The organism is Paenibacillus hebaui, assembly GCF_051934385.1.
In the GTDB taxonomy this organism is placed as follows: domain Bacteria; phylum Bacillota; class Bacilli; order Paenibacillales; family Paenibacillaceae; genus Paenibacillus.
This window is the reverse complement of record NZ_CP196836.1, coordinates 4,324,098-5,246,843: the sequence shown is the minus strand read 5'-3', so window position 1 is coordinate 5,246,843 and position 922,746 is coordinate 4,324,098. Positions and strand designations below refer to the sequence as shown.

General features: G+C 44.5%; 937 protein-coding genes, 4 tRNA genes, 1 rRNA gene, 1 other RNA gene, 8 pseudogenes, 1 riboswitch and 4 other annotated features (1 of these 956 cut by a window edge). Of the genes and pseudogenes, 777 read left to right on the top strand and 174 right to left on the bottom strand.

All coding sequences use genetic code 11. The features are described from left to right. Positions 1 to 596 precede the first annotated feature (596 nt). Positions 597 to 1,478 (bottom strand): dimethylsulfonioproprionate lyase family protein, encoded by an 882-nt coding sequence (locus ACR32F_RS23810; RefSeq protein WP_440111396.1) that lies wholly within the window; start codon positions 1,476 to 1,478, stop codon positions 597 to 599. A 998-nt stretch (positions 1,479 to 2,476) separates the two neighbouring features. Between ACR32F_RS23810 and ACR32F_RS23805 the strand changes: the two genes are divergently transcribed. The 5 genes from ACR32F_RS23805 to ACR32F_RS23785 all read left to right on the top strand — a co-directional run bounded on the left by ACR32F_RS23805 (position 2,477) and on the right by ACR32F_RS23785 (position 9,210). After that, the gene (locus ACR32F_RS23805) at positions 2,477 to 2,932 is read left to right on the top strand and encodes a DinB family protein (RefSeq protein ID WP_440111394.1); all 456 of its coding nucleotides are present in this window, start codon (positions 2,477 to 2,479) and stop codon (positions 2,930 to 2,932) included. Between the two features lie 547 nt (positions 2,933 to 3,479). Further along, positions 3,480 to 5,027 (top strand): PTS transporter subunit EIIC, encoded by a 1,548-nt coding sequence (locus tag ACR32F_RS23800; RefSeq protein WP_440111392.1) that lies wholly within the window; start codon positions 3,480 to 3,482, stop codon positions 5,025 to 5,027. Between the two features lie 9 nt (positions 5,028 to 5,036). Continuing rightward, positions 5,037 to 5,882, top strand: a complete 846-nt coding sequence (locus ACR32F_RS23795) for a PRD domain-containing protein (protein WP_440111390.1) — start codon at positions 5,037 to 5,039, stop codon at positions 5,880 to 5,882. A 239-nt stretch (positions 5,883 to 6,121) separates the two neighbouring features. Then, entirely contained in the window at positions 6,122 to 7,573 is a 1,452-nt protein-coding gene (locus ACR32F_RS23790) for a glycoside hydrolase family 68 protein (RefSeq protein WP_440111388.1), read from the top strand. An 80-nt stretch (positions 7,574 to 7,653) separates the two neighbouring features. Then, positions 7,654 to 9,210 (top strand): glycoside hydrolase family 32 protein, encoded by a 1,557-nt coding sequence (locus tag ACR32F_RS23785; RefSeq protein ID WP_440111386.1) that lies wholly within the window; start codon positions 7,654 to 7,656, stop codon positions 9,208 to 9,210. Between the two features lie 50 nt (positions 9,211 to 9,260). On the opposite strand, the gene ACR32F_RS23780 is transcribed toward ACR32F_RS23785, so the two are convergent. Together ACR32F_RS23780 and ACR32F_RS23775 are read right to left on the bottom strand one after the other, a co-directional pair. Further along, entirely contained in the window at positions 9,261 to 10,097 is an 837-nt protein-coding gene (locus ACR32F_RS23780; RefSeq protein ID WP_440111384.1) for a sulfurtransferase, read from the bottom strand. A 100-nt stretch (positions 10,098 to 10,197) separates the two neighbouring features. Next, on the bottom strand, positions 10,198 to 11,142 hold the full coding sequence (locus ACR32F_RS23775; RefSeq protein ID WP_440111382.1) for a DMT family transporter: 945 nt from the start codon (positions 11,140 to 11,142) through the stop codon (positions 10,198 to 10,200). A 229-nt stretch (positions 11,143 to 11,371) separates the two neighbouring features. Here ACR32F_RS23775 and ACR32F_RS23770 point away from each other — a divergent pair, with 229 nt between their 5' ends. The 5 genes from ACR32F_RS23770 to ACR32F_RS23750 all read left to right on the top strand — a co-directional run bounded on the left by ACR32F_RS23770 (position 11,372) and on the right by ACR32F_RS23750 (position 16,529). Continuing rightward, the gene (locus ACR32F_RS23770; RefSeq protein ID WP_440111380.1) at positions 11,372 to 12,274 is read left to right on the top strand and encodes a polysaccharide deacetylase family protein; all 903 of its coding nucleotides are present in this window, start codon (positions 11,372 to 11,374) and stop codon (positions 12,272 to 12,274) included. Between the two features lie 40 nt (positions 12,275 to 12,314). Next, entirely contained in the window at positions 12,315 to 12,968 is a 654-nt protein-coding gene (locus ACR32F_RS23765; protein WP_440111378.1) for a YkyA family protein, read from the top strand. Between the two features lie 138 nt (positions 12,969 to 13,106). After that, positions 13,107 to 13,997, top strand: coding sequence for a hypothetical protein (locus ACR32F_RS23760; RefSeq protein WP_440111376.1), 891 nt, complete (start codon positions 13,107 to 13,109; stop codon positions 13,995 to 13,997). A 243-nt stretch (positions 13,998 to 14,240) separates the two neighbouring features. After that, the gene (locus ACR32F_RS23755) at positions 14,241 to 15,206 is read left to right on the top strand and encodes an ADP-ribosylglycohydrolase family protein (RefSeq protein ID WP_440111374.1); all 966 of its coding nucleotides are present in this window, start codon (positions 14,241 to 14,243) and stop codon (positions 15,204 to 15,206) included. Between the two features lie 75 nt (positions 15,207 to 15,281). Then, entirely contained in the window at positions 15,282 to 16,529 is a 1,248-nt protein-coding gene (locus ACR32F_RS23750; RefSeq protein WP_440111372.1) for an MFS transporter, read from the top strand. Positions 16,530 to 16,600: 71 nt separating this feature from the next. Here ACR32F_RS23750 and ACR32F_RS23745 read toward each other — a convergent pair whose 3' ends face one another. After that, the gene (locus ACR32F_RS23745; protein WP_440111370.1) at positions 16,601 to 18,862 is read right to left on the bottom strand and encodes a galactose-binding domain-containing protein; all 2,262 of its coding nucleotides are present in this window, start codon (positions 18,860 to 18,862) and stop codon (positions 16,601 to 16,603) included. A gap of 756 nt (positions 18,863 to 19,618) precedes the next feature. On the opposite strand from ACR32F_RS23745, the gene ACR32F_RS23740 reads away from it, so the two are divergent. The 5 genes from ACR32F_RS23740 to ACR32F_RS23720 all read left to right on the top strand — a co-directional run bounded on the left by ACR32F_RS23740 (position 19,619) and on the right by ACR32F_RS23720 (position 29,637). Continuing rightward, positions 19,619 to 20,326 carry an alpha/beta hydrolase gene (locus ACR32F_RS23740; protein WP_440119996.1) on the top strand — a complete coding sequence of 236 codons (708 nt, stop codon included), beginning with the start codon at positions 19,619 to 19,621 and terminating at the stop codon, positions 20,324 to 20,326. Positions 20,327 to 21,170: 844 nt separating this feature from the next. Beyond that, on the top strand, positions 21,171 to 21,350 hold the full coding sequence (locus tag ACR32F_RS23735; protein ID WP_440111368.1) for a hypothetical protein: 180 nt from the start codon (positions 21,171 to 21,173) through the stop codon (positions 21,348 to 21,350). 128 nt (positions 21,351 to 21,478) lie between these two features. Then, positions 21,479 to 22,177, top strand: coding sequence for an RNA polymerase sporulation sigma factor SigK (sigK, locus tag ACR32F_RS23730; protein ID WP_062329827.1), 699 nt, complete (start codon positions 21,479 to 21,481; stop codon positions 22,175 to 22,177). Between the two features lie 825 nt (positions 22,178 to 23,002). Then, positions 23,003 to 27,934 (top strand): hypothetical protein, encoded by a 4,932-nt coding sequence (locus ACR32F_RS23725; protein WP_440111366.1) that lies wholly within the window; start codon positions 23,003 to 23,005, stop codon positions 27,932 to 27,934. A gap of 341 nt (positions 27,935 to 28,275) precedes the next feature. Then, positions 28,276 to 29,637 (top strand): amino acid permease, encoded by a 1,362-nt coding sequence (locus tag ACR32F_RS23720; RefSeq protein WP_440119995.1) that lies wholly within the window; start codon positions 28,276 to 28,278, stop codon positions 29,635 to 29,637. A 56-nt stretch (positions 29,638 to 29,693) separates the two neighbouring features. Here the strand turns inward: ACR32F_RS23720 and ACR32F_RS23715 are convergent, their stop codons facing one another. Next, positions 29,694 to 30,878: a serine hydrolase domain-containing protein gene (locus tag ACR32F_RS23715; protein ID WP_440111364.1), complete on the bottom strand. Its 1,185-nt coding sequence runs from the start codon at positions 30,876 to 30,878 to the stop codon at positions 29,694 to 29,696. A gap of 169 nt (positions 30,879 to 31,047) precedes the next feature. Between ACR32F_RS23715 and ACR32F_RS23710 the strand changes: the two genes are divergently transcribed. Continuing rightward, a complete protein-coding gene (locus ACR32F_RS23710; protein ID WP_440111362.1) occupies positions 31,048 to 31,500 on the top strand; it encodes an Lrp/AsnC family transcriptional regulator in 453 nt (150 codons plus the stop codon). 84 nt (positions 31,501 to 31,584) lie between these two features. On the opposite strand, the gene ACR32F_RS23705 is transcribed toward ACR32F_RS23710, so the two are convergent. From ACR32F_RS23705 to ACR32F_RS23690, 4 genes are all read right to left on the bottom strand, one after another. Further along, positions 31,585 to 32,790: an MFS transporter gene (locus ACR32F_RS23705; RefSeq protein WP_440111360.1), complete on the bottom strand. Its 1,206-nt coding sequence runs from the start codon at positions 32,788 to 32,790 to the stop codon at positions 31,585 to 31,587. 125 nt (positions 32,791 to 32,915) lie between these two features. Beyond that, entirely contained in the window at positions 32,916 to 33,779 is an 864-nt protein-coding gene (locus tag ACR32F_RS23700; RefSeq protein WP_440111358.1) for an alpha/beta hydrolase, read from the bottom strand. 57 nt (positions 33,780 to 33,836) lie between these two features. After that, positions 33,837 to 34,259, bottom strand: coding sequence for a MarR family winged helix-turn-helix transcriptional regulator (locus ACR32F_RS23695; protein WP_440111356.1), 423 nt, complete (start codon positions 34,257 to 34,259; stop codon positions 33,837 to 33,839). Between the two features lie 150 nt (positions 34,260 to 34,409). Next, positions 34,410 to 35,474 carry an ABC transporter substrate-binding protein gene (locus ACR32F_RS23690; RefSeq protein WP_440111354.1) on the bottom strand — a complete coding sequence of 355 codons (1,065 nt, stop codon included), beginning with the start codon at positions 35,472 to 35,474 and terminating at the stop codon, positions 34,410 to 34,412. 166 nt (positions 35,475 to 35,640) lie between these two features. Here ACR32F_RS23690 and ACR32F_RS23685 point away from each other — a divergent pair, with 166 nt between their 5' ends. Beyond that, on the top strand, positions 35,641 to 36,717 hold the full coding sequence (locus tag ACR32F_RS23685; RefSeq protein WP_440119994.1) for a FecCD family ABC transporter permease: 1,077 nt from the start codon (positions 35,641 to 35,643) through the stop codon (positions 36,715 to 36,717). Between the two features lies 1 nt (position 36,718). Then, the gene (locus ACR32F_RS23680; protein ID WP_440111352.1) at positions 36,719 to 37,486 is read left to right on the top strand and encodes an ABC transporter ATP-binding protein; all 768 of its coding nucleotides are present in this window, start codon (positions 36,719 to 36,721) and stop codon (positions 37,484 to 37,486) included. 123 nt (positions 37,487 to 37,609) lie between these two features. Here the strand turns inward: ACR32F_RS23680 and ACR32F_RS23675 are convergent, their stop codons facing one another. Both ACR32F_RS23675 and ACR32F_RS23670 read right to left on the bottom strand, forming a co-directional pair. Then, complete coding sequence (locus ACR32F_RS23675; protein ID WP_440111350.1) at positions 37,610 to 38,059, bottom strand: DUF421 domain-containing protein; 450 nt, start codon at positions 38,057 to 38,059, stop codon at positions 37,610 to 37,612. Positions 38,060 to 38,066: 7 nt separating this feature from the next. Then, complete coding sequence (locus ACR32F_RS23670; protein ID WP_440111348.1) at positions 38,067 to 38,309, bottom strand: hypothetical protein; 243 nt, start codon at positions 38,307 to 38,309, stop codon at positions 38,067 to 38,069. Positions 38,310 to 38,467: 158 nt separating this feature from the next. On the opposite strand from ACR32F_RS23670, the gene rnhA reads away from it, so the two are divergent. The 13 genes from rnhA (at position 38,468) to ACR32F_RS23605 (ending at position 51,842) form a co-directional block, all read left to right on the top strand. After that, positions 38,468 to 39,130, top strand: a complete 663-nt coding sequence (gene rnhA, locus ACR32F_RS23665) for a ribonuclease H (RefSeq protein WP_440111346.1) — start codon at positions 38,468 to 38,470, stop codon at positions 39,128 to 39,130. Between the two features lie 209 nt (positions 39,131 to 39,339). Then, positions 39,340 to 40,209, top strand: coding sequence for an alpha/beta fold hydrolase (locus ACR32F_RS23660; RefSeq protein WP_440111344.1), 870 nt, complete (start codon positions 39,340 to 39,342; stop codon positions 40,207 to 40,209). Positions 40,210 to 40,507: 298 nt separating this feature from the next. Beyond that, positions 40,508 to 41,497 carry a serine/threonine protein kinase gene (locus tag ACR32F_RS23655; RefSeq protein ID WP_440111342.1) on the top strand — a complete coding sequence of 330 codons (990 nt, stop codon included), beginning with the start codon at positions 40,508 to 40,510 and terminating at the stop codon, positions 41,495 to 41,497. 374 nt (positions 41,498 to 41,871) lie between these two features. Then, complete coding sequence (locus ACR32F_RS23650) at positions 41,872 to 43,203, top strand: ABC transporter substrate-binding protein (RefSeq protein WP_440111340.1); 1,332 nt, start codon at positions 41,872 to 41,874, stop codon at positions 43,201 to 43,203. A 74-nt stretch (positions 43,204 to 43,277) separates the two neighbouring features. Then, positions 43,278 to 44,159, top strand: a complete 882-nt coding sequence (locus tag ACR32F_RS23645; RefSeq protein ID WP_440111338.1) for a carbohydrate ABC transporter permease — start codon at positions 43,278 to 43,280, stop codon at positions 44,157 to 44,159. Next, positions 44,156 to 45,016 carry a carbohydrate ABC transporter permease gene (locus ACR32F_RS23640; protein WP_440111336.1) on the top strand — a complete coding sequence of 287 codons (861 nt, stop codon included), beginning with the start codon at positions 44,156 to 44,158 and terminating at the stop codon, positions 45,014 to 45,016. The genes ACR32F_RS23645 and ACR32F_RS23640 overlap by 4 nt, the downstream gene beginning before the upstream one ends. Positions 45,017 to 45,071: 55 nt before the next feature. Beyond that, on the top strand, positions 45,072 to 46,619 hold the full coding sequence (locus tag ACR32F_RS23635) for a DUF4127 family protein (protein WP_440111334.1): 1,548 nt from the start codon (positions 45,072 to 45,074) through the stop codon (positions 46,617 to 46,619). Between the two features lie 33 nt (positions 46,620 to 46,652). Continuing rightward, positions 46,653 to 47,360 carry an N-acetylmannosamine-6-phosphate 2-epimerase gene (locus ACR32F_RS23630; protein ID WP_440111332.1) on the top strand — a complete coding sequence of 236 codons (708 nt, stop codon included), beginning with the start codon at positions 46,653 to 46,655 and terminating at the stop codon, positions 47,358 to 47,360. Further along, positions 47,338 to 48,165 (top strand): MurR/RpiR family transcriptional regulator, encoded by an 828-nt coding sequence (locus ACR32F_RS23625; protein WP_440111330.1) that lies wholly within the window; start codon positions 47,338 to 47,340, stop codon positions 48,163 to 48,165. The genes ACR32F_RS23630 and ACR32F_RS23625 overlap by 23 nt, the downstream gene beginning before the upstream one ends. A 28-nt stretch (positions 48,166 to 48,193) precedes the next feature. Next, positions 48,194 to 49,099, top strand: coding sequence for an ROK family protein (locus tag ACR32F_RS23620; protein ID WP_440111328.1), 906 nt, complete (start codon positions 48,194 to 48,196; stop codon positions 49,097 to 49,099). Between the two features lie 39 nt (positions 49,100 to 49,138). Then, a complete protein-coding gene (locus tag ACR32F_RS23615; RefSeq protein ID WP_440111326.1) occupies positions 49,139 to 50,731 on the top strand; it encodes an FAD-dependent oxidoreductase in 1,593 nt (530 codons plus the stop codon). A gap of 101 nt (positions 50,732 to 50,832) precedes the next feature. Continuing rightward, on the top strand, positions 50,833 to 51,273 hold the full coding sequence (imm48, locus tag ACR32F_RS23610) for an Imm48 family immunity protein (RefSeq protein WP_440111324.1): 441 nt from the start codon (positions 50,833 to 50,835) through the stop codon (positions 51,271 to 51,273). A 23-nt stretch (positions 51,274 to 51,296) separates the two neighbouring features. Continuing rightward, a complete protein-coding gene (locus ACR32F_RS23605) occupies positions 51,297 to 51,842 on the top strand; it encodes an RNA 2'-phosphotransferase (protein ID WP_440111322.1) in 546 nt (181 codons plus the stop codon). A gap of 160 nt (positions 51,843 to 52,002) precedes the next feature. Here ACR32F_RS23605 and ACR32F_RS23600 read toward each other — a convergent pair whose 3' ends face one another. From ACR32F_RS23600 to ACR32F_RS23580, 5 genes are all read right to left on the bottom strand, one after another. Beyond that, positions 52,003 to 52,860 carry an SDR family oxidoreductase gene (locus tag ACR32F_RS23600; protein ID WP_440111320.1) on the bottom strand — a complete coding sequence of 286 codons (858 nt, stop codon included), beginning with the start codon at positions 52,858 to 52,860 and terminating at the stop codon, positions 52,003 to 52,005. Positions 52,861 to 53,015: 155 nt separating this feature from the next. Then, complete coding sequence (locus ACR32F_RS23595; protein WP_440111318.1) at positions 53,016 to 53,441, bottom strand: Rrf2 family transcriptional regulator; 426 nt, start codon at positions 53,439 to 53,441, stop codon at positions 53,016 to 53,018. Between the two features lie 113 nt (positions 53,442 to 53,554). After that, positions 53,555 to 54,379, bottom strand: a complete 825-nt coding sequence (locus ACR32F_RS23590; RefSeq protein ID WP_440111316.1) for a carbohydrate ABC transporter permease — start codon at positions 54,377 to 54,379, stop codon at positions 53,555 to 53,557. Beyond that, entirely contained in the window at positions 54,380 to 55,252 is an 873-nt protein-coding gene (locus ACR32F_RS23585) for a carbohydrate ABC transporter permease (protein ID WP_017687164.1), read from the bottom strand. Positions 55,253 to 55,352: 100 nt separating this feature from the next. Further along, on the bottom strand, positions 55,353 to 56,657 hold the full coding sequence (locus tag ACR32F_RS23580; protein WP_440111315.1) for an ABC transporter substrate-binding protein: 1,305 nt from the start codon (positions 56,655 to 56,657) through the stop codon (positions 55,353 to 55,355). Positions 56,658 to 56,834: 177 nt separating this feature from the next. Here ACR32F_RS23580 and ACR32F_RS23575 point away from each other — a divergent pair, with 177 nt between their 5' ends. Beyond that, positions 56,835 to 58,712, top strand: a complete 1,878-nt coding sequence (locus tag ACR32F_RS23575; protein ID WP_440111313.1) for a cache domain-containing sensor histidine kinase — start codon at positions 56,835 to 56,837, stop codon at positions 58,710 to 58,712. Further along, complete coding sequence (locus tag ACR32F_RS23570) at positions 58,705 to 59,526, top strand: response regulator transcription factor (RefSeq protein WP_440111311.1); 822 nt, start codon at positions 58,705 to 58,707, stop codon at positions 59,524 to 59,526. The genes ACR32F_RS23575 and ACR32F_RS23570 overlap by 8 nt, the downstream gene beginning before the upstream one ends. Here the strand turns inward: ACR32F_RS23570 and ACR32F_RS23565 are convergent, their stop codons facing one another. From ACR32F_RS23565 to nirB, 4 genes are all read right to left on the bottom strand, one after another. Then, a complete protein-coding gene (locus tag ACR32F_RS23565; protein WP_440111309.1) occupies positions 59,527 to 60,156 on the bottom strand; it encodes a YfbR-like 5'-deoxynucleotidase in 630 nt (209 codons plus the stop codon). Between the two features lie 285 nt (positions 60,157 to 60,441). Then, on the bottom strand, positions 60,442 to 61,224 hold the full coding sequence (locus ACR32F_RS23560) for a formate/nitrite transporter family protein (protein WP_440111307.1): 783 nt from the start codon (positions 61,222 to 61,224) through the stop codon (positions 60,442 to 60,444). A 49-nt stretch (positions 61,225 to 61,273) separates the two neighbouring features. Next, positions 61,274 to 61,600: a nitrite reductase small subunit NirD gene (nirD, locus tag ACR32F_RS23555; protein WP_440111305.1), complete on the bottom strand. Its 327-nt coding sequence runs from the start codon at positions 61,598 to 61,600 to the stop codon at positions 61,274 to 61,276. Positions 61,601 to 61,659: 59 nt separating this feature from the next. Continuing rightward, positions 61,660 to 64,089 (bottom strand): nitrite reductase large subunit NirB, encoded by a 2,430-nt coding sequence (gene nirB, locus ACR32F_RS23550; RefSeq protein WP_440111303.1) that lies wholly within the window; start codon positions 64,087 to 64,089, stop codon positions 61,660 to 61,662. 317 nt (positions 64,090 to 64,406) lie between these two features. Between nirB and ACR32F_RS23545 the strand changes: the two genes are divergently transcribed. Then, complete coding sequence (locus tag ACR32F_RS23545) at positions 64,407 to 65,114, top strand: metal-dependent hydrolase (RefSeq protein ID WP_440111301.1); 708 nt, start codon at positions 64,407 to 64,409, stop codon at positions 65,112 to 65,114. 234 nt (positions 65,115 to 65,348) lie between these two features. Here the strand turns inward: ACR32F_RS23545 and ACR32F_RS23540 are convergent, their stop codons facing one another. Next, entirely contained in the window at positions 65,349 to 65,669 is a 321-nt protein-coding gene (locus ACR32F_RS23540) for a hypothetical protein (RefSeq protein ID WP_440111300.1), read from the bottom strand. Between the two features lie 201 nt (positions 65,670 to 65,870). Then, entirely contained in the window at positions 65,871 to 66,944 is a 1,074-nt protein-coding gene (locus tag ACR32F_RS23535; RefSeq protein ID WP_440111298.1) for a M42 family metallopeptidase, read from the bottom strand. 595 nt (positions 66,945 to 67,539) lie between these two features. Here ACR32F_RS23535 and spoVAC point away from each other — a divergent pair. The 17 genes from spoVAC (at position 67,540) to leuS (ending at position 84,892) form a co-directional block, all read left to right on the top strand. Next, positions 67,540 to 68,043, top strand: coding sequence for a stage V sporulation protein AC (gene spoVAC / locus ACR32F_RS23530; protein ID WP_440111296.1), 504 nt, complete (start codon positions 67,540 to 67,542; stop codon positions 68,041 to 68,043). Continuing rightward, the gene (spoVAD, locus tag ACR32F_RS23525; protein WP_440111294.1) at positions 68,040 to 69,056 is read left to right on the top strand and encodes a stage V sporulation protein AD; all 1,017 of its coding nucleotides are present in this window, start codon (positions 68,040 to 68,042) and stop codon (positions 69,054 to 69,056) included. The genes spoVAC and spoVAD overlap by 4 nt, the downstream gene beginning before the upstream one ends. Positions 69,057 to 69,059: 3 nt before the next feature. After that, positions 69,060 to 69,410, top strand: a complete 351-nt coding sequence (spoVAE, locus tag ACR32F_RS23520) for a stage V sporulation protein AE (RefSeq protein WP_440111292.1) — start codon at positions 69,060 to 69,062, stop codon at positions 69,408 to 69,410. 211 nt (positions 69,411 to 69,621) lie between these two features. Further along, entirely contained in the window at positions 69,622 to 70,578 is a 957-nt protein-coding gene (locus ACR32F_RS23515; protein ID WP_440111290.1) for an AAA family ATPase, read from the top strand. 3 nt (positions 70,579 to 70,581) lie between these two features. Beyond that, positions 70,582 to 71,829, top strand: coding sequence for a DUF58 domain-containing protein (locus ACR32F_RS23510; protein WP_440111288.1), 1,248 nt, complete (start codon positions 70,582 to 70,584; stop codon positions 71,827 to 71,829). After that, a complete protein-coding gene (locus tag ACR32F_RS23505) occupies positions 71,826 to 74,039 on the top strand; it encodes a DUF4129 domain-containing transglutaminase family protein (protein ID WP_440111286.1) in 2,214 nt (737 codons plus the stop codon). Before ACR32F_RS23510 ends, ACR32F_RS23505 begins: the two co-directional genes overlap by 4 nt. 111 nt (positions 74,040 to 74,150) lie before the next feature. Further along, a complete protein-coding gene (locus ACR32F_RS23500) occupies positions 74,151 to 74,678 on the top strand; it encodes a YqeG family HAD IIIA-type phosphatase (RefSeq protein ID WP_440111284.1) in 528 nt (175 codons plus the stop codon). Then, on the top strand, positions 74,675 to 75,802 hold the full coding sequence (gene yqeH / locus ACR32F_RS23495) for a ribosome biogenesis GTPase YqeH (protein WP_440111282.1): 1,128 nt from the start codon (positions 74,675 to 74,677) through the stop codon (positions 75,800 to 75,802). The genes ACR32F_RS23500 and yqeH overlap by 4 nt, the downstream gene beginning before the upstream one ends. Positions 75,803 to 76,011: 209 nt before the next feature. After that, on the top strand, positions 76,012 to 76,878 hold the full coding sequence (gene aroE / locus ACR32F_RS23490; RefSeq protein WP_440111280.1) for a shikimate dehydrogenase: 867 nt from the start codon (positions 76,012 to 76,014) through the stop codon (positions 76,876 to 76,878). Positions 76,879 to 76,959: 81 nt separating this feature from the next. After that, entirely contained in the window at positions 76,960 to 77,253 is a 294-nt protein-coding gene (gene yhbY, locus ACR32F_RS23485) for a ribosome assembly RNA-binding protein YhbY (RefSeq protein WP_024628520.1), read from the top strand. A gap of 15 nt (positions 77,254 to 77,268) precedes the next feature. Next, positions 77,269 to 77,859, top strand: coding sequence for a nicotinate-nucleotide adenylyltransferase (locus ACR32F_RS23480; protein ID WP_440111278.1), 591 nt, complete (start codon positions 77,269 to 77,271; stop codon positions 77,857 to 77,859). Then, entirely contained in the window at positions 77,843 to 78,409 is a 567-nt protein-coding gene (gene yqeK / locus ACR32F_RS23475) for a bis(5'-nucleosyl)-tetraphosphatase (symmetrical) YqeK (RefSeq protein WP_440111276.1), read from the top strand. The genes ACR32F_RS23480 and yqeK overlap by 17 nt, the downstream gene beginning before the upstream one ends. 22 nt (positions 78,410 to 78,431) lie before the next feature. Next, complete coding sequence (gene rsfS / locus ACR32F_RS23470) at positions 78,432 to 78,779, top strand: ribosome silencing factor (protein WP_440111274.1); 348 nt, start codon at positions 78,432 to 78,434, stop codon at positions 78,777 to 78,779. Further along, positions 78,776 to 79,681, top strand: a complete 906-nt coding sequence (locus tag ACR32F_RS23465) for a CvfB family protein (protein WP_440111272.1) — start codon at positions 78,776 to 78,778, stop codon at positions 79,679 to 79,681. Before rsfS ends, ACR32F_RS23465 begins: the two co-directional genes overlap by 4 nt. A 369-nt stretch (positions 79,682 to 80,050) precedes the next feature. Then, a complete protein-coding gene (locus ACR32F_RS23460) occupies positions 80,051 to 80,821 on the top strand; it encodes a class I SAM-dependent DNA methyltransferase (protein WP_440111270.1) in 771 nt (256 codons plus the stop codon). Positions 80,822 to 81,049: 228 nt separating this feature from the next. Continuing rightward, positions 81,050 to 82,006, top strand: coding sequence for a phosphotransferase family protein (locus tag ACR32F_RS23455; protein ID WP_440111268.1), 957 nt, complete (start codon positions 81,050 to 81,052; stop codon positions 82,004 to 82,006). A gap of 97 nt (positions 82,007 to 82,103) precedes the next feature. Beyond that, positions 82,104 to 82,375: a binding site (T-box leader), on the top strand. Positions 82,376 to 82,447: 72 nt separating this feature from the next. Next, the gene (gene leuS / locus ACR32F_RS23450; RefSeq protein WP_440111266.1) at positions 82,448 to 84,892 is read left to right on the top strand and encodes a leucine--tRNA ligase; all 2,445 of its coding nucleotides are present in this window, start codon (positions 82,448 to 82,450) and stop codon (positions 84,890 to 84,892) included. Here the strand turns inward: leuS and comER are convergent. Next, positions 84,873 to 85,718 carry a late competence protein ComER gene (gene comER / locus ACR32F_RS23445; protein WP_440111264.1) on the bottom strand — a complete coding sequence of 282 codons (846 nt, stop codon included), beginning with the start codon at positions 85,716 to 85,718 and terminating at the stop codon, positions 84,873 to 84,875. The genes leuS and comER overlap by 20 nt on opposite strands. A gap of 184 nt (positions 85,719 to 85,902) precedes the next feature. Here comER and ACR32F_RS23440 point away from each other — a divergent pair, with 184 nt between their 5' ends. The 12 genes from ACR32F_RS23440 to ACR32F_RS23385 all read left to right on the top strand — a co-directional run bounded on the left by ACR32F_RS23440 (position 85,903) and on the right by ACR32F_RS23385 (position 99,546). Continuing rightward, positions 85,903 to 86,508: a ComEA family DNA-binding protein gene (locus tag ACR32F_RS23440; RefSeq protein WP_440111262.1), complete on the top strand. Its 606-nt coding sequence runs from the start codon at positions 85,903 to 85,905 to the stop codon at positions 86,506 to 86,508. A 77-nt stretch (positions 86,509 to 86,585) separates the two neighbouring features. Further along, positions 86,586 to 87,110: a deoxycytidylate deaminase gene (locus ACR32F_RS23435; protein ID WP_440111260.1), complete on the top strand. Its 525-nt coding sequence runs from the start codon at positions 86,586 to 86,588 to the stop codon at positions 87,108 to 87,110. A gap of 127 nt (positions 87,111 to 87,237) precedes the next feature. Beyond that, on the top strand, positions 87,238 to 90,102 hold the full coding sequence (locus tag ACR32F_RS23430; protein ID WP_440111258.1) for a ComEC/Rec2 family competence protein: 2,865 nt from the start codon (positions 87,238 to 87,240) through the stop codon (positions 90,100 to 90,102). Positions 90,103 to 90,306: 204 nt separating this feature from the next. Next, on the top strand, positions 90,307 to 91,128 hold the full coding sequence (locus tag ACR32F_RS23425) for a hypothetical protein (RefSeq protein WP_440111256.1): 822 nt from the start codon (positions 90,307 to 90,309) through the stop codon (positions 91,126 to 91,128). Between the two features lie 276 nt (positions 91,129 to 91,404). Beyond that, the gene (locus ACR32F_RS23420) at positions 91,405 to 91,563 is read left to right on the top strand and encodes a hypothetical protein (RefSeq protein ID WP_440111254.1); all 159 of its coding nucleotides are present in this window, start codon (positions 91,405 to 91,407) and stop codon (positions 91,561 to 91,563) included. Between the two features lie 233 nt (positions 91,564 to 91,796). Continuing rightward, positions 91,797 to 92,056, top strand: a binding site (T-box leader). A 114-nt stretch (positions 92,057 to 92,170) separates the two neighbouring features. Further along, complete coding sequence (locus tag ACR32F_RS23415; RefSeq protein WP_440111252.1) at positions 92,171 to 92,620, top strand: DUF5662 family protein; 450 nt, start codon at positions 92,171 to 92,173, stop codon at positions 92,618 to 92,620. A gap of 70 nt (positions 92,621 to 92,690) precedes the next feature. Then, the gene (locus ACR32F_RS23410) at positions 92,691 to 93,314 is read left to right on the top strand and encodes a hypothetical protein (protein WP_440111250.1); all 624 of its coding nucleotides are present in this window, start codon (positions 92,691 to 92,693) and stop codon (positions 93,312 to 93,314) included. A gap of 165 nt (positions 93,315 to 93,479) precedes the next feature. Then, complete coding sequence (locus ACR32F_RS23405; RefSeq protein ID WP_440111248.1) at positions 93,480 to 94,064, top strand: TetR/AcrR family transcriptional regulator; 585 nt, start codon at positions 93,480 to 93,482, stop codon at positions 94,062 to 94,064. A gap of 161 nt (positions 94,065 to 94,225) precedes the next feature. Beyond that, the gene (locus ACR32F_RS23400) at positions 94,226 to 95,095 is read left to right on the top strand and encodes an NAD(P)-dependent oxidoreductase (RefSeq protein ID WP_440111246.1); all 870 of its coding nucleotides are present in this window, start codon (positions 94,226 to 94,228) and stop codon (positions 95,093 to 95,095) included. Between the two features lie 68 nt (positions 95,096 to 95,163). Further along, a complete protein-coding gene (locus ACR32F_RS23395) occupies positions 95,164 to 96,216 on the top strand; it encodes an LLM class flavin-dependent oxidoreductase (RefSeq protein ID WP_440111244.1) in 1,053 nt (350 codons plus the stop codon). A gap of 53 nt (positions 96,217 to 96,269) precedes the next feature. Next, on the top strand, positions 96,270 to 97,223 hold the full coding sequence (locus ACR32F_RS23390; protein ID WP_440111242.1) for an alpha/beta hydrolase: 954 nt from the start codon (positions 96,270 to 96,272) through the stop codon (positions 97,221 to 97,223). A gap of 313 nt (positions 97,224 to 97,536) precedes the next feature. Beyond that, positions 97,537 to 99,546: a stalk domain-containing protein gene (locus ACR32F_RS23385; RefSeq protein WP_440111240.1), complete on the top strand. Its 2,010-nt coding sequence runs from the start codon at positions 97,537 to 97,539 to the stop codon at positions 99,544 to 99,546. 130 nt (positions 99,547 to 99,676) lie between these two features. On the opposite strand, the gene ACR32F_RS23380 is transcribed toward ACR32F_RS23385, so the two are convergent. After that, positions 99,677 to 99,979, bottom strand: coding sequence for a hypothetical protein (locus ACR32F_RS23380; RefSeq protein ID WP_440111238.1), 303 nt, complete (start codon positions 99,977 to 99,979; stop codon positions 99,677 to 99,679). A 352-nt stretch (positions 99,980 to 100,331) separates the two neighbouring features. Between ACR32F_RS23380 and ACR32F_RS23375 the strand changes: the two genes are divergently transcribed. From ACR32F_RS23375 to holA, 3 genes are all read left to right on the top strand, one after another. Beyond that, a complete protein-coding gene (locus ACR32F_RS23375; protein ID WP_440111236.1) occupies positions 100,332 to 100,880 on the top strand; it encodes an RNA polymerase sigma factor in 549 nt (182 codons plus the stop codon). Continuing rightward, entirely contained in the window at positions 100,877 to 102,163 is a 1,287-nt protein-coding gene (locus ACR32F_RS23370; RefSeq protein WP_440111234.1) for an anti-sigma factor family protein, read from the top strand. Before ACR32F_RS23375 ends, ACR32F_RS23370 begins: the two co-directional genes overlap by 4 nt. A 205-nt stretch (positions 102,164 to 102,368) precedes the next feature. Then, complete coding sequence (holA, locus tag ACR32F_RS23365) at positions 102,369 to 103,385, top strand: DNA polymerase III subunit delta (protein ID WP_440111232.1); 1,017 nt, start codon at positions 102,369 to 102,371, stop codon at positions 103,383 to 103,385. Positions 103,386 to 103,544: 159 nt separating this feature from the next. On the opposite strand, the gene rpsT is transcribed toward holA, so the two are convergent. After that, positions 103,545 to 103,817, bottom strand: coding sequence for a 30S ribosomal protein S20 (rpsT, locus tag ACR32F_RS23360; protein ID WP_440111230.1), 273 nt, complete (start codon positions 103,815 to 103,817; stop codon positions 103,545 to 103,547). Between the two features lie 175 nt (positions 103,818 to 103,992). On the opposite strand from rpsT, the gene gpr reads away from it, so the two are divergent. The 18 genes from gpr (at position 103,993) to ACR32F_RS23270 (ending at position 122,016) form a co-directional block, all read left to right on the top strand. Then, a complete protein-coding gene (gpr, locus tag ACR32F_RS23355) occupies positions 103,993 to 104,994 on the top strand; it encodes a GPR endopeptidase (protein ID WP_440111228.1) in 1,002 nt (333 codons plus the stop codon). A 141-nt stretch (positions 104,995 to 105,135) separates the two neighbouring features. Beyond that, on the top strand, positions 105,136 to 106,431 hold the full coding sequence (locus ACR32F_RS23350) for a stage II sporulation protein P (protein WP_440111226.1): 1,296 nt from the start codon (positions 105,136 to 105,138) through the stop codon (positions 106,429 to 106,431). 45 nt (positions 106,432 to 106,476) lie between these two features. After that, positions 106,477 to 106,836, top strand: coding sequence for a hypothetical protein (locus tag ACR32F_RS23345; RefSeq protein ID WP_440111224.1), 360 nt, complete (start codon positions 106,477 to 106,479; stop codon positions 106,834 to 106,836). A gap of 145 nt (positions 106,837 to 106,981) precedes the next feature. Next, the gene (lepA, locus tag ACR32F_RS23340) at positions 106,982 to 108,796 is read left to right on the top strand and encodes a translation elongation factor 4 (protein WP_440111222.1); all 1,815 of its coding nucleotides are present in this window, start codon (positions 106,982 to 106,984) and stop codon (positions 108,794 to 108,796) included. A gap of 160 nt (positions 108,797 to 108,956) precedes the next feature. Continuing rightward, positions 108,957 to 110,141 (top strand): radical SAM family heme chaperone HemW, encoded by a 1,185-nt coding sequence (gene hemW / locus ACR32F_RS23335; RefSeq protein WP_440111220.1) that lies wholly within the window; start codon positions 108,957 to 108,959, stop codon positions 110,139 to 110,141. Between the two features lie 118 nt (positions 110,142 to 110,259). After that, positions 110,260 to 110,730, top strand: coding sequence for an N-acetyltransferase (locus tag ACR32F_RS23330; protein WP_440111218.1), 471 nt, complete (start codon positions 110,260 to 110,262; stop codon positions 110,728 to 110,730). A 256-nt stretch (positions 110,731 to 110,986) separates the two neighbouring features. Beyond that, a complete protein-coding gene (gene hrcA, locus ACR32F_RS23325; protein ID WP_440111216.1) occupies positions 110,987 to 112,018 on the top strand; it encodes a heat-inducible transcriptional repressor HrcA in 1,032 nt (343 codons plus the stop codon). A gap of 40 nt (positions 112,019 to 112,058) precedes the next feature. Further along, a complete protein-coding gene (grpE, locus tag ACR32F_RS23320) occupies positions 112,059 to 112,634 on the top strand; it encodes a nucleotide exchange factor GrpE (protein WP_440111214.1) in 576 nt (191 codons plus the stop codon). A gap of 334 nt (positions 112,635 to 112,968) precedes the next feature. Then, positions 112,969 to 114,813, top strand: coding sequence for a molecular chaperone DnaK (gene dnaK, locus ACR32F_RS23315; RefSeq protein WP_440111212.1), 1,845 nt, complete (start codon positions 112,969 to 112,971; stop codon positions 114,811 to 114,813). Between the two features lie 130 nt (positions 114,814 to 114,943). Then, on the top strand, positions 114,944 to 116,065 hold the full coding sequence (dnaJ, locus tag ACR32F_RS23310) for a molecular chaperone DnaJ (RefSeq protein ID WP_440111210.1): 1,122 nt from the start codon (positions 114,944 to 114,946) through the stop codon (positions 116,063 to 116,065). Between the two features lie 183 nt (positions 116,066 to 116,248). Further along, positions 116,249 to 116,617 (top strand): hypothetical protein, encoded by a 369-nt coding sequence (locus tag ACR32F_RS23305; RefSeq protein ID WP_440111208.1) that lies wholly within the window; start codon positions 116,249 to 116,251, stop codon positions 116,615 to 116,617. Positions 116,618 to 116,837: 220 nt separating this feature from the next. After that, complete coding sequence (locus tag ACR32F_RS23300; protein ID WP_079349667.1) at positions 116,838 to 117,017, top strand: YfhD family protein; 180 nt, start codon at positions 116,838 to 116,840, stop codon at positions 117,015 to 117,017. Continuing rightward, complete coding sequence (locus ACR32F_RS23295; protein ID WP_440111205.1) at positions 117,010 to 117,402, top strand: hypothetical protein; 393 nt, start codon at positions 117,010 to 117,012, stop codon at positions 117,400 to 117,402. Before ACR32F_RS23300 ends, ACR32F_RS23295 begins: the two co-directional genes overlap by 8 nt. 164 nt (positions 117,403 to 117,566) lie before the next feature. Next, on the top strand, positions 117,567 to 118,532 hold the full coding sequence (gene prmA, locus ACR32F_RS23290) for a 50S ribosomal protein L11 methyltransferase (RefSeq protein WP_440111203.1): 966 nt from the start codon (positions 117,567 to 117,569) through the stop codon (positions 118,530 to 118,532). Between the two features lie 3 nt (positions 118,533 to 118,535). After that, positions 118,536 to 119,216 (top strand): site-2 protease family protein, encoded by a 681-nt coding sequence (locus ACR32F_RS23285; RefSeq protein WP_440111201.1) that lies wholly within the window; start codon positions 118,536 to 118,538, stop codon positions 119,214 to 119,216. Positions 119,217 to 119,359: 143 nt separating this feature from the next. After that, positions 119,360 to 120,124, top strand: coding sequence for an RsmE family RNA methyltransferase (locus ACR32F_RS23280; protein WP_440111199.1), 765 nt, complete (start codon positions 119,360 to 119,362; stop codon positions 120,122 to 120,124). Positions 120,125 to 120,126: 2 nt separating this feature from the next. Next, positions 120,127 to 121,473, top strand: coding sequence for a tRNA (N(6)-L-threonylcarbamoyladenosine(37)-C(2))-methylthiotransferase MtaB (gene mtaB, locus ACR32F_RS23275; protein WP_440111197.1), 1,347 nt, complete (start codon positions 120,127 to 120,129; stop codon positions 121,471 to 121,473). Between the two features lie 105 nt (positions 121,474 to 121,578). Further along, positions 121,579 to 122,016: an NUDIX hydrolase gene (locus tag ACR32F_RS23270; RefSeq protein ID WP_440111195.1), complete on the top strand. Its 438-nt coding sequence runs from the start codon at positions 121,579 to 121,581 to the stop codon at positions 122,014 to 122,016. A 48-nt stretch (positions 122,017 to 122,064) separates the two neighbouring features. Here the strand turns inward: ACR32F_RS23270 and ACR32F_RS23265 are convergent, their stop codons facing one another. Beyond that, the gene (locus ACR32F_RS23265) at positions 122,065 to 123,066 is read right to left on the bottom strand and encodes a Na/Pi cotransporter family protein (RefSeq protein ID WP_440111193.1); all 1,002 of its coding nucleotides are present in this window, start codon (positions 123,064 to 123,066) and stop codon (positions 122,065 to 122,067) included. Positions 123,067 to 123,559: 493 nt separating this feature from the next. Between ACR32F_RS23265 and ACR32F_RS23260 the strand changes: the two genes are divergently transcribed. The 30 genes from ACR32F_RS23260 to rnpB all read left to right on the top strand — a co-directional run bounded on the left by ACR32F_RS23260 (position 123,560) and on the right by rnpB (position 161,638). Beyond that, entirely contained in the window at positions 123,560 to 124,960 is a 1,401-nt protein-coding gene (locus ACR32F_RS23260; RefSeq protein WP_440111191.1) for a class I SAM-dependent rRNA methyltransferase, read from the top strand. A gap of 196 nt (positions 124,961 to 125,156) precedes the next feature. Further along, the gene (addB, locus tag ACR32F_RS23255) at positions 125,157 to 128,663 is read left to right on the top strand and encodes a helicase-exonuclease AddAB subunit AddB (RefSeq protein WP_440111189.1); all 3,507 of its coding nucleotides are present in this window, start codon (positions 125,157 to 125,159) and stop codon (positions 128,661 to 128,663) included. Beyond that, positions 128,660 to 133,141, top strand: coding sequence for a helicase-exonuclease AddAB subunit AddA (gene addA, locus ACR32F_RS23250; RefSeq protein ID WP_440111187.1), 4,482 nt, complete (start codon positions 128,660 to 128,662; stop codon positions 133,139 to 133,141). Before addB ends, addA begins: the two co-directional genes overlap by 4 nt. A gap of 59 nt (positions 133,142 to 133,200) precedes the next feature. Then, entirely contained in the window at positions 133,201 to 134,385 is a 1,185-nt protein-coding gene (locus ACR32F_RS23245) for an exonuclease SbcCD subunit D (RefSeq protein WP_440111185.1), read from the top strand. Continuing rightward, positions 134,382 to 137,801, top strand: coding sequence for an SbcC/MukB-like Walker B domain-containing protein (locus tag ACR32F_RS23240; RefSeq protein WP_440111183.1), 3,420 nt, complete (start codon positions 134,382 to 134,384; stop codon positions 137,799 to 137,801). Before ACR32F_RS23245 ends, ACR32F_RS23240 begins: the two co-directional genes overlap by 4 nt. A 432-nt stretch (positions 137,802 to 138,233) precedes the next feature. Further along, complete coding sequence (locus tag ACR32F_RS23235) at positions 138,234 to 138,578, top strand: hypothetical protein (RefSeq protein WP_440111181.1); 345 nt, start codon at positions 138,234 to 138,236, stop codon at positions 138,576 to 138,578. A gap of 317 nt (positions 138,579 to 138,895) precedes the next feature. Next, a complete protein-coding gene (locus ACR32F_RS23230) occupies positions 138,896 to 139,255 on the top strand; it encodes a histidine triad nucleotide-binding protein (RefSeq protein WP_090998086.1) in 360 nt (119 codons plus the stop codon). 186 nt (positions 139,256 to 139,441) lie between these two features. Further along, positions 139,442 to 139,615, top strand: coding sequence for a 30S ribosomal protein S21 (gene rpsU, locus ACR32F_RS23225; protein WP_028597065.1), 174 nt, complete (start codon positions 139,442 to 139,444; stop codon positions 139,613 to 139,615). A gap of 15 nt (positions 139,616 to 139,630) precedes the next feature. Further along, the gene (locus tag ACR32F_RS23220) at positions 139,631 to 140,074 is read left to right on the top strand and encodes a GatB/YqeY domain-containing protein (RefSeq protein ID WP_440111178.1); all 444 of its coding nucleotides are present in this window, start codon (positions 139,631 to 139,633) and stop codon (positions 140,072 to 140,074) included. A gap of 357 nt (positions 140,075 to 140,431) precedes the next feature. After that, positions 140,432 to 141,757 carry an NfeD family protein gene (locus ACR32F_RS23215; RefSeq protein WP_440119993.1) on the top strand — a complete coding sequence of 442 codons (1,326 nt, stop codon included), beginning with the start codon at positions 140,432 to 140,434 and terminating at the stop codon, positions 141,755 to 141,757. A gap of 170 nt (positions 141,758 to 141,927) precedes the next feature. Then, positions 141,928 to 142,935, top strand: coding sequence for a flotillin-like protein FloA (gene floA / locus ACR32F_RS23210; protein WP_440111176.1), 1,008 nt, complete (start codon positions 141,928 to 141,930; stop codon positions 142,933 to 142,935). A gap of 13 nt (positions 142,936 to 142,948) precedes the next feature. Further along, on the top strand, positions 142,949 to 143,557 hold the full coding sequence (locus tag ACR32F_RS23205) for a hypothetical protein (protein WP_440111175.1): 609 nt from the start codon (positions 142,949 to 142,951) through the stop codon (positions 143,555 to 143,557). Positions 143,558 to 143,734: 177 nt separating this feature from the next. Further along, positions 143,735 to 144,028 (top strand): sporulation protein YqfC, encoded by a 294-nt coding sequence (gene yqfC / locus ACR32F_RS23200; protein ID WP_440111173.1) that lies wholly within the window; start codon positions 143,735 to 143,737, stop codon positions 144,026 to 144,028. Next, complete coding sequence (gene yqfD, locus ACR32F_RS23195) at positions 144,025 to 145,218, top strand: sporulation protein YqfD (RefSeq protein WP_440111171.1); 1,194 nt, start codon at positions 144,025 to 144,027, stop codon at positions 145,216 to 145,218. The genes yqfC and yqfD overlap by 4 nt, the downstream gene beginning before the upstream one ends. 6 nt (positions 145,219 to 145,224) lie before the next feature. Further along, a complete protein-coding gene (locus ACR32F_RS23190; protein ID WP_440111169.1) occupies positions 145,225 to 146,196 on the top strand; it encodes a PhoH family protein in 972 nt (323 codons plus the stop codon). A 15-nt stretch (positions 146,197 to 146,211) separates the two neighbouring features. Next, positions 146,212 to 148,461, top strand: coding sequence for an HD family phosphohydrolase (locus tag ACR32F_RS23185; RefSeq protein ID WP_440111167.1), 2,250 nt, complete (start codon positions 146,212 to 146,214; stop codon positions 148,459 to 148,461). Positions 148,462 to 148,495: 34 nt separating this feature from the next. Next, a complete protein-coding gene (ybeY, locus tag ACR32F_RS23180) occupies positions 148,496 to 148,993 on the top strand; it encodes an rRNA maturation RNase YbeY (RefSeq protein ID WP_440111165.1) in 498 nt (165 codons plus the stop codon). Further along, positions 148,993 to 149,376 carry a diacylglycerol kinase family protein gene (locus tag ACR32F_RS23175; RefSeq protein ID WP_440111163.1) on the top strand — a complete coding sequence of 128 codons (384 nt, stop codon included), beginning with the start codon at positions 148,993 to 148,995 and terminating at the stop codon, positions 149,374 to 149,376. Before ybeY ends, ACR32F_RS23175 begins: the two co-directional genes overlap by 1 nt. A 229-nt stretch (positions 149,377 to 149,605) precedes the next feature. After that, positions 149,606 to 150,016, top strand: a complete 411-nt coding sequence (locus ACR32F_RS23170) for a cytidine deaminase (protein WP_440111161.1) — start codon at positions 149,606 to 149,608, stop codon at positions 150,014 to 150,016. Between the two features lie 42 nt (positions 150,017 to 150,058). Beyond that, positions 150,059 to 150,961 (top strand): GTPase Era, encoded by a 903-nt coding sequence (gene era / locus ACR32F_RS23165; protein WP_440111159.1) that lies wholly within the window; start codon positions 150,059 to 150,061, stop codon positions 150,959 to 150,961. 100 nt (positions 150,962 to 151,061) lie between these two features. Next, the gene (locus tag ACR32F_RS23160; RefSeq protein ID WP_440111157.1) at positions 151,062 to 151,202 is read left to right on the top strand and encodes a YqzL family protein; all 141 of its coding nucleotides are present in this window, start codon (positions 151,062 to 151,064) and stop codon (positions 151,200 to 151,202) included. Between the two features lie 33 nt (positions 151,203 to 151,235). Further along, a complete protein-coding gene (gene recO / locus ACR32F_RS23155) occupies positions 151,236 to 151,988 on the top strand; it encodes a DNA repair protein RecO (RefSeq protein ID WP_440111155.1) in 753 nt (250 codons plus the stop codon). 414 nt (positions 151,989 to 152,402) lie between these two features. Further along, a complete protein-coding gene (gene glyQ / locus ACR32F_RS23150; RefSeq protein WP_145323243.1) occupies positions 152,403 to 153,290 on the top strand; it encodes a glycine--tRNA ligase subunit alpha in 888 nt (295 codons plus the stop codon). Then, positions 153,283 to 155,358 carry a glycine--tRNA ligase subunit beta gene (glyS, locus tag ACR32F_RS23145; protein WP_440111153.1) on the top strand — a complete coding sequence of 692 codons (2,076 nt, stop codon included), beginning with the start codon at positions 153,283 to 153,285 and terminating at the stop codon, positions 155,356 to 155,358. The genes glyQ and glyS overlap by 8 nt, the downstream gene beginning before the upstream one ends. A 229-nt stretch (positions 155,359 to 155,587) precedes the next feature. Next, positions 155,588 to 156,055, top strand: a complete 468-nt coding sequence (locus ACR32F_RS23140) for a YaiI/YqxD family protein (RefSeq protein WP_440111151.1) — start codon at positions 155,588 to 155,590, stop codon at positions 156,053 to 156,055. A 47-nt stretch (positions 156,056 to 156,102) separates the two neighbouring features. After that, the gene (gene dnaG, locus ACR32F_RS23135; protein WP_440111149.1) at positions 156,103 to 157,923 is read left to right on the top strand and encodes a DNA primase; all 1,821 of its coding nucleotides are present in this window, start codon (positions 156,103 to 156,105) and stop codon (positions 157,921 to 157,923) included. Positions 157,924 to 157,966: 43 nt separating this feature from the next. Continuing rightward, positions 157,967 to 159,112 carry an RNA polymerase sigma factor RpoD gene (gene rpoD, locus ACR32F_RS23130; protein ID WP_440111147.1) on the top strand — a complete coding sequence of 382 codons (1,146 nt, stop codon included), beginning with the start codon at positions 157,967 to 157,969 and terminating at the stop codon, positions 159,110 to 159,112. Between the two features lie 184 nt (positions 159,113 to 159,296). Then, positions 159,297 to 160,055 (top strand): tRNA (adenine(22)-N(1))-methyltransferase, encoded by a 759-nt coding sequence (locus ACR32F_RS23125; RefSeq protein ID WP_440111145.1) that lies wholly within the window; start codon positions 159,297 to 159,299, stop codon positions 160,053 to 160,055. Continuing rightward, positions 160,031 to 161,146 carry a Nif3-like dinuclear metal center hexameric protein gene (locus ACR32F_RS23120; protein ID WP_440111143.1) on the top strand — a complete coding sequence of 372 codons (1,116 nt, stop codon included), beginning with the start codon at positions 160,031 to 160,033 and terminating at the stop codon, positions 161,144 to 161,146. Before ACR32F_RS23125 ends, ACR32F_RS23120 begins: the two co-directional genes overlap by 25 nt. An 82-nt stretch (positions 161,147 to 161,228) precedes the next feature. Then, positions 161,229 to 161,638: RNase P RNA component class A (gene rnpB / locus ACR32F_RS23115), an RNA gene on the top strand. A 239-nt stretch (positions 161,639 to 161,877) separates the two neighbouring features. On the opposite strand, the gene ACR32F_RS23110 is transcribed toward rnpB, so the two are convergent. Continuing rightward, positions 161,878 to 163,107, bottom strand: coding sequence for a PLP-dependent aminotransferase family protein (locus ACR32F_RS23110; RefSeq protein WP_440111141.1), 1,230 nt, complete (start codon positions 163,105 to 163,107; stop codon positions 161,878 to 161,880). 108 nt (positions 163,108 to 163,215) lie between these two features. Between ACR32F_RS23110 and pdxR the strand changes: the two genes are divergently transcribed. After that, on the top strand, positions 163,216 to 164,736 hold the full coding sequence (gene pdxR / locus ACR32F_RS23105; protein ID WP_440111139.1) for a MocR-like pyridoxine biosynthesis transcription factor PdxR: 1,521 nt from the start codon (positions 163,216 to 163,218) through the stop codon (positions 164,734 to 164,736). Between the two features lie 85 nt (positions 164,737 to 164,821). Continuing rightward, complete coding sequence (locus tag ACR32F_RS23100; RefSeq protein WP_440111137.1) at positions 164,822 to 165,079, top strand: hypothetical protein; 258 nt, start codon at positions 164,822 to 164,824, stop codon at positions 165,077 to 165,079. 318 nt (positions 165,080 to 165,397) lie between these two features. On the opposite strand, the gene ACR32F_RS23095 is transcribed toward ACR32F_RS23100, so the two are convergent. Beyond that, on the bottom strand, positions 165,398 to 167,278 hold the full coding sequence (locus ACR32F_RS23095; RefSeq protein WP_440111135.1) for a S8 family peptidase: 1,881 nt from the start codon (positions 167,276 to 167,278) through the stop codon (positions 165,398 to 165,400). A gap of 289 nt (positions 167,279 to 167,567) precedes the next feature. Here ACR32F_RS23095 and ACR32F_RS23090 point away from each other — a divergent pair, with 289 nt between their 5' ends. The 6 genes from ACR32F_RS23090 to thiI all read left to right on the top strand — a co-directional run bounded on the left by ACR32F_RS23090 (position 167,568) and on the right by thiI (position 172,482). Beyond that, the gene (locus ACR32F_RS23090; protein ID WP_440111133.1) at positions 167,568 to 168,074 is read left to right on the top strand and encodes a YpuI family protein; all 507 of its coding nucleotides are present in this window, start codon (positions 167,568 to 167,570) and stop codon (positions 168,072 to 168,074) included. A gap of 172 nt (positions 168,075 to 168,246) precedes the next feature. Next, entirely contained in the window at positions 168,247 to 168,465 is a 219-nt protein-coding gene (locus ACR32F_RS23085) for a DUF1540 domain-containing protein (RefSeq protein WP_440111131.1), read from the top strand. A 33-nt stretch (positions 168,466 to 168,498) separates the two neighbouring features. Further along, positions 168,499 to 168,915 carry a hypothetical protein gene (locus ACR32F_RS23080; RefSeq protein ID WP_440111129.1) on the top strand — a complete coding sequence of 139 codons (417 nt, stop codon included), beginning with the start codon at positions 168,499 to 168,501 and terminating at the stop codon, positions 168,913 to 168,915. A 242-nt stretch (positions 168,916 to 169,157) separates the two neighbouring features. Beyond that, positions 169,158 to 169,910 carry a lytic transglycosylase domain-containing protein gene (locus ACR32F_RS23075; RefSeq protein WP_440111127.1) on the top strand — a complete coding sequence of 251 codons (753 nt, stop codon included), beginning with the start codon at positions 169,158 to 169,160 and terminating at the stop codon, positions 169,908 to 169,910. Between the two features lie 172 nt (positions 169,911 to 170,082). Next, the gene (locus ACR32F_RS23070) at positions 170,083 to 171,231 is read left to right on the top strand and encodes a cysteine desulfurase family protein (RefSeq protein ID WP_440111126.1); all 1,149 of its coding nucleotides are present in this window, start codon (positions 170,083 to 170,085) and stop codon (positions 171,229 to 171,231) included. A 6-nt stretch (positions 171,232 to 171,237) separates the two neighbouring features. After that, positions 171,238 to 172,482, top strand: a complete 1,245-nt coding sequence (gene thiI, locus ACR32F_RS23065; RefSeq protein WP_440111124.1) for a tRNA uracil 4-sulfurtransferase ThiI — start codon at positions 171,238 to 171,240, stop codon at positions 172,480 to 172,482. 265 nt (positions 172,483 to 172,747) lie between these two features. Here thiI and ACR32F_RS23060 read toward each other — a convergent pair. After that, positions 172,748 to 173,451 (bottom strand): annotated as a pseudogene (locus ACR32F_RS23060) (TerC family protein). A gap of 105 nt (positions 173,452 to 173,556) precedes the next feature. Here ACR32F_RS23060 and ACR32F_RS23055 point away from each other — a divergent pair. The 6 genes from ACR32F_RS23055 (at position 173,557) to ACR32F_RS23030 (ending at position 179,570) form a co-directional block, all read left to right on the top strand. After that, positions 173,557 to 174,216, top strand: a complete 660-nt coding sequence (locus ACR32F_RS23055) for a TerC family protein (RefSeq protein WP_440111122.1) — start codon at positions 173,557 to 173,559, stop codon at positions 174,214 to 174,216. Between the two features lie 505 nt (positions 174,217 to 174,721). After that, on the top strand, positions 174,722 to 175,216 hold the full coding sequence (locus ACR32F_RS23050) for a hypothetical protein (RefSeq protein WP_440111120.1): 495 nt from the start codon (positions 174,722 to 174,724) through the stop codon (positions 175,214 to 175,216). Positions 175,217 to 175,393: 177 nt separating this feature from the next. Beyond that, positions 175,394 to 177,238, top strand: coding sequence for a translational GTPase TypA (gene typA, locus ACR32F_RS23045; RefSeq protein ID WP_440111119.1), 1,845 nt, complete (start codon positions 175,394 to 175,396; stop codon positions 177,236 to 177,238). Positions 177,239 to 177,567: 329 nt separating this feature from the next. Beyond that, positions 177,568 to 177,864: a YlaH-like family protein gene (locus ACR32F_RS23040; protein ID WP_440111118.1), complete on the top strand. Its 297-nt coding sequence runs from the start codon at positions 177,568 to 177,570 to the stop codon at positions 177,862 to 177,864. Between the two features lie 92 nt (positions 177,865 to 177,956). Beyond that, on the top strand, positions 177,957 to 179,018 hold the full coding sequence (locus ACR32F_RS23035) for an LCP family protein (protein ID WP_440111116.1): 1,062 nt from the start codon (positions 177,957 to 177,959) through the stop codon (positions 179,016 to 179,018). Between the two features lie 99 nt (positions 179,019 to 179,117). Continuing rightward, a complete protein-coding gene (locus ACR32F_RS23030) occupies positions 179,118 to 179,570 on the top strand; it encodes a pyridoxamine 5'-phosphate oxidase family protein (RefSeq protein WP_440111114.1) in 453 nt (150 codons plus the stop codon). A 7-nt stretch (positions 179,571 to 179,577) separates the two neighbouring features. Here ACR32F_RS23030 and ACR32F_RS23025 read toward each other — a convergent pair whose 3' ends face one another. Next, on the bottom strand, positions 179,578 to 180,276 hold the full coding sequence (locus tag ACR32F_RS23025; RefSeq protein ID WP_440111112.1) for a YhcN/YlaJ family sporulation lipoprotein: 699 nt from the start codon (positions 180,274 to 180,276) through the stop codon (positions 179,578 to 179,580). A gap of 240 nt (positions 180,277 to 180,516) precedes the next feature. Between ACR32F_RS23025 and ACR32F_RS23020 the strand changes: the two genes are divergently transcribed. Together ACR32F_RS23020 and ACR32F_RS23015 are read left to right on the top strand one after the other, a co-directional pair. After that, complete coding sequence (locus ACR32F_RS23020; protein ID WP_440111110.1) at positions 180,517 to 181,851, top strand: PhoH family protein; 1,335 nt, start codon at positions 180,517 to 180,519, stop codon at positions 181,849 to 181,851. A 225-nt stretch (positions 181,852 to 182,076) separates the two neighbouring features. Next, positions 182,077 to 183,357: an extracellular solute-binding protein gene (locus tag ACR32F_RS23015; protein ID WP_440111108.1), complete on the top strand. Its 1,281-nt coding sequence runs from the start codon at positions 182,077 to 182,079 to the stop codon at positions 183,355 to 183,357. Here ACR32F_RS23015 and ACR32F_RS23010 read toward each other — a convergent pair. After that, positions 183,349 to 184,428 (bottom strand): coiled-coil domain-containing protein, encoded by a 1,080-nt coding sequence (locus tag ACR32F_RS23010; RefSeq protein ID WP_440111106.1) that lies wholly within the window; start codon positions 184,426 to 184,428, stop codon positions 183,349 to 183,351. The genes ACR32F_RS23015 and ACR32F_RS23010 overlap by 9 nt on opposite strands. Before the next feature lie 184 nt (positions 184,429 to 184,612). Beyond that, positions 184,613 to 184,849: a DUF2626 domain-containing protein gene (locus tag ACR32F_RS23005; RefSeq protein WP_053781237.1), complete on the bottom strand. Its 237-nt coding sequence runs from the start codon at positions 184,847 to 184,849 to the stop codon at positions 184,613 to 184,615. 316 nt (positions 184,850 to 185,165) lie between these two features. Here ACR32F_RS23005 and ACR32F_RS23000 point away from each other — a divergent pair, with 316 nt between their 5' ends. From ACR32F_RS23000 to ACR32F_RS22820, 37 genes are all read left to right on the top strand, one after another. After that, positions 185,166 to 185,816, top strand: coding sequence for an RsfA family transcriptional regulator (locus ACR32F_RS23000; protein ID WP_440111104.1), 651 nt, complete (start codon positions 185,166 to 185,168; stop codon positions 185,814 to 185,816). 147 nt (positions 185,817 to 185,963) lie between these two features. Further along, positions 185,964 to 186,926, top strand: a complete 963-nt coding sequence (locus ACR32F_RS22995; RefSeq protein WP_440111102.1) for a ketopantoate reductase family protein — start codon at positions 185,964 to 185,966, stop codon at positions 186,924 to 186,926. Beyond that, on the top strand, positions 186,926 to 187,300 hold the full coding sequence (locus ACR32F_RS22990; RefSeq protein ID WP_440111100.1) for a DUF3397 domain-containing protein: 375 nt from the start codon (positions 186,926 to 186,928) through the stop codon (positions 187,298 to 187,300). Before ACR32F_RS22995 ends, ACR32F_RS22990 begins: the two co-directional genes overlap by 1 nt. 151 nt (positions 187,301 to 187,451) lie before the next feature. After that, the gene (locus ACR32F_RS22985) at positions 187,452 to 189,149 is read left to right on the top strand and encodes a peptide ABC transporter substrate-binding protein (RefSeq protein WP_440111098.1); all 1,698 of its coding nucleotides are present in this window, start codon (positions 187,452 to 187,454) and stop codon (positions 189,147 to 189,149) included. A gap of 189 nt (positions 189,150 to 189,338) precedes the next feature. Continuing rightward, positions 189,339 to 190,271, top strand: a complete 933-nt coding sequence (locus ACR32F_RS22980; protein ID WP_440111096.1) for an ABC transporter permease — start codon at positions 189,339 to 189,341, stop codon at positions 190,269 to 190,271. A gap of 47 nt (positions 190,272 to 190,318) precedes the next feature. After that, on the top strand, positions 190,319 to 191,200 hold the full coding sequence (locus ACR32F_RS22975; RefSeq protein ID WP_440119992.1) for an ABC transporter permease: 882 nt from the start codon (positions 190,319 to 190,321) through the stop codon (positions 191,198 to 191,200). 17 nt (positions 191,201 to 191,217) lie between these two features. Continuing rightward, complete coding sequence (locus ACR32F_RS22970; RefSeq protein ID WP_440111094.1) at positions 191,218 to 192,987, top strand: ABC transporter ATP-binding protein; 1,770 nt, start codon at positions 191,218 to 191,220, stop codon at positions 192,985 to 192,987. A 153-nt stretch (positions 192,988 to 193,140) separates the two neighbouring features. Beyond that, the gene (gene bshC, locus ACR32F_RS22965) at positions 193,141 to 194,772 is read left to right on the top strand and encodes a bacillithiol biosynthesis cysteine-adding enzyme BshC (RefSeq protein ID WP_440111092.1); all 1,632 of its coding nucleotides are present in this window, start codon (positions 193,141 to 193,143) and stop codon (positions 194,770 to 194,772) included. Between the two features lie 45 nt (positions 194,773 to 194,817). Next, positions 194,818 to 196,083 carry an adenosylhomocysteinase gene (locus ACR32F_RS22960; RefSeq protein WP_440111090.1) on the top strand — a complete coding sequence of 422 codons (1,266 nt, stop codon included), beginning with the start codon at positions 194,818 to 194,820 and terminating at the stop codon, positions 196,081 to 196,083. A gap of 277 nt (positions 196,084 to 196,360) precedes the next feature. Further along, on the top strand, positions 196,361 to 196,798 hold the full coding sequence (gene mraZ, locus ACR32F_RS22955) for a division/cell wall cluster transcriptional repressor MraZ (RefSeq protein ID WP_440111088.1): 438 nt from the start codon (positions 196,361 to 196,363) through the stop codon (positions 196,796 to 196,798). An 18-nt stretch (positions 196,799 to 196,816) separates the two neighbouring features. Continuing rightward, positions 196,817 to 197,767 carry a 16S rRNA (cytosine(1402)-N(4))-methyltransferase RsmH gene (rsmH, locus tag ACR32F_RS22950; RefSeq protein ID WP_440111086.1) on the top strand — a complete coding sequence of 317 codons (951 nt, stop codon included), beginning with the start codon at positions 196,817 to 196,819 and terminating at the stop codon, positions 197,765 to 197,767. A 27-nt stretch (positions 197,768 to 197,794) separates the two neighbouring features. Next, positions 197,795 to 198,205 carry a hypothetical protein gene (locus tag ACR32F_RS22945; RefSeq protein ID WP_440111084.1) on the top strand — a complete coding sequence of 137 codons (411 nt, stop codon included), beginning with the start codon at positions 197,795 to 197,797 and terminating at the stop codon, positions 198,203 to 198,205. Positions 198,206 to 198,308: 103 nt separating this feature from the next. Then, the gene (locus tag ACR32F_RS22940; RefSeq protein WP_440111082.1) at positions 198,309 to 200,642 is read left to right on the top strand and encodes a penicillin-binding transpeptidase domain-containing protein; all 2,334 of its coding nucleotides are present in this window, start codon (positions 198,309 to 198,311) and stop codon (positions 200,640 to 200,642) included. Positions 200,643 to 200,735: 93 nt separating this feature from the next. Further along, entirely contained in the window at positions 200,736 to 202,700 is a 1,965-nt protein-coding gene (locus tag ACR32F_RS22935) for a stage V sporulation protein D (protein WP_440111080.1), read from the top strand. A 128-nt stretch (positions 202,701 to 202,828) separates the two neighbouring features. Beyond that, entirely contained in the window at positions 202,829 to 204,316 is a 1,488-nt protein-coding gene (locus ACR32F_RS22930; protein ID WP_440111078.1) for a UDP-N-acetylmuramoyl-L-alanyl-D-glutamate--2,6-diaminopimelate ligase, read from the top strand. Continuing rightward, entirely contained in the window at positions 204,316 to 205,719 is a 1,404-nt protein-coding gene (locus tag ACR32F_RS22925; RefSeq protein ID WP_440119991.1) for a UDP-N-acetylmuramoyl-tripeptide--D-alanyl-D-alanine ligase, read from the top strand. The genes ACR32F_RS22930 and ACR32F_RS22925 overlap by 1 nt, the downstream gene beginning before the upstream one ends. A gap of 21 nt (positions 205,720 to 205,740) precedes the next feature. Then, complete coding sequence (gene mraY, locus ACR32F_RS22920; RefSeq protein ID WP_440111076.1) at positions 205,741 to 206,709, top strand: phospho-N-acetylmuramoyl-pentapeptide-transferase; 969 nt, start codon at positions 205,741 to 205,743, stop codon at positions 206,707 to 206,709. A gap of 3 nt (positions 206,710 to 206,712) precedes the next feature. After that, complete coding sequence (murD, locus tag ACR32F_RS22915) at positions 206,713 to 208,134, top strand: UDP-N-acetylmuramoyl-L-alanine--D-glutamate ligase (RefSeq protein ID WP_440111074.1); 1,422 nt, start codon at positions 206,713 to 206,715, stop codon at positions 208,132 to 208,134. A 48-nt stretch (positions 208,135 to 208,182) separates the two neighbouring features. After that, positions 208,183 to 209,280 (top strand): stage V sporulation protein E, encoded by a 1,098-nt coding sequence (gene spoVE / locus ACR32F_RS22910; RefSeq protein WP_440111072.1) that lies wholly within the window; start codon positions 208,183 to 208,185, stop codon positions 209,278 to 209,280. A gap of 7 nt (positions 209,281 to 209,287) precedes the next feature. Then, entirely contained in the window at positions 209,288 to 210,397 is a 1,110-nt protein-coding gene (gene murG, locus ACR32F_RS22905) for an undecaprenyldiphospho-muramoylpentapeptide beta-N-acetylglucosaminyltransferase (protein ID WP_440111070.1), read from the top strand. Positions 210,398 to 210,544: 147 nt separating this feature from the next. Further along, entirely contained in the window at positions 210,545 to 211,450 is a 906-nt protein-coding gene (murB, locus tag ACR32F_RS22900) for a UDP-N-acetylmuramate dehydrogenase (RefSeq protein ID WP_440111068.1), read from the top strand. A 17-nt stretch (positions 211,451 to 211,467) separates the two neighbouring features. Next, on the top strand, positions 211,468 to 212,751 hold the full coding sequence (murA, locus tag ACR32F_RS22895; protein ID WP_440111066.1) for a UDP-N-acetylglucosamine 1-carboxyvinyltransferase: 1,284 nt from the start codon (positions 211,468 to 211,470) through the stop codon (positions 212,749 to 212,751). 60 nt (positions 212,752 to 212,811) lie between these two features. Beyond that, complete coding sequence (locus tag ACR32F_RS22890; protein ID WP_440111064.1) at positions 212,812 to 213,579, top strand: cell division protein FtsQ/DivIB; 768 nt, start codon at positions 212,812 to 212,814, stop codon at positions 213,577 to 213,579. 293 nt (positions 213,580 to 213,872) lie between these two features. Continuing rightward, positions 213,873 to 215,153, top strand: a complete 1,281-nt coding sequence (gene ftsA / locus ACR32F_RS22885) for a cell division protein FtsA (RefSeq protein ID WP_440111062.1) — start codon at positions 213,873 to 213,875, stop codon at positions 215,151 to 215,153. A gap of 150 nt (positions 215,154 to 215,303) precedes the next feature. Beyond that, a complete protein-coding gene (gene ftsZ / locus ACR32F_RS22880; protein ID WP_440111060.1) occupies positions 215,304 to 216,419 on the top strand; it encodes a cell division protein FtsZ in 1,116 nt (371 codons plus the stop codon). Positions 216,420 to 216,688: 269 nt separating this feature from the next. After that, positions 216,689 to 217,669: a sigma-E processing peptidase SpoIIGA gene (gene spoIIGA, locus ACR32F_RS22875; protein ID WP_440119990.1), complete on the top strand. Its 981-nt coding sequence runs from the start codon at positions 216,689 to 216,691 to the stop codon at positions 217,667 to 217,669. A gap of 11 nt (positions 217,670 to 217,680) precedes the next feature. After that, positions 217,681 to 218,403 carry an RNA polymerase sporulation sigma factor SigE gene (gene sigE, locus ACR32F_RS22870; RefSeq protein WP_094937303.1) on the top strand — a complete coding sequence of 241 codons (723 nt, stop codon included), beginning with the start codon at positions 217,681 to 217,683 and terminating at the stop codon, positions 218,401 to 218,403. 111 nt (positions 218,404 to 218,514) lie between these two features. Next, positions 218,515 to 219,297 (top strand): RNA polymerase sporulation sigma factor SigG, encoded by a 783-nt coding sequence (gene sigG / locus ACR32F_RS22865; protein WP_440111057.1) that lies wholly within the window; start codon positions 218,515 to 218,517, stop codon positions 219,295 to 219,297. 197 nt (positions 219,298 to 219,494) lie between these two features. Continuing rightward, positions 219,495 to 219,887 carry a YlmC/YmxH family sporulation protein gene (locus ACR32F_RS22860; RefSeq protein ID WP_440111055.1) on the top strand — a complete coding sequence of 131 codons (393 nt, stop codon included), beginning with the start codon at positions 219,495 to 219,497 and terminating at the stop codon, positions 219,885 to 219,887. Positions 219,888 to 219,938: 51 nt separating this feature from the next. After that, positions 219,939 to 220,838 (top strand): peptidoglycan editing factor PgeF, encoded by a 900-nt coding sequence (gene pgeF / locus ACR32F_RS22855; protein ID WP_440119989.1) that lies wholly within the window; start codon positions 219,939 to 219,941, stop codon positions 220,836 to 220,838. A 6-nt stretch (positions 220,839 to 220,844) separates the two neighbouring features. Continuing rightward, entirely contained in the window at positions 220,845 to 221,546 is a 702-nt protein-coding gene (locus ACR32F_RS22850; RefSeq protein WP_440111053.1) for a YggS family pyridoxal phosphate-dependent enzyme, read from the top strand. After that, positions 221,537 to 222,004, top strand: coding sequence for a cell division protein SepF (locus tag ACR32F_RS22845; RefSeq protein WP_440111051.1), 468 nt, complete (start codon positions 221,537 to 221,539; stop codon positions 222,002 to 222,004). The genes ACR32F_RS22850 and ACR32F_RS22845 overlap by 10 nt, the downstream gene beginning before the upstream one ends. Before the next feature lie 7 nt (positions 222,005 to 222,011). Next, positions 222,012 to 222,278, top strand: coding sequence for a YggT family protein (locus tag ACR32F_RS22840; protein WP_440111049.1), 267 nt, complete (start codon positions 222,012 to 222,014; stop codon positions 222,276 to 222,278). A gap of 19 nt (positions 222,279 to 222,297) precedes the next feature. Beyond that, positions 222,298 to 223,080 carry an RNA-binding protein gene (locus tag ACR32F_RS22835; RefSeq protein WP_440111047.1) on the top strand — a complete coding sequence of 261 codons (783 nt, stop codon included), beginning with the start codon at positions 222,298 to 222,300 and terminating at the stop codon, positions 223,078 to 223,080. A 245-nt stretch (positions 223,081 to 223,325) separates the two neighbouring features. Next, positions 223,326 to 223,835 (top strand): DivIVA domain-containing protein, encoded by a 510-nt coding sequence (locus tag ACR32F_RS22830; RefSeq protein WP_440111045.1) that lies wholly within the window; start codon positions 223,326 to 223,328, stop codon positions 223,833 to 223,835. A gap of 57 nt (positions 223,836 to 223,892) precedes the next feature. Further along, positions 223,893 to 224,189 (top strand) — a binding site (T-box leader). A gap of 768 nt (positions 224,190 to 224,957) precedes the next feature. Then, the gene (gene ileS / locus ACR32F_RS22825; RefSeq protein WP_440111043.1) at positions 224,958 to 228,056 is read left to right on the top strand and encodes an isoleucine--tRNA ligase; all 3,099 of its coding nucleotides are present in this window, start codon (positions 224,958 to 224,960) and stop codon (positions 228,054 to 228,056) included. 286 nt (positions 228,057 to 228,342) lie between these two features. Continuing rightward, positions 228,343 to 228,645: a DUF5665 domain-containing protein gene (locus ACR32F_RS22820; RefSeq protein WP_440119988.1), complete on the top strand. Its 303-nt coding sequence runs from the start codon at positions 228,343 to 228,345 to the stop codon at positions 228,643 to 228,645. Between the two features lie 17 nt (positions 228,646 to 228,662). Here the strand turns inward: ACR32F_RS22820 and ACR32F_RS22815 are convergent, their stop codons facing one another. Continuing rightward, positions 228,663 to 229,406, bottom strand: coding sequence for a TraR/DksA C4-type zinc finger protein (locus ACR32F_RS22815; protein WP_440111041.1), 744 nt, complete (start codon positions 229,404 to 229,406; stop codon positions 228,663 to 228,665). Positions 229,407 to 229,625: 219 nt separating this feature from the next. Here ACR32F_RS22815 and lspA point away from each other — a divergent pair, with 219 nt between their 5' ends. The 29 genes from lspA to ACR32F_RS22670 all read left to right on the top strand — a co-directional run bounded on the left by lspA (position 229,626) and on the right by ACR32F_RS22670 (position 258,460). Continuing rightward, the gene (gene lspA / locus ACR32F_RS22810; protein ID WP_440111039.1) at positions 229,626 to 230,120 is read left to right on the top strand and encodes a signal peptidase II; all 495 of its coding nucleotides are present in this window, start codon (positions 229,626 to 229,628) and stop codon (positions 230,118 to 230,120) included. Then, a complete protein-coding gene (locus tag ACR32F_RS22805) occupies positions 230,113 to 231,078 on the top strand; it encodes an RluA family pseudouridine synthase (protein WP_440111037.1) in 966 nt (321 codons plus the stop codon). The genes lspA and ACR32F_RS22805 overlap by 8 nt, the downstream gene beginning before the upstream one ends. A 111-nt stretch (positions 231,079 to 231,189) precedes the next feature. Beyond that, the gene (locus ACR32F_RS22800; protein WP_440111035.1) at positions 231,190 to 232,443 is read left to right on the top strand and encodes an LL-diaminopimelate aminotransferase; all 1,254 of its coding nucleotides are present in this window, start codon (positions 231,190 to 231,192) and stop codon (positions 232,441 to 232,443) included. A 180-nt stretch (positions 232,444 to 232,623) separates the two neighbouring features. Further along, a complete protein-coding gene (locus ACR32F_RS22795) occupies positions 232,624 to 233,538 on the top strand; it encodes a decaprenyl-phosphate phosphoribosyltransferase (protein ID WP_440111033.1) in 915 nt (304 codons plus the stop codon). A 58-nt stretch (positions 233,539 to 233,596) separates the two neighbouring features. After that, entirely contained in the window at positions 233,597 to 234,229 is a 633-nt protein-coding gene (locus ACR32F_RS22790) for an HAD family hydrolase (RefSeq protein ID WP_440111031.1), read from the top strand. Positions 234,230 to 234,255: 26 nt separating this feature from the next. Then, positions 234,256 to 234,546, top strand: coding sequence for an EamA family transporter (locus tag ACR32F_RS22785; protein WP_440119987.1), 291 nt, complete (start codon positions 234,256 to 234,258; stop codon positions 234,544 to 234,546). After that, on the top strand, positions 234,533 to 234,853 hold the full coding sequence (locus ACR32F_RS22780) for an EamA family transporter (protein ID WP_440111029.1): 321 nt from the start codon (positions 234,533 to 234,535) through the stop codon (positions 234,851 to 234,853). Before ACR32F_RS22785 ends, ACR32F_RS22780 begins: the two co-directional genes overlap by 14 nt. 59 nt (positions 234,854 to 234,912) lie before the next feature. Then, positions 234,913 to 236,232, top strand: a complete 1,320-nt coding sequence (locus ACR32F_RS22775; protein WP_440111027.1) for a DUF6080 domain-containing protein — start codon at positions 234,913 to 234,915, stop codon at positions 236,230 to 236,232. Positions 236,233 to 236,762: 530 nt separating this feature from the next. Continuing rightward, positions 236,763 to 237,326, top strand: a complete 564-nt coding sequence (gene pyrR / locus ACR32F_RS22770) for a bifunctional pyr operon transcriptional regulator/uracil phosphoribosyltransferase PyrR (protein WP_440111025.1) — start codon at positions 236,763 to 236,765, stop codon at positions 237,324 to 237,326. After that, complete coding sequence (locus ACR32F_RS22765; protein WP_440119986.1) at positions 237,326 to 238,237, top strand: aspartate carbamoyltransferase catalytic subunit; 912 nt, start codon at positions 237,326 to 237,328, stop codon at positions 238,235 to 238,237. The genes pyrR and ACR32F_RS22765 overlap by 1 nt, the downstream gene beginning before the upstream one ends. 127 nt (positions 238,238 to 238,364) lie before the next feature. Then, complete coding sequence (locus ACR32F_RS22760) at positions 238,365 to 239,669, top strand: dihydroorotase (protein WP_440111023.1); 1,305 nt, start codon at positions 238,365 to 238,367, stop codon at positions 239,667 to 239,669. Positions 239,670 to 240,095: 426 nt separating this feature from the next. Beyond that, positions 240,096 to 241,238 carry a glutamine-hydrolyzing carbamoyl-phosphate synthase small subunit gene (gene carA, locus ACR32F_RS22755; protein ID WP_440111021.1) on the top strand — a complete coding sequence of 381 codons (1,143 nt, stop codon included), beginning with the start codon at positions 240,096 to 240,098 and terminating at the stop codon, positions 241,236 to 241,238. A gap of 1 nt (position 241,239) precedes the next feature. Beyond that, positions 241,240 to 244,458: a carbamoyl-phosphate synthase large subunit gene (carB, locus tag ACR32F_RS22750; protein ID WP_440111019.1), complete on the top strand. Its 3,219-nt coding sequence runs from the start codon at positions 241,240 to 241,242 to the stop codon at positions 244,456 to 244,458. Between the two features lie 110 nt (positions 244,459 to 244,568). Then, on the top strand, positions 244,569 to 245,309 hold the full coding sequence (pyrF, locus tag ACR32F_RS22745) for an orotidine-5'-phosphate decarboxylase (protein WP_440111017.1): 741 nt from the start codon (positions 244,569 to 244,571) through the stop codon (positions 245,307 to 245,309). Further along, positions 245,306 to 245,947: an orotate phosphoribosyltransferase gene (gene pyrE, locus ACR32F_RS22740; protein ID WP_440111015.1), complete on the top strand. Its 642-nt coding sequence runs from the start codon at positions 245,306 to 245,308 to the stop codon at positions 245,945 to 245,947. The genes pyrF and pyrE overlap by 4 nt, the downstream gene beginning before the upstream one ends. 273 nt (positions 245,948 to 246,220) lie before the next feature. Continuing rightward, a complete protein-coding gene (locus ACR32F_RS22735; protein ID WP_440111013.1) occupies positions 246,221 to 247,162 on the top strand; it encodes an ABC transporter ATP-binding protein in 942 nt (313 codons plus the stop codon). Beyond that, positions 247,125 to 248,246: an efflux RND transporter periplasmic adaptor subunit gene (locus ACR32F_RS22730; RefSeq protein WP_440111011.1), complete on the top strand. Its 1,122-nt coding sequence runs from the start codon at positions 247,125 to 247,127 to the stop codon at positions 248,244 to 248,246. Before ACR32F_RS22735 ends, ACR32F_RS22730 begins: the two co-directional genes overlap by 38 nt. Next, a complete protein-coding gene (locus ACR32F_RS22725) occupies positions 248,246 to 251,167 on the top strand; it encodes an ABC transporter permease (RefSeq protein WP_440111009.1) in 2,922 nt (973 codons plus the stop codon). The genes ACR32F_RS22730 and ACR32F_RS22725 overlap by 1 nt, the downstream gene beginning before the upstream one ends. Before the next feature lie 2 nt (positions 251,168 to 251,169). After that, on the top strand, positions 251,170 to 252,033 hold the full coding sequence (locus ACR32F_RS22720; protein WP_063567873.1) for an ABC transporter ATP-binding protein: 864 nt from the start codon (positions 251,170 to 251,172) through the stop codon (positions 252,031 to 252,033). 21 nt (positions 252,034 to 252,054) lie between these two features. After that, entirely contained in the window at positions 252,055 to 253,503 is a 1,449-nt protein-coding gene (locus ACR32F_RS22715; RefSeq protein ID WP_440111006.1) for an ABC transporter substrate-binding protein, read from the top strand. Between the two features lie 145 nt (positions 253,504 to 253,648). Then, complete coding sequence (locus tag ACR32F_RS22710; RefSeq protein ID WP_440111004.1) at positions 253,649 to 253,813, top strand: hypothetical protein; 165 nt, start codon at positions 253,649 to 253,651, stop codon at positions 253,811 to 253,813. Between the two features lie 71 nt (positions 253,814 to 253,884). Beyond that, positions 253,885 to 253,958 (top strand) — tRNA-Met (locus tag ACR32F_RS22705). Positions 253,959 to 254,014: 56 nt separating this feature from the next. Next, positions 254,015 to 254,088: transfer RNA gene (locus ACR32F_RS22700), tRNA-Ile, on the top strand. A 259-nt stretch (positions 254,089 to 254,347) separates the two neighbouring features. Beyond that, positions 254,348 to 254,770, top strand: coding sequence for a hypothetical protein (locus ACR32F_RS22695; RefSeq protein WP_440111002.1), 423 nt, complete (start codon positions 254,348 to 254,350; stop codon positions 254,768 to 254,770). A gap of 237 nt (positions 254,771 to 255,007) precedes the next feature. After that, positions 255,008 to 256,564 (top strand): tetratricopeptide repeat protein, encoded by a 1,557-nt coding sequence (locus ACR32F_RS22690; RefSeq protein WP_440111000.1) that lies wholly within the window; start codon positions 255,008 to 255,010, stop codon positions 256,562 to 256,564. Positions 256,565 to 256,699: 135 nt separating this feature from the next. Further along, a complete protein-coding gene (locus tag ACR32F_RS22685) occupies positions 256,700 to 256,867 on the top strand; it encodes a hypothetical protein (RefSeq protein ID WP_440110998.1) in 168 nt (55 codons plus the stop codon). A 243-nt stretch (positions 256,868 to 257,110) separates the two neighbouring features. Beyond that, positions 257,111 to 257,722 carry a hypothetical protein gene (locus tag ACR32F_RS22680; RefSeq protein WP_440110996.1) on the top strand — a complete coding sequence of 204 codons (612 nt, stop codon included), beginning with the start codon at positions 257,111 to 257,113 and terminating at the stop codon, positions 257,720 to 257,722. Between the two features lie 116 nt (positions 257,723 to 257,838). After that, positions 257,839 to 257,961, top strand: coding sequence for a YjcZ family sporulation protein (locus ACR32F_RS22675; protein WP_440110994.1), 123 nt, complete (start codon positions 257,839 to 257,841; stop codon positions 257,959 to 257,961). Between the two features lie 169 nt (positions 257,962 to 258,130). Continuing rightward, entirely contained in the window at positions 258,131 to 258,460 is a 330-nt protein-coding gene (locus ACR32F_RS22670) for a DUF1904 family protein (RefSeq protein WP_440110992.1), read from the top strand. Between the two features lie 64 nt (positions 258,461 to 258,524). Here ACR32F_RS22670 and ACR32F_RS22665 read toward each other — a convergent pair whose 3' ends face one another. Both ACR32F_RS22665 and ACR32F_RS22660 read right to left on the bottom strand, forming a co-directional pair. Continuing rightward, positions 258,525 to 259,139 (bottom strand): hypothetical protein, encoded by a 615-nt coding sequence (locus ACR32F_RS22665; protein ID WP_440110990.1) that lies wholly within the window; start codon positions 259,137 to 259,139, stop codon positions 258,525 to 258,527. A 268-nt stretch (positions 259,140 to 259,407) separates the two neighbouring features. Continuing rightward, complete coding sequence (locus tag ACR32F_RS22660; protein ID WP_440110988.1) at positions 259,408 to 259,596, bottom strand: DUF6199 family natural product biosynthesis protein; 189 nt, start codon at positions 259,594 to 259,596, stop codon at positions 259,408 to 259,410. 295 nt (positions 259,597 to 259,891) lie between these two features. On the opposite strand from ACR32F_RS22660, the gene ACR32F_RS22655 reads away from it, so the two are divergent. Both ACR32F_RS22655 and ACR32F_RS22650 read left to right on the top strand, forming a co-directional pair. Next, positions 259,892 to 261,040 (top strand): ATP-binding protein, encoded by a 1,149-nt coding sequence (locus tag ACR32F_RS22655; protein ID WP_440110986.1) that lies wholly within the window; start codon positions 259,892 to 259,894, stop codon positions 261,038 to 261,040. 107 nt (positions 261,041 to 261,147) lie between these two features. Beyond that, positions 261,148 to 261,630 (top strand): NucA/NucB deoxyribonuclease domain-containing protein, encoded by a 483-nt coding sequence (locus ACR32F_RS22650; RefSeq protein WP_440110984.1) that lies wholly within the window; start codon positions 261,148 to 261,150, stop codon positions 261,628 to 261,630. Positions 261,631 to 261,815: 185 nt separating this feature from the next. Here the strand turns inward: ACR32F_RS22650 and ACR32F_RS22645 are convergent, their stop codons facing one another. Continuing rightward, entirely contained in the window at positions 261,816 to 262,040 is a 225-nt protein-coding gene (locus ACR32F_RS22645) for a hypothetical protein (protein WP_036614778.1), read from the bottom strand. A gap of 205 nt (positions 262,041 to 262,245) precedes the next feature. On the opposite strand from ACR32F_RS22645, the gene ACR32F_RS22640 reads away from it, so the two are divergent. Beyond that, positions 262,246 to 262,695, top strand: coding sequence for a hypothetical protein (locus ACR32F_RS22640; RefSeq protein WP_440110982.1), 450 nt, complete (start codon positions 262,246 to 262,248; stop codon positions 262,693 to 262,695). Between the two features lie 238 nt (positions 262,696 to 262,933). Beyond that, positions 262,934 to 263,019, top strand: a tRNA-Leu gene (locus ACR32F_RS22635). Between the two features lie 266 nt (positions 263,020 to 263,285). Here ACR32F_RS22635 and ACR32F_RS22630 read toward each other — a convergent pair. The 6 genes from ACR32F_RS22630 to ACR32F_RS22605 form a co-directional block, all read right to left on the bottom strand. Then, the gene (locus tag ACR32F_RS22630; RefSeq protein ID WP_440110980.1) at positions 263,286 to 263,738 is read right to left on the bottom strand and encodes a hypothetical protein; all 453 of its coding nucleotides are present in this window, start codon (positions 263,736 to 263,738) and stop codon (positions 263,286 to 263,288) included. Positions 263,739 to 263,779: 41 nt separating this feature from the next. Continuing rightward, positions 263,780 to 264,226, bottom strand: coding sequence for a hypothetical protein (locus tag ACR32F_RS22625; protein WP_440110978.1), 447 nt, complete (start codon positions 264,224 to 264,226; stop codon positions 263,780 to 263,782). 944 nt (positions 264,227 to 265,170) lie between these two features. Next, positions 265,171 to 266,670, bottom strand: a complete 1,500-nt coding sequence (gene glpK, locus ACR32F_RS22620; RefSeq protein WP_440110976.1) for a glycerol kinase GlpK — start codon at positions 266,668 to 266,670, stop codon at positions 265,171 to 265,173. Positions 266,671 to 266,682: 12 nt separating this feature from the next. Beyond that, positions 266,683 to 267,618: a transketolase family protein gene (locus ACR32F_RS22615; RefSeq protein ID WP_440110974.1), complete on the bottom strand. Its 936-nt coding sequence runs from the start codon at positions 267,616 to 267,618 to the stop codon at positions 266,683 to 266,685. A gap of 5 nt (positions 267,619 to 267,623) precedes the next feature. Continuing rightward, positions 267,624 to 268,466: a transketolase gene (locus ACR32F_RS22610; RefSeq protein ID WP_440110972.1), complete on the bottom strand. Its 843-nt coding sequence runs from the start codon at positions 268,464 to 268,466 to the stop codon at positions 267,624 to 267,626. Positions 268,467 to 268,523: 57 nt separating this feature from the next. Continuing rightward, a complete protein-coding gene (locus ACR32F_RS22605) occupies positions 268,524 to 269,987 on the bottom strand; it encodes an L-fucose/L-arabinose isomerase family protein (RefSeq protein ID WP_440119985.1) in 1,464 nt (487 codons plus the stop codon). Between the two features lie 304 nt (positions 269,988 to 270,291). Between ACR32F_RS22605 and ACR32F_RS22600 the strand changes: the two genes are divergently transcribed. From ACR32F_RS22600 to ACR32F_RS22565, 8 genes are all read left to right on the top strand, one after another. After that, positions 270,292 to 271,332: a LacI family DNA-binding transcriptional regulator gene (locus tag ACR32F_RS22600; protein ID WP_440110970.1), complete on the top strand. Its 1,041-nt coding sequence runs from the start codon at positions 270,292 to 270,294 to the stop codon at positions 271,330 to 271,332. A gap of 37 nt (positions 271,333 to 271,369) precedes the next feature. After that, complete coding sequence (locus ACR32F_RS22595) at positions 271,370 to 273,316, top strand: BglG family transcription antiterminator (RefSeq protein WP_440110968.1); 1,947 nt, start codon at positions 271,370 to 271,372, stop codon at positions 273,314 to 273,316. Between the two features lie 229 nt (positions 273,317 to 273,545). After that, on the top strand, positions 273,546 to 273,899 hold the full coding sequence (locus tag ACR32F_RS22590; protein WP_440110966.1) for a PTS lactose/cellobiose transporter subunit IIA: 354 nt from the start codon (positions 273,546 to 273,548) through the stop codon (positions 273,897 to 273,899). 2 nt (positions 273,900 to 273,901) lie between these two features. Further along, on the top strand, positions 273,902 to 274,201 hold the full coding sequence (locus ACR32F_RS22585; RefSeq protein ID WP_017687361.1) for a PTS sugar transporter subunit IIB: 300 nt from the start codon (positions 273,902 to 273,904) through the stop codon (positions 274,199 to 274,201). Positions 274,202 to 274,424: 223 nt separating this feature from the next. After that, the gene (locus tag ACR32F_RS22580; protein ID WP_440110963.1) at positions 274,425 to 275,729 is read left to right on the top strand and encodes a PTS sugar transporter subunit IIC; all 1,305 of its coding nucleotides are present in this window, start codon (positions 274,425 to 274,427) and stop codon (positions 275,727 to 275,729) included. Between the two features lie 74 nt (positions 275,730 to 275,803). Continuing rightward, positions 275,804 to 277,084 (top strand): apiosidase-like domain-containing protein, encoded by a 1,281-nt coding sequence (locus tag ACR32F_RS22575; protein WP_440110961.1) that lies wholly within the window; start codon positions 275,804 to 275,806, stop codon positions 277,082 to 277,084. A gap of 16 nt (positions 277,085 to 277,100) precedes the next feature. After that, entirely contained in the window at positions 277,101 to 278,528 is a 1,428-nt protein-coding gene (locus tag ACR32F_RS22570) for a 6-phospho-beta-glucosidase (RefSeq protein ID WP_440110959.1), read from the top strand. 403 nt (positions 278,529 to 278,931) lie between these two features. Continuing rightward, positions 278,932 to 281,853, top strand: coding sequence for an insulinase family protein (locus ACR32F_RS22565; protein ID WP_440110957.1), 2,922 nt, complete (start codon positions 278,932 to 278,934; stop codon positions 281,851 to 281,853). A gap of 169 nt (positions 281,854 to 282,022) precedes the next feature. On the opposite strand, the gene ACR32F_RS22560 is transcribed toward ACR32F_RS22565, so the two are convergent. Further along, on the bottom strand, positions 282,023 to 282,730 hold the full coding sequence (locus ACR32F_RS22560; RefSeq protein ID WP_440110955.1) for a helix-turn-helix domain-containing protein: 708 nt from the start codon (positions 282,728 to 282,730) through the stop codon (positions 282,023 to 282,025). A gap of 249 nt (positions 282,731 to 282,979) precedes the next feature. Between ACR32F_RS22560 and ACR32F_RS22555 the strand changes: the two genes are divergently transcribed. The 5 genes from ACR32F_RS22555 to ACR32F_RS22535 all read left to right on the top strand — a co-directional run bounded on the left by ACR32F_RS22555 (position 282,980) and on the right by ACR32F_RS22535 (position 286,618). Next, positions 282,980 to 284,200, top strand: coding sequence for a MalY/PatB family protein (locus ACR32F_RS22555; RefSeq protein ID WP_440110953.1), 1,221 nt, complete (start codon positions 282,980 to 282,982; stop codon positions 284,198 to 284,200). A 242-nt stretch (positions 284,201 to 284,442) separates the two neighbouring features. Beyond that, entirely contained in the window at positions 284,443 to 285,111 is a 669-nt protein-coding gene (gene ung / locus ACR32F_RS22550; protein WP_440110951.1) for a uracil-DNA glycosylase, read from the top strand. Positions 285,112 to 285,130: 19 nt separating this feature from the next. Continuing rightward, positions 285,131 to 285,550 (top strand): hypothetical protein, encoded by a 420-nt coding sequence (locus ACR32F_RS22545; RefSeq protein WP_440110949.1) that lies wholly within the window; start codon positions 285,131 to 285,133, stop codon positions 285,548 to 285,550. A 232-nt stretch (positions 285,551 to 285,782) separates the two neighbouring features. Continuing rightward, positions 285,783 to 286,367: a TIGR00730 family Rossman fold protein gene (locus tag ACR32F_RS22540; protein ID WP_440110947.1), complete on the top strand. Its 585-nt coding sequence runs from the start codon at positions 285,783 to 285,785 to the stop codon at positions 286,365 to 286,367. Between the two features lie 122 nt (positions 286,368 to 286,489). Next, positions 286,490 to 286,618, top strand: coding sequence for a sporulation protein YjcZ (locus tag ACR32F_RS22535; protein WP_440110945.1), 129 nt, complete (start codon positions 286,490 to 286,492; stop codon positions 286,616 to 286,618). A gap of 220 nt (positions 286,619 to 286,838) precedes the next feature. On the opposite strand, the gene ACR32F_RS22530 is transcribed toward ACR32F_RS22535, so the two are convergent. Then, the gene (locus ACR32F_RS22530) at positions 286,839 to 287,105 is read right to left on the bottom strand and encodes a hypothetical protein (protein ID WP_440110943.1); all 267 of its coding nucleotides are present in this window, start codon (positions 287,103 to 287,105) and stop codon (positions 286,839 to 286,841) included. Positions 287,106 to 287,330: 225 nt separating this feature from the next. Here ACR32F_RS22530 and ACR32F_RS22525 point away from each other — a divergent pair, with 225 nt between their 5' ends. The 9 genes from ACR32F_RS22525 to ACR32F_RS22485 all read left to right on the top strand — a co-directional run bounded on the left by ACR32F_RS22525 (position 287,331) and on the right by ACR32F_RS22485 (position 294,891). Beyond that, positions 287,331 to 288,068: a glycerophosphodiester phosphodiesterase gene (locus ACR32F_RS22525; protein ID WP_440110941.1), complete on the top strand. Its 738-nt coding sequence runs from the start codon at positions 287,331 to 287,333 to the stop codon at positions 288,066 to 288,068. A 278-nt stretch (positions 288,069 to 288,346) separates the two neighbouring features. Then, a complete protein-coding gene (locus ACR32F_RS22520; protein ID WP_440110939.1) occupies positions 288,347 to 289,402 on the top strand; it encodes a FecCD family ABC transporter permease in 1,056 nt (351 codons plus the stop codon). Positions 289,403 to 289,404: 2 nt separating this feature from the next. Continuing rightward, the gene (locus ACR32F_RS22515) at positions 289,405 to 290,436 is read left to right on the top strand and encodes a FecCD family ABC transporter permease (RefSeq protein WP_440110937.1); all 1,032 of its coding nucleotides are present in this window, start codon (positions 289,405 to 289,407) and stop codon (positions 290,434 to 290,436) included. 44 nt (positions 290,437 to 290,480) lie between these two features. After that, positions 290,481 to 292,196 carry an ABC transporter ATP-binding protein gene (locus ACR32F_RS22510; protein ID WP_440110935.1) on the top strand — a complete coding sequence of 572 codons (1,716 nt, stop codon included), beginning with the start codon at positions 290,481 to 290,483 and terminating at the stop codon, positions 292,194 to 292,196. Positions 292,197 to 292,506: 310 nt separating this feature from the next. Continuing rightward, positions 292,507 to 292,821 carry a hypothetical protein gene (locus tag ACR32F_RS22505; protein WP_440110933.1) on the top strand — a complete coding sequence of 105 codons (315 nt, stop codon included), beginning with the start codon at positions 292,507 to 292,509 and terminating at the stop codon, positions 292,819 to 292,821. 129 nt (positions 292,822 to 292,950) lie between these two features. Next, complete coding sequence (locus ACR32F_RS22500) at positions 292,951 to 293,532, top strand: DUF3221 domain-containing protein (protein ID WP_440110932.1); 582 nt, start codon at positions 292,951 to 292,953, stop codon at positions 293,530 to 293,532. 40 nt (positions 293,533 to 293,572) lie between these two features. After that, positions 293,573 to 293,959, top strand: a complete 387-nt coding sequence (locus ACR32F_RS22495; protein ID WP_440110930.1) for a DUF5071 domain-containing protein — start codon at positions 293,573 to 293,575, stop codon at positions 293,957 to 293,959. Positions 293,960 to 294,275: 316 nt separating this feature from the next. After that, entirely contained in the window at positions 294,276 to 294,455 is a 180-nt protein-coding gene (locus ACR32F_RS22490) for a ribbon-helix-helix domain-containing protein (protein WP_440110928.1), read from the top strand. Positions 294,456 to 294,597: 142 nt separating this feature from the next. Then, positions 294,598 to 294,891, top strand: a complete 294-nt coding sequence (locus ACR32F_RS22485) for a DUF6809 family protein (RefSeq protein WP_440110926.1) — start codon at positions 294,598 to 294,600, stop codon at positions 294,889 to 294,891. A 180-nt stretch (positions 294,892 to 295,071) separates the two neighbouring features. On the opposite strand, the gene ACR32F_RS22480 is transcribed toward ACR32F_RS22485, so the two are convergent. Further along, positions 295,072 to 295,974, bottom strand: coding sequence for a manganese catalase family protein (locus ACR32F_RS22480; protein WP_440110924.1), 903 nt, complete (start codon positions 295,972 to 295,974; stop codon positions 295,072 to 295,074). Positions 295,975 to 296,240: 266 nt separating this feature from the next. Here ACR32F_RS22480 and ACR32F_RS22475 point away from each other — a divergent pair, with 266 nt between their 5' ends. The 4 genes from ACR32F_RS22475 to ACR32F_RS22460 all read left to right on the top strand — a co-directional run bounded on the left by ACR32F_RS22475 (position 296,241) and on the right by ACR32F_RS22460 (position 297,622). Beyond that, entirely contained in the window at positions 296,241 to 296,540 is a 300-nt protein-coding gene (locus ACR32F_RS22475; protein ID WP_440110922.1) for a hypothetical protein, read from the top strand. 58 nt (positions 296,541 to 296,598) lie between these two features. Further along, on the top strand, positions 296,599 to 296,925 hold the full coding sequence (locus ACR32F_RS22470; RefSeq protein ID WP_440110920.1) for a DUF3889 domain-containing protein: 327 nt from the start codon (positions 296,599 to 296,601) through the stop codon (positions 296,923 to 296,925). Between the two features lie 209 nt (positions 296,926 to 297,134). Beyond that, on the top strand, positions 297,135 to 297,347 hold the full coding sequence (locus ACR32F_RS22465) for a hypothetical protein (protein ID WP_440110918.1): 213 nt from the start codon (positions 297,135 to 297,137) through the stop codon (positions 297,345 to 297,347). After that, positions 297,341 to 297,622: a hypothetical protein gene (locus ACR32F_RS22460; protein WP_440110916.1), complete on the top strand. Its 282-nt coding sequence runs from the start codon at positions 297,341 to 297,343 to the stop codon at positions 297,620 to 297,622. Before ACR32F_RS22465 ends, ACR32F_RS22460 begins: the two co-directional genes overlap by 7 nt. Before the next feature lie 79 nt (positions 297,623 to 297,701). Here the strand turns inward: ACR32F_RS22460 and ACR32F_RS22455 are convergent, their stop codons facing one another. The 3 genes from ACR32F_RS22455 to ACR32F_RS22445 form a co-directional block, all read right to left on the bottom strand. Next, positions 297,702 to 297,938, bottom strand: coding sequence for a DUF3892 domain-containing protein (locus ACR32F_RS22455; protein WP_440110914.1), 237 nt, complete (start codon positions 297,936 to 297,938; stop codon positions 297,702 to 297,704). 112 nt (positions 297,939 to 298,050) lie between these two features. Continuing rightward, positions 298,051 to 298,494 (bottom strand): GNAT family N-acetyltransferase, encoded by a 444-nt coding sequence (locus tag ACR32F_RS22450; protein WP_440119984.1) that lies wholly within the window; start codon positions 298,492 to 298,494, stop codon positions 298,051 to 298,053. Between the two features lie 240 nt (positions 298,495 to 298,734). Next, positions 298,735 to 298,989, bottom strand: a complete 255-nt coding sequence (locus ACR32F_RS22445; RefSeq protein ID WP_440110912.1) for a hypothetical protein — start codon at positions 298,987 to 298,989, stop codon at positions 298,735 to 298,737. A 205-nt stretch (positions 298,990 to 299,194) separates the two neighbouring features. Between ACR32F_RS22445 and ACR32F_RS22440 the strand changes: the two genes are divergently transcribed. From ACR32F_RS22440 to ACR32F_RS22390, 11 genes are all read left to right on the top strand, one after another. Next, positions 299,195 to 299,266, top strand: a tRNA-Val gene (locus ACR32F_RS22440). A 263-nt stretch (positions 299,267 to 299,529) separates the two neighbouring features. Then, a complete protein-coding gene (locus ACR32F_RS22435; protein ID WP_440110910.1) occupies positions 299,530 to 300,408 on the top strand; it encodes an aminoglycoside phosphotransferase family protein in 879 nt (292 codons plus the stop codon). A 580-nt stretch (positions 300,409 to 300,988) separates the two neighbouring features. Beyond that, entirely contained in the window at positions 300,989 to 303,199 is a 2,211-nt protein-coding gene (locus ACR32F_RS22430; RefSeq protein WP_440110908.1) for a M1 family metallopeptidase, read from the top strand. A 303-nt stretch (positions 303,200 to 303,502) separates the two neighbouring features. Then, positions 303,503 to 303,760 carry a hypothetical protein gene (locus tag ACR32F_RS22425; protein ID WP_440110906.1) on the top strand — a complete coding sequence of 86 codons (258 nt, stop codon included), beginning with the start codon at positions 303,503 to 303,505 and terminating at the stop codon, positions 303,758 to 303,760. A gap of 2 nt (positions 303,761 to 303,762) precedes the next feature. Then, a complete protein-coding gene (locus tag ACR32F_RS22420) occupies positions 303,763 to 304,761 on the top strand; it encodes a hypothetical protein (RefSeq protein WP_440110904.1) in 999 nt (332 codons plus the stop codon). A 2-nt stretch (positions 304,762 to 304,763) separates the two neighbouring features. After that, on the top strand, positions 304,764 to 305,450 hold the full coding sequence (locus ACR32F_RS22415) for a hypothetical protein (protein WP_440110902.1): 687 nt from the start codon (positions 304,764 to 304,766) through the stop codon (positions 305,448 to 305,450). Continuing rightward, complete coding sequence (locus ACR32F_RS22410) at positions 305,451 to 305,882, top strand: GNAT family N-acetyltransferase (protein WP_440110900.1); 432 nt, start codon at positions 305,451 to 305,453, stop codon at positions 305,880 to 305,882. It abuts the gene before it with no gap. Between the two features lie 187 nt (positions 305,883 to 306,069). After that, on the top strand, positions 306,070 to 306,489 hold the full coding sequence (locus ACR32F_RS22405; RefSeq protein ID WP_440110898.1) for an organic hydroperoxide resistance protein: 420 nt from the start codon (positions 306,070 to 306,072) through the stop codon (positions 306,487 to 306,489). A gap of 161 nt (positions 306,490 to 306,650) precedes the next feature. Next, positions 306,651 to 306,830, top strand: a complete 180-nt coding sequence (locus tag ACR32F_RS22400; RefSeq protein ID WP_440110896.1) for a hypothetical protein — start codon at positions 306,651 to 306,653, stop codon at positions 306,828 to 306,830. An 834-nt stretch (positions 306,831 to 307,664) separates the two neighbouring features. Continuing rightward, entirely contained in the window at positions 307,665 to 308,219 is a 555-nt protein-coding gene (locus ACR32F_RS22395; RefSeq protein WP_440110894.1) for a copper amine oxidase, read from the top strand. A 97-nt stretch (positions 308,220 to 308,316) separates the two neighbouring features. Continuing rightward, a complete protein-coding gene (locus tag ACR32F_RS22390; RefSeq protein WP_063565566.1) occupies positions 308,317 to 308,634 on the top strand; it encodes a DUF1292 domain-containing protein in 318 nt (105 codons plus the stop codon). A gap of 244 nt (positions 308,635 to 308,878) precedes the next feature. Here the strand turns inward: ACR32F_RS22390 and ACR32F_RS22385 are convergent, their stop codons facing one another. Further along, positions 308,879 to 310,354: an aminotransferase class I/II-fold pyridoxal phosphate-dependent enzyme gene (locus ACR32F_RS22385; RefSeq protein ID WP_440119983.1), complete on the bottom strand. Its 1,476-nt coding sequence runs from the start codon at positions 310,352 to 310,354 to the stop codon at positions 308,879 to 308,881. A gap of 177 nt (positions 310,355 to 310,531) precedes the next feature. On the opposite strand from ACR32F_RS22385, the gene ACR32F_RS22380 reads away from it, so the two are divergent. Then, positions 310,532 to 311,824 (top strand): MFS transporter, encoded by a 1,293-nt coding sequence (locus ACR32F_RS22380; RefSeq protein WP_440110891.1) that lies wholly within the window; start codon positions 310,532 to 310,534, stop codon positions 311,822 to 311,824. A gap of 105 nt (positions 311,825 to 311,929) precedes the next feature. On the opposite strand, the gene ACR32F_RS22375 is transcribed toward ACR32F_RS22380, so the two are convergent. Beyond that, positions 311,930 to 312,556 carry a YktB family protein gene (locus ACR32F_RS22375; protein ID WP_440110889.1) on the bottom strand — a complete coding sequence of 209 codons (627 nt, stop codon included), beginning with the start codon at positions 312,554 to 312,556 and terminating at the stop codon, positions 311,930 to 311,932. Between the two features lie 217 nt (positions 312,557 to 312,773). Here ACR32F_RS22375 and ACR32F_RS22370 point away from each other — a divergent pair, with 217 nt between their 5' ends. The 3 genes from ACR32F_RS22370 to ACR32F_RS22360 all read left to right on the top strand — a co-directional run bounded on the left by ACR32F_RS22370 (position 312,774) and on the right by ACR32F_RS22360 (position 315,709). Further along, positions 312,774 to 313,373, top strand: a complete 600-nt coding sequence (locus ACR32F_RS22370; protein WP_440110887.1) for a hypothetical protein — start codon at positions 312,774 to 312,776, stop codon at positions 313,371 to 313,373. A 171-nt stretch (positions 313,374 to 313,544) separates the two neighbouring features. Continuing rightward, positions 313,545 to 314,954, top strand: a complete 1,410-nt coding sequence (gndA, locus tag ACR32F_RS22365) for an NADP-dependent phosphogluconate dehydrogenase (protein WP_440110885.1) — start codon at positions 313,545 to 313,547, stop codon at positions 314,952 to 314,954. Between the two features lie 245 nt (positions 314,955 to 315,199). Continuing rightward, positions 315,200 to 315,709 carry a shikimate kinase gene (locus tag ACR32F_RS22360; protein WP_440110883.1) on the top strand — a complete coding sequence of 170 codons (510 nt, stop codon included), beginning with the start codon at positions 315,200 to 315,202 and terminating at the stop codon, positions 315,707 to 315,709. 166 nt (positions 315,710 to 315,875) lie between these two features. Here the strand turns inward: ACR32F_RS22360 and ACR32F_RS22355 are convergent, their stop codons facing one another. Continuing rightward, positions 315,876 to 316,181 (bottom strand): rhodanese-like domain-containing protein, encoded by a 306-nt coding sequence (locus tag ACR32F_RS22355; protein ID WP_440110881.1) that lies wholly within the window; start codon positions 316,179 to 316,181, stop codon positions 315,876 to 315,878. Between the two features lie 106 nt (positions 316,182 to 316,287). On the opposite strand from ACR32F_RS22355, the gene aroA reads away from it, so the two are divergent. From aroA to ptsP, 4 genes are all read left to right on the top strand, one after another. Then, the gene (aroA, locus tag ACR32F_RS22350) at positions 316,288 to 317,583 is read left to right on the top strand and encodes a 3-phosphoshikimate 1-carboxyvinyltransferase (RefSeq protein WP_440110879.1); all 1,296 of its coding nucleotides are present in this window, start codon (positions 316,288 to 316,290) and stop codon (positions 317,581 to 317,583) included. A gap of 220 nt (positions 317,584 to 317,803) precedes the next feature. Next, positions 317,804 to 318,238, top strand: a complete 435-nt coding sequence (locus ACR32F_RS22345; protein ID WP_440110877.1) for a CoA-binding protein — start codon at positions 317,804 to 317,806, stop codon at positions 318,236 to 318,238. A 244-nt stretch (positions 318,239 to 318,482) separates the two neighbouring features. Beyond that, a complete protein-coding gene (locus tag ACR32F_RS22340) occupies positions 318,483 to 320,363 on the top strand; it encodes a glucose PTS transporter subunit IIA (protein ID WP_440110875.1) in 1,881 nt (626 codons plus the stop codon). Further along, positions 320,360 to 322,123 carry a phosphoenolpyruvate--protein phosphotransferase gene (gene ptsP / locus ACR32F_RS22335; protein ID WP_440110873.1) on the top strand — a complete coding sequence of 588 codons (1,764 nt, stop codon included), beginning with the start codon at positions 320,360 to 320,362 and terminating at the stop codon, positions 322,121 to 322,123. The genes ACR32F_RS22340 and ptsP overlap by 4 nt, the downstream gene beginning before the upstream one ends. A gap of 393 nt (positions 322,124 to 322,516) precedes the next feature. Here ptsP and ACR32F_RS22330 read toward each other — a convergent pair whose 3' ends face one another. Beyond that, on the bottom strand, positions 322,517 to 323,041 hold the full coding sequence (locus tag ACR32F_RS22330) for a type 1 glutamine amidotransferase domain-containing protein (protein WP_440110871.1): 525 nt from the start codon (positions 323,039 to 323,041) through the stop codon (positions 322,517 to 322,519). Between the two features lie 204 nt (positions 323,042 to 323,245). Between ACR32F_RS22330 and ACR32F_RS22325 the strand changes: the two genes are divergently transcribed. The 4 genes from ACR32F_RS22325 to ACR32F_RS22310 all read left to right on the top strand — a co-directional run bounded on the left by ACR32F_RS22325 (position 323,246) and on the right by ACR32F_RS22310 (position 326,180). Further along, the gene (locus ACR32F_RS22325; protein WP_440110869.1) at positions 323,246 to 323,731 is read left to right on the top strand and encodes a hypothetical protein; all 486 of its coding nucleotides are present in this window, start codon (positions 323,246 to 323,248) and stop codon (positions 323,729 to 323,731) included. 122 nt (positions 323,732 to 323,853) lie between these two features. Next, complete coding sequence (ytxJ, locus tag ACR32F_RS22320; protein WP_440110867.1) at positions 323,854 to 324,201, top strand: bacillithiol system redox-active protein YtxJ; 348 nt, start codon at positions 323,854 to 323,856, stop codon at positions 324,199 to 324,201. Between the two features lie 92 nt (positions 324,202 to 324,293). Then, positions 324,294 to 325,307: a catabolite control protein A gene (gene ccpA, locus ACR32F_RS22315; protein ID WP_440110865.1), complete on the top strand. Its 1,014-nt coding sequence runs from the start codon at positions 324,294 to 324,296 to the stop codon at positions 325,305 to 325,307. Between the two features lie 177 nt (positions 325,308 to 325,484). Next, positions 325,485 to 326,180, top strand: a complete 696-nt coding sequence (locus tag ACR32F_RS22310) for a 5'-methylthioadenosine/adenosylhomocysteine nucleosidase (protein WP_440110863.1) — start codon at positions 325,485 to 325,487, stop codon at positions 326,178 to 326,180. Positions 326,181 to 326,325: 145 nt separating this feature from the next. Here the strand turns inward: ACR32F_RS22310 and ACR32F_RS22305 are convergent, their stop codons facing one another. Further along, on the bottom strand, positions 326,326 to 326,958 hold the full coding sequence (locus tag ACR32F_RS22305; RefSeq protein ID WP_440110861.1) for a GNAT family N-acetyltransferase: 633 nt from the start codon (positions 326,956 to 326,958) through the stop codon (positions 326,326 to 326,328). Between the two features lie 270 nt (positions 326,959 to 327,228). Between ACR32F_RS22305 and acsA the strand changes: the two genes are divergently transcribed. After that, positions 327,229 to 328,953 carry an acetate--CoA ligase gene (gene acsA / locus ACR32F_RS22300; RefSeq protein WP_440110859.1) on the top strand — a complete coding sequence of 575 codons (1,725 nt, stop codon included), beginning with the start codon at positions 327,229 to 327,231 and terminating at the stop codon, positions 328,951 to 328,953. A gap of 166 nt (positions 328,954 to 329,119) precedes the next feature. Here acsA and ACR32F_RS22295 read toward each other — a convergent pair whose 3' ends face one another. The 3 genes from ACR32F_RS22295 to rpsD form a co-directional block, all read right to left on the bottom strand. Next, the gene (locus tag ACR32F_RS22295) at positions 329,120 to 332,227 is read right to left on the bottom strand and encodes a transglycosylase domain-containing protein (RefSeq protein ID WP_440110857.1); all 3,108 of its coding nucleotides are present in this window, start codon (positions 332,225 to 332,227) and stop codon (positions 329,120 to 329,122) included. Between the two features lie 326 nt (positions 332,228 to 332,553). Next, positions 332,554 to 334,656 (bottom strand): methyl-accepting chemotaxis protein, encoded by a 2,103-nt coding sequence (locus ACR32F_RS22290; RefSeq protein ID WP_440110855.1) that lies wholly within the window; start codon positions 334,654 to 334,656, stop codon positions 332,554 to 332,556. Positions 334,657 to 334,840: 184 nt separating this feature from the next. Next, positions 334,841 to 335,440, bottom strand: coding sequence for a 30S ribosomal protein S4 (rpsD, locus tag ACR32F_RS22285; RefSeq protein WP_440110853.1), 600 nt, complete (start codon positions 335,438 to 335,440; stop codon positions 334,841 to 334,843). Between the two features lie 464 nt (positions 335,441 to 335,904). On the opposite strand from rpsD, the gene ACR32F_RS22280 reads away from it, so the two are divergent. The 5 genes from ACR32F_RS22280 (at position 335,905) to ACR32F_RS22260 (ending at position 340,966) form a co-directional block, all read left to right on the top strand. Next, entirely contained in the window at positions 335,905 to 337,884 is a 1,980-nt protein-coding gene (locus ACR32F_RS22280; RefSeq protein ID WP_440110851.1) for a diguanylate cyclase, read from the top strand. Positions 337,885 to 338,012: 128 nt separating this feature from the next. Beyond that, positions 338,013 to 338,879 carry a hypothetical protein gene (locus ACR32F_RS22275; RefSeq protein ID WP_440110849.1) on the top strand — a complete coding sequence of 289 codons (867 nt, stop codon included), beginning with the start codon at positions 338,013 to 338,015 and terminating at the stop codon, positions 338,877 to 338,879. Positions 338,880 to 338,989: 110 nt separating this feature from the next. Further along, positions 338,990 to 340,105, top strand: a complete 1,116-nt coding sequence (locus ACR32F_RS22270) for an aminopeptidase (protein WP_440110847.1) — start codon at positions 338,990 to 338,992, stop codon at positions 340,103 to 340,105. Between the two features lie 96 nt (positions 340,106 to 340,201). Continuing rightward, positions 340,202 to 340,447, top strand: a complete 246-nt coding sequence (locus tag ACR32F_RS22265) for an HPr family phosphocarrier protein (protein WP_440110845.1) — start codon at positions 340,202 to 340,204, stop codon at positions 340,445 to 340,447. A 225-nt stretch (positions 340,448 to 340,672) separates the two neighbouring features. Further along, a complete protein-coding gene (locus ACR32F_RS22260) occupies positions 340,673 to 340,966 on the top strand; it encodes a YlaN family protein (RefSeq protein ID WP_017687426.1) in 294 nt (97 codons plus the stop codon). 184 nt (positions 340,967 to 341,150) lie between these two features. On the opposite strand, the gene cax is transcribed toward ACR32F_RS22260, so the two are convergent. Then, entirely contained in the window at positions 341,151 to 342,221 is a 1,071-nt protein-coding gene (cax, locus tag ACR32F_RS22255) for a calcium/proton exchanger (protein ID WP_440110843.1), read from the bottom strand. Positions 342,222 to 342,399: 178 nt separating this feature from the next. On the opposite strand from cax, the gene ACR32F_RS22250 reads away from it, so the two are divergent. Beyond that, positions 342,400 to 342,762 (top strand): Asp23/Gls24 family envelope stress response protein, encoded by a 363-nt coding sequence (locus ACR32F_RS22250; RefSeq protein WP_440110841.1) that lies wholly within the window; start codon positions 342,400 to 342,402, stop codon positions 342,760 to 342,762. A gap of 169 nt (positions 342,763 to 342,931) precedes the next feature. On the opposite strand, the gene ftsW is transcribed toward ACR32F_RS22250, so the two are convergent. Then, positions 342,932 to 344,215, bottom strand: coding sequence for a putative lipid II flippase FtsW (gene ftsW / locus ACR32F_RS22245; protein ID WP_440110839.1), 1,284 nt, complete (start codon positions 344,213 to 344,215; stop codon positions 342,932 to 342,934). 13 nt (positions 344,216 to 344,228) lie between these two features. After that, positions 344,229 to 344,576 (bottom strand): YugN family protein, encoded by a 348-nt coding sequence (locus tag ACR32F_RS22240; RefSeq protein WP_440110837.1) that lies wholly within the window; start codon positions 344,574 to 344,576, stop codon positions 344,229 to 344,231. A gap of 209 nt (positions 344,577 to 344,785) precedes the next feature. Here ACR32F_RS22240 and ACR32F_RS22235 point away from each other — a divergent pair, with 209 nt between their 5' ends. The 10 genes from ACR32F_RS22235 to ACR32F_RS22190 all read left to right on the top strand — a co-directional run bounded on the left by ACR32F_RS22235 (position 344,786) and on the right by ACR32F_RS22190 (position 355,127). Next, positions 344,786 to 345,955 carry a M20 family metallopeptidase gene (locus ACR32F_RS22235; protein ID WP_440110835.1) on the top strand — a complete coding sequence of 390 codons (1,170 nt, stop codon included), beginning with the start codon at positions 344,786 to 344,788 and terminating at the stop codon, positions 345,953 to 345,955. 216 nt (positions 345,956 to 346,171) lie between these two features. Continuing rightward, complete coding sequence (locus ACR32F_RS22230) at positions 346,172 to 347,860, top strand: DNA repair helicase XPB (protein WP_440110833.1); 1,689 nt, start codon at positions 346,172 to 346,174, stop codon at positions 347,858 to 347,860. A gap of 134 nt (positions 347,861 to 347,994) precedes the next feature. Then, positions 347,995 to 349,899 carry a helicase-associated domain-containing protein gene (locus ACR32F_RS22225; protein ID WP_440110831.1) on the top strand — a complete coding sequence of 635 codons (1,905 nt, stop codon included), beginning with the start codon at positions 347,995 to 347,997 and terminating at the stop codon, positions 349,897 to 349,899. 135 nt (positions 349,900 to 350,034) lie between these two features. Beyond that, entirely contained in the window at positions 350,035 to 350,472 is a 438-nt protein-coding gene (locus ACR32F_RS22220; RefSeq protein ID WP_440110829.1) for a YlbF family regulator, read from the top strand. Between the two features lie 84 nt (positions 350,473 to 350,556). Then, positions 350,557 to 350,820 carry a YlbG family protein gene (locus ACR32F_RS22215; RefSeq protein ID WP_440119982.1) on the top strand — a complete coding sequence of 88 codons (264 nt, stop codon included), beginning with the start codon at positions 350,557 to 350,559 and terminating at the stop codon, positions 350,818 to 350,820. Between the two features lie 290 nt (positions 350,821 to 351,110). After that, the gene (locus tag ACR32F_RS22210; RefSeq protein WP_440110827.1) at positions 351,111 to 351,755 is read left to right on the top strand and encodes a hypothetical protein; all 645 of its coding nucleotides are present in this window, start codon (positions 351,111 to 351,113) and stop codon (positions 351,753 to 351,755) included. A gap of 119 nt (positions 351,756 to 351,874) precedes the next feature. Then, on the top strand, positions 351,875 to 352,474 hold the full coding sequence (locus tag ACR32F_RS22205) for a TetR/AcrR family transcriptional regulator (RefSeq protein ID WP_440110825.1): 600 nt from the start codon (positions 351,875 to 351,877) through the stop codon (positions 352,472 to 352,474). Between the two features lie 227 nt (positions 352,475 to 352,701). Beyond that, complete coding sequence (locus ACR32F_RS22200) at positions 352,702 to 353,139, top strand: hypothetical protein (RefSeq protein ID WP_053784297.1); 438 nt, start codon at positions 352,702 to 352,704, stop codon at positions 353,137 to 353,139. A gap of 132 nt (positions 353,140 to 353,271) precedes the next feature. After that, positions 353,272 to 354,189, top strand: coding sequence for a selenium metabolism-associated LysR family transcriptional regulator (locus ACR32F_RS22195; RefSeq protein ID WP_440110823.1), 918 nt, complete (start codon positions 353,272 to 353,274; stop codon positions 354,187 to 354,189). Between the two features lie 68 nt (positions 354,190 to 354,257). Further along, a complete protein-coding gene (locus ACR32F_RS22190; RefSeq protein ID WP_440110821.1) occupies positions 354,258 to 355,127 on the top strand; it encodes a PHP domain-containing protein in 870 nt (289 codons plus the stop codon). Between the two features lie 134 nt (positions 355,128 to 355,261). On the opposite strand, the gene ACR32F_RS22185 is transcribed toward ACR32F_RS22190, so the two are convergent. After that, positions 355,262 to 355,708, bottom strand: a complete 447-nt coding sequence (locus tag ACR32F_RS22185) for an N-acetyltransferase family protein (protein ID WP_440110819.1) — start codon at positions 355,706 to 355,708, stop codon at positions 355,262 to 355,264. 186 nt (positions 355,709 to 355,894) lie between these two features. Further along, positions 355,895 to 357,661, bottom strand: a complete 1,767-nt coding sequence (locus ACR32F_RS22180; RefSeq protein ID WP_440110817.1) for an Rqc2 family fibronectin-binding protein — start codon at positions 357,659 to 357,661, stop codon at positions 355,895 to 355,897. A gap of 321 nt (positions 357,662 to 357,982) precedes the next feature. Between ACR32F_RS22180 and ACR32F_RS22175 the strand changes: the two genes are divergently transcribed. From ACR32F_RS22175 to spoVM, 19 genes are all read left to right on the top strand, one after another. Beyond that, on the top strand, positions 357,983 to 360,835 hold the full coding sequence (locus ACR32F_RS22175) for a calcium-translocating P-type ATPase, SERCA-type (protein ID WP_440110815.1): 2,853 nt from the start codon (positions 357,983 to 357,985) through the stop codon (positions 360,833 to 360,835). Positions 360,836 to 361,021: 186 nt separating this feature from the next. After that, a complete protein-coding gene (dapF, locus tag ACR32F_RS22170) occupies positions 361,022 to 361,855 on the top strand; it encodes a diaminopimelate epimerase (protein ID WP_440110813.1) in 834 nt (277 codons plus the stop codon). 176 nt (positions 361,856 to 362,031) lie between these two features. Further along, the gene (locus tag ACR32F_RS22165; RefSeq protein WP_440110811.1) at positions 362,032 to 363,921 is read left to right on the top strand and encodes a bifunctional homocysteine S-methyltransferase/methylenetetrahydrofolate reductase; all 1,890 of its coding nucleotides are present in this window, start codon (positions 362,032 to 362,034) and stop codon (positions 363,919 to 363,921) included. Between the two features lie 19 nt (positions 363,922 to 363,940). Then, positions 363,941 to 364,840: a YicC/YloC family endoribonuclease gene (locus ACR32F_RS22160; protein ID WP_440110809.1), complete on the top strand. Its 900-nt coding sequence runs from the start codon at positions 363,941 to 363,943 to the stop codon at positions 364,838 to 364,840. A gap of 51 nt (positions 364,841 to 364,891) precedes the next feature. Next, a complete protein-coding gene (gene remA / locus ACR32F_RS22155; RefSeq protein ID WP_006209218.1) occupies positions 364,892 to 365,152 on the top strand; it encodes an extracellular matrix/biofilm regulator RemA in 261 nt (86 codons plus the stop codon). Between the two features lie 13 nt (positions 365,153 to 365,165). Next, positions 365,166 to 365,738, top strand: coding sequence for a guanylate kinase (gene gmk, locus ACR32F_RS22150; protein WP_440110807.1), 573 nt, complete (start codon positions 365,166 to 365,168; stop codon positions 365,736 to 365,738). A gap of 157 nt (positions 365,739 to 365,895) precedes the next feature. After that, complete coding sequence (gene rpoZ, locus ACR32F_RS22145; RefSeq protein ID WP_440110805.1) at positions 365,896 to 366,111, top strand: DNA-directed RNA polymerase subunit omega; 216 nt, start codon at positions 365,896 to 365,898, stop codon at positions 366,109 to 366,111. A gap of 160 nt (positions 366,112 to 366,271) precedes the next feature. Continuing rightward, complete coding sequence (coaBC, locus tag ACR32F_RS22140) at positions 366,272 to 367,507, top strand: bifunctional phosphopantothenoylcysteine decarboxylase/phosphopantothenate--cysteine ligase CoaBC (protein ID WP_440110803.1); 1,236 nt, start codon at positions 366,272 to 366,274, stop codon at positions 367,505 to 367,507. A 1-nt stretch (position 367,508) separates the two neighbouring features. Continuing rightward, the gene (gene priA, locus ACR32F_RS22135) at positions 367,509 to 370,058 is read left to right on the top strand and encodes a primosomal protein N' (RefSeq protein WP_440110801.1); all 2,550 of its coding nucleotides are present in this window, start codon (positions 367,509 to 367,511) and stop codon (positions 370,056 to 370,058) included. Between the two features lie 113 nt (positions 370,059 to 370,171). Next, on the top strand, positions 370,172 to 370,660 hold the full coding sequence (gene def, locus ACR32F_RS22130; protein WP_440110799.1) for a peptide deformylase: 489 nt from the start codon (positions 370,172 to 370,174) through the stop codon (positions 370,658 to 370,660). Positions 370,661 to 370,672: 12 nt separating this feature from the next. Beyond that, positions 370,673 to 371,626, top strand: a complete 954-nt coding sequence (fmt, locus tag ACR32F_RS22125) for a methionyl-tRNA formyltransferase (protein ID WP_440110797.1) — start codon at positions 370,673 to 370,675, stop codon at positions 371,624 to 371,626. After that, the gene (gene rsmB / locus ACR32F_RS22120; protein ID WP_440110795.1) at positions 371,623 to 373,140 is read left to right on the top strand and encodes a 16S rRNA (cytosine(967)-C(5))-methyltransferase RsmB; all 1,518 of its coding nucleotides are present in this window, start codon (positions 371,623 to 371,625) and stop codon (positions 373,138 to 373,140) included. Before fmt ends, rsmB begins: the two co-directional genes overlap by 4 nt. A gap of 253 nt (positions 373,141 to 373,393) precedes the next feature. Continuing rightward, positions 373,394 to 374,434 carry a 23S rRNA (adenine(2503)-C(2))-methyltransferase RlmN gene (gene rlmN, locus ACR32F_RS22115; RefSeq protein ID WP_440110793.1) on the top strand — a complete coding sequence of 347 codons (1,041 nt, stop codon included), beginning with the start codon at positions 373,394 to 373,396 and terminating at the stop codon, positions 374,432 to 374,434. A gap of 7 nt (positions 374,435 to 374,441) precedes the next feature. Beyond that, positions 374,442 to 375,218, top strand: coding sequence for a Stp1/IreP family PP2C-type Ser/Thr phosphatase (locus ACR32F_RS22110; protein ID WP_440110791.1), 777 nt, complete (start codon positions 374,442 to 374,444; stop codon positions 375,216 to 375,218). Then, positions 375,215 to 377,440 carry a Stk1 family PASTA domain-containing Ser/Thr kinase gene (gene pknB, locus ACR32F_RS22105; protein ID WP_440110789.1) on the top strand — a complete coding sequence of 742 codons (2,226 nt, stop codon included), beginning with the start codon at positions 375,215 to 375,217 and terminating at the stop codon, positions 377,438 to 377,440. The genes ACR32F_RS22110 and pknB overlap by 4 nt, the downstream gene beginning before the upstream one ends. Before the next feature lie 62 nt (positions 377,441 to 377,502). Next, complete coding sequence (gene rsgA / locus ACR32F_RS22100; RefSeq protein ID WP_440110787.1) at positions 377,503 to 378,420, top strand: ribosome small subunit-dependent GTPase A; 918 nt, start codon at positions 377,503 to 377,505, stop codon at positions 378,418 to 378,420. 1 nt (position 378,421) lies between these two features. Further along, complete coding sequence (gene rpe / locus ACR32F_RS22095) at positions 378,422 to 379,081, top strand: ribulose-phosphate 3-epimerase (RefSeq protein ID WP_440110785.1); 660 nt, start codon at positions 378,422 to 378,424, stop codon at positions 379,079 to 379,081. 3 nt (positions 379,082 to 379,084) lie between these two features. Further along, positions 379,085 to 379,336: a hypothetical protein gene (locus ACR32F_RS22090; protein ID WP_440110783.1), complete on the top strand. Its 252-nt coding sequence runs from the start codon at positions 379,085 to 379,087 to the stop codon at positions 379,334 to 379,336. 167 nt (positions 379,337 to 379,503) lie between these two features. Further along, positions 379,504 to 379,584 (top strand): stage V sporulation protein SpoVM, encoded by an 81-nt coding sequence (gene spoVM, locus ACR32F_RS22085; protein WP_017687458.1) that lies wholly within the window; start codon positions 379,504 to 379,506, stop codon positions 379,582 to 379,584. Between the two features lie 199 nt (positions 379,585 to 379,783). On the opposite strand, the gene rpmB is transcribed toward spoVM, so the two are convergent. Next, positions 379,784 to 379,972 carry a 50S ribosomal protein L28 gene (rpmB, locus tag ACR32F_RS22080; RefSeq protein WP_017687459.1) on the bottom strand — a complete coding sequence of 63 codons (189 nt, stop codon included), beginning with the start codon at positions 379,970 to 379,972 and terminating at the stop codon, positions 379,784 to 379,786. A gap of 641 nt (positions 379,973 to 380,613) precedes the next feature. Here rpmB and ACR32F_RS22075 point away from each other — a divergent pair. From ACR32F_RS22075 to glsA, 9 genes are all read left to right on the top strand, one after another. Continuing rightward, entirely contained in the window at positions 380,614 to 382,422 is a 1,809-nt protein-coding gene (locus ACR32F_RS22075) for a DAK2 domain-containing protein (protein ID WP_440110781.1), read from the top strand. A 77-nt stretch (positions 382,423 to 382,499) separates the two neighbouring features. Further along, the gene (locus ACR32F_RS22070; RefSeq protein ID WP_440110779.1) at positions 382,500 to 383,363 is read left to right on the top strand and encodes a DegV family protein; all 864 of its coding nucleotides are present in this window, start codon (positions 382,500 to 382,502) and stop codon (positions 383,361 to 383,363) included. Positions 383,364 to 383,373: 10 nt separating this feature from the next. Then, positions 383,374 to 385,419 (top strand): ATP-dependent DNA helicase RecG, encoded by a 2,046-nt coding sequence (recG, locus tag ACR32F_RS22065; RefSeq protein WP_440110777.1) that lies wholly within the window; start codon positions 383,374 to 383,376, stop codon positions 385,417 to 385,419. A gap of 114 nt (positions 385,420 to 385,533) precedes the next feature. Next, positions 385,534 to 385,821, top strand: coding sequence for a stage VI sporulation protein F (locus ACR32F_RS22060; RefSeq protein ID WP_440110775.1), 288 nt, complete (start codon positions 385,534 to 385,536; stop codon positions 385,819 to 385,821). A 946-nt stretch (positions 385,822 to 386,767) separates the two neighbouring features. Then, a complete protein-coding gene (locus ACR32F_RS22055) occupies positions 386,768 to 388,420 on the top strand; it encodes a LytS/YhcK type 5TM receptor domain-containing protein (RefSeq protein ID WP_440119981.1) in 1,653 nt (550 codons plus the stop codon). Positions 388,421 to 388,430: 10 nt separating this feature from the next. Beyond that, positions 388,431 to 389,228: a LytR/AlgR family response regulator transcription factor gene (locus ACR32F_RS22050; protein ID WP_440110773.1), complete on the top strand. Its 798-nt coding sequence runs from the start codon at positions 388,431 to 388,433 to the stop codon at positions 389,226 to 389,228. Positions 389,229 to 389,408: 180 nt separating this feature from the next. Next, complete coding sequence (locus ACR32F_RS22045) at positions 389,409 to 390,647, top strand: L-lactate MFS transporter (RefSeq protein WP_440119980.1); 1,239 nt, start codon at positions 389,409 to 389,411, stop codon at positions 390,645 to 390,647. Between the two features lie 196 nt (positions 390,648 to 390,843). After that, entirely contained in the window at positions 390,844 to 391,326 is a 483-nt protein-coding gene (locus ACR32F_RS22040; RefSeq protein ID WP_440110771.1) for a GNAT family N-acetyltransferase, read from the top strand. A 115-nt stretch (positions 391,327 to 391,441) separates the two neighbouring features. Then, positions 391,442 to 392,383 carry a glutaminase A gene (glsA, locus tag ACR32F_RS22035; RefSeq protein ID WP_440110769.1) on the top strand — a complete coding sequence of 314 codons (942 nt, stop codon included), beginning with the start codon at positions 391,442 to 391,444 and terminating at the stop codon, positions 392,381 to 392,383. Between the two features lie 386 nt (positions 392,384 to 392,769). Here glsA and ACR32F_RS22030 read toward each other — a convergent pair whose 3' ends face one another. Then, entirely contained in the window at positions 392,770 to 393,111 is a 342-nt protein-coding gene (locus ACR32F_RS22030; RefSeq protein ID WP_440110767.1) for a YolD-like family protein, read from the bottom strand. Continuing rightward, entirely contained in the window at positions 393,108 to 394,352 is a 1,245-nt protein-coding gene (locus ACR32F_RS22025; protein ID WP_440110765.1) for a DNA polymerase IV, read from the bottom strand. Before ACR32F_RS22025 ends, ACR32F_RS22030 begins: the two co-directional genes overlap by 4 nt. A gap of 1,078 nt (positions 394,353 to 395,430) precedes the next feature. Between ACR32F_RS22025 and ACR32F_RS22020 the strand changes: the two genes are divergently transcribed. The 6 genes from ACR32F_RS22020 (at position 395,431) to ACR32F_RS21995 (ending at position 403,819) form a co-directional block, all read left to right on the top strand. Then, positions 395,431 to 397,656 carry a hypothetical protein gene (locus ACR32F_RS22020; protein ID WP_440110763.1) on the top strand — a complete coding sequence of 742 codons (2,226 nt, stop codon included), beginning with the start codon at positions 395,431 to 395,433 and terminating at the stop codon, positions 397,654 to 397,656. A gap of 26 nt (positions 397,657 to 397,682) precedes the next feature. Further along, positions 397,683 to 398,891 (top strand): HEAT repeat domain-containing protein, encoded by a 1,209-nt coding sequence (locus ACR32F_RS22015; protein ID WP_440110761.1) that lies wholly within the window; start codon positions 397,683 to 397,685, stop codon positions 398,889 to 398,891. A gap of 22 nt (positions 398,892 to 398,913) precedes the next feature. Continuing rightward, positions 398,914 to 400,314 carry a glycosyltransferase family 2 protein gene (locus tag ACR32F_RS22010; RefSeq protein WP_440110759.1) on the top strand — a complete coding sequence of 467 codons (1,401 nt, stop codon included), beginning with the start codon at positions 398,914 to 398,916 and terminating at the stop codon, positions 400,312 to 400,314. Positions 400,315 to 400,566: 252 nt separating this feature from the next. Next, entirely contained in the window at positions 400,567 to 401,370 is an 804-nt protein-coding gene (locus ACR32F_RS22005) for a response regulator transcription factor (protein ID WP_440110757.1), read from the top strand. Positions 401,371 to 401,519: 149 nt separating this feature from the next. Continuing rightward, entirely contained in the window at positions 401,520 to 402,887 is a 1,368-nt protein-coding gene (locus tag ACR32F_RS22000; protein ID WP_440110755.1) for a nucleotide sugar dehydrogenase, read from the top strand. A gap of 35 nt (positions 402,888 to 402,922) precedes the next feature. Continuing rightward, a complete protein-coding gene (locus ACR32F_RS21995) occupies positions 402,923 to 403,819 on the top strand; it encodes a hypothetical protein (RefSeq protein WP_440110753.1) in 897 nt (298 codons plus the stop codon). 271 nt (positions 403,820 to 404,090) lie between these two features. Here the strand turns inward: ACR32F_RS21995 and ACR32F_RS21990 are convergent, their stop codons facing one another. Then, positions 404,091 to 404,963 (bottom strand): AraC family transcriptional regulator, encoded by an 873-nt coding sequence (locus tag ACR32F_RS21990; protein WP_440110751.1) that lies wholly within the window; start codon positions 404,961 to 404,963, stop codon positions 404,091 to 404,093. Positions 404,964 to 405,367: 404 nt separating this feature from the next. Continuing rightward, positions 405,368 to 406,701, bottom strand: a protein-coding gene (locus tag ACR32F_RS21985) for an IS3 family transposase (RefSeq protein WP_440108848.1) whose coding sequence is annotated in 2 segments (ribosomal slippage) — positions 405,368 to 406,297 and positions 406,300 to 406,701 — 1,332 coding nt in all. Because the reading frame shifts where the segments join, the coding sequence is not laid out codon by codon here. A gap of 197 nt (positions 406,702 to 406,898) precedes the next feature. On the opposite strand from ACR32F_RS21985, the gene ACR32F_RS21980 reads away from it, so the two are divergent. The 13 genes from ACR32F_RS21980 to ACR32F_RS21920 all read left to right on the top strand — a co-directional run bounded on the left by ACR32F_RS21980 (position 406,899) and on the right by ACR32F_RS21920 (position 427,891). Beyond that, complete coding sequence (locus ACR32F_RS21980; protein ID WP_440119979.1) at positions 406,899 to 408,095, top strand: LLM class flavin-dependent oxidoreductase; 1,197 nt, start codon at positions 406,899 to 406,901, stop codon at positions 408,093 to 408,095. Between the two features lie 261 nt (positions 408,096 to 408,356). Then, complete coding sequence (locus tag ACR32F_RS21975) at positions 408,357 to 409,631, top strand: ABC transporter substrate-binding protein (protein ID WP_440110749.1); 1,275 nt, start codon at positions 408,357 to 408,359, stop codon at positions 409,629 to 409,631. A gap of 3 nt (positions 409,632 to 409,634) precedes the next feature. Further along, a complete protein-coding gene (locus tag ACR32F_RS21970; protein WP_440110747.1) occupies positions 409,635 to 410,507 on the top strand; it encodes a carbohydrate ABC transporter permease in 873 nt (290 codons plus the stop codon). 69 nt (positions 410,508 to 410,576) lie between these two features. Continuing rightward, positions 410,577 to 411,392 carry a carbohydrate ABC transporter permease gene (locus ACR32F_RS21965; protein ID WP_440110745.1) on the top strand — a complete coding sequence of 272 codons (816 nt, stop codon included), beginning with the start codon at positions 410,577 to 410,579 and terminating at the stop codon, positions 411,390 to 411,392. A 114-nt stretch (positions 411,393 to 411,506) separates the two neighbouring features. Further along, a complete protein-coding gene (locus ACR32F_RS21960; protein WP_440110743.1) occupies positions 411,507 to 412,724 on the top strand; it encodes an MFS transporter in 1,218 nt (405 codons plus the stop codon). A gap of 806 nt (positions 412,725 to 413,530) precedes the next feature. Beyond that, positions 413,531 to 414,118: a cell wall hydrolase gene (locus tag ACR32F_RS21955; RefSeq protein WP_440119978.1), complete on the top strand. Its 588-nt coding sequence runs from the start codon at positions 413,531 to 413,533 to the stop codon at positions 414,116 to 414,118. A 584-nt stretch (positions 414,119 to 414,702) separates the two neighbouring features. Then, complete coding sequence (locus ACR32F_RS21950; RefSeq protein ID WP_440110741.1) at positions 414,703 to 418,002, top strand: hypothetical protein; 3,300 nt, start codon at positions 414,703 to 414,705, stop codon at positions 418,000 to 418,002. 31 nt (positions 418,003 to 418,033) lie between these two features. Beyond that, on the top strand, positions 418,034 to 422,797 hold the full coding sequence (locus ACR32F_RS21945) for an RHS repeat-associated core domain-containing protein (protein WP_440110739.1): 4,764 nt from the start codon (positions 418,034 to 418,036) through the stop codon (positions 422,795 to 422,797). A 97-nt stretch (positions 422,798 to 422,894) separates the two neighbouring features. Next, complete coding sequence (locus ACR32F_RS21940; RefSeq protein WP_440110737.1) at positions 422,895 to 423,545, top strand: hypothetical protein; 651 nt, start codon at positions 422,895 to 422,897, stop codon at positions 423,543 to 423,545. Positions 423,546 to 423,852: 307 nt separating this feature from the next. Next, positions 423,853 to 424,332 carry a HEAT repeat domain-containing protein gene (locus ACR32F_RS21935; protein WP_440110735.1) on the top strand — a complete coding sequence of 160 codons (480 nt, stop codon included), beginning with the start codon at positions 423,853 to 423,855 and terminating at the stop codon, positions 424,330 to 424,332. Positions 424,333 to 424,881: 549 nt separating this feature from the next. Then, a complete protein-coding gene (locus tag ACR32F_RS21930) occupies positions 424,882 to 425,220 on the top strand; it encodes a hypothetical protein (RefSeq protein WP_440110733.1) in 339 nt (112 codons plus the stop codon). Between the two features lie 10 nt (positions 425,221 to 425,230). Next, entirely contained in the window at positions 425,231 to 427,081 is a 1,851-nt protein-coding gene (locus ACR32F_RS21925) for an RHS repeat-associated core domain-containing protein (RefSeq protein ID WP_440110731.1), read from the top strand. Between the two features lie 36 nt (positions 427,082 to 427,117). Continuing rightward, positions 427,118 to 427,891, top strand: coding sequence for a hypothetical protein (locus ACR32F_RS21920; protein ID WP_440110729.1), 774 nt, complete (start codon positions 427,118 to 427,120; stop codon positions 427,889 to 427,891). A gap of 111 nt (positions 427,892 to 428,002) precedes the next feature. On the opposite strand, the pseudogene ACR32F_RS21915 reads toward ACR32F_RS21920, so the two are convergent. After that, positions 428,003 to 428,124, bottom strand: a pseudogene (locus ACR32F_RS21915) (IS3 family transposase); the annotation flags it as partial. A gap of 531 nt (positions 428,125 to 428,655) precedes the next feature. Between ACR32F_RS21915 and ACR32F_RS21910 the strand changes: the two are divergent. From ACR32F_RS21910 to ACR32F_RS21870, 9 genes are all read left to right on the top strand, one after another. Then, positions 428,656 to 428,991, top strand: a complete 336-nt coding sequence (locus tag ACR32F_RS21910) for a hypothetical protein (protein WP_440110727.1) — start codon at positions 428,656 to 428,658, stop codon at positions 428,989 to 428,991. 346 nt (positions 428,992 to 429,337) lie between these two features. Beyond that, positions 429,338 to 429,826, top strand: coding sequence for a HEAT repeat domain-containing protein (locus tag ACR32F_RS21905; protein ID WP_440110725.1), 489 nt, complete (start codon positions 429,338 to 429,340; stop codon positions 429,824 to 429,826). A 797-nt stretch (positions 429,827 to 430,623) separates the two neighbouring features. Then, entirely contained in the window at positions 430,624 to 430,998 is a 375-nt protein-coding gene (locus ACR32F_RS21900; RefSeq protein ID WP_440110723.1) for a DUF7674 family protein, read from the top strand. Between the two features lie 183 nt (positions 430,999 to 431,181). Beyond that, positions 431,182 to 431,409 (top strand): DUF4279 domain-containing protein, encoded by a 228-nt coding sequence (locus ACR32F_RS21895; RefSeq protein ID WP_440110721.1) that lies wholly within the window; start codon positions 431,182 to 431,184, stop codon positions 431,407 to 431,409. A gap of 128 nt (positions 431,410 to 431,537) precedes the next feature. Beyond that, a complete protein-coding gene (locus ACR32F_RS21890; RefSeq protein WP_440110719.1) occupies positions 431,538 to 432,170 on the top strand; it encodes a hypothetical protein in 633 nt (210 codons plus the stop codon). Between the two features lie 67 nt (positions 432,171 to 432,237). Continuing rightward, positions 432,238 to 432,741, top strand: a complete 504-nt coding sequence (locus tag ACR32F_RS21885; RefSeq protein ID WP_440110717.1) for a hypothetical protein — start codon at positions 432,238 to 432,240, stop codon at positions 432,739 to 432,741. 103 nt (positions 432,742 to 432,844) lie between these two features. Further along, the gene (locus ACR32F_RS21880; RefSeq protein WP_440110715.1) at positions 432,845 to 433,216 is read left to right on the top strand and encodes a DUF7674 family protein; all 372 of its coding nucleotides are present in this window, start codon (positions 432,845 to 432,847) and stop codon (positions 433,214 to 433,216) included. A gap of 99 nt (positions 433,217 to 433,315) precedes the next feature. Beyond that, positions 433,316 to 433,459, top strand: coding sequence for a hypothetical protein (locus tag ACR32F_RS21875; protein WP_440110713.1), 144 nt, complete (start codon positions 433,316 to 433,318; stop codon positions 433,457 to 433,459). Positions 433,460 to 433,647: 188 nt separating this feature from the next. Beyond that, positions 433,648 to 433,839: a hypothetical protein gene (locus tag ACR32F_RS21870; protein WP_440110711.1), complete on the top strand. Its 192-nt coding sequence runs from the start codon at positions 433,648 to 433,650 to the stop codon at positions 433,837 to 433,839. Between the two features lie 81 nt (positions 433,840 to 433,920). On the opposite strand, the gene ACR32F_RS21865 is transcribed toward ACR32F_RS21870, so the two are convergent. The 5 genes and pseudogenes from ACR32F_RS21865 to ACR32F_RS21845 all read right to left on the bottom strand — a co-directional run bounded on the left by ACR32F_RS21865 (position 433,921) and on the right by ACR32F_RS21845 (position 439,901). Beyond that, positions 433,921 to 436,197: a preprotein translocase subunit SecA gene (locus tag ACR32F_RS21865; protein WP_440110709.1), complete on the bottom strand. Its 2,277-nt coding sequence runs from the start codon at positions 436,195 to 436,197 to the stop codon at positions 433,921 to 433,923. A 45-nt stretch (positions 436,198 to 436,242) separates the two neighbouring features. Continuing rightward, positions 436,243 to 436,953, bottom strand: coding sequence for an ABC transporter permease (locus ACR32F_RS21860; RefSeq protein ID WP_440110707.1), 711 nt, complete (start codon positions 436,951 to 436,953; stop codon positions 436,243 to 436,245). Beyond that, positions 436,950 to 437,794 (bottom strand): annotated as a pseudogene (locus tag ACR32F_RS21855) (ATP-binding cassette domain-containing protein). Before ACR32F_RS21855 ends, ACR32F_RS21860 begins: the two are co-directional and overlap by 4 nt. Positions 437,795 to 437,932: 138 nt before the next feature. Then, positions 437,933 to 438,868: a LytTR family transcriptional regulator DNA-binding domain-containing protein gene (locus tag ACR32F_RS21850; RefSeq protein WP_440110705.1), complete on the bottom strand. Its 936-nt coding sequence runs from the start codon at positions 438,866 to 438,868 to the stop codon at positions 437,933 to 437,935. 262 nt (positions 438,869 to 439,130) lie between these two features. Then, on the bottom strand, positions 439,131 to 439,901 hold the full coding sequence (locus ACR32F_RS21845; protein ID WP_440110703.1) for a hypothetical protein: 771 nt from the start codon (positions 439,899 to 439,901) through the stop codon (positions 439,131 to 439,133). A 340-nt stretch (positions 439,902 to 440,241) separates the two neighbouring features. Here ACR32F_RS21845 and ACR32F_RS21840 point away from each other — a divergent pair, with 340 nt between their 5' ends. The 4 genes and pseudogenes from ACR32F_RS21840 (at position 440,242) to ACR32F_RS21825 (ending at position 443,675) form a co-directional block, all read left to right on the top strand. Beyond that, entirely contained in the window at positions 440,242 to 440,949 is a 708-nt protein-coding gene (locus ACR32F_RS21840) for a hypothetical protein (RefSeq protein ID WP_440110701.1), read from the top strand. A gap of 44 nt (positions 440,950 to 440,993) precedes the next feature. Then, a pseudogene (locus ACR32F_RS21835) lies at positions 440,994 to 442,177 on the top strand (IS256 family transposase). A gap of 504 nt (positions 442,178 to 442,681) precedes the next feature. Continuing rightward, a complete protein-coding gene (locus ACR32F_RS21830; RefSeq protein ID WP_440110699.1) occupies positions 442,682 to 442,840 on the top strand; it encodes a hypothetical protein in 159 nt (52 codons plus the stop codon). Further along, positions 442,818 to 443,675, top strand: coding sequence for an SPFH domain-containing protein (locus ACR32F_RS21825; protein ID WP_440110697.1), 858 nt, complete (start codon positions 442,818 to 442,820; stop codon positions 443,673 to 443,675). Before ACR32F_RS21830 ends, ACR32F_RS21825 begins: the two co-directional genes overlap by 23 nt. A gap of 66 nt (positions 443,676 to 443,741) precedes the next feature. Here ACR32F_RS21825 and ACR32F_RS21820 read toward each other — a convergent pair. Beyond that, positions 443,742 to 444,186, bottom strand: a pseudogene (locus tag ACR32F_RS21820) (IS30 family transposase); the annotation flags it as partial. Positions 444,187 to 444,491: 305 nt separating this feature from the next. Here ACR32F_RS21820 and yaaA point away from each other — a divergent pair. The 4 genes from yaaA to ACR32F_RS21800 all read left to right on the top strand — a co-directional run bounded on the left by yaaA (position 444,492) and on the right by ACR32F_RS21800 (position 447,425). Then, the gene (gene yaaA, locus ACR32F_RS21815; RefSeq protein WP_440110695.1) at positions 444,492 to 445,247 is read left to right on the top strand and encodes a peroxide stress protein YaaA; all 756 of its coding nucleotides are present in this window, start codon (positions 444,492 to 444,494) and stop codon (positions 445,245 to 445,247) included. Between the two features lie 847 nt (positions 445,248 to 446,094). Then, positions 446,095 to 446,469: a DUF7674 family protein gene (locus ACR32F_RS21810; protein ID WP_440110693.1), complete on the top strand. Its 375-nt coding sequence runs from the start codon at positions 446,095 to 446,097 to the stop codon at positions 446,467 to 446,469. 108 nt (positions 446,470 to 446,577) lie between these two features. Then, a complete protein-coding gene (locus ACR32F_RS21805; protein WP_440110691.1) occupies positions 446,578 to 446,979 on the top strand; it encodes a DUF4279 domain-containing protein in 402 nt (133 codons plus the stop codon). A 215-nt stretch (positions 446,980 to 447,194) separates the two neighbouring features. Continuing rightward, complete coding sequence (locus ACR32F_RS21800; protein WP_440110689.1) at positions 447,195 to 447,425, top strand: hypothetical protein; 231 nt, start codon at positions 447,195 to 447,197, stop codon at positions 447,423 to 447,425. A gap of 88 nt (positions 447,426 to 447,513) precedes the next feature. Here the strand turns inward: ACR32F_RS21800 and ACR32F_RS21795 are convergent, their stop codons facing one another. The 3 genes from ACR32F_RS21795 to ACR32F_RS21785 all read right to left on the bottom strand — a co-directional run bounded on the left by ACR32F_RS21795 (position 447,514) and on the right by ACR32F_RS21785 (position 448,128). Next, the gene (locus ACR32F_RS21795) at positions 447,514 to 447,594 is read right to left on the bottom strand and encodes an IS3 family transposase (RefSeq protein WP_440119977.1); all 81 of its coding nucleotides are present in this window, start codon (positions 447,592 to 447,594) and stop codon (positions 447,514 to 447,516) included. Further along, the gene (locus ACR32F_RS21790; protein WP_440119976.1) at positions 447,558 to 447,899 is read right to left on the bottom strand and encodes a transposase; all 342 of its coding nucleotides are present in this window, start codon (positions 447,897 to 447,899) and stop codon (positions 447,558 to 447,560) included. The genes ACR32F_RS21795 and ACR32F_RS21790 overlap by 37 nt, the downstream gene beginning before the upstream one ends. Positions 447,900 to 447,984: 85 nt before the next feature. Then, positions 447,985 to 448,128, bottom strand: a complete 144-nt coding sequence (locus ACR32F_RS21785; RefSeq protein WP_440119975.1) for a hypothetical protein — start codon at positions 448,126 to 448,128, stop codon at positions 447,985 to 447,987. Positions 448,129 to 448,132: 4 nt separating this feature from the next. On the opposite strand from ACR32F_RS21785, the gene ACR32F_RS21780 reads away from it, so the two are divergent. Next, positions 448,133 to 448,912 (top strand): hypothetical protein, encoded by a 780-nt coding sequence (locus ACR32F_RS21780; protein WP_440110687.1) that lies wholly within the window; start codon positions 448,133 to 448,135, stop codon positions 448,910 to 448,912. Between the two features lie 376 nt (positions 448,913 to 449,288). On the opposite strand, the gene ACR32F_RS21775 is transcribed toward ACR32F_RS21780, so the two are convergent. From ACR32F_RS21775 to ACR32F_RS21755, 5 genes are all read right to left on the bottom strand, one after another. Continuing rightward, complete coding sequence (locus ACR32F_RS21775; RefSeq protein ID WP_440110685.1) at positions 449,289 to 449,741, bottom strand: hypothetical protein; 453 nt, start codon at positions 449,739 to 449,741, stop codon at positions 449,289 to 449,291. 41 nt (positions 449,742 to 449,782) lie between these two features. Continuing rightward, entirely contained in the window at positions 449,783 to 450,229 is a 447-nt protein-coding gene (locus ACR32F_RS21770; RefSeq protein ID WP_440110683.1) for a hypothetical protein, read from the bottom strand. A 573-nt stretch (positions 450,230 to 450,802) separates the two neighbouring features. Continuing rightward, a complete protein-coding gene (locus ACR32F_RS21765; RefSeq protein WP_440110681.1) occupies positions 450,803 to 451,255 on the bottom strand; it encodes a hypothetical protein in 453 nt (150 codons plus the stop codon). Between the two features lie 680 nt (positions 451,256 to 451,935). Further along, positions 451,936 to 452,430, bottom strand: a complete 495-nt coding sequence (locus tag ACR32F_RS21760; protein WP_440110679.1) for a hypothetical protein — start codon at positions 452,428 to 452,430, stop codon at positions 451,936 to 451,938. Positions 452,431 to 452,445: 15 nt separating this feature from the next. Next, positions 452,446 to 453,009, bottom strand: a complete 564-nt coding sequence (locus ACR32F_RS21755; RefSeq protein ID WP_440110677.1) for a DUF4879 domain-containing protein — start codon at positions 453,007 to 453,009, stop codon at positions 452,446 to 452,448. Positions 453,010 to 453,664: 655 nt separating this feature from the next. Between ACR32F_RS21755 and ACR32F_RS21750 the strand changes: the two genes are divergently transcribed. From ACR32F_RS21750 to cdiI, 5 genes are read left to right on the top strand one after another with little or no spacing between them, the layout of a single operon-like run. Beyond that, on the top strand, positions 453,665 to 453,874 hold the full coding sequence (locus tag ACR32F_RS21750; protein WP_440110675.1) for a WXG100 family type VII secretion target: 210 nt from the start codon (positions 453,665 to 453,667) through the stop codon (positions 453,872 to 453,874). Then, the gene (locus ACR32F_RS21745; RefSeq protein WP_440110673.1) at positions 453,868 to 453,999 is read left to right on the top strand and encodes a hypothetical protein; all 132 of its coding nucleotides are present in this window, start codon (positions 453,868 to 453,870) and stop codon (positions 453,997 to 453,999) included. The genes ACR32F_RS21750 and ACR32F_RS21745 overlap by 7 nt, the downstream gene beginning before the upstream one ends. A 27-nt stretch (positions 454,000 to 454,026) precedes the next feature. After that, a complete protein-coding gene (locus tag ACR32F_RS21740; RefSeq protein WP_440110671.1) occupies positions 454,027 to 454,467 on the top strand; it encodes a hypothetical protein in 441 nt (146 codons plus the stop codon). Continuing rightward, positions 454,424 to 454,996, top strand: coding sequence for a CdiA family toxin C-terminal domain-containing protein (locus ACR32F_RS21735; protein WP_440110669.1), 573 nt, complete (start codon positions 454,424 to 454,426; stop codon positions 454,994 to 454,996). The genes ACR32F_RS21740 and ACR32F_RS21735 overlap by 44 nt, the downstream gene beginning before the upstream one ends. A gap of 19 nt (positions 454,997 to 455,015) precedes the next feature. Continuing rightward, entirely contained in the window at positions 455,016 to 455,393 is a 378-nt protein-coding gene (gene cdiI / locus ACR32F_RS21730) for a ribonuclease toxin immunity protein CdiI (RefSeq protein WP_440110667.1), read from the top strand. Positions 455,394 to 456,627: 1,234 nt separating this feature from the next. Here the strand turns inward: cdiI and ACR32F_RS21725 are convergent. Both ACR32F_RS21725 and ACR32F_RS21720 read right to left on the bottom strand, forming a co-directional pair. After that, positions 456,628 to 456,987: a DUF3221 domain-containing protein gene (locus tag ACR32F_RS21725; RefSeq protein ID WP_440110665.1), complete on the bottom strand. Its 360-nt coding sequence runs from the start codon at positions 456,985 to 456,987 to the stop codon at positions 456,628 to 456,630. A 120-nt stretch (positions 456,988 to 457,107) separates the two neighbouring features. Beyond that, positions 457,108 to 457,206, bottom strand: a pseudogene (locus ACR32F_RS21720) (helix-turn-helix domain-containing protein); the annotation flags it as partial. Between the two features lie 124 nt (positions 457,207 to 457,330). Between ACR32F_RS21720 and ACR32F_RS21715 the strand changes: the two are divergent. Both ACR32F_RS21715 and ACR32F_RS21710 read left to right on the top strand, forming a co-directional pair. Next, a complete protein-coding gene (locus tag ACR32F_RS21715; RefSeq protein ID WP_440110663.1) occupies positions 457,331 to 457,990 on the top strand; it encodes a TetR/AcrR family transcriptional regulator in 660 nt (219 codons plus the stop codon). A gap of 111 nt (positions 457,991 to 458,101) precedes the next feature. Next, a complete protein-coding gene (locus tag ACR32F_RS21710; RefSeq protein ID WP_440110661.1) occupies positions 458,102 to 459,247 on the top strand; it encodes an alpha/beta hydrolase in 1,146 nt (381 codons plus the stop codon). A gap of 413 nt (positions 459,248 to 459,660) precedes the next feature. Here the strand turns inward: ACR32F_RS21710 and ACR32F_RS21705 are convergent, their stop codons facing one another. Further along, the gene (locus ACR32F_RS21705; RefSeq protein ID WP_440110659.1) at positions 459,661 to 460,182 is read right to left on the bottom strand and encodes a GNAT family N-acetyltransferase; all 522 of its coding nucleotides are present in this window, start codon (positions 460,180 to 460,182) and stop codon (positions 459,661 to 459,663) included. 292 nt (positions 460,183 to 460,474) lie between these two features. Here ACR32F_RS21705 and ACR32F_RS21700 point away from each other — a divergent pair, with 292 nt between their 5' ends. Then, positions 460,475 to 460,885 (top strand): pentapeptide repeat-containing protein, encoded by a 411-nt coding sequence (locus tag ACR32F_RS21700; protein ID WP_440119974.1) that lies wholly within the window; start codon positions 460,475 to 460,477, stop codon positions 460,883 to 460,885. Between the two features lie 199 nt (positions 460,886 to 461,084). After that, positions 461,085 to 463,118 carry a serine/threonine-protein kinase gene (locus ACR32F_RS21695; protein WP_440110657.1) on the top strand — a complete coding sequence of 678 codons (2,034 nt, stop codon included), beginning with the start codon at positions 461,085 to 461,087 and terminating at the stop codon, positions 463,116 to 463,118. On the opposite strand, the gene ACR32F_RS21690 is transcribed toward ACR32F_RS21695, so the two are convergent. Then, positions 463,096 to 463,752 (bottom strand): hypothetical protein, encoded by a 657-nt coding sequence (locus ACR32F_RS21690; protein WP_440110655.1) that lies wholly within the window; start codon positions 463,750 to 463,752, stop codon positions 463,096 to 463,098. The two genes, ACR32F_RS21695 and ACR32F_RS21690, sit on opposite strands and share 23 nt — an antisense overlap. 680 nt (positions 463,753 to 464,432) lie before the next feature. Here ACR32F_RS21690 and ACR32F_RS21685 point away from each other — a divergent pair. The 3 genes from ACR32F_RS21685 (at position 464,433) to ACR32F_RS21675 (ending at position 467,091) form a co-directional block, all read left to right on the top strand. Continuing rightward, positions 464,433 to 465,728, top strand: a complete 1,296-nt coding sequence (locus tag ACR32F_RS21685; RefSeq protein WP_440110653.1) for a hypothetical protein — start codon at positions 464,433 to 464,435, stop codon at positions 465,726 to 465,728. 437 nt (positions 465,729 to 466,165) lie between these two features. After that, positions 466,166 to 466,585, top strand: a complete 420-nt coding sequence (locus ACR32F_RS21680; protein ID WP_440110651.1) for a hypothetical protein — start codon at positions 466,166 to 466,168, stop codon at positions 466,583 to 466,585. A gap of 224 nt (positions 466,586 to 466,809) precedes the next feature. After that, positions 466,810 to 467,091 carry a DUF6809 family protein gene (locus tag ACR32F_RS21675; RefSeq protein ID WP_440110649.1) on the top strand — a complete coding sequence of 94 codons (282 nt, stop codon included), beginning with the start codon at positions 466,810 to 466,812 and terminating at the stop codon, positions 467,089 to 467,091. 133 nt (positions 467,092 to 467,224) lie between these two features. Here ACR32F_RS21675 and ACR32F_RS21670 read toward each other — a convergent pair whose 3' ends face one another. Both ACR32F_RS21670 and ACR32F_RS21665 read right to left on the bottom strand, forming a co-directional pair. Beyond that, positions 467,225 to 468,436, bottom strand: coding sequence for a right-handed parallel beta-helix repeat-containing protein (locus ACR32F_RS21670; protein WP_440119973.1), 1,212 nt, complete (start codon positions 468,434 to 468,436; stop codon positions 467,225 to 467,227). 823 nt (positions 468,437 to 469,259) lie between these two features. Further along, entirely contained in the window at positions 469,260 to 470,852 is a 1,593-nt protein-coding gene (locus ACR32F_RS21665; RefSeq protein ID WP_440110647.1) for a catalase, read from the bottom strand. Between the two features lie 204 nt (positions 470,853 to 471,056). Between ACR32F_RS21665 and ACR32F_RS21660 the strand changes: the two genes are divergently transcribed. Beyond that, on the top strand, positions 471,057 to 473,021 hold the full coding sequence (locus ACR32F_RS21660) for an ATP-dependent DNA helicase (protein WP_440110645.1): 1,965 nt from the start codon (positions 471,057 to 471,059) through the stop codon (positions 473,019 to 473,021). 197 nt (positions 473,022 to 473,218) lie between these two features. On the opposite strand, the gene cysK is transcribed toward ACR32F_RS21660, so the two are convergent. Beyond that, complete coding sequence (cysK, locus tag ACR32F_RS21655; RefSeq protein WP_440110643.1) at positions 473,219 to 474,181, bottom strand: cysteine synthase A; 963 nt, start codon at positions 474,179 to 474,181, stop codon at positions 473,219 to 473,221. A gap of 13 nt (positions 474,182 to 474,194) precedes the next feature. Here cysK and ACR32F_RS21650 point away from each other — a divergent pair, with 13 nt between their 5' ends. After that, the gene (locus tag ACR32F_RS21650; RefSeq protein ID WP_440110641.1) at positions 474,195 to 474,530 is read left to right on the top strand and encodes a hypothetical protein; all 336 of its coding nucleotides are present in this window, start codon (positions 474,195 to 474,197) and stop codon (positions 474,528 to 474,530) included. Between the two features lie 29 nt (positions 474,531 to 474,559). On the opposite strand, the gene ACR32F_RS21645 is transcribed toward ACR32F_RS21650, so the two are convergent. The 3 genes from ACR32F_RS21645 to ACR32F_RS21635 form a co-directional block, all read right to left on the bottom strand. Further along, positions 474,560 to 474,943 carry a hypothetical protein gene (locus ACR32F_RS21645; RefSeq protein WP_440110639.1) on the bottom strand — a complete coding sequence of 128 codons (384 nt, stop codon included), beginning with the start codon at positions 474,941 to 474,943 and terminating at the stop codon, positions 474,560 to 474,562. A gap of 466 nt (positions 474,944 to 475,409) precedes the next feature. Further along, a complete protein-coding gene (locus ACR32F_RS21640; protein WP_091018200.1) occupies positions 475,410 to 475,643 on the bottom strand; it encodes a hypothetical protein in 234 nt (77 codons plus the stop codon). After that, positions 475,640 to 476,677 carry a nucleotide-binding protein gene (locus tag ACR32F_RS21635; RefSeq protein WP_440110637.1) on the bottom strand — a complete coding sequence of 346 codons (1,038 nt, stop codon included), beginning with the start codon at positions 476,675 to 476,677 and terminating at the stop codon, positions 475,640 to 475,642. Before ACR32F_RS21635 ends, ACR32F_RS21640 begins: the two co-directional genes overlap by 4 nt. Before the next feature lie 964 nt (positions 476,678 to 477,641). Between ACR32F_RS21635 and ACR32F_RS21630 the strand changes: the two genes are divergently transcribed. After that, the gene (locus tag ACR32F_RS21630) at positions 477,642 to 478,370 is read left to right on the top strand and encodes a YitT family protein (RefSeq protein ID WP_440110635.1); all 729 of its coding nucleotides are present in this window, start codon (positions 477,642 to 477,644) and stop codon (positions 478,368 to 478,370) included. 248 nt (positions 478,371 to 478,618) lie between these two features. Here ACR32F_RS21630 and ACR32F_RS21625 read toward each other — a convergent pair whose 3' ends face one another. Beyond that, on the bottom strand, positions 478,619 to 479,092 hold the full coding sequence (locus ACR32F_RS21625; RefSeq protein ID WP_440110633.1) for a DUF2188 domain-containing protein: 474 nt from the start codon (positions 479,090 to 479,092) through the stop codon (positions 478,619 to 478,621). A gap of 237 nt (positions 479,093 to 479,329) precedes the next feature. Here ACR32F_RS21625 and ACR32F_RS21620 point away from each other — a divergent pair, with 237 nt between their 5' ends. From ACR32F_RS21620 to ACR32F_RS21610, 3 genes are all read left to right on the top strand, one after another. Continuing rightward, positions 479,330 to 480,130 carry a lipid II flippase Amj family protein gene (locus ACR32F_RS21620; RefSeq protein WP_440110631.1) on the top strand — a complete coding sequence of 267 codons (801 nt, stop codon included), beginning with the start codon at positions 479,330 to 479,332 and terminating at the stop codon, positions 480,128 to 480,130. 134 nt (positions 480,131 to 480,264) lie between these two features. Continuing rightward, entirely contained in the window at positions 480,265 to 480,879 is a 615-nt protein-coding gene (locus tag ACR32F_RS21615) for a TetR family transcriptional regulator C-terminal domain-containing protein (RefSeq protein WP_440110629.1), read from the top strand. A gap of 74 nt (positions 480,880 to 480,953) precedes the next feature. Beyond that, the gene (locus ACR32F_RS21610; protein ID WP_440110627.1) at positions 480,954 to 482,153 is read left to right on the top strand and encodes an MFS transporter; all 1,200 of its coding nucleotides are present in this window, start codon (positions 480,954 to 480,956) and stop codon (positions 482,151 to 482,153) included. 290 nt (positions 482,154 to 482,443) lie between these two features. Here the strand turns inward: ACR32F_RS21610 and msrA are convergent, their stop codons facing one another. Together msrA and ACR32F_RS21600 are read right to left on the bottom strand one after the other, a co-directional pair. Beyond that, positions 482,444 to 483,406 carry a peptide-methionine (S)-S-oxide reductase MsrA gene (gene msrA / locus ACR32F_RS21605; RefSeq protein WP_440110625.1) on the bottom strand — a complete coding sequence of 321 codons (963 nt, stop codon included), beginning with the start codon at positions 483,404 to 483,406 and terminating at the stop codon, positions 482,444 to 482,446. Positions 483,407 to 483,675: 269 nt separating this feature from the next. Continuing rightward, positions 483,676 to 484,287: a TVP38/TMEM64 family protein gene (locus ACR32F_RS21600; protein WP_440110623.1), complete on the bottom strand. Its 612-nt coding sequence runs from the start codon at positions 484,285 to 484,287 to the stop codon at positions 483,676 to 483,678. Between the two features lie 199 nt (positions 484,288 to 484,486). Between ACR32F_RS21600 and ACR32F_RS21595 the strand changes: the two genes are divergently transcribed. After that, complete coding sequence (locus ACR32F_RS21595) at positions 484,487 to 485,425, top strand: Gfo/Idh/MocA family protein (protein WP_440110621.1); 939 nt, start codon at positions 484,487 to 484,489, stop codon at positions 485,423 to 485,425. An 81-nt stretch (positions 485,426 to 485,506) separates the two neighbouring features. Next, a complete protein-coding gene (locus ACR32F_RS21590; protein WP_440110619.1) occupies positions 485,507 to 485,821 on the top strand; it encodes a hypothetical protein in 315 nt (104 codons plus the stop codon). Positions 485,822 to 485,980: 159 nt separating this feature from the next. Here ACR32F_RS21590 and ACR32F_RS21585 read toward each other — a convergent pair whose 3' ends face one another. Further along, a complete protein-coding gene (locus tag ACR32F_RS21585; RefSeq protein ID WP_440110617.1) occupies positions 485,981 to 486,799 on the bottom strand; it encodes an AraC family transcriptional regulator in 819 nt (272 codons plus the stop codon). 189 nt (positions 486,800 to 486,988) lie between these two features. On the opposite strand from ACR32F_RS21585, the gene ACR32F_RS21580 reads away from it, so the two are divergent. From ACR32F_RS21580 to ACR32F_RS21555, 6 genes are all read left to right on the top strand, one after another. Next, a complete protein-coding gene (locus tag ACR32F_RS21580) occupies positions 486,989 to 488,101 on the top strand; it encodes a Gfo/Idh/MocA family protein (protein ID WP_440110615.1) in 1,113 nt (370 codons plus the stop codon). Between the two features lie 381 nt (positions 488,102 to 488,482). Further along, on the top strand, positions 488,483 to 489,451 hold the full coding sequence (locus tag ACR32F_RS21575; protein WP_440110613.1) for a sugar phosphate isomerase/epimerase family protein: 969 nt from the start codon (positions 488,483 to 488,485) through the stop codon (positions 489,449 to 489,451). 24 nt (positions 489,452 to 489,475) lie between these two features. Then, complete coding sequence (locus ACR32F_RS21570) at positions 489,476 to 490,204, top strand: ThuA domain-containing protein (protein ID WP_440110611.1); 729 nt, start codon at positions 489,476 to 489,478, stop codon at positions 490,202 to 490,204. Positions 490,205 to 490,538: 334 nt separating this feature from the next. Continuing rightward, positions 490,539 to 490,835: a winged helix-turn-helix transcriptional regulator gene (locus tag ACR32F_RS21565; protein ID WP_440119972.1), complete on the top strand. Its 297-nt coding sequence runs from the start codon at positions 490,539 to 490,541 to the stop codon at positions 490,833 to 490,835. 176 nt (positions 490,836 to 491,011) lie between these two features. Then, positions 491,012 to 491,743, top strand: a complete 732-nt coding sequence (locus ACR32F_RS21560; RefSeq protein ID WP_440110610.1) for a hypothetical protein — start codon at positions 491,012 to 491,014, stop codon at positions 491,741 to 491,743. A gap of 199 nt (positions 491,744 to 491,942) precedes the next feature. Beyond that, entirely contained in the window at positions 491,943 to 492,656 is a 714-nt protein-coding gene (locus tag ACR32F_RS21555) for a hypothetical protein (RefSeq protein ID WP_440110608.1), read from the top strand. An 83-nt stretch (positions 492,657 to 492,739) separates the two neighbouring features. On the opposite strand, the gene ACR32F_RS21550 is transcribed toward ACR32F_RS21555, so the two are convergent. Then, positions 492,740 to 493,456, bottom strand: coding sequence for a Crp/Fnr family transcriptional regulator (locus tag ACR32F_RS21550; protein ID WP_440110606.1), 717 nt, complete (start codon positions 493,454 to 493,456; stop codon positions 492,740 to 492,742). A 431-nt stretch (positions 493,457 to 493,887) separates the two neighbouring features. Here ACR32F_RS21550 and adhE point away from each other — a divergent pair, with 431 nt between their 5' ends. The 18 genes from adhE (at position 493,888) to ACR32F_RS21460 (ending at position 521,780) form a co-directional block, all read left to right on the top strand. Then, positions 493,888 to 496,500 (top strand): bifunctional acetaldehyde-CoA/alcohol dehydrogenase, encoded by a 2,613-nt coding sequence (gene adhE / locus ACR32F_RS21545; RefSeq protein WP_440110604.1) that lies wholly within the window; start codon positions 493,888 to 493,890, stop codon positions 496,498 to 496,500. An 856-nt stretch (positions 496,501 to 497,356) separates the two neighbouring features. Next, complete coding sequence (gene pflB, locus ACR32F_RS21540) at positions 497,357 to 499,615, top strand: formate C-acetyltransferase (protein ID WP_440110602.1); 2,259 nt, start codon at positions 497,357 to 497,359, stop codon at positions 499,613 to 499,615. A gap of 101 nt (positions 499,616 to 499,716) precedes the next feature. Beyond that, on the top strand, positions 499,717 to 500,469 hold the full coding sequence (gene pflA / locus ACR32F_RS21535; RefSeq protein WP_440110600.1) for a pyruvate formate-lyase-activating protein: 753 nt from the start codon (positions 499,717 to 499,719) through the stop codon (positions 500,467 to 500,469). Positions 500,470 to 500,690: 221 nt separating this feature from the next. Beyond that, positions 500,691 to 502,055 (top strand): extracellular solute-binding protein, encoded by a 1,365-nt coding sequence (locus ACR32F_RS21530; protein ID WP_440110598.1) that lies wholly within the window; start codon positions 500,691 to 500,693, stop codon positions 502,053 to 502,055. A gap of 173 nt (positions 502,056 to 502,228) precedes the next feature. Further along, a complete protein-coding gene (locus tag ACR32F_RS21525) occupies positions 502,229 to 503,113 on the top strand; it encodes a carbohydrate ABC transporter permease (RefSeq protein ID WP_440110596.1) in 885 nt (294 codons plus the stop codon). Next, positions 503,113 to 503,943 (top strand): carbohydrate ABC transporter permease, encoded by an 831-nt coding sequence (locus tag ACR32F_RS21520; RefSeq protein WP_440110594.1) that lies wholly within the window; start codon positions 503,113 to 503,115, stop codon positions 503,941 to 503,943. The genes ACR32F_RS21525 and ACR32F_RS21520 overlap by 1 nt, the downstream gene beginning before the upstream one ends. 31 nt (positions 503,944 to 503,974) lie before the next feature. After that, positions 503,975 to 505,816 carry a cache domain-containing sensor histidine kinase gene (locus ACR32F_RS21515; RefSeq protein ID WP_440110592.1) on the top strand — a complete coding sequence of 614 codons (1,842 nt, stop codon included), beginning with the start codon at positions 503,975 to 503,977 and terminating at the stop codon, positions 505,814 to 505,816. Then, complete coding sequence (locus ACR32F_RS21510) at positions 505,813 to 507,450, top strand: response regulator transcription factor (protein ID WP_440110590.1); 1,638 nt, start codon at positions 505,813 to 505,815, stop codon at positions 507,448 to 507,450. The genes ACR32F_RS21515 and ACR32F_RS21510 overlap by 4 nt, the downstream gene beginning before the upstream one ends. A gap of 12 nt (positions 507,451 to 507,462) precedes the next feature. After that, positions 507,463 to 509,136: a beta-N-acetylhexosaminidase gene (gene nagZ, locus ACR32F_RS21505; protein WP_440110588.1), complete on the top strand. Its 1,674-nt coding sequence runs from the start codon at positions 507,463 to 507,465 to the stop codon at positions 509,134 to 509,136. A gap of 268 nt (positions 509,137 to 509,404) precedes the next feature. Next, positions 509,405 to 511,672 carry a stalk domain-containing protein gene (locus ACR32F_RS21500; RefSeq protein WP_440110586.1) on the top strand — a complete coding sequence of 756 codons (2,268 nt, stop codon included), beginning with the start codon at positions 509,405 to 509,407 and terminating at the stop codon, positions 511,670 to 511,672. Between the two features lie 389 nt (positions 511,673 to 512,061). Next, a complete protein-coding gene (locus tag ACR32F_RS21495; protein ID WP_440110584.1) occupies positions 512,062 to 514,368 on the top strand; it encodes a stalk domain-containing protein in 2,307 nt (768 codons plus the stop codon). A 304-nt stretch (positions 514,369 to 514,672) separates the two neighbouring features. After that, on the top strand, positions 514,673 to 515,137 hold the full coding sequence (locus ACR32F_RS21490) for a Fur family transcriptional regulator (protein ID WP_440110582.1): 465 nt from the start codon (positions 514,673 to 514,675) through the stop codon (positions 515,135 to 515,137). 2 nt (positions 515,138 to 515,139) lie between these two features. After that, the gene (gene yidD / locus ACR32F_RS21485; RefSeq protein WP_440110580.1) at positions 515,140 to 515,391 is read left to right on the top strand and encodes a membrane protein insertion efficiency factor YidD; all 252 of its coding nucleotides are present in this window, start codon (positions 515,140 to 515,142) and stop codon (positions 515,389 to 515,391) included. 630 nt (positions 515,392 to 516,021) lie between these two features. Further along, the gene (metG, locus tag ACR32F_RS21480) at positions 516,022 to 518,049 is read left to right on the top strand and encodes a methionine--tRNA ligase (protein ID WP_440110578.1); all 2,028 of its coding nucleotides are present in this window, start codon (positions 516,022 to 516,024) and stop codon (positions 518,047 to 518,049) included. A gap of 296 nt (positions 518,050 to 518,345) precedes the next feature. Then, the gene (locus ACR32F_RS21475) at positions 518,346 to 519,338 is read left to right on the top strand and encodes a metal ABC transporter solute-binding protein, Zn/Mn family (RefSeq protein WP_440119971.1); all 993 of its coding nucleotides are present in this window, start codon (positions 518,346 to 518,348) and stop codon (positions 519,336 to 519,338) included. 67 nt (positions 519,339 to 519,405) lie between these two features. Then, positions 519,406 to 520,164: a metal ABC transporter ATP-binding protein gene (locus ACR32F_RS21470; RefSeq protein WP_440110577.1), complete on the top strand. Its 759-nt coding sequence runs from the start codon at positions 519,406 to 519,408 to the stop codon at positions 520,162 to 520,164. A gap of 51 nt (positions 520,165 to 520,215) precedes the next feature. Next, entirely contained in the window at positions 520,216 to 521,019 is an 804-nt protein-coding gene (locus ACR32F_RS21465) for a metal ABC transporter permease (protein ID WP_405153176.1), read from the top strand. A gap of 47 nt (positions 521,020 to 521,066) precedes the next feature. Next, on the top strand, positions 521,067 to 521,780 hold the full coding sequence (locus ACR32F_RS21460; protein ID WP_440110574.1) for a cytochrome c biogenesis CcdA family protein: 714 nt from the start codon (positions 521,067 to 521,069) through the stop codon (positions 521,778 to 521,780). A 128-nt stretch (positions 521,781 to 521,908) separates the two neighbouring features. Here the strand turns inward: ACR32F_RS21460 and splB are convergent, their stop codons facing one another. Next, complete coding sequence (gene splB, locus ACR32F_RS21455; RefSeq protein ID WP_440110572.1) at positions 521,909 to 522,979, bottom strand: spore photoproduct lyase; 1,071 nt, start codon at positions 522,977 to 522,979, stop codon at positions 521,909 to 521,911. A 236-nt stretch (positions 522,980 to 523,215) separates the two neighbouring features. Between splB and mntR the strand changes: the two genes are divergently transcribed. From mntR to ACR32F_RS21440, 3 genes are all read left to right on the top strand, one after another. Beyond that, positions 523,216 to 523,644: a transcriptional regulator MntR gene (gene mntR, locus ACR32F_RS21450; protein ID WP_440110570.1), complete on the top strand. Its 429-nt coding sequence runs from the start codon at positions 523,216 to 523,218 to the stop codon at positions 523,642 to 523,644. Between the two features lie 209 nt (positions 523,645 to 523,853). Further along, entirely contained in the window at positions 523,854 to 525,452 is a 1,599-nt protein-coding gene (locus tag ACR32F_RS21445) for a family 10 glycosylhydrolase (protein ID WP_440110568.1), read from the top strand. A gap of 84 nt (positions 525,453 to 525,536) precedes the next feature. Then, positions 525,537 to 526,538, top strand: coding sequence for a patatin-like phospholipase family protein (locus ACR32F_RS21440; protein ID WP_440110566.1), 1,002 nt, complete (start codon positions 525,537 to 525,539; stop codon positions 526,536 to 526,538). A 62-nt stretch (positions 526,539 to 526,600) separates the two neighbouring features. Here the strand turns inward: ACR32F_RS21440 and ACR32F_RS21435 are convergent, their stop codons facing one another. Further along, positions 526,601 to 526,933, bottom strand: coding sequence for a hypothetical protein (locus ACR32F_RS21435; protein ID WP_440110564.1), 333 nt, complete (start codon positions 526,931 to 526,933; stop codon positions 526,601 to 526,603). 5 nt (positions 526,934 to 526,938) lie between these two features. Further along, entirely contained in the window at positions 526,939 to 527,931 is a 993-nt protein-coding gene (locus ACR32F_RS21430; RefSeq protein WP_440119970.1) for a DUF1385 domain-containing protein, read from the bottom strand. Between the two features lie 215 nt (positions 527,932 to 528,146). Here ACR32F_RS21430 and ACR32F_RS21425 point away from each other — a divergent pair, with 215 nt between their 5' ends. From ACR32F_RS21425 to ACR32F_RS21405, 5 genes are all read left to right on the top strand, one after another. Then, positions 528,147 to 528,725 carry a YqhR family membrane protein gene (locus tag ACR32F_RS21425; protein ID WP_440110562.1) on the top strand — a complete coding sequence of 193 codons (579 nt, stop codon included), beginning with the start codon at positions 528,147 to 528,149 and terminating at the stop codon, positions 528,723 to 528,725. Positions 528,726 to 528,802: 77 nt separating this feature from the next. Continuing rightward, positions 528,803 to 529,246, top strand: coding sequence for a type II 3-dehydroquinate dehydratase (gene aroQ / locus ACR32F_RS21420; RefSeq protein ID WP_440110560.1), 444 nt, complete (start codon positions 528,803 to 528,805; stop codon positions 529,244 to 529,246). A 39-nt stretch (positions 529,247 to 529,285) separates the two neighbouring features. Next, complete coding sequence (locus ACR32F_RS21415; protein ID WP_440110558.1) at positions 529,286 to 530,359, top strand: M24 family metallopeptidase; 1,074 nt, start codon at positions 529,286 to 529,288, stop codon at positions 530,357 to 530,359. Between the two features lie 291 nt (positions 530,360 to 530,650). Further along, entirely contained in the window at positions 530,651 to 531,208 is a 558-nt protein-coding gene (gene efp, locus ACR32F_RS21410; protein ID WP_215075897.1) for an elongation factor P, read from the top strand. Positions 531,209 to 531,399: 191 nt separating this feature from the next. Next, positions 531,400 to 532,653 (top strand): aspartate kinase, encoded by a 1,254-nt coding sequence (locus ACR32F_RS21405; protein WP_440110556.1) that lies wholly within the window; start codon positions 531,400 to 531,402, stop codon positions 532,651 to 532,653. Between the two features lie 88 nt (positions 532,654 to 532,741). Here the strand turns inward: ACR32F_RS21405 and ACR32F_RS21400 are convergent, their stop codons facing one another. After that, positions 532,742 to 533,491, bottom strand: a complete 750-nt coding sequence (locus ACR32F_RS21400) for a 2-phosphosulfolactate phosphatase (RefSeq protein WP_440110554.1) — start codon at positions 533,489 to 533,491, stop codon at positions 532,742 to 532,744. A gap of 275 nt (positions 533,492 to 533,766) precedes the next feature. Here ACR32F_RS21400 and spoIIIAA point away from each other — a divergent pair, with 275 nt between their 5' ends. The 29 genes from spoIIIAA to ACR32F_RS21255 all read left to right on the top strand — a co-directional run bounded on the left by spoIIIAA (position 533,767) and on the right by ACR32F_RS21255 (position 558,906). Beyond that, on the top strand, positions 533,767 to 534,771 hold the full coding sequence (spoIIIAA, locus tag ACR32F_RS21395; RefSeq protein ID WP_440110552.1) for a stage III sporulation protein AA: 1,005 nt from the start codon (positions 533,767 to 533,769) through the stop codon (positions 534,769 to 534,771). Continuing rightward, positions 534,764 to 535,282: a stage III sporulation protein SpoIIIAB gene (gene spoIIIAB / locus ACR32F_RS21390; protein WP_440110550.1), complete on the top strand. Its 519-nt coding sequence runs from the start codon at positions 534,764 to 534,766 to the stop codon at positions 535,280 to 535,282. The genes spoIIIAA and spoIIIAB overlap by 8 nt, the downstream gene beginning before the upstream one ends. Before the next feature lie 29 nt (positions 535,283 to 535,311). Further along, positions 535,312 to 535,515 (top strand): stage III sporulation protein AC, encoded by a 204-nt coding sequence (spoIIIAC, locus tag ACR32F_RS21385; protein ID WP_017687585.1) that lies wholly within the window; start codon positions 535,312 to 535,314, stop codon positions 535,513 to 535,515. A 32-nt stretch (positions 535,516 to 535,547) separates the two neighbouring features. Continuing rightward, on the top strand, positions 535,548 to 535,937 hold the full coding sequence (gene spoIIIAD / locus ACR32F_RS21380) for a stage III sporulation protein AD (protein WP_017687586.1): 390 nt from the start codon (positions 535,548 to 535,550) through the stop codon (positions 535,935 to 535,937). Positions 535,938 to 535,958: 21 nt separating this feature from the next. Next, positions 535,959 to 537,149, top strand: coding sequence for a stage III sporulation protein AE (gene spoIIIAE / locus ACR32F_RS21375; RefSeq protein WP_440110547.1), 1,191 nt, complete (start codon positions 535,959 to 535,961; stop codon positions 537,147 to 537,149). Positions 537,150 to 537,179: 30 nt separating this feature from the next. After that, positions 537,180 to 538,064, top strand: coding sequence for a stage III sporulation protein AF (gene spoIIIAF / locus ACR32F_RS21370; RefSeq protein ID WP_440110545.1), 885 nt, complete (start codon positions 537,180 to 537,182; stop codon positions 538,062 to 538,064). 15 nt (positions 538,065 to 538,079) lie between these two features. Continuing rightward, a complete protein-coding gene (gene spoIIIAG, locus ACR32F_RS21365; protein ID WP_440110543.1) occupies positions 538,080 to 538,718 on the top strand; it encodes a stage III sporulation protein AG in 639 nt (212 codons plus the stop codon). 84 nt (positions 538,719 to 538,802) lie between these two features. Further along, positions 538,803 to 539,657: a SpoIIIAH-like family protein gene (locus ACR32F_RS21360; protein ID WP_440110541.1), complete on the top strand. Its 855-nt coding sequence runs from the start codon at positions 538,803 to 538,805 to the stop codon at positions 539,655 to 539,657. Between the two features lie 139 nt (positions 539,658 to 539,796). After that, positions 539,797 to 540,261 (top strand): acetyl-CoA carboxylase biotin carboxyl carrier protein, encoded by a 465-nt coding sequence (gene accB, locus ACR32F_RS21355; RefSeq protein WP_440119969.1) that lies wholly within the window; start codon positions 539,797 to 539,799, stop codon positions 540,259 to 540,261. A 55-nt stretch (positions 540,262 to 540,316) separates the two neighbouring features. Next, positions 540,317 to 541,660, top strand: coding sequence for an acetyl-CoA carboxylase biotin carboxylase subunit (gene accC, locus ACR32F_RS21350; protein WP_440110539.1), 1,344 nt, complete (start codon positions 540,317 to 540,319; stop codon positions 541,658 to 541,660). 228 nt (positions 541,661 to 541,888) lie between these two features. After that, positions 541,889 to 542,299 (top strand): Asp23/Gls24 family envelope stress response protein, encoded by a 411-nt coding sequence (locus ACR32F_RS21345; protein WP_440110537.1) that lies wholly within the window; start codon positions 541,889 to 541,891, stop codon positions 542,297 to 542,299. Between the two features lie 149 nt (positions 542,300 to 542,448). After that, positions 542,449 to 542,988: an alkaline shock response membrane anchor protein AmaP gene (gene amaP / locus ACR32F_RS21340; RefSeq protein WP_440110535.1), complete on the top strand. Its 540-nt coding sequence runs from the start codon at positions 542,449 to 542,451 to the stop codon at positions 542,986 to 542,988. Between the two features lie 14 nt (positions 542,989 to 543,002). After that, the gene (locus ACR32F_RS21335) at positions 543,003 to 543,236 is read left to right on the top strand and encodes a DUF2273 domain-containing protein (RefSeq protein ID WP_440110533.1); all 234 of its coding nucleotides are present in this window, start codon (positions 543,003 to 543,005) and stop codon (positions 543,234 to 543,236) included. A gap of 198 nt (positions 543,237 to 543,434) precedes the next feature. After that, on the top strand, positions 543,435 to 543,887 hold the full coding sequence (gene nusB, locus ACR32F_RS21330; protein WP_440110531.1) for a transcription antitermination factor NusB: 453 nt from the start codon (positions 543,435 to 543,437) through the stop codon (positions 543,885 to 543,887). Between the two features lie 47 nt (positions 543,888 to 543,934). Then, positions 543,935 to 544,792 carry a bifunctional methylenetetrahydrofolate dehydrogenase/methenyltetrahydrofolate cyclohydrolase FolD gene (gene folD, locus ACR32F_RS21325; protein ID WP_440110529.1) on the top strand — a complete coding sequence of 286 codons (858 nt, stop codon included), beginning with the start codon at positions 543,935 to 543,937 and terminating at the stop codon, positions 544,790 to 544,792. Positions 544,793 to 544,853: 61 nt separating this feature from the next. Then, a complete protein-coding gene (gene xseA, locus ACR32F_RS21320; protein ID WP_440119968.1) occupies positions 544,854 to 546,167 on the top strand; it encodes an exodeoxyribonuclease VII large subunit in 1,314 nt (437 codons plus the stop codon). After that, a complete protein-coding gene (xseB, locus tag ACR32F_RS21315; RefSeq protein ID WP_301246402.1) occupies positions 546,157 to 546,414 on the top strand; it encodes an exodeoxyribonuclease VII small subunit in 258 nt (85 codons plus the stop codon). Before xseA ends, xseB begins: the two co-directional genes overlap by 11 nt. After that, entirely contained in the window at positions 546,407 to 547,312 is a 906-nt protein-coding gene (locus tag ACR32F_RS21310) for a polyprenyl synthetase family protein (protein WP_440110527.1), read from the top strand. Before xseB ends, ACR32F_RS21310 begins: the two co-directional genes overlap by 8 nt. 286 nt (positions 547,313 to 547,598) lie before the next feature. Beyond that, a complete protein-coding gene (gene dxs / locus ACR32F_RS21305) occupies positions 547,599 to 549,506 on the top strand; it encodes a 1-deoxy-D-xylulose-5-phosphate synthase (RefSeq protein WP_440110525.1) in 1,908 nt (635 codons plus the stop codon). A gap of 72 nt (positions 549,507 to 549,578) precedes the next feature. Further along, complete coding sequence (locus ACR32F_RS21300) at positions 549,579 to 550,424, top strand: TlyA family RNA methyltransferase (RefSeq protein WP_440110523.1); 846 nt, start codon at positions 549,579 to 549,581, stop codon at positions 550,422 to 550,424. Between the two features lie 82 nt (positions 550,425 to 550,506). Continuing rightward, on the top strand, positions 550,507 to 550,995 hold the full coding sequence (locus tag ACR32F_RS21295; RefSeq protein WP_440110521.1) for a hypothetical protein: 489 nt from the start codon (positions 550,507 to 550,509) through the stop codon (positions 550,993 to 550,995). A 114-nt stretch (positions 550,996 to 551,109) separates the two neighbouring features. After that, positions 551,110 to 551,559, top strand: a complete 450-nt coding sequence (ahrC, locus tag ACR32F_RS21290) for a transcriptional regulator AhrC/ArgR (protein WP_440110519.1) — start codon at positions 551,110 to 551,112, stop codon at positions 551,557 to 551,559. A gap of 57 nt (positions 551,560 to 551,616) precedes the next feature. Continuing rightward, entirely contained in the window at positions 551,617 to 553,353 is a 1,737-nt protein-coding gene (gene recN / locus ACR32F_RS21285; protein ID WP_440110517.1) for a DNA repair protein RecN, read from the top strand. Positions 553,354 to 553,455: 102 nt separating this feature from the next. Continuing rightward, a complete protein-coding gene (gene spoIVB, locus ACR32F_RS21280; protein ID WP_440110515.1) occupies positions 553,456 to 554,787 on the top strand; it encodes a SpoIVB peptidase in 1,332 nt (443 codons plus the stop codon). A 193-nt stretch (positions 554,788 to 554,980) separates the two neighbouring features. Beyond that, the gene (spo0A, locus tag ACR32F_RS21275) at positions 554,981 to 555,793 is read left to right on the top strand and encodes a sporulation transcription factor Spo0A (protein ID WP_440110513.1); all 813 of its coding nucleotides are present in this window, start codon (positions 554,981 to 554,983) and stop codon (positions 555,791 to 555,793) included. A gap of 495 nt (positions 555,794 to 556,288) precedes the next feature. Further along, positions 556,289 to 556,408 (top strand): 5S ribosomal RNA (gene rrf, locus ACR32F_RS21270). A gap of 520 nt (positions 556,409 to 556,928) precedes the next feature. Beyond that, positions 556,929 to 558,029, top strand: coding sequence for a hypothetical protein (locus ACR32F_RS21265; protein WP_440110511.1), 1,101 nt, complete (start codon positions 556,929 to 556,931; stop codon positions 558,027 to 558,029). Positions 558,030 to 558,118: 89 nt separating this feature from the next. Next, positions 558,119 to 558,547, top strand: a complete 429-nt coding sequence (locus tag ACR32F_RS21260; protein WP_440110509.1) for a hypothetical protein — start codon at positions 558,119 to 558,121, stop codon at positions 558,545 to 558,547. Positions 558,548 to 558,723: 176 nt separating this feature from the next. Further along, complete coding sequence (locus ACR32F_RS21255) at positions 558,724 to 558,906, top strand: BRCT domain-containing protein (protein ID WP_440119967.1); 183 nt, start codon at positions 558,724 to 558,726, stop codon at positions 558,904 to 558,906. Between the two features lie 42 nt (positions 558,907 to 558,948). On the opposite strand, the gene ACR32F_RS21250 is transcribed toward ACR32F_RS21255, so the two are convergent. Together ACR32F_RS21250 and ACR32F_RS21245 are read right to left on the bottom strand one after the other, a co-directional pair. Then, positions 558,949 to 559,383 carry a hypothetical protein gene (locus tag ACR32F_RS21250; RefSeq protein WP_440110507.1) on the bottom strand — a complete coding sequence of 145 codons (435 nt, stop codon included), beginning with the start codon at positions 559,381 to 559,383 and terminating at the stop codon, positions 558,949 to 558,951. A gap of 53 nt (positions 559,384 to 559,436) precedes the next feature. Continuing rightward, positions 559,437 to 559,607: a hypothetical protein gene (locus ACR32F_RS21245; RefSeq protein ID WP_440110505.1), complete on the bottom strand. Its 171-nt coding sequence runs from the start codon at positions 559,605 to 559,607 to the stop codon at positions 559,437 to 559,439. Between the two features lie 554 nt (positions 559,608 to 560,161). Between ACR32F_RS21245 and ACR32F_RS21240 the strand changes: the two genes are divergently transcribed. From ACR32F_RS21240 to ACR32F_RS21225, 4 genes are all read left to right on the top strand, one after another. Then, on the top strand, positions 560,162 to 562,135 hold the full coding sequence (locus ACR32F_RS21240) for an AraC family transcriptional regulator (RefSeq protein WP_440110503.1): 1,974 nt from the start codon (positions 560,162 to 560,164) through the stop codon (positions 562,133 to 562,135). Between the two features lie 154 nt (positions 562,136 to 562,289). Then, on the top strand, positions 562,290 to 563,327 hold the full coding sequence (locus tag ACR32F_RS21235) for an NAD(P)/FAD-dependent oxidoreductase (RefSeq protein WP_440110501.1): 1,038 nt from the start codon (positions 562,290 to 562,292) through the stop codon (positions 563,325 to 563,327). 211 nt (positions 563,328 to 563,538) lie between these two features. After that, entirely contained in the window at positions 563,539 to 564,186 is a 648-nt protein-coding gene (locus ACR32F_RS21230; protein ID WP_440110499.1) for a hypothetical protein, read from the top strand. A gap of 542 nt (positions 564,187 to 564,728) precedes the next feature. Further along, positions 564,729 to 565,205 (top strand): hypothetical protein, encoded by a 477-nt coding sequence (locus ACR32F_RS21225; protein WP_440110497.1) that lies wholly within the window; start codon positions 564,729 to 564,731, stop codon positions 565,203 to 565,205. Positions 565,206 to 565,416: 211 nt separating this feature from the next. Here the strand turns inward: ACR32F_RS21225 and ACR32F_RS21220 are convergent, their stop codons facing one another. Further along, positions 565,417 to 566,010, bottom strand: coding sequence for a thymidine kinase (locus tag ACR32F_RS21220; RefSeq protein WP_440110495.1), 594 nt, complete (start codon positions 566,008 to 566,010; stop codon positions 565,417 to 565,419). A 179-nt stretch (positions 566,011 to 566,189) separates the two neighbouring features. Between ACR32F_RS21220 and ACR32F_RS21215 the strand changes: the two genes are divergently transcribed. Next, the gene (locus ACR32F_RS21215) at positions 566,190 to 566,402 is read left to right on the top strand and encodes a hypothetical protein (protein ID WP_440110493.1); all 213 of its coding nucleotides are present in this window, start codon (positions 566,190 to 566,192) and stop codon (positions 566,400 to 566,402) included. A gap of 8 nt (positions 566,403 to 566,410) precedes the next feature. Here ACR32F_RS21215 and ACR32F_RS21210 read toward each other — a convergent pair whose 3' ends face one another. Both ACR32F_RS21210 and ACR32F_RS21205 read right to left on the bottom strand, forming a co-directional pair. Further along, complete coding sequence (locus tag ACR32F_RS21210) at positions 566,411 to 566,758, bottom strand: potassium channel family protein (RefSeq protein ID WP_440110491.1); 348 nt, start codon at positions 566,756 to 566,758, stop codon at positions 566,411 to 566,413. Positions 566,759 to 566,950: 192 nt separating this feature from the next. After that, complete coding sequence (locus ACR32F_RS21205; RefSeq protein WP_440110489.1) at positions 566,951 to 567,268, bottom strand: DUF2627 domain-containing protein; 318 nt, start codon at positions 567,266 to 567,268, stop codon at positions 566,951 to 566,953. Positions 567,269 to 567,499: 231 nt separating this feature from the next. On the opposite strand from ACR32F_RS21205, the gene lpdA reads away from it, so the two are divergent. The 5 genes from lpdA (at position 567,500) to lipB (ending at position 573,477) form a co-directional block, all read left to right on the top strand. Continuing rightward, positions 567,500 to 568,924 carry a dihydrolipoyl dehydrogenase gene (lpdA, locus tag ACR32F_RS21200; RefSeq protein WP_440110487.1) on the top strand — a complete coding sequence of 475 codons (1,425 nt, stop codon included), beginning with the start codon at positions 567,500 to 567,502 and terminating at the stop codon, positions 568,922 to 568,924. A 139-nt stretch (positions 568,925 to 569,063) separates the two neighbouring features. Next, complete coding sequence (locus ACR32F_RS21195; RefSeq protein ID WP_440110485.1) at positions 569,064 to 570,092, top strand: thiamine pyrophosphate-dependent dehydrogenase E1 component subunit alpha; 1,029 nt, start codon at positions 569,064 to 569,066, stop codon at positions 570,090 to 570,092. A gap of 2 nt (positions 570,093 to 570,094) precedes the next feature. Further along, positions 570,095 to 571,081, top strand: a complete 987-nt coding sequence (locus ACR32F_RS21190; protein WP_440110483.1) for an alpha-ketoacid dehydrogenase subunit beta — start codon at positions 570,095 to 570,097, stop codon at positions 571,079 to 571,081. 48 nt (positions 571,082 to 571,129) lie between these two features. Beyond that, positions 571,130 to 572,596, top strand: a complete 1,467-nt coding sequence (locus ACR32F_RS21185) for a dihydrolipoamide acetyltransferase family protein (RefSeq protein ID WP_440110481.1) — start codon at positions 571,130 to 571,132, stop codon at positions 572,594 to 572,596. Positions 572,597 to 572,769: 173 nt separating this feature from the next. Further along, positions 572,770 to 573,477, top strand: a complete 708-nt coding sequence (lipB, locus tag ACR32F_RS21180; RefSeq protein ID WP_440110479.1) for a lipoyl(octanoyl) transferase LipB — start codon at positions 572,770 to 572,772, stop codon at positions 573,475 to 573,477. Positions 573,478 to 573,503: 26 nt separating this feature from the next. Here lipB and prli42 read toward each other — a convergent pair whose 3' ends face one another. Then, positions 573,504 to 573,605, bottom strand: coding sequence for a stressosome-associated protein Prli42 (gene prli42, locus ACR32F_RS21175; RefSeq protein ID WP_017687624.1), 102 nt, complete (start codon positions 573,603 to 573,605; stop codon positions 573,504 to 573,506). An 82-nt stretch (positions 573,606 to 573,687) separates the two neighbouring features. Between prli42 and ACR32F_RS21170 the strand changes: the two genes are divergently transcribed. Beyond that, the gene (locus tag ACR32F_RS21170; RefSeq protein WP_440110476.1) at positions 573,688 to 574,821 is read left to right on the top strand and encodes a M20/M25/M40 family metallo-hydrolase; all 1,134 of its coding nucleotides are present in this window, start codon (positions 573,688 to 573,690) and stop codon (positions 574,819 to 574,821) included. Positions 574,822 to 574,959: 138 nt separating this feature from the next. Here the strand turns inward: ACR32F_RS21170 and ACR32F_RS21165 are convergent, their stop codons facing one another. Next, positions 574,960 to 575,094, bottom strand: coding sequence for a Z-ring formation inhibitor MciZ (locus tag ACR32F_RS21165; protein ID WP_440110474.1), 135 nt, complete (start codon positions 575,092 to 575,094; stop codon positions 574,960 to 574,962). A 351-nt stretch (positions 575,095 to 575,445) separates the two neighbouring features. Between ACR32F_RS21165 and ACR32F_RS21160 the strand changes: the two genes are divergently transcribed. The 39 genes and pseudogenes from ACR32F_RS21160 (at position 575,446) to ACR32F_RS20970 (ending at position 630,011) form a co-directional block, all read left to right on the top strand. After that, positions 575,446 to 576,021 (top strand): NUDIX domain-containing protein, encoded by a 576-nt coding sequence (locus ACR32F_RS21160; protein ID WP_440110472.1) that lies wholly within the window; start codon positions 575,446 to 575,448, stop codon positions 576,019 to 576,021. A gap of 2 nt (positions 576,022 to 576,023) precedes the next feature. Continuing rightward, positions 576,024 to 577,241, top strand: a complete 1,218-nt coding sequence (locus tag ACR32F_RS21155; protein ID WP_440110470.1) for an endonuclease Q family protein — start codon at positions 576,024 to 576,026, stop codon at positions 577,239 to 577,241. A gap of 178 nt (positions 577,242 to 577,419) precedes the next feature. Further along, on the top strand, positions 577,420 to 578,049 hold the full coding sequence (spoIIM, locus tag ACR32F_RS21150; RefSeq protein ID WP_440110468.1) for a stage II sporulation protein M: 630 nt from the start codon (positions 577,420 to 577,422) through the stop codon (positions 578,047 to 578,049). Between the two features lie 107 nt (positions 578,050 to 578,156). Continuing rightward, entirely contained in the window at positions 578,157 to 578,624 is a 468-nt protein-coding gene (gene fur / locus ACR32F_RS21145) for a ferric iron uptake transcriptional regulator (protein ID WP_440110466.1), read from the top strand. Positions 578,625 to 578,781: 157 nt separating this feature from the next. Continuing rightward, the gene (locus tag ACR32F_RS21140; protein WP_440110464.1) at positions 578,782 to 579,024 is read left to right on the top strand and encodes a DUF4227 family protein; all 243 of its coding nucleotides are present in this window, start codon (positions 578,782 to 578,784) and stop codon (positions 579,022 to 579,024) included. A gap of 74 nt (positions 579,025 to 579,098) precedes the next feature. Next, positions 579,099 to 579,989: a tyrosine recombinase gene (locus ACR32F_RS21135; protein ID WP_440110462.1), complete on the top strand. Its 891-nt coding sequence runs from the start codon at positions 579,099 to 579,101 to the stop codon at positions 579,987 to 579,989. Positions 579,990 to 580,180: 191 nt separating this feature from the next. Continuing rightward, positions 580,181 to 581,005, top strand: a complete 825-nt coding sequence (locus tag ACR32F_RS21130; RefSeq protein ID WP_440110460.1) for a purine-nucleoside phosphorylase — start codon at positions 580,181 to 580,183, stop codon at positions 581,003 to 581,005. Positions 581,006 to 581,276: 271 nt separating this feature from the next. Beyond that, a complete protein-coding gene (locus tag ACR32F_RS21125; RefSeq protein ID WP_440119966.1) occupies positions 581,277 to 582,398 on the top strand; it encodes a D-alanyl-D-alanine carboxypeptidase family protein in 1,122 nt (373 codons plus the stop codon). Positions 582,399 to 582,539: 141 nt separating this feature from the next. Then, positions 582,540 to 582,893 carry an anti-sigma F factor antagonist gene (gene spoIIAA / locus ACR32F_RS21120; protein WP_036663380.1) on the top strand — a complete coding sequence of 118 codons (354 nt, stop codon included), beginning with the start codon at positions 582,540 to 582,542 and terminating at the stop codon, positions 582,891 to 582,893. After that, a complete protein-coding gene (gene spoIIAB / locus ACR32F_RS21115; RefSeq protein ID WP_036672324.1) occupies positions 582,890 to 583,345 on the top strand; it encodes an anti-sigma F factor in 456 nt (151 codons plus the stop codon). Before spoIIAA ends, spoIIAB begins: the two co-directional genes overlap by 4 nt. A 14-nt stretch (positions 583,346 to 583,359) precedes the next feature. Further along, positions 583,360 to 584,115, top strand: coding sequence for an RNA polymerase sporulation sigma factor SigF (gene sigF, locus ACR32F_RS21110; protein ID WP_405170074.1), 756 nt, complete (start codon positions 583,360 to 583,362; stop codon positions 584,113 to 584,115). Positions 584,116 to 584,595: 480 nt separating this feature from the next. Then, a complete protein-coding gene (locus ACR32F_RS21105) occupies positions 584,596 to 585,072 on the top strand; it encodes a DUF6790 family protein (RefSeq protein ID WP_440110457.1) in 477 nt (158 codons plus the stop codon). Positions 585,073 to 585,124: 52 nt separating this feature from the next. Continuing rightward, the gene (locus ACR32F_RS21100; RefSeq protein WP_440110455.1) at positions 585,125 to 601,888 is read left to right on the top strand and encodes an amino acid adenylation domain-containing protein; all 16,764 of its coding nucleotides are present in this window, start codon (positions 585,125 to 585,127) and stop codon (positions 601,886 to 601,888) included. Next, positions 601,878 to 605,975 carry a beta-ketoacyl synthase N-terminal-like domain-containing protein gene (locus tag ACR32F_RS21095; protein ID WP_440110453.1) on the top strand — a complete coding sequence of 1,366 codons (4,098 nt, stop codon included), beginning with the start codon at positions 601,878 to 601,880 and terminating at the stop codon, positions 605,973 to 605,975. The genes ACR32F_RS21100 and ACR32F_RS21095 overlap by 11 nt, the downstream gene beginning before the upstream one ends. Continuing rightward, complete coding sequence (locus tag ACR32F_RS21090; protein ID WP_440110451.1) at positions 605,972 to 606,229, top strand: phosphopantetheine-binding protein; 258 nt, start codon at positions 605,972 to 605,974, stop codon at positions 606,227 to 606,229. Before ACR32F_RS21095 ends, ACR32F_RS21090 begins: the two co-directional genes overlap by 4 nt. Further along, the gene (locus ACR32F_RS21085; RefSeq protein WP_440110449.1) at positions 606,226 to 607,377 is read left to right on the top strand and encodes an acyl-CoA dehydrogenase family protein; all 1,152 of its coding nucleotides are present in this window, start codon (positions 606,226 to 606,228) and stop codon (positions 607,375 to 607,377) included. Before ACR32F_RS21090 ends, ACR32F_RS21085 begins: the two co-directional genes overlap by 4 nt. Continuing rightward, positions 607,374 to 608,351, top strand: coding sequence for an ACP S-malonyltransferase (locus ACR32F_RS21080; protein ID WP_440110447.1), 978 nt, complete (start codon positions 607,374 to 607,376; stop codon positions 608,349 to 608,351). The genes ACR32F_RS21085 and ACR32F_RS21080 overlap by 4 nt, the downstream gene beginning before the upstream one ends. Next, positions 608,348 to 609,667, top strand: a complete 1,320-nt coding sequence (locus ACR32F_RS21075; RefSeq protein WP_440110445.1) for an aspartate aminotransferase family protein — start codon at positions 608,348 to 608,350, stop codon at positions 609,665 to 609,667. The genes ACR32F_RS21080 and ACR32F_RS21075 overlap by 4 nt, the downstream gene beginning before the upstream one ends. A 127-nt stretch (positions 609,668 to 609,794) precedes the next feature. Further along, complete coding sequence (locus tag ACR32F_RS21070; RefSeq protein WP_440110443.1) at positions 609,795 to 610,058, top strand: acyl carrier protein; 264 nt, start codon at positions 609,795 to 609,797, stop codon at positions 610,056 to 610,058. After that, the gene (locus ACR32F_RS21065) at positions 610,055 to 610,918 is read left to right on the top strand and encodes a hypothetical protein (RefSeq protein WP_440110441.1); all 864 of its coding nucleotides are present in this window, start codon (positions 610,055 to 610,057) and stop codon (positions 610,916 to 610,918) included. Before ACR32F_RS21070 ends, ACR32F_RS21065 begins: the two co-directional genes overlap by 4 nt. 18 nt (positions 610,919 to 610,936) lie before the next feature. Beyond that, complete coding sequence (locus tag ACR32F_RS21060) at positions 610,937 to 611,689, top strand: thioesterase II family protein (protein ID WP_440110439.1); 753 nt, start codon at positions 610,937 to 610,939, stop codon at positions 611,687 to 611,689. Between the two features lie 28 nt (positions 611,690 to 611,717). Continuing rightward, positions 611,718 to 614,051 carry an FtsX-like permease family protein gene (locus ACR32F_RS21055; RefSeq protein WP_440110437.1) on the top strand — a complete coding sequence of 778 codons (2,334 nt, stop codon included), beginning with the start codon at positions 611,718 to 611,720 and terminating at the stop codon, positions 614,049 to 614,051. A 12-nt stretch (positions 614,052 to 614,063) separates the two neighbouring features. Next, entirely contained in the window at positions 614,064 to 614,831 is a 768-nt protein-coding gene (locus ACR32F_RS21050) for an ABC transporter ATP-binding protein (protein WP_440110435.1), read from the top strand. Between the two features lie 60 nt (positions 614,832 to 614,891). After that, positions 614,892 to 615,518 (top strand): TetR/AcrR family transcriptional regulator, encoded by a 627-nt coding sequence (locus ACR32F_RS21045; protein ID WP_440110433.1) that lies wholly within the window; start codon positions 614,892 to 614,894, stop codon positions 615,516 to 615,518. A 32-nt stretch (positions 615,519 to 615,550) separates the two neighbouring features. Next, positions 615,551 to 616,876 carry an MFS transporter gene (locus ACR32F_RS21040; protein ID WP_440110431.1) on the top strand — a complete coding sequence of 442 codons (1,326 nt, stop codon included), beginning with the start codon at positions 615,551 to 615,553 and terminating at the stop codon, positions 616,874 to 616,876. A gap of 225 nt (positions 616,877 to 617,101) precedes the next feature. After that, entirely contained in the window at positions 617,102 to 617,758 is a 657-nt protein-coding gene (locus ACR32F_RS21035; RefSeq protein WP_440110429.1) for a stage V sporulation protein AA, read from the top strand. After that, entirely contained in the window at positions 617,745 to 618,167 is a 423-nt protein-coding gene (locus ACR32F_RS21030) for a stage V sporulation protein AB (RefSeq protein WP_440110428.1), read from the top strand. Before ACR32F_RS21035 ends, ACR32F_RS21030 begins: the two co-directional genes overlap by 14 nt. Before the next feature lie 81 nt (positions 618,168 to 618,248). Then, complete coding sequence (locus ACR32F_RS21025; RefSeq protein ID WP_440119965.1) at positions 618,249 to 619,859, top strand: spore germination protein; 1,611 nt, start codon at positions 618,249 to 618,251, stop codon at positions 619,857 to 619,859. A gap of 103 nt (positions 619,860 to 619,962) precedes the next feature. Further along, the gene (gene lysA / locus ACR32F_RS21020) at positions 619,963 to 621,294 is read left to right on the top strand and encodes a diaminopimelate decarboxylase (RefSeq protein ID WP_440110425.1); all 1,332 of its coding nucleotides are present in this window, start codon (positions 619,963 to 619,965) and stop codon (positions 621,292 to 621,294) included. A 381-nt stretch (positions 621,295 to 621,675) separates the two neighbouring features. Further along, positions 621,676 to 622,107: a peptidylprolyl isomerase gene (locus ACR32F_RS21015; protein WP_017687646.1), complete on the top strand. Its 432-nt coding sequence runs from the start codon at positions 621,676 to 621,678 to the stop codon at positions 622,105 to 622,107. A gap of 147 nt (positions 622,108 to 622,254) precedes the next feature. Then, positions 622,255 to 622,419: riboswitch (FMN riboswitch) on the top strand. Between the two features lie 356 nt (positions 622,420 to 622,775). Continuing rightward, complete coding sequence (ribD, locus tag ACR32F_RS21010) at positions 622,776 to 623,879, top strand: bifunctional diaminohydroxyphosphoribosylaminopyrimidine deaminase/5-amino-6-(5-phosphoribosylamino)uracil reductase RibD (protein WP_440110423.1); 1,104 nt, start codon at positions 622,776 to 622,778, stop codon at positions 623,877 to 623,879. Positions 623,880 to 623,921: 42 nt separating this feature from the next. Beyond that, positions 623,922 to 624,590, top strand: a complete 669-nt coding sequence (ribE, locus tag ACR32F_RS21005) for a riboflavin synthase (RefSeq protein WP_440110421.1) — start codon at positions 623,922 to 623,924, stop codon at positions 624,588 to 624,590. Between the two features lie 51 nt (positions 624,591 to 624,641). After that, positions 624,642 to 625,880 (top strand): bifunctional 3,4-dihydroxy-2-butanone-4-phosphate synthase/GTP cyclohydrolase II, encoded by a 1,239-nt coding sequence (locus tag ACR32F_RS21000; RefSeq protein ID WP_440110419.1) that lies wholly within the window; start codon positions 624,642 to 624,644, stop codon positions 625,878 to 625,880. Between the two features lie 86 nt (positions 625,881 to 625,966). Further along, positions 625,967 to 626,434 (top strand): 6,7-dimethyl-8-ribityllumazine synthase, encoded by a 468-nt coding sequence (gene ribH / locus ACR32F_RS20995; protein ID WP_440110417.1) that lies wholly within the window; start codon positions 625,967 to 625,969, stop codon positions 626,432 to 626,434. Between the two features lie 102 nt (positions 626,435 to 626,536). Beyond that, positions 626,537 to 627,337, top strand: coding sequence for a segregation and condensation protein A (locus tag ACR32F_RS20990; RefSeq protein ID WP_440110415.1), 801 nt, complete (start codon positions 626,537 to 626,539; stop codon positions 627,335 to 627,337). Beyond that, complete coding sequence (scpB, locus tag ACR32F_RS20985) at positions 627,306 to 627,971, top strand: SMC-Scp complex subunit ScpB (protein ID WP_440110413.1); 666 nt, start codon at positions 627,306 to 627,308, stop codon at positions 627,969 to 627,971. The genes ACR32F_RS20990 and scpB overlap by 32 nt, the downstream gene beginning before the upstream one ends. A 197-nt stretch (positions 627,972 to 628,168) precedes the next feature. Next, positions 628,169 to 628,894, top strand: coding sequence for a DUF2953 domain-containing protein (locus tag ACR32F_RS20980; RefSeq protein WP_440119964.1), 726 nt, complete (start codon positions 628,169 to 628,171; stop codon positions 628,892 to 628,894). 195 nt (positions 628,895 to 629,089) lie between these two features. Next, positions 629,090 to 629,221: pseudogene (locus ACR32F_RS20975) on the top strand (GerW family sporulation protein); the annotation flags it as partial. Positions 629,222 to 629,282: 61 nt separating this feature from the next. Continuing rightward, positions 629,283 to 630,011, top strand: coding sequence for a hypothetical protein (locus ACR32F_RS20970; protein WP_440110411.1), 729 nt, complete (start codon positions 629,283 to 629,285; stop codon positions 630,009 to 630,011). 43 nt (positions 630,012 to 630,054) lie between these two features. On the opposite strand, the gene ACR32F_RS20965 is transcribed toward ACR32F_RS20970, so the two are convergent. From ACR32F_RS20965 to ACR32F_RS20940, 6 genes are all read right to left on the bottom strand, one after another. Beyond that, the gene (locus ACR32F_RS20965) at positions 630,055 to 630,432 is read right to left on the bottom strand and encodes a hypothetical protein (protein ID WP_440110409.1); all 378 of its coding nucleotides are present in this window, start codon (positions 630,430 to 630,432) and stop codon (positions 630,055 to 630,057) included. Positions 630,433 to 630,456: 24 nt separating this feature from the next. Beyond that, complete coding sequence (locus tag ACR32F_RS20960; RefSeq protein WP_440110407.1) at positions 630,457 to 631,365, bottom strand: peptidoglycan recognition protein family protein; 909 nt, start codon at positions 631,363 to 631,365, stop codon at positions 630,457 to 630,459. Next, positions 631,362 to 631,835: a phage holin family protein gene (locus ACR32F_RS20955; protein ID WP_440110405.1), complete on the bottom strand. Its 474-nt coding sequence runs from the start codon at positions 631,833 to 631,835 to the stop codon at positions 631,362 to 631,364. Before ACR32F_RS20955 ends, ACR32F_RS20960 begins: the two co-directional genes overlap by 4 nt. A 122-nt stretch (positions 631,836 to 631,957) precedes the next feature. Then, positions 631,958 to 632,116 carry an XkdX family protein gene (locus ACR32F_RS20950; RefSeq protein WP_440110403.1) on the bottom strand — a complete coding sequence of 53 codons (159 nt, stop codon included), beginning with the start codon at positions 632,114 to 632,116 and terminating at the stop codon, positions 631,958 to 631,960. Next, on the bottom strand, positions 632,109 to 632,597 hold the full coding sequence (locus ACR32F_RS20945; RefSeq protein WP_440110401.1) for a hypothetical protein: 489 nt from the start codon (positions 632,595 to 632,597) through the stop codon (positions 632,109 to 632,111). Before ACR32F_RS20945 ends, ACR32F_RS20950 begins: the two co-directional genes overlap by 8 nt. 12 nt (positions 632,598 to 632,609) lie before the next feature. After that, positions 632,610 to 636,176, bottom strand: a complete 3,567-nt coding sequence (locus ACR32F_RS20940; RefSeq protein WP_440110399.1) for a hypothetical protein — start codon at positions 636,174 to 636,176, stop codon at positions 632,610 to 632,612. Positions 636,177 to 636,286: 110 nt separating this feature from the next. Between ACR32F_RS20940 and ACR32F_RS20935 the strand changes: the two genes are divergently transcribed. Next, the gene (locus ACR32F_RS20935) at positions 636,287 to 636,817 is read left to right on the top strand and encodes a DUF2441 domain-containing protein (RefSeq protein WP_440110397.1); all 531 of its coding nucleotides are present in this window, start codon (positions 636,287 to 636,289) and stop codon (positions 636,815 to 636,817) included. Here the strand turns inward: ACR32F_RS20935 and ACR32F_RS20930 are convergent. Next, the gene (locus tag ACR32F_RS20930) at positions 636,814 to 637,092 is read right to left on the bottom strand and encodes a hypothetical protein (RefSeq protein ID WP_440110395.1); all 279 of its coding nucleotides are present in this window, start codon (positions 637,090 to 637,092) and stop codon (positions 636,814 to 636,816) included. The genes ACR32F_RS20935 and ACR32F_RS20930 overlap by 4 nt on opposite strands. Before the next feature lie 112 nt (positions 637,093 to 637,204). On the opposite strand from ACR32F_RS20930, the gene ACR32F_RS20925 reads away from it, so the two are divergent. Further along, complete coding sequence (locus ACR32F_RS20925) at positions 637,205 to 637,969, top strand: hypothetical protein (RefSeq protein ID WP_440110393.1); 765 nt, start codon at positions 637,205 to 637,207, stop codon at positions 637,967 to 637,969. A 46-nt stretch (positions 637,970 to 638,015) separates the two neighbouring features. Here the strand turns inward: ACR32F_RS20925 and ACR32F_RS20920 are convergent, their stop codons facing one another. The 36 genes from ACR32F_RS20920 to ACR32F_RS20745 all read right to left on the bottom strand — a co-directional run bounded on the left by ACR32F_RS20920 (position 638,016) and on the right by ACR32F_RS20745 (position 677,334). Next, a complete protein-coding gene (locus ACR32F_RS20920; protein WP_440110391.1) occupies positions 638,016 to 639,560 on the bottom strand; it encodes a hypothetical protein in 1,545 nt (514 codons plus the stop codon). Continuing rightward, positions 639,557 to 640,672, bottom strand: a complete 1,116-nt coding sequence (locus ACR32F_RS20915) for a DUF7487 domain-containing protein (RefSeq protein WP_440110389.1) — start codon at positions 640,670 to 640,672, stop codon at positions 639,557 to 639,559. Before ACR32F_RS20915 ends, ACR32F_RS20920 begins: the two co-directional genes overlap by 4 nt. Next, positions 640,665 to 642,536, bottom strand: a complete 1,872-nt coding sequence (locus ACR32F_RS20910) for a phage tail protein (protein ID WP_440110387.1) — start codon at positions 642,534 to 642,536, stop codon at positions 640,665 to 640,667. Before ACR32F_RS20910 ends, ACR32F_RS20915 begins: the two co-directional genes overlap by 8 nt. Before the next feature lie 10 nt (positions 642,537 to 642,546). Next, complete coding sequence (locus ACR32F_RS20905; protein ID WP_440110385.1) at positions 642,547 to 643,341, bottom strand: phage tail domain-containing protein; 795 nt, start codon at positions 643,339 to 643,341, stop codon at positions 642,547 to 642,549. Positions 643,342 to 643,379: 38 nt separating this feature from the next. Next, a complete protein-coding gene (locus tag ACR32F_RS20900) occupies positions 643,380 to 643,667 on the bottom strand; it encodes a hypothetical protein (protein ID WP_440110383.1) in 288 nt (95 codons plus the stop codon). Between the two features lie 23 nt (positions 643,668 to 643,690). Further along, a complete protein-coding gene (locus ACR32F_RS20895) occupies positions 643,691 to 643,999 on the bottom strand; it encodes a hypothetical protein (protein WP_440110381.1) in 309 nt (102 codons plus the stop codon). Beyond that, positions 643,989 to 644,174, bottom strand: a complete 186-nt coding sequence (locus tag ACR32F_RS20890; RefSeq protein WP_440110379.1) for a hypothetical protein — start codon at positions 644,172 to 644,174, stop codon at positions 643,989 to 643,991. The genes ACR32F_RS20895 and ACR32F_RS20890 overlap by 11 nt, the downstream gene beginning before the upstream one ends. Before the next feature lie 351 nt (positions 644,175 to 644,525). After that, entirely contained in the window at positions 644,526 to 644,615 is a 90-nt protein-coding gene (locus ACR32F_RS20885; protein WP_367988533.1) for a putative holin-like toxin, read from the bottom strand. Between the two features lie 469 nt (positions 644,616 to 645,084). Beyond that, entirely contained in the window at positions 645,085 to 652,227 is a 7,143-nt protein-coding gene (locus ACR32F_RS20880) for a phage tail tape measure protein (protein WP_440110376.1), read from the bottom strand. Between the two features lie 131 nt (positions 652,228 to 652,358). After that, positions 652,359 to 652,850, bottom strand: coding sequence for a hypothetical protein (locus ACR32F_RS20875; RefSeq protein WP_440110374.1), 492 nt, complete (start codon positions 652,848 to 652,850; stop codon positions 652,359 to 652,361). Beyond that, positions 652,840 to 653,874 carry a tyrosine-type recombinase/integrase gene (locus ACR32F_RS20870; protein WP_440110372.1) on the bottom strand — a complete coding sequence of 345 codons (1,035 nt, stop codon included), beginning with the start codon at positions 653,872 to 653,874 and terminating at the stop codon, positions 652,840 to 652,842. The genes ACR32F_RS20875 and ACR32F_RS20870 overlap by 11 nt, the downstream gene beginning before the upstream one ends. Before the next feature lie 69 nt (positions 653,875 to 653,943). After that, positions 653,944 to 654,369 carry a hypothetical protein gene (locus ACR32F_RS20865; protein ID WP_440110370.1) on the bottom strand — a complete coding sequence of 142 codons (426 nt, stop codon included), beginning with the start codon at positions 654,367 to 654,369 and terminating at the stop codon, positions 653,944 to 653,946. Beyond that, positions 654,359 to 654,841 carry a hypothetical protein gene (locus ACR32F_RS20860; protein ID WP_440110368.1) on the bottom strand — a complete coding sequence of 161 codons (483 nt, stop codon included), beginning with the start codon at positions 654,839 to 654,841 and terminating at the stop codon, positions 654,359 to 654,361. Before ACR32F_RS20860 ends, ACR32F_RS20865 begins: the two co-directional genes overlap by 11 nt. Before the next feature lie 13 nt (positions 654,842 to 654,854). Then, positions 654,855 to 655,826, bottom strand: coding sequence for a glycosyltransferase family protein (locus ACR32F_RS20855; RefSeq protein WP_440110366.1), 972 nt, complete (start codon positions 655,824 to 655,826; stop codon positions 654,855 to 654,857). Further along, complete coding sequence (locus ACR32F_RS20850; protein ID WP_440110364.1) at positions 655,816 to 656,823, bottom strand: glycosyltransferase family protein; 1,008 nt, start codon at positions 656,821 to 656,823, stop codon at positions 655,816 to 655,818. Before ACR32F_RS20850 ends, ACR32F_RS20855 begins: the two co-directional genes overlap by 11 nt. Continuing rightward, entirely contained in the window at positions 656,786 to 657,565 is a 780-nt protein-coding gene (locus ACR32F_RS20845) for a glycosyltransferase (RefSeq protein ID WP_440110362.1), read from the bottom strand. The genes ACR32F_RS20850 and ACR32F_RS20845 overlap by 38 nt, the downstream gene beginning before the upstream one ends. 56 nt (positions 657,566 to 657,621) lie before the next feature. Then, complete coding sequence (locus ACR32F_RS20840; RefSeq protein ID WP_440110360.1) at positions 657,622 to 658,374, bottom strand: hypothetical protein; 753 nt, start codon at positions 658,372 to 658,374, stop codon at positions 657,622 to 657,624. 52 nt (positions 658,375 to 658,426) lie between these two features. Beyond that, positions 658,427 to 659,137 carry a hypothetical protein gene (locus ACR32F_RS20835; protein WP_440110358.1) on the bottom strand — a complete coding sequence of 237 codons (711 nt, stop codon included), beginning with the start codon at positions 659,135 to 659,137 and terminating at the stop codon, positions 658,427 to 658,429. A gap of 15 nt (positions 659,138 to 659,152) precedes the next feature. Then, positions 659,153 to 659,623 carry a hypothetical protein gene (locus ACR32F_RS20830; protein ID WP_440110356.1) on the bottom strand — a complete coding sequence of 157 codons (471 nt, stop codon included), beginning with the start codon at positions 659,621 to 659,623 and terminating at the stop codon, positions 659,153 to 659,155. Positions 659,624 to 659,638: 15 nt separating this feature from the next. Then, entirely contained in the window at positions 659,639 to 660,148 is a 510-nt protein-coding gene (locus tag ACR32F_RS20825; protein ID WP_440110354.1) for a hypothetical protein, read from the bottom strand. Between the two features lie 12 nt (positions 660,149 to 660,160). Beyond that, complete coding sequence (locus tag ACR32F_RS20820) at positions 660,161 to 661,372, bottom strand: hypothetical protein (RefSeq protein WP_440110352.1); 1,212 nt, start codon at positions 661,370 to 661,372, stop codon at positions 660,161 to 660,163. Between the two features lie 4 nt (positions 661,373 to 661,376). Next, positions 661,377 to 661,805: a hypothetical protein gene (locus ACR32F_RS20815; protein WP_440110350.1), complete on the bottom strand. Its 429-nt coding sequence runs from the start codon at positions 661,803 to 661,805 to the stop codon at positions 661,377 to 661,379. Positions 661,806 to 661,820: 15 nt separating this feature from the next. Beyond that, positions 661,821 to 662,489: a hypothetical protein gene (locus ACR32F_RS20810; RefSeq protein ID WP_440110348.1), complete on the bottom strand. Its 669-nt coding sequence runs from the start codon at positions 662,487 to 662,489 to the stop codon at positions 661,821 to 661,823. Positions 662,490 to 662,555: 66 nt separating this feature from the next. Further along, positions 662,556 to 663,665, bottom strand: coding sequence for a hypothetical protein (locus ACR32F_RS20805; RefSeq protein WP_440110346.1), 1,110 nt, complete (start codon positions 663,663 to 663,665; stop codon positions 662,556 to 662,558). Between the two features lie 36 nt (positions 663,666 to 663,701). Next, positions 663,702 to 664,208: a hypothetical protein gene (locus ACR32F_RS20800; RefSeq protein WP_440110344.1), complete on the bottom strand. Its 507-nt coding sequence runs from the start codon at positions 664,206 to 664,208 to the stop codon at positions 663,702 to 663,704. 27 nt (positions 664,209 to 664,235) lie between these two features. Beyond that, complete coding sequence (locus ACR32F_RS20795; RefSeq protein ID WP_440110342.1) at positions 664,236 to 665,756, bottom strand: hypothetical protein; 1,521 nt, start codon at positions 665,754 to 665,756, stop codon at positions 664,236 to 664,238. A 23-nt stretch (positions 665,757 to 665,779) separates the two neighbouring features. Further along, positions 665,780 to 667,345 carry a hypothetical protein gene (locus ACR32F_RS20790; protein ID WP_440110340.1) on the bottom strand — a complete coding sequence of 522 codons (1,566 nt, stop codon included), beginning with the start codon at positions 667,343 to 667,345 and terminating at the stop codon, positions 665,780 to 665,782. A gap of 33 nt (positions 667,346 to 667,378) precedes the next feature. After that, positions 667,379 to 670,456, bottom strand: coding sequence for an LAGLIDADG family homing endonuclease (locus tag ACR32F_RS20785; RefSeq protein WP_440110338.1), 3,078 nt, complete (start codon positions 670,454 to 670,456; stop codon positions 667,379 to 667,381). After that, positions 670,449 to 671,366 carry a hypothetical protein gene (locus tag ACR32F_RS20780; RefSeq protein ID WP_440110336.1) on the bottom strand — a complete coding sequence of 306 codons (918 nt, stop codon included), beginning with the start codon at positions 671,364 to 671,366 and terminating at the stop codon, positions 670,449 to 670,451. The genes ACR32F_RS20785 and ACR32F_RS20780 overlap by 8 nt, the downstream gene beginning before the upstream one ends. Positions 671,367 to 671,529: 163 nt before the next feature. After that, entirely contained in the window at positions 671,530 to 671,871 is a 342-nt protein-coding gene (locus ACR32F_RS20775) for a hypothetical protein (protein ID WP_440110334.1), read from the bottom strand. 64 nt (positions 671,872 to 671,935) lie between these two features. Then, on the bottom strand, positions 671,936 to 673,126 hold the full coding sequence (locus ACR32F_RS20770) for a hypothetical protein (protein WP_440110332.1): 1,191 nt from the start codon (positions 673,124 to 673,126) through the stop codon (positions 671,936 to 671,938). A gap of 4 nt (positions 673,127 to 673,130) precedes the next feature. Next, the gene (locus ACR32F_RS20765; RefSeq protein ID WP_440110330.1) at positions 673,131 to 673,313 is read right to left on the bottom strand and encodes a YonK family protein; all 183 of its coding nucleotides are present in this window, start codon (positions 673,311 to 673,313) and stop codon (positions 673,131 to 673,133) included. Positions 673,314 to 673,344: 31 nt separating this feature from the next. Further along, complete coding sequence (locus ACR32F_RS20760) at positions 673,345 to 673,998, bottom strand: PhoH family protein (RefSeq protein WP_440110328.1); 654 nt, start codon at positions 673,996 to 673,998, stop codon at positions 673,345 to 673,347. 121 nt (positions 673,999 to 674,119) lie between these two features. After that, positions 674,120 to 674,395: an HU family DNA-binding protein gene (locus tag ACR32F_RS20755; RefSeq protein WP_440110326.1), complete on the bottom strand. Its 276-nt coding sequence runs from the start codon at positions 674,393 to 674,395 to the stop codon at positions 674,120 to 674,122. Positions 674,396 to 674,522: 127 nt separating this feature from the next. Further along, positions 674,523 to 676,994 carry a hypothetical protein gene (locus tag ACR32F_RS20750; RefSeq protein ID WP_440110324.1) on the bottom strand — a complete coding sequence of 824 codons (2,472 nt, stop codon included), beginning with the start codon at positions 676,992 to 676,994 and terminating at the stop codon, positions 674,523 to 674,525. Positions 676,995 to 677,142: 148 nt separating this feature from the next. Continuing rightward, a complete protein-coding gene (locus ACR32F_RS20745) occupies positions 677,143 to 677,334 on the bottom strand; it encodes a hypothetical protein (protein ID WP_440110322.1) in 192 nt (63 codons plus the stop codon). A 157-nt stretch (positions 677,335 to 677,491) separates the two neighbouring features. Here ACR32F_RS20745 and ACR32F_RS20740 point away from each other — a divergent pair, with 157 nt between their 5' ends. From ACR32F_RS20740 to ACR32F_RS20645, 20 genes are all read left to right on the top strand, one after another. After that, the gene (locus tag ACR32F_RS20740; RefSeq protein WP_440110320.1) at positions 677,492 to 678,535 is read left to right on the top strand and encodes a tyrosine-type recombinase/integrase; all 1,044 of its coding nucleotides are present in this window, start codon (positions 677,492 to 677,494) and stop codon (positions 678,533 to 678,535) included. Positions 678,536 to 679,758: 1,223 nt separating this feature from the next. Continuing rightward, the gene (locus ACR32F_RS20735; RefSeq protein WP_440110318.1) at positions 679,759 to 679,899 is read left to right on the top strand and encodes a hypothetical protein; all 141 of its coding nucleotides are present in this window, start codon (positions 679,759 to 679,761) and stop codon (positions 679,897 to 679,899) included. Positions 679,900 to 680,011: 112 nt separating this feature from the next. Beyond that, positions 680,012 to 680,173, top strand: coding sequence for a hypothetical protein (locus ACR32F_RS20730; RefSeq protein WP_440110316.1), 162 nt, complete (start codon positions 680,012 to 680,014; stop codon positions 680,171 to 680,173). 14 nt (positions 680,174 to 680,187) lie between these two features. Continuing rightward, positions 680,188 to 680,394 carry a helix-turn-helix domain-containing protein gene (locus tag ACR32F_RS20725; RefSeq protein ID WP_440110314.1) on the top strand — a complete coding sequence of 69 codons (207 nt, stop codon included), beginning with the start codon at positions 680,188 to 680,190 and terminating at the stop codon, positions 680,392 to 680,394. A gap of 107 nt (positions 680,395 to 680,501) precedes the next feature. Continuing rightward, positions 680,502 to 680,705, top strand: coding sequence for a YgiT-type zinc finger protein (locus tag ACR32F_RS20720; protein WP_440110312.1), 204 nt, complete (start codon positions 680,502 to 680,504; stop codon positions 680,703 to 680,705). 513 nt (positions 680,706 to 681,218) lie between these two features. Then, positions 681,219 to 681,467, top strand: coding sequence for a hypothetical protein (locus ACR32F_RS20715; RefSeq protein WP_440110310.1), 249 nt, complete (start codon positions 681,219 to 681,221; stop codon positions 681,465 to 681,467). A 102-nt stretch (positions 681,468 to 681,569) separates the two neighbouring features. After that, positions 681,570 to 682,823: a hypothetical protein gene (locus ACR32F_RS20710; RefSeq protein WP_440110308.1), complete on the top strand. Its 1,254-nt coding sequence runs from the start codon at positions 681,570 to 681,572 to the stop codon at positions 682,821 to 682,823. A gap of 603 nt (positions 682,824 to 683,426) precedes the next feature. Then, complete coding sequence (locus tag ACR32F_RS20705) at positions 683,427 to 683,885, top strand: hypothetical protein (protein WP_440110306.1); 459 nt, start codon at positions 683,427 to 683,429, stop codon at positions 683,883 to 683,885. Between the two features lie 360 nt (positions 683,886 to 684,245). Beyond that, positions 684,246 to 684,584 (top strand): hypothetical protein, encoded by a 339-nt coding sequence (locus ACR32F_RS20700; protein WP_440110304.1) that lies wholly within the window; start codon positions 684,246 to 684,248, stop codon positions 684,582 to 684,584. A gap of 201 nt (positions 684,585 to 684,785) precedes the next feature. Continuing rightward, positions 684,786 to 685,730 (top strand): ParB N-terminal domain-containing protein, encoded by a 945-nt coding sequence (locus ACR32F_RS20695; protein WP_440110302.1) that lies wholly within the window; start codon positions 684,786 to 684,788, stop codon positions 685,728 to 685,730. 53 nt (positions 685,731 to 685,783) lie between these two features. Then, on the top strand, positions 685,784 to 685,960 hold the full coding sequence (locus ACR32F_RS20690; RefSeq protein ID WP_440110300.1) for a hypothetical protein: 177 nt from the start codon (positions 685,784 to 685,786) through the stop codon (positions 685,958 to 685,960). Positions 685,961 to 685,993: 33 nt separating this feature from the next. Then, the gene (locus ACR32F_RS20685; RefSeq protein ID WP_440110298.1) at positions 685,994 to 686,221 is read left to right on the top strand and encodes a hypothetical protein; all 228 of its coding nucleotides are present in this window, start codon (positions 685,994 to 685,996) and stop codon (positions 686,219 to 686,221) included. Between the two features lie 127 nt (positions 686,222 to 686,348). Beyond that, entirely contained in the window at positions 686,349 to 686,597 is a 249-nt protein-coding gene (locus tag ACR32F_RS20680) for a hypothetical protein (RefSeq protein ID WP_440110296.1), read from the top strand. Further along, a complete protein-coding gene (locus ACR32F_RS20675) occupies positions 686,590 to 686,754 on the top strand; it encodes a hypothetical protein (RefSeq protein WP_440110294.1) in 165 nt (54 codons plus the stop codon). The genes ACR32F_RS20680 and ACR32F_RS20675 overlap by 8 nt, the downstream gene beginning before the upstream one ends. Before the next feature lie 71 nt (positions 686,755 to 686,825). Then, positions 686,826 to 687,137 (top strand): hypothetical protein, encoded by a 312-nt coding sequence (locus ACR32F_RS20670; protein ID WP_440110292.1) that lies wholly within the window; start codon positions 686,826 to 686,828, stop codon positions 687,135 to 687,137. A 48-nt stretch (positions 687,138 to 687,185) separates the two neighbouring features. After that, the gene (locus ACR32F_RS20665; RefSeq protein WP_440110290.1) at positions 687,186 to 687,362 is read left to right on the top strand and encodes a hypothetical protein; all 177 of its coding nucleotides are present in this window, start codon (positions 687,186 to 687,188) and stop codon (positions 687,360 to 687,362) included. 18 nt (positions 687,363 to 687,380) lie between these two features. Next, positions 687,381 to 688,424 carry a hypothetical protein gene (locus ACR32F_RS20660; protein WP_440110288.1) on the top strand — a complete coding sequence of 348 codons (1,044 nt, stop codon included), beginning with the start codon at positions 687,381 to 687,383 and terminating at the stop codon, positions 688,422 to 688,424. A 184-nt stretch (positions 688,425 to 688,608) separates the two neighbouring features. Continuing rightward, a complete protein-coding gene (locus ACR32F_RS20655; RefSeq protein WP_440110286.1) occupies positions 688,609 to 689,262 on the top strand; it encodes an HNH endonuclease in 654 nt (217 codons plus the stop codon). Between the two features lie 461 nt (positions 689,263 to 689,723). Beyond that, positions 689,724 to 690,374: a hypothetical protein gene (locus ACR32F_RS20650; protein ID WP_440110284.1), complete on the top strand. Its 651-nt coding sequence runs from the start codon at positions 689,724 to 689,726 to the stop codon at positions 690,372 to 690,374. A 147-nt stretch (positions 690,375 to 690,521) separates the two neighbouring features. After that, on the top strand, positions 690,522 to 690,833 hold the full coding sequence (locus ACR32F_RS20645) for a hypothetical protein (protein WP_440110282.1): 312 nt from the start codon (positions 690,522 to 690,524) through the stop codon (positions 690,831 to 690,833). A gap of 438 nt (positions 690,834 to 691,271) precedes the next feature. Here ACR32F_RS20645 and ACR32F_RS20640 read toward each other — a convergent pair whose 3' ends face one another. Continuing rightward, the gene (locus tag ACR32F_RS20640; protein ID WP_440110280.1) at positions 691,272 to 691,493 is read right to left on the bottom strand and encodes a helix-turn-helix domain-containing protein; all 222 of its coding nucleotides are present in this window, start codon (positions 691,491 to 691,493) and stop codon (positions 691,272 to 691,274) included. A gap of 225 nt (positions 691,494 to 691,718) precedes the next feature. Between ACR32F_RS20640 and ACR32F_RS20635 the strand changes: the two genes are divergently transcribed. The 10 genes from ACR32F_RS20635 to ACR32F_RS20590 all read left to right on the top strand — a co-directional run bounded on the left by ACR32F_RS20635 (position 691,719) and on the right by ACR32F_RS20590 (position 695,792). Continuing rightward, the gene (locus ACR32F_RS20635; RefSeq protein ID WP_440110278.1) at positions 691,719 to 692,114 is read left to right on the top strand and encodes a hypothetical protein; all 396 of its coding nucleotides are present in this window, start codon (positions 691,719 to 691,721) and stop codon (positions 692,112 to 692,114) included. A gap of 373 nt (positions 692,115 to 692,487) precedes the next feature. Beyond that, positions 692,488 to 692,751 carry a hypothetical protein gene (locus tag ACR32F_RS20630; RefSeq protein WP_440110276.1) on the top strand — a complete coding sequence of 88 codons (264 nt, stop codon included), beginning with the start codon at positions 692,488 to 692,490 and terminating at the stop codon, positions 692,749 to 692,751. A 29-nt stretch (positions 692,752 to 692,780) separates the two neighbouring features. After that, on the top strand, positions 692,781 to 692,945 hold the full coding sequence (locus tag ACR32F_RS20625; protein ID WP_440110274.1) for a hypothetical protein: 165 nt from the start codon (positions 692,781 to 692,783) through the stop codon (positions 692,943 to 692,945). A 279-nt stretch (positions 692,946 to 693,224) separates the two neighbouring features. Further along, positions 693,225 to 693,473: a hypothetical protein gene (locus tag ACR32F_RS20620; protein ID WP_440110272.1), complete on the top strand. Its 249-nt coding sequence runs from the start codon at positions 693,225 to 693,227 to the stop codon at positions 693,471 to 693,473. Between the two features lie 84 nt (positions 693,474 to 693,557). Next, positions 693,558 to 693,815, top strand: a complete 258-nt coding sequence (locus tag ACR32F_RS20615; protein ID WP_440110270.1) for a hypothetical protein — start codon at positions 693,558 to 693,560, stop codon at positions 693,813 to 693,815. Between the two features lie 52 nt (positions 693,816 to 693,867). Then, positions 693,868 to 694,593 carry a tRNA(His) guanylyltransferase Thg1 family protein gene (locus ACR32F_RS20610; protein WP_440110268.1) on the top strand — a complete coding sequence of 242 codons (726 nt, stop codon included), beginning with the start codon at positions 693,868 to 693,870 and terminating at the stop codon, positions 694,591 to 694,593. Positions 694,594 to 694,643: 50 nt separating this feature from the next. Beyond that, on the top strand, positions 694,644 to 694,877 hold the full coding sequence (locus ACR32F_RS20605; RefSeq protein WP_440110266.1) for a hypothetical protein: 234 nt from the start codon (positions 694,644 to 694,646) through the stop codon (positions 694,875 to 694,877). A gap of 23 nt (positions 694,878 to 694,900) precedes the next feature. Then, a complete protein-coding gene (locus ACR32F_RS20600; protein ID WP_440110264.1) occupies positions 694,901 to 695,104 on the top strand; it encodes a hypothetical protein in 204 nt (67 codons plus the stop codon). A gap of 16 nt (positions 695,105 to 695,120) precedes the next feature. Next, positions 695,121 to 695,453 (top strand): hypothetical protein, encoded by a 333-nt coding sequence (locus ACR32F_RS20595; RefSeq protein ID WP_440110262.1) that lies wholly within the window; start codon positions 695,121 to 695,123, stop codon positions 695,451 to 695,453. A 123-nt stretch (positions 695,454 to 695,576) separates the two neighbouring features. Further along, on the top strand, positions 695,577 to 695,792 hold the full coding sequence (locus ACR32F_RS20590; RefSeq protein ID WP_440110260.1) for a hypothetical protein: 216 nt from the start codon (positions 695,577 to 695,579) through the stop codon (positions 695,790 to 695,792). 86 nt (positions 695,793 to 695,878) lie between these two features. Here the strand turns inward: ACR32F_RS20590 and ACR32F_RS20585 are convergent, their stop codons facing one another. Both ACR32F_RS20585 and ACR32F_RS20580 read right to left on the bottom strand, forming a co-directional pair. Then, the gene (locus tag ACR32F_RS20585) at positions 695,879 to 696,409 is read right to left on the bottom strand and encodes a helix-turn-helix domain-containing protein (RefSeq protein WP_440110258.1); all 531 of its coding nucleotides are present in this window, start codon (positions 696,407 to 696,409) and stop codon (positions 695,879 to 695,881) included. 13 nt (positions 696,410 to 696,422) lie between these two features. Continuing rightward, complete coding sequence (locus ACR32F_RS20580; protein WP_440119963.1) at positions 696,423 to 696,503, bottom strand: hypothetical protein; 81 nt, start codon at positions 696,501 to 696,503, stop codon at positions 696,423 to 696,425. 411 nt (positions 696,504 to 696,914) lie between these two features. On the opposite strand from ACR32F_RS20580, the gene ACR32F_RS20575 reads away from it, so the two are divergent. The 10 genes from ACR32F_RS20575 (at position 696,915) to ACR32F_RS20530 (ending at position 702,258) form a co-directional block, all read left to right on the top strand. Beyond that, positions 696,915 to 697,256 carry a hypothetical protein gene (locus ACR32F_RS20575; RefSeq protein WP_440110256.1) on the top strand — a complete coding sequence of 114 codons (342 nt, stop codon included), beginning with the start codon at positions 696,915 to 696,917 and terminating at the stop codon, positions 697,254 to 697,256. Positions 697,257 to 697,289: 33 nt separating this feature from the next. After that, entirely contained in the window at positions 697,290 to 699,092 is a 1,803-nt protein-coding gene (locus tag ACR32F_RS20570; RefSeq protein ID WP_440110254.1) for a Helicase associated domain protein, read from the top strand. An 18-nt stretch (positions 699,093 to 699,110) separates the two neighbouring features. Beyond that, positions 699,111 to 699,266 carry a hypothetical protein gene (locus tag ACR32F_RS20565; protein ID WP_440110252.1) on the top strand — a complete coding sequence of 52 codons (156 nt, stop codon included), beginning with the start codon at positions 699,111 to 699,113 and terminating at the stop codon, positions 699,264 to 699,266. 84 nt (positions 699,267 to 699,350) lie between these two features. Then, positions 699,351 to 699,527, top strand: a complete 177-nt coding sequence (locus ACR32F_RS20560) for a hypothetical protein (RefSeq protein ID WP_440110250.1) — start codon at positions 699,351 to 699,353, stop codon at positions 699,525 to 699,527. A gap of 162 nt (positions 699,528 to 699,689) precedes the next feature. Beyond that, complete coding sequence (locus tag ACR32F_RS20555; RefSeq protein WP_440110248.1) at positions 699,690 to 699,881, top strand: hypothetical protein; 192 nt, start codon at positions 699,690 to 699,692, stop codon at positions 699,879 to 699,881. 776 nt (positions 699,882 to 700,657) lie between these two features. Further along, complete coding sequence (locus ACR32F_RS20550; RefSeq protein WP_440110246.1) at positions 700,658 to 700,807, top strand: hypothetical protein; 150 nt, start codon at positions 700,658 to 700,660, stop codon at positions 700,805 to 700,807. An 80-nt stretch (positions 700,808 to 700,887) separates the two neighbouring features. Continuing rightward, positions 700,888 to 701,073 (top strand): hypothetical protein, encoded by a 186-nt coding sequence (locus ACR32F_RS20545; RefSeq protein ID WP_440110244.1) that lies wholly within the window; start codon positions 700,888 to 700,890, stop codon positions 701,071 to 701,073. A gap of 1 nt (position 701,074) precedes the next feature. After that, positions 701,075 to 701,503, top strand: coding sequence for an HD domain-containing protein (locus ACR32F_RS20540; protein ID WP_440110242.1), 429 nt, complete (start codon positions 701,075 to 701,077; stop codon positions 701,501 to 701,503). A gap of 19 nt (positions 701,504 to 701,522) precedes the next feature. Further along, entirely contained in the window at positions 701,523 to 701,729 is a 207-nt protein-coding gene (locus ACR32F_RS20535) for a hypothetical protein (protein ID WP_440110240.1), read from the top strand. A 67-nt stretch (positions 701,730 to 701,796) separates the two neighbouring features. Further along, positions 701,797 to 702,258 carry a hypothetical protein gene (locus ACR32F_RS20530; protein ID WP_440110238.1) on the top strand — a complete coding sequence of 154 codons (462 nt, stop codon included), beginning with the start codon at positions 701,797 to 701,799 and terminating at the stop codon, positions 702,256 to 702,258. 73 nt (positions 702,259 to 702,331) lie between these two features. Here ACR32F_RS20530 and ACR32F_RS20525 read toward each other — a convergent pair whose 3' ends face one another. Continuing rightward, the gene (locus ACR32F_RS20525; RefSeq protein ID WP_440110236.1) at positions 702,332 to 702,529 is read right to left on the bottom strand and encodes a hypothetical protein; all 198 of its coding nucleotides are present in this window, start codon (positions 702,527 to 702,529) and stop codon (positions 702,332 to 702,334) included. 169 nt (positions 702,530 to 702,698) lie between these two features. Between ACR32F_RS20525 and ACR32F_RS20520 the strand changes: the two genes are divergently transcribed. The 14 genes from ACR32F_RS20520 (at position 702,699) to ACR32F_RS20455 (ending at position 708,586) form a co-directional block, all read left to right on the top strand. Beyond that, positions 702,699 to 702,902, top strand: coding sequence for a hypothetical protein (locus ACR32F_RS20520; protein ID WP_440110234.1), 204 nt, complete (start codon positions 702,699 to 702,701; stop codon positions 702,900 to 702,902). Positions 702,903 to 702,947: 45 nt separating this feature from the next. Further along, positions 702,948 to 703,328, top strand: coding sequence for a hypothetical protein (locus ACR32F_RS20515; RefSeq protein WP_440110232.1), 381 nt, complete (start codon positions 702,948 to 702,950; stop codon positions 703,326 to 703,328). Positions 703,329 to 703,338: 10 nt separating this feature from the next. Next, positions 703,339 to 703,647 (top strand): hypothetical protein, encoded by a 309-nt coding sequence (locus tag ACR32F_RS20510; RefSeq protein ID WP_440110230.1) that lies wholly within the window; start codon positions 703,339 to 703,341, stop codon positions 703,645 to 703,647. 33 nt (positions 703,648 to 703,680) lie between these two features. Beyond that, positions 703,681 to 703,887 carry a hypothetical protein gene (locus tag ACR32F_RS20505; RefSeq protein ID WP_440110228.1) on the top strand — a complete coding sequence of 69 codons (207 nt, stop codon included), beginning with the start codon at positions 703,681 to 703,683 and terminating at the stop codon, positions 703,885 to 703,887. A gap of 32 nt (positions 703,888 to 703,919) precedes the next feature. Beyond that, the gene (locus ACR32F_RS20500; RefSeq protein WP_440110226.1) at positions 703,920 to 704,105 is read left to right on the top strand and encodes a hypothetical protein; all 186 of its coding nucleotides are present in this window, start codon (positions 703,920 to 703,922) and stop codon (positions 704,103 to 704,105) included. A 33-nt stretch (positions 704,106 to 704,138) separates the two neighbouring features. Further along, positions 704,139 to 704,321 carry a hypothetical protein gene (locus tag ACR32F_RS20495; RefSeq protein WP_440110223.1) on the top strand — a complete coding sequence of 61 codons (183 nt, stop codon included), beginning with the start codon at positions 704,139 to 704,141 and terminating at the stop codon, positions 704,319 to 704,321. Positions 704,322 to 704,596: 275 nt separating this feature from the next. Further along, on the top strand, positions 704,597 to 704,932 hold the full coding sequence (locus ACR32F_RS20490; RefSeq protein WP_440110221.1) for a LytTR family transcriptional regulator DNA-binding domain-containing protein: 336 nt from the start codon (positions 704,597 to 704,599) through the stop codon (positions 704,930 to 704,932). Positions 704,933 to 705,031: 99 nt separating this feature from the next. Then, the gene (locus ACR32F_RS20485) at positions 705,032 to 705,415 is read left to right on the top strand and encodes a hypothetical protein (RefSeq protein ID WP_440110219.1); all 384 of its coding nucleotides are present in this window, start codon (positions 705,032 to 705,034) and stop codon (positions 705,413 to 705,415) included. Positions 705,416 to 705,714: 299 nt separating this feature from the next. Beyond that, on the top strand, positions 705,715 to 705,873 hold the full coding sequence (locus tag ACR32F_RS20480; protein ID WP_440110217.1) for a hypothetical protein: 159 nt from the start codon (positions 705,715 to 705,717) through the stop codon (positions 705,871 to 705,873). A gap of 82 nt (positions 705,874 to 705,955) precedes the next feature. Beyond that, positions 705,956 to 706,777 (top strand): zinc-ribbon domain-containing protein, encoded by an 822-nt coding sequence (locus ACR32F_RS20475; RefSeq protein WP_440110216.1) that lies wholly within the window; start codon positions 705,956 to 705,958, stop codon positions 706,775 to 706,777. 13 nt (positions 706,778 to 706,790) lie between these two features. Continuing rightward, complete coding sequence (locus ACR32F_RS20470; RefSeq protein ID WP_440110214.1) at positions 706,791 to 707,153, top strand: cyclic-phosphate processing receiver domain-containing protein; 363 nt, start codon at positions 706,791 to 706,793, stop codon at positions 707,151 to 707,153. A gap of 24 nt (positions 707,154 to 707,177) precedes the next feature. After that, positions 707,178 to 707,354, top strand: coding sequence for a hypothetical protein (locus ACR32F_RS20465; protein ID WP_440110212.1), 177 nt, complete (start codon positions 707,178 to 707,180; stop codon positions 707,352 to 707,354). Positions 707,355 to 707,418: 64 nt separating this feature from the next. After that, positions 707,419 to 708,018, top strand: coding sequence for a hypothetical protein (locus tag ACR32F_RS20460; protein WP_440110210.1), 600 nt, complete (start codon positions 707,419 to 707,421; stop codon positions 708,016 to 708,018). Between the two features lie 289 nt (positions 708,019 to 708,307). Continuing rightward, complete coding sequence (locus ACR32F_RS20455) at positions 708,308 to 708,586, top strand: recombinase family protein (RefSeq protein ID WP_440110208.1); 279 nt, start codon at positions 708,308 to 708,310, stop codon at positions 708,584 to 708,586. Between the two features lie 39 nt (positions 708,587 to 708,625). Here the strand turns inward: ACR32F_RS20455 and ACR32F_RS20450 are convergent, their stop codons facing one another. Then, on the bottom strand, positions 708,626 to 709,108 hold the full coding sequence (locus ACR32F_RS20450; RefSeq protein WP_440110206.1) for an RsfA family transcriptional regulator: 483 nt from the start codon (positions 709,106 to 709,108) through the stop codon (positions 708,626 to 708,628). Between the two features lie 240 nt (positions 709,109 to 709,348). Here ACR32F_RS20450 and ACR32F_RS20445 point away from each other — a divergent pair, with 240 nt between their 5' ends. The 44 genes from ACR32F_RS20445 to ACR32F_RS20230 all read left to right on the top strand — a co-directional run bounded on the left by ACR32F_RS20445 (position 709,349) and on the right by ACR32F_RS20230 (position 732,507). After that, the gene (locus tag ACR32F_RS20445) at positions 709,349 to 709,717 is read left to right on the top strand and encodes a type II toxin-antitoxin system PemK/MazF family toxin (protein WP_440110204.1); all 369 of its coding nucleotides are present in this window, start codon (positions 709,349 to 709,351) and stop codon (positions 709,715 to 709,717) included. A 484-nt stretch (positions 709,718 to 710,201) separates the two neighbouring features. After that, a complete protein-coding gene (locus tag ACR32F_RS20440; protein WP_440110202.1) occupies positions 710,202 to 711,518 on the top strand; it encodes a DNA sulfur modification protein DndB in 1,317 nt (438 codons plus the stop codon). Then, a complete protein-coding gene (locus tag ACR32F_RS20435; protein WP_440110200.1) occupies positions 711,515 to 712,534 on the top strand; it encodes a phage lytic cycle repressor MrpR family protein in 1,020 nt (339 codons plus the stop codon). The genes ACR32F_RS20440 and ACR32F_RS20435 overlap by 4 nt, the downstream gene beginning before the upstream one ends. Positions 712,535 to 712,662: 128 nt before the next feature. After that, positions 712,663 to 713,310, top strand: a complete 648-nt coding sequence (locus ACR32F_RS20430) for a hypothetical protein (protein WP_440110198.1) — start codon at positions 712,663 to 712,665, stop codon at positions 713,308 to 713,310. Further along, entirely contained in the window at positions 713,303 to 713,833 is a 531-nt protein-coding gene (locus tag ACR32F_RS20425; protein ID WP_440110196.1) for an accessory gene regulator B family protein, read from the top strand. The genes ACR32F_RS20430 and ACR32F_RS20425 overlap by 8 nt, the downstream gene beginning before the upstream one ends. Continuing rightward, positions 713,830 to 713,964 (top strand): cyclic lactone autoinducer peptide, encoded by a 135-nt coding sequence (locus tag ACR32F_RS20420; RefSeq protein WP_440110194.1) that lies wholly within the window; start codon positions 713,830 to 713,832, stop codon positions 713,962 to 713,964. Before ACR32F_RS20425 ends, ACR32F_RS20420 begins: the two co-directional genes overlap by 4 nt. Positions 713,965 to 714,031: 67 nt before the next feature. Continuing rightward, positions 714,032 to 714,403 (top strand): hypothetical protein, encoded by a 372-nt coding sequence (locus ACR32F_RS20415; protein ID WP_440110192.1) that lies wholly within the window; start codon positions 714,032 to 714,034, stop codon positions 714,401 to 714,403. Between the two features lie 291 nt (positions 714,404 to 714,694). Beyond that, the gene (locus ACR32F_RS20410) at positions 714,695 to 715,066 is read left to right on the top strand and encodes a hypothetical protein (protein ID WP_440110190.1); all 372 of its coding nucleotides are present in this window, start codon (positions 714,695 to 714,697) and stop codon (positions 715,064 to 715,066) included. 271 nt (positions 715,067 to 715,337) lie between these two features. Then, entirely contained in the window at positions 715,338 to 716,228 is an 891-nt protein-coding gene (locus ACR32F_RS20405; RefSeq protein WP_440110188.1) for a hypothetical protein, read from the top strand. A 115-nt stretch (positions 716,229 to 716,343) separates the two neighbouring features. Continuing rightward, a complete protein-coding gene (locus ACR32F_RS20400; RefSeq protein WP_440110186.1) occupies positions 716,344 to 717,324 on the top strand; it encodes a hypothetical protein in 981 nt (326 codons plus the stop codon). 94 nt (positions 717,325 to 717,418) lie between these two features. Then, complete coding sequence (locus ACR32F_RS20395; protein ID WP_440110184.1) at positions 717,419 to 718,417, top strand: ATP-binding protein; 999 nt, start codon at positions 717,419 to 717,421, stop codon at positions 718,415 to 718,417. A gap of 103 nt (positions 718,418 to 718,520) precedes the next feature. After that, a complete protein-coding gene (locus ACR32F_RS20390; RefSeq protein WP_440110182.1) occupies positions 718,521 to 719,042 on the top strand; it encodes a hypothetical protein in 522 nt (173 codons plus the stop codon). A gap of 80 nt (positions 719,043 to 719,122) precedes the next feature. After that, positions 719,123 to 719,626, top strand: coding sequence for a 3D domain-containing protein (locus ACR32F_RS20385; RefSeq protein ID WP_440110180.1), 504 nt, complete (start codon positions 719,123 to 719,125; stop codon positions 719,624 to 719,626). A 19-nt stretch (positions 719,627 to 719,645) separates the two neighbouring features. After that, positions 719,646 to 720,185 (top strand): AAA family ATPase, encoded by a 540-nt coding sequence (locus ACR32F_RS20380; protein WP_440110178.1) that lies wholly within the window; start codon positions 719,646 to 719,648, stop codon positions 720,183 to 720,185. Between the two features lie 216 nt (positions 720,186 to 720,401). Continuing rightward, positions 720,402 to 720,749: a hypothetical protein gene (locus tag ACR32F_RS20375; RefSeq protein ID WP_440110176.1), complete on the top strand. Its 348-nt coding sequence runs from the start codon at positions 720,402 to 720,404 to the stop codon at positions 720,747 to 720,749. A 12-nt stretch (positions 720,750 to 720,761) separates the two neighbouring features. Beyond that, positions 720,762 to 721,037 (top strand): hypothetical protein, encoded by a 276-nt coding sequence (locus ACR32F_RS20370; protein ID WP_440110174.1) that lies wholly within the window; start codon positions 720,762 to 720,764, stop codon positions 721,035 to 721,037. Continuing rightward, a complete protein-coding gene (locus tag ACR32F_RS20365; protein ID WP_440110172.1) occupies positions 721,030 to 721,395 on the top strand; it encodes a hypothetical protein in 366 nt (121 codons plus the stop codon). Before ACR32F_RS20370 ends, ACR32F_RS20365 begins: the two co-directional genes overlap by 8 nt. After that, a complete protein-coding gene (locus ACR32F_RS20360) occupies positions 721,367 to 721,729 on the top strand; it encodes a hypothetical protein (RefSeq protein ID WP_440110170.1) in 363 nt (120 codons plus the stop codon). The genes ACR32F_RS20365 and ACR32F_RS20360 overlap by 29 nt, the downstream gene beginning before the upstream one ends. Before the next feature lie 93 nt (positions 721,730 to 721,822). Next, positions 721,823 to 722,350, top strand: a complete 528-nt coding sequence (locus ACR32F_RS20355) for a hypothetical protein (RefSeq protein ID WP_440110168.1) — start codon at positions 721,823 to 721,825, stop codon at positions 722,348 to 722,350. A 236-nt stretch (positions 722,351 to 722,586) separates the two neighbouring features. Further along, the gene (locus ACR32F_RS20350; protein WP_440110166.1) at positions 722,587 to 722,997 is read left to right on the top strand and encodes a hypothetical protein; all 411 of its coding nucleotides are present in this window, start codon (positions 722,587 to 722,589) and stop codon (positions 722,995 to 722,997) included. 24 nt (positions 722,998 to 723,021) lie between these two features. Further along, a complete protein-coding gene (locus tag ACR32F_RS20345) occupies positions 723,022 to 723,198 on the top strand; it encodes a hypothetical protein (protein ID WP_440110164.1) in 177 nt (58 codons plus the stop codon). A 25-nt stretch (positions 723,199 to 723,223) separates the two neighbouring features. Next, positions 723,224 to 723,418, top strand: a complete 195-nt coding sequence (locus ACR32F_RS20340) for a hypothetical protein (protein WP_440110162.1) — start codon at positions 723,224 to 723,226, stop codon at positions 723,416 to 723,418. Between the two features lie 30 nt (positions 723,419 to 723,448). Beyond that, positions 723,449 to 723,655, top strand: coding sequence for a hypothetical protein (locus ACR32F_RS20335; RefSeq protein WP_440110160.1), 207 nt, complete (start codon positions 723,449 to 723,451; stop codon positions 723,653 to 723,655). Positions 723,656 to 723,693: 38 nt separating this feature from the next. Continuing rightward, positions 723,694 to 724,230, top strand: a complete 537-nt coding sequence (locus ACR32F_RS20330; protein WP_440110159.1) for a hypothetical protein — start codon at positions 723,694 to 723,696, stop codon at positions 724,228 to 724,230. Between the two features lie 19 nt (positions 724,231 to 724,249). Next, the gene (locus tag ACR32F_RS20325) at positions 724,250 to 724,528 is read left to right on the top strand and encodes a hypothetical protein (RefSeq protein WP_440110157.1); all 279 of its coding nucleotides are present in this window, start codon (positions 724,250 to 724,252) and stop codon (positions 724,526 to 724,528) included. A 31-nt stretch (positions 724,529 to 724,559) separates the two neighbouring features. Further along, positions 724,560 to 724,823 carry a hypothetical protein gene (locus tag ACR32F_RS20320; RefSeq protein ID WP_440110155.1) on the top strand — a complete coding sequence of 88 codons (264 nt, stop codon included), beginning with the start codon at positions 724,560 to 724,562 and terminating at the stop codon, positions 724,821 to 724,823. Further along, positions 724,816 to 725,064 carry a hypothetical protein gene (locus tag ACR32F_RS20315; protein WP_440110153.1) on the top strand — a complete coding sequence of 83 codons (249 nt, stop codon included), beginning with the start codon at positions 724,816 to 724,818 and terminating at the stop codon, positions 725,062 to 725,064. The genes ACR32F_RS20320 and ACR32F_RS20315 overlap by 8 nt, the downstream gene beginning before the upstream one ends. After that, on the top strand, positions 725,054 to 725,287 hold the full coding sequence (locus ACR32F_RS20310) for a hypothetical protein (RefSeq protein WP_440110151.1): 234 nt from the start codon (positions 725,054 to 725,056) through the stop codon (positions 725,285 to 725,287). The genes ACR32F_RS20315 and ACR32F_RS20310 overlap by 11 nt, the downstream gene beginning before the upstream one ends. Before the next feature lie 181 nt (positions 725,288 to 725,468). Further along, the gene (locus tag ACR32F_RS20305; protein WP_440110149.1) at positions 725,469 to 725,645 is read left to right on the top strand and encodes a hypothetical protein; all 177 of its coding nucleotides are present in this window, start codon (positions 725,469 to 725,471) and stop codon (positions 725,643 to 725,645) included. Positions 725,646 to 725,934: 289 nt separating this feature from the next. Continuing rightward, entirely contained in the window at positions 725,935 to 726,210 is a 276-nt protein-coding gene (locus tag ACR32F_RS20300; protein WP_440110147.1) for a hypothetical protein, read from the top strand. After that, positions 726,211 to 726,579 carry a hypothetical protein gene (locus ACR32F_RS20295; protein ID WP_440110145.1) on the top strand — a complete coding sequence of 123 codons (369 nt, stop codon included), beginning with the start codon at positions 726,211 to 726,213 and terminating at the stop codon, positions 726,577 to 726,579. A gap of 33 nt (positions 726,580 to 726,612) precedes the next feature. Further along, the gene (locus ACR32F_RS20290) at positions 726,613 to 727,224 is read left to right on the top strand and encodes a hypothetical protein (RefSeq protein ID WP_440110144.1); all 612 of its coding nucleotides are present in this window, start codon (positions 726,613 to 726,615) and stop codon (positions 727,222 to 727,224) included. Positions 727,225 to 727,270: 46 nt separating this feature from the next. Further along, positions 727,271 to 727,531, top strand: coding sequence for a hypothetical protein (locus ACR32F_RS20285; protein ID WP_440110142.1), 261 nt, complete (start codon positions 727,271 to 727,273; stop codon positions 727,529 to 727,531). Positions 727,532 to 727,567: 36 nt separating this feature from the next. Then, on the top strand, positions 727,568 to 728,050 hold the full coding sequence (locus ACR32F_RS20280) for a hypothetical protein (protein ID WP_440110140.1): 483 nt from the start codon (positions 727,568 to 727,570) through the stop codon (positions 728,048 to 728,050). Beyond that, on the top strand, positions 728,050 to 728,295 hold the full coding sequence (locus tag ACR32F_RS20275) for a hypothetical protein (protein ID WP_440110138.1): 246 nt from the start codon (positions 728,050 to 728,052) through the stop codon (positions 728,293 to 728,295). Before ACR32F_RS20280 ends, ACR32F_RS20275 begins: the two co-directional genes overlap by 1 nt. Before the next feature lie 507 nt (positions 728,296 to 728,802). Beyond that, entirely contained in the window at positions 728,803 to 729,078 is a 276-nt protein-coding gene (locus ACR32F_RS20270) for a hypothetical protein (RefSeq protein WP_440110136.1), read from the top strand. A 26-nt stretch (positions 729,079 to 729,104) separates the two neighbouring features. Beyond that, positions 729,105 to 729,788, top strand: coding sequence for a DUF5662 family protein (locus tag ACR32F_RS20265; RefSeq protein WP_440110134.1), 684 nt, complete (start codon positions 729,105 to 729,107; stop codon positions 729,786 to 729,788). A gap of 31 nt (positions 729,789 to 729,819) precedes the next feature. Further along, positions 729,820 to 729,987 carry a hypothetical protein gene (locus ACR32F_RS20260; RefSeq protein WP_440110132.1) on the top strand — a complete coding sequence of 56 codons (168 nt, stop codon included), beginning with the start codon at positions 729,820 to 729,822 and terminating at the stop codon, positions 729,985 to 729,987. Positions 729,988 to 730,022: 35 nt separating this feature from the next. Beyond that, positions 730,023 to 730,307 carry a hypothetical protein gene (locus ACR32F_RS20255; RefSeq protein WP_440110130.1) on the top strand — a complete coding sequence of 95 codons (285 nt, stop codon included), beginning with the start codon at positions 730,023 to 730,025 and terminating at the stop codon, positions 730,305 to 730,307. A gap of 27 nt (positions 730,308 to 730,334) precedes the next feature. After that, entirely contained in the window at positions 730,335 to 730,715 is a 381-nt protein-coding gene (locus ACR32F_RS20250; protein WP_440110128.1) for a hypothetical protein, read from the top strand. Positions 730,716 to 730,766: 51 nt separating this feature from the next. Then, on the top strand, positions 730,767 to 731,027 hold the full coding sequence (locus tag ACR32F_RS20245) for a hypothetical protein (RefSeq protein ID WP_440110126.1): 261 nt from the start codon (positions 730,767 to 730,769) through the stop codon (positions 731,025 to 731,027). Between the two features lie 4 nt (positions 731,028 to 731,031). Beyond that, positions 731,032 to 731,265 carry a hypothetical protein gene (locus tag ACR32F_RS20240; protein WP_440110124.1) on the top strand — a complete coding sequence of 78 codons (234 nt, stop codon included), beginning with the start codon at positions 731,032 to 731,034 and terminating at the stop codon, positions 731,263 to 731,265. A gap of 209 nt (positions 731,266 to 731,474) precedes the next feature. Then, positions 731,475 to 731,885, top strand: coding sequence for a hypothetical protein (locus tag ACR32F_RS20235; protein ID WP_440110122.1), 411 nt, complete (start codon positions 731,475 to 731,477; stop codon positions 731,883 to 731,885). 28 nt (positions 731,886 to 731,913) lie between these two features. Then, positions 731,914 to 732,507, top strand: a complete 594-nt coding sequence (locus ACR32F_RS20230) for a hypothetical protein (protein ID WP_440110120.1) — start codon at positions 731,914 to 731,916, stop codon at positions 732,505 to 732,507. Between the two features lie 10 nt (positions 732,508 to 732,517). On the opposite strand, the gene ACR32F_RS20225 is transcribed toward ACR32F_RS20230, so the two are convergent. Beyond that, a complete protein-coding gene (locus ACR32F_RS20225) occupies positions 732,518 to 732,811 on the bottom strand; it encodes a hypothetical protein (protein WP_440110118.1) in 294 nt (97 codons plus the stop codon). Positions 732,812 to 732,861: 50 nt separating this feature from the next. Here ACR32F_RS20225 and ACR32F_RS20220 point away from each other — a divergent pair, with 50 nt between their 5' ends. From ACR32F_RS20220 to ACR32F_RS20140, 17 genes are all read left to right on the top strand, one after another. After that, entirely contained in the window at positions 732,862 to 733,374 is a 513-nt protein-coding gene (locus ACR32F_RS20220) for a siphovirus Gp157 family protein (RefSeq protein WP_440110117.1), read from the top strand. A gap of 139 nt (positions 733,375 to 733,513) precedes the next feature. Further along, a complete protein-coding gene (locus ACR32F_RS20215) occupies positions 733,514 to 733,675 on the top strand; it encodes a hypothetical protein (RefSeq protein ID WP_440110115.1) in 162 nt (53 codons plus the stop codon). Then, on the top strand, positions 733,676 to 733,912 hold the full coding sequence (locus ACR32F_RS20210; RefSeq protein ID WP_440110113.1) for a hypothetical protein: 237 nt from the start codon (positions 733,676 to 733,678) through the stop codon (positions 733,910 to 733,912). It begins immediately after the preceding gene. Between the two features lie 52 nt (positions 733,913 to 733,964). Next, positions 733,965 to 734,123, top strand: coding sequence for a hypothetical protein (locus ACR32F_RS20205; protein ID WP_440110111.1), 159 nt, complete (start codon positions 733,965 to 733,967; stop codon positions 734,121 to 734,123). Positions 734,124 to 734,181: 58 nt separating this feature from the next. After that, positions 734,182 to 734,352: a hypothetical protein gene (locus ACR32F_RS20200; protein WP_440110110.1), complete on the top strand. Its 171-nt coding sequence runs from the start codon at positions 734,182 to 734,184 to the stop codon at positions 734,350 to 734,352. Positions 734,353 to 734,383: 31 nt separating this feature from the next. Continuing rightward, complete coding sequence (locus ACR32F_RS20195) at positions 734,384 to 734,608, top strand: hypothetical protein (RefSeq protein ID WP_440110108.1); 225 nt, start codon at positions 734,384 to 734,386, stop codon at positions 734,606 to 734,608. Further along, the gene (locus ACR32F_RS20190) at positions 734,605 to 734,883 is read left to right on the top strand and encodes a hypothetical protein (protein ID WP_440110106.1); all 279 of its coding nucleotides are present in this window, start codon (positions 734,605 to 734,607) and stop codon (positions 734,881 to 734,883) included. The genes ACR32F_RS20195 and ACR32F_RS20190 overlap by 4 nt, the downstream gene beginning before the upstream one ends. A gap of 392 nt (positions 734,884 to 735,275) precedes the next feature. Further along, positions 735,276 to 735,500, top strand: coding sequence for a hypothetical protein (locus ACR32F_RS20185; RefSeq protein ID WP_440110104.1), 225 nt, complete (start codon positions 735,276 to 735,278; stop codon positions 735,498 to 735,500). 879 nt (positions 735,501 to 736,379) lie between these two features. Then, positions 736,380 to 736,658 (top strand): hypothetical protein, encoded by a 279-nt coding sequence (locus ACR32F_RS20180; protein WP_440110102.1) that lies wholly within the window; start codon positions 736,380 to 736,382, stop codon positions 736,656 to 736,658. Further along, positions 736,655 to 736,888, top strand: a complete 234-nt coding sequence (locus ACR32F_RS20175; protein WP_440110100.1) for a hypothetical protein — start codon at positions 736,655 to 736,657, stop codon at positions 736,886 to 736,888. Before ACR32F_RS20180 ends, ACR32F_RS20175 begins: the two co-directional genes overlap by 4 nt. A gap of 54 nt (positions 736,889 to 736,942) precedes the next feature. Then, positions 736,943 to 737,182 carry a hypothetical protein gene (locus ACR32F_RS20170; RefSeq protein WP_440110099.1) on the top strand — a complete coding sequence of 80 codons (240 nt, stop codon included), beginning with the start codon at positions 736,943 to 736,945 and terminating at the stop codon, positions 737,180 to 737,182. A 33-nt stretch (positions 737,183 to 737,215) separates the two neighbouring features. Beyond that, positions 737,216 to 737,803: a hypothetical protein gene (locus ACR32F_RS20165; RefSeq protein WP_440110097.1), complete on the top strand. Its 588-nt coding sequence runs from the start codon at positions 737,216 to 737,218 to the stop codon at positions 737,801 to 737,803. After that, positions 737,796 to 738,176: a hypothetical protein gene (locus tag ACR32F_RS20160; RefSeq protein ID WP_440110095.1), complete on the top strand. Its 381-nt coding sequence runs from the start codon at positions 737,796 to 737,798 to the stop codon at positions 738,174 to 738,176. Before ACR32F_RS20165 ends, ACR32F_RS20160 begins: the two co-directional genes overlap by 8 nt. Before the next feature lie 32 nt (positions 738,177 to 738,208). Then, positions 738,209 to 738,409: a hypothetical protein gene (locus ACR32F_RS20155; RefSeq protein ID WP_440110093.1), complete on the top strand. Its 201-nt coding sequence runs from the start codon at positions 738,209 to 738,211 to the stop codon at positions 738,407 to 738,409. A gap of 21 nt (positions 738,410 to 738,430) precedes the next feature. Beyond that, positions 738,431 to 738,667: a hypothetical protein gene (locus ACR32F_RS20150; protein ID WP_440110091.1), complete on the top strand. Its 237-nt coding sequence runs from the start codon at positions 738,431 to 738,433 to the stop codon at positions 738,665 to 738,667. Positions 738,668 to 738,884: 217 nt separating this feature from the next. Then, positions 738,885 to 739,346: a GTP pyrophosphokinase gene (locus ACR32F_RS20145; RefSeq protein ID WP_440110089.1), complete on the top strand. Its 462-nt coding sequence runs from the start codon at positions 738,885 to 738,887 to the stop codon at positions 739,344 to 739,346. Then, a complete protein-coding gene (locus ACR32F_RS20140; protein ID WP_440110087.1) occupies positions 739,336 to 739,620 on the top strand; it encodes a hypothetical protein in 285 nt (94 codons plus the stop codon). Before ACR32F_RS20145 ends, ACR32F_RS20140 begins: the two co-directional genes overlap by 11 nt. 55 nt (positions 739,621 to 739,675) lie before the next feature. On the opposite strand, the gene ACR32F_RS20135 is transcribed toward ACR32F_RS20140, so the two are convergent. Further along, entirely contained in the window at positions 739,676 to 739,897 is a 222-nt protein-coding gene (locus ACR32F_RS20135; protein ID WP_440110085.1) for a hypothetical protein, read from the bottom strand. Between the two features lie 99 nt (positions 739,898 to 739,996). On the opposite strand from ACR32F_RS20135, the gene ACR32F_RS20130 reads away from it, so the two are divergent. From ACR32F_RS20130 to ACR32F_RS19975, 32 genes are all read left to right on the top strand, one after another. Further along, entirely contained in the window at positions 739,997 to 740,371 is a 375-nt protein-coding gene (locus tag ACR32F_RS20130; RefSeq protein ID WP_440110083.1) for a hypothetical protein, read from the top strand. 131 nt (positions 740,372 to 740,502) lie between these two features. Beyond that, on the top strand, positions 740,503 to 740,703 hold the full coding sequence (locus ACR32F_RS20125; RefSeq protein WP_440110081.1) for a hypothetical protein: 201 nt from the start codon (positions 740,503 to 740,505) through the stop codon (positions 740,701 to 740,703). 68 nt (positions 740,704 to 740,771) lie between these two features. Then, positions 740,772 to 741,320: a hypothetical protein gene (locus ACR32F_RS20120; RefSeq protein ID WP_440110079.1), complete on the top strand. Its 549-nt coding sequence runs from the start codon at positions 740,772 to 740,774 to the stop codon at positions 741,318 to 741,320. 74 nt (positions 741,321 to 741,394) lie between these two features. Further along, a complete protein-coding gene (locus ACR32F_RS20115) occupies positions 741,395 to 741,580 on the top strand; it encodes a hypothetical protein (RefSeq protein WP_440110077.1) in 186 nt (61 codons plus the stop codon). Positions 741,581 to 741,611: 31 nt separating this feature from the next. Continuing rightward, the gene (locus tag ACR32F_RS20110) at positions 741,612 to 741,770 is read left to right on the top strand and encodes a hypothetical protein (protein ID WP_440110075.1); all 159 of its coding nucleotides are present in this window, start codon (positions 741,612 to 741,614) and stop codon (positions 741,768 to 741,770) included. A 29-nt stretch (positions 741,771 to 741,799) separates the two neighbouring features. Next, a complete protein-coding gene (locus ACR32F_RS20105; protein ID WP_440110073.1) occupies positions 741,800 to 741,982 on the top strand; it encodes a hypothetical protein in 183 nt (60 codons plus the stop codon). Positions 741,983 to 742,048: 66 nt separating this feature from the next. Then, positions 742,049 to 742,957 carry a hypothetical protein gene (locus tag ACR32F_RS20100; RefSeq protein ID WP_440110071.1) on the top strand — a complete coding sequence of 303 codons (909 nt, stop codon included), beginning with the start codon at positions 742,049 to 742,051 and terminating at the stop codon, positions 742,955 to 742,957. A 336-nt stretch (positions 742,958 to 743,293) separates the two neighbouring features. Continuing rightward, positions 743,294 to 743,503: a hypothetical protein gene (locus ACR32F_RS20095; protein ID WP_440110069.1), complete on the top strand. Its 210-nt coding sequence runs from the start codon at positions 743,294 to 743,296 to the stop codon at positions 743,501 to 743,503. Positions 743,504 to 743,751: 248 nt separating this feature from the next. Further along, positions 743,752 to 744,033, top strand: a complete 282-nt coding sequence (locus tag ACR32F_RS20090; protein ID WP_339193849.1) for a hypothetical protein — start codon at positions 743,752 to 743,754, stop codon at positions 744,031 to 744,033. A 26-nt stretch (positions 744,034 to 744,059) separates the two neighbouring features. Further along, positions 744,060 to 744,260 (top strand): hypothetical protein, encoded by a 201-nt coding sequence (locus tag ACR32F_RS20085; RefSeq protein ID WP_440110067.1) that lies wholly within the window; start codon positions 744,060 to 744,062, stop codon positions 744,258 to 744,260. Positions 744,261 to 744,301: 41 nt separating this feature from the next. Further along, entirely contained in the window at positions 744,302 to 744,577 is a 276-nt protein-coding gene (locus ACR32F_RS20080) for a helix-turn-helix domain-containing protein (protein ID WP_440110065.1), read from the top strand. Between the two features lie 74 nt (positions 744,578 to 744,651). Continuing rightward, complete coding sequence (locus tag ACR32F_RS20075; RefSeq protein ID WP_440110063.1) at positions 744,652 to 745,488, top strand: hypothetical protein; 837 nt, start codon at positions 744,652 to 744,654, stop codon at positions 745,486 to 745,488. Between the two features lie 59 nt (positions 745,489 to 745,547). Next, the gene (locus tag ACR32F_RS20070) at positions 745,548 to 745,793 is read left to right on the top strand and encodes a DUF1653 domain-containing protein (protein ID WP_440110061.1); all 246 of its coding nucleotides are present in this window, start codon (positions 745,548 to 745,550) and stop codon (positions 745,791 to 745,793) included. Positions 745,794 to 745,992: 199 nt separating this feature from the next. Beyond that, positions 745,993 to 746,820, top strand: coding sequence for an ATP-dependent DNA ligase (locus tag ACR32F_RS20065; RefSeq protein ID WP_440110059.1), 828 nt, complete (start codon positions 745,993 to 745,995; stop codon positions 746,818 to 746,820). A 67-nt stretch (positions 746,821 to 746,887) separates the two neighbouring features. After that, positions 746,888 to 747,430, top strand: coding sequence for a hypothetical protein (locus ACR32F_RS20060; RefSeq protein ID WP_440110057.1), 543 nt, complete (start codon positions 746,888 to 746,890; stop codon positions 747,428 to 747,430). A 47-nt stretch (positions 747,431 to 747,477) separates the two neighbouring features. Next, the gene (locus ACR32F_RS20055; RefSeq protein WP_440110056.1) at positions 747,478 to 748,977 is read left to right on the top strand and encodes a hypothetical protein; all 1,500 of its coding nucleotides are present in this window, start codon (positions 747,478 to 747,480) and stop codon (positions 748,975 to 748,977) included. 165 nt (positions 748,978 to 749,142) lie between these two features. Continuing rightward, a complete protein-coding gene (locus ACR32F_RS20050) occupies positions 749,143 to 750,021 on the top strand; it encodes a hypothetical protein (protein WP_440110054.1) in 879 nt (292 codons plus the stop codon). A gap of 14 nt (positions 750,022 to 750,035) precedes the next feature. Continuing rightward, the gene (locus tag ACR32F_RS20045) at positions 750,036 to 750,191 is read left to right on the top strand and encodes a hypothetical protein (protein WP_440110053.1); all 156 of its coding nucleotides are present in this window, start codon (positions 750,036 to 750,038) and stop codon (positions 750,189 to 750,191) included. Between the two features lie 107 nt (positions 750,192 to 750,298). Continuing rightward, complete coding sequence (locus ACR32F_RS20040; RefSeq protein ID WP_440110051.1) at positions 750,299 to 750,544, top strand: hypothetical protein; 246 nt, start codon at positions 750,299 to 750,301, stop codon at positions 750,542 to 750,544. Between the two features lie 48 nt (positions 750,545 to 750,592). After that, positions 750,593 to 750,814 (top strand): hypothetical protein, encoded by a 222-nt coding sequence (locus tag ACR32F_RS20035; protein ID WP_440110049.1) that lies wholly within the window; start codon positions 750,593 to 750,595, stop codon positions 750,812 to 750,814. A gap of 512 nt (positions 750,815 to 751,326) precedes the next feature. Next, positions 751,327 to 751,536, top strand: coding sequence for a hypothetical protein (locus tag ACR32F_RS20030; RefSeq protein WP_440110047.1), 210 nt, complete (start codon positions 751,327 to 751,329; stop codon positions 751,534 to 751,536). Between the two features lies 1 nt (position 751,537). Continuing rightward, complete coding sequence (locus ACR32F_RS20025) at positions 751,538 to 751,678, top strand: hypothetical protein (protein ID WP_440110045.1); 141 nt, start codon at positions 751,538 to 751,540, stop codon at positions 751,676 to 751,678. A gap of 4 nt (positions 751,679 to 751,682) precedes the next feature. Then, positions 751,683 to 751,964 (top strand): hypothetical protein, encoded by a 282-nt coding sequence (locus tag ACR32F_RS20020; RefSeq protein WP_440110043.1) that lies wholly within the window; start codon positions 751,683 to 751,685, stop codon positions 751,962 to 751,964. A 21-nt stretch (positions 751,965 to 751,985) separates the two neighbouring features. Continuing rightward, the gene (locus tag ACR32F_RS20015) at positions 751,986 to 752,171 is read left to right on the top strand and encodes a hypothetical protein (RefSeq protein ID WP_440110041.1); all 186 of its coding nucleotides are present in this window, start codon (positions 751,986 to 751,988) and stop codon (positions 752,169 to 752,171) included. 32 nt (positions 752,172 to 752,203) lie between these two features. Next, the gene (locus ACR32F_RS20010; RefSeq protein ID WP_440110039.1) at positions 752,204 to 752,917 is read left to right on the top strand and encodes an HNH endonuclease; all 714 of its coding nucleotides are present in this window, start codon (positions 752,204 to 752,206) and stop codon (positions 752,915 to 752,917) included. A 13-nt stretch (positions 752,918 to 752,930) separates the two neighbouring features. Next, the gene (locus ACR32F_RS20005; protein WP_440110037.1) at positions 752,931 to 753,461 is read left to right on the top strand and encodes a hypothetical protein; all 531 of its coding nucleotides are present in this window, start codon (positions 752,931 to 752,933) and stop codon (positions 753,459 to 753,461) included. Positions 753,462 to 753,484: 23 nt separating this feature from the next. Then, complete coding sequence (locus ACR32F_RS20000; protein WP_440110035.1) at positions 753,485 to 753,718, top strand: hypothetical protein; 234 nt, start codon at positions 753,485 to 753,487, stop codon at positions 753,716 to 753,718. 35 nt (positions 753,719 to 753,753) lie between these two features. Next, positions 753,754 to 754,167 (top strand): hypothetical protein, encoded by a 414-nt coding sequence (locus ACR32F_RS19995; RefSeq protein WP_440110033.1) that lies wholly within the window; start codon positions 753,754 to 753,756, stop codon positions 754,165 to 754,167. Positions 754,168 to 754,193: 26 nt separating this feature from the next. Next, on the top strand, positions 754,194 to 754,316 hold the full coding sequence (locus ACR32F_RS19990) for a hypothetical protein (RefSeq protein WP_440110031.1): 123 nt from the start codon (positions 754,194 to 754,196) through the stop codon (positions 754,314 to 754,316). A 198-nt stretch (positions 754,317 to 754,514) separates the two neighbouring features. Next, complete coding sequence (locus ACR32F_RS19985; protein ID WP_440110029.1) at positions 754,515 to 755,984, top strand: DHH family phosphoesterase; 1,470 nt, start codon at positions 754,515 to 754,517, stop codon at positions 755,982 to 755,984. A 32-nt stretch (positions 755,985 to 756,016) separates the two neighbouring features. Then, positions 756,017 to 756,235 (top strand): hypothetical protein, encoded by a 219-nt coding sequence (locus ACR32F_RS19980; protein WP_440110027.1) that lies wholly within the window; start codon positions 756,017 to 756,019, stop codon positions 756,233 to 756,235. Positions 756,236 to 756,514: 279 nt separating this feature from the next. Beyond that, positions 756,515 to 756,727 (top strand): hypothetical protein, encoded by a 213-nt coding sequence (locus ACR32F_RS19975; RefSeq protein WP_440110025.1) that lies wholly within the window; start codon positions 756,515 to 756,517, stop codon positions 756,725 to 756,727. A 20-nt stretch (positions 756,728 to 756,747) separates the two neighbouring features. Here ACR32F_RS19975 and ACR32F_RS19970 read toward each other — a convergent pair whose 3' ends face one another. Continuing rightward, positions 756,748 to 756,921 carry a hypothetical protein gene (locus tag ACR32F_RS19970; RefSeq protein WP_440110023.1) on the bottom strand — a complete coding sequence of 58 codons (174 nt, stop codon included), beginning with the start codon at positions 756,919 to 756,921 and terminating at the stop codon, positions 756,748 to 756,750. 127 nt (positions 756,922 to 757,048) lie between these two features. Between ACR32F_RS19970 and ACR32F_RS19965 the strand changes: the two genes are divergently transcribed. The 35 genes from ACR32F_RS19965 (at position 757,049) to ACR32F_RS19795 (ending at position 774,167) form a co-directional block, all read left to right on the top strand. After that, a complete protein-coding gene (locus ACR32F_RS19965; RefSeq protein ID WP_440110021.1) occupies positions 757,049 to 757,747 on the top strand; it encodes an HNH endonuclease in 699 nt (232 codons plus the stop codon). A 145-nt stretch (positions 757,748 to 757,892) separates the two neighbouring features. After that, entirely contained in the window at positions 757,893 to 758,090 is a 198-nt protein-coding gene (locus ACR32F_RS19960) for a hypothetical protein (RefSeq protein ID WP_440110019.1), read from the top strand. Between the two features lie 15 nt (positions 758,091 to 758,105). Further along, positions 758,106 to 758,261, top strand: a complete 156-nt coding sequence (locus tag ACR32F_RS19955) for a hypothetical protein (protein ID WP_440110017.1) — start codon at positions 758,106 to 758,108, stop codon at positions 758,259 to 758,261. 15 nt (positions 758,262 to 758,276) lie between these two features. Further along, positions 758,277 to 758,462: a hypothetical protein gene (locus ACR32F_RS19950; RefSeq protein WP_440110015.1), complete on the top strand. Its 186-nt coding sequence runs from the start codon at positions 758,277 to 758,279 to the stop codon at positions 758,460 to 758,462. 23 nt (positions 758,463 to 758,485) lie between these two features. Then, complete coding sequence (locus ACR32F_RS19945; RefSeq protein ID WP_440110013.1) at positions 758,486 to 758,941, top strand: hypothetical protein; 456 nt, start codon at positions 758,486 to 758,488, stop codon at positions 758,939 to 758,941. A gap of 34 nt (positions 758,942 to 758,975) precedes the next feature. Continuing rightward, positions 758,976 to 759,176 carry a hypothetical protein gene (locus tag ACR32F_RS19940; RefSeq protein ID WP_440110011.1) on the top strand — a complete coding sequence of 67 codons (201 nt, stop codon included), beginning with the start codon at positions 758,976 to 758,978 and terminating at the stop codon, positions 759,174 to 759,176. A 203-nt stretch (positions 759,177 to 759,379) separates the two neighbouring features. Continuing rightward, a complete protein-coding gene (locus tag ACR32F_RS19935) occupies positions 759,380 to 759,739 on the top strand; it encodes a hypothetical protein (protein WP_440110009.1) in 360 nt (119 codons plus the stop codon). Positions 759,740 to 759,983: 244 nt separating this feature from the next. Continuing rightward, positions 759,984 to 760,406 carry a hypothetical protein gene (locus ACR32F_RS19930; RefSeq protein ID WP_440110007.1) on the top strand — a complete coding sequence of 141 codons (423 nt, stop codon included), beginning with the start codon at positions 759,984 to 759,986 and terminating at the stop codon, positions 760,404 to 760,406. Between the two features lie 12 nt (positions 760,407 to 760,418). Continuing rightward, the gene (locus ACR32F_RS19925; protein WP_440110005.1) at positions 760,419 to 760,748 is read left to right on the top strand and encodes a hypothetical protein; all 330 of its coding nucleotides are present in this window, start codon (positions 760,419 to 760,421) and stop codon (positions 760,746 to 760,748) included. Further along, a complete protein-coding gene (locus tag ACR32F_RS19920) occupies positions 760,749 to 760,964 on the top strand; it encodes a hypothetical protein (protein ID WP_440110003.1) in 216 nt (71 codons plus the stop codon). A 75-nt stretch (positions 760,965 to 761,039) separates the two neighbouring features. After that, complete coding sequence (locus tag ACR32F_RS19915; protein WP_440110001.1) at positions 761,040 to 761,192, top strand: hypothetical protein; 153 nt, start codon at positions 761,040 to 761,042, stop codon at positions 761,190 to 761,192. A gap of 28 nt (positions 761,193 to 761,220) precedes the next feature. Continuing rightward, entirely contained in the window at positions 761,221 to 761,427 is a 207-nt protein-coding gene (locus ACR32F_RS19910) for a hypothetical protein (RefSeq protein ID WP_440109999.1), read from the top strand. Between the two features lie 14 nt (positions 761,428 to 761,441). After that, positions 761,442 to 761,657, top strand: a complete 216-nt coding sequence (locus ACR32F_RS19905) for a hypothetical protein (protein ID WP_440109997.1) — start codon at positions 761,442 to 761,444, stop codon at positions 761,655 to 761,657. A 9-nt stretch (positions 761,658 to 761,666) separates the two neighbouring features. Next, on the top strand, positions 761,667 to 761,831 hold the full coding sequence (locus ACR32F_RS19900; protein ID WP_440109995.1) for a DUF3797 domain-containing protein: 165 nt from the start codon (positions 761,667 to 761,669) through the stop codon (positions 761,829 to 761,831). Between the two features lie 14 nt (positions 761,832 to 761,845). Beyond that, the gene (locus tag ACR32F_RS19895; RefSeq protein ID WP_440109993.1) at positions 761,846 to 762,232 is read left to right on the top strand and encodes a hypothetical protein; all 387 of its coding nucleotides are present in this window, start codon (positions 761,846 to 761,848) and stop codon (positions 762,230 to 762,232) included. A 36-nt stretch (positions 762,233 to 762,268) separates the two neighbouring features. Further along, positions 762,269 to 762,442, top strand: a complete 174-nt coding sequence (locus tag ACR32F_RS19890) for a hypothetical protein (protein ID WP_440109991.1) — start codon at positions 762,269 to 762,271, stop codon at positions 762,440 to 762,442. Between the two features lie 634 nt (positions 762,443 to 763,076). Beyond that, on the top strand, positions 763,077 to 763,643 hold the full coding sequence (locus tag ACR32F_RS19885; protein WP_440109989.1) for a hypothetical protein: 567 nt from the start codon (positions 763,077 to 763,079) through the stop codon (positions 763,641 to 763,643). Positions 763,644 to 763,867: 224 nt separating this feature from the next. Beyond that, positions 763,868 to 764,104 carry a hypothetical protein gene (locus ACR32F_RS19880; protein WP_440109987.1) on the top strand — a complete coding sequence of 79 codons (237 nt, stop codon included), beginning with the start codon at positions 763,868 to 763,870 and terminating at the stop codon, positions 764,102 to 764,104. 67 nt (positions 764,105 to 764,171) lie between these two features. Then, complete coding sequence (locus tag ACR32F_RS19875; RefSeq protein WP_440109985.1) at positions 764,172 to 766,502, top strand: ribonucleoside-diphosphate reductase subunit alpha; 2,331 nt, start codon at positions 764,172 to 764,174, stop codon at positions 766,500 to 766,502. Positions 766,503 to 766,519: 17 nt separating this feature from the next. After that, positions 766,520 to 767,152: an HNH endonuclease gene (locus tag ACR32F_RS19870; protein WP_440109983.1), complete on the top strand. Its 633-nt coding sequence runs from the start codon at positions 766,520 to 766,522 to the stop codon at positions 767,150 to 767,152. Further along, complete coding sequence (locus ACR32F_RS19865) at positions 767,153 to 768,184, top strand: ribonucleotide-diphosphate reductase subunit beta (protein WP_440109981.1); 1,032 nt, start codon at positions 767,153 to 767,155, stop codon at positions 768,182 to 768,184. A gap of 30 nt (positions 768,185 to 768,214) precedes the next feature. Further along, entirely contained in the window at positions 768,215 to 768,742 is a 528-nt protein-coding gene (locus tag ACR32F_RS19860) for an HAD family hydrolase (RefSeq protein ID WP_440109979.1), read from the top strand. 56 nt (positions 768,743 to 768,798) lie between these two features. Continuing rightward, positions 768,799 to 769,584: a thymidylate synthase gene (gene thyA / locus ACR32F_RS19855; protein WP_440109977.1), complete on the top strand. Its 786-nt coding sequence runs from the start codon at positions 768,799 to 768,801 to the stop codon at positions 769,582 to 769,584. A gap of 12 nt (positions 769,585 to 769,596) precedes the next feature. Further along, positions 769,597 to 769,812, top strand: coding sequence for a dihydrofolate reductase (locus ACR32F_RS19850; protein ID WP_440119962.1), 216 nt, complete (start codon positions 769,597 to 769,599; stop codon positions 769,810 to 769,812). A gap of 142 nt (positions 769,813 to 769,954) precedes the next feature. Then, complete coding sequence (locus ACR32F_RS19845) at positions 769,955 to 770,446, top strand: lysostaphin resistance A-like protein (RefSeq protein ID WP_440119961.1); 492 nt, start codon at positions 769,955 to 769,957, stop codon at positions 770,444 to 770,446. A 176-nt stretch (positions 770,447 to 770,622) separates the two neighbouring features. Then, positions 770,623 to 770,910 carry a hypothetical protein gene (locus ACR32F_RS19840; protein WP_440109975.1) on the top strand — a complete coding sequence of 96 codons (288 nt, stop codon included), beginning with the start codon at positions 770,623 to 770,625 and terminating at the stop codon, positions 770,908 to 770,910. 79 nt (positions 770,911 to 770,989) lie between these two features. Then, complete coding sequence (locus ACR32F_RS19835; RefSeq protein WP_440109973.1) at positions 770,990 to 771,556, top strand: hypothetical protein; 567 nt, start codon at positions 770,990 to 770,992, stop codon at positions 771,554 to 771,556. 10 nt (positions 771,557 to 771,566) lie between these two features. Continuing rightward, a complete protein-coding gene (locus ACR32F_RS19830) occupies positions 771,567 to 771,773 on the top strand; it encodes a hypothetical protein (RefSeq protein ID WP_440109970.1) in 207 nt (68 codons plus the stop codon). Beyond that, the gene (locus tag ACR32F_RS19825; RefSeq protein ID WP_440109968.1) at positions 771,770 to 772,078 is read left to right on the top strand and encodes a hypothetical protein; all 309 of its coding nucleotides are present in this window, start codon (positions 771,770 to 771,772) and stop codon (positions 772,076 to 772,078) included. Before ACR32F_RS19830 ends, ACR32F_RS19825 begins: the two co-directional genes overlap by 4 nt. Positions 772,079 to 772,115: 37 nt before the next feature. After that, positions 772,116 to 772,418: a hypothetical protein gene (locus ACR32F_RS19820; protein ID WP_440109966.1), complete on the top strand. Its 303-nt coding sequence runs from the start codon at positions 772,116 to 772,118 to the stop codon at positions 772,416 to 772,418. A 1-nt stretch (position 772,419) separates the two neighbouring features. Continuing rightward, positions 772,420 to 772,743, top strand: a complete 324-nt coding sequence (locus ACR32F_RS19815; protein ID WP_440109964.1) for a hypothetical protein — start codon at positions 772,420 to 772,422, stop codon at positions 772,741 to 772,743. Beyond that, on the top strand, positions 772,733 to 773,149 hold the full coding sequence (locus ACR32F_RS19810) for a YopX family protein (protein ID WP_440109962.1): 417 nt from the start codon (positions 772,733 to 772,735) through the stop codon (positions 773,147 to 773,149). Before ACR32F_RS19815 ends, ACR32F_RS19810 begins: the two co-directional genes overlap by 11 nt. Continuing rightward, positions 773,146 to 773,370, top strand: coding sequence for a hypothetical protein (locus tag ACR32F_RS19805; RefSeq protein WP_440109960.1), 225 nt, complete (start codon positions 773,146 to 773,148; stop codon positions 773,368 to 773,370). Before ACR32F_RS19810 ends, ACR32F_RS19805 begins: the two co-directional genes overlap by 4 nt. A gap of 33 nt (positions 773,371 to 773,403) precedes the next feature. After that, entirely contained in the window at positions 773,404 to 773,808 is a 405-nt protein-coding gene (locus ACR32F_RS19800; protein WP_440109958.1) for a YopX family protein, read from the top strand. A 2-nt stretch (positions 773,809 to 773,810) separates the two neighbouring features. Further along, positions 773,811 to 774,167, top strand: coding sequence for a beta barrel domain-containing protein (locus ACR32F_RS19795; protein ID WP_440109956.1), 357 nt, complete (start codon positions 773,811 to 773,813; stop codon positions 774,165 to 774,167). Between the two features lie 125 nt (positions 774,168 to 774,292). Here ACR32F_RS19795 and ACR32F_RS19790 read toward each other — a convergent pair whose 3' ends face one another. Next, positions 774,293 to 774,571, bottom strand: a complete 279-nt coding sequence (locus tag ACR32F_RS19790; protein WP_440109954.1) for a hypothetical protein — start codon at positions 774,569 to 774,571, stop codon at positions 774,293 to 774,295. A 195-nt stretch (positions 774,572 to 774,766) separates the two neighbouring features. Here ACR32F_RS19790 and ACR32F_RS19785 point away from each other — a divergent pair, with 195 nt between their 5' ends. The 31 genes and pseudogenes from ACR32F_RS19785 (at position 774,767) to ACR32F_RS19635 (ending at position 802,978) form a co-directional block, all read left to right on the top strand. Further along, positions 774,767 to 775,111, top strand: coding sequence for a hypothetical protein (locus ACR32F_RS19785; RefSeq protein WP_440109952.1), 345 nt, complete (start codon positions 774,767 to 774,769; stop codon positions 775,109 to 775,111). Continuing rightward, positions 775,108 to 775,347 carry a hypothetical protein gene (locus ACR32F_RS19780; RefSeq protein ID WP_440109950.1) on the top strand — a complete coding sequence of 80 codons (240 nt, stop codon included), beginning with the start codon at positions 775,108 to 775,110 and terminating at the stop codon, positions 775,345 to 775,347. Before ACR32F_RS19785 ends, ACR32F_RS19780 begins: the two co-directional genes overlap by 4 nt. A gap of 37 nt (positions 775,348 to 775,384) precedes the next feature. Then, positions 775,385 to 775,621 (top strand): hypothetical protein, encoded by a 237-nt coding sequence (locus ACR32F_RS19775; protein WP_440109948.1) that lies wholly within the window; start codon positions 775,385 to 775,387, stop codon positions 775,619 to 775,621. Positions 775,622 to 775,673: 52 nt separating this feature from the next. Continuing rightward, positions 775,674 to 775,847 carry a hypothetical protein gene (locus ACR32F_RS19770; protein ID WP_440109946.1) on the top strand — a complete coding sequence of 58 codons (174 nt, stop codon included), beginning with the start codon at positions 775,674 to 775,676 and terminating at the stop codon, positions 775,845 to 775,847. A gap of 400 nt (positions 775,848 to 776,247) precedes the next feature. Beyond that, positions 776,248 to 777,375: a hypothetical protein gene (locus ACR32F_RS19765; RefSeq protein ID WP_440109945.1), complete on the top strand. Its 1,128-nt coding sequence runs from the start codon at positions 776,248 to 776,250 to the stop codon at positions 777,373 to 777,375. 29 nt (positions 777,376 to 777,404) lie between these two features. Continuing rightward, positions 777,405 to 778,151: a hypothetical protein gene (locus tag ACR32F_RS19760; protein ID WP_440109943.1), complete on the top strand. Its 747-nt coding sequence runs from the start codon at positions 777,405 to 777,407 to the stop codon at positions 778,149 to 778,151. 137 nt (positions 778,152 to 778,288) lie between these two features. Beyond that, complete coding sequence (locus ACR32F_RS19755; RefSeq protein ID WP_440119960.1) at positions 778,289 to 779,050, top strand: metallophosphoesterase family protein; 762 nt, start codon at positions 778,289 to 778,291, stop codon at positions 779,048 to 779,050. Continuing rightward, complete coding sequence (locus ACR32F_RS19750) at positions 779,040 to 779,678, top strand: sigma-70 family RNA polymerase sigma factor (RefSeq protein WP_440109941.1); 639 nt, start codon at positions 779,040 to 779,042, stop codon at positions 779,676 to 779,678. The genes ACR32F_RS19755 and ACR32F_RS19750 overlap by 11 nt, the downstream gene beginning before the upstream one ends. 91 nt (positions 779,679 to 779,769) lie before the next feature. Beyond that, positions 779,770 to 780,105, top strand: a complete 336-nt coding sequence (locus ACR32F_RS19745; protein WP_440109939.1) for a helix-turn-helix domain-containing protein — start codon at positions 779,770 to 779,772, stop codon at positions 780,103 to 780,105. Between the two features lie 450 nt (positions 780,106 to 780,555). After that, positions 780,556 to 781,113, top strand: a complete 558-nt coding sequence (locus ACR32F_RS19740; protein ID WP_440109937.1) for a metallophosphoesterase — start codon at positions 780,556 to 780,558, stop codon at positions 781,111 to 781,113. A 445-nt stretch (positions 781,114 to 781,558) separates the two neighbouring features. Continuing rightward, entirely contained in the window at positions 781,559 to 782,539 is a 981-nt protein-coding gene (locus tag ACR32F_RS19735; protein ID WP_440109935.1) for a hypothetical protein, read from the top strand. Further along, positions 782,509 to 782,808 (top strand): hypothetical protein, encoded by a 300-nt coding sequence (locus tag ACR32F_RS19730; RefSeq protein WP_440109932.1) that lies wholly within the window; start codon positions 782,509 to 782,511, stop codon positions 782,806 to 782,808. The genes ACR32F_RS19735 and ACR32F_RS19730 overlap by 31 nt, the downstream gene beginning before the upstream one ends. Positions 782,809 to 782,900: 92 nt before the next feature. Further along, entirely contained in the window at positions 782,901 to 783,881 is a 981-nt protein-coding gene (locus ACR32F_RS19725) for an AAA family ATPase (RefSeq protein ID WP_440109931.1), read from the top strand. A 146-nt stretch (positions 783,882 to 784,027) separates the two neighbouring features. Further along, entirely contained in the window at positions 784,028 to 787,213 is a 3,186-nt protein-coding gene (locus ACR32F_RS19720) for a PHP domain-containing protein (RefSeq protein WP_440109929.1), read from the top strand. Beyond that, positions 787,214 to 787,348 carry a hypothetical protein gene (locus tag ACR32F_RS19715; RefSeq protein ID WP_440109927.1) on the top strand — a complete coding sequence of 45 codons (135 nt, stop codon included), beginning with the start codon at positions 787,214 to 787,216 and terminating at the stop codon, positions 787,346 to 787,348. It begins immediately after the preceding gene. 203 nt (positions 787,349 to 787,551) lie between these two features. Continuing rightward, positions 787,552 to 788,109: a Holliday junction resolvase RecU gene (locus tag ACR32F_RS19710; RefSeq protein WP_440109924.1), complete on the top strand. Its 558-nt coding sequence runs from the start codon at positions 787,552 to 787,554 to the stop codon at positions 788,107 to 788,109. Positions 788,110 to 788,422: 313 nt separating this feature from the next. Beyond that, positions 788,423 to 789,910 carry a recombinase family protein gene (locus tag ACR32F_RS19705; protein ID WP_440109922.1) on the top strand — a complete coding sequence of 496 codons (1,488 nt, stop codon included), beginning with the start codon at positions 788,423 to 788,425 and terminating at the stop codon, positions 789,908 to 789,910. Positions 789,911 to 789,966: 56 nt separating this feature from the next. Next, a pseudogene (locus ACR32F_RS19700) lies at positions 789,967 to 790,353 on the top strand (spore germination protein GerW family protein); the annotation flags it as partial. A gap of 133 nt (positions 790,354 to 790,486) precedes the next feature. Further along, positions 790,487 to 791,674: a D-alanyl-D-alanine carboxypeptidase family protein gene (locus ACR32F_RS19695; protein ID WP_440109920.1), complete on the top strand. Its 1,188-nt coding sequence runs from the start codon at positions 790,487 to 790,489 to the stop codon at positions 791,672 to 791,674. Positions 791,675 to 791,802: 128 nt separating this feature from the next. Further along, entirely contained in the window at positions 791,803 to 792,405 is a 603-nt protein-coding gene (locus ACR32F_RS19690; RefSeq protein WP_440119959.1) for a nucleoside recognition domain-containing protein, read from the top strand. Between the two features lie 6 nt (positions 792,406 to 792,411). Beyond that, positions 792,412 to 792,945: a spore maturation protein gene (locus tag ACR32F_RS19685; RefSeq protein ID WP_440109917.1), complete on the top strand. Its 534-nt coding sequence runs from the start codon at positions 792,412 to 792,414 to the stop codon at positions 792,943 to 792,945. Between the two features lie 63 nt (positions 792,946 to 793,008). Beyond that, on the top strand, positions 793,009 to 793,827 hold the full coding sequence (locus tag ACR32F_RS19680; protein ID WP_440109914.1) for a S1 family peptidase: 819 nt from the start codon (positions 793,009 to 793,011) through the stop codon (positions 793,825 to 793,827). Between the two features lie 228 nt (positions 793,828 to 794,055). Further along, the gene (locus tag ACR32F_RS19675; RefSeq protein WP_440109911.1) at positions 794,056 to 794,805 is read left to right on the top strand and encodes a pseudouridine synthase; all 750 of its coding nucleotides are present in this window, start codon (positions 794,056 to 794,058) and stop codon (positions 794,803 to 794,805) included. Positions 794,806 to 794,941: 136 nt separating this feature from the next. Further along, the gene (locus ACR32F_RS19670) at positions 794,942 to 795,469 is read left to right on the top strand and encodes a redoxin domain-containing protein (RefSeq protein WP_440109909.1); all 528 of its coding nucleotides are present in this window, start codon (positions 794,942 to 794,944) and stop codon (positions 795,467 to 795,469) included. Between the two features lie 14 nt (positions 795,470 to 795,483). Beyond that, the gene (gene resB / locus ACR32F_RS19665; RefSeq protein WP_440109907.1) at positions 795,484 to 797,157 is read left to right on the top strand and encodes a cytochrome c biogenesis protein ResB; all 1,674 of its coding nucleotides are present in this window, start codon (positions 795,484 to 795,486) and stop codon (positions 797,155 to 797,157) included. Continuing rightward, positions 797,154 to 798,416 (top strand): cytochrome c biogenesis protein CcsA, encoded by a 1,263-nt coding sequence (gene ccsA, locus ACR32F_RS19660; protein ID WP_440109904.1) that lies wholly within the window; start codon positions 797,154 to 797,156, stop codon positions 798,414 to 798,416. Before resB ends, ccsA begins: the two co-directional genes overlap by 4 nt. Before the next feature lie 144 nt (positions 798,417 to 798,560). After that, complete coding sequence (locus ACR32F_RS19655; protein ID WP_017687664.1) at positions 798,561 to 799,277, top strand: response regulator transcription factor; 717 nt, start codon at positions 798,561 to 798,563, stop codon at positions 799,275 to 799,277. 55 nt (positions 799,278 to 799,332) lie between these two features. Continuing rightward, the gene (locus ACR32F_RS19650) at positions 799,333 to 800,730 is read left to right on the top strand and encodes an ATP-binding protein (RefSeq protein WP_440119958.1); all 1,398 of its coding nucleotides are present in this window, start codon (positions 799,333 to 799,335) and stop codon (positions 800,728 to 800,730) included. Positions 800,731 to 800,928: 198 nt separating this feature from the next. Further along, on the top strand, positions 800,929 to 801,486 hold the full coding sequence (locus ACR32F_RS19645; RefSeq protein WP_440109902.1) for a collagen-like repeat preface domain-containing protein: 558 nt from the start codon (positions 800,929 to 800,931) through the stop codon (positions 801,484 to 801,486). 218 nt (positions 801,487 to 801,704) lie between these two features. Further along, positions 801,705 to 802,088: a hypothetical protein gene (locus tag ACR32F_RS19640; protein WP_440109900.1), complete on the top strand. Its 384-nt coding sequence runs from the start codon at positions 801,705 to 801,707 to the stop codon at positions 802,086 to 802,088. Continuing rightward, positions 802,067 to 802,978 carry a BclA C-terminal domain-containing protein gene (locus tag ACR32F_RS19635; RefSeq protein ID WP_440109898.1) on the top strand — a complete coding sequence of 304 codons (912 nt, stop codon included), beginning with the start codon at positions 802,067 to 802,069 and terminating at the stop codon, positions 802,976 to 802,978. The genes ACR32F_RS19640 and ACR32F_RS19635 overlap by 22 nt, the downstream gene beginning before the upstream one ends. Positions 802,979 to 803,085: 107 nt before the next feature. On the opposite strand, the gene serA is transcribed toward ACR32F_RS19635, so the two are convergent. Continuing rightward, complete coding sequence (serA, locus tag ACR32F_RS19630) at positions 803,086 to 804,681, bottom strand: phosphoglycerate dehydrogenase (RefSeq protein ID WP_440109896.1); 1,596 nt, start codon at positions 804,679 to 804,681, stop codon at positions 803,086 to 803,088. A gap of 199 nt (positions 804,682 to 804,880) precedes the next feature. Next, positions 804,881 to 805,111: a binding site (T-box leader), on the bottom strand. 346 nt (positions 805,112 to 805,457) lie between these two features. Between serA and ACR32F_RS19625 the strand changes: the two genes are divergently transcribed. The 3 genes from ACR32F_RS19625 to ACR32F_RS19615 are packed head-to-tail and all read left to right on the top strand — an operon-like array spanning position 805,458 to position 807,309. Further along, entirely contained in the window at positions 805,458 to 806,051 is a 594-nt protein-coding gene (locus ACR32F_RS19625) for a lysostaphin resistance A-like protein (RefSeq protein ID WP_440109894.1), read from the top strand. Beyond that, positions 806,048 to 806,500, top strand: coding sequence for a hypothetical protein (locus ACR32F_RS19620; protein ID WP_440109892.1), 453 nt, complete (start codon positions 806,048 to 806,050; stop codon positions 806,498 to 806,500). Before ACR32F_RS19625 ends, ACR32F_RS19620 begins: the two co-directional genes overlap by 4 nt. A gap of 26 nt (positions 806,501 to 806,526) precedes the next feature. Beyond that, complete coding sequence (locus tag ACR32F_RS19615; RefSeq protein ID WP_440109890.1) at positions 806,527 to 807,309, top strand: metallophosphoesterase; 783 nt, start codon at positions 806,527 to 806,529, stop codon at positions 807,307 to 807,309. 57 nt (positions 807,310 to 807,366) lie between these two features. Here ACR32F_RS19615 and ACR32F_RS19610 read toward each other — a convergent pair whose 3' ends face one another. Continuing rightward, the gene (locus ACR32F_RS19610) at positions 807,367 to 808,296 is read right to left on the bottom strand and encodes a polysaccharide deacetylase family protein (protein WP_440109888.1); all 930 of its coding nucleotides are present in this window, start codon (positions 808,294 to 808,296) and stop codon (positions 807,367 to 807,369) included. A gap of 95 nt (positions 808,297 to 808,391) precedes the next feature. Here ACR32F_RS19610 and ACR32F_RS19605 point away from each other — a divergent pair, with 95 nt between their 5' ends. The 17 genes from ACR32F_RS19605 (at position 808,392) to ACR32F_RS19525 (ending at position 821,865) form a co-directional block, all read left to right on the top strand. Beyond that, positions 808,392 to 808,745 (top strand): hypothetical protein, encoded by a 354-nt coding sequence (locus tag ACR32F_RS19605; protein ID WP_440109886.1) that lies wholly within the window; start codon positions 808,392 to 808,394, stop codon positions 808,743 to 808,745. Positions 808,746 to 808,931: 186 nt separating this feature from the next. Then, complete coding sequence (locus ACR32F_RS19600; protein WP_440109884.1) at positions 808,932 to 809,546, top strand: genetic competence negative regulator; 615 nt, start codon at positions 808,932 to 808,934, stop codon at positions 809,544 to 809,546. Positions 809,547 to 809,588: 42 nt separating this feature from the next. Next, positions 809,589 to 810,284 carry a glutamic-type intramembrane protease PrsW gene (gene prsW, locus ACR32F_RS19595; protein ID WP_440109882.1) on the top strand — a complete coding sequence of 232 codons (696 nt, stop codon included), beginning with the start codon at positions 809,589 to 809,591 and terminating at the stop codon, positions 810,282 to 810,284. A gap of 595 nt (positions 810,285 to 810,879) precedes the next feature. Continuing rightward, complete coding sequence (ypeB, locus tag ACR32F_RS19590; RefSeq protein ID WP_440109880.1) at positions 810,880 to 812,226, top strand: germination protein YpeB; 1,347 nt, start codon at positions 810,880 to 810,882, stop codon at positions 812,224 to 812,226. Between the two features lie 148 nt (positions 812,227 to 812,374). Continuing rightward, the gene (locus ACR32F_RS19585) at positions 812,375 to 813,028 is read left to right on the top strand and encodes a flagellar brake protein (RefSeq protein WP_440109878.1); all 654 of its coding nucleotides are present in this window, start codon (positions 812,375 to 812,377) and stop codon (positions 813,026 to 813,028) included. 70 nt (positions 813,029 to 813,098) lie between these two features. Continuing rightward, the gene (locus ACR32F_RS19580) at positions 813,099 to 813,323 is read left to right on the top strand and encodes a hypothetical protein (protein WP_440109876.1); all 225 of its coding nucleotides are present in this window, start codon (positions 813,099 to 813,101) and stop codon (positions 813,321 to 813,323) included. A 103-nt stretch (positions 813,324 to 813,426) separates the two neighbouring features. Next, positions 813,427 to 814,131 carry a (d)CMP kinase gene (cmk, locus tag ACR32F_RS19575; RefSeq protein WP_440109874.1) on the top strand — a complete coding sequence of 235 codons (705 nt, stop codon included), beginning with the start codon at positions 813,427 to 813,429 and terminating at the stop codon, positions 814,129 to 814,131. Continuing rightward, on the top strand, positions 814,128 to 814,715 hold the full coding sequence (locus ACR32F_RS19570; protein WP_440109872.1) for a lysophospholipid acyltransferase family protein: 588 nt from the start codon (positions 814,128 to 814,130) through the stop codon (positions 814,713 to 814,715). Before cmk ends, ACR32F_RS19570 begins: the two co-directional genes overlap by 4 nt. 142 nt (positions 814,716 to 814,857) lie before the next feature. Next, entirely contained in the window at positions 814,858 to 816,072 is a 1,215-nt protein-coding gene (rpsA, locus tag ACR32F_RS19565) for a 30S ribosomal protein S1 (RefSeq protein WP_440109870.1), read from the top strand. A 184-nt stretch (positions 816,073 to 816,256) separates the two neighbouring features. Then, on the top strand, positions 816,257 to 817,579 hold the full coding sequence (der, locus tag ACR32F_RS19560) for a ribosome biogenesis GTPase Der (RefSeq protein ID WP_440109868.1): 1,323 nt from the start codon (positions 816,257 to 816,259) through the stop codon (positions 817,577 to 817,579). Between the two features lie 11 nt (positions 817,580 to 817,590). Then, positions 817,591 to 818,214 (top strand): glycerol-3-phosphate 1-O-acyltransferase PlsY, encoded by a 624-nt coding sequence (gene plsY, locus ACR32F_RS19555; protein WP_440109866.1) that lies wholly within the window; start codon positions 817,591 to 817,593, stop codon positions 818,212 to 818,214. Next, entirely contained in the window at positions 818,207 to 819,247 is a 1,041-nt protein-coding gene (locus ACR32F_RS19550) for an NAD(P)H-dependent glycerol-3-phosphate dehydrogenase (RefSeq protein WP_440109864.1), read from the top strand. The genes plsY and ACR32F_RS19550 overlap by 8 nt, the downstream gene beginning before the upstream one ends. 102 nt (positions 819,248 to 819,349) lie before the next feature. After that, positions 819,350 to 819,625, top strand: a complete 276-nt coding sequence (locus ACR32F_RS19545; RefSeq protein ID WP_440109861.1) for a stage VI sporulation protein F — start codon at positions 819,350 to 819,352, stop codon at positions 819,623 to 819,625. A 172-nt stretch (positions 819,626 to 819,797) separates the two neighbouring features. Continuing rightward, positions 819,798 to 819,977 carry a DUF2768 family protein gene (locus ACR32F_RS19540; RefSeq protein WP_017687688.1) on the top strand — a complete coding sequence of 60 codons (180 nt, stop codon included), beginning with the start codon at positions 819,798 to 819,800 and terminating at the stop codon, positions 819,975 to 819,977. A gap of 86 nt (positions 819,978 to 820,063) precedes the next feature. Continuing rightward, positions 820,064 to 820,681, top strand: a complete 618-nt coding sequence (locus ACR32F_RS19535) for a hypothetical protein (RefSeq protein WP_440109857.1) — start codon at positions 820,064 to 820,066, stop codon at positions 820,679 to 820,681. Between the two features lie 18 nt (positions 820,682 to 820,699). Next, positions 820,700 to 821,053: a 2Fe-2S iron-sulfur cluster-binding protein gene (locus ACR32F_RS19530; protein ID WP_440109855.1), complete on the top strand. Its 354-nt coding sequence runs from the start codon at positions 820,700 to 820,702 to the stop codon at positions 821,051 to 821,053. Positions 821,054 to 821,088: 35 nt separating this feature from the next. Further along, positions 821,089 to 821,865 (top strand): hypothetical protein, encoded by a 777-nt coding sequence (locus tag ACR32F_RS19525; RefSeq protein WP_440109854.1) that lies wholly within the window; start codon positions 821,089 to 821,091, stop codon positions 821,863 to 821,865. Between the two features lie 144 nt (positions 821,866 to 822,009). Here the strand turns inward: ACR32F_RS19525 and ACR32F_RS19520 are convergent, their stop codons facing one another. Further along, positions 822,010 to 822,399, bottom strand: a complete 390-nt coding sequence (locus ACR32F_RS19520) for a tautomerase family protein (RefSeq protein ID WP_440109852.1) — start codon at positions 822,397 to 822,399, stop codon at positions 822,010 to 822,012. Between the two features lie 465 nt (positions 822,400 to 822,864). On the opposite strand from ACR32F_RS19520, the gene spoIVA reads away from it, so the two are divergent. From spoIVA to ACR32F_RS19335, 37 genes are all read left to right on the top strand, one after another. After that, on the top strand, positions 822,865 to 824,343 hold the full coding sequence (gene spoIVA, locus ACR32F_RS19515) for a stage IV sporulation protein A (protein ID WP_440109850.1): 1,479 nt from the start codon (positions 822,865 to 822,867) through the stop codon (positions 824,341 to 824,343). Positions 824,344 to 824,563: 220 nt separating this feature from the next. Beyond that, a complete protein-coding gene (locus ACR32F_RS19510; protein WP_440109848.1) occupies positions 824,564 to 825,661 on the top strand; it encodes a sugar ABC transporter substrate-binding protein in 1,098 nt (365 codons plus the stop codon). A 101-nt stretch (positions 825,662 to 825,762) separates the two neighbouring features. After that, positions 825,763 to 827,280: a sugar ABC transporter ATP-binding protein gene (locus ACR32F_RS19505; protein ID WP_440109846.1), complete on the top strand. Its 1,518-nt coding sequence runs from the start codon at positions 825,763 to 825,765 to the stop codon at positions 827,278 to 827,280. After that, complete coding sequence (locus ACR32F_RS19500; RefSeq protein ID WP_440109844.1) at positions 827,277 to 828,263, top strand: ABC transporter permease; 987 nt, start codon at positions 827,277 to 827,279, stop codon at positions 828,261 to 828,263. The genes ACR32F_RS19505 and ACR32F_RS19500 overlap by 4 nt, the downstream gene beginning before the upstream one ends. 217 nt (positions 828,264 to 828,480) lie before the next feature. Further along, positions 828,481 to 828,753, top strand: a complete 273-nt coding sequence (locus tag ACR32F_RS19495; protein ID WP_105409322.1) for an HU family DNA-binding protein — start codon at positions 828,481 to 828,483, stop codon at positions 828,751 to 828,753. A gap of 168 nt (positions 828,754 to 828,921) precedes the next feature. Next, positions 828,922 to 829,143: a trp RNA-binding attenuation protein MtrB gene (mtrB, locus tag ACR32F_RS19490; protein ID WP_440109842.1), complete on the top strand. Its 222-nt coding sequence runs from the start codon at positions 828,922 to 828,924 to the stop codon at positions 829,141 to 829,143. Between the two features lie 98 nt (positions 829,144 to 829,241). Continuing rightward, positions 829,242 to 829,787 carry a hypothetical protein gene (locus ACR32F_RS19485; RefSeq protein ID WP_440109840.1) on the top strand — a complete coding sequence of 182 codons (546 nt, stop codon included), beginning with the start codon at positions 829,242 to 829,244 and terminating at the stop codon, positions 829,785 to 829,787. Positions 829,788 to 829,894: 107 nt separating this feature from the next. Next, a complete protein-coding gene (locus ACR32F_RS19480) occupies positions 829,895 to 830,758 on the top strand; it encodes a heptaprenyl diphosphate synthase component 1 (RefSeq protein WP_440109838.1) in 864 nt (287 codons plus the stop codon). Positions 830,759 to 830,773: 15 nt separating this feature from the next. Further along, a complete protein-coding gene (locus ACR32F_RS19475) occupies positions 830,774 to 831,502 on the top strand; it encodes a demethylmenaquinone methyltransferase (protein WP_440109836.1) in 729 nt (242 codons plus the stop codon). Then, positions 831,495 to 832,361, top strand: coding sequence for a UbiA-like polyprenyltransferase (locus ACR32F_RS19470; protein ID WP_440109834.1), 867 nt, complete (start codon positions 831,495 to 831,497; stop codon positions 832,359 to 832,361). Before ACR32F_RS19475 ends, ACR32F_RS19470 begins: the two co-directional genes overlap by 8 nt. A 2-nt stretch (positions 832,362 to 832,363) precedes the next feature. Continuing rightward, entirely contained in the window at positions 832,364 to 832,987 is a 624-nt protein-coding gene (locus ACR32F_RS19465) for a UbiX family flavin prenyltransferase (protein ID WP_440109832.1), read from the top strand. Between the two features lie 330 nt (positions 832,988 to 833,317). Then, the gene (locus tag ACR32F_RS19460) at positions 833,318 to 834,292 is read left to right on the top strand and encodes a polyprenyl synthetase family protein (protein WP_440109830.1); all 975 of its coding nucleotides are present in this window, start codon (positions 833,318 to 833,320) and stop codon (positions 834,290 to 834,292) included. 190 nt (positions 834,293 to 834,482) lie between these two features. After that, positions 834,483 to 834,926, top strand: a complete 444-nt coding sequence (gene ndk, locus ACR32F_RS19455; RefSeq protein WP_440109828.1) for a nucleoside-diphosphate kinase — start codon at positions 834,483 to 834,485, stop codon at positions 834,924 to 834,926. A gap of 24 nt (positions 834,927 to 834,950) precedes the next feature. Next, positions 834,951 to 835,745, top strand: coding sequence for a CheR family methyltransferase (locus tag ACR32F_RS19450; protein ID WP_440109826.1), 795 nt, complete (start codon positions 834,951 to 834,953; stop codon positions 835,743 to 835,745). Positions 835,746 to 835,991: 246 nt separating this feature from the next. Continuing rightward, positions 835,992 to 837,161, top strand: a complete 1,170-nt coding sequence (gene aroC, locus ACR32F_RS19445; RefSeq protein ID WP_440119957.1) for a chorismate synthase — start codon at positions 835,992 to 835,994, stop codon at positions 837,159 to 837,161. Between the two features lies 1 nt (position 837,162). Further along, the gene (gene aroB, locus ACR32F_RS19440) at positions 837,163 to 838,257 is read left to right on the top strand and encodes a 3-dehydroquinate synthase (RefSeq protein ID WP_440109824.1); all 1,095 of its coding nucleotides are present in this window, start codon (positions 837,163 to 837,165) and stop codon (positions 838,255 to 838,257) included. 5 nt (positions 838,258 to 838,262) lie between these two features. Continuing rightward, entirely contained in the window at positions 838,263 to 838,640 is a 378-nt protein-coding gene (gene aroH, locus ACR32F_RS19435; RefSeq protein WP_440109822.1) for a chorismate mutase, read from the top strand. A gap of 496 nt (positions 838,641 to 839,136) precedes the next feature. Continuing rightward, positions 839,137 to 840,705: an anthranilate synthase component I gene (trpE, locus tag ACR32F_RS19430; RefSeq protein WP_440109820.1), complete on the top strand. Its 1,569-nt coding sequence runs from the start codon at positions 839,137 to 839,139 to the stop codon at positions 840,703 to 840,705. A 51-nt stretch (positions 840,706 to 840,756) separates the two neighbouring features. After that, entirely contained in the window at positions 840,757 to 841,815 is a 1,059-nt protein-coding gene (gene trpD / locus ACR32F_RS19425) for an anthranilate phosphoribosyltransferase (RefSeq protein ID WP_440119955.1), read from the top strand. After that, entirely contained in the window at positions 841,805 to 842,596 is a 792-nt protein-coding gene (gene trpC, locus ACR32F_RS19420) for an indole-3-glycerol phosphate synthase TrpC (protein ID WP_440109818.1), read from the top strand. Before trpD ends, trpC begins: the two co-directional genes overlap by 11 nt. Continuing rightward, entirely contained in the window at positions 842,593 to 843,330 is a 738-nt protein-coding gene (locus tag ACR32F_RS19415) for a phosphoribosylanthranilate isomerase (RefSeq protein WP_440109816.1), read from the top strand. Before trpC ends, ACR32F_RS19415 begins: the two co-directional genes overlap by 4 nt. Further along, a complete protein-coding gene (gene trpB / locus ACR32F_RS19410) occupies positions 843,327 to 844,526 on the top strand; it encodes a tryptophan synthase subunit beta (RefSeq protein ID WP_440109814.1) in 1,200 nt (399 codons plus the stop codon). Before ACR32F_RS19415 ends, trpB begins: the two co-directional genes overlap by 4 nt. Continuing rightward, complete coding sequence (trpA, locus tag ACR32F_RS19405; RefSeq protein ID WP_440109812.1) at positions 844,523 to 845,329, top strand: tryptophan synthase subunit alpha; 807 nt, start codon at positions 844,523 to 844,525, stop codon at positions 845,327 to 845,329. Before trpB ends, trpA begins: the two co-directional genes overlap by 4 nt. 74 nt (positions 845,330 to 845,403) lie before the next feature. Beyond that, positions 845,404 to 846,504, top strand: a complete 1,101-nt coding sequence (gene hisC / locus ACR32F_RS19400) for a histidinol-phosphate transaminase (protein ID WP_440109810.1) — start codon at positions 845,404 to 845,406, stop codon at positions 846,502 to 846,504. A 27-nt stretch (positions 846,505 to 846,531) separates the two neighbouring features. Continuing rightward, positions 846,532 to 847,626: a prephenate dehydrogenase gene (locus tag ACR32F_RS19395; protein WP_440109808.1), complete on the top strand. Its 1,095-nt coding sequence runs from the start codon at positions 846,532 to 846,534 to the stop codon at positions 847,624 to 847,626. 764 nt (positions 847,627 to 848,390) lie between these two features. After that, the gene (locus ACR32F_RS19390; RefSeq protein ID WP_440109806.1) at positions 848,391 to 848,984 is read left to right on the top strand and encodes an RNA polymerase sigma factor; all 594 of its coding nucleotides are present in this window, start codon (positions 848,391 to 848,393) and stop codon (positions 848,982 to 848,984) included. Next, on the top strand, positions 848,981 to 849,616 hold the full coding sequence (locus ACR32F_RS19385; RefSeq protein WP_440109804.1) for an anti-sigma factor family protein: 636 nt from the start codon (positions 848,981 to 848,983) through the stop codon (positions 849,614 to 849,616). Before ACR32F_RS19390 ends, ACR32F_RS19385 begins: the two co-directional genes overlap by 4 nt. 40 nt (positions 849,617 to 849,656) lie before the next feature. Beyond that, positions 849,657 to 850,256: a histidine phosphatase family protein gene (locus ACR32F_RS19380; protein WP_440109802.1), complete on the top strand. Its 600-nt coding sequence runs from the start codon at positions 849,657 to 849,659 to the stop codon at positions 850,254 to 850,256. Positions 850,257 to 850,493: 237 nt separating this feature from the next. Further along, positions 850,494 to 851,612 (top strand): hypothetical protein, encoded by a 1,119-nt coding sequence (locus tag ACR32F_RS19375; protein ID WP_440109800.1) that lies wholly within the window; start codon positions 850,494 to 850,496, stop codon positions 851,610 to 851,612. A 44-nt stretch (positions 851,613 to 851,656) separates the two neighbouring features. Next, positions 851,657 to 852,163 (top strand): gamma carbonic anhydrase family protein, encoded by a 507-nt coding sequence (locus ACR32F_RS19370; protein WP_440109798.1) that lies wholly within the window; start codon positions 851,657 to 851,659, stop codon positions 852,161 to 852,163. A gap of 23 nt (positions 852,164 to 852,186) precedes the next feature. Next, positions 852,187 to 852,366, top strand: coding sequence for an IDEAL domain-containing protein (locus ACR32F_RS19365; RefSeq protein WP_440109796.1), 180 nt, complete (start codon positions 852,187 to 852,189; stop codon positions 852,364 to 852,366). 218 nt (positions 852,367 to 852,584) lie between these two features. Continuing rightward, complete coding sequence (locus ACR32F_RS19360) at positions 852,585 to 853,007, top strand: DUF2487 family protein (RefSeq protein WP_440109794.1); 423 nt, start codon at positions 852,585 to 852,587, stop codon at positions 853,005 to 853,007. A 193-nt stretch (positions 853,008 to 853,200) separates the two neighbouring features. Further along, on the top strand, positions 853,201 to 853,743 hold the full coding sequence (locus tag ACR32F_RS19355) for a ubiquinol-cytochrome c reductase iron-sulfur subunit (RefSeq protein WP_440109792.1): 543 nt from the start codon (positions 853,201 to 853,203) through the stop codon (positions 853,741 to 853,743). Between the two features lie 15 nt (positions 853,744 to 853,758). Next, positions 853,759 to 854,430: a menaquinol-cytochrome c reductase cytochrome b subunit gene (gene qcrB, locus ACR32F_RS19350; RefSeq protein WP_105409065.1), complete on the top strand. Its 672-nt coding sequence runs from the start codon at positions 853,759 to 853,761 to the stop codon at positions 854,428 to 854,430. A 21-nt stretch (positions 854,431 to 854,451) separates the two neighbouring features. After that, on the top strand, positions 854,452 to 855,333 hold the full coding sequence (locus ACR32F_RS19345) for a c-type cytochrome (RefSeq protein ID WP_440109790.1): 882 nt from the start codon (positions 854,452 to 854,454) through the stop codon (positions 855,331 to 855,333). 80 nt (positions 855,334 to 855,413) lie between these two features. Continuing rightward, complete coding sequence (locus ACR32F_RS19340) at positions 855,414 to 856,040, top strand: DUF1405 domain-containing protein (RefSeq protein ID WP_440109788.1); 627 nt, start codon at positions 855,414 to 855,416, stop codon at positions 856,038 to 856,040. Positions 856,041 to 856,106: 66 nt separating this feature from the next. Beyond that, entirely contained in the window at positions 856,107 to 856,976 is an 870-nt protein-coding gene (locus ACR32F_RS19335) for a sporulation protein YpjB (RefSeq protein WP_440109786.1), read from the top strand. A 326-nt stretch (positions 856,977 to 857,302) separates the two neighbouring features. On the opposite strand, the gene ACR32F_RS19330 is transcribed toward ACR32F_RS19335, so the two are convergent. Then, the gene (locus tag ACR32F_RS19330) at positions 857,303 to 858,172 is read right to left on the bottom strand and encodes a YitT family protein (protein ID WP_440109784.1); all 870 of its coding nucleotides are present in this window, start codon (positions 858,170 to 858,172) and stop codon (positions 857,303 to 857,305) included. Positions 858,173 to 858,345: 173 nt separating this feature from the next. On the opposite strand from ACR32F_RS19330, the gene ACR32F_RS19325 reads away from it, so the two are divergent. The 25 genes from ACR32F_RS19325 to ACR32F_RS19205 all read left to right on the top strand — a co-directional run bounded on the left by ACR32F_RS19325 (position 858,346) and on the right by ACR32F_RS19205 (position 882,981). Continuing rightward, positions 858,346 to 858,675, top strand: a complete 330-nt coding sequence (locus ACR32F_RS19325) for a nucleotide pyrophosphohydrolase (protein ID WP_440109782.1) — start codon at positions 858,346 to 858,348, stop codon at positions 858,673 to 858,675. Between the two features lie 51 nt (positions 858,676 to 858,726). Next, complete coding sequence (locus tag ACR32F_RS19320) at positions 858,727 to 859,251, top strand: tetratricopeptide repeat protein (RefSeq protein ID WP_440109780.1); 525 nt, start codon at positions 858,727 to 858,729, stop codon at positions 859,249 to 859,251. A gap of 81 nt (positions 859,252 to 859,332) precedes the next feature. Further along, positions 859,333 to 860,136 (top strand): 4-hydroxy-tetrahydrodipicolinate reductase, encoded by an 804-nt coding sequence (dapB, locus tag ACR32F_RS19315; RefSeq protein ID WP_353881601.1) that lies wholly within the window; start codon positions 859,333 to 859,335, stop codon positions 860,134 to 860,136. 11 nt (positions 860,137 to 860,147) lie between these two features. Then, positions 860,148 to 860,588, top strand: coding sequence for a methylglyoxal synthase (mgsA, locus tag ACR32F_RS19310; RefSeq protein WP_440109778.1), 441 nt, complete (start codon positions 860,148 to 860,150; stop codon positions 860,586 to 860,588). Beyond that, positions 860,585 to 861,292 carry a bacillithiol biosynthesis deacetylase BshB1 gene (bshB1, locus tag ACR32F_RS19305; protein WP_440109776.1) on the top strand — a complete coding sequence of 236 codons (708 nt, stop codon included), beginning with the start codon at positions 860,585 to 860,587 and terminating at the stop codon, positions 861,290 to 861,292. Before mgsA ends, bshB1 begins: the two co-directional genes overlap by 4 nt. 85 nt (positions 861,293 to 861,377) lie before the next feature. Continuing rightward, on the top strand, positions 861,378 to 862,538 hold the full coding sequence (gene bshA, locus ACR32F_RS19300) for an N-acetyl-alpha-D-glucosaminyl L-malate synthase BshA (protein ID WP_440109774.1): 1,161 nt from the start codon (positions 861,378 to 861,380) through the stop codon (positions 862,536 to 862,538). A gap of 23 nt (positions 862,539 to 862,561) precedes the next feature. Further along, complete coding sequence (locus ACR32F_RS19295; RefSeq protein WP_440109772.1) at positions 862,562 to 863,860, top strand: CCA tRNA nucleotidyltransferase; 1,299 nt, start codon at positions 862,562 to 862,564, stop codon at positions 863,858 to 863,860. Further along, positions 863,847 to 864,821, top strand: a complete 975-nt coding sequence (locus tag ACR32F_RS19290) for a biotin--[acetyl-CoA-carboxylase] ligase (protein WP_440109770.1) — start codon at positions 863,847 to 863,849, stop codon at positions 864,819 to 864,821. The genes ACR32F_RS19295 and ACR32F_RS19290 overlap by 14 nt, the downstream gene beginning before the upstream one ends. A 349-nt stretch (positions 864,822 to 865,170) precedes the next feature. Beyond that, positions 865,171 to 866,046, top strand: coding sequence for a 3-methyl-2-oxobutanoate hydroxymethyltransferase (panB, locus tag ACR32F_RS19285; RefSeq protein WP_440109768.1), 876 nt, complete (start codon positions 865,171 to 865,173; stop codon positions 866,044 to 866,046). A gap of 44 nt (positions 866,047 to 866,090) precedes the next feature. Next, positions 866,091 to 866,939 (top strand): pantoate--beta-alanine ligase, encoded by an 849-nt coding sequence (panC, locus tag ACR32F_RS19280; RefSeq protein WP_440119953.1) that lies wholly within the window; start codon positions 866,091 to 866,093, stop codon positions 866,937 to 866,939. After that, positions 866,932 to 867,315, top strand: a complete 384-nt coding sequence (panD, locus tag ACR32F_RS19275; protein WP_440109766.1) for an aspartate 1-decarboxylase — start codon at positions 866,932 to 866,934, stop codon at positions 867,313 to 867,315. Before panC ends, panD begins: the two co-directional genes overlap by 8 nt. A gap of 93 nt (positions 867,316 to 867,408) precedes the next feature. Then, positions 867,409 to 868,056, top strand: a complete 648-nt coding sequence (locus ACR32F_RS19270) for a tetratricopeptide repeat protein (protein ID WP_440109764.1) — start codon at positions 867,409 to 867,411, stop codon at positions 868,054 to 868,056. 141 nt (positions 868,057 to 868,197) lie between these two features. Further along, positions 868,198 to 871,053 (top strand): ATP-dependent DNA helicase DinG, encoded by a 2,856-nt coding sequence (dinG, locus tag ACR32F_RS19265; RefSeq protein ID WP_440109762.1) that lies wholly within the window; start codon positions 868,198 to 868,200, stop codon positions 871,051 to 871,053. Between the two features lie 217 nt (positions 871,054 to 871,270). Further along, the gene (locus ACR32F_RS19260; RefSeq protein WP_440109760.1) at positions 871,271 to 871,927 is read left to right on the top strand and encodes a redox-sensing transcriptional repressor Rex; all 657 of its coding nucleotides are present in this window, start codon (positions 871,271 to 871,273) and stop codon (positions 871,925 to 871,927) included. Next, entirely contained in the window at positions 871,911 to 873,218 is a 1,308-nt protein-coding gene (locus ACR32F_RS19255) for an amidohydrolase (protein ID WP_440109758.1), read from the top strand. The genes ACR32F_RS19260 and ACR32F_RS19255 overlap by 17 nt, the downstream gene beginning before the upstream one ends. Positions 873,219 to 873,258: 40 nt before the next feature. Then, the gene (locus ACR32F_RS19250) at positions 873,259 to 873,789 is read left to right on the top strand and encodes a cell wall elongation regulator TseB-like domain-containing protein (protein WP_440109756.1); all 531 of its coding nucleotides are present in this window, start codon (positions 873,259 to 873,261) and stop codon (positions 873,787 to 873,789) included. Positions 873,790 to 874,093: 304 nt separating this feature from the next. Continuing rightward, a complete protein-coding gene (locus tag ACR32F_RS19245) occupies positions 874,094 to 874,621 on the top strand; it encodes a hypothetical protein (RefSeq protein ID WP_440109754.1) in 528 nt (175 codons plus the stop codon). After that, positions 874,614 to 876,116: an AAA family ATPase gene (locus ACR32F_RS19240; protein WP_440109752.1), complete on the top strand. Its 1,503-nt coding sequence runs from the start codon at positions 874,614 to 874,616 to the stop codon at positions 876,114 to 876,116. Before ACR32F_RS19245 ends, ACR32F_RS19240 begins: the two co-directional genes overlap by 8 nt. Before the next feature lie 133 nt (positions 876,117 to 876,249). After that, positions 876,250 to 877,122 carry a 3-hydroxyacyl-CoA dehydrogenase family protein gene (locus tag ACR32F_RS19235; protein ID WP_440109750.1) on the top strand — a complete coding sequence of 291 codons (873 nt, stop codon included), beginning with the start codon at positions 876,250 to 876,252 and terminating at the stop codon, positions 877,120 to 877,122. Beyond that, positions 877,119 to 878,324 (top strand): acetate kinase, encoded by a 1,206-nt coding sequence (locus ACR32F_RS19230; RefSeq protein ID WP_440109748.1) that lies wholly within the window; start codon positions 877,119 to 877,121, stop codon positions 878,322 to 878,324. Before ACR32F_RS19235 ends, ACR32F_RS19230 begins: the two co-directional genes overlap by 4 nt. 102 nt (positions 878,325 to 878,426) lie before the next feature. After that, positions 878,427 to 879,722 carry an asparagine--tRNA ligase gene (asnS, locus tag ACR32F_RS19225; protein ID WP_440109746.1) on the top strand — a complete coding sequence of 432 codons (1,296 nt, stop codon included), beginning with the start codon at positions 878,427 to 878,429 and terminating at the stop codon, positions 879,720 to 879,722. Beyond that, positions 879,722 to 880,444, top strand: a complete 723-nt coding sequence (locus ACR32F_RS19220) for a DnaD domain protein (RefSeq protein ID WP_440109744.1) — start codon at positions 879,722 to 879,724, stop codon at positions 880,442 to 880,444. Before asnS ends, ACR32F_RS19220 begins: the two co-directional genes overlap by 1 nt. 270 nt (positions 880,445 to 880,714) lie before the next feature. Continuing rightward, positions 880,715 to 881,209: an RNA polymerase sigma factor gene (locus ACR32F_RS19215; protein ID WP_440109742.1), complete on the top strand. Its 495-nt coding sequence runs from the start codon at positions 880,715 to 880,717 to the stop codon at positions 881,207 to 881,209. Next, complete coding sequence (locus tag ACR32F_RS19210; protein ID WP_440109740.1) at positions 881,202 to 881,654, top strand: hypothetical protein; 453 nt, start codon at positions 881,202 to 881,204, stop codon at positions 881,652 to 881,654. The genes ACR32F_RS19215 and ACR32F_RS19210 overlap by 8 nt, the downstream gene beginning before the upstream one ends. A 37-nt stretch (positions 881,655 to 881,691) precedes the next feature. Beyond that, on the top strand, positions 881,692 to 882,981 hold the full coding sequence (locus ACR32F_RS19205; RefSeq protein WP_440109738.1) for a multi-tm2 domain protein: 1,290 nt from the start codon (positions 881,692 to 881,694) through the stop codon (positions 882,979 to 882,981). Positions 882,982 to 883,355: 374 nt separating this feature from the next. Here the strand turns inward: ACR32F_RS19205 and ACR32F_RS19200 are convergent, their stop codons facing one another. The 7 genes from ACR32F_RS19200 to ACR32F_RS19170 form a co-directional block, all read right to left on the bottom strand. Further along, positions 883,356 to 884,009: a methylthioribulose 1-phosphate dehydratase gene (locus ACR32F_RS19200; protein WP_440109736.1), complete on the bottom strand. Its 654-nt coding sequence runs from the start codon at positions 884,007 to 884,009 to the stop codon at positions 883,356 to 883,358. Between the two features lie 2 nt (positions 884,010 to 884,011). Then, a complete protein-coding gene (locus ACR32F_RS19195; protein ID WP_440109734.1) occupies positions 884,012 to 884,689 on the bottom strand; it encodes a 2-hydroxy-3-keto-5-methylthiopentenyl-1-phosphate phosphatase in 678 nt (225 codons plus the stop codon). Further along, the gene (locus ACR32F_RS19190) at positions 884,686 to 885,909 is read right to left on the bottom strand and encodes a 2,3-diketo-5-methylthiopentyl-1-phosphate enolase (protein WP_440109732.1); all 1,224 of its coding nucleotides are present in this window, start codon (positions 885,907 to 885,909) and stop codon (positions 884,686 to 884,688) included. Before ACR32F_RS19190 ends, ACR32F_RS19195 begins: the two co-directional genes overlap by 4 nt. Continuing rightward, positions 885,906 to 886,766 carry a pyrroline-5-carboxylate reductase gene (gene proC / locus ACR32F_RS19185; protein WP_440109730.1) on the bottom strand — a complete coding sequence of 287 codons (861 nt, stop codon included), beginning with the start codon at positions 886,764 to 886,766 and terminating at the stop codon, positions 885,906 to 885,908. Before proC ends, ACR32F_RS19190 begins: the two co-directional genes overlap by 4 nt. Before the next feature lie 36 nt (positions 886,767 to 886,802). Then, the gene (locus tag ACR32F_RS19180) at positions 886,803 to 888,050 is read right to left on the bottom strand and encodes a glutamate-5-semialdehyde dehydrogenase (RefSeq protein ID WP_440109728.1); all 1,248 of its coding nucleotides are present in this window, start codon (positions 888,048 to 888,050) and stop codon (positions 886,803 to 886,805) included. A gap of 60 nt (positions 888,051 to 888,110) precedes the next feature. Beyond that, positions 888,111 to 889,214, bottom strand: a complete 1,104-nt coding sequence (gene proB, locus ACR32F_RS19175; protein WP_440109726.1) for a glutamate 5-kinase — start codon at positions 889,212 to 889,214, stop codon at positions 888,111 to 888,113. Between the two features lie 360 nt (positions 889,215 to 889,574). After that, a complete protein-coding gene (locus ACR32F_RS19170; protein ID WP_440109724.1) occupies positions 889,575 to 890,783 on the bottom strand; it encodes a pyridoxal phosphate-dependent aminotransferase in 1,209 nt (402 codons plus the stop codon). A 259-nt stretch (positions 890,784 to 891,042) separates the two neighbouring features. Here ACR32F_RS19170 and ACR32F_RS19165 point away from each other — a divergent pair, with 259 nt between their 5' ends. The 4 genes from ACR32F_RS19165 to ACR32F_RS19150 all read left to right on the top strand — a co-directional run bounded on the left by ACR32F_RS19165 (position 891,043) and on the right by ACR32F_RS19150 (position 895,227). Beyond that, positions 891,043 to 892,059, top strand: coding sequence for an ABC transporter substrate-binding protein (locus ACR32F_RS19165; RefSeq protein ID WP_440109722.1), 1,017 nt, complete (start codon positions 891,043 to 891,045; stop codon positions 892,057 to 892,059). Between the two features lie 378 nt (positions 892,060 to 892,437). After that, entirely contained in the window at positions 892,438 to 894,060 is a 1,623-nt protein-coding gene (locus ACR32F_RS19160; RefSeq protein ID WP_440109720.1) for an ABC transporter substrate-binding protein, read from the top strand. A gap of 73 nt (positions 894,061 to 894,133) precedes the next feature. Further along, positions 894,134 to 894,955 carry a carbon-nitrogen family hydrolase gene (locus ACR32F_RS19155; protein ID WP_440109718.1) on the top strand — a complete coding sequence of 274 codons (822 nt, stop codon included), beginning with the start codon at positions 894,134 to 894,136 and terminating at the stop codon, positions 894,953 to 894,955. 86 nt (positions 894,956 to 895,041) lie between these two features. Further along, positions 895,042 to 895,227 (top strand): hypothetical protein, encoded by a 186-nt coding sequence (locus ACR32F_RS19150; RefSeq protein ID WP_440109716.1) that lies wholly within the window; start codon positions 895,042 to 895,044, stop codon positions 895,225 to 895,227. A gap of 310 nt (positions 895,228 to 895,537) precedes the next feature. Here ACR32F_RS19150 and ACR32F_RS19145 read toward each other — a convergent pair whose 3' ends face one another. Next, a complete protein-coding gene (locus ACR32F_RS19145) occupies positions 895,538 to 896,461 on the bottom strand; it encodes a LysR family transcriptional regulator (protein WP_440109713.1) in 924 nt (307 codons plus the stop codon). A gap of 362 nt (positions 896,462 to 896,823) precedes the next feature. Here ACR32F_RS19145 and ACR32F_RS19140 point away from each other — a divergent pair, with 362 nt between their 5' ends. From ACR32F_RS19140 to leuD, 5 genes are all read left to right on the top strand, one after another. After that, positions 896,824 to 898,722, top strand: coding sequence for a beta-glucoside-specific PTS transporter subunit IIABC (locus ACR32F_RS19140; protein WP_440109711.1), 1,899 nt, complete (start codon positions 896,824 to 896,826; stop codon positions 898,720 to 898,722). A 36-nt stretch (positions 898,723 to 898,758) separates the two neighbouring features. Continuing rightward, complete coding sequence (licT, locus tag ACR32F_RS19135) at positions 898,759 to 899,598, top strand: BglG family transcription antiterminator LicT (protein ID WP_440109709.1); 840 nt, start codon at positions 898,759 to 898,761, stop codon at positions 899,596 to 899,598. A 37-nt stretch (positions 899,599 to 899,635) separates the two neighbouring features. After that, the gene (locus ACR32F_RS19130; RefSeq protein ID WP_440109707.1) at positions 899,636 to 901,093 is read left to right on the top strand and encodes a glycoside hydrolase family 1 protein; all 1,458 of its coding nucleotides are present in this window, start codon (positions 899,636 to 899,638) and stop codon (positions 901,091 to 901,093) included. 371 nt (positions 901,094 to 901,464) lie between these two features. Next, positions 901,465 to 902,886 (top strand): 3-isopropylmalate dehydratase large subunit, encoded by a 1,422-nt coding sequence (gene leuC, locus ACR32F_RS19125; RefSeq protein ID WP_440119951.1) that lies wholly within the window; start codon positions 901,465 to 901,467, stop codon positions 902,884 to 902,886. A 31-nt stretch (positions 902,887 to 902,917) separates the two neighbouring features. Continuing rightward, positions 902,918 to 903,520 carry a 3-isopropylmalate dehydratase small subunit gene (leuD, locus tag ACR32F_RS19120; RefSeq protein ID WP_440109706.1) on the top strand — a complete coding sequence of 201 codons (603 nt, stop codon included), beginning with the start codon at positions 902,918 to 902,920 and terminating at the stop codon, positions 903,518 to 903,520. A 417-nt stretch (positions 903,521 to 903,937) separates the two neighbouring features. Here leuD and ACR32F_RS19115 read toward each other — a convergent pair whose 3' ends face one another. From ACR32F_RS19115 to ACR32F_RS19105, 3 genes are read right to left on the bottom strand one after another with little or no spacing between them, the layout of a single operon-like run. Beyond that, positions 903,938 to 905,413, bottom strand: a complete 1,476-nt coding sequence (locus ACR32F_RS19115) for a serine hydrolase domain-containing protein (RefSeq protein WP_440109705.1) — start codon at positions 905,411 to 905,413, stop codon at positions 903,938 to 903,940. A gap of 51 nt (positions 905,414 to 905,464) precedes the next feature. Beyond that, entirely contained in the window at positions 905,465 to 906,562 is a 1,098-nt protein-coding gene (locus ACR32F_RS19110) for a HAMP domain-containing sensor histidine kinase (RefSeq protein ID WP_440109704.1), read from the bottom strand. Continuing rightward, positions 906,547 to 907,221, bottom strand: coding sequence for a response regulator transcription factor (locus ACR32F_RS19105; protein WP_440109703.1), 675 nt, complete (start codon positions 907,219 to 907,221; stop codon positions 906,547 to 906,549). The genes ACR32F_RS19110 and ACR32F_RS19105 overlap by 16 nt, the downstream gene beginning before the upstream one ends. 277 nt (positions 907,222 to 907,498) lie before the next feature. Here ACR32F_RS19105 and ACR32F_RS19100 point away from each other — a divergent pair, with 277 nt between their 5' ends. The 9 genes from ACR32F_RS19100 to ACR32F_RS19060 all read left to right on the top strand — a co-directional run. Next, positions 907,499 to 908,905 carry an N-acetylmuramoyl-L-alanine amidase gene (locus ACR32F_RS19100; protein WP_440109702.1) on the top strand — a complete coding sequence of 469 codons (1,407 nt, stop codon included), beginning with the start codon at positions 907,499 to 907,501 and terminating at the stop codon, positions 908,903 to 908,905. A gap of 258 nt (positions 908,906 to 909,163) precedes the next feature. Next, entirely contained in the window at positions 909,164 to 910,576 is a 1,413-nt protein-coding gene (locus tag ACR32F_RS19095; protein WP_440109701.1) for an N-acetylmuramoyl-L-alanine amidase, read from the top strand. Positions 910,577 to 910,612: 36 nt separating this feature from the next. Further along, complete coding sequence (locus ACR32F_RS19090) at positions 910,613 to 911,311, top strand: GerMN domain-containing protein (protein WP_440109700.1); 699 nt, start codon at positions 910,613 to 910,615, stop codon at positions 911,309 to 911,311. Between the two features lie 72 nt (positions 911,312 to 911,383). Beyond that, positions 911,384 to 914,122 carry an S-layer homology domain-containing protein gene (locus ACR32F_RS19085; protein ID WP_440109699.1) on the top strand — a complete coding sequence of 913 codons (2,739 nt, stop codon included), beginning with the start codon at positions 911,384 to 911,386 and terminating at the stop codon, positions 914,120 to 914,122. Between the two features lie 161 nt (positions 914,123 to 914,283). Then, complete coding sequence (gene nth, locus ACR32F_RS19080) at positions 914,284 to 914,979, top strand: endonuclease III (protein WP_440109698.1); 696 nt, start codon at positions 914,284 to 914,286, stop codon at positions 914,977 to 914,979. Between the two features lie 23 nt (positions 914,980 to 915,002). Then, the gene (locus ACR32F_RS19075; protein WP_024630585.1) at positions 915,003 to 915,275 is read left to right on the top strand and encodes a hypothetical protein; all 273 of its coding nucleotides are present in this window, start codon (positions 915,003 to 915,005) and stop codon (positions 915,273 to 915,275) included. A gap of 287 nt (positions 915,276 to 915,562) precedes the next feature. Next, a complete protein-coding gene (locus ACR32F_RS19070; RefSeq protein WP_440109697.1) occupies positions 915,563 to 919,237 on the top strand; it encodes a dynamin family protein in 3,675 nt (1,224 codons plus the stop codon). Positions 919,238 to 919,560: 323 nt separating this feature from the next. After that, complete coding sequence (locus ACR32F_RS19065; protein ID WP_440109696.1) at positions 919,561 to 921,333, top strand: ABC transporter ATP-binding protein; 1,773 nt, start codon at positions 919,561 to 919,563, stop codon at positions 921,331 to 921,333. Next, positions 921,330 to 922,746 carry the 5' portion of an ABC transporter ATP-binding protein gene (locus tag ACR32F_RS19060; RefSeq protein ID WP_440109695.1) on the top strand. The gene runs 434 nt beyond the window's last position, so only the first 1,417 of its 1,851 coding nucleotides appear in the window; its start codon is at positions 921,330 to 921,332; its stop codon lies off the right edge, out of view. The genes ACR32F_RS19065 and ACR32F_RS19060 overlap by 4 nt, the downstream gene beginning before the upstream one ends.

The following is a 922,746-nucleotide window of genomic DNA, read 5'->3' as shown; positions in this document are numbered from 1 at the left end:
GAAGCACGGATGAGTCGGAACAACACTAACATACGGACAAAGATCCTGTCGGGCAGCATATCCGACCTCCACCTCATGGACAGGTTGAATGAAGGAATGTGGGAGCGAAGACTCTGTGAGACATGGGAGGTTGACCTCCATGAGGCGATGTGGAGATCCAAAGGTGCGACCATAAATCTCCAGAAAGTCCACTTTTTTAAATGAGTGGTCTGGGTGGATATGCTTTTTTACTTTCTCCGTCCCATATTCTGCATCTTCTACAACCTTGTTCCATTCGCTTTTATTTCGTACGAAAGAAAAACGTTCAAAACCTAAGAAAACAAGCGTATTTAAGAGGATAACGATTCTCCATAGAGGGAGGATAGCGCAAAGAAGAGAGCACAGAGGCAGATCGCCAATGTGGTCTCTTTTAATGTAGTATCTGAGCAATAAGTTCTATGTTTTCTATATCCTCATAAGGAAACCACATAGGACCTTTTGCCGTGCGTATCTTAGCTCGTACAGGATCGGTGGATACTTCTACTCCTGTAGGAGTTAGTTGTTCATCGCATGAATTGTCAACACGAACAAAAATGGGGCTTGCAACGAGTAATCCATTATCCAGATGATTTTTCTGGATTTATTAAGAATTTTGATGACGTTATAAGGTCACCTCGCCAGATATAAAGTGCCAAGACTGGATCGAGCTTCGATTCAGTTGTGTGGACCATCCCACTCTGATGAAGAATAAAAGATCCGGGTGCTCTTGGTGTTGGCTGTTCGCTGCCTTTTGTCCAAACCCCTGTCCCACCTATGGGTATGTATATTTCATTAGCAGGATGCACATGTGCTGGATAAAGCGTTTCAGGAGCTAATAAGGTAAGTCCCATGAGCAAGTGGTCAGCCCTTCCCAGATCTTCCGGTCCGATAATTTGCGCGAAAGATACATGTGATTCTAGGTTTGGATGTAGCGGATGTGGTGGATAACCGAAGGCCCAGTGGAGGAATGGTGCCAAAGGCCTGATAGCTGCCGCAAGGCTTGACTCCGCACCGGTATCACCAAGTGTCAATGCAATATCGAGATACTTAGCGACGGGTGATCCTTGTGGACTGGGAAGTTTTCCAGAGCTTGGCACCACAGGCCACACCTGCAAAACTTGGCTTATCTCGTCGAGTATGTCGGAATCGTTGGTCTCATAATGTTCGAGACGTCTGTGTAGCTGAATTAAGAATGTGTCTATCAACCTGTTTATCTCTTCCATGGTGTTATTCAACCTCCAATAAACAAAAGTGAAATCCGAATTTTCTTCTTGCTTAATCCCCAAGAACTTGGCGAAAAATGATCTTGACGATGCTACTCTAATTAAGACAAAGCTTGCTACTGAACCTGGAAACATCCGTTTAGAATTTCCGTTCTCCTGGCCAAAGAAACTATTATTTCCAGTATAAACAATACAATCAAAGTGAAAAAAGATCATTATTCTCACAAACATTAACATTAACTAATCCTCTATATATTGTCATAATAAAGGACAATCAGGGTCTATTACCCTTAGGCATATACTACCACAAACATGCGATTTTGTTTGATTTTCCACTTGAATAAAGAACGATTGTTCGCATGTAATGCAAACAAAAGATCTTATGAGGAGTGAATAAGATGCCAGAGAAGTATCTTGACAAAATCATTGAAATCATGTATATAGATCGGTCTGGAAAGATCACACAGCGACGTATTGAAGTAAACAGTATCCGGAATGGGTTGATTAAAGCTATCTGTCTATTAACTGGATCACCACGCACTTTTCGTATAAATAACATATTGGCATGGCAAGCTCCTAGAACAACAGTCCGGGAGGCAATCTAATGCTTGCTGTTGCAGAGGGTCTGCAGGAGGTTTTCGATACTCTACAAGCATTCAATTTAAAACATCCAGAATTAATATCTATTATTGGTCTTTAGAAATTACGCTAACGGGAAACGATAGTTGAATAGAGGCAAGAAGGCACCTGGTCAAACGATCGGCTGCCTTTTTATTAAGCTAATAGGTAGGATAATTTAACCAAATAGCGAATAGATAGTCTTTGAATACTTCGAAAATACCGGATTCCAGGGGCGTTAATACTGAGGAGGTCTTCATATGTCATTCCCCTTTGATTGTATTAGTGATTTTATGTTTTTCGAAACGGAGTTGGAACATTCAGACATTATATTAATTCCAGGAGCAAGTCATCCTCAATTAATGGAAAGAGCCGCAACATTGTACCATAACGGTATCGCTCAATTTATTCTACATGAGGGGGAGCGTTAGGAGTACCTTCGGAATCATTACTTAAAGAAGATAAAGCAGCTAATACCTTTGAAAATGCACGTTTCTCCTTGGAAGTGTTACAGCAACAAGGAATTCACCCAAAAAAGTTTGTTTTAGTTTAAATGATTAAACTAACGGATAACAGTAGGTTCAAGTAATCGATGAGACGAAGAGGGGGAAACCGAAATGAAGACGATCAAGTGCATGATGGACCACCTGTACTGGGCGGACGGACGCATCTTGGACGCGCTTGAGGAGAGTGAGTCGAAGAACAAGGACCTTCTGAAGCTGGTTCGGCACGTCGCGGTCGCAGAACGAGTCTGGCTGTCCCGATTGCAGGGCAAGGGCAGCGCGCAATATTCGTTGTGGGAAGAAGCGGAAGACCTGACGGCGATCCGGACGATGTTCGAAGAAAACGCCGAGCAATATCGCGTCTATATCGAAGGGCTCGAGGAATCCGAGTTGGACGAGATGATCGACTATGCGAACCAGAGCGGGGTTCCGTTCCGAACGTCCGTCCGGGACATCCTGTCGCAGGTCCTCTTACATGGGCAATATCACCGGGGACAGATCAACCGGGCACTTCGGATCGAATCGGCAGAGCCTGTTCAAGTCGATTACATCACGTTCGCGAGGCTCTAACAGGGCCTAATAATCACCATTACTCGGAATGGGATTGGCATTGAACTACGGGGAACGTTAGTTCAAAAAGCATGGGGCAGTCTACAGGTTGCTCCATTTTTCGTTGAAATTTGACGTATTGGAAGCATAAGTGTGTATTTTGGCAAAGTTATGGGTTAAGTCACAAGCATCTCTGCGCCCAAGTACCCATGTCCCCGTACACCATCATAGCTACAAAACTAAAAGCCTCCGGCCGATGCGGGCTCTTTGTTTTCACTTTTCCCCACTAGCCACCGGATTTTCTCCTAACTGATTCAGTCGATCCAGCTTCCGACATACACTTCGAATTCGTCGTGGGGATCTGCTAGAACTGAATGCAAAGCCAAGATGAGCCATTGTCCTCAGAGTAGTGGTATTTACTGACCATTGATTTTGGAAAGTGAAGTGGTCACAATAGTAATATTGCCATAAATGACGGAATTGTTATTTTTGAAGAAGATCAACTTTCAATGATAGATCGTCGATCCTTCGATGTCCGTTTAATGCTAAGTAACAGGGAGGAGCATCCATGCAGCAGGATGACCGGAGTGTCACAAAGGGAGGTAGTTCCGCAAGGGCATTGGCCGCGCAACTTATTGAATGGTCTGGAGGAACGGACAATATTATCGAAAGCACCCATTGCACGACACGACTCCGACTCCGGTTGCAGAATAGTGATCTGGTGGAACAAGAACGTCTTGACGGTATGCAGGAAATTCAAGGGGTGTTCGTTCGTGCTGGACAACTGCAGGTTATCCTTGGTCCCGCTCTTGTCTCGAAGGTCAATCGCCAGGTGAATGGCATGCTTCAGTCAGCTGTTTCGTCCATACCCAAAGAAGACGACCCGAATGGATCTATGACACCACGGCTACACGAAGTAGATCATACTGATTCCTATCCACTTCCTTCCGTGTCTACGGGTAGCAGGTCGTCTAATGATAAAGGTCTTCATTCACGAGCACTGTTACAAAGGTTGATGGACGGATTCCAATTTTTTTCTGATATCGTTGTGCCCATTATTCCGCTCTTCGTCGGGGCTGGGCTGCTGTTGGGCCTTTTGGGACTTGCGGGGGCAGTCGGTTGGGATGATCCAAACCAAATGTGGTTCCGGATTCTGTCACTGCTGACGGGCTCAGCGTTCCAGCTGATGGCGGTTCTCTTCGGATACAACACGGCCAAGCGGTTCGGGGGGACCCCAGCGCTTGGTGCCGCTGTTGGGATTGTCATGACTCATCCGGGGATTGTTCCGTTCACTGAAATCGGTGGAGATCCAGCCTTTGCTCAAGCTTTGCCCATATCACCGCAATTCGGGTATCAGGGAGCCATAATCCCGACCGTTCTTGCGGCGTTTATGCTGACGATAATTGAGAAAAGACTACGCCGATGGATACCGTCATCCGGAGCTGTTCTTCTCGTTCCCTTTTTAAGCTTTAGCATCGCGGGCAGCCTTGCGGTACTGGTTATTGAACCCTTTGCTCTTGGTCTGGGCCGCTCGCTGGGAAGTATTCTGGAGCACGTCTTCAATTACGGGAGCTTGCTATTTGGCCTTCTGCTTGGAGGGATATACAGCTCCATCGTGATCACCGGTCTCCATCACGGGATTCAGGCTGTCGAGGTTGGATTGATTTCCAATCCGGATATCGGCTTCAATTTCTTGCTTCCGATCTGGTCCATGGCGAATATCGCGCAAGCAGGGGCGGGTCTTGCAGTGTATGCCAGAACCCGGGACGAAGTATTGAGGAAAATAGCTTTGCCTGCCTCGATCACGGCGCTGTTCGGTATCACCGAACCAGTCACCTACGGTGTTAATCTTAAACTTGGGCGCCCCTTTCTGGGTGCTGTTGCAGGAGGAGCCGCCGGAGGGGCATATGTTGCTTTTCATCAGGTTGTGGCCAATTCATTTGGGCTAACCGGAATCCCGATGATCGCTTTTATCGTACAGCCCGGGTTGATGAATCTTGTTCATTATCTGATCGGTTTTGTGCTTGCTCTGGCCACGGCTTTTACCGTTACCTTGTTGCTCGGTGTGGATCGCGTTGTTCGACCAGAAGCTGATAAACTTAACGAACAGGCATAGGAGACTAACATGAAGATCAAAAAAATACTCAACAATAACGCCGCTGTGGTTAACGATCATGGAGAAGAGAAAATTGTCATGGGGGCGGGGATTGTTTTCCGAAAAGGAAAAAATGATATTGTAGACCCAAGCCTTGTTGAAAAAGTGTTTGTGATGACTGATCCGAAACAGTACAACCACCTTCAGGAAATACTGGGGACCCTGCCCGAGGAAGAAATTGCGGTCACCCAGCAGATCATTACTTTCGCCGAGAAATCATTGGGCGTCACGTTCCATGAGCATATTCACATCGCGCTTACAGACCATCTCTCGTATGCCCTGGAGCGGATTGGCAAGGGAATCGAAATACGAAACACACTTCTTGAGGAGATTCGTATCCTCTATCCAAGAGAGTTCCAGCTCGCGCTTCATGCGAAGCGTTTGATCCACAAGAAATTACAGGTAGCCATTCCGGAAGATGAGGTTGGTTATATCGCCATGCATATCCATACTGCCTGGAAGAATGCGGGCATGCGCCACAAGGTTCCAGAAAAGACGGCCATGATCAGGGATATCGCAGAAGGTGTGGGACAAGTTGCCGGTGTGCTGGATCGGGGATCTGCGAACTATGAGAGACTTTTGACCCAGCTTGAGAATATGCTGCAAACGGATGAATCAGGGAGACTCCGCAATGAACTGAATCCGGAGCTTGTAGCGATTGCAAGGATGAATTTTACCGAAGCATATACACAGGCCCGTGAGATCGGTGAAATGGTTGAAGAGGATTATGGATATACTTTTACCGAAAGCCAACTGGTTGTGATCGCCATGGAGATCAGCCGGATAGATCATCGACTTAATCCATCCTCGGATTGATTCTTTTGCTTGGTAAACTGAGTCTCTGGTCCTTAATCCGAATCGGGAGTTTCGATCTATAGCCAAGTTTTGATCCGACCATATAGAATAGTTATCGACAGTTGAATATGTCGGGATTGTTACTGGTAAGCAGGCAAGACCTAAAAGTCCGTTGGGATCGGTGTATCCACCATGCCCTAGCGATTTTTAGGTCTTTTTCTGTTTTCTGGAAAAAAATGACAAGAGAGAGGGAGAAATCAATGAATATCCAGAAGATTGTGAGAAGAGTGACAGCAGTAACGTTTGCAACAGCATTATTGGCAGGTGGGGGAGTTTCGGCTTTAGCAAAAGAAAAGTCTGACTACAAAGAGAGTTATGGTATCTCGCATATTACACGTACAGACGCCCTGAAAATCCCTGAGGAACAAATCAAAGAACGATTCAAGATTCCTCAGTTTGACGCTTCTGTTATCCAAAATATCCCTTCTGCAAAAGGATATGATGAAAATGGTAACGTCATCGACATGGATGTGTGGGATACTTGGCCGCTGCAGAATGCGGATGGTACCGTAGCAGACTATCATGGTTATCAAATCGTCTTTGGTCTGGCGGGTGACCCGGATCGGGGATGGGACACATTCATCTATATGTTTTACAAAAAAGCAGGAGACACATCCATTGATGCCTGGAAAAATGCAGGCAGAGTGTTCAAAAACACAGACAAGGACGTTCCAAATGACCCAATTCTGAATCACCAGGCAGAGGAATGGTCCGGCTCTTCTACACTGACTGCTGATGGTCATATTCGTCTGTTCTACACCAATCGTCATGGCTGGGACCCGGCCAATGGATTTTATGGCAAGCAAACCCTGACAACTGCTCAAATCAATGTCTCCGAACTTCCAGAGGACACGCTCAAGGTGGACGGTGTTGAAGATTTCAAGTCGATCTTTGATGGTGACGGAAAAATGTATCAAACAGTCGATCAGGCTTTCAGCGGTGGGGATTATTCCGACAATCATACGTTGAGAGATCCTCACTATGTGGAAGATAATGGTCGTAAATACCTCGTTTTCGAAGCCAATACGGGAACAGAAATGGGCTATCAGGGCGAGGATGCATTCAATAACAGAGCCTTCTACGAGGGGAGCAAGAAGTTCTTCCAGGCCGAGAGGGAGAAATTGCTGCAAAGCCCTAATAAAAAGTCTGCTTCCTTAGCCAATGGCGCTTTGGGGATCATTGAACTGAATAACGACTATACCTTAAAACAAGTGATGAAGCCGCTGATTGCATCAAATACAGTAACCGATGAAATTGAACGCGCAAATATCTTTGAGTTGAATGGAAAATGGTATTTGTTCACGGATACAAGAGGAGCCAAAATGTTTGTGGATGGCATTGATGCTGAAGATATCTACATGCTGGGCTATGTATCTGATTCTCTGACAGGACCTTACAAGCCGTTGAATGGTACTGGACTTGTATTGCATCAAGATCTGGACCCTAAGGATGTAACCTGGACTTATGCACATTTTGCTATTCCGCAGGTTCAAGGCAACAACGTAGTGATCACTAGTTATATGACCAACCGAGGAATGTTTGAAGATCATCGTTCTACCTTCGCACCAAGTTTCTTGGTGAATATCAAAGGATCCAAAACATCCGTAGTGAAGGACAGCATTCTGGCACAAGGACAATTGACAGTGGAATAAACAAATTCCACAGAAAGTCTGAAGAAAGAAAATGTCGATATCTATTGGCATTTTCTTTTTTTATAAACGAGGTATCTGTGATGAATAACAAAATCAGAAAGAAAATGGTCATATGGTTTGCTGTCTGTGGTGTGATCACGCTCGCCTTCACTGTCATTCCAATCCTGAGCAACGGCGGATGGCCTACAGAGGATACGGGAATAGCCTCTCCCAGGGCGAGTCTGAGAGCTAGCTTTCATTTTACAACGCCAGACAAGTGGAAGAATGATCCCCAAAGGCCGATATATCTGGACGGGAAATACCACTACTATTATCTATATAACGGTGATTACCCCACAGGCAATGGTACGGAATGGCGGCATGCAACATCGGTCGATCTGGTTCATTGGAAGGATGAAGGCGTAGCAATTCCCAAATACACGAACCGGAATGGTGATCCATGGTCAGGCTCCTTGGTTGTGGATGAGTCAGGTACAGCCGGTTTTGGCAAAGGGGCGCTTGTTGCCATTATGACACAGCCTTCTGCGAGCAGTGGACAGCAGGAACAATTCTTATGGTACAGCACCAATCAAGGGAAAACGTTTAAGCCTTATGGAGATCGACCGGTGTTAAAGAATCCGGGACAAAAGGATTTCAGAGACCCTAAAATCATTTGGGATGAACGATCCCGAAAATGGGTTATGGCTCTGGCTGAAGGGACGAAGATTGGATTCTACGAATCGGCTGATTTGAAAAAATGGCGATATACCGGCGGTTTCTTCACGGAAAACGTGGGATTGGTGGAATGTCCTGATCTATTTGTGATGCGGGCAGATAACGGAACCTATAAATGGGTGCTCGGCGTAAGCGCCAACGGCAGATCCTCAGGACAACCCAACACCTACGCTTACTGGACCGGAAGCTTTAATGGCAAAGAATTTGTTCCCGACCTTCATGAACCACAATGGCTGGACTATGGCTTCGACTGGTATGGAGGAGTTACATTTGAAGATGGGGCAAGCAGCGACAAAACCGGTCACCGCTACGCATTCGCCTGGATGAATAACTGGAACTATCCCAACAATACGCCAACACTGCAGGAAGGTTACAACGGCATGGATTCGATTGTTCGTGAAATTAAACTTATTGTATCCAAAACGGGCCAGTATCGACTGATCTCAAGACCGATTGAGTCTCTGGAACAGGCGGTAGTCTCGGAGTCTGCCTTCAAACCGATTACAGTGAAGGGATCTCATGCACTTCATGTGACGGGAGATTCATATCAGCTTGAGGCCGATATATCGTGGACCAAGATCAACAATGTTGGATTAAGGCTTCGTGAATCCAACGACCAGAGCCGACATGTGGATACCGGCGTCAATGTAGAAGGCGGCTATGTCTATGTGAACCGGGCATATACCGGGAATCCTGACAGGAGTGGCCAAGACTTGGAGAGTCAAGCGGCATATACTCCCGAGAAGAACAAGGTTCATCTCAAGATTCTGGTAGACAAGACCAGTATCGAGGTCTTTGTTGATGATGGTTCAGTGGTGTTATCCAATATCATTTTCCCCCACTCGAACGACCGCGGAATTACACTGTATGCTGAAGGGGGCACGGCAGTATTTAGCAACCTGCAAATTAAATATTTCGATTAATCGGCGGCATGACGAAAAGCCCGCATCGTTGGATGTGGGCTTCTTTGTATTTATTCCTCTCCGGTAGCCACCGGATTCTCCTCATAACTAATCCAGTCACTCCAGCTTCCTGAATATAATTTCACGTTCGAGTATCCCGCTTCTTCAAGTGCAATCACGTTCGGGCAAGCTGAGACGCCTGAACCACAGTATACGATAATTGCGCCATCCGTGCCCAGCTTCTCGAAGCGTTCTTCTAACGCCCCAGCCCCTGTCCAACGTCCATCTGAATCCAATACGTCTTTCCAAAAATAGTTCACCGCCCCTGGAATATGTCCAGCCTTGGCATCAATGGGCTCCTCCAGTCCCCCGTAGCGGCGGGCATCTCGGGAGTCGATCACCACAGATGAACCTTTAGCCGAAGCCTGCTGTACATCCTCTACACTTGCCAGCATGGCTGGCTGCACATTCACTTCAAACGAAGCGGGAATCTGCACCGGCACATCCGTAGTTACTGGAAACTTGGCGTTCTGCCAGGCAGAGAAGCCTTCGTCCATGACATATACCTGTTCATGTCCCATATAACGAAGTAACCACCATAACCGTGATGCATTCATCCCGCCCTGGTCATCATAGGCAATAATGCGTGCATCCGAGCCAATGCCGACCTTGGACAGGCGACTTGCGAGTGTAGTCAGATCAGGAAGCGGATGGCGTCCTCCATGCGCAGAGACAGGAGCGGACAGATCCTTTTCCAGGTCGAGATAGACCGCACCCGGAATATGTCCAGCCTCGTATGCTTCTCGTCCGGCATCCGGTTGACCGAGCAGGAATCGGCAATCGGCAACGACGACATCCGGTTCATACATTCTGGCGAGCAGCCAGCGCATGGATACAATATTTTTCATGAAAAAAACACCGCCTTATATGTAATGTGATGGTTTAAACTGGAATCTGCAACATGCAGGTTCCAGTTGTTTTTTGCAAAATATGCTAATCAAATGTAAGTTACACAGTCGTGGGTTCTACAGGCCCTTTTCCTGTAACAGAAGCTTCTGCTGAAGTAATCTGAGGTTTGGTTTTTCCATACCGAATAAAAATCCATACCCCGAAGATAATGACAACTCCCGCGGACATTTGCAGTCCACTAAGTGATTCACCAAGCAGCATCCAGGCCAGCAATGAGGAAAATACGGGTTCTCCAAGTACGCCCATCGATACCGTTGTTGCATTCATATATTGAAGTAGCCAGTTGAATAGATAATGCCCAAAAATGGTTGGCACAATCGCAAGCAGCAGGAAAATTCCCCACTCTGAAGCCGCATAGCCGCCAAATGCGTGACCATTCGCCAGATTATATACCCCAAGCGTACAAGCAGCTACGAAGAACACCCAGAAATTATAGGAGAAGGCACTGAGTCCGGCGCGCAAAAACTGACCCAGTAACATGTGCACTGCCACAGCGATGGTTCCCAGCAAAGACAAAACATCTCCTTGCAGTGCTGTTCCAGCCAACTGGAAATCTCCAGCTCCGATGGCGATGGAGCCAAGCAGGGCGATGCCCATGCCAATGATCATCATGCGGTTAATTTTAGCTTTGAACAGCCAGACTGAACCGGCAAGAATCAATATAGGTTCCAAAGCGAGAATGACCGTTGAGCTGGCTACACTGGTGAGCCGGAGCGATCCCATCCAGAGCAGGAAATGCAGGGCCAGCATCACACCGGATGCGAGCAGCAAGGCCCATTGTCTGAAGTTCAGACGCATCATCTCATGTCTGTATTTCCAGACCAAAGGAAGCATTAGCAGATTGGTCAGTAATAGACGGTACATTGCAATGACAGCAACATCCGCTGTGGACCAACGTATAAAGATGGAAGAGAACGAAATTGCAATAATGCCGACAAAGAAAAGCAGGAGGGTGGATCTGCCGACACGGTTCAAGCTTGTCATGAATGTAACTCCTTCTTGAAGTCAAATAAAGTAAATCAATTCATTATACAAGACAATGTACCCATACGAAAAGCAATGTACGTAAAATAGATAAGCAGATTGTAACCGGGCTTGTAACTATTCTGTCATCCTCCAAGACTATTTTTCTATTAATCTTCTATATAGAGACATGAAACGATATAATGTACCAATAATCGGGAAAAAATGAAAGTAAGGAAGTGGCCTTGAAGTGAGAGCTCAACAACAGAGAGCGGGAGAGAGTGGCGGCATTCCGCATAGAACAAGCCGAACCAAGACACATGGACGTAGAAGAATCCGGTATGGGAGACTGAGTGCTGCGCTGGCGCTTCTTGCACTGCTCATTATCGGTTTAACATATGCATTCATTGGCATGACACACTGGATTAAGGATTATGTGACACCCCCTCCAGTAGCTGCAATTGAACAGCCAACCAAGCTGGGCATGATTGAAATGACGCCTGAAGCCAAAGAAGAGCCTGCGCGGTTCCAGGGTCAGGTTCGCAAGCTGGCATACATAACGTTTGATGATGGACCGAGTGAATACACTGGGCAATTACTGGATATTTTGAAGCAGCATGAGGCGAAGGCAACCTTCTTCATGATTGGGCGACAGTTGAATCAGCATAAGGAAACAGTGGAGCGGCTTGTCAAGGAGGGCAGTTATCCTGGTCTCCACAGCATGACACACAACTACAACAAACTGTACAAGAGCGGAAGCTCCGCTAATTTTGTGAAAGAATTCAAGAAGGAGCAGAAGATGGTCCAGGACCTGATCGGTTTTACACCGCATCTGATTCGGGCTCCGTACGGCAGCAGTCCCCAGATCGGAGAATCCTTCAGGGGTGACATCGCTGCGGCCGGATTCAAAATGTGGGATTGGACCACGGACTCCCTCGACTGGAATCTTCCGGGTAAGCCGGACAAAATTGTGGAACGGATCAGCAGCAGTGTGCATCGGGACAAGGAAGTGATCCTGATGCACGAGCGCGAGCAAACAGTACAGGCGTTGCCACGCATATTGGAATTGCTCGAAGAGCGGGGTTATGAGTTTGAAGTATATGATCCGAATGCACATTGGACGTCCAATTTTAGCGGTGATACCCGCTTGTAATCATAACAGCATAGTCGATGCAAGAGAGGAGACACCTTAGGTGTTTAGGAGAAAAAAGATAGCAATGGTCGGAGTCAGCATCTTGCTGGCTCTGCTTGTCAGCGCCTGCGGTCAGCCGCAGGAACCAGCGGCGAATCAAGTGAATGAGCTGATACTGAGCGATCAGGGGATCAACCAGAGTCTGAAGGAGCTTGCCCGCCATGAACGCGAAGACATGGAGTTATACAACTCGATTTTAGATAAAGGAAAGAAAAGAAACAGTGACATTGAGGCGATGTTGGATCAGGCAGAGGGTCATATTTCCGAGCGGAGAAAGCTGCTGGAACAAGCCGAATCAGTAATGAACGAGACCAAAGAACAGACCGAAGCATTGCGAATCTCTCTGGCGGAACTTTCCTTTGAGAAGGAAGAGAATCTGGTACAGGCCCAAATCGTGTTGGACCAATATGAGGAGAGAGCGCAATCGTTTGCAGCGTTTGTTGTATTCTACAAACAAAGTCTTGATGCAGATGAAGAAATGTACTCATTGATGCGAGACAAGGCGAAGCCGAATCTGGTCAAGATCAAACGTGCGATCCGGGAGCGCAATAGCCAGTATGCAAAGCTCGCCGAATTAAGACAACAGTTCAACAAGCAGACAAAGGCATTCAATGTAGCTAATGAGAAGTTGGTGCAGATGGAGCAAGCAAGCTGACTTTAGAACGTTATCCGTGGGTTATCAAGCATTTGCATGATTGAGCTACCTTTCAGCCGTGTAAGTAATACTAAGCAATCAAGTTAGTCAAGCAACATGGACAAGCATCATTGCGTATAAGCTAACGGAGGTGTTCATATGCGGAATACAATGAATATTAGTGCGTCATTTCTTGTTTTATTAATGGGATTCTCCCTTGTGGCCTGTGGCAACAGTAAACCTACTGCTCAGCCACCCGCGAACAATACAGAAGTACAGACACCGGCCCCGGAACAGCAGCCTGAGGAACATGCTGCGATAAAAGCCAAAGGCGTTTTAACCGGATGGGCAGATCCGCACACGGTTGAGATTCGAGTGAATGAGAAGCCGATGTCTTTCCAAGTGGGGGAAGATGTGCAAAAGTCTTTGGATGACATTGACGATGAGGATTCCGTTCAATTCAAATATGTCGAAAAAGCCATTGAAGGCGATCCAACGACCAAACAGTTGATACTTAAAGAGATTGTGAAAATTGAATCTGATGATGACAGCGATAGTTCAACTGTAGGCGGTAACGTTACATCGGATCGTCCTAAGACAGCTAAGCTGGAAGTGACCGTAGAAGGGATGACGGAGAAACGCCCCGTCACACTTGCCCAAGGGAAAGGGTACTCGCTTTATGTGTTTGAACCAATGACTTTTGATACGGATGATCAGGAATTGACCATGAAGATTGATCCCGATTATGAGGTCGAGATTGAAAAGCTGCCTTCGAATTATAAGCTGGATAATTTGAAGATCGATGCCAAGGAAGAGTTGGCCGAGACCGGAAAAGTGAAACAATTAAGCAAAGAATCGCTCAGCAAAGGCCCGATGAAAGAAGCAAGATTGTTCATGATGGCTCAAAACAATAAGAAGACCGAATATGTTATTGTGAAAGAGTTGGATGGCAATGGCTTCATCTTCCATATTAATGCACCTATCGGCGAACCATCCGAAGGTTTTATGCCTATGGTTTATGCATCGCTTAACTCCATGATGAATGAGTAAGGGCGATCTTGTATTTAATAGGTATGCTGTGAGATTTAGGTAGAAAAAAGTTCTATTACCGCTGTTATATGAGGTGGTCTGTTCCTTGGAAACAAGAGAGCAGGCTGCTTTTTATTTTGAAATTAAAATATGAAAATGGATGGGCCTGCCCGTTCTACAGATTTCGCATAAGGCTGATGCACTGTCCAAGGAAAACATGAAACACCTTTACGCCATATCTGGGCTTGTGGGAGAATGGGAGTAATGATTGGAGATATGGATTGCAGAGGAGGGACAACGATGCTGCAAAAGGATCGTTTTCACGGATGTTTAACAGGACTTGCAGTGGGGGACGCATTAGGAACAACAGTGGAATTCAGCAGCCCTGGTACGTTTGAGCCGGTTACTGATATGGTGGGCGGCGGTGTGTTTGATTTGGCTCCGGGACAATGGACGGATGATACGTCGATGGCCCTGTGTCTCGCGGAAAGTTTGGTAAGAAAAGAAAGCTTCGATCCTGCGGACCAGATGCGCAGATACACCAATTGGTATAAGGTTGGCTATATGAGCAGTACAGGAACCTGCTTTGATATTGGCGGAGCTACACGCAATGCGCTTGAGCGGTTTGCAGCAACAGGTGAGGCATACAGCGGGTCAACCGATCCGATGACGGCAGGCAACGGCTCCATTATGAGACTCGCGCCTGTAGCGATGGCTTACGCGAATCAGCCGGAGGAAGCGGTGTATTATTCGCAGCCGAGCTCTCGGACAACTCATGCAGCGACGGAAAGTATTGAAGCATGTGAGGTACTGGCAGCAATTCTGGTTGCGGGAATTTGTGGAGCGGACAAGGATGTTATGCTGATGCCTGAGACATGCCGACAGTGGAGGGGAAAGCCTTCTTTTTCACCAGCAATCGAAGAGGTCGTTTTAGGTTCTTACCGGCACAAGGAACCGCCCGAAATTAAGGGGAGTGGATATGTGGTTCGTTCACTTGAAGCGGCTATATGGGCATTTCATAAGTCCTCAAGTTTTGAGGAAGGCGCATTGTTAGCTGTCAATCTGGGTGATGATGCGGATACAACGGGGGCTGTGTACGGGCAAATTGCGGGTGCCTATTATGGGCTCAGTGGCATTCCGGCACACTGGCGAGAGAAGCTCGCGATGAGCGAAACACTCCATCAATTAACAGATGCCCTGTGGCTGAAAGCGACAGGAAGTCGTTTTTGATTTCAAACTTGGTGAGATGAAGTGAGAGAGTAAGAGCTAAACAGATAAAGAAAGAGACAGGAGAAGAAAACATCTATGAGTACGACAGGACACAAGATCGAACCACAGGCTTCGCAGTCCGGTAAACGAGGGGCGTTTCCATTATCCCTGTTATGCCTGACGCTAGGGGCTTTTGCCATTGGCATGACGGAGTTTATTATTATGGGCCTGCTGCCCAATGTGGCGGCGGATTTGAATGTGAGCATACCCCAAGCAGGACAGTTAATTACGGGCTATGCGCTCGGTGTGGCGGTAGGTGCGCCAATACTTACCGTGTTCACTCACAAGATTCCGCAGAAAAATCTGCTGGTGCTGCTGATGTGTATTTTTATTATCGGTAACGCATTGTCTGTGATTGCTCCGACTTATGGGCTGCTCATCTCGGCACGTATTCTGACGGCATTTGCCCATGGTACGTTTCTGGGTGTAGGATCGCTGATGGCAACACGATTGGTTGCACCGGAGAGAAGAGCAGGAGCGGTATCTGTTGTACTGGCTGGATTAACGATTGCCAATATTATTGGCGTTCCTTTTGGTACATTCATCGGGCAACAGCTTGGATGGCGGTCATCGTTCGGGGCCATTACTATACTGGGCATTATTTCGTTATTCGGAATCATTCGTTTCATTCCCGTGATCCAGCAGGGACCCCCTGCAAACCTGGGGCAGCAATTCCGGAATCTGGTTCGCCCGCAGGTGTTATTGATACTACTCATTGGTGCGCTGGGGTGTGGAAGCCTGTTCACAGTGTTTACGTATATAACACCAATGCTTGTCGATATTAGTGGATTTGCCGAGCAGAGCGTGACCTGGATTCTGGTGCTGTTTGGTGTTGGTGTTACATTGGGCAATATGCTGGGCGGCCGTTTGGCGGACTGGAAGCTGATGCCTTCCCTGATCGTCAACTTCGGTATACTGGCAATTCTACTGGCGGCATTAACGTTGACGCTGGACAATCCGTACCTTGCGGTAATCACTATATTCTGCTGGGGAGTTGCGGCGTTTGGTATAATGCCAGGGTTGCAAATTCGAATTATGAATATGACCCGCGAAGCGCCGCTGCTGGCGACAACGTCGAGTCACTCCGCGTTTAATCTGGGGAATGCAGGAGGCGCCTATCTGGGCGGGTTTGCAATTATGCATACGGGGCTCATCTCGGTACCGTTGTATGCAGCAGTCATTGCCGCATGTGGATTGCTGGGTTTGCTCATCAGCCTAATGATGGAACGCAAACAGACCTTGCCCAAAGGCCCGGACGTGGTTAAGCCAGTATCGGTACACTAAAAAGATCGTCAAGAAAGCCTCAGCCCTCCTGTTTAAAACAAGGAAGCTGAGGCTTTTTTTAGTGTACTGTTTTAATAGATTTCAAGCTCATTGATTCGCACATAGTTTGTTTGATGGGCAGGACCTTTGCTCGCTACGACACGGACCTTGGAGGTGCTGACCGCTGTAAATGCATGCGATCGTTTCAACTCCTGATTTCCTGTGATCTGAACGAGGTTCACCCAAGTTGTGCCGTTCCAGTATTGCAGATCATAATTGGCAAGCGGGTATCCCTGGGAAGTATACAAATCGATCCGCTGGATGGATTTGGCCGCCTGCAAGTCTAATACGACATATTGGGGAAGCGGGGAATTTTGGTTATTGGCCCAGCTATAGTTTTCACCCAATGTCGTGTTCTGGTCCCCATCATTGATTCGAGCGGCGGAATATCCTGGGTAGGTGGAATCTACCGTGATGGTGGCATTCCGTGCCAAGTTCTGTCCGGTTGTCGGATTTTTCACCAGCCTGACCAGGTTCCACCGCAGCTCGAAGAGCTTGAAGGATTTATTAAATACGGCTCCTTCCCCTTTGACGAGAGCATCAATGGTTAGAGACATGGTACTCGGCACGTTATTGCTGCTTGTCCATTTCCCGGTGCCCTCAATTCCGGCGAAAACACTCACCTCCAGTATTTTCTTCCCAGCGATTTTCAGCCCTACTTCTGCTTTGGCCCCGGCCCAAGCCGTGATCTGTCCCTCAATTTTATGAGTTACCGTAAGATATCTGTTTACATTACTGTAAGGCTGGATTTTGACAGGAATGAAGACACGTGTTTTTCCTTTGACTCCCGCAGTGACCGTGTATCCCTGATCAACCTGGAATTCAAAGGTGACGTTGCCGTCAACGCCGATGACAAGGAATACCCCAACCGATACGGCTCCCAGACTGCCTGCATTGAGATTTAAGCCCATGATCGGTACTTTAACCTCTTTTTTGAATTTGGCATCGCCCTTGATGTAGATGTTGGCTTTTTCTCCGGCTGTAAATTTCAGATCATATTTTCCCCAGAAGCCGTATTTCCCCGTAACTTTGGGTGTAATTAGAGTAAGCTTACCGCCAGCTTCGACGTAGACTTTGTTTCCGTTTGCATTTTGTTGATTCACAAGCACTTTCTTAAAGTCACATACAAATTCGTTGCCAGATTTTTTGCAGTTGGCAAAATCTCCTGCTCCGGCGGCACGAATCACATCATTCAAATCCATAGAATTGGTCTCGATTGTTTCCGCTTCCATATCATTTTGGATGGTATTGTCTATGTTGAATTGCTGGATATCAGAATCGCCAGCGATATCTGAATCGGATGAGGAGGCGGTATCCTGGATAAGCAAATCCGTGCTGTCTATCACCATGTCAGGGTCAGGCATGACGATATTGCGTTCTTCGAAAGATACCTCCTGCTCAGGAATATCATAGTAGTCGAATAATTCTTCCACACCTGGGGTGGTGTATTCTACCCGTACTCCACTTGAGCTTTTATTGGTACTCGCCACTTTGATGGCCCGGGCAGAGGACTGATCTAGAAAGATCTGACCTGGGACAAGGCTGTTGCCGATCTGAGCGGCCTCCTGGGCATTAAGTTCTACAGAGCCTTTATCTTCAACCGTTTCAAAGACCGCATTCACCACCGGAAGCTTGTTTACGATCGAGGAAGGCATGGGAAGGGTCGGCTTTAACTTATAATCCACCTGCTCAAACTGACCTGAGGAAGTAATGGGATTGCTAATCGCCAGTCCGTCCTCGGAAACTTGAAATGAGATTCGGAAATAGGCTTCTGTAACTGGAGCATTATAGTTGGTCTTACCTGCCCAGATCCAGCGTGCGCTGGTTTCCTGAGGCATGCCGCTGACCTGTTTCCAGGGATCACTGCCATACCGACCGAAGTCAGTAGCGCGTGACCATGACGCATCATCGAAATTTTGTTGCTCCCAACCCTCAACATATCGTTCGGATACTTTCCAGTTGAAGTCGGTAACTATATTTTCATCCCCATAGCTAAGATCTGCGAGCAGCCCCGCATAGATACCGATATCCTTCGCTTGTACTGCAATGACATTTTTACCGGTTTGGATCTGAACAGGGAACGTATAGGCCTTGCTCCAGTCAGTGCCTTTCCCCGTTTGCTTGCCGTTTACAAAAAGGGTGAATTCATCATCAGCCGTTAATGTGATTTTTCCTTCGTTGTTAGATGCACCATAAACATGAGAAGGCCACAGACCTACCAGTAAAGGAAGTAATAACGCAATGACCAGAAATGAAGCCCAGGCTTTTTGGATCGACGAGCGCACTGTGTGCATAATCATTTTCCTCCCAGAAAATAAAATAGTGGCAAAAGAGATTGTCCTAAGCGTCGGAATTCTTTTGTAGTGTTTCTCAGAAGAAGAATACTGCCAGTCTGTTGAAACTTGGCATGCTCACCCCCTTTTGAAGTTTATGATAAGGTAAAATATTCAATATAACAACATAATTTTACAATTTTGAAGTTGTCGTTTGGGGGGAGTGCTGAAGAAATAACCGAATCTTGTAAGAACTCAAGTTGAAACTTTCAAAGAGAGCAAATTTTGTTGCATGAAATGGATAAATAAGTTTTAATAGACTATATAAGTAATTTCAAGCGCTATAATAAAGTATATCCTACATAGAGCATGATGAACTGAAAGGGGGTGATCAAGTTATTTTTGTAAGGGCTTTCAATGCGGGGTATGGAGGATTCATTGAAGGCCTGTTTGCAAGAAGGTTGCAGAAAGTGGCTCTTCAGCATCAAGCAAGATGTAGTGAATCTTTCAGAACAGTCATACTTAATCTTTCCAAATTGAGAGGAGAAAAGTGAAATGAAAAAACGTCTTTCTATCATTTTAAGTCTTTCGATGGCTGTTGCAATGGTTGCACCAACGATGGCTTTCGCCACGGATTCCAGCCAGGGTGCTCAGAACGCAGTATATGAATCACAGAATGTATCCAGCAACGAAGCGGGCAACACTCTGGCTGCAAGCCAGGTCGTACCCGCACCACCTGGCTATGACTCATATCGAAACAATATTCCGCATGGCAATATGAATCTGATCTCCTATTATTCCACAACTGTTGGAAATACTCGGAAAGCACAAGTGTACACACCGCCTGGATATTCACCGAATAAAAAGTACAACGTCCTGTATCTCCTACATGGTATCGGAGGGGATGAGTATGAGTGGGTTAACGCGATGAAACCAAAGAACATTCTGGACAACCTGTATTCCGAAGGCAAGCTGTCACAGATGATCGTGGTATTCCCAAATGGTCGCGCCATGAAGGATGATCGCCCGGTCGGTGACATTTTTGCCCCGGATAAAGTGGCTGCATTTGAGAGATTTGAACAAGACTTGCTCAAGGATCTGATCCCTCATATCGAATCGAATTATCCGGTTTACAAGGATCGGAATAGTCGTGCACTGGCAGGTTTGTCTATGGGTGGCGGCCAATCCCTCAATTTCGGGTTGAAGAATCTGAATACCTTCGCCTGGGTAGGAGCCTTCTCCGCAGCACCGAATACAAAGTCGGTGTCGGAGCTGGTTTCCAATCCGGGAGAAGTAGCAAGCAAACTCAAATTGTTATGGATATCTTGCGGAGCGAGTGACGGTCTGTTATGGGTCAGCCAGAATTTCAAAAACGGCTTGAGCAGCATGAACATTCCGCATACCTGGTATCAGGATGTGGGCGGGCACGAACCGTCTGTCTGGAACAGCGGGCTCTATCAGTTCTCGCAACGCATCTTTAAGTAATCCGCAGGCATCCATATAGCGAATGAGCAACGGCCTCAGTTCTGTCTTGCACAGAACTGAGGTTTTTTGGTACGTGAGTTAAGCCATCGGTTTGTTTCTCTCATTCTCGAAAGACGGCCTCTAATGTTGCTGAGAGCATATTGAATAGAGTCCTCTTTTTTCGAATGTACATACGTGAAAACGTTCTGGATCTCTGCCTACATATAATAGATCGTATCGTTCTTGTTCTTATATTCGCTCAGACCAGAGGATGAGAGCTACCGAATCTGAGACACTTTATACAAGGGTTTGAAGCGCCTGCAGCAGGTTAAAGAACCTGAGACACGCTATTTCGGAAATTTAGAACCGTTTGTCGCTTTTTTTAGAGAATTTTAGGAAATAACGTGTCTGGTGTTCCTTACGTTTGAAAATGAGAGCTTTGGTCCAAATAAGACGTCCTAGGTTCCTTAAAAAAAGTCCATGCTGAATCCTCGTGAATCACCTTGAATCCTTCTGAACTCTATTAAATCTAAACCTAACTGAAGCCTCCTATGCTAATGCTTCTATCCGAATACTCCGGCATATGAATCGACACTATCAGGCTTGTGAACACTTTCCGGCCCGCCTTCATGCCGCAAGGATAGTGAGGGCTTCTGACTCGGTTCAGGGCTAGGAGCTACGAAAGGACCATGGAACGGACGATGAAGCAAGCATGGGCCAAGTGGCATGCCTGAGTTGGAAGACACGCGAAAGCTCGTTCTCTTCAACATTTGAGCACTCGGACGTGGAGACATGTGTTCATGTTATAAGTATTTGTTGATTGTTTTATTTCAATTATCTCTATTTCTATTAAGGAGTCGATGAAATGTTCTACTATAAAGGTGCTTTTCGCGAAATGGACAATATCATCTACTTTAAAAGCGATGTTCCATTAGCCCAAAATGATGTCGTCCTATTCGGCGAGAAAAAATATTTTATCGAAAGTGTGGAGAAAGAATTTCTCCTGCTTCAACGAGTGGGAGCTATCGTTTCCGTGAGTGTGTGAACTTTGCAAGGTTCTCTCCTTTTTCAAGTGTACGTGCACTTCTGGGCCTCTGCCTACATACAATAGATCGACCCTGTTCCCACATGTGCTCAGGCCAGATCGTTGTAAAACTGCAGGAGGTGTCATCTGTGCCCGGATTGTTTACCGCAATTGCCCTGTTCATCAAAGAGTTAACGTTACTCGTCTCGTATGTCAAAAATAATGCGTTCCCCCAGCCACTGGCTGAGGATGATGAAGCCAAACATTTACGCCTCATGGCTGAAGGCAACGCACATTCACGTAATTTGCTTATCGAACACAATCTGCGCCTCGTCGCGCATATTGTCAAGAAGTTCGACAATACGGGAGAAGACCAGGAAGACCTGATTTCCATCGGAACGATTGGTTTGATCAAAGCCATTGAAAGTTTTCAACAAGGCAAAGGAACCAAACTTGCCACCTTTGCGGCGCGATGTATTGAAAACGAAATACTTATGCATTTGCGTTCCCTGAAGAAAACACGCAAAGACGTATCCCTCCATGATCCCATTGGTACGGACAAAGAGGGCAACGAAATCACATTGATCGATATCCTCGGAACAGAAGCCGATGACGTTGTAGATAAGGTGCAGCTCAAAATTGAAAAAAGCAAAATTTATCGCAATCTCGACATTTTGGATGATCGGGAGAAGGAAGTTGTGATTGGCCGCTTCGGCCTGGAGGCAGGCGGGGAAGAACGCACCCAACGCGAGATTGCCAAGGAGCTTGGGATTTCACGCTCCTACGTATCCCGGATTGAAAAACGAGCGTTAATGAAGTTGTATCACGAGTTTTATAAGCAGAAATAAAGAGCTGATTCGAACAGAGGGCTGCCTTTCGTGATGAGGAAGGGGCCTTTTTGCTGTGAAACCTTCTGTTTACCAAGGACTTCTAGATAACTAGGGAGAAATAAGTTTTAAAATATTACTTTATCCAGCACAAATACTGGACATTTTTTTGTCGATGAACGTTTGATAGTCTCCTTCGCTCATTTTAATTACTGGATGTACACAGGATGGGGAGTTTAGTGTATCAAAGTCTGCGTTACAACGGGAACTCGTAAATTGCTATTTATTGAGGATAAATATTTTTAATCGCTCTATTTAGGCTCACCCAAGAGATTTCTTCCCGTGAAGCTTTTGAATACTTAATACTATTGTTCGGAGGATTAGAAAATAAAGGTTTGCAATCAAAGTAGTTATTCCACGGTAACTTAAGTGTACTTAATTTTTAGCTGAAAATGACTGAGTGAAGGAAAGTCTCTTGCTATGATGAAATCAACTCATGACTTGAACGCTTATTTTACTGTCCGTATTCGTCTTAGCAACTTGGCCCAATGGAAATGAAAGGGGTTTAGCTTCAAGTTTGTTTATTAGGAACTGATCTGCCCAATCCAGTAATTTAATTAAAAATAGACTAAGGAAATAATTGAGCTGAGAGATAGACGAATCTTCTATTAAGAAGCTATTGAAATATACTACAATTATTTTCACGATAATTTTAAGTGATGTTTATAATACCTTTTTTTGTAATTGAAAAGATTGTATAATTCTTTTAATAGTATCTATAGAGATTACAATCGCCTTTAATAGTCTAAGGGTGGACAATAAAAATCACAAAGGGGATTGGTGATTATGAGTGCAATGTCATCTAAAAATGAATTATTACCATTAGCACCTGAAAATGAAATCTTCAGAGAATCTCTTGTTAGACACATTAGGGATATGTTCAATAAAGAAAGAACCAAAATATTATTAGAGGGTCCTGGAGCTAGTGGGAAAACAATTTTATTATCTCAGTTTGTTAGATTGCAACCGGATAAGTGTATATCATTTTTTATAAAAGATAATTTCTGGAATACGAACTTGTCATTCTTTTTACTTGAACTTTGCCTTCAGATGCAACAAATTCCAGCCATATCAGCTAAATTCACTAAAGAAATATCTCATGAATCATTACATGAGGAGCATTTTATAAAACAATTGTTCTATCGTATGTCAAGAGAATTAGTAACTTATATTAAGAGAACTGGAGATGGCCCATTCTATTTTGTAATTGATGGATTAGATAAGATTAATTACATAAACGGCGAAGAGAATATTCTAAGTCATCTTCCGATGGATGATCCAGCTGGGATATTTATATTACTAAGTTCAAATGAAAAATTAGAGGGTTATGTGAAATCTGACTCGGTGCCGATTCAAAATTTTTCTTTAGAAGAGACAGAAAAATATTTTTTTGAAATTCTAACAAAACCACAAATCAAAAAAATTTATGATATCTCTGAGGGAATGCCTGGATATTTAGCTGATACTTTAAGATCTCTGAAAAAAGTGGACTCAGATAAATTTGATTCTTTGATAAACCATTTACCTAATAATTATATTAAATTAATTGAAACATGCTGGAACGGACTAGACAAAGATAATAATGAATTAATGAATGTTTTGTCAGTATTGGTTAGTTCTCCAGAACCTATTTCAAAGGGGAAACTTTCAGAAATCTTGAATCTCAGTGAAGAAGAGATTGATCATTGCATCTCTGACTTGGTTTTCGTTCAGTGTAGCGAAAACACAAGTTTCATTGAATTTAACAATACATATAGAACATTTATCTCTAATAAATTAGATGAACTAAATATTTCAACCACTCAGTTGTTAATTACCTACTACGAAGGTAAACAAGTAGAAGACTCTGCTGTGTTCCTTCCCGCTTTATATATAAAAAATAATAATTATGAATCTCTAGTCAAATTAATAAATATCCAAAATTTAACAAAATTACTAGGGGCTCAAAGAAACGTTTCATTAGTAAGAAGAATAATAAGATCTCTTTCCGAAATGGCATATGCACGTGATGACAGCCAAAGATTATTTTGGGGAGCATTAACTGAATCATTTTTTACAGAAATAATCTCAAACCCTCCCGTTGTTGAGAATCAGGTAAAAGCACTACTGGCACAGGATAATTTTGAGAGTGCTAACCAGTTAGCATATAATTGTGTTCTGCCAGAAGATAGACTTATGTTATTTGCTAAAATAGGGAGTGAAATGATCAAGAAAGAACAACCGATCCCTCTAGAGATTTTGAAAACATTAGAAGAGTCAGTTGAACTAATTGATAATACTCTTGAATTAACAGAAATCTTAACTGAGAAATTACTTGACATATGTACAGACCTGATAACATTTCAGACAAAATTAGCTTTGAAATTAATAGAGAAAATAGCGGAATCAAGGGGGAATTCAAATTATAAGAATAGGTTGATGGATATTTTGCTGACAAATGTTTTGATTAAAGCGGGTCCAGATGATTCAACCGCAGAAAAAATAAAGTCTCAGATCAGTAATGACTCTCTTAATGATTTTGCTAAAGCAGCATCCTCAGTATTGGAAAAAGTAACTGTGGATGAATTATTTCTGCAAGTAGAACAAATATCTGATATATCAGCTAAAATTTATTTGTTACAGTCATGGTGTAATTTGAACGACACTAATCATAAAATATGTGAGGTTATTAGATATGCTTTAGATCTCATAAAGTTTAGTGATGATTATGCTCCTACTCAACTTCATCTAAGAAAACTTGCACAGTGTTTGTTACCTAGCATAGATTTACATGATGAAAAAGAATTAAAGTTATTAATTGATGAGTTTGACAAATTAAAAGAAACGATTATTAAGCATCCCATTGACGAAAATGCCAGATTAGACTTGATATTAGCATTAGTTATAAAAAAGTGGTCTCCCGAAGAAGCAACTGCTAGATATTACAATGTTTATTTTGCCATAGATAAGATTCAAGATATAGACATACGCTGTTTTGTAATAGTAAGATTATTGCTTACTCATAAAGAATTAGTTCCGCTAGATATAAATCTCGAACGAGAGTTTGTAACAGGATTAAGTGATTTCTTTGAAAATTTAATTAACACATCTGCTGACCATTTGGAGATAACTAGAAAATTGATTGCAGCTCTGACAAAATATGATCCTGAATTGGCAGTTTCGTTTTCTAAAAAATTAAACAGAGCGAACAGAAGGGACTTTGCGTATGGAGAAGTTCTTAGAGAATATACTTCGGACTCTTCTAATAATCATTCAGTCAATTTTATTCATCAAACATTAAATCTAATTATAAACAAAAGTTATCAAGATTGGGTTTATGTACAAATCATTAAGCGATTTACAAAATCAGGATTCAATACTCCTTACAATGAAAAATTAAAATACTTGGATAATATCTTATTAATTGAACATTCTACAGGGAGAACTCTTGCTATTACTTATTTTATTAATTGGATTTACAAAGATGATTCAACAAAGGCTGAACAATTATTTGAGAAACTTATTAAATCTTACGAACAAATTGATTGTTTATGGGAGCAAGTTTCATGTGGATTTGATGTTTCAAGCGTGCTTGCTCAATCTGACAGGGAACTCTCTTTACAAATTTTTATGTTAGCAGAAACAAAAAAGAGTAGTTCTGTTTTTGCTGATCAAAGAATAACCATGTTATATATAGAAATTATTAAAATAATAATAAGAATTGTACCTGACATCTTAAATAGTAAGGATGGAAAAGAAAGAATAGCATACTGTGTAAAAGCGATACAACAGATTCCATCTGCTATTGATAGAAACCGATTAATGGGAAGTTTAGCTTTGAAATGTCTACTTTATAATAAGAGAGATTTTTTTAATGATATTTCAACAATTGTATTATCTGAAATTGAGCATTGTTCTGATGAGGTGAGTCTACAACAAATAATTATTGACAGTGCTCCGTTATTATTTGAAGTAGAGCGTAACGTGTTGTTTAACAAATTAGAAGCTCTACCAGAATATTTGAGAGACGGTGCGCTTGACGGTGTACTAAAATATCTGTTTACAAAACGAATTCCTATAGACCCAGTAAGTATTTCTAATTATCCATCAAAGTTGAATTTCGCAGAAGCATTGAAAGTATTAGAGTTAATTAAACACCTTAACATGGATGCTGTTATTTACTGCTACATTGACAAACTTGTTGAATCGGTAACTTATAGACAAGAGAGTAAGCTGAAAACCTCGTTAAACGAAAGACAGGTTCTTACTATTGCGGAGGCTCTTTTAGCAATAGTAAACGAAAAATTACCTGATAGGAACAATATTGCACATGATGGTTATAAAATTACATGTAAAATTTCTATTAACAAGTTGAAAGAGTCTTTGAGGAGTTCTGGTATATTTCGTGCCAGTGCACGTTGGGATCCATTGAATTTATCTTGGGAAGAAATCAAAAGAGAGATTATTTCAATACCTAACTCTGCTGATAAAGTGCTATTGCAGGCTACAGCAGCATCCGAAGCTTATTTTGCCGACAAACCTTTCGCAGAATCTATAATTGCAACAGCGGAAGCTAATCTACAAGATATTTCTAATTCTATTGACAGGGCTGGTCGATTCCAACTTGTAGCCAAATCATATAATGAGATGTCAAATTCAAAAGCAGCTAGGTTTTTGCTTGAAGAAGCTGTTAAGCAATCTAATGCTTTTGCAAGTCAGGAGTCAAGAGATCAACTTTTGGGAGGGGCTGTTGAATTAGCTCATAGTATAGACCCTAATTTTGCAAGTTCTTTAGCTACTAGTATAGATTCACCAATGTTTATGTCAAAATCTCAAGAAAAAATATTAGCTCTTAATCTTCGGAGCGATCCTTCAAAGCTAGATTTATCTAGAAAAGAAGAGTATCTTCCTGTGATTTCATCAGCTTGTGAAAGCATTTTAAATTCATTATACTCAGGCAGAGGTGTGATACAACATGAAGCAGTTGTTTCAAAATGGATGTATTGTTGTCTGGGGTACGATTTCGAGACAACTTCTAGCATAGCTCTCTGGTATGTAGAGAACTCTATTATTTCTCGTAGCAAATCTTTGTCAACTCCAAGACTCGAAGCACTTTATTCAGAGTCGCTTCAATTATTGGATATGATTGCTAAAATGGGGCAAGTTGTCAATAATATGGCAGCCACTTCAGAAACATCGACTTTTCTTGAGAATGTTGCACCAAAAATGCAAACTTTTAGCATAGGCCAAAAAGAGGCGGCAATAGAATTTTTGAGAAATTGGATGTCGGATAATGCTACTGAATATGTCAAGATATATGATGCGTATTTCGGTCCTAGTGATTTAGAACTGCTAAAATTTATACCACAGAACGTTGATGTGAGGATACTCTGCTCATTAAAACAGAAAGATTTAGATATATCAGTTATTCATGAGAGATACAAGCAAGAATGGAGAAACATTTGTGATCAGAATCCTCCAGAGACTAAGGTGTATATATATTCAACACCATCTGGGCGGACACCTCAGCACGATAGATTTATTGTTACTGATAAAGCTGGTTTAGTTTTGGGGACTTCTTTAAACGGTTTAGGCAGCCGTGATACCGTAATCAATATCATTGATTTTGACGAAAAAATGAAAATAGAAAGGCAGATTATAGATGAACTAATTATTAATCAACCTAGATTTGTTGGTGATGAACGTTTAATCAGCCGCACATTTTCTTTTGAAGTATAATGAGACATAAGGCATCTCTAGAGTTAAACAATCATCACTTTAAAATATTATGATATGAAACTAAAAAGAGCAGTAAGAAATTTGATATGCTCCCTTACGGTTGACAGGATAAAAATAAAACCTGCTACTGTAAAGGGAGTTTTTTCATGGTCGAGGGAAAGTATAGTTGATTTATTATTTGTACTGTCTATTTGACGAGGAGTATATCAACCAAAGGTGGCCTTTTTGTTGTACAAAAAAATATAAAAGAAGGGTAGGTATTCGGGGCAGATTATTATATGATGAGTGGTATATTATTTTGCATCGTAGAGAGCATGTACAGAAAGAGAGTGGTGGTTACCATGCAGGAAGAAAGGTTAACAAGGGGATTGAAGAACAGGCACGTACAGCTGATGGCGATTGGAGGTGCAATCGGGACAGGCCTGTTTCTCGGAGCAGGCAAAACGATCCAATTGACAGGGCCATCCATCTTGCTGGCTTATATCATTACGGGTGTTGTGTTATTCCTCATCATGCGTGCATTGGGGGAGCTGCTCTTAAGTAACTTGCAGTATCATTCCTTTGTCGATTTTGTGCGTGATTACCTGGGAAATATGGCGGCGTTTATTACAGGTTGGACCTACTGGTTCTGCTGGATTTCCATCGCCATGGCTGATATTACGGCCGTTGGACTGTATACGCAGTTTTGGTTTCCAAATGTACCTCAGTGGATGCCAGGGTTAATTGCGCTGGTCATTTTGCTAATCATGAACTTGGCAACGGTCAAGCTGTTTGGTGAGATGGAATTTTGGTTTGCCCTGATTAAAGTCGTGGCCATTCTGGCACTTATTGTTGTTGGTTTATATATGATTTTCAAAGGCTTTACAACGGATCAGGGTCCAGCGAGTTTCACCAATCTGTGGAGTCATGGGGGATGGTTTCCGAATGGACTGCATGGATTTATCATATCGTTCCAGATGGTGGTGTTCGCTTTTGTAGGCATGGAACTGGTAGGACTGACAGCGGGCGAAACGGAGAACCCGGAGAAGGTTATTCCGAAAGCCATTAACCAGATTCCGATCAGGGTCCTGCTCTTCTATGTTGGGGCATTGCTGATTATTATGAGCATCTACCCGTGGAACGCGATTGTGCCCACTGAAAGTCCGTTTGTACAGGTATTTGCAGCGGTAGGTATTGCGGCAGCGGCTGGTATTGTGAATTTCGTGGTGTTAACATCCGCAGCTTCGGCGTGTAACAGTGCTATTTTTAGTACAAGCCGTATGGTGTTCTCCATGGCAAAGGATCACAACGCACCCGAGTCGTTTGCACGACTGAATAACAGGAAGGTTCCTTCCAACGCACTGTTTTTCTCTACGATCGTTATTTTGATCGCGATTGTGCTGAACTATATCATGCCAGAGGGCGTATTTACGCTGATCACGAGTGTGTCGACTGTATGCTTCATCTTTGTCTGGGGCATCATGGTGATCTGTCATCTCAGATATCGTCGTACCCAGCCGGAGCTGGCGAGTCGCAGTCGCTTCAAGCTACCGTTATATCCGTTCTCCAACTACTTGATTCTGACGTTTCTGGTATTTGTGCTAGTGGTATTGGCATTGGCTGAGGATACGCGAGTGGCGCTATTTGTCACTCCGGTGTGGTTTATTCTGGTTGCTGGGATCTACCTTCTCCAAAAGAGAAACTTGAGCGGTAACAGACAGTAGGTCTTACCTTCGTTGCAAAATAAAGCCGCCCAATGATATTGGGCGGTTATTCGTATTTATGTTCTTGCAGCCTCTTGGCTTTCACGAATGCCCGCGTAGATGGCATCACAGATATCGGTAGTATATTGGCCCGACATCCCTTCAAGTGCCGTATTGGTGAATGCTGCAACACTAAGTTCTTCTTTTGGATCAACAAACCAGGAGTGTCCGTAGGTTCCACCCATTCGCCAAGTACCCGGTGATTCCGGTGTGCCGGCTGCAATAGGGTCTTTAAGTACTGTAAAACCAAGGCCAAATCCTCTTCCCGGCCAATACGGCATTACAAGTTCACCGATTTGATTGGTAGACATCTCAGCGGCAACGGCCTCCGTAAGAACAGGTTTTCCTCCTTGCCGCAGTGTCTCAAGTAAAGTAAGAAAATCTCCGGTACTTCCAACCATACCCGCTCCGCCTGATAAATAAGCAGAAGTATCATTCGCACGATTGGGTGCAAGCCGGAAACCGGCAGTACCTTCAATAAACGGAACCTGCTCCAACTCTTTATGGAGAAGACGCGGTTCTTCAGAACCATCAGCGTATGCGGCGGTCAACCGATCCGAATCCACGGCAACAAAATCAGTGTCGGTCATGTGAAGTGGATGAGTAACCAGCAATTGAACAGCTTCTCTTAATGACATCCCGGTAACCTTTTCGATAACAGCTCCGAGTACATCCGTTGCAATGGAATATCTCCACATGTTTCCTGGCTCATACAGAAGAGGAACAGAAGCGAGCCTTTGAAGATTCTCCTCCAGACTAATTCCAGCCAAATCCATGCCATCTGAGATCCCTGCAAGCTCATAGGTTCCTTGTTCTTCCTGGAAGAAACGGTATGTCAAGCCAGCGGTGTGCGTCATCAATTGATGAACCGTTATTGAAGCGGACTGACCATTGGGAAGCTTGGGCCGGAATGCTGGCAGCCAGCGGGTCACCGGATCATTCAGACTCAGCTTTCCTTGTGAGATCAATGCCAGAGCTGCTGTTGATACAATGGGTTTGGTTACGGAAGCAAGCCGAAACAGAGCGTTTTCCGACATGGTGCGCTTATGCTCCCTGTCCGCGAAACCAGCAGCCCGGCTGTAAACCAGTTCCCCTCCTAATGCAACCTGTACAACTGTTCCTACGATTCTTTTTTCGCTTAGAGCGCGGTCAATGGTTTCATTCACATAAGTATGCAATGTCGTCATGTCTTCTTTCCCCATGCTTATCTTCCTCTCTTCAGATGATGTACTTGATTAATTATTGTGACTGTGTTTATTATATAAATGATTTATCTTGTATCACATAAGCCGTTAAAGGTATTATAATTAATTGGCGAATATACCTAAGGTAATTCTTGATCAGATCCTATATATTAAAGGAGTGCATTTCATGGACGAAATTGATCAGCATATTCTGTATCACTTGGAGAACCAGGCGAGATTATCCATGACCGAATTAGGCAAGCTGGTAGGATTATCTCAGCCCGCTGTTACTGAACGAGTCAAGCGAATGGAAGAAAAAGGGGTTATTGAGGAATATCGTACAGTAATCTCTCCTTCCAAATTGGGCAAGCAGAGCACAGCCTATGTTCTTTTTCGTACCCGGGATTGTTATCCTTTCCTGGATTTCTGCCGTGCGTCACCTGAAGTTGTGGAATGTTATCGGATAAGCGGGGAGTACAATTATTTGCTGAAAATCCTCACAGACACCATCCAGGGACTCGAAGAGTTTGAGAACAAGTGTGATCCGTATGGCACGTATATGACCTTAATTACCATGTCCTCTCCGATTGCCCATAAGAATCTCATGGAGGGACCGAATTTACTGGCACAGGCCAAATAAATGGCTGTCTCTAAAATGAAAAGCAGAAGAGGAGTCCACATCATGTGAACTCCTCTTTCCTCATATCATTAACTTACCTTCCTGTTAATTCGCTCTGGGAAATCCATATTTATAAGCACGCATAGTTACGAGCAACGCAGGAATCAACAGGATAAACAGCGACCCAGGAAGGTATCCAGCTCCAAATAACTCAAGAAGGATGCCGCCGACGATGCCTCCTCCGCCGATCGCCAGATTCCATGCTGTAACCAGCATGGATTGAGCTACATCTGCACTCTTGCCCCCGGCTTGAGCAATGGCAGTTTGCAGCAGTGTGGCTGCCCCGCCAAACGTAAGTCCCCAGATCATGATACCAAGGATAATAATCACAGGTTGGTGAATACCGATCCCCATCACAACAGAAGCTAGGGCGAATGCTGCCATGCTAATGAGAACCAATCCCCTCAAAAACCGGTCGATAAGCAATCCGGTTAACCAAATTCCCACAATGGAAGTAATGCCGAAAATGAGCAAAATCAAGTCTACTCTGTTAGCAAATACGGTCTGGGCAAGGTAGGGAGAAATATAGGTGTATAGGATATTATGGGCAAGCATCCAGGCCAGAACAACAAAGAGAATGGGCCTAACTCCTGGAATTAAAAACACCTTATGCAGCGGAAGACGTTCAGCAGCTGGCTCTCCAGCAAAATCCGGCATTTTCCAGACAACCCATACGATTAAAGCTACGGTCAGAAGAGATACAATCCCGAAGATGAGGCGCCAGCCGATATAAGAACTGAGAAAACTACCGATTGGAACACCAAGGGCTAATGCTAACGGTGTGCCGACCATAGCCACGGCCATGGCCTTGCCTTTTAACGAATCCGGAACCATTCGACGTGCATAACCTGCTGTCATTCCCCATAACACACCCGCAGAGACCCCGGCCATGAAACGAGCAGCAAGTGTCAGTAAGTAATCCGAGGATAAGGCGGTAACGGTGTTGAAGACAAGAAAGCCGCTGATGCATACCAACAGAAGAGGTCGACGTCTCCATCCACGTGTAGCAGCAGTCAAGGGAATGGCAGCAACAAGTGATCCAATGGCATAGAGAGTCACCAACTGTCCGGTGAGGGCTTCAGTGATCCCCAAGTCTTTTGCAATTTGAGGCAGCAGTCCCGCAGGCAGGCTTTCGGTCAGGATGCAAATAAATCCAGCCATGGCTAATGCAAGTAGCCCAGCCCAAGGAAGGCGTTCTGAAGATATGGAAGGTAGCTCCCTTTGGTTTGGGAGGGATGTGTTAGCGCCCATGAATAAAAACCTCATTTCTTATATTTTAATCCTATCCAGAACTATGCATATAAGCTTATCTAAAAAAAACATTCTTTTGCATACAGGATTAAAGGTAAGAAAGAGGTTTTAACATGATATTCCTTTTATTTTGTGAGTTTATCCGTTAATTCAAAGAATTGCAGTCTGTGTAACCATTCAAGGATGATATCGACGGCTTCCATGTACCTTTGGCCTACCAGTAAACCCGTATGAGTCGTATCCCACAGTCCGGCATATTCAGCACGGAGCTGTTCGGCAGTTAGTCTGCCTCTATGCTCCTCGTCTTCACAGGAAACGGCCTTGATCACCAGACTGGGGCAATGGATCAGGTCCCCATTGATGGATACACCGCCATCGGCTCCAAACATAACGGAAAAAGTGCTAAATGCCTTCGATGACTCCATCTGAAGATATTTACGCTGAAATGCAATGTCCTCTGCCGTCTCATCTATACTGGTCAGTTCATCACGGACAGGGGCAGGAATGATGATCCCTGGTGTGGTTCGATCCGTTTCCGGGTAGGGTATAACCTGATGGACTTCCTTACTCAGACTGGTGTCAATTACAATCAGAGCTGCCAGAGTAACGGTTTCGGCAATCTTTTGACTGAGAATACCACCCATGCTGAAGCCGATGAGAACAGGAGGCTCGTTGAACTCGGCTAATACTTCACGAATATCCTCCACATAATCGTTAAAGGTTATCTGTGTCATGTCCATAACCCGGCTTTTGTAATGACTTCTCAGGTTCATGGCACAGCAGGTCCAACCTTGCTCAACAAAATGGGGGATGTATTTGCTCCACATCCAACTACCTGTGTATGCACCATGAACAAAAAGGAGCGGTGGTCTATTGGTCATTGTTTTGGAGTTGGGAACCGCAGTTCCTTCGAATATCTCCAAGTGTAAAGCATGTTCTCCGATCTTCTTTACTTCATGTTCAGGTAGCCATAGGGTGTAGTCCGTCATACAAAATACCTCCTTAAGATATTAGTTTGATATCAAACTAATTGGTCAAAAAAATAATTAGAAGTTGCCGTGAATTTTCACCAAAATTCGAAGCAGTTCTTTTTTCTCCGAATCCGTAACATCTGCATAAAACATATCCAGCATGCGCTGAGATATATCCTCAAAGACCGGCTTTAATTCTTCGCCTTTTGCAGTCAGAGCCACATGGACAACACGCGAATCTGCTGCATCGCGCTCCTTGAGCACGTATCCGGTTCGCACCAACTTGTCCACAAGCGCGGTCACTGTGGATTTATCCTTGCCAATTTTTTTGGCGATCTCGGCCATTGTCATTCTCTGATTATTGTAGAGGGCATAGATGATATCTCCATGGGACGTGGCGAGATCCTCGATTCCCTGCCGGGCCATTTCGGCTAGGATGAAGCGGTTGACCTTCTCTTTAATTTTGGATAGGAGTGAAATAGCATCTCTTGTTTTCATACACGTAATATAGTTTGTTATCAAACTAATGTCAAGCTTAAATCCGTGACTCTTTGCACAGCAGCATACAAAAATGAGTAAGAGAATTTCTTCTCCTGCTCATTGGATGTGCTTCCTTGCAATACTATATGACAAGCCAAAGTCCAGTCATTACTTGATCGGATTACCTTTCATTTCCTGTTCCATTTTCTCAACACCATCCAGAATTTGATATCCATAACCCCAGAACTGGCTGAAATCCGTTACATAGATTTGTTTGTTCTTGATGGCGTTCATGCTTTGCAGGGCAGGGTTGGCATACAGGCTCTGAATCAGCTTATCGATATCCGGTGAACCGGAATAAGCGGACAAGAGCAGGTAGTCCGGGTTGGCTGTAATCAGCTGTTCCACACTGACTTCACCTTGCACACCATCAAACGCATTCTTCAGCTTCAACAGACCGAGTGCATCCAACTGATACGTATCGTTCTGCATGCTGCTTACGGTAATGGTGTCTTCGGTTGCAGGGACGATATAGGCAAAACTGTGCTCAGGCTGATCCGCTACACTGGCTTTAATTGCTTCAGCACGAGCTTTCAGGCTTTCCGTGAATGTTGCAGCATTTTCCTGAACGTTGAAGATTTTTCCAAGTTGTTCAATATCATTATACAGGCTATCGAGTGTTCCTTTGTGATTCGTCGTTTGCAGGAAGGTACGGATGTTCATGTCATTCAATCCATCCACAGTTCCCACCCCCCAGTCAGCATCAGCGAACAGGTCACCCCGTCCCATCACCAGATCCGGGCTTGCACCTACAACGAGTTCTTTACCCACATAATCTTTGGACAAAACCGGGATTTTGGCAAATTCATCCGCAACATCCGGTGTAACGGAACCGTACAGAGCAGCAACGCCGACCATTTTGTCCGTCAGACCCAATTTGATGAGCATCTCAGCCACAGATTGGGTATTCGCAACAACACGTTCAGGTGCTTTATCAAATACTTGAGCTTTTGGTTTCCACTCGCCGCCCTCACCCGAGATCGTGAAATTCTCAATTGTGAGCGGGTACGTCGTTTTATTTGTATTCTCAGCAGGAGCTGAAGTTTCTGTCGCGTTAGTTGTTGAAGTTGTTTCTTCGGCAGGGGAAGAAGTGGAAGCATTCGAGCAGGCTGCAAGCAGCAGTAACAAGAGACTTAGAGCAGCGAAGCAAATGGTTCTGGATGTGAATTTCATTAATTGGTGAACCCCTTTTCTATGTGTTTTTAATTGACAAAGATAATCATTCTCAATTATAATCCGAGAAAACACTTTGTAAATAGCCAAATTTAATTTATTTTAATTTTACGCAGAATTGATGGGGGAAGAGATGGCACAGACGGTTCAGGTTCAGACACAGCGTATGGGGAAAAGAGAGTCCTTGGTTCACAGTAAATCTGGTTTTGCCTTACTTATCGTAGCTTTAATCTTTATTACGCTTATTTCCGTAGGGATTGCCGTATCCATTGGACAGGTACGCATTCCGCTGGCGGAGTCATATCGTATTCTTTTATACAAATTAACGGGATTTCAGTGGGGGGCAATACCAATTGAGGCAGGCTCCTTTACGGATATTATCTGGCAGATTCGTTTCCCGCGTGTGCTGATGGCGATGTTTATCGGTGCAGGCTTGGCGTTGTGCGGTGCTGTTATGCAGGCTGCGGTGCAGAATCCGCTGGCCGATCCTTACATACTGGGCATATCCTCAGGCGCTTCACTTGGAGCAACTTTTGCGATTCTCATTGGATTCGGTGCGATTGGCTGGCTGGGTCAGACCGGTGTAGCTTTCTGGGCATTTGCCGGAGCAATGGGGGCTTCTTTGCTGGTACTAACCCTTGCGGGGATTCGAGGTAAAATGACGTCAGTCAAGCTTGTGCTTGCCGGAATGGTGATTAACGCGCTATGCAGCGCCTTTTCCAATTTTATTATTTATTTTGCCAACAATGCGGAGGGCATCAAGACGGTGACGTTCTGGACCATGGGTAGCCTGGCGGCTTCCGGATGGAACAAACTTCCGCTGGTGGGGATTGTCGTGCTTGTAGCGATTCTGTTTTTTTTGTTGCAGTCCAGAGTTCTCAATACGATGTTGCTGGGCGATGAAGCCGCGGTTACGCTCGGCATTAATCTGAGTGTGTACCGCAGACTTTACATGCTGTTAACGGCTTTGGTGACAGGCGTCATGGTCGCAAGCTGTGGCATGATCGGTTTTGTCGGACTGATTATTCCGCATATTGTGAGAGGTCTGGTGGGTTCCGACCATCGTAAAGTGATGCCTGTATCCGTGCTGTTTGGAGCCATTTTCCTCATCTGGACGGACGTTATCGCAAGATCCCTGATATCCAGCGTGGAGCTACCGATCGGTATTATTACGGCGATGATTGGTGCGCCAATGTTTATGTATATGCTGGTCAAAAAAGGCTACGGTTTTGGAGGGAATTAACATGAAACTGAACGTAGAAAATGTATCCATCTCCGTGCTGAACACGGATATTATTCGGGACATTTCATTACAGGTAAATGGCAAGCAATTTGTCGGCCTGATTGGTCCGAATGGTTGTGGCAAATCAACGCTACTCAAGAGCATCTATAAAGTGATCAAACCGCAGCAAGGCAAGGTCTTTCTCGACAATACAGATATTATCAAATCCAGTCCAAAGGTCGTTTCCAGGCATATGGGCGTTGTCGGCCAGTTTAATGAGCTCAGCTTTGATTTTACGGTGCGCGAGATGGTCATGATGGGGCGTACCCCACACAAAAAACTGCTGGAAACGGATAATGTACGAGATCACGAAATCGTGGAGCAGGCTCTGGAAAAAGTACATCTGACCGGACATGCAGACCGCAATTATGTGTCTCTGTCTGGTGGAGAGAAACAGCGTGTGGTATTGGCGCGTGTCCTGGCACAGCAACCTGAATTCCTGATCCTGGACGAGCCTACCAATCACCTGGATATCAAATATCAGCTCCAAATCCTCAACATTGTTCGGGGACTAGACATCGGCATATTGGCAGCGCTGCATGATCTCGAACTCGCCGCAGAATATTGTGATTATCTCTATGTGGTGAAGAAGGGAGAGATTGTCGTGCATGGCAAACCTGCGGATATTCTGACTCGTGAAATGATCGGTGAAGTGTTCGATGTGGAATGTGAAATCTATAAGAATCCGGTTACGGGTGGCTTGGGTATTGCTTACCTGAGTACACGGTGATCAGAACTAAATGGTGAGGCAAGTAAACGTTTAACTATAAATGGAAATGAAATAGACCGCCTCTTGGAGCAATGTAAATTTGTTCGCAGGGGCGGTCTTTATTTTTTTGGAGTACGGGCGTCGTTATTGCAAATTGGAATCGATGGGCTGAGCATGAGAACCCTTGCTGACTTCTTCGAAAATATCTGTGGAGTTGCCGCTGGGGGTTGAAGAATCATCGGAGTTTGGTAATTGCACTTCTGTTGTGGTACGTAGCTGACCCAGGTTTTCGATCTTTCTCGCTTTGGGTTGCGAGTTTTCGGATTCCTTTTTTTCACCATGCTGAGCGCTCACGAACATGTTGCTGCGTAACAGTTCTTCCAGATCTCCAATCGTGACTGGACGAGCATGTCGTTTCAGTACATAGCCGAGTTGCCCATTGGGTTCTACCGTCGCCGTCTCTAGATCATCCACACTCGAAATTCCGTTTTGTCGCAAATGCATCTCCAACTGATCTATGGTATAACGCATACGTTTCAGCTTTGGGATAATAACCTTCCCATCCTCTACCACGATTTTGGAGCTGCCACTCATCAGCCGTTCAAAAAATATTGAATTTTAATTGTAATTGTTCCACTACAATCAATGTTGCAATGAATACCGCCGCCGATCCGATCGCTTTGCCAAGCTCATGATTCGCGATGGGCTGCACAATGGTTGTTCCCATGGAGATCATGATGACCGTTGTAGCGACACTCATTTGCGAGATAGACTTGCGTCCTGCAATCCGGAGCAGAATCATGCCAGTTAGTACAAGCAAAACGGATTTCCATATCCAGTCCATTGGTTATATTCCTTTCTGTCCCAATTGTTGTGCTGTGTATTTTAGCCTGTTCTTGACTTGGTTGAATTATACCGTTGGTTGAATCCATATCTTTCATTCCCCCCTCCCTATCGTTTACAATAAGACATTGAATGCAGTAAACAAAGGAGCGGTTATGGATGGCGAAGCAGAAATACTACGTTGTCTGGGAAGGCAAGAAACCAGGCGTATACAGTACATGGGCGGAGTGTAAAGCGCAGACGGATCATTTTACAGGAGCAAAATATAAATCGTATGAATCGAAAGCGTCCGCAGAAGAAGCGTATCGTGCCGGATGGAAAGGGAACTGGGGTTCAAGTGCAGGAGGGGCAGGCGGTGCTTCGAAGGCCAAGTCGGGCAGCACTGGAAGAAGTGCGGGGATGGAAACTTCGGCTGAAATCGACTATGACAGCATCTCCGTTGATGTGGGTACACGCGGTAACCCCGGACCTGTAGAATACAAAGGGGTAGACACCCGCACAGGTGAGATTATTTTCTCCGTCGGACCGATCTCCAAAGGCACGAACAATCTGGGCGAATTCTTGGCCATTGTACATGCCCTCGCACATCTCAAAAAAGAGGGCAGTACCAAAACGGTGTATACCGACTCGGTCAATGCGATGAAATGGCTGAAGCAGAAAAAAGTAGCCACGACACTAGCGCGGGACAACTCCACGGAAGAGATTTGGCTGATGATTGACCGTGCTGAGCAGTGGTTGCGGACGAACACGTACAGCAATAAAGTGCTGAAATGGCAGACCAAACAGTGGGGCGAGATCAAGGCCGATTACGGCCGGAAATAGACCATTTACTCTCGTATTACCTCATTATTAATTTTCTATGAGAAACGATGTTTACAATTTCCAGTTTCCATTCTATAATCATCTCAATATGATAAGTTACACATATGGAGGAGCCTGTCATCTGCAGGCCCTCTTTATCTTTTTGGAGCATTGATTTTCTGGTTAATCGCTAGAATTGGTTATTTGAGTATATATTGCAGGAGGCAGACATGAGTCCCATTTATAGAAGTGAAGAAGGAAGAAGCAGCATACTTGAGGAGTACGAAGCCTATCTTAATGAACTGGGCGAGGGATTTACACGAGAGTATGTGGAGACACGGTTTGGACAGACGCATGTTTTATTGACAGGTCCTGAAGATGGTAAGCCTTTATTTATTCTCCAAGGCGGAAATTGTGTGAATCCGATGACATTGTCCTGGTTCTCTTCCTTGTTCAAAGAATACCGGATTATCGCCCCCGATACGATCGGTCATCCCGGCTACAGTGAGGAGACACGGATATCGGCACGATTCGATAGTTTTGCGTTGTGGGTTTCCGACTTGCTTGATTATTATGAGATCGAAAAAAGTGCGTTTATCGGTCCTTCTTTTGGCGGAGGAATTATTCTTAGACTGGCAACCTACATTCCAGAACGAATTGCATGTGCTGTATTGGTCGCTCCGGCAGGCCTGGCTGTTGGTTCCAAAATCAAAACCGTTCAGGATATCGTTCTTCCACTTGTTAAGTACCGGATGACTTCTTCACCATCTTCTTTGCAAAAAATTACGGACAGCATGTCGTGCAACTGCATGAAAGAAATGGATAAAAACATCATTGGTAAAATTTTTAAGCATGTCAGTTTGGAGCAGGATCTGCCCAAGCTCACGGAGAGAGACGAACTGGTTAACTATACGTCCCCAACCCTGTTATTGGTCGGAGAGAAGGATGTCTTTTTCCCGGCAGACAAGGTAATTGAACGAGCGCAAAAAATTATTCCGAATGTAGAATGTGTCAAGTACGACACAGGGCATTTTCCATCGCAGGACGTTTTAGTTCAGATGAACAAGGAAATAGGACAGTTTTTACACAAGAATTATTAAAAGCTGTGGGGATTGGGACGGTGGAACGTTTTATCAGTTTAAATAGAACAAACCGTCCCCTTTGTCGATAACAATAGAATATGAGTGCCTCTTATTTTAATTAAGAGCGTGCAATTCAGTAAGGAATAGACTAGTATTAAGCTTGATACATTAATTATTGAATATTCCATATGAAGGTGTTTCGAATTGCATCTTATGGTTTATATATATGGTTGGCGTTGATACGCCTACTAGTTGGAACTCAATGATGCGTTATGCGGTAAGTCTTCCGATCGACAAGGTTGAAAAGAGGTTTGTTATGAGAAAAGACAATTGCAAAATGGCATTGCAGCGCAATGTTGTTTTAAATGATACATATCAGGTAAGGCAGGTGTTGGCCAGTAGCGAACTGGCTATTGTATATATTGGTAGAGACCGGAACACGGGCGCAAAGGTAGCGATTAAGGAATTTTTCCCGCAAAGACTGGCGGCTCGTCAGTCAGATAAACGGGGAGTATTCTGTTCTTCGAGAGGGTTTAGCGGACAATATCAGGAGCTTCTGGCTGCTTTTATGATAGAAGGAGAACTGTTATCTACGCTGAGTCATCCCCATATTATTCCGTATGTGGATCATTTCCAGGAGAATGACACCGGGTATCTTGTGATGGAATATTGCACAGGGGTAACCCTGACCGAATATTTGAAGGAGCGCAATCATGCTCTGGATGCTACATTCATTACCGAAACGTTGCTTCCACTTGTGGACACACTAGACTATATACATAAGCAGGGAATTCTCCACCGGGACGTGAAACCCTCTAACGTTATGGTGATGGAGGATGGTACGCCCAAGCTCCTGGACTTTGGTTCGGCTGCTCGCTGGCCGATGCAATCTGGAGACAAACCGGCGATCTTTACATCTGCCGGATATTCGCCCCTTGAATTTTATTCCGAGAAATCCAGTCAGGGGCCGATGTCAGACATCTATAGTTTGGCCGCGCTGCTTCATTATTGGACATGTGGACAACCGCCGATGGACGTGAAGCAGCGGTTGTTCCAGGATGAACTGCCATCTGTTCGTACTCACAATGAGTATGTGAATCCTTGGTTGGCACGCGTCATTCATTGGGGGTTGATGGTTCGTTCCGAAAAACGTTGTGCTTCTCTGGCTTGGGTCAGAAGTTCACTTCGCGTTCAAGCCTGGGTATGGAAAGTGCGCAAACCCGGCACAGTGGAATGGTCTTTGGCCGAGAATGAACATACGCAGGTCTATGAATTGGAGCCGAAGAAACAGGATGAGACGGCTTAAGTGATACCCCTCGTATACCGAACGATACAGTTACGCTTAATGAGCGTATATCGCATATATAAAAACGAATTATATAAAAATAATTTACACAGCACAATAAAAAAGCCAGTTCTGCTCCCTTGCGGGTCGAACTGGCTTTTTTCTGTATTCTTTTTTAGCCAAACGCTGGAGCATTTAAGAAAAGAGATCAAATTATATAGACTTCAGTTTTAATTCTCGTAAAAGAAAAATGATTTCTTTTTTTTCATGTTTTGCGGAAAAATACTTCATTCTCATTCCTGATGCTGCATATACTCCAGTTAAAAGATGGAGTGAACAAGTCAGGACATCTGACGCAAGGGTCGGGCTCCCGTCTTACACCAAACCGAGGGGGAATGGTTGTGAACACCAACAGAAAGGTCTTCACCGTATCTTTGCTGTTAGTCATAATGATGTCGATGTTGCTTGCCGCCTGTGGAGGAAATGGGAATACGGCGGGTACGCCAAGTCCAGGAAGCACGGGGGAAACAGGCACAGAGACTGGCGCTTCGACTGGCGAGCCTGTCACGCTGGAGTTTTGGACGATTGCATTACAGCCTACCTTCAACGATTATTTTCATGATCTGATCGCCAAGTATGAGAGCAGCCACCCCGGTGTAAAAGTGGAGTGGAAGGACTACCCGTATGATGCGATTTCGCAGCGATTATTGACCAGTACAGCCAGTGGCAAAAGCCCTGATGTTGTAAATCTGAATACCGAATTCGCCAGTCAATTGGGAAGCAAGGGAGCCTTGTTGAACTTGAGCGAGCATCTGTCAGATGAGGAAACGAAGAGTTATTTTGAAGGAATTTATAGCTCAACTGTCTTGAATGGCAAAGCTTACGCGCTTCCCTGGTATACAGGAACGGAAGTGCTGTTCATGAATACCAAGCTGGTGAAGCAAGCAGGCCTTGACCCGGCGAATCCGCCGCAGACTCGTCAGGAGCTGGTTGAATGGGCCCGCCAGGTCCATGAGAAGACTGGAGTAGCGGGATATGCGCAGCAGTTGGTTTCCAAGCTGTTCCCGATCGACGGCATCTCGATTCTGAATGAGGATAAAACTGCCGCGGCCTTCAATACACCGGCAGCCGAGGAGATGATCTCCCAAATGCGTGATCTGATGAATGAGGGCGTCATACTGAAGGAGGATGCGGAATTCAGCAAGCAGATCCAGTATTTTTCCGGTGAGCAGGTCGCTTTTCAATTGTCTGGGCCAACCTTTATCAACTTCATCCAGCAGTCTGCGCCGGATGTTTACAAAAATACCATCGCTGTACCCCTGCCAACGGGCAAAGCCAACCTGCGACTCTCCAACTCCATGAACCTCGTTGTGCCACAGAAGTCCAAGAATCCCAAGCAAGCAGTAGAATTTGCCGCCTATATTACCAATTCAGAGAACCAGACTGCCTTTTCCAAAATAGCGAATACACTGCCGTCGAGTAAAGCCTCTATTCAAGATCCGTTTTTCACGCAATCCGATGGCTCGCTGGAAGCCGAAGCGAAGGTTGCTTCTTCCCAGAGTCTGGACAAAGCAACGGATTATATGGTAGGTGTCCCGAGTGCTGCCGATATCAACTCCGCGCTAACGCGAGGACTACAGGAAATACTGATGAATGGAGCCGACATTAAAGAGACACTGAACGCTATGGAGAAGGAAGTTAACCATATTCTTAGTCAGGGTTCTTAAATGATCGCGTTACAGCTTGCTTAGGGGGAAGGGAGGACTCCCCCTTAATCCTTGAAGAGAGGGAGGCATACCGGGTGTATAAGGCGATTCGATCCGAATCTTGTACCGCATGGGCATTTATGGCACCAGGCTTGCTGTTTTTGGCGGTGTTTACCTTTTGGCCGATTGTTTACGGGATACCACTCTCACTCACCGATTATTCAGTCATTTCAGAGACGCATTATGTAGGTCTGGATAACTTTACTCGTGCCTTCAATGATCATCATTTTCTGGTTTCCCTGTGGAATTCACTGGTGTATGTGCTGATTGTTCCGGTGATTCAGTTATTTTCAATTTTAATGGCCATTCTGGTTAACAGCCGGATTCCGGGTGTCAAAATGTTTCGGGCAGCCTACTATATTCCTGTCGTAACCTCCATGGTTGCTGTGGCGCTGATCTGGAGCTGGCTCTTGGGCAATAACGGTGTGGTCAATTATATTTTGCTAAAAGTAGGGGTTCTCAGCGAGCAGATTTCTTGGCTCTCCACGAGTAATACGGCGCTTTATGTTCTGATGTTTATTACGATGTGGAAAGGTCTCGGTTATTACATGATGCTGTATCTGGCTGGACTCCAGGGTATCCCGGCCGATCTCTATGAAGCAGCCCGGGTGGACGGGGCAGGGCCCCTGAGAATGATTGTTTATGTGACGATTCCCTTGCTGCGGCCGCATATTCTTTTTTGTACCTTAATCTCGGTCATGGGGGCGATCCGTGTGTTCGACGAGGTCTATATTTTGACCAAAGGCGGGCCGGGTACGTCCACGTTGACCTCAAGTGTTTATATTTTTCAAAAAGGGCTGGAGCAGTTCAACTTCGGTTATGCCTCGGCGCTTGGACTGATTGTGAGTGTATTGGTAGGTTTGCTTAGTGTGCTGGTGTTCCGTCTGAACCGGAAAGGCGGGGTGAATTCCTATTGATTCGGAATCTGAGTCTGAGGACACAGTCGTCTAAAAAAGTGAAAAAATGGCTCCGTTATACGATCATCTATGTACTGTTAATCCTGCTTGCCCTGTTTATGATGGGGCCTTTCCTGTGGCTGCTTAGTGTATCGCTCATGCCAGGCCGCAATGTGTTCGCAAATCCGCCAGCGATACTGCCCACATTCATCGCGTTCGACAACTATGTGCAGGTGTGGGAGTTCATGGAGTTTCCGCGCTACATCATGAATACCGTGGTCATCACGCTGCTTGGGGTGGTGTTCAATATCGTCTTGTCCTGCCTGACGGCATACCCACTCGCGGTGTTCCGGTTCAAAGGAAGGAATCTGGTCTTCACACTCCTGATCTCGACCATGATTATTCCGTCAGCGACGGCGATGATTGTACATTATCTGACCATACAGGCTTTTCACTTGGGCAATACCTTTCTGGGTGTGGTGCTGCCTGCTGCGGTATCGGTGTTCAATATTTTCCTGATGCGGCAGACTTTTCTAGGCATACCGGTGGATATCAGGGACTCTGGCAAAATGGATGGGGCTTCCGAGCTTCGGATATTTGTACAACTCGTCATGCCTCTGGTCAAGCCGGGGGTTGCTGTCATCGGGCTGCTGGAGGTCATGGCATTCTGGAACAATTTCCTGTGGCCGATTGTTGTATTGGATGATCCGCAGAAGTATCCGCTGGCCGCAGCTCTTACGTATTTAAATGGGCAATTCTCCTACAATTTTGGCTGGATCGCCGCCGGAACGATGATTTCGGTGCTGCCGATTATTATCGTATTTCTCTTTACGCAGAAGTACTATATGGAAGGCATTGCGGGTGCGATTAAAGGCTAAAACGAACGAGGTACGAAGATGGTCTGACCAAAGCACAGAAAGGATGAGCACATTCATGCCGAAGCAGTATAGGTTAACATTTGTCCCGCTGGATGAACGACCTTGCAATTATGAGTTCCCGTATTTATTGGCGCAAGGGACGGAATTCACCGTGGAACGTCCGCCGCTAGAAATGATGGGACTCAAGAAACGCCCAGGGGACGTGGAGCAGCTCTGGTCCTGGTTCGAGGAAAGCTGTGCAGGGGCGGATGGAGCAGTTGTTGCCCTGGATACGCTGCTGTATGGCGGGATTATTCCCTCCCGACTTCATAACCTGAAGCTGGAAGAGTTGACCGCACGTTTGGAGCGACTTAGAGAAATCAAGGAACGTCATCCTCAGCTGACCTTATACGCCTTCCAACTGATTATGCGCTGCCCGCAATATTCCCTGTCGGATGAAGAGCCGGACTATTATGAGGATTGGGGGCGGGAAATCTTTCGCAAAGGTTTCATTAGCCACCACCTGGAGCTTGGAACGGCAACAGAAGAAGAGATTCAAGAGCTGGCGGATATTGACACTCGCCTTCCAGCCGAGGTGCTGGAAGATTACCTTGGACGAAGGGCGATAAATATAACAGCAAACCAACAGGTGATGGCTCTGGTAAAGGAAGGAATCATCGATTTCATGATTGTTCCGCAGGATGATTCGGCGCCTTATGGTCATACGGCGAAGGATCAAGAAAAGGTTCGAACCAGCATTACTGCTCTGGATCTGGAGCTTAAGGTCTATATGTATCCAGGTGCAGACGAAGTGGGCTGCGTACTGCTTACCCGGATGATGAACAAGGCTCGCGGCCGAATGCCGCTTGTGTATCCTCGCTTGTCGTCTGTGCAGGGGGCGTTTGTTACGCCGCTGTTTGAGGATCGATTTTTCTATGAAACGTTGAAGTACCAGATCCTGGCCGCAGGGGGGCTTATTGCATCAAGTGCAGATGAAGCGGATCTGATCCTGCTGATCAGTACGCCGGGTGAGACGATGGCAGAGGCGGTATCCCAGCAGCATGCGTTTTACAGTTATGATGTGTACCGGAATCTGATGGAATTAGTGGAATATGGGGACCATCTGCTCCGGTGCAAGGGGAAACCGATTGCTGTTGCGGATGTCGGATACGCGAATGGTGGGGATCAGAAGCTGGTCAAGATGCTGAGGCAAAAAGACATGTTATTCAATCTTGCCGGATATGCGGCCTGGAATACCAGCTCCAACTCGCTCGGAACCGTCATCTCGCAGGCGATGATCTATCTGCTCTATGGGCGTACACAGGCGCATCTTGATTTCCTGGCGCTGCGGTATGCCGAGGATGTCTGCTATTGTTCCGTTGTGCGAGGAGAACTGAGCAATGGTCCGGTGCAGGAGATGGGATATGGTAAATATCTGCTGGATGGGCCACGAGGCCGTATTGCTGCCAGGGTAAAGGAACGATTACGTCAGGAGCTTGCTGTACGAATTGACAGTTCTGCTGGAAGCGTGGAGATTGTCGATTGTTATATGCCGTGGAACCGGATGTTCGAGGTAGGGCTTTCTGTGCGCTTCGTCCCAGCTGCGTGTGTACGCGAGAAGTAGATTAGAAGAGAGAGGGTGGGGAGCCTGAGAACTATGATCCTAGAGAACCTGCGTCTGGGGCTGATTGTTTCCTGTCAGGCATTACCGGATGAGCCGTTGCACGGCGCGGCGTACATGGCGCGGATGGCTGCGGCGGCGGAAGAAGGCGGAGCAGCCGCAATTCGGGCGAATGGTGCCGCAGATGTACGGGCGATCAAACAAGCCGTATCGCTGCCGGTGATCGGAATCGTAAAGCGCCATTACCCGGATTCTTCGGTATATATCACCCCGACACGGAGAGAGATCGACGAGCTGCTGCAGGCGGGTGCAGATATCATCGCTTTAGATGCGACTCGGCAGAAGCGTCCAGAGAACGAAACGCTTGAACAAATGACAGCATTTCTGAATGAGAACGGGACAGTTTCCATGGCGGACATCTCCATTCTGGAGGAAGCGGTATACGCTGAGTCGCTTGGAGTTAGCTGTGTTTCGACTACACTCTCCGGTTACACACCGTACTCCCGGCAGCAGGATGGACCGAATCTGGAACTGCTGAAGCTAGCTGCCCAGCGTCTGAAAATCCCGGTCATTGCGGAAGGCCGAATCAGCCAACCCTCTCAGGTGGAAAAGGCGCTGGAACTGGGGGCTTACGCTGTTGTAGTAGGCTCTGCAATAACACGGCCGCAGCTGATCACCCGGCGGTTTGCGGCAGTGACGACAAAGATGAGGATGAGAAACGATGGAAATGAGCGACCGCATTAATACGTATTACCCTTCTATGACCAAGGCAGAGCAGAAGGTAGCACGGTGCGTACTGGAGCATCCCGATAACCTGATCTATCTATCGGTGACCGAACTGGCTGATGTTGCAGGGACAGGAGAAACCACGGTGATGCGCTTCTGTCGAAAAATCGGCTTTAAAGGTTACCAGGACTTCAAGCTTGTGTTAGCCCAGGGGCTGCCCAAACGGCAGAACCAGCCGGACAGCGAAAATGGAGAGCGTGATATTGCGGACCAATTCTATGCTTCCATGGTGGGTGTGCTTCAGTCGACTCTGGGGATGCTGGATTACGAACAACTGAAGCAGGCTGTACAGTGCTTGGACCAAGCACGGCATGTGCAGTTCTTTGGCGTTGGCTCTTCAGGGATTACGGCTCTGGATGCCAAGAACCGTTTCTTGCGCATCGGACGGCGAGTGGAAGCCAATCCCGACAGCCATATCCAGTCCATGATGGCAGTGACGATGGGGGAAGGTGATGTTGCTTTTGGCATCAGCGTGTCAGGCAGTACGCTCGATACGAATAATATGCTGATGAAAGCCAAGCAGAACGGAGCAAAAGTAATTGCATTGACGAATTATGCCAAATCCCCTATTGCTTCCATTGCCGACATCGTACTTCTGACTGCGGGGAAGGAATCTCCGCTCGAAGGTGGCTCCATCGGGGCCAAAATATCCCAGTTATTCATTATCGATCTTCTCTGCCAGGGGCTGGAGGGACTGCATGCGGAAGAGACCAAGAAGATGAAGGAATGGACAGCACGGGCGGTTATTGACCGTATTTATTGAAGCATGTGTCTGAATGGGGGAGAAGCAGATGCGGCAGGTCATTGGGGTGGATATCGGAGGCACGGGAATCAAGGGATTAGTAGTGAATGAAGCCGGCATGGTTCTTGCGGATATTGTACGTGCAACAGAGGCTCGTCTGGGGCGGAAAGGCATACTTGGCCAGTTAAAAGAGCTGTTGGTGGACCTGCTGGTAAGATGTGCCGAGGTGGAGGCCATAGGCATTGCTTCAGCAGGCAGGGTGAATGCAGTTACGGGGGAAGTGGTTTACGCCACCGACCATTTGCCCGGCTGGCAGGGCATGCCGCTTACGCAATGGGCGGAGGAAGCGTTTGGGTTGCCTGCGGTTGCCGACAATGATGCGAATGCCGCGTTGCTTGGCGAGTCGTGGCTTGGGGCCGGACGCGGCAAGCAAAGCCTCGTGATGCTGACTCTGGGCACCGGTGTCGGAGGTGCCAACATGTACGAAGGCCAACTGCTGCGCGGAGCTGGCTGGCGTGGCGGGGATTGGGGGCATAGTGTACTTGTGCCCGGTGGGCGGCCTTGCAACTGTGGCAAACAGGGCTGCGTGGAGCAATATGTCTCCGGCAGTGCGCTTTTGCGCCTTGCAATGGAGCAGTCGGACAGTGTGTACACAGATGGCCGGGAAATCATGGCAGCCGCAGCTAAGGGTGAACCATCTGCATTGTTCATCCTGGAGCAGTACACGGCGAACTTGACGCTGGTTATTTCCAATATCAGCGCATCGATTGATCCCGAATTGATTATTGTTGGTGGCGGAGTGATTCATGACCATGCTGCATGGTGGCATCTGCTTACCAACAAGCTGCACCTTGAAGGGCTGACAGACCGGATTGCAGCTGCTGAACTCGGTAATCGGGCTGGCTGCTTCGGGGCGGCACGACTGGCTATGGAACGGATGGATGTACCAAGATAGATCAACTTGGTTTGCGCAGCGACAAGGAGGAGAAAGCGCATGGCTATTGAGCAGGAGAAACATACCGATGTTGTTATTATCGGAGGCGGACTTGGCGGGACGGCGGCTGCACTGGCCGCAGCCAAAGCAGGTCAGCGGGTCATTTTGACGGAAGAGACGGACTGGCTTGGCGGTCAATTGACCTCGCAGGCAGTGCCCCCGGATGAACACCGCTGGATTGAACAATCCGGCAGCACGGCGTCCTACCGCGAATTTCGCAGCAGGGTCAGGGATTATTACAGACGGAATTACCCACTTACCGAATCCGCAAGACGAGATCCCATTCTGAATCCTGGCAATGGCTGGGTCAGCCGTTTGACACATGAGCCCAAGGTCGCACTTGCGGTGTTGCATGAGATGCTTGCCCCCTACGTGAATACAGGACGGATCGAAGTCCTCTATTATACTGTACCGGTTCATGCGGATACAGCAGGGGATCGGGTGACTAGCGTGACTGTTCGTGTAGGCCAAAGTGGAGGATTGATGAAGCTCCGGGGTGCCTATTATTTGGATGGCACGGAATGCGGCGATCTGCTCCCCCTTGCCGGAGTCGAGCATGTAAGCGGAGCAGAATCTCGGCGGGAGACGAGTGAACCCCATGCACTGGAAGAAGCAGACCCGCTAGACATGCAGTCGATTACCCATGTGGCGGCAGTGGATTATGTACATGATGGAAACTTCACCATTCCCCGTCCACGAGAATATGAATACTGGCGACAGTATGTTCCCTCATTCTCAACGTATCCGATCCTGAGCTGGTACGCTTCGGATGCCAATGATACCTCCAAGCTGAAAGAGTTCACGATGTTCCCGAATGAACAGGGTATTGTCTCGCTGTGGGATTATCGGCGGATCGTTGATCCCGAGTTGTGGGCAGAGCCGCTGAATGCGGGTGAAGTGACGCTGCTTAACTGGGCCTTGAACGATTATTACGTTGGTCCGCTGATCGGTGTATCCCCGGCGGAAAGGCAGCAGCATCTGGATGAGGCAAGGCAGCTTACGCTGTCGTTGGTATATTGGCTTCAAACGGAGGCTCCCCGCCTCGATGGCGGACGGGGGTATCCTGGCGTACGACTGCGGGGAGATGTGCTTGGCACGGAAGACGGTCTGGCGAAAGCTCCCTATATAAGGGAATCGCGTCGAATCCGTGGCCTCTATACCATTGCGGAGCAGGATGTGAGCAAGGAGCTGCGGGGCGCAGAGGGGCCAAAACGTTACAACGATAGTGTGGGTGTTGGCAGTTATCATCTGGATCTCCATCCTACAACCGTGAGCCAGCGAACCTTTTATATACCGAACCATCCCTACGAGATTCCGTTGGGTGCGCTCATCCCGGTACGAGTCAAGAACCTGCTCCCGGCCTGCAAAAATATCTCCATGACCCAGATCGCGAACGGTTGTTACCGTCTGCATCCTACAGAATGGAATATTGGCGAGGCAGCGGGCCACCTTGCGGCATATGCCATTTCCAATCAGGTGGAACCGGCGGCAATAAGAGATACGGAAGAGCACCTTCAGTCCTATCAGGCACAGTTGATCCGGCAAGGAGTTCAGCTGCATTGGACGAAGGCAGAGCTGGAAGGGGATAATTAGGCAGCTTATTTGAAACGAACCCCCAATCTTCGATACAATGGGTTCATAGAGTCTGAGAGAATCGAACGATCCAACAGGGCTCAGAAATGGAGAAATACAAGATGACTGATTATATTAATGCTGAAGAAATCAATGAGATGATTCTGGCTGCGGCGGCTTCAGAGCTGGAGCAGATGGTGGGCAAAATTTGTGAACTGATCGGTACACCTTTGGAACAGACAACAGAACTGGAGCGTCAGGTCATGGCTGCTTTTGGTTTTGGTGGTGTATATAGCATCACCCATCGGGATCAGCTGGCAGAGTCACAGGCTCATGCACTGAGCATTCGGATGCTGATTAAGCCGTTTAACTATAGTGAGCAGCAGGCGGTTGATTTTGCAGATGACCTTATTCGGGTAGCTTCCGATCGTGAGGTTCATCCTGTGATGAACACGATTATCCATCGCGGGATCGATGGACACCGCCAGTTCAATCAGGAAGACGATGAAGGGTTGGCACGTAACATTCAAGAGATTTTAACAGCGGTACAACCGCAGAAATAGACGAGTTTTATTAGGTTTGGGAGATGATCGCATTGGATCTGATGAAATTAAGCAAAGAGCTCTCCTACGCTCTGCGACATGCCCCGTGGGAGTATGAGCTGGAGCTGGACGAAGAGGGTTGGGTGGGAATTCAGCAATTGCTGGTGGCTTTACATGAAAGTTCGCAGTGGAAGGAAGTAACGGAAACCGATCTGGAGCAGATGATTCAAGCCTCGGAGAAAAAGAGACATGAGATCCGTTCTGGCCGCATCCGGGCTTTATATGGTCATTCGACCCCGCAAAAGATATCTAAAACACCTGCCGATCCACCAGAGACACTCTATCATGGAACGCCACTGCGGTCGGTCCCTTCCATTACGGAACAAGGTTTGCAGCCGCGGCAACGACAATATGTACATCTGTCCGCAGATATCGATACCGCCAAACAGGTGGGACGAAGACGTGATGATCAGCCTGTTATTCTGAAAATCAATGCTGCTCAAGCCGCCCAGGAGGGACTCCTCTTTTATCACGGGAATGAAAATATTTGGCTGGCCGACCACATACCCGCACGTTATATCGAGCAATGATTGATGAACTGTTGTGGAGGCGCTGCTACCCTAATGGTGCTGTAATCAGGGACAGCGTAGAACGTGTGCCGGGTTCATTAGAGAAAATGAATGCTAACAAAGGGGTGTCTCCGTCATGTTCATGACGGGGACACCCCTTTGAATTTCTAGTCTATTATACTTACTTGCCCAAAATCGCCTTAATGCCTTCGCTCAGTGGTTGAGCAGGACGGCCAAGCAATGTCTCCAATGTATCACTCTCTACAGCCAGTGCTCCCTCACGAATGGCACTTTGCATATCCACCAGCATCGATACGACAAAGTCAGGCAGACCTGCACCTTTCATGATGTCAGCGTAAGCGGCATTGTCCACGTTTTGCACTTTGATTTCCTGTCCAAGGACTTCACCAACAATGGCAGCCAGTTCAGCTTGAGTGCGCAGTTTGCCGGACAATTCATACATGGTATTCTCATGGCCTTCTCCAGCAAGGACAGCTGCTGCAGCATGGGCATAATCACTGCGTGTAGCCCAGCCCACTTGACTATCGTTAGTTGCATGAACCCAAGGTGCGCCTTGCGTGGCCGCTTGCACGCTGCTTGCTTCATTTTCCAGGTACCAGTTGTTGCGCAGGAAGGAATAAGGAATGCCAGACTCACGAATAGCTTGTTCTGTAGCGCGATGAACTTCAGCCAGGGGGAGTGTGTTATTCTCAGCGTTCACAACGCTTGTGTAAGCGATGAAACCCACATCTGCTTTTTTGGCAGCGTCAATCGCAGCCTGGTGTTGGCGAATACGCGTTTCATTGTCACCATCGGTGGAGATGAGCAACAGACGGTCTACGCCGGCAAAAGCCTTCTCCAAAGTCTCCGGTTGATCGAAATCACCGTGACGAACATCAACGCCTTGAGCAAGCAACGATTCGGCTTTCTCCGGAGTACGTACGCTTACTGCCAAATCTCCTGCAGCATTTGTCTTCAACAATGCTTCAACCACCAGTGAACCCAAATGACCTGTTGCGCCTGTAACTAAAATTTTCATCTTCTTTTCCTCCTATAGGTGTGTTTTGGTTGGATACGCCATACACGATAAGCTCGACAAGCTGTGAAAGAATATTGCGTATGGATGTAATCGACTTTGTTATAACAGGTGTGATTACAACGAAAGCTTTAAAAAAAGCTCACAATGAGCTTTTTTTATTCAGAGGCGCGAACCTGATCCATCATCTGTTGGATCGTTACACGTTTCAAACGTCCCTCCATGGCAAGTTGAGCTTCAATGAGCTCGGCACGCAAGCTCTGTTCAATCATGCTGCCTACCGGACAATTCGGGTTAGGGTGTTTATGGAAATTAAACAACTGTCCATCCTCGACCACCTCAAGGGCATGATATACATCCAGCAGGGTTATGTCTGAGGGCTCCTTCAACAAGAATGCGCCCCCGACGCCAGATCTGACATCAATCAGGCTAGCCTGTTTCAACTTGGACATGATCCGCCGGATAATAACCGGGTTCGTATTCACGCTCTGGGCGATAAAATCTCCGGTGCACTCGTTAGGCGCAACAGCGATCAGGGACAGCGTATGGACTGCTATGGAAAAGCGACTGCTGATTTGTTTCATTTGTGATCACCACCGTTGTAACCATTGTAGTTACAAAGCGATCTGTTGTCAATTAGATCTTTCGTAACATGTATTCCTTTGAGGAGTATCATTAATTTTGGATTGCCTAGGCCTTAACCCTTCACCGCTCCTGAAGTTAGTCCCCCTACAATATACTTTTGCCCAATCAGGAAGACGATTAGTACAGGCAATGACGTGAGCACGATATCCGCACTGACCAGATTCCACTGGGCACTGAATTGTCCAAAGAAGTTATACACAGCCAGGGTCATCGGCCACATTTCCACCGTATTGAGCATATAGAGTGGGGCAGTGAATTCATTCCAGACACTCAGGAAATTCAGGACAAATACCGTCACTAGCACCGATGTTAACAAAGGAACGATAATTCTCAGGAACAGCTTGATCCCATTGCATCCGTCCATGATCGCCGCTTCATCCAGCTCCTTCGGGATGTTAGACACAAATGCATACGTAATGAATAGCGAGATTGGAATCCCCATCGCCGTGTAGAGCAGAATCATGCCGAGATGTGAATTAATCATGCCCATCGATTTCATTACTTCCATCAGCGGAATGTAGTTGAGCGGCAGTGTGATGCCAAGAATCAGGAAGAAGTACAGAAACTTGCTGAGCTTTGAATGATTGCGCGATAACGTGAAGGCTGAGAAAGCCACGACAAACACCAGCAGCAGGGAAGAGACCCCGGAGTGCAGTAGACTGTTGAAAAAAGAACCTCCCAAGTGGCCCTGTTCATAGACGATTTTGTAATTTTCAAAGATAAACTTCTCGGGCAACGTCAGTTTCAGCACTTTGGCCTCGGCATCGGACTTGAAAGAATTCAGTACAATGACGACAAAAGGAATCAGGACCACCAGGCTAAGCAGCCAGGCGAGCGCATTTAACGCAATGGAGGCCAGTCTTTTTTTCAATCGCATTTAGTATTCCACCTTTCGGTTCATCAAGCGGATGATGAAGAAGGAGATGATCGCCATGATGACAAACAAAATGGTGGATAGCGCACTTCCGAGTCCCCAATACCCTTTGGCAAAAGAGGAATATACCGCTGTGTTAATGACATCCGTGGCGTTGCCGGGGCCACCGTTGGTCAGCACGTATACGGCATCGAAGACTCTCAGCCCATAGGTAATATTGAGCACCGTGGCGATGGTAATCGTAGGCATCAACATCGGAATGGTGATTCGGAACAGCTTCTGCCCGAAGCCTGCGCCGTCAATGGATGCCGCCTCGTAATAATCGCGGGGGATGGCGAGTAGTCCGGCGATGAACAGCACCATGATGTAGCCCATGCCTTTCCACGTATCCACCGCCATAATGGATGGCATGGCCCAAGTCAGGGAGCCCAGCCAATTCTGAGCGAGAACGTCCAGTCCCATGGAACGCAGAGTCACGTTAACGAACCCGTTGTTGGGGTCGAGCAGACTTTTGAACACAAGACCAACAATTAGGAAGGACAGCACCTGTGGGGAGAAGATGATCATCCGGTGCAGATTGGCGGCCTTTACACCGCTGACTAACAGCAGAGCGAGAAACAAGCCCAGAACGGTCTTGGCAATGGACGTAACCAGGGTAAACAGAACTGTATTTTTGATAAAAAGCAGATAGGTCGGATCACCTGCCAGGATGGTACGGAAATGCTCCAGACCGATAAAGTTCTTCTCCGAACTATAGCTGTTCCAGTCGGTGAAGGAATAATAGATGCCCAACAGGGCGGGAGCGACGATGAACAACAGATACAGTACAATCGCTCCGGACGAGAAATACCATGGATAGATTTTGTTCGCATTCATAACCTGTAACACCTGTCCTTCCTGCCAAAATACATGAGCGGGCAAGTGCCCGCTGCATGTAACGCTGATCAGCGTTTATGTTTATCTGAGATTTACGTTGTTATTGCCACGCTTCATCCTTCAGCACTTTGGCTTGCTCAGCCCGACGTTTATCGATATTTTGCAGAATCTGATCCGGTGTCATTGCTCCGGCGAACATACCTGACAAGTCCTTGCCGATATCCATCCATTGTGGATCAATATATTTCACAGCGGCCTGCATAACCGTACCTTTTTCATGATTTTTTTCATAATCAATATAGTCCTGCGTCAGCTTCGGTTCGATTTCCGGCCAGCAGATTGTCAGATTACCTTCACCTTCATCGAATACCCGTTGCAGATGATCATGCTCAGTGATCCAGCGGAAGAATTTCAGAACTTCTTCGGGATGTTTACTGTTTTTGTTGCCAAACATCGCAGCCGAACCGCCCGGATTCACACCAATTGTCTGATTGTCTCCCCAAGGCATGACGAAGAATCCCATATTGTCTTCCATCGCCGGATAAGCTTCAGACACTTCCTTTTCCGTACCTGGAACCCGCAGCAGCATGGCTGCTTTCTCCTGACCAAAGGCTTCGATTCCCGCTTCTACCGTGTTGGATAGAAAGTCTTTGCCGAAATAGCCGAGATCCGCAAATTCCTTCAACTGCTCAATAACCGTCTTGAGCTGCGTCATGTCCGCGACCTTCATCTCATTGTTGTTCAATTTCTCGTAGGTTCCCGCTGACGTTTGTTCATAGTTAGGCCCCGTTTCGAACAAAGGCAGAACCTGATACCACCCGCTGGCAGGTGCCTGATAGAACGGAATGATGTCTTTATCTTTGATTTTCTGGCTGATCGCCTTGAATTCCGCATAGGATGTAGGAGGTTCAATGCCAAGCTCTGCGAAGATGCGTTTGTTATAGTACACATACCAGATTTTCGATGGAGCAAAAGAAACCCCGTACACCTTGTCATTGTGACTGACCGTTGGCAGAATTTCTTCCGACATTCGGCTCGTGAATTCCTCATTGGTCAGGTCAATTGCATTTTCTTCCGGTCTTACGTTGGCCGGCATGCTGAGTGGGTCCACATCGACATTGAAAATGTCAGGTGCTTCGCCGGACGCCAGCTTCACCTTGATCAGGTCGCGCCATTGTGCGTCAGGTACGACCTGAAAGTCAATTTTGACTCCAGTTTCCTGCTCATATTCCTTGGCCATCGTCTGCATGATACCTGTACGTGGAATACCCGACTGGCTTGTTCCAAACGTCAGTGTCACCTTGCCCGTACCTTCCGCATTTTTCTCCGAGTTGCACCCGGCAAGCAGCAGGGTGGAGAGCAAGAGCACACCTGCGAGGGGAAAAAGAAATCGTTTTCTCATCATTGGACCTCCCGAAATATCAATAATATTATTACTTGCCGAAATGCTTTATGTAAGCGTATTCTTATGTGGATAACTTTACTGTGAACAACGGATGTGCTCAATAGACAAAAACGTTCTGTTGGGTGGACATTTTCGACGGGTGTAACAGATATCATCACAGGACGAGGTGTGAGGGGATTGCAGTATCGGTTTGGAACGCTTCAACAAAGTCTGTTTGCCTATTACTCTGCGGTATTTATTATCTTTTCGCTCATTGTGGCGGGGCTTCTGTATTTTTTTCTCGCGGGTGACATCCGTAATCGAAGTGAAGAACAGCAGAAACAACTAGGGGTATCAATCGTTGGCAATCTGGATCAGGAAGTGGTGAAAATGAACAATTTCTCCATGAATATCGTGTACTCCAATCTGGTAAAAGAACACTTCAGTCATTATTTGGCGCCTGCGGAGGGCAGTGAACAGACACTGACGAGTGATCCGGCATTGTACAAGGATACAACAACACTGATCGACGTCATTCTGGCGATCATCAGCAGCTCGAATACGGCGAAGCAGGCGAATATCTATGATGTGAACGGCAAGATGCTGGGAGCAGGAGCATTCAACGGTCAACTGTCGGTGAACCTGACGGAGCGCCCCTGGTATCAGGAAACCTGGGAGCGTAGTGGCTGGCGAGTAATCCGTCTATTAGAGGGCGGAGCTTTGCCTATGCCCACAGGGGAGGGGAAATCAGATCAACCCTACATTTCGCTAACCCGGGTATACAAAGACGGCAATTATGTTAGCCAGGGCGTGGTTGAAATTTTACAGAGTGCAACAGACCTGTTCCAGCATTTGAATGATGTGCAGGCGAGTAACGAGGAGCTTCGCATTTATGTGATGGATGAACAAAATACACGCTTGTATCCACTTTCTTCGGATGCCGATGCTTCCAAGGCAGGCCATTTCGATGATGTGGAGTTGATTCAAAATCGTACATTTCCACCCGATACCATGCAGGAAGTAACCGATCCACTGAATCATACCAAGCAAATGATGACGTACATGACTTCACAGGAGACCGGATGGACCGTTGTTGTGATGCAGTCCAAGCAGTCCCTTTTCGCCAATCTGAACCGATTGGCTCTGATGTTTGTCGGTGCGACGTTAGCAACCCTGATGCTCATTCTGATTCTCTCGTATCTGATCTCCAAACGGGTCACCTTGCCGCTGCATCGCCTGCAGCGCATTATCCAGAAAACGGGTGAGAACGACCTGGTAACGAATCAGGATTCGGGCCAGTTGTTCAAGCTGGAGCATCCCGGTTCCATTCGGGAGATGGGTGAACTGAATGATACGTTTATCCGGCTCAATCAGCAGCTTGTGCAATCTTTTCAGGACAGACTGGCGATGAAATCCCAGGAGACGGAAGCGAGATTACTGGCGTTACAGTCCCAGATGAACCCGCATTTTCTCTACAACAACATCACGAATATTAGCATCATGGCGGAGGAAGGCATGAATGAGCAGATTGTCGCGTTTTGCGGTCATATTGCGTCCATGCTCCGTTATATCTCTACACCGGGCAAGAATGGTGTTCCTCTGTCGCAGGAATTGGACTATTGTGAGCGGTATCTGAAATGCATGAAGATTCGATTCGAAGATGATTTGCTCTATGAGTTCCACATGCCCGATACGATGCGAAGTATCAAGGTACCCATGCTGATCGTGCAGCCGCTGCTGGAAAATGTCATGAAATATGGATTGAGCGATACCCCTCCATGGAAGCTGCATATCACTGGTGAAGTGGACTTGGAACAGGAAGCTTGGCAGATACACGTGGAAGATAACGGACCTGGCATGGAACCCGAGGCACTCGCAACCATTATGCATTACATGGATCAATCCCAGGAGTGGGAGCGGCTCCCGGACCTTGAGATCAACGGGATGGGGCTCAGGAACATCTGGGTCCGATTGAAGTTATGGTATGGCTCGGCAGCCCACATGCAGATTACGAACAAGCCTTCCGGCGGTGTCATGATTACAATAGGTGGTTCCATTCGAAAGGAGCATGGCTGAACCCATGACGATCAAATACAGAACGATTATTGTGGAAGACGAAGCTTTGATTCGCCGTAATGTTTCGCGCAAATTCAGGGAGCTGGGCACCCGGTTCGAGGTGATCGGTGAAGCGAGAAACGGCCAGGAAGCGTTACAGCTTATTGAACAGTCCGTACCTGATCTGGTTGTAACCGATATTCAGATGCCGGTGATGAACGGACTGGAACTGGCCAAATATCTGTATTTTGCCTATCCGCATGTGAAGATTGTCATTCTGAGTGGTTATCATGAGTTTGAGTATGCACGACAGGCGATCAGTTACAAGGTGGAGGATTACCTTCTCAAACCATTGTCGGAAGAACAGCTTCGTACATTGCTAGATGCGATGGAACTCAAGCTCGGGAGCGCTGTTGATTCGCTTGCTCATGTCAGTGCTGTGCTGGATGAGCAGGTGAAACCAGAGGATATCGCAGAGGCCGTTAAGCTGTATCTGAAGCAGAACTACATGCATGAGATAACGCTTCAGGACATGGCAGGGCAGATGCATTTTAGTGTGGACTATCTGGGAAAGTGCTTCAAGAAGGTGACGGGGGAGACTCCGCTGAAATATATGACGGGCCTGAGAATCAATGAAGCGAAGCGATTGCTCGTCACGCACGAAAATATGGATATCAAGACGATTGGCGGAGCGGTAGGGTATAGCGATTCCCACTATTTCAGCCGTATTTTCAAAAACAAAACGGGCTTGTATCCAAGTGAGTATCGCCAGCAGTCACTGCAACGAAAAAAAGCCCTGTCCATGGATGATGAGCACCATGTTGACCTGAGCTGATTACTGGGCCAAAGCTTCTTCGGTTATTTTGCGAATATCAAACGGGGATCGGATACCTTCTTCAATGATGTCGGGGAGAATCTGTTCCAGGAAATATTGTACACAGTGGAGGTCGATATTTTTGATTTTGACCAATGCATAACGGTACATAACGATAAATTCTTTCTCCGTGTTGCCACGTTGGAGTTCGGCAAAGGCTTCGTACACTTGATCCATCTTATCTGCGACTTCCAGAATCAGTCCTTCGACAGATTGATCTTTGCCTTCGCGTAGCTGTCTGCGGAATATAGGCTGGAACTCTTCAGGAATATTTTCATTAATAAAATGTTCAACCATGCCTTCTTCCACCTTTTGCAGCATGGAACGCAGCTCCAGTGAATAATGTTTGACTGGCGTTTTGATATCACCGATGAAGATTTCACCATAATCATGACTGCTGGTAATCTCGTATAACTTTTTCCAATCAATGGCGACCCCATGCTGCTCCTCGATATCTGCGAGCGTTTTGGCGTACTGTACCACTTTCCAGGAATGAGCGGATACGCTATGCTCTTCGAATTTGAATTTGCCAGGTGTGCGAATAATACGTTCGAGATCGTTCAGTGACCTGAAGTACGTATGAATTCCCATATAAGCGATCATCCTTTGCTGAGATATAAATGTGAGGTATTATTCGACTATACACCCGTTATGTCAACTCTGGATTAACGCGGATTGCGGCGAAGGTAAAAAGAAGTTTTAATTCTCTACAGAAGGACGAGAGGATCAAAGAGAGGGGTAGGAGAAAGTACGCAGCTAATCGACAAACAATAAAAAAGCCACCATGTATGACTGAACGTGAGTTCGGCATCCATCGTGGCTTTAGTTGTGTAGATGTTGTGTTACCTACGTACATAAGTGCAGTTGGATCAAGAATTACGCTTTTTTTCGTACCGATGAAGTATACCAGTACGCCATACCGACAAACAGTGCACCGCCGATGATATTACCAAGCGTCACCGGAATCATGTTATGAAACCAGCCTGCCAAAGTAATCGTATCCGGGTGGTTCGGCAGGAGCCAGGACAAGGACAGCAAGGTCATATTGGCGACACTGTGCTCATACCCACTTGCGATAAAGGCGTACAGACACCACCAGATGAGAGCAATTTTGGCGATATCCTCTTTCGTGCGAGCTGCCATCCAGATCGCCAGACAGACGAGCCAGTTACAGAGAATGCCGCGGAAGAACAACTCAGACACGGGAGCGGCCATCTTTTTGGCAGAAGCAACGAATAACAGATGTTCGGGCGCAGCCGTTTTGAACAGGCCGCTGCCGACAATAAGTAGGCTGAGCAGGATCGCACCGAGCAAGTTGCCGAGGAAGACAAGTCCCCAGTTTTTCAGTGTATCTTTAACCGTGGTCCGGCCTGCGAGCGTGCTCATGGTGAAAAACATGTTGTTGCCTGTAAATAGTTCCGATCCGGCAAAGATAACCAGTGTGAGGGCGAGTCCGAAGGACATGCCCATCAACATGGTTTGCAGTGGTGACTGAGCCGCTAAGAGCGGAGCACCGATACTAAAGATCAGAATGATACCCAGGCCTACATAGGCACCAGCCATCAAGGCAGCAACCATGTAACGTGGCAGGCTCGCATTCATCTGATCCCGTTTTTTAACCGCAGCTTCAATAATTCCCTCAACACTTGGTGTATACATCACGGTTTCCTCCATTATTTAACATCGATCTTTCAACGTTGCGATGGAGCTATACAGCGATCCAGACCTGGTCATTCTCGACCTTCACCGGATACATCTGCACCTGACCGGTGTCCGGTGCTTGCACCAGACCGGTTGTCAGGTCGATTTTCCAATCATACAGCGGATCGTACAGATAATGCCCGGACACGATTCCTTCAGCCAGCGGCCCACCCTTAGGGTGGGGGGTGCGATTATCCGCTGCAAAGATAGTGCCATCCGATGCACGAAATACAGCTAGCTGATGGCCTTGAATCTCAACTACTCTTCCGATTCGTGGCAGGAATTCTTCAACTATTCCGGCAGGGAAGTAGGTTCCTGATTGTTTGGTCGTCATCTTAATACCACTCCTTATCTAATGAACATTCATCCTGTGTTTTGGTCTTTCAAGCTTGTTTATGGACGAGCCGATACTTCAATACCGTGGAACAGTTTGCTTTCGCCTTCCTCATTACGAATCGCTTTTTGCCAAGGCTCTTCGACATGTTCAAGAGCAAACTCAATCCGTTGCATCAGAGCTTTACGTTCTTCGAGGTTATCCACGACAACCGAACGAATATGCTCCAGGCCCATCCGTTCCACCCATTCGGAAGTCCGTTCCAGATAGTTACCTGTCTCGCGGTAATATTGCATGATCGCTCCGCACAATTCAATCAACTCGTCATCTGTTTTCACTTTGCACAGGGCATCAGCAAGTCTTGCTTTAATACCGCCGTTACCACCGATAAAGATTTCCCAGCCTCCGTCGTTACCAACGATACCAATATCTTTTGTACATGCTTCTGCACAGTTCCGTGGACAACCATTGACGGCATATTTAAACTTAGCTGGCAGATCCAGACGTTCGAATTTCCGTTCAATTCTGGCGCCCATAGCCATGGAATCCTGTGTACCGAATCGGCAGAATTGGGAACCGACACATGTTTTGACTGTACGCAGCGATTTGGCGTAGGCGTAACCCGAAGGCATATCCAGTTCAGCCCAGACTTTAGTCAAATCTTCTTTTTTGACTCCGATCAAGTCGAGACGCTGACCGCCAGTAACTTTGACTGCTTTAACATCATATTTGACCGAAATATCAGCAATGCGTTTGAGGTCCGCTGGTGTAGTCACTCCACCATACATCCGAGGTACAACCGTGTAAGTTCCATCTTTTTGAATATTTGCGTTCATGCGTTCGTTAACAAAACGGGATTCCTTCTCATCTTCGTGCGTGTCCGGTGCAATCATGCCAAGGTAATAGTTGATCGCCGGACGACATTTGGAACAACCCTCAGGCTGACTCCAGCCCAGAACATGCATGACTTCTTTGGTCGTTTGTAATCCCTTTGCACGAATCTCGGCTACGATCTCATCCCGTCCCATGGAAGTACATCCGCAGATTCCTTGTTTGGCTCCAGTACTGAAGTTGTCTCCAAGCACATATTGCAGAATCTGTTCAACAACGGGCTTACATCCACCGCAAGAGCGGGTTGCACCCGTACAAGCTTTGATTTCATCTACAGTGGTAAGGCCCTGGTTTGTGATTACATCGACAATGGTTCCTTTAGTCACCCCGTTACATCCGCAGACGATTTCGTCTTCGGGCATCGTTTCAACAGAGGTTGTTTTTTTATGACCACCGCAGCCTGTGCCCATGAGCGAACCGTATAATTCCTCGGTCATTTCGGTTTGATTTTTGATCAGCTTTTGCAATTCGGCAGAATCCGTAATGTCACCGAAGAGAACGGCACCGACCATTTTATTGTCGCGAAGCAGAATTTTTTTGTAGGTCCGTTTCCAGTCGTCTTTATGTGCAATGACGATGTGCTCCGGACTGTCGATGAATTCACCGGTTGAAAAGACGTCCACACCCGAAATTTTCAATTTCGTGGATACAACAGAACCTTCATAAGGCGCCGTCTCAACACCGCATATATGCTTCGCCAGAATCATGCCTTGCTCGAACAATGGGGCAACGAGGCCGTAACATACCCCGCGATGCTCTGTACATTCCCCGACTGAATACACATTCTCAAGTGAAGTCCGCATATAGTCATCCACGAGGATACCCCGGTTAACTTCCATACCGATCTCCACAGCTACAGCTGTATTCGGCTTGATCCCTACAGCCATAACAACAAAATCAACATTCAGTACAGAATCATCGGCAAAACGAATACCTTCAACCCGGTCACCGCCCAGCAGTTCGGAAGTCTGTGCTCCCATTTTGAATCGAATGCCCTGACGTTCCAGTTCGGCTTTTAACATGGCTGAAGCTTGCGGATCAAGCTGACGCTCCATCAAATCATCCATCAGATGCACGACGGTAACTTCCATCCCGAGTTGTACCAACCCTTTGGCAGCTTCAAGACCGAGGAGTCCGCCACCGATAACGGCAGCTCTTTTGTACTGTTTGGCAGCTTCCAGCATAATATTGCAATCGGCGATATCACGGAAACCGACGACACCCTCTTTGTCATGTCCCGGAACCGGGAGAATAAAGGAGTTGGAGCCTGTTGCGATGATGATTTTATCATAAGGGAAGCGGGTACCTTCCTCTGTCACGACTTCACGTGTATCCGAATCAATTCGGGATACGGTTGTTCCTGTATGGAGAGTAATCCCATAATCCTCATACCAGTGGAGATCATTCAGCACGATGTCATCAAGTGTTTTGCTACCTTCCAATACATAGGACAACATAATGCGATTGTAGTTAGGGTAGGGCTCTGTGCCAAATACGGTAATATCAAATCGCGAAGTTAATTTTAAAATTTGTTCAACTGTGCTGATTCCTGCCATACCATTACCAATCACAACGAGTTTTTCCTTGTTTCCGTTCATATGTGTAGGCCTCCTTGGATAAACATTTACATTAGCTACATTTTTATTGGCTTATATTTGAATTATACAAGTCTTTGCCGACATCCAATGTGATTTAATTCACTAATAACGATATTAGGATCACAAATAAATAAGTGTGATGCCGGTCACAGAATCACATTTTTATTTTCGGATGGAAGGATGGAATGCATATGTGGATGGGTGTTATAAGGGTATATAAATAAGAAATACGAACTATTGTTCTTATTTTCTTTTCGTTGTAATATCGGAAGTGGGCGTTTATATTCCCTATTTCTTCGAAAGGAAGTTTTTGCATCATGATGGGAAGAACCCACCTGATTATTGGGACAGGCGTATCGCTCTCTGTTCTTCAATTGGCCGGCATACCCGTTACAGCACCAGCAGTTACTGTTGCACTGATTGGTTCCTTGCTACCGGATATCGATGAGCCTAATTCGTTACTGGTATCCAAGGCCTTGCCGAACAGTCTGATCAGGCTGCTCCAGACAATCCTGTTGCCAATAGCTGTATTTGTTTATTTTTATGTTCCGGTCAAGCCCTGGAATCTGTTGCTCGCCGTTCTGATTGGGCTGGTATCCTTCCTGCCCTCACGCTCACTTCGCAAAGTGCTGATGTTCGCGATTGGGTTGGGACTAGTCTTCTATGGTCATGCGTTTGCACCGTGGAATCTGATCGCAGGCAGTTTGTTGATGCTTTGCACCACGCTGACCCACAGGGGATTGACGCATTCGATCTACGGAACTGCTGTATGGGCCGGGCTGCTCTATAGCACAACGCAGCAGCAGGGACCGGAGATCTGGGTAGCTGGGGGCACGGCATATGCCATGCATCTGTTGGCTGATTCTCTGACCAATCGGGGCATCCGTCCGTTACCACCGCTCAAGTGGCGTATACGGGTCAATCTGATGAGTACAGGAACCAAGCGTGGAGCCGTTGTGGAAAATGTCTGCATTGTGCTTACCCTTATTTTGGCTTGGTTTGCGTTTTCACCGCTATTTCTATAGCCATCAATAAACGCCAGTCCGCATATGATGGACTGGCGTTTACTGGTATGCTGTTCATACTGAAATGGATGGCAACATCAATGAGCCGATTCAAGTTTGAGAAGGTGAATCGGTAAGACTGTCAATATCTGAAGAGCCAAATACAAATAAGGCAACAAGAATGACTATGATTAATAGCTCAGCGAACCCAATACCGTCAAAGTCAGACATCACTCCAACCTCTTTTCTTGGCGTTTAAGAATTTATTCTTTGCTGGAAAGCACGTATAACGTCATTTAAAGTCATATCGCCGCCGATTTCATCCAGGAATTGTACCAGTTTGTCTTGATTCGATGGTGTAATATTTTGTAGTGTTTTATATTGCCCTACCAATTCAACGACCAATGTGGCTTCTCGAAACAACGTGACCGCATCCACTCTTAACTTCCCACTCACCAGTAATGCTGCAACAATAAGTTCCAGATTTTTTCCTTTTAGGTTGCCATTGAGAAGGGTGTTTGCAGCATTTGTTTTTTTGGAACCTTTATTCGATTTTCCGTTCCTTCTCACTGCCATAAGAGGTCCCCCGCTGCTTGATGTTTACTTCTCTTACCGTTGTTGTATCTTATGTATTTTTTCCTATAGTGTTCTAACGATTAAACTAATATAGTCGCACAAAAAAGAGACACCCGGATGAAATCAGGATGCCTCTTCATTTAAAAGAAGATGAAGTAATCAAGCAGGTTCAGATCACAAGATCCTCACTTAAATCAATCATTACGCGTTTTCAATAATGGTATTCATCGTTGTCCGATCCAGACCCTTCACCAGCTTCACGATCAGCGCTTTGGCTGCATCATAGTCATCCGTGTGAATGATGGAAGAAGAGGTGTGAATGTAACGAGCACAGATGCCAATTACCGTTGAAGGTACGCCGACTCCGCTCAGATGAACTGCTCCAGCATCGGTACCGCCTGGTGAGACGAAATACTGCATTTTGATCTGATTGGATGAAGCGGTGTCCTGAACATATTCAACCATACCCCGATGGGTAAACATGCCTGGATCAAAAATACGAAGCAAAGCACCTTGTCCGATGTGACCGAACGACTGTTTGTCACCTGTCATATCATTCGCCGTGCTACAGTCGAGTGCGAAGAAGATATCAGGCTGAATCAGGTTGGCGGCAGTCCGTGCACCACGAAGCCCCAGTTCTTCCTGAACAGTTGCACCGGAATAGAGCGTGTTAGGCAGCTTTTCCTTGTGCAGTGCTTCAACAAGTTCAAGTGCAAGTCCTACTCCGTAACGGTTATCCCACGCTTTTGCCATGATTTTCTTCGGATTGGCCATCGGTGTGAATTCGCAGATGGGCACGATCTGCATCCCCGGATGAATACCCCAGGATTCTGCTTCTGCACGGTTGTCCGCACCGATATCAAGGTACATGGAATTCAGATCCACCGGTTTATTCCGTTGTGATTCATCCAGCATGTGAGTAGGTGTAGAACCTACAACCCCGGTAATCCGGCGCTCAGGTGTGATGATTTGCAAACGCTGAGAAAGAACAGCCTGACTCCACCATCCGCCCAGTGGACGGAATTTAATCATGCCTGTTTCGGTAATGCCTGTGGTCATGAAACCAACCTCGTCAAAGTGTCCGGCTACCATGACTTTGGGACCGGATTCCTCTCCACGTAATACACCAAAAAGACTCCCCAGACGATCTTGAACAAATTCATCGGTATAAGCGGATAGTTGCTCTTTCATCCAGCCGCGAAGCTCACGTTCAAAACCGGATGCGGAAGGGAACTCCGTTAATGTGCGGAACATATCCATCGTTTTTTCATTCATGTGTCAACAGCTCCTCTGTATGTATATCAGGTCTCGGCAGAACGGCTGCCAGACTGTTGTCCTTGAGCAGGACATCTTATTTAACCACTGGTCACACTATAGTATGGGCCTTGCAGACGGAATTGTCCATGTCTATGTCACGTATCACAGGTCTGCATTTTGCCTCTTTTTGTTGCCAAATGGGCTGCAAAATCCGCACGTGCCTTAATCCTGAAGCAGCAACATTGAATATGCATATAGTGAGGAATAGTTGTGCGTACCTTGTATTCGACGGGATCCCTTATTCGTTTGCTGACAGCAGGAAGGAGTTGGGACAATAGATGAAGCCACCCGAGGAAGGAAATGAGAGTTTACTTTTAATCGTCCTTTTTATTTTGCTCGTGATCTTTCTGCTTTATTTATAAAATGTACAAGGCCTCTGATCCGGTGCTGAGCGACTCATCTAATTCGGCTACTTCATCTTGCTGGAAACATATACTGTCTGTCGCCGGATACATAACCTTCCGATTATTAACAAACAATGAATAGAGAATTACACACATAGGCATTCAGCCGTAGCTTTTGACTCATTTCCACATAAAGGAGGTTTTGCGTCGTGCCATCTCAAACGAAATCAGGTAGCGAGAAAAAAGCATCGTCTCTGTCCATCAGTGAACAGGATTACAAAAAGGTGGCCAAAAAACATGAGCCTTCCCGTCCAATCTGGACGAATTGCATCAAGGCATTCTTCGTTGGTGGAATTGTCTGTGTGATCGGACAGGCTATTCAGGAAGCATTTATGGCTGGATTCGACATGTCGTCCAAAGAAGCATCCAGTCCAACCGTTGCGGTCATGATTCTGATTTCAGTCATACTGACTTGCCTCGGCGTGTATGACAAAATGGCCCAGTGGGCCGGAGCAGGTACGGCTGTGCCCGTCACTGGTTTTGCCAATTCCATGTGCTCCGCAGCACTGGAGCATCGTGCCGAAGGTTTGGTGCTTGGTGTCGGTGCGAACATGTTCAAACTGGCGGGTTCGGTGATCGTTTTTGGTGTAGTGGCAGCCTTTATTGTGGGCATCGTCTACGCCTTTCTTGGATTCGGGGGTGGACATCTATGAAACGACTTGGTCGTCAATCCTGGCAGTTTGAGAATCGTCCCCGTATTATCGGCAGAGCCACTGTAGTCGGTCCGGATGAAGGACAAGGTCCCCTGGCATCCGATTTCGACTATGTGTATGACAATCTGGAGATTGGGGAGAAAACCTGGGAAAAGGCGGAGCGCAAGCTGCTCGAACAGGCGACCCAAATGGCATTAATCAATGCCAATATTACCAAGGAAGAGCTTCAGTTTTTTGTAGGTGGGGATCTGATGAACCAGATTATCAGCAGTTCATTTTCGGCTCGTAAACTGGGTGTTCCTTATCTCGGGATCTTTGGTGCCTGTTCAACTTCTATGGAAACTCTGGCTCTGGCTTCCCTGATTGTGGATTCTGGTGGAGGTGACTATGTACTTGCAGGTACGGTCAGTCATAACTGCACGGTGGAGAAGCAGTTCCGTTACCCAACGGAATATGGATCTCAAAAACCGCCTTATGCCCAGTACACGGTAACAGGCTCGGGGTGCAGCGTAGTATCCCGCACAGGTGATGGTCCTGTCGTTACACGTGCAACAATAGGAAGAGTTATGGATCTGGGCATCAAGGACCCGTTTAACATGGGGGCAGCCATGGCTCCTGCGGCTGCGGATACCATTATTTCCCATTTCCGCGACACAGGGCTTGACCCCGGTTATTACGATCTGATCGTTACAGGTGATCTTGCATCGGTTGGATTGCCCATCGTCAAGGAGCTTTTGCATAAAGAGGGCATACCGATGGAACAAACCGTGTTCAATGATTGCGGTCTGATGATCTATAACCTGGAAAAGCAGCCGCAGGTTGTGGCTGGAGGAAGTGGCTGCGGATGTTCGGCGACCGTGACCTACGGTCATATCCTGAACCGGATGCAAAAGGGGGAACTTCAAAAGGTATTGGTTATTGCTACAGGCGCGTTGTTATCTCCACTCTCATACCAGCAGGGCGAGAGCATTCCTTGTATTGCTCATGCCGTAGCTATAGAAAAGGAGGGCTGAAAAATGCAGTTTTTGTGGGCATTTATCGTTGGCGGTTTGATATGTGTCGTGGGACAGCTTCTAATGGATGGGGTCAAACTGACTCCTGCACATACCATGAGTACACTAGTGGTTGCCGGTGCTGTTGCTGATGCTATTGGCATATATGATCCATTGGTCAAGTTTGCCGGGGCGGGAGCTACCATCCCCATTACGAGCTTTGGCAACTCCCTTGTGCATGGTGCATTGACGGAACTGGAGAAAGAAGGATGGATTGGTGTCATTACGGGGATCTTCGATCTAACCGCAGCGGGTATTTCGTCAGCGATTATCTTTTCTTTTCTCGCAGCATTAGTGGTTCGACCCAAAGGGTAACAGGGCATGGCAGAAATTAGTCGACATATATATTGATCTTGGCAGGGGCTTCGGATAACGTCTATCCGGGCCTCTTTTTGTCGTAATCATGCGAGAACTGCGGCGAATCTGACGGCTGGAAACAAATTGTGAGTTCCTTCGAGTGTACTCGTGACCATGGATCATGTACAATAAAAGGAAATCTGTATGCTTTTTTAGGAGGTTAGACCACATGCCTGTGCGCAAAGAGTCGATCCAAATCATATCCGCAGTTCGTTCTAATCTGGAATCATGCATCATGGGGAAATCCTTTGAAATTCAACTTTTGCTCACAGCTTTGCTTGCAGGCGGACACGTTCTGATTGAAGACGTACCGGGAACTGGCAAAACGCAATTGATCAAAGCGTTATCAAAATCTATGCGCGGAGAGTACCGCCGCATTCAATGTAATCCTGATATTTTACCTAGTGATATTACCGGAGTATCCGTATTTCATCCGCGTGACGAGCGTTTTTACTTCCGTCCAGGACCAGTCATGACCAACATTTTGCTGGCAGATGAGATTAACCGGGCGACGACGAAAACACAGTCCGCTTTGCTAGAAGTGATGGAGGAACGCAGTGTAACTGTAGATGGTGACACGTATGATCTGCCCCATCCATTTATGTTATGTGCCACCCAGAATCCAATTGATTTTGAAGGTACGTACACATTGCCGGAAGCGCAACTTGACCGGTTTATGTTGAAAATAAGTTTGGGTTATCCCGACAAGGAGATCGAAAAAACGCTGCTGAAGCAGCATCAGTTGGGTCAGCCTGTAGATCGGCTTGAATCCGTGACTCATATGGACCAGATTTCGGCGATTCAACAGGAGATCAAGGAAGTATTTATCGGCGATCCGGTCATGGACTATCTGCTTGATGTGGTTCGCCAAACTCGCTCCCATCCATCTGTATTGCTGGGTGCCAGCCCGCGGGCAGCCATTTCGTTCATGATGGCTGTCAAGGCATTTGCCTTTTTGCAGGAACGTGATTATGTGCTGCCGGATGATGTGAAGACGATGGCGCCTTATGTGATATCTCATCGGATTGTACTTCGCCCCGAATCGAGATTGGACAGCATGAGCTCCGAAGCCGTACTGAATTCCGTTCTCCAGCAGGTTCGTGTGCCCGTCTCCATGGGGCAATAATTCATGAAGCTGCTTTTGAGTACGGTCCGTAGGGGAATACGCCACCCACGCGTATGGAGCATCGCGGCGGTGTGGATGTGCTGTTTAGTGTATGTTTTGTTCCAGGGCGGAAAGACCTCTCTTATGTTACTGTCGATGGTGACCCTGCTTTGTGTGTATCTTGCGATTGCTGGATTTAGCGGAGTAAGGCGTGCCCAGGGGGTACGGAAACTTTCTTCCGGTCATGATCATGAAGAATTGCTTCATGCCGGTGCCCAGGTACAGGTGCAGCTGAATTTGAGAATTCCTGGTTTCTTGCCACTTCCTTATGTCGTTGTACGCGAAATGTTGCATCGGCATAACGGAGAATCATGGTCCTTCAAAGAAAGTTTGATCCCGAACATGCGAGGGAATGGCGAATTGTCATTTCAGACACCACCGCTTGAACGGGGGAAGTATGTTTTTGCGGAAACGGAGTGTGCCAGTGAGGACATCTTTGGGCTGATTGAGCACCGGGGAACGTTCAAGGCCAAGGGGGATTTTCGCGTGCTGCCGCGGACGGTATTTATTCCGTATTGGCAGCTGTATGACCGCAAATCACGGTTATCCGGTCCTCAGACGGCCTTGACCCGCTCACGCAGGGAGACAACCCAGATTAATGGCGTGCGTGACTACGTGTACGGAGATCGGCTTTCCCGCATTCACTGGAATGCAACCGCGAAGACCGGGAACTGGAAATCCAAGGAGTTCGAACATGAGTCTGTACCCAAAACCATTTTGGTGCTTGATGCGCTGGTAGGTAGCTATGAACATGGTGAAGCGTTTGAAATTGCCGTATCCACTGCTGCTTCCTTACTGGAGTATGGGACAAGAGAACGAATGGGGATGGGATTGCTGACGTTGTCAGACAAGACTACATTCCTTGCTCCCAGCGAAAGTCTGCTGGAACGGCAGAAGATGATGCATCATCTGGTGGATATCCAGTACAATGGGCAGGATAATCGATTGCTTCCCGGTGTTGAAAAGATGGTAAGACAGCTGCCACAGGGCGCTTATTTTGTAGTGATTTCTCCCCAGAACGATGAAAAAGTACTGGAACTGTTGCGATGGGCTGATACTCGGGGCATGACCCCGTGTCATATTCTAATTGATACTAGTGAATCTCGCCGGAGTGCCGAGTGGAATGCCATGCTGCGAGGGAGAGGCACGAGATCATTCACCGTATCCCATCTGCAGGAGCTTCCGACGGTTATGGGGGGAGGTTCTGTATGAGTTCAAAAGGTAATGAGAGCGTAGCCCTAAAAAGATCTTGGTATCATGCGGCTTCCTTACTCTGGATTTTTCTGATTGCAATGCAGTGGATTTCGTTCACGCAGGAATCATGGTATACGGAGACGACTTCGTTGGTGTTATGGACACTTGCAGCTGTCAGTGTTCTGGAGGTCATTTTGCCCTTCAAAACGATTTATCGGGCGATTATCAAGGCGGTTGTCATTGGTTACATTTTGCATAAAACCCTGATTGATTATTCGGTGTACATCCCTTATGGCACGTTAACGGAGCGAACGGAGCAGTTTATATTGCATCTGGCACCGTACATCTGGTTCTCCTTGTGTACATGGGTGATGCTTGAAGCAGCTGTCCGTTTGGTTATTACGACTCGCCGCATTCTCGTTTTCCTGGGCATAAACATCATCTCAATGGGCATTCTCGACTCCTTCACCCAGATTCCACTCTGGGTTGAAATTGCTTGGGTTATGTTTGCGGGAATGGGATGGCTGGTGTGCCAGCACTTCCGTAATTTTCAGTTGCATTATCCACAAGGTTGGAAGCGAGTTATCCGGCATCCTTATAAAATCCTAGCTAACATCGCAATCATATTTTCTTTGATTATCGTGGCCAGTGTGAACATGCCGGAAGTTCCGCCTACCTTGACGGACCCATATACGGCTTGGCGTAACTATACAGGGACTTCGGGGAGTCAGTCAGGTAACGGGAACCTGGATATTCCTGCCGCTACCGAATCGGGGTACAGCAGGGAAGATAACCAGCTTGGTGGGGGATTTAACTTCGACTATACCCCGGTTATGTCCGTCACCACCAATGAACGCAATTACTGGCGCGGTGAGACACGTTCGGAGTACACAGGCACAGGTTGGGATGATCGGGGACAAGGCGCGACAGCGGATGTTGAAGCGGGGCAATCTCTGAAAAATGACGAATCCGGGAACGTGAACACCAAACAAGTGACTCAGAAAGTGACGATGCTGAATGGGAATGTGTATCCGATCCTTTTCGGCGCATATTCGATCTCGGAAGTGACTTCGGTCAACGGTGAAGCCCGATCTGACCGCATGCTGTGGAATGCCAAACAGGCAGAACTGCATGTTGTGACAGACCGCCAGCAGCCGCAATATCCCAAGACGTATACGATCGTATCCGAAGCACCGGTCATTGTGGAAGATGAGCTTCGCACCAAGTCTTTTGATGATCTGTATACGAGCAATCCGACAGATGATATATATCTGCAACTGCCATCCCGATTCCCTGATCGGGTTACGGACTTGGCGGATGAAATTACGGCATCTGCAAATACGCCGTATGAAAAAGTGGCATTACTGCAAGACTATTTACAACAAAACTTTGATTACACAAACAATCCAGATTTATCTCGTAAAGTAAGCAGCGATTTTGTCGAAGGATTTCTATTTGACATTCGTGAAGGGTACTGTGATTACTTCTCGACTGCTCTCGTCATGATGGCGCGCTCGGAGGGGATTCCAGCCCGCTGGGTGAAGGGGTATGCGCCTGGACAATTGTCCCTGAATTCAGACATGCAGGCTCCACGCCAGCCCGGCGCCGAGATTGAGACAACGTATACCGTTACGAATGCAGATGCGCATTCCTGGGCAGAAGTGTATTTTGGAGAGTATGGATGGATTCCGGTTGAAGCGACTCCGGGTTTTGACATGCCGCTGCTCACGGAACAGCCTGATGCACAGCCTGTAGATGAGCCTGAAGAACAACCTGAAGAGGAACCGGTACAAGAAAAAGAGCAGGCCCCTGCACCTGAGCAAGCATCGTCCGGCATCCCGGCTTTTGTAATCTGGGCTGCGGGAGCGATCATTGTATTATGGGTAGCTTACATGTTCTGGCGCAATCGCTTCTCGCTTCGCTTCTTCCTGCTTCGGCTACGAACAGGTGGACCACTCACTCCTGAACAGAAGGTATTAGTGGAGACGGAGCGCTGGATTCGCTATGCGAAACGCAAGGGATTGACCCGAAGCGGGGATGAAACACTTCGTGAATCGGTAACCCGCTGGAGCCAAGCGAAACCCGCTGCATCAGCGACACTGCATGAACTTCTAACGAAGTTTGAACAGACTCGCTACAGTCCGGCGTCCGTGACAGCGGACGATTGGAAGGCCGTCTATCAGACAGCCTTGAAGCTGCGCAGGGAACTCAAAACGGAACGGGCGTAGTTGTCGCCCGTCCCGTTTTTCCGATTTTCCCCACGCAAACAGGCACTGTATGCATTTTCAGGAAAGACGGATTTGTGATATAGTGTGTCGTATGAAACTGAGGTGACTTCTTTGTTTAAAATGTTAATGCCCAAGCTGCGTGTAGACACGGTTTTTGACATTAATCTGGAAGAGCTGTACGCTCAAGGCTACCGTGGAATTATAACTGATCTGGATAACACACTCGTCGGAGCCAAAGCCCCTGACGCTACGCCTGAATTGATTGAATGGTTCGCGCGTGTGAAAGCGGCCGGTTTCAAGCTGATGATTGTGTCCAATAACAATTTGAATCGTGTATCCCTATTTGCGACGCCACTGGATATCCAGTTTGTGCATAGTGCACGCAAACCATCGAATGTACCGTTTCGTAGAGCAATGAAAAAGATGGAGTTAACTCCGGATAAAACGATTGTAGTAGGCGATCAGATGCTTACGGACGTCTATGGAGGGAACCGACTGGGATTGTATACCGTTCTGGTGCTGCCGATCTCCATTGGGGATGAAGGATTTATGACCCGCTTCAATCGGCGCGTGGAACGGATTGCTCTAACGAGTTTACGCAGGAAAGGCTTATGGCTTGAGGAGGAAAAGAAGAAATGACAGAAACGCATAACGGCAATCTTGCCGTAAGGTGCAGCGGATGCGGCGTGCATCTGCAAACAGAAAATCCCGAAATACCAGGGTTTATACCCGAGAAGACGCTGGATCGTGAACCGGTCATCTGTCAGCGTTGTTTCCGTATCAAAAACTACAATGAGTCATCATCCGTTACAGTGGATCAGGACGAATTCCTGGCGCTGCTGAGCAAAATCGGGGATAAGGATGCACTTGTCATCCATATCGTTGATTTGTTTGACTTTGATGGCAGTATCATCTCCGGTTTGCAGCGTTTTGTAGGCAACAATCCGGTACTGCTTGCTGTGAACAAAACGGACTTGCTTCCCAAAGTAACGAACTGGAACAAGATCCGTAACTGGGTGCAGAAGCAGGCCAAAGAACAGGGTTTGCGGACGGTGGACGTAGTCTTGTGCAGTGCGAAGCAAAATCAGGGCTTTGACCGACTGCTTGAGCTTGTTGAAACGTATCGCGAAGATCGTGATGTGTACGTGGTTGGCGGTACCAACGTGGGTAAATCCACACTGATTAACCGTCTGATCCGTGATTACAGTGATCTGGAGCAGGAACTGACGACATCCCGTTATCCGGGAACGACGTTGGACATGGTTAATATTCCTTTGGATGATGGAAAATATATTATTGATACGCCCGGAATCGTATATCCATGGCGTTTCAGTGAGATTGTTTCGCGTAAGGATCTGGCTGCCATTATGCCGGACAAGCCGCTTAAACCGGCTGTGTATCAATTAAATTCTGGTCAGACGCTGTTTTTTGGCGGCATGGCTCGTTTTGATTTTATTGAGGGGGATCGACAGTCCTTCACTTGTTTCATCAGCACATCGCTGGAAATTCACCGGACGAAATTGGAGCGTGCAGATGATCTGTACCGTGACCACCTGGGAGAATTGCTGTCTCCACCAACCCGTGAAGATGCAGCAGATATGGCTGAATGGACCAAGCATGAGTTCCGCATCAAACGTGGGAGTCAGTCGGATATATTCATCTCTGGTCTGGGCTGGGTTAAGGTGAACGGAGAGAATGGAGCACTTGTTGCTATTCATGCTCCAAAAGGTATTCGTGTACAGATCCGTCCTTCCCTGATCTAGGACGTGTCTTAAATCTCACTTAAGGGCATCTTTCACCGCCTTTTCGCCCCCTGCTGCGTCACTTTCTCTTGACGTACCCCGGTACGCCTGCGAAAAAGTTCCTGGCCTGGAACGAAAATTCGGCAAAATCTGTTCCTTTCGGAGTTATAAGACACGCCCTAGTGTAAACTCAGAACCTGTACATCAGATCGGATCGGAGGTGGACTGTATTGGAACAAAAAAAGTTCAATCCCTCACTTCCCGTGTTGCTTGGGGTTATGGGCGATCCAATCGCTCACTCCAAGTCACCGGCAATGCATAATGCAGCTTTGCAGGCTGCAGAAGTGAATGGGATGTACATGCCCTTGCATGTTCGTCCCGAGCAGCTGGAAGCAGCCATCAAAGGTATTGTCGCTCTGGGGTATCGCGGTGTAAATGTGACCATTCCCCACAAAGAGCATGTGATGCAATATCTGGATGTGATTGATGAGAGTGCACGGCTGATTGGCGCGGTGAATACGATCGTCAATGAAGAAGGCAAGCTGACGGGCTATAATACCGATGGCATCGGTTATGTTCGTTCATTGAAGGAGGAGGCTGTTCCGGAACTCGCAGGCAAACGTATCGCTGTTCTGGGAGCCGGAGGAGCAGCAAGAGGTGTGATATACGCCCTCACTCTGGAGAAGCCTGAACGGATTAGTATTCTTAATCGCACAGCCGATAGAGCCGTTGCACTTGCTTCTGATCTGCGGGCTCATGGGCTGGGTGACATCATAGGCAGTGGAATGGAAGAGGCTGCTGTGGTACTAGCTTCGGCCGACATTGTCATTAACACAACAGCCGCAGGTATGCACCCGCATGTGGATGATCTGCCTGTTGATCCTGCGCTGATTCGTGAAGGCGCAGCCGTGAGTGATCTCATCTACAATCCGCTGGAGACTCGTTTGCTTCGGGAGTCCCGATTACGTGGATGTACTGTGCATGGTGGTCTGGGCATGTTTGTGTACCAGGGAGCTGTAGCCTTTGAGCACTGGCTCGGCGTGCCAGCTCCCGTGGATACCATGAGACGTGCGGTACTAAACAGTTTTGAAGTGTAAAAATATAATTGAACGGTCAGGTCCGGACAGTCCTTGAGCTGTTTATCAGGACCTGCTCAACATAAGGAGTATGGAGTATTCATGTTAAACGGTAAACAAAAGCGCTTTTTGCGTTCACAGGCACATCATCTGACCCCTGTATTTCAGATTGGTAAAGGGGGCACCAATGAGCACCTGTTCCGTCATATCGAAGATGCAATCGAGAAGCGCGAATTGATGAAAGTGCAAGTGCTGAACAACAATTTGGATGACAAAAATGAGATTGCGGAAGAAGTTGCCCGTGAAACGGGAAGCGAACTTGTGCAAGTCATCGGTAGCACGATCATCCTGTACAAAGAATCGCGCGATAACAAACAAATCGAACTACCTAGGTAAGGGAGAGTGACGCGGGTGAAGATCGGCATCATGGGTGGTACGTTTGATCCGATCCACATGGGACACCTCCTGGCAGCGGAAGCCGCAAGGGATTCGCATGCACTGGATGAGATCTGGTTCATGCCTTCGCATGTTCCACCTCACAAACGCGGAGCCGGAGCATCGGGACAGCAACGTCTCGATATGACGGAAGCGGCGGTGAAGGGTGTACAGCAATATGAGGTACTGGACATCGAGATGGAGCTTGGTGGCGTATCCTATACGATCGATACGATGAAGGAACTGTGGCGCCGCCATCCGGAGCATGAATTTTATTTCATTATCGGAGCGGACATGGTGAACTATCTTCCAAAATGGGAACAGATTGAAGAACTCGCAGAACGCTTAACCTTCATCGGTGTTGGCCGGCCAGGATTCCAGTTGCATCTGGATGACCTGCCAGACGAATTGCAAGATCGGGTGCTGTTGGCCGAGATGCCCTTGGTGGATATTTCGTCCACGGCAGTGCGCAGACGTCTCGCTAAGGGACATTCGGTGCGCTTCATGATTCCTGATGCGGTTCATCAATACATTGTAAGGGGCGGTTTGTATGGCACTAAGCCGTGAGGAACTGATTCACGCCGTTTCTGGTCAAATGCCGGAGAAGCGCTGGAAGCATACAATGGGCGTAATGAAGTCGGCAGTTGCTCTGGCTGAAAAATACGGTGCTGATCCTGTAAAAGCAGATCTGGCAGCGATACTTCATGATGTAGCCAAGTATTGGCCCATATCGGAGATGGAAGCAGTCATCCGGGACCATGGATTAAACGTAGAACTTTTGCAGCATGACAAACAGCTCTGGCATTCCGAAGTAGGTGCCTTTGTAGCCCAGCGTGACTATGGAGTGGATGATTCCGAAATTATCAATGCCATCCGGTGGCACACCTCGGGTCGAGTCGGCATGAGCCTGCTGGACAAAGTGGTGTGTCTTGCCGATTATATTGAACCGGGACGAGATTTCCCGGGAGTGGACCATATTCGCGAACAGGCTGAACGTAGCCTGGAAGAGGGATTAATTGCCGGTTTCGACTCAACGATCAGCTTGCTGATCTCGCAGCGCCGTGTCATTTATCCTTTGACCATGCTGTCGAGGAATGACTTGATTACACATTTATAGATTAGATTATGGAGGTTGGTTCATGACATTATCATCGAAAGAACTTATGAATATGGCGGTTGCTGCTGCTGACGATAAAAAGGCATCTAATATCGTAGCACTGGATCTGATTAACATCTCACTGGTGGCGGACTATTTTGTCATCTGTCACGGGAATTCCGATACGCAGGTACAGGCGATTGCAACGGAAATTCGCAAACAGGCACACGCAGCTGGAGTGAACATTAAAGGTATCGAAGGCATGGATTCTGCACGTTGGGTACTGATGGACATGGGCGATGTGGTTATTCATATCTTCCACCGCGACGAGCGTGAGTATTACAACATTGAACGACTGTGGTCTGATGCTAAAGTGGTGGAAACGGTATGAGTTTGATCGCAGGAACGGTCGTCTCCTTGCCGGTTTCACGTGAAGTGTCTCCATTTGGCTACTTTTTGACGACAGGATCGGAAGATGTACTGCTTCACTATACGGAATTAACACGGGATGTTAAGATCGGCGAAACACTTGAGGTTTTTGTATTCTTTGACACAGAAGATCGCCTAGCCGTAACGATGAAAAAACCATATCTGACACTCGGCGAAATGGGACGATTGGTTGTGGCTGATGTTCATCCACGTCTCGGCTGTTTCCTGGAGATGGGACTTGGACGGCAATTGTTGCTCCCGATCCGTGAATTACCTGAACTCCAAGAGCTTCGTCCGCATGTGGGCGATGAAGTTTTTGTCATCATGGAGCATGATAAGCAAGGACGTCTGCGGGCGAAATTGGCCGGAGAACGTGAGCTTGCCCCATTGTCCTTCCATGCCCCGACGTCTTGGTTGAACGAATGGGTTGAAGCAACCGTGTACAAGCCGCTGCAGATGGGTACTTTTGTACTTGTAGAGGGCGGTGTACTCGGCTTTGGCGCGATTGGCATGATTCATTCATCCGAACGCAGCCATATGCTTCGCCTTGGAGAGAAGGTTAAATGTCGGGTGACGCTGGTCCGTGAAGATGGACGTGTCAATCTGGCAATGTCCCCTCTCAAAGAGGTCGGACGCAATGTGGATGCAGATAAGCTGCTTGCTTTCCTGAAAGAGCGTCCTGCGGGCGGCATGCCTTATTCGGATGCAACCCCACCCGATATCATCAAGCAACGCTTTGGTATCAGCAAATCCGCTTTCAAGCGTGCGTTGGGCAAACTGATGAAGGATGGTCTGGTGACGCAGAAGGAAAACTGGACGTATCTGACAGAGTCTGCCCCTCAAGATCAGAGTGAGGACAAGTAACTATATAAATTGAACTAAATATTTACACGAGAACGGAGAGGACAGAAATAACCTGAAAAAGCGGAGCTAAAAGCTTTCTGAAAGAAAGCTGCATCGGAAGCATAAGCTTCGCCTTTATCACCGGATTTTCCCTTTAAAAAAAGGAATCAAAAAATCTGGGGATAACAGCGATTGGAAGGTTGTTCTGTCATCGTAGTGGCAAGTGTAATATTCTTTAGTTTCTTTTATAAAAAAGGGTATATTGCATCAACAATGTACTTGAATCCACAAGTAAAGGCAGGGCAAGGCTGGGTGAACTCCGGACGCCCCTGCTTTTTCTTTTGTTAAGAATTAGGATTGAAAAATGAAATTGAAAGTGCGGTGCCTGACATGTCTTACCGGAAATTTGCTTATGTGTACGATGAATTAATGGAAGATATGCCTTATCCGGACTGGATAAGGTTTGCTAGAACAGCTTGGGAACGGCATGGCATGCCAAAAAGTGTGGCTGAACTCGGTTGTGGAACGGGCTCAATAACGATCCCGCTGGTCAACTCCGGCTTCGAAGTTACGGGTATTGACCTGTCAGCTGACATGTTATCGGTTGCGCGCAGCAAGATGGAAGCTACGCCTCAGGGTCATCGATTGTATCGGGAAGGCAGCGTCCGCTGGGTACAGCAGGATATGCGGGACTGGAGAGTGCCGGAGCCAGTAGACTCGGTTATATCTTTCTGTGACTGCGTTAATTATTTGCTTGAACAAGAAGATATCATTCGTACATTCCAGCGTACATATGAGATGCTGAAACCTGGTGGGACATTCCTGTTTGATGTGCATTCTCCGAATACACTTATTCGATATGAACAGGAGCAACCTTTTGTACTCGATGAACGCTCTGTATCCTATATTTGGACATGTGATATGGACCATGATCGTTGTGAGATTGAGCATCATCTGAGTATCTTTTCGCGTATGGATGATGGTAGCAAGGATAAGTATCAGCGATTTGAAGAGGTTCATGTCCAGCGTGCGTATGATCCAGACTGGATGAAGCTCGAGTTATCCAAAGCCGGCTTTAGAGATGTCAATATATATGCTGATTTCGAGTGGAAAGAGGCTGGAGACAGCGCTCAGCGCCTATTCTATGTGGCAGTGAAATAGATTTGATGATAGTGAACTGTCCTTATTTCGCATAAGGACAGTTTTTTAATGTTTATTTTTCTATAATTTAAACCGAATTTACACCGTTATCATGGTGAGAGGAATAATCGTTTTTCAGTGATAATGGGTATTGCAAGCCTGGCTAAAGGAAGACATAATGAGTAAATAAAAACGTTTTCTTAAGAGAAGGGTCTGGGAAAGTAAAGTATAAATCAGATGAGGTGCGAAATGGAAAGTACATACAAAACAAGACTGTCTTCGGAGCAATTAAATGGACTTGTGCAACACCATTTCAACGCAGGTATCCAAGAGTATAAGGAAATGATAGACGGTTGGGCAAACCATGCATATTTGATTACAATGGATAACGGCCAGGTGGTTGTGCTGAAAATTGCTCCTTCCGCAATAACTAAACTCATGCGCTGTGAACAGGATCTGATGATTGCCGAAGTGCAGGCCATGCGTCTCGTGGAAGAGCTTCAGGATGTACCCGTTCCCCGTATATTGGCGTACGATTCCTCGGAGACTCTTGCTCCTGCATCATATTTTATTATGGATTTTATGCCAGGCACGCCGTATAACAAGGTCAAGGAGCAATACAGTGTGAAAGAGCAGGAATCCATCGAACAGCAACTAGGCCGTTACAATCGTCGGATCAATGAGATCAAAGGCGAGAAATTTGGATACTTTTCCGAAAATAAACCACATTATGCAACCTGGAAGGAAGCTTTCCTGAGTCTCATGGATGATATGCTCACAGATGGTAAAGAAGCAGGAGTGGAGTTTTCGATCCGTTATGAGGAACTGGAGTGTCTGATTCAGGAGAAAGCGGATGTACTGGATGATGTCAAAGAACCTTCACTTGTGCATTGGGATTTGTGGGATGGCAATGTTTTTGTGGAAGCAGGTAAAATAACAGCCATTATTGATTTCGAACGGTCACTCTGGGCGGACCCTCTGATGGAGCATTATTTCAGCCATTTTAACAACACACCGGGATTCCTGAGGGGGTACGGACAAGTGATCACGACCGAAAGTGAGTTGAAAAGAAGAAGCTTGTACGATCTGTATTTTGATCTGGCGCTACGCATTGAGTGCAATTATCGCCAGTACGATAACCAGGAACATATTCAGTGGACAATTCATAATTTGGAAGAAGGAATCAAGCGATTCCAGTTATCCTGAGTTTTATGCTGATGTAAGCAAGGTTTATAGTCAACAGGTCGTGTTATATTGACTTTACCGTTACTTTTTTATATAATGGTGCGGATCATATCGTATACATATTTCGATGATAAGGAACAGTAGTGAGTCCTGTACATGACAGAGAGCCGGCGGTTGGTGCAAGCCGGTTGACAGTATTTCACGAACTCGCCTTGGAGAAATGCGGTGATTACACCATCCTGCAACCAGCCGAAGGAATAATCGGGTTAGGACAGGAATGGAAATCCGCATCGGTTAACCGCCGTTACAGGTCCAAAGGGAGTGGATGACGAAGCACGTTCGTCCGCTAACTAGGGTGGTACCACGGGAATTCAACCTCTCGTCCCTAGCGCTGCAAACGCTACGGGATGCTGAGGTTTTTTTGTTGCAATAAAAGCGAATAACCAAGAGGAGGAACAATAGATGAGTGAGAATCACCAGCCGAAACACGGCTACCAGCCACAAGTCATGGAGAAAAGTTGGCAGCAATACTGGGATGTGAATAAAACGTTTAAAACGGGTGAGGACCCGGCTAAACCGAAGTTTTATGCACTGGATATGTTCCCGTATCCATCCGGTTCGGGTCTGCACGTAGGTCACCCTGAAGGATATACGGCAACGGATATTGTTTCCCGTTACAAACGTATGCGCGGCTACAATGTATTACATCCGATGGGTTGGGACGCTTTTGGTCTGCCTGCTGAGCAACATGCACTGGATACGGGTGAGCATCCACGGCATATTACATTCCGCAATATTGACAATTTCCGTCGTCAGATCAAGTCGCTTGGCTTCTCGTATGACTGGGATCGTGAGATCAGCACAACGGACCCTAAATACTATAAATGGACGCAGTGGATTTTCATCCAGCTGTACAATAAAGGCTTGGCTTATGTCGATGAAGTGGCAGTGAACTGGTGTGAAGCGCTGGGTACGGTACTGGCTAACGAAGAGGTTATTGATGGCAAGAGTGAACGCGGTGGACATCCGGTCGTACGTAAACCGATGCGTCAGTGGGTACTGAGAATTACCGAATATGCAGAACGTTTGCTGGAAGACCTGGAAGAACTGGACTGGTCCGAGAGCATTAAGGATATGCAGCGCAACTGGATCGGCAAATCGACCGGAGCGGAAGTTACTTTTGGAATTGAGGGATCTGAAGAGGTCATCAAGGTGTTCACAACTCGTGCAGACACATTGTTCGGTGCTAGTTTTGCAGTTCTTGCTCCTGAGCATGAACTGGTGAAAACTATTACGACAGATGACCAACTTGAAACCATCAAGGCTTATCAGGAGCAGGCCTCTCGCAAGAGTGATCTGGAACGTACAGATTTGGCTAAAGACAAAACAGGTGTATTCACAGGTGCCTATGCGATCAATCCGGTCAATGGTGCGAAGCTGCCGATTTGGATTGCCGATTACGTTCTGGCTGGATATGGCACAGGGGCTGTAATGGCTGTTCCAGGTCATGATGCACGTGACTGGGAATTTGCGAAGCAGTTTGGTCTGGACATTATCGAAGTCATTCAGGGTGGAGACGTGACGCAAGAGGCGTATTCCGGAGACGGAGCCCATGTGAATTCCGAGTTCCTGAACGGACTGAACAATGAAGAAGCGATTGCGAAGATGATTGCCTGGTTGGAAGAGAATGGTAAGGGACAAGGGAAAGTAACCTATCGTCTGCGCGATTGGCTGTTCAGCCGTCAGCGCTACTGGGGCGAGCCGATTCCAATTCTGCATCTGGAAGACGGAACGATGAAGACGGTGCCGGAAGATCAGCTTCCTTTGCTGCTGCCAGATATTGACCAGATCAAACCTTCGGGTACTGGAGAATCACCACTGGCGAATGTTACGGAGTGGGTGAATACGGTAGATCCGGAAACGGGAATGAAAGCACGTCGTGAGACCAACACGATGCCACAATGGGCGGGTAGCTGTTGGTATTACCTGCGCTTTATCGATCCTCACAATGACAAGGAACTGATCTCTCAGGAGAAACAGCAGCAATGGCTGCCAGTTGATCTGTACATTGGGGGAGCAGAGCATGCGGTGCTTCACTTGTTGTACGCTCGTTTCTGGCACAAAGTGCTGTATGATCTGGGTGTGGTGAACACCAAAGAGCCATTCCACAAATTGGTCAACCAAGGGATGATCCTGGGAACCAATAATGAGAAAATGAGTAAATCCCGTGGTAATGTCATTAACCCGGACGTAATCGTCAATGAATTCGGTGCAGATACACTGCGTCTGTATGAAATGTTCATGGGACCTTTGGAGGCGACGAAACCGTGGAACGCTAACGGGGTTGAGGGCATGCACCGCTTCCTGTCACGCGTATGGCGTCTCTTCATTAACGAAGATACAGGAGCAATCAATGACAAGATTACAGCCGATGGTGGTACGGATGAGTTCAAGCGGACCGCGCATAAAACAATTAAAAAGGTTACAGATGATCTGGAACATCTGCGCTTCAACACAGCGATCAGTCAGCTGATGATTTTCATCAATGATGCGTACAAGGCAGATACGCTGCCACGTGAAGCCATGGAGAATTTTGTACAGCTGTTGTCACCGCTGGCACCACATATGGCGGAGGAGCTGTGGAGTCGTCTGGGACATGAGGGTGGAATTTCTTACGTTGCTTGGCCTGAGTATGATGAGTCCATGACGGTTGATGCGGAAGTGGAGATTGTGGTTCAGGTGAATGGCAAAATTGTAACCCGTGCAACGATCGCTAAGGATCTGGATGCACAGGGTATGCAGGACTATACGATGGAGCTGGCACCTGTTAAACAGGCACTGGAAGGCAAGACCATTCGCAAAGTCATTGCCGTTCCAGGCAAACTCGTTAATATTGTTGCCGGTTAATTTCGCCGGCTCTGAATAATTCATCGAGCTTTAACAAGTCTTCATCATATTTCTCATGGGTTGTATGAATCAGGTTGTCGAAGACACCATTCAAACTAACCTTTAGCAGGGCAAGTGCCTGTGCGGTAATACCACCGGGTACAGCGACCCGAGCCTGAAGCTCTTGCGGGGTATACCCTCCTTCGGTGAGCAGCTTGCCTGTTCCGAGGAGCATTTCCCCGGCAAGAGCGCAGGCATCGGCCCGTTTGATGTCTGTGAGCTTGACGGCACTTTCAATCCATTGCTCCAGAAAGAACGATATGAATGCAGGTCCGCAGCTGGAGAAGTCAGATGTGATCCGGGTACAGGCTTCATCGACCTGGTACGGTCTGCCGATATGACTGAGCAGAGCTTCCAGCACAGCGCGATCTTCGTTGGTCATTCGTTCGCCATGTATACACAGGGATGCTCCGCTGCCGACCTGATGCGTAACGCTGGGAATAACTTTGGAGACTTTGCAAGGAAGTGAAGATTCCAGATGACGCAACTGCACGGGACTGGTGATCGAGACGATGATATGATTGGGATTCACGACAGGCAGAATGTCATCAATGACATGTTTGAATTCGAGTGGCTTCACGCACAGGAATATGATGTTGCTTCGGATGACGGTTTCCCGATTGCTCTGTGATTCATGCAGACCGGGGTAACGGAGGGATAGCTGCCGTACTTTGGAAGGGGTTCGATTGCTTGCGGTGATCTGCCGGGGCTCAAGTGCACCGGATTGGATCAAGGCATAGATCAGCAGGCTGCCCATGCTGCCGGTTCCGATAAATCCAACCTTCATTGTTCAGGCCTCCTTTCATGCTTTACGGTGATGGCGCAGTTCTTTTCTCTAGTCTATGCATCAGGACCTGGTTGACATGACATGAAAATAGTACAGCTTGGTTTAACAGGCAGGTCCAACGGTTCGGAAGCACCGCCCGTGTTCAGAATAAAGTTATTTTGAATTCAGGGAGAGGTGTGGAAGAATGAGATGGAATAAAGGGATGACCATTGCTGCTGCGGTGGTTGGAAGTATACTGATATTATGGTCGGGCAAAAGTGAACAGCCGCCTTCTGGCTGGGAACCTATGCAGCTCGGCACCGAGAAGCCGACGATACAACAGGAATCTACTGGTGTACAGTCGGCTGCTTTGGGTCAAGGCCAAAGCCAAAGTCAAAGTGAGGCTTCATCTGATGCAGGTCGGAAACCGTCTAACCATGATTCTGCCTTAGTAGAGCAAAATCAAGTTGACGCAGCGGTTGTTCATGAGACTAATCTGAATGCTACTGGCAACAACCCTGATGTTTCTAAGGGCACGACAGCTAATCAATCAGATACGCCCGATAGGGCATCAAGCAATAAGCAAGCTATGGTGAGCGCTGAGGCCAGCGACAATGGGAAAATTGATGTGAATACAGCCACCGCTTCGAAGCTCACGGAGCTTCCCGGGATCGGGGAGAAGAAGGCGCAAGCCATTGTTGACTATCGCAATGCGCATGGTCCTTTTACCAGAGTCAGCGATTTGACTAAAGTAAAAGGAATTGGAACGAAGATGCTGGAGAAGATGGCACCCTATGTGCAGATTCGGTAATAACCCATTATAAATATTACGATATAAGTTGAACTTGAATTTCGGGGAGAACAGTAATCGGAAAGGAGGAAACGGACATGAGTACAGCAGACGTACGCAAAGACTGGGACACGTATTTCATGGACATCGCATATATGGTCTCAACCCGTTCCCGCTGTTCACGCCGTCATGTGGGCTCCGTGCTTGTACAGGGAAAAAAACTGCTCGGAACAGCCTATAATGGTGCACCCATGGGCGTTCCGGACTGCTCTGAAGCGGGGTGTATGATATCTGAAGAGTATGAGCTGGTTGTTGCAACCGACGGTCAGGAGGAAATGGTCAAAAAGCAACGCTGCATCCGTACCATTCATGCGGAGCAAAATTTGCTTTTGTTCACCGATCGAATCGACCGCGAAGGCTCGTCTGTATATGTAACAGATGAACCTTGCTGGACTTGTTCCAATATGCTCGCGAATAGCGGCATCACTGAAATCGTTTTTCACCGCCCATATCCCAAAGATACAGGCAAGGTTACAAACATGATGAAACAGAAAGGCATTACGTTTCGCAGGTTGGATCATTACCAGCCTCCACGTGAGACGATGATGACCGTGAGTGACTAGGCCCATCCATAATTAAAATACACATCATAAATATAATTCGAATTCACGGGGAAGAACCTCCGGTTGCTGTAAACAGCTGCCGGGGGTTTTTCTGCGTTCAGACGGTTGACATGAAGGAGGAATGAGGATGAAAGGCAGACCTTTACTTGTATTTACGATCTGTTGGTTATGCGGTAGCGGCGTGGCGTGCGCGTTAACAGGCTGGACCCTGATCTGGGGAATGATTGGGACGCTCGCATGTCTGCCACTCATGCTACGATTTATCGATATACGCGGGTGGTCCATCTTATTACTGGTTGGAGGACTCATCGGTGGTGCTGTTCACTGGGAGTGGAATGATACACGTAATATAAGCAGCTTGCCTGAGATGACGAACACAACGCTGGAGGACCTGGATGGCTTTGCAGCTACACTTCAAGGAACACTCATGTCGGATGTGCGCATTGATGGGGATCGGGCCGATTTTGAGATGCAGGTGACATCCATGCTACCGATATCAGGTACATTATCGGGAACAGAGCCGGAAGTATCGTCTACGTCGAACATGAAAGAACGCCTAATGGTGCAAGTCAGATTAGCTGAGCAAGAAGAACAGCAAGTAGCGGCAGGCTGGAAGCGAGGAGACTCTATAACGTTGACAGGTGCACTGGCGCTTCCAGGTGAAGCCAGAAACTTCGGTGGATTCGACTATCGCATTTATTTGCGAACTCTTCACATCCATTGGCTGTTTAAGGTGAAAGGAGCCAGTTCGGTAGCAACCGTCCCACCTGAAGGGATGGGGAATTTCAATATTCTGCGGTGGAATGACGTCATTAGGCATAAGCTGGGCTCAGCGGTTGAACAGTTATTTCCCGAGCCTCATGCTGGCTATATGAAAGGCCTGATTATCGGGATGGCCAATGATATCGATACAGATACCTATGGTCAATTTTCTCAGCTGGGATTAACTCATATTTTGGCGATCTCAGGAACACATGTCGCGGTGTATGTCGCTTCGTTGCTGCTCCTTTTATCATGGTTAAGACTGACCAGAGAGACATCGCTTACGATTGTTCTGATACTGGTACCTGCTTATGTGTTGTTGTCTGGTGGCTCGCCTTCCGTGGTTCGGGCAGGGATTATGTCCATGATTGGTTTGTATATGGCGCGTCGTGGCCTTGCCAGAGATGGCCTTCAGATGATTAGTGCAGCGGCTCTGCTGATGATGTGGTGGAACCCGTACTTTTTGTTAAGCGTCAGCTTCCAATTATCCTTTCTCGTCACGGCAGGACTGATGATCTATATGCCGCTGATTAACCGACTGTTCAGCAGTTGGCCGAAATCTCTGGCGGCAACAGCGTCAGTGACTGTGACCGCTCAGCTTATATCTTTTCCGGTAACCATACTGTATTTCAACCAGTTCTCATTGCTCTCATTTGTGGCTAACTTTCTACTGGTGTCTTTGATCAGCGCGATCGTACTGCCACTTGGAACCGTTGCGCTGTTGTTATCGTTCCTCTGGGTACCCTTGGCACAACCATTGGCCTGGATCGCAATTCTACTGAACAAGCTGACATTTGTCAGTGTGGAATGGATGAACAGTTTACCTGGGTTTGTGCTCATATGGGCTACACCTTCGTTGCTGTGGATAGCAGCATACTATACAGTGCTGTATGCCCTGTTATATCTGCTTCATCGGGGAAAAGGTGCGAAGCAAGAAACAACGTTTGTTGAGGAGGATACTGCCCCTCTTGTCCGGCGACGACCTTTAATTCCGAGTGGGAGCGTTGGCGTTATTTCTCCTTTGTCTACCGCACTTCAGTATCAAGGCAAGAATCGTGTAGAGGGAAAAGAAACTTCATTGACGACATTAGGTGCAAGTATTGCTTGGCCGGAATATACCAGTGCATTTACGGCACGAGGTGCTGGATTTTACTCCGGTGAACGAATGAACATATACCACAAATGGATGTGCGGATTGCTGGCGCTTAGCTTCGTTGCAGAATTGTGGTGGGCATACCAGACCCCGCAGTCTTCCGGAACTGGAGTTGTACAATTTTTGGATATTGGACAAGGGGACAGCACACTGATTACAACCCCGGAAGGTAAGCATATTTTGGTGGATGGTGGTGGCACGGTCAACTTTGGCAAGTCTGACCAATCCTGGAGAACGAGGCGTGATCCGTATGAAGTAGGGGCCAAGGTCGTCGTTCCATTATTAAAAAAGAGGGGCATTCATCAGCTGGACGCCGTAATCGTCACCCATGCCGATCAGGATCATGCCGGCGGATTACAGGCAGTGCTCGAACAAATTCCGGTGGAACAATTCATGTTCAATGGTACAACAAGCGGCAAAGACAATTTTGACAAACTGATTGACACAGCTATAGATAAGAACATTCCCTTATACGCCATTCAGCAAGGGATGTCCTATGAGCCGGATGGAGTGACCAAGCTGCATTTTATATCTCCTGATCTGGAGAAGACGATGGACACAGGAGAAAGGTTACCCGTGTCTGAACATCAGAACCATGATTCGGTTGTCTTTTTGCTTGAAATGGCAGGAGCCTCTTTCATGTTCACAGGTGATATGGACGCAGCGGCCGAGCAGAATCTGCTGTATATGATTCAGGACGGATCGCTTGCAGCCTCGTTTGGACAGCAGGATGCAAATAACGCATTAGCCGCAAGTGTTTCCATACAGGAGATGTTCTCACATCATTTGCAGGAGAATCATGAGGATAAGCCTGTCTCCATTGATGTGTTAAAGGTCGCCCATCATGGCAGCAAAACCTCGTCAACAGAAGCGTGGTTACAGTATTGGAATGCCAAAACCGCCGTAATATCTGCTGGCGCTAATAATACATACGGCCATCCCAATCCAGGAGTGCTTGAACGGCTTGAGGATACGGATACAGATATCTATCGAACAGATCAAATGGGTGAGATTCAGATGAGAATTAAAGATGGGAAGATTAATGTTCGTTACAAATTGTTGAGGGATGAATCATGAGTTTCTGCATGGGAAACATTGATTTATCAATAACAGATGGCTGTTTTGACTGAGAAAGAGAATGATCTATTATAAAATACAAAAATTAACATCAATTTACATCTTGAATACAAATAAATCTATTTAATGATATAAAATGGAAAACATAGTCATGTAGGTGAGCTTTGATTTTAAAAAATTGGAAGTCGAAGGGAGATTCTATCTGTGAAAAAAATAATTACAGCTGCTTTATCCATCGCACTGTGCCTTGAGGTTGTTGTTCCTACGGTGATGCTTGCAGCCCCAAATGCACTAGAAGCTAGCGTAAGTCAACTTTCACAAGAAAAACAAAACTATATTTTCTTAGAAGGTAAGCCGGGAGACGCGCATCTTATATATACGTATGAAAGCAATGGAGATACGTATAAAGTTGAAGAAAGAGCTAATAAGGACTTTACTGAGGTTAATAGCACAATATATGTGAAGAATGCTGAAGGGGAATTTGTTGAGCATGCAATTCAAAATGCTATCATCGATACCCAGAATTCTCTTTTCCAAGTTACTACTAATGAGAATGGAGTAATTGAAACAGAAACACAAAATTTTGGTGTCGATACAACTGATCTCTCAACTATCCCCAATATTACTGTGCGTCCTGATAGAGGCGATTTGATTCCCCCTTTTGATAGCTATATGGGAGGTGCAGTATCTGCCTGGTATTACGGTTCTTGGGTAGATGGTAGTAGCAGAATTGAAAGATATACTGTCACTGCTGTGACAGCATTAATATTTGCGTTAGCAACGGCTGCGAACCCATCAGCTGCAGTTGTGACAACTACTGTAGGTGCTGTGGCACCTACCTTTGTTCAAGATCAAATTCCACTTGTATATTATAAACGACGGTATGCAGAGAAAAAATCCTTAGTTGCTACTACTATCATTGTCGGATCTAAATGGGACACTATTTTTTATAGTAATTCAGCCCGTACAAGTGAGATAGGGCATACAACCGCAACGAAATTTTTAAGCGGATATGTGGCGGATTAATATGAATCTGAAAATTTTTCTTAAAAACTTCTTGGGATTCTTCATACTCTGCAGCATGGTATTTATTATATTTAATATGCTAATACGGCATAGAACTTGGGATGAAATCGATCATATGCTGAACGTATTCAGCGCTATTATATTTAGTACAGTAGTAGGTATTTCAAAAGCAAGGAAGTAATTTTCTTTACTTGATCTCCCTAAATGACTATAAAACTCGTAGCATCACTCATTTATTAAGCGCCTTCGGCGCTTTTTTATTATGGCTTTAGCCAGTTGAGCAGCAAAACCTCGTCAACAGAAGCGTGGTTACAGTATCGGAATGCCAAAACCGCCGTAATATCCGCTGGCGCTAATAATACATACGGTCATCCCAATCCAGGAGTGCTTGAACGGCTTGAGGCTACGGGCACAGATATCTATCGAACAGATTAAATGGGTGAGATCCAGATGAGAATTAAAGATGGGAAGATTAATGTTCGTTACAAATTGTTGAGGGATGACAAATGAATTAGAAGACGAAATTAATTATTGTCGTAAAGTCAAAGAAACAGTTAAAGCAGAAGAAACCATTAGCGGATATCCAAACGGGCAATTATCTAAGTGAAAATAACATCAGTTCCAATATTCTTGTGTTTACAAACTCAATAGGTATTTGGTAAAATTATACAAATGCAATGACGAGAAGAGTAAATAAGGTTTACTTTAACAGAGAACTCTGGTAGCTGAAAAAGAGTATAGGCGATCTTATTGAACCAAATCTTTGAGCATCACATCGGAACTTGAACCAGTTCGGGGGATGGTGTGACAGGGGCTCCTGTTACAGAGCTAGAGTATAAGTATGTGTTGGCATACCGTACTTGATGAGGCTAATCTGATGACAGATTAGCGAACTGGGGTGGTACCACGACGAGATCTCGTCCCCAAGAATTCGTTCTTGGAGGTGAGATTTTTTATTTTTTCGGAGAAGCAGAAAGTTAATTACTATTAATAATCCTTATAAACGGTATGAAGATCATTATGGAGAGGAGATATGAATTCAATGATGAAAGCTTATTGGAAATATTTCTTATACATCCTTAATCACAAATTGAATGTTCTCATTGAATGTTGGAAGGAAGGTTTGTATATTCAGGGGATTATTCATGATTGGTCAAAATTTTCACCGGCTGAGTTCTTTCCCTATGCCAAAAAATTCTACTCTGGGAAACCTCTAAACTTAGAAGATGAGCTGAATTGGAAATACGCATGGCTCCGTCACCAACGTAAAAACAAGCATCATTGGGAATATTGGGTTGTTAATCCCGACACGAAGGAGGTATTACCCATGCCAAGGAAGTATGTCATCGAGATGGTATGTGATTGGCGCTCCTTTTCAAGAAAATGGGGCAGAAAGGTAAAAGAACCTACACTAAACCTTACAGATAGCATAGTTGTTCATCCTGTAACGAAAAGAGAACTTGAGCTTCTAACATCCCGAGGGAAAGATTGACCACAAAGCTAACGGGAAACGTTACTTTAATCACATCATGGAACAGTTTGCTGTTGGCACTGCTCCATTTTTGAATTTTTTTACATTCAGCAGCCTGAAGAAGGTACACCATGATCTGTTCAATGAACTTAGCAATCATGTAGAACGAATCTCATCCAAGTACAATCACCATCTATCACGAAAAGTAGTTATTGAAGTATATCCTGATCTGCCATCATTTCACCAAGCGGTCGGAGAAATGGATGCTCCCAATTGGTTCATGGGTATGTATGAAGGGAATATTCTGAAAATTGTATCTCCATTAAATCCAGGACCGGAGCATACCTATCAATCGATTCTTAAAGGCACGGTTCACTTGTTCACAATATGGCTGATTAGTGAAATTAATTCGAAGACTCCAAAATGGATCAGGCAGGGGATCGGTGGATATGAAGCCAAGCTGATGACTCAGGACTATATTGAAGGTACCACGGAAGAGGCGATCCATAATTTAGCGATCCCAACTTTCGAACAATTAGATAATGATACCTGGGATTTTGAGACGATGAAGGGTTTTCAGTTCTCGTATATGTTCGTGGAATTTGTCGTTCAGCAATATGGGATAGGTCCTTTAAACAAATTAATCCGTAACCCTCAGGATTTTGATGGGATCTTTCAATGTTCCGAGGTGGAGTTGCATCAAAAAAATAGTTGAGTATATCAAAAAGTAACCCATAATAACTTTGAAAATGAGATTAAACTAACGAATATCGGCGTATTTGAATCAGTTTATTTAAACTTCCCAAAAGCAGAACGTAAGATCTGCTCACTTTTATTCTGGACTGATCAGTTCAGATATGTTATATTTCCATGATGGGAGGTGTTACTAATCGCCAGAACAAAAGAGTTTAACAAAGATCAAGTGCTGCACCAAGCGATGCTGTTATTTTGGGAAAAAGGATATGAGGCAGCCAGCATACCGGATTTACTGGAAGTGATGGGCATTAGCCGATCCAGTCTTTACGATACTTTTTCCGACAAACAAACCTTGTATTCGGCCGCCCTGGAGCATTATAAAAAGGGGAGCTTTTATAAACAGGCTATTCTTGAACGGGCATCAACCGTTAGAGATGGAATTCTTCAATTTTTCGAGCATCATATTGCTTCAGCATACGATACCAGCCTGCCGGGTGGGTGTTTTGTAACGAATGCCGCTACTACATTAGATTCGCCAGATGAAAAAATAAATGAGTTGATAAAGACTAGTTTCTTGGATTTAGAACTAGCTTTTTGTGAGCTCTTGGAAAAGGGTCAACAATCGGGCGAAATTGATAAAACGACTGATATCAAAGCATTGTCTTATTTATTGCTGAATTTACATCAAAGCATTAATATTATGGCAAAAACAGGTCAAGATCCAGAACGCGCAAAAGAGATGATAAGCTTTGTAATTGCAGGCGTATAATTTTTTTGACCATATTGGAACAATCGTTCCGTTATCGTGATTTATTATAATTATGAAGGTAATATTTTGAAAGGAACTGCAGGCATATCATTTTTTTTTGCTCATATTGGAACGAACGTTCCGATATGGTGTAATCCATCATAAATACGGAGATGAGACTCATGAAGGTATCGTTTATCGGGCTTGGAAATATGGGCTTACCCATGGCACAAAATCTGTTGGAAGCAGGTTATGAATTAACCATCTTTAATCGGACCCCTGAAAAAGTCGAACCATTATTGAAACAAGGAGCGCGCTATGCCGAAACACCGCTAGAGGCAGCAAAAGAAAGCAATCTTGTAATAACCATGCTTTCTGACGATGCCGCTTTGGAGGAGGTTGTTGAGGGGCCGAATGGTGTTCTGAATGGATTATCGGAAAATGGAGTTCACATATCTGCCAGTACGATTAGCGTAGATCTGGCTCGGAAGTTATCCGCCGCGCATGCGGAGAGAAAGCAACACTTTGTATCTGCCACGGTGCTGGGGCGTCCGGATGCCGCTAAAGCAGCTACATTGCGCATCATTTTGGCAGGTCCGGAACAAGCAAAACAACGGGTACTTCCAGTTTTAACAGCATTGGGTCAAGAGATATTTGAGATTGGAGATCACGGTGAAGAAGGAAACGTTGTAAAAATAGGCGTTAACTTTTTAATTGCTTCGATGCTGGAAGCTTTGTCGGAAGCGCAGCTAATGGTAGAAAAGCACGGTATCGAGCCAGCCCGATTTATGGATGTCGTGAATGCTCTTTTTCAATCTCCGGTATATCAGAACTATGGAGCGATCATGGCCGAACAGCGTTTTGAACCGGCTGGTTTTAAAATGAAGCTTGGAATGAAGGATGTTGCATTAGCTATAGAGGCAGCTCAGTCCGTTCACGCTCCTCTGCCTTTGGGAGAACTGATCCATCATCATTTGTATGAAGGGGTGGCCCGTGGTTATGGTGAGCTGGATTGGACCGCTTTAATTCGTTGTCTGGAGCATTCTTATTAAAAATAGGGTTGAGCCGCTTCTGCTGGGTGAATTTCAGGAGAAAAAACAAAAAAAGGATGAGATGAATTATGGAAATAGGCATTACTTCGTTTGTAGAAACAAAGCCCGATATGGAGACCGGAATTGTGATGAGCCACGCACAGCGATTACGCGAAGTTGTCGAAGAAATCGTTCTTGCCGATCGGGTTGGATTGGATGTTTTTGGGATAGGTGAGCATCATCGGGAAGATTATGCAGCTTCTTCACCCGCAATGGTGTTGTCCGCTGCCGCCCCTCTAACTAAACGGATTCGATTGACGAGTGCTGTGACGGTCCTTTCATCCGCTGATCCTGTGCGAGTGTTTCAGGATTTTGCCACGCTTGATGGCATCTCCAATGGACGTGCCGAAATTATAGCAGGCCGGGGTTCCTTCGTTGAATCCTTTCCGTTGTTTGGCTATGACTTACATGACTATGAAGAATTATTTAATGAAAACATCGAACTGCTTCTGAAAATACGGGAATCCGAGAAAGTAACATGGCAAGGAGGCCATCGGTCAGCAATACATAATCTGGGTGTGTACCCGCGGCCCATTCAGTCCTCTTTACCCATATGGATTGGCAGCGGGGGTAACCAAGAGTCAGCCGTACGTGCAGGACTTCTGGGCCTGCCGATGGTCCTCGCTATTATCGGTGGAAACCCCACGAATTTTGCGCCGCTTGTACAACTGTATAAACAGGCGGCAGCCCACGCCGGTCATGATGTATCGCGGCTTCAGGTGGGTTCACATTCAATCGGGTTCGTCGCAGAAGATACAGAACGGGCGGCGGATCTCTTCTTTCCGTCAACCCAGTACGGCATGAATAAGCTCGGAAAAGAGCGGGGATGGGGGCATTACGATCGTTCGAGCTATGATGCCGCCCGACGTTTTGATGGTGCGTTGTATGTTGGTGATCCGGAAACAGTCGCTCAAAAAATCATCCATCTGCGCAAGCATGTAGGGATTACACGTTTCATGATGTATGTCCCATTAAGCACCATGCCGCATGAGTTGGTGATGCGGGCTATAGAGCTGCTCGGTACAGAGGTGGCTCCACGGGTACGAGAGGAAATTTCCAAGTGGGAAGCAGAAATGAGATAAGATTGATCTATGGGGAAAATGTGAACGAACGAATTTGATTTGGAGGGGTTTTCATGAGTATTGAAACACGTATACGACCAGAATTAAAAGAGGTATATTCACAATTTCCAGGGTTTCAATTGGAGGAGAATTTAGAGTGGAGCAGGAGCTTAGTGTCGGCTGCGCCTGTGAAGAGATCAGAGGATGTAAACACAACCCGTCGGAAAATTCCGGGGGCTGGAGGCGAGATGCTGGTGAAAATTTATGAGCCTGCCGGGCGAACGGATGACTTGCTTCCAGCCATGTTATGGATTCACGGGGGCGGGTACGTGTTGGGACATCCTGATATGGACGACGAGTTGTGTGAACGCTTCGTTCAGACAGCTGAATGCGTTGTTGTATCGGTCGATTATAGGCTTGCTCCCGAGCATCCTTACCCGGCGGCGATTGAAGATTGTTATGCAGGCTTGGTATGGATGACGGAGGAGGCAGAATTGCTTGGCATTGATGTGAATCGGGTTGCCATTGCCGGTGCAAGCGGTGGTGGCGGGCTGACAGCAGCACTCGCGCTGATGGCACGTGATCAAGGAGGACCGTCTATCATCTTCCAAATGCCGTTGTACCCGATGCTTGACAACCGTAACATCACGCCGTCAAGCCATGAGATTACGGAAGAAGGCGCAGTCTGGAACCGAAAGGACAACTTGGCAGCTTGGAACATGTACCTGGGCGAGGAGAACGATGTTAGCGCGGGATCTCCCTATGCGGTACCGTCTATAGCGGACAACTTGGCAGGATTGCCGCCTACCTACACATGTGTAGGTCAACTCGATCTATTCCGAGACGAAACGATCGAGTATGTAACACGACTTGCACAAGCAGGTGTGGATGTCGAATTTCAATTGTATCCCGGTTGCTTTCACCTTTTCGAAATATTCGTTCCAGAAACAGAAGTGAGTCAGCGCGCCATTCAGGGCTATATGGATGCAATGGACCGAGCACTGCATCCCAAAAAGAGCCATTGTTGATATCCATCCAACCGCATTATTCATCACATCAGGACCTTTTATCTAATGGAAAACGTTAGTTCAAAAAGCATGGGGCAGTCTGCAGGTTGGCAGGCTGCTTCTTTTATTTGTCGAGCTGAAAGGCAGAAAGTAAGCTTAATAAAGTTCTCCGTTAAGGAAACCAAGATCACGTGGTGTTGACGTACTAGAAGCACAGCCAATAACAAATCTTGTATTGCAGGATAATGGGTATATTTACCGAATAGTAGTTAGGCACAGGTTAAACTAGTACAACAGTGGCACTAGGGCACAGAAAGAGAAGGGGAACAGACACATGGATAGTTTACAGACTACAGACAAAAAGATTAATGCAACAAAGAGGTATCAGGTTACATGGTTTAGGCTGACACTTGGTATATGGATTGGAATGATGATAACCAGTATATTGGTTGGTTCGTCCTCTGTGAATGCAGCGTCATCTTCAAGCCGTTCAATCGTGTCAGTCATCGACAGGAACAACTATGTATTGGATGATGGTACCATCTGGTCCAAAGGGAGCGTCAGTGGTGTATGGACGCAGAGTCGGAACCTGATCGGTATCTCCAACGCCGACACCCACTCGATCTTCGGCTGGAATGCGAACGGGCAGGTCATTGGATGGGATAGGGATAATGCACATAAACCAGAGTTTACCCAATACAATGGAATAGTAAAGGTATATGGGCATGGATTAGTTCTTCTTCAAGATGGAACACTTCATACTAAAGGGGAACAGATTAAAGGCTTGGAATCCATCATTGATGTTGGACCGGATCAGGGGGAATATTTTTTTAGCGCATTATCCTCGTCTGGAGATGTGTATTACGCCAGCTATGGAAACAAAGTGCGTAAAGCAGACAACGTACCTAACGGTAAAGCGATTGCACTGAACAGCGCGTATGCGGCTGTGTTGAAGAATGATGGCTCTGTAGTGATTGTAAGTGTGTTGTACAAGGATGAACAGGTAACGATTGCGAATGATGTGCAGTCAATAACCTGGTTAGGAGATAAGCATAAGTTGCTTGCGGTAAAGAGTGATGGAACCGTATGGAGTTATGATGGAACTGCCAAATACAAGTCTGAGCAGTTGCCGGGATTAACGAATGTTAACCAAGTTGTATACTCTGCTGATCTTGGTGAATTGTATGCAAAATTGCAGGACGGTTCCTGGATTATGTATGACAATGGAAAAATTACACCTCTCTTAGCTCCATCATTAAAAGAAGTAACGTTGACGGCATCTTCCAAAGAAGCAGTTATTGGAGATTCAATCCCACTTACTGTTCAGGAGAAATATAGCAACGGGTTCAAAACCAAGCGTACACCTTTGCCTGAAGAAATAACAGTGGAACAGCCGCAAGTTGCACAGATTCAAGCAGACGGCAAACTAAAGGTTACAGGCATGGGAACAACCAAAGTAACGTTAAAGAAAGGTGATCTGACTTCGAGCTTCCAGTTGAATGTTGACTCACAGCAAAAGTTGTCAGGTGCTGCATTGTTGGAGGGAACTATATATTTACCAGTACAGTCCGTTTTGAAGACATTAGGAGCCAAAGTTGATGTTAAAGGTTCATCTTTTGAGATTCAATATGGAAATGACAGAATTGTTTTGCGAAAAGGAAGTGCTATTGCGCGATTTAACAACAAAGAACTTAAGATGAAAGGGAAAGTACAAACCATCGGAGGACAAACGGTATTTCCTGCGCATCTGTTAAGTCAGACGGCGGGCATTCAAGTTCGGTGGGATGCAGAGTTGAAACAGGCCAAAGTTCTGGTTGGAAAGTCAGTCATTATGGTTGAGTCGAAGGATACACAAGCGTTAATCAAGAAAAAAGAACTGGGCAGTCTTAGTCGATTGATCGGAAAGACGTATTGGATCAACGATTACACGGATCTTGGGCGACGTTTCAGCAAAGTGACCATAACAGATATTAAGATTGAGAAGTTTAACTCTGAAGATAAGAGCTACTCTGTTGTGTTCCGTAATGCAAAAGGAAAAACAGTTATTGCTTATGCAGGAGGTACTGCATCTACCGTGACAGAGATGCTGGCAAATATCGATCAATTCTTCCCCTACGATCCTTATCAAAAATATAAATGGTCCCAGTCCACATGGAATAAGATTATTGCTGGAGAAGTCGCTTTGGGGATGACAACGACACAGGCGCGCTGGGCGTGGGGAGATCCAAATAGCATTACGCACGAAACGAGTTCAAAAGGCAAGATCGAAGTTTGGGTGTATGCTAGCTCTGCAGGAATAAGAGCTTTAGGTTTTGTTGATGGCAAACTGATGGTGAGGTACTGAAGTTGTACACCAATTAGTTTTTTCATTTGATTGCAAGTGACAGCACAAAAAAGCCCGCTTTCCGTTACTTCCCACCAGAGAGTATATCGGAAAACGGGCCATTTTTTAAAATGTTGGACGAATAAAAGAATTATTCCACACCATCTTTAAAATGTTTGTTCCAGTGTTTGTCACCTTTGTGTAACAGATCTTCAACGGTTTTCTCAAGTGTAAGCAAGAGCTGTGCTCTTACATCAAGTACCGTTTCTCTGTACAGGCGTTCTTCCGATCCGACAATTTTATCCCCGTACAACGCCTGTGCAGCCGTGTATTTTCGGTGTTCCTCAACCAAAGTATCAATACTTTGCAATGCATGCTCCACAAAATGGGAAATACTTTGGTATTCTTTGGGCAGTTGTTCTTTTAAAGCTTGAATTTTTGCAAGAGCTGGCATGCTCATCACCTCGTGTTTATGAATGTAAATTTACAATACATAATTTTCATGAAAATTGCATTAAAAATAGCTTAAATTTGGACAAATTTCGACTTTTTTTTATTTTAGGACCAAAAAAAGTGGTTAGCTATAATGTATGCTATGGCAATTAAATTGAGTCGTGTAAGTATTGGAATGAGTTTTGATCTGGTTTGGTGACTCATTATGCAATTTCTGTTATTCTAAGAGGAGATTTTAGCGGCCCCATACATAAGCCGTTATTTTGTTATGGCAATATAAAAAAAATACTTAACTTTGCAACAATTTTATTGATGGTCACGTCTGTAAGGTTGCAGGGAGAGGGGGATCCTTTGTGGTAGAGCCGGAACTCATCAGAGCCGCTCAATCGGGCGATCGCGACGCTCTAATTACCCTATTGCGGGAGATTGAACAACACGTCTATCGGACCGCATATTACATTCTAAATAATGAACAGGACGCTTTGGATGCTGCTCAGGAAGCGTTGATCCGAATTTACACCAAGATTAATTCGTATGAGGAAAAGGCCCAGTTTAAGACATGGGTTCAACGCATCGTCACGAACATCTGTATTGATAAATTCAGAAGAACCAAACCATCCGTCTCCATTGACGAACATGATATGGTTTTTCAGGACAATCAGGATGTGGAATTCGAAGTGATGTCCACATATGTGGCAAAGGATATTCAGGACGCAATTAACAAGCTTCCCGAGCATCATCGTACCGTTATTGTTCTCAGATACTTGCAGGATTTATCCTACAACGAAATTGCGGATTGTCTTGATCTTCCGTTAAATACCGTGAAATCTTATTTGTTCAGAGCCAGACAGCAATTGCAAAATCTACTACAGGAGTATCAGAAAGGTGGTGTGACAGGATGAAATGCGAAGAGGTGGTGGAAAGGATGCACCGGTATCTGGATCATGATCTGGGCGAGGCGGAAACAGCGCAAATGCTACAGCATGTGGCCATATGCCCGGAGTGCGCCGAGAATTTTAGTTTACTCAGAGCTCTTTCCAGAGAACTGGAAGAATTACCGCAAGTGAGCCCGAAGTTTAGTTTGGTTGATGCGATTATGCCACAATTGGATGCCATTGACGAAGCGCGGAGGGAACAAAGTAGCACAATTCAAGAAATGAGTCCTGTCCCCGCGGCATTTGAGAATTTACAGCGTTCAAGTGAGCGGAAAACGAAGCAAAAATGGCTTAATTCCATGGTGGGACGAATGTCGATGGGTGCAGCAGCTGCAGTTGTACTGGGATTTGCGATCTGGGGATATCAGCCAGAACAGATTGAAAATGCGGATTTGGCTATGATGAGATCCGGAAGTGCTCAAGAGAGTGGCAATGTCGATCAGAATCCATTAAGCAAAGATGTTAATAATAATGATTCGGCAACTTCGCCCGGAGAAAGTAGCAACGATGTATTTGTTCGTGAATCAAATGATTCCTCAACTGAAGGAGATAACCCAGGATCAGAAACCATTCCTGAAGAGAATGGTGTAGATAAGGTACAGGAGCCTGAAGTAAAAGTACAGGAAGACCCAACGCCTAAACAACCTGCGACTGAATCGACGCCTACCACGAATAAAGGCGTCAAGGATGACGTTAAACCCAATTCCAATTCTTCCGAGAGTAAGAAGGATTTGGACCCGAATCCAGAGTCTCGGCAGGGAAATCAGGACTCGGGTAGTGCTACGGTACCTCCGGCAAGTTCAGAAGAGAATGGAACGACCGTACCGGATAATGGAGATCCAAAATCGTTCAGCGCGCAGGATGTAATGCCTAATGTTAACGAGGATGCGCCGGTAGAAGATAGTACTAATCCCGATTCCGGGACAGTAACAGAATCTGCTGGAGGGAATAAGGGGTTAGTCGGTCCTGAGCAGGAAATATCTACAGCCGCAACTCCAAAAGAATGGAAATCACCGGACGGCTCCTATCTGGTCATGCTGACCGGAGATCAAATTAGTATCTACTCCAGACCTGCCAATGACCCGGACGTTCTTAATTTGGTCGAACAGCGCAATGTAGAAGGGACACTGAAGACAGCTAGTTGGTCTAAGGATAGTACCCAATTCAATTACGAGACGGACAAGGACGGAACAACCGAGAAAAAATCGTTTAATGTATCTTCCAGCTCGGGTGGAACCTCCACGAAATAAGTGAATATACTGAAGCAACAACAACGTCCTATCTCAGTTAAAACAACTGACGTCGTATGACCGCGTGCCAGCTTTTTCTAGAACTGCTGGTGTCAGCGTTTATATAGATGTAGGACAAGGGGCCTTCATCCGTTAATCGGATGTAAGGTCCCTTTGTTGTCTGTCGCTTTTTCTGGTAGGATAAGAGGGATAAGGAGGCACCGTGATGGATGTGAAAAGTGCAACAAAAGCAATACGCAGTGGAGAAACGGCGCCAATCTATGTGCTGTATGGAACGGAGAAATACCAGATACAGCAATTTACGGATATGTTAAAAGAACAGGTTATTGAAGAAGAACATCGTGATTTTGCAATTATTCCATATGATTTGTCTGAAACAGCTGTGGAGCTTGTGATTGAAGAAGCCGAGACGGTACCTTTTCTAGTTCCACGTAAACTGATTATCGTTCGAGATGCCAACCTGTTCACAGCAGGCAAAGATTCCAAGATCGATCACCAGGTAGACCGGCTGCTTACATATATGGAGAATCCGGCAGATTATAGTATTATTGTTTTTCTGGCTCAAGGGGATAAGCTCGATGAACGTAAGAAACTGGTGAAGGCTGTCAAGAAACAGGCGGTAGTTCTCTCTTTTGCTCCGCTGAGTGGCGAGGAACTGCTCAGTTGGGTTGTGAAGCTGGCGAAGCAGCGGGATGTTTCCTTTGAAGCTGGAGCGGCTGATCTGCTCATAAGCTATGCTGGAACAGGTCTGCAGACGTTATCCGCTGAAGTGGATAAGCTGTGTTTGTATGCGGGTAACGGAGGCATGATCAAACGCTCTGATATCGAGTCACTGGTTGCACGTAGTACGGAGCAGAATGTGTTTGCGCTGGTGGAGGAACTCGCCAATTTGCGGCTGGAGAAAGCGTTGGGTCTCTTTTATGAGTTGCTGAAGCAACGGGAAGAACCGATCAAAATTGCTGCATTAATCGCTCGCCAGTTTCGAATTATGATCCAGGTGAAAGAACTGGGCCAGCACAGCTATTCACAACAGCAAATTGCGAGCCAACTCGGTTTGCATCCATATGCCGTGAAAATCGCTGGTGAGCAGGCCCGCAAGTTTCAAGCCGAACGCTTGAGGCTGATTCTGAGTCACTTAAGCGAACTGGATTATCAGTTGAAGACAGGAGCAGTGGATAAAGTGTTGGGACTTGAGCTGTTCTTGCTAAGGCTTGGAGCATAATATAGTTATACGACAAAGCGACCCGTGTTCTGCTGATACTTAATCAACGGAATACGGGTCGCTTTGTTTGTGTAAGTGCTTATAGAATCAGATACTAAAAAATCCTGAAAGCTCGTGCTGTTCAGGATTTTTCCATTTAGATCGTATAAGTAACGCTTCTTACGCTTGTGCGGAAAGAGCGTTCAGTTTTTTCGCCAAGCGAGACTTTTTGCGTGCAGCTGCATTTTTATGAACCAGACCTTTAGTTACAGCCTTGTCCAGCTTTTTGGAAGCAGCTTGAATCGCAGCTTTTGCAGTATCAACTTCGTTACTTACCAGGGCAGCATCAGCAGCTTTAACAGCTGTACGAAGTGCAGACTTCTGGGAAGCGTTGAGAGCGTGGCGCTTTTCGTTCGTTTTTACGCGTTTAACAGCGGATTTGATGTTTGGCATTACATTCACCTCCTGTAAGGCATTTGCATGAATACAAACGTTTCACAACTTAAAATATTCTAGCACGCTGGCATGCAAATTGCAACAGATTTTCCTACGATATTGCGTGACGCTGTATAAAGCACGCCCTTTTCCCACACAATATGCTCAAATGCGGTAAGGGAGGCATGAACCGATGACACTCGATTTGCAAAACTATACAGTTCGCACCGACTTGGCGATCGACTCCAAGGAGATGGCTCAGGGTGGACAGAAACAGACCATTCCCGGGCTACGGGAAGATGTGGAAAAGAAAGATGGCATCACCATCACACGGATTGATGTATTGGATGAAGTCGCCGCGAAGGCAATCGGACGTGTGAAGGGTCACTACGTCACATTGGAGGTTCCGACACTCCGTAACGGGGATACAGAACTTCAGGGACGGGTCGCGGCTGAATTCACACGTGAAATGGAAGATTTCATGATCAAAGCAGGAATTAACAAGACGTCCAAGGTGCTTATTGTTGGTTTAGGCAACCTGAATGTAACCCCCGATTCGCTCGGACCATTGGTCGTGGAGAATCTGATGGTCACCCGTCAGTATTTTGAATTGGTGCCCGATCAGGTGGCGCCAGGTTATCGCGAAGTCAGTGCCATTGCTCCAGGTGTACTGGGTACAACAGGTATTGAGTCCAGTGACATCGTGCAAGGCATTGTGGAACGAACCAAGCCGGATGCGATTATTGCGATTGATGCTCTGGCCTCCCGTTCCTTGGAACGTGTGAATACAACAATTCAGGTAGCAGACATTGGGATCCACCCCGGTTCAGGTATCGGCAATAAACGACGTGGATTGACACGTGAAATTTTGGGCGTTCCCTGCATTGCCATCGGTGTACCAACAGTATGTTATGCGTCTACTATCGTAAATAACGCCATCGAAATGATGCGAACCCATTTCCGGCAGGAAACCGATCAGACCAAACAGATTATGGGTATGCTGGACGATATCGGTGAAGAAGACCGCCTTAGTTTGGTAAAAGAAGTACTGGAGCCGTTGGGTCATGATCTGATTGTAACGCCAAAGGAAATCGATGAATTTATTGAGGGAATTGCAAACGTTATTGCTTCGGGCCTGAATGCTGCATTACATGATGCAGTTAATCCTGACAATGTAGCTGCCTATACCCATTAAAAACTAAACCTCCTGACAAGAAGGTCCGAATCTATCGGACTTTCTTTTTTGTTTATTAATCTTCTTTTCCTGTTCTATCAAATCTAGCCGGCTCATAGAGTTGAAGTATAAGAGTTGTCCAGCTAGGAAGGAGACAGAAGAATGAATAAAATATTGGCGTGGAACATTGGGAAGTGGAAAAAGAGATGTCTGCACGTGCTGGCCATGGGCCGTACGTTGTTGTTGCTTATGATTATATCTGCCTTATTTTTTGTTGTACTGGGTCTTGGAGGGATGGCAGAGAAAAAATTGAATAACTCACCGGTTTCTTCAATGAAAGGATTCGCGAGTGCCGTATCAAGCCGTTTTTTTGTGGACATGCTCGGCATGGAGATGCCTCATCTCACCCAGAAGGAACAGACCTCTGCATTTTCCGGTGAAAATCTGACCTCTTTTGTATTCCAATTGCTGACGAATGTGAATCCGCAGGACCCCAAAAGCCTAATTGCGAGAGAAATGCCGGGCATGGGCGCCAATCAGCCTGTGCTGCTGCGGCCGGGCTCCGGGAATGAAAAAGCGGAAGCTCCTGAAGATTATCAGCCTGGTCCGGGACTTACGGATACAGCTTCTGCAAGTGGGGGTAAGTCAGGAGGCGATCTGCATGTTCCGCCAGGTCAGGATAATACCGATCCATCTGACCCGGAGGTGCCTGGTGATGGAGAAGTCAAGGGAGATCCACCGCCGAAGAGTGGTGGGAACGTCGACAATGGCAAACCTTCAACAGATAAAAAAGCGATTCTCGTCTATCATTCCCATCCACGTGAAGGGTACAATCCACTCCTGGGTACCAAGAGTGACAATCCTTCTTCTGGTAAATCTACAGGTAATGTTTTTCAAGTGGGAACCTACTTGTCCGACAGCCTGGAGACGCTAGGGCTTGGAGTAGAGCACGCCAAAGAGGATTATCCAACCAAAGTCAAGGATTACAACTGGAACTTTTCCTACAAATATTCCCGCCAGACTGTGAAAGCTGCACTTTCTCAACATGATGACCTTATGTATCTCATTGATATTCACCGCGACTCACAACGTCATAACAAAACAACAACGACCATTAATAATCTGGGCTATGCCAAAGTATATTTTATTATTGGACATGAAAATCCGAATTGGCAGCAGAACGAAGCTTTTGCAGCAAAAATTCATAAGAAGCTGGAAGCGAAATATCCGGGGGTATCCCGTGGGGTCTGGGGTAAAAATGGCGGCGGAGGTAACAATGGCGAGTACAATCAGACGCTCTCACCCAATAGCATTTTGATTGAGATTGGAGGCATAGACAATACGGCCGCTGAACTTAAGCGAACTTCGAAGGCTCTCGCTGACATGATTGCCCAGGTGTATTGGGAAGATCAGAAAGTGGACAAAGCAAGTGCTCGCACAACGTCGCAGAGCGGCTAGTCCATTTAATTGAGAGAAGTAGATACATGACAGGAGGAGAAGGATGTGTCCAGATTCGGCAAAAGGTTGTTATCCATTGCTGTATTAATGTTGCTGGGTGTTCTGTTCGGAATGCAGCTGGGAGGCAGCAACTTTCATATGGTTGATGATTCCAGTGTGAACTCGGCGGTTGTAAAAACAGAACCAGATACACCGGCTGTCGAAGCTGTTCAAGCTAAACCTATGCAACAGGAGGTCAAGGAACCCCCGGTTGTACCTGTTATGTCACCGAGTCAGGTGCTTGGCGCAGAACAGAGCAAAGCCCCTGTCGACGTGCTTGCCGACAAAACGGCAGGTCTTCTTCAAAATCTGTCTCATAATGGAATCAAGTGGGTAGTCTCTTTATTTAGCAGAGTTGCTGAATAAAACGCTATGAAATAAAGGTACAATATACTCCTGGGAGTTCTTAATTGTGACTTTATTATAAAGTTGGGACATCACGGGATTGATGCACCTTGCATCAACTGTTATAATGAAGTGATTGACACTAGGCTGTTTCTGGGGGTAAGGAATGACTGACATTCGGGCAAGACAACGTAAAATTCGTAACTTTTCTATTATTGCACATATAGATCACGGCAAATCAACACTTGCGGACCGGATCTTGGAGTACACAGGTGCGCTCACTTCACGTGAAATGCAGGAACAGGTTCTGGATAAGATGGACCTTGAACGCGAACGTGGAATAACGATCAAGCTACAGGCAGTTGCTCTGAGCTACAAAGCTGATGACGGTGAAGAGTATTTATTGAATCTGATTGATACACCGGGACACGTAGACTTCACGTATGAAGTATCACGCAGTCTTGCTGCATGTGAAGGTGCTCTGCTGGTTGTGGATGCGGCTCAGGGAATTGAAGCCCAAACACTTGCCAACGTGTATCTGGCATTGGACAACAACCTTGAAATTTTACCGGTTATCAACAAAATCGACCTTCCAAGCGCTGATCCTGAACGGGTGAAGCAGGAAGTGGAAGATGTTATTGGTTTGGATACGAGCAATGCTGTTCTGGCTTCGGCCAAGGCAGGTATCGGAATCAAAGAGATTTTGGAGCAAGTGGTGCAAAGTGTACCTGCACCAGAGGGTGATCCTGATCAGCCTTTAAAAGCGCTGATTTTTGACTCGCACTATGACCCGTACAAAGGTGTAATCGTCTATGTGCGTGTTATCGACGGCAAGATCAAATCGGGTTCCAAAATCAAAATGATGGCAACAGGTAAATCGTTTGAAGTGATTGAAGTTGGAGTGTTCAAACCTCGCATGACCATCGTGGACGAGCTGAACGTCGGGGATGTTGGATTTATCGTTGCAGGTATCCGGCATGTAGGCGATACACAAGTCGGGGATACGGTAACAGACGCCAAAAATCCAACGCTTGAACCGCTACCAGGCTACCGCAAAATTAATCCAATGGTGTACTGCGGTCTCTATCCGATTGAAACATCGGACTATGTTGACCTGCGTGAAGCACTTGAGAAATTGCAGTTGAACGATGCGTCTCTGAGCTTTGAACCGGAAACGTCCAGTGCACTCGGTTTTGGATTCCGTTGTGGATTCCTTGGACTGCTTCACATGGACGTTATCCAGGAGCGGATCGAGCGGGAGTTTAACATTCCGTTGATCACAACTGCACCAAGTGTAATCTACCACGTCACCTTAACGAATGGTGAAGTGATGAAAATCGACAACCCATCCAACTATCCTGAGGTGGGACGGATTGATTACGTCGAGGAACCATACGTCAAGGCAAATATTATCGTACCGAATGATTATGTCGGTACCATTATGGAGCTGTGCCAGAATAAACGCGGTGAATATGTGAATATGGAATATCTGGACACCACCCGGGTTACCATTACCTATGAGATTCCGTTGTCCGAGATTGTATATGACTTCTTCGACCAGTTGAAATCCGGCACCAAAGGATATGCATCCCTGGATTATGAGTTGTCCGGTTACCGTCAGTCCAATCTGGCGAAAATGGATATTGTACTTAATGGCGAACAGGTTGATGCTCTGTCCTTCATCGTTCACCGTGATCGTGCGTATAACCGCGGACGCATTGTCTGTGAGAAGTTGCGTGAGCTGATTCCACGGCAAATGTTTGAGGTGCCTATTCAGGCATCCGTGGGTACCAAGGTTGTTGCTCGTGAAACGGTAAAAGCCATGCGTAAAAACGTACTTGCCAAGTGTTATGGTGGTGACATCTCGCGGAAACGGAAACTGCTCGAGAAGCAGAAGGAAGGTAAGAAGCGGATGAAACAGGTAGGTAACGTTGAGGTGCCGCAGGAAGCATTCATGGCGGTACTGAAAATTGATGATTAAGACGTTTGCTTGCAAACGTCACGTGAATCCTTTTGGTACATCAATAATTTGTGTGTGAAAGGATGAACGAGATTTTTGGTTTTTGCACAGAATAATAAATAAAACAAGCTGAAAGGGAAGCCGGATGGCTTTCCTTTTTTCAAATAGAGGGGGACTTGCCATGACATTGGCAGCATACAGCCGGAAGACAGGTGCACCCCAAGCGGTGTATCTTCACATTCCCTTTTGCACGAATAAATGTTTTTATTGTGATTTCAACTCCTACGTGCTGAAAGATCAGCCCGTAATGCAATACCTTGAAGCGCTGGAGCGCGAGATGGAACACACCGTTAAAGCGAATCCACCGGGAGAAATTAAAACCATTTTTGTGGGCGGCGGTACGCCGACTGCATTGAAACCGGATGAAATGGCTGTATTTCTTCGTTCCGTCAAAACTTATTTTCCGAACTGGGCAGATGATATTGAGTTTTCGATGGAAGCGAATCCCGGAACGACGGATGCGGAGAAGCTCGCAGCGATGAAAGAAGGCGGAGTAAATCGCGTCAGCTTTGGTGTTCAGGCTTTTCAAAACGATCTGTTGACAGGCATTGGCCGTATTCATAATACGGATGATGTATATCGCAGTTTGGAGAATGCTCAAGCGGCAGGACTGCATAATCTCTCGATTGACCTGATGTTTGGTCTTCCAAACCAAACGGTTGAGATGCTCAATGAGAGTATCGACAAAGCGCTGGCACTGGACCTGCCTCACTATTCCATATACAGCCTGAAGGTGGAAGAGAACACCTTGTTCCATACGTTGTATCAGAAAAATCAGCTGCCACTTCCTCATGAGGATGACGAGCTGCAAATGTATCTTCTATTAATGAAACGTATGAAAGAAGCGGGTTACGGACAATACGAGATCAGTAACTTTGCCAAGCCTGGCTTTGAGAGTCGTCATAATATCACATACTGGCGCAATGAGGACTATTATGGTCTGGGTGCGGGCGCACATGGATATGTGGGTCGTGAACGCCATATGAATATAAAAGGTATAAACCCGTATGTTGAAGCTTCCCGTAGTGGACTGCCTCGTTTGGATCATTTTGAGATCAGCCGTGCCGAGGCGATGGAAGATTACCTGATGGTTGGACTGAGAATGCTGGAGGGTGCTTCATCATCGCGGTTTAGCGAACAGTTCGGCGAGCCCTTGGAAGAAGTGTTTGCGAAGCCCCTGGGCAAAATGCTGAATGCGGGACTGCTTGAGCGGACGGCAGACGGCTTCAGGCTAAGTGAGCAGGGCATCCTGTTCGGGAATGACGTTTTTGCCGAGTTTATCGGGTCCATATCGCTGAATTCGTAGCTTGAAATTCTATACGCTCTGTTGTATATTTATTCATATTGATTTTACAGAGCGTGTTATTATAACAACTACGAAGTCGGCTTTCCTCTGGAAAGCTTGGTAATAGGGGGAGAGCGGGATGTCGGTAATATGCAGAAAAGCCGTGCAGGAAGATGTTGAACCACTGTTTGAAATGATTAAGGGTTATGCAGAGCGTGGGATCATGCTTCCGCGTTCACGCGATATACTGCACCGGCAGCTGGAGCACTTTATTGTAGCTGAAGTCGATGGAGAAGTTGTGGGCTGCGGTTCACTTTGCCGTCTGGGCAATGATCTGGTGGAAGTCAGATCCCTCGGCATCTCGGAAGGCCATAAAGGATTGGGGATTGGTTCCCGTTTGCTGGACCGACTGGTGCAGGAAGCAGAGAAACAGCAGATTCCAAAGGTGATGGCGTTGACCTATGAAGTTTCCTTTTTTCTCAAAAATGGTTTTGCTGTTGTGGATAAAGATATTTTCCCTGAGAAGGTATGGACCGACTGTGTTCATTGCAGCAAGCAGGATTGCTGTGATGAGATCGCCGTATTGAAGGAACTTAATGTTTCGGCTTAATCGCTGAAAGGACTGCATGGAATGAGCCGAGTCAACCTCTGCCATTCATTCAGTCCTTTTTACTTCATTTCACGTATAATGATATGTTGTTATGACTTGGCTGCATTGGTCTATACTATAAATAGATGAGCCCACTCATCAAACTGACTTGACAACGTTCACGTCAGTTTGGTATTTTTGTATTACCGCTTAGCACTCAACTAACTGGAGTGCTAACGACATGGGACAGTACAGTCAGAAGGAGGGAATATTCACCATGTTAACCGAGCGTCAACGAATGATTCTGAACGCTATAGTGGATGACTATATCCGTTCAGCTGAGCCCGTAGGGTCCCGAAGCATTTCCAAACGGGGCGATGTTGGATATAGTCCGGCCACGATCCGTAATGAAATGGCGGACCTTGAAGATATGGGCTTTCTGGAACAGCCGCACACCTCGGCTGGACGCATTCCATCTCACAAAGGATATCGATATTATGTCGATCATCTGGTTCCCTCGAATCAGGTAGAGCCACATGAATTGGATGATCTGAAGTCATTCTTCGCTGAAAAGCTGAATGAAATGGAACAAGTGATCCAGCATGCATCTAACATTTTGTCACATATGACGAATTATACTTCGATCCTGTTGGGACCGGAAGTCTTTCATACGTCACTTCGTCATTTTCAACTGCTCCCGCTGAATGAAAGTGAAGCAGTAGCTATTATCGTGACCAATACGGGTCAGGTGGAGAACAAAACCGTTCAGATTCCACCAGAAATCTCGGTAGCTGAGATGGAAAATGTAGTTCGTCTATTAAACACCAAGCTGGTCGGCGTGCCGATCTACAAGTTGAAATCCCGTCTCTATACGGAGCTTGGTCAAGAGATGGAACGGCATATTACACGTTATGAAGAAGTCATGCAGGTGCTGAACAGTGCTTTTGACAACGAACATGACAATCGTCTGTTCCTCAGTGGTGCTACCAATATGTTGACTCAGCCTGAGTTTAAAGATATCGAAAAGGTAAAAGATATTCTTGATCTGCTGGATGAGACGCCAACACTCATGAAATTGATGATGCCCGTGCCGGGTGGATCTGGTATTCAGGTGCGAATTGGTACCGAAAATGATCATGAAGCCTTTGCCAACTGCAGCCTGATTACGGCATCTTATTCACTGGATGGTGAGGCTTTGGGTTCAATTGGTATTCTGGGACCCACGCGGATGGATTACGCACGTGTCATTCATATTCTAAATACATTATCCCGTGATTTGACGGCTATGCTAACGCATCGTTTCAAATAAGGGAAATGAACCATTTCATTTTTGTAAGGAGGTGAACATCTTGAAAGAGGAGCAATCATTCGCAACAGAGGAACAGGAACAACAAGCAACTACAGCAGCGGAGCAGGAGCCTGTCAACGAAGCGGGTGCTGCAGAAGCACAGGCTGAGGAGATGGCTGATCAGGAGCAGGATGAGCTTGCGCGTCTGAAGGCAGAAGCTGAAGAACAACAACAGCGTTTTGTCCGGGCACAGGCTGATTTTGATAACTTCCGTCGCCGTACACAGAAGGAAAAAGAGGAACTGGCGAAATACGCTTCGATGAAGCTGGTCACCGAATTGGTCCCGGTTATTGATAACTTCGAGCGCGCTATGGCTACTGTCCCGGAAGGAACAGAGTCGGAATCTTTTGGCAAAGGCATGCAAATGATCTTCCGTCAGTTGGAAACAGTGCTGAACAATGAAGGTCTGACTACAATGAATTCGGTAGGACAACCGTTTAATCCTGAATTCCATCAGGCGATTATGCAAGTGGAGAGCGACGAGTACGAAGAAGGTATCGTTGTTGAGGAAGTCCAAAAAGGCTATATGCTGAAAGATAAAGTACTTCGTCCGGCTATGGTTAAGGTAAGCTCATAATTTCTGTATATGAGGTTGTTCAAAAAGTCCGCTTTTGATTACGAAGGATGCCTACTGGCATCATCAGCATTGAATATGGAATTCAGCCGAAATGTCCGTTGCTCACGTAGTTTTCCCTACGCTCCGCTACTCCATTTCTAGCTTCATCCCATCTTCTCGGTACTGAAAACCGGTCTTTTTGAACACGTATTATATGAATGAAATGAGTTCAACTCCATGATTGTACGATGTGGGCGAAGTTTAATATAAAGGTTTGTACACATAGAGCATGATTAGAAGCACAAATAAGGATCAATCTGATCCATTTTAAATTGTTGAGGGAGGAAATTTTTCGATGAGCAAAGTAATCGGTATCGACTTAGGAACAACCAACTCATGTGTAGCGGTAATGGAGGGCGGCGAGGCTGTCGTCATTCCGAATCCAGAAGGCGCACGTACAACCCCATCCATTGTGGGTTTCAAAAAAGATGGAGAGCGCGTTGTTGGTGAAACAGCCAAACGCCAAGCGATCACGAACCCGGACCGTACAATTATGTCAATCAAACGTCATATGGGTACTTCCCACAAAGAAACAATCGATAGCAAAGACTACTCTCCACAAGAGATCTCTGCAATTATCCTGCAAAAATTGAAATCCGATGCTGAAGCTTATCTGGGCCAAACGGTAACTCAAGCAGTTATCACAGTGCCGGCTTATTTCAATGACAGTCAGCGTCAAGCGACTAAAGATGCAGGTAAAATCGCTGGTTTGGAAGTTCTGCGTATTGTCAACGAGCCAACAGCAGCAGCTCTGGCATATGGTATGGAGAAATCCGAAGATCAAACCATTCTCGTATATGACCTGGGTGGCGGTACATTCGACGTATCGATTCTTGAACTGGGTGACGGCTTCTTCGAAGTTAAAGCAACTAGTGGTGACAACCAACTAGGTGGCGATGACTTTGACCAAGTGATCATTGATTATCTCGTAAGTGAATTCAAAAAAGATCAAGGCATTGACTTGAGTAAAGATAAAGCAGCGGTTCAACGTTTGAAAGATGCAGCGGAAAAAGCGAAAAAAGAACTTTCCGGCGTACTGACTACAACGATCTCCCTGCCGTTCATCACTGTTGCTGATGGTGTTCCTCAGCATTTAGAGGTGAACCTGAGCCGTGCGAAATTTGAAGAAATCTCTGCAGGTCTGGTTGAGCGTACGCTTGAACCAACTCGTCGCGCATTAAGCGATGCGGGCATGACTGCTAACGATATCAACAAGATCGTTTTGGTTGGTGGTTCCACACGTATTCCTGCAGTACAAGAAGCAATCAAAAAACTGACAGGTAAAGAGCCTCACAAAGGCGTTAACCCAGATGAAGTTGTAGCTTTGGGTGCTGCTGTACAAGCGGGCGTACTGACAGGTGACGTGAAGGACGTTGTATTGCTGGACGTAACTCCATTGTCCTTGGGTATCGAAACAGCGGGTGGTGTATTCACTAAAATGATCGAGCGTAATACAACGATCCCTACAAGCAAATCCCAAGTATTCTCCACGTATGCAGACAATCAACCAAGCGTTGAGATTCATGTCCTGCAAGGTGAGCGCGAGATGGCAGCGGGTAACAAATCGCTTGGACGTTTCATGCTCGGAGATATTCCTCCAGCTCCACGTGGCGTTCCACAGATCGAAGTTAGCTTCGATATTGATGCCAACGGTATTGTTAACGTATCTGCAACCGATAAAGGCACGAACAAAACTCAAAAAATCACCATTACTTCTTCCAGCGGTTTGAGCGATGCTGAAGTTGAGCAAATGATGAAAGATGCTGAGTTGCATGCCGAAGAAGATAGAAAACGCAAAGAACTCGTTGAAGCGAAAAACAGCGCAGATCAACTGATCTACTCTGTTGACAAAACGATTAAAGATCTTGGCGAAAAAGCAGATGCTGGCGAAGTTGAAAAAGCTAATGCTGCGAAAGAAAAATTGCAAGGCGTGCTCGCTTCCGACAACCTGGAAGACATCAAAGCAGCTACAGAGGAATTGACAGAGATCGTTCAACAATTGTCCGTTAAACTGTATGAGCAAGCACAGGCGCAAGAGCAAGAAGCCCAAGGTGCTGAAGAGCAACAAGGTTCCGCGAAACGTGATAACGTCGTAGACGCTGATTACGAAGTTGTGGATGAAGATAAAAAACAAAACTAATTCGCAGTTCACTTCGCGAATTAAACATCGGTGACGTTCGGATCAGAGGGAAAGTCATAGCCGGGGCTCCGTGCTTTGGCTTTCCTTTTGTCACGATGTGCGATATGGTGAATGATATGGGGGTGGAAGAGTGGCTGAAAAACGTGATTATTATGAGGTGCTCGGCGTCAGTAAAACGGCTAGCGACGAGGAGATCAAAAAGGCATACCGCAAGCTTGCCCGTCAGTATCATCCTGACGTAAACAAGGCTGCTGATGCGGAAGCCAAATTTAAGGAAGTTAAAGAAGCTTATGATGTGGTCAGTGACGGCCAGAAGCGGGCACAGTATGATCAATATGGTCATATCGATCCGAATCAGGGCGGATTCGGCGGCGGCGGAGATTTTGGCGGTGGCGGATTTGGCGACATCTTCGATATGTTCTTTGGCGGTGGCGGCGGACGACGTGATCCAAATGCTCCGCAACGAGGGAACGATCTACAGTACACGATGACGATTGAATTCAAGGAAGCGATATTTGGCAAAGAAACAGACATTACCATTCCGCGTACCGAAGGCTGTGACACTTGTCATGGTTCAGGTGCCAAACCTGGAACGAAACCGGAAACCTGTTCTGTCTGCCAAGGTAGCGGTCAACAAGAAGTTGTACAAAATACACCGTTTGGCCGTATGGTCAATCGCCGTGCTTGTTCGAATTGTAACGGTTCTGGGCAAATCATCAAGGAAAAATGCACAACGTGCAGCGGCAATGGTAAAGTACGCAAGCAACGCAAAATTCATGTTCGCATTCCAGCGGGTGTGGATGATGGCGCTCAACTTCGCATGACGGGTGAAGGCGAAGGCGGTCTGCGCGGCGGACCAGCGGGAGACCTGTATATTGTCATCCGAGTGAAAACACATGATTTCTTTGAGCGTGAAGGCGACGATATCTATTGCGAGATTCCGCTTACTTTTGCTCAGGCGGCATTGGGAGATGAGGTTGAGATCCCAACGTTGACCGAGAAAGTGAAGTTGAAGGTACCCGCAGGTACACAAACGGGAACGTATTTCCGTCTCAAAGGTAAAGGTGTACCACGCCTTCGTGGCATGGGGCAAGGGGATCAGCATGTGAAAGTGGTTGTGGTTACACCTAGTAAGCTGAATGACGAGCAGAAAGATCTGCTTCGCCAAATTGCTGCACTGGATGGGGAACAAACACATGAGCATGAACAATCCTTCTTTGACCGGGTGAAGCGGGCTTTCCGCGGTGACTAAGCATTGTAGGAATAATTAAATTAGAAAGGACACCACAGCGGTTTTCTCCGCGGGGTGTCCTTTTTTTGCGTACAAGTGATTAGCAGGATTTTTTGCATAATATGGACAACGTTGAGGAAAGATAGCAGACGTGAGCATCAGTGGTATAACTGATGTACCGAAATTACGGAAGCAGGTGATCGGATGACCGAGAAAAATATTTTGGCTTATTTTCATAGCCCGGAGCAGGCGGAAGGGGCGGCCAAAAAACTGGAGGCATTACGAGTGGAGGACCTGTCGATCAATCGATTCAGTCGTTATGCGGGTGTGGGTCCGAGTGGAGCATCGTTCAAGCCTGGAGTTTCCGGCAGCTTCTCTTCCTGGGTACCGGATGCGCTCGGAACAAACTCCACCGCTGGAATCATGGCCGCAGCTGATCCTTCTGCAAGCGGGATGAGTGATGGCGGACAAGGAGGACCGACGGGCAGGGATGTGTTGCTGACCGTTGTTGTGGACGAAGCAGTACATCACCGGGCCCTTTCCATTATTGAAGAAACCGGCGGAATGATCTAGTTTCACCAGATCTATATAAGATGGACAGAGAATTACACTTTAACGGAGAGTGTAGAACCAATCTGAAGAAGCGAAGCGTTCGCCTTTATCCCCGGATTTCTCCCTTCAAGAGGGAATTGAAGAAATCTGGGGATAACAGCGATCGGAGGATGGGACTACAATCGGAGTGTTACAGTGTAACACTTATTAGTTCATTTTAATTTGAAGGAGGAGCATAACGATGGCAGAACATGAACGTCCAGGCAAGATTTTAACGAAAACGGAAAAGATGAAACGAATGCAGTCCGCCAAAAATGAGGACGTGGAATTCAGTGCTGAAGCTGCGGACCATGAAGATGTAGAGGCCCTGCGCCGTAGTGAAGCGGCTGATCGTCGTCAGGGACGGGAGATTCATGACTGAAGATCGCTCGCCTGTGATCATTGAAGCGGTTTTTACGAGCTGGTCCGAGGCCGAATCTGCACGTAGAGCCCTGGAATTGCTGCATCCGAACCAATTGAGCGTTGAGAGTCTTCATAACGAATCAGCACCACTGCATTCAGAGAATCCGATTGGAGCAGATCATTCTCCTACAGCTATCGCTGGGGGATTCAGTGGGGAACTGAATGTACTTGCTCTTATTAGTGATGAGACGGAGATGTTGTCAGGTGGTCAGGTGTTCGACATTTCGGAAAATAGCTCTGCAGGCAGGCCGAGGCAAGAGGTTTTGCTGACGGTATCCGTATCCAGTGATTCTCTTCCGCAAGCAGCAGAGATGATTACGCAGAACGGCGGACGCTTTTGGTAAACAAGTGAAACAGGTTTGGATGGAACGGAGACAGGATATTCGAGCAGTTAGGCTGCGGGTATCCTGTTTTTTGTTGATTCTTTTACTGTAACGGTTTTGTACTCGGGCTCGCATGTGTAGTACAATAGTTGGGATGTTTGAAAAATGAGGAGGAAAAACCAAGTATGTTATGGCATGAACTAACAATACATACCACAGAAGAAGCTGTGGAGATGATTTCGAATTTTTTACATGAAGCGGGTGCTGGAGGGGTTTCGATCGAAGAGTCCGGTACTTTAAATAAAAAACGTGACACGACGTATGGTGAGTTATACGATGTTCCTTTGAATGATATACCTGAAGGCTTTGCGGTTATCAAAGGGTACTTCTCCGAAGGTACTGACATGGTCGCATTACAGTCCGAAGTTAGTCCGAGAATCGAGGAACTCTCCGAATTCGGAATTGATACAGGGGAGATTCGTTTTGAGACTCGCACCGTGGATGAAAATGACTGGGCGACGGCCTGGAAGCAATATTTCAAGCCGGTCCGTGTATCGGAACGTCTGACGATTAAACCAACGTGGGAAGAGTATACGCCAGAAAGTCCAGATGAGAAAATGATTGAGCTTGATCCAGGCATGGCTTTTGGTACAGGGACCCATCCTACCACGTCACTCTGCTTGCGTACACTGGAAACGGTGATTCAAGGCGGCGAGGAGGTTATTGACGTAGGTACAGGTTCTGGCATTTTGGCTATTGGAGCAATAAAGCTTGGCGCAAAACATGTGCTGGCGCTGGATCTCGATCCGGTTGCGGTCATCAGTGCCAAGGAGAATGTGGAACTGAATGGGCTGGAGCAACAAATTACCGTTAAAGAGAGTGATCTGCTGTCTGTTCTGGGGAATCAGGACCCTGCGCTTGGTGTAAAACTGCCCGTTAAGGTTATCGTTGCGAACATTCTGGCTGAGATCATTTTGTTGTTCGTAGATGATGTCTATAACGCGCTTGAGTCTGGCGGTATCTATATTGTTTCGGGCATTTGGAAAAATAAAGAGCAGGTTGTGCAAGATGCACTAGTGGCATCCGGGTTTGAAGTTAGTGCAATCCACCGCGATGAGGACTGGCTGGCATATGTAGCCAGAAAGAGGTAACGTATGGACTTCCTGAATTCTCTCTTTCGTTATCCGCTCGAACAGCTGCCATTTTTCCTGCTGACCATCCTGATTGCATTTACAGTGCATGAATTCTCGCATGCGTATTTTGCCAACAAATTTGGTGATCCAACGGCCAAGCTATTAGGTCGGGTCACACTGAATCCGGTTGTACACTTTGATCTGTTTGGTGTGCTGCTGCTCGTTATCGCTGGCTTCGGCTGGGCACGTCCGGTTCCGGTTAATCGGGCCAACTTCGACAAACCAAGATTGATGGGTGTCATTGTATCCGTAGCAGGGCCACTGAGCAATCTGTTGCTGGCGATCATCGGTACGATCATCTATGCTTCTCTGGTGGGTTCAGGGGCACTGGGTAGTATTGAAAATGAGCGTTTGCTTACGGCGATATCGATGTTTTTCTCCATATTTAACCTGACGAACTTTTTCCTGTTTTTATTTAACCTGATTCCGTTGCCTCCACTGGACGGTTACCGGATTCTTGAAGATGTACTGCCGCCTTCCATCAGCCGCAAGCTGCAGGGAGTGGAGCAATGGTCCATTTTTATTTTCCTGTTGATTCTTGTTATTCCTCCGTTGCAAAATGCAACGATTCAACCTTTATATCAATTCGCTCAAACGATGTATCTTGATCTGGCCAAGCTAATCATTGAATTATATCGATAGGATAGACAGCACGCAGAGTTTGGACTGATATACTGGTCAGAAGCACATAAAAGTTGTATGATCATCTGTGGCGATTGGATTCACGCCTGCCGTCAGGCAGGGTGGGTTCCAGTCATAACAGGATAGAATGGGTGGACAGACTAATGCAGCGATATTTTGTATCTGCAGAACAGTTTAATGAACACATTGTGATCATCACCGGTGATGATGCACGTCATATCGGTAAGGTGATGCGGGGTAAACCTGGAGATAAACTGATTGTCAGTGACGGAAACTCCAGAGAAGCTTTAGTGGAAATTGAAAGTATTGAAGTGGGACAGGTGACGGCAAATATTGTGGAGCCTCTGGTCATGGACCACGAAGCACGTATACGTGTAACCGTGGCTCAAAGTTTGCCGAAGGGCGATAAGATGGAGACGGTCATTCAGAGATGTACCGAGATTGGTGCGGTCTCGTTTGTTCCTTTCCTGTCTGAGCGTACGATTGTACAGTATGATGCCAAGAAAGAGGGCAAACGGTTGGAACGGTGGCGGAAAATAGCGAAAGAAGCTGCTGAACAAAGTCATCGAAACCGCATTCCATCCGTTGAACAGCCACTTTCCTGGAAAGGGCTGTTATCTTCTTTTGATGGCTATAGTCTGGTATGTTACTGTTATGAAAAAGAGAATGGTAAACAGTTGAGAGATGCGCTGAAGCCGTTTGTTGAGCAGCTTGCACCCGGTGCGACTGCTGAGGTTTTGATCGTGGTTGGACCGGAAGGTGGGTTTTCCGAGAAGGAGACGGCCCAGGCCGATCAGGCAGGTGCTGTATCTGTTGGACTGGGCAAACGCATTTTGCGGGCTGAGACGGCGGGAATGGCGGCGCTAACTTGTATTCTATATGAATCCGGAGAAATGGGGGGAATGTAATTATGCCATCCGTGGCGTTTTACACCTTAGGCTGCAAAGTTAATTTTTATGATACAGAGGCGATTTGGCAATTGTTCAAGAATGAAGGATACGATCAAGTGGACTTTGACGAACAGACAGCGGATGTATACTTGATTAATACTTGTACAGTGACCAATACCGGCGACAAAAAGAGCCGCCAAATTATCCGTCGTGCCATTCGGCGTAACCCGGATGCGATTGTAGCCGTTACTGGCTGCTACGCCCAGACTTCTCCGGCAGAGATTCTGGACATTCCTGGTGTGGATCTCGTCATTGGTACACAGGATCGGGACAAAATTATACCGTACGTTAATGAAATTCAGGAATCACGGCTGCCAGTGAATGCTGTGCGCAACATTATGAAAACCCGGGTATTCGAAGAAATGGATGTTCCTGATTTTGCTGATCGTACCCGAGCTTTTCTGAAAATTCAGGATGGATGCAATAACTTTTGCACGTTTTGCATTATTCCGTGGTCGCGTGGACTCTCTCGTAGTCGGGAATCCAACAGTATCATCCAACAGGCACATCAACTCGTACACGCCGGATATAAGGAGATTGTCCTTACAGGTATTCACACGGGTGGATACGGTGATGAATTGGAGAACTATGATCTGACGGATCTGCTGTGGGACTTGGATAAAGTGGAGGGTCTGGAGCGAATACGGATTAGTTCAATCGAAGCGAGTCAGATTGATGACCGTATGCTGGATGTGATCAAACGTTCAGACAAGCTCGTTCGCCATTTCCATATTCCGTTACAAGCAGGCGATGACACGGTATTAAAGCGCATGCGCCGCAAATATACAACGGAAGAGTTTTACAACAAAATGCTTCGCATTCGGGAAGCGATGCCGGACGTGGCGATTACAACGGACGTCATTGTGGGGTTCCCGGGTGAGACGGACGAGATGTTTCGTAACGGCTATGAACTGATGCAGAAAATCGGTTTTTCGGAAATGCATGTATTCCCATACTCCAAGCGGACCGGAACACCCGCAGCACGAATGGAAGATCAGGTGGACGAAGAGGTCAAAAATGCACGCGTGCATGAACTGATTGATTTATCTGAGCAAATGCAACTGGCTTATGCGGAGCAGTTTGTCGGGCAGGTACTGGATGTTATTCCTGAAGGCGAAGCCAAAGGTCGTGAGGGCAGTGGACAACTCCATGGCTACAGCGATAATTACATTCAACTGGTGTTCGAGGGTTCTATGGACATGGTGGGTAAAGTATGCCGTGTCAAAGTGACCGAGGCTGGTGTGAACGAAAGCCAGGCTACGCTGGTTCGTGTGTTGGAAGAAAAGCTGAAGTCCGCAGCGATGTAATCTAGACGTCAGAAACAAGGATTTCATTTCCTTGGGGTGTTTACCCGGGGAGATGAGGTCCTTCTTTTGCGAAAAATGAAGACTATTCCGTTATTGGGGGAGAGCATGATGAACAAAAAAGAAATTTCAGCAGGCGGAGTCGTATATAGAAAAGGGGAAGACGGAAGTCTTCAAATTCAAATGATTGTAGATCGTTATGGCAAAACAACGCTCGCCAAGGGAAAGATGGAAGAGGGAGAAACCGTCGAACAAACAGCCTTGCGCGAGATTTTGGAAGAGACAGGTATGGTGGGCCGAATTGTAGAACCTGTTGATGTCATTGCTTATACCTATCAGCACGCAGAATTTGGCCCAGTGGACAAGGAAGTTCATTACTATCTTGTTGAAGCAGAGAGCGGCAATTTGCAGCCTCAGATCGAAGAGATCAAAGGGGTAGATTGGTACACTCCGCAAGAAGCATGGTCTAGACAGCAGCAGAACGGATATGATAACAACGATAGCATTTTACGTGTGGCATTGAACAAATTGGGCATTAACCTATAAGCGCCCCTCCAGTGGAGTTGCCCTGTTTGTCCAGAGAGAGCAAGAGGATCAGGCCACGGGTGATTTCGCCATTGGGGTGGAGACTGGTGGTTTTTTGTGCCAGATAGGCAAGTAACAGAACGGCAGGGCAAGCAGGGAACTGGTGACGTTAAAAAGGGTCTGGGCATGCGCAATCTGTGCCCCGTTATCCGCTGACAGCCAGGCCGAAGCTGCATGCAGCTGGCCGATCAGCGGCATAAAGAGCAGCGCTCCCGCAATGTTTAATATCACATGGGAGGCTGCGACAAATTTGCCTGCGGATGCTCCGCCAGCGGCAGCAATAACAGCTGTGATACAGGTCCCCACGTTGGACCCGATCACAATGGCGATGCCGATCTCCACAGGCAGTACACCTGTGGCTGCGAGCGTGATTGCCATGCTAATGACAGCTGCGCTGCTGTGAATGAGCGCGGTCAGACAGGCACCTGCCAGAAAGCCCCACCACAAGCTGTCGGCTGAGCGGTCCAGAAACCATTGAAATACCCCCATGCTTCGCAGAGGGATAGCAATGGATTGCATCACTTGAATGCCAGTCATGACGAGGGCAAACCCGGCGGACGCGAGGAAACTGTATTGCATGTTAAACAATGTCCGGCGTGTGCGCTCAGGAGCGGTCTGATTGCGTTCACCAAGTACAACAAAGACGGCCCATCCCGTCAGGGACAGCGCAAGCAGTGGCAGGGAAGCACGTCCGATCTGCAGCCCGACCAGTTCCGTCGTCAGACACGTCCCGATGTTGGTGCCAAGGATAATGCCGAGTGTGCGTCCGTAGCTGAGCAGCCTGGCGTTAGCCAGCCCAATGGTCAGCACGGTAACGGCGGTACTGCTCTGCAGGAGGGCAGTTGCGCCCGCGCTGAATGCCATGCCTTTCCAGGGAGCAGAGGTAGCCCGATTGAGCCAACCTGCCAGCATGGGCCCAGCCATCCGCTGCAAGGCCGTTTCCATCAGCTTCATCCCACCAAAAAAGATGATAAGCCCATATAATAGTGGTAGCACAACATCTCTGAACATGAGTAACATCATTCCTTCCGTCCGTTTCCTTATTTCATCCTATGAGTAAGTGAGGACAACCATGACAGGCTGAATGAATTGCTACATCTCAATTCGAAGATACGGTGATTCGTGCAAACGTAGCGGAGGGGAGGGAATCGGAACTGTAGAAGCGAAGCGCTCGCCTTTGCCTCCGAATTTTAACCTTTGAATATCAATCAAAAAATTTGGAGGCAACAGCGATCGAAAGTCCGATCCATTCCCGAAGCGGTCACCCAAATTGCCACACCCCAATTCGAAAGATACGGTGATTCGTGCAAACGTAGTGGAGGGGACGAAATCGAATCTGAAGAAGCGAAGCGTGCGCCTTTGTCTCCGGATTTTTCCTTTAAGAAAGGGAATCAAAAAAATCTGGAGACAACAGCGATCGGAAGATCGATTCGTAACCGGAACGTCACTTAAGTGCCGCACCCAACCTATCTTTTCAACTAACTATGAAAGAAGTGGATCTACCTTGCCCTCAGTTACACTCGAACGCAGTCGCAAAAAGCGGCTTGAACATGCACACCCATGGATATTTAACAATGAAATCGCCTCTGTTGAAGGAAACCCGGAACCGGGAGACCTGGTTAATGTATTGAATCATCAAGGTCGGTATCTCGCAACCGGCTATTACAACCCTGCATCTCAAATCACCGTAAGGGTCGTAGCCTATCAACCCCTAGAGTTCGAACAGATGGACACGGCGTTCTTTGCAGCACGTTTTGCCGATTGCTTGCGCCACCGGGAACGTTTTATCCAGGATGGGGAGGCGTACCGTCTCGTTTATGGGGAGGCGTACCGTCTCGTTTATGGGGAAGCTGACTTTCTGCCAGGATTAATTGTTGACCGCTTTGGCAGTATCCTCGTTGTGCAGTTGCTTACACTGGGTATGGACCGTTGCCGCGAAGCAATCGTACAAGCATTAGTCGAAGTAATGCAGCCAGAAGGTATCTATGAACGCAGTGATGTCTCCATTCGTGAACTGGAAGGTTTGGAGCAAACGAAAGGGCCGCTTTACGGAGAATGCCCACGGCACGTCACAGTAACAGAGAACGGGCTGCTCATTAAAGTGGATATCGTGGAAGGCCAGAAGACAGGCTACTTCTTCGATCAACGCGAGAATCGTGCAGCCATCGAACCGCTCATGAAGGGCTGGGGCTACAAGAGTGGCATTACACTCCAACAGGCTGAGCAGGATGGTGTGGATCAAATGCTGCCTGTGAATAAAAGCGGCAAGGTGGTAACTTTCCCTTATTGGGATGGCGCCACAGTATTGGAGTGTTTCTCTCATACGGGCAGCTTCACATTGAACGCCTGCAAGTATGGAGCCAAAAAAGTAACATGTCTTGATATTTCGGAGCATGCGATTGAAAGTGCACGAACCAATGTAGAACTAAACGGTTTCACTGACCGAGTCGAGTTCGTTGTTGCGGATGCATTCCAGTACTTACGTGAGCAGGTTAAAGGACTCGATGAGCGCAACGTACGTGCGCGTGCTGGCGAACAGAAGGTGGATACCTCCAAAGCGCTTGCAGTCGGTGGTAAAACGTTTGATGTGGTCATCCTCGACCCGCCAGCGTTTGCCAAAACGAAATCAGCAGTCAAAGGTGCATGCCGCGGGTATAAGGACATCAATCTGCAAGGCATGAAACTGGTGAATGAGGGCGGATATTTGGTGACGGCAAGCTGTTCGTATCATATGCGTCCTGACCTCTTCCTGGAAACAATTGCGGATGCGGCCGAGGATGCAGGTAAAGTGCTACGTCTGATTGACTGGAAAGCAGCCGGTAAGGACCATCCGCAAATTTTGGGCGTGGACGAAGGCCACTACCTGAAATTTGCCATCTTCGAAGTGCGCAGTAAAAAGCAATAATTGAACCGGATTCCGTTCTGGGTCAAGCATAGATCACAGCAAAAAGTCCTCAGTTTCAACTGCTGCGGGCTTTTTGCTGTGTTAACGGAGATGATCTCCGGTTTTGCCGGATAGTGGCAAACGTATGTTCCGAACCAAGTCAGATATGTTATACTGGGAATTAAAATCTTGTTCGTGATGGTTTGGAGGATTAGACATGTCCGTACGCTTTGTAATTGGCCGGGCAGGCAGCGGCAAGAGTGCGCTGATTACCCGGGAAATCACATCCCTGCTTCAAAAGGAGCCGCAAGGCAAACCGCTCATTCTGCTGGTTCCGGAACAGAGTTCGTTTCGTACCGAACAGGCATTGGTGTTCTCAGGAGTAATCAAAGGTTCTATGCGTGCTGAAGTGCTCGGTTTTCGCCGATTGGCCTATCGGGTAATGCAGGAAGCAGGCGGTTCTGCTCGTATTCCGATTGGAGCCGAAGGGAAAAAGATGCTGCTCTATAAAGTACTCCAGCGCCGTAAGGAAGAATTGAAGCTGTTTGGAGCCTCAGGCAGTCAACTGGGCTTTATAGGAGACTTGAATGACTTATACAGTGAGTTTAAACGTTATGAACTTGACCCCGCGTCACTGGAAGAAGGACTTTCCACATGGAATACATCATCTTCTTCTGCGCCAATTCTGGGGGATAAGCTGCATGACTTGCTTCTTATATATCGTGACTATGAACAGGAACTGACTGAGCTATATATTGATGATGAAGACACATTATCTGAACTTACAGAGCGTCTGTCGGAAAGCCCCTTGTTACAGGATGCACAGATTTGGATTGACGGTTTTCAGGGATTTACCCCACAGGAAATGAGTGTTATCGGTCGGCTGATGCTCCAGTCATCTTCCATGACGATTGCCCTGACATTGGATCGGCCTTATGATCACGGGACACTGCCTGGAGAACTCGAACTGTTCTATCCCACGGCGAGTGCCTACGCGCGTCTCAAAGGGATGGCTGAAGATCTGGGTGTATCTAATGAAACAACCCTGCTCGATTCGGAAATTTTGCCGAGATATGAAGGCAGTCCTGGACTTGCCCATTTGGAAGCTGGTTTCGACCGCCGGGTTCGCTGGAAAAGCGAAGACCGTGATTCGGGTGTGAAACTTTATGCAGCCGAGAGCCGTCGGGCAGAGATGGAAGGGGCACTGCGTGAAATGCGTCGTCTGGCGCAGGATGAAGGTGCACGTTACAGGGATATGGCGGTGCTTGTTCGTCAATTGGATGCATATGCCGATATTGCCGAACCGCTGTTCAGAGATTATGGCGTACCCGTCTTTCTGGACCGCAGGAGAAATGAACTTCATCATCCGTTATCTGAATTTATACGTTCGGCACTGGATATTGTTCGTCGTCGCTGGCGTTATGAGGATGTATTTCGGTGTGTCAAAACGGATCTGCTGCTCCCGCGTGATGGTTCCATCACCCGTGAAGATATGGACCAGCTAGAAAATTATATATTGGCCTGCGGAATCCACGGATACCGCTGGACAGACGGCAAACCATGGAAGTATGTACCGAGTCTGTCCCTGGAAGACAACAGTCAGGACGGCCGCAATCGCGGACGAGAAAAGATGTTGTCTTTGATGGAGAACTGTCGGTCAGTCATTACAGATTCGATGGGTGTATTTGAGAAACGGATGAACAAGGCGAAGACAGCCAAAGAACAGTGCGCTGCCCTCTACAGGCTGCTGGAAGATGCAGAGATTCCATGGAAGCTGGATCACATGTCTGCTGAAGCCAAGGCTCAGGGTGATCCCGAACGGTCGAGAGAGCATCGGCAGATGTGGGGCGCTGTGCTTGACCTGTTGGATCAGATGGTCGATATGATGGGGGCCGAACGCCTGGATATCGATCTGTTTGCCGGATTGATCGAGACCGGATTGACTGAGCTGAAGCTGGGTCTGGTTCCGCCAGCACTCGATCAGGTGTTGGTGGGCTCGATGGATCGTACGCGTCTCCAGGATATCAAATACGTATTTATCCTCGGGGCGGTTGAGGGTGAACTGCCTGCGGTACCTCAGGATGATGGGGTATTAACCGAGCAGGAGAGATTGTTGCTGACAGAAAGAGGGATGGCACTTGGACCAGGGGCGACCAGACAAATGCTGGATGAACGTTTTCTGATATACACTGCCCTGACAGCAGCCAGCAGCCAGTTATGGATGAGCTATCCGGTTGCTGATGATGAAGGGAAACCATTGCTTCCTTCGGAAATTGTGCGGCATGTACGGAAGATGTTTGGTTTGAGTGAACAGCCGTTACTTGCCCAGCCACCTGTTACACATTTCGAAGCTGCACATTGGCCTTACGCAATTCATCCAGGCCAGAGCCTATCCGCTCTGATCGGACAATTGCGCAGGTGGCGCCGTGGAGAAGACATTCCTGAAATGTGGTGGGCAGTCTATAACTGGCATGTCTCACAAGAGACGAGCAGACCTCAGCTGGAGCAATTGCTCGGATCGGTCTTTTATCGTAATCGGGCGTTACCGCTACGTACAGCTACCAGCCGCAGACTATATGGGACAGAGGTAAGGACCAGTGTTTCGCGGATGGAGCGGTTTGTCGCTTGTCCATTTTCCCATTTTGCATCCCATGGATTGCGTTTGAAAGAACGGCAACTGTATCGCCTACAAGCTCCCGATATTGGACAGCTATTCCATGCTGCACTCAGTCAACTGGCGATGCGTTTGCGTGAAGAAAATCGCAGTTGGGGCAGCTTGACTCCAGAGCAATGCCGCAAGGAAGCGGAGCAGACCGTGGAGCAGATTGCACCACAGCTGCAGGGAGAAATTTTGCTCAGTACCAAACGATACGGTTATATCTTCCGCAAGCTGAAGGATATTGTTAGTCGGGCATCGGTTATTTTGGGTGAACAGTCCAGACGTGGAAGCTTTGAACCGATTGGGCTGGAGCTTGATTTTGGACCGGATAAACCACTGCCGCCATTACGTTTTGAACTGGAAAATGGTTGTGTGATGGAAATTGTGGGTCGGATTGACCGTGTGGACGTGGCTGAGGGAGAGAATGGTCTGCTGTTGCGTGTCATTGACTACAAATCTAGTCAGACGGATCTCAAACTGCATGAAGTGTACTACGGTCTATCATTGCAGATGCTCACCTATTTGGAGGTGCTGCTTAGTGCTGCCGAGGAATGGCTTGGAGAATCGGCTATGCCTGGAGGAACATTGTATTTCCATGTGCATAACCCGCTGCTGCAATCCGCGAATGGCATGACTTCCGAGCAGGCAGGACAGGAACTGCTGAAACGGTTCAAAATGAAAGGCCTGCTTCTGGCGGACCGGGATGCAATCGCTCAAATGGACCATACCCTGGATAAGGGGTATTCAGCCATTATTCCGGTTGCCCTTAAGGCGGACGGCAGCTTTTATAGCAGTGCCTCTGTAGCTACCCCAGAGCAGTGGGATACGCTCCTTGCTTCGGTGCGAAGCAACATTCGTGAGATTGGAACCCGGATCACGGACGGGGATGTAGCCATCGAGCCTTACCGCATTCAGCAAGAAGTGGCATGCACCTTCTGTCCGTATAAACCCGTCTGTCAATTTGACGAAAATATCGAAGGAAATGAATATAATCTGTTGTCCAAACCGGGCAAACAGCAAATCTGGGACATGCTGTCTCACAACAAGGGAGGGGAAACATCATGACGAATATGCCAAAACCGGAAGGTAGCTTCTGGAGTGATGACCAGTGGAGTGCCATTTCGCAGAGCGGGGAAGACATTCTGGTTGCCGCAGCAGCGGGATCAGGCAAGACAGCCGTATTAGTTGAACGGATTATTCGCAAGATCGCAGACCCTTCCCAAGGATTCAGCGTGGATCGCTTGCTTGTAGCTACGTTTACCAAAGCGGCTGCCGCCGAGATGAAGCAACGAATTCGGGAAGCACTGGAACGTGCCCTCGAGGAACAGCCTGGAGAAGAACATTTGCGTAAACAGCTGTCGCTGCTTGGGCGTGCATCCATTACAACCTTGCATTCATTCTGTATGGAAGTCATTCGTCGTTATTACCAGCAAATTCCGTTGAACCCAGCTTTTCGAATTTTGAATGAAAATGAAGCCGAAATCATGCGGCAGGAACTGCTGGAAGAATTGTTTGAGGAAAAGTATGGCGAAGAAGATGAAGGCAGTACATTCCGCGAACTGGTGGACTGGTTTAGTGGAGAACGAAACGATGATGCAATGCATCGTCTGGTACAGAGGTTGTATGACTTCTCCCGCAGTCATTCTTGGGCAGATCACTGGCTGGCAGAAATGGCATCGGCTTTTCAGGTAGAAAGTGTAGAAGCCCTTGGTCATTCTGCATGGGTTCAAAGTATTCTGCGCGATGCTGCTCTTGCCCTAAGCGGTGCTGCCGGACTGCTTCGTCAAGGAATCAGTATCTCCATGCAGCCGGAAGGTCCGGCGCCTTATGCTGAGACGTTAAAAGAAGATTTAATGATGGTGGAAGAGCTTCTGTCTGCTGTCGAGGTCATCCCATGGGAGAGGTTGCCTGAAGTGTTCCAGCCAGCAGCATTCGGCAAGCTGAAGCCTTGCAAAAAAGACCAGACGGATCCTGGGCTACAAGAGCAGGTGAAGGAACTTCGTGAAGCTGCCAAAAAAACGGTGACGGACCTGAAAGGATCTTTGTTTGGAAGAAGTGCGTTTTCGTTCTGGCAGGAGCTGGAGCAGGCGGCCCCCCTAATGCAGGAACTGTCCAAATTGGTCACTACATTTGGAGAACGGTACCGACAGGCTAAACAGGAACGTGGACAAGTTGACTTCAGTGATCTGGAGCACTACTGTCTTCACATTTTGCGACACGAGGATTCTACGCCTGATCTGTCGATGCCTTCCGATGCAGCAATGGAGTATCGGGCACGTTTTGATGAAGTGCTGCTGGATGAATATCAGGATACAAATACGGTACAGGAAGATATCGTAAAGCTGATCTCCAGGGAGAATCCTGGCAACCGATTCATGGTTGGGGATGTCAAACAGAGTATTTACCGTTTTCGTCTGGCTGAGCCGGGTCTGTTTCTGAACAAGTACCGCCAATATTCAGCGAATACGGATGAAGATGTGACTCGTGAGAATGGTTCATTGCGTACAGGAAGACGTATTGATCTTGCACGTAATTTCCGCAGCCGTGAAGAAGTCGTACATTCGGTCAATATGTTATTCAGGCAGCTTATGGACGAAGGGGTGGCCGAAATTGCCTATGATGAGCGGGCACAGCTCGCTTATGGGGCAACTTTCCCGCCAGAGACCCTTGGAAATGAGGCATACACACCTGAACTTATGCTGATTGATCGTCAAGGCGGAGGACCTGATCTGACAGAAAGCGCAGATGAAAATGGAGATGCTCTGGCTTCAGCTGAACTGGAGAGTGCCGAGCTCGAAACCGCTCAACTGGAAGCGCGGGCTATGGCTCGACGTATTCGTGAGATGGTTGGGGATACAGACAAACCTGCTCTCCATGTATATGATAAGGCCCTGCAAACGATGCGTCCGGCACGTTACGGTGACATTGTTATCCTGCTGCGCTCTACCTTAATGTGGGCTCCGCTCATGATTGAGGAATTCAGACAACAGGGTATTCCTGCTGGAGGAGAGCAAAGCAAGGGGTATTTTCAGGCAACGGAAGTGGAAATCATGTTGTCTCTCCTTCAGATTGTGGATAACCCAAGACAGGATATTCCGCTCGCTTCCGTGCTTCGTTCCCCGATTGTCGGACTGGATGAAGAGGAATTGGCTCAGATTCGTCTGGGTGACAAGAGGCAGTCTTTCTATGATGCAGTTGTATCAGCTACAGGAGGATTGGGAGATCCCTCTAACAGTCTCGGACGACATACTGGGCAAAATGCGAATTCTGATTCTACCGTAATTCAGATGCAATGGCCGGAAGCCTGGTCGGAAATGGAACAAGGGCAACGGGAATCGGCGGTATCCGCCGAGGCAGATGTTATTGAACATCTGCATGAATCCCATGTGGATGCAGATTCAGATGGGGTTATAGATGCTGGTATAGATGCAGGTATGGGTGGACACATAGACGAGGCTGTGGATAGGGAGAACGGGTTCAGCATAGAGCTGCAACAAAAGTTAGTTCGTTTTATGCGTCAGCTGGAACAGTGGCGGCTTGAAGCAAGGCAAGGGAGTCTGAGTGAACTCATTTGGCGTATGTATCGGGAAACGGGTTATCTGGATTGGGTTGGTGGTCTTCCGGGAGGCATGCAGCGTCAAAGTAACCTGAAGGCGCTGTACGATCGCTCAAGGCAATATGAGGAAGCTACTGCAAATCGCGGGTTGTTCCGTTTCTTGACTTATGTATCCAGACTGCGTGAGAACGGGGGAGATCTCGGGACCGTTGCAGGCGGATCGGGTGAGCAGGACAATGCAGTACGCATCATGACGATTCACCGGAGTAAAGGTTTGGAGTTCCCGGTTGTTTTTGTCGGGGGCATATCCAAAATGTTCAATCAGCAAGATTTGAACGCGCCGTTTCTGATGCATAAGGAGCTGGGGTTTGGCCCGAGATTTGTAGATCGTGAGAACCGGGTTGCCTATCCTACATTGGCAAATTTGGCGATTCGGCGTCGTGCCCAGTTTGAACTGCTTGCTGAAGAGATGCGAGTGCTATATGTTGCGCTAACCCGGCCTAAAGAGAAAATGATTTTGGTGGGTACCGTGAAAGATGCTGCCAAAAAAGCAGTGGCATGGTCGCAGGTCAAGGACAGCCCGGAGCTGGTATTGCCTGATTACTTGCTTGCGGCAGGTCGGAGTTACCTGGACTGGATTGGGCCATCTCTGATTAGACATCGGGACGCGGGTTTGCTGCGCGAGCTTGCAGGCAGCAATGACTCGTTTGCCGCCTGTCTCATGGAGGATGAATCTCGATGGGACATTTCCGTCATCTCTGCCGATCAGGCATCCCGAGAAATTTTTGTGGATCCAACGCTTGGCGAAGAAGACGGGATGACAGAGGTACGGAAAGATCGAGTCGCTGCCCTAAGATCGGTTCAGCCTGTGAAGCTGATTACATCCTCAACCGCAACAGTGCTGATGGAGGGTGGGCAAGATGCGGCTATACAGGACATTGGAGCTGAAGATGGGGACACAGTAGTTGATCAAGAAGAGCAGACACGGTTGATCCGTGAGGTCGATAGACGGCTTACGTGGACATATCCTTATGAAGCAGCAACTCAAGTGGCAGCCAGCACATCCGTCACCGAGTTGAAAACATTGCTTACGATGCAGGACCATCCGTCAGTACAGGTGATGGAGGAACTGGGAGAACAGTCCGAGACATTCCTGGTTCATGAGAACCGAGGGATGGATGAGGAGAAGCACAACGCTAACCATGAACAGATTAGCGCATCGGGTGAACTGAATGGGGAACAGCTGGAGGGTGGGTTGGCCTCAGATGAGGTGATGAAAAATCAGTCGATCCGAAAAGAAACGTTCAGCCCCAAACAAGATAGTTATAAGCCGGGCTCAGAGGAAGACTCAGCCTTTAAACTGCATTTGCGTCGTCCCAAATTTATGGAGGAGACACAACTGACAGGGACAGAGCGGGGCACCGTGTATCATACGTTGATGCAGCATCTGCCTGTAGATGGACCCGTCATTGATTTACAGATTATTGAGCAGACGATTGAGCGATTGCTTGAGCTTCAGATTTTGCTTCCCTATCAGGCGGAGGCTATCGAACTCGAAGAATTGGTCGGATTTTTCGATACAGAACCAGGGACAGAGCTGTTGCGTGCAGAGTGGGTGAAACGGGAGATTCCGTTTGTTTACGGACTTCCGGCACATCAATCTCCTGCAGAATGGCTACGTGAACTGTCACCGAACTCAGACATGCAGATGGTGAAGGAAGAAAGCAAAATGCAGGCATCGATTGAAAATGAAACGGTGCTGGTACGGGGTATTATCGACTGTCTGTATGAGGTGGATGGCGAGCTTGTGTTGCTCGATTATAAGACAGATCGGGTGTTGGAACACCGCGGTGGACTGCGCAAGCTTACGGAAAACTATGGCTTCCAGCTCGAACTGTATGGACGGGCCATTGAAGATATTTTGGGTCGAAAAGTAGACCGGAAGTGGCTGTACTTTTTTGATGGCGGACATGCTGTGAAATTGTAACAGGTACGGATTGGAAATTGGAAGCAATCGATTTACAGGGGAGAGGGGTTGAACGGACGATGCGTATTTTGCACACAGGTGACTGGCATTTGGGAAAAACGCTGGAAGGACGAAGCCGACTGCGTGAGCAGGAAGATTTCGTCGATGAGCTTGTCAGACTGGCGGATGAGCAGCAAGCGGATGCCATATTGATGGCTGGGGATGTATATGATTCTGTCAATCCGCCGGCAACAGCGGAGCAGCTTTTTTACGAAGCCGCAGCACGTCTAACGGAACGTGGAAGACCACTCGTGGTGATCGCAGGAAATCATGACCAGCCGGAGCGGGTGGCTTCTGTCACCCCGCTTGTGAACAGGCAGGGGATTACACTCGTAGGAATGCCTACCTCAGAAGCAGTAACCATTCATGCAAAGCGAACCGGAGAGGTTGCAGAGATTGCAGCTTTGCCATATCCCTCGGAAGCACGACTGAATGAACTGCTGGCAACAGATGGAGATGAAAATGTGCTCCGGCAGGCATACAGCCGACGTGTGGCCATGTTAATGCAGCGGCTGGCTTCTTCTTTTCGTCCGGATAAGGTGAATTTGGCGATGAGCCATATTTATGTTTTGGGTGGAGTCGAAAGTGATTCGGAACGTCCCATTCAGGTAGGCGGAGCTTATACGGTAGATCCTTCAGCCTTATCTACGGGTGCGCAATACACAGCGCTGGGGCATCTCCATCGTGCACAGGCTGTCAAAGGAGACGGTGTGATCCGATACAGTGGTTCTCCACTCGCCTACAGTTTCTCAGAAGCGGGACAGAGCAAGTCTGTTACGATGGTTGATCTGTCACCAGGTGGAGCTGCCCATGTGGAAGAGGTATTGTTAACCTCTGGACGTGAACTTGTTCGCTGGAAGGCGCGTGGCGGTCTGGCCGAGGTATATCGCTGGCTGGATGAAGGACGAGATACACAGGCTTTTATCGACATGGAAGTGTGGCTGGACGAAGCGATGTCCCTGAAGGAAATCCAGGAACTGCGAAGATCACATGAGGGCATCATTCATATTCGTCCGGTGTATCCTGAGATGGCTGCAGCAGGACTTTTGGAGCAACGATCCGAGCTGCCGGTACACGAACTTTTCCGCAAGTTTTATCAGCGCCAGACAGGCGGTGCGCAACCGGAAGATAGTCTGGTACAGCTTTTTCTGGAACTTGTGGATGAAGACGAGCCGGGTGTGCGTGAGGAGGTAGAGGGAAGATGAAGCCGATTCTATTAAAAGTTGCGGGACTGCAAAGCTATCGGGAGATGCAGGAAATTGATTTCACCGTGCTGACGGAAACGGGTTTATTCGGAATCTTTGGTCCTACAGGCAGTGGTAAATCCTCGCTACTCGATGCAATCACACTCGCGATGTACGGGAAAGTGGAACGTGCAGTTAACGGTACGCAAGGGATCATGAATCATGCAGAGGACTCGTTGTCTGTTTCTTTCACCTTCGAATTGGTATCGGCTGAAGGAGCCCGGAGATTCCGGGTGGAGCGTCGTTTCAAACGAAACAACGAGGTATCGGTAAGTAGTACGATCTGTAAATTCATTGAGACGGTCAACGGAGAAGAACAGGTACTTGCCGACAGATTGGCAGATGTTAATCGCTGCGTTGAAGATGTGATCGGATTGAAAATGGATGATTTCACACGGGCAGTGGTACTTCCGCAAGGGAAGTTCGCCGAGTTTCTGTCGCTAAAAGGCAGTGAACGACGGCAGATGTTGCAGCGGTTGTTCCATCTGGAGAAGTATGGGGATCAGCTGGGCATCAAGTTAAGCCGCCGGGTAAAGGACAACGACATGGTTCATCAATCCCTCGCTGCTGAACAACAGGGGCTTGGTAATGCCAGCAAGGAGACGTTGGAAGACATTAAGCGTCTTCTTCAAGCGGCAGTTAAACAGTCTGAACTGTCTCGCAAAGCGTTGGATGCAGCTGTGAAGGAAGCCGAGCAGTTGGGCAAAGTACGTGAGTTAAGCCATGAGCGACAGGCCCGTATGGAGGAACAGCAAAAGCTGAAGGAACAGGAGCCAACAATTGCAGCAGGCGAACAACGGCTGAAGCAATCCGGGGCTGCAGCTGCCATACTGCCTGCCTTACAGACGATGCGTGATGCAGTAACGCAGCAAAAATTGCGTAAGGATGCAGCCGAGCTTGCTCACCAGCAAGCGGTGGAACATGAGCGTCTATCCGTTCAGGAAGCAGAGAAGGCCGAGATGGCCCGTGCGCAAATGGCTGAGGAAGAACCAAAACTGCTGGTTCGTCTGGAACAACTGGAACAGGCCAAAAAGCTACAGCTGGAACGAGATGAACTGAAGGAAGACAGTACGCGTCTCTCGCAACTTCTGGAACAGGGAAAGAGTGAGCAGACGGTTCTGGAGCATCAGTTGGAGAAAGAGAAAGAACTGCAACAGCGTGGTCGCAAACGGCGTGAGGAGTTGCAGGAAAGTCTCAAGCCGAATGAAGTGAAGTCGGAGGAACGCAGACAGCTACAGGCTGCACTGGAACAGAAACATCGTTTGGATACGGCCGCAGAGCAGCTGCGTCAGTCCACGGATGAGATGCGGGGATACAAACAGTCTGCGGATCAGAGTGCCAGTAAGCTGAATGCAGCAGCCGAGGAAGAGAGCCGCCTGAGTGAACAGCGTCAGCATCTGATTGCACAGGCGTCAGCAGGTCTTGAGGCCTTGCTCGCTTGTGAGCAGGACATCGGTCGCGAACAGAGTCTGCTGGCTAGGGCGGAGGAGCAGCTGCGCGGCATGATGCGTGAGCAGGAGCTGCACCGGCTCTCCTCCGCCTTGCGCGCCGAGCTGCGCGACGGCGAGCCATGCCCGGTGTGCGGCTCCGCACACCACCCGCTCCCGGCTGCGCCGCCGGGAGAAGGTCCGCACGCAGGCGATGCGGACCTGGAACTGCTGCGCAGCCTGCACGCGGAGCTGCAGGAGCTGCGCTTTGGGCTGCGCCAGCAGCTGCACGAACGTCGCAGCCTGCTGACGCAGCTTGGCGCTGCGGCCGGCGAAGCTCCGGCCGCAGCCGAGGCCGCGCCTGCGGCAGCGGAGCCAGAGCCTGACGGGTCGCCCGCACACGGGCGCTCCCCGGCGGACTGGGCGGCGCGTGCCGCTGCGCTGCGCGAAGCCGCGCAGGCGCTGGCTGCCGCTGCAGCGCCGTTGCAGGCGGAAGCCGCCGCGTTGCAGCAGGCGGCTGTGGGCGCGCAGCAGCGCCGCATGGAAGCGGCTGCTGCGCAAGAGGCCGGCCGTGCCGGGCTCGTCCAGGCGGAGCGGAAGCTGGCCGAGAGCGAAGCCGCAGCTGCTGTATTACAGCACCGCTGGGCCACGGAACTGCCGGGCATCGCTCAGGAGGAGGCCAAGGCCCTCTATCAGGCGATGCAAGAGCGCGATGCGCGCGCGGAAGACATCAAGGAACGCTTGAACAAAAGCGTCACGTTCCTTGAAGAAAAGGAACAGATGTTACAATCCCTTCAACAGAAGCTGGTTGAATTGGACAAACAGCTGATCCAGTGGCAGACCGAATGGCAAGGCAACAGCAAACAGCTTGCCGAGAAGGAAGAGCGTTTGCGCCAGTGGGTTGGCGAGCAACGGGTAGAGGATTTAATAACAGTGGCCCAGACTCGGTTGGATGGACTGCGGAAAGCTGCTGCTGATTCGGCACAACGCTTCAAGGAAGCGGATGCTTTGAAGCAGGAATCAACGAAGAAAGACGTCATGGCTCATCAGGCTGCTGCATCAGCGACAGAGCATCTGCAACAGGCTCAAGTCCGTTGGCAGCAATTCCTGGATCAATCGCCATTTGACTCGGAAAATGACGTGTTGAAGGCAGCCATCCCATCTGAAGAAGTCGAGAGACTGGCTGCGGAAATCCAGCAGCATCGGGAGCGTGAGCGTGAACTGGCATCCCAGCTACGTGAGCTGGAACAGAAACTGGGTGGTGCTGTTGTATCCGAGGAACAGTGGTTGGCCTGCACCGATCGCCTGCAACTGACTCGGACAGAGGATGAGGCTGCCCTTCGTGCCAGGGCGCGCGCAGAACGCGATCTGGAGGATGTGCAGCAGCGGCATGTTCGCTGGACTGAACTGGAGAACAAGCGATTGGAGGTAAGTCGTCAAGGAGAATTGCTTAGCAAACTTCAAGCAGCTTTCAGAGGTAACGCCTTTGTAGAGTACATTGCGGAAGAACAGTTAATGCAGGTTAGCCAGGCTGCTTCGCAGCGTCTGCGCTTTCTGACCAAACAACGGTATTCGCTTGAAGTGGATTCGGGTGGTGGCTTTGTCATCTGTGATGATGCCAACGGGGGTGTCAAACGACCGGTATCGACGTTGTCAGGTGGCGAGACGTTTTTGACCTCATTGTCACTAGCCTTGGCTCTATCCGCCCAGATTCAGCTGCGAGGTCAGTATCCGCTTCAATTTTTCTTTCTGGATGAAGGATTCGGTACACTTGACCCCGAACTGCTGGATACCGTGATTACCTCTTTGGAAAAATTGCATGATGATCGCCTTGCTGTCGGTGTCATCAGTCACGTTCCAGAGCTGCGGGCGCGTCTACCACGCAAGCTTGTGGTTATCCCGGCAGGCGAAACTGGAGGCGGCTCACGGGTTGTATTGGAAACGTTGTAGAAGGGAGCGGATTTCTAACCTGCTTGATACGGAGGATTCACTCATACCGAGCAACGTCAGGCAGAAGTCCGTGTTCAAATGATGTCTATAACGAACTCATTTTAAGGTTACGAATGTGATCATTTCCTGTGTTTAAGGTGTGGGCATTTATATAATTTTTCACTTTTTTCATACAATGGAGTGAGTTAGCTCACAGATACAGATTCATCCCGCTGTTATACTACAGTTAAGCCGACAAACTTTTATTTAAGCACCCCGGCGGACGTCTGATCAGGAAGATTCCTGAATAGACGTCCGCAAGGAGCGACTTCCGCAAGGAATCCGCTCACGGGGTGTTTCTTTTTTTATTTTCCTTTTTTCACAGTGTCAATTCGCCCAGATCTGAATACCATGAAAAGGTGATCAAGAGCAGATTCAGGGAGGCGTTGCGAAGTGGAAAAGGTGGAAGCAAAGAAACTATGTAAGGAACACATACATCGCTATGTGTGTGTTCAGATGAATGACGGTACGCATTATGATGGTATCATGGAGAACGTGGATGACGACATGATTTATCTGGCGGTTCCCGTTGGACCTGAAGCCATGGTACATCATGCAAATATGGGTCCAAATGCAATGCCGGGAGCCAACTATCCTTTAGCGCATACTCGCGGATTTTATCCGGGATACGGGTACCCTTCTCCCTATCCTTATTATGGATACGGCCGTAGACGCTTTAATCGGTTGGTGCTCCCGTTATTTGCGCTTACTGCGTTAACCTTGTTGCCGTACTATTGAAACGAGAAGTGTGAGGTTATCTATTCCTAAGCGTATTACTCATACAGCACATAAGCGCCTTCTACGTTAGCAAAATGCTGAAATTCAAAACGAATCATGCCTGTTCAGAAGCAAGCTTCTGCAAGGCATGATTCGTTTGAATCGACAGCTTTATTTTCGTTCATAAAGTCTTGTTCAATCTGTAATATCGCTCAAATGGTGTTTATTTCAATGCCATATGACTGGATAAGCTTCACCTAGGATTGGACGTGCGTTTTCACTTCTAGTATGATATAAAGGGAATACATACAGTCTTAATTCAAAGGAGGGTATGAACAATGGATTGCTTATTTTGCAAAATTGTAGAGGGCAGCATTCCCTCCAACAAAGTCCTAGAGAATGACCATGTTATTGTCTTTCATGACATCCAGCCCGCTGCACCAACACATGTTCTTGTCATTCCGAAGAAACATATTGCTTCCATGAATGAAGTTACTACAGAAGACCTGCCTCTGATCGGTGAGATTCATTTGGCTGCGCAGGAAGCGGCCAAGCGTCTTGGTGTGGAGGAAACAGGTTATCGGTTGATTAATAACTGTGGTAAAGATGGCGAACAAACCGTACATCATCTGCACTATCATTTGCTTGGTGGTACCAGACTCGGCGTGTTGACAAGTCTGTCTGATTCTCACAAATAATCGAGCAATGTGCTGATATTCAGGACTTATTCATATATATTAAAATCATGAATATGTGGCTAAAGCTCGCATAAATTAAATGATCATTACGTTGAGGTTGACACCTTTATTACCTTTCGCCTATAATGAAAGATGATGAACCGTGTTATTGCTCTTGGACGGTCTGGTCGGAGGGAGGGAAAACTGGTGTCTGAAACTAAAGTTCGCAAAAACGAGACTATTGATGCTGCACTTCGTCGCTTTAAACGTACCATCGCTAAAGATGGCGTATTGGCTGAGGTGAAGAAACGTAAGCATTATGAGAAGCCAAGCGTAAAGCGCAAGAAAAAGTCCGAGGCTGCTCGTAAGAGAAAGTTTTAGGAGGATTTTAACTACATGAATCTTAGCGAACGATTGAACGAAGATATGAAGCAAGCGATGAAGAGTAAGGACAAGTTCAGACTCTCCAACATTCGGTTGATTCGTTCGACGATCAAGAATCTTGAAATAGATTTGAAAAGAGCTTTGGATGACAACGAAGTGCTTGATATCCTGAGTCGTGAAATCAAACAGCGCAAAGATGCCCTCCAAGAATTTGACAAAGCGGGCCGTGAAGACCTCGCGGCAAATGCAAAAGCGGAAATTGATATACTCAGTCAGTACCTTCCCGCACAGCTTACCGAAGAAGAAATTAAAGTTATTGTACAGCAGACCATCCAGGAAACCGGTGCTTCTTCGAAAGCCGAGATGGGGAAAGTCATGGCGGCCCTTATGCCGAAAGTCAAAGGCAAAGCGGACGGCAAACTGGTAAATCAAACAGTTCAACAATTTCTGCAATAAAGCAAATCAATAAACACCTCCTGACTTGTCAGGGGGTGTTTTTTCCATTTTACGTTCTTTATATACTGTGCACCGTTTTTGATCGAAGTTTTTTTGTAAAGTACTCATGAGTCACTATTCAATAGTGGGTAGAAGTGTTCATGTAAGTTCACAAACTTTGCTTTTAAATGGTTAATATATATTATTATGGATTTTAAATCTTGCAATTGCTCCCGCTTTCAAATATAATTTTAAGATTTTGAAACGAAATGTTGCATTGCACGTAATAAATACCATAAGCTGGACAGTATAACAGTATTGGAAAAGGGGGGACTATTTGTGAAGGGAAAGCGCCGGAAGAAGCTTACGGGGCCATTGATGCTCATGATGCTGCTGACGCTGCTGCTTCCTGTCTGGATTGGATCGCCGTCAGCGCATGCAGCTGAGAATAAGAGCGGCGCCGTATATATCATTCCGGTCGATAAACCAATCGAGCAGGGACTTGGCAAGTTCATGGAACGTGGGTTTAAGGAAGCAGAAGAGATGGATGCAGGCCTGATCGTTCTCGATATCAATACGCCGGGAGGCCGTGTCGACACTGCAGAAGAACTAGGCACCTTGATTAAGGAAAGTCCTATTCAGACCGTTGCCTTTGTTCGCGGAGATGCTGCTTCAGCTGGAAGTTTTCTGGCACTGAATGCAGATAAGATCGTCATGTCGCCAGGTAGCATGATCGGTGCGGCAGCGATGGTTGACAGCACAGGTAAACATGTTGATGATCCGAAGCTTGTCGCATTCTGGAAAAGTAAAATGCAGGGAGCGGCAGAAAAAAGTGGTCGCGATGGCAAGATTGCTGCCGGAATGACGGATGTCAACATGGTCGTGGAGATGCCAGAGATCAATAAAACCAAGCAAAAAGGTGAGATTATTGCTCTCTCGGCCGAGGAAGCGCTGAAAGTCGGTTATGCGGACCACATCAGCAATACGCCGGAAGAAGCAGCAGCTTGGCTTGGCTACAGCCAGGATGATGTATTTAAGGTAGAACGAACGGCAGCAGAGAACATATCTACGTTTCTCACCAATCCTGTCGTCATGACGATATTGCTGTTCCTCGGAATAGCCGGTGTGATCATTGAATTGATTGTACCTGGATTCGGAGTGCCCGGTATTGTTGGTATTGTCTGTTTTGTACTGTATTTCTCAGGCAACTATATTGCTGGATTTGCCGGAGCGGAGACATGGGTATTATTTACGGTCGGACTCATTATGATGATACTGGAGATGTTTATCCCAAGTATGGGTATATTGGGGATACTAGGGTCAATTGCGCTTGTCGCCGGTGTTGTTCGAGCAGCTTATGACACCAGTGATGCGTTTGTATCTCTTGGTATAGCCTTTGGAGCAGCTCTGGTGGTTGTCGCCATTATTGCCTTTGTGTTTAAAGACAGGGGGATATGGAACAGGTTCATATTGAGCGATAAGTTATCTGCTGATCAAGGATATTCATCCGCAACAGAACGCAAAGAGCTTATTGGCATGCAAGGAATCAGTCTAACCCCACTTCGTCCTTCTGGAACAGCGATGTTCAACGGAGAGCGGATCGATGTAGTGTCGGATGGAGATTTCATCCCCGTGGATACCCCAATTATTGTCATCAAGGCGGAGGGAACCCGGATTGTCGTTCAGCAGACCTTGCCTGTTTAACCGCCCGTTATTTGCCGGAGTTCTAGGGCTTCGGCAAAATACATAACTCACTCTGCAGTGCTTTATGAAGAGTGAGGGACTGATTTTGATTCAGCAACAACGATGGTTTTGCATAAAGGCCATCATAATTTCAATTATAAAAATCAAACAACAATGGAGGAATTTTAACTATGGACCCAACGATTACAATTTTGCTCATTGCGGTACTGGCGATTATCGTATTGAGCGTATTCTTCAGCTTTTTCCCCGTCATGCTCTGGATCTCGGCAATTGCATCCGGTGTGCGTGTTAGTATTATTACACTGGTCGCGATGAGACTCAGACGTGTTACACCTAGCCGAATCGTAAATCCTATGATTAAAGCAACCAAAGCAGGTATTCAATTGACGATGAATCAACTGGAAAGTCACTTCCTGGCCGGTGGTAACGTTGACCGTGTGGTTAACGCTCTGATTGCTGCCCAGCGTGCAAACATTCCACTCGAATTTGAACGTGCTGCTGCGATTGACCTTGCTGGTCGTGACGTATTGCAGGCGGTTCAAATGAGTGTTAACCCGCGTGTTATCGAAACGCCAGTTGTATCTGCGGTGGCAAAAGATGGTATTGAAGTCAATGTTCGAGCAAGAATTACAGTTCGTGCGAATATCGATCGACTTGTCGGTGGTGCTGGTGAAGAGACGATCATTGCCCGTGTCGGTGAAGGGATCGTAAGTACCAACGGTTCAGCAGAAACGCATAAAGTGGTGTTGGAAAATCCGGATCTGATCTCTCGTACAGTCTTGTCCAAAGGACTGGATTCTGGAACTGCCTTTGAGATCCTGTCCATTGATATTGCGGACGTGGATATCGGTAAAAATATTGGTGCATTCCTGCAAACCGAGCAGGCAGAAGCTGACAAGCGAATTGCTCAGGCGAAAGCAGAAGAGCGTCGTGCGATGGCTGTAGCCCAGGAACAAGAGATGAAAGCGCGCGTTGTGGAAATGAGAGCGCGTGTTGTTGAGGCAGAATCAGCAGTACCACTTGCAATGGCAGAGGCTTTACGTAGTGGTAAGATCGGTGTTATGGATTACATGAACCTGAAAAATATTGAAGCGGATACTCAAATGCGTAATACACTGGGAAAACCTGTTGAAGGTTCGAGTTCCAACGATCAGGGTGATTCCAAAAACGGAAGATAGGCGGTGAGTGCATATGGGCCTATTTGAATGGATTTTTGATAATCTGTATATTGTAGCCGTTATCGGCTTTATGCTCTTCTCCTTTTTGGGGAAGGCGGCCAAATCGGCTGATCCGAACAAAAAGCGCCCTGGCAACGGGATGCCAACCTTCGGAGGCAGTGGTGATTCAGACCGGTCCGATCGTTCACCAGCGCAGACCTCAAGGCAGCAACCTGCCCCCACCGAGACTGCAGGTGGAACTCGTTACGATGAACCGTATGAGAATCCGTATGATGAAGACCGGTATGAGAACCCGTATGATGAAAAACGTTATGAAAGTGAACAGCATGATGATCGTTATGATCAACCGTATTCGGAGCCTGCTGAGTCTTCTCGCACAAGCTCGCTTGAGCAACAAATGAAAGAAGTGGAACGACAGGAGCGTTTGATTCAACAGAGGTTAAATCGCTTCTCTTCTGCGAATAAACCTGTTGTGTCTGATTCCAGTTGGGATATACCCGGCACAGGTGAACCGGAAGTGTCTCCACTTCGACCTGAAGATATTCGTACAGGTGTATTATGGGCAGAAGTGCTGGGTTCCCCCCGGTCCAAGCAACCGTTTGGTACAAGAGGGAAACTGTAACAAGCTGAGTAATTGGACGGGAATAGAGCCGTCTCTGGTGAGCAAAAGTCGCCGGAGACGGCTTTTTTGTGTTTCTTACTTTTTTATCAACATTCGTAGCTAACACGCCCCGGAATTTTCATAAATTCATGAATCTGCGCATAAGTTGAACTGTAGAGGAAGGGGGAAGACCTTCGAATGACCCGGATCAGCCGCAAGCTGCGCAGATGGACCAGTGAAGTCTTGGATCTGCCGCAGGATGTGCTTTATGATATGCCACGGTTAACCCTGATTGGCAGTAAGCAATTGTATATAGAGAATCATCGTGGTGTCATCCATTTCACACCGGATCGCATCGTTCTCGCATTGTCACAAGGACAGTTGGAAATAAAAGGGGTTGGTCTGGTGATACGTAACATTTTGCCGGATGAAGTGGCTGTTGAAGGAACGATTTTGGATATTCACATGAATGGAGTGGAGGGGAACGGATGAAGCAGCCCAGTCTGTACAAACTGCGCGGAGCAGTCCGAATCACGGTCACTGGGGGGAATATTGAAGCGTTGATCAACATGGTGGCTGAGCAGGGACTGGAAGTATGGAACCTGCGTGCCCACGATGGACGCCAGGCAGAGATGAACATTCTGCTGCCGCATTTTTTCAGGCTGCGTCCTTTGCTGAAACGGACAGGCTGCCGGGTGAAAGTGACACATCGGAGTGGTTTTCCTTTTTTTGCAGCCCGATTACTAAGAAGGAAGTTCTTTCTGGGGGGCATGTTGTTTTTTGTGGCCGCATTGTTTGCATTGTCATCGATGGTTTGGAATGTTGAGGTTAAAGGTAATGTGACCCTTCCGACTGACGAGGTGCTTGCAGCAGCCAAGAAGGAGGGCATTTATCCCTTCCAATGGGGATTTCGGCTCCAGAGCCAGGACAAGCTCTCCAGACAGCTCGCATTGGCTTTGCCGGACGCTACGTGGATTGGGGTGAGTAAAGAGGGGACAACCATCACCATTCAGGTCGTGGAGTCGGCACAGCCCAAGCGTGAACCGCTGCTGAACCCCAGACATCTGGTCAGTAAATCGGATGCTGTGATCACTCAAATTTATGCGGAACAGGGGCGTCCTGTTGTTCAGAAGGACATGCGTGTCAAGAAGGGGCAGGTATTGATTTCAGGTATTCTGGGGGATGAAGAGAACACAAAGACAATCGTGGCCAAAGGTGAAGTGCGAGGTCTCGTGTGGCGTGAATATCAGGTGGAAGTACCCCTTGTGCAGAAACATAGCACGATGACAGGAGAGAGCAAGGAGCGTTTTTACATTGTATTGGGTAAATGGGCCATACAGCTCTGGGGATACGGAAATACACCTTTCAGTTCGTTTGATACCGAGAGCAATCACAAGCCACTGACCTGGCGTTCCTTTACGCTCCCGATGGGCTGGTTGACAGAGAAAGATATGGAGACCCGTGAACATGAGGAGCAACAGACGATAGATTGGGCCAAAATGAGAGGATTGGAAGGCGCAAGAAACGATATTATCGCCAAAAACGGCAAAGGAACAAAAATTATAAGTGAAAAAATTTTGCATGAGAAGAAAGAGAATGGTAAAGTTTATATGAAAGTATTATTTGAAGTCGAAGAAAGCATTGCGGAAGAACTTCCGCTAGTCCATAGTCAAGGAGAATGAGGATATTTGTCAGAGCAAACACGCAGCATACAAATCTCCCTCCAGAGTGCGGGAGAGGGTCAATCTCTTTTTGGACCCCAAGATACTTTTCTGAAATTGATTGAATCCGAGATTCCCGCCCAGATTGCCTCCCGTGAAGCGGAGATTGTGATTTTTGGCAATGCACAGCATGTGGAATCGCTTGAACAATTATTTGATGTGTTACTGCAATTGATACGCAATGGATATGTGTTAACCGAAAGGGATGTCAAGTATGCCATTGAACTTGCCAAGGAATTGCGTGCAGATCAGCTCCTGGATCTGTTCAAGGGCGAGATCACCACGACATACCGCGGCAAACCGATTCGTGTTAAAACCATTGGACAGAAGCACTATGTAACTACAATTAAAAAACGTGATATTGTATTTGGTATTGGCCCTGCGGGTACCGGTAAAACCTATCTTGCTGTTGTATTGGCTGTTGCTGCACTCAAGGAAGGCAGCGTCAAAAAAATCGTGCTCACAAGACCTGCCGTTGAAGCAGGAGAGAGTCTTGGGTTCTTGCCCGGTGATCTTCAGGAGAAGGTAGATCCTTATTTGCGGCCACTGTACGATGCCCTGTATGACGTTATGGGACAGGAACAGACGGCCAAGGCTTTGGAGCGTGGTTTAATCGAAATTGCGCCACTTGCCTATATGCGTGGACGTACACTGGACGATTCGTTCATCATTTTGGATGAAGCCCAGAATACAACTCCGGAACAGATGAAGATGTTTCTGACCCGTCTTGGTTTTGGTTCTAAAATGGTCATTACCGGAGACGTGACGCAAATTGATTTGCCGCGCGGCAAAAAGTCCGGGCTTGTGGAAGCAAATACGATACTGGGTGAAGTTAACGAGATTGGATTTGTTTATTTTGCCGAGGAAGATGTTGTACGGCATTCCCTTGTCCAGAAAATTATCGTTGCCTATAACCACGCCGCAGAAAATCAAGCATAGAAAGGGATTGTCTCGATGACCTCGAAGGAACTGTCAAAAGGCAAATCTTTTCAGAATAGAGCTACAGGATGGAAGTATAGCGTGTGGGCACGCTATCTTCTGTTTTTGTTTATGGTGATTCTCTTCTACGTGGGCCTTGCTTCCAAACTGCTCCCTGAGCGGTATGATATTCAGGAAGGCACACGGAGTGAAGTGGATATTGCTGCGCCCATGCAGATTCCGAATAACAAGGCCACACTGAAGGCGCAGGAAGAAGCTGCTGAACGTGTTCAGCCGATGTTTCAGATTGTGCAGATGCGGAATGAAAATTTGATGACGACTTTGCTTGACCGTGTCGATCGCCTGAATCAGGATGACCAGATTTCAAGTCAGGACAAAATTGAGATCTATCGCGCAGAAATTCCGCAACGCCAGAAGGATTTTGTGTCCAATTTTATCAACAACAACCGGAAAGCGAGTACATACTCCGAAACGCTCTTGGAAGAGATTCGAAATGTGGTACAGGAGCAAAGCTACCGTATCCCGGATGAGACGTACATCAAAATCTCTCGTCTAACTTCAGATAATATTCAGGAGATGAAGTCGGTTGCCCGGGATATCGTCTCAAGGCTGATGACAGATCAGATCAGCGATGCTTCAACGGCGCGTGCCAAAGTGGCCGAAATGGTGAGTGTTAGCTCCCTTAGCAAACGTACACAGCGTGAGGTGGTGCAGGAGCTGGCTCGTCTTGTGGTGACATCTAACCGCTTCTATGACGAAGAGGGCACGAAGGAAGCCAAGGTGCAGGCACGTGAGAACACTCAGACTGTATTTATCAACCAAGGGGATACACTGGTTGCCAAAGGTGAAATGATTACCCCGGAGATGTACGCTCTTCTCGGTGAGAATGACTTATTAAAAAACGAAGTGAACTACTGGCCGCAGCTTGGACTTCTCATGCTGTCTTGTCTGCTGACGGCAGCAATTCTGATGTATATTCAGCAATGCAGCGGAACGCACTTCAAATATAATAATGCACAGTTGCTGATGCTTGTTCTCATATTCATTATTACGATCGTGGTCATGCAATTGACGGCAATCATTCAGACCAATGAGAGATGGTATGTCGGTTTCCTTGCGCCTGTTGCAGTAGGGGCAATGTTAATTGCATTGTTGCTGGATACGTCGCTTGCCTTTGTCTGTTCGATCATTATCGGCATGTTGTCGAGCATTATCTTAAATACCCATCAGGGTCAGATCTTTGATTTTGAGCTTGGTTTTTTCGCAGTTTTGGTATCGTTTGTGGCGATCTTCGCTACACATCGGGCAAGTCAGCGTTCGACGATTCTGAAAGGTGCCATTATGGTCTGTCTGTTCGGGTCGATTGCCGTCTTTACGCTGGCACTTATAGACTCGGGGGACTGGAACCGAACGACAACACTGTATGGAGTTGGGTTTGCATTTGCCGGAGGCATACTGACTGCCATACTGGTCATTGGTCTCATGCCGTTTTTTGAAACTGCGTTTGGGATTTTATCCGCATTGAAACTGGTGGAACTGTCCAATCCCAATCACCCGCTCCTACGCAAATTGCTAACGGAGACACCGGGAACGTATCATCACAGTGTGATGGTAGGAAACTTGTCGGAAGCAGCGGCAGAGGCAATCGGTGCGAATGGTCTACTCTGTCGTGTAGGTTCGTATTACCATGATATTGGCAAGACCAAGAGACCGATTTATTTTATTGAGAATCAGAACAATATGGAGAATCCACATGATTCAATCGATCCTAAGTTAAGCAAATCCATTATTGTTGCACACGCGCGGGATGGTGTGGAAATGCAGAAGGACTACAAGATGCCGAGGCCAATTCGAGACATTGCCGAGCAGCATCACGGAACAACCTTCCTCCATTATTTCTATCACAAAGCGCTGCGTCAGGCTGAGGAAGCAGGAGTGGAACCAGATTTTACGGAAGAGGATTTCCGTTATCCGGGTCCAAAGGCTCAGTCCAAAGAGTCAGCTATTGTTGGAATTGCTGATAGTGTTGAAGCCGCTGTCCGTTCCTTGCGCAAGCCTACAGTAGAGCAAGTGGAGTCCATGATCGAGAAAATTATTAAAGGGCGCTTGGATGACCATCAATTCAACGACTGTGATCTCACGATGCGCGAACTGGACATTGTAGCCAAGACGCTTAAAGAAACAGTCATGGGCATATTCCACTCCAGAATAGAATACCCCGAGGAAATGAAGAAACCGAAACCAACTTCGCCCGAAGCGGGTTGATTCGTTAATATGAGCAGACAGGAGTATGAATGGAATGAGTCTTAACCTGGCATGGAATAATGAACAACAGGATAAAGAAATTACGGAACCGATGATTGCAATGCTGGAGCAGTTGCTGAACCTTGCTGGAGAAGCAGAAGGCGTTGCGGATGGGGAAGTTGCCCTAACTTTTGTAGATGATGAACAGATCCACGAGTTGAACCGTGATTATCGCGGTATCGACCGTCCTACAGACGTATTGTCCTTTGCGATGAACGAGTCTGTAGACGAGGAACTGGATATTATCTACGAGCTGGACGAGGATGAAGAGATGGAAGAAATGCCGGATGTTCTAGGGGATATTATTATCTCCGTTCCACGGACGATCCTTCAAAGTGAAGAATATGGACATTCATTTGAACGTGAGCTTGGGTTCTTGTTTGTCCATGGGTTCTTGCATTTGCTTGGATATGATCATCAGGATGAAACGAGTGAAGCAGAGATGATGGGCAAACAGGAAGCTGTATTGGCTCAGGCCGGGTTGACACGATAATGAAAAGGCGCTCCTGGGGACTGGTTTTCCGCAATGCAGCGGAAGGAATCGCATACGGGTTGCGGACTCAGAGAAATGTGAGGGTTCATACAGGAGTAGCCATCTTCATGTGCGCAGCCGGATTTTTTTTCAGCATCTCAAGAACAGACTGGATGTTTGTTCTGACGGCCGTCTTTCTGGTTCTTGTCACGGAGTTGATGAATACAGCAGTGGAAGCTGCTGTGGATCTGGCCCATCCGCATATACATCCGCTGGCAAAAGCAGCGAAGGACACGGCAGCTGGAGCGGTTTTGCTGGCTGCGGTGTTCGCTGTCATTATCGGTTGTATTGTTTTTATAAGGCCAGTGTTGAGCTGGCTGGGTTTGTTTGGATATTGTTTTTGATTTTAATATTACACGCAATTGTATAGTTACTTGATGCAAACACGTAACGGAGAGGTCAGAAGAAACCTGAAGAAACGAAGTGTGCGCCTTTATCCCCGGATTTTCACTTTGAAAAAGTGAATCATAAAAATCTGGGGATAACAGCGCTCGGAAGGTTGTTCTGGCAGCGGAGTGTCCAGTGTAAATGCACTAGTTAACTTTATAATACACCTCAGAGGAGAGTATAATTATGGATTATGGTTTGTTGATGCAAGAAGCAATTAAGGCACGTACGAAAGCGTACATCCCTTATTCCCATTTTGGTGTAGGCGCGGCTCTGCTTGACAGTGAAGGACATGTGCACCATGGTTGTAACGTTGAGAATGCTGCGTATACACCAGGCAACTGTGCTGAACGTACGGCATTGTTCAGTGCCATTGCAGGTGGACAACAGCCTCGCAGTTTCAAGGCGATTGCCATTGTGGCCGACACAGATGAACCAATATCACCATGCGGGGTGTGTCGTCAGGTCATGTTTGAACTGTGTGAACCTGATATGAAAGTTATTTTAGGTAACATGAAGGGTGATCTGCGTGAGACCACCGTTGCTGAGCTGCTGCCAGGTGCTTTTGGGCCATCTGATCTAAATTCTGCCAAATAATAAAATAATACATTCCAGGCCTAGGCGCCTGAGGAGGAACATATGAAAAAACAAGCATACAAATCGGGCTTTGTAGCCATTATCGGACGTCCCAACGTAGGTAAATCCACACTGATGAATCAGGTCATTGGCCAGAAAATTGCCATTATGTCGGACAAGCCACAAACGACCCGTAACAAAATTCATGGTGTGTATACATCGGAACATCAACAAATCGTTTTTCTAGACACACCAGGGATTCACAAACGTCAGTCCAAGCTTGGCGATTATATGAACCAGACCGCTTTGAACACGCTTGGAGAAGTGGAGGCAGCGCTGTTTCTGATAGACGCTTCGGAAGGTATGGGTGGCGGAGATCGCTATATTGCTGAGCAGCTGAAAAATATCCGTACGCCTGTCATTCTTGTCATGAACAAAATGGATAAAATTGAGCCGGAAGCTCTGCTGCCACTCATTGAGGAATATCGCAAGCTGCACAATTTTGCCGAGATCGTTCCGGTATCAGCCAAGCTCGGTAGTAATGTCAGCACATTGCTGGAGCAGCTCGGCAAGTATTTGCCAGAAGGTCCACAGTACTATCCGGAAGACCAGGTTACTGACCATCCAGAGCAGTTTGTATGTGCAGAGTTGATCCGTGAGAAGATCCTACAGATGACTCGTGAAGAAGTGCCACACTCCATTGCCGTAACGATTGAGGATATGAAAGTACAGGATAACGGTGTCGTTTATATCTCAGCCGTTATTTTTGTGGAGCGCGATTCGCAAAAAGGCATTATTATTGGGAAGCAGGGTGCCCTCCTCAAAGAAGTGGGTAAACGAGCTCGACATGACATTCAAAACCTGCTCGGCTCCAAAATTTTCATGGATCTGTGGGTTAAAGTGAAAAAAGACTGGAGAAATCAGGATCGAGTTCTGCGTGACCTTGGCTTTGGCCGCGACTCATAATCGGGTTGTATCCAGTAATTGCAACACATAGTTTACCTTGCAAGACTCCATCCTATCTTGTAGATGCAGACGTCATTTCCGAAGAGAGGATGAAATTCCGATGCGAGATTTTTCGTGGAAGGTTTTTGCGATGACGGGGGATGTGGAATCCTACCTGTTATATACCGAGGCGTGTAGCTCGTTAGGGCAGGAGTCGGATACTGCAAGGGAAGTGATTGAAGATGAAGAAGCCGAGGGTTAATTGGCTAATTCGGGAATGGTTAGGTGACGAGGCATGCTATACAGGGTGGAAGGGATTGTCATCCGCAGCATGGACTACGGTGAGGGAAACAAAATCATTACGCTTTGCACCGAAAGCGGCGGGAAAGTAGGCGTACTCGTTCGCGGTGCCAAAAAGCCCAAAAGCCGACATGCTGCACTGGTGCAGCCATTTACGTATGGTCAATATGTATATTTTCGAAATACGGGACTGGGAACATTAAACGCAGGTGAGATCATTGAATCCTATCATGAACTGCGAGAGGATCTGGTCAAGGCCTCATACGCATCTTATGCTTGTGAACTGTTGGATCGTGTGTTGCAGGATGAAGAGACAGGTACATTTTGGTACAAGCAGTTAAAGGCCTGTCTTCAGGCATTGAAGGAGAAGAAAGACCCTGTTGTCATTACAAGTCTGTACGAAATGAAAATTTTACAGGCTGCTGGTTATGGCCCGCAGCTTGATGATTGCATTTCTTGTGGTCACGAGCGACCGGATGAACAACTGTTCATTAGTCCAAGGCTCGGAGGAGTCCTTTGTCGTGCTTGTAAACACTTTGATCCTCCAGCGATGTCCGTGAGTCCGAAGGCATTGAAGTTATTGCGTTTGTTTACACAGCTGGATCTGCAACGATTGGGAAATATATCGGTAAGTGAAGGTACGCGGGATGAGATTAAAAAAATCATGCGGGCCTTTATGGATCATCAGCTAGGCTTGAATCTCAAATCCCGTTCTTTTCTCGATCAGATGGAAAAGTACGGGATTTGAGCCGTTTGTTGTGAAACGGAAAATAGTTCTTGACTTCGTACTTATTTTTATATAATATGAACTATAATTTCTCTTTTAGAGACATGCATTGAACGAGAAAGTAGGAGATATGATTTATTACATTCAGGAGAAGAAGAGGTCACAAGACCTTGACCAATCATGATTATGAATGAGCGAACTGGGGATGGTGGAAGCCCGGCTAAATCAATCTTTGAAACGGCACTCGGGAGCATGAATGGACACGGAAAAGTGGGCTTGAATGAATAGGGTTTCCTGTTCATATCTAAGCCAAGTAGGGTGGAACCGCGGGAATAGCTCTCGTCCCTACGTCTGTACATCAGGCGTAGGGCGGGGGCTCTTTATTGTATGCACCGTTCTAGGCTTGCAAATATACCACTGAAGAGGAGCATGATTATGAATTTTCAGCAGATGATTCTAACGCTGCAACAATTCTGGGCCGAGCATAACTGTATTATTGTTCAGCCTTATGACACGGAAAAAGGGGCAGGTACGATGAACCCGATGACCTTTTTGCGTTCGCTTGGACCCGAGCCATGGAAAGTAGCTTATGTAGAGCCTTCCCGCCGTCCTTCAGATGGACGTTATGGCGAGAACCCGAACCGTCTCTACCAGCATCATCAATTCCAGGTCATCATTAAGCCTTCTCCAGATAACATTCAGGAAATCTACCTGGAAAGTCTGAAACGTCTGGGTATCGATCCGCTCAAACATGATATTCGATTTGTTGAAGATAACTGGGAGAATCCTTCTTTGGGCTGTGCAGGTCTTGGATGGGAAGTATGGTTGGACGGCATGGAAATTACGCAATTTACGTATTTCCAACAAGTTGGCGGAATCGAGACGAATCCGGTAGCTGTGGAAATTACGTATGGTATGGAGCGTCTTGCTTCCTACATTCAGGAAAAAGAAAATGTGTTTGATCTGGAATGGGTTGAAGGAATCACGTATGGTGATGTATTCCGTCAGCCTGAATTCGAACACTCCAAATATACGTTTGAAGTATCCGATGTTAAGATGTTGTTCACCCTCTTCAACATGCACGAAGAAGAAGCGAATAAAGCGATGGCACAGCATCTTGTTTTCCCGGCTTATGACTATGTATTGAAATGTTCACACACCTTCAACCTGCTTGATGCTCGTGGAGCCATTAGTGTAACAGAACGTACTGGTTACATAACTCGTGTTCGTAATCTGGCTCGTCAAGTGGCCGCGACATATATGGAAGAGCGTGAGAAGCTTGGCTTCCCGCTGATTAAGAAAGGGGGAGCCGAGCATGTCTAAGGATCTGTTATTTGAAATTGGTCTGGAAGAGGTGCCTGCACGCTTTATGCGCGCAGCGATTGAACAGCTGCAGGATCGTATCGTGAAATGGTTGGATGCGTCTCGTATTGCTCATGGTGAAGTGAATGCCTATGCAACGCCGCGCCGATTGGCTGTTTTGATTCAGGGTGTTGCGGAGAAGCAGGAAGATGTGGAGGAAGAAGTAAAGGGTCCATCCCGTAAAATCGCACAAGACGAAAGTGGTAACTGGAGTAAAGCAGCACTTGGGTTTGCCCGTAGTCAAGGTGTTGAACCGGACCAGTTCACATTCAAGGAACTGAGCGGTGTGGAATATATCTATGCAACCAAGAGTAGCAAGGGCGTAGAAACATCTGCTGTGATTGGTCAAGGTTTGCTGGCTGTACTGCATGCGATGACATTCCCGAAATTTATGCGCTGGGCTTCGTATGATTTCAAATTCGTGCGTCCAATTCGCTGGATTGTCGCGCTGTTTGGCAGTGATGTTATTGAGTTGGAAGTTGCAGGGGTGAAATCAGGTAATGTCACACGTGGACATCGTTTCCTCGGTAAAGAGACGGTTATTACCAATCCCGCATCTTATGTGGAAGTGCTTCGTGCTGAACATGTCATTGCTGATGTCAAAGAACGTGAGCAGATGATTGTCTCCCAGATTCAGGCTTTGGCTGCCGAGAAGAAATGGGATATTGCCATCAAGCAAGATCTGCTTGAGGAAGTATTGTTCCTGGTTGAGACACCAACGGTGCTATTTGGAACGTTCGATTCTTCTTTTTTGAATATTCCTCAAGAGGTTCTGATTACTTCGATGCGTGAACATCAACGTTATTTCCCTGTGCTTGACAGTGAGGGACAATTATTGCCATACTTCGTAACGGTTCGTAACGGTGGCGCCGATTCACTTGATGTCATCGCGAAAGGAAACGAAAAAGTACTGCGTGCACGTCTATCTGATGCCAAGTTCTTCTACGAAGAAGATCAGAAGCTGGAAATTAAGGACTCCTTATCGAAGCTGGAGAGCATTGTCTTCCAGGAAGAACTGGGTACGGTTGGAGATAAGGTGCGTCGTATTCGCAAAATTGCGGATGGTCTAGCTGCTAAACTGCAAGTATCTGCCAATGTGGCTGAATCGGTTAGTCGATCTGCTGATATTTGCAAATTCGATTTGGTTACACTTATGGTGGGAGAATTCCCGGAACTTCAAGGTGTTATGGGGGAAGACTATGCCCGTAAAGCTGGTGAAAAAGAAGAAGTGGCAAAAGCTGTTTTTGAACATTACCAGCCACGCTTCGCTGGGGATGCCTCTCCTGCTTCGCTCGTCGGTGCCATTGTGAGTGCTGCGGATAAGATGGATACCATTGTTGGTTGTTTCTCGATCAACATCATTCCAACAGGATCTCAGGATCCTTACGCACTGCGCCGTCAGGCAGCAGGTATTGTACAAATTTTGCTGGATCACAATCTTCCACTTGCCTTGTCTGATGTATTCGGCATTGCACTTCAAGTGCATGCCCAGATGAACTTGCTGAAACGTTCAGATGAAGAGGTACGTAAGGATTTGCAAGACTTCTTCGGTCTTCGTGTGAAGAAATTGTTGTCAGAAACCGTTCGTTATGACGTGGTAGATGCTGTGATTTCTTCCGGATTTAACGATATTAGCGCCGTGGTTCCAAAAGGTGATGCATTGATGGCAGCTGTTCAGACTGGCGATGCCTTCAAAACAACAGTCGAATCCTTTAACCGTGTGGGTAATCTGGCTGCCAAAGCATCCAATGCTTCGGTACATCCGGAGTTATTCACAGAAGAAGGAGAACGACAGCTACACGAGTCTTGGAGTAAAACGAATGCAGAATATCGTCTTGCATTGTCACAGCACGCAGCTTCGGAAGCGCTGGCGATTGCATCTGCGTGGAAAGAAGCCATTACCGTATTCTTCGATTCGGTGATGGTTATGGCTGAAGACGAAGCTGTTCGGGCGAACCGTCTGGCCCTGCTTGCAGCCATTGACCGTGATCTGAAAGCATTTGCTGATTTCTCCAAGTTGGTCTGGTAGTCAAGGCTGTATGTTGAGTGACGTTGGACAGATCCGGGGCAAAGCATAAATTCAGTATTAAAGAAGGATATATGAGGGTATAAATATACGGAACGGGTTGTGAAATGTATTATTAACAGCCGTTCCGTTTTTATCCTTTGATTTCCATTTGATCCGCCAGAAGGATTTTGCCTGGCTGGGGTCGTATATTACAATATGCAGCTATTTTATGAAGCCGGGTGGTTTGGGTTTGAGTGAGTTGAATGTACGCCATGTTGTTGTAGATGGTGATGCTTGCCCGGTCAAGGCCGAGATTGCAGAAACAGCACTTCGTTTTAAAACGCCCGTATTGCTGGTCTCTTCATTTGACCATTTGCTTCAGGGCGGAGAAGGAGTGCGCACCATTCAGGTGGATCGAAGTGATCAGAGTGCAGACCTTTACATTGCCAATCACATTAAGCCATATGATGTGGTCATTACACAAGATTATGGATTGGCGGCACTCGCACTCGGCAAACGTTGTTATGTTTTATCATTTCGTGGTCGTGAATTTAACGATCGTGACATTGATTTCATGCTGGATTCTCGTCATACTGCGGCTAAAGCACGAAAAAGAGGCCATTACGGAAAGGGCCCAAAGCCTTTCACAGAGCAGGATCGGGAAAATTTTCAACATAAACTGACAAAACTTTTGAAAGATTTGCAGGAGAATGTGTAAGTTTATCGAATTATATTTACGTGTTAAAGAGATGAAGGTGGACCGAGATGAGTACCGGACAAGGCGGTATACCCGAAAGTATTATTGAATCGGTGTTACAGCAGAATGATATCGTCGATACGGTAAGCCGATTTGTGCATCTGACCAAACAGGGGAAATATATGAAAGGCCTCTGCCCTTTTCATTCCGAGAAGACGCCTTCGTTTACAGTGACGCCTGAAAAACAAATTTTCTATTGCTACGGTTGCGGCACGGGTGGAAATGCCATCAAATTCAGGATGGAGATCGAAGGGTTATCCTTTCCCGAGGCTGTCAAGACGATGGCGGAAGAAAGCCACATTTCAATGGGGGACTGGCAAGGGCGCGAATCTGCTCATGTTAATCCAGAGACTGAACGACTATTGGAGGCATATGAGCTTACCGCGAAGCTGTATCATTTCTTATTGAAAAATACAGAGCATGGCAAAGCGGCTATGGAATATCTACGCTCACGCGGCTTCAGCGACAAGCTGATTGACCAGTTTCAGATTGGCTATGCGCCAAATCGCTGGGATACAATAGTGCAATTTCTGGAGAAGCGTAACTTTCCGCTTGAAGAGATGGAGAAGGGCGGGCTTCTGTCGCAGCGGAACGAAGGTCAGGGATATGTTGACCGATTCCGTGACAGGGTGATGTTTCCGATTAATGGCAGGAGTGGGAAGCCGATTGCATTTGCAGGTCGCATTTTGGGGGATGGGCAGCCGAAGTACTTAAATTCACCGGAAACCCGGTTATTTAACAAAAGCCGTGTTCTCTACAATCTGCATCATGCCAAAAATGCAATCCGCAAACAAAGACAGGCCATATTGTTCGAAGGCTACGGTGACGTTATCTCCGCTTGGGATCAGGAGATTCAGAATGGTGTAGCGGCAATGGGTACCGCACTCACTGAGAATCAAGCTTTGATGCTTAAAGGGATGTGTGACGAAGTCATTGTATGTTATGACGGTGACCGGGCCGGACAGGCTGCAGCACTCAAAAACTTCCCCATTCTTGAGGAAGCAGGGTTGCAGGTCAGGATTGCTCTGATTCCTGAGGGACTTGACCCGGATGATTTTATCCGCAAGCACGGTGGCGAACGGTTCCGTAACCAGATTGTGGATGGTGCCGTAACGACTACAAAATTTAAGCTTATAAACCTCAAAAAAAACCATATACTGCTAGAAGGTGGAGGACAGATCGCCTATTCCAAAGAAGCGGTGAAACTGATTGCCCCTTTATCTTCGCCTACAGAACGGGAAGTCTATCTTCGTGAACTGGCTGCGGAAGTGGATGTTTCGTTTGAAACACTGAAGCAGGAGTGTAATGAAGAACGAGAGGCTATGAAAAATAACCTCCAGTATGGGGATAATAACTCGAGAAGGTGGAATAATGGTAGGCAACAAAATAGGCAGGTACCTACACCCAATCTGTTGCCAGCATACCACTCTGCTGAACGCAAACTGCTCGCATGGATGCTTCAGGATGAAGAGGCTGCCCAGTACGTGAATGAGCATCTTGGTGAAGCTTTTAACTTGGATGATCATGCAGCTATTGCTGCTTATCTATATGCCTATTATGCGCAGGGCAAACCGTCGGATACCAGTCGTTTTATGTCTTCACTGCATGATGACCGCCTGGAAAAGACGGTCAGTTCAATCTCGATGATGGATGGTCCAGGTGATTGGAGCATTCAAATGCTCGACGATTGCATCAGGGAAGTGCTGAAATATCCGCGTAAGAAAGAGTACGATTTGAAAAAAGAAGAAATGATTGCTGCAGAGCGGGCAGGTGATTCTGTACGCGCGGCACAAATTGCAATTGAAATGATTGCCCTAGAGAGACAGTGAACGTCTAAATATTGGATGTTTCTAGGGAGAAGGGAGTCGAATTATGGCGAATGATCAGCATACTGAACTAGAAACAGAATTGACGCTGGATCAGGTTAAAGATCAGTTGATTGAATCAGGTAAGAAAAGAGCTTCGCTGAATTACAAGGAAATTATAGAGAAACTCTCCCCGTTTGAGCAGGATGCAGAACAGATGGATGAGTTCTATGAGCAACTGAGTGACCTGGGCATTGATGTTGTTAACGAAAACAATGAAGAGGTTACACTTCGCCCTAGTGAAGATTCCGAGAACAGCAACACTAGAGAGGGAGAAGACAGCGAATTCCACTTTGATGATGATCTGAGCTTGCCACCAGGTATCAAAATCAATGACCCTGTTCGGATGTATCTCAAAGAAATCGGTCGTGTACCCTTGTTGTCTGCGGATGACGAAGTACAACTGGCCAAACGGATTGAAAACGGGGATGAAGAAGCGAAACGCCGTCTGGCTGAGGCTAACCTGCGACTCGTTGTCAGTATCGCCAAGCGTTATGTTGGACGTGGGATGTTGTTCCTCGATTTGATTCAGGAAGGTAATATGGGTCTGATCAAGGCGGTTGAGAAGTTCGACCACAAAAAAGGTTACAAGTTCAGTACGTACGCCACATGGTGGATTCGCCAAGCGATCACTCGTGCTATTGCTGACCAAGCGCGGACTATTCGTATCCCGGTGCATATGGTGGAAACCATTAACAAGCTGATTCGGGTATCCCGTCAGCTGTTACAGGAACTTGGTCGCGAACCGACACCGGAAGAAATTGCTGCTGAGATGGATCTGAGTGTGGAGAAAGTTCGTGAGATTACGAAGATCGCTCAAGAACCGGTTTCCCTGGAAACACCGATCGGTGAGGAAGATGATTCCCATCTGGGTGATTTTATCGAGGATCAGGAAGCACTTGCTCCAGCCGATGCAGCTGCGTATGAATTGCTGAAAGAACAGCTCGAAGATGTTCTTGATACATTGACTGAGCGTGAAGAGAACGTGCTTCGTCTTCGTTTCGGTCTGGACGATGGACGGACAAGAACGCTGGAAGAAGTGGGCAAGGTATTTGGTGTTACGCGCGAGCGTATTCGTCAGATCGAAGCCAAGGCTCTTCGTAAATTGCGTCACCCGAGCCGTAGTAAACGACTCAAAGATTTCCTCGAATAGTAGAATGATGGGAGACTTTCCGCAAGACGCTTAAGCGGCGGCGGGGTCTCCTTTATTTTTAATTTTAACGTCTTGATTTCTTGGTTTTGGAAATTCATCCTTGAAATGTTTGATTGGATTTTATTTTATCGCTTTTCTTTGTTCAATGCAAATCAATAAATTAAATGAATGGTGTAGGTGCTCCATGAAACTTTCGAATCGATTACAACGAATACATGATCAAATCCCTGACGGCAGCCGTCTGGCAGACATTGGTTCAGACCACGCATTACTTCCAGTAGCGGCAGTCCGTAGCGGGAAAGCGGCGAGCGCGATAGCCGGAGAAGTTAACCCGGGCCCTTATGATGCTGCATGCAAACAGGTAAATGATGCGGGCCTGACGGAGCAAGTTACTGTACGCCGTGGAGACGGTCTGGATGTCATTTCTGCAGGAGAAGTTGACGTCATTACCATTGCGGGTATGGGTGGAGCATTGATTGCCTCCATTCTGGATCGAGGCCTGTCCAAACTGAAAGAGGTTAAATTGCTTATTTTGCAACCTAATGTGGGTGAGGATATTCTCAGACGCTGGCTGCTGGAACACCACTGGGTGGTCGTAGCTGAACAATTGCTTGAAGAAGATGGCAAGATCTACGAGATCATCACAGCGATGCCGCAAGCACTGAGTCCGATTGCCAATGAGGAAGTGTATATGGCACGTCCGCTTGAAGGTGGAGTGGAATTGACGCCAGATTTGCTGCTTCGCATGGGGCCCTATTTAATCGACCGTCCAAGCGATGTGTTCTTTGCCAAATGGGAGAGTGAGATTGTAAAACTGCAAGGTGTTGTACAATCCATCTCCAAGTCTGATCAAGAATCTTCCCGGGATAAGGCGGCTGAAGTGGAACGTCTTATCGTGAACTTGAAGGAGGTATTGTCATGTTTGCCAAAGGTCAAACTGTAATCCAAATGATGGAGCAACTCGCTCCCAAACATCTGGCTGTACCGGATGATCGCATTGGTCTGCAACTGGGCAGCCTGCAAAAGGAGATAAGTCACGTACTTATTGCGCTGGATGTTACCGATGAAGTTGTGGACGAGGCGATTCGTATTGGTGCCAATCTGATTATTGCCCACCATGCAATCATGTTCCGTCCAGTAAAATCATTAAATACCGATACACCTATGGGGAAATTGTATGAGAAGCTGATCAAGCATGATATTGCTGTGTATATTAGTCATACCAACCTGGATGTGGCTGAGGGTGGCATGAACGATTGGATGGCTGATGCGATCGGGATTGAGAGCAAGGAATCGCTCGAAGACGTACATACAGATCATCTGTATAAGCTGGCTGTATTTGTACCTCGGACGCATCATGAACAGGTGCTGCAGGCGATCCTGGAAGCGGGAGCAGGAAGCATTGGTCAATACAACAAGTGCAGCTTCAATACGGAAGGCACAGGTACCTTTGTACCGGGAGAAGGGACACAGCCTTTTATCGGTACACAAGGACAGATGGAGCGCGTAGAGGAAATGCGGATTGAGACCATTGTACCGCAAAGCCTGCGCAGCCAAGTCGTTCAAGCCATGCTTAAGGCTCATCCGTATGAGGAAGTAGCCTACGACCTGTATGCAATGGATTTAAAAGGCCGTACGCTCGGTCTGGGGCGCTTGGGACCCCTTAAGGAACCAAAGACACTCGGTGAGCTGGTAGAGGTCGTGAAGGCCCAATTGGATGTGCCTTACGTTCGTGTTGTAGGAGATCTGAACAAGCAGATCAAAAAGGCAGCGGTTCTTGGTGGCTCTGGCAGCCGTTATGCCCTTACAGCCCGCTTTAAAGGTGCTGATGTTATTGTGACCGGGGATATCGATTATCACACCGCTCATGATGCGTTGATGGCAGGCATGTGTATCATCGACCCTGGACATAATTCCGAGAAGATCATGAAACCGAAAACAGCCGATTGGCTTCGTTCCCGTTTGGAAGATAAACGATATGATACGCAGGTTACTGCCTCTGAGGTAAATACGGAAGTATTCCAGTTTCTATAAAAGGACCGGGGATACGCGATTCCCAGTAATATTAAGCTTGTGTGGAAACCCGAATGCCTGTATACTATGTAATGTTGTTCGGAAAGCTTGACAGACAATCGCTGGTGGCCTTTGTTGCCACGAGAGGAAAGTCCGGGCTCCACAGGGCAGGATGCTGGATAACGTCCAGTCAGCGCGAGTTGAAGGATAGTGCCACAGAAATGGACCGCCGATGGCCGGATTTTCCGGCACAGGCAAGGATGGAACCGAGGTGTAAGAGACCCCGAGGAACGCTGGTGACTTCGTTCCTGGTAAACCCCATCTGGAGCAAGACCTAATGGGACACAGTCGCCTCTTCGGAGGAGGCAGCCTTAGCCCGAGGTGTGTCTAGGTTGGTCGCTTGAGCTGTGCAGCAATGTATGGCCTAGATAGATGATTGTCGCTTGTGGTGGGAGGGTAGTTCCCGTATGAACCACGAAGAGCACAGAACCCGGCTTACGGTAAGCTTTCCTAACTACAACACAACCGTATTACAAGTGTAGTCCACTATCAGTCGAGGACAACCAGAGTAATTGAGCCTGATGGCCTGACTGATCAGAAGGACACGATCACACCCAAATTTAGCATAAGCATAGTTCCTGTGTATCACAGGTCATATAAATACGGCGACAGAATCCGAACTTCTCGGATCTGTCGCCGTATTTTTGTTGTTTCTATTCCATTGTAACACCTTGTGGTAATATTACAGTTGATTACAGTGTAACAACACTGTCCAATTGTGATGAAGCATGCCAGCGTTGAATGGCGCGATCCATACGTTCTACGGCCTCGGGGAGAAGTTCAGGGTCAGTATGGGTGAAATTGATCCGCATACGACTCAGTTCCGGTGCACCTGCATAGAAGGGGTCACCAGGTACAATACACACTTTCTCCTGAATTCCGTAAGTAAACAGGTTGCTGGCCAGCATGCCTTCAGGCAGTTGCAGCCATAGGAACATTCCGCCCTGTGGCGAGTTCCAGGAGATACCTTCCCATGATTTCTCTGCCATGAGGGAGGTCAATTTTTTCATCCGCTGTTCATAGTCCTGTGAGATATTACGGATATGTCCATCCAGATCGAAAGATTCCAGTAGAGCATGAAGTGCTCTTTGATCAATGCTGCTGGAATGCAAGTCTGCACCTTGTTTGGCACGGGCTGCAATTTTGACAACATCTGGGGCCGCTAGAATCCAACCTGTGCGGAGGCCTGGAGCTACTGTCTTGGAAAACGTGCTGGTGTAGATGACGTTGGACGGACCTTCATAGGATGCTGCATCGAGATGTGCAAGTGCAGGAGCATCCAGTTGTTGCGGATTAAAACTGATTTCACCGTAAGGATCGTCTTCCAGAATAAGTACTCCATATTTACGGCACAGATCTACCGCTTGTTGTCTTCTGATCCGGCTCCACACTTTACCCGACGGATTGGAAAATGTAGGATTAATGTAGACGAGCTTAGGACGGTGCAACTGGAGCTGTTCCTCCAGAGATTCAGGCAACATGCCGTCTTCATCGCATGCGACCCCATGCGACTCACCCTGATAGGATTGAATGACTTGAAGAGCGGCCAAATAGGTCGGTGATTCAACTAATACGCTATCACCTGGATCGAGCAGGATACGACAGACCAGATCAATGGATTGCTGAGAACCGGTGGTCAGAAGCATATGATCAGGTGAAGCTGGAATGCCCTTGGATTCAAGACGTTCAGCAATTTTGACACGTAGCGGTCGGTACCCTTCGGTCTCTGCATATTGAAGAGCGGCTGCACCGCCCATGAATACTTTATCGTAAGCCTCACGAATAGCTTCAAGTGGGAATGAAGTCTGGGCAGGCAGACCTCCGGCAAGTGAAATCATTCCAGGTGCCTGAGCAGCCTGAAGCATGTCGCGAACGACAGAGGACGGGGTGTTTTGTGCCATTTTGGACCAAGGGATACTCATATTATTCTCATCTCCTGTTATTCACTGTTATACTGATAGTATAAACTATAATAGACGAGTAATGTATAACAGTAAAATGCTGATCATAACAGTTGGGAGGGCGTATGTATGCATATCGAGTTGAAGCGGGGAAGCAGCACCAAATTATATATTCAGATCGCCCTTACACTTGCGGACCGTATAAGGTCCGGCCTCATTGAGCCGGGAACCCGTCTTCCATCCGTTCGGAAAATGACCGCAGATCTGGGTGTGAGCCTGGTGACCGTGTCCAAAGCCTACTCCGAACTTGAAGCCATTCAATTGATCACCTGTTCCCAAGGGAAAGGATGCTATGTAAAAGGTGTGCAGGATTTGGAGAAAACAGAGGACATGGAGAGAACGCACCGAACACATGTAAAAAATGAGTCCAGCACGCCATGGAATTGGCAGATGGCACTTGTGGATTATTTGCCCCGAGCACAACTCTGGCGACATTTTGATGTCTCTCCTCAAGTCCGATATGAACTGCATATGTCAGCGATTCAGCCTGAGTTATTACCCACACAAGAGATTATCGACAGTGCTTACCGTCTTTCCTCCGATCATCTGGAGCGCATGGCAGCCTATGGATCTTTTCAGGGGGATCGGGAATTAAGGCAGACGTTTTCCGGGCATTTTGCGGAAAGAGGACTGCGAGTAATGCCTGAGCGAATGCTGATTACGAGCGGTACCCAGCAAGGAATCGATCTGGTTGCACGGACCTTTGTTGGTCCTGGTGACGTCGTATATATGGAAGCACCAAGCTACACTGGAGCGATTGACGTATTTACAAGCAGGGGGGCAAAGATCATTACAGTGCCGATGGATGATGAAGGTATGCGTATTGATCTGTTAACCCGGTTGTGTGATACATACCCGCCCAAGTTGATTTATACCATTCCTACATTTCACAATCCCACTGGTATTACGATGAGTGCCAAACGGCGTGCGCAACTGCTGAATCTTGCTCAGAGTTACCACTGTCTCATTCTGGAGGATGATCCGTTCGCCGATCTGTATTTCCGTGACCCGCCACCGGCTTCCATTAAATCCATGGATGGAACGGGTCATGTGGTGTATATCAAAAGTTTCAGCAAAGTGCTCTCTCCTGGTTGTCGTGTAGCGTGCGCAGTTGCAGATGGAAGTGTGCTCACCAGGCTTGTTGCTGCCAAGTCTACTGCGGATCTGGGGAGTCCACTGCTGACACAGAAGGCATTGCAATCGTTTATACAACATCAATATAGTGCGTACACAGCGCGATTGAGAGATGAATTATATTCCCGTCTGCGTGCTGCATCGGATGTGCTGGAGGAACATGCCCCTCCAGGGATGTACTGGACTTTGCCTGATGGCGGATTGAACCTATGGCTCCAATTGCCTGACGGTTTAGATATGCGTGAGCTGCACCGTCAGTCCCTTGCCGCCGGCGTTTCATTTTTGCCAGGTTCGGCCTGTTATGTAGGGGAAACGGATACAGCAAGTCTGCGCATCTGCTTCACGGTAACAAACCTTGAACGTCTATGTGAAGGACTTCGTGTATTATGCGGGGTCATTAAGAATGTAACACCCCAACAGGGGGGTACAGCTGCGGACAGGCTCCCGCTGATTTAATTTTTTCAGATATGGACATACATCCAAGCCACTTTCGTCCTGATGCAATACGTTATAGTATCACCAGAAAGGGAGTTGGTTTTGAATGAACCATTTCTGTCCACCGCTTTGCCCAATTGTCTGTGACCCGATCCAGGTTGTTGAGGATTACTACATCCCACAAATCGTACCTGTAATCCATCCGATTGAAGTCATCAAGAAACATCACTGTGTTCCGATTCATCATCACATGTACCCTGTCGTGGTCAAAGAAGAAGACCCTTGTTATGTTTCAAGCCACAACGCCAAGAAGAAGTCCATGAAAAAATCAGGCAAATCCCGCACCACTTCTCGTAAACGCTAGTCACAGCGGGTGCCCCGGGGAAAAGATAACATTCCAAAGAGCAGCATACGCCCCGGGGCGCAGCTGCTTTTGTTTTTTTAGAGGTTGTTCAAAAAGTCCGCTTTTGATTACGAATCATGCCTAGCGGCATCATCAGCATCGAAGTTGAAATTCAGCCGAAATAAGCGGGAGGCTTACGAAGTATGTTTCCTTTGGAAACATTGTGGTTGCTCACGTAGTTTTCCCCTACGCTCCGCTACTCGATTTCTAGCTTCATTCCATCTTCTCGGTACTGAAAAACAGACTTTTTGAACACGCACTTTTAGCATTTTTCTTTCATTACTTTGTATACTTTTTCATCGTGTTGTCCATTTGTTGCCTCACATGCTGAGGCCAAAACTGCAGTGGAGCGCTGTTGCCTGATGCTGCCTGCAAAGCTTTATAGACATCGACTTGACCATAGCCGTAATACTTATCATGACCTGGATCACCGAGGTCAATCACGCTTTGACGCATCAGATCCATCACTTCCGTGTTTGTCAGATCGGGATTTAACGAACGAATTAAACCTGCAAGTGCAGCCACATGGGGACTTGCCATGGACGTTCCGGACAAGGCTGCATATTGATTATTCGGATACGTACTTGCGATACTGGAGCCCGGCGCCATTACATCCACGTAATCTCCATAGTTAGAATATGAAGCTTTGGTCATATCCGGGTCCGTAGCAGATACTGCAAATACTTCTGGATAGGCAGCAGGATATCCCGGACGCTCGGTATTGTCGTTACCGGTTGCTGCAATCAACACGATATCCCGATCAAAAGCATATTTGATTGCATCATGAAGAAATTGGGCGTCGGCGTAATTTCCCAGACTCATGTTAATGACCTTGGCTCCATGATCGGCTGCCCATATAATCCCCTCGGCAACAGCATATGTGGTGCCTGAACCCGAGTTATCGAGCACTTTAACAGGCAATACTTTGTTGTACCAGCTTATACCTGCAACGCCCTCATTATTATTGACGATGGCCCCGATAATGCCTGCCACATGTGTACCGTGCCCTACATCGTCCAGCGGTTTACTTCCTGGATCGACAACGTTATAACCGTCCAGCAGCTTGCCTTTCAGATCGGGATGGGTCAGATCGACACCCGTGTCCACGACAGCAACGATGACGTCTTTATTGCCCTTCGTAATATTCCAGCCACGATTGGTCTCAATGGCAGGCAGATTCCACTGGTAGTCAGAGAACAAAATATCATTAGGCACGGTTACATCCGTTTGTTCAGGTACCGTGCCATTGGTTAAATACATGTAGTGGGGTTCCACATACAGCGAATTCCATTTGCGTTCGAAATAAGCATGTAATTGCTCGTAATTCATATGTTCTGACCGGAAAACATAAGTGTAACCCAGCTTGCGCACAGATTGGGTGCGTAGATCAGACTTAATGATGCGCATGTCCCGCTCGCCAGGATCTTGCTGAAAACGAATGACGATTTCATTTTCGTAAAAATGGCTGGCGTTGGCGTTATCATGTCCTGTTTTCACAGTGATTTCCTTCATCGTGTCGGGATGCACAGATTCGATTTTGAATTTGCCTTCACGTGGATAAGGAATCATGCGTAGATTTTTGCGCTGATGCTGTTCAACGGCGTTCAGCACATTCTGGCTAAATAGGGCTATGACAGCTCTTTTTCCATCCTTGGAGGGCTGTCCCATAACGAAATAATTTTCTTTGCCTAGAGGGAAAGAAGAGGATTGGAAGCTTTGACGTCTGCCTACTGCTTTCTTCGCAAGTGCAAGAGAATGGGCCAGTTTTTGCTGCTCCAGCTTGCTTCCTTGTGGTGATGCTTTGTCAAACTGGCGATTCTGTGATCCTTGGGTACTCATGATATGAATGGATCGGATATGATCATGTGAGCGCTGTAATTCATTTACGTATCGGCTTAACTGAACATCATTCATATCAGAGGTCTTCTCCAGCATGATGCTGAGATGCTGTTTGGCATCCATACGGGTTAGTTGATCTGTTGCCTTTACATCCTGAACTTTCAGACGTTGTTTGCTCGCATGCTCCTCGTGGGGAGAGTGAGGCATGGCGCTATGTTCATGTTCGGGAGCAGGGCGATTGGATGTTGGAAGCAGCAGGGTCAAAGCAAGCGCTCCAGCTCCAGCGGCAATGGCCCAGTTCACCCATTTTGGTCTGGACATAAGGGATGGATCCTCCTCTGTTATGTTGGATAATGATCATACAGTGCTCTGAATTCATCGTAGTCACTGGTTATATCTATCGTTAGGAAAAGAGGATATTTTTATGCAGGTGAGTATAAGGTCAACATCGTGTAATAAGCATCTTCAATGGCCGAAAGGGAAAGGATGATTAGGGGATACCGCTCGTCATCTTTTTATGGTAGGATAATAGCTAAAGAAATCAAGGTCAGGGGAAAATCACCGTTGGCCGACCTATATGTAAGGACTTATTTAAGGGGGAGCTACCTTTATGTCAGCAGCCAATGTACAGAAAACATGTGAGTCAACTAGGGAAAAGTTAAAACCGGCTATCGATCGGATCGAACATTTTTTGAATGAAAATGCCTTGCCTGAACTGGATCAGAATCAGACGGAGGAATCAACAGCCTTCTACAAAGGTTTTCTTTCAGATCTCCGTCATTTGCTTGTTTTTTCTGAAGTTTCTTACGAAAAACTTGGCGTTGTGCTGCGTCGTGCCAATTTTGATGTCGATTTTGCCGAAAAGGCCCTTTATAATACGTATCACCAAAGTGTAAACAGCTTTTTCTATCCCAAAAATGAATGTTATTCAGAAGATGGAAGATACGCTTACACGGGTCAGGATGCAATTCGCTTCCGTGACAAGCCAATTCGTGCAGTGCGTGATGTCATTCTTGAGATTTCCAAAACGTATGAGGAATTGCGCGATGATTTGGCTTATTATGAAAGTGACTACTTAACACAGCGGCGGATGCAGAATCAACGCAATCACGCGTAATTAAACAGCTTCGAACTTATATGCAAAATGGACGAAACCGCCCTAGTGGCGGTTTTTTTTTTGCGTTTTGCTCCAAATGAAATTGCCCGGCATCAGGCATGTCATCATCTGGTATTTCGGCAGGGAATAGTCGTTTTGTACTGCGGGGACAATAGGAGTCGAGGTGATAAAAATGAGCCATGAGAAGCCAATCGTAAAATGCAGTGTTTCAAACTGCCACTTTTGGGGAGAAAACAATTTCTGTCAGGCTGATGCCATCATGATTGACATCGACCAACATGCCACCCGCCGCTTGCATGAGGAATTTGCTGGGGAAACCTTTGATTCCGATCATCATGATCATGCCCGTACTTCTTCTGCGACATGCTGCCACACATTCAAACCCAAATGAGCAGTCATTCCCATTCCTATGGAGGTGCTATGCATGAGTAATGAACCTAGAGATGAACAATCCTTCCAACGTCCAAAAACAAGTCCGTCAGATGAGAAGCAGCGTCAACGTGTGGATTATCCGAGACGAAGTTACAAGGAAGAGTATGGTGCAGAGGTAGCTCCCCCGACAGGTTCCATCCGTACAGAATCGACAGAAAGAAGAGACCACACGCCAGTTAAACATGAGGCTGACGGTGTTGTGAAATCTACTGGCCGAATTTCCGGATATATGGGACTGGCCTTTGGTATCGCGTCTTTATTCATGTGGTCCATTGTTCTTGGACCAGCAGCAGCGGTGCTAGGTTATTATGCTTTTGTTAATGGTCGCAAAACGGCTGGTGCATGGGCAATTGGACTGGGTGCGGTGGCAACGCTCAGCTACTTCTTTATGCTTCCGTTTGCCCGTTAGTATTCAGAATACTGACGTGAAAAGTTCCACACCCCAATCATAATCGATAATTGATGATGTGTTTATCCCAAGCCTTCTTCTCTTCCCGTATATTGTGGGTAATTGAAGAAGGTTTTTTTTCGTACTTGTGTAACCAGATTGCAGAACCGATTTATTTTATGAAAACAATGGAACCTTCCTGTAAAAGGATGTAGAATAAAGTCATAATATACGTTTAAATTATACGGGAGTGGATATAACGCATGCAGATTGATCCGCGCGGGTCGCGGCAGTTGCTGGAATTGCAATTGTCCAATAGCCTCAGCCAAACAAATGGATCAGAAGGAGATTCTGGTTCAACAGTGGATTTTGCCAATATGATGGACGGGCTTCTGGGTACCCATACAACGAGCAATAATGAAGGGAACGCTTCGGGAACTGCTACTATTTCCAAAAGGTCCAGTGACGGTCTGTTATGGTTGCAACTCGGCAGTATGTATAACCCTGATTTAACAAGTAATGTATCTGCCCCTAAGGTCGATATGGGTTCTTTATCATCTTTGCTGAAATCAGAATCAGTGGATTCTGAAGCATCTGTACCTACGGATTTTGAATCTTTGATCGCAACTGCGAGTGCTAAATATGGTGTGCCTGAATCGCTGATCAAGGCTGTCATTGATACGGAATCCAATTTTAACCCAAACGTGGTATCTTCCGCAGGTGCCAAAGGACTGATGCAGTTAATGGATGGAACAGCTGCAGGCTTGGGCGTAAGCAACGCTTATGATCCTGCGCAGAACATCGACGCTGGAACCAAGTATCTTTCTCTCCAGCTCCAGCGTTTTGGTGGGGAAGTGAAGATGGCGCTTGCCGCATATAATGCCGGACCGGGGCGAGTTTCGCGTCTGGGTGTATCCAGTGACAGTGAGTTGATGAGTGTACTTAACCGTCTGCCTTCAGAAACGCAGGCTTATATTTCCAAGGTGGAGAAAGCCCAGTCGAAATATATGATATAAACGGAATGTAAGGCGCTTTACAAGCTCAAGTACAGTTCAGGAAAAGATCAAACGCGGGAACAACAGAGCTCAAGAGAGCCTATTCCTGTTTGGTCTTTTTGTGTTGAGTGGGGATCGTGTTACAATGCTCACTGTAGATTCATGAACGAAGAGATAAGGGGGTTAACCTCACTTGAAATATTTTGATTACGCTGCAACCACGCCTCCTGATCCAGATGTGATCCGTACAATGACCGAGATTATGGAGGCGCAGTATGGGAATCCATCTTCCATTCATGGATATGGTGAACGTGCCCATCAATTGTTGCGTCGTGCGCGATCTGGCTGTGCTGCTGTTATTGGAGTGAAACCGGAAGAGATTATATTTACGTCAGGAGCTACCGAGAGTAATAACCTTGCCATTAAAGGCGCAGCACTACGCTATCAGTCTCGCGGCAAGCACATCATTACAACTGTTACGGAACATGCTTCGGTGTATGAGAGTTTTTTGCAATTGCAGCAGTGGGGATGGGAAGTGACATGGGTTCCCGTAGATTCTAACGGGCTGGTTAGCGCCCAGCAGATCATGACTGCTCTAAGACCGGATACGGTACTTGTGAGTCTGATGCATGTGAATAATGAAACGGGGGCTATACATCCGATTGCAGAAATCGGTGAGCGTTTGAAAAAGGAGGCCCCACGCGTTCTCTTTCACGTAGATGGTGTGCAGGGTTTCGGCAAGATAGAGTCTAAACCCGCTGCCTGGGGTGCGGATCTGTACAGCCTGTCTGCTCACAAAATCCGTGGACCCAAAGGAACGGGGCTCCTATATGTGCGAAGTGGAGTAGAGCTTACGCCTCTGTTCTCTGGAGGTTCGCAGGAGCAGGGTTTGAGAGCCGGTACCGAGAATGTACCTTTGCTTGTAGGCATGGCGAAAGCGATGCGTATCGCAGCCGAACGTCAGGTCGATTTTGCGCGGCGTATAACGATTTTGAGAAACCGTATTATGGATGTCATTGATGCCATCCCCGGACTAGTTCTGAACAGCCGGAAAGAGGGTGCACCGCATATTGTTCACTTTTCCTATCCTGGAATGAAGGCAGAAGTGGCGCTGCATACCTTGGAACAACTTGGAGTAACTGTATCTACACAATCGGCTTGCTCTTCGCGGTCAGCTGAACCAAGTCGTGTGCTACTTGCGATGGGCAGAGATGCAGCTTGTGCTATTGGCGGATTACGCATTAGTCTCGGAGATGAACATACAGAAGAAGATGTGGACCTGCTGGAGCAGGCATTACATCAGATGGTGGCGCAGTTGCGCCCGTTGGAAAGGCGGATGTGAATTCAAATGAAATATGATATGCTGCTACTCCGTTTCGGAGAGTTTATGTTAAAAGGCAAAAATCGTGCCAGATTCGAAAAAACAATCATTACACAGGTACGTTCCCTGCTCAAACCTTATCCTGGTGCAAGTCTGCGTAAGGAGTTTGGACGGTTGTATGTGGATCTTGGTGGTGAATCCCATACCGAACTGATTGCAGTGTTGAAAAGGGTATTTGGCGTCATGTCGATTAGCCCGGTCAAGGTGACCCCATCTGAGCTTGACGCCATTGTGGAAACCGCAGTCGCTTTTATGGATGAGAGGGAAAGCGAATTCACGGAAAATACAACGTTCAAAGTAAACGCGCGACGTGTGTGGAAAGGGTTCCCTAATTCATCTCATGAGATAAACCATTTGGTCGGTTCTCCGATTCTCCGCAAATTTCAGCAATTAAGCGTTGATGTGCGTCAACCTGACATAGAGCTTCGAGTGGAAATCCGGGATCAGGGGACGTATATTTTCAGTGAAGTGATCCCGGCTGTAGGTGGATTTCCCTTGGGCACGAATGGAAAAGCAATGCTGTTATTGTCCGGTGGCATAGACAGTCCGGTAGCTGCGTGGTCTTCCATGCGTAGAGGATTAGAAGTGGAATGTGTGCACTTCTACAGTTATCCGTTTACGAGCCAGCGTGCCAAAGAAAAAGTAATAGATCTGGCGCGTGCCCTAGCTGATCATGCAGGTACAATGAAGTTGCACCTGGTACCATTTACGGAGATTCAAACTGCATTTACCCAGCTGGGACAGGATAACCTGATCATTACACTGATGAGACGCTCGATGTTACGGATAGCAACCAAGCTGGCTGAACGTGAACGCGCCCTTGCACTGATTACCGGGGATAGCTTAGGTCAGGTCGCGAGCCAGACTCTGCCGAGTATGAATGTCATTGGGCGTGCTACAGATCTGCCGCTCCTGCGACCGCTCGTGATGATGGACAAGCAGGAAATTATTACATTATCGAAGCAGATTGGAACGTATGATATATCGATTCTGCCTTATGAGGACTGTTGTACCCTATTTGTACCGAAATCCCCATCAACCAATCCGAACCTTCGTATTGTGGACAAAATTGAATCGACGATGGGCCAGTTACCGGAATGGGTCGATAAGGCTGTAGCACAGACCGAAACAATCACCCTGCATGCAGGCGAAACGGCTATGATAACCCATCAGCAGGATGAGGATAAGGCAATGAAGGAAGAGTGGTTCTGATCTCTGACGTAATGACGCTAACATAACCAGCAGACATAATGAGGACTATGTTATCTTCATGAGTATTTTGCAACAATCGACAAAGCGACTTCCAATCAGCAAGAACTAAATCGAAATGATTCTATTCGTCTAGATCTTGTACCCATGAGCGATAACAATCGAATGATGCAAAATCTTGTCAACGAAAAAGGACTGGCCGATGAATATCGGTCAGTCCTTTTTCGTGATCTCTAATGTTTTAACCAGAGGATGGTATCCTGAAGCCCTATGAATAAGAATGTTGCTGACGCTCTCCGCCTGATTTGTTGCCGTTTGAACGTTTACGGTAGCCTGCAAACACAACGCCTACAATAACCAGAATGATAAATAAGATCCTCAGCGCCGGATGTCCGTGAAGAAAGGCACGAGACGGTGTTCCTCTGTAATCATGTTGGAGGCCGTATATCCAAGGACGATGGCTCCGACATAGATGATCCAGGGGAAACGATTGATCAGTTTAATAAATAAGGTGCTACCCCAAACGATGATCGGTACGCTGATCAGGAGTCCGAGTATAACAAGTACCAAATGCTGCTGGGCAGCACCCACTACAGCGATCACGTTATCCAGTCCCATGGCAGCATCAGCGATAACGATGGTTTGAACAGCGGTCCACAAGGAGGTCCCTGCCTGGATGTCGTTGTGTTCGTCTCCCTGATCGGCCAATAATTTATAGGTAATCCAGATTAGAAGTAATCCCCCGACAAGGAGTAGCCAAGGTACTTTGAGTAACCACAGCACAACAACGGTTGCCAATATCCGTATCAAAAGTGCGCCGCCCGTTCCGTATAAGATCGCTCTCTTTTGCACAGAAGGATGCAGATTGCGAGCTGCGAGACCAATGACAATTGCGTTATCACCAGCCAGAATCAGATCAATAAAAACAACGTTCAACAATGCTAGCCAAAAAGCGGGGCTAAACAGCTCCATACGATGTCATTCCTTCTATATATCCAAACCTTAGAAAGCTTGTTCAACGTTTAAGAATAGCATGGACAACTTTGACATACAAGTTAGAGTGGGGGGATGAGAAGGATGGATACACTTTGGCTGTTGACTGAAATATTAATGATCAATTTGGTTCTAAGTGGAGATAATGCGGTTGTTATTGCACTTGCCAGTAAGGATCTGCCAGCAAGGCAGCGCAAACAGGCGGTGTGGTGGGGAGCCTTTGGAGCGGTTGTACTACGTTGTGTCTTGACCTTTGCAGCTGTGCTGTTGCTGGGCATTCCTTTTATTCAAGCGGCTGGTGGACTGTTACTGCTCTGGATTGCCGTGAAGCTGCTGCTTCAGAATGAAGATGAAGTACATATTCGGAAGTCTTCCACAACCTGGAAAGCGATTCAGACGATATTGATTGCCGATTTTGTTATGAGTCTGGATAACGTTCTGGCGATTGCTGCACTTGCTGATGGGGATCTGGCTCTAACGGTCATTGGGATTGCCATTAGCATCCCTATTGTGGTGTGGGGAAGCGGGCTGATTGTTGGTTTGCTGAAGAGGTATCCGATTCTGGTGTTTGTCGGCTCAGGCATTCTGGCCTTCACGGCAGGTGAGATGGTGGTGAATGATCCCAAGTTAGGACAATGGCTTGGGGAATTGGCATCTGGGGCGCATACACTGCTGCCGGCGGCGATGGCTTGTCTTGTCCTCGCCGTTGGAGGAGCGCACAAATTTGTCCGAAGAAACGCATAGATTGATTTTTAATAGTTCTCAAAATATAGCTCATTAACCGTCCGTCACAGGGCGGTTTTTTGGTGTATCGCTATACTTCAATGGATGATGCCCGAGTGATAGAGTCATAATTCAGACATTTTGGGTAATACAGGATAAGGGAGGGTAATTGCGACATAAAGTATAGTTTTTTGCGGGCACATCGGATAAACTAGAAGCAGGATAAAAACAGCCCAGTCATCAGGGAATGCTTATAGAGGTTGTTCAAAAAGTCCGCTTTTGATTACGAAGGATGCCTAGTGGCATCATCAGCATCGAATATGGAATTCAGCCGAAATAAGCGGGAGGATTACGAAGTATGTTTCCTTTGGAAACATTGTGGTTGCGCACGAGTTTTCCCTACGCTCCGCTACTCCATTTCTAGCTTTATCCCATCTTCTCGGTACTGAAAACCGGTCTTTTTGAACACGCACTTATAGTTTAGCTTACAAGATACATAGCCAAATGTTATAAGAGGTGATTGCAGATGAAGATGAGAAATGAAAAAGCGATCGGAATATTTATTGTCGCTGCGGGTATTATTATCCTACTTGGCAAGCTTGGTGTATTCGGCTTTATAGGGCGTAATTTCTGGCCTTTGTTAATTCTGTTGCCAGGCATTGCACTTCACGCGCTATATTATGCAAGAATATCTCCAGCGTGGTCACTTGTTCCAGCAGGTATGTTAACCGTGTATGGCATTGTATTCGGAATCACGAATACCTGGGGTGTGGGACTGATGGGCAGGTTATGGCCCGCGTTCTTACTGGGGATTGCCATTGGTTTACTGGAATATGGATTGGCAGAACGTCGAAGACCTGAATTTGTAATGCCGGCAGCATTGATTCTGGGTGTTGTTTCCATTATTTTGTTTGGCTTCACATTGCTTTATACCGGAATAATCTATGTGCTTGCTGTCCTTTTGATTCTGGGTGGGATATGGATATTGCTTGGGAGAGGCCGTCCAGGGAGAGGTTGGTAGCATTCCCCATGATTTTTCACGCGAAATATCTTGATTTTTACCTATAATCAACTATAATATAAGGGATATAGACATGCGTCGGGATATCACCGACGCTTATTTTGGGTGAGTAACCTGCGAAATTGCGGGAAGGTTAGTAGATAAGAATTGAAATTGGAAAGGATATGGATACAAAACATGCATTCAAGAGAACACATTCGCAATATTGCGATTATTGCCCACGTCGACCACGGGAAAACAACGCTCGTCGACAAGTTGCTCCAGCAATCCGGTACTTTCCGTGATCACGAAACGGTACAGGAGCGCGCTATGGACTCCAACGATTTGGAGCGTGAACGCGGTATTACGATTTTGGCTAAAAACACAGCTATTACCTATAAAGATTACCTGATCAATATTGTGGATACACCAGGACACGCCGATTTCGGTGGTGAAGTGGAACGGATAATGAAAATGGTTGATGGTGTATTGCTCGTAGTTGATGCTTACGAGGGCTGTATGCCACAAACGAAGTTCGTACTTCGTAAAGCACTAGAGCACAACCTAACACCAATCGTTGTTGTAAACAAAATTGACCGTCCATCGGCTCGTCCGACTGAAGTTATTGATGAAGTATTGGACCTGTTCATTGAACTGGGTGCCAACGATCAACAACTTGAATTCCCTGTTGTATATGCTTCCGCATTGAACGGAACATCCAGCATGGAAAATGATCCTGCTAAACAGGATGATAACATGATGGCGATCTACGATACGATCATTAGTCATATCCCTCACCCAACAGAGAATGTTGAAGAGCCGCTTCAATTCCTCGTTACTTTGATGGACTACAATGAATACCTTGGCCGTATTGCCATCGGTCGTGTTAACCGCGGTGTGATCCGTCAAGGACAATCTGTAACGGTTATTATGCGTGATGGTAAGAGCAAAACTGCACGTATCGAGAAACTGTTTGGTTTCCAAGGTCTCAAACGCGTTGAGACAGAAGAAGCTGGAGCAGGTGACATCGTTGCGATTGCAGGAATCAAGGACATCAACATTGGTGAAACCATCGCTGATCCTAACCATCCAGAAGCTTTGCCGGTTCTGAAAATTGATGAGCCTACACTTCAAATGACGTTCCTTGTGAACAACAGTCCATTTGCAGGTCGTGAAGGTAAATGGGTAACTTCCCGTAAACTTCGTGAGCGTTTGTTCAAAGAGTTGGAAACGGACGTATCCCTTCGTGTTGACGAAACAGAAAGTCCAGATGCATTTGTCGTTTCCGGACGTGGTGAGCTTCACCTGGGTATCCTCATTGAGAATATGCGTCGTGAAGGATATGAACTGCAAGTATCCAAACCGGAAGTTATCGTAAGAGAAATTGACGGTAAGAAAATGGAGCCTGTTGAGCGCTTGTTGATTGACATCCCTGAAGAAAGCATGGGTTCCGTAATGGAGAGCCTGGGCGCACGTAAAGCAGAGATGGTTAACATGGTGAACACAGGAAGTGGACAAGTACGTCTTGAGTTCCTGATTCCAGCACGGGGTCTGATCGGATATAGCACCAACTTCCTGACACTGACTCGTGGTTATGGTGTAATGAACCATGCATTTGACAGCTATGCTCCACTGATTGGTGGTCAAGTGGGTGGACGTCACCAAGGTGTACTGATCTCAACTGAAAATGGTACGTCTACGTTCTATGGAATGATGGGCGTTGAGGATCGTGGTACGCTCTTCCTTGAGCCTGGAACAGAAATTTACGAAGGTATGATCGTTGGTGAGCATACACGAGACAATGATATCGTTGTCAACATCTGCAAAGAAAAACAACTGACTAACGTTCGTTCTTCAGGTAAAGATGATACGGTTAAAATTAAAACTCCGATTATCTTCTCGTTGGAACAGGCGCTTGAATATCTGAATGAAGATGAATATTGTGAGATTACACCGAAATCTATTCGTCTTCGTAAGAAGATCCTGAATAAATCCGAGCGTGAGCGTGCAGAGAAACAACGCAAAATGGCTTCAAAATCCTAATACAACAAAAAAATAAAAGATATACGTTAACGTTTGATGGGACCTGGAGTAACGAGAGCTTTTACAGCTAAAGTAGTGAAGGGGTCGGAATCGATTCTGGAGAAGCGAAGCGTTCGCCTGAAAGCTTTCTGAAAGAAAGCTACATCGGAAGCATACGCTTATCCCCGGATTTTACCATTGAGAAATGGATCAAAAAATCTGGGGATAACAGCGATCAAAAGAACGATCCGAAACCGGAACGGTCACAATGCTGGCTCTAAGTTACTTCAGGGAATTCCATCAACCAGTTAACTTATATCTAGCATGAACACGAAAGGAGATGCCATTGCATGCAAGCATGGTTCGCATCATACCCGATCGTAGCCTACATCGTCATCTTTGTATTGATTACTTACGTCTATAACAAGGTGTTTCGGGTACGTCAGAAATTGCCACTTGGTAAGGAAATCGTTCTCTATATATTGATGGCGATGGGCACATTCATGCTTCTTATTTTTCAAATCGACAAGCTTCCCATCATTCAATGTTTGCTGGTGGCGGTTGGTTTGATGCTGTTAGTGCGAGTGCGTTATTTCATTGAAGGCCGTCAAAAGAAAAAAGCGGAAGCTGCCGCTCGAAACTCATAAATTCTGTCTAGTGCAGACCATCCGTTTTCCTTAGGGAAAGCGGTTGTCTTTTATTTAGACAAAAAAACAGATGTGATAAAGGTGTTGAAGATATGAACTCGAATTCGAACGGACTGCCTCCACGGAGACAGGCACCGACTCCATCCGGCGCTTCTGGATCGAAGAATGGCAAAGGCAAACCACCAAAAAAGAAAAAGCGGATGCGAGCCTTTGGCAGAATTGTTCTAAGTTTATTAGCGATTGCGATTGTGATAGGCGGTGGATATCTGTATTGGGTGTATAATCAGGTAGCTGATACAGGTATCGATAAACCGGTACCTCCTGGGATGTCGGCCAAGACCAAACCAATTACGATGTTGCTGTTAGGTACGGATAACCGTCCTGAAACAGGCACGCATCTCTCGGATGTGGTCATGGTAGCTGCGTTAAATCCGGAGACCAAGACGGCAACCATTGTATCTTTACCTCGGGATACACGTATGGAGTTGGATGGATACAAAGCGAACAAGTTGAATTCCTATTATCCTAAATTTAAAGCCCAAGAAAAAACCTCTGGCAAAAATGCAGAGGAACAGATGAAAGAAATGATGGGTAAATACCTGGATGTGGATATCAATTATACCACTGTCCTGAACTTCCAAGCATTCCGTGATGCAGTCAATGCCGTGGGCGGTGTGGATGTGACGGTGGATAAAAATATGTGTTACAGGGATACAGCGGATGGTACCGATATTAATCTGGTAACTGGCGCACAGCATCTGGATGGGAAGAAGGCATTGGATTTTGTCCGTTACCGCAAATCGAATTGTAGTCCAAAAACAGCCGAATCGAATGACTTTGATCGAAATAAACGTCAGAATCAAGTGCTGAATTCCATGCTTGATCAGTTGAAATCACTGGGTGGCGTAACGAAGATTGGCAAAGTAATTGGTGCTGTTGACAAAAATATGACGACAGATGTGGAATCCGAGCAGATGAAAAACTTCATCTCCACCTACTGGAATATTTCCAAATCGGATGTTCACTATACGCCAGTAACCGGAGAGTGGAGAAGTCCATATGTTTATATTAATGAAACGGAACTTGCCAATGCGAAGCAGGCTTTGCAGGATACACTTTCAGGCAAAGTAACGGCGTCACCTGCTGCTGAATAACATCCAGTCATTTGGGATTGGAAGCAGGTTTGGTGGTATGCTATAATAATATCAACAAAGAATTAAGAATTGCATAAAGAAGGTTAGGGGGCTGGTTGAATGTCCGAAGCCGTCACACAATTGACTGAATCTCTTTTACAGCAATTTAAGAATGAGACCTTTGTGCTCCTGAGCACCGTGGATGTGGAATCCGGAGGTCCGACTTCAACAGCGATCTCCTGGATTTATGCGGAGAATGCTGCTACTCTTCGTGTGGCTATTGATCATCGTTCACGTCTTGTGAACAATATGATGGTGAATCCGCTCATTACCGTCACCATTTTTGGAGAAGAGATGGTATATGCGGTTAACGGACGTGCTTCAGTACGACAAAACCCCTTGCAGGATGTTCCATTCAACATGTGCTGTTTCGATATTACCATTGAAGCGGTGAGGAATGCCCTGTTCTATGGAGCTCAACTGTCCTCTGTGCCTCAATATGTCAAAATATATGATCAGCGTGCTGCTGAGAAATTAGATGAGCAGGTTTTTGCTGCCATGAAAAAAGCCTAGTGAGAGATCACTGGGCTTTTTGTTGTTTTTTGTCAGAAGAATGCAGCTGCTGCATTTGTTGTTCTTGATCCACCTGTTTATCCGGATTTTGGCGCACTTTGACGTCTTTGGGCAGTTGGGGAATGATTCGTCCCACCATGTCAGCGAGTTCGGAAGCAAAACCGGATATCGGATGCCCTTGACGAATATGTTCACCAATTTCTTTGATTCGCTCTGTTACATCGGCGTCTGCAGTAACAATGGAATCCACTCCTTCGGGGTCTTTACGAAGGGCTTCGGCAACAGAGTACTTAATGGTACCTACCCGAGCTCGTTCGAGTTCACCATCAACATCAATGCCAACCACGGCTGTATTACCGAGTATAACGCAGTTTGCATCTTTGACACCTTCCACTTGCTTGGCAAGGGCTTTAAGGTGATTAATTCGTTTATCATTTGGCATCCGGCCATTCTCTGCATCATCGGCAATGTTCGTATCATGGACTTCACCTGTATTCTCATTGAAACGGTCCAAACGTGAAGGATTCATCCGATCTTCTTGTGTATAGATCGGTTGGGACCCATTTTGTTGATCTTGCCGTGTTGCAATATTGCCTCCGTAACTTCTTGGATGCGTCATATGCGGCTCCTGTGAAGCACTACGAGAGGTGTTGTTGCAGCCTGTAAGTATACAGATCAGAAGCAGTGTACACACCCATACTTTCATAAATGTTCATCCTTTCTTGGAGTTTTTCAGAATGGTTGACAATTATTATGTCCTAGTCGAATACATTTATGTATGGGAGCATGATTGTCCATGCCGCTGTTGAAAGATCACACGTTCAAGATGAACTCGGGAATGAAGGGAAACGGACTTGCCTTTCAGGGTAATACAAGGATTCATCCAACATTCCCGAGTTTACGTTCCAGCCCATGCCTTTAACGACGCCGCTTTGGAGGGGATTGAATGAAAAAGATTTTTGTATTGGATACCAATGTGCTTCTGCATGACCCCAATGCCATATTTTCCTTTGAGGAACATGAGGTAATCATTCCCGCGGTTGTACTGGAGGAGATCGACTCCAAAAAAAGAAATGCCGATGAAATTGGTCGTAATGCCCGTAATGTATCGAGGCTGCTCGATGGGTTACGTGAACTGGGTCACCTGCACAGCGGGGTACCTTTGGCTAATGGCGGCAATCTGAAAGTAGAACTCAATCATCGGAGTTTCGTGAAGGTTCAGGAAATGTTTGGCGAAGTGTCCAATGATAATCGGATTTTGGCTGTCGCTCTGAATTATCAGATTGAGGAGAATGAAAAAGAAGTAGTCGAACGTCAAGTGGTGCTTGTCAGTAAGGATGTACTTGTGCGTATCAAAGCGGACGTACTTGGTCTGTTCACACAGGATTACTTATCGGATCGGACGGCAGGACTGAGTGAATTATATCCAGGCTATACGGCCCTGAAGGTTCACCCGTCGGTCATTGATGAGTTTTACACATATCGTTTTCTACCAATCAAACCGTTACAGTTGTCTTACTCGCTTTATCCGAATGAATTTGTCATTCTCAAGGATGAGATGGGAACGAACAAATCGGCGCTGCTCAAAGTAAATACAGAGGGAACGAAACTGGAGCCGCTTTTCCTGAGTAATGATAATGTCTGGGGCATCAGCGCACGTAACGCGCAACAGCGAATGGCTCTGGAGCTGCTACTGAATGATGACATTCCACTTGTCACGATTACAGGAAAGGCAGGAACAGGGAAAACCTTGTTGGCACTTGCTGCAGGTTTGCTAAAAGTGGAAGATGATCATAAATACAAAAAATTATTGATTGCTCGTCCTGTCGTTCCGATGGGAAAAGATATCGGTTACCTGCCTGGAGAGAAGGAGGAGAAGCTGCGTCCATGGATGCAGCCGATTTATGATAATCTGGAGTTCTTGTTTGACACCAAAAAAGCAGGGGATATCGATAAAATTTTGATGGGGCTTGGCAGTATTCAAGTTGAAGCTCTCACTTATATTCGTGGACGGTCCATACCTGGACAGTTCATCATCATCGATGAAGCCCAGAACCTGTCTCGCCATGAAGTGAAGACCATTGTATCAAGGGTAGGCGAGGGCAGTAAAATTATTTTGATGGGTGACCCTGAGCAAATTGACCACCCCTATCTGGATTCGGCGAGTAATGGTTTAACATATATCGTGGAACGATTCAAGCAAGAGGGGATCAGCGGACACATTATGTTGGAAAAAGGAGAACGTTCCAAGCTGGCTCAGCTTGCAGCGGATTTGTTGTAAAGAGTGGGAATTTTTATTTCCCGGAAAATGTTTTGATTGAACCGGCTCCTGAGCCGGTTTTTTTATTGCTGAAAAAATAACAATGAGTTATTACACAGAACTAGATATGCTCAGAGTATGCAAAATACCGAAAAAATGATTTTTAGCAGGGTAGGACAAGAGCACTATGTATTTGTTACAATGAATATTGCAGGAAAAAATTAGGGTATAAAGGAGGGGAAGTTAATGAGGCGTAGACATCAGGTTGTTCTGTTTGCAGTACTATTGCTTTCGTTAACCATCCTGTCACCGAGTTTTGACTTCAGAGGGACACAGCTTAATCAGGAACGGGACGAGGAAAAAGATTCGTTTCCTAATACTTCATCCCGTAATGAGGACACTCATTCACCTGTAGAGGTTGTAGTTTCAATGACTGAGACAGAGTTTCAGTTGTTTCAACAGTTAGCAAATAAAGTAGCCGCTTCGCAACTTGTGGAGATCCGTATTCGTAATCTAAAGCCAGATACATATAAGCGTGTGCTTAATAATGAATTTTTGGTAGGCGAGAGCGGAGATGTTATTCTTCTGGATAGCGCGGAAGTTCAATATCATGCCAAAAGAGGGCATTTATATCCGTTAAACGGTACAACGCTGTCCAAGTCTCTGGGAGAGACAGTGGTTGGTTTGAGGGAGATGACAGAGTGGAATGGGTATCAGTGGGGAATGCCGTTTGACTTGGACTCTTATGTACTCGCGGCGCACTCTTCATTCCTAGATGAGGCTGGTCTGGAAAGTTTGCCAGAAAACAAGGATCAGTGGATCCAACTGATACAACAAGCTTCTCCAGATGCATCGGATTTAATCACAATAAACATGAATGACCCTCTTGCAGCCAATGTGTGGTTGAATGAGTTTGATCCAGGGATGGCACCCAATACACTTAAAAAAGCTCTAACATCCTCTCAAACGGAGGGATATCAACAAGTAATAGAACTACTGGATCAGATCCAGCCGCATATTGCAGTTGACACAACGAATCCAGTACTCTCTTCCACTGTAAATCAAAAGGGGACTCCGATGATTGTTACGTTATTGTCGCGTTTGTTGAATGAACATCAAAGTGATGCTGACCAAAAAGGTTCAACAGAGAGGTTAGCCCTCGATGTGTTGGAACCCTTAAGATCAAGAAGTCTTGTTATCGCAGCGGGGTCACTTGAAGCGGACGAGGCGAGCAGATGGATTGAAGGTATGACTTCTTCTGCAGTACAGTCGGAATGGTACCAACAGGCGCACCGATTGCCCGCAAAGCAAAAGGAACTAGATCTGGAGTCACAGAAGCTGACAAATCAATATGATATGGCTGATGTAAAGTTGTGGCTTCCAATAGAATCAGTACCAACTATAATGAATGAAAACCTCGTATATTCGCCTGCATTCCAGAAGAAGGTCCAACAACTTCTCAAAGGAGAGGTTACAGCTAATCAATACGTAAACAGTGTTATTGTTACTGAGGCCTCATCAAAATGAAATAGCCAGCTTTACTTCTAGTACACCTTCACTTGTCGAGACATCGGTCGCTTTGACAAAGGATAGAATTTTCTGAGGGTAAAACCCGAGATCGAATTCCCGCTCCAGCATACGACGTGTAGTATCAGGTAGTTCAAATTGGTTAAAGACAAGTTTGTCTACATGAAAACGAATGGAGTTTTGAGGTTCATTCTCTACTGTATAATGTCCTTCAATGCTTAATTGCAACTGATCACGCTGGCCTGAAGCGGTAATGCGACCTTCGTCAAACTGAAAGGCAAAGTCCTCAAAGATGGAATTCTGTGAACGTAGAAATGTATTAAGTTCATCTTCCCCAATTTGAATCGTGTACGTTGTTCCGGTAGTGGATATTCCTCCGTTTTGTTCCTGAATAAAGTCCGGCAAGTTCTGCATGGCCGACGCCAACGCTTTGAAGTAACGTTTGACCTCGTATATACCGATGTTCTCCCAATAGAGGGTCAGTTCATCCATCAGTTTTTGAATCGCTGCCGCATCTCCGCTGGCGGCTACTTTGTTGTCTACTTCTTTTTGCAATGCAATTACGCGTTCCCGCTGATTTTGAAGATTCGTCTTCATTTCAGATAATTCTGCTGTCGTCTGACGAATTTGTGTGGAAGTCTGCTGCATACTGCGATAACGATCCTGGTACTTGTCCAGAACAGCCTGATCCCTGCCAATAATAATCTGATAGTAATCATACAGAATAAACAGATCTTTAAATGATCTTGCACCAAGAACCGTCATAAGCAGGCTATCACGTTCGCCGGTATAATAGGACCTCACCACAGCCCCAGCCCGATCTTGCTGAATATGTATCTGCTCTTCCTGTTCCTCAAGTTGGACCGATAACGTCTGAAGTTGTGTATCCAGCTGCTTCTGCCTTTCTGCAATACGCTCGATCTCATGATCGATTTCGACGATGGATAGGCTTTTTTGCAGTATTTCGCGTGTATCCTGAGGTGAAGACTCTCCATAGGCATATGTCGATGGTAGCTGGATCAATAATATAATGCTTACTAGGAAGGCAAGAATGCCGTATCGACGTTTCACCCATCATTCTCCTTTCATATCTCGATATCATATCATGAGTATAGGCTATCTCTCCCAGACAATATATGAAACCAATACGCAAAATATCCTTAGTGGTTACATAACCCCACGAACAATCATTTAATTAGAAAATGACAAAAAAGCAATCCGACTGTAGCCGGATCGCTTTGATGCTGCTGGCGGATTAGAGCGGCAAATCCATTTGGAATACGGTCCAGTAGCTGAACCCTGTGAATGTCACGATCATATAACCCCAGAAGAGCAATATGTACGTTCGTTCGGTAAATTTCAAATATCCCAAAATGACAAAAAACGCAGTCTGCAGGAAAAAAAGCAAAGCCATTTCGACCAGATCTCCCGCAAAAGCCATCAGGCCAATCGCAAGCGTGAAGAACCCGAGTACCCGAAACATGCGTGCCACGGTAAGTCCTCCTCTCCTATATACGATCATAGATTGTCTACATAACATTATACCGAGAAAGGAAAAAGGTGTAAACAAAATTGGATATGAAAGCGAATTCTTTTTTTGACCGCAAGGATCTAAAGAATAGTTTCTTTTGCATGTGTAACGTATGAACACGCATAAATATGGAAATACATTTTAGTATGAAATCAATTCTATGAACTCTATGAGAGGCATAAGAATGAATGAAGCAGCTTTTATACCTAATTCACATGCCGGGAGACCCGGTAATGGGGACGGTTATTTTAGGATGTTGTTAGGAGGGTATTATAGCATGACTGCAGTGAGACAGGATGCTTGGAGTACAGAGGATGATTTGATATTGGCTGAGGTTACTTTGCGTCATATTCGGGAAGGGAGTACACAACTGGCCGCTTTTGAAGAGGTAGGCGAAAAAATAGGCAGAACCTCTGCCGCTTGCGGTTTTCGCTGGAACAGCTGTGTGCGTAAAAAGTATGAGTCTGCCATTAGCAATGCCAAGGCTCAACGCCAGAAACGGAGCTATCTCCGAAAACAGCCAGCATTGCTGGGTCCGCAGGTGGCCGCTTTGTCTACACTGGATACAGAAGAAAATCTGTATAAAGCGGATGGGATCTCGGAAGAATCGCTTTCCATTGATGCGGTAATTCGATTCCTGAGACAATGGAAGGGCACGGTGCAGGAGAACGGCCGTCAGCTTAAAATGCTTGAGAAGGAGTTGCGTGAAAAAGAGGATGAACTTCTTGAACTGCGCAGTGAGAATGACCGTCTGTCCAAGGAAGTGAATGAGGTACAGACTGATTATCGTGTCGTGAACGACGATTATAAAGCACTGATTCAGATTATGGATCGGGCTCGCAGACTCGCATTTTTGTCAGAAGAGGAAGAAGAGCTCAAAACGCGCTTCAAAATGGATGCTAACGGGAATTTGGAACGAATTGAATAACAGCAAACAGTGCTTGATTATCAGTATTAGATTAGGACCCGTCACACCTCCGTTACATAACGGCGGGCATGACGGGTTTTTTGTTTTCTTTTTTTGTTCTATTATAGAAGATAGCGAGTATGGAAGCAGGGGGAGGTGGGCTTTAGTATGTTCATTGACGTAATAGGAGCGGGGTCACTGGGTCTTTTGTATGGCGGGAAGCTCCAGGCTGCAGGTTTCCAGGTTCGGTTCTGGACCAGAACGGCTGAACAGGCTGACCAACTAAACAGAGACGGGTTGAGGATAACCGAGCGGGAAAAGACAATACGGATCCCTTCCGGCCTTGTTCAGGCTAAACCGATTAAGGAGTTATCTGAAGTATGGCAGCATTCGCCCGGGGAATGGTTATTATTAATGGTCAAGCAGACGGGAATAGATCATGTCATACGTGAAATCGATATATTAAAAGATCAAGCCATGAACATCGCCTGTTTTCAAAACGGGGTTGGCCATTTGGAAAAACTAGAAGCGGCTATGCCCCATTCCAACATATATAGTGTCATAACAACTGAAGGGGCGAAACGTGAGCAAGGTGGGGTCATACGTGCAGGCAAAGGAGAAACCTGGCTGGGTAAAAGTACATATTTGATTAACTCGAATTTGGCTCAAATGGATCAAGATCAATCCAATAGTCTACCGGGACTTTTGCAGCAGGCAGGATTTGACTGTACAGTGTCGAATGAAATCGATAAGCTGATTTACAGGAAGCTGCTAATCAATGCGGTCATTAACCCTCTTACGGCCCTATGGCGTCTACCCAATGGTGATTTAATTACGAATGAAAAGCGAATCACCCTGATGCGTCAGCTCTATGATGAGGGAATGGCGGTATATCAAGCGAAAGGTATACAATTGGACTCGGATATATGGGAACATATCCTGTCCGTCTGCCGCTCCACAGCCTCTAACACATCCTCCATGCTTTCGGATGTTCTTCATGGACAACGAACAGAGGTGCAATCGATCAACGGACAAATTGTAAGCATGGCGTGTCGGTGCGGCTTGGCTGCTCCAATGCATGAAATACTGGTTCATCTAATTGAAGGAATGCAACCGGAAGGAGTGAGTTGATGGGTTTCTTTATTGTGCTGAGCATACTACCGTTTTTTCCATTCGTTATTGTCTACTGGGTGATGTACGGATGGAAGAAAGATAAGCCTGCTGCATTACGGACTGCAATGGATGTTACAACGGTATTTCTAATTTTCTCTGTATCGGCGTTATTCAACTTAACATTTGACTCTAATTTTGGCTTTTATTTAACGCTTTTGCTTATACTACTAGCGCTTGGATTTATCGGGGGGGCTCAAAATAGACTTAAAGGGAGGGTCGATGGGGGTAGAATGTTCCGGGCCGTTTGGCGCATGGCTTTTATCATGATGAGTTTTGGCTATATTTTGTTTACTATATTTGGATTATTTAGATACTTCATGAAGTTGATGTGAGAATACATAACGCAAAAGGCCTAAAAAATGTGTCGATTTTGTCGAATACTGAAAAAAACATTACTTTCTGAAAAAGTAATGTAGATTTTTTTGACCGGTGGTTGTATAATCTATAAACATAAACTACATCAATCTAGGGGGAACGTGTTAGATGAAAAGGAAAAGTCTATTAGTCCTTTTGACGCTGATTTTGGCGTTCGGTACCGTACTTGCAGCGTGCGGATCGAAAGATGAAGGCAAAAACAACCCAGGAACTGGTTCTGCAGGCGAGGAAAGCGGTCTCGCAAAAGATCAAACCCTGAAAATCAACCTGTCAGCTGAACCTCCTACGTTGGACCCGGCTCAAGCAAAAGACAGCCAAACCAACACTGTTCTGAAATTTTTGTATGAAGGTCTTGTTCGTATCGACGCTGATGGCAAAGAAGCACCAGGCGTAGCTAAAGACTGGAAAATCTCCGAAGATGGTTTGAAATATGTTTTCAACCTGAACCCGGATGCAAAATGGAGCAATGGTGATGCAATCACTGCTGAAGACTTTGTACGTTCTTGGGAACGTGCTTTGAAACCGGAAACGGCTTCTCCTTATGCTTACCAATTGTATTACATCAAAGGTGCTGAGGGTTACAACCTGAGCAAAGACGAAAAATATAAAGGTACTAAAATCACAGATTTCTCTCAAGTAGGTGTTAAAGCTACGGATGAGCACACTCTGGAAGTAACATTGGAAAACCCAACACCTTACTTCTTGGGTCTGACAGCATTCTATACGTACTACCCAGTACACAAATCTGCTGACACTAATGACAAATTCTTCACAGACTACAAAAACATGATCGTTAACGGACCGTTCACTATGGATCAATACGCTAAAGGTCAAAAAATTGTTGTGAAGAAAAACGAAGGCTACCATGCAGCTTCCGACATCAAATTGTCTGAAATTAACATGTCTCTGACAAGCAGCAGTGCTTCCGAGTTGCAAGCTTACAAATCAGGACAATTGGACTACACTGGTCATCCGAATGGTGAGATCCCAACAGACCAAATTCCTTCTCTAAAAGCGGAATTGCCGGACGAGTTTAAAGTTACTGGTATTGCAAGTACGTACTACTATCAGTTCAACGTGCATGAAGCACCTTTCAACAATGTTAAAATCCGTAAGGCTTTTGCAATGTCGATCCAGCGTCAACTGATTGTTGATAAAGTAACACAAGGTGGACAAATTCCAGCATTCGGATATGTACCTCCAGGTATCCGCGGTGAAAAAGCTGAGTTCCGTGACGAGCACAAAGATGACTACTTCACTGAAAATATGGATGAAGCTAAAGCTTTGCTTGCTGAAGGTATGAAAGAAGAAGGCTACACTACACTGCCAGCGGTAACGCTGATCTACAACACTAGTGATAATCACGCGAAGATCGCTCTTGCTGTTGCTGACATGTGGAAGAAAAACCTTGGTGTTGACGTGAAAACGGAAAACCAAGAGTGGGGTGTATTCCTTGAGAACCGTCAAAACCAAAACTTCCAAGTCGCTCGTGCGGGCTGGTCTGCAGACTATAACGATCCATACAACTTCTTGGAAATGTGGACAACAGGTAACACAAACAATGATACTAAATTCAGCAACGAACAGTTTGACAAAGATGTTAAAGAAACTGTAAAATCAGCGGATGCTGCTACACGTATGGCTGCTTTTGCCGATGCAGAGAAAATCCTGATTCAAGATGAAATGGTAGTAATGCCGATCTATTACTACACTAACGTAGCTTTGACCAAGCCTTATCTGAAAGGCGTGCAACTTGATTTCAGTGGAGCGATTGACTTCACTCGTTCATATCTGGAAGAGAAATAAGTTGTTCTGAAGTCCATATGATAACTTCGGGATATATATGTGGAATTCCATATATATCCCGATTTTTTTGTTTGTGCATCGATTTTCCTTATAATTCTTGAAATTTCCGATAAATGGATTGGACTTTATTTCTGTCTAATTCTACAATCGATTTGTATACAAAATATTGTTTGTGGAGGTGTGCAAGGGTTGGTTAAGTACGTGCTGAAAAAACTGCTATTTATGCTGCTATCGCTTTTCATACTCGCATCAGCAACCTTCTTCCTGATGAAAGCTATCCCGGGTGACCCTTTTACATCCGAGAAAAAAGTATCACCTGAAATTCGGGCGCTTTTGGAAGTTAAATATGGTCTGGACAAGCCGATGTATGAACAATACCTGAAGTATATGGGTGGAATTCTCAAGGGTGATTTCGGGGTTTCGATGAAATACCTGAATCAGGAAGTATCCGACATGATCACTCAAACATTTACAGCCTCTCTGAAGCTGGGAATCTTTGCGATCATTATCTCTATTATTGTGGGTGTTCTACTGGGGCTTCTTGCCGCAGTTTACCATCGTAAGCTGATTGATGATGTGACCATGATCTTCGCTGTTATTGGGATCGCTGTACCGAGTTTCTTGCTTGCTTCCCTGTTGCAATATCTTTTTGCATTCAAACTCGGCTGGTTTAACGTTATGGGCTTCGACGGGCCGCTCGACTATGTGCTCCCGGTTGCAGCGCTGTCGGCATCACCAATTGCCTTTATCGCACGTTTGACGCGTTCAAGCATGTTGGAAGTGTTGCATGCAGATTACATCAAGACAGCCAAAGCCAAAGGTTTGAAATGGCCGGCTATTATGTTCAAACACGTTTTGCGCAACGGTATTTTGCCAGTAGTTACTTATGTAGGTCCAATGACAGCGAACATTATTACGGGTTCTGTTGTTATTGAACAGATCTTTAACATTGGTGGTATTGGTAAAGTATTCGTAGAGAGTATTACGAATCGTGATTATACGATGATTATGGGGATTACCATCTTCTATGGCATTCTCTTGATGTTTGCACGTTTCCTTACAGATATTGCTTACGTACTGATTGATCCTAGAATTAAGCTGGAAAGCCGGAAGGGGGCATAACGTTGTCTGGCAAGAATAACAACAATAATGAAACGGCGAACACAGGCCTGGATAGTCAGGCAGCGTTGAAATCGCAAGAAAGTGTATCGCTATTTAAAGACGCTATGTACAGACTTGCAAGCAACAAGGCTGCTATGATCAGCTTGAGTGTTCTAGTCCTTGTTGTCATTTTCTCTTTGATTGGTCCAACTTCGTTATTCTCAAATTATACTTATTATTCCAATGATCTGCTTAATGCCAATGCAGCCCCTAGTGCTGAGCACTGGTTCGGTACAGACGAACTAGGTCGCGACGTGTGGGTGAGAACCTGGATAGGTGCACGTGTGTCTCTTACTGTAGGTTTGGCAGCAGCTTTGATTGACCTTATCATCGGTGTGATATACGGAGCGATTATGGGCTTCTATGGTGGGCGTGTTGATGGTATCATGAACAAGTTCTCCGAGATTCTGTACTCCCTGCCATACATGCTCGTTGTTATCCTGTTGCTGGTTGTATTGGAGCCGAGTTTGACAACTATTATCATTGCCCTCACCATTACAGGCTGGATCAGTATGTCCTGGATTGTACGTGGTGAGATTATGCAACTCAAAAATAGAGACTTTATTCTTGCTGCTCGTTCCATGGGCGCAAGCACAGGACGTCAACTCTTCCGTCATTTATTGCCAAATGCTATTGGACCCATTCTTGTTACATTGACTTTGTCCATTCCAAATGCCATCTTCGCAGAAGCGTTTCTGAGCTTCCTGGGCTTGGGGGTTTCGGCACCAAGATCTTCCCTGGGTTCAATGATCAACGACGCTCTAACAGGCTGGACGCTGTATCCTTGGCGGATGTGGTTCCCTGCAGGTCTGATGGTTATGACAATGCTCGCATTTAACTTGCTTGGTGATGGTCTGCGCGACGCGCTTGATCCGAAATTACGTAAATAGAAATAGGAGGTGGGATTATGGAGCCGATTATAACAGTCAAAGACTTGAGTGTGTCGTTCTCGACGCGTTCGGGTGAATTTGATGCCGTTAAAAATGTGAGCTTTGAACTTGGCAAAGGAGAGACGCTGGGGATCGTAGGTGAATCTGGTAGTGGTAAGAGTGTTACTGCCCAAACCATCATGAAATTGATTCCCTCCCCGCCTTCGAAAGTCAAAAGCGGAGAGATTACTTTTCATGGGCAGGATCTGCTGAATAAAACGGATAAACAGATGGAATCCATCCGTGGTAAAGATATCGGCATGATCTTCCAAGATCCGATGACTTCATTGAACCCTACCATTAAAGTAGGTAAACAAATTACTGAAGTATTGCGTAAGCATCAAAATATGTCCAAAAAAGAAGCGGAAAAAAGAGCTTTGGAAATGCTTGAGCTTGTAGGCATCAAAGATGCGAACGTGCGTATGAATCACTACCCACACCAATTTTCCGGTGGTATGCGTCAGCGTGCCATGATCGCGATTGCCCTTGCATGTCGTCCTTCTCTTCTGATTGCGGATGAACCAACTACGGCGCTTGACGTTACCATTCAAGCTCAGATCCTCGATTTGATGAAAGATATGCAGCAGAAGCTTGGAACATCGATCATGCTCATCACGCATGACCTCGGTGTAGTAGCAGGGATGTGTGACCGGGTTGTTGTTATGAAGGAAGGCGAGGTTGTTGAAACAGGAACAACTGCCGAAATCTTCAGCAATCCTCAGCACCCGTATACGATCAAATTGCTGAATGCTCTTCCACGCCTGGACGAGCCTAAGAAAGAAAAACCTGCTCCAGTTGGTATTATCAAAGGTGCCAACAAGCCGCTGGTCCAAGTGAAGAATTTGAAACAATACTTCAATTTGGGTAAAGGCAATGTTCTCAAAGCGGTTAATGATGTCAGCTTTGATATTTTTGAAGGCGAAACACTTGGGGTTGTAGGTGAGTCTGGTTGTGGTAAATCTACAACAGGCCGTACGATTCTTCGTCTTTATGAGCCAACAGGCGGAAATGTTAACTTCAATGGAACAGATATCTACAAATTGTCTCCACGCAAAATGAAAGAAATGCGTAAAGATATGCAGATGATTTTCCAGGATCCGTACGCGTCTTTGAACCCACGTTTCAACGTTATGGATATTATCGGTGAATCACTTGATATTCATGGTTTGGCTTCCAGTTCAAAGGAACGGAAGAGAAGAGTGGAAGAGTTGCTTGATTTGGTAGGCTTGAACCCAAGCCATGCACTCCGTTATCCACATGAATTCTCTGGTGGTCAAAGACAACGGATCGGGATTGCTCGTGCGCTGGCTGTAGACCCTAAATTCATCATCTGTGATGAGCCATTGTCTGCACTGGACGTATCGATTCAGGCTCAGGTCGTTAAATTGCTTGAAGAGCTTCAGCAACGTCTCGGCTTGACGTATCTGTTTATTGCGCATGACTTGTCCATGGTTAAACATATCAGTGACCGGGTAGCTGTAATGTACATGGGAAAAGTGGTGGAATTAGCAGAGAGTGAAGAACTGTATGCTAATCCTATACACCCTTACACCAAAACATTGCTGGCTGCGATCCCTGTACCTGATCCGGAAGTGGAAGCGAATAAACGTCGCATTTTGCTGCCTGATGAACAAGTCGGCCCAATGCATAATGGATCGGGCGGTCCTGCTAATGACCCTTATAACTTGGAGAATGCTCAATTGATTGAGATTTCCAAGGGTCACTGGGTGGCAGAACCTTACGTATAAAAAATGCACAAATCAATATGCTATTATTCATGCATATCAACCGCCGACCTGTTCGGCGGTTTTTTTTGTATTTAATTACTTTCTTTTGACGAAGAGCCCTTGAATCGGTACAATCAAGAAAGGCTCTTTGAAGCAGAATAGGAGGCAGACCTCATGAAAGGTATTATCGAGGCACTTCGCAGCGGAACACGACTTGCAGAAGACTATGTCTGTTCAAAAGATGCTGCGCGAGCCCTTTACGAATATGACATTCGCTGGGAATCGGGGCTTCATGCACGTGCCGATTGGCTGGACCAATCAGAGAACACACGTATAACCCGTCAAAGCCTGGCAGAGTATCTACGTCTATATAATAAGCGGGTCAATGATCATGATGCAGTACATGAATCGATCACACGTCTCGCGGAACAAGATGCATTGGTTGTTACGGGAGGACAGCAAAGCGGTCTTCTAACCGGACCCTTGTTTGTAATATACAAGGCGGTCAGTGTAATTACGGCTGCACGTGAAGCAGAGAAAAGGCTAAAACGCCCGGTGGTGCCTGTATTCTGGATCGCAGGTGAAGACCATGACTGGGATGAAGTGAACCACACGTACTTGCCTGATTCCCGTGGAGACATGACAAAGCTCAAGTTACAAGGGCGATTCGCAGGAAGAGATTCTGTGAGTTATGTCCGGATTGAAACGGAACAGTGGGTGACTGTGTTGGAGCAGTTGGAGCAGCTGTTACCGGATACAGTTCATAAACCACAATTGATGAAACTAATCACCGAGATCCATAAGTCCAGTTCGAATCTCAGTGATGCATTTGCCAGGCTGATATCTGCATTGTTTGGCAGCAGTGGGCTTATCCTGATGGATGCTGCTGATCCAGCTCTACGCAGACTTGAACGGCCTGTATTTGAACGATTGATTCGTGACAATGAGCCATTACGCAAAGCATACACACAAGGTGCTTCTGCATTAGAAGAAGCCGGATATGCAATGCCAGCTGAAGTATCGGAAGATGGGGCTAATCTGTTTTACATTCATGAAGGAGCACGTTTGCTTCTGATGTTAAAAGATGGTTTGTTTAGTGACCGTAAAGGTCTGGTTTCATTTACAGAAGAGCGTCTGCTTCAGGAACTTGAGGAGTATCCTGAGCGGTTCAGCAACAATGTGTTGACCAGACCACTAATGCAGGACTCCATTTTACCTGTAGCAGCTGTCATTTTGGGTCAGGGAGAGATCGCATACTGGGGATTAACGCGGGAAGCCTTCCGTCAGTTCGGTGTGCAGATGCCTATCTTGTTACCACGCTTGTCCTTCACCATCATGGAAGATGTTCATCACAAACATATGAAGCACTATGGGCTATCTTTCCAGGATGTTCAATATCGTATGGAAGAGAAGAAGGAACGTTGGTTAGCACAGCAGGAGACATTCCAGGTAGATGAACAATTTGAGAAAGTCCAGCAAGCATTTGCCGATCTTTATCGTCCATTGCTTGATCAGATCACGGAAATCGATCCAGGTCTGGACCGAATTGGAGCTACCAATCTGACCAAAATTAATGAACAAATGCAGTATCTGAAGCAGAAGACACATAAAGCGATTGAGGATAAACATAACGTGAGTCTCAGACACTGGAATGGGATGCAAAATTCACTCTTTCCAATGAATAAACCGCAGGAACGAGTACATAATGCACTCTTTTACCTGAACCGTTATGGTACCAAATGGATTGATGAACTGATAGAAAGTCAGCGTGAATTCCGTGGAGAACATCAAGTGATCACACTATAGTGGCCTTTAATAATAGAAGGAATATATAATCGAGGAGGAAAAGGAATGACTACACCTGCATTGCAAAACAGTATTGTTAAGGATATGGGACTCGCTTCGGAAGGTCATCTGAAAATTGACTGGGTAGAAGCGCATATGCCGGTATTGAACCGCATTCGTCGCCAATTTGAGCAGGATCAGCCGTTTAAGGGTCTGAAGGTTGCCATTTGTCTTCATCTGGAGGCCAAAACAGCCTATCTGGCAAAAGTCATCCAAGCTGGTGGTGCAGAAGTCACCATTACGCACAGTAACCCATTGTCAACACAGGATGATGTGTGTGCAGCTCTGGTGGAGGATGGGGTTACGGTATATGCCAAACATAATCCGGATCCTGTGGAGTTCAAGGAATTGCAGCTCCGGGCGCTTGAAGTAAAACCTGACCTGATTATTGATGATGGCGGAGACTTTGCAACGATCATTGCATCCGAACGTCCTGATCTTGCCGCAACGATTCGTGGGGGAGCAGAAGAAACGACAACAGGTATTATTCGTCTGAAAGCATTAGCAAAAGAAGGCCAACTGCGGTTCCCGATGGTTGCAGTTAATGACGCTTATTGCAAATACTTGTTTGACAACCGTTACGGTACAGGTCAGTCTGCGTTCGACGGCATCATCCGTACAACCAATCTGGTGATAGCAGGAAAAAATGTGGTAGTAGCTGGATACGGCTGGTGTGGTAAAGGTGTAGCGATGCGCGCCAAAGGGCTGGGTGCAAATGTTATTGTAACCGAGATCGATCCAATCAAAGCGGTAGAAGCACATATGGACGGATTCCGGGTTATGCCGATGGTGGAAGCAGCCAAATTGGGTGATTTCTTCATCGCTGTTACGGGCAACAAAGATGTGATCACAGGTGAACATTACGATGTGATGAAGGATGGAGCGATTCTGAGCAATGCAGGACACTTTGACGTCGAAGTGAACAAACCTGAACTTGCTAAACGTTCGGATTCAATTCGTACTGTACGTCGCAACATTGAAGAGTATCGCTTCAAAGATGGCCGGAAAATGTATTTGCTGGCTGAAGGCCGTCTGGTTAACCTTGGTGCAGCGGATGGACACCCTGCCGAAATTATGGATACGACATTTGCTCTTCAGGCGCTAGGTCTGCGTTATGTAAGTGAAAATTATGCTGAACTGGGTAAAAACGTTGTTAATGTACCTTATGACATTGATCAACAGGTTGCCAGCTACAAACTTGAAAGCCTGAATATTGGCATCGACTCCCTGTCGGCTGAGCAGGAAAAATACCTGGATAGCTGGAAATTTTAAGATGTATCCAATAATTACAAGCTGATTAAGTGATTCAAAGAGTTTAGAATAGTTTATTGATGATATGGTTCATATGCGGGTGTACGTGCGATTATTTCGTACCCGAGAAACGTCTTTGATCCTGATTTACAGGGTCAAGGACGTTTTTTTTGCGATTATTAAACTAAAAAAACTCAAGCAAGCAAGAAGGGTTTTGATTTTTCAGTGCGAATCTATTATGCTTAGGTGGTGGAAAGTGGGGCAAAGTGGGAGAAACGGGTGAGGAGTGAGTGGGCCAATGTTTATGGGGGAGTTCCAACATAGCATTGATGATAAGGGTCGGGTTATTATTCCGGCTAAATTCCGCGAATCTCTGGGACCTTCTTTCGTTGTCACACGGGGTTTGGACCAGTGTCTTTTCGTGTACCCCATGGATGAGTGGGGGATTATGGAACAGAAGCTCAAAGCACTGCCTTTGATGAAATCCGATGCGCGCGCGTTTACCCGCTTTTTTTTCTCGGGTGCCACCGAATGTGAATTGGACAAACAGGGCAGGGTAAATCTGCCGGGCAATCTTAGAGAGTATGCCAAGCTAGACAAAGATTGCGTTGTTCTTGGCGTGTCAAACCGGGTGGAGATTTGGAGCAAAGGCATATGGGAGAGTTATTTCAATCAATCCGAAGAAGCATTCAACGACATTGCCGAAAAGCTGGTCGATTTTAATTTTGATCTATAAAGTCAGGAGGGGTGCAGGTTGTTTCACCACATAACCGTACTCAAAGAAGAGGCAACAGAGGGATTAAACATCAAGCAGGACGGTATATACGTGGACTGCACTTTAGGCGGTGGCGGACATAGCTCCGTTATTGCTTCCAAGCTCGGTCCAGGGGGGCGTCTAATCGCGCTTGACCAGGATGATTGGGCTTTGGATAATGCACGTGAGAAATTGGCTTCATACGGAGAACGGATAACATTGGTTAAAACCAATTTTCGGGATCTGGAACAGGTATTGAAGGAACTGGATGTACCGATGAAGGATGGCGTGCCGCAGGTCGACGGCATTTTGTACGATTTGGGGGTATCATCACCTCAATTCGATGAAGGAGAACGTGGATTCAGCTACAATCACGATGCTCCACTTGATATGCGAATGGATCAGGATGCATTCCTTACCGCCAAGGAGATTGTTAACGAATGGCCGGAAGAGGAAATTGCCCGGATTTTGTATCGCTATGGTGAGGAGAAGTTCTCTAGAAGAATTGCCCGCGTCATTGTAGAAAAACGGAAACAGTCCAGCATTGAGACTACGGCCGAACTGGTGGAGTTGATCAAAGAAGGTATTCCGGCGGCAGCTCGTCGTACGGGTGGACATCCTGCAAAACGCAGCTTCCAAGCATTGCGGATTGCAGTCAATGATGAGTTGGGTGCGTTTGAGGAAGGACTTCATCAAGCTGTTCGTTGCCTTGCACCAGGCGGACGTGTATCTGTAATTACCTTTCACTCGCTTGAGGACCGGATTTGCAAACAGATCTTTAGCAGTTACCTGGAGAAATGTACATGCCCTCCCGATTTTCCGTTGTGTGTCTGCGGCGGTAAAGGTCTTATGCGTTTAGTCAACAGAAAGCCGCTGATTCCAACGGAAATGGAACTAGCGGAGAACTCCCGTGCTCGATCAGCTAAGCTGCGAGTAGCCGAGAAACTGTAAACCAAGAGTAGAGGAGAGAGTCGGAGTATGGCATATACGCGTGGTAATCTGGCAGTTAAGGAAAAAGCGTCCCAAGAACGTGTGACCCAGCAGCGGTACAAGGAAACCACCAAAGTGGTGACCCGTCGTACCGGTCTTCCGGCACGTGAGAAATTTTTGTATTTGATCACTTTGATCGCAGTTATCGCTGTTGGTGGTGTAATGATGTCGCGTTATGCTCACATCTATGAGATTAACAAGCAGGCACAGACGACGCTGTCTGACGTTAGAGAAGCAGAGAAAACCATTGCCGATCTGCAAGTGGAAAAAGAAAAACTAAACAATCTCGTTATCGAGAATGCTCGCGAACTTGGTTACGTTGAAGCTTCTGGCAAGGATGTCATTTTTGTACCTCGCTCAACAGGTACGGAAACATCTTCGGATACAGCAAATAAGTAAAAAATTTTGTATATATCCATTCCATACAGTGATTTCCAATTAACAAGATGGGGGTCGCATTGGAATCGAATGATACAAAAGGCTGAATTAAAGAGGTGTACCGATGGTAAAAAGAATAAAGATGCGCACGTTGTTTATAGGGGGATGTATCACCCTCTTTTTTCTTGTATTGGTAATTCGAATATTTTTTATCCAGGTTGTTAATGGCGGTGACTGGCAGGAACGCGCGGCTGGCTTAGTAGAACGTGAACAGATCATCAAAGCGAGCAGAGGGACAATTACAGACCGGAAGGGGAACATTCTGGCTACGGATTCACCTGCGTATACGGTATCTGTTAACCCGGAGCTTATTAATCAGCTTGGGATTGAAGATGTGGTTATTGACAAATTGTCCAGTTTGTTGGGCAAAAACGAGAGCGAAATGCGTACACTTGTAACAGCCAAAAGGGGAAATGGCAAGTTCTTTCAGCAACGTGAAGTACGCAGCGAAGGCTACAAAATCAGCCCTGAATTGGCTGCAAAAGTAGACGAGTTTCGAGAACAACTGAAGGACGAATACAAAGCCCAGAACGCCATTGTCATGACACAAGAGTCGAAACGCTTTTATCCGGAAGAAACGCTGGCATCTCATATACTTGGTTACATGAGCCGTGATGGCAAGGCTGTTAATGGTCTGGAAGTATCCTATGATGAACAGCTTACAGGTACAGATGGTTATCTGAACTCCCAGAAGGATGCAAAGGGCATCAAGCTGCCTGACTCTCAGGATAACTACCTGCCACCTCAGAATGGTAAAAATCTCACGCTGACCATCGATGATACGATCCAATTTTATATTGAAGATGCGATGAAAGAAGCGGTTGCTCAATATAATCCGCTAAGTATGACTGTCATTGCAGCAGATCCCAATACGATGGAGATCTTGGGCATGGCTAACTGGCCTAATTTCAATCCTAACACTTACTGGGAAACACCGGATCAGAAGGACTTCATCAACCATGCGACACAATCCATCTATGAACCGGGGTCAACATTCAAGATTGTTACCTTGGCAGGTGCTGTGGAAGAAAAATTGTTCGATCCCAATGCAAGTTTTGAATCCAAACGCATGTATATCGGTGGTTTCCCGATTAGCGATAATGGTCATACCTATGGTTGGATCTCTTATCTCGAAGGAGTTAAACGCTCAAGTAACATTGCGTTTGTTAACTTGGGTTACAGTATGCTTGGCGGGGAGCGTCTACGTCACTACATAGACGAATTCGGTTTTGGTAAAAAGACTGGCATTGATCTGCCAAGTGAGGCAGCCTCACCAATCAGGCCTCTCGTCTATAAATCGGAGATCGCTACAGCTGCTTACGGTCACGGTCTTGTACAGGTAACACCAATTCAGCAGGTGGCCGCTATTTCCGCTATTGCCAACGGTGGCAAATTGATGGAACCGCATCTAGTGAAGGAAATCAAAAACCCGAATGATGGTACAACAGAAGTCATCAAGCCGAAGGTCGTTCGCCAGGTCATCTCCAAGGAGTCTTCCAAACTGGTGAGCGGGTATCTGGAACAGGTCGTTGCGGATCGTGCGATTGGTACCGGGCGCAATGCTTATATCGAAGGATATCGCGTTGCAGGTAAAACGGGAACTGCAAGAAAAGTAGTCAACGGGGCGTATAGTAAATCCAAAGACGTCGTTTCGTTTATCGGATTTGCACCCGTCAATAACCCGAAAATCGCGATATTGATTGTGATTGACCAGCCTGATGGCGCCAATATTGGCGGCGGGACTGCAGCTGCACCGGTATTCAAGAAGATTGCCAGCCAGGCTCTTCAATATATGGGAGTCCCGAAAGATACAGTGAAAACCACTGACAAGAAATCCAAAACAACTCCAGTTGTTCAAGCCAAAGCTCCTGACCTGTCAGGCAAAACAGCGAAGCAGGCCAGAAGTCAGCTTCTGAACGCAGGAATTGCTTATGAGACGCTTGGTCAGGGTGAAAGTGTTATTCGCCAGTATCCTGTAGCAGGTGCATCCATGAATCCGGGCCAACGAATCTATCTGCTGACCGAAGAGAGCAGCAAGATGAAGATTCCTGATCTGACCGGTGAATCTCTACGAGACGCACTTGAAGTGCTCTCTCTTATGAAAGTGGCAGTAACGGTTAAAGGCGAAGGGTACGTCGTGAAGCAAACGGAGCAGGTATCAGGCGAGCAGAGAACGGTTCAGCTCACCTTGCAGACAGCCAAAGCGGCGGTTACCGGTATAGCCGATGATGCTCCTGAATCTTCTGATCCAACAACATCAGGAGATGAAGCCGACAAGCAGGATGCATCTGTCGAAGCAGGGAACACCGAAGAAACGGACAAAACGGATGCAACAAACGCGCCTTCAAATGAGACAGAATCTTCTGCCGATCCATCGGATAAGGTTTCGCTTCCATAGTGATCACAGACAGCTTGTTCTAACCCCCGGTTGTCCCGAATATTCATGAATGGAACACAATCATGATTTTGGGACGAGTGGGGGGATCTTTTCGTGAAGGGATCAAGCGTAAATCTGCGGCGCAGATTGTTATGGAGTTTAATGATCTTAGTTTTGCTATTTTCGGCCCTGGTAATCAGGCTTGCTTATGTACAGCTCGGGGAAGGCCCGGAATTGTCTGCGAAAGCGGAAGAATCTTGGCGGCGTAATATTCCCTATTCAGCCAAACGGGGAGAGATCCTGGATCGCAATGGAATCTCTCTGGCCTATAATGTGACAACACCAACCATTATGGCGATCCCTGCTCAGGTAAAAGAAGCGGAGACGACAGCTAGAGCACTGGCTCCGTTGCTAGGGATGACGGAAGAGAAAGTGCTGGCAACCATTAAGAAAAGAGAACTGATTGTCCGACTACAACCCGGTGGCCGCAAAATTACGATGGAGAAAGCGCAGCACATCCGTGATTTGAAGCTTCCGGGTATCGTTGTTGCTGAGGATAATAAGCGATTCTATCCATATGATGATTTGGCTGCTCATATTCTTGGTTTTACAGGCATTGATAATCAGGGCTTAACGGGTGTAGAGAAAAAATACGATGATAAGCTGAACGGTTTAAATGGCAGTGTGTCCTACTTGTCCGATGCGGCCGGAAGGCTAATGCCGGGCTCATCCGAGAAGTATGTGGAACCCAAGGACGGCCTGAACCTGAAGCTGACCATTGATAAATCGATTCAGTCCATCATAGAAAGAGAGCTGGATCAGGCCATGGTCAAATTCCAGGCCAACTCGGCGCTTGCAATTGCCATGAACCCCAAAACGGGTGAAATTATTGGTATGGCGAGTAGACCCGGATATGAACCAGCGGATTATCAGCAGTATCCGGCCGATATCTATAACCGGAATTTACCGATCTGGATGACATACGAACCAGGCTCGACGTTTAAGATCATTACACTGGCAGCGGCACTTGAAGAGAAGAAAGTCAATCTGCAACAGGACCAATTTTTTGATCCGGGCTATGTTGAGGTTGGCGGGGCTCGTCTGCGTTGTTGGAAAAAAGGTGGTCACGGTAGTCAAACGTTTTTGCAGGTTGTAGAGAATTCTTGCAACCCCGGGTTTGTGGCACTCGGTCAAAGACTGGGAAAAGAATCTTTGTTCTCATACATTAAAAACTTTGGATTCGGCACCAAAACAGGCATTGATCTGAGTGGTGAAGCAAGTGGAATATTGTTCAAACTGTCCCGGGTGGGACCTGTTGAACTCGCAACGACAGCTTTTGGTCAAGGTGTTTCCGTTACGCCGATTCAGCAAGTGGCAGCTGTGTCAGCGGCCATCAATGGTGGTAAACTTTATAAGCCTTATGTCACGAAGGCGTGGGTTCATCCCGAAACCGGAGAAGTTATGGAAGAAGCCAAGCCGGAACTGGTTCGTCAAGTCATCTCGGAAGATACGTCTAAGCAAGTGCGTGAAGCGCTCGAGAGTGTGGTTGCCAAGGGCACAGGACGTCCAGCATTTATTGATGGATACCGGGTTGGCGGCAAAACGGGCACAGCCCAGAAGGTAATCAACGGACGTTATTCCTCTACCGAGCATATCGTATCTTTTATCGGTTTTGCTCCGGCCGACGATCCACAGATTGTTGTCTATACTGCGGTGGATAATCCCAAAGGGATTCAGTTCGGCGGTGTGGTTGCGGCACCTATCGTACAGAACATTCTCGAAGATTCGCTGCATTATATGAATGTCCCTGTTCGAAAGAACCAGGTAGCTAAGGAATACAAATATGGAGAGACTAAAATTGTCACGGTTCCTGATCTATCGGGAGCCACGGTCGAAGACTTGTATGAGGATCTGAATATGAATTTTATGCTGGCCAAATCCGGCAGTGGAAAATATGTGATTAATCAGGCTCCCAAACCTGGAGCCCGAGTCGAAAAGGGCTCGACCATACGCATCTATATGGGAGATGTTCTGAATGATATTCACGATCATACCAAGGATAAGGATCAAGGGCATTGACAGGCTCTTGATCTTCACCGCAACAAAATGAGTTGAGATGCGTTTCATTAATGGACTGTATTGACAATATTAATGAGATACAGGTATATGCGAAGTAGAAGTAAACTTGGAAAAGTGAGGTTATTCATGTGCTTTTAAAACAACTTTCATCAACACTGACAACCGCCCGTGTCATTGGCGAACCAAATACAGAATGCCAAAACCTACAGACAGATTCTCGCCAGGTACAACCGGGAGATCTGTTTATCTGTCTTCCGGGGCATACGGTAGACGGGCATGACTATGCCGAAAAGGCTGTAAACGCTGGAGCTGTAGCTCTTGTCGTAGAACGAGAGCTGGATATGCCTGTTCCTCAGCTGTTGGTCAAAGATAGCCGTTTTGCAATGGCTGTGCTTGCAGATTCCTTTTTTGAATCGCCAAGCCGCAAGATGAATATGATTGGTGTAACGGGAACCAACGGGAAAACAACGACAACCTATTTAATCGAGAAAATCATGAGTGATTACGGTCGGAAAACAGGGTTGATTGGTACCATCCAAATGCGTTATGACGGACGTACTTACCCTATGTCAGGCACAACACCGGAAGCGCTCGATCTGCAGCGGAGTCTGCATGATATGGTTCAATCGGGTACGGATTGTTGTATTATGGAAGTTTCTTCTCACGCGCTGGAACAGGGGCGTGTCAAAGGAACGGATTTCCGTACAGCCGTATTTACCAATCTGACGCAGGATCATTTGGATTACCATCACTCCATGGAAGAGTATCGTTCTGCCAAAGGATTGTTCTTTGCACGCTTAGGCAACGGATATACAGAGGATGCTTCCCGGCGCAAATTTGCGGTTATCAATGCAGATGATCCCGCAGCAGCTTATTTTATTTCTGTAACGGCAGCTGAAGTGATTACATATGGCATGGAGGAAAATGCGGATGTACGTGCATCCGCAATCTCAATTACCTCTCAAGGTACTTCTTTCCATGTGGACACATTTAGAGGGAGTACCGATATTCGTCTTCGCATGGTAGGTAAATTCAATGTGTACAATGCAATGGCTGCCATTGCTGCTGCACTGGTTGAAGGGGTTCCTCTGGAAGAGATCAAACGGAGTCTGGAGACGGTACCGGGCGTGGATGGTCGCGTTGAGGCTGTTGATGAAGGGCAGCCATTTGCAGTGATTGTTGACTATGCTCATACCCCAGATGGTCTGGAGAACGTATTGCGGACGGTCAAGGAATTTGCTGAGGGACGTGTGATTTGTGTATTTGGCTGTGGTGGTGACCGGGATCGTACGAAACGGCCTCTCATGGGGAAAATTGCAGCGAAGTACAGCGATATCGTATTGGTTACTTCCGATAATCCACGGACTGAAGATCCGGATCTGATCCTTAAAGATATTGAACAAGGCCTGATTGAAGACTCCATTCAGCCTGACCGTTATACCATGATTGTGGATCGCCGCCAAGCGATTCATGAAGCTATTGAAATGGCAAGCCCAGCCGATGTAGTATTGATTGCGGGTAAGGGCCACGAGACCTATCAGATCATCGGAACAACCAAGACCGACTTTGATGACCGGATTATAGCGAAAGAAGCGATAAGGGGCATATGCAATTGATAAAAAGAACATTGGCACAAATCGCCGAGATGTGTGGAGGAACGCTTACTGACGTTGTTACCTATGGAGATGTGCAAGTTGAAGGTGTGTTTACAGATTCGCGCAAGCCTGTCCGAGGCAGTCTCTTCATCCCGCTGGTTGGCGAAAGGTTTGACGGACATGAATTTGTGCAAGCTTGTGTAGAGAAGGGTGCTGCGGGGACTTTATGGCAAAAGGACCATGGGACTGCACCACAAGGTGCTGTCATCGTGGTAGAGGATACCCTGGTTGCCTTGCAGAACCTTGCGTCATCCTATTTGCGGGAGAGCAATGCATCGGTTGTGGGGATTACAGGCAGCAATGGCAAAACAACAACAAAGGACATTGTGGATGCCATTTTGTCTACCACGTTCAAGGTGCACAAGACCCAAGGTAACTTCAATAACCATATTGGCCTGCCGCTCACCGTGCTGAGCATGGAGCCGGATACTGAAATTGTAATTTTGGAGATGGGCATGAGTGGTCGGGGTGAGATCGAGGAATTATCGATAATCGCCCAGCCGGATGTGGCGATCATTACGAATATTGGTGAAGCTCATCTGCTCCAACTGGGGTCCCGATTGGAGATTGCCCGGGCCAAGGCTGAAATTGCTGCTGGTATGAAACCGGGCAGTTTACTGATCTACAACGGAGACGAGCCGCTGATCGCACAAGTATTGGCGGAGCCGCTCATGAAACAGCCTGAAAACCTTCAGCGTTATACATTTGGTTTGCAGGCAGGGAATGATGATTATCCAACAGGACTCATGAATGTGCAGAGTGGGGTTACGTTTACTACCAAGCAGTTGGGAGAAGTTGCTTTTACATTGCCACTGCTTGGGACCCACAATGTGGTCAATTGTCTTGCTGCGTTAGAAGTAGCACGTCATTTCAAAGTGTCAGCAGAGCAGATTGCAGCAGGACTGTCCGGATTGAAACTGACAGGCATGCGTATTGAGGTTCTTCACGGTGTGAGCGGTCTTACGATGCTCAACGATGCATACAACGCCAGTCCTACATCTATGAAGGCTGCTGTTGACGTACTGGAGGGGCTTAAGGGATATCGCCATAAAGTAGCTGTGCTTGGTGACATGCTTGAACTGGGTCCTCAGGAGCTGGAGCTTCATCGAGGAATCGGGGAATACATTACACCTGCCAAAATGAATATGGTGCTGGCTTATGGGCCGTTATCGGCAAGTATCGCTGAAGGGGCGAGCCAGAACATGCCGGCGGAAGCCGTGCATGCTTTTGAAAGCAAAGAAGAATTGACCCGTTACCTGCTGGAGAAGCTCCATCCCAGAGACGTTGTCTTGTTCAAGGCCTCCCGGGGCATGAAGCTGGAGGACGTGGTCGAAGCACTAAAAATAGCTCCATTACAGAATTGAGTAGACTAGAGGGGTGAACCCATGGATTTCCAGGTATTACTATTAACAATCGGCGTTTCATTTATCTTGGCGGTGATTGCCGCACCGCTATTGATTCCGTTGCTGCGTCGAATGAAATTTGGGCAGCAGGTTCGGGAAGATGGACCTCAGAGCCATCTGAAAAAAAGCGGAACACCGACAATGGGCGGAGTTGTCATTTTACTCGCGTTCACATTGGCCTTTTTGAAATTTTCAGCGGTCAAGAATACGGACTTTTACGTCCTGCTTGTAGCTACACTGGGCTTCGGTCTAATTGGCTTTTTGGATGATTACATCAAAATTGTATTCAAACGTTCACTCGGGCTGACAGCTAGACAAAAGATGCTTGGTCAGTTGTTCTTCAGTGCAGTGATGTGCTACTTGCTGATCCAGAATGGACACAGCACAGCCATTTCTGTTCCGGGTACGTCATTCTCCTTTGACTGGACGGGATGGTTCTACTACCCGTTTGTTGTATTCATGATGCTCGCCATTACGAATGCAGTAAACTTTACGGACGGTTTGGATGGCTTGCTGTCAGGTGTGAGCGCTATTGCATTTGGAGCCTTTGCCATTGTAGCCATGCAGGCCACATCCATGCCAGCAGCTGTATGTGCTGCGGCAATGATTGGTGCAGTGCTTGGTTTCCTGGTATACAACGCCCATCCCGCCAAAGTGTTTATGGGAGACACAGGATCTCTCGGTATTGGTGGTGCCATTGGAGCAGTAGCCATTGTGACGAAGACAGAACTTCTTTTTGTCATCATTGGCGGTATTTTTGTCATCGAGATCCTGTCTGTTATTATCCAGGTGGTATCATTCAAGACTCGCGGCAAACGTGTATTCAAAATGAGCCCGATTCATCATCACTTCGAACTGAGTGGCTGGTCGGAATGGCGGGTTGTCATTACTTTTTGGGCGGTAGGTGCTATTTTGGCCGCTCTTGGACTTTATCTCAACAAGGGGTTGTAAACAATGAACCATCCTGAATCATATCGCGGACAACAAGTCGTCGTGCTTGGACTGGCCAAGAGCGGCGTGCAGGTCGCGAAAGTGCTGGATCGTGCCGGCGCAAAAGTCACAGTTAATGATAAAAAAGAGAGAGAACAGTGTCCCGAAGCATCCGAATTGGAGGCTTTGGGAATTTCTGTTGTATGCGGAGGTCATCCAGATAACCTGATCCATAGTGATGTGAAGCTCGTCGTCAAAAATCCGGGCATTCCATATCAGGCACCTCCTGTGCAGCAGGCCTTGGCCTTAGGTATCGAAGTGGTGACTGAGGTAGAGGTGGCTTATCATCTGTGTGCTGCACCCATGATCGGAATCACGGGTTCTAATGGGAAAACGACCACGACAACATGGGTAGGCAATATGTTAGAGCATGCTGGCCTGAAGCCTATCGTTGCCGGCAATATTGGAACGCCATTGTGTGAGGCAGCAGAGCAGGCTTCTGCGGATAACTGGATGGTCGTAGAGCTTAGCAGTTTCCAGCTCAAAGGAACAGCTGATTTCCGTCCGCGCATTGCCAGTTTGCTAAACGTGGCGGAGACTCATTTGGATTACCATGGAGGCATGGATGATTATGTGGCCTCCAAAGCCAAATTATTTTCTAACCAGCAGCCGGAGGATGTAGCTATCCTGAACTGGGATGATCCGGTATGCCGCGGACTGGTTCCTTATATCAAAGCAAGACTGCTCCCATTCTCAATGACAGAGACGCTTGAAGCAGGGGTATATGCTGATCCGCCATACGTGGATGGGGAAGAGGATGATGTGAAGCGCCAGGTGATCTATGCAGACGGTCAGGACAACCATCACGTCATTGTTGATGTGGAAGACATCGGAATCCCAGGACGATTCAATGTGGGAAATGCATTGGCAGCAGTAGCTATCGCTGTGGCCGCTGGAGCCGATCCATCTGTGCTTGCTGCGCCTCTGGCTGACTTCAAGGGGGTTGAACACCGTCTTGAGTATGTACTTGAGCATAATGGAGTCACCTATTATAACAACTCTAAAGCGACCAATTCCAAGGCGACAGTGATGGCGCTGAACTCATTCAAGGAGCCGGTTGTGCTCATTGCTGGAGGGCTGGATCGTGGCTCGGACATGATGGAATTGTTGCCATTGTTCCAGGAGCGTGTGAAAGCTGTAGTCGCTCTGGGAGAAACACGCACAAAAATTGCCAAGGTCGCAGAATTGGCTGGATTAAAGCAAATTAAGGTCGTCGATAATGAGGAGGACGCTGCCCAAACGTTAACCGCTGCCGTGCAGGAAGCTTCACAGTTTGCAGCTCCAGGTGATGTGGTCTTATTATCACCGGCATGTGCAAGCTGGGACATGTTTGCTTCCTATGAAGAGCGGGGACGCATTTTTAAAGAGGCGGCGCATAACTTGTAAGTAGGGGGGTGGAAAAGCCCCTACTTCCATGCAAGGGGTGGCCTCCTGATGAAACAGTCGCGACCGGTGCCAGATATTTGGCTCCTGATTTGTATTCTGGCATTGCTTGCCATCGGCATTATTATGGTCTATAGTGCGGGCTCGGTGCTTGCTTTTCATGACTACGGCGATTCATTTTACTTTGTCAAAAGACAACTGCTGTTCGCTGGACTTGGACTTGCCGCCATGTTTGTTACCGCAAATGTGGACTACAGGGTCTGGAGGAAATATGCCAAGCCTATACTGATTGCCTGTTTTATCATGCTGATTGGGGTATTGATTCCCGGCATCGGAGTAGTTCGGGGCGGGGCGCGAAGCTGGCTGGGTATTGGTTCGTTTGGCATACAACCTTCAGAATTCATGAAATTGGGCATGATCCTGTTTCTGGCTCACTGGTTAAGCAAGGAACCCGGCAAAATCAAAACGTTCAGGACGGGGCTTCTGCCGCCGCTCGGATTGATTGGTTTGGCCTTCGGCATTATTATGCTTCAGCCCGATTTGGGGACAGGCACCGTAATGCTGGGTGCATCGATGCTCATTATTTTCACAGCAGGAGCAAGGATGAAACATTTATTGTTTCTCGCCCTTGGTGGTGTTGCGGGTTTTGCAGCGTTGATTGCAGCGGCGCCTTATAGATTACAACGCATAACGGCTTTTTTGGACCCGTGGTCTGATCCTCTGGGTGCCGGTTATCAGATTATTCAATCTTTATATGCAATCGGGCCAGGGGGACTTGCGGGCTTGGGACTGGGCATGAGCAGGCAGAAGTACAGCTATGTACCTGAGCCGCAAACTGATTTTATTTTTTCTATTTTGGCAGAAGAGCTCGGTTTTATTGGTGGAATGATTGTATTAATGCTGTTTTTGGTACTGGTGTGGAGAGGGATGCGCGTAGCGATGACGGTACCGGATGCTTTCGGCAGTCTGCTGGGCGTCGGCATCGTTGGCATGGTGGCTGTACAGGTCATCATCAACATTGGCGTTGTTATTGGAATGATGCCGGTTACGGGGATTACACTTCCACTTATCAGTTATGGCGGATCATCATTAACTTTGATGCTGACTGCGTTAGGCATATTATTGAACTTATCCCGTTATGCGAGGTGAATGTACGATGCGAGTCGTTCTAAGCGGCGGCGGTACGGGTGGACATATCTATCCGGCCGTTGCTATAGCAAGGCAATGTGAGGCGGAGAATCCCGACTCCACATTTCTATATATTGGTGGTACCCGAGGGCTGGAAAGCAAACTGGTGCCACAGGAGGATATACCATTTCAATCCATTGATATTACGGGTTTTCGCCGTAAGCTGTCCATAGACAACCTGAAGACAGTCATGAGATTCCTTCAGGGCGTGCGCAAATCCAAAAAAATGCTCAAGGAATTCAAGCCCGATGTTGTCATCGGTACGGGTGGTTATGTGTGTGGACCTGTTGTGTATGCGGCAGCCAAACTTGGTATTCCAAGTGTCATTCATGAGCAGAATGCCATTCCCGGATTGACTAACAAGTTTCTTTCCCGGTATGTGGATACGGTTGCTGTAAGCTTTGAGGGATCGGAGAAAGCATTTTCTGGAGCCAAAAGGGTTGTGTATACCGGCAATCCAAGGGCTACCACAGTAGCCCAAGCCAGCCGTGATCGTGGTTTTGCCACACTGGGCGTGCCCATGAACAGCCGTGTTGTTCTTGTGGTTGGTGGAAGCCGAGGAGCGAAAGCGATCAATAAAGCCATGGTCGATATGGCACCTATGCTGGGACAGCTCGATGATGTACACGTGGTTTACGTGACAGGCGATTCATATTTTGATGAAACACGTGAAGCGATTCGCAGCTCACTTGGCACCATGTCAAATCATCTGCATGTGCTGCCATACGTACACAATATGCCGGAAGTTCTTGCTTGTACATCGCTAATTGTGAATCGTGCCGGAGCATCGTTTCTTGCCGAGATTACATCTCTGGGGATTCCATCCATCCTGATTCCGTCACCTAACGTGACGAATAATCATCAGGAGGCGAATGCCCGCATGCTTGAAGGCGGTGGTGCATCACTTACCATGCTGGAAAAGGATCTGACAGGCAAAGCACTATATGAAGCGATTGCCGGAATTATGAATGATGAAACGGCGCGCGGAAAAATGGCGGAAGCCTCCCGGAAACTGGGGAAACCCGATGCAGCCGAGGTACTTGTGAGCGAAATTCGGCGTCTTGCTGCAGAGCGGTAAAGTGCATTTTGGGCGATTGTCACACACACTGCGGGACTGACATAAGATACCGTATAAATCGTGACAATCGTTCCATGGTGCCACAACACGGCTTGCAGCAACCGAAATCACTGCGCTCATTGGTTTGAAGCAAAGGAGGATGTAAACATGCAGCAGTGGATATCGTTACTATCCCAGATTAATGTCGGCAAAGTTCTTGAAAACGAGCCGTTAGCCAAATACACCACATGGAAGATCGGTGGTCCTGCAGATGCGCTGGTCATACCGGAAAACAAGGAGCAGATGGTCAATCTCATCCAATTGCTGCACGAGCATCAGATTCCCTGGATGCAGCTTGGACGGGGTTCAAACATGCTGGTGTCTGACAAAGGAATACGCGGAGTTGTCGTGAAACCCGGAGAAGGCTTTGATTATGCCGAGTTTCATGAAGGAGGCGTAACTGCGGGAGCGGCACATTCTTTTGTTAAACTCAGTGTGGTTGCTGCCAAAAAAGAGTGGACCGGTTTGGAATTTGGCAGTGGGATCCCCGGAACAGTCGGCGGAGCTGTATATATGAACGCTGGTGCCCATGGGTCGGATGTGTCACGGATATTTCAATCCGCTGAGATTGTACTGGAGACTGGGGAATTGGTACGTTATAGCAAGGAGGAGATGGAATTTGCCTATCGTCACTCTGTTCTGCATGACCGGAGAGGCATCGTGCTGGAGGCTACATTTGCACTCCAGCAGGGAGAGCGCAAGTTCATTTCGGAAGTGATGGCGACTTACAAAGATCGCAGACGCCGTACACAACCACTACAGATGGCGTGTGCAGGTAGTGTGTTCCGGAATCCGCCCGGTGACCATGCCGCCCGACTGATTGAAGCAGCTGGGCTTAAAGGGATGAGTGAGGGAGGCGCACAGGTATCCACCATGCATGCCAATTTCATAGTCAATACAGGCCAAGCAACAGCAGAGGACGTTATCACCCTAATGCAGTCAATTCAGAACACTATATCATCTCAAAACGGTATTAACCTGGTACCGGAAGTCTTCGTAGTGGGTGAACGGTAAACCCCGGAGGTGATACATTGGACAAATTGGTGATTGAAGGCGGGAAACCCCTCTCAGGATCCATACGCATCCATGGAGCAAAAAATGCCGCTTTACCGATTATGGCCGCAAGTTTGTTGGCAGATGGAGAAGTTACACTGCACAACGTTCCGTACTTGTTGGACATTGAAGTGATGCTGTATATCCTGGAACGGCTTGGATGCACGTGTCGGCATGAACAGGGAACAGTGACGATAGATACATCGTCTATCCGGTCATATGATGTGCCTGAGGATCTCATGAAACAGATGCGTTCTTCCATTTTTTTAATGGGACCATTGTTGGCTAAGTTTGGGCAGGTATCTGTATACCAGCCAGGTGGATGTGCCATCGGGGAACGTAAAATTGATCTTCACCTCCGGGGCCTTGAATCGCTCGGAGCTTTGATTGAAGAGCAGGATCAGCAGATTATCTGCCATGGCCGCAACCTGGTGGGTGCAGACATTCATCTGGATTACCCCAGTGTAGGGGCTACTGAAAACATTATGATGGCAGCCGTTATGGCTAAGGGTACAACAACTATATTTAATGCCGCCAGAGAACCGGAGATACAGGACCTGCAGCATTTTCTGAATGCCATGGGTGCACGAATTATTGGCGCCGGAACGGATACGATCACGATCAATGGGGTAGAGAAATTGAATCCTTGTTCATATGAGATTATACCTGATCGGATCGTTGCCGGAACCGTGATGATTGCAGCAGCAGCAACGAGAGGAAATGTAACGCTTACACACTGTAATCCGGCACATCTTACTTCACTTATACATGTGTTGAAGCGCATTGGTGTTCAAATCACAGTCTGCAATGATATAATGACAGTGAGCTGTATGAGCCGTCCGAAATCCGTAGACCGTATTGTGACTTCTCCATATCCTTCGTTTCCAACAGACCTGCAGTCGCAAATTATGGTGCTGCTGAGTCTGGCAGACGGTTTTAGTGTTATGAAGGAGACGGTATTCGAGGGCCGCTTCAAACATGTGGAAGAGCTGAATGTAATGGGTGCTGATATTTCGGTAGACCTGAATGCAGCATTTATCCGTGGTGTTCCCCGTTTGTACGGGGCTACAGTGGAAGCAACCGATTTGCGTGCAGGTGCGGCATTAGTCATTGCTGGTCTTGCTGCTCAGGGCAAAACGGTTGTGGAGCAGGTGCATCATATTGACAGAGGGTACGATCGCATCGAGAAGCTCTTCCAGAGTCTTGGAGCTTCCGTTGAGCGACAGTCCGCCGTTTCGAAACAGCTTGATTTTGCCAATTAACGTCCTTTGAGTCCCCTTCTTTAATAGGGAGGGGACCAGAGGCTTTGTGGAGCGCGACCTATGCCTAAAAATCAAATTCCGGTTCTCAAGAAGAATCGACCTAAACGAAACACCAGTCGTAAAATTGTTGTTATTCTCTTACTTCTTTTTATTGTATTACTTGCTGTATTATTCTTTCGTTCTTCGATGAGCCGGATTTCAGCCATCCAGATTACGGGTAATGTATACACAACGACTTCGGAGCTACTGGAAAAAAGTGGTTTGAAAGAGGGCGAACAGTTTTTTGGGACAAGCTCGGCTGATGTAATTGAGCGTCTGAAAACCATCAAAGCTGTATCAACCGTAACTGTGGATAAGCAGTTTCCTGGCATTATTCATATTCAGGTCCAAGAGTATCCGACGGTTGCGTACGAACTCGATTCTGACGGTACGCTTAAAGCGATACTTGCAAGTGGGACAAGCCTAACGGTTCCAGCCACGATCGGAGTTGCGGTGGAGAAACCGATTCTGACCCAGTGGAAGACGGATGATCCCCTTAAAGCCAAGCTGAGCGAGACATTGGCCAAAATTCCAAATGAACTAACGACAGATATATCGGAAATCATTCCGAATCCTACACCGTCATTCCCGGATCAGATCCGATTGTATACCAAGTCACAGTTTGAAGTGATTACAACGGTCTCTCTATTGTCGGATAAAGTGGAGTATCTAAATCAAGTCATTGAGACGGAACGGCCGGGTAAAATCACAATGCTTGAGGCCGATACGTATGTGCCTTTCATTCCTGATAACCCTGAAGAAGATGCAGAGCCAGGAGCAACACCCTGATTTTCGCCCCCATTCAGCGGAAATGTACTCAAAAACCAGGCGGGATCGGGGTTTAGCCCCTTTTATCAGTGAAAGTTGTTCTTTCTGAGATGAAGAAAAAATGATACACTTGAACTTATGGCACCTGAGTTGCCTCCTTCTTTTTTCTTCAAGGTTTTATGTCTCGCAACCCAGATCTTGGCACCCAAAAACATTGTAGAAAAAAGAGGGAAAGCCTAAAGTGTGTTGAATATGTTTTAAGAGTGTTTAAACCCGAACGTATTTTACTATTGGAGTCAGGAGGTGCCACAGACTTGAGCAACAATGACATCATTGTTAGTTTGGACATCGGTACATCCAAAATTCGCGCTATTATTGGGGAAATGAATAATGGAACCTTTAATATTATTGGAGTTGGATCTGCCGACTCGGAAGGAATTCGCAAAGGTGTAATCGTAGATATCGATCAGACGGTGCAATCAATCCGCAATGCAGTGGATCATGCAGAACGTATGGTAGGTATTCAAATATCCGAAGTATATGTTGGAATCTCGGGAAATCATATCGGACTGATGAGCAGTCACGGTGTCGTGGCAGTATCTAACGAGGATCGTGAAATCGGAGAAGAAGACATGGAGCGGGTGTTGAAAGCAGCCGAAGTGATTGCGGTTCCGCCGGAACGGGAAATTATTGATGTTGTCGCCAAGCAGTATGTTGTAGACGGCTTGGAGGGCATTCAGGATCCCCGTGGTATGATTGGTGTTCGTTTGGAGGTTGAGGCGACGATCATCACGGGTGCAAAAACCGCGATACATAATCTTTTGCGCTGCGTGGAAAAAGCGGGTCTGAAAGTAAGTGATCTGGTACTCATGTCACTTGGAGCAGGTCAGCTGGCTTTGTCCAAGGATGAAAAAACGATGGGGTCTGTACTTGTTGATATTGGAGCAGGTGCTACAACCATTGCCATCTTCGAAGAAGACAGTCTCGTTGCAACTTCAACGCTTCCGATTGGCGGGGAATTCGTAACCAATGACATTGCCTATGGTCTCCGTACATTAACGGATCAAGCCGAAAAGGTTAAGTTGAAATATGGTTGCGCATGGCTGGATGATGCTGCGGCGGATGTCATGTTCAAGGTAACGCGGATTGGCAGTAACGTAGATAAGGAGTTCTCTCAAGAGGATCTGGCGGCTATCATTGAACCCCGAGTTCAGGAGATATTCCAGATGATTTCTCAAGAAGTGAAACGCCTTGGTTACAATGATCTTCCCGGAGGTTATATACTAACGGGAGGTACGGTCTCTATGCCGGGTGTCTTACAGGTAGCTCAGCATGAGCTTGCTGCTTCAGTACGAGTTGCGGTTCCGGATTATATTGGTGTGCGTGATCCTGGATACACAAGCGGAGTCGGTATTTTGCATAGTGTAATTCGCAGTTTGCGTATTCGTCCCTCGATCAACAGCGGTGGTGGAAGTAACAACAATAATAACAATAAGAAACCGACCAACCGTACTAAGCCGAATGCGGCTCAGGAATCGGAGCAAAAACCAGGTCTCTTCGAGCGGCTGAAAAATATGTTCAGCGAATTTATATAACAGGTTGAATCCATTTCATACATTCTTGAAGCCGTCTGAATGCGCTGGTTCTAAAATAAACGCTTTCGTTCGTTGATATATGAAATGGATTCGGTTCAAATCAAAAATTGGACGGGCCATCCATGCACATTGAGGGGGAGATGGAATAATATGTTGGAATTTGATTTCGAGATGGAGAGCTTGGCTCAGATTAAAGTCATAGGTGTAGGCGGCGGCGGAAGCAATGCGGTCAACCGTATGATCGAAAATGATGTACAAGGTGTTGAATTTATTACGGTGAACACGGATGCACAGGCATTACACCTGGCAAAATCCGAGCATAAATTGCAAATCGGTGATAAATTGACTCGTGGTCTTGGTGCTGGCGCCAACCCGGATGTAGGTAAAAAAGCAGCAGAAGAATCCCGTGATCTGATCATGAACACGTTGAAAGGTGCAGACATGGTATTTGTAACCGCTGGTATGGGCGGCGGTACAGGTACAGGTGCGGCTCCGGTTATCGCCGAGATCGCCAAAGAATGTGGTGCACTTACAGTGGGCGTGGTAACTCGTCCGTTCACGTTCGAAGGACGCAAACGTTCCAGCCATGCTGAGCAAGGTATTGAAGCACTCAAGGAAAAAGTGGATACACTGATCGTCATTCCAAATGATCGTTTGCTTGAAATCGTAGACAAGAAGACACCAATGCTTGAAGCTTTCCGTCAAGCGGATAATGTTCTTCGTCAAGCGGTACAAGGTATCTCTGATTTGATTGCAGTACCGGGTCTGATTAACCTTGACTTTGCAGACGTGAAAACAATTATGACGGAGCGCGGTTCAGCTTTGATGGGAATCGGTGAAGCTACCGGTGAGAATCGTGCGGCTGAAGCAGCTCGTAAAGCAATTATGAGTCCTTTGCTGGAAACATCCATTGAAGGTGCGCGTGGTGTTATCATGAACATTACAGGTGGAATTAATTTGTCCTTGTATGAGGTGAATGAAGCAGCAGAGATTGTTACATCTGCTTCCGATCCGGATGTGAACATGATTTTCGGTGCCATCATTGATGAGGACCTGAAGGAGGAGATTAAAGTTACGGTTATTGCAACCGGCTTTGAGGACAAGCCTGCTTCGCCTCCACCAGTACGCAAACCTGCTCCAGCGAGTGAGCCTGCGGATAACCGTTCGCCCAACTTGCGTCCGTTCGGAAATCAGCCGAGCAGCAATGATCAGCTGGATATTCCGACATTTTTGCGCAATCGTTCACGCAATAATAACAACGATTAATACTTCGATAGATCTAAATGAAGACCCGGTGCTCCAGATGGAGCGCTCGGGTCTTTTTTTGGTTTTTTTTGATTTTGCTTATCATCATACCACACCATACCTGAACAAATTCTGAAAAACGGGCCTGAGTAATTCCGACAAAAAAAGTTGAAACGCTCCCCCCATGATTAGACAGACTTTGAAAAGTGCGCTCCGTATACTTGTGAATATGCTCATGAATATCGGGATACCGTTATTTCGATATGTTGCGCGCAGGCAGGTGAATGAGTGTGGTAGTTTATGTGGATCTTATTTTTTTGACGAACCTGTGTATTGACGGTGCACTTATCGGGTTGACGGCCTGGATGCGTAAAACGAAGCTGGTCTGGTGGAGATGGTTCCTGTCCGCGATTGTGGGTGCGTTGTATGTCGTCATGATGTTTGTGCCGGAGTTTGATTTTATGTTCACCTTTTTGATCAAGTTTGCACTGTCTCTGGTGATGTTAACGATTGCTTTTGGGTTTAAGGGTCTGCAGGCTTTTTTACGGACCTTGGGCACCTTCTATGTGATCAATTTTGTCGCCGCCGGGGGAATTCTGGGTGTGCATTACATGCTTCAGAGCTCTGGGGAATTGTTTAACGGCATTTGGTTTACGGCATCGGGTGGAATGTCATTTGACCTGAAAATCGCCTTTTGGTTCACATTTGTCGTATTCTTTGCTGTGCTTTTTTTGTTCAAAGCAATACAAAGCTCGAAACGAAAAACAGATCGAATGACAACGTACTTGGGCAAAGTGGAGGTTTCCATCGACGAGGTCATCATTTCTTGTACAGGCCTTCTAGATACCGGGAATCAACTCACGGACCCCCTCTCGCGCATGCCCGTCATGGTGATGGAGGTATCGTTGTGGCAAGCCATGCTACCTGCTGCATGGAAGGGCAGGTTGAAGGATGAGGCGCCGGACAACCTTATTATGGAGCTGAATCAAGAGGATTTCCACTGGCAGGATCGATTAAGGCTTGTACCCTATCGGGGCATTAACAAGGGCACTGCGTTTATGCTGGCAATAAAGCCAGACCGGGTAAGGATAACGATGGATGAGATGTGTTATGAGACAACAAAAGTATTAATAGGGTTGGATGGGGGTGTGCTGTCATCCGATGGAAAATACCAGGCCGTGATTCATCCTGAGCTTGTGCAAGACGCTGCTTCTGCGCAGTCTACGGCTATCTCTGCGGGAGCAACAGAAAAGCCGCTGAATGTGGTATAGGAGGAACGTACATGCTTGTAAAATGGAAACTGGTGGCACAGCTGCAATACTATCGTTTATTATTCCTGCTTGGTTTGAAGAGTGAAGAGATTTATTACATTGGAGGCAGTGAGGCACTGCCTCCCCCATTGACACGGGAAGAAGAGGAATTTTTGTTGCAAAAGCTGTCTTCAGGGGACTCGGCGATCCGTGCCATGCTGATTGAGCGGAACCTGCGTCTGGTGGTGTACATCGCGCGCAAATTCGAGAATACAGGTATCAACATTGAAGATCTGGTTTCCATTGGTGCGATCGGACTAATCAAAGCCGTAAATACATTTGACCCGGAAAAGAAAATCAAACTGGCGACGTATGCATCGCGTTGTATTGAAAATGAAATATTGATGTACTTGCGCCGCAATAATAAAATTCGTACGGAAGTTTCTTTTGACGAACCCCTCAACATCGATTGGGATGGAAATGAACTATTATTATCCGATGTGTTGGGTACAGAGAACGATACAATCTATCGGAATATTGAAGAACAGGTAGACCGAAAGCTTTTGCATAAAGCCTTGGAAAAATTAACCGAGCGTGAACGAATGATTATGGAGCTTCGCTTTGGTCTGACGGATGGGGAAGAAAAGACACAAAAGGATGTCGCAGATCTGCTTGGAATCTCTCAATCCTACATCTCTCGTCTCGAAAAAAGAATCATTAAAAGACTACGTAAGGAGTTCAACAAAATGGTCTGAAAAGGAGCATTTTCCGTAATGGGTATTAATGGCAAGGGTGCCAAGTACGAATAAAAAAGCCTGCCCCGGAGATAATGTACATTAATGTTTCTCCTTGGGAGGTAAATCACGATGACCCGAAACAAAGTCGAGATTTGTGGCGTGGACACCGCAAAATTGCCTGTCCTCACCAACACAGAAATGCGGGAATTGTTTCATTCCCTTCAGCAGCACCATGATCGCTCAGCAAGAGAGAAATTAGTGAATGGCAACCTGCGCCTGGTGCTCAGTGTCATTCAACGCTTTAACAATCGGGGGGAGTTTGTCGATGATCTGTTCCAGGTTGGATGTATCGGCCTGATGAAAGCCATTGATAATTTTGATTTATCCCAGAATGTCAAATTTTCCACCTACGCGGTGCCGATGATTATCGGTGAAATCCGTCGATACCTGCGCGATAATAACCCGATCCGGGTATCTCGCTCTTTGCGGGACATTGCTTATAAAGCGCTTCAGGTCCGTGACAGCCTGACGAATAAAAATTCCCGTGAACCGACGATATTCGAAATTTCTGAAGTACTAAATGTGCCGAAGGAAGATGTGGTTTTTGCATTGGACGCCATTCAGGACCCGGTTTCGCTCTTTGAACCGATCTATCATGATGGCGGAGATCCGATCTATGTCATGGATCAGATCAGTGATGATAGAAATAAGGATGTATCGTGGATTGAGGAAATCGCACTGCGCGAAGCGATGCACCGTCTGGGTCAGCGCGAAAAGATGATTTTGTCCATGCGTTTTTTCGAAGGGAAAACCCAGATGGAAGTGGCTGATGAAATTGGAATTTCCCAGGCGCAAGTATCACGTCTGGAGAAATCGGCTATACAGCAGATGCAGAAACATGTGAAGTCGTAACATGACGTGAACCACAAGAGGACGATCAGAGGAGGATATTCTTTCCGTTGATCGTCTTTTTGCTGTTATAGAAAAATGGGGGTGGCATCGGATTCATTCTGGATTCGTTTGAAAAACAGGACATTATTCGCGTCTGGAACATATAGTGTATAGAAGCGTAGAACGGGCAAAAGCGGATTAGGCGGGGGGCGTAGGAAATGAAAGTGAACACAGGTGAAACGGCAGAACGGGGCATGAAAATTTCTGATTTTCAGACCAAGGATGTCATTAACATTACAGATGGTAAACGTCTGGGTCAGATTAGCGATTTGGAGCTGGATCTGAAGCAGGGACGAATTGAAGCTATTGTTGTACCAGGTTACAGCCGATTTATGGGTCTCTTTGGAGGAGGAACGGATCTGGTGATCCCCTGGAGAAACATCGTGAAGATTGGATCGGATGTCATCTTGGTAAAAATGGATGAGATGAAGGAAAATACTTATGATGAGCGTGACCGTGAAGCCCGCTTGTATGATGAACAACAGAACCAACGAGTAGATCGTGTGGAACGTATTGAACGAATGAATCGCAGCCAGCGCCGTACGATCTAACCGAGACAGAATGGGATTCATTTGGTACACTGGAAGTGGTGAGGTGAGATGATGGAACCGTTTATTTTGGAAAAAGACATACTTGAAGGGTCTGACAGCCCAAACTCAACCGTTGGAACTGACCCGATGTTATTATATGTGGAGCCATGGAGACAGCAATTTGACCAAATGAAGGCCGGATTTACGACAAGGCAGGGTGGTATCGGAAAAGCGCCTTATGCCAGCCTCAACGTGGCTTATCATGTGGGTGATGATCCGGCAGATGTACTCCATAACCGAAGACTTGTAACGGAGAAGCTTGGCTTTCCGGTTGAAGCGTGGACCTGCGGAGAGCAAGTGCACGGCAAAGATGTCGCTGTAATTACAGCTCAAGATCGGGGCAGAGGTTTGCTGGATCGGCAGTCTGCGTTGCAGGATTCGGATGGATTGGTCACCAATGTGCCGGGTGTGCTGCTGACTTCTTTTTATGCAGACTGTGTGCCCCTCTATTTCTATGACCCCGTACAACAAGCAGTGGGGCTTGCTCATGCCGGATGGAAAGGAACGGTTGCAGGTATTGCCCAATCCATGGTGGAAACGATGGAGCGGGAATATGGAAGCAGTAGAGAGGATATTCGTGCCGCCATCGGTCCCTCGATTGGGGATTGCTGTTATGAAGTGGATGAAGCGGTCATGCAGCATGTACGGGTTTGGTTTGAACATTCCCCGGGTAATGATAAATACAAGGATTCTGCATTTAACAAAGTGTATCAGCCGACCGAAAACGGTAAAACGATGTTAAACTTGAAAGAATGCAATCGACACATTATGATGATAGCAGGAATATTGCCGGATCATATCGAATGTACAACTTGGTGTACAAGCTGCCATCCCGAGCTTTTTTTCTCATATCGCAAAGAAAATGGCATTACCGGGAGAATGGCGAGCTGGATTGGGCTGGAAGAGAGGTGACCCTCTGTGTCATTGGAGGAGCGTATACAACAGGTAAATCAGAAGATCGAAGCCGCGTGTCAACGCAGTGGCCGTCATCGTGAAGACGTAAATGTAATTGCAGTCACGAAATACGTCTCACTTGAAACGACGGGATCTGTACTTGACCATGGTCTTGAGCATATTGGAGAAAACCGCTGGCAGGATGCACAGGCCAAATGGGAAGCATTCGGTCAACAGGGCACCTGGCATTTTATCGGTCATTTACAGACGAATAAGGTGAAGGACGTCATTGGTAAATTCCGTTACATACATTCACTGGATCGTTTGTCCTTGGCCAAGGAGCTGGATAAAAAGGCCGCTTCTCTTGGCATACAGGTAGAAACGCTTATACAGGTGAATATTTCAGGTGAAGAGAGCAAATATGGCTTGCAGCCTGAAGAGGCGAGTTCTTTTTTGCGTGAAATCCGTTCGTTCAACAACCTGAAGGTCATCGGCTTGATGACCATGGCACCCCATGAGGAAGATCCGGAGCTTACACGTCCCGTATTTCGTGGACTGCGTGAGCTTAGAGACCATTTGAATGGACAGGCGTTGACAGCAGAGCCGTTGACCGAGCTATCGATGGGCATGTCGAATGATTTTGAAGTGGCGATTGAAGAAGGGGCAACCTGGGTTCGGCTGGGATCGATTCTCGTAGGAAAAGAGGAGGGTTCACGATGGGCGTAATTAATAAATTTATGAATTTCATTGGGCTTCAGGAAGAAGAAGAAATTGTGGAACGTGAACGGTTGGCGGCACAAGATGAGAATGAAACGGATCAACAGGAAGCTGAAACCTCAAGTCTAGATAAACGTAGAAACCAAAGGGGCAATAATGTGGTGAGCATTCATTCCCAGAAAAATGTTAAAGTCGTTCTTTATGAACCGCGTTCTTATGACGAAGCTCAGGAGATTGCCGACCATCTGCGCTCCCATCGTACGGTTGTTGTTAACCTGCAGCGGGTTCGTCAGGATCAGGCATTACGCGTCATTGATTTTTTGAGTGGCACGGTGTATGCACTGGGCGGCGGTATTTCAAAAATTGGTGGCAACATTTTTCTCTGTACGCCAGATACGGTTGAAATTCAGGGAGCAATTACGGAAATACTGGCTGACAGCGAGCAAGATTATAACAGAATGAGGTGAGCCGCTTTTGGAGTCGTTAGTTAATATTTTGGGTTTTGCATATCAGATTTACTTTTACATGGTCATTGTCTACATATTGATGTCATGGCTTCCCAACGCAAGGGAGAGCTTCATCGGTGAATGGCTGAGCAAGTTAGTGGAACCTTATCTAAGTCCTTTCCGTCGATTTATTCCGCCTTTGTTCGGTATGCTGGATATTTCCCCAATTGTGGCGCTGATCGTTCTTCAACTCGCGCTTAATGGGCTGGTTTCCATACTCCGGTATTTTGCATAGTAGGGTAGGGTGAACATAGATGAGCGGTGAATTTTACGAGCATTTTAGCAGCGATGAGCGTGATTTTGTGGATAAAGCTTCGGAATGGGTTGAACGTGCAGGCAAGCTTCATGACATGAAGCTAACTGACTTTCTTGATCCCAGACAGGCTTTTATTTTGCAAACGCTTGTGAATCGTCGAGCTGATGTCCAGATTCGTCTGGACGGTGGTTATGAAGCAGCTGAACGCAAACGTGCGCTGGTAGCACCAGATTATCGCTATCTTGACGATGAAGATATGGGTATGCAGGTGTTGAGTATCACGTCTGATGATCAGAAAATCTCGGAGCTGGAGCATGGGGACTATATGGGTTCCCTGCTTGGGCTTGGGATGAAACGGGGAAAGATTGGGGATATCCAAGTGCTGGAGGACGGTTGCCACACCGTGGTGGCGTCGGAAACCGGCGCTTTTTTATCGCTTCAACTGAATCAGGTACATCGGGTACATGTGTTCACTGAGTTGCTGGCAATGGATCAGATGAAATGGTCTGAGAGCAAACTGGACACAATGGACATTACGGTTGCTTCATTGCGTTTGGATGGCATCTGTGCAGATGTGTATCGACTTAGTCGGAGTAAAGTTCTGGTTCCAATCAAGGCTGGCCGTTGCCGTGTGAACTGGAAAGTGGAAGAAGATCCATCCAAACAGCTGAAGACTGGGGACGTCGTATCCATTCAAGGTTTTGGTCGTTTCAAGGTACTGGAACAAGATGGCATGACCAAGAAGGGACGCTGCCGCTTAAAAATCGGTAAATTTGCCTAAGTGTGTTGCAGGAAAACCTGCTTTCTTGTCGAATTGTTTAAGGTAAAGGTGCAAAAAAACATTCGGTGTTTCCGATATACATTAAAGTGCAAAGGTTGATATGACCGTCTATAAGGATCAGAGTCTGATTCTGCATTCCGTATAAGTGGCCAGAATTGGCCATCATATATACGGCCCCTTGGGTGGAACCCATATGCTGCAAACCTTCTCGGTACGGGAAGGAACTTTTACAGGAGGTGGACAGCATGCCATTAACGCCGCTGGACATACACAACAAGGAATTTTCCCGACGCTTGCGCGGGTATGACGAGGATGAAGTCAATGAATTCCTAGACCAAGTCATCAAAGATTACGAAGGCGTCATTCGCGAGAATAAAGAGCTGAGCAATCAGTTGCTGTCCGTTCAGGAGAAACTTGATCATTTTTCAACGATCGAAGAGACGCTGAGCAAAACGATCATTATTGCGCAGGAAGCTGCGGATGATGTGAAGAGTAATGCGAAAAAAGAAGCACAGTTGATCGTGAAGGAAGCAGAGAAAAATGCGGATCGGATCGTAAACGAGTCGTTGTCCAAATCACGCAAAATTGCTATGGAAGTGGAAGAACTGAAAAAGCAAGCATCAATCTATCGCGCTCGTTTCCGTACGCTTGTTGAAGCACAGCTTGAACTGCTGACCCAGGATGGTTGGGAAGTGCTGGAGAGCCGTGAGCAGGAAGTGCGTGACCGTGAGCGGGAGATGAAAGAAATTTATTAGTCTGCCGCCTGGTTGACTTTTGCCTGCAAAGAGGCTATAACTATATTCATAATGAATAGTGATTCCATGACGGGTTCAGTACGTTATGATCTCATCCCTCAGAGAGTTGGCATTTTGGTGCAAGCCAATGGATGAGTTATAGCCGAATATCTCCCCGGAGAAGTGACGCTGAAGCGGTGAAGTTGTTGCCGTGTGTAAGCGAAACCGTGAGCCGAACGTTATAACGGCACCCTGCGGTAGTGTTAGCGGGGCATAAGCGCTGTTGATGACAGAGCATACCCATGTAATTGTATTGGATGTGGTTTGTGATGAACAGAATTAGGGTGGTAACGCGAGCACAACCTCGTCCCTTTCCAGGGATGGGGTTTTTTTGTGTCCAAAAAAGGCGAACGTGCATGAGGCCCGAAGGGACCTCAAGGAGAGAGCCCCCGCCGGGAGAGCGAAGCACCCGGCAACCGGGTTTCGCCAAGGCGAACGTACATGAGGCCCGAAGGGACCTCAAGGAGAGAGCCAATCGCCGGGGAAGCGAAGCACCCGGCAACCGGGTTTCGCCAGGGCGAACGTACATGAGGCCCGAAGGGACCTCAAGGAGAGAGCCAATCGCCGGTGGAGCGAAGCGCCCGGCAACCGGGTTTCGCCAAGGCGAACGTACATGAGGCCCGAAGGGACCTCAAGGAGAGAGCCAATCGCCGGGGAAGCGAAGCACCCGGCAACCGGTTTCGCTAAAGCGAACGTCCATGAGGCCCGAAGGGACCTCAGGGAGAGAGCCAACCGCCGGGGGAGCGAAGCGCCCGGCAACCGGGTTTCGCCAGGGCGAACGTCCATGAGGCCCGAAGGGACCTCAAGGAGAGAGCCAACCGCCGGGAGAGCGAAGCGCCCGGCAACTCCCTTCTCGCGGTGAGGCCATGCGGCGTTGCCGAAGGGAACAGCCGCAAAATGGCCGTCACCTACGCATACACATGTCTCACCAACGCCGCCGCAGTTCCCGCCAAAGACAACCATTCCGGGTGTCCAGAGGGCGGAGCGCCTATGGGGTCCCCCTTGGCAAGGGGGATTTAGGGGGATTGAAACGCTTTTTGTGGACGGTCCACAATTCTAACAGTCGAAAGGAAGAAAATCATCATGCAACGAGTTGACGTCAAAGAGAAGGCACGTGCCAGAGAACTACGCATGTTAAACAAATGGAAAACCGAAAATACATTCAAAAGATCCATCGAAAACCGGGAAGGCAAGCCGAACTTCGTATTTTACGAGGGTCCGCCTACGGCCAATGGTAAACCGCATATCGGTCACGTACTGGGACGGGTAATCAAGGATTTTGTTGGACGCTATAACACAATGAAGGGTTACCGCGTCGTTCGTAAAGCGGGCTGGGATACACATGGTCTGCCGGTCGAACTGGGTGTACAGAAAAAACTCGGCATCTCCCACAAGTGGGAAATCGAAGATTATGGCGTGGAGAAATTCATTAACGAATGTAAAGCCAGCGTGTTTGAATATGAACAACAATGGCGCGATCTGACAGAAGGTATCGGTTACTGGACAGATATGAATAACCCATACATCACACTCGACAACAACTACATCGAGAGTGTATGGAACATTCTGGCAACAATTCATGAGAAAGGTCTGCTGTATCGCGGTCACCGTGTAAGTCCATACTGTCCATCTTGCCAGACTACACTGAGTTCTCATGAAGTTGCACAAGGGTACAAGGATGTGAAGGACCTTAGTGCGACAGCCAAATTCAAGTTGAATGATAGCGGTGAATTCGTACTCGCCTGGACGACAACGCCTTGGACACTGCCTTCACACGTCGCACTTGCCGTGAATCCGGATATGGACTACTCCCGTGTTCGTCAAGACAATGAAGTGTACATCATGGCGACCAATCTGGTGGAGAAAGTCATGAAAGACGCCAAAGGTGAGTATGAAATCATTGGTGCATTGAAAGGTGCCGACCTGGTTGGTAAAACGTATGACCCTCCGTTCAACTACGTACAGGCTGAGAAAACAAACATCATCCTGGGCGCAGGCTTTGTAACAGATGCAAGTGGTACGGGTATCGTACACATGGCTCCTGCCCATGGTGAGGACGACTATCGTGTATGCCGTGAGAATGGCATCAGCTTTGTCAACATGGTGGACCTGGAAGGTAAATTTGTCGCTGAGGTTACTGATTTTGCCGGACGTTTCGTGAAGGATTGTGATATTGATATCGTGAGATATCTTTCGGAAAAAGGACGCTTGTTCAGCAAAGAAAAATATGAGCACAGCTATCCGTTCTGTTGGCGTTGTGATACACCGCTTCTGTACTATGCAATGGACAGCTGGTTTATCCAAACCACAGCCATCAAGGATCAACTGATCGCCAACAATAGTGAAGTGGACTGGTACCCGGGTCACATTCGTGAAGGCCGCTTCGGGAAGTTCCTGGAAGACCTGGTGGACTGGAATATCAGCCGTGACCGTTATTGGGGAACCCCGCTGAATATCTGGGTGTGTGATGAGACAGGTGAGCAGTTTGCTCCACATAGCATTGCTGAATTGCGTGCCCGTGCCATTGGCGACGTCCCTGAGAACCTGGAGCTGCATAAACCTTATGTAGATGACGTCAAAGTCATGAGCTCTTGTGGCAAATATGAAATGAAACGTACACCGGAAGTGATCGATGTCTGGTTCGATAGCGGCTCTATGCCGTTTGCCCAGCAGCACTATCCATTTGAAAATAAAGAAATATTCGAACAGCAATATCCGGCAGATATGATCTGTGAAGGGATTGACCAGACACGTGGCTGGTTCTACAGCTTGCTGGCAGTTTCCACCCTTTTGACAGGCAAAGCGCCTTACAAAGCGGTTATGGCTACAGGTCACGTTCTTGATGAGAACGGGCAGAAGATGTCCAAATCCAAAGGTAACGTTATCGATCCTTGGGAAGTCATTGAAGAATATGGTACAGACGCATTCCGTTGGGCTTTGTTATCTGACAGCGCACCGTGGAACAGCAAACGTTTCTCCAAAGGTATTGTTGGCGAAGCGAAATCCAAAATGATTGATACGCTGGTCAACACCCATGCTTTCATGACGTTGTACGCTACAATTGACGGATTTGATCCGCAGGAGCATCCGTTCAAGCTGTCGGCTCATAAGTTGGACCGCTGGATTTTGTCCAGACTGAACAGTCTGATTATCGTTGTGGAAAAAGCGCTGGCTGTTAATGACTACCTGAACTCTTCCAAAGCCATTGAGGCGTTTGTAGATGAGCTTAGTAACTGGTACATCCGTCGTTCCCGTGATCGTTTCTGGGGCAGTGGATTGACAGAAGACAAACTGGACGCGTACCGTACGCTGACCGAAGTACTGGTGACTACAGCCAAGCTGGTTGCTCCGTTCACACCGATGCTCGCAGAAGATATCTATCTGAATCTCACTACAGGTGAGAGCGTGCATATGGATGATTATCCGGTAGCCAACGAATCCCTGATTGATCTGGATCTGGAGCAGGATATGGAGACAGCACGCCGAGTTGTTGAGCTTGCCCGTAACGTTCGTAACGAAACAGGCATCAAGACACGTCAACCGCTGTCCGAGCTGATTGTTTCCCTGGATAAAGGCTTTGATCTGGCGAGTTATGAAGAGATCATCAAGGACGAAATTAATGTCAAAGGTATCCGTACGGAGCATGATGATGCGGAATTCGTTGATTTCACTTTGAAGCTGAATCTGAAAGTTGCCGGCAAGAAATACGGTAAGAATGTAGGTTTCCTGCAGAACTTCTTTAAGGGCATGTCGGCAGATGAGACACGTAAAGTGGTTACTGAAGGTGTTCTGAACGTTGTTTCTCCAGAAGGCGAAGAGCTGCAAGTGACAAGTGAGGAACTGCTGGTGGATAAACAAGCCAAATCTGGTTTTGCCTCGGCATCTGGATACGGTCTGACAGTAGCGCTCAATACGGAGATCACGACTGCATTGGAACAGGAAGGTTGGGTCCGTGAAGTCGTTCGTGCGGTACAAGATACTCGGAAGAAATTGGATCTAGCGATTGAGAAAAGAGTACGTTTGACGCTTGATGTGGACTCTGCTCTTCAAGAAGCGATTCAGGCATTTGATGATGTGCTGCGTGAAAATGTACTCGTAACCGAAGTGGCCTTTGGCACCCATGAGTTGATGGAACGGATTGAAGCAGGGGGCAAAACGTTCGGTGTGTACATCGAAGGATAATGCCGTGATTTTTCACTTAAGGCGGTTCTTTCAAAGTGGATATCTGTACCCGATATCCATAGGGACAGAGTAACTGCAATTCAATTAGGACAGGATATAGAGACAGACATAGCAACGAGCCTCGAATACAGGAGATTAATCCCTGTATCCTGGCTCGTTTGTTTTTTTAGCAAATGGGCAATGATTTCTATTGTGCAGACACCACTCTATATACACCAAAGGAACTGAGTAAATAATGAACGAACAGGATAAGCAATCGGCATCCAATTCACCATCTACACCGTCTATGGAATCTCGGGACAAGATAGACGAGCTTCACACGCTTACCAACCGGCTTGCCAATGAACTCGAACGTTCACGGATCGCACAGTATACGGAATTGCTGAACCGACCGTGGAAACTGATTGGACTTAATCTGTTGTCCGGGTCGGCTCGCGGTGTAGGTATCGCAATTGGTTTTACCTTTTTTGCGGCGACAATTATTTATGTGTTACAGGTTCTCGGGGCACTCAATCTGCCCATTGTTGGTGACTATATCGCCGATATTGTGCGGATCGTGCAACGACAGCTGGAGCTGAACACGTATTAATTCAACGAGTAGAAGGTTTAATATGTGTCATCCGATTCTGTACCCAAATCCGGCTCTAGTAGACCGTCGCCTTCGCGGTTCTTGAGGTATTGCCGATACTGCCGATTACGTACGATGGATACGTCATGGCCATAGATATCCGTTGCAACAAAGCTCTCATATGCTTCAACGCAGCCTTCTACTTCGTCCGTGGCTTCAATCGCCATAACATCATAACTGTCGATATCACGTCCTTCAGCCATGGCCGGCGTATTGGAGGTGCCCCAACTCTCAACGATCTGCCACGCATCTTCTCCATCGAAGCCGTTTTGGTCATCGCGTTCGTCGAGACTCGTTCGGCCAAATGCAGGTGCGAGGAATTCTTCCTCTACAGGACGGTTCTCGGAGACGACCGTTTCCGGTTGATGTGTTTTGCAGTATTTGGTGTAAGGCACAGCTTCCATACGTTCATAAGGAATGGGCTGCTGGCAGACGGCACAGGTACCATAGTGTCCTTCTTCCATGGAATGCAGAGCAGAATCGATTCGCTCCAGTTGAAATTCATCATGCTCCAGCAGGGAGATATCCTTTTCGCGTTCATACAATTCGGTAGCTACATCACCAGGATGGTTGTCGATGGGAGATAATTCACCTGTTTGCAGTTTCATGGAGTCGCCAAGGCCGTAATGTTCGTTCTGCTCCAGTCTATGTTCAATATCTTGCTTCTCGGTTATCAATTGTGAACGTAAAAATTGCAATTGTTTCGCCGTGAAATGTGACATCGTTTTCCCCTTTCTGCCGTGTTCAAGCCTGATTTTGACTCTGTTGTAGGATGTACCATTTCGTGCAGAATTACAGAAGGGAAATGTTATCGTTTTTGCCATCCGAATTGCGACTGTAGTGCATCGTGGACGATTTCCAAACAGCTGTGCTACAATGAACAAGTCTGGCGTTAAGCCTGGTATCGTTTGGAAAAGACAGGATCGGAGTGACAAACAAACGTGGTGTATTATATCCTCGCTTTTATCGTATTTTTAGTGGATCAGGGAACCAAGTTCCTGATTGCAACCCGCATGGAACTTAGAGAAGAAATTCCGGTGATCGGCAATTTCTTTGTCATCACATCACATCGCAACTCAGGTGCAGCTTTTGGTATTCTGCAAGATCAGCGCTGGTTCTTTATTGTGGTTACACTGGTTGTGGTTGTTGCTTTGATTTGGTATTTGCAAAAAGTAAAAGATACCCCGCACAAATTGTTGCCAGTGGCACTTGGTTTGGTGCTTGGTGGAGCAATTGGCAACTTCTTGGACCGGGCTTTGACCGGAGAAGTTGTAGATTTTATCCAGCTTAATTTTGGAAGCTACACGTTTCCCATTTTCAACATAGCCGATTCGGCAATCTGTATCGGTGTTGCACTGATCATTGTGGAAACATTGCTTGAAGGACGGCGCGAGAAAGCAGCCGCGAAGATTGAAGGGAATGAACACCATGAATAATCTGCAAAATGATCAACATAGCAATCAAGATGAACTGATGAATGGCAATGAGCGTATGGAATGGACCGTTGCCGCTGAACATATGAAGGAACGAATTGATAAATATATCACTGAATCCATGGACAACGTATCGCGCTCCCAGGTTCAATTGTGGATCGGAGATGGCTTTGTAACCGTAAACGGTGCAGTAGTCAAAGCTAATGCGAAATTATCCGAAGGTGATCTGGTAGAACTTCAGATTCCCCAGCCAGCTGCTGTTGAGATCATCGCGGAAAATATTCCACTTGAAGTGGTATACGAAGATAGCGACGTAATCGTTATTAACAAACAGCGTGGTCTTGTGGTGCATCCAGCCCCAGGACATGCATCCGGTACGCTCGTTAATGCACTTATGTATCACTGTAAAGATCTTTCGGGTATCAATGGTGAGTTGCGTCCAGGCATTGTACATCGCATTGACAAGGACACTACCGGTCTGATCATGGCCGCCAAAAATGACCGTGCTCATGCCTCGTTGGCTGCACAGCTGAAGGACCATACGGTGAACAGACGATATATTGCCCTTGTTCATGGTCATCTCAATCATGATCAAGGTACAATCGATGCACCCATCGGGCGAGATACCTCTGATCGCAAAATGTATACAGTCACGGAGCGCAACAGTAAACATGCTGTCACGCATTTTACGGTCACGGAGCGGATCAATGACTACACGTTGTTGGAACTGAAATTGGAAACGGGTCGTACGCATCAGATTCGTGTTCATATGAAATTTATTGGTCATCCGCTGGTTGGAGATCCTATATATGGACGTAACAAAGGGATCAAGTTGCAGGGACAAGCTCTGCACGCTGCCATTCTCGGTTTTGAACATCCAACAACTGGAGAATATCTCGAATTTACAGCTCCGCTTCCACAGGATATGGAAGACGTACTCGCTTCATTGCGTAGCCGCTGACCCGCTCGTGAAAGTACAAATGTTCTGATATTTTGTCCATGGTTTTGATCCCGCAAATGCTTCATATTAAAGTGTAGAAATTTGCGTCAAAATGAGGAGATGAACAAAGTCATGAGTATTGATAAATATCAGGAAACATACATTCAGACTAATTTTGCCGACCGTATTGGCGGCTCCAACTATGGTAAAGACACGAACATCTATAAATTCGAGAAAATCAAACGTGCCAAAGCCTCGGCCAAAAAAGATTTTCCAGATGTAGAACTGATTGACCTCGGCGTAGGCGAGCCGGACGAGATGGCCGATGCGGGCATCGTAGCTGCACTCGCGCAGGCAGCTTCCATGCCTGAGAACCGTGGTTATGCAGACAATGGTATTCCTGAGTTCAAGGAGGCCGCTGCCACGTACCTGAAAAATGTGTTTAACGTAGAAGGTATTGATGCAGATACAGAAATCGTACACTCGATCGGCTCCAAACCAGCTTTGGCGATGATGCCTTCCTGCTTCATTAATCCAGGTGATGTAACGATCATGACCGTTCCGGGTTACCCGGTTATGGGTACACATACCAAGTACCTGGGTGGAGAAGTGTTCAACATCCAGTTGACGAAGGAGAATAACTTCCTGCCTGATCTGACGGCTATTCCGGAAGACATTGCAAAACGTGCGAAGTTGCTCTACCTGAACTATCCGAACAACCCAACCGGTGCAAGTGCAACGGTAGAATTCTTCACTGAAGTGGTGGAATGGGCGAAGAAATACAATGTTGTTGTTGTGCACGATGCTCCATACGCTGCATTGACTTATGATGGTAAAAAACCATTCAGCTTCCTATCGGTACCTGGTGCGAAGGATGTTGGCGTGGAGTTGCATTCCTTGTCCAAGTCTTACAACATGACGGGCTGGAGAATCGGATTCGTAGCGGGTAACCCGCTCGTAGTCAAAGCATTCAGCGACGTGAAGGACAACAATGATTCCGGTCAGTTCATCGCGATCCAGAAGGCTGCTGCTTACGGATTGAAACACCCGGAAATTACGGAGAAAATTGCGGATAAATATTCCCGCCGTCACGATATGCTGGTGGCAGCATTGAACGAACTGGGCTTCCAGGCTGAGAAACCAAAAGGCTCATTCTTCCTGTATGTTGAAGCTCCAAAAGGTGTAGTTGGTGGACGCCGCTTCGAATCTGGCGAAGACTTCTCTCAGTTCTTGATTCGTGAAAAACTGATCTCTTCCGTACCTTGGGATGATGCAGGTCACTTTGTTCGTTTCTCCGTTACCTTCGAAGCCAAAGGGGAAGAAGAAGAGAAGCGTGTTATCGCCGAGATCAAGCGCCGCCTAAGCGACGTGACATTCGAGTTTTAATCAACATTCCATTATGAAATGAGCATGAAGAGACATCAGGAGACCGGAAACGGTCTCTTTTTTATGCAAAAAATGATAAAACTACTCTTTACTCCCTTTACAAAAATATACAAGCAACTTATGATTAGATCTTTACGTTATTTGTATAGACAGAAGATTGTTTTGAAGGGAGTTATTCAATTGTTATCACCACGTACCAATACGGTGTCCTCATCTGCTGCAGGAACAGGGAGCACCATCTCAGGTTTGTTCAGACTACTCAGACCAAAACAGTGGACCAAAAATCTGCTCTTATTTGCTGCGCTCCTTTTTTCTTTTGAGGAAATTCGGACCGAGACCATTCTTTCTACGTTGCTTGGTTTTATGTTATTTAGCCTCGTTGCAGGCTGCGTTTATATTCTGAACGATTACGTAGACCAGGACAGAGATCGTCAGCATCCGGTGAAGAAGTTCCGTCCACTTGCTTCAGGACAGGTTAATCCGACCCATGCCTTACTGTTTGGCATCGTCCTGCTGATTCTTTCCGTTGGAACAGCCTTTGTGATAAACCCGCTGTTCGGCGTGTTATGTATCGTCTATTTCCTTCTGAATGTGTCGTACTCATTTGTGCTGAAACATCTCGTTATTCTCGATATGATGACCATAGCAGCCGGATTTGTACTTCGTGCGATTGCGGGGGGTGTGCTGATCCATGTGCCTTTCACGCCCTGGTTTCTCATATGCACGATGTTGTTATCGCTGTTTCTGGCGATTGGCAAACGGAGAAATGAGCTTACATTACTTGAGGGCAATACCGGGTCGCACCGTAAAGTACTGGACAACTATTCAATTACTTTATTGGATCAGTTCAATACCATTGTCACAACGGCGACCATTATAAGTTATTCTCTCTTTACTTTCACATCCGATAGTACCATTCACCTGATGTGGACCATTCCTTTGGTCATTTACGGCATGTTCCGTTATCTGTATCTCATCCATATGAAGAACCAGGGGGGCTCACCAGATCGTGTACTGTTTGAGGACAAGCCCATATTAATTACGGTCATTTTGTATGTGATCAGTGTCATTTCCATCTTTGCTATTTTTGAATAAGCACATGGTATAAATCCAGGGAACGACGAGTTCGTTCATAAGGTAGAGGGGGATCAGGGTGAAAAGTACGAAGGTCGCTATCTTTGATATCGATAAAACGATTATACGCAGTGATTCGATGTTTCAGTTTGTACACTACGGAGTTCGTCGGTATCCATTGCAGGCATGGAGATTGCCTGTGATTGCGTTTCATACCGTATTATTCAAGGCAGGTTTCATGACTGTCGAACGTGTCAAGCGTTCCTACTTTAAAGAGATTGAGCGCATGTCTGAAAAGGATCTAGAGCATTTTTTCGATACACGACTACGCACTGCCATTTTTGCCGAGGCAAGTGTAGAAATGCAGCATCGCAAGGAAGCAGGCTACCATGTCATACTGGTGACCGCATCTCCGCATGCCTATATGAAGTATTTTAACAGCTTTCCTTGGGTGGATCATGTCATTGGAACCGAACTAGTCCGACATTCAAATGGCTATACCTGCAGGATTGAAGGCACCAATTGCAAAGGGGAAGAGAAGGTACGCCGTATTCAGGCCTACCTCAATGAGAAGAAAATGGTGATTGATTATGATCAGTCCTGCTCGTACTCCGACTCTTTATCCGATCTTCCAGTGATGCAGCTTGTAAGTCAGCGATATTTCATTAACAAGCGTGTTCCAGAGATGGAGGCCTTATCGTGGGGGAAATAAAAGGGCGTCATACAGGTAAACTGCTGATGTTAGTCTCCGCTTTTCTTACAGCGACCGGGCAACTGTTCTGGAAATGGGGATTGACAGAGTGGATCTATCTGGGCGTTGGTTTTTTGTGTTATGGGCTGGGAGCAATGTTGATGATTAAGGCTTTTGCTCTGGAAAAGCTCTCAGTGGCCTATCCTTTGATGTGTGCCAGCTACGTTTTTGCGTTGGTCTATGGTTATTTTTTGCTGGGGGAAGACATTACGGTGCAGAAGCTGGCAGCTGTGGTGCTGCTTGGAATCGGGGTGACGTTAACCAGTGTTGATCGATAGCTGGATGGTTGCTGTGCTGATTGTGATGACCCTATGCGGAGCGATGGGTGGAGCGGGATTGAAAGCCTACGCCACAAGTCGTAAAAAGCTGCATGTTCTAATGGGGCTCGGATTTTATGGCACAGGTGCATTGCTGAATATTTTGCTGTTAAAGTTTCTGCCTCTGACCGTGGTGTTGCCCGCAAATGCTTTAACGTATGTCTGGACACTCATTATTGCACGGTTTGCCTTTAAGGAAACATTCGGGCCTTTGCGCTGGATTGGTGTGGTCTGTATCATGGGCGGTCTATGTTTATTGGTTTTCTAAATTTGATATGATACACATACGTGTGCAAGATACAAATATTTGAAACTGGATGTGAATGCATGAGATTTTTGGATTACATATTTTATAATCGAAGAAATAACTGGACGGCCTTTGGCCTGTTTGCGGGGTTTGCCCTTTTCTACGCCCTGATGAATGGTTCCTATGTGATGTACATCGCGGATCATGCTGAACTTCTTGGGGCCTATACGCCATTTAATACCAAACAGTTTCCGCTCAACTTATTTAACTTCGATCCTTCTATGTATTATGGAGACAACAGTTCTTCCGTTATTCATCCATTAATTTCTTTCCTGGCGGTTACGCTTGAAGCGGGTTCTCAATTGTTGGGAGGTAATTGGTTTTTCCTTGTCTTGCAATCCTTTGTGAATGCAGGTTCGGTTGTGCTGGTATTTCTGTTTCTGAGTCAAAAAGATAAACAGATCACCACACCATTACTATTCGCACTAATGTTTGGTTTCAGTTCCTATCTGATGTTTACTGCACTAATTCCCGATTCCTATCCGTATGTGCAGTTTGTCATCCTATTCTCGGTGGTTTATATGCAGTACAGTCGCTCTCGGGAAGACATACGTTACATGCCTAATGCATGGCTTGCGACCATCAACTTTGGGCTAACATCGACTAACATCGCGCCTTTCGCCGCTGCCCTGTTCTTCAATATGCGTACGTGGCGAAATAAAGGTGGTTGGAAAAAATATATAGGGATCATGGCAATGGCTGTTGCCTTTATCGTGATATTAACTGGCATTCAATATGTTGCGTTTGGCGGTCGCAGTTGGGTTAGCAATTGGCTGATGGGTATTCAAAATGGCGGAACAAGCTATGCAACGCCGTTCCAGTTGGCTGTTCATTGGAAAGCATTGAATCTGTTGACCATCAATCCGATGCTATCTCCCAAAGTGCATTTGCTGGACCCGGGTATGGTAGCATTCGTAACGGATCTGTCTCGTTCTAACCCTTTTTATGTTCAGATTACCGGTATCTTTATCCTGTTGCTGGCGCTCACTGGGTTTATCAAGGGCATCCGTGAACGGGAAGTGTGGACCCTTGTACCTTACATTCTGTTTGCATTTCTACTTCATATTGTTGTTGGCTTCGGGCTGGCGGTATTCCAATACGATATGTACCTGTATGCAGGGCATTATCTGTTCGCATTTTTCTTGCTGGGTGGTGGCTTCGTAATCAGTCTACGTCCAGGATTAGTGAAAAAAGTGATGATAGGCATACTCATGCTGTGTGTACTTGTTACCGCAGCAAACAATATATATCGTCATGTTGAGACATTGTCTACAATCAAACAGTCCTATGAACAGTTGGATCAGGCTCGTATGCTTAATGAACCTGAGGCTAATTCCTGAAAATCAAAAATCAATTTCTATAACCCTTTGCCCATCTGAAGATGCGGGCGGAGGGTTATTTTGGTTACATCAGACTACACATTTGCCTATGGATAATTATGCAGTTTTGTTGTATAATTATGAATATCGAATGAGATGTGATGTGTATGGATGTTTTTCAGCCTAACTGCTGATTCTAAGGAAAACATAGCAGAGGGATTTCGCCTGCGAGGGTGAGGTGTTGACAGGGGGTTGTCTTTCTGTCATAATTCATGAAGACAAACGGACATATTGAGTACAGAACCCTGTGAGGTTCTGCGATATGAACGACATGAATAGCACCTTTAAATCAGTCCCGTGAGACTGGCAAGGTAACGTGAACGATGCATCGTTTTTTGCTGCGGCAAATGAATGATGTATCACGAGAGTAAACTTTCTTCAGAGCGGTCTGAAGTTCGGAGACTCCTTGCCAATAAACACGGCAAGGAGTCTTTTTTGTTCTCCTCGTCACGGGGCCATGATCTGAAGGTAATCCTGAGGAGGCTGAACGCATGAGCACAGAGACACATGTCATTATGGATGAAACCGCGATCCGCCGCGCATTAACACGGATTGCCCATGAGATTTTGGAAAAAAATAAAGGCATTGACGGTTGTGTACTGGTTGGTATTCGAACACGAGGAGTGTACCTTGCCGAACGGATTGCCGCCAAGATTGAAGAGATCGAAGGTACACCGATCCCCTGGGGAGAACTGGATGTGACTCCTTACCGCGATGACCGCTTGGACGAGAACAAAGCGAATCGCAAGGAACTTTTGACGATAATACCTGAATCACTTTCGATTCATAACAAAAAAGTGATTTTGTTCGATGATGTGCTCTATACCGGAAGAACGATTCGCGCCGCGATGGATGCTCTGATGGACTGTGGAAGACCCCAGAACATTCAGCTGGCAGTACTCGCAGACCGCGGACACCGGGAACTTCCGATTCGCCCTGATTTTATCGGCAAAAACGTGCCGACTTCCAAATCAGAGGAGATTGAGGTTGCACTTATAGAAACGGACGGACAGGACGCAGTCAAAATCATTCAGAACCGGGGGGAGCAGGCATGATGATTACACAACCAGCATTGAAGGACCGGAGCTTGCTTGGACTTAAGGAACTGAGTCGCGGAGAGATCGAATCCATCTTGAACAGAGCAGCCTATTGGGAAGCTCAGAAAGAGAAACTGGTACCTGTACTGGAATCATGCTTCGTAGCGAACATGTTCTTCGAGAACAGTACGCGCACCCGATTTTCTTTTGAAATGGCTGAGAAGCGCTTGGGCGCACAAGTCCTGAACTTCACGGCAGCTGCATCAAGTGTGGAGAAAGGCGAGTCCATCTACGACACGGTACGCACACTTGAATCCATGGGTATTGATGCTGGGGTGATCCGCTTGAAACCTTCAGGCGTTCTGCAACAACTGGCTCAGAAAGTGAATGTTCCACTGGTGAACGCGGGGGACGGCAATAATGAGCACCCGACACAGGCGCTGCTAGATCTCTACACGATGCGTAAGGCATTTGGTGAACTGAAAGGTTTGCGTGTCTCCATCATCGGTGATATCCTGCACAGCCGGGTAGCTCGATCCAACCTGTGGGCGCTGCAAAAGTTTGGTGCAGATGTACGCTTCTGCGCACCCCAAACGATGCAGGCACCGGAACTCGCAGAGCATGCGCCTTATGTAGGTCTAGAAGAAGCACTGGATGCGGATGTAGTCATGATGCTCCGAGTTCAACTGGAACGTCATAAACACGGCCTCATTACTTCCGCTGAGGATTATCGCGAACACTACGGATTGACGGAAGAACGGGCGTCACGCTTGAAACCAAGCACAATTATCATGCACCCTGCTCCTGTGAACCGCAACGTCGAGGTGGATGACGCGGTTGTGGAGAGTGCAGCATCGCGGATCTTCCCGCAGATGGCAAACGGGGTTCCAATCCGCATGGCGGTTATGGAACGTGCGACGAAACTGTAACAGGGTCTGGCTGTGGGTCATAGGCTGACGGGGACGGAAGTTCTTATAGAGCAATAAGAGGGCACACGATAAAGAAAATTATCCGGCTTGCCTGGCAAGTCGGACAGAACCGAAGCGGAGGGCAATTATGCTACAGATGATAAAGAACGCGAACATCTTGAATCAACAAGGGGAACTTGAACGGAAAACCATCATTATAGATGAAGGAAAAATTCAAAAGATCGCTGGAGTGGAAGACGAAGCAGTACTGAAAGCAGAGCAGACAGCGCATCGTGTAACAGATGCCTCAGGTAAACTGGTCATTCCTGGCTTGATCGATATGCATGTGCATCTGCGTGAACCTGGATTCGAACACAAAGAGACGATCGAGACAGGTGCCCGTTCAGCAGCGCAAGGTGGTTTTACAACGATTGCCTGCATGCCGAACACAAGACCGGTAACCGACAATGCGGATGTTGTGATGCTGGTGCTGGATAAAGCCAAAGAAGCCGATTTGGTTAAAGTGCTGCCTTATGCAGCCATAACGAAAAACGAACTTGGACGTGAACTTACCGATTTTGCCGCATTGAAAGAAGCGGGTGCGATTGGATTCACGGACGACGGAGTAGGCGTACAGAACGCTCAAATGATGAAAGATGCGATGAGCCTTGCGGCAAGCATGGATATGCCGGTTATCGCTCACTGCGAAGATGACTCATTGGTTGTTGGTGGATATGTGACGGAAGGAGAGTTCTCCAAACGCCACGGCATCAAAGGTATTCCGAATGAATCGGAGGCAATCCACGTAGGCCGCGATATCCTGCTCGCCGAAGCAACGGGTGTACATTATCATGTCTGCCACGTAAGCACAGAGCAATCGGTTCGCCTGATTCGTCTGGCAAAGTCCATCGGCATTAAAGTGACTGCTGAGGTCTGTCCGCACCATCTGCTGTTGTCGGATGAAGATATCCCGGGTATGGATGCGAACTGGAAAATGAACCCTCCTCTTCGCTCACCTCGCGACGTGCAGGCTTGTATCGAGGGGCTGCTGGACGGAACGTTGGACATGATTGTAACGGATCACGCTCCGCACAGTGAAGAAGAGAAAGCGAAAGGCATGGAGCTGGCACCGTTCGGTATCGTCGGATTTGAAACGGCCTTCCCGCTGCTCTATACCAAGTTTGTGGAAACCGGACTTTGGAGCCTCGACTTCCTGGTTAAACGCATGACCGCTGATCCGGCACGGGTATTCCGACTGGATACAGGTAAGCTGGAAGAGGGCGCACCGGCGGACATCACGATGATTGACCTGAATAAGGAACAAACGGTTGATCCGACCACATTCGCAACCAAAGGAAGAAACACCCCATTCACAGGCTGGAAGCTGAAGGGCTGGCCAGTACAAACATGGGTGGATGGCAAAAGCGTGTGGGACAACACTGTACAACAGTAATTCAGTAAACAAATGAATCATAAATTCTTAAACTCTTTCTTTAATGGTTTAAATCTTTAATTCTTAAAAAACAACAAGTAACCTTTATAACTCTAAATCTAAATTTACAAACTCTTTACCTCAGTAACATCTTTTCAACTAACTCAAGGCAGATCATGCCGAGAGTCCAATATACGAAACAAAGAAAAGTTGAATAATGTTTTTGAACATGGACACCAACGTAACTGCGGAGTGGGCAGAAAGAACCCGAAGAAGCAAAGCGTTCGCCTTTATCACCGGATTACTCCATTTGAAGAATGGGATCAAAGTAATCCGGGGATAACAGCGATCAAAGGGTTTTCTGCCCACGGAGCCGCACCAAACGTAACGTCGCCCATGTTCAACTCAAAGTATTCAACGTTGATAAACACAGAGGAGTGAAATGGGATGCAGGCACAGGCAAGATTATTGTTGGAAGACGGCACACTGTTCACCGGGAAAGCATTCGGTGCTGAAGGTGAAACAACAGGTGAGGTCGTTTTTAATACGGGAATTACAGGCTACCAAGAGGTGCTAACGGATCCTTCTTATTGCGGTCAGATCGTAACCATGACGTATCCACTGATTGGTAACTACGGTATTACACGTGATGACTTCGAGTCGATTCGTCCGTTCGTACATGGTTTTGTAGTACGTCGTCATGAGCCGACACCAAGTAACTGGCGCGCGGAATACAGCGTGGATGATCTGCTTAAGGAGTACGGCATTGTAGGGATCAGCGAGATTGATACACGTATGTTGACCCGCCGGATTCGTCACCATGGCACGATGAAAGGAATTCTCACAACAGGATCGAAGCCTGTGGAAGAGTTGCTTGAGATGATGGGAGATACCACCATCGAAGAGCTGCGCAACCAGGTTCCTCTGACTTCTACCAAACATGTCTACAACAGCCCAGGAACGGCTGAACGCATTGTACTCGTAGACTACGGTGCAAAAACAGGGATTTTGCGTGAACTCAGCAAACGTAACTGTGACGTTGTGGTTGTGCCACAAGATATAACAGCAGACGAAATTCGTCGCATGAACCCGGATGGCATCCAGCTATCCAACGGCCCTGGGGACCCGAAAGACGTTCCTCATGCGGTGAAAATGATCAGTGAGCTGCTCGGCGAATACCCGATCTTCGGTATCTGCCTGGGTCACCAACTCTTCGCACTTGCAGCTGGAGCAGATACAGAGAAACTCAAATTCGGACACCGCGGCGGAAACCATCCGGTGAAAGAACTGGAGAGCGGACGCTGCTTCATCACGTCCCAGAACCACGGTTACACCGTAAACGAAGAGTCTGTGAAGAGTACGGATCTTGAAGTGACACATATCAACAATAACGACAAGACCATTGAAGGTCTGAAACATAAAACATTCCCGGCATTCTCGGTACAATATCACCCGGAAGCAGCGCCAGGACCGTACGATAGCAGCTACCTGTTCGATCGCTTCATCGAGATGATTCGGGAGCACAAGATCAATCACCCGCAACAGCCGCGTCAAGCCGTATTGGCAGCCGCAGTGAAAGGAGCACAATAACATGCCGATTAACAAAGACCTCAAAAAAATCCTGGTGATTGGCTCCGGTCCAATCGTCATCGGTCAAGCGGCCGAGTTCGACTATGCCGGTACACAAGCATGCCAGGCACTGAAAGAAGAAGGCGTGGAAGTTGTACTCATCAACAGCAACCCGGCTACGATCATGACCGATACAAACATGGCTGACAAAGTATATATCGAGCCGATTACACTGGATTTTGTAACACAAATCATTCGCCAGGAACGTCCAGACGGTTTGCTGCCAACCCTTGGTGGTCAAACGGGTCTGAATATGGCCGTGGAACTGGCGCGTGCCGGTGTCCTGGAACGTGAAAATGTCAAGTTGCTCGGAACCCAGCTTACATCCATCGAGAAAGCGGAAGATCGTGACTTGTTCCGTGATCTGATGCGTGAACTGGAGCAACCTGTGCCTGAGAGCGTGATCGTAACGACACTTCAGGAATCTCTTGATTTTGCGAATGAAATCGGATATCCAATCATCGTTCGTCCAGCCTACACGCTTGGTGGAACTGGCGGCGGAATCTGTGCAGATGAAGAAGAACTGCGTGAAACCGTCGTAGCAGGCATTCGTTATAGCCCGATCGGTCAATGTTTGGTCGAGAAGAGCATCGCGGGTATGAAAGAAGTCGAGTATGAAGTGATGCGGGACAAAAACGATAACTGTATCGTGGTCTGCAACATGGAGAACTTTGACCCGGTAGGTGTTCACACAGGTGACAGTATCGTTGTGGCACCAAGCCAGACGCTGTCTGACCGCGAATATCAAATGCTGCGTTCGGCTTCCTTGAAAATCATCCGTGCCCTCAACATCGAAGGTGGATGTAACGTACAGTTCGCACTTGATCCGCATAGCTTCCAATACTATGTCATCGAAGTGAATCCACGGGTAAGCCGTTCATCCGCTCTGGCTTCCAAAGCAACAGGATATCCGATTGCGAAAATGGCTGCCAAAATTGCCATGGGCTACACGCTGGATGAGATCGTTAACCCGGTAACAGGCCAGACCTATGCTTGCTTCGAGCCAACACTGGATTATATCGTGAGCAAAATCCCACGCTGGCCGTTCGACAAGTTTATCTCGGCGAACCGCAAACTGGGTACACAGATGAAAGCAACTGGCGAAGTTATGGCCATTGGCCGCACATTTGAGGAGTCGATCCACAAAGCGGTTCGTTCTCTGGAAATTGGTGTACACCGCCTGTATCTGAAGGATGCTGAAACACTGGATGAAGCAACGTTGAACGAGCGTCTGGTTAAAGCGGACGACGAGCGTATCTTCCTGATTGCTGAAGCTTTCCGTAGAGGATATACATTGCAACAACTTCAGGACCTGACCAAGATTGACTGGTGGTTCCTGGATAAAATCGAAGGTCTGGTTGCCTTCGAAGATCGTATCCGCGAGGAAGCAGAACTGTCTTCTGAGATCTTGTATCAAGCCAAGCGTCTTGGATTCACAGACCGTGCCATTGCCGAGTTGCGTGCTCAGGGTCAACCTGGAGGTACGTTGACTACCGAAGCGGAGATTAGAACACGCCGTGAACAGGAGAACCTTCGTCCGGTTTACAAAATGGTAGATACATGTGCAGCTGAATTTGAAGCGACAACGCCATATTACTACTCCACTTACGAAACTGAGAATGAAGTCATTCCTTCCGATAAGAAAAAAGTCGTCGTGCTTGGCTCTGGACCTATCCGGATCGGTCAAGGAATCGAGTTCGATTACTCAACAGTACACGCCGTATGGGCGCTGCAAAAAGCAGGCTATGAGGCAGTAATCATTAATAACAACCCGGAGACCGTATCTACGGACTTTAATACATCAGATCGCCTGTACTTTGAACCATTGTTCTTCGAAGATGTCATGAACGTTATCGAACAGGAGCAACCTGTAGGTGTTATCGTACAGTTCGGTGGTCAGACGGCAATCAACCTGGCAGCTCCGCTGCGTGCCGCAGGTGTAACGATTCTCGGAACAGATCTGGAAAGCATTGATGAGGCGGAAGATCGCAAGAAGTTCGAGCGTTTGCTCTCCCGTCTGGAAATTGCACAACCTAAAGGTAAAACCGTGATTTCGGTTGACGATGCGGTAGAAACGGCTCAAGGCTTGGGTTACCCGGTACTGGTGCGTCCTTCCTACGTACTCGGCGGTCGTGCAATGGAGATTGTATACTCAGATGCCGAATTGCTGACATACATGGAGCAGGCAGTTAAAATCAACCCAGAACACCCGGTACTGATCGACCGTTACATGATGGGTAAAGAAGTTGAAGTTGACGCCATCTGTGATGGTGAAACCGTATTGGTTCCAGGCATCATGGAGCATATCGAGCGGGCAGGAGTTCACTCCGGTGACTCCATCGCGGTATATCCGCCACAGTACCTGTCCAAGGATCTGCAAGCGAAGATTGTAGAGATTACCATCAAGATCGCCAAGGAACTGAAAACGATTGGTTTGGTCAACATCCAGTTTGTTATCCATGATGGTCAGGTATATGTCATCGAGGTGAACCCGCGTTCATCCCGTACAGTTCCTTTCTTGAGCAAAGTTACAAGCATTCCAATGGCGAACCTGGCAACACAAGCCATTCTGGGTGTGAAATTGAAGGACCTCGGTTATGTAGATGGCCTGTGGCCAGAAAGCGATCATGTGTCGGTTAAAGTTCCGGTCTTCTCCTTCGCGAAGCTGCGTCGTGTGGAACCAACCCTTGGACCTGAAATGAAGTCCACAGGTGAGGTTATGGGTCGAGACCCGAATTACGCCAAAGCGTTGTTCAAAGGTCTTATCGGTGCAGGCATGAAAATTCCGGCAACCGGAGCGATTGTCGTAACGGTAGCGGACAAAGACAAAGAGGAAGCTGTACCTTTGCTTGGTGGCTTCTACAGACTGGGCTACAAAATCATGGCTACCGGAGGAACGGCAGCTGCGCTTGAAGCAGCGAATATTCCGGTAACGACGGTGAATAAATTAAGTGAAGGTTCACCGAACATTCTCGATATGATCCGCAGCGGCGAAGCGAACTTTGTGTTCAATACACTGACCAAAGGCAAAACACCGCAACGTGACGGATTCCGTATTCGTCGTGAAGCAGTGGAGAACGGCATTGTATGTATGACTTCATTGGATACCATCCGTGCCCTGTTGATCATGCTGGAAACGATCAACTTCTCCTCAGAGGCTATGCCAGCCTTCGTAGAATAAATAAGACGATTTGTCACTGATGAAGGACATCAGTCAGCCTGCGGGCTGGCGGGATGTCCTTTATATCGGGCAAAAACAGAAAAAATGAGCATGTGGAAGGAGCGCTGGTGATGGATCACCCTAATTTCAATGAAATGGCTGGCCGTCTGATGGTAGCACTAGATTATCCCGGAGCAGAGCAAGCAAAGGAATTGGTACAGGCTCTCGAAGGCATTCCCTGTTACCTGAAAGTGGGCATGCAGTTGTTCTACGCCGCAGGTCCGGGTTTTATCCGGGAGCTGAAATTGAAAGGTTACTCGGTATTTCTAGATGTGAAAATGCATGATATTCCGAATACGGTTCGTGGTGGTGCAGAGAGTATTACACGTCTTGGTGTGGATATGTTCAATGTGCATGCAGCAGGCGGTACAAGCATGATGCGTGCTGCCCGTGAAGGCGCAGAGGCGGCTATGGCTGCTGATCCTTCCCTGCGCAAACCGGAGATTATTGCGGTAACCCAGCTCACCAGCACAAGTCAGGAAACGATGAATGGCGAGATTGGTATCCAGGGAAGTGTAGAGGCAGCGGTGGTTCGTTATGCAGGGTTGGCTCATGAGGCAGGTCTGGACGGCGTGGTCGCTTCTCCGCTGGAGGTTCCCGCCATCCGGGCAGCCTGTGGCAATGACTTTCATACAGTCACACCGGGTATTCGTCCCGCAGGCAGTGGTCTGGGAGACCAGACCCGTGTCCTGACACCAGGTGAAGCGATTGCCAGAGGCAGCCATTATATTGTCGTAGGCAGACCGATTACAGGCGCTCCCAATCCGCGTGAAGCGGCAGAAACCATTTTGAAGGAGATGTTGAATGCATGATCGCACTTACTGAGATTCCTAACCATATTGCTTCCCAACTGTTAAAAATTAAAGCCGTGGCGCTGCGTCCGCAGCAGCCATTTACCTGGACTTCTGGCATCAAATCACCCATCTACTGTGATAACCGCTTAACGATGTCTTATCCTGAGATTCGTAACGATATCGCCGAAGCATTTGCAGCCATTATTCGTGAACAATACCCGGATACAGATGTAATCGCAGGTACTGCAACCGCGGGTATTCCACATGCAGCTTGGGTTGCTCAGAAGCTGGATCTGCCGATGGCTTATATTCGTGATAAAGCCAAAGGACATGGCAAAGAGAACCTGATTGAAGGCCTGATCACCGAAGGACAGAAGGTTGTTGTTATTGAAGACCTGATTTCTACAGGTGGCAGTTCAATCAAAGCGGCAGAAGCGGTGCGCGTAGCAGGGGCGACTCCACTCACGGTACTCGCGATTTTTAGCTACCAGCTGGACAAGGGTGTTAAAGCCTTTGAAGAAGCGGGAATTCCGCTGCAAACCCTGTCCAATTATACAGCCCTGATGGACGTGGCTTTGGCTCAAGGAACGATCCAGGAGAGTGATTTTGAACTGCTCAAATCCTGGCGTGAAGATCCTTCTTCATTTGGTAAATAATACAACAGAGACAGGCTTGAACTGTTCATTTGTGAACGGTATCAAAATTGTAACGATTGCTCTCATAGAGGCAAATTCATAGAATAGGCAAGAGGCATCCCGTCCATTGGGGTGCTTTTTTCAATTGTTCCTCTAAATATTAACTTTTTTCCCTGTAACGTTGTAAAAAGCTTGTAACTTTTAGTTGTGATCTGTCGTTTATAATTCAGTGTAGTATGGAATAGATTTCTAATTTTAGTGTTCTAAAAGAAATGAACGGGATTTCAAGAAAGGATGAGCGTGATTGCTGGCATGAAGAAGTTATTTTCCAGAAAGAGACCTGCTAAGAGCCCTTCAGGCGATGAACTTGTACAAGGGAAAGCGCAGCAGGAGGCAGTAATCGAGTCGGAAGGCCAGACCTACATAAGTGAACCTCTAAGTCCGACGAATCAGCCTTCTACAGACGAAAGGCAGCCCAGCCTGGATGAGGTGGCAGCGACCGTTGTTGCTGATGAGCCCGAGAAGAAAATCGCGCCGAAGAAGGAACTATTGCCCCCTTATGATGGGCCGGTGCTGGAGGTTCGCAATGTACATCGCAGTTTCCAGACGGGAAGCCGAATCATCCATGTGCTTAAGGGTATCGATATGGAAGTGAATCCACAACAGCTGGTGATGCTGAAAGGCAGATCGGGCTCAGGCAAAACGACACTGCTTAATATGCTTGGTGGGCTGGATCAGCCTTCAAGTGGAGACATTTTGTTCTCCGGTCAGCCTCTTCAGGATTGGGGAGACCGACGGCGGACTGCACTGCGGCGCAAGGAAATCGGTTTTATTTTTCAGGCGTATGCGCTCATGCCTCTATTGTCTGCCTGGGAAAATGTAGAGCTGTCGCTGCGGATGGCGGATGTACCCCGCTCGGAATGGAAGGATCGGGTAGGTCATTGTCTGGACCTGGTTGGTCTGACCAAACGAGTGAAGCACCGTCCCTTCGAGATGTCTGGTGGAGAGCAGCAGCGGGTAGCCATCGCGAAGGCGATTGCCCATAGACCCAGACTGTTGCTTGCAGATGAGCCGACGGCAGAACTGGATTCCAAAATGGGAGCACAAGTCATGGCTGTATTTCGCAATATTATTGAAGTGGAACAAGTAACGATATGTATGACTACACACGATCCTACGATTTTGGAGGTTGCGGACCATGTTTATGAAATGGCGGACGGCAAATTTATCAAGTAAAGAGGCCGCTCCGAAGAGGGGGAAACGTGCAGCACTAATTGTACTTGCTGTGGTAGTGGCTGCAACGATGTCCGGCTGCTCTTTGCTGCCGGCAGAAACAGAGGAAGAAGTGCTTCCACCAATTACACCACCAACGATTTCCAAGAAGCCGGAATATGAAGTCCGGACGGAAACGCTGGAGAAAAAAGTAAGTGGCAGCGGCAAAATGATGAGTCAGCGTGAAGAAAAAGTGTACTTTACACTCGATGGCATGCATATCAAAGAGTTGAATGTAAAACCAGGGGATAAAGTGAAAAAGGGTCAGCTTCTCGCTGTTCTCGATGTAGAGAGTGTGGAGAAGGAAATCCGGGCGAAGAACCTTCAGATTCGCAAATCGGAAGTTCAAATGAAGGAAACACTTCGTAAGCGCGATGAGATGGACCCGGTGGAATTCGAAGAATCCACTATTGCGTTTGAAGAGCTTCGTCAGGAACTCGCTGATCTGGAGGATAAACTGGGTAAAGCTACATTGACTGCTCCGTTTGGGGGAACCATTATCGCAGTACAAGTGGAGAAAGGCGCCGCAGTGAAAGCGTATGATCCCATTGCGACCATTGCGGATACATCGAACCTGGTCGTGGCCGCTACGTTTGCCAAGGAAGATCTGGAGAAGGTTTCAGCTGGAATGAAGGCAGATGTGGACATCAATGGTGCAGGCAAAGTGGCTGGCAAAATTAAAGTGATGCCGGTAGCTCAAGCATCGGAAACTGGAAGCGGTAATGGCAGCGGCGGAGGTACAGGAGAAGGTGGGACACCTCCAACCAAGGAAACGCTCGATAAATTTGTTATCGTTTCCCTGGCAAAGTTGCCTAAAGGTGTTGAACGCGGTACACCGCTGACCGTCTCGATTGTCACGCAGCGTACCGAGAACGCGATTGTTATTCCTGTGTCAGCTTTGCGCTCCATCGGTTCACGAACGTACGTGCAGGTTGTGGAGAGTGATGGCAGCAAGCGTGAAGTGGACGTGGAAGTTGGACAACAGACCTCGACGGATGTGGAGATTCTGAAAGGTCTGACCGTTGGACAGAAAGTAGTGGGCCGCTAATGGGGCTGCCATTGCTTCGACTGTTGTTCCGCAAAATGTGGAACACTCGCTGGATGACGTTCAGCACACTGATCGGACTGATTGTGGCGGTAGCGTTCACCGTCAGTATTCCAATGTATGCCGACGGTGCGCTGAAAAGAGTCGTGGCCCAGACGCTGCAGGATAACAGTGAGGGATTACCGGCAGGGTCGTTGCTCATGAGTTACCAGGCGCCTGGTGGTGTGAAGACAGACACACGGGGGCTGGAAGAAGTGGATCGATACATTCGTGAGGATGTGCCTCGTGATATTGGGTTTCCATTTCATACGTATGTCAATTCCAGATCCATTCGCAGCACAGAGGTGAACCCGGAGGATCCAACCAAGGTGGATGCCAGCCGGGTACGCAGCATGAGTCTGGGTACGATGACAGGTCTGGACGCACAGGTTAACTATTCCGCTGGTGTGAAGCCAGGTAATCAGGTCAAGGACGAAGTTATTGAAGCAGTCATGCTGGAAGAAGGCATGTATCGTAACGATCTGCATATCGGAGATATTCTGGAATATCCGGTATACAGCGGACTTGATATCACTTTGCGTGTCAAGATTACAGGTTCCTTCAAAGCAGACGATCCCAATAGCCCTTATTGGGTACAGGGATTTGATGGCATGATGAATGGACTCTATGTGGATGATTCCGTATTTAATAATATTTTGTTAAAGGAAAAAGGAATTCCGCTTCAGAACTCACGTTGGTATTATGCATTTGATCTGAAAGAGATTCAAACCAGCCAGCTCTCGGGATTGACCTCTGTTCTGGAACGGTTAGATATCGATCTGTATCAACGGCTGAAGGATACGAAAGTGGATATTACCTTTGGGGACCTGCTCAAACAATTCCGCAGTCAGAGTCTGCAATTGCAGACGATGCTGTTCACACTTGCAGCACCAATGATCGCGATGGTCTTTTATTTTATTGCGATGAATGCAAGGCAGTCGCTGCAGAAACAGGAAAGTGACATTGCTGTGCTGCGTAGTCGGGGAGCTTCAGCCCGCCAGATCTTCTCCCTATACCTGCTCGAAGGTATATTTCTGGGAGCCATTGCGCTGGTTATTGGACCATTTCTGGGTTGGTTTATGGCCAAAAGTATTGGTTCAGCCAGCGGATTCCTGTCCTTCGTGGATCGGAAATCAATTCCGATTGGTGTATCCAAAGAAGCCATTCTGATGGGGCTTGTCGCCGTATTGGTGGCAATCATAGCTTCGCTAATTCCGGCAATAACCTACGCGCGGGCGACCATTGTATCGGCCAAGCGGAGACAGGCACGTACCGATCGTGCTCCGGTATGGCAGCGTTGGTTCCTGGATGTTGTCCTGCTTGGCCTGGCTGGATACGGATATTATCTGTTCTACGAACGGCAGATGCTCACGTTCCAGACCGGAATGACAACAGATCAGTTGCAGGTACAGCCGTTTCTGTTCTTTGTACCCGCACTCGCCATCTTTGCACTGGGGCTGTTCTTCCTGCGATTGTTCCCGTGGATTCTGAAGCTCATTCAGCTGATTGGGCGCAAGTTTCTCCCGGTTCCGCTATATCTGACGCTGACACAGCTCTCACGTTCGTCGTCTTCTTACTATCCGTTGATGATCTTGCTTGTATTGACGCTCGGACTCGGTGTATATAACTCTGCTGCTGCTCGGACTATCGATCTGAACTCCACCGAGCGCACATTATACCGATATGGTTCGGATGTCATTATGCAAACGGTATGGGAAGGAACACCTGAGATCAAGCCGACTGGTTCTGGACAAGGCGGCGGTTCAGGTGGTGGACAGCAAGGTGGAGGAGGCGGTGCCGGAGGTTCTGGAGGTGGCGGTGCATCCGGGGGTGGAAATGGCGGAGGAGCCTCGGGAGGCGGTGGTGGTTCTTCGCAACCAACCAAAGTGATATACTCCGAACCTCCTTTTGAAATATTCCGTAGCCTGGATGGTGTGGAGCATGCAGCACGAGTGTTACAGACCAAAGGCAATATTATCGTCTCCGGTAAATCAGGCGGACAGGGAATGTTGGTCGGGATCGATAACGTGGACTTTGCTCAAGTGGCGTGGTTCCGTAACGATCTGTTTCCGGCACATCCATACAAGTATCTAGATTTGCTTGGGAAATATGAAGGGGCCGTATTGATCTCTTCCAAATTTGCAGACAAATTCAAACTCAAAACAGGAGATCTCGTCTCTATCGGTATACAGGGACAGGCGATTGAATTCGTAGTCTTCGGTATCATTCCGTACTGGCCTGCGCAGTATCCGGATCAGATGCCGTTCTTCGTTGCCAATCTGGATTATATCTATGATCAGGTGCCTCTGATTCCCTATGAGGTGTGGCTGAAAATGGAACCGGATGCCAAGGTGGCTCCGTTGATGGAGAAACTTGCCGGAGAAGGCATTGAATTATCGTCTATACGCGATGTGCGGACAGAACTGGTATCCCAGGGTAAGCATCCGTCCCGTGGCGGTGTGTTCGGCATCCTCAGTCTTGGTTTCCTGGTATCGGTCATTATCTCCCTGATTGGATACATTCTGTACTGGTTCTTCAATCTGTCAGGACGTGTTGTGCAGTTCGGTGTACTGCGGGCTATGGGTCTATCCCGAGCGCAATTGAGCGGTATGCTGCTGCTGGAGCAGGTGTTCACGGCGGGTCTGTCGATTATCCTGGGTATTGGCATTGGTCAGGTATCCAGTCGTCTGTTCCTCCCGTTCCTGCAAACCACGGATAATGTATCTGCACAGGTACCACCGTTCCGAATTGTATTTGAAGAGAAAGATATGCTGCAATTGTATGGCGTGACTGTGGTCATGCTGGTCATTGGCGCTACGATGCTGCTATGGCAGATTCGCAGGCTGCGTGTTCACCAGGCAGTCAAAATGGGAGAGGAGAGGTAAACGTGATCCAATGCGAAGGACTTGTCAAAATTTTCAAATCCAGCGATGTGGAAGTCGTTGCCCTTCAAGGCCTTAACCTGACTGTCAATCAAGGTGAAATGATGGCGATTATTGGTAATAGCGGTAGCGGTAAATCCACATTGCTTAACATTCTAGGAGGACTTGATCGTCCAACAGCGGGTACTGCCGTGGTCGGAGACTGGGACTTGTTGAAAATGACGGATGCACAACTAGTCGAATACAAACGTCATACGGTAGGATTCATTTGGCAAAATAATGGCCGTAACCTGCTGCCTTACCTCACAGCGCTGGAAAACGTGGAAACACCCATGATCCTGGGAGGCAAGCGAGATCGTGCCTATGCCATGCAGCTGCTAGAGTGGGTTGGATTGAAGGATCGGATGCACAACAAGCTGCATCAACTGTCCGGTGGGGAACAGCAGCGGGTGGCGATTGCCATCTCATTATCGAATCGTCCCAAGCTGCTGCTTGCCGATGAACCGACAGGCTCGGTGGATTCGGAGACCTGTGACACCATCATGGGCATTTTTCGCAAAATGAACAAGGAGCTCGGGGTCACGATTGTGATTGTTACGCATGATCTAACCCTCGCTGGCAAGGTGGACCGGATCGTGGCGATTCGGGACGGCTTGACCAGCACCGAGTTTGTGAAGCGCAATCCGAACCTGGATGATGAACATGGCTTGTCGGAGGCAGGAGCCCCGGATATTCATGAAGCCTTTGTCATCATTGACCGGGCGGGACGGCTTCAGGTACCCAAGGAATATCTGGAGGCATTGTCCATTGATAATCGTGCGACATTGGAGTTTGACGGTGAGCGTATAGTGATAACACCGCCAAGATAATTTTAGAGGGGGAATTGGGAAATGAAGAATAGGTTTTGGGGAAAACGGGTGTTGGCCGTGCTGGCTACAGCGAGTCTGGCATTACCGCTGCTTGCGGGTTGTACAGCGAGTGAGTCCAAGGATAACGAGCAGCGTGTGCTGCGTGTTGCAACGTTATGGGGGGGCCAAGATGACAGCAATTTCCGTCAACAATTTACTGATGCTTTTGAATTGACTCATGAGAATATAACCATTGAAATTGTACCTGCTGTAGATCAAGGCAGTATGTACGGGTATGGGAATCAGGAAGAGCAACAGGACGTTCCGGATACCATGGAAAGCTTGAAGAAAATTATGACAGGGGATAACCCGGTAGACGTTATCGTGGCTGATACATCGACGATCAAATCGTTAATTCAGGAAAATATGGTGAAACAGCTAGATCCACTGATGCAGGAAGACAAGTTTGATACCACGGATATTGTGCCAAGTGTTCTCGAAGGCATCAAGGATCTGGGGGATCAGAGCATCTACGCATTGACACCAACGTTCTCCTCTTCAGCATTGTTCTATAACAAGGGCATGTTTCAGAAAGCAGGGGTGGAGCCTCCAACGGACAATATGACCTGGGGGGACATCTTCAACCTGGGCACCCGTCTAACCAAGGGTGAAGGCAAAGATCATGTGTTTGGTTTCTCGTTCAGTACCTACCAAGGTGGTTCTCCATACCATACGATGTCCCAGTATTATAACTCTTTGCAGCTGAAGGTTTTTGATGACAAAGCAGAGAAAATGACCGTGGATTCTCCTCAGTGGGAGAAAGTATGGAGCACGATTAGCAAACTTGCCCTGGAAAAAGTGATTCCTAAAGGGGATGAACCGCAGGATCAAGATGAGGGTGGACAGTATAATCCGCTTTCAAATGATCTGTTCCTAGGTGGCAAAACAGCCATGGTCATCGGAGATTACAGCTATATTAATCAATTGATCGATGCCAATAAAAATGCGGATAAAATGAAGGGCTTTACGAAAGTAGACTGGGATGTGGTTACACCTCCGGTTCATCCGGAAGCTCCTGAAATCGGAGGCAATATTTATTTGAGTAACCTCATGGCTATTAATAGTGCAGCTCAGAACCCTGATGATGCATGGGAATTGATCAAGTATATGAACAGTGAAGACTGGGCGAAGATCAAAGCACGCAGCAGTTACGAGATGGTATCCCGGAAAAGCTTCATTAAACCAAAGGATGGTTTAGATTATAACATCCAGGCGTTCTATACGCTGAAACCTGTTCCACCGACAAATAGCAATGCGGATAAATTATATCAAAAAATGCCAGGCCTATGGCAAGTAAGTGACAAGGGTATGGAATTTTTCAATCAAGTACTTGAGAACAAAAAGACCCCAAAAGAAGCATTGGGTGAATGGGCAGCCAAAGGGAACGAAATGCTGGAGAAGTTGAAAAAGAACCCTAAAGCCACGTTCTAATTCATTTTTGAAGGTACAGAAATTTTATAAAAAGCAACCACATCTATTAGCCGCTGGAGATTTAGTTCTTTGGCGGCTAATTTTATGGAAATGGGGTATTCTACAAAAAGAGGAATACATGATGACTCCAGAAAGGACGAGCGTTATGCACTGGATATATTTCAGCAAATTGTATGCAACCAAATTTCAAGCAGGGTGTCTTGCCAAGCGGATGGAGCAGGATGGCTGGATTTATGGACATAATGAACCGGCGGAAGTGGAAGTGTATCGATCACGTAAAGGAAGATACGGTGTACGTTTTATTCCCTAACATTACCCCTTGACTTATAGAGCATGTATGGTGTATATTAATTAAGTCGCTGTTTTAATATTTCTTACTGACGCGGGGTGGAGCAGCCCGGTAGCTCGTCGGGCTCATAACCCGAAGGCCGCAGGTTCAAATCCTGCCCCCGCAATTTAGTTTTACTGGATGATTCACAGCCATCATCTGCACGTTATATATTCCTGTTTAGGGCCCTTAGCTCAGTTGGTTAGAGCGGTCGGCTCATAACCGATTGGTCGGGGGTTCGAGTCCCTCAGGGCCCATTCTCTTAAAACCCTTGCTAACGCAAGGGTTTTTTTCTGTTTTTATGTAATGTAAGCTGTAGAGCAAACATGGTAACTTGTTATTATCGAAAGATTATGGGTATTAACGATATGAATCTAAAATGAGAAGGACGCTGCTCAAGAATAACACGGGTAGTGTCTTTTTAATATGCCCTTTTTTCTGAATGTCAGTGTATGTCCATACCGTATTTCAAATCTCACATATACTATCTTATTCCAAACCATAGGAGGTAGATTCATGAGTCAATTTCTTGATGCAAGAACCTCGCAGAATGCGAGTTTTGCCAACTCTATCGCTGTACCGATCCTTGTTATTAACACGCCACAATTATTTGGACAGATTGGTCTGCTAACAGAAGGAGCAGGGGCAAACCCACGGGTACAACTCAAAGGAACGGTGTCTGTACAACTTCCTTTAGCACTCGTAGGTATAACCATTACGATTGTCAGAGGAACCTTGCCAACAGACCCTCTCATCTATTCGGCAACTTCTACGTTCAGCTTGAGTGTTCTGGCCCCTCAAGTTATTACGTTCTCCGCAAATGACTTCAATCCACCAATCACGCCTCAATTGACGTACACTGCATTCGTTAGCTCCAACTTGCTGGGTACCATTCGTGTAGGCCCTGAGAACTTTGATGGAGCCGTGTATTCCGACTAATGTTGAGCGCCCTTGCTCAAAGTGAACTAGATCAATAATTTCTTAAATGAAGGACATCACAGACCTGCCCTAAAAAGCAGGTTTTTTCTTGTTGAAGGGGGAAAACGGAACGTCCATCGAGTAGACGGGGTTCTATGATATAATGCTTTACAGAGATGGAATGGTATTCGAAATAAAGTAGTGTGTGAACATCTGAGAATTTTATGAAATTATAGATAGAAAGCGGGTTTACGTTTAATGACGCCAAATGAAAGTCAACGTTTTCGTTACAGTGAAGCTCCCGTCTGGGGCTGGCAAAGAGCTTATTATGAACAGAAAGGGCTAGAGGCTTGGACTGAGAATCAGGTGCCTCAATATATCACTAGTAATCCGATGATTGCAACGGCGTATGCCGAGATGATTTTTGGTTTTCTTCAGGATCTCGCGAACAAGGGACAGACCGCCGAGACCGTGACCATTCTGGAGCTTGGAGCGGGCGTAGGGCGTTTGGCTCACCAAGTCCTCCTTAAACTGGTCGAGTTAAAGGATTTTGCTGGAATAGAGCTGCCTTCCTTCAGATATGTGATGACTGATCTCGTAGTGGAGAATGTGTTGGGTTGGAAAGAGCATCCATCCATGCAATCCTTTATTCAACAAGGCATATTGGATTTTGCGCGTTTTGACGCTGTAGAGGATACGGAGTTGAATCTGGTCGTTGCTGGTACGGTTATTCGGCCGGGCGATCTGAAACAACCGTTGTTGTTGATTGCCAATTACTTTTTTGACAGCATTCCGCAGGAATTAATCTATATTGGGGATGGCGAGATATATGAGTGCGATCTGCTTGTTCAGTCTCCAGATAGTCATCTTGATCTGGACCCCGCTGAGATGCTGAAGAACATGACGCTGAGTTATGAGTATCGCCGGGCACCCGAATACAGTGCGGATAACTATCCATATCAGGAGCTTATTACATTGTACAAAGAGGAGCTGGAGGATTCGCACATTCTGTTTCCTGCAATCGGTTTGTCTTGTCTTGAACGGCTGAACAAGTTGTCACAGTCAGGTTATGTGTTGATTACCGCTGATAAAGGGGATCATCGGCTGGATAACTGGAAGTTCGCAGAGCCGCCTGAATTCGTTCTTCACGGGAGTTTTTCTTTAACGGCCAACTACCATGCCATTCAACATGCCCTGGAACAACAGGGCGCCCATACTCGATTCACGACACATCATTATAAAGATCTGAATGTAGGGTGCATGTTGATGGTGGAAGAACCGATGAGTTATGTGAACACGCGGCTGGCCTACCATCGCTTTGTTGAACGTTTTGGACCGGATGATTTTTTCAGTATGAAACAATGGATAGATCATCAGATCGAGCGTATGGAGTTAAAGCATATTTTACCGTTTTGGCGTCTGGGCGGATATGATGCTGAGTTCTTGATCCACAGTGCTACGCACATTTCCAGTCTTCTTCCGGATGCAAGTGATGAGGAAATGCTCGATATTCAGTCTGGAATTCACATGATGTGGTCGTCCTACTATGTGATGGAACAGCAGGGAGGGCTGGCGTTTCTGGCAGGGCAGTTATTATATGAGATGTATATGTATGAGGATGCCAAGCGGTTTCTGGAGAGCGCGCTGGATGCAGATCCGAGTAACCACAATTCAGCTGTTTTGTACGACTTGGCCGTGTGCTGTTATGAGCTTGAACTGGAAGAAGAAACACTGGCATATACCCATAAAGTACTGGCTCTGGAACCTGATCATGAAGAGGCAGTAGCGTTACTCCAGAGTTTCGGGTTGATCTGAACAAATATTAGAACTTGTCTCCTATATGTAAAAAATGGTGATGATTGTATATAAAATTGAAACTTAATTGGGGTGTAATCGTATTACTGGGATATTCAACCAATCATCTACTTAAGCAGAAAAGGAGACAAAGATATGAAAAAAGCCTTATCCGTTGCATTATATCCATTAATGTGGGTTGTGGGTGCATTTAGTGTTTTGTCTGGAAATGCAAACAGTGCCCTATTGGTAAAAGATATCGCTACAGATCAAAGCAATGATGGACAGGCCGTCTATGATAGAATTGAACGTAGAAATGCCTAACTACATATCATTGAACTGTAAAGGTAATTGTTTCACCGAGCAATAGGATTAGAACCAATTACTCTTGAAGCGAGGTACGATGAGTAGGAACAATGCTTTCCGTACAACCTTTAAGCCGGTTTCGTACCTTATTCAGGTATGAACCGGCTTATAATATTTAATGGGGGATGCCAGATGAACCAGATGAAGATTATCATTGGACAACCGAGGCTGGAACAGCAATTGGTATAGCTTGAAGCCGAATTGAAGCAATATCCTGAAGCGGATGTGTTACTCTTTCCTGAAGGGTATCTAAACGAGAACGTGGAAGAGGCTTGCCGTCTGGCGAATGCGTATGGAACGATGATTGTGTCAGGTCACCACAGATTGAACGAACGCCCCAAGGACCGCTCAATTATCATCAACAAGAATGGGACCAGCATACTGGAGAAAGCAACATATACATTTGCTGAAGTGGTTGAGGAACAGGATTGGGTGATAAGTACTTTATTGTGTGACGAGTTAGTGCTGCAAGGATTTCGCAACGAAAATAAAGGCAGCGTGGACATCATATTTCATTCCATCGGTGTGGGCATGTTTAGTGAAGAGCAGTATACGGAATGGCTTGAAGCGGCCCGGCAGATTGCCATACAAAATCAATGTATCGTTATGGGGACTAGCCATGCGGACGGTTCGTACCGTGGCAGTGACATGTCCATCCCGATCGCCTATTGTATCAACCCTGACGGAGAGATTATTTTGGCATCCAGAAACGACACACGCACTCGCTTGATCATGCTGGATAAAGGAAATACTGGCCCTGCACGCCATACAGCCCATGAAAACCGTGTGAACCTCAAAGTAGTTATAGCATAGCTCAGCTGGGAGAATCCCCCGATGATTGGGCTAATGAGCTTGCCGAAACGCCCGGTCATTTGTGTGGGAATCGCATATGTTATGGCATACCTTGAAATTCAAAGGAGGCCAAGCAAATGAGTCAAGTTGGATACGGTTGTTGTGGCAATGTTGGTGGATTTGGCGGATGGACTTCCACAAGTGCAATTCTCGTACTTTTCATCCTGCTCGTAATCATCACTAAATCTTTCTGGCTGTAAGCCACACAAAGGACGATGTAAGAGTGCATTACACTAAGCTCCGCTGAGAATTCAGTGGGGTTTTTCTTAGCTTTTGGGATAAACGGATATGATGAATGAGATTTGACAATAGAAAACAATGTGCTTAAAATCACATAAGAGACTATTAATAGAGATTGAAGGGATAGTAATGCCGTTTATTCGTTTTAAAGGATTCACAGGTCCCCAGCTAGAGGAAGTTGTACCCCGTATTACGCAGCAGATGGCCTTGATTACCAATATTCCACTGGAGAGAATGAAGGCAGAGCGACACGATGTACAAGCACTTACTCCTTCTCCAGCTTCCGTAGAGATTCTAATGTTTCAACGTGACCAGGAGATTCATAATCGGATTGCATCGTCCATGCAGGCTATTTTGGAAGAAGCGCATCTGCCTGACGTGCATATTTTCTTCAATATACTGTCACCTGCACTGTATTATAAACAAGGCAAGCCGCTGACAGATTACCGATTGGATTGAGACTGCCCGAATAACTTCGGAGCAGTCCGGGACGAGCAGAGGGTTGCTCGTCTTTTATTTTGAATTATGAATTATTCGTATCCATTGTATCATGATGGCTTCGCTGTACTCGACTTAACCCAAAAGAGCAAATCGCAGACACCATCAGAATCAGTACGGCCCAGGACAAGGTGGTAACCGCCCAGAATGTCTGTGAGGCCCCCAAATATACGACGATGAATCCTGTCATTGCATATCCGATAATCGTCGCCGTATGAGTAGAGAAAGAGAGCAGGCTATTCGCCTTCGCCAGATCCTCTCCTTGAACCAGCTGGGGGGTTAACGCGTTTAAGAGGCGAGATTCCCATCCGTCCAAAAGAGAGAGAATGGCTATTCCAAAAAGTAGAACAGGGATATGAGCAGTAAGATGAGTGAATGCGACGGCGATTCCGGTAATCATGCATGTTTTCGCTGCCGGAATGCTAATCATTAGTCTGGATAATGCGATACGATTCACAAGCAATGGAAAAGTGAGTCCTGCCACGATACGCGCGGTGATTTGCATACATGGAAACAGCGCAGCATAGAGGATGGACCCGGTCTGTCCGTAAATAAACGTCGTAATAACCATGATATATATGACATTAATGAGAGAAAGCAGCGTTTTGACAGCCAAGTATGGATAAAATGCGATGTTCATGCTAAGGTGTCCTTTCCACACAACGATAAGTACATATTACGGATATTGTCGTGAGCACACCACAAATAAAGTTATCATTTTCCCGTCATTGAAACATGAGCATTCTGCATAAATCCAAAGAGCGTCTTTCAATCAGTAAGATGTAGATCGAAATGGTTCTATTCGTCTAGATCTTGTACCCGAGGGCGAGTTGAATCGGATTGTGCAAAATGCTGACAGAAAAAAACAGCTGCCCAACGGGGGACAGCTGTTTTCTGATTCCTATGATTCAAGCTACAACGAGCGTAAAAGCAATAAGCAGCATCAACAGACTGGATATTCTGGCCATGGTCATATAAGGTCTGCTCGGCTCAGCCTCGCCCCGGGAAATCCAGCCATACCGCAAGTACCAACCAAATTTCGGGAAGCACAGATTGATGATACATAGTGTCATGAATATAAAAAAGACGGTTCTCATACCCGATCTTCCTTCCCTACTCTACATGACAGGCTCGAATTAACGCTTACGTTTTGTGAAGAAGAAAACAATCAAAATAATAATAATGACGATTAACAGAAATTTCATGAGGTAACCTCCAGATGATGTGTTTTATCACAAATGTTATTTATCAGTTATTACCCAAGGAATACATGATTTGAATAACTATGTTACAATTAATTATATTGGCTTTGTATAATCACATACCATCGGGTTCCCATATCTCCATGATGACCATAGACAGTTTATAGTTTTGTGAGATGAAGGAGGAAGTATGACCCAACACAATCAACTTGCAATACAATGGGAATTCATTATCTCCAAGATTAAATCATCCGTGACGGTAGTGGACGCTACCTTGCCTGAATTCCCGCTAATGTATGTAAATGAACATTTTACTCAATTGACTGGATACAGCAAGGAAGAGTCTGTTGGACAAAATTGCCGCTTTCTTCAAGGGCCGGATACGGATTCAAAAACGATACAGCAGATACGTTATGCGTTGAAAACACAGCAGTCGATTAAGATAGAAATTTTAAATTATACGAAAAGTGGACAGAAATTCTGGAATGAACTGAATTTTGATCCGATCTTCAATGAGTCGGGGGAATGTTTATTTTTTGTAGGAATTCAATACGATATTTCGGAACGGAAATATGCCGAGCAGCAGTTACATATGGCAGTTTCCTTGGCTGAAATGAACAGCAGAGGACAATTGGAGTTTATTGGAAAAATGAATCATGAACTCCGAACACCATTGAACGGAATTATGGGCATGATCGAACTTGTCAGCATGGGTGACAACAGTGATGAGCAGAAAGAATATTTGGAGCTTGCGCGTCAGTCCGGTGAAGCCCTTCTGAGCATTATTAACAATAGTCTCGATATGGCAAAGCTGGGCAGAGGGAAAATGGTGGTGGAGCAAATTGAATTTCAGCCGCTGAAGCTGGTTCAACAGATTATCAAGACGCATGAACCTGCGGCCCATAATAAACAAATTCGTTTGCTCTGTCATGCTGATTTGAATATTCCTGATGTGCTCACGGGTGATCCTCTACGCCTTCGGCAAGTACTTGATAATTTACTGAGCAACGCGATCAAATTCACGATACAAGGTGAAGTGCAATTACAGATGGATGTTAAGGAACGGTTTGGGGATACGGTTACGATCGTGTTCACAATACGTGATACGGGGATTGGCATTCCGAAAAGTCAAATCAATCATTTGTTTGAAGCATTCATGCAGACTGATGTCTCTCATGCACGCAAATTTGGCGGCACCGGGCTGGGGCTCACGATCTGTAAGGAGTTACTGGAATTGATGGATGGTCACATTTCGGTGGAGAGTATCGAGGGTAAAGGTACGAAGTTTGAAGTTTCATTGCCTTTACTTTGTCATCAGGCGATTCCCAATGTGGTGTAGTATAAACGAAGCAGTCGGGCAATTCCGGCTGTTTTTTTTTTTGTTTTATATTGTTTTACGAACTGGCGTTCTGATATAATGCAAGAGTTGAATGGGGGAGAGGCAGCATGAGTAGAAGACGCAGAGGGAGTAAAGCTAAACGCAAGCAACGATTCATAAAGCAGATAGGAACCCTGGTAGCGATGTTAATGGTAGCGCTCTATGCCTGGGGTGGAGGAGAATGGCCTCTGGATACACCATCCCAATTAGGTGGAAGCAACAAGGGTGTGGATCATACCCTTACTTTTCCGTCAGAACGCTATCCCGAAACGGCCAAACATATCCAGGCAGCAATCAAGGCAGGGCATTCGGATGTATGTACTATTGATCGTGGTGGAGCCGAAGGTAACCGAGATTTGTCACTTAAGGGCGTTCCGGTCAAAAAGGGTAAAGATCGGGATGAATGGCCGATGGCGATGTGTGCGGAGGGCGGAGCGAATGCAGATATCCAATATATTACGCCCAAAGATAATCGTGGAGCAGGATCATGGGTTGGAAATCAGTTAAGTACATATCCGGATGGAACACGGGTGAAGTTTGTGGTGAAATAACAATAAGATTATGGATAGACAGAACAAGATAGCGAGGCTTTGGATGTGAGACCGTATGGTACGGGATAAGTAAAAAGAGAAAAACCAGACGTTCATGCGTCTGGTTTTTGGTATGAAGTGTTGGAATAAATAGATCTTGTTGACGTATCTATACAAGAACTGATTATTTATGATAACAGATCCGACTAAACGAGTTGCATTCCACTTAAATGATGAGACCGGATGCTTAACAGACGAGTAACATGCTCAACCTCATCGAATGGTATCCACAAACTTCCGTGAACTGTACGTAGGGAGAGAATGGAGCTATCTGCCGTACGTTCCGGGAATCCGGTCACCGTTTGCCCGCTTGTATTACGAACCATAATCTGTTGTTTGCGCCGAATGGCAATTTCTACCTCTTTTTTCATAAGTCATTGCTCCTGATTATGAGATGTTAAATCCATATGTCAATGTTTTCAATGGTTAATTTGTCTTCTTTATCTAGTCTATCAGAACTAGGTATAGATTTCCAGAGATGAAATTAAATTTTACATAGGTGAATTGACTTAGTACATATTATCCGTTTTTGAATCAGCATCGGGGGTTATATAAGGATAAAAGGAGGGAACGTATATGACACAATTACTGATCGGACTTGCTCGCACAGAGAACGAAGCTATTCTCATGTTGAATAAACTGAAAAAGGAAGGCATTGAGGATAAATATTTGGGAGCAGTGGCCAAAGAACAGCTTGATCTTGAGGTTGTAAGTGAGAAGACGGGCCTACCGATGCCTTTAAAGGGGGCTGGAACGGATGGAGCCTTTGGAGCGCTGAAAGGTATATTGGCCGGTCTGGGAAAGCGAATGGATCAGACGATGTCGATAGGAAAAGCAGTACGCAGACTCGCAGGTAACGAGATTGGAAGTGAGACCGATGATCTCATTCTTACCTTGACGGAGGCTGGGATCTCTGAGGAAGATGCACGCTACTACGAAGAGTGGCTGTTGCAGGACCATATCCTGGTTATCGTAGAGTGCAGTGATGAAGAGGCAGCTCGAATTAAACCTATTCTTCTTTTTTAGTTTAATTTAAGCCTGATTTTATGTTTCTTTAATGTTGGGGAGTTATTCTTATCTCACACCTCCCTTAATATAGATTGGTTTACCGGAAGTCCGGGACCGCAACTCGGACTTTCTAGGCACTGCCTTCTAACGCTGGCAGTGCCTGTTTCATTTAGTTGGATTATTTTATATAAAAGGTGTTGCAAAGTTATAATATTCATGGTAAGATATTTCTTGTCGCCAAGAAATACAAACCCATGCCGGGGTGGCGGAATTGGCAGACGCACAGGACTTAAAATCCTGCGGTAGGTGACTACCGTACCGGTTCGATCCCGGTCCTCGGCATCAAACTCAACGTGGAACTCCTTTGATACATAAGGGGTTCTTTTTTATTTTGTTTGAATTAAAGTGCCTGATTCATTTTAGCAACCGCATTGGGGTTGGAAGTATTGAAAGACATAGAGCTAAGTAAGGAATCTGTTTGCTAAATAACAAACATCAACAAAAAGGAGAGCTAACGAGTCTAGCTATCCTTTTTACGTTTAATGAATGCAATGAGAAGATAGAAATTGATTCCGAAATTAACTCATAACTATTTTTAAAAATTTATATTAATCATCGGAATAAACTGTAGCATTGAAACTTTCGGGTCCTAGGCGCACGTTGCTAACACTGAAGTTTGGATTATAGGTGAATGTAGCATACACAGAATAGACAAGCTGACCACTTCCTGGTGGTGTCACATTGTAATCCGAACCAGTAAAGCTTAATACGCAAGGACTGAAAAATGGGTTGGCCTGAACGATTGTACCCGCACGATAAACAAGCGGCTGTGAACTGCTCAATCCTCGGTACACTTCAATGACAAGATTCCCGTTAACAGGCAGCAGATTGGCGGTAACTTCAATAATACCCGAAAAAAGCGTCCGGATGACCATTCCTGGATTGCTTACCTGTAGTCCAACCTGCGCGAATAATTGTGGGACTCCATTCGTGAAGCTGGGTGTTAAAATGTTCTGTCCGTTGGAGCCTTGGGAAGTCCGTGCATCTAAAGTTTTGACCATGTGTTGTCCTCCTTCGGTGTGGAGTCATATAGAAATTGAAGTTAGTCGTCGCTGTAAGCGACAGCATTGAAACATTCCGGTCCAATGCGGGTAGCTTGTTCCATCCCGGATGCTGGCACAAATGTTGCATAGCAAGAATAGATTAATTGTCCATTTGCAGGGGGAGGCACATTGTAATCCGAACCTTCGAAGCTTGCGAGTATGCTGCTGGCGGAAGGGAATACAGGCTGGGAAACGACATAAATAGGTTGGCCTGTATTGGTGGCCCCTCTGAAGATTTCCAAGCGAATAGTAGAGGGCAACGAAGATAAACTGGCCACTGAGAATCGATAGGTCCCATTAAACTGAGTACGGATGAGCGGTCCCGGATTAACAATATTGAGTCCCACGATCCCAAGCAGAGTAGGTGTGTTTGATGGAAGTGGGATGTTGAGCGGAGTAATGCCCGTGGACGCGAGAGAAGTACGAGCGTCAAGTGTACGAACCATTTTCATTCCTCCAATCTATTATAATGAAATATCGTATGTTGCTGGTTTGAAAGAGTTATCCGCTTAGTGGCAAGAAGTTACAGCGATCCATAAAACGAGATATTATGCTTTAATAGATATAGAGGAGGTGTTGATTCATTGGATTTCTGGCAATATTAATCGTGTGGATAGGTATTATTTGCTGGGTTATCACTTACAAAGATAAGGTCAGTAAATGGCTAATATACCCTGTATCCCTCGTGGGTGTTTTTGGTACTTTATTTTTTTGGATTCTTAATCAATAAAGTGAAAAAACAATTGAGATCGGGAGCATTTAACAAGCTATACTACAATAATGAGGCATAGTGTTTTTGACTCAATTCATGTAATTTCATTAATGTGATCTTGTTCTTCCTCTCTTATAACTAAGTACATGGCTTTTAAAGCAAGAGTGCAGCATTTTTCGGTGACCGTTTCGGGCGCAAGCTTTTAAAGACGTAACACCAATAGCAATAATCGTAATTGATTCTCGTGATGTTCTAATTTAACTAGCCAATATCGTACATATTACAGCCAAAGTCGTTCCTTCATCGCTTTCAGCATCGCTAGAGCCTGAATAACCCGCAGATTTGCAGGTTTTTCTTCCTCATATAAGAAAGCAGCAAAAAGCCTGCGCAATTGCAGGCTTTCTTAAATTAAGCAAGAGATATGGGATATGGGGAGCCCCAGAAAATAGGGATACTTTGTTAGTCTCCAACTTTGGAATCCAGGCTTTAATGTTTACCAGATTTGGCCGTCTATTCTATATATGGTGTGCCTGTGCTACTTTGATAGACAACTTGGGTTGGTTAGACATTCTCCGGAAGCGGCTTGAATCTCCGCACTGGGCTCGCAAAGTAGACCGGAATTTAGCTAGCGCTTCTCCGTAAAGATGTGTCCCTCTGAAGCTCAAATGAACTCTTCTATTAAATCCGCTGCACTACGGACTGGACAGCTCGCTGCCAGCCGGTGTAATAATTGTCCCGGGTGGCTTCATCCAGCTTGGGTTCGTACGTCTCGTACAATATCAGATGAGCTGCAAGCTGCTCCGGGTCGGACCAGATCCCTGTGCCGAGGCCGCCGAGATACACGGAGCCCATGGCCGACAGCTCGGCACAGGTGGAACGGGCCACAACGCTGCCCAGAAGATCGGCCTGAAATTGCATGAGCCAGGCATTGGAGGAGGCCCCGCCGTCGGTCCGCAGACCGAGCAGCTGAATGCCGGATTGCTGCTCAACGAATTCAACGGCGTCTCTGACTTGATAGGCAATACTCTCCAGGGCAGCCCGGACTATATGGGCTTTGGTGGTCCCGCGATTCATGCCGGTAATTGCCGCCCGTGCGAAAGGGTCCCAATAGGGCGCACCCATTCCAACAAAAGCGGGTACAAGGTAAACGCCATCGTTCTCGGGAACGCTTTCAACCAGTTCCTGCATTTCCGCAAAGGTAGAGAAAAGCCCTAAATTATCCTGCATCCATTTGATGCTGTCGCCTGTGGTTCGGATGACGGCTTCAAGCGCATACGTAATCTTTCCCCCGGCACCCCAAGCGATAGTTGTTACAAGACCGTCACCACCATCGATCGGATGGTCACCTACATTCATCAATACAGAGGTGCCAGTACCAAAGGTTGCTTTGGCGCTTCCGGGCTTAAAGCAGAGATGACCATACAACGCGCCTTGGGAATCCCCGATGACACCTGATATCGGTACTCTTTCCTCAAAAAGGTTGCTATCTGCCGTGTATCCGAATATGACATCGGAGGGCTTAACCTCGGGTAACAGGGAAGAAGGGACGGCGAACATCTGGGCCAGCTTTTTGTCCCATTCTAAGGTATGAATGTTGAATAGCGAGGTGCGGCTGGCGTTCGTATAGTCGGTAGCATGTGTGCTACCGCCGGTCAGCTTCCAGATGAGCCAGCTGTCCATCGTGCCTGCGAGTAGCTTGCCTTCGGCCAGCAGCTCTGCAGCTCCTTTTGCATGCCTAATGATCCAGCCCCATTTGGCGGCGGAGAAATAAGGGTCAAGCATAAGCCCGGTTTTGGCGCGGATGGTACCTTCGTGACCCGCTTGCTTCAGCTCGGCGCATAGGTCCGCAGTACGTTGGCATTGCCAGACGATGGCATTATATACCGGCTGGCCTGTAGTCTTATCCCACATCAACGCGGTTTCGCGCTGGTTGGTAAGGGTCAGGGCAGCCAGTTCTGTCGGAAGGATGCTGGTCTGCTCCAGCACGCTGCGGGCCACCGTTATGACATTATCATAAATTTCAAGTGGATCATGCTCTACCCAGCCGGGCTGGGGGAAGTGCTGTTTATGCGCCATTCCGCTGCGAGCAATGACTTCTCCTTCAGCGTTTACGAGAAGTGCTTTGGTACCTGAAGTGCTCTGATCAATGGCCAATATATATTTCTGATTGTGGTCCATATGCTTCGCCCTTTACTTGTTAATCAATTCGAGCGCAACCTGTTTGATATTGCCGCCCGTAAGTCCGTAGTGGCGGAATACCTCCGCTGTTTTGCCGGCAATGGCCGGTTCATCCGGGATGCCGAGCACCTTCATTGGAACGGGATGATGCTGTACGACAACCTCAGCCACAGCAGCGCCAAGGCCGCCATAAATGCTGTGCTCCTCAACCGTAATAATGCGCCCGGTCTCTCGTGCCGCAGCAATGATGGCTTCTTCATCCAAGGGTTTAATTGTATGCATGTTGATGACTCGTGCGGATACACCATTTTCGGCAAGCGCCTTGGCGGCATCGAGGGCAACACGTACCGTTTCACCGGCGGCAATGATAGTAACATCGGAACCTTCCTGTACAATTACAGCCTTACCTATCTCAAACGGATAATCGTCGGATTCATATACGTCCTCAACCGGGTTGCGTCCGATCCGCACATATACGCCGCCGTCATATTTAACCAGCGCTTCGGTCAGCTTCTTTGTTTCGTGGCGGTCGGCGGGAAGCACAATAGCCAGTCCAGGAATGGCCCGGGCCACCGCGATGTCCTGTACGGAGTGATGGGACATGCCGAGCGCGCCGTAGCTTACGCCGCCGCTAATCCCGATCAGCTTCACATTGGTCTGTGAATAAGCGACATCAACCTTGATTTGCTCAATGCTGCGCATGCTCAGGAAGCAGGCGGGTGAAGTGACAAAGGGTTTCTTGCCGCTGTGGGCCAATCCAGCGGACATACCTACAATGTTCTGCTCTGCAATACCAACCTCGACGAATTGCTCCGGAAATGTATTGGCGAATGGAGCCATCGCGGCGGAACCGCGTGAATCACTGGCGAGTACCATAATATCCCGATCTTCTTTGGCCAATTCCAGCAGTGTGTCGCAGATGACTTGTCGGTTAGGAATTTTATTCATGGTTATTACACCTGCCCTTTCTGTGTCAATTCCTCAATGGATGCGCTCAACTCCGCTAGCGCCAGCGCCAGCTCCTCATCGTTCGGCACATGATGATGCCAGGCGGGAACATTCTCAGCGAAGGATACGCCCCGGCCTTTGGTCGTATTGGCCAAAATCAGCGTTGGTTTGCCAGGTACTTCCGGCGCGGCTCGAAATGCCTGCACCAGTTCTTCCATATCGTTGCCGTTGATGGAAACAACGTTCCAGCCAAAGGCCGCCCATTTCTCGTCGAGTGGTTCCAGGCCCATGACCTCTTCGGTAGTTCCGCTGATTTGAAGCTGATTGCGGTCGATAATGCCGACCAGATTATCCAGTTTATAATGGGCGCCTGCCATGGCGGCTTCCCAGTTGGAGCCTTCGGCTTGCTCGCCGTCTCCCATCAGACAAAACACGCGATAAGACCGTCCGTCCCGCTTGGCCGCGAGTGCCATGCCCACGGAAATGGGTAGCCCATGGCCGAGGGCGCCGGTGTTCATCTCGATACCGGGAACCTTGTTGTTCGGGTGGCCGATAAGCCGGGTGCCGAACTGGCTGTAAGTTTCCAGTTCTTCTTTGGGGAAGAAACCGCGGTCAGCTAGAACACACCATAGTGATTCTACGGAATGGCCTTTGCTGGCAATGAAGCGGTCACGATTTTCCCATTTCGAATTAGCCGTATCAATATTCATAATTTCATAATATAAGGCCGTTAAAATGTCCGTGTTACTCAAAGATCCCCCTGTATGGCCCGTTTTGGCGCGGTGAATAATAGTCAGCAGATCCATCCGAATTTGTGCGGCTTTTACTTTTAGTTCCAGAATTTTCATGATATCCTCCTCTGATAGATGCAATTGAACTCGGCTTTGATAGAGTAGATCCGTTCTTTACACGTGAAGACCTGACTGTTTAGTGCGGGCAAGATCAGAACCTCTAAGCCAGCTTTGGATTTCCTTTTCCGTAGGGTCTACGGGGTCCGGCGTCAGGCCGGGGATATAATTGCAGGCCTCATAGATGGCCGGAATAACATTGGCATGGATGCCTACGGAGTGATGAACATAGGGACCTTTGACGAGCTTTTCTTCCCACAGCGGCCAGTCGTTCACTTCCACCCATACATAGGAACCGCGAGTATAGGGCCCTTTAATGCCACGGGCCTTGCCCAGGAACATCGAGTATTCACCGTTGTCGCCGTCAAACCGGGCAATGGTCATGCCGCCGCCGCGGATTTCACCTTCATGGGTTCCAGGAGCATGGTCGTCAAAGAGAAAGTGCTTACGCAGCTTCGGTTTCTGCTCCACAGAAAGCGAGACAGGGAAATTTCCGCAGTGGAATAGTAGTTCCCCGTTGTCGTTTTCGGGATGGCGGATGGTAATGTCCGCAAAAAAGGTTGGCAATTCATTCATCGCGGCTGCTTGCACCATAATGGAGGTAATGGCTCCATGGATGTCCGTTTCACAAGTGACCGGAATTTGTTCATCCGTCAGGATCGCATTGGCCAGACACGGCATGATTGACATGGCCTCCTGCAGCGAAGACCAGCACTGGATAGCGATAGCAGTGCTTCCCGTCTCGTGGGCAAAAGACTTCATGGCAACTTTTAAAGCGGCGATTCGCCTGATGTCATCTTCGGTCACTTCGCTGTAGTCGAGCTTTTCTTTAATGTAATCCATCGTATCCAGCAGCTCGGCGCTGCTGCCTGCCGCAATTTTTCGGGTGCGGAGCTGAATATCGACAAGGGTAATTGGATGAATCTCAATGCCGAAGCGTTCAAGAAGCTCGCCCTCATTGCACATCATGGTCCAAAATGAAGCGGGGCGCGGACCGATCTGGAGAATGCGCAGGCTTTTGAACTGGCGTACTACATTGGCTGCAGCAACAAAGTTGGTGAAGCCTCGCTCGAATATGGGATCATTCACCCAGCTGTTGGTTACATAAGTGAAGGGGACGTTGAATCTGCGCAGCACTTTGCCTGTGGCGAAAATACCGCATTGAGTATCGCGCAGGCGCATGCCGTCCGCAAGCGGCGCTTCATCCCGCGGCCCCCAGAGCAGAACAGGCTTGCCAAGCGCTTTGCCAACACGAGCTACGGTGTCTTCGGTACCGAAGTTACAGTGCGGAAAAAATACGGCATCGACTTCTTCCTCTTTGAACCGCTTGGCAATCAGATCGGCATTAATATGGTCGTCGTACAGCAACCCTTCCTCGTTGAGTCCTTCCAGATCCACAATGTCAATATCCATTCCAAAGCTCTCAATTTGCTTGCGGATTTCTACTTTGTACTTAAATGCATCCTCGGCGCTGAACGTAAAACGGCGTGTTGGGGCATAACCCAACTTTAACTTCTTCATCATCATTTCTCCTCGGTATGGAATATTTCAGTCTTGTTGAAATAAAAATAATGACTAAACAAATTGTTTAAAGTTTAGTGATTTCAGCTTAACTCAATGTGAATTATATCTACGAGGTCATGTTAACATCGGTTTTAAGCGGTGTCAATAAAAAATTTAGTTTTGTTTAGTTAAATTAACTAAACAAAATACTAAACTAACTGGACTTAATTCAGCTAAACATTGCATCGAATTCAGATTCGGTGTAAACTTCACGTATCACATGGTTGTGTTGTTACCTTATTAAGAAATGGAGAATCAAGGCATGAAGATGGAAGATATCGCTAAACTGGCTAATGTATCCAAAGCAGCCGTTTCGTTGGCCTTCAGTGGCAAGCCGGGCATCGGTCCGGATACGCGAGAACGCATTCTCCAAGTAGCCTATGAAGCTGGATACAGCCCCAAGAGCAGAGAAGTGGCGACTACAAAAGTAGATAAATCGCTGCTTTTTCTTGTATGTACAAATTCAGGGATTATCCTTGAAGAATATTACCAGCAGCCATTTTTCAAAGAATTGATTCATTTTATTGAAGAACGCTGTCGGCAGAAAGGATATTCCCTGATTTTCTCAACGGTAGATGTAGAATATTTCCAGAGGGATATTCAGGTTGTCGCCGATGAGAAGCGCAGCGTCGGAACCATAGTGCTGGGCACCAATTTGACTCGTGAGCAAATCAGGGATATTCATGCCAAACTGCCGAATCTGGTTGTGCTTGATACCTGCTTTGAGACGTTGCCTGTACAATTCATTCAAATTAATAATGTAATGGGGGCATATCAGGCCGGGGCTTATTTGTGCAACATAGGACACACCTCGATCGGCTATATCGCTTCCAATGTGCGAATTCATAATTTTGAGGAACGTAAACGCGGTTTTATGGCGGCGCTTTCGGAGCGAGGACTGAGGGTGGCTGAGGCAGCACGTTTGTCCGTGGCGCCAACTATTCTTACTTCTCAGGATGATCTGAAACGGCAGTTGACCACCTATCTGGAGAGTGGGCACAGTATGCCTACAGCCTGGTTCTGCGAATGTGACTATATAGCGATCAGCGCGATGAAGACAATGAATGAGTTGGGCATCCGGGTACCGCAGGATACTTCAGTCATAGGCTTTGATAATATTAACGAATCGCTGGTTGTCACTCCGGAGTTGACGACTATTCACGTGGATAAAGAAAGAATGGCCAGTCTGGCAGTTGATCTGCTGACTGACGCATTGTCGCAGGGGACAAGCAAAATTATAGTAGACACCATTTTTGTGGAACGGAATTCCTGCGCGGCTCCTGCCAATCCCGGGCTGGACTAAAATCATATTGCATTGTATTAGAACAGGGGGACCTTGAATGAATTCACGCATGGTTTCGATTTTACAGCATCTGCTGGCTGCAGACATCCCTGTCAAGAGCGAGCATCTGGCAAAATTGATCCAGGTTACTTCACGCACCGTACGCAGTGACATCAGAGAGCTGGATGAGTTCCTGGCCAAGCATGGAGCATCGGTTCAACCTGTTCGCTCAAAAGGGTATGAACTGAAGATTACAGACGACAGCAGCTTTCGTATGCTTCTGCAGCAATTGTATATGAACAATGAACCGGAAGATTCGGGATCACCGGAATATCGGCAGCTTTATTTAATCAGGCGCCTCCTTCTTGCCAGAGCGTATTTGAAGCTTGAAGATCTGGCAGATGAGCTCTATGTCAGCAAGTCCACTGTTCAGAACGATTTCAAGGAGGTCAAGCAAACGTTGTTTGCCTACGGGATTGGCATAGACAAGCGCCCGAACTATGGCATTAAGCTGAGGGGTGATGAAGTCCGGTTGCGTTTGTGTATATCTGAATTCGTCGTGAACCGCTCGGATGAAGAGCGCGCCGGAATACAGGATGAGCTGCGTATTGTCTCTCCTCGCGAGATGACGCTGATACGCAGCATTATTCTGGAACAGATTCAGAAGCTTGGCGTGAGCCTGTCGGATGTCGCTTTCAGCAATCTGTCCATTCATATTGCGATCGCCTGCAAGCGAATTCGTGACGGTAACCGGGTCGCGATGCTTTTGCATGAGAAGGAAGAATTCCGGGCCGCTGAGGAATTTCAGGCCGCTGAGCAGATTGTCGCGCTGATTGAACGAGAGTTGGACTTATCTTTTCCCGAAGATGAGGTTGCCTATATAGCCATGCATCTGGCGGGCAACAAGTGGTTTGCGGGAGTATCCGGGGATGCGATGGAAGATGTCGGTCCCGAGAAGCTGCTGGATCGCGCGATTTATGAGCTGGGGAAGGAAATTCTTGCTGGGATTGACAGGGACCTTAACCTGAGAATCAGTTGGGATCAAGAGCTGTTAATGGGCATTTGCCTCCATTTGAAGCCGGCGCTGAACCGTGTCCGATACGGGATGAGTATCCGCAACCCGATGCTGGAGCATGTGAAGAGCAACTATCCCCTGGCTTTTGAGGCAGGGGTCATCGGAGCCAAGCTGATTGAGAGTAAGCTCAATGTTTTGATTCCCGAAACGGAAATGGGGTATCTGGCTATTCATATCGGTGCAGCCATGGAAAGACAGCAGATGGATACCAGGCCCAAACGTTGCCTGGTCGTATGTACTTCTGGTGTAGGCAGTGCCCGTCTGCTTTATTACAAGCTAAGGAGCAAATTCGGCGAGAGACTGGAGGTTGTGGGGACGACGGAGCTTTACAAGCTACATCAGGTTCCTATGCATAACATTGATTTTGTGGTAAGTACAGTCCCCATTCCACAGCCGTTGTCTGTTCCGGTGGTTGTCGTGCAGACACTCCTGGGCGGTGGGGACATGGATAACATTAATGATTTGCTGAACGGGGAGAAGCCGTATTCCTTCCGCTACATTATGGAAGAACTCGTGTTTCTGAGACAGAGCTTCACCTCGAAGGAAGAGATCATTACTTTTATCGGGAACAAAATGTCTGAACTCGGGTTGATCCGCTCTTCCGAAGGCTTCATCGGTCTGGTTCTGGAGCGGGAAAATGCCGCGCCGACAGCCTATGGGAATTTGGTGGCCATTCCCCATCCAATCATTCCGCAAAGCAACCGCACAGTATGGGCGATATGTACACTTAAGTCTCCGATTGACTGGTCCGGCCGGCCGGTGCAATTTGTCTGCCTGCTGAGTATTGACAAGAGCGGCGAAGAGCCTCAGGTGAAAATGTATCAACATCTGATGGGGCTGGTTGACGATTCCGAGATTATCCAGCAAATGTTGAAATGCAAAACGTATGGGGAGTTTGCCCAAATTATTGTCAGACATAAACTATATTGATCGTCTAAGGCTCTGTATGGCGTTTGACCGCGGATTTTCGGTCAGGCGGCGGTGCGGAGTCTTATTATTTTTCCCGGGGAATATGGTATGGTATTCTGCTGTTGGTGTTAAGTACGTGCGGATGTAAGCATTTCCGCTTGTAGCGGAAAAGGATTGCGTTTAGATGTGAGTTATAATCGTATACACTGATCTTGTAAGACAAAGAAATGGAATGTAAGAGGTGAATGCAATGGATGAGTATCAGGAAATTATTATGGGGATTATAACCAATGCAGGGTTCGCCAAGAGCAAGGCTATGGAAGCTATTGCCCTCGCCCAGAAAGGCCATTCGGAGCAGGCAGCAGCATGTCTGGAGGAATGCAAGAAGGAGCTGGTGGGTGCGCATAAATCGCAAACACGGCTGATCCAGCAGGAAGCAGGAGGAGCTGCACATGAAGTGACACTGTTGATGGTACATGCACAGGATCATTTGATGTCGGCCATTACGACAAAGGATTTGGCGGGACATATTGTGGAGCTATATGACAGATTGAACCGCTATGAAGCGGCGGTTGTCCATAACAATACAATCAGGGAGGACTAAGTATGAAACAAATTACTCTGGTATGCGCAGCAGGAATGTCAACAAGTATGCTGGTACAGAAAATGCAGAAGGCGGCCCAAGTCCAAAATATTGAGGTGGAGATCAGAGCCACCTCCGAGAGTTCTTTCAAAGAGTACGCGGACAAGACGGATGTGCTGCTGATCGGGCCACAGGTTGGCTATCTGGAAGGTGATTTTAAAAGCAAATATGAACCTAAAGGCATTAAAGTAAGCGTAATCAACCGAATGGATTATGGCATGATGAATGGTGAGAAAGTGCTTGCCGATGCTCTAAACCTGTAATCCTTGGTCGCAAGCGGCTATTACTATCACCATAACGAAGACGTCGCACTGCTGGCAGAAATGGGCTTCAGGATCGGATGGTGCCGGGATGAGTACAATCTGGAGCAGTTGTGGCGGATTCGCAAGAGTAGCTTTTGTTAGTGAAAGATTCTAATTTGATCAAATGGAAGCGTTCTCTAAATGGTGTTTATCGATGAAATTCTAAAGCAGGAGATGAACGGATATGGCAAATGAACAAAAGCTATCCCACAAGCTGCAAAGATTCGCAGGTAAAATTCAGCAAAATCGCTATATGAGCGCTATTTCGAACGGTCTGATGTCAACACTCCCTTTCCTTATTGTCGGGGCGTTCTCAACGCTGTTCTCCGCACTAGCTTGGGAGCCTTATCAGAACTTTATTGCGCCGGTAAAGGGAATTATTGGTTTGGCATCAACCATGACTACGGGAATTATCGCCCTCTATGCCGTATTCTTCATCGCTTACAGACTGGCGCAGTCCTTCGACAAGGACCCGTTGGTTCCCGCAGCGACTGCGCTGCTCTCCTTCCTAATCCTTACGCCGGTAGAGACTTTCGACAAGGTCCGGGCATTGCCGCTGCAATGGCTCGGCGCTCAGGGATTGTTTGTAGCCATGTTTGTAGGTTTGGTCGCTGCGAGATTGTATATATGGATTGTTGACCGAAACTGGACCATTAAAATGCCGGAGGGAGTTCCGCCTACGGTCGTCAAAACCTTTTCGGGCCTTATTCCAGCCATATTGGTCGCCGTCCTTTTCGTTGTCATATCCGGATTGTTCATGCAAACCTCTTTTGTTACAGTCCATCAATTTATATATACCTATTTGCAAGTGCCGCTGGAAGGGCTGGGCGGATCGCTGGGGGCCCTGATTATTGCGCTGATCATCATGCAGGCACTCTGGATGTTCGGGATTCACGGAGCCATTGTCACTTTGGCTATCGTCAAGCCCATCTGGATGAGTCTGGATCTTGCGAACCTTGAGGCATTTCAGGCCGGTGCCCCGTTGCCGAATATTATTGGACTGGCATTCTGGTACATCTATGCCAATTATGCACCAATGCTCGGATTCGCACTGTTGCTGGTCTTTCTCGCCAAGAGCAAGCAACTGCGTACGATTGGGAAACTTGGCCTGCCGGGGACGTTCTTCTCGATACATGAGCCTCTGATCTTCGGTATACCGGTCGTTCTGAATCCGCTCCTGGCGGTTCCATTTATCGCTTCTCCTATCGTTTGCGCGGTGCTGGGCTATTTTGCGACCACTATCGGCTTGCTACCGGCACCTATCGGAATATATCCTGCATTCGGAACGCCGATATTTGCTTTGGGATTCATTGAGGGCAGTTGGAGGCTTGCTGCTGCACAGCTTGTGCTCATTCCCGTTTGTATGCTCATCTATTATCCATTCTTCAGAATACTCGACAGACAAGCGCTGGAGAGGGAGGCTGAAGCACTGGAGAATTCGAAACAAGAAGGGACAGCCGGGATCAATGCCGGTGCAGTCACCTCATAAGTGCACATTAAACTCGTAAAACGGCGTTTAGAGCGCCGTTTTCTGTTATTACTCAAGAGATAGGAGAGGTTGTAATGATCAAGCTTGAGATAGCGGAGAATAAACGTCATTTCATCAGCGGTGGGGCTCCGTTTTTCTATCTGGCCGATACAGTCTGGAGTGCATTTACCAATATCTCGATGGAGGAATGGAACTATTATCTGGACTACAGGAAAAGCCAGGGCTTTAATGTCCTGCAGATTAACCTGCTGCGGCAGTGGGATGCCAGCGGCAGTGATCTGAATCAGGAGCCATTTGCCCGATGTGAAGACGACACTTATGATTTTTATTCGCTAAATGAGGAGTATTTCGAAAGAGCCGAGCAAATGGTGGAAATAGCGGTGAACAAAGGGTTTGTACCGGCGCTGGTCCTGCTCTGGTGTAATTATATTCCTGATACCTGGGCGTCCAGAATCCGGGAGGATAAGAAGATGCCGCTGGATGCTGTGGAGCCGTACGTGCGTTATGCAGCGGACCGCTTCTCCAAATACTATCCAATCTATATCGTGAGTGGGGACACCGACTTTCCGTCTGAACGGGCGAATGAATACTACCGGACCGCACTTCATGCTGTGAAAAAGTATAGCCCGGAGTGCTTGACCACCTTGCATATTCAAGGACGACTTGCGGAAGTGCCAGCCGAATTCATTAACGATGGTGATCTGGATTTCTATATGTACCAGTCCGGGCACAATTCGCAGTTTCAGTCTACGGCTTACACCTTAGCTATGGATTTTAATAGCAAGTCGGTAACACGGCCAGTGTTAAACTCGGAGCCTTGCTACGAAATGATGGGGTACAGCCGCCAGGGTTATGGCCGGTTCAGTCGTGCCGATGTGCGTAAGGCAGCCTGGCAAAGTCTTTTATCCGGGGCGGCCGCCGGTGTAACCTACGGTGCACACGGAATCTGGAGCTGGCACAAGAAAGGCAGGCGATTCGGAGTTACCGGAGAAGGGTTTGACAGCCCCTATGATTGGCAGGCTGCTCTCAAATTTGAGGGGGCGTGGGATTACGGCTTTGCCAAATGGCTGTTTCAGATGTATGGGCTGACCGACTTGCAGCCATGGGACATTGTGCTTAAGAACACGGAAGAGATCCGGGCAGCGGCAACCACCAGCTTGTCCAAGGTCGCCATTTATGTGCCTGTCAATACAGTGCTGAGGTTGGATGCGGATCTTGGTGAATATGAGTTTACGATTATCGACCTTGAACACCGCAGATTTGCGGCAACTGTCATCACTGTTCAAGAGAGAACGACAGTGATGGATATGCATGATTTTGAAAGTGATGTTCTTGTAATTGGTGTGAAAAAATAATATGAGGTGATCTGAAATGGGGTTAGGTCCTGACTTTCTGTGGGGCGGCGCAACCGCGGCGAATCAAAGTGAAGGCGGATATAATTTAGGAAACCGCGGTTTAGCCAATGTTGATTTATTGCCTATGGGCAAAGATCGAGCAGGAGTATTGGCCGGAAAAATAAAAATGCTTGAATTGGATGATCAGCACTTTTATCCGGCTCAAGAAGCCATTGATATGTATCATCAGTATATGGATGACATCAAATTATTCGCTGAAATGGGCTTTAAAACGTATCGTATGTCGATATCATGGACTCGAATTTTCCCCAATGGGGATGAAGAGAAACCGAATGAAGAAGGTTTAATCTTTTATGAGAATATATTTCGGGAATTACGAAAGCACCATATCGAGCCCTTGGTAACTTTGGCCCATTTTGATGTTCCAGTTACTCTTATTCAAAAATACGGTTCATGGCGTAATCGCAAGATGATCGGTTTTTTTGAGAACTACTGTCGTACCGTATTCAATCATTACAGAGGGATGGTAAAATATTGGCTGACCTTTAATGAAGTGAATATGATATTGCATGCACCATTTTTGGGCGCGGGCTTATGTTTTGAACCAGATGAAAATGAAGAACAGATAAAATATCAAGCCATGCATCATCAATTAATAGCCAGTGCTGTTGCCGCTAAAATCGCGCATGAAACTGATCCCGAGAACAGGATTGGCTGTATGCTGGCAGGAGGAAATAACTATCCTTATTCTTGCCGTCCAGAGGATTATGCTAAAGCAGTCGAAAAGGATCGGGAAAATTATCTGTTCATTGACATTCAATCCCGGGGCGCTTATCCAAATTATGCATTAAAAAAATTCGAACGAGAACATATTCATATTGTGATGGAACAAGGAGACCGCGAGCTGTTGAAGCACTATACAGTTGATTTTATTTCGTTCTCCTACTACTCTTCCCGAGTGGTTGCCACCGATCCATCTGTTGCTCATGAAACGGCTGGAAATATATTTAAATCCATTAAAAATCCTTATTTGAAGTCTTCCGAATGGGGATGGCAGATTGATCCATTAGGATTGAGGTCAGCGCTGAATATCTTATATGACCGTTATCAGAAACCATTATTTATTGTGGAGAACGGGCTTGGTGCGGTGGATACGCCAGATGAAAACGGCTATGTAGACGATGATTATCGAATTGAATATCTGCGTGAGCATATTAAGGCGTTTAAAGCGGCAGCCCTGGAAGATGGCGTTGAGCTGATGGGGTACACCACTTGGGGATGCATTGATCTGGTTAGTGCGACCAAGGGCGAAATGAGCAAGCGTTATGGATTTATTTACGTTGATCGGGATGATGAAGGTAATGGGACACTGAAACGAAGTAAGAAAAAATCATTTTATTGGTATCAAAAGGTTATCCAAAGTAACGGTGAAGATTTAGAATAAATCGGATATAATCAATGTCCTTTTATTCAAGGCGAAATCACTAAAGTAATAGTAGATATGCAACGGAATGTTAGTTTGAATTTAGTATGAAGCAAATTTTGAGTTAGGTATTTTAGCTTATCAATGCGACCTTTCCTTTAGCGGAGGGTCTTTTTTTATAAGCGAAATATAGGAACTCAACAATGATAGAGATAAAACGTTCAATTCAAAATGATTTTAATAAAATTATATATACTATCACTTTTAGGACCGTACATAATATATATCAGAAGAGGCCTCAGTTGGGCGAGTTATGAAGACATACAACGATGGTGTATACTATCCATAGGCATAAATTACCTTTATCATGACGAACCCCTGGTTGCAAAACCAATAACAATCATATGGACGGAGGACTCAATTCATGTTGAAACAGCTTAAGCCATACAAGGTGTTACAGGAGCGCAGAATCGAAGAACTGAAATCGGATGCGTATCTGCTGGAACACCAGAAGTCCGGGGCCAAAATTGTACTTTTATCCAATCAGGATGATAACAAAGTATTCAGTATTGGTTTCCGCACACCTCCAGAAGATAATACAGGGGTAGCCCATATCCTGGAACATTCCGTGCTCTGTGGGTCCAAGAAATTCCCGGCCAAGGATTCCTTTGTGGAATTGTTGAAGGGTTCACTTAATACATTCCTTAACGCGATGACGTACCCAGATAAAACGATCTATCCGATCGCGAGCCGTAATGATCATGACTTCCATAATCTGATGGATATTTATCTGGATGCGGTATTGAATACGAACATTTATGATAATGAAAAAATATTTTTGCAGGAAGGCTGGAATTACAATCTGGCCTCTGCCGACGATGAGTTAACCTATAACGGTGTCGTATATAACGAGATGAAGGGCGCTTTCTCTTCGCCAGAACGCATGGTGCGCAGGGAAGTGCTGAATTCCCTTTTCCCCGATACAACATACTCTTCCGAGTCTGGAGGGTTCCCGGAAGCTATTTTGGATCTAACTTATCAGGGGTTGCTGGATTTCCACACGAGATACTATCATCCGTCCAACAGTTACATCTATCTGTACGGGGATATGGATATGGAAGAGAAGCTGCAATGGCTGGATGAAAACTATCTGAGTGCGTATGATCGAATCGAGATTGATTCGGCTATTCAACTTCAGCCTGCATTCGGCAAACGGGTGGACACGGTCAAAACCTACTCTGCGGGAAGTACGGAATCGGAAGTGGATAACAGCTTCTTGACCTATAATGCGGTGATCGGCACAAGTCTGGATAAGGAACTGAACATTTCGTTTCAAATTTTGTTATATGCCCTGCTGAACGCTCCGGGAGCGGTACTGAAGCAGGCGTTGCTGGATAAGGGCATTGCCAAGGACGTCTATGGTTCGTATGATGACAGTCTGTATCAGCCGGTATTCACCGTTGGACTGAAGAAGAGCAACCTGGCGAGTAAAGAGGACTTTTTGGGAACGGTAAAAGAAGTGCTTGAGCGTGTGGTGAAAGAAGGCTTCGATCCTAAAGCGCTGCTTGCAGGTATTAATTCATATGAATTCAATCACAGGGAAGCGGACTATGGCAGAATGCCCAAAGGCTTGATCTACTGCTTTTCTTCCCTGCAAAGCTGGTTGTATGATGAGGAAGCGCCTTTCACCCATTTGGAAGCCAATGACGTATTTGCTGAGCTGCGGACGAAAATGAACGAAGGTTACTTCGAGCAATTGATCGAGAAGTATCTATTGCAGAATACACATACTTCTTTTGTAGCGGTTATACCGGACAAAGGGCTGAATTCACGCAAGGACGAAGCACTGAAAGCGCATCTGAAATCGGTTCAGGCGGGTCTAAGCGATGAAGAAGTTCAGACTTTAATTCAGCGAACAGAGGCACTCTCCGAGTATCAGAATACACCTTCAACCAAAGAGCAGCAGCAGGTCATTCCGACGTTATCGATTGAAGATATTGAACCAAAAGCCTCTACGTTGCATCAAACGGTGAACCAGGTCGACGGCACAACCATTCTACATCATAACCTCTACACGAACGGGATTGGTTATCTGAGACTGCTGTTCGATATCAAAGAAGTACCACGTCATCTCCTGCCGTATGTAGGATTGCTGAAAAATGTGCTGGGTTACGTGGATACTCAAAACTACTCGTTCAATGAACTGTCTAATGAAATCCATATCCATTCAGGTGGTATTCATAGCGGGATTGGATCCTATGCTGACGCTCACAAGCACAATGAATTCAAGGTTACCTATGAGTTCAACGCGAAAGTGTTGTATGACAAGCTTGGATTTGCTTTTGACATGATCAAAGAGATCGTGTTCACGTCCCGATTCGATAATTCGAAGCGATTGTATGAGATCATCTCTCAGATGAAAGGTAATCTGCAGCGTAATCTGATCAATAGCGGACACTCTGCGGGAATTGGCCGGTCTTCGTCCAAACATTCAGCGGTTGCGGATTTCAGAGAAGCTGTAAGTGGCATTGCCTTTTACCAGTGGTTAGAGGATCTTCAGGCGAATTTTGAGGCTAGAAAAGAAGAGTTATCTTCCAGTCTGCAAGAGTTGACGGGGTATATTTTCAGACCGGAGAACTTGCTTGTTAGTTACACTGCCGATGAGCAGGGATATGAAGGACTGGAACAACAGGTATCCGATCTGAAAGCGAAGCTGTTCACACATGAGGTTGCCAAGGAAGCATTCTCCTTCTCACCTGCAGCTCATAAGGAAGGATTCCGATCCCCTTCGGAGGTGCAGTACGTGGTGCAAACGGGTAATTATATCGACAAAGGATATCAATACACCGGTTCACTACGGGTCTTGCAGGGAATCCTGTCTCTGGATTACTTGTGGACCAATATCCGCGCCAAAGGCGGGGCCTATGGTTGCATGTCAGGCTTTAGACGGAACGGAGACAGCTACGTTGCATCGTATCGCGATCCAAATCTCGATAAAACGTATAAAGTATATGAAGAGATACCGCAGTATTTGACCGATTTCCGGGCAGACGAGCGGGAGATGACGCGTTATATCATTGGTGCGATCCAGGATCTTGATACGCCGAGAACGCCTTATGGCGAAGGAGCATTCTCTCTGGAGTGTTATCTGTCGAATGTGACGGAAGCGGATCTGCAACAGGAGCGTGACGAAGTGTTGAGCACCAAGGAAAGCGACATTATCGGTTTTGCTGCACTCTTATCGGCGATACTTGAACAGCAACAGCGCTGCGTGATCGGTAATGAGAACAAGATTGAGGAACAGAAGCAAATGTTTGACGAGACGCTTGATTTAATCCAAAACTAAGCGTCAAGCATTAGGCATTAGAACATAAGGAAGCTTCAATTCATCATGCGTTAATCATGAAAGACACTTGGATGAGCTGGGATCAACAGCTTGTACCAAGTGTCTTTTTTTATGGGGAAGCTCTGTTGCCCTGATTCAATGTAAGTACTAAAAAAGCGTCTCTCATGGTTCAGGTGACAGCGAGCATGTTGTAAATTTTCAGGGTTCGCAGATCTTCCTTTGAGATTTTCAATTCATTATATAACTCCGGATTCTCGGGCAGCGGGGTCCTGGAGAATAGCATTTTCAACGCGATAGGCATAAAAGGTCTGAATGAGACACCGGCCATCAGTCCCCACTTTTTCTCCGATTCCTGAAAAGATGCCAGAATATTAATATATAGATTCTCCAGCGGCGTGGCCTGATTTTTCAAAATCAGTGTGGTGAGTGTATCATAGTGCTCGGTGTGGCCCCAATACATATTCTCGCACTCCTGGTAGTTCTCAAAATCCTTCACATTCATATACATCACGGTGCGATAACGGTTGGCATCTGACTGGGCCATCATGTCAATGACACAACGAATGAGACTGTTGTTACGCCCGTCATAGAAGTAGGAATAGAAACGGGTGGAGTTCTTGAAAAAGCTGGACGGGACCGCATTCATCAGGGGAGAAGCATGCCTGGGCTCTTGGTACAAAAGTTGTTCAACCTGGATGTTGAGCGCATCAGCAATCTGATGTAACGTCACCAGATCAAGTGTAATATCACCGCTCTCATATTTGGAGAGGGTGCCTTTGCTCTTGAAAATCTGATCTGCCAGCTGTTGAACTGTCAGGCCCCGCCATTTTCGAAAGCTTCGTATTTTCTTACCGACTTCCTGGTTGATATTGTTCATAACTGTTTCTCCTTATGCCATGTTTCTTGAGAGTATGTGAAAAAGATGAAAGTCGTTCATAAAATGATGTTGTATGAGAAATATATCACTTTTTCACGAAAATACCTATTCTAAAGAAACAATAAACGTCATTTGTTTCGTCTGAATAGATTGTATTGCATTTGATACAATTTCGCCGTCATGAAATAATATGTGAATACGACATGAACCGACAATGGAAAAGTAGAGCAGACAGAGGAGTAGAAAGCTATGAAATATAATTTTGATGAGATTATCGATCGCACAGGAACCAATGCTATGAATACGGATGGTTTCCGTCAATATATTTTTAAGGCAGCAGACGATATGACGTTTCCCTTTAAGGATGAAGAATTTATTCGCATGTGGATTGCAGATATGGAGTTTGCCACACCTCCCGAAATACTGGATGCAGTCAAGCAGCGTTTGGACCGGAAAATCATGGGATACTCACAGGTGTTTGATCCGGCATATTACGAGGCTGTTTCGAATTGGATGGAAAGGTACTATGATTGGTCTTTCCCCAAGGAGCACTTGGAGACCTCGAATGGGATTATCCCCGCTTTATATGAACTGGTGGAATATATCTGCAAATCGGATGAGAAAGTACTGATCGTGACGCCTTCTTATGGATTCTTCAAATCGGCTGCGGAGCATAATCATCTTGAACTGGTGTGTTCGGATATGATCAACGACCAGGGGCATTACTCCATCGATTTCGAGGATTTTGAAGCAAAGGCCAAGGATGAGAAGGTAAGAGTATGTATTTTCTGCAATCCGCATAATCCGTCTGGACGCGTATGGACAACGGAAGAGCTACAGCGTGTGGGTGAGATCTGTCTGAGTAACAACATATGGGTTGTTTCGGATGAAATTCATTGTGATCTGCTGCGGACTGGCAAGAGACATACACCACTCGCCAAGCTGTTTCCGGATACGGATCGAATCATTACGTGCATGTCTCCGAGCAAAACATTCAATATGGCTGGTCTGATGTTCTCCAATGTGATTATTGCGAATGAAGCACTCCGAGAGGTCTGGCAGACACGCCATTATGGTTTCAAAAACCCACTTAGTATTGCTGCGACTCAAGCTGCTTATGAACATGGCGATGAATGGCTGAAACAATTGAAAAGTTATCTGGATGATAACTTTGCCTATGTGGAGCAATATGTGAAGCAACATCTGCCGCTGGCCGTCTTTCACATTCCGGAAGCCACGTATCTGGCCTGGATTGATATTAAGGCATACGTCTCCGAAAGTGTAAACCTGCCTTTATTTTTCGCTGAGCAAGCAGGGGTATTACTTGAAGATGGTCATATGTTTGTAGCGAACGGAGCAGGATGTATTCGGTTGAACCTGGCCTGTCCACGTTCGGTGATTGAAGAAGGATTACGGAGAATTAGCAGTGTGCTCGTGAATGAAGTCGAAGAGGTGCTCGTTCAAGTGTAAAGACACCAAGCCATCGCCCAACTGCGAGAAGTGACTGGTTCTGATGAGTATGCTGAATCCAGCAAAAACAAAGGTTTGTTTTCCAGGTTATCCCACGCCCTGATGCACATTTCTGGCCTGCCGTCCCCTGTTATGATAAAATGGTGGATAGTCTATGAGCCGTATGACACGGCTCTCGCAGGTGGTAGCCCTTTACGTGGGTTGCACGGATATGTACTCATCAGGGAGAGGAGCCTCTACATATGTTTGAAAACGACTGGGACACGGTGCTCCAGGAAGAGACGGAAGCCGAATATTTCAACAACATTCGTTACACACTCGCCGCCGAGTATAAAACGCAGACGGTCTTTCCACCTAAGGAAGACCTGTTCTCCGCACTGAAGCTGACCCCGTATCATCAGGTTAAAGCGGTCATTATCGGTCAGGACCCCTATCACGGAGCGGGTCAAGCTCACGGATTAAGTTTCTCGGTTAGACCCGGGGTACGTATTCCGCCTTCTTTGAAAAATATATACAAGGAACTTCATGCAGATCTGAATCTTCCCATCCCCAAGCATGGATCATTGGTTCATTGGGCAGAACAAGGTGTTCTGTTGCTTAACGCCGTTCTAACGGTACGTGAGGGACAGCCGAACTCGCATCAAGGGCTGGGTTGGCAGGCGTTTACCGATGCTGTCATCCGTGCGCTGAATGAACGAACAGAGCCGATGGTATATATGCTCTGGGGCAGCCACGCCCAGAAGAAAGGTGCATTTATTAACCGGGACAAGCATCTGGTACTGGAATCTACACATCCCAGTCCGCTGGCTGCGCATCGTGGATTTCTCGGCAGTCGTCCCTTTTCCAAAGCGAATGACTTCCTGACCTCCAAAGGTATTGAGCCGATCGATTGGACGATACCTGAAAACTAGACAGTGGAGGTGAAGAACATTGCGACATTGGATAGGACGAAAAGTGGCCGTATATCGTGCAACAGGCATACGGGAACCACTGAAGGGAACGCTGGTAGAGTGGGATGAAGAAGCGGATTGTATACGAATCGGACCGAAACGGATCAAGGTATCGTTTGAAAATATCGCAATGATTCGGCCTCTGCCGGAAGAGAGCCTGCCCTTGAAAAAAGCGCGTTCCGAGGTGCACAAGGTTGGATATGTGATGAAAAAGGCCGTGCAGTTTGAAAATGCCATCTATTTCAAATCACAGGTTATGATTTGGCGTCGGGCCAAAATTGTAGCGCTGTCCACAACGATCTTGCGTCATGACGAGGATCAGGTTGAACTTGCAGACGGCCGAATTCTTCGCAAGGACAAGCATATGTTTGTTGTGCGTTCACGACGTGGAATACGCTAGGTTCGCTAATATTTAATATTCATTTCATCTAAAGATCATACGGATTTAATGTTCAGCCTTTATAGTAACAGTAACAACCCCTTCTAAATTGATGTGTACGAATATCGGAGCCCAGCCGGCTGCAAACGGCTGGGTGTTTTTTTGTTCACTAGTGTATGATGATTGATGTAACATCGAATTTACATTCATGTTATACACTAATGAGATAGATCATGAGAAGGAGTGAAATCCATTGAAACGTATATGTGTTTTTGCAGGCTCCAACCCGGGGAATCACCCCGATTACAGACAACAGGCCGTTAAATTGGGCAAACAGATCGCCGATCGCGGGTTTGCGCTCGTTTATGGAGGTTCCTGCATGGGGTTAATGGGTGCAGTTGCTGATGCTGCTTTGGAGCATGGTGGAGAAGTGATTGGTGTTATGCCTACAGGTTTGTTCCGGGGAGAGGTTGTTCATGGAGGTCTTACACAACTGATTGAAGTAGGGACGATGCATGAGCGCAAGGCGACGATGGCGGAACTATCGGATGGATTCATTGCACTTCCCGGAGGTATGGGGACATTTGAAGAATTATTCGAGGTACTGTGCTGGGCCCAGATTGGTATTCACCGTAAGCCGGTTGGTTTATTGAATGTGAACGGATATTATGAACCACTTATGAGAATGGTTGAGCATAGTGTGCATGAAGGCTTCTCTAATACATCCCACCTGAGTTTGTGGAGTCTGGAGTCTGAACCTGCTGAACTCCTCACCCAAATGTCATCTTATATTCCAGCAGAGCTGACCCAGAAATGGTCCCAGCTGAATAAGCAGTAAGTGCATGAGAAAGGGCCGGCAGTGCCTACCGACTCCTGTGGAAAACTTTTCGATCTGCCCAAGCAATTTTCGCTCCCGGACATAGTCTATAGTGTACTTTCTTATAGAGGGGAGTGTCACTCATGAGCGAAATTAAAGGCACAGGTTATGGATACTGTGGAGGCTTCAGTGGTGGAGCTTGGACATCAACAGGCGCAATTCTGGTGCTGTTCATTCTGCTGGTTATCATCTCGCGTACATTCATTCTGTAATTCGGTCAGCCATTCCGGGAGGGTGACATAGTCGCCGGGATAACGCCCGATGAAGAAATGGCCTTTCCATTAGAAACGTCGGTGCTGCCGGCGTTTCAGGGGAACGGTTTTTTGTTTTTTTTATAATTCAATCCGAAAATGAGAAAGACAAATCCTGCTTCCAATGGAGTTCAGAAGCAGGATGAACCGCAGGGTGTACAGAGCTGTGTAATGAGCAGACCTATACCACAACGGCAGTCTGATTGGGTGTGCCCAAGGATTTCCAGGCGATATATAGCCCGATGGCGGCTGCAATTAAGGAAAGAATGGCGGCGACAATAGCAAGCTGATCCAGGGTGTTGGTTGAACTGGAGGAGAAATTACGCTGATTTGCCGTTTTGCCGGATGTATTTTTAATATGCACAGATGATCTGGAAAGCCTGGAAGCCGACTGTGGTTGGGATGTCCGGGAACGAGGGGGTATCGGTTTCTTTTTTAAGGGCTTCAATAGTCAACCTCCTTATGGCGGAGTGTAGTGCTTCTATGGCTCATACGATATGTTATGTCGATTTGCAGATTGAGTTCGCAAAAATGAGTGAATCCCCAGCCCGCTTGATGTTATCCTATATGGATGATAGAGCCATACAATAATATGTTCTGTTAATACAGGTATGACAAACAGCGTTTATAGTGAGGATCATAGAGTTAATGTTGAACTCAGGAGGCGCTGTAAATGAAAACCATTGAAATTATTGCCCATAGGGGAGCATCCGCCGTATGTCCCGAAAATACAATGGCTGCTTTTGAACGCAGCTTGCAGCTGGGAGCGACAGGCATCGAAACGGATGTACAGATGTCCAAAGACGGCAGGCTGGTGTTGATCCATGATGAGACATTAGCTCGGACCACGGGCACGGAGGGCTGGGTTAAGGATACCCCGTATGACGAATTGCGCACACTTGACGCAGGAGCCTGGTTTCATGCAGATTTTAAGGGAGAGCGCATTCCTTCTCTGGTAGAACTTTTTGAACTCGTTCAAGGGAAAGACATCTTGCTTAATTTGGAGTTGAAAAATGGGATTATCAGTTACAAGGGAATGGAAGAGAAGATCGTGCAGTCCATTCGGAATTGGGATTTGGAACAACAGGTGATTCTCTCAAGTTTTAATCATGCATCTTTGGTTAGATGTAAACGTCTTGCTCCAGAAATTCGAACAGCACTGTTGTATATGGAAAAATTGTACCGTCCGTACGACTACGCTGCCAAATTGGAAGCATCGGCATTGCATCCCTACAAGCTGGCTGTGACACGCGAAGAAGTAGTCGCCGCGTTGGCACAGGGGATCACGACCCACCCCTTCACTGTGAACGATCCTGCGGAGATGCAGGTATTGATTGATATGGGCGTGCAAGCCATTATTACCGATGTGCCGGATGTACTGGCGGCCTTAACTGTGGTACATACCCGTTAATTTCAACATGAAAGAGCATTTTACATGCAAAATGCTGAATTAAAATCATGGCGCTGCACCAGAGCTTTTAACGCTCCGTGCAGCTTTTTTTCGTATAAAAATTCATATATGCAATAAACTTGTCCCATTTGTCCATTGCCAGAGACCGTGAGTTGACTTACAATGATCTATGGGAATGAGAATCAATATCAATATGATTATCAGTTTGGCATAAATAGAGAGGTGATTGTTGTGTACATAGGATCTGTTTACTCCACTCATAACGAGGGTGGACGCATATGAGTTCGAAAGCTTCACCAGCAAGTCATAATACCGAATCACCGACAGCCAAAATACATACTCGTCCCTGGGCTGCCACATTAATCCTGACGGGGGGAATGATGCTGCTCGCTCTGGGCATGGCGCTGTCCATTTCCTTCGGAGCCGCAGATATCAAGCTGAGCGTTGTGTGGCAAGCTATCTTTAAGTTCAATCCCGAGCTCACGCCTCACCAGATTATATGGGAGATTCGGTTGCCACGTATTCTTGGCGGTGCAATGGTAGGTGCATGTTTCGCTGTAGCAGGTGCCATTATGCAGGGGATGACCCGTAACCCACTAGCGGATTCGGGATTGCTTGGATTGAATGCTGGCGCAGGCTTTGCGCTTGCTGTCTGCTTTGCCTTTTTCCCGGGCATGCCATATATGTACATCATTATGTATTCCTTCATTGGGGCAGGACTTGGCGTTCTGTTGGTCTATGGTTTCGGTGCAGCATCCAGATCAGGACTTACGCCGCTTAGACTCGTTCTGGCAGGTGCGGCTGTATCGGCCTTGTTATCTGCGCTTAGCGAAGGAATTGCATTGTATTTTAAAATTGGACAAGACTTGGCTTTCTGGACAGCCGGCGGTGTAGCCGGAACGAAGTGGTCACAGCTTGAGGTCATGTTCCCCTGGGTGCTGGCTGCATTGATCGGAGGCCTTCTCATCTCCCGTTCCATTACTTTGCTAAGCCTCGGAGAAGACATTGCCGTTGGATTGGGTCAGCGTACGGGACTGATTAAGTTAATGGGTCTGATTGTGGTACTGATCCTCGCGGGTACAGCTGTATCTGTCGTTGGTGCTGTTGGTTTCGTAGGACTTATTATTCCCCATCTCACGCGTAAAATAGTTGGGGTAGATTATCGCTGGATCATTCCATGTTCCGCAGTGATGGGCAGTCTGCTGCTTGTATTCGCGGATCTGGCTGCACGTATGATTAACCCGCCGTACGAGACGCCCATTGGCGCCCTGGTTGCCCTTATTGGGGTACCTTTCTTCCTGTATCTGGCGCGTAAAGAAAGGAGGACTCTGTAACAATGGAATCCTCAACTATAGTTGGAGCAGAACGCAAAAAGAGAGCCAAAAGCACCATCGTCATCATTGTACTTGCTGCGCTCATTATTACGGCGTTTATCATCAGTATGAATACAGGATTTACCAAGCTTTCACCGCTTGAAGTGATACGTACTCTATTTGGTGGTGGAACGGCGAAGCAGGAGCTGATCCTGTTTGAGTTCCGTCTGCCTCGTATCGTTATTGCGGTCATGGTTGGTGCCGGATTGGCACTGTCGGGATGTATTTTGCAGGGGGTATCCCGCAATGCACTGGCAGATCCGGGTATTCTCGGTATCAACGCAGGCGCCGGACTGGTCGTCATGTTGTTTGTTTCCTTTTTCCCGACGACAACTGCGGCTCCTATATTCCTGCTACCGATTCTGGCCCTGATTGGTGCGAGTTTCGCCGCATTTCTTATCTACGTGCTTTCCTACAAAAAAGGAGAGGGCATCATGCCTACCCGCATGTTGCTTACAGGGATCGGGGTAGCGGCAGGGATCAGTTCGGCTATGATCGTACTTACGTTACGACTTAGCCCGGAGAAGTATCAATTCGTAGCTACCTGGATGGCAGGCAGCATCTGGGGTTCCAACTGGAAATTCGTAACGGCACTCCTGCCGTTTCTCATTATTCTCATTCCATTGGTACTGTATAAGGCGCGTGTATTGAATGTATTGAATCTTGGGGATCAGACAGCAAGTGGCTTAGGTACTCCTGTTGAGCGGGAACGATTAATCTTGCTGGCTGCTGCTGTAGGACTGGCCGGATCATGCGTGTCCGTTAGTGGTGGTATTGGTTTCGTAGGTCTGATCGGTCCACACTTGGCACGTCGCCTGGTTGGTCCAAAACATCAGTTCTTGTTGCCTGCATCTGCACTGATCGGTTCATTGCTTGTACTGGTTGCGGATACGCTGGGCCGTGTTATTCTGCAGCCTTCCGAGATTCCGGCCGGTATTCTCGTTGCCATCATCGGTGCCCCATACTTCCTGTATCTCTTGAGCAGGACGAAATAGAACGTAATCATCATTGTGTGGTTGCATAAGGAGGACTTTAGTCCATGCTTCGCCGTTTCTTTGCCTATTACAGGCCTTACAAAAAGCTCTTTATTCTTGATTTTAGCTGTGCGATCCTGGTCGCCCTGCTGGAGCTGGCTTTTCCGCTGGCGGTAAACCGCGTGGTGGATGATCTGCTGCCAGGCGGCCGCTGGGATTGGATTCTATGGGCATGTTTGGCATTGCTCGGTATCTACTTCCTGAATTCATTTCTGAACTTCGTGGTTACCTATTGGGGACACAAGCTGGGGATTAACATTGAGACGGACATGCGTAAAAGCCTGTTTAATCATGTGCAGAAGTTATCGTTCCGTTTCTTTGATAATACGAAAACCGGGCACCTGGTCTCTCGCATGACCAACGACTTGATGGATATCGGTGAGATTGCCCATCATGGTCCAGAGGATGTATTTATTGCGGTGATGACTCTGGTGGGTGCTTTCAGCATCATGATGAGCATTAACGGGAATTTGGCCGTGTTAACGTTTATCATTGTGCCGCTCATTATTTATCTGTCGTTGTATTTTGGTAGCAAAATGTCAAAGGCATTTAGCCGCATGTTCGGTGATATTGCGGACTTCAACGCTCGCGTTGAGAACAATGTAAGTGGTATTCGCGTTGTTCAAGCTTTTGCCAATGAAGAGCACGAGAAGGCACAGTTCGCTGTGAACAACAGCCGTTTCCGCCAAACCAAGCTGATTGCGTACAAAATCATGGCCTGGAACTCATCGATCAGTTACATGCTGATGAAGCTGGTGTCCCTCTTTGTATTGGTATGCGGCACATGGTTTGTCATTCAAGGCAGTATGAGTTACGGTCAATTTATTGCCTTTATTATGTTGTCCAATGTGTTCCTGACACCGATTCAGAAGATTAACTCCGTTATCGAGACCTATCCCAAAGGGATTGCCGGTTTCAAACGGTACACGGAACTGCTGGATATGGAGCCGGATGTCGAAGATCGACCGGGTGCCGCTACGGTATCACACCTGCGTGGAGATATTCGTTATGAGCAAGTAACCTTTGGTTATTCGGATCAGGAACCTGTTCTCAAAGGCATCGATCTAGATATCCAGGCTGGCGAAACGGTGGCCCTTGTTGGACCATCGGGTGCAGGGAAAACAACGCTGTGCAGTCTGCTACCTCGATTCTATGATGTGCTGGAAGGTCGCATCACGATCGATGGTCAGGAGATACAGGATATGACGCTGGATTCATTGCGCAGCCAGATTGGTATTGTTCAGCAGGATGTGTTCCTGTTTGATGGCAGCATTCGAGAGAACATTGCCTACGGCAAGCTGAATGCATCCGAAGACGAAATCTGGATGGCCGCTCGCCGTGCACAGATGGAAACACTGATTCTATCCATGCCAGAAGGGCTGGATACGTTAATTGGTGAACGCGGCGTGAAGCTGTCCGGCGGACAGAAACAGCGTTTGTCGATTGCGCGCATGTTCCTGAAGAATCCACCGATTCTGATTTTGGACGAAGCGACTTCTGCGCTCGATACCGAGACGGAAGCTGCGATTCAGCAATCACTTGCTGAGCTGTCAGAAGGACGGACTACACTTGTTATTGCCCACAGACTGGCAACAATCAAAAATGCAGACCGCATTATCGTTGTGGCCGAGCAGGGTATTACGGAGCAAGGACGTCATGACGAACTGCTTGCAGCAGGTGGCGTATATAGTCGTCTGCACTATGCACAGTTTGGCGCGTAACTTACCCGATGTGGATGTAACATTGTGAGTATAAGAAATAACGCCATTATCCATGACTTGGAAGGAGTCAGGATGATGGCGTTTGTTTTTTATTTTTCATGATTAGGGTGTGTGTCTACGGAGCTGTCTTACAGTCACAGGAAGATCATCGAGCACCAAACGGGGTAATTATAGTCAAGAGGGCGCTTAACTTGTATGATATGTTCATCATGATGAGATCTCTCGCATATCCTTCCTGTGGAACGGAACGTGATATAAAAGGGAAATGCTTTGGCACAGATGGATTAATCGATTGTAGGAGGCGAAGAAAATGCTGAAAATCCTCATAACTTGCCTGATTTTTATTTTGATTCTAATACTCTTGGTGCAAGGGATTCGTAAGCTCTCCAGTACTGGAACGGACTCAGGCTTCAGGCGCCGGGGTGGATGGTTAATTGGACTTTTCTTGGTGGGCGCTGTGCCACTCGGTTTTGCATTGTACACAGAGATCGTGGATGAACGCCTGGATGCCAACATCGGGTTAGGGCTTGCCATGCTGTTTGTTTGGGCCTATTGTGCTGTCTTGTTGTGCGCGGCATTGGTGATCTGGGGAAGGTATTTGTACAAAAGGGATATAAAGAAGTGAAGTATTGGGATTGATAATGCCGGACCGCCCGTCAGGAAGTTAAGGGTGAGCCAAAGGCTGTATTTGCAACAATAACCTGAAATAGAACGTTAAATTTAGAAAGAGGTGTTAATAAAGGGGGATTTACATATGTCCAATCTTCGTCGAGTCCTCTTATTGCTCTCAATCCTGATCGTGTGCCTTACGGGATGTTCAGGACATATCGAGTGCAACTCCGTGCAGGCTCAAGCGAATGCACCGAGTGAAGATGGATTCACTGGTTATGTGGTTGACCGTAAAGACGCTTCCATTCTTGTGGTTGATCCTGCATATGAAGACTTCAGTGCGAACGGAGGAGGAAGTCGGTATTATCCGGCAAAATGGTTCTCCAATGCGCCTGATCCACAGCTCGGCTCTTATGTTGAAGTTTGGACGGATGGAAGCCCAGAAAATCAACCCTATCCCGGGCAAGCCAGAGCAGAAACGATTGCGGTATCGTGCCCAGTGACACCGGATGGTGCGCACATGACGGATGCGGATGCGATTCGTAGCGGACTGCGTTCACCTGATGCAAAAAACATCCATATTCCCGTCATAGAGGACACCCGGTTTGATGCGGATGCAGGGACATGGACCATTCGGATGCAAGATGCAATGACAGCGAATGAAGGGCAAGTCGTGCATGTGACCGTGAAGGACGAGGAGCAAGTGGAGATGCAGGGCGGAGAATGAGGGGATTCATGGCATTATGATGGTGGGGAGAGAGCATAGTATGAACATAAGAGAGATGTTACCACGAGACAAACATGATTTGGAAGCGGTGCGTAAGTTAAGTGAATTCAGTAATGAAGAGTTAAAAGGCATTATCCCTGATCTTACGGAATGGTTACAAGACGGAAATTGGCCCATTGCCAAACCAGTAGAGGATTTGCTTTTAAGATTTGGAGAAGAACTGATTCCTCATATTCAAAATGTTTTTAAAACAAAAGATCCACAGTGGGAATATTTTATGCTAAGTGGTTTAATTAGTAGATTGCCTTCGCAATATTTGATAATGTTAAAGGACGATTTAGAAAGAATATTAGAAAATCCTACGGAAGATGAGATACTTGAGGAATTGGATGAGGTTATCATACCGCTACTGAATAAAATACAATAACAAGCATTTTAAGAAACACATTTTTCAGTCTAGTGATTCAGGAAAGTTCTTAAAATTCTTACTGAGGAGTAGTCCTTCACAACCTTGAACGGCCTAATGCCATTCAGGGTTGTTTTTTTTGCCAAAAAATCAAATCCATACGGTGGACATCACTCAAGCCTTCAGCCACAGATGTTTTTTTGCGGAGTAGAAATTGTTGATCTGCTTATGTTTAATCTGCAATCCACGAAAAAACGAACATATGTTTTACGAATCCATTGACTTTTTGTCCTGACAATAATATATTATTGTCAGGACAAAAAGAGAGGTGAAGCAAATGTCCTCCAAAAAGATAGGGCGTCCTCCATCTGACAAACCCAAAAGCAAAACGATTGAGATACGTGTCGATGAGGAAATTATGAGCAAGCTTGATGCTTCTGCTGAAAAGCTGAAGACGACACGTTCAGACATCGTTCGTAAAGGGATTGAAAAGGTGTTCGACGAGCTCCAAAAATAAAAAAAGGAAGCAGCGTTCGTCCCGAGAAGAACACCGCTACTTCCTATGCGCAATCACTTGGAATGAGCTGACTGCATAAATATCCTACCATGTGCAGAACGCTCATTCAAGTCGATGCGATTACATTCCTAGGAGGATGCACATGAATTCGATATTGGAAGCACTTTATAGTGGGCGACTTCGCCCGGACGAGACGATGATGCCGACTCATCCTGAGTATCAATTGTTGGGCCGACAAATTGCAATTATGACAGAACAATGGAAAAATCAATTGAGCGAGGAAGAATTCCGTGAGCTTGAACAGTTGTTCGACTTGTGTGGTCAATGTGATGGCATGCACAGCGAAGCTGCATTTATTCAGGGATTTCGGTTGGGGGCCAATATGCTCATCGAAGTAATGAGTCAACGTGAGGAGTCAGTTTTGGCGACTTCATAGGCTTAATAATGTGATAATGAGTCAAGTATACTTATATATAACATATGCGCAATAAAAATAAGCCCTCGGTCCTGCTGACACTAAAGCAGCAGGACTAGAGGGCTTGTATCTTTTTTTCACGCCAAATGACTAACAATCAGTCACTCCATTAATCCATTTAACCAACAACACTGCTCCAGCTTAATCCGTAATGTTGCCCGACATCTTCAGACGGCGAGCAATTTCCTTGAATTCTTCCTGGGAAATGCCTGGCGCGAATTCTTCCTCCACCGCCGGAGCCTCGGGAATTGGGAACCCTTTAGGTACGCCTTGAATGACTTCCAGAGGTTGTCCATCTTCGGGGTGAGTGCCTTTCCAGATCTGACTGATGGCGTTGAAGTCATTATCGCTATAGGTATACAGTTTGGTGTGTACGCCTTTTTCTTCATATTTGCGGGCCTCATTGAAGGCTTTATTGTCCAGGGACGGGATCGGCACTAGTTTGGTCACGTTGACACCTGTGGCGATTTCAAGCGCTTTGGCATACGCCACGACATGCACGCCGCCGCGGACCAGCAGGAAGCCGACGACTTCCCGCGCTGCTGGGTGATCCGTCATCTCATATACTTTCATTTTATGGGTACGGGCACCACATTCGAGGAAGAAGTTATGCAGCAGATCCTCAACCAGATTGCCGCTGTTAAATACATTCGCCCCCGTCCACGGGTTGCCCATGGAGTCGAATGGCATCGCGCCTTGTGCTCCTGCCAGATAGTGATAGGAGAGACGCGCGTCTTTGACCGAACCCAGTGGTGTATCGTCCGGTTCTTTGTATTCTGTAGAACCCCGCAGACAGTGGTTGATGCCGTGAGACACCAGCTCCACATGACCCAATTCCTCGGCGGTGATACTCATCACTAGATCATAGAAGGGCTTCAGCTTTTCTTTGGAACGAAAATTAAAGGATTGGTAGAGGTAGTTGTTCAATGTTGACATTTCTCCAAATTTGCCACCCAGCAATTCCTGAATGGCTGCGGCTGCATTGGGGTCAGGCTTCTCGACATTGGGAATCTCGATCAGGATTTCATCCATGCGTTTGAACATTGGAATATAACCTCCTCAAAATGGTGTTTCAGTCCTTAGCTATTCCAGATAATGGAGTCATTCTGTCAAGGCCTATTACACGTTTAATGGATGTTTTAAACAACAAAACAACCAAATGGGACTAAAGGATTGCATCACAGATACCTCAACTTTTCTCACAACTTCTCCTGTTAGTTATTTTCAATGCGATGAATTTTATGTATAATCAAACATTCAAACGAGTTCTCAAGTTACAAGAGAGTCATGAAATCATAAAGGAGTAAGAGATGAACAAACGTTGGATGAAAATTTCGTGGATCATGGTGATCCTGATGTACATAACTAGCTTTCCTGTAATAGCGTATGCTACGAGCGAGGTCCAAGTGGATGAACAGACGAGGCAACTACTTGAAGAAAAGTACAATTTGGACCGGCCTGAGGAGCCGCAGACGCAAGCAAACTTGTTTTCGGGGGATTGGGGTATGAGTTTTCGTTACAATACGGAGCCGGATACGTTCGACAGGCTTATGCAGATCGTTCCCTTTTCATTGCGGCCACTGGCCTGGATCTTGCGTTTATTCGTGTAAAATGAAACCCGGACGGGCAGGCTAACAGAAAACCTATTGCCCCAAGGAGTGAGTGCACATGAAAATGCTCATCGTTACACTAATGACGGTGGTTCTAAGTTTGGCAGGATTCACCACAGCCTCGGCTACTGGAGGTGCAATCCCCGATTATGCGAAGTGGGGAATTATTGCGGTAAAAGAGACACAAACGAAGTACAACGCGGATATTTTGGATTACAAACACATTGGCCGTACCTCGTTAACAGCAGACCAATCCCGGGAACAGTTCAAATTATGGGTGCGTAACAAAGAGGGTAAACAATTTGCAGTATATGTAAATGTTGATTTTAATCCGTCTACACAGCAACTGAAAAAGGTGGAATTCACTGAATCCGACCGACGTTGACCCGTGTGTAGTTAAGTCCTTGAACTAAATGTATAGAATGGTCCATGAACATCTATAGCGAACCGTTATAGAACCAGACTTCCCTAATCTATAGGGTATGAGTCTGGTTTTTTTATTTTCATAAAATCCTTTTTTTAGCTATTGAATAAAGAACCTATGTTCGCATATAATAAGGAATACAAACAAATGTTCTTATTGGAGGGATGATTATGCTAGGGAAATATATTGGTCAGATGGTGGAGCTTGTCTACATGGATCGTGCCGGGCAGATTACGCAGCGACAGATTCGAATCAACAGTGTGCGGGGCGGGATGATTCGGGCAACAGCAGGACAGGAAGGCTCACCCAGAACGTTTCTGGAGCAAGGTATTCTCGCATGGCGTCCGGTACTTCATAAGGATGGGAAGGAAGAAATATGCTGAATGATTTTGAACGAAAAATTTTGCGAATTATCGTTAATTATGCTGGACAGCGGCGCCGGGTGCCACGAATGGATGAGTTAGAGAACAAGACGGGCCGAAGCAAAGCAGTGATTCATGAGTCATTGCTGGAGCTTGAACGCAGGCAACATATTGTGTGGGATAACAAATCCACTTTGGAAGGTATACAAATTTTGCAGGCATGGGAGCAGGAACCACTGCCGGTCCGCAAGAGCAAGCCTGCTGGTGATGCTGTAAAATATTTTACGGATTATTAAGATGCAATAAAAACGCCAACCCGGAATTGCCGGATTGGCGCTTGTTGTGAGCTTGGTGTGAAGCAAAGAGCATCTATTTTTAGAACATGGGAAGTTGATCGAGATTGTTGGTCGGGTCGCCGTCCGCGTCACCACGAATGTACATTTCGCCATCTTTACCTTTGAACACGTTCACACCAGCAATAGCACCAGCCTGTACTTCCGAAAGGGCCTGTTGATAATCGAGTACACGTCCTGCTGAAGTCTGGAACGCAGTGAGATCACCGTCACCATTTTTTTGGACTGCTGTGAAGCTTTCGCGTGTCGTTTGATCCATGTTTTCGCACTCTCCTTATATGACCAAATAGGAATCTGGTTCCTCTTTAGCCTGTCCTAATCATAAGAAAGTATGCACAAACCTGTTACATCAGACATGCCAAAGCGAGATTTTACAAACTCTTTTTCATGCGAACATGCAGAATATCTGCCTCATAAAATGGTTCTTCCGAAATGACTTCATATCCAAGCTTCTCATAGAATTGCTGTGCCTGGCATTGCGCATCCAGTACAGCGTAAGACAAGCCCAATTCACGTGCTCGCTCTTCCATGGCTAACAGAAGGACACGTCCATACCCGAAAGCCCGATGAGATTTGAGCACAGCGATCCGCTGCATTTTGGCGGTATCTTTGGTGTAATAGATTAGACGCCCCGTTGCTACAGCCTGTCCATCTGTATTCAACAACACATGATGCACATCAGGGCTGATGACATCATATTGATCAATTTCAATTTCGGCAGGTACCTGCTGCTCCATCACAAAAACGTCATTGCGGATCCTTAATGCTTGCTGGAGTTGTTCTTCTGTTGTTACATAATTAATTTCCGCTGCCAATTCCATTCCTTCTTTCTGCTCTTGCGCGACATATCAGACTGAATTATACAAAAAAATGCTTTTCCTGTATAGTTGAGTCTGGGACATATTGGGAGAGGAGGGCTAGTGATGGGCATGGCAGGTGTCATGGTAATTACATTGTTGATGTCAGCGGGAATGATTGCTTTGTTGTATTACGTGACCAAGAAAGCGTACTCCCGAAAGTGGGAAGAGGACGAGTGAAGGCTCCCCTGATATCCTTCAGGGTAAAACTTCATTATTGCCTTGTGGGGAGTAAACATCATGCACGATGGACTTCGAATATACATCGAGCCAGACAGGCAGATCATCATTCATCTCATTGGGCTGCTGTAACTGCTGGAATTGTACCGTATGTTCATCCCGTTCCAAGCTGCAACCGACACCAGTACTGATTAGTACAACAAGCGCAAGCAGACAGGTTACGTTTTTGATTGTTATAAATGAACGTAGTTTGTGTTCTCTTCTGTTACTCATGTAGAAGTCACCTCGTCTTTTAAATGGTAATCATTCCTTTATTGTGTACCAATTCGGATGAATTATAACCAAATTAATGATTGACAATGAACACGGTTACTTGATATGATACTGGTACTTGATTGGAAAACAATTAGATATCATGATCTGTTAGCTCAGCTGGATTATAGTAGTAAGATCATGAGTGAGACAATTCCATTATTACAGGGCGATAGCTCAGCGGGAGAGCATTATCTTGACAGGGTAAGGGTCGTGGGTTCGATCCCCACTCGTCCTATATGAAAAATCAAAAAACAACCTCTTTTGAGAATTATATCTCAAATGGGGTTGTTTTTTTGATTTTGTTTTTGGCTTGATTTGCGAGTTGAACAAACGCTGTTCACATGATAGGGTCTTTATATAGCCTTGTGACTGGATGATTGCGAGCACTGTTTTAATATCATCCCTATATCCCTAGTTTTTATGCGAAAAATTTTTATATAGCAGTACTATCTCCTTTGGCATATAAATGATGCTGATTAAATGAAAGAGGCGAGGGAATTGATTGAAATAACTCCTGATCTGGTGAGACATTTAATTGATAGCCAATTTCCGAAGTGGACAGATTTAGAGATAACACCTGTAGAAAAAAGCGGGCACGATAATCGTACCTATCGACTGGGAAGAGATATGACGATTCGGCTGCCGAGTCATGAGCGTTATGCCTCTGCGGTTGAGAAAGAAATGAAATGGCTTCCTGTGTTCGAACCTCTTCTGTCCTTGCCAATTCCTGCTCCTGTTGCACAAGGAAAACCTACAGACGAATATCCGCTTCCATGGTCCATCAACCGTTGGATTGAAGGCGAAACCGCCACACATGCCAACGTACCGGATCTAAACGCATTTGCCGAAGAACTTGCGAGTTTTCTGAAAGAATTAGAGTCGATCGATGCAAGCCACGGTATTCCGGCAGGGACACAAAACTTTCATCGTGGGGGAAGCTTGGCGGTTTATGACCAGGATACAAGGTCCGTCATCGAGAGGTTATCCGGTCATTATGATCAAAAACTCATAACTGAGATTTGGGAAACGGCTCTTGCAACGAAATATCAATCGACACCGTTATGGCTACATGGTGATGTTGCAGTGGGTAATCTGCTTGTGCGAGATGGGCGAATGTGCGGTGTCATTGATTTCGGAACTATGGGCGTCGGTGATCCTTCAAGCGACCTGGTGATGGCATGGAACTTTTTTGATGATGCAAGTCGCCCCATATTTCTAAGCAGCATGAATGTTGACCAAGATACTGTGAATCGTGCACGTGGTTGGGCATTGTGGAAAGCACTCATCACCTATGCGTGGAATGAACAAAGCTCGGAAGCGTCAAATTGGGGAAAACATATAATCGATGTTATTATTCAGGACTACAAATTGCTATAGATGAGATGGACCTGTAGTGATACAGCATGGCACGCCAAGATTTAATTAATGATAACTTTTAGTAAAGATAAAATTTTGGTTGAAATCAAGGCTATATAAGTTGAACTAAAGATATATTCACACGTACACTCCGATGACAGAATAACCTTCCAATCGCTGTTATCCCCAGATTTTTTTGATTCCCTTTTCTCAAGGGGAAAATCCGGTGATAAAGGCGAACGCTTCGCTTTTTCAGGTTTTTTCTGTCCTCTCCGTTTCTGTGTAAATGATTAGTTCAACTTATATAGAATAAAAGATTTACTCGGTCATTTATTCAGTGAGAGTAAAAATGCTGAGAGATCACTTTCCTGACAGAATTAGAGGTCAGTGGTTCGAGCCCACTATAGATCATAACCGAGAAGCCTTGATATATAAGGCTTCTTTTTTGTGTCCTACATAGAATTAGATACAATTTGGAGTATTTTAATGAAAATCCCTCCTTTTTTTAAACAAAACTTAAATCACATATAACCTTCAACGTAAGGTTTGCCTTCTATACTTGGTTCTATGATCAACATACATCATTAGAAGGAGAGAACTTATGAACTATTCAAGTCCATTTACGTCAAAGTTAATTAAAATGGGGATCGCGAGTACGTTGGCTCTGATTCTGGCAGCATGTCCCCTTGTGAATACGAGTTATGCTGCCGCTCAAACGGCACCCACATCTACAGTTGTGCAAACGACAAAGGAGGATGTTGCGGAGCAGGTACCTATTCAATACCATATTCAGGCTCGACTGAATGAGAAGGACATGACCCTCCAGGGTAGCGAAAGGATTACGTACCGTAACACAAGCAAGGATACACTGAAGCAATTAGTCCTTCATACGTATGCTGATGCGAATCTGTCGAAGTCTACCCAGGCGACGATGTATCAACAAGATAATGAAAATATCAGCAAAAATAATCCGAATAAAAAACCGGAAGATTTTCTTGGCGGAATAGATATTCAGGAAGTGACGACAGCAGGTGGTCAATCTCTTGATTTCAATAACGAGAACCAAGCGTTGACCGTGCAATTGACTGAACCTGTACAACCAGGCAAATCTGTCTCGTTTCAAGTGAGTTTTCATCTGAACATTCCATATGGATCGCAGCGCATATCGTATTACCAGGATATTATCAATGGAGCGCACTGGTTCCCTGTAATGTCTGTCTATGACGAGGGCAAGCATCAGTGGAATACATCACCGTATAGTCAAACATTCGAAAGCGACTATTATACCTCGGCGGACTATGAAGTTGACTTAAATGTTCCGGATAATTATCAGGTAGCGATGCCTGGCGTTATCACAACACGAGATGATCCCGAACATGGACGTAAAATCGTATCCGCTCTGGCCGAGAATACAAGGGAGTTTGTTTTCATTGCCAGTCCGAAATTTCAAGTGCACAGCGTTACCCGTAACGGCCTGACGGTCGAGTACTATTATTTTGACAACCAGCCTGAAAAAAAAGAGATCGTTGATCAATATATTGATCAGGCATTCAAAACCATTAATTTTTTCAGTGACAAGTATGGGAAGTACCCTTATCCGGAGTTCCGAATTGTTGAGACGTATGTGAAAGGCGTAGCCGTGGAGTACGCAAGGCTTATTCAAATGGGACAAATTCAAAGCGGTGCTGTTCCAGAGAAAGATACGACATTTGTGCATGAGATTGCGCATCAGTGGTTCCATGCATTAATTGGGAATAATTCAGAGACAGAGTCGTTCCTGGATGAAGGATTTGCGGATTTTTCAATGGTTTATTTTACGGAGAATCAGGGGGACAAGCTAAATGGCTTTAGATCCATACAGTTTGATGATTCACCAATAGAGGTGGCGATTGCATCAACGAATGATGAGGTAGAGGACTTGGCCAGTCTGGTCTACTATCAAAAAGGACGACAAGCGATATACCAGCTTTACCGCTCCGTCGGTGAAGAGAAGTTTGATCACTTTATGAAAGAATATTTCAAACGATACGTGTACCAAAATGCGACGATTGATGGACTTCTTCATACCATCGAAGATGTGCTCGGAAAAGAACAGCGTATGGAAATGGAGGCAGCACTATATAAACCAAATTTTGTGTTGAAGCCTGAATACCAGCTATCGGTAGAAGAGAGAACTGCATATTTGCATGACATTTTTCAATTGCAGTATCAGACAACCATGAATCTGATTCCGGACTTACCTTTTGAAGTCATGAACCGCATGATGGATAAAGTTCTTCAAGGTGAGCGTTTAACCATTGTGCTCAGTGATCAGGTAAGCGAGAAAGCAGGCAAGCAGCAGGAAGTGATCGTGAGTCAGCTGACCTCATTTTTGAATATGAGTGGTGTGAAGTATGACGTGGTCAGGGATCGTCGTGAACTGAAGCAGAAAATGAAAAAGGACATAGCTACCAGCAACCTGATTGTGATTGGCAATGCGAAGTCAAACGGATTGGTGCAGGCTTTGAAATTCAGCATCATGGACCGGGCGAAACAGATTGGTTTTGACTGGAAGGAGAACATGAAGCAACCTCTGGCTGCCGGTGCGTACATTACCAAACATCCTTATAATCAGAAGCGGTTGATGCTGCACTATTTCTGGAATGAAGATCATCTGAGTGATGCAAGATTTGAACCATTTATGATGAAAATACAGCAATCTATCGGATTCACTACTGATTTTTATCAGTATTATGTACTGGACAAAAATGGCAAGGAGAAGCTCGATAAAAAAGTGAAGAATCCTCTTTCTCCATTTTTTGCAGGGGAATAACTGTTTTTGCGAAAGGTTTGGGAGGCTCTGGAACAGGTGGCATGTTAAGTTATGGAGAAATCAGGTTAGCCAATCCCTATTGGTTAGCCTGTTTTGTCATGTTGAACACACGTTAACGGCTTGTATTACATTTCAATTCCCTTATAACGAATCGCTAGAATGAAGCAAATTCTATCAACAAGAATTTTATATGACTAGAGCGGCTAGAATTGGAATATTAGGCCTCAGAATGGGCATGATGCTTTAACAGAAAGGCAATCACATGAATATACTTATCTGGAGAAAACAATAGGAGGGATTAACATGATGGATCAACATTATCCGGGCGTGTCGTTGAAAGGGTTGGCTGATAGTCACAGCTGTATTGGAAGTGAAGATATCAACAATATGAAAGCGTATTCATATATTACTGGCATTCGTCCTAACATTCGTGTTACTCACGTACCAACTGCGAATGTGGATAATGTTGTTAATTTCTCAAATCTAATAGGAGGCACATCGGGATTCATGTCTGCGCCATCTGTAGACAGTAGTACCCTGTTCCTTAAGGGGGTTGTGTAACGATGTCTATGACAGATAGAATTGCTCAGGCGGCGCTTACGGCTGCTACCCAGGCGAACAAATCCATTGCCCCTTACGATTATTGTGATGCAGAATCCAGGGTACAGTACATTCCTCAATTTGATAAAAAGATGGGAGATCCAATGTACACGGCTGCAATGGCTGGACTGCAATCGATGTATTGGTTTAGGGCGATCAAGGTCAAGGGACTTATTCCAGAGCCGAAGGCCGACTATTATGCTACTTATTCCACAAACCATAATCGTGCGGGTGGAATCGGATTAGCCTATTCGAATAGTCCCACAGGACCATGGACCAAACATGGACGCGTTTATCTCGATACCGTAGTTGGAAATTCGACGGAAACCCCATTTGTGATCTGGAACGATATCGAAAAGCTGTTTTTCATGTATTACCAACAAAAAGGACTGGGAATTAACCAATCGACAGCATTGGCAACATCCAAAGATATGATCAACTGGACGCGAGTCGGCTTGATCATCGATAAACCCCCTGGTTTTCCAGGGGACGGGCATACGGGGTACTTTTCATGTTATAGATATGGTGGGAAATGGATCGGGTTCTCACTTATGGGCGGCGGTGATTTTGGACGCAAATGTATTTGGTATTCTCATGATGGGCGCTTTTGGTTGGCTGATCCAAGGCCGTTAATGGGCGGCAATGATGCAACTCTATCCGCCGGAGAGAACTTTTCGAGATCCAATGCTGGAGTATTTGTGTACAAGGGTAATGTGTGGTGGCTTGGCATGTTATCGGCATATCATTCAGGGGGTGTTGCCACAGTTGCCCGGCCTGCAATCGCCAAGATTAGCACGGATTTCCGGCAACTCATAGAACGACCTTCAGATATATATTTTCCGGCATTAGCCTGGGAAACGACCAACATGCAGTCCATGATGGTATCGGTTATGGACGGTGTGGTATACGTGTACTACAACACCGACAGCAATGTTGGCGTTGCTTACTCAGTGGAGGTGTAGGTATGGTTATACGTGATGCAGCGGGTAACATTGTTCCATTCGGAAAAGTTCATAAACAGCTCGTGGCAGATTTCCTTCACGGTACTTTACCGGATTGGGTTGAGGTTGTTGGTACACCTACGTTTGAACCATTGCCCGACAGAGGCATCATCACTGTGACGACTCCAGTAACAGCAGGCGCATCAGCTGAGTTGAAAATGAAGCACCTGATTAACAGTTCGAAAGTAACAGCTATTGCAGTCACTTTCGAATCGTTGCAGATGAATGGAAACATTGGGATTTCGGTTCAGGTCGGCATTAAATCGCCGGATAGCAAGGCCGGAATCACGTTTTTTCAAAACGTCAATCAGAAGTATGGAATGGTTCGTGCCTACAAAGCAGACGGGACATACACGGACTTTAAACAGAACATGGTCTTCTTTACGACACAAGGCATGGCTGGAGATGAGGCGCAGAACAAGAAGAACCTGACTGTGCTATTATGTACAGGGTTGCAGTTCTCGGAAGGATTTGAGAGGCCATCCGTGTGGATTGGTGCTGATGATCAGTATGGTGGGGTTGCTGCTGACCTCAGCGGTGGGTTGTTCCAGCATGGAAACCTACAATGTCTGGCGAAGCTGACAACAAGCCCTGCAGAGGCCAAATATTTCAAGTGTGCGAAGATGAAAGTGGATATTTGGAGCAACTGAATGGAGCAGGTAGAGGAGGTATCTGATGAAAAAATGATACATTATTCAATAGAACCACCAGAGAGCTTTGACCAATTATTAACGCTATATGAATCTTTGGGATGGAACTCGCTGAATTTAACTCAACATGAACTGGAACGTATGTGCAGACAAAGTTGGTATGCAATGTATGCTTATGATCAGCAGCGCTTAGTCGGCATGGGACGTGTAATATCAGATGGAGTGATAACAGGTATAATATGTGGGGTATGCGTTCTGCCCGGCTATCAATCCCAAGGAATGGGTACAGAATTAATGAAACGAATCGTTGAGCATTGCGAGAAAAATAAGGTGATTCCACAATTGATGTGCACGGAAGGCTTGGAAACCTACTACGCGAAACTGGGATTTGAGAAGTTTACAATTGGAATGATGAAGAGAATAAATCGATAATCTGCATGGATCGGTAAAAGAAAAGGTATTTTAGGAGTCGCCATTGGAGCGGCTTCTTTTTATTTCAGCATTTTTCAAATAATGATTTACAAACACAATTAAATTGTGTACAATCAAATTGTTAGCGAAACAAAACGAGTGTAATTCTTACAACATAAAACTTAATCATACAGAGGAGTCGAATGAAATGAAAACATTATACGAAACTACAGTAATCAATACGGGTGGACGTCAAGGGATTGTGCAATCGCCAGATAACGTGTTTATGATGGATGTCGCTGCCCCCCCTGAGCTTGGAGGTAAAGTGACGACAGCTACGAATCCGGAGCAGTTGTTTGCAGCGGGATACAGTGCTTGCTTTAACTCTGCGCTGGAGTTTCAATTGAAGAAACACAAAGTCGAAATTGAAAGAAGCACCGTATCTGCAACAGTAATGTTGGTGACGGACTCTGAGGATAACGGGGTGAAGCTTCAAGTAGATTTGGAAGTTAAAATTCTCGGTCTGGATGAAGAGACAGCACAGAAGTTTGTCAAACTTGCCCATGACTACTGCCCATATTCCAAAGCTATCAGAGGCAACGTCAATGTCACCGTGGAACTGGCGTAATCACTGAACCTATTCGTCGCGTGCGTTGTGGATCAAAAGCCTCCGAGAAATCGGAGGGCTTTTTGTGTTTTTTTGTGTGTGAAAAATAATCAATTTTAATATCAATTATGGGGTATAATGGAATAAGTGCTGAACAAAGCTGCTGGAAAGGGGAATGTAGGATGATGGATTTTAGCAAGCCACCTCATGGCTCCGAGTCACATACACATAAACAGCGTCATGAAGAAAATGAACAACAGCTTATATCCGGAGGGAAAAGTATATGGTGGGAAATCAGCAATTGGCTGATTCTCGGAGGCATTCTCGTTGTGTTATTCGTATTGTTCAAATACGTTTTCTAGATGGATTAGTTAGTCAGTAGACTGAGATAAAAATATTGCACTCATATTCAAATGCAAAATGTATCTATATATGTTCAGCTAAACATTTACACGATAACGGAGAGGACAGAAATAACCTGAAGAAGCGAAGCTACAAGCTTTCTGAAAAAAAGCTGCATCGGAAGCATACGCTTATCCCCGGATCTCCCATTAAAAAAGGAATCAAAAAAATCTGGGGGTAACACCTGATCGGAAGGTTGTTCTGTCATCGGAGTGCCAGTGTAAGTAATCATTATTCGAATGAACAAATTAGGAAAAGAGCCGAGTTGGATGGCTCTTTTCTTTTTTTGACACACAACCGGGCGAATCCCCATATGATGCATTACATTAGCAAGTACTTGGGGAAATGGGGAATCCGGGATGGCAAAAGCAAAGGGTAAAAAGGCTCCCGCGTTAAAGAGTGACAAACTCCGTGTATCCATGAAGTTAGTTACTTCGGATGTATGTGAGCGCTGCAAGACACCCTGTACACGAGGAATGGATTATGCCGCACGGATGCGAATAGATGGAGCTGTGGGCAAGGGCGTCCCATGTATACTGACGCGTCATACATCTTCGTAGATGCAGATAGATGAACGTTCAGACTAACCTAGAATAAGTTCGTATAATTACGTATTTTCAACAACAATACTACTGAGGCATCCTTCAATAAGGAGCCCTTTTTTTTGATCATTCCAAGGGATGGGAAATTTTCTGGATAAAAAATGAAAAATGATGAAAAACAGCGCAACTTTGTGGATGAACCTACAGTATAAATGTACAACAGCTTGCAGCAGGGGAGGGAATATTGACAGAATGAAATGGAAAAGAATATTGCTGTGTGTCACGGTATTCTCTTTGCTCGGCGGGTCTTTATTGTTTGCAGATTCGGTGAACGAGAAGATTCGGGTTCTTATAAATGGCAAGGAAGCAGCTGACGGTGGTTATCTGATTAACGGAACGACCTATGTACCTGTAAGGGAAGCGGGCGGGATTGCCAGATGGGATAGCAGCACCAAAAGAGTAACGGTGATCAAACCGAATGTACATATATTTCTATTCAAGGGAGATACCGTATTTGGCAACGTGAATGTGGGTAAACTGAAATTTAATGTGTTCTCTCAAGTGGACAGTTTAACAACGGATGTAGCTGCCGTGAAGGTGACGATTACCAACCCAAGTGGTGAGGTTAAGGATATTCAGTCTCAGGAGCTAAAGACACAGAAGGATAATTTTTGGTTCCGCACGTATGATTTTACGTATGAGTTCAGTCGGGCTGGCAAATACCAAGTCGGTTTCTATATTAAAGAAAATGCAAACAGCAACTATGTACTTGCAGCCGAGAAAATCATTACCGCACTGAACGATTGAAGTATAGATAACCTATACACTTAAATTGACCTGGCTCTATGAACATGTTACGATATGCGGGGTTACACAATTTCTATTTATAAAGCGAGGTATTTCAATGAGCGATCACACACATGAACACGGCGATGCCTGCGGATGCGGTCAAGACCACGACCACGATCACGAGCATGAAGAAGTTCTTCTGACACTGACAGACGAGAACGGAAATGACGTGGAGATGGTTTTGGTGGAGACGTTTGACGTGGAGAAGCATGTTTATGCGCTTTTACTGGAACGTAATAATCCTGAAGCTGACGGTATCATTCTGCGTATGGAAGAAGAAGACGAAGAAATGGTGCTCTACAATATTGAAGACGAAGAAGAGTGGACCCGTGTTGAAGCGGCGTACAACGAACTCGTTGCAAGCCAAGAATAGTCAACCTTTTGGAATAAAGCAAGAAGGCTCCTTGAACTCAAGGGGCCTTCTGTTTGTCTTCAGACGTTGTATTTCGTGTTTTTCCAGCTCTGACAAACGTTTTGTAATAGTGAAATAGGTAGGAAAATGCAAATCGATTCAGCTATGAATCATCCAACAATAGGCCAAACTACATTCAAAAAATAAAAAGAGCCAAGGTATCCCTTGGCTCTTTGATATCATCCATATATAAGATAGGGATGGTTTAGAAAATAGCATCTGCTTCCACGATCACCTTAACATTGGTTACGCTGCGGTCTTCGGGTCCCTTGACAGGCAGTCCAACTTCGACATGATCAATGATATAGTCAATGTTCTCCTGGGTGATCACTTCACCTGGCAGAAGAATTGGAATTCCGGGTGGGTAAACGTAGATGAATTCCGAGATAATGCGGCCTGCGGATTCCTTGAATGGAATCACTTCCGTATCTCCGTAGAATGCATCACGCGGTGTCAGCATTAATTGCGGGATATCTGGAACTTTAACCACCAGTTCATGGGCTGGGTTTACCTGATAATAGGTACGGGACAGATCTTGCAAAGCGTTCAGCAAGATATCCACGGATTCATCTGTATCACCCGGCGTAATGAGGCAAAGAATATTGTACATATCACTGAGCTCTACCTCAATGTTGTAATGTTCACGCAACCAGTTCTCCGTCTCATAGCCTGTGATGCCCAAATGACGAACGTGAATCGTTACTTTGGTAGGATCATAATTAAAGGTGGCTTCTGTACCCAGTAACTCTTTGCCGAAGCAATACAATCCATCGATATCATTAATGGTACGTCTGGCATACTCGGCTAGTTCGATTGCTTTTTGCGCGATCTCATGACCATGCAGAGCTAGATTACGTCTCGACGTGTCAAGTGAAGCGAGCAAAATGTAAGAGGTTGACGTTGATGTGAGCATACTCAGGATCGTCTGTACACGCTGTGGATTCGCGAATCCATTCTTGGTGTTCAGGTTAAGAACAGAACTCTGGGTCATCGAACCGCCGAGCTTGTGTACACTCGTTGCAGCCATATCGGCTCCAGCAGCCATGGCAGATAGTGGCAGATCCTCATGGAAGTGAATGAGTACGCCATGTGCTTCGTCGACAAGAACAGGAACTTGATAGCTATGTGCCAGCTCAACGATCTCTTTCAGATCTGTAACCACGCCGTAATAGGTTGGGTTAATCACGAGCAATGCCTTGGCATCAGGGTGACGCTCAAGTGCGCGACGAATAGACTGCGTAGTCACTCCATGATCAATACCCAGATTGACATCCTGTGAAGGAGAGACAAATACAGGTTTGGCGCCTGAGAAAATAATGGCGGACAAAACCGATTTATGCACATTACGGGGCACAATAATTTTGTCACCCGGTCCGCAAACCGATAAAATCATGGCCATGATGGCACTGCTTGTGCCTTGCACACTAAAATAGGTATAATCGGCTCCGAAGGCATCGGCGGCCAACATCTGCGCTTCCTCAATGACACCGGTTGGCTGATGTAGGTCATCCAGCGGAGCGATGTTAATCAAATCTATGGAGAAGGCATTATCGCCAATAAATTCACGGAATTCGGTATCCGCTCCCAATCCTTTTTTATGTCCCGGGATATGAAATTGCACCGGATTGAGTGCCGCATGATTTTTTAAAGCGGTAAACAGCGGCGTACGGCGGTGATCCATCAGTGCTGTCACAACCTTTCCTATTCAAATTGGTAAACAAAGATGAGTATAGCAAATGTAGAACCGAATGCAAGCAGTTCGTTTGAGAATTTTTCAAATTGCATCGATTTGGGCACATCGCCGAGGGTTACAGTAAGGATAGGAGATGGGCCAGCGAACATCGAAAGGGGAAAAAGAATGCAAACTGACACAAAACCAGTCAAAATCCTGCGATCACCTTTTTTTATCGCCATGTGGCTGACACTTTTTCTAGTTGAAATTATCAAAGGGGCCCTGCTGGTAGCCGTTCTGCCCGTGTATATGGACAATATTTTGGGTCTGTCTGCGGGTGTCATTGGTGTGGCTTTTGCCCTTCAGTATCTGGGGGATAATCTGTTCCGGGTTCCTTCCGGCTGGGCAGCAGAACGGATCGGGTTTCGCGCAACCATGGTGACAGCCCTGATCTGTACATTAATCGCGGTCATCATGATTATATTTCTCAAAAGTGCATTTGGACTTGCCATGGCTTGTCTGATCCTAGGAATTGGCACCTCACCGCTGTGGCCTTGCGCGATGACGGGTGTGACGGCAATGTCGGGTCCGCAGAACAAGAACGGTACAGCCATGGGCGCGCTGGAGATGGCCGCCCTGGGAGGGACCGGACTTGGACCTGTAGGCATGAACTGGCTGCTGGAGCGTACGCATCATAATTACCAGACCATATTCCTTGTGTTGATGGGGTGCGCCATTCTGGTTATTCTGGTAGCAATGATTCTTCCTGGACGTGTTGTTGTAGAAGGAGAGCATACCAATGCAGAGAACAAGCGAGCAGATCTGAAATATCCAGCCAAACCCAATGTGCTTACACCGTTCATCCGACTCAAAAAGAGTGTCCAGGGCACACTGCAGCGGGTACGCAGCACACTTAATGTGAATCCGCTTGTATATCCTGCCTTATTCATGCAGTCCTTCGTCATCGGTTTGCTCAGCCCGGTGATTACGCTGTACACACGCACAGACCTGCACATTTCGCCCAACCTGTACAGTCTGTTGCTGATCGCGGGCGGCGGCATTACGGTTATTGCCTTGCTGCCTGTAGGTAAAATGGTGGACCGGTTTGGAACGTCTGTATTTCTGAACATCGGTTTTTTGATGGCGGCGGCGAGCCTGTTCGCTTTTTCCGCCATTACTTCCATTCCTGTTGTTTTCGGAGTCGTCATGTTGGTAGGAATCAGCTATGCGATGATTCTCCCGGCTTGGAATGCTTTTGTAGCTACATTGATTCCCGCTGGGGAGCGGGGGGCGATCTGGGGCTTCTTTCTCACCCTTCAAGGATCAGGCATGGTTGTAGGACCTATTGTTTCCGGTTTATTGTGGGATCATGTTAGCCATCCGGCTCCATTCATCGCAAGTGCCATCGTGATGGCGGGGCTTGCCGTTGTGCACTATGTGTTATCCCGGAATCCGTATCGTACAGCTCCTGCCAAATGAGAGGTGTTATACAGCTTGGCTGACCCAATAAGAAAGGGAGTTCCAACAACCATGCAGGTTGTCGGAGCTCCCTTTTTGTGTAGCATGTTGCAGATGGTCATGAATTTAAGTTAAAGACATCTTGTAAAGTGGCAATAATGTTTTGAACGTCGAACGAACCGTTTCCACGAACTTGTCCCCATCGGCAGTAAGCGGATCATCCCGGTCAATGCGCAGTCCGCACATCACCTCGGCTTTTTTTACCGTTTTCAGCTTGGTCATGATTTTATTATAATCCTCATCCTGCATTTCCTTTTGAAGTATGCCGTGTGGTGCCATGTGATCCATAGACCAATAGTACTCCCCAGGCAGGTTGCTCCGCACTTCGTCCAGCTGGCGTTCAAGTCCTTCAGCAAAGGTTATCTTGTTCGGACTTTCATAGATGATGGCGAAGATGACAAATACATGTGTATCGAACATGCCCACTTCAAAGTGAGGCAGAGCTTTATAACCCCGTTTGGAAGATGCCCAGGCCACCCACGTATCCTTTGGAGGATTGACCGTACGCCGCGCGTGTCTGGCTACATGCACAAACATCTCTTCCCCGCACAAATTGGTCAGGTAAGGCGCAAGTTCAGTACCAAGCTCTTCCAGCTTCGGCCGAACCCGTTCAATCAGCATTTCCATACGTGGTTCCAGCCCGGGAACCTGAAATACATCAAAATCGTTGCGGTTAAAACCCGAGAAAGTCATCTGTATTCCTCCATTTCGCGTCCATTATATCATGTAAACCGGGGGCTTGCCCCTGTGCATCTGCGGAAAGCTCTAATCCCCCGATACATTCGGTGAAAAATAGTCAAATAACCAAGTACCCTTACATAAAATGAAGTATAAAATAGGGTAAGCCGATTTAGAAAAAGCGATTGAAGAAAAGGGCCGGAGCAGATCTGGTACAGATGGAGGGAGTGCCGTGAATAAGAGTTATGAAGTTGAATATTGCAATCTGGAGCTGCGGTTCAACCGTCGGCATATCCAAAATTTGATCAAAGACCTTATTCGTGAGGGGTATTCACTATATTGGAGCGAGGACGAATCCTTCTTTATCCTGTCAGTCCGCACCGGGCGCAAGCTGGTAAAGCTCCGCTTTCAACAGACACGTAGTGGGAACTACAAGATGACAGGGGATTATATCATTAAGGACGCGAAGCTTGCGGAATGGCTGGAGAAGCTCATCGGTGATACACGCGGGCATGCGGTTGTGAAGCGGTTCAAGGATCAGCAGATGACGGTGGAGAATATTTTGTTTGGGGAAGTCATTCGTCTCGTGGAAGTATCCGGGTTTAAGCAACGCGTTATTTTTCAAAAAGAACCTGCGCCGACGGCGGAAGAGATGGAAGAAATGTTCCTCTCGCGCGAAGGCGAAGAGCGACTCCTGTTGTTGCGCATGGAAGTGGACGATGAACTGGAGCGTCTGTATGCCGCCATGCAGACGGAAAACGTCGAAAAAGCAAATGACTGCCTTAAAGTTTTGAAACAGTTGTCTGGGCACATGTTAATGCTCGAAGGCTGAAATCCAAGGCCGTATTTATGAAAATACGATGAACACCTCAGGCGATTGGGGTGTTTTCTCGTTGCGTAATCGTGGTCCGGGGTTCACTTCTATGCGTAAAACCGTTAAAATGAGAGTATTGTTGAGAGTCAATTTCAATAAAATTAATTGGAGCAAAGGGTGGAGGACCAGATGACAAAACAACAAATTGGCGTAATTGGACTGGCCGTCATGGGCAAGAATTTGGCCCTTAACATTGAAAGTAGAGGTTTCACGGTATCGGTATTTAACCGTTCCCCGGAGAAAACCCACGATCTTCTGAAAGAAGCCGAAGGTAAAAACCTGACAGGCACATTTTCCATTGAAGAGTTCGTTACATCCCTGGAATCCCCGCGCAAAATTTTAATTATGGTACAAGCCGGTAAAGCAACCGACTCAACCATTGAGCAATTGCTTCCTCATCTGGATGAGGGCGACATCATCATTGACGGAGGGAACGCATACTTCCCTGACACTCAACGTCGCAGCAAAGAGCTGGAAGACAAAGGCATTCGCTTCATTGGTACAGGCGTATCCGGTGGTGAAGAAGGTGCATTGAAAGGCCCTTCCATTATGCCGGGCGGACAAGAAAGTGCCTACAAGCTCGTTGAACCGATTCTGACGGCGATCTCGGCCAAAGTCGGTGACGACCCTTGCTGTACATATATCGGACCAGATGGTGCCGGACACTATGTGAAAATGGTGCATAACGGTATTGAATACGGAGATATGCAATTGATTGGTGAAGCTTACCACCTGCTCAAATCCGTATTAAACGTCTCCGTTGAAGAGCTTCATGAGATCTTTACGGAATGGAACCAAGGGGAGCTGGATAGCTACCTGATCGAAATTACGGCGGATATCTTCTCCAAATATGATCCGGAAACCGGCAAACCAATGGTTGACGTGATTTTGGATGCTGCTGGACAAAAAGGAACAGGCAAATGGACAAGCCAAAGTGCGCTCGATCTCGGCGTACCACTGTCCATGATTACGGAATCCGTATTCTCCCGTTTCCTGTCTGCGATGAAGGACGAGCGTGTGGCGGCCAGCAAAATCCTGAATGGACCGGCTACCGAGGCATTCTCTGGTGATAAAAAAGCATTTATTGAGAATGTGCGTAAAGCCCTGTTCGCAAGTAAAATCGTATCCTACGCTCAAGGATTTGCACAAATGCGTGCGGCATCCGACGAATACGGCTGGGATCTGAAATACGGCAACATTGCCATGATCTTCCGCGGCGGCTGCATCATCCGTTCACAGTTCCTGCAAAACATCAAAGAAGCGTACGACAAAGATGCAGAACTCAAAAACCTGCTTCTTGATCCATACTTCCAAAACATTGTTGAATCCTACCAGGGCGCATGGCGTGAAGTTGTTGCAGCGGCAGTAACCCAAGGGGTTCCAGTTCCTGGTTTCTCCAGCGCACTGTCCTATTATGACAGCTACCGCACAGAGCGTTTGCCAGCCAACCTGCTGCAAGCGCAACGTGACTACTTCGGTGCTCACACATTCAAACGTTTGGACAAAGAAGGCAGCTTCCACCACAACTGGATGGAGTAGTACTACAACGAAATCATGTTTCAATATAAGGCTATAGCGTTCCTGAGGAGGCTTTAGTCTGAAGGTGGCTTGGAGTTCCGGCATTGCCGGATGACTCCAGGCCATTTTTTTAGCAATATAGAAAAGGATAAGGTGAACAGCATCCTCCACAAGTCGGTAAGGCGATGGCCTTCCCCAGTCCGCAGGGCTGTGTTATGATAGGACAAAAGTGCTCACGAATTGCTTGAATTAAAGGAGTGTACACCTTGAGCAAGCCTAACAATATTATTCTCATCGGCATGATGGGAACCGGCAAATCAACCGTCGCTGACATGCTTGCACGCGAGCTTGGTTATCGACTGATTGATGTGGACGCCGCGGTGGAGAAAGAAGAAGGCTGTACGATTCCTGAACTGTTCACTGGCAAAGGAGAGACATATTTCCGTGATGCGGAGAGCCGTATGTTGTGCTCGGTGCTGGAGAAGAAGTCGCAGGTGATTGCGACCGGAGGCGGTGTGGTTCTGCGTTCGGACAACTGTGATGTGATGTCGAAGAATGGCTGGGTGGTTGCTCTGACTGCGGATCCGGCAGTGATTGTACAGCGCGTTAGCGGCTGTGATAATCGTCCTTTATTGGCCGGCAATGCGGAGGAACGCATTCAGGCCATTATGGAGGAACGGAAGGACGCATACCGCTTTGCGCATTACACGGTGGATACAACCGAGTTATCCGCGGCTGAAGTGACTCGTTTAATTTTAGCGCATTACCGCGTCTAAGCTGGTGGTCATCGAAGCTTGTTGGTTGATAAATGGTGGCAGATGTAAAAAAACGGGCCAATTGGCCCGTTTAACTGACAGTAGAGACTAGGGTGTACTGTTGTTGGTTATCGTGAACTGCTGGTAGCAGCTCTCCTAACGTTATCACCCTGCCCCTGATCCCATTTTAGTCTTCCTGCTGCCATTGCAGCATGCCGCCAACCATGTTGGTGCAGCCATCATATCCAAGCTGCTGCAGATATTCACAGGCACGTTCACTGCGGTAACCGCTGCGGCAGATGATAACAATTTCACCTGACTTCTCGATTTCGGACAATCTGTCTGGAATTTGTCCAAGCGGGATGTGTTTGGCTCCTTCGATCATGCCTTGCGCGACTTCATCGTCCTCGCGGACGTCTATCATCTGTAGCTTTTCTCCTGCCTGCAAACGGCGGCGTAGCTCAGACGTTTCAATTTCAGCAATTTGTGTCATATTCAGGTCCTCTTTTCTGTATGGACTTAACGCCTATAATGATACCCAAGCGATGCATGGAATGTCAATTTGGCTACAATACAATCAATGAAGGAGAATTTCATCCATGGACGTTATCGTTAAACCGACCCCATCCCTGAACGGGGAAATTGGAGCTTTGTCTTCCAAAAACTACACCACACGCTACCTGCTTGCTGCTGCGCTGGCAGAAGGCACAAGTACGATCCATTATCCGGCTCACAGTGAAGACAGTGATGCGATGCGTAGATGTATTCGTGATCTTGGAGCTGTTCTTGAAGAAGATGATCATAAAATCGTGATTCAAGGCTTCGGCAGTCATCCCCGTGATGTGCGTGAATTGAATGTCGGCAATGCGGGTGCAGTCCTTCGCTTCCTTATGGGGGTTACGGCGCTGTGTCCTGAAGTGACATTTGTGAATACGTACCCGGATTCTCTGGGAAAACGTCCACATGATGATCTCATCGACGCGCTCGGTCAACTCGGTGTTGAAGTACAGCATGAGCAAGGGCGCTTGCCCATTACGATAAAGGGTGGTAACGCGAAGGGGGGACATATTCGTGTGTCCGGGTCAGTTAGCTCCCAATATTTGAGCGCATTACTCTTTGTAACACCTCTACTTGCAGAAGATAGCACGATTGAAGTGCTGAATGACCTGAAATCCAAGGTAGTCATTGGTCAGACGCTGGAAGTACTGGAACAGGCGGGCATCGTTATTCATGCGAGTGATGATTACATGTCCTTCCGTGTACCCGGTGGTCAGGCCTATAAACCACAAACGTATACGGTTCAAGGTGACTATCCTGGTTCGGCTGCGGTCCTTGCTGCTGCTGCTGTTACACAATCGGATGTTAAAATTCTGCGACTGATGGAGCAGAGCAAACAGGGTGAGCGTGCGATTGTTGATGTTCTGCGCATGATGGAAGTACCGTTGACACATAAGAACGATGTGGTGCATGTTCAAGGAAACGGTACATTGAAAGCGATCGAATTCGACGGAGATGCTGCAACGGACGCGGTTCTGGCGATGGTCGCGGCGGCTGTATTTGCGGAAGGCACCTCACGGTTCTATAATGTAGAGAACCTGCGTTACAAGGAATGTGACCGAATTACGGACTACCTGAACGAGCTGCGGAAGGCGGGAGCCAACGTAGAGGAACGTCAGGCCGAGATTATCGTGCACGGACGTCCGGAAGGTGTCGAAGGCGGTGTGGAGATCAACGCTCACTATGATCATCGTGTAATTATGGCACTGACCGTTGTGGGTCTGCGTTCCAAGGAGCCGCTTCGTATTCGTGATGCACACCATGTAGCCAAGTCTTATCCGCAATATTTCGATCATTTACAGGCGCTTGGTGCCTCGGTTCAATGGGTAAAAGAGTAAAATAACACGTTTAAGAGGTTGTTCAAAAAGTCCGCTTTGATTACGAAGGATGCCTGGAGGCATCATCAGCATCGAATATGGAACTCAGCCGAAATGTCCGTTGCTCACGTAGTTTTCCCTACGCTCCGCTACTCCATTTCTAGCTTCATCCCATCTTCTCGGTACTGAAAACCGGTCTTTTTGAACACGCACTTTAAGCAGAAAAGGATGGTGCTTGAACATGGAATTTAACAACCCTACTCGTGAAGAAATTGGACAACTTTTGCGCAAGGCAGGCAACATCGCAGTCGTCGGCTTATCGGACAAATCGGATCGTACTTCCTACATGGTAGCGGAAGCGATGCAGAGTAGAGGATATCGCATCATACCGGTGAATCCACAAGTACAAGGGGAGATTCTCGGTGAAACGGTATATGCTACGCTTGCGGATATCCCAGAGCCGGTAGACATCGTCAACGTGTTCCGTCGCGAAGAGTTCTGCGCGGATGTGGCTCGTGAAGCTGCAGCCATCAAAGCCAATGTATTGTGGCTCCAGCTTGGCATCCACAGCGATGAAGCCGTTCAGATTGCGGCTGAGAACGGCATGACAGCGGTAACGAATCGTTGTATCAAGGTAGAAGATTCCATCGTTCTGCGCGGTGCTGGACGCGGTTAAGACTCAAGAGGAAAGAATCCCGTTCATTTAGAGTTGGCGGGATTCTTTTTCTTCTTTTATTGGCATAGGATACAAGCGTGGATTTAGGGTGAGCCAAACGCACTTTTGAAAATTAGGCCGCATGCCTATGTGGTCTTTTTGTCATGCTTAGCAGAGTCTAGAAAAAATTTCCAACAGCTTACTGTTTTGCTTTGACAAAACGTTTCGTAAGGCTTACCATCTAGGATAGAAAGGAGAGGTCGCCATGAATTGGCTCGGATCCTTGCAGCAGCTCGGACGAGCGGTGATGCTGCCTACAATGGTCCTGCCCGCCGCCGCAATTTTGCTGAGTGTTGGCAGTTTGCCCTGGGACGCCTGGGGATTGAAAGTTGTTGGTGAAGTGTCTACCGTGGCCGGACACGGTATTTTTTATTTTTTACCGTATTTGTTCGCTGTCGGTGTAGCACTGGGACTCTCCAACCAGGCCGGACAAGCGGGACTCGCTGCTCTGGCTGGTATTGTGATATATGATCAGGTGACTCGAAATTTCGGGGATGGCACCGTTCAACCCGCTTCATTAATCGGAATTATTCTCGGTGCATTTGCCGGGGTGATGCATAATCGGTTCAAAAGTATTAAACTGCCCGAAATTTTACAATTTTTTGGTGGTTCTAGGTTTGTTTTACTCATTGTTGGACTCTGCTCGGCACTGTTCTCTTGCTTTATGTTATGGATCGCGCCCATACTGCAGCATGGATTGAATGCCATCGCCACTTGGGAATACAGTCTCGGTGGTTTTGGACTGTTCATATATGGGGTACTATACAGAGTGCTGGTAGCCTTTGGGCTTCATCATCTGCTTAACAATGTCTTCTGGTTTCAACTGGGAACGTTTGAAACGCCGGATGGGAACATTGTGCAAGGGGACCTGCCACGATTTTTTGCAGGTGATCCGACAGCGGGATTTTTCATGGCTGGGTTATTTCCCATCATGATGTTTGCTATCCCGGCGATAGCCTTTGCGATTATTCAGGAGGCACGGGAAGACCTGAAGCCGAAAATCAAAAAAACGTTTCTCACTTCAGCATTGGTTTGTTTCCTGACAGGTGTATCGGAACAGATTGAGTTTGCCTTCTTGTTCGCGGCACCTTATCTATTCATCGTACATGCCGTCATGTCGGGACTCGCGATGTGGATCAGCTACTGGCTCGATATACGCCACGGTTTTTCCTATTCGGCAGGCATTATTGATTACATACTCAATTTTCACCTATCCGAGAATGCTTGGAAGCTCATTCCTATTGGCATACTATACGGGCTGGTCTATTATTTCCTGTTCCGCTGGGCAATCCGTACCTTTAAGATTCCAACACCAGGACGAGAAGAAGGTTCGATGCTGGAAGACTGGGTGGGTAACATCCCTTATCAAGCTCCATTAATTTTGGAAGCATTGGGTGGCAAGGGGAATATTGTACAGGTTGAAGCATGTATAACGCGCCTTCGCCTGACGGTGCACGATGACCGTCTAATCGATACGGGTGCGATGAAGAGTATGGGGTCTGCGGGGCTGATCAAGCTCGGAGGTGGCAATGTACAGGTTGTATTTGGTACCTATTCGGAATTGATCCGTGAAGAGATTGCCAAGCTGCTCGAAAGAGATCTGCAGCAAGTTCTCTTCTGTGCTCCGGTACAGGGCAAAATGCTGCCGATTGAAGAGGTGCCGGATCAGATTTTTGCAGCCAAGCTTGTTGGAGATGGCGTAGCCTTTGTTCCTGAACGCGGAGAGCTGGTCTCACCTGTATATGGGACGATCATGCATATGTATCCGACAATGCACGCCTTGGGTATATCCACACGGGAAGGGCTTGAGGTGTTGCTCCATATTGGTATTGATACATCTCAGTTGAAAGGCCATTTTGAAGCTTTTGTTCAGGAGGGCGATACGGTGGAGCCAGGGCAGTTGTTGATCAAATTTGATCTGGCGGTACTCCGCGAACAAGCGGCGTCACTGACGACACCAATGGTGATTACGAATCCGGATCGTGTAAAATCATGGAGTTTTGCTCCATTTAAGCAAGTGAAGAAAGGTCAGGCATCCGTTATGTCCGTGGTGCTCTATGACAGGAACGTTGGAGGGGTAGAATGAAGAAGATACAAGGCATCAACGGCGCTGCAGGCATAGCCATCGGCAAAGCATTTGTCCTGCCCAGTTGGGAATGGGATCTGCCGGATCAGAAGATGGATTCGGTGGATCTCGCCCAAGAGTTCGAACGGCTGTACGAGGGTATACGGACATCGAAGGATGAGATCGAGTTTATCAAGAATGAGTTCAAGGAAGTGGTCGGACCAGAAGAGTCCAGCATCTTCGATGCTCATCTGGCAATTCTGGAAGACCCCGTGTTTATGAACGAAATTCGCGGTATTATTGAGCGGCAGTACAAGGCGGCAGAAGTAGCCGTCAAAGAGGCTATAGATCATTTTGTCACGATGTTTGACCTGCTTGAAGACGAATATATGAAGGAACGGGCCATTGATATCAAGGATGTGGGTAACCGTTTGTTAAAACATCTGTTGGGAGCACCGGAAATTACGCTTCCTTCAGATACTCAGCCCTATATCCTTGTTGCCAAGGAGTTGTCTCCCTCTCAACTGGCGCATCTGAATCCAAGCCATGTGCTGGGTATTGTGACCCTGATCGGTGGTAGAACATCACATTCGGCAATTATGGCTCGTGCCCTTGGTATTCCTCTCGTTTCCGGTCTGGAAGCGAGTCTTGGCATGCCGGTAGAGACAGGAGATATGCTTGTAGTGGATGGTGACAACGGTCTGGTATTCACGGAACCGGACCGCAAGACGGTTGAACGGTATACGATGCTTCGCAGCAAGCAACTGAAGAAAAAGGAACAGCTGCAGGTGCTTGCTACCGTGGATGCCGTAACCAAAGATGGTACCATTCTGCAACTCGCTTCCAATATCAGTTCTGTAAAGGAATTGGAGATGGCCCTGAAACACGGGGCGAAGGGCGTTGGATTGTTCCGTACAGAGTTCTTGTACATGGACCGTTCTACGTTCCCTGGGGAGCAGGAGCAGTACGAAGTATACCGTCTCGTCGCTGAGAAAGCCGCTGGTCAGTCTGTGGTCATTCGTACATTGGACATCGGTGGCGACAAGCAGCTTGATTATTTTGAACTGCCTGAAGAGGATAATCCGTTTCTGGGATATCGCGCCATCCGAATCAGTCTGGACCGCAAAGATCTGTTCAAAACCCAGCTCACAGCTATTCTTCGTGCCAGTGCTGCCGGCAATGTCAAAATTATGTACCCCATGATCTCCTCGGTAGAAGAACTTTGCCAGGCGAACGAGATCCTGCGTGAAGCGATGTCTGACTTGGACGAGCGTGAACTGCCGTATGATCGACACATCAAAGTGGGCATCATGATTGAAGTTCCTGCAGCGGTGATGATTGCTGACCTGCTTGCCGAAGAAGCGGATTTCTTCAGTATTGGTACGAATGATCTTGTACAATATGTACTGGCTGTAGACCGAATGAATGAGCAGATTGCCCATATGTATCACCCGTATCATCCGGCAGTTTTGCGTATGCTGCGTGCGACAGTGGATGCGGCTCATACGGCTGGCATTGATGTCAGCGTGTGTGGTGAGATGGCAGGGGACGAGCGTTCAATTCCACTTTGGCTGGAACTGGGCATCCGCAATCTGAGCATGTCACCACAATCCCTGTTGCGTGTGAAGCACAGAGTACTGAACACGACCGCTTCCACGGCCAAGGAGACCGCTCGTGAGTGCTTTACCCTCCGGACAAGTGGGGACATTGAGGAGCGTTTGCAGGTCTTCAATGATTCGATGGGAAGCCCTGATGATCAGAGTGGTTCGAATGCTTCATGAGCGGGTTTGTTGCTCATAAATACCTTTAAATGAAAATATTTACATTTTAGAGATCTTGTCATAAAGAAGCACTTTAATAGCAAACCCCCGCGCCAATATGGTGTGGGGGTTTGCTATTTTTTTCGGCAAGCGCTAACGAACCTGCCGCATCCTATCAGGGTAATAATCAAGAAATGCAAATTTTAATGAACTTCAGTAACGTTATTCCGTCAAGAAAATGGCTTCAGAACCTAAAAATCGACCAAATGGATGAAATAACGTCTCAGTGATTCGTTAAAATTCAGATCTGTGCAAATGGGAGCAAGTAGCATGTGCCGGGTTCATTAGAACAAATTAACGCTAACCAGGAGTATCTCCTGTCATTCTAATGACTTAGGAGACAGCCCCTTTGGATTATTTTTTAGCCAGCGCATCGCAAAATGCCTTGCCATATGGCGGAAGGTCCGGGGGACGGCGAGCCGAAATGATATGTCCATCGACAACAACCGCTTCGTCTTTCCAGATGGCACCGGCATTTTCCATGTCATCCCGGATGCCAGGAGTAGAAGTAACCGTAACACCTTCAAGAATTTTGGCGGAGATCAACACCCAGCCTGCGTGACAGATCTGTCCAATCGGTTTCTGATCAGCATTCATTTCCTTGACCAGCTCAAGTACTTTAGGATAGCGGCGCAGCTTGTCCGGCGCCCAGCCCCCGGGTACGAGAATACCATCATATTGTGAGCTATCAAGTTCATCGAAGCTGTATTCCGCTTCAGCGGGAACACCATATTTACCAATATAGGTTTTTCCTTTTTTCTCCCCGGCGAGATGTACCTCGGCACCTTCTTCACGGACACGATGTACCGGGTACCATAGTTCCAAATCCTCGAATTCTTCATCGACTAGAGCGATGACTTTTTTACCTGCTAATCTCATAACCATCTCTCCTTTTGCGGTGATTAGGCTTGTCGCGTCTCCATTGTAACAGAATCTCTGTCCGACTTCATTGTCATGCATGTTCCTCAAATTGGGAAGCGATTACAAGTCAATGAACGCCTACATTCGACAGCCTCCATCTGGAGACAGTGGTAATTTGTGCAACCTATGGTTTATAGCAGGATTTGAGCAGAAATAGGTCGAATGGTATCTATATACGAGAATAGAACGAATGAGGTGATGGCTGTGCGCAAGACGTGCAGATGCGGACATGTAATGGAATTGGAATTAAGAACAGTTGTGTATGCCAAAAAGGTGGAGATTCGCAATGTACCTGTATTCGCCTGTCGCGATTGCGTTTCGTATGAAGTGCTCCAGCCGGTCAAGCCGGATTTGAAGGAATGCATTAGTACACTCGGTGAACAACCGGTGAAACAGGATGTTTCTTTTGGAGAACGGAATGAGCTGGCGGATCTCCTTCATGAACAGCTGTTGGCTTGGCCTGACGCGACGGACCATGAGATGGAACATCGAATGCAGCAAGCGGTGGAGGAACGCATTAACCTGCTGTTGGATATTATGGGCTACGCACAGGAGTCCGGCGACGCCGAATGGATTGAGACAACGCAGCGCAGGCTTGCTCAATTGTCCGGTTTTGTATGGCGGGCGCATTTCTCAAATGCTGTCTAATTTTGACGTGTAAAATGCTTGTTTTCATGAAAATTAGCTTTTTCGCGCGCTTTTTGTTAAGATATCTTAGAGTGAAAACGCTCAACATAGTGGTATTCTTGGTAAAGGGGGATGTATATCATATGGCTGACATGACTAAAATGACAAGTATTGAACAGCTAAACTCCGCAGTGGAGGATACCGAGGATCAACCCTTGCTTCTGTTTAAGCACAGTACACGTTGCCCAATCAGCGCGAACGCTTATCAGGAGATGAACGATTATTTGCATAACAATCCCAATGAACAAGTGAAATATGGCATCATTTATGTCGTGGAAGACCGCCCGGTATCTAATGAACTAGCGGATAAGCTAGGTGTTAAGCACGAATCTCCACAGGCAATTCTCGTTAAAAAGGGAAAACCTGTATGGCATACTTCCCATTCGGATATTACTTCTACCACAATCACGAAAGTACTGAGTGAGTCCTAAAGCCTATTTTAATTGATTAATGCAGAAATTTGTCGTAATATAAATCTTAATGAAAATGGTATGAAAATTTACTGGTAATGGAGAGAAGTACTGTGACGGTAACCATTTATGATGTGGCACGTGAGGCCGGAGTATCTATGGCAACGGTATCACGGGTAGTTAATAATAACCCTAATGTTAAGCCACAGACGCGTAAAAAAGTATATGAAGCCATCGAACGGTTGGGATATCGTCCAAACGCGGTAGCCAGAGGTCTGGCGAGCAAGAAGACAACAACAGTTGGCGTCGTTATTCCGGATATTTCGAACTCAACCTTCGCAGAGATTGCCCGCGGAATTGAAGATATTGCGAACATGTATCATTACAACATTATTCTGTGTAACGCGGATAAGAAGAAAGAAAAAGAAATTCGTGTAATTAACACATTACTCGAAAAACAAGTAGACGGGCTGCTCTTCATGGGTGGAACGGTTACGGATGAGCATATTCAGGCGTTCCAGTCTGCAGCTGTGCCGATCGTACTTTGTGCAACGAGTGACGAGAAGGGGACGTTCCCTTCTGTTGATATCGACCATGAGGCTGCTGCTTTTGATGCGGTTAATACCTTGATTCGTCACGGACACAAGGAAATTGCGATGATCAGTGGTACATTGCAAGATCCTGCAAATGGTTATGCACGTTTCCAAGGTTACAAGAAGGCTCTGGAAGCAGCGGGTATTGAATACCAGGAGGATCTCGTTCGAATCGGTAACTATCGTTATGAATCCGGTGTGGAAGCGATGAAATATTTCCTTGGACTCAAGAAAAAACCATCGGCCATCTTTGCTGCAACAGATGAAATGGCCATCGGTGCCATTCACAGCATTCAGGATGATGGTCTGAAAGTACCGGATGATTTCTCCATTATTAGTGTGGATAACATTCGTATGGCTTCCATGGTTCGTCCTCAGTTGACAACTGTAGCTCAGCCGATGTATGACCTGGGTGCAGTAGCCATGCGTTTGCTGACCAAGCTGATGAAAAAAGAAAATGTGGAGAACCCACGGGTTATTTTGCCGCATGAAACGATTCTTCGTCTGTCTGTAAGCCACGCAGATGTAGATTAATCAGGATTCAACAAAAAGGGGAGAAGGCATTCTCTCTACATAGTGGATATGTGGAAGCTCCGGAGACGGAGCTTTTGTGCTGAATGAGACTCTGAAATGGATGCTTATGAATACCGTCTGGATAGGTAGGTATGGGTCCAGGTTCAACATGTAAAAAGGATACAGGGGGATCAGAATATGCGTGAAACCATCGGCATTATTGGGGCAATGGATGAGGAAGTGGAGCTCCTTCTTGCGGGCATGAAGCAACTGGAGACTGTAAAACAAACGGGAATAACCTATGTTGCAGGCGAATGGCTGGGTAAGCAGATTGTCGTCTGCAAATCCGGTGTGGGTAAAGTAAATGCAGCCGTTACGACACAGATTTTGATTGATCGTTTTCAGGTTAACCGTATCATTTTCACAGGTGTGGCGGGCGCAGTTCATCCGGACTTGAATATTGGGGATATGGTGATCTCATCGGTGTGTATACAACATGATATGGACGTGACACCACTTGGATTTGAGCGTGGGGTTATTCCTTACCAGGAGACGTCTGCCTTTCCTGCAGAAGCTTCCCTTATTGCACTGGCTGAAGAAGCCTGCAAAGCTCAGGGAGCGAAGTATCTGATCGGTAAGGTATTGTCGGGGGATCAGTTCATCGCAAGCAAGGATACGGTCAACATGCTATATACGGAAATGGATGGAGCATGTGCCGAGATGGAGGGCGCTGCGGTAGCGCAAGTGAGCTTCATGAATCGTGTTCCGTTTGTTGTACTGCGCGGAATGTCGGATAAAGCGGATGGATCAGCACATGTGAACTTTGCTGAATTTACCGTAGAGTCTTCCCAACGTTCTCACCGCATTGTGGAGCATATGTTGGAACATATGTAATACTTCAAACCATGTACTTGTCGACATAAAGTGAAAAAGGGAACAAAAAAACGCTTCTTCGCGGCAGTTTATGAATGAAACTGTTAGCGAAGAAGTGGTTTTTCTATGTATACGTATTTAGGAGATGAAGTACAACGCTTCATGATTAATACATGAAGCGATAGCGGAATCGTACACGGTCGAACTGTTCTTCCGATTCCAAAGGCACCTGGCTGCCAATCCGTACCATGAGACAGTTTGCTGGATGCGAACAGATCTCGGGATCATCCGTTGCGTACCAGGTCATGTCTACGGCTTGCATTAATTTTTCCATCATCTTGCGGTAATCCCATACGGAAAGGGCACTGCCCTTCAAATCCCAATGCCAATAATATTCCGTTGTAAATACGATATATTTCTCCATCTGTCCATCCTCGAATGCAGTAAGTAGCATTTCTCGACCAATTCCGAGCGAGCGATATTGGTCGGCAACTTCAATGGCACCCAGCTCAATCAGATCGGTCATATTGCCTTCGGACCAGCGCTCGCATTCGTCTGCATAGTGAAAGGTCACATAACCGATAATGGTCTCATTTTCCCGTGCAATGATAATTCGGCCTTCGGGTAATGTAGCGATTTCGGCCAATGCCTCCTGCTGCTCGGAAGGGCGCCGAAAGGCATCCAAATCCGGGTGAAAGCCAAGCTCCGTAATCTCCTCAGCCTGTACAGGTCCCTCAATCATGATTCGGTGGCCGGACTTGAAGATGGAACGCATATGATATTCCTTGATATGCTCCATGGTTCATGCTCCTCTCTCCCCCTACTTATAGCAAAAATCCAAAAAAATGAAAACCCGTAGACGATGATTGAAAAGATTTGCTATAATTACGTAGACAAAAAATGTTCACAATTCATAGTAGATTAACATCAGCGGTTTGGCCAGGCAAGTACATGAAGAGAAGTTCTCTCTATTAATGTAAGCGCTAACTGGAAGTTCAGTCAACACAAAGGCAATGAAAAGTGACCCATAATGGGAATCGAAATGTCGAGTTGAAGGAGGCTGGCAAGCATGAGTCAAGCACATGGTGAGATGCTGCAAACGGTTGTGTCTGAATCTAATCTGGGCGATTACACGGAGGCCCGAAGCCAGTTCGATTGGGAATCGGTTGAAAGGCACTTTACGTGGCACGCCAGCGGAAAAGTCAACATGGCGCATGAGGCGATAGATCGTCATGTACTGGAAGGAAGAGGCGGAAGAACAGCATTATTATACAGCGATGCTTCGCGTGAAGAGGCATATACGTTTGCTGACTTGAGCGAGCAATCGAATCGCTTCGGTAATGTCCTACGCAAATATGGTGTAGCTAAGGGAGATCGGGTGTTTATTTTTATGCCTCGAAGTCCTGAACTCTACTTCAGTCTGCTCGGTATATTGAAGGCCGGCGCCATTGCAGGTCCGCTGTTTGAAGCATTTATGGAGACGGCGGTTAAGGATCGTCTGGAGGATAGCGGGGCTGTGGCACTGGTGACAACCCCTCAATTGCTGGGACGAATCAAGCGTTCCGAATTGCCGGAACTCAAGCATATCTTTGTTGTCGGTGGTGGTGCACAGACGGAAGAGGGTCTAATCGATTTTGACGCAGAGATGTCCGCAGCTTCGGACGATATGGAAGTGGAATGGCTGAATCGGGATGATGGTCTGCTTATTCACTATACATCAGGCTCTACAGGTAAACCCAAGGGTGTATATCATGTGCACAATGCAATGATTCAGCATTATTATACAGGCAAGGTCGTGCTCGATTTACGCGAGGATGACGTATACTGGTGTACAGCCGATCCGGGCTGGGTCACAGGTACATCCTACGGAATTTTTGCGCCGTGGTTGAATGGAGTGACCAACGTTATACGTGGGGGGCGTTTTAGTCCACAAGACTGGTACAGCACCATTGAGAAAAATAAAGTCAGTGTATGGTACAGTGCACCGACGGCCTTCCGTATGCTGATGGGGGCGGGGGAAGAGACCATTGCTCAGCATGATCTGAGCACTCTTCGTCACGTTATGTCCGTAGGTGAGCCGCTTAATCCGGAAGTTGTCCGTTGGGGCTGGAAAGCCTATGGTCAGCGGATTCATGACACCTGGTGGATGACGGAAACGGGGGGACAGCTCATCTGTAACTATCCGGGCATGCCGATCAAACCAGGTTCCATGGGGCGGCCATTACCGGGTATTGAAGCAGCAATAATTGATGATCGAGGACAGGAGCTGCCGCCATATAGTATGGGGAACCTGGCTATTCGTACACCCTGGCCATCCATGATGGCGAAGATCTGGAATAATCCGTCCAAATACGAGGAATACTTCCGATTCTCGGGCTGGTATGTATCCGGGGATTCCGCTTATATGGATGAAGATGGTTACTTTTGGTTCCAAGGACGAATTGATGATGTCATTAACTCTTCGGGGGAACGCATTGGACCCTTTGAGGTAGAGAGTAAGCTCGTGGAGCATCCTGCGGTAGCAGAGGCGGGCGTTATCGGCAAACCGGATGCAACTCGCGGGGAGATTATCAAGGCCTTTGTGGCGCTACGTGAAGGTTATGAGGCGACACCTGAGCTGAAAGAAGAGATCTATCGGTTTGTAAAAGAAGGCTTGTCTGCTCACGCCGCTCCGCGTGAGATTGAGTTCAAGGATAAACTGCCTAAAACTCGCTCCGGCAAGATTATGCGCCGTGTGCTGAAAGCTTGGGAGCTCGATCTGCCGACAGGTGATCTATCGACCATTGAAGACTAAGTAAACCAGCCGGCGGATACAACGTGTTGGTCTGGTCCGATATCTAAAACTAAAGCCTGATCCATGTTTCATTGTGGATCAGGCTTTTTGGTTATGCAACGACACGAAAAACCCCATCCTCATTATGAGAGGATGGGGGAAAGATGTGAGTTATCAGGCTTCTGTATTACGGTTGGAACTGGATGGTTACAGAAGGCTCGGATTCGCCTACACTGTTACTGGCGGAAACTTTGAACCATCCGCTGGTGGATGCAGGTACTCCATAGTCCATGGAGGTTCCTGCAGTAGTACCAATTTTGGTGAATGGGGCGGAACCCGTTTCACTGTAATATACCGCATAACTCTGGACGCTATCCGCTTCTGGATTCGCAGCCCATTGAATACGCAATCCCTGAGAGAGAGCTGCGACGCTAATTTGACCAGGTGCACCTGGAGCCGTAGTCGTCGTATTCTCATTCTGAACTTCTCCTGGGGTTACAACCGTTCCCGGCACGGTAATCGGCTCCTTCACCTCTTCTGGAGGCGGAGGCTCAGCCACTCCTGCACTGTTAACCGTGGCGCTTGGAGCAGACTCTCTGCCAGCCACATCCACTGCAGTGACATAGAAGGCGAAGTCGCCACCTTGTGCTGCGTAGGCCGTAAACGATCTGTATTCACCAGTCAGGACAACCTGGCCTTGATTCTGGAATCCTGCTCCACCTACTGAGCGGTACAGACGATATCCAACAACATCCCCCTCAGGTGTAGCGTTGAACGTAATCACGGCTTTTTCGCCCGAGGTTGAGATTCGTAGATTGCCTGGGGCATCAGGAGTCTTACCGTTATCTCTTCTTGGATCAATCTGTTTTGGCATGTCTGCACCTGCATCTTCAGGAAGGTAATAAGCAAGTGATTCATGTCGACTCATGCGTGAGAATGCACTTTGCAATTCCTTGATCAGATCAGAGATCGGTTTCTTACGCTTAATGACCGTTTTTTCCTTCAACATATCCGAAGGCGTTTCATCACGCGGAATGTAGTTTACACCATTGTAGGTAATATATTTGGCTTTTGCGACGCCATCATCGCTGTCTTTCGGAACAAATTTGCTGTTGAAAATATCGGTGACAAATTTGTCTGTAAGGGATGTGGGCAATTTGCCGCTATACGCCGATACCGTCCGTGTCTCAATCCCGGATGGTTTTTTGAACGAATCCGTGACGAATAACTCTTTTTGTGTAGCGATGACTTCATTCAAAATTTTGGTCCACAGTTGCTGCGCACGTTTCTTCTGTGATTTTGTCTCCAGCGTATTAACCGGCTGTTTGTATCCAACCCATACACCTAGTGTGACATCTGGTGTATAACCTTCAAACCAGACATCTGCATAGTTTTGGGTTGAGCCCGTTTTGCCAACGATCGGCACACTTTTGGAATATTTGTAATTTTCACGAACTTTATCTGCTGTGCCTTCGGAAATAACAGTCCGGAGCATATCTGTCATCAGGTATGCGGTCTGTTTCGAAAAGGCCTGAACAGGTTCTGTATCGTGTTTATATACAATATTTCCGTTGGAGTCTACAATTTTGCTGATCATATAAGAATCATTGTATACCCCATTATTGGCGATGGAACCATAGGCACTGGTCAGTTCTTCAACGGTTACACCGTACTGAAGACCTCCAAGAACACCAGTCTGGGCTTGATAGTCAGCCTTCTGGATGGTGGTAATACCCAGTTTCTTGGAGAAAGCCCAAGCCTTGTCGATTCCCACTTCTTCATTGAACAGCTTCAGAGCAGGGATATTCAGAGAGTAATTCAGTGCTCTGCGGGCAGTGACAAGCCCTTGATAACGGTTGTTGGCATTTTTTGCGATGTGGAACCCGCCTGAACCGCTTTTCAGGATGATCGGTGAATCATCAATAATAGAAGCAGGTTGAACGAGACCTTCGTCCAGTGCAGGCAGATAAGCAGCAATAGGTTTCATGGTTGAACCTGGCTGACGCACCATCTGGGTGGCATAGTTCATCTGTTCATCCTGGAAATCACGTCCTTCGATCATGCCCAGAATAGCTCCCGTTTTGTGATTAATGAGTATGGCAGCAGTCTGTTCTTTTCCTTTCACAGAATCGTCTGCTGAGAAATTACTGTCATCTTCGGCAATGGTACGCATCGTTTTGTATACACTCTTGTTAATGGTTGTATAGATCCGATATCCACCGGTACGCAATTGCGTCTGAGCTTCTTCAAGCAGTACACTGCTTTCTTTCTGCGATGTATCCTTATCAGCAGCAGTATCCGTGCCTTCAGCTTTATTCGAGTTTAGTTGTTTCATCAACACCTGTGCAGCTTGCCGTTCCGTTTCCATCATAAGATATGGATAAGTATTGTAAGCTTTGATGGTTTTCGGTGCAAGCGAACTCTTGATATCAAAAGCAAGAGCTTCGTTATATTCGGTTTGATTAATTTTGCCCAGTTCAAGCATGCGGCGTAATACCAGATGCTGACGGTTGATTGCGCGCTCAAAATTATCCTCTACAAAATCACCTTTACCGTTAAAGGCAGAGTAAGAGGAGGGAAGTTGTGGCAATCCAGCAAGATAAGCGGCCTGAGCGATGTTGATTTTCTCCAGATCATTAATATTGAACAGTCCTTTGGCAGCGGCCTTGATTCCATAAACGTTGTAACCGCTGGAACCATTACCGAAAGGAACCTTGTTCAAATAGGCTGTCATGATCTCGTCTTTGGTCAGGAAACGTTCCAGACGGAGGGAAAGTAATATTTCTTTTACTTTACGATCCTCGGTTCGATCCAGATTCAGAAACACACGCCGGGCCAATTGCTGAGTCAATGTACTTCCGCCTGTTTGGACAGACTCTTTCAGCACTTTTTGTTTCACGGCACGGAGCGTTCCGCTCATATCTACACCTTTATGTTCGTAAAAATGATTGTCTTCAATCGAGATAACAGCATCAATAACCTTCTTCGGGATCTGGTCAAAGGTGACCGGACGCCTGTCTTCTTCTGTTCGTAATTGACCGATCGGACTGCCGTCGGCAAAGTAAGCAAAGCCTGTAATGGAGTTTTCGCTGACTTTCTGTTCAATTAGGGCCCTTGACCGGACGGGCTCGTCTTTGACAATGGAACTGACGTAACCCATCAGAGCACCGCCTACAAATAGCGCCCCCATGAATCCCAGAACAACCATCCATTTGACGACACTCCCCAGTCTGCGGGCAAAACTGCGCTTGCGGGCAGGCTGTTCATCAGGCTTTTTCTTATTAACATCAACCATTCAGTGTCTTCCTCCTTTTAACAGCACTTATTATAGCATAAAAAGGCCGGTTTGCATGCCTGAGAAATACAAGCAATGGTCGAAAATTGCCATTCTTTCTTGGATTATGATATATATCATGCGAAATTAAAATACATATCATGAGAAGCAATAGAGAATTTCAGTAAAACGTGGAAGAAACGAGTCACCAGAGGCACGATGACGGCTCCTTACACAAGAACTAATGGGAAGGAGGCCGTTCCCGTTTTTTCACAGGTACGACCTCCTCTATAATGTTTATTTTTTTGCGTTAAAGAAGAGTAATGATAGCAGACATATGCTTGAAGTTAGGTTTTAAAACGTTGGATCAGTTCCAGCAGTTCCTGTGTTAGCTTTGCGAGGGCAGCAGATGCTGCTGTAATCTCTTCCATGGATGCAAGCTGTTCTTCCGAGGCGGCTGCAACACTGATCGCGTGATCCGCCGTCTCATGACCGATGGTTTTGAGCTGCTCCAGTGTGGCGTCCACCTGTTGAGATCCGGCTGACATCTGCTCTGCGATGGCCGAAACATCCTCAATCTGCGCATTAACGTCCGAAATCTGCGACGAGATGGAGAGGAATAGTTCTCCACTTTCGTTAATTACATCGGCAATATGAAGTACTTCGGAATTTCCCTTTTCCATATTCTCAACGAGTGTGATTACCTCTTGCTGGACGCTATCAATTAATTCAGCAATCTGTACAGCCGAAGTCCGGGACTGCTCCGCCAGATTTCGAATTTCGGAAGCTACTACACCAAATCCGCGACCATGCTCACCCGCTCGTGCAGCTTCGATTGATGCGTTGAGGGCGAGGAGGTTGGTCTGGCGGCTGACTTCGGTAATCATGCCGGTAATGTGACCAATCTGTTCGGATCGCTGACGGAAGTTTTCCAGTGCTGACATGGAGTTCTGCACGGATGAAGAAGCGGAGTCCACCATCCGCATAGCCGACTGAATCTTATCTGTTCCCGCTGTAGTTCGTTCAGCCACGGTTCGCGAAGAATCGGTTACATCCGCGGCCGCTTGTGCGATTCGGCCAATGCCTGTGGATATTTCATTCATGGCACGGGAGGTTTCTTGAAGCTCATGCATTTGCGTGCCAGCTTTTTCCGCGACTTCCTGACCTGTCAAGGCAATTAACTCAGCGGCTTTACCCGTCTCTTCGGCACTTGCGGTCAACTGTTGAGAAGTGGAGCCTACGGATAAAGCATGCTCGGATATCACCGAAATCGTATGACGGAGCGTGTCCATCATTTGGTTGAGATGACCTGACATCACGCCGAACTCGTCTTTGGATTGAACGGGAAGCTTCTGTGTCAGATCCCCTTCTGCCAGCTGACCGGCAACGACATTGACGCGGTTCACTTGTTTCACAATGGACATGATCGTGTAGGTTACCACACCAGCAAGCAATAGTATAGCCAGTACAGCAATCAGAACCGACCAGCTCAAGCTGTCATAGAAGGGCTGCAAAATATGGCTTTTCGGAAGTGCAGACACGAGATACCAGTTGGATTCCGAACCTTGCAAATTGGCAGGCTCAGAGATGAACAGACCCTGCTCCGATCCATCTGAGAGGTAGAATTGGGACTCACCCGATTGTACACGCTTAATGACGGTTTGGATCTCTGGTGGGATTGCAGCGCCTCCTTTGGCGAGCTCGGATTGGGTACCGTGTGCAGCAAGCTTTCCTTCACCGGTAATCAGCATGGCATAACCGTTATCGGGATTCAGTGAAGCTATTTTTTGTTGAAAACCTTCAATGGTGAAATCGGCTCCAACAATGCCGAGAAACGTATTGTTCTCATCTAGCAAAGGCAGGACGATGGAGACAAGCAAGGTTTCTTTGCCGGCAACCGTGTAGGTGATGGGCTCAGACCAATAGATGGATTTGCTCTTTTTGGGTTGCTGATAAAAAGTGCTTGTTTCACTTTCTCCCTCATAGCCAGGCAGCGGCTCCAGAAGGAGGGAGTTGCCATCACGTACAACATAAGGAACGAAGCGACCGGTGGCATCATCATATTTATTTTTATTGATATTGTCCGAATCTTTCCCATCAAAGGCATTGGGTTCCCATCCGGTGTAAAATCCGAAAACTTTTTCGTCTTTTTTCAAATATTGCTCAAGAAGCCGAACAACTTCTTCACGGTTGAGCGAGCCGGTATGAGCGGCATCCAGCAACGTGGTACTCATCGTTTCAAGTGTGTTCTTCACTTGGTAAATTTCGTTCATAAATTCGTTTGAAGCCCGGTCTGAAGCTTGCCCGGCAATAGATTCACCGTACTGAAGACTTTTGTCATAAACCATTTTGGTATTGAATGCAATCAAGGCTCCGATACAGCAGAGCAATACTAATCCAAGTAAAAGTCCAAGTTTGACAGCCAATTTGCGGTTACGTAAAAACTTCATACTCAATCCCCCCTTGTCTCTCTTTAGATGTTATGTAGCTAAATCTAACCTCCAACAGGGAGTATACAGTTTATATCGTTATTTAGAGCTTTATAATGAATACACATATGAAAAAAACATAAAAACAGCTGACGAGAGGATCTCGACAGCTGTTTGGAGTGAAGCTTTAATGAAATTCCAACGATTAGCGGTTGTAGAACTCGACAATTTGTTGTTCGTCGATGTCTTGGGACAATTCCGCACGCTCTGGCAGACGGATGAATTTACCTTCTGCAGAAGTTTCGTTGTATTCTACGTATGCTGGAAGATGCGAACGGTTTTCCAAAGCTTCCTTAACGGAAGAAAGACCGCGGCTTCTTTCACGCAAGCTGATTACATCGCCAGTGCTTACTTGGTAAGAAGCGATATCAACTTTTTTGCCGTTTACAGTTACGTGACCATGTGCTACCAACTGACGCGAACCAGCGCGGGAGTTAGCGAACCCAAGGCGATATACGAGGTTGTCAAGGCGGCACTCAAGCAAGAACATGAAGTTTTCGCCGGCAATACCTTGCATTTTTTGTGCTTTTGCAAACAATGTGCGGAATTGCTTCTCGCCCAAACCGTACATGTGGCGCAATTTTTGTTTTTCTTGCAATTGCATACCGTAGTTGCTGATTTTTCTCCGTTGGTTAGCTCCGTGCTGACCTGGAGGGAAAGGACGTTTCAATTCTTTGCCTGTTCCGCTCAGGGAAATGCCGAGGCGACGGCTCAATTTAAATTTAGGACCAGTGTAACGTGCCATGTTTAAAGTAGCTCCTTTTTAGTTAAAGTTCATATAGGGCTCTGTTTGCGCTCCAATTTGTTGATGCGGGCTTGGCCGCGCATAGGACGATCAGGAAAGTTCAGCCGCTGTCCTGAAAGCAACAAAAAGAATGAGGGTGACACAACCGGTAATGCCCAAATTTAAAGACCCATTTAGTAGTCTTCATCAACAATTTATTTTACAGTCTACTAGAACCAAAGTCAAGCGTGGGATAAAAGCAAAAAAAACGTCTAAATTTGTCGATAGGTCATTAGGCCTAAAATAATGGGACAATTTTCTGAAATATGGATGCAAAAAAGCTTTAAAGAGAGTAAAATAGAATGTATCTTAACTTTAAATGAACTTGTAGATCAAGGTTGTCGTAAGTATTTGCAGGTTTGCGATAACGTCTGCAGATTAATGCATCCTAGTGGATGCAAAAACGGTGCAAAGGAGCGCCTGATATGTTAGAACATCTAAGAAGTATACCAGCTAGCTTGAATTCACGAAGTTCGGGCGGTTCCGCATCTTCTGCTGTTCCTCATGAAGAGCATGCATTCTGGATGCAAAAAATGGATATCACACCATTTGATTTTTCATACTTGGAAAACCTGCTTCAACAAGCATACACCGATTGGCATACTCAACGACAACCTAACTCTGACAATTCATCCATGGTATACAGCGTATGGAATACGGAAGGCATCTGTATGGGGCACGGCAAAGAAGTTGCTTCAGGCATAGATGTGTATCCAACTGTATTGCAATGCATTGAGTCGGGACAGGCACAGTCGCTACGAGGAACTACCGAGTATGGAGAGTACCATCTCATGGCAGAGCCTCTCTTCTCCAGAACCAACAAGGATATGTTTGCCGTATTTACTGCTATCACCTACGAGCAAAATCGATATGAAACGTCAGAAGTCGTTGTTCGATCGGAGGCAATGCACTATCGTACCTGCTTTTACCGAAGATTTGAATACATATTTATGGCGGATCTATTACATGCTCATGAACAAACTGCCCTTGAAGAACATCGAAGGTCGATTCTCTTGCAGATCGTTCAACGGATGCATGACAAAATGGATGTGGATGCAATACTGGATGAAGTGTTTGACAGTATTGACTATTTATATCCAACCACTAGCATGACACTGTATATGTCTCAGGATCAGAGCAGCTTCAATCCCCGAATCAAACCATTGCTTGTTCATGAACGTGGGGAAGATATCTGTGTTCGTACATTCATGGAGGGCGGGCTGATCATTGTCCGGTCAGAAGAAGGGGAACAGCGCATTCTGGAGGTGGGTCTTCCTCTGAAAGGAAAACAAGGCATCTATGGTGTGTTCCATATTGAGATGAATGAAGAATTACTGGAAGATTCCGATTTGCAGCTCATTACCATGATGGCAGATACCGCAGGTACAGCCTTTGAAAACGCCAAGTTGCACGAACAATCAAATATGTTAATCCAGGAACTTCGTCTAATCAATGATCTGACACAACGCTTGAATAAGAGCTTGCAACTGACGGAGATCTATCAATTCTCCGAACAGGAGTTAAGGGACATATTTCAGGCTGAATCGTGTTGCATCCTTCAACTGAATGACAGTACGAATCAATTCGAGGTGATGTCATCCAATGTTAACGAGGTATACCGCAAATCCTTTCCGGTGGACTACGGTATTGTAGGTTTGCTGTATCAGACAGAGGAGCCGCTTATCCTATCCAATTATGAGAAATATGAGAAAGTGTCTTCGGTATTCATGGATCTTACCGGCTCGATGTCTCTGATGGCTACACCTGTTCGGGTGAATGGTGATGTGAAGGGTGCTATTTTGCTCGGACATACAAAAAAGCAATATTTCTCGTACGATAACTACCGGTTATTGCAGATGTTGTCCATTCATATCGGGCTGGCACTATCCAATGCGACGCTTCATGCCGAGGTCCGACGTCTGGCGAACCTGGACATGCTGACAGGATTGTATGTAAGGCATTATTTGGATAGCGTTATCCATGAACGTCAGGCACATGAATTCTGTGGTTCACTGATTGTAGTTGATATTGACCAGTTCAAACAGGTGAATGATACGTTTGGGCATCAAACGGGTGATCAGGTGCTAAAACAGGTGAGCGATATTGTAACGAGCTCTGTTCGTCCTGAGGATATCTGTGCCAGGTGGGGCGGAGAAGAACTGGCAATCTATATGCCGCAGATCGGTACTCGTCAAGCTCTGGAATATGCTGAAGTTATCCGCACGAGGGTTGCTCAAGAGACAAGGCCTTCGGTGACAGTATCCAGTGGTATTGCCGAATGGAACTGGATGGATGAGAAGATTAGTGTAGAGTCGTTATTTTATCGGGCTGACATGGCCTTGTACAGTGCGAAGAATGGTGGACGAAACCGGATCGTGGTGGAAGAACAGGAAGTAACACGTTAAGAGAGAACAATTCCGATTGCGGAGTCGTTCTCTTTATTTTTTGATGAGGAGATGTCAAACGAAGGAAGTATAAGCATATAAGGGAGGGGCAGGCTATGGAGAAAGTTGACGGAAGGGTGAAGTAGAATATGTTGAGCCGTCGGTCTCTACGTGGATTACTGTTGATTCTAAGCATTATGGTAATAAGTGCTCCTGGTTGTGGATTCTTGCAGCGAGATCGAAGTCCAGAAGAGTTGTTTTCACTGGCCTTATCCGGACTTGCAGGTAAAGAAACGCTGAGTTTTGATGGGGAGGCCGGATTGCGACGTGAGAGCAGCGGATTGTTCGAGAATCAGTTCAAATTTGAAGGCAAGCTTGAGAACCATGATCGGTTGACCCTGCAAACGCGGCTTCCTGGAGCTGTGGCTGCTGCCGGAACAGGAGTAAAAGGGGTGAATGCCGCGTCGGTTAACCATAATGGGCAACCAAGCGGCTTTAGCGCTTCTTTTGAACGAAAAAAAGGCCAGTGGATGGCTTTGACTGCCCAGCATGAGCCTCTGCGCGGATCGCTCTCCCGTTTCAATCCAATCGCTCAAATGGAAAATATCGATCGGTTGAACAAAACGATCAAGTCCGAGTATGGTTCAGGCCGTCGAACCAAAATATTACGGATTGAACTTGCGCCGAAAGACGCCAAAGCCTGGGCACTCACCCAGCTTAATGATGAGATGAATGCGATCCGTGCAGAGTATATGCACAAGGCAAGTGCGGTTAAGGGAGGCAGTCAGAAGAAGCTGGAAAAGGATTTAAATAAAGTTTGGGAGAAAGGAGAAACATCGATGGTGCAGATGATGAAGCAGGCCGAAGTACAAACGGTATATCATCTTACGATAGATCGAAAAACTAGCCTGCCCCTGCGACTTTCTTCGGAAAGTCAGGTGAAATATAAGGATATGGGCAACAGAAGCAATAAAGAAGCACTTGTCACGGATGTAAACTTCAGGGCTTATGAGTAAGTGAGTTGGGGGAGCTGCCTGCTGACGGGATCGTTGTAGCGTGCTACAATAGTATCGTAATTTACCGTTGTTCAATTCAAGAATGGCAGATGACAGGAGGATTTTACAAGATGAAGGACCCAAGAATTCAAAAGCTCGCAGCCAATCTGGTGGGCTACTCAGTAGATGTACAGCCTGGCGAAAATGTATTGGTTGAAATGATTGGATCGGAACGTGATCTGATTAATGCAATTATTGAAGAAGTAGGCAATAAAGGTGGTAACGTCTTTGTACAGCTGACGGATAAGACCGTACAACGTGCCATGTTGAAAAATGCAACAGAAGAGATGATGAAAACCTGGGCAGAGATTGATCTGAACCGGATGAAGCAAATGGATTGTTACATTGGTATTCGTGCAGGGGAGAATGTGAATGACCTGTCCGATGTGCCGGAAGAAAAAATGAAAATGTACAATTCACTGTATTCTCATCCGGTACATAGTGAACAACGGGTTAAACATACAAAATGGGTTGTGCTTCGTTACCCGAATGCAAGCATGGCACAGCTGGCGAATACCAGTACGGAGGCGTTTGAAGACTTCTACTTCGACGTGTGCAATCTGGATTATGCCAAAATGGACAAAGCACAGGATTCCCTGGCTAACCTGATGAATCGTACGGACAAAGTGCGCATCACGGGTCCAGGAACAGATCTTAGCTTCTCCATTAAAGATATTGGTGCTGAGAAATGTTCTGGTCAAAAAAATATTCCGGATGGCGAAGTTTACAGTGCCCCTGTACGTAATTCCGTGAACGGAACGATTAGTTATAATGCGCCAACGCTATATAACGGAGTGACTTTTGAAAATATCAAGTTCACTTTCAAGGATGGCAAAATTGTTGAAGCGACAAGCAACGATACAGAGCGCTTGAATGAAATCCTCAATTCGGATGATGGTGCTCGTCATATCGGTGAATTCGCGATTGGGTTCAATCCGCATATCCTGCACCCAATGAAGGACATTCTGTTTGATGAGAAAATCGCAGGTAGCTTGCACTTTACACCAGGACAGGCCTATGAAGAAACAGATAACGGAAACCGTTCCTCCATTCACTGGGATCTGGTATTGATTCAGCGTCCAGACTACGGCGGCGGCGAGATTTACTTTGACGATGTACTGATTCGTAAAGACGGAATCTTCGTTATTCCTGAGCTGGAATGCCTCAATCCGGACCGTTTGAAATAAGAGCATCAATTAGCTGTTGCTCGGAAAGCGGATTCACGGTATCATGTAGTGGTAATTAATAGATGATACCAAATGTGAAAAGACGGAGGGATTCCTATGTCGAGTAATAATGTGGCAGTAGTGGAAATTGCTCAAACTGCAGGCAAGTTTACTTCTTCAATCGTGCTTCATTCAGAGAACAAGTATATCGATGTGAAAAGTATTCTCGGATTGTTTACAACACTGATCAGCACGCACAGCTATGAACTGCATGTTCATGGATCAGATGCAGACGAAGCCAAAGTAGCCATGTCAGAAGTATTTGCCAAGCATGGACTGAATGTAAGCATCGCATCCGAGTAATGGGTCTAAGAAGCATCTCTGCCTATAATGGCAGGGGTGCTTTTTTTGCATAGGATCAATCATTAGTCCTGCAGGAACGTTACAAATATGAAGGAATAGGCTTTCATAAGAGGCTTCACTTTATGTGCTTATTTTGGTCAGGTTCTTGTATTAGCTCCTCATTTCGTCTAATATTAGATGTAGAACGTCTTTACGCGATTTTTGGGACATAGGGGGGAAAAATGCATGACTTCATCTGATCTGCAGGACCAGCTGAATTTGAAAGCGATCAGTCTTCTTCAAGAAGATGCAGATAAAATACAGAAGCTTATTGAAGTACAGATGGAGAATCTGGCTACCCGCTACTGCCCTCTCTATGAGGAAGTATTGGATACACAGATGTATGGGTTCTCCAAGGAAGTCGATTTTGCTGTTCGTGCAGGGCTTCTTCCTGAAGGTGCAGGTAAGCAGCTCGTTAGCGCGCTCGAGCGGAATCTGGCAATTCTATATGAGGCATTGAACAAAAAGAATGAGCAATAGCCTGCAACCGTGCGGGTCAGAATAGAAGGCATGCAGGTATTTTGCATGCTTTTTTTGTGCGGGAAATCGGAAGAAGCCTGGGGACAGCCAAACCAGACCATACAACCGAGAGGCAGCCGCGAAATGTGTTTTCGGGCTGCCTCTCGGGCTGAATTATTTTAACTTAGATACGTTGCGACCGGGTTTATACCAGGAAGAACGATACACCCAGAATGATATACACCACGAGCAGGAGCAGACCTTCGTACCAGTTCGTTGAACCATCTTGGGTGATTGACTTGGCGATAAAGACGGATACGCCAATGGCGACCAGCTCAATCGTCGTAAACACGATATCCATCGTTCTGCCTGTGAAGTAACTGACAAAAATCAGTACAGGGGCAACGAAAAGGGCGATTTGCAAACTGCTGCCGACCGCAATCTCCACCGCAGCACCGATTTTGTTTTTCATGGCAAGCATGATGGCTGCACTATGTTCTGCGGCGTTACCAATGATGGCAACCAGGAATGCACCTACAAACAGTTCGCTGAGGCCAAACTCCTCGGTGAAGACTTCAAGCGTGCCAACGAGCCATTCACTGACGAAGGCCACCATGACTGTTGCCAGCACCAGATAAAGAACAGACTTTTTCATGGACCACGCTGGCGCATGTTCATGTGGCAATTCCTCATCTTCATCTGCCGTGACGTCTGCGAGATAGTTCTTGTGTGTCACCATGGAGAACAGCAACCAGGCGATGTAGGCGAGTATTAGCAAGCCTGCCACAATGAGACTGAGTGTGTTCGTGTCTTTCTGGGTAATGGAGTGCGTATTCAGGAAGACGGCCGGAATAAACAGCGCGATAATGGCTACGATCATCAGAGAGCCGTTTAAACCCGCAAGAGATACGTTGTAATTCTGGATTTTGAACTTGAGTCCTCCGGCAAAAATACTTAATCCGAGCACAAGCAGCAGGTTCCCGATAATGGAGCCAGTCAAACTGGCTTTAACCATATCAAACAGTCCCTCTCTGACCAAAAAGATGGCAATGATCAATTCGGCTGCATTGCCGAACGTTGCATTCAAAAAACCGCCTAGTCGCTGTCCAGCATAGTGCGCAACATTTTCGGTGGCTTTGCCTAAAAAACCGGCCACGAATATAACCGAAATGGCTGATATTACGAACTGTAGAATCGAATCCCATTTCAAGTAGTGGGCGATGGCACTGAGTGTAAAGAATGCAATCAGCAAAATGGATGAAATCCGGTTTCTCACAACAAACACCTCGGTTAACTAATTATTTAAATAACAATGGATAAAGCTTATGAGATTATTTTCATATTTCAATATAACCAAATGGTGGTGGGTTGTAAACGCATCTTTTTGAGTTTGATTTGCTTTTTGGGGTGGAAAGGATTTAAAATACGAGTAACGAAGTGAAGGAGGATGTGGCATGGCAGAACAACTTCAACTGGAGAGCGGGAACATCCGTATTGCCGATGACGTGGTGGCGAAAATTGCCGGAATGGCTGCGATGGAAACGCCCGGAATTGCCGCAATGTCTGGAGGATTATCAGAGGGCTGGGCCAAGCGTCTCAGCGGTAAAAACGTACAAAAAGGTGTAGGCGTTGAGGTCGGCCAGCTGGAAACAGCCATTGATCTGCGCATTATCGTCCTGTACGAGACACCGATTCATGAAGTTTCCCGCATGCTTCAGCAGAATGTAAGAGAAGCGGTAGAGACGATGACGGGGTTACGCGTTGTTGAAGTCAATGTTAAGGTAGAGGGCGTATCTTTCAGAGGCGACGACTTGTAAAATTTTGCATAAGTGATGGAAGAACAGAAGGTATAAAACGGGTTCTTCATCTGGATACACAACAAACAAACAAACAAAAACCTTCGCATCGATCAGACGCGAAGGTTTTTGTTTGTTTAAATTTAAAAAATTTAGTTCAAAATACGTTCGAAAATAATTTTATCCCAAATTACCGAATTCGGCGAATGGATTCCCGTGAACGAAGGGCAGGAGAAGTACGTGAGGTCTGAACGGTCACCGACTTCGTCTTCTCTTCCTTGACCACGTCCAGATTGTTGGTGCGCGAGATGCTCAGCAGAATACCCATGGCGACCATCATCACAAAGAGTGAGGTACCGCCATAACTGATGAACGGAAGGGTAACCCCCGTCACCGGAATGGTCTGCGTCACGCCTCCAATGTTGATAAATGCCTGAATCGCGATTAAACCCATGATCCCTATACCGACTAATGTCCCGAATGGATCGGGGCAGCGGAGAGAGACAATGATTCCTCGCCAGATGAAGTACAGGTAAACGAGCAGGAATAATGTACTTCCGATGAATCCGAGTTCTTCACCAATCACGGAGAAAATAAAGTCATTATACGCATTTGGCAAATAATGCAGCTTAATCGTGCCTTGTCCAATACCAGATCCGGTGATGCCTCCATCCCCGATGGCAACAAGGGAGCGTAAGAGGTTAAGGCTTCCATTCGTTGGATCTGAATGTGGATTTAGGAAAGCCTGGATCCGATCCATCTTGTAGCTCTGCTTCGCTTCCGTTAGAGACACTGTTGCACTGTCCGGAGAAGATACGGAGGAGAAAAGGGCATTAGCCCCGAGCGCGAGCGCTCCTCCCAAGACAACCAGTAGAATGGAGCCCATGATATGCTTCATACTGGCGCCGCCTGCATAGATGACCAGACCGCAAGTAGCCACAAGAATGAAGCATGTACCAAAGTCAGGTTGCAGCATAATCAGTCCGGCAATGAACCCGACAATGACCAGCACAGGAATATACCCTGTCTTGAGATCTCTAAAGCGTTCCCCTTTTTTGGTGATCAGCGCAGCAAGGTACAGAATAATCGCGATTTTGGCAAATTCGGCGGGCTGAACGCTGAAGCCGATAATTTCAATCCAGCTTCGGGCACCGTTTACCTTCTTGCCTGCAACCAAAACAACCAATAACATTACCGTGGTGAGCAGGAAAAAAGGTGCGTATAGTTTTTTATACTTATTAAATCGGATATTCATGGCAAAAAACATGCCCACTAAACCGATAACCGCCCACATTAGTTGTTTTTTCGTGAAGTACAGGGCATCATTGTTAAAATTTTTGTTTGCAATAGCAATACTGGAACTGGAGCTGAATACCATCACCAGTCCGAAGCCCACTAACAATAAAGTGAGGATTAGCAGTTGGAAATCCGGCGTGCCTCTCTTCGTTTTCGTTTGGGCTGTTTGTTGTTTCATTGTTCAGCCCAGCCTATGCTTCCAGCAGTTCTTTAAGCTGCTGTAGTTTTTGGGCCGCCAGCTTCACGACTGGCTGCGGTACGGTAGAGTCATAATCCAGACCATGCGGGAAGGTTGCTTTTCCAAGATAAACAGCTTCAACTGCGAGAACCGTATCGGGTTTTTCGAGTTTGCCATCTACCGCACGGGTATTGATCCGTACAAAGTATTCCGATTTGGTTTGTTCATCTTCGATTTTGTAGTCATATGTAGCACGGTAATATTCCCATTGCCACCGGACAAATCCGACTTTCTCGGCGCTTTCATCCAGGTATGCCAAGTCGCTCTTCAAGCCGTCCAAGCCTGTATTCTCAAAAATCATAAGCGTCTGATCCTCCTCATAAGCTTCCGAGTATAATTCTAGTTCTTTTCTCTAGTTTATGATAGTATGTTTCCCCTTCCCGTGCAAGCTTTCGAGGGGTTATTCGTATCGGTTTTCTTCCAATTCTGCTACAATATACAGCAATAGGTTTGAAGAGGAAGGTTCGGGCTTGATGGAAGTCCCGTTCAAGATCGAAAGGATGGGGAGACATGACAAATAATATATGGTGGGAAGATCTGCAAATCCACATGGTGGAATGGCGGCGTCACCTTCATCGCAATCCTGAGGTTTCCTTCCATGAGGAGAAGACATCCTCTTTTGTAGCGGGTATGCTGGAGAGTTTTGGCATTGAAGTGAAACGTCATGTAGGCGGACACGGGGTCATTGGTACGTTACGTGGGGACAAGCCAGGGCCTGTCGTAATGCTTCGTGCAGATATGGATGCACTCCCAATTCAAGATGAGAAGCACGTTGAATACGCCTCCCAACAAGCAGGAGCCATGCATGCATGCGGGCATGATGGTCACATGTCGATTTTGCTGGGAACGGCGCTGTATTTCAGTCGACATAAGCATGAGATCAAGGGAGAGATTCGTTTTTTGTTCCAGCCTGCGGAAGAACTGCTTCCTGGCGGGGCGGTCAAGGTCATTGCAGACGGCGGACTGGAAGGGGTGGATGTCATTTATGGCATTCATCTGTGGACCCCGCTTCCTGTAGGTGTTGCGGCCAGCAGATCAGGTCCGATGATGGCAGCGGCAGATGATTTCTATATTGAAATCAAAGGGAAAGGTGGACATGGTGGCATGCCACAATCCACGGTAGACAGTCTGGTGACTGGTTCTGCACTTGTGCTGCAGCTGCAGACGGTTGTCAGTCGTTCGGTTGATCCATTGTGTCCGGCGGTACTGACCATAGGTACGATGCAGGCAGGATCTGCCCAGAATGTGATTGCGGAGTTGTGCAAGATGAGCGGTACCGTGAGAACCTTTGATGAAGAGACACGGAATGTGATGAAAGAACGTGTGCATACGGTGGTTGCCCAGACAGGGGCGGCTTACGGAGCAGAGACTCAAGTGAACTATCTTATGGGGTATCCACCTGTTGTGAATGATGAACAGGAAACGGCACGTTTCTTCAGAGAGGCGGTAGACGTGTTCGGAACAGAAAATGTACAGACGTCACCGATGTTGATGCCAGCGGAAGATTTCGCTTATTATCTGCAGCACATTCCCGGTTGCTTTATGTTTGTTGGAGCAGGCAATCCGGACAAAGGAGCAATCTATCCGCATCATCATCCCAAGTTTGACTTTGATGAAGATGCCATGCCAAACGCGGTGAAGCTATTTATTGCAATGGCCAAGGGGTATACAGCCGAATGATTTGAATGTAGTTGGGCATCCTATTTCATACCAAGGTATGAGTAGGGTGCTTTTTTTGTGGTTTTTTAGAGCAGGAGCAAGGGTCGCTTTCGTTTTGTAAAGGTCAACTTCTGTTTTGTATAGGTTCATTTTCGGAAGATACCGGAACTGAACTTTTTTTGATGCCTGTCATTCGGATAAATACATATCATTGCAATAAGTAAGGGAGGAAACGGAATGGGAACAACAGACGCCTGTATTGTCCAGCGGGATTTTACGGTTTTGCTCGAAGTGGGCCATCCCGGATTTGAGCAGGCCAGAGCGCAACTTGGAATGTATGCCGAGCTGGTGAAGACACCCGCTACGTTTCACACGTATCGAATCACTGCGTTGTCATTATGGAATGCTGCTGCACTTGGATGGGACGCCGATCAAGTCATTGCGAGTCTGGAATTGGTGTCGCGTTGGAATGTTCCGGTCGCTCTGATTCAGGATATTCGAAGGATTATCGATCAGTATGGGAAATTGAAGCTTCAGCCAGAAGAGAATCACGGGAGGATGCGCCTTGTAAGTGAGGATGAGCAATTGCTCGATGAGTTAAGCGCTATGAAAACAATCTCGGCTTTTCGTATGGAACGTACGGATCCACACACGCTTGTTTTGGCAGGTGAGCAGCGTGGACTGTTAAAGCGGGAATTGACCCGTCTGGGTTACCCTGTACTGGATTACGCGGGATATCGCAAAGGAACTAATCTTCCATTTGAATGGCAAACGATGAATACGGATGGAGGTTCAGAGCGGTTCGCGTTGCGCTTATATCAAAGAGAGGCCGTAGATGCTTTTGAAGGTAGCGAGGGTATGGGAGGAAGTGGTCTGCTCGTGCTGCCTTGCGGGGCAGGTAAAACTGTCATTGGGTTGGCTGTATTAGAGCGCCTGCAATGTGAATGTCTTATTTTGACTTCCAACACCACCTCTGTACGGCAGTGGATTCAGGAAATACAGGACAAAACAACGTTAACCAGTGAACAGATTGGTGAGTATTCCGGTCAGAAAAAACAGGTGAAACCAGTGACCGTGGCTACATATCAGATTCTTACGCATAGAAAGTCCAAGGACGCTGACTTTACCCATATCAAATTGCTTAGTGAACGAGAATGGGGGCTCATTATTTATGATGAGGTGCATTTGCTGCCTGCACCGGTATTTCGGGCAACTGCAGATATTCAGGCTACGCGAAGACTGGGTTTGACAGCAACGTTGGTGCGAGAGGATGGTTGTGAACAGGACGTATTTTCGCTGATTGGCCCGAAACTGTATGACATGCCGTGGAAGGAACTGGAACAACAGGGCTGGATTGCAGATGTACAGTGTCAGGAAATACGCATCCCGTTCTCTCCAGAGCTTAGATCCAATTATCTGGAAGCGGAAGTGAAGCATCAGTTTCGTCTTGCAGCCGAAAATCCGGCGAAACTGGAAGTCATCAGACGCATATTGGCACATCATCAAGGACTGCCAGCGCTCGTCATCGGACAGTATTTGGATCAACTTGAGACCATTGCCCGGGAAATTGAAGCACCGCTCATTTCAGGCACAATGTCCCAGCATGAACGGGTAAAATGCTTTGATTCGTTCAGGCGTGGTGAGATTAAAACCATTGTTGTGTCCAAGGTTGCCAATTTTGCAGTAGACCTTCCAGATGCAGCTGTTGCGCTCGAAATATCTGGAAGCTTCGGTTCAAGACAGGAAGAAGCACAGCGGCTGGGACGGATTTTGAGACCGAAGTCTGGGGAAAATAAAGCATATTTCTATGCGCTCGTCTCCGAGGACAGCAAGGAACAGGAATTTGCATTGCGTCGTCAGATGTTTCTGGTTGAACAGGGATATGAGTACAGGATTGTTCAAGAACATCTATATAATTTCAGCTAAAGAATATTTACACTGGCACCAAGATGGCAGAACAACCTTCCGATCACTGTTATCTCCAGATTTTTTGATTCCCTTTATAAATGAATTGGAGTCTCAGACATCCATAAAAACATTGAGGAAGGCATGGTGGACCGATGCATATACAAGATGCTCCGGGTGTAAATTCATTAACAGAGCTTTCATCTGTGGAAAAAGCGGTACTGGGTGCAATTTTTCACAAACATGCAGGCCAGCCTTTTTCCACCATGATGACAACAGCAGAGTGTGCGCTAGAGAGTCTTAGCAGAGCGGAAGCCATGATGGCATTTGTTGTACTTCGGCAAAAAGGTTGGGTCGAAGCTGTGCGCAAGACTTGGGGTGAACGTCTCTATTACATACCTGCTACTCTCATTCCTTTGTTAACGGTAACCTATGCTGAACGGGTTGGATGTTTGGTGAAACCGTATCTGTCTGATTATCATGCCGGGATCTCAAAAAACAATTCTATAAGAAGTAATGAAGTTAAAAGTGATAAAGTTAACCTCGTTCGCGAGGGGAAGCCCGATACTGCTCCAGAGCTTCTTCATGTAATGGCCTGGATGGTGAGAGAAGGTGCAGATCAAGGACTTCCACTGACCAACAAAGGTACTTTACATAAGAAAATGGTGCAACGATTAAGTAAGATGACAGTATTGGTTCCTGAGGATTTTGAGGGACTGGGTATTCGTTACGCTCATGCCGATGTTTATCCCATCCAAGTTGCCGTTATTTTGGACTTGCTGCTTAGTCTGGGGCTGATCGTGAAGGAACATAACAGGCTGCGTGTATCACATGACCATCTATACTGCTGGTTATCGTTGTCATGGTCTTCAATGCACCGCGAGATTTACAACGTGTGTATGGATCGATATGGTGCAACTGAGCCAAGGCTTCAGCATTTTCGCTATCAATTGTCCACATTGGGTCAAACGCAGAATGAATGGCTAGGCATCACGGCCATCACTTCAGAAGTTGGTGGAACGGAAGTAGCTGCTGAAAGCCAAGAGATTGGGGGTTCTTCAGACTCGCCATACGTTGCACATGTCCGTGGATGGCTTCATGCTCTGGCGGGTTTGGGATATGGTGAGGTGGGTGAGAATGCCGCCGGAAAACCGTTTTTTCGCTGGCTGATTGAGCCTGCAGCTTTATTAGGCGCTGGAAATGACAGTTTAATGGATACAAACGAGAATGCATACTATGTGCAGCCTGATTTTGAAATTATGGTTCCGCCAGATGTGACACCACAGATACGCTGGAATCTGGAACATTGTGCTGAGCTTATAAACCGTGACCGGATGTCCATATACCGAATTACCAAGGAACGGGTCTTGGGTGCAGCAGAGATTGGTTTTACGTCTGATAAAATGGTCCGTTTTCTTAGACTTTACAGTGGAACTGAAATGCCTGAGCAAGTAGCTCTGGCGATCCAGCATTGGGGAAGAGAGATAGACAGATCGCATATGGAAGCGGGTCAAAGTCAAAATACTGGTCAACATAACAGGGGCGAAGAAGTGGGGAACCTTCATACTTGGTTATATGAGTTCAGATGTGAGTCATCAGAGAAGTTGAACCTGACAGTGGCGGAGCAAATGGCAGATGAGTCCATGGTCAGGCTTGAGTCGAAGGAAGAACTCTTTTATGTAAATGGACGGCAAGGACTCGTGGACAGTGGACTGAACCTGCATGCGGTTGATCAGGATAAATCCATCACGGAGCAATCCGGTCTTTTTCCCGGATATGGAGAAATTCCGCAGATGTGGCACAACGAATGGCGAGGGTATCATATGTCGACAGCCCGTCAGATTGCCAAGAAAGCGATTGAATGGCAGACCAAGCTTGGGCTGGAGCTGGACGACGACATCGTTTATGTTATCCCGGATCAGATTCACGGTCATGAAGACTGGACACTAACGGGCTGGTATATATCGGATGCAGAGACGAACCCGGCAGAACGACGTACATTTTCGCCTTCCGAATGGAACAAGATCCGATTGATTATTCCGAATCATGCCAAAACTTGATGCTGTTTTATGCAACAGATCATCCGTTCCCCTCATTTCTATTTGCAGGAAAAACTCTTCTTAACTATTCAGGGATATGATATGATAAAGTAGTCTACGTGAAGTAGAACTTTATATATAGATAGGATGAATTTCATGAGCGTAGCGGAAATGAACACGGTCGATATGGCCCAAGTGTTAACGGGCGCATATGAACTGGGCGACATGATTAACCAATCTGCCGAAGTATCGGATTATTTATATTGGAAGCAGCAAGTGGAGACGAACGCTGACATTCAGGCGGGAATACGCAAGCTGAATGCCAAGAAGGAATTATTTGAAGAAACCCAGCGTTTTGGTCATTTTCATCCGGACTATCACGCGGCGAAAGATCAGGTTCAGGCGTTGGAGCTGGAGCTGGAAAGCTTCGAGGCGGTAGCCCGTTTCAAGCAGGCGGAGAAGTCGCTGGATGATATGTTATTCCAGATGTCGGAGACCATTGCTTTCGCAGTATCAACAACCATTAAGGTACCGAGCAATGATCCGAATCCGAAGGGCGGATGCGGTAGCGGAGGCAAGTGCGGTTGTAGCTAGGGTATGATAACCAAATAGACTCATGACAGACCGGACCTTTTGGAGGCTCCGGTCTCCATTATAGAAAGGGGCGGGGAAGCGATGATGTTTGCGCAAAGGACAGGATTTATTATTTGGGTCAGTGATTTGAAAGCGGCTCGTAATCTCGAAAAGTATGGTACCGTTCATTATATCTCCCGCCGTATGCATTATGTGGTTATGTATGTGAATGCAGAGCGAGCTGAAGATACAATGAAAAATGTGAACAGGCTTTCCTATGTGCGCAAGGTTGAACGATCCTACCGAAATGAAATTAAAACAGAGTATGCCAGCAAAACGATGGACAAAACGAGTTTTTACGGAATATAACAAAAATGGTTTTAAAATGTATAGTGAACTAGTTTTCACTGAACATCCCGAAACTGTCAAAGGACAACAACAGAGTCCCATTGAAAGCCGCTATTTTAGCGGCTTTTTTTGTTTTGTCGGTACATGTTCTTGTGCCCGGTCACGGTCTCATCGTGCATGATCACAGAACAACAACCATATGTCATTTTCAGGTTGACTGCATGGATGGGGTAGTATATATTTTACTACAGACTGAGCGGTCGGTAGTGATTGCAAAAAAATAGGCTGTTCGTTTAATCGAGGAGGTTTGTATGAAAAAGTCATGGCGTCAACTGAAAGTGATACGAAAACCTATTGGAATCATTAAGGGAAATAAGAAGGCCTTTATTCTGATGAATGCCGTTTTTTACGGACTGTTGCTGCTAAGTATGCTGGTTACTTATTTTTTCCCCGAGTTGCAGTTAAAGGCGCTTGATAGTGCCAATAAGCAACTTTCATCACCTTGGCTGGAATCAACGGTGGTATCTGCTTATGCTAGTGGCAATATTGTATCGGCTAGTTTCTTCACATTTATTGTTAATTTAATCCTTGGTATCATGCTGACTATGACAGGAGCATCACTTGTAATACCCTTTATCGGCCTTTTTATGGGAATATACCGTGCCATTTTTTGGGGTGTGGTATTTACTCCACTTGAATACCACCCTATGTTGATTCCGCATTATCTGACATTACTGATTGAAGGGCAGGCTTACGTATTCGCGATGCTCGCAATATATCTACAAGGGAAATCATTTTTATTTCCCAAGAGCATTGGGGTACAATCTCGCTGGAGCGGGTATAAACACGGATTTATTCAAACGGCATGGCTCTTTATTCCGATCGTGGTTCTTTTGGTGGTCGGGGGGATCTACGAAACCTGGGAATTGATTGTACTTGCACCGCTTCTTGAATAGTTCAGTTAAGAAGAGACGATTATATATAGGATAAACACGGGCGTTATCTCCCTGTCGGTGGAGGATCTAAGTTCATCTATGCTAAAATGAGGGTAGCTCATTATATGCAGGAGGGAAACATGGCAAGAAGAAGATTACCGGCCGAAGAATCCAAAGCATTCATTTTATCCCATGCTCATACTCTGTTTATAAAGAAGGGATATAAAGGAACCACAATGGACGATCTATGTGAAATTACTCAACTAAGTAAAGGAAATATATATCATCATTTTAGAAATAAGGAGGATATTTTCCTTCAGCTTCTCGAAACTTATGTTGGGCGACTTTCGCTTAGATGGCTTAGCATTGAATATCAATCACTGTCTCCAGCCGAACAGCTTATAGCGCTGGCAGATCAGTTTGGAAGAGAATGTGAAAACCCTTTGCTTACGGTAGCTGAGGAATACTTTAAGATGTTACCAGATGATTCGTCTGCGTTATCAAAGGTATCAGAAAGTATGGAGCTGATCCCGAATGCCATAAAGGAAGCTGTGAAGAGAGGCATTGATCAGCAATCCTTCAAAGGCACAGATACTGAATCCTTGAGCTTTGCAGTATTGTCCATGTTAGTAGGCGCAACCCAGCTGTGCTTGGCCATGCCTGATGTAAGTAGTGATGAATACGCAGCCGTACATGTCAATGCTATCCAACTTCTGATATCAGGTATATCTGCCGAATAAAATGGGGGATCATTCAGATCGTTTAGCTCTGAAAGGCAAATGTTATTCGCAGAAAGAAACAATTGTCCAGAGGAGCCTTTCAATCAAGGCCGCTCTTTTATTGAAATAGCCATAAAACGGCTTTTGTGAAAAAATCTGAACTTACGCCTTGAGGTTACGGGACTTATGTTGTAATATATTGGGTAAATAAATAGATAGAAAGTCCTATCTGGTGGAGAGTGATTCCCATGCGTGATAAGGTGATGCAACGTTGGAGCACCTACGAGCCCTTTTTCGTGGCTCTTGGAGACAAGAAAGTGGCCGACATCGTCATTACCCATCATGCCAAGATGCGGTATGCAGACCGTATTGAGCCGGCACGTAATGATGATGACCATATTGCGGCATGGTTATGGGAGTGTCTGAAGCAGGACCGTATTACACCATACTACCGTAATGAGCAGGATGTCTACCTAATCGACGAAGATCTGGTCGTGGTTGCTGAATTTTCCGAACTTGAAGGGGAATATGATATCGCTGGCAATCCGCTTCATAAGATGATTGTAGTTACGTTTCTGGGAAAAATGTCCGAGACGATTGAATTGCGGGATCTGAAATCGTATTATTCATGGCTGAGACATTCAAGACGAATGACTCTTGTTAAGAACAGTCGCAAGCATAAGTAAGTTCGGAATTATCCCTATTTTTTGAAATAATAGATTTAGGCTACATCGCATGCAGACAAGCTGCATGCTTTTTTTGTTGTAATTATAGAAATCGGATACAATGGGGTAAGCGTATAGAAGAGGGGCGAAGATATGAATTTTCATCAATTGCATATTTTTTATACCGTAGCGGAGAAGGGGAGTTTTTCAGCAGCTGCGCAAGCATTACATATGACACAACCTGCGGTAACGATGCAGATTCAATCTCTGGAGGATTACTTTGGGTCTAAGCTTCTGCACCGTTCTACCAAGAAAATAGAATTATCCGAGGCGGGGCGAACGTTATTGCCTCATGCGAAACGGAGTGTAGAACTGGTTAGACAGACAGATGAAGCCATGTCCGCGTTTACACAGATGTTGCAAGGAAGATTGCAGCTGGGAGCAAGTTTGACGATTGGTGAGTATGTCTTGCCACGGATGCTGGGTCCTTTTGCCCGTCAGTACCCGGATATCTCCATCGTCATGAAAGTGATGAACACAACGCAAATTATGGACGATATATTGAAACACCAGCTTAACTTTGGTCTGATTGAAGCACCGGTTCATCACCCGGACATGATTGTAGAGCCAGTAATGCAGGATGAGCTGAAGCTGATTGTTCCGGCAGGGCATGCGCTGGCAGATCGTGGGGAAGTGGATCTTGAAGATGTGATGAATTATGCATTTGTGCTGCGGGAGAAAGGTTCGGGTACCCGTCAGGTCATGGAAGATCAGTTGCAAAAGAAAAATATTGATCCACAGGATATGAATGTAGTGATGGAGCTTGGCAGTACAGGTGCTGTAAAATCCGCTGTGGAGGCGGGTGTGGGGATTACGATGTTATCTCCGTCATCTGTTCAGCATGAACTGGCGCTTGGTTTGGTTCATATTGTGGATATCCGTGGGCTTGAGTTCAAACGGCAGTTCTACGCCATACATTTGAAGTCTTCATTGCTGCCCTTGTCGGCAGTCGCTTTTCTGAATTATTTACGTCAACAGGAGCAGACAAGATTGAAAGGCCCAACGGGATAAGTGCAATAAGCTAAATTTTAATTTTTGTCTGTCATCCCCTAACCAGATATAAAAAGGAGCTGTTGTTCTTGGATCAATATAATGGACGATGTGACCTTCATACCCATAGCCAGGCTTCGGACGGAATGCAGCCACCTGCCGACAATGTCAAGCTGGCTAAACAAAGAGGACTGTCTGCGGTTGCACTGACAGATCACGATACAGTAGCCGGAGTTGCCGAGGCACAACGGGCTGGCCGCGAGTATGATATAGACGTTGTTGCAGGCGTAGAGATTAGCACCCGCGCTGGAGGTAAGGACATCCATATTCTGGGGTATTACGTTAATACAGCAGATGAGAATTTTCTAGAGCGGCTGCGTGAGCTCCGGGAAGCCAGAGAAGAACGCAACCATCTCATCATTGCCAGACTGCAGGAGCTTGGACTGGAAATCAGTTGGCAGGAAGTCATTGAAGGTCTTGGACGGACGCTGGAGCCGGACGAAAGCCTTGGCAGACCTCATATGGCTGATGTGCTGGTACGTAAAGGGTATGCTGTCGATATGCGAGATGCGTTCGATCGTTATCTGGCAGAAGGCAAACCGGGTTTTGTGTCGGTTCCCCGGGTTGCTCCGGAAGATGCGTGTCAGTGGATCAGAGATGCAGGTGGTGCTGCAGTTATTGCCCATCCGGGTTTGTACGGAAATGATGAATTGGTTCGTCGTATCATTGCTGACGCACGTCCTGACGGAATTGAAGTATTCCATTCGGATCACGGCCCGGAAGAGGAACGCAAATATGCTGAGATGGCCCTGGAGTTTGAACTTATTGAGACGGGCGGTTCGGATTACCACGGCGTGAGACAAGGCGTCGTTTTCCACGGGGATCTGGGCAGCAAAACGGTAATGATTGATGTGTTGGACAGGCTGCAGGCAGCGGTCGCAGAGCGAGAGGGAGTATAAAAGGAGAACGTTACCGTACATCTACAATCGATTACCTACGAAAAGATGACTAATAGAGATGGGTCGAATCATTGAAGGACATTGAAACATGGGGCTTGCCTACATGTTCTCATGTCCTTTTTTTGAATTTAAGCTTATGTGATCGAATAGTTTACCCAAGCACTACGTGTGGCTCCAAGGCGTTCGAATAATCTCTGTGCCCGCTCATTGGTGGGTGCCGTGATCCAGGACATGTAGGCACATCCTTGTTCACGTGTATATTGCTGGCAATGTTCGAACAGTTTGGCTTCGGCTTCGCCTTCTCTGAATACTTCCGTTACAAACAGGTCATTCATAATGGCCACACGTTCTGCCTTCATGGTGCTGTAGGTAAAGTACAATGTGGAGAACCCGATGAGTTCCCCGTTCTGTTCTGCAACGAATTGAGCACCGATCTGCCGATCAAGCAGGGTTTGGATGATAAGCTGGATTTGTGGATCACCAGGCCAAGGGTTGTTGTAGAACCCCACTACATAGTCATGCATCAATCTAGTCAGTGGTCTCAAATCATTAGGTTGAGTCTCTCTAATATGTAATCTCATAGTACACATCCTTATCCTCGATAATGATTGAATTATTATACAGTTTAACGAATTAATATTCAACAATAAGATAAAATAAAATAGCGAAGTTACACTGATATCTACCGAGAAAAATCCCCCGCACAGGAACAGTCTTCTGTTCTGTACGGGGGATTTGGTGATGTCTAATTTTAGAAAAGGAGTATCTTATCCGTTCTTGATCGTGGATGGCAAGCTCTTAATCAGCTCTTCATTTGGTGTAACAAACACCGTCTTCTGATTGTCGTAAATTACAAAACCCGGTTTGGCTCCACTTGGTTTGCGAACGTGACGAATCAGGGTGTAATCCACTGGAACGCTGCTGGATTCTTTGGCCTGACTGAAGTAGGCAGCGAGTTGTGCAGCTTCCTCCAGTGTGGCTTCGCCAAAGTCAGTGCTGCGAATGACAACATGTGACCCCGGGATGTCTTTGGTATGCAGCCAGGTGTCATTGGAAGAAGCCAGACGGTTGGTTACATACTCATTTTGCAGATTGTTTTTCCCTACGAGAAGTTCAATGCCCTCGGATGAGGTAAATTGATGCACGGTTGGGCGGTCGTTTTTCTTCTTCTTTTTGCCTTTTTTGTTACGATCACGAAGATAACCCTGCTGCACAAGTTCCTCGCGTATTTCCTCGATGTCATTCATGGATGCGATGGACAACTGCTGGAGCAGATTGTCGAGATAATGGATCTCATCTTTGGTTTTGCCAAGCTGCTCATGAATAACAGCCAGACTGTTCTTGTATTTGTTATAACGCTTGAAATAACGTTGAGCGTTGTCAGACGGTGTGAGCAGCGGGTCAAGCTGAATGGTAATGTTCGCCTGATCCTCATCGTAGAAGTTCACAAGCTCCACGCTTTTGGCCCCTTTGCTAACCTGGTGCAGGGAGGCAAACAGCAGTTCACCCCATAATCTGAATTTGTCCGCATCGTCGGCTTCCAGCAGATCCTTGTTCAGGTTGTCCAGCTTTTTAATATTCTTGCTTCGCTCATTCTGCAAGAAACGCAGCAGGTCGCTCACTCTTTGCTTTACAGTATCTCGTTCAGCCTTGTCTCCGTAATAATCTTCCATGCACTTGCTCATGGTCTCGTATGTTTTCTCCGCGTCCTGAATGATCTGAAGATAGACTGCCGAGAAAATCATTTTGCCTTTGGCGTTCAGTCCTGTAACGGGGCTGTAATGGTTGTCTCTGACTGGCCCCATCACGGATTCAAAAGCGTTCCAGAGCGCTCCGGCTTCGATCCGGGTATCACCATCGCTTGCAGCTTGGTCGGAACTGTCGTTGACAGATACCCGGGAAGTAATCTCTCCGGCAATCAGCGGGCTAAGGCCACTGAAAGCATTCACAAGCCAGCGTGAGGCCTCATCTTCAGTCGCATTATAGCTGTCCTGGAACGCAGTGCTGCTTACTTCCAGCGGATTGCTTTTATGCTGTTCCGGTGGTTCGGTGTACGAAAATCCCGGCATAATGACCCGGTAGCTACTGATTGATGGGGTTACGTGATGAATACCATCCAGAATCGTTCCAGTGATCGGATCGAGCACAATAATATTGCTGTGACGTCCCATCAATTCAATGATGATGCGTTTCATCGACACATCACCCAGCTCGTCGCGCTGACGCACGTCGATATGAATGATCCGTTCCATGCCAATCTGGCGAATCTCCTCGATAATGGCGCCTTCACAATGTTTGCGCAGTAACATACAGAACATGGGTGCCTCCGTAGGGTTAACAAACGTTTTTTCCGTAAAGTGCACACGGGGATAAGTTGGGCTTGCAGAGATCAGCAATTTGCTGTTTCCGCGCTGAGCACGCAGGGTCAGAACCACATCATGTCCGTTAGGCTGATGAATTTTGCTGATGCGTCCGCCTTTGCAGCCTTGCAGTTCATGTACGATGGCTCGTGTTACGATGCCGTCTAATGCCATTTTTCAACTTCCTCTCTATCTATAACTGAAACGAGCAACAGGGATATGTAAAAAAACAGAGCCGGTTGCAGATTCGTAGTTGCTTGCTTGCATAGTCCAAAAACTTGAATGCTCCTGCGTCTATAACCGCAGACCTTTATTTTAGCTTATTCTGTCCATCAGGGAAAGGATTCGCCTTCCGGTGCTAATCAGGGTCCTGTCCGAATACATATAGAGCAGGTAGTTTGTCCGGCATTGCGTACAGCCTGTTGATCAGCTTGCCGGTGCATTAGGTGTGAGCGTTTTACAGAGGAAATACAGACTGGGAGGGAACCTTGAAGCATGGAACATACCAAGTGGCATCAACTAAGCGTTGAAGAGCTTCGCAACACTCTTGACGTCAGTCCGCAGGATGGATTAACAGAAGAAGCTGCAACAGAGAAGAGGAAAGCTGCCGGTTCGAATGAACTGAGTGAGGGGAAACGCATATCTCCAATTACGTTATTGCTGAATCAATTCAAGGATTTTATGGTACTGGTGTTGATGGGAGCAACGCTGGTATCCGGTTTGCTTGGAGAGTATCTGGATGCGGTAACGATTGTGGCCATAATTGTACTGAATGCCATTCTGGGTTTTGTACAGGAGTTTCGGGCGGAACGATCCCTGCGTGCATTGAAACAGTTGTCTGCCCCTCTCGCCAAAGTGCTTCGATCGGGTCAGGAAGTGCATCTTGCCGCCAAACAACTCGTGCCCGGGGATATTGTCATGGTGGAGAGTGGTGACCGCATACCTGCTGATGTACGCTGGCTGGAGACGAACAGTCTGGATGTGGAGGAGTCGGCACTTACCGGGGAATCGGTCCCTGTAAGCAAACATTGCAGGCCGATTGCTGACGAAGACGTTCCGCTTGGTGATCAGAAAAATATTGGTTTCATGGGAACGATGGTTACGCGTGGCACGGCCAAAGGGGTGGTTATCCGTACGGGGATGGAGACCGAGATGGGCAAAATTGCCGATCTGATCCAGAACACGGAGGAACAGGAAACACCGCTACAGCACAGACTGGAACAACTGGGTAAAATTCTGATTTTTGTTGCGCTCGGATTAACCGTTATGGTTGTTGTGGCGGGCATCCTTCATGGACAGCCGGCAGTAGGCATGTTTCTGGCAGGGGTCAGCCTCGCGGTGGCTGCCATACCAGAGGGGCTACCGGCCATTGTAACGATTGCATTAGCCTTGGGCGTGCAGCGAATGATTAAGCGCAAAGCCATTGTACGCAAGCTTCCCTCCGTTGAAACCCTGGGTTGTGCATCTGTCATCTGCTCCGATAAGACAGGCACGTTAACTCAGAACAAGATGACAGTGACGGATGTGTGGATGGAGGGACGCAGCATCAAGGTAACCGGAGACGGTTATGCACCTGAAGGACAGATGCTGGAGAATGGACGCACAGTGGAGCTGAAGAGTGATCAGACATTGCGAAGACTGCTCCAGATCAGTGCCCTTTGCAACAATGCAAGTATTATCGAAAATGTTGCGGATGAGACGCATAACAAGAAAAAAGGCAAGGATACCAAAAAGGGCGGCAAGGCAGTCACGAAGAAAGATCATCAGAAAGAAGACATTAAGGAAGACCGTGTGGTATGGGAGCTGAAAGGTGATCCTACGGAAGGGGCATTAATTACACTGGCCTCCAAAATGGGTCTTACCCCTGCGGGACTTAAAGAGTTATATGCACGTCAGCAGGAATTCCCGTTCGATTCGGATCGGAAACGGATGTCTGTCCTGGTCCATCATCAGGGTGGGCGCATGATTTATACGAAAGGTGCACCCGATGTGCTGATCGGACAGTGCAGTTACATTTTGTGGGAAGGCAATGTTGTACCGTTTACAGGAACGCTACGGCAGAAAGTCATGGCTGCAAATGAGAATATGGCTGGGGCAGCACTGCGAGTCCTGGGTATGGCATACCGTGAAGTACGACCGGAGGAAAAGGTGGATAATGAACATGCAGCCGAGAGCCAGCTCGTATTTGTAGGGCTTGCGGGCATGATTGATCCACCACGGCGTGAAGTAAGGGATGCTATTGCGACTTGTCGCAGGGCAGGCATACGTACCGTTATGATTACCGGAGATCACGGTACAACGGCAGAGGCCATCGCCCAGCAGCTGGGTATTCTTCAACGGGGTGGAGCTTCACTTAGTGGCCAACAACTGGCGGGCATGACGGACGAGCAACTGGATAAACAGGTAGAGGGTATCTACGTGTTCTCACGCGTCTCGCCTGAGCACAAACTGCGTATTGTGAAGTCGTTGCAGCGCAAAGGACATGTCGTAGCCATGACCGGAGATGGTGTGAACGATGCACCGGCCATCAAAGCGGCAGACATCGGTATAGCAATGGGCATTACAGGCACGGATGTCACGAAGGAGGCTTCTGCATTGATCCTGAGTGATGATAATTTTTCTACTATTGTATCTGCCATTGAAGAAGGACGTAATATTTATGAGAATATTCGCAAGTTTATCCGTTATTTGCTGGCATCGAATGTAGGCGAGATTCTGACGATGTTCTTTGCAATGATGATGGGCTTGCCGCTGCCGCTTGTACCGATCCAGATTCTGTGGGTCAACCTGGTGACGGACGGATTACCAGCCATGGCGCTCGGAGTGGATCAACCTGAGAAAGATCTGATGGAACACAAGCCACGCGGCGCAAAGGAAAATATTTTTGCTCGCCGACTCGGCTGGAAAATCGTCAGTCGGGGTGTGCTGATCGGATTGTGTACACTCGGTGCATTCTGGCTCACCCTGCAAGCCGCACCAGATCAACCGGGGCAGCTCATAAAAGCGCAATCTGTGGCCTTTGCCACGCTCGTTCTGGCCCAGCTTATTCATGTTTTTGACTGCCGCAGTTCCCGCTCCATCTTTCACCGGAATCCACTGCAGAACAAGTATCTGGTTCTCGCAGTTATTTCATCCATCGTGCTAATGCTGGTGGTCATGTATGTGGAGCCGTTACAGCCTATCTTCAAGACCGTACCACTGGGCATGCGTGAATGGGCTCTTTCCATCGTTGCCGCAGGCATTCCAACCTTCCTCATGGGCGCAGGCAGCGTGTGGGGAGGCCGTCGCAACCGTCGCCGCATGGGTCCTGGACGCTTCGTACCGAAAAGTACAAAGTTTTCGGCATAAAATCAATAGCATTTGCTTATGCTTTTCGTTATGCTATCCTCAAAATGATTCGAGGCAAGATCCCTCGGCATTTTGCAGGATAGCTTTTTTTATATGTAAATGCTGAATATGAATTTCTATGGTGATCCTGTAGAAGAGCAAGAATAAAGCTTTGGCAGCAGACTGCCAAAAGGAGTGGGCAAGGATATGGAATTTACGAAAATGCATGGTCTCGGTAACGATTTTATCGTTGTATTTGGTGAAAAGGCGCTTCCTGCAGATGTAGCAGAATTGGCTGTGAAATGGTGCAACCGTTTCTTTGGCATCGGTGCGGATGGCTTGGTATATATACTGCCTTCAGAGAAGGCAGATTTTCAGATGCGCATCATGAACTCGGATGGCTCGGAAGCAGAGCAGTGTGGTAATGCTATACGCTGTGTATCCAAATATGTATATGATCACGGTCATGTGACACAAGAACAGATTACGATTGAAACGATCGGTGCGGGTGTACAACCCGTGAGCCTGAACATTCGTGACGGTCAAGTGGAAACGGTTCGTGTGGACATGGGCGAGCCCATCTTGAACGGACTTCAGGTTCCAACAACCGTGGATGCCAATCCGGTGGTGGATCATTCCATTGAAGCAAACGGACAGGAGTTCAGATTTACGGCTGTCTCCATGGGTAACCCGCATGCGGTCATCTATGTAGACGACGCTGTGAATTTTGATCTATCTACATGGGGTCCACTTCTCGAAGTACATCCTATGTTCCCGAAAAAAATCAATGTAGAGTTTGCAACGGTTCGTGATCGCGGATATGTGGATATGCGTGTATGGGAACGCGGAGCTGGTCCTACGCTTGCCTGTGGAACTGGAGCTTGCGCAACACTTGTATCTTCTGTCCTGAATGGACATACGGATCGTACAGCAGTGATTAATCTCAAGGGTGGAGATCTCCACATTGAGTGGAATGAAGCCGACAATCATGTATATATGACTGGCCCTGCGGAAGTCGTTTTTAAAGGAGTCACTTCGTAAGAAGACGATTTAGATGAAGAGGCCTGAGGGCCTCTTTTTTTTCAGCTATAGGTATTCATGCTTGTTCAGATGGTTATGGAGACTTAATTTCACGGAAAACCTGTGTTTTTCTTCGTTTTGGGACGTTTTTTGTGTTACATTAGTATGAAATGATCAGCCAGGCGGGGGGAAAAGGGATGAAGGCAGATTTGCGCAGTGTAATGCAGAAACGGGTTCTCGTTGGCGATGGTGCGATGGGAACATTTCTGTACCAGATGGGATTCCCGGTAGGGATTTCATATGAAGAGTTAAACTTGATTTCACCTGAAGTGGTGGCAGACGTGCATCGCCGTTTTCGTGAGGCAGGCACCGAGATATTCGAGACGAATACGTATTCTGCCAATTACGATAAATTGTCCAAGTTCGGTCTGGAGTCCAAGGTCGAAGAGGTAAACCGTGCCGGTGTGCGCATTGCCAAACAAGTAGCTGGCACTGACGGTTATGTCCTGGGCGCGGTTGGCTCCATTCGTGGAGGAAAGCGGACAAATGTGTCAACAAGTGAACTGAAGCGCTTCTATCAGCAACAGATCTCTGCCCTGCTCGATGAAGGAGTAGACGGCATTCTGCTCGAAACCTTCTATGATATCGAAGAGATGGATATTGCCCTTCTGCAGGCACGTAAGCTGAGTGATCTGCCTGTGATTGGACAGTTCGCTGTTGAGGATGTGGGACACACACTCGATGGATATACGATGCCTGAAGCCTTCCGAATCATGCGTGAGCAAGGGGCTGACGTCATCGGTTTTAACTGTCGTTCCGGTCCAAACGGAATTATGCGTGCCATGGAAACGGTGTCAGGACGTATCGGTATTCCGATGTCCGTATACCCTAATGCGGGTGCAGCGGACTATGTAGATGGTCAGTTCCGTTATGGTGCGACTCCGGAATACTTCGGTCAGACTGCAGTGCAATTCGCTGATCTGGGTGCGCGTATTATCGGAGGCTGCTGTGGTACGACACCTGATCATATTGCAGCAATTACTCATGCCCTGGCTGAATATGTACCTGCTCCAATTCTCGAACCTGATCCGTCAGAATCCAAACCGCGCATCATCCTGCATGAAAATGTAGATGAACGAGCCGGACGGGGTGGGCAGCCTACCATTGTGGATCTGGTGAAACAGCGCCATACGGTCATCGTCGAACTTGACCCGCCGCGTGATCTGGACATCGCCAAGTTCATGAAAGGTGCCGAGACGTTGAAAGCGGCAGGAGCAGATGCGCTGACATTGGCTGATAATTCACTCGCGGTTACGAGGATGAGCAACATGGCACTCGGTCATCTCGTTCAGGATCGTACGGGCCTGCGTCCACTTGTACATATCGCCTGCCGTGACCGGAATCTGATCGGTACGCAGTCGCACATGATGGGATTTGATGCCCTTGGTATTAATCATGTACTCGCAGTAACCGGTGACCCTGCACGATTTGGTGACTTGCCCGGATCAAGCTCGGTATATGATCTGACTTCTTTTGAAATTATACGTATGATTAAGCAATTGAACGATGGCGTCTCCTTCTCCGGTAAACCGCTCAAACAGAAGGCGGGGTTCGTGATTGGTGCTGCATTTAATCCGAATGTGAAATATCTGGATAAAGCTGTACAGCGGCTGGAAAAAAAGATAGCCTCTGGCGCGGATTACATCATGACGCAGCCCGTCTATGACCCGGAATTAATCGTAGCTATGCATGAAGCAACTAAACATCTGGATGTGCCCATTTTTGTAGGCGTAATGCCACTTGCAAGCGGACGAAATGCAGAGTATCTTCATAATGAGGTTCCCGGAATTCAGCTGTCTGATGAAGTGCGTTCACGAATGGCAGGTCTGGAAGGCGAAGAAGGTCGGGCCATGGGTGTGAAGATTGCCAAAGAACTGCTGGATGTAGCGACAGAGCATTTCAAGGGCATCTATTTAATGACTCCGTTTATGTTCTATAGTATGACGGCCGAACTGACCCAATATGTATGGGAGAAGTCCAAGCATCAATGTCCTACTTGTTTCAACCCTAATAATCAATTACAATAGTGTAACGGATGTGATGCCGATGTCATTCAGTATGACCGGATACGGTCAATCCGCCTTTCATTTTGGCGGCTATAAGGTACAATTGGAAGTCAAATCTGTCAATCATCGTTATTGCGAAGTGATGATGCGTCTGCCCAAAGAATGGACGTATTACGAGGACGGTTTGAGGAAAAAGGTACAGAGCCGGTTAAAACGTGGGCGGATTGATGTTTATGTAATGAAAGAAAAAGATGAAGACCAGGCTCTCCCCGCTGTTCTGAATGAGCAGGCGGTCAGGGCCTATCTGCAAGCGGCAGAGCAGCTGGAAATCCGCTATGGAATGCAGGGCAAACCGAGCATCATGGATATGCTTGCACTGCCAGATGTCATGGTTCAATCGGATGGGACGAGTTCTCTTACGGAGGAACAGAAGGACGAATGGGAGCGTGTCCTGCAACAGGGATTGGAAGAGGCTCTGACCGGTTTGGAGCAGATGCGCGCTCGCGAGGGTCTTCATCTGGCCAGTGATCTGGAACGGCGGATTAGTCGTCTGGAATCACTGCATACCGAGATGCTTACTCTTGCACCTACTGTGGTGAGTGATTACCGCAACAAGTTAAGACAAAGGCTTACGGAAATGCAGGAGGAAGGCTCTTTCCCTTTTGATGAGCATAAATTGGGTATGGAAATTGCTGTCTTTGCCGATCGTTCTAACATAGAGGAAGAGCTTACGCGTCTACTCAGCCACTTTGGACAGAGCAGGGAACTGCTGAAAAGTGATGAGCCGGTAGGCCGCAAGTTGGACTTTCTTATTCAAGAGATGAATCGGGAAGTCAATACGATTGGATCAAAAGCCAACCATTTGGCTCTGGTGAACCGTGTTGTCGAGATGAAGGCGGAACTGGAGAAGATTCGCGAGCAAGCTGCGAATATCGAATGAACAGCCAAATTACGGCAAAAGAGTCGCATGTATAGGGGGAAGAACCTGATTATGGCAATCAAACTCATTAACATTGGATTCGGTAACATCGTATCGGCGAACCGGATTATATCCATCGTGAGTCCGGAATCGGCGCCGATCAAGAGAATTATACAAGAGGCAAGAGACCGTCATATGCTGATAGACGCAACGTACGGAAGACGTACTCGTGCCGTTATTATTACGGATAGCGATCATGTCATTTTGTCTGCGGTACAGCCAGAAACGGTCGCCCATCGTCTTTCTTCGAAAGATGATGATAACGACGAATAAAATGGAGTGTAATATGTCTAAAGGACTACTGGTTGTGTTGTCCGGCCCATCAGGGGTCGGGAAGGGTACAGTATGCAGCGCTTTGCGCAAACGGGTGCCGGAATTGATATATTCCGTATCGGCAACGACTCGTCAGCCTCGTCTGGGTGAGGAACATGGTGTGAATTATTTCTTCAGAAGCCATGAGGAGTTCCAGATCATGATTGCTGAGGATCAATTGTTGGAGCACGCTGAATATGTAGGTAACTATTACGGAACACCGCGTGATTTTGTGGAGAAAACGATTAACGAAGGCCGTGACATCATTCTGGAGATTGAAGTCCAAGGCGCGTTAAAAGTAAAAGAAAAGTTCCCGGAAGGGATCTTTGTATTTCTATTGCCTCCTTCATTGGACGAGCTTAAAGATCGTATTCAGGGCCGCGGCACAGAAAGTCAGGCGACGATTGATCACCGGATGTCCGTCGCGGTAGATGAGATCAGTCTGCTGGAGCAGTATGATTACGCCGTCGTGAATGATGAAATTGATTTGGCGTGTAAACGAATAGAAAGCATCATTATCGCCGAACATTGTAAGATCAATAAATAATCCATCTGCCGCCTTCAGAATGCGATAATTCGTGGGGCTGCTGTCATAGGATGTATAGATAGCGGCCCCAGACGGGTTAACGTGAACAAATGGTGCAACCTTATTCTGTCAGGCGGCAAATTGTGATTATACTAATGCAAAGAGGTGTTTTGTAAATATGCTGTATCCTTCTATTGATGAAATGATGAACAAAGTTGACAGCAAGTATTCGCTTGTTGTTGCCGCTTCCCGCCGGGCTAGACAGCTTCGTGAAGGTGAGAAAACGGAGTTGAGAAATGCCAGATCCCATAAACAGGTTGGCGTTGCACTCGAAGAAATTTATGGAGATCTGCTCGTTGTCATCAAAGGACAGGACGAAGAGGAAGAAGAGTAAGCCGTTAGCGGCTGCTCTTCAACTGCATACGGCGCAAGCCGGATTTAATTGACAACCGCGAGGTTGTTATTTTTTTCTCTATTCATCCTTATAAGTGCGTATTCAAAAGCGGACTTTTTGAACAACCTCTATAAACGTCGTATATATCGGGGGAATAACCATGTTGAACGGTAAAAAAATCGTACTCGGTGTGACTGGCGGCATAGCCGCATACAAAGCGGCTACCTTATGCAGCAGGCTGGTGCAAAAAGGAGCGGATGTTCATGTCATCATGACGGCTTCCGCCAAACAGTTTATTACCGAATTAACACTGCAAACCTTGACCCGTAATGTGGTATATAGTGATACATTTGATGAACGGGAGCCTTCCGTCGTCTCGCATATCCATCTGGCGGATATGGCCGATCTTGTTTTGGTTGCTCCGGCAACAGCCAATGTGATTGCCAAAATGGCGCATGGCATGGCCGATGATATGCTCTCAACAACCTTGCTTGCAACGACTGCTCCCGTGATGATTGCGCCGGCGATGAATGTGCATATGTATGATCATCCGGCTGTAAAGCATAACATGTGTCTGCTCACCGAGCGAGGCACGATGATGATTGAACCCGGTGAAGGTCAACTGGCGTGTGGATATGTTGGCAAAGGACGTCTGGAAGAGCCAGAGACGATTGTGGATGTGGTCGAACGCTTCTTTGAACAGCAGGAGTCGGTGAAACGGGAACAGAATGAGGCTATGTCCTTGTTAAGTGGCAAGAAGGTCGTGGTTACCGCTGGAGGTACGATTGAACGCATTGATCCTGTAAGATATATTACCAATGATTCTTCAGGTAAAATGGGGTTTGCCATTGCTGCGGCAGCACGTGATCTGGGAGCAAATGTTACTTTGATCATGGGCAATACTCAGGCTCAGCCACCGACGAATATAAATGTGATCCCGGTACAGTCTGCGCAGGATATGTATGATGCTGTAGCAGGTCAGTGGGAAGATGCGGATATCGTTGTTAAGGCGGCGGCTGTCGCAGATTATCGCCCCAAAGAAGTTTTTACTGAGAAAATGAAGAAGAAAGGCGATACATTATCGCTTGAACTTATTAAAAATATAGATATTCTTGAAACACTGGGCAAGCAGAAGAGCCATCAATTTTTGATAGGTTTTGCTGCCGAAACGAATTCAATAGAGATGTATGCACGTGAGAAATTGGAACGGAAAAACTGTGATCTGATCGTAGCCAATGATATCACCCGTGCGGGTGCGGGATTTGGAACGGATACCAATGCGGTGCACATCTATGACCGTGAAGGGTTGGTGGAAGAGCTTCAGGTGATGGCCAAGGAAGACGTGGCCCGCCGGTTGCTTTCGATTGCGGCGGAGCGCATTGCCGGGAGGAATTAATATGGAGATCGCCAAGGTTATTGTCGATGTTCCTGTGAAGCAGACGGATCGACCTTTTGATTATCTGGTGCCAGAATCCATGCGTGAATGGATTGAGATTGGCAGCAGGGTCGGTATACCTTTTGGTCATCGGACAGTCCAGGGCTTTGTCGTTGATCTGGTGCCTCGCACGGGGACAGAGTCCTTCAAACTCAAACCGATTCAGGAATTGCTGGATATCGTTCCGCCTTTGTCTGAAGATTTGGTTGAATTAGCCGAATGGATGAGTGAGCGTTATGCCAGCAACCGTATTTTGTCTTTGCAGGTGATGGTGCCAACTGCCCTTAAAGGGAAAGCGGAACGTTATATCTCACTTGGAGATGCCCTGGATGGACAAATGACAGGCGCAGATACAGGTGAAGAGGTCCTTTTTGTGTGGGGAGAAGAATCAACTTCGGAGAAGGTACAGCAAGACATCATTCGATTTGTGAAAAGTCGGGGTCAGGTACCTCTGCAACAGCTGAGTCGTAAGTATCCCAATCATGCACCTCTGATCAAGAAACTTCTGCTTGGTGGTGTACTGCTGGAGAGTCAGGCCATTAAGGACAAGCTGAATAAAAAAACGATGAAATCCATTGATTTGGCAATGGATGTGGCTGCTGCGGAAGAAGCGCTGTCTACGTTTCCGGCAAAGGCACAAAGGCAGAAAGAAGTGCTTTCTTTTTTGCTGGAAATGAAAGAATTACTCCCCATGCCTATGAAAGAAGTGTTATCCACACTTCAGGTGTCTGCAGCGACAGTAAAGGGGCTGGAGGAAAAGGGACTGATCGTAACAGAGGACGTCGAAGTTTTTCGTGATCCCTATCAGGGCAGAACGTTTAAGGCGACTGAGCCGCTGGTACTGACCGATGAACAGCAGCATGTCTATAACAATATCAATAGTCGATTGCAGGAAAGGCGCCATGGCGTCTTTTTATTACATGGTGTAACAGGTAGTGGTAAAACGGAGGTGTACCTTCAGACGATTCAACAGTGCATTGAGCAGGATCGGCAGGCGATCGTTCTTGTACCGGAAATTGCCCTGACACCTCAGATGGTGGAACGGTTTAAAGGACGTTTTGGTGATCAGGTTGCCGTGATGCACAGTCGTCTGTCCGGTGGTGAGCGTTACGATGAATGGCGTAAAATTCGCGAGGGCCAGGTGAAGGTTGCCATCGGTGCTCGTTCAGCCGTTTTTGCTCCATTCAGTCGTCTTGGTCTCATCATTATGGACGAGGAGCATGAGACGTCATATAAACAGGAAGAAACCCCGAAATATCATGCCCGTGATGTCGCGGTGAAAAGGGCACAGCAGCATCAGGCGGTCGTTGTCCTCGGTTCAGCGACACCGTCACTGGAAAGTTACTATGCTGCACGCTCACAGAGCAATGATGAATTTGCACCACTTCTGCTGGAGATGCCTACCCGTGCACTTGGCAACAAGCTGCCTGAGGTAAAAATCGTTGATATGCGTGAAGAATTGAAGGATGGAAATCGTTCGATGTTTAGCCGTGCGTTGCATAAAGGACTGGAGGAGCGGTTGGAGCGTGGGGAACAGACCGTGCTTCTACTGAATCGACGAGGATATTCTACCTTTGTCATGTGCCGTAGTTGTGGTTATGTCGCCGGTTGCCCTGAGTGTGATATCTCGCTAACGTATCATCAGCGCTCGAACAATCTTCGTTGTCACTATTGCGGATATGCGGAAGCAGCACCGGAAGTGTGCCCCGATTGCGGAAGTGAGCATATTCGATATTTCGGAACAGGTACGCAGCGGGTGGAGGAAGAGTTGGCCAAGCTGTTCCCGGGTATTCGCGTCATTCGGATGGATGTGGATACCACAAGTGAAAAAGGTTCACATGAGAAACTGTTGAAGCAATTTCGTGAGAAAAAGGCGGACGTATTGCTGGGCACCCAGATGGTAGCCAAAGGGCTCGATTTTCCAGATGTTACTCTGGTCGGTGTCATCACAGCGGATTCGGCACTCAATTTGCCTGATTTTCGGGCTGCCGAAAAAACATTTCAACTCCTAACACAGGTAGCAGGCCGTGCGGGTCGGCATGTATTGCCAGGGGAGGTATTTGTCCAGTCCTATACACCAGAGCATTATTCGATTGGACATGCGAGTCAGCATGACTATGTTTCGTTTGTCCGTGAGGAATTATTGCATCGCCGCAATTTGCAGTATCCGCCATACTGTCGCCTGATTCTGGTGACCTTCTCACATGAGCAGCTTCCGGTACTGATCCGGCTGGCTGAGAATTACACACGAATACTGAAAGAAAAGGCAAATGCAGCTGGCTGGCTGGGTAATCTGGATCGTTTCAGCAATGAAGCTTTTGATGTGCTTGGCCCGGTAGCGTCGCCGATTCCTCGGATCAAGAATAGATACAGATTCCAATGTATGATAAAATGGCGTGGAGATGTAGACGCCATCGGGCTTGCTCTCGCAACGGTCCGGCGCATGGACGATGATGTTCAGGCGCAAAAGCTGCTCATTAGTCTGGATGTAGACCCGCAAATGTTAATGTAAGCATTGGGTAGTAAAATGCGGATGTAAACAGCGGTATAAACATAGATTAAGAACAAAGAAGTAAAAAAATAGTGTTCTGAAATAATGAAGAGGATTAGGAAGGTGTCTACAACATGTCGATTCGTATTATCGTGAAAGAACCGGATGAAGTACTCCACAAAAGAGCAAAAGAAGTAACTAAAGTAACACCGAATGTACAGAAACTGCTGGATGACATGGCAGATACGATGTATGATGCTGAAGGCGTAGGTCTTGCTGCACCACAGGTCGGTATTTTGAAACGTCTCATTGTTATTGATGCTGGAGATGAGCAGGGCTTGATCAAGATGATTAATCCTGAGATCATTTCGAGTGAGGGAGAGCAATTTGGACCTGAAGGCTGTCTGAGTATCCCTGGCATTAACGGGGATGTACGTCGTTTTGAGACGGTTACGGTTAAGGGGCTGGACCGCGAAGGCAAGGAACTGACCATTACGGGCAGTGGCCTGTTGTCCCGCGCATTCCAGCATGAGATTGACCATTTGGATGGCGTACTCTTTACGGATATTGCTGAAAAGGTGTACGAAATTGCAGCCGATCAAACTGGACCGCGTCGTGATTAAGGAGTGATCAATTTGAATATTGTTTTTATGGGAACACCTGAATTTGCAGTTCCGTCTCTCGATATGCTCATAGCCGAGGGATATAATGTGGTTGGTGTCGTGACACAACCGGATAAACCACAGGGTCGCAAAAAAGTGCTTATGCCGACACCAGTCAAGGTTGCGGCAGAGCGTCATGGCCTGCCCGTATTTCAACCCGTCAAACTGCGTGCTCCGGAAGCGGTGGCTCGATTGGCTGAATGGCAGCCAGATCTGATTGTGACTGCGGCTTTTGGGCAGATTCTGCCCAAAGCTGTTCTGGATATGCCCGTTCGAGGTTGTGTGAACGTGCATGGCTCTCTTTTGCCGAAATATCGCGGGGGAGCCCCAATTCAGCGTTCCATTATTAATGGGGAGTCGGTGACAGGAGTTACACTGATGTTTATGGCAGAGGGGCTGGACACGGGGGATATGATCTCACGTGTAGAAGTACCTATTACGGATGAAGATACATCAGGGTCCATGTTTGTAAAACTTAGTGAAGCAGGCTCCAAATTGCTTCAGGAAGAAATGCCAAGGCTGATTGCAGGCGAGACAACGGCTGTCCCTCAGGACGATGCCGAGGCTTCGTATGCCCGCAATCTGACTCGGGAAGATGAGAAGATGAACTGGAGTCGCACATCACGCGAGCTGTTCAATCAGATTCGCGGTCTTGTACCATTCTCGGGTTCGTTTACGATGTGGGATGAGCAGGTCTTCAAGGTCTGGGCTGCAGCTAATCCAAATCAGGTGGATGTACCGATGTCTTCCGATGCTGGACAAGTCGAGCCGGGAACAGTGCTGCAATTGAACAAGAATGGCATCGAAGTCCGTACCGGTGAGGGTTCTCTCTGGCTTACTGAAGTTCAGCCTGCGGGCAAAAAGGTGATGCAAGCTGCTGACTTTGCCCGTGGCGGTACACTGAAACCAGGAACGGTGCTGCGATGAGCGGAAATACACCGGGGCGCCCGTCAGGAAAGACTCACAAAGCTACAGGAAATGCATCCGGAGGCGGAGGAAACCGCCGTCCGAATTCGAGCAAATCGGGTGGCGCAGGAAATACGTCTGTATCTCAATCTGCGGCAAATGGTACACCACGTTCCGCCCGGCCCAAAACCTCTGCTCGTGCGCTCGCCGTGAAGGTTCTTAGTGCCGTTGAGCAAGAGGGGGCTTACAGCAACCTTGAGCTGAACCGACGTTTGAAAGAGGCCGATCTCAGCCCGGCAGATGCTGGACTAGCTACAGAGTTGGTCTATGGCACAATTGCGAGGCTGAATACACTTGATTATTTTCTGGAACGTTACGTAGCCAAAGGTGTGTCCAAGCTGCAACCCTGGGTTCGCAGCCTGCTGCGCATCAGTGTGTACCAGATGGTATATCTGGATCGCATTCCGGAACACGCGGTGGTGAGTGAAGCGGTCAACCTCGCCAAGAAGTTGGGGCATCAGGGCATCTCCGGTATGGTGAATGGTGTTTTGCGGAACATGATTCGCAACCGGGATGAACTGCGCATTCCTGAACATCTGCCTGTTGCAGAACGCATCTCGCTTGAGCATTCTCATCCATTGTGGATGGTACAGCGCTGGATCAGCCAATATGGCGAAGAGACGGCGGAAGCAATCTGTCGCGCGAATAACGAGCCGCCCGCGGTCAGCGTTCGTGTGAACACAACCATGACTACACGGGAGAAACTGATGCATGAGATGGAGAGCACAGGTGCAGTTGTAGAGGCTTCTCAGCTGAGTTCGGATGGTATTCTTGTACGCAGTGGTGGCAATATGGCACTTACGTCCTGGTATCGGGATGGGTTGCTGTCTGTCCAGGATGAAAGCTCCATGCTTGTAGCCGAAGCGGTTGGGCCTGAGGAAGGTCAGACAGTGCTGGATTGCTGCGCAGCTCCTGGTGGTAAAACAGCCCATATGGCCGAGAAAATGCAGGACCGTGGACGGATTGTTGCCAATGATATACATGCTCATAAACGTCAATTGATTATGGATCAGGCGGATCGACTGGGACTCAGCTGCATCGATGCCGTTACAGGCGATGCGCTTGATCTGGATGAGCGTTATTCCGAGGCATCATTTGACCGTATTCTGTTGGACGCACCATGCTCCGGTTTGGGTGTTATCCGCCGCAAGCCAGATGTCAAATGGACCAAATCTACAGAGGATATTGAGGATATCTCCAATTTGCAGCGGGAGCTGCTGGATCGGGTCGCGCCGCTCTTAAAGCCAGGTGGTATTCTGGTGTACAGTACGTGTACGATCGAACCTGCGGAGAACGAGCTTATGGTCGCCGACTTTTTGGACCGACACCCGCAATATAAGGCGGCTGAAGAATCTGCCTGGTCTGGAGTTGAAACAGCCAAATGGAAGGTTGTTCATGGTGGCGTGCAGATCTTGCCACAGTATGCTCACAGTGACGGATTTTTCATCGCCAGGTTGACAAGAATAGCTGATTAACAGTTTAATAGAGCACTGAAGGATAGCCGCCGGGGGGAACTTCGGCGGATTTCTTTGTGATAAGACTCAGGGCTACCATCGGATAAAGGTGATGATGGGGTGCGATGCAGGCATTGAGGTGTTATAATGCATGAAGTACAGGTGTCAAGGGTATACATGGATGTAAAGTGGTCTTTGTGATAGAATAGGACGAATGGAACGCAAAGAAGGAAGCCAAACGAAAAGAAAAGAAGGAATAGGTGTTGACAACAAAATGAAACCTTTTATATATGATTATTCCCTGGAAGAGCTGCAACAGTGGGCTGTAGATAATGGGGAGCCCGCCTTTCGCGGCGGTCAGATTTTTGACTGGATTTATGTGAAACGGGTCAATGATTTCAGTGAAATGAGCAACCTGCCGAAAGCGTTGCGTGAGAAACTGGCAGAACAGTTTGAATTCGTAACGCTTACCGAAATTACAAAGTTTGAATCCAAAGATGGAACGGTGAAGTTCCTGTTTGGTCTGCATGATGATCATGCGATTGAAACGGTAATCATGAAACACAACTATGGTAACAGCATCTGTGTAACGACACAGGTTGGCTGTCGGATTGGTTGTACGTTCTGTGCGTCCACATTGGGTGGACTCAAGCGTAACCTTACCGCTGGTGAAATTGTGGCTCAGGTGGTGCAAGCCCAGAAAATTCTGGATGAACGTGGCGAACGCGTCAGCAGCATCGTAATCATGGGTTCGGGAGAACCTTTTGAAAACTATGAAGCAACAATGACTTTCCTGCGGATCATGATTCACGAAAAAGGGCTGAACATCGGTCAGCGCCATATCACGGTGTCCACAAGCGGAATCGTTCCGAACATCTACAAGTTTGCAGATGAAGATACGCAGATTAACCTTGCCATTTCGATCCATGCACCCAATGATGCATTGCGTTCCAAATTGATGCCGGTTAACCGTCGTTTTCCTTTTGAAGATGTGATGGAATCCTTGCGTTATTATCTGGCCAAAACAGGTCGGAGAATTACGTTTGAGTATGCCCTTATTGGCGGCGTAAACGATCAGCCGGAGCATGCAGCAGAACTGGCAAGTGTGCTTAAAAACATGCTCTGTCACGTAAACCTGATTCCGGTCAACCATGTACCTGAGCGCAAGTACGTGCGGACATCGCGAAGCGACATTTTCAATTTTCAGAAGATTCTCTCGGAGCAGGGTGTCAATGTAACCATTCGTCGTGAACAGGGACATGATATTGCTGCCGCTTGCGGCCAGCTTCGTGCAAAGCATATGGAGTTGAGGTGAGAGCGTTTTGATCAAAACAGTTCATGTGAGCCATATCGGACGGGTGCGTTCGGTTAATGAAGATTCAGCCTGGATTCGCAATCTCGATACAGGTTATATTCTGGGTATTGTTGCTGATGGCATGGGCGGACATCTCGCAGGAGATACGGCGAGCCGTCTGGCTGTGGAAACGTTGGTGCATGATCTGGGGACGCTCGAACCGGGTCTATCCCATGCGTCTCTGTCTGCTGCACTCAGCGATGCTATTTTGCATGCCAATGAAGTCATATACCGCACCGCATCTACGGATGACAAGTACCATAACATGGGAACCACTGTGGTTGCAGCGTTATTGAATGATACAGAGGGCGTTATTGGTCACATTGGCGACAGCAGGGCATACAAGATTGCTAACAAACATGTGATTCAGTTGACCGAAGACCATACTCTGGTGAATGAATTGTACAAAAATGGTCAGATCAGTAAAGAGGACGTGTCTCATCATCCGCGTCGTAACGTGCTGACACGTGCACTTGGCACAGATGCCGAAGTGAAGGTCGATCTCGATACCGTCAAGCTGGAGGAAGGCGAAGTTCTTCTCCTGTGTAGTGACGGTCTGAGTAACCTGGTTAGTAATGAACAGATCATTAAGGTTGCCGGCAATCTTGAACTGGCGCTGGAAGATCGTGCTGACCGCTTGCTTCAGCTTGCTTTGCTTGCTGGGGGAGATGACAATATCACGGTTGCACTGTTCGAACTGCAAAAGGAAGGTTCCGTGGTAGCGGAAACGGGGTGTGAGTCATGATTGGGCACCAGCTAGGCGGACGCTATGAAGTGATTGAGCGTGTCGGCGGCGGCGGTATGGCTCTCGTGTACAAGGCTCAGGATCTTTTGCTGAACCGGAATGTGGCCATCAAAGTGTTACGGCAGCAATTTGTGCATGACGAAGAGTTTATTCGCCGATTCCGCAGAGAAGCACAATCAGCAGCATCGCTCTCCCATCCTAATGTGGTTAGTGTTTATGATGTAGGACAGGAAGATGACGTTCATTATATTGTCATGGAGTATGTTGAGGGCAAGAACCTGAATGAAATTATTAAAGAACGGGCGCCTCTGCAGGTGGACGAAGCGGTTCGAATCGCTTCCCAGATTGCAGATGCTCTCGATCATGCACATCATAATCAGATTATTCATCGGGATATCAAACCGCATAACATATTAATTGGCCGGAATGGCCGTGTGAAAGTAACGGATTTCGGGATTGCTCGTGCAGTTACATCCACAACCATTACACAGACTGGCTCGGTTGTTGGTTCGGTGCATTACTTTTCACCGGAGCATGCCAAAGGCATCGTTACTGGGGAGAAGTCGGATTTATATTCTCTTGGTATTGTAATCTATCAAATGCTGACTGGGCAGCTTCCATTCTTGGGTGAGAGTCCGATCAGTGTTGCTTTGAAGCATTTGCAGGAAGAGTTCGATGAACCACGAAAGTTCAATCCGCTTATTCCGCAAAGTGTGGAAAATGTCATTCTGAAATCCATGCGTAAAAACCCGCAGGAGCGTTATCAGTCGGCCAAAGAAATGCAGACAGATCTAGAAACCTGTTTAATGCCAGAAAGACGCAATGAAACGAAGATTGATTTTCCAGATGAGGATGACATCGATTCGACCCGTGTTATGCCGGCGATCAAGCCGGAGCCGCGTGGAGTTACGTCGACAGGTGCTGTACCTGAGATGAAGTCTGACGATGATAACAATAAGGGCAAGCCCAAAACAAAGAACTGGAAGAAGCCGGCGTTGTTGATCTCGTTGACCGTTCTTATTCTCGTCGCCATGGTTGGTGTCGTATGGTACGTGAAAGGCATGCTTGTTGTGCCTGATGTGAAGGTACCTAATGTTGTGAGTCAAACGGAAGAAAAGGCGCGTCAAATGTTGCAGGAGAATGGACTCGTTGTAAGTAATGAGGTCATCCGCATATACAAGGAAGGGATCGATCCAGGAATTGTATTTGAACAGAGCAGACGCGAAGGTGATATCGTCAAAGAAGGCTCAGAAGTCCAGCTGAGTGTTGGGGCGGAAAAAGCAAAGTTGAAGATGATTGATCTTAAAGATAAAACATATGATGAGGCTGTCAAACAACTTACTGTGCTCGGTATCAAAGAAGATCAGATTCAGCGTAAGGAGGAATTCTCCAATGATAAGTCTTCGGGTACTGTTCTGTCCCAGACCCCTGTGGTGAATGAGGAGTACGATCCGGCCGTTGTTCAGATTATTTTAACTGTAAGCAAAGGTTCAGAAACGGTGAAAATGCCTGACTTGAAAAATCTTACTCGAAGCGAGGCCGAGAATAAGCTTAAATCTGCAGGGCTGGTTCTTGCTCAAGTTCAGGAAGAATCAAGTTATACGGTGGATCAGGGAAAAGTGACGCAGCAGTGGCCTGTAGAAGCAGGTACAGAGGTGAATCCGGGTGACAAAATTACCATTTTCATCAGTACAGGATATCCACCTGAGGCACTAAATTACACTTATAACATTAACGTTTCACCAAAAGAAGAAGGCAAGAGCAGTAAAATTCGGATCGTATTCGAGGATGCTCGTGGCAAAAATCAGGAATGGGGAACACGGACAATCAAGTCTCTCCAGACGCTGACGATTCCGCTTGTTCTGGCTCCAAACGTGGATGGTGTGGTTTCCATTTATCGTGATGGTCAATTCCTGGATACGTATCTGGTTTCCTATATTGAGGCCAAAAATGGAACAGTGGTTGTACCTTCCATTGAGCCTGAAATAGGTTCACAGCCGCCTCCTCCAGCAACAGAGGAGCCTGATCAAGGTGACGGTGGTGATGATGAAGGCAACGTGGATACGAAACAGGAAGGTGAGCCTGACACACCTGTTGACGGTGAAGAGGACAACGCAGAGGGAGATCCCTCTGCCATGAATAATGAAAAAGGTCTTGGCAAAGGAAAAGATAAGGAAAAGGAAAAGGAAAAGGAAGTTGATAACGCATCAAGCCGTCCATAAGGACGGCTTATTGCCGACGTTCAGGTGTTATGTATTGTAGATCAAAGGAGGGCGACGGAGCTATGCCAGAAGGTATCATCGTTAAAGCGCTAAGCGGTTACTATTATGTCATGCCAGTGGAAGACAACGGGGTGCCTTCGGTTGAAGGCTCCGCTGTTCAATGCCGCGCGAGAGGCATCTTCAGGAAGCGGGGAATCTCACCGCTTGTGGGTGACCGCGTCAGCTATATGTTGACTGAAAACGGAGAAGGAACGGTAGATGAGATCCGTGAACGAGAGACGGAGCTAATCCGTCCTCCAGTAGCCAATGTAAGTCTGGCTGTTCTGTTATTCTCTGTGAAGGAACCGGATATGAATCTCAACTTGCTGGACAAATTCCTGGTACATATCGAGCAGGCTGGACTGGATGCGCTAATTGTACTAACAAAGCAGGATTTGGCTGGCCCAGAATCAGATGCCAAAGATACCGTGGCAGAAGTGAAAGCACTGTATGAGCAAGTTGGTTACGAAGTCATCTCAACCAGTTCGCTTACCGGTGAAGGTAATGAACTGCTCAGGGAGCGTCTTGCTGGCAAGATTAGTGTATTCTCTGGACAATCCGGTGTAGGCAAGTCATCCATGTTGAATGCTTTGATGCCAGGTCTAACGCTGGAGACCAATGCAATCAGCATGCGTCTTGGCCGAGGGAAACACACCACCAGGCACGTGGAGCTCATACCACTGGATAATGGTGGTTTTGTCGCCGATACGCCTGGATTCAGCCAATTGGACTTTTTGGAGATTGGCGTGGAGGAGTTATCCACTTGTTTCCGTGAATTCGCTCAGTATGCGGATCAGTGCAAGTTTCGGGGTTGTACCCATACCCATGAACCGGGTTGCCGGGTGCTTGCAGTCAAAGCAGAGGGTCTGATCTCTGAAAGCCGTTATCAGCACTACAAACAGTTCCTTATAGAAATGAAAGACAAGAAGCGGAGGTACTAACATGATTAAAATTGCCCCATCGATATTATCTGCTGATTTTGCCCGTCTTGGCGCAGAAGTGGCGGAAGCCCAAGCTGCTGGTGGAGACTGGATTCATGTTGATGTCATGGACGGTCATTTCGTCCCTAATATTACGCTTGGACCTGCCATTGTGAAAGCCATTGCTCCACATACAAGTTTGCCGCTTGATGTTCATTTGATGATTGAAAACCCGGAACGTTATGTGGAGGACTTTGCCAAAGCGGGGGCAGCGGTTATTACCGTTCATGCTGAAGCTTGCGTACATCTGCACCGGGTTATTCACTTGATCAAGGAACAGGGAGTGAAGGCGGGTGTTGCCCTTAATCCGGGAACGCCAGCCAGTGCTATTCAGGAAGTGCTGGACGATGTAGATATGGTGCTGGTCATGACTGTAAATCCCGGTTTTGGAGGACAAGCTTTTATCTCGGGCACCATGAACAAAATTAAACAAATTCGCACTTGGCTGAACGAAAAAGGACGTCATGATGTGCATATTGAAGTGGATGGCGGAATTGCTGCGGACACAGCACCCCTTGTGGTGGAAGCCGGAGCGGACGTTCTCGTTGCGGGAAGTGCCGTATTTGGTCGGGAAGATCGTGCGGCCGCAATTGCCGAAATTCGCAGCAGCTACGGAGGCTAAGGCATGACCCTCAAGGAGACGCTGTGGACGATGGCTGCGAGTCTCGTGACGGCGCTGGTGCTTGCTATGTATGCAGTCATTCAATCTCCGTATAATGCCATTACGTCTTTAATCGGGGTTGGGGTTGTCATTATGTATTTCCGCAAATTTGAGCGCACGAGACTTCGGGTTACTTTTGTGATATTCGGCATACTGTATTACTTACTGAGCGTATTCATGATCGCTGTCTATCAATATATCCCTTCCCAAACCTAAATGACCTGACCATCAGGCTCGTCATTGTGGAATAGGGACAGAGAGTTCCGCATAAATATGGTTACATGAGCAGGTTTCTCATGTAGCCTTTTTTGTCGTGTTTAAGGTAAGGAAGGCCCGAAGCATAGGATACGGCGGACGCATGAGCATGATGGGGAGGGTGAAGTATGAAATTTTACACATTCAAACTGCCGAAGTTCTTGGGAGGGTTTGTAAAGGCAATTCTTAATACGTTTCAAAAGCACTGATAAGCTTAACAAGCTTCAATTGGCGAATACCGCCGCTTTGGCTTCAGGATCATCTGGAATTCGGACCTGCGAAGTGCCATGCGGCGGACATTCACATGCTGATGTGTGGGTATTCAAGATTTTATTTCAGAATACCAAAAAAGCACCTGCAAGGAACAAGGTGCTTTTTGCTTACCCGATTTATAGCAGCTGTGCGTGATTATACGCGAGTCACTTTACCGGCTTTCAGTGCACGGGTGCTTACGTATACACGTTTTGGTTTACCGTCAACGAGAATGCGGACCTTCTGAACGTTTACGCCCCAAGTACGACGGTTACGGTTGTTAGCGTGGGATACGTGGTTACCGGTGCCCGGTTTCTTACCTGTCACATAACATTTGCGAGACATAGATTACACCTCCTATCCTAAAATAACCAGTGATCCTTCGGAGAGACGATTGTCAATCCATACGGACTAAAATTGTTCTTCCTGACCGCAATGGTCAGGTTCCAGTAGCTAATGGCGTTGTTCAAACCGGCATAACCGGATCATTTCCATTACTTAACCTGCATAAAACAATACTTAAATATAATATCATAATCAAAAAAGCTTCGTCAACTGATCCAAAAACTTTATTTATTTCTCGTGTCTAATATAGTACAATGTTGAATAGTCCATAGTACAGCGGTGAACAGGCTGTTTCCGCGGGGAAGCCGGAGAAAAATTGGCCTTAAAGGTCGATGGGCTACTTGTTTGGCAACGCTGAGCGCTGTGGCATTCCATCATTGGCACCAGTCTCCATGCGGCATTCATGCCGGCTCTTGATACCGGTGCGTATCTGTATGCCCAGATTTAGGGGATTATAGAGAATGCGGGATATCGGCAGTTCGGCCGCCCAGACCGTTAATCCGGCTGACATGTTGTATTATATGCCTGTGCCGGACAAGGTATGGACGAAGAATAACGCGTTAAGCGTTAGTGCATGAACAGACCAGAACACATCTTGGTGCAAGATGTTCGTGTATCAAGCTAGGAAGGGGATTTCTCACTTGAGTATACGTTCTTTAAATGGAACAGATTTCACCGCAATGGTTCTTGCCGGAGCGGAACAACTTGGACAGCATGCAGAGCACGTCAATTCCCTGAATGTTTTCCCTGTGCCGGATGGCGATACGGGAACGAACATGAATTTGACAATGAGTGCAGGAGTCGCAGAGATTAAAAGAAAGAGTTCTGCCTCCATCGGAGAAGCTTCCGGTATTTTATCGAAAGGCCTGCTTATGGGTGCACGGGGGAATTCCGGAGTGATTTTATCGCAATTGTTCCGTGGATTCAGTCGTTCAGCAGCTCCTTATGAGGAACTGAATACACTCCAATTTGCAGCAGCCCTGCAGAACGGTGTGGATGCAGCTTATAAAGCTGTAGTGAAACCCGTGGAAGGGACCATTCTTACCGTAGCTAAGGAAGCGGCGAAACATGCCAGCTACTACGCAAGACGGACGAATGATATCACTGAGCTAATGAATGAGGTTTTGTTAAAAGCAAAAGAAGCACTGGCAATGACTCCGGAATTGCTGCCTGTACTGAAACAGGTCGGCGTTGTGGATTCAGGCGGTCAGGGGCTTGTATATATTTATGAGGGCTTTATGGAGGTTCTGCTGCAAAGTGACGGAGTCAGTCGTGCATCTCTGCAAAAAGAGGTGCAACCTTCCGCAGCGGCATCTGCTTTGAAACCGCCTGCAATGCCAGAAGTGCTTCCCGCGAAGCCTGCACAGCAGGTCATCGTGCCAGAGATGCCCATGTCCGCCCAAGCAAGACTGGAAACGGAAGATATTGAGTTCCTGTATGACATGGAGTTCTTTATTAACCGCGAACTGGGAGAGAATGCAGGCGTCGCATTCGATGACGAAGGATTCCGTAAAGCGTTATCAGTTAATGGCGATTCCATCATTATTATTGCTGATGATGAAGTGATTAAGGTTCACGTGCATTCCAAGACACCTGGAGATGTATTAAACCTGGCCCTCCGTTATGGAGAGATCACACAAATTCATATTCTCAATATGCGTGAGCAGCATCGTGATCTGCTGACGACAGGCATGGACATTGCGCCTTCGCCTGAGCTGTTTGCAGAGATTCCACTTGAAACGATGCGCAGTCCAGAACAAGCTGAGTTACCAGCAGATGAGATGGCGCCCTATGGTTTTATCGCGGTATCATCCGGTGACGGTATTGCAGAGATTTTCCAGAGTCTCGGGGTAGATGTGGTTCTGTCGGGTGGACAGACGATGAATCCAAGTACCGAGGATTTTGTGAAAGCCGTGCGTTCGATTTCAGCGGAACAGGTATTTATTTTACCGAACAACTCCAATATTGTACTTGCTGCGCAGCAAGCTCGTGAATTGCTTGAAGATGAGCGCCGGGTTACGGTGATTCCGAGCAAGACGATTCCACAGGGAATGGCAGCTGCCTTTGCTTTCCAGGAGGATGAGTCTGCGGAAACCAACCGTGATCATATGCTCGATGCCATTAGCCGGGTACAATCTGGTCAAGTGACTCATGCGGTCAGAGATACGCAATATGATGAGCTTGATATCAAAGTGGGAGACTACATCGGTATCCACAATTCTAAAATTGTAGCAACCGATGAAAACATGCTGCATGCATGTGAAGGTCTGCTGCAACAGATGATGGTGAGCGGAGATGAAGTGGTGACTATCCTTGAAGGGGACGAGGCTACCTCTGAGATTACAGCTGCGCTTGTAACATGGCTTGAAGAACAATATCCTGATGCTGAGGTAGAAGTGCATCTTGGAGGACAGCCGGTGTATTATTATTTGTTCTCTGTAGAGTCCTAATAGAGGGTTGTTCAAAAGGCCCCAATTAACTTTTTGAACATGCACTAATAGCACTCAAGCAAAGAGGAGGGGATCTCATGAGCCACAAGGTTGCGATCGTAACCGATAGCACCGCAGATATACCGGAAGAATTGATCCGAAAATACGGAATTCATATTGTTCCGCTGCGTGTTTTGTTCGGGGAAGAAGCTTATGCAGACGGCGTTGATCTGACTTCGGAACAGTTCTACGCCAAATTGGAGAAGGTTTCTGTGCTTCCTACAACCTCACAGCCTTCTCCCACCGAATTCATGAATATCTACCAGTCACTGCTGGATGAAGACCCGGAACGGCCCATAGTATCGATTCATTTGTCTTCCGGCATGAGTGGGACCTATCAATCGGCATTGCTCGGCAAATCGTTGCTGGAGCGTGAAGTTGATATCACGGTGTTAGATTCGAAGTCTGCATCCTATGGATATGGTTTATTGGTCGTACAGGCTGCTGAACTTGCCGAACAGGGGAAGACAGCAGCTGAAATTGCTACCGCTGTCGAAAGTATGCAGCAGAGCCGCAAGCTGTTCTTTCTCGTAGATACGTTGGAGTATCTTCAGAAAGGCGGTCGGATTGGCAAGGCTGCCGCCATCTTGGGAACACTGCTGAATATTAAACCAATCTTGTCCATTGATAAGGAAGGCGTTATTTATGCAGTGGAGAAAGTCAGAGGTCACAAAAAAGCCATGGCACGTATTATTGAGCTGTTTCAGCAGGATCTCGCGGGTCAACGTGTTAATTTGGCGGTAGGTCATACTGCAGACCCCGGATCAGCAATCGCTTGTGCAGAGCAGTTGCGAGGGCATTTTACACTGAATGAAGTGGTATATACCAATATTGGAGCCGTCGTTGGCAGTCATGTTGGGCCTGGCGTAATTGCTATCTTTATGTGGCCTGTTCCGGAATGAGGGATTAGACATGAAATGGGAAGAAATATCGGTTAAACAAATTAGCGGCGTGAGTGCTCTCAAAGAGGGAGAGCTTCACGCCTTTGGCATCTCTACTGTAAAAGACCTGCTTGAATACTATCCTTTCCGTTACGAGGATTATCGCCTGCGTTCGCTCAGCGAAGTGAAGGATGGGGATAAAATTACGGTGCAGGGCAAAGTGATGGGTATCCCGGTGTTGCAGCGCTATGGCAAAAAGTCACGCCTTACCTGTAAAATCATGACGGAAGAGTGGATGATTTCAGCCACCTGGTTCAATCGGCATTTTCTGAAGGAGCAGCTTACGCCCAATCGGGAGATTGTCATTACTGGGAAATGGGAACAAAAACGCATGCAGATGACTGTAACGGACTCGGAATTCCCGGATAAAGGGGACGGGCGTTCGGGCACGCTGCAGCCTGTGTATTCGGTAACCGGCAAGCTTACGCAATCCTGGATGCGCAAAACGATTAATCAGGGCTTAGTTCAATTCGGGGACATGATTCCTGAGATTCTGCCTCAATCTATCATGAAGAAATATGGATTCATGCCCCGCAAACAGGCGATTGCCGGGATTCATCGCCCGCAGGATAACCGGGAAGGCCAGCAGGCCAGACAGCGGATGGTATATGAGGAACTGTTTTTGTTCCAACTCAAGATGCAGGCGTATCGCGCTTTGAACCGGGATCGCATGGATGGTGTAGTACATATAACGGACAATACGACGATTCGCGAGTTTGTTCGGAGTCTGCCGTTTGAGTTAACGGATGCACAGAAAAAGGTTGAACTTGAAATTCTGCATGATATGCGTTCACCCTATTCGATGAACCGGTTGCTACAAGGGGATGTAGGCTCAGGTAAAACGGTTATTGCGGCGATTGCCCTCTATACAACAGTTCGATCCGGGTTTCAGGGGGCTCTGATGGTGCCTACGGAGATTCTGGCAGAGCAGCATATGCGTTCACTGCAAAAGCTGTTTGAACCTTTTGGCGTTACTGTGGGGCTGTTAACGGGCAGTGTCAATGGGCGCAAGCGCAAAGATCTAATCGCATCCCTGCAAATGGGGTTAATCGATATCGTTGTGGGTACACACGCCCTGATTCAGGAAGATGTATTCTTCCGTGATCTGGGTCTTGTGGTGACGGACGAGCAGCATCGCTTCGGTGTGAACCAGCGCAGTATTTTGCGTCGTAAAGGGTATAACCCGGATGTGTTAACGATGACGGCTACACCCATTCCGCGAACCTTGGCCATTACGGCTTTTGGTGATATTGAAGTATCCACGATCTCGGAACGTCCAAAGGGACGGATTCCCATCTCAACGTATTGGGTCAAGCATGACATGATGGAGCGAGTTCTTGGTTTTATTTCCAGAGAAGTAGACCAGGGACGTCAGGCCTATCTGATCTGTCCGCTTATTGAAGAGTCGGAGAAGCTGGATGTACAGAATGCGATTGACCTGCATATCCAGATGCAGCAGAACTTTCCGAAGTACCGCGTAGGTCTGCTGCATGGACGGATGACGGCTGCCGAGAAGGAAGAGATGATGCGTTACTTTTACAGCAACGAAATTCAGCTTCTCGTCTCGACAACGGTTGTGGAGGTTGGGGTCGATGTGCCTAACGCAACGCTGATGGTCATTATGGATGCGGACCGGTTCGGATTGTCGCAGCTGCATCAGCTTCGTGGCCGGGTCGGTCGGGGCGCTCATGCATCCTACTGTGTGCTCATTGCTGATCCGAAGACAGAAGTGGGGCAGCAGCGCATGAAGGTCATGACGGAAACCGAGGATGGATTCGAAGTGTCCCGTCGAGATCTGGATCTGCGGGGACCGGGAGATTTCTTTGGTACGAAGCAAAGTGGATTGCCCGAGTTTCGTCTGGCTGACATGGTTGCGGATTTTGCCGTGCTGGAGCAGGCGCGAGATGACGTGTCCAGTCTGATTGCCGACGCCAGCTTCTGGACGTCTGTCGACTACACCCCTTTACGTGAATTTTTACAGCAGCAGCAAGTGTTCCAGGGTGATCTAATCGATTGAGTGGGCCCTTGGAGCAATGGTTTTCCACATTTTGCGTGAGAAAAGGTCAAGTGTACAAGCCCTCCTGTCATATGAATAAGAAGTGAGTTCATTATTCGGGAGGTGCTGTACGTTTTGGGTTATCAACAATATGGAATCAGTCCGCAGCTGGTGGAGCGGATCAAAACGAAGATGAAAAATCCCGCTGTCAAAGAGCGTATCAAAAAGCTGATTGATGGAGTTACCAAGTCCGATTTGCAGGATAAGGCCAAGGTAAGAAGATTGGTCAGATCATCATCAGTCATTATGAACGAGAATTTTTCGACGGCCCAGGAGGAACAATTCGTTGCTTTTGTCCTTGCGCAGAAGATTGATCCGAACAATACGTTTCATTTGATTAAGCTGTGGGGCATGTTTAGGTAGGCTTGATGTAATGTTGGGTGGGTTAAAATGAACTACATGGTGTTACACGTGGCCACTCCGAGTGCAGTACCATCTTCCGATCGCTGTTATCCCCGGATTTTTATATTATAATTTCAAAAGGGTAAAATCCGGGGATAAAGGCGAACGCTTCGCTTCTCCAGATTGGTTCTGCACTCTCCGTTACTGTGTAACTGGGAGTTCACTCTAAAAACCCAAATTACATTCAAGTGTGTGGTATGTAGGAAAGGGTGTTCCATTAGTCATTATGACTTCATGGAACACCCCTTTTTTTGTAAGGACAGGATGAATGTTGCATGATACCAAAAGCACTTTGCAAAAAAATGAGTTGGTATATTGAAGTATTGAACGACGGGATACATGCTATTTGTAAAATAGTGATTTGGATCGTGTTTGCTTGGGAAAAACCCATTTATGGTGTCTCCGTATCACTCTTTATTTTGAATAAAGAAAGAGCTGGTAGCTATTAAAGATGCGATAAACACTAAAATTAAAATGTTGTTATAAGGGGCTTCTTTAAATATGTAGTTTTGGACTATGAGTACCAGGATCGAAATACATAAGATGATTCTGAGGATATGAGCAGATGAGCGATTGGGGTTCTTCGTACGCTTGGAAATAAAATAAATGATGTACCACAATTCACTAAAAAGCAGAAGTGAACCTATGAGTAGTATTAACAACATTCAAATACACCTTTCTTAAATGAATAACGTCTATCTGTTGGCATAACCATCCAATTAATTATAACACAGTGGAATTCTTGAAGTGGAGTTTTCACAGGATTGACTTTGCTTTCCTCCTGAGGGAGCGGTAAACTGTTGCATACGAGCATATATAGAACTCAAAGTGAGGAAAACGCTGCTATGATCAGGGGCGTTTATTTTTGATGGATGTGGGGGATGTCAGGTTGACGGAGATGTTTACGATGCTGCTGGGTTTGTTCGAACGGGCGGCGCTGCTAATTATATTTTTATTCTTCCTGTCGAGGGTACCACGGTTTAGACAGATTTTGCAAAAGGGAAAATTGAGATGGCAGGAATACATCGCGGTTACCTTGTTATTCTGTGCATTTGCGATTTTCGGAACGTATACCGGTATTAATGTGGAAGGCTCGCTGGTGAATGTGCGTATTATTGCGGTCCTGTCGGGTGGGATTTTATTTGGAGCGCCTGTGGGTATCATTACGGGGATTGTCTCCGGGGTGCATCGTTACTTAATCGATATGGATGGAGTCACGGCGATCCCATGTCTGATCACGAGTATCCTTGCAGGTTTGGTCTCAGGATATATACATAAGTATACACCCAAGCCAAAGCGATGGATCATCGGTATTGGTGCCGGCATGATCTGTGAAGCACTCACGATGCTGCTTATCCTGCTGTATTCCTATCCCGATCCACTGGGTGCTGATATTGTCTCGAAGATTGCACTGCCGATGATATTGGGCGAGGTGAATATTGGACTGATTGTGCTGCTGGTGCAGAGTGTCGAAGGAGAAAAGGAAATGATTGCAGCTCGGCAGGCGAAGCTTGCGCTGGACATTGCCAACAAGACCTTGCCATACTTCCGTTCCATTGATGAGGATTCTCTGCGAACGATCTGCCGGATTATTCAGGAGGATATCCAAGCCGATGCGGTTGCGATTACGGATACCCGAAATGTACTGGCTTATGTGGGATTTGGTGAGGAACGATATCACATCGGCAATGAAATCATTAGTGAAATGACCAAGAAGACAATCTCCAGTGGAGAGATTACGATCAGCAATGATGTGATTGATGAAAAAACGCCGGATATCCACTCCCTGTTAATCATTCCACTCAAAGAGCGGGGGGAAATAACGGGAGCGCTCAAAATCTATTACCGCAAAGCCTACAAAATTACGTATCCATTGCAAACGATGGCTGTGGGCCTCTCCCAGATCATCTCGACTCAGATGGAGGTGTCGCGGGTGGAGGAGATCAAGGCTGCTGCCAATAAAGCGGAGCTGCGTGCATTACAGACCACGATCCATCCTCATTTTCTATTTAATGCGCTGAACGCGATTGCCTCTTCCATTCGCACCAAGCCGGATCGGGCGCGTGAGTTGATTGTGAATTTGTCGGGATATATGCGATATAATCTGGAGCTATCAGATGAACTAATCGACATTCACAAGGAGCTGGAGCAGGTTCGCAATTATGTGGAAATTGAGAAAGCCCGCTTCGGCAGCAGACTTAACGTCATCTATGATATTGATGAAGTGGCTGTGCATATTCCAAGTCTGGTGATTCAGCCGCTCGTCGAAAATGCCATTATTCATGGCATTCTTAAGGTCAAAGGACCCGGGACTGTGCGAATTCGGGTACAGGATTATCCTGAATTTGTACGAATCGGTGTCAGTGATACAGGAGCAGGCATTGGAGCAGACATTATAGAGCAGGTCTACCATGACCGTATGCCAGGCAACCAGATCGGGTTGTATAATGTACATCGCCGGGTGAAGCTCATCTATGGACAAGGATTGATTATTACTAGGCTGGAGCAAGGAACCGATATTCTATTTGATGTGCCCAAAGGAGATGTCGTTACAAGGTGATGAATGATCAATGAGAGCCCTTATTGTTGAAGACGAGATTCCTGCAAGTGAGGAACTGAATTATCTAATACAGGAACATAGCCAGATTGAGGTGGTGGCTTGCCTGGAAGATGGACTCGATGTGTTGAAATTTCTGCAAGAACAGGAAGTCGACGTTATTTTTCTCGATATCAATATTCCTTCGCTGGATGGCATGATGCTGGCGCATCATATTGGGAAGTTTGCCATTAAACCCTATATTGTATTTACCACTGCGTACAAGGAACATGCTGCGGAGGCCTTTGAGCTGGAGGCGTTTGACTATATTCTGAAGCCCTATGATGAGAAACGAATTGCAGCGATGCTGAATAAGCTGGAGACGGCATTCAAACGTGATCATGTGCCAGACGAACATCCTGATGAGGATGGACAGGCCCTTATTGCTGATGGTGGACATTCTGCACAGGGAGCTATAATCCGGGATATCGATTCCCTGACAGGGAGAAGAATTAATCTGCTGCGTAATGAGAATATTATTGTTACGGACACAGCAGATATCTATTATGCGGAAGCGCAAGAGAAAGTGACGAAGGTGTATACCAAAAATGGTGAGTTCACCATGCCGGCGAGCATTACGGATTTTCACAGCCGTCTGCCGCAGGACACTTTCTTCCGTTGCCACCGCTCCTACTTGGTGAATCTGTCTCAAATCCGTGAAATTGTGCCCTGGTTTAACAATACCTATCTGCTCCGTCTGCGCGATCTGGAGGCTGAAGTACCCGTGAGTCGTGGTAAGGTCAAGGAATTCAGGCAGCTCATGCGCATCTAGAGGCATTTCATTCCGCTTCTGATGCAACTCATGCTCAAATCGATGTAGTGAATCCCCTTTCAGGTATGATTAGCTTGTGAACGCATTCATATATATGACATCGGCAAAGGGGAGATCACGATGAAAGCAGCTATTTCATCCGCTTCATCAACACCTGAATCAACATTTGCACCTACGAAAATGAATCGCTGGCTTATTGTATTGGGAACCATTATTGTTCAAATGGGTCTCGGAACCATCTACACTTGGAGTTTATTTAACCAACCGCTGTCTGATCGTTTCGGATGGGACGTCAGCTCGGTCGCGATAACTTTTTCGATTACCAGTTTTGCCTTGGCAATTGCTACATTATTTGCGGGGCGGTTGCAGGAACGTTGGGGGCTTCAGCGCCTGATTCGTGTAGCCGGGATTGTGCTTGGGGTGGGACTTGTTCTTAGTTCTCAAGTGACGTCGTTAACACTGCTTTACATTTTGGCCGGATTTGTGGTTGGATTTGCGGATGGCACGGCATACATTACGTCGTTGTCTAATCTGATCAAATGGTTCCCGGAGCGAAAAGGTCTGATCTCGGGCATCTCCGTCGGAGCTTTCGGTACCGGTAGTCTATTGTTCAAATATGTGAACTCGGCATTAATTGGTGCTGTTGGTCCTGCTCAGGCATTTATGTATTGGGGAGTGATTGTCCTTGTTCTGGTAGTTGCCGGATCATTCCTGATTCGTGACGCCGTTGTTCGTGAACAAGCCCCGGCAAGCAGTGCTGAAGGAACGAAACAAGTGGAAGTACGTCGTGATTATACAGTCAAAGAAATGCTGCGTACAAAAGAAGCTTATATGCTGTTCGTTATTTTCTTCACGGCGTGTATGAGCGGATTGTATCTGATCGGTATTGTCAAAGATATCGGCGTGCAGCTCGCAGGGCTGGATGTAGCTACGGCTGCGAACGCAGTAGCCATGGTTGCGATCTTTAACACGGCTGGACGTATCATTCTGGGTGCGTTGTCTGATAAAGTAGGGCGGATGAAGGTCATCGCGGGAGCGCTGCTTGTTACCGCAGTAGCCGTTATGACACTTAGTCTGGTGCCACTGACCTTCGGAATCTTCTTCGCCTGTGTGGCGGCAGTAGCCTTCTGCTTCGGCGGGAATATTACGGTATTTCCGGCGATTGTAGCCGACTACTTTGGACTGAAGAATCAGAGTAAAAATTACGGCGTCATCTATCAGGGATTTGGATTTGGTGCTTTGGCCGGATCGTTTATTAGCGCCCTGCTGGGCGGATTCCATCTTACCTTTATTGTAATTGCTGTACTCTGTGCGGTCTCTCTGTTGCTGGCTCTGATTATTACACCTCCGGGTCAAGGTCGTCGAGCACGTGAACGTGACAAACGGATGAACCTTAACCCTTCATCTCGCGCAAGCTGAGCGTAGTGATGTTCTACATGATATAGAAGAAGCAGGCGGTCTCTACGGAGGCCGCTTTTTTGATACAGCCGAGATTGGAGTGGGCGGAAGCAGATGGCTTGTCGGGTGGTTGTGTGCAATGCATCGTTCGCTTCTGTTATACTTTAGGTGAATTTAATGAGGTAAAGCCAAGCTTGGTATCCAGAGGAGGTATATTATGAATTTCGTAAAATACACGCAACCTGATTTTGCCGATTATTATGCTCTTGTGTCCAATATTGAAGTCATGCAACAGATTACGGAGCGTGCTCTTCCCGAGCATGAAGCTACAGCGGAATTTGAATCCATGCTGAATTATAATCTCGGCAATAATTGTGGATATTATCGGATATCTGGTGAAGATGGGGCAGGGATGGCCTACGCCAAACTGATCCCGGATGAATCCGATCCGTCACGAGCGGAAATGGGTTATATGATCTTGCCGGAGTATTGGGGGAAAGGGCATGGGACAAAGATCGCGGCTCGGCTAATTATTCAGGCACAGGCGGCAGGGATTGCTGTACTCTATGCGGTAATCGATCCGTCCAATGCGGCATCCCGTCGAATATTGCTGAGACAGAACTTTGTATCCACATGGGTTGGGGATTATGAGGGGTTACCTGGCGAGATCCTGGAATTGAACCTTCAGGCGAAGCGGTAAAGAAACAGGCCTTACGGGTAATACATACCTATCCGGGTATTTTGCATCACTTCGATTGGAACTCGCCATTCGGGTACATGCAGAATACTCATCCAGAGATGTGGAGGAGATGCATATGAGCAATTCAACAATGGAGCGTCTGAATTTATTACTGCCGGAGTGGCTGGAGACCAGTCGTCTGCACACCGGGCAGGGCAAAGTGGCCTCTTATATTCCGGAGCTTGTCAAAGCCTCACAGGATGAGCTCGGTATACATATCATGGACGCCGAAGGTAACGATGTGTCGGCAGGGGATTGCGGTGTTCCATTTACGATGCAAAGTATTTCCAAAGTATTTACCCTTATTCTGGCCCTGATGGATCATGGGGAAGAAGCAGTCTTCTTTAATGTAGGAAAAGAACCCACCGGGGATGATTATGACTCAATGATCAAGCTCGAACTGGTGGAGCCGGGCATTCCGTTTAATCCCTTGATCAATGCGGGTGCAATTACGGTATCGTCTCTGATTGGCGGAGATTGCAAGGAAGAGAAATCCCGGCGCATTTTGGAGTTTTTCCGCAAGCTGGCGAATAATGATCGGCTGGGCTATAACGAAGAGGTATTCGAGTCCGAATCGGAGAGCGGTCACCTGAACCGGTCACTTGGTTATTTTCTGAAGCACAATGGTGTAATCAAGGATGACGTGGAAGATGTACTCGCCGTGTATTTCCGTCACTGCTCCATTGAAGTAACCTGTGCGGATCTGGCACGGATGGCACTGGTGTTAGCCTATGATGGAACTGATCCGATTACGGGCGAAGAACTCATCCCTCGCCGTTATGTACAGATTGCCAAAACCTTCATGACCACCTGCGGGATGTATAATGCATCCGGTGAATTCGCAATCGAGGTCGGTTTGCCCGCAAAGAGTGGTGTATCCGGTGGGATTCTCACCTTGGTACCAGGCCAGTTTGGTATTGGTCTTGTAGGGCCGGCCCTGAATCGGAAAGGCAACAGCATCGCTGGAGTTCATCTGCTGGAGCGCCTTTCCAAAGAGTTCGACTGGAGTTTTTTCTGAAAATCCATTTCTGCATCCTCCTGAGTAGCCGATGAATCACCAAATCTGCCTTTTGCTTCTTTGGAACGAAATGACCGGATGCGGATACGCTTTGCTGGCTGCTTTAGGTACCCATTAAGGAAGCGTAGGATCACGGTCCTGCATGGCAACGGCTATGCTGCATCTATCATAGAATACCCGCAACGCTGGGGTGAGTGTGGAATGCTCCTTTTTTACCAAGCCCGTTTGCCTGAGAAGCTACACAGGTGATTCCCCTGATCGGCTGTGCTCTATAAAACATAGTTCATATTGACGAGTTCAATATTTGCGAAAGTGACCCTGCCCTTAGCGGCTGGGTCTTTTCTTAAATTTCGTTTTTCTCAGCTTTACTCGCTTATTCCTCTCATTCATTCATTGGCTAGCACCACATCCGTAATGAGGTTCATCTGAATATCCCGGGTCCCGCTTTCCGTAAGCAGTCTGAGCGTACGGGCAGGAGAGTTCAGTCGAAGTACCTGTCCGGTAAAGCGGATATCATCATGTTCATGGAACAGGGTGATGGTGATAGCATCCCCAAGCACCATCGAGTTACTGAGCAAACGGGACATTTCTTCTGCTGCTTGGGCATCAAGGGATGGCCGGGTACGGGGAGCAAGTTGCTCCTGGTGGATGATATAAGCTTCCCGGTGTTCGGGGAGCATCATGCGTGAGGACTCAAAGATCCCGTTTTGCTGCAATTTTTTACTCATTTATAGTGACCTCCAATTTTATGAGAACGGTCCTGTGCCTGCGCGGACGAGCAGAGCGAGGAGGCCCGCATGATCGCGGTCTCTCCGAACTTACGCTTGATGTCATCCGTGGCACGTTCCAGTTCTCTTTTGCGTTCACGGTCATCGAACCAGGACAGCTGGACTTCGGAATCGGGCACGAGTCCGGTCAGTGACACACTAATGCGGCGAATGGGTAATCCGTCCCAATGGCGCAGAAACAGAGCTGCTGCCGCATCGTATACTTCATCGGTGATATTGGTAGGTTCATTCACCTTCATCTGGCGTGAGAATCCGGTCGGACGATCGTAATCCTGCCCCCGGCATCCTACAGAGACGACATTACCCATGAGCGATTTGTCCCGGGAACGTCGGCTGACTAGCTCCGCCAGTTCGAGCAGTACCACCTTGATATCTTCCCAGGAGTCATAATCCCGCGGCAGCGTCATCTGATGTCCGATACCCTGCTGCTGATGGGCATATGTCCCGGGTTTGACCGGGGAATCATCGATACCTCGGGCGATACGCCACAGTACCTCGCCGTTCACACCCCAACGATCTCTCAGCCGGGACAGCGGAGTCTGGGCTAGATCACCGATCGTATGAACCCCCATCTTATAGAGATGCTGCGCCATTCGGGAGCCGACCATGAACATGTCTCGCACAGGCTTCTGCCAGATAGTGGACGGTAGATCCTTGCGAGGTAGCGTACAGATGCCTCCGGGGACTTTTTTGGCATACAGATCACAGGCCATCTTGCTGACCACCTTGGTATCGCTGATGCCAATACGAATGTATACGCCCGTCTCATCCATAACCCTGGATTGAATACTGCGTGCAATCGTTTCCGGGTCGCCGAACAAGTCCAAACTTCCGGTGACATCGAGAAATTGTTCATCAATACTATAGGGTTCCACCAGATCCGTGTAAGACTGAAGGATGCGCGTAATATGAAGGGACACCCGAATGTATTCGGCCATCCGAGGGCGAACGACAACCACATCCGGACATTTGGCGAGAGCTTCGCCCAGTCGTTCTGCTGTCGTAATTCCATAGGACTTGGCGAGTGGACAGGCCGCAAGAATAATACCCGAACGGCGCGCCGGATCTCCTGCTACAACGAGGGGGCGGTCCTTGTATTCGGGATGTGCAGACTTCTCCACACTGGCATAGAACGACTGGCAGTCTGCCAGCATAATGACACGTCCGTCTTTGCGGGGCATAATACGTCTCTCCTTCCATCCATGATCCGGTTGCTTTAGAGGTTGTTCAAAAAGTCCGCTTTTGATTACGAATCATGCCTAGCGGCATCATCAGCATCGAAGTTGAAATTCAGCCGAAATAAGTAGATGCTTGCGAAGGTTGTTTCCTTCGGAAACATTGTAGTTGCTCACGTAGTTTCCCCTACGCTCCGCTACTCCATTTCTAGCTTCATTCCATCTTCTCGGTACTGAAAAACAGACTTTTTGAACATGCACCTTTGGTACGGAAATGGGGTTTATTCAACCGTGTTATTTTACAGTTTATTTACAGTATGGAACAAATGTTCCTGTTTTATAAGCATATCGGACAATGTCTGTTGCGGCAACCGGAATTATTTTGCAAATTGGACACAATTGTTGAACAGACCTAATAGAGTCAGAATTTAGGAAATAAGTTGTGCTTTTTTACATTTCATGTAAGAAACCTGTGACTTCTGGGTGATGACCGGGTGTTCATTCTGCAGTTTGTAAAAGTAATAAAAATGGGCACAGTCCTATAGGGGGGACTGACGTCCTTTTTTCATTTTCTGCATTTTTCAGAAAACCTTGATAGGGCGCGGATTTTTGCGGATACATTATCGGACTATAGTATCAATTTTGTAATCTTTATGGTTAATACTGTAAAAATGTCCGCAACTTTAAAATAAACCTTGCGTTTAATGGGGTAAGTGTTCAAGTGAAAATCAATGTTGTAATCCGCGTTGTATATAACAATAACGGGTAGAGACGTGCCAGGATGGAACCCATCAAACCGATGGATACCGTGGCATAAGTTCGTGTCTAGGGAGCATAGGAGTCAGAGGGGCTCTTGCATGCCAGTTGATGGCGCTTTTTACGAATTATGGGCAGAATGTTGCAGTTTATGATTGCTTCCATCAGCCTAGATACAAATGCAGAGTCTTAGAGCTATAGTGAGAACTACACCGCTGACATCTCTACCCCAAGCGGACATCCGAGCGGGATTTCCCGCAAACCTTCATGTCATTTAAGATCCACGATGAAGCAGGATGCATACTAGAGAGGTGAGCAATCAAGAGCCATGAGCAGACAAAGAAGAAAACGCTGGTTGTTGACGATGTTAACAGGAGCGGCCGTAGTGACCGGTGGATTATTGGCCGGATGGCATTACATGCAGCCCCAGCTCGTTACGTACACAGCGGAGAACGGCACAGAGATGAAATTCAAGACCGATGGAGACCGATTCATGGAATATGGGCCGGATGGAACATGGAGGGAGATGTTCGTCAAAGGTGTGAACCTGGGCGCAACTTCGCCAGGCCATTATCCCGGGGAGTTCCCGTTGACCAAAGAGGATTACTTGCGGTGGTTCCAGCAGATCGAGGATCTGGGAGTCAATGTAATCCGAGTGTACACGGTGCATGAACCGATTTTTTACTCTGCATTGGTCGATTATAATCGTGGCCGCGAGCAACCGTTATATTTTATACAGGGCATATGGTCGCCAGAAGAAGAATTGATTGAGAAGCAGGATGCCTATGCTGCCCATATTGAGCAGACGTTCAAACAGGAGATTGAAAAAGCGGTATCTGCTGTCTATGGCGATGCGGACATTCCTGCCAAGCAGGGAGAGTCTAGCGGGAAATATAAGACGAATGCCGGGAAATACCTGATGGCTTGGCATGTGGGTACCGAGTGGGACCCTTCGATGGTGAACAACACGAATGAGAGCCATCCGGATGTGCCGCAGTACAAGGGCGTTCATTTTTCCGGGACGCAGGATGCATCACCGTTCGAGAATTGGCTGGCAGAGCTGCTGGATCATACCGCAGTCCTGGAGAAAAAGTATGGCTGGGAGCATCCGATGACCTTCACCAATTGGGTGACAACCGATGTATTGGATCATCCGGGCGAGCCGCTGTTTGAGGAGGATCTGGTCAGTGTGGATGCGCGTCACATTCAGCCGGAAGAGTGGCAGGGCGGGTATTTTGCAGCGTACCATGTGTACCCTTATTATCCGGACTTGTTCCATACGGACTCAACACTTCGGACTATCCAAGATGCGAACGGCGAGTACAATACGTACAAAAGTTATCTGCGCAGGCTAAAAGCCGAGTTTTCCGATATGCCTGTAATGATTACAGAGTATGGTGTACCGTCTTCACTTGGGATTTCCCATCTGGGGATGGGAGGCCGGGATCAGGGCGGGCATAACGAGGTAGAGCAGGGAGAGATCGACGCGTCGCTGACCCAGGATATTTATGACGAAGGGTATGCGGGAGCGATTTTGTTCATGTGGCAGGATGAATGGTTCAAAAAAACCTGGAACACGATGCCGCTGGAAATTCCGGCAGATCGGCGCTCCTTCTGGCTGAATGTGCTAACGAATGAGAAGATGTTTGGTCTGCTCGCCATGGACCCAGGTAAACAGGAACAGCTGACCATCGACGGAAAGCTGGATGACTGGAACGAACTGAAGGACGAAGAGACCACCGTCTGGCAAGGCAAGGTGGATGGCATCAAGGAGATGAAGATGACCCATGATGAAGCCTACTTGTACATTGGCATGACGCTGGATCAACCTTTTAACCCGGACCAGACCTTGCTGCACATCGGGACGAATACGCTGGATGGTGGCAATCAGCCTGGCAAGCGTCTGCCGAATCGAACCCTCAGTGATGGTCTCGAAACGGTGATCACGCTGGGACAGGATGCTGAATCACAGGTGGAGATCGCCAAGGACTATGACTTTAACCAGCGCCTGTACGGCAAGGACGGTTACGTGATGCTGCCCGAAGAGCAAGGGAATGTGGCAGATCCATTTCATCCATGGAATCTGGTAGTCAGCCTGAGAATGACCCCGCCGGATACCCGGTCCGCGCAACCGTTCATGAATGAAAAGGTGGGTACATTGAAGCGGGGAACAACAGCTCCGGGTCAGTCCGATACGGATTCGTTAACGGCCTGGCAGTATAGCGGTAATCAGGTGGAGATGCGTATTCCCTGGATGCTGCTTGGATTCGGTGACCCGAGTTCACTACAAGCGATCAAGTATGGCGCGCTGAAGGGTGGACAGGAATTCGAAACGGTTGCGGTCCAAGGCATAACGCTGATTCCCTGGCTAATGGATCGTTCCACTGGCAACATCTCTTGGCCTGGTGGCGAACAGAGGACACTGGATGTGAACACGTTGCCTGTGTACAGCTGGCAGCCATGGGAGCAGGTGCAGTACAGTGAGCGACTGAAGCTAAGCTACGAAGAAATGAAGAAACGTTATGAACAAATTCCTAGTTTTCAGACCGAATAAATGAGTATAAAGGAGGACCTTTTCACATGTTTCCGAATTTGGCTTTGGCTTATCTATTTCTATACATCTGTACAGCGCTCGTTGCTGTGGGGGTGATCCTGCTGTTTGCCATGAAAATGTCCCACAACGGCAAACGGAGCAAGACCGAATTTTATGAGCTGAAGCAGCGTGATTACTTCACTTATCTGCAGACGGCGTTGACGGAGGATGGCCCACTGAGATTACCACCAGGCAAGCTGGCTCCCATGGAGCGTCGGGTCATCCAGAACAAGCTTATTGAATGGATCGACCAGTTCAAGGGCGAGTATCGTGACAAATTGATTGTCCTGAGCCGCGAAGCGGGTTTTGTAGAGCATGATCTGAAGGAACTGGAGCGTCTGAGTTATGGTCGCCAGATCGATGCGGCTTATCGTCTGGGCGGTATGCGTTGTCCGGAAGCTGTGCCAGGCTTGATGGCCTTGCTCAAGGATGAGAAGCCCGGCCCGATGGCCATTATGATTGCTCGTTCAATTGCAAGATGTACGACCCGGCAGGGTGAACTGAAAGACATGCTCGCACTGCTGTTGAGCAAAGGAAAATCGATTCATCATCTGGCAGCTGATATTCTGCTCGAAACCAGTCAGGACACCAGCAGACTTCTGATGGAGTTGCTGGAAGATCGCAATCCCGACTTGGTCAAAGTAGGGCTCGTTGCGATGTGGGGACAGGCTGTACCAGAAGTGATGCCTGCACTCGACAGACTGGTTGGCGCAGAACATCAGGATGTACGAGCTGAAGCAGTGAAGCTGTATCTTAGCGCAAGTCCGGCACTTCGGGATGAGACGATTCTGAAACTCATGCAGGATTCAGACCCGGAAGTGCGTGCCGAGGTGGTTCAGGCGCTCGGTTCGAAGCATGCATCAGGCAGTATTCCATTGCTGCGCAAAGCGCTGCGGGATGAAGACTGGGGCGTTCGCTATAACAGTGCGGAGAGCCTGAGCAAGCTGGGTGAACCGGGATTTGAAGCCCTGTGTCAGGCTGCGGTACAAGGTACAGGAGCTGAACGCGAAATTGCGATGCAGCAGATCGAGAGCACGATGCAGTACTCAGGAACAGACCACAAAGCCGTGGACCAGATGATTGCACATAACAAAAAAAGGCTGCTGTATGATCGGTATTTCGGTCCCGTACGAGGGAATCGGCCAAGCAAGAAACGTACAGGTGTAGCTGCGGTAGGAGGGGATTACACTGCTTAGGGATCTATTATTAATCTACGGCATGGTAGCAATCTATTATGTCGTTGCCGTAAATACGCTCTATTTTTCCATTCTAGCTCTATCATTCCGTAACATTTGGACGATCTTCAGGCGGTCGCATTATTCCAAATACAATACATTGGCAGGATCGGAACTGGTACCTTCGGTTTCCTTGCTGGTGCCTGCGTACAACGAGGAACTGACGATTATTGAAAATGTGAACTGTCTGATGACGCTGAATTATCCAACCTATGAAGTCATTGTGGTGAATGATGGCTCCAGTGACACCACCCTGAAGGTGCTTCTGGAAGAATATCGCCTGAAGCCGGTACCCAATACGAAGATTCGGGGCAAGATTGCCTGTCAGAAAATTCGCGGGATATACCACAACCCGGAATTCCCAGATCTGTATGTCATTGATAAGGAAAACGGCGGGAAGGCCGATTCACTCAATGCAGGGATTAACCTGTCCCATTATCCACTGATTTCTTCCATCGATGCCGATTCATTGCTGGAGAAGGATGCCCTGATCCGCATGGCACGCATGTATATGGAGAATCCCGAAGAGACCGTAGCAATTGGTGGCGATGTACGGATAGCCAACGGCTGCAAAATCGAGAACGGGGCGGTACAGGATGTTTCACTGCCTCGCAAGATTTGGCCCATGTTCCAGTCCATCGAGTATCTCAAAGCCTTTCTGGGCGGACGGATCGGCTGGAGTCACATGAACGGTCTGATTATCGTATCGGGTGCCTTTGGCCTATTCCGCAAGGACGCAGTTATCGCGGTGGGAGGATATCGGGACGGTTATCCGGGTGAAGACATGAACATTATCATCAAGCTTCATCGTTATATGCTGGAGAACAAATTGAAATACCGCGTAGCCTTCTGTCCCGAAGCGGTGTGCTGGACACAGGCACCGGATTCGTACCGAATCCTGTCCAGTCAGCGCAAGCGCTGGGGACGCGGAAATCTGAAGAACATGCTTGAGAATCGTGACATGTTGTTTAACCCGAAATATAAGGTCATGGGGATGCTGACCATGCCATACAACATCCTTTTTGAAGCGTTCAATCCGTATTTTCGAATTACCGGACTTCTCGCCCTCACGGGATATGTACTTCTGGATATGACGCAGTGGCCGATACTTGTTCTGTTTGGATTGCTCAACATTGTGAGTGGTTATCTGCTGAGTGTAGGCGCACTTGTGCTTGAGGAAATTGCATTCAAACGGTATAACAAGCTGTCCGATCTGGTCAAAATGCTGGTCTACTCCGCTCTGAAATTTGTCGGCTATCATCAACTGGGCGTGCTGTGGAGATTGCAGGGTCACATTCAGTTCATGCAAAAAAACAATTCATGGGGTACCATGACACGCCAGAGCTGGTCTGAGGAAGAAAAAGGGTCAAGCGAAGCGGCTTGAGCACAGCGTAATCAAGGTAACATTGCAGAAACACTATGTATGTTCAACTAGACATTTACACGATAACGGAGAGGATAGAAATAACCTGAAGAAGCGAAGCGTTCGCCTTTATCCCCGGATTTCCCTTTCAGAAAGGAATCAAAAAATCTGGGGATAACAGCGATCGGAAGGTTGTTCTGTTATCGAAGTGTCAGTGTAAATACCCATTAGTTGGACTTGTATAGATAACCGAGGAGAAGGGTGGAAAAGAACATGCCAAATACGGCGACATTGCAGCGTGAGGCTGAGGTTAATGTGTATCGCAGTGTGGAACAGGGTTTGAAGGAAACGGGTGCCGAAACATGTGGCTTAATGTTCATCCATTGTGCAGGACAGTCTCAACCTGAGCAGCAGGTCAGGACACATCTGGAGCAGACGATCGAGTCTGCCTTCCAGGTGTGGAAGGATGGAGCCACACAGGCGATTGCCGTCCTGCTGCCAGGGTTGACGCTAGATGAGGTTCACTATGAGGGGCTTCGCATCAAGCATGAGCTGCAGGAGACGGTACCTGGTTCCGATCCGCAAATCACGCTGGCAAGTTTCACAGAAGGTGAGCGTCCTTCAAAGGCAACCATTCAGCATATGGCTGAATCTTCGAAGCTGGTAGACCCATCGGAAATTCATATCTACACGCTGGACACTACGGCGGACGAGCCGGAACGCATTTTGATTGTGGACAATGATCCGACGGTACGCGAATTCCTGCAGTTGCGTCTGAAAATGCAGGGATACGAAACCTATGAAGCTGTCGATGGACTGGCTGCACTGGAGTTGATTGAGAAAGTCACACCAGACCTGGTGCTCACCGAACTGAATCTGTATGGCATCGATGGTCTGCCGTTCATTCATCATATCCAGAAGCTGGAGATGGAGCAGCCACCCAAAATTGTTGTATTGACCGAGCAACGTGTCGAGCAGACGATCAGTCAATGCTTCCGCAGCGGAGTCGATGATTATATGACGAAACCCTTCTCACCTGTGGAGCTGGATGCCCGAATCAGGCGTTGCCTGCATTAGCAGATGCCCTGGAAGAACAGCTGAACATATGAAGTTTACAGTAAAAACCTAGCTTCACCATGAATCAGAACCAGAGAAACAAGAGTAGACAGACATCTATTTAAACGGATTTTAAGCATAAACCAAATACACTGTCCGGAGGGAATATCATGGAGAATCAACAATTCCACACATTACTGAATGCAATTGAAAACAAAGAAGCGGTACTCGGCGTCGTCGGGCTCGGTTACGTAGGACTTCCACTTGCCGTGGAAATGGTCAATCAAGGTTTCACGGTAATCGGAATTGATTTGGATGCGTCCAAAGTAGAGAGCATCTATCAAGGAAATTCCTATATTCACGATATTTCGTCCGAAGAATTGAAAAAAGTCATGCAAAGTGGTCGTTTCCAGCCAACCACGGATTACGGCATGCTGCGCGTGATTGATGCCCTGAGCATCTGCGTACCGACACCACTTAGTGAAAATCAGGACCCGGATACGTCTTACATTGAGACCGTAGTGGATCAGATCAAGCTGCATATGAAGCCGGGCATGCTGATTACGCTGGAGAGCACAACCTATCCGGGTACAACCGAGGAACTGATCCAGCAGAAGCTGGACAAGATCGGACAGGAAGCAGGCAAAGACTACTTCCTTTGCTTCTCGCCTGAACGTGTAGACCCGTCCAACGGACGATTCACGACCTTTAATACACCAAAAGTGATCGGGGGCACCACCGAAGCCTGCCTCAAACTTGGAACAGCATTGTACAGTAAATATGTACAAACCGTTGTCCCTGTATCTTCGCCAAAAGTGGCTGAAATGTCCAAACTGCTGGAGAACACGTTCCGTAGTGTAAACATTGCCTTCGTCAATGAAATGGCGATGATGTGTGACCGCATGGGAATCGATATCTGGGAAGTGATTGACGCGGCTGCAACGAAGCCATTTGGTTTCATGCCATTCTATCCAGGTCCAGGGATCGGTGGACACTGCATTCCGCTGGACCCGATGTACCTGTCATGGAAGGCCAAAGGCTTCCGTTTCTACAGCAAATTCATTGAGCTGGCGCAATCCACCAATGACAACATGCCGTATTATGTCCTGAACAAAACATCAACCATTCTGAACGAATACGCGAAGTCTATACGGAAATCCAACATTCTGTTGCTCGGGATGTCCTACAAGCCCAATATTGCGGATTTGCGTGAATCACCAGGACTGGAATTATATGAATTGTATAAGGAAAGTGGAGCCAATGTTAGCTATTACGACCCGCATGCGGATTCCTTCCAGGACAAGCATGGCGAGACCGTACACAGCGAAGCGTTCAATCTGGAGCAGTTCAAAAAGTACGATTGCATCGTGCTGATCACCAACCACAGCGATCTGCCTTACTTTGATATTGCCGAGATGGGTGTACCGATTCTGGATACGCGTAATGCATTCCAGACGTACAAACATCCGCATATTTACAAGATTGGTCACTCGGTACAGCACCCTGTGCTTGAGCCAAGTGAAGCGTTGCTCGTCTGAGGAAATATATGAGGCAACGGGGCAAGATGGTGGGTATGGCTAAATGGGCCGTACTGGCTGTGGTGTTGTGCCTGCTGCTTCTGTCCTGGATGTTCAAATGGTTCTCTACCGAGGAACATAAAGCGACCTGGCTGTGGGACGCGTCCATTATTACAGAGCAGACCCCGGAGATTATCTCCTTTTCCAAAGAGCAGGGTGTGGACACCATTTTCCTGCAAATCCAGGATGAGGTGCCAGACGCGACATACCGCAAATTCATTGCGGCTGCCCGGCAGGCCGAGATCGAAGTGCATGCGCTTAATGGTCATGCAGACTGGGCTTATAAGGAGAAGCGGGATGACGGGCTTGCGTTTATCGAGCGAATACGAGCATACAATACATCTTCGGCCAAAAATGAACGCTTTGAAGGCATTCAACTGGATGTGGAGCCTTATCAGTTGAAACGCTGGGAGAACGAGGAGAGTAGCGTCATTGCAGAGTGGAGCGAGAACATAAAGGCCTGGACGGAAGCGGGCGAGGATGCCGGGCTGTACATGAGCGCTGCAATTCCGTTCTGGCTTGATGCCCGTCAGTCGGCTGAGGATGACGGTACATTCAGCCGCTGGGTCATCTCCCACTTCGATGCAGTGGCGCTCATGGCTTACCGGGATAGCGGGCAGCAGATGTATGATCTGTCCAAGGAAGAGCTGGACGAAGCGGATGAGCTTGGCAAGAAGGTCTGGGTTGGAGCCGAGCTGGCGGATACCCATGAAGGTGATCACCTGACTTTCTTCAGCAAACCGATGAGCAACATGGATGATGAGATTGCGAAGGTGTTCGATCTGGGTTCCTCGCATTCTTCTTTTGAGGGTGTGGCGGTACATCATTATGAAGCATGGTATGCGAAGGAAAACGGTATTCCACTTGCACGCAAGGATGAGAAAAAGCAATAGGCATTGGAGTCAACGTAATCAGAACCGTTATAGAGAACAGAATCATAGTATAGAAAGAAGGCAAGTCCCGGGTTGAAGGGGCTTGCCTTTTTTGGTGGTGGATTTTGCAGAACGCTGATCGCTGATATACAGGAGTCCATCGCAATCCGTTAAACTTGGTACGGTGCTCGGTGCTCGGTGCTCGGTGCTCGGTGCTCGGTGCTCGGTGCTCGGTGCTCGGTGCTCGGTGCTCGGTGCACGAATCACGGGCGGGGAAGTGAAAGGGAGTTCCTCACCCTTTGCTGTTTTCTGTTATGCGATAGCGATTGGGAGGCAGGCCGACCTGCTTTTTGAACGCTTTGGAGAAGGAGAACAAGTCAGGGTAACCCACGGAATGAGCCACTTCAGTTAAGCTTAGTGTAGTCTGCACGAGCAGACGCTTGGCCTGATTCATTTTCAATTGCTGGATATATTGCATGGGAGACAGATCATAGGCTTTGCGGAACTGTTTGGCAAAATGAGTCCGATCCACGCCAGCATGCGAAGATACGCCTTCCACGGTGATACCGCCGGCAAAATGAATATCCATGTACTCTTTGCCCTTTTGCAGCCAGGGCGTAGCAGAGTCCGGTTGGAGTACTTGGGTAGATGGCGATTTGGCAATCCGGTCAAACAATCCGAGGAAACGGGTCAGTCGTCCCAGGTCGCTTGCACCTCCCTGAGGTTTGCGAACCTCTTCCATAAAGGCACGCATGCCACTTGCCGTCTCCGGGGTGAGTACACCTGAGCGATGTGGCGCGTCTGGGGTAAGCCCGATTCGTGCCAGAAGTTCAGTTGCATGTTTTCCATCAAAAGCAATGAAAATTTTGTGCAAAGACTCCTTCGGGTCAGACCAGTACTCGTGGGTAACCTGCGGATACAGGCAGAATGCATCGCGGGCACGCAGGGAATAGCGTTCTCCATTCTGGATAAATGTACCTTCCCCCTCCAGCACAAACAGCAAATAATGATAAGGCGTGGTACGAGGGCCAATATGATAGTTGCTCTTGGCTATATTACGGCCGATGCGAATCGGCCAGGCGCCACCGGCTTTCTCGAATTCAGACGGTGTAAAAAAAATGATATCCAAAAACTCGTGGTGGTCCTCCTTCATGCTCTCGGTCATCAGGAACACCTCTTTGATATAAGTTTAGTTGGTAATCTCTGCACGTTTTCTTTATAACCTATTATACAGGTGGGTTTTATGCATATTCAAGATCGAGAAAACCTATTTCTGTGAATTCACCACAAAATGACAAAATAAAATGGCCGCGAAATGACATTGATCACAGACAAATCAATTGTTATGATGTCCATACCCATTAAACCAAGTTAATTAATCGGCATTCGGGTGTATGTATGCCTAATAAATTTATTTAAAGAATGACACGGCAACGAAGGGGACAGAAAAGACCTGGAGAAGCGCAGCGTGCGCCTTTGTCACCGGATTTACACCTTGAAAAGGGAATTGAAAAAATCTGGGGACAAGAGTAAACTGTACCCTATGTAAAGGACATTTCTAAAAAAGACCTACATGGCCCGAAGAAGGTGATCTCTGTATTCTACAGGGGTCATCCTTTTTAAGTTCCATTGGTATCTGTAGTGGTTGTAGTAGGTCATATATGATTTAATTTCTCGTTTGACTTCTTCCAGTGTGGTGCAGTCCTTCAGCAATACTTCATCCTTAAAATGACCAAAGAACGACTCCTGCGGAGCGTTATCCCAGCAGTTCCCTCGTCTGGACATGGATTGTCCAAAGCCCATACGTTTCACTTTCTTCTGAAAATCCGGATGGGTATAGTGGGTACCTTGATCCGAATGAATGAACGCGTCTTTGGTCTTCTTCCATCTTCGATTCTTCTGTAAGTGAAGCAACGTATTTGTCGCGAGATCCATGGTAATTCGTTCCGACACATGGTAAGCCAGAATTTCATTGGTGGAGCTGTCCTTGATGGTGGACAGGTAGGCTCGTTTCCCTTTTCCATAAGTTAAGTAGGTAATATCGGTTAGAAGCACTTTGCCCGGCACGCCCTGTTTGAAGTTACGTTGTAACAAGTTAGGCACGGTCCGATGTTCGTGGGTCGCCTTCATCATTCGCTTGTACGGATTGGCCTTTCGAATAGGACATACGATACTATATTTCTTCATGATTCTTCGGATTCGCTTGAGGTTCCAGACGATTTGAAACTTTCCCTCCAGTGTCATCTTGATGGAGCGTGCACCTTTGTAGCGCTTTTTAAAATGGAAGGCCCGGCTGACGTGAACGCGCAACTCTTCATCGGCCTGTTCGCTCCGATGGCGTCTGTGGATGGCTGGAGCGCTAAAGTAGCGGTAGTAGCCGCTTTTAGAGACACCTGCGACCTCGCACAAAACACTCACCATCCGCCTTAGATGGTATTTCTGAATCACGAATCGAATCAATCTGTATCGAAGACCAGGCACTAGTTTTACTCGTGGTTCCACCCCCGTTCGGCCATCCGAATCTTTTTTAAGAGTTCATTCTCTGCTTGGAGCAAACGAATCTGCGCTTCGAGTCTCGCGTTCTTCTCATCCAAGGTTAATTCTCGCTTTAAAGGTCTTCCTGAATGCTTGCCTCTTGCATCGTGTAAACCTAAATCGCCCTGCTCTCTGTATCTGGCTCTCCACCGTTTGGCAGCGGCTTCGATGCGAGTCATTCCAACGATCTCCGCATCCAACCCACAGGACTCAAAAATGTCTCTGGGCGGCTTTCCTTGCTGATTCGATGCAATAAAGAGTTGCTTGAACTCGTCTGTATACGTAATCCCTTTGGTCGATACGGACTTTACATATGGGTTTTTTGAAAGTTGTTTCATTTCTCGATCTGTAAACATTTTTTTACTCATCAGCTTATCTCCATCCTCGTCTCGTTCGTGGCATACAACAAAAATACCCCATAGAGAGACTTTTTTCAAAGTGTCTACTCTATAGGGTACAGTTTAGAGTGCTCGAAAGGTTTTCTGTAACCGAAGTGCTTGAGTGAAACATTGTTAGATCAATTTATTCATAGAAGGGAATGACTTGCGTGAGCGAACAGGAAGAGATGAAGTTTGGATGGTTTTTGCCTACAGCAGGGGATGGGAAGTATGTTGGGGTTGCCCCGGAGCGGGAACCGAGTCTGGATTATCTGATTGATGTGGCGCAGACGGCTGAGAAGGCAGGATTCGAATTTGTATTGATTCCGACAGGTGGAGCATGTCTGGATGCGTGGGTTGTGGGTTCGGCTGTCATGAGTCACACGAAAACATTGCGTCCGCTGGTCGCCATTCGCCCAGGTCTGGTCACCCCTGTATTGGCGGCACGTATGGGCGCGGCACTGGATCAACTCTCTGGTGGTCGGGCTATGATCAATGTCGTTACAGGCAGTTCGGTTCGGGATTTGGAGGAACTGGGAGATCCACTGGCACATGCCCATGATGAACGTTATGAACGGGCGAGTGAGTACATGGAAGTGATGAAGCGTTCGTGGACCCAATCCACTGGGCTTAATCTGACCGAGTTTGCTGGAAGTGGAAGTGGAAGTGGTGCTCAGGCGAATAGGGAAGCTAAGGCCGATCAACATGCGGAGTTTAACGGTCAGTATTATAACTTCAAAGGCCCAGTGGGCATGCCTGAAACGGTGCAAAAGCCGCATCCACCATTCTATCTGGGAGGAAGTTCACCGATTGCGAAGCGAGTCGCGGTTGAACATGCCGATACCTTCCTCATGTGGGGAGAGCCTCATGACTGGATTCAGGAGCAGATCGAAGAAATCGAAGCCATTCGCGAACAGGTCAAAGAGAAAACCGGACAAGATCGTCAGTTGCGTTATGGCATGCGGGCACAGGTCCTCATTCGGGATAGCGAGGAAGAAGCATGGGCAGCGGCTTGGGAGATTATTAGCAAAGTACCGCCAGAAGCGATTGAGAAGGCCAAAGCCGCTTTTGCCGAGACAGACGCGACCAACCAGCGCAGGCAAAACGAGTTGAGAGAACTGTCCGAGAAGCAGCAGTTTGTCGTAGGTCCCAACCTGTGGACAGGATTGTCCGTTGTTCGTTCAGGGGGAGCGATCCTCATTGTGGGGACAGCCGAACAGGTCGCGGAACGTTTGATGGAATACGGAGATCTCGGCGTAACGACCTTCATTCTGTCCGGGTACCCACATCTGGAAGAGGCTGAAATTTTTGGACGCACGGTTATGCCGATCATTCGTGAGAAATGGAAAACAAGACAGAAGCAACATTCAATTACTACCAACTAAGTAAGTTCAACTAATCTTTTTATACGAAAACGGAGAGGACAGAAATAACGTGAAGAAGCGAAGCTAAAAGCTTTCTGAAAGAAAGCTACTTCGTAAGCATCATCTCGCCTTTATCCCCGGATTTTTCCTTTTATAAAAAGGAATCAAATAAATCTGGGGATAACAGCGATCGGAAGGTTATTCTGTCATCGGAGTGATCAGTATAAACAATCTTTAGTTGAACTTATAAAATATCAATCATCCTTCAGGAGGTCGTCTTTCATGAAAAAAAATAAAAAATTGATCTTGCCGCTTGTCAGTATGCTGGTGATGTCCATCCTGCTGTCGGCTTGCGGCGGCGGGGATAATGCGGCATCAGGAGAGGACGGCTCCTCCGGTTCGGGCAAAGTAACGATCAGCTTCATGCACTGGCGTGGAGAAGATGTGGAAGCATTAAACAAGACGATTGATGCGTTTGAAAAAGAAAATCCAAACATCCATGTAGAAATGCAGACGCTTCCTTCGGACCAGTATCAATCCACTGTACAATCCAAAATCAGTGACGGTTCAGTAGGGGATGTATTTACTTCCTTCCCGGGTGCACAGTTCGAAGCCTTCACCAAAGCCGGATTGTTCACAGATCTGACCGGATCATCATTCCTGTCGGCCTACAATCCAAAGCTGATTGAAGCCGGACAGCATGATGGTAAGCAATATGCGATCCCGTATCAACTCGTATATAACGATCCAATCTACAATGTGAAGCTGTTTGAAAAATACGGCCTGACGCCGCCGAAGGATTGGGAAGGCTTCCTCGCACTTTGCCAGACACTGAAAGACAATGGCATCATTCCGATTGCTTTTGCCGGAGCGGACATTGGTCCGGGTCAATTCATGAACACAATGGTGATGAACAATGCACCGAATGACGACATTTTTACCAAAGTGGAAGCTGGCGAAGCCAAACTGACGGATGAATTTTGGGTAAAAACATTAACTCAAATCAAGGAACTGAACGATAAAGGGTACTTCCAGCAGGATGCATTGGGAATGAAAGACCCAGCAGCGGGAGCGCTCTTTATCCAGGAGAAAGCAGCCATGCTGGCAAGTGGATCGTATCAGTTAGCACAGAACAAGCTGCAAAATCCGAATCTGGAACAGAAGCTGCTTGCACCGATTACCGTAAGTGCCGATCAGGCGAAATATGAAGGGGTGCACACCACCACATTTATGCTCGCAGTGAACAGCAAGTCGAAACATCCGGAAGAAGCGAAGAAGTTCATCGAATTCCTGAGCAATCCGGAAGTGGCTGGCGAATACGCCAACCAGACGGGACAGAATGTAACGGTAAATGACGTGAAGTATGATACGCCTGAGCTTCAGGTTGCAGGAGATTGGGCTAACCAAAAGACCGTGTTCCAGCCACGATTCACCATCCTGAACGGAGATAATCAGAAAGCCGTAACCAACTCCATTCAGGCCGTGCTGAGCGGCACTTCTCCAGAAGAGGCAGCACAGCAGGCACAAGCGATCATTGATCAGCATATCGGGAAATAAACGATGAAGAACCGTATTCAGCTATCCCTGTTTCTGATCCCCGGGTTGCTGCTGTACGTTGGATTGTTCGTATTTCCTACATTGACGGGGCTATTCTACTCCTTTACGGACTGGGATGGGGTATCCCCGTCGTATGCATTTGTAGGGCTGGATAATTACAAGGACAGTCTCAGCAGCATCGTATTTCGCAAGGCTTTTGGTAATAACGTTGAATTCATGTTAACGGTCGTTATCGCGCAAACCTTTATTTCACTTGTTCTGGGGCTGCTCCTGGTACGTAATACCAAGACGCGGATTGTGCTTCGGGCATTGTATTTCCTGCCTGCCATTCTCTCGTCCGTATCGGTCGGATTGATCTGGGCATTCATGTATGATCCAACGATTGGATTAATCAATTATGGATTGAATGAGGCGGGGATGGGAAGCATCGCCCGCAACTGGATCGGTGACCCCAAGATCGCCATCTATTCCATCGCTGCGGTACAAGTTTGGGCCCATGCCGGACAAATGATGATTGTATTTATCGCGGGTCTGCAAGGTATTCCAGCAGAACTGTACGAAGCGGCTCGCATGGACGGCGGTAGCAAATGGCAAGTATTCCGTACCGTGACCTGGCCGCTGCTGGCACCTTCGGCAACGATTGTTGTGGCGTATACGACGATTCAATCGTTCAAGGCATTTGACCTCATTTTCACAATGACGGACGGAGGCCCGAATTACGCAACTGAAATTTTGACGACATATATCTATCATACCGCCTTTGGCAGCTACTCATTTGGCCTCGCTTCCGCGGGTTCGATGATCTTCCTTGTGCTGCTCGCGTTGCTGACAATATTGCAGTTCAAGGCGCTGCGTGCTGACCGGGTAAGCTATTAACCGATTGGACGGATTGTTATGTGACCCTGAACAGCATCTGAAGCAGAACTAAGGAAGGAGGGAGTTTAGATGGTTTTAAAATGGTTCAATCGACTGATCTTATTCGTATACTCACTGCTAATCATCATGCCGCTGTACTTTGTATTTGTATCCTCGTTCAAAACAAGCAGCAACTTCTTCACCAGTCCTTTCAGCTGGCCGGACCCGTTTACATGGGATAACGTCATTGGCATGTTCCGCAACCAGCCGATGTGGCAATATTTCGGGAACAGTCTGGTTGTGACGCTGGGCACGGTAGCAATTGAGTTATTGCTGAGCAGCATGATTGCTTATGCCATTGTCCGCTGGGGCGGCAGCGTAGGCAAAATCGTGTTCGCCCTGTTTGTAGCAGGTCTGATCGTGCCTTCCCAAGTAAGCATGCTGCCGATCTATTCCTTGACACGCACATTGGGATGGTCGGACAGTCTAACAGGACTGATCGTTGTATCCGCCGCTATGCTGATGCCTGTCTCGGTGTTTATGCTGACGGGCTTCATGCGCATGCTTAATTCGGAAATTCTGGAGGCGGGCAGTATGGACGGGGCAAGCGAGTGGAGGCTCTATACTCGTATCGCACTGCCACTGTCTGCACCTTCACTGGCGGCGACAGCTACGTTCCTGCTGGTTATGGTGTGGAATGATCTGCTTATTCCGATGCTGATGCTCAGCAGTAAGTCCAAGCTGACGCTACCACTTGCACTCATGCAGTTCCGCGGGGAGTATGTGACCAATTATCCGATGATGCTCACAGGTGTGCTGGTAACGGCCATTCCGATGATTTTGCTGTTCCTGCTGCTCCAGCGTTATTTTGTTGCAGGCCTGACAGCGGGTTCACTCAAGGGGTAAGGTATGGAGAGAAGATAGACGGATATACGTATTTTGCATTGATTTCTAGATCATTCTGCATAATAATAGTTTAGTGTCAGAATGACTACATAGAGATCAAGGGAGCTATACGTTATGAGCAAACTGGAAGTATTGCGGAATCCCAAGCAGCGCAAGCTGCTGTTCAGTGCCGGCATGAGCTGGCTGTTTGATGCGATGGAGGTCGGCATGATTTCCTTTATCGTAGCTGCACTCGCCAAGGAATGGAGTCTCAGTCCCGGACAAGTCGGCGTGCTGACCAGTATTAACTCCATCGGCATGGCGCTAGGAGCCTTGCTTGCGGGAGCACTCGCAGACCGTTTCGGCCGCAAGGCCATTTTGATGTGGACCCTGCTCATCTTCACGATTGCAAGCGGTCTGTCTGCACTCGCCACCGGATTTGCAGTATTGTGTGCACTACGTCTGGTTGCGGGTATTGGACTGGGCGGAGAATTGCCCGTGGCATCTACACTGGTATCGGAATCAATGCCGACTGCGGAACGTGGACGTGCCGTTGTATTATTGGAGAGTTTCTGGGCAGGGGGCTGGATTGTATCGGCACTCATTGCCAACTTTGTCATCCCGGAATACGGATGGAGAATTGCTTTTGCCATCGGTGCACTTCCGGCGTTCTATGCACTGTATCTGCGTCGTGCCATTCAGGACCCGCCGCGGTACAAAAACCATACCAAGCTCCATAAAATGACGTTCCGTGAGAAGGTTGCTACGGTCTGGTCAGCACCACATCGCCGTACCACGTTGATGCTCTGGATCTTGTGGTTTACCGTCATTTTCTCCTATTATGGCATGTTCCTGTGGCTGCCTTCGGTCGTTATGGCCAAAGGTTTCACGCTGGTCAAGAGTTTTCAGTACGTGCTGATTATGACGATCGCGCAGCTGCCAGGATACTTCACCGCAGCGTACTTCATTGAGCGCTTTGGTCGCAAATTCGTACTCGTTGTGTATCTTACCTTAACCGCAGTAAGTGCGATTGCGTTTGGATTGGCAACAACCGAAGCGACGATCCTGACCGCAGGCATCTGTCTTTCCTTTTTCAATCTGGGAGCTTGGGGTGGTCTGTACGCCTACAGCCCGGAATTGTATCCAACTTCGGTTCGTTCGACTGGTGTCGGTCTTGCCACATCGGTAGGTCGAATCGGGGGCGTCCTTGCCCCATTAATGGTTGGGATGCTGGTTCAGCGCGAGGTGGCGATCAGCCTGATTTTCACGATTTTCTTCGTGACGATCCTCATTGGCGCAGCAGCTGTGCTGTTCTTAGGCCGGGAAACGAAGGGTCTGGAACTAGCTGAGTAATTGTCAATAAATACAACGCAACTTTTGTACGGGTCTGCTTGCCTACGTTGATGATGGGCTGGACAAGCGACAAATGGTTGATACAAGAAGAGGGGTGACCCTGGCGTGACCATGGGCTCATGCCTCTTTTTGTTGTGTACCGAGTGGATTTCCGCCTGCGCCATCGGTCCGATAGACTTCACTTTTTCTATATCCTATAATGACACTCGGGATGTCCAACCGTGAGGATTCAGGGGAAAGAAGTGGGATCTGGATTCAGAAAAGTGGAGGTTAATGGAATGATGAAGAACAAAATTGGAATAAATCAAACGAATGAAATGAACGAAATGGATGAATTGAACGAATTCAATCGTGTGAGTGAACAGAATAGAGCGAATGACCATATTGAGATGAATGGAATGTACAGCGAGCATAGTAGGGATGAAGTGCTTGAAATGCATGGAATGTATGGCGAGAATAAAATTAAAGTTACGAAAGAGATGAAAATGATGAATAACAAGAACAGCATGAACAACAACATGAACAAGATGAACAACACGAACATGAATAGCATGGGTAAAATGTTTGAAGTGAACCGTGCGAATACAGTGTTTGAAATGAACAATATGGATGAAATGAACAGCATGGATGAAATGATTAAAGTGAAGGGTATGAATGAAAGGCTTGAGTTGCACACAAGTGCTGGCAACATGGAACCTATAACCATCAGCCGCTCAGTAACCCATCGGAGAGGGAGAAAGACTGGCAGAAGAGCAGGACGAGTCAGCATGCTTGTTGGTACCTGTGCAATGACTCTAGGTCTCACAATGGTAGCTCCTTCTGCGGGAGCGCAAAAGCTGGAGCAGGGCATTCGCAGTGAACATGTGCTGCAATTGCAGGAGCAATTGAGCGATCTGGGTTACTTTGACGCTGGATTGACGGGATATTACGGTTCCATTACCAAAGGTGCTGTTCGCAAGTTCCAGCAAGCTCAGGGGTTGAGTGCAGATGGCATTGCAGGACCAGCAACATTGAACAGGCTGAACAAAAAGGCCGATGCCGAAGGCAAAACACTGCGCCAGTTGGCGAAGCTGATCCACGGGGAAGCACGCGGAGAATCTTTTGAAGGACAGGTTGCGGTAGGCGCGGTAGTCTTGAATCGGGTGCAGTCTGGTGAATTCCCTTCATCCATCTCAAAGGTCATTTTCCAGAAAGGTCAGTTCACTGCGATAGACGATGGGCAATTTAATCAAAAGCCGACCCAGACCTCTTATCGCGCAGCACGTCAGGCGTTGAATGGTGCCGATCCGACGAACGGAGCGCTTTATTATTACAATCCGAAGATTGCCACTTCGGTGTGGAGCAAGAGCAGGCCGACGCTGCTGACGATTGGGCAGCATGATTTTACGAGATGAGTCTAAGTAGAGATATGTAGTCTCGTATTTGAAATGATAATGATGAACCTCGGCTGTATTTTCATCCCTGTTAGAGGCCGAAGATATTGCCGATAAGATCACGAAAATAGCTGCGGCTGATAAAAGATCAATTCGGTGTGAGATCTTTATCAATGAGGGCATGCTCCAATTGGATCTAGGCTTTCCATGCCGAACTGAAACAACGGACACCGATTGAATATTGATTCGTACTGGAAGCTTAACTTTGTTCATCTGTTTATTTGAGAAGGTACCACCAAAGTCGTCTACATGGCGGCTTTTTTTTGTTTTCAGGAATTAAACACTAGTTCAAATAGGAAGATATGTAACTTCAAATGAAATAACATTTCAACTTCATCCAATCTTTCATTCTATTTCGAATCAAGATAATTACAGGTTATATTAATTGTTATCTGAAAGGGAAAAGAAAAAAAGTCCCTGAAAGTAGGGACTAATTAACTATATCCTAAAATAAGGAAAATGACGATAATGATTTATTAGGCTCCATTTAGACCACTGATGAGGAAGTAAATGGAGAAATAATATAAAGGAGGAATATAAATTCCATGAGATTAAAAAAAGGTTTTATTGTCTTTCTGATGGCTTTGTTGTTGATTGGAACCATGTATCCGACTAGTGGTTACGCCCTTTCGGATCAAACGGACGCCATAATAACGACTGAAAGTAGCGCTGAGAATGTCGATGTTTTTATGGAGGAATCAGCTGTAACAGACGACGAGGATCTAGATCTTATTGATCCGGATATCCACGAAGAACCAGAAGGTGTAGACGAAGATGTGGAAGATGTAGATGATGTACAGACCGTAACTGAGGATACGTACGAAGAAGATTTCTTTACTCCTCAAGCCATGGCATTTGCCGAAGAGCAAGTTATAGTTATGTATCCTGGTGATTCCTATAGCTTCACTAATAATGGAACTCGCTCAAGATCCTTGAGCACAGATGCTGCGTCATCGAGAAGCAGTTCTTATGATTATGCTGTTTATAAAACAGATGGAAGTATTTCAACGGATAACATGAATTCGACTAGTAGCTTATCCGTAGGAGCAGGATACACCGCTGTCGTGACTTCAAGTGGGAGCAATGCATTTACAGTAACAATACCTGCTGAATTTACTTATAGTGTATCTGCGAATCCTGCCTTACATAGAGCCACCTTGTCCAAAGGTGAGAGCTATCGGTTCGTCAATGAAGGAACACAAACGAGAGCTGTTAGTGCGGATACCTCCACAGCTCAAGACCGGAGATATGACTATGCAAACTACAATGAAGATGGAAGCCTTTCTAGTTCGAATTTTGAATCAACCGGCAAACCATACTTAGGAGGAGGGAACGAGATCATCTTTACGGGGGCCGGAGCACAGCCTGTCACCGTTGGACTTCCTTACGAAGTATATACCGGTGAATGGAGTGATGAGCCAGCCTATACGCGTACGACTCTACATCAGGGCGAGAGCTACCAGTTCACCAACATCAGTTCCAAATCAGATGCGCTCCAAAGTGATGGTTCCACCAAAGATAAGCATGACTATGTCGTTTATCTTCCAAATGGAACAGAAAGTTCTACAGGGACGAATACATCCACTAAGCCTACGGTAGCAGCAGGAAGAACCGCTGTTGTAACCTTGGTTACAGCAACGCCTGTAACATATGGTGTACCCTATCGGACATTTGATGTCCAAAAAGCAGGTGGTGATGCGATTACTCGAATTACTGTATATCCTGGAGAATCTATGATTTTCAGTAATAATGGTTCGTTGGCCAATCCGATAAAAAACAATGCCAGCAGTACCAATGGAGCCGTTTTTGATTACGTCCTTTATACAGCAGAAAACGTCGTTCATTCGGATGGTTTTAACAAAAATACCAATCCGATCATTCGCTCACAAGGGTATGCGATTGTGACGGTAGCTGGGCAAGTCCCCATTGAGTTTAGTTACACAGATGATTTCTCGGTTGAAGAAAGCATGGAACCCGCATACCATCGCGTAACACTTAAACAGGGAGAAAGCGTGACATTTTGGAATAACAGTACCGATCGGGAATATCTAGACAGTGATGCATCCACCACCCAAGGGCGGATATTTGATTACGTCACCTATTATCCGGATGGCACAGAACGGAGCACAAGAAAAGCAACAGCGGTTGAACCTGTTGTTTACTATGGAAATAAAGCAGTGGTCACCGGTGTATCCGCTCAACCTGTAACTATAGGTGCGATTTACACCATTTTTGATGTGGAGGATCGACCAAATGAAGCACTAAGTAAGATTACCGTATCACCGGGCCAATCGGTCAAATTCCACAATGGAGGCTCACTCAGTAACCCAATACGGAGTAATGCCAAAAAAATAGGTGCACTGTTTGATATTGTTGTGTATAAGGCAGACGGCAGAGCACATAGTGACAAATTCAATAGCAATGTAAGTCTCGCTACCATTCCTTCCGGTGGTGAAGCTGTCGTTACCGTAGGGGGAAGTACACCTGTCTTATTTGAATACACGGATGATTTCTCTGTAGTGGATAGCCAGGAACCGGCTTATCTGCGCGTGACATTGAACAAAGGTGAAAGCTATGCCTTCACCAATACAAGTTCGGATTCGGAAAGGCTCCGAAATGATGCTTCCAGCAGCGCGGGGCGGGTGTATGATTACACGATTTATAACGTAGATGGAACAGAGTCAAGTAGTAGAACAGCAACAGCGATCGAAGCGTATGTCCTGGGTGGTAAAAAAGTTGTCGTTACCAACATCTCAGATCAACCCATAACGTATGGTGGGATTTACCGCGTTTTCCGTGGACAAGATGATCAAGTCCCTTCACCAGAATCGGAAATCACCGTTAACCAAGGTGAGAGCGCAGTATTTACGAATCCGGGTTCGAAAACGGCTCAGTTGAATCGGATTAGAGCAACCAATTCCATTGTGGATTTTGTGGTATATGAAGGAACAGATAAATATCGGTATCTAACAGAAGGTTCAAGTCTTGAAACATGGGAAGTTCCAGCGGGTGGAACGCTTGTCTTAACCGTAGTATCTTCAGAGCCGGTAACGATTGAGTATGACGTTCCTGTGACAGCTAGTCCCAGTCAGGAGCCTGCACTTATCAAACAGAGTGTGGAGCCAAATACCACGGTGTTGTTCTCAAACACATCATCTTATTCGTCATTGCTCTTTACATCTCATACAGAAGGATTAACCTATGATTACGTTATCCGGAACCAGAACCAAGTGATTGTTAAGGAAGGTGAGAATACGGTAGGATCACAACACATACCTGGAAAGTCTGATATTCAGGTGCATAATGTGTCATCCCAAACGCTGAAATTTGTAGCTGCTTACCGCCATTTTACGGTCAAGGAAGCGGAAGTGGAGTTTCTGACTTTGTATGAAAATACAGAAACGGATCTTCCCACAGTTCAGCAAGGAAATGTGTACTACCGTTTTAGTCCTTATAGCTCTGACAAGTATCGGATTGCGATAAAGGAATCAGGTGATTTTTCTATCGAGCCTCGGATCGAATTGTATTCAGATAAGGAACTGAGCATTCCGGTAGCTGCTTCAATAGAGCAAGAACAGGTATATGGTGAGCAATATACCATTCTTGAATGGGAGCTTCAAGGTGGACAGAATTATTATCTCAAGCTGAGTGAAAAGGATGGAAAACCAATTCAGGGAGTCATAAAAGCAGCATGGATGAACATTCGCAATGACAACAGCTATGAGTACGGCTATGGCAATCAATTGCTTAAAGTCGTTCTATTTACGGGAGATCAGATTGTGTTTGAGTATGATCGTAACGGAAACCAAACGAAACGAACGAAAAAGATTTTCCCATTTAATTAATGATTGTCTAAATCTAGGTTGAGGTGATGGAGTGTTTAAGAAAATAACGATCATTTGGTTATGCGCCATATTGGTTCTTAGTGGGCTCGGTTCTTTTGGATATGGAGGACAAGCAGCAGCGGCGGCAGAAGGTAGGGATTCCCTCCCTTCCGCTACCTACATTACAATCCATAGTTTAAAAGAGCAATTTGGTATCAAAGAAGATTGGATTGAGAAGAAACTAGATCAAGGTTACTCGCTGTACCAGCTGTATAAAGCTTTACAGACAGATCGCACAGGCGGCGAGGCTGCTGAGAAATGGCTAGAAGCACAAGAAATCAGCGAACCGATTCAAATGGAGGGGCTACGCCCTTCCGGATCATCACAGCAAAACACGTTCTCGAGTAATGCTCTTGGAGAGGATGCTCCAGGTACAGGAACGACCGTGGATGAAACTGGACTGAATCATGTCGATATCCGAGATGACGCATCGCTTTATATGACGTCTTATGGAGCGGAATCCATCTCTACTGCTACAGGGGAAATGATGATTCAGAGTACTGACCTTTCTCTACCTGGTCTCATTCCGTTTGATCTGACACGCGTCTATGACAGCGCTAGAGCCAGTGGACAGCTGGGCGTTGAATATGACGAAACGACACAAACGTATTCCAATGTGGTTACGCCACGGAAGGAAGAACTCTCTGCTGGATTGGGACAAGGCTGGCGTTGGGACATTCCTTTCATGGAAAAGCGTGGCGATCATCAGTATATTCTGATTCCAGGCGTGGGCTATTACCGCTTAAACGCGAATCTGGAACTGGAAGGTTACGTATGGAATGACTTAAGCTTTAAGCGAGATGCGACTGTAACTGTTGATGGTTCATCTAGCAGTTATCGTCTATCCATCCGTAACGGCTACGATTATCTATTTAATGAAGCCGGAGAACTGTTGCAAATTACAGATGGCTACCGGAATACCGTGAATTTTCACTATACGACTTTGAATGGAAACCAAGCGATTGCACGAATTGAAAACAGTGAAGGTCAGGCACTGACATTTGCTTATGACAACCTGAAGGTTACTGTACAGCTTGCCGGAACGGATCATAAAGCAACGTACACGCAACGCGAGGACGAAGGCATTCGCATTTTGCGAGAATACACGGATGCTCTCGATCGGACAACGACGTATACGTACTATTATCCGGAATCCAAATTCAATTTCCTGCCTGAGTTGCAAAGCAACCAAAATGCTCAAGGTGTGATGCATACAGCGTTGCTATCGCGTATTACAAGCCCTTCATCAGCTATAACGGATTATGCATATATTCCGGCGCTGAAGCAGATTGGCGAAGCTTCCTCCCATTTCGTATTCAAAGTAAGAGAGCGCAAGAGCCAGTTTAGTACAACAGAAGGCGAAGGCGTTCTGGACAAGGTTAACTTTGAGTACTCTGGAGAAGATCTGGACTCTTACGGTCAATCCGCATTATGGACAACGAAAGTGAAAGCAGAGAACACTGTAGATACTTGGACGTTCTCCAAAACGTTTAGCGCCGCCACCGTACCAAATCTGGTTCGTGCAGATCAGCATACACTAACTGGAGATGATGCAACCTATTCTACGGAGCTTCAGTACGATAGCCAGACGAAGCGAAACCTTCCGACTCAAATGACGGAGTGGGTAAGCGAGAGTGGACGTGCAGGCGAGAAGCTGATAACGACTATTACGTATGATGCAAACGGTATGGTGACGTCCGAGAAACAAAGCACAGGTCAAGAATCAACTTATTCGTACGAAGTGGGCAAAGCGCCTTACAATTGGATCAAACCAGTGCGCATTACCACAAAGGTGAACAGCGCACTGGAAAGGTACACTGAGATAACATACAACAATCAGGGTGACATGTTGCGAACCACCACAAAAAACGGGTACGGTGGACAATTGCTCTCCGATTCAGAAGTGAAGCTGGATGACAAAGGGCGCGTCATTAGTACAACGGACAAAGGCGGGACGTTGGCCAAGGATCGTACGGCGACATTCAGCTACCCATCGAATGCAGGGCATTTGTTGGAATCGACATCGATGACCGTGCATGATGCTGCTGGCAAAGCGGAATCGCTTGTGGAATCGTATAGTTATACATCTGCAGGTGAACTAGAGACAACGACGAATGCTGCCGGAGAACAGGAAACCAATCAATATGATCTGGCAGGGCGTCTTCTTCAAATCAACCATGCCGATGGTACACAATCAACGACGGCATACGATGATACCAATAACATTATTACGAGTACTTCAGCAGATGGCATTGTTACTTCACAACAGTACAATCCGCTAGGATTGCTCGTGGAAGAGCAAACTGCGGACGCGACATTTAAATATGCCTATGATGGCGAAGGAAACGTGACGGCTTCGGAAGATGCCGAGGGGAATGTGACGAGGTATGTAGTTAACGCGTTTGGACAAACGACAGATACCCAATATTCGGATGGAACCACGGATAAAACAACGGTTGATCCTGTCGGGCAAACCGTGACTTATCAGGATGCTTCTGGGTACCAAACTCGTGAGAACAAAGACTTGCTGGGACGTGCAACAGCGGTAGAAGAATATCGGGACGGCGCATTTGTACCGTTGCAACAAAACGAGTATGACCTTAGCGGAAACGTGACTGCTTCAATTGATGGTAATGGGGAGCGGACAACCTATACGTACGATGCGCTTGGTCAAATCGCGACGGCAACAACGCCTAAACAAGAAACCAGCCGTTATTTTTACAGCTATCAGGGGCAGGTAACCCAAGTTGTATCTGCCAACGGTCAAACGGTGACCAAACAGTATGATGAATTGGGTCGGATCATCAAGCAGGTCCCACCGATGCTGGATGGTTCTGCAACAACGTATTATTATGATAAAAAGAGCAATCTGATCAAAAAGCAGGATCGGCTCGGGAAAATCACCGAGTATACGTATAACAGCGACAACATGCTTACAGGGTTCAAAGGACCGGATACCTCTGTATCGTATACGTACGACGAGATGGGCCGCAGAACGTCGATGACAGATGATCACGGCAAAACAACCTATTCATACCGTGATACGGACGGTGTGCTCAGTGGGCTTGCCTTCCCGGATGGAACCCAACTGGAATATGAAAACAATACCCAGCAGCGGTTGGGATATACCTTGACTGATGCGAAAGGAAAATCCTTGCGAGTGCACGGTGAATTGGACTCGATGAACCGCGTCACTTCGATGGATATCACTTCGGGAACAGGGGGCGCTTCGGTACTCGCAGCATCCGCTCAGACGCCTGTAGATCGAATGACCTTTAGCTACGCATCAAACAGTTTGCTGGAAAACGTATTGTTTGGCAAAGGTCTTAGCACAAGCTACCAGTTTGACGGATATGATCTGTCGGGAGTCACCGTTTCCCAGGGAACGACCGCCATTCATCAATTCGACTATGAATACGATGGAAACAAAAACATTACGTCCCGAACTCAGAACGGGACAACCGATCAGTTTACGTATGATGAACTCAGCCGCATTCAAACGGAATCGGGTTTACAGCAGGAAGCATACACGTACGATCCGAATGGCAACCGTTACAGTACCGGTAGCGGTAAGGTATACGGGCTAAAAGATGCAGAATATACGTATGACAGCCAGAATCGATTGATCAAAGCGACTGGCGAAGGTAAGACCATAACGTATAGCTACAACGGGGATGGTTTGCTGTATCAACGCACCGAAGGCGACCAAACTAACCGGTATTATTACGATGAAGAAGCTAAACTGATGGCGGAAGCCCAAGTGGCGTCCGGGAAAGCTGAACTGACTTACGCCTACATCTATGATCTGTATGGACAACTATGGTCACGTCAGGACAAGCAAACTGGAAAATTGGAATATTATCAATTCAATGGTCACGGCGATGTAGTTGGACTTGTAGATGATACTGGCCAAGTGTTGAACGAATATACGTATGACATCTGGGGCGGACCACTCACAACAGAAGAAACCGTTCCGAATGTTCTGCGTTATGCAGGAGAGTACTGGGATGGGACGGTAGGACTTCAATACTTGCGAGCTCGTTGGTATGATCCAGGCATGGCACGTTTTATTGGTGAGGATACGTACGAGGGAGAACTGAACGATCCGCTGAGTTTGAATTTGTATTCGTATGTTCATAATAATCCGTTGAAATATGTTGATCCGAGTGGGCACAAGGTTTGGTTAATTCATGGAACTAATCTAAACAATTCACCACATCCAGAACAAACATGGAAATCTGATTTCATAAAATATATTAGAGAATTGTACAGGGAAGATCTTGCTATCCCACGTTGGTCAGGTGGTAATAAAAACTCTGCCAGAGCAGAAGCAGCTGAAACTCTTGCAGAAGATATTATTAAATGGAAACAAACCCATTCAACAGAGCCAATTAGGCTAGTTGGTCACAGCCATGGAGGAAATGTAGCAATTTTGATCGCGAATATTTTAGGGGAGAAAGATATAAAAGTTGAGACCCTTGTAACTATTGCGACTCCAGTTCGTGGATACAATCTAAAACAAGAAGTAGGTCAGCATCTTCATGTTTATAATGAACGTGATGGTATTCAAATAAATGGTGGAAGTATATGGCTACTAGGAAAAGCCGTCCGAACTTTTCCTTCAGCCGCAAATATAAAAGTTGATGTGGATAAAAAGTATAATGCCATAGAAGCACATTCGTTCATGCATTCTAATGTATCTATATGGAAAAAATACATTCAATCTAATCTTGCTGATTTTTATAAAAAGCCTTAATTTATCCGGGTTACAACGAATAAACTCGTTGTAACCCTCTCATTAAAATATTAGTTAGATATGCCGAAAGTTATTTTGAGGAGATAGGAGGTACTAAATGAAATTACTAGTTAAGATAATTTGGGTCTTAGCAACACTAACTAGCTTAACTTCGGTGCTTTGGTACATTGTAGGCACAACTGCATATTTTCAGAGAGATATAGATATAATTTCAACTTTTATATTAATGTATTTTGGTATTCCATCTATTTTGTTAGTTGTTTTATCTATCATCTGTTTCATTAAAGGGTGGTATCCCACTACACTTTTCGCATATTTGTCTTGGGTATTGCTAATATGTTGTATGTTTGCTTTAACACCTATGCTAGTCAAAAGTGTCGATACTCAAGGTTGGTTAACGGAGAACATCACTTCAGATTCATTACAAGTTACAGATGATGATAAATATGAATACCGGCTAGAATTAATAAACTTGTTTCAAGAGAATAGCCACGCCAGACTTTATTTGAAGAACAAGAATGATGGTAATGTGATTCTGGTGCCATTAGATTTGCCAATTCAACAAATAAAAGTATTAGATATGAATTCTGTAAATCATTGGATTTCATTAATGCCGGGAGAAGACTCAGACTTATATATATTACGTACCGAATCGAAATTTCCATTACCCCAAGTTGTATTTCGAGTTGATACGAGGCAAGGAAATGCGATTAAGATCTCTGAATATGAGATACCTGAACCGAAGTAAGAGTGTGATACCTAAAAATAGTAGGAGCATATGGTTTTAGTGTTTTTTATATGAGGAAATATGTGCTAAAGCGTAAACTATGGTTAGTGATGGCAATACAATAATGAACCCCCCTAGAATTTAATCGAAGGGGGTATTCATTGTCCATTTTATATTTTAGAGAAGATCAATTAAATTCCATTCCATACACTATTATTTCCTTTCTTCAACATATGCTAACAAAGCATTTATATTTAATGTTGTTTTCTACTAGATATGAGTACTGGATTCAGATTGGTAAACTAAAGTTAAATAGAGGAGTGATGTAGTGGAAATTCATAAATTAGACGATATTATTCGTGAGGGCAAGATTGAAGAGGCTATCGAAATAATTAAGTTAATTGGTGAGAATAAGGATGAGTCGTATCTTGAGGTACTACTAGAACACCTTAAGGCTACGGATAATAATATACTGAGGAATGAAATTGCCCTTACTCTATCTGATATTGGCAATGAAAAAGCAGTAAATATTTTGATAGAGTTATTAATTCACCCTAACACTATAGGAAGTAGAGGGACATTATTGTATGCATTAGAGAACCTTGACTACACTGCACATATATCAACTATTGCAGGTTTTATTGGTGCTTCAAGTCTCGAAGTCAGTATGCAAGCCTTTTTGTTGCTTGAATATATAGTAGACGAGCTCTCACATAATCAAAAAGAGCAATGTAAAAGTATTCTTGAATCGAACTTTAAAAATACTGACAATGAAATTCTTAAAGAAGCATTAGAATTGCTGAAATAAATAGGTCTATACATATTTAACGGATAGAATATCAATGTTTGAAATTGATTGAAGTACACCCCATAGAATAGACATTGGAATAGTCCCTAGATTAATTCCAGGGGATTACATACTCCATTGAATTGAAGAAAGAATTTACTCGTCTCCATGTCGAAGAGCAATGGACGTATCGTAAATTACATAGCACTAGGAGATTCAGGATGCAGAACATGCAAGAAAAGAATGAGGAAGTCATCATGTCAGCTATTCAAATACTATTTGATATCCAAAAATGATTTTAACAGAATGGAGGAGGCTGTAAAAATGGATAAAGACATTTTAATAAAAAAATTCCTAAGACTGTTCCCTGAATTCCACGATCATTCCTCCAATCTATTCTATTGAAATATCGTATGTTGCTGATTTGAAAGAGTTGTCCGCTTAGTGGCAAGAAGTTACAGCGATCTATTATGTTTCAGAGATAAGGCTGAATCTATCTAACAATTTAAAACTTGCTTTTAAGATATGACTAATTATTGACTGAGTTATGAATGAAAGAATGGCCATTCGTTGGACTTTTTACATGATATATTTGTATTGTGGAAAATCCAAAGTGATGGAGCGACCAAAGATAAGCATGACTATGTCGTTTATCTTCCAAATGGAACAGAAAGTTCTACAGGGACGAATACATCCACTAAGCCTACGGTAGCAGCAGGAAGAACCGCTGTTGTAACCTTGGTTACAGCAACGCCTGTAACATATGGTGTACCCTATCGGACATTTGATGTCCAAAAAGCAGGTGGTGATGCGATTACTCGAATTACTGTATATCCTGGAGAATCTATGATTTTCAGTAATAATGGTTCGTTGGCCAATCCGATAAAAAAAAACAGAGTATACGTATAACAGTGACAACATGCTCACAGGCATGAAAGCACCGGATACGAACGTATCCTATACGTACGATGAGATTGGTCGCAGAACATCAATGATCGATGATCATGGAAAGACCGCGTACAGCTATCGAGCAGCAGACGGGATGCTGAACGGACTGACGTTCCCGGATGGGACAAAGCTTGATTATGAAAATAATACCCAGCAACGGTTGGGATATACGTTGACCGGTGCGAAAGGGCAATCTTTGCGAATACACGGTGAATTGGATTCAATGAACCGGGTTACTTCCATGGATATTACCTCAGGTACGGGAGGCGCTTCGGCACTCGCTGCATCTGCCGCTACGCCTGTAGACCGAATGACCTTTAGTTACGCATCGAATAGTCTGCTGGAAAACGTATTGTTTGGCCAAGGCCTCAGCACAAGCTATCAATTCGGCGGATATGACCTGTCGGGAGTCGAGGTTTCACAAGGAGGTGCCACGGTACATCAGTTTAACTACATCTACGACGGAAACAAAAATATTACGTCCCGTACCCAAAATGGAGAAACAGATCAGTTTACGTACGATGAACTCAGTCGTATTCAAACGGAGTCGGGCACGCAACAGGAAACGTACACATATGATCAGAATGGTAACCGTTACAGTACAGGTAGTGGCAAAGTCTACGGACTGAAAGATGCAACATATGCGTATGATAGCCAGAATCGTTTAGTCAAAGCGTCTGGCGAAGGCAAAACAGTACTTTACAGTTATAATGGTGATGGACTGTTATATGAGCGTACAGAAGGCGACCAAACGACGAGATATTATTACGATGAAGAAGCTAAACTTATGGCTGAAGCTAGCGTAACGTCTGGAAAAGCAGAGCTGACGTACGCCTATATCTATGATCTGTACGGTCAATTATGGGCTCGTCAGGACAAGCAAACGGGCAAACTAGAATACTACCAATTGAATGGACACGGCGACGTTGTCGGACTTGTGGACGATTCCGGTCAAGTGCTGAACAGTTATACCTATGACATCTGGGGTGGGCCACTAACCTGGGAAGAAACCGTACCGAATGTACTTCGTTATGCTGGTGAATATTGGGATGAAACAGTAGGGCTACAATATTTGCGAGCTCGTTGGTATGATCCGGGCATGGCACGATTCATCGGTGAGGATACGTACGAAGGTGAACTGAATGATCCCCTGAGTCTGAATTTGTATTCATATGTCCATAATAATCCTTTGAAGTTTGTAGATCCAAGTGGACATGCGCCAATCGTAGGAGATAGCCCATATGATACTGTCTCACCAAATACTGTTAATAGGTATACAGTATATGTAACTAAAAAGCAGTTAACTCAACTTGGATTTCAAAATATAACAAATAATATGGTGAAAGACTTGAATGTTACATTGGGGACATTTGATATAACAACTAATGAGAGGGTTAGTCATTTTCTAGCACAGGTTATGCAAGAATCGGAATTGGGAAGATGGACTACTGAACTAGGTGGCAAAAAGTATTTTTCTAAATATGAGCCGGGAACCAAGTTAGGTAAACAACTTGGTAATAAGGAAAAGGGCGATGGTTATAAATTTAGAGGCGCAGGATATATACAAATGACAGGCAGATATAACTACCAAAGATTTGCAGACGCTATGGGGGACCCAAAAATCATGAAATTAGGTGCTGAATACGTTGCTGAAAATTATGCATGGCGAGCAGCAGGATTTTGGTGGGATGACAACAAGATGAATAAACTAGTCGATTCAGGAGCTTCAGTCACTCAAGTGACAAAGCGAGTTAACGGTGGAACAAATCATCTTGCTAATAGAAAAAAATACTACACACTTGTTAAGAAAATTTTACGTTAATGAGAGACTTATTACTTGGATTGGAGATGAAAAGAGATGAAACATTGGCTAATAATGATAATACCAGTTTTACTATTAATGTCCTGTAATGCGAAAGCTGAGTTACACTCGGATCAAGCAAAAAGTAGTAATGATTCGAGTATAGGAATGAGTTACAAAGTTGAAAGTAGTAAATATTCTAATAATAATATTAATATTGTGTACCCCAAGCTAGTTAATGTTGCAAATTTTACAAACGGCGAGAAAATAAATGCACTGATTCAAGAAGAAGTGACAAGAATAACTAATTCCTATTCACTAGAGAAAGATAGTCTTGAAATAAATTATAGGATTATGCTTAAAAGTAATGAATTAATAAGTATTCAATACTTCGGGTCAGCATTTACTGAAGGAGCAGCCTATCCTTTAAATGTTTTCTACACATCGAATATTGATATAAAGAAAGGATCGAGAGTTAAATTAATTGATTTAATTGAAGTTAATGAGGCATTCGTAGAAGAATTTAAAGAAGGAAATTACAAAAGTTATGATGAGGATTTAAATTTGCTAGATAATGGAGTTGTTACAGAAATCTTGAGTGGATATGATACTAAAGATTTAATAAGCTATTTTAAACACTCAGATGAAGCAGGTCAAGTAAATGATTCAGGTACATTTAGCTATATCACTCAAGATGCCATTGGAGTTAGCATTTCAGTTCCGCATGCGCTAGGTGATCATTTAGAAATGGAAATTAGCTTTTCGAATTTAATTAATAATATTAAGAAGGAAAATAAGTTGTTGTTGTTGGAAAGTATAGGCGAGAAATAGAAAGTGATATACGAGATGACAACTTGGGATGCCTAGGGACAGAAATATGATCTTGTTTAAAGTCGATATTTTGAACTTACCCGTCCAAGTAGACTGCCTTTAAAAGCAGACTTAAGCAACCTTAGTTTGGTACTCAACCGGACTAAGGTTGTTCAGTTTTACTGAAAACGCTCGTGGTTGTAAAAATGGATATATTGTTCGATTCCCTTAACGAGCTCTTCCACGGTCGAGAAGGTGTGGAAACTGTTTTACAGGTAGTGGAAAAGTATACGGACTGGTATATGAACGGACAGGGCGAGCCTGGCACACGGTATTATTACAATAAGATAGCGGAGCCCATAGTTGAGGACAGTGTAACGTCTGCAAAAGTGGAAATGACGTAGATTCAATACAAGTTACAGCTGATGATCAATATGAATATCGACTAGAATTGGTAAACTTGTTACAAGAGAACAGCTACGCCAGACTTTATTTGAAGAACAGGACTGATGGTAACGTAATTCTGGTGCCATTAGATTTGCCAATTCAACAAATAAAAGTACTAGATATGAACAATGTAACTCATTGGATTACGTTAATGCCGGAAGAAGACTCAGATTTATATGTATTACGTACCGAATCCGAATTTCCATTACATCAATTCATATTTCGAGTTGATATGAGGCAAGGAAATGCGATTGTGATCTCTGAATATGAGATACCCGAATCGAAGTAAGAGGCAATTATACCTAAACCAAAATGGTGAAAGGGAAGTATAAAAAAACATGAACAAAAGTACATTGTTCGAACTGGCTAAGAAATTAGATTGTACATATGAAATAGGGGTGTGGTCTGAAACAACGGATTTTATGGAACGCCAAGAAAACATCGAGAATTTTTCATTGACATTTGAAGACGAACAATATAATTTGAGAATCCAACTAGGAGAATTCAGTAAAGTAACGGTTACGGTTAAAGAGATTTTTAATTCTCTGGTTCAATTCCTTGAATATACATCAACTTTTTATGTGAGAGAAGATCAATTGAATTCCATACACTATTATTTCCTTTCTTCAACAGATGCTAACAAAGCATTTATATTTCATGTTGTTTTCTACTAGATTATCAGTAAAAGTCCACTTGATTAAGAATGCCGAGAAAAAGAGCACCCACGTGATAACAGAGGTTGGTGTTCTTCTTTATACTTGAATCAACTTATAAAACCATTACAGAAATGTTGGTATAAGGACTTGCTGGAATTTTCAAAGAGTGATGGTTAATTTGTTTCAAAAAAATAGTCATGCTGAACTTTATCTTAAACATGTCAGTTCGGGTGAGGAAATATACATCCCGACTTGGATTCAGACTCATAAGATTGTGTGACTTTTATCAGCATGGATCGCAAAATCAATATATGAGTACTGGATTCAAATTGGTAAACCTAAAGTTAAATAGAGGAATGATGTAGTGGGAAATCACAAATTAGACAATTTTATTCGTGAGGGGAAGATTGAAGAGGCTATCGAAATAATTAGATTAATTGGTGAGAATAAGGATGAGTCGTATCTTGAGATCCTATTAGAACACCTTAAGGCTACGGATAATAATATACTGAGGAATGAAATTGCTCTTGCCCTATCTGATATTGGCAATGAAGAAGCAGTAGATATTTTGATAGAGTTATTAATTCATCCTAAAACTGTAGGAAGTAGAGGAACATTGTTGTATGCATTAGAGAACCTTGACTACACTGCACATATATCAACTATTGCAGGTTTTATTGGTGCTTCAAGTCTCGAAGTCAATATGCAAGCCTTTTTATTGCTTGAATATGTAGTAGACGAGCTTTCAGATAATCAAAAAGAGCAATGTAAAAGTATTCTTGAATCAACGTTTAAGAATACTGAAAATGAAATTCTAAAAGAAGCATTAGAATTGCTAAAATGCACCCCATAGAATAGACCTTGGAATAGCCCCTGGGTTTGATCGATAAAATTCTAGGGGTGCATTTTTGGGGGACAGAAGTTTAAGACATACTCCATTGAAGGGAAGAAAGAAGTTATTCGTCTCTATGTCGAAGAGAAATGGACGTATCTTGAATTACAAAGCACTAGGAGATTCAGGACGCAGCTCGTATAAGAAAAAAATGAGGAAGTCTATGGAGCAAGGTGAGTTTAGCTTATTGGATCGACGGGGTCATCGAAAGCAATATGTGAGCCAGGACCGGTATGATTATATGTCTCTTCCGACAGCTGGTTAACTGTAACACTCGTTTGTTCTGTATTTCGAGGATGAGATATGAATGCACAAAAACATGTCCAATCCAAATATGGATGAAGTAAGGTGTGCAAATTATGTTATTAAAATGTATCAATAAAGAAGGAAGTACTCTTGCAGAGAGAGCGGGATATCCTTAAGACTACACATCACTTTCACTTGTGATTATTTAATTAAACCCGATCATGAAGAGCCTGATTTGAATATTGATCCAGTTTGGTACCCCTATGAATGGTTTGAAATGCTGGATCATGCGATTCCTAAGATGTGGAGTTTTAGCCATAGTACTCCAAACGATGGAGGTGGATAAAGAAATGGAAGGATAATCCTACTAATAAATAGTCTCGATAAATGGACTTACTGAAAAAACATCAACTTGATAACACAGGTTGTTGTTCTTCTTTCTATTCATGGCTAGCGCACTAATAAATGACTTAATAAGGCTCTTAACAGTAAATGAGAGGACAAGGTGTGTTATGTGTAAAAGTGTAATAACCAAAAAGTTTTTAGATATGTTTCCTGAATTTGAAGCAGCCTATCAAGAACACATTACGGATTATGATACAGAGTTAGCGCATGTTTTTTTCGGCGATAATGTCAATGAAGAGATAATTAAGCAATTAGAACAGGCTCAACTCAACAGTACAGCTGATAGATATTTTGTGTTTTTCGAGAAAATCGCAAAAGAAGGAGACCTGTACAGCAGGCAAGTATTAACAACAACCATTTTAGCAAGAATTGGTGATGATCTAAATAGATATGTAGAAGCACAAAAATATATGGGTGAATGGACCAAAAAACTTTCGGATGAAATTGAAGCGTTTATCGGGAGAAAAGATCTTAACAGATGAACCATAACTGTGTAAGTAGACACTCATTTCTATTACTTGAAAGTTAATAGTTAAATATATTTCGAGTGGTATCTGATATATGAATCTGAACAAGTTGGGAGATCTTAATGGACAAAACGAATATCATGGCTGAATTTATCATTACAGGAGATCATTTTGAACCGAAGTTAATCACAGAACAGATTGGCATCGAACCATCAGGAATCTTTTGATATCAATCAGCAATTGAACTACATACTTATTCTTTTGGAGCCGCATATTGAAAAGTTGAAAACCTTGAGAATGAAGCATAATTTGAATTTTCTGTTTAGCTTCTCGATCAGGGTTATGAATAATGAGACTCCTGCGATTTCAATCAAGCAAAATGCAATAAGTATAGCCTATGACTTGAAATCAGAGTTTGATTTTTGATTTGTATATTCTATAGCATTGGAAACAAGTCATTATGAAAATACATATAGAGGACAAGTATCAGATTATCAGACCTTGGGGAATGTTGGTGTAGCTTATAGCTTCATGCCCAATTCGGAGGTGAAAGAATGTCGAACTGGATTAAATATATATGGATCACTACTATTTTCATCAATGTAGCAATATTCATTTGGTTTTTAGTTGGAGCAACGTCTAATTTTCAAAGATCACTAGATTTGGTTGGTATGCCGATCATGATCTTTTATGGAGTACCTTCTCTTATGATAAACATGATTTCGATTGTAATTCTCATGAAAAAATGGAATTCTCGGTTGAATATAATGACCATGATTGTGGGAGGAGTGTTCATCTTTATATTATTGTTCTGTACTCCAGCTTTTGTAACTGCATTACAAAATACGGTGGAAGGAGATCAAGTAGAAAGTGATCCGGTTAGTTACACAACTGATCAGAAGTACGAGTACAATATTGAATTAATCAACATGTCACAAAGAAATAATCAGGTGAATTTGATTGTAAGAGAGGTTTCTGGTAAAGCTGAAAAGAAAGCCATTCCATTAGATCTGGACACTGAAGAGATAATAGCCTTAACCACTGGACCGGGATCTAATTGGCAGTGGGCTGTATTAGAACCTACAGAAAAACCTGAATTATACAAGCTTACCACTACAGAAAAATTAGGCATGCATAAGGTCTATATGATTGATATTGTAGAAGGGTCTTCTCAAGAAATTAAGTGAGTGAACTTAAACGGATACCTAAATAGTATTTTAGATAATATGAATATTAAGGGGGATGTATGGATATATGATGTGCTTGGAACAGATCGGAAATAGTATAAGAAAGAATCATTTGGATAATATTTTTCAAACAGGATTTATAGATCCAGAGGATAATGGGGCTGCTGAGTTTGTTGCTAATACAGATCAGCTCTTTCTTCAATTTGGAGATGGGCTTGTTAAAATCGAAACCATTGAACAATATTCTAAAATTTCTCTGGATGTTGTCAGTGATATCCAAATAACTATCGATTTTGAAGATGTTATTCCTGCAAAATCAAAAATTGGAAATGTTATATTTAAGAATCCCTTAATTGATAATAAGGTTTCTAAGCTAGTATTATTTAACATGGAGTTGAGAAATGTAGGTGTAGTCTGTGATGCTATGAAATTAATATTGTCCAATCAACAGGAGATATTTTTCGATCCTTCATTCTTGGGTTTAAATATTGGAAGTTCAGAGGTTGAAGAACTATGGAGAGACAATCAAAAAGAGGAATCCATTTCATCTCCAACAGTGATAACGTTTTAATAGGCACAGTATCTGTTTTCAATGTATTAAGAAGCCATAACTTAGCGGTTTCTTTTTGTTAAACTGAGGAAAGGAAAAAATCGGAAAATAGGAGGTTGGAGAAATGGATAGTGACATTTTAATAAAACAATTCCTAAGACTGTTCCCTGAATTCCACGATTGTTATAAAGTACATTTAGATTTTAATCAAGAGTTTCTAGGACATGTGTTTTTTGGTGATGAAGTGTCTACCTATGTTGAAAAATTGCTTCGTGAAAATGATGATACAGAACAAATTGAAAAGTTCTTCGATTTTTTTGAATGGATGGCGACTCAATCGAATCTTTATATTGCACAAGTGTTATCTACTACAATATTGTATAATCTTGGTGGGCATACGGATATTTTGCAAAAAGCTCAACGTTTTATGAAGCCCCATACTAAAAAGCTTTCTCAAGAAATAGAAGATTTGCATTCAGGAAAATATTTTTTGTGAAATAATCGCCTGGAGTTCAGTTTAAATGCTTGTTTCGTTGAAGATCAGTGCTAATTATAATCTTGGGGGATTTTTAAAAATATGAAGGTGGTATGAACCTTGATTTTACAAAAGACAGTGGAACGGCTGCATCAGTTGATCGATCAGGATTGGTCGAAATTTGATCATGAAGAATTAAAAATGATTAATGTTGAGCTTACATATTTTTCTGCCAATTACCTTTTACAGTTGGCAGGTATGTAAACCTACGGAGACGAGCAGTGGGTACATTTAACGCCTAATCCATAATTAAAAATGGAAGAATGACGTGTTCTTGAATTGTAATCAACAAGCTAGTTCATTATTGGACTGGCTTGTTGATTTTTGTAGTTCTTTTGAGAACGAAAACGAAGGTGGCTTTTCTTAATGATAGCGAAAGCTGGAGGATTGATTTGGTATCATTGGGAAGGCATCATGATGCTATCGCCGAACTGAATGTGGAGCAGATTCGGAATATGAATCTAAAGGATAAACTTATGCCAGCGATCTATGCCTATGATGAGGGCTTAATATATGGAACTGGAGTATCTCCAGAGGCATGTGCACATATTATCCGGTTTTATGGACTGTTACATACAAATTAGTCAAATGTTGTAATTGCCGGGATGTTATATTCATACAGCAAATATACTGTAATATGCCACCATCGAAGAAGCTACGCTGCATCAATATTTTGACAGCTTAAATATCGGACTCAAAATCTTGCGGCCCCAATAAGCCAATACGGTCGTTCCGGTCCAAGAGCTGCGCTTATTTTGGATGTACTGATCATTGATCATATAAGTCCGAGTGGAAATAGGGCTTTTCAAACCGAACTCTTCCCACTTCGCGGGATCATTCGAACCTCCAAGCTTCACAAGCATATTTGCCGACTCCCTATCTATTTTATCCGGAATTTGCTCGAATGCTTCGGTGATTTGCGCATGAAATTCGTCGATTGGATTACGGCTGGTAATGCTCTCCAGGTGGATGCCTTCGCGAATGTAAGTAACATACGCCAGATGGTCAGCCCAGAATTCGTCGATATAAAAAAGCCTTACCCGCTGTTCTGAAGGGCTCATTGACTTCTCCCCATTCAAAATTCTGAGCCGTTCTTCGTATAGAATTCGCCTCTGATCCTCCACCATATCCGAATAACCGTTCAGTTCCCGCTGAATATCGAAGTTTTGGCCCATAATAACCCGTTGAATATGCTCGATTTTGCTGCGGAGCACCGGACCTTCAAGAGCCTCATCCTGCCTGGGAGCGGAAACTTCTTTATGAATGCCGAAGCGAAGCATCAACTCGTCTTCCAGGCTTATATAAAATACGGAAGCTCCCGGGTCGCCCTGGCGGCCGGATCGCCCGCGCAACTGGTCGTCAATCCGCATGCTTTCGTTCACATATGTACCCATCACGTATAATCCACCCAGCTTGGCGACAACTTCTGCCTGCGCGGGGTTACCGCCGCCGAGCCGAATGTCGACGCCGCGTCCTGCCATATTCGTAGACACCGTTACGGCGCCGATTTCTCCCGCTTTGGCGATGATTTCGGCTTCTTTTGCATCGTTTTTTGCATTCAGAACATGGCAAGGTACGCCAGCAACAGCCAGCGCCTCCGCCAGCATGTCAGACTCCTCTACGCTTGATGTACCAATAAGAATGGGGCGTCCAACCCTATGTACAGAAGAGATCTCTTGTACAAGCGCCTTATATTTAGCTTCTTTATGAGTATAAATCCGGTGTGGGTGGTCGATCCGTATGTTTGGCCGGTTTGGTGGGATTTTCACGACCTGCAGCGCGTAGATATCTTCGAATTCCATGGCTGAAGCGTGGGCCGTAGCTGTCATTCCGCAGATTCCCGGATACAGGCTAATGAAGTGTTGAATGGTGATTGTCCCGAGAATTTTCCCGCCAGCCTTCCATTGAAGCCCTTCTTTAGCCACAAGCGCAGCTTGCAGTCCGTCCGGCAAATACCTGTTCTCGGCCACACGACCGGTATATTCTTCGATTAGCTGGATTTCACCATCCCGTACAATGTAATCGACGTCTTTTTTTAATAGGGATTCTACGTGCAATGCACAATTCAATGAGGTTAACAAATGACTATTATGGCTATCGTACAAATTGCCGCATCCCAGCAGCACTTCCGCTTTCGCAGCACCCGCATCATTCAAGTAAACGTTCCGCTGGAATTCGTCAAAGTTGTAATGCTCTGCTTGCTCGAGCTGCCGAGCCACTTCTGCGAAACGAATGCCGTCATCGCTGGAAGAGCCCGACTCGCCGCTAATGACTAGTGGCACCCGCGCTTCGTCGAGTAACAGTGAATCCGCTTCGTCAACAATGACGTAGTGGAAAGGACGATGCACGGTATCAGCTTCATTTAATGCGATTGTGTCGCGCAAATAATCGAATCCCGCTTCTTTAGCCGTAACATAGATTATATCTTTGGCGTACGCTTCCCGTTTCTCATACAGGCTCATGCCCGCTTGAACCGAGTTTACCGTTAACCCCAGGAAACGATAGATCGGACCCATCCACTCGGCATCTCGATTAGCCAAATAATCGTTAAAAGTCAGCACATGAACGCCTTCGCCGGTCAGCGCATTTAGATAAGCAGGCAGTACAGCAGAGAGCGTTTTTCCTTCACCGGTTTGCTGCTCGATCAAAAATCTCTCGTGCAAAGCGATGGCAGCCATGATCTGGACATCGTAAGGCTGTAATCCGAGCTTTCTCTTCGCTACCTCATAGACTAGTGCATAGGCATCGACAAGCAGCTCATCCAAAGGCGTACCCAATTTTGCTTCCTTTTTAAGCCGGAGAGATTCCGCTTGCAGCCGCTGATCGTCCCAAGCTTCCAAACTCCGTTTTTGGATGAGCTCAACTTTGTCTCGATAACCTTTCAGCTTCAGTTGGGCTTCGCGTTCTTTAATGTTTTGTATCCATTTGACGATTACATTCATCGGGGTGTTATTCCTCCTTGGTAGAAATAAGAAATTCTATAGTGGCTACTCATCCTTCAACCGCCGTTGATACAAAACAAGAGATAAAATCGTTAATACAACCGTCCACGCCAAAATAATGAGGAGGGGTTTTAATAGGTCACCCGTCGTAAAGCCTGCGTTGGGTATATTTAGCAAATTCACAAGTTGAATGCTTGGTGTATAATCCAGCATTTTAAAAATCGGAAAATCACCAAACAAGATCGTTGCAACAGGAGGAGCCGAAAAAACCATTGCTGCAGGAATGATTGCTAATGAAGCTTCAAGGATCGTTTTAGAGAATAAACCACATATCGTTCCTACTGCTGTGTATAGAATTATTGAAAGGATGATTGCAATTGCAGACGCCCATATACTAGCCGGCTCATAGCCTAATATATACGTAGCAATAGCCAGAACAACAGCAGACATGACAAAGACTAAGGTGCTTTTACCAACTAATACATCCATCGTTGTGGCTGGAGTCATCATTAATGATCGTAAGGTGTTACGTTCCTTTTCTTCCGCAATCAAACATGCTTGTGCAAAAGAGGTTAAGAGCACAAACGAAATATTTAGAAGAAAACCTATTGCCCCAGGGAAAGAAGGACCTGCCGTGCGAAAAAGAAATGCGAATATAATCGGAACAAGCAACATGATAGATATGCCATAATTACGTGAAAACTCTTTGTAATCCTTCACAAATATTGCTCGCGCACGTTTCAACGAGATACTCATAACAGCTCACCTCCTGTCACTTTAATAAAGATATCGCCTAGACTTGGCTCTTTCGTTTCCAATCGTTCGATTAAGCCTCGCTTCATCCAATCGGCAATTTGATCAGCCGTTCCTTCATCGATCGGGAGCTCGTAGGTTTCCCGTTTATCAATTCCACACAAACGACGTTTTCCCGATGCTGTTTTTTAAGCGCCTTGGGCGAGCCAATGGCTTGGATTTGTCCTTGATACAAAATCGCTACACGGTCACATAACAATTCTGCCTCTGACATATCGTGCGTCGTTAAAAAAATCGTTGTTCCTTTCTCATTTAAGTAGCGTAATCCTTTATAAATATGTGTGGAGTTTACCGGATCTAAAGCTGAAGTAGGTTCATCTAAGAATAATAATTCCGGCTCATGGATAATTGCGCATGCCAGCATAACACGCTGACGCATCCCTTTCGATAAGTGAATGACTTTCTTTTTGCGTTCTTCGCTTAAGTTTACAAACTGCAATACTGTATCGATCGAAGATTTAGAAAGGTCATATAATTGGCGATACAACTCTAGATTTTCCTCTATCGATAATCTCTCATATAGACCACTGTTATCTGACAAAATACCAAAGCGCATCTTCTGTGCAGACTGATGCATCATCGCCGCTGGCTGGTTGAATACAGTTGCCTGTCCACTTGTCGGATTTAATTGAGCAGTTAAAATCTTAATTAATGTTGTTTTTCCAGAACCACTTGGACCCAGGAAACCCAAAATTTCGCCTTTTGGAATTGAAAAAGATACTTCTGATAATGCATCCTTATTTCCAAATCTCTTTCGAATACGTTCTACTTGGATAACATCCATGCATATCACTTCCTTGGAGTTGATGACTTAAGCATATAAAGATTACATGCCTCCAACCATCGAAATCCGCCGAAATGTAGCTGTCAACGCCTGAATGGTACCATTAATTGCTGGATTGATTCCATATTTCCCCGGAAATTAAATGTTAAGATGTATTTTTAATTCTTGTAATTTTGAACGAGATAACGGAACAATCGCATCTCTTCCTGTATTTAATCGCAAGCTGTAGCTATTCTTCGTCCATGTAATAATCTCTCTTACCTTCTGTAGATTAACAATATAGGATCGATGACATCTAAAAAATCCGAAATTAAACAATCTATGCTCGAGCTCGGTTAGCGTCAGCGCACAGACAAAACTTTCTCCACCTACATGGACAAGAACCGAACCATCCATACTTTCTATGTAATCAATTTCAGGTGGATTAAATAAAATCACTTTGTCATTTTTTTTTGTATAAATCTTCTGCAGGGTTATATTGGCTCGATCTTGTTCCTGCACTGCTTGCTTATCCTCTTCTGAATCACGAATATCCAATAGATGAAATCCGGATTCATTCAGACGATAAATTGAATCACAGGAAATCATGGCATCCTCTAAATTGGAAGTTAAAATTAAAATCTGCATTTGTTTCGAAAGATCATCTAAAATCCGTTTAAACTGGCGCCGATCTTGTTCTTCCAAATAAAAATAGGGCTCCTCCAATACGAGTGTAGGCTGATGTGCAAAATAAACGCGCAGCAACGTCACATACATTCTTTTTGATGGGCTTAGATTCTTAATTTTTACCTTCTGTTCTTCTTTCAAAGCGAAATATTCTAACAACATAGTGGCACAATCGTTTCGCTCTGTTACGTTGATTAGAAAAGTGATTAATTCTTTTACCGTTAATTGTGTATACTCGTTTTGTTGAGCTCGAAGTATGTAATATTGGGAACGATCCAGCAATTGATTCATTAAAATTTGCTTTCGCTTCAAGTCGGTTATAATGCCAATCGATTGGTTACATGCCATATTTAATTCGATTTTGGGTAAAAATAGTTCCCCATCTTGATACACTGGTTGAAATTGCATGCTGTCCTCCTGATCATCACTGCTTCTGGATAATATGTAACAATTATAATGTTGGAGTTATTTTTTGTCATCTTCAATTGAGATGATTTAGATCCTCTATCAGGCATATGAATAACGAGCCCCCAGCAATCGGTTGGACATAGCAACATTGCATACGAAAAGCGATTGGATCTATGAACAAAAAACCACTCCAAAAATGAATTAGAGTGGTTGGTTATTAAGGTGACAGTTTGTCATTGTGAGCGATGGAGCTAAGTTTACACTACTTTTGAACAGCAAAAGGAATGTTCAACGAAGTGGGCTCTACAATGGTTTCTCCAGTATCGTAGTCATAGATTTTATTGAAAACAAGTTCGATGGATTCCAGCTCATCCGGGTCATCTGTATATACTAAACCATAACTCGTATTATCAATGACTACGCCATCATATTGATTATAGACATATGATTTCCTCATAAAATTGCGATCTGCGGAGATCGGCTTGCCCGTGTTTGGATGAACGGAGTTTAAGCCGTAAAAACCGATATTCTGATCCGTTGTATTTTCAACAGTGTAGAGGATATTGATATAAGTGATCTTAGAACCGATATCTTCCCGATTCAGAATGGAAATGTTTTTCTGTGAATCCTCAGGAATGTTACTGGCCTCTAATAATTGAGCGTGAACAACATGAATGGTTAGTGGCCCACGTTCAAAACGTGCATCCAGAGGCACAGACTTTAGCAATTTCAGATGTCCACCGTAATCGAATGTTCCTGTATCTCCAGGTTTGGATAGGATCGGTGATGCTGCACTTTGGTAAAGCTTATCTTCAAGCATGCTGGCGGCATGCTCTATCGGATCGGTTTCGGGATCGAATCCAACAAGGCTGCTTTCAGGCCGGAAGGGTTTTAATCCAGATTCCATTACATGCTCTGGAGAAGCAGCCTGAGGCTGTGATTGATTGATTTCTAGTTGTGTAGAGGTCGCATAATTTGAGCTGCCTGAACTGCCCAAAAGTGCGATAGCGAGCAGTAATTGAACAATAAACATAGGAAGGGACACCCTTTCTCTCAAAATAAATTAAATAAGAACATCAACCCCACCTGGTTGTTATCTGAAAAATAATTTGACCTGATATGGTATTGGTGGAATGAACTTAAGTCCAAGGTAATAATAATCATAGCAAAATGGAGCATTGATATAATGAGAATAACGACCCAGGCGAAACGAAACAGTAGGATTGTCTGTTCCGCAAGGACCAGGGTCCGATATAAGTGGATATACAGGCTGATTCGATTAACACTATCAATTCCTAAATCTCATAAAAAAGGAAAAATTTCAAACCGATTGTGTTAGAATATATAGGAATTATGGAAGTTGGAGGATTGAAGTGGGAATACATAATGAGTTAAGTCAAATTAGAGTTGAAAACCAATCAACTACTAAACAAAAAGCTTTTTCAATTGTAAGTGCGATAACGATCGGGGTAATTTTAGGTTTAGTTGCAAAGTTTGTGGATACTCAGGGGATTAACCCCGTATTTGACGATATCGGTGGGCGTCTAGGTATTTGGATTTTTGTTGCCACACTTATATCGGTCTTTAGTTATTCTCCTAAACTAGCAGCAGTTAAGGTATTCTTCTTTTTTTTGTCGCTGCTAACCGTTTATTATCTATACACAGTGTTTTTCCTACATTTCGTTCCCATAAGAGAAATCGTTTTTTGGGGAATGTGTGCAGTGGTATCTCCGGTGTGTGCTTATGTGATGTGGTATGCACGTGGCAATGGATTTGTACCTAGTATAGTTTTGTCCCTTCCAATCACAGCTCTACTGTCCGAAGGGTATCAATTGCGCGACGCTTACTTGCCTGAGCATACTCATTACTATTTGATCCCAATACTTATGGGAATATATCTAATTATGGTCATTGTTTTACTATTTATTGTTCCTACGAACAGACTTCAATTTTTGAGTATACTACCAATATCTATAATATTGTCTTTCATCATGATATATTTTAATGTTCTAGGGCGGTTATTCGGTGGCGGAGAGCGTAAAATATATTGTGTAAATAGAAAAAAGGAAGACCTTTTCTAGTAGAATTGAGTTACCACACAACAATTCAGAGAGAGGTCTTCCCTATGAATCATTTTACAACAGATTTAGTTCAAGCTCTAGTCACCAAACAAGATATTACAGAAGTATTTCGCAATCATTTAGAGTCTGCCATGAACCACTTGCTCGAAACGGAGCTTACAGCGTTTCTGGATTATGAAAAATACGACCGTGCTGGCGTGAATTCAGGCAACTCTCGTAACGGATCGTACACTCGTACGCTTCATACCGAGTATGGCGACTTGCAGCTTAGTATGCCTCGGGATCGGAAGGGAGAGTTCAAACAGCAAACTGTAGCGCCGTATAAACGCTCCAATGACACCCTGGAATCCTTTGTTATTCACCTGTTTCAAAAGGGTGTCACCATGACGGAAATCGCTGACCTCATCGAGAAAATGTATGGTCATCACTACACGCCTCAAACGGTTTCCAACATGACCAAAGTCATGACCCAGCATGTCGATGCATTTATGAAACGACCGTTGGAGAAGCGCTATGTCTGCGTCTATATTGATGCGACGTACATCCCGGTGAAGCGTGAAACGTAGCCAAGGAAGCGGTCTATATTGCCGTAGGCATTCGTGAGGATGGCTCCAAAGAGGTACTTACGTACGCGATTGCACCGACCGAATCCGCTTATATCTGGAAAGAACTGCTTCAGGACGTCAAACAGCGTGGCACCGAACAAATCCTTCTGTTTATCTCCGACGGACTGACCGGGATCGTGAATGCAATCCAAGAGGTGTATCCCCAAGCGAAGTACCAAACCTGTTGCGTTCATTTATCTCGTAACATCGCACATAAAGTTCGTGTGACGGATCGAGCAGAGATCTGTGACGATTTCAAGTCCGTGTATCGTGCTGAGGATGAAGAAGTAGGTAAAGCTGCTCTGACTACCTTCTGTGACAAATGGAGAGCTATCTATCCCAAAGTGGTTCAATCGTTGAGAGAGAATTCCTATATCTTCACGTTTTACAGCTTTCCCAAACCCATCTGGAGAAGCCTGTATTCGACGAATCTGATCGAATCGTTTAACAAGCAAATCAAGAAATACACGAAACGAAAAGAACAATTCCCCCATGAAGAAGCATTAGAAAAATTCTTGGTTTCTCAGTTTGAGAACTATAACCAGCGTTTTGCCACCCGTTGTCATAATGGCTTTGATCAAGCACGAGCAGAACTGCTAGCCATGTTCACCACAAAAGAATAACATCACCCTACATAAGAAAAGGTTATTTCATTTACACAAAAATCTTGACGCTGCCGGTGGCGCGCTTGAACGGAGTGTTATAAATCTATCGTATTAATTAAATATTGGTTCGTGTAGGTTACGTATTCGAAAAAGCCATCAAACAATGTGATGGCTCTTTTTTTGTGTGACAGTAGCAGCATCGGCCACACGTACGCCACTTTCTGGATAGGAATAACCAGCTACTGAACGTCCCCCATTCACCATTTTCTTTGCTACTTTACCTTATAGTATTTCGATTTTGGGATGCTCACAAGCCGTAAAACAAGCCGGATCACATATCCCTTTCGATGTAGAAATTCTAGGGCTACGAGAAGCAACGCTGGATATCATTGAAACCGAATACGAATGTACAAAGTATATATAAAGGAGGATATAAATTATTAGTTATAATTTGGATGAACGGAGAAGTAAACTTTAAAGAGATGTAGATGAAGCCACAGCATTTTGCGAAGGAGGACGAATATGCCATTTATTGGGGGAATAATTTTAATTTTTATCCTAGCATTTATTCTATGGTCATTAATGTTCCCGCTATTCAATAAAATAGGTAGTAGAATTTTAAAAAAATACAATAAATTCAAACAAGAGGAGAATGTAGATGAAAAATTCAAAGACGTTTAGAGTAGGGGCAATTGCGGTTGCATTCGTTATTATTGTTGGAGTGTTAATGGTGACCTTCTTTTTAACACGAATTCCTAATGGATATGTTGGAGTTGTTTATTCACCAAATGGAGGCGTAAAAGATAGTACACTGAGTCAAGGATGGAAACTCGTTGGGGCGTTTGATAAAGTGACGAAATATCCTATCCGAATTCAAACGGTTGAATACAGAGACATTCAGATTGCTACTTCTGACGGGAAAAACATCACAATCGATTTTGCTTACAACTACCAAGTAGAACCAAGTAAAGTATCTTCTATTTTCAATACATTTGGGCCAATTAGCATTCAAGAAATTGAGGATACATATCTCAAAACACGTTTCCGTGATGCAGCTCGTAAAGGCATTTCTAAGTTTACAGTAATTGATGTTTATGGTGAAAAGTCATCCGAAGCAGGAGTAGACGTCCAACAACGTTTTTCTGATGATGTTAAAGAGTTAGGTTTTATAGTATCAAACGTTACCGTAGGTGTTCCTCAACCTGACGCCAAGACTCAGGAAGCAATCGATAAGCGTGTCGAAGCCTCTCAAGAACTGGAACGTAAAACGACTGAGCTTGAGATCGCCAAGAAAGAAGCAGATCGTAAGCGCGTGGAAGCACAAGGTAATGCAGACAAACTATTGATCGAAGCAGAGGGTCAAGCTAAAGCAAATAAAGAGCTTCAACAATCATTATCGAGTCAACTTGTTCAATATGAAACCATCAAGAAATGGGATGGAGCACTTCCATATGTAAGTGGATCAAATACTCCAATGATTCAATTGCCGACTACAAAAACAGAGCAAGAGAAATAGTGGCGCGGGGAGTGTATCTCACCAAATCTTTATGAAAATATTTTATAAAAAACAAGAGACCCGTTATCAGGTCTCAAATAAGATTTTACTTTGTCCAGACGACGGATTGTCAAGCGAGTGCGACAGATCCTCTGAAAAGGATTCGTGAGCCGCTCTCCACCTTAGCCATTTTCGTGGTCTGTGATTGTGAGATAGAGGGCGTCTCCAAAGCCTCATCCGTGATTTGTGCGAACTCCTTCCCACGATCTGCTGTAGCGGTTTGAAATGCACGCGTAGGGTACTGAGAGGCTACTACACCAAAGGCAATTTCCATCGACGCTGTGCGGTCAGGCATTTGAATGGCGGTGTACAGGCGAGTCTTGCGTTCGATGAACGTAGCTATGCAGCCCTTGCTTTTCCACGGCCCGAGACGACCGTATCGAGTTACCAATGGCCAGAGGTTTCCCGGCAGCGAACCTCTTTTGGGACGCTGAGAGATGATCTTACCCACAGCAAACTGCCGTTTACCTTTGTCAAAGCTCTTCTTAGGAAAATGCCACAGTATCCTCTTGTCGTTAAATTCAAGAAATACGTATACACCTACAGAGGAGAGCAATGGGTGCAACTTACTCCTGATCCATATTCAAAAACCAATTAAATTTCCTGAATTGAAGTTTTCGAGTACTAATGAACAAGCCAGCCTATTGATGGGCGGGCTTGTTCTCTTTGAGTCTTTTAATGCCCGCGATGTAATGAACGCACTTGACATTGGATTCACCTTACCAATCCTGTACAATGAATAACAACAAAAACAACGTAGATTAAGGATGGATCAGCATGATACGAATTATGATTTCACCTGCCAAAAAGATGAAGATCGACACGGATAGTATAGCTTGCGAGCAGATGCCGCACTTTATAACCGAGTCAGAACAGCTACTGAGTTTGCTTCAAAAATTAACCTATGACGAACTCAAAGCGTTGTGGAAGTGCAACGATGCGATCGCCGAACTGAATGTGGAGCGGATTCGGAGTATGAATCTAAAGGACAATCTTACCCCAGCCATTTATGCCTATGAGGGCATTCAGTATCAGTATATGGCGCCGGATGTTTTTCAAAAGGAGGAACTGGCGTATCTGGAGCAGCATTTACGCATATTATCCGGTTTTTATGGTATGTTACGGCCTTTGGATGGCGTTGCTCCTTATCGATTGGAGATGCAGGCCAGGCTGCAAGGTCCGGGTTTCAGCTCCCTCTATCAATTCTGGGGTAGGAAATTGGCAGATCAGCTTCAATCGGAAAGTAACTATATCCTGAATCTGGCTTCGAAAGAGTATAGCAAAAACATCACTCCTTTTCTAAGGGAGGAAGTTAAGTTCATTACTTGTGTATTCGGACAAATGGTCGAGGGGAAGGTCATTGAAAAAGGAACCCGGGCCAAGATGGCCAGAGGCGAAATGGTACGTTATATAGCAGAGCATCAGATTACAGATGTAAAGGACATCAGAAGCTTTGATCGGCTTAACTTTGGTTTTTCAGAAGAACGATCTGATGAGAGCACGTATGTTTTCATACAACCAGAGGGAAAGTAGCCTACTGTACAACGGTGGGTATGGATTATGAACTTTATATTGAGATGATCGTGCCATTGGTTGGGGATGCTGGCTTTGAAGTGAGCAAGCATTCTTTTCTATTAATCGAAAGGATAGTGGGCGAATTAGATTCAATACAAGTTACAGCTGATGATCAATATGAATATCGGCTAGAATTGGTAAACTTGTTACAAGAGAACAGCTACGCCAGACTTTATTTGAAGAACAGGACTTGGGGACATCGAAAGCAATATGTGAGCCAGGACCGGTATGATTATATGTCTCTTCCGACAGCTGGTTAACTGTAACACTCGTTTGTTCTGTATTTCGAGGATGAGATATGAATGCACAAAAACATGTCCAATCCAAATATGGATGAAGTAAGGTGTGCAAATTATGTTATTAAAATGTATCAATAAAGAAGGAAGTACTCTTGCAGAGAGAGCGGGATATCCTTAAGACTACACATCACTTTCACTTGTGATAAATAAGGAATACTTCGTATATTCATTGGCCGTGTGGGATAATTACCTATATTATTTAATTAAACCCGATCATGAAGAGCCTGATTTGAATATTGATCCAGTTTGGTACCCCTATGAATGGTTTGAAATGCTGGATCATGCGATTCCTAAGATGTGGAGTTTTAGCCATAGTCCTCCAAACGATGGAGATGGATAAAGAAATGGAAGGATAATCCTACTAATAAATAGTCTCGATAAATGGAACTACTGAAAAAACATCAACTTAATAACACAGGTTGTTGTTCTTCTTTCTATTCATGGTTAGCGCACTAATAAATGACTTAAAAAGGCTCTTAACAGTAAATGAGAGGACAAGGTGTGTTATGTGTAAAAGTGTAATAACCAAAAAGTTTTTAGATATGTTTCCTGAATTTGAAGCAGCCTATCAAGAACACATTACGGATTATGATACAGAGTTAGCGCATGTTTTTTTCGGCGATAATGTCAATGAAGAGATAATTAAGCAATTAGAACAGGCTCAACTCAACAGTACAGCTGATAGATATTTTGTGTTTTTCGAGAAAATCGCAAAAGAAGGAGACCTGTACAGCAGGCAAGTATTAACAACAACCATTTTAGCAAGAATTGGTGATGATCTAAATAGATATGTAGAAGCACAAAAATATATGGGTGAATGGACCAAAAAACTTTCGGATGAAATTGAATCGTTTATCGGGAGAAAAGATCTTAGAAGATGAACCATAACTGTGTAAGTAGACACTCATTTCTATTACTTGAAAAGTTAATAGTTAAATATATTTCGAGTGGTATCTGATATATGAATCTGAACAAGTTGGGAGATCTTAATGGACAAAACGAATATCATGGCTGAATTTATCATTACAGGAGATCATTTCGAACCGAAGTTAATCACAGAACAGATTGGAATTGAACCATCAGGAACCTATATAAAAGGAGAAAAGATTGTGGATAGAGATTTGTATCGAAAAGAAACCTGTTGGTTCTTGGAGACGGATTATCAGGAATCTTTTGATATCAATCAGCAATTGAACCATATACTCATTCTTTTGGAGCCACATATTGAAAAGTTGAAAACCTTGCGAATGAAGCATAATTTGAATTTTCTGTTTAGTTTCTCGATCAGGATTATGAATAATGAGACTCCTGCGATTACTATCGAGCAAAAGGCAATCGGTATAGCCTATGAATTGAAAGCAGAGTTTGATTTTGATTTGTATATTCTATAGCAGGGGAACAAGTCATTATGAAAATACATAAAGAGAACAAGTAGTAGACTACCAGACCTTGGGGATGTTGGTGTAGCAAGCACCAAACTTGCAGAATGGTATAAAGGAACAACAATTATGTATGCAATTCAAGTTTGGACAGATGAAGGAATTTACTATTTCGATTGGAAAGCTGGAAACAAGAATTTAATAATTAAGACATAGGAGGAAACATTGTGGAAAAACAAGAAATATTTATGAAGGGGTATCTAAATAGAGGTATCAAGATAACTTTTCTTGATAACTTAAATGTAATTGGTATGTACATTAATTATTATTCCTTTAATAATGTTCTGGTTATTGTACCTGAAGATGCTCATGATGATACACGATTACTGATTCCGTTGAGTGCAATAAAAACGATAGAGCCTTGGGATCTTGAACATGATATAGTTGAAGATCTCTAATAAACATAGAACATTTGCAGGAAATGATTGAAAAACCTACAGACCACATGTGGTCAAGTCCCTGTTTTATAGACACTGAAAAAAGACCCTAGGAGGCAAACTGGCGTCGGTACTCTACCGGCGTCAGTGTTTTTAGTTTCCGTTGTGGCCGTTTCTGGTTGTAGAACAAATATATTTTTCAATTTTGCTTTGTGCTTCGGTAACCGTTTGAATATGAAAAGGGTAGAGTCCTTCCGTTTTGAGATGCGAGAAGAAACTTTCCTTAGAGGCATTATCATAACAATTTCTTCGGCGAGACATGCTGATTCGGGCGCGAACCTTTGGCAGCATCTCGTGGTAAGCGTGAGAAGTGTACTGGAATCCCTGGTCGCTGTGAACGACCAGTCCGGTCACGTCTTTTTGCTTCGCAAACGCTTTGCTGAATGTGCGGAGCACGAGTTCATTGTCGTTGCGTTCGCCGATTTGGTAAGCCACAATTTCGTTATTAAACAGATCCTTTATGGCTGAAAGATAGATATACCCAGCGCTCTCCAACACGATACTGGGTAATGTCGGTTACTCATTTCTGATTCGGCTTTTCCGCACTGAAGTCTTGCTTCAAGCGGTTCTCTGCTACACGCTGAGCAGGTGAATACGAACTACTAGAGCGTCGTTGACGACGAATTCGGGATTGAATACCGAGCATTTGCATCAAGCGGAGCACCTTCTTGTGGTTCACCAAATCCTTTGATCTTGCCAAAGGAATAACTGAAGCTGTCGATAACCATTGTGCCACATGTGAGAATTACCTCGGTGTGGCTTTTTTCTTGACGCATCTAAAAGTGTCTACAGCAAGAGCTATTCATTTAAAAACAGGATTAAGTACAACATTGGAGTTTCATATAGAGCAGAAAATTTCATGGTGGCCAAATAAGCACTACTGGGTAGATATAGTAACATCAAGTGGCCAAATGTGGGAATTGAAGGCGCGAAGAGATGTTCCTTATGGTGATACCGATGGGTACTATGAAGATGCAGAAGAGCAACTCACTAAATATCAGTCTGTAAATAGCAAGCTAAGTAGAGGAGCTCAGTACGAGTCGATAACCACTTGTATCCACCGGAATTTATATTCAAATCTAAAAAAAGGAGAAGGTAGTTTGTCACTAAAAATGTCAGTGTCCATGTTTCTTATTTTTTTGATAGTGGGGTGCAGCATGAAGAATGAACCTGAGTTTAAAAGTGAAGCAATTTATGTAGTAGATGTACTAGAGGCTTCTATTGAAAATAGAGGATTCCCAAAATCAGAGAAACCAAGAATTGAAGGTTTTTTTGAGTTGGATTGCACAGAAGAGGAGGAAGATATTCAAAATCGTTTAATCAGCATCTACATGGCTTTTCTGGGAAAAACAGATTTTAGAAATACAGATACTGAAGAAAACAAAAAGTTGTTTAAGCAATTAATATATGAACTAGAAAAAATTGATGAAGAATTGGAAACATTGTGATGGGAGAAGTCGGTTTATACCTCAAAAGTTGCATGGCTATTATGAGCAGCATAAGTATTGAAGAAAATGATGTTTCAAAAATTTGAATTTTCTATTTACCTTCTCAATCAGAGTTATGAATAACGAGACCCCAGCGATATATATCGAATAAAAGGCAATCGGCCTAGTCCTATGACTTGAATGCAGAATTTGATTTGGATTTATGTATTTTTATAGACTGGGGTTGGAAGTATTGAAAGACATAGAGCTAAGTAAGGAATCTGTTTACTAAATAACAAACATAAATAAAAGGGGAGAGCTAATGAATTCTAGCTCTCCCTTTTTACGTTTAATAAATGAGAAGAGGGAACATGTTTCCGAAATTAACTCATAACTATTAATCATCGGAATAAACTGTAGCATTGAAACTTTCGGGCCCAAGGCGCAGGTTGCTAACACTGTAACTTGGATTATAGGTAAATGTAGCGTATACAGAATAAATAAGTTGACCATTTCCAGGGGGTGTCACATTATAATCCGAGCCAGTAAAGCTTAATACGCAAGGACTAAAAAACGGGTTGGCCTGGACAATAGTACCCGCACGATAAACAAGTTGCTGTGAATTGCTCAATCCTCGATACACTTCTATGACAAGATCCCCGTTAACAGGAAGCTGATCGGCGGTAATTCCGATAATACCCGAAAAAAGCGTCCGGATGACCATTCCTGGATTATTTACTTGTAGTCCAACCTGCGCGAATAATTGTGGGACTCCATTCGTGAAGCTGGGTGTTAATATGTTCTGTCCGTTGGAGCCTTGAGAAGTCCGTGCATCTAAGGTTTTGACCATTTGATGTCCTCCTTCCCTAGAGATTCATATAGAAATTGAAGTTAATCGTCGCTATATGCGACAGCATTAAAGCATTCCGGTCCAATACGGGTAGCTTGTTCCATCCCGGATGCTGGCACAAATGTTGCATAGCAAGAATAGATTAATTGTCCATTTACAGGGGGAGGCACATTGTAATCCGAACCTTCGAAGCTTGCGAGTATGCTGTTGGTGGAAGGGAATACAGGTTGGGAAACGACATAAATAGGTTGGCCTGTATTGGTGGACCCCCTGAAGATTTCCAAGCGAATAGTAGAGGGCAACGAAGATAAACTGGCCACTGAGAAACGATAGGTTCCATTAAACTGAGTACGGATGAGCGGTCCCGGATTAACAATGTTGAGTCCCACGATCCCGAGCAGAGTAGGTGTGTTTGCTGGAAGTGGGATGTTGAGCGGAGTAATGCCCGTCGACGCGAGAGAAGTACGAGCGTCAAGTGTACGAACCATTTTCATTCCTCCAATCTATTATATTGAAATATCGTATGTTGCTGATTTGAAAGAGTTGTCCGCTTAGCGGCAAGAAGTTACAACGATCTATTATGCTTTAGAAGATAAGGCTGAATCTATATAACAATTTAAAACTTGCTTTTAAGATATGACTGGTTATTGACTGAGTTATGAATGAAGGCCATTCGTTGGACTTTTTTCATGATATATTTGTATTGTGGAAATCGAACGAGAGCGAAACGCACATGTGCTTTCTTCTAAGCATTACGTAGAGTTAAACAGTAATATTATTGTCTAAGATTACTATATAAGTTGAACTAATCATTTACACAGAAACGGAGAGGACAGAAAAAACCTGAAAAAGCGAAGCGTTCGCCTTTATCACCGGATTTTCCCCTTGAGAAAAGGGAATCAAAAAAATCTGGGGATAACAGCGATTGGAAGGTTATTCTGTCATCGGAGTGTACGTGTGAATATATCTTTAGTTCAACTTATATAGATCGTAAAGAGAATTAAAAAACAGGAACTTCGGAGCTAAGTAGCATCCCGAGTTCCTGTTTTTTATATTTAGTTTTAAGATGTGCCTGCTTGAGCTAAACCATTAAAGGAAACTGGGCCAATAATAGTTACAGCAGTTGCTGCGGTACTTGCAACATACATTGTATATCGAATCTGGCCAGTTACAACATCAGTTACTGGTGGGAAGTCGCCAGCAGCAAATGTCAGAAGTCTGGAACCCGGACCTGAAGTTAAATCAATCGTTGAATTGAAAATGAGAAATCCTGTACCGAATATACCAGTGCCACCTCTTTCAACATAGATGTTGACTAGGTTTGCTGCAGATCTGTTAACCCCAACTGTTCCCCAAAGTTGAATACGTACATCATTTTCGTTTGAGGTTCCTATAGCACTGACAGTTTGAAGACCTATATCACCCAGCAACGTAGGGGTTGTTGATAAAATTGTAGTGCCAACACTAAAGGTATTATGCAGCGATAGACGAGAATCTAAAAATTGAGTAGGCATTGTTATACCTCGCTTTCTATATATTCATTACCTTATGCAGATAAGATTAAATTGCTTGGACGCAAATTTAATTTAGAAAGCCTTATGTTCAAATCTGTGATATCAATACCCCTTTACCTTTCGATGTAAGGGGCTGTCGTACTGAACCGGGTACAATCCGGGGCATTCCCTTCATCGTCTCGGAGGTGATTTTCCCGAAAGGTCAGTTCACTGCGATCGACGATGGTCAGTAATTAAAAGCCGACCTAAACTGCCTATCGGGCAGCATGATTTTACGCAGTGAGATAGGTTGAGAAATGCTAGGACAATAATTGATAAAATATAAACCCCGGCTATGCCCTGCTGAATGCAGAAGCGTTGCCCGGGTCTTGTTGGTTTGACAGCTGTAACGCTGAGAAGTCGGGCCTGTAATAGTAGGACAACAACTTTATGATGGTTACTGCTGATTTAAAACAAGCGGAACTGGAAGGTTTGACCCTATTGAACTAAACACTCTGCAAGAGAAGCATGGAAATGGAACGTGGCCGCGGCGGGCTGCAACTCCCGGCTCGTCGTGGCAGGATACTCGGCAATGCCCTTGCGATTTTGCTGTGCTGCTTGCTCTTAGGATCACGTCGCAACGATAAAAGACGCAGGGGATGTATATCCCTGCGCCTGATCAAGAATCAAATCCGTGTCCATCAATCCAGATGCGATAAAAAAGACTCTAAAAAATGCCTTTCTAACTCAAGCTGGGCAGAGCTTTTAGTGCTTGTTAACGGATGTTTAGCTCGTTCCAAAGCCGCACGGATTAGAGACTTGGCGGAATCTTTGTTTGCAAGCACATTGTCCATGCGTATACGGGCTTCCTTAGCACCATAACGAAGCATCAGGTTGTATTCCATCTCCATATGTCGCGCCAACAAGGAGGAACCTGCAATTTTACCATCAGCATCGGTTAAGGGATTGAACCCACTGCTTTTTTCCTCTGCTTTGTTCCACGCATCCTGGACTTCTTGAGATGCATTCTTCAAGGCCGCCTGAGCAAATGTATTAACAGAATTGTTAGCAGAAGAGTGAGCTGTCATATCAAATTTAGGTACGATCGAATTCGTATCCGAAGCTGATGAGCCTTTGGGCTTACTTCCCGTATTCCTCATGATAGAACCAGGATAGCCAATTCCTCCAATATTCATATTACATCCTTCCTGTTAACGGACATTAATCCAAGCGGTCCATTGTGTTGGAATATTAATGGAATAGACCGTACCTACAAATTGTCCCCCTGTACTAGGCGCTTCATAAACCCAAGAATGGGCCCAAGCATCTACGACACGATCACCGTCCAAATCAATAGCTTCAGACCAGTTGTTTGTCATTGTATTGCCGGCGAGTGTGCCGTAGTGACTGCTGTCATAACCGATCTGGAAAGTAATACACTGAATCCAAGCCCCACCGTGATCATTGGTCGTGGAGAGCGGGTTGTTATTGAAGCCGTAAATTTCTTGACCGCCATTAGGAGATACGACACCATATACATTAATGTGAGATACTTTCGGAGCAGGCGCAAACAGAACTGGACCACCCGCATTATCAGCCTTCTGCGATTCAAATTCAGCCTTAGCCGCTTTCACAGTTTCACGGAATTCTTTGGAATTAATAATTTCTTCCTTTGTCAACGGTTTGGCTTGAGTCACATCACCGTCTGCAAAGGCAGCTACATTAAACGAAAGAGCTAGAACAAGAATAAGAGCTAAACTAATCAATTTTTTCATAGCAATAAATTCCACCTTTCTTGTTATGGGTATCCTATTACAAAAAACATGCGATTACGACAAAATAGACCCGCTTGCAGATTAAAGCCTCTTACCCTCCTCTCTTTTGAAGATGGTTCTTCCCCTTTTTTTCTTTACTGAAAACAGAAATAAAGGAGGAGAACTCTACAGGCTAGAAAACTCTATGAAGTAGGAATGTATATGTAAAATGAATGCCTGCCAATGGATGATGTGTTGCAGACAAAATGGAAAACTCATTTATACGCATTGTTATCTTAGCTAGCGGTGCTCTAATACCCAGCTTGAAAATAAAAGATTCCAAAATAAATATTTAAATTGTAATATATTCCATTTATACAAACATATAGTACACCTAATCATCGGTACAAGTCAAGTTTATTCATTAATGCCATTAATTGTTAAAGTATGCTGCTCGTCGCAGTAAAATGCCACAGTATCCTGTAGTCATCTTATTGAAGGACAACTCCCAGGAACATGTATACACCTTCAGAGAGATCCTATGGGGCTGAAGGACGGATATAAATCATTCTGAGCGTGGATTCATGAAGTGAAATCAGGAGGTTAGCCGGATGTAATTGCCATTAAACTTCTGCTAACATAGTTGTATCATATCTTAGATGAGCGGTGAAAATGGATGAGTACCATTAAAGTTACCCCTGAACAGTTACATCACGTATCGAATCAGGTGGATCAGGCGAGACAACAATTGGAGCATATACGGGAGGATCTCACAAGACAGATCATGTTCCTTCAGCAGATGTGGCTGGGTGTGACGCAGGAGCGTTTTTATGTGAGTTTGCGCGCTCACGTCCTGTATTGCAGAAGGCGCTGGAAAGTATGGTGAACACCTCTAAGGAACTGAAGGATATTTCCACGCGATTTGAGAATGCCGATGCTGAAAAGGTGAGTCTTGGCAGTGCTGTTGGCGCTGTGGGTGCGGGAGCAATGATGAAGACCACGAGATACTAAGCCGGTTCGGATGATAAGGGTTATCGGATGGCTCAAGTCAATATGTTTGGCAAATGGGTGTGGATGCCTGTGAACGAGAATGGTGTTACGGATCAGGCAGCCCTGCAGGCATATAAGAAGGATCAGGGGCATTTGGATTTTAATCGGATGCAAGCTACGGATGCTGAAGCGCCAGGGGAAGATATTTATGCGATGCAGATCAAAGCCTTTGAAAATGGAATTCATCCCTTCACAGGCGAGGCTGTATCCGATAAGTATGCTCAAATGATGTTGACTTCTCTGAAGTTCAGTCAGCTATTTATGGCGTTTCAGATGGTTCGCGGCAGTATGCCGGGTGGCAAAGGGCCTTTTCGGCTGCCTTCTTCCCATCCAGCTGTGGCGAAGATTAAGAAGAATTTGGAAGCGGCTGAAGCGAGGAAAGCGAATGACCAAAAGAAGGCTACTGAGAGTAAAGGGCTTAGCATCTAAGAGTATAATAAGTGAACATGTAAGTGATGCTGAAAAATTGCAAAGACCATACAATCACCTAGTAAACGTTGATGGATTTAAGAGAGGTAGCAGACCTGGAGTATCAGGTGGTCATAATATGGACAAATTTAATGAGGCCTTACAAGAAGACGCAAATAAGTATGGGCTGAGTGTTAAAAAGGATTATTTTATAGGTGAACCCAAGAAGCACAATGTCGAGGGGATTTACGAGGTGGAGTATCAAATTCTGTCCTTGAAGCGAAGTGAATCAGATAAAAGTATTTTTGAACCGATAACGGACTCAAATGGAAATGTGCTTGGGAAGAGAGTGAATGATCCCAAAACAGTATATGATCCTAATATAATTTCTAATGAAAAAATGTATAATTGGGGAAAAGTAGCATTAGAGCCACAGATACAGGCTGGAAACGTGAAGAACGGGATAGTTAAAGGAGAACTAAATGGGCTGAAATTTGTGGGGTTCGTAGATGAAAAAGGGAACATAAAGAACTTTTATCCTGCTTTTTAATTAACAATGAAGGAGAGATATGATGTATAAAATATTGGCAACAAAAGCTGAAATAGATAGATTAGTCGAATCTTATTTCTGGATTATTGATTTTCCGAGAGCTTTAACATACTTCGGAGATCATGAGAGACATGGGTATGGTTCAGGTCCACTGGAGGTACAATTTTCATCCTATCATATGCCAGAAGAGGAAGAGTATATTGGTGATCAGAAAGTGTGTTTTATTGGAGAGCCGCCAGCATATGATGAAGATGTAATGGCAGTGATGGAGCATGATGAATTTTATAACTATTTGATGTTTTACAGTGAGAAGTACGTGGAGGAGCACCCAGAAGCTAAACAGGAGATTTATAATTTATTAGATATGGTAAAAAAAAGATTGGGTTTACATTCTTAACTCACTGATTGTGAATCATAAATCATTTGCGAGGAACAACGAAAGTTCGTGTATCTTATACGTCCATAGTATTCATAGTCCAAGTATTGGGTGTACAGTTGGGAAGATATGCAAGCACTAAAAACGTTACCGTATGACCCCGATTGGTGTTATAAAAATCCGAGAGCTCTTCCCATCTGAATGTTGTGAGGAATGAGCTTTTTTGTATGCAGAAAATAACCAAAGAAGGTGATAGGACAGCAAATAAAGGAGCATAATAAATTATTGTGGGCTATATTGTTATGATTACATCCGCCTATCCGTTGTATTAAAAAAATTGGAGATACGAACATGATTAAATATAGGTATACAATGGAATATAAAGAAGATTTCAACGAAGTTATCGTGGACTAGGCATCGATTCATCGTTAACCAGGAAGAGATCGGAAAGTTAATCGAATTACTTAAAGGGAAGATAACGTTATACGAAGGTGGAGGGAATGTGAACTTAATAAAATCTTACAAGTGTTTTACAACTTTTGAAGATATTTACATAAGAAGATGAAGAGGGCAGTACATGTGAAATTGAGACGTTAGAATATGTAAAGATACTGTTGCTATGGGCAAAAGAGAACTTTCAGTATAAAAGCCAGCGAAGTGTTATCTTGAAAGAACAAGCGGAATTAGCATTAGAGTGGATAAACCAAAAATATAGTGAGATCAGTGAGATTGAGAGTCAATAATCGCAAAAGATAGTTGACCATGCTGATCGTTTTGTGATCCTATCAATTGCCAAAAGAGGAAGGGTACATTGGCGATCAGAAAGTGTGTTTTATTGGAGAGCCGCCAGCATATGATGAAGATGTAATGGTGGTCATGGAATATGATGAATTTTTATAACTATTTGATGATTTACAGTGAGAAATACGTGGAGGAGCATCCAGAAGCTAAACAGGAGATTTATAATTTATCAGATGCCGTGAAAAAAGATTGGATTTACATTCTTAACTCACTGATTGTGAAACATAAATCATTTGCGAAGAACAACGAATGTTCATATATATATTACGTTCATATATGTGGATATAGAATGTGTTCGCAACATGAAACGAACAGCGGCTTGGTGAAAAAGTGTGTTATCCAGTACAAAGAACCATGATAATCCCCCTCAGTCTTGGATTGTCGGTTTTAAATTATCATGGTTATTTTTAATAATTTGCGAAGTTATCGCGGGGGATTTTCTCTATTGAGTAACTTATTCATTGATTTTTTCAATACTCACAACTGTCCTAATGGGTGGCAAGGATTCTTGTTGGTTAAAGTCAGCAGTGATTATTACTCTTTGCCCTACTTCAATCGACTCATAATTCTCTTTATCGAGGTAATAATACGCACCTTCCTGGTCTTGTGCTAGTTTTACAAAATCCTCAAGATTTCCATTCTCCAAATCTTCCCTACTTATATGTTGAAGAACAAGAAATTTGTACTTGTCATTTTGGTCTGATTTAAATACTACAGTACCCTCGTAAACTGGATAATGCTCTTGCTCATCCTTGTTAGAACAGCCAGGAAGTAGAATCATACTAATTAAGATGAACAGCATTATTTTTTTCATAATGAACCTCCTCGTATATATTATATACCTACATAAAAGATAGGATGAAGTTTTTATCTCGAAACCATTAAGAAGATTGGAGATACTAACATGATTAAATATAGGTATACAGCCATGGGTGTGATATTGCTTAACCCAATAGTGTAAAGTACGTTTTGAAATTCTCTTAATTGATGATATCTCCTTTATTGAAACACCATCAATTAAGTAAAGTTGAATGATATAGTACTCTCCTTTTTAGAAAACTAGTGTGTTAACCTGTTCCATTATTCAAATACTTGACATGTGAATGGATTATCGGTAAAGTGTGAATCAATTCACACTTCACATTAAGGAGTAATCTATGCCAAAAAATACTTTCTTTCGTTTAGATGAAGCAAGGCGCGAGGAAATATCTAATAGCGCTATGCATCTTTTTGTTGATCATCTTTACGAGGATATAACTATGAAGATGGTTTTGGATAGTTTGTCTATGCACCCTGGAACATTTTATCGGTATTTTGAAGACAAAGATGACCTTTATTGTCTCTTAATACGTAATGTGACCCAGAAAAGAGCTGCGTATTTTAATAACAGTAATGAAGATTCCCTTTTCCAGTTTTTCCTGACTGGCTTATTTAGTAACGTTAATGGCATGGTGACCGAGCCACTGAATGAGTTGGAAATCAAACTCACTGAAACATTTTTATACATTCCTGAGAACATTTTGCTTAAAGTATATCTGAATGTGCTAAAGGGCGAGTCATTTCCCTTAATCAAGGACATTTTACGCCGAATGAGGGTTGATGGATATCTCCGACCTGATATTGACGACGACCTGATTTCTTTTATGTTTGAGTCAATGCAGTTTAATTTAGTCATGTTTTTTAGGGAATTCAATATTAAGGACTCTAAGCTGCAACATAAGATTAGCAAGTACTTTGCTGACTTTATGGGTCATGGGCTGCTTGAAGATCATAAATATTCTGAAATTGTTAGCGATCTCAAGAAAGCCAAGGAGTAGATATGATTCACTGAAGATAGGATGTAATCGTTTCACAGTTTTGAAAAGCGCTTATAGCGCAATATATGTATTTCACATTCGCCACTTTATTAATTAAGGGGGAACAAGAAAATGAAAACTTATGACGCATTTCCAGAACCAATTGGCGGCTATACTGTCGGTCGAACCCAGATGGATTTTGAGTACACGGCATCAGATCACTCAAAAAGAGAACTGACGGCGTTTGTGTACTATCCGTCCGACAGTAGCGAAGGTAAGACTACATCAACGTACATGTTTCCTGAAGTCTACGAGATGCTTAATGAGCAGCCGCTTGTCACTGCGAATCTTAACGGGAAGGATTTTTTCTCTATAGATATCAAGACCCAGTGTTACGACGACCTTGCTCTCTCCGGGAAGGAAAAGCGCTATCCGGTGTTATTCTATGTTTGCGGCGGGGGCGGTTCTCCAGAATGGGGTACAGTGATCTGTTCAGACTTGGCAAGCATGGGATATGTTGTGGTAAGCATCGGCCATCAGAATAGCACGATGTATAAGCGTAAAGATGGGCGCCTGTTTAATGTATCCAAGGATTTTTCGGATGTCATTATGGCGTTTGGTGAAGATCCGGAGATGCTGGCGTTGGCTGGTAAGATGGAGATGCGGCCTGACGATGAAACTGCCATTGAGATGTGCCGTAACGTGCTTACACTGCCGATACTTGCTAAGTTAACAGAGTATAGTGAATTACAGGCAGAAGATGTAAGGTATGTAGCCGATTATCTTTACAAACTGGACTCTGGAGAGCTGAATTCCATCTTTAAGGGCAGATTGCTGCTTGACATCGGCATGGGCATAGTCGGACATTCTTATGGAGGGCTTACGACGGCGATGGTTTGCCGGGATGACGACCGGTTCGCCTGCGGGATTGGCTTGGATAGCGGTGCGTTCGGCCTTCAGGGCAGCGACATTAAGAAACCCTTCTTGCTACTGTTTTGTGAACCAAACTATAATATGAATGCGATAATTGGCGCTAACAATAGCATGGAAACCTATTATTTCTCTGTTGACCGTGTTGCGCATTTAGATTACTGCGACATCGTGTTTACCAGTGTTAATGAGGAACTCAGAGGCGAACGGGATGCTATGGAGATGCGAAATCTTGTTACAGACTATACGAAGAACTTTTTTGATCATTACTTACTGCAGAAGGCTGCAAGTGTGGAAAGTCTGGCATACGATGGCGTGGACTTGATCAAGAAGACCAGCAACAAGTGACATAATGAGATTACAAACCTGTCAACAGACTTAACCAAGAAAAAGAAGCTAAAATTATACACGCTTGGAAACAAACTTCTCATACTAACGTCACATAAGATCATACAGGGTTAATTCAATAAAGGGGGACTTTAGTACAAAAAGAGCTTGTATCTAAGTGATACAAGCTCTTGTCTATTTGTGTATTCTTACGCAAAATAAGTTTTGAAAATGGTGCAATATAAATTACAAATTGACTTACATTCATCGTTAAAGAATGGTTATCTGATTAGTAATTCTTTGGGATCTGATATAACATCAAGAGCGCGAAATTCACAATATAAGGATTTTCAAAACACAAAAAAAGCTAACCTCAGTATCTTGAACGAAGAAATTTGGCTTATGATCTTATGCTTAACAGCCGCCGTCGGTGATCAAGATAATGGCTTATTTATCCATTTATAATTAATGAATTTTAACATTTGCCCATTCATTTCAAATTCTTTATCACTAGTTTCGGTATACTCGAATCCGTTTTGCTCTAAAATTTTTTGAGATGCTATATTGTTGGTGGTTGTTTTTGCCTTAACTTCTTTTATATCTAAATCAACTATTGTATGGAGTAATAATTTTAATGCTTTTTTAGCAACACCTTTTCCAGTGTGGATTTGTCCCACTCTATAGCCGAGAAATCCTATTTTATTGGAATCATCAATATCAACTAAATTTATTCTTCCAAGAATAGAATTATTTTCGTCTTTTATTAAATAAAAAAAGGAAAGTCCTTTGACTTGTTCATCAAGCAGAGATTCATTCCTCACTTTAAAAACCTCAGGTATGTAATAATCATCTCCTCGAGACGGTACCATTTCCTCGAAAAAAGTTCTGTTTTCAACTTCGAATTCATACAAGCTTTCAATATCTGTGTGTTTTAACTTCTCAATTACTACATTCATGAATCCTTTCCTCCAATCAACTTTAATGCTAGATACTACGAATCTGCTTCTGTAAACTATAATCTGCATCACGATATGAGTTTGTTCTAATTCCTCATTTTGGATATGTTGAAAAATATTGAATTTAATGCAATTAAGTTTTTGTACAGCAAGTATAACATTCCTATTTCGTTATTCAACATCGCCCCTTGAATCGCGTGTATAGCCTGTGACGAAGGCTTGTTTTTTTAGCACGAATAAATCTCAGGCCTATTTGACCGAATGTGCTTTTGATGGCATGAACTTGGAACAAATGGACATGTCATCATCATTGTTATGTTCGTCCAGTTTTACTGACAGCAACGTAGTAAATGCTGATTTCTATAAGGCGGATTTGTCTTATGCCGATTTTACAGATGCCGATGCACAAGGTGCAAGGTTTGCCAAAGCGGATCTCTCTGAGTCCATCTTTACAAATGCGAATTTGTCAAATGCAAAGCTAATTTCCAGCTCCCTGTACCTTACAGATTTTCGAGATGCTAATATGAATCAGGTAGATGTCAGTTCAGCATCGTTTAAAGGAACTTTGTTGCACGGTGCTAACTTAACAGGGCTTAGGGGAATAGAAGAAGCTTTTATAAAAAGCATCAATATCGGAACGCCAGAAGAACCAAATATTCTGGTGGGTGAAGAAGCTATAAAGTGGTTGAAAACAAGAGTTTGAGTAAAGAGTTGGTAACGAGAGAGTAGTTTGAAATATATAACAAAACAAACCTCTAGAGTATTTCTTAGGTTTGTTTTGTTATGTATAAATCGTAATAACCTAGCTGAAGAGTATGAATTGACAACTTTTTCTTCTGTTTTTCAACAAATTGTGGTTCAATGGTACTATAAGGGAATCCCAAAGATTGGAGGTAGTGTGATTGGATAACATCAATGGGTATGAAATCGTTCGTACATTAGGTGCAGGTAACTTTGGTACTACGTATGAAGTAAAGAAGGATGGGAGTAGTTTCGCATTAAAATTGATACGAGAGAACATTCTTGATAAAGAAGCGGTAAATTCCAAAAGGGTAGAGAGAGAAATTAAATTTATTAAAGCTGTTACGCATGAGAACGTTGTTAAATACGTCGATGATGGATTCATAAATGATGGAATACAAAAATACCGTTATATTGTAATGGAATATGTCAAAGGAAATACACTTGAGGCTTATATAGAAAAACATCCTTTAACTGTTTCTGAAGCATGCTTAATAGCTAAAAATATTTATTTAGGAATTGCAGCTATTCATGCAAATAACATTATCCATCGAGATCTAAAGCCCTCAAACATTATCATTACTGACGATAACTTCAATATCAAAATATTAGACTTTGGTATTTCAAAATTAATAGATGCAAGTACTCTTACCACCACTGGGCAGGGCATGGGCACATTTGCCTACATGGCTCCTGAACAATTACGTTCTGCTAAAGATATAGATTTCAGAGCAGATTATTATTCAGCAGCAGCAGTTTTGTATGAGTTAATATCTGGTGAAAAACCTTTGAGAATGAATAATCAATTAGAGGCAATTCATAAGATCCTAAATGAAGTTCCTGAATCACTTGCCTCTAAAGTTCATTCTGTTCCAGTTGAAATTTCTGAATTAGTAGAGACTTTACTAAAAAAGCATCCCTTTGAAAGAAGCATTTCATTCGAGAATATATTAACAATATTGGATAAGCACAAAAAATCTGGATTCAAACACTCTTCTAAAGTAACAACTGTGTATTTTAATAGCAATATTGAATTCTTGCCTATGGTAATACAGAATGATGCAAAGGCAGTCGTTGAATATCATAATAGTCATAAGATAAAAGGGGCTGTTTTTAATGTTCCTCAATTACTTAAGTCTGATAAAAATTATTCTGAGCTTGCAAAGAATGAGATGAAATTAATTGTTGATCCGTACACTCAGACATTAGGCTATTCAGCATTCACAACAAAAGCTTCTTATAAAAAGATCCCTTACTTAATAAGCCCATTACGGAAAGAGACTCCAAAAGATTTTTCGAATGTTATTTCATTACAACAAAGAGTTAGGAAAGTTATTGAACTCCAGGAACAATACAATGTTACTCAATTAATATCTCCTTATCATTTTTGGGAAGATCCAAAGGATGAGTGGATAAATATCGATTACAATGCCTACAAAGAAGGTAAGTCCTATCTCCAAAGTGCAGGTATTAACAAGAAACTTTATTATGGTATATCATTTGAAATTAGTAAATTTGAAGATATAGACAACATTAAGTCTCTTGTGAATTTGGTCACTTCAGCAAATCCAGATGGATTCTATTTGCAAATATCAGGGAATTTTGAATCGACAAATGCTAACCACTATCTTTCTTATGCTTATTTAGTGAAAATGCTTGCTGAATCAAAGAAAGAAATAATTTTGTCACGTGTTAATGATTTTTCTTTAGGTCTGGTTGCATTGGGAGCAAATACTGTTTCCTCGGGGTTGGGACAAAGTGATAACTTCAAGAAAGAATATCTTGAGCGTGAACAAGGTGGAGGAGCAGCGAGACGATATTATGTTGAAAAATTGATGGGTCTTTTTAATCAAAATATTCTACAGGATATTTTATCAACAAATTCAGGGCAAGAATGTATTTGTGGCTGTGATTTTTGCCAAGGTTCCAGCAACACAAATCAACTTTATGAATTTAATAATGTAATTAAGCATCATATGTATATTAAAAATAAGCAGATGATTGATTTGTCAATTCTGGAACCAAAGGAAAAATTAATTAGTTTTATCTCAAATGTAAATGATGCAATTAAGCTAACAAAAGATATTAATAAGGAGAAGCGAATCAAGAATTTTGGACATTCTCATTTAGAGACATGGAGAGATATTATAATGGAAGTATCACAATCTGAATTTAATGAAGCTTATCAACTCTAACGCTATCTCTTCTTGAGATAATTTCTTCAGCAACCTTATATCGCATAGCAGGGTCTAAAGGTTTGAGTGAAATAGGTTTTATAATCTCTTTAACTTTAGACCCAACACTTATTAATCCGATATTGAATTTATAAAATTCTTCTTGATTAACTCTATGAATATACTGATCATCTATTGCTAAATAAGATTTTTCTGCGAAACGATGATATCTAATTGCTTGAGCAAGCCCTTTTTGCCAATCCTCAAGTTTAGCTTCAATCGCAATTACCCTGGGGCAAAATAATTTAAATTGTTCGCTCTTGCTATAATATTCCCCATTTGTTGTGATTGCACCATTGAATTCTAATCGTTTTAGAACTGAGTACTTCAACTTTGATTTTGAGATGAATAACTTTGTCATTAATTCATCTAAGGTCACTTTATTTCGTTTGCGTATATAATCGAATACCCTAACTTCATCAAGGTCTTTTAAATATACTCCTCGTCGGGTTTCAATAAAACGTATCAAATCTGTTTGGTTTCTAATTATTACTAAATCAGAAATCCCATACCCCACTCCTACTTCTTGAATTGTGTAGTACTTATTGAAATGCTTAACTAATCTATTTACTAACTCCTGCTCGGTCTGAAACATTAGTACTCACCTTTTCATAAGATATATTATCAACAAAGAGTATTATACATTTTAATTTTGAAATCATCTATTATATTGCTAGATCAATTATTATGGGGAATTTGAATCGGTGGAAAAAGTAGGTCCTGAAAACTAATTAAAGAATTCGTTTCCACATTAAATAGAATTGGTCGGTTCCATAATTAGAATCTCTTTTTAACCCCCCTCATGAATGTGGAAGGTAATTAAGAGGTCTTCCTTCGCTATATAACGTTCCGGGGGACGTTTAATATAAGCATCAACATTTTGGGTGACTACTTTAATTTATATTGGAAACGATTTAATTATGCATAGTAATAACCATACATACTATAGATGAGTTTAGCGATTCCTGTTATGGTTACGTCTTTTTGAAACAGAATGACGTTGAGGGTTAATCAGACACTAGCATCTGCTGTTTGGAGGTTTCATTTCAATCCCCAAGAATAGAGAAATACAAATACTTTTGTAATATCCTGTTTTGTGTCTGTACCTGAACAAATCTGTTGTGAAATGATTTCTAGGGAAGCCTTCTCTCTGAATTGTTGTATGGGTAATTCAATTCTAATAGAACAGGTCATCCTTTTTCTGTTTTTACGCTCTCGTCTCTTTTTTATTTTGCGAGAGGAATATTGAGTGAATTATTTAAAAGGGGATATAGAATGGCTACTAATGATAAATCGTTACATAAAATAGGGGAAATTAATACTAAGGCTATTAGTGAAGGTACAATTAACTCATTAATTTCACGTTGTCAGGTTTCACAAATTGAATATTCATCAAATGAAGCAGGTTTTGTAATAAAATTGAATTCAGGAAGAGGTAAATACGAGATTATACTAGAGAGTGAGTCTGATGCTTTAGATCTATTAGATAAAAATTTCGAAGAATACACCGTACTTAAGAATTTTGTGTCTATATGTTCTTACCAGCATAAGACTATCGAGGCTTGTATTGAACATGTATATGTTCAGAATAATGGTATAATGAATCGGAAATTATTTGGTGAGTTTCAATACACTGTATCTAGTGAACCGATTATACTGAGTCAGGTGAGCGACCTCGGAAATGTAATAATCGAGTTGAGTGGTGTTTCTAAAGAAATATCTCTAATCATGAAAAAAGACCTTAGAAGAAACTCTCCTATATCTTTAAAAATTAGAGGTGTGAATTTTAATCAGCATGATAAGGCTCTAGAAATGCTAAAAAGAATCAGCGATTCCCTATTTTTTCAAATTGATTTGAGATTCAAACTTCCTCTTATGCTAACAAAACAGAATTTATTGTTGATAGGAGGAGGAGCACCTCGAAAAGCTAATGTAAGTGAATTGAAATTCCCTAAATTACAATATAGTAGTGAAGCAATTTCGTTGTATTGGTATGCTCGCAGTGCTAGAAGAATGCCATTACTTCAGTACCTTGCTTTTTATCAAGCAATTGAATTCTATTTTCCGATTTATACTGAGATAGATGCAAAAAAAGTTCTGAAGAAAATACTTAAAAACCCAATTTTTGATGGGGATAATGACGGGGATTTAACCAAATTAATTACGACGATCAGACCAAGGCTCAATGGTAGAGGTTTAGCAAATGAGCGTACTCAGTTATTATCAACTCTTAAAGAGTGCATAAATTCAGACGACATAAGAGATTTTTTAAAAGGTCCTAAAAAAAAGGAGTTTTTTTCATTAAAGAATGAACTTGGAGGTCAAAGTAAAAAACTTTCTTTAATTCCGCTTACTGATCAACAGAGTGATGATGAATTAATCAATAACCTAAAAGATCGTATATATGATATTCGTTGTAAAATTGTTCATACTAAGTCAAATGAAACAGATCAATCAAATGAGTTAATATTGCCTTTTTCCAAAGAAGCTGATTACTTGGATTTTGATATAGAACTAATTAAACTAGTTGCTCAGCAAGTAATAATTTCGAGTGGAAGTCCGCTGTTTTAGGTTAGGTTACATCTCGTGGCACTAACAAATCCTTTACTTGGGTGTAGCATTTTTAGTGGTTATAATGTAACTTTGGAACAGTGTATTGCTTTCAATGTGGAAGCCTGTGTGGTCTCAAAAATTTACTAAATAACGTTTCATCTGCTTATCTCTTTGGTTAGGTGTATGTAGCAGGATAAAGAACCATTTGCTTTGGTTTAAGATCCCTCAATAAAATGGTTAATGATTAATGAGATGAGAGTCATCCTTCAATAATTTTCATATTGATAAAAAAATAGAAATATAGAATTTAAATTTACGTATTTATAATTTATAAATTGATAGGAATGCCCTAAGTTATATAAAAATGCTTAGTCAAAAGTAGTCTGTATGGATTTAAAAGACATAGGAGAAGTTTTTTGATACGTTTCTTGATAATAAGGAGGAACATAGTGTAAATGGCTATTTATGGTATTGGTGCTATGTACGAACGCAAATATGACAAGAAAAAAGAATTTATTCAAAATAATTGTGCTTGTATTGGATATGACCCTTATGATGCACCAGCCTTATACAAAATGCTTAGCAAGCTTAAGATTGGCGATTTTATATACATCAAGTCGTTGATCGGACAGTCAGCTAAATCATTGACTATTAAAGCAGTTGGAATTGTGACGGATGACCTCATTAAAGAACGTACTGGTCTTGGTTTAGGTGTATCAACAAAATGGATTTGGGAAGGAGAAGAAAAAATACTTTTGACTGAGCGCATGTATAAGAACAACGTATTCAATAATGCTTTATTTGAAGAGTACAATTTCGAAATTCAGTCACTTGTGTTACAAAAGGTATTTGATCTCCAAAATTCTAGAAATTGAGACCAGTAACGTAATATAGTGGTTGGAATATTCAGTTAGCCACGTTCATAGTTGTTATTATCACGTTGACTAGACTAAGGTATGCTGCCAATTGGTATTTGAGGGTTTAACTTAAACTTCGACTCAATTTCACAAAAAACAAAAAAACAATTCTAGCGGATTTTCCGCTAAATCCCCATGGTACCTCATTCCTTGATGTACAATCTTCCTGAGGTGACCTTACCATGAAGGATAATATGTCAAACCTGATCGAGGATTTGTTTCACGGGAACCTGCGGTTGGATGAGTCAATTCATCCTGAGCAAACTGAGTATCAGGAGATCAATCGCCAGATATCAGACCTGATGCAGAACTACAAAACACAGCTTACCGAGAATGAATACGATGCTCTGGAACAACTGATAGACTTAATCGGACAATCCACATCTATGTATGTGGAAGCGGCATTCGAGCAAGGTTTTCGCACAGGCGGCAGACTGATGATTGAGGTTTTAGCCAAAACATGAGTATCTATCTACCTCATAAGCCAGCAGACAATACAAAGCAATTCAAGAATCCCCTCCTCCATTACCACCGCTTAGGCGAAATGGGGAAGGGGATTTTGCTTTTAATTTATCTTTTTATCTCACTAACTACCACCTACCGCGCCCCAATATTCTTACCCGCTGGCGTACCTGAACCAATTAGATCACTGCCGTGCGCAAGCTTGAGGAAATTACCCAAGACAGGCGTTCCATCCGCGCTGCGTGTTACCGAAGGTACGAGGGAGACAAAGTCGGCTGCGCTGGCGAGCAGGCCTTTGGCGTTCTCGCTTTTTTTGTTCTTCCACCAGACATTGGTGCTGCTGACGTCGGTTCCGCTTGTTTTGTCACTGGCGCCGCCTTGGAAGGACAGGTTGTTGGTGAAGATATGAGTGCCTTTATCGAAAGCAAAATTGCTTTGCCCGTTGTTCCAGGAGGTGTTATTTTTCATCTGGATTGAACCGGGATTGCTGTTGTAGGTGAAGCCGTGCTTTTTGTTGTTAAAAGCAATGCTGTTCTCAACGATATGATTCACCGCGATTTTCTCGCCGCCGAGCTTGAAGCCGTTGCCATCGCTGTTGGAGGTGGAGGTGCCGTCTAATGTTGCCCCGTTAGCGTAGGCGATGCTGTTGCGGATCGTAACCGCGCCGATGGCGCCTGTGTCCGTTTTGCTATAGAGATCCCAGCCATCGTCCACATTATAGGACGCGATACAACCGTCGAAGAGGTTGCCGGGGCCTACAGTCAGTTTTGCGGCAAAACCGTCTGCGTCTTCTCCATTATCCGGGTCATAGTTATCATGGGAATATGAACGAATCACTTCATTATAAGCAGGCCATTCACTCTTGGCGGCCGTGGAAGCATAACGTCCCATTTGAATACCCGTATCCCGGTTGTGATGGGCCTCGATCTGCTCCAGGCGGTTGTAACTGCCCCCGATGAAGATGCCGTTGTCGCCCGCACCCTTCACCTCAAGCCCTTTGACGAACCAGTAGTCTCCGAACATTTGCAGCCCACGATTGGTGGAAGCAAAGGCTTGAGCAGAGAAATCAAAGATCGGTTTTTCCGATCCATATGCCACCAGGTTTTTACGTTGGCTCGATGTACCGCTGTTGCCTCGTTCAATGGTAATGGTCTGGGAGAAGCTATAGGTGCCGCCGCGCAGATAGATGGTTTTGCCCGGTGCGATCTGGGTCAATGCGTTAGCCAGTGACGTTGGACTGTTGAGAGTTCCCGGATTGCTGGCTGAGCCGTTAGGAGCGACATAGAGATCACCCGCAGCAAGTGTCATACTTGAGGCTGCCACGGCTTCTGATGGATTATTTTGCATGCTACTCTCGATCACTTCCGCCGCACCAACCGACCCACCACCAATCAATACTAGAGGGAACGCGGCACTCAGACAGATAAGGGCCATTTTCGATTTCAGGGAACGTTCTTTCGGGGAACGTACAGATTGTGCAGATGCATGAGTAGATGTGGATGGGAATAATTTCATTACGCAAACCTCCTTGGTTAATTGGGAATAGAATGAAGAGTGAGTGGTAGCCGTGTGCCAGACAGTTAATAAAATGGATAAGTGATCACGTCTGGCTTGATACAATCCATATGGCTCAGATTCATGGTAAATGTTGTAAGCGTTATCATCAATAATCATTTGATCAGATGGATCTATATACAGGCAGGTCAGGGGTGGTCGCTCCCAATACCTGTGATTTCACAGGTTACATGTAATCCTGACATTGGCTGATAGACCTGATTTAACGATGAATCATCTGAAATGAACGTAGAGAAGGATGTTTTTGCAACCCCCAAGGCACGAGACTCACCCCTAATCCACCCAAATGAACTTCCGTATATTCAAAAAAAAGGGCAGCACGCATCCAATGGGGGAGCATAATCGATTCCATCTATCGAAATGATGGGGCAATCATCGCAAAACGAAAAGCCCCATAGCGGCTGCCAGAGGCAACGAGACTATTGGGGCGATGTTCAATGTGAAATTCTCTGATCATTTTAAGCACTGTCCTTCATTGCAAGACTCATCAAATCAAGCACTGTCCTCTATTAAACAAACGCCGGAACTTATCGATCCAAACACTGTCATGCATTAAAATCTATGCGTAGACCCAGCGTTCTAAACGCTGTCCACTTTAATATCCGTCCGTCTCACGACTACGCTTCTTCGCTTGCTCGACACTTGGTTCATGTTTGGGCTGAACTGTAGTACTGTCATCTGTTGGCACTGAGGCCAGTCCTTCGGCCACGCGCCGACCATAATCGGCATCCGCTTGTGTGAAGTAAGAGATCATGCGCTCCCGGATATCCGGTTTGCATTGTGCCAACGCGCCGACCATATTGCTGATCAACTCATCTCGCTCCCAATCCTCAAACGCCCGGTACGTATCACCCGCCTGTCCAAAGTCATTGGTACGCTCAATCTTCTCACGGACGAGCCTTCCTTCCACAAGTGGTTCATGATCTTTGCCACGTGGGGCGGCTTCCTTTAATCCACCGAGTGAGGAGGGTTCGTAATTCACATGCGGATTCTGACCGGGTGCACGATCCACTTCATATTGCATCTGTCCACCAGTCTGATTGGTCGCAACACGGGTTTTTGCTGCATTGACAGGTAGTTGCAGATAGTTCGCACCTACCCGGTGACGCTGGGTATCCGAATAGGAGAAGGTGCGGCCTTGCAGCAGCTTGTCATCTGAGAAATCAAGCCCGTCCACCAGGACACCTGTACCAAATGCCACTTGCTCCACTTCATTAAAATAATCCTCGGGATTACGATTCAACGTCATTTTGCCAACGGGTAGAAAAGGAAACTGCTCCTGCGGCCACAACTTGGTCGGGTCCAGCGGATCAAAATCCAGTTCTGGATGATCGCTGTCCTCCATCACTTGAACGCACAGCTCCCACTCGGGATAGTCGCCTTGTTCAATGGCGTGATACAGATCCAATGTCGCATGGTTGAAATTCTGACCCTGAATTTCGTTGGCATCTTTTTGCAGCAGGTTGCGTATGCCTTGTTTGAGTGGTTCCCAGTGGTATTTGATGAGTACGCCTTTGCCGTCCTGGTTCACCCATTTGTATGTATTGACACCGGACCCCTGCATCTGGCGATAATTCGCTGGAATGCCCCAAGGAGAGAAGAGGAACGTCACCATATGGGTCGCTTCAGGACTGAGTGAGACAAAATCGAAAAACCGCTCCATATCCTGTGCATTGGTCAGCGGGTCTGGTTTGAAGGCGTGTACCATATCCGGGAATTTGAGCGGGTCGCGAATGAAAAAGATTTTCAGATTGTTGCCCACCAGATCCCAGTTGCCATCTTCGGTATAGAATTTTACAGCAAACCCGCGCGGGTCCCGCAGTGTCTCCGGTGAATGCCCGCCGTGAATAACGGTGGAGAAGCGAACAAATACGGGTGTTTCTTTGCCTTTTTCCTGAAACAGACGTGCGCGTGTATACTTCGATACCGGTTCATTCCCGGCCGTTCCGTACGCTTCAAATACACCATGAGCACCAGCACCACGGGCATGCACTACCCGTTCCGGAATACGTTCGCGGTCGAAGTGAGTGATCTTTTCGAGAAAATGATAGTTCTCCAGTGTAGTCGGTCCCCGACTGCCAACGGTCCGCACATTCTGATTGTCCGTGATGGGATGACCCTGTCGATCCGTTAATGTCTCGGGAGCCTTGTCTGGGGAATGCTCTGATTGTGAAGAATGGTTATCCATAGAGCACCGCCTTTCCTTAAAGTGGATTCCTGTATATATTTTCCCTGAAAATTGGTTCTATACATTGAACCTCATAAATAACCTCGCAAAAAAAGCTTGTCACCCGCTTCATCGCGTGAGATAATTAACATTTGCCCAGCGGCCTTTTTGAAACGGAAAATTGAAATTGGACCGCTTTGTCTAAGAATGGAGGCTGACCTAGGATTGTCTACACAACGTTATCCTTTTGCATATGATCCGGCTGAACCTTTTGTATCCCGTCTGGGAGAATGGGTTGCCGATGTTTTTTACGATATTTTGCCTGAGTCCGGCTTCGAGGTACGGGATGAACAGATTTTTATGGCGTACCAGCTCGAACGGGCCTATGGAGATAAAAAGACCATTATGGCGGAGGCCGGTGTCGGAACAGGCAAGACGTTAGTCTATCTGCTCTACGCGGTCTGTTATGCACGTTATACGGGCAAACCGGCGGTGATCGCCTGTGCCGATGAGTCCTTGATTGAACAGCTTGTGAAGCCCGGCGGAGATATTGCGAAGCTGGCTGCACATCTGGACTTGGAAGTGGACGCACGTCTGGGCAAGTCACCGGACCAATACGTCTGCCTGAACAAATTAAGTGCGGTGCGATTTGCGGATGAGGATGCGCCTGTTATTGAAGAAGTGCATGAGAGCCTGCCGGATTTTGTGAACACGCCGGGTACACTTCAGGCTTTCCATCCGTATGGTGATCGCAAACAGTATCCACATCTGAATGATCGTCAGTGGAACAAAATTAACTGGGACCCGTTCCAAGATTGTTTTGTTTGTCCAAAAAGACAACGCTGCGGCCTGACGCTGTCGCGTGACCATTACCGTCGTTCCAAAGACATCATCATCTGTTCCCATGATTACTACATGGAGCATGTGTGGACCTATGATGCGCGCAAACGCGAGGGACAACTGCCCCTGCTGCCCGATCACAGCTCGGTTGTATTTGATGAAGGACATTTGCTGGAAGAAGCAGCCCTGAACGCACTGAGCTACAAGTTGAAACACCGCATCTTCGAGGAACTCGTGACTCGCCTGTTAGAAGGAGAGATTCGTGAATCCCTCGCGGAGTGTGTGGATGAAGCGATTGAGAGTAGTGAGCGACTGTTTGCGCTGCTGGATACGTATACGGTGGCGATTCCGGGATCTGAACGGAAAGAAGTTCGAGTAGAGCCGCCATTGCTACGTGAGATCGAACGTCTGAACAGTGTGCTGGATGCGATCGGCGAAGAATTGGTGTTTGAGAGCGGATTGTTCTCGCTGGATGGTTATCAGATGCGTGTTGTGGAAGAACATCTGGACATGATTCAGACCGCACTGGCTTTGTTCCGCAAGGAAGATGGTTACATCTGTTGGGCGGAAGAGAGCGAGGATGAGACGACCTTATCCATTATGCCGCGTACGGTGAAGGAAATGCTGAACGAGCGTGTGTTCAACACAGGTATTCCAATCGTGTTCTCCTCCGCAACGTTATCTGTGGACAGTTCATTCCGTTATGTGGCGGACAGCTTGGGGATTGAAGATTTTGTATCATTCTCGGTGGCTTCCCCCTATGATTATGCGGACAAAATGAAGATGAAGATTACAGATGAAGCTATACCGGGTCACCCGGAGAACGAAAATCGGTTGCGTGACGCGGTGTCTATGCTTCAGGAGAGTGGAGGACGTGCGCTGATTCTGTTCCGTACGATGGAAGAACTACGCGCGTTCAAGCAGGACATCGTTCATGTACCTGAAGCAGAAGGTTTGCGCTTTATGTATGAGGGTGACCGGGAGATCAGTGATCTGATCGCGGCGTTCCAGCAGGATGAGGAAAGTGTGCTGTGCTCCGTTAATCTGTGGGAAGGACTGGACGTTCCAGGCCCGTCATTATCCAACGTGATGATCTGGTCACTTCCGTATCCACCACAGGACCCTGTCTTCAATGCGAAACGCAGTGCATCGGCAGCACCTTACGAAGAGATCGATCTTCCGTATATGCTCCTGCGTGTGAAGCAAGGTCTCGGACGTCTGATTCGGACGAGCACGGATTCGGGTTCAGCGGTCATTCTCGACGAATCACTGTATACCAAAAAGGAAGCCAAAGACCGCATTGCGGCTCTGCTTCCTGAAGGTGTGGAATGGACAACCCTGACACACTAATTGGTGTTAAATGTTATAGAGGGTATACCTTTTCATGTGTTCACATTTTTTTCAAAAGTGATATATTTTCCATAATAAGTTCTTGTTCTCTGCGGATTCAGCATCCGTAGGTGAGCAAGGGCTTTTTTTCTTTTTATTGACGTTTATTCCTTGTTTCTTATCCTCGTTTGGTTTGTTAAACTCCTGATGCCTCTTTGTTAAAAAATACCCATGCTCAGATACCGTTCCCCGGTATCCGGCGCAATGCAGAGCAACCGGTGACCCGGCCCCAGTTCCTTCGCGATGCGAAGGGCGGCCCACACCGAAGCCCCAGAGGAAGGGCCGAGCAGCAGCCCTTCCCGGGCAGCAAGCTGCCGCATCGTATCCAGTGCGTCCTCATCGGACACCTGGATGATGGCATCCCATACGTCGGTATTCAGAATGTCCGGAATGAACCCCGGACTTGTACCGACGAGCTTGTGCGGTCCGGGCTCGCCGCCGGACAGCACCGGAGAACCTTTTGGCTCCACCGCATAGATGCGAATACCGGGTAGCTGCTTGAGCAGCTCTTCCCCGGTGCCGGTAATGGTTCCGCCGGTTCCCGCCGTGGCGATGAAGGCGTCCAGCTTGCCTTCCATCTGCTGCATAATCTCGGGAGCCGTGGTAACCCGGTGAATGTCCGGATTCGCCGGATTCTCGAATTGCTGCGGGATGAAGCTGCCCGGAATGTCGGCCTGAAGCTCTTTTGCTTTGCGAATCGCACCAGGCATCCGTTCCGCAGCAGGGGTAAGCACCACATCTGCGCCATAGGCTTTCAGAATGTTGATGCGCTCCTTGGACATGTTGTCCGGCATGATCAGAATGGCTTTATATCCTTTGGCAGCGGCGTTCATCGCCAGACCGATGCCGGTATTGCCGCTGGTGGGTTCGATAATGGTGGCTCCAGGAAGCAGGAGTCCTGCACGTTCAGCCTGAACAATCAGATTGTAGGCCGCACGGTCTTTGACGCTGCCGCTTGGATTGAAATACTCCAGCTTGACGTACACATCAGCGGAATCGCTGCCTGTGAGTCGGTTCAGTCTAACGGCAGGTGTCTGGCCGATCAGTTCGGTGATATCTGCGGCAATGCCTGTATGTGTAGGTGTTTGATTAGTCAAATTCAAATTCGAATCCACATTCATGAAGTACAACTCCTTGATTGATAAGACATTAAGAGCGAATCGGAATGCAATCCAAGTTCCACCTGACAAGTCTGTCTGCCTTTTGGGTGGCAGGCTTGTTTCTGTTATAGGAATAGGATTAAATTCAGACCATGCCGTATTGGCATGGTCGATATCTCTTATTCTCCATCTTAATGAACGCAAGCTTCTCTGGTCAACCTGTTTCGCTGGTGATGAATCGTCTGAGGTTAAAGACTTTGAAGCAGCAGTGAACATCTACAATCAAATGATGCATATTTGGCAGTGGATTCAAGCCTTGACGCAGACGTTAAGCAGATGGGGCATATCCATCTGTTTAGATGAACGATAGAAGAGGGGCGTATGCCAGTGCCGAATTCTTCAAGTCTGCGTCAGGTCCATCTGCAGATGACGACTGAGTTCTTTTTTTACTTCATTGCGTGCGAACGTCCAGAGCATATAGAACCGTTGCGAGTACCCTCTGCATAGATAGAGGATTTCGATACCATCAGCTTCCCGTTTTTCCTCCAGAACTTTGACACCACGGGTTCTCATCTGTTTGCGAAGCGCAAGCATTTCCTTGAGTACATTATTCTGAATGCGGGTCAGGGACAGGATGTAGACTTCTGGCATTTTGAGCTGCAACGTATCCAACGTGCGAATATCCCGTTCAAGCACATCCAACAGGAGGGTGCGCACAACCATGCTTTTAATCAGACGGTGATCTTCATCCGCAGGGGATGGGGCGGAAGGGGAGGTTGACATACTTTCACTTCCTTAACCTTGAATTCGGACATGTTTTTATTTACAGAACATATGTTCTTATATTATAATCAATATATGCAATGATGATACACAATACAACCGAGAAATATTGGAAGGGGCTTATCCCCCATTTTTGCTCAGGCTGAAGGTGTTGAAATAGGGACAGGCCATCTCCAAAATAAGGTATAATTTATGGGTTTTGCAGGAAACCTAAGGGCATGAAGAAAACGACATGATGCAATGTAAGCTACTACAAAAGTAATTACAGATATGCTTACGACAATGAATGATTACAAAATTGAGTTGAAACTGGAATGACAAGAGTGAAGCAGGATGACGCCGTAACACGATGCCGAGAGCAGTTTATTTTTATGGAAAATGAACAACAAAAAAGCCCCTGCCTTGGGCGGCGGGGCCTATGGTATACTGCCGATTCAGCGGCAGGCTTGATGAAGTGTACAGAAATTTAAGCGAGATATTGAGGCTTTTCGTAGAACGCCTCTTTTTCAAGGATGACCTTATACGGTCTTTCCTTGCCCTTCAGGGACGGACCAATCGTAGTCAACGGTACTGCCGGTTTGTGGAAACGATCTTCTTCCTTAGGTTCCGGAACCGGTCGTGATGATTCGGGCGCAGAACTGAGGCGTACCTTTTTTTCATTGCCCCAGCGCTTGCTTATTTTTTTCGTTTCCGGTTTCATTCCGGTTCGCCTCCTAACAAATCGTTGATGGCGTTGAACAGTTGACGATTCTGCAAGTCAATCTGCTGAAATACCGCCTCATCCGCTTCAATGTGACCAATAATGTGAACAGTAATCACGTACCTCTTGGCTACAGGATAGCATAGCAGGTACTCTTTCTCAAGGTAATCATCATACAGGTTGATCTTGATTTTGTTCTCCAGGTACGAATCGATGACCAGAATACGCTTCGGATCATCAGGTTGCTTGTCGTCATTGGCGGACAAGTCATATTTTCTTCCCGGTTCTCCAACATTACCACATAATTGCTCAATATAACCACTGTCATCTGTACGGTATATGGCTGTGCCGCGCACAGCGAATGGAGGATGAGAGACAAAAGCACTTCGAAGCGCATCGCTCATTCGGTCCAGCATGATGGAATCTGCTTTGCGGGTGCGCAGCAATTCCCTAAAGAATCGCAGCAACTTGAGCAGCTGCACCCGCGCCTCTCCTTCAGACAGTTTATGCTTCTCAATGATTTTCTCCACTTCGGGATCGCTCCAACGTCCTTGTTCCTCGATACTGTCTGCGATTTTGGAACAGGCTACCGAGACGGCTGGCGCCCATTTTCCGTCAGAACGAATTTCATATACCAATGGATTTAATCCCAACAGATCGGTTGGCATGCGTAGCCCTTCGACCTTTGTGGCGTCTTTGATGTCTGTAATATCCTCAGGAAGAATGAAAAAAATACGCTTTCGCCCCAGACGGCCCATAAACAGACCCATTTCCAGCATTGTATTATCACGGATTGAGGCATAGTACTTCCCACGAATTTTGGATATATCATCGGGATGAAAAATAAAGATGGCAAAGTCTGTCGTGCGTACTTCTGCTTCCAGATCGTCCATCGTATAACTGCTTGGATTAAAGACTCCGGAGTACCAAGGGGTAACTTCGGCCGAGAAACGCAAGTTTTCGTGTACTGCGGCTGCAATCGGCTTCGCTTCCAGCGAGCAGCCAATAAAGACTCTTGGCTTTAACGTTTTCATCAATCCGCCTCGCTTAAACGGTAGTGGGATTCAATTGTTATATTATACCATAAAAAGGAGAGTAAGTCTGAAAACGGTCTAAACTAAACAAAGAATAAGCCGACTACACTTGTTATAGTGTATGTGTGACGGGGGAATGATTCCTTTAAAATCCGCGGAAAAATAAAAAAAGGCCCCAAATTGTCACAGTTGGGTGACTGGATAGTTATATTTGGAAGCTTCAGTCATAGAATGAAGGAGCAGGATGCACCATTCGGAAGCATTGCTTGTCCTGGTGTGGCTGTTTGCCTGCTGGAGCAGCCCAGAGCCTGTTTTATGCGCATTTTTGAAGGGGTTGCTGTTTCGACCCACTCCCGTCGGTGTTATATAATAGAAGTACAAGCAAGTTAGCCATGGAGTTTAAATTGAATAGAAAATTTACACGTATGGATATAAGATGAACTCGACAGTTACACGAAAACGAAGAGTGCAGAACCCGTCTGGAGAAGCGAAGCGTTCGCCTAAAAGCTTTCTGAAAGAAAGCTGCTTCGGAAGCATAAGCTATCACAGGATTTTCCCTTAGGAAAAGGGAATCAAAAAAATCCGGGGATAACAGCGATCGAAAGAGGGGTACTGCAATCGAAGTGGCTAAGTGTAAAGTTCATATGTTCAAGCTTGTGCATAGTGTAATATTCAGATCAGTTTAACTTGGCATAGCTAACCACAACAGAACAGAAAGGATCAGGATACCATGAGTTCCCGAAGGACAATCTCCCCAAGGACAATCTGGAAACGTTACGATCTCTCATACACATAGCGCCCCTTGTAGAGTACACCAACCGTATCCAAAAAAAACGGCTGACTCTGCGAAAGAGGGGATTGGAATGAATATTCGAAGGACGTACACGATGATTTCTTCCAGGCTTGCCTTTTGCAGGGTACGGTCGGTCTAACAAACCAACCTACAAACTGCGAGGGAACCTGAATGAAGAGAACATCGTTAACCTTACAACACGTTAAAACAGAGGCGATCAAGTTCGCCATTATGCTACTCGGTACATTTATTTTGGCTTTTGCCTATTATCACATTAACTTTCAAAATCATTTATCGGAGGGCGGATTTGTCGGTCTGGCCCTGCTAGGAAAATACGCGACAGGTTTATCACCTGCCATCGGCATGTTGTTGCTCGATATCCCGGTCATGATAGTGGCCTGGTACATCAAGGGCTGGAAGTTCATGATTCAGGCGTTGCTAGGTGTAGGCGCATTTTCCCTATTCTATGACGGCTTTGAGCGATACTCGACATTGGTGATATCATTCAACGGAAATCTGTGGATTCCGGCAGTTCTATCCGGTGTATTGACAGGGGTAGGCGCTGGAATCGTGCTTCGATTCGGCGGAGCGACAGGCGGAGACGATATTCTCGCCGTGCTGGTTAGCCGCTGGAAGGGATGGAAGCTGGGAACGGTCTTTTTTGTCAGCGATGCTTTTGTATTGGGATTGTCGCTGTTCTTTCTCCCGGTAAAAGAAACTTTATATACGATTCTGGCCGTATGGATTGCCAGCAAAGTCATTACGTACGTAGTCAGTGTTCCGGCTCGCGGAACCGTTGTTACGACTTCAGCTGTGAAATTGCCGATACCATCTGCTGCAGCGAAGGCCGTTAGTGTTGCGTCACAACGAGCTCCCGTGGCTAGAGGGGTATCTCACTAACCATACGTTAATCCATTCAGGATGAGCATCATGCAATAAACGAAATAAAATTACGGAATTCCTCCTAACCTGAATGAACCAAATTCAGATTAGATGGTTTCGGCTCATAACAAAGCCCTTTCACTGCTTTATGGGACTTATTCCATAAGCAGCGGAAGGGCTTTTTGCATCGCTCCAATGCATGACTAGAGCTGTATGGGCTGTATGTTTCCGAATCTCTGATGTCATAAATTCATAAATCAGCGTATTCAAGGCTTGATGGAAGAGGAGATTTGACCGTCTTTATTATGGATAATAGCCCGAATATTTTGTTTGTTGCTCATTTCTTTGGCGGCATCCACGGCCTCGGTCTTGGTGGGGAATGTAGACAATGCTTTGGATTGTCCTTCTTCCTTGATTGCCCAACCGGAGTCTATGGGGACCACATGAATATTGTCATGACTTTTGGAAGAAGCAACCGGCTCAGAATGCCGTCGTTCGGAAGACGAAGTTTCGTGGTTCGACGGTTTGTCTGATGAGGATGACTTCGAGTCCTGCTTCGAACCCTCGGATACCGGATGATTCTCATCCCATTCTTCCGCTTTTGCCGTAGCGATGGCAATGGAGCGCCCTTCCTCATACCCGTCATCCAACAGGGCATTCGCGATTTCAATCGCCTTATCTCTAATACGTGGCTCCAGGTTTTTCATGGAAACCGGATAATCCTGTTTGTTCCAAGGCATCTTGATTCCCTCCTGTACAATAATAATGAGTTAGTTGTATATTACCCTGTACAGAAAAGGGTAAACGACCACCGTGGATGTGTACTGCCGGATATGCCTTTCATTATCTACTCGTTATCGGCCATGCTCATCACGATTCTTGCACTTCCTTTCTATACTTTTATGTGTATGAGGAGTATAATGCTGTCACATGAATGGAAAAAGTTCAATAACAGGAAGATAAAGGAGTACATACATATGTTTAGTCTTAGCCTGGCAATTCCCATGCTGTTCACCATGCTGATTCATGCCGCAGACAGCCTGTCTTATGCGCTTCGTCTTGGTGGCTTGCGCACGCGTAGAATTGCTCTAGCCCTCTCTTTGTCGGGGATCTTGCTTCTGGTCTCCCGAACATCCAATATGGCCCAGGGGCCGATGGTAGGCAATTTGGTGGATACCGCCACGAATGGAGCGAACGCGCATTTTGCCGCGCAGTTACACTGGTTAATGGGTGCGGCAACCATAGGAACAGCATTAGCCGTATTATGTTTCCCAACCATGGTAAAGCTCTCATCGAGAATGGTTGTGCATTTTGAAGCAGCCGGTTCCATCCCGGCGATGGTTCGGGGTATGCTGAAGCGGAGCAAGATTAGAAATGCAGCGTATTACATCACTCCGCCATCCTGGAAGATGGCCAAACGATTAGTACAGCACGGCATGCCAAGACGGTTAATGATGCTGAATGTAGCAGTAACGGCAATTTACACTACTGGTGTTTTATCCAGTTTGTACGCAGCGTACCTTTATCCAGGGCAGGCTGTAGCGGCATCCCAATCGACTGGGCTAATTAACGGAATCGCCACCATTTTGCTGACGATCCTGATTGATCCGCGAATTTCTCTCCTCAGTGACAAATCATTACGTGGAGAGATCCGTTTGGATCGGATGAACCAGATATACGGCTGTATGCTGGTATCCCGCCTGTTCGGTACAGTTTTGGCACAGTTATTATTAATTCCATTTGCGTATTGGATTGGTTGGATTGTAAGTATGATGTGACGACTACTTTCCTGAAATGTAGCCAGGTACTCTCTTATACATCTTCTGAAGGAGATAAGAGGGTGCCTATGCCACGTTGAATTGACGGGGGATTTTAGCTGTGATACTATTAGACCGAATAGTCGGTTTAGTTTATGGAGGTTTTTCCAATCGAAGTCAAACGCAGAAAAGATGTTGCTCAGATTAAGAAAGACATTGCGCGTAATACCAAAGAACTGTTTGCCCAAAAGGGATATAGTGCAACTTCCATGGAAGACATATGTACGATTAACAATCGGAGTAAAGGCAGTATCTATTATCATTTCAAAAGCAAAGAAGAGCTTTTTATGTATCTGATCAAGCTTAATAATGAAGATTGGATGGATGCTTGGCTGGACAAAGAATCCGGGTATGAGACAGCCATAGACAAACTGTACGGACTTGCTGATCATTACGTGGATGACTTGGCGAATCCGCTGAATAACGCCATTAATGAGTTTGTCTCTGGTCAGGTCGTCAGCCAGGAGATGCTCGATGAGATGTTATCCCTGATCCGAATTCCGTATGCGACTTATGAGTCCATTATTTCTAAAGGGATGGAGGACGGGGAGTTAAAGCTGGATGACCCACAGGATGTAATGCACATTATCTACGGTCTGTTTAACGGATTGACTACACTGTATTACGAGAAGGACCTGACGGATATCCGGCGTCTCTACAAAAAAGGCATTGCCAGCCTTTTAGCTGGTATCCAACAACTTCAACAATGAAAAGCTGATGTAACGTCAGTTTTTCTTTTTGAACAATAATAAACCGGACAGTCGGTTTAAAAAGGAGATGGAGAATGAACACATTGTTCAGGAACAAAGCTTTTCTTATCGTCACAGGGTCAGATCTGCTGCAAAATCTAGCGATATGGATACGAAATATGGCGATTCTCTATTATGTGATGGGTCAAACCCAAGGAAATCCAATAGCGGTCTCCCTGATTACTGTACTTGAATATGCCCCGATTTTTGTGTTCTCCATCATTGGCGGTGCATTTGCTGATCGCTGGCATCCCAAACGTACGATGATACTGGGCGACATCCTGAGTGCCATGTCCATTGTCATGATTATTGCCGTTTTATCTTCCGGTTATTGGCAGATCTTGTATGTTGCCACTTTTGTATCCTCTATCGTTAGCCAGTTTTCTCAGCCATCCTCTCTGAAGATTGTGAAGCGAAATGTAAAAGGAGAACATATGCAATCTGCCATTGCTATTACACAGAGTGGTCAATCCATGTTTTTAATTCTCGGACCTATCGTCGGAACCTTTGTATACACTGCAATGGGGATTCAGGCATCCATGTACGCATTACTCATTCTATTCCTGACCTCTGCGGTTCTACTGACGTTTCTGCCCAAGGATTCCACTCAGCGGGAAGCAAATACCTCATTATTTGCGGATATTAAGGAGGGCTGGCAATATGTCGGCCAATCCCGTTCGTTGAAAATGCTTAGTTTGGTATTCGCTTGCGTGGGGCTTTCTTCAGGTCTCATCAGCCCGCTTGAAATATTTCTGATTACTGAACGTTTGGGCCTTGAGCAGACATCGTTACAGTTCCTGTCCGGTGCATCTGGATTGGGTTTGTTGATCGGAGGGGGTATCGCTGCCGCTATCAGTAGCAAGTTGAATCAAACGAGGACTCTAATGACAGGTGTGCTGTGTCTGGTCTTAACCATGATGGGAGAAGTGGTTTCGAGTTGGTTCTGGCTGACCCTTGTGATGAGCTTCCTGAGTGCGATTAGTCTAGCTTTTATCAACATCATTATCTCCACGTACTTGGTTACCCAGATTGATGAGCGCTTGATCGGGAGAGTGAATGGTACCATCACACCCATATTCATGGGCGCCATGCTTCTCGGATCTTCCATGGCAGGGGTGCTTATGAATAACACATCCTTAGTTATTGTCTATGTCATCTCGGTTACCGTGATGATCCTGAGTATCCTTCCAGGTATGAGAATTCAATTTCGCAATGAGCAGCAGTCTGTTCCTTAGAACACTTTGAATTCGGAAGTCACGTCATACAAGGGCTGATCAGAGACCACTTCTTTATCAATCAGCAGTATAACCGAATCACGAAGCAGATCACCTGTGTATGGAGTGAGTATCATAGATGGCGGTGCAGCATATTAGCATCTTAGCCCAATCTTTAACAGGAAGCATGATTATTTAGTATCCCTATAACGCGTGTATCTGACGAAGGGGCTGTACATGTTTCTTCAGAAAAGGAATGTATACCAAAAAAGAGCAGCGGGTTCACCCGCTACTCTCTTTGGTATTCAATCTTATTGGAAAAGCACAGCATACTCGCCATAGCCTTCTTTTTGCAAATCTTCTTTGGGTACAAAACGAAGGGCCGCAGAGTTGATGCAATAACGCATGCCGCCAGCTTCGGCAGGACCATCGTTAAACAGGTGACCCAGATGGGAATCGCCTTCACGGCTTCTCACTTCGGTACGAATCATGAAGTGACTGAGATCCGTTTTTTCCTTCACGTTGTAGTCCCGAAGTGGACGTGTGAAGCTGGGCCAGCCGCAACCGGAATCATATTTATCCGTGGAACTGAACAACGGCTCACCAGAGACGATATCCACATAGATCCCGTCACCATGGTGATCCCAGAACTCGTTATGAAACGCTGGTTCGGTTGCACTGTTCTGGGTCACTTCGTATTGTAGCGGCGTCAGACGCTCTTTCAGGCCGTCTTTATCCACTTTACCGGACCAGTTGCGTTCGATAAAATCTACGCGTCCAGAGCCTTTGCTGTACCGTTTGTAGTGGGCAGGATTTTTGCGGTGGTAGCCTTGGTGATGTTCTTCCGCTTCATAGAACGGTTTGGCTGGTAAAATGGGCGTGAAGATCGGTTTGTCAAAACGTCCGCTTTGTGCCAAAGCCGCTTTGGAAGCTTCCGCGATCTGGCGTTGCTCTTCACTGTGATAGAAGATGGCTGTCTGATAGGATGAGCCACGGTCATGGAATTGTCCACCTGTATCCGTTGGGTCGATCTGTTGCCAGAACAGTTCTACGAGCTTCTCATAAGGGAAGATGGACGGGTCAAACGTAATTTGAACAGCCTCTACATGTCCTGTCGTTTCCGAGCAGACTTCCTCATAGGTTGGGTTCTCGGTATGTCCGCCTGTATAACCCGATACAATCTTATGGATACCGGGCAGTTCCTCAAAGGGGGATACCATACACCAGAAGCATCCGCCTGCAAAAGTTGCTAACTCACTTGAATGTTGTTCCATGCTATAGTCACTCCATTTCTGATGAAGATCCCGCGCTCGTGTTCGAGGTGTTGCTCCGCTTGTTTTGGACATTCGTCCAAAGCCAAAAGTCGCTCCATTTCGATCACTCGCTCCAGCAATCTACCTTTTTTATTGAAACTTGTTAACACAAGATCTTAGCTTACTCTTCTATTATATCCTGAATTGACAAGCCAACCAAGCAGGATCACAAAGAGGGTGAATCTGAATGACTTCTAAATCACTGCTGGACTATTTTTAAATGGTTGGATTCAGGCTTTTTTGCCCGAACGAAAGCGAAACAAAAGCAATATAATCGCCATGAGTACCAGATATCCAGCTAGAATAGCCAGACTCAGCCATATGGAAGTATCAGCTTGTGCCCCGGCATACGCAAAAACAAAAATCGCCGGCATCTTGCCGATTGCCGTGGCGACCATGAAGATCCAGAATGGCGTATATGTTATACCCGCATAGATATTAACCGCCATCTGAGGAACGACAGGCAGCAGACGCAGCGACATGACACCCATGAAGGGATGTGCTTCCATCCATGTCGTAAAACGATTCAGACCACGAATACGTTCAAGGTACGATCTCGCCTGATGCCTGAAGATCGTTCTTGCTCCGCCATAGACGAGCATTGCAGCAAGTGTTGTGCCCAGCCAGCATATCCAGGCTGCCGTTGTGGTACCGTAGCTGTAACCAAAGGCGATAATAACAAACTTATAAGGAATCACAGGCACAAGAGCAAACAACGTTGCCATAGCGAGTAAAAGTGGGATGGACTGATGGAGATCGGTCCAGGCCAGCAGTTCATATCTGTAAATAAACGTGACTACCGCAAGTAAAACATATACGAGAAGCCATAACCATTTTCGCAAAATCCCAAACGCTCCTTTCAGATCAGGCAGGTCTAACCGTGTCCCAATCCGTTCTACCTTACTTCTTAAGTTTACCACGTTCACCCATTCCGTGGGCAATTCGTGCTGGGGTGTGCTGCAATCACTGGCATGTTGCTGCGTGAAGGGTTACACTATAGGACGTAGAAATATTAGAACTCATCTGAAGGTGGAATGATTAATGGAAACAACCAAGCGTACTCGTGCTGCGATCATCGGACTCGGGGATATTGCACGTAAAGTATATTTGCCACTGTTGACTGCCCATTCGGACGTGGAAATTACGGGAATTATGAACCGTTCTCCAGAGCCAGTGAAGGAAATTCAGCATACCTATAGATTAAGCAATGGAACAACAGATATGAAAGAATTGTTGTCTTGGGATCTGGATGCAGTGTTTGTACATACAGCAACGGAAGCTCACTTTGACATTGTGATGCAATGTTTGGAACGGGGACTTGCTGTATACGTGGATAAGCCACTTTCTTACACATTGCGGGAATCGGAAGAGATGACGGCTTTTGCCGAGGCACAGGGTCTGTTGCTGGCAGTAGGCTTCAATCGCAGATTCGCACCGATGTACCAAAAAGCGAAGGAATGGATGCAAGGTGGATCAGGTTTTGAATCTCTGACAGTCACCAAGCACCGGACAGGCATCCAGGATCGTCCTGCTGCCGAAACCATCTATGATGATCTCATCCATATGCTTGACCTGATGCTGTGGTATTCGGATCACAATATAGAGCTGCTTCATCAATGGATACGCAAAAATGATCTGGACAGACTGCTGCATGCCTCAGGATCAGCGAAGCTGGGCAGAAAGGCGTATGGCAGTTTTGATATGGTGCGAGAGGCAGGAGCAGATCTGGAGAAGCTTGAATTGCATGGCGGCGGAAGATCGGTAGAAGTGGTGAACATGGAGATCGCCAGGTATGAGGAACGTGGGGGATTGCAACGCAAGGAGACGTTTGGTAGCTGGGATAACATCTTGACTCGCAGAGGATTTAGCGGAGCCATAGAGCAATTTTTGGCTAATCTTGAAACGCCGGATGATTGTGCAATCAGTGCGAGTCACGTCATGGACAGTCATGACCTGGCTGAGCAGCTTATAAGCGGTTAATTTTGCTTGAAGGATGGGGCGGGAGGTGAATGAGTCTTTCGCACCAATGCTCACGATATAGATATGGGAGGAAAGTACATCATGGATGAATATGAAAAAGAACGCAGTAAACAAATTGAAGAAGCTGTAATTGAAACCTATAAGAAGGAAGAAGAAATGATGATTCTGGTATTCGCTCAGTGGTGTGTGAACCATGGATTGGAACCAGAGGAGATGTATCGGCAGGCCTACCCCAACCAACAGAGCAATGAGCGTTTGCAGCAGGTGCTGAAGCTTGTCGTATCCAAGGAGGAAGCCGGTGAGATCCCGGACGATACCGTATTGGGCGTTCTGTCCATGTTTGGCAACGAAGATCTGGCCATGGTTGTATCCGATGCGATCGCCGCGCGCAAATAAGTTTCGGTTACGTATAATACCTTGTATCAGGGTGACTGCATAAATCAGGCTATGACTTCCAATCAACAGGATGGAGAGCGAAACGATGTTATTTCGTCTGCATCCTGTTGCCTGGGAGTGTTGGGAATCGAATGATGCCACAAAGGGTCCCATGCAGTCTTACATCTGTTCCCGATGAATGAGGCGGAATTCCTTGGGTGACATGCCAAAACGCGCACGGAATACTCGATGGAAATATGTATAGTTGTTAAAGCCCGAAGACTCGGCCACATGCTCCAGGGTCATTGGACTGAAAATGATCCTTTCCCTGGCCATATTGAGCCGCACGTCAAGTGTATACTGCATAATGCTTTTGCCAAATGCTTCTTTGAAGAGGTGAACTCCACGTGACACACTGATTCCGATGTGTGTTGCCACATCTTCAAGCTTGAACAGAGAGGAAGCGTTTTCTTCAATATAGTTCTTGATCTCATAAGCCACGTAGTTGGTGTTGGTAATCGTTGGATGCTCCGAGAGCAGACGATCCACTTCGAGACATAGAATCCGCATATAGTAACTTGAAATTTCAGGATAAGGGTTGGAAATGCGGCGCTGTTCCAGCACAAGCTGACGAAACAGGGTGAGCAGGCTTTCAGTCAGTTCCACCTTAATCCGGTTCGGTCGCTTGTGACGCTTCCACCACTCATCCACCCAGGAGCCGTTAAAGAAAATATGGTAGTCTCCACTCTCCACAAGTCGTTCTCCCATTGGATTGTATTCATTGTCTATTTTCAGCTCATATGGCTCGTCGGGATCAAAAAGAAGCAGATCGCCTGCATCAATTAATGTCATGGCCCCGTCAATACGCGAACGGCAGCGTCCGTCTGTTTGCAGTCTCAGCAGGTAGTTCTTCACTCCTTCAGGCTGCACCATAGTATAAGGTTTACGATGAAATGAGAAGCCTGCTGTAAGAACTTGGCAGGAATGATCTGTCGGCATGGGCATACTCCTTGCAATTTGAAAATTATGACCAGATAGTTCATGTTTCAATCATATTATTCATTTTAATTGAAGCCGAAACGGAATACCATAGTATTAAATTCAAGTACAAACATTCAAACGCAAACATTTCCATTATAAAACATGCAAGTACAGGTTCTCACCATTCATAAGGAGATGAACACCGCTGTGGAGAAAATGAAAGCAGGCATCATTGGTTGCGGTAACATTAGCGCCATTTATCTGGAAAATCTAAAAAATAATCCGTTCATCGAAATCGTGGCTGTTGCGGACTTGATCCGTGAACGGGCGCAGGAACGGGCAGATGAATTTAATATCGCAAACGTTTACAATGTAGATGAGTTGCTGCAAGATAATGAAATTGAGCTTGTGCTGAACCTCACGGTTCCTGGTAGTCATGCCATGACGGATCTGGCTGCCCTCGAAGCAGGCAAACATGTGTATGCCGAGAAACCACTGGCGATCTCTCTTGAGGATGGTCGCAAGGTTATCGAGCTGGCTGAGGAAAAAGGATTGTATGTTGGCTCGGCGCCAGACACCTTCCTCGGTTCAGGCATTCAGACAGCCCGCAAGGCGATTGAAGATGGATTGATTGGAAAGCCAATTGCGGCGACTTCATTCTTCATGGGCGGAGGGCCGGAAGCATGGCACCCGAATCCGGAGTTCTTTTATGTCGCAGGTGGTGGACCGATGTTCGATATGGGACCCTACTATCTGACAGCTCTGATTACGTTGCTTGGACCGATTCGCAGAATCAGTGCCTCGGCAGGGATTCAGATTACGGATCGCAAGATCGGCTCTGGACCTAAGGAAGGAACGCCTTTACGCGTGCAGACACCAACCCATCTGGCGGGAACTATTGATTTCTCGGAAGGCGCCATTGCCACAATGATTACCAGTTTCGATATTCGTGGAGCTTCAGATTTGCCACGAATTGAAATCTACGGCACGGAAGGCACACTCAGCGTACCGGACCCTAACTATTTTAATGGTGAAGTGAAGCTGCGCAGATACGGTCAGGATACGTGGGAAACCGTCGCACCAGCGTTTGAAAGTGGACAGAACGAACGTGGAATGGGTGTAAGAGAGATGGTCGAGTCCATTCGTGCCGGACGAGAACACAAGGCCAGTGGCAAGCTTGCTTATCATGTACTTGAAGCGATGCATGCGTTCCAGCGTTCTTCTCTTGAAGGTAAGCACATCCAGATGGAGAGCACTTATGATGCAGTAACAGCAACTCATGCGGAGGAAAATCAGACAGAGACGGTACAATCGCACTAATCATTTTGGACGAGGTGAACCAGTATATGTTGAAGATTGGATTACAGCTATATACGGGACGTGATGAATTGGAGCGTGATTTGAGCCGAATGGCTTGTTGTGGAACAGGATGAATGTCAGAACCCTCCACTGCAAAGCATCGAGAGCAGCATGAACTGGATCAAAAAATACGCGACTGACGTGGGAATAGTGCAAGTTTAAAAGCTACAGGTTGCCATTGCCAGTGAAATAACCAGTATTCTTACGTTCAATTTCAGGATAGAAACGCTCTTCATTTTCCACAATAATGATACAATTATGTGATCTGAACGGTTTAATTATGCAATTCAATGTTCATAGAACCAGCCATTATATGATATTTAATCCAGGGAGGAATCGCACTTGAAACTCGGCGTATTTTTGGTATTATTCGGAGGACGTAAATTGGAGGATGCACTTGATTATGTAGCATCTAAAGGCTTGAAAGCAGTAGAAATCGGAACTGGGGGACATCCAGGGAATGCTCATTGCAAGCCGGAGGAGTTGCTCAGTAACCAGGCGGCATTGAAAAACTTCAAAAATGCAGTAGAATCACGAGGCCTGACGATCAGCGCATTAAGCTGCCACGGTAACCCGCTCCATCCGCAAAAAGACCTTGCTAAAGGATTCCACGATGATTTTGTCAAATCGGTTGAGTTGGCCGAAAAACTGGAAGTACCTGTCGTAAATACATTTTCCGGGTGTCCGGGAGACCATGAGGATGCCAAATATCCGAACTGGCCTGTAGCGCCATGGCCGAATGATTTCCAGGAAATTTTGAAATGGCAATGGGAAAACAAAGTCATTCCATACTGGACTGAATGGGGCAAGTTTGCGGCAGATCGCAATGTCAAGGTTGGACTGGAGCTGCATGGCGGATTCTCGGTGCATACACCAGCTACCTTGCTGAGACTGCGTGAAGCAGCAGGTGAAGTAATTGGTGCCAACCTGGACCCAAGCCACATGTGGTGGCAAGGAATTGATCCGGTACAGGCCATTCACATTCTGGGACGGGAGAACGCGATCCATCACTTCCATGCCAAAGATACAACGATTGATCCAATAAACGTGAATAAACACGGTGTAACGGATATGCAAGATTATACCAATATGTTGGATCGGGCTTGGCAGTTCCGCTCGGTTGGTTATGGACATGACAATAAGACTTGGGCAGATATTATGAGTGCCTTGCGTCTGGTCGGATATGATTATGTGGTGAGTATTGAACACGAAGACGGTCTGATGTCGGTTGAAGAAGGATTCTCTAAAGCAGTGCAAAATCTCCAACAAGTATTGATTGAAGAACCGGTGGGAGATATGTGGTGGGTTTAGAGCTACACTAGGGGGAAATTGAATATGATTAACGTCACCATTTGGAATGAATTTGTCCATGAGAAAATTCACGATGAAGTAAGGGAAGTCTACCCGGACGGTCTGCACCGTGCGCTGGCTGACGGACTGGGAGGCGAAGGCTTTGCCATTCGTACTGCAACACTGGATCAGCCTGAGCACGGATTAAGTGATGAAGTGCTGAATTCCACGGATGTGCTTATATGGTGGGGACATATGGCACATGATCGGGTGAGTGATGAGATTTCACAAAAGGTTGCACAGCGGGTCCTGAACGGGATGGGTATGATTGTGCTGCACTCTGGTCACTTCTCCAAGCCATTCAAGGCGCTTATGGGCACAAGCTGTGATTTGAAATGGCGTGTAGCAGATGAGCAGGAGATTGTCTGGTGTGTGAATCCGTCCCATCCGATTGCCGATGGCATCGAGGGCAAGATTGTGTTGGAAAAAGAAGAAATGTATGGAGAATTCTTCGATATTCCGGTACCGGATGAGCTGGTGTTTGTAAGCAACTTCCAGGGTGGAGAGGTATTCCGGAGCGGATGTACATTCCGCCGCGGTGAAGGTAAAATCTTTTATTTCCGTCCAGGTCATGAGACATATCCGACCTATTACAAACCGGAAATATTAAGAGTCATCAGCAATGCAGTGAAATGGGCTTATCCTGCCCACAGCTTTAAGCCGGAATTCGGCAAGAGTGAACCTGTAAGACCATTTGGTGGCGTGCTGGTCTAAGCTGCAAATTAGCTTCCTGAATGGACATAGATAACGTATACCTAAGCGCAAACCCAAGAACCCTTCTCCAAGTCATTAATGACTGTGGCAGTTGGGTTCTTTTTGGGTAAGATAGTAGCATGGGGAAGTTATACGATATTTCCCATGGTTACTAAACCGGGTGTCATGTATACTGTGATGTATAATCGAAATAGGGTTATGCCTATAAAATTTCAACTTTTTAGCGGCAGACGTTTTCTTTGAGACTTAAATGTGTTAATATGAAATATACTAACTAAACGTAAGTTGAGTGATCTCTGAAGAGGTGATTAATGTGGAAGGCCAAGATCTGCGGATGTGTCCGCGCTTTGAGACGGCGTTTTCCTTTCTGGGCAAGCGCTGGAACGGTCTGATTATTCAAACGTTGATGAGTGGTTCGAAGCGATTCAAGGATATCTCCAATCTGATTCCATCGATGAGTGACAAGATGTTGTCGGAACGGATGAAGGATCTGGAGAGTGAAGGAATTTTGACTCGTCATGTCTATCCTGAGACGCCGGTTCGTATCGAATATGAGCTGACAGAGAAGGGTAAGGCGTTGCAGCCAGTAATGAATCAGATTCAGGACTGGGCTGAGCACTGGGTTGATTAGGTAGCAGACACCCAGGCTGAATTTATCGAATTATGAACGAACGAATAGACAAAGGCTCTTGATTTCCGCGGAAATCAGGAGTTTTTGTTATATGGGTTCTGCACATGTTGTTCTGAGTTGTAGTATAATTGTAAGAAAAATGGCCGCAGGCGGCCGGAGCGAGGAGGCCACTTGTCATGAGAGAAGAAAGCTTATCCCGTGAAGTACGCTACGGCAAGCAAGATATTGCTGAACTTGAGAGCGCATCCATTCAGGTACATCTGATCTACAAAAAAGCTGCGGAGTTATTCAAACGAACTGCATATTCCCGTTCGGGGAAGGATGATCTTCCAGAAGAGCATACGTATTCTGCGAGCAGCAATGGTCAAGGTTCGGCTCCGGCGGTATTGCAAAAATGGATTCAAACGTCCAGAGGATGGAAGTGTATCGGCTGTGAACTGAGGCAGCCCGACCCCATAGGGATTCAGGCCGAGACTACATTTCATGAAGAACGTCTGTTTCTTAATGTTGGAGAAGGCCATTTTGTACAGGCGGAAATGTTGATCCAAGCGATTGTATGGTCGCAATACGAGAAGATCCGATTGTTTCAGCCCTGGCTCGGTGATGACACATTTTATACGGTGCAGGAACTGGATGTGATTGCCCGTTATATCGTACCTACGTATTTCTCAGAGCGCCCTTTACATGAGCAGGGGAAAGGATTCAAGGTACACCATTCCCGTGGTCGAATTCCACTGTATCAGGAGTATGTGGATGCACCTTCATTCTGCGTACAAGTGGACGGGGGAATGTTAGAGGGCCGTTTGTTGACAGGCGTTTATGTGTTGGAGGAACAGTTTTTGGGACTCAATCCTTATCTGAAAGATGGGGACGGGGGCCGGACTTACATGCAGGCTTGTGTCCAGTAATAACGTAACTGGATATGCGTTAACGACGATTTGTTTAACAAAGAGCCTGCTTGCAGGCTCTTTGTGTTGTACAAGCCATATATGGACGTTGACTGGATTAAATGTAACGGCATTGACACTTTTTTTGCATGAATGTTGTGCCATAATAGAGGTTATGGACAACAGGGTGAATGATTTTACGCAGGGTGGTGTTACCTACATGAAGAAGAGAATCCCCGGTTACATCGGCTTATGTCTGCTGATTTTGGTTATTTTGGCCGGATGTAGCGAGACACAGCCTTCTGAACAGCCAATCGTTAAAGAGACCGAATCATCGAACACCATTACAGTGGCGGTGGATGGCAGTACTTTTCTGCCTGACGCAACAAAGTCCATTAAGAGAGACTTTAGTGAAGGTCTGACACTCAAAAAAGCACTGCTGAACAGTGGACTTGTCGATTTTACGGCGGATGGCAAACGGATTCAATCGGTTGGGGAGGTTTCACTGGATTCCTCACTCAGTTGGGCCGTTAAGCTCAATGGCAAGGATATTGAACAGGAAAATTGGGACATGGAGCTTCATGCCAAAGATGAAGTGATCATATACGTGAAAGCCGCTGACAGTGGGGGAGATGGTGTTGCTTATCAGACAACGTTACTCAAGGTGAGCGGCGGTAATATTATGCCGAATCTCAATCGTCAATATGCCGGTGTTTACGTTCAGGAGTGCACTGTTCGCGATGTATTAAAGTCCAGTGGCATTGTGAGAATGTCAGAGAACAACAAATTCGTCGTTTCGGTTGAGAATGTGATTCCCCGCATGAATCAGCGTTGGGTGATCATGGTGAACGACAAGGAACTGATGGAAAATGGACTGGACATGAAGTTGAACCCACGTGATGCGGTAAAGCTCGAATTGACCACTGCATCCTAAGCATAATAAAAGCCCAATCTTCTTTACAGAAGTTGGGCTTTTTTCTTCATTTGAATAGTGAAACCATACACGATGGGCAAGGATCAGATACGACATATTTCATTAGGGCACAGCTCGCAGTGACAGATGCTTTGTAGCATCTTCAGGTCTTTAATGACAATCATGCCGTTGTCGTATTCGATGCCATCTTTTTTGCGCAGATCGCTTAACATGCGGTTTACACTTTCACGGGTGGCCCCGATCATGTTGGACAGATCCGTATGGGTAATTTTTTTGTGAATGATGACATGCTCTCCATGGGGCTCGCCATATGAATTGGATAGGCGGATCAGTGTAGAACAGAGCGCACCCGGTTTGCCATATAACATCAGATCGCGGAATTTGGTCTGGGTTAACCGATGATGGATACCCATCCATTTCATAAAGTCGATGGCAAAGTCACAATGCTGACAGATCAGCATTTCCAGGTCTTTGTGCTCCAGCACACCAATTTCACTATCCTCCAGCACTTCCGCCGAAAAGCTATGTTTGGACCCGAAAAATGGGTCAGCCTGACCGATCATATCACCGGATTGATACATGTACATGATCAGTTCTTTGCCTTCATCGGTTGATTTGGTGATCTGGGCACGTCCACGCTTCATATAATAAAGTTTGTCTGAGACATCTCCTTCCCAATATAGATGGGTTCCTTCGGGATAGGTTCTGTCCTTCATCGTTACGAGCAGATGGTTGAAATTCACTTCCGAGAAACAGTTGGTATTGCCGCGCTTTTCCAGTACACTCAGTTGTTCTATCATAAGTCTATCTCCCCTTTGTATCCATCGGACAGCCTTCTGTAGCCTGGACTGGCCTCCGTGGTTCGCCGCAAACCGTTGCCGTCCTGATCAGGGTCATCTCGGCCGGGAGGAAGGACGGTACAAATTGCGGTGGTTCAATTTTTAAGTTCAGTATATACCTAATCTTGTCGTTTGAGGGGCATGGAAAGGGGGGAAAGATGGCGAAATTTCAAACATTGTGATTAAATTCACTTTCAAAAGGAAAGGATAGCTTTGATAGTCCTATATTATAAATAGGAAGTGAAAATGGCCGTATGAAGGACACCACAAAACTTAAATTAAATTTGTTATACTTTGTGAAAAAAATCACATAATTAAGTTTATCGCCATGTTACGATGTGAATGTAAAGAAGAGAGACAAACCAATACGAACCTTTAGGAGGATGAGGGAGATGGCTGTAAAGAACGAAGTCGCCCCAGCAAAAGAACCGACAGCAGGTCAGTATATTCAAACGTTAATCGACAAAGCGAATAAAGCACACGCCGCATTCATGAAGATGGACCAGAAGCAAATTGACCGGATTGTGCAAGCAATGGCGCTTGCGGGTCTGGATAAACACATGATGCTCGCCAAGATGGCCGTAGAAGAAACAGGCCGTGGAGTGTATGAGGATAAAATCACCAAAAATATATTTGCAACAGAATATGTGTACCACAGCATCAAGTATGACAAAACCGTAGGTGTGATTGAAGATAACGAGTATGAGAGCTTCCAGAAAATTGCGGAGCCGGTCGGTATCATCATGGGGATCACCCCGGTAACGAATCCAACATCAACGACGATGTTCAAAGCACTGATTTCCATCAAAACACGTAATCCGATCATCTTCGGTTTCCACCCATCTGCACAGAACTGTAGCCGCGAAGCCGCTAGAATTCTGATGGAAGCAGCCGTGAAGCACGGTGCTCCAGCGGATTGTATCCAATGGATTGATGATCCTTCCATGGATCGTACAAACGCCTTGATGAATCATAACGATGTGGCGCTCATTCTGGCAACAGGCGGATCAGGCATGGTGCGGGCAGCTTACAGCTGTGGTAAACCGGCACTGGGCGTGGGACCAGGTAACGTACCTTGCTTTATTGAAAAAAGTGCAAATATCAACCAGGCGGTTACGGATTTGATTTTGTCCAAATCGTTTGATAACGGTATGATCTGTGCTTCCGAGCAAGCGGTCATCATTGAAGAACCGATCTTCGATCAGGTGAAAAAGAAAATGATTGCCAATGGTTGTTACTTCGTCAACAAAGACGAGGCAGCCAAATTGACAGCAGGAGCAATAAACGCTGAGAAGTGTGCGGTGAATCCGGCGATTGTTGGTCAATCTGCAGTCAGCATCGCCCAATTGTGCGGTATCGAAGTTCCGGCAGGTACCAAAATTCTCGTAGCCGAGATTGAAGGGGTGGGAACGAAGTTCCCATTGTCGGCTGAAAAATTAAGCCCGGTACTGGCTTGTTATAAAGTTAAAACAGCAGCTGAGGGTATTGAGCGTGCAGCAGAAGTGGTAGCCTTTGGCGGTATGGGTCACTCCTCGGTCATTCACTCGAACAACGAAGAAGTGATCAGCAAGTTCGCAGATCGCCTGCAAACTGGACGGATCATCGTGAATTCTCCTTCCACACACGGCGCAATCGGTGACATCTATAACACCAACATGCCGTCACTGACACTGGGCTGCGGATCGTATGGACGTAACTCGACTTCTTCCAACGTAACCGCTGTAAACTTAATCAACGTGAAAAGGGTGGCTCGCCGTACCGTGAATATGCAGTGGTTCAAAGTGCCGAACAAAGTCTATTTTGAAAAAGGTGCAACACAGTATCTTGCGAAAATGCCTGACATCACTCGCGTTGCGATTATTACGGATGCCATGATGGTCAAACTCGGTTATGTGGAAAAAGTAGAGCATTATCTGCGTCAACGCCAAATGCCGGTAGCGATCGAAGTATTCTCCGATGTAGAACCCGATCCGTCCACAACAACGGTAGATCGCGGTACAGAAATGATGCGCCGCTTCCAGCCGGACTGCATTATCGCACTCGGCGGGGGATCACCGATGGATGCTGCGAAAGCGATGTGGTTGTTCTATGAATACCCGGACACCGACTTCAACGATCTGAAGCAAAAATTCATGGATATCCGCAAACGGATCTACAAATATCCACGTCTCGGCGTAAAAGCGAAATTCGTAGCTATTCCGACAACATCAGGTACAGGTTCGGAAGTAACATCGTTTGCAGTAATCACGGACAAAAATCAGGGCAATACCAAATACCCACTGGCAGACTATGAGCTGACACCAGACGTAGCCATCGTAGATCCGGAATTCGTATACTCCCTGCCTAGAACAGCAGTTGCAGATACAGGTATGGACGTACTGACTCATGCGATTGAAGCCTATGTGTCTGTCATGGCGAATGATTACACGGATGGTCTGGCGATCAAAGCGATTCAGCTGGTGTTCCAATACCTGGAGCAATCGGCGCTGCAAGGTGACAAATTGGCTCGTGAGAAAATGCATAATGCATCCACGATTGCCGGTATGGCTTTTGCCAACGCATTCCTGGGCATTAACCACAGCTTGGCGCACAAATGGGGTGGACAGTACCACACCGCACATGGACGTACCAATGCAATCCTGTTGCCACACGTCATTCGCTACAATGCGAAAAAACCGACCAAATTTGCATCGTTCCCGAAATATTCGCACTTTGTTGCGGATGAGCGTTATGCGGAAATTGCCCGTATTCTGGGATTGCCTGCACGTACAACAGAAGAAGGGGTTACAAGCCTGATCAATGCCATTCGTAAAATGAACAAAACACTGGGCATTGAGGAATCATTCCAGGAAATTGGATTTGATCCAAAAGACTTCGAAGCACATGTGGATTATCTGGCAGATCGTGCCTTTGAAGACCAATGTACAACCGCTAATCCGAAGTTGCCGCTGGTGACTGAACTGGCAGACGTTTACCGCAATGCGTTCTATGGAAAGTTTGAATAACAATTAATTCAAAACACCAAGCAACGAGCCAAGATTATTGAGGCAATGATTCAGGGTTCCCCGAGATGGGGAGCCCCGATTGCCGTATTTCACACGATAACGAAGAGGGCAGAAAAACGGAAGAGCGAAGCGACCGCTTTTTCAGATGTTCTTTCATTTAAGTAAGCTTGGACCGAGTTGTAGAGGTCCAAATGCTTCTTTTTTATAAGAGGTAACAAGGAATCCGTGATGCGGCTATTTGAACAAGATATTCACACGACAACGGAGAGGGCAGAAAAAACGGAAGAAGCGAAGCGTTCGCCTTTCAAGCATGAGTTCAACCTATAATGCTATATAGATTGAACTATACATGTACACAAGAACGAAGGGGATAGAAATAACCTGAAGAAGCGATAGCGTTCGCCTTTATCCCCGGATTTTCCCCTTTTTAAAGGGAATCAAAAAAATCTGGGGGTAACAGCGATCGGAAGGTTGTTCTATCCTTGGAGTGGCCAGTGTACATATCCTTTCGTTCAATTTATATAGTTCCAATTGAAATCGGGGATAACAGCGATCGGAAGTTGTTCTGCCCACGCAGTGGCTAAGTGTGAATTTTATAGGGTTCAATGAGACACAGCGCAGGTGGAGTGAGGAAGGTCACTGACTTTGTGACAAAAATCACAGATGGTGAAAGCACGAAGTCGTATACTGAAAATGTAAGAAAAACATTCATTCCGCGGTTCCGGTTCCCAAGTAGAGAGAACGTGTTCCGGCTCACATGTGAAATTAATCACATTAATCGCGGCTCTGGGCACAGATGAGACGAGTGAAGCATCCTGTCATGTGTCCGGAAATCCAAATTTGTGGAGGGATTACTATGTCGGTGATCGAAAAAGATGTCAAACAACTAACAGGCTGGAGAAGCTTTACCAAAGGAACTTGGACCAAATCCGTAGACGTGAATGATTTTCTGGTACACAACTTGTCCCCTTATTATGGCGATGAAGCATTTCTCGCAGGTGCAACCCAGAATACGAAAGAGTTATGGGATATCGTATCTGATTTGACCAAAAAAGAGCGCGATAACGGCGGGGTGCTCGATGTTGACGTGAACACGCCAGGAACCATTGTATCTCACCAACCAGGTTATCTGGATAAATCCAAAGAGCAGATTGTCGGTGTACAAACCGATGCTCCATTCAAACGTTCCATTCAACCATTCGGCGGAATTCGCATGATGATTGATGCTTGTGAAGCTTATGGCTTCGAAATGCCTCAAGAAGTCATTGATATATTTACGAACATTCGCAAAACACATAACCAGGGCGTATTCGATGCTTATACATCCGACATGCGTGCAGCACGTAAAGCAGGGATCATTACAGGATTGCCAGATGCTTACGGCCGTGGCCGGATCATCGGTGACTATCGTCGGGTAGCACTCTATGGTGTGGACTTCCTGATTCGGAATAAAAAAGGTGAACTGAATGCACTCGAAGTGGACGTAATTGATGAAGATGTCATTCGTTTACGTGAAGAATTGTCCGAACAAATTCGTGCATTGCAGGAACTGAAACAACTGGGTGAAATGCACGGCTTCGATATTTCCTTACCAGCAACAACGGCAAAAGAAGCATTCCAATGGCTATACTTCGGTTACCTGGCTGCGATCAAAGAGCAAAACGGTGCGGCGATGTCGCTTGGACGTGTCTCTTCGTTCCTGGATATTTACATCGAACGTGATTTGCAAGAAGGTATGTTAACAGAGGAACAGGCACAGGAGCTGGTTGACCACTTTGTAATGAAACTGCGGATCGTCAAATTCCTGCGTACACCGGATTATAACGAACTGTTCAGTGGAGACCCAACATGGGTAACCGAATCCATTGGCGGCATGTCCGTGAACGGAGAAACGCGGGTAACTAAGAACAGCTTCCGTTTCCTGCACACTCTGAACAACCTGGGTCCTGCACCCGAGCCGAATCTGACTGTACTCTGGTCTACCAAGCTTCCGGAAGCTTTCAAAGAATATTGCACGAAAGTATCCATTGAAACCAGCTCGATCCAGTACGAAAATGATGATCTGATGCGTCCAATCTATGGTGAAGATTACGGTATTGCCTGCTGTGTATCCGCCATGAAGATTGGTAAACAAATGCAGTTCTTCGGGGCACGTGCCAACTTGGCGAAAGCATTGCTGTATGCGATCAATGGTGGACGTGATGAGAAATCCGGCGCTCAGGTAGGACCTGAATACCCAGCAATTACAAGCGAAGTACTGGATTACAATGAAGTTATGAAACGTTTCAAACCGATGATGGAGTGGCTCGCCAAACTGTACATGAACTCACTCAACGTCATTCACTACATGCATGATAAATATAGCTACGAGCGCATTGAAATGGCACTGCATGACCGCGACATCGTTCGTACAATGGCTTGTGGTATTGCCGGTCTCTCGGTTGCCGCAGACTCCCTGAGTGCAATCAAATATGCCAAAGTTAAACCGATCCGCAACGAACAAGGCATCGCGATTGACTTTGAAATCGAAGGCGAGTTCCCTTGTTACGGTAACAATGAAGACAGTGTGGACAACATTGCAGTTGAACTGGTAGAAAGCTTCATGGGTATGATTCGCAAACACAAAGCATATCGTAATGCGATTCCAACGCAATCCGTTCTGACGATCACTTCCAACGTGGTATACGGTAAGAAAACAGGTACAACACCGGATGGTCGTAAAGCAGGCGAACCGTTTGCACCAGGGGCGAACCCAATGCATGGCCGAGATAAAAAAGGTGCGCTGGCATCCCTGGGCTCTGTAGCCAAATTACCGTATGAACACAGTCTTGACGGAATTTCCAATACGTTCTCTATTGTACCTAAAGCCTTGGGTAAAGAGTCGGATACACGTAAATCCAATCTGGTTGCCATGATGGACGGATACTTCGGTCAAGGCGCACACCATCTAAACGTAAACGTATTTGATCGTCAGCAACTGATTGACGCCATGGACCACCCGGAAAACTATCCGCAATTGACGGTACGGGTATCTGGTTACGCGGTTAACTTCATCAAGCTGACTCGTGAGCAACAATTGGATGTCATTAACCGGACGTTCCATGGCTCCATGTAATCATTGCATGTCATGAATTTGAGATAAGAAGATGGCCTTGAGAAAAGATTGAACACATATTAAACGCACAGCGGATGCGGATACAGAAAGGAAGAGGCAGCATGGTTAACGGACATATTCATTCACTCGAAACTTTCGGGACGGTTGACGGCCCAGGCATCCGCTTCGTGCTTTTTATGCAGGGATGTCTACTCAAATGCCAGTATTGTCACAACCCGGATACATGGGCACTGGACGGTGGTAAGGAAATGAGCGTGGAGGAGGTACTGGCCGAGATTGAGCCGTACCTCACTTACTATCGCAGCTCTGGCGGGGGACTCACGGTATCTGGTGGGGAGCCTACATTGCAGGCTCATTTTGTAGCCGAAGTCTTCAAGGAAGCGAAACGCCGTTGGGGATTACACACGACGCTGGATAGCAATGGTTTCAATGAACCGGATCGGATTCACGATCTGTTGGATAACACGGACTTGGTTCTGCTGGATCTGAAACATATCGATGATGAGAAGCATATCAAGCTGACGGGTAAATCCAACGAAAGAACACTGAAGACCGCACAGTGGTTATCGGATCAGGGACGGAAAATGTGGATTCGCCACGTGTATGTACCAGGCATTCACAACGAGGAAGAGGATTTGCTCAACCTCGGAAGGTTTATAGGCACATTAAATGGGGTCGAGAAGTTCGAAATCCTGCCTTATCATCAGATGGGCATCTACAAATGGCAAGCTATGGGGAAAATATATCCGCTGGAAGGTGTTCCTTCTCCGAGTGAAGAGGAAGTAGAGCGGGCGTATCGCCTGATTGAACAAGGCCGCTCCGAAACAGCGGGCATGGCTTGCTCCAATAAGTAACTAGCTTTTATATACAGGATCTATCAACCAAGCAGTCTTTGCGAACACGTTTCGCAGGGGCTGTTTTTTTGCTGTTATCCGATGTGTGGCAGTTGATTTATTGGCCCAGTGAAGGATTTTATCCCTCCATTGATGAATTGTCATCCTTACGATGTAAGCTTCGGCTTTTTATAATCAGAGTGTAAAGCCAAATGCTCGATACGTTGAGGAGGGTCAACCAGATGAAAAAAGGAATGACATTGCTGCTTTCATTATTGCTTATCACTTCGTGGACACTGGCGGGATGTGCAAGCTCAAGTAACGAACCACAGCAAGGAGCAGGCAATGCGCCTGCAGAGACGAGCAAGGAACCGGTTGAGATGCTTCTCCGTCACACTCAGGTGGGCGCCGACAAACAAAAAAGGCTGGCCATTCTGCAGGATGTGGTGGACAAAGTGGAGAGCGAAGTACCTAATCTAACTTTTACGCTGGATGGTGTTGAATCGGATGTGAACCGCAAGGAAAAGCTTCGTGGAGAGATGGCAGCAGGCAACCCGCCGGATATCTTCGAACTGTTTGGCAGTCCAGACTCCAAAGTCTATGCCAAAGAAAGCATGTTGCTGGATCTGACGCCAATTCTGCAAGAGCTGGGCCTCCAGGACCAGTTTACCTCACTTGAGCCATTCACTTATGAAGGCAAGGTGTATGGGCTTCCTATTGGGGGATCGGGGGAAGGATTTTTCTACAATAAAGAGTATTTTGCACAAAAAGGTTGGAAAGCGCCTACAACGATGGCTGAACTGGACAACATGCTGGCCGAGATCAAGGCTGACGGTAAAGTCCCGCTTGCTTCTGCTTCCAAGGCAGGCTGGGTTCCACTCATGTTAACCAACCACCTTTGGTCCCGTTATGCCGGACCTGATATCACGGCAAAGTTCGCGACAGGTGAAGCCAAGTGGACCGATCCGGGCGTTGTTGCGGGATTTGCGAAGCATAAAGAATGGGTCGATAAAGGTTATTTCAAAAAAGGCGAACTTGGCTTTGAATATGCGGAATACACCACTCAATTCACGAGCGGTGAAGCCATTCTGATGTATGACGGAACATGGAAATCGTCTGTATTCAAGGAAGGGCAGAGCGGAGAATCGCTCATTGACAAGGTTGGATTCTTCAACATGCCTCCGGTAGAGAATGGTGCAGGAGATCAGACGGCTCTGATGCGTGACGTCAATAATGGATATGGTTTCTCCGCTTCCGTTGCGGATGACCCGCAGAAACTGGAGGCTGTCAAAGCGTTTATCAAAAATTTCTACAACGAAGATATGCAAGTACGCGGGCTCGTGGAAGATGGCGTGTTACCAGCGATGAAACTGGATGAGAAGGTACTGACTGACAGCATCACGGATGAGTTGATGAAGGAAATCGTGGCGGTCCTGAATGCATCCCAGACTTCATTCCCAGCATTTGATGCACTCGTTCAGGCTGATGTGACTACAGAGATCAGCAACCTGCAAATTCAGAAGCTGATTGGTGGACAGACCACTCCAGAGAAGATGGCGGAAGAATTGCAAAAGGTTCAGGAAGAGGCAAATGCTTCGGTTGAATAGTGGAGCTGTACAGGTAAGAAACCAGGTAAGAAACCTGCCTCATCATCATGCTGGCTTGCCCCGGTTGGAATATTGCCGGGGCAAAGCCCTTGGTGAAATCTGAAGACTCCACTGCTGAGGAAACTGCGCGATTCATGAGCATAAGAAGTTGAAGTTACTGAAGGAGGTAGATCATGAACACTTCACTCCGCAGCCCGTTGATCTATACATTGTTTGTATTACCTGCATTGTTCCTGTTTGTCATGTTCTTCCTTTATCCGATTGGCAGTTCACTCTATTACAGCCTGACCAGCTGGAACGGGGTATCCGCAGAGCCACGTTTTGTCGGACTTTCGAATTATGCAAAAGCGCTGACAGATGAACGATTCTGGATTTCCACTCGCAATAATGGGTTCTTTATTGCATTTTCCGTATTGATCCAGGTACCTATTATCGTGCTGTTCTCCCTGCTCATTGCAAACGTGAAGAAGCTGAAGGGATTGTACAAAACAGCTGTTTTTTTGCCTTCAATTATGTCTACGGCAGTCATCGGAATTTTGTGGGGGTTCATCTATGAACCCAACATTGGACTGCTGAACCAGTTGCTTGAAGCTGTAAACATCTCTCCGGTCTATTGGCTGTCCGATAACCGGTTCGCGATGATCTCCATTCTCGTGACCAACGCCTGGCAGTGGACAGGATTTTACATTGTCATGGTATTGGCGGCTATATTGGCCATCCCACGTGATCTAGACGAAGCGGCTGCCATTGATGGAGCCACAGCGGTACAGCGAGCGTTTAAAATTACGTTACCATTAATCAAGCCGATTATTTCGGTTGTGGTCATGCTGTCCATAGCTGGAGCGATGAAGGCGGCTGATATTGTTCTGGTCATGACCAAAGGTGGACCGGCAGGCTCTACCGAGGTGCTTGCCACGTATATGATCAAATATGCGATTACCAATTTTAAATACGGCTATGGCAATACGATTGCGGTTCTAATCTTTGCTCTGACGCTTGTGCTCACCGCGGTGTATCAGCTGCTGGTGGCGAGACACAACGAAAGGGTGGAATATTGATGGCTAAGCGTATCCAAGGCAGTATACCTCATATGTTGTTAATGCTTTATTTAATTGCGATTCTGTTTCCCTTTTTATTCGTGATCTTCTCTTCATTCAAGCAGGATAACAACGAGATTGCACTGAATCCGTTCGGTCTGCCTTCAACCTGGGTGTTTAACAATTACGTGGAAGCTTGGGTGAATGCCAAGATTGGAACGTATTTCTGGAACAGTATGTACATTTCAGTGCTTTCCTCAGCCGGAACGATTGTGCTTGGAGCCATGTTTGCTTTTGCCATCACCCGGATGAGACACCGCAAATGGAGTCTGTTTCTGTACAGCCTCATTCTGGCGGGTATGCTGATACCAAACAACGCGCTCATGCTGCCGATTTATTTACTAGTACGCAAGCTGGGCATTCTGGATACACATCTGGCGCTGATCATTCCTTATGTTGCAAATGCGATTCCGTTCACGATTATTATTCTGGCCGCCTTTATGCGCTCACTCCCTGGAGAAATTGAGGAAGCGGCGGTTATGGATGGCTTGAGGGCTCCGGGTATCTTTGCTAAAATAGTGATACCCCTTACAGTTCCGGCCATAGTCACGGTATTTATCGTGAATTTCCTCGGCAACTGGAACGAGTTTCTACTCGCCAACTATTTCTTATCTACCGATAAACTGCGCACATTGCCTGTCGGCATGGTCCAGTTTCGTGATCAGTATCAGATGAATTATGCCCAGATGTCAGCCGGAATTGTGTACAGTGTTGTACCGGTTATTGTGATCTACGCTGTGCTTCAGGAGAAAATTATTGAAGGTGTAACAGCAGGCGGTGTCAAAGGTTAATTAACGATGTGTTATATAGGGAGAACGGGACATGAATTTGCGGATGAAGCTGGCCATGGCATTTCTGTTGCTTATCATCGTACCAATGTGCACGCTTGGAATCGGCATGTTTCTGGTCACGTCACACACGATTGAGAAGAAATACAATCAGCAGTCTGAATATGCACTCCAGGCCATTAGCTATAATATTGAGAATGTTTTTCAGCAGATCAACAATGTCACGGACAACGGCATTGCCACATCGGTATTCCAGATGGCATTGAATGCTAAAGATCCGACCAAACAGGATCTGGGAACCGGTAATCAATTGTCGCTCAATGCCAGCCAGCGGAATTTCCGTTCCCTTTTATACAATTATCCATTCATCAGTTACGCCTTCTTGTATGATTTGCGTTCACGGTCATCCGAGGACAACCAGATTGTCTCTATTTTTACCAAAGAAAATTTTCAGGCACTCCCTTTTCAACAATTCAAGGTGCATCCACTCTTCAAAGAAATTCAGGAGCTCAACGGTGTACCCAAATGGCTGGCTCCGCTGGAATATCCCGAACTGACTGGCGTAGAACCTGTGTTTACCCAGATCCGGTTGGTCAAGGAACTCAGTTATTTTCAGAATATCGGCGTCCTGGTCGTTCAGATCAAAAAAGGAGAGATGGATCGCATCTTCCGCCATTTGAAAATAAGTGATCCTGCACAGGATACGTCGTTCCTGCTGATTAATGAAGAAGGGCTGATCGTGTACGATCCTTCCGGCCGCTACAGCGGAGAGAAGATGGACAATCTGGGGGTACGTTCTGATAGTTACGGGTTGGGGTTCAGCAGCACCAGAGCTGTGTTTGACGGTAGTGAAAGTATCATTTCCCAATATCATCTGAAAAACTACAACTGGAGTCTGGCTAGTGTCACTTCATGGGAAGCGTTATCCGCAGAGACGAATGTGTTCGCAGGCTGGTCCATCATCATCATTCTGCTGTGTTTACTTGCTGCGATGGTCTTCAATGTGTTCTTCATGAACCGAATTACTGGCAATATTGCCGTGCTTGTTCGATTTATGAGACGTGTGGACGATGGGGACTTTAATGCTCGCGTTGAAGGAAAAGGGTTTGACGAGATGCAGCTTCTGGCTCAAGGGTTCAATGAATTATTGGATCGGATCGGCGGCCTGTTCCGGCGTGTGCGTGCGGAGCAGCAGCAAAAGGCCAAAGCGGAGCTGCGCGTGCTTCAAGCCCAGATCAAACCTCATTTTCTGTTCAACACACTGGAATCTATTAACGGATTAGCCATGAGGGGAGAAGGGCGTAAAGTAAGTGAAATGGTGACTCGACTTGGCAATATGCTGCGCATCAGCATCCAGGATCAGGAGGAAATATCACTCAGTGAGGAGCTTAGGCACTTACAGAGTTATCTGGAGATTCAACAGTACAGATTCAGTGATTTATTTCGGTACGAGATCAACATTTCATCTCATCTGTATACATCATCTATGCTCAAGCTTACCCTCCAACCTCTTGTAGAAAACAGCATTCAGCACGGGTTTGAGGGAATCGAATATCAGGGCGTACTACGAATCAGCGCATTTGTGGTACAGAATAATCTGGTGCTGCGAGTTGAGGATAATGGCATCGGTATTCCCCAGGAAATGTTGGCAAGATTTGAATACATGGCAGAAGACCCGCCCGAATATATCATGGCAGAGGGAACGAAACCCCTGTCTTCCATGGCAGAGCGCCGAGGACTGGGATTAAGAAGTGTGGCAGATCGAATACGGATTCAATATGGAGCCGGATACGGGGTGTTCATATGTTCATCTCCGGGGTATGGCACGATCGTTCAATGTATTATTCCACAATATAAGCAGGGGGAAGATGAATGAATCTAACCGCATTGCTGGTTGACGATGAGCTGCCGATTTTGGAGAATTTAAGCTGTATTTTGCCTTGGGAAGAGATGGGCATTGATATTGTGGGCACGGCCAGAAGCGGGGCAGAAGCACTGGACCAAGTTGCAGAGTATCATCCCGACATCCTGTTGTGTGATATTCGTATGCCCTCTATGGATGGTCTGGAACTGATTCAAATATTGCGGGAACAGGGTGAAACATGCGAAATCATTTTGCTGACCGGATATCAGCAGTTTGAGTATGCCCGTACTGCTATTCGTTATCATGTTCGAGAATACATATGCAAACCGATTGATTATCTGGACCTGGAACATAAATTGCGTGAGCTTGCCGGGCAGATTCAGAAGAAACGGATCGAGATGCAGGCTGAGCGCCACCGCAATTCGGAGATGGAAACCTGGGTCAGAGACAAACATATTATTGAATTGATGCGAAGGGAAGAGGACTCGTCGTTGTTTCCTTACCCACCTTCTGTACCGCAACCCCAGGCCCCTTCATTAAGGTACATTCTGCTACTTATAGATGTATCCGGTTATTTCAAGCATTCCATCGGATGGTCCGGGGCCCGTCATCAAAGCTGGCATGAGATGATCCGTTTCAGGCTTAGGGAGCTTGCCGATGGAATTGGTGATGAAACGCTGTTGATTTCGGCCCGTAAGGGAGAATGGTGCATATTGGTGGAGGCTTCTGGTGAATGGAGACTACGGGCAGATGCATTGGCTCAGCAGATCACATTGGAGTTGGATGCGATATTTGAGCCAGGTTCAGGCATGAAGACACGAGTCATTCAGGATGTTGTGCCTGTGAAGCTGGATGACCAGATTGCTGAGCGGTACCGCCACTGTCAGAGATTGCTGATTATGAGTGACTCGGACCCGTACAGCGCTAAGTTGAAGCGGGAAGCCTCGGAACCTTCCTTAGAGAAATCGAAGGAACCATCCGGAAGGGCGATGATGTGGGTTGCCAAAGAGGATCTGGACTACATCACTCGCTGGATCAGGCAGGGAAATAAGCAGGGCTTGATTGAGTTGTTAACTACGCTCAAACATCGGATGAGTGAACATCAGAGTGAGCTGGATGGTATGGCTGAAAATAGTCTTTGTTTCTTACTTGTACATATGCTGCGTGAATTGCGGGAAGTACATGTGATGGCTGAACAAGACGAAATTCATTTCTGGAGTGCGTTGCATTCAGCAACCTCGATCAAAGAATTCATTGAACTGGCGGAGGCACTTGCTCATGTTTGTTATGACAAGAAGAGCGTGCCACGCCCTTCGGTATCTGAGCTAATGACGTCTGCGTGCGAGTATATGAACGCCAGACTGGAATGTGATTTGGGTATTGATGAAGTAGCGGAATGGCTGGGAATCAGTCCGGGCTACTTTTGCCAGCTGTTCAAGAATCATGTGGGTGTTACTTTTGTTGAATATATGACGCAGAAGCGGATGGAGAGCGCAGCTTTATTGTTAAGTACTACGGAATGGAGCATTACAGCCATCGGTGAAGCAACTGGATTCAAGGAGCGCCGATATTTCTCCAAGGTATTCCATAAACATTTTCATATGAAACCATCGGAATTCAGGTCAAACCAAAGAGCAGGTTCTTAAATGGGAGTGAGCATGCGTATGAAGTCAATCGATCAGCTTTCGTTGGAGCAACGGGTGGGTCAGATGTTTATGTGTGGATTCCATGGGCAGCACGCGGATGAACAAATCCATACGCTGATCCGTGATTATCATGTGGGAGGCGTCATTTATTTCAGGCGGAATGTGGAAAGCGTAAGCCAGTTAACCCGTCTGTCTGCCGACTTGCAAACGATTGCAGCGGATGCCGGGGAATGGCCTCTGATGATCTCTGTGGATCAGGAGGGCGGTATGGTCGCACGGATTGACAAAGAGGGTATGACCCAGGTACCTGGAAACATGGCGCTGGGAGCAACGGGAAAGCCGGACTATACCTTGGGATGCGCCCAGATTTTAGGTCGCGAATTGAAAAGTATCGGAATCGATATGAATCTTGCGCCAGTAGTGGACGTAAATAACAACGTGCTTAACCCGGTCATTGGCGTGCGTTCCTATGGCGAGAAAGCGGATAGTGTAGCCGCCCATGGCGCAGCGGCCATTAAAGGGTATCAATCACAAGGTATTGCTGCGACGGCCAAACATTTTCCCGGACATGGTGATACGGCAGTGGATTCTCATCTCGGCATGGTGACTGTACCTCATGATCGGGACAGGCTGGAGCAGGTAGAACTGCTGCCATTCCGCCGGGCCATCGATGCCGGAGTCGATGCCATCATGACAGCGCATGTCATCTTTCCGACGATAGAACCCGAACCTATTCCGGCTACGTTGTCACGTAAAGTGTTGACAGGTCTGTTACGTGAAGAAATGGGCTATGAGGGGATTATTATAACAGACTGTCTGGAGATGCATGCGATATCCAAACCATATGGTGTAGCTGAGGCAGCCGTTCGTGCTGTAGAAGCCGGTGCTGATCTGGTTCTGGTCAGTCACACCCTGCAAGATCAGATCTCTGCCGTGGAAGCAGTTGTTAAGGCGGTTCGGACTGGACGGATTGCTGAGGATACCATTAACCAGGCATTGAAACGAATTGTTTCATGGAAGTCAGTGCGTTGTGGACAGTGGGATAACACGTTAGTTCCTCTGGAAGTGAATGATTCTGTAGCTGCTATACCTGATGGATCTGATGAGATTGATGGGAACACTTTAGAGGTAAACGAAAAGGTTCAATTACCAAGATCGCTGGCCTCCATTGAATCCTTTTTAAACGAGATCGCATCTAAAAGCATCACTGTGGTTCACAATGACGGGGTGCTTCCACTGAATCCAGAACAGGATGTGTATGTGATATGGCCCGAAGTTGTGCAACGGACAGAAGTGGATGAACCATGGTCTCATACAGATTCGCTCGGCGTAGCGTTATCGCAGCTGAGAGGCGGAGTTCAGGAGCACAAAATAACGACTCAGCCCACGTATGATGAAACGGATCGGATATTGAAGGATGTTTCGGAAGGAGAACAAATTATCGTATGCACCTACACATCCGCAGGTCGTCTTCCGAAAGGGCAACGCTATTTGATTGAAAAACTTGGTGAGAAGTATTCGCTGATTGTGGTCGCCCTGCGTAATCCGTATGATCTGCTGGAAATTTCGAGGCCAGAAAGTTATATATGTACCTACGAGAACACACCCGCAGTGGTTCGGGCATTGTCTCTCGTGTTAACGGGCGAATTGAAGCCAACAGGAAGTCTGCCAGTGGGTTTGCGTTAATAACAACTAATCCAATCTGTAAATCTCCTTGTGGTATGGTCTGTACCCAGCCATATTACAGGGAGATTTTTGGTTGAAAATTGGTTTTGATCATATGGCGGATACTAATAATGATAACTAACTATTTTCATAGTAATGCTCCTCTATTCAAGGTTAACAATTCTTATTAAATATTTTTAGCAACTTTTCCCGGTTATAAGCGTCTAATAGTATGACTTTTTGAGGGGGATATTTATAAAATGGGAGCAGAAGGAGCTAAAGAAAAAGAATGAATTTGAAGAAGAAATTATCCATACTTACCGCGTTTGCTGTTTTTCAAGCGTTTGCAGCGATTCCTGCGAATGCACTGGCAGCCGATCAAAGCGATACAACAACAGTGAATACAGCCAAAGTTAAATCCGTGGAGGTTGTGAAGAAAGAACAAACCATCGCGGAGTCGGAAATAAAGTCCGGATCAGGTACAACACCAACGGATAATGAAACTGTAGAAGATACAACTCCAGTAACAACCGAGCCAACAGATACGGAGGCTACTCCGGTTAAGCCAGTTTCGCCTGTTACAGAGCCTGTAGATGAAGAAGGTACGGAAGAAGAAACGACGGTACCTACGACTCCAGTAGAGGTGCAGCAGCCATCCACAAGTGGTCAAACGGTAGCCGGAAGTAAAGGCGGAGATCTGACCCTGTTCATGAACAGCAACAAAATGGTGCAGGACGGCAAAACGTATCTTGCCGGACAGCCGATGGCTGTTAAAAATGGTGTATCTAATGTAGCGATCCGCGCGCTGGTTGACCGGGTTGGTTATAATGTGAAATATGACAATACAACCAAAGAAACCATTATTATTAGTGGCGAAGATGAGCTTCGCTTCAAAACCAATAGCAAGGTTTATACCGTAAATGGAGAGTCCAGAACGATGAAGGGCCCTGCCTATCAACAAAAAAATACGTTCATGGTGCCGCTGACGTCGATTACTCAGGCACTTAACATTACTTATAAAGTGAATCAATCTGCCAAGACTGTTGTACTGAACCTGAATACCAAACCGGTAGCCAGCTTCACGGTACAAAAAGAGATTTTTGCAGGGGATACGGTGACATACAACACCAAATCCAGCTCTCCTAAAGGACTGAGCATTGTAGACGAAAGATGGACAGGGCAGCAGGATTCATTTGACCAACCGGGTACATATACGGTTACGTATGCTGTTCAGGATTCGAGCGGACAATGGAGTGATCCGTATTCTATAACAATTCAGGTTCAAAGACCAAATCTTCCTCCAGTAGCGATGTTTACGACTGACAAGGAAGAATACAAAATGGGTGAAAAGATCACCTATATTGATCAAAGCACGGATGACGAAAATGCTATTGATAAAACCGAATGGGAAAACAATGCTTTGGCATTCTTTGTTCCAGGACCGAAGACGGTAACGATTACCGTTACGGACAAACATGGCGCGAGCAACAGCTATACAAAAATGGTTAACATCACAAGTGAAACGCTGTACAGTATGTCTGATTTTAATCAGTTGTTCACGCCGGTGGGTGAGAAATTCAGCTTCGACGGTGGCGGAGTACCTGCCATGGAGAAGGTGCCTTTCACGTACTATGACGAGCCAAGTTTGCTGATTCGTAGTAACAGCCCAGAAACCGTTAATTCGGAAGGGATTGTCTACAAAGAGTCTTCAATCGGTCAGACTCGATTCATGATCCACCATGTAAATAACACGGGCAAAAACGTGAAAATGTACGTTGTTGCTACGAATAATAATATGTATACAGCGGCGTTGGAACAGCAAAACATGGGCTTTGCAGGTCCGTCACCAATAGCAACCGCGGCTGGTAAAGTATCCATTGATCGCTGGTTCCAGTCCATACAAAACGGTACAGGACAAAAGAAAGTATACATCGAGCCTGGAGAGAGCAAGTTGATTCTGACTGATCTGAGCGTTCTTCCTATGAAACAGGGTCAAGTCATTTCCTTGTACTCAGATGTATTCAGCGACTATCAACTGGATTACAACGTGATCATGATTGAAGAAAGTAAAGATCCAATGACGGTATGGTCCACATTGCCTGTTCTGGATCGTGACGGTGTGCATAACCGTGGAACATACCCGAATGCAACCCGTATCATTACGTATGATCAAGAAGTAGGTTCGAAGCCTGCACGTCTTCCGCTTGGGGATAATGCAAGTGATCCTAACCTGGTCGGAACAGACCCGATGGCGTTCACAGACGCTTCCAACGCAGGTAACTTCGGTGTACTGTACAAAATTACACTGAACAATGTAGCTCCACGTACGCTGATTTCGTTCAACCCTCGTGGAGGCAAATACTCAGGTGTGGCACTTGTGAACGGACAGGTTGTTCAGCTTTCGAAAGACAACAAATCCTTGAGTGCGCCAAATGAACAAGGTGTACTTTACCGCACAGGTTCATATGGTGAGAGTGTAACGATTCTGTTCTCGGCTGCACCAGGAAGCAATCTTCCTGTCAATTTGCTGTTTACACCACTTCCGACAGAGAAGTAATTGCTTCTCATGTCACCAGGAACGGACGGTTTGGAGTGAAAGCTTACATCACATATACCCGTTCACCCCAAAAGTCGCCCGAACGATTGATCATCTAAACCGTCAGGAAGAGGCTACCCCATGAGTCATAAAAATGGCTAGGGGATAGCCTGTTCTCCAAATTGTAAAACAAAAAGAAACCGTTCCTTGGTGGAAGTACGACCCACCGTTTAAAAGGAGACGGTTTCTTTGTACATTTTATATTTTGTGATTGTTATCTGAACTAAAAAAGATTTATACATACAAAATATTCAAATTATTTAGAAACTTTTTCCTAAACCAAGCGTCTAATAATATGACTTTTTGAGGGGAACAAAATTACAGGGAGCAGAAGGAGCCAAAGACAAAGAATGAATCTGAAGAAGAAATTATCCATTTTTACTGCTTTAGCCGTTTTTCAAGCATTTGCAGTCGGTTCAGTGAATGCGCATTCAGCACCACAAGGTGACATAGCGTCAGAAAACAACACGGCCAAAGTAAAATCGGTTGAGGTGCTAAAGCTAGAGCAACCGATTTCAGAGCGTGAAGTGAAGACGGGTAGCAGTAACCCATCCATCCATGTTCCGTCCACTGAAGGAAAGAAAACCGAAACTCCGACAGGAACGGAGGCAACGCCTAAAACAGATATGGAGAAACCCGCCATTGATGGGGGGAAGACGACTACAAATGAAACTAGTACGGAATCTACGATCCAGGAAGGAACCACGGAGGATGTTGAAACGCAAGTTACGCCTGCTCAAATAGAGCAACCATCCATTGGTGGGGAGTCTACCGTAGCATCAGGCGGAAATCTGACGTTGTACATGAATAGCAACAAAATGGAGCAGGATGGGAAAACGTATCTTGCGGGCCAGCCAATGACTGTAAAAAACGGGGTATCCTATGTTGCGATCCGTGCACTGGTGGACCGTGTAGGATACGGGGTCAAATACGATAACAAAACCAAGGAAACCATCATCATCAGTGGTGATAATGAGCTCCGATTCAAAACAAACAGCAAGGTCTATACCGTAAATGGAGAGTCCAGAACGATGAAAGGCCCTGCTTATCAGCAAAAAAATACGTTCATGGTGCCGTTAACTTCCATTACTCAAGCTCTGAACATCACCTATAAAGTGAATCAGTCGGCTAAAACGGTTGTGTTGAATCTCAATACTAAACCAGTTGCAAGCTTTACGATTTTCCAAAAGGAAATTTTTGCGGGCGATAAGGTGGACTATGTGACTTCTTACAGTTCTCCAAATGGACTGAAGATCGTTGACGAACGCTGGACAGGTCGTCAGGAATCGTTTGACCAACCAGGTACATATACGGTAACGTATGCTGTCCAAGATTCGAGCGGGCAATGGAGTGATCCGTACGCTGTAACGATTCAGGTTCAGCAACCCAATCTTCCCCCTGTAGCGATGTTTACGACAGACAAGGAAGAGTACAAAATGGGTGAAAAGATCACGTACATTGATCAAAGCACCGATGACGAAAATGCCATTGATCATGATAAAACCGTATGGGAAAATAATGCTCTGGCATTCTTTGTTCCAGGACCGAAGACCGTAACGATTACCGTTACGGATAAACATGGCGCTAGCAACAGCTATACAAAGACGGTTAACATCACAAGTGAAACACTGTATAGCATGTCTGATTTTAATCAGTTGTTCACGCCGGTAGGTGATAAATTCAGCTTCGATGGTGGCGGAGTACATGCCATGGAGAAGGTGCCTTTTACGTACAACGACGAGCCAAGTTTGCTGATTCGTAGTAACAGCCCAGAAACCGTTAATTCGGAAGGTATTGTTTATAAAGAATCATCTTCGGGGCAAACCCGTTTCATGATTCACCATGTGAATAATACAGGCAAAAGAGTAAAAATGTATGTTATTGCAACCAATAACAACCCATATCCGGCAGTATTCGAACAACAAAATATGGGCTTCGCGGGACCTACTCCGTATGCTACCGTAGCCGGGAAATTGTCTATTGATAAATGGTTTAAGTCGATTCAGACTGGAACCGATCAAAAGAAAGAGTATATTCAACCTGGAGAAAGCAAGCTGATTTTGACCGAACTAAATAAACTTCCGATGAAAGAAGGACAAGTTATCTCACTCTATTCGGACGCTTTTAGCGATTATGCACTTGACTATAACGTTATCTTAATTGAAGAAAACAAAGATCCGATGGCTGTATGGTCCACATTGCCTGTTCTGGATCGTGATGGTGTGCATAACCGAGGAACGTATCCGAATGCAACACGTGTCATTACGTACGATCAGGAAGTAGGCTCGGAGCCTGCGCGTCTGCCGCTCGGAGACAATTCAAGTGACCCTAACCTGGTCGGCACAGACCCAATGGCGTTCACAGACGCTTCCAACGCAGGTAACTTCGGTGTATTGTACAAAATTACACTGAACAATGTGGCTCCACGCACATTGATTTCATTCAACCCTCGTGGGGGGAAATACTCGGGTGTGGCCCTTGTTAACGGTGAGGTTGTTCAGATTGCGACTGGCAAATCCGTAAGTGCGCCAAGTGAACAAAGCGTCCTTTACCGTACAGGTTCGGTTGGTCAAAGTGTAACGATTCTGTTCTCGGCTGCACCAGGAAGCAATCTTCCTGTTAACTTGCTGTTCACACCACTTCCAGCAGAGAAGTAATTGCTTCTCATGTCACCAGGAACGGACGGTTTGGAGTGAAAGCTTATGTGGTATATATCCTGTCACCCCAAAAGTCACCCGAAGGATTAATTATCTGAACCGTCAGAAAAGGACTCCATTTACACGGAGTCCTTTTTCATTATGCCCGAAGAACCAGATGGCCCATGTGCTTTCGTTGACTCTGCACTTCATTTAAGGCATTATTATAGGTATATAAATCAAGCATAAGTATCAGCATTTTGCATAATTAAATTCGGTCTTTGGATTTATGCAGATGCTCGTATGACAGGAGGTGCTTTAGGTCATGCTGTCGACAGAACAGATTATTACTACCATGTCCTCGCAGGGGCTCCGCATTACGGATCAGCGGAAGACACTGGCCCGGTTATTTGCCGAATCCCCTGGGTATCTGACACCCAAGGACGTATACGAATATATGGGTAAGACTTACAGCGGGCTTAGCTTTGATACGGTGTACCGGAATTTGCGTGTGATGCAGGAATTAGGTGTATTGGAGCAGGTGATCTTTGAAGATGGGGTGAAGTTCAGAGCGCATTGCAGCGAGGATCATCATCACCATCATATGATTTGTCTGAAATGCCAGAAGACATATCCTATCATTTTTTGCCCGATGCAGCTTGCGGATGCGCCCGAACAATTCCAGGTAGTGGATCATAAATTCGAAGTTTTCGGGTACTGTAAGGACTGTGCTGAACATGCTCCGGCCAAAACACCATCCGGAAACCAGCACGCTCACGGGAAGCACTAACGATGAAGATATCTCGTAGACTGGTTCAGGCACCCATTCGAGTGTACCGCAGATATATCTCTCCATTAAAGCCGCCAACATGTCGCTTCTATCCAACCTGCTCGGCTTACGCAATGGAGGCGATTGAGGTACACGGTGCTTTCAAAGGATCGCTGCTTGCGGCGAAGCGTATTGGGAAATGCCATCCGTTTCACCCAGGTGGAGTGGATTTGGTACCACCCAAGGTAGAGAAGTCTGTTATGGTATCGGATTAATGCTCCAACCGGAAGTGTGTGAATAGCATGAGGGAGTCTCGTACTATTTGTTTATGAGTACGTTGTCCACTTGACAAAGGGGGCAGCATTTCAGTATATTTTTCGTATATATGCGTGTTCAAAAAGATCGGTTTTCAGTACCGAGAAGATGGGATGAAGCTAGAAATGGAGTAGCGGAGCGTAGGAAAACTACGTGAGCAAACGGACATTTCGGCTGAATTTCAACTTCGAAGCTGAGGATGCCGCCAGGCGTGATTCGTAATCAAAAGTGAACTTTTTGAACAACCTCTATATGATTTCCAGTGAAGGGATAAGTACAGACACACCCCCAGTGCAGAGAGCCGGATGAGCTGAGAACCGGTCTGGGAGGAGGATGGAATATGGTCCCGGAGGAACCTCTTTCGAGTGTGCAGTCGTTGATTAGGACGGTTGTCGTAAGACTGAGGCGTGATCCAGCGTTAATGGGCGGTCGAAGGACCGGCAGAGCCTGTGGTTTGCAAAAAGCACGGGGAATTTGGGTGGTAACACGTGAGAGCAACTCTCGTCCCATATAGGGACGGGAGTTTTTTGTGTTTTTTTAGGGAAAGCAACGTCTATAAGCAGGACCATATGAAGGAGGAGAAGTCATTTATGACTGACCAAAAAACATTTTATCTGACAACACCAATTTATTATCCGAGTGACAAACTGCACATTGGGCACGCGTACACGACTGTAGCGGGCGACGCAATGGTTCGTTACAAACGTCTGCGCGGCTACGCTGTTCGTTATTTGACAGGAACCGATGAACATGGACAGAAGATTGAGCGCAAGGCACAGGAGAAGGGACAGCCCCCCCAGGCTTTTGTAGACGACATCGTTGTCGGCATTAAGGAACTGTGGAACAAGCTGGACATTTCCAATGACGACTTCATTCGTACCACGGAGGAGCGCCACAAAACGGTGGTTCAGGACATCTTCGACCGTTTGCTGAAACAAGGGGATATCTACAAGGGTGAGTACGAAGGCTGGTACAGTATCCCGGATGAGACGTATTACACGGAAACTCAACTGGTGGATGTGGAGAAGAATGACAAGGGTGAGATTATCTCGGCCAAAAGCCCGGATAGCGGACATCCCGTTGAACTGGTAAAAGAAGAATCTTACTTCTTCCGGATGAGCAAATATGCGGATCGTTTGCTGAAATACTATGAAGAGAATCCAGGCTTTATTCAGCCGGAATCCCGCAAAAACGAAATGATCAACAACTTCATTAAACCGGGTCTGGAAGATCTGGCTGTATCCCGGACAACATTCGAATGGGGCGTTAAAGTCAAAGGTGATCCGAAGCATGTGGTATACGTCTGGATCGACGCGTTGTCCAACTATATTACAGCTCTGGGTTATGGTTCATCCGATGCATCCCTGTATGATAAATTCTGGCCTGCAGATGTTCATCTGGTAGGGAAAGAAATTGTTCGTTTCCATACGATATACTGGCCGATCATGTTGATGGCGCTGGACCTTCCTTTGCCGAAAAAAGTATTCGCACACGGCTGGCTGCTGATGAAGGACGGTAAAATGTCCAAATCGAAAGGCAATGTTGTTGATCCGGTAACCCTGATTGATCGTTATGGTCTGGATGCGCTGCGTTACTACCTGCTGCGTGAAGTGCCGTTTGGTTCTGATGGTACTTTCACACCGGAGAGTTTTGTAGAGCGTGTGAACTCCGACCTCGCGAATGACCTTGGAAACCTGTTGAACCGTACGGTTGCAATGGTAGACAAATATTTCGAAGGCAAGGCGCCTGCATTTGCATCGGGTGTAACTGAATTTGATGTATTGCTTGAAGAAGCGGGTCATGCCGCTGTGGATAAAGTGGAGCAGGCGATGGAAAACCTGCAATTTTCCGTAGCATTGACGGCAATCAGTCAGTTCGTCAGCCGCAGCAACAAATACATTGACGAGACGCAGCCTTGGGCACTGGCGCGTGATGAAGCGAAGCGGGACGAACTGGCATCGGTAATGTCTCACCTGATTGAGAGCTTGCGAATTGCTTCCATCCTGTTGCAGCCGTTCCTGACACGCGCTCCGCGCAAAATCTGGGAACAGCTTGGCATTCAGGAAGGCGAACTGACGGCTTGGGAATCAGCGAAGCAATGGGGCGTCATTCCGACTGGAAACGCGTTGCAGAAAGGTGATCCGATCTTCCCGCGTTTGGACTCCGAACAGGAAGTCGCATTTATTTCGGAGGCGATGACTGGAGGTAAAAAAGCAGAGGCACAGCCTGAGACAACTCAAGCCGGTGCTGGAGCTTTGGCAGCTATTGAACCCGTGACTGCACCTGAAGGTACAGAAGAAATCGGCATTGACGATTTTGCCAAAGTTGAACTGCGTGTCGCTCAAGTAATTGCCTGCGAACCTGTCAAAAAAGCGGACAAATTGCTGAAGCTGCAGCTTGATCTGGGTTATGAGCAACGTCAGGTTGTATCGGGAATCGCGAAGTTTTATTCTCCGGAAGAGATGGTTGGACGTAAAGTCATCTGTGTAACCAATCTCAAGCCTGTGAAATTGCGCGGTGAACTGTCCCAGGGCATGATCCTGGCGGCATCCCATGGCGATCAGCTTACCCTGGCAACGGTACCGGACAATATGCCTAATGGCGCACAAGTTAAATAGGACAGTGTAACAACTGTTGTGATACTACAGGGTGGCCCGATATATTCGGGTCACTTTTTATTTAATTGACTACACATATAGCAGTTAAATAAGAAAACAAGCATAGACTGTTAGAACTCCGTACTCCGGGAGAGAATGAATAGGAACAGGCTGCTTGACAAGAGCGGGCAGGTTACCTATAATTCTATCAGTAATGTTTACGATTAAGAGATGCGGAGTGAATCATAATGAAATTTTATAATGAAAGATATCAAGACAAGGTAAATCGGACGCAACAGGTAGGTAAAAGAAGACACATGAAACTATTGTGGAGCGGTCTGCTTATACTTAGTTTGCTCGTATTATCGGCATGTGGTCAGAATAATTCGGATAGTGCCAAGTTGGTGGATGGCAAAGTGAATGTGATTACAAGCTTCTATCCTGTCTATGCATTTACCACTGCAATAGGTGGCGAAGATGCCAATGTCATTAATTTGTTGCCAACGGGTGTTGAACCTCATGACTGGACGCCTAAGAGTCAGGATATTGTGAATACATCCAAAGCCCAGCTGTTTCTATACAATGGTGCAGGTCTTGAGGGATGGGTACCGAATTTCCTGAAGTCATTGAACAGTGATACTCAGGTGAAATCTGTTGCTGTCAGTGAAGGCGTTACGCTGTTGACCGCTGAAGGTGATGATGGGCACGGTCATGGTGAGGAGCATGAAGACGAACATGCAGATGAGCATGCGGACGAGGCGGCCAATGGAGAAGATGTTGCTAATCATCATATCGACCCGCATACGTGGGTAAGTCCGAAATCGGCCATGATTATGGCAGAGAATATCAAAAACAGTCTGGTCGAGGCAGATCCTGAACATAAAGCAGGTTATGAACAACGTTATGACGAGCTTCGTTCCAAGCTTGAAACGCTGAATCAGCATTTTACGGACGAACTGTCCAAAGTACCCAACAAGGAAATTGTGGTGTCACACCAAGCTTTTGGATATCTTGCACGTGACTATGGATTGACTCAGCATGCGATTATGGGACTTTCTCCAGATGCCGAACCGACAGGTCAGGATATTGTGAATTTGGCCAAGTTGGTGAAGGATGAGGGCATAAAATACATTTTCTTCGAAGAGCTGGTGTCGGATAAACTGGCGAAAACACTGGCGAGCGAAGCAGGTGTTGAGACCATGGTCCTCAATCCTGTTGAAGGATTGACCAAAGAGCAGGCAGCAAATGGAGATGATTATTTCACCCTGATGGAGAAAAATTTGCAAAATCTGCTGATCGCTTTAAAATAAGATAGACTGAAGGATTCAGGTCTTAAGTGTCTTGCAATCCTTATATATAATGAAGGGCGGCTTTGCCATGCAGCAAATCATGCCACTATGTCATGATCCAATTATAGAGATCGAGAAACTATCATTTTCCTACGGTGACCAGCGAGTGATCGAAAATCTTGATTTTATGGTCCAGGAACGGGATTTTGTCGGTATTATCGGTTCAAACGGGGCGGGAAAAACGACATTGCTGCGTATGCTCGTCGGACTTTTACCTCCAGCTCAGGGAGATATCAAGCTATTCGGACAGTCGATCCGAAGGTTCAAGGACTGGGATCGAATCGGTTATGTACCGCAAAAAAATGCGTTTAACCCCTTATTCCCTGCGACAGTACGGGAAGTGGTCATGTCCGGTTTATACAACAACAAGAACATGTTCCGCCGAATGTCCCGCAAATGTCAGCAACAGTGTACGGATGCGTTGCAGGTCATGCGAATTGAGGATCTGGCCAACAAACGGATCGGACAGCTGTCCGGTGGACAGCAGCAGCGTGTATTTCTGGCACGGGCGCTTATTAATCACCCTGATCTGCTAATTCTGGATGAACCTACGGTAGGAATCGATGCGGAATCACAGGCCAGTTTTTTTGAACTGATTACCCATATGCATGAACACCACCGGATGACATTCCTGATGGTATCGCATGATATGGATCGAATGGAAAGTTATCTGGGTTCCAAAGCGGCATTGACGAACGGCAAAATTCATTTCCATGTCCGTCATTCTCATGAGGTGGAAGATTGTGCCGAGACCAACTTGCAGCATACTACCACCCAGGTACGCTAGAAGTTAGCGGGCCAACTAGATTAGAGCAAGGCCGAAGGAGTCGTGTGTGTTTTGGAAATTTTAATGAGTGATTTTTTTCAGCGGGCACTGGCAGGGGGATTACTGATCGGCATAACCGCACCATTGATCGGATTGTTCCTGGTGTTGCGTCGGTTGTCCATGATTGGGGATACTCTGTCTCATGTGACCATTGCCGGGGTTGCACTCGGATTTCTGATTGAAGTGTACCCGATTGCGGTGGGGCTTATCTTTGCCGTGCTGGCGTCATTTGCAATAGAGAAGCTGCGCAAGGCGTACAAAAGTTACGCCGAATTATCGATCGCGATCATTATGTCCGGTGGAGTTGCACTGGCTTCATTGTTCTTTACGCTGGGCAAAGGATATAATACAGATGTCATGAGTTACTTGTTCGGCAGCATTTATACGTTAGACTCGACAGATTTGAAGCTGGTTGGTGTGGTTACACTGATCGTGATCATCGTTGTAGCTTTGTTACATAAGGAATTTTTCCTGCTCAGCTTTGAGGAAGATGCTGCAGCCGTCACCGGCTTGCCTGTCAAACTGCTGAATATGCTGATTACCGTGATGACAGCGCTGGTCATTAGTACGGCGATCAAAATCGTGGGAGCACTTCTTGTGTCCGCACTGTTGACCATTCCTGTAGCTGTGAGCCTCTTGATGGCACGCAGCTTCAAATCGGCTATTATATTGTCCGTAGTCATTGGGGAAATTGCAGTGGTCATTGGACTGGTTGTAGCGGGGATCTGGAACCTTGCACCGGGAGCTACGATTGTACTGTTGCTGATCATGATGCTGATTCTGACGATGATTGGAAAAAAAGGGTTCCGAGCCTGACGTCTGTACGAGCAAGCAAGTGAGCCCGAGAAAGGGGATTGCGCTTCATGCCTGATGTTAATGTATGGATGGCTTTTGTAGCAGGCTTGGTATCATTTATATCACCATGCTGTCTTCCACTGTATCCGTCTTACCTTTCCTATATTACGGGAATGACGGTGCAACAATTGAAAGATGACCGCAATCAGCGTGAAGTCCGCTTCAAGACCATGACGCATACACTGGCGTTTATTCTGGGCTTCTCGGCTGTATTTTATTCGCTGGGGCTTGGGGCCGGATTGTTTGGCCAATTTTTCAATGATAATCGTGAACTTATTCGGCAGTTATCTGCGATCTTGATTATGTTAATGGGTTTATTCTTGCTCGGCTTGTTCAAGCCACAGTTTCTGATGAAAGAACGTAAGATGGATATGAAATGGAAACCTGCAGGTTACCTAGGATCGTTTATATTTGGTATTGGTTTTTCAGCAGGCTGGTCACCTTGTATTGGGCCTATTCTTGCAACAATCATTGCCCTGGCAGCGAGTGAGCCTACCACCTGGTTGGCGCTGATTAGCGGTTATACAGTGGGGTTTGCATTACCTTTCTTCATTCTTGCCTTTTTCATCGGCTCCACGCGCTGGATCTTGCGTTACTCTAATGTGATGATGAAAGCGGGGGGAGCATTAATGTTGTTCCTTGGTGTATTGTTGTTCACGGATCAGATGACGAAAATTACGATCTGGTTGCAGCAGATTACTCCAGACTGGATGATCATCTAGTGTGGCGACGAGCATTTTCAATGGATAGTCGAAATAAGAACAAAGCAGGCTACATGAACTCCAGAATCATTTCTGGCTCATGTAACCTGCTTTTTTAATCGGAATGGTAAGAGTTAAGTTATGAGATTTTAGGTGAAGTAATCAATATTGGCTAGAGGGAAATGTTCGAAAATCTGTTCGGTAATGAACTCGCGCAAGGCATCTTGCTGGTCATCCTTATACACATATTTGTACTGGCCCCACCGGCCCCATTTCATCTTTCGTTTCTCTATATCCATTTCCAGCTTGCTCTTAGGATATCGCTTCTCGATGGTAGCTTTTGCCGTTTTGGTGAAACGGTGCTGAATCATCTCGAAAGTAAGATCCTTAGTTGCTTCCTCAGGAAGTGTATCTGCCAGCTTTTGCAGAAGCTCACGATATCCATCTTGCCATCCGTCGTACCACATAATGGGGGCGATGATGAAGCCGAGCGGATAACCGGCATGGGCTATTTTGCCTGCGGCTTCAATACGCTCTTCAAACCGTGAGGTAGCTGGCTCAAAATTTTTGATGACATAATCCGAGTTGACGCTGAATCGAATACGGGTGTGACCGTTGTGTTTGATGTTTAATAACGGATCAACGTGATGATATTTGGTCACAAAGCGCAGTCGGCCATATTCCTCATCGGCCATAAAACGAATCAGGTCACCCAAATTTTCCGTAATATGCTCCAGTCCTACGGGATCGGATGTACAGGCTGCTTCGAAACGAGTAATTTCAGGTGCACGTTCTTCGATGTACCCTTTGGCAGCCTGAATGATTTCTTCAGTGTTTACATACACGCGGACATAAGGTTTTGCACCGAGCGTAGTCTGTAGATAACAATAATGGCAGTGACCCATACAGCCCGTGGAGATGGGAATGGCATATTCGGCTGAAGGTTTGGATTGATCAAACTTGAGCGTTTTGCGCACGCCGACAACCAGGGTACGTTTGGACATCCGGTATTTTTCCTGTTCAGTCTCACCAGGAAGATTGGTGATCCGGTTATGAGAGGTTGTCATCTGATACGGAATATCCTTGGATGTCACCCACTCCATGATTCGTTTGCCTTTATCATATTCTAGGGCACCGGGTTCAAAATACACCAAATCGGGAATAAAGGGTTTAGTGCCTTTTGCTTTACGAGCCGGGGGATTCGCTACACTCGTACTCATGGAATTCACTCCTTTCAATACGAACCTTGCTTAGTTTGCCTTACTTGGGGATAAGTCACTCATGCCAATACTTGCGTAGTGGTGACAGACAAATGCAACGTCTAGAGGTGAGAATAGAGGGCAGCAGATGGCTCTCGGATTGTACAGGACTTGCCAATGCGTATTGATAACATGTATCATTATAAGATAGGGATCGGGCGAGAAGATTGCCGGTCAGAGAGAAGAGAGGGAAGCAGATGCCAACGCCCAGTATGGAAGATTATTTGGAGCGTATATACAAATTAATTGATGAAAAGGGCTATGCTCGTGTGTCTGATATAGCTGAAGGTTTGGAAGTACATCCTTCATCGGTTACGAAGATGATCCAAAAGCTGGACAAAGACGAGTACCTGATTTACGAAAAATACCGCGGGCTGGTGCTTACGCCAAAAGGCAAAAAAATGGGCAAACGTTTGATGGAACGCCATCATCTACTCGAACAATTTTTGACGACAATTGGCGTTCAGGAAGAAAATATTTATCAGGACGTGGAAGGAATTGAACACCATCTGAGTTGGGATTCCATTACCTGTATCGAGTCTCTGGTTGAATATTTCCGCCAGGACGAGAGTCGTATGCGTGATCTTAAAAATATTCAGGAATTAATGAGCAATCCCGAATCTTAAGCTTCGTAAACGGACTTAAATGAAGGAATATGCAATCTATAGCAATTCAAATTCAGAGGATGCTCCTTGCCGTTAATATGGCATAGGGGCATCTTTTTATTTTTCTCACCATAATTTGGCGATTATTCGCAACTAAACAAACGTTAGGAGCGTCTATTAAACTAGCAGAATTTCCCGCAAATTTATAATTATTTTGGAGGATTGCACTGATGAAGCTTCGTAATGGATTGATCCTGCTGCTTATTTTTGTTCTGGGTTTACAAACAGCAGGACTGACGGCGCAGGCAGCTGGACAAAAGGAAATTGTCATTAATCTGGATGGTCAACGTTTGGAATCGGATGTATCACCTTATATTTTACCGAAAGTAAATGTCACAATGGTCCCCTTGCGTGTTATTAGCGAAGGGCTGGGTGCTTCCGTGCTTTGGTCTCAAGCTACGCGCACCGTTACGATCCAAAAATCCGATTCAGTGATTACGATGACGAGTGGACGCCAGCAGGCTACTGTGGATAACACTGTAGTCGATCTTGATGCATCCGTAGAATTGAAGCAAGGTCGGGTTATGGTCCCGATTCGATTCGTCAGCGAGAACCTTGGAATTCAGGTGAACTGGAATCAATCAGCACAGACCATTGATCTAACCACAGGGAATACACCTGCACCCAACCCGGTAACACCGGCAGAGCCCGGAGGAACGGGAACAACGCCGAGTACGGATGAGATGCGGGGAGCCTGGATTTCCACAGTGAATGGAGACTGGCCTTCCTCCGGTGCCAAAGGAAATGTGGAGAAGCAAAAACAGGAGTATACGAAACAGCTCGATACGTTGCAGGATATGGGGATCAACGCCGTATTCGTTCAAGTACGGGCCAATGGGGATGCGATCTATCCGTCCGGACTGGTACCCTGGAATAGCGTGCTTACAGGAACACAGGGAAAAGATCCCGGCTATGACCCGTTAGCGTTCATGGTTGAGGAAGCGCACAAACGTGGTCTGGAGTTCCATGCCTGGTTCAACCCGTTCCGGGCAACCAACTCTGCTAGTACATCTGGACTGGCAGCCAATCATGTATCCAAGCTTCACCCGGACTGGATTGTTAACGCATCCGGCAAAATGTACATTAATCCGGGTGTCCCGGAAGCCAGACAGCATATTATCGATACCATTATGGAAGTGGTTAATCAGTATAATGTTGATGGCGTGCATCTGGATGATTACTTCTATCCATCCAATGTGACATTCAATGATGATACGGCCTTCAAAACCTATAACACATTGAACACCAAAGACCGTGCTGAATGGCGCCGCGATAACATCAATCAATTCGTCAAGCAGCTCGGTGAGAGCATTCACAGAGTGAAAGCCGACGTTCAATATGGAATTAGTCCATTTGGAGTATGGCGTAACAAATCGGTTGATATGACAGGTTCCGATACCAAAGCGGGTGTTACCGCTTATGACAGCATGAATGCGGATGTGCGTACGTGGGTCAAGCAAGAATGGATCGACTATGTTGCACCACAAGTCTACTGGAGTATGACGCTGAGTGCAGCACGTTATGACAAGGTAGTAGACTGGTGGGCCAATGAGGTGGCCAATACGGATGTGAAGTTGTATATTGGTCACTCACCTTATAAGTTAGGCACACCGGAAATCGGCTGGCATACATCACAGGAGATTATAGATCAGCTGATCTATAATGAGAAATACAAAACGGTAAAAGGGGATATTTTCTTCAGTTCACAGTATCTGATGAAGAATCCGCTGGGCTTGATCGCCAAATTAAAAACCTATTATGGACTCTAAAACATTTTAACGTAATAAGACCAACCCCTGTTCTCATACAGTTGCAGTAGTAGCATGGACTGCCTGGAGAACGGGGGTTTTATTGTGTTGGTCAATGGAGTATTTGAGGGTGGCGGCGTAAAGGGAATTTCGCTTGCTGGTGCTGTGAAAAGCGCTGAGGATCACGGAGTCGAGTTCAATCGGGTTGCGGGAACATCATCCGGCTCCATCGTAGCTTCATTGCTCGCGGCGGGATATCGGGCTGAGGAGATGAGAGAGATTATTGAGAATACGCCGTTTGCTTCGTTGCTGCGGCGTTCTCCCATATTTGATACCAAGTGGATTGGACCGGCTTCACGATTGTTTTTGAAGAAAGGGCTATATTCTGGTGAAGCGCTGGAAGCGTGGATTGGCGATATGCTGAAAAAAAAGGGAGTTCGGACATTTGCCGATCTGCCTCCAGGCAAGTTACGCATTCTTGCATCAGACATTTCCAATGGCACCATTCTGGTGCTGCCTGACGACATCAAACGCTTTGGTATTGACCCAGCGAAGCTGGAGGTGGCCAAGGCGGTACGCATGAGCTGCAGTATCCCCTATTTTTTCGATCCGGTAGCCATTCGGAAGTCCCCATTTCTATCCAGAGGTTTGCATTTTGCAGACCAGTTTGTCTATGTCGTTGATGGTGCGCTATTGAGTAACTTTCCACTCTGGCTGTTCGATGGGGAGCGTACAGAACATGGAGGAGACATCATCCCTGTGGTCGGTTTCAAAATGGTTGGCAAAACGGAAGGTGAGCCGTCGAGAGTCAAGGGGCCGCTCAGTATGCTTCAGGCACTGGTTGAAACCATGCTTACCGCCCATGATGAACGGTATATCGAACAGGTTAATCGGTTCCGTACCGTGAAGATTCCCACCCTTGGTATTAAACCTACGGAATTTCATCTATCTATACAGGACAGTACAGCTTTGTATCAATCCGGGGCCACCGCCGGCACTGAATTTTTCAGTAAGTGGAATACCAAGATTTATGGTGAACAGCTGGACGAACAGCGACGAGAGCTAAGAAAGAAACAAGTGGAGACACCGCCTCTGACTCCACTATGAAACTAAAAAAAAGCAATTCTCCGCAAGTGGGGAGAATTGCTTTTCTGTATGTTCAGCCAATATTAATGATACTTGGGAACGTCTTCTTCACTTTTACCTTTTTGCCCTTGAATGACTTGGAAAGGATAATCCTTGCGTTTTTTGGAAGAAGGACTATTTTTTTTAACACCGGACTGTGCATTAACTTTGGCCATGGTTCGCGCCGATGGCTTGATCCTCGGTGTCGATGTTTTGGGTGCCCAACGCCGGGGAGGATACTTATAGAGCAGGAACACAACTCCGAACACGATCAGGGGTATCACGAATTGAGATATACCCTTACTCCACAGACTAGTTAAAATTCCAACAGCAGCGAGTGCAATGAGCGTCCAAAATATAATTGCCTGCTTCTTCATATCATTCACCCTTTCACAGGATCAAGTGTTGCTACATGTACTTCTGACGTGGCAGAGACATTGGCGAGCTTGGCATCCAATTCACGCATACGGTTAAACGAAGCAATGGATACTTCTACCTGTTCATTGGTTGGTTCTTTGGTTGTAAGCAATTGCAGCCACAGTCCCGGGTATCCCAGATAACGCAGAACTGGAATATCACGTACTGAGTTGGTCAACTTCAACAGTTCAAAGGAAATCCCTAGCACAACTGGCAACAGCAGCAGACGCTGCCCCATGCGTTCCCACAGGTTATCGTATGTGAAGAGGGAGTACAAAAATACGCCGATAATGACTGTCAACATAATAAAACTGCTTCCGCACCGGTAATGCAGACGGCTATACTTCTGCACATTGTCTGGTGTGAGTTCTTCACCGGCTTCGTGAGCACTGATGACTTTATGTTCTGCCCCGTGGTATTGGAACAGACGTTTGATCATCGGAGTCTGAGAGATCAGCCACAGATAGGCCAACAACAAAATCAGCTTAATTCCGCCTTCCAGTAAATTATGCAAAAACTGATTGTCGAATGCATTCTTGAACAGAAAATTCTCAATAACAACCGGCAACAACGTCAGCACAACTTTACCGAAGAGGAATGAAAGGATAGCTACTGCAGTTACACCAATGATCATGCTGAGGCTCCAGCCTGAGCCATCTTTTTCTTTTTGTTTCGCTTTTTCTTCTGGCTCGAGTTCATCATCAGCATAAGCGTCAGCAGAAAAATTAAGATGTTTGCTTCCTTTGACACTCGAATCTATAATGCTGACAATTCCGCGCAGGAGTGGAATCCGCCGCAATTTCATGACCCAGGACTTGTCTTGCTTGGGAACTTCCAGATACGTAATTTCGCCGTCTTTTCTACGTACAGCAGTAACGTTGACATGTTTACCGCCAAACATTACGCCTTCAATGACAGCTTGCCCCCCGTAGCTAACAGGCTTGGATTGTTGAGGCAAATTATTCACCTTCCTATTCTCTTCTAAGCCTTCAAGATAGAAGGCAGTTTAATAACCCTATTGTATCGAATTATGAGAACAATTTCTAGTTTGCGAGTCAAACTAGGGTGGATGTTGTTAAGTTTGTCCTAATTTGAACATACTACCCGGTAGAGTAAGGACGATCATTTGAATCAAACCGCAGTTATACGAACTGAAAGTGAAGGAGAATATCAATGACAGAGCATACGGATGAACGCACATCACATATGGAAAATAAACGTGCTGATGAACGAGTCCAAAAGGACCGGGGCAGGCGTCCTACCCAGCGGCAGAATCAGGCACATTACTTCACCAATCCATTTTCTTTTGCAGTGGAGCTTGGTTTTTTTGCAGGTTTTATCTGGGGCGGCTTGCACTGGCTGTTCTATCTGCTTCATTTCACCATTGTGCCGCTTGGATTCTTGGCCGAACCCTTTTTCAAACACGACTTTATCTATACAGCAGCAGGACATCTGACCGGCTGGTTGTTTTTTATTTTATTCTCGGTACTCGCGTCCCTGATCTATACATTCGCTTTCAGAAAATGGAAAGGCCCGATTCCAGGCATGGGTTACGGGATCGTTTGGTGGATTATTATCTTTGTTGTTGTGGGGCCCAAACTGGATATGGTGAAACCCTTAAACGCCTTAACCTGGGATTCGATCATCACGGAATTTTGTTTCTTTTTGCTGTGGGGGCTGTTTATAGGGTACACCGTAGCCATGGAGTACACAGATGAACGTAAACGGGAGCCGGAAAAAGCAGGAGCATAGCCGCAAAAAAGCTTCTCAATCCGGTAACGGCTGTGTTAAAATAGCAGATGGTTATTTGCAGAAGGGGTGGAGCAGCGATGAAACGGATTGTTGTGATCAATGGACCGAACCTGAACATGCTCGGAGTACGTGAGCCAGGCATCTATGGAACGCTCAGTCTGAAGGATATTGAGGACAAAATTCGCAGACAGGCTGAGGAGCTAGGCGTCTCCATCGCTTTTTATCAATCCAATCACGAAGGGGACATCATTGATCGTATTCATGCAGCCATGGGCGATGCAGACGGAATCATGCTGAACGCCGGAGCACTGACCCATTACAGTTATGCTGTGCGTGATGCCATCAATGCCGTAAAAGTCCCTACAGTAGAAGTACATCTATCGAACATTCATGCACGCGAAGCGTTCAGACATCACTCCGTAATTGCTGCTGAAACGATCGGGCAGATTGCCGGATTTGGCGAAGTAAGCTATGAATTGGGGCTGCTGGCTCTCGTGCGTCATCTGGACAAACAATCCTGAGCCGGGGACCCGGGAATGTGAGAGAAAGAAGGGTTACCGATGGAAAACAAACGAGTAAATAAGTTGCGTGAGGCCATGCGTGAACATGAACTCACGGCTATGCTGATTACAAATCCGATTAACCGTCGTTATATGACGGGGTTTACAGGTTCAGCGGGATATGTGCTGATTACAGAACAGGAAGCTTACTTGCTTACGGATTTCCGTTACATGACACAGGCTCCGCAACAAGCCAAAGGGTTTACCGTTGTGGAACATGGACCGAAACCATTGGAATCGGTACGCGAACTGCTTGCATCGGCGAATATTAAGCAGGTTGGCTTTGAGCAGGATCATGTCACTTATGGCACACACACTGCTTATGCTGAAGCACTTCAGTCTATTGAATTGAAAGCTGTTTCCGGTATTGTGGAACAACTTCGCATATTCAAAGACGAGGATGAAATTGCTGTGATGCAAAGAGCTGCTGATCTGGCAGACGCTACATTCAGCCATGTTTTGCAATTTGCGAAACCAGGTATGACGGAGGGTGAAGTGGATTTGGAGATGGAGTTTTTCATGCGCAAACATGGAGCGACTTCCTCTTCGTTTGATACAATCGTTGCATCGGGTGAGCGTTCCGCAATGCCACACGGCGTGGCGAGCAGCAAAGTCATCGGACAAAATGAGTTAATTACATTTGACTTCGGTGCGCTTTTGGACGGATACTGTTCAGATCTGACACGCACGATTGCAACGGGCACACCTGTACCAGAATTGCGTAAAATTTACGACATCGTACTGGAAGCCCAGTTACATACGCTGGCGAACCTGAAACCGGGCATGAACGGGCGGGAAGCAGATGCACTGGCACGTGATATCATTGCAGGCCACGGATACGGAGAACAATTCGGACACAGCACAGGCCACGGCCTGGGCATGGAAGTCCATGAAGCTCCGCGTTTGTCCAAGCTTAGCGACGATGTATTGAAACCGGGTATGGTGGTTACCGTTGAACCGGGTATATATGTTGATGGTCTTGGCGGCGTGCGTATCGAGGATGACGTAGTGATCACCGAGACAGGTATTCACATTTTAACGAAGTCAGACAAGAAGTTCACTGTAATCGGCTAATTTACAGCCACCAGGGATATAAGACGATTTTTAATGTGTTATTTAAATTGAAAATATGAAAATTCACCATAACGGAGAGTGCAGAACCAATCTGAAGAAGCGAAGCGTTCGCCTTTATCACCGGATTTTCCCATTAATAATGGGATCAAAAAATCTGGGGATAACAGCGATCGGAGGATGGTACTGCAATCGAAGTGACCGAGGTGGCCTTTCTTGGACTCATTTTACATATAACATTAACCCATCGCCCTTATATCACCTACTTTTCAACCATATCAGGAGGGATTTTTTGTGATTTCCGTAAACGATTTTAAAACAGGCTTGACCGTACAAGTGGACAACGACATCTATACCGTACTCGATTTCCAACATGTTAAACCAGGTAAAGGTGCTGCCTTTGTACGCTCCAAACTGAAAAACCTGCGCAACGGTAACACCGTTGAAAAAACATTCCGTGCAGGCGAAACCATTGGTCGTGCCATCATCGAGAACCGTGGCGTATCCTATCTGTATGCAAGTGGTACAGAGCACACGTTCATGGATAACGAAACTTATGATCAATTCACACTGACTAGTGATCAACTGGAATGGGAATTGAACTTCCTGAAAGAAAACATGAACGTAAAGATCATCAGTTACCAAGGTGAAATCCTCGGAATCGATTTGCCTACAAGCGTAGAATTGAAAGTTATTGAAACAGAGCCAAGCGTAAAAGGGAATACTGCACAAGGTGCTACCAAAAACGCAAAAGTGGAAACAGGCTTGAATGTACAAGTTCCTTTGTTCATTAACGAAGGTGATGTTCTGCTGATCGATACGCGTGAAGGTAAATACTCTTCCCGCGCGTAACTTTCACAAGGTGTAAGCCAAATAAAGCGTTACTTTAACCCTTTGCCATTCCTATGGCAGAGGGTTTTTTCGAAAAAAGATTAGCCTATCAGACGCTTTCGTAATATACTGAGTTAAAGTCATTTTTCGGAGAGAATAATGGCGATGGACATCAATTATGCATACTGCACAAGGTAGGGAGTGGATTTGCTTTGTCATTGTACGTCATGAAATTTGGGGGCAGCTCGGTCGGAGATACAGAGCGCATGAAGCGTGTAGCCGGACGTGTTGTAGAAAAAGCGGATGAAGGACATCAGTGTGTAGTTGTGGTTTCGGCCATGGGGGATACGACAGATGATCTGATTGATCAGGCGAAACAGCTGAACAGCGAACTGCCTGCGCGTGAGATGGATATGCTTTTAACTACGGGAGAACAGATCTCCATATCCTTGTTATCGATGGCGATTCAGGCGCTGGGACGCAAGGCGGTATCATTTACAGGCTGGCAGGCGGGCTTCCGCACAGAACCTGTGCATGGGAAAGCACGCATCAACAATATCCACCCGGAACGGGTGAATCAGGCGTTGGCAGAAGGTAACATCGTCATCGTTGCAGGCTTCCAGGGAATGACGGAAGAAGGCGAGATCACGACATTTGGCCGTGGAGGCTCTGATACAACAGCAGTAGCCTTGGCAGCAGCAATCAAGGCAGACGCTTGCGAGATTTACACGGATGTGGACGGGATCTATTCCACCGATCCGCGGATCGTCAAAGTTGCGCGTAAGCTCAAGGAAATTTCGTACGACGAAATGCTGGAACTGGCTAACTTGGGAGCAGCGGTACTGCATCCGCGTGCAGTTGAGTACGCAAAGCATTCCGGTGTGCCTTTGATTGTAAGATCCAGCTTTAACCATAATGAAGGAACGGTTGTGAAGGAGGAAGCAACAATGGAACAGGGTGTGGTAGTCAGTGGTATTGCCTATGATAAAAATGTGGCTCGCATCAGTATTCTAGGTGTGCCGGATGTACCGGGGGTTCTCGCTGAAGTATTTGGTGCTCTCGCATCGGAACAGCTGGATGTAGACATTATCGTGCAGAGTGGTGTGATGGACGGCAAGGCGGACTTCTCGTTCTCTGTTGCGCTGTCTGACCGTGAGAACGCACTGCGTGTCATTGAAGGCATCCACAGCCGTTTGCCTTACCGTGAAGTTACTTCCGAAGATAATCTGGTTAAAGTCTCCATCGTTGGTGCGGGAATGGTCAGCCATCCAGGCGTAGCCGCCAAGATGTTTAAAGTCATCTCTGGTGAAGGTGTGAGCATCAAGATGGTCAGCACGTCCGAGATCAAGGTATCCTGCGTCATTGACGGAGAGAAGCTTCATGACGTGATCAAGGCGCTGCATACGGCGTATGACCTTGATACCGAAGTGCAAGCCGTTGTTGGCGGACCGCAAGTTCGCAGATAATATCTGCTAGTTATGTTATATATCTAAACATACCAAAGGTGTGCTGTAACCCCGCTAATGGGAGAGCAGCACACCTTTTTTTGTTTTATTACAGTAAATTAATCATTCTCTCCCTGCGTGTTCTCCTGAAAGGCTGTATTCGATTGCCCTCACCCATTTCCGGAACACAGTCCAGCAAGTTCAATTGGGTGCAATAGGTTACATCGTGTATCCTGCCCAGCTTTTCGAGCCTTCGGCCGCCAGCGGAGACTCTGATCAGATCTGGCAATCTATCCCCACAATGAGATGCAGCCTGATGGAGCACCAAGCCCAGATCGTTCAGTCGGATGGGAAAAGGGGATTGTCGATACAGTTCCTCAATAATGCAGCCTGCACACAAACCATCCTCCAGAGCAAACTCATCCTGATTCCCAGCACATAATAATAAGACGTCCCTGCGAAGCTCGCACAGAACAGCTGCCACAGCCTGCACATTGAGAAATGAGCCTGCAAGCACATGTCTCGCCTGGGAGGCTTTGATTAGAGCCCGTGTACCATCTGTCGTAGTCAGAATGATTGTTTTGCCCGCAATACTCGGAGTCATATATTCATAGGGGGAATTGCCCGCCTCGAATCCTGTAATTTTTTTGTCAAAACGTTCCCCGCCACGAATGGCATCCTTCACATTGAATTGTTTCGCTTGAGGAACAGTCTCTACAGCAATCACATTCGCCGCATCATTCGCAAGTGCCGTAACAATCGTACTGGTCGTTCGCAACACATCGATCACAACCACACTTCGTCCCGCAATATCCATTCTTCGAACTTCATTTACATTGCCTACCACGTCGACTCGCACTCCCCACAACTCCTTTCTGCATTTGGGGATAGGTGGTTCTGTCTTTCTTTATCCGAAATGGATAACACCTGTCTGCAAGCACTATATGCACTTGGAACTAGACGGGTGCCTAGAATGAGAATAAGTTACTGATCTATGATTTTTAACTCTCATCCCTATTCTGAAGAAAATGATAGATTTCAGCGTCATAAAATCAATGTACACACATAAACTTGAGATATGAACAAGCACCAGAAACGCGATAAAACCGAATCTAAAGTTGGAGGGGCCTATTCATGATGGTGAACTGGAAGGATCTCTTTCCGGAACCGATTCGAACCATTCTGGGAAGAATGCCGCCCGCTTTATTCGAAAAAGTGGAGGAAGTACGTATCCGTGAAGGAAGGCCACTGGAAATCAATGCAGGAGACACCTATCACTTCCTTACAGCTCAGGGCAGTCCGACGGCGAAGCCTGATGAAGCCTATATTCCCTTAAAAGAGGTAACACACAGGCTGCTGGATCTGATCAGTAATCATTCGCTTTATACATTAGAGGAGGAGCTGCGCAAAGGGTTCATAACCATTCCTGGCGGACATCGAATCGGACTGGCTGGTCGGACGGTCCTCAGCGGTGGGCGTGTAGAATATTTGCGCGATATCAATGGATTCAATGTCAGGGTTGCCCGGGAGGTTCACGGAGTTGCTGATCGGATTCTGCCTTATCTGCTGGACATGAAGACTGGACAGGTCATGCACACCTTGATTCTTTCGCCCCCACAGCAAGGCAAGACCACATTGCTGCGGGATCTGGCGAGACAGATCAGCAGTGGAACCAAACTTACAGGGGGAAATGAGCTTGTTCAGGGCATACGTCCACGTCTAAAGGTTGGCATCGTTGATGAACGGTCTGAAATCGCCGGAAGTTACAAGGGTGTACCTGGATTTGATGTGGGTCCACGAACGGATGTGATGGACGGTTGTCCGAAGGCTGAAGGCATGATGATGATGCTTCGTTCCATGTCTCCCGATGTCCTGATTGTGGACGAGATCGGTCGTCCTGAGGATGCAGAGGCAGTGATGGAAGCCTTGCATGCAGGTGTATCTGTCATTGCAACTGCCCACGGACGTGATCTGGCTGAGCTCTCTTCCAGACCAGCGCTGAGAAGCCTTATTGTCGAGCAGATGTTTCAACGCTATGTTCAGCTGCAGCGGACGAGCCGGGGCATGAGCTTTCGATTGGCCGATGGTAAAATGCGTGCTCTACAGCAGACAGAAGCGGGAGGCGAGGCATTTGGTTAACATGCTCGGTGCCGTCATCATTCTGCTGGCCAGTACCCTCGCCGGATTTTATAAAGCAAGGCAATATGCCCTGCGGCCCAGACAACTGCGAGAATTAATTGCTGCTCTTCAGCGCCTGATGACTGAAATCAACTATGGGCTGACTCCATTACCTGATGCAATGGGGAAAATGGGAGCCCAGACAAAAGAACCTGTTCGGACGCTATTCCTTCACGCTGCCAAACAGATGGAGCCTCCTCATGGACATACTGCCCGTGAGAGTCTCCAGTCTGGTATTGAAGAAGCGTGGGGAAGATCAGCCATGAAGACGGACGAGCGGGAAGTCATGCTGCAATTAAGCTTCAGCCTTGGCACCAGCGACCGTCAGGATCAGACCAAACACATCTCGCTAGCCATTCAACAACTAATGCATGAGGAATCCCGCGCCCAGGCCGATCAAATGAAATATGAACGAATGAGCCGAAGTCTCGGGATGCTTGTCGGAGCGTTAATCGTCATTCTGATCTTCTGAAATTGCCGGGATAGTGAGGTGCCAAGGTCATGAATTTAGAAGTGAACGCAATCTTTCAAATTGCGGGCATCGGAATCATTATTGCCATGATTCACACGGTGCTGAAACAAATGGGAAAGGAAGATATGGCTCACTGGGTGACCGTAATCGGATTTGTCGTTGTATTGTTCATGGTGGTCCGTATGCTGGACAGCCTGCTTCAAGAGATCAAATCGATATTTCTTTTTCAATGAAAACGGTCATGAAGCCGGGTTGGTGGTGACCTGTGGAAATTATCCAAGTTGTAGGTTTGGCGCTCATTGCAACGGTACTCATTCTTGTCATCAAGGAACAGAAGCCGATGTTTGCTTTTCTGATTGCTGCCGCTACCGGTATCGTGATCTTTATGCTGCTGATTGGCAAAATTGGCGCAGTCATCGAAGTGTTAAAACGACTTGCTGAGAATTCAGGCATGGAGAGCATCTATCTCAAAACCGTGCTGAAAATTATTGGTATTGCGTACATTGCCGAATTCGGTGCACAGATTGTTAGGGATGCAGGCCAGGAGAGCATCGCTTCCAAGATTGAGCTTGCTGGCAAGGTGCTGATCCTTGTACTCGCTATACCGATTATCAGCATTATTATCGAAACCGTCATGAAGCTGATGCCGGTATAGAAGGAGGCGTGCGGACTTCGTATGAAAATCTTGCCTTACAAGCCGCAGTGGCGCCTTACCTTCGTGCTGACGCTGTGTTTTCTGTTTGGGATCATCGGACAGGTCGCCGCCGTCTCTCCTTCGGGCGAGTGGATGCAGCAGCAGGCAGACCAGCTCCCCAAGGATCAGGTGGAGAAATATTGGGATCAACTCATGCAACAATACGGTGGTTTTTTCCCGGAAGGAAAAACGCCTTCCTTTATGGATATGTTACTTCCCGGCAATGAAGGGTTCAGTCTAAAGTCCGTGTTTACAGCCATCGGAACCTTCATGCTGCATGAAATTTTATATAACGGCAAACTTCTAGTCACGATTGTGATGCTGAGTGTGCTAAGCATGATTTTGGAGACGCTGCAGACCGCTTTTGAGAAGAACAATATTAGCAAAATCGCCTACTCCATCTGTTACATGGTCATCATCATCATTGCCATCAACAGTTTCAGTGTGGCGATTGGATACGCCAAGGATGCCATTGCCGGTATGATCAATTTTATGATGGCCATGGTGCCCCTCTTATTTACACTGCTGGCTTCAATGGGGAATGTGATTACCGTTTCGGTTACCCATCCGCTCATCATTTTCATGATTCATCTGGTAGGTACGTTGATCCATATGCTGGTGTTTCCATTACTCTTTTTCTCGGCAGTGTTACATCTCGTCAGTTCCTTGTCCGACAAGTACAAGCTGACACAGCTGGCAGACCTGTTACGAAATATCAGTGTGGCTCTGCTTGGTATTCTGCTAACGATGTTTCTGGGTGTGATCTCGGTGCAGGGAGCATCGGGCTCTGTGGCAGATGGTGTTAGTCTGAAAGCGGCGAAGTATATCGCAGGTAACTTTGTCCCCATTGTCGGCAGGACGTTTGCGGATGCGACGGATACCGTTATCACAGCCTCACTTCTCGTCAAAAATGCAATCGGGCTAACCGGTGTCATCATCATCTTGTTTTTATGCGCATTTCCAGCGCTTAAAATTCTGACGCTTGCCCTGATATACAACATTACTGGCGCGATCATGCAGCCTTTGGGTGAAACGCCGATTGTAGGATGTTTGCAAGCGATTGGCAAAAGCATGATTTACGTATTCGCAGCACTGGCAGCTGTTGGACTGATGTTTTTTCTGGCCATCACGATCCTGCTAACTGCAGGCAATCTGACGGTCATGATGCGATGAGAGGGAAGTTCATGAGAAAGGGGTGGAAGGATGGGGTGGCTGAGCAGCTGGCTCCGGGAATTGATCATGATCGTTCTGTTGGCAACGTTTGTGGATATGCTGTTGCCAAACCGATCCATGGAACGCTATGTCAAGCTTGTGCTGAGCCTTCTTATCCTGCTGACCCTGTTATCACCCATTACCAAGCTGCTGCGAAGTGATCCGGTTGGAGAGCTGAAGCGGGCGATGACAACCATGGATTCACCTTCGGATGCCAATGCTACGCTGGAACAGATTTTGGCTCAGGGCAAGCAGCTTCAATCCAACGAACAGGAACAATCTTTGCAGTGGACAGCCAAAGAACTGGCTAACGTGATGAAAGGGCAGATTGAAGAAACAACCGGGGAGCGAGTTCAGTCTGTGGAGGTAAAGCTCGCCATGAATACTGCCAAGCAGGAGAGCGAGTTGGCCTCCTCGGTTGAACTGCCTGTGATCCAATATGTTCAGGTGGAAATGGCCGGAGAGGCAAAGGTGAGTAAGGGGAACGCAGGGCAACAGGAAGCGGGGACAAATGCGAAACCGGTGTTCGGCCCAGATCAGCAAACCGGAACGACTGAGATTGATCCAGTACAGCAACCCATCCAGATCGGTCAGGTCGAAGTGCCTGATGTACAGATTAAGGTGGATAGCAGCATTAATCATAACAGTAGCGCGGGTACCGAAAATCTTGAAGAATCACAAAATGATCAGCAAGCTGAATCTCAACTTGGCTCTCAAGCTGTCTCAGGTGATCAGACAGATGCAAGCCCTCAGCATGGACAGACGCCCTCCCGCTCAGAACGCGCAGTACAGATTATCACGCTGCTGACAGAGAAATGGGATATCGATGCGAGCAAAGTACGAGTGAATGAAAAGAAAAGCGCCTCGGCGCTGTGAGAAGGAGGGTGTCCGATGAGGCAATGGCTCAAAAAGATGGAAAGCTGGCTTGGTGGTGGAGAAGGTGGACAACGGCGGAGTCAAACCTTTCGCTGGCTTATTATTCTGGGTTTGATCGGGGTGGGGATCATGCTGTTTAATTCCTTCGTCAATGTCAAAAAAATTGATTCCGAAAATATCGGTCGGGAACCTCCCGATCCGACAACTTCCATGGCATCCATACAGAGCGATGCAACGGATCAGAATCCTTTTCAGGCGATAGAGATCGCATTTGAAGACAAGATCAAGGGTGTCCTGGAGAACATCGTAGGTGTAGGAACCGTTGATGTCATGGTTACTGTCGATTCTACAGAGGAGCTTGTTGTACAACGTAATGTGAAGGATTCTCAGCAGCTTACCGAAGAAACGGATGCTAGCGGGGGCAAGCGACATATGACGCAATATACCCGTGATGGCGAGATCATTACGTATGAAATATCAGGGGACCAGACACCGATTGTCACGAAGAAGCTCAAACCGCAGATCCGGGGGGTACTTGTGGTTGCCAGGGGTGCAGAGAACAAGGTTGTGAAGGACCTGATTACCGATGCTGTGGAAAAAGGACTGAATGTGGCGGCCTACCGAATTTCGGTTGTTCCGCGCAAGCAGGATTAATTCGGAATGTTGAAACTCAGGATTCAATTCTTGTACAAGATTCGATTCGCATAAGAATGAAGTTAATTCGAGGAGGAAGTTCTAATGAATAACAAACGTCAAACGGTGTGGCTCGTTTCCATGTTGAGCCTGATGGTCATTTTGTCTGCGTATTATTTGTTCACTGAAGATTCCGGTCCAGTCAATGCGCCTGTAGCTGACAGTCAGCAGGTGGATAGCATGAAGCAGGGAGAAGCGAAAGAAACGGCTGGAATCCTTGATCCGACGGAAGGTCTGGTTATCAATGAAGTTGTGAATGGCGGTGAAGTTACAGGTACTGAAGGAGAGCAATCTGCGGCTGAATCGGTTGATAATCCTGCTGTTGTAGAAGGTAAAGAAGCCGGAGAAACCGAGAAATCACCTGCTGCAGAATCGGGCGAGAAGCAAGCTGAAGCAGGGAAAGACAGTGAAAAAGGGACTGACAACAAAGGGACGGACAAAGGCGCAGCAACCAGTCCTGAGGCAAGTGGTGGGACAGACGGCAGTGCGACGAAGACCGATGAGGATGTCCTCAAGGAAATGGAGGAGCAAAATACAGCAGCATCCGCGAGCAGTCAGTTCCAGAACTATCAGTGGCAGCGTGAGGAAAGCAATAATCGCAAATATGAGGAACTGATGACCGAAGCGGGTGATCTGAGCAAAACACCAGAGGAAAATGCCAAAGCAACCGAACAGATCCGTACGCTGGAAGAAAAACAAGCCAAAATCAATGGCATTGAAGAAACTCTTTCACAGCAGTTCGCCAATGCCATCGTTCAAGAGGATGCCGACAAGTATAAAGTCGTTGTACTTAGTGATAAACTGGATGTAAAACAAGCGGTTTCCATTGTGGATCTGGTTATGAAAGAACTGGCTGTAACGCAAAATAGAATCAGTGTGCAATACGTGACTGAACAGTAATCCAAATCATGGAAAATGAGCCCCGAGAGCTGGATCAGTTCTCGGGCTCTTTCCATTTTTAACGATTATGATATAATACATAAAGCCATATGACCGTCCTAGTGAGACTGGCATGATGCCGAAGGAGTGAATAATGGAAATGTTTAAATTGAGTGAAATCAAAGAACTGATCAAATTGGTCGATGAAAGTTCCGTTCAGGAGTTGGAAATTGAAAACGAAGGATCGCGGTTGTCGATTCGCAAACCGGGTAAAACCGAGTATGTTCAGGCAGCTGCTATGCAACCACAGATGATTGCTGCTCCACAGGTACAACCGGCTGCAGTGGTAACTGAGGCTGCTCCGCAAGTTGATACTACAAGCCATTTACATAAAATCGTATCCCCGATGGTGGGTACTTTTTACAGAGCTTCCTCGCCGGAAGTGGGTCCTTTTGTAAGCGCTGGTGATAAAGTTGTTGAGAAAACAACCGTATGTATCATTGAAGCAATGAAGCTGATGAACGAGCTTGATGCCGACATCAAGGGAGAAATCGTTGAAGTGCTGGTTGAGAACGGACAGCTGGTCGAGTATGGACAGCCCCTGTTCTTGGTGAAACCAGAATAACGGTTATAGCTGGATAACGGCAACCGCATGAGCTTCGAAGGAGGACAATAACGAAATGAAATTTCAAAAAATACTGATTGCGAACCGTGGCGAGATTGCGGTACGTATTATTCGTGCCTGTCGTGAAATCGGCATTTCGACGGTAGCAGTCTATTCGGAAGCGGATAAGGACTCCCTGCATGTTCGTCTTGCTGATGAGGCGTACTGCATCGGGCCAACACTTTCGAAAGATAGTTATCTGAATTTTACAAATCTGATGAGTGTAGCCACACTGACGGATTGTGATGCGATCCACCCTGGATACGGGTTCCTCGCGGAGAATGCCGATTTTGCAGAAATCTGTGGTTCCTGCAATATTACGTTTATCGGTCCTTCCCCGGAAGCCATTACCAAAATGGGAGATAAAGCTGTGGCTAAACAGACGATGCAAGATGCCGGAGTACCTGTAATTCCGGGATCGGACGGTCTGGTTGAAAATATGGATGAAGCCATCATGATTGCTAGAGATATCGGTTATCCTATTATTATCAAAGCTACTGCTGGTGGTGGAGGTAAAGGGATTCGTATCGCTGAGGATGAAGAAACGCTGATCAAGCAGATCACGGCTGCCCAGCAGGAAGCACAGAAGGCTTTTGGCAATGCCGGAGTATATCTGGAGAAATTCCTGACAGGCATGAAACACGTGGAGATTCAGATCATTGCCGACAAACATGGGAACGCAGCCCATTTGGGCGAGCGCGATTGTTCTGTTCAGCGCCGTCGTCAAAAACTGGTGGAAGAAGCTCCATGTCCTATCCTTTCTGAAGAGGTTCGTACATTAATGGGAGAAGCTGCAGTACGTGCAGCGCTTGCTGTGAACTACTCGGGAGCAGGTACACTGGAGTTTTTGCTCAGCCCTAACGGTGAATTCTATTTCATGGAAATGAATACGCGTATTCAGGTAGAACATCCGGTTACAGAGATGGTTACCGGTGTGGATCTGATCCGTGAGATGATCTCCGTAGCTGAGGGCAACCCGCTCTCTTTCCGTCAGGAAGACGTTGTTATCAACGGCTGGTCCATCGAATGTCGTATCAACGCTGAGGACCCGGACCGCAACTTTATGCCATCACCAGGCAAAATCGGCTTTTATCTTGCGCCGGGAGGACCAGGTGTGCGGGTAGATAGCGCAGCTTATCCTGGTTACACCATCTCTCCTTATTATGACTCCATGATCGCCAAATTGATCGTGTGGGGAGCAAATCGAGAAGAGGCTATAGCGAAGATGAAGCGTGCTTTGGGTGAATTTGCGATTGAAGGGATATCTACAACGATTCCTTTCCATCAGAAATTGCTGGAGCATCCAACGTTCATTCGTGGTGATTTTGATATTAAATTTCTTGAGGAAAACGAGATTTAACATGCATATTGGGCTCGTTTGTCATAATCTAGCCCAAATGATATAGTATGTAATAATAAGAGCGCATGTCTCCTGCAGTGGATAAGCCCGCACGCTCGGCCGCGGATGAAGGTTGCAGGAGTTCCGGTAAAGCCGGACCGGAAGGGGTTCTGAGGGTCGATTGGCCTATTTGCCAGCGCCCTGACGGATGGCCGCAAACTTATTTCGCGAAAGGTGTGTTGAACAGTTATGAGTACACTGCCGACAGAATTTGAACGAACGGATATCGGTGAAATCCAGATCGCACCTGAAGTCATTGAAGTGATCGCTGGACTGGCTACACTTGAAGTAAAAGGTGTTGCAGGTATGAGCGGTGGATTCGCTGGTGGATTTGCTGAATTACTTGGTCGCAAAAATCTTTCCAAAGGCGTTAAGGTTGAAGTAGGTCAGCGTGAAGCTGCAGTGGATGTATCCGTAATTATTGAGTATGGTTACCGTCTTCCACAGGTTGCTACCGAAATTCAACAGAACGTTAAGCGCTCCATTGAGAACATGACAGGTCTGAACGTGAATGAGGTTAATGTACACATTCATGATGTTCAGTTCAAGAATGCCGAGAAAGTCGAAGAGATCGACCTGAACAGTCAGCGCGTAAAATAAAAGAAGACAGATTCCCCCGGCATCAACTGTCGGGGGTTATCCCGTCTTGGACAGGTCTTCAACAGAGAGCGTTAGCTTTCATAAGGGATCTGACTTTTGCCAATGAGTAGGTTAAGCGATGTTAGTGAGCAAGGGAGGCTGTGCAGTTCGTGGCTAAAATACTGGATCGGCTTCTGTTGTTTATATACAGCATAAGCGTTGGAGCAATATCGGCAGCAGTCATACTTCTTATCAGCGGTGTGCTGCCTTACGAATTGAATTACCAGCAGGAACAAAACGTCATTGTTGCGTCGATTGTTGCAGCAGCGATTTTGTTTATCCTGAGTTTGCGATTTTTCTATATCTCGGTTCGTCGCGATCGTGCTTCGCTGCCGTCTGTAGATCAGCGTACGGAGTTCGGTGATGTGCAGATTTCGATGGAAACGATTGAGAATCTCTGTCTAAAAGCGACTTCTCGCTTTCGGGGCGTTCGTGATGTGAAAGCACGTATTCGTGTGGTTGAATCGGGACTGGAGATCATGATCCGTGCGGTTGTGGATGGCGAGACGCCTATCCCTGCGCTGACTTCTGATCTGCAGAAGGCAATACATGATCATGTACAGGAGATTACGGGTATCCCGGTTTCTTTTGTTACCGTGTATATTGCTAACGTTACCCAGTCGCCTAACTACAAGAGTCGAGTGGAATGAGGTGAGTTTCACTGATGCTGTGGAGAGAGATTTGGGATAGCCACAGAGGCCGGATTATAGGAATTGCCGGCGGGATCTTTTTTGGATTTCTTTATGTATGGATCGGTTTTTGGGATATGTTGTTCTTTGCACTCTTGGTGTTCATTGGTTATACATTAGGCAGACGAAGCGACTCGAAGCTGGGTTCGTTCATTCCCTGGAGGGAATGGGCGCAATGGCTGGGTGACCGCTGGCGTCCGTTTAAGTGAGCCGCCCGAACCCTGCAATATGTTTCTTCCGAAAATAGAGCTGTTGTTTAGGTTGCCCGTTTTTTGGAGGAAACACATTGCAGGTTTTTTTTGTGAAAAGGGATAACAATATAATAAAATCACTGATTCCATGAATGGTTTTACTATTATAAAATAAGCATGATGACGCTCCATAAGGAGCGCTGCAGGAGGCAGGACATGAAAAGACGTTTGGCAAGGGAAATTGCAGTACAAAGTCTGTATCAGATGGAAATGAATGAAGTGGGCGCGGCTGAAGCCGTGAACATGCTGATCAATGAAGCTGCGGAGGACAATGAAACCGAAGTGGTCATCCGCGACGCCGATGTGATGCGGACCTACGTTACCGAAATGGTACAGGGAGCCTGGAGCAATAAGGAAGCCATTGACGGGTTGCTGGTGGATTATCTGAAAGGCTGGCAGATTAGCCGTCTATCACGTGTAGACCGACAGATTTTGCGGCTTTCCGCATATGAAATGGTGTTCCGTGATGATATTCCTGCGAAAGTATCCGTCAATGAAGCGATCGAATTATCGAAATATTTCGGTACAGATGAATCCGGTAAATTCGTCAATGGCGTACTTGGACGCATGATTCAGGAAGTTGACGCCATCAAGGAAAAATTGTCATAGATTTGCGAGTTACTCAATATATGTTCACATAAGGGAGAGAGAGTACAATGACAGCATCTATTATTAACGGTAAAGAAGTATCCCAAGAGATCCGCGCAAGCATGACAACAGAAGTAAAACAGCTTAGCGAACAGGGGGTAGTACCTGGTCTGGCTGTTGTGCTCGTCGGGGAAGATCCGGCATCCCAAGTATATGTGCGTAATAAAGAAAAGGCTTGTCATGACCTCGGCTTCTACTCCGAAGTGCATCGTCTGGATGCAAGCACATCCCAGGAGGATCTGCTCGCTCTGGTGGACAAGCTGAACAATCAGGAATCCATTAACGGAATTTTGGTTCAGCTCCCATTACCGAAGCATATTGAAGAGAAAGCCGTTATCGATGCAATCGCCGTGGACAAAGATGTAGACGGATTCCACCCGGTCAATGTGGGTAATCTCGTCATTGGTGACGATAGCTTGCTGCCATGTACTCCTGCAGGAGTAATTGAGCTGATCAAGCGTACTGGGCTTGAAATGTCAGGCAAACATGCGGTTGTCATCGGCCGAAGCAACATTGTCGGCAAACCGGTGTCTTTGTTGCTGCAACGTGAGAATGCAACGGTAACCATGTGTCATTCCCGTACAGCCAACATGAAAGAGATCACACGTCAGGCGGACATTCTTGTTGTAGCCATCGGGCGTGCGAACTTTGTGGATGCCGATTTTGTCAAACCGGGTGCAGTTGTTATCGATGTTGGGATGAATCGTCTGGATAACGGAAAACTGGCAGGAGACGTGGATTTCGAGAGCGTTAAGGCGGTATCTGGCCCAATTACACCGGTTCCTGGAGGCGTTGGTCCAATGACAATCACGATGTTAATGCAGAATACTTTGATCGCTGCGAAGCGCGCTCACGGATTGGCCTAGGTAACTGTCTGTGGCAGATCAAAAGATCTACTCCATTAAAGACCTGAACCGATACATCCGGATGAAACTGGAATCGGATCAGGTCCTGTCGGATGTATGGCTGCGCGGTGAGATTTCCAATTTCACACATCACTCCAGCGGTCATATGTATTTTACATTGAAGGACAAGGACAGCCGAATTAAGTCCATTATGTTTGCGTCCCATAATCAGCGACTGCCCTTTGTACCGAAAGAGGGTGCGAGGGTTGTTGCGCGTGGCAACGTATCGGTGTATGAACGGGACGGGCAATATCAATTTTATGCAACTCATATGCAGCCAGACGGGATCGGAAGTCTGTATCTGGCATATGAGCAGTTGAAAAAAAAGCTGGAGGACGAGGGGCTGTTCTCTGCATCGCGTAAAAGAGAGATCCCACGATATCCTCAGACCATCGGTGTGGTCACATCTCCTACGGGAGCAGCGGTGCGTGATATCATGATCACACTACAACGCAGATATCCCTCAGCCCGAGTAGTGCTTTACCCTGTTCTCGTTCAAGGCAAGGGTGCAGCTCCTTCCATCGTGAAGGCTATCCAAAACCTGAACCGCCTTGGTGAAGCGGATGTGCTGATCGTTGGACGAGGCGGCGGATCACTGGAAGAACTGTGGGCCTTCAATGAGGAGATTGTGGCGAGGGCGATTGTTGCATCGGCCATTCCTGTCATTTCGGCGGTTGGGCACGAAACGGACTTCACCATTGCCGATTTTGCGGCCGATTTGCGTGCGGCAACGCCTACAGCTGCTGCGGAGCTGGCTGTGCCTAACCGGGCTGAATTGCTGGAGCAGATTGCTCAGCGTCAGCGTCAGTTACAGCATAGTTTGCGTCAACGCGCTGTTCATAATCGTGAGCGTTTGGCTAGATTGCAGCGCTCGCCTGTACTTGTGCATCCGAGACGTACCTTGATGCAGCATACGGAGCGGCTGGACATGATACATCAGCGACTGCTGCGAACTGTAGATACACGTATGAAATGGACTGGAGAGAAGCAGGAACGTCTGCTTGCAGCTCTGCAGCGTTTCAATCCTCGTGAACAGGTAAATGCAGCAAGACGCGAGAATGCGTCAGCTCGGCGTCAACTGGAGCTGGCCATCCGCTCCATTTCAAGAGCGAAGCAGCAGCAGTGGAAGTCAACGGTGCGGCATCTGGATGCGCTTAGCCCGCTTAAAGTCATGTCACGCGGATACAGCCTTGTATATGACGAGCAGGAACAGCGATTGATTAAGTCGATGAAGGATGTACAGCCTGGAGATTCGATAAAGATTAAATTAACAGACGGACAGTTGGACTGTCAGGTTTGGGGAATGAAGGAGGACGACAATACCCATGGCGAATGAACCGGAATTGAATTTTGAAGAGGCAATGGCGGCATTGGAAGACATCGTAGGTCAGCTTGAGCATGGTGATGTTCCGTTGGAACAGGCTATCGATCTGTTTCAGCGCGGGATGAAACTTTCCCAGCTTTGTGGTTTGAAGCTGGAACAAGTGGAACGCAAGATCGAGATGATCGTAGAAGAGGATGGGGAACTTCGCAAGAAACCGTTCGGCAATGCCGTCGATGAAAGCGGGGAAGTCAATGAGTAATCGTCCTTCGTTTGAAGCGTACCTTCAGGAGGTCACAGCTGAGGTGACGGGAGAGTTGCAACAGACTCTTCCGGATCACTGGGATGTTCCCCAGTCCTTAGCTGAGGCAATGCAGTATTCACTTATGGCCGGAGGCAAGCGCCTTCGTCCACTCCTGGTCGTTGCTGCGGCGGAAGCCTTCGGTGCACAGCGTACAGCTGCACTGCCGGTAGCCTGCGCCGTGGAGATGGTTCATACCTATTCGTTGATCCACGACGACCTGCCTGCCATGGATAATGATGATTACCGCAGGGGAAAATTAACGAATCATAAGGTATATGGTGAAGCAACTGCCATATTGGCAGGGGATGCACTGTTAACTCATGCTTTTTATAGTATTGTTCAGGCTGGCCGCCGCAGTGGTGTATCGGCAGAGGCATTGCTGTCCATTGTGGAGGATTTGTCCGAACTGGCTGGGGCAAGAGGCATGGTTGGAGGGCAAGTTGCAGATATGGAGGGCGAGCAGGGTATGACTGATCTGGCTCAGTTGCAATATATTCATCTGCACAAAACCGGTGATTTGATTGTGTTCTCCCTCCTTGCAGGGGCACGAATTGGTGGCGCGGATGAAGGGCAATTGGAAGCACTGCGTGTGTTTGGCAGAGATCTGGGTCTGGCTTTCCAGATTCAGGATGATATTCTCGATCTGACGGGCGACGAGCAGAAAATGGGCAAGAAGACGCAAAGTGATGTGACTCAGCAGAAGGTGACGTATCCTTATTTTATTGGTATGGAAGCCTCTCTTGATGAGGTGAAGTCCCTTACCCAATCTGCCCAAAATGCACTGCTTAGAGCTGAGTTACCGGACGACTCCAGATTGATGGAAATTGCCGATTATTTGATGAGTCGAGATCATTAGATTCTGGAGAAACACGGCTGTTTCAAAACACACTGAACAGTGTAATCAATGTAATGTCCTTTTTCCGAATTCATGGAAAGGGTCTTTCGTATGAGGTTCAGGGATACATATGGGGAGAAGGTCATACGTACTATGCTGGCGAAAATGCTCGTTATCTGGAGTAAAGTAGCGTAAATTATGATTCTTGTTCTTTTATGTTATAATGATTTAATGTCATTTAATAAATTATGTATATATGGATTAACCAACAATCAAACAAACAATCTAGGAAAGCGGGGAGATTCTCGTGCTGCTTCCACAAATTAAACAACCCAGTGATCTGAAGTCGATGTCTCATGATGATCTCGTTCTTTTGTCGGCAGAGATCCGGCAGTTTCTGATTGAGAAGCTGTCCGTTACAGGGGGGCATCTCGCACCCAACTTAGGAGTGGTTGAGCTCACGGTAGCCCTGCATTACTGTTATAACAGTCCGGCAGACAAAATGATTTTCGATGTAGGGCATCAGGCTTATGTGCATAAAGTTCTAACGGGGCGGATGGATCGCTTTGATACATTACGTCAGCATAACGGCATGTGCGGATTTGTTAAACGCAATGAAAGTGAGCATGATGTATGGGAAGCTGGTCACAGCAGTACGTCATTGTCCGCTGCGATGGGGATGGCACTTGCCCGTGATTTGAAGGGTGAGGACAATCAGGTCATCGCAATGATTGGTGATGGAGCGCTTACAGGTGGTATGGCTTTTGAAGCACTTAATCATATTGGTCATGAACAGAAAAAGCTGATGGTTATCCTAAATGATAATGAAATGTCCATAGCTCCGAATGTGGGAGCCATGCATAAATATCTGAGTAAGATCCGTTCGGATCGTCATTATTTGAAAGCCAAAGATGATGTAGAGGGAATGCTCAAAAAAATCCCTGCGATTGGTGATCGTTTAGCCAAATCGGCGAGCTGGATTAAAGATAGTGTCAAATATATGATGGTTCCAGGTGTTCTTTTTGAAGAACTGGGCTTCACCTATTTGGGACCCATTGATGGACACGACATTTCCAAATTAATCGAAACATTCAAACAGGCCGATAATGTGGATGGTCCTGTCATGGTACATGTGCTTACAACCAAAGGCAAAGGTTATCAGCCAGCTGAGGCCGATTCACACAAGTGGCACGGAATATCTCCGTACAAAATTGAATCAGGTCAAGTACTCAAGGCTTTGGGCAAACCGATGTACACGGAAGTGTTCGGTCAAACACTACTTGATCTGGCGAAGCAGGACAAGCGGATTGTAGCCGTAACTCCGGCCATGCCGACGGGATCAGGTCTCATTCCATTCAGTAAAGAATTTCCTGAGCGTATGATTGACGTAGGAATTGCAGAACAGCATGCGGCAACCATGTGTGCAGCACTTGCCATGGAAGGATTGAAACCAGTCTTTGCTGTCTATTCCACGTTCATGCAACGTGCATATGACCAGATTGTGCATGATATTTGCCGTCATAACGCGAATGTGATGTTTGCCATTGACCGTGCAGGATTTGTAGGACCGGATGGCGAAACGCATCAGGGGGTATACGATGTGGCGTTTATGCGTCATATTCCGAATATCGTTCTGATGATGCCAAAAGATGAAAATGAACTGCGTCATATGATGAAGACGGCATTGGATTATAATGAAGGTCCAATTGCTTATCGATATCCACGAAATAATGTGGTAGGTGTGCCACTCGATGATGTGCTTGTTCCCATTCCGATTGGAACATGGGAGCAATTGCGTCCTTCCGAAGGTTATTCGATTATAGCTTCGGGATCGATGGTACAGCTTGCTGAAGAAGCTGCGGAGACGGTTAAACGCGAAGGAATTACCGCTGGCGTCGTCAACGCTCGTTTCCTTAAACCACTGGATGAGCAGATGCTGCGTGATCTGGCTGTTCGGGGTACCAAATTGATCGTGCTTGAAGAGGCCTCGCAAGCAGGTAGCATGGGTAGTGCAGTTCTGGAGTTTTATGCGGAACAGGGACTTCATGATGTTCATGTGCAATTGATGGGGATTCCAGATCGTTTTATCGAGCATGGCAGTATCAAGGAACAGCGTGATGAGGTGGGTCTTACTGTTGAGAACGTGTGCGCTGAACTTCGCAATATGGCTGTTCAATCGTCCTACGGCATACCCAAAACGCGTTTTCCTTCGTGATAGCGATAAAAAAATAGACTGTGGTTCACAGTTGAATTTTATAACGGATTAACTAGATGATAGGAGAAGGACATGTCACTCCCGAAAGAACGAATTGATGTTCTACTGGTTGAGCAGGGGTATTACGAAAGCCGTGAGAAGGCAAAAGCGGCGATCATGGCTGGACTGGTATATGCCAACAATGAGCCGATTGAAAAAGCCGGCATGAAGATTCCACGGGAAGCCGAGCTGAAGGTTAAGGGCTCGGTACACCCTTATGTGGGTAGAGGCGGATTGAAGCTGGAAAAAGCAATCCGTCACTTTGATCTCGATATGAATGGACTTGTGATGCTCGATATTGGTTCATCGACCGGTGGTTTCACGGATTGTGCTTTACAGCACGGTGCATCTCACGTCTATGCCATTGATGTAGGATATAATCAGCTGGATTGGTCACTTCGCAATGATGAACGGGTTACCGTGATGGAAAGAACCAATTTCCGTTATGTGACTCCTGAAGATCTGAACGGACCTGTACCGAATTTTGCCAGCATCGATGTATCCTTCATTTCGCTACGAATTATATTGCCACCGTTGCTTGCACTTCTGAAACAACCGGCTAATATTGTAGCGTTAATTAAACCTCAGTTTGAAGCGGGTCGAGAGAAAGTTGGCAAGTCCGGTGTTGTTCGGGATTCGAAGGTACACAAGGATGTACTACAAACGATGCTTCGTTTCGCGAATGAGCTTGGATTGAAGCTGCAAGGTTTAACTTTCTCTCCGATTACAGGTGGAGAAGGAAATATTGAATTTCTCGCCCACTGGCGTCTGGAAGCACCAGAGGCTACACAACAAGAGAACGTTCAGGCTTCACTTGATGCACTTGCAGATCAGGTTGCGAAGGAAGCTGCTCATACTTTTACGGGAAACTCATCATAGGATGGGTTTCTTTTCGCTGGAAAGGTGAAGGTTAGAAAAGGGAAATCGTTGTTGAACCTCGAATAAGTCTTCGAGGTGAGCGATGATGGATGGGCAATATGACACAATCTTTATTGGTGTACTTGCTGTCTGCTTGATCTTTTGGCTGTTCTTCGGCCTGCGGAATTGGTTGAATCGACCGATTCCTGTGAGTTTGTCGGGAATCCGATTGAATTCGAAAATTCATGATTCTCCGGCAGTGGAGCTGCTTGAAGCGGAAGGATATGAAGTCATCGGAGGTAAGATGAAAGTGCCATTAGCTTTTGAAGCTAATGAATCCGTTTATTTCAGCAGGCTGTTCATTGATTATGTTGCAGAGCGGGAAGACCTCAGATATTTGGTGAAGACGTCCCGACGCAGGCAACCATTTGAACTCACCGGACCAGCCCTGCGGGATCGTTTCCTGTATTATTTATTGTTATACCCTGGCTGTGAAGGATTGCTGTATGTGGACTTGGAGAAAGCCAATATTAAGGTAATTAGGTTAATGGACTACCAGGAAGACGTATACGATGGAGATGATCTGGACTAAGGCGTATATATGGAACCCTGAGATTAATGATATATAACGAATTACGAATTGCATGGCAAGTCTGCGGAACCGAATTTGCTGTTTTTATTGCAATACAATGAACTGGAGGCATGTATGAAAGGACAACGGCACATCAAGATACGTGAAATTATCAGTCAAAACGAAATTGAAACCCAGGATGATCTGGTTGAAGCATTACGTCAGTCGGGGTTTCAAGTAACTCAGGCCACCGTGTCACGAGATATTAAAGAACTGCTGTTAATCAAGATCCCGATGGATGATGGGCGGTACAAGTACTCGATGCCAACCGATCAAAGATATAATCCGATTCAGAAGTTGAAACGTGCGCTCGTGGACAACTTCCTTCATATTGACCATACAAACAATCTGGTTGTGATGAAATGTTTGCCTGGCACGGCTAACTCCATTGCGGCGTTGCTCGACAATATTGAGTGGACTGAAGTGATGGGCACGATCTGTGGGGACGATACGATCCTCATCATCTGCCGGACTGAAAGCAACAGTGTGACCGTCATTGAGCGGATTATGGGTTATATTTCCTAGAAAATAACGGTTCAAAAACATAATTTCTGAGTTAGTCATCCGGAGGTGTTTTTGCAGATGTTAGTTACATTATCGATTCGTAACCTGGCTGTGGTGGAAGAGGTGGATGTTGTATTCCACCCGGGATTCCATGTCTTGTCAGGAGAAACAGGCGCGGGTAAATCGATCATTATTGATGCTCTGGGTTTGATTGCAGGTGGACGCAGCTCCGCAGACCTTATTCGATACGGATGCGACAAGGCAGAGATGGAGGCTCTTTTTGAAATGGAGCCAAGTCATCCCGTATGGGAAACGCTGGAGAAGCTTGGTATCCATTGTGAGCCAGAAGAACATCTGGTGATTCGCCGTGAACTGAATATGCAAGGCAAAAGTACATCTCGTATCAATGGACAGTTGGTCAATTTGACCATGCTTCGTGAAGTGGGCGAAAAACTGATCAACATTCACGGTCAGCATGAACATCAAAGTTTGCTGCGTGCAGAGAGCCATCTGGGGCTTTTGGATACTTACGGATCGACAGTCATAGGCCCTGTCAAAACGAAGTATCAGGAACGCTACAGTAAATTTATTACTGCTGAGAAAGAACTGCGTGCACTTCAGGAATCCAGTCAGCGTGCCTATCAGCTACTGGACATGTACCGCTTTCAACTTGAAGAAATCGCAGCAGCAGGTTTAACTCAGGGTGAGGATGAATTACTCGGAGAAGAACGGGTCAAACTATCCCATAGTGAGAAAATGATGGACAGTGTAGCTGGTGCATATGATCTGCTCAGTGGTCAACGCGGGCTGGAGGCTGTAAGCATTGCACTTTCACGAATCGAAGATATATCGGGATATGACAGTAAAGGATTACAGCCTATTGTTGAACAGCTGCAATCGGCCTTTTATCAGTTGGAAGACGCCACATTTCAGTTACGCGATTACCGCGAGAAAATTGAATTTAACCCGGGCAGACTGGAAGAAGTGGAACAGCGACTGAATCTGATTTCTGGCCTCAGACGGAAATACGGTGACAGTGTGGAGCTTATTTTGAGTTATTATGATCAGATCAGCCATGAAACAGACCAACTGGAGAACAAGGATGAGCGTCTGGAGAAGTTGCGTGACGAACGAGATAGGCTGCTCAAGCTGGTCATGGAATCGGCCGAGGAGCTTAGTAAGGTTCGAAAACAATGTGCCGAGGAGCTAGCCGCACAAGTGGAGAGTGAACTGAAGGATCTGCAGATGGAGCGAACTACATTGCGTGTACAAATTACTCCTTTTGAAGATCCAAAAGGCATTGAATGGAATGGACGGCGTATTCGTCTAAACCGTCAGGGTGCAGATAATGCGGAATTCCTGATTTCACCGAATCCAGGTGAGCCATTGCGTCCTCTTGGTAAGATTGCATCCGGTGGTGAGTTATCCAGAATGATGCTGGCGATGAAGAGTATCTTCGCACGTCATGACCGGATACCTGTATTGATCTTTGACGAGGTGGATACGGGGGTAAGCGGAAGAGCAGCTCAATCCATTGCGGAAAAATTATTCCGTTTGTCTTCCACTTGCCAGGTTTTCTCGATTACCCACTTACCACAGGTGGCTTGTATGGCCGATCATCAGTATCTCATCGAAAAACATGTCTACGATGGACGGACGATGACGCAGGTGGAATCGCTGTCAGACGAAGGAAGAGTGAAGGAAATGGCACGTATGCTTGGCGGGGTGGAAATTACAGAAAAAACGTTGCATCATGCACAGGAAATGCTGAATTTGGCGGAAGCCAAAAAAGGGTTAAACGAGCGGCTGGCGTAATGATTGACAGTAATAAAAGCCTGGGGGCGAGGTTATCTTAAAGGTACGCAATTGGCGACCACCTTTCGTCAAGCGAAAGAAGCAAAGGGAGTGTGACAGCCATTGAATTCCCCCCTAAGGAAGAAATTGCTAGGTCTTTTATTTGCCTTCTTTCTCTGTGTGATTAGCCAGGCGATTCAGCCTGTGCAAAGTTATGCCTCACTGCCTGATGAACTACAAGTATTTGCGGGAAGGCAGGCTGACGTTCGTCTAGCTGTACCAGCCGCCTCAAGTGCTGTTGTAGACCGTCCCGACATCGTCGGGTTGGATGGGCAGGAGAATGCGGTGCATGTGACAAAGCAACATCCTTTGCATCTTCACCCCCAACAAACGGGACATGCCAAATTAACGTTGAAGTTGTGGGGTAAAATTCCGGTTAAAACGGTGAATGTTAACGTGATTCCGGATTTGCGTGTAGTACCCGGGGGTCAAACCATTGGCGTTAAAGTAAAATCAGCAGGTATTCTGGTTGTTGGACATCATTTGGTGCGATCTGGACAGGACGAGCATATATCACCTGGAGAATCAGCAGGTATTAAGCTCGGAGATCTGATAACCCACATGGACGGTAAACGTCTTGATGGTGTATCAGGAGTCGCGGAAGCTGTTGAGCTTGCAGGGAAGAGTAAAAAAGGAATCGATGTGGTCTTGAAACGTGGCAAAGAGACGGTTAAAACCCGTTTGACTCCGGCGTATGATGCCGAAGATCAAGCCTGGAGACTAGGTTTGTACATTCGTGACTCAGCAGCAGGGGTTGGGACTCTGACCTTCTACGCTCCCGATCAGGGCGTGTATGGAGCACTTGGCCATGTTATTACGGATATGAATACCCAAACCTCCATCGTTGTGGGCAGTGGTCAGATCGTTCAGTCCAATGTTACGTCGATTTCCAAAAGTGAATCTGGAGATCCGGGCGAGAAACGAGCTCATTTCCTCAAAGAAAGCAAAATTTTGGGCAATATTGAACGCAATACGGCTTTTGGTATCTTTGGTAAAATGTCTGGTAATCCGGAACACAGCTTGTACTCAAAAGGAATTCCTGTTGCTTTCTCCCATGAAGTAAAAGAAGGTCCTGCTGAAATCCTCACGGTTGTTGAGGGACAGGAAGTAGAACGTTTCTCCATTGACATTGTTCATGTTGCAGACCAATCCGAACCGGCAACCAAAGGTCTGGTGCTTCGTATCACAGATTCGAAGCTGCTCGACAAAACCGGAGGTATTGTACAAGGCATGAGCGGTAGCCCGATTGTGCAAAATGGCAAATTGATCGGTGCCGTTACCCATGTGTTCGTTAACGATCCAAAATCCGGTTACGGCTGTTTCATTGAATGGATGTTACAGGATGCTGGAGTCATGATGAAAAAGGATAACGCACCAAACCTTAAGGCGGGTTAACCCACCTTAAGGTTTTTTTGTCGAAAGTAAACATAAAATATCGGATCATGAAATAAATTAATTATTATATAGTAACATGAAAAAAAAATAAAGAAAAATAATTTTCGACAGAAGGAATTTGATCTGCTGTGTCGAAAATTTAACTTGTAAGGAAATGTACGAAACGATGTTTAAATTAAAGGAGGATACCGTTTTGCAAAAAATTGAGGTATTGCTGGCCGATGATAATCGTGAATTTACGAATTTGCTTGCCGAATATATATCCGAACAGGAAGATATGGAAGTAACCGGAATCGCGTACAATGGAGAAGAAGTGCTGCAGTTGCTGGAGCAAACTCGCGATGTACCGGATGTGCTGATTCTGGATATTATTATGCCTCATCTGGATGGACTGGGTGTGTTGGAGCGTCTGCGTGATCTGAATCTGTCTCCACAGCCTAAAGTCATTATGCTTACAGCATTTGGCCAAGAAAATATCACACAGCGTGCCGTGCAACTCGGAGCTTCATACTACATCCTGAAACCGTTTGATATGGAAGTTCTTGCGAATCGCGTGCGTCAGTTGGTAGGTACACAAACAACAATATCTACAGGTGGAAGCGGTTCATCCATGTTTATGAACAAATCCAATGTGGTGCCGATGGGCAAACACAAAAATTTGGATGCAAACATTACGTCCATCATACATGAAATCGGCGTTCCTGCGCATATTAAAGGATATCAGTATTTGCGCGAAGCGATTACGATGGTGTATAACAATATCGAAATATTGGGCGCCATCACCAAAACACTGTATCCGGCCATTGCCGAAAAATTCAAAACTACACCGTCCCGCGTCGAACGTGCCATCCGTCATGCCATTGAAGTGGCGTGGACACGCGGCAACATCGACAGCATCAGCCATCTGTTTGGCTACACGATCAACATCAGTAAGTCGAAACCAACGAACTCCGAATTCATCGCGATGGTCGCTGACAAGCTGAGAATTGAGCATAAGGTATCCTGAACGTAGGCGTGGTGCAGGTTTGAGCGTGTTTACCGACTGATCAATTTTGGTGGTAAATATCTGAATTAGACCATTTGATGCCAGTAAACTTCTGTGATATAAACCAACGAATACCGTCATTTATTGGGTTTGAAAAAATCCAATGAAAGGCGGTATTTTTGTGAATGATATCAAATTCCAGTCAGACAACTTTATGCTTTACTGTTCATCCAAAAACCTTTCTCGAAAAACCTTGGCAAGCTACGAGCAAACGCTCAAATTATTTATCGCCTACCTCCAAAGAGAATTCCAGATTGAGGAGGTCAAGAGAGTACAGTCAGGGCGTTCAGGACATATCCGATTTCGAGGGAGCGAGGAAAATACACAGTGGATAACAAAGAGGAATGAAAGCTTATCAAACGTCTGATGTACCAGTTGTTACACCAGGAGCCGCAAATTTCGTTTCGGATTTAATTTTCAGAGAATACACTCCGAAATGAAACTATAAGCTATGCGTTTGGTGGCGATGGAGGGGTTCCGGTTCCACACGTACCCATCCCGAACACGACCGTTAAGCCCTCTAGCGCCGATGGTACTTGGACAGCAGGGTCTTGTGAGAGAGAAGCGTAGCCAAGCAAAGAACTACTGCCATTGTTATTTCGTGGTGGTTCTATTTTGTTTACCCAGTGCCAGTGACCTCCTACTACTTAAAGTTCAGTCATGTTCGTAGTTTAATCAAATGACCGGCATCATTTCCATTATAGGAAGACAACTTGGTTTATCTAAGATTATCTGACGACAAGGACATACAAGCTTGAGGTGTCGCCATTTATGGTGGCTTTTTTGTTTTAAATGTACAGGATTGAGCTCAAGTAATTCTATTGATAAATCCTATAATGAGGGTATAAATATGACAATACAGAACTTTAATATATTTGTATAAATTTGGAAAAATAATATATGATGGGAGATAATTTTGAGAATTTTATAATATTCAGATCTCATTCTTTCTTTATGGATTTCTATCTTAAAATTACAATTTTATTCAATAATATAGAAACTAAATCCAAATATTTGCTTTATTATGTATGTAATACAAAATTATTCAATAAAATAGAGGCATGAGAATGAGCAAGAGGTTGAAAAGATTTTAGGGTTGAGTTTAGTAATCACGAGCATACTAGCTTTTCCATTGACGAGTAGTGCAAACACTAAAACAATATCCAACAGTAATTATGCAAAATGGCAGCATCCATATTCAGGTTCTTTTGAGGCGTACAGGTACACTTCCAATGGAGAACCGTGGGTTCATGCACAAACCAATTTCAAATACAATGGAACACAATTAACCAATATGAAGAAAACATCATACTACCCTACGATTGAGATTAAACTGGATAATCCGACACCTAAACTAATGGGACGCTCTTTTAGCACTACTATGCCTGATCCAAAAACAGATACAGATTCATGTAAGTACAGTACTTTTTCAGGTATATGTGAAATTGAAGTGGCCTCGAAAAATCCGAACCAAATAGTAGGAGGTAGATTATATAATTTAAGTACTGAATGGATTAATGATTACCCCATTTCAAATGATCCTTATTTGATTACTTATGGCTCTCAGAGCAGGGAACCCACAGTAGCTGAGTGCGCGGCATTACAGTGTGAGTTGAACACAGTTTCTGGAACAGCGGTTTCGCTTGCTGGATTTAAAGTGTCAGAACTTAATTCTAGTAATTTTGTAGCTCAACCATTTACGGATGAACTAATGCCTACTGAAGAATTGGAATCTTTCACGGATTACTACAAACAGCCAGAAACAGTATATGAGAAACTTCAATCGGAAACGGATCTTCAATCGTATGCTAACGAACTAAAGCAGGAAATTCTCCAATCACAAAACAATCAGGAAGAGAAGCAGTTTATTCTCACATTCAAAAGACCTATGTCTAGCGAGGAGATTCTGAAAACTTTAAATGATATTGAGCTAACAAGTATTACAGCTCGAGCTTATAACGATTTAGGCGAGAGAGTTACTGTAGGTTTACTAAGTTTTAGTGAAGAGCAGATTCGAGACTTGGAGAAAAACACTGAAAACTTCCAAGGATATATCGAAATTGAAGGTACTGCGTCTGTAGAAACTATCAAAAACTTGTCAACGACTGAAGGTGTTTTCGGAGTGGAGGTATCTGGACTTACAACTCCTAATGGGCTATATTGGAAATATGAAGATTATATTGAGTCGCCGAAATAAAGTTTATATCAGAAAAAGAAAGGTCCTGTCAATGGATCTTTCTTTTTGAATTTCTTACTTCATAAATTTTTTAGATGAGGGAAGTCGAAATGAAAAAACAATTAAGAAAGTTTGTACTTATTATTGGTCCTTTAGTTTTTTTATTGTTTATTTACCTACAGTTCGGACAGCAACTAAAAGTGTACTATGTGAGCCACTCATTTCTTAAATCAATGGTTCAACAAAACTTTGATAGCGCGTCTAAGTATATTTCTTTCACTTCTGCAAAAAAAGAAGATTGGACTCATAAAGCCCAGGAAGCTAAACAGAAAGGAACCAAGCTGATTGATTACAGGAACATTGAAACAAGAACGAACGATGGTTATTATTTTACCGTTGCTACGTTAGAGATAGAAGACAATGGATCTAAGACGAACGAGAAAGTGTTTCTCCATTTTCGTGATTCAAAAATTAGTGGTGTAGAGTTATTCAATGATGTTCAAAGACGTTATGATTGGATGACTATTTTTGAACCATAATTTACATGAAGGGGGAGGCAATCGTTATTTTCTTAGGTCAGTGTTTTGGCTCTCGCTTTAGGAGGTAATACTGGTGCATTGGCTGCTGGGGTTGGACAAATAATCTGTAAAATTCAGATATAATTGATTTCATTAACATTACACTACTAATTCTTCAATGAGGGACTACCAAAACAATTGCGGCAGGAAAATCGGTAAAACTTGGGTTCGATCGGTTTGTTCTTAACAAGTTTATCAAAATGAATGTAGGAACAGTCCATAATTACTTTTCCCCTAAAACGACCTCAGTACTCGCTTTCAAAAATAAAACTGATGAATGGAACAGTATCAAATTCGATGGTCAAGACTCTCCAATTTGACAATATTTTTTTGGGGATAAGAGTATCATTAATACTGCAAACTTAAACAACTTCCTGACTATCCTCTTCCTTAGAGGCTGAAGGGGAGTGGACACCTTCTTTAGGTGCAAGCTGCTGAATGTCCTTCACCAGATCTCCGATCTTCTGATCCACTTTATTAATCTGGGTATGGATGTCCTGCACCATCTCTCGTTTCTGCTGGAACACAGTGCGTTCTGCATTTTCCAGCATCATCGATTTGACAATATCATTATCCGCATTGATATCGAGCACGATTCGGTCGAAATGTGTTTCTCCCTCCAGTGTCTGAATGGACCCATTCATGCGATCACGCAAACCGACTAATTTGCCTAACTGATCATAAGTCTGGCTGTGCTTGATCAGATGATCCATTGAAGGGGCCTGATTCTCGTCCGTTCGCTGAGGTGGTTGCTGTTTCGTTGGCTCAGGCTGTTTTAGTTTGTTCTTCTCCTGCAACTCTTCAGCTTTGATCTGGGCGATCTGGCTGTCGACTTGCGTAATGGAACTCGTTAATGATTTGATTCGTGCTGCTTGTCGAGCTCATCATTGGATTTAACGGCTTGCACTTCTTCATTAAGTCTCATTTTCTGCTGCATAAGGCCCTGAATTTCCTTTTCTCTGTTGGACACTTGATTCCCAGGGGTGAAGCTGTTTTTGGATGCAGGTGATATTGAATTCAATATCCTTCTCTCCTTCTTGGTTAAATAGTGGTGTTAAATACATATATCGGATGTTAAACGAAGTTAATGAAGGATCTACCAGACTCCACCTGAACCAAATATTTTTGATAGGTTTATTGCACCAAAATAGCTTATTTCGGCAAAGTACGAAACAAAGAGAAAGCTGCTGAAAAATAAACGAATCGAGTGCACGTTGAGTTGATGAAATCCGGTCCTGTTCCAAATTACTGTTGATAATGAAAATTATTATCATCTATAATGAAAGGAATATGATTGAACCTCTGGAATGCATCACTTATAGAGGTTGTTCAAAAAGTCCGCTTTTGATTACGAAGGATGCCTAGTGGCATCATCAGCATCGAATATGGAATTCAGCCGAAATGTCCGTTGCTCACGTAGTTTTCTCTACGCTCCGCTACTCCATTTCTAGCTTCATCCCATCTTCTCGGTACTGAAAACCGGTCTTTTTGAACACGTACTTATAGGGTGGTTTGCAGATTGATGACCTTTGCAAGGTCTGTCTTCCGGGGAAGATGGGGATTGGAGAGTATTCAATGCAATTAGATGAACAGATGAAATGTTGGAATCACGCCGCTGTTAAGATTCTGGATATACGCCGAATCGTCATGGAGGCGGGGGAGATTTTAGAATCTTACTCGTTGCCAGCGAACGGTTTTATGTATACGGTTCGTGGTTCGGGTGTCCTCAAGCTGGATGGACAGGCTCACGAAGCCGAGCGATTTTGTATTCTTCATGGTGGAAAAGGATCCGTATTGGATATTCAGGCGCACGAAGAGTTTGAATATGTACTGCTGTACTACAGGGCTTTCCTAGCTTTTCCAAGTCATCGCAAAACAAGGCGGTTGGGGCAGTATCAGGTTGCTCCATTCTCCTTACAATATGCATTTACACCAAGCAATCCACTTGCCTTGTTACGTTATCTTGGTGAGCTGGAGAAAGCATGGGTTCAGGCAGGGAGTCTGGATCTGCTTCATGTGAAAAGCTTGTTTTACCAATTTATCCATGAACTGATGCTTCAGCTGGTAGAGCAGGAGATCCAAACCGAGCTTCCAGACCCTGTAAAACAAACACTTCGTTACATACAGGATCATTATAGGGAACAGGTATCTCTGGATTTTTTGGCGGAACAATTCAATTACAGCTCCCGTCATTTATCGATGCAATTTAAACGCAAGACGGGCCACAGTCCCATTGATTATCTAATTCAAACCAGACTGACCAAGGCTCGGAGTCTGCTTGCACGTTCTGATGCAACAATGAGCGAAATCGCAGCAGAAGTAGGTTATTCGGATGTATATTATTTCAGTCGCATTTTCAAAAAACATGTAGGTCTGTCCCCTACGCTTTACCAGCAAAAGGTAAGAGATCAGAGCTTAACAGAGGATCGTCCATTGCAAGTCTCCGAATCGTCCATTGGCTGGAGATGGAAGCAAGGATATATTGATTATGAGAATCATTATCAATATATAGACGGAGGGTCTACACGAATGAAAAGAAGAAAAACAAGTTCCAGCATGATTATGGTTGCATTATTGAGCATAACGATGCTCCTTGCAGCATGCTCTTCAGGTACAGCAACAACACCAACAACTGGCGAAGGAACGGGTGCCAGTTCCAATAACGGTAGTACAGCAGTGTCATCGGGCACGGGAAGCCAGACGAACAAAGACAATGAAACACGAACTGTCTCAACGGTAAAGGGCGATGTTGTTGTTCCAGCGAACCCCAAACGGGTTGTTGTGTTGTATCTCCAGGGTGATGTCGTGGCACTTGGAATTAAGCCAATCGCTACCTCAGAAGTATTCAACGGGGCTGCATACAAGGGTGAGCTTGAAGGTGTAAATTCACTGGGCACCTGGTTTGAACCGAATCCTGAAGCTGTCATTGACCTTGATCCGGATCTGATCATTGTTCCTTCAGAAGAGACGTATACATTATTAAAGGATATCGCACCTACGGTATATATTCCATACGAGAAAATGACAACAGAAGAAAGACTCCAGAGTATAGCGAGTATTTTTGGCAAAGAACAGGAAGCCGAAACGTTAATCACTAATCTCAACAGCAAAGTTGAAGAGAGCAAGAAAACACTAGCAGATGCAGGCATATTGGACAAAACGGTTTCCATTGTGGAGGGCGGTTTGAAAAGTATGGTCGTTGTAGAGAGCAAGCAATATGGCCGAGGATCTCAGGCACTATATGAATACTTGGGCATGAAAGCACCTGAAGTAGTGCAGAAAAAAATTGATGTGGTTTCGGAAGCGGGAGGCTCCAACTTATCCATGGAAGTACTGCCTGAATATATCGGAGACTACGTGTTTCGTTCGGTGTATGAAGGGGCAGATAACCTTACGGATGATCCAATATGGAGTAGCATACCGGCTGTCAAGGAAGGCCGTCTAATCGAGATTGACTTTGAATTCTTCTATTATTCCGATATCTATTCAGTCAACAAACAAATCGATTTCGTTGTCGAGCATTTATTAGCAGCTTCCAGAGTGAAATAGTTCGGGATATATCTGATAGAAGTTTTGTATAAGAAATGTTTGAATTTTAGCCATTGTAATTTGATAAGTTTCCCATTAGACTAGAAATTGAGTGATAATGAGAATCGATATCAAATAGCCGAGCACTTCGGGTTTAACTTATGGAGGTAACTAGATGGATCAGCATTTGGAATTATATGATGTAACCATTATCGGTGGGGGACCTGCTGGCATGTACTCTGCCTTTTATAGCGGGATGCGTGATATGAAGACTAAGTTGATTGAGGCGCGGGACAAATTGGGCGGTCGCATGCTCTTTTATCCAGAGAAAATGATCTGGGACGTTGGTGGTGTAACTCCAATCCTCTGTGAAGATTTGATCAAACAATTGGAGGAGCAAGCAAGAACGTTTGATCCTACTATTGTGTTTGAACAGCAGATCGAAGGATTTGAGCGTCAGCCTGACGGTACAATTCTGCTGACATCGGCAACAGGAGAACAACACTGGACACGTACTGTCATATTGGCGATTGGTTACGGTATATATAAAATGGCAAAACTGGAGCTTGAAGGTGCTGACCGTTATGAAGTTACTAACTTGCATTATACGGTACAGGAGCTTGAGCCATTCCGTGGTAAACGTGTACTGATCTCTGGCGGAGGTGACTCCGCTGTGGACTGGGCGAATGAGCTTGAAGCATTGGCAGAGCAAGTGACGGTTGTGCATCGTCGTGACCGCTTTGGCGGACTGGAACGCAATGTACTGCGCATGAGAGAATCCTCTGTGGATATCCGTACACCGTACGCAGTGGATACCTTGCACAGTCTGAGTGGTGAAGTCATCGAACAGGTGACGATTTCACACGTGGAGACAGGCGAAAGTGAAGTGCTTGAAGTGGATGCAATCATCGTTAACCACGGCATGAAGAGTGATTTTGGACCGATCCGTGATTGGGGACTGGATCTTGGTGAATGGCATGTGAGCACGACAGAGAAACTGCAAACGAACATTCCCGGCGTTTTTGCCGCAGGAGACTTTGTGGATTATGGCAGCAAGCTGTATCTGATCGCTGGTACTTTCACGGATGCAGCGCTCGCCGTAAACAGTGCGAAGCTTTACATGGACCCTGAGGCGGATAAAGTAGCTTATGTGTCTTCACATAACAGCCGTTTCAAGGAGAAAAACAAGGCACTTGGTGTTGTAGAAGAATAAGGAACGATGATTTGGATTGAATATCATGGAAGTGGCTTCGGGTTGATCCCGAAGCCACTTTTTTGCATAGAGTTGGTATGAAGATGTTAACTATGCACAACATATAATGAATACTGAAATTGAACATACACCATCAACTGTCTATAATAAGCCTTGAGATGCGAGATAAAACATCAAGAAACGTCAAATAGATCAGAGTGGAGTGCAGGGTATGAAAAATAGTTTGGAGCGTGTTTTCACATTCATTCGTCGCTTTACAGCTAAAGGCCCCAAGAAGAAACGAATCAAATGGTCCGAACTCTATCTTGGGCTTGCGGGTACACTACACCGATGGTTGGTGGAAGGACGTCGTGTACGTTCTGCAGCAAAGAGGTTGCAGCAGGATTTACCTATTACACTCCTGGGACAGATGAAGCTGGAACCAGGGGATATTGTGTATACACCAAGCTCGGAATCGACCTATTACGCCGGGCATATGGGGATTATTGGACTCGACGGCAAAGTGTATCATGTGCACCCTTACGGACCGGTATTTGCGGATTCACTGGACTGGTATATCACCCGCTTCTATGAGGGGGATCGATTCATTGTATTCCGTTCCAGACTGAATCAGGCAGGGCAGAAGGCCGCGGAATGGGTACAGGAACATTATCTGCAGGTGAAATTCTACCGTTTGCAAACGAATCTGCACAGTATTGAACGTAATTATTGCTCCAAATTTGTATATCAGGCATATCAGTTTACATCCGGACTGGATCTATGGAGTCGCAGGTTTGCTAAGCTGAATCAGGGTTATATCTATCCGTTTCGAATTGAGCGCTCACCGGTGCTGGAAGTTCTCGGTACATTTTATAAATAAATAAGGTACAACCGACGCTTATTCTGTTCTTTTACAAGAAAGAGGAGTATGTTCTGTCGGTTTTTTTTTATATGTGTAGAGATTATATACAGGAAAAAGGCTCAAAACGTCGAATAGATTCATGAGATAGACATGCACAACTTGGAATCGTATACATAACCATTGCAGGGTCATTCTTTGCCGAAGACATCAAAAATTAGCTCCTAAGCAGGCAAACAAGGAAGTGTGAGAAAGAGATGAAATGGCTGGGCTTCTTACGCAGAGTCAGACCGAGTACAAACGTAGTAAAGTTATCGGACTACACTCCCAAGAAAGAAAGGAGGAACCATTGTTCCATTTGCAACAAAAAAGTTGAATCCGTAGTGTATTATGCGACTTCCCAGGGAAATGTTACAGGTGTATGCAGATATTGTAAATCGTTGGCAGAGCAACGCGGAATGTTGCCCATTTAATCATGAGGAGAGACGCTCAGGAAATAACATTACTTTGATTTATGAGCGTTTTTGTAGTACATTAGCAAATGTATTCGAAGGAGGATTCTAATGTACTCAGGTAGACAAGACGATACTTTATACATCATGACCTACACCTTAAACAGCGGTATCAAGGGTACGGTTCCACTGTCTAATAAGCAGATTATTGAGTGGCTGGATTGCTACAGAAATGAGAAGCGCTTCGTGACCGAAATCGGCAAGGAGTTTTTTGGATTGAATGCAGGATTGGTGGCAGATTTCAAGGTTCAAAATCATTTATCGGATTATCAGCAGACGATTATGCCTACACAGCAGCAGGATAACCTGGAACGTTTGTCCAGTGCTTATAAATCAACCGAAATATTGATGAAGATTGATTGTAAATGTGGCACGGCTTATGTGACAGAATCTCCATACAAGCGCACCAAATGGTACTGCACAAAGTGTAAAGAAATTTTATTTTTGGATGCCAAAAAAGGAATGGTAGAAACGTCGCGTGGTGACGCTTACTACATGACCAACAAATATTTTGTTTCCCGGGACTAGCGGGAGATGACGATTGGAAAGCATCGCTACGAGGCGGTGCTTTTTTGTGTGCCAAGAGATAGCTAAGAGCGGAAAAAGAGTAGTGACTCGTTTAAAAGTAACCAAAGTAAAAAAAAGCCCTTAAGGGCTTTTCTTTGAGATCTCTGGGACTTGTAGCGACAAATACCGCCCTAACAGAACCTATAGATTGCATTCTACGTTGAGAGCTGGTTCAGCATTCAACTTTGTGAGGAGGAATGAAACAGCAACGGCAGCGTGGCTCGTAAGCTTCTGAATCGCCGATCATGACAACCGGACCGAGGGTAACAGGCTCTCCATTAACGATACGCTGGGTGAATGCCGCGTCCGGGCTTCCACATACCGCGCAGAATGCCGAGAGTTTCTCGATGTCATCTGCCATAGCGAGCAAACCGCCCACATATCCGAATTCCTTGCCACGATAATCCATATTAAGTCCATCCACAATAACATGTTTGCCACAATAGGCGAGCTCGGAGATCAGCTCCATGATGGCGCTACTGAAGAATTGAACTTCATCAAATGCAACAACATCAGCATCTTTAGTCTGAGCGAAGATCATCTCAACGGATTCCGGGGTCAATTGCCGGGGAATGGAATGGGCAGGCAGGCGGTAGCCGATTCGGCTAACGATCTCGTCCTGGGCAAACCGATTATCTTCAGCAGGTTTGTAAGCAACGACCTTTTTACGGCCGAATTGAATTAATTTCTGACAACGGCGAATGAGTTCACCGGATTTTTCACTAAACATAGGTCCTGTAATTACGGTAATACGTCCTGTTTGCACGGTGCTGCTACTCCTCTCACATACGGGATTCAACAAAAAAAGCGACCATTACAGAGTACCACAAAATCTTTGGTAAGAGCCAGAACTAATCTATGCAGCTTTGTGTTACTATATGGAATGTTAAGGCGTTGGTTACGGCAGTGGATTAACCAGGTGTCGATTGAAAAGAGGTGTTAACGATGAGTGAAGCATTATCCGAATTACAGGAGAGATATGAACGGTTGAAAGGACAGGCTGTTCTCGATGAAACTGCGCAGGCATTGATTGCAGATCTGTTCGCAGAGGTGGAGCGACTACAAGCCAGTAACCTGACTTTGCGCAGAACGATTCTGAAGTCTTCTTCCAAAGAGTCACGCATGTCTACCAAGCTGCGGGATGCATTGTACGAATAACCCGGAGATTACTCCGGGTTCTCTTCTGTCTTTAATTTACGCGGAAATAGAATACCTGCTGTAATTCTGGCAATCATGGCAAAGGTCAGGCCGATGCCTGCAAACATGTAAATGACGGTGAACGCTTTGCTAAATCCGGTGGATGGCACAAATTCAGGATGTCCCACCGTGGTTAGTGTAACAGCGCAGAAGTATAGTGCATCAATCCAGTGCAGGCCTTCAACTCGGCTGTAAAATAAGGTGCCCGAAAGCAGCGTTGCCGCAGTCAAGGCAAACAGCGCCAGAAACTGGGGGTCTTTGAACGCATGAAAAATACCTTTGAGCAGTCTTTTCAGCGTAATTAAAAAAGATATCATGATGATCCATCCTGTCTATGTAAAAGTATCGGCATTTCGCATGAAGAGATTTGAATCGATCTTCAGCATTTATGCAAAATGTTCGTTTGAATAAATAAGCATTATACCTGATCGTGCACCGTTTAGAAAGGGAAGTGATCCAGCTTATGTGGCGGTGCATACAGAGCCGTATAAACGACAAAAAGCCCGGACTCAGGAAGTCCTTCCGGGCGGATCTGTCTTTTCGGATACACCTTTGGACCGGAAACGGGGTCCTACATAATTACGCTTGCGATCACGGAACAGAATCCAGCCTCCCAGGAAGCTCATGCCTGCGGCAAACAGGACAAGCCCTCCGCCGAAGGAAAGCCACTGAAAACCCGGTGAGATTTGCTCGTTCCCATGCTCGGCATAATAGAGGAAAAGAGCGTCTTTCATCATCAGAAAACCCTTCATTGCCATTAAACCGGGAATGACCAGAACAACGATTGCCATAAATCGAGCAAAGACCAATCTAGTATTCATTACCATTAAACTCCTTCTGCCTGAAGTTGACGTAAAATAAAGGTTGCGTTTACAGGTCATGCCTGATTCCATCATAGCTTGGATTCTATAGGCTGTCCATGCGTGAATGAACAAACTTTGAGTTGACTGCTTAAGGAGAGTACAATGGAATATAGAGGGTATGTACAAAACAAGAGTTATTCTGATTATTATCTTACAAATAGTTTGAAATCATATCGATAGAGGAGAACAGAAAAGATGCCAATTACATGTGATGTTGCCATTCTTGGAGGCGGGACCGGAGGATACGTTGCCGCGATCCGTGCTGCACAGTTGGGGAAACAAGTCGTAATTATCGAGAAGGATAAGCTGGGGGGCACCTGTTTGCATCGCGGCTGTATTCCAAGTAAGGCACTGCTGAGAAGTGCGGAAGTGTACGCTGAGATTCAGGAGAGCGAAACGTATGGCATTGAAACCGCAGGAGCAACACTCGTGTTCCCCAAGGTACAGGCGCGTAAGGATGCAATTGTGGAGCAGTTACATCAGGGCGTTCAGTATTTGATGAAAAAAAATAAAATTCAGGTGGTACACGCCAATGGGCGCGTCATCGGTCCCTCTATTTTCTCGCCTCAGAGCGGAGCGGTAGCTGTTGAGTTTGAAGATGGCGAGATGGATACGGTTGTGCCAACAAACCTCATTATTGCTACAGGTTCACGTCCACGCGTACTGCCTGGTCTGGAGCCAGACGGCCGATATATTATGACCAGTGACGAGGCCCTGCGGATGGACGAACTTCCTGCATCGATCATCATTGTTGGTGGTGGTGTGATTGGCCTGGAGTGGGCTTCCATGCTGAATGATTTTGGCGTAGAAGTTACGGTTGTCGAAGCAGCCGCTCACGTATTGCCGGCAGAGGATGAAGATGTTGCGAAGGAGATGCAGCGATTGCTCGGCAAACGTGGTGTTCGCTTTCTGACAGGAGCCAGTGTTCTGACTGAGACATATAGCGTTGAGAAAGGCAGCATTCGGATTGATGTTCAGCTAGGCGACGAGAAGCAAGAGACGCTGAAAGCAGACAAAATGCTCGTATCGGTTGGACGTCAGGCCAATGTCGAAAATATCGGACTTGAAAATACGGATATCAAACTCGACCGTGGCTTCATCGCGGTGAACAAACATTTGCAAACCGGTGAGGGGCATATTTATGCCATTGGTGATTGCATCGGCGGATTGCAGCTTGCGCATGCTGCGAGTCATGAAGGCATTCTGGCTGTGAATCATCTGGCGGGTGAAACGGTGCACGCTGTCGAATCCCATCGTATTCCACGCTGTGTATACACACGCCCGGAGGCGGCAAGCATTGGGTTCACCGAGCGGGAAGCCAAAGAGCGCGGTCACGAAATCAAAACAGGCAAGTTCCCGTTTCAGGCGATTGGAAAATCGTTGGTTCATGGAAATCGTGATGGATTCGTGAAGGTAATTGCCGATGCCAAAACGAATGATATATTGGGTGTACATATGATTGGTACCCATGTGACGGAACTGATTGCGGAGGCTTCTCTGGCTCAGATGCTGGATGCCACTCCATGGGAAGTCGGACAGACGATTCATCCTCACCCATCTCTATCGGAAATCATGGGTGAAGCCATGCTGGCGGTTGATGGAAAAGCGATTGGAATGTAAGCCAAACAGGCTTATGAGAAAGGTCCTTTCCTTTTTTGGCGAAAAGGGATTATAATAAGGTTAAGCCAAGTCTTAGTACCAGGTTATAAGATCGGGTAGTAAGACTGGCATAGGCTCTGATTAAAAGGAGGTACCTCATATGAGTTCACAAGGTACTGCAGATGCGGTCCACCGGCATGAACAGCTGGGACTTAGCGATGGTGAAGTATTGGATATGTACAAATACATGCTGTTGGCACGTAAATTCGACGAGCGTTGCTTGTTGTTGCAGCGGGCCGGCAAAATTAACTTTCACGTATCCGGAGTAGGCCAGGAGGCTGCACAGGTAGGCGCGGCCTTTGGTCTGGACCGGAATCACGATTATTACTTACCGTATTACCGCGATTACGGATTTGTACTGGCGGTAGGCATGACTCCGCGTGAGTTGATGCTGTCTGCTTTTGCGAAGGCGGAAGATCCAAATAGTGGCGGGCGGCAAATGCCGGGTCACTTTGGTCACAAAAAGCTGCGGATTGTTACGGGCTCCAGCCCGGTTACAACACAGGTTCCGCACGCTGTAGGATTTGCACTGGCTGCCAAAATGCAGAAGAAAGAATTTGTTTCCTTTGTTACTTTTGGAGAAGGGTCAAGCAACCAGGGAGATTTCCACGAAGGTGCCAATTTTGCAGGTGTTCATAAGCTTCCTGTAATTATCATGTGTGAGAACAATCAGTATGCGATTTCGGTACCGATTCACAAACAGTTGAGCGGCAAAATATCCGATCGTGCACTAGGATACGGGTTCCCCGGAATCCGTGTAGACGGAAACGATGCGTTAGAAGTATATGCAGCGGTGAAGGAAGCTCGTCGCCGTGCCATAGCTGGGGAAGGCCCGACACTTATTGAAGCAATGATGTATCGGTTGTCACCTCATTCCACTTCCGACAATGATCTGGCTTACCGGACCAAAGAAGAAGTTGAGGAGAACTGGAAGAAAGATGGCGTGCCTCGCATGAAGAACTATTTGATTGATTGCGGCATCTGGGACGAAGCCCGGGATGCGGATCTGGCTTCCCAACTTGCGCTGGAAATGAAAGAAGCAACTGAATATGCAGACAACGCGCCATATCCGAAACCTGAGGACACTCTGACTCACGTCTATGCGGACAGCGAAGAAGGGGGACGGTAACGATGGCAGTAATGGAATATATTGATGCAATCCGTCTCGCGATGAAAGAAGAGATGGAGCGAGATGAAAATGTCTTTATTCTTGGTGAAGACGTAGGTCTCAAAGGTGGTGTGTTTACCACAACTAAAGGTTTGCAAGATCAGTTTGGCGAAATGCGGGTGATGGACACGCCTTTGTCTGAATCCGCTATTGCAGGTGTTGCCATTGGTGCTGCGATGTACGGCATGAAGCCGATTGCCGAAATGCAATATTCGGACTTCATGCTGCCGGCAACGAACCAGATCATTAGTGAAGCGGCGAAAATTCGCTATCGCTCCAACAATGACTGGAGTTGCCCGATTGTTATCCGCGCGCCGATTGGTGGCGGGATCTTCGGTGGGCTGTATCACTCGCAATGCCCAGAATCGATCTTCTTTGGCACACCTGGTCTGAAAATTGTAGCTCCCTACTCGGCATACGATGCCAAGGGATTGCTCAAAGCAGCGATTCGTGACCCGGACCCGGTTCTCTTTTTTGAGAACAAAAAATGTTACAAGCTGATTAAGGAAGATGTGCCAGAGGATGATTACATCGTTCCGATTGGTAAAGCCAATGTACTTCGTGAAGGTGCTGATATTACGGTTATTGGCTACAGCCAACCGCTGCATTTCGTGATGCAGGCTGCGGAGGAGCTGGAACGCGAAGAGGGTATTACAGCTCATGTTCTGGATCTGCGCACATTGCAGCCGCTCGATCGTGACGCCATTATTGCTTCTGCTCGTCTGACAGGAAAAGTGCTGATCGTGCACGAAGATAATAAAACTGGTGGTGTAGGTGCCGAAGTTGCGGCAATCATCAGTGAAGAATGTTTGTTTGAACTGGATGCGCCGATTCAGCGTCTCTGCGGACCGGATGTGCCGGCAATGCCTATCAGCCCAACATTGGAGAAATTCTATATGCTGAGCAAGGACAAAGCTAAGGCAGCAATGCGCACACTCGCCGAGTTTTAATTTCGTTTTTTTGGATCGTTTAAAAGTAAAGTTTGGAGTGATAATCAAATGGCTGAACGTATGAAATGGATCGAGGTCATTATGCCGCAATTGGCGGAATCGCTGGTCTCGGCTACCATAGGCAAATGGTTGAAAAAACCGGGCGACCGTGTGGAACAGTACGAGCCGATCTGTGAAGTAATAACCGATAAAGTTAATGCCGAAATCCCATCAACGGTTGATGGGGTTATGGGTGATCTTTTGGTGGAAGAGGGCACAACGATTGCTGTTGGTGAAGCAATCTGCCGCATGCAGGTTGCTGCTTCTAATGAAGAAATGGCAGAGCAAGTCACACAAGCCCCTCAGCAACACAATGGTGACCATGGACATGTACAGCAAGGTACGAATTACGCATCTGCTACAGGTGCAGTGAGCACAGTTGGACATGACTCCAATCAGCCGATGCGTAATCGGTACTCCCCGGCAGTGCAATCCTTGGCAGCGGAGCATGGTCTGAACTTGCAAAGCATCCAGGGCACTGGGGCAGGCGGTCGGATTACACGCAAGGATGTGCTGGCATTTGTTGCACAGGGAGGTAACTCGGCCGGATCGTCTGCGTCTGCACAAGCATCATCTGCAGCAGTACAGCATGCGCCTTCTGGCGTGCCGTCTGCTTCTCCATTCAGCGGAGTGAATCGGGGCAATGGAGAACTCGGCTTATCTACGGGTGAAAATGTCCGGGCGGCTGATGCAGGTGTTCCTGTGAGACATTCCGGTATTCATCTGACCGAAAGTCCGAAAATCCCGCAAATCGAAGTGGAAGGTGGCGGACAGGGAAGATCGGAATATTTCATTGATGTTACCCCTGTGCGTAATGCCATTGCTCGTAATATGCGTCAAAGCGTATCGGAAATCCCGCATGCGTGGACGATGATTGAAGTGGACGTAACCAATCTGGTGATGCTTCGTAACAAACTCAAGGATGAGTTCAAGCGTAAAGAAGGTATCAATCTGACGTATCTGTCCTTCATGATGAAGGGCGTCGTTAATGCGATCAAAGATTATCCGATCATGAACTCGGTCTGGGCTGTTGACAAAATTATTGTCAAACGGGATATCAACCTGTCCATGGCGGTAGGAACCGAAGATTCTGTACTGACACCCGTGATCAAACATGCCGATCAGCGAAACATTGCGGGTCTGGCCCGTGAAGTGGATGAGCTGGCACGCAAAACACGTGAAGGTACATTGAAGCTGGATCATATGCAGGGCGGTACGTTTACGGTGAACAACACGGGTTCGTTTGGTTCGATTCTGTCGCAGCCGATCATTAACTATCCGCAGGCCGCGATTCTTACGTTTGAATCGATCGTGAAGAAGCCGGTAGTCATTAACGACATGATCGCCGTTCGTTCGATGGCTAACCTGTGTTTGTCACTGGATCATCGTATTTTGGATGGCGTGATCAGTGGACGTTTCTTACAACGTGTCAAAGAAAACCTCGAAGGTTACACGATGGACACCAAGGTGTATTAAGCAGGCATTTTGCATCCATATCCGTGAGCGCGTTTGATCACGAATGAGGCAAAACGTTTTGAATAGATGAAGGATGGGAAAGTGTATGCGCCGTAGGCCGTACACTTTTCCATCTGTTTTCAATTAATGCTCCTAATTCATTGAAAATTGAAGCAGAAGGGTGTGGAGGAATCATGAACAAGCCGCTGGATGTTGCATACATACCGATGCTTGATTATGAAGAGGCTTGGAACCGCCAGAAAGCGATTGTACAGCAACTGGATGAGGGTGAAGGAGCGGAACAGATGTTATTGCTCCAGCATCCGCCAACGTATACGATCGGTTCACAGAATCACCCGGAGCATCTGCTACTCAGCCAGGATGAACTACGGGAACAAGGCATCTCCTTGTTTCAAATTGATCGCGGCGGTGATATTACTTATCATGGCCCAGGCCAGCTGGTAGGTTACCCGTTACTGGTTATCGGAAGGGATGAAGCCTTGGATTTACATGGCTATTTGCGCAGTCTGGAGCAGATGATCATGGATTATTTGGCTGATCAGGGAATCGAGGCGGGACGTAAAGATGCCTACACGGGTGTATGGATTGGTGACATGAAAATTGCTGCCATTGGGGTGAAATTCAATCGATGCAAGCATCGGCGCGGTTTCGTGACGAGTCACGGGTTTGCTTTTAATGTGACCTCCGGCATCCAGCATGCGGGTTTTCAGGGGATTGTCCCTTGTGGTATCGAACAGTACGGTGTGACGTCACTTGAGGATATTACAGGCAAGAGCTACACTGTGGAACAGGTGGCGCAAGATATTGTTCCGTACTTCAACCGAATTTTCCCTTATGAGATCACCTGGATAACAGAAAAAGAAGCCCTTCACCGTCTGTGAAACAGACAGTCAAAGACTTCGGGTGTCTATCCGAACAGTAAAGGTTCGAGCGCGATGAAAAGGGTGGACCCAATCATGGCGATCAGCATGAGATAGATGATGATTTTGAACCATTTCTTCTTTTGCATGATGAGAGAACTCCTTTCAACATAAAGTAAACAAGCCATAGTAATTGTATTGTACCGTATCCACGAGAGGGAGGAAAGCCTTATGATTAAGCAGCAGCGTGTCATTGACCAGTTTATGGAACTGGTGCAGATTGACAGTGAAACGAAGAATGAACAGAACATCTCCAACGTGTTAAAAGAACAGTTTGCCCAGCTGGGTCTCAGTGTAGTGGAGGACGATACGATGGAGAAAACCGGACATGGTGCCGGAAACCTCGTCATTACCTGGGAAGCCGAAGGAACAGAAGGGGTTGCACCTATCTTTTTCACATGTCATATGGATACCGTAACGCCAGGACAGGGCATTAAGCCTGAGTTGGGTGAAGACGGGTGGATTCGCAGTGACGGGACGACGATTCTGGGTGCAGATGACAAGGCAGGTATTGCCACTCTGTTTGAAGCGATTCGTGCCATCCAGGAGAACAAGATACCACATGGTAAGATTCAATTTGTCATTACGGTTGGTGAAGAGTCGGGCCTGGTAGGCGCGCGTGCCATGAATCCGAAGGATATCGAAGCGGAGTTTGGCTATGCGCTTGATTCCAACGGAGCCGTAGGCACGATCTGTGTTGCTGCACCAGCGAGAGCGGAAATTCAAATGAGTATCTATGGAAAGTCTGCACATGCGGGAGTGAACCCCGAAGATGGCATCAGCGCAATCCAGGTGGCTGCCAAAGCAATTGCGGCAATGAAGCTGGGACGAATCGATGATGAGACGACGGCGAACATTGGCAAATTCCAGGGCGGATCAGCACTGAACGTTGTCTGTGATTTTGTGCAGATCGAAGCTGAAGCCCGCAGTATTGTACAGGAGAAGGTGGAGCTGCAAATTGCCGAGATGCGTGAAGCACTGGAAACGACGTGCCGCAAGTACGGTGCAACGGCTGAATTCCGCAGTGAGATCTTGTATCCTGCATTTGGTTTCCACGATGAACATGAAGTTGTACAGCTTGCACAGCGTGCCATCCGCAGCTTGGGACTGGAGACCAACACGTTTGCTTCCGGTGGCGGCAGTGATGCGAACATATTCAATGGATTTAATATCCCTACGGTCAACCTGGCAGTGGGCTATGAAGACATCCATACGACAAAAGAACGCATTCGTGCCGAAGACATTGTGAAGCTATCCCAGGTTGTTGTGGCTATTATTCAGGAAACAGCTTCGGACAAGAATTAAAGGTGTAGCAGGCGAAGCGTGCGGTCTTGCTTCCATCCTGTAATTGAAAAGTCCGAACTCGGTCTGTACCCGATTCGGACTTTTTGCTCATTAATGTTATATTTTATAGGAGGTCTGAACATAAACAGGGACTATATTTTATTTGCGTCCAGCGAGCATTTCGCTTAATTTGGCATCTGGGCCCCATTCACGCAGCCATTGTTTGAGTATGAGCTGTACCTGTCGGGCTTGTCCTACCACATGTACGGATTGCGGTGTCAAATAACTGTTCATTTGGTATCCCCCTGATCGTTTTATATTTTGGTTTGATGCCTATAGGCTCACCATATGCCAAAAAACAGAGGTTTATACGTATGATTAAAATAAAAGAATATATAAGTTCGATTAAACATTTACACGATAACGGAGAGGACAGAAATAATCTGAAAAAGCGGAGCTACAAGCTTTCTGCAAGAAAGCTACTTCGTAAGCGTAATCTCGCCTTTATCCCCGGATTTTCCCCTTTAAAAAGGGAATCAAAAAATCTGGGGATAACAGCGATTGGAAGGTTGTTCTGTCATCGGAGTGCCAGTGTAAATAATCATTAGTTGAACGTATATAGATAGAACTGGAGATGAAATGTAAATGAACCCAACGAATCCGATTCACCCAACCAATCCGAAGCTCGATGAAGAGACAATATCCACCCAGCCCATCTTTGAAGGTAAAGTAATCTCCCTTCAGGTCGACACTGTCAAACTGCCCAACGGACAGACGGCAACCCGTGAAATTATCCGCCACCCTGGAGCGGTAGCCGTTCTTGCTCTGAACGGAGACCGTATGGTGGTGGTAGATCAGTATCGTCAGGCCATGGGGCGTACCGAAGTGGAGATTCCAGCGGGCAAGCTTGATCCGGGAGAAGAGCCCGAGATTGCGGCAGCACGTGAATTACGGGAAGAGACTGGTTATGTAGCCAAGTCACTGCGGCATCTGCGTTCGTTTTACACTTCACCGGGGTTTGCGGATGAGATCATCCACTTGTACATTGTTGAGGAATTGGAAGCAGGAGAAATGGCTTTGGATGAAGACGAGTTCCTGGAAGTATCCGAGATCACTATAGAAGAAGCTTATAAGCTGATGGATGAGAACCGAATTAGTGATGCCAAAACGATGATGGCCGTGTATGCGTGGGATCTCTACAGAACAACAGGACGGTTTTAGCTATGAATGAACAACTGGCAGCGACCGCCGTGTGGGAGCCCTGCTATGCAGACCTGCATATTCACATTGGACGAACTTCGCGGGGTGAAGCGGTTAAAATCAGTGGCAGTCGGGATCTGACATTTGAGAATATCGCTCGTGAAGCTTCTGACCGCAAGGGAATTCATCTGCTTGGCGTTATTGATTGTCATTCCCCAGTTGTACAGATGGATATCGAGCAGTTGCTGGACAATGGTACCATGTCGGAGCTTAAGGGCGGAGGCATTGCGTATCAGGACACAACGATCCTGCTGGGTACGGAACTGGAATTGCGCGAACCGGAAATGCGGGAATTCCATATGCTTGCTTACTTCCGTGATCTGCACACGATGAAGTCCTTCACGGACTGGATGAAACGGTATATGAAAAATGTGAACCTTAGTTCTCAGCGAGTCTATGTACCCGCTCTGGAGATGCAGGCCGAGATTAAGGCCCGGGGTGGACTTATTGTGCCTGCACATGTTTTTACACCTCACAAAGGTATATACGGTAGTACAGCACCACGTATGGCTGATGTACTGGATACGAATCTTATCGATGCTGTTGAGCTGGGATTAAGCTCAGATTCATCCATGGCCAGTTACATTCGTGAACTGGATCATGTCCCTTTTTTGACCAACTCTGATGCTCATTCTCTCGGTAAGATTGGACGAGAATATAATGAGCTGCAACTTGCTGCCCCTTCATTTGATGAATTCAGCATGGCGCTCAAGGGACAGGAAGGCAGAAGCATTACAGCCAACTACGGTTTGAATCCGAGACTTGGTAAATATCACCGCACGTATTGTGCATCCTGTGGAAGCATTATGGACGAGCAGGCCATGTCAGCCGAACGTTGTCCACACTGTGGCAGTTTGAAGTTGGTGCAGGGTGTACTAGACCGTATTCTGGCGATCTCTGATCGAGAGAGTCCCCATGTACCGGAGAACCGACCTGCGTATCACTTTCAGGTACCCCTGGAGTTCATCCCGGGACTGGGCAAGGCCAAGCTGCGCCAGTTGCTGGACCATTTTGGGACAGAAATGAACGTATTGCATCGCACCAGTGAAGGCGAGCTCGCAGCGGTTGTTGGGCCTGTACTGGCAGAGTTTATCGTTGCGGCGCGGAATGGTCAATTGGCGTTGTCTTCTGGCGGTGGAGGTACTTACGGAAAGGTGTCCAGCAAGGAAAGATCGGAGTAGAGAGTCTGGGTTAAGCTCATAAGGCGAGATGGAATAAGTTGGAACTGGAATGTGTTGCATGAGGGAGAACCAATCAGGACAAGAAGTCATACGAGTGCGTTCCGGTTCATAAGAATGACTATGAGGATTTCAACGGAGATCCTGCAGCTTGATAACCGGAAAGGGGACCCGTACCTGTATGCGTTCTTCCTACTTTACTTTTAAAGGTCAAACCTCGTTATATGTATTCGTGGCTGTCTTGTTTCTGGTCGGCGTCATTTTTGGCGCCCTGATGGTCAATGCTTTGTCCCTCGAACAGCGTCAGGATCTTGAGGGATACCTAGGCAATTTTTTCATGACAGTACAGCATAGCGGACAGGTCGTTGAAACCGGAGCCTATTGGGATATCGCCATGCTTCATCTGAAATGGGTCGGTCTGATTTTTATTCTTGGCTTATCGGTCATCGGGCTACCGGGCATACTGGTGCTGGATTTTCTAAAAGGTGTGCTCATTGGTTTTACGGTAGGTTACCTTGTCGGACAGTACTCCTGGAAAGGGTTGCTGTTTGCACTGGTTTCAGTTGCACCGCATAATTTATTTGTTATTCCTGTGCTCCTGGTTTGCAGTGTATCGGCCATGACCTTCTCGTTATATATCATTCGGAATCGTGTATTAATGCAGCGGACGCCAGGTCGCCAAAGGCCCTTTGCTTCATATATGGTGCTGACTCTCGTTATGGCTGCACTGCTGTTAGGCGTTGCGTCTTTTGAAACTTGGGTGACACCTGCCATGATGCGCTGGGTCACGCCGATGCTGCTACCTGCGTAGCTTACATGTGAACGTGTAAATTGTTGACTTTAATTACGCACTCCCCCTATAATGAAAGAAGTGGGTTAAGTTGCAGTGTGCAGTGATTTCCTAGGGGGAGGGAGAAAATGGAAGCACGGATCGATAAAATTAAGCAGCAACTACAGTCCCAAGGATATAAATTAACGCCCCAGCGGGAAGCCACCGTGAGAGTACTTCTTGAGAATGAAGAAGATCATCTGAGTGCGGAAGACGTATTCATGCTCGTAAAAGAAAAGGCTCCCGAAATCGGTCTGGCAACCGTGTACCGTACCCTCGAACTGCTGAGTGAGCTGCATGTTGTAGAGAAAATCAACTTCGGCGACGGTGTAGCGCGTTATGATCTACGCGGAGATACATCCAAGCATCACCATCATCACTTAATCTGTGTTCAATGCGGAAGTATGGATGAAATACGTGAGGACTGGCTTGGACCGCTTGAAGAGCGTCTGGAGCGGGAATTTAACTTTTCGGTCGTAGATCACCGTCTGGATTTTCATGGGGTTTGTTATCGTTGCAAAGCTAAAAATGACCAGAAGCCCAAAGATGAAGAATAACATAGCATATCTTCAAGCTCTCACCGGCGGTTTTGACGGGAGAGCTTTTTTGGTACTACATGTGATGTGAGCTTTACCCTGAATGTCATATTTCTGTGTTTGTTGACATACCCTGATTCTAGATGAACCGGATTCGAATCAGGAGGGGGTACAACCCATGATCATATCACTGCGGAGAGGGCTCCGTTTTATTCGTTTTATCGTATTTTTTGCTGCATTAGTTTATCTGTTCTATCATGTCCTGGATTTGTTCAACGGCTGGATCTCGCCTGTGGACCAATATCAGATGCCAACAGGAAATGCGGTTAAAGTATTTCAGGAAACGGTTTGGCCAGGCAACGGGGAAGGACGTCCTTCAATGGCAGAGCGTCTTCGTTTATTCTATTGGTACGGGGAGTAGCTTGAACAGCCAGGGATGCAAATACGGAAGCAGGTTGCCTTTGTGGCAGTCCTGTCAGATGAGGAGCGTTGTGCATGAGACAGACGATACACGCCTATGCCTTATACTTGGAAGAGGATAAAGGGATGTCGAGCAGCACGCTGGAATCGTATCTTCGGGACGTGGACAAGTTCATCGAATTTGCGGATAAAGAATACGGTATCCGGGCAGCGGAGCAGGTGCGCCGGACTCATGTCATCCTGTTTATAGGTCAGCTGAAACAGGCAGGTCGTGCCAATGCAACCATTGCTCGCAGCGTGGTATCCCTGCGCTCCTATTTTCATTTTTTGATGCGGCGGGGTGACATTATCCAGGACCCTACGTTTGACGTTGAGGCTCCAAAAGCAGACAAAACACCACCACAGGTATTAACGATTCATGAGATTGAATTATTACTGGCAGCGCCTGATACACGTTCTCCGCAAGGCGTGCGCGACCGGGCCATGCTGGAACTGTTATATGCCACAGGCATTCGGGTCTCGGAGCTGATTGCGCTGGATGTTCGGGATGTACAACCAGGCATGCGCTTTATCCGCTGCGGTGGAGCGGGTAAAGAACGCATTCTGCCTATTGGGGCGCCAGCGGCACACTGGGCGAGTGTATATGTGGATGATTTTCGCAACCTGCTGATCAAAAAAGAGTCGGACGAGCAGGCACTTTTTGTCAACGTATCCGGCAGACGTTTAACCCGGCAGGGATTCTGGAAGCTGCTCAAAAAATCAGCGGTGGATGCAGGCATCTCGGGTGAAATTACGCCACATACGCTGCGACATTCGTTTGCCGCCCACCTGATTGCCAGTGGGGCAGATACACGTGCGGTTCAGGACATGCTCGGTCATGTGGAGCAACCAGGACAACAGTATGGCAATCATGGACGCAAAACGATGAAAGAGATCTATGAATCGCATCATCCGCGGGCAAGATAGTTGCTTAGTGAATGCAAATCTGCAAAAAAATGCGGAACATTAAGCCAAATTAGGATAAAATAAATTGAACACATCTAAACGCCGTTATACATAAGCATTTTGCATAAATTCAAAGAGCGTCTTTTCCAGTTGAATCGATTATGCAAAATGCGGATACAGACGGATCGTTTCAACTTAAGGGGGAACATCTTATGACAGCATTAAACCAACAGATGATTTTGGAAGCAGCATCCTACATTCAAAGCAAAAGCTCCATCAAGCCGGAAGTCGGTTTGATTTTGGGTTCAGGACTCGGCATTTTGGCAGAACTGATTGAAGATGGCGTAAGCATTGCTTATCAGGATATTCCGCATTTTCCGGTGTCCACAGTAGAAGGACATGAAGGTGAATTGCTGGTCGGAACGATCAAAGGTCGTCCGGTTGTCATGATGAAAGGGCGTTTCCACATGTACGAAGGATACGGTCCGGAACTGACGGCCTTCCCGGTACGTGTCATGAAAGAACTGGGAGTGACCTCCCTGCTTGTCACCAACGCAGCAGGTGGTGTAAATACCTCGTATGAGGCCGGTGACCTGATGCTGATCTCGGATCATCTGAATCTCACGGGCAAAAATCCATTGATCGGACCCAATGATTCTGCTCTGGGCGTACGCTTCCCGGATCTGTCTGAGGCTTACAGCCGTCGCCTGCGCGCACTGGCGAAGGATACGGCTGCATCACAAGGTTTTAACGTACGTGAGGGCGTGTACGCGGGTATGCTTGGTCCTAACTACGAGACACCAGCAGAGATCGTGATGCTGCGTACATTGGGTGCAGATGCAGTTGGCATGTCTACGGTGTCCGAAGTCATCGTGGCACGCCACGCTGGTCTGGAAGTGCTCGGTATTTCCTGTATCAGCAACATGGCTGCCGGAATACTGGATCAGCCGCTTTCGCATGATGAGGTTATGGAAACAACAGAGCGTGTTCGTGAATCGTTCCTGGCTCTTGTTCTGGCTGTTATTCCGCAAATGTAATAGGTAACACGTAAAAGAGGCAATCTACCCTGATGTACTATTCAGGTAGGTTGTCTTTTTGTATTTTGTCATGTTTTTTTGTTCTTGCCTCCTTTTTAAACAAAAAGTTCGGGAAATCATTCTTTACATGGAATAATTTACTTCAATCGGGCCGACAATGATTAGCAGTACATGCATTGACCATGCAGTAAGCAAGTCATTTGAGGAGGTAACCCTAGTGAAAAAACGAATAATGGCATCGTTCATGACCCTTTGTATCCTGCTGCCCCTAATGGCATCAACAGCGCTGGCTGAAGAAACACCCAAACCAGCGGGGGCAGCAGATTTAGCCCCGTCGGCACGCTCTGCCATTTTGATGGATGCAGATACGGGCACCGTTATTTATGAGAAAAACAGTCATGATCAGCTGCCTCCGGCGAGCATTACGAAGATTATGACCATGCTGCTCACCATCGAAGCGATCGATTCTGGCAAGTTGAAGCTAACCGATAAAGTGAGAACCAGTGAATATGCTGCGTCTATGGGTGGATCACAGATCTTTCTGGAGCCCGGGGAAGAAATGACGGTCGACGATATGTTAAAAGGGATCGCCATGGCTTCAGGCAACGATGCCTCTGTCGCCATGGCTGAGAAAATTGCTGGCTCGGAGGAAGCCTTTGTACAGCTAATGAATGAACGTGCGAAGGAGCTTGGCATGAAGGATACGCATTTTGCCAATTGTAATGGTCTGCCGGTCGAAAACCATTATTCTTCCGCCCATGACATTGCAGTCATGAGCCGTGAACTGCTGAAGCATTCCGGCATTACGAAATACACGGGGGCTTACCAGGATTATCTTCGCAAAGATACCAAAAAGCCTTTCTGGCTGGTGAATACGAATAAGCTGGTTCGTTTCTACACAGGAGCAGACGGGTTAAAGACGGGATATACTTCCGAGGCCAAGTTCTGTCTCTCGGCTACAGCGTCGAAGGACGGGCTACGTACGGTTGCGGTGGTACTCGGTGAGCCGAATACCAAAACACGGAACAGTGAAGTATCCTCGATGTTTGATTATGCTTTTGGTCAGTATACGATGAAAGCTCTGTACAAGTCAGGGGACCTGCTGGGTAGCTTGAAGATCGAAAAAGGGGAAGTTGCCGAACTGCCGCTGAATGCAACGCAAAATTATAGTGTGCTGATGCGCAAAGGTGCCAAATCGAATGATATCCGTCATGAATTGTTGATGGCGAAAGAAGTCAAGGCCCCAATCAAGGCCGGTCAGAGTGTTGGCAAGTTGGTTGTCTATCAGGGCAATGAAGTAGTCAAGGAATTCGACATACAGGCTCCTCAGGATGTGAACAAGGCTGGGTGGTGGAAGCTGTTCAAACGGACAACATCCAACCTGTTCGACTAGACGCGATTTACGCGATTGCACGCATCCTTTGAATATATTTTGTAGTTAAATAGGGGTTTTCTTCTAGTTTTGTCGGGGGGCAGGAAAAGCCTTCGGGTGCGTAGAAATCCTTGTTCAAGACAGGGAGGAGAGTGAGCAAACGTGAACTTGCATGTGGAAATGGAACATCACCGCGGGATTCTGATTGTGCGATTATCCGGGGAGCTGGATCACCATACAGCCGACATGGTACGGATGCAGATGGATGAAGCCATCCAGCGCAGACAATGCGAGCATCTGGTACTCAGCCTGAAAGATCTGCAATTTATGGACAGTTCGGGCCTGGGTGTCATTTTGGGAAGATATAAGCTCATTAAGAATAAAGGCGGCAAGATGGTTGTCTGTGATGTCAATCCGCCAGTGTATCGTTTGCTGGAAATGTCGGGGTTGTTCAAGATTATGCCGATTTACGAAAATGAGGGAACTGCTCTCTCAGGTCTGGAGGTCGTCTCATGAATGAAGGAACGGGGACAAATTTCATGAATCTGCAATTCGCGGCCAAGTCGGAGAACGAATCGTTTGCACGGGTCACCGTTGCTGCTTTCATCTCCCAGCTTGATCCAACGATGGATGAGCTCAGTGATCTGAAGACGGTTATTTCGGAAGCCGTGACGAACAGCATCATCCATGGGTATAACAACAATTCGGAAGGCGTTGTGTCCATCCAAGCTGAGATCCGGGAAGACATGATTACGATTATTGTAGAAGACCGCGGTGAAGGAATTGAAGATCTTGAACTGGCCAAGCAGCCGTTATATACGTCCAAACCCGAACTTGAGCGGTCGGGAATGGGTTTTACCATTATGGAAAACTTTATGGATGAATTCGAAGTCAGCAGTGAGCCCGGCAGAGGCACCTCCATCAAGATGAAGAAAAGGATTGAATCCAAGAAAGCATTGTATAATTAGGGGTTGGTGTTCTTATGGATGCTGAAGTGAAACCATCTTCACAGACCTATTTGGACGATGCCGAGGTCAAACGGCTGATTGCGCTCAGTCAGTCGGGTGACCATGTCTCACGGGATACGCTGGTGAACTGCAACATCAGACTCGTCTGGTCCGTCGTACAGCGTTTTATGAACAGGGGATATGATCCGGAGGATCTATTCCAGATTGGTTGTATCGGTCTGCTCAAGTCAGTGGACAAATTCGATCTCAGTTATGATGTGAAATTCTCGACGTACGCTGTTCCGATGATTATCGGAGAAATCCAGCGGTTCCTGCGGGATGACGGTACCTTGAAGGTCAGCCGTTCACTTAAGGAAATGGCGAATAAAGTCCGCAAAAAAAGGGACGAACTGTCCAAACATCTCGATCGTTTGCCAACGATCAAGGAAGTTGCCGCAGAACTGGGGGTAACCCCGGAGGAAGTGGTATTTGCCCAGGAAGCCAACAAACCGCCGACCTCCATTCATGAGACGGTGTTTGAGAATGATGGCGATCCCATCACATTGATGGATCAGATTGCTGACGAATCTCAGGAACGATGGTTTGACAAGCTGGCGCTGAATGAAGCGATTGGTGGCCTCAGTGAACGGGAAAGGCTGATTGTGTATCTCCGGTATTACCGGGATCAGACCCAATCCGAGGTCGCCAACAGGCTGGGTATATCCCAGGTACAGGTGTCACGGCTGGAGAAAAAAATACTTCAATCCATCCGCGACCAGATCGCACAGTAACAGATAGCTTGCAGACAATCATATTGGTGCTGAAGTACCAGAATACGACAACTAACAACCTTCTATCGCGCGATAAAGTGCGAGGGAGGTTATTTGTCGTTAGTCCGACAAGAGTCTATCTTTTCCACTAAAGAGAAACCTTTAAGCCTGAAAAAAAACAGGACAAGTAAAAAAATTGCCGGTAAATAAAACAGAATATCAACAGGTAGATTTCTTTGAGTTTAATATAGTAAAGCATTAAATCGTTATAATTTACATACCGGAACTTTTATTGAAAAAAATTACAGTAAAATGTATCTATTTACATTTCGCGATTATGAATGTTGTTATGGAGGTTATTCTATCATTCGACTGAATGCAACAAAATAAAAAAAATCCAAATAATTGACAAAAAAGAGGGTAGTTATATAATTGGCTTAGTTACAAGGAAGTGTTTTTAAATGAAAATTATCCCAAATTTGAAGAGAAGGTTGTGAAAAAATGTGGTTTTTAGTTCTTTGGTTGCTAGGACTTATATCAGGGGCGGTTCATCTGTATACGCTAGGCTTTCCTGGTGAGATGAGCGAAATCTCAAGAGTGTTGTTACTTCATCAGTTTGTGGTAACGTTTGGCCTCGTTGGAGTAATCGGGTATGTCGTGAATATCGCCAGAGCGGATCAAACGGCTAAAATGCTTGGCTGGCCAGGTGGACCTTTTCAAGTCAAATATGGATTCTCTCAAGTGGGTCTGGGAGTCATGGGAATCATGGCCATCTGGTTCCAGGGGAATTTTTGGGTAGGCGTGCTTGTTACGATGTATATCTATGGGTTGAGCGGGTTATGGTCTCATACGTATGTCATGATCAAAAATCGGAAGGCGGACGGCGATAGTATCGGAAATCTTATTATGGACATTGTCTATCAAACATTCATTACGGTACTCTCCATTCTGGCAGGCGGTATTTGGGTTATGCAGTAAAGTACTCAAGTATACATAGTTTCAGGAAATCATAACAAATGAGGTGGGGAACTTGATCCGTAAGACTGTTGAGCTATCGGAAACTCAGAAAGGAATCTATTTCGATTGTCAGGTCGAAGATCCTTCTTCGTATAACATCGCAGTAACAATCTCTATGAAAGAACTGAACGTTCAACTGTTCCGTAATGCAATCGAACTATTGGTGAATGAGCAAGAGGCACTGCGGTCTTCTCTTGAGATTCAGAACGATCTTCCAGTTCTCGTGATTGAGAGGGAAGTCCCTCTCCAACTGATAGAGCGTGAACTGGATGCAACTCTGAATGAGGTACAGAAAGAACAGCAGTTGAACCTGTGGTTGAAGGAGTTTACAAGCGAGTGTTTTATGCTGAATCAGGCTCCCCTCTATCGTATGATGCTGGTACGAACGGATAACGAGAGTTATTATTTTACGATGTGCGTACATCATTTGATCTGTGACGGGATATCCCTCGAGTTAATGAAGAATAAAATAGTGGATGGCTACACGCGGCTTGTTCATGGCCAGACGGTGGATGTTTACCATGATGAGGGCTTCTCTGCATACATCACCGAGGAAACAAAGAAGCTGGAGACGGGAAAGTATGAAAAGCAGCGGCAATTCTGGATGAATAAAATGCAGGGAGCGGAGCCGCTGACCTTGCCAGGAGACTTCTCGTCCGTATCCCGTCATAAAGGAAATGGGTGTGAGATCCGCCTGGATCTGCAGGAATCCATGGTACAGGAGATTACACAGGCTGCCATGGATCGAGAAGTTACGGTGTTCATGTTTTATATGGGTGTGTTCACCGTGCTCATGCAGAAATATACAGGCAAAGACGACATCACGTATACCTCTCCATTTTCTCATCGCCCGAGATTGGAATATGAAGAATCCATAGGTTGTTTTGTACATATGTTGCCCATGAGATTCCATGTTCTGTCTGAGCTAACCTTCGAAACCCTCTTACAGCAAGTGTCCACAGAATGGATGGATACCTATCGTAATATCGGTTATCCCAACAATTTGATCGTACGGGATAGCGGATTACAATCCCAACCGGGCTCACCTACTCTTTTTGATATTTCATTTGTGTACGATGCCTATGAAGAAACGGATTCACTTCACACTCGTGTAGTGGATCAAGATCAGGTTACTTTTCCGGGTCAACTGATGTTTGTGTTGAGTCGCACCCCTCAAGGAACACAATTAAAACTGCAATTTAAGGATGATATCTTTCTTCCAGACACGATAATGCGGATGGGAGAGCGTTATCTCAAACTGCTCGAACAAGTGCTGGCCTCGCCTGAAAAAGCGATCGGTGAATTGAGTCTATTGCTTGATGGGGAAGCAGAACGAATTTTGCATGATTATAACCAGACCTCCTATTTTCCCTACCAAAAACGCCATATTGCAGATGTTTTCACTGAAAAAGTGCAGCGTGTCCCTCATAGAATCGCCTTGATTGAAGGCGAACTCCAGCAAACATATGAACAGGTAAACATGAAATCCAATCAGCTTGCAAGACGGATCGTAGAGATGAAGACTCGTGAAAATGAAGCTGTTGGTGTGCAAATTCGGCGCTCCTCCGATTTGGTCATCGCGTTGCTCGCCGTTCTGAAGGCAGGATGCGCTTTTGTACCTGTAGACCCTGATTTTCCAACCGCCAGGAAACAGTTTATTTTGCAAGATGCCGGAATTTCCATCCTGATCTCAACGAGTTATGAAGAGGAAGATTCTTTATTGGACAGTTCAATTATTTATGTCGGGGAAGAACAAGCATACACAGGGAATTCCTCTAATCTGGACATTCAGCTTGACCCGCATAGCCTTGCCTACATCATGTATACGTCAGGCTCCACCGGCAAACCGAAAGGAGTCATGATTGAGAACCACAGTGTAGTCAATACGCTGCTGGACTTGGACAGACGGTTTCCGTTAAGGGAGAACGATGTTTATTTGCTAAAAACGGCTTACACATTTGATGTATCTGCGACAGAGCTATTTGGCTGGTTCATGGGAGAAGGAACCCTGAGCATTCTGGAATTCGGAGCGGAGAAGGACCCCGTGGCAATTGCTGCGAAGGTGGTAAAGGATGGGGTAACCCATATCAACTTTGTGCCAACCATGTTCAGATTGTTTCTGGAGACGATGGAGATTCAGGAGAGCAACGAACTTTCATCCCTTCGCTGGATTTTTGTTGGTGGCGAAGCGGTTACGCCGGATATCATCCGCAAGTATAAAGCCCTCGGTTGGCAGGCAAGTTTGGAGAATGTGTATGGTCCCACCGAATGTACGATCTGGGTGTCCCATTATCCATTAAACGAGTATGTAGGTTCGGCGAATATTCCTATCGGCTATCCGCTGAACGAATCCAGATGGTACGTAACCGGAAATAAAGATGAACTCCAGCCCGTTGGAATTCCTGGTGAATTGTGTCTAAGCGGAGTGGGGCTTGCCAGGGGATATCTCAATCTGGAGCAAATTACGAATGAGAAATTTGTACTCAATCCTTTCTTCAGGGAAGGTGAGGACCCGGAGCATTTCCGTTACATGTATCGTACAGGAGACCTGGTTCGCTGGTTACCTTCCGGGACAATTGAATATCTGGGTCGTATGGATTTTCAGGTCAAAATACAGGGCGCGAGACTGGAGACAGGTGAGATCGAAAATGTGCTCTCCACCTACCCGGGCATCATTCAGACGGTTGTCGCCATGAGGAAGCCCGAGAACAATGTGGCAACCTTGTGCGCTTTTTATCTGTCGGAAAAGGAATATTCCGCGAATGAATTGCGTGAGCATTTGTCCAAGGCATTGCCTTCATACATGATACCCGCAATGTTTATTCATCGTACCGAATTTCCGCATAACAGCAGCGGTAAAATGGACCGGAATGCGCTGCTGGCAGATGTGGACGTCAGAGACGAATCCAAGGTAGCGTTCACGCCACCTGCGACCGAGCTTGAGCAGACCATCGCCGAAGTATGGGCGGAAGTACTTGGGGTTGCCCGCATAGGTCGGGATGACCACTTTTTTGAACTGGGTGGCAATTCATTTTCCGTTATACAGGCTCATAACAAACTCAAATATAGGACAGGTATGGATTTTCCGGTTACACGATTTTTCGATTATCCTGCTTTGCAGCAATTTGCTCAATTGCCTGAAAGAAAGCAGAGGATAAGTCCAGTTAAACGAGCAGAGATGTTTGCACGTCCGCAACACTTTGCGCGGGAGGACATTGCCATTATCGGTTTATCCATCAATGTGCCGGGAGCTGTGAACATTCGTGAATTTTGGAACAACTTGATGGATCAGCGGGAAAGTATTTATTTTTATTCGGATGAAGAGTTACGTGAACTTGGTGTGGACGAAGAAAAGCTGAATTCCCCACGGTATGTTAAAGCGAAGGGGCGTGCCAATGGCTTGGACGCATTCGATGCAGCCTTTTTCGATTATACGCCGGAAGAGGTACGTAACATGTCGCCACAATTCCGACTGATGTATCAGGGAATATGGGAGGCACTCGAAGATGGAGGCTGCGATCCGGATCAATCAGGCAAGATTGGTGTCTTTGTCGGTGGATCTGATGATTTTGAGTGGTATCGAAACGTTCTGTTTAACGATGAGGACTATAGCAATAAGTATCAAGCCTTCACACTCAGCACGAATCATTTTTTGGCAACACGGATGGCCTATAAGCTTAATCTGAAAGGGCCTGCCTACACGGCACTAACTGGATGTTCCTCCTCTCTGGTAACACCTCATCTGGCATGTCAATCTCTGATGACTGGTGAATGTGATGTAGCGGTAGCTGGAGGAATTACGGTGGAGCTTCCTAATGAAGGCGGATATATCCATGAAGATGGCATGATGTTTTCGAAGGATGGTCATTGCCGTCCATTCGACGCGAAAGCAAGCGGTACGGTGTTCTCCAACGGGATGGGGATCGTAGTACTGAAACGGGCAAGTGATGCAGTCCGAGACCGCGATCACATCTACGCGGTAATCAAAGGCTCCGCCATTAACAATGACGGTCAGGAAAAGATGAATTTTCTCGCTCCGAGTATAGCCGGGCAAGCCGAAGTGGTTCGTGATGCCTATCGATTTGCAGGAATTGACCCTGAATCGGTCAGTTATGTGGAAGCCCATGGTACAGGCACGTTACTTGGGGACCCGATTGAGGTAACCTCATTGACTCAGGCCTTTGATTCAGATCAAAAACAATTTTGTTATCTCGGATCCGTAAAGGGCAATGTAGGGCACATGGATACAGCAGCAGGTGTTGTTGGTCTAGTCAAAGTGGCACTTGGCCTCAAGCATTCCTACATTCCTGGCACCGTCAATTATGAACAGCCCAATCCGAAAATCAATTTTTCCGACACACCATTCAAGGTAAGCTCGCAAGGGCTGAACTGGCGAGAACTGTCCAAAGGCAGACTCCGGGCGGGCATCAATTCCTTTGGTGTGGGGGGAACAAATGCTCATATGGTATTGGAGGAAGCACCCATGATGGAGAAGAGCAGTCCAGACGATGAAATCAATGTCATGTTGTTTTCTGCGAAAAGTGAATATTCACTGAACGAAACGGCAGAGCAAATTGTGAAACATCTGGTGGAACATTCTGCAGAGTCGTGGTCAGATGCGGCATGGACGTTACAGAAGGGAAGACGCAGATTTGAGTATCGCAAAGCACTTGTGGTGCAACGATCCTGGCAGGATCAACCCGAATTGCTGCTCAAAAAACTAGGAGAAGCCAAAGTACACCGCGCCCATGCTGGCAGTGAACCCATATATTTTATGTTTCCTGGACAAGGGAGCCAGTATCAGGGGATGGGCAGGGATCTATATCTGTGCAAAGAGCAGACAGGCATTGCCCCGCTGTTTAGAAGACATGCGGATCAGGTGCTTGCACTACTCCAACAGGATGAACGTAAAGAGATAACCTCCATTATCTATGGACACGAACAGCCAGAACGAATGAACGAGACAAAGTACAGTCAATTCGCATTGTTTCTAACCAGCTATGCAATCGCAATGAGCTTGATTGAGATCGGCATTCAGCCGGATGGACTGATTGGACATAGCATTGGGGAGATCGCTGCAGCTACAGTAGCTGGCGTATTTGAACTGGCTGATGCGGTGCAACTGGTTCGTTTGCGCGGCAGCCTGATGCAGGATCAGGAACCAGGTGTGATGCTGGCCATCATGGCGGATGCTGACGAGGTTAAGCCAATCTTGCAAGAAGGTGTATGGTTATCCCTCGTCAATACAACGGGTTCATGTGTAATCGGCGGGACTGCAGAAGCAATAACAGGCATGGAAGCACTTGCTCATTCCAGGGGCTGGAAAAGTATTCGTGTGAAAACGTCCCATGCTTTTCATACACCGATGATGTTAGGCGCAGCCGAGCCATTCCAGCGGTGGCTGTCTACAATAACCTTTCATACTCCTCAGATTCCGCAGCTTTCCAACACCAGTGGAACTTGGGCAAAACTACAGGATTTGATGTCGCCCGCTTACTGGGTGAAGCACATTTTGGAACCCGTCCTGTTTGAAGATAACTTGTCTGAGCTGTTGTTGCAGGAGCGTGCATTATGTATTGAGGTGGGGCCGGGAAGAACGTTAGGTTCCTTGTTGAAGCAACACAAGCTTGCCCGTAATTCTCACCGCGTGGTCAATATGTTACGCCATGCCAAGGAAACCGAGCAGGAGAATATATATGTAAATCTGCGGCTGGCTGAACTATGGTGCGAAGGACTGGAACCGGATTGGCAGGTTCTCAAGGGAAGCACATTACGGACAAAGCGTGCATTGCCTACGTACGTCTTCAACAAACAGCCGTTTCCACTGACAGGAATACAGTTCTCCGTTTCCTCCGTGGACACAAGTAAACCAGGAGCCAGAAGAACATCCATGTCTGATCGACATACCGTCTCTAGTCCGCTTTGCTATGAAGGTGTGGTAGATGAACTTCCCACCATTGTACTGGAGTGTTATCGCTTAATTTTTGGTAACGATACTATTGCCGTGGACGATAACTTCTTTAGCTTGGGGGGAGACTCGCTCAAAGCGATAAGTCTGTCGTCAGCGCTTAAGTCCCGCACGGGCATCCGGACAGAAGTGGCCGATTTGTTCAATCATCCGACATCTGCACGTCTGGCGGACTATCTGCAATCGGTTCATGCACCTCGGGAGGAACATCATAAAATTCGGGCAGCTGAACCTATGGATCATTATCCACTCTCATCGGCACAGGTGCGAATGTTGACACAAACCTTGATGGACCCGGAAAGTGTGGCATACAATTTGCCATCTGCAACCTTCATTGATGGTCCGCTTGACCGAAACCGGGTGGAACTTGCACTGGAGAAACTGGTGCAGAAGCACCAGTCACTTCGTACCTCGTTTAAAATTTTGAAGGATAAGGCTGTTCAGATTGTACATCCTTCTGCGACTGTGCAGATTGGATACACGGAGCGGAGTATTGGTGACAAACAGGAAATGGATTCTCTTATTCATTCCTTGATTCGCCCGTTCCATCTGGAACAAGCTCCGCTTATGAGAGTGGAGCTTGTACGATTGGATGAGTTGCGACATATGCTGTTTTTTGATGTACATCATATTGTGGCAGATGGAACTTCCGTCGAGATTATCACGAGAGACTTCAATGGATTCTATTTTGATCAGGAAATGCCGGATCATTTACAGTACAAGGACTATGCGGTCTGGCAGCAGGATGGTCTGCGCCATGGGGTTTTGGACAAACAACGTGATTTCTGGTTGGAGCGGCTGGGTACTTCACTGCCTTTGCTGGAGCTTCCACTGGATTATGACCGACCGGTGCAGCGCACGATGCAAGGAAAACGGATGCACTTCACGTTAGCGCCTTCGCTTACGAAGCAGTTGCATCAGTTGGCTGAAACGTCAGAAGTGACCATGTATATGGTCATGCTAAGTCTGTGGAACATTCTCCTGGCTCGTCAAACGGGACAAGAGGACATTGTGATTGGCACGCCGGTCGCAGGACGTTCACATGAGGAATGGAAAGACACAACGGGCATGTTTGTCAACATGATCGCCATGAGGAACCTTCTGGTACCTGAACAACCCTATGCTGAATTCCTCCAAAAGCTGAAAGGCAGAACGATGGAGGCATTCGCCCATCAAGACTACCCGTTTGATGAGCTTGTCCGCGTACTTGGAAACAGACGGGAATTAAATCGAAATCCGGTCTTCGACGTTTGCTTCGATTATCAGAACATGGAGCAGCATGAATTGGAATTTGGGGAGTTGAAATTCTCGGCATGGCCAATCGACACGGGGACTTCCACCTATGACTTGTTACTGACGTGTCAGGAAAACAAGGGCAATTACGTGATTGAAGGTTACATCGAGTTTGCAACCGACTTGTTTCTCCCGGATTCGGTGGAACGTATGGTCTCACAACTAATCGAATTGGCAGAACAAATTGTAAGGGAGCCTAAGGCCCCATTGCATCAATATATGGAGGGCTCCTTCAGCGTTACGGAGGTTTCAAGGGGCATTTTATCGGGGACAAAGCTGGATTATGACCGAACGCTGCTTGTTCATCGTATGTTCGAGGAACAGTCGATACAAGTCCCGGATAAAATCGCGCTGATTGTCTCTTCCGGCGAATCGTTCACCTATCGTCAACTGAATGAGAAAGCCAACCTTATGGCCTGGAAGCTGATTCATCTTGGGGTACAGCGTGATGAACCGATTGGTATTTTGTCTACAAGGGATGAGGGACTGATTGTCATGATGCTTGCTGTTATGAAAGCAGGCGCAGCTTATGTTCCGCTTGACCCAGCGTTCCCGCAGCAGCGAATTCTCGATATGGTTGGGGATAGTGGTATGAAAGCCATGTTGTGTTCGGAAAAATACCTGGGCATGATTGCGTTTGAAGGTGTCAAGCTTGCCTATGATCCTAAAGCGCAGGATGAGCGTGCAATTGTCAATCCGGTCACGGATGGATATTCGGCTGATCTGGCTAGTGTCATTTTCACTTCCGGTTCAACAGGTAGACCCAAGGGCGTAATGATTAGCCACAGCGCTTTGGTGAATTTTGTTCAAGACATTAGGCATCGAGGAATTTTCAGACATGAAACGGACCGTGTTCTTAGCGTGACCACCATGTCCTTTGATATTTTTGGTTTTGAGACCCTGACTCCCCTGTGCACGGGGCATTCATTCTATCTAGCTAATGAGTTGGAACAGTTGGACCCTGCACTTGCAGCTGGAAAATTGATGGAACACGGAGCTACGCACATTCTCAGTACCGTATCGCGTATCCGTGCATTTGCCGAGAATCCGGAATTTGGCCATGCTCTTAGCCGACTGGATTGCATTTTGACTGGAGGGGAGACCTTCCCCATGTCCTTGTTAAGGGATCTGCAACAGCGATCACGGGCGAAAATCTACAATATGTACGGACCTACGGAGACCACCATCTGGTCTACAGTCAAAGAGCTTACCTTTGCGGACTCCGTATCCATTGGTCAGCCCATTGCTAATACACAGGTGCTTATTTTGAATGAAGCAGGTAAACCTGAACCGAGGGACACATATGGAGAATTGTGTATCGCAGGCCATGGTCTTGCCAGAGGGTATTGGAACCGGGCGGAGGAAACCGCCTTGAAATTCACCTCCAGCCCGGATGTTGTCGGAGGAAGATTGTATCATACGGGGGATAAGGCCAAGATTTTGCCAAACGGTGATATTGAATTGGCAGGTCGTCTGGATCAGCAGGTCAAAATTCGTGGTTACCGGATGGAGCTTACTGAGATTGAGCAGGCGGTATTACGGCATACGAGTGTTCGTGAGGCTGTGGTTAAAGTCAGCGATGAGACAGCTCAGGGGAAACAACTGGTTCTATTTTATCGTCTGAAACCTGGGAAAGAACGGAATGATGCTGATGCAGAAAAGATGTTGCGGTCCTGGCTTGGTGATTGTCTGCCCCATTACATGATTCCTACCCATATGGTTCGAGTGGAGCAGTTCCCGTTTCTTCCCAACGGCAAACTGGATCGCGGTGCTTTGAACATTCCGCTTGGGTCAGATTTAGAAAAGCAGATACCATTTTCGGATATTTCCTTAGAACAGCCAGTACATGATATGAGTTCCCATTTGACTGGAATGCTGACCGAAGCCTGGAGAGAAGTGCTCAATCGGGATCATGTGAGTGTCAATGATCGGTTTTTCGATATTGGAGGTACATCACTGGGACTTATTCTGATTAATAACCGTTTAAATAGCTATTTGGGTAAAGCCGTTCCTCTGGTGAAGCTGTTCGAGCATGCTACCATTGCGTCACTAACCCATTATCTGGTCGGAGAAAGAGAAAGTCACCATGTAAACTCCGTGTCCCCAAACCTCGGTATCGATGCTGCACAATCGAAACGGGAATATGCGCAAACTGGAGAAGAACTTGTCCAGAATTATATCGCTGAACATGTTGGAATGGAGACGACTGAGGAGAAGAACATGAGTCCGTCTCAGCCAGTGGAAGGCGCACCACATCGATCTGCGGATATTGCCGTCATTGGCATGGCTGGACATTTTCCGCAAGCGCGGAATGTGGATGAGTTTTGGGATAATCTGATGCAGGGCAGAGAAGCCATTGCCAGACTTGATGAGGAGGATTTACTCGCAGCAGGTGTACGTGCAGAAGACCTGAATCATCCTCATTATGTGAGAGCCAAAGGTGTACTGGAAGACACGGCCTACTTTGATTCATCATTCTTTGAATATGCCTACCAGGAATCGAACATGATGGACCCTCAGATTCGTATGTTACATCAATGCGCCTGGGAAGCTTTGGAACACGCAGGATGTAATCCTTACGATTATGAAGGAGAGATCGGCTTGTTTGCCGGAAGTGGTCTAAGTCTGCCCTGGATGGCCAAATTGGCAGGTCGATCGGGCAATTTCCTAAGTGCATTTGAAGCCATGACTCTGAATGAGAAAGATTACATCACAACCCGTGTGTCCTATAAGCTCAATCTTAGGGGACCCAGTGTGACTGTACAGACGGCTTGCTCTACTTCGCTCGTAGCCATTCATCAGGCAGCGGAATCGATTGTTCGGGGAGAATGTGATGTGGCACTCGCCGGTGGAGTTTCGATCTCCTATCCAATCAAGGAAGGATATGTATGGCACGAAGGGATGATCTACTCCAAGGATGGGCATTGCAAGCCCTTTTCTGAAGAAGCTTCCGGTACAGTGTCAGGAAACGGTTGTGGCATGGTTGTTCTGAAGGCCCTCGATCAAGCGTTGGAAGATGGAGACCAGATCTATGCGGTCATCAAGGGTTCCGCAATCAATAACGATGGCTTTGACAAAATTGGGTATACGGCTCCCAGCGTGAACGGACAAGTCAAAGTCATCTCAACCGCGCTGAAAAAGGCAGGTATACACCCGGAGCAGATTTCGTACCTTGAGGCACATGGAACAGGGACCAAACTTGGTGATCCAATTGAAATTGAGGCGCTCCGACAATCCTGGAGCAGTTCGAAATCCAATTATTGTGCGCTGGGATCAGTGAAGGCGAATATTGGTCATTTGGATGCTGCCGCTGGTGTTGCCGGATTTATCAAAACCGTGATGACCTTGTATCACCGGACGGTACCCCCGCAGATTCATTATGATCGACCGAATCCAATGCTGGGTCTGGAACAAAGTCCTTTCTATATCAATACGGAACCCAAGCCGTTCGAAGACCCGAATCAAATCCTGAGAGCAGCGGTCAGCTCATTTGGGATTGGTGGAACCAACGCTCATATTATTCTGGAGCAGCCGCCAGTTCTGTCCGAAAACCTGGTCTATGAACCGTTGTTGTTGCTACCTTTTTCGGCCAAAAGCACGACTGCGCTGGAGCGTACGTATGAATCAGTTATAGATCATATTCATACCGTTCCTGCACTTCTGCCCCAAGCCGCATGGACTTTACAGACAGGAAGAGCCCGGCTCAAACACCGCAAAACGCTGGTGGCCGTGGATGGCAGTGTTTTCAATGATGAAACGTACACTTCAAGTGGTGTGGCTACGGAGGAGAAACTGCGTATTGTATTTATCCTGAACGGGGAGAGCGGCACCACGCCTTTTCTTGCCAAGGAACTGTATGCATCCACCTATAACAGTCACATCGCTCGTATGTTCAGAGCAAACGTGGAGAACATGATTAGGCATTTTGACATCAAAGATCAGTATGTCATCAGACAGGGGATGATGAGTCAACGTACCATTTCGGACAAGAAGGTGGATTGCAAACGGTTGTTCACCGTGGAGTATGCATTGTTTACAACCTGTCTGCAACTTGGGATCATTCCCGAAGCTGTTATGGGACAAGGCGTGGGTGAACTTGCTGGACTTGTGATCTCGGGTGTGATTCTGCCAGAGCACGCAGTGCAGGTTCTGGACGAGACATTGGAGTGGGATCATGGATTGGGTGCTCTAGCCAAAGCTCTGTCAGGATCGTCTGATTCTGATGCAATGGTATTACTAGCTCAACGAGTCGGAAGATATATATTCGGGCAGGCACACTTTCCGCTCGTTTTCTCAAGCAGTTCTGGAACAGACCGTGGCTTGGAGACATTATACATGATGACGAGACAAGGATGGCCTGTACAACAGGGGACAAACACATCTGTAACGGATGACTCCGCTATATCCCTGATTCGATCAGAACTTGATTCGCTGCCAGGTGATGTGTATTTAATGAAGGCGCTGGGACAGTGCTGGTGTATGGGAGCGCATTTGGACTGGGAGGTATTGTCTTCCAAGCAGGTTCAACGCAAAATCCCGCTGCCTACGTACGTTTTTGATCCAATTGTACATGAACATGATGTATCCCTTGGTGTTCTGGAATTTAGAACACATGAGAAAACAGTAGCAGGCAGTCCTCTGCAGCCAAGTAGTTCAAGCACCTCTAATAAGGAGAAGCTGACTCAGAGGCAGATTAATGAACGGTTGCAGGCCATGTGGATGGAGGAGCTAGGATGCGAAAGCATCAACCCAACTGATGATTTCTTCCGATTGGGCGGACATTCCTTGAAGGCTATTGCACTCTCGGCCAAAATGACAGAAGCATTCGGATGCCAGGCTGCGCTGGAGCACATCTTCAATTACCCCACGTTGCAATCGATGACAGAGTGGGTTGAAGCACAGCTACAGATGCGCGAGGAAGCAACACTAAATCACTCAATTATGCCGGTCAACCAACAGCCGTATTACAGAACAACCTCGGCCCAACAACGTATGTACGTGGTACATGAGATGATGGAGGGGGGAGTAGCCTACAATCTGGCCAGTTTTTATATGGTGAAGGGTGAGCTGGATTCTGCGAAATTAAGGTCGGTTATGGATTCCCTGGTGCAGCGACATGAAGCTTTCCGGACCCGATTCGAGATGATGAACGGAGACCTTGTGCAGATTGTAGAGGAACAGGTGTCGTCCGTTGTAGAAATGCTGGAATCTTCGGAAGAGAGAATCGCAGAAGACATGAAGCGTTATGTACAGCCTTTTGAGCTGTCCAAGGCACCGCTCATTCGGATCAAGCTGACTCGTCTCGCGGCAGACCGTCATGTGTTGTTTATCGACATGCATCATATCATAGCGGATCAGAGTTCCATTGCTGTTTTATTGAGAGAATTCTCCAGCTTGTATCAGGGTGAACGGATTGAGCCTTTGACAATCCAGTATAAGGATTATGCAGAATGGCAGTACCAGCAATGGGCTGAGGAGAAACGAGATCCTCGGAGTGAAACGTTCTGGAGAAATGAATTCTCAGATCAACCTGCTGTTGTGGAGTTACTTACTGACTACACCAGACAACGGAATATTTCTTCAGCTGGTGGGCGGTTGTCCTTTACACTTGAACCCTCACTATCCCGGAACATACAGGAATTGTGCTCGCAACGGGGAATCACACCGTACATGTTTTTTATGGGCTCCCTGCACTTGTTGTTATGGAAGTACACGGGACAGAACGATATTGTGGTGGGTACGGCGGTGGCCGGAAGAGGTGGACAAGCAGAGCTGAACAACGTCATCGGCATGTTTGTAAACATGTTGGCTGTTCGTACTCCATTGGATGAGCGAATGAAGATCGATCACTACTTGGACGCAGTCAAGGCAAAGATGCTGGCATGTTATGAGCATCAGGACTATCCTTATGAACTGCTCGTGGAGCAGTTGGGGCTTGTTCATGAGTCCAACCGTAACCCGCTCTTTGATATCGTACTGAATTATATCCATATGGGCACAGAAGAACTGGCAGCGAAGGGACTCGAACTTGAACCCTGGTATACCGAACAGATTGAGGCCAAATTTGACATGACATGGACCGTCATCGAGAGCGAAGGAAATTACAAGATTGAGCTGGAATACAAATCGGCATTGTTTGAACATGCTTCGATGGAACTAATGGGTGAGAAGATGGAGAATCTTCTGCTACAGATTACGTCAGACGTTTCCATTGAACTTAGCCAACTCACAATCACTTCACCAGAAGAAGCGCAGTGGCTGATCTATGACATTAATGATAATGCAGTATCCTATCCGAGAGATGCCACCATTATTGACATGTTTGAAGAGCAAGTGGAGCAGAACGGTAACCGCCCGGCGCTGATTTGGGATGGAGGAGAGATGACGTATGTTCAATTGCATGAAGCTGCAAGCAAGCTGGCAGCTTGGCTCGCGGACCGGCATTTTACATCCGGCTCAAGAATTGCTTTGTTACTGGACCGGGGACCGATTCAGGCCATCAGTATCTTTGCTACACTAATGGCGGGTCTCGTGTATGTACCCATAGACCCGAGTTTCCCAGCATCCCGTATTCGTTTCATGCTTGACGATTGCAGTGCCTGTATGGCTCTGACCGAATCGGACTATATGGCGGATTGGGCAGAAGAGATCACTTGTGTTGTGACCCAGGACATTCTGAAATCGGTTGATCCTGCGCCTCCTGCGCTTCAAAGAACGGGGAGCAGATCAGTCGTTGCCACAGATCCGGCATATATTTTATATACATCAGGTTCTACCGGCAAACCGAAGGGTGCATTGATGAGCCATCGCGGTGTAGTCAAAGTCATGAAGGTTAGCAATTTTGTAACGGTAGTCCCAGAAGACCGGATACTTCAAGTATCTAACTATGGATTTGATGGAGCCATTTTTGACTTCTTCGGTTCTCTTCTAAATGGTGCAGCCTTGATGTTTATTACGAAGGATATCGTATTGGATATGGAACGTCTGTCACAGATCATTCGGGAATGGCGGGTTAGTGTGTTCTTTATCACGACCTCATTGTTCAATGTGTTGGTGGACTGGGATGTGACTTGTCTCAAACATGTGAGAAAAGTGATGTTTGGGGGCGAGGCAGCTTCGGTAACCCATGCCAATAAGGCACTGGCTTATGTTGGTCCTGATCGGCTGCTGAACGTCTATGGCCCAACAGAAACCACCTATATCGCATCGTATTATCTGTTGAAGCGTGAAGGTGGATACACCGAGCCGCTGCCAATCAGTCAGGCTTTGCTCAATACATCGCTTTATGTGCTGGACAGCCAGTTGCGCCCTGTTCCTCCCAATGTACCGGGTGAGTTGTATATCGGTGGAGACGGAATCGGTATTGGATACATTAACCGTGATGATCTGACGCAAAAACATTTTGTGAAAGATCCTTTCCATCCGGGGACGATGATGTACCGGACTGGAGATATCGTGAGACGTATGATTGACGGTACATTAATGTTTATTGAACGCTCCGATTTTCAGGTGAAAATCAGAGGCTTCCGTATAGAGCTATTGGAAGTCAAGCATCGGTTAGAGTTTATACCTGGCGTTCGGGCAGCCATGGTGATCGCGGATAAGGATTCTGCGGGAAGCACGTACATTGGTGCGTACTTTACGACCGATCCCGGGGTCACTCTGAGTGCACAGGACATCCGAAAAGTGCTGATGAGTGAACTGCCAGAATACATGATACCCTCGAAAATGTTGTGGTTGGAAGACTTGCCGCTGAATGCGAATGGCAAGGTAGACCGGAACGCATTGCCGTCTTTGGAAGGCGCTGCGATTACACCCGCAATAACAGCGGAACCCGGAACCGGAATGGAACGCAAAATGTTATTGGCCATGCAACAGGTGCTGGCTAAAACCGATTTTGGTATCAGCGACAACTTTTTTGATCACGGGGGTCATTCCCTAAAAGCAATTTCTTTCACTCAGATGATGTCAAAAGAAGGAATTTACATTAAAGTAAACGAATTATTCCAATATCCTACAATTAAAGGACTAGCGTGTCTCCCTCATATTCACAGGCACCAATCGACACAAGGTATCGACAGCCTGCATACTCAGTCTCCAACTATCACACCTCAGAACAATTTACTTCACGAACAGCAAATCGAAAGCTTATTACATCATATCGATAACAGTTGCTCCATAATGTCGTCCTTTTTGGACGCTGCCGACAAGATTGGCACATTTGCGTTATCGGCGATCCAGCTGTCCCATGTATCAACGGATTCACGGGCAAGCGGGTTCACCCGAACGATTGAAGGAGCTTTGGACGAACGACAGATCAGAAGAATCGTCGTTCAAGTCATTGTACAGCATCAGCTTCTGCATAGCATGATTGACGAAGATGCAGAGGGCTTACGCTGGAAACAGATTGACATCGTACCCGTGATGGATCTGCTTGGACAGATGATCCCTTATATAGATGTACATCGCTACATTACAGAGAATCAAAAGCAACTGGAGGAACGTTTGGTGGAATCCTTGTTGCAAGCAAACTATACGCATAACGAGTTGCCATGGAAACTCTGCATTTTGCGTACACACACCGATCGGCACCGCCTGATCTGGGGCTTCGATCATCTAGCGTTTGATGGCATGAGTGCGGAGGTCATTGCTCATGAGCTTGAGAGATTAGCTTCACAGGTACACAAGTACCCTGAGGATGTACCGGATATTTCCCAGATATCTTTGCGAAAGTATGAGGATTACACAGCCTTGTTGGCGCAAGGTCCCGATAACATATCGGTGGAGGAGATCATCCAAAGGTACGAACTGAAGGAATGGAGCTTCTATAACGAAGAAGCCATGAGGGAATTAGGAGCATTCTCAGCTGGTCTTTCCCAAGAGATTACGGTTGAATTGCCGTTGACCGAATCAGGTGCAGGGGAAGACTGGTGGCCTGTATTTACACAGTTTGCCCGTGTCATCACCGAATATCTGGGTACAGCACAGTTGCCATTAGCTTTGGTCCATTACGGAAGAGAGTATCACGGAGTATCTTTCTATCATCATGTGGGTGAGTTTCTGGATTTGGTTCCTGTTTTGATAGATGAGGCATTCAAGCATGAAGACCTGATTGCATTGCTTGATGTTAGCAAACGTCGTGGAATTCACTTCATGTCTCTGCTAAACAATGAAGCATTTGCGAGAACCTATGCGCCCCTTCGTGAATATTTGAGCCATGGTTACGATCCTCAACAAGCCAATATGTACGAAATGGTTCTGTTCAATTACCAGGGATTTGTGTCCCGCGAAGATGCAGCTCCTTTTGAGTCTAGTCATCCTAATCTGGGAGCAACGAGCCATTTGGCCCGTTTTGAATGGATTATCCGGCACGACGAGCACAACTGGTATGTTCAAATGGGCTGTGCTTCAGGTTTGGATCTGAAACATATGCAACAACTGGTAGCTACGCATGTGGGAAGTCAGGCCAAATTACAGGTTCAAAATAAGGTATTGGAGGTGGAACATGTCCAGTAAAGCCATTCAATTCGGACCAGAGCTTGTGTTACCTGAACATTATGCCATTGTGGCAGATCTGCTTCTTCACGCTGCTTCTGCTTATCCAGGCAAAGGAATGACATATATTGATTCTTCGGGTGAAGAACAATTCGAGTCCTACCCTGAATTATTATTGCAGGCACGCCTCTACTTGCACCGTCTTCAGGAAAAGGGGCTTGGGCGAGGACAGGTCGTACTTTTGGAAATTGACCAATCCCGGGAGTTCTATCATGTATTCTGGGCCTGCATGCTGGGCGGCATTATTGCTGCCCCGGTCAGTGCTCCATCTGCATGGGAACCGGGGTCAACAGGGTTGCTGAAATTCACCAGGGTATGGGAAGTATTGGATAAACCTGTCGTAATCATAGAGGATACCTTCCGTCCTCATTACGAGAAATTGCGCGAAGATGCTTCATTTGACGGATTGGAACTGATCTCGGTCAATGAGCTTCAACATGGGGAAAACATAGCGAACATTGTACGCACAGAGCCCAATGATCTGATCTTTCTACAGTTTTCTTCCGGAAGCACGGGGACGCCGAAAGGTGTGCAACTGACCAATCACAATATTGTTTCCAACAGTATTGCGGTCAAGACCTTTATCGGGTCACAAGAAGGCGATACGGTGTTCACATGGCTCCCGCATACCCATGATATGGGATTGTTTGGACAGCATCTGACTCCGATGGCAAGTGGAACCAATATTATGGTGATGTCCCCATACACATTTATCCGTTCTCCGTATTTGTTTCTGCAGAAAATCACGGAGCATCGGGGAAAATGGTTTTGCTGCACCAATTTCGGTTTTGATTGGATGGTCCAGAAGGTGCCTGAGGCGAAGCTGGATACGCTGGATTTATCGTCCCTCCGGATTACGTTAAACGGGGCGGAACCCATTTCAAGACAAGTCATTGACCGTTTCACTGCAAAATTCGCCCGATGTGGCTATCGCTCCAACATGATGTTTCCGGCCTATGGCATGGCGGAAGCAACTGTAGGTGTATGTACACCTACGGTTGGACAAGATCTTCGGGTTGAGCGAATATCCCGGACCAGCTTGGTCAATGAAGGACTTGCGATACCTGTATTGGACCCAGAGAGAGAAGATACCGTCGAATTCGTCCATGAGGGATATCCAATTACAGGCATACAGATTCGCATTGCGGATGAGTATGGCGTGATCTCTAAGGAAAGAGAGATCGGAGAAATTCAGATCCGAGGGGAATCGGTAACGTCTGGTTACTTTAATTGTCCAAGTCTTAATAAGGATACGTTTGTCGAGGGGTGGCTTAGAACAGGGGACCTGGGATTCATGGTGGATGGCTCTCTAGTGGTTAGCGGGCGAATCAAGGATATTATTTTCATTCGCGGACAGAACCACTATGCACACGATCTGGAGGAAGTGCTGTATCGTGGCAATGAAATCCCTAGAGGAAATCTGGCTGTTGTGGGTCATTTTAATGGGATCACCCAAAAGGAAGAATTACTCGTGTTTGTCAAACATAAATCGAACTATACCCGATTGATGGACATACGCAGCCAATTGGTGGACCGCATGAGAGGAGAACTGGGTATCGAAATTACTCATGTGCTTCCAATCAAGGCGATACCCAAAACAACCAGTGGCAAGGTTCAACGTTTTGTATTGCAACAAGCATACGCAAATGGGGATTTTACTCAGGACATCATGGCTATCGATGCGTTCAAGGTAAAGGAAGACCGGCAGGAGGAAGTTACTTCTGGAACCTTGCTGGAACGCAGGATTCAGGAGGTATGGGCAGAAGTGCTGGAATTGCCAGCCAAACGCATCACGCTTGATGCGCCATTTCTTTCACTGGGAGGAAACTCCATTCGGTCCTATCAGTTACTCGACAGATTATCGAGCCAGCTTGGCAGAGAACTTGGGCAGGAAATGCTGATCTTTTGCAAAACCGTACGTGAAATGGCCGAATACATTCAGGAAATGCCGGATGATGAACGTACAGTTAAGGGGTCCAAAGCGGACAACAGCCTGAATATTCATCGTGCCGTAGCCATAACAGGGCTGGCTTTGCGTCTGCCTGATGCGGACACGCAGGAGCAGTTCTGGAGCAATCTGATGGAGGGGAAAGACAGCGTGGTTCGGGTCAGTCCCGAGCGAATTCATCAATCTGGCAGACCGGATTGGAATGAATGGATGGGAGAACTGAAGAACCACGACACATTTGATCATGAGTTTTTTGAGATTCCAGCAGAACAAGCTTCATACATGGACCCTCAGCATCGCAAGTTGCTTGAGGTTGCACATGAAGCGTTGGAGGATGCAGGAATGCTCACAGACCGGGAAGATAAACGCGGCGTCGGTGTATATGTTGGGATTAATCCCAGCACATATTATGGACTCGTGGTGGATTCCATGAACAAAGGTGGACAAGCACCGCTACATTCCCACGCCATGGTTGGCAATATGTCTAATATTGCAGCGGCTACCATCTCGCATCTGTATAATTTCACCGGTCCGGCACTCGCCATTGATACCGCTTGTTCGTCCTTTCTGGTTGCCCTGAATCAGGCGGTAGCCGCAATTCGAAGCCAGGGGATTGAAGGTGCGGTTGTGGGAGGTGCCACGGTACTTGCTACACCGGATGTACATCAGTTATCACGAACCGCAGGCATATGCTCATCAACCAAACATACCAAGGTATTCGACCGTGATGCAGATGGTTCAGTCATCGGAGAGGGAGCAGTGGTCGTATATCTGGAGCCGCTAACTTCGGCTATTCGCAATCATAAACATATTTATGGTCTGATTCGCGGGACTGCCGTGAACAACGACGGATATTCTCTGGGAATTATGGCGCCAAATCCACAGGGACAGTATGAGGTTCTCTCCGAGGCGTACAAGGATGCCAATCTCCTCCCGGGAGAGGTCAGTTATATTGAGGCGCATGGTTCGGGAACACGGATCGGCGATCCCATTGAAGTGAGCGCTTTGACCCGGCTGTTCAGTGAATCCGGTGAACATCGGACATCTTCTATTGGTTTAGGCTCCGTGAAAACGAATATCGGCCATCTGTTTCCGGCTTCCAGCGGAGCGAGTTTGGCGAAGGTGTTACTGAGCCTGAAGCATAAGCAACTCGCACCAAGTCTGCATATGGATGATGTGAACCCTGCGTTGAGACTGGATCAATCTCCTTTTTATATTGTTGAAGAGCCAGGTGATTGGGAAGTGCTAGAAGGGCAGACACGCAAAGCTGGAATTAGTTCTTTTGGACTTGGAGGAACCAATGCTCATGTCGTGATCGAAGAATGGAAGCCTCCGGTGCAGCCGGCTCGGTCTGAAGGTCTCCAAATATTAACCTTCTCCGCCAAGACGAAACTGGCTCTGGAGAAGCAGATTGAACAGGCGGAACAGTACATTAGAGAGCACCCCGAAGCGATGTTGTCCGATGTATGTTTCACCCGGAATCGCTATAGAAAGCATTACCGATACCGGGCTGTTTCCCAACTCGTTCCTACGAAAAGCATGTCCATTCGGGACAAAATGAGATTCGGATATACGCCGAGAATCCGAGCTGCACATGTAGGGATTATGGTTGGAGGTACGAGGGGGCAAGGACAAGTCCATGAGGATTCCGATGGGATCACCCCATATTGGTTTGAAGTGTTGGAGAGCATTACCCGGCTGGTCCCTTCTGTCAAGGATATCCGAGGTGTTCAGTCAGGAGACAGGGTAGTGTCTTTGCTGAATCAGCATCAACCAGTTCATGGTCGAGACGTGAAGTCTTCAAACAGCAAATCCAGGTCCCCAATGGATATCTGGATTGTCATTGGTGCCGAGAGGGATCAGATTCCTGATGAAATCTCCCCTAGAACATTGGTCATTGAACTCCCGATACAGCCGACAGGGACATCTGAAGAACAGATCGCAGACCTGCTGTCTCAATTGTATATTGGCGGGGCTGCATTGGATTGGAAACAGATACATCCAGACGGCTCCGGGCAAATGGTTCATTTACCCGCGTATCCGTTCGAACCGCATAAGCATTGGATTCATGTGAATAAAGAGACGGAGGTCACAATATGACAAAGGATGAGATTCAGTATTTTATGAAGAGTGAAATTGCTGCCATATTGAATCAGGAGCCAGATGATATTGATGAAGAAATGAATTTTCTCAAAATTGGGGTATCTTCTGTCCAGGCACTGAAAATTATCAATCGTGCCCGCAAACGGCTGCAGGTCGATATCAGTCCGGTTGCTTTGTTCGAATATAAAACCATTTCCGAATTTTCCTCCTATCTCGAAGAATGCCTCTTGCAAGAGGGGGTCATAGAATGATTGATCTGGATGTACAAAGTCACATTATTGAAGAAGCAGAAGCATTTGCGGCCCGTGAGATCCGACCATTTATCAAACAAATAGAGCTCAATCAGCGAATTCCGGCATCTCTGATTGATCTGATGGCCCAAAAGGGATATTTAGCCGCGAGCATACCGGAGGAATATGGCGGTCTTGCCCTTGATCCTAAACATTATGGGCTTTTGACTGAAGTATTCGGCAAGGCGATGCCGTCCATCCGAAGTCTCTTGACGGTACATACGTCACTGGTAAGTGAGACATTGCTTCGTTTTGGATCTCAGGCTCAGAAGGAGCAATGGCTCCGCAAATTGACCCGTGGAGAATGGATTGGCGCATTTGGCCTATCCGAACCGGAGGTGGGTTCTGACGCCAAAAATGTGAAGACGGAATGGCGTGAAGAGCCGGACGGATATGTATTAAATGGAACCAAGAAGTGGATCACGTTTGGACACTTGGCGGATGTATTTATTATTATCGCGGCAAACAAGGGCAGAAGTACGGCTTTTCTTGTGGAGAGATCATTTGCTGGCGTGGAAACCCGGCCTATTGAAGGCGTGATGGTTGGTGCGGAAACAGGATTGGCAGAAATCGTTCTGCAAGACGTAAAGGTTCCCAAAGATCATGTCATTGGTCCCTTACATTATGGCTTTGAATATATCGTGTCCTCTGCTCTGGATCATGGGAGATACAGCATTGCCTGGGCAGGGCTGGCCATTGCGCAAGAAGCGCTAGATGCCATGGTCACGTATGCTCGCAAGCGGAAACAGTTCGATGAGAGACTCAGCCATTTCCAACTGGTACGAGGCATGATCGGGGATGCGGTAACTAAAGTGCATGCAGCCAGGGCTTTGTGCTTACGAGCAGCGGAACTTCGGGCAGCTAAAGACCCGCAGGCAGCGATAGAAACTACAATTGCTAAATACTTCACTTCCAAGATTGCGGTTGAGGTGACAGGAGATGCCCTGCAAGTCCATGGTGCAAATGGCATCAGTGAACAGTATCCGGTAGCCAGGCTGTATAAAGAGGCCAAAGTGCTTGAAATTATTGAAGGCTCTTCGCAAATGCAACAGGAGATGATTTCTCATTTTGGGCTTAAACAATACAACAAACGGAAGATTTCCGAATGAAGACGGCGGTCTTGTTTCCTGGTCAGGGCAGCCAGTACGTGGGAATGTGCAAGGAACTGCTTGCATCAGACCCGGTCACCATCACACTTTTCGAGGAAGCTGGAGATGAGCTTGGCATTAATCTTGCTCATCTGGTTCTGGAAGGACCGCTGGACCAGTTGACTCAATCCGAATATGCACAGCCGGCTGTGCTGACTGCCAGTTATGCATTATTTCAGTCCTGGGAACGTCTTGTGGGAGTCAAACCTGATTATGCTGCCGGTCACAGCCTTGGGGAGATATCGGCTCTCATTGCGGCCCAAGCTGTTCCTTTCGCAGAAGGTGTACGGTTTGCCGCCAGGAGGGGAGCTCTTATGCATCGTGCCCTCAAGGAGGATAAAGGCCGTGCGGGCATCGTTGTGGATATGAAACAGTCAGATCTTGAGGAGATTATTGCGGAAATTAGGAAAGAGCATTACTTAACCATTTCCGGATACAACACACCGAGACAATTTATTGTGGCAGGTACAGCGAAGGCGTTACGACTTCTGGATGAGGCCACAGACCGATATGAAGGAGAATTCATTCCTTTTCGCATGATGCCGATGAAGGTGGATGCACCCTACCATAGTGAGCTTATGGCTTTTGTACAGCCAGAGCTTAATGAGATGATTTCACAGCTTACTTTTCACACACCTGAGTTCCCGATCTGTTCGACCGTAAGCGCGGAGGTTGTTCAATCTGCGGAGCAAATTCCGCTATTACTGAGCCGTCAATTGCTCCAGCCCGTGCACTGGAATCAGGTGTTGACGCAACTGAAGGAGCATGGTGTGCAGACCTGGATGGATATTGGTCCTAATGAGACCATTCGCAATATGGTGGCGGAGAATGTGGATCTGCCAGCCGGATACGCCTGGGATAACAGCCTAGACCGAGCCAGGTGCATACATTCATGGAACGTAACATCTGATATACAGGGAGGCGTAGTGGGATGATGACAAGCATGATGCATTATAACGAACGGGTTAAACAAAGGCTGCCCGGCGGAGTTCACTATAATTTTCATCTGCCCTGGGAAGAAACGCCGCTCCATTTTGTCAAGGCATCCGGCAGTCGGGTTACGGACATGAACGGGACGGAGTATCTGGATCTCTATGCACGGTTCGGTGCCCTTATAGTGGGACATGGTAATGAAGAGTATAACGAAAGCTTGAAAGAAACGATCGACCGGGTGCTCTCGGTTAGCCACTGTGATATGGATGCTGAAGCGCTTGAACTGATTCATGAGTATGTACCCTCGGCTGAGATGATCCGTTTTGGGTTATCTGGCACGGAAATCGTTCAAAATGCACTACGTTTGGCGCGTGCCTGGACAGGCAAAAACCGGTTTGTACGGTTTGAAGGCCACTATCATGGCAATGCGGATAACATCATGGGAGGACGTGCTCCGCGCAAGGGTGTACCTATTCCTTCGGATTATGTAGGCGATATGAAAGGAACTTCGGGCCGAGCCAAAGATTCAATGGAATCCCAATCCTACCTGTTGCCTTGGAATGATGCTGAAGTCTTGGAAGAACTGATCTTGCAGCAGGGCGATGATATAGCGGCATTGATTATGGAACCCGTTTGTGTCAATGGGGGCGGTGTTATGCCTGCACCGGGTTACTTGCACAAAGTGAGGGAGCTATGTGATCGCCACCAGATCGTGCTGATCTTTGATGAGATTATCACAGGTTTTCGTATGGGACTAGGGGGCGCACAGGCTATGTTTGGGGTCATGCCGGATTTGACAACACTGGGCAAGGCTATTGGAGGTGGCGGCGTACCCGTATCGGCTCTGGTGGGAAAAGCGGAGATCATGAGCCTGCTGGTAGACAAGAAGGTCATCCATGCAGGTACGTTTAACGGGTATCCCCTTGGGACAGCAGCTGTCAAATCCACACTGGAAATGATTGGGCGAAACGGAGGGCAAGCGCTGGAAAGCATGAACCGTCATACTGTCCTGATTCACGAAGCACTACAAGAGGAATCACTTCGGATCGGTCTGCCATTGTCCATTCAGGGCCCGCCGGGTTGTGCCTCCTATCACTGTTGTGAGCAATCGCTGACCAGTACAGCAGATTACACCTTTGAGCTCATGTCACTCGACATACTTCTGAATAATATCCTTGCCAAGCACGGTATCCTTGTCTCCACCATCTCTCGAATGTATCCCAACATCATGCTGAACTCATCGGATGTTGCATGGTTTCGAGAACGTATACCCGGTGCGTTGTCCGAAATGAAGCAATTGTACGATGAACTGGTTTGACACGCTTGAGGAATGATGGCAATAAAGTGAATACGGAATGGGGGTGATGCCTAAGGCAGGTTAAGCATGGCAGAGCGGGCAACGAAACTTGAAATAATGAATACCATTATTAAAGGGGGAACTGCACTTGGATTACCGTGAGGATATTCGAAAGTTTATCGGAGAGAATCTTTCAACGAATTATGAGGGAACAGGCATTTCGGATGATGAAAATTACTTTGAGCTTCGTTTTGTGAACTCCTTGTTTGCCATGAGGCTGGTGGACTTTGTGGAAAGAAATTTTGATATTGAGATTGGAAATGAAGATCTGGATTTGGCCAATTTCAGTACGATTAATCGTCTGCAAGCCTTAATCGAAAGAAAAATGCTCAACAAGGAGGCAACGCGATGAACGCTGCAAGTATGGTAAACCCTTCGAATAAGTACATGTATATGTTTTTAGGCATTTCATTTGGTGTTTGTTACGGTATTGCCAGTCTGTTCATGTTCTTTCCAGACTTTATTGTTCCTTTAACAGGAGAATTGACACTCATGCACCCATTAGCCATCATTGCTCTTTACTCTCCGTCCCTTGCTGGAATTCTCACCTGTTATGTGATGGGCGGTGGGAAAGCTGTCAAAGGCATGTTTGCTAAAATGCTGCCCCGAAAAAAGGATTTATTCTGGATTCCGCTCATTATTGTCATTTCCATCATTTTTGCGGCAAGCATGCATTACGGTTCTTTGTTATTCGGCATACCTGTTCCAGAAATTCCATATAGTGTACCTGAAATGATCTGGCTAGGTATTCTGAATCTGTTTAAGGAAACGGGACTAATCGGTGGTTTGTTTGGATGGATCGGATTTTTGCTTCCGTTTCTGCAAGGTAAATTGAAGAACAATATTACGAGCGGTCTGATTACCGGGTTGCTGTTTGGAATGTGGGTTCTGCCAGGTTATCTCATTTCTTCTTTTGGTACATCCACAACGTACATATATTATGTGGTGCAGTTGATGGCGTTCATTGTATTCCAAAGTTATATCTTTAACGCCACCAAAGGTACATTGTTTTTCTATTTGCTGGCTTTCTGGCTTGTAGCAACAGGCAGCCAGATTAATCTGTACTACTTTAATCCACAAGTTCAGATTATGCAGTTTGTGTTCTTCGTGCTTGCAGCCATCATCCTGCATGTTGTTCTCAAACGAAAAAAGGTGGATCTTACCCTACAAACGTTCCCTGCATATGTTATGGGCCCATCCAAATCAGTCTAAGAGCAGAGGGGGATTACAGTGGAGCAGATTCATCTTGAAAAATTAAACAGTGGCGCAGGAAGCGGACAGATGGTCTGCTTCCCCTACCTGGGGGGAAGTTCGTCCAGTTTCAGGGGCCTCGCCGGTTACCTTACCGGGTTGGAAGTGTGGGCTTTCAATCCTCCCGGACATGGCGTAGATACTCAAGCTCCCGTGGAGGATATGCAGAGAATGAGCGAGCTGTGCTGTCAAAGGTTGTTGGAGATCGTTAGACCCGGGTGTATTCTGTTTGGACATAGCCTTGGTGGAATCGTAGCTTATTTCGTAGCGCTAAAACTGTATCGAGAACAGCCTGAGCTTGCCCGCACCATGCGTCTTGTGTTATCCGCCTGCAATACACCGGGGGAGTGCAAGAACAACAACTATCATCAATGGACTGATGATGCCCTGATTGAACATTTATTTTCGTATGATGGGCTTCCTAACGATTTGAGGGAAGAAAAGGACTTGTTACGGTATTTCCTTCCTGTCATTCGGGCGGATTTCAAGTTACTGGAATCATCGGCATCTATGGATAACAGCCCGTTGCCAATGTCGACGTTATATCTGTGGGGAGAGAACGACCGCAGCGTGTCCTTGCAATCTGCATTGAGGTGGACAACATATCTTGAAAAACCTATGCAAATGATTACCGTCCGGGATGGGAACCACATGTTTGTACTCCATCAGCCTTTACTTGTGGCCCATCACCTGGATCGCTTTATGACTCCGAATGAAACGATGACTAACTGAATGTACAGGAGAGGAGCCAATTTCACCTATGTTATGGAGAATGCTTAGAAATGACGTGATGAGAAAAAAAGGGATCACCGCAGCTCTTTTTATATTTATATTACTGGCATCATTGCTGGTTTCTTCCGGTACCCGAATGATTCTGGAGCTGACCAGCTCCATTCAACATTTGTTCACTGAGTCGAAGACTCCCCACTTCGTTCAAATGCATGCGGGTCCAATAAACGAAGAGAAGGTCAGCCAATGGGCTGCCAATAACACGATGGTGGAACAGTATCAAAAGGTAGAGATGCTCAATATTGATGGGGCCAATCTGTTTCTGGGTTCCGAGTCAGAGAAGAGCAGTGTCATGGACATTGACTTTGTAACCCAAAACCGGGACTTTGATTATCTGCTGAACCTCAATAGCGAGATTATTCAGGTACAAGATGGTGAGATTGCGGTTCCCGTGTATTATATGCAACAGAAAAACCTCAAGATTGGAGATCAGGTTCGTATTGAGGATGGAACGTTTGTCCAATCACTTACCATTGTGGATTTTGTACGTGATGCCCAGATGAACCCGTCTATTGTGCATTCCAAACGCTTTATTGTGAGCGAAGGTGAGCTTCAGACGCTTAAATCCCAAACGGGTGAGGCAGAGTATCTGCTTGAATTCAGGCTCGTTGACCCGGGCAGGACATCCGAATTTGAGCAAGCGTACCAGTCAGCCGGTCTGCCTAACGCGGGACCTGTGGTCACATATGGATTGTTCCAGTTACTGAACGGAATGACGGATGGAGTCATCGCAGCGGTTATTATCATGATCAGTCTGATCCTGATTGTCATTGCAATGCTGTGTATTCGTTTTACCATGCTGGCCACCATTGAAGAGGATTATCGGGAAATCAGTGTCATGAAGGCGATCGGGATTTCCGAGAATGACATCAAAAAGCTATATCTGACGAAATATGTTGCCATGGCAGGGCTGGCTTCGATCGTCGGATATCTGGCATCCCTCGGGGTTAATCGCCTGTTCATGTCGAACATTATGCTGTATATGGGCACAGCACCGGCTTCAGTAATCCATTTTGCCATCCCGCTATTGGCCGCAGGCCTCATTTTCGGAATGGTTGTGTTCTTTTGCAGGCTCGTACTACGACGGTTTAATACAATCTCTGCTGTGGAAGCTCTTCGTACGGGAAGCCTTGGCGAGACCAAGGTTAGCCGTAATCGTATGCGTTTGTCCCAAAATCGCTGGTCTTCGGTTCCCGTTTTTCTTGGTTTAAAAGATGTGGCACAGCGAATGAAGATGTTCAGACTTCTGTTATTGGTGTTCATTGTGAGTTCGTTCATCATGATTGTGCCGGTCAATTTTCTGAATACGTTGCAAGCCCCCAGTTTTATTTCTTACATGGGTGTAGGACAGAGCGATATACGAATTGACCTGAGGCACTCCGAAGGCATAGAGGAACGTTATGCTAACCTGGTGAGCCAAATGGAAAAGGATGATGATATATCCAAGTTCTCACCGCTGGTTACCAGTCAGTTCAAAGTGAAAAATGCGGAAGGCGCTTATGACAATCTGAGCGTGGAAACAGGAGACTTCACCATCTTTCCATTGTCCTACGTCAGCGGGAATGCGCCTGAGACAGCGAATGAAATCGCTTTGTCGGATGCCAATAGTGGTGAGTTGAGCAAAACGACCGGAGATACACTAGTGCTCGTGGTAGAAGGTCAGGAAAAAACGATGACGGTCAGTGGAATATATCAGGATGTTACGAATGGTGGAAAAACGGCCAAGGCGTTGCTTCCATACAATAAAGATAGCGTACTATGGTATGTGGTCAGCTTGGATCTGAAAGATACCAGCATGATTGGCAGCAAAATGGCACAATATGAACAGGCCTTTGCACCAGCCAAAGTGACCGATTTGCAAGGTTATCTGGATCAGACCCTGGGAGGTACCATAAATCAGTTGAAACTGGTTACCATTCTGGCATTGGTTATTGGGGCATTTGTGTCTGTGCTGATTACTTCCTTGTTTCTACAGATGCTGGTTGCCAAGGATAATGGTGATATTGCCATTCTCAGAAGTCTGGGGTTTGCACTTGCCAAAATCAAGTTGAAGTATATCGTCATGTCGCTAGTTATTCTGGGCGTTGGGGTTGTAGTCGGCACGTTATTGTCCAATACGGTGGGACCTTTACTTGTGAGTGGCATCATGTCATCCTTCGGGGCTTCAGATATCGTATTCGTCATTAATCCGATTCAGGCATATGTTTTGTGCCCGTTACTGCTTGCCATAACCATCATCCTCACAGCTTGGATCAGTATTCAGTCCATCAAGGAATCCAATATATCTAGAACGATTGTGGAATAGGGAGGATCATATATGACAACCATTCTTGAAGCAAAAGAAATGAATAAATCCGTTACTCTCGGCCAAAATGAAGAACATCGTATTCTAAGGGATATTAATCTTCAACTGAACAAGGGAGAGTTTGTATCCATTATGGGACCCTCGGGCTCCGGGAAATCGACCTTGCTCTACAATATTAGTGGTATGGATCAGATCAGCGGAGGCAGTGTTTATTTTGATGGCAAGGAAATATCGGCTTATGAAGAGAAAGATCTTGCACAGCTTCGCCTCAACAAAATGGGATTCATTTTTCAGAACATCCATCTGCTCAAAAATCTGAATTTGCTGGATAATATCGTGCTGTCGGCATATATGGCCAAAAATGGGAGCAGGGAAGCGATCAATGTCAGGGCACTGAATTTGATGAAAAAGATGGGGATTGACGAACTTGCTGGCAACAATATCACCCAGGCTTCTGGAGGACAATTGCAGCGTATTGCGATATGTCGGGCGCTCATTAACAATCCTGAAATTCTGTTCGGAGATGAGCCTACAGGGGCGCTGAATTCAAAGTCCACCCATGAGATTATGGATATTTTGGGAGACATTAATGCAGCGGGAACAACCATTTTGATTGTCACCCACGATGTCAAAGTTGCAGCAAGATCGGAGCGGGTTCTGTTTATGCTGGACGGCAAATTGGTCGCAGATCGCAACATTGGTAAATATGATAACAAAAAGCATGATCTCAAATTAAGGGAGAGTCAGCTATCCAAGTGGTTAACCGAAATGGGGTTCTAAACTTGGAGCTTCATGACTAGAATAGACCGACAGTCGGTCTAGTGTATCGGAGGATATGGCATGAGAGTAATCAAAAATCCGGAAGAGCGTCGAAACGATATTTTAAATGCCGCAGAAGAGCTGTTTATTACAAAAGGATATAACAAAACCGCGATTATTGAAATTTTGCAGGTATGCGAGATTGCCAAAGGTACGTTTTATCACTATTTTCAGTCCAAAGAGGAAGTGATGAATGCCATTGTCGTGCGAATCATCATGAATGGTGTTACGCAGGCAAGGCGGATAGCGGAAGATGATTCTTTGGGTGCACATGAGAAAATTTTCCGGATTATGATGGCTCAAAATCATAACCATGGCGACAAGCAGGGACTGATTGAACAGCTTCATCATGTCAACAATGTGGAAATGCATCAAAAAAGTTTGGTAGAAACGGTGATTATGCTGAGCCCCATTCTCGCAGAGGTTGTGCGGCAAGGCATTAGGGAGGGGGTCTTCGATACACCTAATCCAGAGGAGGCTATTGAATTTCTGCTGGTATCCTCACAGTTTTTACTGGACCGGGGTATCTTCAACTGGGGGGAAGAAGAAATCACCCGGAAAGTTCAGGCTTTCGTTCACATTCTGGAGCGTGTACTTGGTGCGGAGAATGGCAGTTTTTCCTATATTAAGAAGCTGTATTTTCAGTGATGAGATGATTCAAGAAAGGGGAATTACCCTGCATGGAACAAACCGTTCAGAAGTCTTTTGGCAAGTTTCTCATTGTATGGTTCGGTCAGCTGATTTCGATGATTGGTATTGGTTTGACAGCCTTTTCGCTAGGGGTGTATGCCTTTGAAAAAACCAATACGGCAACCAGCGTTGCCCTGATTACCTTGTTTACGTTTCTCCCGAATATTCTGCTGCGCCCCATAGGCGGACTGCTCGCTGACCGATTTGACCGACGCCTGATGATGATTATTGGCGATCTCGGCTCTGCTGCGGGTCTGGTTTTTATTCTGACCATTATGCTTACGGGCGACATACAATTATGGCATATCTATGTGGGCGTGGCATTCAGTGCGGTATTCTCGGCCTTACAGAGTCCAGCTTACAAAGCTTCAGCCACGGATCTCTTGGACAAAGACCAGTTTTCTAAAGGGAGTGGGCTGGTACAGCTCGCAGAATCCTCCAAATTCTTGTTTTCTCCTATTTTAGCGGGGATATTGCTGAGTGTGACCACAATTGAGGTCATCCTGATCATCAATATCCTTACCTTTTTGATTGCGACACTGGCCGTTTTCGTCATTCGCAGAAAGTTGACCGTGACACACAACGAAGAAGAACCGACTTCCTGGGTAGTGGACTTGAAAGAAGGGTGGCGGGAGGTGGTAACCAATAAAGGTGTACTGCTGCTGGTCATCATTATATCCATCATTACCTTTTATCTGGGGTTCCTGGAAACGCTGATCGGACCCATGATTCTTTCCTTTGCTGATGCAAAAACTCTGGGAACATTTCAGTCCGTCAGTGCCATTGGCATGTTGATCAGCAGCCTGTGCATTGGGATATTTACGGTGAGCAAACGGTACTCGAATGTGCTTGTCATTGGTTTAATCATGTCGGGGTTATCCTTCTCACTGATGGGTCTCTCAACCAACATCTACTTTATTATCTTTGCAGGTTTTCTGTTCCTGTCCTCCCTGCCTTTTGTGAACATGAGTGCAGACGTACTGGTACGTAATAATATTTCCAACGAAAAGCAGGGCAGAGTCTGGGGGATTATCGGCATTCTGTCCCAGCTGGGATTCATTATTGCTTACAGTCTGGCCGGATTCCTCGCTGACCATATCTTCAATCCATTAATGATGGAAGGGGGGGCACTCGCTTCAAGCGTAGGCTCTGTCATCGGAACCGGGCAAGGAAGGGGAATTGCGTTACTGTTTATCATCGCCGGACTTTTTGTCATTCTGATCGCATGTATTACATCCCGTTTGAAATCGATCAAGGATTTGGAAAAAGGGATCGACATTAGCCCGCCCGAAACCAATGCCCTGACTCACGACTAAGCAAGGGTTAGAGTCTTATCCTATAACATAGCAAGGCGCGTAACTAGAGATATCAAAGAAAAATGGACTTCCGCTTCCTGGAGATGTGACTGTTGAAAAACAGAACAGCATCGAAGGAAATAGGGAGTCCTTTTCCATTTATCCACAGCTATTTCGCCCGGGTTGTAATAAATTTGGACATTCTTCAAATACTAACCTAAATTACGCAGTAAAGGAGTGTTTCGGATGTCCCTGACACCCACTCCAACGGTCTACGTTCGTCTGCGCAGCCGTATTCGTATCCAGAGGGGAAGAGGCATCAAGCTTGGGGATTTAGCTCACTTGTTAACCTCGCCTGAAGATCAGGAAGAAAGGCTGCTTGAGCTTGAACTGCTGCGCCCCGGACCGGAGGACGGCAATCTGATCCTCATTGACATCATGCAGATCATTCCCCAGATCCGGCGCGTTTTGCCAAATGTCAGCGTTGAATTAATCGGATCGGGTCATACCCTCGTTGAGGTGGTTGTCGGAAGTGGCAAGCCTTCCAAATCACTGTTCATACTGGTATGGCTGCTCCTTTTTTTTGGATCAGCCCTGACCATTATGAATTTTCATGCGGACGTAAATATGCAGGAAGTACAGATTCGAATCGTTGAGATGGTTACAGGACGTCGGGATGAGAACCCCTATCTGTTCCAGATCGCGTATTCTATCGGAATCGGGTTCGGTATGGCGGTGTTCTTCAATCATTTATTCAAGAAGAAATGGAATGAAGAACCTACCCCTCTGGAAGTGGAAATGTTTTTATATCAGCAAAATGTAGACAAGTATGTGGTGATTGAAGAAACCGAACGTATGCATGAACAGGAACGCGGGGAGATGAATACGGATGAGCGTTCTTAATGGAGTGATCAGTATCGTGCTTGGCACCGCCGGAGGAATTGCCGTAGGAAGTGGCGTGATTGCGCTTATTCTTGTGCTCGATATGATCCCCAGATTGGCTCAGCTTACGCGATCCTATGACAAAACCCACTGGTACGAAGGTGCGTTGATCGGAGGTTCGCTGCTCGGTACTGTCGCGGACTTCTGGCATTGGAAAGTACATGGGGTGCTGATGCTCAGTCCAATCATCGGACTGTTCTGCGGTGTATTCATCGGTTTGCTCGCTGCGGCACTTACCGAAGTGCTGAATGTACTACCTGTACTGGCGAAACGACTGGGCATGAAACCTTATTTGTTCGGATTACTGCTCGCCATGATATTGGGCAAAATGACAGGTTCCCTGTTTGACTTTTTTGTATATCAACGCTAGAGCACAGGGCTGAAGGAGGATGGGAATGACATGAAGTCAGACAACACAGAGCATGAAACCGGCGAAGTGACACCGGAAGAGATGATGCATAAATCTTCTTATGAGATTCAGGAGGAAGAAGAGCAGAAGGCATACGAAAAAAAGAAGCAAAATGAGATGTCGGACAGTATAGAAGAATCGGTAGAATATTGGCAGGAAAAAGATGATATCTCTCCTCGCATGAGTGATAACAAATATACGCTAAAACAGGTATTGGGGTTGGGGGAATCCTTCGACGTCAGTATGAGGGAAATGGTTCTGGGGGGCAAACACGTTGGATTGCTGCTGTTAACCGGTTTTGCCAAGGATGAGATTCTGCTTGAAGTGTTAAAAAGATTAACCTATCTCACTCCGGAACAAGTGTCAGGACATGCATTAAAGTCGTATTTTGAATGTTATATTCCTCATATTCAGGTAGAGCGTGTGGAGAAAATGAGCGCCGTGATCAACAAGGTCCTCACCGGGATGAGTGCCATGTTTGTTGAAGGAGACCGTTCCGTCATTATTATGGACACTCGTAGTTATCCGGTACGCTCGCCTGAGGAGCCATCCCTTGAAAGGGTAGTGCGCGGCTCAAGGGATGGATTCACTGAGACACTACTGACTAACGTGGCTCTGGTGCGTCGCAGAATACGCGACCCTGGATTGAAATTTGAAATTATGCAGGTAGGACGGAGAACTCAAACCGATGTCTGTGTTGTCTATATTGATGATATTGTGGATAAGGTTCAGGTGGATTCGGTTCGTGAGAAAATTAAACGGGTGGATATCGATGGTATTCCTGCAGCCGACAAACAGCTCGAGGAAGCGATTATCAACAAGGGATGGAATCCATTCCCATTGGTTCGTTATTCCGAACGGCCGGATGTAACCGCATCTCATTTGCTTGAAGGAAGAGTCGTTATTTTCGTAGATACCTCACCCAGTGTAATGATTCTGCCAACGACTTTCTTTGACCTTTGTGAGCATGCGGAAGAGAACAGACAGACTGCCTTGATGGGAACGTATTTGCGGTGGGTGCGCTTTGCAGGGATTATAATTTCATTGTTTTTGCTGCCACTCTGGCTTCTGATGGTGATCGACCCTTCGATCAAACCGATGGGACTGGACTTTATTGGTCCACAGGAAAATGTGAAGCTGCCGATTATTCTGCAGTTTCTCCTGATCGAGCTTGGTGTGGATCTATTAAGGATGGCGGCGGTTCATACACCTACACCACTGGCTTCAGCCATGGGTTTGATTGCGGCGATTTTGGTCGGGGATATCGCTGTGAAAACAGGATATTTTGTCAATGAAGTGGTACTCTATATGGCGATTGCAGCCATCGGTATGTTCGCCACCCCGAGTTACGAGCTGGGGCTTGCCAACCGGCTGGTCAGGTTGGTTCTGTTAATCGCTGTGGCAATTTTCAAGGTACCCGGTTTGGTGGTGGGCACGACATTACTCATTTTGGCGCTCACCGTTCACCGCTCGTATAATTCGTCTTATTTATGGCCTTTCATACCTTTTAATGCAAAGGCCCTCGGAGCATTTCTGTTCCGGCTTCCTCTGCTGGAAAGTAAAAAACGTCCATCGATCAACAAAACGCGTGACAATACCAAAATGTCCGATGACCCGGACGGGGAACTGCGAAAAAGTAAAAAACACAAATGATCTGCCGAAAAATCCATTCTTCTCGCTCGACAATTTGATATACTGGTGTAAAATCATTGGAATAAGAAATGTTCCAGTATATAAAAAGTGAGGAATGCAGATTATGTATTTACATGGTACAAGTAAAATAAATGCGCAAGGACACTTGGAAATTGGTGGAGTCGATACTACAGAGTTGAAAGAACAATTTGGAACACCACTATACGTTGTGGACGAGCAATTGGTTCGTGAGCGTTGCAGAGAGTATATGGAAGCGTTCCGCGCTTCTGGACTTGGTTTCCAGGTTGCTTATGCAAGTAAAGCGTTCTGCGTGATGGCAATGTGTGCCCTTGCTGCGGAAGAAGGACTTTCCCTGGATGTTGTATCCGATGGCGAATTGTTTACAGCCCTGCAAGCAGGATTCCCGGCTGATCGCATCCATTTCCACGGTAACAACAAAACACTGGAAGAGATCGAGATGGCACTTGATGCTGAGATCGGTTGCTTCGTTGTTGATAACTTCAATGAACTTCACTTGCTGCAAGCTGTAGCTGCGGACAAAAATCGCAAAGTAAACATTTTGCTGCGTGTGACGCCTGGTGTTGAAGCGCATACGCATGAATATATCTCCACAGGACAAACGGATTCCAAATTTGGATTCGATATCGGTAACGGAACGGCATTTGAAGCGATCGAACTGGCTTCCAAGCAGTCCAACTTAGTTTTACTCGGTGTGCATTCACACATCGGATCACAGATCTTTGAGGTGGAAGGCTTCCAGATGGCAATCCAGCGTGTTGCTGAGTTTGCATCGAGCGTATATGAGCGTCTTAACGTTGCTTTCAAAGTGGTTAACCTCGGCGGCGGCTTTGGTATTCGTTATATCGATGGAGATACTCCGCTTGAAGTTTCACAATATGTGAAGGCCATTACAGATGCGGTTAAAAATCATTTTGCCCAAATCGGCTATGCCGTGCCTGAGATCTGGGTTGAACCAGGTCGCAGCATCGTGGGTGAGGCGGGAACAACGCTGTACACTGTAGGCACAAGCAAAGATATTCCAGGCGTGCGCAAATACGTGGCTGTTGATGGTGGTATGACAGATAACCCGCGTCCGGCTTTGTATGAGTCCAAGTATGAAGCTGTGCTTGCCAACCGTGCAAATGAGTCTGCTCAGGAAACCGTATCGGTTGCTGGTAAATGTTGCGAGAGCGGCGACATGCTGATCTGGGATCTGGACCTGCCGAAAGTGCAAAGCGGTGACTTGCTGGCTGTAGCTTGCACAGGCGCTTACAACTACTCTATGGCGAGCAACTACAACCGGATTCGTCGTCCGGCAGTTGTGTTTGTCAAAGACGGTCAAGGAGATGTGGTGGTACGCCGTGAGACGTATCAGGATATCATCCAGAATGACCTGGTACCTGAGCGTATTGCCAAACAGCCGGTTACCCGTTAATTCGAGAACGAGGGCTGAACTGTAAATGATAAGGGGGCTGTTTCGAAAGAGATGGTTCTCTCGTTCCAAGCGCTAACGAATCGACGAATAACGTCTCTGTGGTTCGTTAACCTCAGAACTTGTGCATGTTGGAGCGAATAGCGTGTGCTCGGTTCCTTATACCAAAATAACACTAACAAGGGGTATCCCCGTCATGTTTATGACTTAGGGGATACCCCCTTATTTTGCATCTATAGGGATAGATTTCGAAAAAAACTTGCTGATTATTTTGCGATCAATCCCATTTCGGTGTACACTAAGAAAAGTGCTGTAAAGCTTGGCCCAGGGTCAATGCGTTCTGGCACCATTAACGATGGTCAATACGAAAGGAGTCATTTACATATGGCGAAACAAGCGAAAATTAAATTGGCAAACGGCGGAGAAGTTCTGATCGATCTGTTCGATCAAGAAGCTCCAAACACAGTAGCAAACTTTGAGAAACTGGCTAACTCCGGCTTCTACAATGGTCTTACATTCCACCGCGTTATCCCGGGCTTTGTAGCTCAAGGCGGATGCCCTAACGGTTCCGGTGCAGGCGGTCCAGGTTACACAATCAACTGTGAGATCAACCCGAACAAACATGAGCGCGGAACACTTGCTATGGCACATGCTGGCCGTAACACAGGCGGAAGCCAGTTCTACATCTGCTACCAACCGCAACCACATTTGGATGGACAACATACCGTATTTGGTAAAGTAACCAAAGGTATGGAGTTTGTTGACGCTCTTGAGGGTAAAGATAAAATGGAAACTGTTGAAGTTGTAGAAGCTTAATCGGGATCTCTATATGCAAACCGTTTCGCAATATGCGAGGCGGTTTTTTATTACACTATAACTTATTAAAAGTTAGTATCTGACAAAAAGGAACAAAAAATAATTGATTTTTTGGCATTAAAGTGCTAACATCCAATTAATAACGCAACGATCCTTCAGGGCAGGGTGTAATTCCCTACCGGCGGTGATGCAGCGTGTGAGGATATCTATCCAGCATGATCTGCAAAGTCCGTGACCTGTCTGCCTATGGCAGATGGCTGATCTGGTGCAATTCCAGAACCGACAGTATAGTCTGGATGGGAGAAGGAGAGGGTGCAGCCTTCATGGGCTGCATTCCGCAGTAGTGTTGCTGCACAGAATGGACGAGATTCCAATTTGTGCAGGAAGACCCGTTTATTTCGGCAATCTTCATACATATGCCACACCATAGAAGCTCTTTACCTGTAATTAAGTTCATTAAGGTATGTGTCTGCTTTCACTTGCCTGAAATGAGATTTAGGGCGAAGTGTTGCTGGCACTGTATCAATAGTACTGCTGGTGACACATGTCTCTCATCATCCCCATCGAACGGTTTGTTCGACGGGGATTTTTTATTTGATATAGAACATGCCTCTCTCTGTTGGAAGGGAGGTCAATAACTTAGATTTTAAACCGTGGGGTGAACGGACTTGGAAATGATTAATGATGAATTTTATATGGCACTGGCTCTGGATATGGCAGAACGGGCACAAGGACAGACTGGAATTAACCCGGTCGTAGGATGTGTAATTGTGAAAGAAGGCCGCATTGTAGGTCTGGGGAGTCATCTGAAACGGGGTACGGGCCATGCTGAGGTACATGCACTTAATATGGCAGGCAGTGACGCTAAGGGGAGTACAGCGTACGTTACACTCGAACCTTGCAGTCATTATGGTAAGACACCTCCATGCAGCGAACGTTTGATTCACGAGAAAGTGAAACGTGTCGTAGTATGCTGCGAAGATCCGAATCCGCAAGTATCCGGCAGAGGCATAAGCATGCTCCGTCAACAAGGAATAGAAGTTGAAGTTGGCGTTCTAAGAGAGCGTGGAAGACGGATGAACGAAAAATTCATTAAATATATTACAACGGGTTTACCCTTCGTGACTTTAAAGACAGCTTCCACATTAGATGGGAAGATCGCTACCCGCAGCGGAGATAGCAAATGGATCTCCAACGAGTCTGCTCGTGAGATTGTGCATGCCCTTCGTCATCGCCATCAAGGAATTATGGTTGGTGTGGACACGGTAATAGCGGACAATCCGGAGCTGACGACTCGTATGCAGGTGGAAGGTATTAGCCCTGTACGTATCGTGGTGGATTCCAAGCTGCGTCTTCCTGTTGGTGCCAAAATGGTCAAGGACGGCCTTGCACCAACTTGGGTACTTACAACGGATGAGGCTAGCCCTGAAGCGGCTGAGCGTCTGGAGGCCTACGGTGTGGAAATTATACGCTGTGGTCCTGGACCACGTGTAGATCTGCTAAACGCACTCAGTAAGCTGGGTGAGCGCGAGATCGGTTCGATCCTGCTCGAAGGTGGGGGTACACTGAATGGGGCGATGCTCGAAGCGCGGTTAGTTGATCGGTTGCTTATGTTCATTGCTCCCAAAATCGTCGGAGGGTACGATACACCGGGCAGTTTCCGTTTCGAGGGTGTGGAACGCATGAATCAAGCGGTTCAATTGAATCAGCTGGAAGTTGAGCAAGTTGGAGATAATATCAGCATTGGTGGAATTCCGGTTTGGCCTGAATAGTAGAACTTTTTGGATAAAGAAATGAACAAGGGAGGCGGCAGCATGTTTACCGGTTTGGTGGAAGAAGTCGGTCAGATCCGGCGGATAGGTCGGAAAGGCGAAGCAATGGTCCTGAATATCGGAGCTTCCGCCATCATGGATGATCTGAAGATTGGTGATAGTGTGGCTGTAAACGGGGTATGCTTAACCGCGACAACGCTTGAGGGTGGAGGTTTTACCGCTGATGTGATGCCCGAAACGTATCGTCATACCAACCTCAGTCAGTTGCAATCCGGCAGCAGAGTAAATCTGGAGCGAGCCATGCTGTCAGGCGGCCGATTTGGCGGACATATCGTTCAGGGCCATGTCGATGGTACTGGCGTGATTGGCAGCATTACACGTGACCAGAATGCAGTTGTGTTCGAGATTAAACCTGATGACAGTCAGTTGTTCAAATATTTGATACCCAAAGGATCGGTTACACTGGACGGTATCAGTCTTACAGTTGTGCATACCTCACAGATGGCATTCACCGTTTCGATCATTCCCCATACCATTGGTGAGACTGTACTTGAAGTCAAAAAGACGGGCGATACGATCAATATTGAGTGTGATATTTTGGGGAAATATGTGGATCACCTGCTTCACTACGGGAAGGGACATCAGGATACCGGTGGAGGCAAGCCACGAAGCATCAGTGAGGATTTTCTCTCAAATCATGGATTTGCATAACGAACAATAAGCAAAGAAAATATAACTGAAATGGAAACTGGAGGTGGACGTATGTCAGATCAATCCATTCTGAACCCTATAGAGGAAGCGATTTACGATCTAATGCGGGGTAAACCCGTTATTGTTGTGGATGATGAGGATCGGGAGAACGAAGGCGATTTTATTGCTTTGGCTGAGAAGGCTACACCTGAAGTGATCAATTTCATGATTACCGAGGGTAGAGGTCTGGTCTGTGTTCCCATTACACAGCAACGTGCGGACGAACTTAACCTGAAACCGATGGTTCAGCAAAATACAGACTTTCATGGGACGGCATTCACCGTCTCGGTAGATCACAAGGACACAACCACAGGCATCTCGGCACATGAACGCTCCATCACAGTAAAAGGCCTGATCGATCCGGAGGCTAAAAGTGGAGATTTCCGCAAGCCTGGACATATGTTCCCGCTGATTGCGAAAGATGGCGGTGTGCTGCGCCGTGCCGGACATACGGAAGCAGCTGTAGATCTCGCCATTATGTGTGGTTCCTACCCTGCAGGCGTAATCTGTGAAGTGATCAAGGAAGATGGCACGATGGCCAGACTTCCGGATCTGCAGGAGATTGCCCGTAAGCATGATTTGAAGCTGATCAGCATTCAGGATATGATTCGTTACCGTAATGAGAAAGAGCAGCTGGTTCAACGTGAAGTGGCTGTGCGTATGCCAACAGACTTTGGTGAGTTTCAAGCGGTAGCCTATACAAACACTGTGGACAACAAAGAGCATGTGGCGCTGGTCAAAGGCGAGATTGATGGTTCGAAGCCGGTATTGGTCCGTGTGCACTCCGAATGTCTCACAGGAGATGTATTCCATTCTCATCGTTGTGACTGCGGTCCGCAGTTCGATGCAGCGCTCAAACAGATCCAGGAGGAAGACAACGGCGTTCTGCTCTATATGAGACAGGAAGGCCGCGGCATTGGACTGATCAACAAACTTAAAGCCTACAAGCTACAGGAGGAAGGTTTGGACACCGTGGATGCGAACCTGAAGCTGGGGTTTGAAGCTGACCTGCGTGATTATGGCATCGGGGCCCAAATTCTGAAAGACCTTGGCATTTGTCAGATCCGACTATTAACCAACAACCCGCGCAAAATTAAAGGACTTGAGGGTTATGGTTTGGAAGTGGTGGAACGTGTTTCGATTCAGATGGAGGAGAACGAAGACAATTCGGTTTACCTTCATACCAAGCAAGCCAAGCTGGGGCATATGCTGAAATTCGACGATATCGAACAGAATGAAGAAAAAAACTGACGTGCTGTTTTAATGTAAAATCTGGTAGATATTTTAACTGAAATCAGTTACGTACAACATATATTAAAGTTAGGGAGATGACTTGATTGGCACATTTTTTTGAAGGACATTTAGTTTCGGAAGGATTAAAGTACGGAGTTGTTGTAGGACGGTTCAATGAATTCATTACAAGCAAATTGCTCAGTGCTGCACTGGATGCATTCAAACGTCACGGCGTGCAGGACGATGAAGTGGATGTGGCCTGGGTTCCTGGTGCCTTCGAAATCCCTTTGATTGCACAGAAAATGGCCGAAAGCGGCAAATATGATGCAGTTATTACATTGGGTACGGTCATTCGTGGTTCAACAACTCATTATGATTATGTGTGCAATGAGATGGCCAAAGGAGTAGCAGCCATTAACCTGAAAACGGGCGTGCCGACGATCTTCGGTCTCGTTACGACAGAGAATATTGAACAAGCGATCGAGCGTGCCGGAACCAAGGCGGGTAACAAAGGTTGGGATGCAGCTACAGCCGCGATTGAAATGGCGAACTTGACGAAACAGCTAAAATAGTGCTTATTTAATATAGTGCCCTGCTTTGCGCAGACGAAAACGGGAGACCGAATTCGGCGGCTTAGCGGGGGTTTTTATTTTTCTGGCGGGAGGATTCGTCTAGTGACGGTAGTTACATACAAACTGGAGACTTTTGAAGGGCCTTTGGATCTGCTGCTACATCTGATCGATAAGGCAGAGATTCATATCCAGGATATTCCCATCAGCGATATTACCGATCAATATATGGCGTATTTGCATTCGTTGCAGGAGCTGGAGTTGGATATTACGAGTGAATTTCTGGTTATGGCAGCTACACTTTTGTCTATTAAGAGCAAACTTTTACTGCCCAAGCCACCGGTAATCGAGGACTTTGAGGATTATGATTATATGGAAGATGAAGATTATGATCCACGTGCAGAGCTGATTGCACGTCTGATTGAATATCGCAAATACAAGGGAATTGCGCGTCATCTGCACGAACGGGAGTGGGAACGCAGCCTTATTTTTTCCAAAGAGCCCGAGGATTTGCGACCATACATGCCTGTAGAAGCACAATCAAATCCCGTTGAGGGTTTGCATACCTCTGATCTGATTGCTGCTTTTCAGAAGGCACTCCGCAAAGCGGAGAAGCGAACAACCGTAACCCGGATCAAACGGGATGAAATCTCGGTAAAGGATCGTATTCGTGATGTCATCGGCGCTTTGGAAAGAATGGGGCCAGGAGGCAGGCTGTTATTCTCAAAGCTGATGGATAACCAGATCTACCGACATGAGATTGTCGTGACCTTTCTGGCGGTGCTGGAGCTGATGAAGATGAAACAGATTGTCTGTTATCAGGAGCGGATGTTCGATGATATCGTTATGGAGTGGAGAGGGGAAACAAAGAATCATGGATTTTCCGAAATTGAAGTCGATTATTGAAGGCCTGCTGTTTTTGTCCGGAGAAGAAGGTCTGAGTATCAAACAAATTGCCGAAATCGTAGATCAACGGACAGAACTGGTGTCCGACGCGATCGAGGAAATGATTACTGAATTTGTTGAACAGGGACGAGGGGTACAAATTCTCAAACTCGCAGGCGTAGTGCAATTGGGTACCTTGCCTGAGCACGCCGTGTATTTTGAGAAACTGGCGTACTCGCCTGCACGTACCACCTTGTCCCAGGCAGCACTGGAGACTCTTGCGATTGTGGCGTATCGACAGCCCATTACGAGGGTTGAGATCGAGGAGATTCGTGGTGTGAAGTCGGAACGTGCGATTCATACCCTTGTAAACAAGGATCTGATTCAGGAAGTGGGACGTGCTGAAGCGATTGGGCGTCCAATTCTGTATGGAACGACCAAGTCTTTCCTGGATTACTTTGGCTTGGCCTCGCTCAAAGATCTTCCTGAGCCAGGTCTGTTCGAAGATTCCGAAAACCTGGAGGAAGAGACACAGCTACTCTTTGAAAAACTGGATGTGCAGCATGTCGATGTGGACCTTGGCGATACAAATGTGAAAGACCATGCAGACCATTCAACTGAGGCTAATAACGAAGATGATCATACCGATTCATAACATTGATTTTTATTTTCCATTGAAACCGACACCTGTGAGAGGGGTCGGTTTTTTGTGCATTGCATGGATATATGAAATTCGATTGGAGCCTTCTTAACGTGAAATGGGATTTTTAGGTCAGGAGTGAATTTTTTCCTATATAGAGTGTCATACTAGACGAGAAAAGAATTGAGGGCTTGGAGGTAAGGCCTGTGTGGATGTGGCTAGGAGGAATCGGCTTGTTGATCGCACTGCTGCTCGCCGCAGTCCTCATCTCGAATGTTCATGTGCATTTTACATTCAGTAAACACAAAAGCGATGATTATGCCAAAATTACGGTTCGTCTGCTCTATGGTATTGTGCGTATGAACTATGAAATCCCGAGTATAGTCTTTCGTAATATGAAGGAAGGGTTTCTGGTGAAGACGGAACAGCGGATGAATCATTCGAGGGGAGAAGCCAAGGGCAGTGAGCGTGTCAACAAGCGTAAAGTCAAAAGGTGGGCTAAAGAAGTAAAAATCATGTTAAGAGCAACGGATGCATTGAAGCTTTGGGTCAAACAAACGCTCACGCGTGTACATATGACTCATTTGTCTTGGTCTACGCACATTGGAGTGGGTGATGCAGCGTATACAGCTATTCTCACGGGATGGGTATGGAGTATCAAAACAATCATTATTGGATTTCTATCGTATCAGGTCAAGTTTGAACGAACGCCTGTACTGCAAGTTGTGCCGGTGTGGGAAGATGAGATGGATTTCAAAACTGAGCTCGATTGCAAAATGAAGATTCGGATTACAGCGGTCATGATTGCTGGACTTACGCTATTGACTCGTGTGCTCCAAGTAGAAGGCGGATGGCGTATGTGGTTCCGACTTTTACAGGAGCAACGGCGCAGACACAAGCAAAAGCTTAAGGGCCAACATAGTAAATCCCACGTATAGCATGGTGTGTTGTCCTCATGTAAGTGGTTATACATCTCCAATTGCGAAACCGTTCATGCGTTTCTTCAAGATTCATTCTGGATACTAGTGCAGCTTATGGTGTTGTTAAAATGCTTTTTTACATAAGTCCCTTCAAGATTGGGGATGATATGGTTAGATCAAACCTAGCTTACATTGAAACTGGAGGGAATTTAAATGTCAGATCATCCAATTCAAGGCTTAATGGAAACCGCAATGGAAAATATCAAGGCCATGGTGGATGTCAATACAATCGTTGGTGATGCAGTCGAAACACCAGATGGGTGTGATGTTTATATAATAACCAGAAAAGCTACATTAAATCCCTAATGTTTATAAATATATGATAAAATTTATCTTGAGGTGAACCATGAACAGACTGAACGAAGATAAAGCACTTATAAAATATCAAGAGATGCAGTCAATTATCGAATCAGAGGGCTATAAATTGCTTTCTAAACAATGGGTGGGATTCAGAGGTTACTATGATGTAGAATGTCCTAGAAATCATTCTTATAGTGTACAATGGCCCAACTTTAAAAGAGGTGCAAGATGCATCAAATGTCACCACGAAAGCATGTCTAATGTTAATCCAATTTTCAAAGGAAAAAGCAGAGATGCTCATCGTGACGAGATGGATATAAAGTTTAAAGCTGACTTGACCAGCGAAGGGTACACATTTGATGATGACGTAGAAAAGTACAAAAACAATATAATAAAAATGAATGTGATTTGTCCCAACAATCACGAGTGGGAAGTGTCTTGGAATTCTTGGTCATCGGGAAAGAGATGTAAAAAATGCTTTGAAGATAGAGTTAGGAAAGATACAGAAGAGATAAGAAGGGAGCTTGATTTAGAAGGGTGTCAATTAGTTGGAGAGTACAGAGGAGCACTGAAAACATTTGATTATATTTGTTCTTGTGGCTTTCCGAGTAAAACCAGAATAAAGGATTTTAGAAATGGGACAAGATGTTCTAGATGCAGAGGCGATAGAAACAGAGAGAAATTTAGGGAGTTAAGAATTAGAAAACTTCAAGAATGGGAAGAGCAAAATTTAGACTCATCTAAAAATGAAAAAAATAGCCCCTCAAGAGAATAATATCTCAAGAGGGGCTTAATTATGTTCAAATCTTAGTTTTGCACTATTTTACTCGCTTCAAAGCTTCATCTATCACTATTTCAATAAGTTGACGTTCAGAAACCGTTGGTATGACTGCGTTTTTAGTAAGCAAATCGTCGATAATTCTCAATGAAATTGCCCTTTTATCAACATTGTCATCTATGTGCTCATTTACATAATCTACAACTCTGTCTGCAATATCTAGTGCAAATGTAGCTTTAGTCTTATCTAATTTATCTGTCTTGATCACATCGAGCACAAGTCGAGTCACCAACAACATTTGCTTCATGTTTTCTGTCTTATCCTTCGTAATCCATCCTTTACTCTTCGCAAACGGAATGACAAATAACCCTCCTACAACAGCAGCAAGGATGATTGCAATAATATATAGGTTATCCATTTATCTTATCTCCTTTATGTATGATTACTTGCTTACTTTGATGTTATTATCTTTACGGTAGTTAATCACAAGCTGTCTCCAAAAATCGTAACTACCTGTGGTGTCAGAAATATAATCTTTGTAATACTCATATGCAGCTTTAGCCCAAGATGGACATTCCATATTAGCCTTGATTTTCTCAGCCTTAATCCAATCAGATTGTTGTTGAATTGTTTTCTCAAGACTAGCCACTTGTAACTTTTCTGCTTCGGTCATTGGTTCATCATCCTTTGGTTTTGTAATTGGAGTTGCATTCGAAATCCCATTTCTTAATCGTTCTAACTCTGCTTTAACTTGAGGAATGAAGTTTTTGCTTGCAGAAGCAATTGTGTTGCCGTCTCCCCAGTAAGCAGTGCCCGGACATGACTTACTTGACTTCCCCGGTGTATAGTCTCCTAGACGTGTACCACTGGCAGAGAACCATGCGTGATATACAATCTTATCTGTGTTAACGGGTACATAAAACTTTTCACACAATGCAGCATACAAATGAATCGCAGCTTCCCGTTGAATTGTAGTCATAGTATCTACGCCTTTATCAAAACAGCCGATAATCTCAATGCCCACATATCCAGCATTGTTATTATAGATACAAGCAGGAGTCATATTTAAGTCTCTGTCTAACGATATGCCAACCTTGCCATCCTCAAACAGTGAAATGTGCTGTCCAGTCGCTTTCCACTTGTTTGTGTTGATGTGGAAGTCACGCATCCCCTCTAGACATTTAAAGTGGTCTTGTTGTGCAACTCCATTAACCATCTTACGAGTTGAGTAATTGGGTACTCCAGTATGATGAACTTGCAAACCTTTAATTCTACGTGTTACTTTTTGCTTTTGTAACCATGAACGAAACTCTGATATTTCTAATAGAAGGAAATTGCCTTTTTGGATCATTTATCATCATCCTTTTTATCTTTTTCTTTCTCATCTTTCTGTTCATCGTTTCCACTTTTAACTTGTAGTGCAGATATAGCCTGTCTAAGTTGTTTGGGCATCGCTACATCTAAACGCCCAAGATTTTCCGTTAGGCTAATCAACTCATTGCCAATATAAAAGAAGAGTCCACCCATCATAAAACTCAATGCACCTTCAAGTCCCAGCAGGATGTCAATCCTATATAGCGTCGCCACTACCATGAACATGAGAAACTTTTTGAATATTCCCCAATATCCTCGATTCGAATTTAACCCTTTTGTTTTATCGTTTGGATACTTAACTCCTTCGTAAGCAGCAGCAGCAATTCCAGTCAAATAGTCAAACATACACAGTACTGCAAGAAGAACCAATCCATCATTCCACCCACCGAACATGTACGTCCCTGTGGTAACGAATAATCCCAATAAAAACTTATGTATATTATCCATTTATACACCCATCAATAGTGTGCATTTCTATTTTTTCTCTATCTTCGCACATTCAAATCAATCCTTTTCGAATAATAAAAAACTCCCATAAAGAGAGTCTTAGAGTGTATTAAAGTATGTTACTAGGATGAATATGGAGTAGAGGGGATGGGTGGATTTAAAATCATGTAACATTCTTCCTCTGTAATAACTCCAAATTTAACATATTGCCATAATTGTGATTCCTTAGCCCATTTGCATTCATAGTAGTACTTAAGTCTTTCATAGTCTGATTTAAACATTTTGTTCTCCTTCCATAGACAGTAATCGAAGTTCAACGCCTACAATTTGTGCTCCTAATGCTTCATTTTGCATTCTTAAAATTTCATTCTCCAGTTCTCGTTGAACAATTTGATTCCCCAATATTTCATTCTGTTGTTGTAATTGCAAAGCATCCAATTCATGTGCTACAAGTTGCTCTCCCAATAAATCTGTAGCAGAAGGTTCTTTGATTGGAGGTTGTTTTAATTTATCAATCTCCTCCGAAGAAAGTCCCTCAATCCATAAATCACCAATTGGAGAATCTTGAGTTAACTCCCATAATTTTAGATTGAAAAGTGGATGGAATAAACCGGGAGGAAGGGGTACTCCAACAATATATCCTTCTACAGTTTCCTCTTCAGAATCTGTATTATAAAAAGGGACGACACCACTAAAGGCACCGTCCACCAACTCGTCCTCCAAATAGAGGCCGTCTATATTTACTTTAGGTACGGCTTTCATATGATCCCTCCTTTATTGTTCTGCCGAGAATGTAACACCTTCCAAGCTTATATAATTACCTGTACTTGTAGTGAAGACACTACCGTCAGCAGTGATTCTAATTTCATACGTTTCCCCTGCCCCAGCCACTCGGAATATAAGCTGAAACGCTGGACGATATTTAGCAGGGAGAATAAAAATTCGGGAATTCGTTGGAGCGGTTGCGACTAGTCCCCTTAAATGAACAAACCCAAAACCATCCTTCATGTAACCAACTTTTTGATACTCTGCATACTGCGTTGCCCCATTTAAAAATGTCGGCGCAATCCATGCAGGAGCGTCCTTCTCAGCCTTCTTCGATTCCAGAACTGATATACGTGTCGTGTTTTCTTGGATCGATTTGACCGCATCCAGCAGCAGAGCCTTTTCGTTTTCGGCATACGATCCAGTGAATGGGGCTGCGGGATATTTGTCCAGCATCAGGTATGTGACGCTGTAGGCTGCTGACGGATCGAACAGCGCTGGCGTGATGTAGGCAAAAGCCCCACCTTGACCTGTGGCACTGTTGCTCACCTTAACCACATCAGCAAGTTGATTATTTTTATAAACCGACATGATACGATTTGTCTTATAACGTAACCAACCCGCTGGTACATCCACATGATTGATGAGATAGTTAAGGCCAACAGTTGTCGGCTTTGCTCTTTCCCGCAACACAATCCCCGTACCTACTTCAATCTGATTATCTCCCTCAATTAACGTCAATTGCCCCTCAGACGTAATTGGTTCGACAGTTGGCGTTGCAAGTTGGTATAGGAGTTGGTATGGAGTCCAGTTTGGCGCGGGTGTAGTCGGTAAAGAAGTTGTGCCCGCTCCAGGAGTTGAAATTCCGTCAGACAGTTTATGCCAGTATTTCGTGCCCGTCCCATTGTAAGGCGCGCCACCAGCCTCACCATCATACATGCGCCAGCCCATGAAATACGCCTTAATCTCGTCGGCTGTCGGTGTGTATGAGTCTCCCCATCCGCTGTCTTCTGATTTAACCGATAGAAAGAGGTTGCCAGTAGCCCCTATACCTATAGCATCAGGATTTGTTGAAGTTGGCGCATTTCTCAGCAGGGTTCCATTATATTTTGTTGCGATGAACTGCACTGGAGCATACCCCGCTATAACAGCGGACGCACTGACATTCTTAAATCCTGATGTTGTTCCGGTGTATATCCAGTTTAAAGCCTCGTCCAGTGCAACCTTACGCCACTTCGCCAGTTTGAAATACTGCCCATCTCGCTCAAACACTTCATCAGCATTCGCCCCTGTTACTGGATCAGCGAACAAATCCGTTTGCATTGCTAACATAGCGTCTTCGCGCGGTTTGAATGATTTGGCTGTGTTGCCGATATTGAACATTGGGTTTTTAATGATTTGAGTCTTGTATGCCGTATTATCGTTAAGTACATTCATAACACAATACAATTGGATCTGCATGGCGTTAGTAGGTACAATGTAAGTCCCTCTATACTTTCGAGTTGTTGCATCTTCGCCGGGAAGCCTATTCCCATTTATATCTAGCCAATAGAAGAACAAAGCGTCTACTGCTGAATTAGGGTTCTTAGTAATCTCACCACTGAGAGTGTACGTCTTCCCCGGAATCACTGGTATTTGCACCACGCTGGTAGCGTAGTTCGCTTCATCTTTGGAATCTTGGTAAAGCTCATAGGCCCTGACCATAATGTTCTTAGCGACGCCAATTACAGTATTACTCCACTCGTAAAACGGCGGTATCAAATTCTCCCCGTAACGAATCCCATACGGATTTCGTACAGGTTGAACGCTATCGACGTATGGGTATTTAGCAGCTACCTGTTGCGGTGTCATGCTGTCGAGTGCGGTGTATTCATCTGCGGTGATTTCATAAAATCTTACCGCGTCAAAATAAGCGTATTGACCTGTAGCGCTGCTATTGGTTTGTACAATAACGGATGCAACGACATCCGCTGTAGGCGCATATGCCCTCCACAAAGGTGCAAATTTAGTAGTATCAGCAGTGGAATTAACGCCTTTAGTTGCCGTTAACCCATTGGCATAAAAAGAGGCATTCGTAGCATTGCCATTTTTGGCGTCTACTACAGCAATATAGAATTTGTTTGCTTTGGCATTAATCGTATTTACTGCTGTCGCCGTGGCAAAAGAACCCGAGGTAACCGTTAACTTGATTCCGCTGGAACCTTGGGTTTTGTTTGTGGCGTCAGTAGTTGCTGATCCTTGAAACAACAGCCACCGAGATGCATCCTCACAATTACCGTCACGTCCCAGCAAGTTTACTAGTGTCCTACCTGTGAGTCCAGTGAGGGAAAAAGCAGATTCTTGATCTGCCTGAATGATCTGCATTCCCGGTTGAAGTGTTACCGTTGAACGTTTCTCATTGCTCAAATCATCAATCAATTGGGTTAAACTTTGATGTGTGTGATCACTTCTAGATGCCTGTGTGGATACTCCATTATTTTCTTCGAAATCAACAGTAAGTGTTCGATCCGCAGACAAATCACCTCCACCTGTTAAACCAGCACCAGTTATAATTTCTCGGCTTGTATCAACTAGGCTTGGCTTGTTAAGAATATTATCCCACTCAGTTGATACAGCAGTCTGTACAATAATTCTCCAATATTCAGTATCAACTTCACCCGGCTCGATACCAGTTGAATCTTTAATAGCCATATACAATTTGCTGTTGTACGTAACCATATTGTTAGTTTTATAGGAGACAGTAGGGGAGTATTCTCCACGGAGGACTAAATCATCGCCTCGTTGAGTAGCATAATCTCCTTGATCTTTAGCATAATTCCCTTGTGTATTCGCGAATTCACCCTGAGTTTTAGCATAATCTCCCTGTGTCTTAGCGTAGTCAGCCGATGTATTTGCGTTCCCAGTGGCAGTAATGGCATCCTGTCTTGCAGTTTCCGTTTCAGCAATTTTGTTATTGGCGGCAACAATGGTATCATCCATCTCAACAATTTTTCCGTTGGCTGAAGTAATAACGCCTGATGCAGTATCTGCTTGAGTCTTAGCATAATCTCCCTGAGCTTTGGCATAATCACCTTGTGTCTTTGCGTAATCGGCTGAAGTATTGGCATTAACAGTAGCATCGTTAACCAACTCAAGCGACTCCTCAGTTTCTTGGATCAACTCTGCTAACTCCTTAACTTGTTCAATAGCTTCAGAGCCTGCATCTATAATTTCACCTAGCGTTTCTAAAACCTCACCGTTTTGTTCTTTAGTCCAGATACGATGATAGCTAACAAAGTGATTACCTCTACCTTTATATGTATAAGTTTTCTGAGTGTTTTCAGCAATCATGTGGAACGAAATGATTCCCTCTGTATAATCAACTCGATATTCATTCTCTTTTAGATCACTCTTGCTAGTATGAGGGACTTCGAACATATCGGGGATACGAACCTTATATAAAGGAACAGGGATCTCGTTAAGCTGAATTTGTCCATTTACGACTGGTTTAGTCTCTGTAATGTCTAAATAAGGATCTGTACTTGTACCAGCTCTATATTTAGTGATCGTACTTAATTGATAGTCAAATGATGACATTAGATTCCTCCTTTATGTTTTTTGGATGTGATTAATTAAAAGGTAATTTATTTAATTTGTCGAAATACTAATTCTATTGCCACTATTAATAAAAAAGTGAGGACATTGCTATGAAAGCATTTCACGTTGATCGGTTTGCAAATTTAAAAGAAGGACAAGTAGTTCAACTAGCTAATGTACAAATAGGACAACCCATGCTTCAAGATATTATTGACTCACGTTATCCCGATGGCCTATCAGCACACGGTTATTACTACTATGCACTTCCTTCAAAAGAAGAGGGTAAAATACAGGATGCTTTAGCTGAAAACGTATATGAGTATGAAAGAAGACTATATTTTCCACATCTTCCTTCTAGGTTCCAGTCTATATTTGCATCAGAGACAATAGAAGAAGCTTTAGAATGGGTGAAGATCGTTAGAAGGGATGACATAAAACCTTTAATTTGGGAGATTGAATTTGACCATTCAGACTACATTAAAGCAGATTCTCTTTTGATTGGGATCGACATAAAAGATGTCTCACTTTTAAGCCCACCATACCATGCAAATAGATACTGGAGAGGTGAACCATCTGATAACCCTCAATATGAAATGTTGATTAAATTGCCTGTTAAGGTTAATAAGTTAATCGATTATTAAAGGACACCTGAATGGATTATAGGGTGCTTTCCAAAGCATTCAATGGTGCAAAAATGATCAGGACTCCTAGGGTCAATGTTATTTTCTTTATCTTTAGCTACTGTATAACTCAGCACACCATGGTCATGTCTGCCATCTTTTCTACCAATAATTAAATTTACTTCATATTCAAGATCATCAAAATTATCATCTAGATATTGATTGATAAACTTTTTAAACTCTTCCGTTACTTTTGAAAATCTGATTAAATCTTCTCTGCTTGACAGAACGATCACCTCTAAACTTTTTAATGTATAGTGTCGATATATATGGTAAGAAACGGTAACGCATAGTAAAATTAAACGTAAGTACTTATAGTACATAAAATACAATGAGAGAAGTGATAAAATGAGTAAATTGAAAAAAGTCGGTTATGTAAGTTTGGGTGTTTTACTTGGTGCATCCCTCACCGTCTCAGTTCCAGCCTTAGCAGCTACAGCAAAAACAATCCAAGCTAAGATCAATAGTTCTGTATCTGTTATGGTAGATGGCAAGAAGATGAGTACACAGCCAATCAATTATCAAAACTTAAACTATCTACCTGTCGGTGAAATTGGTAGAGCATTAGACGCTGATGTGAGTTTTGATAAAAGTAAGAATGTGATTAACATTGAGAGTAAGGCTGATACAACAGTTGATAGTGGTAATGGTGGTAATACAACGACACCTGTAACAGATACACCAGTGCAGGAGACAATTCCAACTGTAAAAGCTGGAGAATCCATTACAGCTAAAGGTGTAACCGTTAGCATTGATAAGATTGAGTATGTAACTGAAAAAGAAGAGATTGACGGAATATTTCTATCAAAAGGGTTTAAGGTTTATGCAACAATCACTAATAACTCAGATGATGTCATTGATGTGAGTAGAAATTATGAGTACAAAACTAATAAACTAATAGTCAATAAACAAATAAACAGTCTTGGCAATATGATTTTTATTGAAATTGACGGAAAAGAAACTTTGGGGTCAACGATTACCAAAGGACAAACAGCAAAGGGCTTTATCTATTCCAAATTTGATCAAGATGTAGACATTAAATCTATTAAATATGCTCCATCTGTTGTTAGTTATACAAGTCACGATTACATTGGAACATGGACATTCGAATAATTAAAGCTAATGAGACTGTATCAATTGAGATTCAGTCTCATTTTTCTTAAGCTCCAACAAATGTTTTCATGTATAGATTGGCATTGATTCGACCCAATTGAAGGGATGACAGCTCTATTGTGTGCCATCCGGGCGACTGAATCCATTGGGTAATATCTACATTATTTTCGCTAGAATAGTATCTACTTCCTCTAGCAATACCATCGATAATCACTTGCACCCCTGTTGCCATTGTACCTTCATAAATCCCATATTCAATTGCATGACTGTGAGGTGGAACAGTAATTCTATGGCTATGTGAGGGCATTGTAATACTATGAGCATGTTCAGGAACCGTAAACCTATGAGTATGAGGTTGTAGTGTTACAGCATGTTGATGATTTCCTGATGATTGCCATTCTCTTGTTATTCCATTAATATCCTTAAATTTTAAACCATCTGCCCATCCATGGTTGTGTCCACCTTGACCAACATATACTCCTTCGGTTTGAGTTGATCCATACACATTTTCCGGTTCGGTGGATGTTGCTTGGAAGCTTCTCTCCTCAGTTGTTGTCAAATCAATCCGTTCAGACTCTGTAGTATGCAAGTCTATATATGCGCTTGCAGCACCTTTGCTGTACGCTCTGAAGTTTTCCAGTGTAAAATTTAATTGAAATTGGTCATACCTCAATGTACTTGGTGAAATATAGAACTTCAATTTTAACGCATGGGTAGCATCTACATTATCCGCTAATTGAATTGTATCTGTTTGTACAATTCCATTTTCATCGATCATTACTGTACCTTTAGGGCTTACAATTTTCAACCCATAAACGCCCGGTTTATACTCACCTAACTGTACCCGAATATTCCCCTGCTTATCTTTAATGGTCAATAGGTTACCCTCAATGGTAAACGTGCCATCATTATCAGATATGATCAGTTTGTTACCCAACAATAGTTTACCAATTATTCTCTCCGCTATAATCAAATTTTGAGGGGTGTTAAAATTCTCGATCAATCTTATATTATTTTCTGCGATTTTTTGATATATAATTTTTTTATTATCGTTCTTATTTAAACGAAATACACTTAAAAATCCACCAACTTCTTCACAGCTTAAATAAGAAAATGTATTAAGGAATATCTCAGATACCTTAATTTGATTATTTATTAATTCTATGGCTTTTTCTTCTGCTTCCTGAGTCTTTATTCCAGCAACAAATAAACCTATTTCATTTCCCATTACAAAGTTATGTTTTGGAACAAAATCAAGATATGGTGATAATTGAATCACTTCCGTCTTGTCTGTAACCAAACACACAACTATATCTAAATTTTTATTTGGTATTGGAGAACATTCGTATTCTGTTTTTGCAATAGTTGATAAAGCACTAATTGATCTCTCTTTGGTCTTTTTAAAAATATCCATTATTCTGTAAGAAAGGAGGAGTGAGCCAGAACAAAAAATAACAAAATTATCAATTTCAAATAATTTTTCACCGTCATCAGACACACGGTAGGAATTATTGTTAATCGATGTAGATATCGCACTATCTGAACCAATCCACACATCATCAGCGGTTTGAATTACTAAACAACAACTCATGATGCTTCACCTACTTTAATTCTAGTAAATTTTATGTCAGAGTCTACTAATTTATCAATTGCTTCAGTTAGATCGTTAGTGTTAGGTAGTTTTTTTCCGCCAATAACTCTCAATACTTTCCACCCCATTGATTTTACAACTTCATCTCTTTTTCTGTCTTGTTGCTGATTTTGATGCCAGTACCACCCATCATATTCAACGTCTATTTTTACCCCCTTATAGAAGAGAGCAACATCTAAAGATAATGTACTTAACGGATAGTTTAATTCTACAGAGTAGTTATTGTTATTGCTCAACATTTCAAAAAGCGCCAATTGTTGAGACGATGTTTTAACATTGCCATTCTTGTGTAATGTTTGATTGGCTTTATTTCTTACTTCTGCATTTTGCATTGCACTCTTAAACCCATATTTTATTAAATTAGTGTTTTTGATTTTTTCTTTTACTTCTTCACTTTGGAATGGATGTTCTACGCCGAATTTTTCAAGAGATGTTTTTCTGAATTTTTCTTTATAGTGTTCTGTTTGAGATATGTACTCCACCCCATATTTTTTCATTATTGAAACTTTAAGATTATTTCTAACATCCTCATTTCGCATAGGGTTTTCGTCACCGTATCTTATAAGATTAGTAATTTTTGTTTTTTGTTGTATTCGCTCGTTTTGCATCGGACTTTTGAACCCATATCTTTCAATATTGGTGTTTTCTATTTGATTTTGTCTTTCTTCTGTTTGAGAGTAAAGCATACCGTACTTTTCAAGTTGAGTATTTATAGATTTTTCTTTAAACATCTCTACTTGAAAGTAGTTTTCCACACCATATTTTACAAGACAAACGTCTTTATTTTTTAAATGGGCACAACGAGTGCAAGCATCCTTTTTATAATTACTTCTTCTTTTTTTGTATTTACAAAAAGGAGCAGATAAATTATTTTCCATACCTTTCTCAAAGCAATAATCACATCTATAAAATACATGGGCATTACTAGACGGCATTAGGTCATTTACTTTTACTTCTAATCTATCGCCGTACTTAGTGAAAATGTATCCTTTATCAACGAAATGTTTTTTTGTTTTACTATTCCAACGGATTGTTATTGTTTCGCTAGTCAACAACTGAAACACCTTCAATCCGAACACAAATACTTTTTTCCGCTACAATCCCATCAGGCATAATGGCTGTTTTCCAAGTGTTTCCTCCATCATTGGTTAAAGCTAATTGCCCATGTTGGATAATAAGAAACTTCAATGGATCAGCAGGATCTTTAACAATGACTCCACGCCTAGAAATATCTACTGTTTCATTTACCCCTGCCGTAATATTACGTTTAACCGTATCAATAGTGCTATTAAAAATTTGTGAGACATCATCTGCGGTTGCTTTAGCTTGATCCCATTTATATTTGCTCATATCTAAAGTAGCCGAACTACTAATACTATTCGTGTGTTCACGCATAAATCTTTCTTCGTCTGTCATCAATTCTTGAGCATTAGACACGACCACATCAATACTTGATGCTTCGAAGTCGTATGTAATTTTCGTTGCAAATGCTTTGACATGGATTCCCAATATTTCATGCTCAACTGTGACCACATCTCCAATGGAGAGCTTATCTTTATTGTGTTGTTCGGTAAATATCTCATAGAAGTTAACCAAGGATAAATCAACAATAATTTGTGGTTCCCGAACTTTGTTGAATTCCTTTTTACCGTCCTCAAGCAGCTTTTTAGGATCAGTGTAATTGTCATCACTGATTTCTTTCTCATAAACAAATTGATTTAGTTCAATTAGTTGGTCACGAGTAAAGTTGTTTTCCATTTTGAAAAGATTATGTAATATTTGCATGGACGCATTTACATTATTTATTTGTGTTGTTAGAGTAGAAATCTCCATGTTTTTCGAGTTGATCTGTGCAAGTTTAGCATTTTTGTCGTTGATAAGTTGAGTATTGGGAAGTCCTGATTTATCTGTGGCGTTATATGTATCAAGATTATCTTCAATTAGGGCCAACTCTGTTTTTAAAGCTGTTAACTCATTATTCCTTGTACTAAGTTGTCCATTCAGAATCTCAAGTTGATTAAGTAGGGTAGTGTACTCACCTTGTTTATTCTCGATAACTTTTTCGTAACGAGCTAGAGCAATACATAATTCATCACTCATATAGTGACTATGACTAATTACGTTTCCGTTACTGTCTTGCTTGAATGGATAGACAAAATAGGTGAAGTCTTGGATGAAATTAGTTCCAGTTGGATTAGCGGATTGAATAGACATTCCATCTTTTCCGAACAATTTAAGTCGTGTACAAAACTCATCAAGATTCAATTCTTGAGATACACCTTTCATGAGTTTGCCCATCTTTGCTTTAAATCCCTTATTGATCCCATAGTTTTCGGGGTCGTAAAAACTGATTTGTCTCAAATCGGTATCCCAAACAATCAGAGCATTGAATTGTTCCGCAATCTTCTGGACACCTTCAAGTCTCGTACCGCTAAGATCGAATGAACGATACTTCAATTCAAACTGTGCATCCATATAACCGATATTCCAAATGGTTTCTCTTAATATATCGTTAAGCATTTGTTTGGCATTGTAGGATACTACGCTGTAGTCACGAATCAATTTAGCAGACAATTCATATCCCAAACTATAACAGCTCACATCTACGGTATCCGTATCGTTCATAATTTTAGATACTTTATCGATTATGTAATATTCTGTTTCATATTCATACTCAAAGCGTATAAGAAACTTCTCTCTGATTTCGTCTACATGGTTATTTCTAATTTGCTTCATATCCAATTGGTCGTTGAGAAATAGGGGAAGAGTGAAACTAAGTTCTCCAATGTTTCCTTTGCTGACCTCTCGTTTGATTTGATATGCTTCTGTGAGATTGGCTACAGTGGAACGATTAATATTGGGTCTACATAGGTAAATCTTAGGTTTAGCTATTTTGGTTGTAAATTCTTCTATCAATTAAATCCTCCTAACATTGGTTAAAGATGCAGCGGTACTTGAATGTGATTTTGCAATTTCCCTTTACTTTTAGAAAATTAAACCCTGAGACAAATGAAGGATAGGAGCCGTAAACATGATCGAAGTGGTAAGTAAGAGGGATATCAGAGGTAATGTCTTCTTTTTGACAATCAATAATAACTCTTTCTCTATCGACAAGACTGGTCAAGCGAAAGTTGGGACTCTCAGAATTTGAATAGTTGATAATTTCAATTTCTCCATTACCTATCTTTTCAATTTCAATAACAGGCGGTGAATTCATGTTTCCAAGATTTTCAATTGTAATATCAGATCCAATAGGTGCATTGGAAGAAAAATCATACTGACCTTCGGTGAGAGTGGGGGAGTAGGTGTAAGGACTAATATTTCGCATTGAAATTGTGATATATCCTTGTTTCAGAGCATTATGTATAAGTTTTGGACTATCGTTGTAGATAGCATAGTATCGTCTGTCAATATTATTGGAAAAGTATAGTTCTCTATAGTATGGTTGATTACCAAGCCAGTTTGTGATTGTCGTTATTTTTTCATCATCAAAGACATCTTCAAATGCAAAGCTAAATTCAATTGAAAATGGACTTCGTTCAACTCCAATAAAGTAGGGAGTATCATTATGTCGTATTTTTTCTTCGGTTATCGATTGTTCAGACATTAATTGTTCTTCCAGCATACCACTGTTCAAATTAACATTGATAAGTCCCATTTCTTGACTGGTAATACCATCAAAAACAAAATATAAATCATCACGTATTGTTATATTTATCACCTCCATTATTTAAATTTGGACAAATAAAAAAGCCCTATTTATTTGGGCTTTCTTCTTGGGATAGATGGAGTATTTTTAATTCTCTGCTTCAGTTCTTCATTTACTTTTCCATATAGTAGCTTATTGAATAGTTGTTCTTTCTCAGGTGAATCCAATGTAATTTCTGGATTTTTAAGTAACCGAGTTTCCTCAATCCTTAAAAAGTGTTCCTTTAGTTTCTCAGCATTCTTACGTGATCGTTCAGTTGGTTTATTCCTAAGAGAATCAAGTAAACGTTTAGCATCTTCGCCTTTAAGTGTTGGAGTTGAAGCCATTTGAGTTTTCATCTAATCCCACCTCGATTTCGGTATTAACGTTGCAACCTATGTAACAATGCTTGTGCCTGTTTGTTTCGCTGTTTCGCTGCTTCAGTTGGTTTACTGTGTACTTCTTTGATAAATTGTTCAGCGTATTCACTGTCTATGTAGGTGTGGGTCTTGGATGTATCAATTGTTACGACTTTTACAAATCCATCATTTATATCAACAACAATGTGATTGTCACGTAGGTCAATTGACTTTCTTCTTGTTAAACGTTCAGACATTGGTATATGTGAGTGTGGATTGGATAATTTGGAGCGTGTCAATTGATATGGTGTTTCATTAATTCTACTCTTCATGTCTTTTCCTTTTAGGTGTACGAACATGATTCCTTTGTCGTTCCTTAACCTTTTCAATGATTGCGTCATATGGTTGATTCACACCGTGGGCAAAATCAACGAATGCTCTATATTCTTCTTCACTGTTAATTGTAATCTTGGTCGGACGAATCGGTTTCACTTTAATCTCTGTCATACCTTATCCACTCCCTCACTTTGTTCAAATTGACTCCATTTGGCATTGCACTAATATAACTTTTTAGGACTTCTTTTTGTCTGCTGTCTATACCCAAATTGGTTTTATGTATAGGTTTGACTTGTACCAATCTACCTCATCTCCTAACCAAACTGATTAACAATGAGTGTATAACTGATCAACAATCCGCATTGTGAATGTGGAATTTTGGGAATTGTTGTGCTACACTATGGATACAATAAAAAAGAGCAAGGATGCGTGAACATCCCTACTCTTTGCAACAGCCGCTTCTAAGGGCGGTGGCTGAACATAGGTATCCAGAAATTGACCGTCACCTTTGCCGAGGGCGGTCTATTTCTTTTTGTTGAAGGAAAGAATCAAAATCACCAACGTTGCGAATTGAATCATCAACATAAGTGTATCTTTCACTTCCACGGGCATCACCTCCTTTGCAGGAGACTAGCCGACCGCCCATATTAGCCATTCTGTTGTTAAGGAATATTATACCATACATACTAGAATGATGAACACCATTAGACCGATCAGAAACACATCTGATTTATATGACTAGTGATTGCATACGAGTCTAATGGGTTTACTTCATCAGGAAAGCGTGACACTGTGTCACTCTATTCTATGTACTACTTGCAAATTGCTTACTGTCTGAACCAGTCATGAAACTAAAGCCACAATCACTACATATATAGACTGGGACATTGTGAATCATTGCTATAGTTTGATTGGTACGCTTTGACTTAGATGTATGATGCAAAGTAGCAAATGAACCGCATTGACATCGTTTTTTACCCATTACATTACTCCTCTCGAATACAATATAAGTCAAGGGTATGAAATCGTAAAGATAGATATAGAAAAAAGCACCCATTTCCGAGTGCTTAATTGTATTATTCTAGTATCCTTTTTTTCTTCGCTCAGAGGCAATTCTAGTAAAGAAATCTTTCGCTCCTGCTTCATCAGTGTTCAGTCTGTCAATATGTACATTAATGTCTCCATAAGTGGCGGGGGATAGAGTAGGAGATGTCGCTGGTCTAATTGCATCAAGGTTAAAATTACTCTTGAATCTATTGAACATATCTCTTGCCACATCAACAATTTTCAACACATTTGATGTATCTGACTTGTTCAAAACCATCTCTTTTTCATGCGCCAACAGTAATTTACCTTCTGACCCCCAAGCTGGAGTCATGCCACCAGTTTCAGCGCTAAAGATTTTCTGACTAACTAAATCCTTGAAACTACCATCTGGGAATCCATATACTGAACGCAACTGGTCATTGTTTGTCTTCAACTTGTTAAAATCATTCTCCAAATTTTTGTATTGAGCAGAAGACTTATCAAGCTTTTTCATATCGTTCTTGATTGACTCAGCAGACTGTTTATTGTTTAAATACTCAGTCCAAGCCTTTCTTGAAGCCATTGTCCCCTTAATTTTTTCAGTTTCGCTATTGCTGCTTCCGGGCTCTGGTGCTGAATAATCTCCACCTTTAAACTTGTTAAAAGCGTCTTGACTTTGTTGAAATTGATAGACTAAATTCTGCATCTCTTTTGACGTTTCGAATATATGAGTTTTCATGTTGGCGAATAACTTATCATATTCTCCACCAATAATCCCAAGTGTAGCAGTTACGACTGTTGCGTCCTCACTCATCAATCCTTTTTTCAGATCATAGAAATACTTCTGATCCTCAAGAATATCTTTATACTTTTGTTCAGTCTTTTTCTTTTCATCATCCAACTTATCGAGAGCATCTTGATGCTTCTTATCTTCCTCATCTTTGATCTTGTCGTTTACATCCTTACGACTATCAAGTTGATCCTGTAAACCTTGTTTAATAAGTTCGCGTTCACGGTCACGCTGAAACTTAGAAATTTCTTCTTCAACGGAAGCTAACTGTTCCTTAAGCGCTTTTCTCTTGGCATCAGCTTCAATGGAATCGTCTAAAGAGAGATCATTAATGTCACTAAGGATTTTATTTCTGTCCTTGGTTTTCTTCGCAAGTTCTTCCTCGTGATCATCAGAAGCATATTCTCGGTCAAGTGCTTTGAGTCGAGCATTGATATAATCATCAAATTGTTTCTGTTCATCATCAATATTCTTGGTGCGTTCCTCATGGCGCTTGTCTTCTTTTTCACGTTCTTTATCGATGGCATCCAGTGCTAAGTCACGTTGTTGTTCAATGACTTTTTTATATTCTTCGATAATGTTGTCGGCAGCGGATTCACGTAAGTCTTTGAGAGTTTTGTTAACATCGGCTAAAGCAGAGTTCGCTCCAAGTAACGACAAATTGAACTCTTGAAGTTTATCATTGTAATATGCGGTCATCTCGGCGTTCAATTTACCGCTTTTAAGTAATGATTTGGTGTACTCAATTTCTTTGGTTAAAACAGATCCCTTATGTTCTAGGATTGGAATTTGACTTTTTAGCTCTTTGTTGTATTCAACCGTACCCTCAGTCATCGATTGCAACTTGGCATCAGAAATAGCTAGTGCATCATCGTCAGCTTTGATTTGTTTATCATAAGAAGATAGTTGGCTATCAAATACATTCTTACGCTTATCATCAATTTGAGCCTGATAATCCCACCATTTAGCACTATTTTCAGCAATTTTAGCATCATACTCACCTTGAGTGATTTTCTGCTCCATTAGTTGTTGACGAATATCTTTGTTTTGTTGTTCAACTAATTTCTGCTCTTGCTGGAGATAGCTACTTTGAGCCATTTCCTCTTTGCGCCATTCGGGACTGTCTTGTGTGTATCGACTTTGTTTATTTGCCGACAATTCACGTTTGGATTGTAATTTGGCAATCGCATTATCAGTACCTGCAATTACACCTTCAACAATATCCAAGCCAAATTGATACGATTGCGCCTTATCCGATGATATATCTAACTTGGTCTCGCGAACGGCATCTGCTATTTCTTTACCTGCAGCATTTATGATTTCCGTTGTGATTTTACCGTCTGAGCTAGTGGTCGATTCGCCAACACCTTTAATACGTCGCGCGCTACGATACTTAGGTGCCCAATAACTACTGTTGAGGCTTTGTTCGCTAAGTCCACTTTCCGTACCCATTTGAATAAACTTACTGTTACCCGTATAAATGCCAACATGAGATGCGTTGTGTCCATCTTTGGTCTCAAAGAAGATCAGGTCGCCTTTTTTCAAGTCCTTTTTGGCTACAGCAGTACCTTGTTGCGATTGTTGAGCAGCAGTACGGGGAAGAGTGATATCCATGAACTCTTCAAAGAATTCTTGTACGAATTGAGAACAGTCAGCAAGTGCTCGTTTCTTAAAATCCTCAAATGTCCCCTTAAATTTTCCTTCGACTTGCTGATACTTAAATTGGCCCTGCATATTCAAAGCGGCATTGATCATGGTGTCTAGTTTGCTGTTTGATTTGCCAGAGCCAGAGGAAGAAGATGCTGAAGTAGAGGAGGAGCTGGTGCCAGAGATTGAATTATAGTTGGCTAAAACTTTAGGAGCATAAGCCTTTGTTTCCGAAAACGGAATGTTGCCCATCTGACCTTTTTTAATCCATTTATTCACATTTCCAGAACCCGCATTATACGCAGCTAGAGCATACTCAACATTCCCATTGTATTCCTTAAGAAGATTAGCAATGTGCTTTGTACCACCCGCAATGTTTTGTTCAGGATCATATGCGTTTTTAACACCCAGCCCTTTTGCGGTTTTCGGCATAAGTTGCATTAGTCCCATAGCTCCAGCGCCCGATTTAGCGTTAGGATTAAAAGTACTCTCAGTTTGAATAATGGCAGCCACGAGTCTTGGATCAACGCCGTTTTTAGAGGCGTATTTATTGATTATATCATCGTATTTACCAGAGTAACTGCCACCAGATGATGCTGTTGTAGTGGTGGTGGTCTTAACTTTGGTCGAAACTAATTCGGATGGATTCTTAAGGGCTTCCTCTTGAGTAGCGATTTTATCATCAAGCAATCTCTTTTCTTCTTTAAGACTCTTGATGTACTCTTTCGAACCCTTAACCATCATGCTACGTTCGTTTTGAACTTTCTTGGTAGCGTCTGCTAATTCAATAAGTTTCTTCTGAGTCTCAGTCAGAATTTCATTTGTCTCTGTGTAGGATTCATTGGATTTATCATTGGATTTAGTGGCATCTTTAGTTGCCTTTTCGCTGTCTTTGACTGCTTCAGTTCCATTTTCAATTGTTTGTTTGGTATCCTCGCCAATACCCTTCCATGTTTGAAGTGTAGCTATTAATTCGTTTAATTTTTCTTTTTCTTTGGTCAAGTCAGCCTGTTTATCTGATATAGGAGCCCTGACAGCGCCCATTCTAGATTCGGTCTTAATGTCTTCAAGGGTATCTTTACCAGCAATATCGGCATAATCATCTTTCATTTGATCAGCTAGTTTTTGCCGCGCGCTAATCTCTAGTTCTATGGCTGTAATACGAGCCATAGAGTTTTTGATTGCACTTTCAGTTTTCTTGATTTCGGAGTCAATAAATTCTGTCTTTTCATCCTTTTTAGCCGCTATGAATTTAAGAATTGCCTCTTTACTAAGCCCAGTTACCTTAATAAAGTCACCGTATTTCTCATTCATTTTCTTCACAGTTTCAGCAGAGAGGGTGTTTTTCTTTGATAACTCTAGTTGAGCCTTATTCAAAAGTTCAATCTCTTCTTTTGACTCAGTAGCCCATGTCGCCATCTCATCTAACTTTTGAGACATGACGCTCACTTTTTGACCAGTTTGATCAGCAGAACTGCTCAATCCGTCTGCTGAATCAGCAACACTATCAAGACCTTCTGCGACTGGCTGATAGTTTTGTTGAGATAAAGTGGACTGTAAATCTCTAAAGGAAGTTGCAGTAAGGGTTGTGATCCCCGGCATTTCTTTAAGTAGATTCATTCCTTCTTCTGCACTAGCCAAATCTTTACGTTGGATTGAATAGAAGACTTTTTTAATATTCTCGCTAAACTCATCAGATGAGACTCCACTTTCAGCGGCGGCGGCAGCATAAATATCTAAGAATTCACGAGTGAGACCCTTAATCTCAACATTGTTTGCTTCTTGCTCATCAACGAAAGATTGACCAGCACCCTTAAAAGCCAAAACCTTAGCATTCAAAGCGGTTTGAAATTCTGTTTTAGAGTTAGTGAGTAAATCAGTTTCTTCTTTTAAACGACCAGCTAGGTCTTTAATTGAATCTTGATACCAATCATAGTGAGCTTTATCTGTGACAGGATCAAACTGTTGTGCTTCTGATTTCTTCTGTTCGTATTCAGCAAGTAGTTCATTATACTTCTTCTCTTGATTTATCAAAGCATCTCTTTTACTCTCGATATCTTTTTCAATGTTTACAGAATTCGAGGTATAATCAAGTTCAGCAGCTAATCTTGAAGCTTTTAAATCTTCTTCTTTTAATGCGATTTGAGACTGGATGGCTTTATTATTTTCTTGAAGCGATTTGGTCTGTCCGTCAACATTTGTGGTAGTCACATTGTATTTACTAGACAATTCACTCTCAATCTGAGCAAGTTTAGACTTTTCTTCAAAACTTAGTTCAGTCTTTTTAGACAACTCATCATACTCTTTTGATAGAGATTTGAGATTTGAAAGATCGTATTGGTTCTGATTTAACTCTTCAGTTTTGTCTGTGAAATCTTCGGTTGCTTTGGTTGTGTCAGAGAAAAGACCTATAATCCACTCTAATCCGAGACCTAGTGCAGAAAATCCTAATCCAACCAGTGTAGCTGACCTTAATCCAAGCAATGCGGTTTTTGCAAATGTAGCCGCAGTACCAGCAGATCGAAGCCCACCCGCAGTTGCTTGGCTTGAAACAGTTAAACCTCGCAATCCAGCAGATGCTGTTGCAGCAGAAGGAGCAATATTGAACAATGCTCTAACTGTATTAACTATATCGATAAGCAGTAGTTTAAATGATGCTCTTAATAGAACTAACCCACTACCTACCACGCCTAAGACAACTGGCAGAGCACCAACAGTTTCAACAAGTGAAGCAACACCGTTCATCATGGATGCGAATAATGAAGTAAGTACAACAATTGAGTCGGAGATAATGGCATTACCAAAGGCAATGGACATAGTTTCCCAAGCTGTTTTCATCTTTGCAATGCGAGCTTCGAGTGACTGCATATATTTTTCATTTTCTCGCGCCGCCGAACCTTGAGAATGGAGAGCTGTTTCAGTGGCGGAAAGGGAAATATTGTAATTTTGCATTAATGCGAGAAATCTTGTGAGCTGCCACGTTCCGGCTAATTGAACAGCAGTATACTGCTGTTGTTCTTTGGATAATCCATTCCATTTACCTGCGAGTTCATCCAGAATTATAGGAACATCTTTAACTTCACCACTCATATCACGCATAGAGATACCAACCTTGGCTAACACACCTTCTGATTTTTTCATTGTGGTAAGCCTAGAGTAGATGGCTTTAAGGCTATTTCCTACAACTGCTCCCGATTCCCGAGTGGCGGTCGTAATTGCTGTAGTGTCACCAAGTAACTTCTCCATTGATACGCCGAAGGTATTTCCAGCGGCTCCAGCCTTCGTCAACGATAAGGCTAGATTTTGAGTTGTAATTGCGTAATTGTTATCGATCTCGTTCAACTTATTCGCAATTTCAATACTCTTGCTTGCTTCAACATTGTATATGGTCATTGCTGCCGTTAATGTATCTACAGCTTCACCCGGGGTTAACTCCGATATGTTCTGCAACAAAGTGGTTGTCTTTGCCAAATTCATGGTCTGATCTTCATCGAATCCCATACGTGCAAATCCAATAGCATTCTCGTTTACCTCTGTAATACTTCGACCCAACTCATTTGCCAATTGAATACTACGACTCAACATACCTTCAAAGTCAGTCGATTCATCCATTACACGTTTCAACTGTGTCATTTGACTATCTACTTGAATAACAACACTTACCATATCTCTCAATGCTCGTGTAACCATATATACAGATGAAGTTGCACCTGCCCACATAGCTACTTTAGAAGCTGCATCACCGAAACGTTGTCCTAATGTTCTGGTTTCATTTCCTGCAAGTTTGGCTTGAGTCGTTATCTGTGTTAACTTAGTTTGCAACTCTGTTAGCGCATTCTTATAATTACTAACTTTGCCTACATCTTTAAGTTGAGCATTTAGTGCATTCAACTCAGCAACAGCAGAGGAGTTGCCCTTGAATTTAGTTTGAGCTGACGTTATTTTCGCTTGCATATCAGCAACAGCTTTTTGCCTGTTCAAATTCTCAGTTATAGCTGCTGAATGTGCCTTATCCAATGCGTCTCGATCACGAGCAATCTTCTGCTCTTCGACAAATCGAGTCTTCAACTGATTGAGGAATTGCTGATTACGCTGTTCTTCTTCTTTAAGGTTTTTGTCAGCTAATGCCTTGCGTGTTGCATATTCCTGTTGAGCTACTTGTTCGCGCTGCTTATTAATGGCTTGCTCTTTTTGTAACGCATCTTGTTGTTGCTTGAGATAATCGGTGACTTGACTGTAATTTTTAACATTTCCAGCATTGTCTACATTGACACTAACTTGTTGACCAGTCTGATTCTTATATGTATTGGTTGTACTATTAATCTCGCCAAGTTTATTCTTATTGGCTCTGGTTCGTGCTAGGGAGTATCCATCTAACTCTTTCTCAAGTTGTTGTAGAGTTTTCTTTTGCTCTGAATAAGCTTTAGTTTCTTCATTAATCTTCTTTGTGTTCTGCGTGATAATTGAGCCATTAGAAAGTTGTTTCTGTGTAACTTTCTCAATAGAACCGTCTAGTTTTTTGGTTGTTACGATTGACTCATTAATTACCTTTTGCTGTTGTTCAAGTGCTGTGCTTAATACCTTAGTTGCAGTAACAAACTCATTCATAGCTTTAACAAACGACTTATCAATATCCACTTTCAAATTTAGCGATTTGAGGGAGGGATGACTGGCTAATGCCTTGATATCATTATTGATGTTCTTAATTGAACTACCAACGTTAATTGAACTGTCTATCAATATGCGCAAATCCGTGTTCATATTACTTAAATCACTTCCTTTTTGCTTCTAATATCTAAAGAGAAATAAAAAAGAAGCGATTCAAATGATCGCTTCCCAATGTTTACTCGTGTATGCATTTTTAACATATATATTTATATAAAATGGTAATTTTACATAAATCTTTCATGTTTAAATTCAATGACTCTATCTTTAATTTCTGACGACATCAGATGTTCATATAAAGCCTTAGCAATACCATTGGTATTAATATGAACTTCATTAACACCTCTCATTAATGCAATAGTTAGCACATAAAGAGACATCTCCTTGATGTCCATATTCTGGGCAGCATCAAATTTTTTTGTTTGAGATGTCCTTTTATTTAAATCTTTAACGATAATTAATGAACTGTCTCTTCCATAGTCAACTTCCATGATCACAGTAGGTTTTTGAATTGGGACAGATATACATTTAGATTGATTAATGGTGGAAGTGATCAAGGGAAGTTCGTAAGGAGATGGGGCAATGCTTGGCGATGGAAAGGGGGTATATTTTTTCATGTCAAAGACTAACTGACTAATATGTTTCTCCATTTTTAAATTGAAGTCCACAATTTCTTCTGGTGTTCCTTCAACTTCGATTCCGTTAATTTTAGCTTTCATCTTTTTTATCATCCTCGTTCCTTTTCTTGTTCTTGAGCTTGTTAATCTTATCCCGGACTTCAGCTTTAGATTGAGGTCTAATGTATGATTGCCTTGTAGTTTCAATAGATTTATGATTGGCAAGTTCTGCTGCAAGCGACATATCACCTGTCTTCTCATAAATGGAATTCAATTGTGTTTTACGTATACAGTGGGCATGGAAGTCATCTAGGCCAACAATCTCGCCAATCTTTCGAATGCGATTCTGAATTGTACCTTTGTCCATAGCTTTGTACTCATTCCTGTAACGAGTAATAAATAACGAATCAACTTTCAAATCGTCCATCTCTTTACGCATCTCAAGCCAAGTAGAAATTAAATCCCTACCTTCTTCTGAAAATACAACCTCAACTTTATATCCGCGTTTTTCACGAATATCCGTGAACATCATATTCTCTAAATCTAAAGATGAGAGGGTGAGTTTGGAAATTGCACCAATACGGTTTGCTGATTCAAGCATAACTTCCCAAATAATCTGATCCTGAATATCATATTTCTTCGTATCTTCTTTCAAGCCAACACGAATTAACTCCATTTCTTCATCATTCAAGAAGTAGGAGTTGATAATCTTTTCCTCGTTTGCGCCCTTCATGCGTTCTAATTGTTTATCAAAAGGATGCCTATCTACATATTTACGCTTAATGCTCCAGAGATAAAATGAACTTACGGCAGAGAGCTTAGTGTTAATTACTTTTTTATTGTTTTTCAGTGTTTCTTGGCAAAAAGCAATGAATGACTCCATTATCTCTACAGCGTTTTCGAAAAACTCTTCACTATAAAGATTGATATTGTCCCATTCTTCAGATAAGAAAACGAGAAATTGATTGAAGTAGTTCTCATATGCTCTGTATGTAGTTTCTTTGACATCTCGGTTCTTAATAATGCTACTATGTAAGTATTTCTCGTAAAGTTTCTTGTTTTCTGGAGAAATTAGTGCTTTGCGTTCGTTTGTAAAATATCTAATCTTAATGATCTTTGTAGCCAATTAACATCATCCTTACGTATATTGATCGTAACTTTCCAATGCCATAAATAACACGCTCCCTGTGTTCTATTATTTCAAAGCTATCCCTTGACGTTTTAAACCTTTATACATAGCTGCTTTGTGAGCTCCAGTGTTTCTTAATTCTTCTCGTGTTGCTTCAGTAAATGGACGCGGTACTCCTGCATAATCGAATGAAAAATTATACCCACTACCGGATTCCACGACTTCAGCAACGTTCCTGTCTCCATCTGAACGAATATTTTCAACTACTAGAGTTGTTTCACTAATCAATTCAGACTTCATACTTTCTTCACTGCCCAATAATCCTGTTCGAGAATACATCGTCGGCTCATACACATCATAGACTTCTTCTTTTACTTTTTCTTTCTGAATTTGCTTAACAGTCTTAGCTACATCATTAGCCAATGCTTTTCCAATAGGTTGATTCAACTTTTGAAGAAGCTTAATCAAATCCTGTTGCGTTTTAACCTGCATCTGCAATTTCCTGAGCTTGAGCAACTGAGTAGACAGCCATCTCAGCAATTACTTTAGCTGCATTTTGTTGAGCTACTTTGAATCGTTCTTCGAGTTTATCAAGTTCAGATTTAGGGAACTCATTGATCACCTCATTGGTGATTCCATTGTCCATAAACTTTCTTGAAATCTCGATCAGACTACCCAAACTCATTTTCTTCGGAAATGGGAGGTCAGTGAATTTCTTCATCACCAATACGTTAAATAGACTCAGAGTTCCACGAATCAATACATCATCCAGCTCAGTTTGAGATCTCAATTCCTCAACTAGAGCAATGTATTCTGTTACTGCATCTTCCATCAACGACTCACGAAAAAATGTATGTACGTTTACCTCATAATTTTCAGATGTCACATAGATTGTTTTACGTTGATTGTTCTTGCTATCTACAGCATTAAGTTTTGCCATCGTAAGCTTATTTGTTTTTGCCATTTGTTCATCTCCCTTATGGTTTATAACCATGATACGCATTGATAACTTGCTTAGCTCTCAAATCATAATTATGGTATTTGTACACAAACTGTTGTGCTCTTTTTGCTTTCCAAGTCCTATGTCTATCTGTCATATTCAAAACTTCATCAACCATGAGTAGCATCTCGTCGGTATTCTTTGGTAAATATACATGATCATGAAATAGGTATTCTTGAGCTGGTGTCCAAGGGCTAACTAACAATCCTCCACCTATAGACAGACTCTCATAAGGTCTCATCGAGGTTTGTGTAATAGATTTATCATCTAAATTTTGACCGATAATTACTTTACTTGATGAGTAAAGATAGGGGAGATCTTCATATGCACCATATCCTTTATAAATTGAAGGATGACTCAGCAAATTAATCTCACGATTAGAATCCATCCACCATTCATTGCCGTAAATACTCACGTCATATCCATTCTCAACAACTGGCATGATGAAACGTTTAGTCTGTTCAAATCTACGCTCATAGTTATTAGCAATAAGCACAATATCTCTTTGGATACCTGAATCGACTCGTTTGTGAAAGTTCGGATTGCAGCCAAATAACATCAACTCAGCTTGCTTGCCCTTGTTCCAGTAATTTGGTAAGCATTCCGCTGTAGTCGTAAAGATGTAGTCAGCATAGTCAGACCAGTAGTCACCAATCCAATGATCAAATGGGGTATCCTCAATTGAAAAGAATGCATGAAATATTCCTTTTTCTTTTGTATATTCAAATATACCTTCAGCAAAGTTAGCGAAACACTCAGAAAATACTATATCTACATGATTGTTCTCTATGTATTCTTTGAATAGTTCAACCTGTTGTTCCTTATCTTTATCCCATAGTTGATATATCCCATCCATAATGTGCACTTCATGTCCAAGATTACTGAATCCCGAAGCAACACCATATTTGATAAGGGAACTGTTATTCGTAAATAAAACTTTAAGACCCAATCACAACACCGCTTTTCAGTGTATATTCCTCAATCGCTTTTTCAATTTGCGCGAACCGAACTTCCCATGTGTTATCTGAAGCAATTAGTTTAGCTTTTTCCTTGAATCCTTCTACTTTAGATTTGACAATTGCCTCATCAACCTTAGCCAGAAACTCTTCGTCATTGTCTGCGGTAAGCACCGCCGAAGGATAAAGGTCTGTTTCGTGCCATTTTGTAGCTACGGTAATTGTTCCAGCAGCCAAGTGCTCATACATCTTAACTGGGGACGCTGATTGAGTAATGTTTGTTTTTGTATTAAAAGGAATAAGGCAAACATCTGCATGAGCGTAATAATCGTATAGCTCATCATGATTCTTGCATCCCAAGTTGATAACATTTGAGGGACACTGTTTACCGAATTCTAATCCCACAAATACAGTAGGATACTTTTCTGCAACTTTTTTGATTAGATATGTGCTCGTCCACGAGCCTAAAGCGCCGACAAATGCAACAATGGGGCCATTAATATCTTCATATTCCACTGGTCGTGTAGATTCTCTATCAATGTATTCTGATGGGGCTGCATTACGAACAAGATGTACATTATCATGCATTACGCTGCGGATATCGAACAGTCTTTGGCTAGATGTAAGGACAATATCAGCACTGTTTACCGCATACTCCTCAAATGGTGCCCAATCAGGAAATTCATCAATGCTGTCATAGATATTGATTTTTGCGTTAACTCTATCGAAATACTCAGCAGATTTTGCCCATGTAGCGTATGCAACATCAATTTTGATTTTTCCATGTTTGATGTCTTTCATTAGATTTTCAAAATTATGGACGACAAATAGGTTAGGTTCAACTTCTTCCGTGGAGTCGCCTGTCTGTGTGTTGTTACAAAAATAAACAGTCCATCCGTTACGGGCAAACTGTGAAAGGATTTGTTGTGGACGTTGTTTTAGAAAACTCCAGTTAAGTACAGGAAAATAAAGTATCGTTTTTGGTTTCATTCATAAACTCCCTTAATTGTTCTTGGCTCATAATGTGCTGACAATAAACGTGTAAATCACAAAAAAGCTCAAAGCCTTTATCTTGAGCCATCTTACAAAAATATGCGTCCTCGCCTTGTGGATGAAATCCGTATTTTATAGACTTATAAACTGATTTATCCAATAAAATGACTGCTCCCGTTAAATCCACTCGTTGCAATTTAGAGCAGAGTAGAGCAGGGGCAGTCTTAACATGATAGTTTGTAATGTGTCGATATTGTCCTCTATCATCAATCTTCATAATGTTTGGATATAGATATGGCTTATCTTGATCGGTCAAATATCCATTGTAAATCAATCCCGATATGATCTTTTTCCCGTGTTTAAGCAGTTTAGTAATTACATCGGATTCAACAAGGATATCTGTATCAATAAAGATTAGTTTATCAGTTCTGGTTTTAGTCATAATGTAATTCTTTAAATTGCTCAAATGCTTGTAGATATGTTCGTTTCTAATCTTAAACTCACGTTCGTCTTCGGGCATGCCATTGTTAATTACGTCAATTCGGATGTTGTTATACAAACCCTTATTGTCTTTCTTGAATTCCGTCAACAAATCATATGTCTTATCTAAACTATCATTGACAACAAAATGTAAATCGATTAACGACTTGGGGTAATTAATCTCAAATATCTTAAGTAAATATTGAGGTAGTATCCAGCTTCTATTGCGTACTGGTGCGGCTATCGTAATTGTCTTCATAAGTACTCCTAGAAAAAATTAGGGCCAAGCCAGTTAGACTTAGCCCCTATGTATTTTTAGTCTTGGTCGTCGTAAACGATCATATCAATCAGCGTATCAATACCGTCTACTTTTGCAGGGAAGAGGTCAAACACAAGAGTGAGTGTACTTGGATCTCCCTCGGAAGAGTTTGACAATGTGAAGTTTGGCTGAATTTTCGCCTTATAAAATACCATTTGAGAACCAACAGCTTCAGTACTAGTTTCATCAACCCAAATAGTGTCACCAACCAATTTCACATATTTAGGGAAACCTTTAGCAGTAAATGAAAGTTTATTGACCTGAGTAATCTCAGTTTGATAATAGACCTCAACTTCGTCTCCCGGTTGAACTGTAGCACCCGCTCCAATTGTGATTGTTTTATCCACAACAGTATGAGGCTGGTTTTCTTTTACAGACAAACCATTTACAAAAGGGAAGACTACAACATCACCAACAGGAGTTTTCTTCAGCGTTACAGTATTATCTGATGCCACCTGCAAAATTTCTGTTTTATAAACGTTTTGTTTTCCTTTTTTGATTTCTTCACCTGCTAAGAGAGCCAAGTGCTCAAGGGAAAAGATCTGAGTCTCAACCGTCAACGTTGCTGTTTTTTCTCCATCCCATGCAATACGACGTGTACCCGCACCCATTGCATATACACGGCTAGACGACAACTCAAGCGAAGAAGTGTTTGCATAGTCCATTTTCATCAATGGAGTGCTACTTACTAGATCAATAATTTGCAGATCCAAGATGTCCCGATTACCATAACGACCATCTACCAACATTAATATTTTCCTCCTAATATAAATAATCTCCAATCTAAAAAAAGAAAGGAGGTTAAAGTTTTGTTCTTTTTATCCACTCTGGCAGCTTTGTGTTTTCACCTAAGTGACCATTAGCCCAAACTGGATGAAGCCTGTTGAAGCTCTCTCTTACATTTAATCTTTCAAATTGCTCATAAACTTGATAGATAGTAAGTGTACCGACATTGAATATATTTATCCCATTGTTACCAGCATTACATAGGATAGATAGGATATCTTTTATCTCTAATTTGTCTTCTTTTTTTTGAGTCTTCTTTTTGAAGAAGTTGATACGATCCTGAAATGCCCTAGCCTTTGCCGTTTTCTTTGTTTCATACTCAGGTTCCATATCCATAGCGTTCAACAGTTTGATTGCAAGAGAGTAATCATTATAGTTACTTTTATTTACAAATTCAGTTCCATTCACTTTAAAGGAGCACGATTCAATATCAAAACATACAGAAGACCTGGTAAAAAACGATAAAGAATTAACCATGTACTCTCTGAGATTAGGATGATCTGTTAAAATATCATAATCAGAAGTATCTTTTATTAACTCATATTCCTCTTCAGAGACATTAAACAAATCAAGAAGTATTTTTTCTTTATCAAACAGAGAAAATTGTAATTTTAATAAATATTCTTCATATCCTATAGAAGCTATTTCGTCCATAGTGGGAGAATAAACATTGACTGCTCCATTAAAACTGATAGGTTGAGCCAAAAATAACTGAAGGCGATCCATGATTAAGTGGTCACCTCAATTAAAGTCATAAGTTTTATATGCAACATAGGACCCATGATAATCTGTATTTACACTTAGATGATCCATAGCGTAGAAATTTGCCTTTCCGACTCCAAGACCCTCAAAATCGTTGAATAGTTCATCTAATTTAATAGTAATGTAATCAGTTCTCAGTGATCCGTAACCAGTACGAAATAAGTCTTGATGTGTAAATACATTGAATGTAATAATTCCAGACTTATATGAGGCACCAACTTTTCTATAGGTTCCAAAAGTAATTGTTATATATGTCTTTTTTTCTGCCGAAGTTTTAGGGACAAATCTATATGGAAATATATGATTGTATAAAATTACTTCTGGATCTACGTCTTCTTTATCTAAAAAGTCCATATCGTTGTATACCAAAGCCTTTAATATCTCTTGAGAAGTTAAAATCCTGTCAATCACAACCAACTTATCCCTTGCTAAACTCTCAAATCTAGACATTTATAACTACATCCTTCAAATTACCTTATAATCTCTTACTAACTCATATTTCAGTGGCCCAATAATGTCTACAGATCTAGTATCATCAAACGTAGAGATTACATTCTTTAATTGATCTAGTGTTTGAGGTACTGTGCGATGAATTTCCTCACCCAAACTGTTCCTTGCAATCAGTAAATAGTTATTACCACACACCTCTAGATGACCAAGTTCATAGATGACACTGATACATTTGAGTACATCGATGGCAGTTACCTTGTTGAATTTGGTTTTATCAAAGGCCATTTTCATCTTGTTGTCCGTACCAATCGAATACGCAAATGCATATTTAGGATCGATAGGGACATCTAAATCAACATCGATTATCTCAACTGTGGGTGTGGCACTGATAACAATATCATTATCAATTCCAGATGAGTGTTGACGAGAGTTGGGGAGGGGAGAGAAAACGATCCATCCATTGTTAATCCCCTCGAAATAGTTTTCTACCTTGAGTTCGCCAAAACGAACAATTCCTTGACCCATATACACGCTCCTTTAAATTAGTGATTTTATTTTTATTTCTTTTTGCCCTGCGGATAGGCCATTTGCATTTTTGACATGCAGAATAACAGTACCTAGTTTGCGGTTACTGTTTGCTTTAACTACACATGTATTTGCGATTGGATCTTGCGAGGAGACTGATGCGAGGAGGGTAGGAGCGCCATCCAAATTTGTTAATGAAAATGAACTTTCATCAGAAATTTTAATGCCATTATTGAAGAAGTTTGCCACATACGTAGACTCGCGGTTTAAGTAAATATCATTTGCTCCGTCTATTGTAGCTGCATAATCATAATGGATGGTGGGGGCTACATAAATATTCAGTTTCTCAGTCAAGCCATAGGCACTCACATTAATCACGGCATCGCCTGATTGCAAAGCATTAATGTTGCCAAATGAATCAACTTGCACAATATCTGGATTGAAACTTTCATAAAAGACTTCAGGGTTGGATAGAGGCACATTATCTTTGAAAGCTTTAATTATAACCTTAGCACTCTGATATTGACTTATGGAAAGCGGATTGTCGTTAAGTAATGTCATAGAATACTTAGTTAACTTATTATAATCTGCAATACCCAGCTCTAAATTATCAACAGTTTCATCAATTTGATCGGACTGTAAACTCAAATTTACTAAGCCATCATCTGACATGTAGTCGGTGTCGATTACTTTGAAAGCTTCAGATCCTATAATGAAACGGTCATCACGGCTAAGTTTGATGGTGTGCTTGTTCATTTGTGTGGTGATTTGACGTCGACCTGCTGGAAGATTCATTATTTTGTCTTCCTCAACACCAAAATTGGAACGAGCATTATAGTACAATATAGAAGGTGAAGATTGTATAAAGCCTTCTTCATCAATCCATTTCAAGTCAAAGTTACACTTCTCAATTTTTCCTTTTGAGTATAATGAATTATGATCTGAATACAAGCATAGCCAAACCGTTCCATCTTCCTGAATTATCAAATTTCCCGCTTTAACCTCTAGACCCGGATACATTACGATAGACTTAATAGAGGGTACTTTACCATCCGACATTATATGTACTGGTGATTTCTCAAAAGAATCATTAAGATACACTTCTTCATAGGACAAGGAATTTGCAAAGTCGTTGTTATATATATTTTGATTTTGTTGTTTCTTAACAGCAGGAACAGAAGAGGGAAGAGTGCTAAGTCTTGCCTTTAATCCACTATATGACATATAGTCACCTATTCCATACATATGAAGAGTATGTGTATTGGACAATTAAGTTATCAACACGCTCTTGAATGTTATCCCGCAAATCCATTTTCGCTTTCAAATTGTTAGATTCGGCATAGCGTTTAAAGTCTGAATTATTTAAAGATAGTCGCATCTCTAATACATTGTTTACCTCTTTGTCCATCCACTCGACCTTCATCATCTCTGCCAATATTTCTTCTTCAAGTTCAGATAGATTACTATTAAAATGCTTATTAACTTCGTCACGATCCGATAGATTCTTCCTACAGTGAGTAAATTTTGCTATAGATGATTTCAAAAAGCTGAAAATATAATCCTCGTATGTATCAGTTGATTCTCTAAACAATTCATCCAACATATAATCTTGAATTTTCGTGCTGAAACGTTCATAGATATTTACAAATGGAGTCATTTAAACACGCCCATCTTAATTTTGCTCTTGGTTAGCCAACTCAATCAAACTATTCCCAATGTAATCATCAATAGCTTTGATTTTATTGAAATCCCCAAATCGATTATCTTGAGATTTGATTCCTTGAATGTATCGTTGAATAAAAGTCTCTTTTTGAACCTTAGTCAAACCTTTGAGCACAGACATCATTTCAGATGTAGGCAAATCAACCAATTTTTCAAGTTTATCTTTGTTCAAAATGTTTTCATAATCTGAATCCAGATAGAGAGCTTTAACAACATTTTTATTCAAGATGAAATATGCCCCGTTGCGAGTTAACTCAGGATGATTGTAGTAAATAGCACGAAGTTCTTCGTAGGTTACGGATCGCGTAGCACCAAACTCTGGAAGGTAAAGTGGTTGAGGAGAATTGCCCTTTAAGTTCAATCCACCTTCGATCAGACTTACAATCTTAACTAATTGATTTGAGTTAATATTCAATTCTTCTTCAATGTCGTAATACTCGTCTTTTTCTTTTTCAATAGCTGGAGAGACAGACTGAGTTGCAACTTTATCTTCAAGTAATTGCTTAACCATCGCCCTTAACTCTTCAATCTCGGACGACATCTTTTCTTTCTCTAAAGCACTTTCATCTACAACATCTTTTACAAGTTCAGCGTTGGTTGTCTTTCTTGGTGCTGCCATAAATTAAAACACTCCCTTTGTGAATATAAAATAGGGGCACTATAAAAGCACCCCTTGTTCAATCTATTACGCCAACGAGTTCCACATAGCATATCGACCACTGGTTACGATTTTTACATCCCACCGTTGATGGATAGTGTAGTCTACGGACAAGTCTGCATTTTGAGTTGCTTGAGATTCAATAATTTGAGTGTTACCCTCAAAGCCGATTTTAACAATCTTTTGAACAGCAGAAGAGAGAATCAGTAGAGTTTCTTCGTCAATAGCGAAGTCATCTGTGTTCGGAATCAAGCGTTGCTCCAACTCAAAGAGATCAGTGCCTTGGAAGTTTGTGAGGTATCCATTAGTATTATATTTATCACCTAGACCAAACTTGAAGTACTGATCAGCAGGAACCACTTTGGACAGTGCCAATTTAGAACCAAAAGCAGCGGCACTACCGCCACCGTTAGCAGCTACAACACGTTGGGTGAGACGATTAAATTTGTCTTGTGCAAATGCACCAGTCTCTTTGTAGCCAGCTCCCAATGTGGGATAGCTATCAATAATTGCATTATATACATCGACTGTGATTTGAGTTTCAACTGAACGCACAACTCGCGTAACGAATTCTCCCCAATTGACTTTACCTGAAACAATACGATACCAATCCTCACCTACTGTGATAATGTGATTTACAGGAGTAAGAACTACATCGCTACCAAGCAAACGTTGGCGAGTACCTTTACGTTTACCGTTGGACGCAGTGGACACAACAAACAAGTCGCTGTTTGGTACATTAAATACCATATTATCTCCCCAACCTACAGATTTGACATCTGCAAATTGATTAAAATTATCCAATACTGTCTCAGGTACGATAATGTCCAACATCTCTGAAATTAGAGAGAACATTGTCCACTTAACAGTAGGATGACTTTGGAGCGCTGTTTCATTAAATTGATGTTCGGAAGGCAAGTTTGCGTATTTAACAGCAATAGATGTTAAATTTTTAGAGAACAAATCTTGTTTATCTTGTAAAGACAAAGTTCCAGCATATTGTCGAAGTTTACTCTTTTCAGATTCACTAGTGGAATTTTCGTAGCGATAGTGATGGAAAAGCTCTACACCAGCCTGTACAATATCTTTTTGTTGTTCATCGAGTTTGTTGTATCTCATAGAAAAATAGGGTTTCATTAATTGTTATCTCCTTGGATTATAATATTGGTTAAATTAAACAGAACGTACAACAAGCAATTTAGTGGCGGGGATACGACGATTTCCCACAGAGATAGTTGTTTTGTCCACAACTTTCATAGCTACCAATGTGTTTCCAGTAAGGTCGTCTGCTACAGTAGGTTTAATATCTCCATTCACTGGTACAACATATTTACCTTTAACAGTAACGCCAGTAATACCGTCATCAGTAATGGTAAAGTCATCACCAACTTTTAGATGGAAGGCTGTTGCAGGTCTATTGGCAGGGTTAGTGAACAGAGTTACATCTGTAAGATCGATGCGAAGACCATTTACCTCAATGAGTTCTGGTGAGCGAACCAACAGAACGTCTTCTTTTGTGACATCGGTAGGTGTAGCAGCTACATATAAGTCTGGCTGACCAGAAACTTGTCCAGTTATAGTTACAAAACTACCATTGGGCATATCTACTGTATTTCTTACATTTTTAACAAAGGCATCAACATTAGTTCCTGCCATAGTACCTAGATTAACAATTTGCATTTAAAAATCTCCTTTAATTATATATAATTACTTGCTAAGACGAGACCAAACATCTTTTGATGTAGATGCTTCAGGTTTTTCATCATTTTCAATAGGCAATGTACCCATTTGACTAAAATCTACTTTCACATCTTTATTGCTTTCGGAAATTCTATCATAGGCAAATGCTTTGATATCTTTTTCAAACTCAATAACAGAATTGTAAGAAGCGACTTTCTCACGCCATTCAGTCAACTCTTCTTTGGAAAAGGCTCGTGCAATTTTCGAAAAGATGACTTCAACTTGCTCGTTTTTCTCTTTGTCTTCGACTGATTTTTGATATTCTTTTAGTTGCTCTATAGTAGCATTCAGTCCTTCAATTTCACTTTCTTTTTGAGTCAGTTGCTCTTGAACAACGCTAAACTTATCGTTCAGTTCAATGTAATCGTTTTGTTTGGTGGAAATTTCATCTTTGAGATCATTGATTGCTTTTACCGCATACTCTTTATGTTCATCAACCACTACTTTTGCAAAACTCACTTCAACTTCATCGGCACTGCCATTATCCCAGTCGGTTGGTACATATTTAATCTTAGTTGCAGATTCAAAGTTGAAGGAAACATTATCACCATTCTTTGAATATGGGATTCGTACATCTTGATAATCATTCATTCGATCAACTGCATACACATTCTGATCGTCAAAGTCACGTAAGTAATATCTTACAACCTCAATCTCTTCATCCCACCAATTCATTGTTTCGTATTTAACTTCTGAAAGTTTACGACTCAATTCCTCGCTAAGTTGTCCAACTGTGAGATTAAAGGAGGTTGCGATTTCTTTTTTAGTTTTCAAATCTTCGTTCTCCCTTTGTTTAGTTTCTTTTATTTCATTTGTTGCAAAGTTTTGTTTGAATTTTTCCATCATCGTATTAACCTCATCTGAAAATTCTGAGAAGTCAGTAGAGGTGAATTGCAATTCGATTGTTGAGTTATGCATAGCAGGTTGAACGTTCTCGCCAAGGCCACACGCGCCATAGAACTGAAATTTAGTAAAGTGGAAACAGTTATCATCTCCCCACTCACCTTCAAATTCATCTGATAGCTCCATAGACTGACCCTTAATAATATCTCTATTCATAATGTCAACAGAATCATCAAATTTAGTCCACAACAGTGCCTCAACCGTTAAAAATGTTCTTGTTGCACCATCGTCACACAATCTATCCTCGAATGTAGCATTATTGGATTCAGGAATTATACCTATGGCTTTGCCGAGATATTTAGTGGCAATGTCTCCATCTTTTCTAACTAATATTTCTCGATGATCAGAGAAGTCCATCTGTCCAGTTGATCTATTGCTTTCTACATATGCTAGTACAGGAGTGTTACTGAGAGAGGGAATAGCATCTTCAATTACTTCCTTGGAGAAGTATGATCCATTATGATTCTTACCAGTGTGACAAAGCCAAATTTTCACCTTTTGAAATCTAATATCTGATTCTTCAGACTCATATGTATTTACAGATTGGAATAGTATAGGTATGTTTCTAGAAACTTTATTGTTCAATTAATTATCACCTCCCTTCATTGTTAAATGTCCAAATTCGAGTCGTTGTCTCGTGTTTTTTCTCCGCTATCAGTAAGATTGGATTTTCGCGGAGCGCCGACTTCATTTCCCGATTGGACGTGAGAAGAGGAGAGAGGACGCATTCTGTCTTTTAAATCTATGGAATCCTCAAGGTTTATTAAATTGGAGAATTCTTGTGGGGTTTTTCCCATCGCTGTAGCAACGTAGGTTACGGGAGCTCCATATTGTGCGGCTTTTATGGCACGATCAAATCTCTCTTGTTGATCAAATCGAGTACCCTCAAGATGACACTTAAACCTGTATTTACCCGTAGTTTGACGCAATTGGAAGTTGATAAATCTTTCGAACTGTCTATAAATTCTATATACAAACATTTCATCAGTTTTAATGGATGCTGCCAAACCAGAACCATTCAGTTGCTTTTCGCCAAACAGTACAGGGGATGTGCCCGACGTTTCCCAGAACTCACTATTACCTAAACCTACAATGCTATCCTTGCTATCCGCTTGTTTGAAATCCAATGCTTCAGTTTCCAAAGGGGTAGTTACAACTTTAACTCCTTGAGGTACAGCGGCTTGCATAAGTGCAGAAAATTGACCAGCAGTATCAGCCATGATAGCAAAGTCGTCTTTTTGCTTTCCACTCTTTCCTGCACCATCTTTATGCATAGGAATTTTATTGACCAATAGTTTCCATACATCTAGAGAGGTTTTTGTTTTAAGTAATTCTTTGTAGTTGACGATTTCAATACTGTCTAAAAACAATCCCATTAGAGGAGGAGAGAGACCAGCGCGAGTATCATCAAACTTGAAAGTCCATGCTTTAGCTGGATCTAGTTTTTGCCAAAAGCTATATTGACCAGTTTCATATCCAGATTTCTTCTTAGAGTGTTCTTTTTCTCCAATAAAATTATTGTAGTATTCTCGAAAGTCGGGATGAAAATCATCTAAGCTTACACCCGGATTTAAAAAGTACGACATGTTGAACGCAAACTGGTATCCTAGATCATTTCTTGACCATATTTTACAGTAGTTGCTTGGTAATTCTTGAAGTCGTATACCATTTTCGCTTTCACGAAGATAATAATATTTTGCATCTTCGAGAATCATTCCTTCGGCTACTTTATGTAGTTCAGACACTAAATCAAAATCTTCGATCCACTGCAATGCCTTAGAATATGACTTTTTGAACGCTTTACTTTTCATGTCTTCAGCATCTGCATTTGTTGGTTCCAAATAGTGGTCATATGTAAGTATTTCAGACATATAGATAACAAGTTTCTTGAACTGCATGATAAAATTGAACAAGTATTGAGATAAATCCTTCAATTCTCGTTCGTGATTTTTCGGATCAGCCAACATTCTTTTTACGCTATCACGGTTAAATTTAGCAGGGGACATATTCATATCTTTAAGAATTTGATTTTGCCAAATTGGACTAATCATTGATGGGTTGTTCATAGCGCTGAATAAAACTTGTGTGAATTTTCTTGCGTACTCTTCGTTAAAATCAATGCTGGTTTCTTCTGTCACTTCTTTTGCTTCCGGTTTCTTAGGTGTGCTTTTCATTTTTCACCCACTTTCATTTATGTGTTTAGTAAATCATGTGAAGAAATAGTCAAGGTAATTTACCTCTTCTTCGTCACGTTTTACGTCTTCGTATGTTTTCAAGTAATACAGCACATAGGCGAGTGCCGCCCAAATATCTTTCTCAGTTTTCTTAACCACCTGATCCACACCAAGTTTACCACCCTGTTTTTGAACCAACTTCAAGTTGGCAACCTGATCGATTAGTTGATCTGTTTGATAGTGCGCAGCTTTAACTTGATTTATTTCTGTGTCTTTTTCTTTTGCTTTTGTGGTCTTGCTGTTTAGGTCAAGCATTTTTTCAGGCACAAGAAGCTTCAGCCTTCCGCTCTCAACAAAGTCAATGAAGTTTGTTATGATATCTGTCTGTATACCTTGAGCTTTCAGACTAAATATCTTTAATAGAGATATTCCGTCCTGTGGTACTTCGTCTGTGTTTATTGTATCCCAGCTATCATACGGATCGCTTAACAGAGGATCATAGGTTTCCTTCATAAGTTCCTCAACTACACCTTGTCCAATACCATTAGCATCTACAACAGTCACATTACCAGAATAGTGCTTGTCGAGTCTTTTCAAAAACATTGCTTGATCGCTAAAATTTGTTCCATTGGGAGGGATGAAGATATTTGCAACAGTGACAGACTTAATGGTTCCGTTAGCATTTCTCTCAACTTCCGCAACAACGAACGCTGATTTATTATTATTGTTCGATTGAGATCGCGCAATATCCGCTCCTACATAATATTCCCTGTTCTTTTTCGGAGTAATAGACGCTCTATTAACGGTTCTGAGTTCCATTAATTTATTGATGTTAACAAGAGCACCGTCACTAACTCCACACCATCGAGATTCGTAGTTTTGAGCAAATGAAATAGCACTTGTAGTGGGGTCGTCTTTTTTGGCTAAAATTTGTGTTCTAGTTTCTCCTCGACCATAATGACAAGGAAGTTCCCAACTTGCACCTAAGACCATTTTTCCCTTTAAATCAGCCATATCATCGATCATGTTACTTAGTCGAATGAATTCGTCGCTGCCTCGATATCCACTTGTAGTGAGGTAATTTATCATACCGTTCAATTCATAAGGATTGATTGCAGATAATTTACCTATGGTTCTGCGTGGTACGTTAACTACTGGTTCCAGCGCATCTTTAAAAAGAGCGTTATTTAACAAAGCGGATTCTTCAACATTCAATCTTCTTCTACGTTGTCCTTTTGAGTTTTGAGCATTAGCAAGGACACTGTAAATTGCACCAGAAGTAAAAATGACTTCAACCTGATCTTTTGAGAAACTAGATTTCACGATTTCATTATTCATGAGCGGAAACCATTTTATAATCTCATTATGTTTTTCTTCACTAATAGAAGAAGCATTTTCTCTTGTTTGTGCGCTCATGGCTATTGTAATATCTGGGAAGAAAATACAAGTATGATAAATACTTAGCAATTCTAACATCGTATTGTGACTGATTATGCCGTTTGAAACGAAGCTATTTGTTTCAGGAAGAGATATATCATAGACATGATTTTGACTGTCCTCAACCGACTTAACTCTAGAGAAGAGGTAATGTTGATTGAACAGATTGGAGAAGTACTCATATTGAGAGGAATTATGTGAATCGTTGAGATTTAATATAAACTCAAGTTTTTCATAGGTTAGATCATTGTTACCTTTAAGAACATTGTATAGTTTGTCATACGAATAAGGGTTGCTTTTCTTCACATCTTGATAGAATGTATTTACTCTTGTACGTTGGTAAGGAATAATATCTTTATTGGCATTCCTTTTGACATTGGTGCAAATTTCATTCAGTTTTTTTTTCTTTCTTAAACACGAAAATCCGATTTCCTTATTAAATATGTCAACATTCTTACCAAAAATACATAAAGTAAAAGCATATGTATTGAATTTCTTATTATTTTTTCTAGTTCTTGTAGAAACGATTCCGAAGTTTAACAGTGTTGTTTGAACTTGTTTGCTTAGTTTTTCTGAAGCGGTGCAATACTCAATGTATGCATTAGAAATGCCACCATCAGTATCAAAAAGACCTCTAATAAAAGCGGCAATATTCTCTTTTGTACTTTCTAAAATTACCCTAGGAATAGATTTATGATATGCATTTACTTGATCGAGTCCTAAAAGTTTAAATAAATGCCTAACATAAGATCCATTCACCAGATAATCAATATCATTTTTTTTTACAACGGGTCTACCTAGAACGTTTTGAAAATAGTTAGTGAATCTCTCGATCATATCAGTGTCTTTTGAAGAAAACATTATAGAGTTATGTCTCGTCATACATCCATCGCCAACCAAATAGCCTAGAATTAAAGACAATTCTTCATCGAGCATGTGTGGTATTTTACAAGCACATTTTTCCACTTTCCAACGAGATCCGTTACTTAACTCTTCTAGATAAGAGTCCATATCAAGGTCAAGGAATACTTTATTACCCCAAGTGTCTACATTTCTTTTGATAGGTAAGTAGTCACCTAACTTGATATCCTCTGTTTTCTTCCACACTAACTCACCGTTAGAATCAAGAACGAGTAGGGGGTGATTCAATGTCGCCTCGACTTCATATCCTTCTTCGGTAGCCACTTTTTTAGTTGGGAGATATCCGCTATAGACACCAGCATTAGTTTTTTCTATTTTCCCATATCTATTGACAGCTTCTATGTTCTGTTTACTAAATTTCTCAACGTTAGAAGAATCATAGTCGAAAAATTCTCCTATTTCCTTAATGCCCTGTGACGTAAATATTAGGGTGTCGCCAGTTACACATTTTCCAAAACCACGGGGGAACACACCATATGTACTTACAAATCTACTCATAGATCTTAAAAATACTCTCTGATCTAAGTCTAGCCTCATGCCGCCTTTTTCTGGTGTAATTAAGTCATAAAATAAATCAGGAAACCACTTACTCCACTGGACAAACTCAACCCATTTGGTTAGATTTTTATCAAATGAATTGCTTTTCTTGTCGTCGATTTTAACAGGAGAGTTAAACTCAGCGTTGGTTCCAACTCTAGAGCTCTTCTTAGTATGCTTGAAGTTATCGCTTTGGAAGTTACTATAATTAGCCATGATCCGATTCTTCCTTATTCAAATCACTCATCTGGCTTTCATAATCCATTTTTCTCTTGTCATAAAATTCGTAAATTTCTTTATATTCGCAAGAAGGTAAGCCCTTGATGTCACGGACGTAGTTAATATAGCACCATAAAGTAACATCTACCTTATCTTTTGGTTGCTCAATGAATGAGGGGAGGAGTCCCATTATTTCGTGATTTTCTTCAACTATCCTAGCTAATTGCCCAAACCCATCGAGACCTCCAGATAAATCTGCTTTGCTCATTTGCGATGGTTTAAGTTTTCCAGCTTCTGCTACGTCTTTTACCATTGCAGCCCATTCTTTGGCTCCTTTGAGATCTCCACTTGATTTTGCAAGAGTTTCTTTTACTTTGTTTACACAAAATTCTCTGAAGTACTCCTCATGCATAGTAGTTAAGAGCTGAAAACTAGACTTTAACTGTTGGTACTTATTTTCAAATAGTATGTATTCATCATCTGGATACCCATAACCATATTTGTCTTTTAGTTCGCTTATGTCGTATTCACTGCTAATATTTATCTGACTTTTTGTTCTCGGCTCTTGGATATCTTCAGTTAGTACTGAGTCCTTCCATGTTAAATCCTTGAACTTCTTAAGTTGAATTGTTTTTATGTATAAACCAAAAGTATCTTGTCTTTTTAATGTTGCTTCTTCTATTGCTGATTCCCAGATAGACGCAATGAATGGTCTATTCATTTGTAACAATGCATCTTTTACGGTTTGCATATTAGAGTAGTCTATATTCTTTTTCAGGCATGGTTTACAAACACCGAATCTACCGTCTGCGTCAAATTTGCTTCCTGAGACATAAAAGTCTGTAACGTTTTTATCTCGTTCACATGTATTACAATATTTTTTTTCTTTGATCGATTTACTATCCATAAATCACCTTCCTAAACATGCTCCTTGATAAATAAAGACATGGGGTAGGAGGGAGCGTCCGGTTTAAAGATCCTTATGGCAGGATCTCCCCATGTAAAAGTAAAAATAAATAAGAAAAAACCCGATTCTTTACTTAATCAGGTAGTCGATTTATGTATTCTTTTTATGGCTCATCTATAAATTCAATATCATAGTCAAAGCCCTCTATATCGAACCGCAACATCTCAACTTCTGTTTGCAATTGGCCGATCCTATCCATCAGTGAACTATGGTGTGAAGCATGTTGCCAAACCTGATGCAAGATAATATGCAAATCATTTTTACTTTTTGTTTTAGATATGACATTAACATAGTTGGCGATCACCAAATCAATATCAATGTTTAAATTAGGCAAAATGATTACATTTGTTTCTGCTCCGATATCCTCGTTTGAGAGGAAGGAGGAGGGGAGATCGTCATCGTCTTGAAAATCACCATTAGTACGCCAATATTCATCTTCAGTCATATGTATGGCCTCCTTATTAATAGAGGCATCGACACACATTGTCAGTGTGCATACCATTAATGCTTTATTTAACGTTTTGTAGATTGATATCTACCTTGTATTCCAATCTACCCGAATCATCGAATATATGCATTTTTTGCATTGCATCTGCATACATCCTTTTCGAGATAGAATAGGAATCACTACCACATAAACTTCCGTTGGAAATTACAGTAGTGCGCCCATAATCCTTTACTGTATCATGGTGAATGTGGCCCATGAACACGATTCGAGGAATGATACCTAGGAATTGTGGAATTGTTTTGGCTACGCCAGACACATAATCCATATCGCCATGTACGTAGACGTGAGGTTCATCGAATGTTGTATCAATATAATATCCGTCTTCGCCAGTGATAATCTCAACATTTCCGAAATCTCTCAACCTGCATTCCATATACCAAGGAATCAAATTTTCGAAATTCTCCTTAAGCAAAGCGTCATTCTTATTAGCTATAGCACGACTATGATTGCCAGATATATTGATTACTCTAACTTTTGGCACATGCTTTGATATTTCAGCTACAGCTTCAGACAGTCTTTCGGCGACATACTTAGTCTGATAAACCACGTCTTCACTTTGTTCAATTCTAGAAGTAAGATGAATGAATCCAGATATTTGATCTCCAATTGATCCAATTGTTAGTTCGCTGACACTATGCTTTTTACAATAATCAATTGTTTTTGAAACTAAATACTCAAAACGTTTTTCGAAAACTTGTGGATTATATGTATTTAATGTGTTATTTGATTCTTGACCAAAATGAAAATCAGAGAATAATACATTGGCTCTCACATTCGAGCGACTACGTTCACTAATTCTATAGAAGGAGAGGGGTTTAACTTTTTCTAATTGCTTGATCGCTTCAACTACTTCATCTTTCAAATGGTCATACTTGGCAATCAGTTTAATTTTGTTATTGAACTCTCTTTTTTGATCTTGAAACTGATACTTTTGCTTCTGCAACTCAATGGTCTTATCTTCAATTTCACGAACATATTCATCGCTGGTTGACTTTTTGACTCCGATAGTGATTCCGCGCTTCAAAAGGTGATATTCTTTTCGATACTTAGATTCTGAAAAGTCTTCGCTGAGAAATTCATTCAGAAGAGAAGCTACCTTGCTCCAAGAAAGATTAAGTTCATCTTTACTGTCACCAAGTCTAATCAGATACTCTTCGTAGCTGTCATTAACAAGATGTTCAATAGGAGTCATTTATTCACCCCTTTGGAATAACTGGCAAATCTTCTTTGATTGAAATTGTTACATCTTTTCCATCATAAAATTTAAGCTCATCAAGTAAATCATATACCTTCAAACTATCTTTATCTTTCTCTGTGATCTCCATTACTTCTGTATTAAGAAATCCTTTAAATTGAATAGAGTTGTTGCGTTTTGCCATATATTATTGCCCCCAATATGTATATTATTATCTAAAACTCCAATTGATCTGCTTTTGTAGCTAATTTACCTCTGAAGTTGTGTGTTAAATTGCAAACTTTAATGTATTCCTCATCTTTGAGAAATTCTAAATATGGAACAAATCCACTTTTACTCTTATCGACCAAGTCGCACTGCTTATCATGACCAATGACTACGACTACACATGAGTCCGAAATCCTAGTGAGTATTTTTTTCAATTCGTGTTTAGTGAAGTTCTGCGCTTCGTCGATTATGATAAACTTATCCTCTAAATTGATACCTCTAGCAAAGATATGGGACATAGGAGTTACCCACGCAGTCCCATTTTTAACATTCATCATATTGTCATCTGATACAATCACACGAGAAGGGTCTTCGTTAATCTTCATCAAAGCATCTTTTAATGGAGTTATGTATTTACTTTCTTTTTCTTGAACTGTTCCCGGCGTAAATCCAATTTTATTTTCCTCAACGGGTGAGAAGATGTACAACAGATCCATTTTCAATACTTTTGCCACAGCCACAGCAAGCGTGGTTTTACCTGTACCAGCGCGAGAATTTGTTATTGTTACTCGATTATCAAACATAGAGTCAACATAGTCTTTCTGTTCATCTGTAAGTTTCGGAGCATATCCAAACAACAGATTACCCTTTGGTAGTGGCATAGTCTTTTACCTCGCTTATATGGGAGTGAGGATAGGAGAGAGGGTTAACTTTCACCTATCCGTATTTACTGCCTTTCAATATTGAATCTATGTATTATTTTATCGTTAAAATATAATGAAATTACTCTTTCACAGCGTCTTTGAGTGCTTTACCTGCTTTAAAGGCTGGAGCTTTACTAGCTGGAATATCCATTTCCTCATTTGTTTGAGGATTTCGTCCTTTGCGCGCTGCACGATCACGAACTTCGAAGGCACCAAAACCAGCAATCTTAACTTGATCTCCGTTTTTCAAAGCCTCTGTGATTGTAGCGAAAATTGATTCTATGGTTGCTTCTACGTCTTTCTTTTGCAATCCAGTACTTTCTGTTACAATTTTAATCAATTCTACTTTGTTCATATTTAAATCTCCCTTGTATGTATATTTATTTTTGTAGGAATTAATTTCCCTACATTAGCTAATCTTTTTGATGCTAAAAAAACGTTGATATATCAGTGTTTTTTCTAAGAAATTTATTTTTTTTGTGTCAATTTTCGCAAAAAACGCTTAAAAATACGTCCTTTTGTGTCTTGAACAGAACATTAAGTGTTCTAGAGGTCATCTTATTCTTACTATCTTTTATAATTTTTCTAACTAGAGAATACATCGTTTCCTTGCTTATTTTTAGTTTAGAAACATATATCTCACAATACCTAATTGTATCTTCAGCCATATTGAACTTCTCATCATCTGAGTGGTCACTTGTGTATATGTTATTGAGTTTAACTATCATTTGTTCTATGTATTCAAGTGTTTTCTTTTCTTGTTTTCTAAGGCCATTTTTAAGATCAAACTTATTCAATAAATCTTCAAAGTTTACTGTTTCTCGGCGTTCTGCATACTCAAGGTTTGACATTTTTTCATAAAGATAATCCATGGGGCAACTGTATTTCTGAGTTTTTATTGTATCCGACTTGCTCACATATTTCCAAAACATTGGCTTCTCTCTAATCAACATACCAGATTTTACAATATTATTTATTTCTTTGTTAATGTCTATTTCAAACATTTTCTTTGCAAGGTCTATGCATATGCCAGAAAGAACAGTCACTACATCAATTTTCTTCAATAACTCTTTGATACTAAAGTCAATTTGGTTTCGATTAATTACATCCCAGTATCTAGACATGCATAGTTGTCCTGTATTTACAACTCTCCCTATAAACCTCTGACTGTTTGATAGTTGATTATCAATTATGGCCATATTTTGATTTGTTATATCATATTTTCGTTTGCTGCTAACTACATGATTAACACATACATCGTATAGCCCATAAACTCTTCTTGTAATCTCGTTTAAGTTCACGTCATCAATTAACAATACAGTATCAGAATCATAGTCAGCCCCTGACAGTATGTCTTGGATGGGAAAATCAATAGCATTTACACAAACTATATTCTCAGATAAATTAAAGTACTGTAAGATTTTCTCGTTAAGTACATTTTGTACAACAAGGACATTGTTGGGGCTGGTATGGGGGTTTCTAAAACCACTTAATATTCGCCCATTTAAAAACTTAGTAGAGCATACTTCATTTGCTTTCAGTGATACAGTTTGAGGAGAGTCTTGATCAAGTTCACCCACGGCGTGGAGTAGATACTCTAGAGGATTTCCAAGCATAACTAGATAATCTCCCTTTAATCTGACTTTGCCTCGTTTGACATGTGAAACGTAGTTATGTATATGGGTTCTTCGGAAACTCTTGAATAGCTCAGTTTTTGAAACATCTCTATTCCTTTTGTAAAGATCGTAAAACATCTTATTAACATTTAAGTCGTTTGCTGTAGATATTAAACTTTCAACTAGAACTTCATCGTTGTTTTTTAGGTTATCAATGTGATTTAATTCAAGCTCAGTAAGTTTGTCTATATCATCCCTATGGATCGGTAATGAGTTTAACATTTGGTAACTGGTCTGTTGTAGCGTATTTCCGTTAACATCCATACCTCTTTTTGATTCCTTTTCAGATTTACATACACCGAATAAACACATATCCTTCTCGACAACTCTCTTCCAATGAATCCACATGCTCTTTTCAGAACCTAAAAGATGACTGAATTTGAGCGCCTTGAGGCTGCTAGGTGTAATAATTAAATGTACATCTTTAGCTTTTACTTTAAGATTTTTGAACATTGTTGAAATTTCCCAGTCATCATATTCGATGTTAGCAGGACACCGACTACGCAGGAATGTTTGAATATTGCAATTGAATGCCGCGCTTTTAAACATATGATTTCTAAGAAGCATCATGGACTTACCCCTTGGGAAATACGAAGCCTCTAAAAGCGATTCTCCATCAAACAAACTGTTACTGATAAGTGTTTCACCTGCAAAGCTATCCAAATATCCATCGTTTCCCGTTTTTATTATGTTCGCTTTATGATTAAATTTACTTTCAACATCTGTCACAATGAGTATATTCTCTGGTTTTATTTGTACTAAACTCTCTAGGGATGAGCCGACCAACGATTCATAGGCGAGAAGAGAAGGGTAGTCTATATCGTATCCTTCGCGACCCCTGAATTCAATTCCCATACGACTCCATTTTATCATATGATCATATAGTCTTTGTTTAATAAATAGACATTCACCAACCCTAGACTTGGCACTTGAACGTTTATAAACAACATACTTCTCATTGTTTAACACGAATCCATCTTCATAGAACAATTCTCGCAACTCTCCGCTTGTTTTTCCATGCCACTTATCATCACTAATTTCAGATTTTATTTGCTCGATAAAACTAAGTAATTTGTTCTTGTAATCTTCTCGTGTTTCATTAAGACTATCAATTTTATTATAGAGTTTTGCGATAAGACATGCTCCTGAATCAACTTTGTACGTGAATTTAATATTTATAATATCTTTGCTGATACGTTTTTCTTTGTTTGTTGGACTTTTTCTAATCTTAATTTTTTGAGTTATGAGCTTGTTTAATTCTAAACTTTGAGGAATCATCCCGATGTATTTAATTTCAATTTCTTTATTTCTATGTATGTGACTGTAAATATCACTTGCTTCAATAGAAGGTATGTAAATCTGTTTTTCTAAATTAATTAATATTGTCCCCTTTCTAACACGACTTAATTTCTACAATTTCTATGTATTATTTATTCATATTATTTTTTACCCACAAAACTTCGCTGTCTACAACGTCCATATACTCAATACAATCCTCTGTTCCTTCTCGCATCCAATCTGATACCAATCTTTCATCATAATAATCTACATCATATCCATCATAGTATCGATCCTCCCATGTGATAATAGCGTGATTTCCTTGTTGTCCTTTTTTCATTCAGTTTTCCCTTTCGGCAGCATAGCCTTTATATGTATTCGGATTGTATGTCCGTGTTTCTATTATATTTCCAATATTGAATATCGTCAAGTATTATCTTTACATCATTAAACTCTTCATATATAATAGAATTACAAAGTCAGAGGAGGATAAGAATATGAGTGCAGTTCAAAATGTAACAGGTTTACATAGGGGTTCGATTGATGAAGACATAAAAACTTTCATAGGAAAATTTCAGAGTAAACACACTAGAAAAAGTTATGAGCGAAGTATCAGGAACTTTTTTATGTGGTACAGAAATAAGGATATTGAACAACTTACAATAGAAGATATAAAAATTAGAAATACAGATATCGTCAAATATCAGACCTATTTAAAGAAACATGAAGCAGACTACGCCAATGTTACTGTGAACAACTATATAGAAGCTATTCAGAGCTTATATGAGTTTTTTGAAATTAACGAATACCCTGTTAAGTCAAAACACTTGAAAATAGACATTCTCTCTAACGATAGCGAACATGCAGGAGCCCTATATCTTCATGAAGCAGAGCAGATGGCAGAACTTGTTTTAAGAGACAGGAAACAAGGACAAGAAAAATCAGCATTCTTACGTATGGCTTACACAACTAGTTTTCGTAAAGGTACACTTCAAAATCTTAAATGGACTGATATTAAGCCAAATATCAGCGGCAATTATTATGAAGTTTCAGTAGTAGGAAAGGGAGGAAAGAAGCATGTAGTTCCTATCTCAACTGATCTTTATGATGAACTCCTCAAGATTAGAGAATTTGCATACTACCAAAAATATGAGGATGGTCGTATATTCCATCTAACAGATAAAACCATAAGATTGATGTTGGAATCTTTGAAACAAAAATTAGGCATTTTGCCTGAAAGAAACGTTGTATTCCACAGTTTCAGGAACGTAGCTGCTGGTTTTGGTACTTTAGAAGAAGCAAAGAGACACCTGAACCATTCTAACATCTCAACGACTGAAACGTACTACAGGCACATTAATGAGGACTTATCAAACAGTATTAGTCTGAGAATAGAAGACAAAATTGATGATTCAATCCTTGAGAAACTCACAAAGGAAGAAATGATTGAAATTATAATGAACCAAGATTATGGAACGCTATCACAGATTAAGAGAGAGGCACAAGAAATAGTACAAAATAAAGGAGAGATGAGTAGTTGAGTATTATTGAGTTGAAAATTAACACCAGAAAGAATGATGTTTCCAAGCGTATATTATGTGAAAATAATTAGATTATACTTAAATAGAATGATCGAGTCTATTGGATGAAATTATCCGGTAGACTTTTTTGTGCTTGGACGATTGAGTTACGATTGAAGGTAATCGTGAATTTGGCTGGTTAGAACAAAAACGTATATATATCAAGGAAAATTGGATGATATGAGGGCAGGGGGTATGTTGATCAGAGATACGTATCGTAAAAGTGTATATGTATCAAGGGAAAATGAGTTAAATTGGATGGAAAATAGGTGGATATGTAGTGGTTACAGCGCTGTAATAAGTGTGAAAGTGTAGATGAGAGAAGGGGAATAGAGGGGAGATACGATTGAGATTATGATTGATATTTGGTGAAAATAAAGTGAATAGTTACAAATAGATTACAATTAAATGGAAATAATATGGGAGGGGATAAAATATAAATCGGGGTGTGGGAGTGGATGTGCTAGGCCACTATTTTCCAATTTATCCCCTTTTCTAGATTTAAAATAGCCCCCCATCCATGCTCTATGTATCATATAAGATATATTATAGGGTAGATAGGAGCATCCACCAACACTCCTCAAACTGATCCACTCAATGCACCAATTGTCAATACTATTTTCAAAAAAATATTAAAACTTGCAGAAAAATTTAAAATTTCAACTTAGATATCCATATACCCTAGTGGGGTATGTTAAAATCGCAGGGTAACAGTGTTTCCATTTATCATGACTTATTATAACTACTTTAATAACTATCAATCTAATTGATATTTGTCCACTATATATTATCACTTGTCTATTGTATTATCACTCTATACACATATTACTCTCACATATCTACTCATCTACTTGTCATATTTATCTATCTCATCTCTCACTTTATCCAACACATACTCACCTTATCTCATCTCACATGTCACATTACACTATACTACTCACCTAGCAACACATCCACGACTCGCACTAATCTCTATCTCATTGTCACTCTCACAATTTCAAATCCAAATTCCTAATCCTACTTTCCATTCCCAATTTACCTTTCCACTTACCCACACCATCTATCCCACTTCACTAAATCCACTCCACAATCTCAATTTTCAAGTTTAATAATATAAAGATAATAAAACTATTTACATCCGATAACGGACATGGTATAATTATATATGTAAGGAGGTGATACATATGGACATATGGGGAAAGGTTGGAGTCATCGTTGGTTCACTTACATTCATCCGACTCATCACCAAGGACATCATCGAATGGAAGGAGAAAAAGGAAAAGGCGAAAACGTCCAAGAAGAAACGTAATCGCCGCAAGAGATAACAACTAAGCACTATCGAGAGAGGGAGCCACAACTCCCTTTCTCACCAACATAATACATCACACCTTACAATAGAGTCAACTCATACAATAAACAGAAAGGAATGGTTAAACAATGAATAAACATAAACGAGAAGGTATCGAACGGTTTATACTCACAGGTGTATTGTCTACGATTGCTCTATCCATCAATACTACTTGGGCATCTACATTGCTCCTTATTGTAGCGGCATACTCACTTATCTCAGGTATAGTATACATTACACGTAAACAGTAACAGGAGGAATCCGCATGTCTAACGAACCAACCAAAGAACAACTACAGTCTACAATGGACAACTTAATGTTTCAGCTCATGACTACTGAAGAAGCAGCAGAACGGTGGGTATTGTCTCAAGACCACGTTAAACGTCTATGCAGCTCTCACACTATAATTGCACATAAACGTGGCAAGACTTGGTTAATACTTAGAGAGCAACCTAATCCTAAACAGAAATAAAGGTTATCGCTCAATGGGTCTACAATAGGATCTGTGGAGCGATCTTTCTTTGCAGTGTTATCACAACAGCAATGGATAGAAACTAATCTTAACAGGAGGAATAATGTATGAGTGAACTTACTAAATGTGTAGAGTGTGGGTCAACTAGTCTAACTGACATCAACTATACAATGAAGCATAATGAAGATGGTGAGGTGTTTGTTGTAGAGAACATTCCAGCAACACAATGTAATACATGTAAAGAGATATACTTATCACCTGAAGCCAGTAGATACATTGATAAGCAATTAAGCAATCACCACATTAGTTAAGCCTTGATAGGCTTTTCTTTTTGTTTAATAATAATAAAATAATACTACAAATATACTGTATAAAATGTTATAATAGTATTATCCAATAACAATCCATCTCAGGAGGTGACAAACATGATTCACGAACCACTATCAACGGATACACTGCTTACACTAATACCACAATTGGCATCACAACGTCACATCATACTATCCTCTCACGCTGAACAGAGATTGACTCAGCCAGATAGAAACTTTACATTTGAGCGTTTACTGTTCATCCTAAAGCATCCCAAGTCTATTACTCCTGAATGGGATAGTGATAGGAAGGTGTATAAGTATAGGATACAAGGATTCAATAAACGTCATGCTATTGTTAACTTAATCATCAATGATACATATATCAAAGTAGTCACGGTGTTCTAACTGTGGCTACTGGTTCCATCTATTACAATCACATACGAATGAGGTATAATACTTATGATTACATATGGCAATACAGTAGCCAATACATTAAACGAGGAGGAGTTATATATGAACAACTTCGACAACCTTTATAACAATGACAAGCAACATAAACAAAGTATCATCAACAATGTTATAACGCCTGATAAAACTGAAGCATACAAAAACGCTATAGATTATACTGTGGGTGATCTATTGGGTGTAATGGAGGCATATAAACATGGATCTATTGTAGATGAGGATTCAGCACAGGAGCAGATTAGAATATTCTTGGAAGAGTACGCGGTTAAACTTTTGAGTATAGCAAAGGGGGAATGAATGTTATTTCCTTTTGTTCCAGTAATAATAAAATAATTAATTAATATAAATTCATACTAGTACTCATCAACGCTTTCACTCTAGCAATAGAGTTTTACATATATGATTCAAAATACAATTAAAACCGGAAGGACGATCAGCATTACAATTAAAGTGATTGATTCAATTATGGGTAGCGGCAAGACGACATTTGCCATTGAGAAAATGAACAAAGACACCGAAAGAAAATATATCTACATTACACCGTTCCTTGATGAGATAACACGCATAAAACATCTCTGTCCCAACAAAAGATTTGTTGATCCAAAGAATTATGATAGTGAAGGACATTTTCAAAAGAAACAAGATTCTCTACATAATCTATTAGCAGCAGGGCATAACATAGCAACAACACATGCATTATTCAAACAATCCAACGAAGAGACAAAAGAACTTATACAGGCTGGTAACTATGTGTTGATATTAGATGAGGTCATGGATGTAATTGACCATTTAACAATCAAAAAATCAGATAAAGAATTGTTGTTTGATAATAAATTTCTAGATGTTGATGATGAAGGATATGTAACTTGGAATAATGAAGATGAGAAGATTCGTGACTATGATGGAAAATTCAATGACATTAAACATATGGCTAATAACAGGAATTTGTTGTTTTATCGAGGTTCAATCCTTATATGGACTTTTCCTATTTCAATTTTTGATGTCTTTAAAGAAGTTTTCATTCTTACATACTTATTTGATGGTCAAATACAAAAATACTATTATGACTTAAACAGTGTTAAATATGAATACTATCATGTAGAAAAAGTGGAAGACGAACTAATCCTCAAACAAGGAAAGAATAGAAGTAAGCATATTAAAGAAAAGTATAAAAATTTGATCGATATCTATGATGGAATTCTAAATGATATTGGAACTGAAAAACATTCATTGTCTTTGGGGTGGTATGAAAAAAGAAATCAGTCAGTACAAAAACTTAAAAATAATGTATCAAATTATTTCAAACATAAAATGAAAGCTAAATCTAAAGAAATAATCTGGACTACTTTTAAAGATCATAAACCAAAAATAAATGGGAAGGGATATCAAAGATCATATATCGCTGTCAACCTCAGAGCCACTAATGATTTTAGGCACACTAAATATTTAGCATATGCAGTTAATAGATATATGAATCCGATAATTGAAGGATTCTTTGTTGAAAGAGGAGTGAGAGTTAATCAAGAATTATGGGCGACCTCAGAATTGATACAATGGATATGGAGAAGTTCTATACGCGATGATAATAAAGTGTATATTTATTTACCATCTAAACGAATGAGAGACCTGCTTATTACATGGCTTGAAACATAGTTTGGGAAGTTTTAGTTCCCAACAATGAAAAAAAGTCCTTTAACACCAATGGATTTAGAGGCTGGTTGTTAAAGCAAAAGTTAATTTATATTATTTAAAAAATAGGTAATAATAAAATAATTATTAGTGAATTAATATACATAAATAATGAATAAAAATACAATATTACCGTTCACCAATTGAACAACTTTCCATCACACATCAATAATAGGTGAGCGAGATCCATTCCGTTACACTCCATGGCTGTCGCTCACCTTCATCCACAACAAAAACCGTTGTGTCTGTCATTTGGTTTATTTCTTCCTTAACTCAATTCTAATCCAATAACACATTAAGTCACTGCTAAAAAAGGTGGCTTATTTGTGTTATTATGAATAAATAATACTAGACATTACTTTGATTATCATATATATATGAATATATAAGGTAAAGGAAAACGAAATAAGGAGTTGAAGTCAAATGAGTCAAACTAAACTGGCAATTATGAAGTCACAATGGGTACGTAAACAAGCATTGAAGAGTAAAACAATCGTAGGAGCATTGATCCTTCGTTAATATATAATAAAATAAGATAATACTAGATAATATAAGGTGGTAATTAATATGAAAAAACAAATTGAGGTTGTACTTACTACTAGTTGGGACGCTGGAAAAACGATGATGTATCTCTACACCGAAAAAGAATCAGGTCTACGGCACGAACTAACTGGCGCACAAGTGAAAGAAAAAATCAAACGTGTACCACGCGAAGGTACTACATATACAAAAGAAGTTTTGGAAGTTGAAGTGCAGGAAGAAGTCGAAGAGGTTGGCGGCGTAAATATCATCAAGAAAGGCACAATCACAAATGGTCGCACCGGGAACGTGATCGGATTCTCAGTTAACGTAATCTGCTTGGATGGAACAGAACGCCAAGTAATCAAACGGTTCGGGTCAAAAGGCTATTCCGTTAATAACATTGTGGGGCAATCGACCCCATGTCAAAACTTGAATCAAGGCCGTTACGGAAAAGAACTGCAATCGTGGGTTGATGCTGAAATGGATAAGTTGAGGGGTATATAAGACAACTGTTAAAAGATTTTTGAACGCTCCAACTGAATTCGCAGACACGACCAAACCACACTTGCTGCACGACACGAGAAACTTAACATAACAACCAAATGAAAAAAGTCCATGAAAGTGTCCTTTCACATAGATAAATGAGCTAATAATAAGGAGGCAATCACATGTTAAGAATATATTACATAAGTCCAGTACATAAAACTAATTCATACGGATCGTTTAAGCAGCCAGAGCAAAGAGTAAACTTACAAAATCAGACTAAACGGTCTCCAGTAGGGTTATCCTTCAGCCAACACCTTGAACTTGTTAATTCATTGATTAAATAATAATAAAATAATTTAAATAAGGATGTGTATTAGAATGAAAAAGTTTACTGTATTGTTGATGGTGTTCATATTGTCTCTGATGGTGTCTAGCGTGACTATGGCAAGTGGGACTGAACAAGAGCCCAAACAGGCTACTATGAAAGTCGATAGGGTGTATTACATGAAGGGTAGCGGTTATTATGTTACTCACACAACAAAGGATCAGGAAGGACATTTCTGGGTGTTACAGGTTACAGATATCGCTGTTCCTAAAGAGGATAAGTCATTTACAGAGGTGTTACGCAAACAGTATCAAGGCAAACAAGTTGTTGTGACGTATGTAGAACCATTGGATGATGAAGAAGTAGAGTTTTGGGGAGTTAAAGTTAAATAGGTGATATATGAGAGATTCCATTGTGGGATCTCTTTTTAATTATAATAAAATAATACTAGACACATTATATGTGATGATGGTATAATTACATTATCAAGTAAAGATAATACATAAACAACGCACAAGAACGAGAAACAATGTGCTGTAACGATTTAAAATACTCATTTCATATAAATTAAATATAATAAAGGTGGAATAAAAATGAAGAAAATTAACATTGACAAACTCAAACCACATCCAAAAAACAAGTTTTATTTTACAGATATTACAGGTAAGAAATATAAGGAAATCAAACACAGTATTAATACATATGGAATACGCGATCCTTTAAAAATTACACCTTCTAATATTATCATTTCAGGACATCAACGCTTACGGATTGCTATTGATTTAGGGTGGAATGATGTTCCAGTTGAAATTATTGATATTGATGAAATGCAGATTGAATATCTTCTGATTGCTGAGAACACTGAGCGTAGAGGGGAAGCGGAATTAGATCCAATTAAAAAAGGAAGACAGGCGGCATTCCTGAAAGAGTACTGGGGAATAACGAATAATGGAAATAAACGACTTAAAACTGATAACATGAAGTCGATGAAAGACGTAGCAGAAATGATTGGCGAAAAGTCTCAGCGTACCACTCAGAGAATTATGAAACTTAATGATTTAATTCCTGAGATCCAGTCTTTCGTATCTGATGGTTCCATTGGAGTCAGAACAGCAGAAGAACTAGCACATTTAACTAAAGAAGAGCAAAAAGCAATTTATAATTTTAAAATTAATGATATTAGTAAACTAACTGGGGAAGAAAGCAAGCGTATTCGAACAGAAGTTGAACATAATCGCGGCAAAAAAACAATTAATGCTGTATTGAAATCACTAACAACAAATAAAAAAGACGGGGGCATCCAACAAGAGGCTGACAAACTAGCCATTGAAATAAACGAAGAAAATAAGGCGCTCAGGGAAGAGAACGAAAAACTAAAACACAGAATCAATGATTTAGAAGTCATTGAACAGGAATATAAAGTATTGATGTCCATGCTTGAGAAGGCAAGAGTACAAGCATTTGTTGGTGTAGAATTGGGGAGAACATATAACGTTGAAAACAGCGGGATGGTCTATTTTCCAGAAGCCAGTATTTAATATATTCTGTTCAAATCAAAGAGTGATTTCATAAAATGATGGAGGAAGAGTAGATGAATAATGTTATAAGATTCGCGGAGAAACTTTCCGAAATTGATACGCTTGTGGGTGCAATGACTTCTCAAGAATATGAAATTGTTTCAAATGCACTTTATAAAAGAGGAATTGATTTTTATACTTTACAAAGCTTAAAAAATGAATTGAGAAAAACTGAGTTCGGCGAGATTTAAGTAAAATTCTTGTTTCATAAGGAGGAGCAAAACATGGAAAAACAAATGTATATCGAAAAGTTAAATAAGATTATGACTAAATACAATCTTGATGGTACACTTCTTCAAGAAGCATATCTGGAAGGAATTAAGGAGGAGGACTTGACCTCATGTTATGCCGATAATCATGACAGCAAATTTTGGAAGGAAATTATCTCTTTAGTTGCAGATTTCTTAAACGACTTCCCAAAAGCAAAACATCCATCATATAAATTATTCTAATGAAACTTGTTTGTTTAGAATAATTGAATAAATATTCAATATTAAAAGTTAAACACTCGCGAACAATGATATTTTTACTCATAATGGTGCATAATTATAAAATATTGACGAATGGAGAATGAAAATAATGAAGATTGATAAATTTATTAAGCAAATCACTAAGAAACTTGATGCTGAAGGGTTGAACTATGAAGTAATAGGGATAGGGGATCATCATTCATTCACTATCTCTCCTACATGCACTATACATACAAACCATTGCACAATTGAGGTAATAAAGGATCAGATTACGGTTAATGAGCAGCCTGTAACAGATATTGAAGAAATGATGGAAGAAGTTATGGAGCTTGAGTATGGAGGTGTAATTCATGGATAAAAATGAAATGAAAAGGCTAATGAAAGAACTGCTCAAGGAAGAAATGGTTATTCGTGTCTCAGATGCAAGTGATTTGTACAATGACGGTAGAAAGGCACTTAGGATTACAATAGAATTCGATGGGCTAGAAATCGACTCAGATTTTATTGATGTTTAATCTAAATGAAATGCTTATTTCGTTTAATGATAAATAAATAATACTTGTTTTTGTATGAGTTATATATTATAATGAATTTAACAAACAAAGAGGGAACGACTAAAATGACAGGATATGAAGAGTTGAAAGCTGAATGGGAAGTACTTGCACCAATCTTGGAGGGTTTGGATGCGGTTGATGATTATATCAATGTAGATGCAAAATCTTTCACTCTAGATAAGGAGGGGAACAAAGAATACTATGTGGCAGCCTTCAATGAGTCACGCGATGAAGATGTGGAATTACTTCTCTCACACATTAAGAATATAGGCGTCGTGGCGGTTGAACAGGATCATGGACAAGGTATGATGGTAGTTGGACAGTATGCTCTTTCAATGAAGTAAAATTTTTTTTGCTAATCTATTAAAATAATTTTCAAGGAGGTGAAATACATGACACTAAAGGAAAGAACGCAAAAAGTTATCGATGATTACGGTATCAAGAAATCGTTCATTGCTAGAAAAATAGGAATTAGCAATGCATTGTTTTCATTATTCATTAATGGCAAACAACCCTTACAAAAGCCAGAAGTAAACAAACTTGAGGATTACATTGCAAATTATAAATAAATAAACGGAGATGATAAAATGAATATCGTAAAACAAACCGACAACTTTATTGAAGATCAATTTCTTCGTAATGAATACATAGTCAAAACAGAAGTACTAGACAAGGTTAAGGCTTTAAGTTTGTTGCCAGACGGTGAAAATATGACAATCAGACAGGCAGCGGATTACTTTGAAGTAAGCATAGAAACGATCAGGAAGACCATCCAAAGAAATAGACACGAACTTACGGGGGATGGTATTAAAACCTTGTACAGCAAGGATTTGAAGGAATACAAACTGACTTTAGGACACAATGTCCCAGAGTTGGATAGAGTACCTACAGCGATGATATTAAATAGAAAATGTCTTTTACGTATTGGAATGTTACTAAGGGATAGTATTGTTGCTCAAACTGTTAGGGAATATTTATTAAGAGTTGAATATACTCTTTCAGACAATCAGAAAAAAGCAGTATTAGGAAGTTGGACAGATGAAGAACTGCTGTTAATAGAACAGACTATTGTAGATGAAAAGAGCAAAGGAAGCACAAAAGCAAATGCAATAAGAATAGCTTCAGAGATGCTTAATAGAAATGCTAACAATGTATCTCAGAAATATTATCAGATTACAAAGAAACATGGCTCCATGCATAATTATCTTGTTGAGAAAAATGTTATCTATTTAGACAGTACAAAGAACGTAAATACACCTACTGAAAGCCCTGCTACACCCGTTATGCACTTAGATATAGTCCAAGCTATTACAGATCAATTAGAGTCGTCATTGAAGGATATAAAGGGCAGTGCAACCCTCGTATCTCAGGTCAATGAATTGAAGTTAGAGATTGCTAATTTAAAGAATCAACTAAAAATGAAAGATGTACTGATTGAGGGGAAAGATGCTCAATTAAGCCACAAATCTAAATTAAACATCAAACTTAAAAAGGAAAAATCTGATTTGGAGCACAAGTTGAAATTTATATCTCAAATTATAAACAGCAGCAAGGTTATTGACAATGCTCAGACTGAAGTGCAAGACAGTAAAAAATATGTTCTTAAAAATGGAGTAATAGAGACTAAGTAAAACCAGTCTTTTATATGAACTAAGAAAGGGACTCTATTTTTGAGTCCTTTTGTGCTTTCTATGTATTTTATTCTATTGTGGCGTTTCATAATTGAGAAAAGACTATTGCTCTGTACTTGTTTCTTACTAGAGATTAAAATTAAAACAAAGAACTAAAATTATAAGATGATGGAGAACTGCAATCATGTCAAATCAAGTGAGAAAATGCGAGAGATGTGGGCAATGGAGGTCGCCCAGCTTCTACATGAAAGAAACATCAACCATTTGTAAGATATGTAGAGATGAAAAATTCTTAAGAAAAAAAGAGAAGTTTCAAGATATTGATCTTGGTATTGAAGGTCTGGATTCTACTTTTGATTCCATAATTGTAATGAGCAATGATACAAAGACAGCTCATGAAAGACCATTCAAATATGCTCGGAAACTTGTAGAAGACGGACTTGCTAAAGTAATATATCCCAACATGGTATATGACCTAATTGACCATCAAATTGTATTAACAGAAGCCGGGTATAGATGCCATTACTGCGGAAATTATGGAGACACAATTGACCATGTTATACCTACATCGAAAGGTGGTGAAGACACATATGAAAATAAGGTGTGTTCTTGCAAAGAGTGTAACACATTAAAATTGGATAGAGACTACAACGAATTTAAGTCCATATTTGATGAACATGGCAAGCATTTAGGGAAAAAGATAGCCAGAGAGAGATTCGGTAAAAAACCTAAGAAGAAGGGGCCAAGTCAGACTCCTAAAGAGCCAATTAAATCATTAACAGAAGAAGAGAAATTTGATGCTATGATCAAAGGAGCATTAAGAAAAGATAAATGGTAACAACATGATAGAGTAGATACGTTTTTTATTGCGCTGCTGACCTACATCAATTTGTAGAAAGAAAGTGACCCGCACTTTGGCTCCCAACCTGTGGCGGGTCACTTCAGTCGTATAAGCACCACTCTGAGGTGATCACACCACAAATGCTGTGCAGGAGTAGCTACACCATAATTGTAACAAATACTGGTTAAGAATAAAAGCCTTCCAAGCGGATCAACAGATGATAAAACAAGACTTTCACAGTAGTTTGCAGATAGTTAGTATGATTGTATATCTTTAATATCGTTGTAGTTTCCTAGTAGGTTAAAATCATTCATTTTTCTGCTTGAAATTGCAAAATAAAACTTCAAAAACAGAAAAAAATAGGATTATCTTAGTAAAAATTGTTTTATTTGTAGAAATTTTTGTAATACTATGATATGCTCAAATTGTAATATATACCATTTAAGGAGTGTGAATGTATGAAATTCAAAAAGTCTATCTTAGTTATGCTAGCTTCCTTGTTGTTACTTACAGTCCCTGCCCTAGCTTCTGCTGCTCCCCTCGATAGGTCTGATAGCGATGGACCCACTATTATAAAGGTAGGCAAGGAGGAAGCACAGCGGCTGCGCGCTGAAGCTGGCTTTCCAAACGATGAAAGTGTAACAGGTGGTTTCATTGTATATCCAGAGAATTCATCAGTTCCTGAAGACAATACGGTTACTCCTTCTGAGATTGGGGGTAATGAATATTTTGTAAAAACCCCTAAGACTTCTTACCGTGTTGATTATAATGATCCTTACTTGCCAGGCGCCAGTGGATGTAATATGACGTTGACAACAAGTGCATCTTTCTCCAAAACAACAACCATTACGGGAAATGTATCTTTCTCGGCAAGTATGCTAAAAATCATTACAGCAACAATTGGAGCAAGCTTTGCAGTCGGCGATACGAAAACTGTCACTTCTACCGGATCTAAGACTGTTACAGGCTGCCAAGTTCTGAAAGGGTATCCGAGATACGAAGAAAAAACAGGTGAGCTTTGGGAAGATGATCAGTTCTTTGATGATTACATTTCTCCTTACAAAGCGACTAGACTAGAATCAATTTATTTTGAAAGCAGATCTATGTAAGGTATCGTTTTATCTGTAGAATCCTTGGTTTGAAGAGAAATCTTCAAGAACCAGGGATTCATTTTTTTAGTACAGTCGGTAAATCAATCTTCTGCGAAGAACAACTGTATGTTATAATATATATAGCATCCAGAAGGAGGTGTTTTTGTGAAAATTCGCCTAATCGGTTTCGCCTGTATAATTACGGGAGGTGTCGTGCTAGCTAGCCTGTTATTTCACGATTCTGAGACGAAGGTCTACGTCTATCCGTCTGGTGCGAATGAGAATGCGGTTCATGAAGTTGTTCGATCCACTGAAAGTCAACTTTTGGTGAATGGATGCGAAATTCCTCACAAGATTGTTTCAGTTGATGTGTCAGAGGATGAGGCAAAGAAATTACGCGAAGAAGCCGGATATTCTTCCGAAGGGGTAACAGGAGGAACAATTGTCAAGCTTGAGGAAACTGGAACGTGCCCATAAAATTGCTTGAGTTCCTGATTGAAAACTTGTCTAAAATTATTTCTAATGGAAACTATCCTAAGATGAACAACCATTACTACATGTACAGTTTATATTTTGTAATGATGACCACTCACTTGTTGGGTGGTTTGTTTCTTCATAATTTTAAAAATATATAAAACTTTCCAAGGTAGTTGTTTGAGCCTTCAATGGAAATGATGAAGGTAACTATGAAGTAGCAATTATAAAGATGAAATGTTGCTTTTACATACACTGAAGGAGACTGCAAAATAGCAGCTCCTTTTTTATTTCTTTTTAATTACAAAGTAAATTGAGAGTATCAATAAAACTACTGCACATACTAAGACAATATAAACATATTTAACTAATGAAGTTTTTATATACAATAAATATGCAATGACAGCCATAGTGTTTCCAATAAGCCATATGAGAGTACTCTTATTCATCTTCTTCAATCATGGACATAATTTCATTTACATCAATATCTAACTCAATGCAGATCTTTTCAATAACCTCGAAAGATATGTATACAGCTTCGCCTTTGATTATCTTGCTTATTGTAACGTGTCGCAGTCCTGTGCGTTTCGCAAGTCCTCTAGCTGACATTCCCTTCATTTCTAGTAGATTTCCCAAATGTATTTTTAAACGGCGAGAAACCATACAAAATCCCCCTTTATACAAAATCAGTTGACAACAGACAGTATTTGGTTTAAATTTAGAAGGTGTTACCGTTTGGGTAACAAAAAACGGACATAACAAAAGCACCCTCATAAAAGAGAGTGCTTAACTGGCAGTTAAAAAGACTGATCTGTTAAGTTAAAATGATATAGGTATTGAATGACGCTCCAGAGCATCGACAGAGAATATACATAAGGAGAATCATATATGACATACGAATCCCTATATGCAACATTAGATATCGATGAAGAGGCTATTGTATTGAAATCAAATATGAAAACCATATTGAAAACTCATGACGAAATAAATGAGTTTTGTTTGCGTCTGGAAAATGATCATTCCGAGTTAAATATACATAGAGAGTTGTACAAATTTAGATTGTGGCAACAAAACAATTCTATTGTAATTGAGAGTATTTATCAAGAGTTTCAAGAAGATCCCATAAATACACTTAGTAATTTGTTCTGCGAGACAATAGTAGACGTTCATATTGAGCAGATGAACAAGTATAGGGTCAATTTTAGTGATATGTTGGATATGTGGAGAGAAAATAAAGGAATACGGTTTGGATCAGTGTTGAGTAGGTTAGCCATAATATGCTGACTCTTTCTATAATAATGATAAAATAATACTAGACTATGTAAATATAAAAGTGTATAATTTGATTATGGAGTTAAGGGAACAGAATACTGGAACGAGAAACATCGTACTGGTCAGGATACATAAAACAACATCAAACAACGATTTCATTTAGAAAGAAGGTAAATTAATGATTGTAAAAAAAAATGCGCTTATTGTGACAAGGAAATCAATACAAAGAAAGAATCCCATTATAAGTTTGGCAAAGACGTAGTTTGTTTTAATCCTGAAGAAGCGACTTGCATCACACCTTACGCATGGGGCCACTTGGTGGATTATGAGGAATATAACGAGATTGAGAGTTAATCAAAACAGTATTTCATAGGGAGTGAATTTGGTGGCTATTGGATTAGAATTGATATGTAAATTTAGAGACATTGAATATAAAAAACTTGCAGAACAATTAGGAATTTCATCACCAACTATAATGGGATGGCTGAGTAAGAAAAGACCAATACCAAAACCAAGACTTAGACAACTATCTGAGATTTTAAATGAAGATGAGGCTTTTATCTCAAAAGTTATAAGTATTGAAGACAAGATTTCATTCTTAGAATTAGAAGCGAAAAGGTTGAGAAAAGAACACAGTATAGATATCTAAGTGAAGCAGATCTTACAAGGAGTGAGAAAATGGATCAAGGAACGAAAGTTTACATTTACTCAGAAAAACGAGAAGGTGTATGTAGTGGAGCTGTATATCAAAGTGGTTATTTAATGTATTTGGTCGATGAATCAGCATATTATCCAAGTAATCTTCTTAACATGGACGCTGAATTTACCAATTCAGAACTATGAAATATCGTTGACAAAAAAGATTTTCCTATTGGTATGATTGTTGCAGATCAAGAAGGTAATGAGTTTGTTTACACAGGTAAATCGTTTCAATTATTTGATGAAACTCGTGAAGGTTTATTTAAGGGATTTTGCAAAGGTGACAAATGGAAATTGGTCAGAATAGTAAACTTTAATGAAGAGATGGAGATTGTGTGAAATCAGGACATCATAAGGTGATGGGTGAATCTGTATTCATCTACACTGTAACGATAACACACTAATTATTTGGAGGAATATTCTATGTCAGAGGAAATGAAAATGAATGGGGCAATCTCGGAGTTTTTTCGTCAACATTACAATGGTGATTGGAAACCAGCAGAACAAGTAGAGTTCCTAATTGAGCTTTTTTCTAATCTATCTTTACATGTACGACCAGTATTTCCGTCAGACGAAAAGATGGTGCTTGTTATTTCGCAAATGATGGAAGAAGCCCTAAAACGCCGCAAAGTTAAGACTATATGGGGTGAGGTAGAGGAATCAGAGTTATAAAAATATAGAATAATTGATATTTGTGAGTGACAGACTTGATCAAAGCAGGATTTGATTCAAAATCAAAGTTGGGGAGTAGATTTTATGAAGTTAAATGAATTAATCAAAAGTCTTCAAGAAATTAAAGAGGAGCATGGAGATTTGGATTTATATACATACAATGATTGGGCAACCATTAGCAAATTCAATACATTGCCAAAAGTAAACAAGATTTACTCTCAAAAGTGGGAAGAGTGGGATCGTATGCAAAATGAATTATCGAATGGCGATATCAATACAGAAGACGAAGATTTGTATGATGTTGATCTCAGAAAACCTATTGTTAAAGGTTTAGTTATTTAGTGATAGATGATAAAACAGTTATTTTACATAAATCAAAAAGGAGGAATTTCTAATGAAAAAAGACAATTTGGGAGATCGCATGAAAGGATACGAGGACGTATCTAGAATCTATTTAATGAAGAGAACACCTATAATCTTACGGATCGATGGAAAGGCGTTTCATACATACACCAAGGGATTAGAAAGACCATTCAGCACTTACCTAGCAGATTGCTTTTGGGAAACTACAAAGTATGTTGCAAAAGAAATGATGGGAGTTAAAGTTGCTTATCATCAAAGCGATGAAGTTTCGTTTCTATTAACTAATTATCACAAGGTAACTACAGAGTCTTGGTTCGATAACAATCTACAGAAGATGGTCTCTGTTGCAGCATCCTTATTTACATATAAGTTCAATGAATTAACTCGTGGAGTAATAGATAAACCTGCATTGTTTGATTGTAGAGCTTTTGTATTGCCTAAAGAGGAGGTAGTTAACTACTTTATTTGGAGACAACAAGACGCATCAAAAAACAGTGTATCTATGGTTGCTCAGTCCAACTTTCCTCATAAATCCCTGCAAGGACTAAATGGAGGTCAATTGCAAGAGAAACTGTTCCAAGAGAAAAGCATTAACTGGAGCAACATTCCCACATGGCAAAAACGAGGAGTCTGCATTACTAAAGAACAATTCAATTTAGAAACAGAAAATGGAGTAGCAACAAGGACAAAATGGGATGTGGATATGGATATCCCAATTTTTACTCAAGATCGAAACTACATTGAAAAGTTTGTTTAGAGTTAATAAATGATGAATTACAATTTACTTAAACAAATGGAGGCGATAAGATGAGGAAATCAATATTTGACTATCTAAGTCAGAATGAACTTGACCTATTGGCTAGATCCGAAACTATTGTAAATTTAGTTCATGAGGTGGCAGAATTAAGGGCAGATAACGAATTGCTTCGGAAAAAAGAACAAGAAGAATGGGAAAGACAGCAAGCGAGATTGAATGAACAAAACAAAGAGATTGGAAATATGTTATCTACGATGATTGGCAATATTGTAGGTAAAAGTTGAATTTCAAAGGAAGAGGTGTGTCCATGAGTTACAATGAAGAACTTAACGATATATGGGATGAAGCTTTGAAAAAGTCTATGTGTAAGTGTAAAACAGATGATCATTGGGCACAACTTATGGCTGGTCAGATCTTTTGCAGTAAATGTGAAACACAAGTTACCGAACAAAGAACAGAGACCATTAAGAGAGAATCTATGAGAATCAGGGGAAATATTAATTTTAAATAGAAAGGAAGATTTATTTATGAAGATCAAAGTATTCCAATTTCCTATGTGGGCGGTTTATAAAAACATCCTTAAACTTGAGTTAGAGGAAGATATTACACCTGCGGAAGTAGGATACATTACATTAGATTCTTTTGATCGAGATGAGTGTTGGCATTTGGGAAACTGGGGCGCTTGGGCAGAAGAAAAGCCAGAAAATCTCCATTACGATGGAAGAAGTTTTTCAAGCGATGTTGTTTTTTTAAATCCAACGAACAACAGATATCATTGTGCTTTGCCCTTCGGTTGGTTCGAGGCAAACAGTCTCGATGAAGTAGTTGATTACATTAAAAATTATAGTTTTGAAAAATAATAAAACTTCAATTAGTTTTAACTCTCACTAGATACATACCAAATGCTTGTGAAAGTCTGATATCATTTAATGTTCTCGTCCAATGTGATAAAATAGTGTTGTGATATAAAGGAGGTGAAATACATGCTGATGGTAACCCGAACTACGTTTAACAACGCAAAAGTTGAGACTTCTATAATGGAGTTGGACGGTCGTACATATATTGTCCATTTACATTCAATTGGTGGATTCACTTGCTATTTGGAGGACTTCGAAACTCGCAAAAGGTCTATATCTGAAAAATGTAATGAAGCAGATGAAGCAATTGAAGATGCTTGGAACAAAATCATCAAAGAGTAGCCTTCGGGCTGCTTTTTGCTTTTCAAAGAAAAGATTAAACGATATAGATCTGCCTTATTACTTTAAATTATTTAATAGATATAGTCTTAATAAGGTAGACCATGTCCATGTGCGAAAAGGTTTGCAGTTCTAATTATTTCTTCTTCAATATCTTTTAACTTTTCATTTGGCACGTAAGGAATGGCATTAAAATAATCAAACAATACTGTGTTATTATCTACCAACTGTTTTTCGAAACGGTTAACTGTCTCAGAGTAGACATTGAACTTTTCGTCATCAGATTGAGCAAATGGTCTCGATGAATTGTATTCCAAATCCTTTTCTGGAACCGATTTTTTGATTTGAGATTGGTTAAATAGTAAACCAGTAAGAGTTCTAATGCATTCATCTATGTGCTTTCTGATTGTTGTATCTAAATGTGTTGCCCCTATTAAAAAATCCACACTTTCTCCCATCAAATTAGGAAATTTAGAAAGAGTATCTAGATTGGGTTCACATTTCCCACACTCAATGTCGGTATATTCTTGAATTGTTATTCCCACATGATCAGCAAGCTGCGCCTGTGTTAAATTTTTGTTTTCTCTGATGAATTTCAATCTTGCAGAAAAAATCTCCATAAAAACCCCTCCACTATTTAGAATTTTGTATATGAACAATTACATCTTCTAGTTGACATTCAAGTTTATCGCAGATGTCATCAATGATTTTCATTGTAACATATTCGTTGTGCCACACTTTAGCAACAGTGGATGATGAAGGTCTATCAGTTTTACGATTTTAGAAATCTTTTTTAATTAAGATTTATTTGTGGTAGTTCAAGACCTATCATCAATATCATTCCCCCTTTATTGCTATTTTATAACGTATGGGAGGTATTTACAATTATCTTCAACACCGCAAAATATTTTCAGTTAATGGTCATGTTGAGCGAATGGGAAAATGGTAGCAATGATACCGTCAATATAAAACAAGGTGATCCTAGTGTTCACTTAGAACGTTAGAACGTTTAATACTACTAGTGATAGAATAAATACTCAATTATAATAAAATAATATTGAAATAATTAGTAATATCATATATACTATATATAACGAAACTTAAAGAAAAGAAGGGGATAAACATATGAATCCAATACAATTTATCAAGAACTTAATTAAAGAGTATCGTCACAAGCGTTATGAAGAAGAGTATTACAACTTATCAGAGCGAGAGCAATCTTATTGGTCTCTTTATATGTATCAGATGCAACGTGAAGCTATAGATGTATTCTTTAAATCATCCACACCCTGTGCAATGCTTACTATGTCTCTGATGGATCGAACTAGACAGACACGACCAGAGTGGGAAGTAATGTTGAGGGTGATGGAGATCAAGATGAGACGAAAAAGTAAATTTAAACCTCAGTCATTCATTTTAGAAACAATGTACTCGGAAATGCTGGATGAGATAATTGAAAGTAAATAAAATACATTAAAATAATACTGGAGATGAATACATATGAATATCGAATTATACCCACACAACCAAGAAACATATGAAAAAATTATGGAGACGTGGGAAACGAAGAATCGTGTGGCAACTGTACAGGCAACTGGAACAGGGAAGAGTATGCTTATCCTTAAATGCCTCTATGCTTATCCAAAAGTCAAGAAAGTCGTTTTGGCTCCATCTCATCACATCTTGAATCAATTGGCTGGCAAGGTTGATGCGTTACCTAATACATCCCTTATGACATACTCTAAGTTGGCTTTGATGACAGAAGAAGAGATTCAAGAGTTAAATGTAGATATGATTGTACTGGATGAGTTTCATCGTTGTGGTGCAGAATCGTGGGGTAGCGGAGTAGGCAAATTGATTGATACATATTCGGACGCTAAAATTTTGGGTACAACAGCCACACCTATTCGTTATCTTGATGGTGAGCGTGATATGACAGATGAACTGTTTGATGGAAATGTTGTAACTAACTTATCTCTGCCACACGCAATCGTAAAGGGCATTTTGCCTATGCCTAGGTATGTATCTGCTTTGTACACATTTGAAGATGAGATTTTAAACTTAAATGAAAAAATAATCAAATCAAGCAATAGTGATGAAGATAAAGAGGATATGAGAAAAGAAGTAGAACAAATGAAAAAGAAGCTTGATAAGAGTAAGGGAATCCCTGTTATTCTCAAGAAACATCTTGGTAAAGCATCGGGCAAGTTTATCGTATTCTGTCGTAACACAGAACATCTATTTGAGGTCAAGAATACAGTTGCAGAGTGGTTTATTAAAGGGAAGGTTAATTCTAAAGTTACTAGTTATGAAGTATATACTGGTAGCGATAAAAAGGATGACCATATTATTGAGCAGTTTAGAAATGTAAAGGTCGATGGTTCTATTCATTTGCTGTTCAGTATTAATAAATTAAACGAAGGGTTGCATGTAGATGACATTGATGGAGTTATCTTCTTGCGTTCAACCGTCTCACCCATTATTTATTATCAGCAACTGGGAAGAGCATTGAAAGCTGGAGGCAACACACCAACCGTATTCGATTTTGTAAACAACTTCAATGGAATTAAAAGTAACAAATTTGTACAGGAATTATATGAAACTTTTGAATCAGAAAATGCTGGACGAGCATCAAATAATCAAGAACAGTTGAATATTGAGGATTTCACTATCTATGATGAGATGCAGGACGCGATGGAACTTTTTGGTGGGATTGAGGGACAGTTAAAAGATAATTGGGATGATATTTTTAAGCGATATTGTAACGGTGAAGAAAGTGATCAACTTGAAAGATGGAAAAATAAACAGAGAGTGCTCCAAAAAAACAAATCTTTGGATAGGGATAGATTTGTGTTACTCGATCAAACAGGTTTTGTGTGGGAACCATTAGATTTAAATTGGATAAAATATTATTCCGCTTTAGAAAAATATTATTGCACATATGGACATACAGATGTACCGCCTCCATTTGTAACGGGCGATATAAAGTTGGGTGAGTGGGTGATTAGACAGAGAAGAAGATATAATATTGGTAAATTAACAAAAGAAAGAATTGAAAAGTTAAAGAAACTTAAGTTTTTATGGGCTGCTAGAGACGAGAAGTGGGAAATTAATATTATGTTATTGAAGAATAACGCATCCTTTAGTGAGAATCCAACCTTTAAGAATTGGTGTGCAAACACAAGACAACGATATAAAAAAGGAATACTCTCACAAGAAAAAATTGATCAGTTGAATGCGCTAAGTTTTGAGTGGGAGCCGATACGAGGGCGTTCTAAAACAAAGCAACTCCAATCCGTTTAAATGCATAGGAATGAATATATGAATAAAAACACTAAAATAATCGACCTATCAAAATATAGCCCTCTTACCAAAGATAAAAAAGAGATACTCAAATCTCATATGGGAAGTGCAACATCAGCTATCGATATGAAAAAAGTAAAAGATTGGTGGGAGTATGGATGTGTAAAACGATGAAGGAACCTTTGCCATTGAATGTAACTTTGCTAACTCTGAGAGATAGGAGCAGTAATATTCAATTGTGATAGGAGAGTGATTGAAATGGCTGGGAAAAAAGGAGGAAAACGAATGGCTGTTAGTCTTCGTGAACGACCGACTCTTGAAGGAAAAGATGCAGAACGTTTTATTAGTAAAATGAAAAAAAATGAAGAGTTTATGAAAAAGCATGCCGCAAGAAAAATTAAGGAGTACCATGACAAACTTTCTAGAGGAGAATGAGAATTATACACTTACACAAGTCACCCACAACCATCGTAGATTTTGCATCTAAGAGAAGAGAAAAAGCATTGAAAAACTATCCAGCTCCTAAGCCTATTAAGAGATTGACAGAGGAACAAATGAAATCAACCGAAGCAAAACGCAGACGAGAGGATTGAAATTATGAATAAAGTTAGACCAATTCGTCCAACGAAAGTTACAATCAACAGTGAAGAAGAATATAGAGCATTTGTTGATTTTGCTCACGGTGTTAATCAACCTTACGATCCAATCATTGAAGAGGTAAAAGAAACATTCAATAATCATGTTCGTGTACCTAAAAAGGGTAGTATTGAACACAAATTGATACAATAACGCTTGAGAGGATATCCAAACTTTAAGAATGCTATTGCCAAAGAACTAATTGATACCTATAATATCGATCCTGACTTAGCCATTAAATATGCGTTCAGCGAAGAGATTAGCGATCAAATTATGGATGACATTGCTTGGTCGCAACACATGGGGCCAGAATATTGGGCAGATACCGCTATGGATGAATTTGTGAGGTGAGGACTTTGCTTCTAGATTGGCTAAATGGGCATTAAGGATTATTTGGAATCTAAATATCAAAGAGTAGCCTTCAGGCTGCTTTTTCTTTTGAAAGATTAATTTACTTACCCATATGGACAGTTGATGCTAAAATGTATACACATATAACATCTTAGAACTGACTGGACGGTGGACAATATGAATATTGTTAAATGTTCAAGAGAAAAATGCAACAACTATAGAAGTAGTGGTGATGAGTATGGAATGTGCTTCGTATGCGAAGGTCGTAGGCTAAACGATATAGAAAAGATCGCTGCTAAGAAAATTAAGAGTGCTTCAACGTTTAAGACCAAAGATGAAATAGATAGGTTTGACTATGATGTTTGCACACTGAAAAGCTGTAGAGCAAGAGTTTTTATGAGAGGTAGATGCAAGAAGCATTATATTGAGTTTATGAAGAAGAGCAAATAATCTTAATCAAAAAGAAACGGAGATGTTTAAAGCATCTCTTTTCTTTATTCTAATTATAATAAGATAATACTTGCTTTGTTTAGTGTAATAGATTATAATAAGATTATCAAATAGAAGAGGTGATCACGATGTACCAAGTGGTTGTCATTGAGAAAATTCTTGGTAAGATTACAGAGAATACATATGGATTTCCAACTAGAGAGCAGCGAGACATGTACAAGGAATTGTGTGAAGATGATGATGTAATTATTATTACACGGGAGCAAGTTGCAGTTTGAATGATACTATAATTTCATAAGGAGTTGATGATGTGAAGAGACTTTCTACAACCGCTGTTTACATGACAGGAATTCTATGTATGGAGAAGAAAGAACTTGAGGATCAACTAGAAATATTAGTCGATTCAGTAAAAGACAGAAGAGATTATGACAATAGTGATTTTAAGGCAGTACATAGTATTATCAAAGACAAGACAACGCGGTATGTTCAGTTAATAAATGAACTTGATACATTAAGTAAATTACCATTGAATAGTGGGGGTTGAAATGCCTAATTTAAATGTAGCAATCAAGATTGCAGCCGAAGCACATATGGGCCAATTTGATAAAGCGGGAGATCCTTATATCCTTCATCCTTTGCGGGTTATGATGCATCTTAATACTGAAGCAGAACGAATTGTAGGAGTACTACACGATGTACTCGAAGATACGGAGGTTAACGTAACCGAACTGCTAAAACAAGGCTTCAGTGGGCAAGTAATTGAAGCTCTGGGGAGCGTAACAAGAAGAAAAGATGAGACTTATTTTGACTTTATTCAAAGAGCAAAACAGAACGAGATTGGAAGAAAAGTTAAATTGGCTGATCTGAAGGATAACATGGACTGGAGCCGAATTAAAGTGCCATCTGAAGAAGATATGAAAAGAATGCAGAAGTATCAGAAAGCTTACTATATACTGATGCAAGACCAAAATTAAAAAAGAAGGGGTTGATCAAATGTTGGAGGAAGAAAGAGAGATTTATGTTGTCATTTACACAGAAACAAAAAACATTATGTACTGTGGACATAATATCAATGAAGCAAATGGGTGGCTAGAAATGTCACACTATTCTAAAGATGAGGCTGATAAGTATCAGCTGAGTATCTATCAAAATGGAGCATTAGTTAATGAAGGAATCAAAAAGAAAATTAAATTAAAATGATCCTTTTATGAGTATTTGCTATAATCAGTAAATGAAATAGAATCAATTCAAAAACAGGGGGTAAATCATGTTCTTTTTAGCTAACATCATTGAGAGATATGGGTATGCAATCAATTTGATACATAAAGATAATGAGCACTTAACTTTAGAAGGGATGTATCAGGACGACAAAACTTCTGGAAAAGTTCTCATTAGAAAAGAATCACTATCTACGGTTACTCAGTTGTTCATGGCTGCAAATTATTGTATCGCTAATGGAGTTAATGTCCATATGGACTATCTTGTAGACATACACTCACATGATACAGTTAATGGATATCTGGGATTACTGACAGATGAAGACGCTTATCAAACTTTGAACATTGATCTTTCCACAAGAGATAAAGATGAATTTGAAGTGTTGTTATTGGCCCCTCCTTGTATCAATGGAGCTTTTAATGGTCTATATGTGGGGAAGAAAGTAAACCTGCACCACACTGCTTTCAATATCTTCAATCCGGATTACGAGGAAGACCATAATGATCAATGATTGATTTATGAAACATATAATGTATACTTCATTAAAAAAATAAACGACCCCAACAATCGGAGTCGTCAACCAATTACAATTCGATTAAAGTAGCATTTGTTTCATTTGTATCAAACTCTTTAAGAATAATATCTTCTTCATCTACTTGATATTCATTGCGATTCAATTCAGAGATAACGGCTGTTTTAGCGGCCTCCTCTGAATCTGCGGAAACAATACAGTATTTTTCATCAAGTGAAGATAAAGAAAAGCTTGCAATGTAAACATTCATTTTTGTTCGCTCCTTTAATGAGGTCTATTGAACTAGATTATCTTACCAAAACAATGGACAAGTTACAAGTGAACCCGTATTAAAGGAAGCTGTACAACTGCAAGAGAGCTTGAAGATACTATTGGAGTTTAGCTTACGAAAAGATTATTTTACAAGGAGATGAGCTAGCGTGAAATGTGCAGCATGTGAACATTCCTATGAACTTAGTTCGTGGGAAGAGGGTTATGAGCAAGCAGAGGATTTTATCCATTTGAGATTAAGTAATGAAGTTGAGGTATTGTCTGGTGGTGGAATGTGGGAAAGTGCTGAACGGCATCAATTGTTTGCCTGTCCGAAGTGTGGAACTGTTAAGATACAGGTTTGGAATAGTTAAGTTGGTAAAAGGATTCTTTCAACTAGAAGTAAGGAGATGATTATAGTGAATTATAACTGCCGTATTCTCTGCGTTATGATGGTAAACGGTGAGGTTGACGGAGAAAAGTATGTCATCAATGTTAAAGACGTATTGCATGTACAATCTCAGTCTATTGATAAAATGAAATGGTTTGTGTATATCCCCTCAATAAAAAAATATGACTGGATTGATAAGTACCATTTTCAGTTTCTAGTTGATAAATGCATTACATACCCCAATTACTTTGGGGAGCTTCAGCTACCTGTGATTAGTGAGGACGATCATTCCTATACTTGTATTCAACCAAGTGGTTACGTGACGTGGGTTTCAAAATTAGATGCGGCAACAGTTCAGGATTACGCCGAGACGCAAAAGATCAATTGTGACGATATCCGTTTCAGATAGGGGGGAATCGATGGATTATATTAAATTGCTATCATCAAAATACAATCTAATTCTAAGTTGGTCTAGACATGGCGTGACTGTTCTGGAGAGTGATGAGTTATATATTCAACTAATAGAGCCACACCATGGGACAGACTTTCAATATTGTCTACGAGCAGAATTTCCTGAAACAATGGATCGATGGAGTGTAGCTTTATTCGAGGAATATTTCATTAACGATGGTGGGTTTAAACAGGTATTGGAGGTGCTCGATGTATTTATAAACGATAAAATAATATTTGTAAATGAATACAATAAGAAGAGTTTTAGGTTGGAATAAAAGAAGTAATTCACTAAGAATATGGAGGAATTTATGAGTAAGAAGTTAATCTGCCATGCGCCTCATGAGCCGTATTTTACTGTTAGCAATATTTATCCAGTAGTCAGAGAAGAAATTGATTTAGGTGATATTCCGTTTTTTATCATTATGGATAACGAAGGAGACGAGTATAGTTTTGCAGCAGTATCGGGTCATGGTGAATACAGTTACGATTTTAATTTTTATCTAATGGAAGAGTAAGTGAAAAAGTCTTTTAGAATGGAGATAGAGAAATGACAACAACCACAGACAATGTAAATAAAGATGATGATGTGTATCTGGTTTTAAAGTGGAATGATGGATGGACACTTGATTATATTGGACATGCTTCAAAAAAGGAAGCGAGTGATTACATTGAGAGATGTACGAGAATATTACGTGTCACTAGGCAAGATTATATGATAGCTAAAATCGTTTAATTATAATAAAATAATATAAAAGGAGAAATGATAATGAACACATACAATATTATTGTAAACAATGAGGTAGTTGAAGCAGTAGAAGAACAGGGGCGTTGTAAGGATACTATTGCCCACATCCTTATGGATAGAGTTTACTCACTCACAATGCAACTCAAACAGGCTGTAGACGTTCGCATAGAGCAAACCGGGGAGGCTTACTACTACAATGTATAAACGTGGCAAGAGGCTCTTAGATGGGACTATGTGGGTGCAGGATCACGATGGTGCATGGATGAGTCTAAAAGAAGCTGCTGAATTATATAACAGAGATCGCAATAATACATATTATAAGACGAGAGATTAATTCTCCGTCTTTTTTATTATGATAAAATAATATTGACTAATTTTAATTGGAATGATATGATATAGGTAGTTAGAAAACGCTGTGATGTAAAGAGAAACATTGTATTGGACTAGTATTACATAAATTAAACATGAGGTGAACCCATTTGAATATACCTGTAATTGATACTATGACCAATGAAGTTAAAACCGTAAATGTTTCTGATGTAATGTATGTTACTAGGACTGGACTTAACGGATCGGTTATCAATTTAGTTGCCAGCGGCATTGAGTATAAGATGTTGAGTAATATTGAATTGCTTAGACATCTACATGATAAAGAAATGCTCATCAAATCAGATAGAGCGACGTATATAAATCCATTGAAAGTAAGAAGATTGAATAATGTACAAATGTCTGCTGAGTTTGATAATGGAAAACAAGCCAGCGTCTCTAAAATGGCATTTAAGGGAATAGAAGATCGTTTAAGTAAAACTAAGTAGTGTGTGAGGCGTTGCTGCTATATAATTGAGATAAGAATATAGTGGCAACATACATAATGATTGTGAAAGGTTTATTTCATTTAATTGGGAGGATACATAATGAGCATAATGTCTCAAAAGGTTGAGAGTTTAGGTTATTGGGTAACCTACAATTATTTTGAAGGTGAGGTTATTTATTGTCCAAACTGTAAACAAACTCTCATTGATTATGATTTGATTCTTGAGAATAATTGGGAATGTCCAGAATGTAGTGTGAAGCTCGTTGTTCAAACAGAATGTGATGGAGTTAAAAGATCAGTTGAAAGAATGCTTGTAGATGAATTAGAGGAAGGTATGCTCATAGTAGTGGATCGTATAAATTCAATCCACGAACTTTTATCCATCCAGGTATACTCTCAAAGTACTAAATTAAGGCTTAGGGGATTCGGGTCAATTGACGCGCAAGAACATAAATATTATGAAAATGTACTAGGATCGTGGTGAAACTTGATCAAGTGACTGTTTCATAATATTAATTTGAAATGGAGTGGGAAAAGTGGAGACAAATAATGGGGATTTTGAGAAGATTACTCGCCTATATCAAACTCAATACTTTAAAGAGGATAATACATACCTTAGCGAGGGTTGGATTTTGCTTAATATTCATACGACTGACAGCGGACACCCTGTAGAACGAGATCAATATACGGTTTTCACTCTTGGCTGGGATAGTGAGAAAGGCGAAGTGAGAATGCCATAGTAGTTAGATCAAATGGCTATTTTACATGAAGGAGGATTTTGTCATGATTATTGAATATCTTATAGGGTTTGTTGTTTGTGGTATTGCGATTATTCCTCTTGCTTTCATGTGTAAGGAACAATTAATTAAAAAACACAGGAAGAAATTAATTGATAAAGCGATAAATGATTGTATTAAAGAAAGCCCGATTAATTCAAAGTAAAAGATGTGTTTCATGAAAATTGGAAATAGATAATTATTATCATAGTGCTATAATGGGGTGGTATAAAAGAGAGGTGCTAAAAGTGGTAAAACTAAAACAATATAAATCATACTCAAATGAAAAGTTTTTTATAGGTATGAAAGTAGGAGAGAAATTTAACTACTCACCATATTCTTTGTTTTGGGGAGACATAGTTGAGGCCGCTCAAAAAAGCGGAACCTCAATAGAGAAATGTGGTATTGGTTCGGGAATTGTTGTTTCTAAATATAATACCAAAAAGGAATATCCGGCTATAATAGAAAAAGAGGTAATTATACCAGATCATTTAAAGAAACATAAAAATTATTTAAAGAATCTTAGACCCGATATATACAAACAATTACATCCAACTAAGAACAAAAATGTTGATATAGAAGAGCTTGCTGTTTCGAGCGATAAAAGAGTCTGGTGGCTTTGTGTTAATGGGCATGAGTGGTCTACTGCTGTCTTAAGTAGAACTACTGCTGGTAAAGGGAATTGTCCTCATTGTTGGAGAGATAGAGAAATAAGCGGAAACAACTTTCTGAAGTCTCATCCAATTCTTTCTGAATATTGGGATCGTGAAAATAATGGAGACTATAGACCTGAAACTTGCACAGTTAGGGATGGTATTCGTATTCATTTTAAATGCGACAAAGGACACCAATTCAGCAGAAAACTATACAACAATCTCCCCGATGGATGCCCAAAGTGCAAAATACAAACAAATTACAGTTCACGTTCGTTGAGCAAAGAGGATGCTATGCTGGTTAAAAAGTTGTACAGAGAGGGCCATAAAAAAATAGATATAGCCCGTGAAATGGGGATTAATTACACTACTATTAAAAATATAATTAGTGGAACAACTTACAAAGATATAGAGTAATGGAGGTGCGACCATGACAGATAAGGTTAACCTCTACGTAGATGACCTCAGAGACTGTCCAGATGGCTTCGTGGTCGCTCGTACATATTATGAAGCTATACATATACTTGAGACCAGAGAAGTGGCTATTCTAACATTAGACCACGATCTAGGCGAGGATGTGGATGGCGATGAATTACCCAATGGATATGACTTGGTTAAGTATTTTTGTGAGCATGGATTAAGAGCTGATAAGATATACATACATACAGACAACCCTGTAGGACGACAGAACATGTATGAGACTCTGTTGGCAGCTCAGCGAAGAGGATTCATTGCAGAAGATATTGAGATTTACCATTATCCTATAACGGTGAACAAGTATTCTGGTGAGTAATTTTATAAGAGGGGGAAATTAATAATGCAAGCTGTTGTAACAGATAATTCTGGGTACAGCTCGACTCATGGAAAAATTGAAGATCTATTGTCATTGGGTGAACAGGTCGAAGTCCTGTATCAAGATGAGTGTTGCTTTAAAATTAAAAAAGTAGATGGATATGAGGCTACTTTAAATATTGATAGGTTTAAGACTTTGTAAAAGGCATGTTTCATAGAGAAAATGTATCGAATATAATATTGGTTAACATAAGGAGAAATTGTACATGAAGAATTTTAAGTCCTATTTATTTATCTCGGCTCTAATAGTGTTAATGGCGGGATGCTCTGAGAAGAGTGCGGAGCCCGTTATTCAAGAACCAGCCAGTAAGGAAAGCAGCTCAGTTGACGTTTCAACTGAAGATAGTAGTAGCGATGCTGTTAGCGAGTCTGTAACTTCAGTCAGTGAAAGCGATATGGAACCAAAAGAAACAAAAGAAGAGATCGACGATAAAAGTGTTCCAGAGGATTCTCAGATTGATACGTCGGTATTTGTGTATGCTCAGGATATAAAAGTTACAGATGCATTAGATATAACAAATCATATAGACGTAGCTGTATATATGAGTGAAGACGTTGGGAAAGGATTAGCTGTGCAGCATGTATTTACACAGACATACGATTTTTTACAACAAGATAAGGTAAAAGAAGCTAAGACTGTTACTATTGGAATAATGAGCGGGGATTTCAGAATTACACAAATTACGGTTGATATGGGTAAGTTTGAAGCAGGCGAACACTTTATCCATTCTGTAATGGGTGCTTCTAAAATCGACAAGATGGACGATGATGTTAGGGAGTACGGAGAATCATTGGAATTGTGGTAGGTCAATTAGATAAAATGCAAGTTGTACATAGAATATGGGAGGAGTGTTAGCCATGAGGAATATACTTTTAAAATGTATTGTGTGGTTTAATGGTGGAGAAATTTATTATGAGAATGGAAAGCAATATGTTCAATTACAGAAGATTATGGGAATAGGTAGAACAGGATACAGCACTATGATTAATTATGAGGTTCGATATTTTCTTAGAATACCAATCTTGCTGCCAGTAAGCACAACAAACTAACACTGATACAGATTTATGATTTAACACAACGAGGAGGTAAGAATTATGCGAGGAACGTGCATTGTTAGATCCAACGTTCAACATGGAATTAATGAACAGATGAAAATAATATTGGCTTTCGCCCAGTCGGAAGGAGTAAATGTTAATCATACTGTTATTATTGAATCAGATGCAGATTTGAATGATATTGACTTCACAAATACAGATTGTTTGATTGTTGTTGATGAATCCAGAATATCTAGATATAAAGAAACGTTCGAGAACTTTAGAGACAAACTTGAAGAATTAAATGTCTCCCTAAAGGTTATTAACTCAACTAAGTAAAATGTAGATTAGATAAAGATATATAATTAAACCCACCAATTAAATGGCGGGTTTTTTGTTTTGTTCAAATAGCCCTAGTTCAGCAGCCTTTGAAAGTAACAGTGCTAAAACTTGTTGGTTCTGTTTGGTATCATACATCATCTCAGAACGACGAGATTCAATTTCTAGCGATACATCCTGTATCCTTTTGAGTAAGGTTTGCTTCTCTGTTTCGGTTTGATGTAGATCATCCTTGAGCTTTATAAGACAAGAAATAATACTATCGATGGAGAGAGATTCGTTTGACTTAATTTTGTTAGACTTTCTGTTGAGTTTGATTAACTTAGCCTTAACTATAACATCCAAATGCTTATGCCTGACATTCGAATTCCACCTAAATCCACAAGCAGCCGATGTACGTTTTAGTTTTTCACTGACATCATCAAATGCTTTTAATTGAGTCTTTCCTGTTTTTATATATTCCAAAACTGTATTTGTTAGCAGAGTATCATCTTCGATACTCCATTCATCTTTTCTCTTCATAAACCCACCTCAAAATGATTAGATTAGTGTTAATACCATATATATCCTAAAAGTCAATAGGTTATTCACCATATACAGCAATATTTTAGTCGGCTACTAAAAGTTCTTGACAGAACAAACGTTCCGTATTGTCAGAATAGATGATTACATCTATAATGATAATATAATACTAGTAATTAAGTACATAAATAACGTAGTGAATATAGATTAGAAAAAGATAACCAATAAGGAGTGTTGATCATGGCGGTAGCAATCGAACGAGTTATGAACAAAGTTGTAAAAAGACTAGATATGTGGAATGCTGATCTAGGAGAAAACAAAGGAAGCGTACAAGGAGGAGTTAGACCAGTAGTAATTGTAGGCAATGATATGGGTAACAAATATAGTCCCGTAGTGATGGTCTCACCAGTAACATCAAGAGTGAAAAAGCCAATGCCTACACATGTAAAAGTAAATAAAGAGGATCTTGGACTTTATGAAGATAGTATTATTCTGTTAGAGCAGGTTATGACTATTCCAAAAGATAAACTCGATTTTAAAATCGCCGCAATTCCTAATCACCTTGCTGGTGCAATTAACAAAGCACTGTCGCTATCACTATCTTTGTAATATTTTACCTCTTGCTTTGATTTGATCATATAGGTGAATATAATACTACATACAAATATCAAAGAGGGTGATCCGACTGAAGAGATACCAATTAATGAAGCTGGTTGAATATGATGAGAAGAGTAATTTGCGGACTTGGAAATATACAAACATTAGTACAGATAAACCCCATGAACTAAACAATTTCATGTTCAATGGCTATAGAGTATACGACACAATAGAGGATAAAGTAGTAAGAACAAATCTAGATTTACATAGATGGTTACATGACAAAAGTCTCTGAATGAGGCTTTTTGTTTTGTTTTGCAATGGGGTAGATTGTGTAGTAATATTGATAATGAAATGAAAATAGAAGTATAGAATGTAATGTGAAAGGAGAGTACAGATAACAAGGGATGAAATTATAGTACATATATTATTTTTGATGCTAATTGTATTATCTTTAGTTATTTGTGCTATAATGCTTATTAGAGGTGACTACATAATGAAAGTTGAACGAGAAGAAATTGAAAAAAGAGTAGTTGAAAATTTAAAAAGCTTTCAAAATTCCAGACAAAAATTATATGAGTTAAATTTAAAACTTATGGATCACAATGTGCCTTTTGGAGTGGTTCAAACTATATTTCAAAATGAAGAAAATATTGCGGATCTAGAGTTACATGTTTTGATTGGAATAACACTCGCCTTGTTTGATTTGGGCGAGGAGTCTCTAAACCCTGATGAATTATATGGTAATAGAGAAATACGTGATGCAAAAATATTACTTAATGAAAAACTAATAGATCGTATTTATCTGCCATTGACATTGAAAGATGTATTAAGAGTGAAATTTGATAGTTACATAACCATGATACGGATTGCCGATCTAGTTAAAATGGTTGAGAGTCAATTAATTATTTATGATGAAGAAACTCAACGTGGTGTTGTCTATAAAGAGAGTAAATCTGGAGGAATTGTTAGATCTCCAATTGTCAATAAAGCAAGCGTTAAAAGAATATCTAATAAGGTGACAAAGAATCAATATTTTGAAGATATGATTACTCTGAACGTTTACTCAACGGAAGTTGACCCCGTTACCTATGATGAAGAGTCTAAAAGTCTAATTATAAATGATGGGGTGGTCATATCTATATTGGATGGATTTCACCGTTTACAAGGATTTACTGCTGCCATAAACAACAATCCCAACATTGATTTAACTGAGATTTTATCAATTAGAGTTTACGATTATGAAACAGCCAAGCGGTTTTTTAGTCAGATCAATACAATTAATGTGTTGAAAAAGGAACGAAGAGATGAACTTGCTCAAGAAAGAATGTCAGATAAAGTAGTTTCAGATCTTCAGAGAAAATCTGAAATAGGGGAGCAGATTGCTTCAGCCACATCTGTAAATGATTTGATTGGCGAATTAACAACCTTTGATATTATGTCTTATGCGATTGACCATGTATATGAGTTTGAGAGACAGTTAGACGTTATTAAAACTGCAAAATATCTAAACGAGTTTTTTGCATATCTGGTGGGTACATTCCCAGATGAATTTTCAAATGACGTTAAAAAGCGCAAGAATCGAATTATGACTCACCCATTGATGTTTATTGGATACATTGTACTGTCAAAGTTTATGAAAGAAGCTGAAATTGATTTAGGTGATATTGAAACCCATATTGATAAAATAGACTTTAAAGATGAAAAATTACTGTCTCTTTTATTGAAAAGAAAGTCCTTAACAGGGAATAAAAGAATTCGTGAAATGATTTGTGAGTATTTTGTCCAAGTTTTTGGAGGCGATAAAAGATGAATAGAGTATATAATGATGAATTTTATAATGAGAGTCAAAAGGAAAGATTTTTAAAAGATCTAGGAGAATCCACTAAAAAAGCTTACTCAAGAGTGTTGAAGAGAGTATCTATAATGGAGAATAAATTAAATAAAGACTTATATGATTTCAACCTACAAGAAATTTCACAATTTTTCTTACTTTTAAAGTCCACAAAAATATCGTCTTTACAACAGACGGGATCTATTGTAAAGATGTACATTGATTGGGCTATTGAGCAGGATTTGCGTAAGGATAATATTAATCCTTTAGCTGCTGTTGCATCATTTGACTGGTATAGCCAATTTGTAGACGACAGTCAGCAAACTCTTTTTAATGAAGATGATATTGCAGAAATAGTAGATGGTTGCCTTAATTATCAGGATAAAGCAATGGCACAGGGAATATTCGAAGGTATACTCGGAAGAGAAAATAGTGAATTGCTCAATATGAAAATGAAACACATATCGGCAACAGAAGATAAAGATAAATTTAGGGTTAAATTGTTTAATGATACCCTCACTGGTCGAGAAAGCAGAGAAATAACGATTTCTAAATATTTATATGATATTTTAAGAATAGCAAATGATGAAGACAAGTACATTAAAAACAACGGAATACTAAAGCCAAATATAAAAATTGATCACAATGAATTAATTGAGAATGACTATATAATCAGGTCGGCAATCAACTCTAGAGTAAAACAGGATATTGACGAACCTTCCCCATCTCAATTGGTAAATAGAAGAGTTGCTAAGATTTCTAAGTGGTTCAACCTGCCTCTCTTCACAATTGTCAACATCAGAAATAGCGGGATGTTAAGAATGGCTAAGGAATTATACGAAAAGCATAAGCAACTTGAAATAAAAGAAATTAAAATTATATGTGACCATTATAATATAAAAAAGGATAGGAATGGCGCTTATCACTTTGGCACAATGAGGGCAGAGTTTCTAAATGTGGAGACAATAAAAAGAGTATATAAATTGGAAGAATAGAGTGAAAACTTTATTCTTCTTTTTTTGTATTTTTGTTGTTGACTGATACGGGGTCATATGATATATTTAGTTTATGAATTACATATTATTTTATCATAATAAAAAAAACAACAGAACGGAGAAGTTAGATGATAGAAGGTATTTTATACGCTTCGATGAGTATGTTAGATGGGATATCGATATTTATGTTTGCGTTCGGATGTTTCAAGATCAGCTTTAGAGATTATTGGAAAGAAATCTTAGCAACAAACATTCTTATATCAATTGGAACATTCTTTCTTCGTGATAACGAACTGATCCTAGGTTTCGTACCAGTCATTTGCTTTATGATGCTTGTTGTTTCATTAACATTTTATTTTAGAATTAAAGTTTGGGGAAGTATAAAGTTAGGGCTATATGGATTTGTTGCACAAATAATTTCGCAATTTACTGTAGCTGCTGCATTTATGTTTGGATACCATATGGGTTTTTCAGAAGCATCTCAAATATTTGGATTCAACATTCAATTGATTGGTGATGGGCTGCTGATCGCTTTAACGCTAATGCTTCAAAAAAGAAGAGTCTGGTTCACAACAATGTCCCATGACTATAGCTTCAGAATTAAGTTAAATAAGATAAATGTTCTCAGTTTATTAATATCAATAGTAATTATATCATTTATGTATAACATTAAGTCAGTAGACAATATTTTTCTAACCTTGTTTTTCTGGGGAGTGTGCTTACTAAATTTAATGTACATAGATATCAAAAAGGAGAAAAGTGGAATATATGATTGATAGCTTTGCTACAAAAATTTCAGTCAGACTGGTAGAAAATTTTCCAGATGAGTTACCACCCCTAGGGATAACTAGATATGGAATTAAGTTTTTAATATCAAACATCCTACCTGTTATAATTTTAGTGGTTGCAGGGTTGTTCATGAATACGTTATCGGATATAGTAATATGCTATCTAGCATTCTCTATTTTAAGAATGGTTTCGGGTGGATATCATGCCAAGAATCCAGAAATGTGCTTGGTGATCTCTACAGTGTTGCTGATCTCTATCGCAAAGTTTGGGTATCTCTTAAGTGATTATTTATTAATAATGAATATTTTAAGTTTGATCTTAGTTGTAGTCTTTGCTCCCTCAAACATTGAGAATCAGACTAAAATACTCCAGAAGCATTTTAAATACCTTAAGATAATTTCCATCACTATTATATTAATTAGTTATTTGTTAGATAATTATTTAATCGGCTCTTCGCTGCTAATTCAATCCCTTCTTCTAATTAGGCTGAAGGGAGGTGAAGTAAAATGACTAAATCGAAAATGATTAGAATGGGCATGACTGCCTTTGGATTTTTGTTGACGGCAGTAACAACGGCAGGTGTCAATGTTGCAAGTTGGACAGTGATACACAATGAGGAAGTACCGCAGGAAATGAAGTAAAAGTATAATGGATAGCTCTTCGATTAAAGTTAGTTGGAGAGCTATTTCAAACAATGAGGTGGGAACTTTGGATAGAATCATGGTTCAAAGGAAAGAAGGTAAAAAGATAAGTGACGAGGCCGAATGGATAAATGCCGATGATATAAAAAGATGTGGAAAAGAGATGTTTACAAAGAAAGAATACAAAGTCGTTATATATACCGAATATGGAGAGTTTGTACATTGTTATAGTAATGATGCATTTTTAAGATTGATGAACGAACGTCATGGGATGATGCTTACAGATACAGGAGTACTGGGCAATCTGATGAAGATGAAGGATATAGATTATGAGAACGGTAAGGTGTACTTTGACGAGAAAAAGGAAGAGTACATAACTATTGCACGTAGCAAGACCAAGCTGGTTAGGGAATATATTAAAAAGCTGTTTGGAAAATAAGCAGCTATACATAGAATAAATCGAATCAAAATAAAAAATATGTAGAAGATCTATATCGCTATGAGGATTACAGGTTTTATAGTATAATAAATACGAACACAGGTTCTATTAATATCATATTCGACATGTTACGACATCATTTTGGATTTCATTCCATATTTATGCACCTGTCAAGATAATTTAGTCGGCTACCAAATGTGATTGTCAAGTGTATAATGATGGATTAATATTAGTACATAGGTAGAATTTACATCAAGATAACATATTATAAAGACGAGAGGGTTTGAGTCTATGCAAGAACAACTGGATATGCTTGGTATCAAAAAAAATTCTTTAGAAATTGTAGCCATGATCGAATTTTTGTTTGCAGATAAAATTGATGTGTTATTAGATCGCTGTTTCGATGAGTCCGAGGAATACATCCATACATTTATTTATGATTATCGTAAACAAATGATTAAGATAACGAGATATGTATCTTATTATGAGTTTGAGGATACATATGTTAAAGATAAAAAAGAAGCACTGGAACGTTTGTTTCAGGAGTATATTAACGATGCTAAGTTAGCAGGGCTTCGTTGTAATGACCCAATGGTAATTTACAATCGACATATTGGCGACCCTGAAATTAGATTTAATAGATTTGCTATGCAATTTAGATAGCCGGGGTTTCCCGGCAAGCTTTCAATAATAATAAAATAATACTTGACGATAATTAAGTTGTGAAATATAATAAGAGAGTAAGGTTAAAGAAATACAAACGAAATAATAGTTTCATCAAGAAATTGAATCTGAGAAGAGAAGCATACGAGAGCATATGGAGGAATGACAGAGATTAAAACAACACGCTTTGCGTGATTATATAAACACATCATTCAGGAGGCGTGACTATGAGAAATAGAGCATCACCAGTAAAGAATGAGATGGGTTATGAATGACCTTAGAGCCTACATATGGATACTTTCAACTTAGAGGACAAGTAGTTGGCATGATGAGCGATAAAGCTTATACAGAAGGAGATAACGGTACTTGGAATCGAATCCAATTTGGTGTCAAAGTTAGCAGCAATTCAATAGTGTATGTTGAGCTTATGGGTTCTAAACAAGACAGAGTTAAGATATATAAGAAGATTGGGAAGAGAGTAGACAAGGATGATTCAATTACAGTTCCTTGGTCTGACAGATATAGTGAGAAGTATAGCTCATATAGGAGTTCATTCAATGTTCGATTAAACATTAATGAGAATAGAGAAATGTCATTGTTACCTTATGATTCAATTAAAAGTATCCACGAGAACCTGAGCGATGGAACAATTGTTTTGGTCAAAGGATCTCTTCAGATAGATGAGTATAAAGATAAGATATCAGAGAAGTTTGTAATTAAAGAAATGTATGATTGTGAATCTTCGGAAGAGAACTATAGCAATGAGGAAGCATATTTTAACCAAGAGATCATATACTTGAGCTCCAACAATGGCAAAATCCAGACTAAATTGATCTACCGGAAGCATGGGGATATTGAGATCGTTCCCTATGAATTCAGTGCTAAAGATGATGAGTTGTTGAATTATTTTAAAGATAATATTCAACCCAATTCAACTCTTAGAGTGCATGGAGTGGTTAAGTATTATGTCCCAACAGAGACTATTGAAGGACATGAGATCATTACAGGCTCAGCAGTTAAGGAATTAGTTATAACAGGTGGAAGCACGAACTCTATAGTCCAAAGCAGATACTCAAATGAAGACCTTGAAGATAATAGAATCATGGGAAGTCCATTTGAAGAAGAAAAGCATGATGAAAAGGTCAATCAATGGGGATTTTGAAAGGATGTGAGAGCATAGATATTTTATCCATGCGCAGCCCACCAAACTAATCATACTCACGGTGGAATGATTATATTAAACAATAAAATAATACATAATAGGAGAGATTAATTTAATGACAAACGAAAAACAACTTCAAGAAGGAACAAATGTAGTAGTAGTTGAGGGAATTGTAAAAGATATTCGAATTGAAGAGGGTCAAATTGAAGACAAAGATATGATTTCTGGAGAAATTGATATCCAAGTTTCAACCGACTCAGTTCATACTATCAATATCTTTTCATATAAAATGAACAAAAAAAATGAAATCAGTGGTTTATACAAAGGTTATGTCACGATTCGTGATGAGTTTAAATCGATTGATAAAGATGGCATTGATCTAGCAGATAAAGTTAGAATTGAACATGGTAAAATCGGGAAAAATGAATATGTTGGGCAAGATGGGGATTTCAAATCATACCCTAGGATTTCAACGACTTTTGTAAATCGAGTCAAAGAAAACGATATTTTTGAACCTAAGGCCAAGTTCACACTAGAATTAGTAGTTGCAGGAATGATTGAGGAGAAGCGGAATGGAGAAGAGACAGGAAGACTTATTCTCAAAGGATATGTTCCCGGTTACCCAGAGGGAAAAGATGATACGAAGAAGATATTCCCATTCGAAGTGGTTGTTTCTGATCCGCATTCTGTAAACTATGTTCAGAATACATATGAAAAAGGTCAAACAGTTAAAGTGTTTGGAGATATTGTAAATCAAACAACAGTTACTAAAAAGCTTGTCGAGGTTGGTTTTGGAGAACCACAGGAAGTTATTGATCGCAAAACTGTTCGGGAATACGTTGTCAATGGTGGAACACCGCCTATGGATGAAGATGATAAGAACTCCTTTGACACTAAACTAGTGAAAGAAGCGCTGAAAAAGCGTGAGGCGGCAATTGAAAAGAAAAAACTAAACAAAAAAAATAAAGACACCACTAAAAATAGCTCAAAGGGCAATGAAGGTTTTGGTAAACCTGATCCATTTGCAGACAAATCAGACCCATTCTCTGATGATGGTAAACCCATTGATATTTCTGATGACGATCTTCCGTTTTAGATTATTGATAGGAAAATGAACAAAATGAGCGGTGTTATACTATGCCGCTCATTACAAACAATAAAATAATACATTACTAGGAGAGATTAATTTAATGGCATTTGACATTTTTAACCCTGAAGTTTCGGTTGTATCATATGGTCTGGAAGGAAAGACGATCACTATTTATGGAAGCAATAACCTTGGAAAAACACTTCAAGCCACAAAAATGAAGAAGCCTTTTTACTTAGGATTCGAAAAGGGGATCAAAGCAATTTCAGGTGTAAAGTTCCTTCCGGTAAACAACTGGGCTGACTTTAAAAAAATTAACAAACAACTCACAAGTAAGGCCAACCTTCCTAAAGCCAAAGAGCTATATCAAACCATTATCTTTGATGAGGTGGAAGCTTCGGCACGTTACTGTTCGCGCTATGTATGTGACAAGTTTGAAGTTGAAACAATTACAGAAGGTCGTGGAGGGTATGGCCTATGGAAAGAATATGAGATGGAATATTGGGAAGAAATCGACAAACTTCTAAATGCAGGATACACAGTAGTATTCATTGCCCATGAGACCTTTGATGAAAAGAAAGGCAAGATTGTTCCAAAAGGTGATAAACGGGCCATTGCTCCAGTAATCGATAATAGCGAAATTGTCGTATATCTTCAATCTAACGGTATCGATGATAAAAACAATGTTATTAAATCAAGTGGATTTATGGCTGAAACAAAAGAATTCTTCGCACGAAGTAAACTGGATTACATTAACCCTTACCTACAAGAGTTCACTGCTGAGAATTTGGAGAATGCAGTTATCGAGGCAATCAAGAAACAAGAGGAAGCAGAGGGAATCAAAGCCGTTTCTTATAGCGAGCAAAAGGAAACACTCACTTCCGAAGAATTGGATTTTGATGAACTTAAGAAGAAAATCATTGCAGCAGGGAAAGAGCTTCACAATAATGGTAAGGGTGAAATTGTTAAAGAAATCATTGAAAAAAATATTGGCAAAGGAAAAATGGTTACTGACTTCACCAAAAATCACGTCCAAATTATGAGTTTTGTACTTGATGAGTTGATTGATGAAACTAACAAGCTTGAAAAGAAAGAAGAGTAATACATAGAGTTTATGAAAGACAGATTTCATAAAGAATAAATGTCTATATGTAGATAGTTTGAAAATATATCCATCTACATATAGATTCATAGGAGGGTACATTTTGTCAGAGATTAAAGCTAACTGGACTCCGCTTCCAGTGATTCTTAAAAAGGGTGACATTGTTTATTCGAAAGATGATCTAAGCGTATTGTACGAAGTTATAGGTACTGGATTTGCAGTAGTTGAAGACGATTCTAGAACTAAAACCGAAAGATGTTTAAAAGACAGAATGATCGACTACATCAAGCAAGTAAATAGTAATCCAGATATAAGCAAGCATATAACAAAACTTTACTATGAAGATGAGAATGCTGAACGGAAATGTGTCACTGATTATAGTACTTTTATTGATTATATGTCCGAAGAACTTCAAGAATCGCTCAAGTATGGCAGGACATTAACCAAAAAATTAGAAGATGAATTGAATTACTATCGTATTGAGAGATTTTATAAGCCAGAGATTGAGCAGCCGAATGTTGAAAAGTTAGTGACCATTGGTAAACCAGAAGTAATTCTATCCCAAAAAGACACACAAAAGCTCTTAAAAGTGATTGGAGAATTAAGAAGCATTAATATACTTTAGCATTAATGCAGTAGTCATACATACGGCCTCACTTGAAATAGTGGGGCTTTACTATAATCAAATATCAGGAAGGTGATACGTTGGAAGTACTCCTATCTCTATTGTTGGCACTGTCCATTGGTCAGGCAGGATTAGAAAGTGTCAATCAAGCACGAGAAGCGAAAAACACGAATATGATTGAGAGTGTTAAAGTTAAAAAGTCGGTTGAGCCTAAGAAAGTTGTTCAAAAAGAAGTTAAGCAAGTAAAGGCAACAGTCAGTAAGAAGAGTGATAACAATGAATCTTGGCATACATATAGTGTGACTGCTTATACTGCAGGAAAAGAGTCAACGGGTAAGAGCTATGGAGATAAGAACTATGGTATCACAGCTTCAGGAGAGAAAGTTAAAGAGAATCATACTCTAGCATGTCCAAAATCAATAGAATTTGGAACAAAGATATACATACCATACTTTGATAATACGTTTGTTTGCGAGGATCGTGGTGGAGCCATAGTCAGCGGCAAGCTAGATGTATACATGGGCAATCTACAGGACGCAAAAGATTTTGGAAGGCGACAACTGAAAATTAAGATTATTGATTAGAAGAGGATGAATAATATATATGAAGAAAAAAGTCTTTTGCGTAATGGCATACTCAGGCGCTGGAAAGACCGAGGTTGTGAAAGAGTTGGAGAAGGATGGATATAGCGTCCTTCAATCATACACAACTCGACCACAGCGACATGAAAATGAATGGGGTCACAAATTCTGCAATAACGAAGAGTATGAGGAATTTAAATCTAAAGATGAAATAGCAGCTTACTCTCTTATTGAAGGTAATCATTATTTTGCTACCAAGCAGCAATTGTTTAGCTCAGATATCTATGTAGTTGATCCGGTGGGTATCGAGGATCTAAAAGAACGAATTCTAGATGTTGAGTTTGTAGTTATCTATTTGAAAGTTGATAAAAAAACACGAATGAGTCGTATGCAGAAACGTGGAGACGATGTTCATCGAATCCTATCACGAGTAAATACAGATGGGATCAAATTTAGAAAAAAACGATACGATTATCAGGTAATTAATTATGAGTTCGACAAAGCAGTTAAGATTATCAAAAACATCATTAAAGTAGAGTCTGAATCCAATAGTGTTGAATGAATAGGCTTAAAACAGTCAAATACATAAGCGAAACTTCTGTGGATGAGATGATTGAACAGATCATCTCTAAGCAGAGTGATGTCAGTATGGTTATTGAATTAGCAAAAGCAAGTAGAACAGAGTATGGACTCAAAGTGCAAGAACTAATTAAACGACTTGAGTCATTGTAAAAGCTGTATTTCACAATAAAAGGACAATCCAAGGAGGACATAATCTATGAGGTTTACCGAATATAGTAGAAATGAAGATATATTCATCGAAGAGATGAAGGGGTTAAATGAAGAAGGGTTTACGCATGACATTGTTTTATCCTATAAAGATAAAAAAGTCACTCTAACCTTCCCTGCCAACAATATTAGTTTGTCTGATATTTTCGAAATAATGCAAGACTCATTTTTTAATGAATACTATCTTGGTGAAGTTAGAGAAATAAGGCAGAGATTTTCTAGTCTTGGGGCAGTGGAAGCTGAATTTATTCATCAAAACCACAAGGTATGGATTGAAAAACTGTCAACTGTTATGTCAAAAGTAGAGATGAGTAATTATTTTATGCATGATCTATAAGGAGGATGAAAGATGGAGATTGTAGATAAAAGGATTGCAGTAGAATCAAATGCAGAACATGGTGATGTACTCGTCACTGAGCTAGGTAATTATGTATTCATCACTTATGACGGTAATAGTGGTTTATACGGGTTTGTATGGATCGGAGATGGTCTTGAGATTAGAGATTGGAAAGACAATCTAGATGACATAGCCGTGGGGAACAAGATTAGAGGAACGACTATTGTATCAATTATCAAGAATAAAGAAATTACAATTTCATTTAACAAGGAGAGAACGAATGAGTAAATTTAAAGAATTCATCAAGAAGGTAGCAAGTAAATTCAGTACACCAGTTAAACCATTAGCAGTGGACGTGTTTGAGGAAGACAAGTTTAAAATTGATATGCAAGGCAATGTGAAAGCAAGCGAATTAAAAATGAACGTATCTGTAACTGATGAAGTAGACATTGAAGGACTGAAGTATAAAGTTGATCAGTTAATTATTGATTCTATGTATATTCCAAAAATGATTGAAGTTATTTTGAAAGAGCAGAAAATCAAACAGTTACGCAAAATCCAAAGCAAAACGAACAGCAATCGAATCAAAAAGAAAATTCAGAAACGGATCGATACATATGGAAAAAATACAATCACACGTAATTAAGGATATTTGGAGAGTCAGAGAAGGTTTACTCTTAGAGGTTCATAAGTTTAAAACGCTCGGTCATTGCTGGATTAGATCAAAGAAGAGTGTCAAGCAGATTAGAGGATGTAAAGGTCTAACAGAACTTAAGGAAGATTATTGCGATAGCTACACTAAAAAGACTTTTCCAAAAGGTACATTGATATACAATACCGTTCCAGTTGAACCAGAGATGAACAAAGACAACTTCAAGTTTGAGATTAAATCAAGCGGTGGTTCAATTTTTGGAAAGAGTGCTGAAGAAATGAAAAAGATATTAAACGACATTGAGAAAGCAATTAATACATATGAGTAGGCAGTCTTTCAGATGGTGTAATACGATTAATTGAGTAGCTTCAAAGCTATGTCTTGGTGAAATAAAGAGTTCATTAAGAAAAGGAGATTTTAAATGAAGAAAATCTATGTGTGCCAATTGACAGGAAAGCAATTCGACAATGAACTTGATTGTTTAGAATCAGAGTTTAAGCATGGGGATGAACCAAAGAAGTTCGGTAAACTTGTAAATGAGTTTGTGGATGCGATTGAAAAAAAATTTAAGTTAACAGTTAAAAGAGAGACTTTAAATATCTCTGATACATTAGAGAATTATATTAATGACCGAATGATTCACTGGAGAGATCTCGGATTTACATATACCATCAATGGTCGAGATAAAAAGTATTATAAAACGAGTGATAATGTTGGTGATGGTAGATGGGGGTGGGATTGTGAAGATACAATAGATAGTCTTGTTGCAGACTTTGAGAAAGAACATTTAATAAAACTTCGAAGAAAGTTTGAGGGAGTGTTAACGTGTGAATGGGACGACTATAGAGGTGAGACTTACTCAGTAGGCAACCAAAAAGTTAACGATGTCCTTGCAGCTATTGTCTCCAAATATCCAAATAAGAAAATCAGAATTCAAGTTATAGATTAAGTGAAATTGATATTTCACATAGAAAGGAAGAGAGACACAATTGAAGTTCTCACGTAGAGCACTACAAGAAGACTTTATCCGTGAAAACAGAGAATGGGAATATCTTCTTCATCCCAACATTTTAACAGAATATCATAGCGGTAATATAGGAAAGGCTGTGCTCACACACAGAAATTACAACGGGTGTGGAGTTCAATCGTCAAAACAGGCAATAGAGAACTATACAGGATTCTTACATGCATGGAATGATTTTAAAGAGGGCAAAGAAGTTTTTGTCCAATACTGAACTAGGAAGGGGAGAGGGAAACAACATGAGTATGAATGCTACGCATGTTAACACGATGATATTTTCAGATGAACAATTAAAGGCAGAAGCGAAGATGAATGAGTTAGTTAGTTTCTTGCCTGAGAGATCTATTATCGAAAGAGGAAATAATCATATTAAAACTACAATTGGTACGTATAGAGCTAAAAAATATTCCGAGGGATGTAGGGGGTATAGATATCAAATAGTTTATATCGACAAGTCTTTGTCTGTAATTTCTGATGTGGTCAATTCCATTTTAATTAAGTTGAGATCGCCAGACCTTTATGGAGAACCACAGAATGATAATTATAACTGGAAAGACCATGTATATTTCTTTTGATTTCATCTAGAGAGGAGATTGGCAATGTTAAGAGGTTGGATATGTGCTGATATAGAGGATAGAGATGAGCTTGAGAAATTTGGAATCAAGTTGGGTCAGTACAACTATGAAGACAGTGAATTTACAGAATGTATGGTGAGCGAAGAGGCTTTTTCTTTGCTTGAACCTCAGTGGGGAAAGTACATATGGGGACTCCATTAGAAAAGTATAGAAAGAAGCTGATCAGTTGAACAAAATTGTAGTCCGAGAATATTACTATAGCTGCTCAGATGGTTGCTGTAGTGAATATGGGACAGAGTTATTTGTTAATGAAAAGTTAGTTGGAACATTTACAGATGTTGATGAAGATGTTGTAAGGAATTTATTAGAGGCATTAAATGTGGAGTTTGAACTTGAATACATATATGACCATCAGGATTAAGTTTTTATTTTCCAAGAAAGGAGAGCCGAAATGAACTTTGAAGAAATAAAACCTAAGCCCCACGATCCAAAATTCACCTTAACTCTGTCTCTTGTAGAAGCAATTGATTTGTGGCGTATAGTATGCTTGGCTGAAGATCAAGACTTACAGATCGCTAGTAAGTTCGTTGATGCATTAACTGAACTTGCATCAAACTCAAACCAATATACTGAATATCTAAACGGAAAAGATATCTAGACGAAATCGATCTTTGACTGTGAAAAAGGAGTGAGTGAATGAACGAAGATTTAAAGTTTCTAAAAGAGCTGCAAACAGAATTAAATACTCAAGAGAATGACTCTCAAGCAACACCGCGTTTCTGGACGATCATGGATTACAAAAAGTTACCCGGAAATGAAGATTATGATAGCGGTGAGTTACAGTATTTTTTCAACGATGGTGACCATGTAGTATTTGAAGACTTTAATCACTTAAAGGAGTTCATTGAGGAACACTACGAGGAAGACATAGATGATGAGTTGAGATGGCATTTAAATAATGAAGATTTTGAGTTTCTCTGGCAATACATAACAAACAATTTGAATGATGATGGATATTTTGATTCGCTATTTGTAAAAGAAGAAGAGTTTATTGCTCCCAATACAATGTTTCTGACTAAAGCCGAAGCGAAACGACATCTTGAATTAAATCACTATCACTACACTAGTAAGGCACATACATATGCAATGACAGCTTGGAGAGCTCCAAAGGTAGAAAGACTGTTGAAAATCTTAAGTGAGTTTGATTTTGATTCATTAACCCAAGAGAAGTGAGAAAGGAGCAACTTATACAGTGGTGAAAGTAATAGAAACAAACTTATCTATGGTAGATGGCCAAATTTACGATTTTCAATCTAGAGTAATCGAGGTGTCTAGTTGGGAAGATTTCAAAAATGAATTTATAGAGAATGTATCAGTTACACGAAATGCTTGTATGGGAAGTATGTTTGGAACAACAATTCCTCAAGGTGCTACAATCGAGAATTTAGAATACAGAGACAATATTCTGCAATGTGATATCTATAGTTATTCTGACGTACATACGAAGAAGATTTGCTATTTAATACAATGAAATCAGCAATTCATCGAGAAAGGAGTAAACCATGCAAAGAAATAATGAATTAGATGCCATGGAAGTTTTTAATAAAAAAATCAAACTACTGGAGAGCAAATATTCAGTAAAGCTTTCGGAATCTGATATAGATATGCTAAGGAAGACTTCTAAATATGGTTTAGTTCCACCGCAGTATCGAATGCCCAGAGGATCAGGGAAGAGTCCAACTTTTCATATGAGAAGATTTGATTTGTGTAATAAGTTTAACCAAGTTGTTGTACTTTTGAATGGAAAGGAGATACATAATGTTTAATGTAGATATTGGATTGAAAAATGGAAGCATCCTTCGTAATTGCTCAATTTTCGAAGAAGTAGTAGAAGATATTAGGCTAAAAATGGTTCATATCACTAACAAAGAGAAGATTGAACAACAGTTTTCAAAAATGCCTTGGGGTAATGAACATCGTTTTGTTTATTTTCAGAATGAAGATATGAATGGAAAAGTAAATGTGATGAATATAGATTGGCACAAGGAAAGAAGTAATGAATCGTAAAATGGAAATAGAAGCAGTGAAGAATCTTGGAGAAAACATTGGATACGGAAATTTAATGGATATCGCTTCGGCTTTGTGGGGAGTGTCACTAGAAGATAAATATGGAGTTAAGACTGGCGCATTTGTTCCTACAGCTTTACCATTCATTAAGAAGAAAGATAGAAAAATTGCTGAAGTAAGACTCGATTCAATGATGGAGCATGTCAGAGAGTTGACGAAATGAAACTTTGATCAAAAAAGGGTGAGTTAGATATTGAATGATAAATGTGCTAAGTGTGATGGTGAAATTTATGAGTCAGAATCTTTAAGTAGATGTTTGAGATGCAGAAGAGCAACGGCAAGAGAGGTTTCTGGGGAAGAATATTATAAGGCTAAAAATAATATAATTTCGAAGGAGGAACAGAGTGAATAGGTTTAAAGATATACCTGTTTTCGAATGGGATGATCTAGACGGTAAAACTTTGCTTATACGTGTAGAAGGGTCTGAAGAAATAAAGATTATAGCTGGCTATGATCCAGTGGATGGAAAAATGTATGTTTTAGCCGAAGAGTTTAATGCTAGGGGAGTTGAATTGAATTAGAGACTTTACTAAGGAAGAATCTAATAACTACACCAAAGCCCTAGAAAATTTGTTTTCTCCTACAGCGCGCGCCGCTGGACTTCGAAAGAGGCTTATTAGTCGATAATAAATTGATATACATATTAAAAAATCTTGTTGTAGCTGCTAATGAGTTAGATTCTGAACTCTGCACGATTTGCAGTAGAGGTATCAAAGAGGGTGCTAGTATGACAGGCAATAGATATGAAGAGTTGATGGACTACATTATTGAAACTGAAGACTATTTGAAAGAACAGGGAGTTGAAGTTGAATGAGTTTTACCGCAATTGAGCGAGAAACTGTTTGTGTCTGTAACGATGAAACGAATGAGTGGGAAGTCTATAGTTGTTCTCCCAAAGTAATTACAAAGATTAAGAAAGCGGGATTGGAATTGTTGCGGGTCGATGAAAATGGAGGACATTACTTCAAAGGTGATTATGGACAGGTGTCATTCCGGGCTAAGAGTACTGGTCGAGTATGGACTGAGGAGCAGAAGCAAGCCGCTGCTGAACGTCTTAAGGAAGCCAGATCTAAGAAAGGAGAATAAATGAATAAAGAGACAATAGAACGAACAGAGACGCAGAGGGACAAGATTGTGTCTACATTAAGACATGCGGGAGAACTGGGCGTTACGAATATAGAATTAAACAAAATTGCTTTACGATACAATGCACGTATTCAAGAACTATATGTACGTGGGTATAAAATACATAGCGAAGAATTAGATGGTGGAGTTACAAAATACATATTGATTTCAGAACCGATAGAACCATTTAAGAAGCCAGATAAAGCAGTAGATATTTTAATTGGTGATATAGAGAGTAAATATAATGGAAACATTAGCGCGCGCGATTTGAACGAGTATTTAAACACACAAGGCTTTACCGTTAGACGGAAGATTGGATCATATTGTTGATTTATACAATAAAATAATACTTGGAGTGATTAAATGACAGTGAAAGACGAGTTTATTAGAAGACTAATTGATGAGTTGAATGAGGAAAATTCCAGAAACACGAATAGGAAACCGTTAGACGTTCCATTCATGGTCTCTGTTGTGGATCAACAATTGGAAAACTGTAAAGAGTTTATGAAGGACATCACCGAGCATCGCTACAGTATTAACGGATATGATTTCGATGAGTATTATGCGAACGGAAAAATAAGAGTATTAATTGAAAAACCAGAAGAAGAACGAGAGAGCGAAATGATGTATGACGCCTATTGTAATTATTGCTACTATATCGAATTTTGCTATGACGAGCGATATTGGGGGTATTGTGATTGCCAACCTTCATATAAGGAGTATGATGAGAAGCATGGATGCTGTGGTAGTGGTTGCGATTGGGTAGCTCCTCGGTTTTATATTGAAAAGTCAATTTCTTTGGGTGGAGGAGTATGGGAAGGGTTAGAGCGAGATTATTGGGAATACGAGAAAAAGTTCAATGAAGATCAAGATAATAAAAATACATATGTAGAAGAAATGAAAAAGAAACAAGAGATTGAAGCTCTCGAAGCATCAATAAGAGATGCACAGAGTCGGTTAAGCAAACTCAAATAGAGTCTTAATCAAATAAGAATATCATTTAGAAATGGAGATAATTAAAATGGCAAAAGAGTTGATTTGGTCAGAAGACAGCGATTATGTTTATGGACACAGCAGTAGTTTTAATAGCAAAAAAGAATTTGAAGAAGAAGTAAAGAAACAATATGAAGACGGAGAATGTGAAGTTACAAATATTTTAGTTCAGCCTTGTATTACTTCGGAGAAACCAATTTATTCGGATTATTTAGTTCCCTTAGCCTCTGTTTATGTATCCATTGAAAATTATTATACAGCAGAAGTCTCACACGTTTTTGAAGATTAAGTGATATCGTGATTTCACAAAAGAAAGAGGGAATATATGAATCTAATTGATCAGATCAAGTTTAAGTTTGAAAGTATATACTTAGGCTTGCGTCATAAGATGGAAAGTTGGTACTACAGTAATAAATATGATGACTATGCAGATGACGAATACAACTTGGGTCATTTAAAGCATATTTGGGGGATTAAATCGGGAATCGACTTTACCGGCAATAAGGCACATTTTTACTCCATGAATGACATTGATATTACATACGATAGAAAAAATAAACTGTATTCACTAGGCGTAGAAACAGCAATTGGATTTGAGAATAAAAATGAAGAGTGTGAATATTTACGAGAATTGCTGGGATATTTTACGGAGTTTATGACCGAAAATAATCATTCCATGGATTATGACAAAGTATTCTTCTGTTCATCGCCAAGTATTCTAAGCTCGGCTGATTCTGTTGAGGAACTATACATAAATTTCAAGATATACGTTGAGGGATATTGTTCAGTGTATTGGAGGGAAGTGTAATGGCAAGCGTCGAGTATCTAGATCAAGAAGGATTACAACTGAAGATTGAAAATAAAGATGGGTTTGAATTTCAATTGTTTTGGAATCATGACAGTCCTGAAAAGTCGTTTGAGTATGGTGAAGATGACGAATTCTATATAATTGTAAAAAGCAGAGTTGGCAGAGCTGGAGTGGATTTCTCGCTTGATGATGCAATTGTTTTAAGAGATACCTTGGATCATATGATTAAACGATTAAGTAAATGAGAGCACATTGTAATTAGAAAAAAGGAGATATAAATATGACTGTATTCTGTGATAGCGAATGTGAGATGGTTGGAGCGGTTTGTGATTTCTGTATCCACTACCAAGATGATTACACGAATGGAAAGTTTCAGGGTGAAGGCATATGTAAAGTAAAAGGTATTCAAACTGAAGCACATTTTTCGTGTGATGACGACTTTCATTGCTTTCAGGCTTTGTCAGAAGCATAATAGTTTCTAATGTTGGTGATTTAATTAGGAGGAGGGTTAAGTTTAGATGTCTATTAGGATCACAAGAAGTAGTACAGAGGCAAAAAGAGATACAGAACTTAATAGAGTGTATTGTCCTGAATGTAATTCAAAAGTGTATTTTGGCACATATCATTACGAGGGAACTGGCTTCTTAAGACTAAAAGATATCAAGGTATCAAGTTACAACTGTCACGAATGCGGTTGTCAATTTGAACAAAGGAAATGAAATCGCAATTTTACATAGAAAGGGGACATGTATATGAACGAGAATGAGCATCTTAAACAATCGTTAATAGATGCAAGAAAAATGTATCAAAGGAACAGAAAGCTGTTCAAGAGTTACATGGGTAGAAAAGTAAGAATTAAAAATTCTGAATTAGATTTGCCAGAATGGATTGATACATATGAAATTAATGAGATTGATGTTTCTGAGAATGTTGTTGCATTGGTCTGGTTTGACATTGAAGAGCAAGATTGGATTTTGGAAGATATTACGATTGCGGAATTCGTCCATAATGCTGAGTTCATACAATAGGAATATACATAGAAAGGAATAGCCAAATGAACGAATACACAAAAGAGCATTGTATACGCGATACCAAAGAGCACATAGCCCAAGTTCGAGAGTTTATGATGGAGTTCACAAAAGAGTTAACTGAAAGAGCTCTGATTCATGACAAATCAAAATTGGAATCTCCCGAACTTGAGGTGTTTACTGAGTACACTCCAAAGCTCAAGGGAAGTACTTACGGGTCTGATGAATATAAACTCTATCTAGAAAAAATGGGTGTAGCTCTTAAACATCATTATGCAAATAACTCACATCATCCTGAGCACTACCCTAGAGGAATTGCAGATATGAACCTGTTTGATATCGTAGAAATGTTTTGTGATTGGCATGCAGCAACAAGACGGCACGATGACGGCAACCTTATCAAGAGTATCAGATTAAATATGGAACGTTTTAAGTATTCCCATGACCTGAAACGTATTTTCGAAAACACAGTAGCTAAGCTTTATAAGTATACAGTTCTCTTTGGGAAAACCGATGGGATTGAAGGTGGATTTTACGCCAACAGTGTAGAGGAATTACATATGAAGATAGATGCTGAGAAGGATCTGGCGGATATCGAAAAGGAAGATATTAAATACGGATTCTTCCGAGAGTTCAAAGATACTGACTACGTAACAAAAAATATCTGCTGGGATAATTGTTTTGACGTTTATTGGATTGTTCAACAGTAAATCTGGATTACTTATAAAAGGAGCGTTTAACATGTTTATTGGTGGATGTAAATATAAGAACACTCAAGATGGCTTCGAAGCAATTGCCATCAAAGAATCATCTGAGTTTTCAGGTCATTATGAGATGTATGATATTGAAGGCCATTCTTTTTTCGATCTTGAATCAAATGATTGGAATAACTGGATCATGATTGATTAGATGAAATAGAATTTTATAAGGAGGTAACATTTTAAATGAAAGTTAAACGTAAACCAACTGACAGACAAGCGTTTACTGGCGATATTGTTGTAGTGCAAGATGGCACAGTAGAACGATTCCTAATGCTTACTGAAGATAATGATCAAATTGAAAATGACAAATCAATTTTGTATTTTGTTGACTTGCAAGGAGGAATTTCTTACAAGCATGTGATCACAAATGGAGTTAGACTCAAATTTGAAGCTGGATATTCAATCGAAGATGTAGGAATGATTATAGATGTTATAAGCGGCGATGAAGCAGAACTAATTATCGAATAGAAAATTCATTTAAAGAAAGGAATATATATGGACATTAAAAATTATGCAGATTTGTTGTATCGAAGTGGAGATATTTTCATTAAAAACGGAAAAGAATTTTATTGGGATGAAAGATTTTCCTTAAGTAAAAATCTACAAAATCTTTATGAAATTTTGCAGTGCTTTAATGAATTTAGAGTTGCATTCGATAACGCCGAGGTAGAGGAAAAGATACTAGCTGAACATGAACAGCTCCAAGATACATTCAATAATTATGCGAATTTTTTAAATACTAAAATTGATGCGATTCAGCGATTTAAAGAGACTGATTATAACCGTTTCAATCAGGAGGCAAGTCTGAAGTTGATTACTTTTGAGGAAATAGTAAATACAATTGGAGAAAGAATTGTTGAAAAAATGAGAAACTAATTTTCGATTATTGATCAAAGAGGACTTTCAAAGAGAAAAGGAGAGATTTAAATGGAAAATAACTTGGAGCACATGGAATTGATAATTAAAAACACTAGAGAAAGTACAGAGGTAGTTGGAAATGCATTACGTAGCATCTACGATCGAATTACAGAAGAAGCTTTGAACACTATCGCCTTAGAGTGGAACACATACGATGATGAGAAAAAGAAAGAGGTTGCTGCATTATATGCCGGGAGGCATCAGTCTGGTAAATTCCACGCATTGCTGGATGGATTATCTAATACGGCAATGCCTAAAGGAGAGGGTTGAATATATGAATTGTAACAACAAGCATTGTCTGTGGAATGCCTTTGATCAGTGTTGTCCTGAAAGTGAAGAGCTTTATATAGCAGCTATTCCCGATACGTTAGATTGTCCATCGGCTATGCGTAGTGATCATCAATTTGCAATGTATCAGATTATTGATGAAGTTGACGAGATGATGTTGGGACGTAATTTTAAGGAATTGATTGAGATACATAGATTTGTGAGTGGACAACGACAATGATATTTCAGCCAAAAGAAATGTTTGAGTGGTGTAAGGATATTGTGTTATTCAGGTTTAATTTGAGAGACCTCAGCTTTGGGGAGAGAGTAACAACAATTGTATTTTATCCGCTCGGTTATTCATTTGCTATTCTAGGATTGATGGTGTTTTGGATAGTTGCAAGACGAGATGAAATGTAAATTTCACTTAAACATTAAAGGAGGGTGTGTATGAAGCATGTATATGACTATTTACAGCAAGAAGGCAGAAAAATACTGAAGCATGGACAACTAGATTATAAAGTAATTCTTGAACTTAAAATGATGACATCTTTTTATGATTACATAGAAATCAACACGACTTATCATGATGATAAAAACGACGAAAACCTTGTTACATGGGTAGATATTGAAGGTATGGGATATGGTTGGATTTGGGCCAATCATGAAGAAAGAGACTGGTACAAAATGATGCTGAGATTAGTTGATGAAGAATGTAATCATCTCACCAAAGAGATGAAGAATGTGTACTATTTTGTATACGAGTATAAAAATATATTGATTTATCGTTTTGTTGTTAAAGATGAATACTGTCGAAGAGACAGAATCATTCAATTATCGAATGAGGATCTTTGGGGATAATTTTACTGAGAAGAGGAGAGATGTGAATTTGTACGCAGATTATGACGATGAAAATGAGCAGGGGTTTGAGAGTAGATTTATGGCACTGGTTAATTTAGAGGTTGAAAAACGAGTGAAAGGGCATTTGGATGAATTGGAATCGCTAAGAGAAATGAACAAGTTATACCAGCAAAAAATCGTTGATTTGAGACAATCAAGTAAGAAACTTGAACAGATTGAATTGTTTGAGACTCTTAGATCTAAAATAAACAAAGAAAATATTTCTGAATTAATTAAATATTTAAACCTTGAATCCATCTCGATTAGTTTTGATGGAATGCACAATAATGAAATTCCACAGTGGTTTAAACTAATTGTGAAATACTATCCCGATAAAGATACAATTTTTAAATTACTTGACCTTTTTGATATTGAATATCCACAATGGGCAAAAAGCTACAAGCTTCCCTTTTACTACGATGAAGATGAGTTGAATAGGATTTTTAGTAAACTTCATAAGATGTATGTGTGTAATGGTTGCATCTATGATCATATATGGGTTTTCACTATACTTACATTAGTCGTTATAAAGGAAACTTACAAAGGTTATTTGAAGAGGAATCGTATGTTGAAATGTCCATGAAACATAGATTTTAAGAAGTCCCATCATAAATATCAAAAACTAGCCTAGGTATATCACTAAACTCAATTCTATCTCTTTCAAGCCTGCTCTGTATTATTTCTATGGCGTCATATTTGGAAGTACCATTATTCTTTAAATTTTCTATGTATTTTTTGAAGTTTTTGATTTTTGCGGCTTTTGGGTTATCTGAACCACGGTGTTGATAATTGATGACTATTTTCACAAAAAAACATTTTGTAAGAACTTTAATGACACATCTTTTGAAAAAGGGAAGTCCAGATAGAAGTTCTTTAGTAGCATTCATAAAATCACCTCAAATTGTTTTACTATAACATATGCTTGGAGATGAGATTAATGCCATCACTATATAAATTGTCTGAAGATTACAAGTTCTTATCCGAATATCTTGAAGCATCTTTAGATAATGATGAAGTTGGTGAAGATGATTTCGAAATGTACAAGGATACTTTGGAAGCACTTGAGGACGGAATTGAGAATAAATGTGAGAACATTGTAAAGTTCATGCGAAATCTTGAGGGGGATATCGCAGCCTATAAGGTTGAGGAGCAACGCTTTAGCAAGAAACGTAGATACATGGAAAATAAACAAGAACGATTGAAGAATCTTTTGTGTGAATATCTTGAAGGCAATAATCTGGAGAAATTGAACGCTGGAACGTTTAAGGTTAGGTTGCAAACAAACCCACCTTCAATCAATATTATCGATACTAAGAAGATTCCTGATAAATATAAAACAGCTCAAGATCCTAAGATTGATAGTAAAGCCTTGCTTAAAGACGTGAAAAATGGTCTAGTGGTTGAAGGGGCAGTTCTTGTAACAGACAAAAAACATCTACGAATTTCTTAATTATGATAAAATAATACTAGACACTACATATACGTGGTGATATAATTACTTTAACGAGTTGTTATATCACCATTTTCTTTTTCAAAAGGACGTGATACATAAAGTGCAACACAGGAGTAGGTTAGAAAGATTACTAGAGATGGCAGAAGAGTTAAGCAATAGTGCAGCATTGAGACCAAAAAATCCTGAGTTGTACTTAATTAGAAATGATAATAAAAAGAAGATTGATGTATTAGATGTGATTATAGCTTTATATCCTGAAATCAAAGAATTGGAGAACGGAATAAAGGAGAGTTGCTGATTGAGTAATAGTCCCCAAAGAACATATGACGAGTTAGTAATTGAATATTTAGTGGAAAACACTCATCTAAAAAGCGATGTAGTTTCATTGCTGGTCAACAAATCATTTTTAATGGAGATACTCAAAGAAGATGAACAGTTTGTTGGTCATTATCCACCAGAGTTTTGGGGCTATCAAGTATTAGATGAGTGGAGCGGTGTTTTGAAAGAAGCCGTAAAGCGTTTGAGAGATGATTGAATAGATAAATACTACATAAAAGATCTGTTTTATAAAGATGGAGGATAACAAATTGAAAGATGAAATTGAGCTCACTAATGAGGAAATTATTGAGTTAGCAAAGTCACATGGAGTTGTTGTTGAGGAAAATTCAGACAAGCCCGGGTTTTACATAGTCGTCGGAAATGGAATACGTGAAATTAGTTTGGAGGACATATTGGGTGTCTGGTAACCGTTCCTCATTTGCAAAGATAACTTAGAAAGCATTTTCATAGAAAGGAGGATACCTTATGAGTGAAATGTATTTTATTGAAACAAGTCGAAAAGGTGAAATTGAACTCTACGAGAAAGACGGAACCTTTTATGATCACGACACACAGGATTTGTTAGTAGCAACTTTTTGTGATGAAGAAGAAGCAAATAAAATAGTGAAGATTTTGAATGAGCATCATTCGAAGTAAAAGGCACGTTTCATAGAAAGGAGGATGAGTTTTGATTATTGATATTGAACAATTATCAAGTGAGATTCAGTCGGTGATTAAAAACCAAACTAACGAGAAAAAAGTAGATTTTTATTGGGGCAATTTTTGTAGCGATGAAGGTGAAGATTGTCATGAGCTATATATAGATAGTGAGGACAATCAGATTAATTACATATACAGAACTGGATGGGGAGAAATCACAAGTCTAGAAGAAGCACTGGAGGAATTGGAATGATCGAAATTAACGAAGAAGTAAAATCTGACATAAACAAAGCTCTTGATCATCTTGAGAAGATAATTTATAGTTCTGAAAATTATGAACCTAAATATGACCCGAAAGAAAATGTCTACAATTTCATGTATAAATATCAACCCGACAAAGAGAATCTTGATGGTAAATTGTCAGTTGTAATAAATATTCTCATAGAGCTGGTAACGGAATATAATCTTGATCCAGCAGATAATAAACATTGGAGAGAGTGGGGAGGAGTAAATGAAGATCATCTGTAAAGATAACTTTGACAGGGAATCGGTGGATGATAAATTGGTTTGCAGCAACGTAAGTGAATATTATGGCAGAATTATTGTAGATTCACTTAACGATAAACTTTCAGGGTATAATAGCTCTGATTTTTACAAACTGGTAGACAATGATTATGAGTTATATAGATGGGAGCCTTAAATAATATGGAGTACATAATTAGACTATCTGAGGATTACGAGAAATGTGAACGAGTGCTGAATAAATTGGGAATTGTGGCGTATGTATCACCCGTTATAGATGGATTGATTGGATACTGGAGTAAGCTTGATATTGAATACTTAGAAAAGCGAGACTTTATTAGTCAGATTGAGGTTACCCCAAAAGGAACTTTTGTTAGTTATAGATAGGAGGAGAGATTGTGATTGTTCAAATAAGTAGACTTCCCACATATATGAATACATATTTTCAGAAACACACAGACAGCATAGAAGTAAATGTGCGGTGGAATAACTGCTGCGATGAAGAAGGGAAGGATTGTTGCAAAATATCGGTTGATAGTATAAATGGGGATGCCAACTATTACTATGATGAGGTATGGGGCAGCATCGAAAATATTGAAGAAGTTTTGGAGGAATTAAAATGAAGATCATTTGTAAAGATAATTTTGATAGAGAGTCAGTGAACGATAAATTAGTTTGCGAGAATGTAAGTGAGTATTATGGATATTTGATAGTCGATATTCTTAACGAGAAGTTATCAGGTGATCATAGTTCTGATTATTATGAATTGGTCGATAATGAATATGAACTGTACAGATGGGAGCCATGAGAATACATGAATCTAATTGAAATTCAAAAGTTTATGAGAATTGCAGAACGCCACTCGCCTAATTGTTTCATTAATTCTAAGTTTGAGTTGATCATTGAACCCAAGAATAATATCTATTTTCTACTTAGTGATGTGGAGACTGATTTTGACATTAAAAGAAAAGTGTTGGCGTGGCTAACAAGGCCAAGTTGCAAGGGAGTCAGTCTGTATTGGCAGAAGCGATTTAGAACAATTGTAAATGAATACTTGGGGACTGTTTTTACAATAGAAGATATGAATCAAATTTATACATACCTAGGTAATGACTGCAACAGGAATAAGACAATCAAGTTTATTGAGTCGGGATATGACATGTCGGTGTTAAAGGAGAAGAGAACAGATGTATAAAAAGTATTGGGACGAAGATGGTAATCGATATATGATGAAAATCAATGAAGCAAGAGTTATACAAGTAGGGTATCTGGTACGACATACTATAAAATCATACAAAAGATAAAGATTTGGGAGAAAAGAAAGTATTTTTTTGGTTGGAAGTGTATCTACCTAAATCAGTGGGATGAGCAGTTTGGTACGAATCTAGAAAACAAAATACATAAAAGTGTGAGAGACTGTTTTGTGGGTAACCGCTCAGATAAGATATAAGAATTAAATGCATATGAAAGGTCTATTTGATTAGAAAATGGGAGGTTGCAGGATGAAATATAAATATGCTTTATTCGCATACTCGGGTGAGAGTGAATGCGGAGGGATGAATGATCTACAGTTAAAATTTAATAGTAAATATGAAGTGAAAGAGTGGTATGAAGCTCCTGATTTCGATGTTTATCAATTGGTATTCCTTGAAGATATGGACTCTGTAGAATGGTTTACGAATCATCTGTCGTCTATTACTGAGTATAAGAAATGGAAACAAGAAGAAAAGCAAAGATTTATGGATTGGATTGAAGTACTGATTGTGGAGGATACAATATGACAAAGAAAAGAGCAGAGGACATGCTTTGGGACTTTCACAATGAATTGGTCGGCTTATCAAAAAAATTTGGGATTAGTATTCATGCAAGAAGTGAAGAAGAAATCGACTATGACTATGAAGAAGAGCCCTACGTAAGTGGGATAGGTGATTATGTTGTCTTGTCTGATGCAGAGGGAAATGAAATCGTAGTGGATTTAATTACTCCTGATGATTTAAATACTGGAAATTGATTGTAAAATGCGTGATTGATTAAAAAACAATTAAGTAGGGAGATTATTATGACAATGAAAAAAGAACTGTTTGTAATTGAACTAGTCAATGGTGAATTTGCGAGCTTCATACAAGAAAGTGACGTTGATAACCATGTAGTATCTACGCCGAATTATTACCACTCGAAATTCATGAAGGAGGATTTTGCTAAACAGGCTTTTAACCATTTGATTAATAAAACGGATGGATGGTATTACTACGGGGATTGTCTAGAACCAAAAGTCATTCGAAAAATCATTGTTGAGTTAATTTAATCAAACACAAAAGAAATAACAGGGAGGCAAAAAATGCAGCTATTAGAAATGAAAACCGAATATGAGCAAGCAAAAAAAGACTGCAAAAATGTATTAAGTAGAACAGCAAGAAAAGGCATTAGTGAAGAGATGTACAAATTAAAGCATAAGATTGACGAAGAAGAACGACGATTAACCAGTACACTTAAAAAAGTAAACATTAATGGTGCTGAATATGAATTACCGAAAAGCTTTAACTATACTCCAGATAATGATCGATATACATATGAAATTAAAGATGGCTGTCTTTATCAATTTGAGAAAATGAGAAATGATCCAGACGGAAGTTTCCATTCACATCACTATGTTTGGATTCCCCAAACAGAAAATAAATACGCTGAATTGTGCGTCAGAGTGTTGGGTGGAGATATCTATGGGGAAAGATATTATTTAAGGGTTCATTACTATAAACATCCATCAGATATGATTTCATACTTAACTAAAGATATTAGAACAGACAACTATAACTACAAGCCTTTTTATGATTATGTTCTGGGGAAACTGGGGTTTATACATAAGAAGGATAGACACGAAACAAACAAATTAGAATGGGTAAAAGAGGAGGAAATTGCGAATGTTTAGCAATGAAGTTATCGTCAAAGGAAATTACGTATCGGGAACAATTAAAAGTAATTCAACCAGTAAAGATCCAGATGGGCATCCATACTTACTACACAGCGGCTTAAATTTGGGCAGCAATAGAGGTACTGCATGGAACAGTAAAAAGTTACGTGAAGTGGCTGATGAATTAGAGAAAATTGCAACTGAGATTGATAAATATAATGGCGAAACAAGGGTTACTTTAGAAGAAAATTTCACGGAGTGTACTCAGTACACAGGCAAAGTTACACCATCAAGAGGAATTGTAGCAGACCACATTATTGGAGGCACTTCTATTGGAGTGATTCTGGATCGACTAAAAGGAAAAGAAATTAAGATATCGGTAATTGATTAAAATACATATTTGATTTAAAAGGAGCGAGAACAATGGAAGAAGAATTGAGCAAATTGTTAGTAACTTATGAAGAAAAGATTCTTGAGGAACAAGCTTTTAGAAATCCCATTATGGTTCTTGATGAGTGGGAATGTTTGCCCATTAAGCCTCATCCTACTGACTCGATTAGGTCAGTGGAAAGGGAGCATGCATATAAAGAGATTGTATCAAACCTAAAAGAATTGATGAAATGAACATTTCAAAGGGAATTGATTATGAATAAAAAGGTGGAAGACTATCTGGTTGTTAAGTTTTCAGATGGGACATATTTTAGAAAAAATGGCGTACTGTTTAACGAAAAAACGACTATCAATATTATTGAGGCAACTACATATACTTTTGATTGGCAAATTCACAAAGACTTGTACTTACAACAATATTTGCATGAGAAGAAATTGAGTTATGAAGTAATCAAGGTAAAGGTAGTAACGATGATCGAGATTGGAATTTAAGGAGGATTATAATCGAACACATTATCTATACATACTTAAAGACTGCACTATGGATGACATTATCAATGGTTTTTGCGTACATTCCATCACGTTTAATTAGTTTTGGGAATAAGATGAGATTCTCACATAAGGGCTATTTTACTTAATGATGGGGTCGTTTATTTTGATAGCAGTGCTACGAAAATTTAATATCTTGTGATTGATAAGGAGTTGCAATATGAACATTGATACATACCTCAATAAAGTTTTAGTAAGTAGTGAGCTGTCTAAAGCAATTGCTATTGCAGCCGATCTACATTCAAGTCAAATTGATAAAGGAGGGAATCCATACATTCTCCATCCTTTGAGGGTGATGATGAAAATGGATGACAATACCTCAATGATAGTTGCTGTACTTCATGATGTTGTTGAGGATACATATTTCAGCATTCAAGATATTGAGAAATGTGATTTTAGTACAGAAGTTATTGAAGCTCTTCGGTCAGTCAGTAGGGAGAAGGGTGAGTCATACATGAATTTTATTCGTCGTTGCAAGAAAAATGAGATTGGACATAGAGTTAAAATTGCAGATATAGAAGATAATATGGACTTGAACAGAATTCCCAATCCAACTAAAACAGATTTTGATCGTGTAAAGAAATATGAGAAAGCGCTAAAGGAGTTACTTAATGAAGAATAGGCTGTATATTATATTGTTGGTCGTGGTAGCGATAATGCTTACAGGCTGTGAGAAAGATAGAAAGATAGTATTCAATCAGACATACATAGAAACAATCAGCACACAAAAGGGCGATATAATGATTTTTAAAAACTCAGATGGACATAAGTACGGTTGGATTCTAGATCCAAGCGATTCATTCGACACTATGAAGAACAGAACGTACGATATTGAGGTATCAATAGAAACAATTACTTCATACGGAGGATTTATTAAAGGAATTACAGAGAAATAACTTCATGAAAGACAAGTTTTACAATGAAGTGGGCTCATTATAGAGCCCTTTTTGTCTATCTCGTAATTGTAATTTTCCCGTTGAATTTGCTTACATTGTACCAGCCTAAGGTAGCTGTATGTCCACCTTCAGACTCGGTTTCTCTAACAACATCATATACATGAACAATATAATCTTCTCCTTCAACATGATCAATGTCCACAATTGTTTTTGGTGAAATTATACTGCCATATTCCTTTATTACTAAAGAGATAGCCTCTTGTTCACTAATCGCCATGTCGATTGCTCCTTTATTGTATGAATGTTTATCCAGTTTATTGTACATCATGATGACATAATATATAATAAGAACAAACGTTCTAACTGGAGGTGCAATGTGTTACAACCAAACCATGAAGATACAACATTGATAAAGTCTTTCCTTGAGTTACCCTATCTTCTTACATTGATTCAAATAAATATCAAGAAAATTTCTGCTTCCGATCTAAGGATGAAGGAGTTATTTGTGCTTTACTTGGAGAAGTTGCAGGATGAAATAACTAAAGAAATAGCAGACATTAAGCGTGAAATGAGAAAAAATGGATTGAAAATACTTGAGACATGGGAGTTAGACGACCGACTTCGTGCAGAGTATTTATGTAGAGGATACAAATTTGAGATGATGTTATTGTGGAGTAAAGTTAAAGTTGACACAGAGATTAAATTGTCCGAGTTAATGGAAGTAGACATTAGAAAAATAAACAGACAATAGCAAATATTGTCTTGACTTAATTATGATAAAATAATATGATATAAACAGATGGTGAGGGACAGAGAAAGCAGGATTAAGCTGATACTTTGTCGAATATAAACGATACAAAATTGTACTCAGGAGATGATATTATGTCAGAGTTAGAACCCAATCTTCAGCAAGCACTTATATTTGCCAAAGAGAATGAAGGGGTATTAAGAGCCGTGAGATCTGAAAGAATGAATGAATTTCGAGAATTAGAAAGAGGTGGATACATAGAGTTAGATCAGAAAGCCACAGGGATGTGTGTGGTATACCTTACGCAGTATGGTCATGATCATTTGGATAGTTAAACAGTGCGTTGATAAAATTAGTCTTTCACGGAGAAAAATTCTCACTAGGAAAGGATGAGACTTGACAAATGCAAAAGAAGGATGGATTGCAAATCCTCAAATCAATTGAACTACAAAAGAAAGATAGAATAAGGCCTTTTCCATCAGACAAGCTTATTACCAATGGAGAATTCCTAGAGATAGAGGATCGAATGAGGATAATTGATAATTCAGCAGCTTTAGTGGATCAGGCTTATGGCGGTAGATGCGATATGTGTTTATATTTTTCCTGTTTAGTAAGATATGCTTTAAGATTGCTAGGACATAGAGCAAATGTTTTTGTAGGAGAAGCGACATATACTAATAACGATGTCCAGTTTACTTGGGAACATAGTTGGGTTGAGTTTGAGAATTACATTATAGATGGCAATGTTGATACGATGATAGAGAATCCTGCCGTCCCAATTGGATTAGACCCTAAGCCGTATTGGGGGATAACCGAGAGTCTACCACAGGATAGATTATTAAAAGCAAAGACAAGAGTAGACGTAACAGAAGAATTAGATGCACTAGACAGCGTCTATGTTGATTGGAAATATAGATTTAAACATTTTCTTAAGAGTCAGCAAATGATTTAGCATAATTGTATGGTTATCAGATATAAAAGATAAGTTGATGTGAAAGAGTAGTTTCATAGAAAGGAGAATAAGACATGGATAACATTACTGAAGAAATTGAACAGTATAAGAGGTATGACTTAAATGATCATTACAGAGATACCCACTTGCATGTTAATGATGCTGAAAAGATTTGTGAATTCATTCAAGGCATGGCAAGATATATCGACAAACTTGAATTGAGAATTAATGAACTGGAAGAGAGAGCGGCTTCCAAATAAAACGAATCTTTTATAAGGAGGAGTGAAGAATATGAAGAATGAATTTCTAAAAGATGTTGAAAAAGAAGCAGAAAGAAGAGTTAGAGAGATGGGAGTAAATTGGGGTGCAGATGGGTTTACTCCACTACATTCGTATCCGTATGTATATATGCAGGTTTTTATGGAGAAAGCAAAAGATCATGAAATGTGAGTTTCAAATAGATGTAGGTGGTGATTAGAATGCTTAGTGAAGAAGGAATGCTGTATGAAAACCTAGTAAATGGTGATGTGGTAAGGGTTGTAAATAATTATCCAAATGTAAATCCGAACAATGAGACTGTAATTTGCTTCAACTTAGAGACAGTTCCAAAATTTGATGGTCAAAAAATCAACAAATATCACATGACAGAAAGCACTATGTGAAAATATTATTCTGAGGTAGAGAGATCTAAATAAAATATGACTTTCTTAGAGAAGAGAGTGTTAAGAGTGCAGGAGTTTACTCCCCCTAATGGTGTTGTCGAATCCAAGCTTTATCAAGAGATTCTAAGCTTAATGAGAAGGAAAAGTATACAATTATCTTTTCTAAAGAAAGAGGATCAGACGGAATTTGCTCTAACAAGATTCAAAAGTAAAAAAGAAATCCAAATTATCTTTAAGTCTTCTGAAATTCGCTATGAATCAATTTATTATCATGAATTGTTGCATGTAAAACTAAATTTATTGGGATTTCCTCAGATACGTAGATTTAATAAGGTTACATTACCAACTTGGTTAGAAAATTCACTCACTTCTTTAGAGAATACAGTTGAACATACTTATATTTTTAAAGAGATGGAGAAAATGAAGGTTAATCAGGATTTATTAAACGAGGCATTTATGGAAGATGTACTGTTAACTGCTGAAAATGAGGATGTTCCGTATCTATGCCATGCTGTTAACTTTTTAGAGTTAGAGCTTCGTGATGAAATATCCTTTGGCAAAGTAGAAGGAAAACTATTAATAAAACAAAAAGAAGGATATGAATTGTTTAAAGAAATGAAAGGGCATATAAAAGATGTATCGACTCCTGAGAAGATGAGAAAGGCTTACGCTAATTTATTCAAATTGATTGATAGATCGTTATATGATCATTACGGAGAAGAGTACAATTTGAATCTAATAAATGCTGTACATCCCGGATATCCAAATGATTATTTGAAATTGAATTCCTTGGAGCTACTGTACTTAAAGGAAGAAGTGTCTCTCGGGTCACATATTTTTGTCTTAGACAAAATTCATCATCAGAATTGTTTACACTTAAGCGATAATGAGGGTAACAGCGTCTCGCAAGAAATAGTTCATGAGTTCTTAAGAGAACGAACTCTGGCACAGGTTGTTGAATACTTTGACAATTAGTTTGCAATGAGACGTACATTTTACGAGAAGAGTGATATGAAAATGATTTGGATTCAGGTTCTTATATTTCTAATTACCCTGTTTTATCTACGTGGTATCCTTAGATTAGGAAGAGAAACATTGTTTATAAAGACTGTATTTGTTGTTCTACTAATAGTCACTTTCGCATTGCCTTTTAATTTCATATACAATATTTCTCCATGGAAAGATGGGTCAGCATTGTTATGGATATATTCTTTGTTTTATCTAATAATGATCGTTTACCTTGCAAACATTAAGCCAAAAAACAATGAATCTTAATCAAATTTTCCTTTGATAGAGAAATGGGGTTACAGGGTGAATAAAGGCAAAGATTACAACTCGGGATACAAAAAAGGAAGAATGGACGAGGCCGAAGAAGCATTGCGAAATCTATATACCATCTTAGACCAAATGAACGAAACACCTCATTACTCTAATCATATCCTAGTTTGTATTCGTGATCTTGAGAAGGCAACAGGTAAGAATCGTAAATACTTTAAAGATGAAGAGAATACATTTGACTGATTCCAAATTAAATCTTTCTTTCACATAGAAATGGGGTGAGTATTAGTGGCTCATAATGACGAGTGGTGTGTTTTTTGCGAAGATAAAATCAAAGCAGTTACCGTAGTCTCTCCAAGTGGAAAAGAGTATGATATCTGCAAACATTGTGCAACATTATCACCATATAAAGAGTCAATAAAGACAGGCAGTAGATGATAAATAATTCTCAATAAATGTTTACTTTTACACAAAAAGGAGATTAGCAAAAGATGGGTTGGAGCATTGATTTGATCTCAGATAGAAAGATAACAGAGCAAGAAGTTGATGAACTAGTAAATAAGTTACCTCAAGAGTTGTCATTTACATTGGGAAACAGTAAGCAGCCATGGGGATGGTCAACAGCGGTAGATATATCAATTAAAGATGATAATGTTGTGTGGTTAAGTGGATCATATGGAATGTCGGGTAAAGTAGCAGAAGAATTTGCAGTACATATGAAAAATGAATTAGAGCAATTGGGTCACGATATAGTTGTTAATTATAGATGGTAGACAGATAGGGAGGGGATTATTGAAAGATGAAATTTATTATTGTTGGTGATGTTGGGGTTACAAAATTGTGTGAAGTTGTCGACGAAAAAACAGTAGCTAATCGCGTTCAAGAAATCAAAAATGCAGGGATGCCAAACTTTAAAGTTTATCGGATTGACGAGGAAATTGATATTAAGGTGACTTATCCAGATTATTTTGGTGGTGACGATACTGGTGGATGCCCGTAAGTTAATGAAAGGTTGACTTCATATAGAAATGAGGATGAGAAATGAAAATTAAAAGTCATAAAAGATGGGCTGAGATCAAAGAATCACTTAATTATGCTTCTGAAGTTAGAAAAAAGATGATCTCACTATCTGCAAAATTAACTGTAGCTATACTGAAAAAGCAAGAAGATGATGGAATTAGCAGTGCTGATTTAGCTTTGAAAGCTCAAGTTAGCGAGAAATATATTGTTGATTTAACCGAGGATGATAATATTCCGAGCATCGAAGTGTTGATTAAGTTAGCGTTGGCATTAGAAATAGAGTTTAAAATAAATTAATTATGATAAAATAATACTTGATTATATTGTATTATAATGGTAAGATAAATTTAAAGGAGGAATTAAATACATATATGAATTTAAAAACAATTAAACGGAAACTGCAAAATGCCCACAGAGACTTTATTGGTTCTATCGATGATGAAATAATTGTTAAGATTATTAACGAAAAGTCTTTTATTACCGGAGGAGCTATTGTATCTTTGCTGCTTGATGAAGAACCAAACGACTATGATTACTACTTCATGGATAAAGAATCATGCAAGAAGGTAGCAGATTACTACGTTAAAAAATTTAATAAGAGAACCAATAATCACTACGATGTTAAGGTTGAAGAGAAAGAAAATAGAATCAGGGTTATTGTCCCAAGTGCAGGAGTAGCAGGAGCAAAACACAAAGAAGGATATCTACCAATTTTCGTATCATCTAATGCAATCACCCTCTCAGACAATGTTCAATTAGTAAATAGATTTTACGGCAATCCCGAAGAAATACATAAGAATTACGACTATGTTCATTGCACATGCTACTTTATTCCACACAAAAATGAGTTAGTCTTGCCACAGAAAGCACTTGAGTCAATCGTTACTAAAGAATTGAAATATGTTGGTTCTAAATATCCGTTAGCATCTGTAATTAGATCGAGAAAATACATACAACGTGGTTGGAGTATTAATGCAGGACAATATTTAAAAATGATTCTGCAATGTGGTGAGCTAAATCTAGACGATGCAAATGTCTTAGAAGAGCAGCTTACTGGAGTAGATTTGACTCTATTCAGAGATATTATTGCACAGATCAAAATTCATTCAGTTAAGCCTGACTTTGTTATTAGTACTGAATGGATATCTGAAGTAATTGATCAGGTATTTGATGGGGAAGGGGTAATATCGGCTGACAATGAAGAGTAGGTGAAAGTACAGTTTCATCAGAATATTGGATTAGTAAATAGGAGATATCGAGAGAATGAGTGAGTATTAGTGAGGTGATTTTGTTGAGTTTCGAGGAAACAAAGGGTCAATCATTTAGACATTATAAGGGTGGATTATACAAACTTATAAGACTAGCAAGACACACTGAAACCAGAGAGGTGCTAGTTGTCTACATTGGTGAGGATGACCTTGTATGGGCTAGACCTGCAAACATGTTTTTCGGTCATACAGATGATGGCACAAAGCGATTTGTAGAAATAAATGAATGCGAAGAAAATGAATAAACAAAGATTGGATTGATTGTAAGTGGAAGTAGAGTTTAAAACAGTAGACGATATATTAAAACACTATAATAATAAAGATAAAGAAAATAAGGATTCAGAAGTTATGGAGAAAAGTGAGTAAGTGTACTATATAAAATAATACATATATTACCGATGAAACTGCATAATCCCGTTTGATATACTTAAATGGGTGATAAATATGTTTACTGCTCCAATGTTGCTATACAAAGCACCAAATAACTTGCCATTCGATAGCGATTTGCACTTAACAGAACTTAAACTCGATGGCATACGCCTTATCCTCGACTACAGAGATAAGGTAAAAATCTATACAAGACACAACAACGATGTTACTGCTAAGTTTCCTGAGTTGGTTGAAAACATACCTATACAAGAAGGAACTACACTTGATGGAGAACTGATCGTAACTGACTCAGATGGTAAGCCGAACTTTGAATTTGTCATGGAACGATTCATGTCAAAGAAGAGTAAGAACAAAGCTACGTTCTGTGCATTCGATATTATTAACTTTGAAGGTAAAAGTGTGACTTCCAAACCTCTTATAGAGCGCAAAGGAATACTGTCCAATGCCTTCGTAGACAATGACTACTATGCGAAATCGATCTATATAAGAGGAAATGGAATAGAGTACTTTAACCTCGCTAAGCAGCAAAAACTTGAAGGGGTAGTTTTGAAGGATATCAACTCAAAATATGAAGTTGATAAGCGATCTGATAAATGGTTGAAGGTAATTGCGTATGAGGTAGGCGAATACTACATTGCTGGATACAAGAAAAATGAATTTGGCTGGCTACTCTCTGATGGTAACCGAATAGTAGGAGTAATGAGTTTAGCTGTGGGTACAAACGAGAGAAAAGCGGGATATAGAGTGTTCCAGCAACTTAAAAAGAAAGAGACAGAGGATACGGTTTATATTGATCCTGTCATCAAGTGTGTAGTTAAACACCGGGGATACACCAAAAACAACTTGTTACGCTTGCCTGAGTTCGAAAGTTTTATATTCTAAGGAGGTGATTAAACTGGCTAGACCAGTTAAGTGTCCTATCTGTACTCAATACGGGCAGAAGGAAGATATGAAATATGGAGAAGATAAGAGATATTATCATGTAGAGTATTGCCATGGTAAGTATTTGAAAGACAAAGAATTTAAAGCTAAAGAACGTCTTGAAATGGATCAGTTGGCAAACACAATTGCGAGAATCCATAAATTAAAGACTGTTAGCACAATACCGAATACCTTCTACCCATATATTCAAGAACTAAGGAATGATTCTGTGTTGTTTGGTAGGGTCAGCAAGCGTTACAAGCAGGGAATCACATATCAAACAATTGAAAATACATATACATATTGTTCAGAGAAGATTGAGTGGGCAAAGGGAAACAAAGAATTTAAGAATTTAATGAGTGAACTCAAGTACTGTTTTGCTATTGTGAAGAACAACATTGAGAACTGTTTGCGAGACGAAAGCAAATCTGCAAAACAGAAAGCAGAAACAGAGATACTGATCAACCACGTAGATTCAATGAGAAATGTAAACAAAGCTATTAGCAATGCTCAAACTAAGAGAGTGAATGAAAATAAAGATCTACTAGATATTACTACATTATTTGACTAAACTGGGGCGGTGATATTATTTCGGAAGAAGTTTCGAAGATTGAGGACTTGGCAACTGAGATGTTAATAGTGGGCAGCATGTATTCAAATCCTGATTTGCTTTTAGATTATAGTGAGTTAATCAAGTCTAACTATGATTTTAATCAACCTTCAAATAAGTTTCTATACGATTCCCTTATGGATCTTTATAGTCAACATGCAGGGACAGAAATAAATGAAGTGAAGATTAATATTTACATGAATTCTGATTCTGATAGGAAAGCGAAATATGATTACCTCAAAGGCTACAAATGCATTGATAGGCTAATGAAGCTTGTAGATTTAGAAGACTTTTCAATCTATTATGAAAAGCTTAAGAAGTACTCCCTACTTAGAGAGTTTGAAAGGAAAGGCTTCCCTGTACAAAAACTAATGGGAAGAAAAGACTTTGATAAGATTGGTACAGAAGAGATCATCAAGGGAATGGAATACCAGATCAACACCATTGGCACTATTATAGGCGGTGTTGAAGATAGCATCATACTTGGGCACAATATGCCAGATAAAATTGAAGAGTGGAAGCTAACTCCTGACGTGGGAGTTCCAGTTCCATTTGAAATTATTAATGGTCTGATTAGGGGTCTCAGAGGCAAGAAATTTAACCTATTCGGGATGCATAGTGGATGTGGTAAGAGTAGAACAACGAGCAAGATTGCTTGTTACTTAGGGATCAAGCTACAGATACCAGTATTAGTACTGGTCAACGAACAAGATGAGGCCGAATGGCTGGGTATGCAAATCAGTTGTGTACTTAACAATCCTGAGTTCGGCTTCGATGTTCAGATGAAACGAAGAGGGATCGATGGTATTGATGAAACAAAAATCGTAACAGGTACTTTAAACGCAGACGAAGAAGCAATCGTTAAAGAAGCAGCACAATACATAAAAGCAAACAGTAAGATATACTTTTTGGAGTTAAACAAGTACGATGAAAACACTCTGAAAAGACAGATCAAACGCCATAAACTGAGAAACTGTCAGTTGATTATTTATGACACGATGAAAGCACCGGATCACGACTGGATGACTTTCGTGAGAACTGCCGATATGTTAAAAGAGGTTGCAAGCACTGAGGATATTCCTGTTTGGTCGACCTTTCAATTGACAGATGACAGCTTGTTCAATGATATGCTCACCAGCCAAGCTATTGCAAACGGCAAGCACATCAAACACGTTGCAGACTCATTAATGATGGCAAAGCCGATTTCGCGAGACCAATATGATAAGTTCGTCATTTATAACCCAAATGACCCGTTTATTGGGGAGTCTACGTCACAATTAGAAATGCATATCAACTATTACATGGTAGTAATTGATAAGAACCGAGGCGGCAAAGACAAGGATATCTTGTGCTTTGAAGTAGACAAAGGGAAGAATTTATGGATTGAAAAAGGATACTTAGTTCCATCACAAGGAGAGAAAGAACTTAAGCAACTTAAGAAAGAGAATAAAAAGCTTAAGACAGAAAAAGAAGTTGCCAATTTGCGTAAGGCTTTAAACAAAGAGTAATACGAGAGGTGATATAAAATTGATGCCCAAACTTTAAAGGAAAACATAATACGAGACAATAAAGTTGCTGATATTTTAATCTCTCTTGGGTGTCATATCAACGATAGAATGTCAGACCATATTGAAATACGTTCAACTAGGCCGGGTGGAGACAATCCTACGAGTTTGCAAGTATTCAGAGATAGTCTATTAGTAAACGTTTATAGTCACCCTCTGCCAAAACATGCAGACATAATAACTCTTGTGCAGCACTACAAAGATATTTCATTCTCAAAAGCGATGTATTACATTTGTGATGTGTGTGGATACAGCTATTATTCGGACTATAAGAAAGTAAAAGAAGAGGTAGATCCTATTCTCTCCTTTCTTGATTCAATTGAACCCAAAACGGAAGTTAAAGATGAAGTCCCACTTCGTAAGATTGATGAATCAGTTTTAAATATGTACATATCAATGCCAAATTGGAAGTTCTTAGAGGAGGGGATATCATGCGAAGCACAAAAGCTATTTGAAGTAGGTTACTCTCTCAATGACAACTGCATAACCATACCTATCAGGGATGACCTTGGTTCTCTAGTTGGAGTAAAGGGAAGGACAACTCTTGATTACGAGAAACTGAAAATCTCAAAGTATTGGTATCCTATACCTACACCTAAAAGCTTAATCTTATATGGGCTGGATAAGACATATGAGCATATTAAGTCTGCTGGTCGTGTTTATGTGTTTGAGGCTGAAAAGAGTGTACAGAAGGCGTGGAGCTATGGAGTTAAAAACAGTGTCAGTATAGGTGGACACGAACTTAGTGAAACTCAAGTTCTTAAGTTAGAACGTTTGGGCGTAGAAATTGTACTAGCATTTGATAACAATGTAACTAGTGATGAAATAAAAGTTGAAGCTAGGAAGTTTGTATTGCGGGATAATATATACTGTCTATTTGCTATAAAAAATACAGGTATAATGGGGGAGAAAGATGCTCCTATAGATCATGGAATTGAATTTTTTATGAAGATGACACAAGAAGACAAATACAAAATAAATGTGTAATTAGGAGATGTTAAATGTATACTGTGCGACAACTTGAGACTTTAAGTAGTCTTTCATGGTGGGATCTTAGCTGTCCACCGCTGAAGATACTCTTCGATGATTGGAAAGATGTGAACGGACTGAGTGATGATGATATTGATAAGATGATGGATATTTTGATGGAACAATAAGCTTATAAAATATAGTTTTCATCAAATTTAATGATGATAAAATAATACTAGACAAAAGTACAAACACATATTATAATACGAAGTATCAGATCGAAAGGGATGGTCGAATGTATGTTGAGATAAACGATTCTGATTTGTTACCAACAGCTAATGAGGAGGAAGCCACCCATGTTAAAATTGTAGACAAGTTGCATAACGTACCAGTCACAATCGGTGGAGTGTACGAGTTAAGGATTAAAAAGTATGACGACTGTGCCGCAATTGATGAGGAAACATACATAGTAGACGATAAAGGACAGGAAAATCATTCATTCTGGATCTGTTGTAAGAAGGAATTTTATAAAGTTCAATAATAATAAAATAATACAATAATACAATAATATAAGAATGGAGATGTGGATATGAATATTGAATCACCTTTGACAGTAAAACAAATAACAGATATCTCATTTACCAAAGTAGACGACGGTATCTATGAGGTGAAAAAAGATAGAGGGAACCTGTATAATAACGCAAAATTTGTAGGCTCTGATGGGGTAATCTCTATGCTAAACAACAATAAGACTAAAGTTTTGGTTCTAGATAGAGAGGAACGGAGAATTTTGTGCAAAAACTTTAAGTAAATGTTGGATTTCATAAAGATATAAGGAGTGAAGACCAAAAGATGTCGTTGAACATGAATAGTTTGGTTATGGGGCTTATAAGTAAAACAGACAAAACTGAAGTTGAACATGAACTGTTGAAATACTTTTATGCAATTTTGATTATAGAGGAAATTGTAATTTGCGAAAGTAAGTGCAATTTATCTAGCCAAGATGCAGTAGATAAGATCAGGGAATGTTTGCAAGATAACTTGTGAGAGCGGGGAGAGAGAGTGGAAGCAATTGACTACAACCGATTGCTAGACGATTGGGTTGAATCTATTTACAAGGAAATGGATGAATATAATCTAAAAATGGAATCTGAAGAGTTCGGTAGTTCCAAGTTTTACAAGTACGAAGGATATGTTCATGGGCTAGCCATGTCTCTCGCATATCTGAGTAAATATGAAGTGCGAAAAAAGAAGAATTATCTATTAGAATCTTAATGAAATTTGAATTTCATCAACAAATACATATCGAAGGAGAATGTTAAAATGCAGAATGCTGGTAATGGCAGTGTTACTAAAACAGTTCTTGAGTTTTTGAAAGCAAAGGGAGAAGCAACACTTTACACAAACGAAGTGGACAAGAATTTTGTTATTAAAGTAGCAATTGAAAATAATATTTCGCTAAACAATATGTCTAACAAGCGCATCAAGAATCTAGATGTTAATTATCCAATGGTTGCATGGAGGTTTAATTAAGATGAGAGCTGATAATGAATTCCTTGGAGCTTTGATTAATAAATTAATGGATATTACCAATAAAACTAATGATAAAGAAACTGAAAACGAACTAACTGAGTTTATCAATGTGATTATGGATTCCATGGGAAGAGGGATTTGACGATATGAATGAAGGTATTGTGAGAGTAGTTCCCAGAGAGCCTTTAATGGGGGCAGATATTGCTGAGAAATATGGTTACAAGGTCAACAATGCACTTTGGTCACTGAAAGAGTTGCATCGAACGCATGGAGGAAGTCCAGTTATTTCAGGAGTAGTCACTATTGATGTATCAACTAGATCTCAGATTGTTCCAAGGTATAAACTTATGTTCCCGGATGGATTTGTTGACTATACAAAACTAGAAAATTTCGATACATTTTACACTTTGGTTCCTGAAGTAATATAACAAATTAAAAGGAGAATACATATGAACATCAGAGAAGCAAAAGAAACAATTACAGAGATGTGCAAAGCATTACATGAGTTGCAAATTATCAGTTGGAATGAAGTGTTTGAAAATCTCCCTGATAAGGAGCTGATTGAAGATGACGTTTATGATAACTTACAAAAACTTCAGTATGGTATTAAAGAATTGAAAGATTTCTTTGAGTAAATGAAGCCGGAAAAAGGAGTGCAAATATAGATTTGATTGAGATAGTAGCAACGACTGGTGAGATAGTTCAGGTTGATAGAGTTGATTATGATGATTGGCTAAAAGACTACATTGTTAAGGTTGATAAAAACGGTTACGTATATGGAAGACATGTAAAACATGGTGGAGGAAGAGGTGCGGGAACCCTACATCGATTAATTATGAACCCACCAAAAGGAAGGCTGACACATGTTGACCATATTAATGGAAATAAACTAGACAACCGAAGGCAAAATTTGAGGATTTGCAGTCATGCGGAAAATATGAGAAACAGGCACGGAGATAAAGGAGTGTCAAAACATCGTGGTGTTGTGTGGTTCAAAAACACAAAGCATTGGAAGGTTCAAATTAAAAGTGAAGGCAAAACAATAAGAATTGGTGAGTTTACCAATGAAGTAGCGGCAGCAAATGCATATAACCATTGGGCAAACAAGGAGCATGGTGAATTTGCAAGTCTAAATGATGTTCCATTTATGGAAGAATCAGAGTGGATAAAATACCGATGTGGAAAAAATAAGACCTCAAAATACCATGGGGTAAGTTTTGATAATACACATAAAAAATGGCTGACTCAATGTTGGGATGGAACTAATAAGAAAAACTATTCATGTAGATGTAATTCAGAAGTGGAAGCTGCACTAAAGTACAATGAGTTTGCCACTAAATATCATGGAGACAAAGCCAAATTAAATACAATTCCATCATAAAGGAGAAATACATATGAGCGAAATGAAATATTACAAAATTAAACGAGGTACAAAGTATGATCAAGCGGTCAAAAAACACTTCGAACTCAATAGTCAATGGAAGCAAGTGTATGGGAAATTGAGCGAAACATTGGGAGAAACAATTACAAAAATGGTGCAACATCCAAAATTTTTGACCATCGATTTGACAGAACTTACTAAAGAAGAGAACAAGAAAGCTTTCAAAAAGGACGGAAGTTTAAAAGGAAACTCCAAGAAAGCAAAAGAAATTGCTGAACAATACAAGTTGATCATTGAAGAATCGGGATTAGTTGATTATGAGAATTTAGGAACGATCAATTTCATTTATGGGATGATGAGATATCAAGGTGAGTCACTTACAACATTCGGAACAAGTGAGTACGATCTTTATTATAAAGCAGATTTCGATATTGATGAACGCTCTAAGCGGACAAACGGTGGAGAAAGCCTGATAGAAGAAATTACCGAAGTGGAGTATACAGAGAAGTATCTCGAAGAGATTAAGAAGAAAGAAGCAGCTTAATTAAAACAGAGGAGATGGGTCTTATGATTAAAGGAACTGTAATTCTCACAAAGCATCTTGCATCTGGGAATTCATGCAATTACCTTGTCGTAGATACAAAGCCACACCATAAAATTTTTGGACTCGTTAATTTAGAGAGTTTCAATTTAATGAAGGACTTTTCTACGAAATCTGAAAAAGAGATTTATGAATACATTGAAAGCATTCTCAAATGTGAAATTGTCGAAGTACAGAAACCGATTGAGAAGTTTAAATGAAACTGCTCTTTTACTAACTTAAGGTGGTGAACAATATGACTAAAAATTACATTACAGAAACAGTAACAAATGAAATAAAGAAGCATATCAGTTCAACTTGCAATAAGTGTGGAGTAGTTAAGGAATTTAAGCAAGTAGATGATTACATCTTCAATAATTTTTCTCATAGTATAATTGTAGAGTTTGAAGAAGGAAGCATTTTTGAGAATCAAAGGTGGGCTTTTGATCTATGTGAAGAATGTGTAACGGCGTTGGTTAGAGATTTTAAATTAGCACCTGAAGGGATTCAGACAAATAAGTATCCTAAGGAGTCATTTGAACATTTTAAATTGACTGGAAGTTTCGATGAATTTTCAGGATACAGTGAGATGGAAAAAGAAGAAGCATTAAATAAAAGAAATGACTATCTGGCAAAACAACAAGCTTTCATTGATAGATTTAAACGTTAAAAATTCTGAAACGAGGAGTGATTGATATGAAGAAACCAAATATTCAAATCATCAACAAACGTACAGGATTGGTAGACAAATGGTTAACCTTTGAATACATCAGTGACAATATTGCATTACCTGAAAAATTCAAAATAGTAATTCAATAAATTGTTGAAAGGTGTGATTTTGCCATAGTATGGAAACAAAAGCAACCTAAAATTCCGTTTGAGTCATACGACAATACATATTCAAAGCTGGCAAAGATTAATGGGATTGAGAATATTGATGAGTTTTTAAATCCACTCTCTAATGTGGTACACAGTCCGTATCTGCTGAAGAACATTGATAGATTAGTGGAACGAATTGTGAGGGCAATTAAAGACAAAGAGAAGATTGCGATATTCGCAGATTGTGATAATGATGGCGTGATTTCGGCAGTCATTCTGTATAAGCACTTAATTAAGTTTACTGATAATGTTGAGATTAAATATGTGGAGAGAAGTCGAGGGCACGGTTCGGGGCTAGTTATTGATCAAATTGAGGATGACACAGACTTATACATAGCAGTGGACAGTAGTAGTAATGATGTTGAGCCTTTAAAGATGCTGGTTGATCGAGGAATCGATTGCCTAGTTATTGATCATCACTCAGTTGATATTGAGAATCCATATTGTATTTTGGTGAATCAACAGCAGAATGGCTGCCAATACCCGAACAAAAATGCTTCAGGTGGACTCCTAGTATATAAAGTATGTCAAGTTATAGACGATTACATGGATACTTGTCATTCACTTGATCTGAGCGATTTACCCGGATTTGCTTTAATGGCAGATATGATGTCAATGATGGAAATGGAGAATAGATATTTTGCGAAAGTGTCACTGAAAGGTCTGCGTCATGAGGGATTGAAACTTTTATTTGAAGCAATGAATTCAGATGTAAAAAGCCTTACCTCAACAGACTTCTTGTATGGCGCAAGTCCAGCAGTAACAGCAGCAACGAGAGCAGACAATATCAAGTTAGCAATTGATTTTATGATGTGTGATAAAGCAAATTCAGAAACTAAAGGCTATGTAAAAGAACTAATCAAGTTAAATGAGAACAGAAAGATAGTACAGGCAGAAGCACTGGAAGCTATGAAGACTGGGTTATGTATGACTGACAAGGTGATTATTGTTTTTGATCCAACCGTTGGTAGAGGGCGAAATGGTCTGGTGGCTCAGGAGATTGCTAAGAAATACAACAGACCAGCGATTGTACTTGGTTTTGGTGATAACGAAGACACATATTCGGGAAGCTTCAGGGGATTAGATGACTTTTCAATGCTGAACTTACTGAAAAGCTGTGAAAATACAGTCTATGCGGCAGGACATGATAGTGCTGGGGGCGTTGGAGTTTTAATAACAAATATTGAGGTGCTTCGGCTTGAACTCAACTCCAAGCTTAGAGATTTTGTTCCAGATGATACTCTTTATTACGACTTGGAGTTTAGCGCCAACAATGTAAATGGAAATTTAATTAACTATCTAACTGAATTCTACCGCTACTCAGGAAACAACTTTAAACCGGGCACATTTCTAATTAAAGACTTATTTATCTCAGACAAGAAACTTATGGGTAAAACCAATAACACAGTTAAGATGGATTGCGGCAACTTACAATTAATGAAGTTTAAAACAGATGAAGAATATTACGATAAAGTGCCAGTATTCACGGATATAGAAGCTGTTGGTTCACTCAACATGAACATTTGGACTAAATATAGACCTAAGTATCAAGTAATTAAGACATGTCAATTGTTCATCGAAGAGTACAGAGAAATTAGAAAACAATAAAATAATACATAAGCGAATGGAGAAATATACATATGAAATTTTATGGTATCGCAACTAACAACAATCAAAGCGTGGTAATCGACAACCTTCCAACTGATTATCTAGGAGCTATTAATGCAGCGAAAAAACAGGCAGCTAAAAAAGGTTTCACGTTCCAATATGTTAAGCCAGCAGAAAATGGACGGAAGGAAGGATCTGTGTTGACTAAATTCAAGAAGCAACGTACTCAGCGCAAATCTAATAGACGGTAACTCATATGGGAAAGTAAAAAGTAAGAATCAAGGTCAGCGCACATGCAAAGTTACGCTGTGAGCAATGCAATGTTGGAGTGGGATATCTCATTAAGATGATATCCTCCATTCCAAATGTTCAGGGAAAGCTTAGATGGATGACCGAAAAGGGCGTAATTGTGATCGAAAGAGTAAATGAAGGATTGATTCTGATTCGTACATTTATCGCTAGATTCAAGTATAAAGGTAAGAGATATCGCAAAGGATGCACAACTTTTTAATACATAGAGGAGATGGGCGATGGCTACTATTTTGAAACACAAGAAAGACGATACATATGGGACTCTTGAATATTCAATGTTTGGTGGTAGTGTCCATTTTTATGGAAATGACGGTATTATTAGTAAAAATCTAGGAGGTCGATTAAACAAGATCCTCGAAGATTGGGACATCGTTGATATGCCAGAGGGATACGAAATTGGTGAATATGGTGGATTAAAAAAGATTAAGTGAAAGAACTGTTTCATCAAGACTTAGTCCATTAAATTGGCTACTACTTCAAGAATTGTTGCCACTTCAGACAAGGCACTATCGTTTGATACGCCCTTCTCTAATAACCATTTGAAGTAAGAATCATATATATCTTCACCTTCGGGCTTACTCGAACCAGAAAGAAAGTCTCTAAACATCATAGTATATGTATTCACGCTTTACCCCTCTTTTTAAATAGTGTCTTAGACATTTTAAGGGAAACAGCTTATGAATGATATAGGTTGATTATTCCATGGAAAACGTTATGAAATACAAGTATCATAAAGATTTTAGAGAGGGGAGGTGTTTCAATTAAGGAATAAACTATCATTTGAGGATTCCCATAAGGTTGAAAACAATAATGAATACAAATTATGTAACATTTGTCTTCAATGGTTTTTGTGTAGTACGGAGAATTTCTACTCAAATCCAAAAAATAAGAGCGATGGACTTTATCCGTACTGTAAAAAATGTGGAATCAAAAAAGCAACAAGTCACATTAATAACAACAGAGCTAATCATAATAAGAATAATCTAAAATACAGTAAAACAAAAAAGGGAAAAGAAAACAATCGAAAAATTTCTAAGAAAAGAAGAAAACTCGGCTATCACAAGAATTGGTGGAATTCAATAGAAGGGAAAAAGAAACTTAAAGGATATGGACTTAAAAGAAAAGAAAAGGAACATGAAATAACACCTAAAGAGTGGGATGATTGTCGACAATATTTCAATTTCAGATGTGCATATTGTGGGAAGACATGGGAACAAAATAAATTAGAAACTAAGAAAGACTTGCATAAAGAACATGTTGTGCACGAAGGGAAAAACGATCTAAGAAATTGTGTACCAAGTTGTATGGTTTGTAACTCTTCCAAGCACACTGCTTCATTGAATAACTGGTACAATAGCGAACTCCAAGTTTTTTCAAGAGAAAGATATTTAAAAATATATAATTGGTTGAGATATGATCATAAAAAATACATAAAAGAGAAGATCAAATAGTGGTTTCACTGAGAATGGAGGTAGGGGAATGAAAGAATCAATCTCGCAGATGAGTAAAGCAATGAAATCTACAAAAGAGTCAGCGCTAATTATTGGAGAAGCAATGAAAAGTATCCTGAAGAGATTAAATGAAGGGGGTAAGTAAATGTTTCCTGAGTTGAGCTACCTAGATATTACGAAAAAACTTGAAGTTCTACGAACAAAGCAGCGGCAAATCAATATTGAGATTGTCAATCTGGAAGAGATGAAAGGCCGTAAATTGTCTGAAGAATTTAATAGTTGGAGCTTGAATCAAAATAGAAAGAAAGATATTTACGATCCTTATCCCACTGTTCGATTCTAGAGAGGAGATACATATATGGATGCTTTGATTGAGAAGATCAAAGAAGAGATTGAGATTACGCTTAACTATTATATAGAATCAGATCCCGTAGCATACGAAGGTGAAATTCTTGGCCTTCAGGAAGCATTAGATATTATTCACGACCAGTATGAAATTAGTAAACATACATAGAGGAGAATTGAAAATATGTTGATTATTGATCTAGAGAATGAAGAGAAAACTTTTACAGAGGTAGATGAGGCTGTGGAATTCTGCGAGAAAGAGTTTGGATATAAGGGTGTTATGTGGGATGCAGTTAAACGAAAGTGCAATCTAAATCAACTTTGTGAACTACTTCGTGCAGATGAGATTTGTGCTTGGATTCATCCATAAAATATTAGGAGTGATTTAATTATATGATGATTTTTCTGTCTATCTTATTCTTTGTGATTAACTTGAGTACAATTTTTAGAGGTTCGCTCTTTTCAGAAACAAGTCGTAAATTAAAACTACTTGAGATTGAGCAAATACAAAGTAATGAATCAATTGAAAAAAGAAATGAAGCCTACCTAAAAGCAGGTTGTCTGCCTTTAATTGGAGCTTTAACTTATATCATTATTGAGATTGTCTTTCTTGTGAATGCATTCAATTATGACCTTTCTAAGTATCCAACTTTGTTCATCGTAATGATCTTATCTTTGTCATTCGTTATTGGGTTTTCCAAGAAAAACATTAATAAGATGAACGAGGAAGAGTTGTCCGCTGCGAAATTGAAAATATTGAACACTAAAAAAGTAACTTTAAAAAGTATTATTAGAAGCTTGATTTGGACTACATACTACGGCTATATGATTTACATCCTTATATTTTAAGTGAAAGATATATTTCAACTAGAAAGGAAAAGCTATGGATAAATTCACAGCGATTGAAAGATACGAAACTAAAGTAAATGAGCTGGAATCAAAAAAGAGGTTGCTAATATCTATTCTTAAAGATAAAGATGTATCCAAACACTCAAAGGGCGTGTTCAAGGATATAGAAAGTATCAATGCTGAAATCGCAATATACATAGATGCTATAGAAACAATTAGCTCACTGGAAATTTGATAAATGTGAGATTTTATAAGGAAAAGAGAGATAGTCATGAGTTTCGAGAAAATTATAGAGAAAGTCAGAAGCGATCCGAAAAAACTAAGGCTAATTGAAGACATTATGTTTCTGGATCATGTGACAGATCAAATGACACGGTTAGAAGAGGCACTAAAAGAGAGAATTGGTTAAAAGTGTATCTAATAAATGAAGGTGTGAATATGAGTCTAAGCAGAACAATGAAATACATAGAAGACAACAAGGATGAATATTTAACTCGACTATTGGAAGGAGAGAAGTCTATGGGACTCACCCCAGAGCGTCTGAGAGAGATTACTGAGGCATACTATTCAGACGATGATTCTTTCAAAGAGGGGATGATTGTTGAACTGATCAATGGAGTAAATGTGCTACGTGAAGGATTTGAATGGATTAAGTATGGTGAGAACGATTTCTACAATCAGGTCTCCGAAACAGAGCTTGGGGAAATTAGAAGATTAGATACTCGCCTGAAACCTTGGGCTAATCAAATTCAAGTTATCTTTGCAACTGTGAATGAATCGCTGAATCCTAAGTATTAACTCAACGAAACAAGCGGAATGGAGGACAACTAACTGAATTGTGTGAGCGCTCTAATATTGGCATGGCTCTTATCACTGTTTGGATTCGATGTGATATGTGTAACTGGGCTGGATGAGTTATTCGGTCTTACTATTACTGTTGCAGGATATTATGTGATTTTCTTTTTGGTGGGACTGTTGTTTGACTTATATAACTTAGTGAGATCCAAATGAAAGGCGTATTTGATTCAGAAGGGAAGAATCAATGAATCATTCAGAATTCAAAGCTAAAGCGAAGATTGGTGAAGAAGTTTGGATCTGCGATTACCGCTACAATGATGTTGACAATAAGCCAATTCGCCATATTTCACCTAAAAAAGTTGTAGTGGTTAGCAATGAAGACTTACCAAAAAACAAAAGAGTGTACTATTCAGAATTTCATTTTCGAGGATTAAGAGAGAGTGGTAAGATGTCCAATACGGTTATTGCTCCATATGATAATACTGGTTATAGAGCATATGCAGGTGTACCATTAAATATTTTTTATGATAAAGAAGAGCGTATCAAGCACTATTTGAACCAGTGTGTTGAAAATATGAAGCAATTCGACGATGCAAAGGTAAAGAAAATTACATATTATAGTCAGAAGATTGATGAGATCAATCAAGAAATCATGAATTTAATTTAAGGGAGATAAGCAATGAGTAAATACACATTATCAAAACCCAGAAAGGAACAGTGTGATTTCTTTAAAGTTACGATTGTTGCTGATTCTAATGATGGAGATTACATTACTACAACAAGAACATATATATCAAAACAGTTTAATGGAGCTATTGTAGATGAATTGATTGAATTGAAATTTAAATATGGTGAGTCGCATCAACTTGCGGACTGTCCACTGGGAGAGTATATCGATATTCCTTACAATGGGTATGATGGCTTCTGTCACTCGTTAAAGTCCATATCTATTGTTTATATTGATGAGGATGGGTTTACTTGGGACGTTAATTTACAAGGAGGTGAATAAATGGATATTGCTGAAGTTTTGAGAAATAAAATTGAGGTATTGCAAGAATACATAGACGAAATCAACACGAGCATTGAAGAAGACTACAACCCCGAAGACTGGGCAGGTGGGAACTTTGATGATTGTTATGAGATGGGATGTAGTCATGGAAGGAAATTCGGTCGAATGACTGCCTATTATGAGATTTTAGCTTTGCTTGAGTCAGAAAAACGTTGATACATAAGGGGTTTTAGAGGTAGAAATGTTGATGAAAGTCAAATTTTATCAAGAAACTATTAGGAGGATATAGAGATGACAGATGAAGAAATCAAAATTGATGAACTATGGGATCAATACTATGATCTCAAGGATACTATTAGAACATATGAACGTCGAATTGAAGAAACAGAAGAAGATCTAGACGCGATTAAAAAAGAACTCGAAAACTTAGGGGAAGAAGTTTAAATTCTACCAATTATAGGGGGATTAATAAATGGATAACAAAGTAAAAGAACTTGTACAAGAACTTGATAGCCTACATGGTGATTATGAATGGGAGTATGATAAAGCTTTGAGCCTGAAAAACAAATATCATGAGCAGCAGGGAAGATATGAAAAGATAGGCGAAAAGATCGTCGAGAAATTGAGAGAGCTCCAGAAGGCAGATCCAAACTATGAGTACGAAACCGATTTTATTTAAGAGAGGACGGCTATATGAAACAATACGATGAAGAGACCGAAGAGTACTATGTACTTAAGATGATGAATGCTGAAGATATTGCTCTAAATGGTGATCAGGCAAAAGTTGTCAAGACGCATCATGAGAGACTGCCGTCTCCAGACATCATCTCCAAAGAAGTGAAACGTTCGGGGTTTGATACATTTGAAGTAACCCATGTTAAAGAAACAGTTAAACGATATCAGGCATAGGAGAGATAGATGAACCTATTAAAAGCAGCGGAATTAATGGATAAGTACTCAGACTGTAAAGAATGTGGAAATGATAAAGTTGGAAACGGACAGGGTGTATTGAAGATTGATGATAATGTATTCTTTCGTTCGTGTAAATGTGGATGGGAAATCGAAGTAAACACTGATAAGTAAGAGGAGGACATTGAATGATCATTGCTAAGAAGCTGGATAGTGTTAGTGGAAATGTTGAGTATAGTGTAAATTTTAAGGGCTACTCAGAAAGTGAGGAATTGCTTGAGTATGAGAAGTTCTCGAACATCAAAGAGTTGACTGATGCACTCAGTGAATCAAAATTAAAGGACATCAAGGATCACTATGAGGCAGACAATGTTTTTGTCACGAGTGTCTCCTTCAACGGACATTCAGAAGATAAGGAAACGAGCTCACGCTTCTTTTTGACTGAAGATGGAGTCAGTGGAGGAGTGTCAGCCAAAATTGATAACGAAGATATTGATAACAGATTGCTTATGAACATCCAAAACATTAAGAGACTGATTGATAATACACTCGAACAATATCCAGTTAAATACTGATGAAATGCACATTTGACTAAGAAGAGGAGAACGAGTATGGATAATGCTACCCTTAAGCTTAAAATGAAGATTGGTGGACTAAAAGAAGTGATTGTTACCGAAGCTAAACTTCTTGCTATTGGTAAGAGCGACTTAAAAACATTGAAGGATCTTGGTGGACAACTTGATCAAGCACAAGACGAATTAACTAAACACTTAAAATCCTTATAAAATGTACCTTTGATTAAGAAACGTATTGGATAACTTTACCGGAAGCGCAAATGGCACATTGTTTGGTATTATTAGATTCAAACGACTAAGTTAAATTTAATTATGATAAGATAATACTTGACTGTATTACAAACTGGTATTATACTGAGAGAGTAAGATAACAACAAAGAAGAGGTGTTGAAGATGGATAGAAATACTAGACTTCAAAGATCAATAGACAAATTAAACAAGAGTGTTGAGGAGTTAAATATGGCTATTGATCGACAACATCTCACAACTAGCAATGTGGAGCAGTCAGTGAAGGAATATTTTCAAGTAAGAAACCATCTAGAAATGAAGAGAATGAAGGACAAGGAGTGGAAGAGTAATTCAACTAAATGAAGCAACGTTGAGTTTATCCAGAGTGTTGATTGATTGTTTTAAAGATGATATCGACACAGATAGAGAGAGCTTATGGCACGAAGACAGCTACATTAGCAAGACAATGAAAAAGAAAATAGGCAAAAAGCAATTCGATGAGTTTGATAAATATGGACAAGAGGTGTGGAGTAATGCTTGGAGTGAGTTTAGTCGGGTAGTATTTCACACCAGATCAGGTAAGTAAGTAAATACATATGCGAAGAGGGATATAAGAATGAAATATGGACAAAGATCAGTAATTGATTTGTATGTGTTTAATGAGAATGGAAAATTGATCACTATTTTGGATAGTTTGAAAGAGAGTTACATTGATCCAAATAAAGCTTACCCCATTTTGTATGCTAAGGATGCGTTGCTAGATGACTCTCTATTAGAATTCTTCAATAGACGAGAAATTGATAACAAAACTGATTACGAGAAATTTGTTTCAAATGGCTTTGAAGAAGAAAAATCAATAAAAACTCTTGTTTATCGTCAAAATACAAAAGAATGTAAACTTATTGCAAAAGCAACAATCAGAGATTCCGAATCTAGTTCGGAAAGATATATCTATTATGAGGTTCCAGAAGCAAACGTTAGTAATTATGACAGTTTTAATTCTAGCGCAACGCAAGTTTCTGAATGGGATTTAGTATTTAACATCAAACCATACAATGAAGATAAGGATTTATATAAGATTCACATCGAACAAGATGAAACGGATAGATTGCAAGAGTTTTTTGCTGACACGGCAGATACAATTGAAAAAGTAAAGAGTATGCAGGGAAAACAAAATGCATAGGAGTTGAAAAATGTACTCTAAATATGGATGGAAATTTGAAAAACATCGTTATGACAAGGGAACCTTTCTCATAGGTATGAATTTTAACACTAATGATGAGTGGAGCGAGAATGAAAGAGAGTCATACATAAGTATCTATCTTGGTAGATTTAGTTTTACGATTGGTAAATTCCATTACAGAGTTGACTGAGTTTTGTAGCGATTGATCTAAGGAGGTGATGATAGTGCAGTTTAATGTAATTCTAGAACGAGATTATGGAGAACAAACAGAAGATCTTGACTTTTGGGTAAATGTAGACGAGGAAGATTGCTACGAAATGGCGGGAGATAATCCAGTCACAATTTGTGAAATGAAGAAAGTGGCAATTGAATATGCAATGGCACGATTCTTCAAGCAAAACTATGTACTTGATGTAGGCGACAGGATTAGGGTTGTAGAGGTTGAAGAGAAATGCACATAAATAATACATAATATTTAATGAAATAATTCTTTTACACAGATAGAGACATTTGAAAGTGAGGATTTTAATGCCCCGATTAGTAAACAAACCGAACAACAGACAGTTAGCTTTTGATGAAAATAGAATTAATACATATGCTGATAGAGTGATGAGCGGATTTGAATTAGGCAAAGAAAAGTTGGTCAAAGGTGTTAATAGCAAACTAAGACGTGACGAGGTAACAGCAGAAGAGATTAGTGAAGCATTCTCAATGACAGCACTAGACCTGATTACGAAAGAAGAGCCAGATTGGAAGTTTGTTGCTGCAAGAGGACTTCTAACGAAGCTTTATAAAAAAGCAGCCAATAACCGAAAGTATAAATCCTATGTTGATGATCCATACGGTTCATTTTACCCTCTGATTCAAACGTTGGTTGAGAAAGGAATCTTCAGAGAAGAGCTTCTCACCTGTTATACAAAGGAACAAATTGAAGAATTGGGAGATTACATTAATCCAGAACATGATCTACTGTTCGATTATATTGGATTGCTTACTCTAACAGAACGCTATCTAACGCATGACTTTGATGGAAAATTAATGGAGTTGCCACAACAAAGATATATGGTTATTGCGATGTATCTAATGCATCAAGAACCTGAAGATAAACGCATGGATCTAGTCAAAGAAGCATATTGGGCAATGAGTAATTTGTATATGACTGCTGCTACACCAACAATGTCCAATGCTGGTAAAAAAGTTGCTGGTCAATTGTCTAGTTGCTTCATTGATACGGTTGATGACTCACTTGAAGGAATTTTTGATTCCAACACAGATGTCGCAAGATTAAGTAAAACAGGTGGAGGAATTGGGGTCTACCTTGGAAAAGTTAGAGCAAGAGGTTCTGACATTCGGGGACATAAAAACACAAGCTCAGGCATTATCCCTTGGATTCGACAATTAAATAATACAGCCGTAAGTGTCGATCAGCTCGGAACTCGCAAGGGTGCCATAGCAGTATATTTAGATGTCTTTCATCGTGATATTTTAGCCTTCCTAGACTTAAAGCTTAACAATGGCGATGAACGAATGAGAGCGCATGATATCTTTCATGGTGTGTGTATTCCAGACTTGTTTATGGAAAGAGTAACTGATCGTGGCGAGTGGAGTCTGTTTTGTCCTCATGAAGTTAAGTCGATTATGGGATGGAAAGATTCGGATGGTCGTTCTCTTGGACTTGAAGACTTCTTCGATGAGAAATTGGGTAGTGGATCGTTCCGTGACAAATATGAAGAAGCTCTGAATCATCCACTCTTGCAACGTATTACGGTTCAAGCAATCGATATAATGAAACGTATCATGAAGTCTCAACTAGAGACAGGTACGCCATATATGTTCTACAGGGACACGGTAAACAGAGCTAATACAAATAGCATTCACGGAATGGTGTATTCTTCCAATCTTTGTACGGAAGTGCTTCAAAACCAGTCACCTACTGTAATTGAAAAAGAAGAATTGGTAACTAAAGATGGTCAAACTCGTATCATTATTTCTAAAATTCCCGGTGACTTTGTAGTGTGCAATCTAAACTCCATTAACTTGTCTAGAGCAGTGCCAGATAATGTTCTTGAGCGACTCGTTCCAATTCAAACTCGCATGCTAGACAATGTTATCGACATCAACAATATTGATGTACTGCAAGCTCAATACACAAATGCACAGTATAGAGCTGTCGGATTAGGAACATTCGGGTTGCATCACTTGCTTGCTCTCGAAGGTATTCGTTGGGAGTCTGAAGAAGCTGTTGCGTACAATGATAATCTATACGAAAAAATTAACTACCTTCTTGTAAAAGCGAGCATGGAACTGTCCAAAGAAAAAGGACATTATCCTAAATTTAAAGGTTCTGACTGGGACACAGGAGAGTATTTTGTTAAGCGAGACTATGTGTCAGGCACACACATAGGCGAGTTCGTGACAACGGAACAGTGGAGAGAACTACAATCTCAGGTCAGAGAAAATGGAGTACGTAATGCATGGATGTTTGCTATTGCGCCAAATGGATCTACATCTATTATTGCTGGCTCAACTGCATCTATTGATCCACTATACGAATTGATTTCGTATGAAGAGAAAACTACATATAAAATTGCTAATCCAGCACCAGATTTGAATGCAAAAACAATTTGGTATTATAAAACAGCATTTATGGTTGACCAACACTCTAGTATCAACATGGCAGCAGCCCGTCAGCGGCACGTTGATCAAGGCCAGAGCTTTAATTTTTATGTTCAACCAGATATTAAAGCAACCGAGTTTCTCGAACTTCATATTCATGCATGGAGAGCTGGCATGAAAACAACCTACTATGTTCGAAGTCGTGCTTTGACAATTGCTGAGTGTGAGTCATGTAGCTCATAAAAGAAGCAAAAATCCAATTGAGTAAAAATAAGTATACTCTTGTGGATTATGATGACTACCTTCACTTGAATTTATATAATTGGTACTACTTAAATGGATACGCTGTTCGCACAAGTTATAAAAATGGTAAGAAGGTCACCATTAGAATACACCGTGAGATTATGAAAACGCCTCGTGGCATGGTTTGTGATCACATAGACGGGGACGGACTCAACAATCGAAGAGTAAACTTACGTAATTGCAAACAATCAGAAAATGTCAGAAACAGAAAAGTAGGCGGAGATAAGCTCAAAGGAGTTTCACCATATCGCTATGGAAAAGACAAGTGGGTCGCTAGAATAACAATTAACAAAAAGATAATAAATATAGGAGTTTTTAATTGTCGAATTGCCGCAGCCAATGCCTATAATTTTTATGCATTGATAGAGCATGGAGAATATACGAATCTTAATGATGTACCTCATATGAGACAGGATGAATGGGAATTACAATATTCATGGAAAAGAACTTTTCCAACTGGAGTTAGAATACATAGAAATGGTAGATATGGAGCGCACATTACTGTAAAAGGTAAACAATTATCTTTGGGAACTTATGACACCATAGAAGAGGCTGCCAGAGCAAGAAGAAAATATAAGGAGAATACATAATTGAAAATTCAGAAAATCTTCAACACAGAAGCACCAAACAAATCAACACGTATCATCGAAGGGGAAAATTCGGGTATCCTAAATTGGAACGATATCCGAATGCCTCACATGTACAAATTGTACAAAGTATTGTTACTCAATCATTGGATTGCAGATGAAATTCCGATGTCTAAAGATGCTTCACAGTTCACTCAACTTAGCAAAGTAGAGCAGGATACATTCAAAATTAATATCTCTCTACTTGCAGTATTGGACTCAATGCAAACAATGTTTGTTGGCGATGTAAAAAGGTATTTTACCGATTCATCGTTGGAGGCAATTTCTGCAATCATTGGGCAGCAAGAAGTAGTACATAACCAGTCTTACTCCTATGTGCTTTCCTCAATTGTATCTGATCAAGAGCAGAAAGAAATTTTTGAGTACTGGAAACATGATCCTGTATTGCTAGAGCGGAATCAATTCATCTCAGATATTTATCAAGAATTCCGTGACAACCCTAACCCCCAAACATTCTTTAAATCAATGGTGGCAGATTTGATCCTAGAAGGTATCTTCTTCTATAGTACATTTGCTTTTTTCTATAACTTGGCTCGTGATCAGAAAATGATGGCGACAAGTCAAATGGTCTCTTACATACAAAGAGACGAGAACCAACACTGCTACTTCTTTGCTGAAGTATACAAACAGTTGCTGGTTGATTTCCCTGAGTTGAATACAAAAGAGAACATGGATTATGTATATAGAACGATTGATCAAGCAGTTAAACTTGAAACAAATTGGGGCTATTATACACTTAAAGATATTCAGAGTATTGATCTGGATGAGTTGAGCGACTATATCAAGTACACGGCAAATAAGCGTCTGAAGCTAATGGGCATGGAGAAGCTATATGAAGGAGTAGATGTCAACTGTATGCCTTGGATTAAGCCGTTTTCGGATGAAGCTTTGAACTCAACAAAAACTGATTTCTTCGAGGCTAAATCTCGCAACTATGGTAAGGTTGGCGATGATAACGGGTTTGATGACCTGTAAAATATCTAATTAAGGGAGCATTAAATATATATGGTAGATACGACGAATAAAAAGAAAACAGACTTTGAAAAGGTGCGAGAGTTTCAAAAAGCATTTAATTGTCCAGCACCAGAAGTGCCAACTCCATTGGATGATAAATTAGCAACTAATAGAGCTAATTTTATTATGGAAGAGGTTGTTGAACTACTATATGCATCTTCTGATGGTGACAGAGATAAGTTTCAAAGGTTCATCAATAATCTGATCGCTTCGGTTTTCGATACATTCAAAAAACAATTGGATAAACCTTTTCCTGAAGATCGTCTAATAGGACAGGTTGATGCGCTGATTGACATCAAATACTTTGCAGAAGGTGGACTTGTTGAAACATCGGTCATCCCAGATGAAATTTTTAACATTGTACATAATGCAAATATGCAGAAACTATTTCCTGATGGACTACCACATTACAACGAGGTTGGTAAAGTAGTTAAGCCTGATGGATGGGAGGCTCCAGAACCTAAGATTGAAGAGGAAATTAAACGTCAAATTGATCTAGGAACATTGAGATTTAACTAATACATAATTGGGCGGTGGGCAACCACTGCCTTTTAATTTATCTACGGAGGTAGCAAATGTCTACAATTGATAAGCAGTATAAGGAATTGATTAAGGAGATTCTAGAAAATGGATACGAAGGCACAAATAGAACCTCTGATAAATCAAAAAAAGTATTTGGGAAGGTTTTGCGATTCGATCTTTCTAAAGAGTTTCCACTACTCTCACTAAAATTTACTGGATATAAGACACTTACACAAGAAATGTTATGGATATATCAGCAAGGCTCCAATGAGATTAAATGGCTAAATGACAGAAATATCTCTATTTGGGATGAGTGGTGTTTGCCAGATGGTACAATTGGTGAAGCATACGGAAAACAAATCGCCAAGCATAATCAAATTAGTAAATTAATTGATACATTAAAGAGTAATCCACAGTCTAGACGAATGGTAATTGATCTTTGGGCTGTTGGAGATCTAGAGAAAATGTCTTTGACTCCTTGTATGTTTAATCATATTGCCGATGTAAATGACGGCAAGTTGAATTGGCACACAACTATAAGATCTTCTGATACCGCATTGGGTTTGCCATACAACATTGCTCAAATAGCTATTCTAATTCATATGCTTGCACAAGTAACCGATCTAGAAGTTGGAGAATTAATTGTTTGTATAACTAATGCCCATCTTTATGAGCAGCACTATGAACCAATTAAAGCTATATTTGATCGGGAAGAACAAGAAGGAGTGCAACTGTGGCTTAACCCAGAAGTTAATGATTTTTATGATTTCACTGTTGACGATGTGAAAATTCTAAATTATAATCCACATCCAGTGATTAAGATGAGGGTTTCTGTGTGAGTAAATCAGGACATATTTGTAATAGGAGGATCATCAATATATGAGCAGTTCTTACCGATAGTTGATTCAATGTACATTAATGAAATTCAACGTATGTTTAATGGTGATTCTAATTTTCCTGATTACAATGAGAGGGAATGGGATACTACAACAGAGACAACAATAGAATCAACCGCCAACGAAACATTATACAAAATCAAAGTGAAATACCTGAAGAGAAGAACTTAATTATGATAAGATAATACTAGACATACAACAAAATACATGATAAGATGAGTACAGGTCAAAGAGAACCTGTACTTTTTTCTATAGGAGGGGGATTAAATGAATAAGAAGGTGATTGATAATTTTAAAATTGGCTCTAATCTTTATGCCACCAATATTGCTATTATGGTTTGTATCTAAAAATAAAACTCGAATAGTTGATGAATTGATTAAGTTAAAACGAATAAATAATATAGAATATATTTTTTATTCAACTAGTTTTGCCTTTATAGGATTCAACATTATTAACTCTTTGACAACTCAATACTTTGAGACAGCTACGGTAATAAGTGTACCTCCTAGTATTCCTGTGCTTTACATCTATAGCGTAACATTCAGCCCCATCATCGAAGAGTACATATGCAGAGGTATCATATTCAAAAAACTTAACAGCAAATTTGGTTTCGCGGTTTCTGCGCTGGTAAGTTCAATAGTATTCGCGATACCACATTTTAATCTAACTGCATTTATCGGCTACGTATTTATAGGATTTATCTGGTGCTGGTATTACAAAAAGAGTGGCAGCCTATTGCTTCCAATCTTAAGTCACGCACTATTCAATTTCACAACTATACTAATCATGTCGCTGAAAGGGTGATAAATACATATGATAAGCAAGTTAATCAACTATCTATTTTGGAGTAAATCATTTGAGAAAGTTAGAGAGTCACACAGGAAGATGTGTTATGAGCTAGGTAAACATGATCAAGAGCAAGCGTTTTGTTATACATATATTGACGAACAGTATGAGCAATAGGGGGAAGAGGAACGCATATGAAAATCAAGCCAACTGTATTTGATAAGTATAGTCAACTCTGCATGAAGAGTTATCTGAGTTGTGATTCTTTCGAGGAAGTAAGGTATAAGATTAAGAAGTGTGTAACATTGGGACAAGTCGTAAAAGTCGAAGGGAATACTACACACATTCAATATTACTACAATCGATTTATTGTTGAAGATGATGTGGTTGTTGATCTGTACCAAAACAAGAATTCATACATAGAAGTTTCTGAACGAGTAAAAGCTGCATATGATCGATTGGAAGGTAAGGTAGTAGTTTAAATGAAAGAAAGCCGTCTTTTATCAAAATATTGAATGCATATAACAATGCATAAACAACACAATTAAGGAGATGATACAAATGGAATACCCTAAAACTATTGAACTGTCTACTCATGGCTTTGAAAGAATGCAAGAAAGATTCCCTGAATACAGCAAAAACAAGAAAATGGCTACTGACTATGTCAGATCACTATTGAAAAGCTCTGAATACATTGGAATTGTACCAGATCAATTTGGAGTTGATTCACACATGTACGTTTTCAATCATACAGTTGCTATCCATATTGGATTAGATCCTGTGAAAATTACTACGGTGTATCCAATTGAAAGAGATATTGAAAAAGAACATAGGAAGATTACGTTTCGAGACAGAGTTGAAGAGTTATACAAAAAAGAATTCAGAAAAATACATAGAACAGAACTAGCAAAACGCAAGAAGATTAAATACTCCAAAGCTAAAAATGAAGCTGAGATTGCTGCACTTAAATACAAGCAACTCATTACACGCTCTGAGAATGTAAAAGAGTTGTGTGCAAAAAGAATTAAAGAATTACAAAACGAGATCCTTCATGAAGAAAACATAATCAAGGATGTTCAAGTATTAAAGAGAAGTGTAGCCTATGCCATTGCAACAGGAAATTACTAGAGGTGAAAATATGAATCTACTACAAGCAGCTCAGTATAGCGCACATGGATTCACGGTGATTTCAAACACAGGTAGACGATATTCTCCAGACATGTTCGATATTAAGTGGATTGGGTCTCACTATGCTTCAATGAACAATTGTGGAATGACAGATGAAGAACGTAAGGGTGAATGGGAAGCAGTAATTAGTCTGAAATTCGAAGGAGATATAATATGAAGAACTATCGTACAGAGACAGTAACTGAAGAGAAAGATATTCATGAATCAACAACTTGCAATAAATGTGGCAAATTAACGAAATATGAACAAGTAGACCATTACGTATGGGAAAATTTCGCTTATGAATTTTACGTGAACTTCAAAGAAGGGAGCATTTATGAGCGAGAGAAGTGGAAATTTGATCTATGCGAGAATTGTGTAATCGAACTTGTTAAGTCGTTTAAGTTTGTTCCTGAATGGTTCAACTTTAGTGAGAAATCTCAAGAAGTTTTTGAACAATGGAAGGCCACAGACAATAAATAAGTCAGTAAAAATCTAATTTTATCAGGAGGTGATCTAGATGGCAAATGAAGTGAGTAACGCGTTCAGACTCGCCTTCTTCCCTACGCCGGAGGAAGCCCGCAGACAAAAAGAGTTTTTACATGAGCTTATAAAAGAATCGAGAGGAGAAAGCAGGGCATATCTTTCTGAGCAAGGTTTGAATGAGGATGAAATAAGCATTCTCGAAGAACTTGAGTCAGAGGAAGCTTCTAAGGTGAGCCGTTTCCAGTCTTATTCAAACCGAGATTCGTTATTGCGTAGCGGGATTATAACTATCGAAAGAGTGAAAGATGACATAAGAAAATATAAGGAGAATACATAAGATGCCAATTTTAAAATATGAAGGTCAAACACAAATTGAATTTGGAACAGGGGACATCAACGTTTCACCGGGATTGCTTCAATTAGATTATCCTTGCGGTGTGATTGCTTTCCAGCCGAAAGAGTCAGGGCAAATTGGAGAGCGTAAGAAGAACGAAACAATTGTTGCGTCACCAGCAGAGACACCAGTAAGGATGACATTCGACAAAGTAGAGTCAATTGATGTAGTTATCAGGGCACTAAAAGAAGCGAAACGCATGATGAAAGAAGAAACATGGAGTAGTCTTATGGCTCCCAAGGAAGGAGAAGGTAAGCATGAACAATAAACATCGTGGAAAACGCATCGAAACAGGTGAATGGATTTATGGTTACTTGATTGGTGATAATGTCATTGTTGGTGAAATTGTAGATTGGAATGATGAGTATTTTAACACCGAATATTGGTATGCCGTTGATCCAGCTACGGTTGGAAAATATATAGGTATCAAAGATGGAACTAGCAATGAAGAGTGGTGTGTAGGAGATATTCTCTCTCCCAACCCTCATCTACACAATCAAGAAGTACAGATAATTTGTTATGACAGCCACCAAGCAAAATATAAAAGTGTTCCATTGAGTACATACAGAACTAATGCAGGCAATGGTGGATGGACTGGGTACGATATCAAATACTGGCAGAGAAGACTTGGTAATATACACGACAATCCTGAACTATTGGAGGTCAAACAATGAACCAGTATCTTGTATGCTTTAAGACAAAGACTGAATGGAAAGTTGGTCTAATGATTAAGATTGATGTCTCAGTTAATAGACCGAATAACCCATCCGATGATGAATTAATCAATGACTATTTGAAAGTTAATTATGGTGAATCCATTGATTATGAAACCTTACAATGTCATGTACTAGATGATGTTATACATATTGATCATGAATATTGCGTTGAAACCTGATCGAGCAAATTGAATAAGGAGTGTGGGATAAAAGTGAAAGTAATCGATGTAAATAAACTTACTCAATGGGTTAATAGTGAGGGAGTAGAATTTGAAGCAGAAGGTCAATCAGCATTAAGTATGGTTCTAAATGAGATTGTAAGTGGAACGTTTGACTCATCTGATTACTATATTGGAATTGAAGATAGCAATGGTAAAAAGATGTATAAGGGCAGCATAATAAAAATCACCTTTGACACTAATTACTCTGAAGAAGAATACTACGTTGGAGTAATTGAATACGGAGCAGAAAGAGGATATCCAGCCTTTGATTTGGAACCTCGGATTGATTGCAGTATGAACGCAATTAGTTGGCTCAAAAGTGAGAGTGACCCGTCTGTAATCAAGTATGAGGTTATTGGAAACATCCATGATAATCCTGAATTATTGGAGGTGTAAAAATGAAAAACATTGAAGTTGGTCAGACGCTTTATGTAAACATCAGTGGATTTCTATATAAAGAGGCAAATTTAAAAGAATACAAAGTACAAAAAGTTAACACATCTAGTGTATATGTTGCTCAAGAAGGAGACAAGCATCCTCTTAGATTAGACAAGAAAACACTGACTAACAATAATGGAGTCTTAGGTCATTACAAGGCATATGTTAATGCGGAAGATTACTGGGGCAAGATCAATCGAGTAAATGAGCGCAGAGATCTAGCCAACAACATTAAAGAGAGAATTACTCGATTGAATCTAGAGCAATTGAAAGAAGTCGAAGCGTTTATCGATAATCAAAAGTCTGTGAAAGTCTAGTTTGATCAAAAAAAACACCCACTTATTTAATGGGTGCGGGAGGTGAAGTATTATGACAGGTGGAACTTGGAAGAAAAATATGGATGAGAAAATTGCTCGTCTAATTGCCATTGCTAAAAAGAAGGTTACTTAACTGACTGTAGAGCTATTGATTTAACACCTGCTAACTCATTGTGGTATTTATGAAGAGTCTGTTCAGCAATTTGGGTAGACAATCCTGTCAATAGTGCAGCAAAAAGCTTATACTTCTCAAACTCAGGATCATTATCTTTTCCATTATCGTGTTTTGTTTTAAGGAAATCAAAATCTCCTTGTTTAATACTTCGATCTAAAACATCTTCGGAGATCTCGGTAGCGATTTTGTGAAAATCGAAATCAAATTTTTTAACTTCCTTATTGCTCACTATAAGCACCTCTATGTATTGGACTTGATTCTATCTGACTAACTAGGGTGACTATTGAACCAGTACATTAATACTATGACAAATTTCTACATACAGCAATACGGAACGTCAGTTCTGTCAAGTGTTTTTAGTCGGCTACCTAAATATATTGACAAATGAAAATACTTTGATCTCTTTGAGATAGGAGGAATATAAGTGCTAAGAATTAAGGATGATTACTTCAAACACATTATAGACAGTATCAAAGATAGGACGTTGAATTTTGATGCTGAGGGTGGATGTGCATGTGGACGACTGGAGATTAAATTAAGCGATCATTTATATTTAAGTGTTTATCGAAGTTGTCGTAAATCGAATTCAACTCCTGATGATAAATTGTGGAATATTGAGAGTGTAGAATTCTTTGATAAATCATTTGATGAATTTGCAGAAGACTATCCTAATTCAGTCAAGATGAAATTAGACAAGACACAAGAAACAGAACTTATTGAGCTTTTAAAAGAGACAACAAGGGAAACGTGGGGAAAAGAATACCGATGAAATATGCTATCGAATATGAACATCTTATAGATGAATTGGAGCAGAACGAGGATAAACAATGGCACTTCAATGAAGTTAAAAAGTTAGCCAATAAATACAGATTAGAACTGGCAGATGATGAATTTAAGGGGTTTTTAAAACTTAGTTTGAGAGACAAAGATATTGGTTGGTTGATGAATCAAATGAGCTATGGCACTACATTTTCTGAGGCACTAATATCATATATAGTCTATTAGAAACATAATAAGCAAATAATTAAAGGAGGAGTAGGACATGGAAGAATATTACGAATATCTTAAAGTTATCAATGATAGTTTAGTTAACAAAGGTGACTACATTTTTAAGGAAGAAAACGACGCTCAAAGATTTGCAAGAGAAGTATTATCAGAGGCAGAAAATCAATATTCAGATGAGGGTTTTTATCACACTTATGAGGACCTCAAAGATTTTCTTTATACTCATCATGTAGATAGTATTGCATACTTTATTTATGAAGAGAAATATAGGTAAGTTGATGAATTACCTGTTTTATATTGACATAAAAAAGGAGGGGGACTACTCTATGAAACAAAAGTATCTATGCATAAAAGATTGGAAGATTGATAGTGGTACTTATTTTAGAAAAGGCGAATATTACAAAGGTGCTCCATTTAATAATGGCGAATCCGTAAAAATGTTTGGCTTGGTCGGAATGACGATAAATTTTCATAAAGGAAGCGACTATTTTCACATTTAGAGTACTTAATACTTGATAAAACCTGTTTCACAGAGAAAAGAGGCGAAGCTTTATCGACTACCATAGTGCTTTTTTAGCCATAAAGTCAGCAGATCAAGAGAGATATGAATATGCATTTGTGAAATGGCTTGAATACTACTATCAAACCGAAGTTTATGATAGACGAGTCTGTTCTGGATACGATGAGAAGACTCAGAGTGCCATACCTCTTAATACAGTTGAATACATAGATATAAATCGAAATGCCAAACGTCTTATGAATAAGATAGTTGCAGAACTGAGGGACAAAAGAATAGATGAAGACACTTGGAGATCAGCAAGAAATGAAGCTGCCAGATACTCGCACGACAAGGTAGAAGAACTATTGAAAAGCTACGGTGTCTTATAGGGAGATGATTAATTGAGCAAATATGAATTGAGTTTATCCAAAGATTATGTTCCAAATTGGACGGTTGTTGATGCAATACGAGAATTGTTTCAAAATGCTTTGGATCAGCAATCGACAGTAGAAAATAACACTATGTTCTTCGATTATGATGAATCGCAACAAACTCTAAAGATAGGTAATAAACTGTCCGTACTTGATGTCAAGACGCTTCTGCTAGGTTCATCAACTAAGAGAAACGATCCCAATACTATCGGTCAGTTTGGCGAAGGGTACAAAATTGCCACTCTAGTGCTCACACGTTTAAATAAAAAGGTTATATTCTTCAACTATGGTGCTAAAGAAGTGTGGAGCCCACGCTTTGTGAAAGCGCGCAGATATGGTGGAGAAGAAATATTAACATTTTTTATAGACAAGAAGTACCCTTGGACTTCTGTTCCTGATAATAATCTCACCATTGTTATCGAAGGGATCGACACAAAAGAATACAAAGATATTATAGAGTCTAATTTACATCTTCAAGATGTGGGTAAAACCATACAAAGCAAACTAGGAAGAGTACTTGAAGAAGAGAGATATAGAGGCAAAGTATTTGTTAATGGATTATTTATCTGTGACTATAGCGAATACACTCAAGGATATGATTTCAAACCTGAATACATAAAAATTGATCGTGACAGAAAATTGGCAGACTCTTTTGAATTAAGATGGCTGTCTTCTAGAATGCTGAGCGGGATTGATTCTAGCAAAACTGTAGAACTAATTAAGAATAATGCGGCGGATGTTCAGTACATAGCTAGTATGAATGGAGTTTCATGGGATTCAAACGAACCTCTAAAAAAGATTCTTAACGATGTTTATGAGGATTTTAAAAAGGAAAATGGCGAAAAGGCTGTACCCGTTACAACTCAAGATGAATACAACTTGATTCAAAAATCATCAAACTATAGCCCGGTTTATGTTTCAGAAAATTATGCAGTAGCAATCAAATCGAGCAATAGTTACTCTGATCCGGTATTAGATATTGAAAAGAAAGAGTCTGTCAACCACCGTTTAGTAAATTGGCTCAATAGCCATAAGCAATCGTTGTCTAAGAAAGCAATCAAGCAGCTTGAAGAAATTATTGACGAAGTAGTTGAATAATTAAATTTAAAATAAGGGAGATATAATATATGACACTCGAAAACAGTATTAAAGATACGATTACTAGAAAACTTGAGGATGGAACTGTAGAGAAATTGATTGAACAACAATTAGAAAAAGGTGTGGTAAATGCTCTAGAGAATCTATTCCGCTCATATGGGGATGTAACAAAGATTATCAAAGACAAAGTGAAATCGGTGATGGTTCCTTATCTAGAATCTTACGACTATTCTCAACACATAACTAAATTGGATGCAGTGCTGGTAGATGTACTTCAAAACTCAGCACTTGAGAATAAACAACTTCTTAGTAATTTCAAAAATCTTATGATTACAGACGACAAAGTAAAGCAATTGAATGTATCGGATCTCTATAAGCATTGGATGGATTACGTAGCTAAGAATATTGATACGAATAAGTTAGAGGTTGATTACGATGATGGAGTTAACTATGAATATGCAGAAGTTACATTAGAAGTTGAGTATAGCGAAGAAAGACACTGGGGGTCTTACGAATATGCAAATTTGATTTTTGAATGTGAGAAAGATGAAGAGATGAACCAGTCAATCAGATTGCATCGTTGGAAGGACAGTAAAGATAAAGGGTGGGATATTGAGCGTCATGAAGTAAAGGATTTGAAGTCTCTTAGACATTTAAATGATTTTGAACTCTTGCTAATGAAGTTGAATCAAAACTACACTTCCTTGATTATCGATGTTGAGTCAGATTCAGATTGTGTTGAAGTTGAAGCAAAACCAGAGCCAACATTCAGTTAATACATAGTCCTAATAAAACACTTGTTTTATGACAAAAAAGAGCAGCCCTACCAATTAAGGTAATGACTGCTCCCGTTGAATCTCTATATGTTACCGGCCAAAGTAACAATTAAATTATAGCCAAATTTTCACAATAAATCAATAGAAATGAGGCCATACACATCAGAAGACTCGTAGTTAGCGATATTCATGGTTGTCATGATGAATTCAATTATATTCTCAGTAAGTGCAAATACGATCCCACATCAGATCAACTGATACTAATTGGAGATTATGTAGATAGAGGATTGAAAAGTAAACAAGTTGTTGAGCATGTTATGGACTTAAAAAATGAACACAACGCTATCATACTAAAAGGAAATCATGATGACATGATGGTAGCTGCACTAAAACATGACGATGAGGCATATGATACTCAGTGGCTGAACAATGGTGGATTTACAACGCTGATTAGTTACATTGGCGGAGATTATTTTGAAGAAGGTTTTGAATGGGATAAATACATAGAAGTGAAAGAGAACGTACGCAAACATTATCAACACCATATAGATTTTCTAGATTTGCTTCCATTGTATTACGAAGACGACCATCATACATATGTTCATGCTGGTATTAATCCATTGCTTAATAATTGGAAGAATACATCGGATGATGATTTTATTTGGATCAGAGAGCAGTTTTTTAGAAACCACACAGGATTAGATAAGAAAGTGATTTTTGGACATACTCCAGCAATGCATTTACATGGTTCTGCTGATATCTGGTTTGATTCCAAAGGTGACAAAATAGGTATTGATGGAGCATGTGCATATGGTAAACAACTAAATCTACTAGAAATTACAGAGGAAGGTCTGTACATTCAACATAGTATACAGAGGGGTGAAAAATATGAATTTTAATAATATGCTTAAACATTATGACAAAGATTTCAACAACGAAGAGAATATTAAACTAGCAAAAGAAACTAATAATGAAGAGTTAAAAGATAAAGTAATTAGCAATAACATTAAACTTGTTGCAAAGATGGCTAATGACTGGGCATCTAAAGGTTCTGATGAAGCTGACGATTTAGTTGGTATTGGGATGATTGCTTTAATCAATGCTTACAATACATATGATTGCACAAGAGATATTAAATTTACTACTTATCTTACTAAGGCTGTTTGGATGGAGTTCGTCAAGCATGCCAATAAAAAGAAGCGCAAAGGTAGAGACAAATACAGTTTTGTAAGTATGGATGGATCATTTATCAAGGAAAGTGATACTGGTAGCGATAAATCCATTGCCGATTTATTGTCAAATGATAGCCATCTGGATTATGAAAAAGTGGAAGACAGCTTCTTTAATAGAGACTTAAATAAGGCCATAGATTCAGAATTAACCATGACTGAGCAAAAAGTATCACGCAAGTATTTTCTAGAGGGGAGGGAGCTCGTTGAAATCGGAGTCGAATTGAATGTGTCACGACAAGCAGTTCATCAAGCATTTAAACGAAGCGTAAAGAAATTGACTCCAGTGTTTGCATAAATACATAGAATACATAGTTTAAATGGAACTTATATTTGATCAAAAGTAATAGTGATTGCTATTATTAAGAAAATCAAACAGGAGGTTCAACATGAGTGAATTAAATTTTGCACGTAATTTGAAGAGGTTTCGTGAAAGATTAGAATTATCGAAGGAAGAGTTGGGTCAAAAGCTAGGTGTTTCAGGTGCTACCATAGGCTATTGGGAAAGTGGCAGGAATGAACCACGCATGGGTAAATTAGAAAACATTGCGGATACATTGGGCGTTACTACGTATGAACTATTGTTTATGCAGCAGATTAACTTAAAAAGTAAAATGTCAGTTGAACAGATGAGAGCATTAGATATAATTCATGCACTGCCCAGTGAAGATTTGAAGATTATCAATGATTTAATGGTGCGGATTTTGAAGAAAAACAATACATAGGGTGTTTAAGTAAAAGATGCATTTCATCTGAAAGGGGAAACAACATGAAATATGCATACCTTGTTATGGAGAAGATTGATGACACTCATGAAGAAATAAGGCGAATTTGTATTTCTGAGGATAGCGCTAAAAAGTATAGAAATAAATTGATCTCCGAAAAACAAGAGGATTTCTATAGTGAATATATCCATATCAATAAGTGGAGAGTATACGAATGAAGAAAGTGAAAAAGCATTTAGGGATATATGGATATAAACCATCGGCAAGAATACATATTAACGCTGAATCACTGTATTGTGAAAACTGCAAGAGTGTACCGCAATTCACATCAACCAAGGAGTATTTTGTGCCATCCAAATGGTATCAGTTTTCGAACTGTTTGGAAACATGCAATTGGATTATCTGCTCAGATTGCTACACACCATTAAAAGTTAAATAGGAGAAATACACATGAGTACATTTTACACTTCAGACTCCCACTTCTCGCACAAGAACATCATTCAGCATGAAAGTAGACCATTTAACTCTGTTGAGGAGATGGATGAATTCCTTGTTGTACAATGGAATAACACAGTAACCAATAATGACACAGTATATCATCTTGGCGACATTGTATTTGGTGGCATCTCTAAATGGGATAAGATCATTCCTCGCCTAAAAGGAAAAATCCATCTAACGGTCGGTAATCACGATAATACTAATACTGTAAAAAAGATGGCACATTACTTTGAAGAAGTTGAAAATATGATCGTTAGGAAAATCGATAAGCAGCATCTATTCCTGCTCCATTATCCGATTGAGATTGGATTGACCCCTAATGCCTATTCAATTCATGGACACATTCACAGCAAACCATCCAACCACATCAATCAAATTAACGTAGGCATTGATAGTCCTTTTACAAGGGATTGTGTTGGATTTGGAAATTTGATTCCTGAAGAGTTGATTTTGGAAGAGTTGAAAGATAGAAAAGAACAGGTTATGCAACTTCGATCAGAAAGACAGTAGAGGTGATGACTATAAATATTCAAGAATCAATACGATTACTTAACATTAAACTTAAAAACAATAGAATAACGGAAGAGAAGTACAAACAATACATAGCAAAGCTTTATGAATGGCAACTCAATGATCCATTAGAATACTATCAGAACACAAACGATCCATATTAAAGAAAGGAGTCAACGAGGTATGTTTAAACGTATCATCAAAAAGACTCATAAGAAGGAATATCTGAAAAGTATTATAAGAATGTATTTTGTTATGTCTCTGGCGTTGTTATTGTCAGTAATGAATATGATAACGCTCCTTTTAATTATAATAAAATAATACTATACATTAGTATATATAAATGGTACAATCAATCTATAAATTTGTATTACATTGTTGTTAAAATAAAGCGTTTATACTCAGAGATGCGACAATGTAGTGGGATTGATAAGGAGGTTGTACCGTGTCGTCAATTGTAGCAGAAGATATAAGTGTTTTTGATCTAGGATTTAGTTGGGCTAAAGGGAAAAAGAACAAAAAATTATTTGTCCAGCCGTCCATTGTAGGAGAATCACAGCCCTTGTATGACATAAATATTAAGCCCAATGATTTTTTCTTTGAGGATATGATGTTTGTTGGTGATTTAGCATTAAGAGAAAGTGAGATTAAGTATTTCACTCTAAATAAACAGAAGAGTGAAGCGATGACATCTGAGATAATTCTCAAAACTGGTCTAGGGTATCTTAATGGAAGTAAAAAGTTCAGTCTTATTACTGGATTGCCAATACTGTTCTATTTTAAGCAGATGTCTGAAATGGAAGATATGATTGCCAGATTAGCAGACTCAGATCCTTACGAGATAAAAAAAGGTCGCGGTAGTTTCAGCAAGGTGAAACTTAATATCGATAAATATAAAATATTTCCTCAAGGTTATGGTATTGCTATGAATCACCTATTAAATAGCTCTGGTAAGATTCAAAACAAAACAGACGCAAGGAAGAAGATACTTGTAATAGACCTAGGATTCTACACATTAAATCTACTGGGTTTAGATGGATTAGATATCATGAAAGAGTCCACAAGTTTATTTTTAGGAGTAGAGAAGGCATATAAGCTTCTTAGAAAATATCTTCAGGATTTGGTGGGAACCGCCCCAGCAATATACGAGTTAGATAAATATGTGATTAGTGGTACATATGAAGGCAGAGATATTCGTCACTTAGTTTCTAGAGCGTTCAAGGCTCTAGCAATACAAATACAGAATGAAATTGAAGGCTTAAACATCAACTTTGACATGTACATGATTGGTGGTGGGGCAGCACGTTACATATATGAATATCTTCGCCTTAACAATAAATCTCTTTATGGTCAACTGGATCAGGTAAACGGGAACGAGAAGGTAGGTGTGCGATTGTGGGGAAGCAGCATGTTATTGCGCGCCTAAGACCAGTAAAAGACGATGATATTCGATTAGCAATGTCCAAACTCCCAGTATATTACGATGAAGCTGATATCGTTAGAGAGGCATTGAGACAGTTCTTGTTTAGTCATACTGGAAGAGAACCAATAATTAAGGGTGTTCAAGTCTTCAAGGAAACCGCAACACATAAATCGGATAAGCGAGAAGGTGTGGTTATGGAGGATGTTGATATCTCCAGATTCGAAGATGAAGATGATTTAGACACAAAGTTAAATGATTTCCTCAGTTCTTAACGTAGGCTTCGGCCTACTTATACATAGATTTTATTCCCAATGCAGTTGAGCATTTTACCACTACATCGCCCATATACTGTCTTAACGAGGTGATGACTGTGGACGAAGGTGTCAGACGGATTACTGTTAATGAATCAAGGATTAACATTGTATTTAATGCAGACGAGGGGTATAAGTTGTCTCATGATTTGACAGAACAAGTTTCACCAATAAGCAATCAGAATGAATCCGCAGCAGACATTTTTAGGGAAATGGGCGAGATGATTGGACTTGAGAAAGTAAAGGATCTTATATATGAAATTCATGCACTCATAGAAGTCAATAAACTTCGGTATGAGGAAGGTCTCAAGAATAGTAAGCAAGTGTATCACATGATATTTAAGGGTAATCCCGGCACTGGTAAAACCACCGTAGCAAGAATTATATCTAAAATGCTCAATAAAATGGGCGTACTAAGCAAGGGGCATCTGATCGAGGTTGAACGTGCCGACTTAGTTGGAGAATACATTGGACATACAGCATTGAAGACTCGCGATCTTGTCAAGAAAGCTATGGGAGGCATACTTTTCATCGATGAAGCTTATAGCCTAGCCAGAGGAGGAGAAAAAGACTTTGGCAAAGAGGCTATCGATACACTTGTAAAAGTAATGGAAGACAAAAGTGAAGACTTGATTATCATCCTTGCTGGATATCCGAATGAAATGGATGACTTCCTTCAAATAAATACGGGATTGCCTTCTCGATTTCCGATTCAAATCAACTTTGATGACTACAGTACCGAGGAATTAATGTTGATTGCCCTAAAGATGGCTTCAGAAAAAGATTATAATTTTACGGGAGAAGCCATTGATAAGCTAAAACACATTGTTCAATTAGAAAAGGATACAAGAATTCACTTCAGTAACGCTAGGTATGTTCGCAATATTATCGAGAAGGCAATAAGACATCAAGCAGTTCGATTAATGAAAAGACGTGAGAAGATATCTCGACAAAGCCTTATGGAGATAGCAGCAAAAGATATTACATCTAAACTGAATGAAACAAAGAAAGTAGAAGGTGTCTATACGGTATAGAGATGACTCCTATAAAGAGTGTAAAAGCTCAGGAACGATCTACTCTTTATAGGAGGACTTTAAGGAGGTGATTAAAGTGTAGGTTAATAATGATAATATAATATATAAAATCAATATTTTACAATGACTCGGAGAGGAGAAACGAATTGGCAGAAGAAGCGATTGGAGCAAATGATAAAAATTACACGGTTTACCACCTACATAGCGACTTGAGCAACGGCACTATGATGGATGCATCTTCTAAATATATCGACTACATATTAAAAGCTAAATCTTTAGGAATGAAAGCTATAGCCTTCTCGGAACACGGAAATGTTTACAACTGGATATCTAAGAAAATTAGTTGTGACGAACATGGATTGAAGTATATTCATGGCATGGAAGCATATATCACGACCACACTTGAAGAGAAGGTTAGAGAAGCGTATCATCTGGGGATGTACGCAAAGAATTGGGAGGGTGTAAAGGAGCTAAACAAACTTTCTTCAGACTCGTTTAATAAAGAAGACAATCATTTCTTTTACAGACCACGAGTATCTCTAGATGAAGTCTTAAATACCTCCGATAACATCATTATAACATCGGCTTGCCTTGGCTCTTTACTCAATAAGAAAAATGACTATGTAGAAAAGTTGATCGAATTCATGGTGGAGAATAAGCACCGCTGTTTTTTTGAAATCCAGTATCACACCGATCCCGAACAAGTGGCGTTCAATCAGTTTTTGTATCAGAAATCACTGGAAACAGGAGTACCTCTGATAGCTGGAACAGACACCCACGCATTGAACGAAAAAAGAGCAAAACTTCGTTTGGTCTTGCAAAAGTCCAAGAATATTAACTTTAGCAATGAGGATGCATACGATTTAACATTTAAGAGCTACAAAGAACTAGTGGATATGTTTAATGAACAAAACTCCTTGCCGATGGATGTAGTTTTGGAGGCAATAGAAAACACAAACCGATTCGCTGACATGGTTGAAAATTTCGAGTTGGACTTTTCTCATAAATACCCGAAAATATATAACGAAGAAGAAAAGGAGCTTAAAGACAGAATCAACAAGGGTGTAGTCGCGAGAGGGGTTCAATTGTACCCTAGAGATAAAAAGGAAGAATATTTTAAAAGAATTAGAGAAGAATTCGATGTAATGAATGGGATGGGAAACCTGAGTTACTTCCTTTTGCTAGATGACATTGTTAAGTTTTGCAAATCGAAGGACATCGGGACATCTCCACGTGGATCTTGCAATGGCAGTTTAATCTTGTGGGTATTGGGCATCACGGATATCGATAGTATTAAATATGGATTGCCATTTTTTAGATTCCTAAATCCATCTCGCGTAAGCCTTGCCGATGTAGATATTGATCTTTCTGGTAAAAGAAGAGATGAGGTAAAAGATTTCTTGTATACATACCCCGGCATCAATGGTAGTGCGATTATCACTTATCAAACTTTTCAGTGGAAGGGCGCAATAAAGGCTATCGGTCGTGGGCTAGACATCCCACTTAGCGTTGTCGATCAAATATCCAAGGATATCGACGAAATTGAAGAAGAAGATGGAGAAACAGGAGAAGCCAAAATGACAACCACTTTTCACAACAAAGAGAAGTGGGATAAAGAGTATCCAGAATTTATGGAATTGGTCGGAGAAGCAATTGGTCTAATAGAAAACGTTTCTGTTCACGCCTGTGGGTTCGTAGTTTCTGATAGAAACCTCGATGAAGAGCTAGGAACATTTAGAACGGATAAGAGCAAATGGCCCATCTCTCAGAACAACATGAAGGCAGTTGATACCGCTAATTTTGTGAAAATGGATTTGCTTGTTGTTGACAATGTTCAAATGGTAGAAGATGTTTGTTTGTTAGCTGGGATAGATAAACTTAACAACGATCAAATAAATTTCGAAGATGAAAATGTCTGGAATGAGATGAAAAAATCTGGTCTGGGTATATTTCAATTTGAAAAAACTGGATGGAGGTATCTAAACGAGTCTCTCAACAACTTTGATAAGTTCGAAGAAAATTCTGGCGGGAAAATGAGTCGCTTGGATATGATGACTGCTTTAAACGGCATCATACGCCCTTCAGGGGATTCGATCAGAGACGATTTTGTTAAAGGAATACCTCATGATAACGGCATGAAGGAGATAAATTCTTTCCTTGGAAAGACACTCGGCTACCTTATATATCAAGAGCAGATAATGACATGGCTTAATGAGTTTTGTGCTTACGACATGGCTCAAAGCGACATGGTGAGGCGCGCCATTTCAAAAAAGGGTGGAACTGAGAAACTGACACCGGAAATCAAAAAAGGATTTATGGATTATTGTTTGGGTGAGTTTGATTACGATATTGATCATTTAGATTATGTTGTTGATGAAAATCTCAAGGTTATTAAGGATGCATCGGATTATGGATTCTCGGAAAATCATAGTTGCCCCTACTCTATCCTCGGGTTTAAGGGGGCATATCTAAGACACTATCACCCACTAGAATTTATAACAGTCCAACTAATAATTAATGAGAATAAACAAGAAAAGACAACAAAAATAGTCGAATTCATGAAAACAAACACTGACATCAGAATTCTACCTATTAAATTTAGAAAATCAAGATCTGGATACATAATGTCTAAAAGTGAGAACGCAATATATAAAGGAATCAAAAGTATTAAAGACTTGAGCGAGGTGGTAGCGGAAGAACTCTATTCGCTGAAAGATAATACGTATAGATCATTCATCGATTTATTAATTGATATTAATGATAACACGAAAACCAATAAGACTCAGACGTTAATATTGATTAAGTTAAATTTTTTCTCTGAATTTGGGAGAATATCGGAGTTGGTTCAAATCTATGAAGAATTTTATGATGGGGGCAGTAAGTATAAGAAGACTTACGCTGACAAAACAAAAGTAAAGAGAGTTGAAGAACTAAAAAGTAAGGAAAGACAAATAAAAGAATCTAATGTGTCAGATATGATTCCGAATGAAGTTGTCATGTTCCAAGAAGAGTATCTCGGGTATACGGACGCTGTTTATCCAAATATTGATGTTAAATGGTGCGTAGTTACCGAATTAGACACTAAATATAGCCCGAAATTGACGCTGTATAACCTAAAAAGGGGCGAGAAGAAAGTATTTAAGATGGATAAGAAAACTTTCAACAACAAGGACGACTCTCTTAAGATTTGCAAAGGAGATTTAATTGAAATAACTAGCCATAAGAAAAAACCAAGGCAAGTACCAGACGGTAACGGTGGGTTTAGAGCAACAGATCAAATAGATGTTTGGATCACTGGTTACAACAAATACAAGAATATGGAGGATGTATAGATGGAAAACAAACTTAGAAAGTCAAAGATTGAACAGACTATTGGACGTAAATTGACTGAGGATGAATACGCAGAAGTTGTAGGAACAGTTCTTAATCAATTACTGAATGAAAAAGTCGAAAAATCAAATGGATAGATTCGATAGTGATTACTACTATATCCACTTTCCTGATCCACAAGAAAATACAATTCAATATTCAACTTGCTATGGATGCAGAGAAACTATAAATGTTGGCGAAGAAGTATTGGATGTGTACGGAGTGTGTGTGCATGATACATATGATTGTTTATTCAAAGCAGTAGACGCTAAACGACTAATTGCAGGAGAGGAATGATTGATTGGCTACAAATCAAGGGAAATTATTCGAAGAGGACTTTCAAAAGTCTGCGGCTCAAGGCTCTGATAAAATCTTCTTTGTACGTTTGAAAGACACGCCAATTCCAGTAGACCTTCGTTCGAGAATCAGAGTAACAAAAAATGACTATGACTGTATGATGTTTGCAAAGAACCATCTTTTCACTTTAGAACTTAAATCAACAAAAGATAAGTCTATAAGCTTTCAAGAGAGCGTAATCAAGCAGCATCAGATCGATAAGTTAACTGAAGCAAATACATATGAAGGTGTCATATCAGGGTTCATCATGAATTTTCGGGAACCTGAGAATAGAGTGTTCTTTATACATATTAAAGAGTTTTTAAAGTATCAGCACATAGCTCAGAATCAAATTAAGGAACATACATATAGAAGTAAAGTAAATAAAAGTAGTATTTCACTAGCTATTTGCGAAGAGATTGGAATTGAAATTAAAGGATTTAAGCCTAGAACCAGATGGCATTACCATTTGAAAGATTTTATAACGGAGGCAGTGAATGCTTATTTTATAGTAAGACAATGAATGAAAAATAATACATAGAGATTGAATATTACAATTTAACTTGGAAATAGATATAATTAGAGGTGATCGATCTGAAAAAACAAAATAACTCGGAAACATACGATATCCCGAACCTTGGCACTTTGATTATCAATGGGGAGCCATCTGTGGAAAACTGTAAAACATTTATTAAGATTTTAATGGACAACAAAAGAAGAAAATAATCCATAGAAAAGTCATGTTGCTACTTGGCAGCTTGGCTTTTTTTGTACTATAATTGATTATGCAACCAAACATGTGATGTTCGTAAATAACCCAGTTGGGAGGTCGTACATTGAATCAATATGTAATAAAACACGTGGCGGTTTATCTGCGTAAATCACGTGGTGACGAAGAGAAGGATTTAGAAAAACACAGAGCAGAGCTTCTGGCAATGTGTGGACAAAACAATTGGGCGTTTGTAGAATACGCTGAAGTTGGAACGGCAGACTCTATCTCGATGAGACCGAAGATGACTGAACTGATGAGCGACATCGAACAAGGGATGTTTGATGCTGTACTTGTAATTCACATTGACCGTCTGAGTCGTGGTGATGAAGTTGATAGGGCGACACTGAGCAAATTATTTGCCAGATCTGAAACTCTGTTGGTTACTCCTCAAAGGGTATATGATTACAACAATGATACCGATATGCTTATGGCTGAATTTGAGGGTATGATGGCTCGGATGGAATATAAGCAAATAGCAAGACGTTTCAGACAAGGTAAAGCGAGAAATGCCAAGCAAGGGCTATGGAGTAACGGAGTCCCACCGTTTCCGTATATTAGAAATCCGCAAACAGGAAGGGCTGAGCCTGTCGAGGAAAACCTCCCTACATACAGATTTATGGTGGAAAAATGTATGAGTGGATGGTCGAGTACAGACATTGCTTGGGAACTTAATAAGATGGGAATCAGATCTCCTAGGGATGGAATGTGGAATCCAGCAGTCGTTCGAAGGATATTGTGCGATGAGGTTCATCTAGGTAAAGTGGTCGTTGGGAAGAAGCGAAAAATGTCCAACACAGGTGACTTGGTTTACAAGCCCAAAGATGAATGGATCATTTATAATAATTGTCATACAGCAGTTAAGACTCAACTCGAACATGACAAGATTATGTTCATTATCAGCTCTCAGATTAAAACACCCAAAGCAAGTCGATCTGGGAAAAATGCACTATCTGGATTAGTTATTTGTGGCAAATGCAAACACACCATGTCTATACAAAAAAGAACAGGAAGAAGCTATGACACATTAAAATCTTGTACTCATCGGAATCCTTTTGGTGAGAGATGTAGCAACTTAGGTGACAGATCAGATGTGGTAACAAACTTCATTTTGAATGCTTTGATCATTAAAAAGAAACAAATTGAAGATGCAATTGCTGAAGGTTTGAGTTCGTCCGATATGAGTAACTTAGCCGACATAGCGCAAACAAAGGTTCAAGAAATTAAAAAGCAAGAAAACGCAATTGAACGGATTCACGATTTTTTAGAAGACGGAACATATACAAAAGAGAAGTATTTGGAGAGGCTAAATCGTGCAAACGAAATTCTCAATAAACTCGAAGAAGAATACAGAGTAATAAAGACACAACTTGATAATACATTGAATGCTAAAAATGAAGATATGCTCATCAGCGTTAATGATGTACTAGATCAGATTTCAGAAACGAAAGACCCTAAAGAGCTTAATCGGGCTTACAAAAGTATCATTCACAATGTAATATGGTCTAAGAATGATTTCGATGAAAAGCCAACGGTAACCGTAAATTTTCTTTAGGGGTTTAATGTGTATAAAGGCTTATAAATGGGCCATGCTAGCTGGTTCTTTCATCAACACCAGATGGTACTGTGATTCTGCCAATCAGTAAAGTGGGATTCGGATTCGCTGCTGGCGGCAGTGATTTTCACGTGAATGAAGGAAGCAGCAAAAGTGGAAGTGGAGGAACCAGCACTGAACATGCTCATTCCTCAACGGTTGCTTCCCCGTTTGGTGGAGGAAGTGGCGGCGGTGTATCCATTCGTCCTATTGCTTTTTTGGTCGTAGGTAAACAAGGTGTTCACATCGTGCCACTTGATAATTCCACTCACCTGTTCGAGAAATTAATCGACTCCACACCTTATGTAATGGACCGAATTCAGGACATGTTCCGCAATCGTAATACCGCACAAACTGCTGGGTCCGACATAGGGGACACACCAGATCATTCAACATATAGCTAAGTTTTTAGACCAAGATCCCTTCCGCAGCCTGTATGCGAGAGGGATTTTTGTTGTTTTACCCCATGAGGACATACTTCAGGTTGTCCAGACATAAGCTAGTACAAGATTCCAAGTGACCCGGAGGAATGAATTGATGCGAAAAATAATGAAAGTTATGGTATGTATGCTTATCCCTTTACTCTTATTGCCTTCATTCGGGCTCGTCGAAGCCCAGGGAAGCTTACCTGGTCCGTCTACACATGCACAAAGTGCTGCACTCATTGACGTGACATCGGGACGGATTTTGTATAGCAAAGATGGAGACAAGGAATTGCGAATTGCCAGCTTGACCAAAATCATGACGGCGATTGTAGCTATTGAACACAGTAAACTGGATGACAAAGTCAAAGTGACTCCCTCATCTTTTGCCAAGGAAGGTTCGTCGATCTATCTCAAGTTGGGTGAAGAAATGACGCTTGAGAACATGTTATATGGGCTGATGCTGAGATCAGGCAATGATGCGGCCTCGGCGATTGCTGAACATGTCGGTGGTTCGGAAGAGGGTTTTGTCCTGTTAATGAACAAGAAGGCAGAACAGATTGGATTGAGTCATTCCCATTTTATGAACCCCCATGGATTGGATGCGGAAGGCCATTACTCTACTGCCAATGATCTGGCCCGCTTAACGGCATATGCGTTAAAGAACCCGGTGTTCAAACGGATCGTAGCTACTGAGAATAAATCTGCCCCAAATCCGAATGAGAGCTGGGAATATTCCTGGCACAACAAAAATAAAATGCTGCGGATGTATGAAGGAGCCGATGGGGTGAAAACGGGGTATACCAAAAAGGCTTTCAGGTGTCTGGTTAGCTCTGCTACTCGTAACGGGCAACAACTTGCTGCTGTTACGCTGAATGATGGCGACGATTGGAACGATCATGCGCGCATGCTTGATTTCGGATTTGAGCACTTCCCATTGGTCGAGATTGCAAAGAAGGAGCAGCCTGTTGAAAATACGGATGTAGTTACAGGCCGAGGCTTTACCTATCCACTGGCGGAGAGTGAGAAATCAAGTGTAACCAAAAAGCTGATTTTACTTCAAAATCGTGGCAAGACGGAAGCGGAGGGGGATGCCAAATCGACTGATCCTTCTTTTGGATTAGCGGGCCGCATTGATATGCACCTGGACGGTAAAATGATCGGTTCAATTCCAGTGTATTTAAGAGGAAGTTATATACCACCTGAACCGAAAACAGAAGATGCAACTTTGGGTGGAATAAGTGATGTCTCCTCTTGGGCAGCCGCATGGCGTGCCGTATTAAGTCATTTGTTATCTCCATAATCTTGGCTAATGAATTTAAAGGAACGTCGGAAATTTTAATCTGTACCACAGATATCTTCGATCTGTAATAGAAGGATGTCGTAGTTGAAGGGAGGGTTCATCCTTTGATTAATGTAATCTGGCTTCTGATGATTGTTATCGGATTTGCTTTTGCAGCAGCACAGGGCAATATTGAAGTTGTCACACAGGCGGCTTTTGATGGAGCGGCAACCGGAGTGACCGTATGTTTTGGGCTAATCAGTGTGCTGGTGTTCTGGATGGGGATGATGAAAATGGCTGAGGATGCTGGACTGCTTGGTCGGATTGCGAAGCTCCTTGGTCCAGTGGTTGGATTTTTATTCCCCGATGTGCCCAAAAATCATCCAGCCATGGGCTATATTCTCTCCAATATGAGTGCTAATCTGCTGGGACTTGGTAATGCGGCTACTCCGATGGGAATCAAAGCAATGCAACAGCTGCAGGAGCTTAATCCTGATAAACAAACGGCTTCTCCCGCCATGTGTACCTTACTGGCCCTGAATACGGCAAGCATAACCATTATTCCGACAACCCTGATAGCCATTCGGCTAAATTATCATTCAGCCAATGCAACAGAGATCGTGGGTACAACACTGATGGCTACTCTCGTCGCCACACTTGCCGCCATCTTTGCCGATCGCTGGTACCGAAACAGGGCGCTGCACAGACCGCCGCGTGTACATAAGAGTGGCAATCCCGGTATGAAAGGATGAGCACCATTGTTAACCTTCATCAACTGGATCTCCGTCTGGGCCATTCCGGTTATTATCGCGTTTGTTCCATTATATGCGTTTACCAAAAAGGTCCCGGTTTACGAATCCTTTGTTGATGGGGCCAAGGATGGATTCTCCACGGCAATCAGCATTATCCCTCATCTCGTAGGCATGATGGTTGCGATCAGCGTATTTCGTGCCTCGGGTGCATTGGATTATGTGATCAGTCTGTTTGCTCCACTCGTTTCCTGGATGGGAGTGCCTGGAGAGGTGCTGCCATTGGGCATTCTGCGTCCTTTGACCGGGACAGGCTCGCTTGCGTTTACAACCGATCTAATCAAAACCCATGGTCCTGACTCTATGATTGGACGCATGGCATCTACAATTCAGGGGAGTACGGATACCACGCTGTATGTGTTAACTGTCTATTTTGGAGCTGTAGGCATACGTAACGGTCGATACGCGCTCAAAGTGGGGTTGTTTTCCGATGTCGTTGGTTTTATCGCTGCGCTTGCCATTTGCTTGATTGTTTTTGGTTAAAAGATATCTGCTCTCCCTCCGATATATTAGATATGCTAGAATAATAGCGGAGGAGAGTGAGACATGCAGAAGAATTGGAAACAAATGCTCCGTTTCGGGATGTCAGGCGTGCTTGCCATTGCAATGCTCGCTGGGTCAACGGGACTGGCTGCGGCTCAAGCCGTTCAGACGATCCATTTTACAGGTTACTTTGACAAACAACTGCGTTCACAAATGGCAGTTACTGCCGATTCTTTTCCAGTCGTGAATGTGCGCTTGATCAAGAAAGATGAACCTGATACGGTATATTATGATGTGGGTACCTCCATATTGATCTCCAAAGATGAAGTGCTGACCAACTATCATGTCGTGCAGGATTTCGCCGAGCTATCGGATGGGGATGAAGGCACATTGACAGTGGCGAGCCCAGGTCATTTGAATAAGCCTGTAAAGGCCAAAATTATTAAGACAGATCCGGTGACGGATATGGCACTGCTGAAGCTGGACAAAGAAATCGATGCACAGCCAGTTACGTTTGCCAATGCGAAGGATAACCAGATTGTCTATACCATTGGATTCCCCAAAAATCCTGCTGGTGATCTCTTGCTATTGGACGAGAAGTTTCCTTCAACTTATAATACGATAGCCAAGAGCCGTGTATTTAGCTCGCAGGATGCGGATGTGCCAGGCAAGAAAGGGATTGGCAGTATTGTAAAATCGATGGCACAAGGCAACTCAGGTGGCCCTGTACTGGATCAGAACAATCGGGTCATTGGCATGATGACCTTTGTGTATGGCGGAAGAACCTATTTTATTACTTCCAAAACGTTGCAATCCTTCATTAAAGAAAAGGCAGCGCCTGATAAAAAGCAGGTTGCAGTTGCGGGTATAGTATCCAACTAACTTCGTTCGTTTACCTTGGTGTAGTCCAATGAATGATAAAAAATGAATGGCTTACCTTAACGCTTCCTGTTGAACACAGGCGGTGGAAAGGTGAGCTTATTTAGCATAAATGTATAGTTGAAGGCAGCTGAAAACGGGTATTCATGCTATCAGTTTATAAAATCCTTGGATAATCCTTGTGATTTCCCCCCTTGATGGGTATCATTAGTGTGAGGTGACATGACAAACATGGAAAGATTACAAAAAATTATTGCACAGGCAGGTATTGCTTCCCGCCGCAAGAGCGAGGAACTAATTAAGGCTGGCAAAGTAGAAGTTAACGGGGAGGTCGTAACCGAACTGGGTACGAAAGCGAACCCCGAAGAGGATATGATCACGGTTAATGGAAGACCGATCCGCAGCGAAAAGAAAGTGTACTTGCTAATGAACAAACCCAAAGGGGTTATTACGAGTGCGTCTGACCCGGAAGGCCGGAAAATTGTATCCGACTATCTTAAAGGTGTCAAAGAACGTGTGTATCCAGTGGGTCGTCTGGACTATGACACAGAGGGCTTGCTAATTCTGACCAATGATGGCGAGTTTGCGCATTTGTTGACGCATCCGAAGCATCACGTACCCAAAACGTATCATGCAACCGTTAAAGGTGTTCCGCATGGTTCAGCTCTGGAAAAATTAAAGACAGGCATTATGCTTGACGACGGTATGACAGCTCCTGCTGAGGTCGAGTATAAGGATGTGGATACAGCCGCGAATGAATCGGTGATCTCCATTACAATCTACGAAGGGCGTAACCGTCAGGTTAGACGTATGTTCGAGGCGATTAACCATCCGGTAACCCGTTTGAAACGGATTTCGTTTGGTGGTATTTTGCTACAAAACCTGAAACGGGGTCTGACACGCAATCTGACCAAAGAGGAAGTCAACAATCTGATTCAGCTCGCTTTATCAGAACCAGTCAAAAAAATGAAAAAAAGGTAATGTGAGGACACATAATTTTCATAAAACCGCCGCAGTTTTGTGACGAAATTCGCTATAATTGTTCATAGGATGTTCACAGTTGTCCGAGACAATGGATATTGCGAATGATGTAAGTCACTAAAAAGGGGAGCAGCACATGGGCAAATCAAGAAGAACGGTGCAAATCGTCATTTTGTTATTGATCCTGGTGTTGGGCGGATATGCGATTACCACATCGGTATCCGGCTCGAATGGCAAGCCAAAAGAAGGAGACAAAGCTCCTTCTTTTGAACTGCTGGGCTTGGATGGTCAAGTTCATACATCTGATGAGTACAAAGGAAAAGCTATGGTAATCAACTTCTGGGGGACATGGTGTGAGCCTTGTGTCAAAGAAATGCCTGCACTACAAGCACAAGCGGATAAGTGGAAGGACCAGGGTGTTCAATTTGTAGGTATCAATGTTGGGGAAGACCAGATGACGGTGGATAATTTTGTTCGACAGGTGGGTGTTACGTTTCCAATTATGCTCGACCGGGACAAAAACTCAGTCCGTGATTTTGGGATCTCTCCGATGCCAACGACATTTTTTGTCTCCAACACGGGTAAAATCTCTACTATTCATATCGGTCAACTCGATTTGGACACACTTGACGCTCAAATTTCACAATTGGCGAAACAGCCCTGACAGGAGGTCTAGTCGTGTTCGAAAATACCAAGTGTGAATGCGGACACCAGAATCCGGTGGGTACCGTGTTGTGTGAGGCATGCGGTAAGCCGCTGCTTGATGCTGAGGTTAAATCAGATGAAGTACTGGAAATGCGCTATGATGGCATGGCGCGACGTTCGCAGCGTAGAAATCCCAATATTATCGATCGGGTATGGAACTTTTTTTCATCTGTTAAAATTGCCGTGTATATGATTGTGTTTACACTCGTAGGTTCCATGTTAGGCACGATCTATCCACAGGAAAGTACGTTTCTTAATATTGATCCTTCCGTTTATTACAAAGAAACATACGGTCAGTTGGGTCATATCTATTACCTGCTGGGTTTGTCCCATACATACGAATCCTGGTGGTTTATCTTGCTACTGGTGATGATCGGTGCTTCATTGGTCATATGCAGTCTTGACCGGGTACTTCCGCTCTACAAAGCGCTGAACAAGCAGAGAATACGCAAACATATGCAGTTTCTAACTAGACAGCGTCTGGTGTACCAAGGTTCTATTGAAGAAGCCTCTGAAGACTGGATCAAGAAAGCGGTTACGCCGCTAAAAAAGAAAGGATATCGTGTGCATACGGAAGGTGATGCACTGCTGGCCGAGAAACAGCGATTCAGTCGCTGGGGACCATATGTTATCCATATCGGACTCATTATATTTCTTCTGGCTGTACTTGCCAGGGGGCTTCCTGGCCTGAATCTGGACGAGCATGTAGCTTTTCCCGAAGGGGAGATCAAGAAAATTCCGAATACATCCATGTATTTGAAGAATGAACAGTTCAATGTCGAGTTTTATAGTGAAGACGAAGTACCGGAACAGTTTCGCAATTTGAACAAAACGGTGCCGAAGCTTTTTGAAACCAAAGTGGTGTTGTATGAATGTACGGCGGATTGCTCGGATCTTTCGAAGAAACCTCAGTTGTCTGAGGTGACAAGACATGATGTTCGAGTGAATCATCCCTTGAATTACAACGGATTGAAAGCGTATCAGTTTGATTATGATTTGACTCCAACCATTCGTTCTGTAACGCCAGATCTGGTCAATGCCAAAACAGGCGAGAAGTACGGGTCGCTCCAAATCGATATGGTAGATACCCAGAGAACGTTCAAAGTGGGGCCTTATAATCTGAAGGTGAAAGAAAAATTTATGGATTTTGGGTTGGATGAGAACGGTAAGCCCAAATCAAAATCACCTTCACCGAATGCACCTGCCTTTCTTTTTATTATCAATGGGCCGGATCTTCCTGCAGAAGGACTTCAATATCTGTATTTCGCAAAGCAGATTGACAAGCAACGTTTTCAGCAGGACGCGATAAACAAACAGCTCGCTCAAGGAGAGATTCCATTACAGCTGGAAGTGGACAGTATGGAGAAGGTTGATATCATTCAATCCGTGAGTTACCTGAATATACGTGTGGACAAGGCCATGCCTTTTGTGTGGATCGGGGCCGCTATCGTAATGTTGGGTCTGGTTATGGGCTTTTACTGGCATCACCGCCGCATTTGGATTCGGATTGATGATGGGCAGCTTACCCTGGGCGGACATACCAACAAAAACTGGTTTGGCTTCAGGCGTGAAGTTGCAGCTGTGTTAAAACACATGAATGTGGTAGTGGATGAGAAGTCGTTGGATAACGGGGGGAACCAAGCATGAGTTTATTGGATTTCAGCAGCGACGCATTTATCGTATCTTTTTTTCTATACTGTGCTGCATTTATGTTATACGGCGTTGCCGTTATGGGCAAAAAGTGGAGTAATCGTGATCCTCAGGCTCATGTGGAACGTTGGGGGAAGCGCGCTTTCATTGCTTCGACCATTGCGCTGGCTGCGCACCTTGTCTTTTTTGGAACACGTTGGGCAGGGGCAGGTCACATCCCGGTAAGTAATATGTACGAGTTCATGAGTTTTCTGTCCATGATGATCATGGTTGCATTTATTGTGGTATATGCTATTTATCGTAAGTCGTTGCTCGGTTTGTTTGCATTGCCACTGACCATCATTATTATGGCTTATGCAGCGGTATTTCCTCAGGAGGTACAGCCACTGATTCCAGCTTTACAATCGATATGGCTCAAAATTCACGTGACATTGGCAGCGCTTGGAGAAGCGTTCTTCGCCGTAGGTTTTGCAGCGGGATTCATGTACTTGCTGCGAACAGTCGATTTTAGTGGTAAGGACAAATCATCCAGACGCCAGCGCGGCTGGGTTGAATTCACACTGATTACTATAGTTGTTGTCATCGGGTTTATCGGGACTGTATTTGCTTTTCGGGCATCTGGTTATGAAGCAGTTTTTGTACAGAAAACGACTAGCATTGACACAGAGGTACAGGAAAATAGTACAATAGAGAAAGTGATTTATCGCATGCCTCCTATTTTTGCACCGTATAATAGCGAAGTGGAGAGCATAAAACCGTTTCTTGGGATGAAAGAACCCTTGCTGGAGACGCCATCCTGGATGAACGGAGTAAATGCCGGACGTAAACTGAACACGGTTGTCTGGTCTTTAATTGTGGGATTAATCCTGTATGGGGTTATTCGTTTGATTGTAAGAAGACCACTTGGACAAGCGCTGCAACCAATGATGGATGGTATTGATGCGGACGATCTGGATGAGATTAGTTATCGCGCAATTGCTATCGGATTCCCTATTTTTACATTGGGAGCATTAATTTTCGCCATGATCTGGGCTCAGATTGCGTGGAGTCGCTTCTGGGGCTGGGACCCCAAAGAAGTGTGGGCACTGATAACATGGTTATATTATAGTGTGTACCTGCATTTACGTTTATCCAGAGGCTGGCAGGGCCGCAAGTCTGCCTGGCTCGCTGTGCTCGGATTTTTGGTTGTCATGTTTACATTGGTTGGCGTAAATCTGATTATTGCCGGGTTGCATTCTTACGCAGGAGCAGACTAGGATAGGTCGTTTCAGGAAGTTCTGGAGAGAAATCCATGAAACATATACGTAAGCCCCTGCGTCCAAGAGGGGCATTCATATATTGTTCGCCAGATCGAACATAATAGAAGTGATGAGGAGTTATTGCAAAGGGGCTGGAGTGGAATGGCTGAACATGAGAACCGAATACTGGTCGTGGATGATGAGGAAAGAATACGTAGACTTCTGAAAATGTATCTCGAAAAAGAAGGTTATGAAATTGACGAAGCTGAGGACGGGGAAACCGCGTTGCGAAAAGCAACGGCAGGTGACTATGGGCTGATTTTGCTTGACGTGATGTTGCCAGGTATGGACGGTGTTGAAGTATGCACCCGTCTGCGTCAGGTGAAATCAACACCGGTTTTGATGCTTACCGCAAAAGGAGAAGAGATAAATCGCGTTCAGGGCTTTGAAGTTGGCGCAGACGACTATGTGGTTAAGCCATTCAGTCCGCGTGAAGTGATTTACCGGGTGAAGGCGATTTTGCGTCGTTCATCTGCCACAGCCTATCTGTCCAAAGAGAGTAATTCAAGCAATAATATTGTGTTCCCCCATTTGGTCATCGAACATGATGCTCACCGGGTAACTGCAGGCGGGGAAGAGATCAGTCTTACGCCTAAAGAATATGAACTGTTGCACTATCTGGCGACATCCCCAGATAAAGTTTTCTCCAGAGAAGAACTGCTAAAGGATGTATGGAACTATGAATTCTTTGGTGATCTTCGTACTGTAGATACGCATGTAAAGCGTCTTCGCGAGAAGTTAAACAAGGTATCGCCAGAATCAGCGGCGATGATTACGACGGTGTGGGGTGTGGGTTATAAACTGGAAGTACCGAAGTAGTTTTAATTTCTGGAGATCGCTGGTCGGGAAGTTATGGATCACCATTATTTGCCTTGTGGGTTGTGTACTCATAGCGCTGGGTCTTTTTTTGCTGCCGTACATTGATACGAATTTTGCGGAGTCTGAATCAAGGGATATCAAGCGTTTATTCACGTATGTCTGTATCATTGGTTTCAGCCTGACAACCTTTTTTGCCCTGTTTCTTTTTACGAAAATTACGCAGCCGATGCAGCAATTAATTCAGGCAGCGAATGCGATTCGGAAAGGAAACTACGGGACGCGGCTCTCTCTTGTCACAAGTGATGAGATTGGAGAACTTGGCAATACCTTCAACCATATGGCTGCTCAGCTGGAAGATAATATTCGCAATCTTAACCACGAGAAGGAACATTTGGCGAGCGTACTCCGAAGTATGACCGATGCAGTAGTTACATTCGACGGTGAGGGTAAAGTTATTCTGACAAACCCCCCAGGGGAGAAAATCATGCAGGCATGGTATGCTATGGACTGGGCTCAGATGGATGAGGTGCATGATTCGGATCATTCGGCTAGCTCTTCACGTGATGTGCCCGAGCCACTCGTTCCTTTGTTCAAAATGGTTATGGAGCAAGGCGGTGATCAGAACTCCAACGTTCATGTGCAGCAGGGCGTCTGGTCTGTGCAGATGGCTCCTCTGTATGCGGACAGTGTCGTAAGGGGTGCTGTTGCTGTGCTTCGTGACGTGACAGAAGAAGTGCGGCTGGAGAAAATGCGTCGTGATTTTGTTGCGAACGTATCTCATGAAATTCGTACTCCGTTATCGATGATGCAAGGGTACAGTGAAGCCCTATTGGATGGGATGGCAGCATCCCCGGAAGAAAGTGAAGAATTGATTCAAGTCATTCATGATGAGTCTCTACGCATGGGCAGACTGGTTAAAGATTTGCTTGATCTTGCCCGGATGGAGGCAGGTCATACGGATATGGCAATGAACGAAGTTGATCTGGTGGAAATGCTGGAGCGGGTATCCCGGAAGTTCTCAGTACGTTCCAAAGAACAGGATATAAGCCTTCAGTTTGAATGCAGACCATCTTCCATTGAGCTTCACCAGGCAGATGAGGATCGACTTGAACAGGTGTTTACGAATTTGCTGGATAATGCGTTCCGACACACTCCATCTGGTAAACGTGTTGTTATCTCGGCAGAATTGTTAACGGATATCCGGACACCTGCAGCTAAAGTAATTGTAAAAGATGAGGGAGTAGGTATACCTTCTTCTGATCTGCCATTCATCTTTGAACGATTCTACAAAGCGGATAAAGCTCGTGTTCGAGGTGAAGGTGGGGGTACTGGCCTGGGCCTTGCAATTGTGAAAAATATTGTGGATGCCCATCACGGTACAATTAACGTCAACAGTGTACTTGGCGAGGGGACGGAGTTTATTTTACAATTTCCGGTCGATTCATCGAAATAGCCTGATTTCATACAAAAAGTGCGGAGACACCCTCTTATGGAGGGTGTTTTTTTGTTGAAGAGTACCGTTTAATCTTGTTCAACGTGGAACATGTGTGGTCATTTTTATTTATTTTCAAAAAAAAGGTCCAAGATAATTTTGCCTCCAGCCTAACATAAGCTTAGAAAACAAGAAAGTTAAAGGAGGAATGGATCACGCATGTCTGATGAAAGAAAAAGGGTCAATATCAAGGCTTTTTTAGAAGGAAGATCCTTTAGAGCAAGCTCACCGTTTATTCCCATAACGTCGAGTGAAGTGGAGCAGTTCGAATCCATTCTGCGCTCGTTGGCAGTGACTATCCCAGCAGCAATCAGTCAACCCACTTCGGCTAATATTGTTGCGTTGCAAACAGGTTTACGAAATTTACTTACCTTTGTTAATAATTCAGGATTTCGTGCAGGAGTAAAAGCGGAACTGCAGGGAGTACTGGAGTTAATCATTGCAGGATCTGAGGTTGTACCAACGGCATTAATTAATTTGGCAGCAAATCTGCAAAATGTACTGGAAGACTTGTTAAGTGTGACATTGCTTCTGGAAATTCGGCCTCCAGAAAAAGATAAACTCGTAGAGTTGATTCGTTCCATATCTGTTTCGTTAAGTCGGGCAACGACGACATTTGGAATTGGGGGAATCACTGGGCCAGCGGGTCCCCCGGGAGTCCCAGGTGTACCTGGTGTGCCAGGGTCGACTGGCCCTCAAGGGGAAGTGGTCCAGTAGGACCTGTCGGTCCAGTGGGGCCTCAGGGCCCTCAAGGTCCTCAAGGTCCTAAAGGTCCTGCAGGTGTACCTGGAGTGGGGCTCAACGACATTATAGCATTTGATCCGTCTCAGGCAACGGGTTATGCCCAAGGGCAGATCGTCTCATTTAATGGGAGTCTTTATGTTGCTAATGTAAATGGTCCTACTGGGGTACCTGGGAGTTCTCCAGACTAACCCTTGCTCGCAGGTGCAGGAGCCACGGGAACGACCGGGGTAACTGGAGTTGGTGTTACGGGCAGTACGGGCGCGACTGGAGCGCCGGGTATAACCGGAGCCACAGGCGTAGGTCTGAGTGGCGTAGTGCCATTCAATCCAGCAGTAGCGCCGACGTATCCAGCGGGTCAAGTGGTCACGTTTAACGGAAGCACCTATATTGCAAATGTGGCTTCGCCAACGGGAACACCGGGCACATCGCCAGATTACACGTTGCTGGCAGGCGCCGGAGTAACAGGAGCAACCGGCGTGAGTGTAACGGGCAGTACAGGTGCGACTGGTACGCCGGGTGTAACCGGAGCCACAGGAGTAGGTCTGAGTGGCGTGTGCCATTCGATCCAGCAGTAGCGCCGACGTATCCAGCGGGTCAAGTGGTCACGTTTAACGGAAGTACCTACATTGCAAATGTGGTGTCACCAATGGGAACACCGGGCACGTCGCCAGATTACACGTTGCTCGCAGGTGCAGGAGCCACGGGAGCTACAGGTGTAGTTACGGGATTAACAGGTGCGACCGGAATTGGCGTCACTGGAGCTACAGGGTCTACCGGAGCAACCGGAATTACTGGTGACACAGGAGCGACTGGCGCCACAGGAATTTCTGTAACTTCCAACTCGGCTTTTGCTGAGAACACTAGTGGCACAATTGTTGTAATATTGGGTGGTACACTCATTCCATTGCCGAACAACCAAAATATAGGCACAGGGATAACTGTCAATGGGACAAATGACACCTTCACGCTTACCAATGCAGGTCGTTACTATATCTCATACAAATTAAATCTGACAGCAGCACTCGCTATTCAATCTCGAATTTTGCTTAACGGGGCAGCAATTCCAGCGAGTGTAGTATCTCCAGCACTTTCTATCAGTCAGTTGCAATCTGACTTTATTGTGACTATTACCGCTGGTTCAACAATTCAGCTTCAATTATTTGGACTCATTGCTACAGCTGTTCTATCTCCTCCGGGTGCTACACTAAATTATTCAGTTAAGTTAATCGTTCGATACCATTCAAAGTTCCCTCTGGGTGAACAAAAGAGGCGAACCTGTATTGGATCCGTCTCTCAGATTATCGATAAACCCAGGTCAGTTTTTACGACCTCGGGTTTACTTTATGATCAGGCAGAGGTACGAAAAAGTGAGTGGGGTACCCTCGCTGTTCCAGGGGCTTTCCCAAAACGGACGGCGTCAAATAAGAAAAATTCAAAAATGACCCCAAAATCCACAATGATCTAATCAGCTTGAAAATTGATTAGATAGGCGGTTTTTTTAGCAGACAAAAGATAAGACGGAAACCGCAACGGTCCCGTCTTATCTTATATTTTATCAATTAAATCAATCGTCTACTCAAGAACAATTTCAACTGCTGTATTCAATTCCGGCAGAGCTGCAAGCTGCACAAGCACATCTTTTGGAACAGCTTTGTCAACGGTCAGGATCATGATCGCAGCACCACCAATAATTTTCCGTCCAACCTGCATGGATGCGATATTGACATCGTTCTGTCCAAGCAGTGTACCTACACGTCCGATAATGCCCGGCTTATCGTTATGGGAGATGAGAATTTGATGACTTTCCGGAGCGATATCCACCGGGAATTTATCAAGTCGTACAATCCGTTCGCCATAACCCGCAAGCAACGTACCGGCAACGCGACGTTCTTCAGCATCCTGAGTTGTCACCAGTGTAACAGTAATCAGATTGGTGAACCCTTTGGAAGTCGATGTTTGGCTAACCACTACGTTGAGATCCCGCACTTTAGCCAAATGCATGGAGTTGACAATGTTGGCTTCTCCACCCAGATGTCTGGCAAGAATACCTTTTACAATATAACGCGTCAGTGGGGACGTATCCACCTCGGACAGTTCACCCGCGTAATCGATCCGAATTTCCTGTACTGGGTTCTGCGTAATCTGTGCAGCAAAACTGCCCAATGTTTCCCCAAGTTTAAAGTACGGTTGCAATTTGTTCATTACCGTTGGTGCAACAGCCGGCATGTTAACTGCGTTTTTAAACGGTTCGTTACGCAAAATGTGAAGTACCTGTTCCGACACATCGATAGCTACGTTCTCTTGTGCTTCTACTGTAGATGCACCAAGGTGAGGTGTCACAATAATGCTTGGGTGATTCAGGAACGGGTGATCAGCAGCTGGCGGCTCGCTTTCGAATACGTCAAATGCAGCACCAGCAACGATTCCTCCATCAATGGCTTCCACGAGAGCCATCTCATCGACTACGCCACCACGGGCACAGTTGATAATACGCATCCCCTTTTTCATAACTTCGAATTGAGGACGGGAAATCATATGGCGTGTTTCTGGTGTTAATGGTGTGTGTACAGTCATGAAGTCGGCATTGCGGATGATGTCATCCACGCTGGCCAGCTTGACTTGAAGCTTCTCTGCGCGTTCCTGCGTGAGGAACGGGTCATAAGCAAGAATGTCCATACCGAACGCTTTGGCACGTTTGGCAACTTCGCTACCAATCCGTCCCATACCGAGTACGCCCAGTGTTTTGTTTCTTAATTCCACACCAAGGAAGGTTTTACGATCCCAAGTACCTTGGATGGTTTTGGCATAAGCTTGAGGAATATGTCGTGCAAGTGCCATCATCATGGCGAACGTATGCTCACATGTCGTAATGGTGTTACCGTCAGGGGCATTAATAACAATAATTCCACGTTGCGTAGCGGCTTCCAAATCAATGTTATCTACACCTACACCAGCACGTCCGATGACTTTAAGGTTTGTACCCGCAATCATAATACGATCCGTAACACGCGTCTGGCTGCGAACGAGAAGGGCATCATAATTGCCGATAATTGCAACTAGCTCATCTTCGCTAAGACCTGTTTTTTTCTCAACAACAACATCATTTGCATCCACCAGTTGCTGGATACCCAGATCACTAATAGGGTCCGACACTAACACTTTGTACATGGTTTCTTCCTCCTTGGTATGTGTATCTATATCGTCAAGGCCTGACCTCACAGAAGAGGTAATCCTTAAAACCGTTTCATTCCTTCCTCTCAACAACGCGGTGTCGCAGTAGAGGGGGAGGGTGTAGCGAATAGGGCGATTCCCACGTCTGTACTTTAAAATAAATCAAAAAACTCTCAATCCGCATACTGCTTGCGCAATAAGGGACGAGAGTTGTCGTGGTACCACCCTAATTCACCGCCGTTTCGCAACGACAGTCTTAGCGGTCAATGAAGACCGAAGAGGATAACGGGTCTAAACCGATTGCACCTACTCCATTTTCAATGCAATAACTCAGGAGCGCTCAAGATCATCTGCCTGCCACCGATTTACACCATCCATCGGCTCTCTGTAAGACAAAGCAACGTCTTTTTTCCATCATCGTGTTTAACGTGACTAATTTTTTCATAATGTATCATGGCTGACATGAGCATGTCAATAGGCATAAATGTTTTAATTCCATTTGCTAATATCATTTGAAGCGGAGTCGGAGATCACGTATAATCATCGAGAATTGACTTTTGCATTCGGCTAGAAAAGCTCGAATACCCGCTGTTTTGAGAATTAGATTTCATTGCATTAATGAGGCAATGCGGATCGTGTAACAGGGATGGAAAATCGAGACTTGGGGCAGGTCTTGAACCTATTGGGTTTTTTGGCTATCATTTAGTATACAATCCGACTGGATAACGAACTTGTTACCCATCAAATTTAAGTCAAGAGGACAGACACATGCGATGAAAAAATTGAAGTTTCCCAAGTTCAAGATTCAGAAGGCTGAACCGCAACAGCTCACCGAGCGTTTACTTCTTATCAATCTATACTTTACACAAGGTTTAACTCTGATCATTGGTGTTGTGTGGGTTTTATTGCAGAAGAGAAATTTGTTTGATGTGTTTGCCTGGCCTGACAATTACCAATTCATATGGTGGGGACTTGGTCTTGCTGGCATTATGCTTGTGATGGACTTGGTTCTGTCGTATGTCATTCCTCAAGAAAGCATGGATGACGGTGGAATCAATGATATGCTGTTCCGCAAGCGTCCGATCTGGCACATTGTATGTATAGCGGCAATTGTCGCTATATGTGAAGAATTGTTGTTCCGCGGAGCTATACAGCACGCAATAGGTCCTTACTGGACAAGTATTATATTTGCAGTCATCCACATTCGTTACCTGCGGCACTGGATTCCAACGGGATGGGTATTTGTTTCGAGCTATGGTTTGGGTTGGATATATATGCAATCCGGCACATTATGGGCGCCTATATTATGTCACTTTATTATTGACTTGGTGTCTGGATTAGCGATACGTTTTCGGAGGGGATCATGACTCAGCAATTAAGTAGAATGAAGACATACGGAAGACAGCGCCATCGTCACTCGGATAAGACAGAGACATCTGAGCGTCCAGCGGCTTCTCAAGTTAATCTGGTTGTTGAACCAGCGGCTGCCGCGGAGATAGGCATAATCCCGCAAATCACCTCTGTCTCCATACCAAGATCAGAACGCAAGGCCAATACATCATCGCTGGAAGCTCCGGTACTTCCCCAGCGAGCACCCGCACGTTCACAAAAATCGCAAAAACCATCGGACGAACCCGTTTCCGAAGCAAGGACACTGCCAACCCGGACGGAACTTCATCCTTCTCGCCGATTACGGCTAAGTAAACGATTTGTTAATTCACTTATTTTTATATTTGTTTTACTTACGATGAGTCTTATTTGGTGGGGAATAAAAGGAGCACCTGCTCCGAACACTTTCCTTCCATGGCCTTGGTAATATTGGCCTGTTTTGTGGTCGTTCTATTGGCAGGAATCGCTTTGGTCGTTCATATGTGGCGTGAAGCGCATCTTCACCAAGTTGTCTTAGAAGAGGTGGAGGTTCCAAATTTACCTGCTTCCTTTGATGGCAGTGTAATTTTATATTTATCTGACATTCATAAGCGTAAGCTGAGACAGAAGGATCTGACATGTCTTGGTGATCAGGTGGACTGGGTTTTCATTGGGGGAGATGTGGCGGAAAAAGGAATTTCATGGCCCATCGTCAGACATAATATGAGCTTGTTGTCAGACATTGCGCCTGCTTTTACGGTCTATGGTAATCATGATAAAAGAGCAGGCACTGCCCAACTGGGTCGCATATTCAAAGAAACAGGAGTTCAACTCCTGCAAGATCAGACCACTTTCCTTTACAAGGGGAACAGTAAACTGTGCCTGATCGGAGTCGATTATCGTTCGAAGCGAGGAGATTCGCTGCTCGCAGAATTGGACAATAGCGTTTGCAAGATAGCAATCGTCCATGATCCTTTACAAGCTCTTCATCTGAAGCATCCGGTTGATCTCTTGTTGAGTGGTCACACACACGGTGGGCAATTGGTATTGCCAGGATTCGGCCCCGTATTTCTTAACAAAGCGTATCGATCCGTGTCTAGCGGGTGGTTCACTTTGAAAAAGGATAATGATGATACTAACGAGGGTAGAATGTTTGTTAGCAGAGGGTATGGAACGAATCATCTGCCCCTCAGATTGTGCTGTCCCGCAGAGATGCATATGATTACACTGAGGATGTCCTCACACAAACAGCCTTGATCCCAAACGGATCAAGGCTGTTTCAGTTGGTTCAGCAACTTACATATTGTCGATGACTCAGCGCGCTTCCAATTCTATGGCCCGAGGGTCAACAAAGGTGTATCCTTTCTTTTCGAGTTTTGTTAACAACTCATCCATTGCTTCAACAGTCCATGGCAGCTCATGCATCAAAATATTGCTTCCGGGATTTAATTGATCCAGCACATTCTGAATGACTTTATCCGGTTTGTTTTTGGTACTCTTATCCCAATCCAGTGAACCATTGGACCAGGTCATATATAACATGCCGTTCTCTTTGACAGCGGCTTTCAGTGCGTCATTACCGGAGCCAAAGGGCGGGCGGAAAAATTGGGGTTCCACACCAATAGTGTCCTTCACAATCTTTTGCACATCGGTAACTTGTTTGGCTGCTTCTGTACTGGACATTTTTTGGAGATCCTCATGATCCCAGGCATGATTCCCAATAATCTGACCACGTTCATGGATGATTTCCAACAATTCGGGATGACTTTTCACTCGGTAACCGTTGACAAAAAATATGGCCTTGGCGTCATGTTTATCCAACGTGTCGATTAACCCGTTAATCATTTTTTCTTCTTTGGGCCCATCGTCAAATGTCAACAATACCACTTTGCCTTCACCTGTTTTGTCGTTGGGCTTAATGTAATAATTGGTGTTCATGTGATACGTTTTATCAATTTTTTCCTCAGTTGCATCTGTTTCAGAGGAACTAGCTTTTTCCGTCAAAGTGGTTTCCTTGTTGTCTGAGGTCTCTTCATCAGACGTTGGTTCGGTTGAACCGGAACCTGAATCCGAAATGGAAGTTTCTCCTGTGGCAGTGCTAGAAGGTTTGTTCTTTTGTTCTTGGGTCGAAGGCACCGATTCATTGTTGGAATGGGATGTTTCAGGCGATGTTACTTCCTTGGCTCCGCACGCTGACAACAGCATGCATGCAATCATAATTAAGGCGGCGGTGTTTCTAACCATGATTTTCAACTCGCTTTCCTGTATTTATGCAGAATGAGATGGGGCATTCCCGCAAACACTAGTTGTGACTTTAACATTAAAAGGAGGTTGGTGTAATGAAGGCGTCATCCTTTCTCTGGGGTATCGTCATTGGCGTTGCAGCCAGTTCATGGCTGTCCAAAGGTAAAATGCCAATGCTGTCTTCCGGTTCATCCCGAAACATGATGGATCAGGCCAAACATAAGATGATGGAGATGACTTTTCCGGGTATGGACGGATTCAGTTCCAAGCAAAATGAGCATGGTGAAACCCACAAAAACCCAACGAATAAAATGGCAAGACCAATTACGCCAAAGGAAAAAGAAGAGAACATGAACATGCTCAAGGATTTTATTCGCACCAATCCAGAAGTTAAACATGAAGTTGAGCAGATTCTAACTCAAACAAACACAACAGTACCGGGTTTATAAACCAAAACAGCTCATAAGAATCATCCACAGTCCAGTTTGCTGTGGAATGATTCTTTTTTTGTCGATTTTACTTCGTGCATTTGAAGGTATAAAATGATAACATAACTACATAGATTTATTTTCAGCACATATTGTTTTGTGCTTCATAATCTGTTATAAGACTTGCTTAAAAAGGGGAGATCCTGTATGAAAATAGAAAGATTAAGTCACGATAAGATACGGATTTTCCTGACCTTTGACGATCTGAGCGAGCGCGGAATACAAAAAGATGATATGTGGCAGGAAATACCTAGAGTTCATGAACTGTTCACTGAAATGATGGACCAGGCATATTCCGAACTTGGATTTGATGCTACGGGTCCACTTGCTGTCGAAGTATTCGCACTTCCCGCTCAAGGGATGGTTGTCATTGTCACTCGTGGGAAATATGATCCGCAACAATATGGTTCAGGCAATGAAGATGACCTGCCTGAAGAAGTATATGAAATGGAAGTTACACTTGAACAAAGTGATTCCATTGTCTATGCATTTAAGGATTTCGAAGTGCTAATTGAGGCTGCACATATGTTGCGTCAGCATGTAACGAATGCTGGGAGACTCTATTCCTATAAAGACAAGTGGTTCTTGCACTTGGAGCCGGACGAAGTGGACACTACCAAACATGCAGCATTGATTGCTTTGCTTGCTGAATTTGGTGAAGGATCTTCGGTTACTCCCGCTGTCATGGAAGAGTATGGTAAGGTAGTTATTCCTGAACTAGCGATTGATGTTATTTGCACCCACTTCAAACGTCAGGATTAAGCTCCAGTTATAATCGCGTCTTAGTCAGAGGAGGGAATTTCGGTGCTTTTGTTTTCGGTTTTAGCTGCAGCAGTAGCTCCGGGTCTCGCCTTGTTAACATACTTTTATCTGAAAGACCGTTATGACTCCGAACCGCTTCACATGGTACTGCGAGTTTTTGTCATGGGGATTCTGATGGTGTTGCCTGTGATGATTATCCAGCGTGGCATGATGATTTGGCTTGGAGATAATCCTTATGTTGAAGCCATCCTGATTTCGGGTTGGGTCGAAGAATTCGTTAAATGGTTTGTGTTATACCACATCATTTATAACCATACCGAGTTCGACGAGCCATATGACGGGATTTTATATGCGGTGGCTGTTTCACTCGGGTTCGCTACGGTAGAGAATGTGTTGTATGCCTTTGCGGGGAATGCTTCAGTCTCAGCCATGTTTATCCGGGCACTGCTTCCAGTATCAGGTCACGCCATGTTTGCCGTAATCATGGGTTATTACATGGGGCGTGCCAAGTTCACGGATGGTAAGAAAAAACGTTGGTTTATTGCGCTCTCACTCATCTTACCATTCTTCTGGCATGCACTATACGATGTCATTATGAACACCATGGTGAATTATTGGCTGTGGTTTATTGCACCACTGATGGCAGGATTATGGTACGGAGCGATGGGGAAGATCGCAAGGGCCAACAACCGTTCTCCATTTCGTTTTGTGAAACGTGAGGAAGAGGTTAAATTATAAAAATACGGACACACTGGTGGACATGGAGCGCAACCTGCGCCTAACGCCCCGGTGTGTTTTTTTGTCATTTAGAGGTTGTTCAAAAAGTCCGCTTTTGATTACGAAGGATGCTAGTGGCATCCTCAGCATCGAATATGGAATTCAGCCGAAATGTCCGTTGCTCACGTAGTTTTCCCTACGCTCCGCTACTCCATTTCTAGCTTCATCCCATCTTCTCGGTACTGAAAAGCGCTCTTTTTGAACACGCACTTTTAAATAAAAAATTCTCCGGGAAATGACCAATAGAAACGGGGATAAGTGTGATGAGGATCAAAATTAAAATTAGATGCAAGCAATGTGGGGAGCGTTTTACACTCCGAGGCAAGAAGGAACGAGGACGAATTGAAACGGGGTTTAAACAGTGCCTGTGTGATAACCGAGATCAGTTTGAAATTGAAGAAGATGGCGTTACGAGCTGGCTTCAGTTGAATTAAACGGATCACTCCGAAATCAAAATGAAGAGCCCGACAATGGACAGACTGGAAATCGCATGCATAAGAGATCTTTCTTCGATCCACAATAGAGGTAGTGGCTTAGAAGAAAGGAGACTCTACCGATGTATAAACGTTTAAGTTCAGTTATGTTTCCGATATTTGCAGTTCTGTTGATCGGTGCTCTTGTATGGGGATACCAAGAGAATCAGGAGAAGAATGCAATTCTGATCAAAGCGGAGAATCAATATCAGCGTGCCTTTCACGATTTATCTTTTCATATGGATAAATTGCATTCGGAGATTGGAAATACACTGGCTGTGCATGCAACCTCCCAGGGAATGCATCGCAAAGGTCTGATGAACGTATGGCGCCTCACAAGTGAAGCACAGAATGAAATTAACCAACTGCCCCTCACGATGCTACCTTTTAACGAAACCGAGGATTTCCTCTCCCGTATCTCGAACTTTGCTTATCAGGCTTCCATGCGTGATATGACAAACGAGCCTTTGAGTGAAAAGGAAATGGGTAACCTGAAAAAGCTATATCAGAATTCATCTGAGATCACCAAGAATCTGCAGGTCGTTCAGCAAAAAGTCATTTCAGAGCGTTTGCGCTGGATGGATGCGGAGTCGGCTATGGCAACGGAAGAGAAAGCAATGGACAATACCATTCTTGATGGATTCCGCACCGTAAACAAAAAGGTACAGGAGTACCCTGAACTCGATTGGGGTCCTTCCGTCTCCAGCATTTATGCCAAACGTTCGGTGAAGAAGCTGGATGGTTTACCGATGACGAAAGAACAGATACAAAGTAAAGCGGCGAAGTTCTCTAATGCCGATATGAACAAGATTCAAGTGCAGGAAAACGGTAAAGGCACAGATTGGGAGTCGTACACTGCCTCGATTGATCAAGCCAAAAACGGGAAACTAATGATGGATTTCACTCGCAATGGCGGTATGCTGATCTCTTACAGCGATACTCGCCCCATCGGAACCAAAAAAGTAACTCGTAAGGAAGCGATGGCCAAAGCAGATCAATTCCTATCCAATAAAGGTTACAAGGATATGAAGGCGGTCAACTATGATGAGTATGGGAATCTCGGCAATCTGACTTATGTACGTAAACAAGGGGATACGTTAATTTATCCTGAGAAAATGTCAGTCCGGGTTGGACTGGATACGGGTGAAGTAACGGGCTTCCAGGCCAGTGATTTTGTTTATGAGCATAATGATCAGCGGAAGATTCCCAAAGCTCATCTTACAGTTGAGCAAGCACGTAAGAAGCTGAACCCTGATTTTAAAGAGAGTTATGGTCGCAAATCACTGATTGAGAATGAACTTAGCAAAGAAGTTCTATGTTATGAATTTGGTGGTCGCATCAATGGTTCCAAGTATCGAATTTACATCAATGCCGATACGGGTGTAGAGGAAGCGGTTGAGGAAGTGAAACCGGTTAATGCAACCTCATAGGCCTAACGAATAGTAGTTCCAAATCGAAAATAAACAAACAAGACAGGCCACTCGGTGGTCTGTTTTTTGTTTGTCCACTATGATAAAGGTCATGGTATAATAGTCCTTGTACATATGAAGATAAATAGCTAAGGTGGCGGTGGACAGCTTGTTTCCCAAAATAAATGAAATTCTATACATTCAGATTGCCTCTGCGGATGAAAAAGAAGAAATTAAACAATATAAATCACGCATTGCGGATACGGATGATAACAGTTTTCTGATCGAAGTTCCCATGCAGCAAGGAAGCAGCCGATTAAAAAGGTTGTTTTTTGGCGAGGAGCTATCCATTTCTTATATTACGGAAGAAGGAGTCCGTCATTATTTCAATACCTACGTCACGGGGTTTGAGGAAGATGTCATTCGTCTTGTACGGATTCGCAAACCTTTGCCAGACGATATTACCAAAATTCAGCGTCGCAGCTTTCTACGCGTTCATGCAAACCTTGAAATGGCCATACAGGCTGAAGATCTGAGCCGCGCAGTGGGCTTAACTGAAGATATTGGCGGCGGTGGATTGTCCATCTACGGGGAGCCTGATTTTCCAATTACGGAAGGGCAGACGCTGAAGTGCTGGTTGCTTGTTCCTTATCGTAACGCAGCGATTGAACATGCTAATTTTGAAGCAGAAGTGGTGAGGGTCAAAACCCTGGAAACCGGCAGGCTGTTGTGCATGTTGAAGTTTGTACAGATCACCGATTTGGAGCGGCAGAAGATCATCAAATTTTGTTTTGAACGACAATTGGATTATCGTACGAAATAATGAGGTTTCAGTAGGGGGATAAAATGGGATAGCTGCGGGCAATGTAATGGGAAAAACGGAGGTTCAAGTCATGAATCATCGCCATGCATCCCGAAGATACGAGCGTTTATATGTTGTGTTCTCCAGACGGATGGAGAGTAGGGCTCTGATTCTTATTACAGTGCTTCTAATTCTGCTTGTGATCTATCAATTATTACTTCTTGTGCCTAGTTTAAAAAAGAATATGACCTCGATTGATCGTATGGAAGGAACACCAATTCAGATGCAAATGGTAAACGAACAGGTAGATCACTGATTTGTCTGTTTTTGCATCCATGTGTATAGTGTGGTATAATTTTGACGATGCAGGCAATGCCTGTTTTTTTATTGAGGCTTATCGTTTGAGGAGGAATGCCCCGTTGGCAAGCCAGAACACATCAGAGAACGGGAAGATGAACGTTGCAATTGACGGACCTGCCGGTGCCGGGAAAAGCACGGTGGCCCGATTGGTTGCAGAGGCGCTCGCGTATATATACGTCGATACTGGCGCAATGTACCGCGCGGTAACCCTGCATATGCTTCGGAAAGGCATTACACCTGAAGATGTGCCAGAGGTGCTTCAGGAAACCCAAAAGCTGGTCATTGATTTACAACCGGATCCCGACGGACAGAAAGTGTTCTGTAATGGGGAAGATGTAACCTCGGAAATCCGCTCCCGTGAAGTGACGGGAATCGTGTCCCGATATGCGCAAATCGAGGGGCTGCGTACGCAATTAGTGGATACACAGCGGCAAATGGCTTTGCGCAAGGGCGTCGTCATGGATGGACGCGATATCGGAACGACAGTACTGCCCGATGCGGAAGTGAAAATCTTCATGACTGCCAGTGTGGAAGAGCGTGCACTTCGCCGCTTCAAAGAACTGGACCCCTCAGAAGGACTGACGTTGCAGCAACTTGAGCGAGACATTGCCACCCGTGATAAATTGGATGAAGGTCGGGAAATTTCCCCACTTCGTTGTGCTGAGGACGCTACTGTTCTTGATACAACCGAGATGAGCATCCATGAAGTGGTTGACAAAATCGTATCTTATTGCACAATGGTCAGAGGAGAGATCGGTCTATGATTTACACATTTTGCAGCACATTACTGCGGATCATTTACACCATTCTTTTCCGCCTGGAGGCAGTTGGACGGGAGAACATCCCCGAAGAAGGCGGCGTACTTTTATGTTCCAATCATATCAGTAACTTTGATCCTCCAACGGTTGGTATCAAGATTCGTCGTAAGGTTCGTTTCATGGCCAAAAGCGAATTGTTTGATATTCCGGTCTTGGGCCGAATTATCAAAGCTGTAGGTGCTTTCCCGGTAAAACGTGGAGGCGTCAGCAAAGAATCCATCAAAACATCACTCAACCTTTTGCGTAGTGGTGAAGTGCTTGGCATTTTCCCTTCGGGAAGCCGTCACAATGATGGAGGAATCGGTAAAAAAGGTGCAGCGAGCTTCGCTCTACGGAGTGGTGCTACAGTTATTCCTACTGCTATTATCGGCAACTACAAGGTTTTTCGTAAGATGAAAGTTGTGTATGGAGCACCCGTAAGTTTGGACGAGTTCAAGGAAGATCCAACCGGAGATGCTCTGGAGAGAGCGACTGAGAAGATTATGTCCAAGATTAATGAAATGGTGCGAACAGGCATGCCGAGCAAGTGATGGCTTCGTCTGACAACTGAGTGCATGTTTCCATATTTTTGAGGGAAGCTAAGCAACGGTATTCAGTTATGAAAGTGTTTTGAACTCTGCTACAGGCAGGTTTGAATATAATGGGGTTTTTGAATTGAGGAGGGTATTTGACATGTCGGAAGAAATGAAAAATCAAGAAGCAACCCAAGATGAGTTGGATCAATTCGTTTCCTTGAAAAAAGGAGATACCGTAAAAGGAACCATCGTCAAATTGGAAGATAACCAAGCCTATGTGAGCATTGGATATAAATATGACGGTGTCATTCCAATTCGTGAACTGTCTTCTTTACACGTAGACAGCGCGTCTGATGCAGTTGAAGTTGGACAAGAAGTTGAAGCTAAAGTACTTAGCATCGATGACGAGAAAGAAAAACTCGTGTTGTCCAAACGTGCGATCGACAGCGAAAACGCTTGGGACGTATTGCAAAAGCACTTTGAAGATCAAGACGTATTCGAAGTAGTTGTAGCGGACGTTGTTAAAGGCGGTTTGGTAGCAGACGTGGGCGTACGCGGATTTATTCCGGCTTCCATGGTAGAGCGCCATTTCGTTGAAAATTTCAGCGACTACAAAGGACGCACATTGCGTGTTAAAGTGAAAGAGATCGACCGTGAGAACAACAAAGTGATCCTTTCCCAAAAAGACGTACTTGAGCAAGAATTCGAAGCAAACAAAGCTACGGTTATGGCTGGTTTGCAAGAAGGTCAAGTGATTGAAGGTACGGTACAACGTCTGACTCAATTCGGTGCATTTGTTGATGTAGGCGGAGTAGACGGTCTGGTTCACGTATCTGAGCTGGCTTGGACACACGTTGAAAAACCATCTGACGTTCTGTCTGAAGGTGATAAAGTTAACGTGAAAGTGCTGAAAGTTGATCCTGAAAAAGGTAAAATCAGCTTGAGCATGAAAGCTGTTCAACCAGGTCCTTGGGAAACAGCTGGCGACAAATTCAACTCCAGCGATATCGTAACAGGTGTTGTAAAACGTCTGGTTGATTTCGGTGCTTTTGTTGAAATCGCTCCTGGTGTTGAGGGACTTGTGCATATCTCGCAAATCTCCCACAAACACATCGGCACTCCTCACGAAGTGTTGAAAGAAGGTCAGGAAGTTCAAGTTAAGATCTTGGACATGAATCCTTCTGAGCAACGTGTAAGCCTGAGCATCAAGGAAACAGAAGAAGCTCCTGCCCAAACGCAAAAATCAGAAAGACCTGCTAGAAACAACGCTCCACGTGAAGAAATCAACAACCCGAACGTTTCCATGAGCAATCAAGGTCTGAGCATCACGCTTGGCGAACGTTTCGGTGACAAACTCAGCAAATTTAAATAAGTTAACAATGCATGGTTCTAAGTTAAATACTGCATATTTTGCTGAACAATAAAAGCAGGATCGGCGAGCCCAGGTGGGTTCGCCGATTGTTGTTATTGTGAGCATAAGGGTATGAAACGTTAGCCAAGACATATCTTTTTTGCTATGATGAGTATCGTAAGTATGGACAGGAGGAGTGGAATGTATGGCAAGACCCGTTGTGGCAATTGTCGGACGACCGAACGTGGGTAAATCCACCATTTTCAATCGGATCATCGGCGACAGACTGGCCATTGTGGAAGACAAGCCGGGCATTACCCGTGACCGGATTTACGGAATCGGTGAATGGAACGGTAAACCTTTCAGCATTATCGATACAGGTGGTATCGAAATTGACGGCGAGGACGTCATTTTAAAATCAATCCGGATGCAGGCAGAGCTCGCCATTGAAGAAGCGGATGTTATTGTGTTCATGTGTGATGCAAAAGCAGGGATTACACAATCTGATGAAGAAGTCGCAGAGATGTTGTACCGCTCAGGTAAGCCTATCGTTGTAGCCGTTAACAAAGTGGATAATATTGGGCGCAGTGAGCTCATTTATGAGTTTTATGGGTTTGGATTTGGTGATCCCATTGGAATATCAGGAAGTCATGGTACGGGTGTAGGTGACTTGCTGGATGCCATCGTGGAGAAATTGCCAGAACTTGAGGAAGAGACTTACGATGACGATGTCATTCGTGTAGCTCTAATCGGACGTCCTAACGTGGGTAAATCTTCGTTGGTGAACGCCATTCTGGGTGAAGAACGTGTTATTGTCAGTGACGTAGCCGGGACAACCCGTGACGCCATTGATACTCCGTTTGAAAAAGACGGGCAGCGCTATGTGCTGATCGATACAGCAGGTATGCGTAAACGCGGTAAAGTCTATGAAACGACTGAGAAATACAGCGTAATGCGTGCCATGCGTGCCATTGAGCGTGCGGATGTCGTTCTGATTGTCATTAATGGTGAAGAAGGCATTATTGAGCAGGACAAGCATATCGCAGGTTATGCATTCGAAGCAGGGAAAGCGTCTTTGTTCGTCGTGAACAAATGGGACGTTGTAGAGAAGCATGACAAAACGATGAAAGAATTTGAACAAAAAATTCGGGATCACTTCCTGTTTATGACGTATGCGCCAGTTGTATTTTTGTCAGCCCTGACAAAACAACGCTTACAAAAATTGTTACCGGTTGTGCAACGTGTAGCACAGCAGCATTCGTTACGTGTGCAGACTCATCTGCTTAACGATGTCCTGTCTGATGCGGTTGCTATTAATCCGCCGCCAACAGACAAAGGACGCAGAATGAGAATTAACTATGTGACTCAGGTTGCAGTTAAACCTCCGACCATGGTTATCTTTGTGAACGACCCGGAATTGATGCACTTCTCGTATGAGCGCTATTTGGAGAATAAAATCCGTGCAGCGTTTGATTTTGAAGGCACACCAATTCGCATATTCACTCGGAAGAAGTCCGACGAAGGTTAGGGGAGAAGTATGTGATTTTACAAATCGCAGCGATTGTACTGAGCTACCTGCTCGGTTCAATCAGCTTTAGTGTGCTCCTTGCAAAAGCGTTACGGGGAATTGACATCCGTCAGCACGGAAGTGGAAACGCAGGGGCTACCAATACGTTGCGTATATTGGGTAAGGGACCAGCAATTCTGGTTCTTCTGTTGGATGTACTCAAAGGGATTGCGGCCGTATGGATTGGAATTTGGTTCAGCAATGGTTCCGAATGGGTCCCTGCACTTAGTGGTATAGCTGCCATCGCAGGACATAACTGGCCGCTTTACTTCCGTTTCCGCGGGGGAAAAGGAATCGCGACAGCGATCGGTGTACTTGTGACTCTAGCTTTTATTCCTGCGCTATGCGCTGGAGTTTTTGCCATTCTGTCGATCGTAGTGACACGATATGTTTCGCTCGGTTCCCTGATTTTTGTAGCTTTGACACCGATCTTCATCCTGGTACTGCCCGGATATTCAACGAATCTCTTCTGGGGAAGTCTGATTATTTGTCTGTTTGCGTTCTGGAGACATCGTACCAATATTGCGAAGCTCGCCAAAGGACAGGAAAATAAATTGGGATCGAAAAACCCTGGAGGGGGAAAACGCGTTGTCTAAAAAAGTTGCTGTTCTGGTTGCAGGCAGTTGGGGAACTGCACTTGCCAGTGTATTGGCTGCCAATGAACTGGATGTGATGATGTGGACACGTGGTGAAGAGCAGGCGGCTGAGATCAATAACCAACATACCAACAGTCGCTTCCTTCCCGATGCAGAGCTGTCAGTGCGTATTCAGGCAACTACGGATATGGCAGCGGCAGTTGAAGGGGCTTCGGCCGTGTTAATTGTTGCTCCGTCGTCAGCCATGCGTTCGGTTGCCCATCAGTTCAAGGCTTATTATAAGCCGGAAATGTTAATCATTCATGCAACCAAGGGTTTTGAGACGGAAAGCTTGAAACGAATGTCCACGGTCATTTCGGAGGAACTCGAATGTGAAGAAGGGCGTGTCGTTGTGCTTTCTGGCCCAAGTCATGCAGAAGAAGTTGTTAAGCGTTGTCCAACGACAGTTGTTGTGGCTTCACTGGATAAAGCTTCTGCTGAGGCAGCTCAAGGGTTGTTTATGAATGCCTATTTCCGTGTGTATACGAATCGCGATATGATTGGGGTTGAACTGGCTGGAGCCTTCAAGAATATTATCGCGCTTGGTGCAGGCATGTCGGACGGCCTTCATTTTGGTGACAATGCCAAAGCAGCGTTGTTAACACGTGGCTTGGCTGAAATCACTCGCATAGGTGTGGAAATGGGAGCAAATCCGCTTACGTTTTCCGGACTTGCAGGGGTCGGCGATCTGGTCGTGACCGCGACAAGTCAGCACAGCCGGAACTGGAGAGCAGGCTCCATGCTGGGGCAAGGACAGAAGCTGGATGATGTTTTGAATTCCATGGGCATGGTTGTGGAAGGAATTCGGACCACGCAGGCCGCCTATTTTATTTCTCAGAAATACGGTGTGCAAATGCCAATTGCTGATCAGCTGTATCATGTTCTTTTTCAGGAGAGAAAACCGCGAGATGCGGTGGAAGCCTTGATGGGACGTGATCCCAAGACCGAAATGGAAATCATGACGCTTGAAACCTGGGAGCAATGGCATTCCTGATTGAGGCAGCTTACGCAAACTTTATGAAATGAGAAGCTTATTCACCTTTCCTTTGGTGCACTCATACTATACACATGAGTATTACCGGAGGAGGGGAGACGAATGGGTAACAACATTTCCAAGGATGCGCTGAAAGCGATCAACAAAAAAACAGGCAAAGCGATAACGGAAGGCGCCGTCAAGAAATTGGCAAGCACAGTGAAACCATCCACGATCCAAAATGAAGCTCAGTTGCGCCAACTGATCAAGCAAGTATCTGCTATGGCGAAAGTTCCGGTATCTGAGGATACGGTTCAGGATATTGTGAGTGCTGTCAAAAAGAGCGGATTAAACCCAAACAGTATGGAATCATTAATGAAAATGATGATGAAAAAATAATAGATCGCGCCTGCTCATGCAGGTGATCCAGCAAGACAAAAAGACGAGTCGGCTTCTGCCGACTTGCTTTTTGTCTTTTTTTTGGAAAGCTGGGCTAAGTTTCGTGTTATAATAGTTGCAATTGTCACAGTGTCAGTGATGAATAACGGACTGAAGGGGAGACTGCTGGATTATGAGCGCAATGGACAAGATGTGGCTGTCATTGGTCGCCATCCTCATTATGGGACTATCTGTATTCCTAATTACGTTTGCTCGTGCCAAAACAAAAGGCATTGTACGGGGGATACTTTCTTTAATTGCATTTCTGATTATGCTGATTGGCTTTTTTGGCGGAATAGCTTCTCTGACCTGATCTTTCTTGCCTGAGAGAGATTACATCCGCATAGACACATCATAAGAACTGACACAACGAAAACGGATGAGGGGGAAGGTGAGCCTATGGGGCCGCATGAAACGGAGGATCGGACAGAGCACTATCCGGAATTACACGCGGCTTTGCTGGAGACGGCCAAAGCCTGGAACACAGCGCCTCATACATGGTTGCTCGGAGGAAGCTGTGGGCTGTTACTACAGCAGGTGGAGCTGCAACAAGCGCCTAGGGATATAGACATTTACGCGGATATCGCTGCAGCGAAGGAATTACATAAATCTGCGCCTGGAATGGTGCTGGACGAGCCTGTTGTAGATAAGACAGGACCTTACGCCTCGCTGCTCAGTCATTATCAAGTGGGTAACTGTGCCTTGGAGCTGGTTGGTGGTTTTGAAGTGTGGTCACGAAAAAGCTGGTATCGTATTGAAATTGAACATGTGCTGGCTCAGCATGCAGCTGAAGCCCAGATTGGCCCATATACGTTACGACTGATGCCGCTCGCTCATGAACTGCTGTTTAACCTGTTGAGAGGTCGCTCGGATCGTTATGAACCCATTGCGAGACAGATTCGCCAGAATCCACAGTCACATCAGCCTCTGATGGATTTGTTGGGACGGCAGAATGTATGGACAAGCCGATTCAGAGCAGAAGTGGAAGAGCTTGTTGGATTCGAATGGCCTCAGTAGGCTGAGGGAGGAAAAGGCATGGATTACGTGATTACATTTTTACCACAAAATAAAACGATCCGGCTTAAGCCGGGGGTGACACTGTTAAACGCGGCACGTCGCGCGGGCGTGAAGATAACGACCCGATGTGATGGCAAGGCCGCCTGCCTGATGTGTAAGGTGAAAGTGGACGAGCAGCACCTTGCGGCCTTGCAACCACCAACGGATGCAGAAAAGCGTAAGCTCGGTTCGCTGCTGGATGCGGGGACTCGCCTGGCTTGCCAAGCCAAGGTCAATGGATCGGTATCGGTTCATGTTCCGGAGGACCCGCTCAAGGCAGCGATTCGTAAACAATTGGAACGTCAACAGCAGGAAGAGGACGACTGGTTCTAAGATGACCTGAATGAAACGATTCAAGGAGGATACGGATGAACGAGAATAAAATGAAGTACCCGAAGGTAAGCGGACGGAGGCGTCAGGTGCAGCAGATGTCCAGTCTGCTGTTATTCCTGCTGTTTGCTTTTACAGCGAGTGGGTGCATGTACCAATCCCAGAGTAGTAATACCGATCCCAAAATAGCGGAGAGCGTGAGCCGTATCCAGAGTGCAGTAGACGCATTCCAACAGGATCAAGGGATTTTGCCTATGATCAATGCGGATTTGAAAACGCCTAAGTATGAAAAATTCAGAGTAGATCTGTCTAAGCTGAAACAGCAGGGGTATTTGGATGAAATCCCAGGAACCGCATTTGAAAGTGGTGGTAGCGCTTACTTCCTCATTCAGGATGAAGAAGTGAAACCTACGGTTAAGGTTATGGACTTACAAACCGTGCAGAAAGTAAATGATGTTCAGCGAATGGTCAATCAATATAAGTCCGTACATAACAATCAACTGCCAAGTGGGGAAGAACGATATCCGGGTTTATATGCTGTAGATATGAAACAAGCTGCACAGGCTGGTGCTCCTGAGGTTACGCTGAATAGTGTATATTCGGGGCAGGAGTTACCTTTCATGATGGATGATGAAGGGAATGTCTATGTTGATTATGCTTTTGACATTATGCAGGCTGTGGAGAAGTCCGATAACCCGCCAACAAAGGATGAAGATGTTCGGGATTTCCTATTGGAACATTCCTACTTCGTCCCTGTAAAATCGGTAAGCTATACTTGGCAAAATAATAGCCCGCTGGCACAGCCTAATGAATGAGCACATTCGATTCGAATGATGTAATAGGTTGAAATAGGCCTAAGGGTCAAAAAAGAGATATTCCGTATCACGGGATATCTCTTTTGATATATAAGGTGGTTCATAAGTTCATACTTCACGAAATGCCTAGTCTGACTTCCGTCTCTAGATTTTAACTTTATAAGACAAGTCAAGTTCGTCACCAGGCAACCCGCGAATACCCCAGTGACTGCGCGGCGTTTCAAATAGGGTAATTTCCACATCATGCGGGGATAGCTTCAATTGTTCATTTAGCTGTGCAAATAATTGCTGTATCAGTTCTCTTTTAACTTCGTCAGTTCGTCCCTCGAACATGCTGATCTCAATAATGGTATACGCTATTGAACGATCTGGAGGGAAAAGAAAATCCTCCGTCTCCATCGGGAAATAACGTTGAAACTTTTTGTTCTCCGGCAAACCCAAGACACCCATCATAACGGAGTGTATGACTTGTGAAAGCTGCTCTTTCAATGGGTTAAGGTGTACACTTATTCCATAGACTTTGATCTGTGCCATGCTCATCTCACCTTTCTCAACTCGTTATGTCATCTACTCAACTCTGCTATGCTCTGTGGAAAATACGTTCCTCCTCATTATAACTTCTTCGCTGCTGACCGGGTACACCAAATACAAAATAAAGAAGCAGCATAAATGCTTCGCCGCGTACATAAAGTAGATTGAAATAAAGACGCGCAGTCCGAGAGCGGAGCGATTTTCTTAAGGTCACTACCTTGAGAAAAAAACAAAAATACGCGTCATAATGCTGCATACGGATACATAAGATGATACTAGTCCAATTGCATGTACGAGTTAACGCCGCTCTCGCCGGTTTCATCAGAATGCAACGTTCGGCGGCGGACGACTTCCGGGCACTCACAAAGGCGGCTCTACCGTTGCAGGGATTTCAGTCTTCTGATTGAAAAAACGAAGCGGATGCTCTTTAGCATTTTTCCTTCGGAGTAATTTAGGGAGGGGATTTCATTGGAGAAAGTGGACATTTTTAAGGACATAGCCGAGCGGACCGGAGGGGATATCTATCTCGGGGTTGTCGGCGCAGTCCGGACGGGTAAATCAACATTTATCAAACGTTTCATGGAAACAATCGTCTTGCCGAACATCACAAACGAGGCAGACCGTGGGCGTGCAGTGGATGAACTCCCTCAAAGTGCCGCAGGCAAAACGATCATGACAACGGAGCCGAAATTCGTACCCAATAACGCGGTTCAGATCAAGGTCGCCGAAGGACTCGATGTCAATGTGCGCCTTGTGGATTGTGTAGGTTACGCGGTGGAAGGAGCCAAGGGTTACGAGGACGAGAATGGTCCGCGCATGATCTCCACACCTTGGTTCGAAGAACCCATTCCTTTTCAGGAAGCAGCGGAGATTGGCACACGCAAAGTCATTCAGGAGCACTCTACGCTGGGTGTAGTGGTCACAACTGACGGCACAATTGCAGAGATTGCCCGCAGTTCCTATGTGGAATCCGAAGAACGGGTCATTGCTGAACTGAAAGAAGTGGGCAAACCGTTTGTACTGATTATCAACTCTACCCGCCCTCGCAGTGAAGAAGCGTTGCAGTTGCGCAGTGAGCTTGCTGCCAAATATGACATTCCGGTCATGACCCTCAGTGCAGCAACAATGACAGAAGATGATGTGACAGGTGTCCTTCGTGAAGTACTCTATGAGTTCCCTGTTCATGAGGTGAATGTGAACCTGCCGAGCTGGGTGATGGTCCTCAATGAAACTCACTGGCTGCGCAGCAACTACGAAAATTCCGTGCGTGATACTGTGAAGGATATTCGCAGGCTGCGTGACGTGGATCGGGTTGTCGCTCAGTTCATGGAGTATGAATTCATCGACCGTGCAGGTCTCAGCGGTATGAACATGGGTCAGGGTGTAGCAGAAATCGATCTGTACGCACCGGATGAATTATACGATCAGATCCTTGTGGAAGTGGTCGGTATTGAGATCCGGGGTAAGGATCATCTGCTGCAACTGATGCAGGAATTCTCTCATGCCAAGAAAGAGTATGATCGCTTCGCAGAAGCGCTGGAGATGGTCAAAACAACTGGGTACGGCATTGCGGCTCCATCTCTTGCTGAAATGGCACTGGATGAACCTGAGCTCATCCGGCAAGGCACGAAATTCGGCGTCCGCCTGAAAGCGACCGCACCATCCATTCACATGATCCGGGTTGACGTGGAATCGGAGTTCGCACCGATTATCGGAACGGAGAAGCAGAGTGAGGAACTGGTGAGGTACTTGATGCAGGACTTCGAGAACGATCCAATCAAGGTATGGGATTCAGATATGTTCGGTCGTTCGCTGCACTCCATCGTGAGAGAAGGCATTCAGGGTAAAATTGCGATGATGCCAGATAATGCAAGATACAAACTGCAAGAGACGTTGGGACGTATCATTAACGAAGGTTCAGGTGGTTTGATCGCCATCATTCTGTAATCCCAAAAGATCGTAAGGGCCCCCCCTTGCGGTCTTTTTCTTGCTTACATTTTTCTTGATTCTGGATGAAATGGATGCGAAGTTGAATGTTACAAAAAAAATTTAGCAAGTTTTAGCTTTAAATTACTAAAACCCATTTACATACTAGGGATTAGTCGTTATATTAATATTCAACGATTGTGATCGAGATCACAGAGAGCGCGAATAGGGGGAGACAGAGATGAAAAAGAAAGATACAAAATGGGTATGGTTGAGTATGTTACTTGTATTCACACTGGCACTTTCTGCTTGCGGGATTAAAAAAGAACCCGCTTCGACTACAGCCTCGGGAACCGCTGAGGACAAGCCCAAGACTGAAGCAGTCACAGGCGCACTCAGTGGCAAGCGAGTCGCTTTAATTATGGAATTTAATACGGGTACCTTCTCACAGCAATATGTGCAAGGGGTCAAAGAAGAAATTGAAAAATTCGGTGGAGAACTGACCACGTTTGTTGCCGATAATGATAAAGCCAAGATGGTGTCGTTGCTTGATAGCGCGATTAACCAGAAATTCGATGCTATCCTGACGGATCACGGGGATTCCCTGCTGGAGCCGGGTGTGAAAAAGGCTGTAGAGCAGAATATTCCGGTTGTTGTGTTTGATGCAGACATTAGTGTTCCCGGAGCTACGGTGTTGTCACAGGATGATCAGAAGATGGCTGAGCTGACACTGGAGCAAATGAAAAAAGATATCAATGGAAAAGGGAACATCGTAAAAGTATGGGTGGCAGGCTTCGCACCGATGGAACGTCGTCAAATTGCCTATGACAAGTTCATGAAAGAAAACACGGATATTAAGGAGATTGCCACATTTGGTTCTGCACAGAACCCGGCACTGGATACACAGGCCAAAATGGAGGCCATCCTCAAACAGTATCCAAAAGGCGAGATTACAGCAGTATGGACTGCTTGGGATGAGTTCGCCAAAGGTGCGGCACGTGCCATTCAGCAAGCCGGGCGTGATGAGATCAAAGTGTATGGTATCGACATGAGTGACGAGGATTTGCAAATGATTCAGGACCCGAAAAATCCTTGGGTTGCTTCAGCTGCTGTTGATCCAACTGATATTGGCCGTGTACAGGTTCGTTATGCGTATCAGAAGCTAAATGGGGATGAAGCTGAAGATCAAGTCGTTCTCAATCCGGTTTATGTACAGCGTGAGGCACTGCCTGACAAACAAATCTCCACTTCGGAATTGTCCGAGTACGTTGAAGGTTGGGGAGGAAGCACACAAGGAATCAAGGACTGGATGAAAGAATACGGAATTACTGCTAAATAAAGCAGCGTAAGGGAGGCGCGCCGCAGGGCGCGCTTTTTCCAACTTAAAAGATATGTGAGAACAGTGATACTCCCAGAGGGAAATGATTGGAGGTTTACATCATGAATGCTGCACCGATTCTGCTTCAAATGGAACATATCCACAAGCAGTTTGCAGGTATTCCTGCACTGAAAGATGTTGAGTTCTCTGTAAAAGGCGGAGAGATTCATGCGCTGCTGGGTGCGAATGGTGCCGGGAAGAGCACTTTGATGAAGATTCTGTCTGGTGCCTATCAGCTGGATCAGGGAACCATTCGCTTGAGTGGACAAACCCTTCATCTGACTTCTCCAGGAGAGGCCAAGGCAAGCGGTATCCACTGTGTATATCAGGAAGTGGATGCTGCATTGGTACCCCAATTGACGGCTGCTGAGAACATCATGCTGGACCAACTGGCCTCGCCTGGTGGCGGCTGGTGGAAGAGTCCGCGGAAGCTGCAACAGCGTGCTGCTGAAGCTCTGAAGCAATTAGGGGCGGACATATCCGTTCACCAAAAAGTAGCCGACCTGACACTTGCTGAGAAACAGATGATTCTGCTCGCACGCATCCTCATTCAGGATGCCAAGGTCATTATTTTTGATGAACCGACCGCACCGTTGAGCCGAGAAGAAACCGATGCGTTTTTCCGGATTGTGCATCTGCTGAAAGATCGTGGCGTTGCCTGTATTTTCATTACTCACCGTCTTCCTGAAGTTACAGGCCACTGTGATCGCGTTACCGTCATGAGAGATGGTCAACATGTGTTTACTGGTGAGGCACGGGAGCTGACGATCAACGATCTGGTCACACAGATGTTGGGCAAACCCTTTGAAGAGGAATTTCCGAAGACGGAAGCTCCTGTTGGTGAACTTTTGCTGGAGGCACATGGACTTCGTCGTGGGGTCAGAGTCAAAGGGGTAGACCTGTCTGTTCGTCGAGGTGAAGTGCTTGCTGTGGTAGGTCTTGTAGGCGCTGGCAAAACGGAATGTTCCCGCCTGCTGATTGGCGCAGATCGGTTGGAGGGAGGCGAGATTCGGCTTAAAAACCGTGATCTCCGCTTGTCTCAGCCCGCTGATGCTGCGGCTCTGGGGATTGTTTCTGTGCCGGAGGAACGCCGTAAGCAAGGCATTTTGATTCAGGAAAATGTGGAACGGAATTTAAGTCTGCCTTTACTGGGACGCCTGAGCACATTGGGATTTGTGAGTCGAAAGCGTGAGCGTAAGAACGCGGAATCATTGGTGCAGCAACTTGGCATCAAGACTTCCTCCGTGAGGCAGGAAGTAAAATATTTAAGTGGAGGTAATCAGCAGAAAGTAGCCATTGGCAAATGGTTGAATGCGGAAGCTGACGTCTTTATATTTGATGAACCGACAAAGGGCGTTGATATTGGCGCAAAAAGCGATATTTTTCGCATCATTAACGAACTGGCTTTGGCTGGCAAAGCTATCATCTATTTCACGTGTGAACTGGATGAAGGATTGGGTATAGGTGACCGGATTGCAGTCATGTGTGAAGGGACCATTGTCAAAGAATTCAAACGGGGCGAGACTAACCAAGAACAGCTGCTATACTACGCAAGCGGTGGACAAGAGGTGCAAGCATGAAGGATAAATCATTGGATTTTGCGTTCCGTTATGGCGCGATCATCGTTATTATTGGGGTTATTGCATATTTTGGCATTAAATTGCCTTATTTCTTTACGTACAGTAACATGACTGATATTTTGGGCTCAATCTCCATTGTGACGTTTGTAGCAATCGGTGTTACCTTATCTCTCATAGTGGATGGATTTGATCTTTCGGTGGGAGCAACTGTCTCTCTGACGACTGTCGTTACAGCTTCTTTAATGATCTGGTATCAGCAACCGTTGGCCGTTGTAATTATTGTTCCCCTTATCATCGGGGCAGTGATTGGCCTGCTCAATGCTTTGCTGATCGTGAAACTGCGTATCCCGGATCTGTTGGCTACGCTTGCCACGATGTACATCATTGGAGGTATTCACAAAACGTACGCTCAAGGATACACTATCTATAACCATATGCAGTTTCCTGATGGGAGCAAGGCTGCCGGAGAGATGGACCCGGCATTTCTGCAGCTTGGGCAGGGGAAATGGCTGGGAATGCCGATATCGGTCATCCTGTTGCTCATTGCTGTGATCGGGGTGCATATCTTTTTGACGTATACGAAGTATGGGCGCCAGATGTACGTTACGGGTGGCAATGAAGAAGCGGCACGGCTGTCTGGCATCAAGGTGAAAAAAGTGCGTACACTCGCTTATGTGGCAGCTGGAGTATTTGCTGCAATCGGCGGGATCATCTATGCATCCAAAGTAGGATCAGGGCAAATTGATGCCGGATCTCCGTTGTTAATGGAATCGGTAGCCGCAGTATTTGTCGGATTCTCCGTATTTGGCGCGGGTAAGCCAAACGTGATTGGAACATTCATTGGGTCGGTATTGATTGGTGTACTTGTAAACGGATTGACGATGATGAACGTACAGTATTTCACGCATGATATTGTAAAAGGTGGGGTTCTCGTGCTGGCCCTGGCGGTTACATTTTACGTCTTAAACCGCAACCGCACTTGAAATTGTGTGCTGTCTGTATTAGTATGAAATTTGTTCGGCGTCTGGAACGCCGTTGGTTTCAGGCGATATTCTGCCGGAAATGACTGTTGACCGTAGGCAGAGATTTGTGTTCATCGCTCAAGATGTACGTAGATTTTTTGCGTATGAACGTATATTTCGCTATAAAACGGAAACACAGTATAACATTCAGGACATTGATTCAGGAGGTGAAAAACAAATGAACAAATCAGACTTGATTACAAACGTATCCGAAGCGACTGAATTGTCCAAGAAAGATGTAACGAAAGCGGTTGATGCCGTATTCGAAGCAATCGCTGAGGCTCTTCAAAGCGGAGATAAAGTACAATTGGTTGGTTTTGGGAACTTCGAAGTTCGCGAGCGCTCTGCACGTAAAGGACGCAACCCGCAAACAGGTGAAGAAATCGAAATTCCTGCGAGCAAAATTCCTGCATTCAAACCAGGTAAAGCGCTCAAAGACGGAATTAAATAAGATTTCTACATATTCCATATGTCGACCAAAAGACCGTGACTTGTTCACGGCCTTTTCTTTTGCCCTTTAACGTTGTTTCTTGCGGTTTTTCGCATAAGGCGCTGGTTGACAAATGAAATAAAATTTATCATCATTAACGCTATCGAACTAGAGAAGGGGACGTGCGTGATGGATCAACCAACCGGCAATGATTATATCGTAATTAAGGCAGAGGAAAATGGTGTCCAGGTGATCGGCTTAACCCGAGGTCAGGATACACGCTTTCATCATACCGAGAAGCTGGACAAGGGAGAAGTCATGTTTGCCCAGTTTACGACTCATACTTCAGCCATCAAAATCCGGGGCAAAGCCACGCTGATTACCAAGCATGGACAGATTCAGTCGGAATAATGAAAATTGCAGGCATAGCCTGCTTTTTTTCATTGTACAATGAGGTATGAGCCTTTACCGGACAGACTACACTAACAGGTAAGGGCAGGGAGGCATTTATGAAACCGCGGATGATCGTAATTGCTTCAATGCTGGCAACGGTTGCGGCGGTTCTTCTGCTTGTTGCCATACAAACCTTACATATGCGTACATGGGGCGGAGAAAGTGTACAACCGGTCTCGGCAGCACACCATCCCATCCAGTTAACGGACAACAATCTGGTGGACGTGTTAAGTACCATGGAACTATCCACACCCATTACGAGAGTGGAGTGGAAACAATCGATTTTGACACTCGACCTGAAAGTTACCGGAACGGGCACCAGTTATACCGAAATCTATGGTAATATGGCCACTGTAGCTGATCTTGGCTTTCGAAGTCTGGAAAATGTGAATCAGGTGCTGTTACGTGTGATGGCGGAGGACGAATGGCTCCACAAAAGGCATTTGTTAATCGCTGCTGATATTCGCCGTGGAGAGTGGCCTATGTATGCAATCGAAACGCTGCGGAACTGGGAAAGTCCGACTCTCTCGGACGAATTGAAGGACTGGTTTCACATGATGGAGACCGAACTCTGGAAGAAGCAATTCGAAATGACAAGTTAGGGGTAATAGAATAGCAGGATTCAGTGCGTGCCCGATAAACATATGCTATAATATATAAGATTGTAGTGCAGAAATGGTATAACAATGCAAAGGCTCGGAGGCTGAGAATGAATTCATATCGCGTACCCCAACTAGCAAAGAAATATACGGATTACGACATGATTCGACAACATACGGAAATCCCATCATTTCCTGATAGCCGGGCACGTCTGCTGCAGGTATTTGTGGGCCGCACAGATGAAAAGGTGCATGATGAGCTCTATGCTCTCGCAACCTCGCTCGTACAGTTGGCCATGGATACGCATGATCGAATCGATACGATATCTGGAGAGCGAAGAGAACTGGAAATGCGTTCACGCCAGTTGAATGTACTTGCCGGAGATTATTTAAGCAGTCGATTCTATCAGTTGCTTGCCCATGCAGGCAGAATTGAAATGATCGGCAAACTCAGTGCTGCTGTATCCAAAGTGAACGCACGCAAGATGACGCTGTATGAACGAATGAAGAAGCTTCTCGTTTCGCCTGAAGAATACTTGCGTGAAACGGTGCAGCTGAAGATGCAGCTGTTTCTTTCTTTTACAGGCATGATTGCGGAAAATGAACAGTCCTTATGGAACAGTCTGCTTACGGAATTCAGTTGCTGCGAAACGCTTGTGGAAGAGCTGGGACGGATGAATGACGAACGGAGCTTTCTCCACAGTTATGCTTTCTGGCATATTAACGAGCACGGTAATGACGACGAGCGGAAACGGCTTCGTCAGCCGGAGCCGGATTCACGGGCATGGAATGGCATGGTGCTCAGACATCGGACCCGCGAGGTTATGCTGGACAAGCTTCGCGAGTGTACACACCGCATACAGCTATTGCTGCAAGACGAGGAAGATCGATTAGGCTTGCGTGAGTTTGATGCAATCCTGGAGCCTTACCTGACGTATTTGCAGCCATCCCATGCGGCAGTAAGGGAAGATTGAGGGGGAGACAGACGAATGGGGAGCGGAGAGACCAAACCGAAAGAAGAATTTGTCCATTCGGTTTTTCAGAGTATAGCCGGAAAATATGACGTCATGAATGATATTCTGAGTTTCCGCAGGCACAAGGCTTGGCGCAAATTCACCATGAAGAAGATGGATATGTCCAAAGGCGATACCGGACTCGATTTGTGCTGTGGCACTTGCGACTGGACACTCGCTATGGCAGAGGCAAGTGAAACGGGTCACATGCATGGGCTTGATTTTAGCAATAATATGCTGGAGGTTGGACAGAACAAGGTTAATGCTGTAAACCGGCAGAAACAGATTACGTTGGTACAAGGCAACGCGATGTCACTTCCCTTTGAAGACAATTCATTCGATTATGTTACCATTGGGTTCGGGTTGCGCAATGTACCTGATTTAAGACAGGTGTTGTCAGAAATGAAGCGTGTGGTGAAACCGGGCGGTATGGTAGTTTGTCTGGAATTGTCCAAGCCTACCTGGCAGCCGTTTAAAGGCATTTATTATTTTTATTTTGAACAAGTCTTGCCGAAGCTTGCCAAACTGTTTGCCAAACGTTATGAGCAGTATAAATGGCTGCCTGACTCATTGGCACTCTTTCCGGGAAGGAAGGAACTGGCCGATATTTTCGCAGAAACCGGATTGCAGCAAGTGCAGGCCTACCCTCTGACCGGAGGCGTTGCAGCACTGCATATTGGAACCAAGGAGAATCAGCATGTTTAGGAAAATTCGCATCTTTTTAGAAATGATCAAGATTGAACATACGCTTTTTGCGTTACCTTTTGCATTTATGGGGGCTATTCTCGGTTCCATGGTGGTGAATGATACTTTCCCAACCTGGATGCAGATTGTATGGGTATTATTGGCCATGATTGGTGCGCGCAGTGCGGCCTTCGGCTTGAATCGTATGATTGACCAGGCGATCGATCGGGATAATCCACGTACCGCGATGAGAGCGATCCCGGCTGGATTGTTGAAAAATGGTGAGGTTGTTATCTTTATCATATTGTCATTTATACTCTTGTTCTGGGCCTCATCGAACCTTAATGTGTTATCCATGCAGCTGTTGCCAATAGCTGTATTTATGCTGGTATTATATTCGTATACCAAACGATTCACATGGCTGTGCCACATTGTTCTCGGCATGACCATCGGTCTCGCTCCACTTGGGGGCTGGGTTGCTGTTACGGGGACTATGGATTGGACAGCCATTGTGTTGTACATTACGATTGTATTCTGGACAGCGGGTTTCGATATCATCTATGCCTGTCAGGATCTGGAATTCGATCAGGGAGCGGGACTTCATTCGATACCATCCCGTTTCGGTCTTATTAAGTCATTGCAAATCGCCAAGTTTTTCCATGTCATTACTGCAATAGGATTTCTTGCACTGTTATTGATGACGGATCTGAGTTGGTGGTATGGTGCTGGTATGTTGATCACATATGGCATTCTTTTCTATGAGCACTATATCGTATCTCCGAATGACATGAGCCGTGTACAAACGGCGTTCTTTACAATGAATAGTGTACTCAGCCTGGTTGTATTTACGTTTACTCTGATTGACTTGGCGGTGAAGTAAAGATGTTGCAGCCGGACAATAAACGACTTGTTGTCGGAATTACCGGAGCGAGTGGCAGTATCTATGGCATCCGATTGATTGAAACGCTGCTTGATCTGGAGTATACCGTTCATTTGGTAATATCCAATGCTGGCTGGCGTGTATTAAAAGAAGAAATGGACTGGGATGTGACCAATCGAGACCGCATGCTTGAAGTGAAATTCGGCAACCGTGGGGGCTCCTTGATTTATCATCCTGTTAGTGATATTGGTGCTTCAATCGCAAGTGGTTCTTTCTTGGCAGAAGGCATGATTATTATGCCATGCTCGATGGGAACTCTTTCATCCATCGCACAGGGGACGTCTGATAATCTGATGTCCCGTGCTGCCGATGTCATGATGAAAGAGGGAAGAACACTGATACTGGTACCGCGTGAGACGCCGCTGCATGCAATCCATCTGGAGAACATGCTGAAGCTCTCTCGGCTTGGTGTCCGAATGATACCAGCCATGCCTGCTTTTTATTACAAACCCCAGACGATGGATGAGTTGATTCTGTTTCTGGTGGGAAAAGTGCTGGATAGTCTGCGCATCCCACATCAACTCTTCACCAGATGGGGAGAACCGGACAACGGGGATAAGGACTGAGTTTCATACACACTTGCTATGGTCACGAAATGTGTAGGTCGCTCGGTCGCCCCCGAATCCCGGGGTATTGGTGAGCGCTGATGGTGACAGTATGAATGAACCATAGCCTTGACCCATGCTCCGGCAACTTCTGTACTATGTTTCAGAACAAGTCGCAGAGTTTAATTCCCGGATGTCGGCCATGACATTCGAAAAAGGTTAGTGCGTTATAGAAGATTACAAGCAGGAACGGCAAGCCCTGGTTTTTCGTTATGCCTGTAGGCCCGACTTGCTGGAGGGGAAGGTAAGCATGGATTTATGGACTGACAATACGCTGACACGGGTGAACAAATGAAACTATTGGATATTTTCGGGTTGTTAAAAAAAGATATGGGTTACATTGAGAAAGAATTGTATCGCAGTGTTCAGGGAGAACAGAAGCTGCTCAGTGAAACATCGCTCCATCTGCTTAAGGCAGGGGGTAAGCGGTTGCGGCCCGTATTTGTATTGCTCGGTGGGAAATTTGGTACATATGACATCGAGCGACTGAAGTTGGTAGCAGTTCCGCTGGAGCTGATTCATTCGGCTTCTCTCGTTCATGACGATGTAATTGATAATGCCGAGACACGGCGGGGCAAACCAACGGTGAAGTCCAAATGGGATAACCGGATTGCCATGTATACCGGAGATTATATTTACGGCAAAGCACTTGAAATGACGGCGGGTCTGTCTGATCCAGCCATACACCGCATTCTTGCCAAAGCCATGGTGCAGATGTCCATTGGTGAAATGGAGCAAATTCGGGACTTTTTTAATACGGGACAAAGTGTTCGTAATTACTTGCTGCGAATCCGTCGCAAAACGGCACTTCTTATTGCGGTCAGCTGTCAGTTGGGGGCATTGGCTACTCGCGCGCCTGAACATGTATCCTCTTTGCTCTACAGCTATGGATACAACGTCGGCATGGCGTTCCAGATTCAGGATGATGTGTTAGATCTAGTGGGTACAGAGAAACAACTTGGCAAGCCCCCAGGCAGTGACATGAAGCAAGGAAACATTACGCTGCCTGTACTGTACGCACTACAGGAGTCTAATTTGCGTGAGCCTTTGCTAGAGGAGATTTCCCGTGTCCAGCATGAGGAAGGACGGGCAAGTGCATCGGATGCCATTGGAATGATTCGCCAAAGTCAAGGAATTGCTAAAGCCGAAGCCTTGGCTGACCGATATATGAAGAAAGCGCTCGATGCTCTAGATCAACTGCCTAACATCAGGACGACCAAAAACTTGCGGGATATCGCACATTTTGTGGTCAAACGCACTCATTAATATCGTTTGATTACTCCTCTGCTGGCGGGATAAATTATGCCTGATCCTGGTTTGCAAGCAGATGTCCTAACTCAAAAAAATAACGTGCGTGGATATTCCTCATTGGGAGGATTTGGACATGTATGTTACAATCAAAGGGATTGCGTTTACATAAAGAAATAACTTTGAACCGTGAGTGAGGAGTGAGCCGATGGATCGTACATTTTTGATGGTGAAGCCGGATGGTGTGCAGCGTGGTTTGATAGGGCGTATCGTTAGCCGTCTGGAAGACAAAGGGTTTAAGTTGGTGGCAGGCAAACTGGTGCAGATGTCAGAGGATCAGGCCAAGCGCCATTATGCTGAACATGAGGGAAAGCCTTTTTTCGATGATTTGGTTCGTTTTATCACATCTGGACCTGTATTTGCTATGGTCTGGGAAGGTGACGACATCGTGACACTTGCGCGCATCGTAATTGGCAAGACCAATGTGAAGGAAGCGGCTCCCGGTACAATTCGCGGAGATTTCGCCAGCCACACACCGCATAATCTGATTCATGGGGCAGATTCACCAGAAAGTGCCTCTCGTGAAGCAGCGAATTTCTTTGCTCCGGATGAACTGGTAACGTACGACAAGAGCATCGCAGCCTGGTTGTAATTTTTTAGCCAAAAGGGTGATACGATGCTGGAGCAGGAACAATTATTAGACCCGGATTACACGGGATTTATTCGTAAAATCAAAGAGAGCACAGGCATTGATCTTGCTCAATACAAGGAAGGCCAGATGAAAAGACGGCTGACCACACTTCGTAACAAAAACGGATTTCATACGTTTTCTAACTTTTTCGATGCTATGCAGAAGGATAAGTCATTGTTCTATGAGTTTCTGGATCGCATGACCATCAACGTCTCGGAATTTTGGCGTAACCCTAATCGCTGGGAAGTGCTTCGTGATGAAATTCTGCCTGAGCTATTAGGTTCGAAGCGTGGTGTTAAAGTGTGGAGTGCGGCTTGTTCCACAGGCGAAGAACCATATACTTTGGCGATGATTCTGGATACGATGGGTATTCTCAAGGGTAGCTCCATCACAGCAAGCGACCTGGATGAAGGTGCTCTCGCCAAGGCGAAGGAAGGGCGTTATATGGAACGCTCGCTCAAAGATGTGCCGAAAGAAACAGCGAGTCGTTATTTCAAGCAGGATGGCTTGGTGTACCGGATTGATGAGCAATTGAAAAGTTCGATCAAGTTCATGAAGCAAAATCTGCTGTTGGATCGATTTGACGATGGGTATGATCTGATTGTATGCCGGAATGTCATGATCTATTTTACCGAGGAAGCCAAAAACCTGTTGTACCACAAGTTTGCGACAAGTTTGCGTCCAGGCGGTATTTTGTTCGTGGGCAGTACGGAACAGATCTTCTCTCCGGGACAATATGGTCTGGAGACAGCGGAGACATTCTTTTATCGCAAAAAATAACCTCAATTGATTTCGTAACCGTCTGGAGTGCACATATACATGTGTCCAGGCGGTTATTTGTATAACTGATGCGTTGGTGTCACCCACGCAAGTCATAATCTTAAACCTTCTCCATCCTGCCAAGTTCATCTTAGGAGAAGAAACGACCGGCTTTCTTGTCAAAGCCCGTCAGCTATACTATAATAAGCAAAGAAATTATGGGATTTTAGCAATGTGAAGTTTAACAGTTTAAAGGGGGAACGTATGATGAGTTTACGCTTTTTAACCGCAGGGGAGACACACGGACCCCAATTAACCGCAATTATTGAAGGTTTGCCTAGTAATCTGAATATTGACTTTGAAGAGCTGAATTTCCAGCTTCACCGCCGCCAGAAAGGGTATGGCCGTGGTCGCCGGATGCAAATCGAGAAAGATCAGGCCAATTTTGTTGGTGGTATCCGTCACGGATATACAACCGGTGCTCCTGTAGCATTGGTTGTTCAAAATAATGACTGGAAACACTGGCAGAATATTATGAATATTGAGCCGATTGAAGGCAGTGATGAAGAAAAACGCCGTGTTCATCGCCCGCGTCCGGGACATGCCGATCTGAATGGTGGACTGAAATATAACTTGAAAGACTTGCGTAACGTATTGGAGCGTTCCAGTGCCCGCGAGACAACCGTTCGTGTAGCTTGTGGCGCCATTGCACGTCAGTTCCTGGCTGAATTCGGGATTAAAGTAGCAGGACGTGTACTGCGTATCGGCGAGATTGAAGCACCTTATCAGGATCTGCCGATCGATGAACTAATCGAAGTAACCGAAGCTTCCTCTGTGCGTGTAACCGATGCGGAGACAGAGAAGAAGATGGAGGCTTACATCGACCAAATCAAGCAAGAAGGCGATTCTATTGGCGGAATTGTGGAATGTATCGTTGAAGGTGTTCCTATCGGACTTGGAAGTCACGTACAGTATGATCGCAAACTGGATGCACGCATCGCTCAGGGAGTAATGTCTATTAACGCATTCAAGGGTGTGGAAATTGGTATCGGGTTCGAGGCTGGAACGATTCGTGGTTCTCAGGTACATGATGAGATCATGCATAGTGAAGAGCGCGGTTACCACCGGGCTACCAATCGTCTTGGCGGGTTTGAGGGCGGGATGACAAATGGCATGCCGGTTGTTGTACGTGGAGTTATGAAGCCTATTCCGACTTTGTACAAACCGCTGCAAAGTGTGGATATCGATACAAAAGAAGCATTCACAGCTCAGGTTGAGCGTTCAGACGCCTGTGCCGTTCCGGCAGCTAGTGTCGTTATGGAGCATGTGGTGGCCTGGGAGATTGCGAAAGCTTTCCTGGAGAAATTCGGCGGAGACTCCATGGAGGAAATCCGCGCGAACGTTGCCAACTATAATAATCAACTGGAGAACTACTAAGATGCGCCAGCTGACAGTGCAGTTGGAGGAGCGTTCTTATCCAATCCTGATTGGCAGCGGCTTGTTGGCTCAAGCACCTCAATTTTTTGAGCAATATGGCTTAACCAAAAAAAGTCCGTTACTCATTATTACCGATGAGAATGTGGCACCCAAATACCTGTCAGACCTTGAGCAGACGCTGCGTACGGCTGGTTTTACAGTCGTATCCGCAGTTGTTCCAGCTGGTGAAACATCGAAATCACTTTCCGTGTATCAGGATATGATGACTGTCGCCATTGAAGGCAAACTGGATCGCAGTTCGGCTATTGTCGCCTTAGGCGGCGGTGTGGTGGGTGATCTGGCTGGTTTTGTCGCTGCTACATATATGCGTGGAATCAAGTTTGTCCAAGTGCCTACGACGATCCTGGCGCATGACAGCAGTGTTGGCGGCAAGGTAGCTGTCAATCATCCGCTGGCTAAAAACATGATTGGGGCGTTCCACCAGCCGGAGCTGGTGCTCTACGATGTCGATACTCTTCAATCCCTGCCACCACGTGATGTCTCGGCTGGGTTGTCAGAGATGCTAAAGCATGGGCTAATCCGGGATGAAGCTTTTGCACAATGGTGTGAAGAGCACGCAGAAGAACTGCTTGCACTTGATCCCGAGGCACTGGGGTATGGTCTGGAACGAGGATGTGGCATCAAGGCAGACATTGTATCCAGAGACGAACGTGAAAATGGAGAGCGAGCGCTGTTGAACCTGGGTCATACCATAGGTCATGCCATTGAAGCAATTGCGGGTTACGGTGAATTCCTGCATGGTGAAGCCATCTCGATTGGAATGGCAGGATCGGCATTGCTTGGGGAGAAGTTGGGAGCGCCAGCAGGGCTTTATGAGGATACGGTTCGTATGCTGCGTTCACTTCGCCTTCCGGTAACGATGCCGAAACATCTGGATACAGATGCCTTAATGGATGCGATGATGCATGACAAAAAGTTTCGTGAGGGCCACATGGTCTTCATCATTCCTGACCGGATTGGGACTGCCAGAATTGTGAAGGATGTACCTGTATCCACAGTTCGGGACGTCATTGAATTGCTTAAGAAGGGAGATTAAAAGCAATGGTTACAAGGGGAATCCGCGGGGCGACAACCGTCACGCATAACAACGAAGAACAGATTTTGAAGGAAACGGCTGTATTGTTGCAGGAGATCGTTGATCGCAATGAGATCAAACCGGAAGATATCTGCAGTGTATGGATTACGATGACTGGAGATCTGGATGCAGCTTTTCCAGCGAAGGCTATTCGCCAGTTGGACGGCTGGGAGCTTGTACCCTTGATGTGTGCGCTGGAAGTCCCGGTTAAGGGAGCTTTGCCACAATGCATTCGTTTCATGGTACATGTGAACACAACGAAGGGTCAAAATGAAATGAACCATGTGTACCTCAATGGAGCACAGGCTTTGCGTCCAGATTTGGCAGCACCTACAGGCTCTTAAGTACGTGGGTTGTCAAACCGTTCGGAATGATGTATAGTGAGAACCAGTTGAGTAGAGTATGAGATTGAGCTGAGAGCAGCTGAGATGAGTGGAGTATATAGCAGAGTCCAGCGGGTGGTAGCCGGAGCAACAGAAGCCGGTCAACTGATTCGCGGTACGTCGTGCTACGGAATTTGAAACAGGAGTAGGAAGAGAACGTGTCTAACGACATCGTTTTGTTTTGGTATAACACGATTAATAACTACCATGTATTCCAGGATAGAATGGATTAGATGGAGGCCATTAGTGTTTGCCGCTACAATTCCTTTGTATTGATACATGTGATGTATCTATACAGCAACCTGTGTGATGATTCGGTAATGGATGTATAGGGACTTGTTATTTATGAAAACACGAACCTGTTGACAACAGCTTATAACCAACCTCTACCTGATGGTAGAGGTTTTTTGTTGTACATATTGCTTTTCTTCTACCTAATCTGAAAGGACGTGACCTGATGATAACGCCAAACGTTAATCAAGTACTGAAAATGTCGAATGAATATAATCTGATTCCGGTAGTCAAACGGATTCTGGCTGATATGGAGACCCCCATTCGGATTTTCCGCCGTTATGCTGACAACGACCGGGCATTTCTGCTGGAAAGTGTGGAGGGTGGTATTCAATGGGCAAGATATTCCTTCATTGGTACGGATCCCTTCCTGATGATTTCGGCCAAAAAAGGCCGGATTGTGGTTGAAGAAGCAGGGCAGATCCGGGAACTGCCTGGTAAACCAATTGAAGAACTTAAAGCGTTGCTACGCAAGTATCGTAGTCCTAAAGATGATGAACTGCCGCCATTTACAGGTGGAGCTATTGGTTTCTTTGGATACGATCTGCTGCAGTATTATGAGAAACTTCCGGCCCACGCGCTGGATGATCTGAATATGGATGATATTCGCTTCATGTTCTGTGACCAGATTATCGTGTTTGACCATGTGAAGCAGCAGATGCTGCTCGTAGGTAATGTACACGTAAAAGACGGTGCTACAGATGAGGAGATTCGGGCGGCATACGAACTGACTTCAGAGAAGCTGGAACAGGCAGCTGAGCGCTTGCAACAGCAAGGACCGGGGGAGAACATGAATCCACGCTCCATTCCAGGAGACGTTGAACTGGGGGATATTCGTTCCAACCTCACGAAGGAGCAATTTATCGGTAATGTGCAGCAAGCCAAGGATTACATCAGCGCTGGTGATATTTTTCAAGTGGTATTATCCCAGCGTTTCCATATCGACACGGAAGTTTCTCCGCTTCACGTGTATCGTGTGCTTCGGACTCTGAATCCATCCCCTTACATGTATTATCTGAAAATGGACGATGAGATTATTGTGGGAACTTCACCAGAAGCGCTGGTTAAAGTGGACGGGAATCGTGTAGAGACACGGCCCATTGCCGGTACTCGGCCAAGAGGAGCTACGGAAGCGGAAGACCGTGCACTCGCCGCGGATCTGTTACAGGATGAGAAGGAGCGTGCAGAGCATCTGATGCTTGTGGATCTGGGCCGTAATGATCTGGGTCGGGTGTCCAACTTCGGTAGTGTGAAATGTGACATGTTCATGGAGATTGAACGTTATTCCCACGTCATGCACATGGTGTCCAATGTTAAGGGTGAGCTTAGAGAAGATAAGGATTTCTTCGATGCATTTCTCTCTTGTCTACCTGCGGGAACGGTATCCGGTGCACCGAAGCTGCGTGCGATGGAGATCATCGCGGAACTTGAGAAAGAGGCGCGCGGTGCATATGCAGGAGCAATCGGGTATCTTGGTTTCTCGGGCAACATGGATTCCTGTATTACGATCCGCACGATAATTTTCAAAAAAGGAAAAGCATATGTACAGGCTGGAGCCGGAATTGTATGGGATTCAGTGCCTGAGAATGAATATGAAGAAACGGTTAATAAAGCCAAAGCGCTACTCAAAGCTATTCGCACAGCAGAAGCGATGTTTCCTGCCAAAGAAAAGGACAGCACGTTGAGACTGGCGAACGCAGATTATTTTGTTACCCCAGCCACTGCACAGAACTGAGAGAGGAGAGACCGGACAATGAATATGAACCCAGTGATGAATGAAGGCTCCATGCGGCTTGTATCTGAGGTTGCCCACACGGAAGGAATGAAGAATGGCCTTGCCAAAATTTTGGAGGGCAATCATTTGGAACAATCGGAAGCGCGTGATGTGATGTACTCGATTATGAGAGGTGAGGCAACTCCCGCTCAAATCGGAGGTTTGCTTATGGCTTTGCGAATGAAGGGAGAAACGGTGGATGAAATCACCGGATTTGCCGAAGCGATGCGTGGACAGGGCGGACGAATTCTCACCGATGGCAGCGGCTTGCTGGATACCTGTGGAACAGGGGGTTCAGGGATTCATAAGTTCAACATATCAACAGCATCCGCTATTATTGCATCAGCGGTTTCTGTTCGGGTAGCGAAACATGGCAATCGTTCGGCATCAGGCAAAGCAGGGAGTGCGGATGTCCTTGAAGCCCTTGGCGTGAATATTCATCTGAACGGAGAACAGGCGAGGCAATGTCTCGATGAGATCGGAATCTGTTTCTGTTTTGCTCAGGTGTACCATCCGTCTATGAAACATGCAGCTGCCCCAAGAAAAGAGCTCGGTGTACGCACGATCTTTAATATGCTTGGACCTCTAACCAACCCTGCCGGAGCGGATCGTCAACTGCTTGGTTTATATGACCGGAGCCGGACGCCAATGATTGCTGAAGTGCTGAATCGTCTGGGATTGAAAAGAGCGTTGGTTGTAGCCAGTCATGATGGTTTGGATGAAATAAGTATCTCTGCACCTACTCAAGTATCCGAACTGCGTAATGGTGAAGTGCATACGTATGACATTGATCCACGTGATATGGGATTATCGTTGCACCCGCTGGAGTCGGTTCTTGGAGGAGATGCAACCCAGAATGCCGAAATTATTAAAAGGATCTTCCAGGGAGAACATAGCGCATATCGTGACGTCGTTCTGTTGAACGCGGGAGCTTGCATCTATGTATCGGGTCTTGCGGGTACCATTGCGGAAGGTGTATCTATGGCAGCAGAGGCTGTAGATTCAGGCAAGGCTGCTGCAAAACTGGAACAGTTAATTCATACATCGGAGGCGTATAGTCATGTATCTTGATCGAATCGTTGCAACCAAACATAAAGAAGTTGAAGTTCTGGCACAAACATTTCGCATGAATGAGGCTTTGAAAAAAATAGAGGGATTACCCGAAACGCGGGGATTTGAACGGGCTTTATCAAAGGCGCGCAACCGGAAGCTGGGTCTTATTGCGGAAGTGAAGAAAGCTTCTCCGTCCAAAGGTCTGATTCGTCCGGATTTTCATCCGGTAGAGATTGCTTCCGCTTATGAACGCGCAGGAGCAGATTGCATCTCCGTATTGACTGATGTTTCGTATTTCCAGGGTAGTGGGGAGTATTTGCAGGCCATTCATCAGGCTGTATCAATTCCGCTGCTGCGCAAGGATTTTATCATAGATGAACGTCAGATTGCTGAGGCGAGATTGTTGGGTGCAGATGCCATTTTACTGATTGCGAGTATTCTGACACCGGAACAGATTCGTCAATATTTGGAGTTTGCGAAAAGCTTGGGCCTCGATGCCTTGATTGAAGTCCACGATCGGACAGAGCTGGAGCAAGTTCTGGATATTCCACAGGCAACGCTTGTGGGCATCAACAACCGCAATCTGAAAACGTTCGAGACCAGTCTGAACACTACGCTGGATCTGATGGAACTGATTCCAGATGGCGTAACTTTGATTAGTGAAAGTGGAATTGACGGTCCGGAGCGACTGGAATCACTCATAGAGGCTGGTGTACACGGTATCCTTGTTGGAGAGCATCTGATGCGCAAGGATGATGTAGAAGCGGCTGTATACGAGCTGATGGGACCAAAAGCATGAAAGCATTCACGGATGACGGCTTAAACGGCAGAGATCCAGATCTGCGCAACCAGCCGGCGGTGGCTGTAAAAATATGTGGACTTCAGGACGTTGAAGTGCTAAAATCGATGATAAACTTGCCTGTGGATTACGTTGGTGTTGTCTTTGCCAAATCCCGTCGCCGCATTGAACCGGAACAGGCTGCCAAGTTAAGAACGGTCCTGCTGGACTGGACAACGTTTGAACGGCCAAAGCTGGCGGGAGTATTTGTGAACCCCACAATCGAAGAGCTGGAACGTGTCTTGGATGTGGCGGATCTGGATGTCATTCAGCTGCATGGACAGGAGTCTCCGGAATTTTGTCTGCAGGTCAAGCAGCGCTGGAGCACCGAAGTATTTAAGGCCTTTTCTTTTCCCAAGGGTGAGGAAGGTTCAGCGGCTGACGCTGCTGCTATGACAGCACTTGATCCCTATCAAGAAGTCGTGGATGCTATATTACTTGATACTTATGATCCCCTGTACGGTGGGGGTTCCGGGGAAACTTTTGCCTGGGGACGTATTCCTGCATATGCCGAATGGGCCAAAAAACATGAGATTGCGTTGTTTGTGGCAGGAGGGTTACAGCCGGATAATGTGCAACAACTCATACAGACATATGCACCGGACGGCGTCGATGTATCTAGCGGCGTAGAGTCCGAAGGTGTGAAGGATATTGCAAAAATAACAGCATTTGTAGAAAGGGTGAAGCAGGCATGACACATCAATTGCCGGATCAACACGGGCGTTTCGGTCCCTTCGGAGGCCGCTTTGTACCCGAAACACTAATGAACGCACTCATCGAACTGGAAGAAGCGTACAGCCACTTCTCCGAAGACGAAGAATTCAACAAGGAATTGAACTATCTGCTGAGTGAGTACTCTGGACGGGAAACGCCTCTTTATCATGCAGAGCAATTGTCCCGCCGTTTGGGTGGACCGAAAATTTATCTGAAACGTGAGGACCTGAACCATACGGGTGCTCACAAGATTAATAACGCCATTGGACAGGGATTGCTGGCCAAACGGATGGGCAAAAAGAAAGTCATTGCTGAAACAGGTGCGGGACAGCATGGCGTTGCAACGGCAACCGTTGCCGCATTGCTGGGTCTCGAATGTAAAGTGTTCATGGGAGAAGAAGATACGCAGCGTCAACAATTGAATGTATTTCGAATGAAGTTGCTTGGCGCAGAAGTAATTCCGGTGACGTCAGGAACGCGGACGCTGAAGGATGCCGGTAACGAGGCACTTCGCTACTGGGTTAGCAATGTGGAAGATACTTTTTATGTGCTTGGATCGGTTGTCGGTCCTCATCCATATCCGATGATGGTCCGTAACTTTCAGCGTGTTATTGGTGATGAGACACGGCGCCAGATTCAGGAGATTGAAGGACGTTTGCCGGATGTCATTGTAGCGGCTGTAGGCGGTGGAAGCAACGCAATCGGCATGTTTTATCCCTTCATTGGAGATCAGGATGTGAAGCTGGTCGGGGTTGAAGCTGCTGGTAAAGGGGTCGACACGGAGTTCCACGCAGCTACGATGAGCAAAGGAACTCATGGTGTATTCCAGGGGTCCATGAGTTATTTGTTGCAGGATGAATATGGACAGGTTCAGCCTGCCCACTCCATCTCGGCGGGGCTTGATTATCCGGGGGTTGGTCCTGAGCATTCATATCTCAAAGATATCGAACGCGCAAAATATGTGCCGATTACGGATCAGGAAGCGCTGGATGCGCTGCAATTGCTCTGCCGAACAGAAGGTATCATTCCTGCTCTGGAGTCAGCACATGCTGTCGCACAGGTCGTCAAGCTCGCGCCTGAACTCAGCGCTGAGGACATCGTTGTAATCTGTCTGTCCGGTCGTGGTGACAAGGACGTAGAATCGATTATGAAATATACGGGAGGGGACTTGGCATGAATCTGATGGACCAGACCTTCCAGCAATTGAGGGAACAGAAACGAACAGCACTTATTCCATTCCTCACCGTTGGAGATCCAGATGTGGATACAACGGTGGAAATTATCAAAGTACTTGAGGAAGCAGGGGCAGACATTCTGGAGTTGGGTGTTCCCTATTCCGATCCACTCGCGGATGGACCCGTGATTCAACGTGCTTCCGAACGTGCATTGAAAAGCCGGATTACGATTCGGACTTGCATGGAAACAGCTGCAAGAGCACGCGAAGCGGGGGTAAAAATGCCTTTTGTGCTATTTACCTACTACAATCCGGTGTTACAAACAGGGCTGGACGTATTCTTTGACGAGTTGGTCAAACATGGGATTAGCGGCATGATTATTCCGGATCTTCCTATTGAAGAGGCAGAGGATATGCGTCGCCGTGCAGATGCTGCAGGTGTCCATCTGGTTCCGCTTGTTGCCCCTACATCCAACGCACGAATCGAGCGTATCGTCACAGGTGCCCGTGGTTTTATTTATTGTGTCTCATCTCTGGGTGTGACGGGCGAGAGAGCTTCCTTTTTTGATGGAGTAGAAAGCTTCATTGAGACGGTGAAGAGTCTGACAGATCTCCCGGTAGCGGTAGGTTTCGGTATATCCAGCCACGAGCAGGTTGCCCATTTCTCTCGTATCTGTGACGGGGTAGTCGTGGGTAGCGCCATCGTACGTCAAGTGGAAGAAGCCATTCCACTGCTTGGAAATCCCGATACACGCGAGGCGGGGCTGTTGCAAATTCGTAACTTTGTGGCACAATTAAAAGGATAGGGATTTAACGATGTTAAATCCTCTGGACATGCTTAAGCATGTCACCACTACTTAAATTACAGGAGGCGGTTGGGTTGAAACCGAAGTCCCAGATTGTCAATCTGCCTGTGTACCAGCCGGGCAAACCGATTGAAGAAGTGAAACGTGAACTGGGTTTGGAGCAAGTGATTAAGCTGGCTTCCAACGAAAATCCATATGGCAGTTCCCCTGCCGCACTGGAAGCAATCACGAGAGAATTGGTCAATATAAGCACATATCCGGATGGCAGCTCGTCTGAGCTGGCTGGGGTGCTGGCTAAGCATCTTGGTGTAGAACGGAACAATCTTATTTTTGGCTGTGGATCTGACGAGATCATTGCTCTGATAACTCGTGCGTTCTTCCTTCCGGGAGACGAGAACATTATGGCTGATCAGACGTTCTCGGTATACAAAAGCAACGCTGAGATTGAAGGTGCGGTGAGCATTGAAGTACCGCTCAAGGATGGAACACATGATCTGAACTCTATGCTGGCGCAAATCAATGACAAGACAAAAGCGGTCTGGGTATGTAATCCGAATAACCCTACAGGAACGATTATTTCCGAACAGGAATTAACCGCGTTTATGGACCGTGTGCCATCCCATGTTATGGTTGTACTGGACGAAGCCTATTATGAATTCGTAACGGACGAGGCTTATCCTCAGAGCTTGCCTATGCTGGATCGTTATCCTAATCTGGTTATTCTGCGGACATTCTCCAAAATTTACGGTTTGGCTTCGTTGCGTATCGGATACGGAATTGCACGCCCGGAAGTAATTGATCTGATCAACCGTGTGCGTGAGCCATTTAACACTTCACGTTTCGGTCAGGCTGCGGCAACGGCTGCACTTGCGGATCAGGCTTTTGTACAAGAGTGCTCGGAACGGAATGCGAAAGAGCGCGATTATTTGCAAAATGAATTTGCACGGCTAGGACTGCCCTATTTCCCTTCGCAGGGGAACTTCATCATGGTTGATCTGGATATGCCTTCTGCAACGGCGTTCGAATCGCTGTTGAAACAAGGCCTTATTGTTCGTCCGGGCTTCCATGTATACCCAACATACATTCGTGTGTCCGTGGGAACATCAGAACAGAACCGTGTATTTGTCACGGCGCTGGAGAACACGCTGGCTGAGAAGGCGGTAGCACGCCCTTAATACTGGCGACGAAAAGAGTGAGGACCCATGAAATTAAAAATTGCAATGATCGGTGTCGGGCTCATCGGCGGTTCACTCGCGCTTTGCTTCAAAGGCAAGCCGGGTGTGACGGTGATGGGCTATGCCCATCTCCCTGAACTGAAGGATAAATACATAGCGAGTGGTGTAGTGGATGATGCTACGCTCTCCCTGGACGAAGCGGTACAGGATGCCGACTTTATTTTTTTGTGCGTGCCTGTAGGTCTGTTGGAATCGTATTTTGAGCAATTGGCCAAGCTTCCCTTGAAACAAGGATGTATTATCACGGACGTTGGCAGCACCAAGGCCTCCATCGCAGCTTGTGCAGAGCATATACGTATGGCTAATGCCTTCTTCATCGGTGGTCATCCCATGGCAGGATCAGAGCGGGCAGGTGTAGATGCGGCTTCGGCAGTGTTATTTGAGAATGCCTACTATGTCTTAACTCCTTCAGAACATGTACCGGAGGAGGCTTACGACAGATTATCTGCGCTACTCGCATATACGAGGGCGCAGATTGTTCGTGTGGAACCACTTCTGCATGATGATATCGTGGGGGCTATAAGTCATCTGCCACATGTCATTGCAGTTGCGTTAGTGAATCAGGTACGTGAGTATAATGAATCGAATCCATTGTATAAAATGCTGGCTGCAGGCGGATTCCGCGATATTACCCGGATTGCCTCCAGTGACGCCATTGTATGGAGAGACATTCTGCTCAGTAACCGTGAGGTGCTGTTAGGTTTGCTTAAGGACTGGAACAGCCAGATGACGGCATTTACCGAGATGCTTGAGCAGCAGAATGGTGACGGTATCGAGGATGCATTCCGTCAGGCACGCGAGTTCCGTAGCATATTGCCTGAACGACGGAAGGGCATGATCTCGCCGCTCTTCGATCTGTATACAGATGTACAGGATGCGCCAGGGATGATTGGCAAGATTGCGACTGAACTGGGGACGAATGACATCAACCTGAGCAATATGGAGATTATCGAGAACCGGGTGGATGTGCCGGGTATTATGCGTTTGTCGTTCCGTCAGGAAGAAGACATGGAACGGGCAAAAACATTACTGGATTCCCTGGGATATCAAGTATGGGTTTGATTTTTGAAAGAGGGCGAATGCCCTCTTTTTTTTGTATCGAGGATGAATTGTTACTGTACGTAACCTAAAAAAGGACAAAAAAAAGACCGCTTACATAAGCGGCCATTGCTCACGTGGAGCAATACAGTTATTGGATAGGAGTGGAGAGAAACCATACTGTTCCTTTATTATATGTATACGTTTTCATTTTGTCAACACTTTAAGTAAAATTATTTGATTTAATTATAACTTTCGTAAATTCAGGAAATATAATCCTCTATCCATGAGAACAGTAAACTCCTTAGGAAGCTCAAGTCAGATGGAACAATGAACAGTCAGCAAGATTTTCTTGAGTACAAAAATGGGTTAATGAATTATATCCATTCACATGTTATCTATAATGAAATCCATCCATTAATTTAAAATAATTTTCAGTCACGCAAACTTTTTGGGGAGTTCGTTCGTCCAATACAAGAGTAACTTAACCAAATGGCTCAAATTGAAGTCATGTACGCGAAAAAGACCGCATATGAATGACAGGTCGGGGTTCTGTGGTAGCAATGGATTTGCCAGGATGATGCAGACCGTTGTACAATAAATACTGTTAATGTAGAAACGTTGGGGAAATTGCCATTACATAGGGGAATTTGGCGGGAAGGCCAGTTATGGCGCTGAACGCTGTTTTATGCGGTGAGAACCGCAACTTTTTTGTGCCTGTTCGGTAATACATGGATAGAGTCGAACGGGGAGAAGCACATGGATGGGCGAGGAGGGGTCGCACTCAAATGACGGATTCCCAGTTGATTCGTGAGATCAAGGAAGGTAACCTGGAGTTATATTCCGAGCTGATGAGTCGTTATCAGCGTAAAATACTGGCTTTTGTATATCATATGTTGAAAAGTTCCAATATGGAGCTGCTTGCGGAAGATCTCTGTTCTGAGACTTTCTATAAGGCGTACCGCAGTCTGCACTCATTCCGCGAGGTGGATGCCTCATTCTCGACCTGGTTGTATACCATTGCGAGAAATACGGTACTGAGTGAGCTTCGCAAACAGCGTAGCGGGAATATTCCACTTGAAGAGAGCGGTTTTGTACCCGTTGCTCCGTCCGAGAATGCGCCAGAGTATGCTGCATTGCGCAGTGAGCGGGTGATGCTGGTTAGGGATGCGATTAACAATTTACCGGAGAAGCAGCGTTCTGCCATTATACTCCGTGAGTATGATCAACTAGACTATCAAGAGATTGCAAATATCCTTGGGCAGAGCGTCAGTTCTGTGAAATCGTTATTATTCAGAGCAAGATCAAGCGTAAAAACTCAATTGGAACCTTATTTCTTCGAACCGGTGTACGAGCCATATGAAGGGATGAAGAACCGATGAACTGCAATGAAGCCCAGGAACTGTTTGCAATGATCTGGGACTTGCCGGAAGCTCATCCTCAGCGGATTGCATTTCATGCTCATCTCGCTGGTTGTGAAGAATGCGCGCAGCAATTTGAGGTCTGGGAAGAAGCTCAAATTTTGCTGCACAGCATACCGGTCCCTGTGACAGAACAACAAGCAGAGAAAGTAAACCGTAATGTTATGGACCGGATCTATGCGGAGTCTCCATGGCTATTGCCGGAAGAGGCAAAGGTTAACCGTTTCTCGGCTGCGATCCGCAAGCATATGTCTTTGTGGATTGCTGCGTTCCTGGCAATTTTCTTATGCAGCTTTTTGTACATGGCGATGTTTAAACCCGACGTGTCAGAAGCGGAGCAGACCCGCGTGGTCTCCACGGGTATTTTGGAGACAGGTGTTGCAGGGAGTGATCCTGCTTCCTCCGGGGTGTATCAGTACAACATGCAGGGAGCGGACAGAGGGAGTATCATAGAGCCGTTTGTTGTGAGCATGGGACCTACGTATCCTCAGTACTGGATGGGGTTGTCATTACTCGCCATTGGTATGGCTTTGTTCTCTCTTGGACGTATGCATCGTACAACGAACAAACGCAAACAAGGTGCGCGTGCTTAAGTAAAGCTGTCGTTCATCGTGTAGAGAAATGAGGGATCAGATGCGGATTGGACTTATTCGTCACGGTCTAACAGACTGGAATGCGGCTGGACGCATTCAGGGGCAGACCGATATTCCTCTGAATGTGGAAGGTCGTGAGCAAGCAGAGCGTCTGGGAAGACGTCTGCTGGCCGAAGAGTATCGCTGGGACCATATCATTACGAGCGGATTGTCCAGGGCGCAGGAGACAGGAGAGATCATCTCCGGGCTATTGAATGTTCCCCTGCTGAAGCCGGATGCACGCTTGAAGGAGCGAGCTTTTGGACAGATTGAAGGCATGACTTCAGAAGAACGTGTTGCCCGTTGGGGGACAGCATGGGAAACGCTTGATCTGGGACAGGAACAGATTGCTGACATACAGACAAGGGCTTTAAGCTTTCTCGAGGATTTATGGGCGGCATATCATGACAAAGATATACTGATTGTCTCTCACGGTGCATTTTTGGCCAATCTGCTGTCAGCGCTGTATCAAGACCGCTATACGGAACGAATTGGTAACCTGTCACTCACGATTCTGGAGAAGGAACGTGAGGATTGGAGTCCACTGCTTTACAACTGTACACGACATCTGTCATTGGATCTAGCGAAACAACCTGAGTAATTCGACTCAGGTTGTTTTTTTGCGTTTATAGTGTATGAACTGCTATTTTAGTTGATTTTGAACCTCTCATTCTTCTTCTGAGCAGGCCACTTCAGGCATAGTATGGTTAAAACATAAAAGATTTGTAAAAAACAGGTTTAGATCATGGGAATTCCGTCAACGATATTTACAAAACCAAACTACTCCAGGCCCCGAATCATCAGCCAAAAAGTAGTCAACGGGCGAGGTGATGGACCCATGAATCTAGCGGATATGCTTACTTTTGCCGATATTGGCCAGCTTAACCGAATAGCAGACTATTACCAATGCGATTGCAAGCCCAATTCCAAACATGAACTCATCCAGAGTATTCTCACTACATTGGGCAGCAGACCTTTTTTTGAGCAGCAGGTTCGAGAACTGAATCAGGTAGATCTTCGATTTTTGAACAACTTGCTGTTTGATGCCCGCCAATACTTCGGTATGGAGGAGCTCGTTGCCATTGCTCGTCAGTCGATGGACAAAAAGGATAGTGAGGCTGGAGCCAGTCCACGTGATCTCATCGTACGCTTTAACAAAAGCGGATGGTTGTTCAATGGCACGACACAAAACACGAGATATCTGTATCAGGTACCCCAGGATTTGAAAATGAGATTCCGGGATGTGTTATCTGCTCACCTGAAGGCAGGCATCGAACTGACAAGTGAACCACCGGTGTACAGGGATGAATACCATTTACTCGCAGATGATCTCAAGCTCTTTCTGCAGTTTGTGCAGCAACATGAAATTGCTCTTAACGCAGAAGGCATGATGTACCGCCGCTCCCAACAGCAGATCATGGAGCATTTACACGTCAGTGAGGTACTGGTCGGGAAAGCAGGATGGCGATTCGGTTACGGACGTTCATTTAAGGATTATCCCGATCGTTTCGCCTTCATTTATGACTATGCTTTTCATCATCGGCTCGTTCGGGAAGAACAAGGTATTCTGAAGTTGACACTGTCTGGTGAAGAAAAGCTTGGCTTGGAGAAAACCGCTGAGATGATACAGTTATTTCGGTTTTGGTTAAGACTGTATAAAGGTGCTATTCCTAATCTGTCTTCCATCGTGTATTGGACGGGCGAATGTGCCGCAGGCTGGTCAACAGCAGAGTCCTTATTCCACCAGATAGGCCCGTTCATTCAGCCTTTCTACTACGATACGGCAGAGACGATTTATGACAACAGGGTAATCAAAATGATGCTGCATTTGGGCATGCTTCGCGTAGGTGAGCATACGGATGGACGAACAATACAGATGACGGCATGGGGTTCACGTCTTGCTTCATCCTGTCGCTCGCTCTCTGGGGATATTACACCGGTCATGTTTGACAACTGAAGGACAAGTTGCTAAAATCACTTCCAAATTAAGGAGTGAAACTAGTGATAATTCCATACAAAGGTTTACAGCCACAGCTACACACTTCTGTATATATGGCTGAAGGTGCCAAACTTATAGGTGATCTAAGAATGGGTGAAGAGTCTACCGTTTGGTTCAACGCTGTGCTGCGGGCCGATCTGGCCCCCATTAGAATAGGACGACGCTGTAACATACAGGATAATGCCGTTGGACATGTCAATACGGATCAACCTTTGATTTTGGAAGATGATGTATCTGTGGGACATTCTGCGATCATCCATGGTTGTCATATCGGAACAGGTTCGCTGATTGGTATGGGAGCTATCCTTCTCAATGGAGCCGAAATTGGTGAATATACGCTGATCGGGGCCGGTTCTGTTGTAACTGAAAATACTAAAATTCCGCCCTATACTCTTGCTTTGGGCACACCAGCCAAAGTGATACGTGAGTTGACTGATGCAGATCTTGAGCGGATGTCGAGAACTTCACTAGGTTATGTTGCCAGAGGAAAGGAATATAGGAGCTCTTAAATCCGTTTTGGAGGTGCATCCTATTGGATAAAATGAAAGTTACGTATGAAGTCATGTTGGGGCTGGCTGCTGAGATGGTGTGGGACGACGCGCTTCGTAAACAGCGCAGCGAGAAGCTATATAATGAAATCGATAAAGCGTTGGCTACCGGAGACGAAGTAGCTTTCCGGAGTCTGACGGATGAACTGAAGGCCATAAACTGATGAGCATATTAAAAATAAGCAAAGACATGATAGGAAATGCGTGGACACGCATTTCTTTTTTGTGTTCAGAACATTCTCCTAAGGAAAGCTAGCTACGATGGAATATAAAAAGCGAGGTTTATCTTCATTTATAATGCTAGTGAATCAAATATCTGGATTTATACCCTAAGCTCATATATAATATGGGAATAAAATGGATAGAGAGGGGAAATAGGGAATTGAAATTCAGTGAGATGACTCAAGACAGCTGGGCTGAACTGCAACTCTATCTGGATACATGCCTTATTCCGTATACGGGGCTTACAGGGGAACAGTCTCCGGTTGAAGCAACTGAAGCGTTGGAGCGGCTTAGAGATTTTTTGGATCTGGTAGAAATCCCTTTTAAAGGGCGTATGATGACGTACCCTGCATTCCATTATGCTTATCCAGAGATGTCAATGGCATTAAACACCTTATCCCAACAACTCAAATCTTCCGGTTTCAAATATGTGGTTATAATGTCAGCTGATAGTGTATTGGAAGAGACGAATATTCCCTTAGCAGATCTGATATTAAGTCGTTCTGTTTTGATACAAGAAGTAGGAGAAGAGGGGATTGCACGATGTGTCGGGGAAAAGATACGTGAATTATGGAAAAAATGATCTTTTAGCGACAAATGTGACAATTTACCAACAGTTTTTTAATAACGCTTACAATTGAACCTTAAAAATGTGTGACAAATTCTTGACGGTGTTCTAGGGCTACTATATGATTATGTATGTTCTAGTAAGTCGTGGAATTTCTGATAATGAAAACGATTGAGAGAGTTGGCTGAAAAAGGGGGTTGGAGACAGTATGAGCAGTGAGCATGACCAGCACGAAGCTTCGATGAAATTGCCAAGCCGCAAGGAGATGTCACGCAGGCAGTTTTTGACGTACACGCTTGGTGGAGCTACAGCCTATATGGCCGCCGGTGCAATCCTTCCCATGGTCCGTTTTGCGGTGGACCCGATTTTGCAGCACAAGGGAGAAGGCGCCTCTGTTAAAGTAGCTGAGATTAGCAAAATTACGAATGAACCTCAAGAATTTACCTTTGAACTGAAACAGCAAGACGGTTGGTATTTGAGCAATGCTTCGTTGGTGGCCTGGATCAGGAAAGATGAACAGGGTAAAATTTATGCGCTTTCACCCATTTGTAAACATTTAGGATGTACCGTGGGTTGGAATAGTGATAAACAGTATCCTGACGAGTACCATTGCCCTTGTCATGGCGCGCACTATAACAAAGAAGGCAAGAATCTTGCCGTAGCCCCGAAACCGCTAGATGAGTATGTAGTTAAGGAAGAGCAGGGTTGGGTTTATCTGGGCGACATTATTCCGAACACCCGAGTCAAATAGGAGGCGTGAACGCAGATGTTTAAAAATGTCTATGATTGGATTGACGAGCGTCTCGATATCACGCCAATCTGGAGGGACGTTGCGGATCATGAAGTTCCAGAGCACGTAAACCCGGCTCATCACTTTTCCGCATTCGTGTACTGCTTTGGGGGATTGACGTTCTTTATCACGGTTATTCAGATTTTGTCAGGAATGTTCCTGACGATGTATTATGTGCCTGATATTATTAATGCTTACGCCAGTGTTGAGTATTTGCAGACCAAAGTAGCCTTCGGCCAAATTGTTCGCGGGATGCACCATTGGGGAGCCAGTCTGGTTATCGTTATGATGTTCTTACATACGATGCGTGTGTTCTTTACCGGCTCTTACAAAGCACCGCGCGAGATGAACTGGGTTGTCGGCATGCTGATCTTTTTCGTCATGCTGGGCCTGGGGCTGACAGGGTATTTGCTGCCCTGGGATAACAAAGCCTACTTTGCAACCAAGGTTACCTTGGAGATTGCGAACACGGTTCCTTGGCTGGGGCCGATCATTAAGGAATTCCTGCAAGGCGGAACCATTGTGGGTGCACAGACATTAACTCGTTTCTTTGCCCTGCACGTCTTTTTCCTCCCTGCTGTGCTTCTGGTGCTTCTGGTCGGACACTTTATTATGATCCGCAAACAGGGCATTTCGGGACCACTATAATCTGAGAAGGGAGGAATCGAAATGGCTCACGGACCCAAGTCCGATGATCAAGAAAAGATTATCTTCGTCGGGGATTCACGCGTCCGTAAAGGGGCGGGGTTTATCACTCCACCAGACTACACGGCGTATCCCGGCAAATCAGAGGCCTTTATCCCCAACTTTTTGCTGAAGGAATGGATGGTTGGTGTCGTTGTATTGGTGGGTATTTTGGTATTAACGATTTCGGAACCTGCACCTCTGGGTTATCCGGCCAATCCTAGTGCATCGGTAATCCCGATGCCGGACTGGTATTTCCTTTTTCTGTACCAGTATCTGAAATACCCCTATGCATCAGGCGATTATGTCCTGCTGGGGGTACTGGGAGTCAGCGGAGTTGCCTTCGGCGCTTTGTTACTCGCACCGTTTCTGGATACAGGTAAAGAACGGCGCTTTTACAGACGTCCCATTGCATCATCGCTCATGATCCTGTCGATTATTTCCGTGTTCTATCTGACCAATGTTGCGTGGACACACTACGAGCATGAGTTGGAAGCAAACGGTCAGAAGCCGGAACATATTCAGCGTGAGGAAGAAGCGCTGGAGAAACATGAACAGGGGCTGCCTACCTCAAATGCGCCAGGTCAGCAACAAGAAGTGGCGATCGTGGACAAGGATGACCCGGCGATGGAAACGTTCAAAAAGGCTGGCTGTATTGGTTGTCATGCGGCCGATATGAAGGGAGCAGGTGGACCTTCACTTCGGGGTGTAGGTGACAAACACAGCCAGGAAGAAATCCTGACAATCATCAAAGAAGGATATAATACGATGCCACCTCAATACGACCAAGCTATTGCTCAAGGACTGACAGATGATGACATCAATCACCTGGCGGAATGGCTTGCGAAACAGAAGGCAGAACAGTAAAATCGAAATAACCAATGAAACCTGATCGTTTATGCGGTCAGGTTTTTTTGAAGTGTTTTTTAAAGGAAGGGGCAGCGAACGTGGCATTATCGTACTTCTGGAGCCGGGAATTTCTAACAAACCGTTATTTCCTGTGGCTTTTATTTTGGTGTAATGCACTAGGAACAGTATATGGATACATATGGTACGGGGGTCAATTGGAATATACGTTGGCACAGCAACCGTTATGGCAAATTGTGTTTGTGCCAGATAGTCCCACAGCGAGCTTGTTCTTCACGCTGTCTTTATTGTGGATTTTATATAAACCGAAATCCATGATTCTTAATCGGATCGGACACATCATTCAGGCTCTCGCTGTAGTCACTTCAGTGAAGTATGGCGTTTGGGCGGTATCCATTATTTTTGCAGGCTGGATGCAAGGAGGGTCGCAGGATTGGCAGGATTGGATGTTGATTGCATCACATAGTGCCATGGCTATTGAAGCGCTGCTGTATGTACGATTCTTCGGGTTCCGCTGGGGTGCATTGGTCATCGCTGGTTTGTGGACGTTGCTTAATGATACGGTGGATTATACGTACGACATTTTCCCTTGGCTGCCCGCATCATTGATGGAGCATCTGGATGGTGTCCGCAATTTCACTGTAGGACTGACGCTGGTGAGCATTCTGTGTGCTTGGCTTGCGCTGAGACAGGCGAGACGGACCTGATTTGATGCTCCAAGCTTGTTCTAAGGAACTGGACCCTGCCATACATTGATGGTGGGAGGGATGTCCATGAAGAGAACGTTCAGGATCAGAACGGGATTAGTGGTGGTGTCGTTCATGGCTCTACTGTTCTGGACGAACTTGTCATACCGTGTATCAGCGGAAAGTACAGGGGTGAATGGAGATACGGATCAGCAAGTCTCCGTCAAGAATTCAATCGATCAACTGAATGAGGAAGCCGCTTTGCTGTATCGACATGCTCTGGAGCATGATATTGAGGAAGTGAGAGGCAGCATTTTACGAATCAGTAAAGGTCTGGAGCATATATCCTTTGAGGGTCAAACGACAGTAGAAGGCATACATGCCCTATCCGAGACCATCGTTGAGGTGAAAGAAGCGGCCGTCAGGGTGAAAAATGATGATGCTTCTCTCCAGCAGGCCTCTGCCAAACTCCGGCTTGCAGCGGACAGTCTCGCCAATCCAGCCAAACCTTTATGGCTCCAGTATTATAAAATTGTGAAAAATGATCTGGATGCCCTGTCGACTGCGGCAGATCAGCAGCAAAGTGCGTCCATATTAGCGAACCGCTATGCCGTTCTGGAGGAGCATTATGAAACGATTCGTCCTGCAGCAATGATTCGTCGTGAACCTTACGAAATCGCCCAGCTGGACGCCTGGTTATCTCATACGAGAGGTCTGACTACATCGAAGCAGCCCGACATTGCACAATTGAAGAGTATGCTAACCCATGGGGAAGAATTGGTGAACCAGTTGTTTGGACGTGAAAAGGATGAGAGTGCCTTTGTGCCTTTTGTTCAAGGGCCGAATCGTAGAGCGGCAGGATTGTTCATCAGTTCCGTTATCGTAGCAGCGTTAAGTTATGCGGGATACCGTAAATATAGGGCGCAGCAGCAAGGGATTCTTCCGTTTCGGCGTTAATTCGAGTTTTCCATCACGATATGAAAAAAAGACCTCACTCTCCAGAAAAGGCCATCTCGTTGGCACTTCTCATGGAAGGGAGGTTTTCTTTTGCTTGAAGAGGTTGTTCAAAAAGTCCGCTTTTGATTACGAAGGATGCCTAGTGGCATCATCAGCATCGAATATGGAATTCAGCCGAATAAGCATATGCTTGCAAAGGTTGTTTCCTTCGGAAACATTGTAGTTGCTCACGTAGTTTTCCCTACGCTCCGCTACTCCATTTCTAGCTTCATCCCATCTTCTCCGTACTGAAAACCGATCTTTTTGAACACGCACTTGAAATAAAGTCAGCTTTCCTTAAATCCTTCTCCATGCACATCATGGACGTCGCTAATGATAACAAATGCTCTAGGATCGACGGACCGCACAATCGTCTGCAATCGTCTGAACTCTTGTCTGGAAATGACACAGTAAGCAACATGTTTGGCTTGTTTGGAATACGCCCCTATGGCTGGAATGAGCGTTACGCCGCGATCCATATCACGAGTAATTAGATCTGCAATCTCGGGTGCGTGGTCACTGATAATCATAAAGGCGCGGGCGGAATAGGCCCCTTCCTGAATGAAGTCAATCACTTTGGAGGCGATAAATACAGCTACCAGGGTATACAGTATTTTTTCTTTGGGAATGTAGACCAGAGAAATGCCAATAATGATGAAATCGATGCCCAGCAGCACACGCCCCATACTCCAGCCATACTTTCGGTTGAGGATGCGGGCGATAATGTCAGAACCACCTGTCGTTCCGCCCCAGCGGAATACGATGCCAAGACCAGCACCCAGCGTGACTCCAGCGTAAAGGGCGGCAAGCAAAAGATCGTTCTCGGTATGTAACGGTTCAATCCATCCAAGATGAATCATTTTTTCAAATAACCACAGGAATACCGTAAGCGCTCCAATACCGACACCCGTATAAATCATCTGTCTGCCACCCAAAATTTTGAGTCCGATCAAAAAGAGGGGGACGTTAACAATCAAAGTCGTAAGTGAAGGAGAGATGCCGAACGCATAATTTAACAGGACCGTAACCCCGGTTACTCCGCCTTCCATGAGTTGGTTGGGGATGATGAAATACAGGAGTCCAAAAGCATACAATGCGGTACCCAACAGGATGGGCAGAATCAATTTGAATTGAACCCAGGTTTTGGAAGTGCTCATAAGATCCCTCGCCATATTATAAATTAGAATGAGAAAGCAATCATTCCCATCTTAGTATACCTATTTATCGATTCTTTAAAAATAATTTGTAGTTTATGATGGTGGAAGTGAATCTAAATAACTGATATATTAGGAACAAATACGACACAATTTCAAAAGGAGAATCCGTTCTCATGGAGAAAAGCATCGCAGAAATGCAGCGTGAGGTTGATCTTTATATCTCCCAGTTCAAAGAGGGATACTTCAGCCCGCTTGCCATGCTCGCACGTATGTCTGAAGAGGTGGGAGAACTTGCACGGGAAGTGAATCACGAATTCGGTGAAAAACCGAAAAAATCTTCCGAAGCAGATAATTCCATTGAGCTTGAACTCGGTGACATTTTATTTATCACGATTTGTTTTGCCAATTCGCTGGGGATCGATCTGGCGGAGGCACACGACAAAGTCATGCATAAATTTAATACACGTGATGCTAATCGGTGGACTCCAAGAAACACCGATTAGGCATAGATTACATATGCTGTACCATCACCCGATTGGGGAGGGACAGCTTGGATGATGAAACCGGAAGATTATATGCAGCATGCTTACCGCTGTATTTTGCAAAATGATTTTGAGCAGGCCATTCGTTGGTTTGAATCGGCGATTCATGCTCATCCGGAACATGCGGAGCTCTATTATCGCTGTTCCATTACACATGCCCGCAGTCAGCACCTAAGCACAGCGCTTGAATACGCCCGTAAGGCCGTTGAGCTGTCTCAGGGGACAGAGGAGTATGTTCTGCATTTGCAGACGCTGGAAGCGAAACAATTGAGCACACAGGCCAAGACGCTGCTTGAACAAGCAGGAACCGGGACGCATGAACGTTATGTGCAAGCGGCAGAACTGCTGAAAGAGGCAGTCAGACTTGATCCGTTGTATTTGGAAGCGCATGTTATGCTTGCTCTTGCTCACAGCGATCTGAACGAATTCGATCTTGCGACCAGGTCCGTTCGTGATGGCTTGTCACTGGACCCGCAAAATCGGCAATTGCATCTATTGTTACAGGAAATTAAGCAGCGTATGAAGTCCATTCAATAAGAATCCATTTCACAAGGATAGAGCAACAGGTTGAAATGGATTCAACCATTTGATCCAACATAGCGAGGAGATGCAGCCAAGATGAGTGAAGTAATAAGAGTAGCCGTGATTGGAGCGGCTGGCCGGATGGGCCGTGAAGTCGTGAAGCTGGTTCTTCAGGACCCTGAACTGGAGCTGGCAGCGGCGGTCAACCGCTCCGGAGCGGGCACGGATGCAGGAACACTTGTTGGTTTGCCGGAATGTGGCGTACTGGTGACTGATGATATCGAAATGGCTTTTGCCGAGACTAAACCGCAGGTCATGGTGGATTTTACAGTTCCTCAATTTGCTTTTGCACATACAGAAATTGCAATCCGTCATGGCGTCAGACCTGTCATGGGTGTTACCGGCTTTACGCCGGAGCAGATTGAACAGTTGGACAAGCAGTGTCAGGACAAAGGTATTGGAGGGCTGATTGCCCCGAATTTCTCCATTGGCGCAATTCTGATGATGAGATTTGCAGCACAGGCTGCCAAACATATGCCGAATGTGGAGATCATTGAATATCACGGGGATCAGAAGCTGGATGCTCCTTCAGGAACAGCCATCAAAACAGCGGAGCTGATTGCAGCAAACCGAGAGGAACTTCGCCAAGGTAACCCGAATGAAGAAGAGACAATCGAAGGATCGCGCGGCGGTTATTACAACGGTTTCAGAATTCACAGTGTACGATTGCCAGGCGTATTCGCGCAGCAGGAAGTTGTATTTGGCGATTATGGCCAGTCACTGAAAATTCGGCATGACTCCTATGAACGTGCAGGTTATATGCCTGGTGTTAAGATAGGCGTTCAGAAGGTTATGGAATATACAGGACTCATCTACGGATTTGATCACTTTATCGATTAAAGGAGATTGTCATGTTGAAAATAGCATTTATTGCCCATGATCGCAAAAAAGAAGAGATGGTTAACTTCGTGACAGCCTACGAACCTGTATTTACAGACCATCAATTATACTCGACAGGTACCACCGGCCTTCGCATTATGGAAGGAACCTCTTTGAACATCCACCGATTTGAATCCGGCCCACTGGGCGGGGATCAGCAGATCGGAGCTATGGTTGCCCAGAACGAGATGGATCTGATCATATTCCTGCGTGATCCATTGATGGCTCAGCCTCACGAACCGGATATTAATGCATTGCTGCGCCTGTGTGATGTGCAGGGTATCCCCCTTGCCACGAATATTGCAACTGCTGAGATTCTGGTTAAAGCACTCGACCGTGGTGATTTTGGTTGGAGAGAGCTGGTACATAAATACAAGCCTGAGGGTGGACTGAATTCTGGTGATGCTCAATGAGTCTGGACATTCTCATTTTTGGTGCACACGCTGATGATGCCGAGATTGGCATGGCAGGAACGATTGCCAAGCACACTGCAGCAGGACTGAAAGTAGGCGTGTGTGATCTCACCCGTGCAGAGATGTCTTCGAACGGGACTGTAGACCGCAGAGCCGAGGAAGCGGAGCAAGCCTCCCGCGTCCTCGGTCTTTCGTGTCGTAGTAATCTGGGCCTGCCGGATCGAGGCCTGTACATCACACCTGAACACGTTCAAGCTGTGACTGCTGAGATACGACGTCATGCCCCCCGTGTGGTGTTTGCGCCCTATTGGGTAGATCGTCATCCAGATCATGTCATGTGCAGCAAGCTTGTGCAGGAAGCTGTATTTAATGCCAAGCTTCGAAACTATATGCCTGACATGCCATCCATTCAGGTGAAGGAATTATATTTTTACTTTATTAACGATATTGGACCTACGGATTTGATTGTGGATATTTCGGAACACTATGAGCAGAAGGAAAAATCGTTGCTTAGTTACCGTTCCCAGTTCGAATTGGGAGAAGGGGCAGTATCCACTCCGCTCAATCAAGGGTATATCGAACGGGTGAGAGCCCGGGATTCCTTGCTCGGACAGCGCAGCCTTATTCCTTATGCGGAAGGGTTCGCAAGCATCACACCTTATGTGGTTAATCAATTTGGCCTAGCCGCCAGTAATATACGATAGAGCTTGTTATGAAAAATGATCAATTTCATTTTCCGTTGCATTACATCAACCTGCGAACGCGGGAGATTAAAGGAGCGTCCACCGGATGGATCAAAAGTTAAAGATTGGTATCACCTGTTATCCGTCCCTCGGAGGGTCTGGCGTTGTCGCAACGGAGCTGGGCAAATTGCTTGCCGAACAGGGCCACCAGGTTCACTTTATTGCTAATAGTATCCCGTTCAGATTGGGTACATTTCAGAAGAATATTTTTTATCATGAAGTTGAAGTCAACGATTATTACGTCTTCCGTTATCCGCCATATGACCTGTCTCTGGCAACGAAAATGGCTCAAGTAGCCAAGTCTCAGCAGCTGGATCTGCTGCATGTACATTATGCAGTCCCGCATGCGGTATGTGCCTTTTTGGCGAAACAAATGGTGGGTGAGGACTTAAAGGTTGTTACTACCTTGCATGGAACGGATATTACGGTACTTGCGCAGGATGAATCTCTGAAAGATCTGATTCGTCTCGCCATTAATGAGAGTGACGCTGTTACGGCGGTATCTCAGGATTTGATTCGTGAAACGGTTGAATTGCTGGATATTCAGCGTCCAATCGATCTGACGTATAACTTTATTGATAAAAGAATTTATTATCCGCGGGATGCAGCAAGTTTGCGTAGAGATTTCGCAGCACCCCACGAAAAAATAATGATGCACATCTCGAACTTCCGTCCTGTGAAGAGAACTCAGGATGTGGTCGAAGTTTTCCGCCAGGTGCAGGAACAGGTCCCTACCAAACTGTTATTTGTTGGTGAAGGACCGGATCTGCCTAAGATTCAATGGAAGATCAATGAGTTGGGGTTAAATGACAAGGTTCATTTTCTCGGTAAACAGGATGATATCGCTCAAGTGATTTCCATGGCCGATGTCCTAATGCTCCCGTCAGAGAAGGAAAGCTTTGGACTCGTTGCACTGGAAGCCATGGCATGTGGTGTGCCAACCGTTGGATCACAGGCTGGGGGTATTCCCGAACTGGTATTACACGGCAAAACCGGATTTTTGTCTCCGATTGGAGACACACAATCTATGGCAGAGAACGCGATTCGTTTGTTGACAGACGACCGTTTGGCGGCAGATTTGAGAGAGGCGTGTTTGAGAAGGGCCCATCATGATTTTTGCAATGATGCCATTCGGCATGAATATGAACAAATATACTACCGAGTGCTGGGACGAGAAGTTCCAAATCTGAAGCCGGTCTGTGGCTGATTGTAGTAATGAGGTGATAAGTGGTGGTTCAATGGACACAGGTAGATCATGAAATGGCACGACAAAGCGAACAGGTGCTATGTACATTAAATGAACAAGGGTACAAAGCATATTGGGTCGGCGGTTGTGTACGCGATGAACTGCTGGAACGAAGGGTGGATGATATGGACATCACCACTTCGGCTTCTCCTGAACAAGTAATGGAACTGTTCGCAGATTGTATTCCTACGGGTCTCCAGCACGGAACGGTTACCGTTCGTTCAGGAGGTTATTATTTTGAAGTGACGACCTTTCGCACGGAATCGGAATACAAGGACAATCGCAGGCCAGCAGCCGTTCATTTTGTCCAAGATGTGAAAGAGGATCTGCAGCGACGTGACTTTACCATGAATGCACTGGCCATGGACAGAAATGGAACTATTGAAGACCCATTTGGCGGCCAGTTGGATATACAAGATGGGCGGGTCAGATGTGTGGGATCAGCAGTCGAGCGTTTCGGTGAAGATGCGCTGCGGATGCTTCGGTGTGTTCGCTTTGCTTCGGTATTTGATTTCAAAATTGCCTACAACACCTGGAAGGGACTCGTTCGGCAGAAGGATCTACTCCAACATATCGCTATGGAACGTGTACGTACCGAGATGGTGAAAATGATAGCAGGACCCCATCCGCTGAGAGGACTGGAATTACTGGTTCGAAGTCAGATACTGGAGCATGTAAAGGCGCCTGTCCGTTCTTCTAGATTCAATAAGGATCTGCTGATTAACCTGGAGCAATTGTTAGGAGAGGAAGCACTGCTGCGCTGGTCTTTGATGCTGATCGCAGGTCATTATACCAGAGAAGAGGCAGATGCTTTACTTCGAAATTGGACATTCTCCAACGACGATCGTTCACGTATCACTGGCGTTCTTCTAGTTGAACAATACATCCGTGCTGTAGTTCAGGAGCCGAGAGATATTCAGGCGCTAAGATCGGAGTGGATTGTCACCGTTTTGGCTTGTGGTCGTCAGGCAGCTGAAGATTGGACTTTGCTACAGCCGCTGCTTCCGACAGGCTGGCGTAACGGAGAGGTTTTGAGTGAAGCACAGTTCGGTGTGATACAATCCAATGCCCTGGAATGGAGTCAATCTATGAAGGTGCACGAATTGAAAGATCTGCATATTACGGGTGAGAATGTGCTGAAGCTGCTTGACCGCAAGGGTGGACCTTGGCTTGGACAGTTGATGAAATACTTGTTAAGAGAGACGGCGATTGGAAACATAGAGAATCAACATGAAGCGTTGACTCACGAAGCGAAGCGGGTGGCTGCAGATGACAAAGCATGAGGAACTGTTACATATGTTACTGAATGCAGAAGGGCAATTCGTTTCTGGTGAAGAGATCAGTCGCAGTCTGTCCATCAGTCGAACGGCCGTGTGGAAACACGTCAACAAACTGCGTGACCTGGGATATGAGTTTGAGGCCGTATCTCGGAAAGGGTATCGCCTGGTCACGAAACCGGACAGTATTGATGCAACAGCACTTCAACTGGCACTGGGGACGACGTCTTTTGGCCGAAAGGCTGTTCTATTGAACTCTACGTTGTCCACGCAAGGTGATGTTCAGAAATTGGCTGAACAGGGACAGGCTGAGGGGGCTGTCGTGCTTGCGGAGGAGCAGACCGGTGGACGGGGACGTTTCGGCCGTAAATGGTTCTCTCCGCCTGGCAAGGGAATCTGGATGAGCGTCCTGTTGCGTCCCGATCTGCCACTGCAAAATACCCCACAACTTACATTGTTAACGGGAGTGGCGGTGTGTCGTGCCGTTCGATCCTGTACAGGTGCGGATGCGGGCATCAAATGGCCGAATGATCTGTTGATTGATGGCCGCAAGGTATGTGGTATTTTGCTTGAATCAACGGTAGAGGATCACGAGGTACGTTATTGTATAGCGGGTATTGGGGTGGATGTGAACTTCGATCCCAAGGATTACCCGGAAGATCTGATGACGATTGCTACTTCACTCAAGATGGAGACAGGACAGTCCATTGACCGTACCAAGCTTGCAGCCGCTATTTTGACGGAACTGGAGCAGTTATATTTTTTGTATCAGAAAGAAGGGTTCGGTGTCATTTCAGCACTCTGGGAGGCTCTGTCCGTGTCCATGAATCGAGCCATTAAAGTGGCTAATCCACAAGGTGTCATCGAAGGGACGGCAATTGGACTTGATCCTTCCGGAGCGTTGATTGTGGAGAGAGAGCATGGAGAACGTGTGACCATCTTTTCTGGTGAGATTTCCTTGCTATAATGATCAAGTTGTCGAATTTCCACTGATAAATTGAACATAAGACGTGAAGTTTGAGCAGAACTTTGGTATACTGTGTTCGTGAGGCGATATCGGCTAATGCAGACCGAATTGCACTCGTCAACAGTAGCCTTTGTTCTGCTTTGATGTGTTCATACAAACAGGCAGACGGCATTGCAAGAATAAAATAAGTTTGAAGTGAGTTGTTGGATTCTGCTCTGAGCCGAAGAGGACCGAGACAGAAGGGACGATCGCAAGTGACTCTTTTTTGACTATTCGGGACTTTTTAGTGGAAACTAAAAGGTTTTTTTGTTGTGTTTGAATTGAAAAGAAGAGAGGAGCCATGGAGAAAATGGCGAACAAACAAGCATTGAATATTGTGAAAATGAAAAAATATAAGCAGGACGGTGTGCCGCTTAGCATGATTACGGCCTACGATTATCCAACCGCGCTTTTGGCGGAGGAAGCAGGTATTGACCTGATTCTGGTTGGTGATTCACTGGGAAATGTGGTTCTTGGCTACAACTCTACCCTGCCTGTAACGATCGATGATATGGTGTACCACACACGCTCAGTCGTGCGTGGGGCCGGAAATACCTTTATCGTGGCAGACATGCCTTTTATGACGTACCATGGCAGTGTGGATGAGACACTGAAGGGTGTGCGTCGCCTGATGCAGGAAGGTCACGCCCATGCAGTCAAGATGGAAGGCGGAGTCGAAATAGCGGATACAGTCAAAGCAGTTGTACAGGCAGGCGTCCCTGTTCTTGGACATATTGGACTGACTCCTCAATCGGTGAATCAAATCGGCGGCTACCGCATTCAAGGTAAAGATGCAGCAGATGCCAAACGGCTCATGGACGAAGCCAAGGCACTGGAGGCTGCAGGTGCTTTCGGTATTGTGCTTGAACTGGTCACGGAGGAGGTTGCCCGAGCGATCTCTGAAGAAGTATCCATTCCTACCATCGGAATTGGAGCTGGACGAGGCTGTGACGGTCAGGTATTGGTATTCCATGATGTAGTTCAGTATTCTTCTCCCTACACTCCCAAACGATTTGTCAAAACGTATGGAGATGTGGGTACATTGATTCGCAATAGTATTGCAGCCTATGTGAAAGAAGTTAAGGATCGCTCATTCCCGGCAGAAGAACATGTGTTTAATGCTGCTGACGGTGTTCTGGATCAACTATACGGACATCATAAAGAAAAGGTGGAGAGCAACTCATGAAAGTATTACGGACGATCGCAGAATTAAGACAAGAACTTCGCTGGATGCGCCAGTCGATTCGGTCCAGAGAGTCCGTTGTGGGTCTCGTCCCTACGATGGGATTTCTTCATGAAGGACATGGGAGCTTGATGCATGCTGCCAAACAACAAAGCGATATCGTGGTATTAAGTATATTTGTAAATCCAATTCAATTTGGTCCTAATGAAGACTTTGACAGCTATCCCCGGGATGAAGCGAGGGATATGGAGACGGCGCGTGCACAAGGGGTGGATATCGTATTTATTCCCTCCGTTGAAGAGATGTATCCACAGCCTACGCAAACGACCGTATCCGTTTCCCGTTTGACAGATCACTTGTGCGGCGCTTCACGTCCAGGGCATTTTGATGGTGTGACAACCGTAGTGTCAAAGCTGTTTAACATTGTACAGCCACAGCGTGCTTTTTTCGGCATGAAAGACGCTCAGCAAGTGGCAGTGATCCAACAGATGGTTACCGACTTAAACATGCCTGTTGAGATTGTAGCCTGTCCTATCGTGCGTGAAAATGATGGACTGGCGCTTAGCTCACGCAACGTGTATCTGGGCGCTGAACAGCGTCAAGAGGCTCTGGTTCTATCCAGAGCGCTGCGGGCAGCACAAGAGGCTGTAGACCATGCTACAGTGACAACTGCGGCTGGTATCCGTCGCTTATTGCGTGAGAACATTGAAAGTTCACCGCTGGCAATGATTGATTACGCCGAAATTCAGGCTTTTCCAAGTCTGGAGCCCCTTGCAGATCAGGAAGAAGTTCAAGGACGTGACGATTTGCTGATTGCACTTGCGGTGAAATTTGGTAAAACAAGATTAATTGACAATACAAGGCTGCAAAAATCGGAGGTACTGTCCCATGTTTAGAACCCTTATGAAATCCAAAATCCACCGGGCTACCGTTACGGAAGCAAACCTGAACTATGTGGGGAGTATAACCATTGATGAAGATCTGATGGAAACATCCGACCTGATGGAAAACGAGAAAGTGCAAATTGTAAATAACAACAATGGAGCTCGTCTGGAAACTTACGTCATACCAGGACCACGCGGAAGTGGAGTTATCTGTCTGAACGGAGCAGCTGCACGTCTGGTGCAGCCCGGGGATACGGTCATTATTATTTCCTACGCAATGATGTCTCAAGAAGAGGCAAATTCTCACAAACCTACAGTTGTATTTGTAGATGGGCAGAATAAACCTGTGCAAACGATGAAGCATGAGGTTCATGCGACAATTATGTAATCGACTGGTAAGAGGAATGAAATCGGGCCATCAAGCAAAAAATGAGTACAGGTCACTGCACTAATCCATTTTTTCAAGGGTGGGGATGCAACGATGTTCCAGCATGTTTTCGCAGAAATGAACGACATGTTAGATGAAATTATCAAGCGCTATCCTTCCGCTGAAGGCCTGAACAAAGAGGAATTGCTGCAAAAGTGGAACTTGCTGAAGCGAATGAGTGACTGCATGATTGATGAGTGGCTGATGTTTGAAGAAAAGATGAGCCAAGTAAGGGAAAGGGAAGTGGTTAAACCCGCTTCTCTTGAACCGGAACAGGAAGCTGTGACGGCTCTGCCTGAACTTCATCTGGAATGTTTCAGTCGAGGCCAGGGATATTTCAAACTGCAGATGTATCCGCAGGCGATTATGCAATTTTCCAGAGTTGTGACCGACTATCCGGAGAGTGCCCTAACTCGTTTCTACCTGGCTCTTGCTCATCTTAATCTGGAACAAGTCACCGAAGCCGGATTACATTTACATCGGATCATGCATCTGAATGGCTCACCGAGATTAAAAGGACTGGTATGTAATGTCCTGGGCTGTATTGAGGCCAAGCTTGAGAACCCTGATGGTGCATGTTCACTATTTGCACAGGCGCTTCAGCATGACCCAACGTTGACCGAACCACTGTACAACATGGAAGCCTGCCGGTTGAACAGCGGACAATTGCAATATGCAAATCAGCTGACTGCCCTGAATTAAGGGTGTTTGGCGGCATGAAGACGGTGTTCCCTCCTCTGGCATAGCGGCGGGGACACCGCCTTTTTTGTCAGTTAATTTTCAAATGCCCTTTTTTTTGCTATGCTGTAACATAGACTGGAATGGAAGGGATCGTACATTGCAATGAAATTTGCCGTATTGGATTTCGAAACAACCGGCACGCAGTCCGACGGTGAGATTATACAGACCGGACTCGCCATCATAGATCATGACAACAGCATTACTCAAATATATAGTTCTTATGTAAATCCTGGTGTGCCGATTCCTCCATTTATAACGGGGTTAACCGGTATTACCGATGAAGACGTGGCAGATGCTCCCTCATTAGAAGAGATGATGATGGAGATGGTTCCGCTGCTGGACGATGTCGTTCTTGTTGGGCACAACGTTTCTTTTGACTTTTATTTTCTGCAAAATGCTTTGGATCGTTGCGGTTATCTGCCGTTTACCGGAAGGATACTGGATACGATTGATTTCCTGAAGATTACATTCCCATCCTTGGGCTCCTATCAGCTCGGTTATGTATCTTCCGAATTCGGATTTCAACATGATCGCCCTCATCAGGCAGACAGTGATGCACTTGCGACAGCTTATGTGCTCCTAAAGTGTTTCGATGAGTTGCGCGAATTGCCGTTGATAACGATTCAGCGCCTTAGTGACCTGTTTGCGCCAGAAGATAGTGATCTAGGTTGGTTCTTCGATGGAATGCGCAGTGAGAGGGAAGCAGAGCCCATTCAAGATCTGGATGGACATACGTATTACCGTCAGCTCGCGCTAAACGTAAGTGACTGGACTGATATTGGTGCACCGCGTGATGAGCGGGAAGGCAATCCCCTGGAAGGTGTTAGCTTCGAGCAGTATATGGATCAGGTCAGAGATAATCTGAAAGAGACGTTGGATCATTACGAGGAGCGCGAGGCACAAACCCAGATGTTCAGTACGGTAAGGCAAGCACTGGATGAAGAGAAACATCTCTTGATTGAAGCTGGAACAGGTACAGGGAAATCACTAGGTTATCTATTGCCTGCGATCTATGAAAGTGTGAAGCAAGAACAGAAAGTCATGGTCAGCACACATACGATAAACCTGCAGGAGCAATTGAGAGAGCGGGATATTCCCATGCTGACCAAAGTCGTTCCTTTCCCGTTTAAGGCGGCTGTGTTCAAAGGACGTGGGCATTATCTATGCTTGCGCAAATTCGAGCACAAAATCAACAAACGTGAATTTGCTACACCCAAGGAGGACTACTTCACTGCGGCACAGATGATTGTCTGGCTCACCCAGACGGAGACCGGAGATGATGAGGAACTTAACCTCAGCGGCCGCGGAGGAGACTTCTGGGAGACCGTTCAGAGCGAGTCGGAGTCTTGTCTTGGACGCTCCTGTCCATGGTTCCGCAAATGTTTCTATCACCGGGCCAAACATGAGGCTGGACTGTCCGATATCGTCATTACAAATCACTCGAAATTGTTTACCGATGTCAAAGCAGCCCATCAGCTGCTGCCTGCCTACGAAAGTCTGGTGATCGATGAAGCCCATCATCTGGAGGACGTGGCAGGTAAGCACCTTGGCCTGCATATGAAATATTTCACGTTGGTCCATACATTGACTCGACTGTTCAAAGACAGCCGGAACGGTCAACTCCCGATGCTGCGTTCTCAATTGTCAGGTCATGAAAAGTCAGCGCAGTGGGGTTCCGTGATTGATCAGATGTTCCCACTTGCGGTTGAAGTTAAGGAGATGTGGGATCGGTTAAGTGATACATTGTTCGGTCTGCTGCCTGAACGAAGTGATGCTTCTCCAGGAGAGACGGGACAATTTTCCCTCCGGTTGAAACCTTCACAAAAACCTGCCAAATGGCAGGAGTTGCAGGATGTTGAGAACCAGATTTATGTAACGCTTGGTGACTTGATTCGTAAGGGCGACAAGCTGCTGCTTGAGGTAAAAGAAGATCAGGATGATTATCAGTCTGATAGTCTGATCACGGACATTACAGGCCTGCTCAAGGATCTGGCTATGATCAAGGATAATCTGCGTTTCTTTATGCGCATGGATGATGCCAATACCGTTTACTGGATGGAGGCTAGTGGCCAATTCCGCAGTAAATCACTGCAGCTGTACGCTGTTCCTGTTGATGTCAGTGCACAATTGAAGGATATGTTCTTTGATAAAAAGAAAAGTGTTGTGCTTACATCGGCTACGCTCTCCGTTGACAAGTCATTTCAATTCATGATTGAACAGCTTGGCTTACAGGAAGCTTCCGAGAATAATCGTCTATTGACGTCCATGCTGCCGTCTCCATTCAACTATCGCGATCAGGCCCTATTGGTTATTCCGCGTGACTTCCCAAGCGTGAAGGGCAGTGTAGGTGATGCTCACTTTGTGGAAATGCTGGTTCATTCACTGGCGGAGACGGCCATCGCAACGCGTGGGCGGATGATGGTGCTGTTCACTTCCTACCGCATGCTGAGACAAGTCTACGACCCGCTTAAAGAGGCATTGTCCGGCAACGACATCTCCTTGCTGGGGCAAGGGGTAGACAGTGGTAATCGCTCCAAGCTGACACGCCGTTTTCAGGAAGCAAAAGCAACCGTGCTTCTCGGAACAAGCAGTTTCTGGGAAGGGGTAGACATTCCCGGAGAAGCCTTGACCTGCCTAGCGATTGTCAGACTGCCCTTCCAGCCGCCAAACCATCCTTTGGTTGAAGCGAAGAGCGAGCTTTTGCAGCAACAGAAGAAAAATCCGTTTACGAAGCTGTCTGTACCTCAAGCGGTCATCCGTTTCAAACAGGGTTTCGGCAGGCTGGTTCGTACTGCCCAAGACAGAGGTATTGTCATTGTATATGATACACGCGTCATTGAAGCTTATTATGGCAAGTACTTTTTATATTCATTACCAGGTCCCAAGATGGAACATATGCTCACGCAGCAGATGGTTCCACGGATTGCGGAATGGCTCGAGAAACCAGCTGAGGAATAGCAATAACAGAGATGTTTCACCTGCTCAATCCTTGCAGGATGCTTGGATTTAGCGGTAAACTTTATGGATCATTCCTCTTCAAATATTTACAATGTAATGCACTTATTGCTTATATAAAGAGCATTCTATATGATTCCTTATCTTTCGTAATGGTTTCATGTGGATTGCTCCACTTTTTTCATCAATCTATCGAGGCATTGGTCAGGGGGAGCATATAATGAAATCGGATAAAATTTCGGAAGCCGTGGTGCGGCGCCTGCCTGTTTACTTGCGCTATTTGAGTGAATTGCATCAGCGTGAAGTCAATACGGTTTCTTCTCAAGAACTTGGACTGAGACTGGATCTGAATCCGGCTCAAATTCGTAAAGACCTGGCTTACTTCGGTGATTTTGGTCGTAAAGGTATTGGTTATGACGTTTCTTATCTGATTGAGAAAATTCGTCATATCTTAAAAATTGATCAGCAAATCAATGTAGCTCTTGTCGGAGCTGGTAATCTAGGACAGGCCTTGTCTAATTACAACGCATATCTGAAAGATAATATGAAGATTGTCGCTATATTTGATGCCTACGGTCCGAAGATTGGCAGTCAAATCAATAGTCTGATTGTTCAGCCGATGAATGAGTTAACGGATTCGGTCAAAAAGGATAACATTCGTATTGGAATTATTACAGTTCCGGATACGGAAGCTCAAAATGTAGCTGATCAGCTGATTGAATCCGGGATTGAAGCGATCCTGAATTTTGCACCGACGATTCTGAAAACTCCGCCGCATATCCGCATTCATCATGCCGATTTTACGACGGATCTGCTTAGTCTGGCTTATTACTTGGAGAACGGAAAGGACGACGAGGAAGATGACGACAACAAATAGATGGGTAATTCACAACGGCAAATTTGCCGTCAGTGAGGGTGCGAAATGGAAAGTGGTTCAAGGTTATATGGTCGTGGAGGATGACAAGATTGTGCATATTGGTGAGACATTGCCGGAAGGAGACGAAGGTCTGACCAAGGTTGATGGAAAAGGACTGTTCTTCCTGCCGGGTCTGATCAATACGCATGGTCACGCGGCTATGTCGCTTCTCAGAGGCCATGGAGACGATCTGGCGCTGCAGGTATGGTTGCAGGAGAAGATGTGGCCAATGGAAGCCAAGATGACGTCTGAGGACGTATACTGGGGCACATCGCTATCCGTGCTTGAGATGTTGAAAGGTGGAACAACGGCATTCCTGGATATGTATGATCATATGGATCAGGTTGCCAAAGTTGTTGAACAGTCCGGCGTGCGGGCAGCACTGGCCCGTGGTGTGATCGGTCTGTGCTCCGAAGAAGAACAATTGCGGAAGCTGGAGGAGTCGGCTGCTTTTGCTCGTGAATGGAATGGACAGGCAGATGGACGAATAACAACCGTAATCTCTCCACACGCACCCTATACTTGTCCTCCTGACTACATAGAGAAGCTGGTGCAGGTTGCACATGATCTGAATCTGCCGCTGCATACGCATATGTCTGAAACGCTTCGTGAAGTGGAACAGAACGTGACAGATTATGGATTGCGTCCGGTCGCACATTTGGAGAAACTGGGCTTCTTCTCACGTCCCTCTCTGGTCGCACACGCGGTGCATCTGAATGATGAAGAGATTGAAATCCTGGCACGGCATGATGTAGCGGTTTCCCATAATCCAGGTAGTAACCTGAAACTGGCTTCCGGTGTTGCGCGTGTCCCTGATCTGTTGAGAGCAGGTGTTACCGTTTCCCTCGGAACAGACGGACCGGCGAGCAACAACAACCTGGATATGTTTGAAGAGATGAGACTGGCTGCATTGATTCATAAAGGCGTATCCGGTGATCCTACGGCAGTACCAGCAGGAGAAGCGCTTACGCTCGGAACTTCGTATGGTGCAAAATCTATTTTCCTGAACAACACAGGTACACTGCAAGTAGGCATGAAGGCTGACTTTATTGCTCTGAACATCGAACAGGCCCATTTCTACCCGCATACGGATCTGATTTCCCATACTATTTACTCGGCATCTGCCAAGGACGTGGAGCATGTGTGGGTGGATGGTAAACAACTGGTCAAACATGGTGAATGTCTTACGATGGATGAAGAGCGCATTTTGCGAGAATCCCAACTGGCATTTAATGGTCTGCTCGCCCGCTAATTACAGGACAGCAGCGTCCTAGGGAAAGGAAGTTCGGCTTTTGAAGAAAAAAAAGAAGTGGATATGGATTTCGCTGCTGCTCCTGATTCTGATCCTGTTTGGACTTCAGCGCTATTATGTCTATGTAACCCAAGACCAGCGCCAAGAAGAGGCATTGGCTATACAGGCGGCACAGGAACAGCTAGGGATCACATCTTATGAAGAACTGCGAAAGTACGTCTGGGGACAGAAAGACGGCGGAGATAATATATACTGGACCTTGATCGGCAAGAATAAGGATAATCAGGAAGTTGTGGTGTGGGTCAAGTTTGACAAAAATAACAAACCAGTCACCGGTGCCAAAGCGGTTCATAGTGAACTATTGCAGAACGGCATGTCTGAAGCGCAAATTCGGAATCGATTCATCTCTGAAGTACCTGCTGGAGAGATTAAGAGAATTATGCCTGGTGTAGTTAACGGAATCTATGTATGGCAAGTCTATTATAACGATGATACACACAATTATTATCGCTTTTATCGCTTTAGTAATGGGGAGCAGGTTGATCTCGTCTACACGATCCCGAATAGGTAGATCAGCTAGCATACCCGTTATTTTCTGGGAAATGATTGCAAAGAACCGGCAGACGGAAACCCGACTGGACCGGTTCTTTGGCGTATATTCAATATCAGTTTTGATTTAAATAGTTAAAAATATTAATTTATTCATATTTTCGCCTTCGAAATTGTATATACGATGTGATATACTCAAATATGTATTCAAGGTAACATCAAACACAAATAATCCTGTTGGGTGCATCACAGGAAAAGCGTACATTAATTCATAATTATGCCTATAAGCTATAGGATGGGCCAAAATCATGGGAGGGGAAACTCACTTGAAGCTAAAAGTATTGCCTATTGCTTTAACTGCCGTCATTTCAGCCGTTCTGTTGTTTGGAGGTTGGTTTGTGTATCGTCAGATGGCTGTGCAAGGTCCAATTCAAAACATGGTGACCCAGTATGATGGAGTCAACGATGTTCAATTAACTATTAACCGCAATGATGTGCAGTTGAAACTTGATCTGCAGCCAGATGTTGATTTGGGCAGGTTGGTACAATATATTCACAAAGAAGGACAGACTTTAATTGGTACCCGCTCGTTAAAGCTTGATGTGGTGGACCATTCGAATGAAGCGTTAGAGTCTTGGTGGGGTGACGCCATGTTTACCGTAGCTCAGGCGATGGAAAACAAGCAATACACCGAGATTACACCAACCTTGTCCAAGATGGCGACGAATGGAATCAAGGTCAATACAGCAATGGACGATAATAATGTATATGTCAGTCTCAGAGACGGTGATGCCAGCAAGTTTATTATTCTGCCGCGTGTGCCCGGTCAGATAGGAGTGTGGCCCAATGCCTAAGTGGACGAAAGAAATTGCCATTGGATTTGTCCCTGTATTGATTGTTTTTCTTGCTTTTATAGGTGTAAACATTGTTCCGATTCTGATCGCGCTGATGGTTGTCGGAGCGTTGTTACTCGTGATGCAAATGCGCGGCGGGATTACGGTGGGAGCGGGTGAGGAGCGCAAACGCAAGAAAAAAGGACCTTCCAAACTTACCTTCGAAGAAATTGGTGGTCAGGAAAGTGCCAAGCAGGAACTTCGGGAAGCGCTTGATTTTCTCATCCGACATGAAGAAATTCAGAAGTTCGGGATTCGACCATTGAAAGGTATCTTGCTCACGGGTCCTCCTGGAACAGGAAAGACATTGATGGCCAAAGCGGCTGCTCACTATACCGATTCAATATTTGTAGCAGCATCAGGTAGTGAATTCGTCGAAATGTATGTCGGTGTGGGAGCTGGCAGAATCCGTGATTTATTTCGTGATGCCAGAACGCGTGCCGCCAAAGAAAACAAGGAAAATGTCATTATATTCATTGATGAGATTGATGTTATCGGCGGTAAACGTGAAGGTGGACAGCAGCGTGAATATGATCAGACGTTGAATCAGCTGTTGACGGAAATGGATGGCATATACTCTTCCGATACACCGCGAATACTTGTAATTGCTGCAACAAACCGAAAAGAGATGTTGGATAGTGCATTGACTCGTCCGGGACGTTTTGACCGTCACATTCAGGTGGACTTGCCTGACAAGAAGGGCAGAAAACATATTCTGGAGTTGCATGCAGTCAACAAGCCTCTCTTGGAGGGAGTTAGCCTGGACAAGACCGCGGAGGAATCCTATGGTTTCTCAGGAGCACAGCTGGAGAGTGTCATGAATGAAGCGGCAATCTATGCGATGAGAGATGACATGCTCCATATTGAACAGCGCCACTTGTCCCTTGCGATTGATAAAGTGATGATGGGTGAGAAGACAGACCGCGAATCAAGCGTTGAAGAAAAGAAACGAGTGGCTATTCATGAATTGGGTCATGCCATTATGGCTGAACTGGTTCGGCCCGGCAGCGTAAGTCAGGTAGCGCTCAGTCCACGTGGACAGGCTTTGGGATACGTGCGTCATAACCCTCAGCAAGAACAATTTCTGTACACGAAACGCTTTCTTGAAGAGCAGATCATGATTGCTTTGGGTGGTGCGGCTGCAGAGGAGATGTACTATGGTGGACGCAGTACAGGATCACGTAATGATTTTGAACAAGCGACCAATCTGGTGCAGACGATGATGGCATCTGGTCTTACATCTCTTGGTATTGTTAACATGGAAATGGTAACCACCGAAGAATTGATGCGGGAGAACAAGGACATCCTGCAAGACCTGATGGAACAGACCAAACGTTTGCTTGAAGCGCAACGGACAATTTTCGACAATTCACTCGACACGTTGATGAAGGAAGAAGTATTGTCTGGCGATCAATTTCGTTGTCAATTTCGTGACAACGCCCTTCTACCGGCATAATTTAATTATGTCGGTTATTTTTTTTTACATTTCACTCATGCTAAGATATTATTATATGTTGGGTCGAAATTTGTAATTTTCGGCGAACAGGGTACAATAGAGAAATAGAGAACCGAAAGGATGGAGCAGAACCATGTTTTTCAAAAAAATAGGAGTTGTCGGCGGCGGTACAATGGGACAAGGTATTTCCCAAATGCTTGCAGCCAAAGGACTTGATGTGCTTCTGGTGGAGCACACAACGGAGAAGTTGGATCATGCCTATGACATGATTGAAACTAACCTCGATAAGCAACTGGAGAAATGGGCTATTACGAAGGCGGAGAAGAAATTGATTCTCTCCCGCATTACCAAAGTTGCTCACTTGGCTGAACTGGGAACTTGCGATATGGTTATTGAAACCATCACGGAAGATCTGGACGCGAAAAAAGCGGTATTCAGTCAACTGGATCAGGTTTGCCCGAGTAACGTAATTCTTGCAAGTAATACATCCACGCTGAGTTTGACTGAGCTTGCAAGCTCAACCAAATATCCAGAGCGTGTTATTGGTATGCACTTTATTCACCCGGTATCCCGGGTTGATCTTGTAGAAATTATCCGTGGTCTGAAAACGTCAGATACCACATTTGAAGAAACCAGACGCTTCGTGGAAGAAGTAGCGGACAAAAAAGGCGTTATGATCTACGAGTCGCCAGGATTTGTTACTTCCAGACTGATCTGTCTTTTGATAAATGAAGCTCTGCATGTGCTGCAAGAAGGAGTCGCTTCTGCCGAAGATATTGATGACGCTATGCGCATCGGATACAACTTCCAGCATGGTCCGCTTGAAATGGCTGACCGTTTCGGACTGGATTCTGTCGAAGCTGCACTCGAAAGAATGTTCCGTGAATTCGGCGAATTGAAATATCGTCCTTCCACTGTCCTGAAGAAAATGGTTCGGGCAGGACACCTGGGTGTCAAAACTGGCGAAGGATTCTTCAAGTACGACAAGGATGGTGACCGACTGTGAAAGTACTCGTAATTAATGCGGGGAGTTCCTCGCTCAAATATCAATTGTATAACATGACAGATGAATCCGTTCTGGCGAAAGGTCTGGTTGAGCGGATCGGAATGGACTCGTCCATCCTGACTCACAAACCAACGGGCCGTGAGGATGTTACTGAAGTAAGCGAGATTCTGGAGCATACTACGGCAATCCGCAAAGTCATCGACATTCTGACACACAAAGAAAACGGTGTACTCGGTTCAGTTAGTGAAATCCAGGCTGTAGGACACCGCGTTGTTCACGGTGGTGAAGCATTTAAAGAATCTGCATTGGTAGATGATGCGGCCAAAGCTGAAATTCGCCGTTTGTTCGATCTGGCTCCGCTTCACAACCCGGCAGCAATGATGGGTATTCGTGCAGCAGAATTGAATATGCCGGGTGTTCCGCAAGTGATGGTATTCGACACAGCGTTCCACCAAACGATGCCTGAGAAAGCATATCTCTACGCGATTCCGCGTGTGTTGTACAAAAAATATAAAGTACGTCGCTACGGTGCACACGGCACTTCGCATGACTTTGTGAGCAAGGCAGCTGCAGAGTTCCTGGGTCGTCCGCTGGAAGATCTGAAGATCATCACTTGTCACGTGGGTAACGGCGGCAGTGTAACTGCAGTTAAAGGCGGTGTATCCGTTGATACTTCGATGGGGATGACTCCACTTGAAGGATTGATGATGGGAACGCGCTCTGGTGACCTTGATCCAGCGATCGTACCTTATGTGATGAACAAGGAAGAACTGAGCGTAAGCGAAGTGAACTCCATGTTGAACAAACACAGTGGATTGCTTGCGATCTCCGGGATTAGCAGCGACATGCGCGAAATCACGGAAGGTATGGAGAATGGCGATGCTAACTCCACGCTTGCATTTGAAATGTACGAATACCGTCTTCGTAAATACATTGGTTCTTATGCAGCAGCAATGAACGGTGTAGACGTCATCGTATTTACAGCTGGTGTAGGTGAAAACTCCGTCGTTCTTCGTCAAAAAGTATGTGAGCAGCTCACTTACCTGGGCGTTGAATTGGATGAAGCTTTGAATGCAATCCGTTCGGGCGAACCGCGCCGTATCACAACAGCGAATTCCAAAGTGGACGTTCTCATTGTGCCTACAAACGAAGAATTGGTGATTGCGAGAGATACACACCGAATCGTATTGAATTCTCAGTAATCTAATTGTAAAGTGAATATAGCATGACAAGGAAGTGCAGAGGACAGGCATAAGCCTGCCCGCTGCATTTTCAAATTTCAGGAACTAAGGGGAGATAAGGGCATGAGTACGAATTCCGTAATTCGTAATGTGAATGAGCATGTGGGAGAGACGGTAAAGATCGGCGCCTGGATTAACAACAAACGTTCCAGCGGCAAAATTCAATTTTTGCAACTGCGTGATGGAACAGGATATATTCAAGGGGTAGTCGTTAAGAGTGAAGTCAGCGAAGATATCTGGAATGCTGCCAAGAGTTTGACGCAAGAAAGTTCATTGTATGTAACCGGCATTATTCGTGAAGAACCACGCAGTGCTTCTGGTTATGAGATGACGGTTACGGATGTTGAAATTATTCATCTGACTGAAAACTATCCGATCACTCCGAAAGAGCACGGCGTTGACTTCTTGATGGATCATCGTCACCTGTGGCTGCGTTCTACCAAACAACGCGCTGTTATGGTCATTCGTGCAGAGATTATCCGCGCTGTCCAACAGTTCTTTGATGGTAACGGATTCACACAGGTTGACCCTCCGATTTTGACACCATCGTCTGCGGAAGGTACAACTAACCTGTTCCACATCAAATACTTTGATGAAGATGCTTATCTGACACAAAGTGGACAATTGTATATGGAAGCAGCAGCTATGGCGCTGGGCAAAGTATATTCCTTTGGTCCAACATTCCGTGCCGAGAAATCCAAAACACGTCGCCACCTGATTGAGTTCTGGATGATTGAACCGGAAATGGCATTTGTAAATCACGAGGAGAGTTTGCGAGTACAAGAGAAATTTATCGCTCATGTCGTTCAATCTGTGGTGAAAAACTGCCGTGCAGAACTGGAATCCATCGGTCGTGACGTATCCAAACTCGAAGGAATCGTAGCACCCTTCCCTCGAATTACGTATGATGAAGCAATTGAGTTCCTGAATGGACAAGGCTTTGATATCCCTTGGGGAGAAGACTTTGGTGCACCGCACGAGACAGCGATTGCTGAGAAATACAATACGCCTGTATTTATCACTCACTATCCGGCAGGAATCAAAGCGTTCTACATGAAACCGGATCCGAATCGCCCTGAAGTTGTTCTCTGTGCAGATATGATTGCTCCAGAAGGCTACGGAGAGATTATTGGCGGTTCGCAGCGTATCGATGATCCTGAACTGATGCAACAGCGCTTTGAAGAGCATAAACTGTCGGACGAGGCATATCAGTGGTATATGGATCTGCGTAAATATGGATCGGTTCCTCACTCCGGTTTCGGTCTTGGATTGGAGCGGACGGTAGCATGGATCTGTGGATTGGATCATGTACGTGAGACTATTGCATTCCCACGCATGCTCTATCGTCTGTACCCTTAATGGTTAACCGCGAGTCCATAGAAGAAACAAGCTCCAAAGCTTGGCTGAATGGCGCGGCTTACGGTATGGCGTCAGGGACAGCGCAGCTCCCATATGCTTTATTACGCTATTATCATCAGCTCGGATTAAGTGATACAGAGGTACTTTTGCTGATTCAATTGCTTGGATTCCGTCAGGCAGAATTCAATGAATTCCCAACCCTGGAAGAACTCGCTGTCCGTATGGGTCTGGCACCGGAAGGAATCGCAAGAATGTTGCAACGTCTGATGAGAGACGGCTACATTCACATTGACGAACACCGGGATGAAGAGCGAGACATCCAGTATGAACGTTATGATTTGCATGGGCTATATGCCAAGCTCGCGGCTTGTTCAGCGGAGGAAATGGCCGCCACCCGTAAGCAGCAGCTTGATAGCAATACATCGCGACCGGATTCGAACAGTGTTCAAAAAGAAGAGGAAGAGCGAAATATGTTCTCCATTTTCGAAAAAGAATTCGGACGTCCGCTTTCACCGATGGAATGTGAGACTATTTCCAGTTGGCTGGATCAGGATCGCTACCAGGAGGAGTTAATTCTCATGGCATTGAAAGAAGCGGTGTTTGCTGGTAAAGTCCATTTCCGCTATATCGACCGTATTCTGCTTGAATGGAGCCGTAATCGTGTGAAGAATGTGCAGGATGCCAAGGCGTACACGCAACGGTTCCGCAACGGAGGACGTTGATTTCAGTTGGAGCAAACATAATCCATTCAGATTAAACCAAAAATAGGCCAGAAGACATTCTGAGCCTGTTTTTTTTGGATATATAGGCGTTAAATAAGCATCCAAGCTTATCTTTTCAGGTGATGTGTACACTTTTTTATAATAAATATGAATGAATACGCAGGGGTCACCCCATAAGTTGTCGTCTATTGTATTGGAGAGGAGGGGAGAGTTATTGACGAAGCGCGCTTAATAGATCAAATCCGTCAAGGAGATACATCCAAGCTGCGCTTGTTGATCGAAAAGTACAGTCAGCATGTGTACCATGTGGCCTATTCCGTTTTGCGGAGCGATCAGGAAGCACAGGATGCAGCTCAGGAGGCGTTCATTCAAATGGTTAAATCTCTCCCCGATTACCGTTCCGAAGGTTTCAAAACGTGGTTAACCCGAATTGCCTTTCATAAAGCCATTGATGCCAAACGCAAGCTGGGCAGACGAAGTGCTGAGGATCTGGGCGGAGAAGAAAAAATAGTAAACATGCCCGGACGGGAAGAAGACGTTCTTGCCCGTCTTATTCGTGAAGAACGTCAGGAAAAGCTTCGCGAACGAATTAATCAACTGCCTGCCCAGCATAGGGATATTATTACTGCGTATTACTTAAGTGAAAAAAATTATGATCAGATCGCCCGTGATGCACAGGTGGCTGTGAAGACCGTAGAGTCCCGCTTGTATCGTGCCCGGCAGTGGATTCGAAACCATTGGAAGGAGGATGAGTGGCGTGAGTAAACAAGGGATGCATACCGTTCAGGAATGGACTGATTATATCGAGGGCCGAATGACCGAGAATCAAGCAAATATCATGGAACAGGCTCTTATGGAAGAGCCGGATGTGATGGATAACTACCTCGAAGCACTTGGCATACACCGGGATTTGCCTCAGCTGAATGATCCGACAGGTTTTGCAGATTCGGTTATGAATCGCATTACGGTTATGCAAGCATCCAAGCCAAAACGCAAATCACGTTCCAGACGAAACCGACGCTGGCTCGAACACAAAGTGTTTCATTATGCGGTAGCGGCCTGTCTGACGCTAATCTTTCTCTCTTCAGGGCTCTTTGACAAGGTGGCTCCTTATCATAAGTTCCAGGATGGCGATCACAGGGGATCTTTCACGGAAAAATGGACGGAGACGGCCACTTCATGGTTGGATAACTTCAAGCCTAAACGATAAATTGTAGCGCATTGCCTGAAAAGAAAGGATGACGACTGTGCAATCAGATCGTAACAAATTACTTGCATTTCTATTAAACCTGATACCCGGTCTTGGTTTTCTGTACTGGGGTAGAGCCGCAAGGGCTGTAATCTATCCATTGCTTTTCTTTGGGACAGCTGTTGGCTCGTTTATGCTGGCAATGATGGTTAGTGAACAGGAATTGATGATTCTCGGAGCTGTGGGGGCAGCGTTCTTCTGGTGTATCAGCATGCTGGATATCATTATCGTACTGCTCCGTGCCCCTTCTCCACGCGATGCTCGATACCAAGGCTACGGAACACATTACGGTGGCCCCCATCAAGGTGCCGCCTACCAGGAAGCATATGCTGGTCAGGAAGGCCATATCGGACAGATGGACCAGGAGGGAATGCATCAGCATCCGGGTGGTGAATATGGCGTGCCAACGGGTCCTTATGGTCAACCCATGTATCAAAAAGGCAGTGAGGGTGAACGATTCTTCACCATTTTACTTTCCTTTGTTCCGGGGCTTGGACATCTTCATCTGGGACTGCTTCATCGTGGACTTTCATTTCTAATCGCCTTCTTTGGTTCCTTTGCCATGATGGTCTTTGTTGCATCGATTACGAATGAATCGGTATTTCTAATGTTTTTACTCATACTGCCCGTAATTTGGGTATACTGCATGTTTGATGCTGTGCAGCATGTACACCGCAAGCAGGCTGGTGAGGTATTACAGGATCGGACGTTGTTCGAAGAACTGGAGATGGGGAGAGTGTCCGGTCGGCGCAGCAAGGTACTTGCGACGCTATTATCCGCTTTTCCGGGTGCGGGCCATCTATATCTGGGACTGCAAAAAAGAGGCATGCAATTGATGTTCCTGTTCCTGGGCAGCATCTATGTTCTGGACCTGCTTCACTTATCGGTGTTCCTGTTTATGATTCCGCTGATCTGGTTCTACAGCTTCTTTGACGGGCTTCAGTGCTCGAGTCGTTATGGGCGTGAGCCCTTGACAGATCAGCCTATTTTCAAAGACTGGGCTCGTCATCAGCGCCTGATTGGATTTGGTATTGCGGCGCTGGGTCTATATTATCTGACCATCCGGCTTGTCATTCCACAGCTGAATGAGTTGTTCCCCAATATATTTATGACGTACGAAATTCGTTCCTATGTGAACACGGTCATTGTATCCTTCCTGCTCATTTTTGGTGGTCTGAAGCTATTGTTCGGCAAGCAGCGGGGCTCGGGTACAAGTAGTACAGCGATTCAAAATGACGAAGGAGCAGACAGCCTCTTTTTGTTCAAAGATCGGGATGATCGATTGTAGAGCTTTACTATCTAAGTTGCACTAAAGATTATTTACACTGACACTACGATGACAGAACAACCTTCCAATCGCTGTTATCCCCAGATTTTGTCGAATCCTTTTCCGAAGGGGAAAATCTGGGGATAAAGGCGAAGACTATGCTTCCGATGCAGCTTTCTTTCAGAAAGCTTTTAGCTTCGCTTCTTCAGGTTTTTTCTGTCCTCTCGGTTATCGTGTAAATGATTAGTACAACTTATGTAGCACATGCACACATGTACTAAGCGATCCCGGGAAATAGAGATATTTCCCAAAATATAAAAACACGCCAAGGGCTATGTCTACCAGCCTTGGCGTGTTTTTTTGGTTATGCAGCTCTAGTTTCGAATGAATGATTGCTATTTCGTAGCACTCTTCAACAGAAGCTGACGGTACATGACTTCGAATAAAAATTCGAAGGCTTCCAGATGACGTTTCGCTTCAAAAGCATCCTTGCCCCAGGCATATATACCGTGATTACGCAGTAAAATCCCTGGCACTTTGGCGTCAAGTACGTCTGGAACCAGTTCAGCGATAGATGGAATATCCGCAAAGTTAGGCAAAATGGGTACACGAATCTCCGCATTTTCTTCCCAGATATTGAAAGCCTTGATCAACTCGATTCCCTGGATGGGTACTTGGCCCTCTGCTCCAAAAAACTCACTAATCAGGTTGTTAAACACGGTATGCACATGGAACACAGCGCCACAGCCAGTCAAACGATAGATTTCGCAGTGAATCAACGTTTCAGCGCTTGGTTTCAGGGTTGTGGTCTCAATCGCTTTGCCGTGCTTGTCCACAAACAGAAAATCCTCTGGTGTACGGAGAGACTTGTCCTTGCCTGAAGCGGTAACCGCAAAATAAAATTGTTCAGGATCGAAGTCGCCCACACGCATCGACAGATTACCACTTGTACCGGGGAACCAGTTACGACTGGCAAATAGCGCTTTAACATCAGCCAGTTCTTCAAGGACCTGGCGTTTGTGCTCCAATGTAATCTTTTCAAAACCCATCTTTACAGCACTCCTTGTGTTTGCTTCTGTTTCATATCTTCGATGATATCGTAAAAGGTCGCGAATGGCACGTGGTCCACGCCAAGCTCGATACATTTATCGGTCAGGATGGAACGGGAGTAGACCAGATCGGCAATCTTGGCACCTTCAAAATCCGTCAGACTATCACCGATGAGGATACGATTATATTCTTCTTCAGGGAACGTACGGATTACCGTCGTTTTGCACATGCCGCAGCCGTTCTCACAAGGAGGCTGGCATGGATGAGGCCATTCGATTCGGATGAATTCCCCCGTGAAGTCGGCTCCATTGCAGTAGACATGATCCTGTGGAATATGAAATGGTGCGAGTAACGGTTCTATGAAAAAGTCCATGCCGCCGCTGGTCACATTGAATTCAATGCCTTCGCTTCGAACATATTCAAGAAATTCACTGAATCCTTCGCGGATACCTGCTTGTCCAAGTACAAATTCCACAATCTCATCTTTTTGCGAAGCAGGCAATAGAGCGAACATGGCTCCAACCCCTTCACGCAGGGAAATTCTCTGTTCGATCGTGTCTTTCATAATGGCTTCAATGCCATCCGGCTTGAAATGTTTCATGATGGCTACGATGTTGTCCGAGAGGGTGATGGTACCATCGAAGTCACAGAAAATGACTGTCTTTTTATCACTTCTCATCGTTCACCACCCCACAGGTCCAATGCGCTTTTCAGCTCCGGATGTTCGGTTGCATAATCTGCCAATGGAATGGAGCGCTGGGCTGCTTCAATAGCCTGCAAGAACGCACGTCCGCCTGCCTCAGTGCCCATAGGATGTCCATGAATGCCGCCACCAGCATTGACGATGACATCTGTGCCAAAGTCGCGCAGAATAAGCGGTACAAGCCCTGGATGGATGCCGGCTGAAGGCACAGGCATACTGGCTCTTACAGGCAATTCAGGTGAAAGTAACTGTTCCGTGATCGCCATATTTTCTTCCTTCGGCATTGTTACCGACCCATAAGGAGAAGGGAAGAGCACCAGATCCGCTCCGGCAAGACGCATCAGCTGACCAAGTACAACCGAGGCCGAGATGCCGTAATGTGGCGAAGGATACAGTGCACCTGCAAGAGCAGGGTGAGCCATGATTGGAACGTTAATGTCTGGATCACTGCTAAGTTCATGCAGCACGTCATATCCGTAGGACAAGACGTTGAACAATAGCGCATTGGCTCCTGCGTCGATTGCGCGCTCCGCCTGTTGTTTCAGACGTGATGTAGGCCCGGTAAGGTTGGCGGCATAGAGAAGTTTTTTGCCCGTCTCCTGGCGTGTCTGTTCTGCGGCTTTCATGCAGACCTCGACTCTCTTTTCAATCGGAGTCAATTTGTTCTCGAACAGAATTTCATCATCCTTGATCAGATCGACCCCGCCAAGAGCCTGACGGATAAACTGTTCACGCAGCTCATCTGCGTCCAGTCCGATGACCGATTTGAAGATACTCATTAATAATGGACGGTCGTGGACACCAAGCAGATCCCGAACACCATTCAGTCCAAACTTGGGACCAGAGAACGCGCTCAGGAAGCCGTCCGAGAAACCAAGTCGTGTCAATTTTATGCGGCCATCCATTGAGATTTTGCCAAAGACTGTTACGAGCAGGGCTGGGATATCGCGGCTGAAGTTCACATCAGGATAACCGATGGTAATGTCGGCGTAACGCTCACCCGGTGACATCCCCTCAGCTTCATGGACCTCTACGCTGATAACCTCGCCCAGATGTTTCTTCATGGCTTCACGCTGGGCCTGCGGCAATTCGGTCCAACTGCCAACGGTCATGCCGATCGCAATGGACTCCGCTTTCTTGCGGAAGTCTGCACGATCATCATGCAGACGATATGTGGCTGTGCACATGTTGTTCATTTTAAATCCCCTTCCAGAGCAGCTCCCATCTCCCGTGAGCGCTCTGCACAGCGGTTGACGGCTGCAATAACATTCTCGAAGAAATCTCCCTCGTCCAGCGTCTTCAGTGCTGCCTGAGTTGCCCCACCTGGGGATGTCACATCACTGCGGAGTTTCATTGGTTCCAGCCCGGTCTGTTGCACCATGCGTGACGCACCCAGCACGGTCTGAACCGTCAGATCTCGAGATTGCTGGCTGGACAAGCCACCACGAATACCTGCGGCAATCATGGCCTCCATAAGATAGTATACATAAGCAGGACCACTCCCGGAAATACCCGTGAGTACTTCCAGTTTATCTTCAGGCACAATGGTTACAATCCCAACCGCTTCAAACATGGTCATGACCGTGCTGCGTTGTTCATCCGAGATTTCAGCAGAGAAGGCAAGCCCGGTTGCACCGAGCCCGATGCTACTGGATGTATTAGGCATAGTTCTGGCGATAGGCTGTTTGCGACCCAGCAGGGTCTGCATCGTGCGGATGGATAATCCGGCAATAACGGATACGATCAGTTGATCTGGTGAGAGAAGCGGTCCCAGTTCACGCAGAGCTGCTGCTGCGTCTTTGGGCTTCATGCATAGTACAATGACTGGAGCAGCGGCGAGATGATCCAGGGATTGTGCCGCAGTTCCAGTATGTACAGCATAACGGGTGCTGAGCTCCTCCTGACGTTTCTGGTTGCTGCGGTTCAGCATCGTAATATCCTGAGGACGCACGACAAGGCGGGAGATTAGTCCGCGCACGATGGCTTCCGCCATCGCACCTGCTCCGTGGAATGTAATCTTCTGTTGTAGTAACGTCTGTTGCTCTTGACTCATATTTATCGTTCCTCCTATATAACTGTAGCTGCGCTATTATTGCCGGATTTGACCATTTCCAGTGATACGATATTTGGTTGATGTGAGGGCAGGCAGTCCCATGGGTCCGCGTGCGTGCAGCTTCTGGGTACTGATGCCGATTTCAGCCCCATAGCCAAATTCGAATCCGTCGGTGAAACGAGTGGATGCATTATGATAGACAGCCGCAGCATCTACATCATGCAGAAAGCGTTCCGCATGGGATGTATCCCGGGTCACGATGCACTCGGAATGTTTGGTTCCGTAACGGGCGATGTGCTGCATCGCTTCATCCAAGTTCTCTACCACACGGATATTCAAAATATAATCATTGTACTCGGTCGCATAATCTTCTTCGGTTACATCAAGGGCAGATGGCACCAGTCGGCGCACGGTGTTACAACCTTTCAATGTCACATTGGCCTCGCGGAATTGTTCCGCCAGCTCAGGAAGATGCTCTTCTGCGTAAGTGGCATGCAATAGCAAAGTTTCCATGGAGTTACATACTGATGGCCGTTGTGCCTTGGCATTGATGGCAATTTCGGCTGCCATGATTGGATCGGCTGATTCATCCACATAGGTATGACAGATGCCTGCTCCGGTTTCGATAACCGGTACTGTGGCATTGGCTACGACATTACGGATCAACGAGGCTCCGCCACGTGGAATGATGACATCCAGCAATCCATTCAGCTTGAGCATTTCATCCACGGAGGCGCGATCCGCATCCTCAACCAGTTGTAGTGCATCTGCTGGCATATCCGTTGTTGCGAGTGCCTGATGCAGCACCTCCACAATTTTACGATTGGAGGAAAGGGCAGAGGAGCCTCCACGCAGAAGAACGGCATTCCCTGTTTTGAGACAAAGTCCGGCTGCGTCTACGGTCACATTTGGACGAGCTTCGTAGATAATACCGATCAGGCCGATCGGCACTCTTAATTTTTCAACATGCAATCCGTTTGGACGGGTGAATGTCTCCAATACTTCGCCTACCGGGTCCTGCAGATCCACGATTTGGCGCAATCCTTCAGCGATCCCAGCAATACGTTCCTTGTCCAGTGCAAGCCGATCCAGCATCGATTCCGCTGTGCCTTGCTGTCTGCCACGTGCCAAATCTTCCGCATTGGCTGCAATAATGGACTCTGCTTGAGCAATCAAAGCGTCTGCCATAACGAGCAGAGCGGTATTTTTTTGTTCTGTGCTCAGCCGATTCAGCTGTGGAACCACGGCTTGGGCCTTGCTTGCTTTTTCTCTGACTTCACTCACTTTAAATTCCTCCTTCATATATATAAAGTGCATTTATGAATCTGGTTGAAATCTACAACACTATTTTAACGTAATCCATTCGTCTCGATGAACGACTTCAAGCCGATGGATGCTGTTCAACTGCTTCATTACTTCGCCACTGGGGAGTCCCGCGATCAGTCGAAGCTGGTCATCATCATAATTGACGATACCGCGGCCGAGCAAGGTGTCATCCATGCCTAGCACCTCGACAACGTCTCCGGCGTGGAAAGTGCCCAGTACACGCTTCACGCCTACAGGCAGAAGACTATGTCCCCCATGGACAAGTGCTTCTTCAGCACCATTATCCACAACGACAGTACCAAGTGGAGTAGACATGAAGCCCAGCCACTGCTTTTTACGGGATAGGGCAGCCAAGCGTGTCTCGAAATAGGTTCCTTTTCCACAACCATCAACCGCGTTCTGCATATCTCCAGGTTCCTTGACACTTCCGACAAAGACAGGAACACCACCGCGCGTTGCGACTTTCGCAGCATCCACCTTGGATCGCATGCCGCCTGTACCTACAGACGATCCCGAACCACCGGCATAAGCGTAGATCTCAGCGGTAATTTCAGGAATGCGGTCATAACGAAACGCAGACGGATCTTTGCGTGGATCTGCTGTGTACAATCCGTTGGTATCCGTGAGAATGATCAAATGTTGTGCCTTCACCAGATTCGCGACCAATGCGGATAACAGGTCGTTATCCCCGAACTTCAATTCATCAACAGATACCGTATCATTCTCGTTAAAGATCGGAATAACCCGCTGTTTGAGTAGTTCTTCAACGGTCATGCCCGCGTTGCCCATTCGTTTACGGCTGTGAAAGTCGGTACGTGTGAGCAGGATTTGTGCTGTAGTAACGCGGTGCGCCGCAAAAGCCTGTTGATATGCCTGCATCAGTAAAGCTTGCCCAACGGCCGCGGCGGCTTGTTTCTCATGGAGCTGTTTGGGACGCTGGGGATAACCGATCTCCCGGAATCCGGCAGCAACTGCACCCGAGGTCACCAGAAGAACTTCATGGCCCTTTTCAGCCAAAGCGGCGATCTCTCCGGCAAAAAAAGTGATGGAACTGCGATCGAGACCGCCTTCTTCCGTTGTAAGCGAGCTGCTTCCGATCTTAATTACAATACGTGAAGTCATGGTTTCACTTCCTTAAACATGATTAATACGTGACCTTGGAAGTCCTTATTACGGTACAAAAAAAACTCCCGCCCTTTAGTTAAAAAGGACGAAAGTTCGTTACTTCCGCGGTACCACCTTTATTGATGATTAGATCATCCGGCTTCATACCCTGTAACAGAAGGCACTGTCCTGTGCATAACAGGCCGCTCAGGGGTAGGTTTCGGAGAAGAGCCGCGGTAAATTCTTTCAGCAGGGTGGAATTTACTCTCTGGGCGCGGCCGATATTCTCTTACTGGTCCCGTCATCACGTTTCGTTCAATATTTCTTATAACATACCATGGAAACTTGGCAGATGCAAAGGGGTTATATCCCTGTTCATTACTTGAATAAATTTAGTTTGCCAATCCGTTCAGCCGCTTCGCGCAATCGATTTTCATCACTTAGTAGTCCAGCGCGCACATAGCCTTCACCATGCGAACCAAAACCAATGCCCGGCGCTACGGCAACCTTTGCTTCCCGCAGCAGCAAGTCTGCCAAAGAAGCAGAAGTAAACCCAGCAGGTACAGGCAGCCAGCTGAAGAAGGAACCACCCGGTTTAGGGGCCTGCCAGCCGATGGATGCGAGTGCATCATAGAACGCATTGCGACGAGATTCATAACGCGCAACCAGCGAAGTGACACATTCCTGCGAACCGGTAAGAGCCTCGGCCGCCGCAGCCTGAATGCCGCCGAAAAGGCTGACATAAATGTGATCCTGTAGCAGATTGATTTTTGAGATAATCTCAGCATTACCCAGTGCGAATCCAACACGCCATCCAGCCATATTGTACGTTTTGGACAACGTATAGAATTCGATACCCACTTCCTTGGCACCTGGTGCCTGCAAGAAGCTTACTGGACGGTGTCCATCGAACCCGATCGCTCCATAAGCAAAGTCACTGGCTACGACGATTTGATTTTGAATGGCGAATTCAACCGTATCTTCATAGAAAGACAGTGGGGCAGTCGCCGACGTGGGGTTGTTGGGATAGTTCAGGAACATGAGCTTGGCCTGATCTCGATCCAACTCAGGGATGGCAGTATAATCGGGCAGGAAGGCGTTGGACTCCAGCAGAGGCATAAATGACATCCGTGCTTTTGCCAGTGCAACACCGGACCAGTAATCCGGATAGCCCGGATCGGGAACAAGACATACGTCGCCAGGATTAAGCAATACCTGAGGTAACTGAACTAAACCCGTTTTTCCCCCAAATAGAATCGCAACCTCAGTCTCCGGGTCAAGATCGACATTGTAATCTTCCTTGTAACGTTTCGCGACGGCTTCTTTCAGGAAAAAGTGTCCTCTAAAAGGTGAATATTTGTGGTAGAGGGGATTTTCAGCCGACTCTTGCAGTGTTTTCACAATATGAGGCGGTGTAGGTGTATCCGGATTACCCTGACCAAGATTGATCACGTCATGTCCGCTTGCGATTTCGCGGTTTACATTTTGAACAAGGGTAGCAAAAAATTGTGTCGGCAGCTGTGTCATTACATCCGATGTAGGTATAGTAAAGGCTGAACGACCCAAATTCGTTGGTTGATTACTCATTATATTCATCACTCCGGTTAATAAAAATGGCGATAGTACTCATTAACTTATCACGTCAATCCCGAGCTGTATAGAGGGGAAAGCACAACGTTTTACTGTGAGACAGTGGGAGTTATGTGGTTTTTGTACAAAACTAAAATGCGCTATTTATTTTTGTCCATTGGAATCAGAGTGAATTCTGTTTTATGATAACTTACGATAATGATAATCAATATCATTGCATAATCATCAATGAAGCACTATAGGGGGAGAAATAAAAATGAAAAAGGGTATACGAAATACGGCAGTATTATTGACGGTTACATGGTTGTCCATACTTTTACTGGCATGTGGGAACCAGACTTCGACACCAGCTGCTGGAGCGGATGATTCCAAAGTAGCCGCAGAAACTCAGAGAGACCAAGACACTCAAAGTGGGGAACAGACTGCATCCGAAGATAACAGTGAGGGTGAAACCCGTATATTTAAAGATTGGACGGGCCATGAGGTCAAGGTGCCTGTAACTCCGAAACGAGTCATCTATCATGGAGAAGTGACTGGGGACTTGCTGGCGCTGGGCGTTGTTCCTGTAGGTATACTTCGTCAGGATGGAACGGTATACGATGAACAGGTGGCTCAGGCAGAAGATGTTGGGTTCCCGATGAGTGTTGAAAAGGCGCTTATATTGAATCCCGATTTGATCATCTTCTCCAACAGTGATGAAGCACAGTACGAGCAGATTTCAAAGGTTGCCCCAACAGTGACATTTGATTCGTTCGGGTCGTTGGAAGACCGCATGCGTATCCTTGGCGACCTGTTGAACAAAAAGCAGGAGGCCGAGAAGTGGGTTACAGCCCACCAAGAGGCGACAGAAGAAATGTGGCAGCAGCTTCATGAAAACGGACTGAAAGAAGGTGAAACGGCTTCGGTATTCACTATGTATCCCGGCAATCGGCTGTTTGTCATGGCGGGAGCAGGATTGCCACAGTTGTTATATGGAAAAGACGGGATGAAGCCAACTGCGGAAATTCAGAAAGTATTGGATGAAGGCATGGGCTTTGTGGAAATTTCCACTGAAAAATTGCCTGAAATTGTGGGTGACCGTGTATTTATTCTTGATCCTGTGACGGATGATGCCAAACAATCCACCAAAGAAATGCTGGATAGTCCAATATGGAAGAACCTGCCCGCTGTAAAAGAAGGAAAAGTATATCGTTTTGATATCGTGAAAGCTTCAAGTGATGCCCTTTCCAGGGAGTGGTTGCTTAAGGAGCTCCCGAAACAGATGATCCAATAATGGATCTAAGATTTGCAGTAAGTATTCTATGATCTATTACGAAAAGGGAGGTGCTCCAAAAGTCGTGAATATGACTGCTGGAACAGCTCCTTTTGGCATGGTATTCCACCTTCTAACGAAGTGAGCCCATTTTAATATATGAAATGATGAAGTACGCAACTTTAACGAATCGTGGCGACTTTAGTTGATGGATTCCGGCTATATTTTGTCATCCTTTTACCGAAATAACTTAAATAACGTTGATGAGGTTCTTTAATTAGTGCATTTCTCGCGGATCTGGATAGTAAGGTGGATGGATTATTGCAAAAGGTTCGCTTATAATCAGAGCATGTAGAATAAATGATAATTATTCTCAATTATAAAACGAGGTGTATCCACATGCAGGTTTTAGGTGCAGATGCACAAGGGTTGTATTTTTCAGCATTTATGTTTCGGCTGGATCAACTGGAACAACGAATCGAACAACCAGAACAGATGATGTTAGAAGTGTCATGCGATCAACATACGTTCCTGATCTGCGTAGAAGGGGAAGGTCGCTTATATATAGGCTGTGAACAGTTTCCCTTCACAACCGGATGTGTGTACCCACTTTCTCCGGGTGAGGGGTATCAGATTGAACATGGAAACCAGTTGGAATTAAAATATATGGTGATGGCTTTTGATGTTATTCATGTGTTGACAGGTGATCCGGAACAGTATACGCGCCCTGTATTTGAATATAGAAATCAATTGAACGGCTATCCTTACGCTTCATTAAGCGGGTTGCTGGAGCGACTGTATGCGATTAGAGAATATAAAACAGATGCCGAATACAGTCATTTGAATGCACAGTTTCAGCGATGGATGGAGATGATTATCACCCGGTACACTTCACCAAAAACGGAGCAGAGCATGGAATCAAGACTCCACAGCACGATTCAATATGCAGAAGACCACTACGCTGAAGAAATTACAGTACAGAAACTGGCGAAACTCGCGGACATTCGGCCGGTGCAATACACCACCATGTTCAGACAACTAACCGGCCACAAGCCGCTTGATTATGTGAACCATATACGAATTAAACATGCCAAGGAGTGGCTACGCAAATCCAATGAACCGCTTCGTGATATAGCCAGCCGAGTGGGCTTCAAAGATGAGTATTATTTCAGCAGGCGTTTTCGACAAATGACTGGCTTATCTCCCCGTCAATATGACAGATCCATTCAGCAGCATACATTGGTGCAGGATTGGTTGGGTCATGATGTGAACATTCCCGCAAACCCGGAGCGAATTATGTATTATGGAGATTCCGCTGGGGATCTGCTTATGCTGGGCATTCGGTTGCTTGGAGATCAGGCATATGATGCGGTTGCACCGGTTAATGTGGAAGCAGCTGTTAAAATGAAGCCGGATCTGATTATTTTTGATAGCAGTAATGAACAGCAATATGAACAATTCTCCCGTATAGCGCCTACGCTGGCATACAACTCTCATGCAACGCTGGAAGCTCGAGTTCGCAGAGTGGGAAGCTGGTTTGGCAAGCAACCTCAGGCTGAGCAATGGCTTTCCTCCTATTGGAAGCGTACAGAGAAGATGTGGGAGAAGATCCATACTTCTGTTGAACCTGGCGCAACTGCGTCTGTCTTTGCGTACCATCGCGGTGCGCGATTGTTTGTTATGGGCAACATTGGGCTTGCCCCGATGTTATATCATCCAATGGGATTCAGTCCTGTTACCAAAGTGAAGGAAGCACTTACTGCTGGCAGAGCGTATAAGGAAATTTCGGCCGAGGCGGTTCGTCAATATGCAGGGGACCATATATTTGTCATACTGCCTGAGGAAACCGTGGCAAGGCAAGCCACAGAGTTGCTGATGCAAAGCTCCAGTTGGAGTGATCTTCCGGCCGTGAAGAATGGACAAGTCTACCATGTGGAGGAGACAACCTGGAATTTGAGTGATGCGATGAGCAGCAATCGATTGCTGACTCTGCTGCCTGAGTTGTTATGTGGAAGTTCATAACGAAAACAGGGTTGCGGTTCTTTGGATGATCAAGCTATGATAACAGGTATTACGGTTCAGAGGAGTGCTTGTCATGACAGAAAAACAACAGGGAGAAATGCGTGTAGCCCTGATTCAGGGCGATATTCAGCTCGGAGATCCCGAAGCCAACCATAAACATATGCAGATGTTGCTGGAACGCGCGGTAGAACAATATCCTGATCTGGGACTCGCCGTGCTGCCTGAGATGTGGAACACGGGCTATGCTTTGGAGCAAATCCATGAACTCGCTGACCCGGAAGGTCAAAAATCACGGGAGTGGATGTCCGCTTTTGCCCAAAAACATCAAATCTCGATCGTAGGCGGTTCAATCGCCGAGAAGCGTGACGGACAAATTTACAATACAATGTATGCTTACAATCGTGAAGGGAATCAAGTCACGCGTTACGATAAATTGCATCTGTTTCGCTTGATGGATGAAGAGAAATATTTACAGCCTGGTGCGGAGCCTGAGATTTTTGAACTGGAGAATGGTCTTACTGCTGGTGCTTCGATCTGTTACGATATCCGGTTTCCTGAACTGGCTCGTACACTTGCTTTAAACGGTGCAAAGGCGTTGATTGTTCCTGCTGAATGGCCTAATCCTCGTTTGAACCACTGGCGTACGTTGCTTACGGCCCGAGCGATTGAGAATCAGATGTACGTGATCGCCTGTAACCGTGTAGGTAAAGGGGGAGACACCGAATTTTTCGGACATTCTCTCATTATCGATCCTTGGGGTGAGATTGTGGCTGAAGGCGGAGAAGGGGAAGAGATCGTGACCGGGTTTATCCGCCCTGCTCTTGTGGATGAAGTTCGCGGCCGTATTCCGGTATTTGAAGATCGGAGACCCGGCATTTATTTTGGCAGCCAATAAAAATCTGTAATTTTCCGATAAAGTGTTTATTCCTCAAGGAGGCGGGTAATGATAACTATCCCGTCACCAAGGAGGATGATCAATCAATGGACAACCATGTGAAAGATACGCTCAGGAGACTGGAACAGGAAAACACAAGGGTAGATCACTTGAGGCTATTCTTAGAGAATGGGGCAGGAGGGCTATCCCCCCCTGAACAAGCTGTTCAGGATGAAGGCCGTCTTATGAATCAGCAGAACAGGCTGACCAGTGATCGTAATTTGCGCAAATAAACCGTCAAACTTGAAATTCTCATATGTACGTTTTTACGTTAACATTTAAATCTTAATGATACGAGCAACATTGTACTGTAACGATGCACTACAATGATCATGCAAGTATGCAAGAACTTTATCCTACGGATGTGGGAGACGAGTATATGACAAAGGCTTGGCCCGATGGGTCAAGCCTTTGTTAGCGTTTACTGGTCTAATAAACCTGGCACACGATATTAGCTCTGATTGGCTCAGATCTGAGGTGTAACGAATCACAGAGACCTTATTTCATCGATGTTGGAGGGAAATGCCTTTCGAGACGATGGACCTAGTGCTCTCCTTCGGAGAGACCGGCCACGGTTTGTTTAAACGTATGAATGAATGCCTCGGCTGCTTTGGAAAGGACTCTTCCTTGACGGTAAGCTACAACCAGGGTTCGACTGGGAGTGGGTTCAGCCAGCGGTACGTAAACCGGCACGAATTCACTGCGCGGTGCACGGGCAATAAAGCGTGGAACCAGTGTAATGCCCATACCTGTGGCGACCAGCGACTGCACAGTTTCGATGTTTGTGCTCTCGAACACAACATTGGGATCAAAACCAGCCTGCTCACACAGATCAAAAGTGAGTTTACGGAAGCCTTGTCCTTTCTTCAACACAACAAAGGGTTCATCGCGAAGCTCCTCCATCCGTACGGGAATCGTATTTTCCGGATCTGCTCTGAGTGCCAGGGGATGATTTGGAGGGACAGCCAGATCAATCCGCTCCTCGCCAATCGTTACATAAGATAAGCTGGGCTCCTGTAAGGGAAGGGAGAGCAGGCTTAAATCAGCCTTGCCACTTGCCGTCAACTTCTCCAGCGTAAGCCCTGAATCTTCCAGCAAGGTGACCTCAATCTCAGGATAGGCTTGTTGGAACGCGGGAAGCACATGTGGAAGCAGGTGAGAGCCAGTGATTGGCATACTGCCTACAACGACTTTACCTTTGCGTAGCTGGGAAATGTCCGACATTTCCTGTCTGAGCAACTCCACTGCATCCACAATTTTTTGTGCCTGTTCTACAAAAGTTACCCCTGCATGTGTAAGTTCCACAGCGCTGGTGTTCCGTTGGAATAACAGCACCCCTAATTCTTTTTCGAGCTTGGATAGCTGCTGGCTCAGTGAAGGCTGGGCGATGTGCAGCTTCTCGGCTGCCCGGGAGAAATTCCGCTCTGCCGCAATCTGCAGCGTATACTGAAGTTGTCTGAATTCCATATCAACATGTCATTCCTTTCGTTATGCCACCATTATATCACTACAGAAGAAGAAATCATTATTTTCAACGGAACGCTTGCACTGCATAAAAAGAGCTGATATACTGATTTTGAAAACGCTTAACGATTTACACTTACCCGGGTATAACAAGATGATCGTTTTCAAATGCAATCGGTCTGTTAGGACAGATGCAGTACAAATGTATATTTTCTTTTTCGTTAATATAATTGAATAGTAGTTCATCCAACAATGGCGTGTTACTGTTCGGCAGGCAAGACCTAGATTGGGTGGGAAGAGTTTTTTTCCTACCCTCTTTAGGTCTTTTTTTGTTCCATTTATGAAAAAAATCGCGGAGGTGCACCATGAATTACAAACAATTAGCCCAATCGATTATGGAGCTGGTCGGTGGCAATGATAATATCAATACGGCAATTCATTGCTCAACAAGGCTGAGGCTTACCCTGAAGAATCCAGATATGGCGAAGACTAACGAAATTAAGAGTCTGGATGGCGTCATTGGCGCAGTGAACAGCGGTGGGCAATATCAGATAATCATCGGTAATGACGTTGGATACGTCTACAATGAACTTGCCAAGATGGTGGATACCCAGCAATCAGGCGAGGTTCAAGAAAAGCCAAAAGCGGATTATAGCCCCAAAGGTCTGTTTAATACCTTTGCCAGCGTCATTGCAGGCATTTTCCAGCCTATTATCCCAGCTATTGCTGCCTCGGGAATGCTTAAGGCCCTGTTGTTGCTGGCCACTGTGACCGGCTTGATGTCCAAAGAGAGCCAGACATATACCGTTTTGAGTGTCATGTCGGATGCAGCTTTTTATTTTCTGCCGATTCTACTGGCCTTTTCCAGTGCCAATAAATTCAAAACGAATCCCTTTGTTGCCGTCCTGTTCGGTGGGATCATGTTACACCCGAATATGATTGGTCTGCTTGGTGGTGAAGATCCGGTGTCCTTTATTGGTATACCTGTTGCTTCCGTGCAATACGCGACATCTGTGGTACCGATTATTTTAACAGTCTGGTTCATGTCTTACATTGAACGGTTCGCGGACAAAATCTCACCAGGGCCGGTTAAAATTTTCCTTAAACCGTTGATTGTTATTCTAATTGTTGCTCCAGTCACCCTGATTGTACTTGGACCTCTGGGGATGTATCTCGGAACGGGAATGTCCAACCTGATCTATTGGATTCAGGACAAGATTGGATGGTTGACCGTAGTTATTATGGCAATACTGATGCCTTTGATTGTTATGTTCGGCATGCACAAAGTGTTTTACCCCATTATTTTCGCAGCACTTGCTTCACCGGGTTACGAGACTCTGGTACTGGTCGCGATGCTGGCTTCCAATATGGCGCAGGGCGCTGGCGCACTGGCAGTATCATTCAAAACCAAGGATACGAAGCTCAAACAAGTCGCATTGTCTGCCGGTATCTCCGGTGTATTCGGTATCACGGAACCCGCTCTGTACGGAGTACATTTAAGGCTTAAGAAAACGCTGTTTGCCTGCATGATCGGCGCCGGAGTCGCAGGGTTGTTCGCAGGTATTGTGAATCTCAAGGCTTATGCTGCCGTGGGTCCGGGGATTGCATCGATGCCTATGTTTATCAGTGAAGATCATATGAACATTATCTATGCGATCATTACTATGCTGATTTCTGCAGTTATTGCGTTTGTTGCAGTATATGTCATTGGATTTCAGGATGTAGTTCCAGCAACAGTTCCAACGGCGGGTAGTTCCGAAGGTAAAGTGGGCGGGGAAGCTGAAATCCAGCCATCTACAGGCATCAAATCCAAAAAGATCGTATTTGCTCCATTGGAGGGTAAGGTTCTGCCATTAAGAGAGGTGAAGGACGAGGCCTTCTCACAAGAAGCGATGGGACAAGGAATGGCCATTCAGCCGAGTGTGGGCAAGGTGTTTGCCCCGTTTGATGGTACCGTTGAAACGGTGTTTCGTACCAAACATTCCATTGGTCTGAAGTCGGTGGATGGTGTGGAAATTCTGATTCATGTTGGACTGGATACGGTGAAACTGAAAGGTCAGCATTTTGATGTAAAAGTGAACGAAGGAGAACAGATCTCTCATGGTCAGCTCCTGATCGAATTTGATCTTGCAGCAATACAAGCTGCAGGTTATGACACCACGACCCCTGTAATTGTAACGAATTCCTCGGACTATTTGGAGGTATTGGGCAATGAATCTGCACCAGTTACGGGACCGGGAAAACCATTAATTACGGTGTTGTAACCCGCTGAAATATGAATGAAAGGCAGGTTGCCTGATATGGATGTCGTAAAAATACTGAATTCGAGCATTGTTCTCGCCCGACGTGGTGAGGATGACAAGGAAATTATTGTGATGGGGAAGGGCATCGGCTATAAGAGCAAACCGGGAGATGCCGTGAACGAGGATGAGATCGAGAAGATCTATGTCCTTGAAAATGAAACAATCTCTTCGGATCTCACCGCTTTGATGAAGGAAACGCCAAAAGAATATCTGATTCTGGCTGATGAAATCATCTCCCATGCCAAACATATATTGTCCCGACATCTGAGTGATCATCTTTATGTCGCATTAACGGATCACCTGTATATGGCAATGAAGCGATTCAAGGACAATATGACGATCCAGAACCGAATGCTGTGGGAGGTGAAAAAGTTCTATCCGCAGGAGTTCGGTATCGGGTTGCATGGCCTGTCTCTCATTCAAAAACAGCTTGGTCTATCCCTGCCTGAAGAGGAAGCGGCCAATATCGCATTTCATCTCGTCAATGCCCAGCAGAATGATGACAATATGAATCAGGTCATGCTGATGACAAATACAGTCAAGGATGTACTCAATATTATAAAAATTCACTATCAGGTGGAACTGGATACTCACAGCATTAACTATTCACGTTTTTTGACCCATTTACAGTTTTTCATCCAGCGACTTTTTGAACACAAAACATTAAATACGCAGGATCATGAACTCTTTGACCAGATTGCCCACAAATATCCACATGAAGAAGCGTGCGTACTGCTAATCAAGGATTATATTGAAGCCCGTTTCGAACATACGATCTCTAGCGAAGAGATGATGTACCTTATTATTCATCTCAATCGGGTCATGAGTCGTAATTGAGCAAGAGTTAAAGAGTTAATCCAAGGAGGAATACACAATGACCAATACAACAAGAACGTTTCCAGAAGATTTTCTGTGGGGAGGGGCGATTGCTGCTAACCAGGCTGAAGGAGCCTGGAATGTGGATGGGAAAGGTCTATCTACAGCCGATATCGCGATCTATCGAAAAGGTGTTGCCAAGAGTGAGTATAAGAAACACAATGCCATCACTGAAGAACAGATCAAGGCTGCGATGGAGTCTACCTCGGATAGAGAATATCCGAAACGCAGAGGAATCGATTTCTACCACCGTTATGAGGAGGATCTGGCCCTGTTTGGGGAGATGGGTCTCAAAACGTTGCGCTTATCCATTGCATGGACCCGAATTTTCCCTAATGGCGACGAAACAGAGCCTAATGAAGCCGGTTTGCAGTTCTATGACCACGTTATTGATGGGATGTTGAAACAAGGCATTGAACCATTAATCACGTTGTCCCACTATGAAATGCCAATGTATCTGGTGAATCATCATGGGGGATGGACGGATCGCAAAGTCGTCGATTATTTTGTTCATTTTTGCAAAACCGTGTTCACCCGCTACAAGGATAAAGTAAAGTACTGGATTACGTTTAATGAGATTGACAGCATTGTTCGTCATCCCTTTACCAGTGGTGGCATTGTGCCAGAGCGTTTTGAAAATGTGGAACAGGCTGTATATCAGGCGTTGCATCATCAATTTGTAGCGAGTGCTCTCGCAGTAAAATACGGTCATGAGATCATTCCCGGTTCCCAGATCGGATGTATGCTGACCAAGCTTACAACCTATGCACATACGTGTAATCCCGAAGATGTACTCGTTGCTTCCAGGGACAATCAATTCAATCTCATGTTCACGGATGTACAGGTGCGCGGAGCATATCCATACTTTACCAAAAGATTATTTGCTGAAAAAGGAATTGTGCTCGAGATACTTGAAGGTGATGAGGAGATTCTGAAAGTACACACTGTTGACTTTATTTCATTCAGTTATTATATGTCTCTTGTATCAAGTGTCGACGGAGATCGGCTGGAGCAGGTGAGTGGTAACACAACAGGTGGCGTGAAGAATCCATATCTCACAACCAATGATTGGGGCTGGCAGATCGATCCGGTAGGTCTGCGAATCTCACTGAATGAGCTATATAGTCGTTATGGGGTGCCCTTGTTTATCGTTGAAAATGGGATTGGAGCCGTAGATACGATTGAAGAAGATGGCAGCATTCAGGATGATTACCGGATCGATTATTTCCGTTCCCACATGGAACAGATGCATGAAGCAATTCTGGACGGGGTGGAGCTGATGGGTTATACCAGCTGGGGAGTCATTGATCTGATCAGTTATTCTTCTTCAGAGATGGAGAAAAGGTATGGCTTTATTTATGTCGATCAGGATAATGATGGTAACGGAACTCTGGAGAGAAAGCGCAAGAAAAGCTTCTATTGGTACAAAGATGTGATTGCGAATAACGGCTTGTAATAAACACTAGATGACAAGCACTCTCATAGGTCGGTGATGATTGGAAATGTTCATCAAATGAGAACTTGGGAAAGCAGTTCTGATTTTCAGGGCTGTTTTTTTCTCTTTTACAGAAAAAGCATTGACAGCGATGGAGCGGGAACGTAGTATAAGACTTATCTGATAATGATAATTGTTATCAATTGAAACCTCTGCTATGAGCAGTGGTTTATTTGTCTTTTTCGCATTATAGGTTAAACCTATTACATCTATAGATATTATATCTTGGAACAATGAAGGACAGGGTGATATATTTATGTCATTCAAGAGCTTCACTTTTAGAGGAAACAATGAGCTCTTCCAAGGACCGAACTAATGATGAGGTGAAAATGATGAGTAAAAAAACGATGTTTGAGAAAATTTGGGAAAACCACGTAATTCATCAGGAAGAAGGCAAACCAAGCATTTTGTATATCGATCTGCATCTGGTGCATGAGGTAACATCTCCACAAGCATTTGAAGGTCTGCGTCTGAGCGGCCGTAAAGTTCGTCGCCCTGAGCTGACATTTGCAACAATGGATCACAACGTTCCGACCAAGGATCGTTTCAACATTACAGATCCGATTTCGAAACAACAAATCGATACACTTTCTCAAAACTGCCGTGACTTCGGTGTGAAATTGTATGATCTGGATTCCCTTGACCAGGGTGTTGTGCACGTTATGGGACCTGAATTGGGTCTGACTCATCCAGGCAAAACGATTGTCTGTGGCGACAGCCATACATCCACACACGGTGCGTTTGGCGCACTCGCATTCGGGATCGGAACGAGTGAAGTAGAGCATGTTATGGCAACACAATGTTTGCAGCAAGCCAAAGCCAAAACGATGGAAGTTCGTTTTGTCGGCAAACGTAATCCGGGTGTAACAGCGAAGGACATGATCCTTGCAGTTATTGCAAAATACGGTACGGACTTTGCAACAGGTTATGTTATCGAGTATACAGGTGAATCCATTCGTGAGCTGAGCATGGAAGAGCGTATGACGGTCTGCAACATGTCCATTGAAGGTGGAGCAAGAGCCGGTTTGATCGCTCCAGATGAAACGACATTCGAATATCTGCGTGGACGTGAGTACGTACCAACGGGTGCCAAATTCGATGAAGCTGTAGCAGGTTGGAAACAGCTTGTTTCAGATGAGGGTGCTGAATTTGACCATGTGGTTGAAATCGATGTGGAAACATTGATTCCGCAAGTAACTTGGGGAACAAGCCCTGGCATGGGAACCGACATTTCTTCTAAAGTTCCTGTTCCAGCTGAACTGCCAACAGAAAATGAACGTAAAGCGGCTGAAAAAGCGCTTGAATATATGGGACTTACACCTGGAACTCCAATTTCCGAGATTCCAATTGACTATGTATTTATCGGTTCTTGCACGAACGGACGGATCGAGGATCTGCGTGCAGCTGCACAGGTAGCCAAAGGTCACACTGTATCCAGTAATGTTACAGCAATCGTTGTCCCAGGCTCGGGACGTGTCAAAATCCAGGCGGAAAAAGAAGGTTTGGATAAAATTTTCACGGAAGCCGGCTTTGAATGGCGTGATGCAGGATGCAGCATGTGTCTGGCCATGAACCCGGATGTATTGCAGCCAGGTCAACGCTGTGCCTCGACTTCCAACCGTAACTTTGAAGGGCGTCAAGGGCGCGGAGGACGTACACATCTGGTATCTCCGGCAATGGCAGCAGCAGCAGCAGTTAAAGGTCACTTCGTAGATGTACGTGACTGGAATTTCAAAACAGAAGCGGTTATCTAACCAATAACGGACAGAAGGGAGAACGGATCATATGGAAGAATTCAAAACACTGCAAGGTATTGTTGCACCGGTAGACCGGGTCAATGTAGATACAGATGCAATCATTCCTAAACAATTTTTGAAACGCATCGAACGGACGGGATTTGGACAATTTTTGTTCTACGAATGGCGTTTCGACGAAGAGGGCAACAACATTCCTTCTTTCGAATTGAACAAACCCCGTTATGAAGGGGCATCCATCCTGATCTCTCGTGCCAACTTTGGCTGTGGATCTTCTCGTGAGCATGCGCCATGGGCGATTATGGACTATGGATTCCGCTGCGTGATTGCACCATCGTATGCAGACATCTTCTATAATAACTGCTTCAAGAACGGGATCTTGCCAATCAAGTTGTCGGAAGAGCAGGTAGAAAATCTGTTCCAACGTACAGCGACACATGAAGGCTATGAGATGAATGTAAATCTGGAAAACAAAACGATTACAGATGCATACGGACTGCATATCGATTTTGATCTGGATGAGCATCGTCGCCAATTCCTGTTGCAAGGTTTGGACGATATTGGTCTTACACTGCAACATGATGATGAAATAGCTGCTTACGAACAACGCCACGCGGCTAAATTATTCGGTTAATCGCTAAAGTATCGTATAATGTAGAAAGCTTCTGTCTCCCAATAGGAACCTTGTTCCGATTGGTGAGACAGAAGCTTTTTGTATTCCCAAAAACGAAATGAAACTTTAGATTCATCTATACATAGAATTCCAGATTCTTCTTGGCTGAATGCTTCAACACGTATTCCTCGTTACTGTTCCGTTCTCTGGATGCAATTTTGATCCTAGTATAGTCGAGCCGCGTCTCTCGGAGCACACGTGCTTAATCGCTTGAATACCAAGTTCTTCCTCCATAACACTCTCTTGGGTCAAAGTTTTAACGAATCTACCGCAATAACAGCCGGCTAAATAGTCGGCTGTCTTTTCGTTAAGCGAATGGTCAGGAAAGGATCATAGCGATTGATGATAGGATTGTAATGGAAGGAAGGTGAAAATCGACTACTGAGGTAAATCCAAACGGTTGTTTTTTGTATTCTGAATATAGACGTAAACATAGCAAGCCAAATGCATGGAATTCACAAGCGACCATACAATAAGCCATATGATAGGAGACGACAGGGTTGTCCAGATGCCGAACCTAGGCAGCACGCGTCCTCCGCCGATAAACGTCATCAATGGGGACAGAGACAAGAGAATCAGAATCGGGATCAGTCTTCCGACCGTTATCAGAATCAATTTGCGGATGGTTAGGCGTTTGTTCCTCCGACGGATGCGAAAATAGGCGTATATACCCCATACAAGCGTAGCGAGGATCAGCGCAATCATGAACAATTCCATATTTCGACCGTTTAGAAAAGAGGTTTGGGGCTTCTCCCCCCTCATGATATCCGCAATTCCATCAATAAATGCCGAGTAATTCACATAAGCGTTTAAACCAGAATTAAACATTACCGCAATGCCCATCTGCTCGTTCAAATAAACCAGTTCTTCTGACTTGTAGGTCCAGAAAATACCGCTGTGGGAGATCGTTCGGCCGCTAGACTCATCTTGGTTTGCAAGCCATCCCATGCCGTACGGACCGATAGCTCCTACAGCATGATATTGTTTCATCAGCACAGGGGAAACGAGGCTGCCGTGATATTGGGCAAGCATCCATAGGGACATGTCCTCCGCGGTTGAAACGATGCCAGCAGGGCCGTCAATGAACCAAAGCGGTTCGGATTGACCTATGGAGCGTCCCAAACTCAAGTAATGTCCTAGCGGAATAGTATTATTCTCATAGAGTTGCTGCGTCGTGCTGATACTGAAGGTATGGTTCATTCCTAGCGGTTCAAAAATATGTTTTTTCAGGTAATCCGAAAAGCGCTCTCCGCTGACGCTTTCCACGAGGTTCGCCAGCAGCACGTAATTGGGATTATGATAGCTGTAGGCTGTTCCGGGGATATGGGCAAGTTGAACCTTGTTTAATAATCGGTTCGCCTCATTCAGCGATTGGAATTGCGGAGTCCTCGTCATATCGGGATTTATTTTGTCATTGAGACCACTGGTCTGATTCAGTAAATGACGGACCGTGATGTCAAGAACGCGGGGATCCTGTGGAGAAAGCTCGGGGAAATAGGAAGCGTAAGTAGCATCCAAGTCGATCCGACCCTTGTCCACCAGCTGCAGAACGGCCAATGCAGTAAAGGACTTGCTTAGTGAAGCAATGGGAAAAGGGGTGTTACCCGTAACCTTCTGGCCATCCGCGAATGTCCCGTAGCCTTTTGCGTAAAAGACCTCATTGTTATTGGCAATCGCCAGTGAAGCAGCCTTGATGTGATTGGCCTTCATGCTCTGATTCATATATTCGTCGATCTCCTGCTGGACTTCTGTCCTGTCTCTGGCTTCCTTGGCGGATACGGGGGTTGCCCACACGGTACATAACAACAACAAGCAGCTAATTGTGATATACACTCTTTTTTTCAGTTTTAGCATGATAACACTCCTTGAATTCAAGATAAGGAAATGTTATCAGATCATTTTCAACTATTTATCAACTTGGGTCCCAATACTTGCCGTCACGCTCCCGCCTCCGTTAGGTCCGTTTGCGATCTGGAGAATCCCTTCATGTTTTTCGCAAAACACCTTGCAAACGTAAAGGCCCAACCCGCGATGTTCGGTCGCATCCCACACTTCGCCGCGGTAAAAAGGGAGTATAGCCTTACTCAGGGCTTCGTCCGAGAAACCAGGACCGTCGTCTGAGACGGTAATCTTCATAATGCCTCCCTGAACGTCATAGCGGACGTTTACTTGACTGGCTGCGTATCTCACCCCATTGGCCACCACATTCTCGAAAATCTGCATGACGAGATAGGGATCCACATGTATTGAGGCATTATCATATTCCACGGAAGAGACGAAGCGTATACCGAACTGTCTTGCGATTTGTTCGGCGCTGCCGTCCAGCAAAGCCGTCAATGAAATCGTATCTATCGACTGGCAATTCAACGGGACATCCTCCAGCCTCTGAATCGAGTTCATGGCCTCCGCATAGCTCTCCAGACGCGAGATGTGAAGGTTCATAGTATGGATTAGGTCCAGCACCTTTTCTTCTGACAACTTTTTCTCGGGCAGATAGGTGGCGAGAAGCTCGGCGTTTCCTTTCAACACTGACAGGGGTGTTCTCAGATCATGGGCAAAAATAGCATTGATCTGCTTGCGCTCTTCAACCGAACGCCAGAGTGTCTTTAGGTTTTTCTCCAATTGTGAGCGCATGTTTTCAAATACCGCGATCAACTCGCCCATCTCGTCCTGGCTGTCATAGGAAATGCGGAAGCCTAGATCGTTGGCCGAGATGTTCTCGGATGCTCGTTTTAATAGCTCCAGCGGACGTTTTAGCTTCCATCTGTAAAATAGAACGGCCATGGTGACAATTCCAGCGGCTACGGTTAGCAGCACCGCCGTGACGAGGGAGGGCAGCACCCAATCCGTTTCTCCGAAACGCAGTCGCAGGTTCTCCGCCCAAGCAAACTCCATAGTTATGATGGCCAGCACGGCAATGAGTGTGACCACGCACAACAGCATAAAAGATTGCAGTAAGGACAATCGCTTTAAAAACAGGAGCCTAGTCATGAACTTGGCCATTTGTATCCTACTCCCCAAACGGTCTCGATTTTGTTATCACAGCCGTAATCCTTTAATTTGTAGCGAATTCGCCGGATATGCTCCGCGATCACGTTACTGTCGCCTTGATCGTCCATGCCCCAAATCTTTTCGTATATGCGTTCCTTTCCAAACACCATACCAGGATGCGTGGACAGCAATTCGACGATATCAAACTCTTTTTTGGCCAGTGAAATTCGCTTACCCAGGTAGTAGAGCTCTCGGGCGGTATAATCAATGACCAAATCATCGTTAAACCTTACCGAAGATTTGCTTTGGATTCGCTGTTCCCTGCGCATATGCGCTTCGACCCTGGCCCCTAACTCGCGAATGCTGAAAGGTTTCAGGATATAGTCATCGCCTCCGGCCCGAAATCCGGCTATTTTATCAGCATCTTCGATTCGAGCCGTTAAAAATAAGATCGGGCAAGAGACGAAGTTGCGGATTTTTTCGCATAATTGAAGGCCGTTCTGTTCAGGCATGTTGATATCTAACAAAACGAGATCGGGTTGTTGTTCCACTTTCCGCAGCGCTTCCCGACTGTCCTTGGCCGTCATGACGGAATATCCGTTAATTTCAAAATAGTCAGTCAGTAGCTTTCGAAGATCTGCTTCATCGTCCACGATCAGTATTTTAGGCATCAAGGCTCAGTCTCCTGTATCCGAGTATTTGAACTCAGCATAGCAAAAATTGGCGAGGAATGTAATCTCCATACGATTTTGGGAACTAGACTAATGGAGAAAGCACCCTTTTTTTGATCCCCCTGTTTCCGACTAAATATGACAACGTTGTAACCGGATAATCAGACAATATCTGATAAACTGATTAGTAGATTATGGAAGGGTTGATCGTGTTGGGCGTTGCATCACAGCGAATCAGATTGAAGGTTCAAAAGACAAACAGAATGGTGGATGATGTATGAAGAAATGGTCGGCAGCAGTCTTTGTTTTTCTGTTCCTATGTTTATTTCCTGTCATGGCAAATGCCGATTCTTCGCCCTCGATTGTGCTGGACGGTGTGACCATTAAGCAACAATCGGGAGCTCCGGCCGAGAACATGGGCAAGACCGTCATGGTGCCTATTCGGATTGTCTCTGAAAACCTCGGTTATCAGGTGAAGTGGGAGAAAGCGACCCAGACCGTTCGTATTCTTAAAGGCAACAGCAGTATTCAGATGACGGCAGGGGAAGATGCAGCTACCGTGAATGGAAACGTGGTGAATCTAGATTCTCCCCCTTTGATCAAACAGGGAACTACACTCGTTCCATTACGTTTTGTTGGTGAAGGCATGGGCCTACAGGTAGGATGGGACAACGGAACTAAGACAGTAAGCCTATTCAGTATTCCTCCTGTGACAGGTACAGAGAGTGAGACTGATCCAGTAGAAACTCCTGAACCGGTTGGACTTGGAGAGATTCAAAGCATTAGCTTCAGCGGAGATCGATTGATCATTGCGACGAATGGGAAAATCACCCCCAAAGTGTCCAGTCTCAGTGGACCCGACCGTATTATCGTGGATCTGCCTGGAACCACATTTGCGCAGGAATTTATGCAGGGACAAGCCACTAATCCGGATGGGAGTGGAAGTGTTCAGGTTACGGATTCGGCACTGGTCTCCAAGGTTCGTTATGCGATATTCAGCAAGTCACCTTCAACAGTGCGTGTGGTCCTGGATCTAAGTCAGGCAGCTACTGCCAAATGGTCACTCGGTGATAACAACGTGATGCTCGTGGACCTCGCGATGGCCACTGGAGAATCGACAAGTCAGCCGGCTATCCCAACCAATGATGGAAAAAAAGTGGTGATCATCGATCCGGGACATGGTGGACGTCAGTCGGGGGCCGTTAGTGTGAAAGGTGCCTACGAGAAGGATTTTAATTTGTCAGTGGGATTAAAAGTTCAAGAGCTTCTGCAACAGCATACGGATATTCAGACGGTCATTACAAGGCAGGATGATACGGAGTTGTCCTTGCAACAACGCGTGGATATTGCCCAACTGAATCAAGCGGATATTTTTGTATCCATTCATGGAAACAAATTTACGACTCCTGTTCCCAATGGAATAGAGACACTCTATAGTCGCAAGGAAAGCAAAGTTTTGGCGGACATACTTCACAAACATGTGCAGCCGATTACAGGACTTAAGGATCGGGGGGTCAAAACGGCAAGTCTGCATGTGACCCGAGAAACAACCATGCCTGCAGTCCTGCTTGAACTCGGCTTTCTGAGTAATCCTACCGATGAAGCGCTGATGCTCACAGAGGATTATCAGAACAAATGTGCACAGGCAATCGTGGACGGAATCGTTGAATTTTTGGGATTGTAACGTGGGTTATGCGTAAATGTGAAGGTTAGGGTCGTACGTTGTTTAGAGATGCATAATTGATAATAAAGGAAAAATAAAGACATTAAAATGTAGAAAAAGCTTGATTTGACAACGTTTTTTTTCTGTTATGTTGGAATATATTCGCAACTTTTGAGAGTGCGGGGCGTCTAATAGGTGTCTGGTAATGCCCAAGTGGTCAGTCGGAGCTGAAGATTCACAACATGCGGCAAAAAAATATGAGAATGGTAGGGGTGGAGGATGAAGAAGTTCGGTTTTTTGGTACTGTTATTTGTCTTTGGGCTCGTTTTCCCGGGCTATAGTCATGCAGCAGCAGATACGCACATTATCCTAGATGGGGAAGAAATTGTTCAGCCTTCGAATGCCAAAGCGGTAAACATCAACAGCACGGTGATGGTTCCTATTCGGGTTATTTCTGAAAGCCTGGGATATGGCGTGGACTGGAAACAGTCAACAAGCACCGTGACTATCAGTAAAGACAACACTGCCATGCAGATGATTGTTGGACAGAAGACGGCAAAGGTGAACGGCAGTAACGTGAGCTTGGATGCCCCACCACTCGTGAAAAATGGTACCACACTTGTGCCTCTCCGGTTCATCGGTGAGCAAATGGGTCTTAAGGTGGGTTGGAACAATACAACGAAGACGGTAACATTAGTTACCCAGAATTCAGGTTCCGGAAACGGGACAATCACTCCTCCGAACTCTGGCAATAATGGTGGAGGTTCCAATCAGGAGGGTCTTGTACTGGTGAACGGCATCAGCTTTAGCGATAACCGCTTCTTGATTGCAACAAGCGGAAGTACGAAGCCGAACGTCTTCACGATGACAGGACCGGATCGAATCGTGATCGACTTGCCGAATACCGCATTCGCTGATTCTTTCAGTGAGGGACAAGCTCTGGACAGCAATCAGAATGGACAGCTTGTTGTGAGTGGATATCCGGATGTATCGAAGATTCGTTATTCCTTGTACAGCAGTAGTCCTTCTACCCTTCGTTTTGTGATTGATTTGAGCAATGCTAAGGGTTATGACGTGCAAAGTGACTCCGGTCTCGTTATGATTGATCTGAACAAAGAAGGCACTTCAACGCCGCAACCTCCAGTTGGAAACAATGGTAAAAAGGTGGTTGTTGTAGACGCTGGACACGGTAATCATGACCCTGGAGCCATTGGGGTAACCGGCAAAAGGGAAAAAGATTTCAATTTGGCAATGGCGCTGAAAGTGGAAGCATTGCTGAAAAAAGAATCCAACATTGACGTTGTGCTGACGCGCAGCGATGATACATTTTTGGCATTGAAAGAACGAGTGAAGATCGCAGAGAGCTTGAAGGCAGATATCTTTATATCCATCCATGCAAATAGCGGGTCTGCTGCGGCAAACGGTGTGGAGACATTCTACACCCGTTCTAACAGCAAGGCACTGGCTACGGTGATGCACAAGTATCTTCTGCAGTCATCTGGTTTGAAAGACCGCGGTGTGAAAACGGCAAGTCTCCATGTAACCCGTCAAACAACGATGCCAGCTGTTTTGCTGGAAGCTGGTTTCCTAAGCAACAAGAGTGATGAAGCGGCATTGTTCAATGAAAGTTTCCAGAACAGTGTAGCCAAAGGGATTGTTGCAGGGATCAAGGAGTATCTGGGAATTAAATAAGGGTTCTAGCCCTTATGATCAGGAGGCGGAGTTAGGATGAACAAAAAATTATGGATTGCAGCGCTGCTGGTAACGGTTATGGCAGTTGCTGCTGGATGTGGAAGCAAGCCAACAGCTGCTCCATCTCCAACTCAGACTCAAGGTGCGGGAACAGAGAACAATGCGCCTGATGATCAGGACGAGACGGAGATTACTGAACCTGTTACCGTGGAACCGGAGGATACAACAACAACGACACCGGATAAGACAGAAGACAGTACTACTGAAGGCAATACAGAGGGTACAACAACGCCATCTGGCGGAACTTCTTCAGAGAAGCCAACGACTTCTGAAAGTAACGAGAAGAAGTCCATTAATGTATTCTATACGGATCCGGAAGAACTGGAATTACACAAGGCAACCGCAGAGATTTCTTACGCATCAGATGATGCCAAATACAAGGCTGCATTTGCAGCACTGCAACAAACCAAAGATGATAAACTCGTTCCGCTTTGGGCGAAAGAAATCGAATTGAAGTCTGTTCAATTCAAAGACGGAGCACTTACTCTGGATATTCATATGCCGGATACCGCACGTCTTGGTGCGGGCGGGGAAGTATTTGCACTGGATGCTTTGAAACAAACGTTCTTCCAGTTTGATGAAGTCAAATCATTGGATCTGCTGGTGGACGGTCAACAATCCGAGAGTTTGATGGGCCATGTGGACCTTGAGCATCCAATGACGCGATCCGAATAGGCTGCACAGCATGTTGTTGTACCGTGAATCCACGGAATATCGGCCGTTTTACATGAGAGAGGGGAATCATAGGTGACTTTTAAATATAACAATCCATCACACTCTAAAAAAGTAGTATCAGCCGTGCTTGCAGGCATGATGGCCCTTAGCGCCGGCGGAGCTGCCATGGCAGCAGAATCAACAGAAACGGGGCAGGGCCAGAATGCGGCTGTAACAAATACGGCTGCACCAACCGGTTTGTTCAGTGACATTAAAGTCGGATACTGGGCTGAGAAACATGTGTACAAACTGGCATACCAAGGCATTCTTCTCGGTAATAACGGCCTGTTCCGTCCAGGAGACGCAGTAACACAACAGGAAGCTGTAACAATGGCCATTCGTTTTATGAATAAACAAGACCAGTTGAACACCGGCACGGCTGCGGCATTACCGACAAACATGGAAGTGGGAAACTATTTTAAGCCATATGTCGCACTGGCAGTTCAACTTGGACTCATTGATAAAACGGAAGAATCCACAGTGGATGTATCCAAAACATCCTGGGGGCAAAAGCCAGCATCTCGTGAGTGGATCACGAAGCTATTGATCCGTTCGTTGAACAAAGATGCTGAAGCGAAGGCACAAAATAATCAATCTACCGGATTTGCTGATAATGCAAGTATCTCTGAGAATGGTAAAGGTTACGTCAATTTGGCTGTTAGTCTGGATCTGGCCAAGGGTGTTGAAGGCAACAAATTCAATCCAATCGGCTCCGTTACCCGTGCTCAACTCGCTACATTCTTCAGCCGTGGTGAATCGTTAACGGATACAAAGTATCCAAACACATCGACGGGGTATGTAACGGGATTGAAGGATGGGCAGATCACGCTGGTAGTGGACGGAAAAGTCGTTAACTATGCAGTGAACAGCAGTACGCCGTACTTTACCAAAGACAGTGAATCCCGTGCTTCGTCTGCGGATGTGAAGCTGTATACGAAAGTACAGGTTGTCGGCGCTGCCGGTGGGGCTTCCTATGTGGAAGTGGTTGATGCAACCCCACAGGTAGAAAGCGTTGAGGGTACTTTTGCACGTTCATTATCAGGTAATAAAATAGGTTTGTTTGTAGGAGAGAATTATGAAACTTACAGCTATGATGATGCGACTGCATTTGTTGACCAGAACGGAAATGCAATCAAACTGTCTGATATCACAGCAGACAGCATCATCGAAGTACAGCGGGAGACGTTCTCTGCGGACAAAAAAACAGTAGTGATTCGTGTGAAGTCCGGTATTGTCAACAAAAGTGACAGTGGGACTATTGCAGAAGTAACCACTACTGCTAAAACCATAAAACTGACCAATGCGGCCGGGGTTACAGAGCAATATGCGTTTAACGACAATCTAATCATTCTTTATCAGGACCGAATTCTGTCTCTGGCTGAACTTAAAGCGGGTAGTACCGTAAAATACACAGTGAAAGACAGTGTCCTGCAAACCATAGAGTTATCCCAAGGTGCGGAGCAGTCAGTACGTGGCACGCTGGTCGAGATTGGTGGTAATCAGTCCACACTGATGTTCAAACGTCAAGGTGGATCTTTGGAAGCGAAACTGCTGGTTGAGAAGCCAGAAGTGATCATTAATGGAATAAAGGATGCAACGCTGAATGATCTGATTACTGACGCAACGAGTGGAGATCAGGTTGAGCTTACATTGAACTCCGAAGATCGAGTGACACGTATTCAGGTGATTGGCCGTCAGATGGAGCCTATGAACGGAGTAACCATTATATCTTACAACAGCAAAACCAAAGTACTAACGGTGCTCGACAGCAACAAAAAACCGTTTGTATTTACATTGGATGAAAAAACGAAGCTCGACTATAATACAACCAAACCTACATTGGCTGGTCTGGAGTCGGTGTTGAGTGAGGGTCGCAAATTGGATCTGACTTATGTGGGAACTCGTGCGCTATCGATTAAAGTAATCTATAAGTACGAAGGCACAATCAGCAGCATCGATACTGCGGGCAGAAAAATCAGTTTGTTGTCCGGAAACAAGACAATTACAGTCCCTTACTCCATAGTTCCAACGATTGAAGTCTACAATAAGTCTGGAGCAAGTCTGAGTGACCTGAAGATCGGTGACAATGTGACGGTTACGTTGGGTTCGAATCAGGATTATGTACAGAAGGTCGCACTGAACACTGTGGCACAATTTGAGGTTACGTCTGTGGAAACCAATGGTCGTATTCGTGTGAAATCGGATTCCCTGACAAGTCAGTTCTACGTCGATCAAGCGGTTCTGACAAGTGAAAATGGGCAGACCATTACGGCTTCACAGTTGACGGCAGGAAATCTGATTAATGTAACGTTTGAGGGAGCTACGTCTAAAGCGGTTCAGGTTGTTAAACGTACTCTAGCTGAGGTTACATCGGTGGATGCTGCGTCAGTTACGCTTAAATTGTTTAATGGTCAGAGTGAGACGGTTCCTGTTAGCGGTACTGTGAAAGTAGTTAAATCAGGATCTACGTTAACTTCACTGGGCAGTCTTACGGTAGGTGACCGTGTTGAAATGACGAAGGATACGGATAATTCCACCCGTTTCAGAGTACTGACTGTCATGAGCAAACAGTTCTGGTCTTATGATGGAGTGGGTAACCAGATTTTGGTTAAGCGTGAGTCTACTTCAGACACCAACTATCGTTTTGCACTAGGTTCTGGTGTATTTGTTCACCAGGGCGACAACACTTTAAGCGTGCAATCTCTCAAAGATAATGATAATATTGTATTGTATCTCCTGAACAATGTTGTAATGGAGATTCAAAAACAGTAATCGTTTCTTTTCGAGGATCAAAAGAATGACCGTCTTGATGCGGGATCTTTCCCGCATCAGGACGTTTTTTTTGCAAGCTTTTTGGCGTCCCCGCAGAGAACTCGAAATAAGGTTCGAAGTAAGTCCACTTTGTGTGGTGATTTTGTGGGAGGTAGCTCTTCATGAATGCAGCGACTGTTAGGCATATACTCGATACAATGGAAACGATGTTTCCTGATGCACATTGCGAATTAAATCACAGCAATGCGTTTGAATTGACTGTAGCTGTTCTGTTGTCTGCTCAGTGCACCGACGAAACGGTAAACAAGGTAACCGCAGACTTGTTCAAAAAGTATACCAGCCCTGCCGATTATCTTACTGTTCCTCTCGAAGAGTTGGAGCAGGATATCCGGCGCATCGGCCTGTACCGGAACAAGGCCAAGCATATTCAGAACATGTGCCGAATTCTAATAGAGCAGTATGGCGGTGATGTACCTCAGGAACATGATCAGCTTGTGACGCTCCCTGGAGTTGGGCGGAAAACTGCAAATGTCGTTGTATCCAATGCGTTTGGAGTCCCCGCAATTGCCGTGGATACGCATGTCGAACGTGTGTCCAAACGACTCGCACTGGCAGGTTGGAATGACTCTGTAATTGAAGTCGAGAAAAAACTGATGAAGCGTGTACCTCGGGATGAGTGGACCTTAACTCATCACCGGATCATTTTTTTTGGACGCTACCATTGCAAGGCACAGAACCCTCAATGTCATATCTGTCCTTTGCTGGACATATGCAGAGAAGGGAAAAAACGTATGAAAACGTCCCAAATCAGGAAAGATAAGGAACGTGCAACAACCCCAAAACGAAAAATAAACTAATGAGTAGAAGAGGATGAGTAATCATGAAATGCATTTCCGTGTACACTGACAATTTTGAGGCCTTCTCCGATATTTTCGAACAAATCGTTGAACAGGAAATGGCTGAAAATGAAGAAAAAGAAGTAGAAGGCATCACTGTAAGCCATTCTGGCGATGTGCCTGAACATTATCTGGAGCGTATGTCTACGAAACCAGAAGTGGTTGTCATGAGAGACAAAGGCCGCGACATTACGATTTTGCAGCATGGACAAGTATTTGAAATTTTGCTGCCTTCGATGGAGAACGCTGTTTCCTAAGAGATCATTAGCCCCAAAGGCTAGGTTGCATCGATGCCAAGTATGGTCATCTTCATAAAGGTGATCATACTTGGCATTGGAGGCAACAGGTTCATGTTCATGTAATAGAATATTTGAACAGAAAAAACCGACAGGATCGGTTTTTTTTAGTATGAAGAATGATCTGATCTGGTATATTCAATTTCGAAGCGTTCAAATTCAAACTTGTTAATGTTAAAATAGTTCTATTATAAGATAAAGGCATCGCATGAGATGCCAAATTAGAGGAGCCAGGGGGAAGGCCAGTCATGTCCAGAACAGATTACCCAGTAGAAATGGCCAAACCTCTGCTTCCACTGCGAGAAGCGATGGAGCAGACTAGGGACCATACGGCTGTACAGGCTTTAACGGATTTGATCAGCAAGGCGGAAATGAAACAATTAACGATTGCGTTCTGTGGACACTTCTCGGCAGGCAAATCGAGTCTTATCAATAGTTTATGCGGTAAGCGGGTGTTGCCTTCGAGTCCCGTACCTACAAGTGCGAATGTGGTATCGATCCGTAATGGTGAGCCCAGAGCGCTTATTTATACGTCTTCTAACGTAAGCGCTGACAATTCAGGCGGGGTTCTTGAGGTTTCACCAGAACAGCTGGAAGAGTATTGCAAGAATGGTGGAGAATACAGCTCTATTGAAGTGTGGGATGATATCCCTTTGCTTAAAGATGATGCGGTACTGCTTGATACGCCAGGCGTGGACTCGACCGATCAGGGGCATAGCCTTGCTACTCATTCGGCGCTTCATCTGGCTGATGTGGTGTTCTATGTGATGGATTATAATCATGTTCAATCGGAAACCAATCTGTCTTTTGCCAAAAGTTTATCGGATTGGGGCAAACCGTTGTTTCTTATTGTGAACCAGATTGATAAATATCGGGAACGGGAGCTATCGTTTGACGACTATGTTGAAGGTGTAGAAGCGATTTTTGCCGCCTGGGAAGTCAGATATGATGGCCTGTTGTTTACTTCGCTTCGGGAACGGGAGCATCGTTACAATCAATGGGAGCAGCTTCCACGACTGATTGAACATATGATGGAGCAGAAGGAAGGACTAATACGGCACAGTCTGGCCAGTTCGGCAAGTCATGTAACGGAGCAGTATCTGACAAGGAAAACCGGAGAACGCGAAGAGGAAGAAGCTGCACTTCTGGAGGAAGTCGGAGGCAAGGAAGGTATGGAGCGTTTGGAACGGGAGATGGATCTTCTGGATCAACAGGAAGCTGAACTTCGTTCCAAACCTTCACGTGAGCGTGAGAAGTTTCGGGCAGAACTGGAACCTCTTCTCGCGAATGCAAACCTTACCCCCGCTGATATTCGAACTTCCGCAGGGGCTTATTTGGAGAGCCGCAAACCCGGATTTCGGGTAGGGTTACTATTCTCCGGGGGCAAGACCGAGCAGGAGAAACAGCGTCGTGCTGCCGAGCTTGTAAGGCTCTTGCAGGATCAGACCTCAGGACAAGTGGAGGTACATATTCGCACCATGCTCAGGCAGTTGGGGGAATCTCATCAGCTGTGGGGAGCGGATTGGGAGCAGGCACTGAACACAGAGCTGCCTGTGGTGGATGAAGCACTGTTGGAGATGAAACGGAGCGCCAGTGCAGAGGTATCTCCCGAGTATGTGCTTCAATTCAGCAAAGATATACGGGGCGAGATTGAGGCCCGCTACCGCAGGTCGGCTATGATGCTGGCCGACCGTTTGCTCGATGCGCTGGGCGCGCAAGGCGAAGCCGCGCTCCAGGCGCTGGACGCCAGCCGCGCAGCGCTGCTGGCGCAATCCGCGGCGGCGGCGCGCTACACGGCGCTCCAGCGCAGCGCCGTCGCAGAGGCAGCAGGGCTGCGCAGCCTGCTGCCTCCTGCGGGCCCCCTCACCTCCGGGCTATTGCCGGAGGTACAGGGCCCGCCCGTGCCCGCGAACGAGCCGGGCGAAGCTCCCGGCCCGCATACGGGCACGGCAGAGTCTGTGGCTGCGCAGCCACAGACTCCAGGCACAGCGCCGCCGCAACGCAAAGCGGCGGTGCCTGGGCCATCGGCGGCTGGCGCACAGCGCCGCCAGCGCCTGGACGCAGCGGCGGCACGGCTGGAAGCCGCCGCTGCGCTGGTGGAGCCGTACCCCGCCATGGGGTCGGCGGTACGGGATCTGCGTGCACGCGCGGCTTCGCTTGCGGGCGGCACGTTCACCCTGGCGCTGTTCGGAGCATTCAGCGCCGGCAAATCCTCCTTCGCCAACGCGTTGCTGGGCGAAGACGTACTACCCGTCTCGCCGCATCCAACGACAGCGGCGATTAACCGGATCATGGCTCCGGCCGGTGGCGCGGAGCATGGAACAGCCCGGGTCCGGATGAAGACCCGGGACGCCTTCCAGGAAGACCTCGTCTATTCCTTCCGGTTACTCGGACTGGGGGAGCCTGGGGCAGATTGGCAGAAACGTGTCAAAGCGCTCTCCCCACAGGACGTACATCCGGCGGGACGCCCACATTACAGCTTTTTGCAGGCAGCGGCAGCCGGATGGGAAGATACGGCAGACCAATTGGGTCAGGATGTGCAGGTAGATCTGAACGGATACCGAAACTTTGTGGCCAATGAGAAGAAATCCTGCTTTGTGGATAGTATTGACCTGTATTACAGCTGTGATGTGACGGAACAGGGAATTGTACTGGTGGATACGCCGGGAGCTGATTCCGTGAATGCGCGTCATACGGGCGTGACATTTAACTATATGAAGAATGCGGATGCACTCATTTTCGTAACGTATTACAACCACGCCTTCTCTCAGGGAGATCGACAGTTCCTAAACCAACTGGGACGGGTGAAAGACAGCTCTGCGATGGATCAGATGTTCTTTGTTGTGAATGCGAGTGACCTGTCTTCTTCTGAAGAGGAGCTGGAGCAGGTACTTGATCATGTGAGCACACAGCTACGCAGTAATGGCATCCGGGCACCTCGTCTATTTCCGGTATCCAGTATGCTGGCGATGGAAGGCAAGATTGCCAGTGACGCCAATCTGCTGGAACAATCTCGTTTTATCCGCTTTGAGGAAGAATTTAACCGGTTTGCAGGCAGAGAGCTGGCCGATCTCGCGGTTGGTGGAGCTTCCGAAGAGCTGGCACGTGTCATTCAGCGACTGAAAAAGCGTGCTGAGGATGCGGCCCAGGGTGAGGAAGTCCTGCAACAGCGGCGCGATGAGCTGGGCTCCATTCAGGGACAATCACTCCAGCGGGTACAACTGCTCGCGGAACGGTCCATGAAGGAGGAGTTGTCTCAGGAAACGACAGAACTGCTCTTTCATGTACGGCAGCGTCTGGGATATCGTTTTGGTCAATTCATGGCAGAAGCGTTCCATCCGTCGGTACTTCGGGAGGATCGTGGTAATCTGAAGGCGGCTTTTGCAGCCTGTGGACGTGAACTGTTGCGCATGATTTCCATCGAACTGGAGCAGGAATTGCTTGCAACAACCCTCAGACTCGAACAGACAGGTCAGACCTGGTTGCTTAAGCAGGTTACGGAATGTATAGATGAAGTGAAACGATTATCAGGAGGCATGGATCTGTCACTGCCACTGAATGAACGCTGGAGTACACCTGTCCTTGAAGAAGTTCGTCTGGAAGAACCTTCTGGGTGGAAAACCTATCTGGGTTACTTCCGTAATCCGAAGCAATTCTTTGAAGGGGATGGACGACAACGGCTGCAAGAAGCACTGGAACCTATTATCAAACAGATGGTGATTGAGGTTCTCCCTACTGCGCAGAACAAGCTGATTCAATTTTATGACAACCAGCTTCAACAATCATTGCAGCATCAATCTCGTCAATTGGAAGAGAGAATTGAAGAGGCTGTGGGTGCCATTCATGAGACACTGACAAGTGGAGTTTCCACAACGCAATGGGAGGACTTGTCGGTACGACTCGAACAGATTGAACGTGAATAGAAGGCGGTAGAACCAAGCATTATCTGGAAACCGCTGTAAGACTAAATGAACGATACAGCCATACTTTGAAGTGTTTCGCAATGAATACAAAAAAGGCTCCTGCCCCAAAAGGCATACAGGGAGCCTTTTTTGGTAAGAACAACCTGAAATGAAGAGAATATTCAAACATTTGATTGATAGGAGGGTATCTACCTCCGTTAATGCGTTATTAAGGTGAAAGTAGCCTGAATATGGTCAGTTATTCGCTTTGCCGCGAATGGGGGACGGTGATAAACTTCATAAATGTTCATACTGTTTTTGAACGAGACAAGAGGAGGAGAAACATGGATGTTCTCAGGCAACTGCAAACCTTTTATTGGGAAAAGCGAACGTATTTATTTGGTTCAATCTTATTCCTCGCCATAGCGACCGCGCTCGGGCTGGTGTATCCGAACCTGCTAAGGATACTGATTGATGATGTCATTGTTCCACGAAATTTTGAAGACGTTCCCACACTTGCTTTAACCGTGTTAGGGGTTGTAATTTTGAAAGCGGGAATGCAGTTTTTACACGGTTTCTATGGAGGACGCCTGGGTAACTTCCTGGCGTACCGACTTCGTAACGCTTGTTACGAAAAGCTTCAGTTTTTATCCTTCCGTTATTATGATACGGCCAAGACGGGTGATCTGATGTCCCGCCTCACGGGAGATTTGGAAGCCATCCGGAACTTTATCGGATTTGGTTTCGCCCAGATTCTCAACATGGTTTTGATGGTCGTATTCGGCGCAATCATGATGATGACCATGAGCTGGCAGCTTACGCTGTTCACACTCATTTGTATTCCTCTGCTTGCCTTCGTTGCGCTGAGATTCGAGTCCAAAATTCACCCTGCGTTTCAGGAGATGCGGCTGGCGCTCAGTTCACTGACGACAGCGGTACAGGAGAATATTACTGGTGTACGTACCGTAAAATCTTTTGCACGTGAGCCTTATGAAGTGGAGAAGTTTTCCACACGGAATGAGCGTTACAAGACCAATCAGATTCATGCTGCAACCTTGTGGAGTCGCTATTTTCCCATCATGGAGATTCTAGCTTCCGTAAGTGTCGTTCTGTTACTGGTAATCGGGGGAAGAATGGTTATACAGAAAACCCTGACACTCGGTGAACTCGTTGCCTTTTTCAGTTTGATCTGGTACATAATCGGTCCAATGTGGAACTTGGGATTCCATATCAATAACTATACGCAATCCAAAGCATCGGGTGAACGGGTACTCGAACTGTTGAATACCCCTGTGGATGTCGAAGAGACAGAAGATCCAGTCATTGTGAAGGCTGATCAAGTTAACGGTCATGTGACGTTTGAATCCGTTACCTTTGCCTATGGGAACAAAATGCCAGCTGTAACCGATGTTAACTTTGATGCGCCACCAGGTTCTGTAATCGGTTTCCTTGGGGGAACAGGGTCAGGTAAGTCGACCATTATTCAGCTTCTAATGCGTGCATACAATGTGAGCTCGGGAACGATCAAGCTGGACGGTAAAAACATTAAAGACATCGGCATTCGCAGCTTACGGAGTCAGATCGCTTCTGTATTCCAGGAAACGTTTCTGTTTTCATCCAGTATTCAGAACAATATTTCTTATGGACTCAAGAACGTGACCATGGAAGAAATTATCCGTGCAGCCAAGTTGGCTAAAGCTCATGAGTTCATTATGGAGTTCCCTGATGGATATGACACGGTTGTTGGAGAACGTGGAATGGGGCTTTCGGGAGGTCAGAAACAGCGGATTGCCATTGCAAGGGCCTTGCTGAAGAATCCGAAAATTCTGGTGCTTGATGATGCAACGAGCGCAGTAGATATGGAAACGGAGCATGAGATTCAATCCGGATTCCAGGAAGTCATGCGCGGAAGAACCACCTTTATCATCGCACATCGTATTTCTTCACTGCGTCATGCAGATGAGATTCTGGTGCTGGATGAAGGACGCGTTGTTCAGCGTGGAACACACAAAGACCTCATCGAAGAACCTGGGCCTTACCAGGATGTATATCAGATTCAATACGCAGATTATATTGCCCGCGGCAAGCGGGAGGCTGGGGAGCAGGTGAATTCATGAGTACCGAAACGGTAGCAGACAGGCGCGAGACGAAAGGGACCTCTGAAAAGAAACTGAATGAACGATTTGTTTATCAGGATGATGAAATTATTGAAAAACCGTTTAACTGGAATGAATTTGGACGTTTGTTCGGGTATATGAAACCTTATGCCAAACAACTCCTGCCATTCATCATTCTGATGATGATCCTGGGTACGATTACGAAATTGTCCGTGCCTTTCCTGATCAGTTTGGCGATTGACAGGGCAATTGCACCGGCAACGGGATTGCCAAGCATGACCATGCTTTATATCATTGCGGGCTCCATACTCTTGCTGTATCTGATCCAGTGGGCAGCCAATACGTACCGAATCAAACTGACCAACATTATTGGACAGCGCGTTATTTATGACCTTCGTTCGGATCTGTTCAAGCATATCCAGAAGCTGTCCTTTAACTTTTTTGACAAGAGACCTGCGGGTTCGGTATTGGTACGTGTAACCAATGACATCAATTCTCTACAGGATCTGTTCACCAACGGTGCGGTTAACGTCATGATTGACTGTGTACAGTTGCTGGGAATTATCGTCATATTGCTTCTCATTAACTGGAAACTCGGTCTTGCCGTTATCATTACGGTGCCGATCATGTTTATCATCTCGACCAAGCTGCGGGTGCTGATCCGTCGTGCTTGGCAGGATGTACGCATGAAGAACTCCCGTATTAACTCCCACTTGAATGAATCCATTCAGGGGATTCGGGTGACACAGGCCTACACGCAGGAAAAAGCAAACATGAAATACTTTGACAATATGAACCTGTCCAGCAAAAAATCTTGGGATAAAGCGTCGGCCATGAACCAGGGCTTTGGTCCGTTGATCGAAATTACCGGTGGTTTCGGTACATTAATCCTCTTCTGGTTTGGTGCCTATCTGATTCAAGATGGTCAGTTGACTGTGGGATTGCTTGTAGCCTTTGCTAACTATGTCGGCAACTTCTGGGACCCGATCAACCGTCTTGGACAGATGTATAATCAGCTGCTGGTTGCGATGGCTTCTTCCGAACGCATCTTCGAATTCATGGATGAAAAGCCAAGTATCGCAGATAAACCGGGTGCCAAGCCACTTCCTTCTATTAAAGGAGATATCGTATTTGACAACGTCGTATTCGAATACGAGAAAGGCAGACAGGCGCTGAAGGGTATTACGTTCTCTGCTGATGCAGGGCAGTCCATTGCACTTGTTGGTCATACAGGCTCGGGTAAGAGTACGATTATCAATCTGATCAGTCGTTTCTATGATATATCCGGTGGGCGTCTTACGATTGACGGACAGGACGTTCGGGATGTAACGGTGGAGAGTTTGCGCAGCCAGATCAGCATTGTATTGCAGGATACGTTCATCTTCTCTGGCACGATTCGTGATAATATCCGGT

Bases quoted from the DNA above. Each gene is read 5' to 3' on its own strand.
- recO (WP_440111155.1), top strand. From the start codon at position 151,236: ATGCTATACAGGGTGGAAGGGATTGTCATCCGCAGCATGGACTACGGT.
- ACR32F_RS21845 (WP_440110703.1), bottom strand. From the start codon at position 439,901: ATGTTTATTGTTCAATTACTGCTCGCTATCGCACTTTTGGGCAGTTCA.
- scpB (WP_440110413.1), top strand. From the start codon at position 627,306: ATGGATTTTCCGAAATTGAAGTCGATTATTGAAGGCCTGCTGTTTTTG.
- ACR32F_RS22390 (WP_063565566.1), top strand. From the start codon at position 308,317: ATGAGCGATCACACACATGAACACGGCGATGCCTGCGGATGCGGTCAA.
- ACR32F_RS21550 (WP_440110606.1), bottom strand. From the start codon at position 493,456: ATGATAGAACAACTGAGTGTACTGGAAAAGCGCGGCAATACCAACTGT.
- ACR32F_RS21065 (WP_440110441.1), top strand. From the start codon at position 610,055: ATGAACGCTGCAAGTATGGTAAACCCTTCGAATAAGTACATGTATATG.
- ACR32F_RS20785 (WP_440110338.1), bottom strand. From the start codon at position 670,456: ATGGCTAATTATAGTAACTTCCAAAGCGATAACTTCAAGCATACTAAG.
- ACR32F_RS19670 (WP_440109909.1), top strand. From the start codon at position 794,942: ATGGGCAAATCAAGAAGAACGGTGCAAATCGTCATTTTGTTATTGATC.
- aroA (WP_440110879.1), top strand. From the start codon at position 316,288: ATGGACGTTATCGTTAAACCGACCCCATCCCTGAACGGGGAAATTGGA.
- ACR32F_RS21775 (WP_440110685.1), bottom strand. From the start codon at position 449,741: ATGGTCAAAACCTTAGATGCACGGACTTCTCAAGGCTCCAACGGACAG.
- ACR32F_RS22675 (WP_440110994.1), top strand. From the start codon at position 257,839: ATGAGTCAAGTTGGATACGGTTGTTGTGGCAATGTTGGTGGATTTGGC.
- ACR32F_RS20800 (WP_440110344.1), bottom strand. From the start codon at position 664,208: ATGCAAATTGTTAATCTAGGTACTATGGCAGGAACTAATGTTGATGCC.
- ACR32F_RS20225 (WP_440110118.1), bottom strand. From the start codon at position 732,811: ATGAATGCTACTAAAGAACTTCTATCTGGACTTCCCTTTTTCAAAAGA.
- ACR32F_RS20045 (WP_440110053.1), top strand. From the start codon at position 750,036: ATGTATACTGTGCGACAACTTGAGACTTTAAGTAGTCTTTCATGGTGG.
- ACR32F_RS21910 (WP_440110727.1), top strand. From the start codon at position 428,656: ATGAACAAAAGTACATTGTTCGAACTGGCTAAGAAATTAGATTGTACA.
- glsA (WP_440110769.1), top strand. From the start codon at position 391,442: ATGAGCAATTCAACAATGGAGCGTCTGAATTTATTACTGCCGGAGTGG.
- ACR32F_RS20105 (WP_440110073.1), top strand. From the start codon at position 741,800: ATGCTTAGTGAAGAAGGAATGCTGTATGAAAACCTAGTAAATGGTGAT.
- ACR32F_RS23020 (WP_440111110.1), top strand. From the start codon at position 180,517: ATGAAAAAGATTTTTGTATTGGATACCAATGTGCTTCTGCATGACCCC.
- ACR32F_RS19725 (WP_440109931.1), top strand. From the start codon at position 782,901: ATGACTGTGGACGAAGGTGTCAGACGGATTACTGTTAATGAATCAAGG.
- ACR32F_RS23085 (WP_440111131.1), top strand. From the start codon at position 168,247: ATGAGCCATGAGAAGCCAATCGTAAAATGCAGTGTTTCAAACTGCCAC.
- ACR32F_RS22715 (WP_440111006.1), top strand. From the start codon at position 252,055: ATGAAGAATAGGTTTTGGGGAAAACGGGTGTTGGCCGTGCTGGCTACA.
- ACR32F_RS22480 (WP_440110924.1), bottom strand. From the start codon at position 295,974: ATGTTCAAACGCATGGATGAAATCCTGATCGAGATTCCCAATGTCGAG.
- ACR32F_RS19605 (WP_440109886.1), top strand. From the start codon at position 808,392: ATGAAGGCGTCATCCTTTCTCTGGGGTATCGTCATTGGCGTTGCAGCC.
- ACR32F_RS19780 (WP_440109950.1), top strand. From the start codon at position 775,108: ATGAAATATGCTATCGAATATGAACATCTTATAGATGAATTGGAGCAG.
- ACR32F_RS20260 (WP_440110132.1), top strand. From the start codon at position 729,820: ATGTTTATTGGTGGATGTAAATATAAGAACACTCAAGATGGCTTCGAA.
- asnS (WP_440109746.1), top strand. From the start codon at position 878,427: ATGAGTACGAATTCCGTAATTCGTAATGTGAATGAGCATGTGGGAGAG.
- ACR32F_RS20040 (WP_440110051.1), top strand. From the start codon at position 750,299: ATGTATGTTGAGATAAACGATTCTGATTTGTTACCAACAGCTAATGAG.
- ACR32F_RS23595 (WP_440111318.1), bottom strand. From the start codon at position 53,441: ATGAAACAAATCAGCAGTCGCTTTTCCATAGCAGTCCATACGCTGTCC.
- ACR32F_RS23670 (WP_440111348.1), bottom strand. From the start codon at position 38,309: ATGGACTGGATATGGAAATCCGTTTTGCTTGTACTAACTGGCATGATT.
- ACR32F_RS20880 (WP_440110376.1), bottom strand. From the start codon at position 652,227: ATGAACACGGATTTGCGCATATTGATAGACAGTTCAATTAACGTTGGT.
- ACR32F_RS19900 (WP_440109995.1), top strand. From the start codon at position 761,667: ATGAACCTATTAAAAGCAGCGGAATTAATGGATAAGTACTCAGACTGT.
- ACR32F_RS19160 (WP_440109720.1), top strand. From the start codon at position 892,438: ATGCAGGTTTTAGGTGCAGATGCACAAGGGTTGTATTTTTCAGCATTT.
- ACR32F_RS21085 (WP_440110449.1), top strand. From the start codon at position 606,226: ATGATTGATCTGGATGTACAAAGTCACATTATTGAAGAAGCAGAAGCA.
- ACR32F_RS22995 (WP_440111102.1), top strand. From the start codon at position 185,964: ATGTTCATTGACGTAATAGGAGCGGGGTCACTGGGTCTTTTGTATGGC.
- ACR32F_RS19945 (WP_440110013.1), top strand. From the start codon at position 758,486: ATGATGATTTTTCTGTCTATCTTATTCTTTGTGATTAACTTGAGTACA.
- ACR32F_RS20270 (WP_440110136.1), top strand. From the start codon at position 728,803: ATGAACGAGAATGAGCATCTTAAACAATCGTTAATAGATGCAAGAAAA.
- ACR32F_RS22200 (WP_053784297.1), top strand. From the start codon at position 352,702: ATGCGTGATAAGGTGATGCAACGTTGGAGCACCTACGAGCCCTTTTTC.
- ACR32F_RS22250 (WP_440110841.1), top strand. From the start codon at position 342,400: ATGGCAGAACAACTTCAACTGGAGAGCGGGAACATCCGTATTGCCGAT.
- pgeF (WP_440119989.1), top strand. From the start codon at position 219,939: ATGGAACCGTTTATTTTGGAAAAAGACATACTTGAAGGGTCTGACAGC.
- ACR32F_RS20620 (WP_440110272.1), top strand. From the start codon at position 693,225: ATGTCAGAGGAAATGAAAATGAATGGGGCAATCTCGGAGTTTTTTCGT.
- ACR32F_RS23650 (WP_440111340.1), top strand. From the start codon at position 41,872: ATGGTTGTGAACACCAACAGAAAGGTCTTCACCGTATCTTTGCTGTTA.
- spoIIIAE (WP_440110547.1), top strand. From the start codon at position 535,959: ATGAAAATCTTGCCTTACAAGCCGCAGTGGCGCCTTACCTTCGTGCTG.
- ACR32F_RS23545 (WP_440111301.1), top strand. From the start codon at position 64,407: ATGATGGGAAGAACCCACCTGATTATTGGGACAGGCGTATCGCTCTCT.
- ACR32F_RS23685 (WP_440119994.1), top strand. From the start codon at position 35,641: ATGGGGAAAAGAGAGTCCTTGGTTCACAGTAAATCTGGTTTTGCCTTA.
- qcrB (WP_105409065.1), top strand. From the start codon at position 853,759: ATGTTTAAAAATGTCTATGATTGGATTGACGAGCGTCTCGATATCACG.
- ACR32F_RS22455 (WP_440110914.1), bottom strand. From the start codon at position 297,938: ATGGATCAAACGACACGCGAAAGCTTCACAGCAGTCCAAAAAAATGGT.
- ACR32F_RS20535 (WP_440110240.1), top strand. From the start codon at position 701,523: ATGTTGGAGGAAGAAAGAGAGATTTATGTTGTCATTTACACAGAAACA.
- ACR32F_RS22805 (WP_440111037.1), top strand. From the start codon at position 230,113: ATGAATAATCTGCAAAATGATCAACATAGCAATCAAGATGAACTGATG.
- ACR32F_RS19105 (WP_440109703.1), bottom strand. From the start codon at position 907,221: ATGCCTAAAATACTGATCGTGGACGATGAAGCAGATCTTCGAAAGCTA.
- ACR32F_RS21570 (WP_440110611.1), top strand. From the start codon at position 489,476: ATGATTAACGTCACCATTTGGAATGAATTTGTCCATGAGAAAATTCAC.
- ACR32F_RS22970 (WP_440111094.1), top strand. From the start codon at position 191,218: ATGGAGCCGATTATAACAGTCAAAGACTTGAGTGTGTCGTTCTCGACG.
- ACR32F_RS21105 (WP_440110457.1), top strand. From the start codon at position 584,596: ATGTGGTTTTTAGTTCTTTGGTTGCTAGGACTTATATCAGGGGCGGTT.
- ACR32F_RS19695 (WP_440109920.1), top strand. From the start codon at position 790,487: ATGCGAAAAATAATGAAAGTTATGGTATGTATGCTTATCCCTTTACTC.
- typA (WP_440111119.1), top strand. From the start codon at position 175,394: ATGCATTCAAGAGAACACATTCGCAATATTGCGATTATTGCCCACGTC.
- ACR32F_RS20705 (WP_440110306.1), top strand. From the start codon at position 683,427: ATGAAAAAACAAATTGAGGTTGTACTTACTACTAGTTGGGACGCTGGA.
- ACR32F_RS22940 (WP_440111082.1), top strand. From the start codon at position 198,309: ATGGTAAAAAGAATAAAGATGCGCACGTTGTTTATAGGGGGATGTATC.
- ACR32F_RS20300 (WP_440110147.1), top strand. From the start codon at position 725,935: ATGAGTTTTACCGCAATTGAGCGAGAAACTGTTTGTGTCTGTAACGAT.
- ACR32F_RS20085 (WP_440110067.1), top strand. From the start codon at position 744,060: ATGAAATTTATTATTGTTGGTGATGTTGGGGTTACAAAATTGTGTGAA.
- ACR32F_RS21190 (WP_440110483.1), top strand. From the start codon at position 570,095: ATGGCAGTAATGGAATATATTGATGCAATCCGTCTCGCGATGAAAGAA.
- rsgA (WP_440110787.1), top strand. From the start codon at position 377,503: ATGCCAGAAGGTATCATCGTTAAAGCGCTAAGCGGTTACTATTATGTC.
- ACR32F_RS22040 (WP_440110771.1), top strand. From the start codon at position 390,844: ATGAATTTCGTAAAATACACGCAACCTGATTTTGCCGATTATTATGCT.
- carB (WP_440111019.1), top strand. From the start codon at position 241,240: ATGCCGATTAACAAAGACCTCAAAAAAATCCTGGTGATTGGCTCCGGT.
- ACR32F_RS19815 (WP_440109964.1), top strand. From the start codon at position 772,420: ATGCCAATTTTAAAATATGAAGGTCAAACACAAATTGAATTTGGAACA.
- leuD (WP_440109706.1), top strand. From the start codon at position 902,918: ATGGAAGAATTCAAAACACTGCAAGGTATTGTTGCACCGGTAGACCGG.
- ACR32F_RS22945 (WP_440111084.1), top strand. From the start codon at position 197,795: ATGGCATATACGCGTGGTAATCTGGCAGTTAAGGAAAAAGCGTCCCAA.
- ACR32F_RS19335 (WP_440109786.1), top strand. From the start codon at position 856,107: ATGAAGAGAACGTTCAGGATCAGAACGGGATTAGTGGTGGTGTCGTTC.
- ACR32F_RS23700 (WP_440111358.1), bottom strand. From the start codon at position 33,779: ATGACGGACTACACCCTATGGCTACCTGAACATGAAGTAAAGAAGATC.
- ACR32F_RS21295 (WP_440110521.1), top strand. From the start codon at position 550,507: ATGATGGATGGGCAATATGACACAATCTTTATTGGTGTACTTGCTGTC.
- ACR32F_RS19465 (WP_440109832.1), top strand. From the start codon at position 832,364: ATGTTGCAGCCGGACAATAAACGACTTGTTGTCGGAATTACCGGAGCG.
- ACR32F_RS20360 (WP_440110170.1), top strand. From the start codon at position 721,367: ATGGAAAAAATACAATCACACGTAATTAAGGATATTTGGAGAGTCAGA.
- rsmB (WP_440110795.1), top strand. From the start codon at position 371,623: ATGAGCGGAAATACACCGGGGCGCCCGTCAGGAAAGACTCACAAAGCT.
- ACR32F_RS22340 (WP_440110875.1), top strand. From the start codon at position 318,483: ATGAATTGGCTCGGATCCTTGCAGCAGCTCGGACGAGCGGTGATGCTG.
- ACR32F_RS21445 (WP_440110568.1), top strand. From the start codon at position 523,854: ATGAAGCTTCGTAATGGATTGATCCTGCTGCTTATTTTTGTTCTGGGT.
- ACR32F_RS21215 (WP_440110493.1), top strand. From the start codon at position 566,190: ATGAGTGAAGCATTATCCGAATTACAGGAGAGATATGAACGGTTGAAA.
- ACR32F_RS19545 (WP_440109861.1), top strand. From the start codon at position 819,350: ATGGGTAACAACATTTCCAAGGATGCGCTGAAAGCGATCAACAAAAAA.
- ACR32F_RS19920 (WP_440110003.1), top strand. From the start codon at position 760,749: ATGGATATTGCTGAAGTTTTGAGAAATAAAATTGAGGTATTGCAAGAA.
- ACR32F_RS21620 (WP_440110631.1), top strand. From the start codon at position 479,330: ATGTTTAGTCTTAGCCTGGCAATTCCCATGCTGTTCACCATGCTGATT.
- ACR32F_RS23015 (WP_440111108.1), top strand. From the start codon at position 182,077: ATGAGGCGTAGACATCAGGTTGTTCTGTTTGCAGTACTATTGCTTTCG.
- spoVE (WP_440111072.1), top strand. From the start codon at position 208,183: ATGAAACAGTCGCGACCGGTGCCAGATATTTGGCTCCTGATTTGTATT.
- ACR32F_RS20655 (WP_440110286.1), top strand. From the start codon at position 688,609: ATGTCAAATCAAGTGAGAAAATGCGAGAGATGTGGGCAATGGAGGTCG.
- ACR32F_RS19835 (WP_440109973.1), top strand. From the start codon at position 770,990: ATGGAATACCCTAAAACTATTGAACTGTCTACTCATGGCTTTGAAAGA.
- ACR32F_RS19320 (WP_440109780.1), top strand. From the start codon at position 858,727: ATGATGAAACCGGAAGATTATATGCAGCATGCTTACCGCTGTATTTTG.
- pflB (WP_440110602.1), top strand. From the start codon at position 497,357: ATGTCGGTGATCGAAAAAGATGTCAAACAACTAACAGGCTGGAGAAGC.
- ACR32F_RS20625 (WP_440110274.1), top strand. From the start codon at position 692,781: ATGGATCAAGGAACGAAAGTTTACATTTACTCAGAAAAACGAGAAGGT.
- ACR32F_RS20420 (WP_440110194.1), top strand. From the start codon at position 713,830: ATGACTAAATCGAAAATGATTAGAATGGGCATGACTGCCTTTGGATTT.
- ACR32F_RS20030 (WP_440110047.1), top strand. From the start codon at position 751,327: ATGCAGAATGCTGGTAATGGCAGTGTTACTAAAACAGTTCTTGAGTTT.
- ACR32F_RS22650 (WP_440110984.1), top strand. From the start codon at position 261,148: ATGAGTAGAAGACGCAGAGGGAGTAAAGCTAAACGCAAGCAACGATTC.
- ACR32F_RS22185 (WP_440110819.1), bottom strand. From the start codon at position 355,708: ATGAGATTACATATTAGAGAGACTCAACCTAATGATTTGAGACCACTG.
- rpe (WP_440110785.1), top strand. From the start codon at position 378,422: ATGATTAAAATTGCCCCATCGATATTATCTGCTGATTTTGCCCGTCTT.
- ACR32F_RS23615 (WP_440111326.1), top strand. From the start codon at position 49,139: ATGGCTATTGAGCAGGAGAAACATACCGATGTTGTTATTATCGGAGGC.
- ACR32F_RS23035 (WP_440111116.1), top strand. From the start codon at position 177,957: ATGAACTCGAATTCGAACGGACTGCCTCCACGGAGACAGGCACCGACT.
- pyrR (WP_440111025.1), top strand. From the start codon at position 236,763: ATGAGCACAGAGACACATGTCATTATGGATGAAACCGCGATCCGCCGC.
- ACR32F_RS21520 (WP_440110594.1), top strand. From the start codon at position 503,113: ATGGCTAAGCGTATCCAAGGCAGTATACCTCATATGTTGTTAATGCTT.
- ACR32F_RS21865 (WP_440110709.1), bottom strand. From the start codon at position 436,197: ATGAATGTAATCGTCAAATGGATACAAAACATTAAAGAACGCGAAGCC.
- ACR32F_RS20180 (WP_440110102.1), top strand. From the start codon at position 736,380: ATGAAATATAAATATGCTTTATTCGCATACTCGGGTGAGAGTGAATGC.
- ACR32F_RS20790 (WP_440110340.1), bottom strand. From the start codon at position 667,345: ATGAAAAGCACACCTAAGAAACCGGAAGCAAAAGAAGTGACAGAAGAA.
- ACR32F_RS20470 (WP_440110214.1), top strand. From the start codon at position 706,791: ATGACAGATAAGGTTAACCTCTACGTAGATGACCTCAGAGACTGTCCA.
- ACR32F_RS22215 (WP_440119982.1), top strand. From the start codon at position 350,557: ATGTTTGCGCAAAGGACAGGATTTATTATTTGGGTCAGTGATTTGAAA.
- ACR32F_RS21725 (WP_440110665.1), bottom strand. From the start codon at position 456,987: ATGAAAAAAATAATGCTGTTCATCTTAATTAGTATGATTCTACTTCCT.
- ACR32F_RS20805 (WP_440110346.1), bottom strand. From the start codon at position 663,665: ATGAAACCCTATTTTTCTATGAGATACAACAAACTCGATGAACAACAA.
- ACR32F_RS20090 (WP_339193849.1), top strand. From the start codon at position 743,752: ATGGGTTGGAGCATTGATTTGATCTCAGATAGAAAGATAACAGAGCAA.
- ACR32F_RS19910 (WP_440109999.1), top strand. From the start codon at position 761,221: ATGGATAACAAAGTAAAAGAACTTGTACAAGAACTTGATAGCCTACAT.
- ACR32F_RS23280 (WP_440111199.1), top strand. From the start codon at position 119,360: ATGCAGCGATATTTTGTATCTGCAGAACAGTTTAATGAACACATTGTG.
- ACR32F_RS22860 (WP_440111055.1), top strand. From the start codon at position 219,495: ATGAAAGTGAACACAGGTGAAACGGCAGAACGGGGCATGAAAATTTCT.
- ACR32F_RS19960 (WP_440110019.1), top strand. From the start codon at position 757,893: ATGTTTCCTGAGTTGAGCTACCTAGATATTACGAAAAAACTTGAAGTT.
- ACR32F_RS23630 (WP_440111332.1), top strand. From the start codon at position 46,653: ATGATCCTAGAGAACCTGCGTCTGGGGCTGATTGTTTCCTGTCAGGCA.
- ACR32F_RS19255 (WP_440109758.1), top strand. From the start codon at position 871,911: ATGACGACAACAAATAGATGGGTAATTCACAACGGCAAATTTGCCGTC.
- ACR32F_RS19890 (WP_440109991.1), top strand. From the start codon at position 762,269: ATGGATAATGCTACCCTTAAGCTTAAAATGAAGATTGGTGGACTAAAA.
- sigG (WP_440111057.1), top strand. From the start codon at position 218,515: ATGACCCGAAACAAAGTCGAGATTTGTGGCGTGGACACCGCAAAATTG.
- ACR32F_RS21565 (WP_440119972.1), top strand. From the start codon at position 490,539: ATGTGTCCGCGCTTTGAGACGGCGTTTTCCTTTCTGGGCAAGCGCTGG.
- ACR32F_RS20950 (WP_440110403.1), bottom strand. From the start codon at position 632,116: ATGTTTAAATCAGACTATGAAAGACTTAAGTACTACTATGAATGCAAA.
- ACR32F_RS20350 (WP_440110166.1), top strand. From the start codon at position 722,587: ATGCATGGAATGATTTTAAAGAGGGCAAAGAAGTTTTTGTCCAATACT.
- ACR32F_RS20935 (WP_440110397.1), top strand. From the start codon at position 636,287: ATGAAAGCATTTCACGTTGATCGGTTTGCAAATTTAAAAGAAGGACAA.
- ACR32F_RS23510 (WP_440111288.1), top strand. From the start codon at position 70,582: ATGAAGCTGCTTTTGAGTACGGTCCGTAGGGGAATACGCCACCCACGC.
- ACR32F_RS22845 (WP_440111051.1), top strand. From the start codon at position 221,537: ATGGGCGTAATTAATAAATTTATGAATTTCATTGGGCTTCAGGAAGAA.
- ACR32F_RS23265 (WP_440111193.1), bottom strand. From the start codon at position 123,066: ATGTTCAGAGATGTTGTGCTACCACTATTATATGGGCTTATCATCTTT.
- ACR32F_RS23185 (WP_440111167.1), top strand. From the start codon at position 146,212: ATGACCTCGAAGGAACTGTCAAAAGGCAAATCTTTTCAGAATAGAGCT.
- ACR32F_RS21500 (WP_440110586.1), top strand. From the start codon at position 509,405: ATGAATTTGAAGAAGAAATTATCCATACTTACCGCGTTTGCTGTTTTT.
- ACR32F_RS22275 (WP_440110849.1), top strand. From the start codon at position 338,013: ATGTTGAGCCGTCGGTCTCTACGTGGATTACTGTTGATTCTAAGCATT.
- ACR32F_RS19500 (WP_440109844.1), top strand. From the start codon at position 827,277: ATGAAGGATAAATCATTGGATTTTGCGTTCCGTTATGGCGCGATCATC.
- mgsA (WP_440109778.1), top strand. From the start codon at position 860,148: ATGTTGAAAATAGCATTTATTGCCCATGATCGCAAAAAAGAAGAGATG.
- bshA (WP_440109774.1), top strand. From the start codon at position 861,378: ATGGATCAAAAGTTAAAGATTGGTATCACCTGTTATCCGTCCCTCGGA.
- nirD (WP_440111305.1), bottom strand. From the start codon at position 61,600: ATGACGACCAAACAATCAGGAACCTACTTCCCTGCCGGAATAGTTGAA.
- ACR32F_RS21615 (WP_440110629.1), top strand. From the start codon at position 480,265: ATGGAGGTTTTTCCAATCGAAGTCAAACGCAGAAAAGATGTTGCTCAG.
- ACR32F_RS22235 (WP_440110835.1), top strand. From the start codon at position 344,786: ATGACAAATAATATATGGTGGGAAGATCTGCAAATCCACATGGTGGAA.
- ACR32F_RS22305 (WP_440110861.1), bottom strand. From the start codon at position 326,958: ATGGAGCATATCAAGGAATATCATATGCGTTCCATCTTCAAGTCCGGC.
- ACR32F_RS22670 (WP_440110992.1), top strand. From the start codon at position 258,131: ATGCCGTTTATTCGTTTTAAAGGATTCACAGGTCCCCAGCTAGAGGAA.
- ACR32F_RS19345 (WP_440109790.1), top strand. From the start codon at position 854,452: ATGGCTCACGGACCCAAGTCCGATGATCAAGAAAAGATTATCTTCGTC.
- ACR32F_RS21590 (WP_440110619.1), top strand. From the start codon at position 485,507: ATGGATGAATATGAAAAAGAACGCAGTAAACAAATTGAAGAAGCTGTA.
- ACR32F_RS20295 (WP_440110145.1), top strand. From the start codon at position 726,211: ATGAATAAAGAGACAATAGAACGAACAGAGACGCAGAGGGACAAGATT.
- ACR32F_RS20460 (WP_440110210.1), top strand. From the start codon at position 707,419: ATGAAGAATTTTAAGTCCTATTTATTTATCTCGGCTCTAATAGTGTTA.
- ACR32F_RS23305 (WP_440111208.1), top strand. From the start codon at position 116,249: ATGACCGAGAAAAATATTTTGGCTTATTTTCATAGCCCGGAGCAGGCG.
- ACR32F_RS22520 (WP_440110939.1), top strand. From the start codon at position 288,347: ATGAGTTCGAAAGCTTCACCAGCAAGTCATAATACCGAATCACCGACA.
- ACR32F_RS19155 (WP_440109718.1), top strand. From the start codon at position 894,134: ATGACAGAAAAACAACAGGGAGAAATGCGTGTAGCCCTGATTCAGGGC.
- ACR32F_RS23515 (WP_440111290.1), top strand. From the start codon at position 69,622: ATGCCTGTGCGCAAAGAGTCGATCCAAATCATATCCGCAGTTCGTTCT.
- ACR32F_RS22180 (WP_440110817.1), bottom strand. From the start codon at position 357,661: ATGGCATTAGACGGCATCGTAACACGAGCCATCGTACATGAACTGCAA.
- spoIIM (WP_440110468.1), top strand. From the start codon at position 577,420: ATGCGTTCTTCCTACTTTACTTTTAAAGGTCAAACCTCGTTATATGTA.
- ACR32F_RS23715 (WP_440111364.1), bottom strand. From the start codon at position 30,878: ATGGGGAAAGAAGACATGACGACATTGCATACTTATGTGAATGAAACC.
- ACR32F_RS20825 (WP_440110354.1), bottom strand. From the start codon at position 660,148: ATGGGTCAAGGAATTGTTCGTTTTGGCGAACTCAAGGTAGAAAACTAT.
- ACR32F_RS22590 (WP_440110966.1), top strand. From the start codon at position 273,546: ATGGATGAGTATCAGGAAATTATTATGGGGATTATAACCAATGCAGGG.
- acsA (WP_440110859.1), top strand. From the start codon at position 327,229: ATGAGTCAAGCACATGGTGAGATGCTGCAAACGGTTGTGTCTGAATCT.
- dapF (WP_440110813.1), top strand. From the start codon at position 361,022: ATGGAATTTACGAAAATGCATGGTCTCGGTAACGATTTTATCGTTGTA.
- ACR32F_RS22425 (WP_440110906.1), top strand. From the start codon at position 303,503: ATGATGGATCAACATTATCCGGGCGTGTCGTTGAAAGGGTTGGCTGAT.
- floA (WP_440111176.1), top strand. From the start codon at position 141,928: ATGGACCCAACGATTACAATTTTGCTCATTGCGGTACTGGCGATTATC.
- ACR32F_RS19570 (WP_440109872.1), top strand. From the start codon at position 814,128: ATGATTTACACATTTTGCAGCACATTACTGCGGATCATTTACACCATT.
- ACR32F_RS19600 (WP_440109884.1), top strand. From the start codon at position 808,932: ATGAAAATAGAAAGATTAAGTCACGATAAGATACGGATTTTCCTGACC.
- ftsW (WP_440110839.1), bottom strand. From the start codon at position 344,215: ATGAAACAACAAACAGCCCAAACGAAAACGAAGAGAGGCACGCCGGAT.
- rsfS (WP_440111274.1), top strand. From the start codon at position 78,432: ATGACATTATCATCGAAAGAACTTATGAATATGGCGGTTGCTGCTGCT.
- thiI (WP_440111124.1), top strand. From the start codon at position 171,238: ATGAAATATGATATGCTGCTACTCCGTTTCGGAGAGTTTATGTTAAAA.
- ACR32F_RS22225 (WP_440110831.1), top strand. From the start codon at position 347,995: ATGCATATACAAGATGCTCCGGGTGTAAATTCATTAACAGAGCTTTCA.
- ACR32F_RS20215 (WP_440110115.1), top strand. From the start codon at position 733,514: ATGGCAGAAGAGTTAAGCAATAGTGCAGCATTGAGACCAAAAAATCCT.
- ACR32F_RS19070 (WP_440109697.1), top strand. From the start codon at position 915,563: ATGTCCAGAACAGATTACCCAGTAGAAATGGCCAAACCTCTGCTTCCA.
- ACR32F_RS23430 (WP_440111258.1), top strand. From the start codon at position 87,238: ATGAAAGGCAGACCTTTACTTGTATTTACGATCTGTTGGTTATGCGGT.
- ACR32F_RS20280 (WP_440110140.1), top strand. From the start codon at position 727,568: ATGAATCTAATTGATCAGATCAAGTTTAAGTTTGAAAGTATATACTTA.
- ACR32F_RS20365 (WP_440110172.1), top strand. From the start codon at position 721,030: ATGAGTAAATTTAAAGAATTCATCAAGAAGGTAGCAAGTAAATTCAGT.
- ACR32F_RS20890 (WP_440110379.1), bottom strand. From the start codon at position 644,174: ATGACAGAGATTAAAGTGAAACCGATTCGTCCGACCAAGATTACAATT.
- ACR32F_RS23030 (WP_440111114.1), top strand. From the start codon at position 179,118: ATGTCCGAAGCCGTCACACAATTGACTGAATCTCTTTTACAGCAATTT.
- ACR32F_RS22220 (WP_440110829.1), top strand. From the start codon at position 350,035: ATGAGCGTAGCGGAAATGAACACGGTCGATATGGCCCAAGTGTTAACG.
- ACR32F_RS22290 (WP_440110855.1), bottom strand. From the start codon at position 334,656: ATGAAGTTTTTACGTAACCGCAAATTGGCTGTCAAACTTGGACTTTTA.
- sigE (WP_094937303.1), top strand. From the start codon at position 217,681: ATGCTTGTAAAATGGAAACTGGTGGCACAGCTGCAATACTATCGTTTA.
- leuS (WP_440111266.1), top strand. From the start codon at position 82,448: ATGAGTGAGAATCACCAGCCGAAACACGGCTACCAGCCACAAGTCATG.
- glyQ (WP_145323243.1), top strand. From the start codon at position 152,403: ATGAATTTTCAGCAGATGATTCTAACGCTGCAACAATTCTGGGCCGAG.
- ACR32F_RS20675 (WP_440110294.1), top strand. From the start codon at position 686,590: ATGGATAAAAATGAAATGAAAAGGCTAATGAAAGAACTGCTCAAGGAA.
- ACR32F_RS22555 (WP_440110953.1), top strand. From the start codon at position 282,980: ATGAAATATAATTTTGATGAGATTATCGATCGCACAGGAACCAATGCT.
- ACR32F_RS19090 (WP_440109700.1), top strand. From the start codon at position 910,613: ATGAACAAAAAATTATGGATTGCAGCGCTGCTGGTAACGGTTATGGCA.
- gpr (WP_440111228.1), top strand. From the start codon at position 103,993: ATGACACTCGATTTGCAAAACTATACAGTTCGCACCGACTTGGCGATC.
- ACR32F_RS20860 (WP_440110368.1), bottom strand. From the start codon at position 654,841: ATGGCAAAAACAAATAAGCTTACGATGGCAAAACTTAATGCTGTAGAT.
- ACR32F_RS21860 (WP_440110707.1), bottom strand. From the start codon at position 436,953: ATGAGTATCTCGTTGAAACGTGCGCGAGCAATATTTGTGAAGGATTAC.
- pyrF (WP_440111017.1), top strand. From the start codon at position 244,569: ATGGATCACCCTAATTTCAATGAAATGGCTGGCCGTCTGATGGTAGCA.
- ftsZ (WP_440111060.1), top strand. From the start codon at position 215,304: ATGTTGGAATTTGATTTCGAGATGGAGAGCTTGGCTCAGATTAAAGTC.
- ACR32F_RS22775 (WP_440111027.1), top strand. From the start codon at position 234,913: ATGAGATTTTTGGATTACATATTTTATAATCGAAGAAATAACTGGACG.
- ACR32F_RS19925 (WP_440110005.1), top strand. From the start codon at position 760,419: ATGAGTAAATACACATTATCAAAACCCAGAAAGGAACAGTGTGATTTC.
- pknB (WP_440110789.1), top strand. From the start codon at position 375,215: ATGATTGGGCACCAGCTAGGCGGACGCTATGAAGTGATTGAGCGTGTC.
- ACR32F_RS23805 (WP_440111394.1), top strand. From the start codon at position 2,477: ATGAAGACGATCAAGTGCATGATGGACCACCTGTACTGGGCGGACGGA.
- ACR32F_RS20740 (WP_440110320.1), top strand. From the start codon at position 677,492: ATGAGTGCAGTTCAAAATGTAACAGGTTTACATAGGGGTTCGATTGAT.
- ACR32F_RS20450 (WP_440110206.1), bottom strand. From the start codon at position 709,108: ATGAAGAGAAAAGATGAATGGAGTATCGAAGATGATACTCTGCTAACA.
- ACR32F_RS20400 (WP_440110186.1), top strand. From the start codon at position 716,344: ATGACAAACGAAAAACAACTTCAAGAAGGAACAAATGTAGTAGTAGTT.
- ACR32F_RS22470 (WP_440110920.1), top strand. From the start codon at position 296,599: ATGAAAATGCTCATCGTTACACTAATGACGGTGGTTCTAAGTTTGGCA.
- ACR32F_RS19095 (WP_440109701.1), top strand. From the start codon at position 909,164: ATGAAGAAGTTCGGTTTTTTGGTACTGTTATTTGTCTTTGGGCTCGTT.
- ACR32F_RS22015 (WP_440110761.1), top strand. From the start codon at position 397,683: ATGTTTCCGAATTTGGCTTTGGCTTATCTATTTCTATACATCTGTACA.
- ACR32F_RS20320 (WP_440110155.1), top strand. From the start codon at position 724,560: ATGCAAAGAAATAATGAATTAGATGCCATGGAAGTTTTTAATAAAAAA.
- ACR32F_RS19750 (WP_440109941.1), top strand. From the start codon at position 779,040: ATGAATTTTAATAATATGCTTAAACATTATGACAAAGATTTCAACAAC.
- ACR32F_RS22330 (WP_440110871.1), bottom strand. From the start codon at position 323,041: ATGAGATTAGCAGGTAAAAAAGTCATCGCTCTAGTCGATGAAGAATTC.
- ACR32F_RS21080 (WP_440110447.1), top strand. From the start codon at position 607,374: ATGAAGACGGCGGTCTTGTTTCCTGGTCAGGGCAGCCAGTACGTGGGA.
- ACR32F_RS22510 (WP_440110935.1), top strand. From the start codon at position 290,481: ATGCTTCGCCGTTTCTTTGCCTATTACAGGCCTTACAAAAAGCTCTTT.
- ACR32F_RS20375 (WP_440110176.1), top strand. From the start codon at position 720,402: ATGAGGTTTACCGAATATAGTAGAAATGAAGATATATTCATCGAAGAG.
- ACR32F_RS22020 (WP_440110763.1), top strand. From the start codon at position 395,431: ATGAGCAGACAAAGAAGAAAACGCTGGTTGTTGACGATGTTAACAGGA.
- ACR32F_RS21975 (WP_440110749.1), top strand. From the start codon at position 408,357: ATGAAAAAAAATAAAAAATTGATCTTGCCGCTTGTCAGTATGCTGGTG.
- spoIIIAF (WP_440110545.1), top strand. From the start codon at position 537,180: ATGGGGTGGCTGAGCAGCTGGCTCCGGGAATTGATCATGATCGTTCTG.
- ACR32F_RS22380 (WP_440110891.1), top strand. From the start codon at position 310,532: ATGCAAACTGACACAAAACCAGTCAAAATCCTGCGATCACCTTTTTTT.
- ACR32F_RS20730 (WP_440110316.1), top strand. From the start codon at position 680,012: ATGAATAAACATAAACGAGAAGGTATCGAACGGTTTATACTCACAGGT.
- ACR32F_RS20240 (WP_440110124.1), top strand. From the start codon at position 731,032: ATGAATTGTAACAACAAGCATTGTCTGTGGAATGCCTTTGATCAGTGT.
- ACR32F_RS22205 (WP_440110825.1), top strand. From the start codon at position 351,875: ATGGCAAGAAGAAGATTACCGGCCGAAGAATCCAAAGCATTCATTTTA.
- nagZ (WP_440110588.1), top strand. From the start codon at position 507,463: ATGCGTATGAAGTCAATCGATCAGCTTTCGTTGGAGCAACGGGTGGGT.
- ACR32F_RS21670 (WP_440119973.1), bottom strand. From the start codon at position 468,436: ATGCAAAATAATCCATCAGAAGCCGTGGCAGCCTCAAGTATGACACTT.
- ACR32F_RS19395 (WP_440109808.1), top strand. From the start codon at position 846,532: ATGAAATTAAAAATTGCAATGATCGGTGTCGGGCTCATCGGCGGTTCA.
- pyrE (WP_440111015.1), top strand. From the start codon at position 245,306: ATGATCGCACTTACTGAGATTCCTAACCATATTGCTTCCCAACTGTTA.
- ACR32F_RS21685 (WP_440110653.1), top strand. From the start codon at position 464,433: ATGGCTACTAATGATAAATCGTTACATAAAATAGGGGAAATTAATACT.
- ACR32F_RS19825 (WP_440109968.1), top strand. From the start codon at position 771,770: ATGAAGAACTATCGTACAGAGACAGTAACTGAAGAGAAAGATATTCAT.
- ACR32F_RS21640 (WP_091018200.1), bottom strand. From the start codon at position 475,643: ATGAAACCGGAAACGAAAAAAATAAGCAAGCGCTGGGGCAATGAAAAA.
- priA (WP_440110801.1), top strand. From the start codon at position 367,509: ATGGAGATCGCCAAGGTTATTGTCGATGTTCCTGTGAAGCAGACGGAT.
- ACR32F_RS21880 (WP_440110715.1), top strand. From the start codon at position 432,845: ATGGATAGTGACATTTTAATAAAACAATTCCTAAGACTGTTCCCTGAA.
- ACR32F_RS20200 (WP_440110110.1), top strand. From the start codon at position 734,182: ATGAGTGAAATGTATTTTATTGAAACAAGTCGAAAAGGTGAAATTGAA.
- ACR32F_RS22165 (WP_440110811.1), top strand. From the start codon at position 362,032: ATGAAGGCAGATTTGCGCAGTGTAATGCAGAAACGGGTTCTCGTTGGC.
- ACR32F_RS20780 (WP_440110336.1), bottom strand. From the start codon at position 671,366: ATGGATAGTAAATCGATCAAAGAAAAAAAATATTGTAATACATGTGAA.
- ACR32F_RS21645 (WP_440110639.1), bottom strand. From the start codon at position 474,943: ATGTCAACCTCCCCTTCCGCCCCATCCCCTGCGGATGAAGATCACCGT.
- ACR32F_RS21185 (WP_440110481.1), top strand. From the start codon at position 571,130: ATGGCTGAACGTATGAAATGGATCGAGGTCATTATGCCGCAATTGGCG.
- cysK (WP_440110643.1), bottom strand. From the start codon at position 474,181: ATGAATGTGGATTCGAATTTGAATTTGACTAATCAAACACCTACACAT.
- yqfD (WP_440111171.1), top strand. From the start codon at position 144,025: ATGAAGCAGCCCAGTCTGTACAAACTGCGCGGAGCAGTCCGAATCACG.
- ACR32F_RS20220 (WP_440110117.1), top strand. From the start codon at position 732,862: ATGCCATCACTATATAAATTGTCTGAAGATTACAAGTTCTTATCCGAA.
- ACR32F_RS20135 (WP_440110085.1), bottom strand. From the start codon at position 739,897: ATGGCGATTAGTGAACAAGAGGCTATCTCTTTAGTAATAAAGGAATAT.
- ACR32F_RS22055 (WP_440119981.1), top strand. From the start codon at position 386,768: ATGCTGCTGGGTTTGTTCGAACGGGCGGCGCTGCTAATTATATTTTTA.
- ACR32F_RS19860 (WP_440109979.1), top strand. From the start codon at position 768,215: ATGGTAGATACGACGAATAAAAAGAAAACAGACTTTGAAAAGGTGCGA.
- ACR32F_RS23000 (WP_440111104.1), top strand. From the start codon at position 185,166: ATGACTGCAGTGAGACAGGATGCTTGGAGTACAGAGGATGATTTGATA.
- ACR32F_RS23720 (WP_440119995.1), top strand. From the start codon at position 28,276: ATGCAGGAAGAAAGGTTAACAAGGGGATTGAAGAACAGGCACGTACAG.
- ACR32F_RS21970 (WP_440110747.1), top strand. From the start codon at position 409,635: ATGAAGAACCGTATTCAGCTATCCCTGTTTCTGATCCCCGGGTTGCTG.
- ytxJ (WP_440110867.1), top strand. From the start codon at position 323,854: ATGGCTGACATGACTAAAATGACAAGTATTGAACAGCTAAACTCCGCA.
- ACR32F_RS22690 (WP_440111000.1), top strand. From the start codon at position 255,008: ATGACGCCAAATGAAAGTCAACGTTTTCGTTACAGTGAAGCTCCCGTC.
- ACR32F_RS21015 (WP_017687646.1), top strand. From the start codon at position 621,676: ATGGCGAAACAAGCGAAAATTAAATTGGCAAACGGCGGAGAAGTTCTG.
- ACR32F_RS20750 (WP_440110324.1), bottom strand. From the start codon at position 676,994: ATGATTCCTCAAAGTTTAGAATTAAACAAGCTCATAACTCAAAAAATT.
- ACR32F_RS22640 (WP_440110982.1), top strand. From the start codon at position 262,246: ATGACACAATTACTGATCGGACTTGCTCGCACAGAGAACGAAGCTATT.
- ACR32F_RS20735 (WP_440110318.1), top strand. From the start codon at position 679,759: ATGGACATATGGGGAAAGGTTGGAGTCATCGTTGGTTCACTTACATTC.
- ACR32F_RS21050 (WP_440110435.1), top strand. From the start codon at position 614,064: ATGACAACCATTCTTGAAGCAAAAGAAATGAATAAATCCGTTACTCTC.
- ACR32F_RS22430 (WP_440110908.1), top strand. From the start codon at position 300,989: ATGAACTATTCAAGTCCATTTACGTCAAAGTTAATTAAAATGGGGATC.
- ACR32F_RS20680 (WP_440110296.1), top strand. From the start codon at position 686,349: ATGAAGATTGATAAATTTATTAAGCAAATCACTAAGAAACTTGATGCT.
- ACR32F_RS20265 (WP_440110134.1), top strand. From the start codon at position 729,105: ATGAACGAATACACAAAAGAGCATTGTATACGCGATACCAAAGAGCAC.
- ACR32F_RS20600 (WP_440110264.1), top strand. From the start codon at position 694,901: ATGAGTTACAATGAAGAACTTAACGATATATGGGATGAAGCTTTGAAA.
- ACR32F_RS20115 (WP_440110077.1), top strand. From the start codon at position 741,395: ATGGATAACATTACTGAAGAAATTGAACAGTATAAGAGGTATGACTTA.
- ACR32F_RS22785 (WP_440119987.1), top strand. From the start codon at position 234,256: ATGTTAGTCTCCGCTTTTCTTACAGCGACCGGGCAACTGTTCTGGAAA.
- proB (WP_440109726.1), bottom strand. From the start codon at position 889,214: ATGACTTCACGTATTGTAATTAAGATCGGAAGCAGCTCGCTTACAACG.
- ACR32F_RS20685 (WP_440110298.1), top strand. From the start codon at position 685,994: ATGGAAAAACAAATGTATATCGAAAAGTTAAATAAGATTATGACTAAA.
- rpsD (WP_440110853.1), bottom strand. From the start codon at position 335,440: ATGGCACGTTACACTGGTCCTAAATTTAAATTGAGCCGTCGCCTCGGC.
- ACR32F_RS23380 (WP_440111238.1), bottom strand. From the start codon at position 99,979: ATGCCAGCTCTTGCAAAAATTCAAGCTTTAAAAGAACAACTGCCCAAA.
- ACR32F_RS19390 (WP_440109806.1), top strand. From the start codon at position 848,391: ATGACGGATTCCCAGTTGATTCGTGAGATCAAGGAAGGTAACCTGGAG.
- ACR32F_RS20395 (WP_440110184.1), top strand. From the start codon at position 717,419: ATGGCATTTGACATTTTTAACCCTGAAGTTTCGGTTGTATCATATGGT.
- ACR32F_RS23110 (WP_440111141.1), bottom strand. From the start codon at position 163,107: ATGAGTATCCCTTGGTCCAAAATGGCACAAAACACCCCGTCCTCTGTC.
- ACR32F_RS19645 (WP_440109902.1), top strand. From the start codon at position 800,929: ATGTCTGATGAAAGAAAAAGGGTCAATATCAAGGCTTTTTTAGAAGGA.
- ACR32F_RS22295 (WP_440110857.1), bottom strand. From the start codon at position 332,227: ATGGTTGATGTTAATAAGAAAAAGCCTGATGAACAGCCTGCCCGCAAG.
- trpE (WP_440109820.1), top strand. From the start codon at position 839,137: ATGATAACGCCAAACGTTAATCAAGTACTGAAAATGTCGAATGAATAT.
- ACR32F_RS19885 (WP_440109989.1), top strand. From the start codon at position 763,077: ATGAAATATGGACAAAGATCAGTAATTGATTTGTATGTGTTTAATGAG.
- ACR32F_RS19475 (WP_440109836.1), top strand. From the start codon at position 830,774: ATGGGGAGCGGAGAGACCAAACCGAAAGAAGAATTTGTCCATTCGGTT.
- ACR32F_RS20715 (WP_440110310.1), top strand. From the start codon at position 681,219: ATGAACAACTTCGACAACCTTTATAACAATGACAAGCAACATAAACAA.
- mtrB (WP_440109842.1), top strand. From the start codon at position 828,922: ATGGATCAACCAACCGGCAATGATTATATCGTAATTAAGGCAGAGGAA.
- ACR32F_RS19980 (WP_440110027.1), top strand. From the start codon at position 756,017: ATGAAATTTTATGGTATCGCAACTAACAACAATCAAAGCGTGGTAATC.
- ACR32F_RS19535 (WP_440109857.1), top strand. From the start codon at position 820,064: ATGGGGCCGCATGAAACGGAGGATCGGACAGAGCACTATCCGGAATTA.
- ACR32F_RS21965 (WP_440110745.1), top strand. From the start codon at position 410,577: ATGGTTTTAAAATGGTTCAATCGACTGATCTTATTCGTATACTCACTG.
- ACR32F_RS22400 (WP_440110896.1), top strand. From the start codon at position 306,651: ATGATGGATTTTAGCAAGCCACCTCATGGCTCCGAGTCACATACACAT.
- ACR32F_RS23810 (WP_440111396.1), bottom strand. From the start codon at position 1,478: ATGTTAATGTTTGTGAGAATAATGATCTTTTTTCACTTTGATTGTATT.
- ACR32F_RS20125 (WP_440110081.1), top strand. From the start codon at position 740,503: ATGTCAGAGTTAGAACCCAATCTTCAGCAAGCACTTATATTTGCCAAA.
- ACR32F_RS19325 (WP_440109782.1), top strand. From the start codon at position 858,346: ATGGAGAAAAGCATCGCAGAAATGCAGCGTGAGGTTGATCTTTATATC.
- ACR32F_RS20120 (WP_440110079.1), top strand. From the start codon at position 740,772: ATGCAAAAGAAGGATGGATTGCAAATCCTCAAATCAATTGAACTACAA.
- ACR32F_RS22730 (WP_440111011.1), top strand. From the start codon at position 247,125: ATGTTTATGAAATGGCGGACGGCAAATTTATCAAGTAAAGAGGCCGCT.
- ACR32F_RS20315 (WP_440110153.1), top strand. From the start codon at position 724,816: ATGTTTAATGTAGATATTGGATTGAAAAATGGAAGCATCCTTCGTAAT.
- ybeY (WP_440111165.1), top strand. From the start codon at position 148,496: ATGAGTCTTAACCTGGCATGGAATAATGAACAACAGGATAAAGAAATT.
- gndA (WP_440110885.1), top strand. From the start codon at position 313,545: ATGACAAAACAACAAATTGGCGTAATTGGACTGGCCGTCATGGGCAAG.
- ACR32F_RS22565 (WP_440110957.1), top strand. From the start codon at position 278,932: ATGTTGAAACAGCTTAAGCCATACAAGGTGTTACAGGAGCGCAGAATC.
- recN (WP_440110517.1), top strand. From the start codon at position 551,617: ATGTTAGTTACATTATCGATTCGTAACCTGGCTGTGGTGGAAGAGGTG.
- ACR32F_RS21830 (WP_440110699.1), top strand. From the start codon at position 442,682: ATGCCATTTATTGGGGGAATAATTTTAATTTTTATCCTAGCATTTATT.
- ACR32F_RS21495 (WP_440110584.1), top strand. From the start codon at position 512,062: ATGAATCTGAAGAAGAAATTATCCATTTTTACTGCTTTAGCCGTTTTT.
- ACR32F_RS23120 (WP_440111143.1), top strand. From the start codon at position 160,031: ATGTTTGCCAAAGGTCAAACTGTAATCCAAATGATGGAGCAACTCGCT.
- mtaB (WP_440111197.1), top strand. From the start codon at position 120,127: ATGCCATCCGTGGCGTTTTACACCTTAGGCTGCAAAGTTAATTTTTAT.
- ACR32F_RS20190 (WP_440110106.1), top strand. From the start codon at position 734,605: ATGATCGAAATTAACGAAGAAGTAAAATCTGACATAAACAAAGCTCTT.
- bshB1 (WP_440109776.1), top strand. From the start codon at position 860,585: ATGAGTCTGGACATTCTCATTTTTGGTGCACACGCTGATGATGCCGAG.
- addB (WP_440111189.1), top strand. From the start codon at position 125,157: ATGTCCGTACGCTTTGTAATTGGCCGGGCAGGCAGCGGCAAGAGTGCG.
- ACR32F_RS19385 (WP_440109804.1), top strand. From the start codon at position 848,981: ATGAACTGCAATGAAGCCCAGGAACTGTTTGCAATGATCTGGGACTTG.
- trpC (WP_440109818.1), top strand. From the start codon at position 841,805: ATGTATCTTGATCGAATCGTTGCAACCAAACATAAAGAAGTTGAAGTT.
- ACR32F_RS19740 (WP_440109937.1), top strand. From the start codon at position 780,556: ATGAGTACATTTTACACTTCAGACTCCCACTTCTCGCACAAGAACATC.
- ACR32F_RS22655 (WP_440110986.1), top strand. From the start codon at position 259,892: ATGACCCAACACAATCAACTTGCAATACAATGGGAATTCATTATCTCC.
- ACR32F_RS23710 (WP_440111362.1), top strand. From the start codon at position 31,048: ATGGACGAAATTGATCAGCATATTCTGTATCACTTGGAGAACCAGGCG.
- ACR32F_RS20570 (WP_440110254.1), top strand. From the start codon at position 697,290: ATGAATATCGAATTATACCCACACAACCAAGAAACATATGAAAAAATT.
- ACR32F_RS22465 (WP_440110918.1), top strand. From the start codon at position 297,135: ATGCTAGGGAAATATATTGGTCAGATGGTGGAGCTTGTCTACATGGAT.
- ACR32F_RS21515 (WP_440110592.1), top strand. From the start codon at position 503,975: ATGAATTTGCGGATGAAGCTGGCCATGGCATTTCTGTTGCTTATCATC.
- xseB (WP_301246402.1), top strand. From the start codon at position 546,157: ATGGCGAATGAACCGGAATTGAATTTTGAAGAGGCAATGGCGGCATTG.
- ACR32F_RS23505 (WP_440111286.1), top strand. From the start codon at position 71,826: ATGAGTTCAAAAGGTAATGAGAGCGTAGCCCTAAAAAGATCTTGGTAT.
- carA (WP_440111021.1), top strand. From the start codon at position 240,096: ATGCAGGCACAGGCAAGATTATTGTTGGAAGACGGCACACTGTTCACC.
- ACR32F_RS22600 (WP_440110970.1), top strand. From the start codon at position 270,292: ATGAAGATGGAAGATATCGCTAAACTGGCTAATGTATCCAAAGCAGCC.
- ACR32F_RS20060 (WP_440110057.1), top strand. From the start codon at position 746,888: ATGAAATATGGAGAAGATAAGAGATATTATCATGTAGAGTATTGCCAT.
- ACR32F_RS20945 (WP_440110401.1), bottom strand. From the start codon at position 632,597: ATGAAAGCCGTACCTAAAGTAAATATAGACGGCCTCTATTTGGAGGAC.
- ACR32F_RS21665 (WP_440110647.1), bottom strand. From the start codon at position 470,852: ATGGATAACCATTCTTCACAATCAGAGCATTCCCCAGACAAGGCTCCC.
- ACR32F_RS22725 (WP_440111009.1), top strand. From the start codon at position 248,246: ATGGGGCTGCCATTGCTTCGACTGTTGTTCCGCAAAATGTGGAACACT.
- ACR32F_RS20920 (WP_440110391.1), bottom strand. From the start codon at position 639,560: ATGAGTTGTTGTTTAGTAATTCAAACCGCTGATGATGTGTGGATTGGT.
- ACR32F_RS22960 (WP_440111090.1), top strand. From the start codon at position 194,818: ATGACTACACCTGCATTGCAAAACAGTATTGTTAAGGATATGGGACTC.
- ACR32F_RS21205 (WP_440110489.1), bottom strand. From the start codon at position 567,268: ATGGTAATGAATACTAGATTGGTCTTTGCTCGATTTATGGCAATCGTT.
- def (WP_440110799.1), top strand. From the start codon at position 370,172: ATGTCGATTCGTATTATCGTGAAAGAACCGGATGAAGTACTCCACAAA.
- rpmB (WP_017687459.1), bottom strand. From the start codon at position 379,972: ATGTCTCGCAAATGTTATGTGACAGGTAAGAAACCGGGCACCGGTAAC.
- rnhA (WP_440111346.1), top strand. From the start codon at position 38,468: ATGGCGAAGCAGAAATACTACGTTGTCTGGGAAGGCAAGAAACCAGGC.
- cdiI (WP_440110667.1), top strand. From the start codon at position 455,016: ATGATGTATAAAATATTGGCAACAAAAGCTGAAATAGATAGATTAGTC.
- ACR32F_RS21560 (WP_440110610.1), top strand. From the start codon at position 491,012: ATGAGAGAAGAAAGCTTATCCCGTGAAGTACGCTACGGCAAGCAAGAT.
- ACR32F_RS19770 (WP_440109946.1), top strand. From the start codon at position 775,674: ATGAAACAAAAGTATCTATGCATAAAAGATTGGAAGATTGATAGTGGT.
- ACR32F_RS23760 (WP_440111376.1), top strand. From the start codon at position 13,107: ATGCGGAATACAATGAATATTAGTGCGTCATTTCTTGTTTTATTAATG.
- murB (WP_440111068.1), top strand. From the start codon at position 210,545: ATGCAGCAGTGGATATCGTTACTATCCCAGATTAATGTCGGCAAAGTT.
- glyS (WP_440111153.1), top strand. From the start codon at position 153,283: ATGTCTAAGGATCTGTTATTTGAAATTGGTCTGGAAGAGGTGCCTGCA.
- ACR32F_RS20245 (WP_440110126.1), top strand. From the start codon at position 730,767: ATGGAAAATAACTTGGAGCACATGGAATTGATAATTAAAAACACTAGA.
- ACR32F_RS22625 (WP_440110978.1), bottom strand. From the start codon at position 264,226: ATGGTTCGTACACTTGACGCTCGTACTTCTCTCGCGTCCACGGGCATT.
- ACR32F_RS20080 (WP_440110065.1), top strand. From the start codon at position 744,302: ATGAAAATTAAAAGTCATAAAAGATGGGCTGAGATCAAAGAATCACTT.
- ACR32F_RS23350 (WP_440111226.1), top strand. From the start codon at position 105,136: ATGAATAAAATATTGGCGTGGAACATTGGGAAGTGGAAAAAGAGATGT.
- msrA (WP_440110625.1), bottom strand. From the start codon at position 483,406: ATGGAACAACATTCAAGTGAGTTAGCAACTTTTGCAGGCGGATGCTTC.
- ACR32F_RS23240 (WP_440111183.1), top strand. From the start codon at position 134,382: ATGAAGCCGATTCTATTAAAAGTTGCGGGACTGCAAAGCTATCGGGAG.
- ACR32F_RS22010 (WP_440110759.1), top strand. From the start codon at position 398,914: ATGGTAGCAATCTATTATGTCGTTGCCGTAAATACGCTCTATTTTTCC.
- ACR32F_RS21980 (WP_440119979.1), top strand. From the start codon at position 406,899: ATGAAGTTTGGATGGTTTTTGCCTACAGCAGGGGATGGGAAGTATGTT.
- ACR32F_RS19940 (WP_440110011.1), top strand. From the start codon at position 758,976: ATGGATAAATTCACAGCGATTGAAAGATACGAAACTAAAGTAAATGAG.
- ACR32F_RS20710 (WP_440110308.1), top strand. From the start codon at position 681,570: ATGATTCAAAATACAATTAAAACCGGAAGGACGATCAGCATTACAATT.
- ACR32F_RS23080 (WP_440111129.1), top strand. From the start codon at position 168,499: ATGAGTAATGAACCTAGAGATGAACAATCCTTCCAACGTCCAAAAACA.
- ACR32F_RS23215 (WP_440119993.1), top strand. From the start codon at position 140,432: ATGCTCATGATGCTGCTGACGCTGCTGCTTCCTGTCTGGATTGGATCG.
- ACR32F_RS21525 (WP_440110596.1), top strand. From the start codon at position 502,229: ATGAACACTTCACTCCGCAGCCCGTTGATCTATACATTGTTTGTATTA.
- ACR32F_RS21900 (WP_440110723.1), top strand. From the start codon at position 430,624: ATGTGTAAAAGTGTAATAACCAAAAAGTTTTTAGATATGTTTCCTGAA.
- ACR32F_RS20250 (WP_440110128.1), top strand. From the start codon at position 730,335: ATGGACATTAAAAATTATGCAGATTTGTTGTATCGAAGTGGAGATATT.
- ACR32F_RS21710 (WP_440110661.1), top strand. From the start codon at position 458,102: ATGAAAACTTATGACGCATTTCCAGAACCAATTGGCGGCTATACTGTC.
- ACR32F_RS20150 (WP_440110091.1), top strand. From the start codon at position 738,431: ATGAATAAAAAGGTGGAAGACTATCTGGTTGTTAAGTTTTCAGATGGG.
- ACR32F_RS20770 (WP_440110332.1), bottom strand. From the start codon at position 673,126: ATGACTCCTATTGAACATCTTGTTAATGACAGCTACGAAGAGTATCTG.
- ACR32F_RS20840 (WP_440110360.1), bottom strand. From the start codon at position 658,374: ATGTTGGTAGATGGTCGTTATGGTAATCGGGACATCTTGGATCTGCAA.
- ACR32F_RS21135 (WP_440110462.1), top strand. From the start codon at position 579,099: ATGAGACAGACGATACACGCCTATGCCTTATACTTGGAAGAGGATAAA.
- panC (WP_440119953.1), top strand. From the start codon at position 866,091: ATGCGCCAGTCGATTCGGTCCAGAGAGTCCGTTGTGGGTCTCGTCCCT.
- ACR32F_RS21995 (WP_440110753.1), top strand. From the start codon at position 402,923: ATGGCTAAATGGGCCGTACTGGCTGTGGTGTTGTGCCTGCTGCTTCTG.
- ACR32F_RS19200 (WP_440109736.1), bottom strand. From the start codon at position 884,009: ATGGGTTTTGAAAAGATTACATTGGAGCACAAACGCCAGGTCCTTGAA.
- ACR32F_RS22835 (WP_440111047.1), top strand. From the start codon at position 222,298: ATGAGCGGTGAATTTTACGAGCATTTTAGCAGCGATGAGCGTGATTTT.
- ACR32F_RS20145 (WP_440110089.1), top strand. From the start codon at position 738,885: ATGAACATTGATACATACCTCAATAAAGTTTTAGTAAGTAGTGAGCTG.
- ACR32F_RS21765 (WP_440110681.1), bottom strand. From the start codon at position 451,255: ATGCCTACTCAATTTTTAGATTCTCGTCTATCGCTGCATAATACCTTT.
- ACR32F_RS20405 (WP_440110188.1), top strand. From the start codon at position 715,338: ATGACCTTAGAGCCTACATATGGATACTTTCAACTTAGAGGACAAGTA.
- ACR32F_RS20165 (WP_440110097.1), top strand. From the start codon at position 737,216: ATGCAGCTATTAGAAATGAAAACCGAATATGAGCAAGCAAAAAAAGAC.
- ACR32F_RS20140 (WP_440110087.1), top strand. From the start codon at position 739,336: ATGAAGAATAGGCTGTATATTATATTGTTGGTCGTGGTAGCGATAATG.
- ACR32F_RS23295 (WP_440111205.1), top strand. From the start codon at position 117,010: ATGACTGAAGATCGCTCGCCTGTGATCATTGAAGCGGTTTTTACGAGC.
- ACR32F_RS21490 (WP_440110582.1), top strand. From the start codon at position 514,673: ATGCTGTCGACAGAACAGATTATTACTACCATGTCCTCGCAGGGGCTC.
- hrcA (WP_440111216.1), top strand. From the start codon at position 110,987: ATGTTAACCGAGCGTCAACGAATGATTCTGAACGCTATAGTGGATGAC.
- ACR32F_RS23660 (WP_440111344.1), top strand. From the start codon at position 39,340: ATGAGTCCCATTTATAGAAGTGAAGAAGGAAGAAGCAGCATACTTGAG.
- ACR32F_RS21950 (WP_440110741.1), top strand. From the start codon at position 414,703: ATGAGATTAAAAAAAGGTTTTATTGTCTTTCTGATGGCTTTGTTGTTG.
- ACR32F_RS19260 (WP_440109760.1), top strand. From the start codon at position 871,271: ATGAAATCGGATAAAATTTCGGAAGCCGTGGTGCGGCGCCTGCCTGTT.
- ACR32F_RS23655 (WP_440111342.1), top strand. From the start codon at position 40,508: ATGAGAAAAGACAATTGCAAAATGGCATTGCAGCGCAATGTTGTTTTA.
- ACR32F_RS20640 (WP_440110280.1), bottom strand. From the start codon at position 691,493: ATGGTTTCTCGCCGTTTAAAAATACATTTGGGAAATCTACTAGAAATG.
- addA (WP_440111187.1), top strand. From the start codon at position 128,660: ATGACGAATATGCCAAAACCGGAAGGTAGCTTCTGGAGTGATGACCAG.
- spoVAD (WP_440111294.1), top strand. From the start codon at position 68,040: ATGAAACGACTTGGTCGTCAATCCTGGCAGTTTGAGAATCGTCCCCGT.
- ACR32F_RS23745 (WP_440111370.1), bottom strand. From the start codon at position 18,862: ATGCACACAGTGCGCTCGTCGATCCAAAAAGCCTGGGCTTCATTTCTG.
- ACR32F_RS19830 (WP_440109970.1), top strand. From the start codon at position 771,567: ATGAATCTACTACAAGCAGCTCAGTATAGCGCACATGGATTCACGGTG.
- ribE (WP_440110421.1), top strand. From the start codon at position 623,922: ATGTTTACCGGTTTGGTGGAAGAAGTCGGTCAGATCCGGCGGATAGGT.
- ACR32F_RS21805 (WP_440110691.1), top strand. From the start codon at position 446,578: ATGGACAAAACGAATATCATGGCTGAATTTATCATTACAGGAGATCAT.
- ACR32F_RS20275 (WP_440110138.1), top strand. From the start codon at position 728,050: ATGGCAAGCGTCGAGTATCTAGATCAAGAAGGATTACAACTGAAGATT.
- ACR32F_RS23635 (WP_440111334.1), top strand. From the start codon at position 45,072: ATGCCGAAGCAGTATAGGTTAACATTTGTCCCGCTGGATGAACGACCT.
- ACR32F_RS22820 (WP_440119988.1), top strand. From the start codon at position 228,343: ATGGAATCTCGGGACAAGATAGACGAGCTTCACACGCTTACCAACCGG.
- ACR32F_RS22615 (WP_440110974.1), bottom strand. From the start codon at position 267,618: ATGAATAAAATTCCTAACCGACAAGTCATCTGCGACACACTGCTGGAA.
- ACR32F_RS20290 (WP_440110144.1), top strand. From the start codon at position 726,613: ATGACAGTGAAAGACGAGTTTATTAGAAGACTAATTGATGAGTTGAAT.
- ACR32F_RS20425 (WP_440110196.1), top strand. From the start codon at position 713,303: ATGATTGATAGCTTTGCTACAAAAATTTCAGTCAGACTGGTAGAAAAT.
- ACR32F_RS20345 (WP_440110164.1), top strand. From the start codon at position 723,022: ATGTTAAGAGGTTGGATATGTGCTGATATAGAGGATAGAGATGAGCTT.
- ACR32F_RS21705 (WP_440110659.1), bottom strand. From the start codon at position 460,182: ATGAATGTAGTAATTGAGAAGTTAAAACACACAGATATTGAAAGCTTG.
- ACR32F_RS22005 (WP_440110757.1), top strand. From the start codon at position 400,567: ATGCCAAATACGGCGACATTGCAGCGTGAGGCTGAGGTTAATGTGTAT.
- ACR32F_RS20550 (WP_440110246.1), top strand. From the start codon at position 700,658: ATGTACCAAGTGGTTGTCATTGAGAAAATTCTTGGTAAGATTACAGAG.
- ACR32F_RS19380 (WP_440109802.1), top strand. From the start codon at position 849,657: ATGCGGATTGGACTTATTCGTCACGGTCTAACAGACTGGAATGCGGCT.
- ACR32F_RS20500 (WP_440110226.1), top strand. From the start codon at position 703,920: ATGACAACAACCACAGACAATGTAAATAAAGATGATGATGTGTATCTG.
- ACR32F_RS21760 (WP_440110679.1), bottom strand. From the start codon at position 452,430: ATGAATATTGGAGGAATTGGCTATCCTGGTTCTATCATGAGGAATACG.
- rpsT (WP_440111230.1), bottom strand. From the start codon at position 103,817: ATGCCAAACATCAAATCCGCTGTTAAACGCGTAAAAACGAACGAAAAG.
- ACR32F_RS20955 (WP_440110405.1), bottom strand. From the start codon at position 631,835: ATGGATAATATACATAAGTTTTTATTGGGATTATTCGTTACCACAGGG.
- ACR32F_RS23695 (WP_440111356.1), bottom strand. From the start codon at position 34,259: ATGAAAACAAGAGATGCTATTTCACTCCTATCCAAAATTAAAGAGAAG.
- ACR32F_RS21680 (WP_440110651.1), top strand. From the start codon at position 466,166: ATGGCTATTTATGGTATTGGTGCTATGTACGAACGCAAATATGACAAG.
- ACR32F_RS23090 (WP_440111133.1), top strand. From the start codon at position 167,568: ATGTCAGCAGCCAATGTACAGAAAACATGTGAGTCAACTAGGGAAAAG.
- ACR32F_RS22460 (WP_440110916.1), top strand. From the start codon at position 297,341: ATGCTGAATGATTTTGAACGAAAAATTTTGCGAATTATCGTTAATTAT.
- imm48 (WP_440111324.1), top strand. From the start codon at position 50,833: ATGACTGATTATATTAATGCTGAAGAAATCAATGAGATGATTCTGGCT.
- ACR32F_RS21925 (WP_440110731.1), top strand. From the start codon at position 425,231: ATGCTCACAGGCATGAAAGCACCGGATACGAACGTATCCTATACGTAC.
- ACR32F_RS23440 (WP_440111262.1), top strand. From the start codon at position 85,903: ATGAGATGGAATAAAGGGATGACCATTGCTGCTGCGGTGGTTGGAAGT.
- mraZ (WP_440111088.1), top strand. From the start codon at position 196,361: ATGTTTATGGGGGAGTTCCAACATAGCATTGATGATAAGGGTCGGGTT.
- yhbY (WP_024628520.1), top strand. From the start codon at position 76,960: ATGTTAAACGGTAAACAAAAGCGCTTTTTGCGTTCACAGGCACATCAT.
- ACR32F_RS21130 (WP_440110460.1), top strand. From the start codon at position 580,181: ATGACAGCATTAAACCAACAGATGATTTTGGAAGCAGCATCCTACATT.
- ACR32F_RS21475 (WP_440119971.1), top strand. From the start codon at position 518,346: ATGAAACTATTGTGGAGCGGTCTGCTTATACTTAGTTTGCTCGTATTA.
- ACR32F_RS20285 (WP_440110142.1), top strand. From the start codon at position 727,271: ATGGCAAAAGAGTTGATTTGGTCAGAAGACAGCGATTATGTTTATGGA.
- ACR32F_RS20065 (WP_440110059.1), top strand. From the start codon at position 745,993: ATGTTTACTGCTCCAATGTTGCTATACAAAGCACCAAATAACTTGCCA.
- ACR32F_RS20815 (WP_440110350.1), bottom strand. From the start codon at position 661,805: ATGACTCCATTTGTAAATATCTATGAACGTTTCAGCACGAAAATTCAA.
- ACR32F_RS21715 (WP_440110663.1), top strand. From the start codon at position 457,331: ATGCCAAAAAATACTTTCTTTCGTTTAGATGAAGCAAGGCGCGAGGAA.
- ACR32F_RS19220 (WP_440109744.1), top strand. From the start codon at position 879,722: ATGGTTAACCGCGAGTCCATAGAAGAAACAAGCTCCAAAGCTTGGCTG.
- mntR (WP_440110570.1), top strand. From the start codon at position 523,216: ATGCCAACGCCCAGTATGGAAGATTATTTGGAGCGTATATACAAATTA.
- ACR32F_RS19330 (WP_440109784.1), bottom strand. From the start codon at position 858,172: ATGAGCACTTCCAAAACCTGGGTTCAATTCAAATTGATTCTGCCCATC.
- ACR32F_RS21170 (WP_440110476.1), top strand. From the start codon at position 573,688: ATGATTAAGCAGCAGCGTGTCATTGACCAGTTTATGGAACTGGTGCAG.
- ACR32F_RS20595 (WP_440110262.1), top strand. From the start codon at position 695,121: ATGAAGATCAAAGTATTCCAATTTCCTATGTGGGCGGTTTATAAAAAC.
- ACR32F_RS19170 (WP_440109724.1), bottom strand. From the start codon at position 890,783: ATGAGTAATCAACCAACGAATTTGGGTCGTTCAGCCTTTACTATACCT.
- yqeK (WP_440111276.1), top strand. From the start codon at position 77,843: ATGGCACTAAGCCGTGAGGAACTGATTCACGCCGTTTCTGGTCAAATG.
- ACR32F_RS22195 (WP_440110823.1), top strand. From the start codon at position 353,272: ATGAATTTTCATCAATTGCATATTTTTTATACCGTAGCGGAGAAGGGG.
- ACR32F_RS19110 (WP_440109704.1), bottom strand. From the start codon at position 906,562: ATGGCCAAGTTCATGACTAGGCTCCTGTTTTTAAAGCGATTGTCCTTA.
- ACR32F_RS22270 (WP_440110847.1), top strand. From the start codon at position 338,990: ATGAAGGACCCAAGAATTCAAAAGCTCGCAGCCAATCTGGTGGGCTAC.
- ACR32F_RS19290 (WP_440109770.1), top strand. From the start codon at position 863,847: ATGACAAAGCATGAGGAACTGTTACATATGTTACTGAATGCAGAAGGG.
- ACR32F_RS19115 (WP_440109705.1), bottom strand. From the start codon at position 905,413: ATGCTAAAACTGAAAAAAAGAGTGTATATCACAATTAGCTGCTTGTTG.
- ACR32F_RS22410 (WP_440110900.1), top strand. From the start codon at position 305,451: ATGGAGCAGGTAGAGGAGGTATCTGATGAAAAAATGATACATTATTCA.
- ACR32F_RS22610 (WP_440110972.1), bottom strand. From the start codon at position 268,466: ATGAAAATTCTGGAACTAAAAGTAAAAGCCGCACAAATTCGGATGGAT.
- ACR32F_RS19520 (WP_440109852.1), bottom strand. From the start codon at position 822,399: ATGGCACAGATCAAAGTCTATGGAATAAGTGTACACCTTAACCCATTG.
- ACR32F_RS19760 (WP_440109943.1), top strand. From the start codon at position 777,405: ATGACACTCGAAAACAGTATTAAAGATACGATTACTAGAAAACTTGAG.
- ACR32F_RS22405 (WP_440110898.1), top strand. From the start codon at position 306,070: ATGAAAACATTATACGAAACTACAGTAATCAATACGGGTGGACGTCAA.
- ACR32F_RS22395 (WP_440110894.1), top strand. From the start codon at position 307,665: ATGAAATGGAAAAGAATATTGCTGTGTGTCACGGTATTCTCTTTGCTC.
- ACR32F_RS21075 (WP_440110445.1), top strand. From the start codon at position 608,348: ATGATGACAAGCATGATGCATTATAACGAACGGGTTAAACAAAGGCTG.
- ACR32F_RS19075 (WP_024630585.1), top strand. From the start codon at position 915,003: ATGAAATGCATTTCCGTGTACACTGACAATTTTGAGGCCTTCTCCGAT.
- ACR32F_RS21940 (WP_440110737.1), top strand. From the start codon at position 422,895: ATGAAATTACTAGTTAAGATAATTTGGGTCTTAGCAACACTAACTAGC.
- ACR32F_RS21745 (WP_440110673.1), top strand. From the start codon at position 453,868: ATGGTGAACACCTCTAAGGAACTGAAGGATATTTCCACGCGATTTGAG.
- ACR32F_RS19415 (WP_440109816.1), top strand. From the start codon at position 842,593: ATGAAAGCATTCACGGATGACGGCTTAAACGGCAGAGATCCAGATCTG.
- ACR32F_RS20900 (WP_440110383.1), bottom strand. From the start codon at position 643,667: ATGAAAACTCAAATGGCTTCAACTCCAACACTTAAAGGCGAAGATGCT.
- ccsA (WP_440109904.1), top strand. From the start codon at position 797,154: ATGAGTTTATTGGATTTCAGCAGCGACGCATTTATCGTATCTTTTTTT.
- ACR32F_RS21595 (WP_440110621.1), top strand. From the start codon at position 484,487: ATGGAAACAACCAAGCGTACTCGTGCTGCGATCATCGGACTCGGGGAT.
- ACR32F_RS21555 (WP_440110608.1), top strand. From the start codon at position 491,943: ATGAAGAAGAGAATCCCCGGTTACATCGGCTTATGTCTGCTGATTTTG.
- ACR32F_RS19065 (WP_440109696.1), top strand. From the start codon at position 919,561: ATGGATGTTCTCAGGCAACTGCAAACCTTTTATTGGGAAAAGCGAACG.
- ACR32F_RS23725 (WP_440111366.1), top strand. From the start codon at position 23,003: ATGAGTGCAATGTCATCTAAAAATGAATTATTACCATTAGCACCTGAA.
- ACR32F_RS22815 (WP_440111041.1), bottom strand. From the start codon at position 229,406: ATGTCACATTTCACGGCGAAACAATTGCAATTTTTACGTTCACAATTG.
- ACR32F_RS20580 (WP_440119963.1), bottom strand. From the start codon at position 696,503: ATGAAAATCATTGATGACATCTGCGATAAACTTGAATGTCAACTAGAA.
- rpoZ (WP_440110805.1), top strand. From the start codon at position 365,896: ATGCTGTATCCTTCTATTGATGAAATGATGAACAAAGTTGACAGCAAG.
- accC (WP_440110539.1), top strand. From the start codon at position 540,317: ATGAAATTTCAAAAAATACTGATTGCGAACCGTGGCGAGATTGCGGTA.
- ACR32F_RS21630 (WP_440110635.1), top strand. From the start codon at position 477,642: ATGAAGAGAACATCGTTAACCTTACAACACGTTAAAACAGAGGCGATC.
- recG (WP_440110777.1), top strand. From the start codon at position 383,374: ATGAAATGGGAAGAAATATCGGTTAAACAAATTAGCGGCGTGAGTGCT.
- ACR32F_RS23775 (WP_440111382.1), bottom strand. From the start codon at position 11,142: ATGACAAGCTTGAACCGTGTCGGCAGATCCACCCTCCTGCTTTTCTTT.
- ACR32F_RS20670 (WP_440110292.1), top strand. From the start codon at position 686,826: ATGAATTTAACAAACAAAGAGGGAACGACTAAAATGACAGGATATGAA.
- sigF (WP_405170074.1), top strand. From the start codon at position 583,360: ATGGATGCTGAAGTGAAACCATCTTCACAGACCTATTTGGACGATGCC.
- ACR32F_RS23040 (WP_440111118.1), top strand. From the start codon at position 177,568: ATGCAAGCATGGTTCGCATCATACCCGATCGTAGCCTACATCGTCATC.
- ACR32F_RS19240 (WP_440109752.1), top strand. From the start codon at position 874,614: ATGCCTAAGTGGACGAAAGAAATTGCCATTGGATTTGTCCCTGTATTG.
- ACR32F_RS21035 (WP_440110429.1), top strand. From the start codon at position 617,102: ATGTCCCTGACACCCACTCCAACGGTCTACGTTCGTCTGCGCAGCCGT.
- ACR32F_RS19875 (WP_440109985.1), top strand. From the start codon at position 764,172: ATGCCCCGATTAGTAAACAAACCGAACAACAGACAGTTAGCTTTTGAT.
- ACR32F_RS21740 (WP_440110671.1), top strand. From the start codon at position 454,027: ATGGCTCAAGTCAATATGTTTGGCAAATGGGTGTGGATGCCTGTGAAC.
- ypeB (WP_440109880.1), top strand. From the start codon at position 810,880: ATGTATAAACGTTTAAGTTCAGTTATGTTTCCGATATTTGCAGTTCTG.
- gmk (WP_440110807.1), top strand. From the start codon at position 365,166: ATGTCTAAAGGACTACTGGTTGTGTTGTCCGGCCCATCAGGGGTCGGG.
- ACR32F_RS22240 (WP_440110837.1), bottom strand. From the start codon at position 344,576: ATGATTTTTGAGAATACAGGCTTGGACGGCTTGAAGAGCGACTTGGCA.
- ACR32F_RS22580 (WP_440110963.1), top strand. From the start codon at position 274,425: ATGGCAAATGAACAAAAGCTATCCCACAAGCTGCAAAGATTCGCAGGT.
- ACR32F_RS22260 (WP_017687426.1), top strand. From the start codon at position 340,673: ATGACTTCATCTGATCTGCAGGACCAGCTGAATTTGAAAGCGATCAGT.
- ACR32F_RS21690 (WP_440110655.1), bottom strand. From the start codon at position 463,752: ATGTTTCAGACCGAGCAGGAGTTAGTAAATAGATTAGTTAAGCATTTC.
- glpK (WP_440110976.1), bottom strand. From the start codon at position 266,670: ATGGACCACAATCAGAAATATATATTGGCCATTGATCAGAGCACTTCA.
- aroB (WP_440109824.1), top strand. From the start codon at position 837,163: ATGCGCCAGCTGACAGTGCAGTTGGAGGAGCGTTCTTATCCAATCCTG.
- ACR32F_RS23370 (WP_440111234.1), top strand. From the start codon at position 100,877: ATGAAATGCGAAGAGGTGGTGGAAAGGATGCACCGGTATCTGGATCAT.
- ACR32F_RS22070 (WP_440110779.1), top strand. From the start codon at position 382,500: ATGAGCCACAAGGTTGCGATCGTAACCGATAGCACCGCAGATATACCG.
- prli42 (WP_017687624.1), bottom strand. From the start codon at position 573,605: ATGCAAAAGAAGAAATGGTTCAAAATCATCATCTATCTCATGCTGATC.
- ACR32F_RS22385 (WP_440119983.1), bottom strand. From the start codon at position 310,354: ATGGATCACCGCCGTACGCCGCTGTTTACCGCTTTAAAAAATCATGCG.
- ACR32F_RS22535 (WP_440110945.1), top strand. From the start codon at position 286,490: ATGAGCGAAATTAAAGGCACAGGTTATGGATACTGTGGAGGCTTCAGT.
- adhE (WP_440110604.1), top strand. From the start codon at position 493,888: ATGGCTGTAAAGAACGAAGTCGCCCCAGCAAAAGAACCGACAGCAGGT.
- rpsA (WP_440109870.1), top strand. From the start codon at position 814,858: ATGTCGGAAGAAATGAAAAATCAAGAAGCAACCCAAGATGAGTTGGAT.
- ACR32F_RS21165 (WP_440110474.1), bottom strand. From the start codon at position 575,094: ATGAACAGTTATTTGACACCGCAATCCGTACATGTGGTAGGACAAGCC.
- ACR32F_RS23625 (WP_440111330.1), top strand. From the start codon at position 47,338: ATGGAAATGAGCGACCGCATTAATACGTATTACCCTTCTATGACCAAG.
- ACR32F_RS23385 (WP_440111240.1), top strand. From the start codon at position 97,537: ATGGATAGTTTACAGACTACAGACAAAAAGATTAATGCAACAAAGAGG.
- ACR32F_RS22280 (WP_440110851.1), top strand. From the start codon at position 335,905: ATGTTAGAACATCTAAGAAGTATACCAGCTAGCTTGAATTCACGAAGT.
- dapB (WP_353881601.1), top strand. From the start codon at position 859,333: ATGAGTGAAGTAATAAGAGTAGCCGTGATTGGAGCGGCTGGCCGGATG.
- ACR32F_RS21610 (WP_440110627.1), top strand. From the start codon at position 480,954: ATGAACACATTGTTCAGGAACAAAGCTTTTCTTATCGTCACAGGGTCA.
- ACR32F_RS20560 (WP_440110250.1), top strand. From the start codon at position 699,351: ATGGCTGGGAAAAAAGGAGGAAAACGAATGGCTGTTAGTCTTCGTGAA.
- ACR32F_RS22890 (WP_440111064.1), top strand. From the start codon at position 212,812: ATGCCTAAAAATCAAATTCCGGTTCTCAAGAAGAATCGACCTAAACGA.
- ACR32F_RS22265 (WP_440110845.1), top strand. From the start codon at position 340,202: ATGTCGAGTAATAATGTGGCAGTAGTGGAAATTGCTCAAACTGCAGGC.
- ACR32F_RS22710 (WP_440111004.1), top strand. From the start codon at position 253,649: ATGCACTGGATATATTTCAGCAAATTGTATGCAACCAAATTTCAAGCA.
- ACR32F_RS21415 (WP_440110558.1), top strand. From the start codon at position 529,286: ATGGAAAACAAACGAGTAAATAAGTTGCGTGAGGCCATGCGTGAACAT.
- ACR32F_RS20020 (WP_440110043.1), top strand. From the start codon at position 751,683: ATGAATGAAGGTATTGTGAGAGTAGTTCCCAGAGAGCCTTTAATGGGG.
- prmA (WP_440111203.1), top strand. From the start codon at position 117,567: ATGTTATGGCATGAACTAACAATACATACCACAGAAGAAGCTGTGGAG.
- ACR32F_RS21095 (WP_440110453.1), top strand. From the start codon at position 601,878: ATGTCCAGTAAAGCCATTCAATTCGGACCAGAGCTTGTGTTACCTGAA.
- ACR32F_RS22025 (WP_440110765.1), bottom strand. From the start codon at position 394,352: ATGCCCCGCAAAGACGGACGTGTCATTATGCTGGCAGACTGCCAGTCG.
- ACR32F_RS22475 (WP_440110922.1), top strand. From the start codon at position 296,241: ATGAACAAACGTTGGATGAAAATTTCGTGGATCATGGTGATCCTGATG.
- ACR32F_RS23175 (WP_440111163.1), top strand. From the start codon at position 148,993: ATGAAAAGGCGCTCCTGGGGACTGGTTTTCCGCAATGCAGCGGAAGGA.
- ACR32F_RS20665 (WP_440110290.1), top strand. From the start codon at position 687,186: ATGACACTAAAGGAAAGAACGCAAAAAGTTATCGATGATTACGGTATC.
- ACR32F_RS21155 (WP_440110470.1), top strand. From the start codon at position 576,024: ATGAATGAACAACTGGCAGCGACCGCCGTGTGGGAGCCCTGCTATGCA.
- ACR32F_RS19950 (WP_440110015.1), top strand. From the start codon at position 758,277: ATGTTGATTATTGATCTAGAGAATGAAGAGAAAACTTTTACAGAGGTA.
- ACR32F_RS22605 (WP_440119985.1), bottom strand. From the start codon at position 269,987: ATGAAGAAGTTAAAGTTGGGTTATGCCCCAACACGCCGTTTTACGTTC.
- ACR32F_RS23780 (WP_440111384.1), bottom strand. From the start codon at position 10,097: ATGAAAAATATTGTATCCATGCGCTGGCTGCTCGCCAGAATGTATGAA.
- ACR32F_RS22000 (WP_440110755.1), top strand. From the start codon at position 401,520: ATGGAGAATCAACAATTCCACACATTACTGAATGCAATTGAAAACAAA.
- ACR32F_RS22570 (WP_440110959.1), top strand. From the start codon at position 277,101: ATGGGGTTAGGTCCTGACTTTCTGTGGGGCGGCGCAACCGCGGCGAAT.
- ACR32F_RS21030 (WP_440110428.1), top strand. From the start codon at position 617,745: ATGAGCGTTCTTAATGGAGTGATCAGTATCGTGCTTGGCACCGCCGGA.
- ACR32F_RS19505 (WP_440109846.1), top strand. From the start codon at position 825,763: ATGAATGCTGCACCGATTCTGCTTCAAATGGAACATATCCACAAGCAG.
- ACR32F_RS19680 (WP_440109914.1), top strand. From the start codon at position 793,009: ATGCAGAAGAATTGGAAACAAATGCTCCGTTTCGGGATGTCAGGCGTG.
- ACR32F_RS19580 (WP_440109876.1), top strand. From the start codon at position 813,099: ATGAATCATCGCCATGCATCCCGAAGATACGAGCGTTTATATGTTGTG.
- ACR32F_RS23740 (WP_440119996.1), top strand. From the start codon at position 19,619: ATGAATCTGATCTCCTATTATTCCACAACTGTTGGAAATACTCGGAAA.
- ACR32F_RS19905 (WP_440109997.1), top strand. From the start codon at position 761,442: ATGAAACAATACGATGAAGAGACCGAAGAGTACTATGTACTTAAGATG.
- ACR32F_RS22695 (WP_440111002.1), top strand. From the start codon at position 254,348: ATGAGTCAATTTCTTGATGCAAGAACCTCGCAGAATGCGAGTTTTGCC.
- ACR32F_RS23390 (WP_440111242.1), top strand. From the start codon at position 96,270: ATGAGTATTGAAACACGTATACGACCAGAATTAAAAGAGGTATATTCA.
- lepA (WP_440111222.1), top strand. From the start codon at position 106,982: ATGACTGACATTCGGGCAAGACAACGTAAAATTCGTAACTTTTCTATT.
- ACR32F_RS20160 (WP_440110095.1), top strand. From the start codon at position 737,796: ATGTTTAGCAATGAAGTTATCGTCAAAGGAAATTACGTATCGGGAACA.
- ACR32F_RS23800 (WP_440111392.1), top strand. From the start codon at position 3,480: ATGCAGCAGGATGACCGGAGTGTCACAAAGGGAGGTAGTTCCGCAAGG.
- era (WP_440111159.1), top strand. From the start codon at position 150,059: ATGAAAAAACAAGCATACAAATCGGGCTTTGTAGCCATTATCGGACGT.
- ACR32F_RS20175 (WP_440110100.1), top strand. From the start codon at position 736,655: ATGACAAAGAAAAGAGCAGAGGACATGCTTTGGGACTTTCACAATGAA.
- ACR32F_RS21055 (WP_440110437.1), top strand. From the start codon at position 611,718: ATGTTATGGAGAATGCTTAGAAATGACGTGATGAGAAAAAAAGGGATC.
- ACR32F_RS22230 (WP_440110833.1), top strand. From the start codon at position 346,172: ATGGGAACAACAGACGCCTGTATTGTCCAGCGGGATTTTACGGTTTTG.
- ACR32F_RS20605 (WP_440110266.1), top strand. From the start codon at position 694,644: ATGAGGAAATCAATATTTGACTATCTAAGTCAGAATGAACTTGACCTA.
- ACR32F_RS20000 (WP_440110035.1), top strand. From the start codon at position 753,485: ATGATTAAAGGAACTGTAATTCTCACAAAGCATCTTGCATCTGGGAAT.
- ACR32F_RS23790 (WP_440111388.1), top strand. From the start codon at position 6,122: ATGAATATCCAGAAGATTGTGAGAAGAGTGACAGCAGTAACGTTTGCA.
- ACR32F_RS20530 (WP_440110238.1), top strand. From the start codon at position 701,797: ATGTTCTTTTTAGCTAACATCATTGAGAGATATGGGTATGCAATCAAT.
- ACR32F_RS20925 (WP_440110393.1), top strand. From the start codon at position 637,205: ATGAGTAAATTGAAAAAAGTCGGTTATGTAAGTTTGGGTGTTTTACTT.
- ACR32F_RS20005 (WP_440110037.1), top strand. From the start codon at position 752,931: ATGAGCGAAATGAAATATTACAAAATTAAACGAGGTACAAAGTATGAT.
- ACR32F_RS23570 (WP_440111311.1), top strand. From the start codon at position 58,705: ATGGCTGAACCCATGACGATCAAATACAGAACGATTATTGTGGAAGAC.
- ACR32F_RS20810 (WP_440110348.1), bottom strand. From the start codon at position 662,489: ATGGCAGCACCAAGAAAGACAACCAACGCTGAACTTGTAAAAGATGTT.
- ACR32F_RS21530 (WP_440110598.1), top strand. From the start codon at position 500,691: ATGAAAAAAGGAATGACATTGCTGCTTTCATTATTGCTTATCACTTCG.
- ACR32F_RS21890 (WP_440110719.1), top strand. From the start codon at position 431,538: ATGTCGAACTGGATTAAATATATATGGATCACTACTATTTTCATCAAT.
- ACR32F_RS21960 (WP_440110743.1), top strand. From the start codon at position 411,507: ATGAGCAAACTGGAAGTATTGCGGAATCCCAAGCAGCGCAAGCTGCTG.
- thyA (WP_440109977.1), top strand. From the start codon at position 768,799: ATGTCTACAATTGATAAGCAGTATAAGGAATTGATTAAGGAGATTCTA.
- ACR32F_RS20075 (WP_440110063.1), top strand. From the start codon at position 744,652: ATGAATTTAAAAACAATTAAACGGAAACTGCAAAATGCCCACAGAGAC.
- ACR32F_RS20875 (WP_440110374.1), bottom strand. From the start codon at position 652,850: ATGAAAGCTAAAATTAACGGAATCGAAGTTGAAGGAACACCAGAAGAA.
- ACR32F_RS20510 (WP_440110230.1), top strand. From the start codon at position 703,339: ATGGATTATATTAAATTGCTATCATCAAAATACAATCTAATTCTAAGT.
- ACR32F_RS23455 (WP_440111268.1), top strand. From the start codon at position 81,050: ATGGAAAGTACATACAAAACAAGACTGTCTTCGGAGCAATTAAATGGA.
- ACR32F_RS20585 (WP_440110258.1), bottom strand. From the start codon at position 696,409: ATGGAGATTTTTTCTGCAAGATTGAAATTCATCAGAGAAAACAAAAAT.
- ACR32F_RS20695 (WP_440110302.1), top strand. From the start codon at position 684,786: ATGAAGAAAATTAACATTGACAAACTCAAACCACATCCAAAAAACAAG.
- ACR32F_RS20965 (WP_440110409.1), bottom strand. From the start codon at position 630,432: ATGGATAACCTATATATTATTGCAATCATCCTTGCTGCTGTTGTAGGA.
- ACR32F_RS19840 (WP_440109975.1), top strand. From the start codon at position 770,623: ATGAAAATCAAGCCAACTGTATTTGATAAGTATAGTCAACTCTGCATG.
- ACR32F_RS21850 (WP_440110705.1), bottom strand. From the start codon at position 438,868: ATGCAATTTCAACCAGTGTATCAAGATGGGGAACTATTTTTACCCAAA.
- ACR32F_RS19675 (WP_440109911.1), top strand. From the start codon at position 794,056: ATGGAAAGATTACAAAAAATTATTGCACAGGCAGGTATTGCTTCCCGC.
- ptsP (WP_440110873.1), top strand. From the start codon at position 320,360: ATGAAGAAGATACAAGGCATCAACGGCGCTGCAGGCATAGCCATCGGC.
- ACR32F_RS20430 (WP_440110198.1), top strand. From the start codon at position 712,663: ATGATAGAAGGTATTTTATACGCTTCGATGAGTATGTTAGATGGGATA.
- ACR32F_RS22760 (WP_440111023.1), top strand. From the start codon at position 238,365: ATGCTACAGATGATAAAGAACGCGAACATCTTGAATCAACAAGGGGAA.
- ACR32F_RS23415 (WP_440111252.1), top strand. From the start codon at position 92,171: ATGATGAAAGCTTATTGGAAATATTTCTTATACATCCTTAATCACAAA.
- ACR32F_RS19775 (WP_440109948.1), top strand. From the start codon at position 775,385: ATGGAAGAATATTACGAATATCTTAAAGTTATCAATGATAGTTTAGTT.
- trpD (WP_440119955.1), top strand. From the start codon at position 840,757: ATGCGGCTTGTATCTGAGGTTGCCCACACGGAAGGAATGAAGAATGGC.
- pdxR (WP_440111139.1), top strand. From the start codon at position 163,216: ATGCATATCGAGTTGAAGCGGGGAAGCAGCACCAAATTATATATTCAG.
- dnaK (WP_440111212.1), top strand. From the start codon at position 112,969: ATGAGCAAAGTAATCGGTATCGACTTAGGAACAACCAACTCATGTGTA.
- ACR32F_RS20745 (WP_440110322.1), bottom strand. From the start codon at position 677,334: ATGAAAAAAGGACAACAAGGAAATCACGCTATTATCACATGGGAGGAT.
- ACR32F_RS22050 (WP_440110773.1), top strand. From the start codon at position 388,431: ATGAGAGCCCTTATTGTTGAAGACGAGATTCCTGCAAGTGAGGAACTG.
- ACR32F_RS20960 (WP_440110407.1), bottom strand. From the start codon at position 631,365: ATGATCCAAAAAGGCAATTTCCTTCTATTAGAAATATCAGAGTTTCGT.
- aroQ (WP_440110560.1), top strand. From the start codon at position 528,803: ATGAAACGGATTGTTGTGATCAATGGACCGAACCTGAACATGCTCGGA.
- ACR32F_RS20830 (WP_440110356.1), bottom strand. From the start codon at position 659,623: ATGTCTAGATTTGAGAGTTTAGCAAGGGATAAGTTGGTTGTGATTGAC.
- ACR32F_RS21260 (WP_440110509.1), top strand. From the start codon at position 558,119: ATGAAAAAACAATTAAGAAAGTTTGTACTTATTATTGGTCCTTTAGTT.
- ACR32F_RS20725 (WP_440110314.1), top strand. From the start codon at position 680,188: ATGTCTAACGAACCAACCAAAGAACAACTACAGTCTACAATGGACAAC.
- ACR32F_RS23025 (WP_440111112.1), bottom strand. From the start codon at position 180,276: ATGAAAGTATGGGTGTGTACACTGCTTCTGATCTGTATACTTACAGGC.
- ACR32F_RS23540 (WP_440111300.1), bottom strand. From the start codon at position 65,669: ATGGCAGTGAGAAGGAACGGAAAATCGAATAAAGGTTCCAAAAAAACA.
- ACR32F_RS22735 (WP_440111013.1), top strand. From the start codon at position 246,221: ATGAGCGTGATTGCTGGCATGAAGAAGTTATTTTCCAGAAAGAGACCT.
- ACR32F_RS20940 (WP_440110399.1), bottom strand. From the start codon at position 636,176: ATGTCATCATTTGACTATCAATTAAGTACGATCACTAAATATAGAGCT.
- ACR32F_RS21240 (WP_440110503.1), top strand. From the start codon at position 560,162: ATGCAATTAGATGAACAGATGAAATGTTGGAATCACGCCGCTGTTAAG.
- ACR32F_RS20015 (WP_440110041.1), top strand. From the start codon at position 751,986: ATGAACATCAGAGAAGCAAAAGAAACAATTACAGAGATGTGCAAAGCA.
- ACR32F_RS19895 (WP_440109993.1), top strand. From the start codon at position 761,846: ATGATCATTGCTAAGAAGCTGGATAGTGTTAGTGGAAATGTTGAGTAT.
- ACR32F_RS23245 (WP_440111185.1), top strand. From the start codon at position 133,201: ATGCGTATTTTGCACACAGGTGACTGGCATTTGGGAAAAACGCTGGAA.
- ACR32F_RS21435 (WP_440110564.1), bottom strand. From the start codon at position 526,933: ATGAAGAAGCAGGCAATTATATTTTGGACGCTCATTGCACTCGCTGCT.
- ACR32F_RS20850 (WP_440110364.1), bottom strand. From the start codon at position 656,823: ATGAAACCAAAAACGATACTTTATTTTCCTGTACTTAACTGGAGTTTT.
- ACR32F_RS21700 (WP_440119974.1), top strand. From the start codon at position 460,475: ATGGACATGTCATCATCATTGTTATGTTCGTCCAGTTTTACTGACAGC.
- ACR32F_RS22415 (WP_440110902.1), top strand. From the start codon at position 304,764: ATGGTTATACGTGATGCAGCGGGTAACATTGTTCCATTCGGAAAAGTT.
- ACR32F_RS19495 (WP_105409322.1), top strand. From the start codon at position 828,481: ATGAACAAATCAGACTTGATTACAAACGTATCCGAAGCGACTGAATTG.
- ACR32F_RS21885 (WP_440110717.1), top strand. From the start codon at position 432,238: ATGATGTGCTTGGAACAGATCGGAAATAGTATAAGAAAGAATCATTTG.
- ACR32F_RS20765 (WP_440110330.1), bottom strand. From the start codon at position 673,313: ATGGCAAAACGCAACAACTCTATTCAATTTAAAGGATTTCTTAATACA.
- ACR32F_RS19995 (WP_440110033.1), top strand. From the start codon at position 753,754: ATGACTAAAAATTACATTACAGAAACAGTAACAAATGAAATAAAGAAG.
- ACR32F_RS19690 (WP_440119959.1), top strand. From the start codon at position 791,803: ATGATTGTTATCGGATTTGCTTTTGCAGCAGCACAGGGCAATATTGAA.
- ACR32F_RS20545 (WP_440110244.1), top strand. From the start codon at position 700,888: ATGGAGAAGAAAGAACTTGAGGATCAACTAGAAATATTAGTCGATTCA.
- ACR32F_RS21300 (WP_440110523.1), top strand. From the start codon at position 549,579: ATGTCACTCCCGAAAGAACGAATTGATGTTCTACTGGTTGAGCAGGGG.
- mraY (WP_440111076.1), top strand. From the start codon at position 205,741: ATGGATTTCCAGGTATTACTATTAACAATCGGCGTTTCATTTATCTTG.
- yidD (WP_440110580.1), top strand. From the start codon at position 515,140: ATGAAGATATCTCGTAGACTGGTTCAGGCACCCATTCGAGTGTACCGC.
- ndk (WP_440109828.1), top strand. From the start codon at position 834,483: ATGGATCGTACATTTTTGATGGTGAAGCCGGATGGTGTGCAGCGTGGT.
- ACR32F_RS21090 (WP_440110451.1), top strand. From the start codon at position 605,972: ATGACAAAGGATGAGATTCAGTATTTTATGAAGAGTGAAATTGCTGCC.
- panD (WP_440109766.1), top strand. From the start codon at position 866,932: ATGTTTAGAACCCTTATGAAATCCAAAATCCACCGGGCTACCGTTACG.
- ACR32F_RS23690 (WP_440111354.1), bottom strand. From the start codon at position 35,474: ATGAAATTCACATCCAGAACCATTTGCTTCGCTGCTCTAAGTCTCTTG.
- ACR32F_RS21140 (WP_440110464.1), top strand. From the start codon at position 578,782: ATGATCATATCACTGCGGAGAGGGCTCCGTTTTATTCGTTTTATCGTA.
- ACR32F_RS22525 (WP_440110941.1), top strand. From the start codon at position 287,331: ATGAAAACCATTGAAATTATTGCCCATAGGGGAGCATCCGCCGTATGT.
- ACR32F_RS20760 (WP_440110328.1), bottom strand. From the start codon at position 673,998: ATGCCACTACCAAAGGGTAATCTGTTGTTTGGATATGCTCCGAAACTT.
- ACR32F_RS21335 (WP_440110533.1), top strand. From the start codon at position 543,003: ATGCTGTGGAGAGAGATTTGGGATAGCCACAGAGGCCGGATTATAGGA.
- ACR32F_RS22665 (WP_440110990.1), bottom strand. From the start codon at position 259,139: ATGAACATCGCATTTTATCCATACTTGGCTGTCAAAACGCTGCTTTCT.
- ACR32F_RS20035 (WP_440110049.1), top strand. From the start codon at position 750,593: ATGAATATTGAATCACCTTTGACAGTAAAACAAATAACAGATATCTCA.
- ACR32F_RS19460 (WP_440109830.1), top strand. From the start codon at position 833,318: ATGAAACTATTGGATATTTTCGGGTTGTTAAAAAAAGATATGGGTTAC.
- ACR32F_RS20575 (WP_440110256.1), top strand. From the start codon at position 696,915: ATGAATCCAATACAATTTATCAAGAACTTAATTAAAGAGTATCGTCAC.
- ACR32F_RS21585 (WP_440110617.1), bottom strand. From the start codon at position 486,799: ATGCCGACAGATCATTCCTGCCAAGTTCTTACAGCAGGCTTCTCATTT.
- ACR32F_RS19715 (WP_440109927.1), top strand. From the start codon at position 787,214: ATGGAAAACAAACTTAGAAAGTCAAAGATTGAACAGACTATTGGACGT.
- ACR32F_RS20555 (WP_440110248.1), top strand. From the start codon at position 699,690: ATGAATAAAGTTAGACCAATTCGTCCAACGAAAGTTACAATCAACAGT.
- ACR32F_RS23465 (WP_440111272.1), top strand. From the start codon at position 78,776: ATGAGTTTGATCGCAGGAACGGTCGTCTCCTTGCCGGTTTCACGTGAA.
- ACR32F_RS21470 (WP_440110577.1), top strand. From the start codon at position 519,406: ATGCAGCAAATCATGCCACTATGTCATGATCCAATTATAGAGATCGAG.
- ACR32F_RS23170 (WP_440111161.1), top strand. From the start codon at position 149,606: ATGGATTATGGTTTGTTGATGCAAGAAGCAATTAAGGCACGTACGAAA.
- holA (WP_440111232.1), top strand. From the start codon at position 102,369: ATGGATGTGAAAAGTGCAACAAAAGCAATACGCAGTGGAGAAACGGCG.
- ACR32F_RS20440 (WP_440110202.1), top strand. From the start codon at position 710,202: ATGAAAGTTGAACGAGAAGAAATTGAAAAAAGAGTAGTTGAAAATTTA.
- ACR32F_RS21675 (WP_440110649.1), top strand. From the start codon at position 466,810: ATGAAGGATAATATGTCAAACCTGATCGAGGATTTGTTTCACGGGAAC.
- ACR32F_RS20755 (WP_440110326.1), bottom strand. From the start codon at position 674,395: ATGAACAAAGTAGAATTGATTAAAATTGTAACAGAAAGTACTGGATTG.
- ACR32F_RS22495 (WP_440110930.1), top strand. From the start codon at position 293,573: ATGAACATAAGAGAGATGTTACCACGAGACAAACATGATTTGGAAGCG.
- spoVAE (WP_440111292.1), top strand. From the start codon at position 69,060: ATGCAGTTTTTGTGGGCATTTATCGTTGGCGGTTTGATATGTGTCGTG.
- ACR32F_RS19190 (WP_440109732.1), bottom strand. From the start codon at position 885,909: ATGAACAACATGTGCACAGCCACATATCGTCTGCATGATGATCGTGCA.
- ACR32F_RS23590 (WP_440111316.1), bottom strand. From the start codon at position 54,379: ATGCGATTGAAAAAAAGACTGGCCTCCATTGCGTTAAATGCGCTCGCC.
- ACR32F_RS19795 (WP_440109956.1), top strand. From the start codon at position 773,811: ATGAAAAACATTGAAGTTGGTCAGACGCTTTATGTAAACATCAGTGGA.
- ACR32F_RS23600 (WP_440111320.1), bottom strand. From the start codon at position 52,860: ATGAAAATTTTAGTTACAGGCGCAACAGGTCATTTGGGTTCACTGGTG.
- ACR32F_RS23605 (WP_440111322.1), top strand. From the start codon at position 51,297: ATGATCGCATTGGATCTGATGAAATTAAGCAAAGAGCTCTCCTACGCT.
- ACR32F_RS19975 (WP_440110025.1), top strand. From the start codon at position 756,515: ATGGCTACTATTTTGAAACACAAGAAAGACGATACATATGGGACTCTT.
- ACR32F_RS19935 (WP_440110009.1), top strand. From the start codon at position 759,380: ATGAGTCTAAGCAGAACAATGAAATACATAGAAGACAACAAGGATGAA.
- ACR32F_RS23075 (WP_440111127.1), top strand. From the start codon at position 169,158: ATGCAGATTGATCCGCGCGGGTCGCGGCAGTTGCTGGAATTGCAATTG.
- lysA (WP_440110425.1), top strand. From the start codon at position 619,963: ATGTATTTACATGGTACAAGTAAAATAAATGCGCAAGGACACTTGGAA.
- ACR32F_RS22585 (WP_017687361.1), top strand. From the start codon at position 273,902: ATGAAACAAATTACTCTGGTATGCGCAGCAGGAATGTCAACAAGTATG.
- fur (WP_440110466.1), top strand. From the start codon at position 578,157: ATGGAAGCACGGATCGATAAAATTAAGCAGCAACTACAGTCCCAAGGA.
- ACR32F_RS20820 (WP_440110352.1), bottom strand. From the start codon at position 661,372: ATGTCATATAGTGGATTAAAGGCAAGACTTAGCACTCTTCCCTCTTCT.
- ACR32F_RS23735 (WP_440111368.1), top strand. From the start codon at position 21,171: ATGTTCTACTATAAAGGTGCTTTTCGCGAAATGGACAATATCATCTAC.
- ACR32F_RS23125 (WP_440111145.1), top strand. From the start codon at position 159,297: ATGAAACTTTCGAATCGATTACAACGAATACATGATCAAATCCCTGAC.
- dinG (WP_440109762.1), top strand. From the start codon at position 868,198: ATGAAATTTGCCGTATTGGATTTCGAAACAACCGGCACGCAGTCCGAC.
- ACR32F_RS19625 (WP_440109894.1), top strand. From the start codon at position 805,458: ATGAAAAAATTGAAGTTTCCCAAGTTCAAGATTCAGAAGGCTGAACCG.
- ACR32F_RS19195 (WP_440109734.1), bottom strand. From the start codon at position 884,689: ATGAGAAGTGATAAAAAGACAGTCATTTTCTGTGACTTCGATGGTACC.
- ACR32F_RS20775 (WP_440110334.1), bottom strand. From the start codon at position 671,871: ATGACTGAAGATGAATATTGGCGTACTAATGGTGATTTTCAAGACGAT.
- der (WP_440109868.1), top strand. From the start codon at position 816,257: ATGGCAAGACCCGTTGTGGCAATTGTCGGACGACCGAACGTGGGTAAA.
- murD (WP_440111074.1), top strand. From the start codon at position 206,713: ATGAACCATCCTGAATCATATCGCGGACAACAAGTCGTCGTGCTTGGA.
- ACR32F_RS23535 (WP_440111298.1), bottom strand. From the start codon at position 66,944: ATGAATGAAAAAACGATGGATATGTTCCGCACATTAACGGAGTTCCCT.
- ACR32F_RS20885 (WP_367988533.1), bottom strand. From the start codon at position 644,615: ATGCCCGTGGAAGTGAAAGATACACTTATGTTGATGATTCAATTCGCA.
- ACR32F_RS21810 (WP_440110693.1), top strand. From the start codon at position 446,095: ATGTGTAAAAGTGTAATAACCAAAAAGTTTTTAGATATGTTTCCTGAA.
- ahrC (WP_440110519.1), top strand. From the start codon at position 551,110: ATGAAAGGACAACGGCACATCAAGATACGTGAAATTATCAGTCAAAAC.
- ACR32F_RS19470 (WP_440109834.1), top strand. From the start codon at position 831,495: ATGTTTAGGAAAATTCGCATCTTTTTAGAAATGATCAAGATTGAACAT.
- ACR32F_RS19745 (WP_440109939.1), top strand. From the start codon at position 779,770: ATGAGTGAATTAAATTTTGCACGTAATTTGAAGAGGTTTCGTGAAAGA.
- accB (WP_440119969.1), top strand. From the start codon at position 539,797: ATGTTTAAATTGAGTGAAATCAAAGAACTGATCAAATTGGTCGATGAA.
- ACR32F_RS20865 (WP_440110370.1), bottom strand. From the start codon at position 654,369: ATGCAGGTTAAAACGCAACAGGATTTGATTAAGCTTCTTCAAAAGTTG.
- ACR32F_RS21825 (WP_440110697.1), top strand. From the start codon at position 442,818: ATGAAAAATTCAAAGACGTTTAGAGTAGGGGCAATTGCGGTTGCATTC.
- ACR32F_RS20480 (WP_440110217.1), top strand. From the start codon at position 705,715: ATGATTATTGAATATCTTATAGGGTTTGTTGTTTGTGGTATTGCGATT.
- ACR32F_RS21160 (WP_440110472.1), top strand. From the start codon at position 575,446: ATGAACCCAACGAATCCGATTCACCCAACCAATCCGAAGCTCGATGAA.
- ACR32F_RS22595 (WP_440110968.1), top strand. From the start codon at position 271,370: ATGAATTCACGCATGGTTTCGATTTTACAGCATCTGCTGGCTGCAGAC.
- lpdA (WP_440110487.1), top strand. From the start codon at position 567,500: ATGCCAATTACATGTGATGTTGCCATTCTTGGAGGCGGGACCGGAGGA.
- ACR32F_RS20465 (WP_440110212.1), top strand. From the start codon at position 707,178: ATGCAAGCTGTTGTAACAGATAATTCTGGGTACAGCTCGACTCATGGA.
- ACR32F_RS23050 (WP_440111120.1), top strand. From the start codon at position 174,722: ATGAAGATGAGAAATGAAAAAGCGATCGGAATATTTATTGTCGCTGCG.
- rpoD (WP_440111147.1), top strand. From the start codon at position 157,967: ATGGCGAATGATCAGCATACTGAACTAGAAACAGAATTGACGCTGGAT.
- ACR32F_RS20610 (WP_440110268.1), top strand. From the start codon at position 693,868: ATGAAAAAAGACAATTTGGGAGATCGCATGAAAGGATACGAGGACGTA.
- ACR32F_RS23680 (WP_440111352.1), top strand. From the start codon at position 36,719: ATGAAACTGAACGTAGAAAATGTATCCATCTCCGTGCTGAACACGGAT.
- ACR32F_RS23620 (WP_440111328.1), top strand. From the start codon at position 48,194: ATGCGGCAGGTCATTGGGGTGGATATCGGAGGCACGGGAATCAAGGGA.
- ACR32F_RS20700 (WP_440110304.1), top strand. From the start codon at position 684,246: ATGAAAAAGTTTACTGTATTGTTGATGGTGTTCATATTGTCTCTGATG.
- ACR32F_RS20565 (WP_440110252.1), top strand. From the start codon at position 699,111: ATGAATAAAAACACTAAAATAATCGACCTATCAAAATATAGCCCTCTT.
- ACR32F_RS23560 (WP_440111307.1), bottom strand. From the start codon at position 61,224: ATGTATACACCAAGTGTTGAGGGAATTATTGAAGCTGCGGTTAAAAAA.
- ACR32F_RS21230 (WP_440110499.1), top strand. From the start codon at position 563,539: ATGAAAAATAGTTTGGAGCGTGTTTTCACATTCATTCGTCGCTTTACA.
- ACR32F_RS23585 (WP_017687164.1), bottom strand. From the start codon at position 55,252: ATGAATGCGAACAAAATCTATCCATGGTATTTCTCGTCCGGAGCGATT.
- ACR32F_RS23460 (WP_440111270.1), top strand. From the start codon at position 80,051: ATGTCTTACCGGAAATTTGCTTATGTGTACGATGAATTAATGGAAGAT.
- ACR32F_RS19915 (WP_440110001.1), top strand. From the start codon at position 761,040: ATGACAGATGAAGAAATCAAAATTGATGAACTATGGGATCAATACTAT.
- yqfC (WP_440111173.1), top strand. From the start codon at position 143,735: ATGACCCGGATCAGCCGCAAGCTGCGCAGATGGACCAGTGAAGTCTTG.
- ACR32F_RS23675 (WP_440111350.1), bottom strand. From the start codon at position 38,059: ATGAGTGGCAGCTCCAAAATCGTGGTAGAGGATGGGAAGGTTATTATC.
- ACR32F_RS23750 (WP_440111372.1), top strand. From the start codon at position 15,282: ATGAGTACGACAGGACACAAGATCGAACCACAGGCTTCGCAGTCCGGT.
- spoVM (WP_017687458.1), top strand. From the start codon at position 379,504: ATGAAATTTTACACATTCAAACTGCCGAAGTTCTTGGGAGGGTTTGTA.
- xseA (WP_440119968.1), top strand. From the start codon at position 544,854: ATGAAACTGGAATCGGATCAGGTCCTGTCGGATGTATGGCTGCGCGGT.
- ACR32F_RS19450 (WP_440109826.1), top strand. From the start codon at position 834,951: ATGCTGGAGCAGGAACAATTATTAGACCCGGATTACACGGGATTTATT.
- ACR32F_RS19150 (WP_440109716.1), top strand. From the start codon at position 895,042: ATGGACAACCATGTGAAAGATACGCTCAGGAGACTGGAACAGGAAAAC.
- ACR32F_RS19620 (WP_440109892.1), top strand. From the start codon at position 806,048: ATGACTCAGCAATTAAGTAGAATGAAGACATACGGAAGACAGCGCCAT.
- ACR32F_RS20445 (WP_440110204.1), top strand. From the start codon at position 709,349: ATGGCGGTAGCAATCGAACGAGTTATGAACAAAGTTGTAAAAAGACTA.
- ACR32F_RS22375 (WP_440110889.1), bottom strand. From the start codon at position 312,556: ATGACTTTCTCGGGTTTTAACCGCAACGATTTTGATGTATTTCAGGTT.
- ACR32F_RS23100 (WP_440111137.1), top strand. From the start codon at position 164,822: ATGAACCATTTCTGTCCACCGCTTTGCCCAATTGTCTGTGACCCGATC.
- nirB (WP_440111303.1), bottom strand. From the start codon at position 64,089: ATGAACGGAAACAAGGAAAAACTCGTTGTGATTGGTAATGGTATGGCA.
- coaBC (WP_440110803.1), top strand. From the start codon at position 366,272: ATGTTGAACGGTAAAAAAATCGTACTCGGTGTGACTGGCGGCATAGCC.
- ACR32F_RS22090 (WP_440110783.1), top strand. From the start codon at position 379,085: ATGACCCTCAAGGAGACGCTGTGGACGATGGCTGCGAGTCTCGTGACG.
- ACR32F_RS20720 (WP_440110312.1), top strand. From the start codon at position 680,502: ATGAGTGAACTTACTAAATGTGTAGAGTGTGGGTCAACTAGTCTAACT.
- ACR32F_RS20380 (WP_440110178.1), top strand. From the start codon at position 719,646: ATGAAGAAAAAAGTCTTTTGCGTAATGGCATACTCAGGCGCTGGAAAG.
- remA (WP_006209218.1), top strand. From the start codon at position 364,892: ATGGCAATCAAACTCATTAACATTGGATTCGGTAACATCGTATCGGCG.
- ACR32F_RS22490 (WP_440110928.1), top strand. From the start codon at position 294,276: ATGTCCTCCAAAAAGATAGGGCGTCCTCCATCTGACAAACCCAAAAGC.
- ACR32F_RS21195 (WP_440110485.1), top strand. From the start codon at position 569,064: ATGAGTTCACAAGGTACTGCAGATGCGGTCCACCGGCATGAACAGCTG.
- ACR32F_RS21735 (WP_440110669.1), top strand. From the start codon at position 454,424: ATGACCAAAAGAAGGCTACTGAGAGTAAAGGGCTTAGCATCTAAGAGT.
- ACR32F_RS21460 (WP_440110574.1), top strand. From the start codon at position 521,067: ATGCCTGATGTTAATGTATGGATGGCTTTTGTAGCAGGCTTGGTATCA.
- ACR32F_RS20435 (WP_440110200.1), top strand. From the start codon at position 711,515: ATGAATAGAGTATATAATGATGAATTTTATAATGAGAGTCAAAAGGAA.
- ACR32F_RS23220 (WP_440111178.1), top strand. From the start codon at position 139,631: ATGAATCTTAGCGAACGATTGAACGAAGATATGAAGCAAGCGATGAAG.
- ACR32F_RS22030 (WP_440110767.1), bottom strand. From the start codon at position 393,111: ATGAGTAAAAAATTGCAGCAAAACGGGATCTTTGAGTCCTCACGCATG.
- spoIIAB (WP_036672324.1), top strand. From the start codon at position 582,890: ATGAATGAAGGAACGGGGACAAATTTCATGAATCTGCAATTCGCGGCC.
- ACR32F_RS19480 (WP_440109838.1), top strand. From the start codon at position 829,895: ATGAATTCATATCGCGTACCCCAACTAGCAAAGAAATATACGGATTAC.
- ACR32F_RS23705 (WP_440111360.1), bottom strand. From the start codon at position 32,790: ATGGGCGCTAACACATCCCTCCCAAACCAAAGGGAGCTACCTTCCATA.
- ACR32F_RS20690 (WP_440110300.1), top strand. From the start codon at position 685,784: ATGAATAATGTTATAAGATTCGCGGAGAAACTTTCCGAAATTGATACG.
- ACR32F_RS22160 (WP_440110809.1), top strand. From the start codon at position 363,941: ATGTCATTCAGTATGACCGGATACGGTCAATCCGCCTTTCATTTTGGC.
- ACR32F_RS22800 (WP_440111035.1), top strand. From the start codon at position 231,190: ATGAGTATTGATAAATATCAGGAAACATACATTCAGACTAATTTTGCC.
- ACR32F_RS21635 (WP_440110637.1), bottom strand. From the start codon at position 476,677: ATGAAAACGTTAAAGCCAAGAGTCTTTATTGGCTGCTCGCTGGAAGCG.
- ACR32F_RS19530 (WP_440109855.1), top strand. From the start codon at position 820,700: ATGGATTACGTGATTACATTTTTACCACAAAATAAAACGATCCGGCTT.
- ACR32F_RS21225 (WP_440110497.1), top strand. From the start codon at position 564,729: ATGTACTCAGGTAGACAAGACGATACTTTATACATCATGACCTACACC.
- ACR32F_RS23785 (WP_440111386.1), top strand. From the start codon at position 7,654: ATGAATAACAAAATCAGAAAGAAAATGGTCATATGGTTTGCTGTCTGT.
- ACR32F_RS21210 (WP_440110491.1), bottom strand. From the start codon at position 566,758: ATGATATCTTTTTTAATTACGCTGAAAAGACTGCTCAAAGGTATTTTT.
- ACR32F_RS21040 (WP_440110431.1), top strand. From the start codon at position 615,551: ATGGAACAAACCGTTCAGAAGTCTTTTGGCAAGTTTCTCATTGTATGG.
- ACR32F_RS19655 (WP_017687664.1), top strand. From the start codon at position 798,561: ATGGCTGAACATGAGAACCGAATACTGGTCGTGGATGATGAGGAAAGA.
- ACR32F_RS20485 (WP_440110219.1), top strand. From the start codon at position 705,032: ATGAGCATAATGTCTCAAAAGGTTGAGAGTTTAGGTTATTGGGTAACC.
- ACR32F_RS23565 (WP_440111309.1), bottom strand. From the start codon at position 60,156: ATGGGAATTCATACGTACTTCAGGTCACTGAACGATCTCGAACGTATT.
- ACR32F_RS23395 (WP_440111244.1), top strand. From the start codon at position 95,164: ATGGAAATAGGCATTACTTCGTTTGTAGAAACAAAGCCCGATATGGAG.
- ACR32F_RS21625 (WP_440110633.1), bottom strand. From the start codon at position 479,092: ATGCCTTGGAACAAACAGGATTATCCGGTTTCCATGAAAAACCTGGAG.
- nth (WP_440109698.1), top strand. From the start codon at position 914,284: ATGAATGCAGCGACTGTTAGGCATATACTCGATACAATGGAAACGATG.
- panB (WP_440109768.1), top strand. From the start codon at position 865,171: ATGGCGAACAAACAAGCATTGAATATTGTGAAAATGAAAAAATATAAG.
- ACR32F_RS20455 (WP_440110208.1), top strand. From the start codon at position 708,308: ATGCGAGGAACGTGCATTGTTAGATCCAACGTTCAACATGGAATTAAT.
- ACR32F_RS20895 (WP_440110381.1), bottom strand. From the start codon at position 643,999: ATGAAGAGTAGAATTAATGAAACACCATATCAATTGACACGCTCCAAA.
- ACR32F_RS22985 (WP_440111098.1), top strand. From the start codon at position 187,452: ATGAAAAGGAAAAGTCTATTAGTCCTTTTGACGCTGATTTTGGCGTTC.
- yaaA (WP_440110695.1), top strand. From the start codon at position 444,492: ATGATACGAATTATGATTTCACCTGCCAAAAAGATGAAGATCGACACG.
- ACR32F_RS19510 (WP_440109848.1), top strand. From the start codon at position 824,564: ATGAAAAAGAAAGATACAAAATGGGTATGGTTGAGTATGTTACTTGTA.
- ACR32F_RS23330 (WP_440111218.1), top strand. From the start codon at position 110,260: ATGTCGGTAATATGCAGAAAAGCCGTGCAGGAAGATGTTGAACCACTG.
- ACR32F_RS22515 (WP_440110937.1), top strand. From the start codon at position 289,405: ATGGAATCCTCAACTATAGTTGGAGCAGAACGCAAAAAGAGAGCCAAA.
- ACR32F_RS19990 (WP_440110031.1), top strand. From the start codon at position 754,194: ATGAAGAAACCAAATATTCAAATCATCAACAAACGTACAGGATTGGTA.
- ACR32F_RS22045 (WP_440119980.1), top strand. From the start codon at position 389,409: ATGAATCGCTGGCTTATTGTATTGGGAACCATTATTGTTCAAATGGGT.
- ACR32F_RS21310 (WP_440110527.1), top strand. From the start codon at position 546,407: ATGAGTAATCGTCCTTCGTTTGAAGCGTACCTTCAGGAGGTCACAGCT.
- ACR32F_RS23095 (WP_440111135.1), bottom strand. From the start codon at position 167,278: ATGTCCAGACCAAAATGGGTGAACTGGGCCATTGCCGCTGGAGCTGGA.
- ACR32F_RS23400 (WP_440111246.1), top strand. From the start codon at position 94,226: ATGAAGGTATCGTTTATCGGGCTTGGAAATATGGGCTTACCCATGGCA.
- ACR32F_RS20525 (WP_440110236.1), bottom strand. From the start codon at position 702,529: ATGAATGTTTACATTGCAAGCTTTTCTTTATCTTCACTTGATGAAAAA.
- ACR32F_RS22685 (WP_440110998.1), top strand. From the start codon at position 256,700: ATGAAAAAAGCCTTATCCGTTGCATTATATCCATTAATGTGGGTTGTG.
- ACR32F_RS22630 (WP_440110980.1), bottom strand. From the start codon at position 263,738: ATGGTCAAAACTTTAGATGCACGGACTTCCCAAGGCTCCAACGGACAG.
- ACR32F_RS21125 (WP_440119966.1), top strand. From the start codon at position 581,277: ATGGCATCAACAGCGCTGGCTGAAGAAACACCCAAACCAGCGGGGGCA.
- ACR32F_RS20235 (WP_440110122.1), top strand. From the start codon at position 731,475: ATGAAGCATGTATATGACTATTTACAGCAAGAAGGCAGAAAAATACTG.
- spoIIIAG (WP_440110543.1), top strand. From the start codon at position 538,080: ATGAGGCAATGGCTCAAAAAGATGGAAAGCTGGCTTGGTGGTGGAGAA.
- ACR32F_RS20980 (WP_440119964.1), top strand. From the start codon at position 628,169: ATGTGGCTAGGAGGAATCGGCTTGTTGATCGCACTGCTGCTCGCCGCA.
- ACR32F_RS19610 (WP_440109888.1), bottom strand. From the start codon at position 808,296: ATGGTTAGAAACACCGCCGCCTTAATTATGATTGCATGCATGCTGTTG.
- ACR32F_RS20615 (WP_440110270.1), top strand. From the start codon at position 693,558: ATGAAGTTAAATGAATTAATCAAAAGTCTTCAAGAAATTAAAGAGGAG.
- yqeH (WP_440111282.1), top strand. From the start codon at position 74,675: ATGACAGAAACGCATAACGGCAATCTTGCCGTAAGGTGCAGCGGATGC.
- ACR32F_RS19845 (WP_440119961.1), top strand. From the start codon at position 769,955: ATGCCACCAATATTGCTATTATGGTTTGTATCTAAAAATAAAACTCGA.
- ACR32F_RS20590 (WP_440110260.1), top strand. From the start codon at position 695,577: ATGCTGATGGTAACCCGAACTACGTTTAACAACGCAAAAGTTGAGACT.
- trpB (WP_440109814.1), top strand. From the start codon at position 843,327: ATGACACATCAATTGCCGGATCAACACGGGCGTTTCGGTCCCTTCGGA.
- ACR32F_RS22505 (WP_440110933.1), top strand. From the start codon at position 292,507: ATGCTGAAAATCCTCATAACTTGCCTGATTTTTATTTTGATTCTAATA.
- ACR32F_RS20310 (WP_440110151.1), top strand. From the start codon at position 725,054: ATGAATCGTAAAATGGAAATAGAAGCAGTGAAGAATCTTGGAGAAAAC.
- ACR32F_RS19130 (WP_440109707.1), top strand. From the start codon at position 899,636: ATGACCAATACAACAAGAACGTTTCCAGAAGATTTTCTGTGGGGAGGG.
- ACR32F_RS22500 (WP_440110932.1), top strand. From the start codon at position 292,951: ATGTCCAATCTTCGTCGAGTCCTCTTATTGCTCTCAATCCTGATCGTG.
- ACR32F_RS20495 (WP_440110223.1), top strand. From the start codon at position 704,139: ATGAACACATACAATATTATTGTAAACAATGAGGTAGTTGAAGCAGTA.
- ACR32F_RS19140 (WP_440109711.1), top strand. From the start codon at position 896,824: ATGAATTACAAACAATTAGCCCAATCGATTATGGAGCTGGTCGGTGGC.
- ACR32F_RS20255 (WP_440110130.1), top strand. From the start codon at position 730,023: ATGAAAGTTAAACGTAAACCAACTGACAGACAAGCGTTTACTGGCGAT.
- ACR32F_RS23160 (WP_440111157.1), top strand. From the start codon at position 151,062: ATGCGAGATTTTTCGTGGAAGGTTTTTGCGATGACGGGGGATGTGGAA.
- ACR32F_RS21235 (WP_440110501.1), top strand. From the start codon at position 562,290: ATGGATCAGCATTTGGAATTATATGATGTAACCATTATCGGTGGGGGA.
- ACR32F_RS20355 (WP_440110168.1), top strand. From the start codon at position 721,823: ATGAAGAAAATCTATGTGTGCCAATTGACAGGAAAGCAATTCGACAAT.
- lipB (WP_440110479.1), top strand. From the start codon at position 572,770: ATGAACAAGCCGCTGGATGTTGCATACATACCGATGCTTGATTATGAA.
- ACR32F_RS20110 (WP_440110075.1), top strand. From the start codon at position 741,612: ATGAAGAATGAATTTCTAAAAGATGTTGAAAAAGAAGCAGAAAGAAGA.
- nusB (WP_440110531.1), top strand. From the start codon at position 543,435: ATGAAAAGACGTTTGGCAAGGGAAATTGCAGTACAAAGTCTGTATCAG.
- ileS (WP_440111043.1), top strand. From the start codon at position 224,958: ATGCAACGAGTTGACGTCAAAGAGAAGGCACGTGCCAGAGAACTACGC.
- ACR32F_RS22830 (WP_440111045.1), top strand. From the start codon at position 223,326: ATGCCATTAACGCCGCTGGACATACACAACAAGGAATTTTCCCGACGC.
- ACR32F_RS19375 (WP_440109800.1), top strand. From the start codon at position 850,494: ATGAATCTAGCGGATATGCTTACTTTTGCCGATATTGGCCAGCTTAAC.
- spoIIIAA (WP_440110552.1), top strand. From the start codon at position 533,767: ATGATGGTGAACTGGAAGGATCTCTTTCCGGAACCGATTCGAACCATT.
- licT (WP_440109709.1), top strand. From the start codon at position 898,759: ATGGATGTCGTAAAAATACTGAATTCGAGCATTGTTCTCGCCCGACGT.
- ACR32F_RS22575 (WP_440110961.1), top strand. From the start codon at position 275,804: ATGATCAAGCTTGAGATAGCGGAGAATAAACGTCATTTCATCAGCGGT.
- murG (WP_440111070.1), top strand. From the start codon at position 209,288: ATGCGAGTCGTTCTAAGCGGCGGCGGTACGGGTGGACATATCTATCCG.
- ACR32F_RS21955 (WP_440119978.1), top strand. From the start codon at position 413,531: ATGGTAGCTCCTTCTGCGGGAGCGCAAAAGCTGGAGCAGGGCATTCGC.
- ACR32F_RS22325 (WP_440110869.1), top strand. From the start codon at position 323,246: ATGGTATCTATATACGAGAATAGAACGAATGAGGTGATGGCTGTGCGC.
- ACR32F_RS20370 (WP_440110174.1), top strand. From the start codon at position 720,762: ATGGAGATTGTAGATAAAAGGATTGCAGTAGAATCAAATGCAGAACAT.
- ACR32F_RS19100 (WP_440109702.1), top strand. From the start codon at position 907,499: ATGAAGAAATGGTCGGCAGCAGTCTTTGTTTTTCTGTTCCTATGTTTA.
- ACR32F_RS21345 (WP_440110537.1), top strand. From the start codon at position 541,889: ATGAGTACACTGCCGACAGAATTTGAACGAACGGATATCGGTGAAATC.
- ACR32F_RS19810 (WP_440109962.1), top strand. From the start codon at position 772,733: ATGAACAATAAACATCGTGGAAAACGCATCGAAACAGGTGAATGGATT.
- ACR32F_RS21510 (WP_440110590.1), top strand. From the start codon at position 505,813: ATGAATCTAACCGCATTGCTGGTTGACGATGAGCTGCCGATTTTGGAG.
- ACR32F_RS22210 (WP_440110827.1), top strand. From the start codon at position 351,111: ATGAAAAAGTCATGGCGTCAACTGAAAGTGATACGAAAACCTATTGGA.
- rlmN (WP_440110793.1), top strand. From the start codon at position 373,394: ATGAAACCTTTTATATATGATTATTCCCTGGAAGAGCTGCAACAGTGG.
- ACR32F_RS23300 (WP_079349667.1), top strand. From the start codon at position 116,838: ATGGCAGAACATGAACGTCCAGGCAAGATTTTAACGAAAACGGAAAAG.
- serA (WP_440109896.1), bottom strand. From the start codon at position 804,681: ATGTACAAAGTGTTAGTGTCGGACCCTATTAGTGATCTGGGTATCCAG.
- aroC (WP_440119957.1), top strand. From the start codon at position 835,992: ATGAGTTTACGCTTTTTAACCGCAGGGGAGACACACGGACCCCAATTA.
- ACR32F_RS21770 (WP_440110683.1), bottom strand. From the start codon at position 450,229: ATGGTTCGTACACTTGACGCTCGTACTTCTCTCGCGTCGACGGGCATT.
- ACR32F_RS21360 (WP_440110541.1), top strand. From the start codon at position 538,803: ATGAATAACAAACGTCAAACGGTGTGGCTCGTTTCCATGTTGAGCCTG.
- ACR32F_RS22345 (WP_440110877.1), top strand. From the start codon at position 317,804: ATGGAATTTAACAACCCTACTCGTGAAGAAATTGGACAACTTTTGCGC.
- aroH (WP_440109822.1), top strand. From the start codon at position 838,263: ATGGTTACAAGGGGAATCCGCGGGGCGACAACCGTCACGCATAACAAC.
- ACR32F_RS23230 (WP_090998086.1), top strand. From the start codon at position 138,896: ATGGATTGCTTATTTTGCAAAATTGTAGAGGGCAGCATTCCCTCCAAC.
- ACR32F_RS23795 (WP_440111390.1), top strand. From the start codon at position 5,037: ATGAAGATCAAAAAAATACTCAACAATAACGCCGCTGTGGTTAACGAT.
- ACR32F_RS19540 (WP_017687688.1), top strand. From the start codon at position 819,798: ATGAGCGCAATGGACAAGATGTGGCTGTCATTGGTCGCCATCCTCATT.
- trpA (WP_440109812.1), top strand. From the start codon at position 844,523: ATGAATCTGATGGACCAGACCTTCCAGCAATTGAGGGAACAGAAACGA.
- ACR32F_RS22355 (WP_440110881.1), bottom strand. From the start codon at position 316,181: ATGACACAAATTGCTGAAATTGAAACGTCTGAGCTACGCCGCCGTTTG.
- ACR32F_RS19955 (WP_440110017.1), top strand. From the start codon at position 758,106: ATGGATGCTTTGATTGAGAAGATCAAAGAAGAGATTGAGATTACGCTT.
- ACR32F_RS19485 (WP_440109840.1), top strand. From the start codon at position 829,242: ATGAAACCGCGGATGATCGTAATTGCTTCAATGCTGGCAACGGTTGCG.
- ACR32F_RS22310 (WP_440110863.1), top strand. From the start codon at position 325,485: ATGCGTGAAACCATCGGCATTATTGGGGCAATGGATGAGGAAGTGGAG.
- bshC (WP_440111092.1), top strand. From the start codon at position 193,141: ATGAAAGGTATTATCGAGGCACTTCGCAGCGGAACACGACTTGCAGAA.
- ACR32F_RS19820 (WP_440109966.1), top strand. From the start codon at position 772,116: ATGGCAAATGAAGTGAGTAACGCGTTCAGACTCGCCTTCTTCCCTACG.
- ACR32F_RS20335 (WP_440110160.1), top strand. From the start codon at position 723,449: ATGAACTTTGAAGAAATAAAACCTAAGCCCCACGATCCAAAATTCACC.
- ACR32F_RS19165 (WP_440109722.1), top strand. From the start codon at position 891,043: ATGAAAAAGGGTATACGAAATACGGCAGTATTATTGACGGTTACATGG.
- pflA (WP_440110600.1), top strand. From the start codon at position 499,717: ATGGTTAACGGACATATTCATTCACTCGAAACTTTCGGGACGGTTGAC.
- ACR32F_RS20170 (WP_440110099.1), top strand. From the start codon at position 736,943: ATGAAAAAAGAACTGTTTGTAATTGAACTAGTCAATGGTGAATTTGCG.
- ACR32F_RS22660 (WP_440110988.1), bottom strand. From the start codon at position 259,596: ATGAGAACCGTCTTTTTTATATTCATGACACTATGTATCATCAATCTG.
- ACR32F_RS20835 (WP_440110358.1), bottom strand. From the start codon at position 659,137: ATGGATCGCCTTCAGTTATTTTTGGCTCAACCTATCAGTTTTAATGGA.
- ACR32F_RS20635 (WP_440110278.1), top strand. From the start codon at position 691,719: ATGACATACGAATCCCTATATGCAACATTAGATATCGATGAAGAGGCT.
- folD (WP_440110529.1), top strand. From the start codon at position 543,935: ATGACAGCATCTATTATTAACGGTAAAGAAGTATCCCAAGAGATCCGC.
- ACR32F_RS19355 (WP_440109792.1), top strand. From the start codon at position 853,201: ATGAGCAGTGAGCATGACCAGCACGAAGCTTCGATGAAATTGCCAAGC.
- splB (WP_440110572.1), bottom strand. From the start codon at position 522,979: ATGAGTACGAGTGTAGCGAATCCCCCGGCTCGTAAAGCAAAAGGCACT.
- ACR32F_RS23755 (WP_440111374.1), top strand. From the start codon at position 14,241: ATGATTGGAGATATGGATTGCAGAGGAGGGACAACGATGCTGCAAAAG.
- ACR32F_RS21750 (WP_440110675.1), top strand. From the start codon at position 453,665: ATGAGTACCATTAAAGTTACCCCTGAACAGTTACATCACGTATCGAAT.
- dnaG (WP_440111149.1), top strand. From the start codon at position 156,103: ATGAGTACCGGACAAGGCGGTATACCCGAAAGTATTATTGAATCGGTG.
- hemW (WP_440111220.1), top strand. From the start codon at position 108,957: ATGACATTGGCAGCATACAGCCGGAAGACAGGTGCACCCCAAGCGGTG.
- ACR32F_RS22990 (WP_440111100.1), top strand. From the start codon at position 186,926: ATGGGTTTCTTTATTGTGCTGAGCATACTACCGTTTTTTCCATTCGTT.
- ACR32F_RS23435 (WP_440111260.1), top strand. From the start codon at position 86,586: ATGAGTACAGCAGACGTACGCAAAGACTGGGACACGTATTTCATGGAC.
- ACR32F_RS19270 (WP_440109764.1), top strand. From the start codon at position 867,409: ATGTTCCAGCATGTTTTCGCAGAAATGAACGACATGTTAGATGAAATT.
- leuC (WP_440119951.1), top strand. From the start codon at position 901,465: ATGAGTAAAAAAACGATGTTTGAGAAAATTTGGGAAAACCACGTAATT.
- ACR32F_RS20540 (WP_440110242.1), top strand. From the start codon at position 701,075: ATGCCTAATTTAAATGTAGCAATCAAGATTGCAGCCGAAGCACATATG.
- ACR32F_RS22765 (WP_440119986.1), top strand. From the start codon at position 237,326: ATGATTACACAACCAGCATTGAAGGACCGGAGCTTGCTTGGACTTAAG.
- ACR32F_RS20025 (WP_440110045.1), top strand. From the start codon at position 751,538: ATGAGAGCTGATAATGAATTCCTTGGAGCTTTGATTAATAAATTAATG.
- ACR32F_RS21990 (WP_440110751.1), bottom strand. From the start codon at position 404,963: ATGACCGAGAGCATGAAGGAGGACCACCACGAGTTTTTGGATATCATT.
- ACR32F_RS20660 (WP_440110288.1), top strand. From the start codon at position 687,381: ATGAATATCGTAAAACAAACCGACAACTTTATTGAAGATCAATTTCTT.
- ACR32F_RS22445 (WP_440110912.1), bottom strand. From the start codon at position 298,989: ATGAGTAACAGAAGAGAACACAAACTACGTTCATTTATAACAATCAAA.
- ACR32F_RS21000 (WP_440110419.1), top strand. From the start codon at position 624,642: ATGTCAGATCAATCCATTCTGAACCCTATAGAGGAAGCGATTTACGAT.
- ACR32F_RS23205 (WP_440111175.1), top strand. From the start codon at position 142,949: ATGGGCCTATTTGAATGGATTTTTGATAATCTGTATATTGTAGCCGTT.
- ACR32F_RS23580 (WP_440111315.1), bottom strand. From the start codon at position 56,657: ATGATGAGAAAACGATTTCTTTTTCCCCTCGCAGGTGTGCTCTTGCTC.
- proC (WP_440109730.1), bottom strand. From the start codon at position 886,766: ATGAGTCAAGAGCAACAGACGTTACTACAACAGAAGATTACATTCCAC.
- ACR32F_RS22560 (WP_440110955.1), bottom strand. From the start codon at position 282,730: ATGAACAATATCAACCAGGAAGTCGGTAAGAAAATACGAAGCTTTCGA.
- ACR32F_RS21425 (WP_440110562.1), top strand. From the start codon at position 528,147: ATGACAGAGCATACGGATGAACGCACATCACATATGGAAAATAAACGT.
- ACR32F_RS23055 (WP_440111122.1), top strand. From the start codon at position 173,557: ATGGATACACTTTGGCTGTTGACTGAAATATTAATGATCAATTTGGTT.
- ACR32F_RS19525 (WP_440109854.1), top strand. From the start codon at position 821,089: ATGAACGAGAATAAAATGAAGTACCCGAAGGTAAGCGGACGGAGGCGT.
- comER (WP_440111264.1), bottom strand. From the start codon at position 85,718: ATGAAGGTTGGATTTATCGGAACCGGCAGCATGGGCAGCCTGCTGATC.
- ACR32F_RS22420 (WP_440110904.1), top strand. From the start codon at position 303,763: ATGTCTATGACAGATAGAATTGCTCAGGCGGCGCTTACGGCTGCTACC.
- ACR32F_RS21755 (WP_440110677.1), bottom strand. From the start codon at position 453,009: ATGAAAAAATTGATTAGTTTAGCTCTTATTCTTGTTCTAGCTCTTTCG.
- ACR32F_RS19805 (WP_440109960.1), top strand. From the start codon at position 773,146: ATGAACCAGTATCTTGTATGCTTTAAGACAAAGACTGAATGGAAAGTT.
- ACR32F_RS22645 (WP_036614778.1), bottom strand. From the start codon at position 262,040: ATGAAAAAAGAGGTAGAAATTGCCATTCGGCGCAAACAACAGATTATG.
- ACR32F_RS19145 (WP_440109713.1), bottom strand. From the start codon at position 896,461: ATGGAATTCAGACAACTTCAGTATACGCTGCAGATTGCGGCAGAGCGG.
- ACR32F_RS19235 (WP_440109750.1), top strand. From the start codon at position 876,250: ATGTTTTTCAAAAAAATAGGAGTTGTCGGCGGCGGTACAATGGGACAA.
- ACR32F_RS20650 (WP_440110284.1), top strand. From the start codon at position 689,724: ATGAAATTCAAAAAGTCTATCTTAGTTATGCTAGCTTCCTTGTTGTTA.
- ACR32F_RS23285 (WP_440111201.1), top strand. From the start codon at position 118,536: ATGGACTTCCTGAATTCTCTCTTTCGTTATCCGCTCGAACAGCTGCCA.
- ACR32F_RS20845 (WP_440110362.1), bottom strand. From the start codon at position 657,565: ATGAAGACAATTACGATAGCCGCACCAGTACGCAATAGAAGCTGGATA.
- metG (WP_440110578.1), top strand. From the start codon at position 516,022: ATGACTGACCAAAAAACATTTTATCTGACAACACCAATTTATTATCCG.
- ACR32F_RS21920 (WP_440110729.1), top strand. From the start codon at position 427,118: ATGAAACATTGGCTAATAATGATAATACCAGTTTTACTATTAATGTCC.
- ACR32F_RS21045 (WP_440110433.1), top strand. From the start codon at position 614,892: ATGAGAGTAATCAAAAATCCGGAAGAGCGTCGAAACGATATTTTAAAT.
- spoIIIAC (WP_017687585.1), top strand. From the start codon at position 535,312: ATGAATTTAGAAGTGAACGCAATCTTTCAAATTGCGGGCATCGGAATC.
- ACR32F_RS19930 (WP_440110007.1), top strand. From the start codon at position 759,984: ATGAATCATTCAGAATTCAAAGCTAAAGCGAAGATTGGTGAAGAAGTT.
- ACR32F_RS23270 (WP_440111195.1), top strand. From the start codon at position 121,579: ATGATGAACAAAAAAGAAATTTCAGCAGGCGGAGTCGTATATAGAAAA.
- ACR32F_RS20410 (WP_440110190.1), top strand. From the start codon at position 714,695: ATGCAAGAACAACTGGATATGCTTGGTATCAAAAAAAATTCTTTAGAA.
- ACR32F_RS22485 (WP_440110926.1), top strand. From the start codon at position 294,598: ATGAATTCGATATTGGAAGCACTTTATAGTGGGCGACTTCGCCCGGAC.
- ACR32F_RS20155 (WP_440110093.1), top strand. From the start codon at position 738,209: ATGGAAGAAGAATTGAGCAAATTGTTAGTAACTTATGAAGAAAAGATT.
- ACR32F_RS20505 (WP_440110228.1), top strand. From the start codon at position 703,681: ATGAGTAAGAAGTTAATCTGCCATGCGCCTCATGAGCCGTATTTTACT.
- ung (WP_440110951.1), top strand. From the start codon at position 284,443: ATGTTTGAAAACGACTGGGACACGGTGCTCCAGGAAGAGACGGAAGCC.
- ACR32F_RS20970 (WP_440110411.1), top strand. From the start codon at position 629,283: ATGAACAGACTGAACGAAGATAAAGCACTTATAAAATATCAAGAGATG.
- ACR32F_RS20330 (WP_440110159.1), top strand. From the start codon at position 723,694: ATGAACGAAGATTTAAAGTTTCTAAAAGAGCTGCAAACAGAATTAAAT.
- ACR32F_RS22175 (WP_440110815.1), top strand. From the start codon at position 357,983: ATGGAACATACCAAGTGGCATCAACTAAGCGTTGAAGAGCTTCGCAAC.
- ACR32F_RS21025 (WP_440119965.1), top strand. From the start codon at position 618,249: ATGATGCATAAATCTTCTTATGAGATTCAGGAGGAAGAAGAGCAGAAG.